We start from the raw sequence: 922,746 nt of genomic DNA on the forward strand, positions 1-922,746 counted from the left end.
ACTCCCCGGGTTCATGGGTCATCCCCAGCAGCCGCTGCCAGGTGACGGTGTCCGTCCGCCCCGTCACCGGCAGCCCGCGCTTGCCCTGGAAGCCCTTCACGGCCTCCTCGGTGACCTCGCCGTACGTTCCCGTGGGCCCCTCGAAGAGCCAGGCGATCTGGCGCAGCCGGGCCTGGAGCTCGCGGACGTCGCGTCCCTTGGCGCCGCGCGACCACAGGACCGCGGGAGGCGGGGCGGCGGTGGCCGGGGCGCTCGGCCTGTCGTCGGTGGTGGCCCGGGCCGGCGCCGACGGCGAGGCCGTCCGGCCGACGTCGGAAGGCACGGGCGAGCGCGCCGCTCCGTCCGTCTCCGGGCCCTGAACGCTACAGCCGCACACCGTCACCAGAGCCGCCGTGCCGGCCAGGACGGCGATCGATCTCCGCATCCGCATGCCTGAGATGTTCCCCCGGGATGACGCCTCGCGAACGGAGCGGCATTGTGGTGACCGGCACCGCGAACAGTCTGTGAGGAAGGTCCCAGCGTGGTCCTCTGCACCGGGTGGGCGCGCGCCGATACAGTCCGTCGGACGGTCGGACCGTACTGACGGGTAACCTACGGGCCGGCCGGACGGGTGACCGGCAGGTGACCCGAGCGGTCGAAGCAGCGGGTATTGCTCAGCGGGAGGCATCACACCCATGGCGCGTGAGTCGGAGTCCGGACTGCCCATCGAGCCGGTGTACGGGCCGGAGGACCTGGCGGGCTGGGACCCGGCCGGGCAGCTGGGCGAGCCGGGCAAGTACCCCTTCACCCGGGGCGTCTACCCGTCGATGTACACCGGCCGCCCCTGGACCATGCGCCAGTACGCGGGCTTCGGCACGGCGGTGGAGTCCAACGCCCGCTACCAGCAGCTGATCGCCAACGGCACGATGGGCCTGTCGGTCGCCTTCGACCTGCCCACCCAGATGGGCCATGACTCCGACGCCCCGATCGCGAGCGGCGAGGTCGGCAAGGTGGGCGTGGCAATCGACTCGGTCGAGGACATGCGGGTGCTGTTCGGCGGGATCCCGCTGGACAAGGTGTCGACGTCGATGACGATCAACGCCCCCGCGGCCCTGCTTCTGCTCATGTACCAGCTGGTCGGCGAGGAGCAGGGCGTCCCGGCCGACCGGCTCACCGGCACGATCCAGAACGACGTGCTGAAGGAGTACATCGCGCGCGGCACGTACATCTTCCCGCCGAAGCCCTCGCTCCGGCTGATCGCCGACATCTTCAAGTACTGCAAGGCCGAGATCCCGAAGTGGAACACGATCTCGATCTCCGGCTACCACATGGCGGAGGCGGGCGCGTCCCCGGCGCAGGAGATCGCCTTCACCCTGGCGGACGGCATCGAGTACGTGCGCACGGCGGTGGCGGCGGGGATGGACGTGGACGACTTCGCGCCCCGCCTGTCCTTCTTCTTCGTGGCCCGGACGACGATCCTCGAAGAGGTCGCGAAGTTCCGCGCCGCGCGCCGGATCTGGGCGCGGGTGATGCGAGAGGAGTTCGGCGCGAAGAACCCCAAGTCGCTGATGCTCCGCTTCCACACGCAGACGGCCGGCGTGCAGCTGACGGCCCAGCAGCCGGAGGTGAACCTGGTCCGGGTCGCCGTCCAGGGCCTGGCCGCGGTGCTCGGCGGCACCCAGTCCCTGCACACGAACTCCTTCGACGAGGCGATCGCCCTCCCCACGGACAAGAGCGCGCGCCTCGCCCTGCGCACCCAGCAGGTGCTGGCCTACGAGACGGACGTGACCGCGACCGTCGACCCCTTCGCGGGCTCCTACGTCGTCGAGAAGATGACCGACGACGTCGAGGCGGCGGCCGTCGAGCTGATGAAGAGGGTCGAGGACCTCGGCGGCGCGGTGTCGGCCATCGAGCACGGCTTCCAGAAGAACGAGATCGAGCGCAGCGCGTACCGGATCGCCCAGGAGACCGACTCCGGCGAGCGGGTCGTGGTCGGCGTCAACCGCTACCAGCTCGACACGGAGGAGCCCTACGAGCCGCTCCGCGTCGACCCGGCCATCGAGGCCCAGCAGGCCGAGCGGCTCGCGAAGCTGCGGGCCGAGCGCGACCAGGGGGCGGTGGACGCGGCCCTGGACGCCCTGAAGAAGGCCGCCGAGGGCGAGGACAACGTCCTCTACCCGATGAAGGACGCGCTGCGGGCCCGGGCGACGGTGGGTGAGGTGTGCAACGCCCTCCGGGGGGTTTGGGGGACGTACGTGCCGTCGGATGCGTTCTGAGCTGGGGCCGGTCTCAAGGTTCGCCCAGGTATCGGCCTGTGGTTGCCGTCCGGGCCGGCGGATTTCATGCGATTCCGGACTTGTCGATCGTCGAGGCTGACATCGGTGACGCACTCGTACGGAAGAACTGCTATGCCCCACACGTCTTCCGCATGGTGCTGGAGGTGACCTCCTCCAACTGGTCCGACGACACGCTCAGCAAGCCGGAGGTCTACGCCGAGGCTGGTATCCCCGTCTACGTGGTGGTCGATCGCAAACACGACGAAATCCTCCTCCACACCGCCCCGGCCGACGGCAAGTACCCCGACCCCCTCCGCTACCAGCGAGGTCAGGCCGTCCGCGTTCCCGAGTCCGTCGGTGTCGCTCTCGAGCTCTCCGTCGACACCCTCCTCGACGGCGACGGCGACGGCGACGGCGACGGCTAGCCGAGGCCGACCCGTGCGCGGTAGGACGCGAGGCCGTCCTCCGTGGTGCCCGCCCAGCCCACATAGCCGTCCGGGCGGACCAGGAACACGCCGTCCGGCAGGGTCAGCAGGGTCCAGTCCGGGCCCCGGAGCCGGTCGAAGAGACGGACGCCGTCGACCGTCAGGTCCGGGACGCGGTCGCCGGCGGACAGTGGACCGGGGTTCTCCCGGGTCTCCTCGCTCAGTGACGAGTGCCGGTAGTTCAGGCCCAGTTGGCGGGTCGACGCACCCCGCCTCGCCTCCTCGCGGTGGATCGCGGTGGAGAGGCCGAGCACGTGCTCGGCGACGGGGCGGCGCTCCTCCTCGTAGGTGTCCAGCAGGGCTTGTGGAGCCCGCCCGCCCAGCACCGCGCCCAGTTTCCAGCCCAGGTTGTACGCGTCCTGGACGCTGGTGTTGAGGCCCTGGCCGCCGGCCGGGGAGTGGACGTGCGCCGCGTCGCCCGCCAGGAGGATCCGTCCCTCGCGGAAGCGGTCCGCCAGGGCGGCGCGAGGGCGGAAGTCGGACGCCCAGAAGAGCTCCGTCACCGCCCCGGGCGCGAGGTGGGTGCGCTCCGAGACCAGCTTGCGGACGCCCTCCAGGGAGAGATCCGGATCCGTCCCGCCGGGGAGCCGCGCCACCAGCTGGAACTGGTCCGTCCCGGCCAGCGGGCACAGTGCGAGGAAGCCCGAGTCCGGCCCGCTCGGCGGGAACAGATGCCACCAGGTCCGGTCCAGGCCGGGGATCCGCACGTCCGCCACCAGGGCCGCGTCCGGGTCGAGGGTCTCGCCCCTCATCTCGATGCCCAGCGCGCGGCGCACCGCCGAGCGGCCGCCGTCCGCCGCGACGGCGTACCGGGCGCGGACCGGCTCGCCGGACGCGAAGTGCGCGGTCACGCCCTCGCTGTCCTGCTCGAGCCGCGCCACCTCACGGCCGAAGGCCACGGTCCCGCCGAGCTCCGTCAGCCGCGCCAGCAGGATCTCCTGGTTGCGCCACTGCGGGACCATCCAGGGGACGGTGAAGCGGCAGCCCTCCTCGCCGTCCTCCATCGGGTCGAACATCGCGTGCTCGCCGACCTGCTCGCCGTCCGCCCAGACCATGCCCACCGGGTACGCGCCACCGGCGGCGAGGATCTCGTCGAGGACGCCGAGATCCTCGTAGACCTCCATCGTGCGCGGCTGGAGGCCCTTGCCGCGGGAGCCGGGGGCGAGGGTCTCGCCGCGTTCCACCACCAGCGCGTGCACACCGCGCCGGGCCAGGTCGATGCCGAGGGCGAGGCCGGTGGGGCCCGCGCCGACTATCAGGACGTCCACGTTCATATCCACTCAACTCTCCTTAACGCTGTTAAGTTCCGTCGTTCACGAGAATGGCCTTAACGGCGTTAAGCTGTCAAGTGTGAGTACCGAACGACGCGCCCCCCTCGACCGCAAGCGGGTGGCGGACACCGCGCTCCGGCTGCTCGACGAGGCAGGTCTCGACGGGCTGACGCTGCGTGCCATCGCCCGCGAGCTGGACGTCAAGGCGCCCGCCCTGTACTGGCACTTCAAGGACAAACAGGCCCTGCTGGACGAGATGGCGACCGAGATGTTCCGCCGGATGGTCGCGGGCACGGCACTCGACCCCGCCGACACCTGGCAGGACCGGACGCGCAAGGCCAACCACGGGCTGCGCGCGGCGCTGCTCGCCTACCGCGACGGCGCGCGGGTCTTCAGCGGCTCCCGCTTCACCGGCACCGACCACGCCGTCCAGATGGAGCAGAACCTGCGCCTGTTCACGGCCGCCGGATTCACCCTCGCCGACGCCGTACGCGCCTCGTCCACCGCGTACGCGTACACCATCGGGTTCGTCACCGAGGAACAGGGCGTGCACCCGCGGCCGGACGAGCGGCGCGAGGGGTACGACGTGGCGGAACGCGCACGGCTGCTCGCCGAGTTCCCGCTGTCGGCGAAGGCGGGCGCGGAGATCTTCGAGGACTACGACCGGCAGTTCGGGGAAGGTCTGGAGATCATCGTGGCCGGAATCGCCGCGCGGTACGGGGTGCGGTAGGCCCCGTACCTACGGCCGACGGGCCGGGGCGCGAGCCGGATCCGACTGTCGATTCACCGCATTGCGCCACTCATCGCGCGTTCTTATCGCGTTCACATCGCGCACCTAGTTTCGCCGAATGCCTGACATATCCAGCCGGGTGCAGGAGTCCCGCGTGCCCCGTCAGCGGGGTGGCGCCGCACTCGTCTCTTATGTACTGCCCGTCTACAACGAACAGGACGGGATCCGCCACTTCCACGAGGAGCTCGTGGCGGCACTGCGCGAACGCCCCGAGTACACCTTCGAGTTGGTGTACGTCGACGACGGCTCCGCCGACGGCACGTCGCTCATCCTGGAAGACATCGCGAAGAACGACCGGCGCGTCCGGGTCGTCGACTTCGCACGCAACTTCGGCCACCAGATGGCCATCACGGCCGGTATCGACGAGGCGCGCGGCGACGCCGTGATCGTCATGGACACCGACCTCCAGGATCCGCCGAAGGTCAGCCTCCAGCTGATCGACGCCTGGCGGGACGGCGCGGAGGTCGTGCACGCCCGTCGGCGCAGCCGTCAGGACACGCTCTTCAAGCGGGCCACCGCGCACGCCTACTACCGTCTGCTGCGGTCCTCCACCGACGTGGACATCCCGCTGGACACCGGCGACTTCCGGCTGATGGACCGACGCGCCGCCGAAGAGCTGCGGCGCTTCCGGGAGCGCAGCCGGTTCGTGCGCGGCATGGTCGCCTCGATGGGCTTCCGGCAGAGCGAGGTGCACTTCGACCGCGACGAGCGGTTCGCCGGCGAGACCAAGTACCCGCTGCGCAAGATGGCGCGGCTCGCCATCGACGGCCTGACCGGCTTCTCCACCGCACCCCTGCGGATGATCACCAAGCTGGGTTTCGCGGTGCTCGCGCTCTCCCTCGTCGGCATCTGCTACGCGCTCGGCATGAAGGTGCTGCGGCCCGAGATCACGGTCTCCGGCTGGACGATGCTGATGGTCGTCGTGCTGTTCATGGGCGGAGTGCAGATGCTGTCGCTCGGCGTGCTGGGCAGCTACATCGGACGGACGTACAACGAGGTGCAGGGGCGGCCCCTGTACACCGTGCGGCAGGTCATCTCGCACGACTCGGAGGCCGGCGGTGACGGCACCGGCCATGGCCACTGAGGACATGGTGCAGGCCGGCACCCGTACCGGCACCGACGCCCCGGCCGGCGGCGACATCCCGCAGGGCACCGGCACCCGCACCCGCGACCTCCGGCAGCTGATCACCTACGCGCTGGTCGGCGCCGGCGGCGTCCTCCTCGACCTGGGCGCGTTCCTGCTGCTCTACAACGTGGTCGGCCTGCACGAGCAGGTCGCCAACGTGCTCTCCACCAGCCTCGGCATCACCAACAACTTCGTCCTGAACGCCCTGTTCACCTTCGGCAAGCGCGACCGTCTGCTGCTGCGCTATCTGCGCTTCTACGCCGTCGGCCTGACCGGTATCGCCCTGACGTTCGTCCTGCTCGCGGTGTTCTCCCGAGGGCTCGGCATCGATCCGAACCTGGTCAAGGCCGGCTCGCTGCCGCTGGTGCTGGTCTTCCAGTTCGCGCTCAACAGAAAGTGGAGTTTCGCATGAATCTCGGCGTCATCGGCGCGGGAGCGACCGGCCTCACCGCCGCGTACGACGCGGTCAAGCAGGGCCACGCGGTCACGGTCCTGGAGGCCGCCGACGAACTCGGCGGACTCGCCGCGTCCATCCCCGTCGGGGGAGTGCCGCTGGAGCGCTACTACCACCACATCTTCCGCAGCGACCGACAGATGATCGAGCTCATCGAGGAGCTGGGCCTGGGCGGAGACCTGCGCTTCCACAAGACCACCACCGGTGTGTTCCGGGGCGGGCGCATCCACCCCTTCAGCACGCCGCTGGAGATGCTGACCTCCCCGCTGTACGGTCTGCCCGCCGGTGTCCGCTTCGGGCTGTCGTCGGCCTGGCTGAAGATCGTGCGCGACGGGGAGCGGTTCACCGACCGCACCGCCCTGAGCTGGCTGCGCAAGTGGGCCGGGCGGCGCGCCACGGAGGCCGTCTGGGAGCCGCTGCTGCGCGGGAAGTTCGGCGACCGCGCCGACCAGGTGTCCATGGCCTGGCTGTGGGCGCGGGTCCACTGCCGCACCTTCGAGCTCGGTTACCTGGACGGCGGGTTCGAGCGGGTGTACGCGACGCTCGCCGACCGGATCGCCGAGCGCGGCGGCAAGGTCGAGTTCGGCAAGCGGATGGAGACGATCCGTCAGGACGGCGGCGACGGGCAGGTCACCGTGCGCACCGCCGACGGCGCCTCGTACGCCTTCGACCATCTGATCGTCACCACTGCGCAGCCCGCCTTCGCCAAGGCCGCCGACGCGCCCGCCGACGACGCCGTCTGGCGCAACCAGTACCTGGGGGCGACCTGCTTCGTGCTGGAGCTGGACCGCAGCGCCATCCCGTACTACTGGCTCAACATCAACGAGCCGGACTTCCCCTTCCTGGCGGTCGTGGAGCACACGCAGATGATCGACCCGGCGCAGTACGGGGGCCGTCACATCCTCTACGTGGGCAACTACGTCGAGCGCGACGACTGGCGGTTCACCACCGAGCCGGCCGAGCTGCTGGAGCGGTTCCTGCCGTGGCTCAAGCGGGTGAACCCGGAGTTCGACCGCTCCTGGATCCAGGACTGGCACTTCTCGCGGGCGCCCTTCGCCCAGCCCGTGGTCACCCCCGAGTACAAGGCGCTGATCCCCGGCCACGAGACCCGTCTCGGCGGGGTGACCCTCGCGACGATGGCGCAGATCTACCCGCAGGACCGGGGGCAGAGCTACTCGGTCGAGCTGGGGCACAAGGCGGCGCGCATCGCGGGCGTCGCCTGACCCGGACCGCCGAACGAGAAGCACGGCCCCGGCGGGGAGTTCACCGCCGGGGCCGTGCCTGTGCGCCGTTCCTGCCTCAGCGGCGCGCGGTGCACACCACGAGCTGCTGCCCCTCCGGCTCGGGGCACTCGTACGCCCTGCGGATGTCGGCGGCGATCCGCGGGTCGATGATGCCCAGCGAGAGCCAGCTGGGCTGGTAGACGGCGTAGGCGGCCGGGTGCTCCTGCGTGATGCAGCGCACGTTCTCCCGGGTCGACTCCAGCGAGGGCACGTCGGTGAGCTGCTTGGGCACGTTGAAGAAGGTGGGGAAGGGATACCGGCAGGCGGTCGGGTGGCCGATGTAGTAGGCCTGCTGACCGAAGGTCAGGTACAACACGGGTGCGCCGTCGGGGAGTCGGGCGTCCACCTGCCCGGCGGCCGACCGCGCCGACCGCGCCTGTTCCTTGAGCTCCGCGTTGGTCGTGACGATCCGCCCCTCGATCACGCGGACCCCGGACAGGGGCCACACGGTCGCGGCCAGGCACACGACGACCGCGAGGACCGGCAGGGCGACCGGAACGCGAAGGGCGCGCGGACGGGGTGCCCGCACCCACAGCAGGTCCACCACCCCGGCGAGGAGCGCCGCCGCCGAGGCGAGCCACGCGACGACGTCCGTGTCGACGTCCGCACGGACGAGGGCGAGCAGCGGGGCCAGCGCCCCGTACACAAGGGCGAGCACGGTGAGGCACAGCGGAGGCCGGCCGTGTGCGCCGTACCAGCGGCCGATCGCGAGAGCGGTCAGGGCCGCGGCCACCACCGGCAGGCTCTCGCCGTGGTAGGCGAACCAGTTGCCCTGGTAGACCACGACGGCCAGACCGACGACGAGGAGCAGCAGCGTGACGAGCACGGCCTCGACGCGCTGCCGGCGCGACGGGAGCGTGGCGGCGAACAGCAGCAGCGCGCCGGGCAGCAGCGCGAGCACCGGCGTCACCGCGATCCGGTCGCCCAGGTAGTCGGCGGTCCGCAGCAGCAGGTCGGAGACGACGATCGGGTCCTTGCCCAGCGCGTGCGCGTTGATGTGCGGCATGTCGCGCAGCCACTGGAGCTCGCGCGAGCCCGACCAGGCGCTGACCGCGAACAGCAGGCCGGTGCCGACGGCGGTCGCGGCGGCGAGCAGCAGGCCCCGCACCCGGTCCACGGCGAAGACCACGAGAAGCGCCATCGCGGCGGTGCCCGCGGTGGAGAACTTCATCAGCACGGCGAGACCGAGCGGCAGCGCGCCGAGCGCGGCGGCCTGCCAGCGGCCGCGGACGCCCAGCGCGGCGGCGACGCCGACCGCCGCGAAGACGATCGCGAACCACTCCGGCTGCAGGTAGTCGATGACGGGCGCGAAGGCCAGGGTGAGGGCGGTCAGGCCCGAGACGAGCAGCGCGTCCCGCTCGGGCATACGGCGGCGCAGGGCCCGGTGCAGCAGCAGACCGGCGGCCGCGCACAGGGCGATGCCGATGAGCCGCAGGAGGGCCTCGCGCACCGCGTTCGAGCCGCCGGTGACGGAGTCCAGAGCGTCGAGCAACCAGCGGTAGAAGAAGGGCCGGTGGGCGAATATCTCGGACGGCGAGAGCCCGCTCGCACCCGTCGTCCGCAGGGCGGCGAGTACATAGCGGATGTCGAGAAAGACACCGGCGGTGAGGGTCGTGTAGATCAGCAGCGCGGCGGTGGTGAGGGCGGTGGTCCACCCCGCGGGAGAGGCGAGGCGCAGCCGACGCGATGCCGGTCCGTGCGGACTCCGCCCGCGCTGCGCGGCGGGCGGAGGTGCGGTGGATATGTCGGTCACGTGCGCGAACGTAGCATCGAATTCCGCGAGAATACGGGGTGATGAAAAGGGGAGGCGTCGGCTCACCCGTTCTTCATCTGCCATTTCCCGACCCGATCCGGATGTCACGCCGAATTCACCTGAGGGTCGGCGACGGGACATGCGGAAGCTGATCCTACTTTCTTAGGATCACTTGACTTTCCGCTGAGAATCCAGGTGCGCACACGTGGCCAACACACCGACCCTGTCCGTCGTCGTCCCCTGCTACAACATCGAGTCGTATCTACCCGAGACGGTGACCAGTCTGGTCAACAATGCGCGGGACGACTTCGAGTTCATCTTCGTCGAGGACAGATCCACCAAGGACAGGACCTACGAAGCGCTCCTCGCCCTGACGGAGCGGCTGGGGAACAGCCGGGTGATCCGGCATGAGCACAACGGCGGACTGGCCACCGCGCGCAACACCGGCATCGACGTCGCGGAAGGCCGTTACCTCACCTTCCTCGACGGCGACGACTGGCTCGCGCCCGGCTATCTGGCCCGGCTGGTGGACGTCGTCGAGCGGTTCGACGTCGACTTCGTGCGCACGGACCATGTGCAGGTCACCGGTATCGAGCGGGCCGTCCACCGGGCCCCCGAGGGCCGCCGCCACACCCCGCTCGACCCGCGCACCTCGATCCTCCCCGTCGACGACACCACGATGGTCGACTATCCGTACGCCTGGGCCGGCGTCTACCACCGCCGCCTCCTGGACCGGGGCATGCTCCGCTTCCACGACGGGCTGCGCACCGCCGAGGACCGGCCGTGGATCTGGGACCTGCACCGCAGGGCGGAGTCCTACGTCGTCGCCAGCCTGCACGGGGTCTTCTACCGCCGGGGCATCGCCAGTTCGCTCACCCAGATCGGCGACGTGCGCCAGCTGGACTTCTTCCGCTCCTTCGACCTCGTCCTCGCCGAGCTCGCCGACGATCCCGAGGCCGACCGGCTGCGCGGGAAGGCGCTGCGCAACTTCTGCGTCGTCATCGCCCACCAGCTGATCGACCGGCGCCGCTTCGAGCGCAGTGTGGCCGCGAAGCTGAAGCGGCTGGCCGCCGAGGCGCTGGGCGCGATGAGCGAGGAGGAACTGAGCGAGGCCGTGGTGGGGATGGGCGAGGAACGTGTCCATGTGCTGCGCCGGGTCCGCGGCGGTATGAAGGGCGTGGCGGCATGATCCAGATGTTCTGCTCGGCCACCCAGTACGCGGCCGCGACCGTCACCGCCGCGATCCGCGCCGGTCGGTTCGGCCCGCGCGAGGGCGTCCGCCGCATCCTCGTCGTCAGCAACACGGCCGCCGCGCCGGAGGTCGGCACCCCGCTGGACCGGATGGCCGGCTTCGAGAAGCTGCGCCCCGAGTTCGACCAGGTGTACTCCTGGAACGAGTTCATCTCCCCGCACCACCCGACCGGCTGGTCGCCGCGCGCCCAGGACACCCGGCTCTGGGAGAAGGCCGTACGCCTCGCCTGGGACCTGGGCGAGGAACCGGTCGAGATCGCCTGCGAGTCCATCCAGGCCAACCCGTCCCGCGCGATCGCCGACATCTTCGCGGACAGCCCGATCCACGTGTACGCGGACGGGCTGATGAGCTACGGCCCGACCCGCAACCGCATCCCGCACGGCATGAGCAGCCGCATCACGCGCGTGCTCCACCTCGACCTGGTGCCCGGACTGCGGCCGATGCTCCTGTCCGAGTACGGCGTCCGGCCCGAGGCGGTGCCGAGCGAGGCGATGGTCGACGTCCTCGCGCAGATCGGCGAGTCCGGTGCCGGCGTCCTCGACGAGCGGCTCCCGGCCGACCACCGGGCCACCGCCGTGCTCCTCGGCCAGTACCTCTCCGCGATCGACCTGATCACCCAGGACGAGGAGGAGCGGCTGCACGTCCGCATGCTGCGTGCCGCCGCCCGCGCGGGTCACCGGGACGTGCTGTTCAAGCCGCACCCGAGCGCGCCCGCCGTCTACAGCGAGTCCCTGGAGGCGGCCGCCGGCGAACTCGGCGTGCGGCTCACCGTGCTGAACGAACCGATCCTCGCCGAGACGGTCTTCGCCCACCTGAAGCCCGAGCTCGTCATCGGCTGCTTCTCCACCGCGCTGATCACCGCCGCAGCCTTCTACGGCATTCCCGTCGCCCGGGTCGGCACGGAGCTGCTCCTGGAACGCATCACACCGTACGAGAACAGCAACCGCGTCCCGCTGACCATCATCGACGTGGCGCTGCCCGACGCGGAGCACGCGGAGCTCGGCGCCCCGCTCGAACTCGCGGGAGCGGCCGAGGAACTGACGCCGCTGATCCGGGCCGTGGGGTACTGCATGCAGTCCCGCAAGTACCACAGCCTGCGCGCCGAGGCGGTCAGCTGGCTCGCCGCGAATCTCACCGAAGCGTCCCCGTACCAGCGCTACTTCAAGCGCCGTCGCCTCACCAGCCTGCGCCTCCCCGGCGGCGGCCCGATCCGTGCCGAGGCCCTGCGCCGCCACCCGGCGGTACGCCGGGCCGTACGCCGGATCCGCTCGACGGCACGTCAGGGATAGACCCCCGGTACCGGAAACAGCACGGTCCCCGGGCCCCGGAAGGGGCGCGGGGCTGTGCCGATCTGCGGCTCCGCCGCGTGGGCGCGACCGGCCCCCACCGGCCCGCGGACTACTCCGGCGCCCTCCGCGGAGCGGCGAGCGCCCGCTTCAGCCGGGGTCCGACGGGCTTCTCCACGAACCGGTGCAGGAGCCAGGCGATACAGAGCATGGACACTATGGTCGTCCCGAACGTCAGCCACGCGTTCAGACCGAAGTCGCGGTACAGCACCCGGATGAAGAACCAGCCCAGGTGCTCGTGGATCAGGTAGAAGGGGTACGTCAGCGCTCCGGCCACCGTCAGCCAGCGCCAGTTCGCCCGGCTCGTCCAGCCCAGGGCCACCGCGGCGACGGCGACGAAGGCGACGAGGACGATCACCTGGATGACGTACGGGCTGCGGTGGAACTGGCCCTGCGGGCCGGGGTGCCACAGGGCCGTGACCGAGTAGCGCTGGCCGAGCAGGAAGCTGAAGCCGACGATGCCCCACAGCAGCAGGTCGTTGCCGAAGCGGTGGATCAGGTAGAAGGCCAGACCGCCGATGAAGTACGGGGCGTGGTCACGCATCACCAGCTCGTCGGTCAGCGGGTTGTCGGCGACCCGGGCGAAGACGCCGGCCAGTGTCCACAGGCAGCAGAACATCACCACCCTGCGGTAGGTGACGCCCCGCCAGACCACGAACAGCGCGAACAGGGCGTAGAAGCGCACCTCCACCCAGAGCGTCCAGTCCACCCCCAGCACCCGGGGCACGCCCATCGGCTGCTGGAGCATGGTGAGGTTGGTGAGGATCTCGTCCGAGCGCAGCGGCGAGGCCACCACCGGCAGGATCAGACCCGCGGCGGTGACCAGGACGATCGCCGCCCAGTACGCCGGGTACAGCCGGGCGACCCGGGAGCGGAAGAAGTCCCCCGTGCTCCGTCCCCAGCTGCTCATGCAGATCACGAACCCGCTGATCAGGAAGAAGAACTGCACGCCCAGGCTGCCGTAGGTGGCGAACTGCGACAGCGTCGGGAACTTCTGGCCGGGGGACTGGTGCCAGGACTGCGCGACCTCGCCGTTCTTGCCGGCGTAGTGGTAGAAGCAGACCATCAGGGCCGCCAGCAGGCGCAGCCCGTCCAGGGCCCGCAGCCGGCTCTCCGCCCGGGGCCGGACCGGCGCCCGGTCGGGGATGAGAAGGTTCAGCCGGAGTGCCGGTGTCGGGGCCGGTGCCGCCGCCTGGTCAGCCGCGCTCATCCTGGGACCTTCCGTGGGAGTCATGAGAGGTGTTCCGTCGTGAGGGACGGCCCTGGCCGTCGGCTCGACGACGGAACGCTATGCAGCTCCGACAAGTCCGGGATGAGTGACGGTTGACTCACCGGCGGCGTAAGAATGACGATCGGATGAACAGCTGTCCCGGTATGTCATGTTTCCGTTCGTGGAGCGACCGCCACGTCGGAGACGCGACCGGCACCCCGGAGACGCGACGGGTACTCCGGAGACGCGACGGGTACTCCGGAGACGTGACGGGCTCTCCGGAGACGAGGCCGCTACCGCTTGCCGGTCACCCGCTTCAGGGCGCGCGCCCGGCGCGCCAGGCGGCGGACGGTCGCGTTGCGCGGGATGAAGGCGAGCTGGCCCGGGACGGCGCCGGGGAGGGCCAGCGCCGCCAGGCGCCGGCGCTTGAAGTAGCGCCAGGTGTGCGGGTCGAGGCGCGTGGAGAGGTAGCGCTCCGCCTCGGCCTGCAGCCCCGGGTAGATCCTGGGCTGCATCGCGAAGCCGACGGCCTTGAGCAGCGCGGCCAGTTCCTCCACCCGCTCCGCCGACGGCATGGCCCACGCCTCCACCGCCGGCCCGTCCGCCAGGTCCGGCAGCAGCGCGTCGACGATGGTGAGCGGCACCCGGTTGCTGTTCTGGTACGGCGCGAGCCTGGCCAGCACGGTGCCGGTGCCGACCCGGGCGACCGGGAGGCCGTACAGTCCGGCGGCGGTGAGCAGCGCGGTGGAGAAGCAGCCGACGACGAGGGCGGGCCGCAGCCGCTGGTAGGCCACCTCCGCGAGGACGGGCCGGTCGAGAAGGGCGAGTTCGGCGCCCAGCTTCCTCGCCTCGTCCTCCAGCAGCCGGGACCAGCGGGCGGGCGCCACGGGGTGCGGCTTGAAGACGAGCCTGCGGTGCCCCAGCGCCACGGCACCGCGCACCATGCCCAGATGCAGCTCCTCCTCCTCGGCGTCGTCGAGAATGCCGAGCGCCGACAGGTACTGCCCGAGCAGCAGCGCCGGTTGCTCCGCGGGAGCGGGCAACTCGGTCTCGTCCTCGGCCAGTTCGCCCAGCACCTTCAGGAACGCCTCGGACGGCACCAGCACCGGCGGCACGCCGAACTCGGTGAGCAGCAGGGGGGTGAGGCCCGGCACCAGATCGAGGTGCAGCAGCCGGTCGACCCGGGTGCCGACCAGCGGGTCGATCTTGTCGCGGGTGGGGCCGTAGCTCATCAGGCCGTCGGCGTAGGCGTCGACGGGCGCGCCGGTGAACATCTGGCACAGCGCCAGCGCCGGGTTCACCTGGATGGACTCCACGGCCAGGTGGACCTCGTCGTCACCGAGATCCCACAGCAGCCGTACGTACCGCTCCCACATCGGGATGTCGTCCCCGCGAGGGCCCCAGCCGCCGGGGTGGAAGGGGGCGATGGTCTCGTTCCAGGACAGCACCTCGTCGAAGCGCTCACGGATCCGGGCGAAGCCCGGCATGGCGTCGACGGACGGCGTGATCTCCGGATTGACCGCGTTGTTGGTGACGAGCAGCAGCCTGCGGTCGGTCGGCTCGAAGAGCCCGGCGTCGAGGGCCGCGGCCAGGGTCGCGGCGCCGTACAGGGTCGAGACGCAGAAGATCCGGGTCGTGCGAGGCATCAGACGGCCACCGTCCGTGCCGCCACCGGCCTGCGCCGTACCCGTCGCAGCGCACTCGCCCGCTGTACGTCCATCGAGTCCATGACCTCCGCGAGCACGTCCTGCGGCATGCGCTTCAGGGCGGCGGCGCACAGGGAGCGCAGTTTCCGTGCCACGGCGGGTTCGAACCTTTCGATCGAGCCGAGGTGATGCGTCATGATCGCGCAATAGGTGCGCACCGCCTTGGGCAGCAGCTTCTCGCCCTCGGCGTCCCGCGCCGTCTCCTCGATCACCTGGTCGAAGGCGCGGATGAAGTCCAGTTGCCGTACATCGCCGATCTGGGTGAGGGAGGAGGCCACTCCGCGCCGGTAGTAGACGCCCAGCAGCCCCACCACGGCGAAGGTGTCGGCCTCCCGGTGGAGCTTCCAGATCCAGGGACGGTCCTCGGCCGTCCGCAGCCCGTCGGTGAAGTGCAGCAGTCCGCGGTCGACGAGACGGCGGTGGTAGATGCCGGCCCAGGCGTAGGCGTAGTCCACCGAAGTGGACCGGTCGGCGGGCAGGATCGCCTCCCGCGGGTTCATCACCGTCCCGCGCCGGCCGTGCGGCACGCGGTGAATGCTCCGGGCCCGCGCGGTGCACTGCACATGGTCGGTGCGGACGAAGTCGCACCCCAGCTGCTCGATGGAGGCGAGGAGCCGGGGGAAATATCCGGGCGCAAGCCAGTCGTCGCCGTCCAGGAAAGTCAGATAATCGCCGCGCGCCTTGTCGATGCCGGTGTTTCTCGCGGTCGCCAGCCCTCCGTTCTTTTCGTGTCTGACCAACACCGCGCCCGGCAGTTCTCGTTCCGCACGCGTGAGGATCTCCGAGGTCGCGTCGGTCGAGCAGTCGTCGACCAGGATGAACTCGAAGTCCTCGCGTGCGTTCGAACGCAGGCTCGTCAGGGTGTCGGGCGCGTATTGCTGAACGTTGTAGAACGGCACGATCACGGAAAGCTTGGGCACCTGCGAAACCTTAGAAGGACACCCGGCGGCTGAACTTGCCGGTGTGGATACGGGGGGTGAACTCGATGTGTCGGAATGGTGCACCCCCTGCGCTTTCGCTTATTCAGCGGGCCAGTTCGGTGTTCGGTGGTCCGCTGTTAACTTTTTGTTGAGGGGTGATTGGGCAAAGCCTGGCTTTTGCTTTCTAGCGTCTTGGCTGTGCCAGCAAGTACTGCCAACCCCCCACGGATTGCCGTCCTCGCGGACTCCGACACCCGATGGAAATGGGGTGCGCTGACCGCGACGCGGATCGCGCCCTCCATGGAAGCCGGATCCGGGAGCGGGGCGCAAGTCGCCCCCGTCCTGGACGGATTCCTGCTGCGCGGCCGGGCCACCCCGACCCCCCGCCAGCTGGCCGAGGTCGGCGTGCACGCCGACTCGCTGAGCGAGGTCACCGCGCTCGAGTTCCTGCGCGCCATGACGCGGACCTCGTACGACATCCTCGTCCTCGCCCTGGTCGGCGGCGGCGTCCAGGCGATCCTGCACGGCCTGAAGCGGATCTGGGAGGGACGGACCGAGCGCCCCGTCGTCGTCACCGGCTATGTCGGCGTCGTCTACGAGAAGCTCGCCGACGGCCTGCTGCTGCGGCACGGCGCCGACCTCGTCCTCGCCAACTCCCGCCAGGACGCGGAGCGATTCCGCGCCGTGTACGAGGGCGTGGGCGCCGACGCCTCCTCGGTGACCGAAGTGGCCCTGCCGTTCCTGGGCGGTGCCCCGTACACGGGTGAACACGACCCCTACACCGTCGTCTTCGCCGCACAGCCCTCCGTGCCGGAGAACCGCAGGGACCGTACGTACCTGCTCGACCGGCTGGTGCGGCACGCGCGGCTGTACCCGGAGCGGGAGGTGCTGCTGAAGCTCCGCTCCAAGCCGGGCGAGCACACCACCCACATCGAGGAGCTGCCCTACCAGAAGCTGGTGCAGAAGCTCGATCCGCCGCCCAACTTCCGTCTGGTGTACGGGAACATGGGCGAAGTCCTCGACCGCACCGACCTCATGGTCACGGTCAGTTCGACGGCCGCCCTGGAGTCCCTGCACCGTCGGGTCCCCACGGTCGTCCTCACCGACCTCGGGGTGCGCGAGGCGCTCGGCAACCACCACTTCGCCGGCTCCGGCTGCCTCGCCTCCTGGGACCAGCTCGACGCCGGGCACCGGCCCGCCCCCGACGAGGAGTGGGTGGCCCGGCAGGGCGTCGCGGCCGACGGCTCGTACGCGACGGCCTTCGACGCGGCGCGTGAGCGGATCGGCAGAGCGCTCAGCGGTCCCGGAGGCCTTCCGCCCCTCACCCCCTACTACACGCCCGCCACCGCGCCCGGCTATCTGCCCGGCATCCTCGCCCGCCACCACCTCGGCCCCGACGGCAGCCCGCTGCCCGGCGCGCCCGCCGCCGACCGGGAGCCGGGTCCGGTCCGGCAGATCGTGCGCCGGGCGGCGCGCGGTGCCTACCGGCACGGCGTGCAGCGGGTGGCCCCGGTCATCCGGCGGATGGGGGAGCTGTGACCCGTCAAGGAGAGAAGTCCATGTCCGACTCACCAGCCGGGGTGCGCCGTGTGCTCGCGGTGATCCCCGCGCGCGGCGGCTCCAAGGGCGTGCCCGCGAAGAACCTCGCACCGGTGGGCGGTGTACCGCTCGTCACCCGCGCGGTACGCGAGTGCCGGGCGACCCGCCTCGTGACGGACGTCGTCGTCTCCACCGACGACCACGCCATCGCGGCGGCGGCGCGCGAGGCGGGCGCGGAGGTCGTGCTGCGGCCCGCCGCCATCGCCGGCGACACCGCGACCTCCGAGGCGGCCGTCCTGCACGCCCTGGACGCCCACGAGGCACTGCACGGCTCCCCGGTCGACGCCGTCCTGCTCGTGCAGTGCACCAGCCCCTTCCTCGTGCGCGACGACATCGACGGGGTCGCCGCGGCCGTCGTCGAGCAGGGCGCCGACACCGCGGTGACGGTCGCCCCGTTCCACGGCTTCGTCTGGCGCGACGGGGACGCCGCGGAGGGCGCGGACGCCGACGGGGGCCCCGGCCCGGCCGGCGGCTTCGGCGTCAACCACGACAAGGCCTTCCGCCCCCGCCGCCAGGACCGGCCCCAGGACCTCCTGGAGACCGGCGCCGCCTACGCCATGGCGACCGACGGCTTCCGCGCGCACGGCCACCGCTTCTTCGGCCGCACGGAACTCGTCCGCACCGACCCCGCCCGGGTCCTGGAGATCGACGACCCGCACGACCTGAACCGGGCCCGGGCGCTGGCGCCGCTCTTCGACACGAACCGGCCCGGCTCCCTCCCCACGGCCGCCGACATCGACGCGGTCGTCCTCGACTTCGACGGCACCCAGACCGACGACCGGGTGCTGATCGACTCCGACGGACGGGAGTTCGTCTCCGTGCACCGCGGCGACGGCCTCGGCATCGCCGCCCTGCGCAGGTCGGGCCTGCGGATGCTGATCCTCTCGACCGAACAGAACCCGGTCGTCGCCGCCCGGGCCCGGAAGCTGAAGCTCCCGGTCCTGCACGGCATCGACCGCAAGGACCTCGCGCTCAAGCAGTGGTGCGAGGAACAGGGCATCGCGCCGGAGCGCGTGCTCTACGTCGGCAACGACGTCAACGACCTCCCCTGCTTCGCCCTCGTGGGCTGGCCGGTGGCGGTCGCGAGCGCCCACGACGTCGTCCGCGGCGCCGCCCGCGCGGTCACCACCCTCCCCGGTGGCGACGGCGCGATCCGGGAGATCGCCGGCTGGATCCTCGGACCCTCTCTCGACACCCTCACCCAGTAAGGACATCTGCGCCATGAGCACCAACTCCCGTCTGCGCGCCTTCGGTTCCCGCGAGGTCGGTCCCGGCAGGCCCGTCTACATCTGCGGCGAGATCGGCATCAACCACAACGGCGAGCTGGACAACGCCTTCAAGCTGATCGACGTGGCCGCCGAGGCCGGCTGCGACGCCGTGAAGTTCCAGAAGCGCACCCCCGAGATCTGCACCCCGCGCGACCAGTGGGACATCGAGCGCGACACCCCCTGGGGCCGGATGACCTACATCGACTACCGCCACCGCGTCGAGTTCGGCGAGGACGAGTACCGGCAGATCGACGAGTACTGCAAGGAGAAGGGCATCGCCTGGTTCGCGTCCCCGTGGGACACCGAGGCGGTCGCCTTCCTGGAGAAGTTCGACGTCCCCGCGCACAAGGTGGCGTCCGCCTCGCTGACGGACGACGAGCTGCTGCGCGCCCTGCGCTCCACCAACCGCGCCGTCATCCTCTCCACCGGCATGTCGACGCCGCGCCAGATCCGCCACGCGGTCGAGGTCCTCGGCAGCGACAACATCCTCATGTGCCACGCCACCTCGACCTACCCGGCGAAGGCCGAGGAGCTCAACCTCCGCGTGATCAACACGCTGGAGAAGGAGTACCCGAACGTCCCGATCGGCTACTCCGGCCACGAGACCGGCCTCCAGACCACCCTCGCCGCGGTCGCGCTCGGCGCCACCTTCGTCGAGCGCCACATCACCCTCGACCGCGCGATGTGGGGCTCCGACCAGGCCGCCTCCGTCGAGCCGGGCGGCCTCACCCGCCTCGTCCGTGACATCCGCACCATCGAGGCCTCCCTCGGCGACGGCGTCAAGAAGGTCTACGACTCCGAGCTCGGCCCCATGAAGAAGCTGCGCCGCGTCTCGGGCGTCGTCGCGGAGGCGGAGATCGCGGCGGCGGCGGGCGAACCGGTCGCGGTGTGACCTGAATACCCCTCCGAGTGCCTTACGGGATGGTCGTCCGACGATGAGTCCTCGCGCCGGGAAGAACACCGGCCACACCCCCCACACCCTCGCCTTCGTCGAGAGTCCGGTGCAGCTCCTGAACGTTCTGGAGTGGGCGCACGCCCGGGAACTCCACCCGGGAGAGGAGCCCGGCGCGGGGTTGACCCTCGTCGTCCTGTCCCCGACCGACCCGATGACCCGCGGCCAGCTGCGCCGCATGGCCGAGCTGGCCCGTCGGGAAGGGCACACGGTCCGCTGGGAGGAGGCCCGCGGCGGCACCACGGCGCCCTTCCGCACCATCGGCGGCCTCACCCCGCTGCTGCGGCGCGCCGAACGGATGGTGATGGGTGACCCGTTCTCCCGCTACGTCCAGCTGTTGCTGACCATCACCAGGGCGAGCGAGCTGGTCGTGGTGGACGACGGGACGGCGACGATGGAGTTCGTCGGCCAGCTGGCCCGCGGCGAACGCCTCGTCCGCTGGCACCGCAAGGGCGGCCGGACGGGCCCCCGCGACGTGCTCTTCGCCCCGGTGTCCTCCGTGGCCCGCCGCCGGCTGACCCCGGACACGGACCGCGGGGTCGAGGTCTTCTCCTCCATGCCCATGAAGGACGCCCCCGACGGCGTCACGATCACGTCCAACGTCTTCGCCTGGACCCGCGACCGCTTCGGCCCGCCGCGGGTGACCAAGAGCGCGGACATGGTCGGCACCTCGCTGGTGGAGACCGGCGTGGTGGACGCCGACCGCTACGTGGAGGCGGTCCAGACGCTGGCCGAGGCCCACGGCGCGACCCGCTACTTCGCCCACCGCCGGGAGAGCACGGAGAAACTCCACCGGCTGGCCGTCGAGACGGGACTGGAGGTGGTCCGCCCGGACCTCCCGCTGGAACTGATCGCCCGCCGCGGCCCCATCGGCCGGACCGTCCTCAGCTTCCCCTCCACGGTCGTCCACACCCTGCCGCTGGCCCTGGCCGGCACGGACGTCCGGGTCGCGGTCTGCGACATCGACCCGGCCTGGCTGACGGACCACGCCTCGCCCAGAGCGCAGGGGTTCCTGTCCGGGGTGACGGGCACGGCCAAGGACGTACACCGGCTGGCCGCGGTGAGCGTGGTCTGACGAGGGCCGGGACCAGGGTGTCTACGAGCCGCCGCCCCGTGGGAGCGGCGGCTCCGCCTGTTCCTCCTCCCAACGGCCGAACCCGTCGAAGAAGCTTTCCTCGCGCTCGGTGTGCGCCCTGTCGCGCCACCGGGTGATGGCCCACAGCGCACCCACGAGCACACACGCCGTGACGGCCATCACCGTCAGCCCGGTCAGCGCCAGCGCCACCACGCCCCTCGCCAGCACCCCGGGGATCCGCTCCTCGCCGCACCCGCACGTCATCGTCTCCATGAGGGCACCGTGCCCGGTCGACCCCGCGCCGTCGCCCAGCGTGGCGCAACCGCTGCACGGAGGTGATGATTCCGGGATCGATCGGTCCCGGTACGTGGACAGACCCAGCGTGCCTCTAGCGGTCCGTGTAATCGTGAAAGGAAGGAAGAAGTGTGGGTGCCGACCGAGAAGCCGGCGAGTTTACCCATCCACCCCAGCAGCCATGCGCCGCGCGGCCAACTTTTCTTCGCCTAACGGGTTGAACTTTTGTTGATCGGGTCAGTTGGCTGCCCCGGCGTCCTACCCTTCAGAGGGTGAAGCAACTGATGTCCCGAGAGTCCGAGGCCGATCCGTCAGGGGAAGACGTGCTCCCCGGCGCACTTCCGGGTGCGCTGCCCGGCGCCCTTCCCGGCACCTTGCCGGAGGCGCTGCGCGCAGAGCTCGTGGCCTTCCGCCGCGACATGCACATGCATCCCGAGCTCGGCAACCAGGAGTTCCGTACGACGGCCGCGATCAAGGCCCGCCTCGAGAGGGCGGGCCTCAAGCCGCGCGTACTCGCCGTAGGGACCGGTCTCATCTGTGACATCGGGACCGTGGGCGGAGGAGGCGTGGCGGGGGCCGGGGCCGACGGCGTGCCCGTCCTCGCGATGCGTGCCGACATCGACGCGCTGCCCATCCCGGACACGAAGACCGAGTGCGCGTACCGCTCGACGGTGCCGGACCGCGCGCACGCCTGCGGGCACGACGTGCACACCACCGTCGTCCTCGGCGCCGGACTCGTCCTCGCCGAGCTGCACCGGCAGGGCCGGCTCCCGCGGCCCGTGCGGCTGATCTTCCAACCCGCCGAGGAGGTGCTGCCCGGCGGTGCCGCCGACGCCATCGAGGGCGGGGCGCTGGACGGGGTCGGGCGGATCATCGCCGTGCACTGCGACCCGCGGGTCGACGCGGGCAAGGTCGGGCTGCGCGAGGGTGCCATCACCTCCGCCTGCGACCGGCTGGAGATCTCGCTGGACGGGCCCGGCGGCCACACCGCCCGCCCGCACCTCACCACCGACCTCGTGACCGCGGTCGCCCGGGTCGTCACCGATGTGCCCGCGCTGGTCGGCCGCCGCGTCGACACCCGGGCCGGGCTGGCCGTCACCTGGGGCCGGATCGAGAGCGGCCACGCGCCGAACGTGATCCCGCAGCACGCCGAGCTCTCCGGGACCGTCCGCTGCCTGGACATCGAGGCATGGCGGCAGGCCCCGGACATCGTCGTCGCGGCGATCGACGAGGTCGCCAACCTGCACCGGGCCAAGTCGGAGATCAACTACGTGCGGGGTGTCCCGCCCGTCGTCAACGACGGCGACGTCGCCGGGCTGCTGCGGGACGCCATGGTCGCCCGGCGCGGCGAGACGGCCGTGGAGAGCACCGAGCAGAGCCTCGGCGGCGAGGACTTCTCCTGGTACCTCGAGCGGGTGCCCGGCGCGATGGCCCGGCTCGGGGTCCGCCCGCCCGGCGAGCGCACGGTGCGCGATCTGCACCAGGGCGACTTCGACGCGGACGAGTCGGCGATCACCGTCGGCGTGGAGCTCTTCACGGCGGCCGCGCTGCTGGACGCGGCGACCCGCGCCCAGTGAGGTGACTCCGGCGAGGGAAGCCGGCGAGGGAACCCGGACGAAGGGGTGCCGGAAAGGCGCCCCTTCGTCCCCTTGTGTCACCCACCCGTAACCCCGGGGACGCGCTTGTAACCCCGCGTCGGCACGAATCGATAACGGCCCGGAGAAACCCCGTTCCCCTCCGCTTCTACGCGCGTTACTGTGCGCCGGAATCGCCACCGGGAAAGGCTTGTTGGGGAGCCCCTCCTGAACGGCGCCACCAAGGGGAAGCGGGCCGGTCACGGCGCCGTGGGGATGAAGGGGTGCTTGCTATGCGTCTGATATCTCGGAGGACGAGATTCTCCCGGGCCGCGGTGACCGTCGCGGTCGTCGCGCTCGCCGCCGCCGGCTGCGGGAAGTCCAGCACCGACTCGAAGTCGAGTGACTCGGAATCCAGCAGCGGCGGCTACTCGGGCAAGGGCATCGGCCTCGCGTACGACATCGGCGGCAAGGGCGACCAGTCCTTCAACGACGCCGCCTACGCCGGTTTCCAGAAGGCCGAGAAGGAATTCAAGATCGGCGGCCAGGACATCGAGCCGCAGGACGGCGAGTCCGACGCGGACAAGGTGCAGCGCCTGACTCAGCTCGCCCAGGCCGGCTACAACCCGGTGATCGGCGTCGGCTTCGCCTACGCGCCGGCCGTCAAGGAGGTCGCCGCCAAGTTCCCGAAGATCACCTTCGGGATCATCGACGACGAGCAGATCCAGGCGAAGAACGTCGCCGACATGGTCTTCCACGAGGAGCAGGCCTCCTACCTGGCCGGTGTCGCCGCCGCCAAGGCCAGCAAGAAGGCGCACATCGGCTTCATCGGCGGCGTGGACATCCCGCTGATCCACAAGTTCGAGGCCGGCTACGTCCAGGGCGCCAAGTCGGTCAATCCGAACATCAAGGTCGAGTCGCAGTACCTGACCGAGACCGCCCAGGAGGGCGGCTTCTCCAGCCCCGACAAGGGCAAGGACGCGGCGAGCGGTCAGATCGAGGCAGGCGCCGACGTCATCTACCACGCGGCCGGTCTCTCCGGTCAGGGCGTGATCACCGAGGCCGCGGCCAAGAAGGTGTGGGCCATCGGCGTCGACTCCGACCAGTACAGCCAGAGCGCGCTGGCGGCGTACAAGGACTACATCCTCGGCTCGGCGCTGAAGAACGTCGGCGGCGCCGTCTACGACCTCGTGAAGTCCGTCCACGCGGGCAAGCCGCTGTCCGGCGTGGTCCGCGGCAGCCTCTCCAACGACGGTGTCGGATTCGCCGACACCAACCCGAAGTACAAGGCGATGACGGACGTCGTCGCGGCCGTCGACAAGGCCAAGCAGGACATCATCGACGGCAAGATCACGGTAAACACCAAGTAACGGCCCGAAACCCGTTCCGACCGGCTCCGACTACGCCCTTCCGAGCGTCCTTGCAGCCCATACGCCCCTTGCCTCCCGCAAGGGGCGTACTGCTGTCCGTAACCTTGACCACGACTGTGGCCACAGCTCGGTAACGGAGCGGACAGAAGGGTTTTTCCGTCTGGTCTACGCGCGTTACGCTGCGGCGGAACCAGCGCCTGGTTTGGGCGCTTGCACAAAGGAGTCAAGTTCCATGCGCCGGGTGTCCCGAATCGCGGTTGCGGGTGTTGCCACCGCAGCTCTCGCCGTGACCGTTTCCGCTTGCGGAAGCTCCTCCACGTCGTCGTCCTCCTCCAACAGCAGTGACAAGAACCTGGGCCTCGCGCTCGCGTACGACGTCGGTGGCAAGGGTGACCAGTCCTTCAACGACGCCGCCACGGCCGGCCTGGACAAGGCCGACAAGGAGTTCGGCTACAAGTCCACCGCGGTCGAGCCGCAGGACGGCGAGTCCGACGCGGACAAGGTGCAGCGCCTGGAGAGCCTTGCCAAGCAGGGCTACAACCCGGTGATCGGCGTCGGCTTCGCCTACGCGCCGGCCGTCAAGGAGGTCGCGGCCAAGTACCCGAAGACCACCTTCGGCATCGTCGACGACGAGCAGATCAAGGCCGACAACGTCGCCGACCTCGTCTTCCACGAGGAGCAGGCCTCCTACCTCGCCGGTGTCGCCGCCGCCAAGGCCACCAAGACCAACACCGTCGGCTTCGTCGGTGGCGTGGACGTCCCGCTGATCCACAAGTTCGAGGCCGGCTTCAAGCAGGGCGTCGAGGACACCAAGAAGGGCGTCACGGTCAAGTCGCAGTACCTGACCGAGACCGCCGCCGAGGGTGGCTTCTCCAGCCCCGACAAGGGTGAGAGCGCCGCCGAGGGCCAGATCGACGCCGGTGCGGACGTCGTCTACGCCGCCGCCGGTCTGTCCGGTCAGGGTGTCATCAAGGCCGCCAACGCCCACAAGGTCTGGGCCATCGGCGTCGACTCCGACCAGTACAAGCAGGACGCGCTGAAGGCGTACAAGGACTCGATCCTCACCTCGGCCATGAAGAACGTCGAGGGCGCGGTCTACACGCTGGCCAAGTCCGTCAAGGACGGCAAGCCGGCGACCGGTGTCGTCCGCGGCAGCCTCGAGAACGGCGGCGTGAGCGTGTCGGACTCGAACCCGGCCTTCGCGAGCAACACCGCGATCCAGGACGCGATCAAGAAGGCCGAAGAGGGCATCAAGAACGGCACCATCACGGTGAAGACCTCCTGACCTTCCGTCAGAGGCCTTGGCCAATGGAGCGCTGTAATGGCAGCGTTACGGCCACGGAACCGGGCGCGGGAAGGATGTCCTCCCCGCGCCCCGTTCGCGCGGCAGAATGCTCGGAACGGATCGAGACCTGATCGAGATGCCCCATGGCGGCTATCAAGATCATTCAAGTTCGACCTGATCCGGGCACTATTTAAAGCAGGGGCGCTACGCGCGTAGAGCGGCCCCTTTCCCAAGGAGAGTGCGCCATCGACGCGTCCAGCAGCCCTCCGCTCACCGCACAGTCGACGATCGCGGTAGAGCTGGCGGGGATCACCAAGCGCTTCCCCGGTGTCGTCGCCAACCACGACATCCACCTCGCCGTCCGAAAAGGCACCGTGCACGCCCTCGTCGGCGAGAACGGCGCCGGCAAGTCGACGCTGATGAAGATCCTCTACGGCATGCAGAAGCCGGACGAGGGCACCATCGCGATCGACGGCGAGCAGGTGAGCTTCTCCAGCCCCGCCGACGCCATCGCACGCGGCATCGGCATGGTCCACCAGCACTTCATGCTGGCCGACAACCTGACCGTCCTGGAGAACGTGGTGCTGGGCAGCGAGAAGCTGTACGGCATCGGTGGCAACGCCCGTAAGAAGATCAGGGAGATCTCCGACCGCTACGGGCTCGGCGTGCGCCCCGACTCCCTGGTCGAGGACCTCGGTGTCGCCGACCGCCAGCGCGTGGAGATCCTCAAGGTCCTCTTCCGCGGCGCCAAGACCCTCATCCTCGACGAGCCGACCGCCGTGCTCGTCCCGCAGGAGGTCGACGCGCTCTTCGACAACCTGCGTGAGCTGAAGTCCGAGGGTCTGTCCGTCATCTTCATCTCCCACAAGCTGGGCGAGGTGCTGTCCGTCGCCGACGAGATCACGGTCATCCGGCGCGGTACGACCGTCGGCACGGCCGTCCCCGCCGAGACGACCCCGCGCCAGCTCGCCGAGATGATGGTCGGCAGCGAGCTGCCCACCCCGGAGACCGCCGAGTCCACGGTCACCGACAAGCCCGTCATCCAGGTCGCCAACCTCACCGTGTACGCCAGCGGCGGCGCCTCCCTGGGCGTCGAGGCGGAGCCCACGGCCGGCGGGGTCAGCGGCATGATCTCGCCCGAGGTCGCCCTCGGCGGCGAGGTCAAGAAGGCCCTCGACGACGTCAGCTTCACCATCCACGCCGGTGAGGTCATGGGCATCGCCGGTGTCGAGGGCAACGGCCAGACCGAGCTGATCGACGCGCTGATCGGCACCAAGAACGCCGACTCCGGCACCATCGCCTTCCTCGGCGAGGACATCACCCCCTGGAACACGCGCAAGCGGCGCGAGTCCGGTGTCGGCTACATCCCCGAGGACCGCCACCGCCAGGGCCTGCTCCTGGAGGCGCCCCTCTGGGAGAACCGCATCCTCGGCCATGTCACCGAGGCACCCAACGCCAAGGGCTTCTGGCTGAACATCAAGGGCGCCCAGGCCGACACCCGCCGGATCGTCGAGGAGTTCGACGTCCGCACCCCCGGCATCGACGTCACCGCCGCCTCGCTCTCCGGCGGCAACCAGCAGAAGCTGATCGTCGGCCGCGAGATGAGCCACAACCCGAAGTTCCTGATCGCCGCCCACCCCACCCGGGGTGTGGACGTCGGCGCCCAGGCCCAGATCTGGGACCGCATCCGCGAGGCCCGCCGCGAGGGCCTGGCCGTGCTGCTGATCTCCGCCGACCTCGACGAGCTCATCGGTCTGTCGGACACCCTGCGCGTGATCTACAACGGCACGCTGGTCGCGGACGCCGACCCCGCCACCATCACCCCGGAGGAGCTCGGCTCCGCCATGACCGGCGCCGCGTCCGGTCACCTGGAACACGTGGACGACGCGGAAACCACCGAGGAAGCTGCCGGTCCGGAGGACGAGGCCCGATGAAGAAGTTCGACAAGGAGCGCGTGCTCCTCGCGGTGGCCGGCCCGGTCATCGCGCTCGTCGCGGCGATCCTGCTGACCTCGGTCGTGCTGATCGCCTCGGGCAAGAGCCCGATCGAGCCGTACACGCTCATGCTGGAGCAGGCCGGCTACTCCGACGTCCAGGTCCTGATCGTCAACCAGGCCTCGATGTACTACGTCGCCGCCCTCGCGGTCGCCATCGGCTTCCGCATGAACCTGTTCAACATCGGCGTCGACGGCCAGTACCGCCTCGCCGCGATGATGACCGCCGTGGTCGGCGCGAACATCGCCCTGCCGTCCTTCCTCCAGATCCCGCTGCTACTCCTGGTCGGCGTCCTCACCGGCGCCTTCTGGGCCGGCATCGCGGGCGTCCTGAAGGTCACCCGCGGAGTCAGCGAGGTCGTCGCGACGATCATGCTGAACGCGATCGCCACCAGCGTCATCGGCTACCTCACCCTCGACAACATGTGGGGCGTGCAGGTCGGCAACAACAACACCACCGGCATCATGAAGGACTCCGGCTGGGTGCCCGGCATCGACCTCGGCGCGGACGTCGGCGAGATCTACGGCCTGGTCTTCCTCGCCATCGCGCTCGGCATCGTCTACTGGGTCGTCCTCAACCGCACCCGCTTCGGCTTCGACCTGCGCGCCACCGGCGAGTCCGAGACCGCCGCCGCGGCCTCCGGCGTCGACGCCAAGAAGATGGTCCTGACCGCCATGCTCATCTCCGGCGGCATCGCGGGTCTCTCCGGCCTGCCCCTGCTGCTCGGTGACGCCCACACCTACAGCCTGAGCTTCCCCACGGGTCTCGGCTTCACCGGCATCACCATCGCCCTGCTCGGCCGCAACAACCCGGTCGGCATCGCCTTCGCCGCGCTCCTGATCGCCTTCCTCGACAAGGCCTCCCCGGCCCTCGACTACGCGACCCCGGTGGCGTACGAGAAGGAGATCGCCACGATCATGCAGGGCCTCATCGTCTTCGCGGTCGTCATCTCGTACGAGGCCGTACGCCAGTGGGGTCTGCGCCGTCAGCAGAAGCGCGTCGGCGCCGAGCTCGCCGCCGCCGCCCAGAACACCAAGAAGGAGGTGACGGTCTGATGAGCACCACGACCATCGCCAAGCCGCAGGCGAAGCAGCCCGGCAAGGGCGGCCGCAAGATCTCGCTCCCGGTCCTCCTGCTGATCATCGCGGGCGTTCTGGTGCTGACCTCCGTCGTCCGGCTCATCACCGGCGCGGACGGCATCACCTCCACCGGCCAGATGTCCACGGCGCTGCGCCTCGCCGTCCCGATCGGCCTCGCCGGCCTCGGCGGTCTGTGGGCCGAACGCGCGGGCGTCGTCAACATCGGCCTCGAGGGCATGATGATCCTCGGCACCTGGTTCGGCGCCTGGGCCGGCTACCAATGGGGTCCGTGGACGGGCGTCGCCTTCGGCATCATCGGCGGCGCGCTCGGCGCCGTCCTGCACGCCATCGCGACCGTCACCTTCAACGTGAACCACATCGTCTCGGGTGTGGCCATCAACATCCTGGCCCTCGGCACCACCCGCTACCTGTCGAAGTTCACCTTCGAGAACGCCGACGGAGGCTCCGCCAAGCAGTCCCCGCCGATCGACTCGCTGGGCACCTTCGACGTGCCGGGCCTGTCGAGCTGGCTGGACACGCTCAACGAGAAGCACTGGTTCCTGATCTCGGACGTCGCGGGACTGGTCGGCGGTCTGATCACCGACCTGTCGCCGCTCACCGTCGTCGCCGTCGCCCTCGTCCCGGCCACCTGGTGGGTGCTGTGGCGGACCGCCTTCGGCCTGCGGCTGCGGTCCTGCGGCGAGAACCCGGTGGCCGCCGAGTCCCTCGGCGTCAACGTCTACAAGTACAAGTACATCGCCGTGATCATCAGCGGTGGCTTCGCCGGCCTCGGCGGCGCGTTCCTGTCCATCGTGGCCTCGAACGTCTACCTCGACGGCCAGACCGCGGGCCGCGGCTACATCGGCCTCGCCGCGATGATCTTCGGCAACTGGATGCCGGGCGGCCTCGCCCTCGGCGCGGGCCTGTTCGGCTACACCGACAGCCTCAACCTGCGCGGCGGTACCACCAACGTGCACGCGCTGATCCTGCTGCTCGCGATCGTGCTCGTGTTCGGCGCGGCCTACCTGGCGTGGAGGAAGAAGTACGTCCCCGCCGTCGTCACCGCGCTGATCTCGGCCCTGATGTTCGTCTGGTACCTCGGCACGGACGAGGTCCCGCGCCAGGTCGTGACGGCCGCGCCGTACGTCGTCACGCTGCTGGTGCTCTCCCTGTCCGCCCAGTCCCTCAGGATGCCCAAGGCGGACGGCATGCCGTACCGGAAGGGACAGGGCAAGTGACCCCGCCCGCCGCCGCGGTCGACTGGGAGAAGCTGCGTACGGTGGCCCGGGACGCCATGTCCCGGGCGTACGCCCCGTACTCCGGCTTCCCGGTCGGCGTGGCGGCCCTCGTCGACGACGGCCGCATCGTGTCGGGCTGCAACGTCGAGAACGCCTCCTACGGGATCGGCCTGTGCGCGGAGTGCGGGCTGGTCTCGGAGCTCCAGAACACCGGAGGCGGCCGGCTCACGCACTTCACCTGCGTGGACGGCAGGGGCGAGATCCTCGTCCCGTGCGGCCGCTGCCGCCAGCTGCTCTACGAGTTCGGCGGCCCGGAGCTGCTGCTGGAGACGCCGGCGGGAATCCTGCCGCTGGCGGACATGCTCCCGCAGGCCTTCGGCCCGGGCCACCTCACCAAGTAAGTCCCGCGCGGCCCCTCTGACTGGCGCAGAGGGGCCGCGCGGTTTCTGGAACGTCTTGCCGCACCACCGTGCACCACCGTGCACCACCGGAAGGAAACCCATGGCCATGGACGCCGTCTCCGTCATCCGCACCAAGCGGGACCGCGGTGAGCTCAGCGACGCGCAGATCGACTGGGTCATCGACGCGTACACCGGCGGTGAGGTCGCCGACTACCAGATGGCCGCCCTCAACATGGCCATCCTGCTCAACGGCATGAACCGTCGCGAGATCGCCCGCTGGACGGCCGCGATGATCGCTTCCGGTGAGCGCATGGACTTCTCCGCGCTGTCCCTCCCGACGGCCGACAAGCACTCCACGGGCGGCGTCGGGGACAAGATCACGCTCCCGCTGGCCCCGCTGGTGGCGGCCTGCGGCGCGGCGGTCCCGCAGCTCTCCGGCCGGGGTCTCGGCCACACCGGCGGCACCCTGGACAAGCTGGAGTCGATCCCGGGCTGGCGCGCGTTGCTGTCGAACGAGGAGATGCTGCACGTCCTGGACACGACCGGCGCGGTGATCTGCGCGGCGGGCGACGGCCTGGCCCCGGCCGACAAGAAGCTGTACGCGCTGCGGGACGTCACGGGCACGGTGGAGGCGATCCCGCTGATCGCCTCGTCGATCATGTCGAAGAAGATCGCGGAGGGCACCGGCTCCCTGGTCCTCGACGTGAAGGTCGGCACCGGAGCCTTCATGAAGACCATCGAGGACGCGCGTGAGCTGGCCTCGACGATGGTCGGCCTCGGCACCGACCACGGCGTGAAGACGGTCGCCCTGCTGACCGACATGTCCACCCCCCTCGGTCTCACGGCCGGCAACGCCCTCGAGGTCCGCGAGTCGGTCGAGGTGCTGGCCGGCGGCGGCCCGGCGGACGTGGTGGAACTGACGATCGCGCTCGCCCGCGAGATGCTCGACGCGGCCGGCGTGAAGGACGCGGACCCGGCGAAGGCGCTGGCCGACGGCTCGGCGATGGACGTCTGGCGCCGCATGATCGCGGCCCAGGGCGGCGACCCGGACGCCCCGCTTCCCACGGCGAAGGAACAGCACGTGGTGACGGCGGGCGCCTCGGGCGTCCTGACCCGTCTCGACGCCTACGACATCGGCATCGCCGCCTGGCGCCTCGGCGCGGGCCGGGCCCGCAAGGAGGACCCGGTGCAGGCGGGCGCGGGCGTCGAACTCCACGCCAAGCCCGGCGACACGGTCACGGCGGGCCAGCCCCTGCTGACCCTGCACACGGACACCCCGGAGCGCTTCGCGTACGCACTCGAGGCGGTGACCGGCTCGTACGACATCGGCGCGGCCGGCACCGGGTTCACCGCGTCCCCCGTGGTGCTGGAGCGCATCGCCTGAACCGGTCGCCCGGCGGCGGATCGCCCGCTTTCGATGAGTTGGGCGCCCCGCGCCGGTCTACCGATCGTGGAATCGACGACACCGCCCGTGTTCACCCTGACAGGCCCCGTCACCCGCCCCCGGGTGACCGGGCTCGTCGACGACGTACGGGCGCTGATGGAGGCCACCGGGGCCGCGGTCGTCGTCTGTGACGTCGCCGGCATCGGCCCGCCGGGGCTCACCGCCGTGGACCTGCTGGCGCGGCTCCAGCTGGCCGCCCGGCGGGCCGGGGGAGACCTACGACTGCGTGCCCCCGACCCGGCCCTACGCGCCCTGCTCGACCTCGTCGGTCTCCGCTTCGAGGTGGAGGGGGAGGTCGAACAGGGGGAACCAGCGCTGGGTGTCGAGGTAGAAGTGGAACCCGGTGAGGCGGCCGTCTGAGATCTCCAGGACCTGGATCGCCCACGGGGTGAATCCGCCCTTGTCGGGGTCCGGCTTGTACTGGGCGAAGCCCGGCAGGCCGTTGACCCGGACCGGCAGCAGGCGCGAGCCCTCGCACGCGGAGCCGAGCGTGGTCATGAAGCCCGTGATGTCGTCGTGGCCGGTCAGCCAGAGGTCGAACGGCGGCATCGTCATGATGGCGTCCTCGTGGAGGAGTGCCGTCAGCGCCGTCATGTCATAGCCCTCGAAGGCCGCCACATAGCGGTCGAGCAGTTTCTGCTGCTCCTCGTCCAACGGGTCGGACACCGCAGCGTCCGCGCCGGCGGTCTCCCGCTCGGACAGGGTCGCCCGAGCCCGCTGGAGCGCGCTGTTGACCGAGGCGACCGAGGTGTCGAGCAGCTCGGCGACCTCGCTCGCCTTCCACGCCAGCACCTCCCGCAGGATCAGCACCGCCCGCTGCTTCGGCGGCAGCTGCTGCAGCGCGGCCATGAACGCGAGGCGCACCGACTCCTTGGCGACCGCCGCCTCCGCCGGGTCCTCCACCGTCGGCAGCACACGGGCGTCCGGCATCGGCTCCAGCCAGGTGTTGTCGGGGCGGGGCGAGAGCGCCGCCCGGGCGAGCGGGGTGGACTCGGAGAGGTCCATCGGCCGGGCCCGCTTGTTGCCGGCCGTCAGCATGTCCAGACAGACGTTCGTCGCGATCCGGTACAGCCACGAGCGCAGACTGGAGCGGCCCTCGAACTTCGCGTAGCTCCGCCAGGCGCGGACCAGGGTGTCCTGCACCGCGTCCTCGGCCTCGAAGGAGGAGCCGAGCATGCGGTAGCAGTAGCCGGTCAGTTCCGTCCGGTGCTTCTCCAGTGCGACGTCGATGTCGGTCGTCGTCGCCGTGCTGTTGCCCATCGTCCACCCACCCCTGTGGCCGTTCTGTCACGCGTCTTCGCGCCCAGCACTTCGGAAGCTACCGCAGCCCACTGACAATGGCCCGCCGAGCTGGCAAAGGCCCAGGCAGAAGGCGTGTGGACGGCACGTGCAAGGCGTCTGAAGGGTGCTCTCAGACCAGCTGCTTCACGGACATCAGCAGGTGCCGATGGACCTCGGGCGCGTCCGCCCCGCCGAGCAGCGCCCGCTGGCCCGTGCCCAGCAGCTCCACCCGCAGCCTCGGCGCCTCGAAGGAGGTCAGCGCCTCCAGCAGGTAGACCGGGTTGAAGGCCACGGTCACCTCCTCGGCGCCGGTCAGCCCGGCGGGCAGCCGCTGCGTGGCCACGTCGTCGCCGTACCCGGCGCGCAGCAGGACGGATCCGGCCGAGAAGTCCAGGCGTACGGGGCTGTTCGCCTCCGCCACCACGGCGACTCTCCGCACGGCCTCCGTCAGCGCCCCGCTGTCCACCTCGGCGACCGCGGCCCCCGCCATGTCGAACAGCTTCCCGTAGGCGGGAAGCCGTCCGTCCAGCCGCCGGACCACCGTCCGCGTCCGCCCGCCCTCGAACCCGATCGGGCCTGCCCCCGAGGGCCCGTCGAGCCCGACCCGGACGGTCCCGGACCGGGCCAGCGACCGGGTCACGTCCAGCAGCCGCCGGGCCGGCACGAGCGCCTCCGCCACCCCTTCGGCGGCCGCCTCCGGCTTCCACTCCAGCCGTCGCACCGCGTACCGGTAGCGGTCCGACGCCGACAGCGTCATCTCGTCGCCGTCCAGGTGCAGTTGGACGCCCGTCAGGACCGGGAGCGTGTCGTCGCGGCCCGCCGCCACCGCGACCTGGGCGACGGCGGTCGCGAACGCGGCCGCGTCCACGGTGCCGTACGCCCGCGGCGGCTCGGGCGGGGTGGGGTACTCCTCGCGCGGGAGGGTCGACAGGCCGAAGCTGGTGCCGCCCGCCTCGACCGTGAACCGGGTGCCGGCCAGGGCGCAGCTCACCGGCCCGTCCGGCAGCACCTTGCAGATGTCGAGGAGCCGGCGGCCGAGCACGAGCACCCGGCCCGCCGCACCGACCTCGGCGTCGGTCTCGATCCGCGACGCCGTCTCGAAGTCGAACCCCGACACGGTCAGCCGGCCCGCCGCCGCCTCCAGCAGCAGACCGCCCAGCACGGGTACCGGCGTACGGGCGGGCAGCGCGCGGGCCGCCCAGGCCACCGCCTCGGCGAGGTCACCGCGGTCGATCCGGAACTCCATGAAAAACCCCCTGCTCGTACCGGTCGTCGCGCGGAGGCTATGCGCCACCACTGACAACCGGCCCTGAGCAGGGGGAGGACCGCGGGAAGGCCGCGGGACGTTCAGTGAGCGGCGACCAGCGTCTCCCGGCGGGCCGCCCGGGTCCCGAACACCGTGATCGTCACGACGCCGAGCACCGCCAGGACACCCACGCAGACCGTGCCGGCCCAGCCGCCCGAGTGGAAGGCCAGAGCGCCCACCGTGGAACCGGCGCTGGAGCCGATGTAGTACGCGGACTGGTAGAGGGCGGAGGCCTGGGCGCGGCCGGTCGTCGCCGTCTTGCTGACCGCCGAGGAGGCCACCGCGTGCCCCGCGAAGAAGCCCGCCGTGATCAGGACCAGCCCGAGCAGGACCAGAGCCAGCGAGTCCGCCAGCGACAGCAGCAGTCCGGTGGCCGTGGTGCCGCCCGCCAGGTACAGCGCGCCGCGCCGGCCGAGGCGGCCGACCAGCCGGCCCGCCGTCGACGCCGACACCGTGCCCACCAGGTACACCAGGAAGATCGAGCCGACGATGCCCTGGGGGAGGGAGAACGGCGCCTCCGTCAGCCGGTAGCCGATCACCGTGTACACGCCGCCGAAGACCGTCATGAACAGCGCGCCGATCGCGTACAGGCGGCACAGCAGCGGGTTGGCGAGGTGCTCGCGGACCGTGCCGATCAGCACGCGGGGCGCCAGTGAACCCGCCTTGAAGTGCCGCGGCGCCGGCAGCAGCAGGCGGAAGGCGATCGCGCAGGCCACCGCGAGGGCGCCGATCACTCCGACGGCCACCCGCCAGCCCCACTCCTGAGCGACCCAGCCGGTGATGACCCGCCCGCTCATCCCGCCGACGCTGTTGCCCGCCACGAACAGGCCGATCGCCGTGACGAGCGCCTTCGGCCGGACCTCCTCGGCGAGATACGCGGTCGCCGACGCCGGGAGGCCGGCCAGCGCCGCGCCCTGCACCGCCCGCAGCACGACCAGCGTGCCCAGCGAGGGCGCGAACGGGACCAGCATGCCCACGCCGACCGCGACGCCCAGCGAGGCCGTCATGACCGTACGGCGCCCGTAGCGCTCCGACAGGGCGCTCATCGGGAGCACGAACAGCGCCAGTCCGCCGGTCGCCGCCGCCACCGTCCAGCTCGCCTGACTCGCCGCCACCCCGAAGTCGTCGGAGATCAGCGGCAGGAGCGCCTGCGTGGAGTACAGCAGGGCGAAGGTGGCCACACCGGCGAGGAAGAGCGCGAAGCTCATCCGGCGGTAGCCGGGGCCGCCGGGGGCCAGACGGGAGTCGGCGGAGAGGGGAGTGGAGGAGGCGGAAGCGGAGGACGCGGCGCCCACGATCGTGGACGCCCCGGTACTGGCGGGAGACATGCCTCGAAGTTACGTACACCCCGGCTCATCCGTCCAATGCATGGAATCGTCATAATCGTTCCCATGGTGCATCAGCAGAGGTCAGAGGCTCGCCTGTCACCGTCCAGTGACACAGAAGACATGGCGGCGGACACGGCGGACATGGCGAGGACGCTGGCCCCCAGGCTCGCGTACTTCGCCGGGGTCGCCCGTACCGAGCACGTCACGCGCGCCGCGCAGGAGATGCAGGTCCCGCAGTCGACGCTCTCCCGGGCCATGGTCCGCCTCGAACAGGACCTGGGCGTCGACCTGTTCGCCCGGCACGGCCGCACGGTCTCCCTCACCCCCGCCGGGCGCACCTTCCTCGCCTCTGTCGAGCGCGCCCTCGGCGAGATCGAGCGGGCCGCCGACGAGGTCCGGGCGGACGCCGACGCGGCCACCGGCAAGGTCGCCTTCGGCTTCCTGCACACCATGGGCGCGGAGACCGTCCCCGGGCTGATCCACGCCTTCCGCGCCGATCACCCGCGCGTCCGCTTCAGCCTGGTCCAGAACTACGGCGAGGCGATGCTCGAGCGGCTGCGGGCGGGGGAGCTGGACCTCTGTCTGACCTCCCCCGTCCCGGACGCCCCCGACCTGGTGGCCCGCCGCCTCGACGAGCAGAAGCTGCGCCTGGTCGTCCCCGCCGACCACCGCCTCGCCGCCCGCCGAAGGGTCCGCCTCGCCGAGGCCGCCGACGAGACCTTCGTGACCCTGGAACCGGGCTACGGCCTGCGCCGGATCACCGACGACCTCTGCAAGGAGGCCGGATTCCGGCCCCGGATCGCCTTCGAGGGCGAGGAGGCCGAGACCCTGCGCGGACTGGTGGCGGCGGGGCTGGGCGTGGCCCTGCTGCCACCGCCTGCCGTGGCCCGCCCGGGAGTGGTGGAACTGACGGTCACGGCCCCGAGGGCCGCCCGCGAGATCGGCGTGGCCTGGCTGGACGGCCATCCGGACACCCCGCCCGTGGCGGCCTTCAAGAAGTTCCTGTTGTCGAGGAGGGGCAACCTGCTGCCGAACTGAGAGCCGTGCCTCACGGGCGGCCCGGGCGCCGTAACGAGCTGCCGAACCCCACGGCCAACGGCATCCGCAGCCCCAGCGGCGGCGGCGCGGCGAGCGCGTCCTCCACCGGCCGGGAGAGCGCCCGGCCGAACAGTGCGCCCATCACGAAGTCCTCGGCCAGCGCGAGGACTTCACCGCGGTACTGGTGCAGCCCGTGGCCGTCGGAGTGCACCTCGAACCGGCACACGTCCCGGTTCGCCTTCTTCGCCCGTGCCGCGAGCCGGAACGACAGCTCGGGGTCGCAGCGCTCGTCGTTCGTGCCGTGCACGATCAGCACCCGCCGCCCGGCCAGCTGCTTCACCGGTTCGGGTGGAGCGGCCATGTCCTCCTCCGGCAGCCAGGGAGCGATCGCCAGCACGGAGTTGACGGCCTCGTGGCCGCCCGTCCGCAGCGCGGCCCGCGCGCCCATGTCGACGCCGGTCAGGCACACGGGGACATCTCCGTAACGCCGTACGGCCTCGTCGGCCGCCCAGGCCGCGTCGGCCGCGAGATGCGCCTCGCTGCCGTTCCAGCCGCGGTAGCGGTAGTGCACGGCGTGCACGGCGAGGCCCTCCTCGCGTCCCGCCCGGGCCAGCCTGCGCCCCAACCCCCGCACGGAGGCGGCCGCCCACACGGCGGACGGCCTCCGGCTGGACACCTCCTCGCCGCCCGGGAGCAGCAGCACCACCCCGCTCACTGCCGTCGGCGCGGGGCCGAGCGCCTTCCCCAGCCGGACCGTCCGAACCGGCGTCACATCCTGTGCCATGACAGAACAGTGTCAGAAGCGCCGTTGTACTCCACCTGTCCGGGCGGTCACCGTTACGTATCGGCGGAGTTGTACAGCGCGCCGTCTACGCGCGTAGGAGTTAGAGTGCGGAAATGACGAGCCAGAGCACCCAGGCGGGCATCACCCCGAGCTCGGACCAGATCCGGCGGGCACCCAAGGTTCTGCTGCACGACCATCTCGACGGCGGGCTGCGTCCCGGCACGATCGTCGACCTCGCCCGGGACTCCGGGTACGCCCAACTCCCGGAAACCGACCCCGACAAGCTCGGCATCTGGTTCCGGGAGGCAGCCGACTCCGGTTCGTTGGAACGGTACCTGGAGACCTTCTCGCACACCGTCGGCGTGATGCAGACCCGCGACGCGCTCGTCCGGGTCGCCCGCGAGTGCGCCGAGGACCTCGCCGAGGACGGTGTCGTCTACGCCGAGGTGCGCTACGCGCCGGAACAGCACCTCGACGGCGGACTGAGCCTCGAAGAGGTCGTCGAGGCCGTCAACGAGGGCTTCCGGGACGGTGAGCGGACGGCCCGGCAGAACGGCCACCGCATCCGTGTCGGCGCCCTGCTCACCGCCATGCGGCACGCGGCCCGCTCCCTGGAGATCGCCGAACTCGCCAACCGCTACCGGGACCTGGGGGTCGTGGGCTTCGACATCGCGGGCGCGGAGGCGGGCTTCCCGCCCACCCGGCACCTCGACGCCTTCGAGTACCTGAAGCGCGAGAACAACCACTTCACCATCCACGCCGGCGAGGCGTTCGGCCTGCCGTCGATCTGGCAGGCCCTCCAGTGGTGCGGCGCCGACCGGCTCGGTCACGGGGTGCGCATCATCGACGACATCGAGGTCGGCGCCGACGGTGGTGTGAAGCTCGGCCGGCTCGCCTCCTACGTCCGCGACAAGCGCATCCCGCTGGAGCTGTGCCCCAGCTCCAACCTCCAGACCGGAGCGGCCGCCTCCTACGCCGAGCACCCCATCGGCCTGCTGCGCCGGCTCCACTTCCGGGCCACCGTCAACACGGACAACCGTCTGATGTCCGGCACCAGCATGAGCCGGGAATTCGAGCACCTTGTCGATGCGTTCGGCTACACGCTCGACGATCTCCAGTGGTTCTCCGTCAATGCTATGAAGTCAGCATTCATTCCTTTCGATGAACGACTTGCCATGATCAGTGACGTGATCAAGCCCGGCTATTCCGAGCTGAAGTCCGAATGGCTGTTCCAGCAGACCGCCTCCACCAGCGGTTCTGCGGGTACCGAAGGCTGAGTAGCGGTTTTCCGGGGCACGGAATGCGGGCGGGTGTTCACCATCCGTCCGCATTTCGATGTTTGCCGCCGACCCCCCTCCGTGTTTACGGTCGAGAACCGCTCAGTTCCCCGTATCCCATTCGAGGACGCATTCATCATGAAGCAGTCTGCTGCCAAGACCCTCGGTGTCGCCGCTCTCGGTGCCGCCTTCGCCGCAGTCGGTGCGGGCGCCGCGAACGCCGCCCCCGCCGTCCCGGACGCCACGCAGGCCCTGGACGGAGTCACCAGGACGCTGCCGGCGGAGAACCTGACCTCGGCGCTGCCGGCGGCCGGTGAGGTGCTGACGCAGGCCCAGCCGGCGCTCGGTGCGGGTCTGACCGCCGCGCAGCCGGTCGCCGAGAAGCTGCTCGCCGAGGGGCCCACCGCGCCCGTCGCCGGTCTGCTCGGTGGTCTGCCGCTCAAGGGCCTGCCGACGCACGGCCTGCCGGTGAACGGCATCCCGCTGGGCTGAACGGCACCGCCCGTCACGCACGACACGCCGTCGGGGCGCACCCGGAAAGACCGGGCGCGCCCCGACGGCGTTGCTGTGGACGGCCGTCACCAGGCCGTGTGCGCCGCCTTGTCCTCCGACGGCAGCAGGACCCACAGCGCTATGTAGAGCAGGAACTGCGGGCCGGGCAGCAGACAGGAGAGCACGAAGATCACGCGCATCGTGGTCGCGGAGGTGCCGAAGCGCCGGGCCAGCGCGGCGCACACTCCGCCGATCATGCGGCCGTGGGTGGGGCGAGCGAGGCTGGACATCTGCGGCTCCTTCGCGAGCGTCTGCCGGAGGCGGCCCTTGCGGCCCCTCCATCTGTCCTCCACGCTACGGTGACGAAGGGGACGAAGCGTCGCTCTACGGTGCGACCCCGACCCTGGGAATCCTCGGGGTAAGACCCTGAGCGGCCTCCTCCTGGCGGACCGCGGCCCGCCCCCGGCGCTCGTCCCTGCGGCGCAGCCACGCGCGCGCCGCCGGCACCACCGCGACATGCGCCAGCGCCACACCCAGGGTGTTCAGCAGCATCGAGTCGACATCCACGACCTGACCGGGCACCCCGGTCTGCAACAGCTCGATGCCCAGCGACAGCAGGGCGCCCGCCGTGACCGTACGGATCAGGGAGGCGAGCGGCGAGACCCGGATCCTGCCGTGCACCAGCGGCAGCAGGAAGCCCAGCGGGGCCAGCAGTCCCAGCCCCTCGCCGATCCGCCGGGCCGCCTCGGGCCAGCCCAGTCTCAGGTCGGCCCGGATCCCGTCGAACGGATGGAGGTTGGCCGGCACCACCCAGGGGACGTTCAGCGGGCGCAGCGCGACCCAGGCGACGAACACGAGATGGGCGGCCAGGAGGAGAATCCCGGTCGCGCGGATGCGGATCGCGGCGCTGCCGCCGATGGAGCCTTGACGCTGCACGCCCCCCAAGACGCGACCCCCGGCACGATCGGTTCCGGCCCGTCCCGCGACACCGGCACGAGTCACCCGCCCCGCCCGGCCGCCACCGCCTCCCGACAGACGGTGACCTGCGACGACCACGGCCACCGGGCGCCACGTGAGGCGTCCGCCACACCGGCCGGACGCCCGGTCCTGGTCAGCTGCTGTCGGTGACCGCCGAGGACGGGGGCTCCGTGCTGCCGGGGCGGGAGCGGACCTCGTCGGTGCACTCGTAGCGGCGCAGCGGGTCGGATCCGGGGCCGCCCAGGACCACCTTGCCGTCGCCCTCGGCCGCCGCCGAGTCGGAGAACGTACAGACGAGCTGGGCGAGGGCGTACGAGGTCAGGTCGCCAGGCGGGGTGCTCAGCCGCAGCGCGTCGTCGGGGTCCTTCGCACCGGGCCCGCCGACCGTCATGCCGCCGCGCACGTCCGTCGTGTACCCGGCCTCCTTCTCGCCCGCCGACGGCGACTCGGCGAGCTGGTCGAGCAGGCCCTGCGCCACCAGCACCCGCCGCTCGAAGTCCGCCGCGCCGTCCGGCACCCGCACGGACCGGTCGACGGTCACCAGCGACGAACCGCACAGCAGGAACACCTGCACCGGCACGCCCGCCCGTGCGGACTGTGACGTCACGTCCGGCTCGGTGAGCGAGCAGCGCGCCCGGGAGGGCGCGGGCCCGAAGTCGGTCGGCACCTCGGTCGCCCGGATCCCGCAGCCGGCGAGCAGACCGGCCAGCACGGGCACGGCGAGCAGCCGTCGTACCGTCGCACGGCGCATGGTCACTACGCGTCCCCCTTGTCCTGCGCGGACTTCCCGGACTGCACGGACTTCCCGGACTGCACGGACTTCCCGGACTGCACGGGCATGGACTGGACGGACGGCGCCGGGCGCACGGCCCGGTCGTCCTCCTCGCCGCCCCGGTCCGCCGGCTCCAGGACGCCCCGGGGCAGCCGCAGCGTGAACACCGCACCGCCCTCCGGGGAGTTGGCGGCGGTGATCTCGCCGCCGTGGATGTGGGCGTTCTCCAGCGCGATGGACAGGCCGAGCCCGCTGCCCTCGGAGCGCGGCCGGGAGGCGCTCGCCTTGTAGAACCGGTCGAAGACGTGCGGCAGCACCTCCTCGGGGATGCCGGGCCCGTGGTCGCGCACCGAGATGACGACCGCGTCGTCCGCCGCCGACACCGACACCCGCACCGGCGAACCGCCGTGCTTGAGCGCGTTGCCGATGAGGTTGGCGAGGATCACGTCCAGCCGGCGCGGGTCGAGCAGGGCGTGGATGCCGCGCTCGGCGTCCAGGTCGACCGCGTCCAGCCAGGCGCGCGCGTCGATGCAGTGGGTGATCTGGTCGGCGACATCGACGTCGTCCAGGACCAGCCGCGCCGTACCGGCGTCGAAGCGGGTGACCTCCATCAGGTTCTCGACGAGGTTGTTCAGCCGCCGCGTCTCGCTGACGACCAGCCGCACCGCGGGCTCGATCATGGGGTCGATGCTGCCCGACTCGGCGTCCAGCTCCTCCTCCAGCACCTCCGCGACGGTGGTGATGGCGGTCAGCGGAGTCCGCAGCTCGTGCGACATGTCGGCGACGAACCGCCGCGAGGCGTTGTCCCGCGCGGCCATGTCGGCGACCCGCTTCTCCAGGGACTCCGCGGCCCGGTTGAACGTCCGTGACAGATCGGCGAGTTCGTCCGTCCCGGACACCCGCAGCCGGGTGTCGAACCGGCCCTCGCCGAGCCGCCGCGCCGCGACGCCCAGCCGGTGCACCGGCTTCAGCACGGTGGTCCCGGCGGCCTGCGCGAGCAGCGCGGCCCCGATCAGCGCGAGGCCGGTGGCGATCCCCAGCGACCAGGCGAGCGAATTGAGGTCCTTGGCCTCCGGCTCCAGCGACTTGCGCATGTACCCGGTCGGCCCGCCCCCGTTCACCTGCGTCCCGGCCACCAGATACGGCGTTCCGTGGTCGACGACGCGCTGCCAGTACAGGTGGTACGGCGACTTGTTGCCGCCCGTGACGTCCTGCCGCTTGTTCACCGCCGTACGCAGCGCCCCGGGCACGTCCTCCAGCGAGAACCCGTTCAGGCCGCCCGAGTTGCCGTAGACGGTCTTGCCGCTGGAGTCCTCGCCCACCAGCAGCACGCTGAAGCGCTGGCTGCTGTTGGCCATCTGCCCGGCGGTGTGCTGGAGCTCGTCCTGCGAGGGATGCTCGGGCAGCGAACCCGCCCGGTTCTCCATCTCCTGCTCGAAGTCCCGCAGCACCGCACCCTGGGTACGGGTCAGCACGGCCTCGCGGTTGAGCCAGTACGCGATGCCGGACGCGGATACCGCGGCGGTCAGCGCCACCGCCCCGAAGACGACGACGAGCCGCAGCCGCAGGCTGGTGAAACGCAGCCGCGAAAGTCTTCCCTTACGCGCCGCGGACCAGCCGCGGAGCCCCCCTTGCCGTTGTGTCACTGAGGGGCGTCCAGGCGGTAGCCGACGCCGCGCACGGTACGGATCAGGACCGGGGACGACGGCACGTCCTCCACCTTGGCCCGCAGTCGCTGGACACAGGCGTCCACCAGCCGTGAGTCGCCCAGGTAGTCGTGCTCCCACACCAGCCGCAGCAGCTGCTGCCGGGACAGCGCCTGCCCCGGCCGCCGGCTCAGTTCGAGCAGCAGCCGCAGTTCGGTCGGCGTGAGCTGGAGGTCCTCGCCGTTCTTCGTCACCGTCATCGCCGCGCGGTCGATGACGAGACTGCCGAACGTCGCCGAATCGCTCGACTCGCGCTCTCCGCGCCGCAGCACGGCCCGGATCCGGGCGTCCAGCACCCGGCCCTGCACGGGTTTGACGACGTAGTCGTCGGCGCCGGACTCCAGCCCGACGACCACGTCGATGTCGTCGCTGCGCGCGGTCAGCAAGATGATCGGCAGTTGGTCGGTGCGCCGGATGCGCCGGCACACCTCGAAACCGTCGATGCCGGGCAGCATCACGTCCAGCACGATGAGATCCGGCCGCTGCTCGCGCAGCAGCTTCAGACCGTCCTCACCGCTGGCAGCGGTGGCCACCCGGTGTCCCTGGCGCGTCAGTGAGAGCTCCAGGGCCGTACGGATGGCGTCGTCGTCCTCGATCAGCAACAGGGAAGGCACGGGCTCATTCTGGCCCATGAGGGGGCTGTCGTTCGACCTGTGGGTCGGTGGTGAGGCGACAGAGGGAGATGGTTTCCGCGGCGCGGGCCGCGTACAGGGGGTCGGACGCATCCCGCGAACGCCTGTGCCGGGGCCGTACACCGGTACGACCCACAACCCGCAGACCTGCGGTTTCGACGAGCCGGAGCAGCTCCTCGCGGGTGCGCGGACCGAGGTGTTCGGCCGGATCGGACAGGATCAGCCGGCCCTCGCCGCCCGGCCGCAGGTGTTGCCCGAGACCCGCCAGGAACCCGCCCGGCATCCTGCTGTCCTCGTCGTACACCCCCAGTTCCAGGGCGGCGGTCGGCCGGCCCGGGCAGCCACGGCGGATCGCAGACGGCGAGATCGGCGCGGCCGGACGCGGCGCCCCCGCCCGGATACAGCCCCGGAGCCACCGCGATCCGCCCGTCCAGCCCGAGCCGCCGGGCGCTGTCCCGGGCCCAGTCGACGGCGCGCGGGCCGAGGTCCGTTCCCACCACCCGGCCGACGCCGCGCCGGGCCGGCACGGCCGCGAGGACCCCGGTGCCGGCGCCCAGGTCGAACGCGACGGCCGCGGCCGGGTCGCGCCGTGCCGTCGTCGGCAGGGGAGTGTCCGCCACGAGGTCGACGTACTCGCTCCGGGTCGGCGCGAAGACGCCGTGGTGGGGATGGACGCGTGCGCCGAGCGCGGGCGCCCTGGAAGTCACCCCGCCACACCAGGGACGTGCCCGCGCGGGCGAGGCGGTGGGCGGTGGTGGCGCGCATCCGGTCGTCGGCGACGGTGGCGGGGCCGGTGGGGGAGGTGGGGCCGGTGAGGACGGGGTCGTGGGCTGGACGTGCGTGGTCCGCGTGTGGTCGTGAATGCCGGGTCACGAAGGGCACTTCGACGAAAGGGGGGGGCGAAAGCGGGGAGTGTGCAGGCGGAACCCGCGCCGGGCCCGGCGCGGGCGGGGCGCGAGGCCGGGAGGAAAGGGGCTGCTACCGCGTCCGCGTCCGCGTCGAAGCGCGGAGGCGGGAGTCGAACAGCACCCTGCCGGGAGTCACCCCGGCAGGGTCCCAGGCGACCTGCGCGGACCTGGTCAACTGCCGTACCGCAGACGCCTGTGGACGGTCTGTGGAGTTGTCGTGACAGGCCCCTGTGACAGGTCTGTGACAGTCGGCGGACACGGCGATGAAGTGCCCCGGGCAATCTTTTGGTCACGGACAAGGCGACGCGGAGACACAGCGGAGCCGGACCGGCGCAGGAGACCGAACACCGGAAGTCCACGACGGGGGGCGCGAGATGAACACGCTGCACGGTATGAGCACCAACGCAGTCGCAGTCGTCACGCGTCTGCACGACGTGCACCGGGGTTCCGAGAAGTCCGGTGCCGTGAGCGGGCGGGGGTGCGCTCGCGGCACCGGGCGACAGCACACCACCTTCATGACGGTGGTCGACACGGGGGAACAGGCGGCTCACGGGGGAGCCGCGTACAGGGAGGACACGGGGGAGCGTCGCTCGCTGACCGAGGCGGAGTTCACCGCCTACGTCCAGGAGCGCCGCGCCTCCCTGTACGCAACCGCCTACCACCTCACCGGCGACCGCTTCGAGGCCGAGGACCTGCTCCAGAGCGCGCTGTTCTCGACCTACCGGGCGTGGGACCGGATCAGTGACAAGGCCGCGGTCGGCGGATACCTCCGCCGGACGATGACCAACCTGCACATCAGCGCGTGGCGCCGCCGCAAGCTGAACGAGTACCCGACCGAGGAGCTGCCGGAGACGGCCGGCGACACGGACGCGATGCGCGGCACCGAGCTGCGCGCGGTCCTGTGGCAGGCGCTGGCCCGGCTTCCCGAACTCCAGCGGACGATGCTGGTCCTTCGTTACTACGAGGGCCGCACCGACCCGGAGATCGCGGAGATCCTCGACATCAGTGTCGGCACGGTGAAGTCCAGCATCTGGCGGTCGCTCCGCCGGCTGCGCGAGGACGAGGTCCTCAGCTTCGGCCGTGACGAGGAAGACGCCTTCGGGGAGCTTGTCGCCTGAGGGTGAACGGGGGAAGGCCCGGCTCCGCTCAGGGGAGCCGGTGAACGGGGGAACACGGGGGAAGAACGGGGGAAGCGGTACCGGGGGGCCCGACGGGGGACGTCGGCGGAGCGGTACCGCGCAAGCACGGGGGAAGCACCACCCCGGGGGGACACGGGGGAGCACCGAGGAAGCGGGGCTGGAGGGCCGGGGGGTCCGTCCAGTCCCGCTTCTGCGTGTCCGCCCGCGCCGGTGTGAGCGTCCTAGGCGGCCGTACGCGCCGTCGGGGCGTGGCGGCCCGCCGCCGCTGCCGCCAGGCGGCCCAACGCCTCGTCGCGGTCGCAGGCGTGCGCCCCGAGCGCGGTCTGCCGGGCGACGATCGAGCGTTCGGAGCGCATCAGCCGCCAGCCGCGGCGCAGCAGGAAGGGCACCGACTTGCGGCCCTCCTTCAGATCGCGCAGGAAGCGGCGGCGGAAGGTCTTCACCGGGCCGCGGCTCAGGCACAGCGCGTCGGCCAGCACGCCCAGTTCGCGGCACCGGTTCACGATCTCGGCGGCGAAGATGCCCTCCGCGATGAACAGCGGGGTCCGCCCGATGTCGATCGCGTCCGCGCCGGTGCGCGCGCTGAGCGAGATGTCGTAGACGGGAACGTTCGTACGGCCCGTGCCGCACAGTTCCACGATCGAGGCGACGGCCGTGTCCGCGTCCCACGAGCCGGGGTGGTCCCAGTCGATGTCGGAACTCCCGTCGACCAGCGGCAGCGTCGGGTCGTCGCCCTCCTTGTAGAAGTCGTCGAGCCGCAGCACCGGGAGGCCGGAGCGGGCCGCGAGCAGGGACTTGCCGGAGCCGGAAGGGCCGCAGAGCAGCACGACTCGCGTCGGTATGGGCGGAGGGGAGGTCACGGGACACCAGTGTGAGGCATCCCCCCGGCCGTCAACGACCCCGCGGGTCGGCTTTGATGCGCGCGTCACACCTCAACTACCCTTCGTGTCGACCTGATCACCTTGCGCATCAGAAGGCGGCATCGATGGCCCGACACGCTTCTCCCCAGACCTCCACCGGCCGGCGCGCCCTCGCCGCCCTCGCGACTGCCGGGGTGGCGCTGGGCGCCGGCGCCGGGACCGCCGCCGCGGCGACCGGCGAGCCCGTCGCCGACGTGGTGCGGACGAGGCCCACCTCGGTGGGTCAGCTCGACCCGCAGGCGGGCGTGCAGGGGGCGCTCGGCTCCCTGACGTACGTCACCGGGGCCCTCACCGGCCTCAAGCCCAACCCCCTCGCGGGCACCGGCGTCGACCCGCTCGACAACGGCGTCGGCACCCAGCTCGCCGACTTCAAGCCGCTGACCTCCCAGATGCTCACCGGGCCGGTGGCGCAGGCGCAGTCCATCGGCTCGGTCCCGGTGCTGGGGGACGTGACGAAGGTGCTGGGAGGCGTCACGAAGGCGCTGGGCAGCTGAGGCCGGCCCGCACGGACGGAAGCCGCGCCGCCCCCGGACGGAGGGGCGGGCGCGGCTTCCGCGTTCCTGGGGCCGGTGACCCTCCTAGTACGACGAGCCCGAGGCGCCCAGTGAACCCGTGGGGTGCCAGACCGTCTTCGTCTCCAGGAAGGCCGTCATGCGGTCGGTGCCGGGAGCCGCCGACCAGTCGTCCACAGGCTGTGGACGAAGGACGCGCTTCAGGTTGTCGGCCGCCGCGATCTCCAGCTCCTTCGCCAGCACGTCGTCGGCGCCCGCCAGGTCGATGGCGTTGACGTCCTGGTGGGAGGCGAGGGGCGCCGCGATCTCCGCCGTACGGCCGGAGAGGACGTTGACGACCCCGCCGGGCACGTCGGAGGTGGCCAGCACCTCGCCGAGCGACAGCGCCGGGAGCGGGGAGCGCTCGCTCGCGATCACGATCGCCGTGTTGCCGGTCGCGATCACCGGGGCGAGCACCGAGACCAGGCCCAGGAAGGACGACTCCTGCGGGGCCAGGACCGCGACCACGCCCGTCGGTTCGGGCGAGGAGAGGTTGAAGTACGGGCCCGCGACCGGGTTTCCGCCACCCACGACCTGGGCGATCTTGTCGGTCCAGCCCGCGTACCAGACCCAGCGGTCGATCGTCGCCTCGACCTGGTCGGCGGCCTTGGACTTCGACAGACCCTCGGCCTCGGCGACCTCGTGGACGAACTGGCCCTTGCGGCCCTCCAGCATCTCCGCGACGCGGTAGAGGATCTGGCCGCGGTTGTACGCCGTCGCCCCGGACCAGCCGCCGAACGCCTTGCGCGCGGCGACGACCGCGTCACGGGCGTCCTTGCGGGACGACTGCGGTGCGTTGGCCAGCCACTTGCCCTTTGCGTCGGTCACCTCGTACACCCGGCCGCTCTCGGAACGCGGGAACTTCCCGCCGACGTACAGCTTGTAGGTCTTGAAGACGCTGAGCCGCTGCTGCTGATCGGTCTTGTCGGTCTTATCGGACATCGAGGTACGCCTCCAGGCCGTGGCGGCCGCCCTCGCGGCCGAAGCCCGACTCCTTGTAGCCGCCGAACGGCGACGTCGGGTCGAACTTGTTGAACGTGTTGGACCAGATCACGCCCGCGCGGAGCTTGCTCGCCACCGCGAGGATGCGGGAGCCCTTCTCCGTCCAGATGCCGGCCGACAGGCCGTACGGCGTGTTGTTGGCCTTGGCGACGGCCTCCTCCGGCGTGCGGAAGCTGAGGACCGACAGGACCGGGCCGAAGATCTCGTCGCGGGCGACGGTGTGCGCCTGGGTGACGTTCGTGAAGAGCGTCGGGGCGAACCAGTAGCCGGACGTGGGCAGTTCGCAGGCCGGGGACCAGCGTTCGGCGCCCTCCGCCTCGCCCTGCTCGACGAGCGAGGTGATGCGCGAGAGCTGCTCGGCGGAGTTGATCGCGCCGATGTCGGTGTTCTTGTCGAGCGGGTCGCCGAGCCGGAGGGTGGCGAGGCGGCGCTTGAGCGACTCCAGCAGCTCGTCCTGGATCGACTCCTGGACGAGGAGCCGGCTGCCCGCGCAGCAGACCTGGCCCTGGTTGAAGAAGATGCCGCTGACGATGCCCTCGACGGCCTGGTCGATCGGCGCGTCGTCGAAGACGATGTTGGCGCCCTTGCCGCCCAGTTCGAGCGTGACCTTCTTCTGCGAGCCCGCGACCTGCCGGGCGATCGCCTTGCCGACGGCGGTGGAGCCGGTGAAGGCGACCTTGTCCACGTCCGGGTGCGCGACCAGCGCGGCACCGGCGTCGCCGTACCCGGGGAGGATGTTGACGACGCCCTTGGGCAGGCCCGCCTGGCGGCAGATGTCCGCGAAGAACAGGGCGGACAGCGGGGTGGTCTCGGCCGGCTTCAGGACGACCGTGTTGCCGGTGGCGAGCGCCGGGGCGATCTTCCACGCCAGCATCAGCAGGGGGAAGTTCCAGGGGATGACCTGACCGGCGACGCCCAGCGGCCGGGGGGACGTTCCGAACCCGGCGTGGTCGAGCTTGTCGGCCCAGCCCGCGTAGTAGAAGAAGTGCGCGGCGACCAGGGGCAGGTCGGCGTCGCGCGTCTCCTTGATCGGCTTGCCGTTGTCCAGCGTCTCCAGGACGGCCAGTTCGCGGCTGCGCTCCTGGATGATCCGGGCGATGCGGAACAGGTACTTGGCGCGCTCGGAGCCCGGCAGCGCGGACCACTTCCCGAAGGCCTTGCGGGCGGCCCGCACGGCACGGTCGACGTCCGCCTCGCCCGCCTGGGCGATCTCGGAGAGGACCTCCTCGGTGGACGGCGAGACGGTCTTGAAGACCTTGCCCTCGGCCGCCTCGGTGAACTCACCGTCGATGAACAGGCCGTAGGAGGGGGCGATGTCGACGACCGAGCGGGACTCGGGGGCCGGAGCGTACTCGAATGCGGATGCAGTCGTGGATGCCATGGTGATCAGTCCACCGTCACGTAGTCGGGGCCGGAGTAGCGGCCGGTGGCCAGCTTCTGACGCTGCATCAGCAGGTCGTTCAGGAGCGAGGAGGCGCCGAAGCGGAACCAGTGGTTGTCCAGCCAGTCCTCGCCCGCGGTCTCGTTGACCAGGACGAGGAACTTGATCGCGTCCTTGGTGGTGCGGATGCCGCCGGCGGGCTTCACGCCGACCTGGACGCCGGTCTGGGCGCGGAAGTCGCGCACCGCCTCCAGCATCAGGAGGGTGTTCGCGGGAGTGGCGTTGACGGCGACCTTGCCGGTCGAGGTCTTGATGAAGTCGGCGCCCGCGAGCATGCCGAGCCAGCTGGCCCGGCGGATGTTGTCGTACGTCGACAGCTCGCCCGTCTCGAAGATGACCTTCAGCCGGGCGGCCGTCCCGCACGCCTCGCGCACGGCGGTGATCTCGTCGTACACCTTCAGGTACTTGCCCGCGAGGAACGCCCCGCGGTCGATGACCATGTCGATCTCGTCGGCGCCCGCGGCGATGGCGTCACGGACGTCCGCGAGCTTCACCTCGAGGGCGGCGCGGCCGGCCGGGAAGGCGGTGGCGACCGAGGCGACCTTGACGCCGGAGCCGGCGACGGCCGCCTTGGCGGTGGCGACCATGTCCGGATACACGCAGACCGCGGCCGTGGTCGGGGCCGTACGGTCGGTCGGGTCGGGGCGGACCGCCTTGACGCCGAGCGCCCGGACCTTGCCCGGGGTGTCCGCGCCTTCCAGCGTCGTCAGGTCGACCATCGAGATGGCGAGGTCGATGGCGTACGCCTTCGCGGTCGTCTTGATGGAACGGGTGCCGAGCGCGGCGGCGCGCGCCTCCAGGCCGACCGTGTCGACGCCGGGCAGCCCGTGGAGGAAGCGGCGCAGCGAGCCGTCGGACGCCGTGACGTCCGTGAGTGCGTCGGCTGCGGTAGGTGTATTGGTGGGCATGGTCACCAGACGAGCATATCTACGCGCGTAGCGGCTGTACACCCCGTCGGTTGCATCCATGCTCGTCGGCAACGGCGGGGCTGCGGATGAGCGGGTCGGTGGGCGTCGGGCAGAATCGGGGCCATGACGACCCCGGAAGACCAGTCACCCCCGCCGCAGCCGTCGGCACCCGAGATCAAGGACCGCGTCTACCGGTCACCCGCGGGCATGGCCGGTGGCGTGCTGCTGCTGGGCCTGGTGGGCTGGCTCGGTCTCGACGCGATCTTCGTGGGCGACGGGCGCACGCCGTGGCTGGCGCTCGCCTCGCTGATCCTGTTGGTGCCGCTGATCGTCGCCTTCACGCTGCGGCCCGCCGTGTTCGCGGGTCAGAACCGGCTCAAGGTGCGCAATCCGTTCCGGGTGATCGTGCTGCCGTGGGGGCAGGTGGCCTCCCTGCGGTCCGGCTACTCCAACGAGGTCGTCGCAGCGTCGGGGAAGAAGTTCCAGCTGTGGTCCATCCCTGTCTCGCTGCGGGCGCGGAAGAAGGCGAACCGGCGGGAGTCCAAGGCGGCGGCGGAGAGGACCGGGCGGACCGGCGGTCGGGACGCCACCCGGGGCGGCGGCGGGTTCGGCGGCCGCGGCGGCCTCGGTGGCGGGTTGTCGCGTGGCGGCGGTGCCGCCGTACCTGACGGGCCCGTGCGCGCCGAGACCGACCGGGTCATGGACGAGCTGCGGGAGCTGTGGGGGGCGCGCGAGAAGGAGGAGAGCGCGCAGGGCGAGGTGACCGCGCGCTGGGCCTGGGAGATTCTGGGCCCGGCGGTGGCGGGGGCCGTGGTGCTGGGGATTCTGCTGGCCGTGGGGTGAGAGTGGCGCACCCCGCGCGGGGGGCCGGGGGTCGCGTGTGGGGTGCCGCGCGGGGGCCAGGGGGGGGCGGCCGCGGTGGCCCGGGGCCAGGGGTGCGGGCCCGGAGGCCCGGGGTCGGTCGCGGGGTGGGTTGTTGTCGAAGTCGGCTGGGGCGGATCGTGATCCGGGCGTTGCCGTGGATCACAGGGTCTTTCGTCATCATCGGCACATGCGCTGATCGTCACGGGTGCGGCACGTGCCCCGTCGTGAGGGGCGTGGCGCGTGCCGCTGTGGTCACGGGCATGGCTCGTGCCCCGGTCGTGACGGCCGGTGCGGGGCCGGGGATCTGGTGGGTCGGTAGGTCGGGGGAGCGATATGAGTACAGATTCTGCTGAGGTTCTGCGGCTGCCGGGGGCGGCGATACCCGAGGGCTGCCGGTCCTGGGACGCCGAGCAGGCGGGGCGCTGGACGCGCGGGCTGCCGCCGCGCTGGGTGCCCGTGCGGGCGCGGACGTCCGTGTTCGTGGCGCTGCCGGTGGTGGCCGCGGCCGGTGCCGGACTGCTGCACCGGTCCGCGGGACTGCCCGCCTGGGCTGCCGCGCTGGTCGCCCTGCACGTCGTGTGGCTGGTGCTGCGGCCCGAGGCGGCCCTGGTCCTCGTGCCGTTCGCCGTTGCCGTCGTATCGACGCTGGGGGACTTCGCCTGGCCCGTCCGGCTGGGGCTGACGGCCGCGCTCGTGGGCGTCTGGGTGGCCGTGGGCCTGCGGCTGGCCGCGCGGAGGCGGCAGCGGGCCGCGGGGCTGGAGGCCGCCGGCGGAGTGACCGCCGAGGTGCCCCGGGCACCGGGGACCGGGGGCGGACGGGCGGAGCGGGGCACGTTCCTGCTGTGGTCCGGACTCGGCACGGTCGTCGCCGGAGGCGCCCTGTACGCCACCGCGGGCCTCTGGGACCTGGCCGAGGACCGGCAGGTGGTCCCGGCGGCCGGCTGGTGCCTCGCCGGGCTCGGCCTCACCGTGCTGCTCTCGGCCGCGTCGGCCCGCCGCCGGGCCGTCGGCCTGCGCCGGGAGCCCGTCCCGGTGCTGCGTGTGCTCGTGCGGGAGAACGGCGACGTCGAGACCGAGGTCTTCGCCGCCGACGATCTCGCCGCGCTGCGACCCCTGTTCACGGTCTCCACCATCGAGCTCGACGCGCGCGCGGACGAGGACGACGCGGACGACGACGAGGACGAGACCGAGGACGACGCCGACGACGCCGACGACGAGAGCCTTCGGGAGCTGATCGCGCGGATCGACGACGAACGCGCCGGGCCGCTGCGCGAGGCCGTTCTGTACGGAACCCCGTACGACGGCGCCGAGGTCGTCTTCCTCGCGGCCGCCGACAAGGCCGGTGAGCCGCCGGTGGTGGAGGCGTCCGTGGGGCCCGTGCGGCCGGTGACGGCCCTCGCGTACCGGTGGCGGGCCAGGACCGAGCGGGGGAAGGCGCTCCGGGAGGCCCGGCAGGAGGAGCTGCGCGGGGCCGCCGCCGCGGTCGTCGTCGCCGAGCGGACCGGCCTGAAGGCGGCCGCGGGGGTCCGGAAGTGGCGTGCCGGATGGGCCGACTGGTTCGCCGTCGGGCTGGTGCTGCTGTTCCTCCCGCTCTACTGGGAGGACTCCGGGTGGTGGAGGTACGGCTACGGCCTGGTCGCCACGCTGCTCGCCGCCCTGCTGCTGCCGCGCCGGATCGCCTGGCGGGTCACCGCCGACCACGAGGGTCTGTGGTTCAACGGTCTGAGCGGCACCCGGCACCTCGCCTGGGACCACGTCCGGGCCGCGGAGTGCGAGGGAGCCCGGCTGCGGATCCTCGGCACGCGGGCCTCGTTCGAGGAGTGGCGGGTGGCCTCGCCGCGCTGGCCGTGGCTGGAGAGCAGGCTCGGCGTGCTGCACCCGTACGAGCGGACCGCCGCCGAGATCACCGCGATGTGGCGGGACCCGGCGACCCGCCCGGCCGCTCCGGCCGACGAGCGGCAACGGGGGCGTGCGCTGTGGCCGCTCGGGATCGCCATCGGCATCGTGGGCGCGGCGACGGTGCTGCTCCTGCCCTGACGCCCGCCCGGCCCGCGAAGGATCCGCGGCACCCGTGGGGCGAGCCGCCCGCCGCTGTGCGGCCCACCCCACGGGTGCCGGTGCGGCTCTCCACCGCCGAGGTCGCCGACCGCCTCGACGATGACGGCGACACCTCCGGTCAGGGATCGACCGATGCGCGCGGCCCGCAGGCCGCGGAGGCCTCGCAATCCGGTGTTCCGCTCGGCGCGCCCGCGCCTGAAGGGCCGGCACGGGCGCGTGGCTCGCCGGGCGAGGTCAGATGCCGGCCGCCGCCGACAGGTCCCGCTTGATCGCGGTGAGCAGGTCGTCCGCCGTGCTGCGGGCCGTCGGGAGGTCGGCGTGGGTGGTGGCCGGGACCACGACCTCCAGGTAGCACTTCAGTTTCGGTTCGGTGCCGCTGGGGCGGACGATGACCCGGGCGCCGTCCAGCGTGTAGCGCAGACCGTCGGTGGGGGGCAGCTTGTCCGTGCCCAGGGTGAGGTCCTCGGCCCGGGTGATGGCCAGGCCCGCGAGGGAGGTCGGGGGCTGCTCGCGCAGCCGCCGCATCGCGCGGGCGATGAGCGAGAGGTCCTGGACGCGCACCGAGAGCTGGTCGGTGGCGTGCAGACCGTGCTCCACGGCGAGGTCGTCGAGCAGGTTGAGGAGGGTGCGGCCCTCGGCCTTGAGGGTGGAGGCGAGCTCCGTGATCAGCAGGGCGGCGGTGATGCCGTCCTTGTCGCGTACGCCCTCGGGGTCGACGCAGTAGCCGAGGGCCTCCTCGTAGCCGTAGCGCAGGCCGTCGACGCGGGCGATCCACTTGAAGCCGGTGAGGGTCTCCTCGTAGGGCAGGCCCGCCTTCTCGGCGATACGGCCGAGGAGGGAGGAGGACACGATCGACTCGGCGAACGTGCCCCGGGCGCCGCGCCGGACGAGGTGCGCGGCGAGGAGCGAGCCGACCTCGTCGCCCCGCAGCATGCGCCAGTCGCCCTCGTGGGGCACGGCCACGGCGCAGCGGTCGGCGTCCGGGTCGTTGGCGATGATCAGGTCGGGGCCGGTCTCGCGGGCCCTGGCGAAGGCCAGGTCCATCGCGCCGGGCTCTTCCGGGTTGGGGAAGGCGACGGTCGGGAAGTCCGGGTCGGGCTCGGCCTGCTCGGCGACGAGGACGGGCTCGGGGAAGCCCGCGCGGGCGAAGGCGGCCAGCAGGACGTCCTTGCCGACGCCGTGCATCGCCGTGTAGACCGTGCGGGCCGTGCGGGGGGAGTCCGGCGCGAGGACGGCGTCGGTGCGGGCCAGATAGGCGTCGAGGACGGCCTCGTCGAGGGTCTGCCAGCCGGCCTGCGGGCGCGGCACGTCCTTCAGGGCCTCGATCGCGTCGATCTCGGCCGCGATCCCGGCGTCGGCGGGCGGCACGATCTGCGAGCCGTCCCCCAGGTACACCTTGTAGCCGTTGTCGCGCGGCGGGTTGTGGCTGGCGGTGACCTCCACGCCGGCGACCGCGCCCAGGTGCCTTATGGCGAAGGCGAGGACGGGGGTGGGGAGAGGACGGGGGAGCACGGCCGCGCGGAAGCCCGCGCCCGTCATCACGGCCGCCGTGTCGCGGGCGAAGTCCTCCGACTTGTGACGGGCGTCGTAGCCGATGACGACGACGCCGCCGGTCCCGCCGTTCTTCGTGAGGTACGCGGCGAGGCCGGCCGCGGCCCGGATCACGACGGAGCGGTTCATCCGCATGGGCCCGGCCCCGAGCTCACCACGGAGCCCCGCGGTACCGAACTGGAGGGTGCCCGCGAAACGCTCGGCGAGCTCCGTGACGTCGGCGGCCTCGATGAGCGCGGCGAGCTCGTCGCGGGTCTCCGGGTCGGGGTCCTCGGCGAGCCACGCGTGGGCGCGGGCGATGACGTCGTGCACGTCGGTGTCAACCTCTCGTCGTCTCGTGTCCGGGTTCCCGGGGACTGCGGCCCCGGACCCCCATCGGCCCGGAAACGGGCCTCGTCAAGCGCCGGACGGGCTGAGCCGCACGGACCGGCGCCGGGGTGCGACCGCCCCTACAGCCGGCCCAGCACCTGTGCCAGCAGGGAGCCCATGCGGGTCGCCGAGTCGCGCCCCGCCTGGAGGACCTCCTCGTGGTTCAGCGGTTCGCCGGTCATGCCGGCGGCGAGGTTGGTCACGAGGGAGATGCCGAGCACCTCGGCCCCGGCCTCACGGGCCGCGATGGCCTCCAGCACGGTCGACATGCCCACCAGGTCCGCGCCGATGGTGCGGGCCATCCGGATCTCGGCCGGCGTCTCGTAGTGCGGGCCGGGGAACTGGGCGTAGACGCCCTCCTCGAGCGTGGCGTCGATCTCCTTGCACAGGGTGCGCAGCCGCGGGGAGTACAGGTCCGTGAGGTCCACGAAGTTCGCGCCGACGATGGGGGACGTCGCCGTGAGGTTGAGGTGGTCGCTGATCAGGACCGGCTGGCCGGGGCGCATGCCCTCGCGCAGGCCGCCGCAGCCGTTCGTCAGCACGATCGTCTTGCAGCCGGCCGCCACCGCCGTACGGACACCGTGGGCGACGGCGGCGACGCCGCGGCCCTCGTAGTAGTGGGTGCGGCCCAGGAAGACCAGCGCCCGCTTCGCGCCGATCTGGTACGAGCGGATCTTGCCGCCGTGGCCCTCGACCGCGGGCGGCGGGAAACCGGGCAGCTCGGTGACCTGGAACTCGGCGTCGGGAGCGCCCAGGGCGTCCACGGCCGGTGCCCAGCCGGAGCCCATCACGAGGGCGACGTCGTGGGTCTCGGCGCCGGTCAGTTCGCGCAGGCGTGCGGCGGCGGCGTCGGCCGCGGCGTGCGGGTCGCCCTGGATGTCGTCCGGGAGAAGAGATGCGTTCACGCGATGAGGGTAGCCGGTTCCGGCCTACGCGCGTAGATGACAGAGCCCACGGGATGGCGATCGTTGTCTTGTCGTTTCCAACGAGGCGCGGACCGCCGGGCGACGATCAGTCGTCGGTGATCAGGACGTCTTCGTCGTTGAACACCTCGACGATGAAGATCAGCAGGCGTCCGCGGCTGACCGTGCTCGACGAGAGTGTTCTGGGTCAGGCGGATCGTACGGTCGCCGGTGGACCCTATGGGTCTGGACACCGAAAGAAACGGGTCGCGAGCCAGCAGGGCGATGCCCTTGCCGAACGAGGTGCGCTGTTGATCGTCGAGCCGGTCGCGGGCCTCGGCGGCCTGCACCGTGTAGTAGACGGCATACGTGCTGGGGCCCATGCGATCTCCCGATGGCGCGCAGATGCTCCGAGCCAGAGTCGACCGCGCTCAGCAAGGCCGCTTGCGGAGCTCCATCACGTAATCGTGCGGCGCACCCGCCGATTCCGCCGCGTCGGCGATCTCGCCCAGGTAGCGGGCCGCGGGCAGGCCGCCCTCGTAGCCGTTCAGCACGAACATCCAGGCGGACTCCTCCCGCTCCATCGTCTGCACCCGCACCCGGGCGCGCCGGTAGATGCCGAGACTCACGCCCTCCCAGCGGTCCAGGGAGTCCTCGTCCATGGGGGCGACGTCGTACAGCGCGACGAAGACCTGCGCGCCGGGGTCCGAGGGATCCTCGACCACCGTCGCCAGCGCGCCCTCCCAGCCGAGCTGCTCGCCGCCGAACGTCAGCCGCCACCCGTTCAGCCAGCCGGTGGCACGCAGTGGCGAGTGGGGAGCGCGGCGGGTCATCAGCCGCGCGTCGAGGTTGCCGGCGTACGCGGCGTAGAGCGACATGCAAGGAGAGTACGGCAGCCCGCGCACGCGTCACTCTCGTAACAGTGGCGCCCCCCGCGCACCCCGGGGCAGTACCACCGGCCCCTGTGCGGGACAATGGAGTACGTGACTCGGATCGTGATCATCGGTGGCGGACCCGGCGGCTATGAAGCAGCGCTGGTGGCCGCGCAGCTCGGCGCGGAGGTGACCGTCGTGGACTGCGACGGTCTGGGCGGAGCGTCGGTGCTGACCGACTGCGTGCCGTCGAAGACCCTGATCGCCACGGCCGAGGTGATGACCACCTTCGACTCCTCTTACGAGGAGCTGGGGATCATCGTGGCCGACGACACCCCGCCGCTGGAACAGGCCGCCCGGGTCGTCGGGGTGGACCTCGGCAAGGTCAACCGCCGGGTGAAGCGGCTCGCGCTCGCCCAGTCGCACGACATCACCGCCTCCGTCACCCGGGCCGGCGCGCGCGTGCTGCGCGGGCGCGGCCGGCTGGAGGGCATGCAGGCCCTCGACGGCTCGCGCAAGGTCGTCGTCAGCGCCGCCGACGGCACCGAGGAGACCCTCACCGCCGACGCCGTGCTGCTCGCCACCGGCGCCCACCCGCGCGAGCTGCCGGACGCCCAGCCCGACGGCGAGCGCATCCTGAACTGGACCCAGGTCTACGACCTCGCCGAGCTCCCCGAGGAGCTCATCGTGGTCGGCTCGGGTGTGACCGGCGCGGAGTTCGCCGGCGCCTACCAGGCCCTCGGCTCCAAGGTCACCCTCGTCTCCTCGCGCGACCGCGTGCTGCCCGGTGAGGACCCGGACGCCGCCGCCGTCCTCGAGGACGTCTTCCGGCGCCGCGGCATGAACGTCATGGCCCGCTCGCGCGCCGAGTCCGCCAAGCGGGTCGGCGACCGGGTCGAGGTCACCCTGTCCGACGGCCGGGTCATCACCGGCTCGCACTGCCTCATGGCGGTCGGCGCCATCCCCAACAGCGAGGGGATGGGGCTGGAGGAGGCGGGCGTCAAGGTCCGCGAGTCGGGTCACATCTGGACCGACAAGGTCTCCCGGACCACCGCCCCCGGTGTGTACGCGGCCGGCGACGTGACCGGGATCTTCGCCCTGGCCTCCGTCGCCGCCATGCAGGGCCGTATCGCCATGTACCACTTCCTCGGCGACGCGGTGGCCCCGCTCAACCTCAAGACCGTCTCCTCGAACGTCTTCACCGACCCCGAGATCGCCACCGTCGGCTACAGCCAGGCCGACGTGGACGGCGGCAAGATCGACGCCCGGGTGGTCAAGCTGCCGCTGCTGCGCAACCCGCGCGCCAAGATGCAGGGCATCCGCGACGGCTTCGTCAAGATCTTCTGCCGGCCCGGCACCGGGATCGTCGTCGGCGGTGTGGTCGTGGCGCCGCGCGCCTCGGAACTCATCCACCCGATCTCGATCGCCGTCGACAACAATCTGACGGTCGAACAGATCGCGAACGCGTTCACCGTCTACCCCTCTCTTTCCGGGTCGATCGCGGAAGTGGCGCGACAGCTGCACACCCGCAAGACGACGGGCGAGGTCTGACGGCCGGTTTCGACTCCCCGCTGGTCACGGGGAGTTGACGGCGCGTCGTCGCCGGGTTGCCGGGCAGGCGGGAGGCAAAGGCGCCGGAACTGGGCCCTATACCACTCCCCGTCCCCCTGTGCGAACAACTTCTACTATTCGGCGCAAAGAGCTGAAAGCAGACGGTCGTCCGCGTTACTGTCAGTTTCGTGTTCGCTGCAGAACGTCGTCAATTGATCCTCGAAATGGTGCGAGCGAACGGGGCCGTGTCGCTCCGTGAACTCGCCCGCGTCGTCCAGACCTCCGAAGTGACCGTGCGGCGGGACGTGCGCGCACTGGAGGCAGAAGGACTCCTCGACCGCCGACACGGCGGTGCGGTATTGCCGGGTGGGTTCACGCGAGAATCCGGCTTTCCGCAGAAATCCCATCTCGCGACCGCCGAAAAGACCGCCATCGCGGACCTCGCCGCCAACTTCGTCGAAGAGGGCGAGGCCATCGTGGTCGGGGCGGGCACCACCACACAGGAGCTGGCCCGCCGGCTCGCCCGGGTGCCCGGACTGACCGTCGTCACCAACTCCCTGCTCGTCGCCCAGGCGTTGGCCCATGCCAACCGGGTCGAGGTCGTGATGACCGGCGGCACCCTGCGCGGCTCCAACTACGCCCTCGTGGGGAGCGGCGCCGAGCAGTCCCTCCAGGGGCTCAGGGTGTCGCGGGCCTTCATCTCCGGGAGCGGACTGACCGCGGAGCGCGGGCTGTCCACGTCCAACATGCTGTCGGCGTCCGTGGACCGGGCGCTGGTGCAGGCGGCCGCCGAGGTCGTCGTCCTCGCCGACCACACCAAGCTCGGCACGGACACGATGTTCCAGACCGTCCCGACGGACGTCATCACCCGGCTGGTGACCGACGAGCCGCCCGCGCACGACGACCGTGCGGCCACCGAGCTCCAGGCTCTGGCGGACCAGGGGGTGCAGATCGCCGTGGCCGGGGCGTCGGGGAGCCCGGGGGGTGATGCGGTCCCGGCGCGCCATCAGCAGCAGCGTCGGGACGTGCCGTTGCCGGCACCGCGGCGGGGGCAGGTGCCGGGCTCCGCCGCGGGCTTGCGGGCGGCGTCGATGCTGGGGGAGCAGGCCCCCGGCGGGGAGCGGGCGCGGGTCGCGGACCTGCGCCGTCGGTGACCTCGGGCGGTCGTCGGCGCGGGTGAGCGGGAGATCTGACACGGGTGACCTGGGGGCTCCGCCCCTCAGGCCCCCCGATCGGCCCCGAACGGGCCTCGTCCTCAAACGCCGGACGGGCCGGATTTCACTGGCCGGTGCTGCGAAACGCGAGAGCCGGACGGGCTGAAACAGCCGGACCGGCGCCGTGAACGCGGCGAGGCGCCCGGGGAGCGGGCGCCTCGACACGGGTGATTCCCGGGGTCAGTCCTTGATCTCGCAGATCGCCGCGCCCGAGGTGATGGACGCGCCGACCTCCGCGGCCAGGGCCTTGACGGTGCCGGAGCGGTGCGCGTTGAGCGGCTGCTCCATCTTCATCGCTTCGAGGACGACGATCAGGTCGCCCTCCTTGACCTCCTGGCCCTCCTCGACGGCCACCTTCACGATGGTGCCCTGCATCGGGGAGGCGAGGGTGTCGCCGGAGGCCATGGGGCCGGACTTCTTGGCCGCGCGACGCTTGGGCTTGGCGCCCGCCGCGAGGCCCGTGCGGGCCAGGCTCATGCCGAGCGAGGACGGGAGGGAGACCTCCAGACGCTTGCCGCCGACCTCGACGACGATCGTCTCGCGGTCCGTCTCGTCCTCGGCCTCGGTGTCGGTCGGGGCCGAGAACGCCGGGATCTCGTTGACGAACTCGGTCTCGATCCAGCGGGTGTGGACCGTGAACGGGTCCTGACTGCCGGTGAGCTCCGGCGCGAACGCCGGGTCCCTGACCACCGCGCGGTGGAACGGGATGGCCGTGGCCATGCCCTCGACCTGGAACTCCGCCAGGGCGCGGGCGGCCCGCTGGAGCGCCTGCTCACGGGTGGCGCCGGTGACGATCAGCTTCGCGAGGAGCGAGTCCCACGCCGGGCCGATCACACTGCCGGACTCGACGCCCGCGTCCAGCCGTACACCCGGACCGGACGGCGCGGCGAACGTGGTGACCGTGCCCGGGGCCGGCAGGAAGCCCCGGCCCGGGTCCTCGCCGTTGATACGGAACTCGAACGAGTGACCGCGCAGCTCCGGGTCGCCGTAGCCGAGCTCCTCGCCGTCGGCGATCCGGAACATCTCGCGCACCAGGTCGATGCCCGCGACCTCCTCGGTCACCGGGTGCTCGACCTGGAGACGGGTGTTGACCTCCAGGAAGGAGATCGTGCCGTCGACACCGACGAGGAACTCGACGGTGCCCGCGCCGACGTAGCCGGCCTCCTTGAGGATGGCCTTCGAGGAGGAGTACAGCTCGGCGACCTGCGCCTCGGAGAGGAACGGCGCCGGGGCCTCCTCGACCAGCTTCTGGTGGCGGCGCTGAAGCGAGCAGTCACGGGTCGACACGACGACCACGTTGCCGTGGCTGTCGGCCAGGCACTGCGTCTCCACGTGCCGCGGCTTGTCCAGGTACCGCTCGACGAAGCACTCGCCCCGGCCGAACGCGGCGACCGCCTCGCGGACGGCCGAGTCGTACAGCTCGGGGACTTCTTCCAGCGTCCGGGCGACCTTCAGACCACGCCCGCCGCCGCCGAAGGCGGCCTTGATCGCGATCGGCAGCCCGTGCTCCTCGGCGAAGGCGACGACCTCGTCGGCGCCGGAGACCGGGTCGGGTGTGCCGGCGACCAGGGGCGCGCCGGCCCGCTGGGCGATGTGCCGGGCGGCGACCTTGTCGCCGAGGTCACGGATGGCCTGCGGGGGCGGGCCGATCCAGATAAGTCCCGCGTCCAGGACCGCCTGCGCGAAGTCGGCGTTCTCCGAGAGGAAGCCGTAGCCGGGATGAACGGCGTCGGCCTCGGACTCCCGTGCCGCGTTCAGCACCTTCTCGATGTCGAGATAGCTGGTCGCAGGAGAGTCACCGCCCAGGGCGAACGCCTCATCCGCTGCGCGGACATGCAGAGCGTCCCGGTCCGGGTCGGCGTACACGGCCACGCTCGCGATACCGGCATCCCGGCACGCCCGGGCCACGCGGACTGCGATTTCGCCACGGTTGGCGATGAGCACCTTGCGCACGATTGAGGCTCCCTCCTTGAAACAAGCCGAGTTTAGGGACTGCCGACACGTCTCTTCGACCCGTCCCCAAAGGTGAGCTTGCCCACACGGAGCGTGATGCCAGGCTCACTCGACCGCGAAATCCCTTGTAGTACCGCCGGACGCAGCACTCCTCCCGCAAACCCTAGCCCTCCGATGTGGCCAAGGTCTCTGTGAGCACGTGCTGCGGCACACTCCGTTTCTTTGTTGAGTCCCTACGAATGGCCCAACGATTCTTTGCCGCGCGCAGAACCCTTGTCCCGCGGTTTACCCGTTAGTAGCGTTCAGGATGTTCCGAACGTACTTCAGGTAACAGCACCCTTGCTCGGGTCGGGGTCGAAAGTGGGTGGGACCGGTGGTGCGCAGACCGGTGGCGTGGATCGTGGCGGTCGTGCTCTTCGCGGAGGCGCTCGGCGTCGCCGCGTTGAACTGGTTCATGGGCGTCGTGGTGGACCGGCAGGACATGTCCCTGGCCGGAATGGACCCGGACGTCATGTCGACGTCCTCGAAGGTCGGCGGGATCCTCTTCGGCCTCTACTTCGGCCTGTGCGCCCTGGTGGCCCTGCTGGTGGCGCTGCGCGACCGCGCGCCCGCCGGGGTCGGCCGGGTGCTGCTGATCAGCGCCGCGGTCGTGCACGGCCTGCTGGGCGCCTTCGCGTGGGGTCTGCTGGGCTGGACGCAGTTCCTGTTCATGGTGGTCGTCCTCACCCTGATCGTGCTGCTCCTGATGACGTACGACGCCCAGGAGCGGCCCGTGGCCCGGCAGCCGGAGGACAGCAAGGGCGACGGCGGCGCCCCACCGGTCGCGCCGGCGCCGGTCACGCCTCCGGCGGCGCCCACAACTCCGTGATCCCGACGCCCAGTTGCGCCAGGAGTCGGCGCACGAGGGGCAGGCTGATGCCGATGACGTTGCCGTGGTCGCCGTCGATGCCCTCGATGAACGGGGCCGAGCGGCCGTCGAGGGTGAACGCCCCGGCGACGTAGAGGGGTTCGCCCGAGGCGACGTACGCCGCGATCTCCTCGTCGGTCGGCTCGCCGAAGCGGACGACGGTGGAGGCGGTCGCGGAGGTGTAGCGCCCGCTGAGCGTGTCGTAGACGCAGTGGCCGGTCTGGAGCGTCCCGGCCCGGCCGCGCATCGCCTTCCAGCGCGCGGTGGCCTCCGCGGCGTCCGCGGGCTTGCCCAGTGCCTCGCCGTCCAGGTCGAGGACCGAGTCGCAGCCGATCACCAGGGCGCCCTTGACCTCGGGCTTCGCGGCCACGACGGAGGCCTTCGCCTCGGCGAGCGCGAGCGCCAGGTCGGCCGGGGTGGGGGCGGTGACGGCGTCCTCGTCGACCCCGCTCACGATCACCTCGGGGGCGAGACCCGCCTGGCGCAGCAGGTTCAGCCGGGCGGGGGACTGGGAGGCGAGGACGAGTCGGCGCATGTGATCAGCCTAGCGGCGTGGCGCGCTTTACCTGAGCCCCAGCACGATCATCGCTATCACCATGGCCAGGGCGAGGAAGAGGCCGAGTCTCCGCAGGCTCTCCTGCATCTCGCGGAGTTCCTCGGGGGGCTCGTTCTCGGGGTCGGACCACAGCATGCCACCAGCGTGGCGCTCGGCCGGGGGCGGCGCCTGAGTAGCCGTACTCAATTTGTGGGCCCGCAGCCGTTCACCTGATGTTCGGTGGTTCGTCGGCTGCGGGCCCCCGTGCCCCGGGTGGATCCCCTCAGCTCGGCCAGTACGTGCGGGTCCAGGACGCCTGGCCGGGCTGCGGCAGGCGCTGTCCCGCGATGCGGGCGGGGTCGGACCACGCGTCCCTCGGGGTCTCCGCGCCGGACGGTGCGGCCGCTGCCGCCGCGGCGCGGGCCCGGACCACCGCCAGGGCGGCGGCGAGCTCCTCGGGGGTCGGGTTGCCCCGTACGACCTTGATCGTCACAGCGGCTCCTTAGAGGGGGATGTTGCCGTGCTTCTTCGGCGGGAGGGATTCCCGCTTGGTGCGCAGTTGACGCAGGCCGCGCACGATGTGACGGCGGGTCTCGGACGGCATGATCACCGAGTCGACGTAGCCGCGCTCGGCAGCGACGTACGGGTTGAGGAGGGCGTCCTCGTACTCCTGGATCAGCCGGGCACGCACCGCCTCCAGATCCTCACCGCTCGCCGCCGCCTCCGCGATCGTGCGGCGGTGCAGGATGTTGACCGCGCCCTGGGCGCCCATGACGGCGATCTGGGCGGTCGGCCAGGCCAGGTTGAGGTCCGCGCCCAGGTGCTTGGAGCCCATGACGTCGTAGGCGCCGCCGAAGGCCTTGCGGGTGATGACGGTGATGAGCGGGACGGTGGCCTCGGCGTAGGCGTAGATCAGCTTGGCGCCGCGGCGGATGATGCCGTCGTGCTCCTGGTCGACGCCGGGCAGGAAGCCGGGCACGTCCACGAAGGTGATGACCGGGATGTTGAAGGCGTCGCAGGTGCGGACGAAGCGGGCCGCCTTCTCCGAGGCCGTGATGTCCAGACAGCCCGCGAACTGCATCGGCTGGTTGGCGACGATGCCGACCGGGTGGCCCTCGACCCGGCCGTAGCCGGTGAGGATGTTCGGCGCGAACAGCGCCTGCGTCTCGAAGAACTCGGCGTCGTCCAGCACGTGTTCGATCACCGAGTGCATGTCGTACGGCTGGTTGGCGCTGTCCGGGACGATGGAGTCCAGCTCCAGGTCCTCGTCGGTGACGGACAGGTCCGCCTCCTCCGGGAACACCGGGGCCTCGGAGAGGTTGTTGGACGGCAGGTACGACAGCAGCTGCTTGACGTACTCGATGGCGTCCTTCTCGTCGCCCGCCATGTGGTGCGCCACGCCCGACACCGCGTTGTGGGTGCGCGCGCCGCCCAGCTCCTCGAAGCCGACGTCCTCGCCGGTGACCGTCTTGATGACGTCCGGACCGGTGATGAACATGTGCGAGGTCTGGTCCACCATCACCGTGAAGTCGGTGATCGCGGGCGAGTACACCGCGCCGCCCGCGCACGGGCCGACGACCAGGCTGATCTGCGGGATCACACCGGACGCGTGCGTGTTGCGGCGGAAGATCTCGCCGTACGCGCCCAGGGACGCGACACCCTCCTGGATGCGGGCGCCGCCGGAGTCGTTGATGCCGATGACCGGGCAGCCGGTCTTCAGCGCGAAGTCCATGACCTTGACGATCTTCTGGCCGTAGACCTCGCCGAGGGCGCCGCCGAAGACCGTGAAGTCCTGGGAGAAGACGGCGATCGGTCGGCCGTCGACCGTGCCGTAACCGGTGACGACGCCGTCTCCGTACGGGCGGTTGTTCTCCAGGCCGAAGTTGGTGGAGCGGTGTCGGGCGAACTCGTCCAACTCGACGAAGGAACCCTCGTCGAGAAGCAGCTCGATCCGCTCACGGGCCGTCAACTTGCCCTTCGCGTGCTGCTTCTCGACGGCACGCTCCGAACCGGCGTGCGTCGCTTCCTGGATGCGGCGCTGGAGATCCGCGAGCTTGCCCGCGGTGGTGTGGATGTCGATCCCTGGGATCTCGTGGCGCTCTTCCGGCTCGGACATCGGGATGTGGCTCCCTGCCTGCTCAAAAGGGGGGACGGTTACTCATCCGTAGAGTAGTGCTGGCCCTGGGGATCGGCAGTGCGGCATTCAACACACCTAGGGTGGCTTGCATGACACCGCGAGATGCAGCAGACGAGGGCGGCAGCCGGTGGTCCGATCTGGACCGTCCGCCCCTCAACGCCCCGGCACTGCGCCGGGCGCTGGTACGGGAGGGCGGGCTGTGGTCGCAGGTGGAGGTGGTGCAGAGCACCGGATCCACCAACTCCGACCTGGTCGACGCGGCGAGTGCCGGCCGGGCGCGTGAGGGCGCGGTCCTCGTGGCCGAGGAGCAGACCTCGGGGCGCGGCCGGCTGGACCGCCGGTGGACCGCGCCCCCGCGTTCCGGGCTGTTCTTCTCCGTGCTGCTCACCCCGAGCGAGGTGCCGGTGGCCCGCTGGGGCTGGCTGCCCCTGCTCACCGGGGTCGCCGTGGCGACGGGACTGTCCCGGGCGGCGGGCGTCGACACGGCACTCAAGTGGCCCAACGACCTGCTGGTGACCGTCGGGGGAGAGGAACGCAAGGCGGGCGGCATCCTCGCGGAGCGGGCCGGGCGGGCCGATCAGAACACAGTGGTCGTCGGCGTCGGCCTCAACGTCACCCTGCGCGCGGACGAGCTCCCGGTACCGCTGGCGGGGTCGCTGGCCCTGGCCGGCGCGCAGAACACCGACCGGGACCCGCTGCTGCGGGGCGTCCTGCGCTCGCTGGAGGAGTGGTACGGGCGCTGGCGGGCGGCCGGCGGCGACCCGGCGTCGAGCGGTCTCCAGGAGACGTACGCGGCCGGGTGCGCGACGCTGGGACGAACGGTACGGGCCGAACTGCCGGGAGACCGGTCGATCGTCGGCGAGGCGGTCGCGGTCGACGGGGACGGACGGCTTGTGATCGCCACGAAGGAAGGGGTACAGGAGCCGGTGGGCGCGGGAGACATCGTGCATCTGAGGCCGGCGTGACCGAACGCCGGGTGACGTGACCCCGCCGAACCGGACGGAGTGAGCTGGCGCACACCTGCCGTAGAGTTGAGGCCGGTCGATACCTGACCGCGGAAGATCGGAAGGGCAGCAGGCGTGACCGTCGACGACACGGGCTCCGGCGCGGGCGCGGACGGCCGGGGAAACCTGCCGGCCGAGCCGGGTGAGCCGGGCGACCCCGGAGAGGACCCGCATCCTCTCGCCCTGCGCCTCGAACAGCTCATCCTCGGCGCCGAGCGGCGCTACACCCCGTTCCAGGCCGCCCGCAGCGCCGGTGTCTCCATGGAGCTGGCGTCGCGTTTCTGGCGGGCCATGGGCTTCGCCGACATCGGGCAGGCCAAGGCGCTCACCGAGGCCGACGTCCTCGCCCTGCGGCGCCTGGCCGGTCTCGTGGAGGCGGGGCTGCTGAGCGAGGCGATGGCCGTACAGGTGGCCCGGTCCACCGGGCAGACCACCGCCCGTCTGGCGGAATGGCAGATCGACTCCTTCCTGGAGGGGCTGACCGAGCCGCCCGAGCCGGGGATGACCCGCACCGAGGTCACGTATCCCATCGTCGAGCTGCTGCTGCCCGAGCTGGAGGAGTTCCTCGTCTACGTGTGGCGCCGGCAGCTCGCCGCCTCGGCGGGCCGGGTCGTCCAGGCCGCCGACGACGAGGAGATGGTCGACCGGCGGCTGGCCGTCGCCTTCGCGGACCTCGTCGGCTTCACGCGGCTGACCCGGCGGATGGAGGAGGAGGAACTCGGCGAACTCGTCGAGGCCTTCGAGACGACCGCCGCCGACCTGGTCGCCGCCCGCGGCGGACGGCTGATCAAGACGCTCGGCGACGAGGTGCTGTACGCGGCCGACGACGCGGGCATCGCCGCCGACATCGCGCTGCTGCTCGTGGAGACGATGAGCAACGACGAGACGATGCCCGAACTGCGGGTCGGCATGGCGTTCGGCACGGTCACCACCCGGATGGGCGATGTCTTCGGCACAACGGTCAATTTGGCCTCCCGGCTGACGTCGATAGCTCCCCGGGACGCCGTCCTCGTCGACAGCGCCTTCGCCGAGGAGCTGATCCGCACCGGCGACGCCCCGGCCTCGGAGGCGGAGGCCGCCGAGGAGGCGGCCGCCGCCGAGAAGGAGGGCGAGGAGCCGCCGAAGTACCGCTTCGCGCTCCAGCCGATGTGGCAGCGGCCGGTGCGCGGTCTCGGTGTGGTCGAGCCCTGGCTGCTGACGCGACGCAACGACGCCGACGGCTAGGACCTCGGCACGGCGGCACCCAGCGGGTCCACGCAGAGGCCGATGACGGGAACGCAGACGCCCGGCTGACGTGGCGCGTCGGGCTGCTCCGGCCGGGGCGCGGGTGTGGGCGCGGCCGTGGTCGGGGCGGGTGCCGGTGTTCCCGGGGGCGAGGTGGGCCGCGGGGCGGCGCTCGTGTCGGGCGCCGGGGAGCGGGGCGCCGGCGCGGCCGGGGTGTAGGTGGTGCCCGGGGTGAGGGCGACGGACGTCGGCGCGCCGGGGACGCCCGGGAGCAGGCCCGCCTCGCGCGCCGGAGGGGGGCTCGCGCCGCCCATCGCGCTGGGCGCGGTCGGCGAGGGCACGACGGGGGTGGACGGGCCGGCCGAGCGGTCGGCGTCGGTGTCCGTGTCCGTGTCGGCGGCGGTGTCGGCGGCGGTGCCCGCGACGGGTTCGGGCCGGGGTTCGGCCTCCGCGGTGCCGAGGCCACCGGCGCCGCCCGGGTCGGGGGTCAGCCGGACGAGGCTCAGCACCCCGGCGGCCAGCGCGAGGCCGCCGGCGGCGAACAGCACCTTGCGGGGGCGGGGACGGCGGTGCCGGCCCCGGGGGCGTGGGGCCCACAGCCCGCCGGTGTCCCCGGACGCCGCCTCGTCCTGCGCAGCCGTCTCGTACGGCCCGGTCCACGTGCTCACCGGCGTGCTCGTCATCGCGTTCTCTCCCCGGTGCGGTCGCGCCCCCGATGCGCCGGGGCGGACGCACGTTATGCGCTCCCGTGGGCGTTGCGGGGGGAGTTGGGCGGCATGTCACCCGAACGGGTAGCCGGGGCCCGGATACGGGGGGTTCATGAGGCCGGTCCGCTCTTTCGTCTCCCGGTTCCGGCTGCGATGATCGGACGAGCGTTGTTAACCCGCGTTAACCGGAGGGTGTAGTGAGCGGTGTCGGGAACGGTGGCATGAGCGAGGAGCGGTTCGGGGAGTTCGTCCTGGTGCGGCGGCACGGGGACGGCGGGCACGTCGCCGAGCTGGTCCTCGACCGGCCGAAGGCCATGAACGCCGTCTCCACCGACATGGCCCGGTCGATCACCGGGGCGTGCGCGGCGCTGGGCGAGGACCGGGAGGTGCGGGTGGTGGTGCTGACCTCGACGCACGAGCGGGCGTTCTGCGTCGGCGCCGACCTGAAGGAGCGCAACTCCTTCAGCGACGCCGAACTGCTGCGGCAGCGGCCGCTCACCCGCGCCGCGTACACCGGGGTGCTGGAACTGCCGGTGCCCTCGGTCGCGGCGGTGCACGGCTTCGCGCTGGGCGGCGGCTTCGAACTGGCGCTGGCGTGCGACGTGATCGTGGCCGACGGGACGGCCGTGGTCGGGCTGCCGGAGGTGTCGGTGGGCGTGATCCCCGGCGGCGGCGGGACCCAGTTGCTGCCGCGCCGGGTGGGGGCGGCCCGGGCGGCCGAGCTGGTGTTCACGGCGCGCCGGGTGGCGGCGGCCGAGGCGCGGGACCTGGGTCTGGTGGACGTCCTGGTGGAGGACGGGCAGGACCGGGAGGAGGCGCTGGCGCTGGCCGCGCGGATCGGCGGCAACTCGCCGGTGGGCCTGCGGGCGGCGAAGCGGGCGTTGCGCCTGGGGCAGGGGCTGGACCTGCGGGCCGGGCTCGAGGTCGAGGACGCGGCGTGGCGGTCGGTGGCCTTCTCCGGGGACCGGGCGGAGGGGGTGGCGGCCTTCAACGAGAAGCGGAAGCCGCAGTGGCCGGGCGAGTGAGCGGGCGGCAGTCGACGGGCGACACGCGACCGGAGGTGCGCTCATCACTCTCAGTGGCGCTTCGGTGTCCCCTTTCTGGCTGAATGTCCCTAGCCTGGGGAGATGGGTGAGGACAGACGCCTGGTGGCCGTGGTGGCGCTCGCGCAGGGAATGGCGGCCGCGCACACCCCCCGCGAGTCGTGGCGTGCGGCCGCGCTCGGGGCCTGCCGGGCGCTGTCCGGAGGCTTCGCCGCGCTCTCGGTGTGGGAGCGGGACCTCGGGCGGCTGCGCGTCCTGGTGAACGTGGGGGACCGGGCCGCAGACGAGGACGAGTTCCCGGACGGGGAGGCCTATCCGGTGCACCAGTTCCCCGAGATCACCGAGTTCCTGCACGAGCGCTGGGTGGCGGGCGGCGAGCCCAACGCCTGGGTGGAGACGGCCCAGGGCCCCGCCGCCGGGCGCCCCGGCTACTGCCATCAGCGGGTCGCCGCCCTGCGCCGCCGGGGCCGTGGCTCCTGTGTGGTCGCGCCCATCGTGCTGCACGGCCGCGCCTGGGGGGAGCTGTATGTCGCCCGTTCCGTGGGCACCCCCGTCTTCGACCGCGCCGACGCCGACTTCGCCACCGTCCTCGCCGCCGTCGTCGCCGCCGGGCTCGCCCAGACCGAGCGGCTGGAGGAGGCCCGCCGACTCGCCTTCACCGACGCCCTCACCGGTCTGGCCAACCGCCGTGCCGTCGACGTGCGGCTGGAGGAAGCGGTCGAGCGGCATCGGGCGGAGGGGGTCGTCGTCAGCCTCGTGGTGTGTGACCTCAACGGGCTGAAGCGGGTCAACGACACCCTCGGGCACGCCGTCGGGGACCGGCTCCTCGAGCGGTTCGGGTCGGTGCTGTCGCTGTGCGGGGCCATGCTGCCCGGCGCGCTGGCCGCCCGGCTCGGCGGCGACGAGTTCTGCCTGCTGGCCGTCGGGCCGCTCGCCGACGATGTCGTCAAGGTCGCCGACGACCTCTGTCGGCGGGCCGGTGAGCTGGAGCTCGGTGAGGGGGTGGCCTGCGGGGTCGCCTCCACCGAGGACCCCATCGGGCCGGTGTCCTCCGCCCGGCGGCTGTTCCGGCTGGCCGACGCCGCCCAGTACCGGGCCAAGGCGGTGCGGGCCGCGCGGCCGGTGGTGGCCGGGCGGGAGGGCCCCGACGATCCCGTCGTACGCCTCGCCGACGAGCCCTCCCACGAGCGGACCGCCGAGCGGCGGCGGTTCAGGGGGCGGCGTTGAGGATGTGACCTATTCGGTAAGGGGTGAACCCGGTACCCACTGGTGACATCCTGGTCTTCACTGCGTACGCTCCTGAATATGGATATGCACACTGTGGTGGTGGGGACGTCCGGCGTGACCGCGTCCGACGTGCTCGCGGTGGCGCGCGGCGGCGCCCGGATCGAGCTCTCCGGCGAGGCGGTGGCGGCCCTCGCCGCGGCCCGCGAGATCGTGGACGCGCTGGCTGCCAAGCCCGAGCCCGTCTACGGCGTCTCCACCGGGTTCGGCGCCCTCGCCACCCGGCACATCAGCCCGGAGCTGCGCGCCCAGCTCCAGCGCAACATCGTCCGCTCGCACGCCGCCGGCATGGGCCCGCGGGTCGAGCGCGAGGTCGTCCGGGCGCTGATGTTCCTGCGGCTGAAGACCGTCTGCTCCGGGCACACCGGCGTACGGCCCGAGGTCGCGCAGACCATGGCCGACATCCTCAACGCCGGCATCACCCCGGTCGTGCACGAGTACGGCTCCCTCGGCTGCTCCGGCGACCTGGCCCCGCTCTCGCACTGCGCCCTCACCCTCATGGGCGAAGGCGACGCGGAGGGCCCGGACGGCGTCGTACGGCCCGCCGGCGAGCTGCTCGCCGAGCACGGCATCGCCCCCGTCGAGCTGCGCGAGAAGGAGGGGCTGGCGCTCCTCAACGGCACCGACGGCATGCTCGGCATGCTGGTCATGGCCCTCGCCGACCTCGACATGCTCTACAAGTCCGCCGACGTCACCGCCGCGCTCAGCCTGGAGGCGCTGCTCGGCACCGACAAGGTGCTCGCCCCCGAGCTGCACGCCATCCGCCCGCACCCGGGGCAGGGCGCCTCGGCCGCCAACATGCTGGCCGTGCTGGCGGGTTCGGAACTCACCGGCCACCACCAGGACGACGCGCCCCGGGTCCAGGACGCCTACTCGGTGCGCTGCGCCCCGCAGGTCGCCGGCGCCGGCCGCGACACCATGGCGCACGCCCGGCTCGTCGCCGAGCGGGAGCTGGCCTCGGCCGTCGACAACCCGGTGGTGCTGCCCGACGGGCGCGTCGAGTCCAACGGCAACTTCCACGGCGCCCCGGTCGCCTACGTCCTGGACTTCCTCGCCATCGCCGTCGCCGACCTCGCCTCCATCGCCGAGCGGCGCACCGACCGGCTGCTGGACAAGAACCGCAGCCACGGCCTCCCGCCGTTCCTCGCGGACGACGCAGGCGTCGACTCCGGGCTGATGATCGCCCAGTACACGCAGGCCGCGCTGGTCAGCGAGCTGAAGCGGCTGGCCGTCCCGGCGTCCGCCGACTCCATCCCGTCCTCCGCTATGCAGGAGGACCACGTGTCGATGGGCTGGTCCGCGGCCCGCAAGCTGCGCACCGCCGTCGACAACCTCACGCGCGTGATCGCCGTCGAGCTGTACGCCGCCGGCCGGGGTGTGGAGCTGCGCGAGGGGCTCACCCCGGCGCCGGCGACGCGTGCGGTCATCGAGGCGGCGCGCAAGGCGGGCGTGCGGGGCCCCGGCCCCGACCGGTTCCTCGCGCCCGATCTCGCTGCGGCGGACGCCTTCGTGCGCGACGGAGGGATCGTCGCCGCGGTGGAGACGGTCACCGGTCCGCTCCGGTAGCGCGATCCGGTAGCGCGAAAGGGCCCCGCCGCAGCCGTGCGGCGGGGCCCTTTCGAAGTGCGTGGGTCGGCGGGCTACTTCAGCTTGGCGACCTGCGCGTCGACCACGGCCGCCGGGACGGCGCCCATGTCGCCGCCCTTCGACATCGCGGCGAAGTTCACCGTGTAGAACGAGGCGACGGTGTTGCCCTTGCGCACCACCTGGGTGTGGAAGGTGGCCGTGCCCGCGCCGTCCATGTCGACGTCCGCGGCGAAGGTCACCGCCTCGTCACCCTTCGCGGCGCCCTTCTCCGCGACCACCTTGGTGACCTTGGTGGTCTCACCCTCGGCCGTCAGGCCGTACCCGCCGGCACAGGCCGTCACGCCGTCGGAGACGGCCTTCATGGCCTTCTCGGCGCCGTCGCCCTCGTACGAGGAGAGACCCACGAACGTCATGTCGACGTCGAAGGCGTCCGCGAAGTCCTCCGGCTGCACGGTGGCACCCGACGCCTTGTCCTCCGAGACCGTGTTGCTGGCGTTCGCGTCCGTGTCGCCCGGGGCGAGAGCGGCCGTGGCCCAGGCGAGCGGGTCGCAGGCCGGCTTGTCGGTCTTCACCGAGGACTTGGAGGCCGGCAGGGTGTCGTCGCCCGATTCGGACTTGTAGCCCTTGAGTTCGCCCTGTGCGAGCAGCAGCTTCTCCAGCTCGGCGGAGGTGAGCGCCTTCGCGGCCGGACCCGACGAGGAGGAGGCGGCGGACGAGGAGGCGGAGGCCTTGGAGTCCGCGGAGTCCTTCGACCCGTCGTCCGAACATGCGGTGAGGAGGGAGAGCGACAGTGCGCCTGTTGCGGCGGCGGCGCACAGCCGTGCCCCCGGTGATCTCTTCATGAGCGAACTATGAAGAGCCTGTCAAAGAACAGTCAAGTTGATTCAAAAACCCAGACGTTCCCGGCGGACGGAATAGACCACGAAGCCCGCGCCGAGCGCGAGAAGCGTGGTTCCGCCGACGACGTAGGGGGTCGTGTCGAAGCTGCCGGTGTCGGCGAGCCGGGTGCCGTCGTCGACCGTGGTGTCGGCCGCTGTATCGGCAACCGTCCTGGCGGTCGTCCCGGTGGTGCCGTCGGCGGTCGTCCCGGTCGTGCCGCCGGCGGTGGTGGTGTCGGTCGTGGTCGTCGACGCGGCCCGTGCCTGGGTCGTGATCTGCGTCGTCGTGCCCGTTCTGGCCGGGGTGTCCTGGGACGCGTTCGCGGACGGGACGAACCACAGGGCACCCAACAGGGTCCCCGCGGCGGTGGCGGTCAGCAACGGACGTCGAGCGGATGACACGGAATATCGATCCCCTTGTGGCGCTGGCGAATTGGCCGTGTGGTCCGATGCTAATGAAAGTCGCGGGTCGCGGGAAAGTTGCGGGAGCTGTGAGCCGTACGCTCCGGCCATGAGTACTGAAGAGACATCACGTTTTGTGCGGATCAGAGTGGATATTCTCCTCGAGGTGCACGACGAGGACGCCGTGACGACGGCGGCGCTGCGGCGGATCGCCGACGACGCGGAGCTCCCCGACGCCGAGCGCGCGCACGCCGAGGGGGCTGTGACGGAGGACACGGCGGAGGCCCTCGCCTATCTCGTCGACCCGTTCGACCTGGTCGGTGAGGTACCCGGGGTGGAGCTCCAGCAGGCCTCCTGGTCCAGCGAACGGATCGACTACGACCCGGATTCGCCGGAGTGGGACCTCGACGAGGATGATGTCGACGAGGATGACGAGGCGGACGGCGAAGAGACGCGCATCGGCTGAGCGTTCCGGGAAACTCGTCACCCCGGACGGCAACCGCCGACCGGGGTTTCGTCGTCTCACCAGGCGCACGAACCGACACCCGCATCATCCGCGCCACGAACGTGGCGTGCCCCACACCTTCGGGAATGTGGAACGGGAGGAACCGGTCGTAGCGTTGATGTTCTTACGGGGACTCTCTGGGTTCTGGCAATCGGCAACGATGGAGAAGCGTGTGATGACGGACAGTAGGCGGCGCCGAGGTCTGATGACCGCGTCCGCACTGCTCGGCGGTGTTCTGGTGCTCTCTGCGTGTTCCGGCGGCGACAGTGACGCCTCCGACGGCGGAGGCAGCTCCTCGCAGGCCAAGGCCGACGAGGCGGCGGCCAAGAAGTCCTCCGAGGCCCAGATCAAGATCACGCCCGCGGACGGCTCGGACAACGCCTCCATCAACAACTCCGCGGCGGTCACGGTGAGCAAGGGCACGCTCACCACGGTGACGATGACCACCTCCGACGGCACGGCCGTCGAGGGCGCGCTCTCCGCCGACAAGACCAGCTGGAAGCCGAACACGCAGCTCGAGCGCTCCACCACCTACAAGGTGGCGGCCGAGGCGAAGGACTCGGGCGGCCTCGTGGCGCACGAGAACGCCTCCTTCACCACGGTCTCGCCGGACAACAGCTTCATAGGCAACTTCACGCCGGAGGACGGTTCGACCGTCGGCGTGGGCATGCCGGTGTCGATCAACTTCAACAAGGAGATCACCAACAAGGCGGCCGTGCAGAAGGGCGTCACGGTCACCTCCACCAGCGGTCAGGAGGTCGTCTGCCACTGGTTCTCCACCCAGCGCATGGACTGCCGTCCCGAGGACTACTGGAAGGAGAACTCCACCGTCACGCTGAAGCTCGCGCTCGACGGGGTGGAGGGCGCCGACGGTGTCATCGGGGTCCAGCAGAAGACGGTCACCTTCAAGGTCGGCCGCAACCAGGTGTCCTACGTGGACGCCAAGACCAAGCAGATGAAGATCACGCACAACGGCGCGGTCATCAAGACCATCCCGATCTCGGCCGGCTCGCCCGACAACAAGACGTACGAGGGCCAGATGGTGATGTCGGAGAAGTTCAAGGAGACGCGCATGAACGGCGCGACCGTGGGCTTCACCGATGACGACGGCAAGGGCGAGTACGACATCAAGGACGTGCCGCACGCCATCCGCCTCACCAACTCCGGCACCTTCGTGCACGGCAACTACTGGGGCGCGAAGTCCATCTTCGGCTCGGTGAACACCAGCCACGGCTGCGTGGGTCTGTCCGACACCAAGGGCGCCAACGACTCGGGCACGGCGGGCTACTGGTTCTACACCAACTCCATCGTCGGCGACGTCGTGGTGGTCAAGAACACCGGCGACAAGACCGTGTCCCCGGACAACGGCCTCAACGGCTGGAACATGGACTGGGCGCAGTGGAAGGCGGGTTCGGCCGTCTGAGGTAGTTCCTGACGGTCGGTTCGACAGTCGACCCACAGCTTTCCGGTGCCGCCCCCAGGGGCGGCACCGGTGTTTCCGGGGTTGATCACAGCCTTCTCATCGTTCTCTTATTTCGGCCTTATCCCTTCATCACGCGCGGTACCTACCGTGCGGCCATGTTCTTCACCTACCTGAGGCGCGAACTGCGCCGCCGTAGAAAAGCGGCCCTCGTCGTCGCCTCCGGGCTCGCGCTGGGTATCGCGCTGGTCATCGTGGTCACCTCCGTGTCGTCCGGCATGGGGAAGGCCCAGGACAAGGTCCTCCAGTCCCTGTACGGACTGGGTACGGACATGACGGTCACCAAGGCCGCCTCGCCCACCGCGAGCGCCTCGGACCGGCCGCGCTTCCAGTTCGACGCGCAGGACAACGACTCCGACGCGGAGCAGAGCACCGACCGCGTCATGGTGCAGGGCTTCCAGACCCTGTCGACCGCGACCGTCACCAAGGTCGGCAAGCAGGGCGGTGTCTCCGACGCGGTCGGCGGACTGAGCCTCCAGGTCCTCAAGGTCGACGGCCAGTTCACCCGCGGTCAGTTCCAGCAGAACGACAACGCGGGCGGCGCCGACGGCCGGCAGGGCGGCGGCGCCGGTGCCAACGGCGGCGGCAACGGCCAGCCGCAGGGTGAAGTGCAGGGTGGCGGAGCCAACTTCGACGTCAACAGTTACTCCGTCTACGGCACCGACGTCACCGAGCCCGCGCTCGGCCCGCTGACCTCCTCGACCATCACCAGCGGCCGTACCTTCAAGACCACGGAGAACAACGGCAAGGTCGCCGTCCTCGACTCGGCGTACGCCAAGGAGAAGTCGCTCAAGGTCGGTTCCACGCTGACCATCAGCAAGGTCAAGTTCTCGGTGATCGGCATCGCCACGGCCGACAGCGGTGACGCCGCCGCCAACGTCTACCTTCCGCTGACCCAGGCTCAGACCCTCAGCGACTCGAAGGACAAGGTCACCACGATCTACGTCAAGGCGACCGACTCCCAGAAGATCGACAGCGTCAAGTCGACGATCCAGAAGAACGTCTCGGGCACCACGGTGACGACCTCCGCCGACCTCGCGGACACCGTCTCCGGCTCCCTCTCCACGGCCTCCTCGCTCGCCACCAACGTCGGCAAGTGGCTGTCCATCGCGGTCCTGATCGCCGCCTTCCTGGTCGCCGGTCTGCTCACCTCCTCGGCGGTCTCCCGCCGCGTCCGTGAGTTCGGCACGCTGAAGGCGCTGGGCTGGAAGTCCGGCCGCGTCACCCGGCAGGTCGTCGGCGAGGCCATGGTCAACGGGCTGCTGGGCGGCGCCCTGGGCATCGCCCTGGGACTGGCCGGCGCGTACGTCGTGACCGCCATCAGCCCCACCCTCCAGGCCCAGTTGGGCGGCGGCGGAGGCGGTGGGGGCCAGGGCGGTCCCGGCGGCGGTGGCGGCGGCTTCGGCGGTCCCGGTCGCCAGGCGGCGGCCAAGACCCTCGACGTGGCGCTGACGGCGCCGGTGAGCGTCACGACGGTGGCCGTCGCGGTGGGTCTCGCCGTGGCCGGCGGTCTGATCGCCGGGGCGTTCGGCGGCTGGCGCGCCTCCCGGCTGCGCCCGGCCGACGCGCTGCGCCGCGTCGAGTAGCCGAACCGCCCCCAACCAACGAACGCACACCAGGAGTTGTTGTCCCCATGTACGAACTCAGAGGCGTCACCAAGCGCTACAGCCGGGGCAAGGAGACGGTCCACGCCCTCGCCGGGGTCGACCTGACCATCCCGGACGGCGACCGGCTCGTCATCCAGGGTCCCACCGGCGGCGGCAAGTCCACGCTGCTGCAGATGATCGGAGCGCTCGACCGGCCCTCCGAGGGCGAGATCGTCCTCGACGGCGTCGACCTGGCCAAGCTCTCCGAGGCCAGGCTCACGAAGGTGCGCAGCGAGAACATCGGCTTCGTCTTCCAGTCCTTCAACCTCATCCCGACGCTGAACGCGCAGGAGAACGTCGAGACCGCGCTCGTCCCGCTCGGCGTGAAGGTCAAGGAGCGGCGCGAACGGGCCGCCGAGGCGCTGAAGTCCGTCGGCCTGGGAGAGCGTCTCGGACATCTGCCGTCCGAGATGTCCGGCGGCCAGCAGCAGCGCGTGGCGATCGCCCGCGCGCTGGTCAAGCAGCCGAAGGTGCTGCTCGCCGACGAGCCCACCGGCAACCTCGACGAGAGCATGCGCGACGAGATCATGGACGTGCTGCACACCATGTGGAAGGAGCACGGGCTGACCTTCATCATGGTCACCCACGACTCCTCGATCGCGAAGAAGGCCCCGCGCGTGGCGACGATCCGCAAGGGCAAGATCACGGTGAAGGAGAACGCGGCGTCGGCCTGACGGGGGCGCAGGACGCCGGTTCGCTGAGCGCTGAGCGAACGCCCGCCGGAAGACAAGCCTCCGGCGGGCCGTTCGTGCTTGCGTGGCCCCATGACGGCACCCGAGACAAGCACGCCCCGCACCACGGTCGAGTACATCCGGTACCGGATCCCCGAGGAGCGGTCCGCGGAGTTCCTGGCCGCGTACACCCGAGCCGCGCGTGAGCTCGCGGCCTCCCCGCACTGCGTCGACTACGAACTCGCCCGCTGCGAGGAGGACTTCGGGCACTACATCCTGCGGATCACCTGGACGTCGACCGAAGACCACCTCGAGGGCTTCCGCACCTCGGACCTGTTCCCCGTCTTCCTCGCGGAGATCCGCCCGTACATCGGGCACATCGACGAGATGCGGCACTACAAGGCCACCTCGGTGCGCGGGACGGGCTCCGCCGTGCCCACGCTGTACGACTGGGCGGGCGGCGCGGAGGCCTTCGCCCGGCTCACCGAGGCCTTCTACGCCAAGGTGCTCCAGGACGACCTGCTCGCGCCGGTCTTCGCGGGCCTCGCCCCCGAGCACGCCGAGCACGTCGCGCTCTGGCTCGCGGAGGTCTTCGGCGGGCCGCACAACTACTCGGCGACCCAGGGCGGCCACAGCCACATGGTGGCCAAGCACTTCGGGCGGGACATCACCGAACCCCAGCGCCGCCGCTGGGTCAACCTCGTCCAGGACGCGGCCGACGAGGCAGGTCTGCCGACCGACGCCGAGTTCCGTTCGGCGTTCCTCGCCTATGTGGAGTGGGGCACCCGGCTCGCCGTCCACTTCTCCGGCCCGGACGCCAAGCCGCCGGCCGAGCAGCCGGTGCCGCAGTGGGGATGGGGCGCGGCTCCGCCCTACCAGGGCTGACGGCCCCCGAGGGGGAGGGGCGGCTCTCAGACGGACGGAGTCTGGGAGCCGGCCCCCGCCCGCGTCGCGTCCGCGCCCCAGCTCGCCAGCAGCCGCAGCGCCTCCGCCGAGGCCGATCCCGGATCCGCGTGATACGTCACCATCGTCTGTTCGCCGTCGCCCATCAGCCTGAACCCCTCGAAGTTCAGGGAGAGTTCGCCGACCAGCGGATGCCTCAGCAGCTTCACGCCGTGGCTCTTCTCCTTGACGTCGTGGGTCGCCCACAGCCGCCGGAAGTCCTCGCTCTTCACCGACAGCTGGCCCACCAGCGCGGACAGCCGCGGGTCGTCCGGATAGCAGCCCGCGTCCATGCGCAGGGCGCAGACGATGTCGATCGCCTTCTGCTCCCAGTCCACGAAGAGGTCCCGGTAGTCGGGGCGCAGGAAGACCAGCCGGGCCCAGTTGCGCTCCGCCACCGGCAGCTCCGCCCAGTCGCCGAAGACGGCCGCCGCCATCCGGTTCCAGCCCAGGATCTCGGTGCGCCGCCCGATGAGGTACGCCGGTACCGAGTCCATCGTGTCCAGCAGCTGCCGCAGCGGGCCCCGCACCTGCTGGGGCGGCGCGCTCTGCTTCTTCTTGTGCTTCGGCTTCGCCAGGTGGGTGAGATGCGCGTGCTCGGCGTCGGAGAGCCGCAGCGCCCTGGCGATGGAGTCCAGCACCTCCGCCGACACGTTCCGCCCGTTGCCCTGCTCCAGGCGCGTGTAGTACGCCACCGAGACCCCGGCCAGCTGCGCCAGCTCCTCGCGCCGCAGCCCCGGCACCCTGCGGTGGCGCCCGAAGTCCGGCAGCCCCACGTCCTCCGGCTTCAGCCTGGCGCGCCGGGTGCGCAGGAACTCGCTGAGCTCGGCACGCCGGTCCAGGGGGGCGCCGGGAGGTTCGGGGTGTTCGTCCATGCCGTCCAGTATTCCCGGTCGTACGCACACCAGCCTGACCCCGCCAGTGGTAGGCACAGCAGACGTACGCAGAGGCGTGACCTGGGTGAATGTCGTGCGATGGGGCAGGCTGGACGTCGTACCCGGCCGGAAGGCAGGCCGGAACACGAACCCCCCGCTAGGAGATCCAGGGCATGACCACCGTTGCCGCGTACGCCGCACCCTCCGCCAAGGCTCCGCTGGAGCGCACGACGATCGAACGCCGCGCGGTGCGCGAGTTCGACGTCCTGATCGACATCGAGTTCGCCGGGATCTGTCACTCGGACATCCACCAGGCCCGGGAGGGCTGGGGCGAGGCGATCTTCCCGATGGTGCCCGGTCACGAGATCGCGGGCGTCGTCTCCGAGGTGGGTCCCGGTGTCACCCGGTTCGCCGTCGGCGACCGCGTGGGCGTCGGCTGCCTCGTCGACTCCTGCCGTGAGTGCGACAACTGCAAGGCCGGCCTGGAGCAGTACTGCACCGGCGGCAGCGTCGGTACGTACAACGCCGTCGGCAAGGACGGCGAGCCCACCTACGGCGGCTACGCGCAGAAGATCGTCGTGGACGAGAACTACGTCGTCCGCATCCCCGACGGCCTCTCGCTCGACGTCGCCGCGCCGCTGCTCTGCGCCGGCATCACCACCTACTCCCCGCTGAAGCACTGGAACGCCGGCCCCGGCAAGAAGGTCGCGATCCTCGGCATGGGCGGCCTCGGCCACATGGGCGTCAAGATCGCGCACGCCCTCGGCGCCGAGGTGACCGTGCTGTCCCAGTCGCTGCGCAAGAAGGACGACGGCCTGAAGCTGGGCGCCGACCACTACTACGCCACCAGCGACGAGAAGACCTTCAAGGAGCTGGCGGGCACCTTCGACCTCATCCTCTCGACGGTCTCGGCCCCGCTGAACCTGGACGCCTACCTGGCCCTGCTGAAGACCGACGGCGCCTTCGTGAACGTCGGCGCGCCCGAGGAGCCCGTCGCCCTCAACCTGTTCTCGGTGATCGGCGGCCGCAAGACCCTCGCCGGCTCCGGCATCGGTGGCATCCAGGAGACCCAGGAGATGCTGGACTTCTGCGCCGAGCACGGCTTGGGCGCCGAGATCGAGCTGATCAGCGCCGACCAGATCAACGAGGCGTACGAGCGGGTGCTCGCCAGCGACGTCCGCTACCGGTTCGTGATCGACACGTCGACGATCTGACCGACCTCGCGGATCCCGTGACGGTCCTCGCGGAGTTCGTGACGGTCCCCGTCGACCTCGTGACGGTCCTCGCGGCTTCCCGACCGTGAGTGGGCCCCCGGCGCATCGCGCCGGGGGCCTTCCTCGTCACCGGACGGGCGCCGGACGCCTCACGGGTTGCGTCGGTCCCTCCCCAGCAGCCACAGCAGATACGGCCCGCCCACCAGCGCGGTCAGCGCGCCGACCGGGATCTCCAGCGGCGGCAGCAGGGTGCGGGCGGCCAGGTCCGCGCCGACCAGGACCACCGCTCCCGTCAACGCGCCCGCCACCAGCGGAAGGTGGGGGGTCCGCGTGAGGCGGCGGGCCAGTTGGGGCGCGGTGAGGGCGACGAAGCCGATCGGTCCCGCCGCGCCCGTCGCGGTCGCCGCGAGCACGACCCCGAGGACGGTCAGACCGAGCCGCGCCCGGCCCACCCGTACGCCGAGCGCGGCCGCGGTGTCCGTGTCGAGGCCGAGCGGGCGGGCGGCCCGGCTCGCCCACACCAGCGCGGGGAGCGCGAGCAGGAGCACGGCGGCCAGCGGCCCCGCCTGCTCCCAGCCGCGGCCGTTGAGGCTGCCGGTGAGCCACAGCTTGACCTGCTCGGCGGCCTCCAGCTCGCTGTCCGTGAGGTACAGCTGGACGACCGCGGACAGCGCGACGCCGATGCCGACACCGGTGAGCACGAAGCGGCTCGGCTGCATCCCGTGGCGCCAGGCGAGCAGATAGACGAGGGCGGCGGCCGCGAGACCGCCCGCGACGGACACCGCGGGCATCGCGCCGGGCGAGGTGACGGCTCCGGTGGCGAGGGCGAGGACGGTCGCGGCGGCGGCGCCGTGGCTCACCCCGATCACGTCCGGTCCGGCCAGCGGGTTGCGGGTGACGGTCTGCACCAGCGCACCGGACAGGCCGAGTGCGGCGCCGACGAGGGCGCCGAGAGCGATACGCGGGACCCGGAGCTCGCCCACGACCAGATCGTAGGGACCGGTGTCACCGCGCAGGGTGCGCCACACCTCGGCCGGCGGGACGTAGGTCCGGCCGAGACAGGCGGAGCCGAGCATGACGGCCGCGAGGAGCAGCACGAGGGCCACGGCGACACCGGCGGACCGGCGGTGCAGGAGAAGGGAGACCCGGGGGTGGGGGCGCAGAACCGCGGAACCCGCCGGACGCGCGGCCGGCACCCCGGTCGTAGCGGCCGCCGACCCGGGGTGGCGGTCCGGCGTCCCGGGCGTCATGTCACCGCCCCCTTCCGCCGCACCAGCAACACCAGCACGGGCACCCCCACCAACGCCGTCATCACCCCGGCCGGCACTTCCGCGGGAGCCCGCACCACCCGTCCCGCCACATCCGCGAGCAGCAGCAGCGCGGCGCCCAGCACCGCCGACAGCGGCAGCACGAGCCGATGCGCGGCACCGCGCGTGACCCGGCGGGCGAGATGCGGGACGGCCAGACCCACGAAGGCGATCGGCCCCGCCGCGGCCACCGCGGACGCGGTCAGGAGCGTCGCCCCGAGCGCGGCGCACACCCGTACCGTGTGCACTCGATGGCCGAGCGCCCGAGCCGTCTCGTCGCCGAGGGCCAGCGCGTCCAGCCCACGCGCGCACGCCAGCACCAGTGCCGCGCCCACCGCCAGGAACGGCAGCATCCGTACGACGGTGTCGGCGTCGCGCCCGCTCAACGCGCCGACCTGCCAGAACCGGAACTGGTCGAGGGTCGCCGCACTCGAGGTCAGGACGACGGTCGTGGCACCGGCGGTCATGGCGGACAGTGCGGTGCCGGCCAGCGCCAGTTTCACCGGTGAGGCCCCGCCCCGGCCGCGGGCGGCTATGGCGTACACCAGGCACGCGGCGGCGACGGCGCCGACGAAGGCGTACCGGACGTACCCGGAGAAGCCGTCGGCGAGGCCGAGCGAGACGGCGAGGACGACCCCCGCCGCGGCGCCCTGGCTGAGGCCGAGGATGCCGGGGTCGGCGAGCGGATTGCGGGTGACCGCCTGGAGGGCCGCCCCGGCGAGACCGAGCGCGGCTCCCGCCGTCAGCCCGATCTCCGTCCGCGGCAGCCGCAGGGACCGCACGACGAGGGCGTCCGGTGAGCTCCCGTCGTGCAGCAGGGCGTCGAGCACGGCGGACGGCGGCACCGCGCGGGTGCCGACGGCGAGGCTGAGCACGGCCGCCGCGGTCACCAGCAGGGCGGCCGCCGGCCAGGCGAGGTGTTTCACGGGACGGTTACCTGCCGAGGTGGTCGGCGAGCTCGGTGACGACCAGGCGGGCGGCGGTCGGACCGGCGTTGAGGTACCACGGGTCGTCGTCGACCTGCACGGCCTGCCCGGCCTTGACGGCGCCCATCCCCTTCCACAGCGGCCCGGCCACCGTGGTCGCGGCATCCGTCCCGCTCGCGTCCCCCTGGACCGAGTAGAAGATCCAGTCACCGTCCGCGGTGTCGATCTTCTCGGCGCTGATGTCCTCCGAGATGGCGTTGAACCGCTGCGACTCGGGCCGGGAGAGCCCCATGTCGACGGCGATCGACCCGGTGAAGGACGACACGCCGAACATCCGGGTGCGGTCCGGGGTGAAGCGCACCATGGAGACGGTCGGGTCGCCCGCGACCGAGTCCCCCCGGGTCCGCGCGTCGCCGACGATCCCGTCGAGCAGCTTCCGCGCGGCCTGCCCCTTGCCGATCGCCTCGCCGACGAGCAGCAGATCGCGCTTCCAGTTGATGCCCTGTCCGGCCGTGACCACGGTCGGCGCGATCTTGGACAGCTTGGGGTAGAGGTCGCCCAGGGAGTCGTTGACCAGGATCAGGTCGGGCTTCACGGCCGCGAGGGACTCCAGGTTGGGCGCCTGACGGGTGCCCGCGTCGGTCATCGCCGCGAGCTTCGCCTTGTACTGCGGGAAGGCGTCCGTCAGGTAGTCCGGGACCAGACCGGCGTTGTCGGCACGGGTGGAGGCGGTCGGGACGACACCGAGGCTGAGCAGGTCGTCGAGCTGCCCCGTGCTGATCACGGCGATCTTCTTCGGCTCCGCCTCTACGGTGGTGGTGCCCCGGAAGTGCTTGACCGTGCGCGGGAACGTCCCGTCGGTGTCGGTGTCCGCGCCCATGCCGTCGGCGAGGACGCCGGGTGCGGCCGAGGGGCCCGCCGACGCCCCGGCGACCAGGTTGCGCTCGCCGTCGGTCCCGGACGAGGACCTGGCATCGTTGTCAGCGGCGGCCGAGCATCCGACCAGCAGCCCTCCGACGACGAGGGACACGACGGACAGGACGGATCTGGCGGACCCGGCAGGGCCGCCGGACCTGTCGGTCCCGCCGGACCTGTCGGTCCCGACAGACCCGGCAGACGCGCCCGGGACGGACGTGCCCAGGACGGACTTCCGCTTCGACGTACGCACAGCTGCTCCGATCACCGCTACTAAGGCGAGCCTTACCTTAGCCGGTCCGGAGGGTTGCGGAATCTCGGGTTCAGGACACGGGGAACGACTCGCCGTCGCCGTAGGACCGGACGAGGACTCCGCCGCCCGGAGCGGGGCGCACGCAATGGGCCCGGCCGCGCCCGGCCACCCGCGCGCGGCCGTCGCCACCCTCGCCCCCGACCTCCACCACCGTGTTCTCGTCGATGGCCACCCCGTGTGCCAGCCGGCCGCCCGCCACGACGGCCGCCAGCCGCCCCAACGTCCCCCACTGCGCGGCATGGTTGTCCACCGCGAACGGCACGAGCCCCAGCCCGGGCCGGACATCGAGCTCCTCGAGGTCCTCCGCGGTGTCCGGCGGACACACGGCGACCCCGTCCACCAGCCACCCCCCGACCACCGCGTCCCGCGCCGCCATCGCGGCTCCCGCGGAGAACCCGGCATACGGAAGTCCCCGCTCGCGAAGCAGGGCGGACAGCGGACCGGAGGATTCGGCGAACGCCTCCTGATACGCGGGCGTCAGCCCACCGCAGACGAACACCCCGGCCACGTCCTCGGTCACCGCGCCGACCTCGAACCGCTCCCCGATCGGCACCAGCACTGGCACGGGCGTACAGTCCCCGGCCTTCCGCAACGCGACGTCGTACCGGGCGAACTGCTCGGCTCCGTCGCCCTCGTCGACGATCACGCAGAGGATGCGGGGCGTCGACCCGGAACCGGATCCCGACGCCTTCGACGCCCCCGACGCGGCGCGGGCCGCGCGCAGGAACGGCCCGTGCACGACGTCGACGACCGTCTCCTCCCACCCCCCGCCGATCAGGAACACCCGACCACCACTGCTCTTCGTACCGCTGCTCACGCGCACTTCCCCCCTGGGCTCATGGACGACTCGGGCAAGTAACTCACGAAGGGCGGCCGGTTCGGCCGGTTCACGCCTCAGCCACCGGCCCGGAGCCCCTGGAGACCGTCGTAGGCGGCCATCACGAGGTCCAGTCCCCGGGTGTCCTCCGCCGGTTCGCGCATCTGATTGGTCACGTAGGCCACCACCGCGCGGGCCTCGGGGTCGATCATGACCGTCGAGCCGCCCCAACCGCCCCACCCGTACGTGCCGCCGAACCGCCCGTAGCCCAGACCCCAGCTGATCGGCATGCCCAGGACGCGGTCCTCGCCGCTGAACTGTTCCTCCCAGGCCCGGTCGCAGCCCGCCCGGGACAGCAGCCGCACCCCACGCACGGAGCCCCCGCAGGCCATCGCCGACTGGACGAGGGCGACCGAGCGGGCGTTGCCGAAGCCGCTCGCCGCCGGGATCTGCGCCCGGCGCCAGGCCACGCTGTTGCCGTCGCGGAGCCGGATCGCGGTCGGGGCGGCCGTCACGGTCCGGGCCACGTCGGCGCGGGCCGCGCCCGCCGTGTAGTCCTCGTCCCGGAACGGCGGCGGGACCGTGAGCGCCACCCGGTGATCGTGCTCGGCCGGCAGCCCCATCCGGAAGTCCGCGCCCAGCGGTCCGGCGATCTCGTCGGCGAAGAACTCACCCACGCTCCGGCCGGTGATCCGGCGCACGACCTCGCCCACGAGGAACCCCTGGGTGAGCGAGTGGTACCCGGCCGCGCTGCCCGGCTCCCACTGCGGAGCCTGCGCGGCCAGTCGTGCCGTCGCGGCCTGCCAGTCGTAGATGTCCGCCACCGGGCCGTCCCAGTCGGGCAGTCCGGCGGTGTGCGAGAGCAGGTGCCGTACCAGCACCGCGTCCTTGCCCGCCGCCGCGAACTCCGGCCAGTACCGGGCCACCGGCGCGTCCGGATCGAGCTCGCCCCGGTCGGCCAGGACCAGCGCGCACAGCGCCGTCATCGTCTTCGTGACGGACCAGACGTTGACGATCGTGTCCCGCTGCCAGGGGACACCGCGCGCCGCGTCGGCGAACCCGCCCCAGACGTCCACCACCGGCTCGCCGTCCACGAAGACGGCCACCGAGCCGCCGACGTCCCCGCCGTCCAGCAGCGCGGCCAGCGCGGTGGGCACGGCGGTGAACAGATCGTCGTACGAGCCCTGGATGTCAGCCATGCCCGCCATTGAGCCCCCACGGGACGGCCGGAGGCAACCGAATTCCGGCGCCGACGGGCGCTACCGGTCGGGCCCGCCCGCCGGGGCCCGGGTCTCTGCGGGCGGGGAGGCCTGTGCGCCCATGTCCAGCCGGAACGGCGGGTACGCGTCGGTCATCAGCGCCGCGTAGGCGCCCACCCGCGCGACCCAGCGGGCCAGGCCGAGCAGGAAGTCGAAGAGGTGCACCGGGTAGCGGCCGGTGAAGGCCAGGATGATCACGGCGACGAAGGAGAGGTAGAAGACGAGCCCGCCGCCGTGCCAACAGTCCATCCCGCCCCAGCCCCAGTCGCCGACGAACATCCCCACGACGATGTACTGCGGGATGGCCAGCAGCCACCACTTCACCAGCACCAGACCGCGCGACAGACGCTCGGGATAGACGACGTCGAAATGCGCCGGATAGTCGGGCACCTCGGCGAGGGTGAACGGCGGGTACCGGTCGGTACCGAGCGCGGCGTGGGCGTAGTAGGCGACACGCCAGTTCCAGCGCATCACACCGACGTTGAAGTCGAAGAGCGCCCGGGGATATCGGGCCGTGAACAGGATCGCGAAGAACGCGACGACGGTCACGAAGGAGAACGCGATCCACAGGAAGAACAGCACGATGTAATGCGGGATGGCGAGGAACCACTTCACCAGCCACATCCATCTGGACAACCGAGGATCGAGAAACGCCTCGATGCGCACAGGCGACACGGCGACCGGAATCATGGGGACCAGCTCAGTTCCCGGATCATGATTTCAGGCTCGCACACCGCAGGAAGGGCCGCGACCGGGGCTGTCTCGCACTCCAAGGTGGCCAGCGCGCGCAGCAGGGCCGCGGGGGTCCCTGCGCAGATCGGGAGCGGGGCACGCGGTGGCCGCCGGACAGGCCCACGTGGTGTCGAAGCCGAGCGGTAGTTCCCGACGGCACACCTCAATGCCGTGTGCCGCCGGCAAACGGCAACCGTTCGTCACGCACTCTGCGCGCATATGTTCCGAAGCTCATTCGTCTCCAGCGGGGCAAGTGCGTTCCCGGGGGTAGCCGGGTGACGGATTTCGGGGGCGAGGGTGCGAGAGGGAAGAGCGCGTCACGTCGCCGGGGAGTGCGAGTACGTCCGGCAGGCGCTGATCGTGGATTGCACGTGGGACGTACGGCGCAACGCGCACGATCACCGCGTCGCGGCTCTTCCATGGCGTACAGCGTGAGATCGGCCCGGGCAGGCGGCCACCGGTCTTCGGCGGCGGGTGCCTGTCCGGTGGGCTTACTCAGGCCGGGTTGAGTAGGTGCGCTCATGTCCGGCGGGTGGCCGGGCGGCGAGCATCGGTGCAGCGGCGCGGAGGTCCGGCGCGCCGGCCCGATGCAGCTGACTCAGTTACGGAGAATCCCGTGTCCCGTCGTATCGCTCTGTCCGTTGCCGCCGGTGTCGTCGTCCTCGGGGGTGCCGGCGCCGGTGCCTTCGCTCTCGCCCACGCGGGGGAGCAGCCTCCGGCGCTGGCGCACAGTACCGCCCGCTACACCGCTCCCGACGGCGACCGCGACGGCTCGTTGACCTTCGTCACCGATGTCACGGCGTCCTCCGGAGTCACGAGCGTGAAGGTGCTCGCATGGCCGGAGAACTCGTCCTTCGCCGAGAAGCAGCTGACCACCAAGGACATGACCGCGGCGGAGCCGGCCGTCTGCGAGCCCTCCGGGGAGGACACCGTGCGCTGCACCTACACCGCCGAGGTCACCGGTTCCGACGCCGAGTCGTCCCCGCGCGGCCTCTGGCACATCGCGGTCCTGGCCACCGCGCAGAACGGCACCACGACCCTGAACACCGAGGCATCCGACTTCACCGTCAGGTAGGCGGGCGGGAGTGGGCGTGCGCTGCGCTGTACCCCGCATCAGCGGCCGGATCGTCGTGCGACGGTGCTGGAGCCGCCGCTGTAGGGTCCGCTTCCAGATCGACCGTCACATAGCCGCAGCCACATGTGCCCACCACCCGAGTGGCGGAATCTGGGCCAGTAGCGCACCGCTCACCGGATCCGAGCCGGCCAGTAGCGCCCGCAGGATCGCCGCAGCTTCCGACGACAGGGGCTCAGCCACCTGCGCCGGCCACGCCGATCGGGCAGGAGACCCGCGTCCCCGCGAGGGTGTGGCGAGTCGCAAGGACCGGTACGGCAGCGGCAGGAGGCGCAGGTCCCGCTACGGGCCCCACCGCACACGAGCGGGCGCGCGCTTCGACTCACGCTGCCAGGTTGCTCGGTCAGGGTGTACTCCGGGTGCGCAGCTCGACGGACACGCGTGCCGCAGCGCCCACTCGAAGCCCTCCCGGCCGACCTCCACCGCGAGAACGGTCTCCTGACCCTCCTTCAGGCCCCACCCGCAGCGGTACGTCATCCACAGGAAGCTGGGCTCGATCCATGTCAAGCCGCGCTCGCAGACCCTTATTCGGGTGGTTGTCGGGCCCACGTCGCGGATTGGTCAGCGTAGAGCGACGCTGCCGTTGCCGGGCCCGGGGTGGCGGGTCCACAGGGATACGTCACTGCTCGTCGCGACGGCGATGGTCTCCCCTGAGGGAGAGAAACCGAAGGCTCGAAGTTCCGAGTAAGTGGAGTGGAAGATGTGCCACCACTGCTCTCCGTACGGGCCGGAGTGAGGAATTCCGCCGTCGGTCGAGAGCAGTACACGATCGTTGGGCCAGGCCGGAGTGACGGCCTCCAGGGTCCAGCCGTCCTCGGTCGTGGTGTGCAACCCTCCGCCGAAGAGCCCTGCGATGTGTACGCGACTGCCGGCGATCGGTCCCAGTCCGGGGCACGTCAGGTCGGCGGCCGCGTCGGGGGTGCTGTCCTCGGGGTCGGGGTCGCGGTCCCTGGCGATCCTCTCGCCGGTGACGGCATCGAAGAGACCGTGACCATCGTGCGAGACGACCATGACCAGGTCATGGCCTCTGTCGGGATGCGACGCGAAACCGACGCCGAGAAGTCCGCCGACAGGGACGCCGTACTCGTACTCGAAGACGGGCCGCCAGGGTTCGGGCGCGGGCACCACAGGGGCCGCGAGCAGCCGGTTCCGCATGTCCCGCTGGTAGGCCGTGAGTTCTGGCTCATGGTTCGGCTGCCCGACCGGAGGCGTGTCCTTCGTCCGCTTCATCACAGCCCCATGATCTACGCAGCGGCAGGCCGGCCCGACAGGACCGATACAACCCATGGTCCAAGCACGTGTCCTTGCGGGCTGTGAACGCCGCTTGATGGCCCACGTCAAGCGGTGTTCGTAGACCTTGCTGGTGTGCCGCGGTCGTCCCGTCGATCTGCCGAGCGGGATGCGCGCGAGCTGGCGCACTGGATTGCAGCGGGAGACCTGCACGGCGCGAGCTGGGTCAGCTGGTCCGAGCCTGCTTCATTGGATCTCGCGACACCATCAGTGTCCGTACGCCCACGCCTGAAAGGATCCGGCCGGTGCCGGACAGGACGGGTTGTGGAATCCATGACGGAAGAGGAGTCGCGCCAGAGGCAGCGGGCGCGCTTCGAAAGACTGGCGCACGTGGTGGTGGAACCGTTGCACCGGTATCTGCTGCGACGGACGAGCGCCGACATGGTCGACGACATCCTGGCGGAGGCGATGCTGGTGCTGTGGCGCCGTATTGACGACGTCCCCGGCCTCGGGTCGGCGCCGGCTTCCCTGCCCGACCCCGATGACGTGCTGCCGTGGTGCTACGGGGTGGCGCGTGGCTGCCTGGCGAATGCCCGGCGTGCCGACGGGCGCCGGCTCCGGCTGGTGGAGCGGTTGATCCGGACGCAGGAGCAGCAGCCGGCCGGGGTCGCCGACCACAGCGATCTGCACGCCGCGCTCGCCGCCCTCGGGGCACTGGACCGTGAGGTGGTGCGGCTGTGGGCGTGGGAGGGGCTGGCGCTCCGGCAGATCGCGGAGGCGACCGGGCTGACGTCCAACGCCGTGAGCATCCGGCTGCACCGGGCGAAAAAGAGACTCGCCGAACAGCTGAGGCGAAAGCAGGGCGAACCGTCCGGACACAAGAGAGATGAAGGAAGGAGCGGTCAGTGAATGACGACGAGTTGCTGGCCCGGCTGAAGTCCGCGGACCCGGCGCTGACCCCACATGCTCCGCCGCCCGACATCGACCGACTTGTGGAGGACATCTTGACCACCGACACCGCGCTCCGGACCGGCGATTCGGTCCCCGCGACGACCGCTGCGCGACGGAGCCGCCGTCAGCTCCTCGGACTCGCGGCGGCTGCCGGTCTGCTTCTGCTCGGCGGCGGCATCGCCGGAGGAGTCATGGCGAACGACGACGGGCACTCGGCCTCGACCGGCCCACTGACACTCACCACCCACAGCGGCTTCGGCACCCAGAAGTGTGTGGCACCCAGCCCCGACACCCTGCGTGGGTACCCGACCCTCTTCGTGGGAACGGTCACCTCCATCAAGGGTTCCACGGTCACCTTCCGCGTCGACTACTGGTTGAAGGGCGGCGACACGGAGACGGTCGTGCTCGACAGCGACGCGAGCCGGCCGGAGGCGCTGACGTTCTCGGAAGGTGAGCGCTACATCGTGGCCGCCGAGAACGGCGTCGTCCCGGTGTGCGGTGCGAACGGGGCCTCGGACGAGATCGTCGACGAGTTCCGCCAGGCCTTCGGGAAGTAGCGGAAACCAGCTGCAAGGACGATCCGAGCCCACCGACGGCCGCGGTGGGCTCGGGCCCGTTCGGGAAGGCGGCGCTTCTCTTGCTATGACCGTGTGCGCGCCGCGATGGTCCGTTCACAACCCGTTGGGTCAGGGCGCGCGCCGCACGCCTTTCGGCGCCCGTTCGCTCGGCCTGGTCAGCATGCGGTTCCCGCACGTGGTGCGAGAGACACGCGTGCCGCAGCGCCCACTCGAAGCCCTCCCGGAGTCAGGTCCACAGGCTGACAGCTGATCGTTGCGGTGGCCTCGCCACTGACAGTCGGCGCGCACGCCGGCGTCACAAGCCTGCCGCGACCCTTCCGGCTCGGCGAGTTGACCGCCGATTTTCTCATCCGCGGTCGCCTCACGCGCTCCGCAAAGGCAGGTGGGAAACCGCCCGGCCCGATGCAGCCACCGCACATCCAACCGCCCGAAGCAGACCCGCCGACCGTTCCCGGTCAGAGCACTACTTCTCGCGCAGGTTCTCGACCTCGGCGGCCAGCACGGCCATGCCGCGCACGTGCGTGTAGTACCTGGTCGCGTACTCGTCGTCGATCGCTGGGAGGACCTTGTCGAACACCGTCACCAGCCGCGCGAGGCCTTCGCGGTGCCGTTCGGAGAGAGGTCCTGCGAGGACGCTCGCCGCGTAGCCGTAGACGTCTGCGTCGAGTGACACCATGTCCTGATCCTCGACGTCCAGACCGCGGAAGCCGGGCGGGAACGGCATGGCCATGTGTGCGGCCGCCATCCGCGAGAGCGCATCCGACTTCTCTTCGAACATGTCGGCGATCATGCCAGGCGCACGCAGGCATCCGGGCGCGGTGCGCGTGACTGGATCGGACGTCATTGCACATCGGAACGCGCGCCCCATCCGGTGGGCCTGTGCGGTCACCGCACCGGCATCCCAGATGAGGGCTGTGGACGCCGCTTGTGACCCATGTCAAGGCGCGTTCACAGACCTTTCCGCAAGCGGCACGCACCGCTGGAACGACGCCTTAGTACACGGCAGTTCGGGTACTGCGGCCGGGCACTACTGGTGAGCTGTCTCCTGTCTCCTGTCTCCGGTCTCGCCGCCCTGGCCGGCCGTCGCAGCCGGTTCGAGTCTCTACAGGGACCTCTCGCGGAGCGGCACGCGATGCTCGGGGCAGAGCTCAGATGTTGCTCAGACGGCTTGCTGGTCGGCCGCCGTACTGGTCAGCTCGACGCACGCCTGAGCGACACCGAGCGCTCAGCGCCGAAGGGGTCCCAGGACAGTGCTCGGCAACACACCCTGGTCTCAGGGTGCACACGGGGGAGGAACGCTCATGCGATACGGATTTCGCGCTGCCTTGGGGACAGCGGTACTGCTGGTCACGGCCTCGACGGGCTGCTCGGGTGGCGACGGGAGTTCAGCGAGGCCGTCCGGCTCCCGCGCCCCCGCCTCGACCGCTGCGCCGACTCCCTCGCATCCGGACCTGACCGAGGTGATCAACACAACCCGAACCACCCTGATGACGTCGGGGGCGGTGGGTGCCGACGCCCCCGGCTCCCAGGGCCTGATGCTGGTCGAGCCCTGGCCGACCGGCGCCGCCTACGCCTGGGAAACCCGCGACCAGCGACTGTGCTGGGCATCGGTCGCCGAAGCTGCGTTCTCCATGCGAGCCTGCGCTTCCAAGCCCATGGCCATCGAAGACTCAAGGGGGGTGCACCCGCTCGCAACCCTCTTCACCGACGGCTGGGTTCGTCTGTTCGCCGCCGACCACCAGCAGGTGACTTCCGCGACCTGTGGCGGAAAGCCCCTGGAAGTCCGCCGCGTCGGCACCGTTGCGCAGGGCGTCCGGACACTGTATGCCGTGTGGTTCCCGGACTACACGAAGGGCAGCATTGAGCTGTCGCTGAGCCACGACGGCACAACGTCCGAGGCCTCGCTCCGGCTCGGTGACGCCGGCGACCGCACCTGCGCCGCTGTCCCCTAGATTCTGGTCCGGAGCCGGATGATCGTTGCTGCGACGGCAACATGGATGAGGTCTGTGAACGCTGCTTGATGATCCACGTCATCCTGTCCCGCTTCCACGCGGTCGGAAAACGGCCGTCGCGGGCGGCGGGCAGGCCGATTTCCGGGGAGTACGCCTGGTAGACGGTGATCGTGGACTCCGTGTAAGCCGCACGGATCCCGTGACGCGGTTGTTCCATGGCGTACAGCGTGGGGTGGGTTGGTGCAGGCGGCCACCGATTTACGAACCACAGTTCACTGCGCCCCGGTCGGGCAGGAGACCCTGAAGGCGTGGAGACGCAGCCCTAGGACGGGACGGTGGCGTCGGCGCCGGCGTCCGATGTGTCGGTGCCCGGAGGGGACGGCTCTCGGAGCTGCTCGCGCCCGTAGTTCCAGACCACCGCGATCAGCGCGGCGATCGGTACCGCGAGCAGACTGCCCACGATGCCGGCCAGACTGCCGCCCAACGTCACCGCCAGCAGAATCACTGCCGCATGGAGGCCGAGCCCACGACTTTGGATCATGGGCTGGAACACGTTGCCCTCGAGCTGCTGCACCACGACGATGATGGCCAGCACGATCAGCGCGTCCGTCAGGCCGTTGGAGACCAGCGCGATGAGAACCGCGACGAGACCGGCGAACAGGGCGCCGATGATCGGCACGAACGCGGAGACGAAGGTCAGCACCGCCAGCGGGAGCACCAGCGGTACTCCCACGATCCACAGGCCCAGGCCGATCAGGACGGCGTCGAGCAGGCCGACGGCCGCCTGGGAACGCACGAACGCACCCAGGGTGTCCCAGCCGCGCGCGGCCACGGCCGGGACGTCGGTGGCGAGCCGACCGGGCAGCTGACGTGCGAGCCACGGCAGGAACCGCGGACCGTCCTTGAGGAAGAAGAACATCAGGAAGAGGGCCAGGACGGCGGTGACCAAGCCGTTCACCACGGTGCTCACCCCCGTGACGACAGCCCCTACCATGCTGCCGAGACCGTCCTGCGCGCGGGATACCGCGGTGTCGAAGGCCTTGTTGATCTGGGCGTCACCGATGTTCAACGGCGGCCCGGCGGCCCACTCGCGCAACTTCTGGATGCCGTCGACCACGCCGTCGGTCAGCTCGCCGGACTGGGATGCCACCGGTACCGCGATCAGCGCCACGACGCCGATGGCGACCAGGAGGAACAGCACCGTCACGACCGTTGCGGCGAGGGCGGGTTTCCACCCGCGACGAAGCAGGAAACGGGTCGGTGGCCAGGTCAGTGTGGTCAGCAGCAGGCCGACCACGAGCGGCCAGACGACCGACCACATCCGGCCCAGGATCCACAACGTCACCGCGAGCATCAGAAGTATGAGCAGCAGCTCGGCGGAGGCACGCGCCGTCGTACGGAGCGCGGCGCGGGCTCTTGTGGAACTCAACGTGGCAGTCACGGATGCACCCTATGGGTACGCAAGTCATACCGGAATCGCTGCTCACCGTGTGTGGACCCCTGGCACACGAGAGACGCCGCGTGGGGAAGGCGCCCTTGGTTTCGGGCGGGCCACTCGTCCGCGGATTCCGCGGCCGGGACCACGCTCCCGCCCGAACTGGGGGCGTACTGTCCGGCGGTGTCAGACGGCCTCGTACGTGCTGAAGATGTACAGCGCCGCTTCGATCTGTGCCTTCGTTCGGGCCCCGGCTTCGCCGGTGAGCCGGACGAAGACGACCGACGTTTCCGGGTCGGCCGCGACCAGCAAGGTCAGCGGTACCCGGCCCGACAGCGGGTAGTCGTACCAGCCGTCGGGCCTCTCCGCGTCTGTCTCCGGGAGGGCGTTCTCGATGGCCTGCCAGTCGGAGTCGTCGAAGCGGTGGCCCGAGAACTCCGCGACCGACTCGCAGAACGGTCGCAGATTGGCTTCGAGGATCCAGTGCCCGTCGGCGGACGAGCCAGGGACCGAGCGCTCACCCGTCGGCCCTCGTCCCCCGCTCACCTGTCGGCCCTCGCCACACCGATCGGGCAGGACACACCGGTCCCGCCGATCCCGCAGTACCCGCCCGGGTTTTTGGCGAGGTACTGCTGGTGGTAGGTCTCGGCCGGGTAGAACGGGAGGGTCGACGCCGGGAGGATCTCTGTGGTGATCGGGCCGTGGCCCGAGGTGGTGAGGGCGCGTTGGTACGACGCGCGGGAGGACTCGGCTGTTGTGGCCTGGGCAGGGGAGTGGGTGTAGATCGCGGAGCGGTACTGGCTGCCGACGTCGTTGCCCTGGCGGAAGCCCTGGGTGGGGTCGTGGGACTCCCAGAACGTCTTCAGGAGGCGCTCGTAGGAGATCACCGCCGGGTCGAAGACCACACGGACGACCTCCGTGTGGGCGGTCAGGCCCGAGCAGACCTCCTCGTAGGTGGGGTGCTCGGTGTGGCCGCCCTGGTAGCCGACCACGGTCGACCACACACCTGCCGGCAGCTGCCAGAACGTGCGCTCCGCGCCCCAGAAGCAGCCCAGGCCGAAGTCTGCGACCTCGAGGTCCTCGGGGTAGGGGCCGAGGAGCCGGTTGCCGAGGACGGTGTGGCGGTCGAGGACGGAGTACACCGGCGACGGACGGCCTTGCAGAGCCTGCTCGGGCGTCAGGAGCCGGGGTGTGTGGCTGTGCGGGAACATGCGGTCTCCAAAGGGGCGCTGAGGGTCCGTGCCGGTCAACGTGCACACGGCCCATCGGATTCCGGCCTGCCTCAGCCTTCTGCCTCAGCCTTCTGCCTCAGCCCTCCTGCTTCGGCGGCCCGCCTCAGCTCTATTGCCTCGGCGGACAGCCCCTGCTCCGTGCCTCAGCTCCGTGCCTGCTGCCCGCCCCCGGCCTGGCTTCGGCTGCCTGCGCCGGCCCTCCCGCCACGGCTGACTGCCTCAGTTCCGTGCTCCGGCTGCTTACCTCAGCTCCGTGCCTCAGCTCCGTGGCCCGGCTGTCTGCCTCGCCGGCCGCCCCCCCCGCTCCCCGGACCGGACAGTCCGCCCGGTCGCGGCGGAATGGCCCGGGTCAGTGCGGCAGTGTTGCCGGGCTGCCGCCGTTCGCCTCGTAGCCCGCCACCGCCAGTGCCCGGTAGACCGCGAATTCGCCGGCCGGGTCGGGGGAGAGGGTCCACGGGAGGGCGCCCACATGGCCGTCCACGTGTATGAGCAGGTTCATCGCCTCCGACCAGCGCTCGGCGCGCACCAGGAAGAAGATCAGCAGGTGACGGACGTGCGCCAGCATCGGGTCGTCGGGACGGGCCGCGTGCACCGCGAACAGCGCGCCGTGCATCGCCTTCGTCACGACCTCGCTCTGGTAGAAGCTGCTGACCAGGTTCACCTCGGGGAGGTGCTCGAAGACCGCGAAGAGCGGCATGGCCGCGAGGAGGGAGCCCTGGGGGGCTCGCGCGGCCGCCGCCTCCGCGAACGCGTTCGCCAGTTCGCGCGAGCCGTGCCACTTCTCGCACCAGTAGTGCAGGGCCGCCAGATGCGCTCCCATGTGCGCCGGGGCGCGGTCCAGGATCTTCAGCCAGAGCTGCTCGAACTCCTTCTGGTCGTACTGAAGACCGCGGGCCACCGACAACTCGACGATGTACGGGATCGGGTCACCGGGGGAGAGCAGCGCCGCCTCACCGCAGGCGTCCTTCGCCTCCTCCATGATGATCCGGAAGTCGTCCGTGCCCCGCGTCGACGTCCGCCATGCCTGCTGCACCAGGAACTCGGCGTGCACCGCCGCGCCGCCCGCGTCCTTGGGCGCCTCCGTGCGCCACACCCGCAGCCACTGCCCGCCCGGCGTCTCGCTGACCCCGCCCGGCCGCTGCTGGAGCTCCAGCGCCGCCGCGCCCGCGAAGGCCTGCACGCGCTGCCAGCGCAGCTCGCCCGCCGTCTCGGTGCCGGCCAGCAGCTGCTGTGCGGCCCGGTAGTCCTGCGTGTGCTGCACCACGTCCAGGACGTCCAGCAGGTCCTGGTCGGGGCCGGGCATGCGGATGTCCAGTTCCTCCGTGCGCACGAACCCGTAGGTCTCGGGGTCCGCGGCGTCCGGGTGGCCCGCCGGGACCTGCTCGACCATGCCGCGCCTGCGCCGCAGGAACGGCAGCAGCACGAAGCTGATCATGAGCAGCGCCATCAGGACGAACAGAATCTCCATGTCTCAAGCGAACCAGACCGCGCCGACAATTGGCCAACCCACCCCCGAACCTGTGGAAAAACGTCGGGGGAGGGCCGTCCGCGAGGGTCGTCCGCCGACGGCCGCCCCCACCCACGCGCTCCCGCGGTCCCGCAGCAGGCCCGCGAGCGGACTACGCTCGGTCCTCATGAGCGACAGGCACATCAGTCAGCACTTCGAGACCCTCGCGATCCACGCGGGCAACACCGCCGATCCCCTCACCGGCGCGGTGGTCCCGCCGATCTACCAGGTCTCGACCTACAAGCAGGACGGCGTCGGCGGTCTGCGCGGCGGCTACGAGTACAGCCGCAGCGCCAACCCGACCAGGACCGCCCTGGAGGAGAACCTCGCCGCCCTCGAAGGCGGCCGCCGAGGTCTCGCGTTCGCTTCCGGACTGGCGGCCGAGGACTGCCTGTTGCGTACGCTGCTCAGCCCCGGTGACCACGTGGTGATCCCGAACGACGCCTACGGCGGCACGTTCCGGCTCTTCGCGAAGGTCGTCGCCCGCTGGGGTGTGGAGTGGTCGGTCGCCGACACGAGCGACGCCGCCGCCGTGCGGGCCGCGATCACCCCGAAGACCAAGGCGGTGTGGGTGGAGACCCCGTCCAACCCGCTCCTCGGCATCACCGACATCGCCGCCGTCGCCCAGGTCGCCCGGGAGGCGGGCGCCCGGCTCGTCGTCGACAACACCTTCGCCACGCCGTACCTTCAGCAGCCCCTGGCGCTCGGCGCGGACGTCGTGGTGCACTCCCTGACCAAGTACATGGGCGGCCACTCGGACGTCGTCGGCGGCGCGCTGGTCACCGGCGACGCGGAGCTGGGCGAGGAGCTGGCGTACCACCAGAACGCGATGGGCGCGGTCGCCGGGCCCTTCGACTCCTGGCTGGTGCTGCGCGGCGCCAAGACGCTGTCGGTGCGCATGGACCGGCACAGCGAGAACGCCACCAAGGTCGCCGACATGCTGACCCGGCACGCGCGCGTGACGAACGTGCTGTATCCGGGGCTGCCCGACCACCCCGGACACGAGGTCGCGGCCAAGCAGATGCGGGCGTTCGGCGGCATGGTCTCCTTCCAGGTCGCCGGTGGCGAGGAGGCGGCCGTCGAGGTGTGCAACCGCGCCAAGGTGTTCACCCTCGGCGAGTCGCTGGGCGGCGTCGAGTCCCTGATCGAGCACCCGGGGCGCATGACGCACGCGTCCGTGGTCGGCTCGGCGCTGGAGGTCCCCGGCGACCTCGTCCGGCTCTCCGTCGGCATCGAGAACATCGACGACCTGCTCGCCGACCTGCAGCAGGCTCTCGGCTAGACGGCCTCCCGCCGGCTTTCCGGATCACCAGCCGGTCAGCGGTGGAGTCGTCTGCGACGGCGGCTCCACCCACGGCTGGGCGACCACCGCCCAGACCGTGAACGCCAGCACGGCCGCGAGCAGCACCAGCCACAGCAGCCGCCGGGCGAGCGTCCGGCGGCGCAGGATCCGGCCGCCCCGGCGTACGACGTCCGCGTGGAGTTCCGTCGGCACGTGCGGCGCGGTCCGCTCCATGAGCTGCCGTACGGCGGCCTCCCGCTCGGGCCGGTTCACGACGCCGCCGCCTTCGCCCGGTGCACCGCGGGCGCCGGGCCCCGAGGCGGATGCAACAGCGTCGCCGTCGCCCGGTCGCAGACCGTGCGGATCCGTTCCACGGGCAGGCCGAGCAGGGCCGCCACCTGTTCGTCGGCGACACCCTCGAAGAGCCTCAGGACCAGGACGAGGCGCTCCTGGGGGGTGAGCCGTGCCAGCGGACCGACGGGAGTGAGCGGCCGGCCGCGGCCGAGGGGCAGAGCGGCGTACCGGTGCCAGGCGCCGTGGGCGAAGCGGGTGGCCAGATACTCGCGGGCCCGGTTGTAAGGGTCCTCGCCGTGCAGCCGGTCCCAGCACGCGTACGTGTGCGCGAGGGCGAGCGTCAGCAGGCGCCGCGCGCGGGGGTTGTCGGCCGGGGCCTCCGCCGTGAGCAGTGTGGCGGCGTGCAGCAACCGCCCGCCCGCCCCGGCGACGAACGCTTCGAACTCCCGTGCCCGGCGGGCTTCCTGGGCCGTACGCCGCTCTCGCACACCGAGCCTCCCGCCTGACGGCGTCCCCCTGGAGGGCCATACGCCCCGGTCTCATATGAGGCCAGGGGTGGGCTTTCGGTCAAGAGCCGCGCACGGCCGCCGGAAAGTCGCCGCACGCACGTGTGCGCCCAGGTTCAGGAAGCGGCCGACGACGGCTCCGCGCCCGGTACGCCCTGGGCCGCCATCCGGGTGGACAGGGCGGTGTTGAAGCGGGTGAGGAGATCGCAGAACGTCTCGCGCTCCTCCGGTGCCCAGTCGTCCGTCAACTCGGCCATCAACTGACGCCGGGACGACCGTACTTCCTCCAGGCGGGACTGCCCGCGCGGGGACAGCTGGAGCACCACGGCCCGTCCGTCCTCGGGGTGCGAGGTCCGCTTGACCAGGCCGGTGTCGACGAGCGGAGCCACCTGCCGGGTGACGGTGGACGAGTCGATCCCCATGCTCGCGGCGAGTGCCTTGACGCCCATCGGGCCTTCCTTGTCGAGGCGGTTGAGCAGCAGGTACGCGGCGCGGTCCATGGAGTTGCGCACCTGCCCGACGCCGCCGAGCCGGGTCTGTTCGGCACGGCGGGCGAACACCGCGACCTCGTGCTGCAAGGTGTCGAGAAGACCGGTGTCACCGACGGTCGTCATGTCCATCGACATTTCAGGTGTTGTGGGCATGGCCGGGGGCTCACTTCATGAAGGGGCTGCTGGAATGGGGGACAGAGTACGCGGCTGGAAGGCGGGTCGTACCGACGCTGCGGAAACCGGTCTCGGAGGTTGGTCACAGAGCTCGTGGCCGCCTGTGAACTGCGATGCTGGAGTCATGAGCTACCGCACGGCTGACTCCTTGCGTCCCGTCACCCTCGACGATGTGCGCGGGGCCCAGAAGATGCTGTCGGGCGTGGCGCGGACGACCGCGATGGAGGGCAGCAGGCACCTGTCCCAGCTGGTCGGGGCGCCGGTGCACTTCAAGTGCGAGAACCTCCAGCGGACGGGGTCGTTCAAGCTGCGCGGCGCGTACGTCCGGATCGCCGGGCTGCTGCCGGAGGAGCGGGCCGCCGGGGTGGTCGCGGCGAGCGCGGGCAACCACGCGCAGGGTGTGGCGCTGGCCTCGACGGTGCTGGGTGTGCGCTCCACGGTGTTCATGCCCCAGGGCGCTCCGCTGCCGAAGATCAGCGCCACCCGCGAGTACGGCGCGGAGGTGCGCCTGCACGGTCAGGTGGTCGACGAGACGCTGGCCGCGGCGCAGGAGTACGCGGCCGAGACGGGTGCGGTGTTCATCCACCCCTTCGACCACCCCGACATCATCGCGGGTCAGGGCACGGTCGGCCTGGAGATCCTGGAGCAGTGCCCGGAGGTGCGCACGATCGTCGTCGGGATCGGCGGCGGCGGGCTGGCGGCGGGCATCGCGGTCGCGGTGAAGACGCTGCGGCCGGACGTGCGGATCGTCGGGGTGCAGGCGGCCGGGGCCGCGGCGTACCCGCCCTCGCTGGCGGCCGGGCGGCCGGTGTCGATCCGCACTCCGGCGACGATGGCCGACGGCATCAAGGTCGGCCGGCCCGGTGACGTGCCGTTCTCCATCGTCGGCGACCTGGTGGACGAGGTGCGCACGGTGACGGAGGACGAGCTGGCCGCGGCGCTGCTGCTGTGCCTGGAGCGGGCCAAGCTGGTCGTCGAGCCGGCCGGGGCGAGTCCGGTGGCCGCGCTGCTCAGCGCGCCCGGCGCCTTCGAGGGGCCGGTCGTCGCGGTGCTGTCCGGCGGCAACGTCGACCCGGTGCTGATGGAGCGCGTCCTGCGGCACGGCATGGCGGCGCAGGGCCGTTACCTGGCTGTACGCCTGCGGCTGACGGACCGGCCGGGTGCCCTCGCCACGCTTCTGGGGGCGTTGTCAGTGGTCGACGCTAACGTCTTGGACGTGAGCCATCTGCGGACCGACCCCCGGCTGGGGCTGACCGAGGCGGAGGTCGAGCTGCACCTGGAGACGAAGGGGCCGGAGCACTGCGCCGAGGTCGGCCGAGTCCTGGGCGAGGCCGGTTACACCGTCATCGACTGACGCCGACCGGGGTGTCGACCGAGGTCGGAGCCCTCTCGGAACCTGCTTCGAGCTTGCTCGGAGCCTGCTCGGAGTCGGCTTCGAGTCTCTTCGTCACCCGTTCGAGAAAGACCGTTGTGAGACGCGATACATCGCGTTATGGTGTGTCTCACGCCGCTCCCCTCACCTCTCATCGGGCGGAACGAAAAGTGCAAACCTAGGCTTTCCGAAGAATCCTCAATGACGTGGAGACTGTTATGCCAGGTGCCATCTATGCCGAAGGCCTGGTGAAGACCTTCGGCGACGTAAAGGCTCTGGACGGCGTGGACCTGGACGTCCCGGAGGGCACGGTTCTGGGCCTGCTCGGGCCGAACGGAGCGGGCAAGACCACCACGGTCCGCTGTCTGACCACGCTCCTGCGCCCCGACCGCGGCCGGGCCGTGGTCGCCGGCCTCGACGTGCTCAAGCACCCCAACGAGGTCCGCCGCTCCATCGGCCTGTCCGGCCAGTTCGCGGCCGTCGACGAATACCTCACCGGCCGCGAGAACCTCCAGATGGTCGGCATGCTCTACCAGATGAAGGCAGGCGCGGCGAAGGCCCGGGCCGCCGAACTGCTCGACCAGTTCGGCCTCGCGGAAGCCGCCGACCGCACGGCCAAGACCTACTCCGGAGGCATGCGCCGCCGCCTCGACCTGGCCGCGGCACTGGTCGTCTCACCGCCCGTGATGTTCATGGACGAGCCGACGACCGGCCTCGACCCGCGCAACCGCCAGATGCTGTGGGAGGTGATCAAGCGTCTCGTCTCCGGCGGCACGACACTGCTGCTCACCACGCAGTACCTCGAAGAGGCCGACCACCTCGCGCACGACATCGCGGTCGTCGACCACGGCCGGGTGATCGCCCGCGGTACCTCCGACCAGCTCAAGGCCCGCACCGGCGGAGAGCGCGTGGAGGTCGTGGTGCACGACCGCGAACACATCGCCACGGCCGCGGAGGTACTGGCCGGATTCGGCAAGGGCGAGACCACCGTCGAGCAGCACACCCGCAAGCTCACCGTGCCCGTCGCCGGCGGCGCCAAGCTCCTCGCCGAGGTCATCCGTGAGCTCGACGGCCGAGGCATCGAGATCGACGACATCGGCCTGCGCCGCCCCACCCTCGACGACGTCTTCCTGTCCCTGACGGGACACGTCGCCGAGACGAAGGCCGAGGAGAGCGAAGAGGACCGACGGGACGCCCCGCGCGGCCAGAGCGGCCAGAGCGGCCAGAGCGAGAGGGAGACCGTCAAATGAGTGCCGTCACCGACGCCGTACGCGGCGCGGCGCCCAAGCCCGCCCATCCGCTGGGACAGTCCGTCCGCGACTCACTGGTCATCGCGAAGCGCAACCTGATCCGGATGTCCCGCATCCCGGAGATGGTCATCTTCGGGCTCATCCAGCCGATCATGTTCGTGGTGCTGTTCACCTACGTGTTCGGCGGGTCCATGCAGATCGGCGGCAGCACGAGCGCCACCGACTACACGAACTTCCTGATGGCGGGCATCTTCGCGCAGACCGTCACCTTCGCCACCGCCGGAGCGGGCGCGGGCATCGCCGACGACATGCACAAGGGCCTCATCGACCGCTTCCGGTCCCTGCCCATGGCGCGTGGCGCGGTGCTCACCGGCCGCACCCTCGCCGACCTCGTGCAGACGGCGCTCACCCTGCTCGTCCTGGCGGTCGTCGCCCTCCTGGTCGGCTGGCGGGTCGGCTCCGACGGCAGCACCGACGCCGCCCGGGTCCTGGCCGCCTTCGGGCTGCTGCTCCTGCTCGGATACGCGTTCACCTGGATCGGCGCCCTGATCGGTCTGAGCGTGCGCACCCCCGAGGCGGCCACCTCCGGCGGACTGATCTGGCTCTTCCCGGTGACCTTCATCTCCAACGCGTTCGTGGACACCAGCAACATGACGCCGTGGCTGCGTCACATCGCCGAGTGGAACCCGTTCAGCGCCACCGTCCAGGCCTGCCGGGTGCTCTTCGCCAACCCGGGCCAGTCGGCGTCCGACGCCTGGCCCATGCAGCACCCGGTCTGGGCCTCGCTGATCTACTCGGTGCTGATCGTCGTGATCTTCCGGACGCTGGCGGTCCGTAAGTACCGCTCGGCGACGGCCTGAGCGTTGCGGACATGACGAAGCCCCCGGCGGCGTGGGCGCCGGGGGCCGGTCACAGCGGGGCGACGGACAGGGGGCCGGTCAGCCGCTGTAGGCCTCGGCCTTGAGGATGCGCACGGACGCCTTCTTGCCGTTGGGCAGCTCGTACTCCGCGTCCTCGCCGACCTTGTGGCCGATCACGCCGGTGCCGAGCGGGGACTGCGGCGAGTAGGTCTCGATGTCCGAGCTCGCGTACTCGCGCGAGGCGAGCAGGAACGTCATGGTGTCGTCCTCGTCACCGTCGAAGGCGATCGTCACGACCATGCCGGGCGCCACCGCGCCGTCGGCGGAAGCCGGGGTCTCGCCGACCTTGGCGTTGTCGAGAAGCTGGGTCAGCTGGCGCACACGGAGCTCCTGCTTGCCCTGCTCCTCCTTGGCCGCGTGGTACCCACCGTTCTCACGCAGGTCCCCCTCCTCGCGCGCGGCCGCGATCTTGGCGGCGATCTCCGTGCGCGCAGGACCAGTAAGGTACTCAAGCTCGACCTTGAGCTTGTTGTACGCCTCCTGGGTCAGCCAGGTGACGGACTCGCTGGTCTGGGTCACAGGTGCTCCTCGTCGGTACTGGGAATACAAGCATCGCCCTACCAAAAGCATGTTCCTCAGGTGATGGGCGAAACCACGAGCCTAACAATTCAGCGGCCGAAGGGGGAGGACATAAGCCATCAGAATTACGTCACCGCAGGTCAGCGTGTACGTATTGCGGAGGATGCGGCTCGCCCGGCGGCCCCGGCGTCAGTATGTGACGGTCGGCGTCAGTCGGCGTGACAGCCGAGCAGCTCCGCCGTCGTGCCCTTGGCCGTCGTACGCAGCGTGACCGTCCTGTCGATGCGTGTGTCCGAGCCGGCGAAGCGGAAGTCCGCGCGGCCCACCTCGGCGCCGTCGGCCGCCTGCGAGCGCACCGTGCAGTAGCCGCTCGCGCCCGAGTCCTTGCGGACCTCCAGGTGGAGCTGCACCGCCTCGTCCGAGGTCGCCTTGAAGGTGATCACCTCGGCGCTGATCTTGTTCTGGCCGACGTAGTGGTAGGCGAAGTAGCCGACCAGGGCGAGAAGGAAAGCGCCCAGCACGGCGCCGGTGATCCTGAGCTTGTGGTCGGCCCGCTCGTCCGAGGAACGGCCGTAGCGGCCCTCGGGGAGTCGCGTGCTCGCCGTACTCATGATCGTCCTCCCGGCACGGAATTATTCGCCTCCCGATTCGGTCACTATAGAAGCCTGCGATCGCGCCGGTTCACACCGGGCGCCGACTTACCGAGGATTGAGTCTTGACTGACCAGCTGCGACTGATGGCCGTTCACGCGCACCCCGACGACGAGTCGAGCAAGGGCGCGGCCACCATGGCGAAGTACGTGTCCGAGGGGGTGGACGTGCTGGTGGTGACCTGCACGGGCGGGGAGCGCGGCTCCATCCTCAATCCCAAGCTTCAGGGTGACAAGTACATCGAGGAGCACATCCACGAGGTACGCAAGAAGGAGATGGACGAGGCTCGCGAGATCCTCGGCGTCAAGCAGGAGTGGCTCGGCTTCATCGACTCGGGCCTGCCCGAGGGCGACCCGCTGCCGCCGCTGCCCGACGGCTGCTTCGCCCTGGAGGACGTCGACAAGGCGGCCGGCGAACTGGTGAAGCAGATCCGCTCCTTCCGTCCCCAGGTGATCACCACCTACGACGAGAACGGCGGCTACCCGCACCCCGACCACATCATGACCCACAAGATCTCGATGGTGGCGTTCGAGGGCGCGGACGACGCCGCGAAGTACCCCGAGGCCGAGTTCGGTCCCGTGTACCGGCCGTCGAAGCTGTACTACAACCAGGGCTTCAACCGGCCCCGCACCGAGGCGCTGCACCACGCGATGCTCGACCGCGGCCTGGAGTCGCCCTACGGGGAGTGGCTCAAGCGCTGGGACGAGTTCGGCCAGAAGGAGCGCACGCTCACCACGCACGTTCCGTGCGCCGACTTCTACGAGATCCGCGACAAGGCGCTGATCGCGCACGCCACGCAGATCGACCCCGACGGCGGCTGGTTCCGGGTGCCGATGGAGATCCAGAAGGAGGTCTGGCCCACGGAGGAGTACGAGCTCGCGAAGTCCCGCGTCGATACCTCCCTCCCCGAGGACGACCTCTTTGCGGGCATCCGCGACAATGCCTGACATGAGCGCAAGCGTGAGCCTGGCAATGACGCACCTCGTCCCCCTCGCCAAGGAGGTCGACGAGAACAAGGTCACCCCCGGCGTCCTCGGCTTCATCGTCTTCGCGGCGATGGCCGTGGCGGTGTGGGGCCTGATGAAGTCCATGAGCAAGCACATGGGCAAGGTCGACTTCAAGGAGCCGACGGACCCGGAGCAGACCTCCGCCGCCGGCACGGGGAAGCCCTCCTCGACGTCTTGAGGCGAACGCGCGGCGAGAACGCGTGGCGCCGGGGTGCGGGCTGACCACCTCACCCCGGCGGGCGTCGCCCCGCCCCGGGGCCCGTGCCCGGAGCGGGGCGGCTACTCGTCGTCCACCGCCACCCCCATGACCTCCCGGCCGTGCCTGCCCGGTACCAGGCCCAGGCGCCAGGCCTGCCAGCCGGACTCCAGGCGGATGCCTCGTTCCAGCAGCAGCCCGTAGGCCTCCAGGCACTCGGTCAGTCGGGTGTCGCGCAGCGGGTGGTGGGTGCGGACCAGCTGGGCCAGTTCCTCCTGGGCCACCGCCGTGCCGACCTCGACCCCGCCCGGGGCCGCGTAGGGCAGCAGGGTGCAGCGCAGGAAGCGGGCCCAGTCCTCGCCGCGCCGGTCGCCGTACGACGCGAACAGGCCGACCGCCTCGTCGCACAGGGCCAGGGCCGCCTGCGTACGGGCGTTCCCCGCGTCGACGATCGCGAGCTCCAGGCAGGTCCAGGCCTCGCCGTGGGCGACACCGATGCGCTGGAAGTCGGCACGCGCGTCGACCAGGAGCTGCCGGGCGAAGCCCGAGTTGCGCAGCGAACCGGTCTGGGCGGCGCGCTGGTCCCGGGTCACCCGGGCCGAGTGGTGGCGGGCGCAGGCCAGGCCGTAGACGTCACGCATACGGGAGAAGAGGGAGCGGGAACGTTCCAGCTCGCGGACGGCGTGGTCCAGGTCGCCCGTCTCCTCCAGGGCCAGCCCCAGGTAGTAGACCGTCCAGGCCTCACCGCGCGCGTCCTCGTTGTCCCGGTGTTGCGCCGACGCCCGGCGCAGGTCCTCCGCCGCCGGGCCCGGGTCCCCGGAGATGAGCCGGGCCCGGGCCAGCTGGGTCAGGGCCCAGGCCTCGCCGCGGGCGTCGCGGGTGCGGCCGTACAGGTCGAGGGCCTCGCGCAGATCGGCCTCGGCCCGCGGGACGTCGCCGCGGCGCAGGTTCAGCTGGCCCAGCTGGAAGTGCGCCCACGCCTCGCCGTGCACGGAGCCGCCCTGGCGGTGCAGGACCAGGGAGCGGGTGAGCAGGTCGAGGGCCTCGGCGAGATGCCCCCTGTCCCGCTCGACCGCCGCCAGCGCGTGCATCGTCCAGGCCCGGTCCGTGGCCAGCTCCGGCGCGGCCTGCAGGTCCATCGCCTCCCGCAGCTTCGCCGCCGCCTCCGTCAGCTGGCCCTGGTGGTGCAGGGTGATGCCCAGCGAGCACAGGGCGCGTGCCGCCCCCGCGTCGTGGTGGGCCTGGAGATAGAGGTCGACGACCGAGCTGAGCGTCGTACGGGCCTTGTCCAGCTCGCCCAGCTGACGGGCCGCGATACCGGTACGCCACTGCACGGACCGCACCAGCAGGTCCTGGCCGACCGACTGCGCCAGCTCGCTGATCTCACCGAGCCGGTAGAGGTCGCCGCGCAGCAGGCAGTAGTCGCACAGGGCGCCCAGCAGGCTCAGTACGGCGTTCTGGTCCACGCCCTCCGCGTGCCGCAGCGTCGCCGTGATGAAGCTCGACTCGTCGTCGAGCCAGCGCAGCGCCTCGTCCAGGGAGGTGAAGCCGTGCGGGGTGAAGCGGTCCGAGCGGGTCGACATGTTGCCGTCGACCAGTCGCAGCACGGAGTCGGCGAGCTCGGCGTAGCTGACGATCAGGCGTTCCTGGGCCGCCGAGCGCTCGTTCTGCTCCTCCTCGTCGAGGAGCCGGGCCTGGGCGAAGGCGCGGACCAGGTCGTGCAGGCGGTAGCGGTCGCCGCGGACGTGGTCGACCAGGCCGGCGTCGGCGAGGGCCGTGAGATGGCGGGTCGCCTCCGCACGGTCCGTGGCGAGGAGCGCGGCCGCCGCGGCCGTCCCGAGCGAGGCCCGTCCGGCCAGGGCCAGCCGGCGCAGCAGTCTGCGGGTCACGTCCGGCTGGTCGGTGTAGCGCAGCCACAGGGCGCGCTCGACCGGTTCCACCGGTCCGTACACCCCCAGGTCCGCTGCCAGCGCGCGCGGTGAGCGCGGGCCGAGCGAGGAGCCCACGACGCGCAGCGCCAACGGCAGCCCGCCGCACAACTCCCTTATGCGGTCGGCGGATTCGGCGTCGTACGGACCGGAGGCGTCCTGGGCGGCCGCGCCCAGCAGTTCCTCCGCGCCCGCCGCGTCCAGGGGCCGCACCGCCAGTTCGTGCATCCACGCGGACAGTTCGGCCGGCAGCCCCAGCGGGGTCCGGGCGGTGACCAGGACCAGGCTGTCGGAACGTTCCGGCACGAGTGCGAGGACCTGTTCGGGGTCCGAGGCGTCGTCCAGGATCACCGTGACCGGCAGGCCGGTCAGGTGCTGCTGGTACAGCTCGGTGAGCCGTTTGACCTGCTGGTCCGGGGAGGAGCGCTCACGGAAGAGGAGCTGCTCGCGGGGCGCGCCGAGCCGGTTCAGCAGGTGCAGCAGGGCGTCCCGGGTGGGCAGTGGGGCCTCCTCCGCGCTGTGGCCGCGCAGGTCCACCACGCAGGCACCGCGGAACTGGTCGCGCAGATCGTGCGCGGCCCGCACCGCGAGGGTGGTGCGGCCGCTGCCGGGGGGTCCGTGCAGCACGACCACCGTCGGCCGTGTCTGCGTGCTGGCGCGCGCCGCCTGCACCCACTGCCGGAGCTGCCCGAGTTCGGTCCGGCGCCCGGCGAACGGGCCCGACGCGTCCGGTAGTTGGGTGAACGACTGGGCCAGCACGGTCCGTCCGCGGGCCGCCGCACTCTTGTCGGCGCCGCGCAGCTGCGGTCCCGGCGCCTTCTTCGGGCCGGTCGTCGCGCTCAGCATCCGCTGCTGATCCAGGAACGGCCGGATGCCCCGCACCTCCAGCGCGGTGAGCCATTGCAGCCGCAGTTGCTCGGCGCCGCCGGGCTGCCCCGCCTCGCCGGCCCGGTGATGCGCGGCCGGCAGATGGGAGCCCGCCACCTTCACCACGGTCGCCGCGGCCCCGACGACGCCGACGGCCACCCCGGCGCCGAGCGCCGTGCCCGGACCGGTGCCCAGCGCGAGATCGGCGACCGCCGTCGTGACGGCGGCAACACCCGCCACCAGCAGGGGGGTCCGCCCGCCCTCCCGCGCGTACCGCTGTCCGAAACTGACCTGGTGGGACTCCGTCTCCTCCAGGGCGCGCGCGTACGCCTCGTACTCCTCGGCGGCCGTCTGCGCCATGGCGTCCAGCGCGCCGCGGGCCCGCGTCATCAGCACCTGCCGGTCGCTGCGCCCGCCGGACCGCCGCACTTCCTCCTCCACGGCCCGCGCCAACAACCGCTCGGCTTCCGCCCTATGGCCGTCCCGCATGTCCCGTCCCCCTCCGGAGGTCACAGCTTTCCTTGGTCAAGTGTGCGGCGGGCGGCTCCGCGAAGCGAGGGGGCGAAGACCCTCGGGTGGCCGGGGCGGTGATCGCCCGGGGGCGCCTGCCGTCTGCCGGGCGGGGTACTGCGGCAGGATGGACACCATGCCGAACCGACTGGCCCATGAGACGTCCCCGTACCTCCTCCAGCACGCCGACAACCCCGTCGACTGGTGGCCCTGGTCGGCGGAGGCCTTCGAGGAGGCGCGCAGGCGGGGCGTGCCGGTGCTGCTGAGTGTCGGGTATTCGAGCTGCCACTGGTGCCATGTGATGGCGCACGAGTCCTTCGAGGACCAGGCGACCGCCGACCACCTCAACGAGCACTTCGTCAGCGTCAAGGTCGACCGGGAAGAGCGTCCCGACGTGGACGCCGTCTACATGGAGGCCGTGCAGGCGGCCACCGGCCAGGGCGGCTGGCCGATGACCGTGTTCCTGACGCCCGACGCCGAGCCCTTCTACTTCGGGACCTACTTCCCGCCCGCGCCCCGGCAGGGCATGCCCTCCTTCCGGCAGGTGCTGGAGGGGGTACGGCAGGCCTGGACCGAGCGGCGGGACGAGGTGGCCGAGGTCGCCGGGAAGATCGTCCGGGATCTGGCGGGACGGGAGATCTCCTACGGGGACGGCATGGCCCCCGGAGAGCAGCAGCTGTCGCAGGCGCTGCTGGGGCTGACCCGGGAGTACGACCCGCAGCGGGGCGGGTTCGGCGGCGCGCCGAAGTTCCCGCCGTCGATGGTGATCGAGTTCCTGCTGCGCCATCATGCGCGGACCGGCGCCGAGGGCGCTCTCCAGATGGCCCGGGACACGTGCGAACGGATGGCCAGGGGCGGGATCTACGACCAGCTCGGCGGCGGGTTCGCCCGGTACTCCGTCGACCGTGACTGGGTCGTGCCGCACTTCGAGAAGATGCTGTACGACAACGCCCTGCTGTGCCGGGTCTACGCCCATCTCTGGCGGGCCACCGGCAGCGAGCTGGCCGGGCGGGTCGCCCTCGAGACGGCCGACTTCATGGTGCGCGAACTCCGCACCGAGCAGGGTGGGTTCGCCTCCGCGCTCGACGCCGACAGTGACGACGGGAGCGGGAAGCACGTCGAGGGCGTGTACTACGTCTGGACGCCCGAGCAGCTCACCGAGGTGCTCGGGCCGCAGGACGCCGAGCTCGCCGCCCGCTACTTCGGCGTCACCGAAGAGGGCACCTTCGAGCACGGCTCCTCCGTCCTCCAACTCCCGCAGCAGGAAGAGGTCTTCGACGCGGAGAGGATCGCCGGGATCAAGGAGCGGCTGCTGCGCGAGCGCGGTGGACGGCCCGCCCCGGGCCGGGACGACAAGGTCGTCGCCGCCTGGAACGGGCTCGCGATCGCCGCGCTCGCCGAGACCGGCGCCTACTTCGACCGGCCGGATCTCGTCGAGGCCGCGGTCGGGGCCGCCGATCTCCTCGTCCGGCTGCATCTGGACGAGCAGGCCCGTATCGCCCGTACCAGCAAGGACGGACAGGCCGGGGCCAACGCGGGGGTCCTGGAGGACTACGCCGACGTGGCCGAGGGGTTCCTCGCCCTCGCCTCCGTCACCGGGGAGGGCGTCTGGCTGGAGTTCGCCGGATTCCTGCTCGATCACGTCCTCGTCCGGTTCGTCGACCCCGAGTCCGGTGCGCTGTACGACACCGCGGCCGACGCCGAGCGGCTCATCCGGCGTCCGCAGGATCCGACCGACAACGCGGTGCCCTCCGGCTGGACCGCCGCCGCCGGCGCGCTGCTGAGCTACGCCGCCCACACCGGCTCGGAGCCGCACCGCACAGCGGCGGAGCGGGCGTTGGGCGTCGTGAAGGCGCTCGGGCCGCGGGTGCCCCGGTTCATCGGATGGGGGCTCGCCGCCGCCGAGGCGCTGCTCGACGGGCCGCGCGAGGTCGCCGTGGTGGTTCCCGGCAGGGCTGACCCGGCCTCGGCGGCGTTGCACCGTACGGCGCTTCTGGGCACCGCCCCGGGGGCCGTCGTCGCGTTCGGCACGACAGGCAGTGACGAGTTCCCGTTGCTCGCCGATCGCCCGCTGATCGATGGTGAACCGACCGCGTACGTCTGCCGTAACTTCACGTGTGACGCGCCGACCGCCGACCCGGAGCGACTGCGCGCGGCGTTGACCACCGTGGTCAGCGGCTGAAAGACCACGAAGCGCCACCGGAGGGCCGTGGCTCCGCAGAGGAAAGCTGAGCATGTGTTCGGATAAGTCGCGTTACGAGCGACAGAGTTCCGAAACAATCTATTTATCGGAAGAGTTCCCGGACTTCACAGAGTCCCCCTAGTCTCTCCACAGTGACGCGACGGATGTGACACGCCGTCGCGACAGGGGGCTCTGGGATCTGGGGGGATCTGCTTGCTCACGTCTGTCTTCATCGCTGCCGTCTCACTGGCCTTGTTCTGGATGGCGGCGTTCACCTTGTGGTGGCAGATGCACGCGTGGCGTACGCCCGAAGTGCTCGCCTCCACCCGGTTCAGCAGCCCGGACGGCGACGAACACGTCTCCTTCTCGCTGCTGCTTCCGGCACGGCACGAACAAGCCGTGCTGGACCACACCATCCAGCGCCTGCTGGAGTCCGGCCACACCGACTTCGAGATCATCGTCATCGTGGGGCACGACGACCCCGAGACCACGGCGGTGGCCGAGAGTGCCGCCGAACGCGACCCGCGCGTCCGTGTAGTCGTCGACACCCACGAGAAGAAGAACAAGCCGAAGGCCATGAACACGGCGCTGCCGCACTGCCGCGGCGATGTCGTCGGTGTCTTCGACGCCGAGGACCAGGTCCATCCCGAGCTGCTCTCCCATGTCGACCACGCCTTCCGGACCACGGGGGCCGACGTCGTGCAGGGCGGGGTGCAGCTCATCAACTTCCACTCCAGCTGGTACAGCCTGCGCAACTGCCTGGAGTACTTCTTCTGGTTCCGCTCCCGGCTCCATCTGCATGCGCAGAAAGGATTCATCCCGCTGGGTGGCAACACCGTCTTCGTACGGACGCACACCCTCAGGGAAGCCGGCGGCTGGGACCCGGAGTGCCTGGCCGAGGACTGTGATCTCGGTGTCCGCCTCTCCAGCGTCGGCAAGAAGGTCGTCGTCGCCTACGACTCCGCCATGGTGACCCGGGAGGAGACCCCGGGCTCGCTCATGTCCCTGCTCAAGCAGCGCACCCGCTGGAACCAGGGGTTCCTCCAGGTCTACCGGAAGAAGGACTGGAAGCAACTCCCCGGGTTCGGGCAGCGGTTGCTGGCCCGCTACACCCTCATGACGCCCTTTCTCCAGGCGTTCTCCGGGGTCGTCATCCCGCTCAACGTGGCGATCGCGCTCTTCCTCGACGTGCCCGTCGGGATCGCCTTCGTCACCTTCCTGCCGGCCGTGACGGCACTCGTCACCTTCGTCTTCGAGCTCGTCGGCCTGCACGACTTCGGCAAGCAGTACGGCCTGCGCGTCCGCCTCGTCCACTACCTCAAGCTCGTCGTGGGCGGACCCTTCTACCAGGTCCTCCTCGCGGGAGCCGCGATGCGCGCCGTCTGGCGTGAACAACGCGGTCGCAACGACTGGGAGTTGACCTCACATGTCGGCGCGCATCTGACCGCCGCCACTCCCGGACCCACAGCCGGGACCGCAGCCGGACCCGCGATCGGGACCGTAGCCGGTCCCGCGACCGCAGCCGGACCCGCTTCCGATCCCGCAGTGATCCGAGAGGACGTTCCTGCGTGACCTCCACCCTTCCCGCGGTGACCACCGGCACGGTCCCCGCGCAGCGCCGACCTGTGCCTGATCCGCGTTCGACCGGCCGAACGGCCGTGTCGAAGCGGCTGCGCCGGTCCCGTCCCGACCTGATCCTGTGTGGCGTGCTCCTCGTGGCGATCCTCGTCGTGCAGGGCTGGAACATCGCCGACTACCCGACCCTCAGCGACGACGAGGGCACCTACCTCGCCCAGGCCTGGGCCGTCCAGGAGGGCAGGGGCCTGGCCCACTACACCTACTGGTACGACCACCCGCCCCTCGGCTGGATCCAGCTCGCCCTGCTGACCTGGATTCCCAAGCTGATCAGCCCCGACTCGATGACCGTCGGCGCGATGCGGCCCGCGATGCTCGTCGTCAGCGCGGCCGGCGCCGTTCTCGTCTACGTCCTCGGGCGGCGGCTGTCGCTGCCCCGATGGGCGGCCGGGCTCGGCATGGTCCTGTTCGGGCTCTCCCCGCTCTCGGTCGTGCTTCAGCGGGAGATCTTCCTCGACAACCTCGCGGTGATGTGGACCCTGCTCGCGTTCACCCTGGCCGCCTCGCCGAGCCGCCACCTCTGGCACCACTTCGCGGCGGGCGTCGCCGCCGCGACGGCCGTGCTCACCAAGGAGACGATGCTCTTCGTCCTCCCGGCGGTCTTCGTCACCATGTGGCGGCACAGCCACCGCGACACCCGTAAGTTCGCCCTCACCGGCGCGGTCACCGCCTGCGTGCTGATCGGCCTCGCGTATCCCCTCTTCGCCCTGCTCAAGGGCGAGTTGCTGCCGGGCAGCGGCCATGTCTCCCTCTGGGACGGCATCGCCTACCAGATGACCAGACCCGGGTCGGGCTTCATCCTCGACCAGGGCTCCGGGTCCTACGACGCGCTCCGGTCGTGGCTCTACTACGACCGGGTGCTCATCCTCGGCGGCCTCGCGGGCGCGCTGCTGCTCCTGCTCACCTGGCGCTGGTCGGTCACCGCCCGCGCCCTCGCCGGACCGTCGCTGGCGGTGGCGATCCTCGCGGTGGTCGCGATGCGGCCCAGCGGCTACCTGCCCGCGATGTACGTCATCCAGGCGCTGCCCTTCCTCGCGCTCGTCCTCGCCGGCGGCACGGCGAGCGTCGCCCACGCCGTCCTGCGCAGACGGCGCGGGCCGGACGAGGCACGGTGGCGGACCGGCGGCCGCTACGCCCTCGCGGCCGTCCTCGCCCTGGCGGCGGGCGCGTACGTCGTCCCGCGCTGGTACGAGGGCGACCGCACCGCCGTCACCGCCGACGCCAACGCCCCCTACCGGGCGGCCTCCACGTGGCTGACCAACGCGGTCGAGGACCCGGACGGCACCCGTGTCCTGGTGGACGACGCGCTCTGGCTGGACCTGGTGCACGCCGGCTACCGGCCCGGACTCGGGGCCATCTGGTTCTACAAGGCCGACCTCGACCCGGCCGTCACCAAGACCCTGCCGAACGGCTGGCGGGACATCGACTATGTCGTCGCCTCGCCGACCGTCCGGCGGGACGCGAGCGACCTGCCGCAGGTCGGGGCGGCTCTCGAGCACTCGACACCGGTGGCCACCTTCGGCTCCGGTGAGGACCGGATCGAGATCCGGCGGATCCAGACCGACTCCGGAGGCGTCCGATGAGCCACGAACACACCGAGTACAGCGCCCCCGTCCCCGATCTGAGCACGATCGGCCTCTCGACACCGGCAGGAGCGCCCCGGAGCCGAGCCGATGAAGCAGCGCTCGCCGAGCCCGGCGCGGTCACCATCGTCGTACCGACCTTCAACGAGTCGGCGAACATCCGCCAACTGCTGTACCGGATCACCGAGTCGGTGCCGTCCCGGCTGCCCTGCGAGGTCGTCTTCGTGGACGACTCCACCGACGACACCCCCGAGGTCATCCGGGACGCGGCGCGCGACTGCCCGTTCCCGGTGACCGTGCTGCACCGGGAGGAACCGGTCGGCGGACTCGGGGGCGCGGTCGTCGAGGGGATGAAGACGGCCGGCTCGGACTGGATCGTCGTCATGGACGGCGACTGCCAGCACCCCCCGTCCCTGGTGCCGGAGTTGGTGGCCACCGGGGAGCGCTCGAACGCCGGGCTCGTCGTCGCCTCGCGGTACGTCAAGGGCGGCAGCCGCGCCGGGCTCGCGGGCAGCTACCGGGTGGCCGTCTCCCGCGGGGCCACCTGGCTCACGAAGTCCCTGTTCCCGCGGAAGCTGCACGGCATCAGCGATCCGATGAGCGGGTTCTTCGCGATCCGACGCAGCGCGGTCACCGCCGACGTCCTCAGGCCGCTCGGCTACAAGATCCTCCTCGAACTCGCCGTCCGCAGCCGCCCGCGCGCGGTCAGCGAGGTCCCGTTCGTCTTCGAGGAGCGCTTCGCCGGCGAGTCCAAGTCGAGCGCGCGGGAGGGCTTCCGCTTCCTGCGCCACCTGGTCGGACTGCGCACCGCGTCGCCGGTCGCCCGCATGGTCGGCTTCGGGCTGATCGGGGCGACCGGGTTCCTGCCCAACCTGCTGGGGCTGTGGGCCCTCACCGCCGCCGGACTGCACTACGTGCCGGCCGAGATCCTCGCCAACCAGCTCGGTGTCGCCTGGAACTTCGTCCTCATCGAGCATCTGCTGTTCCGTGACCGCCGGGCTCATCGCCGCTGGTGGGACAGGGCCGGCCGGTTCGCGCTGCTCGCCAACGCCGATCTGGTGCTGCGCATCCCGCTGATCGCGCTGTTCGTGCACCGGTTCGGGATGGGCGCGCTGTCCGCGACCGCGCTGGCGCTGGTGACGACGTTCGCCGTGCGCTTCGCCGGTACCGAAGCGTTGGTCTACCTCCCCCGCAGGAGGCCGCGGGGGAGCCGCACCGCAAGGAGAGCCGTGTGAACAGACGCCGCAGACGGATCGCGATGCTGGCCGTGACCGGCCTCACCGGAGGCCTGTTGCTGGCCGGCCCGCAGCCCGCGTCCGCCGCCAACCTCATCAAGAACGCCGGCTTCGAGACGGCGGGTACGGACGGCATGCCGTACTGCTGGGAGAAGTCGGGCTGGGGCGACAACGACTTCGCCTTCGCGCACACCTCGGACGCGCACACCGGCGCCAAGGCGATGAAGGTGACGCTGACCCGCCGGGTCGACGGCGACCGCAAGGCGCTGATCACCGAGTCGGCGGAGTGCGCGCCCGCGGCGACGCCGGGCAAGCAGTACGACCTGTCGCTCTGGTACAAGTCGACGACCCCCGACACCTCGGTCACGCTCTTCCGGCACGACACGACCGCGGGCTGGCAGTACTGGACGGACCTCAAGACGCTGGACCTGGCGTCCGGCTACACCGAGGCCACCGTCCGCACCCCCGCGGTGCCGGCCGGCACCGACCGCATCACCTGGGGCGTCTCCGTCTACGGGACCGGCTCGGTGACCACCGACGACTACACGATGGAGCAGGTGCCGGACGTCCTCCCGCCCGCGACCTGCACGGGCACCGCCGACAGTTGCGCGAACGGCCGCTGGGACGTGCTGCCCACGCAGAACCCGGTCCGCTCCATGCACTCCGTCGTCCTCAACAACGGCAAGGTGCTGCTGATCGCCGGCTCGGGCAACAGTGAGGAGCAGTTCAACGCCGGCACGTTCACGTCGGCGGTGTACGACCCGGCGAACGGCAGCTACAAGGTCGTCCCCACGCCGAAGGACATGTTCTGTTCCGGGCACGTGCAGCTCCAGGACGGGCGCGTCCTCGTGATGAGCGGCAACAAGGCCTACCCGGTGGCCGGCGGGCACGGCTACGAGGGCTTCAAGGACTCGTACGTCTTCGATCCCGTCACCGAGACGTACAGCAGGACCAACGACATGAACGACGGCCACTGGTACCCGTCGGCCACGGTCATGGGCAACGGTGACGTGCTGTCCTTCGGCGGGCTGCGCGAGGACTCGACCGGATCGGTGACGGCCGAGCTGTTCTCGCAGGCCGAGCAGCAGTGGCAGCCGCTGTGGAAGGTCAACCAGACCTGGTCGTACTGGGGCCTGTACCCGTCGATGATCCTGATGCAGGACGGCCGCCTCTTCTACTCGGGCAGCCATGTCTTCGGCAACAACATCCCGGGCACGGGTTCGGCGATCTACGACTACGACGCCAACACGGTCACCCAGATCCCCGGTCTGCAGAACAAGGACCAGCGCGACCAGTCGGCGAGCGTTCTGCTGCCTCCGGCGCAGGACCAGCGGGTCCTCACCCTCGGCGGCGGCAACATCGACTCCAATCCCGACGGCAACCGGCTCACCGACATCATCGACCTGAAGGCCGCGAACCCGTCGTACGTCGCCGGACCGCCGCTCCCGCAGGGCACGGTGGACCTCGGCAACGGCCCGGTCGCCGAGACGGGCAACCAGGGGAAGATGTACGTCTCCGCCGTGCTGCTCCCCGACGGCAAGGTGCTGGAGACGGGCGGCGCGCTGCACAACCGGGCCGACCCGGTCTTCGAGTCGTCGATCTACGACCCCGGCACGAACACCTTCGATCCCGTCGCCGCCGACCCGCAGGCCCGCGGCTACCACTCGTCCTCGTTCCTGCTGCCCGACGGCCGGGTGATGTCGACCGGCGACAACCCGGGCAACGGCACCTGGAACCACAACGTGTCGATCTACACCCCGCCCTATCTGCTCAAGGGCACCCGGCCGGCGATCACGTCGGTCATCGACACGGAGTGGACGTACGGCGACACCCAGCGCATCACGGTCGACCGGCCCATCGCCAAGGCGGAGCTGATCCGCCCGGCGGCGGTGACCCACTCCTCCGACCCGAACCAGCGCTTCGTGGACCTCCCGCTGTCCGTCGACGGCGACAACGTCGACCTCAACGTGACGAGCAACCCGAACCTGGCGCCGCCCGGCTGGTACATGCTCTTCGCGGTGGACGCGAACGGGGTGCCGTCGGTGGCGAAGTGGGTGCACCTCCAGGGCCCCGCCGGACTCGCCGCGGACTCCGCGTCGACGTTCTCGGTGTCCTCGGGCACCGAGGCCGCACCGCACGTGCACTCCTTCGCCGACGACCTGACCGGCAAGGTCACCGGCCCCGGCAGGAAGCGGACCTCGCAGGCGGTCGGCCCGACCGTCTCCGGCTGCGACCGGCACTACGGCTCGATCAACGTGTGCGTGCCGACGGCGTTCCCGGCGACGGTGAAGAAGACGACGGCCGCCCGTTGCTCCTGGCTCAAGGCCAACGACTACGGCCGGCTGAAGGTCAACGGCAAGGACGACCCGCTGGGGCTCGACCCCGACCGGGACGGCCTCGCGTGCGGAAAGGGCGACCTGCGCAAGGGCTAGCCCGCGAACTCCGCCAGGGCGCGCTCCACGATGGCCACCAGCTGCTCGTGGTGCGCGCCCTTCCAGTACGCGCGCCCGCAGGACAGACACTGCGCGAACACGTCGTACGACTGCCGCGTGCCGTGGCGCAGCTGGTCGGCGACCTCCTCCTTGGTGGCCTTGCGCAGCAGACCGTTGCAGGCGGTGCACCTCGTCCAGGGAAGCAGCTCGGGCGCGAACCGGTCGAGGACGTCGCGGAGCTGCTCCTCGGGGTCGGTGCTGTAGACGAACGCGCCCGCCCACAGTTCGCGCCGCCGCAGCAGGCCCCGGTCGCGGCTCAGCATGACGCGCTGTTCGGCCGCCGACCGGGTGGCGAGCGCCGGGTCGCCGATGTCGGTCGACTCGTACGCCGTGTCCACGCCGAGCAGACGCATCCGGCGGGCCAGGGTGCCGAGGTGGACGTCGAGGAGGAAGCGCAGCGGCGCCTCCGGGATCCGCTGGGGGCGGGTCACCGGGCGGACGGTCACCGACTCGCCGCGGGCGGGGATGTGCGAGACCGGTACCGCACGGCCGTCGACGAGCAGGGTGCCGACCTCGGTGAGGGGCACCCCGAGCGACTCGACGACATGGCCGAGGGTGGAGACGCCGTCGACGGCGAGCGCGGTGGCTCCGGCACGCCGCGCCTGCGGGACGAACAGGGCCAGCTCCGGGGCGACTTCGACACGGATCTCGAATGCGTTCACCTGGTCAGGATGGCACGGGGGAGGGGCGGGGGCTCAGCGGTTTTCCTTGCTCAGGCCGTGTTCCAGGACGTCCAGGGTGCGGTCGAGGAGGGCGCCGAAGTCGTCCTCGTGGCCGTGCTCCCCCCAGTACAGGGCCGTCTCCATCAGGCCGCCGAGCAGGGACATCGTGTAGACGCGGACCTCCAGGCTGTCGGGGTCGCGGCCGGAGCGCTCGCCGATCGCGACGCAGAGCATGCGGCCGAGGACCGACATGCTCTCCATCATCCGCGAGCGCACCGCCGGGACCTGGACCATCAGGTGGGTGCGCAGCCGGGCCATGTCCGGGTCCTCGTCGAAGCCCATGCGGGCGCCTTCCCGCATCACGTACCGCATGGTGTCCGCCACCGCCTCGCGGGCGGGCCGGGAGCGCAGCAGCGCCAGCAGGATCGGGTCCTGCTCGTCGGTGAGGACGATGTCCTCCTTGGTCGGGAAGTAGCGGAAGACGGTCGACGGCGAGACCTCGGCGCGCTCGGCGATCTGGTCGATCGTCGTGGCGTCGTACCCCTGCTCCTTGACCAGCGCGTAGGTCGCGGCGCGGATCGCCTCGCGGGTCTTGGTCTTCTTGCGCTCCCGGAGACCCGGCTGCGGGTGGTCGGCGGGAGAGCTGGTGCGTGCGGCCGTCATGGGCTCATTGTCGGGCATCGGCCGCGGGGGTGACCAAGCCGGGACCGGCGTCCTCGGCCCCGCTCTCCACCGCAGCGGCCTCCTCGGCCTGTGCGGTTCCCGGCAGGAACGCGGCCGCCAGCAGCGCGGAGGCCAGCGCGGCGATGCCGCACACCAGCAGCACCAGGCTCATGCCGTGGACGTAGGCGGAGTTCGCGGAGGCGGCGAGATCGGTCAGGTTCGCCTTCTCGGCGATCAGATGGGCGGCGACCACCGAGTCCCCGGCGGTGTCGGCGGCTCCCGCGGGCAGACCGGTGACGTCGAGGCGGTCGCGGAAGGCGCTCGCGAGCAGGCTGCCGAGCAGCGCGATGCCGATGGCGGCGCCGACCTGGCGCAGGGTCATCAGCAGGCCGGAGCCGCTGCCTGCGCGGTCGGTGGGCAGGGTGCCCAGGGCGCCGGCCATCGCGGGCACGATCGAGAAGCCGAAGCCGAACCCGACGACCGACAGCCACAGCGCGGTGAAGCCGTAGCCGGAGTCGACCGTCGTCCGGCTGGCCAGCAGCATGGCGAAGGCCAGCACCACCAGGCCCGCGCTCACCACCGCGCGCGCCCCGAACCGGGCCACGACGGGCTGCGCGGCCCGCGCGGCGACGATCAGACCGCCCATCATCGGCAGCAGCCGCACCCCGGTGCCGAGGGCGTCGTTGCCGAGGACGGCCTGGAGGTACTGCGGCAGGACGAACAGCAGGCCGGACAGCACGAACATGAGAAGCGTCGCCGCGAGCGTGTTGAACAGGAAGCCGCGGTGGGCGAGCAGCCCCATGTCGAGCATCGGCCGCGCGGCCCGGCGCTCGCGCAGGACCAGCGCGGTGATCAGTACGACGGCGGTGGCGTCCATCGCGAGGACCAGCGGGTCGCCCCAGCCCCGGGTGGGCGCCTCGATGATCGCGTAGATGAGGGCGCCGAGACCGGCCGCGGTGAGCGCCGTGGAGACGATGTCGACCTTGGGGGAGGCCGGGTCGCGGGTCTCGGGCAGCAGGAAGACGCAGGCGGCGATGCCGATCGCGGCCATCGGGATGTTGATGAGGAAGACCGAGCCCCACCAGAAGTGGTTGAGCAGCCAGCCGCCGATGATCGGCCCGAGCGGCAGGCCCAGCGTCGAGCCGGCCGAGACGATGCCGACGGCCTTGGTGCGCTCTTCGGGCGCGAACAGCGAGGGCAGCACCGACAGCGCGAGCGGCGTGACCAGCGCGGCCCCGACGCCCATCACCGCGCGGGCTGCGATCACCGCGTCCACGTCCCCGGCCAGCGTGCCGACCAGCGAGCCGACGAGGAAGATCCCCAGCCCGGTGATCAGCATGTTCCGTCGGCCGAAGCGGTCGCCCAGCAGGCCGGCCGGGAGCATCAGGGCCGCGAAGACGACGATGTACGCGTCCGCCATCCACTGCTGCTGACCGGTGCCGGCGCCGAGCTGCTCCGCCATCGTCGGGAGGGCCACATTGAGGATCGTCGTGTCGAAGCCGAGCGTGAGCATGCTCGCGACCAGGGCCCCCAGGGCCCACCAGCGGCGGGGGTCGGGCCCCACCGCAGCAGAGTTCGTGACAGTAGCCATGAAATGAGAGTAGCTCTCAAAAGATGGTACGTGTCAATCACTATGGACTCCCGGTATGCGGAACCGGCGCACGAAAAAGGGCCACGGCTCGGAAGCCGTGGCCCGGAGAGGGCGGAAGAGTGGTGCTATCCGTGCTGGTAGGCCACCAGTGAGATGCCGACGTAGTGCACGACGAAGGCGGCGAGGGTCAGCGAGTGGAAGACCTCGTGGAAGCCGAACCAGCGCGGTGACGGGTTGGGGCGCTTGATGCCGTAGATCACGCCGCCGGCGCTGTAGAGGAGCCCGCCGACGATCACCAGGACCATGACGGCGATGCCGCCCGCCCGCATGAAGTCCGGCAGGAAGAAGACGGCCGCCCAGCCCATCGCGATGTAGCAGGGGGTGTAGAGCCAACGCGGGGCGCCGACCCAGAAGACCCGGAAGGCGATGCCCGCGATCGCCGCGGCCCAGATGCTCCACAGCAGCCACTGCCCCTTCGACTCCGGCAGGAGCAGCAGGGTGAGCGGTGTGTAGGTGCCCGCGATGATCAGGAAGATGTTCGCGTGGTCGAGTCTGCGCAGGACGCCGTCCATCCGCGGGCTCCAGTTGCCGCGGTGGTAGAGGGCGCTCACCCCGAACAGGAGGCAGGCCGTCAGGGCGAAGATTCCGCAGGCGATGCGGCCGCGGGGCGAGTCCGCCAGGGCGGTGAGGACCAGTCCGGAGACGAGAGCGGCCGGAAACATGCCGAGGTGCAACCAGCCGCGGAGCTTGGGCTTGATCTCTTCCGACAGGGAGTGCGCGACAGACGCGGGGCCGGCGGCCGGCGAGTCCGTGGGCGCGTCGGGGACGGACGCAGTCATGGACGAATCGTACCTACGGAACCGTAAGTTACGTGTCGGTCCGGCGTGTCCGGGAGTGAAGAGTGGCCATCGTCTCACGGGGACGGGTCAAGAAGCCGTCGGCTGAACGTCATGTGGACGCAAAACGGCGCCGCTACACGTGGCCATCCTCACTCCGCTCACCTGTGAGGCCCTATGGACATATGGGCGGTAGCATCGGATGATCAAATGAGTGCGGTCGACACCGGATGAGCGCCAAGGTCACCATCCGAAGCATCCGGGTCGCAGCCCCCACGGGGCCTCCAAACAAAAAATCCCTCATTTAGGAGCAATCGTGGCGCGCGACATCGCGGCTCCCCCCGTCATCCCCACCCAGCACCAGGAACTCGTCTCCTGGGTGAACGAGATCGCCGAACTGACGCAGCCGGACAACGTGGTCTGGTGTGACGGATCCGAGGCCGAGTACGAGCGACTGTGCGACGAGCTCGTCGAGAAGGGCACCTTCAAGAGGCTCGACCCGGTCCAGCGCCCGAACTCCTACTACGCCGCCTCCGACCCCACCGATGTCGCCCGCGTCGAGGACCGCACCTTCATCTGCTCCGAGCAGGAGAAGGACGCCGGCCCCACCAACCACTGGAAGGCGCCCGCCGAGATGCGGGAGATCTTCTCGGGGGAGAAGGGGCTGTTCCGCGGCTCCATGCGCGGCCGCACGATGTACGTCGTCCCCTTCTGCATGGGCCCGCTGGGCTCCGACCTCTCCGCGATCGGCGTCGAGATCACCGACTCCGCCTACGTCGCCGTGTCCATGCGCACCATGACCCGTATGGGACAGCCGGTGCTGGACGAACTCGGCACCGACGGCTTCTTCGTGCGTGCCGTGCACACGCTCGGAGCGCCGCTGGCCGAGGGCGAGGCCGACGTCCCGTGGCCCTGCAACCGCACCAAGTACATCTCGCACTTCCCCGAGAGCCGCGAGATCTGGTCCTACGGCTCCGGCTACGGCGGCAACGCCCTGCTCGGCAAGAAGTGCTACGCCCTGCGCATCGCGTCCGTCATGGCCCGCGACGAGGGCTGGCTCGCCGAGCACATGCTGATCCTCAAACTGACCCCGCCGCAGGGCGAGTCCAAGTACGTCGCCGCCGCCTTCCCGAGCGCCTGCGGCAAGACCAACCTCGCCATGCTGGAACCCACCGTCTCCGGCTGGACAGTCGAGACCATCGGCGACGACATCGCCTGGATGCGGTTCGGCGAGGACGGCCGCCTGTACGCCATCAACCCCGAGGCCGGCTTCTTCGGCGTGGCGCCCGGCACCGGTGAGCACACCAACGCCAACGCGATGAAGACCCTCTGGGGCAACTCGGTCTTCACCAACGTCGCCCTCACCGACGACAACGACATCTGGTGGGAGGGCATGACGGAGGAGACTCCCGCCCACCTCACCGACTGGAAGGGCAACGACTGGACGCCGGAGTCCGGCACCCCCGCCGCCCACCCCAACGCCCGCTTCACCGTCCCCGCCGCGCAGTGCCCGATCATCGCGCCCGAGTGGGAGGACCCCAGGGGCGTGCCGATCTCGGCGATCCTCTTCGGCGGCCGACGCGCCTCCGCGGTCCCGCTGGTGACGGAGTCCTTCGACTGGAACCACGGCGTCTTCCTCGGCGCCAACGTGGCCTCCGAGAAGACCGCCGCCGCCGAGGGCAAGGTCGGCGAGCTGCGCCGCGACCCCTTCGCCATGCTGCCGTTCTGCGGCTACAACATGGGCGACTACATGGGCCACTGGGTCGACGTCGCCAAGGGCAAGGACCAGTCGAAGCTCCCGAAGATCTACTACGTCAACTGGTTCCGCAAGAACGAGGCGGGCAAGTTCGTCTGGCCCGGCTTCGGCGAGAACAGCCGTGTGCTGAAGTGGATCGTGGAGCGCCTGGACGGCAAGGCCGAGGGCGTCGAGACCCCGATCGGCATCCTGCCGACCAAGGACGCCCTCGACACCAAGGGCCTCGAACTGGCCGACTCCGACCTGGAGTTCCTCCTCACCGTGGACAAGGAGGTCTGGCGCGAGGAGGCCTCCCTGGTCCCCGAGCACCTCAACACCTTCGGCGACCACACCCCGAAGGAACTGTGGGACGAGTACCGCGCGCTGGTGCAGCGCCTGGGCTGAGGCCCACCGAGAACTCCGCGGCCGGCACGGGATTGCCCTGACCAGTGATCGTCACGGCCGGCCGCGGTGCGATGCGGCGAGCCGCGTACAACGGCGTACGTGGCCATGGGCCTGTCGTCGTCTCCCCGTCCGCCCCGACGCGGAGACGACGACAGGCCTTCGCCTATGTGGGGCGCTGGTCGGGCGAACGGTCCTGCAGGTACCGCGTGTGCGTCTCCTGGCGGCGCGCCTCGATCTCCCTGAGCCCGGCAGTCAGCCGCTCGGCCTCCTCCTGGAGAAGCGTCAGCTGGCGCTCCAGGTGCCGCTCCGGTGGTTCCTGGCCGGGGGCCATCCGCGTCCACCAGCGCGTCCGTACGAAGCTGTCGACGGCCTCGGGCAGGTCCTGCCGTACGGCCCGGGAGAGCGCGTGGACGCCCTCCGGGTCCTGGGCGAGGACCTCGGCGACCCAGCCGGGCTCCAGCAGCGCGGCCAGCAGGCCGGTGAGTTCGGTGAGGCGGCCGGCGGCGGCCGGCGGCAGCTCGATCTCCGCGAGATACCCGCCGAGCCGCTCGAAGTCGTCGCGCAACGCGTCCAACTGGGCCGACGGATCCGGGAAGTCGGGCAGCGGCGGGCGCTCCGGCGGGGCGAGCAGCGCACCCGCGCCGTACAGACCGACCACCACGACGGGCCAGTACACGCCCGCCGCCCCCGTGAAGGTCAGCACCAGTCCGGCCAGGCCGGCCGCGCTGCCCGCGATGTTCTTGCGGGACTCCAGGTACCCGACGAACCTACTGGTAGCCACGGATCTCCTCGAAGGCGCCGTCCAGCGAGCCCTGCTGCGCGTCGAAGAGCCGGCCGCCGGTCAGCTCGGCGATGTGCTCCAGTTCCGAGCGGTCGGAGTCGCCGAAGAGGATGGGGAAGACGGGGATCCGCTTTCCGGCCGGGGTGAGGTCGTCCCGGTAGAAGGCGTCGAAGTCGTCGGCGTCGTCGCCCTTGGTGTTCTCGCCGTCCGTCATCAGCACGATGGAGGTGAAGGCGTCCCGGTCGGTGCCCAGATGGTCGTAGGCCTTCTCCAGCGAGGTGTAGATCGCGGTCTCGCCGTCGGCCGTGAGCTCCTCGGTGTCCTCGCGGATCGCGGCCAGTCCGGTCTGCGGGTCGGCGGGGCTGACGACATGCGTGGCGACGCTCTTCACGTCCGACCCGAACGGCATCAGCGTCACCTCCTCGCGGTCGCGGAAGTCTCCGGTGAGGTCGGCGAGGGCGGCCTTCAGCCGGCTCAGCCGGTCGCCCTCCATCGAGCCGGAGGTGTCGAGGACGTACACGGTCCGCGACGGGCGGCGCAGCTCGTTCTCGTAGGCGTCGAGCAGCCCGTCGGCGACGGAACGGCTGCCGGGGAAGGGCAGTTCGCGCCGGCGGGTGGTGTCGAGACCGGCCGCGGGCGGTACGGAGGCGACGACCGGGCGGCGGTGCGTCCTGGTGGTGATCAGCCGCTGGACGGCCTCGGTGCGCAGGGCGTCGGTGACCCGCTTGACGTCTTTGCGGGTCGTCGCGTCGGTCGCGGCGAGGGAGGAGAGCGGGTAGTCGGCGGTGACGACACCGTCCGTGGGACGGATCACGGTCAGCCCCGGGACGCCCTTCAGCACGGACTCGTAGTTGAGCAGCGCGTCGACGTCACCGCGCCGGGTGTACGCGCTCGCCAGCCAGCCCGAGGACCCCGAGGTCAGCTGCTGCCCCGCGAAGAACTCCTTCAGCCTCGGCGTCGCCGCGGTGACGTCGGCGTCGGTGAGCGCCGACTGGGCTCCCGAGAGCGCCGAGGCGACCGAGATCAGCGTGGCGAAGCCGGAGTTGGAGCGGGCCGGGTCGGTCATGCCGTAGGTGAGCTTCCCGTCCCGCACCGCCTGCTCGATCTGTGTCCAGGTGACCTGGTCGGCCTTCCAGCCGAGGGTGGCGAGGGTGCCGGTCTTCACCCCGAGGGCCACCGGGCTCGACATGATCGGCGTCTCCGAGACGACCTTCTTCGCCGCGTCGGGGCGCAGCCGCAGATAGTCGTCGGAGGACAGCCACAGGGCGTCGTACTTCCCGTCGGTGCCGCCCTTCGCCAGCAGGTTCACGGCGTCCAGGGTGCCCATGTAGGTCGGCCTGACCTTGACGCCGGTGTCCTTGCGGACCTGTTCGAGCACCGGTGCCATGTCGCTCAGCTCGCTGGAGGCGAGGATCCGCAGGGTGCCCGGCTCGGGCGCGTCGGGGTCCTCGGCCTCGCTCTTCGCCGAGCACGCGGTCAGCAGGAGGGCGAGGGCCGTCAGGGCGAGGAGCGGACGTCTCATGCGAGCCCGCCTTCCAGGGCGCCCCGCGAGCGGCTGCGGTCCAGATAGGTGCTCGCCTGCTGGAGTTCGGCCGTCAGGTTCTCCACGGTCACCGCCATCGCCTCGGTGGCCTGCACCTTGTAGGTGTCGATGGCGTCGAGGGTGCGGTAGATCTGCTGGAAGGCGGAGCGCAGGGTCTCGGCGCCGACCGCCGGGTCGGCGGCGATGCGCTGGATCTCCCCGCTCTGGGTCGCCAGCATCTCCGCGTTGCCCCGGATGAGGTCCTCGGTGGTGCCGCGCAGCGCGTTGACCTGCTCGATGACCTTCTTCTGGTGGTCCAGCGCGGAGGCCAGCATCACGGAGATGCGCAGCGCCGAGACCGTGGTCGTGGCCGCTCGGTCGACGCCCTTGATCAGCTCGTCGTTGTTGCGGCGTACGACGTCCATGGCGAGGTAGCCCTGCGCGCAGACCGCGAGCTGGGTGAGCAGGTCCTGGTGCTTCTGCCGGACCGGGAAGAGGACGTCGGCGCGCAGGCTGTCGGCCCGCTCGGGGTCGGTGGCCTCGGCGCCGGCGATCCGCTGCCCGACCGCCGAGTCGAGGGCGTCGGTCAGTACCACGTACTCCTGGAGCTTGCCCATCGTCTCCCAGAGCCGGACGCGCTCGGTCTGCAACGCGGCGTTGTCGCGCCGCAGTTCGTCCTGGCCGCCGCGCAGCGAGCCCACGATCCGGTTGAGCGTGCCCTGCGCGGAGGCGTACTTGGCGACGTGGTCGCGCAGCTTGTTCCCGCCGGGCAGCCGGGACAGGAACTTGCGCCCCTTGGACGCCGGCAGGTCACGCGGGTCCAGGTCCTCGACCACGCGCCGGAGTTCGACGAGCGAGCCCGCGACCTGCGACTGGGCGTCCCCGCCCTTGTCCGGCAGGCTCCTGATGGTCCGCTCCAGCATGCGGTTGGACTGCGCGGCGGCCGTGCGCATCTCACCGGCGCCGAGCGCGGTGATCTCGCCGACCTTGCCGGCGAACTCGGGCGAGCGGGCGTCGAGCGCGGCGAGCCCCTCGACGTACGCGGCGGCCTTGGTCGCCATGGCCGTGACGACGGAGTCGTCGACGGGCACGAGCCCGCCGGCCTTCTCGCGCGGCACGGCGGCGACGGCATCGGGCGGCGTGAGGGTGAAGGTGCTGTCGTCGGTCATGTGCTGTTCCCCCTATCCGCGCGCCCGTCGCGCCAGCTCGTGCAGCACCGTGGAGGTGGGCACGGGCGCCTGGCGGACGCCGGTCAGTTCCTGCTTGAGGTAGGTGGTGGCCGAGGCGAACTCGGCGGTGACGCCCTGCGGACGGAACCCGTGCCGGATCTCCAGCCTGCGCAACTCCGGCTCGGTGGAGAGGAGCCGGGCGAGTGCACGGCCGTCCTCGGTGAGCGGTACGGCGGTGTGGTCGCTGTTGACGGTGGTGTCCGGGTAGAGCACCACGAGGTCGTCCGGCTGCTGCCCGTCGGCCAGGAGCGAGGCGACCTGCGACTCGTAGACCAGGACGAGCGGGTTGCCGGCGCCGCTGACGAAGTCCCGGAAGGCCGCGTCCGTGCTGGACTGCTGGGCGCCCTGGACGCTGACCAGCTTGTGCAGCAGGGGCGCCGTGCGCTCGACCTCCGCGTCGCTCGCGACCACCTTGCCGCCGCCTGCCACGTAGGACGCGGCGGCCAGGTAGAGGGCGCCGGAGCTGGAGGTCTCCGGGTCGGTGCTGGACAGGTAGAGGGTGCCGGTCAACTCCCCGTACTTCTCGGCCCCCTCGAGCTGCTGCCAGGTCCGGTCGGCGCGGGCCGCGTCGAGGTAGCGGGCCATCTTCAGCGTGCCGCGGTGTTCGGCGTCCAGCGTGGCCAGGCCGTTGCCCGCGAGTACCCCGGCGGCGTTCTTGTGCGCCACGACGACGAGGGGCGAGTAGAAGGGGCGCGGGAGGGTCCCCCGCACCTTGTACTTCGCGGCCAGCTCGATGGCGGGCGCCTGGCTGGAGGGGAAGGCCAGGTCGTACCCCTTGAGGTCCAGCCCCTCCATGGCCCAGGACCCGGAGGTCTCGGCCTCGACGGTGTAGCCCCTGGCGGCGAGGGCCTTCACCACGTCCGGATCGGCGAAGAACTCCGCCTTCTCCGACCCGATCACCATCCGCACGGTCTTCGTTGCCGTGCCCTTGTCCTCATCACTGCGGCCCGCGACGACGGCGACCACCACACCCGCCATCAGCAGTACCGCGAGGACGATTCCTGCGATTCGTCTCACAGGGGGAGCGTGCTCGCGGAACCCCACGTTCCCGGGTGCTCCGGGTGAACGGGGGGTGAAGGGGGTGACCCGGAACGCAACAGGAAGGGGAGGTTCCGACCAGGGCGAAAAAAATGGCGCCCGGTCCGCGCGTCGCTGCGGGTGCACGCGGACCGGGGCCGTTCAGGGTCCCCGGAGGGGAGCTCCCGGGACGGGCCCGGGAGGGGGTTCAGCCGGCGGTGCTCAGTTCCTTGTTCTCCACCAGGGCGGCGGCGTGCGCGTCCATGCGCTGGGCCGCCAGGATCGCCGCCGCGGTGTCCGCGCGGGACGCGGCGACGAGGAGGGCGCGGCCCGCCAGGGCGTGCGCCCGCTCGTGCAGGACCGTGAGGTGCGGTTCCGCCGGGTCGGCGGCGAGGGTGGAGCGGACCGGCGTCCGCCCGCCCCGCAACCGGGTCACCTGCTGCGCGAGCCGTGCGGTCGCGGTGTCCAGGTCGGCGGACGGTGCCGCCGCGCGGAGCTCGTCGGTGACGGCGAGCAGCGCCGCGAGATGCGCTGCGAGCTGGATGTCCAGCTCCTCCTCGCGGGAGCGGTGGGGGAAGTCCGAGGGCTTGCCGGCCATCGTGGTGTGGGCGGACCCACGGGAAGCGGGGGTGCGGATCGGCTCGTACATGAGGATGGCCTCCTGTGCTGTCAGGAAACCATCCTAGCTTAGATCTCGTCTAAAGTTGAGTCGTCCATAGAACCGCCGCTACGGCTGGCTGTAGCCGTCCAGGAAGCGGGCGATCCGGCCCACCGCGTCTCGCAGATCCGTCGCCGTCGGCAGGGTGACGACCCGGAAGTGGTCAGGCTCCGGCCAGTTGAAGCCGGTGCCCTGGACGACCATGATCTTCTCCTGGCGCAGCAGGTCCAGGACCATCTGCCGGTCGTCCTTGATCTTGAAGACGGTGGGATCCAGCCGCGGGAAGAGGTACAGCGCCCCCTTCGGGCGGACGCATGTCACGCCCGGGATCTGCGTCAGCAGCTCGTACGCCGTGTCCACCTGCTCCTTGAGCCGCCCGCCCGGCAGCACCAGGTCCTTGATCGTCTGGCGCCCGCTGAGCGCGGCCACCACCCCGTGCTGCCCCGGCATGTTCGCGCACAGGCGCATGTTCGCCAGGATCGTCAGACCCTCGATGTAGGAGTCGGCGTGCGCGCGCGGACCGGAGATCGCCATCCAGCCGACCCGGTAGCCGGCCACCCGGTACGCCTTCGACATGCCGTTGAAGGTGAGGGTGAGCAGGTCCGGGGCGACCTTGGCGGTCGGGGTGTGCGTGGCGCCGTCGTAGAGGATCTTGTCGTAGATCTCGTCCGAGCAGACCAGGAGGTTGTGGCGGCGCGCGATGTCCGTCAGCCCCCGGATCATCGCCTCGTCGTACACCGCGCCCGTCGGGTTGTTCGGGTTGATGATGACGATCGCCTTGGTGCGGTCGGTGATCTTGCGCTCGACGTCGGCGAGGTCCGGCATCCAGTCCGACTGCTCGTCGCACCGGTAGTGCACGGCGGTGCCGCCGGAGAGCGAGACGGCGGCGGTCCACAGCGGGTAGTCGGGGGCCGGTACGAGGACCTCGTCCCCGTCGTCCAGCAGCCCCTGCATCGCCATGACGATCAGTTCGGACACACCGTTGCCGATGAAGACGTGCTCGACGTCCGTCTCGATGCCGAGTGTCTGGTTGTGCATCACCACGGCCCTGCGCGCGGCCAGCAGACCCTTCGCGTCGCCGTAGCCGTGTGCCGTCGAGACGTTGCGGAGGATGTCCTCCAGGATCTCCGGCGGACAGTCGAAGCCGAAGGCGGCCGGGTTGCCGGTGTTCAGCTTGAGGATGCGGTGACCAGCCGCTTCCAGGCGCATCGCCTCCTCGAGAACCGGGCCCCGGATCTCGTAACAGACGTTGGCGAGCTTGGTCGACTGGATCACCTGCATGTCTGGGAGCTTACGGCCCGGTAACGCTTCCGGGGGCGTGTTTCCCGCCACGTGAGACGGGTGGTTTGGGTCGTTATCGCCGGTAGCTGTCCCAGGAGTCACTCCTGTCCCTACAATCCGCGGCATGTTCAGGCCAGGTGAGAGCGGCGTTCCTCCGGTACGGCCGATCGTGTACCACCCGTACGCCGAGACCGATCCGGCCTCGTACGAGCGGTACGCCGATCCGGCGGCCGCCCATGGGTGGGAGAACGCGTACGACGAGACCGCCGAGCTGCCTCGGGCGCGCCCTCCGGAGGGGGAGCCGGGCGGCCGCGGGGACCGTCGGCGCGCCGCGCGCCGGAAGGCCGGCCGGCCTTCGCGCCGCGTGCTGGCCGCCGCCGGGGCGGTCGGAGCGGTGGCGCTGGCCGCGGTGGTGGCGGGGATGTCCTTCTCCGGGGATCCGGCCGGTGATCAGCGGGGCAGGCAGGGGGGCACGCGCTCGGCGCCGGACGACGCGGTGAGCCCGTCGGACGGGCCGGCTCCGGCCGCGAGCGGCTCCGCCGGGTCCGTGGAGCCGACGCCGTCCGCCTCGGTCGCTCCGGTGCCGTCCTCGGGGGTCACGGCGTCCGAGGCGCCCTCGGCCGGGTCGTCGGGCGAAGCCGCCGCGAGCGGGGCGGCGAGCGTCGCGCCCTCCGCCTCGGCGTCCGGGTCCGGGAAGGGCAATCCCGGGAAGGGCCGGGGTCGGGACAAGGGGGGCAGGTAGGCGGGGCGCTCACCGGGGCCGCGCCGGACCGCCCGCTCCGCCGGCATGCCCGTGATCGCTCAGGGCAGCGTCCAGATCTGGGTCGTCACGAGGTAGAAGACCGCGACCCAGAACGCCATCAGCCCGGCGACGATGCCGAGGCCGACGAGGTTGGTCCGCGCCGCCGGTTCGTCCGGGGGCGGCCGCAGCCAGCGCCCGAGGAGCCGGTTCACGTAGTGCGGCATGGTGAGGAAGCTCATCAGGAAGCTCGACAGCAGGTTGCCCACGAGCAGCCCGAGCCAGAACGGCATGCCCAGCGGCGACAGGGCGAGGGTCAGCAGCACGACGGTCGGGTACAAGCCGACCCAGACGGCGAGGGAGGTCTTCGTCTCCGAGGGCGGTGGCGCCTCCTTGCCGTTCTCGTCGAAGGCGAACCAGCTGCCGAACGAGTTGTCGATCGTGCGCAGTCTGAAGTCGTTGAACTTCGCGCCCTCGGCGAGCAGCTCCTGCCGCCTCGGTGACGTCAGCCAGGCGTCGAGATGCTCGGCATTGTCGAACCGGTACATGGTGGTCCAGTCGGCCTGGACGCCTTCGACCGGACGGAACAGCTCGGTCCCGCGGAATCCCTCGAACTTCCCCTCCTCGTGGCTCATACGCCGCTGCCATGCGAGGAAGTCGTCCACATGGGCGGGATCGACATGGTGCGTGATCACGACCGTCACCAGTGGATCCGCCGGCCGGCTGCCGCCGCTGACGACCTGCTGCGTTCCCGGGCCGTCCAGGTACGTGTCGCCGATCGCCAGGAGGCGCTGTCTCGTCGCGCTGTTGATCCACGCCTGGAGATGGGCCACCGAGTCGAACCGGTAGACGACGACCCATTCGGGCTGGAGCTCCGTCGGCCGGGATACCTCGACGCCCAGATATCCGGGGTAGTCGGCGGCGGCGGCGTTCACGTTTCGTTGCCATGACTCGTATTGTTGTTCGAATCTGGACAGCACCTTCTGGCCGATGATCGCGGTCGCCGCCGCGTCCTGGTGCTGGTCGGTGCTCATGAGCCCGGGCCCGTCGGCACCGACTGCTTCTCGATCAGCCGGCTGTAGATCCGCTCCGGAGTCAGCGGCAGCGAGCGGAAGCGGACGCCCGTGGCGTCATGCAGGGCGTTCGCCAGCGCCGGGGCCACCGGGTTGATGCAGCACTCCGCCATCCCTTTCGACCGCAGGGGGCCGACGGAATCCGTCGAGGCCACCAGGAGCACTTCGGTGCGCGGAACATCGGCGAAGGTGGGGATGCGGTAGTTGCGGAAGTTCGGGTTCACCATGACGCCGTCGTCGTCGACGTGATGGTTCTCGGTCAGCGCGAATCCGATCCCCTGAGCGACACCGCCCTCTATCTGTCCGCGGACCTGGGCGGGGTTGATGACCACGGCGGCGTCCGCCGCGTGGACGCTGTGCAGGACGCGGATCTCCCCCGTCACCCGGTGGACGGCGATCCGGAACCCCTGCGTGTTGGAGGTGACGCTCCGGGGCGAGCCGTAGGCCTTGCGGGCGGCGGTGAACCGGATGCCGCGCGCCCGGGCCGACGCGACGAGCTCGGCCAGCGGCACCCGCCGGTCCCCGCAGACCACCTCCTCGTCGTCCATCGAGCACAGCACGAGGTGGACGCCGGTGTACGTGGCGGCGTATTCGAGGATGCGGTCGCGTACCGCGTCGGCCGCCCGCAGGACCGCGTTGCCCGACACGAACAGCCCCGCACTGGCGAAGGCGCCGGTGTCGAACCCCGTGCGGTCGGTGTCGGACTGCACCAGGTGAATCCGCGCCGGTGTCGTACCCAGCTGCCCCGCCGCGATCTGGACATGCGCGGTCGACGTGCCCTCGCCGAACTCGACCGTCCCGACGGCCAGTTCGTAGACGAGGTCGTCCCGCAGCGTCACCCAGGCCTCGGAGACGTGCTCGGTCGGGGGCGCGGTCTCGTGCAGCGAACTCGCGACGCCGGTACCCACCAGCCAGTCCGGGCCGGGGGACGGCTGGTCGGCGGTCCGGGCCAGCGCGCCCTCCACCAGGTCGATGCACTTCGTGAGGGAGTCCTCGCTGAACGCCACGTCGTCGGGGCCGTCGTGCAGGGCGACGAGCGGATCACCCGGCCGCACGATGTTCCGGCGTCGCAGCTCGAGCGGATCGATGTGCAACGCGCGCGCCAGTTCGTCCATCGCCGACTCCACGGCGAACGCCGGCTGTGTCATCCCGTAGCCGCGCAGCGCTCCGCTCGGCACGGTGTTGGTGTAGACCGAGAACGCGTCGTACCTCTTGTTGGGGCAGCGGTAGATCATGACGGCGGAGCCGCCCGCGTACAGCGTCTCGCCGCCGTGGTTGCCGTAGGCGCCCGTGTTCGACACATTGCGGATCTGGAACGCCGTGAGGGTGCCGTCCGCCTTCGCGCCGAGCCTGACCGTCAACGTCATCGGGTGCCGTGGCGAGGCCGTGGTGAACTCCTCCTCACGGGTGTACTCGAAGCAGACGGGTCGCCCGGTGTCCAGGGTGGCGAGCGCCGCCAGATCCTCCGAGATCACCTCCTGCTTGCCGCCGAAGCCGCCACCGACGCGCTTGCAGAACACCCGGAGCCGGTCGGGGCGCAGCGCGAACAGATGGGCGAGCTTGACCTTCGCGATCGACGGCGACTGCGAGCTGGTGCGGACGTTCAGCCGGCCGTTCTCCATCCAGGCGATCGAGCCGTGGGTCTCCAGATGCGCGTGCTGCACGCGGGGCGAGAAGTAGGTGCCCTCGTGGATCACGTCGGCTTCGGCGAACCCCGCGTCCACGTCACCGATGTGTGTGTGCAGTTCGAGCAGGATGTTGTGGACGGGATCGCGGACGAACGGGTCGTCCGAGCCGTGCAGTTGCGGTGCCCCCTCCGTCATCGCCTCCAGCGGCTCGAACACGGCCGGGAGCACCTCGTACTCCACGACCGTCCTGCGGCAGCCCTCCTCCGCCGCCCCGACGGTGTCGGCCAGCACCGCGACGACGCGTTGGCCGACGAAGCGGACCGTGTCGTCCAGGATGCGGGTGTCGTCCGGATCGACGAGATGGTCGGTGTGGATCGCCGTGGTGAAGCGTCTGCGCGGCACGTCCTGCCAGGTGTACACCCGGCGCACCCCGGGAACCGCGAGGGCGGCGCTCTTGTCGATCGAGACGATCCGGGCGTGCGCGTGCGGTGAGTGCAGCACCTTGAGGTGCAGCATGCCGTCCAGGCGGGTGTCCATCGTGAACTCGGCGCGGCCGGTCACCACGTCCTCGGCGGCAGGCGCCCCGACGCTCCTTCCGACGGCCTTGCCCGGCGCGGCGCTCTCCACGCCGACCACGCCGTTCACCGCGTCCTCGATCGCCCGATAGCCGGTGCAGCGGCAGAGGTTGCCCTTCAGCGCCCGGGGCAGGTCGGCCTTCTGGGCGTCGGTGAAGGTCGCCGAGGTCATGATCATCCCCGCGGTACAGAAACCGCACTGGAACCCCGGGGCGTCCCGGAAGCGCCGTTGCATCGGATGCAGGTCGCCGGGTGACCCCAGGCCCTCGATGGTTGTCACCTCGCGGCCGTCCGCGCGGAAGGCGGGGGTGATGCAGCTGTGCACCGGATCGCCGTCCAGCCACACCGTGCAGGCGCCGCAATCGCCCGCGTCGCAGCCCTTCTTGACGCCGTGGTGGCCGAGCGCGCGCAGGAACGTGCGCAGACACTGGCCGGGTTCGGGTTCTTCGTGGAAGCTCCTGCCGTTCACGAGGTAGGTCATGTCAGGCCCCAACCATGGGTTGTCAGGTCCCAGCCGTGAGTTCGCGACGAATCTCCTCGGCGAAGTGCCTTGTCAGATGGCGACGATGGCCGGGGGTCCCGTTGGGATCGGCGAACCAGACGTCGGCGGGGACGGCGTCGATGCTCTGCCGCAGGGTCCGGGCGTCGGGCGGGCCGTCGAACGCCATGCGCACCGGCCGTGTGGTGCCCGCCGTGACGGTGAGCAGCAGGTCGTCCGTCCCGGGGGTCCGGGTGCCGATCAGGAACACCGTCGAACGGCCGAGGCGGGTCAGGGTGAAGCGGCGGTGGGCGGCGCGCTTCCTCAGGGCGCGCGCCGGAATCACGACGCGCCGCAGGATCTCGCCGGGAGCGAGCACGTTGCGGTGGTCCCCGGTCACGAACTCCAGGGCGTCGACGACGCGGGTGGACCCGTCGGGAGCCCACAGGTCGTAGCGCGCCTCGAGCGCGACCGTCAGCGTGATCATCGGCCCGGCGGGCAGGGACAGGCAGATGTTCCCGCCGACCGTCGCCGCGTTCCAGACCTTGAACGAGGACAGCAGGGCCTCGCAACCGCGCGCGATGAGGGGTCCCGCGATCCAGTCACCTGGTGGCGTGAAGGCGTACAGGTCACGGATGGTGCACGTGGCGCCGATCTCGAGGCCCGCGTCGCTCGCGACCAGCGGGTCCCAGTGCAGCGCCGTCAGGTCGACCAGACGGCGCAGATCCGGCTGTTCGGCGGAGAACAGCCAGGTTCCGCCCGCGAGCCAGGCATCGCCTTCGCGCCACTCCGTGCCGGGCCGGCCGGACGGTCGCCGGACGATCTCGGTGATGGTGTTGAGGTCCATGGGAGTCGATCTCCCTCACGGCGACGGGCGTGGTTCGGGCACTGTCGACGGGGCGCGATGGGCACGGAGAGTCCTTTCAAGGATATCCCCGTGCGGGCCGACCCTGCGACGTCAGGGCTTCGGCGGGCAGGCGCGACCCCCTGCTGCCCGGCTGTCGCCTGGCCGAAAGCCGACCCTTGCTCTCCCCTCCTCCGGCACTAACAATGCGCATGACAAATCAGTGGGCGGCCGGAAGATCTCCGGTCGCCCTGTCGTAAGAGGGGACCCCCACATGAGAAAGCCTCTCGTTGCCGTGCTCTTCGCCCTGGCCATCGCCGGGGCGGGTGCGGCACCCGCGGTCGCCGCGCCGGTGAGCGCGAAGCCCGCGACGGCCTCCGCCGCCTCCGCCGCCTCGGCCTCCGCGGACACCAAGGTCGCCGCCGCGCCGACACTCCAGGCCGTCAACCTCGCCGGGACCGTCGCGCTCAGCAACTGTTCCGGCTCCGTCGTCCGCTTCCCGAACTCCCTGGACACCGACCCGGCGCTGGTGCTCTCCAACGGCCACTGCCTGTCGACCGGCTTCCCGGAGCCCGGCGAGGTGCTCGTCAACCAGGCCTCCAGCCGCACCTTCGGCCTGCTCAACTCCGCCGGCACGCGGGTCGCGACCCTGCGCGCCAGCAAGCTGGCCTACGGGACGATGACCGACACGGACGTCTCGATCTACCAGCTCACCAGCACGTACGCCACGATCAAGAACTCGTACGGGATCTCCGCGCTGACCGTGCAGGACACCCACCCGACCGCCGGCACCGCCATCACCGTGGCGTCCGGCTACTGGAAGCGGCTCTACAGCTGCAACATCGACGGGTTCGTGTACCGCCTGAAGGAGGGCGACTGGACCTGGAAGGACTCGGTCCGTTACACCTCCGCCTGCCAGACCATCGGCGGCACCTCCGGCTCGCCGGTGATCGACCAGTCCACCGGCAAGGTCGTCGCCGTCAACAACACCGGCAACGAGGACGGCGCGCGCTGCACGGAGAACAACCCCTGTGAGGTCGACGCGAGCGGCAACGTCACCGTCCGCCAGGGCATCAACTACGCCCAGGAGACCTACCTGATCCCGGCCTGCTTCACGACCGGCAACCAGCTCAACCTGAGCGCGACCGCCTGCACCCTGCCCAAGCCGTAGGGCCCGGCCACCGGGCGCGGCGTTCCGTCACACGGGACTGCGACGGACCGCCCGCCCCGCCAGTACGTCCGTGCGCCGGCCGTCCTCGATGACGAAGCGGCCGTCGATCAGGACGTGGGGGATGCCGGTGGGCAGGGTGCGCGGGGCTTCGTAGGTGGAGCCCGCCGCCACGGTCCGCGGGTCGAAGAGCACCAGGTCGGCGCGGTGGCCCTCGCGGACCAGGCCCCGGTCCGGCAGGCGCAGGCGGGCCGCCGGGCGGCCGGTCAGGTGGGCCACGCACTCCTCCAGGGACAGGATCCCCGACTCCCGTACGTAGTGGCCGAGGTAGCGCGGGAACGTGCCGTACGCCCGCGGATGCGGCTTGGCGCCCGTCAGGACGCCGTCCGAGCCGCCCGTGTGGACGCGGTGGCGCATGATCGTGCGGACGTTCTCCTCGTGGCCCACGTGCTGGAGGATCGTGGGCGCCAGCCGGTCCTCGAGGAGCAGGCGGCGGGCCGTCGTCCAGGGTTCCTCGCCGCGCAGGAGCGCCGACGCGTGGACCGTGCGCCCCACGTGGTCCGCCAGCCGTTCGTCGCCCACGCCCGAGATCTCGATCGTGTCCCAGTCGACCGGCACCCCGTGGCAGCCGTCCGCGCCGGTCACCTCCAGGTCGTGGCGGATGCGGGCGGCCGTGTCGTCGTCCGCGAGGCGGCGCAGGATCTCCGGCGGGCCGCCCTCGCTCGCCCAACTGGGCAGCAGGGCCGCGAGAGTCGTGCAGCCGGGGGTGTAGGGGTAGGTGTCGAGAGTGATGTCGGCGCCGGAGGCCAGGGCCTTGTCCAGGAGGGTCAGGAGTTCCGGGGCGCGGCCCTCGTTCACGCCGAAGTTCATGGTGGCGTGGGCGAGGTGCAGCGGGCAGCCCGCCTCGCGGGTCAGCTCGATCATCTCCGCGTACGCCTCCAGCGCGCCGGCCCCGTAACTGCGGTGGTGGGGGCAGTAGTAGCCGCCGTACCCGGCCACCACCCGGCACAGTTCGGTCAGTTCGGCGCCTCGCGCGTACATGCCGGGCGTGTACGTCAGCCCGGAGGACAGGCCGACGGCGCCCTGTTCCAGCCCCTCCGCGACCAGCCGGCGCATCCGGTCCAGCTCCCGGTCGGTGGCCGGGCGGTCCTCCCAGCCGACGACCAGGGCGCGGACCGTGCCCTGGGGTACGAGATAGGCCGCGTTGACGGCGATGCCCCGGCCCTCGAAACCGTGGTCGAGGCGGTCCAGGTACTCGCCCACCGAACGCCAGTCGAAGTCGAGGTCGTCGCCGTGACCGTTCCAGCCGGTGATGGCCCGGCGGACCCCTTCGAGGGTGCGATCGTCGACCGGGGCGTACGACAGCCCGTCCTGGCCGAGGACTTCGAGGGTGACGCCCTGCGCGGCCTTCGCGCTGTGGTCGGGGTCGCGCAGCAGGGCGAGGTCGCTGTGGGCGTGCATGTCGATGAAGCCGGGGGAGAGGACCAGCCCCTCCGCGTCCAGCTCCCGTACCGCCTTCGGACGCTGGCAGCCGGCGGCCGCCGCCTCCTTCACGATCGAGACGATCCTGCCGTCGTCGATCGTGACGTCCGCGCGGTAGGAGTCCGCGCCGGTGCCGTCGACGACGTCCGCGTCCCGGATGACGAGGTCTTCCACGTTGCCACTCCCTAGAAGAACGTGCGGATGTAGTCGACGACGGTGCCGTCCGCCTCGGCCAGCGGGATCAGCGGCCACTTGTCGAAGGACGTGCACGGGTGGGAGAGGCCCAGGCCGACCCAGTCACCGACCTCGAGGTCCGCCTCGGCGTCGGTGCGCAGCCAGGCGTGCTGGTCGGAGAGCGCGGTCACCGAGACACCGGTGGCGGGGCGTTCCGTGCCGTCGCGGCGGATCACCTGGGCGAACGGCAGGTCCAGGTCGTAGGCCGCGTCCCGCTTGCCCGCGTTGACGAAGGCCTGGTCGGGGGCGGGGCGGGAGACGACCTGGGTCCACAGCCGGAACGCGGGCTCCAGCGCGCCCTCCTCGGGGACCCGGTTGAACGGGGTCAGCCTGCGGTAGTGGCCGTCGTCGTGCGAGACGTACGCGCCGGAGCGCAGCAGCTTCAGCACCGGCAGGGAGAGGCCGGGGATCCCGGCGAAGACCTCGGCGACCGTGTCGAACCAGGCGCTGCCGCCCGCGCTGACCACGATCTCCTCGGCGCCCGCGAACCGTCCCGCCTCGTCGAAGTCGACGGCGAGGGCGACCAGGCGGTGCAGCCAGGCCCGCACCCGCTCCGGGTCGGCCCGCGGGACCTCGCCCTCGTAGCCCGCGACCCCGACCAGCCGCAGGGTCGGCGCGGCGGCCACCGCGTCCGCGACCGCCGCGCACTCCGTCTCCGTACGGACCCCGGTGCGGGCACCCTCGCCCGCGGCCAGTTCGACGACGACGTCCAGGGGGCGCCGCGCGCCGCGCAGGGCGGTGTCCATCAGCTCGACCCCGCGCACCGAGTCGACGTAGCAGACGAGGTGGAAGGCGGGGTCGGCGTCGAGCTGTGCGGAGATCCAGCGCAGGGCCGCCGGGTCCACCAGTTCGTTGGCGAGGAAGACCCGCTGGACGCCGTAGGCCCGGGCCACCCGCACCTGGTGCGGGACCGCGAGGGTGATGCCCCAGGCGCCGCGGTCGACCTGGCGCTGGAAGAGCTGCGGGGCCATGGAGGTCTTGCCGTGCGGGGCGAAGGCGAGCCCGTGGCGGGTCGCGTAGGTCTCCATGAGGGCGAGGTTGTGTTCGAGGCGCTCGGCGGAGAGGGCCAGCACGGGAGTCGCGAAGCCGCCGTTGAAGAGGTTGCGGCGCTGGGCGGCCAGCTCGCCGACGGTGAGGCCGTCGGCGTCCGGCGGGAGGCCCTTGAAGCGGTGGTCGACGCGTTCCCCGGCCAGTCGGGCGAGCGCCTCGAGTGCCTCGGTACTCATGGAACCTCCTGATCAGGAGCGTTGCGCAAGCTGCAACGTCCATTGCGTATATCGCTTACTGCTGTCTAACATCTCGGCCACACGGGGTCAACGGAGCCGCCGACCCTCACCAGTACGGGGAGCCAAGACGATCGTGACCGCCACCGGACCCTGCAACGCCCCCGACGCCGTGGACGTCGTCGCGCTCGGCGAGTCCATGGTCACCTTCCTGCCCTCCCGGCCCGGTCGCCTCGCCGACGTTCCCTCCTTCGACCGGGGCATCGGCGGCGCCGAGTCCAACGTGGCCTGCGCGCTGGCGGCGGCCGGACACACGGTGCGCTGGGTCAGCCGGGTGGGGGCGGACGGGTTCGGCGACCATCTCGTCGAGACCATCGGCTCCTACGGGGTCGACGTGACCTCCGTACGGCGCGATCCCGCCCGACCGACCGGCGTCTACTTCCGCACCGCCGGCGACCGGGCCACCGACGCGCACGAGGTCGCCTACTACCGGGCCGGGTCGGCGGCCTCCGCGATGTCCGTCGACACCGTCGGCCTCGACGCCGTACGGGCCGGCCGGGTGCTGCACCTCACCGGGATCACCGCGGCCCTCTCCGCGGACTGCCTCGGCCTGCTGCGGGAACTGACGGCCCCCCGGCCCGGCGGCCGGCCCCTCGTCTCCTTCGACGTCAACCACCGGCCCCGGCTGTGGACGGACGGCAACAGCCCCCGGGTCCTCCTCGAACTGGCCCGCGGCGCCGACCTGGTGTTCGTGGGCGAGGACGAGGCGGCCGAGGTGTGGGGCCTGGACGGCGTCGACGCCGTAAGGACCGCGTTCCCCGACCCCGAGGTGCTCGTCGTCAAACAGGGGGCGCTCGGGGCGACCGTCTTCGACCGGGGGCGCGTCCTGCACGTCCCCGCCCCGCACGTCGACGTCGTCGCCGCCGTCGGCGCCGGGGACGCCTTCGCCGCCGGGTTCCTCTCCGCCACCCTGCGCGGGCTGCCCGTGCGCGACCGCCTCCGGCACGGGCACCTGATGGCCGCCGCCGCCCTCACCGTCCCCGGTGACCTGGCCGTGCCGCCTTCCCGCGACCACGCCGACCGGCTCGCGGCCCTCGACGACGCCGCGTGGGGGAGACTTCGACTCGGCCCCGGCTGGACGCACGCCGAAGACCGGGCCGACGAGGAGGTACCCACCCCATGAGCCAGACCGTCGACCGAGCACTGAGCATCCTGCCGCTGCTCGCCGAGGGCCCCGCCGACCTCGGACAGGTCGCCGACCGCCTCGGCGTGCACAAATCGACGGCCCTGCGGCTGTTGCGCACCCTGCACGAGCACGGCCTCGTCTACCGCCAGTCCGACCAGCGCTACCGCCTGGGCGCCCGCCTCTTCGCCCTCGCCCAGGAGGCGATGGAGAACCTCGACATCCGTGAGATCGCGCATCCGCACCTCGCCCGTCTCAACGAGACCTGCGGGCACACCGTGCACCTCGCCGTGTACGAGGAGGGCGAGGTCCTCTACATCGACAAGGTGGAGAGCCGCTACCCGGTGCGCATGTACTCGCGGATCGGCAAGCCCGTCGCCATCACGGTCGCCGCCGTCGCCAAGCTGCTCCTCGCCGACCTGCCCGAGCCCGAACGACGGGTGATCGCCGAGAAGCTCGACTACCCCCTCTACACGGCCCGTTCGACCCCCAACGCCCCCGCTTTCCTGCGCGAGCTGGAAAAGGTGCGCGAACAGGGCTGGGCCACCGACCTCGGTGGTCACGAGGAGTCCATCAACTGTGCCGCCGCGCCGATCCGGGGCGCCGACGGCCGGGTGGTCGCCGCGATGTCGGTCTCCGCGCCGAACGTCGTCGTCACCGCCGACGAACTCCTCACCCTGCTCCCGCTGGTTCGCCGCACGGCGGACGCGATCAGCGGCGAGTACTCCGGCAGAACCCCGATCAAGGAAGCCCCGAAGGAATGAGCCCGGCATGACCGAGAAGACCGCCCTCACCCCCAAGACCCACACCACCCCGCCCGCGAAGTTCTCGCACGGGGTGAAGAAGGGCAACATCCTCCAGGTCGCGGGCCAGGTCGGCTTCCTGCCCGCCGAGGAGGGCAAGCCCCCGACGCCCGCGGGCCCCACCCTGCGCGAACAGGCCCTCCAGACCCTCGCCAACGTCAAGGCGATCCTCGAGGAGGGCGGTGCGAGCTGGGACGACGTGATGATGATCCGCGTCTACCTGACGGACACGGCGCACTTCGCCGAGTTCAACGAGCTCTACAACGCGTACTTCGGGGAGCAGCCCCTCACCGCCCCGCCCGCGGCCCGGACGACGGTCTACGTCGGCCTTCCGGCCGGGCTCCTGGTCGAGATCGACGCCCTCGCCGTCCTCGGCTGACGCACCCGGCGCCGACCGACCGACCGACCCGACCGTCCGGTCCGGTCCGTCCGATGCTCCGTCAACTTTCGCACGCCGTAACGCCTCACGGCACGGTGTCCCCGTTCGCAGGGGACGCCGTGCCGCGACACCCCCTGCCCGAAAGCACCGTGAACCCCAGCAGAGGACCCCCGAATGCCCCTCCCGCTCGCGGCATCCACCCCCGCCGAGGCCCCACCCCACACCGGCGGACTGCTTCTCCTGATCGACGGCACGGCGGGCCTGCTGACGGTCGCCGCCCTCGGCATCGCCCTGCTCCTCTTCCTGATCATCAAGGTCAGGATCCAGCCCTTCGTGGCCCTCCTCGCGGTCTCCATAGCCGTCGGTCTGCTGGCCGGCCTGTCCGTGACCGAACTCTTCGGCACCGTGCAGCGTTCGGACGCCGTCTCCACCATCGAGTCCGGGATGGGCGGCATCCTCGGCCATGTCGCGATCATCATCGGGCTGGGCACGATGCTCGGCGCGGTCCTCGAAGTCAGCGGTGGCGCCGAGGTGTTGGCGTCCCGGCTGCTCGGTGTGTTCGGCGAGCGGCGAGCACCCCTCGCGATGGGCCTGACCGGCCTGATCTTCGGCATCCCGGTCTTCTTCGACGTCGGCATCTTCGTGCTGGCGCCGATCGTCTACGCGGCCGCCAAGCGGGGCGGCAGGTCGATCCTGCTGTACTGCCTTCCGCTGCTCGCGGGTCTGTCGATGACCCACGCGTTCCTGCCCCCGCACCCGGGCCCGGTCGCGGCCGCCGGCCTGCTGCACGTCGACCTCGGCTGGGTCGTCCTCATGGGGGTCGTCTGCGGTCTCCCCGCGGTGCTGGCGGCCTGGGTGTTCTCGGCGTGGATCGGCCGCCGCATCTTCGTCGCCGTGCCGCAGGACATGGTCGAGGCGGCGGCGGAGGCGAAGCGGGCCGTCGTCGAGGAGCAGCGGGCGCAGGGCGTCGTACCGCGCGAGGACCCGGTGCCGCTCGGCACGGTCCTCGGCATCATCGGTACGCCGCTGGTGCTGATCCTCGCCGCCACGTTCTCCTCGATCGCCCTGGACCCGTCCACCTTCCGCTCGGTGATCGAGTTCTTCGGCAGCCCCTTCGTGGCGCTGACCATCGCCCTGCTCCTCGCCTACTACCTGCTCGGCATCCGGCGCGGCTGGTCCCGCAAGTCGCTGGAGACGGTCTCGACGGCCTCGCTGAAGCCGGTCGGCAACATCCTGCTGGTGGTCGGCGCGGGCGGTATCTTCGGGGCCGTCCTGAAGGCGAGCGGGGTGGCCCAGGCCCTGTCGGACACCTTCAACGACGTGGGTCTGCCGGTGATCGTCCTCTCCTACCTGATCTCGGTGGTGCTGCGCGTCGCCCAGGGCTCGGCGACGGTGGCGATCGTGACGACGGCGGGCATCGTGGCGCCGCTGCTCGCCGCGGGGGACCACTCGCAGGCCTTCGTGGCCCTCGTCATCATGGCGATCTCGGCGGGCTCGATCTTCGCCTCGCACGTCAACGACGGCGGATTCTGGATGGTGGCCAAGTACTTCGGCATCAGCGAGCGCGACACCCTCAGGACGTGGACCGTGCTGGAGACGGTGCTGTCGGTGGCCGGGTTCGTGATGGCGGCCGGAATGAGCCTCTTCGTGTAGGACTCCGGTAACGAAGTCAGGGGCTGACTGTGTCCGGCACAGGATCTTCGACCATACTGCCCGCTGTGGAGCAGCGCATAGGTTCGAGCAGCCAGCCCCTGGAGGGCGCCGGGTTCGACCCGGCATTCATCCCCGGGCTCACGTCGCCCGTGACCGCGGAGCCGGAGGACACGAGGCCGGCCGAGGACGACGGCGTCGACGCCGTCGAGCCCGAGGCGGGGAAGGGGGAGTCAGCGGCGCCGGAGCGCCCGGACGGGGCGGCGGAGCCGGACCCGTCCGACGGGTCCGAGGAACCGGACGACTCCGCCGAGTCCGTCGAGGGCCCCGTCTTCGAGGCCTCCGACCGCCGTGCGCGGATCGCCGCCGACGCCAAGGGCGTCCGGCTCCGCCTCGACGAGGAGTCGTGCGAGTTCCGCTGGGACGAGATCGGCGCGGTCGAGACCGAGGCACCGCGCTTCGGCAAGCGGTTCACCATCACGGTGCACACCCCTGACCGCCGCTGGTACCCAATCGAGATCGAGGCGACGGCCAGGTCCCGCTTCAAGGAGTGGGAGGAGCAACTGGACGCGGTCCTCGACGCCTACTTCGAGGACGGGGAAGCCGAAGCGGAAGCGGGCGCCGAAGACGAGGTCGTCGAGGTCGACGCCGCCGACTCCGACGCCGCCGACTCCGACGCCGCCGACTCCGACGGCGACGCCGACGCCGAGGACACCGGGACCAAGGCCGCCGAGGCCGAGGACAACGAGGTCAAGGACGCCGGCGCCAAGGCCGTCGACTAGACGCAGTACCTAGACGCAGTACTGGGACTGTTTCCCGATGGACCGGTACATGCAGTCCGCGTTCTCGAGAAGCTGAAGCACCGCGTCCCGGTTACGGGAGGTCTCCCGCTCGATGATCTCGTCGGGCGGGTAGAACCCCCCTCCGGAGGCCGACGACGGGTACATCTCGAAGGTGTACGAGAAGATCTTCTGCGTGCCCCAGAGATAGTCGTCGATCGACCCGTCGGTGATGTACAGGTCGCTCGACTGCTCGGGGGTGTACCCGTTGCTCGCGGCCATCTTCTGCCCGACGGCCTTGAACGCGGCGTTGTCGTCCGCGGTCATCCCGGTCGCCGTGTCCGCGGTGGTGTAGCCGAACGGCCACAGCACCAGCTGGCTGTACGTGTGGAAGTCGACCCCGGCGGTGATCTGCTGCTTCCCGCCCACGATCCGGCTGCGCACGAAGTCGGCGACGACCTTCACCTCGGGCGCGGACTCGGCGGCCGCGCCCCGGTAGGTCTCGGAGGACGTGGACCCCGAAGAGCCGCCACAGCAGCCGAACCTGTAGTTCCAGTTCCGGTTGAGGTCCGTACCGACGTACGAGCTACCGGAGTTGGGCTGCCGGTTCTTGCGCCACGAGCGGTAGGAGCCGGAGGCGATGTCGTACTCGCCGCCGTCCGGGTTGAGGTCGGGGACGATCCAGATCTCGCGGCCGTTGACCATGCTGGTGACGCGGGAGTCGGAGCCGTAGCCGGCGCCCAGCTCGCGGATCAGGTACAGCGCCATCTCGACGGTGAGGTGCTCGCGGGCGTGCTGGTGGTGGGTGAACAGCACCTCCGGCTCGGCCTCGTCGGTGGCGACGTTGTCGCTGATCTTGATGGCCACGATGTCCCGGCCCTGGTACGACTTGCCGATGACCCGCTTGCTCATGATGCCCGGGTAGGCGGCGATGCGCTGGTCGATCTCCGTCGTCATCTCGGCGTAGTTGTGGTACTTCGAGTCGGCGGTCGGGAAGTCGAAGAGCCGTACCTCGTCCTCGGCGACCCGGTCGGGTGCCGAGCCCAGCAGGGACACCTCGTACCCCTGCGCGCGCAGCTTCCTCACCTGGTCCGCGCGGCCGGAGACCACGACGGTCTCCTCGTCGGCCTCGTCGACGCTCACCCCGGACGCGGCGATCGCAGTGCGCATCTGGGGGGTGCTGTGGTGGACGTGGATCTCGTACTGGCGGATGTCGTCGGCGGAGGGGGCCGCCTTCGGTGCGCTGCCCGCCGCCGCGTCGGTGACCGTCGCCGAGACCGGTGCGGCGAGAGCGAGGGCGAGCAGTGCGGCGAGGACGGCGGTCCGTCTGCCGCTGCGGGCGCTTGTGGCGCCGGCGCCTGAGCCGCGAATGCGAAGTCGCATGAACTCTCCTTGTGGGGAGCCGGGTTGTGGGGGGCTGTGCGCTTGCTGTGTGCGGCGGTGCGGTGCCGCTCATCGTCGAGGCATGGCATGAGCAGGTCAAGAGACGACAAAGGGCCGCTGGCCGAAATCATGCGGAATGCGACGAGCGGCCGGCCGCGCAGTTTATCCGCGCCCGCGCCGGTCGGCCGGGATCCCGGGTTTGACCGGAGTGTGAGCACATCGGGTGGAGATCCCGCACGCACCCTTGCCGGAGCGGCCTCTTTGGGTTTTCTTGACCTCCATGGCGGACACCACGGGACCCCCCACGGGAAACTCCACACACACCGAGGCACCATCCGGCATCGACAACACCATCCCCCGCAGATCCAGTTGGAAGTACATCGGCCCCGGCATCGTCGTCGCCGCGACCGGCGTCGGCGCCGGCGACCTGGTGGCCACGCTCATCGCCGGCAGCAACTTCGGCTACACCCTGCTCTGGGCGGCGGTCGTCGGCTGCCTGGTCAAGATCTCCCTCGCCGAGGCGGCCGGCCGCTGGCACCTCTCCACCGGCCGCACCCTCTTCGACGGCTGGGCGAGCCTCGGCCGCTGGACGACGTGGTTCTTCGTCGTCTACGTGGTCGTCTGGGGCTTCGTCTACGGCGCGGCGGCGATGTCGTCGAGCGCGCTGCCGCTCCAGGCGCTGTTCCCGGACGTGATGGACCTCGAGTCGTGGGCCATCGCCTGCGGTCTGGTGGGCCTGGTGTTCGTCTGGTTCAACAAGTACGCCGTCTTCGAGAAGGTCATGACGGTCCTGGTGGGCGTCATGTTCGTGGTGACGGTGTATCTGGCGATCCGGGTCACCCCCAACCTCGGCGACGCCTTCGCGGGCCTCCTCCCGGTCCTGCCGGACGAGAAGGACTCCGTCCTCAACACCCTCGGCCTGATCGGCGGCGTCGGCGGCACCATCACCCTCGCCGCGTACGGCTACTGGGTCAACGCCAAGGGCTGGACGAACACGGGCTGGATGAAGGTCATGCGGCTCGACAACCGGGTCGCGTACATCACCACCGGCATCTTCGTCGTCGCGATGCTCTTCGTCGGCGCGGAGCTGCTGCACTCCGCGAACGTGGCGATCGCGAGCGGCGACAAGGGGCTCATCCAGCTGAGCGACATCCTGGAGGCGGAGTACGGCACGGCGACCGCCAAGTTCTTCCTGATCGGATTCTTCGCCACCTCCTTCACCTCCCTGATCGGCGTGTGGCACGGCGTGAGCCTGATGTTCGCCGACTTCGTGGCCCGTTACCGCGGCCGCGGCGACGCGAGCGGGGCGGAGGTCGCCTCCGGCGAGCGGGAACGCTCCTGGCCCTTCCGCGCGTATCTGCTGTGGCTGACCTTCCCGCCGATCGTGCTGCTCTTCCAGGGCGAGCCGTTCCGTCTGATCATCCTGTACGGCGTGCTGGGCGCGGCCTTCCTGCCGTTCCTGGCCGGGACGCTGCTGTGGCTGCTCAACTCCTCCCGCACGCCCGGCGAGTGGCGCAACGGACCGCTGAGCAACGCGATGCTGGTGCTGGCCGGCCTGCTGTTCCTGGTGCTGTGCGTCAAGCAGGTCTGGGACCAGCCGTGGTCGGAGTTCTTCTGATGATCACCGCGGCTCGAGGTTGCGTAACTCAAGCTTGAGTTTCGCAAGCATCTCTCCTAGGCTGCTGACCCCCTAGGAGAGGTGCCGTCGCCGTGGCTGTGACCGTGCTGGACGACAAGACCGCGCTCGTGCTGATCGACCTCCAGGCCGGCACGCTCGCCGCCCCCACCGTGCCGTACCCGGCGGCGGACGTGGTGGCCCGGGCCGCCGAACTCGCCGACGCCTTCCGCGCCGCGGGCGCCCCCGTCGTCCTGGTCCGCATGTCCACCTCGCCCGACGGCGCCGACGCGGTGCCCGGCCGCAGCGAGGCGGCGCGGCTGGCCGGCGGCCGCTCCCGCCCCTACGACCTCGGCCCGATCGCCGAACCGCTGACCGGCCACGAAAGCGACATCCTGGTCACCAAGCGGGCCTGGGGCGCCTTCCACGCCACCGACCTCGACCTTCAGCTGCGTCGCCGGGGAGTAACCCAGATCGTCCTCGCCGGCATCGCGACCAGTCTCGGCGTCGAGTCGACCGCCCGCGCCGCCCACGAGCACGGCTACCACGTCACGTTCGCGGTCGACGCGATGACCGACATCGACGAGGACGCGCACCACCACCGGGTGTCGTACCTGTTCCCGCTGATCGGCGAGCCGGGCACGACGCGGGAGATCCTCGACCTGCTGGCGGGCGTCCGAGCCTGAACCCGAGGGCCAGTCCATTCGCGGTCTCCGTCCGTCAGTCCTCGGTGGCCGTCCACCGGGGGCTGAGCGCGACGGCCCGCAGCTGCTCGATCGTGAGGGCGGGCTTCGCGCGGGTCGCGGCCTGGTCCTGCTCGGCGGCGTTGAAGGCGCTGACGACCACCCGCAGACCGTCCTTGCGCAGGGTGTCCACGGTCCACATCACGACCCCCGCACCGCCCTTCTCGCCCGGCCCCTGCTTCACCGAGACACGCGTGCCGTCGGCGAGGGTCTCGGCACCGGAGCCGTACAGCGAGCCGGCCACGTCGGACATGTTGGGCTGCACGTTGACCTGGACCAGGCTCGCGCCCTTGCCGTCGTCGACGACGAAGTAGCCGTACCCGGTCTCCTGGCTGCCGTTCTTGACGCGGTCCAGGTCCTTGGGCAGCAGGAGAGCGAGCTTGCGCAGGATCAGCCAGCCGGCCATCTCCGCGGGCCGGGCGGACGAGCCCGACGGGGAGACCGGCTTCTTCTCCTCCCCGGGGATGGCGTCGGCGATCCGGCGCCACTCCGAGGCCGCGGCCAGCTTCTTCAACTGGCCTGTCGTCAAGGGCGGTTCGGGGCGGCTGACGGGCTCGCCCTTCTCCGCGGCGGCGTTCCACTCGATGACGCTCACATGGTGCCCGGCCGGGGTGACCAGGTCCGCGCCCCACGACTTGAGGTTCTCGCGGTGGTCGGGATACTCGTAGCCCTGGTAGACGGTGATCGCGGACCTGTCGGACAGGACCTCGGTCTTGCAGCTGTCGAGGTGAGTCTCCTCTGCGTCCGGGCAGGGCATCACGGCGGTGGACGGATCGATCTCACCCGCGTCCGCCGGGATCCGGCCCAGGCCCACGGAGATGGACCCCTTGCCCTTGCCGTCGTCGAACACGCCCACCGCCAGCGGTGGCCGCTCCTCGCCCGTGCCCCGCGCGTCCGTCCTGCTGAACTCGCCGTCGGGGAGAAGCTGCTGGAGGGTGCGGATCATGTCGTCGGGGGAGTAGACCGACTTGGCACCGCTGCTGCCGGACGCGGCGACGGAGGACGGCAGGGACGCCGGCTTGCCGCCCCAGGGCGCGAGCAGCGCCCCGCCCACCCCCACCAGGGCGAGGCTCGCCGCTCCCCCCGCGATCGCGGTCCTGCGCCGCAGCCGCATCCGGTCACCCCGGGCCCGCCCGGCGGCGGCGAGCGCGGCGGGGCTGTCGAAGGCGCCGCCGGCCTCCCGCAGGGCGACGGAGAGCTGCTCCTCGAAGGGGTCGCTGTACTGGTCGACGGGCATGGTGAACCACCGCTTTCGGCGAGAGGGGTCGAAAAGAGTTCGAAGTACGGGGGCGAGGGACGCGGTGCGGGTGCGCGGTGCGGGGGCGCGGTGCCGGGGGTCGGGTGCCGGACGCCTCAAGGGCGGGCGTACTCGCCGATGTCCTCACCCAGCAGCTCCCGCAGCCGCCCCAGGGCCCGCGAGCAGCGCGTCCGCACCGCGGCCGAGCTCGCGTTCATCGCGCCCGCGGTCTCCTCGATCGAGCGGTCCTCCCAGTACCGCAGGACCACGACCGCCCGGTCCTTGGCGGGCAGCCGCCCGAGGGCCTGCATCAGGGTCAGCCGCAACGGTGTGTCGGTACCGCTGCCGTCGGCCACGTCCGGGAACGCCTCCACGGCCCGCTCGCGGCTGCTGCGCCGCCGCTGGTGGGCGAGGAAGGTGCGGGTGAGGACGGTCTGCGCGTAGCCGGCCGGGTTGTCGACCCGGGACACCCGACCCCAGCGGACGTACAGCCTGCCGAGGGTCTCCTGGACCAGATCCTCGGCGAGGTGGGTGTCCCCGGCGGTGAGCAGACACGCCGACCGGTACAGATGCCCGGTACGGGCCGCCGCGAACTCGGCGTACTCGTCCGCGCGGGCGGCCTGCCTCATGAGTGTTCCCCCTGTGTCGGTTGCCGTACTGTCCTCAACTCCCTAATGCGGTGGGGTGCGGGAAATGTTTCAGGGGAGACCGAAAGTGGCCGCACAGGATCGCGGGGGTACTTTTTCGTTGTGACAGACCAGCCGCCGTCCCCTCCGCCGCCGCCGGGCTTCGGCCCGCCCCCGCCGCCGTATGCCCCGCAGCACCCGCAGCACCCGCAGCACCCGCAGCACTTTGCCCCGCAGTACGCCCCGCAGGCGGAGCCGCCGCCCGGTCCGGAGTTCCTCGCGGTCGACAAGCACAACTCGGTCGTCGTGGACGCGGGGGGCGTCGCCTTCGAGATGTACGACATCACGGTCGAGTTCCCCTGGCCCGAGGTCCGCAGCGTCCACTACAAGGCGAGCCCCAACGGCAAGGCCCTCATGGTCGCCGTGGTGCACGTGGACGGCAGGGTCTACGAGTGCGTGGTGACGGCCAAGCCGAGGGAACGGATGCAGGGCTGGTTCGCCCAACTGGCCTGGGTACTGGGCCACTACCGTCCGACGGGGTACTAGACGGCGGACGCGCCGGACGTACGGGAGGGTGCCGCCCACGGTGGTCCCGTGGAGCGACACCCTCCGCTACCGGCTACCGGCTACCGGCTACCGGCTACCAGCCGTCGGCTGTCCGCTCGGCCGCTGCCCGTGACTCCGCACGGCCCCGCCGCTACGGCAGCCCGTGCACATGCGGGCCCACGGCCGCCGACCACGCGTTGCCCGCCGACGCGTCCCAGTTCGTCGACCACGTCATCGCGCCCCGCAGTGCGGGATAGGTCTTCGACGGCTTGAAGGAGCCGCAGCCCGTGCCCTTGGTGAGGCAGTCCAGGGCGTTGTTGACCACCGTCGGCGACACGTATCCGCTGCCCGCGCCGCTCGTCGAGGCCGGCAGGCCCAGGCCCACCTGGGACGGGTCCAGGCCGCCCTCCAGCTGGATGCAGGCCAGGGCCGTCAGGAAGTCCACCGAGCCCTGGCTGTAGACCTTGCCGTCGCAGCCCAGCATCGAACCGCTGTTGTAGTACTGCATGTTGACGACCGTGAGGATGTCCTTCACGTTCAGCGCCGTCTGGAAGTAGCCGTTCGACGTCGACTGCATGTCGATCGTCTGCGGGGCCATCGTCAGGACCAGCCCGGACCCGGCCTTCGACGACAGCGACCGCAGCGCCTGCGACATGTACGTCGCGTTCAGGCCGTTCTCCAGGTCGATGTCGACACCGTCGAAGCCGTACGTCTGCATCAGCGTGTACACCGAGTTCGCGAAGTTCGTCGCGGACGTCGGGTCGCTCACCGACACGGTGCCGTTCTGGCCGCCCACCGAGACGATGACCTTCTTGCCGGCCGCCTGCTTCGCCTTGATGTCCGCCTTGAACTGGTCCACCGTGTAGCCGCCCAGGCCCGCGGAGTCCAGGTTGAAGGTCACGGCGCCCGGCGTCGTCGTCGCGTCCGCGAAGGCCACGGCGATGATGTCGTACTGGGAGGAGACGTCGGAGACGCGCTGGACGGTCGCGCCGTTGTTGAAGTTCTGCCAGTAGCCGGTCACGGCGTGTCTGGGCACGGTCCCGCCCCCGGTGTTGCCGGTGGTCGTCGTTCCCGTGACCGCCGTCGACTTCACCGACTCGCCGGCCGCGTTGGTCGCCGTGACCTGGAAGCTGTACGACGTCGAGGCCGCGAGGCCGGTCACGGTCGCCGAAGTCCCCGTCACCGCCGTCACCTTCGTACCGCCGCGGTAGACGGAGTAGCCGGTCGCGCCGGAGACCGCGTTCCACGCGAGGGACACGGACGACGAGGTCGTGCCCGACACGGCCAGCCCGGCCGGTGCGCCGGGCACCGTCGGGGCCGGGTCGCCGCCTCCGCCGCCGTCGGGGCCGTACACCGACACGTCGTCCGCGTAGTACGCCGCCTGGCCGTACCAGCCGTGCGTGTACACGGACACGGACGTGGTCGAAGCGCCGGTGGTGAAGGTCGTCGACAGCTGCTTCCACGACGCCGAGTCGGGCGTCCAGGTCGACACGTCCGTCGTGCCGGTGCCGGTCACGCCCAGGTAGGTGTAGCCGCCCTGGACCCACGCGCTGAGCGTGTACGTCGAGTTGGGCTTCACGGCCACCGTCTGGGCGCACCGGGCGTTGTCCTGCCCCGCCGGTGTCGCCTTCAGCGCGGCCGCGCCGGCGTGCGCAGGCGAGGAGACGGTCGTACCGCTGCCCGCCGAACAGGTCCAGTTGGTCAGGCCGGACTCGAAGCCGGCGTTCCTCGCGTTGTTCAGGTCCGCGGCGGACGCCTGAGCCGCGCCCGTCATGGACAGGGCGAGGGCGGCGGCGAGGACGCCCGCGGCTCCCGACCCGAGTCGTGTCGTTCGTTTCAGTGGGGACATGACAGTAAGTTGGTCCAGACCAATTCTGTTGTCAAGAGGTCCGGCCGTGGAGGGCCGGTGGAGGACGCGCGTGCGTAACCTGCCCCGATTTGGCGGGACTTGCGCGAAGAAGAGTTGCTTGGCAGCCAGGGAAAGCTGTTCTCCGGCCACAGAGGCGTGGATACAGTGCTGAGGTAGTCACGCAATGAAGTCACCCCGGTGCACCGGAGTAACGCCGGTGGGCCGGACCGCGGGAATCGGGGAGCTGCGCGTGCCAACAGCCATTGCCGTGACCGGAGCCGACCTGGCGCTGCCGCCGCAGGACGAGCGCACCCTGCCCGCCACCGTTCTCGCCGACCTCGACCGACAGCCGCTGGACCGTGCCCTCGCCGCCGTCCAGGCCCTCGTCGATCAGTACGGGCATGTGATCGTCGTGTACTCGCGGTCCGTCCCCGCCGCCGTCGAGCAGCGACTGCACACCATCCGCTCCCTCCTGGAGAGCGACCGCATCGCGCTCTTCCGCCCCGACCTCCCGCCGCTCGCGACGGCCGTCCTCGCCCGCCAGCTGCGTCAGCTGGCCTCCTGCGACCTCGGCCCCGGCGTCCTCGCCTCCGCGGGCCGGCTGCTCACCCACTACCTCCACGCCGGCGCGCTGCTCGGCTCGGTCGCCCGCCTCGACCGGGTGCCTGTGGTCGGCCTGACGTCGCATGCCAGGTCATGGGTTCCGGGTAGTCAGTTCGGTGTGCTCGCCCACCCGCAGCCGGAACTGGTCAAGGCCACCCCCGAAACAGTGCTGCCCGGACCGGAGTTCGGCACCTGGCTGCTCGTCGCCCGCGGACAGTTGCAGTCCGACTGGGTCACCGACGTCCTCGCTCCCGCCTGGAGGGTCCAGGGGCTGCGCGAGACGCACCTGCCCGCCGAGTCCGCCGACTGGTGGGGCACCGGCAAGGCGATCGAGTTCTGCGCCTACCTGCCCGACCTGTCGGTCCTCTACCAGCTGGTCACGTCGGTGCGGCAGAACGTCTGCCACTGGTGCGGCATCGACGTCATCGGCGACCGCTGCGTCTTCTGCTCCGCGACCCCGCCGCCCCCATCCGACCTCACCGCCCGTCCCGCCGCCCGCGCGCTCACCGCGGGCGACTGAACCAGCCGGACCTGCTCGACCGCACGCCTGTTCCCGTCCGCTCGACCCGACCCCCAACGAGGTTGCACGGCTAATGAACTCCCGTCAGCGCCGCGGCGTGATTCTCCTGCTCCTGTCGGTCCTGTGCGCCCTCGGCGCGTTCGCCGGCGTTCTCTCCGTCATCGACGACGTGAAGTCCAAGGTCGGCCCCGAGGTCACGGCGTACGAGCTGCGCTCCGACGTGGCGCCCTACACCACCCTGAACGCGGGCCAGTTCAAGAAGATCGAGATGCCGGAGCGCTGGCTGTCGGAGAACGCGGTCACCGACCTCGCCGCCATCCGCGGGAAGATCGCCGTGACGACGCTGAAGAAGGGCTCCCTGCTGCAGAGCGACATGATCGTCGACCAGCCCGCCCTCCAGCCGGGCCAGCAGGAGGTCGCCATCATGATCGACGCGGCCACCGGCGTCGCCGGCAAGATCACCCCGGGGTCGTCCGTCAACGTGTACGCCACCTTCGAGGGTGCCCGGGAGAGCGATCCCGACCAGTCGAAGATCATCGTCACCAACGCCCGGGTCCTCGACGTAGGCCAGATCAAGGCCCTCGAGCCGGACGAGAGCGACCGGAACCGGTCGGCCACCGACGCGGTCCCCATCACCTTCGCGCTGTCCACGCTCGACGCCCAGCGCATCACCTACGCCGAGTCCTTCGCCAAGCGCGTCCGCCTCGCCCTCGTCGCGCCCGGCGGCGACACCACGGTCCCCGACCAGGACCGTACCTACGAACTCGTCACGGACAAGTGAGAGGCCGCCGCCCATGCCCACGAGGATCCTCCCGGCCGTCGGCGACGCGGACGCGGTCCGTTCCCTCACCACCCTGCTCAGCCAGCTCCCGGACGCCGAACCGGTCGCCCCGGTCTCCGACTCCACCCAGCTCGTGGACACCCTCGCCCGGCTCGCCGCCGAGTCGGTCGACGAACTGCCCGAGGTCGTCGTCGTCCACGAACGCATCGGCCCCGTACCGGCCCTCGAGCTGGTCCGGGAGGTCGCCCTGCGCTTCCCCGCGGTCGGCGTCATCCTCGTCACCACCGACGTGGGGCCCGGCCTCTTCGCCGCGGCCATGGACTCCGGCGCCCGCGGCCTGGTCACCCTCCCGCTGAGCTACGAGGACCTCGCGAACCGCGTCCAGGCCGTCGCCCAGTGGTCGGTCGGCGTACGGCGTCATCTCGGCCACGGAGCCGACGTGTTCACCGGCGTCGGCGGCACCGTCGTCACGGTCAGTGGCGCCAAGGGGGGCGTGGGCACCACCCTCACGGCCGTACAGCTCGCCCTCGCCGCCCAGGCGTCCGGCCGCCCCACCGCCCTCGTCGACCTCGACCTCCAGTCCGGTGACGTCGCCTCCTACCTGGACGTCCAGTTCCGCCGCTCGGTCGTCGACCTGGCCGCCATCACCGACATCTCGCCCCGCATCCTCGCCGAGGCCGTCTTCCGGCACGACACCGGCGTGGCCCTCCTCCTCGCCCCCGGCGAGGGCGAACGCGGCGAGGAGGTCACCGACCGCGCCGCCCGCCAGATCATCGGCGCGCTGCGCTCCCGCTACGAGGTCGTCGTCGTCGACTGCGGCGCCCAGCTGAGCGGCGCGGGCGCGGCCGCCGTCGAACTCGCCGAGCGGGCCCTGCTCGTCACCACCCCCGACGTCGTCGCCGTCCGCGGCGCCAAACGCACCGTCCGCATGTGGGACCGGCTCCAGATCCGCAAGGCCGAGGAGACGACCGTCGTCGTCAACCGCCACACCCGGAGCACGGAGATCCAGCCCCCGCTCATCCAGAAGATCACCGGCACGGCGATCGCCGCGACCACGGTCCCCGCCAACTTCCGGGAACTCCAGGCCGCCGTCGACGCCGGCCGGGTGCACGCCCTCGACGGCAAGGGCACCGTCCGGCAGGCCCTGTGGGCGCTCGCGGCGGAACTGGGGCTGGTCAAGGCGCCGGAGACCGCCCTCGTGCGCAGGGCGGGCGGCCGGGTGCGCGGCGGGGACCGGGGCTCGGCCGGGTTCCGGCGGCGGAGGGAGTGAACGGCATGTGGGGACATCGGGCACGCGACCGGGGCCAGGTCACCATCGAGTTCCTCGGCATGACACCGCTGATCATCGTGACCTTGGTGGTGGTGTGGCAGTTCGTCCTCGTGGGGTACACCTTCACGCTCGCGGGGCATGCTGCCGACGAGGCGGTGCGGGCGGGTACGGCGGCCCCTCCGGGGGAGCGGCTCGCGGCGTGCCGGCAGGCGGGCCTGGACAACCTCGGGGACGCGTGGAAGGGGAACGCCGTGGTCGATTGCGGCGGCAGCGGCTTTGTCACGGCGGACGTCTCCCTCAAGGTCCCGGTCCTGTTCCCCGGCACCATCGACTTCCCGTTCACGGTGCACGGTCACGCGGGCGCCGTCGAGGAAGAGGACGGCGACTGAGATGGCCTACCGACGCCGCGCACGCGCAGGAGCACGCTCCCGCGACCGGGGCCAAGTGGCCCTGGAGTACCTGGGGTTCCTGCCTCTCCTGCTGCTGGTCGCGCTCGGCGCCGTACAGCTGGGCCTGATCGCGTACGCGGCACAGCAGGCGGGTACGGCGGCCCGGACCGGGGCCCGCAGCGCGTCCCTCGACGAGGACTACGGCGCCGACTGCGCGCAGGCGGCGAGCAGTTGGCTGGACGTGAGTTGCAGCGCGGCCGGCCTGGGCGACGAGGTCCGGGTCACCTCCACCGTCACCATCCCGTCCGTCATTCCCGGCATCGGGAACTTCGGCCAGGCCCACAAGACGGCCACGATGCCGGTCGACCACTGAGGGAAGGGCATCCGACATGAGCCTGCGAGCACGCATCACCTCCCCCGAGGAGAACGGCGGCCGGGGCGAGGACGGCCACCTGGTGACCTCCTACCGCGCCAAGCTGCTGGAGGAGATCGACCTCGCCGAGATGAGCTCGCTGGCCGCCGCCGAGCGCCGGGCGCGGCTGGAGCGGGTCCTGGGACACATCATCAGCCGCGAAGGTCCCGTCCTGTCCACGGTGGAACGCTCACAGCTGATCCGCCGGGTGGTCGACGAGGCGCTGGGCCTGGGCATCCTGGAGCCGCTTCTCGAGGACGCCTCGATCACCGAGATCATGGTGAACGGCCCCGACGCGATCTTCGTCGAACGGGGCGGCAGGGTGGAACAACTCCCCATCCGCTTCGCGTCGAACGACCAGCTGATGCAGACGATCGAACGCATCGTCTCCACCGTCAACCGCCGCGTCGACGAGACGAACCCGATGGTCGACGCGCGGCTGCCGTCGGGCGAGCGGGTCAACGTCATTATCCCCCCGCTGTCGCTGACCGGCCCCACCCTCACCATCCGCCGCTTCCCGCGGTCCTTCACCCTCCACGAACTGATCGGCTTCGGCTCGCTGGACGAGCAGATGCTGTACCTGCTGGCGGGCCTCGTGCAGGCCAAGTTCAACGTGATCGTCTCGGGCGCGACGGGCACCGGCAAGACGACGTTGCTGAACGCGCTCTCCGGCCTGATCCCGGACGGCGAACGCATCATCACCATCGAGGACTCGGCGGAACTCCAGCTCCAGCAGTCGCATGTGATCCGCCTGGAGTCCCGGCCCCCGAACGTCGAGGGCAACGGCCGCATCACCATCCGCGACCTGGTCCGCAACTCCCTGCGGATGCGCCCGGACCGGATCGTGGTCGGCGAGGTCCGGGGCGGTGAGTCGCTCGACATGCTCCAGGCGATGTCGACCGGCCACGACGGCTCCCTGGCCACGGTCCACGCCAACAGCGCGGAGGACGCCCTGATGCGCCTGCAGACCCTCGCGTCGATGTCGGACGTCGAGATCCCCTTCGTCGCGCTGCACGACCAGATCAACAGCGCGGTGGACGTCGTCGTCCAGCTCACCCGCTTCGCCGACGGCGCCCGCCGCATCACCGAGATAGCCGTGCTCGACAGCCACGGCGGAGAGCCGTACCGGCTGGCGACGATCGCCCGCTTCAACGCCCGGCCGATGGCCGCCGACGGCCGCGTCCACGGCGCCTTCGAGTACTTCCCCCTCCCACGCCGCACCGCGGACCGCCTGTACATGGCGAGCCAGCCGATCCCGCAGGCGTTCGGGGTGGCGCGCGCGGCACACGAACTGACGACAAGGGAAGCCCGGTAACGCTGATGGACCTCGAGACCCTGATCACCCTCACCACCGGCGGAACCCTCCTGACCTGCGCCCTGGCCGTCGCGGGCCTGCACGCGTACGCACGGGGCCGGGCGCAGCGGGCGGAGCTGGTGGAGCGCCTCTCCTACACCGGCCAGCTCCCCGGCACCGGCCGTCGACGCCGCTTCCGCACCCTGGACCGACGACTGCGCCGTACGGAGACGGGCCGCAGGCTGGAGCTGAAGCTGGCGGCGACCGGCCTGGACGTGACCCCCGGCGAGTTCTTCGTCTACATGCTGGCGGCGGTGGCCGGCCTGTGGCTGATCGGCCAGGCCACCCTGGCCCCCTTCTTCGGCCCGATCGCCGGGCTCCTTGGCGTCTGGGCGGCCTGGCAGTTCCTCAACTGGCAACGTCAGAAACGCATCGAGAAGTTCATCAACCAACTCCCCGAACTGGCCCGCATCCTGGCCAACGCCACCCACGCGGGCCTGGCGCTGCGCACCGCGATCGGCATGGCGGCGGAGGAACTGGAAGCCCCGGCGGGCGAGGAACTCGGCAAGGTGGCCAACCAGTTGGCGGTGGGCCACTCCATGGACGACGCCCTGGGTGAACTCGCCGACCGGCTCCCCTCCCGCGAACTGGTCGTCCTCGTCACCACCCTGGTCCTCTCCAACCGGGCCGGCGGTCAGGTCGTCGGCGCCCTGCGCAACCTCACGGAGACGCTGGAGGAACGCAAGGAGACCCGGCGCGAGGTCCGCACCCAGCTGTCGCAGGTGAACATGACGTCCTACGCGGTGCCCGCACTGGGGGTCGGGGCGTTGTTCCTCATGAACAGCGTCGAGGACGGAACGCTGGACCGCATGACGGGCTCGGCCGTCGGCCAGGCCTGCGTGATCATCGCGTTCGGCCTCTACGCGGTCGGCTTCGTCCTCATCCGCCGTATGTCCCGTATCGACGTCTGAGCAGGAGGTGGCACAGGGGATGGAACTTCTGCTCGCACTCGCCGTGGGCCTCAGCGTCTGGGGCATGTTCGCCGGCATCCGCATGTACCGGGCCGACGTGAAGCTGCCCAGCGACCTCGCGCTGGCCCTGGAGGTCGGCTCGACGCGCACCGGCGCCGTCGGCTCGCTCGTCGACCGCATGGGCATGCGGTACGCCCCCGCCGTCCTGCGGCTGATGGGCCCCAAGCAGGTCACCAGGTACCGGCGCAGGATAGACCTCGCGGGCAACCCGGGCGGCCTCACCATCGACCGCTACGCGGCCCGGCGCGCCGTCTACGGAGCGATCGGCGCCCTCGGCGCGTTCGCCGCGCTGCTCCAGGGCAGCTTCTTCGTCGGACTGCTCATGCTCGCCTTCGGCGCGTTCTGGTCCGAGGTCGGCATCTGGTCCGCGATCCGGGTCCGCAAGGACGCCATCGAGCGGACCCTGCCGGACTTCCTGGACGTCCTCGCCGTGGTGGTGAGCGCGGGCCTCGGCTTCCGGCAGGCCCTCGACCGGGTGGCGTCCCGCTACGAGGGCCCCTGGGCGGACGAGATCCGCATCACGCTGCGTCAGATGGACCTCGGCGTGAGCCGCCGCGAGGCCTTCCAGGAGCTGCGCCGCCGCAACGACTCCGAGCAGGTCGCCATGTTCGTCACGGCGCTCCAGCAGGGCGAGGAGCTCGGCGCGCCGATCGTCGACACGCTCGTCTCGATCGCCAAGGACATGCGGCGCACGGACGCGCAGAACGCCCGCCGCAAGGCGGCCCGCGCGGTCCCCAAGGCCACTTTGATGATCACCACGTTCATGGTCCCGGCGACGATGCTCCTCCTCGGCGCGGGGATGCTGCTCGGCTCCGGTACGGACTTCACCTCGATCACGGGCGAGTAGGCGGACGGGATGACGGCCATGACGACGGCGACGACGAGCGCGACGGTGAGCACGAGGGCGCGGGCGCGCGGCGGAGTGCTGAGGCGCCGCCGCCCGGAGCGGGCGGCCGGCCAGGCACCGGCGGAGACCATGCCGACCGGCACCGTCCCCGAGCTGCCGAAGGCCGAGGTGCCGAAGGCCGAGGTACCGAAAACCGGGGTGCCGAAGGCCGAGGTGCCGATACTGGAGGGCGTTCCTCTTCAGGTCAACGCGCTCCAGGCGATGTGCCGGCAGGTGTTCGGGTTCCGGCTGGCCATGATCGCGGTCGCCGCGCCCGCGGCCCTCCTCAACGCCGCCCCGGGCCTGGGCACCCGCCTGGTGGGCGCGGCCGTGGTCGTCACCTTCATGGGGTCCTACGTCCTGTTCCGCGACTGGGAGCGCTTCGGCCCCCTCCTTCTGCGCCACCCCTCGCTGCTGGCCGTGGACACCCTGTTCGGCACCCTGCTGCTGATCTCGGCGGGGCCGGACACCACGCTCGCCTACGTCAGCGTCTGCACCCCGCTGCTGGCCGGCATCGTCTACGGCTGGCGGGGCGCCGCCTGTTTCGCGTCCCTCCAGTCACTGATCCTGCTGCTGGTCCACGCGACCCTCGTGCAGGAGCCCGGCGTCGGCCTCGCCGAGAGACTGCTGCTGCCGGGCCTCTGCGTCATCACCGGCGCGATGGGCTCGTCGCTGCGCCACCTGATGCTCCGCTTCGGCGCGGCCACCCAGGCCCTGACCGCGGTCAAGGCTCGGCTGGCCGGCACCGAGGCGGTCGCCGCCGAACGCGCCCGACTGGCAAGGGAGATGCACGACTCCGTGGCCAAGACGCTGCACGGGGTGGCCCTCGCCGCGGACGCCCTGGCCCATTCGGCCGGCTCGCCGGGCATGGACCCGGTCATCGTGCGACAGCACGCCGAGCTGGTCGCCCGCGCCGCGCGCCGCGCCGCCGCCGAGTCCCGCGAACTCCTCACCGACCTCCGCCGGGAGTCGGACCCGGCGCAGGACGTCGACCTCCTGCCCGAACTGGCCGCCCACGCGGACGTGTTCGGGGACCGGACGGGCCTGCCGGTCAGCTACCACGCCTCCGGCGACCGCGCGACGCTCCCCGTCCCGCCCGCGGTGGCCCGACAGCTCCTCACGATCACCTCGGAGGCCATGGAGAACGCCCACCGCCACGCCGCCCCGACCCATGTGGAGGTGCGAGCGGCCGTGTACGGCGAGCTCCTCACCCTGAGCGTCCGCGACGACGGCCGTGGCCTCCCGGCCGGCGCCACCCTCGAGCAGCTGCGCCGCACCGGCCACTTCGGCCTGGTCGGCATGACCGAGCGGGCCGCCTCCGTCGGCGCCCGCATCCGCATCGGCCACGGCCACGACTCCCGGGGCACCGAGGTGCGCCTGGAACTCCCGCTGGCCGCGCTCACAGAGGAGGTCGTCTGATGCCGGACCGACCGCCCCACCGCCCCGGCGCCGAGCAGCCGCTCTTCCCGCCACCGCCCAGGCCCTGCCCCGTGCGTGTGGTGGTCGCCGACGACAACCCGGTGGTCCGCGCGGGCCTGACCGCCCTGCTCTCCGGCCGCGAGGACATCACGGTCGTCGCGCAGGCGGCGGACGGCCGCGAGGCCTACGAGGCGGCCCGTCTGCACCGCCCCGACGTGGTCCTTCTGGACGTCCGCATGCCCGGCGTGGACGGACTCTCGGCCCTTCCGCACCTGGTACGGATCGCCCGGGTCGTGATGCTGACGTACAGCCACGAGGCCGAGATCGTCCAGGAGGCCCTGCGCGGTGGAGCCGGGGGCTACCTCGTCCACGGGGAGTTCACCGTGGAGGAGTTGGTGTCGGCGGTGCGGGACGTCACCCGGGGCCGGGCCCACTTCACCCCGACGGCGGCGACAGCGGTACTGGCACACCTGCGAGACGATGCGAATGCACACACCAAAGCGGACCCATCTCCCCTATTTTCTGTGACTTCCATGGAATCGCTTTCGCAATTGCAATCAATCGTGAGACAGTCGTCCTCGGTAGTGAGGGCGGGGTTCCAACTCAGCGCGAGGGAGGCGGAGATCATGGACCTCATCGCGTCGGGCATGAACAACCAGCAGATCGCCGCCACCTGCTTCATCAGCGAGAAGACGGTCAAGAACCACATCAACCGCATCTTCGCCAAGCTGCACAGCAGCAGCCGCTCCGAGGCCGCGGCCAAGTGGCTGGGCACGGCGGTGACCTCATGAGCCACCGCCGCACACGCCGCCGGACCTCCGGCTGGGCCCGGGATTGGGCCCAGGGACCCTTCCCCGAGGTGGACACACGGTCGTACGTTGCCGGTCACGCCACCTATGGAGAGGAACGCCATGAGCGACCTGCTGCTGAAGACCGCCGTCGCGGCCAAGGTCCGGGTGAGCGGCTGGACGAACACGACGGTGCGGGCCGTGCGGCGCCGAGCCGACAACGACAAGGGACAGACCGCCGTCGAGTACCTGGGCATCATCGCGGTGGTGGTGGCGATCGTGGTCCTGATCGCCAACACGAACCTGGGCCAGACGATCGTCGACAAGCTCACGGCCCAGATCGACAAGGTGGCTCCCTGACACGACATCGCGCGCACGGCGACGCAGGGCAGGTCTTCCCCATCTACATCGTGGTGGTGGCGGGCCTGCTCTTTCTCGCGTTCGCCTACTTCGCGGTCGGCCAGGCGGCGGTGAACCGCAACGGCGCGCAGACGGCCGCCGACGCGGCGGCGCTGGCGGCGGCTCAGGAGACCAGGGACGGCCTCGCCGATCTGTGGGAGGCGGACCTCCGGGACCCGACGAAGTGGCAGGACATCTTCGAAGGGAACGGCGGGGACAACGCGTGCTGGCGGGCGGACCAGTTGGCGGCGCTGAACGATGCGGGCGACGTTCAGTGCGAGTCGAAAGGGCTTTTGGGCTACCGGGTCACCGTCCAGGCGAACAAGCCGGCCGGTGACTCCGTGATCCCTGTGACGAGCACCACGAGGGCACACGCCTCGGCCACCGCGGTGATCGAGTCCCTGTGCACGTTCGAACTGCCCTCCGAGCCACCGTCCGAGCCGCCGGCCGAGCCGTCTGGCGAACCGTCGGGTGAACCGCCGGGCGAGGATGCCGAGGACGACGTGCTGCCGACGCTCACCTGCAAGGGTGGGAACTGGGAACTGGACCCGGACGATCCCACCGATCTGCCCGGACCCGAGGACCTCTTCGACGTCCACCTGGCCACCGACTGACGTGCGATCGACGAGTGCAGAAAGAAGCGGAGTGATGAGCATGCGGTTCACTGCGAAAGCCCGCAGGGGGATGGTCGCGCTCACGGTCGTGACCGGGCTGGCAGTCGGCGCGGCCGCCTGCGGCGGCGGAGGCGACGACGACAAGAAGCCGCAGAGCTCGTCGTCCGCCTCGCGAACCGGTGGGTCGCAGCCGAACCCGCAGGAGGGGCAGTCGGAGGAACCGATCGCCGAGCTGAAGGGCCCGAGCGGGCTCCTGCTCCAGATCACCTCTGCCGTGCGCGACTCCGGCGGATTCGTGACCGTCAACGGCGCCCTGAAGAACGACAGCGGGGCCTCGGTCGTGATCCCGTCCGCTCTGAGCGGCAACGAAACCGAGATCATCAACAACGGACGATCCCTCGGCGGCGCGACCCTCGTCGACTCCAAGAGCAAGAAGCGCTACTACGTCCTGCGTGACACCGAGGGCCGTCCCCTCACCACCACGGGCTTCTCGACGATCAAGGCCGGGGAGGCCATCGACGTCTTCCTCCAGTTCCCCGCGCCCCCCGCGAGCTCGACGGACGTCTCCTTCCAACTCCCGCTGTTCCCCAGCGGGGTCATCAAGATCTCCGGGTGAGGCCGATCATGACCCCACGTCTCACTCTGGCGGTGGCCGCGGCCACCCTCGTGATGGTCGGCATGGCGCCCGCCGCCGAAGCCGACACGGCCCCCAGCGTTCCCCCCGGTACCGAGCCCACCGCCACCGCGCCCGTGGAGGTCGACCCCAACGACCCCGACCTCAAGCTTCCCGAGGGCGGCACCCTCGCCGAGCCCAAGGTGCTAGACATCAAGCAGGTCGTCGAGGACGAGTCGGGTGACGAGCGCCGGGAGGACACCAACGCGGACGTGACGTTCGCGCTCCAGGCCGAGGTCCTCTTCGGCAAGGACAGCGCGAAGCTCGGCACGGAGGCGAAGTCCCGCATCGCCACGATCGCCGCGGAGATCAAGAAGCAGAACAACACCACCGTGGTCCGGGTCTTCGGCTTCACGGACAACCTGGGCTCCTCCGCGCACGGCGACGTCCTGTCGAAGCAGCGGGCGGACGCCGTCCAGGCGGAACTCGCGGGCGACCTCAACGACCCGGGCATCACCTTCGAGGTCCGTGGCTACGGCGAGCAGTACCCCATCTCCGACAACTCCACCGAGGCCGGCCGCAAGAAGAACCGCCGGGTGGAGGTCACGTTCCCGCGTACGGCGGGCTGACCCTCACCTCCACCCGCACTCCCACCCGCAACCCCCACCCCTCCATCGCCCCGGCCGCCGCCTCCAGCACATGCCGGGACCGCAGCCGGGGCAGGCCCAGCCGCCCCGGCCGCATGGTGCGTACGGCGATGACACGGAGCCGCCGGTCCAGATACGCGACGTCGATCGGCATGCGCATACGGAAGGTGTGCACGCTGCCGGCGGGCGACAGCAGCATCGCCCCGTCCACCGAGTCCCGCCCGAGCAACCCCCGGGTACGGGCCCGGTAGGAGGCGGCGATCTCCAGGGGCACCCGAAGACCGCCCCCGTCCCCGTCGCCCACCACGAGTTCTCCCCACCCGTCCCGCCAGCGCGCCATCCCGTCTCCCCTCGGCCGTGTCGCTACCCTCTGGACCGTCTGGATCCCTCGCACCGTAGCGAGCCGGAACACGAAGAGGGGACCTTCCTATGGGGAAGATCGTCCTGATCATGTCGATGTCCCTCGACGGGTACATCGAGGGCCCGGACCGCGACATCTCCTGGCACCAGGTCGACGACGAACTGCACCAGCACTTCAACGACATGGTCGGAGAGCTGGGCGCCCTGCTCAGCGGCCGGACCACGTACGAGCTCATGGCCGACTACTGGCCGACCGCGGACGCCGACCCGGACACCCCCGCCACGATGGCCGAGTTCGCCGCGATCTGGCGCGAGAAACCGAAGGTCGTGTACTCGCGGACGCTGGAACACGCCGACTGGAACACCACGATCGTCCGGGGCGTCGTCCCCGAGGAGGTCGCGCTGCTCAAGGAGCAGACGGGTGGTGACCTGGGGCTCAGCGGCGCCGACCTGGTCGCCGAGTTCCTGCGCCACGACCTCGTCGACGAGCTCCGCGTCTACGTCCACCCGGTCCTCGTCGGCCGGGGCAAACCCCTGTTCCCGCACACCGACGCGAGCATCCCGACCGTGTTCCGCCTCACCGAGTCCCACTCCTTCGGCAACGGGGTCGTGCTGCTGCGCTACGCGTGACGGGCCGTCGTAAATCGGCGGCACCCCGGCGGCCCCTCTGCCACCATCCCCGTATGGACGACAAGGGCCGGGACACCGGTGACGACAGCGACCACGCGGACCCCGCCTTCGAGGCACTGCTCGCCGAAGGGGCAGCCGTCCCCACCGAGGGGTGGGACTTCTCCTGGTTCGAGGGACGGGCCACCGAGGCGCGGCCCTCCTGGGGGTACGCGATGTCGCTGGCCGGACGGCTGGCGGGCGTGAGCGCCGCGCTCGACGTGCAGACCGGGGGAGGGGAGGTCCTGGACTTCGCGCTCGGCCGGGCAGCCCCCAAGGCCCCCGTCCTCACCGTCGCGACCGAGGGCTGGCCGGCGAACGTCGCCAAGGCCACCGCCCTGCTGGGCCCGCGTGGCATCGCGGTCGTCGCGTCCCCGGAGGACGCCCCGCTGCCCTTCGCGGACGCCGCCTTCGACCTGGTCGCCAGCAGGCATCCGGTGCGGCCCCTCTGGGAAGAGATCGCCCGCGTGCTCCGGCCAGGCGGCACCTACTTCGCCCAGCACGTCGGTCCGCGCAGCGTCTTCGAGCTCGTCGAGTACTTCCTCGGGCCGCAGCCGGAGGAGGTCAGCAGCGCCCGGCATCCCGAGCGCGAGCGTGCCGGGGCGGAGGCGGCGGGGCTGGAGGTCGTCGGGCTGCGGACGGAGCGGCTGCGTGTCGAGTTCCACGACATCGCCGCCGTGGTCCACTTCCTGCGCAAGGTGGTGTGGATGGTCCCGGGCTTCACGGTGGAGGCCTACCGGCCCCGACTCCGTGCCCTGCACGAGCAGATGGAGGCCGAGGGCCCCTTCGTCGCGCACAGCACCCGCCACCTCTTCGAGGCCCGCCGCCCGTAGTGCGGGACTGGCCAGGAACCGTCCTCCGCCTCCCGCTGCCCCGCCCGCCGCCTCCCGCGCTCCGGATCCTGCCTCCACAGAGTTTCCACATCGTTATCGCGATCGGTTCATATCCCCTGTCGACCTCGCGTAAGTTCTCCTTCGGGCAATTCGCGTGCGCAAAGCTGCGTGGACGTCACCGCGCAGTGGAGGGGGCTGCGCGGTGACGCCCGCGTCAAGCGGACGTTCGCGGCCGGGGTAGCCCGTCGGAGGGACGGACGGGCAACTGGTCGACCGAGCCTCAAGCTGCTCCAAAACCTCAGCTTTCCCGGGCAATCGCGCTCATCCCCCTGGGAATCCGTTGCGTTCCGGCCATGAGCCACCCATGAACAACGCATTCCGCGACCACCGGCGCGTCGCCGGACGACTCCGGAGAGTAGTTGTGGCGCGCCGATGCACGCAGCATCACTTACGAAGGGTTATGGTGGAAACCCCCCCTCGGGCCGGTCCGTCTCCCCCCCACGGACCGGCCCGTTTTTTTTGCCCAGGCACAGTCGCTCGGGCGGGGGCGGCGCCTCCCACCCCCGTCAACGGTCCAAGCCCCGCAGGGGTAGGCTGCGCCCCGCGGGGACCGCACCGTACGGAGGGGCTGACAATCACGTGAACCTGCGCGACAAGCTGCGCGGCCTTCTGGTCAGGCTGTACGCACGCCGGGTGGAAGGTCACCTGGACCACGCTCAGGTGCCGAAGCACATCGGCGTCATCATGGACGGCAACCGACGCTGGGCGAAGGCCTCGGGTTCCACCACCGTGCACGGTCACCGCGCCGGTGCGGAGAAGATCGAGGAGTTCCTCGGCTGGTGCACCGAGACGGACGTCGAGGTCGTCACCCTCTGGCTGCTGTCGACGGACAACCTCGACCGCCCCGACGACGAACTCGTCCCGCTCCTCGGCATCATCGAGGACGTCGTCCGCACCCTCGCCGCCGACGGCCGCTGGCGCGTCCACCACGTCGGCACCCCCGACATCCTCCCCTCCCATGTGCAGACCGCGTTGAAGGTCGCCGAGGAGTCCACCTCCCACGTCGACGGGATACTGGTCAACGTCGCCATCGGCTACGGCGGCCGCCAGGAGATCGCCGACGCCGTGCGCTCGATGATCGTGGACGCGGCGGACCGGGGGACCTCGATGGAGGACCTCGCCGACTCCGTCAGCGTCGACCTGATCGGCCGCCACCTCTACACCGGCGCCCAGCCCGACCCCGACCTGGTGATCCGGACCAGCGGCGAGCAGCGGTTGTCCGGATTCATGCTGTGGCAGACGGCCCATGCGGAGTACTACTTCTGCGAGGTCTTCTGGCCGGCCTTCCGCAAGGTGGACTTCCTGCGCGCCCTGCGGGACTACGCGGCCCGTCACCGGCGTTACGGCGGCTGAGGCACAAGTCGGCGGACGCCCTTCGAGGGCGTCCCGTGTACCCCGTTTGGGGCGGAAGTAACGAGGAGTTCACCGGCGCGCCGTCATATGCCGTGGCATGGCGGCGCATGTTCGAGGGCATAAGCCAAGCAGGTCGATGCCCGAACCACGGGTGTCGGATCTCAGCGGGCGGCACGGGGCCGTCCGCCCGGGAGGCCCTTTTGCACCAGCCCGACCGTGCGGTCACGGCACGGAAGAAGCAGCGGGGGGCCGGTTCTCGGCCCGTGCGAAGCGGCCGGAAACCGGTCCAGCTCCACTCCGTCGCTCCCCGACCTCATCCGAGGGGGTACGTCCTTCCGTGGTGACCAGCACAAAGCGCCGTATGCCAGACCGGCGCACCTATGTTCTCGACACCAGCGTTCTGCTGGCCGACCCGAACGCCCTGACCCGCTTCGACGAGCACGAGGTAGTGCTCCCCATCGTCGTGGTCACGGAGCTGGAGGCCAAGCGGCACCATCCGGAACTCGGCTACTTCGCCCGGCAGGCGCTGCGCCTGCTGGACGACTACCGGGTGAAGTTCGGTCGCCTCGACGCCCCCATCCCGATCGGGGAACTCGGCGGCACCGTCCGTGTCGAGCTCAACCACTCGGACCCCAGCGTGCTGCCTTCCGGCTACCGCCTGGGTGACAACGACTCTCGCATCCTCGCGGTGGCCCGCAATCTCCAGGCCGAGGGTTTCGACGTCACGGTCGTGTCGAAGGACCTCCCGCTGAGGATCAAGGCGTCGTCGGTCGGTCTCCTCGCGGAGGAGTACCGCGCGGAGCTCGCGATCACGGGCTCCTCCGGCTGGACCGGAATGTCCGAACTGACCCTGTCCGGTGAGCAGGTGGACATCCTCTTCGAGGAGGGGCACATCCACGTGCCCGAGGTCGCCGACCTTCCCGTGCACACCGGCCTGACCATCCAGTCGGAGCGGGGCAAGGCCCTGGGTCGGGTCACCGCCGACGGCGACGTCCGGCTCGTGCGCGGCGACCGTGAGGCCTTCGGCATCAAGGGCCGAAGCGCCGAGCAGCGCATCGCGCTCGATCTGCTGCTCGACCCGGACGTCGGGATCCTGTCCATGGGCGGCCGGGCCGGCACCGGCAAGTCCGCGCTCGCGCTCTGCGCGGGTCTGGAGGCGGTCCTGGAGCGCCGCCAGCACCAGAAGGTGATGGTCTTCCGGCCGCTGTACGCGGTGGGCGGACAGGAGCTGGGCTATCTGCCCGGTTCCGAGGCCGACAAGATGGGCCCCTGGGCGCAGGCGGTCTTCGACACGCTGTCCGCGGTCACCAGCCGCGAGGTCATCGAGGAGGTCACCGCACGAGGGATGCTGGAGGTCCTGCCCCTGACCCACATCCGGGGCCGCTCCCTCCACGACGCCTTCGTGATCGTCGACGAGGCGCAGTCGCTCGAACGGAATGTGCTTCTCACCGTTCTGTCCCGTATCGGCGCGAATTCCCGGGTGGTTCTGACCCACGATGTGGCGCAAAGGGACAATCTGCGGGTCGGGCGTTATGACGGCGTGGTCGCCGTCGTCGAGAAACTGAAGGGCCATCCGCTCTTCGCGCACGTCACGCTGAACAGGTCCGAGAGGTCCCAGATCGCAGCGCTTGTGACCGAAATGCTGGAGGATGGGCAGATCTGAATGACCCGCCCCAATTGACCGGGGGCAAGCGGTGATTGGCGCCGTCCGACAAAGGCTGTGAGCCTAGTCGGGCGGCGCCGGCGTATGTGGGGGTTTCGCGAAATCCCGAGGGTCCCCACGGGTGTGAGCTTTCACACGCAACTCGGAATTGCCTTGCGCAGTCTGGTTACGGCAAAGTCTCAGTCCTGTCAGGCCCCGCATGCGACACATCTGTGCCCCCAGCAGTACGGCACCGCTTGAGCATCACCTTCAACTCCATACCGACCGTCGTATGCCGCCCGTGCACCATGTGGCACTCCTTCACCGGGAGTTGCCCACCGGGCCCGTGTCTCCTGTGACCCCGCAGTTCGGAGACCAGCGACAAGGGCACGATTGCGTCCGCCAGGGTCACCGAAGCGGGCGATGCTGGAAGGAAAACCGTGTGAGCCGGATCTCGGTCCGGGGATTCGCAGTGGCCTCGGCCACGGCGGTCACCGCTGTCGGAAGCGTCGTCGGCGTTGCCTCGGGCAGCGTCGCGCAGCCCAACGACGCTGAAGCGACGGCCAGCGACGCGACGCTCCTCGCCGACATACCCGTGGGCCAGCAGGCCCAGGTGCAGACGGCGTCCCTCACGCAGCAGGCCAACGTACAGGCCATCGCCGCGGACGAGGGCGCGAAGAAGGACGCCGAGGAGTCGGCCCGCAAGGCCGCCGCCAAGTCGGCGATCGCGAAGAAGGAGGCCGCCGAAAAGGCTGCCAAGGACCGCGCGGAGGCCAAGGCCAAGGCCAGCCGCAGCGCGGGCGACTTCCCGATCCAGAGCTCCTACTCCATCGCGCAGATCCAGGCGATGGCGGCGCAGATGGTGCCCAGCGGCCAGTTCCAGTGCTTCAGCAACATCGTGGACCACGAGTCCAGCTGGAACTACCACGCCGTGAACGCCTCCTCCGGCGCCTACGGACTCTTCCAGGCCCTGCCCGCCGGCAAGTACGCGTCCGCCGGCTCCGACTGGCAGACCAACCCGGCCACCCAGATCAAGTGGGGCCTGAACTACATGGACAGCCGGTACGGCAGCCCCTGTGAGGCGTGGTCGTTCTGGCAGGCCAACCACTGGTACTGAGTCCACGCGGCCCTGGTCGTGCAGTTCTCCACCCGACGGCACAACAGAAGGAAACCGCGTGAGCCGGATATCGGCCCGGGGATTCGCCGTGGCCTCGGCCACCGCGGTCACCACTGTCGGCGCTGTCATGGGAGTAGCCCAGGGCAGCGCGGCCCAGCCAGGCGACGACGCCGAGGCGACGGCGGGCGAATCGACCCTCCTCTCGGACTTACCCGTAGGGCAGCAGGCCCAGGTGCAGACGGCCTCGCTGACCCAGCAGGCCGACGTCCAGGCCATCGCCGCGGACACCACCGCCAAGAAGACGGCGGAGGAGTCCGCCCGTAAGCAGGCGGCCAAGGACGCCGTGGCCAAGCAGAAGGCGGCCGTGGCCAAGGCGAAGGCCGTCCAGGAAGCCAAGGACAAGGCAGCCGAGGCCGCGAAGACCAAAGCCGCCGACGATGTCACCTCGACCTCGTCGGCCGGCAGCTTCCCGCAGCAGGCCTCGTACACCGTCGCCGAGGTCCAGGCCATCGCCCGCCAGATGGTGCCCAGCGGCCAGTTCCAGTGCTTCAGCAACATCGTGGACCACGAGTCCACCTGGAACTACCAGGCGGTCAACCCCTCGTCGGGCGCCTACGGTCTCGTCCAGGCCTATCCCGGCTCGAAGATGTCGTCCGCCGGCGCCGACTGGCGGACCAACCCGGCCACCCAGATCAAGTGGGGCCTGAACTACATGAACGACCGCTACGGCAGTCCCTGCGACGCCTGGGACTACTGGCTGGCCAACGGCTCGTACTGAGCCGCGGCCGCCCTCGGCCGCTCAACCCCGCGCAGCCCCTCCCCGTCCTAGGGGGAGGGGCTTTCGCCCTGTACGGTCGTTACGGCCGGGGCCGACGACTCCAGGGGGAGTGGTGGGGGAAGACGGGGGAAGAGGACGGATCATGTCGCGAGTTCCAGGATGGCTCGGCAGGCTCGGTGCCGGACTGAGCGAGATGGGTGAGCGGCTCGACGAACGGCGTGCCGAGGTCGAGCGGGAGCGGCGGGAGAGCGCCGCCGAACCGGCGCCGACACCGCCCGACACCGCCGTACCGGCCACCGAGGCCTACCCGGAGGAGTTCGTGCCCTCCGCCCCGCGTCCCGACCCCGCCCAGGCCGTGCCGTGGGGGGTCCGGGTCGCCGCCGAGGCGGGCTGGCGGCTGCTGGTGCTCGCCGGGACCGTCTGGGTCCTGATGAAGGCCATCAGCGCGATCCAGCTGGTCGTCATGTCCTTCGTGGTCGCGCTGCTCCTGACCGCGCTCCTCCAGCCCACCGTCGCCCGGCTGAAGCGGGCCGGAGTCCCCGGTGGTGCGGCCACCGCGCTGACGGCGATTCTCGGGTTCGTCGTCATCGGGCTGATGGGCTGGTTCGTGACCTGGCAGGTCATGGCGAACATCGACGACCTCTCCGGCCAGGTCCAGGACGGCATCGACGATCTGCGCCGCTGGCTGCTCAACAGCCCCTTCCACGTCACCGACAAGCAGATCAACGGCATCGCCAAGAACCTGCGGGACGCCATCGGCGACAACACGGACTCGATCACCTCGGCGGGCCTGGAGGGCGTCACCGTCGTCGTCGAGGCGCTGACCGGCATCCTCCTGGCGTTCTTCTCGACGCTCTTCCTGCTGTACGACGGCAAGCGCATCTGGGAGTGGACGCTCAAGCTGGTGCCGGCCGCGGCCCGGCCGGGCGTGGCCGGCGCGGGCCCGCGGGCCTGGGCGACGCTCACGGCGTATGTGCGCGGCACGGTGATAGTCGCGTTGATCGACGCGATCTTCATCGGCCTCGGCATCTACTTCCTCGATGTGCCGATGGCCGTCCCGCTCGCCGTCTTCATCTTCCTGTTCTCCTTCATCCCGCTCGTCGGCGCGGTCGCCTCCGGCGCGCTGGCGGTCGTGGTCGCGCTGGTCACCCAGGGCGTGTTCACCGCGGTGATGACCCTGGCGGTCGTGCTGGCCGTGCAGCAGATCGAGGGCCACATCCTGCAGCCGTTCATCCTCGGCCGCGCGGTACGCGTCCACCCGCTGGCGGTGGTCCTGTCGGTCGCCGCGGGCGGCATGGTGGCGGGCATCGGCGGCGCGATCGTGGCGGTGCCCCTGGTGGCCGTCACCAACACGGTGGTGGGCTACCTGCACACCTACTCCCGCGAACAGGCCCTGCGGCACGCACCACGGCCGAGGGGCGCGACAGCGGCAGGGGTGGCACCGGTGGCGTCCCCGGCGGCTCCTCCGGCGGGCTCCGCAGGGCCCGAGACGCCCGCGGACAAGGCTCCCTGAGGGAACGGCCGCAGTCTTTCAACCGGTCAAATGGGCTCCGAACAAAGCGAATTGAGTTCCTCCCCGGAGCAACTTCCGTCAGCTGAGGGCAGGTCGGAAATCCCTCGCTGGAATATGCGTACGGACTGATACACATTCCCTCCTCAGCGCTACGCGTCAGGCGTATGTGCGAGAGGTCCAAGGGGAGTGATGTCGGGCTACCAGCTGCTGGCACGCGACCTTGCCGCGTGCGGCCGGGACGGCTTCACCGGGGAACTGCGCGTCCTCGGCTCGCCCGGCGGCACCTTCCATCTGCACGGCGGGCTGGTCGTCGCGGTCGAGTCGCCGGGCGCGCCCGCACCCGAGGCGCTGCTGCTGCGCTCCGGCCGGATCGGTGGCGAGGAGTGGGCCGGGCTGGTGCGTGAGTCGGGCGGCGCGCGCTGGCCGGCCGCCGGGCTGATCGCCCACGGCTACGCGGGGGCCGCCCAGCTCCGGGTGGTCTGCGCGATGGCTCTCCAGGACGCCGTGTTCGCGGTCGTCGCGGGCAGCGTCGACGGCTGCGAGCGCGGTCCGGCGACCGGGGCACCGCCCGCCCCGGTCGCCGTGGGCGAACCGCCCACGAGACTGCTCCAGGTGGCGTCCCGCAAGCTCGGAGCGCTTCTGGAGCAGCCGTACCCGGTGCGCCCGGACCGGGAGCGGCCCGTGCCCGCCTCCCTGTCCTACGCGGCCGGCCGGCTCGGTGTGCTCCAGCGCGAGCTGCTGGCCCACGCCGACGGCCGGTGCACCTCCCGGGACCTCGCCTTCCGTACCGGGCGCGGGGTCTACACCGTGACCGTCGAGGTGGCCCGGATGCTGGGCGAGGGGCTCCTGGAGTGCGTGGAAGCGCCCCGGCCGATCCCGGTCCGGCTGCCGCCCGACGGGCACGGCATACGCCCCCGCGAACCGGCCCCGCCCCGGCAGCCGCCGGTGCCGGTGCCGGAGGCGACGGCCCTCCCGCGCCGCCGTCCAGGAGCCAGCGGCATCAACGAAGCCCTCACGACGGAACGGAACGGCACCGGCTGGAAGGAGTTCTTCCGCCTGCGGAACCCCACGGCGAAATAGCAGCCCCACGCAGGAAACAAGCGGAATCCGCCCCCCACGTAGACCCCCACGAAGAAGACGGTCATATGCGATCAGAATTAGGGGAGTTGCATTCATGGACCACACAGCCCTCGCGCGGGAGATGCGCGGCCTGCGGGAGCAGGTGACCGGTATCACCGACACGGCGCTGGCGGCGGCGGACGGACTGCTCATAGCCGCCGACACCGCCGACACCATCGACCCGGAGGGACTCGCGGCCCTCGCCGCGGCCGGCCTCGGCCTCGCCCGCCGCACCGCGCAGGCGACCGCCCGCGGCGCCCTGCACCGCACGGTGGCCTACGGCAGCCACGGCTGCGCCGCGTTCTACGCGGTCGGCGACACCGCGCTGATGGTCGTGCTCGGCGACGAGGGCATGGACGTGGAGCGTCTGCACCGGGCGACCCAACCCGCCCTGCGCCGCATCGACCTGATCCTGACCGACCGGACCGAGACGACCGTGAAGACCGCCGAAGGAGTCTGAAGGGATGGCGACGAAACGTATGACCCCAGGTTTCTCCGACCAGGTCATGGGCCTGGTCAAGTCACTGCGCACGGATGCCCCCGACTGCGTCGCCTCCGGCGTCGTCGACATGTCCACCGGCATGCTGCTCTCCTACGAGACCGTCGACAACCATCCGCCCGAGGTCCTGGACCTGCTGGCGGGTGCGACGCTCGACCTCTTCCAGGGCCGTACGGTCGTGATGATCGAGGACGTCTTCAAGGAGCGGCGCGGGGTCCAGAGCGAGAACCACTTCTTCCAGGAGATCCTCGTCAACAGTGAGAACCTCACGCACCTGTTCGTGCGGATGACCGAGCAGCAGGACGTCGTCGCGGTGGTCGTCTGCCGCAAGTCCGTCAACGTCGGCATGCTCTTCGCCCAGGTGCGCAGGGTGGTGCGGGAATACCAGCTCTGAACGCGGAACGGTCCCTCCCCGGGTGGGGAGGGACCGTCTGTTCAGCGCGCGCTCACCGCGCTCACGGTGCTCGCCGCGCTCATTCGGTGCGCAGGCCGTCCGGCCGCAGCAGTTTGAGCAGCGGGGGCAGACTCAGCAGCGTCACCAGCAGGACGACGGCCGCCCCGCAGCCGGTCATCGACAGCACACTCGCCCAGTCCACGCCCACCGGCGTGTCCGTCATCTTCAGCAGGATCGCGCCCAGGGTGATCCCCACCCCCATGGCCAGCAGCAGACCCAGCCCGATCGGGATCGCCGTCTGCCACAGCACCGACAGGCCCAGCGTCCGGCGCCGGGTGCCGAAGGCGACCAGGGACGACAGCAGCTTGCGGCGCTCGCGCAGCTGCTCCAGCTGGGAGACCAGCAGGCTCGCCCCGATCAGCAGCAGCACACAGGCGGAGCCGACGAGCAGACCGGTGCGGATGGTGGTGAACTTCGTGTCCTGCCGGGTGGACGACCACATCATCGGGTCGGCCAGCGGAGCCACGTGGAACGCCGTGTTGCGGGCGTACTCGTAGGCGTCGGGCACGGACTCGTCGATCGACAGGTAGATCTCACCGGTGGCCAGCTTCTCGGCGGCCGCGGGCAGCGCGCTCGGCGTCATCAGGAAGCCGCCGCGCTTGAAGTCGGTGAGGCCCTTGACCGAGTGGGCCTCGGTGATGCCCGCGGGGACGGTCCAGACGACGTCCTGGCTCTCCCCTGAGCTGGACGGTTCGATGTACAGCTTCTTGCCGGGCTTGTTCATCTGCGGCCCGTCTGCGGAGTACTCGTCGCCGTCGAGGACGAACATGTCGCCGTCCTTGCACGAGGGCAGCTTCGCCACCTCGCGCAGCGCCGGACAGGCACCCACGGTCAGCTCGGTGGAGAGGTTCGGGCCGTTCTCGCTGTTCCAGGAGGAGTCGCCCAGGTAGCCCTCCCACAGGGCCGTGACCTTGCTGACGGCCTTGGTGTCGGCGAACTTCTGGGCGGTCGCGGCCAGCGGAGCGCCGTCCGGCACCCGGACCTGCATCTGTGCCCGGGTGAGGTCCTGGCCGGTGGCCTCGGTGTAGTCGCCGTCCACGCCGGCGAACAGCATCTGGAGCGCGATCGCACCGGCCACCGCCACCGCGATGCCGTTGACCATCCGGGCCGCTGTACCGCTGCTCAACTGCAGCCTCCGTACAGCCAGTTGCCAGGCCACGCCACCGGAGCCGAGCCGGCCGACGACCGTCTCCACGAGCCACGGCAGCAGTGCGGTGATGCCGACGAGGATCAGGACGACGCCGCCGCTCACCAGGTACTGGTTGAAGTCGCCGTTGGTCTGGCCCTGCCCGATCATCGGGTAGAGCATCGCGAAGCCGCCCAGGGGCAGCAGCAGCCGCCACCACAGCCGACGCCGTGCGGGCTTCGCCGTGCGCACCACGCCGAGCGGCTCGATCACCACACCGCGCAGGGCGAAGAGGGTGACCAGGACCGCCGCCGCCGGCACCGCGAGGGCGACCAGCGCGGCCAGCGCGGGGGAGGGGTCGAGGTAGCTGGGCCAGACGCTGATGCCCATCACCTCCACCGAACCAGCCACCTGGCGGCCGATCAGGAAGAACACCGTGCCGAGGACCAGGCCCAGCAGCGCCCCGGCCATCGCCTCGCCGGCCGCGATACGCCGGGTCATCCGGCCGTCCGAACCGATCAGCCGGAGGGCCGCGAGCCTGCGGTCCCGCCGCTCACCGCCGAACCGCACGGCCGCGGCGATGAACACCGCCACCGGCATCAGCAGCACCACGATGACGACGAGGATCAGCAGGAGCAGCACCGGGTCGGTGTCCTCCTTCGAGGGGTTCGGGTTCCCGAACTCGTTCAACCGGGTCGCCCCGTAGCTCTCCATGTGGGAGGCGAGTTCGGTGGTGCCCGAGTAGTAGGCGAGTTCCTGGGAGCCGATCAGTCCGCTCTCCCCGATGGTCCCGACGATGCGGTACGGGAGCCGTTCCCGCAGCAGCGCCGAACCGTCGGCGGCAAGCAGCTTCTTCAGCGCGGGCGAGACCACCATGTCGCCCTCGGCCGGGAACCGGCTCAGGCCGGGCGGCAGCGGCGCGCGCGATCCTTCGGGTTCCACCAGCCGACCGCGTACGTCCTTGTCACGGAACGTCGTGTCGGCCTGCGCGATCAGCAGGGTGTCGTCACCCTTGGCAGGCTGCTCGCTGCCGAACGGCCAGTCCAGCCGCGCCTGTTCACGGTCGTGGCGCACCCCCATGGCGCTCGGCACCGCTGTCGTCAGCAGCAGGACCGCCACGCCGAGCCCGACGCCGACCGCGGTCAGTACGGCCCGTATCCAGCCCTCCCGGCCGCCGGCGAAGGCGAACCGGACCCCCAGGCCCAGGTCCCTGGACCACTGACGCAGACTCATACGACCCGCTCCATGTCCCGCGACTTCCCGTCCCGTACGACGATCTCGCGGTCGGAGTAGGCGGCCACCCGAGCCTCGTGCGTGACGAGGACGACGGCCGTGCTGGCCGACCGGGCCGCCTCGGTGAGCAGTTCCATCACGCGCTCGCCGTTGAGCGAGTCCAGGGCGCCGGTCGGCTCGTCGGCGAACACCACGCGCGGGCTGGTGACGAGCGAGCGCGCCACGGCCACCCGCTGCCCCTGTCCGCCGGACACCTCGCCGGGCCGCTTCTTGGCCAGGTCGTCGACCTCCAGCCGCTCCATCCAGCCCAGGGCGGTGCGCTCGGCCTGCTTGCGCGGGGTGCCGTTCAGCCGGAGCGGCAGTGCCACGTTCTCCACGCAGGTGAGTTCCGGCACGAGCTGCCCGAACTGGAACACGAAGCCGAACTCGGAGCGGCGCAGTTCGCTGCGCCGGGCGTCGCTCATCGTCGCGAGCTCGCGACCGTCGTACATGATCGAACCCGAGTCGGGCGTGACTATCCCGGCGAGGCAGTGCAGCAGCGTCGACTTGCCGGACCCGGACGGGCCCATCACCGCGACGACCTCGCCGGGGTGGATGGAGAACTCGGCGCCGGCCAGCGCCATCGTCGGCCCGTACGCCTTGTGCAGGTTCTCGGCGGCGAGCAGGGATCCCCCGGGGGCGTTCACGCGATCACCGCGGCCTTCAGTTTGTCGAGCCGGGCGGCGGCGAGCTCCAGCCAGCGCAGGTCGGCCTCGAGGTGGAACAGGGCGTGGTCACAGATCAGCTGGTCGGCGAAGTCGCCGGAGCGCTTGCGGTCCGTGAGGATGCGCATGCTGCGCAGGTGCTCGGCACGCTGGGTGTCGAGGATGTCGGCCGCGTCGCGGTGGGTCAGCAGCGCGAGGACGACCTTGGTGTACAGCGTCGACTGGAGATACGGCTCGGGTTTCTCGGGCGTCGCGAGCCACTGCGCGACGTCGGTGATCCCGGCGTCGGTGATCGCGTACCGCTTGCGCTCGGGGCCGCCGCCGGCCTCGATGCCGTCGACCTCGACGAGCCCGTGCTTCAGCAGACGCGACATCGTCGAGTAGACCTGGCCGTAGTGCAGCGGCCGGTCGTGACCGAACTTCTCGTCGAAGGCCCGCTTGAGGTCGTAACCGTGGCGGGGCCCGGACTCCAGGAGTCCCAGGAGGGTGTGACCGATGGACATGGAGAGGACTGTACATGCGGTGTATACCCGGTGTGTATACGTCCTGTGTGCAGGTGGCGGCGGTGAGTGGGAGTGCGCAGGTGAGGGCCGATTGTCACTGTTCTGCCACAGGCCCGGCGCCCTGCCTCGGGCCCGGCGTCTGCCACAGGATCGGCGTCTGCCTCGGGGGCGGCGTGCATCAGCCGGCCCGTCCGGGGGGGGGCTTGTCCGAGGGTGCTCTCGCTGTCCCTTGTCGTGAGGGAGGGGGAGGCGAAGCCGGTCAGGCGGGCGGGGGGCCGGGGGTCGAGCCGCCGGGGGGCCGGCCGCGACGGGGGAGGGGTCCGGTGTCGCCGGGCAGTCGCCCGGCCTCCTTGAGCGCCTTGCGCAGCAGGAACTCGATCTGCGCGTTCGCCGACCGCAGTTCGTCCGAGGCCCAGCGGGCCAGCGCGTCATGGACCAGCGGATCCAGCCGCAGCAGCACCTGCTTGCGCTGCTGCGGCCGACGCTGAGGGGTCGGACCCCCGGCTGAATCACTCACTGGTAGAGGGTCCCGGTGTTCAGTACCGGCTGGGGCGCACGGTCCCCGCACAGCACCACCATCAGGTTGGACACCATCGCCGCCTTCCGCTCGTCGTCCAGCTCCACGATGCCCTGTTCGGCGATGCGCTGGAGCGCGGCCTCGACCATTCCCACGGCCCCGTCCACGATCTCCCGCCGCGCCGCGACCACGGCGCCCGCCTGCTGCCGCTGGAGCATCGCCGAGGCGATCTCGGGAGCGTACGCGAGGTGGGTGAAGCGGGACTCGATGATCCGGACGCCGGCCGCCTCCACGCGGGCGTGCAGCTCTATGGCCAGCTTCTCGGTGATCTCCTCCGCGTTGCCGCGCAGCGAGAGGCCGTCCTCGTCGTGCGAGTCGTAGGGGTACTCGATGGCGATGTGCCGGACGGCCGCCTCGGTCTGGGTGGCGACGAACTCCAGGAAGTCGTCCACCTCGAAGCTGGCCTGCGCGGTGTCCCGCACGTTCCACACCACGACCGCGGCGAGTTCGATCGGGTTGCCGTAGGCGTCGTTGACCTTCAGTACGGCCGTCTCGTGGTTGCGGACCCGGGTGGAGATCTTCTCGCGGGAGGTGAAGGGGTTCACCCAGCGCAGTCCGTCCTCGCGGATGGTGCCCCGGTAGCGGCCGAAGAGCTGCACCACGCGGGCCTCGCCCGGCGACACCGTGTTCAGCCCGCACATCGCCAGGAACGCGGCGAGGGCGACCAGGATGCCGCCGGTGATCAGCGCCGCCTTGGGGCCGGCCGCGTCCACCTGGGCGCCGAAGGCGATCATCCCGGCGCCGGCGAGCAGTCCGGCCAGGCCGAGCAGCAGCGCGAGTCCGCCGGCCACGCTGTGCGCCGGGAACTCCTTCACGCGCGGGGCGGGCATCTCGGGCACGTCGACGGTGTCGGTGGCGGCTTCGGTGGTGGCCGAGGGGTCGTGAGTGGACATGGTGGGTCCCCGTTTCTCGTCGCCGCCTGATTCAGTAATCGGCGGCCTATCTAAGTGATATCACTTTAGCGCCTCATGGCAACCCTGTGCCACTCTCGTACGTCGGACTCGGTGGGGACGTCCGGGCGGTTCCCTCGCGCGGGGTGCTGATTCTCACGCCCCGTACGGACCGGACCGAGACCCCTTCGTCATAGACAGCGGTGTTAGCTTTCTGAGCTGACCTGCCCCTGCCCCCGGGCACTGGTGTGACTGCCGAGTAGGAAGCGGAGCGAGCGGACTCATGGGACGAGCGGAAGAGAGACGAGCTCGACAGCGCGGTGGGCGCCGCGCGGCGCCCAGGGGCCGCTCGGTGGAGACGGACTCGACGACCCCTTCGACGGCGGAGTCCGTGGCGACCGCCGAGGCGCCCGACACCGCTCCCGCGGCCGGCGGTCGCGCGGCCGCCCGCCGGGGCGCGAAGAAGAGCGGCAAGGGCACCAAGGGCAAGGCCGGCAAGAAGGACAAGAGCTTCATACGCCGGCTCTTCACCTGGAAGAAGATCCTCGGCACCTTCCTCGGCCTGACCGTGGCCGTCATCGGCGCCTTCCTCTGGCTGTACATGAGCACGCCGATCCCCGAGGGCAACCCCGACGCCGACCTCCAGAGCAACGTCTACGAGTACGACAACGGCGCGATCCTCGCCCGCGACGGCGAGGTCAATCGCGAGAACGTCGAACTCGCGAAGATCCCCAAAGAGGTCCAGCACACCTTCGTCGCCGCCGAGAACAAGTCCTTCTACACCGACGCCGGCGTCGACCTGAAGGGCACCACCCGCGGTGTCCTCAACACCCTCATGGGCAAGGGCGCGCAGGGCGGTTCGACGATCACCCAGCAGTACGTCAAGAACTACTACCTGACCCAGGAACAGACCGTCACGCGCAAGCTGAAGGAACTGGTCATCTCCCTGAAGCTGGACCGGGAGAAGGAGAAGGACTACATCCTGGCCGGCTACATCAACACCAGCTACTACGGCCGCGGCGCCTACGGCATCCAGGCGGCCGCCCAGGCCTACTACCGCGTCGACGCCGAGAAGCTGACCGTGCCGCAGGGCGCCTATCTCGCCGCGCTGCTCCAGGCCCCCAGCCAGTACGACTGGACCTCCGCCTCCGACACCGGCAAGAAGCTGGTCACGGCCCGCTGGAACTACGTCCTCGACAACATGGTCGAGCAGGACTGGCTGGACAAGGGCAAGCGCGACGCCATGACGTTCCCGGTGCCCAAGGAGCCCAAGGCCGCGCCCGGCAAGGAGGGCCAGATCGGCTACCTCGTCGACGCGGCCAACACCGAACTGGCCAAGCAGCTGGTGGCGCAGGGCGTCGCCGACGACTACGAGTCGGGCATGGCCCTGGTCAGGCGCGGCGGCTGGAACATCGAGCTCAACATCGACAAGAAGAAGCAGAAGGCGCTGGAGACGTCCGTCAAGGAACAGCTGACCAGCAAGCTGGACAAGAAGAAGCGCTCGGTCGACGGCGACGTCCAGGCCGGCGCGGTGTCGGTGAACCCCAAGACGGGCGCCGTCGAGGCGATGTACGGCGGTGCCGGCTACACCGACCACTACACCAACAACGCCACTCGCACCGACTACCAGCCCGCCTCGACCTTCAAGCCGGTCATCCTCGCCGCGGCCTTCGACGAGGCCGCCAAGACGCAGGACGGCGACCAGATCACCGCGAACACGATCTACGACGGCACCAGCAAGCGCCCGGTCGTCGGCAGCGACATCGGCTTCGCCCCGGAGAACGAGGACGACCAGGACTACGGCGACGTCACCGTCCAGACGGCGCTCAACAAGTCCATCAACTCCGTCTTCGCGCAGATGGGCGTCGACGTCGGCATGCCCGAGGTGCTGAAGGTCGCGGCCAACCTCGGCATGGACACCGCGGACCTCAAGGCCGTGCCCGCCCAGACCCTCGGCACCATGGGCGCGAGCCCCCTGCAGATGGCCGGCGTCTACGCCACCCTCGACAACCACGGCAAGCAGGTCACCCCGGCGCTCATCAAGTCGGCGGAGAACAGCGCCCACCCGGCGTTCAAGCACACCGACCCCATCGGGGAGCAGGTCATCAGCCGCGAGGCCGCCGACTCGGTCACCTCGGTGCTCACCGGCGTGGTCGACGACGGTACGGCGAAGAAGTCCGTGCGGGACAACCCGCTGCGCAAGGGCCAGAAGGTCGCGGGCAAGACGGGTACCTCCGACAACAACAAGTCGGCCTGGTTCACCGGCTACACCCCCGACCTGGTCACCTCGGTCGGCCTCTTCGGCGAGTCCGCGAAGGCCCCGCACCCCCAGGTCCCGCTCACCGGCGCGACGAACGGCCTGACCTCGGACGCGGGCCGCGTCAACGGTGGCGGCTTCCCGGCGCAGATCTGGGCGTCGTACACCTTCGGCGTCTCCACCAAGGTCACCAAGTTCGACCTGGACACCGACCAGGGCGCGGCGGTGCAGACCGCGTCGCCGTCCCCGAGCACCTCGCCGTCCGCGAGCACGTCCCCGTCCTCGTCCCCGTCGACGAGTTCGTCCCCGTCCTCCTCTCCGTCGACGAGTTCGTCCCCGTCCACGTCGTCGAAGCCGAGCTCGTCCCCGTCCAGCACACCGACGGGTGACACCTCGTCGGAACCGAGCACGGACGACCCGTCGACCGGGTCGGAGGATCCGGAGGACCCGCTCTTCGGCCAGTAGCGGCCACCGGCGGCAGCAACAGCGGAGGGGGCGCCCGGAAATCTCCGGGCGCCCCCTCCGCGTGGTTACCGCGTTCGCCTCAGCTCCGGTTCAACTCGAACCAGACCACCTTGCCGGTGCTGAGCCGGGTGGCCCCCCACCGCCGGGCCAGCCGGTTCACCAGATACAGGCCGCGGCCGCCCTCGTCGGTCGCCCGGGCCTGCCGCAGCCGAGGCAGCTGCGGCACGTCGTCGCCGACCTCGCAGCGCAGCACATCGGTGCGCAGCAGCCGCAGGGTCACCGGCCGCGTGGCGTACCGCACCGCGTTCGTGACGACCTCGCTGACCAGCAGCTCGACGGAGTCGGTCATGTCCTCCATCCCCCAGCGGGACAGCGCCCGCCGGGCCAGCCGGCGGGCCCGGCCGGGAGCCGCGTCCTCCGGTTCGAGGAACCAGTAGGCCACGTCGCTCGGCGCGATCCCGTCGAAGCGGGCGGCGAGCAGCGCGATGTCGTCGTCCCGGTCGCCCGGACCGAGCATGTCGAGCACCTCGTCGCACAGGGCCTCGAGCGGCGGCGGATGATCGGGGCCGGTCAGCTGGGCGGTCGCGGCGAGCTTCTCCCGCAGCTGCTCTATGCCGGTCGCCACGTCCCGCAGCCGGGACTCGACCAGGCCGTCGGTGTACAGCAGCAGCGTCGCCCCGGCCGGGGCGTCCAGCTCCACCGCCTCGAAATCGACCCCGCCCACGCCGATCGGCGCGCCCGGCGGCACCCGCAGCACCTCGGCCCGGCCGCCCAGGTGCAGCAGGATGGGCGGGGGATGACCCGCGTTGGCGATGGTGATGCGGTGCGAGACCGGGTCGTAGACCGCGTACAGGCAGGTCGCCATGCGGTCGGTGCCCAGCCGCTGGGCCTGCTCGTCGAGATGGTGCAGGACCTCCTGCGGCGGCAGGTCGAGGCCGGCGAGGGTCTGGGCCGTCGTCCGCAGCTGCCCCATGATGGCCGCCGAGGTCATGGAGTGCCCCATGACGTCGCCCACCACCAGCGCCACCCGGCTGCCCGGCAGCGGGATGGCGTCGTACCAGTCGCCGCCGACCCGCGCGGTCTCCGCCGCGGGCAGGTACCGGGAGGCGAGCCGCACGCCCGTGGGGCGCGGCAGGGTCTCCGGCAGCATCGTGCGCTGCAACTCGTCGGCGATGTACGCCTCACGGTCGTACAGCACCGCCTTGTCGATGCCCAGGGCGCTGTGCGTGGCGAGCTGGGCGGCCACCAGCAGATCGTCGTTCTCGAACGGGATGCGTTCCGGACGGCGCAGGAACACCGCGGCGCCGATCACCCGGCGGCGGCCCCGCAGCGGGGCCAGGACGGCCCGCTGACCGCTCGGGATGGCCAAGGTGCTGTCCTCGCCCAGCAGTTCCGGCAGCGCGGCGCGTGCGGCCGGATGGTCGGCGAACACCGGACGCACCCCGCGCAGCACCTCCGCGAGCGCCCCGCCGGGCCGCACCTCGCACAGCTCGCCGACCGCGGCCGACAGTTCGGCGGTCAGCTCGCCCGGTTCCGGCGGCGGCAGGGCGAGCGCCGCGAAGCCGGTCTCGGTGTCCCGTTCCTCCGGAATGCGGTCGGTGCGCCGCAGCCGCAGCATGATGCGGTCCGCCGCGGGCCGCTCGTCGCCCACGGGCAGCGGGTCGCGCAGATAGACGAGGATCGCGTCGGAGAAGGTCGGCACCGTGGCCCGGCACAGCCCCATCACGATCTCGTCGAGGTCCAGGCCGCGGGCGATCCGCCGGGTCGCGGCGCCCACGAAGCGCAGCCGGTCCCCGTCCCGCCGCATCGGCGTGGGCCGGCCGGGCGTCAGTGCCCCTCCGGCGCGCCGGTCCTGCCCGTCCGGACCCCGCTCCGGGCGCGCGTCGGTGCCCGGCTGGGCCGGGATGGACTCGGGCGCGGGGCGCGGCCGGTGGTCACCCACGCTCGGCTTGGCCCGCGCGGGAGGAGCCCCCATCGCCTCGTCGGACGCCGACGGCTGGGAGTGCTCGGTGCCGGAACCGGCCTCCGAACCGGCCGCATCCATTCCCGTGGCTCCCTGGCCGCCCATGCCACCCTTTCCGCCCTTGCCGCGCGGCGTCGTCGTACCCGAGGTGTCGGGAGGTAAGGCGGACTGGCCCGGCGCCGGTGCCTGGGTATGCAGCAGTGCCCCACGGGGGTCCGTGGGGTCGACGCCCTGGGGGCGTTCGTAGGAGGTGGGCTGCTCCGTCACGCGTGTCGAATCCGTCCGTCCGGGGCTGCGCGCCGCGCGCGCAGTTGGTCCCGCAGGAAACCCGATACCCGGAATACGTGCCCCCGGAACGGAATTCCCGCGTGGTCAGAGGTTGTTCCTGTGCCACCGGTGGACCGCGCGCGGCCCTGGGGGCCGACGTCGAGCGTCCCGCCGGTGTTGCCCTCGTACCCCTCGCTCACGTGCTGCCGCCCCTCGGTGACGTTCGGTCAGGCCCGGCGTCTGCTCCGGGAGTTACTGCCAGCGTGCCTTGCGGAGGACGATCCTACGTTTGTTGCCCGGGGGCGCATCAAGGGTCTCATGTGGACATGTGCGCGGGCGTACGGTCCCAGTCCTCCGGCAGCAACGGTACGGCCCAGGACGGATCCGGGCGCCAGTGCTGCCAGCCCTCGCTGAACGGAGGCCCCCACGCGCGGATCACCTCCACCGCCCTGCTGCCCGCCTCCCTCACCTGTTCGGCGACCGCCCGGTCCATCAGTCCGTCCTGCTGGGCCTGCGCGAACTCGTCCTCGTCACGCAGACCCCAACTGCGGTCCGGGTAGACGCAGATGTCGAGGAAGTGGTCCTCGGAGTCCACGCCGCCGTCCCAACGGGCCAGCGGCGTCTCCAGGTTGACGTACCAGTTCTTGAACTTCCAGCCCTGGTCCCAGAACAGCCACACCGACCACGGCTCGCCGGGCCGGGCCACCTTCAGCACCCCGGTGCCGAGCCAGCGTCCCCGCGCAACGGTACGCGGCTTGGTGTACCGGGTGCGCAGCGGCTCCTGGTGCGGCGGGGTGCCGTCCGCGAGCACCGGCTTGACGCACTGCGTGCCCGGGGCCAGCCACACGGCGAGCAGCTCCTCGTCGTCCCGCACGACGGTCACCGGGCGGGCGATGTGGAAGTTCACCCCGCCGTTCTCCCGGTAGCGCCACAGAATCCGGCTCCCGGGCTCCCAGAAGCCCGCCGCACCACCAGTTCCCACGCGTCTCACCGCTTCACCGTCTGCCATGCACAGATATTAGGTGCCATGGGCATACGACGCTGCGGCGCGCGTCACGGTTCTCGCGCCGGGGGCGCGAAAGCGCACGAGGGTTTACGGGTGTGTCATCCGCAGGACATCCAGCGCCTCGTCGAGCTGCTCGACCGTCAGATCGCCGCGTTCCACGTACCCGCCGTCCAGCACCACCTCGCGGATCGTCCGCCGCTCCGCCAGCGCCTTCTTGGCCACCTTCGCGGCCTCCTCGTACCCGATGTACTTGTTCAGCGGCGTGACCACGGACGGCGAGGACTCGGCGTACTCCCGGGCGCGCTCGCGGTGCGCGACGATCCCGTCGACGGTCCGGTCCGCGAGCAGCCGGGACACGTTGGCGAGCAGCCGGATCGACTCCAGCACGTTCCTGGCGATCACCGGCAGCATGACGTTGAGCTCGAAGTTGCCCGCCGCGCCCGCCGTGGCCACGGTCGCGTCGTTCCCGACGACCTGGGCTGCGACCATCAGCACGGCCTCCGGGATCACCGGGTTGACCTTGCCGGGCATGATCGAGGAGCCGGGCTGGAGGTCGGGCAGGCTGATCTCGGCGAGTCCCGTGCGCGGCCCCGAAGCCATCCACCGCAGATCGTTGGCGATCTTCGTGAGGCCCACGGCGATGGTCCGCAGCTGCCCGCTGGTCTCGACGACCCCGTCCCGCGCGCCCTGCGCCTCGAAGTGGTCGCGCGCCTCGGTCAGCGGCAGCCCGGTGGCACGGGCCACCTCCTCGATGACGGCCGCGGAGAAGCCGGGCGGCGTGTTGATGCCGGTGCCGACCGCGGTGCCGCCCAGCGGCAGCTCGGCGAGCCGGGGGAGCGAGGCGTTGAGCCGCTCCACGCCGTACCGCATCTGGGCGGCGTACCCGCCGAACTCCTGGCCCAGCGTCACGGGCGTGGCGTCCATCAGATGCGTCCGCCCCGCCTTCACCACGTCGGCGAACTCCGCGGACTTGCGCTCCAGGGCTGCCGCCAGATGCTCCAGGGCGGGGATCAGATCGCGGGTGACGGCGGCGGTGGCCGCGATGTGCAGGGACGAGGGGAAGACGTCGTTGGAGGACTGGGAGGCGTTGACGTGGTCGTTGGGGTGCACGGCCCGGCCCAGCCGCTCGGTGGCGAGCGTGGCGACCACCTCGTTGGTGTTCATGTTGGACGAGGTCCCGGACCCGGTCTGGAACACGTCCACCGGGAAGTGCTCGTCCCACCGGCCCTCGGCGACCTCCGCGGCCGCCTCCTGGATGGCGTCGGCGATGTCCTTGTCGACCACCCCGAGCCGCGCGTTCACCTTCGCCGCGGCTCCCTTGATCCGCGCCAGCGCCTCGATGTGCGCACGCTCGATGCGCTGTCCGGAGACGGGGAAGTTCTCGACGGCGCGCTGTGTCTGGGCCCGCCACTTGGCTTCCGCCGGGACGCGTACCTCGCCCATGGAGTCGTGCTCGATCCGGTATTCGCTCATGTCCGGTACAGCGATCGGGGCGGCCGGGATGTTCCGCGCGCTGGGCCGTCCGGATGGCGTCCGGCATGTGACCCAGGTCTCGTCGGGGCCGTGCAGCAGACGGGGGCGCGCTCACGTCGAGGAGGGGTGACAGGAAGGGAGGAGCGTGTGGAGACGGACTTCCAGGATTTCGTGGCCGCTCGGTCGACCGCGTTGTTCCGGGGCGCACTGGTCCTCACGGGAAACCGTGAGGCGGCGGAGGACCTGGTCCAGGAGACCCTGGAGAAGGCCTGCCGCAAGTGGCGCGTCATCGCGGCGAAGGACGCTCCGGACGCCTACGTCCGGCGGATCATGGTGAACCTGGCCAACGACCGCTGGCGGCGATTCCGCCGACTGACCACGACTCACCACGCCGAAGGCGGCGACACCGTCGCTCCGGGGGACGAGTACGGGCAGGTCGACAGCAGGGACCAGTTGGTGCGCGCGTTGCAGCAACTGCCCATGCGGATGCGGACAGTGGTGGTGCTGCGATACTTCGACGACCTCTCGGACAGCGAGATAGCGGCCGACCTCGGCATCACGCCGAGCACGGTCCGCTCCCAGCTGGCCCGCGGCATCGAGAAGCTCCGAAGTCAGTTCCCCGCACTCTCCGGCCCTTCACCGCGGCGGCACACGGAAGGAATCCGATGACCTCGTACGGCGATGCACGGTCTTCCGGCCGCACACCTTTCGAAGAGGAACTGACGAACGCCATGAACCGATTCGCGAACTCCGCCGAGACCCCCGACTTCGACGCGCCGCAGATCCTGCGCCGCACCCGTCGCCGTCGGACCATCGGCATCGCCGCCGTCGCCGCCGCCCTCATCGTGGTGGGCGGCGGGACGGCCCTGGCCACCTCGGTCGCGAGCGACAGCTCGACCCCGGCGGCGGCCGGCACGGACGCCGAGAACGACGACGCCACCACCCTGCTGTACCTCTTCAGCGACGGTACGACCACGCGGCTCCCCCTCGCGGGCCTCAGCCTGGACATGGCCAAGCCGGTGCTCGAAAAGACGCAGACGAAGCTCGGCACCGTCACCAAGAAGGCCGTCGAGGGCTGCAAGCCGACCTCGGTGCTCGAGGTGACCCCGCACGCCCCGAAGACCGTCAAGCCGGGCGACACGGTCGACTTCACCATCTGCGCCGGCTGACCGCGCCCCGATCCGACGACGACGCCCGCCCCTGCGTCAATCAGGGGCGGGCGTCCGTCACAGGATCACACGCGTCACACCAGACCCGGGCCCCGCACCGGAATCGACGTGAACGTCGGCGCGGGCGCCGGGTCCTGGAAGAAGTCGTTGCCCTTGTCGTCGACGACGACGAAGGCCGGGAAGTCCTCGACCTCGATCTTCCAGACGGCCTCCATGCCGAGCTCCTCGTACTCGACGACCTCGACCTTCTTGATGCAGTCCTGGGCGAGCCGGGCGGCCGGGCCGCCGATGGAGCCGAGGTAGAAGCCGCCGTGGGTGCCGCACGCGTCCGTGACCTGCTTGCTGCGGTTGCCCTTGGCGAGCATGACCTTGGAGCCGCCGGCGGCCTGGAACTGCTCGACGTAGGAGTCCATGCGGCCGGCCGTCGTCGGGCCGAAGGAGCCGGACGCGTAGCCCTCGGGGGTCTTGGCCGGGCCCGCGTAGTACACCGGGTGGTCCTTCAGGTACTGCGGCATCTCCTCGCCCGCGTCGAGACGTTCCTTGATCTTGGCGTGCGCGATGTCGCGGGCCACGACCAGCGGGCCGGTGAGGGACAGCCGGGTCTTGACCGGGTACTTGGTCAGCTCGGCGAGGATGTCGTCCATGGGCTGGTTGAGGTCGATGCGGACCACGTCCGACTCGTCGAGGTGCTCGTCCGTGGTCTCCGGCAGGAAGCGCGCCGGGTCGGTCTCGAGCTGCTCCAGGAAGACGCCCTCGGCGGTGATCTTCGCGACGGCCTGCCGGTCGGCGGAGCAGGAGACGGCGATGGCGACCGGGCACGAGGCGCCGTGCCGGGGGAGGCGCACGACGCGTACGTCGTGGCAGAAGTACTTGCCGCCGAACTGCGCGCCGATGCCGATCTTCTGGGTCAGCTCGAAGACCTTCTCCTCGAGCTCCTTGTCCCGGAAGCCGTGCCCGAGCGGCGAACCCTCGGCCGGGATCTCGTCCAGGTAGTGCGCGGAGGCGTACTTCGCGGTCTTCAGCGCGTACTCGGCCGACGTGCCGCCGACGACGATCGCCAGGTGGTACGGCGGGCAGGCGGCCGTACCGAGCGAACGGATCTTCTCCTCCAGGAACTTCATCATGGAGGCCTCGTTCAGGACGGCCTTCGTCTCCTGGTAGAGGAAGCTCTTGTTGGCCGAGCCGCCGCCCTTGGCCATGAACAGGAACTTGTACGCGCCGCCGTCGGCGGCGTACAGCTCGATCTGGGCCGGGAGGTTGGAGCCGGTGTTCTTCTCGTCCCACATGGTCAGCGGGGCCATCTGCGAGTAGCGCAGATTGAGGTTCAGGTAGGCGTCGTAGATGCCGCGGCTCAGGGCCGCCTCGTCGCCGCCCTCGGTGAGCACGTTCTGTCCGCGCTTGCCCATCACGATCGCCGTGCCGGTGTCCTGGCACATGGGGAGCACGCCAGCGGCCGCGATGTTCGCGTTCTTCAGCAGGTCCAGCGCGACGAACTTGTCGTTGCCGGAGGCCTCCGGGTCGTCGATGATGCGGCGCAGCTGCGCGAGGTGGGCCGGGCGCAGGTAGTGCTGGATGTCGTGGATGGCCTCCTCGGCGAGCTTGCGCAGCGCCTCCGGCTCCACCTTGAGGAACGTCCGCCCGTCGGCCTCGAAGGTGGAGACACCCTCGGCGGTCACCAGCCGGTAGGGGGTGGTGTCCTCTCCCATGGGAAGCAGATCGGTGTACGCGAACTCAGGCATCTCGCCCATTCCTCACTCGACAGACAGCGGGCCCGCCTCCATCGGCGGGCGCTCACCAGCGTAGGACCTGCCGCCGCCGACGAGCTTGTGAGGTAAGGCTCAGTTCGGCGGCGCCCGTTCCGGGCTGGGGCTATCGCGATCTATCGTGTTTCGGTACGCTGCTTCTCGTGGACTTTCACAAGCAGACCGCCGCCCCCGCGCCGGCCGCGGAGTTGCGTGCCTCGGACGCCGACCGTGACCGTATCGCCGACATGCTCCGCGAGGCTCTCGCGGAGGGCCGGCTGACCGCCGACGAGCACGCGGAGCGTGTCGAGGGCGTACTGGCCGCCAAGACGGTCGGCGAGCTGGAGGTCTTCGTCCGGGACCTGCCCGCCGCGCACGAGCGACGCGCAGCCCCCTCCTCCGCCCCCAGCCGGCCCACCGCGGGAGCGATCCCCGCCGACCCCGACGACAACGTGGTCGCGATCTTCAGCAGCGCCGTCCGCAGGGGCCGCTGGCGCGCGGGCCGCCGCATCCACGCCTACGCGGTCTTCGGCACCGTCGAGATCGACCTCACCGAGGCGCTCTTCGAGTACCAGCAGGTCGTGATCAAGGCGATCTCGGTCTTCGGCAACGTCGAGGTCCGCGTCCCGGAGAACGTCTCGCTGCGCGGCACCGGCGGCGCGGTGCTGGGCAACTTCGAGGTGTACGCGCTCGATTCGCCCCAGCCCGACGCCCCGGTGGTCTACGTCGACGGCTGGGCGGTGCTGGGCAACATCGAGGGCCGGCCGAAGCGGGGCAAGCTCGTCGCGGACATTCTCGACCGGGTTCAGCACAAGGTCGACAGGGGTTTGCGCAAGCACCTGAACCGTTGACGGTCGTGAAGTTCGCCGCGAGGCGGCGGCGAGGCAGTGGCGGGGGCGTCGCGAGGTGGCGGCGGGGTCGTCGCGAGGCGCTGCGGGCACGGCGGTCGGGAACTCAGTGCATAGGCGCGCGCACAGCGGGTAGGCCTTGCTGCATCGTCTCTCGCTCGCGAAGCCGTCGTCAGGAGTAGACCCGTGCTGCAACCGCCGCATCCGCCCGTGCAGGTCGCCGCTGTTCCGGCCCAGCGGGTACCAGCGCGCGACAGGGATCAGGACGCCCCCTGGCATACCGAGGCGGTGTGCCGGCGCGACGAGGCAGGCCTGTTCTTCGCCCCCTCCAAGGAGCCCACGGCCGCCCGGCTCTCCCGCGAGGAAGCCGCGAAGCGGGTCTGCGCCCGCTGTCCCGTCATGGTGGAGTGCCGCGAACACGCGCTTCTCCAACCCGAGCCCTACGGCGTCTGGGGCGGCCTGACCGCCGCCGAACGCCGGGTGGCCCTCGCCCGGCGCCGCCGCCGCGACGTGGAACTGAAGAAGGCGGCACAGTCGGCGGGCCGCATAGCGGCGGCGGGCTGAGCGGCGGGCCGAGATCCTCGGGGCACGCGAAAGGGGCACCCCCACCGCACCGGGGGTGCCCCTCTCACGCACTGCGGGGGCCGTTCGGCCCGATCGGACCACCGGGCTGCTCGGCCCGATCGGGCTACGGGGCTACTTGGCCCGGTCGAAGTCGACCGCGCTGTAGGCCCGCAGCTTGCTCAGCCGGTGCTCGGAGTCGATCCGCCGGACCGTCCCGGACTTCGACCGCATCACGATCGAGTCGGTGGTCGCGGTCTCCGACCGGTACCTGACCCCCCGCAGCAGTTCGCCGTCGGTGATGCCGGTGGCCACGAAGAACACGTTCTCGCCGGTCACCAGGTCCTCGGTGGTCAGGACGCGGTCGAGGTCGTGACCGGCGTCGAGTGCCCGCTGCCGCTCCTCGGCGTCCTTGGGCCACAGCTTGCCCTGGATGACACCGCCCAGGCACTTCACGGCACAGGCCGAGATGATGCCCTCGGGGGTGCCGCCGATGCCGAGCAGCAGGTCGACGCCGGTGCCCTCGCGCAGGGCCAGGATCGAGCCGGCGACATCACCGTCGGAGATCAGTTTGATGCGCGCCCCGGTCTCCCGGATCTCCTCGATGATGCCCTCGTGCCGCGGGCGGTCCAGGATGACGACGGTGACGTCCTCGGGCATGGCCCGCTTGGCCTTGGCGACCCGCCGGATGTTCACGGCCACGGGCGCGTCGATGTCGACGAAGTCGGCGGCCTCGGGGCCGGTGACCAGCTTGTCCATGTAGAACACGGCGGACGGGTCGAACATCGCGCCCCGCTCGGTGGCCGCGAGGACGGCGATCGCGTTCGGCATGCCCTTGGCCGTCAGCGTGGTGCCGTCGATCGGGTCGACCGCGATGTCGACCTCGGGCCCGGTCCCGTCACCGACGCGCTCGCCGTTGAAGAGCATCGGGGCTTCGTCCTTCTCGCCCTCGCCGATGACGACCACGCCGTTCATCGACACGGTGGAGACGAGGGTCCGCATGGCGCGCACCGCGGCTCCGTCGGCGCCGTTCTTGTCACCGCGCCCCACCCAGCGGCCCGCGGCCATGGCGGCGGCTTCGGTCACCCGGACGAGTTCCAGGGCGAGGTTGCGGTCGGGGGCCTCGGAGGGGACATCGAGTTCGGACGGCAAATGATGATGCTCGGTCATCGGAGCGCACCTTTCTGATACGACGACGGCCGGATGAGGGTTCGATCCCGACTCTATCGTCAGTCCGACAAAATGAGCAGGGGACCCCACGGATGAGCGCATCGGGCACCTGCGACGATAGGGGCGTGGCAGGTTCGAACGGCAAGCAGAAGACAGCCCGCGACATGATTCTCTCCCTCGGGGTGATCATGATCGCGGCGTGGGTCATATACCTCTTCGTCCCGCACGACGATCGCCCTCGCGAGGTCCAGCAGGTCGACTACCGCGTCGAGCTCCTCACGGCGCGTCGCGCGGCGACGTACCCGGTGGCCGCGCCCGAGGGCCTGTCCGACGACTGGAAGGCGACCTCGGTGCGGTTCCAGGGTGACGACTTCGACGCATGGCACCTCGGTTTCCACGCTCCCGACGGGGAGTACGTGGCGATCGAGCAGTCCACTCAGCAGCGCTCGGAGTTCGTCGAGGAGGCCAGCCAGGGCTCGAAGGCGACCAAGGTCACCGAGCAGATCGGCGGCCGCACCTGGACCCGCTACACCGGCGGCCGCTACGACGCGCTCGTTCTCCAGGGCGAGACGGGCTCCACCACCGTGGTGGCGGGCACGGGGTCCTTCGAGCAGCTGTCGGCGATGGCCGGCGCGCTGAAGCTGGCGTGAGCGCCCTCCGACCCGCGACCAGCCCTGCGACAAGCCCCGCGGGGTGACGTGCGAGGTGACGTGCGAAGAGGCCCCCGGCGTGCTCGGCGGGGGCCTCTTCGCATGTCACCGGTCTCAGACGGTGGTGACGACCTCGTCGTACGCCAGGCGCGGGGAGCGCGGGTAGGAGGCGCCCTCGCCCGGCTTGCCGATGTTGACGACCATCAGCGGGGTGTGGTCGTCGTCCAGGAACTCCTTGCGGACGCCCTCGAGGTCCACGCCGGTCATCGGGCCGGCGGCCAGGCCGGCGGCGCGGACACCGATGATGAAGTACGCGGCCTGGAGGGCGGCGTTCAGCGCGGCGGCGCCCTCGCGGGCCGGACGCTCGCTGAAGAACAGCTCCTTGGCCTGCGGGAAGGCCGGGAACAGGGTCGGCAGCTCCTGGTGGAACTCGTTGTCCGCGGAGAGGATCGCGACCAGCGGGGCGGTGGCGGTCTTGGGCTGGTTGCCCTCGGCCATGTGCTGCACCAGGCGCTCGCGGGCCTCGGCGGAGCGGACCAGGGTGATGCGCAGCGGGGTCTGGTTGAACGCCGTCGGCCCGTACTTGACCAGGTCGTAGATCGCCTGGACCTGCTCGTCGGTCACCGGCTCGTCGGTGAAGGTGTTCGCGGTGTGGGCCTCGCGGAACAGCAGGTCCTGGGCGGTGGGGTCGAGAACGAGAGACATGCGGGAACTTCCTCGGTGGTGGCGTCCGGATCCCGTACCGGACCGCGGTCCGGATAGGCTGACGGCACTGAGAGTACGCAAGGAAGGTTCAAGGTTCAACAAAAGTCGGAGCGAGGTGACCCGCTTCACAGGTTTCTTGCCGCACGGGCCGCTGCGAGGGGGACGCCGGGCGACGCCTCACGGGCCCGCTGCACAGGCCCGCTGCACGGGGCCGATTCACGGGCGCCCGCTGCGCAGGCCCGCCTCGCCGGCCCGCGGCACAGGGCCACTGCACACGCCCGACGCACCGCAGCCCCCCAGCCGAGAGTGCCTCCGCTCACTCCCCCTCTTCCGCCTCGCCCTCCTCGGCCAGCGCCGCGTCCAGCCGCGCCCGGGCGCCCTCCAGCCAGCGCCGGCACACCTTGGCCAGCTCCTCACCGCGCTCCCAGAGGGCGAGGGACTCCTCCAGCGTCGTACCCCCCGCCTCCAGACGCCGTACGACCTCGATCAGCTCGTCGCGGGCCTGCTCGTATCCGAGCGCCTCGTCCGTCTTGCTCGTCATGCACCCAATCCCGGTGGTCGTTGTGGTCGTTGTGGACGTTGGTGCCTAGTTGTCGACGTCGTCGACCCGGACGGTGAACTCGCCCTCGGCGACCCGCGCGCGCAGTGTCTCGGCGGCCGTCAGCTCGGCCGGATCCCGGACCACGTGCCCGTCGGCCTTCTGGAGTACCGCGTACCCCCGCTTCAGCGTCGCGGCCGGTGAGAGTGCCACCACGCGCGCGTGCGTGTGGGTCAGCTCGGAGTCGGCGCGGTCCAGGAGGTGCCCGAGCGTGCGCCGCGAACGGTCGACGAGCGAGGAGACGTGATCGGCCCGCTCGTCGATCATCCGGTGCGGATCCTGTATCACCGGCCGCGCGAGGGCGTGGGCGAGCCCGCGCTCCTCCCGCTCCAGGAACGCCTGCGCGCACCGCCGCGCGCGCCCGCGCAGCATCCGCACCCGCTCCAGTTCCTCGCCGACGTCCGGTACGACCTTCTTCGCGGCGTCGGTCGGCGTCGAGGCGCGCAGGTCGGCCACATGGTCGAGGAGCGGGTTGTCCGGCTCGTGCCCGATCGCCGAGACGACCGGCGTACGGCAGGCCGCGACCGCCCTGACCAGCTGCTCGTCGGAGAACGGCAGCAGATCCTCCACGCTGCCACCGCCGCGCGCGACGATGATCACGTCCACCTCGTCCAGGCCGTCCAGCTCCTTCACCGCCTGGACGACCTGCGTCACCGCGTGCACGCCCTGGACGGCGACGTTGCGCACCTCGAAGCGGACGGCGGGCCAGCGGTGCCGGGCGTTCTCGAGGACGTCCCGCTCGGCGGCGGAGGCCCGTCCGCACACCAGCCCGATGAGCTGCGGCAGGAAGGGCAGCGGCTTCTTCCGGGCGGGGGCGAAGAGGCCCTCTGCGGCCAGGGACTTCTTCAGCTGCTCCAGCCGCGCCAGCAGCTCACCGACCCCCACCGGCCTTATCTCGACGGCCCGCAGCGACAGCTGGCCGCGCGGCGCGTACCACTCCGGCTTCGCGTGGACGACGACCCGCGCGCCCTCCCCGACGACGTCCGCGACCGCGTCGAAGACCTGCCGGTAGCAGGTCACGCTCACCGAGATGTCGTGCGACGGGTCCCGCAGCGTCAGAAACACCACGCCGGCACCCGGGCGTCGCGACAACTGGGTGATCTGCCCCTCGACCCACACCGCGCCGAGCCGGTCGATCCAGCTTCCGATGAGCCGCGAGACCTCGCCGACGGGCAGCGGGGCGTCCGCGGACGTGTTCACAGCCATGCGCCCGAGCGTATCGGCCGCCACCGACAATCCGGGGGTCCCGCCCCCTGGGCGCGAGGCAGCAGGGCGGGGCCGGGAAAAGGGCAGGCTGAGCGGCGGCGCACCTTTAGGCGGCCACCCCCGGCCTCCCGCGCTGCGCGAACAGCACGACCGCCCCCACCGCCAGCCAGATCAGGCCCACCAGCTGCGCCGTGCCCGACGCCTCGACGATCACCGCGATCGTGATCGCCGCACCCGCCACCGGCATCAGCACATGCCGCCACCACACCACCGGGCCACCCGCCCGCCGCACCGCGAACCACCCCACCACGCTCGCGTGCAGCAAGGTGAAGGCCGTCAGCGCGCCGATGTCGACCACCGACACCAGGTGGTCCATCCCGTCGTCGCGGCGCGCCGCCCACACCGCCGCGACCATCGTGACGACGGCCGAACACAGCAGCGCGACCCGCGGCACGCCCCCGTCCGTCCGGGCCAGCACCCGCGGCAGCCGCCGCTCACGTCCCATGGCGAACAGCAGCCGGCCGGCCGCCGCCTGTCCGGCCAGGGCGGCGAACGCGGCCCCGATCGCCTTGCTGCCCGCCACCAGATCGTGCAGCCAGGTACCGACGGACACGTCCACGGCGTCATAGAACGCCGACCCCTGCCGGCCGGCATCGGCGGCCAGCTCGGCGGACGACACCGGCTCCAGCAGCGCCACCAGGTACGTCTGCGTCACGAACAGCACGCCGGCCAGCGCCAGGCAGAACAACAGGGCCCGCGCGACCTTCTCCGAGCCCCCGGTGACCTCCTCCGCGAAGCTCGCGATCGCGTCGAAGCCCAGATAGGACAGGACGGCCACCGACACCGCGCCGATCACCGCGGACAGCGCGAACGCCCCCTGCGAGCCGTCTCCGCTCAACGGCGACAGCCAGCCGCGCTCCGCACCGTCGCGCGCGAGGACCACCACGGCGGACACCACGAAGACGACCAGGACGACGATCTCCAGCGCCAGCACCAGGAAGCCCACGCGGGCCGCCGCCCGCACGCCCCACAGGTTGAGGAGGGTGGTGATCACGACCGCGAGAGCCGTCCACACCCACCGGGAGACCTCCGGGACCAGCGCGTTCATCGCGATGCCGGAGAACAGGTACGCCACGGCCGGGATGAGGACGTAGTCCAGCAGCGCCATCCAGCCGGCCACGAACCCCGCCCTCTCCCCGAGCGCCACGCGCGCGTAGGCGAACACCGAGCCCGCCTGGGGGACCACCCGCACCATCTGCGCGTAACTGAAGGCGGTGAAGGCCATGGCGACCGTCGCCACGACGTAGACCAGCGCCACCGCTCCGTGCGACTTCGCGTCCAGCGTGCCGAAGATGCCGACCGGCGCCATGGGCGCGATGAACAGCAGCCCGTAGACGACCAGGTCGCGGAAGCGCAGGCTCCGCCGCAGGCGTCCGGGTTCCTCCCGGGCCGGACGGTCCTGGGTGCCGGTGTCGGCGGTGTCGGACATCGGTGCCTCCGCGCGTCGGGTCCTGGCCACCCCCCGTCGGCTCATCGCCGGTCTGCCCAGTCTCCCCAAAGCGGTGATCTCCGACCCCTCGGGCGCGGCCTTACGATGGGACGCATGACTGCTTCGCCTGGCCGCCGCCGTGTCCTGCTCGCCGCCCCCCGGGGCTACTGCGCGGGCGTCGACCGTGCCGTGATCGCCGTCGAGAAGGCCCTGGAGCAGTACGGGGCGCCGGTCTACGTCCGGCACGAGATCGTCCACAACAAGTACGTCGTGCAGACCCTGGAACGGAAGGGCGCCGTCTTCGTCGAGCGGACGGAGGAGGTCCCGCCGGGCAACATCGTCATGTTCTCCGCGCACGGTGTCGCCCCCGTCGTCCACGAGGAGGCCGCGCGCGGGCGACTGGCCACCATCGACGCCACCTGTCCCCTGGTCACCAAGGTTCACAAGGAAGCCGTCCGCTTCGCCAACGAGGACTACGACATCCTCCTGATCGGGCACGAGGGCCACGAGGAGGTCATCGGCACCTCCGGCGAGGCCCCCGAGCACATCCAGCTCGTCGACGGCCCCGAGGACGTCGCCAAGGTGGAGGTCCGTGATCCGTCGAAGATCGTGTGGCTCTCCCAGACCACCCTCTCGGTCGACGAGACCATGGAGACGGTCGACGCCCTCAAGGAGAAGTTCCCGCAGCTCATCTCCCCGCCCAGCGACGACATCTGCTACGCCACGCAGAACCGTCAGCTCGCGGTGAAGCAGATGGGCGCGGAGGCGGAGCTGGTGATCGTGGTCGGCTCCCGCAACTCCTCCAACTCCAAGCGGCTCGTCGAGGTCGCCAAGCTCGCCGGCTCCCGTGAGGCCTACCTGGTCGACTTCGCGAGCGAGATCGACGAGGCGTGGCTGGAGGGCGTGACCACGGTGGGCGTCACCTCCGGCGCCTCCGTCCCCGAGGTCCTCGTCGAGGAGGTCCTGGCCTGGCTCACCGAGCGTGGCTACGGGGACGTCGAGCTCGTCAAGGCGGCCGAGGAGCACATCACCTTCTCGCTGCCCAAGGAGCTCCGCCGTGACCTGCGCGAGGAGGCGGCGGCCCTGGCGGCCCAGCGGGGCGGCAGCGGTGCGGCGTCCGAGGCCGCGCCCGACGCGGTGTCCGGTCCGGCGGACAGCTGACCGACACCTCGACCGAGTGAGTGACTGTCATTCGACCGTCGTAACGTAGGGCCATGCAGATCTTCGGCGTGGACATCGGCGGTTCCGGGATCAAGGGTGCCCCGGTGGATTTGGACAGGGGCGACCTGGCTCAGGAGCGCCACAAAGTGCTCACCCCGCACCCGGCCACGCCCGAGGGCGTGGCCGACGGTGTGCGGCAGGTCGTCGAGCACTTCGAGTGGACGGGACCGGTGGGCCTGACCTTCCCGGGCGTGGTCACCGGCGGCTCCACGATCCGTACGGCGGCCAACGTCGACAAGAGCTGGATCGACACGGACGCGCGTGCCCTCTTCAGCGAGCGGCTGGGCGGTCTGCCGGTGACGGTGGTCAACGACGCGGACGCGGCGGGCGTCGCGGAGGTGTCCTTCGGCGCCGGCCGCGACCGCAGCGGCACGGTGATCCTGCTGACGTTCGGCACGGGCATCGGCAGCGCCCTCTTCGTCGACGGCGTCCTCGTCCCCAACACCGAGCTCGGCCACCTGGAGCTGCACGGGCACGACGCCGAGAAGCGCGCCTCCAGCAAGGCCAGGGAGGACGGCGAGCTGACCTGGGAGCACTGGGCCCGCCGGGTCACGAAGTACCTCGCCCACGTCGAGATGCTCTTCTCGCCCGAACTGTTCATCATCGGCGGCGGTGTCAGCCGCAAGGCCGACAAGTTCCTGCACCTCATCGAAGGCATCCGGGCGGAGATCGTCCCGGCCGAACTGCAGAACAACGCGGGCATCGTGGGAGCGGCGATGCGGGCGGCGAAGGGGAACTAGCCCCAGACCGTCCGACCGACCTCCCGCCTGACCACCCGACGGCTGGGCCCGACCGCCCGGCCCGACCGCCGGGTTGGCCCGACCGCCCGGCGGCGGCGCTCGGGTGCTGCCTGGTGACCTGCCGGCGGCGGCGGCAGGCGGCCGGCCGCCCGCCCGGTAGCCGCCCGACCACCCGCCGCGGTAGCCACCAGAGCCAGGCGCCCGGCGGCCGACGGTGGCGCTGCTCGGGGGCGGTGCCGGGTGGCCTGTCGTCGGCGACGGCAGGCCGCGGCTAGCGGCGGTTCGCGTTCTGTCGGCGGTTCGCTGCCCGGCGCAGTCCGCGCGCCAGGACGGCGGCTCCCGCCACGAGCGTTCCGGCGTACAGCCAGCCGACCTGTGTGGCCAGCGCCGTCACCAGACTCATCAGCCGCGCCCCGACGCCGTTCCCGCCCTCGGACACGGGCAGCAGTCCCACGGCGAAGGCGATCGGCACGACGACCGGCGCGGACAGCAGGTCGCCCCCGCGCACCCACAGGGCGGTCAGCAGGCACACCGGCAGGAACAGCACGCTGTACACCGTCAGTGAGGCACCGAACAGCAGCTGGTCCAGGCAGCCGATGCCGAACATCAGCACCCCGCTGAACAGCCCGCCGCCGAGCCCGGTGAGCCGGGGGTTCGGCATCCGGCGCCCCGTCCGCTCCGCCCGCTCCGTCCGCGCCGTCCGTTCCAGGGGCGGCGCGGGCCGTCGCCCGGCGGGGGCGGGACGGGGACCGCCGGAACGTGCGGCGCCGGCCCTGCCGGGGCCACCCGCCGGGCGCGGCTGCTTGCGGCCCGGCTCCCGACCGGCCTCCCGGCCTGCCTGAGGCGGCAGGGGTGGCAGGGGTGGCGGGTCGCGGCGGGTGCCTTGGGCCGGGGGGCGCGTCCTGTGTTGCTCCACCGGACCAACTTAGGTCGGTTTATGTGCCGAATCGGGTGTCGGACACGCCGTGGGGCGGAGCTTGGCCAAGCGTTCGACAGGTCCGCCGGGGCGGCGCCGGGCACGCCGTAAACTGGGGGACCGGTCAGCTCTCTGGCCCCTGGCCCTCTCACTCCGGGAACTGGCCTTCCGGCCCTCTCACCACGGGAAGTCGCAACGTGTCGCTCACGATCGGAATCGTCGGTCTGCCGAATGTCGGCAAGTCGACCCTGTTCAACGCCCTGACCAAGAACGACGTGCTGGCGGCCAACTACCCGTTCGCCACGATCGAGCCGAACGTCGGCGTGGTCGGCGTCCCGGACGCCCGCCTCACGAAGCTGGCCGAGATCTTCTCCTCGCAGCGGATCCTCCCGGCGACCGTCGACTTCGTCGACATCGCGGGCATCGTGCGCGGCGCGAGCGAGGGTGAGGGCCTGGGCAACAAGTTCCTGGCGAACATCCGCGAGTCCGACGCGATCTGCCAGGTCATCCGCGCCTTCAAGGACGAGAACGTCGTCCATGTCGACGGCAAGGTCTCGCCCAAGGACGACATCGAGACGATCAACACCGAGCTGATCCTCGCGGACCTCCAGACGATCGAGAAGGTCCTGCCGCGCCTCCAGAAGGAGTCGCGGATCAAGAAGGAGGTCGCGGCGAAGGTCGCGGCGGTCGAGGCGGCGCAGGCGATCCTGGAGAAGGGCGACACCCTCTTCTCCGCGGGCATCGTCCAGGGCTCCGGGCGCGAGGAGCTCCTGCACGACCTGCACCTGCTCACCACCAAGCCCTTCCTGTACGTCTTCAACGTCGACGAGGACGAGCTGGTCGACGAGGAGTTCAGGGCCGAGCAGAGCGCGCTGGTCGCCCCGGCCGAGGCGATCTTCCTCAACGCCAAGCTGGAGCAGGACCTCGCCGAGCTGGACGAGGAGGACGCGATGGAGCTGCTGGAGTCGGTCGGCGCCGAGGAGCCCGGACTCGCCACCCTCGCCCGCGTCGGCTTCAACACCCTGGGCCTCCAGACGTACCTCACGGCCGGCCCCAAGGAGTCCCGCGCCTGGACCATCAAGAAGGGCGCCACGGCGCCCGAGGCCGCCGGTGTCATCCACACCGACTTCCAGAAGGGCTTCATCAAGGCGGAGGTCATCTCCTTCGCCGACCTGGTGGAGACCGGCTCGGTCGCCGAGGCCCGAGCCAAGGGCAAGGCCCGCATGGAAGGCAAGGACTACGTCATGCAGGACGGCGACGTGGTGGAGTTCCGCTTCAACGTGTAGCCGTACGCATTGCTCCGCGCCGCGATTCGTCGGGCGGACAGGTCAGGAGGGGTCGGGCTCATGGAGCCCGGCCCCTCCTGCGTACCCGTACTGCTGCCTGCGTCGGTGCCGACCTGTCAGTCACGCCGGGGCGGAGTGAGCTTGTCGAGATTCAGGCTGATCTCGCAGGGCACGGGGCGCTCCAGGACGCCCCGGAAGATACCGGCGGGCGCGTAGGCGCCGGTCGGCTCGTCGCGTTCGTAGACGTGGACCACAGGGGCGCCGTCCTCGTCCTCGATGCACCAGTAGTGCGGGATTCCGGCTTCCGCGTACTTGCGGAGCTTCACGGTGCGATCGCGGTGGGCTGATTCGGGGGAGACCGCCTCGACGACGAGCTTCACGTCCTCTGGGCGTACCAGGTGCGGTCCAGGTCCTCCGCGAGCCAGCCTTCCTCGCGCGGCGGGCGCACCCAGTCGGGCAGTGCGGTCATGGGGCGACCCTAGCGAGCGCGGCCGTCACGAGGTGTGTCGTCCGGAGTGACCGCGTGCGACGGCATCCGGCCACCCTTCCGGGTTCAGGTCGGTGTGGTCGATCGAGGGGCGGCGACGAAGAGGTTCTCGCCACCGCGCCGAGTGCGGTCCGCGGTCCGCGGTTCGCGGGCGACCGGGACACCCGTCGGAGGCCGACGCGAGTGCCGGGCGGAAGTACGGGGCGGAAGTCGGGGCGGAAGTGCTGGTCAGAGGTGTGGGAAGGGTGCCGAGGCAGGTCGGGATCACCGGCTCTGCCGGCCTCCTCGGTGTGTCGGTCCGGGGCTCGATAGGGCAGGGATAGCCGCTTCGGTTCGGGCGGATAGCGGCGGGCGCAAGAGTGTTTCTCGTCAAGCCACCCCCCACCGGATCGTGAGGACCTGAAGATGACCGAAACCCAACTCCGCCCGGCGTCGGGGGAGGTGACGTCACCGGATGCCGCCGTGCTCAGCGCGGTCGTGAAGCGGTTCGCCGACGCCAAGGGCGAGGAGTTCACCGCTGTGGACGGGCTGGACCTGCGGATCCGGCGCGGCGAGGTCGTGGCGTTTCTCGGACCGAACGGCGCGGGCAAGACGACCACGATCGACATGCTCCTGGGCCTCACCCGGCCCGACTCGGGGCAGGTGGAGCTGTTCGGCGAGGCGGCGCAGCAGGCGGTGCGCGCCGGTCGCGTGGCCGCGGTCCTCCAGAGCGGCGGGCTGCTGCCCGACCTGACCGTCGAGGCCACCGTACGGATGCTCGGCTCGCTGCACCCCGGCGCCGACCCGGAGACCGTGATGAGCAGGGCCGGCGTCACCAGGCTGCGGGACCGCCGGGTCTCCGAGTGCTCCGGTGGTGAGCAGCAGCGGCTGCGGTTCGCGATCGCGCTGCTGTCGAACCCGGAGTTCCTGGTGCTGGACGAGCCGACGGCCGGGATGGACGTGGCGGCCCGCCGCGAGTTCTGGGCCACCGTCCGCGAGGACGCCCGGCACGGCATGACGGTCCTGTTCGCCACGCACTACATGGAGGAGGCCGACCAGTTCGCCGACCGGGTGGTGATGGTCGACCAGGGGCGGGTCGTCGCCGACGGGTCCGCCTCCTCGATCCGCACCCGTATCAGCGGCCGTACCGTCTCCGCGCTGATCAGCCCGCAGGACGCGGCCTCGGTGGCCGGCTCGCCGTCCGTGCGGTCCGTCGCGGTCCGCGGCGATCGCCACTACTTCGACTCCACCGACTCCGACGCCCTGCTGCGGCTGCTCGTCACTCGGACCTCCGCCACCGAGATCGAGGTCGCGCCCCGGAGCCTCGAGGAGGCCTTCATGGCCATCACGCATGCCGGCCGCACCGGCCAGGAGGGCCCGCGATGACCACCTTGACCGCGCCGCCCGCCCGCCCCCGCGCCTCGTCGTTCAGCGGAGTCAACCCCACCTTCGTCCGCTACGAGCTGGCCCGCCGCTTCAACCGTCAGACCACGATCTTCACCCTCCTCCTCCCGGCCGTCCTCTACCTCGCCCTGTTCCGTACCGCGCCGGCCCACGGCACGCTGCCGCACGGCAACTTCGCCGCCTGGATGATGATCGGCCTCGCCGTGTACGGGGCCGCGATGGCCGCCACCAGTTCCGCGGCCACCATCTCGGTCGAGAAGTCGGCCGGCTGGATGCGCACGATCGCGCTGAGCCCGCTCGCCCCGCCCGGATACCTGCTCGTCAAGGTCCTGTGCTCGGTGGTGATGGCCGCCGTGCCGGTGGCCATCGTCGGAGTGCTGGGCTTCGTCACCGGCGCGCACGCCGGCGCCGAGGTGTGGGTGACGTCCCTGGTCGTCGCCTGGCTCGGGGCCGCGGTCTTCGCGGCGCTCGGCATCTCGCTGGGCCTGGCCCTCAAGCCCGACGTCGTGATGCACATGCCGGGGCTGACGATGACCGCGCTGGCCTTCCTCGGCAACCTGTTCATCCCGCTGAGCGGCACCATGCTCGAGATCTCGCGGTACACGCCGATGTACGGCGTCTCCACCCTCGCCCGCTACGCCCTCACCGACGGCTACAGCTTCAGCGGCGAGCACTCCAGTCTGGCGGGCGCCGTCTTCAACATCGTCGCCTGGTTCGCGGGGTTCGGCTTCATGGCCGTCCGCCGGTTCGCGAAGAGCACCGGCCGCCAGTAGCTCAGCCCACCCGGCGCCATCCCGCCCCGCCTCTCTTCACCTCACCTCTCTTCACCTCACCGAATCCCATCCGCATCCCACCGCCCGCCGGCCCGAGCGCCGTGCAACGGGCTCAACACGAAAGGGGGATAGAACACATGTTCGTAATCATGGCGCCGGGTCAGGGCTCCCAGACCCCTGGCATGATGGCCGGCTGGCTGCGCGACCCGGTCCACGCCGAGCGCGTACGGGCCTGGTCCGAGGCCGCGGACTGCGATCTCGTCCACTTGGGCACCCGGGCCTCGGCCGCGGAGATCGCCCGCACCGAGAACACCCAGCCGCTGCTGGTCGCCCAGGGCCTGCTGGCCCACGAGGCGCTGGCGGCGGCGGGCACCGCGGTCGCGGCCGGGCACTCGGTCGGCGAGCTCACCGCCGCCGCCTACGCCGGAGCCCTCACGCCCGTCGACGCGGTACGGCTGGCCGCGGTCCGCGGCCGGGCGATGGCCGCGGCCTGCGCCGAGGCACCCACCTCGATGGCGGCCGTGGTCGGCGGCGACGAGGCCCGGGTGCTGGAGCGGATCGCCGAACTCGGCCTGTACGCGGCCACGTTCAACGGTCCCGGCCAGATCGTGGCCGCCGGGCTCACCGAGCACCTCCAGCAGCTGGCGGCGGATCCCCCGCACGGGTCGACCGTCAAACCCCTGCCGGTCGCGGGCGCCTTCCACACCCCGTACATGGAGTCCGCGCGGCAGGCCTTCGCCGCCGCGGTCGCCGCGACCGACTTCGCGGCCCCCCACGGGGCCCTGCTCTCCAACGCCGACGGCGAGGTGGTCGCCGACCCCGAGGCGGTCCGCCGGCGGCTCGTCGACCAGGTGGTCCGGCCGGTGCGCTGGGACCTGTGCCTGCACACCCTCGCCCGCCTGGCACCCGGACTGACGGTGTCCCTGCCGCCCGCCCGCACCCTCGCCAACATCCTCAAGCGCCGCCACCCCGAACTCGACGTCCTCCCGGTCAACACGGCCCGCGACATCGGCAAGGCCCTCGTGCGCATCGGCGAGAGCGCCCGTAAGGAGGAACCCGCCCATGCCGGTGTCTGACCTCTTCGAGCGCGCCCGCGCCGAGCGCCCCGACCACCCCGCGGTCGTCGACGGCGACGGCAGCCTCACCTACGCCGAGCTCGGCACGGACGTCGACCGCGCGGCCGGCTGGCTGCGGGCCCAGGGGATCGCCCCCGGGCAGCGGGTCGTCCACGCCGGTGGCAACGACCGCACCTTCCTCGCCCTCTTCCACGCCACCCTCCGTATCGGCGCCGTCTTCGTCCCCGTCCACCCCGACCTGACCGACCTCCAGGTCGCCGGCATCGTCGAGGACTGCTCGGCCGCCCTGGCGATCTGCCCGCCCGGCGCGGGGCAGCGGGCCGGCCGGACCGTCCCGGTCGAGCAGGCCCGGCAGGAGATCCGGGACGCCCCCGCCGACGGCTTCGCCGCCCGGATCCCGGACGACGGCGTCGCGATGCTGATCTACACCTCGGGCACCACCGGCCGACCGAAGGGCGTCGTCTGCCCGCACCGGCAGATGATCGCGGCCGTCGAGGCCGTGGGCGCCTGCCTCGGCTACACCGCGGACGACGTGGTGCTGTGCCGGCTCCCGCTCTCCTTCGACTACGGCCTCTACCAGGCCCTGCTCTGCGCCCGTACCGGCGGCACGCTCGTCCTCGCCGAACGCGGCGGCGACCGGGGCCTGTTGCGGACGATCGAGCAGCACGGCGTGACCGTCGTCCCGCTCGTTCCCTCGCTGGCCCAGATGCTGGCCCTGCTCCAGAGCAGGCTCAGGCGGCCCACCGGGGTGCGGCTGTTCACCAACACGGGTGCCCGACCCGGCCGCGCCGTCATGGCCGAACTCCTCGAGGCCTTCCCGGGATCGGCGTTCGCCTCGATGTACGGCATGACCGAGTGCAAGCGCATCTCGATCCTCGACCCCGCCGAGTACGCCGCCCACCCCGACTCCGTCGGGCGGCCCATCCCCGGCGACCGGGTCCGGATCGTCGACGGAGCCAAGCGGGAGCTCGGCCCCCGCGAGGTCGGCGAGATCGTCGTGGCCGGCGCCACCGTGATGGCCGGCTACTGGGGCATCCCCCTGGAGGCGCAGCACCGCTACGTCCGCGGCGCCGACGGCGCGCTGGAGCTGCACACCGGCGACCAGGGATACCTCGACGAGGACGGCCGGCTCTACTTCGTCGGCCGCGACGACGACATGATCAAGCGGCGCGGGATCCGCCTCGGGCTGACCGAGATCGAGGACGCCGCCGAGCGGATCCCCGGTGTGATCGCGGCGGTGGCGCTCCGGCCCGAGACCGAGGACGCCCCCCTGCTCCTGGCCGTGCAGACCTCGCTGACGCCCGAAGAGGTCCGCGACCGGCTGCGGCTGCGCCTCGACCGGGCCCGGCTGCCCGACCGGATCGTCCCCCTCGACGCCGTACCGCTGACCGCGAACGGCAAACCGGACCGCAAGGCCGCCGAGCTGCTGGTCCGCGCCGACGACCCCCGCCCCATCGGACAGACGACACGACAGCCCACACAGACGAGGACCACCCATGAACCAGTCGCAGTTTGACCAGCTCGTCGAGGAGATCTGCGCCGTCACGGTCACCGACCCGCAGACCCCGCTCGTGGACCTCGGCGTGGACTCGCTCCAGACGATCGCCCTGGTGATGGCCGTCGAGGAGCAGTACGGCATCGAGATCGACCCCGAGGCGCTCGCCGACCCGGCGCTCACCTCCTCGGCCGGCCTGCTGGCTTCCGTGCAGGACCAGTTGGCCGCCGCACTGCCGGCCAGAACCGGGAGCTGACCGCCATGTGGACCGACACACGACCCGCGGTGGAGATGCCGCGACTGTTCGAGCGGGGCGGGGATCTGATCTCCTTCGCCGGGGGCCTGCCCGACCTGGACGTCCTGCCGCTGGACGTCCTGTCCGCCCAGCTCTCCCGGCTCCTGCGGCTCGGCGGGAAGCTCGCCCTGCAGTACACGACCCCGCATGTCGCGGGGGCCCTGGTGCCGGCGATCACCGACCTGATGGCCCGTGAGGGCGGGCGCACCACCGCCGAGAACCTGGTCCCGACCGGCGGCTCCCAGATGGGGCTGATGGCGGTGGCCCTGGGCCTCGCAGCCCCGGGGGAGACGGTCCTGTGCCAGACCCCCGCCTACCCGGGCGCCGCGGCCGCCTTCCGCACCGCCGGACTGCACCCGCACGCGGTGCCCGAGGACGCCGAGGGGCTCGACCCCGAGGGACTGCGCGAGACGGTGCGCCGACTGCGCGCCGACGGCCGCACCGCCCGCCTCCTGTACTGCAACCCGACCTTCCAGAACCCGACGGGCGCGACCCTCTCCGTCGCCCGCCGGCAGGAACTGCTCACCGTGGCCCGGGAGCTGGACCTGCTGATCGTCGAGGACAACCCCTACGGCCTGCTTGGCTTCGACGGGCGGACCACCGACACCCTCCAGGGCCTCGACCCCGACCGGGTGATCTATCTCGGCACCTTCTCCAAGGTGTTCGCGCCCGGGCTGCGCTGCGGCTGGATCGCGGCGCCGGCGGAACTCGCGAGCACCCTGCGCCGTACGACCGAGATCATGGCGCTGTCCCCGTCCGCGCTCGCCCAGGCGGCGCTCGCCGCCTTCCACACACGGTCCGGCTGGACCGACCTCGTCGACGCCTACCGGGCGAGCTACCGGGAGCGGTCGACGCTGATGGCCGACGCGCTGGACGCCGAGCTCGGCGCCGACGGGCCCTGGTCGTGGCAGCGGCCGGACGGCGGCTTCTACATCTGGCTGCGGCACCGCGACGGCGTCGACACGAACACCTTCGTCGACGCGGCGGCCGAGCACGGGGTCTCCTTCGTGCCCGGCTCCCACTTCGGCATCGGCGGGGAGAACGCCGACGCGCTCAGGCTGTGCTTCAGCCACGTGCCGAAGAAGCGGATCGCCGAGGGGATCTCCCGGCTGGCGGCCGCGCTCGGTCAACGGGCGGCGGAAGGGGCGGCGGCATGACCGGCACGCTCGAAGCGACCCGCACGCTCGACTGGACGGCCTTCGGACCGTCGTACCGGCTGGGCGACAGCGCGTGGCGGGTGTGGGGCGTCGGACTGCTCCGCAGCGCGGGCTTCCCGGTCTCCGGCCTCGGCCTGATCGGCGGACCGCGCGCCGCCCTGGCGGCGCGGCTGCTGGAGGCCGGCGGCGGGACGGACGGCCAGGAGGCCTTCAGCGCCGCCTACCGCGCCGACACCGACGCCGAGGCCGGGCGGCTGGCCCGGCTCGCCACCGACGACAAGGTGCGCACCGCCATCGCCTGGCAGAACCGCACCGTCTACCAGATCCTCGACTCCCTCGCCGCGCGCAAGGGCAAGGAGTCCAAGCGCCGGCAGCGCGAACGCACCCTCGCCATGTACTGGCTGCGGTACTGCGCCAAGGCCGACACCATCGGCTTCTTCGGCCCCGGGGCCTGGATCTCCGTCGGACAGGGGCAGCGCGCCGTCGATCTCGATGTCGGCCCGTCGCTCACCTCGCGCAGCCGTACCTTCCTCGAACGCTGGACGGTGGCCGCGCTGGCCGACTGGATGGCCGGACAGCCGGGCGCCCGCTGGTGGTTCCCGCCGATGCTGCGGCCCGACGTGCATCTCGACGGCGACCGGCTCGTGATGCAGGGCGGCCGTACGGTGCGGCTGCGCGAGGACGACGTCCGGGTGCTGCGCCTGGTGGACGGCGACCGCGCCGGCGAGGCCATCGCCGAGGCGACCGGCTGGGAGCCGGCGACGGCGCGGGAGCGGGTGGAGAAGGTCCTGACCCGGCTGCTGCGGCAGCGGGTGCTGACCTGGGACGCCAACATCCCCGTCGACGTCCGTGCCGAGGAGGTGCTGCGCCGACGGGTGGCCGGCATCGGCGACCCGGAGCTGTTCGTCCGCTTCGACGCCGTCCTCACCGGACTCGACCGGCTGCGCGACGGCATCGACCGCGCGTCGAGCGCCGAGGAGCTCGTGGCGGCGCTCGACCGGCTGGACGAGTTCTTCGTCCGGACGACGGGACAGTCGGCCTCCCGCGACGAGGGCAAGGCGTACGCCGGTCGCACGCTCTGCTACCAGGACTCCCTCCGGGACTGCCGGATGGACCTGGGGCGGGACTTCCTGGACGGGATCGCCCGTCCGCTGGCCCTGGTCGCGGACGCGGCGGACTGGTTCGGCAACCGGCTCGCCGAGCTGGTGGAGGCGGAGGTCGCCGGGTTCGTCCGCAAGGCCGCGGCCCGCCGCCGCGGGGACGTCACCCTCGCCGACGTGTGGACGCAGGTGCTCGGGCTGTTCTGGGGTGACCACGCCACCCCGGTGGAGACCGCGACCCGTGAACTCGCCGAGAAGTGGCGCGAGGTGCTGCACCTCGCCGAGGAACAGCGGGCCCCGGTACGCCTGGCGGTGTCCGACATCGAGGAGCGGGCCCGCGAGGTCTTCGCGACCGGTCCGGTGCGCTCACCCCATCTTGCTGTGCACAGCCCCGACCTGCAGGTGGTGGCCCGGTCCGTCGACGCCTTCAACGCCGGCGACTACACCACCGTCCTCGGTGAACTGCACGCCTGCCTGGCCACACTGGACCTGCCGTTCCTCGACTGGACCACCGACGCCGGCTCGCTGCGGGACAAGGTGAACGCGGCGATCGGCGCCCGGCGGCTGGTGCCGCTGCTGCCGGTCGAGTGGAAGCGCAACAGCGGCCGCATGGTGCCCGCCCCGATCGGCGCCGGCGACCGGCTGATCGGCTTCACCCGGGCTCCGTACGACGACCGTGCCCGCGTCGACCCCGCGGTCTCCGTCGGCCTGGCGGAGAAGGACGGCACGGTCACCGCGACCACCCCCGACGGGGGTGTCTGGAGCATCGCCGAGCTGCTCGCGGTGCCCGTCGCGATCATCGCCGCGGACGCCTTCAAGATCGGCCTGGACCGGCCGCACGCCCCGCGCGTGAGCCTCGACGACCTGGTCCTGTTCCGGGAGACCTGGCGACTGCCGGCCGCCGGAACGGAGCTGCCCGACAAGGCCGAGCGGGAGCGCGACTATCTCGCCGTCCGCCGGTGGGTGGCCGAACACGCCCTGCCCGACCTGCTCTTCGTCAAGTTCCCCGAGGAGACCAAGCCGTCCCTCGTCGACTTCACCAGCCCGACGCTGGTGCTGTCCTTCGCCAACCTCGTCCGGGCCGCGCGCCGGCTCGACCCCGACGCCGTCATCACCCTCAGCGAGCCGCTGCCGGCTCCGGAGGACTCCTGGCTGCCGGACGCCGACGGCGAGCGCTTCGTCAGCGAACTGCGGCTCCAGATCAGCAGAAAGGTGCCGGAATGACCGTCCTCGCCTCCGACGGCGCGGCCCTCGCGGTCCGTGCCACCCGCACCCGGGACCCCGACATCGTCGCGACGATCGGCGGCACCCCGCTGGTCGCCCTCGACCGCCTGTTCCCGCCCGCGCGGTTCCAGGTGTACGCCAAGTGCGAGCGCTTCAACCCGGGCGGCTCCATCAAGGACCGCGCCGCCAAGTCGATGATCGAGCACGCCATCAGGGCGGGGAAGCTCGTCCCCGGCGTCTCCACGGTCGTGGAGTCCTCCTCCGGCAACCTGGGCATCGCGCTCGCCCAGCTGTGCAACTTCTACCGGCTGAACCTGATCTGCGTGATCGACCCGCGCACCACCCCGCAGAACGCCGCCATCATGCGGGCGTACGGCGCGAAGGTCGAGGTCGTCGACCGCGACCCGGCCACCGGCGAGTACCTGCCGGCCCGGATCGAGCGGGTGCGGTCGCTCCTGGCGAGCGTCCCGGACGCCTACTGGCCCAACCAGTACGCCAACGAGCACAACTCCCGGGCCCACCACCACACCATGCGGGAGATCCACGAGGCCCTCCCGGGCGGCCCCGACCACCTGTTCCTCGCGGCCGGCACCACGGGGACGCTGCGCGGCTGCGCCGAGTACATCCGCGACCACGGCCTGGCCACGAACGTGGTGGCGGTGGACGCGGTCGGCAGCGTGATCTTCGGACCGCCGGAGCCGTGGGAGCTCACCCACCGGCGCACGATTCCCGGCCACGGGGCGGCGGTCGTGCCCCCGCTGCTGCGGCCGGGCCTCGCGGACCGGATCGTCAAGGTCACCGACTTCGACTGCGTACGCGGCTGCCGGCAGCTGCTCGCCCAGGAGTCCATCCTCGCCGGCGGTTCCTCGGGCGCCGTCGTGGCCGCCCTCCAGGCCGCCGCGTCCTGGATCGAACCGGGCGCGACCTGCGTGGCCGTCCTTCCCGACGGCGGCGACCGCTACCTCGACACCGTCTACTCCGACTCCTGGGTCGAGGACCGCTTCAAGGAATTCCCGCTCACCGACGACAACCCCGTTCCCGACACCACCGATCACGAAAGGAGTCAGTCATGAGGATCCTCGGTCGCGACGATGTCGCAGTGGCCCTGAAAGGCCTCGGACCCGCCGTCCTCGACGCGGTCCGCAGCGCCTACGTGCTGCACGGCCAGGGCCACTCGCAGGTGCCGTTCTCCAGCTTCCTGCGCCCGCCGCGGCCCGCCGGCTCGCGCATCATCTCCCTGCCCGCCTACCTGGGCGGACCGGAGCCCGTGATGGGCCTGAAGTGGATCTCTTCCTTCCCGGCCAACGTCGAGCAGGGCCTCCAGCGGGCTTCCTCCGTCCAGGTGCTCAACGACCTCGACACCGGATATCCGCAGGCCCTGCTGGAGGGCAGCCAGATCTCGTCCTCGCGGACCGCGGCGAGCGCCGCCCTCGCCAGCGGCGCGCTGCACGGCTCCCGTCCGGTGCGTACGGCCGGGCTCATCGGCTGCGGCACGATCAACCAGCGGGTCCTCGCCTTCCTCACCCTGACCCACCCCGAGCTCGAGACCGTGGTGCTCCAGGACGTGGTCCCGGGCCGAGCGGAGGTGTTCGCCGCCGAACTGGAGTGCGAGTACCCGGGGATCACCTTCCGCACCGGTGACGTCGCCACGGCGCTCGGCGCCCAGACGGTGAGCATCGCGACCACCGACTCGACGTACTGGCTCGACCTGGCCGACCACCCCGACCGCCCGTCCCGCCAGGTGATCCTGCACCTGTCGCTGCGCGACCTGAGCACCGGCTCGGTGCTCGGCGCGTACAACGTGGTCGACGACATCGAGCACGCCGTCCGTGAGCGGACCTCCCTGCACCAGGCCGAACAGGAGGTCGGTCACCGGGAGTTCGTGCACGCCGAGATCGCCACCGTGCTGGGCTGCTCCGAGCCGCCGGCCACGGACGGCACGATCGTCTTCTCGCCCTTCGGGCTCGGCATCCTCGACCTCGCGGTCGCCCAGGCGGTCCTCAAGGCCGCCACCGCGGCCGGCCTCGGCACCGAGGCCGCGGGGTTCGACCCGGGCAGCCACCGGGTCACCGCGGCGATGGCGGGGAGGGCCGCATGAGCACCTTCTTCGCCGAGGGCACCAAGGCCCTCGTCACCGGCGCCTCGCGCGGCATCGGCGCGGCGATCGCGCTCACCCTGGCCGAGCACGGCTGCGACGTGGCCCTCAACTACCGCTCCAACGCGGCGAAGGCCGAGGAGGTCGCCGAGCGGATCCGCGAACTCGGCCGGGAGGCCCTGCCGGTCCGGGCGGACGTCTCCGACGAGGCCCAGGTCGCCGCGATGTACAAGCAGCTGAAGGCGGCCTGGGGGCGTCTCGACGTCGCCGTCCTCAACTCCGGTGTCACCGCCGACGGTCACCTGGCCGCCATGAGCTCCGCCAAGTGGCAGGAGGTCATCGGGACCAATCTGACCGGCACCTTCTACACCGCCCGCGAGGCGACCAAGCAGATGTACGCGAGCGGCGGCGCCATCGTCTTCATCGCCTCCACCAGCGGCATCGCCGGCCGGGCCGGGCAGGCCAACTACGCCGCCAGCAAGGGCGGGGTGATCGCCATGGCCAAGACGCTGTCGTACGAGGTCGCCCCGCGCGGCATCCGGGTCAACGTCGTCGCGCCCGGGTTCATCGACACCGACATGGTCAAGAAGGTGCCGCCGGCCCACATGAAGGAGGCCCTCCAGGTCATCCCGATGGGACGCATGGGCACCGCGGCCGAGGTGGCCCAGGCGGCCGCCTTCCTGGCGGCCCCCGCCGCCTCCTACATCACCGGCAAGGTGCTCACCGTCGACGGCGGAATGATCCCCAACTAGCCATCAGAACCCAGCAGTTGCACAGCATTTATCCCTCTGTGAAAGGAACGCACCGTGTCCGTCGCCACCTTCGAGGACATCCGTACCCAGGCCGAGACCCGTCTGGCCAAGAACATGAAGGTCAAGTCGATGATCATCGACCGCCTCGGCCTGGACGTCGAGCCCGCCGTCGTCTCCGACAACCAGCCGCTGTTCGGCCGCGGCCTGGAGATGGACTCGCTGGACACCCTGGAGATCGTCGTCATGGTCAACAACGAGTACGACGTGCTGATCAGCGACGACGACTTCGAGGCCTTCGGCTCCATCAACGCCCTGGTCGACTTCATCGAAGCCCGCGAGGTCTGAGCATGACGATCGCCTCCGAGGCCCCCGCCAGGCCCCAGCAGAAGCACAGTTACTCCTCCGACGACATCAAGCGGATGCTGCCGCACCGCTGGCCGATGCTGATGATCGACCGTGCCTACGACGTCGTCCCCGGCGTCTCGGGCCGCGGCGTGAAGAGCGTCTCGGTGAACGAGCCCTTCTTCGCCGGGCACTACCCCGACCACTCGATCATGCCGGGCGTGATGATCGTCGAGGCGATGGCCCAGCTGGTGGCCGTCGTGTACGTCGCCGAGATCATCGAAACAGCCGCGGCGGCAGAGGCCACCGGTGCGCCCGAGGGCGGCGGCGACCCCTCCGCGAGCGTCGGCTACCTCGGGTCCATCAGCTCGATGAAGTTCTCCCGGCTCGTCGTCCCCGGCGACCAGCTGACCCTGGACGCCAAGCTCGGCCAGCGGCTGGGCGGCCTCCGGCAGGTGTCGGTGCGGGCGAGCGTCGGCTCGGAACTGGCCGCCGCCGGCTCCCTGATCGTCACCACCGGCCGCAAGGCCTGACCCCCTCTGTCCGGGTCCCACCGAAGAACCCTCGAAGAAAAGGAGGTGAGGCATGTCCATCACGATCCGCCCGTACCAGGAGGGCGACGCGCATGACATCGCGGCGCTCTACAACCGCCACCGCGACAACCCCAACCCGGTAGCGGGCGGCATCACCGGTGACGAGCTGGAGCGCGAGCTGGCCGAACGGGACACGGGGACGTTCCTCGTGGCCGTGGACGGCGGGCGTGTGGTGGGCACCTTCGGCCTGTTCCACAACACCGGCCGGCGCTCCGCCCGTGCCGGTGAGCTCATCGCCGACATGTTCTTCGTCGCCCCCGCCTACCGCAACGGCGTCATCACCGGCCGGCTGTTCACGGAGGCCGTCGAGTGGATGGTGCAGTCCGGCTGCCTCGTGCTCCGGCTCACCGTCAACCCGGCCAACAGCGTCGCGTTCAAGCTCTACCGGCGCGTCGGCTGCGTCTCCGTGGGCCAGACCGTGCCCGGCGAGGACGGCAACGTCGAACTGCACAACTACATCCCGCTGGTCCTGCGCAGCGTGTTCGCGGACCTGGGGCCGGAGGTCAGGTCGGCCCTCGGGGGACTGAACAGCTTCGGCACGGTCACCGAGGCCCGGGACGACGAACTGCGCTCCGACGTCCGGCTGGTGGACGGAGTCCGCACGGTCGACTACCACCTGGCGCTGGGCGAGTTCCGGATCACCGCGAGCGTCGACGTCGACCGCGGCGTCGTACGTGAGGCGGAGGTCACCGGACCCGACGGCACCGCCCGCGCGCTGCGGCTCACCGAACCGCCGTACCACGTGCGCGCACCGCGGCGGCCGGAACCGCACCGGTTCGGCTCCGGCGGGCTGGTCTGCGAGGTGGACGGCGACGACGGCACGCTGTCGGTGCTGGGCGAAGGCCACCACGGCCCGCTGTTCGTCTCCACCTGGCCCAGCTGCCGGGCCGACCGCCCGGCGGGCTGGCGCGAGGGCGAGCCCCGCGACCTGGACATCGTCGCCGTCGAGAACGGGGTCCGGGTCACCGAGCGGTGCGGCGAGGACGAGGTCGTCGGCACGGTCACCCTCACCGAGGGCACCCTGCGGCAGGACTTCGCCTTCACCAGCAGCCCCGGCCGGATCTTCCAGACGGTCGGCCTGCGGCAGGGCACCTTCGTCCACCCGGACGGCGAGCGCCACCCGATCGGCCTCGGCCTCGGCGTCCGCGACGCCTCGGAGGCGGTCGCCGCCTCCCAGGTGGTCCCGGCCGGCACCGAGCTCGCCTGGCGGGGAACGTCGTGGGGCATCGGACTGCCGGTCCGCGAGCCGGTCCGGCTGATCCACAGCGCCCTGCTGGAGCGCGGCCTGACGGCCGGCCCGGACGGAGTGGCCCGGCTGCGGACCGACTTCCACCCGGCGGACGCAAGGACCGACGCGGGGACGGAAGAGGGGACGGAAGCGGGGACCGAAGCCGTACGGCCCGCCCGTACCGCCCCGAAGCCGGGCGCCGTCCGCCGGCTGGAGCTCACCGCCTCCGCCGCCGGAGTCACCTCGTGGAAGGAGGGCACCACCAAGGTCCTGCGCAGCCCGTACCCGCGCACCCGGGTCTTCGGCTACAACCCCCGCTGGTCGGCGGGCATGTGGGTCACCGCGGAGAACAGCCGGTTCGGCCGCGCGAGCGGTCTCGGCTGGGGCGTGCGGCCGGCCGCCTGGGAGGAGAAGCACCCGCTCGGCCTGTTCGCCCCGCGCGAGCGGATCGGCTGGGAACTGACCGCCCCCGAGGACACCGCCGAGCCGGTGCGGGCCGACATCCAGGCCCCGGACAGCGAGGAGGAGATCGTCCTCTGGCTCACCCCGAACACCCCGCGCGAGACCACCGTGCTGCTCGACTCGGCCGGCACCCGATGGGAGCTCGGCTCGGCCGGCTTCCGCCAGATCTGGGCCACCTCGGCCACCGTACGACTCGCCGACGGCAGCTGGCTCGACTGCCGGCCCGCCGACGGCGCCCACGCGGAGGCCGAACTCGTCCTCCGTCCGACCCCGTCCGGCCTGCTCATCGGCTGTGTGTCCCCGGCCCACCGGCCGAGCGCCTGGCAGTTCGCCGTGCACGGCGAACCCACCCGGTCCTGAACCACCGTCCATCACTTCATTTTTCGAAAGGAAACGCCACACCATGACCACCACCACCGTCTCCGCCCTCCGTACCGCCTCGGACGACTACGCCACCGTGCGCACCACCATCGGCGCCTACCGGATCGACGCCCCGCTGGTCCGCGTCTCGGGCGACGAGCGGCTGTCGCTGCTCGACCAGTTCCTGGCCAGGTCGGGCGACTTCGTCGAGCCGGACTCCGTCCGCGAGGTGCTGGCCCTGAACGCCGACGGCACCCCGTTCGCCATCCTGCTGCACTTCGAGATCGGCGAGGACGCCTGGCTGCTGCCCCGCACCCGGGTGAGCGCCGACGAGCTGCGCGGCTACCTCGAGGGGCTGGACGTCCCCGAGGGCGTCGAGGTCGACATCGAGCCGGAGGGCTGGGCCGCCACGGCGTTCGAGGGCCCGACGGCCTGGTCGGTCGCGGCGCGCTTCGTCGACTTCGACATCTCGGGCCTGACCCTGCACGCCGTCACCGAGTCCGCGCTGCCCGACGACCCGGCGGCGCTCGCCCACCTGGCCCGCGTCGGCACCACCGGCGAGTACGGCTACCTGCTCATCAGCAACGCCCCCGAGGCGGCACACCGCGCCGTGCTGGCCGCGGTCCGTGAGGAGGGCGGCGCGCCGGTCGGCGACGAGGGCCTCGCCCGGGTCCAGGCCGAGGCCGGCATGGCCGTCTACGCGGCCGGATTCGCCGGTCTCTCGGTCGACGAGGCCGACCTGTCCTGGATGATCGACTGGAACCGGATCGGCGAGTTCCGCGGCTCCGACGACCTGGTCAGGCCCACCGCCGAGACCGCCCGGCTGACCGCCCTGGCCGCCCCCGCGGACAGCCGGTTCACGGCCGGCACGCAGGTGACGGCGGCCGGTCGGGAGATCGGCACGGTCCTGTGGCAGGCGCCCTCCGCCAACCCGGAGGAGGAGCTCGTCTTCGCCCTCCTGGACGCCCCGTTCTGGGTCTCCGGCCTCGAACTGGCCGCCCGGGACGAGCAGGCCGCAGAGCGCCCGCTGCGCACCGTGACCCTGCCCCGTGTCATCGCCCGCTCCCTCACCACCCGGATCGCCTGATGTCCACGCCGAGAATCGCCCTGACGGGCCTGGGACTGATCACCGGTGCCGGTGACGACGTCGAGAAGGGCTGGTCGTCCATCGCGGCCGGCACCTCCGGAATCCGCACCAACACCCTCATGGACACCTCCGAGCTGCTGACCGAGTGGGCCGGCATGGTCACCGGCGAGCAGCCGGCCGACGTCGACCGCTGCTACGGTCTCGCCGCCACCGCCATCCGGGAGGCCCTGGAGAGCAGCGGGCTCGACCTGGACACCGTCGACCGGGACCGGGTCGCGGTCGTGGTCGGCTCCAGCCTCGGCGCCATGCCGACGCTGGAGAGCGTCCACGCGGACCTCGTCCACGAGGGGAAGCTGGACGCGGAGCGGGCGGCCGCCGTCCAACTGCCCTGCGTCGGCGACTACATCGCCGCCGAGTTCGACCTGCGCGGGCCGCGCGTGGTCCTGTCCAACGCCTGCGCGGCCAGCGCCGTGGCCCTCGGCTACGCGGCCGAGCTGCTGTGGAAGGGGGACGTCGACCACGTCATCTGCGGCGGCGTCGACCCCCTCGCCTCGCTCTCGGCGTACGGGTTCAGCGCCCTGGGCGCGCTCGACCCGGAGCCGTGCTCGCCGATGTCGGCGTCCACGGGCCTGACCCTCGGGGAGGGGGCAGGGTTCATGGTCCTGGAGGCGGCGGACCGCGCAGCCTCCCGGGGCGCCCGGGTCCTCGCCGAGCTGGGCGGCTACGGCCTCTCCTGCGACGGCTACCACCAGACCGCCCCCGACCCGAGCGGCAAGGGCGCCTGCGCCGCCATGGCCCAGGCCCTGGACACGGCGGGTCTGACCCCGCAGGACGTCGACTACCTCAACCTGCACGGCACGGGCACCCCGGCGAACGACGCCTCCGAACCGAAGGCGGTGAAGCTGCTGTTCGGCTCCTCGGTGCCGCCGGCCAGCTCCACCAAGTCGATCCTCGGCCACACCCTCGGCGCGGCCGGCGCGGTCGAGGCGGTGGTCAGCACCCTGGCCATCGACCGCGGCACGCTGCCGCCGACCATCAACACCCGTGGCGTGGACCAGCCGTTCGGCCTGGACGTCATCCCGGACACCGGCCGCGCCGGGGCCCGTCCCGAGGTGGTCATCTCCAACTCCTTCGCCTTCGGCGGCAACAACGCCTCCGTCGTCCTCAACCGGCCGGGCCGCCCGAGCTCGGCCCCGCGCCGCACCGAGCAGGTCCACGAGGTCGTCGTCACCGGAGTCGCGGGGCTGGCGGGCGGCGCGGGCAACACCGCCGACCTGGTGGCCGCCCTCGACGACGAACGCGCCTGCTTCACCGCCACCGAACACGTCCGGGGCGTGGGCGAGGTGCTGGTCGGCCGGGTGGACGTCAAGTCGGCGTCCCGGGGCATCAACCCGAGCCGGGCCCGCCGGATGGACCCGCTCAGCCTGCTGGCCGCCGCCGCGGTCGCCGACCTCTACGGCCGGCACGGCAAGCCCTCGCGGGCCGAGGCCGAGGGCACGGGCATCGTCTTCGCCACCGGCTACGGACCGGTCACCTCGGTCCTGCAGTTCCACAAGGGCGTGCTGCAGCAGGGCATCAGCGGCGCCAACCCGGCGCTGTTCGCCAACACGGTCGTCAACGCGGCCGCCGGCCACGTGGCGATGCTGCACCGCTACCGCGGCTACACCGCGACGATCGCCAACGGCGGCACGAGCTCCGTCCTGGCCCTCCAGCTCGCCGCCCGGGTCATCGCACGCGGCATGGCGGACCGGATCATGGTCGTGATCGCCGACGAGTTCCCCGAGCAGGCGCTGGCCACCCAGGCCGGCCTCCCCGGCTACGCGCGCTCCGGCCCGGTGGTCCCCGGCGGCCGCAGCGGCATGGTGCTCAGCGAAGGCGCGGCGGCCGTCCTCCTGGAGAGCGAGCGGTCGGCCTCGTCCCGGGGCGCGGACGTCCTGGCGAAGGTGCGCGGCTACGGCGCCTCCGGCGAGTCGGCCGGCATCGGCCGGATCGGCCGCGACGGCGAGGCCTGGGCACGGGCGCTGCGCGGCGCGATGGCCGAGGCCCGGGTCATGCCCGACGAGATCGACACCGTCGTCTCGGCGGCCTCCGGCTACAGCCTGGTGGACACCGCCCAGTCCCGGGCCCTGCGCCTCGCGGGCCTTGCCGACCGCCCGACGATCACCCCCAAGGCACTGCTGGGGGAGACCTACGGCAGCGCGGGCGCCCTGGGCCTGGTGGCGGCGCTGACCGCCCCGACCCGGCAGGGCCGGCTGCTGCTCTCCAGCTTCGCCTACGGAGGCAGCTACGCGGCGGCCGTGTTCGACACGGAGGCGTGATGGGGGCGCTGCTGGGGCTGGTGATGGATCCGGTGGTGCGCGGCGCGGCGCGACCTGCCCCGATCGACTGCCTGGTCACCCATCACCCGCACCTTCCCCGCGACCACATGGGCCACCGCCTCAACGCCTCCGGCCGTTCGCTGATCATCGAGGCCGTCGCCCGGGTGTACGGCCTCGACATCGGGGCGCGGGACCTCACGCGGGACGTTCACAAGCGCTGGTACGTCCCGGCCCACCACCTCACCGCCTCGGTCGCGCACTGCGACGGCTGGAGCGCCGTGGCCCTGTCGGCCGGGCAGGTGCACATCGGGGTGGATCTCCAGGACGAGCGGGACCGTCCGGCCGCCATGCGGTGGCTCGGCACCCTGCTCGGCCGCCGGCAGCCCGCCGAGATCCGGGACTTCGCCGAGTGCGAGGCGCTCATCAAGGCCTCGCACGTCACCAAGGAGACGTTCGCCGGGGTCCGGCTGCCCGCGTGGCGGCCGGGCTGGCGGCCCACCAACGTGGGCTCGTACCGGGTGCGTTCGACGACGGTGGCCCCGGCGATGCACCTGGCCCTGGCGGCCGACGCCCCCGCCCCCGTCCGTATGCACACCCCGACCCAGGAGCCGGCATGACAGCCACAGCGGCCGCTGTACGGCCCTACACCCGCCGTATCTCGCAGATCGAGCGCGGCTACCTGAACGCCGCGGCCACCGGCACCCCGCAGCTGATCCAGATGATCGTGGAGGGCGAGGGCCGGATCGACCCCGACGCGCTGCGGGACGCGGTACGGTCCGCCACCCTCGCGAGCCCCGGCCTCGCGGTGCGGCGCCGGGGTGCCGGCTGGCGCGCCGACGGCCCGCTCCCGCCGGTCGTCGAACTCCCCGGCGGCGACGGCTTCGACGCCCCCTTCTTCCACCGCGACCTGGACGTCGTCACCGGCCCGGTCTGCGAGGTCGGGCTCGTCGCGGGGCCGCCGACCCGGCTGGTCGTCCGGGCCAGCCACATCGTCACCGACGGCCGCGGGCTCCGGCAGTGGATCGCCGACGTGTTCCGGGTGCTGCGCGGCGAGGAGCCGGTCGGGGCGGCGTCCGTCGTCGACGACACCCACTTCCGGACGGCCGCCGGGAAGGTGCCGCCCGCCGAGCCGCCCGCCCGGCTGGAGGGCCTGCCCGCGATCCTCGGCGAGGGACCGGCCGACGGCACCCCGCTCTGGATACGGCGCCGGGTGCGGGCGGCCCCGTCGGCGGTCACCGCCCGGGTGGCCGCCGCCCTCTCCCGCCGTCTGGGCGGCGAGACGGGCCGGCTGATCGTGCCGGTGGACCTGCGCCGCCACGACCGCACGGTCCGCTCCACCGCCAACCTCACCTCCCGGCTGGTCCTGGACCTGCACCGGGACGACAGCTGGAAGCGGCTGCACGGCCAGGTCGTCCGGGCCCTGCTCGGCAAGCGCGAGGTGGCCGCGCTGGAGGGGGACTTCCTGCGCAGCAACCCCTTCGCCAACTCGCTGCGCGAGGCCCAGGAGCTGGACGGCACCCGGTTCCCGTGCACGGCGATCATCTCCGACCACGGCCGGATCGACACCGCCGAACTGCGCACCGACCGGTTCCGGCCGACCGGCTTCTCCACGCTGCCGATGCTCGTGCCCTACGCCGAGATGTTCCTGAGCACCTGCCAGGTCGGCGACGAGACCGAACTGACCCTGTCCTGCCGCAGGCGCCCCGGCGCACGCGAGGCGGCCGGGGCGGTCCTCGACGACATCGAGCGTGCGCTGACCGACACACGCTGACGGACCCGAGCCGCCGGGCCCCCGGCAGACACGTGCCGACCGGCCCGAGCCGCCTGCCCCGAACTGACCGGTACGCCCCGACCGGTACGCCCCGACCGGCGCGAACCACCCCGGCCCACTGCCCTGTTGACCTCATCGCCCTGCTAAGGACGCCCACCCATGGCACTGACCGAACAGACCAAAGAGGACGCGCCGAGCCCTCCGCGGGCCGCTTCCGGCCCCGCCCTCGTCACGATGGCCGCGGCCATCACCGGCGGCTTCCTCGCCCTGCTCGACACCACCATCGTCAACGTGTCCCTGCACGAGACCACGGCCAGGTTCGGCTCCATCGGCCAGGTCCAGTGGGTGGTGACCACCTACCTGATGGCGCTGGCCGCCACCATGCCCGCCACCGGCTGGCTGGCCAACCGGTTCGGTGCACGGCGCGTCTTCGCCGCCGCGATCCTGCTGTTCGCGCTCGGCTCGGCGGCCTGCGCGGCCAGCCAGAGCCTGCCCGAGCTGATCGCGGCCCGCGGGGTCGCCGGCGCCGCCGCCGGTGTGCTCACCCCCGTGTCGACGATCCTGCTCACCAGCGGCGTGCCCCGCGAACACCTGGGCCGGGTGCAGTCGTTGAACGGCAGCGTCATGCTGATCAGCCCGCTGCTGGGCCCGACGATCGGCGGCCTCCTGGTCGAGGCCGGGGGATGGTCCGCGGTGTACGTCGTCAACGTCCCACTCTGCGCCGGCCTGCTCTACGTCACCCTGCGCCGGGTCCCCGCGGACCGCCCGAGGGAGGGTGCCGCGAAGCCGCTGGACGTGATCGGCCTGGTGTCCTCGGCCGCCTGCACCGTGTGCACCGTGCTGGCCGTGCACGAGTTCTCCGACCACGCCCTCGACGGGCGGGCGGCCTTCCTGGTCCCGCTGGTCCTCGCCGTGGCGAGCGGTGCCGTGTTCGTCGTACGGGAACTGCGCGCGGCCCACCCGCTGCTCGACGTGCGCCTGTTCGCCCACCGGGTGTACCGGACGGCCGCGATCAACATCTTCTGCCTGGGCTTCGTCCTCTACTCGCCGATGATGCTCATCCCGCTCTACTTCGAGACCGCCCGCGGCGAGACGGCCGTGACGACCGGTCTGCTGATGTCCACGGGAGGCCTCGGCGTGGTCACCGCGGCCTGGCTGTGCCGGGTGCTGATGAAGCGGCTGGGCGGTGGCGGCACCGTCGTCGTCGGCATCACCCTGACGATGCTGGCGACCGTGCCGCTGACCACGCTGTCCTCGGACACCTCGTACGTGCTGCTGTGCGCGAGCCTCGTGGTGCGGGGCCTGGGCACCGGACTGACGATCGTGCCGGCGATGACCCGGGCCTTCCAGTCGATCCGCCCGCAGTCCATCCCGGACGCCTCCTCCCAGCTCAACCTGATCCAGCGGATCGGCGGCACGGTGGCCCTCGCCGTGGTCACGGTGGTCCTGGAGCAGGCGGCCCGAGAGCGCCACGGACTGGTGCCCGGTGCCTTCGCCCACTCCTTCACCTGGGTCCTCGCGATCTACACCGTCACCCTGCTCCCCGCCCTGGCCCTGCTCCTCGCCGACCGCAAGGAGGCACGCGCCGGCGCGGTGCCCGCGTGACCGTACGGGCCCTGTCGTCGCACCTCCGCCCACCGCGCCCCGGGCGCGGCGGGCGGGAATGCGACGAACAGGGCCCGAGGCGACCGCCCGGTATGGCCTACCTGTACCCGTGCCCGGCGCTCAGCGCGAGGAGGGCAGCCAGCCGTCCTGGACCGCGTGCACCCCCGCCTCGAAGCGGCTGCGCGCGTCCAGGCGTTCCATCAGGGTGGCGGCGGTGCGCCGGGCCGTGCGCGGGGAGACGCCGAGGCGCTTGGCGATGGCCTCGTCGGTGTAGCCCTGGGCGAGCATCTTGAGCACGGCACGCTCCTGCGGCGGCATGCCCTTCGCCTCGCACTTCGGTGTACTCCCCAGCGCCGTCGCGGTGTTCCACACGCCCTCGAAGAGCGCGCACAGGGCCGCGACCGTCCCCGCCCCGCTCAGCACCACCCCGCCGACCCGGGCGTCGCTCGTGTCGACCGGCAGCACCGCCTTGCACCGGTCGAAGATGATCATCCGGACCGGCAGTTCGGGCACGGTACGGACCTGTCCGCCGCGGGAGTGCAGCCAGCCGACGTGGTCCAGGGTGGGCTGATGGTTGCGCACACTGTCGAGATACACCGTCCGCATCCGCACCCCGCGGTCGAGCAGGGCGGAGTTGGGGGCGCGACTGGCCTGGAGGTCCTCGGCCCGGTGCGCGCCGCCCGGCGCGAACGTGGCGACCTCGACCTGGGCCGACTGGGCCAGTTCCGCGAGCCGTTCCCGGATCGCCTCCAGGCCGTCCAGCTGTTCGGAATCGCTGTCGATGCCCCGTGGTCGCAGCGAGGAGCATTCGGCGATCAGTTGGGCCGCCGCCGCTCTGGATTTCTCCACGCGCATCTGCTGCGCCGCCAACTCCGCCTGCTGGCGCGCCAGCAGCACCTCCATGGCGGTCTCCGGGCCGACGGCCCGGAAGCCTATGCCCTTGCGGGCCGATGGCTGGATCAAGGCGAGTTCGCTGAGCCGGTCCAGCCCCGCGCGAACCCGTTCCTCCGGCAGCCCGAGCCGGGACACGAGGACGATGATGCCCTCCAGTGGATTGGCCAGCATCCACCGGTAGATGGCTTCTGCCTCGGCATCCAGTCCCAGAACCTCCAACATGATGCAGTCCCCCTGTTGCTGTCACACACTGCACACACTGTGTTCGAAACTTAGTGCCCCTGAGCTTACTGACCTTGAACTGCGGATGGCGGCTCGGCGGCACGGAGGACGGTTCCGGCCAATCGCTCGGCTTTCAACCATCCGTGGTGCCAGAGTGAGGACCACGCCGCATACCGGCCGGCGCGAGGGCCTTCCCGGCCCATTCGAGGACGGCTTCCGGGACACCTTTCGGACCCCTGTCGTATGACGCTTTATGCCATGGCACAAAGCGTCCATCGTGAGCCGGTCCACGGCTGCTGAACAGCGCCGAAGATGAAGTCATGTATCTCATCCACGTGCGCCTGCGCGCCCCTGTCGAGGAGTCCGCCCGGCCCGATCTGGCGGCGATCATTTCCTCGTGCGCCGAGGAAAGCGACGGCCTGGAACACGTCTCCGTGCACGCGCACGCAGGCGAGGGCCTCACGCTGGGCCTTTTCCTCCTCGCCGAGTCCCTGGACGCGGCCGAGGACAGCGCCGCGCGACTGTCACGGCGGGCCGTGGAACAGCATCCGGACCTGCTCGGCTACGGCGTCGTGACCTCCGGGGCCGTCCTGGTGCCCGGCCCCTGGTGGGACACGTGAGTCTCGCGTTTCCCCAGGTCGGGGTGGACGGGTTAGGCCGCTGCACATTCCGTCCAGCCGTCTGCTGTTCCCTCCGGCCCGCCCGCCGAGCAGAGTTGAGCCATCGACGGAACGAAAGCCGCCGAAGACTTCACCGAAGAGTCCGCTGAAGAGTCCGGAAGTACTCACTCCGGAAATCCATTCACTCAATCGAGGAGAAAATCCATGCAGGGCACCCGTGTCTCCAAAATCGTCGCCGCCGCGCTGATCGTTCTCGGTGGAATGGCGATGACGGTGACCGTCACGGATTCTCCGAAGAACATCACGCACGCCGTCGAGAGTGACCTCCGCACCACCGCGGGCGACCACACCGACGGCGATGTCACCTGGGGCCCCTGAACATTCACGGGGGCATGTGCTGAACCGAGTTGAAAGACATCGGGGGACAGAAGAAATGGAATTCCTGGTCCTGGGATCTCTGGAACTGCGTGAGTCGGGCATCCCGATCCGCGTCCGGGGCATGCGGCAACAGCGGCTCCTCGCCCTGCTGCTCCTCAACGCCAACCGGGTCGTTCCGATGGACGCGCTGGTGGACGAACTGTGGGAGGACCCACCGTCGTCGGCCCGTCCGCAGGTGCACAACGCGATCCGCGACCTGCGCCGCATCCTCTCCGCGTCCGACGGGACCAGCCTGGTCACCGTGGACGTCGGCTACCGCCTGGTCGTACCCGAGGACGCCGTGGACGCGCACCGGTTCGTCAGCCGGGTGCACGCGGCCAAGGCGGCGGAGCGCGAGAACCGGTACGCCGAGGCCGTCCGGCTCCTCCAGTCGGCGGTCGACCTCTGGCGCGGGGAGGCCTTCGCCGGGATCCAGTGCCCGGCGGTCTGCGGCGCCGCGGTCAAGCTGGCCGAGCAGCGGCTGACCGCCGTGGAGGACCTCGTCGCACTGCGCCTGAAGCTCGGCGAGACCGGCTCCCTCGTCGGGGAACTGCACGCGCTGATCGCGGAGTACCCGCTGCGGGAGGCCCTGCGCGGCAGCCTGATGATCGCCCTGTGCCGCAGCGGCCGGCAGGCCGACGCCCTCGCGGTCTACGACGAGGGCCGGCGGTTCCTGGTGGACGAGCTGGGCCTGGAGCCGAGCCCCCGGCTGCGCGCCCTGCACGCGGAGATCCTCGCCGACTCCCCGGACCTGCACGGTTCGGGGGGACCCACCCTCACGGCGGCCGGCGCCGAGCCGTCCGACGACCGCAGGACGGGACCCTCCGCACCGCCCGGGAACGGCAGGCACTACCTGCCCCACGACCTCACGGACTTCACCGGGCGTACCGCGGAACTGGCCACCCTGACGGCCGTCGCCGCACAGGAGCCGGGCGGCTCGCCGGTGATGGTGGCGATCGACGGCATGGGCGGGGTCGGCAAGACGACGCTCGCGGTGCGCCTAGCCCACAGGGTCACCGAGCTCTACCCGGACGGGCAGTACTTCATCAACCTGCACGGCTTCAGTGCGACCCGGTCGCCGGTGCCGACCGAGCAGGCGCTCGCCGTCCTCCTGCAGGCGAGCGGTCTCACCGCGCAGGAGATCCCGCCCAGCCTGGAGGAGCGCAGCGCCCTGTGGCGCTCACGCCTGGCGGGCCGCCGTTGCCTGGTCGTCCTCGACGACGCGGCGGACAGCGCCCATGTCACGCCCCTGCTGCCGGGCACCGGGGGCACGTTGGTGCTGGTGACGAGCCGGCGCAAGCTGACCGCCCTGGACGGCGCTCAACCGCTCTGCCTCGACGTGCTGCCGCCCGCCGACGCCGTGACGCTGTTCCGGCGGATCGTCGGAGAGCCCCGCGCGCGGCGCGAGCCGACACAGGTCGCGCAGGCCGTCGAGCTGTGCGGCCGGCTGCCGCTGGCCCTGCGCATCGCCGCGACCCGGCTGCGCGACCGTCCGGCGTGGGCCGTCGCCGACCTCGTCGAGCGCCTCGCGCACCCGGCGCAGCGGGCCCGCTGTCTCCAGACCGCCGACCGCGACCTGATGGCCGTGCTGCGGGTGTCCTACGACCATCTGAGCGCGCCCGAAAGGCGGTTCAGCAGGCTCATCAGCCTCCAGCCGTCCGCCTCCTACGACATCGCGCACGCGGCCCTCGTCACGGGGCTGCCGGCCGGGGACGTGGAACACCACTTCGACGCGCTGATCGAGAACAACCTGATCCGGGAGGACACCCCGGCCCGGTTCTCCTTCCACAGCCTGATCCGGGACTGCGCCCGGGAGCTGCTCGTCGAGGAGGCGGGCGCGGCCGCCTGAAGCGAATCTCCGTTCCGCCCCTGGTCGTGCCGCGCTTACGATGCGCGCAGTCGTACAACTGCCTGAACCGTCTGAACCAGGAGCACGGTACTCGTGTCCATACCCCCGCCTCCCGGGCCGCACCAGCCCCAGGACCCGTACCAGCCTCCGCAGCCGCAGGGCCCGTACCCGCAGGACCCGTTCGCCCCGCCCCCGCAGGACCTGTACGCCCAGGGGCCGTACGGCCCGCAGGGTCCGATGGGTCCGGGGCCGATGGGTCCGGGTCAGATGGGTCCGGGGCCTGGTCAGATGGGGCCGTACCCGCACGCGCCGTACCCGCAGGCCCCGTACGGCGCGGTGCCGTATCCCGTCTGGGGCCAGGGCTACAGCCCCTACGGCCGGCCCTCGCCGGTCAACGGCGTGGCCATCGCCGCCCTCGTCCTCGGCCTGCTCTGCTTCCTGCCTGGCGTCGGGCTGCTCCTCGGGATCATCGCCCTGGTGCAGATCAGGAAGCGGGGGGAGCGCGGCAAGGCGATGGCGATCGTGGGCACGGTCCTGTCCTCGGTCGGACTCGCGGTGTGGGTCCTCGCGCTGTCCACGGGCGGCGCCTCCGACTTCTGGGACGGCTTCAAGGAGGGTGCGAGCGGCAACTCCAGCTTCGCGCTCGCCAAGGGCGACTGCTTCGACGTGCCGGGTGAGACCTTCGACGAGGACGTCTACGACGTCGACGAGGTGGACTGCTCCGGTGAGCACGACGCCGAGGTGTTCGCCACGGTCCCGCTGACCGGCGACAGCTTCCCGGGCGACGACCACGTCACGGACGTGGCCGACGACAAGTGCTACACGCTCCAGGACGCCTACGCGATGGACCCCTGGGCGCTGACCGACGAGGTCGACATCTACTACCTGACGCCCACCGCCGACAGCTGGAGCTGGGGCGACCGCGAGATCACCTGTGTCTTCGCCAACGTGGACGAGAAGGGCACCCTGACCGGCTCGCTGCGCGCCGACGCGTCGACGCTCGACGCCGACCAGTTCGCCTTCCTCAAGGCGATGGCCGCCGTCGACGACGTCCTCTTCGAGGAGCCGGAGGAGTACGCCGAGGAGGACCTCACGAGCAACCGCACCTGGGCCGGTGACACCGGCGAAGTGACCGGCAATCAGGCGGACCAGCTGGGCTCGCACCTCTGGATGACGCCGGCCCGGGAAAAGCCGCTGGCCGCCCTGGTGAAGGACATGCGGGACGCGGCCGAGGAGTGGACGGCGGCGGAGAAGGCCACCGACGCCGACGGCTTCTACGAGCACTACGACACGGCCTACGCATACGTCGACGGGGCCACCACCGTCACGGCCCGCGAGGCTCTGGGCCTGGCCACCACGCCACCCACCTACGACGAGGACTCCGACAGCGGGAGCGGTGGCGCGGGCGGGGGCGACAGCGACAGCGGCCTGGATGTGTGATCGCGTCCACAGCGGGGAGAAAGTGCCTGGGTAAAGCGTTTCCCGAACACATGTCATCACATCGAGTGATTCTCTGGCCTTTGCTTGCACGGTACAACCCACGGTTGCCAGGCTGTAGCTGTCTGTACAACCTGATGGGAGTGGCCAGTGACATTCGGTGAGCAGCCGGCGTATCTGCGTGTCGCGGGTGATCTCCGCAAGAAGATCTCCGACGGGTCGCTGCCACCGCACACCCGGCTCCCTTCGCAGGCGAGAATCCGGGAGGAGTACGGGGTCTCCGACACCGTCGCCCTCGAGGCGCGCAAGGTGCTGATGGCCGAGGGGCTGGTCGAGGGCCGCTCCGGTTCGGGCACCTATGTGCGCGAGCGGCCCGTGCCGCGCCGGATCGCCCGCTCCGGCTACCGGCCCGTGAGCGGCGCCACGCCGTTCCGCCAGGAGCAGGCCGAGGCGCACACGCGGGGAACCTGGGAGTCCAGCAGCGAGCAGGCCGAGGCGGGCGTCTCCGTCGCCGAGCGGCTCGGCATCGCGTCCGGCGACCGCGTGATGTGCACCAGGTACGTCTTCCGGGAGGCCGGCGAGGCGATGATGCTCTCCACCTCCTGGGAGCCCCTCGCCGTCACCGGCCGCACCCCCGTCATGCTGCCCGAGGAGGGCCCGCTCGGCGGCATGGGTGTCGTCGAACGGATGCGCGCCATCGACGTGATCGTCGACAACGTCACGGAGGAGGTCGGCGCCCGGCCCGGTCTCGCCGAGGAGCTCCTCGCCCTCGGCGGTGTCCCCGGGCACGTCGTCCTGGTCGTCCAGCGCACGTACTACGCCTCGGGCCGCCCGGTCGAGACGGCCGACGTGGTGATCCCGGCCGACCGTTACCGGGTCGCCTACCACCTGCCCGTGAAGTGACCGCCGGAGTGCGCCGGGAGCGTCTCCCGGCGCGGGGCGGGGTTCGCCGCCCGGCGGCGTGGGTGGAGCGGTGGGGGCGGGGGTGCCGTCCGAGGCGCTAGCGCACTTCTTCGGGCGGCGCACACCCTTCCGGCAGTTGCCCCCGGTATCCGCCCGCCGCGGACCCGCCCGCGTGCCGTCGGAATCCGGTCGTTTCCGGTTGTTCCCGCAGGTCGTCCCGTTGGTGCCCGGAACCCCGCCGACCGGACGCATCGCGGCGCGCGCACGGCGCGTTCGGTCTCGTGCGCCCCCTGCGTCTTGGCTGGTTGCGTACCTCTTTGTGCAAAGTCGTGTTCGGTGCGTAAAGGTAAGGCGTACGCTCGGGCATATGCGGATTGCGGTTTCCTTAGAGGGCGGGGCGCGAGGCGTGCCGCGGACGGGATCCGGGCGGGCCGGGACGAGAAGGGGGCGTGGGGCTCGATGAACGACAGCACCATCTCCCTGCCCTGGCTCGTCATACGGCAGGACGACAACGGCAATCGCTACCGCGTGGGCAGGTACGCGACCCGGGCCGAGGCTCAGAAGATCGCGGACAGCCTCGACAGCCGCGGCCACAAGCAGCTCTACTGGGTCGAGCGCATCGGCCAGGGGCAGAGCCAGGGCCAGGCGCAGGCCCAGGCCCAGAACGGGGACGGCACGCTGAACTGACGTTCCGTGCGGTCCCGTAGGCTCCGGCACATGACGGAACGGATCGTGGTGGTGGGAGCCGCTCTGCTCGACGCCGGCCGCCTGCTCGCCGCGCGCCGCAGCGCACCCCCGGAACTCGCCGGCCGCTGGGAACTGCCCGGCGGCAAGGTCGAGCAGGGGGAGGAGCCGGAGGCCGCCCTCGTGCGCGAGCTGCACGAGGAACTCGGCGTCGAGGCCGAGACCGTCGAGCGCGTCCCCGGCGAGTGGCCGCTCAGGCCGCCCTACGTCCTCCAGGTGTGGACCGCCCGGCTGCGCCCCGGCTCCACCGCTCCCGAGCCCCTCCAGGACCATGACGCGCTGCGCTGGCTCACCCCGGCCGAGATCTGGGACGTCGACTGGCTGGACCAGGACGTGCCCGCGGTGCGCGAGACACTCCCGAAGCTCGGCACCGCGTCCCGCTGAACCGGGACTCGCTGAACCTGAGCCGTTGGACCGGGGCCTGCCACGCCCGGGCCGCTGGACCGGGCTCCGATGAACCGGGGCCCGTCGAACCGGGGCTTGCGCAACCGGCGCCGCTGGGTCGGAGTCCGTCGAACCGGGGATCCGCCGAGCCGAGGGTGTCGAGCCGAGGGCGCGTCGAGCGGCGTCGGGTCCGAGCCGGGGGTGCTTCGTCCGGGGGGCGGGTCGCCGCGTACGCCGTTCGTGCCACAGTGCGCCTCGCTGCGCGGTACTGCCCACCGAATATCGGGTATGTGGCCATTAACCCCACGAAACCGGACATGGGTGTACTCGCTGGCCCGGGAAGTGATCGGCGTGATCGACACCGACGGAGAATGCGCCGAGTGGACGTTCCCCGCGGACCCCGGTGCGGTGCGCACCGCCCGTGGTGCCGTCCGCGGCCAGTTGCACGGCTGGGGCCTCGACAGTCTGAGCGACATCGCGGCGCTGCTGGTCAGCGAGCTGGTGACCAACGCCCTGCGGCACGCGACCGGCCCCATCGGCCTCCGTCTGGTCCGCCCCGCAGGACTGGCGGACGTCCTGCTGGTCGAGGTCTCCGACCCGCTGCCGGACCCGCCCCGCGAGCGGGTCGCCCAGCCCGAGGACGAGAGCGGGCGCGGACTGCAGCTCGTGGCCTCCTCCTCGCGCCGCTGGGGCACCCGGCCCGGGAACACCGGCAAGACGGTCTGGTTCGAACTGGCGGTGCCGGGTTGACGGGGCGTCTCGCGGGGATGAGCCGGTGTACAGCGGGGCTCGCGGTGTCGCCCGTTCGGTTCCGGTCTCCGAACGGTCCCGGAAGAGGTGGTTCGACGGCGTGTCCGCTGGTTAGAAGACTGGAAGTGTTGTCGCGGGACGGGCCAAAAAACGCCTGGACCGTGCTGTGATCGTGAACACCGTGTCGTGTGGACCCGTAGTGCTGGATACTGCGGGCAGCCGCCGCCGGTGACCGGTGCCGGACGCGGTGAGCTGGAGGGGACGGTTCGCGTGAGCGAGATACCAGCGAAGGCCACGGAGTCCGAGGACCCGTCGGGCGGCGCGAGGACGAAGGCCGCGGGTGCGCTCGCCGCCGACGCCGCGCACGGCCTCGCCGACGGCCCGGGCGAGGCGGCGACGCCAGGTGACGCCATGTGGCAGAGCAGTCCGCCCGGTTCGATCTACGACTACATCAAGGTCGCCTCGTTCTCGATCGGCCCCGACGGTCTCGTCGACCAGTGGAGCCTGCGCGCCGAGCAGATCTTCGGCATCCCCGCCGACCGGGCCGTCGGCATGGACCCCATCGACGCCTTCATCGACCCCGACCTGCGCGAACGCGGCCAGCGCAAGATGGCCGAGATCCTCGACGGGCGGGAGTGGACCGGCGTGGTGCCGTTCCGGACGCCGGACCCGGTGCCCGGCGGCGGCCGCGGCGAGAAGGGCCTCGCCGAGGTCTACGTCATGCCGACGCGCAGCCTGGACGGCGAGAAGGCCGCCGTGTGCATCGTCGTCGACGTCCGCACGCTCCGCAGCATCGAGACCGACCTCGCCGCCTCGCAGGCCATTTTCGGCCAATCCCCGTTCGGCTTCCTGCTGATCGACCCCGACCTGCGGGTCCGCCGCGCCAACCACCGGTTCGCCTCGATCTTCGGCGGCACCCCCGACGACCACCGCGGCAAGGGCGTCCACGACTACCTGCCCCGGCCCGAGGCCGACCGGGTCAGCGCGACACTGCGCAGGGTCCTGGAGACCGGCGACTCCATCACGGACATGCACGTCACCGGTTTCGTGCCCGGCTCCGACGAACGCCGGCACTGGTCGATCAACCTCTACCGCGTGCACAGCGGCACCGGCAGGCCCATCGGCATCGCCTGGCTCGGCACCGACATCACCGCCCGCCGCGCCGCCGCCCGCGAGGCCGCCGCGGCCCGGCGCAATCTCGCCCTGCTGAACGAGGCGGGGGCCCGCATAGGGAACTCCCTCGACCTGGAGACGACCGCGCGCGAACTCCTCGACGTCGTCGTGCCCGGCTTCTGCGATCTCGCCACCGTGGACCTCTACCAGGGCCTCCTGGCAGGCGACGAGACTCCGCCCGGCCTCGCCGACGGCAGCGCCGAACTGCGCCGGGTCGCCTTCTCCTCCGCCGTCTCCGACGCCCCCTTCCCCGGCGCAGGCGCGCCCGTCGCGGTCGGCGCGGTCCACCACTTCCCCTTCAACTCGCCCTGCGCGGACGCCCTGCGCACCGCCCGCCCGCAGGCCATCCCCGGCGAGGAGGGCGGCCTCGTGCAGTCCACCCTCGCCGTCCCGATGGTCGCCCATGACACCGTCGTCGGCCTCGCACAGTTCTCCCGGACGAAAGGCAGCGAGCCGTTCGGCGACCGGGACCGCGATCTGGCCGTGGAGCTGGCGGCGCGGGCGGCGGTCTGTATCGACAACGCGCGCCTGTACCGGCGGGAGCACGAACGGGCGCTGATACTGCAACGGTCGCTGCTGCCGCCCGGGGACCCGGTGGCCTCGGGCCTGGACATCGCCTGCCGCTATCTGCCGGGCAACGCCTCCACCGGCCGTCCGAGCGAGGTCGGCGGCGACTGGTTCGACGTCATCGAACTGCCCGGCCACCGCACGGCGCTGGTGGTGGGCGACGTCATGGGCCGCGGCCTGCGGGCGGCGGTCGCGATGGGCGAACTGCGCACGGCCGTCCGGACGCTGGCGCTGCTGGACCTGGAACCGGCCGAGGTCCTCTCCGCGCTGGACGAGATCGCGCGCGGCCTCGGCACCCCCGGAGGCGTCCAGCAGGCCACCCGGGCCGCCCGTCGGCCCCGCGAGGCCGACCTGTCCGAGGTGTACCTGGCCACCTGCGTGTACGCGGTCTACGACTCGGTGACCCGGCGCTGCACGTTCGCCAACGCGGGCCATCTGCCCCCGGTGCTCGTCGAACCCGGTGAGCCGGCGCTGATGCTCGACGTGCCGCCCGGCCTTCCGCTCGGCGTCGGCGGCGAGCCCTTCGAGGAGGTGGAGGTCGATCTCCCCGAAGGCGCCCTGCTGGCGCTCTACACGGACGGACTGGTCGAGTCGCGCGACCATCCGCTGGACGAGGGACTCAACGCGTTCGTCGGAGCCCTCACCGACCCCTCCAGCCCGCTGGAGGACGTCTGCGACCACGTCCTCAACACCCTCGACTCGCACCACGGCGAGGACGACATCGCGCTGCTGATGGCACGCGTGCAGGGCCTGCCCGTCGACTCGGTCGGCGACTGGACCCTCCCGCGCGAGCCGCGCAGCGTGGGCCGGGCCCGGGAGCACGCCCGCGGCCAGCTGCTGGCCTGGGACCTCGAACCCCTCGTCGACACGACGGAACTGCTGGTCAGCGAGCTGGTCACCAACGCCCTGCGGTACGGCGAGGGCGAGATCCGGCTCCGGCTGCTCCTCGACCGCACCCTGGTGTGCGAGGTCTGGGACGCGGGCCTCGTCCAGCCGCGCCGCCGCCGCGCCCGGGACACCGACGAGGGCGGCCGCGGTCTCCAGCTCGTGGGCCTGCTGTCGGCGGCCTGGGGCTCGCGCCGCACTCCGCGCGGCAAGACGGTGTGGTTCGAACTTCCGCTGCCGGACGGCGAGACGGGCCTGGCGGACCCGGCGGAGGCGTTGCTGAGCCTGTTCTGACCCTCTTCCGGACCGGCTCTGGGCCTGTTCTGGACCCTCTCCGGCGGGCCGTCGCGCCGGTCACTCGTGGTCACTCGGGGCCGCGCCGCGCCTGGGCGGGCCGTGCCGTGCCGGGCCGGCGAAGCCCGCGGGCGTCCCGTCCTCGGGCTCCTCGGCAAGGACGATGCCGCCGAGCACGGCCCCGCCGGTGCCGGCCGTCTCCGCGCCGCCGACGGCACCCACGTACGGGTTCCCGTGCGCGCGTACGTCGCGCTCGGCCAGCTCCCGGGCCTCCAGGGCGAGGAGGTCGGCGGGCGGACGGTCCGCCGGGTCGCCCGTGGCGAGGAGCCGTTCCGCCTCCGCCAGCCGGGTGCGCGCGGTGGCGCCGACCGCGCCCCGGTGCGTCGCGACGAAGTCGGCCGCGGCGGCGGTGGCGGTGCGGGCGGTGATCAGCGCGGCGGCCGGCAGCACCCCGGCCCGCCCCGAGGTGACCGGCGCGGTCGCCCGCACGATCCGACGCAGCACCCCGACCGGGTCCCCGGGCTGACCGCCGGTCAGCTCCTGCCGCACGGAGTCGAGCACGGCGTCGACGTGCAGCAGCCGGACCTCGAACCCGCCCGGGGTCGTCCCGGCGGCACCGGACGGCGCGCTCGCGTCGGGGCGGGGATCGGCCGGGCGTGGGGTCGCCGGTCCTGGGGTCGGCCGCTGTCGCGCCGACGGGTCCGCCTGACGTCTGGCCCAGGCAAGCTCCGCCTCAGCGCCCGTGAGGGCGGCCGGCACGGTCTGCTCGGCCGACCGCAGCTCCGCGGCCAGCCGGTCGACACCGTCGACGAAGACGGCCGCCTGGGCGACCGCGCCCTCGGCGGCACGCAGCTGCCGGGCCGCCCGCTCCGGTCGCCCCGAATCGGCGGACTGGCGGGCCTGGTTCAGCCGGACGGTGGCGAACAGGAGTCGGTCCTTGGCCTGTTCGACACTCCCGGTGACGGAGGCGCTTGCCGTGGGCGCGTACCGGTCCCGGAGGCCGGCGAGCACCGCTTCCGAGGCCCCCGTACGCCCCGCCAGCTCCCGGAACCGGCCCTCGGCGACCCGCAACGCCTCATCCAGCCCCTGTTCCAGGCCGCGTAGCCGTCCGAACTCTCCGGCCACGGAGTCCAGCCGCCGTCCGGCCTCCGCACAGCGTCCGACGATCCCGGCGAGCGCGTGCTCCCGGGCCGCCTCCTCCGCCGGCACGCCCTCGTCGTACCGCTGCCGCATCCGGAACGCGGCGGCGAGCTCGGTCTCCGCCTCGCGGACGGCCCGGCGGAAGGTCTCCAGGTCCTCCGCCGGGCACAGCGCCCCGGCGAAGCCGAGCTCGGTGCGTGCCGCCCGGACCCGGTTGTCGGCCTCGACCAGCGCCGCGCAGGCCTGCTCGTCGAGCGCGGCGAGGGGCGGCGACGACCTCGGCGGCGGTGGGCTGCCGGCCCCGCCGGGAGTCGTCCGGACGCGGATACGCCGGACGCGTCGTAGGTACCCGTATCCGGCGATCGCCCCGGCCGCGCCGACCGCCACGAGCGGCAGCACCAGATCGACGGTGGACCTCTCGTCGTCCTCGGCCGCGGCGGCGCTCGCGCCGGGCGCCGGGTTCTTGATCGCAACCGGAGCGTCGCCACCCGACGTCATCCCTGGCAACACCAGCCACATGACCCCGACCGCACCGCCCAGCACGGCATGCGCCACCCGCACGGATATGTGCGACTCGGCCCGCCGTGGCCGGCCCCGGTGCATGGAAGAGGTCACATTTGGGAGCGTATGGCCGCGATTACGGCCACGCGACCGGGATGCACCCGACACGGGGGCGTTGGGGCGGAACGACACGCGAGGGGGAACCGCGATGGAACGGCCAACGGGTCGGACGAAGACGGAGACGGACGTGAACGGGGTGCCGGTGGCGGATCCGCGGTCGGGGACGGACAGGAACGGGGTACCGGAGGCCGAACCGCAGCCGGAGAAGGGCGCGCGGGAGGAGTCGGAGACCGACCCGAAGCCGGGGACGGACGTCAACGGGGTGCCGGAGGCAGAGCCGCAGTCGGGGACGGTCGAGGCGCCGGTGGGGCCCCTCGCGGCGGACGACGAAAGTGCCGCGGGCGGTGGCGGAGGTACGGGCGGCGCCGGCGGTGCCGAGGGGAACGGGACCGGCGACGGTCCCGGAGCCGAGACGCCCCGTCGGCGCGGGCGTCGCGGACGGCTGGTGCGTCGCAGCGTCCTCGCCCTGGTCCTGCTCCTGATCGTCCCGGTCCTCGCCGCCGAGACGGCCCTGCGCGTGAACTACCTCGGCGACCCGGCCGACGGCACGTACACCCGCGGCAAGGACGCCATCTGGCTGGGCCACGCCTGGGTCGACGGCCGCAAGACCGACGCCGACGTCGAGGCGCTGGCCGACCGGCTCGGGAAGACCGGTATCCGCGACCTGTACGTCCACGCCGGCCCCCTGGAGCACAACGGCACCCTCCCCGCGTCGGCGTACGCGGGCGCGCGTCGGTTCATAGCCGCCGTCCACCGAGAGGCACCGAAGCTCCGCGTCCAGGCCTGGCTCGGCGACGTCCTCGCCAGCGAGAGCCCGAACGGCATGCGGCTGGAGCGGGCCGAGACCCGCGCCGCGGTCGTGCGGTCCACCCGCGAGATCCTCGCCGCCGGCTTCCAGGGCGCCCACTTCGATCTCGAACCGCTGCACTCCGGCGACGGCGACTACCTCGGCCTCCTGGACGACCTGCGGGCTGTCACCAAGGCCCGGAACGCGCAACTCTCCGTCGCCGCCCACCAGATCGATCCGGTTCCCGGATTCCACTCCTTCTGGGGCACGACCACCGGTCACCCCAAGTGGTGGTCGCAGAAGTTCTTCGGCCAGGTCGCCCGCCGCGTCGACCAGATCGCCGTGATGTCGTACGACACCATGCAGCCGCTGGAGAGCACGTACGGCGGTTACGTCGCCCAGCAGACCTCGCTCGCCCTGGAGGTCACCCCGGCCTCCACCGACCTCCTGATGGGCCTGCCCTTCTACCACGAGAACCGGTTCGGCCACTGGAATCACGCGGAGACCGTCGCCGCCGCCGTCCGGGGCGTCCGGCTGGGACTGTCCCGTACGGACGCCGACCGTGCGAACTTCGGCGTCGCGGCGTACGTGGACTTCGCGGCCACCGAACAGGACTGGACGTCGTACGAGAAGGGCTGGGTCCGGTAGTCCGGTAGTCCGGTAGTCCGACAGATCCGGCGGACCCCTCCCGTCGCCGCGGCCCGGGTGGGATCATGAGCGCATGCTGCACTGGAGTCTGGTGGTCACTGCCGTCGTCTGCGTGACGGTCATGGCGATGGCCGGCGTCGCGGCCGTGACGCGGGAGTGGGTGCCGCCTTTCGGCCGCAGGCGGGTGCAGCGGCCGAGGCTGTGGGGCACCGGTGTGCTGATGAGCGCCCTGGGCCTGAGCCTCTTCATGTTCCTGGGCCCGCTGGCCTCCGGCGACCTGGCGGTGAACTTCTACGTCCCGCTCGCCGGAATGGCCGTCAACTTCGGCGGGCTCGCCCTCCAGACGCTCGCCCAGCGTCCCGGACACGCGCCCCGGCTGCCCCCGACGCCTACGACGACCGCCTCCTGATCTTCGAACCCAGCCAGACCAGCGGGTCGTACTTGCGGTCGACCGCGCGTTCCTTCAGGGGGATCAGCGCGTTGTCCGTGATCTTGATGCCCTCGGGGCAGACCTCCGTGCAGCACTTGGTGATGTTGCAGTAGCCGAGGCCGTGTGCGTCCTGGGCCGTGCGCGCACGGTCCAGGCCGCTCTCCTCGGCCGCGTCCAACGGGTGCATGTCCAGTTCGGCGACCCGCATGAGGAAGCGCGGGCCCGCGAACGCCGTCTTGTTCTCCTCGTGGTCACGGACGACATGGCAGGTGTCCTGGCACAGGAAGCACTCGATGCACTTGCGGAACTCCTGCGAACGGTCCACGTCCTCCTGGAACATCCGGTACTCGCCCGGGCCGACCCCCTCGGGCGGCACGAAGGCCGGAACCTCCCTCGCCTTCAGGTAGTTGAAGCCGACGTCGGTGACGAGATCGCGGATCACCGGGAAGGCGCGCAGGGGCGTGACGGTGATGGTCTCCTCGCGGTCGAACACCGACATGCGGGTCATGCACAGCAGCCGGGGCCGCCCGTTGATCTCCGCGGAGCACGAACCGCACTTGCCCGCCTTGCAGTTCCAGCGGACGGCGAGATCGGGCGCCTGGGTGGACTGGAGGCGGTGGATGATGTCCAGGACCACCTCGCCGTCGTTGACCTCGACCTCGAAGTCCTTCAGGCCGCCGCCCTCGATGTCGCCCCGCCACACCCGGAAGCGGGCCTCGTAGCTGCTCACTCGTAAAGCTCCTCTTCGGTGAGGTACTTGACCAGCTCCTCTTTCTCGAAGAGGGCGAGCAGGTCGGGGCGGATGGGTTCGGTGGTCTCGCGGGTGAGGGCGATCCGGCCGCGGACGGGGTCCGTCGCCGCCGGGCCGTCGACGGGGTCGACGGGCGCGCACAGCAGGTTGACGTTGCGCCACGCGCGGTCCATCGTCGGGTGGTCCTCGCGGGTGTGCCCGCCGCGCGACTCGGTGCGTTCCAGCGCCGCCCGGGCCACGCACTCGCTGACCAGCAGCATGTTCCGCAGGTCGAGCGCCAGGTGCCAGCCGGGATTGAACTGCCGGTGTCCCTCGACCCCGGCCCGCCACGCCCGTACCCGCAGCTCGGCCAGTTTCTCCAGGGCGTGTTCCATCTCGCCCTCGCGGCGGATGATGCCGACCAGGTCGTTCATGGTCTGCTGGAGTTCCTGGTGGAGGGTGTACGGGTTCTCCGGCGCGTGGTCCGCCCGGTCCCCGGGGCCCTCCGCGGAGAACGGCCGCAGCGCCTCCGCGGCCGCCGCGTCGACCTGCTCGTCCTCCACCGCCGGGCGTTCCGCACCGGCCCCCGCGGTGTACTGCGCCGCGTGCAGTCCTGCCCGGCGGCCGAACACCAGCAGGTCGGAGAGGGAGTTGCCGCCGAGCCGGTTGGAGCCGTGCATCCCGCCGGCCACCTCGCCGGCCGCGAACAGCCCGGGCACCCCGCGGGCGGCCGCCGTGTCGGAGTCGACCGCGATGCCGCCCATCACGTAGTGACAGGTCGGTCCGACCTCCATGGCCTCCGCCGTGATGTCGACGTCGGCCAGCTCCTTGAACTGGTGGTACATGGAGGGCAGCCGGCGCCTGATGACCTCGGCGGGCATCCGCGTCGACACGTCCAGGAAGACCCCGCCGTGCGGGGAGCCGCGGCCCGCCTTGACCTCCGAGTTGATCGCGCGGGCCACCTCGTCACGCGGGAGCAGCTCCGGCGGGCGCCGGTTGTGGTCCGGGTCCTCGTACCAGCGGTCGCCCTCCTCCTCCGACTCGGCGTACTTCTCCTTGAAGACGTCCGGGACGTAGTCGAACATGAACCGCTTGCCCTCGGAGTTCCTGAGCACCCCTCCGTCGCCGCGCACCGACTCGGTGACGAGGATGCCCTTCACCGACGGCGGCCAGACCATGCCCGTCGGGTGGAACTGCACGAACTCCATGTTGAGCAGCGGCGCACCGGCGAGCAGGGCCAGCGCGTGGCCGTCGCCCGTGTACTCCCACGAGTTCGACGTCACCTTGAAGGACTTGCCGATGCCGCCCGTCGCGATCACCACGGCGGGTGCCTGGAGGACGAAGAACCGGCCGGTCTCGCGCTCGTAGGCGAAGACCCCGCTCACCCGGGAGCCGTCCTTGAGGACCCGGGTGACCGTGCACTCCTGGAAGACCTTCAGCCGGGACTCGTAGTCGCCGGTCTCGCGGTGGTCCTCCTGCTGGAGCGAGACGATCTTCTGCTGGAGTGTGCGGATCAGCTCCAGGCCCGTGCGGTCGCCGACGTGCGCGAGGCGCGGGTACTCGTGGCCGCCGAAGTTGCGCTGGGAGATCCGGCCGTCCTTGGTGCGGTCGAAGAGGGCGCCCCAGGTCTCCAGCTCCCACACCCGGTCCGGGGCCTCCTGGGCGTGCAGCTCGGCCATCCGCCACTGGTTGAGGAACTTGCCGCCGCGCAGGGTGTCGCGGAAGTGGACCTGCCAGTTGTCGTGCTCGTTGGCGTTGGCCATCGCCGCCGCGATGCCGCCCTCGGCCATCACCGTGTGCGCCTTGCCGAACAGCGACTTGCAGATGACGGCGGTGCGGGCGCCGCGTTCGCGCGCCTCGATGGCGGCACGCAGTCCGGCGCCTCCCGCGCCGACCACGACGACGTCCCACTCCTGGCGGTCGACCACGGACATCAGCAGGCCCCACTCATCTAGAAAAACCTCGGATCGTCGAAGGCGCCGGACGCGACGAGATACACGTAGAGGTCGGCGAGCGACACGCTCACCAGCGACACCCATGCCAGCAGCATGTGATGGGCGTTCAGCCTCCCCACGAACCGCCAGGCCCGGTAGCGCACGGGGTGTCGGGAGAAGTGCTTCAGCTGCCCGCCGACGATGTGCCGGCAGGAGTGGCAGGAGATCGTGTACGCCCAGATCAGCACGATGTTGACCAGGAAGACCAGGGTTCCGAGGCCCATGTGACCCCACGCGTAGTGCTCGTCGCGGAAGGCGAGCGCGGTGTCGTACGTCAGGATCCCGGCGACGACGATCGCGGCGTAGAAGAAGTACCGGTGGACGTTCTGGAGGATCAGCGGGAAGCGGGTCTCGCCGGTGTACTTCTTGTGGGGCTCGGCCACCGCGCAGGCGGGCGGCGACGCCCAGAAGCCGCGGTAGTACGCCTTGCGGTAGTAGTAGCAGGTCAGGCGGAAGCCCAGCGGGAAGATCAGGATGAGGATCGCGGGGGACAGGCTCCACCAGCTGCCGAACAGGTCCCAGTTGGGGCCGGACCGCATGGTCTGGCAGTTCTCCGCCAGGCACGGGGAGAAGAGCGGGGAGACGTACGGCGCCGCGTAGTAGTCCGCGTTCGCGAAGGCCCGCCAGGTCGAGTAGACGACGAACGCCAGCAGGCCGGCGGCGGTCGCCGCGGGGGCCAGCCACCAGCGGTCGGTCCGCAGATGGGGAGCGGCGATCGCGGCGCGTCCTGCGCTGCGTACGCCGCTCGGGGGACGATGGTCCGTGGGTGATGGTTCCGTACCAGTGGCCAACTCAGGACTCCGGTCGGGTCAGGGGGCGTGCCGGGTCAGGGGGCGTGCCGGCCCCGGGCGCCGAGTCCCTCGTCGTCCGTGTCGATCCACAGGGAGTCGTCGTACGGGGTGTCGGGGATGGCGACGAGCTCGGGCCTGCGCGACGAGCCGGGCTGGGAGACGGCCTCGCGCAGCAGCGCGACGCTCTCCCTCAGATGGTCTGCGTCGGCACGGACCCGGCGCATTTCCAGGCCGGTGCTGCCGAGCTGTTGCTCCAGGCGGCCGACGGACCGGGAGAGGTCGTCGAGGCAGCGCTGGGCGGCTGTCAGGTCGTCGTGCACGGACATGAGCAGTCCTCGCTTCCGTGTGGGCCGGGCCCTGGACGGCAACGTTCATGCGCCTGAGAGTGTTGCGCGTCACACCGGTCGATGTGAAGGCGTGTGCAGCGATTGGCGGGTGCGTTGCTCCGCACGAGTGGCCTTGGCAGGCCCTGCCGCCGTGTCGCCCACGGCAGGCGAACCCTTTCCTCTTCAGTGAGCTGTAGATCTGATCAACTCCAAAATACCGCCAAACGTGATCAAAACGCACCCGCGTCGACGTATGCGCGTCCATGTATGTCGGGGTGTCGGGTCACCGGCGGCAGCGGCTCACCGGAGGTACCAGAGATGTCCCACGACGGCGTCGGCCCGCGCGCGGTGATGCGCTCGGTCGCCTTCCTCACCGCGGGCGCGCTCGCGGTGCCCCTGCTGTCCGGCTGCGGCTCCGCGGACGAGGCAGGCAAGCCCCTGGCCCGCCAGGACATCGCCCCGGCCGGCCGTGCCCAGGTTGCCGAGGGCGGCACACTGCGGTGGGCCGTGGACACGGTTCCGGAGACCTTCAACACCTTCCAGTCGGACGCCGACGCGACGACCACGCGGGTCGCCCAGGCCGTCCTGCCCTCGATGTACCGGCTCGACGCGACCGGGCGCCCGCAGCGCGACTCCGACTACCTGGAGTCCGCGAAGGTCGTCGACACCGAGCCCAAGCAGGTCGTCCTGTACAAGCTGAACCAGCAGGCCGTCTGGAGCGACGGCCGGGAGATCGGCGCCGCCGACTTCGCCGCCCAGTGGCGGGCCCTGTCGGGCAAGGACAGTGCCTACTGGACAGCCCGCAACGCCGGCTACGAGCGCATCGAGAAGATCGAGCGCGGGGAGAACGACCTGGAGGTCCGGGTCACCTTCAAGCGGACCTACGCCGACTGGCGGTCGCTGTTCTCCCCGCTGTACCCGAAGGACGTCATGGGCACGCCCGACGCGTTCAACGACGGGGCGCGCCGCAAGCTGAAGGTGACCGCCGGGCCGTTCGTGGTGAAGAAGGTCGACCGCAAGAACGACCAGGTCCGGCTCACCCGCAACACCCGCTGGTGGGGCCGGCCGGCCAAGCTCTCCGAGATCGTGCTGACGGCCGTCCCGAGGAACGAGCGGGTGTCCGCGCTGGCCGCCGGGAAGATCGACCTGGCCGAGATCGACCCGGCCGCCGCACAGCGCGTCGACGGCGCCGTGAACGGCACGGCCGGACCGCTCGCCGGTCCCGGCGCCGGGCGCACGGCCGCGAAGGCGCTGCGTTCCTGGGCGCTCGCCCACGGTTCGGACGAGGACACGGCCGAGGACGAGGTCGAGGCCCGCACCGAGCTGCGCAAGGCGATCGCGAAGTGGGAAGAGCAGCAGAAGGCGCTGCGCGACTTCGAGGTGCGCAGATCGCTGGAGCCGGCGTACACGCAGCTGGCGCTGAACGGCGCGGACGGGCTGCTGGCGGACGAGCGGGTGCGGCGGGCCGTCGCCCGGGCGCTGGACCGCAAGGAACTGGCCAAGGTGGTGCTGAAGCCGCTCGGTCTGCCCGCGGATCCGGTCGGCAGCCATCTGGCCCTGGCCGGGCAGGACGCGTACGCGGACAACAGCGGGGCGCTGGGCGGCCAGGACACCGCCGAGGCGCAGGCGCTGCTCGCGGACGCCGGATGGGTGCCCGGAGGCCCGGTCGAGAAGCAGGAGAAGAGCGAGAAGGCGGCCGGCTCGGAGGGGAAGAAGGCGGGCGGGTCACAGGGGAAGCGGAGCGACTCCGACGACGACTCCGCGGACGGCGACGGCACGTACGTCGTCGGTGGGGACGACAAGGGGCGCAACGCGCGCAGGAGCGACGACGGCCCCCGGCAGCTCGCCCAGGACGGCAAGCAGTTCAAGCAGGTGCACGGCGGCGCCCCCGGCGCCTACGCCCCGAAGGGCACCGCCGCGCCGGCCGCCGCCCCGGCCAAGGCGCTGGCCAAGGACGGCAAGGCCCTCAGCCTGCGGTTCGTGCTGCCGTCCGGGCCGGGGTCGGAGCCGCTGGCGGCGGTCGCCGCGCGGATCACGAGGATGCTGGCGAAGGTCGGCATCGGCACGGACATCACCAAGGTCTCGGACGAGAGCTACTTCAAGGACCACATCGCCTCCGGCCAGTACGACCTCGCCCTGTACTCCTGGCCCGGGTCCGCCTTCCCCGCCACCGACGCCCGGCCGATCTACGCCAAGCCGGTGCCGGCCGCCGACGGCTCGCTGAGCGTCGAGCAGAACTACACCCGGGTCGGCACCGACCAGGTCGATCAGTTGTTCGAACAGGCGGTCTCGACCCTGGACGAGGGCGAGAAGCGGTCCCTGATCCGCAAGGCCGACTCCCGCATCTGGGCGGCTGCCGGATCGATTCCTCTCTATCAGCGCCCCCAGCTCACCGCGGTGCGGAAGAGCGTGGTCAACGCCGGTGCCTTCGGCTTCCAGACCCCCGTCTACGAGGACATGGGTTTCCTGAAGAAGGGCGCGAAGAAGGGGGCGAAAGCCTCCGCGAGCCCCTCCGTGAAGTGAGCGCGAAGTGAGCCGAGTGGCCCTGCGGGGGCCGTCCCCCGCCGGGCCACGTACCATGGGGTGAGGCCGTGGCGTGTCAAGCCCGGCAGGGCCCGCGTAACACAGACGTACGCAGCAGGGTCGCCCTCACACTCCGGGAGAACGCCGCTTTATGGCCACGCGCCACGACATTCGCAACGTAGCCATCGTCGCCCACGTCGACCACGGCAAGACGACTCTGGTCGACGCCATGCTCAAGCAGGCCGGCGCCTTCGCCGCGCACGCCGCAGAGTCGCTCGACGACCGCATGATGGACTCGAACGACCTGGAGCGTGAGAAGGGCATCACGATCCTCGCCAAGAACACGGCGGTGAAGTACCACCCCAAGGACGGGGGGGACGTCATCACCATCAACATCATCGACACCCCCGGTCACGCCGACTTCGGCGGCGAGGTGGAGCGCGGCCTGTCGATGGTCGACGCCGTCGTGCTGCTGGTGGACGCCTCCGAGGGCCCGCTGCCGCAGACCCGCTTCGTGCTGCGCAAGGCGCTCCAGCAGCGTCTGCCCGTCATCCTGTGCATCAACAAGACCGACCGGGCGGACTCCCGGATCGACGAGGTCGTCAACGAGACCTACGACCTCTTCCTGGACCTGGACGCCGACGAGGACCAGATCGAGTTCCCGATCGTCTACGCGTGTGCGCGTGACGGTGTCGCCTCGCTGACCAAGCCGGAGGACGGCACGGTCCCGCAGGACAGCGACAGCCTGGAGCCGTTCTTCTCCACGATCCTGTCCCACGTCCCGGCCCCGGAGTACGACGAGGCGGCTCCGCTCCAGGCGCACGTCACCAACCTGGACGCCGACAACTTCCTCGGCCGTATCGCGCTGCTGCGCGTCGAGCAGGGCGAGCTGCGCAAGGGCCAGACCGTCACGTGGATCAAGCGCGACGGCACCCTTTCCAACGTGCGCATCACCGAGCTGCTGATGACCGAGGCGCTCACCCGCAAGCCGGCCGAGATGGCGGGCCCCGGTGACATCTGTGCCGTGGCCGGTATCCCGGACATCATGATCGGTGAGACCCTCGCCGACCCCGAGAACCCGATCGCGCTCCCGCTGATCACGGTCGACGAGCCGGCGATCTCCATGACCATCGGCACGAACACCTCGCCGCTGGTCGGCCGCGGCGGCACCGGCAAGGGTGCCTCGGCCAAGGCCGCGGTCAAGGACCGCAAGGTCACCGCCCGTCAGGTCAAGGACCGCCTGGACCGCGAGCTGGTCGGTAACGTCTCGCTCCGCGTCCTGGACACCGAGCGTCCCGACGCCTGGGAGGTGCAGGGCCGCGGCGAGCTGGCGCTGGCCATCCTGGTCGAGCAGATGCGCCGTGAGGGCTTCGAGCTGACCATCGGCAAGCCTCAGGTGGTCACCCAGGAGATCGACGGCAAGGTCCACGAGCCGGTCGAGCGCATGACGATCGACGTCCCCGAGGAGCACATGGGCGCGGTCACGCAGCTCATGGGCGTCCGCAAGGGCCGGATGGACAACATGTCCAACCACGGTTCGGGCTGGGTCCGCCTGGAGTTCGTCGTCCCCTCCCGCGGCCTCATCGGCTTCCGGACCGAGTTCCTGACCGGCACGCGCGGCACGGGCATCGCCCACTCCATCCACGAGGGCCACGAGCCGTGGTTCGGCACGCTGACGACCCGTAACAACGGTTCGCTGGTCGCCGACCGCGCGGGTGCCGTCACCGCGTTCGCGATGACGAACCTCCAGGAGCGCGGTGTGCTGTTCACCGACCCCGGCACCGAGGTGTACGAGGGCATGATCGTCGGCGAGAACTCTCGCGCCGACGACATGGACGTGAACATCACCAAGGAGAAGAAGCTCACCAACATGCGCTCCGCCGCGGCCGACTCGTTCGAGGCGATCGTGCCGCCGCGCAAGCTGTCGCTCGAGCAGTCGCTGGAGTTCTGCCGTGACGACGAGTGCGTCGAGGTGACCCCGGAGGCGGTTCGCATCCGCAAGGTCGTGCTCGACCAGCGTGACCGCGCCCGCACCGCGAGCCGCGCCAAGCACGGCTGATCCGCGGGTAGTTCACCGCCGCAGCACACTCGGAAGCCCGGGTGTCCCCATCGTGGGGGCACCCGGGCTTTCTGCAACCCGTTTTTCGGAGCCCTCGCGGTGACTGTTGTCCGAAATGCGGAGATCCTCGCCCGATACCCATGTAACAAGTCCGTTTCGCGCCCTTCTCACGCCAGAGACTTTGTCCGGATTTTGGAAGATCTAGGCGTCAGCTGTGACTGAATTGAGATTTAAAGACGGTGGTCGGCACATGGCGCATGCCAGATAGTTAGCCGCGTAACGCTCGGGTCAATGGGTCTCGCGCTGTGGGGACAGCGCCGACTCGCGAGCACCAGGGGGTGTCTGACCCTCCGTCAGGGGTGTCGGAGGTCGGACGAGCGCCCCCTCCTGTCGGTGAACACGTGGAGTCACAAGGAGGATCCCCATGCCAGTCAACCGGCCCATGCGGTCCATCACCGGTCTGTCCGCCCCCGCCCGCGGCGACTGTCACTGACCCTGGGCCTCCCGTTCTGCTACGCGCGTCCGGCTGCGGCTTCTTGTGAGCCGTCCGTGCGGCGCACTCCGGCGTCCCTTCATGCACCGATCGGCGATCACGCGGCAGCAGCCCGCGTCCGTCGCCGGCTCGGCACACCCACACCCGTGAAGTGAAATGGGCGAACTGTGACAAGTCCTACCGACATCGAGGGCGGCGGTACGTCGGTCGTGGTCGACGGCGACCAGGAGCCGACGGCGGCGCCCGAGGCCAAGGTGCCCGTGGGCCGGTCTCCCGGTCAGCTCATGTGGCTCCGCTTCAAGCGGGACCGCACGGGCGTGATCTCCGCCTACGTCGTGCTGTTCTTCTTCCTGGTCGGCCTGCTCGCCCCACTGATCTCGAAGCTCTACGGCAACAACCCGTACACCGTGTACGCGGACGAACGGCCGGAGTTGTTCGACAGCGCGGGTGTGCCGGTGCAGCCCAACGGCGGGATCAGCGGCGAGTTCTGGTTCGGCCTGGAACCGGGCAACGGCTACGACGTCTTCACCAAGCTGCTCTACGGCATCCGCAACTCCCTGGGCATCTCCCTCGCGGTCACCCTCGCCACCGTGCTGACCGGCATCGTCCTAGGGGTCGCGGCCGGCTATCTCGGCGGCAGGACGGACTTCCTGATCAGCCGGGTGATCGACTTTCTGCTCGCCATCCCGGCCCAGCTGTTCTTCATCGCGAGCATGCCGGTCGTGGTCTCCCTGTTCGTCAGCCCGCGCGACGAGACGCCCGTCTACGTCCGGGTCGTCGCCCTGATCTCGGTGCAGTGGTTCCTCGGCTGGATGAGTCTCGGCCGCATCCTGCGCGGCACCAGTCTCGCCCTGCGGGAACGGGAGTTCATCGAGGCCGCCAAGGTGAGCGGGGCGCCACCGGGGCGGATCATCCGCAAGGAGATCCTGCCCAACGTGGTCACGCCGATCCTGGTGCAGGCCACCTACATGCTGCCGAACTTCGTGACCGCCGAGGCCGGTCTGTCCTTCCTCGGCGTGGGACTGGTCGAACCGACGCCGGACTGGGGCCAGATGTTCTCCAAGGCGGCGACCGAACTCGTGATGCAGAACGACATCACCTACATGTTCTTCCCCGGTGTCTCGATGATCATCTTCATCGTGGCGTTCAACCTGCTCGGGGACTCGGTCAGGGACGCCTTCGACCCCAAGACGGCGCGCTGATCCGCACATCACGTCTTTTGGACTCACAGACTGCTGGACTCAAAGAGATGGGTGGGAAACGAGTGATGGGTAAGGGTGGACGCCGCGCGTACGCCGCGCTCTCGCTGGTCGCTGCCGGAGCGCTCGTGCTCTCCGGTTGCAGCGAGGGCGGCAGCAAGGAAGGCAGCAACAAGGACGACAAGGAGAACGCCCAACGGCAGCAGTCCTCCATCGACTTCGGCGACGTGAAGGCCTCGACCGGCCCGGCCACCGAGGTCCCCGGTGCCAAACCCGGAGGCGCGGTCACCGTTCTCCAGAGAGACAGCTACGCGCACCTCGACCCCGGGCAGATCTACGTCTCCGACGAGATGGCGCTGTCGCAGCTCATCCACCGCGGCCTGACCGGCTACAAGGCGACCGGCGAGGACGGCAAGAAGCACGAGGTCGTCGGCGACCTGGCCACCGACAGCGGCACCACCACCGACGGCGGCAAGACCTGGAAGTACACGCTGAAGGACGGGGTCAAGTGGGCCGACGGCTCCGCGATCACGGCCACCGACGTGCGGCACACCTTCGAGCGGCTGTTCGCGCCGTTCGTCGCCAACGGTCCGACCTTCATCCAGCAGTGGCTCGCCGACACACCGGGCACCGGGTACCGCGACCTGCTCAAGGGCGGCCCGTACGGCGGTAAGCATCTGCCGGACACCGTCCTGGAGACGCCGGACGCGAAGACGATCGTCTTCAAGTTCAAGAAGGCCAAGCCCGACCTGCCGTACGCGCTGGCCATGGCCGGCTACTCGCTCGTCTCGAAGGCGAAGGACACCAAGGAGAAGTACGACAAGGCCCCGATGACCGCGGGCCCGTACAAGATCCAGGAATTCAAGTCCGGCAAGTCGATGATCCTGGTGAAGAACACCAACTGGGACCCGAAGACCGACCCGATACGGCACCAGTACATCGACCGGTTCACCTTCGCGTTCAACAAGCAGTACGAGGACTCCACCAAGGCGATCCTCGACGACTCCGGGGCCAACGCCACCGCGGTCAGCTTCAACAACGAGGTCGACGCGGGCAACCTGTCCAAGGTCCTCGCCGACGCCACGCTGAAGTCCCGCACCGTCGCCGGCTACCAGCCGTACGTGGGCCAGATCGACATCAACCTGACCCAGAAGGAGATGCAGGACAAGACGGTCCGCGAGGCCATCGCCTACGCCCTGCCGATCACCCCGTTCGTGCGCGCCTACGGCGGCACCGCGGCCCGCGAGGTCGCCGGCGGTCTGATCAGCCCCACCGTCTCCGGCTACAACCCGAACTTCGACCCGTTCGGCAAGAAGAAGAAGCCGGCCGGTGACCCGGTCAAGGCCAAGGAACTCCTGGAGAAGGCCGGCAAGGTGGGCCTGAAGCTGACCTTCGGCTACATCAACACCCCCGAGGGCCAGCAGTACTCCACCGCCATGGCCGCGGGTCTGGAGAAGGCCGGCTTCGACGTCCAGCGCCAGGAGATCCCGGCCGAGACGTACTACGACCAGGTCGGCAAGGTCAAGAACAACTTCGACATCTACCACACCGCGTGGGGAGCGGACTGGCCGAGCGCCTCGACCGTCATCCCGCCGCTCTACGACGGACGCCAGATCCAGGACGGCGCCGCGAACTACTCGCACGTCAACGACCCGAAGGTGAACGCCGACATCGACAAGGCGAGCACCATCACCGATCCGATCAAGGCCGCGGAGGCCTGGAACAAGATCAACGAGTACATCGTGAAGGACGTCGTCTCCAACATCCCGACGGCGTACTACAAGCAGACCCAGATCGCCGGTTCGAAGATCGGCGGCCTTGTGTACGACGACGTCATCGGCGGCATCGACCCGCGCAGGCTGTTTGTGAAGTAACCCCTTCCCGAGCGCGGCGCCCGGTGCGCCCCGTCCCGCTTCCGCGACGGGGCGCACCGGCCCGCACGGCCCTTTGAGCCGGCTCCACGAGCCGGCCTCACGAGCCCGAAAGCTGCCACTGAGATGCTGCGCTTCCTCCTTCGCCGGACCCTCGGCTCGCTGGTGATCCTGGTCCTGCTGACCGTCGTCGCCTTCCTGCTGTTCTTCGGCATGCCCCGTGACCCGGCGCTGCTGATGTGCGGCAAGACGTGCACGCCCGACGCGCTGGCGAACATCCACCGCACGCTCGGCATCGACAAGTCGATCCCCGAGCAGTTCTGGATCTTCCTGCAAGGGCTGGTCGCGGGCCGGGACGACTTCGCCCAGGGGCCCTGCCCCGCCCCCTGTTTCGGCTACTCGTACCACACCAACGAGCAGGTCTGGTCGACCCTGATGGACCGGCTGCCGCTCACCGTCTCGCTCGCGCTCGGCGCCACCGTCATCTTCCTGTTCGTCGGACTCGGCACCGGAATGCTGGCCGCCTGGCGGCGCGGCACGCTCATCGACAAGTCGTTCACCGCGGGCTCCATGGTGCTCAGCTCGATGCAGATCTACTTCCTGGGCCCGCTCGCCCTCGCCGTGCTGGTGTACCAGACCCACATCTTCGACGAGCCCCGGTACACCGAGCTCACCAAGGATCCCCTCGCCTGGTTCACCGGGCTGATGATCCCCTGGGTCGTGCTGTCCACGATCTTCGCCGCGCAGTACACCCGTATGGCGCGCTCGTCGATGATCGAACAGCTCCAGGAGGAACACATCCGCACCGCCCGCGCCAAGGGGATGAGCCGGCGGTACGTCTTCTTCCGGTACGCCTGGCGCGGCTCCCTCATCCCGATCGTCACCATCCTCGGCATCGACCTCTCCTCGATGCTCGGCGGCGCGATCATCACCGAGTACACCTTCGGACTGCCCGGCCTCGGGCATCTCGCGGTGGAATCCGTGCAGTTCAGCGACCTTCCGCTGCTGCTGGGCGTGATGCTCTTCGCCGCCGCCGTGATCCTGCTCTGCAACATCGTCGTCGACGCCTGCTACGCCTTCATCGACCCGCGCGTACGGCTGTCCTAGCCGATTCCCGGACTGTCGTCAGGAGCTTTGTCGTGACCACTGTGACCAAGGAGGCCGGGGCGCCCGTCCCGGCCGGCGCGGGCGCGTTCCTCTCGGTGCGGGACCTGCACGTCAGTTTCAGCACCGAGGACGGATCCGTCCGGGCCGTCGACGGGCTCTCCTTCGACCTCGAACGCGGCCGCACCCTCGGCATCGTCGGCGAGTCCGGATCCGGGAAGTCCGTCACCAACCTGACCGTCCTCGGGCTGCACAACCCGATGTTCACCACCGTCGAGGGCGAGATCCTGCTGGAGGGGCAGGAGCTGACCACGGCCCGGGAGTCGGAACTGGAGAAACTGCGCGGCAACAAGGTCGCGATGATCTTCCAGGACCCGCTCACCGCGCTCTCCCCGTACTACACCGTCGGCCGGCAGATCGCCGAGCCGTACATGAAGCACCGGGGCGCCTCGAAGAAGGCCGCCTGGGAGCGCACGGTGGAGATGCTCGGCAAGGTCGGCATCCCCAACCCCCGGGAACGGGCGAAGGACTACCCGCACCAGTTCTCCGGCGGGATGCGGCAGCGCGCGATGATCGCGATGGCGCTGGTCTGCGACCCCGACCTGCTGATCGCCGACGAGCCGACCACCGCGCTCGACGTCACCGTCCAGGCGCAGATCCTCGACCTGCTGAAGGACCTCCAGCGGGAGTTCGGCACCGCGATCATCTTCATCACGCACGACCTCGGTGTCATCGCCGACATGGCCGACGACATCATGGTGATGTACGCGGGCGGCGCGGTCGAACGCGGGACGACCGAGCAGGTGCTGCGCTCACCGCAACACCCTTACACCTGGGGTCTGTTGAACTCCATGCCCCGGCTCGACTCGGACCTGGGCACTCCCCTCGCTCCCATCCCGGGTGCCCCGCCGTCGCTGCTGACCCCGCCCTCCGGCTGTCGCTTCCACCCCCGCTGCACCTTCCGGGACCGGGTGGGCGGCAATCGCTGTGTCACCGAACGTCCCCCGCTGGCCCCGGACCGCGCCTCCGCCTGTCACCTCACGGCGGAGCAGAAGCGGACCGTCTTCGAGGACGAGATCAAGCCCCGACTGGGGTAGGGGCAGGACCTGAGGAGCAAGCACGTGAAGAAGGCCAGGAGGAGCACGTGAAGAAAGAGGAACTCGTTCTCCCCGCCCCGCGCGAGGCGGACACCGACGGCGACGGGGAGCAGCTGCTCGTCGTGGCGGGGCTCACCAAGCACTTCCCGGTCAAGGGCGGCTTCCCGATCCGGCGTACGGTCGGGCAGGTGCAGGCCGTGGACGGCATCGACCTGAGCGTGCGGGCCGGTGAGAGCTTCGGTCTGGTGGGGGAGTCGGGGTGCGGCAAGTCCACGACCGGCCGCCTGATCACCCGGCTCCTGGAACCCACGGCAGGGACGATCACGTACCGCGGGCAGGACATCTCGCACGCCTCGCGCCGGCAGCTGGCGCCGATCCGGTCCGAGATCCAGATGATCTTCCAGGACCCCTACTCCTCCCTCAACCCCCGGCAGACCGTCGGCAAGATCATCTCCGGGCCGATGGAGGTCAACGGGATCGAGCCCGCGGGCGGGCGCGAGGCACGCGTGCGCGAGCTGCTGGAGATCGTCGGTCTCAACCCCGAGCACTACAACCGCTTCCCGCACGAGTTCTCCGGCGGCCAGCGGCAACGGATCGGTGTCGCCCGGGCGCTGGCGCTCGAGCCGAAGCTGATCGTGGCCGACGAGCCGGTCTCCGCGCTGGACGTGTCGATCCAGGCGCAGGTGGTCAACCTGCTCCAGCAGGTCCGGCAGGAGCTCGGCATCGCGTTCCTGTTCATCGCCCACGACCTGGCCGTCGTACGGCACTTCTCGCAGCGCGTGGCCGTCATGTACCTCGGGAAGATCATCGAGGTCGGCGACCGCGACTCCATCTACACCCGGCCCCGGCACCCGTACACCCACGCGCTGCTCTCCGCGGTCCCCGAGGTGAACGTCGCCGGCGGGGAGACGGCCGCCCGGGAGCGGATCCGGCTGGCCGGGGACGTGCCGTCGCCCATCGCCCCGCCCTCGGGCTGCCGGTTCCGCACCCGGTGCTGGAAGGCGCAGGACAAGTGCGCGGCCGAGGAGCCGCCGCTGATCCGGATCTCCGGGAACCACGAAGGCCATCTGACGGCCTGCCACTTCCCGGAGGAGCCGACGATCGAGGGGCGCGAGGAGGACATCGTGCTGGACCCGGCGCTGGCTGCGCTGGAGGAGGGGCGCGGGTGACTCCGGCGGGCCGGCGCCTCATCCCCGGTGCGGGCCCGCCGGGACCCTGCCCTTCGGTGTCGTCCCGGTCGGCGCCCGATTTCCGTTGTCGTCCCGGCGCGTTCGGGGGCGGGTTCGTCGTGGCTGGTCGCGCAGTTCCCCGCGTCCCTGGTGGGCCCTGCGGGCCCCAGGCTCCCGCTCGGCGTCACCTCGCAGTGGCCGCCGGTGCCGCCACCGTGATGATCTCCGGGCTTGTCCGGGTCAGTGGTCCTCGGTCCCAGTCCCCGTACTGCTCCTCCACCCGCAGCCCCGCCTCCGCCAGGAAACCGGTCAGGCTTTCCGGGGTGAGGAAGCGGAGGGTGGCGCGGCCGGTGTGGCGCCGGGGCCAGCCGGGGGAGTCGAAGGTCTCCGTGAACGTGACCCGGTCACCGGACGGTTCGTCCGCCACCTCGTGCCAGACCCGTACGACCCGCCCTTCCGCGTCGGTGACCTCGCGGACGCGGTCCGGGGTCCAGCTCTCCCAGGCCCGCGCGGCCGGGTTGCGGGTCTCGAACACGAACCGCCCTGCGTCACTCAGGGCCGACCGTACGGCCCGCAGCGCGCCGCGCAGTTCCTCGTCGCCGAGAAGCACCTGGAAGGCATGGCCCGTCATGATCGCGAGGTCGAAGTCGCCCTGCCACATACGGGTGTTGAGGTCCCCCAGCAGCCACTCCACGCCGGGCGCGCGGCGCCGGGCCTGTACGAGCATCGCGGCCGCCGGGTCGAGGCCCGTGAGCCGCCCCGGATGGCCGTCCGACGCGGCCCGCGCGAGGAGCCGGCCCGTGCCGCAGCCGACGTCGAGCACCGAGTCGGCGGATCTCACCAGGTTCAGATAGAAGTCGTCGTCCGGCCCCCACGGATTGATGCTGTCGTACAGCGCGGCGAGTGTCAGATCAGCGAACGAATGATCGACCACCGCGGCAGTGTGCCACACCTCGGCGCGGCACAGGACAAGATCCAGAACATCCGAATTCCCTCGACAGGCGGGCCGGGGGCCGGACATGCTCAGCGCGATGACGAGAACAGACGACACTCCTTCCGCGTGGGACGAGCGCACCCAGCTCACCACCTTCCTCGACTACGCCCGCGACACCGCCCGCGCCAAGTGCGAGGACCTCTCCGATGAGGACGCCCGCAAGGCGCCCCTGCCGGGTTCGCCGCTGATGACCCCGAGCGGCCTGGTCAACCATCTGCGCTGGGTCGAGTACTACTGGTTCCGGGTCGTGTTCCTCGGCGAGGAGGACGAGGGGCCGTGGACCGACGAGGACCCCGACCGCGAGATGCGCATCGCCGTCGACGTCCCGCTCGCGCAGGTGCTCGACGAGTATGCCGAACACGCCGAGCGGCACCGCAAGCTGGTCGCCGAGCACGACCTCGACACCAAGGCGCAGCGGGCGACGGGCGACGGCCGTCATGTGGACCTGCGGTGGATCCTGCTGCACCTGATCGAGGAGTCGGCCCGGCACAACGGCCACCTCGACATCCTGCGCGAACTGATCGACGGCCGCACCGGCGTCTAGGTACGCGTCTCCCGTCGTGTCGGGCGGGTTTCCGCTGGTCGGGCCGGGGTGAAGGACAGGTGAAAGATCGCCGAAGGGGCTCGGAAAGACGGCTCGGCGAGACTCTTGTCCGGGGCGGGCGACCGACGGGGGACACGCGGCGCCCGCCCCGCCCGGGGCCCGGCCGCCCCGCCTTGCGCGGCACCCGGTCGCCACCCCGGCCCCGGCCTCCGGGAATTGGCCGGATCCCGACGCCCGGGAACCCGTCGGTTCCCGATCGTGAAGGTCGGCGTTGCCCGGCAGTCGCCCCTGGACTACGTTCTGTGAATGCTCACCCCACGGCCCCGGTTCCGCCTGCTCGGACCGCTGGACGTCGAGATCGACGGACGGGCCGTCGTACTCACCGGCCGGCAACGCGCGCTGTGCGCCGTGCTTTTGCTGCACGCCAACCATGTCGTCTCCGTCGACCGGCTGATTCAGTGCCTGTGGGACGACCGGCCGCCCGGCGCGGGCGCGGCCCGGGTACGGGCCCTCGTCGCGGAGGTGCGGCGCGCCCTCGGCCCGGCGGGGACGGAGCTACTGACCACCCGTCGGCCCGGCTACGTCATGCACGCGAGCCCGGACGAACTCGACCTGCTGGCCTTCGAGAACCTCATCAGGGACGCCTCGCGGGCCGCGGCCGACGGCGACTGGCGAGCGGCCCGGCGCAGCGGTGAACAGGCCCTCGCGCTGTGGCGGGACGAGCCGCTGGCCGACCTGTCGGAGGTCGCCGTGCGCGAGGCCGAGCGCCAACGCCTCGCCGAACTGCACCTCGTGGCCCGCGAGGGTGTGGCCGAGGCGGGGATCGAGACCGGCCGGCACCGCGAGGCCATCGCCGAACTCCTCCGGCTGACCGCCGCCCACCCGCTGCGCGAACGCCCGCACGGCCTGCTGATGCGCGCACTGCACCAGGACGGCCGCAGCGCCGAGGCCCTGGAGCTGTACACCGCGCTGCGCCGGCGCATGGTCGACGAACTCGGCATGGAGCCCTCGGCCGACCTCAGGGACCTGCACCAGCGGCTGCTGCGAGGCGGCGGCGGTCGCTCCGCAGCCGCCCCGCCCGAGCGGTCCGCCCAGACGTCCGAGCGCCCCGTGCCGCGCCAACTCCCGCCCACCCCACGTCGTTTCGTCGGCCGCGACCGTGAACTCGACCGCCTCGACTCCTGTCTGCGCACCTCGGAACCGCTCGCCCTGATCGTGGGACCGGCGGGCGTCGGCAAGAGCGCGCTGGCGCTGAACTGGGCCCACCGGGTCGCCGACCGCTTCCCCGACGGCCAGCTCTTCCTCGACATGCGGGGCTTCGACAACGCCGAGCCGATGACCCCCGGCGAGGCCCTGCCGCTGCTCCTCCAGGGCCTGGGCTGCGCCCCGCGCGACATCCCGCTGGGCGCCGAGGCGCAGACCGCGCTGTACCGGACGCTGCTCGCGGACCGCAGGGTGCTGGTCGTCCTCGACGACGTGGCCGACGCGTCGTACGTACGGCGGCTGCTGCCCGCCTCGGCGGGATCACTGACGCTGGTGACGAGCCGCGACAAGCTCAGCGGCCTGGTCACCCTGGACGGCGCCTACCGGGTGTCCTGCGACGTCCTGGACAGTGCCGCCGCACTGGAGCTGATCAGCGGCGCGGTCGGCGCGGAGGCCGTCGCCGCCGATCCGGAGGCCGCGGCGCGGCTCGTCGAACTCTGCGACCACCTGCCGCTCGCCCTGTGCGTCGCGGGCTCCTGGATCGGCGACCGGCCAGGCAGTATCCGGGCTTACGTCCGTGACCTCGCGGACCGGGGGCGACTGGCCCGGCTGCATGTCGAGGGCGAGGAGTCCGTCGCCGTACGGGCCGCGCTCGACCTGTCGTACGGAGCGCTGCCGGACGAGGCCCGGCGGGCCTTCCGCGCGCTGGGCGCGCTGCCGGGCACCGGCCGGTCGGTCCCGGCGGCCGCCGCGGCCGCCGGGACCGACGAACATCGCCTGGCCGACCTGCTGCGGCTGGCCCAGCGGGTCCACCTGCTGCGCGACGTCGAGCACGGCCGTCCGGCCTGGCACGACCTCGTGCACGAGTACGCCCGTGACCGGACGGCCGCCGAGGACTCCCCCGCGGAGCGGGCCGCCGCCGTCACCCGCGTCCTCGACCACTACCTCCAGAGCGTCGTCAACGCGGCCGCCACGGCCGGCCTGTACGTCATGCGCACCCGCCCGCCCGCCGTCGAGGGCTCCCTGCCGCGGGAGTTCGACGGCGCCGAGGACGCGTACGCCTGGTTCGACGGCGAGTGGGACGACATCGCGGCCGCGATCGGCCACGCCGCCGAGCACGGCCCCGCGCCGTACGTGTGGTGGCTGGTGGACGCGCTCCAGGACCTCTTCCACCACCGCAGGCCGCTCTCCGACTGGATGCGGCTGGCCACCCTCGCCCGGGAGGTGGCCGCGCGCGGCGGGGACGAGGTCGGCCAGGCCTCCATGTGCCTGTCCCTGGGCAGCGCCCGCTGGCGCAACGGCGATCTGCGGGGCGCGCTGACGGAGTACGAGGAGGCGGAGCGACTGGCCCGCCGGGCCGGCTGGACGTACGGCGAGGCCGGCAGCCTCCAGGGCAAGGGCGTCACCCTCAAGCTGCTGGGCGAGCTGCGCCGCGCGCTGCCCTGCTACGACCGTGCCCTCGCGCTCTACCGCACCCTGGACAACGTCAAGAACGTGGAGATCATGCTGATCAACACGGCGTCCCTGAACCTCGCCCTGGGGCGCCTGGACGCGGCCGAGGAGGCGGCGTGCGCGGCCCTCGACCTGATCGGCGACACGGTCCACCACAACCGCGCGATGGCCCTCGTCAACCTCGCCCTGGTCCGGCAGAAGCAGGCCCGGTTCGACGAGGCGACGGCGGCGCTGCGCACCTGCTTCCTGGTCTCCCGCGACTCCGGGTCCACCTACACGGAGGCCGTGGCCCTCGAGGCGCTCGGCCGGGTCCACGCCGACGCCGGCCGGGACGACCGGGCGCTTCTCGCCTACGAGGACGCCCTCGCCGTCTCCCGGCGGGTGGAGAACCGCAACTGCCAGGTCGACAGCCTGGTCGGGGTCGCCTCGGTGAAGCTGCGCGCGGGCCGCGCCGAGGAGACGGCCGAACACCTCGACGCCGCCTTCGAGATCGCCGAACGCACCGGTCACCGGGCGGGCCTCGTCGAGGTCCTGCTGGCCCGCGCCGACCTGGCCCGTGCCCAGGGCCGCCCGGCCGACGCCCTGGACCATCTGGAGCGCGCCGAACGGCTCGCGTCCGACGGCAACCCCCTCACCCTCCCGCGCGTCCACCTCACGACCGCCCTGACGCTCCTCGACGCCGGCACCAGCACCCACGCCGATGCCGGCACCGGCAGCGACGCCGCCCCCACCCGGGCCCGCGACGCGGCGACCCTGGCCGCCGCCCTCGCCCGGGACTCCGGCCAGCGCCTCCTGCACGCCCGTGCCACGGCGGCCCTCGCCTCGGCCCACGGGGCGCACGGCGACACCGGCCCGGCGCGCGAGGCAAGGACGGAGGCGACCGCCCTGTACGCGGCGCTGGGCGTCCGGCATCCCCCCGGGACGTCCGCCCCGTCCCGCCCGCTGCCCCACCACCGTCACCGTGAGCTCCCCCCGGACGCCGAGTCCCGCCTCACCCTCTACCTGACCGAGCACTTCGACGGCTGAGCCGCTTCAGACCGACGTGGCGTAAGCGCTGCCGAGCCGCAGCCGCGGGTCGCGGGCGAGGATCCGTTCGTGCAGGGACCGCAGCTCCGGGCCCGGTTCGCAGCCCAGCAGGTCGATCATCCGCAGGCGCAGCAGCTGGAAGCAGTCCAGCGCGTCCGCCTGGCGTCCCCCGCGGTGCAGGGCGAGCATCAGCAGGCCCGTGACCTTCTCGTCGAAGGGGTGCATCTCGGCCAGCCAGTGCAGCTGCGGCAGGCACTCCTCGTGCCGTCCCACGCGCAGGTACAGCTCGGTGCTGCCGACCAGCGCCTCCCGGTGCTCACGTCGCAGCGTCACCCGCGTCGACTCCGCCCAGGCCGTGCGCACGTCGGACAGCGGCTCGCCCCGCCACAGCTCCAGGGCCCGTGCGTAGAGCCCGAGTGCCGTCTCGGTGTCGCCGGCGCGGGCCTCCTGCTGCGCCTGCCGGACCAGGGCGCGGAACCGCGCGGTGTCGACACAGCGTTCGTCGATCGCGAGGACGTATCCGCCCCGCTTCCGGATCAGTTCGAAGCCCTCGGTCAGCTGCCCGTCGGCCCGCAGCGCCTTCCGCAGCCGGGTGGCCTGGATGTACAGCGCGTCACGCGGGTGCTGGGGCCGGCGCTCCTGCCACACCCGCTCGATCAGCGTCTCGTCGGCGACGAACGCGCCGGGGGTCCAGGCCAGTGCCGCCAGCAGCAGTTTGGTGCCGTGCGGAAGCGGCAGCTTGTCGCCGGAGCGGGCCCGTGCCTCGACGCAGCCCAGCAGCTGAATTTCCATGTACCCCCCGTACCTCGAACCACTCGAGTCACGAGTGTGCGCGCGAGGTGTTCGGCTGGCGCATGGATGCTGCACGGCTGCCACCGGCCGGGCGGGGCGCGGTGGGTTGCGGGCGGGTTGTGGGCGGGTTGCGGCGCGTCGGAGGGTGCGGGTGGATCGTGGCCGGTTGCGCAGTTCCCCGCGCCCCTGAGGGGGTGGTTCCGGCCCGTGGTGTCAGGTGCGGGCGCGTTGTGGCGATTGCGCAGTTCCCCGCGCCCCTGAGGGGGGTGGTGGCTCCGGTCCGTCTCGTCAGGTGCGGGTGCGTTGTGGCTGTTCGCGCAGTTCCCCGCGCCCCTGGCGGGCCCCGCGGGCCCAGCGGTACGAGTGAAGGCCCGCGCCGGGTGAGCGCGGGCCTTCGTCCCCTGGACCGGACGTTCATGGGCTCGGGTCAATGGGCCGAGAAAGTCCGCTCCGAAAGGGGGCGGCTGACGAAAAGGGGTGTGTCAGGCCGCCGCCTCGGGGTCCTTGGCGAGACGGGGCGCCGGCACGGTGGCCGGGACATCCGTCGTCTCGGGATAGTGGCACGCCGTCAGGTGACCGGGCTTGTTGCCCTCGACCTGCACCAGCGGCGGGGCCTCGGTCGCGCACTTCTCCGTCGCCTTCCAGCAGCGGGTGCGGAAGCGGCAGCCGGAGGGCGGGTTGATGGGCGAGGGCACGTCACCGACGAGGCGGATGCGCTCACGGCCCGGGGCTCCCTCGTCCTGCACGGTGGCCTCCGGCACGGCGGACAGCAGCGCCCGGGTGTAGGGGTGGCGCGGGTTGCCGTACAGGTCGTCGCGGTCGGCGATCTCGACGATCCGGCCGAGGTACATGACCGCCACGCGCTGCGAGAAGTGCCGTACGACGGCCAGGTCGTGGGCGATGAAGACGAACGCGATGCCCAGGTCCCGCTGGACCTTCTGGAGCAGGTTGACGACCTGCGCCTGGATCGACACGTCGAGCGCGGAGACCGGCTCGTCGGCCACGATCAGCTTCGGCTCCAGGGCCAGCGCCCGGGCGACACCGATGCGCTGGCGCTGACCGCCGGAGAACTCGTGCGGGAAGCGGTTGTAGTGCTCGGGGTTGAGACCGACGATCTCCAGCAGCTCGCGCACGCGTGCCTCGCGCCCGCCCGCCGGGTGGATGTCGTTGATCTCCATGGGCCCGGAGATGATCTTGCCGACCGTCTGGCGCGGGTTCAGCGACGCGTACGGGTCCTGGAAGATCATCTGGATCTCGGAGCGGATCGGGGCCAGCTGCTTGCGGCCCGCGTGCGTGATGTCCTCGCCGCGGTAGGAGATCCGGCCGCCGGTCGGCTCCAGCAGCCGGGTGATCAGCCGGCCCGTCGTCGACTTGCCGCAGCCGGACTCGCCGACCAGGCCCAGGCTCTCGCCCTCGGCGACCTGGAAGTCCAGCCCGTCGACGGCCTGCACGGCACCGACCGTACGCCGGATCGGGAAGCCGCCCTTGATCGGGAAGTGCTTGGTGAGCCCGGAGACGTCCAGGAGGGGAGTGGTGCTGCTCATGGTGGTGAAATCCCGTCTCTTGTACGTCAGTTCGCGGCGCTGCCGGCGAGGTCGGTGAAGAACTCGGCGCGCTGGTCGGCGGTCAGGTGGCAGGCGGAACCCCGGCCGTTCGTGACCTCCAGCGGCGGCTGCTCCTTGGAGCACAGGCCCCCTTCGACCTTCTCGGCGAAGGTGCACCGGGGGTGGAAGCGGCAGCCCGTGGGCGGGTTCAGCAGCGAGGGCGGCGAACCGGGGATCGGGTTGAGCGGGATGTCCACCGGGTGTTCCAGGTTCGGCATCGAGCTCAGCAGGCCCAGCGTGTAGGGGTGCTGCGGGCTGCGCAGCACCTCCCTCTTGGTGCCTCGCTCCACACACCGGCCGCCGTACATCACCAGGACGTCGTCGGCGATGTCGGCGATGACGCCCAGGTCGTGCGTGATGAAGACGATCGAGGTGCCGAACTCCTGCTGGAGGTCCTTGAGCAGGTCCATGATCTGCGCCTGGACGGTGACGTCGAGCGCGGTGGTCGGCTCGTCGGCGATCAGCAGCTCCGGGTCGCACACCAGCGCCATGGCGATCATCGCGCGCTGGCGCATACCGCCGGAGAACTGGTGCGGGTAGTCGTCCACCCGGACCTCCGGCTGCGGGATCCCGACCCGCTTCAGCATCTCGATCGCCCGGGCACGCGACTGGCTCTTGGAGGCGCCGGTGTGCTTGCGGTACGTCTCACCGATCTGCTTGCCGATCGTGTGGTACGGCGACAGTGAGGCCAGCGCGTCCTGGAAGATCATCGACATCTTGTTGCCGCGCAGCCGCTCCAGCTGCTTCTCGGAGGCGGTCAGCAGCTCCTTGCCGTCCAGCAGGATCTCGCCCTCGATCGCCGTGCGGTCGCGGTCGTGCAGACCCAGGATGGCCAGGTTGGTGACCGACTTGCCGGAGCCCGACTCGCCCACGATGCCGAGCGTCTTGCCCTTCAACAGGTCGAAGGAGAGCCCGTCGACGGCCTTGACGATGCCGTCCTCGGTGGAGAAATGGACTTTCAGGTCCCTGACGGAGAGGAAGGGCTGCTGATCGGTGCTCGTCACGGGGACGCTCCTGGGGGGTGATGCGAGAGGTAGGGGGTCTGGCGGAGGTCAGGCGAGCCGGATCCGCGGGTCGATGAGAGCGTAGACGGCATCGACGATGATGTTGAAGAACACGATCGCACCGGCGGCCAGGAGGGTCACGCCGAGCAGCATCGGCAGGTCGCTCTGGTCCACGGACTTCACCGCGAGCCGGCCGATGCCCGGGAGGCTGAAGGTCTGCTCGGTGATGATGGCGCCGCCGATCAGCGTGCCGAGGTCGATGCCGAACACCGTGACGATGGGGCCCATGGCGCCGCGCCAGGCGAACCGGAAGAACACGTTCGCCCGGGACAGGCCCTTGGCGCGGGCGGTACGGACGTAGTCCTCGCTCAGTTGCTCCACGAGCTGCGAGCGGGTCATACGGGTGTAGTTGGCGGTGAAGATGATCGCCAGGACCAGCCAGGGCAGCAGCAGTCCGGAGAACCAGGCGACCGGGTCGTCGCTGAAGGGCGTCCACGACGGCTGGTCGAGCCATCCCAGCTGTGCGACGAAGTAGTACATCGCGATGTAGCCGACGAAGTAGATCTGCAGCGACGAGCCGAGCAGCGACGCCGAGCTGGCGAACTTGTCCAGGAACCTGCCCTGCTTGAGGGCCGCGAGCATGCCCGCGCCGACACCGAGGACCAGGAAGACGACGGCCGCGCCGAAGGCGAGCGAGAGGGTCGTCGGCAGGCGGTCCATGATCGTGTCGAAGACCGGCACGTTGTTGGCGAAGGAGTAGCCGAAGCAGGGCGCGTCGCAGTACCCGTAACCGGCGTAGTCGCGACCGGCGAAGACGCCCTTCAGCCAGTACCAGTACTGCACCGGGATGGAGTGGTCGATGCCCAGGTTCTTCCGGATCTGCGCGAGGTTCTCAGGCGTGCAGTTCTTGCCGCAGGACATCATGGCGGGGTCACGCGGCACGGCGTAGAAGAGCCAGAAGGTGATGGCGCTGATGATCAACAGAATGACCAGCGCGCCGATGACTCGGCGGACAAGGAAGCGGAGCATGAGGCGTGACTTTCCGGACGGGGCGCCGTCGCCGCGGTAAGGAGAGGGGGGTGGACCGCAGGGGGTGGCCATGGTGACGGCCACCCCCGGGGGGCGTGCGCTTACTTCTTGGCGTAGAGCTTGGAGAGCGCGACGCAGGTGTTGGCGCTGTCCCAGATGACGTTGCCGACCTTGGAGCCGTACAGGTAGTTACGGATCTTGTGGTAGTCCGGGACGACCGCGGCGAGCTCCATGATCATCTTGTCGATGTTGCCCCAGGCCTTGTTGGCCTCCGCCACGTCCGCGATCTGGGACGCCGCGTCGATCGCCTTGTTGACGCTCGGGTCGTTCAGCTGGGCGTAGTTGCTGCGGCCGTCGCCGATGTTCTTGCCGCTCCAGCAGGGGTAGAACTGCGAGTAGCCGTTCGGCCAGTCCGGGCTCCAGCCGGCCGCGAACAGGTCGAAGTCGTTGTCGATCTTGCCGATCTGGGTGTAGAAGGTCGACTTGTCGACCTGCTTGTTGACGACCGTGAAGCCGGCCTCTTCCAGAGCGTTCTTGATGGCGACGGCGGTCTTCACCGCGGTGTCCGACTGCTGGTAGGCGATGACCAGCTTCTGGCCGACCTTGCCGGCCTCCTTCAGCAGGGCCTTGGCCTTCGCCGGGTCGCCGCCCGGCTTCTTGTCCACGCCGTACAGGTCGAACTTGGTGTAGCCGGGCGTCACCGGGGCGAAGATCGTGGTGGCGATCTCCTGGCTGTAGGCACCACCACCGATGGTCTGCAGCTGCTGGTGCGGCCAGGCGTAGTTGATGGCCTGGCGGACCTTGAGGTCCGTGATCCGGGTCATGTTGATCGGCCAGTAGTAGGTGACCGTGTCGACCGCGGTGAGGACGCGCTTCTTCAGCTCGGCGTTGGTGAGGACCTGGGCGATGCGCTCGGGCGCGACCTCGTTGAAGATCGGCACCGCGTACTGGTCGGTGCCCTTGTCCGCGATCCAGCGGTCGGTCGACGCCACCAGCTCGTAGCCCATCTGGAACAGGTACTTGTCCGGGTAGGCGTTGCGGATCGCGTCCGTCTTCGGGTCCCAGTGCTCGTTGCGCACGTAGGTCATCGACTTGCCGATGTTGCGGCTCTCGACCTTGTACGGGCCGCAGGAGATCGGCTGCTTGTCGTACTTCTCCTTGGTGTCGTGCTTCTTCGGCACCAGGGAGTAAGCGCGCATCGCGAGCGTGAAGTTGAAGTCGGCGCGGGCTTCCTTGAGACGGAAGGTGATGGTCTTGCCGTCGACCTCGATGGAGGAGAGGCTCTTGCCCTCGTACGGGCCCTTGTACTTGTCGCCGCCCACCAGGAAGTCCTGGACGTAGCGCGGACCCTCGGTGACGAAGGTGGCGAAGAGGCGCTCGAAGGTGTGGCGGAGGTCGTCCGAGGAGACCTCGGCGCCGTCCTCCCACTTCAGACCGTCCTTCAGCGTGAAGGTCCAGGTCTTGCCGCCGTCCTTCATGGTGCCGGCGTCGGTCGCGGCGTCGCCGACCAGGGTGGCGTTGCCCTTGGCGTCCAGCTTGTAGCCGGTCAGACCGCGCATGATCGGCACGGTGATGGCGCCCTCGGTCGAGACGTAGATCTGCGCCGGGTCCATGTGGTCCATGTCGAACTGCTGGAGCGAGTAGATCGTCCCGCCCTTGACCGCGCCCGTCACCTCGGGGGCCGGGCCGGTGGAGTCGGCCTTGGTGCCGACCGGGATCTCGACGGTCTTGGCCCCGGTGACCTTGGGGGCCTTGTCCTGCGAGGAGCCCCCCTCGTCGCCGCTGCTGCAGGCGCTCAGCACCGACGTCGACGCCGCGGCAACGCCGGTGGCGATGAGGAAGTTTCTGCGCGAGAAGGACATGCTGCCTGCCTTGAAGTGGGAGTGATGAGAGAGATCCGGCACCCCGGCGTCCTTGCCGTGGTCCTGAAGAGGTCCGGAGCTAGCGCTTGGACTTGGGGTCGAGTGCGTCACGCACCGAATCGCCGAGCAGGTTGAACGCGAGGACGAAGATCACCATGGACAGGCCCGGGAAGAGCATGAAGGTGAGGTCCTCGGTGTAGAAACTTGCACCCCGCGCGATCATGACGCCCCAGTCCGGGGTCGGGTCGATCATGCCGACTCCGAGGAAGGCGAGACCCGCCTCAGCGGTGACGTACGCCGGGAGCATCAGCGTGGTCTGGATGATGATCGGCGTCCACAGGTTGGGCAGCAGCTCCTTGAAGACGATACGCCCCGGTGATGCACCCGTGACCTTCGCGGCCTCGACGAACTCCCGTTCACGCAGGCCCAGTACCTGGCCGCGCAGCAGTCGGGCGATGGACGCCCACCCGAAGGCGGAAAGGACGATGATCAGAGCCGTGGCCCGCAGCCAGGTCGGGATCTCCTCGTCGGGAGCGACGAAGAGCCCGAACACGACCGGCATGAAGGCGATGAAGAACAGCGTGGACGGGAACGACAGCAGGATGTCGATGACCCGGCCCACGAGATAGTCCGTCTTGCCGCCGAGGTAGCCCGCGGTGGTGCCGATGACCACACCGAGGACCACGGTGAGCACGGTGGCGGCGAGCGCGATGCCCAGCGAGTTGCGGATCGCGTAGAGCAGGAAGGTGAAGACGTCGCGCCCCAGCTGGGGTTCGATGCCGAACCAGAACTCGGAGCTCATGCCGCCGTTCGGACCCGACGGGTAGGCGAACGGGTTCAGCAGCTCGGGACGCTGGCTGGCGTACGTGGTGTAGGGGTCCTTGCCGTACAGCTTGGCTATCAACGGAGCGGCGACGGCGATCACGAAGAAGAAGCCCACGATGCACGCGGACATGACGCCCGTGCGGTCCCGCTTGAAGCGGTTCCACGCCAGCCGTCCGGGAGAGCGGCCCTCGCTGCCCTTGTGGGTGGAGGGCGTGGGCGACTTCTCGACGCTCTCGTCGGTCACCTCAAGCGGGGCAGCCGCTGATGGAGTTGGGGGGGTCATGGTGCTCCTGAGCCCACGGGAGGGTCTGATGACTCCGCAGGGCACTCCCTACGGGCTACGCCGGACTTTTTCAACGCAATTCGTTCACGGTCAATAAATTCTGGTCTCCCTTGGTTTTCTCTTTACTTTCTTTACCTGAGCTTGACCGTATCGTAGCTACGCGTGTAGCGCGCCGTGATCGTTCCGTGTCTGAATTCGGGCCAACTGCGCGAAACGGGCAAGGGGTTCGATATTCGGACGCCGGGGTGTCGGAATGCGTACATCTCGGGGTCGCAATCCAACGGTTCGGCATCGGATGGTGAAGATCCGTTGCGCACTACACCGAAGATCCATTGTGACCTGCGAAGAAGATCCTTTTCGACCCCCCGCCAGGATCCTGCTGCCGGCCTCCGGCGCACTTGTGCCGTCCCCCGAATAGCCCTCCGATGGCCTCCCGTTGGGCGCGGCCCCTGTGCGTAATGCACCTTTTAAGTTGATATTTACTGGTAATGGATCAGTGCTTCGGTGCTGACGGCACAGCGCTCAGGTAAAAGCGCGGTCAATGAGGAGGCATCCATGCGTGGAGCCACGCACGCCAAGTGGGCCGCATGCGCGGCGGCGGCAGCACTCGCGGCGACGGCGTGCGGGGGCGGGGGGAGCGACAGCGGCGGCGGCGACGGCGGCGCGGTGCTCAGCTCCTCCTGGGGAGACCCGCAGAACCCGCTGGAGCCCGCCAACACCAACGAGGTGCAGGGCGGCAAGGTCCTCGACATGATCTTCCGCAGCCTGAAGAAGTACAACCCGGAGACCGGCGCGGCCGAGGACATGCTGGCCGAGAAGATCGAGACCACGGACTCCCAGAACTTCACGATCACCGTCAAGGACGGCTGGACGTTCAGCAATGGCGAGAAAGTGACGTCGAAATCCTTCGTCACCGCGTGGAACTACGCCGCGAGTCTGAAGAACAACCAGAAGAACGCCTACTTCTTCGAGTACATCGACGGCTACACCGCGGCCCACCCCGCCAGTGGCTCGCAGACCACCGACGTCCTCTCCGGGCTCAAGGTCGTCAACGACAGGACCTTCACCGTCAAGCTCAAGCAGAAGTTCTCCACCTTCCCCGACACCCTGGGTTACCCCGCCTACGCCCCGCTGCCGCAGGCCTTCTTCACCGACCACGCGAACTGGCTGAAGAAACCGATCGGAAACGGGCCGTACACGATCGACTCCTACACCAAGGGCTCCCAGATGGCCCTGAAGAAGTGGGACGGCTACCCCGGCGAGGACAAGGCGGAGAACGGCGGCGTGACCCTGAAGGTCTACACCGACAACAACACCGCCTACACCGACCTGCTGGCCGGCAACCTCGACCTCGTCGACGACGTGCCCGCGGCCCAGCTCAAGAACGTCAAGAACGACCTCGGCGACCGCTATCTGAACACCCCCGCCGGCATCATCCAGACCCTGGCCTTCCCCTTCTACGACAAGAAGTGGAACACCACCGGCTCCGACAAGGTCCGTACCGGCCTCTCCCGCGCGATCGACCGCAAGCAGATCACCGAGACGATCTTCCAGAACACCCGTACCCCCGCCACCGACTGGACCTCCCCGGTGCTCGGCGAGGAGGGCGGCTTCAAGGAAGGCCTGTGCGGGGACGCCTGCGAGTACGACCCCGCCGCGGCGAAGAAGCTCATCCAGGAGGGCGGCGGCCTGCCCGGCGGCCAGGTGAAGATCACATACAACGCGGACACCGGATCGCACAAACAGTGGGTCGACGCGGTCTGCAACTCGATCAACAACGCCCTCGACAACGACAAGGCCTGCGTCGGCAACCCGGTCGGCACGTTCGCGGACTTCCGCACCCAGATCGGCGACCGGAAGATGACCGGACCCTTCCGGGCGGGGTGGCAGATGGACTACCCCCTCATCCAGAACTTCCTCCAGCCGCTCTACTACACGAACGCCTCCTCCAACGACGGCAAGTGGTCCAACAAGGACTTCGACAAGCTCGTCGACCAGGCCAACGCCGAGACCGACACCGCCAAGGCCGTGGAGATCTTCCAGCAGGCCGAGGAGGTCGTCCGCGACAACATGGCCGCCATCCCGCTCTGGTACCAGAACGGCAGCGCCGGCTACTCGGAGCGGCTCTCGAACGTCAAGCTCAACCCGTTCTCCGTCCCGGTCTACAACGAGATCAAGGTCAGCTGACCCGCCATGGGCCGGTATGTGATCCGGCGTCTGCTCCAGATGATCCCGGTGTTCATCGGTGCCACGCTGCTGATCTTTCTGATGGTGAACGTGATGGGCGACCCCATCGCGGGCCTGTGCGGCGACCGGGAGTGCGACCCGGCCACCGCCGCCCAGCTGAAGAAGGAGTTCGGTCTCGACAAGCCGGTCTGGCAGCAGTACCTGACCTACATGGGGAACGTCTTCACCGGAGACTTCGGTACGGCGTTCAACGGCCAGCCGGTCACCGAGCTGATGGCGACGGCCTTCCCGGTCACCATCCGGCTGACGATCGTCGCGATCGTCTTCGAGATCGTCATCGGCATCACCCTGGGTGTCATCACCGGCCTGCACCGGGGCCGCCCCGTCGACAGCGGGGTCCTGCTGCTCACCCTCGTCGTGATCTCCGTCCCCACCTTCGTCACCGGCCTGCTGCTCCAGCTGCTGCTCGGCGTGGAATGGGGCTGGATCAAACCGTCGGTCTCCTCGGAGGCCACCTTCGGTGAGCTGATCGTGCCGGGCCTGGTGCTCGCCTCCGTCTCCCTGGCGTACGTCACCCGACTGACCCGCACCTCCATCGCGGAGAACAAACGGTCCGACTACGTCCGGACAGCCGTCGCCAAGGGGCTGCCCCGCCGCCGGGTCGTCACCCGGCACCTGCTGCGCAACTCGCTCATCCCCGTGATCACCTTCATCGGCACCGACATCGGCGCCCTGATGGGCGGCGCGATCGTCACCGAGCGCATCTTCAACATCCACGGCGTCGGCTTCCAGCTCTACCAGGGGATCCTCCGCCAGAACACCCAGACCGTCGTCGGCTTCGTGACCGTCCTCGTCCTGGTCTTCCTGCTGGCCAACCTGCTCGTCGACCTGCTGTACGCCGTACTCGACCCGAGGATCCGCTATGCCTGAGCCGATGCCGCCGGAGCACCTGCCGGGCGCGGGCCGTACCCCGGAGGACGGAGCCATCGCCGACACCGGCATGGGCGGCGCGATGGACCTGGCCACCGCGGAGGGCGAGACCCTCGAGAAGACACCCGGCGGGCCGCAGGGCACCGGGCCGTCCGAGAAGGCCCGGTCCCTCTGGTCCGACGCCTGGCGGGACCTGCGCCGCAACCCGGTCTTCATCATCTCCGGCCTGGTCATCCTCTTCCTGGTCTTCATCTCCCTGTGGCCCGGTGCCATCACCTGGCTGAGCCCCCTCAAGTGCACCCTCTCCAAGGCCCAGGAGGGCTCCCAGCCGGGCCATCCCTTCGGCTTCGACGGCCAGGGCTGCGACGTCTACACGCGCGTCGTCTACGGCGCCCGGACCTCCGTCACGGTCGGTGTCCTGGCCACCCTCGGCGTGGCCCTCCTCGGCAGCGTGCTGGGCGGTCTGGCCGGGTTCTTCGGCGGGGCGGGGGACTCGATCCTGTCCCGGATCACCGACATCTTCTTCGCCATCCCGGTCGTCCTCGGCGGCCTGGTCCTCCTCTCCGTCGTGACCAGCAACACGGTCTGGCCGGTCATCGGGTTCATGGTGCTGCTCGGCTGGCCCCAGATCTCCCGGATCGCCCGCGGCTCGGTGATCACCGCCAAACAGAACGACTACGTCCAGGCGGCCCGGGCCCTGGGCGCCACCCACACCCGGCTGCTGCTGCGGCACATCGCGCCGAACGCGGTCGCCCCGGTGATCGTCGTGGCGACCATCGCGCTCGGCACGTTCATCGCACTGGAGGCGACCCTGTCCTACCTCGGCGTCGGGCTGAAACCGCCGACCGTCTCCTGGGGCATCGACATCTCCGCCGCCTCGCCCTACATCCGCAACGCCCCGCACGCCCTGCTGTGGCCCTCGGGCGCCCTGGCCCTCACGGTCCTGGCGTTCATCATGCTCGGCGACGCGGTGCGCGACGCCCTCGACCCGAAGCTGAGGTGACGGCCGGATGCTGCTCGAAGTACGCGACCTGCACGTGGAGTTCCGCACCCGGGACGGGATCGCGAAGGCCGTCAACGGCGTCAGCTACGGCGTGGACGCGGGCGAGACGCTCGCCGTGCTCGGCGAGTCCGGCTCCGGCAAGTCCGTCACCGCCCAGGCGATCATGGGCATCCTCGACGTGCCGCCCGGCCGGATCACCGGCGGCGAGATCCTCTTCCGCGGCAAGGACCTGCTGCGCTTCAAGGAGGAGGAACGCCGCAAGGTACGCGGCGCCGAGATGGCGATGATCTTCCAGGACGCCCTGTCGTCCCTGAACCCCGTGCTGTCGGTGGGCGACCAGCTCGGCGAGATGTTCGTCGTGCACCGGGGGATGTCCAGGAAGGACGCACGGAACAAGGCCGTGGAACTGATGGACCGCGTCCGCATCCCCGGCGCCCGGGAACGGGTCAGGGACTACCCGCACCAGTTCTCCGGCGGTATGCGCCAGCGCATCATGATCGCGATGGCGATGGCCCTGGAACCGGCGCTCATCATCGCCGACGAACCCACCACCGCCCTCGACGTCACCGTCCAGGCCCAGGTCATGGACCTGCTCGCGGAACTCCAGCGCGAGTACCACATGGGCCTGATCCTCATCACCCACGACCTGGGCGTGGTCGCGGACGTGGCCGACCGGATCGCCGTGATGTACGCGGGCCGGATCGTCGAGTCGGCCCCGGTCCACGACATCTACAAGGCCCCGGCCCACCCCTACACCCGAGGCCTGCTCGACTCCATCCCGCGGCTGGACCAGAAGGGCCAGGAGCTCTACGCCATCAAGGGCCTGCCGCCCAACCTCATGCACATCCCGCCCGGCTGCGCCTTCAACCCGCGCTGCCCGATGGCCCAGGACGTGTGCCGTTCGGACGTACCCCCGCTGTACGAGGTCGACGAGTCCGACGCGGACCGCACGAGCGCGTGCCACTTCTGGAGGGAGTGCCTGCATGGCTAGTTCCGCATCGGCCGAGCCGATCCTCGAAGTGAGCGGGCTGGTCAAGCACTATCCGCTCACCCAGGGCATCCTGTTCAAGAAGCAGGTCGGCGCGGTCAAGGCCGTCGACGGCGTCGACTTCACCCTCCACCGCGGCGAGACCCTGGGCATCGTCGGGGAGTCCGGCTGCGGCAAGTCCACGGTCGCCAAGATGCTGGTCAACCTGGAGAAGCCGACGGCGGGGGAGATCCGCTACAAGGGCGAGGACGTCACCGGCCTGTCGGGCAAGGCGCTGCGGGCCGTCCGGCGCAACATCCAGATGGTCTTCCAGGACCCGTACACCTCGCTCAACCCGCGCATGACCGTCGGCGACATCATCGGGGAGCCGTACGAGATCCACCCCGAGGTGGCGCCCAAGGGCGACCGGCGGAAGAAGGTCCAGGACCTGCTGGACGTCGTCGGGCTCAACCCCGAGTACATCAACCGCTACCCGCACCAGTTCTCCGGCGGCCAACGGCAGCGGATCGGCATCGCGCGGGGGCTGGCCCTGCGCCCGGAGGTGATCGTCGCCGACGAGCCGGTCTCCGCGCTGGACGTGTCGGTCCAGGCGCAGGTGATCAACCTGCTGGACCGGCTCCAGAGCGAGTTCGACCTCTCCTACCTCTTCATCGCCCACGACCTCTCGATCGTCCGGCACATCTCGGACCGGGTGGGGGTGATGTACCTCGGCCGGATCGTGGAGATCGGCCGCGACGCCGAGATCTACGACCATCCGACGCACCCCTACACGCAGGCCCTGCTCTCCGCGGTGCCCGTTCCGGACCCGGAGGCGCGGGAGCACCGGGAGCGGATCATCCTGGCGGGCGACGTCCCGTCCCCGACGAACATCCCCTCCGGCTGCCGCTTCCGCACCCGCTGCTGGAAGGCGCGGGAGCGGTGCGAGCTGGAGGTGCCGGTGCTGGCGGTCCCGGCGGAGTTCCGGCTCGAGACCGGTCCCGCGGCGCACGACTCGGCGTGTCACTTCGCGGAGGAGAAGCAGGTGGTCCCGCCCGAGGAACCACCGGATGATCACACCAACGACGGTGCATAGCAGCACATTTGCTCAGCAACCGCGTTAACACACAGGCAACTTGACCGACCCGATTCCGATATACGGACGGGCCACTCTGAACAGCGTACGGCCGTGCGGGTGCCGTAAACGGGCCGGGAGCGCCATGTCTCCCGGCCCGTTGCCGTGCCTACGGCACTACGCCGGCCCGAGTGAACGCTTGAGGAAGTCCACCTGGAGCAGCAGCAGGTTCTCCGCGACCTGTTCCTGGGGGGTCATGTGGGTGACGCCCGACAGGGGGAGCACCTCGTGCGGGCGGCCGGCGGCCAGCAGGGCCGAGGAGAGCCGCAGGGCATGGGCGACGACCACGTTGTCGTCGGCCAGTCCGTGGACGATCATCAGCGGGCGGTGGGGTCCGGCGGGTGAGGAGAGTCCCTCGTCGGTGACGAGCGAGCTCTTCGCGTACGCCTCAGGGGTGGTGGCCGGGTCGCCGAGGTAGCGCTCGGTGTAGTGGGTGTCGTAGAGCCGCCAGTCGGTCACCGGGGCGCCCGCGATGCCGGCGTGGAAGACGTCGGGGCGGCGCAGCACCGCCAGGGCCGCGAGCCAACCGCCGTAGGACCAGCCGCGGATCGCCACCCGGGAGAGGTCGAGGGGATGGCTCTTCGCCAGCTCCTGCAACGCCTCGACCTGGTCGTCCAGGCTGACCGTCAGGTCGTGGTGGATCGCCTTCTCCCAGCCGGGGGAACGGCCCGGGGTGCCCCGCCCGTCGGCGACGACCACCGCGAAACCCTGGTCGGCGAACCACTGGGAGGTCAGGTGCGCGTTGTGCGCGGCCAGCACCCGGGGCCCGTGCGGGCCGCCGTAGGGATCCATGAGGACGGGCAGGGGGGTGTCACCGGGGTAGTCCGTAGGCATAAGCACGGCGCACGGGATGCGCCGTGCGCCCCCCTCGGTGAGGAGTACGCGGGGGGACAGACCAGGATCTTCTGCGTACGACCGGACAGTCGCCGCCGGCTTCCCGTCCCGCAGTACCCGCGCCACGCTGCCCGGCCGGTCGAGCACCGACGACACCAGAACGGTCACGTTCCCCGAGCGCACCGCCGAGTGCACCCCGGGCTCCTGGGAGAGGCGCTCGACGCCGAGTTCGTTGACGCGGTAGACGTGCACCTCACCGGTTTCCGGCGCGGCCGCGTCCGCCCCGGCCGAGGCGGCGACCAGCACGTCGTCGGAGGTGACGTCGAGCACCGCACGTACGTGCAACTGGGCGCCCGTCAGCGGACGTTCCCCGACCGCCAGGACGCGGGCGCCGCCCTCGTCGGCGATCCTGACCAACTGTCCCGACGGGCTCCAGCACGGCACGCCAGGGAAAAGATCGAGCCAAATCCGATCTTCGTCGGCGTGCACCATCCGGGTCGCCCCGGAGTCGGTGTCCACCGCCAGGAACAGCTGACTGCGCTGGTCGCGCGCCTGTACGAGCAGCAGCGGCGCCCCCGCCCCTGACCAGTGCACTCGCGCCAGGTACGGATAGCGCGCCCGGTCCCAGACGACCTCCGTGCGCACCCCGTCGAGCCCGAACGCGAACAGCCGCACCTCCGCGTTGGGCGTCCCGGCAGCCGGATAGGGCACGTGTTGTGGGTCACGTTTCGGCTGGGCCGGATCGGAGATCCACCACCGTTCCACCGGCGTGTCGTCCACCCGCGTGACCAGCAGTCGATCCGACTCCGGAGACCACCAGAACCCCCGCGAGCGGCCCATCTCCTCGGCCGCGATGAACTCGGCCAATCCATAGGAAACCGTGTCCGATTCCGGCTCCGCCAGCGCCCGGTCGTCGTCGCCCTCGGCTCCCACCACCCGCAGGGCGCCCCCGACGACGTACGCGACGAGCCGCCCGTCGGGGGACGGACGGGGGTCGATCACCGGCCCGGGGACCGCGAGTTCGGTCGCCGTGCCGGCCCGCAGCTCCGCCGTGAAAAGCCGCCCTGACAAGGCGAAAGACGCCAGCTCGACGGCCTCGTCGGTGGCGTAGCCGATGATCCCGGAGCCGCCCTCACGGCTGCGCTCGCGGCGGGCGCGCTCCTCCGCCGAGAGGTCCTCCGAGGTGCCGCCGAGAAGGGCGCGCGGGTCGGCTGCCGGGCGCTCCGTGCCGTCCGCCGGGTCGAGGACCCACAGCGCACCCGCGCGGTCCGTGCCGGAGCCGGAGCGCAGGAACACGACCCGGGAGCTGTCGGGGGCCACCGTGAACGAACGCGGCGCGCCGAGGGTGAAACGCTGGGTGCGGGCGTGCCTGCGGGGGAAGGAGTCGGACTCGGTCGTCATCCTCCGACCATATTGGCCATGCGACCCCCTTGTGCGGCTGTGCGCCGCGAGATGCGCACCCACACATAGTTATGATCACTAGCGCTGTGTGGGTATGAACCTGCTGGCTGATGTATGGATTTACAAGTTCCCTTGTTCTGCTTTTGCCCCCACGTTCCCGGGTCCTTGGAGGTGAACCGCCGTGGCACTCTCGATTTCGGCGGTGGTGCTGCTGGCGATCATCGTCTTCTTGCTGGTCAAGAAGTCGGGGCTGAAAGGCGGTCACGCGGTCGTCTGCATCCTGCTCGGCTTCTATCTGGCCTCCTCGACGATCGCGCCCACGATCAGCGACCTGACGACGAGCGTGGCGAGCATGATCGGCAGCATCAAGTTCTGACGCGTGCCGACCCTGCGTCTGCCCCTGCGCGGGAGATGTAGTCCCGCCTCGTAGGGTTGGCCCCATGACGGAACTCCCCTCCCCCAACCTCCGGCCGGGGGGACCCCCAGCTCGCGCCGCCCGGCGTCTGCTGCTGGTGCACGCGCACCCGGACGACGAGTCGATCAACAACGGCGCGACCATGGCCAGGTATGCGGCCGAGGGCGCCCATGTGACCCTGGTCACCTGCACCCTCGGTGAACGCGGCGAGGTCATCCCGCCGGAGCTGCGGCATCTGACCGGTGCCGCCCTGGGGGAGCACCGGCGCGGTGAACTCGCCGCCGCCATGGCCGAACTCGGCGTCGACGACTTCCGCCTGCTCGGCGGCCCCGGCCGCTACGGCGACTCCGGGATGATGGGCCTTCCCGACAACGACGACCCCGCCTGCTTCTGGCAGGCCGACGTCGACGAGGCCGCCGCGTCCCTCGTCCAGGTCGTCCTCGAGGTGCGCCCCCACGTCCTCGTCACCTACGACGACGACGGCGGCTACGGCCACCCCGACCACATCCAGGCCCATCGCGTCGCCATGCGGGCCGCGGAGCTGGCCGAGGACGCCGGGTGGCGCATCCCCAAGGTGTACGTCAACCGCGTCCCGCGCTCCGTCGTCGGGGCCGCCTTCGCGAGGCTCCGGGAGGAGCTGCCGAAACTGCCCTTCACCCGGAGCGCCGTCGTCTCCGACGTGCCGGGCGTGGTGGACGACGGCCTGGTCACCGCCGCGATCGAGGGCGGCCCGGAGCACACCGCCGCCAAGGCCGCCGCGATGCGCGCGCATGCCACCCAGGTCGAAGTCGCCCCCGGCGAGCAGTACTTCGCCCTCTCCAACGAGCTCGCGCAGCCCCTGTTCCCGATCGAGTACTACGAACTCGTCCGCGGGGAGCCCGCCGGGAAGAGGGAGACCGACCTGTTCGCCGGTACGGGCGACGCGACGGAGGTGGCGTGATGTCCGACCGCGGTTCGATGCTCGCCCAGCCGCTGCGGATGCCCCCCGCCGGACGGATCGCCGCCTGTGCGGGGCTCCTGCTGCTCGGCGCCGTCACCGGTCTCGCCGGGGCGCTCGTCCAGGCCGGCTGGTTCCCGGGCGGACTGCTCCTCGCGCTCGTGGGCGCGGCCGGGCTGTTCCTCGGCGGGGCGCGTGCGCTCGGCAGCCGCGCCGGGGCCGTCGCGCCCGCCGCCGGCTGGATGATCTCCGTCATCCTGTGCACGGCGGGCCGTCCCGAGGGTGACTTCCTGTTCGGCGCGGGAGGCGGTTCGTACCTCTTCCTGCTCGGCGGCATGGCACTTGCTGTGATCTGCGCCACCATTGGTTTGGGGCGGCAACCGGTCGGCGGCGACGTCCGACTTGGCAAGTGACGTACCACTTCACCCTGGCGCGCCCGTGGGAGTCCCGTGTGGGTTTCCCCGGCGGTCGTGGGATACGGGCCAGAAGTGGCCAGTATGGTGGTGCGCGCCGCCGAGCTGCCCGTGAGGCCGTGCGGGCGGCGGAGCCAACCTGGAGAACCTGCCTTGAGTCGTGAAACTGACAGTCCGTCCTCCGGGCCCAACGGGCGCGGCGGAGCCGCATACCCCTCGGGCACGCCGCCGTACGGCACCCCCGTGGTGTCCGACGGCGGTGCGGACGCGGGCCGTTCGTCCGCGCAGCCGGAGGAACGCAAGACCGAGACCACGCTGACGACCCGGATCCGCATCAACATCCCGGGTTCGCGGCCGATTCCGCCGGTCGTGATGCGCACGCCCGTCGCGGACGCGGAGAGCAAGGGCGGTGACAGCCCCGAAGGCAACGCCCAGGCCGGTGCCGACGCGCAGTCGGCGCCGTCCGCGCCCGCCGTCGGCCACTCCTCGTCCGACACGGGCTCGTTCGAGCTGCCCGCCGAACCGGCACCCGCCGCGGAGACGAGCAACTGGTTCGCGCCCCGCAAGTCCGGGCCGGGCAAGGGCGGACAGGGCGGCGGCTCCACCAACGGCGCTGGTCTGCCGGGCGGTTCCGCCGCCGGTACGGGCGCGCCCGCGGCCGCTCCCGCCGGCGCGGCGGGACCGGGTGCCGGAACCGGCGCCGGTGCGCCGGGTGGCGCGCGGCCGGGCAACGGACGTCCCGGTGGTGTGGTCGGCTCCATGAGCGTGCCGGGCGGTTCGCGTCCCGGCGGCACCAACGGCGCCGGGGTCCCCGGTGGCGCCACCGGCGGTCCCGTGGCTCCGGGGCACGGCGGCGGCACGGGCTCCTTCGACGTCACCGAGGCACTCGCCGCGGGCCCGCTCGGCAACGGCCCGCGGCCGGGCCAGCCGCCGGTGCAGGGGCAGGGGCCGGGGCAAGGCGGCGTCGAGCCGCGGCGTGACAACCTGCCGTACTTCTCCGACAACGGCCAGCAGGGCCAGCACGGCCAGCAGGGCTTCGGCGTGCCGAACGGCACGCAAGGCCAGGTCCCCCAGGGCGCTCTCCCGGCCGGTCCCGGCGGCTCCTACGACTTCAACGGCCCGGACGGACCCGGCGGTCCCGGCGGCCGTGGCGGCCCGCAGGGCGGCCCTGCGGGCCCGACCGGCGGTCCGGTCACCGGCGACGGCCCGATGGTGCCTCCGATGGGCGGCGCCCCGCACGGCGCCCCGCACGGCGCTCCCGGCGTGACCCGCCCGCCCGGCGCTCCCTCCGGTCCTGGTGGCCCCGGCGGCCCGAACGGCCGTGGCGGTCCGGGTGGTCCGGCCGGCCCCGGTGCGCAGGCAGGTCCCGGCGGTCCGCGTGCCGTCGGCGCCGGCCCCGGCCCCGGTCGTCTCCCCGGCGGTGGCCTGAGCGACGACACCGCGATCCTCACCCCGCAGAAGCCCGCCCCCGAACCGGGCGCGGGCGGCTACGGCGGCCGTCCCGTCGACAACGTCTCCGGGAACACCGTCACCAGCGGCATCCCCGTCGTGCCCGGCGGCCAGGGCGGTACGCGCACCGACGGTCCGCTGCCGCACACCCCGCCGAAGGGGCCGGCCCCGGCCCCGGCCCCGCAGAGCGCGCCCGCGGGCGAATCCAGGAACTCCAAGAAGAAAAAGAAGAAGGGCCGCGGCAAGCTGCCCCTGCTGGGCGGCCTGGTGGTCGTCGCGGGGATCGGCCTCTACGGCGCCGGCCTGCTGATGAACCACTCCGACGTGCCCAAGGGCACCACCGTGCTCGGCGTCGACGTCGGCGGCGGCACCAGCGACGACGCCGTCAAGAAGCTCGACGACGCGTTCGGCAAGCGGGTCACCCAGGCACTGAAGCTGTCCGTCGACGGCGACACCGTCACCCTGAAGCCGGATCAGGCGGGCCTCCAGTTCGACCTGCAGGCCACCGTCGACGACGCCGCCAAGAGCGACTACAACCCGGTCTCCGTGATCGGCTCGCTGTTCGGGCAGCACCGTGAGGTCGAACCGGCGATGCCGGTCGACGAGGAGAAGCTCCAGGCGGCCCTCGAGTCCGCCGCGGGCGGCGCCGGCTCTGCCACCGACGGCACGATCAAGTTCGAGTCCGGCAAGGCCGTCGCCGTCTACGGCAAGGCGGGCAAGGGCATCGACGCGGCGCAGGCCCAGGAGGCCGTCGTCGAGGCCTATCGCACCCAGGTGGAGACCGGCACGGCCACCGGGGTGAAGGTCCCGACGACCGACAAGCAGCCGACGATCTCCGACGCCGAGGTCGATCGGATGATGAAGGAGTTCGCCGAACCGGCGATGTCCGGCAAGGTCACCGTCATGACCGACGCGGCGCACACGGTCTCCTTCAGCCCGAAGAACTCCCTCTGGAAGTTCCTCCAGGTCAAGGCGGTCAACGGCAAGCTCGTCGAGAGCTACGACCAGGCCGCGCTGACGGAGCTCTACGGCGGCACCTTCAACGGTGTGCTGATCACCCGGGGCACCGGCCAGAAGACGGCCGTCACGGTCCAGGACGTCATCAGCGCCCTGCGCCCGGCCCTGAAGAGCGAGACGGAGCGGACCGGGGTCATCGACACCGACCCGAGCTGATCCGACGGCGGTGCCGCATGACATCTGTCATGCGGCACCGAGGACGGCAGACACTGCCGCCCGCCCGGCCCCAGGGCGACGATTGCTGTCATGACGACGACAGCACCGGTGGTCGGGTTCGACCAGGTGAGCAAGAGTTTCGGGGACGTGCGGGCCGTGGACGGCCTGACGCTCGCCCTGCGCCCGGGGGAGACCGTGGCGCTGCTGGGTCCCAACGGGGCCGGCAAGTCGACCACCCTCGATCTGCTGCTCGGCCTCAAGCAGCCCGACAGCGGCACGGTCCGCATCTTCGGCACCGGCCCGCGTGAGGCGATCGTCGCCGGCCGGGTCGGCGCGATGCTCCAGAGCGGCGGCCTGATGGACGAGGTCACGGTCGCCGAACTGGTCGCGCTGGCCTGCGGACTGCACCCGAAGCCGTACCGGGTCGCCGATGTGCTGGCCCGCGCGGGCGTCACCCAGATCGCCGACCGCAAGGTCGACAAGCTCTCCGGCGGCCAGGCCCAGCGGGTCCGGTTCGCCCTCGCCACCGCCGGCGACAGCGACCTGATCGTCCTGGACGAACCCACCACCGGCATGGACGTCACCACCCGGCAGGCGTTCTGGGCCACCATGCGCGAGCAGGCCGACCAGGGCCGCACGGTCCTGTTCGCCACCCACTACCTCGAAGAGGCCGACGCGATCGCCGACCGGGTGCTGGTCCTGCACCGGGGCCGGCTCCTGGCCGACGGCACGGCGGCCGAGATCAAGGCCAAGGCGGGGGCGCGCAGGATCGCCTTCGACCTGGCGGACGGGATCGACGAGGCAGCCCTGCGCGCCCTGCCGTTCCTCACCACGCTGGACGTCTCCGGCCGGACCGTCCGCATCCAGTCCACCGACGCCGACGCCACCGTCCACGCGGTCTACGGCCTCGGGCTCTACCCCCGCAACCTCGAAGTCGCCGGGCTCGGCCTGGAGCAGGCCTTCGTCGCCCTCACCACCGCCGAGGAGGCGAAGTCCAAGTGAACGGCCTGATCAAGCTGGAACTCACCCGCGCCCTGCGCAACCGCAAGTTCCTGTTCTTCTCGGTGATCTACCCGTCTGTCCTGTTCCTGCTCATCGCGGGCAGCGCCGACGGCACGGAGAAGGTCGACGGCACGGGCCTGACCCTGCCGACCTACATGATGGTCTCGATGGCCTCCTTCGGCGCCCTCACGGCCGTCCTGATGGGCAACAGCGAACGCATCGCCAAGGAGCGCCAGAGCGGCTGGGTGCGGCAGTTGCGCCTGACCACGCTCCCGGGCCGCGGTTACGTCCTGGCGAAGACGGCGAGCGCGGCCGTGGTCAGCCTGCCCTCCATCGTCGTCGTCTTCGCCGTCGCCGCGGCCGTGAAGGACGTACGGCTGGACGCCTGGCAGTGGTGCGCCCTCACCGGCGCGATCTGGGCCGGCAGCCTGGTCTTCGCCGCCCTCGGCGTGGCGATCGGCTACCTCGCGAACGGGGACGCCGTCCGCCCGATCACGATGATCACCTACTTCGGCCTGTCCATCCTCGGCGGCCTGTGGATGCCGACGACGACCTTCCCGACCTGGCTCCAGGACATAGCCAAGTGGGTGCCGACGCACGCGTACGCTGCCCTGGGGCAGTCCATCGAGCAGAGTCAGGCCCCGCATGCCAAGGACATCGTCATCCTGGTCGTCTTCTTCGCCCTGTTCACGGGCGGCGCGGCCTGGCTGTACCGGAAGGACACGCTGAAGGCGTGAGCGTCATGACGGACGACCAGCTGTCCGAGAAGGCCCGGGGCGGACCGCCGATCGCGCTGGGCCAGACCGCCCGCACGACGCGCGAGCTGTGGCGGCGCAAGCTGCTGTGGATCGGCGTCTGGCTGGTGTTCCTCAGCTCGCCGGTCCACGACCTGGTCTCGGGCAACCACACCACCGGCGGCACGGTGGCCGGCTGGCTGGGCCTCGCGGTGTTCGTCACCGTCTACCTGTCGCTGCTCTTCCGGGACATGGGGGCCGCGCCCTACCCCGACCTGCTCGTCGCCGCCCTGATCGGCTCCATGGCGGTGCTCGCCACCGTCCTGTGCCTCACCCTCGGCTCCGCCTGGCTCGGCCTGTACTGCTACGTCTCCGTGGCCTGCGGGATGGTGCTCCCGCTGCGGGTGGCGTTCTGGACGATCCCGGGCACGGCCGCGGTGATGCTCCTCGTCGGCCTGCGCACCGGCGAGGAGGAGGCGCTCAACCTCCTCCTGCTGGTCCTGCTCATCGGCTTCGCGATGACCGGGGTGAGCCAACTGGTCCGCACGACGGTGGAGTTGCGCAAGGCCCGCGCGACGGTCGCCCAGCTCGCCGCCAACGAGGAACGGCTGCGCCTGGCCAGGGACCTGCACGACCTGCTGGGCCACTCGCTCTCCCTGATCACCCTCAAGAGCGAGCTCGCCGGCCGGATGCTCCCCGGCCATCCCGAGAAGGCCGCCCAGCAGGTCGCCGACATCGAACAGGTCAGCCGCCAGGCCCTGGTGGACGTCCGGGAGGCCGTCACCGGCTATCGGCGGCCCCGTCTCGCCGCCGAACTCGCGGGCACGCAGGTCGCGTTGACGGCGGCCGGCATCACCGCCGTGATCCCGGCCGAACCGGACCTCGACGGCGTCCCCGAGGAGAGCGAGTCCGCCCTCGCCTGGACCCTGCGCGAGGCGATCACCAACGTCGTACGGCACAGCGGCGGCGCCCGCTGCACGGTGGACCTGGTGCGGCGCCAGACCCTGGACGGCCCCGTCCTCGAACTCTCCGTCGAGGACGACGGGTCCGGCGGTTCCGGCAAGGGCCCCGGCAACGGCCTCACCGGTCTCACCGAGCGCCTGGAGAAGGCCGGCGGCACCCTGGAGGCGGGCCGCGTCCGGCGCGGCTTCCGGCTGACCGCCCGGGTCCCGGCCGGCCCGGTGCCGGACGTAGGATCCCGCTCATGAGTGGTGGCATGATCAAGGTCCTGCTGGCCGAGGACCAGTCGATGGTCCGCGAGGCCCTGGCGGCCCTGCTCGGCCTCGAGGACGACATCGAGGTGGTCGCCCAGGTGGCGCGCGGCGACGAGGTCCTCGCGGCCGCCCGTGCCCACGACGTCGACGTGGCCCTCCTCGACATCGAGATGCCGGGCGCGACGGGCATCGAGGCTGCCGCGCAACTCCACAAGGAACTACCGGGGTTGAAGCTGGTCGTGCTCACGACCTTCGGCCGTCCCGGCTATCTGCGCAGTGCCATGGAGGCAGGCGCCGACGCCTTCCTCGTCAAGGACGCGCCCGCGGCGCAGCTCGCGGAGGCGGTCCGCAAGGTCCTGGCGGGCGAGCGGGTCATCGACCCCACGCTCGCGGCGGCGGCCCTGGCGGGCGGCGCCAACCCCCTCACCGACCGCGAACGCGAGGTCCTGCGCGCGGCGGCCGACGGTTCGACGAACGCGGAACTGGCGGCGGCCCTGCACCTGTCCCAGGGCACGGTCCGCAACTACCTGTCGACGGCGATACAGAAACTGGCGGTACGCAACAGGGCCGAGGCAGTGCGGACGGCGAGGGAGAAGGGCTGGCTGTGAGGGGCAGCGCCCCCCACCAGCCTCCGACGGCTCTTCGACGGGCCTCTGGTGGCCCTCCGACGGCCGCCGACGGGCCTCCCGCGGGCCTCAGTTCAGCATCGCCCGCGCGGCGAACGCCTCCTTGCGCACCCGCTCCGCGGTCCCCTCGTCCACGACCTGCACCAGCCCCGCGTACTCCTCCAGCTCCACGGCCCCGCCGACGAAGTCCCCCCGCTGCACCAGCAACTGCCCCTTCTCGTACCGCAACCGTGCCGGATGGGAGGGCACCGCCAGTGCCAGCTCCACGGCCCACAGCGCGACATCCGACCGCTCCGGCCGGGCCAGGGCCCACGACCGGATGTTGTTCAGGATCCGCATCACGACGTCCAAAGGCTCCGCCGGGACCAGCATCGACGGTTCGAGCGGCGCCCCCGTCGCCGCGGTGACCAGCGAATCCGCGTCATCGCCCGACAGGATCCGCCCCCCGTCGAAGGGATCGACGAGCACCTGGCGCTCCAGGTCCGCGGGCGGCCCGAACCCGACCACGAAGTGCCCCGGCAGCGCGACCCCGTACACCGGCGCCCCGGCCCGTCGCGCCACCTCCACCCAGACCACGGACAGCAGGATCGGCAGGCCCCGCCGCCGTACCAGCACCCGATGCAGCAGCGACGACTCCAGCCGCTCGTAGTCCGCTGCCGAGCCACGGAACCCGTACCGCTCGCCGAGCAGCTCCCGCAGTGCCACCGCCCACTCCCGCGGCCCGCCGGGCCGGTACGGCAGCTCTCCGGCCAGCCGGTCCAGCTCGATCTGCGCGGCGTCCAGTGCGGCCTCGTCCAGCTCCCGGTCCGGCTCCGCGCCGATCAGCAGGCACAGCAGGGCCAGATCGGGCCGCTCGGCCCGCGCCTCCTCGGCGAACCGCCGCCGTACCTCGCCGGCCTCGAACCCGCTCACGCATGCTCCCGATAGTGGTGGTACGCGTGATGCGCCGCGAAGCCCATCCCGGCGTACAACGCCCGCGCTCCCGCGTTCCTCTCCTCCACCTGCAGCCAGGCCGCCGACGCCCCCTCCTCCAGCGCCCGCCGGGCGAGCGCGGCCATCACGACGGTGGCCAGCCCCCGCCGCCGCTGCGCAGGATCGACCTCGACCGCCGCGAAGCCGGCCCAGCGCCCGTCCACGACACACCGCCCGATGGCGGCGGGAGCCTCGCCGGGCTCCCCGGGCACCGACGCGAACCACACCGACGGTCCCGCTCCCAGCACCTTCAGGGCCACCTCGCTCACCCCCTTGCGCTGATACCGGGCCAGCCACGCCTCGTCGGCCTCCCGGGCCAGGACCACCCCCTCAGCCTCCGCCCCGTCGGCGAGGGGCGCCAGTGCCCCGATCCACAACTCGGAGCTCACCTCACGCACCCACCCGCGCCGCTCCAGCTCCGCGCACAGCAGCTCCTGGGTGCCCTCGGCCCCCGTCGCGGTCTGCACATAGGCGGGCAGCCCGCGCTCCCCGTACCAATGCCGTACGACGTCCAGGGCCTCGTCGAGAGGAACGCCCGGCGCGCCGAGCGGCAGCACCGAGTTGGCCCGGCGGGTGAACCCGGCGGCGGCCCGCAGCTCCCACTCGCCGAGCCGCGCGCTCTCCAGCGGACGCCAGGCCCGGGAGGCGACCTGCGCGAGCTCCTCGTAGCGGGCGGCCGGACCCCGGCGGCGGGCCGGGGCGGCCGGAACGACCTTCCCGGCGACCAGCGAGGACGCGTCAACGCGGACGCTCTCACCGCTCTTCCGTGTGATCACCAGCACACCGTCGTCCCATGATGTGAGAACGCCTACCGTGTCGGTGAATTTCCCCCCGGCGGTACCCGCCTCGGTCAGGCATCGTACGGAGACACGTTTGCCCACGTCAGCAGTGGTGACGCGGACCTCGAGGCGTCCGGCGGCCGAGATTTCCACAGGTCAGTTCACCCCTCCTGTTCGGATCATGCCCAGGAACGGAGATACTAGAGGCGGGCATCGACGACGCCGCGCTCCCGCGCGCCAGGCGGCGGAGCCTGAGGAGGCCCGCCGGCGCCCTATCGAGGAGGAACGACAGCGTGACCTACGTCATCGCGCAGCCTTGTGTCGACGTCAAGGACAAGGCGTGCATCGAAGAGTGCCCGGTCGACTGCATCTACGAGGGCCAGCGGTCCTTGTACATCCACCCGGACGAATGCGTCGACTGCGGCGCCTGTGAGCCGGTCTGCCCGGTCGAGGCGATCTTCTACGAGGACGACACTCCGGAGGAGTGGAAGGACTACTACAAGGCGAACGTCGAGTTCTTCGACGAGCTCGGCTCGCCCGGCGGCGCCAGCAAGCTGGGGCTGATCGAGCGCGACCACCCCTTCGTCGCCGCGCTGCCGCCGCAGAACCAGTAAAGCGGCCCGCACCTCGTGCCGCCTCGGTCCCGTACGGCCTGATCGCCTCAGATCGCCGTGCGGGGCCGAGGCGTTTGCCGTGAAGGGGCAGCTCCCGTACCAGAAAGTGAGCCAGAAGCCGTGTCCGCAGTCTCCGACCGTCTCCCCACCTTTCCCTGGGACAAGCTGGCGCCGTACAAGGCGACGGCCGCGGCCCACCCGGACGGCATCGTCGACCTCTCCGTCGGCACCCCCGTCGACCCGGTCCCCGAGCTGATCCAGAAGGCCCTGATCGACGCGGCCGACTCACCCGGCTACCCGACGGTCTGGGGCACGCCCGAGCTGCGCGACGCGATCACCGGCTGGGTGGAGCGGCGGCTCGGCGCCCGCGGTGTGACCCACCGGCACGTGCTGCCGATCGTCGGCTCCAAGGAACTGGTCGCCTGGCTGCCCACCCAGCTGGGCCTCGGCCCCGGCGACCGGGTCGCCCACCCGCGCCTGGCCTACCCGACCTACGAGGTCGGCGCCCGCCTGGCCCGCGCCGGGTACGAGGTCTACGACGACCCCACGGACCTGGACCCGGAGGGGCTGAAGCTGCTCTGGCTCAACTCGCCGTCCAACCCCACGGGCGAGGTGCTCTCCAAGGACGAGCTGACCCGGATCGTGGCCTGGGCCCGTGAGCACGGCGTCCTGATCTTCTCCGACGAGTGCTACCTGGAGCTGGGCTGGGAGGCCGACCCGGTCTCGGTCCTGCACCCGGACGTCAACGGCGGCTCGTACGAGGGCATCGTCTCGGTCCACTCGCTGTCCAAGCGCTCGAACCTGGCGGGTTACCGGGCGGCCTTCCTGGCGGGCGACCCGGCCGTCCTGGCCCCGCTCCTGGAGATCCGCAAGCACGGCGGCATGATGACGTCGGCGACCACGCAGGCGGCGGCCGTGGCGGCCCTCGGCGACGACGCCCACGTCCGTGAGCAGCGGGAACGCTACGCGGCCCGCCGCACCGCGCTGCGCGAGGCACTGCTCGCCCACGGCTTCCGCATCGAGCACAGCGAGGCCAGCCTGTACCTCTGGGCCACCCGCGACGAGTCCTGCTGGACCACCGTCGCCCACCTGGCGGAGCTGGGCATCCTGGTGGCCCCCGGCGACTTCTACGGCGAGGCGGGCGAGAACTTCGTCCGCGTGGCCCTGACGGCGACGGACGAGCGGATCGCGGCGGCGGTCGCGCGGCTCGCCCGCTAGGACGCGTCCCGCGCCCACCTCCCGGCCGGCCTGCCGCAACGACGAGACGGGGCCCAGGGAACACCCTGAACCCCGTCACCGGCTCGAGGGCCGCGGCGTCAGCCGAGCGGCAGGCTCTTCACCGGCAGGGTCTCGGCGCCGGGCAGCCCGCCCTTGGTGAGCGAGTCCGTCGGCAGTCCGCCCTTGGTGGCGGTCGACGCGGTGTCCCCGAGGAGGCCCCCGGCGGAGCCCGCCGCCTCGCCGGCCGTCTTCTGTGCCGCGGGCGCCGCCTTCTTCACGGCCTTGCCGCCGGTCTTGCCCGCGGCCGGCACCGTCTGCTTCACGGCCTTGCCACCGGTCTCACCCGCGAGTCCGGTGACGTTCTGCGCCGCGCCGTCGACCGTGGTGCCGACGCTCGCCGCGTCCAGGGCGGTCAGTCCGCCGAGGTTCGGAGCGGCGGGAAGGCCGGGGGCCGCGCCGGCGGAGCCGGCCGCACCGACCCCGGCGGCCGCTCCCGCAGCGACAAGCAGCGCGGCACGGGCGATCCGGCGGGTCAGGGGGAGGGACATGATGCTCCTTCGACGGGAGAGAACAAGGACTGTCTGTGACTGCTGTGACTGTCTGTCTGTCCGGGCCCGGACGCAGTGACTACCGCTCGAAGCCCGCGAAGGTTGCGCACGGCCAACGTAAAGAGTTGGCAATGCGTCGCATTATCGCCTGCGGATAAAAACGGGCAAAAACCGCCCGATGTGAAAGTCCGTCAAACCCCTGTAGCCCTTTGTCCGCAAGGGATTCGCCGGATGCGGGGGTGACGGCGCGAAAACCTGAGCACCAGGTCGCCCGAACGGTCCGTACGTGACCCGATCGAGTGACGACCCGTACTACTGCGCGGTGACGATCCGTACGCTGCCGTTTCCGCCGCCCGCCCCCGTCGCCCCGGCGGCCTCCGCGCTGGTCGAGCCGGTCGCCCGCCACCGGCTGTCGGTGTTCCCGGAGACCCACTCCCGGCCCGCGTACGACACGCTCTCGATGCGCAGCGCCGAGGCGTTGGCCACCGCCCAGTGCGCCAGCTGCCAGCCGCGCTCGCCGACACTGCGGCCACCGGAGGTCGTGTCCTCGGTCACGGGCAGCGTCACGGTCCGCCCAGCGCTCTCGGCGGCCGGTGCGTCCGGGGCCGCCGGGGAAGTGGACGAGACGTCCTGCGCGTCGGCCTCCGAGCCCGCCTGCTGGAGCGCGTCCCGACCGAAGTCCCGGACCAGCGCCGCCCGCACCGCGTCCGGACCGGTGGTCGTCGGCGTGGTGGCCGAGCGGCCGTTGCAGGTCAGCGTGGCCGCTGCCGTCCCGGTCAGCGCGGCGGCCAGCACCGTGGCGTCCGGCTCGTGCTTGGCGTACGCCTCCGGGTAGCCGCTGCGCTGCACGCGCTGCGCGGCGACGGTGAGCGGGAGCTCGGTGTAGTCGCGGACCTTCGCGAGGTGCTCGTAGAAGATGCTCGCCGCGTACGCCGGGTCCGTGACCTGCTTCTCGGTGCCCCAGCCCTGCGAGGGCCGCTGCTGGAACAGGCCGAGCGAATCCCGGTCGCCGTGGGTGAGGTTGCGCAGCCCCGACTCCTGGAGGGCGGTCGCGAGCGCGATCGCCACGGCACGCTCGGGCATGGCCCGGTTGGTGCCGACGGCGGCGATCGTGGCCGCGTTCACCGCCTGCTCCGGCGTGAACTCGTACGTCGCCCCGTTCGCGCCGCCCGAGACGACCCGGCAGCCCGGATCGTCCGTGCCGCCGGTGACGTACTGCACCACGACATAACCCGCGACGGCGGACAGGACCACGCAGGCCGCCCCGAAACGGAGGAGGCGGCCGCGGCGCTTGGGAGAGGGGGACGGCTCTGGCACGCGTACAAGGTACTGGAGAGTACTGAGGAGTAGGAGGCCCGTGCGCTGAGCGCGGAAAAGCTGGACGCCCAGTGGGCGCGTTAGGGTCGACGGCATGGCCGACACCCCGCTTGACCTCACTCTGGACGCCGCCGCACTCACCGCGCGGCTCGTCGACTTCCGTTCGGAGAGCGGCACCGAGAAGCCGCTCGCGGACGCGATCGAGGCCGTCCTGCGCGCGCTGCCCCACCTCACGGTGGACCGCTACGGCAACAACGTGGTCGCCCGCACGAACCTGGGCCGCGCGGAGCGTGTGGTCCTCGCCGGCCACATCGACACGGTCCCGATCGCCGACAACGTCCCCTCGCGGCTGGACGAGGACGGGGTCCTGTGGGGCTGCGGCACCTGCGACATGAAGTCCGGGGTGGCGGTCCAGCTGCGCATCGCGGCGACGGTCCCGGCGCCCAACCGCGACCTGACCTTCGTCTTCTACGACAACGAGGAGGTCGCCGCCGACCTCAACGGCCTCAAGCACGTGGCCGAGCACCGTCCGGAGTGGCTGGCGGGCGACTTCGCGGTGCTGCTGGAGCCCTCCGACGGCCAGGTGGAGGGCGGCTGCCAGGGCACCCTGCGGGTCCTGCTGAAGACCAAGGGTGAGCGGTCCCACTCGGCGCGCAGCTGGATGGGCTCCAACGCCATCCACGCGGCGGCCCCGATCCTGGCCCGCCTCGCCGCCTACGAGCCGCGCTACCCGGTCATCGACGGCCTGGAGTACCGCGAGGGGCTCAACGCGGTCGGCATCACGGGCGGGGTGGCCGGCAACGTCATCCCCGACGAGTGCGTCGTCACCGTCAACTTCCGCTACGCGCCGGACCGGAGCGAGGCGGAGGCCGTCGCCCACGTCCGCGAGGTCTTCGCCGACTGCGGGGTGGCGGAGTTCGTGGTCGACGACCACAGCCCGGCCGCCCTCCCCGGCCTCTCCCACCCGGCCGCGGCGGCCTTCATCAAGGCGGTCGGCGGCACACCGATGCCCAAGTACGGCTGGACGGACGTGAGTCGCTTCTCCTCGCTGGGCGTCCCCGCGGTCAACTACGGCCCCGGCAACCCGCACTTGGCGCACAAGCGGGACGAGCGCGTGGAGACGGCCAAGATCCTGGCGGGCGAGGAGCGGCTGAGGGCCTGGCTCACCGCCTGAGGGGACGTTCGGCGCGAGGGCTCTTCAGGGCGGACACGCCGACGTCCCCCGTCCGTAACCCGCGTAGATCTACGCTGAGGTGGAACAAACTTCCCCGGCTCTCGGCTTCGCCCGAGCCGGGGAGGCTCAATCGCGGAGGGAGCTCACCATGGCTACAGGGAACCCCGAGGGCAAGAAGCAGCCACCGGACGAACAGCGCCTGGGACCGGTCCTCCGTAGGCGGGACCAGGTGCAGTCGAGCACCACGGACCAGCGGCTGCTGGACGAACGGGCGCCCTCCGACTGGGTGCACACGGACCCCTGGCGGGTGCTGCGGATCCAGTCGGAGTTCATCGAGGGCTTCGGCACCCTCGCCGAACTGCCCCCGGCGATCAGCGTGTTCGGTTCCGCCCGCACACCGGTGGGCTCCCCGGAGTACGAGGCGGGCGTACGGCTCGGCAGCGCCCTCGTCGACGCCGGCTGGGCCGTGATCACGGGCGGCGGCCCGGGCGCGATGGAGGCGGCCAACAAGGGGGCGTCCGAGGCGGGCGGCATCTCGGTGGGCCTGGGCATCGAGCTCCCCTTCGAACAGGGCCTCAACCCGTACGTCGACATCGGCCTGAACTTCCGCTACTTCTTCGTGCGGAAGATGATGTTCGTGAAGTACGCGCAGGGCTTCGTGGTCCTGCCCGGCGGCCTCGGCACCCTCGACGAACTCTTCGAGGCACTCACCCTCGTCCAGACCCAGAAGGTCACCCGCTTCCCGATCGTCCTCTTCGGCACGGAGTACTGGGGCGGCCTGATCGACTGGCTGCGGAACACCCTGATCGCCCAGGGCAAGGCCTCCGAGAAGGACCTCCTCCTCTTCCACGTCACGGACGACGTGGAGGAGGCGGTGGCCCTGGTGTCGAAGGAGGCGGGCCGCTAGGAATGTCAGCCCGTCCGGCGCTCGAGGACAAGCCCGCCGAGGCCGAAGGCAGGGGTCCGGGGGCGCGGCCCCCGGGACGGGACGGGTAGGGGCGGCGGGGGCGAGAGAGTTCCGGCGGGGGCTAGGCCAGCCCCCGCCGGGCCACGGCCGGCGCCCGGTGCCCGGCGATCGACGCCACCATGTCCAGCACCTGCCGGGTCTCCGCCACCTCGTGCACCCGGTACACCTGCGCCCCCAGCCACGCCGACACCGCGGTCGTCGCCAGGGTCCCGACCACCCGCTCCTTCACCGGCCGGTCCAGCGTCTCGCCCACGAAGTCCTTGTTGGACAGGGACACCAGCACCGGCCACCCCGTCTCCACCATCTCCTCGAGCCGCCGGGTCGCCTCCAGGCTGTGCCGGGTGTTCTTCCCGAAGTCGTGCCCCGGATCGATCATGATCGACTCCCTCGGCACGCCCAGCCGCGCCGCCCGCTCCGCCAGCCCCACGGTCACCCGCAGGATGTCGGCCATGACGTCGTCGTACGTCACCCGGTGCGGACGGGTCCGCGGCTCGGCGCCCCCCGCGTGCGTGCACACCAGTCCCGCCCCGTACCGCGCCGCGACCTCCGCCAGCCGCGGATCGACGCCGCCCCAGGCGTCGTTGAGCACATCGGCCCCCGCCTCGCAGACCGCCTCGCCGACCTCGGCCCGCCAGGTGTCCACGCTGATGATCACGTCCGGGAAGCGCCGCCGCACCTCGGCCACGAAGCCCACGGTCCGCCGGGCCTCCTCCTGCGCGGTGACCTCCTCACCGGGCCCGGCCTTGACGCCGCCGATGTCGATGATGGCCGCGCCCTCCGCCACCGCCTGCTCCACGCGTGCGAGGGCCGGCTCGTCGCGGAAGGTCGCCCCCTGGTCGTAGAAGGAGTCGGGGGTCCGGTTCACGATCGCCATGATCACCGGCTCGTGCGCGCCGAATTCACGCCTGCCCAGCCTGAGCATCCCCTGTGACCTCTCCCGGTACGTCCTGCACATCCACCGCCTGCGACCCTAACTGTCGGAGCCGCATGGCACGATCGGACCCAAGCAGATCCACTCCGAGCACACCGAGCGTGGGGACCCACCGATGGTTATGTTCTTGTTCCTGGTCATCGCGCTCGCCGTCGTGGTCGCGGCGGTGACACTCGCCGTGGTGGGCGGCGGCGAGGGCACCGGCCCGCTGCCGGAGGTCGCCCCCGAGCGACTGCACGACCCGCTGCCCCCGGACCGCCCGGTCGACCGCTCCGACATCGACCACCTCCGCTTCCCGCTGGCCGTCCGCGGCTACCGCATGGCCGACGTGGACGACGCCCTCAACCGCGTCGCCGCCGAACTCGCCGAGCGTGACGCCCGCATCGCCGACCTGGAGTCCGCCCTGGCGGGCGCCAGGACCCCGGCCGGCGGCGGCCACGTCTCCATGGAGAAGCCGGCCCCGGAGGACCAGCAGTGAGCGACGGGAGTGCCGTCGCCGGCGCGGACGGCGCGCTGCGCTGCCCCTGGGCCCTGTCCACGCCGGACTACGTGACCTACCACGACGAGGAGTGGGGCCGCCCGGTCCACGGCGACGACGCGCTGTTCGAACGCCTCAGCCTGGAGGCCTTCCAGTCCGGCCTGTCCTGGATCACGATCCTGCGCCGACGCCCCGGCTTCCGCACCGCCTTCGCCGACTTCAAGATCGCCTCGGTCGCCGTCTTCACCGACGAGGACCGCACCCGCCTGCTCGCCGACCCGGGCATCATCCGCAACCGTGCCAAGGTCGACGCCACCCTCGCCAACGCGCGCGTGCTGGCCGACTGGGCGCCCGGTGACCTGGACGAGCTGATCTGGTCGCACGCTCCCGACCCGGCCGGCCGGCCGGTCCCGAAGACCCTGGCCGACGTGCCGGCGGTGACGGAGGAGTCGACGGCCCTGTCGAAGGCCCTGAAGAAGCGGGGCCTGCGCTTCGTGGGTCCCACGACGGCGTACGCGCTGATGCAGGCCTGCGGCCTGGTGGACGACCACCTGGAGACCTGCGTGGTGAGAACCGCCCCTTGAGCGGCACGGGGAACCGCGCGACCGCCCTGGACGGTCCCGCAGCCCCCGAAGCCGCTCCCGCGCTCCTGTGACCGGGCTCAGCGGCCCAGGTACTTCGGCTCCTCCTTGTTGACGAAGGCCCGCACCGCGATCGCGTGGTCCTCGGAGGCCCCGGCCCGCGTCTGCAGCTCGTCCTCCCGGTTCAGCGTCTCGGCGAGCGAGTGGGAGGACCCGAAGGCCATCGCCTCCTTGATCGCCGCGTAGGCCACCGTCGGCCCCTCGGCCAGCATCCGCGCCAGCTGCTCGGCCGCCGTGCGCAGCGAGGCCGCCGGTACCACGCGGTTGGCGATACCCAGCTCGTGCGCCTCCTGGGCCGTGATGCTGCGCGGGAAGAGCAGCAGGTCGGCGGCCCGGCCCGGACCGATCACCCGGGGCAGGGTCCACGAGACACCGGAGTCGGCGGTGAGCGCGACCCCCGCGAACGAGGTGTTGAAGGACGCCGTGTCGGCCACGACGCGGTAGTCCGCGGCCAGCGCGAAACCGAAACCGGCTCCGGCGGCGACCCCGTTCACGGCGGCGACCACCGGCTTCGGCGCCTCGGTCAGCGCCCGCACGATCGGGTTGTAGTGCTCGGCGACCGTGCTCATCACCTGCGTCGAGCCCTCGGCCAGCAGCCCGATGTGCTCCTTCAGGTCCTGTCCCACACAGAACGCCCGCTCGCCGGCGGCGGTCAGCAGGACGGCCCGCACGGCGTCGTCGGCAGCCGCGGACTGGACCGCGTCCCGGAGGGCGACCTTGGTCGCGACGTTCAGCGCGTTCATCGCCTCGGGGCGGTTCAGCGTGATCGTCGCGAGCCCGTCGCTCACCTCGTAGAGCACGGTGTCGGCCATGGCGTTTCCCCTCCGTGTCGCGGCTCCGGCGTACTACTGGTCAGTACGTCCGGTGTACGAGGACAGCATGGCGGAGATCACCGTCCATGGACCGGACCCGACATGTGACCTGCGTCAAAGAATTCGGGACGGTTTCCGGTGCGCGGAAGTCCGTGCGGCGGTGCAGTATCGCAGTCACATCGCCGAATTGAGTGGTTTTGCTCGCGCGCGTTGCCCAAGCGATGCCGACTGATGTTGGTCATCGGGTCCTGAGATGCGGGATAATGGCCTGGAAGCAATGTGTTCGATGCCGGTGTCGTGTGTCCCACGCTGGACCGCGGCTGCCCTCCACGGGGCCGTCGGCTTTGGCGATGAGCTGGTTTCAGGAAGGGGAACGAGCATGGCGGCCATGAAGCCGCGAACGGGTGACGGCCCGCTCGAGGTGACCAAGGAGGGGCGGGGCATCGTCATGCGCGTTCCGCTCGAAGGCGGCGGTCGACTCGTCGTCGAGCTGACCCCCGATGAGGCCGACGCGCTCGGCGACGCCCTCAAGAAGGTCGTCGGCTGACGCGCAAGCGACCCTACTCTTTCGACCGCTCCGGCATCCTTCAGGGTGCCGGAGCGGTTGTTTTGTCAGCTTTCCCGCGGTCCGTCGGGGCCGCACGGCCCGAAAGGCCCAAAGGCCGCCCACGGGCTTGCCGGGCACGATCCGCGCACCTTCGTACTCAGCGTTTGACCGCGCACAGCAGTCCGTCGCCCACGGGGAGCAGCGAAGGCACCAGCTCCTGGCTCTCGCGCACCGCCCGCAGCAGCTCCCGGATCCTTATGACCTCCGTGGGCTGCGGTCCGGAATCGACCGTGCGGCCGTTGGCGAAGACACCCTCGAAGACGACGAGTCCTCCCGGCCGCAGCAGGCGCAACGATTCAGCGAGGTACTCCATGAGTTCCAGGCGGTCGCCGTCGCAGAAGACGAGGTCGTAGCCGGCGTCCGCGAGGCGGGGCAGGACGTCGAGCGCGCGGCCGGGGATGAACCGGGCCCGGTTGCTGGCGAAGCCGCAGGCGCGAAAGGCCTGGCGGGCGAACTGCTGGTGCTCCGGCTCGGGGTCGACGGTCGTCAGGACGCCGTCCGGGCGCATTCCGTGCAGCAGGTGGATCCCGGAGACGCCGGTGCCGGTACCGATCTCCGCGACCGCCTTGGCGTCCACGGTGGCGGCGAGCATCCGCAGCGCGGCGCCCGTGCTCGGCGACACCGAGCGCAGCCCTGCCTCGCGGGCCCGGTCACGGGCCCAGTGCAGCGCTTCGTCCTCGGCGGCATAGGCGTCGGCGAACGCCCAGCTTGCCTGCCGGTTGCCGCTAATGACCCTCTCCTGTCCCCGTGGTTGCCTGGGCGTGACTGTATCCGTTGCCGCCGGGAACCCGCAGATGGGACCGCGCGTTTGAAGGGGTGGGAACGACAACGGGGGGGACACAGTTGGATCACGACGAGGGACCGGGTGTCGAGCAAGTGCTGACGCAGCCGTATGAGCCGTATCAGCACAGATCAATTTCTCGTAAAACCGCTTATCCGGAGCTAACGGGCGAGGTGGCTATGGTAGGGGCTCCGCTGGACATCACCACCAGAGCCGACAGGGGAGGTGCGGCCGCGCCCGTGGATCGGGGAGGAGTGCTGCGGCGCTTTCTCGGTTCGGCAGGCAGGCCGAAATCCGTGAACGACACCGCTGCTGACCACAGCCAGGCCGCAGGCACCGCCGCCGGCCCCGCCCAGACCGCGACCTTCTCCACCGACGCGGACGGGCAGGCGTGGACTCCGCCCACGTGGGAGGAGATCGTCAGCATGCACAGTGGCCGGGTCTACCGGCTCGCCTACCGTCTGACCGGTAACCAGCACGACGCCGAGGACCTCACCCAGGAGGTCTTCGTCCGCGTCTTCCGCTCCCTCTCCACATACACCCCGGGCACCTTCGAGGGCTGGCTGCACCGCATCACCACCAACCTCTTCCTGGACATGGTCCGCCGCAAGCAGCGCATCCGCTTCGACGCGCTGGGCGACGACGCGGCCGAGCGGCTGCCCAGCAAGGAGCCCACCCCTCAGCAGCTCTTCAACGACACCCACTTCGACGCGGACGTCCAGCAGGCCCTCGACACCCTGGCGCCGGAGTTCCGCGCCGCGGTCGTCCTCTGTGACATCGAAGGCCTGTCCTACGAGGAGATCGCCGCGACCCTGGGCGTCAAGCTGGGCACGGTCCGCTCGCGCATCCACCGCGGCCGTTCGCAGCTGCGCAAGGCCCTCGCGCACCGCTCGCCCGAAGCGCGTGCCGAGCGCCGCTCCTTCGTACCCCGCGTGCCCGCTCTGGGAGGAGGAAGGGGAGCGACCGCGTGAGTGGATCCCGACACAACTCCGCCGAGAGGCTCCTCGCGGAGCAGCACCTCGGAGACCGCCTCTCCGCCCTGGTGGACGGCGAACTCGGTCACGACACCCGCGAGCGGGTGCTGGCGCATCTGGCGACCTGCCCGAAATGCAAGTCGGAGGTCGACGCGCAGCGTCGGCTGAAGAACGTCTTCGCGGAAGTCGCCCCGCCGGCCCCCTCCGAAAGCTTCCTGGCCCGCCTCCAGGGGCTTCCCGGGGGAGGCGACCCGGACGCCGGCGGCACGCCCCTGGGCGGGGGCGGGTTCGGCGACGGAGTCTTCGGAGTGAGCGGAACGAGACGGGACGAGCCGTTCGAGTTCGGCTACGTACCCGCCCATGGCCACGGCTCCCTCCTGTCACCGGCCTCGGACCGCGGCTTCCGCATCCACCCCGTCGGCCGTGGCGACCGCCATGACGCCGAGCGTTCGCGCGGTATGCGGTTCGCGTTCGTCGCCGCCGGCGCGGTGTCGCTGGCCGCCATCGCGCTGGGCGGCATGACGACCGTCGCGCCGATCGACACCACCGCGGACGGTCGCGGGGGCGCGGGCTCCGGGAGCAATGTGACACCGGCCCGCACCCCGGGCACGGGCTCGGCGACGTCGCCGGAGAACCAGCGCCGCCGTTCGGTCGGCCCGCTGCTCTCCCAGGGCGGCCAGTTCGGCGACACCCCCGCTGCCCCGACCGAGGTGTCCGCACCGCTGCTGCCCGGCGTGCCCGCCCCGGCCGCCGGTCCGGTCGAACAGGCCCTGCACCGGCTCACCTCGCCCATGGTGGCCGGCGCCGCGGTGATGTCCCCGCTGATACGCCCGCTCGGCACCACCCCGCCGATCACCCTGACCTCCCTGACCACCGCTGCGGAGGTCACCGGGCCCGGTCTGCTCGCCGCACCCGTCCCCGCCACCTCCACCTCGCCTTCCTCGCAGAACGCCCGCTGACCCGGGCCCTGCGCCGCTCCGCCACGAACCTGGTTGAATCCAGGGAGGATCCGGGGAGGACCGCGCCCTGCCAGGCAGCCGGGCGCGAAGGCGGGTGGGGGAGAGCATGGACGACGGGAAGCCCACGAGGGCGAAGTGGTGGAGCCGGCCTCGACCGCAGGCGTCCCCGGGGCGACAGAGCCCCGCGGACCCGGTCGACGCCACGACGGCGGAGCCGGCCCCCGAGGAGGCCGTCGGCCGCGAGCCGTCGACCAGGACCGAGGACGAAGGCGACTTCGAACTGGCCCGACCCGCACGGCCGGCACCCACCGCCGACGACGGCGACTACGAACTGAGCCGCCCCGCAGCGGAAACGGCTCCTCCGCCGACACTCCCAGTCCCGTCGGTTGCGCCTGTTGCGCCTGTTGCGCCTGTTGCTCCGGCTGCTTCGGAGGCCCTGGCTGTCCCGGGGGCACCGGCGGAGCGGATCGGCTCGGAGGCTCCGGCAGTTCGAGCCGACGCCGTCGTCTCCGCCGAGATGCCTCCCACCGAGCCGCCACCGGTCACCGACGAGCGGCCCAAGCCCCTGCACGATCCCGACCCCTACAGCACCCCGCCGTACGGCGAACCGGGCCCCTGGGCGCCCGCGCCACCGGTCCAGCACCCGACGGCGACCGCCACGCCCGCCCAGGCCGGGCATGGCGCCGCGCCGGGCACACCCGTGCCCGCGCCCACCACATCGCCGTCGACGGTGGAATCCGCGGGCCCCGGAACGGCCACCACGCCGGCCACGCCCGTCCCGTCCGCCGCGCCCGCCGGGCCGATCGCGCCCGCCGCACCTGTCATGCCCGCCGCACCTGTCATGCCCGCCGCACCTGCCACCTCCGCTGCGCCCGGTGCACCTGCCGTGCCCGTCGCGTCGCCCGCGACGCCCGCCGTGCCCGGCGCACCCGCCGTCGGTTCGGTCGGGGGGCAGGTGTCCGGCGGGGATCCCGGGCCCACGCTCCCTGCTGCCGACCCCTGGCAGCGCTACGACCCCTGGTCCGCCGACCCCCTCGCCGGGGCCACGGCTTCCGGAGGCCCGGGGCGCGGAGCGCTCGTCGGTGGGCCGCTTCAGTACCAGGGTGCGGGCGGGCTCGGCCGGCACCCCGGGACGGACGTCCTCACCGAGTCCCAGCAGCGCAGGCAGCTGCGGGGGCGGCTGGTCGGGGGAGCGCTGGCCATCGCGCTGGTCGCCGGCGGGCTCGGCGGAGCCGTGGGCGTCTATCTGGAGCGCAACGGCGGGCTCGACCCGGTGGAGCTGCCGCAGGCCGCCGCGGCGCCCACCGGGCGGTCCGCGGACAGCGTGGCGGGAATCGCCGCGCGCGCCCTGCCCGGCGTCGTGACGCTGCATGTCAGCGGAAGCGAGGAGTCCGGTACCGGCACCGGCTTCGTGCTCGACTCGCTCGGCCACATCCTCACCAACAACCACGTCGTCGAGCCCGCCGGAGGCGACGGCCGGATAACCGTCGTGTTCAACGGGGGCCAGACCGCCGAGGCCGAGGTCGTCGGCCGGGACAGCGGCTACGACCTCGCCGTGGTGAGGGTGACCGGGGTGAAGGGGCTGAAGCCCCTGTACCTCGGCAACTCCGACAACGTCCGGGTCGGTGACCCGGTCGTCGCCATCGGCGCCCCCTTCGACCTCGAGGGCACCGTCACCTCCGGCATCATCAGCGCCAAGGAGCGACCCATCACCGCCGGCGGCGGGAGCGGGGACGGGAGCGACGTGTCGTACGTCGACGCCCTCCAGACCGACGCGCCGATCAACCCGGGGAACTCCGGCGGCCCCCTCCTCGACGCGCAGGGTCATGTCATCGGCATCAACTCCGCCATCCGTTCCGCCGACGACGGCACCGACTCCGGCACCGCCCAGGCCGGCTCGATCGGCCTGGGTTTCGCCATCCCGGTCAACCAGGGCAAGCGCGTCGCCGAGGAGTTGATCAACACCGGCAGGGCGACCCACCCGGTCATCGGCGTCACGCTCGACATGGACTACGCGGGCGACGGCGCCCGGGTCGGTACGGCGGACAGCGCCGCGGGCGACCCGGTCACCGCGGGCGGGCCCGCCGACCGGGCCGGCGTCCGCGCGGGGGACGTCATCACGGAGATCGACGGCCGGCGCGTCCACTCCGGCGAGGAGCTGATCGTCAAGACCCGCGCCCACCGTCCCGGCGACCGGCTGGCGCTGACGATCGAACGGGACGGCGGGGAACGCACGCTCACCCTGGTCCTCGGCTCGTCCGGCGGCGGCTGACGCGGCCCGCCCCCTTTTCCGGCGCTTTCCCAGGGATTGACAGAAACGTCACAGGTCGGGTCCCGAAACCCGGTCCCACAAGGCAAACAACGCGGAAAACCGGCCGTGTACACGTACTCGGACGCCCCCGGACGGTACCGGTCGGACAGGTGCGACAGGTACCGTGGACCCGGCCCGGACCACGGAAGACCCGACTTGACCACCGAGGGCCGAGAGCCGAGGGCCGCGGACATCGCAAGGAGCTTCAGGTGTTCAATGACATAGGACCGCTCGAGCTGGTGACGATCGTCGTCCTGGCCGTGCTCGTCTTCGGTCCTGACAAGCTCCCGAAGGTCATCCAGGACGTGATGCGTACCGTCCGGAAGATCCGTGAGTTCTCGGAGAGCGCCAAGGCGGACATCCGCAGCGAACTGGGCCCGGAGTTCAAGGACTTCGAGTTCGAGGACCTCAACCCCAAGACGTTCATCCGCAAGCAGCTGGACAACGACGAGCTGGGGCTCAAGGAGATCCGCAACGGCTTCGACCTGAAGAAGGAGATGGCCGAGGTCACGGACGCGGTCCACAGCCGCGACACGGACGCCGCCGTCTCGGGTTCGGCCGCCTCGGCGATTTCGTCGGGTTCGGCGGCGTCTTCGGGGGACGGTCGTATCGACATGACCAAGAAGCCCGAGGAGCCCGCCAAGGACGACCGTCCGCCCTACGACGCGGACGCCACCTGAGTGACTCGCGCCCCCCGATGTGAGGGGGCGCACGCCGCACGCGCCGGGCGGCTTCCCGGCAGCGCCGAGCGGGGTGGCTATGCTGCCTGGTTGTTGTGCGGAGCGGACGAGTACGCCCGAAGGGGGGCGGGCCGGTCGTTCCGTCGAGAACGAGGAGGCGTCCGGGCACATGGAGACGACGAGTCGGGCAGTCGAGCAGACGCCGGCCGCGGAGGGCGGACAACAGGTCCCCTCCGCCCGGCGTACGGTCGACGGCTACTTGGAGGCACCCTTCCCCTGGTACGGCCTCGACGAGGCCTTCACGGGGCCGCGCTGGCTGATGCAGGTGGGTGCGGCGGCCGACGGGGCCGTCGAGCACGGATCCATCGGTCACGGCGACGAACCCTCCGTACGGCACGAGACGGCCGGTGAGGACCGCGGGAAGTTCGCGGTCGTGGTGACCGTCGCCGCGAACCCCGTACGGCGCAGCCCGGACGGCACGGGCCTGCTGGAGGCCACCTCGGTGTCCTCGGCGGCCTGGCTGGCGGGGGTGGGCCTGCTGACCTTCACCTGGCCGGGCCAGATGGACCACAGCCTGCGCGACGACTGGCTGGACCAGCAGACAGAGACGGCGTGGGTCCTCGCCGACGACCTCGGGGGGTCGGACTGGTCGACGCTGTCCTTGCCGGTCGACGGCGTGCCGACGTCCTTCCACTACCGCGAGTCGGAGTTCGGCTGGGTGCTGGCCGGCTCGACCTCGCAAGGGGTGCACGTGGGGGCGTACGGGAGGGGCATGAGCGCGTACGGCCTCGGTTTCGCGATGATCAAGGACATCGAGACCTACGCCTGATCAGCCGTACGAGAGCGGGGGCGCCGTCCGTGCCGGACGGCGCCCCCGCTGTCGTGGGAAGGCGATGCGGGGCTCGCGGCCGGGCCGGAGCGCCGGGCTAGAACTTGTTCCTGGGCGTGATGCCGAGCGACAGTCCCGAGAGACCGCGCTGCCTGCCGCCCAGCTTGCCCGCGATGGCCCGCAGGGCGGAGCCCGCCGGGGACTCGGGGTCGGTCAGGACGACCGGCTTGCCCTCGTCGCCGCCCTCGCGCAGCCGGACGTCGATCGGGATGGAGCCGAGCACGGGGACGTTCGCGCCGGTCGTGCGGGTGAGGCCCTCGGCCACCGACTGTCCGCCGCCCGTGCCGAAGACGTCGACCATCTCCCCGCAGTGCGGGCAGGGCAGACCGGACATGTTCTCGACCACGCCGACGATCTTCTGGTGGGTCTGGACGGCAATGGAGCCCGCCCGCTCGGCCACCTCGGCCGCCGCCTGCTGCGGGGTCGTCACGACCAGGATCTCGGCGTTCGGGACCAGCTGCGCCACGGAGATCGCGATGTCACCGGTGCCCGGCGGGAGGTCGAGCAGCAGCACGTCCAGGTCGCCCCAGTACACGTCGGACAGGAACTGCTGGAGCGCGCGGTGCAGCATCGGGCCGCGCCAGACGACCGGGGCGTTGCCCGGGGTGAACATGCCGATGGAGATGACCTTCACGCCGTGCGCGGACGGCGGCATGATCATGTTCTCGACCTGGGTGGGACTGCCGTCCGCCCCCAGCATGCGCGGCACGCTGTGACCGTAGATGTCGGCGTCGACGACACCCACCTTCAGACCGTCGGCCGCCATCGCCGCCGCCAGGTTCACCGTCACCGACGACTTGCCGACGCCGCCCTTGCCGGACGCGACCGCGTACACCCGGGTCAGCGAGCCGGGCTTGGCGAACGGGACCTCGCGCTCGGTCTGACCGCCGCGCAGGGCGTTCGCCAGTTCCTTGCGCTGCTCGTCGCTCATGACGTCGAGAGTGACGTCGACGCGGGTGACGCCGTCGACCCGGGAGACCGCGTCGGTCACCCGCTGCGTGATCGTCTCGCGCATCGGGCAGCCGGAGACCGTCAGGTACACGGTGACCGCGACCGTCCCGTCCACGCCGATCTCCACCGACTTCACCATCCCGAGTTCGGTGATGGGCCGGTTGATCTCGGGGTCGTTCACCGTCGCCAATGCCTCGCGCACCGCGTCTTCGCTAGCCATAAGGACGATGGTACGGGGCCCGGCGGGGGCGCAGGTAAGCCCGTCACCGGTCTTCTACGTCACGTCCCCGCGACCGTTCTGCCGGGAATACGGCATGTTCGCGATGCCCGTCCCGCCGTTCCTCCAGCTCCTTGACCATGTCCTGGAGCTCCGAGCGGATCCAGTCGCGGGTGGCGACCTCGCCGAGACCGATCCGCAGGGCGGCGATCTCCCGGGTCAGATACTCGGTGTCGGCGATGGACCGCTCGTTCTGCTTGCGGTCCTGCTCCAGGTTGACCCGGTCACGGTCGTCCTGCCGGTTCTGCGCGAGCAGGATCAGCGGGGCCGCGTAGGAGGCCTGGAGCGACAGCATCAGGGTCAGGAAGATGAAGGGGTAGTTGTCGAAGCGCAGGTCGCGCGGGGCGAAGATGTTCCACAGCACCCAGACGATGATGACGATCGTCATCCAGACGATGAACCGCCCGGTGCCCAGGAACCGCGCGATGCGCTCCGACAGCCGCCCGAAGGCCTCCGGGTCCCACTCGGGCAGGATCCGGTGCCGGGGCGGCCGTGGCTGGTCCAGCCGGGCCCGGGGACGGCTGGTCGCCGTGGCGCCGACCGGGGTGCGGTCGACGCGCCCGGTCTCGCGGTCAGGAGCCATGCGGGCCCACCTCCTCGGTCGCGTCCTCGTCGAGGTGGAACTCCGTCTCCCGCCAGTCCTCCGGCAGCATGTGGTCCAGGACGTCGTCCACGGTCACCGCGCCCAGCAGCGAGCCCGCCTCGTCGACGACGGGCGCCGCGACCATGTCGTACGTCGCGAAGAACCCGGCGACGACGGGCAGCGCCGCGTCCGGCGCCAGGGCCTGCAGATCGTCGTCGAGCATCGAGCTGACCAGCGTGTACGGGGGGTCGCGCAGCAGCCGCTGGAAGTGGACCGTGCCGAGGTACTTCCCGGTCGGGGTCTCGTCGGGCGGGCGGCAGACGTAGACCTGCGCGGCGAGGGCGGGGGAGAGGTCGCGGTTGCGCACCCGCGCGAGGGCGTCGGCGACGGTGGCGTCGGGGCGCAGGATGATCGGTTCGGTGGTCATCAGACCGCCCGCGGTGTGCTCCTCGTACGACATCAGGCGCCGCATGTCGGCCGCGTCGTCGGGCTGCATCAGGCTCAGCAGCCGCTCCTGGTCCTGCTCCGGGAGTTCGGAGAGCAGGTCGGCCGCGTCGTCGGGGTCCATGGCCTCCAGGACGTCTGCCGCACGCTCCTCCTTCAGCTTGCCGAGGATCTCGATCTGGTCGTCCTCCGGGAGCTCCTCGAGGACGTCGGCGAGCCGGTCGTCGTCGAGCGCGGCGGCGACCTCCGCGCGCCGCTTCGGCGACAGATGGTGCAGGACGTTGGCGAGGTCGGCGGGGCGCAGCTGCTCGAAGGTGGCCAGGAGGCTCTCCGCGCCCTGTCCGTGCTCCTCCAGCGAGAACCCGGTGACGGCCGACCACTCCACGGTCAGCGTCTCGCCCTTCGCCCGCCGGAAGGCGCTCGCCTTCTTCCCCTTGCGCACGAAGACCCGGTCGAGCTCCCAGTCCCGGCGGGCAGGCAGCTGCTGCACCGACACGTCGAGGACGGTGACCTCCTCGCCGGTCTCGCCGAGCGTGACGCGCCGGTCGAGCAGTTCCCCGAAGACGAGGCGCTCGGTGGGCCGCTGTTCGAAGCGGCGGACGTTGAGCACGCCGGTGGTGATGACCTGGCCGGACTCGATGCCGGTCACCCGGGTCATGGGCAGGAAGATGCGGCGCCGGGTGGACAGTTCGACGACCAGTCCGAGCACCCTCGGCGGCCTCCGCCGCACCCGCAGCACGACGACCAGATCACGCACCCGCCCCACCTGGTCGCCGCTCGGGTCGAAGACCGGAACGCCGGAGAGGTGCGAGACGAAGATCCGCGGGGCGCCCGCCGCCATACCGCACCTCCTTCTTCTGTTGCCGGTGATGTTCTTTTCCCAATTGCCCGCTCGTGCGGGCTTCAGGCTAGCCCGTCCCGATCGGATCCGCCCTGGTGGGCGGTCCGGACGGACTGGCTCAGCTCGCGCACCGCGACCCCGGTACGCTGCCGTACGCCGCTCAGCACACCCCCGCAGAAAGGCGGCCTTCTCTGTGACTGCGATTCCCCAGGGCCGAACTCGCCGCGCCTCACTGGTGAGCGCGATGTGCGCACTGGTCGTGGGCATGGGACTGACGGGGTGCGGCGAGGATCCGGACGCGGGCACGAACGGGGTGGGCAAGCTGTCCGCCGCGCAGATCCAGGCGAAGACGAAGGCCGCGGCCGGTGCCGTGGACGCGGTGCGGCTCTCCGGGAGCGTGGTCACCAGCGGGCACACGTACAAGCTGGACATGAGCCTGAAGGCGGACGGCGGCACCGGGTCGGTCACCGCGGAGGGCGCCACCTTCCATCTGCTGCGGGTCGGCGAGCAGCTGTACCTGAAGGCCGACGCGGCGTTCTGGAACAAGGAGGACGGCAAGTCCGGCGAGGACGGTTCGGACACGGCGGCCGCCGACAAGCTCGACGGCAAGTACGTGAAGGTGCCGACGGGCGACCCCTCGTACAAGAAGTTCAGCGGCTTCACGGACAAGGACCTCCTCCTCGACGGTCTGCTGACGTTGCACGGCTCGCTGGCCACCGACGGCCACCACGAGCAGTCCGGCGTCCGGACGATCCGCATCACCGGCGACGGCGGTTCCGGCGGCAAGCTGGACGTGTCGCTGGAGGGCAAGCCCTACCCGCTGCGCCTGGAGCGCGCCGGTGGAGCCGGAACGCTGAGCTTCTCCTCCTGGGGCAAGGACTTCGCCCTGGAGGAACCGGCGAAGGACGAGACGGTGGACTACGGGAAGCAGCTCCCGACCTCGTGAGCGGCCGCGCGCGGCACCGACCGCTCGCGGTACCGACCGCTCGCGGTACCGGCTACGCGCGTCTGCGCTTGCGCAGGAGCAGCTTCGGCAGTCCCGCCGGCGCCGGCTCTCGCGTGGTGGCGGGCGAGGGAACGGGCCGCGCCGCCAGATCCCCCTCGGGCAGGGGGAGCGTGGCCCCCGTCGGCTCCAGGCGGAGCACCCGGCACTCGCGCGCCCAGCGTTCGGTCATCGCCTCGCCGTCGGGCGCGTTCAGCCGCTTGCCCTTGAGCTCGGCGACGGCCGCCTGCCACGCCTCGGAGCCCGGCGCGAGGGTGACGACCTTCGCCGTCCAGCAGACCAGCCGGCCGCCCTTGTCCTTGCTGCGGACGGTGACCTCGGCCGAACCGCCCTCGGTCAGCCCGGACAGCGGCTGCTCCCCGGTTCCGTCGCCGACCAGACAGACCGCGCCCTCGTGCCACACGTGCCACAGCGCACGCGCGGCCGGTTCACCGGCGCCCTGGACCCAGACGAGGCCCGACTTCTTGGTGGCCTCCTCGACGAGGGCCTGGTCGAGCAGCAGCTCTCTTGTCATGGCACAACCCTAGCCAGCCGGTACCGGGATCCTCACAGCCAGCCGTTGCGCTTCAGCGTGCGGTGGATGCCGACACAGAGCGCCACCATGGCCGACATGACCACGGGATAGCCGAACTTCCAGTGCAGTTCCGGCATGTAGTCGAAGTTCATCCCGTACACCCCGCACACCATCGTCGGTACGGCGATGATGGCGGCCCAGGACGTGATCTTGCGCATGTCCTCGTTCTGCGCGACGGACGCCTGCGCGAGGTTGGCCTGGAGGATCGAGTTGAGCAGCTCGTCGAAGCCGATGACCTGCTCCTGGACCCGGGCGAGGTGGTCGGCGACGTCCCGGAAGTACTTCTGGATGTCGGGGTCGACCAGCCGCATCGGCCGCTCGCTCAGCAGCTGCATCGGCCGCAGCAGCGGCGACACGGCGCGCTTGAACTCCAGTACCTCACGCTTGAGTTGGTAGATCCGGCCGGCGTCAGTGCCGCGCGGGGTGCCCTTGCGTCCCGGCGAGAACACCTCCGTCTCGACCTCGTCGATGTCGTCCTGGACGGCGTCCGCGACCGCGATGTAGCCGTCGACGACGTGGTCGGCGATGGCGTGCAGCACCGCCGAGGGGCCCTTGGCGAGCAGCTCGGGGTCGTCCTGGAGGCGGTGGCGCAGCGCGCGCAGCGAGCCCTGGCCGCCGTGCCGGACGGTGATGAAGAAGTCCTTGCCGGTGAAGCACATGACCTCACCGGTCTCGACGACCTCGCTGTTGGCCGTGAGCCGGTCGTGCTCGATGTAGTGGATGGTCTTGAAGACCGTGAAGAGGGAGTCGTCGTAGCGCTCCAGCTTGGGCCGCTGGTGCGCCTGCACGGCGTCCTCCACGGCCAGCGGGTGCAGCCCGAACTCGCTTGCGATACCGGCGAATTCGGCCTCGGTCGGCTCGTGCAGGCCGATCCACACGAAGCCTCCGTCGCGCCGCACCTGGCGCATGGCCTCCTGCGGGGTCGGGGGCTGCGCGTAGGTGACGCGCGCGCCGTCGCGGTAGACCGCGCAGTCGACGACGGCCGACGGCGTCGCGGGGTCGCGGGTGGTGTCGTAGGCGCCGGTGTCCGTACGCCCGCCCCCCTTGCGCAGGGAGGGACGGGCCGGGCGGACAACGGCACGGAGGTCGCGGATCATCGACATGGCAGGCTCCTTCGCGACTAGCAAAGAAAGACCGCCACGACGGGTGGAACTGCCCGGAATGAGGACGTCCTGAGTGCGGAGGTTTGGCACGTCCACAAAGCGGGGAGCACCGCTCCGTCGCGGTGGCGAGCTTCGCTACTGAATCAGACCGGAGAGATCTGGCAGATCAGACAGATCGAGCAGATCAGGTGAAAAAGGAAACGAAGTGCTCTTCCGCATGAAGATGAGCGCGAGAGATGGCGACCAGCCGGGGGCCAAGAAGCCGGAGCAGCTGCGTCAGCGGCAGGAAGAGCGAGTGGTACTGCACGGGTGACTTCGATCCATGACAGCCCCACCTCCTCCAGCCGGTCCCTCGTAAGGGAGTCTCGTCTGCGTCGGGGCAAGATCGCGACGCTTCTGCGTGCTGCCCCGAACCACCGGGCCAGAATAGCAGTCGACTGAAGTGTCAAGGCGCTGCTTTGCCCAGCACCGACGAGTTCTATGCTCGCCGCATGGTTGATGTTCTTCCCTTGGTCGAGGCTCGTTTGCGCAGCGCGCTGGGCGAGCCGGACGCCCGCGCCGCGGTCACCTTCCTCGGTACGGACCGCCTCGAGGTGCTGCGTTTCCACGAGGGCGACGTCGTCCGCTACGCCACGCTCGGCATGTCCGCGCAGCCGATGAGCGACCCGACGGCGATGCTCGCCGACCCCGTCGAGGGACCGCGTGCCGAGCTGGTGCTGTCCGTCCGGCCCGGCGCGTCCGACACCGACAAGGTGCTCCGCCCGCTGGCCGTGCTCGCCGCGTCCCCGCAGGTCGAGGGTGTGGTCGTGGCTCCCGGCAGCTCCCTCGACGTGGGTGAACCCCTGTGGCCGGGCGCCCCGTTCACCTCGGTCCTGGTCGCCGAGCCGGGCGGTCTGGTCGACGATCTCGACCTCGACGAGCCCCTCGATCCGGTCCGCTTCCTGCCCCTGCTCCCCATGACCCCCAACGAGGCCGCCTGGAAGCGCGTGCACGGCGCCCAGGCCCTCCAGGAGCGCTGGCTGACGAACGGGACGGACCTCCGGGATCCGTCCCGGAAGTCCGTCCCGCTCGATTGAGGTCCGGGTGACCGATGTCACCAACACTAGGGTTTCGATCGTCAGTTGACGGCCGGTCGGCTCAGTCGGCGAAGACCGAGACCCCGTCCTCCGACGCGTGCTGCGGTTCCAGTGCCTCGGCTTCGCCGGTGAGCGCCTTGCGTCGGACGACGACCACGACCGCGCCGAGCAGCGCGGTGACCGCCGCGACGGCGAACGGGACATGGATGTCGGTCCACTCCTCGATCTTCGGCGCGAAGTAGGGCGCGGCCGCGGCGGCGAACCACCGCACGAAGTTGTAGCCGGCGCTCGCCACCGGACGCGGGGCGTCCGAGACGCCGAGCGCCAACTCGGTGTAGACGGTGTTGTTCACGCCGATGAACGCGCCCGACAGGATGGTGCAGACGATCGCCGTGGTGTGGTCGCCGTACCCGAGGACGAACACGTCGACGGCGAGCAGCACCAGCGAGCCGCCGAGCACCTTCAGCGAGCCGAACCGCTCCTGGAGCCGGGGCGCCACGAGGACCGAGAAGACGGCGAGCAGCACGCCCCAGGCGAAGAACACCGCCCCCGACTTGTAGGGGGTCATGTTCAGCACGAACGGGGTGAAGGCCAGCACGGTGAAGAACGTGTAGTTGTAGAAGAACGCCGAGGCCGCGGCGGAGGCGAGACCGCCGTGCCCGAGCGCCTTGATCGGGTCCAGGACGGAGATCTTCCGGGCCGGCTTCGGCTGGTCCTTCAGGAACACCGTGATGCACAGGAAGCCGATCGCCATCAGGAACGCGGTGCCGAAGAACGGGTAGCGCCAGCTGGCGTCGCCGAGCAGCGCGCCGAGCAGCGGTCCGCACGCCATGCCGAGGCCGAGGGCGGACTCGTACAGCAGGATGGCGGCCGCGCTGCCGCCGGCCGCCGAGCCGACGATCACCGCGAGGGCGGTCGACACGAAGAGCGCGTTGCCGAGTCCCCAGCCGGCCCGGAAGCCGACGAGTTCGCCGACCGAGCCCGAGGTGCCCGCGAGGCCCGCGAAGACGACGACGAGGGCGAGGCCGACCAGCAGCGTCCTGCGGCCGCCGATGCGGCTGGAGACGAAGCCGGTGACCAGCATCGCGAACGCGGTGATCAGGAAGTACGAGGTGAAGAGCAGGGAGACCTGGCCGGCCGTGGCGTCCAGTCCCTGGGCGATGGACGGCAGGATCGGGTCGACGAGGCCGATGCCCATGAAGGCGACGACGGACGCGCCGGCCGTCGCCCACACCGCCTTCGGCTGTCGCAGGATGCTTCCGGCTCCCGCATCGAATGAATCCATGGTTCCGCTCACCCCTCGGAAGGTAGTTGGTATATACACACGATAAGTTAGATCGCCTAATTAATGCAAGTTACATCTATATCGAGGCGAGGGGTGGTCGAGGGCCGGCCGGGGCGGTCGCGGGGCGGTCACTTCCGTCCGGACGGGTGATCGTCCTTGACGTGGGCGTGCTCGGGTAGGACCGTGGGGCTCTATGAGGGGCGAACCCAGTTGCCCGAAGTGTGGTGGCCGGGTCAGGGCTCCCGGACTCTTCGCCGATTCCTGGCAGTGCGATGTGCACGGGACGGTGCATCCGCTTCAGCCCGTGATCCCGCCCAGCGTCGAGGCTCTCAGCGTCGTCGTGCATCGCACGCAGGTGCCGGTGTGGATGCCGTGGCCGCTGCCGGTCGGCTGGCTCTTCACCGGCGTGACGTACGCGGGGGACGACCGCAGTGGAGGCCGTGCCAGCGCGGTGGCCTGCTCGGGACCGGGACCGCTCGGCGGTATGGGTGAGCTGATCCTGGTCGCCGAGGAGCTGGGCGTCGGGCTCGGCGCGCGTTATGCCGGTGTCGACGGGCCGGACCCCGGTCCGTACATGAGCGTCGAGAAACCCCCGCAGGCCAAGGTCCTGGCCGCCGGCCGTCCCACCCCGCTCTGGCATGTCTCCGCCACCCCGGACGACCGGGCCGTCTTCGCGGGGGAGGCGCGCGGGCTGTGGCTGTGGGCGGTGGTGTGGCCCGAGCAGTCCGGGCTGCTGATGTACGACGAGCTGGTGCTCACGGATCTGCGGGACGCGGGGGCCGAGGTGGAACTGGTGCCGTGCGGGGCGCTGTCGCCGCGCCTGCTCAAGCCCTAGCGCTCCGCTGGGCCGGACTGACGGGGGCGCGTCGCGCTTCCGGTCGTGGGTGTCTGCCGCACCGTCGTGGCTGGTCGCGCAGTTCCCCGCGCCCCTGAGGGGTGGCCGGTGTCGTGCGTGTGTCGCGGCGTCGGGTCGGGGGATCGGTGACGTTCGTGTGTCGTGGCCCGGGGGTTCTGTGGGGTGCGTGTAGGGGGTGCTTGGTGGTTTTGGGTGTGACGGGGGTGGCGTGATTACCGGCTATGCTGAAGCGTCCCCTTCCGTCCTGTCACCGCCTGGAGTCTGCGTCGTGCGCATCGATCTGCACTGCCACTCCACGGCCTCCGACGGCACGGACACCCCGGCCGAGCTGGTCCGCAACGCGGGCGCGGCCGGTCTGGACGTCGTCGCGCTGACCGATCACGACACCACCCGGGGATATGCCGAGGCCGTCGCCGCGCTGCCGCGGGGGCTCACGCTGGTGACCGGTGCCGAGCTGTCCTGCCGTGTCGACGGCATCAGCATGCACATGCTGGCCTATCTGTTCGACCCCGAGGAGCCCGCCCTGCTCGCCGAGCGTGAGCTGGTGCGCGACGACCGGGTGCCGCGGGCACGGGCGATGGTCGCCAGGCTCAACGAGCTGGGCGTCCCCGTCACCTGGGAGCAGGTCGCGCGGATCGCGGGCGAGGGTTCCGTCGGGCGGCCGCACGTCGCCACCGCCCTGGTGGAACTCGGCGTCGTGCCGACCGTGAACGACGCCTTCACCGAGGACTGGCTGTCCGACGGCGGCCGGGCCCACGTCGAGAAGCACGAGACCGACCCCTTCGAGGCGATCCGGCTGGTCAAGGGCGCCGGCGGGGTCACCGTCTTCGCGCACCCGGGTGCGAGCAAGCGCGGTCGTACGGTGCCGGAGTCCGTGGTCGCCGAACTGGCGGCTGCAGGTCTCGACGGCATCGAGGTCGACCACATGGACCACGACGCGGACACGCGCGCGCGGCTGCGCGGGCTCGCGGCCGATCTGGGGCTGCTGGTCACCGGCTCGTCGGACTACCACGGCAGCCGCAAGACCTGCGTGCTCGGCGAGTACACGACCGACCCCGAGGTGTACGGGGAGATCACCCGGCGCGCCACCGGCGCGTTCCCGGTGCCGGGCACCGGCGGAGCCTGAGGCTCACCTCCACGCGTCCCGGCCCACCCCCTTTCCCGCAAGGCTTCCGCACTGATGTTCGACGTCGCCGTCTTCGGCTCCCTCTTCCTCACCCTTTTTGTCATCATGGATCCCCCCGGGATCACCCCGATCTTCCTCGCGCTGACCGCCGGGCGCCCCGGCAAGGTGCAGAAGCGGATGGCCTTCCAGGCGGTCTGCGTGGCCGGCGGCGTCATCACCGTCTTCGGGCTCCTCGGGCACCAGATCCTCGACTATCTGCATGTCTCCGTCCCTGCGCTGATGATCGCGGGCGGGCTGCTGCTCCTGCTGATCGCCCTCGACCTGCTCACCGGCAAGACCGACGAGCCGAAGCAGACCAAGGACGTCAACGTCGCGCTCGTCCCGCTGGGCATGCCGCTGCTGGCCGGGCCCGGTGCGATCGTGTCCGTCATCCTCGCCGTGCAGAAGGCCGACAGTGCGGCGATGCGGGTGTCGGTGTGGGTGGCCATCCTCGCCATCCACGTCGTGCTGTGGCTGGTGATGCGCTACTCGCTGCTGATCATCCGCGTCATCAAGGACGGCGGCGTGGTCCTGGTGACACGGCTCGCGGGCATGATGCTCTCCGCGATCGCCGTGCAGCAGATCATCAACGGGATCACTCAGGTGATCCGGGCAGGCTGACCGGACCCCGGTACGAGCAGAGCCCCCCACGGCATCGCCGTGGGGGGCTCTGAAACCTGTTGGGGGACCCGTGTTACGAGGCCGAGGTGTCGGCCGGACGGATCCACAGCCGCTGCCCGATGGCGGCGGCCTGCTGAACGATCCGGTTGACGGAGGCGGCGTCTACGACGGTGCAGTCCACGGGCGTGCCGTCGACGTCGTCGAGTCGCATGATTTCGAAGCGCATTGGCTTCTCCCTTCGTCTGGTCATCCTCCTGAGGAGAACTACTTGGTTACACAGGGAGTCAACGGGATGCGTGTTACAAACATTCCCTACGCTAAAGAAATTTTTCGAACGACTAATTACTGACGAGTAAGTGGGTTTGCGGAGACTGAACGGGACCGGTTGTGTTCGCAGCGTGACCACCGGAACAATGGAGGCGATGAACGACGACCTCCCGGCCCTCGCCGACCGCATCGACCGCACGAACGCGCTGCTGACACGCATGCTCGCCGAGGTGGCCAAGACACCCTCGACCCATGCGATCTTCGTCGACGCGGGGTACCTGTACGCGGCCGCGGGGCGTCTGGTGGCCGGGACCGAGGACCGCCGGGCCTTCGATCTCGACGCCGAGGGCCTGATCGAGGCGCTCATCGACCGCGCCCGCTCGATCTTCGCCGACAGCCGGCTGCTGCGCGTCTACTGGTACGACGGCGCCCGGCGCCGCATCCACACCTCCGAGCAGCAGTCCATCGCCGAACTGCCGGACGTGAAGGTGCGGTTGGGTAATCTGAACGCCAACAACCAACAGAAGGGCGTCGATTCGCTGATCCGGACCGACCTGGAGTCCCTGGCCCGGCACCGCGCCATCAGCGACGCGGCCCTGCTGGGCGGCGACGAGGACCTGGTCTCGGCGGTGGAGGCCGCGCAGGGGTACGGCGCCCGGGTGCACCTCTGGGGCATCGAGGCGCCGGAAGGCCGCAACCAGGCCGAGCCGCTGCTCTGGGAGGTCGACAGCCAGCGCACCCTCGACCTCGACTTCTTCAAGCCGTACGTCTCACGGCGCACCGCACCGGCCTACGAGGGCCCCGGTGCCAACCGGCCCACCCGTGAGGCCGTCCGCTTCGTCGGCGCGCAGGTGGCGGCGAAGTGGCTGGCGGCGCGGGGCAGGGAGTCGCTGGCCGAGCTGCTGCCGGGCCACCCCTACCTCCCGGGCTCCGTCGACCAGGATCTCCTCGTGGAGGCGGAAGGCATCCTCCAGTACTCCCTGCGCGGCCAGGCCGACCTGAGACGCGCCCTGCGGGACGGCTTCTGGGAGCACGTGCAGACGCAGTACTAGGGCTTGACCGGCCGGACGGAACCCTGTCACCAGGGGTGGCGGTCCCAGAAGTCGGCGAGCGCGTGGGCCGTCGGCAACGGCTGGTCCTGGTTCGGCGAGTGCTCGGCGCCCGGGACGACCGTCCGGTGCGCCCGCAGCTCCACGGCCATGTCGTCGAGGAGGGACACCGGCCAGGTGTCGTCCCGCGCACCCGACAGGACATGGAACGGCAGCGGAACGGCGGCGAGTTCACCGACTCGGTTCGGTTCCACGCACAACTGGCGCCCGGTCGCCAGGAGTTGAGCGGGCTTGTGGTTCAGCCAGCGCCGTCGCAACAGCTCGGGGTCGCCGGGGCCGCGGGCCGGACCGCCGACCTCCTCCGGCGGACCCATCGCCAGGATCGCCTCCCACACCTCCGGCATCGTCATCACCGCGAGCGCGTCGTGCAGCAGTTTCACGCGCTGCTTCTGGGACTCCGAGATCTCGGCCGGGCCCGAGGCGACGAGCGTGAACGACAGGAAGGGGGAGTGGTCCAGAAGCACGGCGGCACGGGCGATCTGACCGCCGAGGGAGTGCCCCATCAGGTGCACAGGGGTGTCGAGAGCCGCCGCCTGCGCCAGCACGTCCCGCGCCAACTCCTCGCGGGCGTAGGCGGATTCGTCGACAGCCGGTCCGTCGGACTCGTTCTGCCCGCGCCCGTCCACGGCGATGGTCCGGTAGCCGCGGGCCGCGAGCGGCTCGTGCATCCGGTGGAAATCTTCCTTGCTCCCGGTGAAGCCGGGCATCAGCAGCGCGACACCCCGCTGCTCGACACCGGCGGGCACGGGCGCGTCGACGACGGCGAACTCGCCGCGCTCGGTCCGCAGCGGATACGAGAGCGCGCCGGCGGGCGGCGGGAAGGGGCTGCTGGTGCTGGGCCTGGTCACGCCCCGAGGCTACCGGGAGGGCCCACCGCGCGCCGTCGGTGGTACCTCTCCCGGGAACGCCGACGGCCCAGCCCCTCGCCGAGGAGGGACCGGGCCGTCGGGCCGTCATGCCATGCCGGTGGATCAGCCGTCCGCGGGCTCGGCGGTAGCCGCCGCCTTGCGGGTGCGACGCACCCTGGGCTTCGCCTCCGCCGTGTCGACCGCGGTCTCGGCCTCGGCCGGGGCCGGGGTGGTGGCGGCGGTCTTGCGGGTGCGGCGCGGCTTGGTGGCTTCCGCTTCCTGGGTGGCCTGGGCCGGGATGTCGGCCGTGGTGGCCGTCGTCTCGGGGGCGGTGGCCTTGCGGGTGGTGCGGCGGCGGGGCTTGGCCTCGGTCGCCTCGGCCGTGTCGACGGCGGCTTCGGCCGGGGCCGCGGCTGCCGTCTTGCGGGTGCGACGCGGCTTGACCGCAGCGGCGGCGGCCGCGGCGGCCTCCGCGATCGGCTCCGTCGCCGTGGCGGCGGCCTTGCGGGTACGGCGCGGCTTCGCCTCCGTGGCCTCGGCCGTGTCGACCGCGACCTCGGCCGGAGCCGCTGCCTTACGGGTGCGGCGCGGCTTGGCCTCGGGCTCGGCGGCCGCGGGGGCCTCGACGGTCGCCGGGGCCGCGGGGGCCGTGGCAGCCGCCTTGCGCGTACGGCGCGGCTTGGCCTCGGTGGCCTCGACCGTGTCCGTCGCGGTTTCGGCCGGGACCGTCGCCTTGCGCGTGGCGCGGCGGCGCGGCTTGGCCTCCGTACCCTCCGCCGTGTCGACCGCGGTCTCGGCCTCGGCCGGGGCCGGGGTGGTGGCGGCGGTCTTGCGGGTGCGGCGCGGCTTGGTGGCTTCCGCTTCCTGGGTGGCCTGGGCCGGGATGTCGGCCGTGGTGGCCGTCGTCTCGGGGGCGGTGGCCTTGCGGGTGGTGCGGCGGCGGGGCTTGGCCTCGGTCGCCTCGGCCGTGTCGACGGCGGCTTCGGCCGGGGCCGCGGCTGCCGTCTTGCGGGTGCGACGCGGCTTGACCACGGTCTCGGTGGCCGCGATGGCCTCCGGGGCCTCGACGGTCTCGACCACGGCTTCGGCCGGAGCCGTCGCCTTGCGGGTGCGGCGGCGCGGCTTGGCCTCCGTCGCCTCCGCGGTGTCGACAGCGGCCTCGGCGGCCGGCGACTCCGTCACCGTGACCGGTGCGGTCTGCACGGTCTGCACGGTCTCCGCGGTCTTGCGGGTACGACGGCGGCGCGGCGCGGCCACGGTCTCCGGAGCTGCCTGCGGAGCGGTGCCCTCGGCGGTCGCCACGGCCGCTTCCGCGACCTCGGCGACGGGCTCGACGGTCGCCGCGCCGGCCGGCACGGCCGTCACGACGGCGGCCTCGTGCGCGGACGCGTTGCGGGTGCGGCGCCGACGGCGCGGAGTACGCGGGCCTGCGGTCTCCTCCGCCACGGGCGTCGGCTCGGCCACGGGGGCCTGCTCGGCGGCCGTGGTCCCGGCGGGCGTCGCGTCGAGCGGGGAGCCGTTGCGCGTACGACGACGGCGACGGGGCGCACGGGCCGAGCGCTCGCGCTCTTCGGTCTGCTCCGCGGTCCGGTCGCCGGAACGGGACTCGCCGCGGCCACCGCGGTCGTCGCGACCGCCTCGGTCACCGCGACCGCCCCGGTCACCACGGCCACCGCGGTCACCACGACCGCCCCGGTCGCTGCGACCGCGCGCTCCGCGGCCGCCCGGCTCGCCGAGGTCCTCGAGCTCCTCCGCGTCGAGCCCGGCGCGGGTGCGCTCCGAGCGCGGCAGAACGCCCTTGGTGCCCGCGGGAATGCCGAGTTCCTCGAAGAAGTGCGGAGAGGTGGAGTACGTCTCCGGCGGGTCGCTGAACTCGAGCTCCAGCGCCTTGTTGATGAGCTGCCAGCGCGGGATGTCGTCCCAGTCGACCAGCGTGACCGCGATGCCCTTGGCACCCGCGCGGCCGGTACGGCCGATGCGGTGCAGGTAGGTCTTCTCGTCCTCGGGGGACTGGTAGTTGATGACGTGCGTGACGCCTTCGACGTCGATGCCGCGGGCGGCCACGTCGGTGCAGACGAGGACGTCGACCTTGCCGTTGCGGAAGGCGCGCAGCGCCTGCTCACGGGCGCCCTGGCCGAGGTCGCCGTGGACCGCGCCGGAGGCGAAACCGCGCTGCTGGAGCTGGTCGGCCAGGTCGGCGGCGGTGCGCTTGGTACGGCAGAACACCATGACCAGGCCGCGGCCCTCGGCCTGGAGGATGCGCGCCACCATCTCGGGCTTGTCCATGTTGTGCGCGCGGTACACGTGCTGCTTGGTGTTCGCCACGGTCCGGCCGGCGTCGTCCGGCGACGTGGCGTTGATGTGCGTGGGCTGCGACATGTAGCGGCGGGCGAGGCCGATGACCGCGCCCGGCATGGTCGCCGAGAACAGCATGGTCTGGCGCTTCGCCGGAAGCATGTTGATGATCTTCTCGACGTCGGGCAGGAAGCCCAGGTCGAGCATCTCGTCGGCCTCGTCCAGGACGAGCGACTTGATGTGCTTGAGGTCGAGCTTCTTCTGGCCCGCGAGGTCCAGCAGTCGGCCCGGGGTGCCGACGACCACGTCGACGCCCTTCTTGAGGGCCTCGACCTGGGGCTCGTAGGCTCGTCCGCCGTAGATGGCGAGGACGCGTACGTTGCGCACCTTGCCCGCGGTCAGCAGGTCGTTGGTGACCTGCGTGCACAGCTCACGCGTGGGGACGACGATGAGCGCCTGCGGGGCGTCGGTGAGGTCCTCGGGCCGGGCGCGGCCGGCCTCGACGTCGGCGGGGACGGTCACGCGCTCGAGGAGCGGGAGTCCGAAGCCGAGCGTCTTGCCGGTGCCGGTCTTGGCCTGGCCGATGACGTCCGTGCCCGTGAGGGCCACGGGGAGCGTCATCTCCTGGATGGGGAAGGGACTGATGATGCCGACGGCCTCAAGGGCCTCAGCGGTCTCGGAAAGAATGCCGAGCTCTCGGAACGTGGTAGTCAGGGTGCTGCCTCTTCTGTGTGCGCGGTGCGAGGCGAGCGCGGGGGTCGTGTCAGGACCGTGCCGGGGGACGTCGACTGCCTCACGGGCCAGCCGTCAGGACACGGGACCTCTGCCGACGCTCTAGCGCTCGTACCGCTGAGGGGGTCCCCTCCGGGTTTCCGTACGCACAGTGCCGTACGGGCGAGGAGGGCTGTCGGGTCGGAGCCGATCGGGCCACCGACCGGGCATCCTCATACGTGCGGCCCGTCGAATATTCGGCAGGCGCATTACCACCATACCCCGGAATCGCGCACACGCGATGGCCGATTCGGTCACGTTGTGGTTGTCACAGTGCCTGGGGTGGTCCCGTACGTCTTCGTTGTCACACTGATTGACCAGGGACTTCCCCCGTGCGACGAGCGGGCTATTGTGCGCTTCATGACGACCTCTGACAAGCCTGAGAACACCGCCACCGGCATCGCCGCACAGGACTGGACGACGGCCTCGGCCGACCCGCAGTACCGGGCCGCGGTCGTGGATCTGCTGGGTGCGCTGGCGTACGGCGAGCTGGCGGCGTTCGAGCGGCTCGCGGAGGACGCCAAGCTGGCGCCGACGCTGGAGGACAAGGCGGAGCTGGCGAAGATGGCGTCGGCCGAGTTCCACCACTTCGAGCGGCTGCGCAACCGGCTCACCGAGATCGGTGAGGAGCCCACGCTGGCGATGGAGCCGTTCGTCGCCGCGCTCGACGGCTTCCACCGGCAGACGGCCCCGTCGGACTGGCTGGAGGGCCTCGTCAAGGCGTACGTCGGCGACTCGATCGCCAGCGACTTCTACCGCGAGGTCGCGGTGCGCCTGGACACCGACAGCCGCGCCCTGGTGCTGGCCGTGCTCGACGACACCGGCCACGCCGGCTTCGCGGTGGACCGCGTGCGTGGCGCGATCGACGCCGACCCGCGGGTGGGCGGACGGCTCGCGCTGTGGGCGCGGCGGCTGATGGGTGAGGCCCTGTCGCAGTCCCAGCGGGTGGTCGCGGACCGCGACGCGCTGTCGACGATGCTCGTGGGCGGTGTCGCGGACGGTTTCGACCTCGCCGAGGTCGGCCGGATGTTCTCCCGGATCACCGAGGCGCACACCAAGCGGATGGCGGCGCTGGGGCTGGCGGCCTAGGGCCTGTTCGGCCGGCGACGGCGCAGGAGAGCGGCCGCGCGGGCCCTTTCCCGCCGGCCGTCGCCGGGCTCAGGCCGGGGCCGACCGCCGGCGGAGTCGGCCGGCCGGGCGCAGCAGCAGGGAGAGCGAGGCGGCGGAGACGATCCCCGCGCCGAGCAGACTCGCCAGGGCGGTGCCGGGGCCCAGCGCGCTGTGGGTGACGAAGTCACCGAACAGGGCTCCGGCGACGCCGGTCGCGAAGACGAGGGTGCGCACCGGCAGACGGTGCGAGAAGCGGTGGACCGCCGCCCACGCGAGCACGAGACCGAGCACAGCGGAGCCGAGCGCTTCCAAGATCATGTGGGTCCCTCCCGGACGGTTGGGGCTGTGCACCAAGGTCGTAGCCCGTCATACCCGTGACCTGCGGAATGCAATCCTCCTCTGTGGCCGACTTGTGCTCCATCTGTGGAGAAGACGCCGACAGCGAAACCGGCCGGCGATCCGGCGGCGGGGATGTCCGGCCGCGAGAACGCGAGTGGGGCCCGGCGACCAGATGGTCGCCGGGCCCCACTCGCGTTGCTTCGCCTACAGAGCGCCGAAGCCCACCTTGCGCGGGGCGGGCTCGCCCAGCTCGACGTAGGCAAGGCGGTCGGCCGGAACCAGGACCTTGCGGCCGTGCTGGTCCACGAGGCTGAGCAGCTGCGACTTTCCGGCCAGGGCCTCGGCCACCACGCGCTCGACTTCCTCGGGAGTCTGACCGCTCTCCAGAACGATCTCGCGGGGTGCGTGCAGCACGCCGATCTTGACCTCCACGGCTATGTCCCTCCGACGGTCATGAGGTGCGCGGGCGTCCGCGCCGTACGCTGCACACATTAGCCCGGTGAGGGGACGTTCACGGCGCGGCCGTCCACGCCAGGAGCGAACAGCGGGCGGGAACAAACGGCCGGGCGTCCCCGCGGTCAGTGCTGATCGGTGCCGTGCAGCGGGAAACCGGCGATGCCCCGCCAGGCCAGCGAGGCCAGCAGCTGCACCGCCTGGTCGCGCGGCACGCTGCGGTCGCTGTGCAGCCAGGACCGCGCCACGACCTGGGCGAGGCCGCCCAGACCCGAGGCGAGCAGCATCGACTCCGCGCGCGAGAGGCCGGTGTCCTCCGCGATGACCTCGCAGATCGCCTCGGCGCACTCGGTGGTGACCTTGTCGACGCGCTCGCGCACCGCGGGCTCGTTCGTCAGGTCCGACTCGAAGACCAGGCGGAAGGCTCCGCCGTCGTCCTCGACGTAGGCGAAGTACGCGTCCATCGTGGCCCGGACCCGCTGCTTGTTGTCGGTCGTCGAGGCGAGCGCGCCGCGCACGGCCTGGATGAGCGACTCGCAGTGCTGGTCCAGCAGGGCCAGGTAGAGGTCGAGCTTGCCGGGGAAGTGCTGGTAGAGCACCGGCTTGCTGACTCCGGCCCGCTCCGCGATGTCGTCCATGGCGGCGGAGTGGTAGCCCTGCGCCACGAAGACTTCCTGGGCGGCGCCCAGCAGCTGGTTCCGTCGGGCACGGCGCGGCAGGCGGGTGCCTCGCGGGCGCGCCGCCTCTGTCTGCTCGATGGCTGTCACGCCGCCTCCCAAAGTGGTCCTCATGCGGTGAGCGCCGCGACGCCATCGTACTTTTCGGTAACCCTGCTGTGCGCGGTGCGCGTGCAGAATTTCACGGACTGGACGACGGCAAAAGTGGTGTAAACAGGTTTGGACCGGGATGTTACGGGCATACTCCGCCGCGCTCCAGCTCGGCGCATGTCAGCGATAGTCGTCCTCGTCGAGGGAGACGACGCGGGCCTGTTCGACGAGATCGGCTTCGTCGCCCCGGGCGGGATCCACGTCCTCCAGGGAGTCGTCGCGCCTCGGGATCACGTCCTTGGACTGCTCGGCGGCGTCGTTCTCCGGCGCCTCGACGTCGATCTCCCCGAAGTCGTCGTCCTCTTCGAACGTCTCCGGGTCGGTGGGGTCAACGGCCATGGTGGGCTCCCTTCCTACGAACGTCCCTGCGAGGTGCAGGGGCCACAAGCGGGTGCCCTCGGTACGAGCCTAGGAGACACCCGTTTCGGACGCCATGCGATCGCTGTGCGGAGTGCCCCCGATTGGCGTGGGTATGGCTCCGGCGCGGCGCCGGGGCGCTGTGAGCCCCGCGCGCGCGACCCGCGCGTGTGACGGCGAACACACAAAAGCGCGCGTGATCGTCTCGTAACATTGCCCGCATGTCTTCGACCGAGCTGCCTTCCGTGCCGCCCACCAGTGTGCTGCCGAAGGCGATCGCGGTCCGGGTGGCCGAGGGCGAGCGGCTCCGGTCGGTCGGCCTGCCGGGCGTCACGCTCACCGTCCGCTCCAGGCCGCCCGCGCGCGAGGGGCTCGAGCCCGCGCTGTACGTGCACGGCCTGGGCGGTTCCTCGCAGAACTGGTCCGCGCTGATGGCGCTGCTCGACGGGGTGGTGGCGAGCGAGGCCGTGGATCTGCCGGGCTTCGGCGACTCCCCGCCGCCGGACGACGGCAACTACTCCATCACGGCACACGCGCGTGCCGTCATCCGCTATCTCGACGCCGTCGACCGCGGACCCGTGCACCTGTTCGGCAACTCCCTCGGCGGCGCGGTGTCCACGCGCGTCGCCGCGGTCCGGCCCGACCTCGTGCGGACGCTGACACTGGTGTCACCCGCGCTGCCCGAGCTGCGGGTGCAGCGGACGGCGGTGCCCACCGGACTGGTCGGGCTGCCCGGCGTGGCCGCGCTCTTCACCAGGTTCACCCGGGAGTGGACCGCCGAGCAGCGCGTCCGCGGCGTCACGGCGCTCTGTTACGGCGATCCCGGGCGGGTCAGCCCGGACGCGTTCCGCCATGCGGTGGAGGAGCTGGAGCGGCGCCTTCAGCTGCCGTACTTCTGGGACGCGATGACGCGTTCCACGCGCGGCCTGCTCAGCGCGTACACGCTGGGCGGTCAGCACGGGCTGTGGCGCCAGGCCGAGCGCGTCCTCGCGCCGACCCTCCTGGTCTACGGTGGTCGCGACCAGCTCGTCGGTTTCCGCATGGCGCAGCGGGCCGCCCGTACCTTCCGTGACTCCCGCCTGCTCACGCTGCCCGACGCCGGGCACGTGGCGATGATGGAGTATCCCGAGACGGTGGCGAAGGCGTTCCGGGAGCTGCTCGCCGACACCGCGACCAAGACCTCGGGAGGCTGAGACCTACGTGGGACGCCACAGCCGGCGTGGACCCGCGCCCAGGAGTGCCGCCAAAGGCGGCTCCAAGGGCGCGTCGCAGGGGGCTCCTCCGGAGCCGTCCCCCCAGGGGGACCCGCGCGGCGCCCGCGTCCAGGTGCCGCCCCCGGGGTACGACGGAACCCCCTCGCACGGAGTGCCCCGCTTTCCGTTTCCCGACGGAACTCCGGCCCATGGGTTCCCGCAGGTGCGGGGCGGTCACCCCGAGCAGCGTGAAGGCGGGGGCGGCTGGGGTGACTTGAGGGGACGATCAGCGGGTACCGGGCAGCCCGTGATACCGCGTCAGCGACCCATACCCCAGGACGGTCCGCGTCAGGGCCCTCGCCAAGGTTCCCGTCAGGGCCCGCGTCAGGAGTACCTCGACGCCTTCGGTGAGGACGACGAGGACGTCTTCACGCGCGCGAGGAGGCCGTCCGCCGCCACGCGCGTGCGTGAGCAGGATCCCTACTCCACCGACACCGACCGGGAGGCTGCCTTCCGTACCACCGGCCCGGCCGCCATCGACGGCGGCGACACGCCGCCCACCGGCGAGCCCGCGACCGCCCAGGGAGTCAAGGGGCGGGCGTTCGCCGGTATCGCGGCCGCCGCCGTCACCACAGTGCTGGCCGTCGTGGTGGCCGGACAGGTCGCCACCGGCCGGGACGACGACTCCGTCCGGTCGCAGTCCGCCTCCGGGCAGACCCGTGAGGCCGTGGACGACGACGCCGCGCGCGGGGAGGACCGGCCGAGCCCGTCCGTGTCCGCCGGCGCGCCCGGCGCCGCGGCCACGCTGACGTACGCGCAGCGGATGGACATGAAGTACGCGCTCGGCGCCAAGCTCAAGGGTTCGGGAAAGTTCGACGCCGTCGCGGGCGTCGACAAGGCGCCCGGCAAGGGGCAGAAGTACACCTACCGCGTGGACGTGGAACAGGGCCTCGGGCTCGACGGCGAACTCTTCGCGCAGGCCGTGCAGAAGACGCTCAACGACCCCCGCAGCTGGGCCCACGACGGCGCCCGCACCTTCGAGCGGATCCAGTCGGGCGAGGCCGACTTCGTCATCACGCTCGCCAGTCCGGGCACCACCGCCGTGTGGTGCGACAAGTCCGGTCTGGACACCACGGAGGACAACGTCTCCTGTGACTCGGCCGCCACCGAACGCGTGATGATCAACGCATACCGGTGGGCCCAGGGGTCGGAGACCTTCGGCGACAAGATGTACGCCTACCGCCAGATGCTGATCAACCACGAGGTCGGCCACCGCCTCGGCTACAGCCATGTCACCTGTGACAAGGACGGCGACCTGGCGCCCGTCATGCAGCAGCAGACGAAGTTCCTCGACCACGACGGGATCCACTGCCTGCCCAACGCCTGGCCCTATCCCGGCAGTTGAGCCTCAGAGACGGACAGGTGCCTCATGGGGCGCGTTGACATGCCCAAAAAGTTCCTCCATATTGCTGCGTATGTGGTCTAGTCATCCCGTCGACAGCAGCGCCGCCATCGAGCTGGCGCTCTTCGGCGTGACCGCGCTCTGCGTGGCCGACATCCACTGTCGCTGACGCCGCCCTCAGGCGCGTGCGTCGCGAATTTCCTCTTCTCTCCGAGCCGTGACCCGGTCACGGCCACGGCTCTTCGACGACCCGGCGCCGGGGCAGACGTCTGTTCACGTTCGTCTCACTCCTCGTCCACATGTCTCGGATACCGAGATGCCCCGGCAGGGGCGGCGAGACCGCCAACCGAGAGGTCGTCATTCCGATGCGTCACCCGTCCCTCATAGCGCGCCGCGTCGCCGCGGCATCCGTCAGCCTGGTGGTGGCCGCGGGCGCCGCCGCCTGCGGACCTGAGGACAACGATGCCAAGGCCTCCGGCGGCGACTCCGCCCCGCACCAGGGCGGGACGCTCACCGTCCTGAACCGCAACCCCCAGCAGGACTTCGACCCGGCCCGCCTCTACACCTCCGGCGGCGGCAAGGTCCCCACCCTGGTCTTCAGAACCCTCACCACGCGCAACCGTGAGAACGGCGCCCCCGGCACCGAGGTCGTTCCCGACCTCGCCACCGACACCGGCCGCCCCAACAAGGACGCCACCGAGTGGACGTACACCCTCAAGGAGGGCCTGAAGTACGAGGACGGGACCGCGATCACCTCGGCCGACATCAAGTACGGCATCGAGCGGTCCTTCGCGCCCGAGCTCTCCGGCGGTGCGCCCTACCTGCGGGACTGGCTGGTCGGCGCGGCCGACTACCAGGGGCCGTACAAGGACTCCAAGGGTCTCGCCGCCATCGAGACGCCGGACAGCCGGACGATCGTCTTCCATCTGAACAAGCCCGAGGGCGAGTTCCCGTACCTGGCCACGCAGACGCAGTTCGCGCCCGTCCCGAAGGCCAAGGACACCGGCACGAAGTACGAGGAGCACCCGGTCTCGTCCGGCCCCTACAAGGTCGTCAAGAACGAGAACGACGGCGAGCGGCTCACCCTGGAGCGCAACACCTACTGGTCGGCGAAGACGGACGCCGAACGCAAGGCGTACCCCGACAAGATCGACGTACGGTCCGGGCTCGACTCCTCGGTGATCAACCAGCGGCTGTCCGCGTCCCAGGGGGCGGACGCCGCCGCCATCACCACGGACACCAACCTCGGCCCGGCCGAACTCGCCAAGGTCAGCGGCGACAAGGAACTCGCCGCGCGGGTCGGCACCGGCCACTTCGGCTACACCAACTACATCGCGTTCAACCCGAACGTGAAGCCGTTCGACGACATCAGGGTGCGGCAGGCGATCTCGTACGCCGTCGACCGGTCGTCGGTCGTCAACGCGGCGGGCGGTTCGTCGCTCGCCGAGGCCGCCACCACCTACCTGCCGAACCAGAAGTCCTTCGGCTACGAGCCCTACGACCTCTTCCCGGCGGGCAGCACGGGCGACGCGGCGAAGGCCAAGGAGCTGCTGAAGCAGGCCGGTCACCCGAACGGGCTGACCATCACCCTCACCCACTCCAACAGCCAGGACTTCGAGACCAGCCCGGAGATCGCGACCGCGATCCAGGACGCGCTCAAGAAGGCCGGCATCACCGTCAAGCTCCAGGGCCTGGAGGACAACGACTACTCCGACACGATCCACGACGTGAAGACCGAGCCCGGCTTCTTCCTGGCCCACTGGGGCGCCGACTGGCCCTCCGGCGGTCCGTTCCTCGCCCCGATCTTCGACGGCCGGCAGATCGTCGAGGACGGCGCCAACTTCAACACGGGCTTCCTGAACGACAAGTCGGTCAATGCCGAGATCGACGCGATCAACAAGCTGACCGACCTCGACGCCGCCGCCAAGAGGTGGGGCGCCCTGGACAAGAAGATCGGCGCGCAGGCGCTGACCGTGCCGCTGTTCCACCCCGTCTACAAGCGGCTCTACGGCGAGGACATCCGCAACATCGTCATCAGCGACTGGGACGGCGTCCTGGATCCCTCGCAGGTCGCGGTGAAGTAGCACCGTGAGCGAGGCAGTCACCAAGGCGGCCGCCGAGGCCGTCATCGCCGCCCAGGCCCCCGGTACGGACCCCGCGTCCGTCCCGGGGGCCTCGGGCGCCCGTCAGTTCTGGCGGCGGCTGCGTGCGCAGCGCGCCACCCTCGTCGCGGCGGTCGTCGTCGCGCTGCTCGTCCTGGTCGCGCTCGCCGCGCCGCTGCTCACCGCCCTCGAGGGCCAGGACCCGACCACCTACCACCCCTCCCTCATCGACTCCGCGCGCGGGGGCGTGCCCGTCGGCCCGCTGGGCGGCATCGGCGGCGACCACTGGCTCGGCGTCGAACCGCAGACCGGACGCGATCTGTTCGCCCGTCTCGTCCACGGCGCCCGGGTGTCGCTGGGCGTCGCGCTGGCCGCGACCGTCATCCAGATCGCCATCGGCGTCACCCTCGGCATCGCCGCCGCGCTCGGCAGCCGATGGGTTGATCAACTGTTGAGCCGGATCACCGACATCTTCGTCGCGCTGCCGCTGATGATCATGTCGTTGGCACTGCTCGCGATCGTCCCGGCGAGCTTCCCCCGGCCCGTCCTGGTCACCCTGGTCATCGGGCTGCTCTCCTGGGGCAACATCGCCAAGCTGGTGCGCGCCCAGACGCTCACCCTCAAGGGGCTCGACCACGTCTCGGCGGCCCGGCTCAGCGGCTGGGGCACCTGGCCGATCGCCCGCCGGGAACTGCTGCCCGGGCTCGCCGCCCCCGTCATCACCTACGCGGCGCTGCTCGTACCGCAGAACATCACCGTCGAGGCCGCGCTGTCCTTCCTCGGCGTCGGCGTGAAGCCGCCGACGCCGTCCTGGGGACAGATGCTCACCGCCGCCGACGTCTGGTACCAGGCGGCCCCGCAGTACCTGCTGCTGCCCGCCGGCGCCCTCTTCGTGACCGTCCTCGCGCTGACCGTCCTCGGCGACGGCGTGCGCACGGCGCTGGACCCGCGTGCGGCGTCCCGGCTGCGGGTGGGGACGGGCCGCCGGCGGGAGCACCGAGCGGACACCGCCGGCGAGAAGGAGACGACCTCATGAGCGGTCTCGGCGGCTTCGGCGGCTTCGTGCTGCGCCGGGGCATCGGCACGATCCTCACCCTGTTCGCCATCTCGGTGATCGTCTACGTCGTCTTCTACGTCACCCCCGGCGACGTCGCCCAGATCACCTGCGGGCCGCGCTGCTCGCCGGCGCAGGTGCACCAGGTCGCCGAGCAACTGCGCCTCGACGAACCCCTCTACGTGCGGTACTGGCACTTCGTCGAGGGTCTCGTCGTCGGCCAGGACTACTCGACCGGCACCTCCATGGAGCACTGCCCGGCGCCCTGCCTGGGGCTGTCGTACCAGAGCGACCAGCAGGTCACCCGGCTGATCCTGACCAAACTGCCGGTGAGCCTGTCGCTCGTCCTCGGCGCGATGGTGGTCTGGCTGGTCCTCGGCGTCGGCACCGGTGTGCTCTCGGCCTGGCGGCGCGGGCGGCTCACCGAGCGCGTCCTGACCGCCGTCACCCTGGCCGGCACGGCCACGCCCGTGTTCGTGATCGGCCTCATCCTGATGATCGTCGTCTGCGGCGAGCTCGAACTGCTGCCCTTCCCGCAGTACGTGAACCTCACCGACGACCCCGAACAGTGGGCGTGGAACCTGCTGCTGCCCTGGCTCTCGCTCGCCCTCATCGAGGCGGCCTCGTTCGCCCGGCTGACCCGCTCGTCGATGCTGGAGACCCTTGCCGAGGACCACATCCGCACCTTCCGCGCGTACGGCGTCGACGAGCGGTCGATCATCGGGCGGCACGCGCTGCGCGGGGCGTTCGCGCCGGTCATCGCGCTGAACGCCAACAACTTCGGCTCAGCGGTCGGCGGCGCGGTGCTCACCGAGACCCTCTTCGGGCTCCCCGGCATCGGCCAGGAACTGGTGCACGCGGTCAATGTCGTGGACCTTCCGGTGGTCGTCGGGATGGTTCTGGTCATCGGTTTCTTCGTGGTCCTCGCCAACGCCGTCGCGGACGTCCTGTACGCGGTGGCAGACCGACGGGTGGTGCTCGCATGAGCCTGGTGGAAGTCACGGACCTGACGGTCGAGTTCGGCGCGCTGCGCGCCGTCGACGGCCTCTCCTTCCGCCTGGCGGAGGGCGCCGCCCTCGGCCTCGTCGGCGAGTCAGGCTCCGGCAAGTCCACGGTCGCCTCGGCCCTCCTGGGGCTGCACCGGGGCACAGGGGCCGCCGTCGGCGGCTCGGTGCGGGTCGCCGGGACCGACGTACAGGCCGCGTCCGACGAGGAACTGCGGCGGCTGCGCGGCGGCCGGGCGGCGATGGTCTTCCAGGACCCGCTGTCCTCCCTCGACCCGTACTACGCGATCGGCGACCAGATCGCCGAGGTGTACCGCGTGCACACGCGTGTGTCGCGCCGAACGGCACGCGCGCGTGCGGTGCAGGTCCTGGACAGGGTGGGAATTCCCGACCCGGTCCGGCGCTCCCGGTCGCGCCCGCACGAGTTCAGCGGCGGCATGCGCCAGCGCGCCCTCATCGCCATGGCGCTGGCCTGCGAACCCGACCTGCTGATCGCCGACGAGCCGACGACCGCGCTCGACGTGACCGTCCAGGCCCAGATCCTCGACCTGCTGCACGCCCTGCGCGAGGACACCGGCATGGGGCTGCTGCTGGTCACGCACGACGTGGGCGTGGCGGCGGAGAGCGTCGACGAGGTGCTGGTCATGCGGCACGGCCGACTCGTCGAGCACGGGCCGGTCCAAGCCGTTCTGGCGGCTCCCGCGCAGCCGTACACACGCGAGCTGCTCGGAGCCGTGCCCCGGGTGGAGGCACGCCGCGCGGTCGGGGCCGGGCCGCGGAAGCCGGACGTACCGCGTTCCGGCGTACAGCGGCCGGCCGCGGGCGGGTCGCAGCCGGACGGACGGCGTCCGGCCACCGAGCCGTCGGGCGAGGTCGTGCTGGAGGCGCACGGGCTGCGCCGCGAGTTCGGGCGCGGCAAGCGGGCCTTCGCGGCCGTGGACGGCGTGTCGCTGACGGTCCACCGGGGCGAGACCCTCGGCGTGGTCGGGGAGAGCGGCAGCGGCAAGACGACACTCGGCCGGATGCTGGTCGGACTGCTGGAGCCGACGGCCGGCGAGGTCCGGTTCGAGGGCCGGGTGTCGTCCGGGGTGAACCCGACCGTGCAGATGGTCTTCCAGGACCCCGTCTCCTCCCTCAACCCCCGACGCAGCGTCGGTGAGTCCATCGCCGACCCGCTCCGCGCACGCGTGCGGGGCGTGCGGGGGAGGGACGAGGCACGTGTCAGGGGGCGCGTGACGGAACTGCTGGAGCGTGTGGGGCTCGAAGCCGCGCACTACGACCGCTACCCGCACGAGTTCAGCGGCGGTCAGCGCCAGCGCGTGGGCATCGCGCGGGCACTCGCGGCCGACCCGCGCGTCATCGTGTGCGACGAGCCGGTCTCCGCGCTCGACGTGACCACCCAGGCCCAGGTCGTCGCCCTGCTCGGCGAGCTCCAGCGCGAACTCGGTCTCGCGCTGGTCTTCGTCGCCCATGACCTGGCCGTGGTGCGCCAGGTCAGCGATCGGGTCGCGGTGATGCGGAGCGGCCGTGTCGTCGAGGAGGGGCCCGCCGACGAGGTGTACGAGTCGCCGCGGGACCCGTACACCCGGCAGCTGCTGGCCGCCGTACCGGCGCTCGACCCGGCGGTCGCCGCCCGCCGACGCGCCGAACGACGGGAGCCGGCCCTGGCCTGAGGCCCCTGTGGCGCGTGTGACGTGACGTTGCGCAGTCGGATGATCTCCTAGCGCGACGGAACGCGACCCGCACGGGAAAGTTACGACCGTTCACCCCTTTTGGTGGTGCGACGGACAACCGTCCGTCGCACCACCACCTTGTCCGCATACGTTCGTCCCGCTGCGAGCCGCCGGGTCAACGGCGGCTCCCCAAACGGGAGATCGGGAGTGCGCGTGCGCATCGGACTGCTGACGGAGGGCGGCTATCCGTATCTGAGCGGTGACGCCGGACTCTGGTGCGACCGGCTCGTGCGCGGGCTCGGGCAGCACGAGTTCGACGTCTACGCGCTCAGCCGTGCCGAACACCAGGAGGAAGCGGGCTGGGTCGAGCTTCCGCCGCAGGTCAGCCAGGTGCGCACGGCACCGCTGTGGACGGCCGAGGACGACGGGGTCGCCTACGGCAGGCGCGCGCGCCGGCGCTTCGCGGAGTCGTACGGAGAGTTGGTGACCGCGCTGTGCGAGGGGGACCCCCCGGACCCGGCGGGCCCCCCGGGGGCCGCTGCGGCCGCTGAGGCGGACCGTTTCGCCAACGCGCTGTACGGCCTCGCCGAACTCGCCCGGGACGAGGGCGGCCTGGTGGGGGCACTCCGCTCGGAGAGTGCCGTGCGCGCTCTGGAACGTGCCTGTCGCGCGCCCGGCGCGCTGCGTACGGCGCGCGAGGCGCGCGTACCCGAGCTGCTCGCCGTCGCCGCGCACCTCGAACGCGCCCTGCGCCCCCTCTCGCTCGACTGGTACGGGGACGCGGGCGGAGGCGACGGGGGCGAGGGTCTCGACGCGGTCGACCTGTGCCATGCCACGTCCGGCGGTGCGGCGGCCCTGCCCGGGCTGCTCGCACGGCACTTCTTCGACGTGCCGCTGCTGGTGACCGAGTACGGGGTCCGGCTGCGGACGCACTATCTGAGCTCGGGGACGGGTCCCTCGCCCGCGGGGTCCGCGCCCGCGCCGTCCGCCGAGACGGCTCCCGCCGTACGGTCGCTGGTCGCCGCCTTCCACGGCCGGCTCGCCGCCGAGGTGTACCGACAGGCGGCATGCGTCACCCCCGGCAACGCACACGCCCGCCGCTGGCAGGAGCGATGCGGTGCCGACCGCGCCAAACTGCGCACCGTCTACCCGGGCATGGACGCGTCCCGCTTCGCCGAGGCGGGCGACTCCCTCGACATCGCCGATCCGCACACCCTGGTCTGGGTCGGCCGGGTGGAACCGGCGAAGGACCTGGTCTCCCTGCTGCACGCCTTCGCGGAGCTGCGCAAGCAGGAACCGCGCACCCGCCTGCGGATCATCAGCGCTGCGGCCGGGGCGGAGGGGCAGGCCTACCTCGGCCACTGCAAGGTGCTGGCCGCGCAGCTCTTCCCCGACGAGGCGGACGGACCGCACGCCGTCGGCGACAACCCGGTGTCCTTCGAGGAGATCGGCGGCCCGGACGCGCCCACCCTCGCCGAGGCGTACACGGCCGGTGCGGTGGTCGTCCTGTCCAGCGTCGTCGAGGGGTTCCCGGTCGGCCTGGTCGAGGCGATGTTCTGCGGCCGCGCGACCGTGTCGACCGACGTCGGGGCGGTGGTCGAGGTCATCGGCGGCACGGGACTGGTCGTTCCGCCGCGCAATCCGCGGGCGCTCGCCGAGGCGTGCGTGGCGCTGCTGCGCGACCCCGAGCGCCGTGCGCGCCTGGGCGCGGCCGCCCGCGCCCGAGCCCTGGAACTCTTCACCGTCGAGCAGAACATCACGGCATTTCACGGCATTTACCTGGAGCTCGTCGCCCAGGCCCCGGTGCGGCGATTCCTCTTCGACGACGGTGACCCCCGTCCGTTCGCCGTCCCGGCCGAGGCGTGCCTGACGGGTCACTGGGCCGGTCCGGACGCGCGTGTCACCGCCCGGGGCGGACCGGGTTGGGCGGCGGGGCCGGCGGCACGGGACACCTCGCCGATCGCCGCGACGGAGGGTGCACGATGAGCGGGCTAGAAGAACTGGACCGGGACCGGCCGGGAACGCCGTCACCGGGAACGCCCGGAGTGCCGGGGGCTGCGCAGGCGCCGGGCAGATCCGGGGCGCGTGTCGACACCGGCGCCGAGGGGCGCACGCCGGCCGCTCCCCGCCGGGGCGCCGCGGACCCGGTGAAGGCCCTGATGCACCGTCACCGTGACCTGTGCGAACGCGCCGTCGACCCGCTGGAGATCGCGGCAGGCCTGGAGGCCCACGGGGTCACCGACCGCACCGCCGCACGCTTCCGCCACCGGGACGTCTTCTCCCTCGCGGAGGAGATGTACGCGCGCGTCCCCCGCGACGGCGACGCGCCCCCGCCCACGAGGGTCACGGCGACCTCGCGGCCCCGCCTGGACCGGGCACTGCTCACCCTCCTGCCCGGCGTCCTGTGCGCCGCCGCCGTGACCGGTGTGCGCCTCACCCACGGGCGCACGTGTCTGCTCGTCGCCGCAGCCGGCATCCTCGCCGTCGTCCTGGCCCTGCGTGCGGTACTGCGCCGGGGCCCGCTGAGCCCGCACCGCGGCGCCCACCCCGGCCCGCACCGGACGGGTGCCTGGACCTGCTGGCTCCTCGGCTACGCGGCCCTCGGCGACAGCCTTCTGCGTGCCGCCGTCGCCGGAGGTCCCGACGGCCTGCCCGACGGGACGACGGGCGGCCCCTGGCCGTTCGCCGCCGCCCCGCTGCTGACCCTCACCCTGGCCTGCGCGCCGGCCGCCTTGAGCGCCCACTTCCTCGCCGTACGCGCCAGGCGCCGGCTGGACACCAGCCGTGGCCTGGAGGAGTTCGCCGCCTCCGTGCAGCCGCTGCTGCTCGGCACCTTCGCCCTGTTCCTGTGCGCGCTGGCCGCGCTGACCCCGCTCTGCGCCGCGGTCCTGGACGAGCAGGCCGACTACGGCCACACCCTCACCCTGGGCGCGCTCCTCTTCCTCGTCCGTCTCCTCACCGTGCACGGCTTCACCCACGCCCCGGCGGTCGTCCTCGGAGCCGTCGGCACGGCGGAGGCGCTCGCCCCGGCCACGGTCTTCGCGGGTCGGCTTCCCGGCTGCGGCTTCCTGGCCACTCCCGTGGAGAGCCTCGTGGCCGCCTGGGGACCGGCCGGTGTCCCGTCCCTCGTCTGCGGAGCCGCCGCGCTGACCCTGCTGTTCCACGCGACCCGCACGCTGACCAGGGCCTCGGCCCACGCACGAACGGACCAGCCGTGCTGAAGGAACCAGCTGTGCTCAACGGACCAGCCGTGCTGGACGGACCAGCCGTGCTGGACGGACCAGCCGTGCTGGACGGACCAGCCGCGCTGAATGGACCGGTCGTGCCGACCCGTGTGCGCCCCCGTACCCGCCCGCCCCGCCGACGCCGGCCGTCGGCGGCACGGTCACCGCGCACGCCGCATCCCCCGCCGCACCCGGACCACGCGACGCACGTGTTCCTCCACCCAGCCGCACCCCACCGCAACACGCTTGAAGGAGAGACCAGATGACCACCTCCCGATCCGGAGCGACCGGAGATACCGGGGCACCCGCGGTCACGGGCGCCCCCGTGGTCGCAGGAGCAGCCGGAGGACACGCGGCGACCGGAGCCCCCGCGGTCCCGCCCACCGCCACCGCGCACACCCCGGGAGCCGCACGATGAGGGTCCTGCTGATCGGAGCCAACGGCTACCTCGGTCGTTTCGTCGCCGACCGTCTGCTCGCCGACCCGGCCGTCCAGCTCACCGCGCTCGGCCGCGGCGACGACGCCGACGTCCGCTTCGACCTCGCGTCCGGCAGCCCCGGCGCGCTCACCCGCTTCCTCGACGCGGTCCACCCCCAGGTCGTCGTCAACTGCGCGGGCACCACCCGGGGCGGCGCCCGCGAACTCACCCGGCACAACACCGTCGCCGTCGCCACCGTCTGTGAGGCCCTGCGCCGCAGCGGCTGCGGCGCCCGTCTGGTGCAGATCGGCTGCGGCGCCGAGTACGGCCCGAGCCAGCCCGGTTCCTCGACGGCCGAGGACGCCGTGCCCCGCCCCGGGGGCCCGTACGGCGTCAGCAAGCTCGCCGCCACCGAACTCGTCCTCGGCTCCGGACTGGACGCCGTCGTGCTCCGGGTCTTCTCGCCCGCCGGTCCGGGCACGCCCGCCGGCTCCCCGCTGGGCCGGCTCGCGGAGGCCATGCGCCGCGCCATGCAGTCCGGCGACGGCGAGCTCAAGCTCGGCGGCCTCGGCGTGCAACGCGACTTCATCGACGTCCGGGACGTCGCCCGCGCCGTGCACGCGGCCTCGCTCTCCGCCGCGCAGGGCGTCATCAACATCGGCTCGGGCCGCGCCGTCCGTCTGCGCGACGCCGCCGCGATCCTCGCGCGCGTGGCCGGATACGGAGGCGCACTGCACGAACTCGACGGGCCGCCCGGCGTCCACCTCCGGCCCGCCATCGGCCACCCGCGCCCCGAGTCCGACCACGCGGGCCCCGTCGCGTACCCGTATCCGGACGGCTGCGGCACTTGGCAGCAGGCCGATGTGCGCACCGCCCGCGACCGGCTCGGCTGGCGGCCCCGCATCAACCTCGAGGAGTCCCTCGCCGACATCTGGATGGAGGCGGCATGTCGTATCTGACCGGAACCCCGGCGGGCACCGCGAGCGCCGGCACCACCGACGTCCGCACCGGCTTCGGCGTACCCGGTATAGCGCACCCCCTTCTCGCCCCGGCCGAGTGGCGTGAACTCGCCCGCTCCGGCAGACCCCTGCACTGGGTCGTCCTCGACGTCGCCGACGGCCCCGGCGTCCGCCCCGACCCGCGTTGCCTGGAGGCCGCGGGCCGGCTGCGCAACGCCGGCGTCCGGGTGCTCGGGCGCCTGGACACCCGCTACGGCGCCCGTCCCTTCGCCGAGGTGATCTCCGACGCACAGCGCCACCTCGACTGGTACCGGGTCGACGGTTTCCTCCTGGACCGGTGCCCGGCAGGGCGCGCCGAACTCCCCGGGCTGCGCCGCACGGTCGGGACACTCCGCACCCTCGGCGACGCGCCCCACATCGTCCTCGGGCACGGCACCCACCCGTACCCCGGCTACGCCGAGCACGCCGACCAGGTGGTCACCTTCTCGGGCCCCTGGAGCGACTACCGCTGGTCGCAGGTGGCCGAGTGGACCGCGGAGCATCCGCCCGAGCGCTTCTGCCACCTCGTGCACGGCGTGCCGCGCGGTCACCTCGACGAGGCGCTGCGCATCGCCCGCTGGCAGGGCGCCGCGACGATCTGGTTCACCGACGGCACCGATCGCGGCGGCCTCGTCGACCCCTGGGCGACCATGCCCGGCTACTGGGACGAACTCGTCTCGCGGATCGGAACGGGTGTCTCGGAATGAAGAAGGCCATGGCAGTGTTACGGGGAGAACAACTGTAGTGATCGACCGACCAACGGAGTCCCCGTGTCGTTGCCACCCCTGGTCGAGCCAGCCTCTGAGCTCACCGTAGACGAGGTTCGCCGGTACTCCCGCCACCTGATCATTCCCGATGTCGGGATGGACGGGCAGAAGCGGCTGAAGAACGCCAAGGTGCTCTGTGTGGGCGCCGGCGGCCTGGGCTCGCCGGCGCTGATGTACCTGGCCGCGGCGGGCGTGGGCACGCTCGGCATCGTGGAGTTCGACGAGGTCGACGAGTCGAACCTCCAGCGGCAGATCATCCACAGCCAGGCCGACATCGGCCGCTCCAAGGCCGCGTCCGCCCGCGACTCCGTCCTCGGCATCAACCCGTACGTGAATGTGGTCCTGCACGAAGAGCGGCTCGAGGCCGACAACGTGATGGACATCTTCAGCCAGTACGACCTGATCGTCGACGGCACGGACAACTTCGCGACCCGCTACCTGGTCAACGACGCGTGCGTGCTGCTGAACAAGCCGTACGTGTGGGGCTCGATCTACCGCTTCGACGGCCAGGCGTCCGTCTTCTGGTCCGAGCACGGTCCCTGCTACCGCTGCCTCTACCCGGAGCCCCCGCCGCCGGGCATGGTCCCCTCCTGCGCCGAGGGCGGCGTGCTGGGCGTGCTGTGCGCGTCGATCGGCTCCATCCAGGTCAACGAGGCGATCAAGCTCCTCGCGGGCATCGGCGAGCCGCTGGTCGGCCGCCTGATGATCTACGACGCCCTGGAGATGCAGTACCGCCAGGTCAAGGTCCGCAAGGACCCCGACTGCGCGGTCTGCGGCGAGAACCCGACCGTCACCGAACTCATCGACTACGAGGCCTTCTGCGGCGTCGTCTCCGAGGAGGCCCAGGCGGCGGCGGCCGGCTCGACGATCACTCCCAAGCAGCTCAAGGAGTGGATCGACGACGGCGAGAACATCGAGATCATCGACGTCCGCGAGCTCAACGAGTACGAGATCGTCTCCATCCCGGGCGCCAAGCTGATCCCGAAGAACGAGTTCCTGATGGGCACCGCCCTGGAGGCCCTGCCGCAGGACAAGAAGATCGTTCTGCACTGCAAGACGGGTGTCCGCAGTGCGGAAGTCCTCGCGGTGCTGAAGTCCGCGGGCTTCTCGGACGCCGTGCACGTCGGCGGCGGCGTGATCGGCTGGGTCAACCAGATCGAGCCGAGCAAGCCGATCTACTGACCCGGCTGTTCCCTTCGCGCACCGGGGTACCCGGTCCGGTCGGCGGGGGCTTCGCGTACCACGAGTGCGCGAAGCCCCCGCCGTCGTCATGAGCAGACCTTGCCGTCCTTCGGGACCGTCCCCTTCAACAGGTACGCGTCCACAGCCGAGTCGACGCAGTCGCTCCCGCTGCCGTAGGCACCGTGTCCCTCGCCCTTCCAGGTGAGCAGCACACCGACGCCCTTGCCGAGCTCGTCCGCCATCTTCCGCGCGCCCTCGTACGGCGTCGCCGGGTCCCCGGTGTTGCCGACCAGCAGGATCGGCGCCGCGCCCGCCGCGCTCACCTCCGGGGTGTCGTACTGCCCGGCCACCGGCCAGTCGTGGCACCAGCCGGCCGTGTCCCAGCCCAGGAAGTCCCCGAACACGGGCGAGATCTTCTCGAACTCCGGCAGCAGCTTCTTCGTCTCCTCGGCGGTCGGCCGCTGCTTGTCGTCCAGGCACGATATGACCCGTTGCGAGTGGGTCGTCGTGCCGTAGTGCCCCGAGGTGTCCCGCTCGTTGTAACCGTCGGCGAGCGTCAGCAGTTCGGAGCCGTCCCCGTCCTCCGCCGACTTCAGGGCGCTGGTCAGGCTCGGCCAGCCCTGCTTGCTGTACAGCGGCAGGACGATGCCGGTGACCGCGAGCGTCTGCGTCAGCTTGCGCCCGTCCGACGTGGGGAGCGGGTCGGTGTCGATCCGGTCGAGCAGATCCGCGATCTTCTTGCTGCCCTTCGCGGGGTCCTGGCCCGTCGACTTCAGGTAGTCGTCGAGTGCCCGCTGGAAGCCGCGTGCCTGGTTCTGCGCGTGGCCCACCGAGTCGGCGCTCGGGTCGACGACCGCGTCGAGGATCAGCCGCCCGACGTTCTTCGGGAACAGGTGGGCGTACACACCGCCGAGTTCGGTGCCGTAGGAGATGCCGAAGTAGTGCATCTTCGCGTCGCCGAGGACCTGGCGCATCAGGTCCATGTCGCGGGCGGTGTCGGTCGTCGACACATGCGCCAGCAGCTTGCCGGCGGCTTTCTCGCAGCCCTTGCCGAATGCGGTGGCGTCCTTGAAGTAGGCCTGTTCCTCGGCCGGGGTGTCCGGGGTGGAGTCGAGGGACTCGGCGGCCTGGATGCCCTTGTCGGTGCGGCAGCGGACGCCCTCACTGGCGCCGACCCCGCGCGGGTCCCAGCTCACCAGGTCGTACTGGTCACGGAGCGAGGAGTACGCGGAACCGTAGGAGGGGAGCGTCGACACTCCCGAGCCGCCGGGGCCCCCGAAGTTGAACAGCAGCGAGCCGGCCCGCTTGCTCCCCTCCGCCCGGGACTTGGTGCGCACCAGGGCGAGGCCGATCGTGTTGCCGTCGGGCTTCGACCAGTCCAGTGGCACCTTCAGCGTCGCGCAACTCCAGTCGCTGCCCGGCGCGGCGGAGTCCGCGGTGGCCTTGCAGCGTCCCCAGTCGAGCTTCTGCCCGGTCAGCGAGGCGGGCAGCGCGGCCGTCGTGGCGGTCGCTCCGGAGGAGGCGGTGGGCTGCGCGTCGGCCGTGCCGCCCTTGTCGTCCCCGTCCCCGTCCGACGCACCGCTGCTACAGCCCGCCACCAGCAGCGCTGCGGCGGCCCCCAGCGCCGTCCACCGTACGAATCGCGCCATGTGCACTTCCCCCCTCGCAGGCCGTCCGCGCTCGGCGGCGAACGGCTGTCAGGCCATATTAGGCGGCGCACGGCCCACCCGTCGGGGCCTGTGGATAACGTCTTGACCTGCTGGTTTCTCGGAGAATCCGCAGCGGTGTCAGGAGCAGACGGTCCCCGCGGCCGGCACCTTGCCGTTCAGCAGGTAGCCGTTCACGGCCGTCTGCACGCAGGTGTTCTTGCTGCCGTACGCACCGTGCCCCTGCCCCTTGTACGTCAGCTCGACCCCGACCCCGCGGCCCAGCGCGGCCACCATCTTCCGGGCCCCTTCGTACGGGGTCGCCGGGTCGCCGGTGTTGCCCACGACGAGGATCGGCGCCGACCCGGGCGCGCTCACGTCGGGATGGTCGGCGGCGCCGGGGACGGGCCAGTCGGTGCAACTGACCATGCCCCAGGCCAGGAAGTCCCCGAACAGGCTGGAGGCGGCCCGGAACTCCGGCAGCCGCTGCTGCACATAGGCGGTGGAGTAGCGGGGCTTGTCGTCGGCGCAGTTGATGGAGATGTTGGCGGCCGCGATGTTGCTGTACTCGCCGTTCTCGTTGCGGCCGTTCATCAGGTCGGACAGCAGCATGAGGATCTTGCCGTCCCCGGCGTAGGCCTGCTCCAGGCCCTCGGTGAGGTACTCCCAGAAGTCCTTCGAGTACAGCGCCTGCGCGATGCCGTTGGTCGCGGCGCTCTGGGTCAGTTCGCGCGGGAAGATGCCCGGGATCGGCTTGCCGTCCAGGCTTTCGAGGAGCCTCGCGATCCGGTCCTTCACGTCCTGCGCGGTGTCCCCGACGGGGCAGTCCTGCGTCTTGGACGTGCAGTCCTCGGCGAAGTTGTCGAGGGCGAGCTGGAACCCCTTGGCCTGTCCGAGCGAGCCCTGTTCGGACGTCTGCGTCGGGTCGACGACCGCGTCGAAGACGGCGCGTCCCACGTTCTTCGGGAACAGGTGGGCGTACACGCCGCCCAGTTCGGTGCCGTACGAGATGCCGAAGTAGTACAGCCGGTCGTCGCCGAGGACCTGCCGCATCAGGTCCATGTCCCGGGCCGCGTCCGTGGTCCGCACGTTCGGCAGCATCTTCTTCGCGTGCTTCTCGCAGGCCGCGTTGAAGTCCTTGGTGTTGTCCAGCAGAGCGGAGCGCTCGACGGCGTCGTCGGGTGTGCCGTCCTGCTGGAAGTACGCGTCGAGCTGCTGGTCGTTCTCGCATCGCACCCCGGCGCTGCGGCCGACCCCGCGCGGGTCGAAGCTGACCAGGTCGTAGCGGGTGCGCAAGGCCGTGTACTCCTCGCCGAAGGCGGGCAGGGTGGAGACGCCCGAGCCGCCGGGTCCGCCGAAGTTGAAGACCAGGGAGCCGATCCTGTCGCTCTCGTCGCCGCTCGTCCGGGCCCGGATCAGCGCGATGTCGATCGTGTCGCCCTTGGGGTCGTCCCAGTCGAGGGGCGCCTTCATGGTGGCGCACTGCCACTGGTCGCCGTCCGGCAGCGCGGAGGGGGCGCTGCCACCGCCCTCCGCCTGGGAGGGGGCCGGGCAGTCCTTCCAGCTCAGCTTCTGCGCCGTCAGGTCCTCGTCCTGCGCGTCCTCGCCGCAGCCCGCCACCATGGAGGACAGCAGCAGGGCGGTGGCGGTCACGGCGACGGCGCGCAGGCGGGAGGGGTTCGGCATGATCCCATCCTGCGGTCGCGCCCGGGCACGCGCGCGGGGCGCGGGCCGTACGAGGTACGGGCGCCGGCGTCCTCCTACAGGGCGCCCTTGCGGGTCAGGTGGTTGAAGGCCAGCCAGCCCGGCAGCACCGGCAGCCACAGCGTCAGCAGACGGAAGAGCAGCACCGCGGGAGCGGCGACCTCCTTCGGCAGACCCACGGCGATCAGACCGACCGTCAGGGTCGCCTCGACGGCCCCGACTCCGCCCGGCGTCGGGGCTGCGGAGCCGAGCGCGTTGCCGGCCAGGAAGACGACGGCGACGCTGGCGATGCTGAGCGAGGTCGACTCGTCGCCGAACGCGCGGATCGACGCGTCCAGGCACATCACGAAGCAGGCGGTGAGCAGGAGCATGCCGCCGATGCCGGTGACCAGCTTCTGCGGCCGCTGAAGCACGTCCAGCATGCGCGGCACGACACCGGCGAACAGGGACCGCACACGCGTGACGACGAACTTGCGCAGGAACGGCACCGAGGTCACCACGAGCACGAGCACCGCCACCGTGAGCAGACCCGCGATGACGGTGCGGGACGGCGACAGCGACGGCGTCTTCTCGGTACCGGTCAGATAGCCGAACGACAGCAGCATCAGGATGTGGCAGCCGAGCCCGAACAGCTGCGAGGCGCCGACACTGGCCACCGCGAGACCGGGCCGCACCCCCGCGCGCTGGAGGAAGCGGGTGTTGAGGGCGACCCCGCCGACCGCGGCCGGGGCCACGATCTTCACGAACGACCCGGCGACCTGCGCGGCCACGGTCCGCGGGAACGGCACCCGTTCCGGCACGAACCCCAGCAGGCTCATCGCCGCGGCGACGTAGCTCACCGCGGAGAACAGCACGGCCGCGGCCACCCAGCCCCACTCGGCGTTGGCGATGAGCGGACCGAACTCGATGTGGGTGAGCTGCGTCAGCAGGAAGTAGGCGCCGATGGCACCGGCGATGAAACTCATCAGGGTGCGCGGTCGCACCCGCTCCAGCCGGGCCGGCTCGACCGGCGCCTGGGGCCGGATCAGCAGCACCTCGTGCCGGATCTGCGTCAGCAGATCCTCCTCGCGGGCCTCTTCCAGCGCGTCGTCGATGGCCCGTTTCTCGGCCCGCGCCTCCGCGCGTACGGCCTTCTTGTCCGGCTTCTCGAGGACGACGGGCGCGGTGTCGTGCCCTGCCGCCTCCAGGCGCGCCTGCTTGGCCTGCTGCGAGGCCTCCAGGACCGCCTCGCGCTCCCGCTGCGCACGCTCGCGTGCCAGTCGGCGCAGCGTCGCGCGCGTGGAGCGGGTCAGCGCGATGGGCTGGAGCATCGGCAGACAGTCCGCGACCGCGTCCGGTCCGAGCACGCCCACCGCTGAGGCCACCGCCCGTTCGGCGCCCACCAGCAGGCCGAGCGTCGTCACCAGCTGGGCGACGTCCATGCGCAGCAGCAGGTCGCCGGCCGCGATCTCGCCGCCGCGCAGATCGGTGAGGATCACCGCGCCGGAACGATCCACCAGAATCGCGTCACCCGCGAGCCGGCGGTGCGCGATGCGCCGCGACTGGAGGGCCTGCACCTGGTGCCAGGTGTTGCGCAGCAGGTCGTCGGTGATCTCGTCGTCCGCCAGCGAGTCGAGGGTGCGGCCGCCGGTGTGCTCGTAGACGAGCATGACCGCGTCGGGGCCGAGCTCGGAGGTCGCGATCAGCTTCGGCGCGTTGGCGCCGGCCGCGATGGCCGCGTAGGCAAGCAGTGCCTCCTGCTCGAGGGCCTGGCGCAGCGACTGGAGGCTGCTGCGGGTGGCGAAGCCGCGCAGGGTCAGATTGCGCCACGCCCGGTAGAAGAACCCCTGGGCCTGCTGTTCCCGGTCGACGACAGTGACGTCGAGCGGTGGACCGTCCTCCAGGGTGACGAAGTACCGTCTGCCCCGGTCGCTCTCCGCCGCCTCCGGCCCCTCCTCGCGGGCGGCGCTCACCGGGCGGAAGCCGACGTGTCGCAGGCCGGCCATCAGCGTCCGTCCCGTGGGGCGCACGTTCGGGGAGCCGACCGCGTACAGCGTCCCGTACGCCACCGTCCAGCCGATCAGCACCGTGAGGATGATCGAGAACGGTGTCGTGTAGCCGGTGACGAGCATCGAGAAGGCGTCGAGGAGCAGCACGATCCACAGCACCGAGCGCCAGCGCGGCCGACGGGACATGCCGACGGCCGTCATATAGGCGATGACGGGCGCGAGGTAGCCGTGCACGGGGTCGGTGAGGGCGTGGATGTCACCGGGGGAGGGCTGGGTGAGCGCTTCCTGGATCGAGCCCGGGGCGGCCTTGGCGACCCACAGGTCGGTGGCGAGGGTCACACCGTGCGCGAGGACCGCGGCGAGGACGCCGTCGGCGATGCGCAGCCCGTCGCGTTTGATCAGCCGCTCGATCGCGAACGCGACCGGCACCAGCAGGATCGCGATGCTGGACGCCAGTCCCGCGATCTTGATGAGGAGATCGGGGGCCTGTCCGGTGCCTTTGTTGATGTCCTGTTCGAGACCCGAGGTCGTCCCGTGTGCGAAGGCGGCGATGCCCAGGAGCAGGGCCACGGCGAGCACGCCCACCAGCAGCCGCATCAGGTCGGAAGGACGGTGCACGCGCGCGGGGAGCAGCGGCTCGTCGCCCTCGACCTCGTCGATGTGCACCTCTTCCCGTGCCTCGTCGGTGGTGTCCGGGCGCGGGGCAGCGTCAGAGGTGCTTTCCGCGCCCTCAGGATGCACGCCCTGCTGCTTCATCGTCTCTTCTTGATCTCGTATCACCGGTGTCACCGCCCGCACGATGGTGGCATGCCCCACCGACACACGGGGGCATCAGGGTGCAAACGCGGGGGCGCACAGTCTGCCTGAAGCGCCGCCCGGGGGCGAGGGTCACACAGTGTCGCGGGCCCGTCGCATTGTCGGTGCCGTGGGGCAGGATGGGGCGGATGAGCGAGCAGAGCCTTCCGGACGACGCCCGCCCGGAGTACACGGACACGCTGCCGGAGTACGCCGAGCGGGTCCTCGAGGTCGCGGAGCTGATCCCGCCCGGGCGGGTCATGACGTACGGGGACGTCGCGGAGTGGCTGGAGGAGGGCGGGCCGAGACAGGTGGGCCGGGTGATGGCCCTCTACGGCGGCGCCGTCCCGTGGTGGCGAGTGGTCCGCGCGGACGGGATGCTGCTCCCGGGCCACGAGTTGCGGGCGCTGGCCTGCTACCGCGCCGAGGGCACCCCTCTGAAGCAGGCGAGCAGGGCCGCCCAGGGGCACCTGCCGCGCCTCGACATGAAGCGGGCGCGGTGGGACGGCGGCGAGCGCGCGGAAGGTCACACCTGACAGCTTCCGCCATCGGGCGGCGCGGAGGGGACCTTGTGCCCCGTACGGGGGAAACGGTGCAAAGGGGGCACGTCCGCGGCATGGCGTACGTTCGAGGGGCGAAGGACGTGTGTGGCATCCGGGCCGGGAGGAGCGTGAGGGCCGTGAGGGCCTCGGGAGAAGAATCGGAAGCCGTCCCTCCGGCCCGCTCGTCGGCGTAGCGTCGGCTGCACGCGTCCCCCTCATCCCGTGATCACCGCTCGCCCCGATCGGTGCTCCGTCAACCCGTACACCCACCAGGACCGGCGAACCACGTGAGCTCCTCTTCCTCCACCAGGCGCCTGTCGCACCCCCAGGGGCGACAGGGGGACCGTGGCGCTTACCGGCTGGTGCGTACCCCGCCGACCCGGGTGGGCCCCCCTCGTCTGGACGCCGCACAGCGCTCGGTGGTTGACCACGGTGCCGGTCCCCTGCTCGTCCTCGCAGGTCCGGGCACCGGGAAGACCACCACCCTCGTCGAGTCCGTGGCGGCCCGGATCGCCCGCGGCGGCGACCCCGAGCGCATCCTGGTGCTCACGTTCAGCCGCAAGGCCGCCGTGGAGCTGCGGGACCGGATGGCGCATCGCATGGGCGCCGCCCGCGCGCCCCAGGCGACCACCTTCCACTCGTACTGCTACGCCCTGATCCGCGCCCACCAGGACGCCGACCTGTTCGTGGAACCCCTGCGGCTGCTGTCGGGCCCCGAGCAGGACGTGGCCGTCCGCGAGCTGCTCGAGGGCCAGCTCGACCTGCAGCGGCTCGGTCTCGAGCATGTGCGCTGGCCGGACGAGCTGCGCGCCTGCCTCACCACGCGCGGCTTCGCCGACGAGGTCCGCGCGGTGCTCGCCCGCAGCCGCGAGCTGGGCCTCGACCCCGCGGCCCTGGACGCCTTCGCGCACCGCATCGGCCGCCCCGACTGGCGCGCCGCCGCCGCCTTCCTCGCCGAGTACCTCGACGTGCTCGATCTGCACGGCGTGATCGACTACGCGGAACTCGTCCACCGCGCGGTCCTCCTCGCACACCGCCCCGAGGTGGCCGAGCGGCTCGCCGCCCGGTACGACGCCGTGTTCGTCGACGAGTACCAGGACACCGACCCGGCCCAGGTCCGGCTGCTGCACGCCCTCGCCGGCGGCGGCCGCAGCCTGGTCGCCTTCGGCGACCCCGACCAGTCGATCTACACCTTCCGGGGCGCCGACGTGAACGGCATCCTGGACTTCCCCCACGACTTCCCCCGCCCCGACGGCCGTCCGGCCCCCGTCGAGGTCCTGCGCACCTCCCGCCGCTCCGGTGCCGGCCTCCTGGCCGCCACCCGGCTGCTCACCCAGCGCATGCCCCTGACCCGCCTCCCGGCCGAGAAGGTCCGCGCCCACCGCGAGCTGACCGCCGCACGCGACGGCGGCGGCGTCGAGGTCTACACGTACCCGACCCCCGGTACCGAGCTGGACAACGTCGCCGACATCCTGCGCCGCGCGCACCTGGAGGACGGCGTGCCCTGGAGCGAGATGGCCGTCCTGGTACGCGCCGGCTCCCGCACCATCCCGACGGTCCGCCGCGCCCTCACCGCCGCCGGCGTCCCCCTCGACATCGACGGCGACGATCTCCCCCTGCGCCACGAACCCGCCGTGGCACCCCTGCTGACGGCCCTGCGGGCGGTGGCGACGGCGGAGGCCTCCGCGGCGGCACCGGCGGGGGACGAGGCCCCCGCGGCCGGCGCGGACGCCTGTTGGCTGGACACCGAGACCGCCCTCACCCTTCTCGCCTCCCCGCTCGCCGGCATGGACGCCGCCGATCTGCGCCGCCTCGGCCGAGCCCTGCGCGAGGAGGAGCGCGCCGCGGGCAACGCGCTGCCGCCGCCCTCCGACGAGCTGCTCACGCGCGCCCTGGCCGAGCCGGAGCGGCTGGTCGCCCACGACCCCACGTACGCGCGCGGTGCCCAGCGCCTCGGCGCACTGCTGGCGGCGGCCCGGCAGGGCCTCGCGCGCGGCGGCACGGCCGAGGAGGCCCTGTGGGGCCTGTGGGACGGCACGCCCTGGCCCACGCGGCTGGAGCGGGCCGCCCGGCGCGGCGGCGCGGCCGGACGCAACGCCGACCGGGACCTGGACGCCGTGTGCGCGCTGTTCGCCACCGCCGCGCGCGCGGAGGAACGCACCGGCGGCCGGGGCGCCCTGAACTTCCTGGCCGAGATCGAGGCCGAGGACATCGCCGCGGACACCCTCACCCGGCGTGCCGTGCGCCCCGACGCCGTACGTCTGATGACCGCCCACCGCGCCAAGGGCCTGGAGTGGAGCCTGGTCGTCGTGGCCGGCGTCCAGGAAGGGCTGTGGCCGGACCTGCGCCGCCGGGGCTCCCTCCTGGAGGCGGACCGCATCGGGCGCGACGGACTCGCCGAGCCGCTCACCCCGGGAGCGCTGCTCGCCGAGGAGCGCCGCCTGTTCTACGTCGCCGCCACGCGCGCGCGGGAGCGGCTCGTCGTCACCGCAGTGAAGGCGCCCGCCGACGACGGCGACCAGCCCTCCCGCTTCCTGACCGAACTCGGCATCGAGCCCAAGGACGTCACCGGCCGCCCGCGCCGCCCCCTGGCGGTCGCCGCGCTGGTCGCCGAACTGCGCGCCACGACGGTCGACCCACGGGCCTCCGCCACCCTCCGGGAGGCCGCCGCCCGCCGGCTGGCCCGGCTGGCCGCGCTCGCCGACGAGGACGGCAGGCCCCTGGTGCCGTCCGCCCACCCGTACCGCTGGTGGGGCATGTTCGAGCCGACCGAGAGCAAGGTGCCGCTGCGCGACCGCGACCAGCCCGTCGTGCTCTCCGGGAGCGCCCTCGACCAGCTCGCCAACACCTGTGCCCTCCAGTGGTTCCTCGGCCGCGAGGTGAAGGCGGACGCCCCCGCCACCGTCGCCCAGGGGTTCGGCAACGTGGTGCACGTGCTCGCCGACGAGGTCGCCTCCGGGCACACCCCGGCCGACCTCGACGTCCTCATGGAGCGCCTCGACTCCGTGTGGAACGCCCTCGCCTTCGACGCCCCGTGGAAGTCCGTGCAGGAGAAGAAACACGCGCGCGTGGCGCTCGAACGCTTCCTGAAGTGGCATGTGATGGACCGCACGGGCCGCACACCGGTCGCCAGCGAACACGACTTCGACGTCACCCTCGAAGCGGGCGAGTACGAGGTACGCATCCGCGGCCAGATGGACCGCGTCGAGGCCGACGCCGAAGGCCGTGCCTACGTCGTCGACTTCAAGACCGGCAAACACGCGCCCACCGCCCGCGAGGTGGAGCGCCACCCCCAGCTCGCCGTGTACCAGCTCGCCGTCCGCGAGGGCGCCGTCGACGAGGCCTTCGACGGCGTACGGCCCGCTCCGGGCGGTGCCGAACTCGTCCAGCTGCGGCAGAGCGCCGCCAAGCGGGACGGCGGCGAGAGCCTGCCCAAGGTGCAGGCGCAGGAGGCCCTCGAGGGCGCGGCGGGGGAGTGGGTCGGTGACCTGCTCGCCACGGCGGCCGGCAAGGTCCTCGACGAGCGCTTCACGCCGACCGCGGGCCAGCAGTGCACCCACTGCGCGTTCCGCGCCTCGTGCAGCGCCCGGCCCGAGGGACGGCACGTGGTCGAGTGACAGACCCGTGTGACGGACCGCACCACTGGTGTTGACCTGCGCTTCTCTCCTTCCCTGCGGGCGATTTGTCATCGACTGTCAGTGCCCGCCGCTAGCCTCTCCCCATGCCCGCCCGTATCAGCGATCCCGAGCAGCTCAAGGAGCTCCTCGGGATCCCCTTCACCCCGGAGCAGACGGCCTGCATCACCGCGCCGCCCGCCCCGCAGGTGATCGTGGCCGGAGCCGGGTCGGGCAAGACGACGGTGATGGCCGCCCGCGTGGTGTGGCTGGTCGGCACCGGCCAGGTCGCCCCCGACCAGGTCCTCGGCCTGACCTTCACCAACAAGGCCGCCGGAGAACTCGCCGAGCGTGTCCGCAAGGCACTGGTCGAGGCGGGCGTCACCGACCCCGACCTCATCGATCCGGACAACCCGCCGGGCGAACCGGTGATCTCCACCTACCACTCCTTCGCGGGCCGCCTGCTGACCGACCACGGCCTGCGCATCGGCCTGGAGCCGACGTCCCGCCTGCTCGCCGACGCCACCCGCTACCAGCTCGCCGCCCGCGTGCTCCGCGAGGCCCCCGGCCCCTACCCGTCGCTCACCCGCTCCTTCGCCGACCTGATCAGCGACCTTCTCGCGCTCGACGCCGAACTCGCCGAACACCTCGTCCGGCCCGAGGACCTGCGCGCGTGGGACGCCGCACTGCTGAACGGCCTGGAGGGCGCCAGACTCACCAACGCCGACCTGCGCAAGGTGCCCGAGACGGCCGCCGCCCGGCGCGAACTGGCCGAGCTGGTGCTGCGCTACCGGACCGCCAAGCGGGAGCGCGACCTGCTCGACTTCGGTGACCAGATCGCCCTGGCGGCCCGGCTCGCCCAGGTTCCCGAAGTGGGCCCGATCCTGCGCGAGGAGTTCCGGGTGGTGCTCCTCGACGAGTACCAGGACACCTCGGTGGCCCAGCGCATCCTGCTGGCCGGCCTGTTCGGCGGCGGCACCGGGCACCCCGTGACCGCCGTCGGCGACCCCTGCCAGGCCATCTACGGCTGGCGTGGCGCCTCCGTGGCGAACCTCGACGACTTCCCCGAGCACTTCGCGCACACCGACGGAAGCAGGGCGCGACGCCAGTCGCTGAGCGAGAACCGCCGCAGCGGCGGCCGCCTCCTGGACCTCGCCAACGGACTCGCCGAGCCGCTGCGCGCCATGCACGCGGGCGTGGAGGCACTGCGCCCGGCCCCCGGTGCCGAACGCGACGGAGTGGTGCGCTGCGCCCTTCTGAACACGCACGCCGAGGAGATGGACTGGATCGCCGACTCCATCGCCCACCTCGTGCGCACCGGCAAGGCACCCGGTGAGATCGCCGTCCTGTGCCGTACGGCCACCGACTTCGCGGAGATCCAGGGCGCGCTGGTCGCCCGGGACATCCCCGTCGAGGTGGTGGGTCTCTCCGGTCTCCTGCACCTGCCCGAGGTCGCCGACCTGGTCGCCGTCTGCGAGGTCCTCCAGGACCCCGGCGCCAACGCCTCCCTGGTCCGCCTGCTCAGCGGCCCGCGCTGGCGCATCGGCCCCCGCGACCTCGCACTCCTGGGCCGGAGGGCACGGCTGCTCGTCACCCACGCGCGCGGGGGCGACGACGACCCGGACCGCCGGCTCGCCGAGGCCGTCGAGGGGGTGGACCCGTCCGAGGTGATATCGCTCGCGGACGCCCTCGACACCTTCCTGGAGACGCCGCTGTACGGCGACGGCGGTGCCGGGTACGACGACGGGCTGCCCTTCTCGCCGGACGCGCGCGTGCGGTTCGCGCGACTCGCCACCGAGCTGCGCGACCTGCGCCGATCCCTGGCCGACCCCCTGATGGACGTGCTGCACCGCGTCCTCGCCGTCACCGGTCTCGAGGTCGAACTGTCGGCGTCCCCGCAGGCCCTGGCCGCCCGGCGCCGCGAGACCCTGTCCAACTTCCTCGACGTCGCCGCCTCCTTCGCCGCGGGCGAGAGCCAGGCGAGTCTGCTGGCCTTCCTCGGCTTTCTGCGCACCGCCGCCCAGTACGAGAAGGGCCTCGACAACGCCCTCCCCGGCGGCGAGAACACCGTCAAGGTGCTCACCGCGCACAAGTCCAAGGGCCTGGAGTGGGACGTCGTCGCCGTCCCCGGCCTGGTCACCGGGACCTTCCCCAGCGGCCAGGGCCGCGAGAAGTGGACCGCCCAGGCCAAGGTGCTGCCGCACGAACTGCGCGGCGACGCCGACACCCTCCCCGACCTCGACTCCTGGGACGCGCGGGGCATGAAGGCCTTCCACGAGGCCATGAAGGACCACCAGCACACCGAGGAACTCCGCCTCGGGTACGTCACCTTCACCCGCCCCCGCTCCCTGCTCCTCGGCTCCGGCCACTGGTGGGGCCCCACACAGAAGAAACCCCGCGGCCCGTCGGACTTCCTCCAGGAGCTGTACCGACACTGCGCGGCCGGGCACGGCGAGATCGAGGCCTGGGCGGACGAACCCGAGGAGGAGGCGGAGAACCCCGTCCTGCACCGGCCGACGGCCGACCAGGTCTGGCCGCTCCCCCTGGACGACGACTCCCTCGCCCGCCGCCGCGCGGCCGCCGAGACCGTCCTCGCCCACCTGGAGGACCTCGCCTCGCACCAGGACGGCCACCCGGGTGCCACCCACGACCCGGACACCTACGACGACCCGGACTGGCCCCCGCCACCGGACGAGGACGAGCTCTCCTACGAGCCCGACTACGACGAGCCCGAGTACGAAAGGCCTGAGCACGACGATCCCGAGTACGGGGAGCCGCCGTACGAGGAGTCGGACCCGTTCGGGGACGCGCCCTTCGAGAACGCTCCCCCCCTCGTGCCGCACCAGGCGACGGCACCCGAGCTTCCCGTGACCCGCCCGCGCAGGCCCTCCCTCACCCCTGAGGAAGCCCGTGCCGTCGCCTCCTGGGACCGTGACCTCGACGCGCTCGCCGGCGAGCTGCTCCGCGCCCGCCGCAGCGTCACGGACGTGACTCTTCCCACGACCCTGACCGCCTCGCAGGTCCTGCGGCTGGCCGCCGACCCGGACGCTCTCGCGCAGGAACTCGCGCGCCCCATGCCGCGCCCCCCGCAACCGGCCGCGCGCCGGGGCACCCGGTTCCACGCATGGGTGGAGGCACGCTTCGAGGAGCTGACGCTTCCCCTGCTGGAACCGCACGAGCTGCCCGGCGACGACGCCGAGATCGCCGACGAACGCGACCTGGAAGCCCTCAAGGAAGCCTTCGAGAGCACCGAGTACGCCCACCGCACGCCGTACCGCGTCGAGGCCCCCTTCCAGCTGGCCCTCGCCGGCCGCGTCGTACGGGGCCGTATCGACGCGGTCTACAAGGAGGGCGACGGCGACACGGCCACCTACGACATCGTCGACTGGAAGACCCACCGGGCCCGCACCGCCGACCCCCTCCAGCTCGCTCTCTACCGGCTCGCGTGGGCCGAGCAGCAAGGTGTGCCCGTGGAATCCGTCACAGCGGCGTTTCTCTATGTACGCAGCGGCGACGTCGTACGGCCGGAGGGTCTGCCCGATCGTGCCGCCCTGGAGCGCCTGTTGACCGGGGAAGACGGTGCCGAGGACGTCCGCGGCGGACCGGCCGCGCGAGTAGACCCCGCGCAAGAGCCCGGCGAGGATGCCGGTGCGGGCCGATAGGCTCGTGACCATGAGCCATACCGTTGACAGTGCCGTCAGCGCAGTCCGCACGTACATCGAGCAGCACCGCGATGCCTTCCTCGACGACCTCGCCGAATGGCTGCGCATCCCGTCGGTGTCGGCACAGCCCGACCACGCCCCCGACGTGCGGCGCAGCGCGGACTGGCTCGCGGCCAAGCTCAAGGAGACCGGCTTCCCGACCGTCGAGGTCTGGCAGACGCCGGGCGCTCCGGCCGTCTACGCGGAGTGGCCGTCCGGCGATCCGCAGGCTCCCACCGTCCTGGTCTACGGCCATCACGACGTGCAGCCCGCCGCCCGCGAGGACGGCTGGGACACCGACCCCTTCGAGCCCGTCGTCCGCGGAAACCGCCTGTACGCGCGGGGAGCGGCCGACGACAAGGGCCAGGTCTTCTTCCACACCCTCGGTGTCCGCGCCCATCTCGCCGCCACCGGCCGTCAGGCCCCGGCCGTCGGCCTCAAGCTGCTGATCGAGGGCGAGGAGGAGTCCAGCTCCCCGAACTTCCGCGCCCTCGTCGAGGAGCGGGCGGACCGGCTCGCCGCGGACGCCGTGATCGTCTCCGACACCGGGATGTGGTCCGAGGACACCCCCACGGTGTGCACCGGCATGCGCGGCCTCGCCGAGTGCGAGATCCGGTTGTCCGGCCCCGACCAGGACATCCACTCGGGCTCCTTCGGCGGTGCCGTGCCCAACCCCGCCACCGCGGCCGCCCGCCTGGTCGCGGCCCTGCACGACGAGCACGCGCGCGTGGCCGTTCCCGGCTTCTACGACGGCATCGTCGAACTCACCGACCGCGAGCGCGAGCTCTTCGCCGAGCTGCCGTTCGACGAGGACCGGTGGCTGCGCACCGCCAGGTCGCGCGCCACCCACGGCGAGGCCGGACACACCACCCTGGAGCGCGTCTGGGCCCGCCCCACCGCCGAGGTCAACGGCATCGGCGGCGGCTACCAGGGCCCGGGCAGCAAGACGATCATTCCGTCCTCGGCCTTCGTGAAGCTGTCGTTCCGGCTGGTCGCCGGTCAGGACCCCGCGCACGTGGAGAAGGCCGTCCGCGCCTGGGCCGCCGAGCAGCTGCCCGCCGGGATCCGGCACGAGATCACGTTCAGCCCGGCCACGCGCCCGTGTCTGACCCCGCTGGACCACCCGGCGCTACGGTCCGTGGTCCGCGCCATGGGCCGTGCCTTCGAGGGGCCCGTCCGCTTCACCCGGGAGGGCGGCTCGGGACCGGCCGCCGACCTTCAGGAGGTCCTCGGCGCCCCCGTGCTCTTCCTGGGCATCTCCGTCCCCTCGGACGGCTGGCACGCGCCGAACGAGAAGGTCGAGCTGGACCTCCTCCTCAAGGGCGTCGAGACCACCGCGTACCTCTGGGGCGACCTGGCCGAGAACTGGCGCCGTGCGCCCTGACGCCCCCGCACGGTCCGGAGCGGACATGCGCGCGGGGCACACTGGACAGACCGCCCCGCACCGCGACACCGCACCGAAACCGGTCGCCCTCTGCCGTACGTCCCGCTGAACCGCCCGCCGAAACAACCGTTCCACCGGGGGAGTTGGAAGTACCCGTGACCACCTGGACCGACCAGAACGCCGATCGACCCATCTCGCTCACCGCGCCGAGCGGTGTCGACCGGGCCGCCCACCACCGGCTCGACGAGGCCTGGCTCGCCGCGGCGTGGAGCCACCCCACGACACGCTGTTTCGTCGTCTCCGGCGGCCAGGTCCTCATCGACGAGACGTCCGAAGGCCACACCGAGCTCGTCATGACCCCGTCGTTCGAGGCGCCCCTCACCGAGGCGCACCGATACTTCCTGGGGACCGACGAGGACGGCGTCAGCTACTTCGCCCTCCAGAAGGACGCGCTCCCCGGCCGTATCGACCAGTCCGCGCGCCCGGCCGGTCTGCGCGAGGCCGGACTGCTGCTGTCGCCGCGCGAGACGGGACTGATGGTCCACGCGGTGGCCCTGGAGAACTGGCAGCGCCTGCACCGCTTCTGCTCCCGCTGCGGCGAGCGCACGGTGATCGCCGCGGCCGGCCACATCCGCCGCTGCCCCGCCTGCGGTGCCGAGCACTACCCGCGGACCGACCCCGCGGTGATCATGGCCGTCACGGACGAGGAGGACCGCATCCTCCTCGGTCGCCAGGTCCACTGGCCCGAGGGCCGCTTCTCGACCCTGGCCGGCTTCGTCGAGCCCGGCGAGTCCATCGAGCAGTCCGTACGCCGCGAGGTCTTCGAGGAGGCCGGCATCACCGTCGGCCAGGTCGACTACATCGCCAGCCAGCCCTGGCCCTTCCCGTCCAGCCTCATGCTGGGCTTCATGGCCCGCGCCACGTCCACCGACATCAACGTCGACGGCGACGAGATCCACGAGGCCCGCTGGTTCTCCCGCGACGAACTCGGCGCCGCCTTCGAGGCCGGCGAGGTGCTGCCCCCCTACGGCATCTCCATCGCGGCCCGGCTGATCGAGCTCTGGTACGGCAAGCCGCTGCCGACCCGCAGCTTCATCTGACCCACGACGCGAGAAGGGCGGTCCCCCGACACCTCGGGGGACCGCCCTTCTCGCGTGCGGCTGCGTGCCGAACGCGGTTACGCGCCGATCTTCTGCTTCACCTGCGCCAGCGACGGGTTCGTCAGCGTGGAGCCGTCGGGGAACAGCACGGTCGGAACCGTCTGGTTTCCGCCATTGGCCTTCTCCACGAACGCCGCGGACTGCGGGTCCTGCTCGATGTTGATCTCGGTGTATCCGATGCCCTCGCGGTCGAGCTGCTTCTTCAGCCGCTGGCAGTAGCCGCACCACGTGGTGCTGTACATCGTCACAGTGCCCAGCATGTCTTTTGTGCTCCTTCGGCGGGTCGGGGCAGGTGGTCGCAGTGGGAGAACGTACTTGAAAGGGCCACCATTCCCGTCGGCCCCCATTCCCGCCGGTCGTCGGTCCCGCGGCTGCCCCCGAGGGTGTGTTCCCTCGAGGCACGGACCTCCGAGGGTGACACGCGCCGCATTAATACGACTGCGAGGGCCCACCTGTGGACAACCGGCTCGCCCGTCTCCGCCGACCTGGCAGCATGGCCATGTGACAGCAGCAACGCACTCCCCCCTCTTCCCGCAGGTACCGGACTCGGCCGACGCGGTGCTCGAAGGGCTCGACCCCGAGCAGCGCGAGGTGGCCACCGCCCTGCACGGTCCGGTGTGCGTGCTGGCAGGAGCGGGCACGGGCAAGACCCGGGCGATCACCCACCGCATCGCCTACGGGGTGCGCGCCGGCATCCTGAACCCCTCCAGCGTGCTGGCCGTCACCTTCACCAACCGTGCCGCCGGAGAGATGCGGGGCCGGCTGCGCCTGCTCGGCGCCCAGGGCGTCCAGGCCCGCACCTTCCACTCCGCGGCCCTGCGTCAGCTTCAGTACTTCTGGCCGAAAGCGATCGGTGGCTCCCTGCCCCGACTCGTCGACCGCAAGATCCAGCTCGTCGCCGACGCGGCGGCCGCCTGTCGCATCCGTCTCGACCGGGGTGAGCTGCGGGACACCACCGCGGAGATCGAGTGGTCCAAGGTCACCCAGACCGTTCCCGCCGACTACGCCCTGTCCGCCGCCAAGGCGGGCCGCGCGATCCCCCGCGACCCCGCCGAGATCGCCCAGCTCTACGCGGCCTACGAGGACCTCAAGCGGCAGCGCGGGGTCATCGACTTCGAGGACGTCCTGCTGCTGACCGTCGCCGTCCTCCAGGACCGGCACGACATCGCCGAGCAGGTCCGCGCCCAGTACCAGCACTTCGTGGTCGACGAGTACCAGGACGTCAGCCCGCTCCAGCAACGCCTGCTCGAGCTGTGGCTCGGCGAGCGGGACGACCTGTGCGTGGTCGGGGACGCCAGCCAGACGATCTACTCCTTCACCGGAGCCACCCCCGACCACCTGCTCGACTTCCGCACCCGCCACCCCGGCGCCACCGTCGTCAAGCTGGTCCGCGACTACCGCTCCACCCCCCAGGTCGTCCACCTCGCCAACGGTCTGCTCTCCCAGGCCCGGGGCCGCGCCGCGGACCACCGTCTGGAGCTCGTCTCCCAGCGTGGCCCGGGACCCGAGCCCGGCTACGGCGAGTACGCCGACGAGCCCGCCGAGGCCGAGGGCGCGGCCCGCCGGATCCGCGAGCTTCTCGACGTCGGCGTGCCGGCCGCGGAGATCGCCGTCCTGTTCCGCACCAACGCGCAGTCGGAGACGTACGAGCAGGCCCTCGCCGACCGCGGCATCCCGTACCAGCTGCGCGGCGCGGAGCGCTTCTTCGACCGCCCCGAGGTCCGCAAGGCGGGCGTCGCCCTGCGCGGCGCGGCCCGCTTCGGCGGCAACGACACCCTCCTCGAGGACGCCGTCGACCTGCCCTCCCAGGTACGCGCCGTCCTGTCGGGGGAGGGCTGGACCCCACAGCCGCCGGCCGGCTCCGGAGCCGTCAGAGAACGCTGGGAGTCGCTGGCCGCGCTGGTCAGCCTCGCGCAGGACTTCGCCGCCGCGCAGTCCGGCGCCACCCTCGCCGACCTGGTCGCCGAGCTGGACGAACGGGCGAACGCCCAGCACGCCCCGACCGTCCAGGGCGTCACCCTGGCCTCCCTGCACTCGGCCAAGGGCCTGGAGTGGGATGTCGTGTTCCTGGTCGGCGTCGCCGAGGGCATGATGCCGATCACCTACGCCAAGACCGACGAGCAGATCGAGGAGGAGCGCCGCCTCCTCTACGTCGGGGTCACCCGGGCCCGGGAGCGCCTGCATGTCTCCTGGGCGCTCTCCCGCTCGCCGGGCGGCCGTCCGAGCCGCCGCCCCAGCCGGTTCCTCGACGGCCTGCGTCCCGGTTCGGGCGCCGCCGCCGGCCGCGGTGGCAGCGGGGGCGTCGCGGGCACCGGAGGCATCGAGCGCGGCTTCACCGGTGCCGCGGCGGGCGCCCCGGTCGAGCGGCGCCGGACCCAGCGGACCCCGGCCCGCTGCCGGGTCTGCGGGCGCACCCTGACCGACGCCGGCGAGATGAAGCTGATGCGCTGCGAGGAGTGCCCCTCCGACATGGACGAGGGGCTGTACGAACGGCTGCGCGACTGGCGGGCGGTCCAGGCACAGCAGGCGGGACAGCCCGCGTTCTGTGTCTTCACCGACAAGACTCTGATGGCGATCGCCGAGACCGTCCCCGAGGAGGAGGGCGAGCTCGCGCGGATCCCGGGGGTCGGCGTCCGCAAGCTCAACCGCTACGGAGCCGATGTCCTGGCCATCTGCGCAGGCCAAGAGGTCGAAGGGGACGACGAGGGGGACTGAGGGCGGACGGCTGGGCAACTGATCCGAACTCGTCGAAAAAATAGTTTGCGCATGCCCCGGCAATCCCCATAGGTTCTTAGACACGGGAACGGCGGCCTTCTCGAAGGCCCTGATTCCGTGCTGTACTTGCATACCCGCCGGACCGGATTCACCCCGGTCCCCCGAGACGCCGAGAGGAGGCGATTCCAGTGATCATCATCAACCGCAGCTCCACCGCCAAACTGACCGATCCCTCGGTCGTCTCCGTGTGCATGCTCGACGCCTCGATCCTGGGCACCGGTCTGTCCGGCATTCGTGCCGACCGGCCGGCGTCCTCCTCCGTTGCCTCCGTGGTTCTTCCCAGCCGCGAGCGCAATGAGCGACCGACCGAGGCACTGGAAGCAGTAGGGGCACAGGCGCACGCCTATGCCTTTACGGCAGCCGGTGCCGGAGCCCGGAAGCAGACGACGCAGCACCACCTGATGTGGGCCTTCCGTGGGCCAGAACCCTGGAGTGATCCAGCCTGATCGTCGATCAGGCCGGCGCCTTCAGGGCCGCGGAACCCACCCGGGATCCGCGGCCCTTCTGTTTGCCCCGAACCCGGGGACAGCGGAGCGAAGGGGCCTCGGGACAAGAAAAGACCCGGTACCCAGCCGACACCCGGTCCTACAGGACCGGACCGACAGACGAGGAAAGACGAACCGTGCAACTCGAAGCGCACGCCCCGTCAGTACCGCCTTCCGAAACGATCCCCCCGCCCGGCCTCACGGAGGACTCCACCTTGACCCCGCTCACGGCGCTCACCGCGCTCGACGACGCCATCGAGAACCTCGGCGTACCCGTCCCCTGCCGCTCCTACGACCCGGAGGTCTTCTTCGCCGAGTCGCCGGCCGACGTCGAGTACGCCAAGTCCCTCTGCCGTACCTGCCCGCTGATGGAGGCCTGCCTCGCCGGCGCCAAGGAGCGGCGCGAGCCCTGGGGCGTCTGGGGTGGCGAGCTGTTCGTCCAGGGAGTTGTCGTCGCCCGGAAGCGGCCGCGTGGCCGCCCGCGCAAGAACCCGGTCACGGCATGAACACCGCAGGAACGATCGACCGTCCCCTCACGCAAGACCCCAAGAAGCAGGCCCCGATGAAGCCGTTCCCCAGCGAGCCCGCAGGCTCCGCGATCGAAGACATCACCACCACCGGCGCGTACGACTCGCGTCAGAACAGGACACGCGAGATGCAACTCATCCCAGAAGCCCTGGCTCGTGCGCATATGCACGACCGACTGCACGAGGCCGAGCGGGAACGCCGGGCACTGCGCCTGGCGACCGCTCGCCGGATGCAGCGACGGGCCGAGCGCGCCTCGCTGCGCGCCCGGCGGGCGCTCGCCATGGCCGTGATGCAGTAACCACACCCACCTGAAGCGGTGGCCTCCCGACAGGGGAGGCGAAGCTCTCCCCGCGGGGGCCGGTCCGTCCGAACGGACCGGCCCCCGCGGTGCGTTGCGCGGAGGATCCACCGTCCCGGAGTTATCGTCGCGAAGATGACGAGTCCTCCCGGAGACGGTGACCGAGGCGCTTCCCCGACAGAGCCCCGCCCCCTCGTGTGTGCCCGCTGCGGTGCCCGGGCCGAGGAGCCCCCGCCCGTCACCTGGACCTGCTCCGTGGAGAACGGTGTCCGGCGCTATTTCTGCGAGGCCTGCGCCCGCGAGAACCTCAGGGCGATCGAAGGCCGACTGGACTCGGAGTGGTGGTGAATCACGTCACAGTCCGGTCAGGAGCCCCAGGCGCTCACGCCTCCGCGACCGACTCCTCCGCCTCGAAGGCCTCCAGGACGTCCGCCGCGAGGAAGCCGGGCAGCCACTCCTCCAGCTCCTCGCGCAGCCGCACCGTCGCGCCGAGCTGGCACAGCACGCCGATCGTGCTGAGCGTCACCCGGTGTATCAGCAGATAGGCCGGCGGCAGGTTGAGCTGCTTGCCCAGCTGATGCGCGGGGGAGCGGGGATCGGCGATCCGGGCCGCCTGGCTGCGCATCCAGCCACGGCTGAAGGTGAACTCCTCGACCTGGGCGGGCTCGATGATCGGCAGGAGGTAGTCGAGGACCGCGTCGGGATCCAGCTCGATGGAGTCCTTGACGAAGCCCTCCGTGCGCAGGAGTTCGTAGACCGCCTCCGCGTCACCGTCGAGGGTCATGCGCAGGGACTCGCCGATCGGGTCCGGCAGACCACCCGGGAGCCGGTCCACGGTGCCGAAGTCCAGGACGCCCAGGCGCCAGTCGTCCTCGCCGTCCGGTCCGCCCGGCAGGAGGCGGAAGTTTCCGGGGTGCGGGTCGGCGTGGAGCAGGCCGGTGCGGGCCGGGCCGGAGAAGAGGAACCGGGACAGCAACTGGCCGGCCCGGTCGCGCTGCTCCTGGGTGCCGTCGGTGATCACCTCGGACAGGGGTACACCGTCGATCCACTCGGTGACCAGGACCTGCTCGCGCTGGTGGACCACCGCCGGGATCACCACGTCGGGATCGCCGGCGAACTCCTCCGCGTGGGCCTGCTGAGCCTGTGCCTCCAGGCTGTAGTCGAGCTCCTCGGAGACCCGGTCCTTGAGCTCGGCGATCAGCGGCTTGACGTCCATACCCGGGATCAGGGGGCCCAACAGGCGTGCGAAACGGCTGAGTTGGTTGAGGTCGGACAGCAAGGCCTCACCCGCCCCGGGGTATTGGACCTTGACGGCGACCTCCCGGCCGTCGTGCCACACCGCTCGGTGCACCTGGCCGATCGAGGCCGCCGCGGCCGGCTTGTCGTCGAACTCCAGGAACAGCTCGGGCCAGTTCTCGCCGAGCCGCTCCGCGAGCACGGAGTGCATCGTGCGGGTCGGCATCGGCGGCGCCGCGTCCTGGAGCTTGGTGAGGGCCGCGCGGTAAGGGCCGGCGACCTCCTCGGGCAGGGCGGACTCGAAGACGGACATGGCCTGCCCGAACTTCATCGCACCGCCCTTCAGCTCGCCCAGCACCTTGAACAGCTGCTCGGCGGTGCGCTGCTGCAGTTCGCGGCCGACGATCTCCGCGGACTCGCCCACGATCCGCTTGCCCAGACCCCAGGTCGCCCGCCCGGCGAAGCCGAGCGGGAGCGCGGCGAGTTTGGCGGTCCGGGTGACCGCCTTCCGGGGAAGATCAGACATGCGCCCTCCAAGTACCGGCCAGCCGCGCGGCGTCCGTCGTACGGCAGAACTCCTGCGAATGCTGCACTGCCATTGTCGCGTGCGTTCCCCGGTCCTCGGAGATGTGTTCCTGCTTACCTTTCCCCGCGGCCCCGCACAGACAGGCGGAATGGGGCCATACCGGACGGGCGTGCCACTGGAGGGCGGGAACGGAAATCTCCCAGCGGGCGCCGGCGCTCGACGGGGTCCGGCCGTCGAGAAAGGTGAGTGCATGGGCGGCCGCCAGCCCGGCGACGGTCGTGGCCAGCGTCACATCGCAGGCGTGCGCCGCGCGCCTTCTCCCGGAGTGCCACTGGGCGACCAGCCGCGGCCAGGCCGGATCCCGGTCGGTGCGCTCCAGATGGAGACAGCCCGCGCAGCCCGTCTCGCCCGGCAGCACGAGCGGGCCGACGACGCCCGTCCCTTCAACGACCCCGGCGTAGAGGTGCGGTGTGCCCGAGGCGATCAGAGGCTCCGCCGCCGAGGGGGCGGGCGCGTGCACGGACACGTCGTCCCGCGGGGCGATGATCACGAGCGAGAGGCCGGGGGTGTCCGCCTCGGCCGGTGACCCCGGGCCTCTGCGGGGTGCGGGGCCCGGGGCGGCCCGGCGTACGGCGCGGCGGGCGGACTCGTCCCGGCGCTCGCCGACCGACTCGGCGGACAGGCCGCCCGGTGCGATGTCCCCCGGCTCGACCCGGCCGCCGTCCCGCACGTTCACCTCGCCGACCCCCGCACCCGAGAGCAGCGCCGCCAGCGCCACCCCGACCCGGCCCGCGCCCCGCACCTGGACCCGCAGCCGGCGCCGGACGGCCAGGTGCTCGATCGCGTCGCCCGGCTCCGCGGCGATGAGGGACAGCGCGGCGAGGTCGGGGCGCAGCCGGTCCAGGACCTCTTTCCGCTCCCGCAGATCGGCGGCCTCCGGCCCGCCGCCGCGCGCGTCGTCGAGCAGTCCCGCCCGCGCCAGCCGCTCCACCAGCCGGTCGACATGGCCGTCGGGCAGGGCCATGCGGCGGCCCTCCTCGCGCAGCAGCTCCAGTCCGCGCGTGCCGTCCAGCAGATCGAGGAAACTGCCCGTCGCCGTGTCCACCGGGCCCAGTGTCAGCGCGTGCGCCGGTGTCATCCCGAACTGCACGGTGTTGAGGTCACGCCAGCCGCGCCGCAGCGCGGGCTTCACCATCGGATGCATCAAAGGCCCCCGTATGCCTTATGCCTGGAAACTCCCCGTCACATCGGCGGAGCGGGGGCGTGGGGGGTGTCCTCGCTCCGCCGACGAGTGCCAGCATGCCCGGACCCGCTCAGGCACGTCGAAAGTTGTCCACAGGCAGGGGCGTTCATCGTACAAATCCGTCGTACGAGGCAAACGCGGCACGACGGATCGGAACCTGACCGTCCCGGAGTCGGGACTTCCCCCGTGTGCAGCGGGTAACGTCGGGGCGTGTCCGCCGACCCATTGCACCGCGCCGGAACACCACAGCGCAGCACGACGAGCCAGCCGCCGAGCGGCTCACGAACGAGCGCGATCGAGGTCCGCAGAAGCGCCCGTCGACGTCGGACGGTCTCCGCGTACCGCGAGGGCGATCGCACCATCGTGCTCATCCCCGCCCGGATGTCCGAGGCCGAGGAGCAACGCTGGGTGAGCGTCATGCTCGACAAGCTCGCCGCCCAGGAGAGTCGGCGCGTCCCGGGCGACGCGGAGTTGGCCGAGCGCGCCGAGCGGCTGTCGGCCCAGTGCTTCGGCGGCCGGGCCCGGCCCGCCTCGGTCCGCTGGGTGACCAACCAGAACACCCGCTGGGGCTCGTGCACACCGGCTGAGGGCAGCATCCGTCTGTCGCACCGCCTGAAGGGCATGCCCGAGTACGTCATCGACTACGTCCTCGCCCACGAGCTCGCGCATCTGCTCGTGCCCGGCCACGGCCCCGACTTCTGGCGGCTGCTGGAGGCGTACCCGCGCACCGAGCGCGCCCGTGGCTACCTCGAGGGCGTCGTCGCGGCCGATCGGCTGCCCCACCTGCCCGCCGCCGGCGAGGAGTGACCTGCGGCGTACACGCTGAGCCCGTCCCCCGGCACGTGACGTTGGTTGTGTACCGGGTCTGTACCGACATCGTGCGTTGTCCGACTTTGCCGTTAGCCTGACGCGACGCATTCACAATCGGGATGGGGGACGGTCGTTACGCATGCCCAGGGAATTCCAGCGCGGCCACAAGGCCAGGATCAGTGACCTCACCGCGGGCACCGATCTGTACGTAGGCGTGCAGATCACCGCTCCCGGCCTGACCTTCGACATCAGCTGCTTCGGCCTCGACGCCGACGAGCGGCTCTCGGACGACCGGTACTTCATCTTCTTCAACCAGCCGAAGTCGCCCGAGGAGTCCATCCAGCTCCTGGGCGCCCAGGCGGGCGACACGGAGTCCTTCCGCATCACCCTCGACCGGATTCCGCCGCAGATCCAGAAGCTGTCCTTCACGGCGGCCCTCGACGGCGCCGGGCAGATGTCGCAGATCAACCCCGGCTATCTCCGCATCGTCGCGGGTGGCGAGGAAGTGGCCCGCTACGCGTTCAACGGCTCCGAGTTCTCCAGCGAGCGGGCCGTGATGCTGGGTGACTTCTACCTGAAGGACGTGTGGCGGTTCGCGGCCGTCGGGCAGGGCTTCGACGGCGGTCTGGACGCGCTGCTGAAGAACTTCGGCGGCGAGGTCGCGGAGGAGGAGGCGCCCGCCGCGCCGCAGCAGCCGCAGGCCGGTGCCGCCACTCCCGGCTTCGCCCCGCCCGCGTTCGGCGCACCGTCCGCGCCCGCTCCGGCGCAGCCGCAGCCCGCCGCGCAGGGCTTCGCGCCCCCGCCCGGCGCGACCCCGCCGGCGCCCGCCCCGGCGCCGGCGCCCTCGGTGCACGCCGCACCGACCATCGTCGCGCCCCTGACCCCGCCCGGCGGCGGCCAGGTGCCGCCTCCCGCTCCGGCCCCGGCGCCCTACGGCCAGCCGCCCCAGCCGCAGCCGTACGGTCAGGGCCCCGCGCCGACCGCGCCCATGCCCCCCGGCTACGGCCAGCAGCCCCAGGCCCCGCAGGCCCCGCCCGGCTACGGTCAGCCGCCGCAGCCGCCCGGCTACGGTCAGCAGCCTCCGTTCGGGCAGGTCCCGGGCCAGCAGGCCTACGGCGTACCGCAGGGCGCGCCCCAGGGCGGTGCCGGAGTGGCCGCGGCGCTCCAGCAGTTCAAGGAGACGCCCACCGGACAGCGCTGGACGCAGCAGAACAGGAAGCTGGTCCGCGTCGACCTCGGGATGGGAGGCCAGCCCGTGCTCGCCCGCCAGGGCAGCATGGTCCTCTACCAGGGCAAGGTCGACTTCAGCTACAAGGGCGCCGGGTTCGCGGGCCGGATCGTCGGCAACGCCACCGGGCAGGAGATGCAGCTGATGCGCTGCACCGGCCAGGGACAGGTGTTCCTCGCCGAGAACTCCACCATGCTGCACCCCATCGAACTCCAGGGTGACGGCATCTGTGTCTCCGCGGAGAACGTCCTCGCCTTCGACGAGAGCCTCCAGTACGAGGTCCGTCGCATCGAGGGACACGGCATCCCCGGCGGAGCCCTGTTCACCATGCAGTTCACGGGCACCGGCACGATCGTCGTCAAGACGCACGGCACGCCCGTCGTCCTGCCGGTCACCCCCACCACGTTCGCCGACTGCAACGCCGTCGTCGCCTGGTCGTCCGCCGCCCAGGTGGTCGTCTCCAGCCAGGTCCGCATGCGCCGCAACGCCTACCCCGGCGACACCGGGGAGAGCGTCAACCTCCAGTTCCGGGGCGCTCCCGGCAACTTCATCGTCGTCCAGCCGTACGAGGTCTGAGGGAGCCCGTCATGAACCAGTCACTCGCGGGCTACGCCCCCGCACCCGTCACCGCCCGTATGGAGAACCACGGCAACCACATGCTGAAGGTCGCCCTCCAGACCGGGAACGACCTCCTCGCGCGCGTGGGCTCGATGGTCGCCTACGAGGGCTTCGTGCAGTACGAGCCCAACCCGCCGGCCGTGCGCCAGATCGCGCGCGACTGGATGACCGGCGAGGGCGCGCCCCTGATGAAGTGCTCGGGCGACGGCCTGCTCTACCTCGCCGACTACGGGGCCAACGTCGTCGTGATCAACCTCAACGGCGACGGCATCTCCGTCAACGCCACCAACCTGCTCGCCTTCGACGCGCACCTCACCTGGGGCGTCGAGCGCGTCAAGGGGCTCGCGAAGTTCGCCGGCCAGGGCCTGTGGAACACCAAGATCTCCGGGCAGGGCTGGGTCGCGCTGACCTCCCGGGGCAAGCCGATCGTCGTCGACTGCGGCGGCGGCGAGGACGAGACGTACGTCGACCCCGACGCGCTCGTCGCCTGGTCGCCGAACCTCAAGGTGAAGGGCAAGCGCAGCTTCAAGGCGCAGTCGCTCATCGGCCGGGGCAGCGGCGAGGCCTACCAGATGGCCTTCTCCGGCCAGGGCATCGTCGTCGTCCAGCCCAGTGAGGACAGCACCGACCGCCTCCGGGTCCGGGGCTGAGGGGGAGCCAGAAACGCCATGCAGAGCTCACTTTTCGCGCACAACGACTCGCAGACCCAGGAGCGCTGGAGTCTCCAGAACAAGCAGATGCTCCGGGTCGGCCTCGAGGGCCACGACGACATCCTCGCCCGCAAGGGCACGATGGTCGCCTACCAGGGCCTGGTGGAGTTCGACGCCGAGTACCAGAACAACCAGCAGGGACGCGCGCGTGCGCACACGGGCGAGGGCCTGGACCTGATGCGCTGCCACGGGCAGGGCACGGTGTACCTCGCCAACCTCGCCCAGCACGTGCACGTCATGGACGTGGAGCAGGACGGCCTGACCGTGGACAGCAGCTATGTCCTGGCCATGGACTCCTCGCTGCACCACGAGGTCATCGCCGTCGACAGCCTCTACGGCATCTCCGGCTCCGGGAAGTACCAGCTCAACATCACCGGCCGCGGCAAGGTCGCCCTGATGACCTCGGGCGCACCGCTGATGATGCAGGTCACGCCCGACAAGTACGTCAACTGCGACGCCGACGCCATCGTCGCCTGGTCCACCGGGCTGCGGGTGCAGATGCAGGCCCAGACGCACTCCTCCGGAGTGTGGCGCCGGCGCGGCAACACGGGTGAGGGCTGGGAGCTCAGCTTCATGGGCTCCGGCTACGCGCTCGTCCAGCCCAGCGAGCTGCTGCCGCCGCAGAACGCCCAGATCGGCTCCGGGCTGGGCGCCCAGTACGGCATGGGACAGCAGGGCGTACGGCAGCAGAACCAGGGCAACGCCTGGAGCTGACCGACCGGAAAGCAGACGTAGGGGGCGGCCGCCTGGAGGTCGCCCCTTACTCGTCTCGGCTCACAGCCGCCCGTCACCCACCTTCCGGCTCACAGCCGCCCCACCGGCCGCCTCCGGCTCACAGCCGCGCGCGAGTCGCCTCCAGCAGCCGTACGACCGAATCGTCGGCCACGCTTGCGACCTCGTCATAGGCGAACCAGCGCAGGTCGAGGGACTCGTCGCTGATGGCCTCCACGGCCCCGGCCGGAGCGAGCGCCGCGTACTGGACGTCGTAGTGCCACGCGCACGGCGTGGGATGCCGGTCCAGGCGTACGGGGCCGCCGGGGAGCAGGGCCAGCCCCCCGATGCCGGACTCCTCGGTCGCCTCGCGCAGCGCGGCGGCCCGCACGGTCTCGTCGGCCGGCTCGCAGTGGCCGCCCATCTGGAGCCACATCCGCAACTTCTTGTGCAGGGTCAGCAGCACCCGGCCGCGCTCCGGGTCGATCACCAGCGCGCTCGCCGTGATGTGGCCGTCCCCGCAGGCCTTCCACATGCCGTCCGGGTGCGCCCCGAGATGGTCCAGATAGGCCTGGCGAAGCTCTTCCTGCTCCTCCTGGCCCTCGTACCCCTTCAGGACGAGGACCGCGTCGTCGTACAGGCTCACTCGGTGTCGTCGTCCTTGGAGTCGGTCCCGGGGGCGTCCTTCTTCAGGTTCGGCTTGTCGCCGGAGCCGCCGCTCGCCGCCTCGCCGAGCATCTTGTCCAGCTCGGAGAAGTCCAGCTGCTCGCGGTGCACGAAGCCGTCCGGGTCGTCCAGGTCGGACGCCGTGGGCAGCATGTCCGGGTGGGCCCAAAGGGCGTCACGGCCGTCGACCCCGCGCGCGTCCGTGAGGGACGCCCACAGGCGGGAGGCGTCACGCAGGCGGCGCGGACGCAGCTCCAGGCCGATCAGCGTCGCGAACGTCTGCTCCGCCGGACCGCCCGAGGCGCGCCGTCGGCGCAGCGTCTCGCGCAGGGCGTCCGCGGACGACAGACGGGGTTTCGCGGCTGCGTGCACCACCGCGTCCACCCAGCCCTCCACGAGCGCCAGGGCCGTCTCCAGACGGGCCAGGGCGGCCTTCTGCGCCGGGGTGTCCTCCGGCTGGAACATGCCCTGCTGGAGCGCGTCCTGCAACTGCTCCGGGTTCTGCGGGTCGAACTGACCGACCACGTCCTCCAGCTTGGCCGTGTCGACCTTGATCCCGCGCGCGTAGCCCTCGACGGCGCCGAACAGGTGCGAGCGCAGCCACGGCACATGAGCGAACAGACGCTGGTGGGCGGCCTCGCGCAGCGCGAGGTAGAGCCGCACCTCGTCCTTCGTCACGCCCAGGTCCTTGCCGAACGCCTCGATGTTCACCGGCAGCAGCGCGGCACGCCCGGCCGGGCCGAGGGGCAGGCCGATGTCGGTCGAGCCGACGACCTCGCCCGCGAGCACGCCCACGGCCTGGCCGATCTGCGAGCCGAACATCGCGCCGCCCATCGAGCGCATCATGCCGATCAGCGGGCCGGCCATGGCCTGCATCTCCTCGGGCAGGACATCGCCCATGGCCGCGCCGACGCGCTCGGCGACCGGGTCGACGAGCTCCTTCCACGCGGGCAGGGTCGCCTCGACCCACTCCGCGCGGGACCACGCCACGGCCGTGCCCGCGCCGGACGGCAGGGACGTCGCGTCGTCCAGCCAGAGATCGGCCAGACGGACGGCCTCCTGGACAGCGGTGCGCTCGGAGGGGCCGACGCTGGCGTCCTTCACGCCGTCGGCGGTGCCCTGGGCGACCGTCTGGCGGGCGATCTGCTTGGCCATGTCCCAGTTCACCGGGCCGCCCTCGTAGGAGAGCATCTGGCCCAGCTGCTGGAAGGCGGCGCCCAGGTCGTTGGGGTTCAGTGAACCGAACATCGCGGCGAGCGGGTTGTCCGCACCGGGGGCGCCAAAGCCTCCGGCGCCGGGCAGCCCGCCGAAACCGAACGGGTTGGCCGGTCCCTGACCACCGCCGCTCTGCGGGTCCTTCTTCTTGCCCTCGTCGCCGTCTTCCGGCTCCTCCGGCGGAAGGCCGAATCCGAATGGGGTGTCACTCACGGGGTTCCTCGGCTGGTAAGGCCACCGGTTCTCGGCCGGCGGCGACTGCCCTGCAACACCACCCAGCGTAGACACCCCGGCTCGATCGGGCCTCGGTGCTTCGCCGACTCCTGGCCTGCGGCAGGATGGATGCCACCTGGTACGTACGCTTCACTCGCGCCCGTATGCCAAGACAACCGCTGGAGACACCTGGTGAGTTCCCCAGATCCGCAGGTTCGCGCAGCGCGAAACCGCTCAACCCCGGTCGGCGCGCGCGGGCCCGTCGTGGCCGTGACCGGCGCCGCGACCGGGATCGGCGCGCTGCTGACCGAGCGGCTCGCCGCGTCGGAGGAGGTCAAGCAGGTCGTCGCCATCGACGAGCGGCGCGGCGAGTGCGACGCGGCGACGTGGCACATCCTCGACGTCCGCGACCCGGCGATCGCCGACAAGCTGCGCGGCGCGGACGTCGTGGTCCACCTCGCGCTCGACCTCGACCTGGGGAGTGACGCCGCCGCCCGGACGGCCTACAACGTGCGCGGCACGCAGACCGTGCTGACGGCCGCCGCGGCGGCCGGGGTGCACCGGGTGGTGCTGTGCACCTCCGCGATGGTCTACGGCGCGCTCGAGGACAACGAGCTGCCGCTCTCGGAGGACGCGGAGCTGCGGGCCACGGCGGAGGCGACCGGCGTCGGGGACCTTCTGGAAATCGAACGGCTGGCCCGGCGCGCGCCCCGGGCGCATCCGGGGCTCAACGTCACCGTGGTGCGGCCCGCGGTGCTGGTCGGCGGTACGGACACCGCGCTGACGCGGTACTTCGAGTCGCCGCGGCTGCTGGTCGTCGCCGGATCGCGGCCGGCCTGGCAGTTCTGCCATGTCGAGGACCTGGTGAGCGCCCTGGAGTACGCCGTCCTGGAGAAGGTCGACGGCGAGCTGGCCGTCGGCTGCGACGGCTGGCTGGAGCAGGAGGAGGTCGAGGAGCTCAGCGGGATCCGGCGCATGGAGCTGCCCTCGGCGGTCGCGCTGGGCGCCGCCGCCCGGCTGCACCGGATCGGGCTGACGCCGTCCCCCGCCGGGGACCTGGCCTACACGATGTACCCCTGGGTGGTGAGCGGGAGCCGGCTGCACGACGCGGGGTGGCGGCCGCGGTGGACCAATGAGGAGGTCCTCGCGCAGCTGCTGGAGGAGGTGGCCGGGCGGCACACCGTCGTCGGTCGGCGGCTCGGGCGCAAGGACGCCACCGCGGCGGGTGCGGCGGGCGCGACGGTCGCTCTGCTGGGTGCGGCGGCCGTGGTGCGGCGGGCCCGGAAGGCCCGGCGGCGGTGAGCGTGGGGGCGCGAGGCCTGTTTTTTCGCCCCCGCCGCCCCTTCCCCTCCCTGGGGTCTGTGCCCCCAGACCCCCCTGTCGGCCCTGAAGGGGCTTCGTCCAAGCGCCGGAGGGGCTGTTTCTGTAGGTCGCTCCGAAGTGCACGCGTGCGTGCCGGGTGATCACGCTATTTCGCCTGCTTCCCGGGGTGCGGCACGATGGGGGTATGGCAGCCATCGACGACCATCCCGGCGAGCGGGCAGCGCAGGATCCCATCAAGCTGATCGCCGTCCGTGACACCGCGCTCTCGCTGGACGAAGTCTTCAAGGCCGTCGGGGACGACGCGGCGGGCGGGATCGCGCTGTTCGTGGGCACGGTACGCAACCACGACGGCGGCGCCGACGTCGACGCCCTCGGGTACTCCTGCCACCCCGGCGCGGAGGCGGAGATGCGGCGGATCGCGGAGAAGGTCGTCGCCGAGTACCCGGTGCGGGCGCTGGCCGCGGTGCACCGGGTCGGCGATCTCGGAGTCGGTGATCTCGCCGTCGTGGTCGCCGTCTCGTGTCCGCATCGCGGCGAGGCCTTCGAGGCCTGCCGGAAGCTGATCGACGATCTCAAGCACGAAGTGCCCATCTGGAAGCACCAGAAGTTCTCGGACGGTACCGACGAATGGGTCGGCGCCTGCTGAATCCCCTTCCGGTTGCGTAACCCCACCCCTGCCGTGAGCGTTGTCCGTGCAGATGGTTAATCTGCTGATCAGTCAGTTGTGGTGGCTCACAGGGGTTGGGAGGTCGGCATGGCGGCGCTCGTCTGGTTGCTGATTCCGCTTGTCGCCGCGATCGGCGCCGGTCTGTGGGGCACTTGGGCCAACCGGACCCGGAAGGCCCGCAGCGACGGCCCTGAGCTGGACGGATACGCCCGCTTCCGGGCGGCCATGGAGAAGCCCCACTCGCGTACGTGACCCGGGTGGCAGCCCTGACGGTGCGCTGACAGAGGCGTCCCGTACTGTCGAGACATGCCACGCCGCACCGCGACGATGCTCGCCTCCACCCTGATGCTGATCGCGCTCCTGTGTGCGGGCGTACTCATCCCCGTGCCGTACGCGGAGATGTCCCCCGGGCCGACGGTGAACACCCTGGGCGATCACGGCGGCGAGCCGGTGCTCCAGATCTCCGGACGCAAGACCTACACGACCAGCGGTCACCTGAACATGACCACCGTGCGGGTCACCAGCGCCGACTACCGGATGAACCTGGTCGAGGCCGTCTACGGATGGCTCGCGCACGACAACAAGGTCGTGCCGCACGACACGCTGTACCCGGACGGCAAGACCGAGGAGCAGTCCACCCAGGAGAACGCCGAGGAGTTCAGCCAGTCCCAGGAGAGCGCCAAGGTCGCCGCCCTGAAGGAGCTGGACATCCCGGTGACGTCCTGGGTGATCGTCTCGACGGTGGTGAAGGGTTCCCCGGCGGAGGGCCGGCTGCACGCCGGTGACGTGATCAAGGCCGTGGACGGCACAGCGGTGAAGGAGCCGGGCGACGTCGCGAAGCTGGTGACCAAGCACAAGGCGGGGGAAAAGGTCGTCTTCCGCATCGTCCCGGCGAAGGACCAGGCGGCCGCCGAGAAGGCGAACAAGGCGGCGACCAAGACCCAGGACGTCACCATCACGACCGCGACCTCCGACGACAGCGGCGAGAAGCGGGCCATCGTCGGGATCTCGGCCGGGACCGACCACACCTTCCCGTTCACCATCGACATCAAGCTCGCCGACGTCGGCGGGCCGAGCGCCGGTCTGATGTTCGCGCTCGGCATCTACGACAAGCTCACCCCGGGCAGCCTGACCGGCGGCAAGTTCGTCGCCGGCACCGGCACCATCGACGACGCCGGCAAGGTCGGGCCGATCGGCGGCATCGAGATGAAGACGGTCGGCGCGCGCAGTCAGGGCGCCCAGTACTTCCTGACCCCCGCGGAGAACTGCGCGGCCGCCGCCAAGGACACCCCCTCGGGGCTCAGGCTCGTCAAGGTGAACACCATCGACGACGCCCTCGACGCCCTCAAGGACATCCGCGGCGGCGACACCGCGGACCTGCCGAAGTGCACGAAGTAGCCGGAAGGGCTACTCCGCGAACGTCACCGACAACGCCTCGGCGAGGCCCGGCACCAGACCCGCTCCGGTGAGGACCTCCGTCGGGGCGTCCTTCTCGCGCAGCCGGAGGGCCGAGTCGCGGGTGCCGTCACGCAGGACGCCGACCGTGATCCGGACCTCCTGGCGGTCGGGGTGCTCCGCGACCCACTTCGCGAGCTTCTTGTCGCTCAGGCCCTGCGGGACCTGAGCCTCGGCGGACGGGGGCAGCATCAGACGCTCCACGGTGAGGGCGCAGCCGACCACCGCGTCGGGCCAGGCGATCGTGGCGAGGAACTCGTCGAGCGGCTTGTCCGTTGGAACTTCGTCCTGCTCGATCGGGGTGAGACCGGTGGTCTCGGACTCGTCCTGAAGGCCGAGCTGGGCGGCGAGCGACGGTTCCTGCGTTCGCAGCCGAGCGGTGTCTACGAGGGCGAAAAGGCGGGCGGGCTGGTCCCAGCCGAGGCCGGAGGCGTACTCGTCGATCTCGAGTACGGCCCGGGTGAGCGGGCTCGCCGCCATGGGAGTGTTGGACATGGTCACAATCCTGCCTCGTTCAGGGGTGGAATCGGGAACCGAGTAAACGGTGAGTAAGTTGCATAGGTGTGGGCCCCCGATCACCGGGGGCCGCGAACGGTCCACGAACACGCGGGCCTGATGGATCAACTGCGACTTTCGAGGTGCGCACCTTGGCTTTCCAGATGCCGGACCGCGGCGGAGGCCCCACGGGGCCGCGGATCAGAGTGGGCCGCCCGTCCCGGCGCGTCCGGACCCTGCTCATGACGCTGGGCGTCCTAGCCGTGATCGGCATGGCGTTCACGATGTTCGCGGGGTTCTGGACGGACTGGCTCTGGTACCGCTCGGTGAACTACTCCTCGGTCTTCACGACCACGTTGTGGACCAAGATCGGACTGTTCTTCGTCTTCGGCCTGCTGATGGCCCTCGCGGTCGGCTTCAACATCTGGCTGGCGCACCGGCTGCGGCCGCCGCTCAGCGCGATGTCGGTGGAGCAGCAGAGCCTCGACCGCTACCGCATGGGCATCGCGCCGTACAAGACATGGCTGCTGCTCGGCATCACCGCTCTGGTCGGCCTGATCGCGGGCGCCTCGGCGGCGGGTCAGTGGCGGACCTGGCTGATGTGGGTCAACGGCGTGCCCTTCCACCAGAAGGACCCGCAGTTCCACCTCGACGTGTCCTTCTTCGCGTTCGACCTGCCCTGGTACCGGTTCCTGCTCGGCTTCGGCTTCGCCGCCACGATCCTCTCGCTGATCGCCGCCGCGCTCACCCACTACCTGTACGGCGGGCTGCGCGTCACCAGCCCGGGCGCGCGCGCCACCGCGGCGGCCACCGGCCATCTGTCGGTGCTGCTGGGCATCTTCGTCACGCTGAAGGCGGTCGCCTACTGGCTGGACCGTTACGGCCTGGCCGTGAAGTCCAGCGACTTCAAGGCGACGGACAACTGGACGGGCCTGCGGTACGTCGACGCCAACGCCTACCTGCCGGCCAAGACGATCCTGTTCTGCATCGCCGTCATCTGCGCCCTGCTGTTCTTCGCCACCCTGTGGCGGCGCACCTGGCAGCTGCCGGTGATCGGCTTCGGCCTGATGGTGCTCTCGGCGATCCTCATCGGCGGGCTGTACCCGGCGATCGTCCAGAAGTTCCAGGTCCAGCCGAACGAGCAGGCCAAGGAAGCCCCGTACGTCGAGAAGAACCTCAAGGCGACACGTGAGGCGTACGGCATCGACGGCGCACAGGTCACCGAGTACTCGGGTACGAGCACCACCAAGGACAAGACGACGCTGCGCGACGACGTCGACGCCACGGCGAGCATCCGCGTCCTGGACCCGAACATCGTCTCCCCGACGTACCAGCAGCTCCAGCAGATGCGGAAGTACTACGCGTTCCCGACCAACCTGGACGTGGACCGCTACAACGTGAACGGCGCCGACCAGGACACCGTCATCGGTCTGCGCGAGCTGAACCTCGCGGGCGTCGACAAGCAGAACTGGATCAACAACCACTTCCGCTACACCCACGGCTACGGCGTGGTCGCCGCCAAGGGCACCACCTCCGACGCCGAGGGCCGCCCGCTCTTCACCGAGTCCAACCTGCCCTCCGAGGGCGACCTGGGCACGTACCAGCAGCGGATCTACTACGGCGAGAAGACGACCGCGTACTCGATCGTCGGCGGTCCCCAGAAGGAGATCGACTACTCCGACGACGCCGGTGAGAAGACCACCAGTTACACCGGCAAGAGCGGGGTCAACCTCTCCAACCCGATCAACCGCGCCGCGTACGCGGTGTCGTTCGGTGAACCGCAGATCCTGTACTCCGGCGCCATCGGCGAGGGGTCGCGGATCCTGTACAACCGCACGCCCAAGGAGCGCGTCGAGGCGGTCGCCCCGTGGCTGACCATCGACGGCGACGCCTACCCGGCCGTGGTCAACCACAAGATCCAGTGGATCGTCGACGCGTACACGACGACGAACGGCTACCCGTACGCCTCCCGTACGACCCTCGGCGACACCACGGCCGACTCGCTGACCGCGACCAACGACAACCGCGCGGTGGTGGCCCAGCAGAACCAGGTCAACTACATCCGCAACTCGGTGAAGGCGACCGTCGACGCGTACACCGGCGAGGTCAAGCTCTACCAGTGGGACACCGAGGACCCGGTCCTGAAGACCTGGATGAAGGCGTTCCCCGGCACGGTGAAGTCCAAGTCGTCCATCTCGACCGACCTGATGGCCCATCTCCGTTACCCGCAGGACCTGTTCAAGGTCCAGCGCGAACTGCTCACCCGCTACCACGTGAAGGACGCGACGACGTTCCTCAGCGGCAGCGAGGTGTGGCAGGTGCCGGACGACCCGTCCAACAAGTCGGGTGACGCGGTCCCGCCGTACTACCTGAGCATGAAGATGCCGGACCAGAAGGCACAGGCGTTCTCGCTGACGACGACGTTCACGCCCAACGGCCGGGACAACCTCAGTGCGTTCATGGCGGTCGACTCCGAGGCGGGGACTCCCGACTACGGCAAGATCAGAGTTCTGAAACTGCCGACCAGTACGACCGTCGACGGACCCAAACAGGTGCAGAGCCAGTTCAACTCCGAACAGGACATCGCCGAGTCCATCAGGCTTCTGAAGGGCGGCGACTCCGACATCGAGTACGGCAACCTGCTGACGGTGCCGCTCGACGGCGGTCTGCTGTACGTGGAGCCCGTCTATGTGCGCGGTGGCGGACTCAAGTACCCGCTCCTGAAGAAGGTGTTGGTGACCTACGGAGGCAATACCGCCTTCGAGGACACCCTGGACGAGGCCCTCAACAAGGTCTTCGGCGCGGAGGGTGCGACCCCGCCACCGGCGGACGAGGGCGGAGGTACGACCACACCGCCGACGTCCACCAACCCGACGGTCCGGGAGGCGTTGGCCGACGCCCAGGAGGCGTTCACGGCCGGCCAGGAGGCCCTGAAGAAGCCCGACTGGGACGCGTACGCCAAGGCGCAGAAGGATCTCGAGGACGCGCTGAAGCGGGCCGAGGACGCGCAGGCCGAGGCCGACAAGGGCGCCAAGGCGAGCAGCAGTCCGAGCCCGACGAGCTCGGCGAGTCCGAGCGGTGGCTCCGGCGGCAGCTCCGGAGGAAGCGCCAGTAGCAGTCCGAGTCCCAGTCCCAGCAGCGGCTGATCTTGCCCGCCCCGCGTCGTGATACGGTTGTGGAACACGACGCGGGGTGGAGCAGCTCGGTAGCTCGCTGGGCTCATAACCCAGAGGTCGCAGGTTCAAATCCTGTCCCCGCTACTGAATACGAAGGCCCGGATCCTGAAAAGGATCCGGGCCTTCGTGGTGTGCGAACGCATGTGCCGGGGGGACTGGTGGCCGCGCCGCTGTGGGGAGTTGGGCGATCTGTGTTTGACTTGTCTCTCTGTGGGCATGTCGACAAAACGCTGAAGTGACCTTACGGGCCGCGGTATACCAGGTGTACCCGGGTTGCGGGTGGTGCGACGATGGACGTTATGGGGGACAAGGCAACTCTGTTCGAGACAGGGCGGTTTGTGCAGCCTTCCGGTGAGGAAGCGACCCCGGACGAGAGCCGGGACGAGACGGCGGACGCCGTCGAGACGGGGGAGGCCGTCGAGGAGATGAGCCTGCGGCTCGCGGCGCAAGCCGGCGATGTCGAGGCCGTCAGCGTCCTCGGGGCCATGTTGCTGCGCCGCGGTGACCTCGACGGAGCCGAGCCCCACCTGCGTGCCGCCACCGCGGAGGGCGACCGGGCCGCCGCCAACAACCTGGGCGTCCTCCTCCACCAGCGCGGTTACCCCGACGAGGCCGCCGGATGGTGGCGGGTCGCCGCCGTCGCCGGCTCCGCCGCCGCCGCGCACGCCCTGGGCCGCCACCGCCGCGAGTGCGGCGACGAGCCGGCCGCCGAGTACTGGCTGCGCCAGTCCGCCGAGCAGGGGCACGCGCTGGGCGCGTACGCCCTCGCCGACCTGCTGGAGCACCGTGGGGACCCCGGGGCCGAGCAGTGGATGCGGGCCGCCGCCGAGCGGGGGCACCGGGAAGCGGCGTACCGGCTGGCCCGAGCCCTCGACCACCAGGAGTGCAGGGGCTCCCGCACGGACGGCGACGCGGACGGGTGCGAGCATGACAACGGTGTCATCGTGCGGGCGGAGGCCGAGCAGTGGTACCGCCAGGCCGCCGCGCGCGGACACCGGCGGGCCGCCCTGCACCTCGGGACGATCCTGGAGCGGCGCGGCGAACTGAAGGAGGCCGGACGCTGGTACCTGACGTCCGCCAAGGACGGCGAGGCGCGGGCCGCCTGCGCGCTCGGCTTCCTGCTGCGCGACGCCGGCGACACCGAGAGCGCGGCCGTGTGGTGGCTGCGGGCCGCACAGGAGGGCGACGGCAACGCGGCGAACGCGCTGGGCGCGCTGCACGCCGAGCGGGGGCAGACCCAGACCGCCGAGCGCTGGTACCGGGCCGCGATGGACGCCGGGGACGACAACGGCGCCTACAACCTCGCCCTGCTCTGCGCCGAGCAGGGCCGCACTGTGCAGGCCGAGCAGTGGTACCGGCGCGCCGCCTACGCCGGGCACCGGGAGGCGGCCAACGCGCTGGCCATCCTGCTCCTCCAGGGCGGCGACACGGCCGGGGCCGAGCCCTGGTTCTCCAAGGCGGCGGAGGCGGGCAGCGTCGACGCGGCGTTCAACCTCGGGATCCTGTTCGCGGGGCGGGGCGAGGAGGGCGTCGCGCTGCGCTGGTACGAGCGGGCGGCGGCCGCCGGGCACACCGAGGCGGCGCTCCAGGTCGGGATCGCGCGGCTGCGTGACGGGGACGAGCAGGAGGCCGAGCGGCATCTGCGGTGCGCGGCCGGCGGCGGGAGCGCGGAGGCGGCGTACCGGCTGGCGGCCGTGCTCGACGCGCGGCGGCCGCCGCAGCCCGCGCACGAGCTCGGGGAGACCGTGCACGAGAAGACCGAGTGCGAGGAGTGGTACGAGCGGGCCGCGACCCAGGGGCACCGGCGGGCGCAGGTCCGGGTCGGGATGCTGGCCGCCGCGCGCGGGGACGTGGTCGAGGCGGCACGGTGGTACCGGACGGCCGCGGAGGCCGGGTCGCGCAACGGTGCGTTCAACCTCGGACTGCTGCTCGCGCGGGAGGGGAGCGAGCCCGAGGCGGCTGTGTGGTGGACGCGGGCGGCCGATGCCGGGCACGGGCGGGCGGCGTTGCGGCTCGCCCTGGTCTACGCGCGTCGCGGTGAGCTGGCCGAGGGGCAGCGGTGGGCGGACCGGGCGGTGTCGCTGGGGCCGGGGGAGGTGGCCGAGCGGGCGGCTCGGTTGCGGGACGCGTTGCGGGAAGAGCTGTCTGCCTGACGGTGTCTTGTTCTGGGGCGGGCCGTGGGGCCGGGCTGGGGCCCGGGGCGACGGGGCCCGTACGGCGGGTTTTCGCCCCCGCCGCCCCTTCCCGTCCCGGGGACTGCCGCCCCCGGACCCCCGCTGTCGGCCCCCGAACGGGCCTCGTTCTCAAACGCCGGGCGGGCCGAAGTGCTCTGACCCGGTGCCGGTGGTGCCCGGGCTGAAGTGCTCTGACCCGGTGTCGGCGGTGGGCGGGCTGGAGTGTGCTCACCCTGCGTCGGCAGTGAGCGGGCTGAAGGGTTCTGGCCCGTGTCGGACGTGGACCGGGCTGAAGTGCTCTGACCTGCGTCGACAGGTGCCGGTCAATGGATTTGCCTTTGTCCTTCCCCTTCACGTAACGTTGCATTCAACGGCGCGGGGTGGAGCAGCTCGGTAGCTCGCTGGGCTCATAACCCAGAGGTCGCAGGTTCAAATCCTGTCCCCGCTACTAAAGGCCGAGGGCCGGAATCCGAAAGGGTTCCGGCCCTCAGTCGTTTGCGGGCACGCCCGCCGTGTGCGCGCAACAGGGTTGCGCGCACAGGGAAGGGTGTTACGCCGCCGCGCAGTTCGGGCAGATCCCGCGGTACGTCACCTCGACGTCCGAGACCGTGAAGCCGAAGCGTTCCGAGTCGGGGAGGTCGGCCAGGGGGTTGCCGCTCGGGTGGACGTCCTTGATCGCCCCGCACCGGGCGCACACCAGGTGGTGGTGCGGGCGGTGCGCGTTCGGGTCGTACCGCTTGGCGCGCTTGTCGGTGGCGACCTCGAGCACCTCGCCGAGCGAGACCAGCTCGCCGAGCGTGTTGTAGACGGTCGCCCGGGAGATCTCCGGCAGCCGGACGACGGCCCTGGAGTGCACCTCGTCGGCGGTCAGGTGGACATGGTCACCGTCGAGCACCTCGGCCACGACGCGCCGTTGGGCGGTCATCCGCCAGCCGCGTCCGCGCAGTCGTTCCAGGAGATCGCTCATGGAATCAGCCTAGCAGCTACATGGACCAGGTCCCGAACAGGTGTGACTTTAGATGCTGGATTGAATTGGATGAAGTCCATTGTAGGATCAAGTCGACAGAATCCACGGCGAGCGGCTGGAGGCCGCGGTCCAGGCCCTGCGCGGCTGACAGCACTGGACCGCTTGTCGTGGGCGAACGGGCCGGGCTTCCCTTCGGGGGCCCGGCCCGTTCGTGCGCTCAGGCCGGTACCTGCTGCCGCGCCGGCGCCCAGCAGCGGATGATGTCGCGGACCGAGACGATGCCGGCCGGTTCGTCGCGGTCGAGGACGATCAGATGCCGGAAGCCGCCGTGGGCCATGGCCTGCGCCGCCTCCTCCAGGGTCCAGCTCGGGGCGGCGAAGACGACGTCGTTGGTGGTGTGGGCGTGGGTGCGTTCCGTGTCCGGATCCTGTCCCAGTGCCACGGAGTTGAGGATGTCCCGCTCGGTGAGGATGCCGATGCCGCCGGCGTCCGGGTCGAGGACGATGGCCGCGCCGACGCGGCGGGCGGACATCAGGGCGGCGGCCTGACGGAGGGTGTGTGCGGGGCCGATGGTGAGGACCACCGTGCTCATGGCGTCGCGGACGAGCATGGCTGGAGCCACCTCCTAAGAACCCACGATTGTTCATGGATTCACAAGTTCACAAGTGGGGGGTGCTGTCAGCGTGGCAGGTAAAGCGGGGGTCAACAAGAGGGCGCGCGCAGCCAATTGAGGGCGTGCGCGCTCATCTGTGAGTCTCGGGCGGGTCTTTCAGTGGCGCTCGTTGAGGTAACCCAGCAGTTCCTCGTGGAGCAGGCCGTTCGACGCGGCCGCGTTGCCGCTGTGCGGCCCCGGGCGGCCGTCGAGGCCGGTGAAGGTGCCTCCGGCCTCCGTCACGACGATCGCCGTGGCCGCCATGTCCCAGAGCGAGAGCTCTGGTTCGGCGCACAGGTCGACCGAGCCCTCGGCGACCATCATGTACGGCCAGAAGTCGCCGTACGCGCGCGTGCGCCACACCTCGCGGGTCAGGTCCAGGAAGCCGTTCAGATGCCCGCGCTCCTCCCAGCCGGTCAGCGAGGAGTACGCGAAGGAGGCGTCCGAGAGCTCCGAGACCCGGGAGACGCGCAGCCGGGTGGCGGAGGTCAGGCTGCGGCCGGTGAAGGCGCCGTGCCCCTTCGCGGCCCACCAGCGACGGCCCAGCGCCGGGGCGGAGACCACGCCGACCACGGGCTGGTAGCCCCCCTCGCCCGCCTCCGTCAGCGAGATGAGGGTGGCCCAGACGGGAACGCCCCGCACGTAGTTCTTCGTGCCGTCGATCGGGTCGACCACCCAGCGGCGGGGGCCGGTGCCCTGGACGCCGTACTCCTCGCCGAGGATCGCGTCGCGTGGACGGGCCCGCTGGAGCTGACCGCGGATGAGTTCCTCGGCGGCCTTGTCGGCCTCACTCACCGGGGTCATGTCCGGTTTGGTCTCGACCTTGAGGTCGAGGGCCTTGAAACGGTCCATGGTCACGGCGTCGGCGGCGTCCGCGAGGACGTGCGCGAGTCGGAGGTCGTCGTGGTAGTCCGGCATGGGACGAACCGTATCCGCCGAAGGTGAGAACGGGCCACAGGGGACCGCGGGGTGGACGTGGAGGAGCCGTGGACACGGCCGGTGAACCACCGGTTCCCGCCGCGAACCCTTGACAGTGCTCCCGTCCGCGTCAAACCTGGGCGCAGAGCCGCTCGCCCCAGGGAGGCGATGATGCCTGCAGCGCGGGAATCCCTACTGGACGCCGCCTTCAAGGCGCTCGCACTACGGCCGTGGGCCGCGGTGCGGATGGTGGACGTCGCCGCGGCGGCCGGGGTGTCCCGGCAGACGCTGTACAACGAGTTCGGCAGCAAGGAGGGCCTGGCCCGGGCACTCGTGAGGCGCGAGGTCGACGGGTACCTCGCCGGGGTCGAGCGGGCGCTGGCCGTGCACGGCGACGCCCGGGAGAGGCTCACCGCCACCGCCGAGTGGACCGCTTCCGCCGCCCGCGACAACGTTCTGGTACGGGCCGTCCTCACCGGCTTCTGGAGCGAGCGCCTGCCCTCGCCGACGCTCTCGGCGGTGCCGTCCTCCTCCGCCGTGCCGGCCCAGCGCCGGGCCGACGGGCCGCTGCCCTCGCCCGGTGACCTGGTGGGCGCCGTCCGCGACCGGGCCGTGGCCGTGCTCTCCGGTCCCGGCGCCGTCCGGGCCGACGCCGCCGACCTGGCCCGCTCCTGCGAACTCGCCGTCCGGCTCGCCCTGTCCTGTGTGGCCGCGCCCCCGCCGGGGGAGGACGGCGTCGCGGAGCTGGTGCGGGGGGCGCTGCAGAGACAGCCGGCCGACCGGTCGGGTCAGTGAGCCGACCCCGACAGCTGGAGCCCGATCACTCCTATGATCACCAGGCTGATCGAGATGAGCTTCAGGACCGACACCAGGTCGCCCAGGAAGACCATGCCGTAGATCGCGGTGCCCGCCGCGCCGATGCCCGTCCACACGGCGTAGGCGGGGCCCACGTCGAGCTTCTTCAGGGAGAGGGTCAGCAGACCGAAGCTCCCCAGGGCGAAGGCGCAGAAGGCGATGGTGGGCCAGAGCCTCGTGAAGCCGTGGGACAGCTTGAGGCACACGGCGAACCCGGTCTCGAGCAACCCGGCCACGACGACCAGCAGCCACGCCATGTGCTGTCCCTCCGTACGCCCGGCCCGGTCCGGCTCCGGCTCGGTGCGATTATGCACTTACCGGGCCCGGGGGGACGCAAACAACGCGGTGGTCAGCCGGTGGATCAGTCGCCTTCGGTGCGCTCCCGGGTGGCCAGCAGCCGGCGCAGGGAGTAGAGCCGCGCCGGATCGGCATGACCCTCGGCCACCCACGCGTCCAGCGCGCAGTCCTTCTCGTCGTGGCTGCACGCGCGAGGGCAGCCCTCCGTGCCGGGCACCAGGTCGGGGAAGGCGAGGACCACCCGGGACGGGTCGACGTGGTGCAGGCCGAAGGACCGTACGCCCGGGGTGTCGATCACCCAGTCGTCCGTGCCCGCCAGGGGCAGGGCCAGCGCCGAGGTCGTGGTGTGCCGGCCGCGGCCGGTCACCGCGTTCACATGGCCGGTCACCCGGCGCCGCTCCTCCGGGACCAGCGCGTTGACCAGGGTCGTCTTCCCGACGCCCGAGTGACCGACGAACGCCGTGATCCGCCCGGCAAGGAACGCGCGCACCCGGTCCGCCGCGTCGCCGTTCTCCAGCTCGTCGCGGCTGGTGACGACGTACGGGATGTCGAGATGGCCGTACAGCTCCAGCAGCTTGTCCGGCGAGGCCAGATCCGACTTCGTCATGACCAGCAGGGGGGTGAGGCCGGCGTCGAAGGCCGCCACCAGGCAGCGGTCGATCAGACGCGGGCGGGGCTCGGGGTCGGCGAGGGCGGTGACCACGGCGAGCTGGTCGGCGTTGGCCACGACGACGCGCTCGTAGGGGTCGTCGTCGTCCGCGGTGCGGCGCAGTGCCGAGGTGCGCTTCTCGATGCGGACGATACGGGCCAGGGTGTCCTTCTTGCCGGACAGGTCGCCGACGATCGCGACCCGGTCGCCCACGATCGCGGCCTTGCGGCCCAGCTCGCGGGCCTTCATCGCCATCACGATCCGGTCGTCGACCAGACAGGTCAGCCGGCCCCGGTCGACGGTGAGGACCATGCCCTCGGCGGCGTCCTCGTGCTTGGGACGGATGTGTGTGCGCGGCCGGTTGCCCTTGCGGTTCGGGCGGCTGCGGATGTCGTCCTCGTCGGTGTTCTTGCTGTAGCGGCGCATGGCGAAAGTCCCTATACCCCGAGCATCCCGGTCCACAGTTCGGGGAAGTCCGGCAGGGTCTTCGCCGTCGTCGCCACGTTCTCGATCTGTACGCCCTCCACGGCCAGGCCGATGATCGCGCCGGCCGTCGCCATGCGGTGGTCGTCGTAGGTGTGGAAGATCCCGCCGTGCAGCCGGCGCGGGCGGATGTGCAGACCGTCGGCGGTCTCCGTCACATCGCCGCCGAGCTCGTTGATCTCCTTCGTCAGCGCGGCCAGCCGGTCCGTCTCGTGCAGGCGCAGGTGGGACACGCCCCGCAGGGTGGACGGGGAGTCCGCGAGGGCGGCGACCGCCGCGATGCCCGGGGTCAGCTCGCCGACGTCACTCAGATCGACGTCGATGCCGTGGATCGAGCCCGAGCCGGTGAAGACCAGGCCGTAGTCGGCCAGTTCGCAGGAACCGCCCATCTCGGTGAAGATCTCGCGCAGCCGGTCACCCGGCTGGGTGGTGCGGGCCGGCCAGTCCGGGATCAGCACCCGGCCGCCCGTCACCAGCGCCGCCGCCAGGAACGGCTGGGCGTTGGACAGGTCAGGCTCGATCGTCAGGTCCCGGCCCAGCAGGGCGCCCGGGGTGACCCGCCAGACGTTCGGCTCGCCGCCCGACTCCGGGGTGTCCACCTGCGCGCCGACCGCGCGCAGCATGTCGACCGTCATCCGGATGTGCGGTACGGAGGGCAGCGTGGAGCCGGTGTGGCGGACCTCCACGCCCTGGTTGAAGCGGGGGGCCGAGAGAAGCAGGGCCGACACGAACTGGGACGAGGACGAGGCGTCGATCTCCACCGTCCCGCCGTCCAGAGCGCCCCCGCCGTGCACGGTCAGCGGCAGCGCGCCGCGACCGTCGTCGTCGATCCGCGCACCGAGGACCCGCAGCGCGTCGACGACGCCGTTCAGGGGACGCTCGTACGAGCGCGGGTCGCCGTCGAAGTGGACGGGTCCGTCGGCGAGGGCGGCGACCGGCGGCAGGAAGCGCATCACCGTGCCCGCGTTGCCGACGTCGACCGTGGCAGGTCCGCGCAGCCCCGCGGGGAGGATCCGCCAGGCCTCGCCGGTGCCGTCGGGGCTCCCCGCGCCGGAGGAGCTGGACGACACGGTCTCCTCGATGCCGACGCCCATCTCGCGCAGGGCGGCCGCCATCAGCAGGGTGTCGCGGGAGCGGAGGGGGCGGCGCAGCCAGCCGGGCTCGGAGGCGAGGGAGGCGAGGACCAGGGCACGGTTGGTGACGGACTTGGACCCCGGCACGTGGACCGTCGCGGCGACGGCCTCGCTCGCGTGCGGGGCGGGCCAGAGGGCGGTGTGTGCGGGGTTCGGGGCCATGGGCTCCACTTTAGTGGTCGGCCGTCCATCGGGTGCGGCGCCGTCGGGGCTGGTCGCGCCCCGCGGCGGAGCCGCCGATGTCACGTCCCGCACCCCTGTGACGCGCCACTCCGGAGCGCCTCACAGCCCCAGCAGCCACCTGCCCCCGCCCAGCAGGGCGCACAGGCTCACCGCGTGGAACAGGAACAGCCACAGGCCCGCCGGTACGTGGGTCAGCCGGGACAGCTGGTCCGCGTCCGAGTCGCCCGCGCCGCCGCGTGAGCGCTTCGCCTGGAGCTCGAAGGCCGGGCGTACTCCGCCCAGCAGCAGGAACCACACCACCGCGTACGCGAAGGCAGCCTGCACCTGCGGTCCCGCCAGCCAGGAAACCAGCAGGAAGGTGCCGCCGGTGAGGACCACCGTGAGGGCGCCGTACGCGTTGCGGATCATCACCAGCATCACGACCAGCAGGGCCGTGGCCACCCAGAGCAGCAGGGTGATGCGGCCGGCCCCGAGGAGGGCGGCTCCGCCCAGGCCGAGCAGCGGGGGAGCGGTGTAGCCGGCCGCCGCGGTGAGGATCATGCCGAGGCCGTGCGGCTTGCCCCGGCTGAGGGTCAGGCCACTGGTGTCGGAGTGCAACCGGATCCCGGTCAGCTGGCGGCCGGTCAGCAGCGCGACCAGGCCGTGACCACCCTCGTGGGCGATGGTGATGGCGTTGCGCGATATCCGCCACAGGGTGTGCGGCACGACGACCGCGAGGGCGGCGACCGCGGTGGCCACCACCACCCACAGGTCGGGGTCGGTCTGGGTGCCGACGAGGCGGTCCCACAGGTCGGGCAGCGCGAGGGCGGCGGTGCTCTCCATGTTTTCTGGTGGCTCCCTTTCGGCTCACGGAGTCTGGCAGTGTGGCACGTATGTGCGGACGGTATGCAGCGAGTCGCAGGCCCGAGGATCTCGCAGGAATCTTTGAGGTCGAGAAGTGGGAGCCCGAGGAGGCCCTGGAGCCCGACTACAACGTGGCGCCGACCAAGGAGGTCTACGCCGTCCTGGACCGTCCGTTGAAGGACGCCGACGACAAGCAGCCGGTTCGGCAGCTGCGGAAGCTGAAGTGGGGACTGGTCCCCTCCTGGGCGAAGACCCCCGAGGGCGGCGCGCGGATGATCAACGCGCGCGCCGAGACCGTCCACGAGAAGCCCTCCTTCCGCCGTGCCTTCGCCACCCGGCGCTGCGTCCTGCCCGCCGACGGCTACTACGAGTGGGTCACCGGCGTCCAGGAGCGGGACCTTGAGGTCGAGGGCAAGAAGAAGCGGCCGCGCAAGCAGCCCTACTTCGTGCTCCCGGCCGACGGCACGGTCTTCGCGATGGCCGGGCTGTACGAGTTCTGGCGGGACCGGACCCTGCCCGACGACCATCCGCGGGCCTGGTGGGTGACGTGCTCGGTGATCACGACCGAGGCGGAGACCTCCCCGCTCGCCGTGGCCCCCGCCGACGGCCCGCACGCCCTCGCCCACATCCACCCCCGGATGCCGCTGATGCTGACCCCGGACCGCTGGGACGCCTGGCTCGACCCGACGCGGACGGACGTCGACGACCTCCGCTCGCTCCTCGAACCCCCGCCGGCCGGGCTGATGCGCGCCTACCCGGTGTCCACGGCCGTCAGCAACGTCCGCAACAACGGCGCGGAGCTGCTGAAGGAGCTGGAGGGGCCCGAGGAGGGCACACTCTTCTGACGTGAGCAGCGAAACAGTCGTGAGCACCGAAACGGTCGAGACCGAGGCGGGTACCGCCCGCATCACCTGGCACCGCGCCGAGAAGCCGCGGCTCGTCCTCGCCGTCAGCCATGGCGCCGGGGGCGGTGTCGAGGCCCGGGACCTCCGGGCGCTCGCCGCCGTGCTGCCCGGACGCGGGGTGAGCGTCGCTCTCGTCGAGCAGCCCTGGCGGGTGGCGGGCAAGAAGGTCGCGCCCGCGCCGAAGACCCTCGACATCGGCTGGCGCGGGATCTGGCCGGCCGTCGTCGCGCCCGGGCTGCCGGTGATCTCGGGCGGCCGGTCGGCCGGCGCGCGGGTGGCCTGCCGGACGGCAGGCGAGCTCGGTGCGCACGCCGTGCTCGCGCTCGGCTTCCCGCTCCACCCGCCGGGCAGGCCGGAGAGGTCCCGCGCGGACGAACTGCTCGGGGCGGGGGTACCGACCCTCGTGGTCCAGGGCGGCAACGACCCCTTCGGCAGACCGGACGAGTTCCCCGCGGGCGGGTACGACCTCGTGGAGGTGCCGTACGGCGATCACGGGTTCGCGGTGCCCAAGCGGGCCGGGGTCACGCAGGAGGAGACGCTGGAGGTCGTCACCGCGGCAGTCGTCGGCTGGGTCGCGTCACTCGGGTGAGGTGACGGGTGGGGAATGCGGAGGGACCGGGCGCTGTTGAGGCGGACAGAAGTGCTGAACAACCGGCACCGACGTCATTGGGAGAGGAAGTCCGCCGCATGGGTTCGACCATCTGCCCGAGCCGCAGCAGCCGCACCGATCTGGACTGGACGGTGCTGCACGCGGCGAGGACCGCTCCTATTGGAGCGGCGGCAGGCGCGGGTAGTCGTCTATCCTCCGATTCGAGTGGGATCGGTTTCGGTCCTACCCGCGATCTTGAGGAGGTGGGTCCGGTCACCGGTACCGACGCAGGGACCGACAACGGCCAGGCGGAGCTGCCCGAGGGCCAGGGCGTGAGCCAGGAGACGGGCGCGGAGTCCACCGCCGAGCGCAGCGCGCGCTTCGAGCGGGACGCGCTCGAGTTCCTCGACCAGATGTACTCGGCCGCGCTGCGCATGACGCGCAACCCGGCGGACGCCGAGGACCTGGTGCAGGAGACGTACGCGAAGGCGTACGCGTCCTTCCACCAGTTCCGTGAGGGCACCAACCTCAAGGCCTGGCTGTACCGGATCCTCACCAACACCTTCATCAACTCGTACCGCAAGAAGCAGCGCGAACCCCAGCGCAGCGCGGCCGAGGAGATCGAGGACTGGCAGCTGGCGCGTGCCGAGTCGCACATGTCCACCGGTCTGCGCTCCGCGGAGTCGCAGGCGCTGGACCACCTGCCCGACTCGGACGTGAAGGCGGCGCTCCAGGCCATCCCCGAGGAGTTCCGGATCGCCGTGTATCTCGCGGACGTAGAGGGCTTTGCGTACAAGGAGATCGCGGACATCATGGGGACACCCATCGGTACGGTGATGTCCCGGCTGCACCGGGGCCGCCGTCAACTGCGCGGCATGCTCGAGGACTACGCCCGTGAGCGCGGGTTGGTCCCGGCCGGTGCCGGAGAGTCGAACGAAGCGAAAGGTTCGGGCTCATGAGCTGCGGAGATCCGCACGAGACGGACTGCGGTGAGGTCCTCGACCACCTGTACGAGTACCTCGACAGCGAGATGCCTCCGCTGGACCGGGACAAGTTCCAGCACCACTTCGAGGAGTGCTCCCCCTGCCTGGAGAAGTACGGGCTGGAGGAGGCCGTGAAGAAGCTGGTCAAGCGGTGCTGCGGGCGGGACGACGTGCCGACCGACCTGCGTGCCAAGGTGATGGGCCGGATCGACCTGATCCGCTCCGGCCAGGCCGTCCCCGAGCACGACGTGACGGCGACGGCCCAGGAGACCTGAGCCGCTTCCAGAAGGCTCACTTCCCGGAAGCCCGCTTCCTTGGAGCCCGCTTCCGGGAAGGCCTTCCAGAAACCCCTGCCGTCACTCGAATGTGCTAATCCGCGGGTGATACGCCCGCGGACCCACCCCCGGCCGTCCTAGGCTCCTGAGCCCGGACAGGTACGGCTGGGGGAGGCGTCATGGAAGGGATTCCGGCGCGGGCGCGCGGATACGCCGCCTGTGTCGCCCTCGGCGCCCTGCTCTGCACGCTCCCCGCGCTGCCCGGCGCGCGCACCCCCTGGTGGGCCGTCGCCCTGCTCGCCGCCCTGTACGCAGGCGGCGAGCGGTTCGCCCGGCGCAGGTTCGCCGGCACCCTCCACCCGGTGCTGCTGGCCGGGGCGTTCCTGCTCTCGCCGGCCGCGGCCGCTCTCGTCCCGCTGCCCGGGGCGCTGTTCTCGCACGTCGAGCGGCGCCCCTTTCTGCTGCGCCGGGTCTGGCGGGCCGCCCACGCGTCGCTCGCCGTGTGGGCGGCCGCCCGGGTGCACGCCGCGCTCGGCGGGCGGGACGCCGTGGCCGGCTCCGACCTGCCGTACGCGCTGCTGCCGGCCGGCGCGGCCGTGCTGGTGTTCTGCGCCGCGCTCGCCCTGCTGGACGGCGGGATGCTCGCGCTCGCCGAGGGGCTGCCGCTGCGGCGGGCCTGCCGGGGGCTGTTCCTGCGCTCCCTGGCGCCGCTGGCCGTGCACGGGCTCGGCGGGCTGATGATGGCCGTGCTGTGGCTCAGCCCGTACGGGCCGGTGGCCGCCCTGCTCGTGCTGTTCCCGATGGCCGTGTCGTGGTGGGTGTTCGCGCAGTACCACCGGGAGCGCGCCGCTCACCAGGCGACCATCCGCGCCCTGGTGCAGGCCGTCGACATCAAGGACGGCTACACGCGCGGCCACAGCGAGCGCGTCGGCCAGGCCTCGGTGCTGATCGGGCGCGAGCTGGGGATGGACGAGGACATGCTCCGCTTCGCCGGGATCCTGCACGACGTCGGCAAACTCGGCGTCCCCACCCGGCTGTTGCGCAAGGAGGGGCCGCTGACCCCGCAGGAGCGGCGCGTGATCGAGCTGCACCCCGAGTACGGGCACGAGATCACCCGCGGGATCTCCTTCCTCGGCGAGGCCCGCTCGGCGATCCTCCACCACCACGAACGCATCGACGGCAAGGGCTATCCGTACGGGCTGGTGGGCAGCCAGATCCCGGAGCCGGCCCGAGTGGTCGCCGTCGCGGACGCCTTCGACGCCATGACGTCCACCAGGTCCTACAGCAGGGCCCGGCCGGTGCACATCGCCCTGGAGGAGCTGCGGCGGTGCGCGGGCGCCCAGTTCGACCCCCGGATGGTCGCGGCGCTGGCGCACGTCATCGCCCGGGACGGCTGGCATCCCGTCGTGACCGCCGAGGAGGACCGGCCGGCCGTGCCCGCGCAGAGCTCCGACGACCGGTCCGAGGTACGCCGATGACCGTCCGCCGCTCGCACGTCGCCCTCCACTCAGCGGCCGCGTTGCTCGTCGGCGTCTCCCTCCTCGGCACGTTCCTGACGGGCGTCGAGGACCGCCCTGTCGCGCTCGCCTTCGGGATCCTCGTCGCCGTCGGAGAGCTGACCCGCCCCCAGAGCGGGCCCCGGCTGCGGGAGGCCGCGCCGCTCGGCGCCGCCGGGTCACTGTCGTACGCGCTGGTCGGAGGGCACGCCGGGCACCCCACACAGCACGGGGTCACCCAGGTCGTGGCGGTGGTGGTCGCCGCCTCCCTGCTCGGCAGCGTGCCGCAGCTGGCCCGTGGACAGGCCGTCCTCGACCACCTGGTCCGGCGGGTACTGGCCGTCGGGTTCGCCGCCGTCTGCTTCCAGCCCCTCCACAACCGGGGGGTGTTCGACGGCTGGAGCGGGCCCGCCTACGCGCTGCTGCTGCTCGCGCTGCTCGTCCTGACCGTGCTGTGCGACGCCGTGGTCGCCGCCGCGCTCGCCCGCTCCCGTACCGGCTGGCCGTTCACCCCGCTGCTGCGGGACGAGCTGCGGGCGGTACCCGGGATCGGTTCGGCCGTCTGCGCGACGGGAGCGGTGATGGCGCTCGCGGTGGCCGTCGTCGGGCTGTGGGCGCTGCCGGTGTTCTCGGTGCCGCTGCTGCTCACCCAGCTGTCCCTGCGCCGGTACGCGGCGGTGCGGGCCACCTACCGGCAGACCATCGCCTCACTGGCGCGGGCCACGGAGATCGCCGGGTACACCCCGGCCGGGCACGCCCGCCGGGTCGCCGCCCTCAGCCAGGCCGTGGGCCTGGACCTGGGGCTGCCGGAGCCCGAGCTGACCGTCCTGGAGTACGCGGCCCTCATGCACGACATCGGCCAGCTCAGCCTCGTCGACCCGGTCCCGGCCGGTGCCACCGCCGGGCTGCCGGCGGCCCAGCAGCGGCGGATCGCGCTGCTCGGCGGGGCCGTCGTCCGCCAGACCGGGGCGGGCGCCCAGGTCGCCACGGTCGTCGAGCGGCAGGCCGATCCCTACCCGGAGCAGCCGGTGGCCGCGCGCATAGTCCGGGTGGTGAACGCATACGAGGAGAAGGTCCGGGGCAGCGGTCCCGGTGGGCCACTCGACGCCCTGGAGGAGCTGCGCCTCGGCACCGGCGGGGAGTACGCGCCCGAGGTGGTGGAGGCCCTGGCCAGGGTGCTTTCGCGGCGTTGTCTGACCTCGCCCGTGGGTGGGTAACCCATGGGTAATGAGCGGCCCTCCGGCCACACGTGGTTGGATGCGAGGGAGAGAGTGTCCGGGGGCACTGGCCAGCCCACAGAACGGAACTGGCAGGCGGGAATCGTGAGGATCTTCGGCAAGGGACGGCACCGGCCCTCCGCCTCCTGGCGGCAGGCCACCGACCGCGCGTTCACGCTGATCGGCGACGGGCGGTACGAGGACGCGGGCGCGCTGCTGACACGTGCCGCGGACCTGGAACCCTGGCTGTCCGAGTCCTGGTTCAACCTCGCCCTGCTGCACAAGTTCCGGCACGACTGGGAGCAGGCCCGCACGGCGGGGCTCCGCGCCGTCGCCCTGCTCGACCGCGAGGCCGGCGCCCCCGACTGGTGGAACGTGGGCATCGCGGCCACCGCCCTCCAGGACTGGCCGCTGGCCCGCCGCGCCTGGCAGGCGTACGGGCTGCGGGTGCCCGGCAACGCGATAGGCGCGGGCGAGCCGGTCGGGATGGAGCTGGGCAGCGCGGCCGTACGGCTGTCGCCCGAGGGCGAGGCCGAGGTGGTGTGGGGGCGGCGGCTGGACCCCGCCCGGATGGAGGTGCTGTCCATCCCGCTGCCGTCGTCCGGGAGGCGCTGGGGCGAGGTCGTGCTGCACGACGGGGTCCCGCACGGCGAGCGGACCACGGCCACGGGCCACTCCTACCCGGTCTTCGACGAGATCGAGCTGTGGGCGCCGTCGCCCGTGCCGACCTGGGTCGTGCTGCTGGAGGCGGCCACCGAGTCCGACCGGGACGCGCTGGAGCAGTTGGCGGCCGACGCGGGCTTCGCGGCGGAGGACTGGTCGTCGTCGGTGCGGCTGCTCTGCCGGATGTGCTCGGAGTCACGGATGCCGTCCGACGAGGGTGACGGTGAGCATCTCGACCCGCACGACCACAGCGAGCCGGGGCATCCGGGTCCGCTCGGGCACCGGACGGACGGGCAGCTGTGGGTGCCGGAGCGGGAGTGCGGCGTGGCCGCCCCGGCCTCTCTCGTCCGGGCGTTGCTGGACGGGTGGGTCGCCGACAGCCCCGATTCCAGAGACTGGCGGGACCTGGAAGAGGTCTGCTGACCGCTTTCGGTCGCGTGTTCGTCGTGGCTGGTCGCGCCGTTCCCCGCGCCCCTGAGGGGGCGCGCTGCCCGTACCCTGTATCGAGCATTCACCCCCTGTCTGTTTGAGGAAGGCATCGTCGGTCATGGCGCAGCAGGACACCGATCAGCAGCACGCGGGCGTGCTCCCCGTGGACGACGAGGGCTTCGTCATCGACACCGAGGAGGCGGAGGCGCGCGAGCTGGCATGGCGTGAGGCCGGCACCTCGCGGCCGATCACCGTCGTCGGGAACCCGGTGCTGCACAAGGAGTGCAAGGACGTCACCGAGTTCGGCGAGGAACTGCGGCAGCTGGTCGCGGACATGTTCGCCTCGCAGCACACCGCCGAGGGAGTGGGCCTGGCCGCCAACCAGATCGGCGTCGACCTGAAGGTCTTCGTCTACGACTGCCCCGACGACGAGGGCGCCCGGCACACCGGCGTCGTCTGCAACCCGAAGCTCGTCGAACTGCCCGCCGACCGGCGCCGGCTGGACGACAGCAACGAGGGCTGTCTGTCGGTGCCCACCGCCTACGCGCCGCTGGCCCGTCCCGACTACGCCGAGGTGACCGGGCAGGACGAGCAGGGCAATCCGATCAAGGTGCGCGGCACCGGATACTTCGCTCGGTGTTTGCAGCACGAGACCGACCACCTGTACGGCTACCTCTACATCGACCGTCTGTCCAAGCGTGAACGCAAGGATGCCCTGCGGCAGATGGCCGAGAACGAGCCCCGTTATCCCGTGGTCGCCAACGACTGAGCCCACCCGCACCACCACGACGCCCGGCCGGGATCCCTCCGGCCGGGCGTCGTTCGTGTGTCCGACGGACGTTCGATCGCTTACGCACATCCACTGCACATCTGCTGATCCTTAACCAGTCACGCAGGGGCGGATTCTCGGCATGTTGGGGTGGTGAATGAAGCAAATCCGTTCCCAGAACGGTCAGTTGTAGTGCTGAATGGGAAGTGCGGGGATACGCAACGGCGCACGCCCGGCACGGGGTGAGGGGTGTGTGCCCACTGGCGGCTGAGAGGGGTTGTCCGTGCCAGCTTTCCCATACAGCACCACATACAGCACCACAGCGACGGTGGCCGTGCCCGCGGTCCCTCCCTCGCTCTCTCTTCCGGTCATCGAGGCGGCGTTTCCCCGGCAACTGCATCCGTATTGGCCCCAGTTGCAGGAGAAGACGCGCTCCTGGCTGCTGGAAATGCGGTTGATGCCGGCGGACAAGGTCGCAGAATATGCCGACGGACTTTGCTACACCGACCTGATGGCGGGCTTCTACCTCGGCGCACCCGACGAGGTCATGCAGGCCATCGCCGACTACAGCGCGTGGTTCTTCGTCTGGGACGACCGGCACGACCGTGACGTCGTGCACGGCCGGACGTCCTCCTGGCGGCGGCTCAGGTTCCGCTTGCACGCGGCCCTGAACTTCCCGGCGGAGTATCTGTGCCACCCGGATCCGCTGGTCGCCGGGCTCGCGGACAGTGTGAGCCGGCTCCACTCCTTCCTTCCCGGTACCTGGAACGCCCGGTTCACCCGGCACTTCCACGCCGTGATCGAGGCGTACGACCAGGAATTCCACAACCGAATCGAAGGGCGCATTCCCGGAGTCGAGGAATACCTGGCGCTGCGTCGGCTCACCTTCGCGCACTGGATCTGGACCGACCTGCTGGAGCCGAGTGCGGGACGTGAACTCCCGGACCTGGTGCGGAAACACCCCGCATTTCACCGTGCGGCGCTGCTGAGTCAGGAATTCGCGGCCTGGTACAACGACCTCTGCTCGCTTCCCAAGGAGATAGCGGGCGATGAGGTGCATAATCTCGGAATCAGTCTCATCACCCATGAGGGACTGACTCTGGAAGAGGCGGTCGATGAAGTCAGGCGACGCGTCGAGGAATGCATTTCCGAGTTCCTCGTCGTCGAGAAGGACGTCTTACGGCTCGCCGACCGGCTGGCCGACGGGACGGTCCGCGGAAATCAACTCGGCGCCGCCGTGCGGTCCTGCCTCGGCAATATGCGGAACTGGTTCAGTTCCGTCTACTGGTTCCACCACGAGTCCGGCCGATACATGGTCGACAGCTGGGACGACCGGTCCACGCCCCCGTACGTCAACAACGAAGCGGCAGGTGAGAAATGACCGTCGAGTCGGTGAAACCCGCGTCCCCCGCGGCGCCCGAACTGCGTGAGCCACCTTTGGCCGGTGGCAGGGTCCCGCTCCTCGGACACGGCTGGAAGCTGGCCCGCGACCCGCTGGCCTTCCTGGCCCAGCTCCGCGACCACGGCGACATCGTCCGCCTCAGGCTCGGCCCCAAGACGGTGTACGCCGTCACCGCGCCGGAGCTCACCGGCGCCCTGGCGCTCAGCCCGGACTACATCATCTCGGGGCCCCTGTGGGAATCCCTGGAGAGCCTGCTCGGCAAGGAGGGCGTGGCCACGGCCAACGGCCCGCTGCACCGCCGCCAGCGGCGCACGATCCAGCCCGCGTTCCGGCTCGACGCCATCCCCGGCTACGGGCCGATCATGGAGGAGGAGGCGTACGCGCTCGTCGAGCGCTGGCGGAACGGTGAGGTCCTCGACGTCACCGCGGAGTCCTTCCGGGTGTCCGTGCGCATCTCCGCGCGCTGTCTGATGCGCGGCAGCTATATGGACGCCCGGTCCGAGCGCATCACGTCCGCGCTCGCCACACTGTTCGCCGGTATGTACCAGCGCATGGTCGTGCCCCTCGGGCCGCTTTATCGGGTACCGATTCCGGCCAACCGCGAATTCAACCGGGCGCTGGCCGATCTGCATCGGCTGGTGGACGAGATCATTGCCGAACGCCGTGCATCCGGTCAAAAACCGGACGATTTGCTGACGGCTTTGCTGGAGGCGAAGGACGAGAATGGTGAGCCGATCGGGGAACAGGAGATCCACGACCAGGTCATCGCGATACTCACCCCGGGCAGCGAAACAGCCGGCTCTGTGGTCATGTCGCTGCTCCACGTCCTCACGGAGCACCCCGACCAGGTGGACAAGATCCGCGAAGAGGTGAAAAGGGTCGTCGGTGACCGCCCGATCGCATTCGGCGACGTCCGAAAGCTCCAGCACACCGCCAATGTCGTCGTCGAGACCATGCGGCTGTATCCCGCCGTATGGATATTGACCCGGCGCGCGGTGACCGAGACCGAGCTCGGCGGCTACCGCATTCCCGCGGGCGCCGACATCGTCTACAGCCCGTACGCCGTACAGCGCGATCCGCGGTCGTACGAGCGGCACACGGAGTTCGATCCCGACCGCTGGCTGCCCGGCGGCTCCCCGGAGGTGCCGAAGTACGCCATGACGCCGTTCGGCGTCGGCAACCGGAAGTGCCCGAGCGACCACTTCTCGATGGCCGAGCTGACACTGATCGCCGCGGTGGTGGCGTCCGCGTTCCGCTTCGAGCCGGTGCCGGGCTCCGACAACCGGACGCACATCGGCATCACGCTCCGGCCGCGCCGCCTGCTGCTGCGGGCGGTGTCCGGGTGAGAGCCGCGGCTCAGGCGACGGCCTGCGGGCCGCGGAACGTGCGCCGATAGGCGTTGGGGGACGTCCCCAGCGCCTGCACGAACTGGTGGCGCAGGGCGCCGGCCGTACCGAAGCCGGCGCGCCAGGCGATCGCGTCCACCGTCTCGTCCGTCGCCTCCAGCAGGTGCTGGGCCAGCAGCACCCGCTGACGCAGCAGCCACCGGTAGGGGGTGGTGCCCGTCTCCTGCTGGAACCGGCGGGCGAAGGTGCGCGGTGACATGTGGGCGCGTTCCGCGAGCTGCTCCACCGTGACCTCCTCGTCGAGGTGCTGCTCCATCCACGCGAGCACCTCGCCGACGGTGTCGCACCGCGACCGGGGCAGCGGCCGCTCGATGTACTGGGCCTGGCCGCCGTCCCGGTGCGGCGGCACCACCATCCGCCGGGCGATCCGGTTGGCGACCTCGGGCCCCTGCTCCTTGCGGACCAGGTGCAGACAGGCGTCGATACCGGCGGCCGTGCCGGCCGAGGTGATCACCGGGTCCTCGTCGACGTACAGCACGTCCGGCTCGACGGCCGTCCGGGGGTAGCGGCGGGCCAGCACGTCCGCGTGCCGCCAGTGCACGGCGCAGCGCCGGCCGTCGAGCAGCCCCGCGGCGCCCAGCACGAACACCCCGGAGCACACGCTGAGGACCCGGGCACCCCGGTCCACGGCCCGGCGCAGCGCGTCGAGCAGCTCGGGCGGATATGCGCGGTCGATGTTCGCGTCCGCGGCCGGTACGGCGATCAGGTCGGCCTCGTCCAGCCGGTCGAGGCCGTACGGCGTGGACACGGTGAGCCCGCCGACGTGGGTGCCCAGGACCGGTCCCTCCGCCGACACCACGGCGAAGTCGTACACCGGCAGCCCTTCGTCGCTCCGGTCGAGGCCGAACACCTCGCAGACGACGCCGAGTTCAAAGGGATGCACACCGTCGACCAGGACGGCGGCCACGTTTTTCAGCATGCTGCCAGTGTGCACCCGAAGTGGCAGGAATTTGAAGGTGTGCGGCAGTCCTGCCACTCACGGTCAGGAGTGTCCGGCGGCAGACTGATGTCCATGAACACGAACCAGATCGAAGGCCTCATCGGAATGCTCATGGTCCTCGGGATCCTCGTCCTCCTGGTCCTCCCGTCCGTGTTCGGCATCGTGCGCGACCGGCGCGCCGACCGGCGGATCAGGGAGGCCCAGGAGGCCCGAGGAGAGAGGGAGGGTCAGAAGTCCTCGTCCAGGTCGACGGTGCCCTCCACCGCGACCTGGTACGCCGACGGACGGCGCTCGAAGAAGTTGGTCAGCTCCTGAACGCCCTGGAGCTCCATGAAGGAGAAGGGGTTCTCCGAGCCGTACACCGGGGCGAACCCGAGCCGCGACAGACGCTGGTCGGCGACGCACTCGAGGTACTGCCGCATCGAGTCGGTGTTCATGCCCGGCAGCCCCTCGCCGCACAGGTCGCGCCCGAACTGGAGCTCGGCCTCGACGGCCTCCCGCAGCATGGCGGTCACCTGCTCCTGGAGCTGGTCGTCGAAGAGCTCCGGCTCCTCCTTGCGGACGGTGTCGACCACCTCGAAGGCGAAGCTCATGTGCATCGTCTCGTCACGGAACACCCAGTTGGTGCCCGTGGCGAGACCGTGCAGCAGACCCCGGCTGCGGAACCAGTAGACGTACGCGAAGGCGCCGTAGAAGAACAGGCCCTCGATGCACGCGGCGAAGCAGATCAGGTTGAGCAGGAAGCGGCGGCGGTCGGCCTTGGTCTCCAGCCGGTCCAGCTTCTCGACCTCGTTGATCCACTTGAAGCAGAACTCGGCCTTCTCACGGATGGACGGGATGTTCTCGACCGCGTCGAAGGCCGCCGTCCTGTCCTCCGGGTCGGGGAGGTAGGTGTCCAGGAGCGTCAGATAGAACTGGACGTGGACGGCCTCCTCGAAGAGCTGCCTCGACAGATAGAGGCGCGCCTCGGGTGAGTTGATGTGCTTGTACAGCGTCAGCACGAGGTTGTTCGCCACGATCGAGTCGCCCGTCGCGAAGAACGCGACCAGCCGGCCGATCATGTGCTGCTCGCCCTCGGACAGCTTCGCCAGGTCGGCGACGTCCGAGTGGAGGTCGACCTCCTCGACGGTCCAGGTGTTCTTGATGGCGTCCCGGTAGCGCTCGTAGAAGTCCGGGTAGCGCATCGGGCGAAGGGTCAGCTCGAAGCCCGGGTCGAGCAGGTTCTTCTCGGTCTTCTCGGGTGCGGTGGTCATTACTGGCAGGCCTCGCAGGATTCGGGGTTCTCAAGGGAGCAGGCGACGGCGTCGGGCTCGGTCGCCTGCTGCACGGGGATGGTCTTCTCGGGCTGAGCCTGTGCCTGGGCCGCGCGGGCGATACGGGTCGCCGGGCGGGAGCGCAGGTAGTACGTCGTCTTCAGGCCCGACTTCCAGGCGTACGCGTACATCGAGGAGAGCTTGCCGATGGTCGGCGTCTCCAGGAACAGGTTCAGGGACTGCGCCTGGTCCAGGTACGGGGTCCGGGCGGCGGCCATGTCGATCAGGCCGCGCTGCGGGATCTCCCACGCCGTGCGGTACAGGGCGCGCACATCCGCCGGGATCCAGGCGAAGTCCTGCACCGAGCCGCTGGAGTCGCGCAGCGCCTCGCGGGTGCGGGCGTCCCAGACGCCGAGGTCCTTGAGGTCCTGCACCAGGTAGGAGTTGACCTGGAGGAACTCGCCGGACAGCGTCTCGCGCTTGAACAGGTTGGACACCTGCGGCTCGATGCACTCGTACACGCCCGCGATGGACGCGATGGTGGCGGTGGGGGCGATGGCGAGCAGCAGGGAGTTGCGCATGCCGGTCCGCGCGATCCGCTCGCGCAGGGCCGCCCAGCGCTCGGGCCAGCTGAACTCGACGCCGTAGTGGTCCGGGTGCAGCACGCCCCTGGCCGTACGGGTCTTCTCCCAGGCCGGCAGCGGGCCGTTGCGCTCGGCCAGCTCGGCGGAGGCCTCGTAGGCGGCGAGCATGATGCGCTCGGCGATCCGGGTGGACAGCGCCTTCGCCTCGGGCGAGTCGAAGGGCAGCCGCAGCTTGAAGAAGACGTCCTGGAGGCCCATCGCACCCAGGCCGACCGGGCGCCAGCGGGCGTTGGAGCGGCCCGCCTGCTCGGTCGGGTAGAAGTTGATGTCGACGACCCGGTCGAGGAAGGTGACGGCCGTGCGGACGGTCTCGTCCAGCCGCTCCCAGTCGATCGCGCCGGCCGCCGTGTCGACGAACGCGCCGAGGTTCACCGAACCCAGGTTGCAGACCGCCGTCTCGCCGTCGTCCGTGACCTCCAGGATCTCCGTGCAGAGGTTGGAGGAGTGCACGACGTGGCCCGGCTCGGCCGTCTGGTTGGCGGTGCGGTTGGCCGCGTCCTTGAAGGTCATCCAGCCGTTGCCGGTCTGCGCGAGGGTGCGCATCATGCGGCCGTAGAGATCACGGGCCGGGATGGTCTTCTTCGCGAGGCCCGCCTCCTCGGCCTTGCGGTAGGCCGCGTCGAACTCCTCGCCCCACAGGTCGACGAGCTCGGGCACGTCGGCGGGGGAGAACAGGGACCAGGGGGCGTCGGCGTTGACCCGGCGCATGAACTCGTCCGGGATCCAGTGCGCGAGGTTCAGGTTGTGCGTCCGGCGGGCGTCCTCACCGGTGTTGTCCCGCAGCTCCAGGAACTCCTCGATGTCGGAGTGCCAGGTCTCCAGGTAGACCGCCGCCGCGCCCTTGCGCCGGCCGCCCTGGTTCACCGCGGCGACCGAGGCGTCGAGCGTCTTCAGGAACGGCACGATGCCGTTGGAGTGCCCGTTGGTGCCACGGATCAGCGAACCGCGGCTGCGGATACGGGAGTACGAAAGGCCGATGCCGCCCGCGTGCTTCGACAGCCGGGCCACCTGGTGGTAGCGGTCGTAGATGGAGTCCAGCTCGTCCAGCGGCGAGTCGAGGAGGTAGCAGGACGACATCTGGGGGTGCCGGGTACCGGAGTTGAAGAGCGTGGGGGAGGACGGCAGGTAGTCCAGACGGCTCATCAGCCGGTAGAGGGCGGCGACCTCGTCCAGGGAGCGGGGCGTGTCGTCCTCGGCGAGGCCGCAGGCGACGCGCAGCAGGAAGTGCTGCGGCGTCTCGACGACCTTGCGGGTGATCGGGTGCCGCAGGAGGTAGCGGCTGTGCAGGGTACGGAGCCCGAAGTAGCCGAAGCGGTCGTCGGCCTGCTGGTCGATCAGGGCGTCGAGGCGGACCGCGTGGACGCGCACGAACTCGGCGGTGCGGTCGGCGATCAGGCCCTCGCGGTGGCCGACGGCGACCGATCCGGTGAACGACGTGACGCCCTGGGAGGCGGCCTCCGCGGCGATGCTGATCGTCAGCAGCCGGGCGGCCAGCTTCGAGTAGGCGGGGTCCTCGGAGATCAGGCCCGCGGCCCCCTCCGTGGCCAGCTCGCGCAGCTCCGCGGTGATCTCGGAGGCAGCCCGTGCAGACCGGCCGCGCAGAGCGACGGCGGCGACCCGGCCGGGGTCGGCGTCGGGCAGGTCGGCGGTCAGCTCGGTCAGGGTCCGCAGCAACGCGGTACCGGGACCGTCGGTCTCCAGCTCGGTGACGGAAACCGGGTCGGCTGGCGCGATGGTCACGTGGGGGCTCTCCCTCGCTCGGCGGTGGGCCTTGCGGAGGGCAGGGGGCAGCACACGAGCGCGCGGGGCGTCGCGTCCACCGGCCCACTCCACGAGACCCGGACGTCAGGGCACCCGGACCGGACGGCCGGGCGCGCTGTCGGCAGGACCTCGGACTGAACAGGCGTGCGCATACAGGTATGAACGCACGCAAGTACACCGTTGCGGGACAGTTCCGGATTCGCACCGGATTCCCCTGCGGCGACAGCGAGCATGAGCATACATCTTGTGCTCACCTGTCACGCCACCCCCAGATGTTGTGTCGGGGCGGTTTCAGAGCGTCAGCTGACAGGCGATCGGGGTGAGATCGTTCCGGTGTGGCACGGGATGCCGGTCCCGCTCGGGTGTGCGGACGAAAACCGGATGTTCGCAGACGCGGTCCCGGGTTGCGGAGCGTGCCGGGAGCGATTCCATGGAAGCAGACGTCGGCGCCGTGCGAATCCTCCGTCCCGCGAGTCCGCCGTCTCCGCGAACCGCCTTCTCGGAACTCTCAAGGAGCACGCCATGACGAGGCTCGCCGTCCGCCCGGCAAGGAGCGACCGCGCGACGCGCCGATGGCCACACCGGCCTCCCGGCGGGCGGGACACCGGGTCGGACACGGGTTCGTCGGCCGCCGGCACTCCCTGACGATCCGTCTGGGGGCCACCGCGGCGTCACCCGCCCCAGGAAGTGGCGCCGACGGGTCTCCTGCGCCAACGTCACCAGGGTGATCTGGCCGGTCGCCGCGCCGGCGCTGCTCGCCCGGGTCGGGGAGGGCCTGTTCATCCCCGTCACGCACGACACGACCGGCTTCGGGCAGGGGCGGCAGGGCAGCCAGGGGTTCGACACCGTCTTCAAGTTCGTCGGCCCGATCCGCGCCGCCTCGATCGCCGCCGCGCTCTTCCTGTTCCGGTGGTACCGCTGGACCAAGCGGCGTTGTCTCACCAGGGCGATGCGGGATCCGCGCCGGCTGGTGCCCACCGCCGGAACGACCTGATCCGCCAGGCGGAGACCGTGCTCCAGCAGTCACGCTGCTGGTACGCGCAGCTCAGCGTGTTCCAGGCACCGTGCCTGTGGGAGGGAGCTCCCGGACGGCGCCGGCGGCCCCGCACCGGGTCGGCATGCGGGTCCGCGAACTGGACCGCCTCCGGGACGCGATGGCCAGACGGACGCGGGACCAGGACCCGTCCGGCCGGCCATCGCGTACCCAGGGACACGACCTAGTGGCCGGCGCCCGCCGTCGCCGGGGGCAGCTCCACGGCCACGCCCGGGTCGCCCGCGTCCGCCGTGTAGTCCTCCGGCTTCGTCTCGTCGATGCCGTCGGGAGCCTTGGCGGCCCTCAGGGCGAAGGTCAGCACCACCGTGACGACGACGTTGATCACGAACGCCGTGAGACCGATGTAGCCGATCTCGCCGATGCCCGGGATCTCCTTCGACGAGCCGCCGAAGTGCTTCTGGGTCGGGGACGCGACACCGTACGCGGCGAAGGTGCCGTAGACCATGCCGACCGCCCAGCCGGCGAGCAGGGCCCAGCGGTGGAACCAGCGGGTGAAGAGGCCGCCGACCAGGGCCGGGAACGTCTGGAGGATCCAGATGCCGCCCAGCAGCTGGAAGTTGATGGCGACCGTCTTGTCCATGGTGAGGACGAAGACCAGGGCTCCCACCTTCACGAGGAGCGAGACCAGCTTGGAGACCTTCGTCTCCTGCGCGGGCGTCGCGTCCGGCTTGATGAAGTCCTTGTAGATGTTGCGGGTGAAGAGGTTCGCGGCCGCGATCGACATGATGGCCGCGGGCACGAGCGCGCCGATGCCGATCGCCGCGAACGCCACCCCCGCGAACCAGGACGGGAACATGTCCTCGAACAGCTGCGGGATCGCCAGCTGCCCGTTGGTGACCTTGACCCCGGCCGCGATCGCCATGAAGCCGAGCAGCGCCAGCAGACCCAGCATCAGGGAGTACAGCGGCAGGATGGTGGTGTTGCGGCGGATCACCTCACGGCTGCGCGACGACAGCGTCGCCGTGATCGAGTGCGGGTACATGAACAGCGCCAGCGCCGAGCCCAACGCCAGCGTGGCGTACGTCCACTGGCCGGGTTCCGCCGGTGCCAGCGCGCCGCGCGGCTTGCCCGTCGCCGGGTTGGTCTGGCTGAACGCCTCGCCGGCCTTGGCGAAGATGTCGTCGAACCCGCCCAGCTTGATCGGGATGTAGATGATCGCCACCGCGATGACGATGTAGATCAGCGTGTCCTTCACGAACGCGATCAGTGCCGGGGCCCGCAGACCCGAGGAGTAGGTGTAGGCGGCCAGCACGCCGAACGCGATCAGCAGCGGCAGGTCCTTCACGAACCAGTTGGTGTCCTCGCCGCCGCCGACGCCCATCACGTCGAGCACGGCCTGGATGCCGACCAGCTGGAGCGCGATGTACGGCATCGTCGCCAGGATGCCGGTGACGGCGACCGCCAGCGACAGGCCCTTCGAGCCGAAGCGGCCGCGCACGAAGTCCGAGGTCGTCACATAGCCGTGCTTGTGGGACACCGACCACAGGCGGGGCAGGAAGGTGAAGATCAGCGGGTAGACGAGGATCGTGTACGGCACCGCGAAGAAGCCGGCCGCGCCCGCCGCGTAGATCGCCGCGGGTACGGCGACGAAGGTGTACGCGGTGTACAGGTCGCCGCCGAGCAGGAACCAGGTGACCCAGGTGCCGAACGACCGGCCGCCGAGGCCCCATTCGTCGAGGCTGTCGTTCTCGGCCTTGCGCCAGCGCGCGGCCAGGAAGCCCATGACCGTGACGGCCAGGAAGAAGAAGATGAAGACGGCGAGCGCGACGCCGTTCACGCCGTCCTTCACTCCGACGCACCACCCTTCGCGGAAGAAGAGGCGGCGCGGCCGCGCTGGTCACGCTGCCACAGCTTGTACGCGGTCACGGTGAGCGCGGCGGACAGGGGCACCCACAGCATCTGGTACCAGTAGAAGAAGGGGATCCCGATGAACGCCGGATCCACCTTCGCGTACGACCCCACCCACAGCATCGCCACGAAGGGCGCGATCAGACAGAGGGCGATGGCGACGCGCGCAGGCGTCACCACCGGTTCCCTCGTTTCCTCGTCGGACATCGGCGGCCGTCCCCTCACTCTGATCGCCTTGATCACAGATGTAATGCGCAGGCAATGTAAGTGACGGATAAGCCCAGCGGAAGACCCTCCACAGACCCTCTACGCGGCGGGCTACTCGGTGGGCCGCTTCAGCCGGGCCACGAACTTGTACCGGTCGCCCCGGTACACCGACCGCACCCACTCCACCGGCCGGCCCTCCTGGTCCAGTGAGTGGCGGGAGAGCATCAGCATCGGCAGGCCCACGTCGGTGCCCAGCAGGCCCGCCTCGCGCGGGGTGGCCAGCGAGGTCTCGATGGTCTCCTCGGCCTCGGCGAGCCGGACGTCGTAGACCTCGGCGAGGGCGGTGTACAGCGAGGTGTACTTGACCAGCGACCTGCGCAGAGCCGGGAAGCGCTTCGCCGACAGATGGGTCGTCTCGATGGCCATCGGTTCGCCGTTGGCCATGCGCAGGCGCTCGATGCGCAGCACCCGTACGCCGGCCGTTATGTCGAGGAGGCCTGCGAGGCGGTCGTCGGCGGTGATGTAGCCGATGTCCAGGAGCTGCGAGGTCGGCTCGAGGCCCTGGGCGCGCATGTCTTCGGTGTACGAGGTGAGTTGGAGCGCCTGGGACACCTTCGGCTTGGCGACGAAGGTGCCCTTGCCCTGGATGCGCTCGAGGCGGCCCTCGACGACGAGTTCCTGCAGGGCCTGGCGGACGGTCGTGCGCGAGGTGTCGAACTCGGCCGCCAGGGTGCGCTCCGGCGGGACCGGGGTGCCCGGAGACTGTGTCTCCGTGATGTCGAGCAGGTGTTTCTTCAGGCGGTAGTACTTGGGCACACGCGCGGTACGGACGGTCGCCCCACCCTCGTTCTCCGCACTGCTCACGTCGGTGCTCATGGCCTGCCTTCCCGGCTGCGGGTGCCGAAATGGCCGACACGCCGTCGGCCGCGGCTCACATCGTGGCACGGACGCGGGAATGCTGCCCCACCGTTCCGTGATCCCTCTGTATACCGTCGCAACCTTTGCTGGTCTAGTCCACCAGGGCAAATGGTCTACCGGAGCGGCACCCTCCGGAGCCCGGGTTTTCGAGGGCTTGTTACTTAAAGGTTCCTGCATATGTAGGTCCCATAACGGCTGTTCGGAGGGGGTTCGGCCACCCTTGACAGGCTTATTGGTCTGAGCCAAGCTCTGCGCACTGGTCTACACCATTGGTCCAGATCGAGTTCCCGGCCCGTGGGCGGGGGGTGTGGCATCCCTGAGGAGGATGGCGTGAAGCGCAAGCTGATAGCCGCGATCGGTATCGCGGGCATGATGGTCTCCATCGCGGCGTGCGGAGACGACAGTGGCAGCGGGGACTCGAAGGGCACCGACGCCAAGGAGCTGACGGTCTGGCTCACCGTCGACGCGCAGAACAACTGGCCCGATCTCGTGAAGGCCGCCGACGCGGCGGTGACGAAGGCGCACCCCGGCGTCAAGATCAACCATGAGTACTACGGCTGGCCGGACAAGAACGCCAAGCTGGACGCCGTTCTCGCCACCGACAAGGCCCCCGACGTCGTCGAGATGGGCAACACCGAGATGCTCGGCTACATGGTCAAGGGTGCCTTCGCTCCCCTCGACACCGCCGAGTTCGACAACTCCTCCGCCTGGCTCGACGGCCTCAAGGCCTCGGTGAGCTACGACGGCAAGACCTACGGCGTCCCGTACTACGCGGGCGGCCGGGTCGCCAACTGGCGCAAGGACCTCTTCGCCTCGGCGGGCGTCAAGACCACGCCGAAGACGTACACCGAGCTGACCGCCGCCCTGGACAAGGTCCAGAAGAAGGAGGGCGACAAGTTCTCCGCCTGGTACCAGCCCACCCGTGACTGGTACGCGGCCATGTCCTTCGTCTACGACGCCGGCGGCTCGATCGCCAAGGAGGAGGGCGGCGAGTGGAAGGCCAACCTCTCCTCGCCCGAGTCCGTCAAGGGCCTCACCGAGTTCAAGAACGTCCTCGACAAGTACATGCACGGCGACAAGACCAAGGACGAGTCCGACCGTTACATCGTCTACGGCCAGGGCAAGTCCGGCATGATCTTCGCCCCCGCCTGGGAGGGCGCGACCGCCGCGGCGAAGGAGAACGACAAGACCGGCAAGCTCGCGAACAACGTCGAGAACTTCGTGATGCCCGGTCCGTCCGGCAAGAACCTCCCCGTCTTCCTGGGCGGCTCCGACCTCGCCGTCCCGGTGAAGTCGGACGCGCAGGCCCTGGCCGCCGAGTGGATCAACGCCTTCACCGGCCCGTCCGGCCAGAAGGGCCTGATCGCCAAGGGCAACCTGCCCAACAACAAGACCGACCTCGCGACCCTCAAGAGCGATCCGGCCACCGCGGTCCCGGCCACCGCCGCCGAGTCCAACTGGTTCGTCCCGATGGCTCCCGGCTGGGGCCAGGTCGAGAAGGCCCAGGTGCTGCAGACCATGCTCCAGAGCATCGGCACCGGCAAGAAGACGGTCGAGGCCGCCGCGAAGGACGCGGACGCCGCGATCGACAAGGTCATCAACACCAAGTGACCTGAGGGCAGGGCCCCGTCGACCCCGGAGGGCTTCATCGGGGCGGGGCCCTGCCTCCCGTACGACCCGTACGGGGCTTCGCCTTCGTACGACCCGAGGGACCGCTGAGGAGCGCGCGGATGAGTGCCGCAGACACGACCACTGCCAAAGTGCCGCCGACGCGGCAGTCGCCACCACCACCGCCCGCGGGCGGACCCGGCGCGAAGAGACCACGCGGCGGCCGCGGTTCCCGCGGGGCCACGACCCCCTGGCTGCTCCTCGCCCCCTGCCTGCTGGTCCTCGCCCTGGTGATGGGCTATCCGCTGGTCCGGCTGGTCACCCTCTCCTTCCAGAAGTTCGGGCAGTCCCAGCTGTGGGGCTTCCAGCCGGCCGAGTCGGTCGGGTTCGACAACTTCACGGGCGTGCTGGGCGACGGCGAGTTCTGGCAGGTCGTCTTCCGCACGATCGTCTTCGCGGCCGGCTGCGTGATCTTCACGATGGTCATCGGCATGCTGATCGCGCTGCTCCTCCAGCGGGTCTCCGGCTGGGTGAAGACCCTCGTGAACATCGCGCTCGTGGCCAGCTGGGGAATGCCGGTCATCGTCGCCACCACGGTCTTCAAGTGGCTGTTCGACGCCGACTACGGCATCCTCAACGCGGTCCTGAGCAGGCTGCCGGGCGTCGAGCTGATCGGCCACAACTGGTTCGCCAGCGGACCGCAGGGGCTGGCGGTCATCATGCTCCTCGTCGTCTGGGGCGCCGTGCCCTTCGTGGTCATCACCCTCAGCGCCGGCCTCACCCAGGTCCCCGCCGAACTGGAGGAGGCCGCCCGCCTCGACGGCGCGGGCGCCTGGGGCGTCTTCCGGTACGTCACCCTGCCCATCCTCAAGCCGATCATCGTGATGCTCACGACCCTGTCGGTCATCTGGGACATGGGCGTGTTCCCCCAGGTCTTCGTCATGCGCAACGGACACCCGGAAGCCGAGTTCCAGATCCTGACGACGTACTCCTACGACCGCGCCTTCGTCGTCAACGACTACGGACAGGGCTCGGCGATCGCCCTGATCACCGTGCTGCTGCTGCTCGGGGTGGTCGCCGTGTACATGCGCCAGATGCTGAAGATCGGAGAGGTCGAATGAGTGCCGTTGCCTCCGAGGCGAGCCGGGCGGGAAGCCCGTCCGGGCGCCGCAGGTCGAAGTCCGGCTGGAACCTCCTCGGCGTGCTCGTCTTCGTCGTCGCGGGCTTCCCCGTCTACTGGATGCTCAACACCGCGTTCAAGCCGGCGAAGGACGCGATCGACCCGGACCCGAGCCTGCTGCCGACGGGACTCACCCTCGACAACTTCAGCCGCGCGCTGCACATCGCCGACTTCTGGGGCCCGGTGGGCCGCAGCCTGCTCGTCTCCCTGGCGGTCGTGGCGATCGGCGTCGTCGTCGGCATGCTGGCTGCCCTGGCCATCTCCCGGTTCGCCTTCCGCGGCCGCAAGATCGTGATCGTGGGCATCCTGGCCGTCCAGATGGTCCCGCTCGTCGCCATGATCATCCCGGTCTTCCTGCTCCTGAACGACCTGGGTCAGTACGACAAGCTGACCGGCCTGATCCTCACGTACCTGACCTTCATCCTCCCCTTCACGGTGTGGACGCTGCGCGGCTTCATCGTCAACATCCCGAAGGAGCTGGAGGAGGCCGCGATGGTCGACGGCTGCTCCCGCACCGGGGCCTTCGTCCGGGTGGTCTTCCCCCTGCTGGCGCCGGGCATGGTCGCCACCTCGGTCTACGGCTTCATCCAGGCCTGGAACGAGTACCTCTACGCCCTGATGCTGCTCAGCCAGAAGAACCAGACGGCCACCGTGTGGCTCAGCAACTTCTCCACCAAGCACGGCACCGAGTACGCCCCGATGATGGCCGGCGCCACCATGATGGCGCTACCGATCGTCGCCCTCTTCCTCCTCGTCCAGCGCAAGATGGCCGCGGGGCTGACCGCGGGCGCCGTGAAGGGATAACGCCCCCGATGACGACAATCGCCAGTGGCACCGACACTCTCACCCGTGACGCCCTGACGGTCCTCCAACCCGGCTTCCCCGGCACCACCGCCCCCGACTGGCTGCTGCGCCGCCTGGGCGAGGGTCTGGCGTCGGTGGGCCTGTTCGGCCGGAACATCGCCTCGCCGGAGCAGCTCGCCTCGCTGACCGCGCAGTTGCGCGCGGAGCGGGACGACGTCCTGGTCGCGATCGACGAGGAGGGCGGAGACGTCACGCGCCTGGAGGTGCGCACCGGCTCCAGCTTCCCCGGCAACCACGCGCTGGGCGCGGTGGACGACGTCTCGCTCACGCTGGAGGTCGCCGCGGAGTTGGGCCGCCGCCTCGCGGAGTGCGGGGTCAACCTCAACTGGGCGCCCTCCGCCGACGTGAACTCCAACCCCGCGAACCCGGTCATCGGGGTCCGCTCGTTCGGCGCCGACCCCGGCCTGGTCGCCCGGCACACCGCCGCCTACGTCACCGGCCTCCAGTCGGCGGGCGTGGCGGCCTGCACCAAGCACTTCCCGGGGCACGGCGACACGGCCGTCGACTCCCACCACGCGCTCCCGCGCATCGACGCCGACCCCGCGGTCCTGACGGAACGCGAACTGACCCCGTTCCGAGCCGCCATCGCCGCCGGCACCCGCGCCGTGATGAGCGCGCACATCCTGGTCCCCGCCCTGGACCCGGCCCGACCGGCGACCCTGTCCCCGCGCATCCTCACCACCCTGCTCCGCGAGGAACTCGGCTACGACGGCCTGATCGTCACCGACGGCATGGAGATGCAGGCCGTCGCCGCGACCTACGGCATCGAGCGCGGCAGCGTCCTCGCCGTCGCGGCCGGCGCCGACGCCATCTGCGTGGGCGGCGGCCTGGCGGACGACGAGACGGTACGCCGCCTGCGCGACGCCCTGGTCACCGCCGTCCGCACGGGCGAACTCCCCGAGCAACGCCTCGCGGACGCGGCGCAGCGGGTGCGGGCGCTGGCCCGCTGGACGGCTCCGCGGAGCACGGCCGCGGCCGGTCCCGACGAGGGCACGGCGCGCGCGGGCCGCAGCGCCGGGCGAGCCGATGTCGGGCTGATCGCCGCCCGCCGGGCACTGCGCCTCGCCGGCGACGACGTCTTCACCCCGCTCACCGACCCGCCGTACGTCGCCGCGCTCACCCCGGTCGCGAACATCGCCGTCGGCGACGAGACGCCCTGGGGCGTGGCCGCGGAGCTGGGCCGGCTGCTGCCGGGGACGGAGACCGGCAGTTTCGCGGGTGCGGACGCGGGACACGCGGCGCTGATCGCGGCGGGCGAGCGGCGGATCGTGGCGGTGGTCCGCGACGAGCACCGGCACCCGTGGATGGCGGCGGCCCTCGACACCCTCCTCACGGCGCGGCCGGACACGGTCGTCGTCGAGATGGGCGTCCCCCAGGCCCCGCCCCGCGGCGCCCTGCACATCGCCACCCACGGCGCGGCCCGGGTGTGCGGCCGCGCGGCGGCGGAGGTCATCGCGGCCGGCACGCACGCCTGAGCGTCACCACGACGAAGGCGCCGGACTCCTGAAGAGGAGTCCGGCGCCTTCGTCGTCGGTGGTGGTGACGGTGCCCCTCAGATGCCCTGCCACGCCGGCTTGTTGGCGTACGTGTGCCGGAAGTACTCCGCGAGCTTCAGCTTGGACGCGGCGGCCTCGTCGACGACGACCGTGGCGTGCGGGTGCAACTGGAGCGCGGAGGCCGGGCACACCGCGGCGACCGGTCCCTCGACGGTGGCCGCGACGGCGTCCGCCTTGCCCTCCCCGGTGGCGAGCAGCACCAGGTGCCGCGCCTCCAGGATCGTGCCGATGCCCTGCGTGATGACGTGGTGCGGGACCTGCTCGATGTCGCCGTCGAAGAAGCGCGCGTTGTCGACGCGGGTCTGCTCGGTCAGCGTCTTGATCCGGGTGCGCGAGGCCAGCGAGGAGCACGGCTCGTTGAAGCCGATGTGTCCGTCGGTGCCGATCCCGAGCAGCTGGAGGTCCACTCCGCCGGCCGCGGCCAGCGCGCGGTCGTACGCCTCGCACGCGGCCTGTACGTCCGCGGCCGTGCCGTCCGGCCCGAGGAAGGCCTCCATGCCGATGCCCAGCGGCTCCAGCACCTCGCGCCGCAGCACCGAACGGTAGGACTCGGGGTGCTCGGCGGGCAGGCCCACGTACTCGTCGAGCTGGGCGATCCGCGCCCGCGCGGTGTCCACCGATCCGGAGCGCGCCCGGGCCGCCAGCGCCTGGTAGACGGGCAGCGGGGTGGAGCCGGTGGCCACGCCGAGCAGGGCGTCCGGCTTGCGCCGCAGGAGCTGCGCCATGGCCTCGGCGATGAGCTCGCCGCCCGACCGGGCGTCCGCAACGATGACAACTTCCACGCTGGCCTGCCGTTCTGAGAGGGGCACGGGGGGCCCGGAAGGGCTATGTGGTTTAGACCAATCTATGGGGTCAATCTAACAGAGTCGACCGTCTCCGTCTTCGGGCGCGGGAGGGGGAGGAGGACCGCTCCGGGAGCGGATCCGCGGAAAATGCCGCGCGTAACTGGCCCCGCGCGGGAACCCGCACAGGCTAGGCTGCGTTGTGGATGTCAGAGCGTCCGAATGCCCACAACAACGAACGACCTTCCACACATGGACACCCCTAGTGGTCTAGTCCACAATGGAGGGGAGCGCGACACAGAACTTCCGTCCTCCCCGCACAGGAGGGCGGACCGAGGACCCGGAGCTCTCTGCCCTGACTGCCCCGGTTCCTCACCTTCGGTCGACGGGACCGCACACCCCGCGGCCGATATTGCTCCGGGCTGCGGTGCCGGGAGGGCTGAGGGTCCCTCTCAGGCGCCGCGGCCCGCGGGTGTTTCCGGGCCCGGGCCGCTCACGGCCGACCGCGCGCCGCCGACAGGTTTAGGCCCCGCACAGACCCACGGGTACGCTCGCAGACGTGCCCTCCATGAACGAACTCGTACGCCAGCACACCGCACTCGACGACTCCGACCTCGAGTGGCTCCACCTGCTGGTCTCGGAGTGGCAGCTGCTCTCCGACCTCTCCTTCGCCGACCTGGTCCTGTGGGTCCCCACCCGGGACGGCACCCGCTATGTCTCGGTCGCCCAGATGCGGCCCAACACCGGCCCGACCTCCTACCAGGACGACATGGTCGGCCACCTCGTCCCGCGCGGCCGCCGTCCGCTGCTCGACGCCGCTCTGGACGAGGGCCGGATCGTGCGTGAGGGCGACCCGGAGTGGCGTGAGGAGGTCCCCGTACGGGTCGAGTCGATCCCCGTACGGCGTGAGGGCCGCGTCCTCGGGGTCATCGCCCGCAACACCAATCTGCTCACCGTGCGCACCCCCAGCCGCCTGGAGCTCACCTACCTCCAGAGCGCCTCCGACCTCGCACAGATGATCGCGGCCGGCTCCTTCCCGTTCCCCAACCAGCAGATGGACATGGACGCCGCCCCGCGCGTCGGCGACGGCCTGATCCGCGTCGACGGCGACGGGATCGTCCAGTACGCCTCCCCGAACGCGCTCTCGGCCTACCACCGCATGGGCCTGGCCTCCGACCTGGTCGGCCAGCACCTCGGCCTGACCACCGCCGAACTCGCCCCGACCCGGGGTCCGGTGGACGAGGCGCTCGCCAAGGTCGCCAGCGGCTGGGCGCCCCGCGAGTTCGAGATCGAGGCCAAGGACGGGGTCATCCAGTTCCGGGCGATCCCGCTCAAGCCCAAGGGCACCCGCATCGGCGCGCTCGTGCTGCTCCGCGACGTCACCGAACTGCGCCGTCGCGAGCGTGAGTTGATCACCAAGGACGCGACGATCCGGGAGATCCACCACCGGGTGAAGAACAACCTCCAGACGGTGGCGGCCCTGCTGCGTCTCCAGGCACGGCGCATCGAGTCCGAGCGCGGCCGGGAGGCGCTGGAGGAGGCGGTCCGCCGGGTCGGCTCGATCGCCATCGTGCATGAGACGCTGTCTCAGAACCTGGACGAGCGGGTGGAGTTCGACGAGATCGCCGACCGGGTGCTGGCGATGGTCGCCGAGATCTCGCCGGGCAAGGTCGCCGGCCGGCGCAGCGGACGCTTCGGCATCTTGGACGCGGAGGTCGCCACGCCGCTGTCCATGGTCCTCACCGAGATCCTGCAGAACGCCCTGGAGCACGGCTTCGGCGAGGGCGACACCGGCACGGTCGAGGTGTCCGCGGTCCGCGGCGGCACCACGAAGGAGACGCGTCTCCTGGTCACCGTCCAGGACGACGGCGTCGGGCTGCCCGAGGGCTTCGACCCGCACACCTCCGGCAACCTCGGCCTCCAGATCGTACGCACGTTGGTGGAGGGCGAGTTGGGCGGAACCTTCGACATGGTCCCGGGGCCGGAGCGCGGCACCCAGGTGATCCTGGACATCCCGGTGCGCGCACAGAAGTAGCGGGCCCGCGACGGCGCGGGCGGACGGCGCGGTCGGACGATGGCGCGGGCGGACGGTACGGGCGGACGGCGTGCGCCCACCGGGCCGACCGACCCGGTGGGCGCACAGCAAGAAGCCCCGGACCGTTCAGGGGTCCGGGGCTCGAATGCTCGTTGCCAGCTTGTGCTGCGCATCGGGGGTACTGCGCGCTGCGGCTCGGGGGCGGGAGATGCGTACTCGCTGTACGCGCCGCCAAGCTCAGGCTTGCGGGGCGGGTGTTGTCAGGCGGAAGCCTGACGGGCCCGGTTGCGGGCGGCGCGGCGCTTCATCGCACGACGCTCGTCCTCGCTGAGGCCACCCCAGACGCCGGAGTCCTGGCCGGACTCGAGCGCCCACTGCAGACACTGCTCCATAACCGGGCAGCGACGGCAGACGGCCTTGGCTTCCTCGATCTGCAGCAGCGCAGGACCGGTGTTGCCGATGGGGAAGAAGAGCTCGGGGTCTTCCTCGCGGCAAACGGCGTTGTGACGCCAGTCCATGGCTGCTACCTCTCCTTGGTATTACGTGCAAGTTGCTTGTGAATGTGAACGCTTTCACGAATCCCTCAACAAGTGAAGGGCCACCAGCCAGGTTCCCTGGCGCGGTCCTGTTGTTTGAAGAGGGGTTCCGGTGATCAGTGGATGCCGGTGTTGCGGGCTGTCCCGATCGCCACGTAGAGACTCGCAAACCTCAGCGGCGGATACAACCCCTTCCGGAAAGTTTTTTTTGATTCCTCGGTGTCGACTAGGTCACAGCCGTACTTCCATGGGGTGGACCCTGGCCTAAACGTTCGAGTGAAAGGACTTCAGCCCTTTCTGCTCACACAATCACACGCAGTGCACGGCGTACGCCTGTGAACGTCACGCTTGTTCGCAGCCCCAGGTGGTCACCGTCCATCTGAAGGGGCAAGGGGACCTTCGAATGCAAGGTGAACTGGTCCAGATCGTGCAAGGAGACGGCGTGCTTGCCGTGCGGGCCCCGTTCGGGGGACGAAGTGAGCAACTGGGTGCCATATCGGGCAACCGAGGCCGTGGACAGACGGCTGAGACCCAGTACGTCGAGCCCTGTATCGAACGAGGCCTTAGGCGACGCGTACACCGGGCGATTGCCCAGATAGGTCCACGGAGCCGTGTTGCAGACTATGGACAGCACCAAATCGGTCACCGGTTCGGCACCCGGACGCTCCAGGGTGATCGACCCGTGCCGGCGCTGTGACTCACCCAACAACTGGCGCATGGCCTGACGGATGTAAAGAGCGTGGGTGGATCTCCTGCCGCGCTCGCGCTGCTGCTCCACCCGCCCCACCACCCCGGCGTCGAAGCCCAGTCCCGCGTTGAAGGTGAACCAGCGCGAGGGCACCGCCTCGTCCTCCGTGCCCGGCGTACCCGCCGCGAGGCCGAGCCCGACCGTACGCTCACTGCCCTCACGCAGGGCGTCCAGCAGCGCGCCGGTGGCCTCCACCGGATCGTTGGGCAGTCCCAGGGCGCGGGCGAAGACGTTGGTGGAACCACCGGGGACCACCGCTATGCCGGGCAGGTTCTCCGGATCGGGGCCGGCGTGCAGGAGGCCGTTGACCACCTCGTTGACCGTGCCGTCGCCGCCGAGGGCGACCACCAGATCGACGTTTCCGCTGTCCGCCGCCTGGCGGCCCAGGTCACGCGCGTGTCCGCGGTACTCGGTGGTGACCGCCTCGAGCTTCATCTCGCTCGCGAGCGCGTGGATGAGGACGTCGCGCGTCCGTGCACTCGTAGTGGTTGCCGCCGGATTGACCACGAGAAGTGCACGCATGAGTTGCAGCGTACCTACTGGGTGGTACCGGGCACAGGCCGAGGTGGGGATCGGGTAAGAGATCGCGGAGTGAGCCTCGACACGAGCGCCACGCCTTCGCGCGCGGCCGGCCCGGCGCCCGCTCAGAGGTGCGGGCTACCCTTCTGGGGTGAGCAGTGACGAGACTTCCGCCGCCCCGGAAACCGCCGGACCCCGCCCGCGCCGGCTGACGTACGCCGCCGCGCTCGTCGCCCTGGAGGGGCTGGCGCTGGTCGTCGGCGGGGTGTGCATGCTCGCCCTGGGGATCAGTGGCGACCCGGGCGACCGACAGCAGGCCGTCACGGGCGGTGTCACGCTGATCGTGCTCGCGCTGCTGCCGCTGCTCGCCGCCCGTGGGCTGCTGGGCCTGCGCAGCTGGAGCCGGGGACCCGCCGTCATCACCCAGATCATGGCGCTGCCGGTGGCCTACAACCTTCTGCAGGCCGACAGCCTGGCCATCCCGGCGGGCATCGCGCTCGCGGCCACCGCCGTCGCCTCGCTCGTCCTGATCGTCAACGGCGAGACGACCCGGGCCCTCGGGATCCGGGGGCCGGGCCGCGCATCGGAGTAGGCCTTCCCGCTGCCGCTCCTCTGTACCGCTTGTGCCGCTATTCCTCGACGAGCAGTTTCTCCCGCAGCTGGGCCAGCGTGCGGGCCAGCAGACGCGAGACGTGCATCTGCGAGATGCCGACCTCCTGCGCGATCTGCGACTGGGTCATGTTGCCGAAGAAACGCAGCAGCAGGATCCGCTTCTCGCGCGGCGGGAGGTCCTCCAGAAGCGGCTTGAGGGACTCCCGGTACTCGACGCCCTCCAGCGCCTCGTCCTCCGCGCCGAGGGTGTCCGCGACCGCCGGTGACTCGTCGTCGGTGTCGGGCACGTCCAGGGAGAGGGTGGAGTACGCGTTGGCGGACTCCAGGCCCTCCAGCACCTCCTCCTCCGAGATCGCCAGCTTCTCGGCGAGCTCGTGGACCGTGGGGGAGCGGCCGTGCTGCTGCGACAGCTCGGCCGTCGCCGTGGTCAGCGCCAGGCGCAGCTCCTGGAGCCGGCGCGGTACCCGCACCGCCCAGCCCTTGTCGCGGAAGTGGCGCTTGATCTCGCCGACGACCGTCGGGGTCGCGTACGTGGAGAACTCCACGCCGCGCTCCGGGTCGAAGCGGTCGACCGACTTGATCAGGCCGATGGTGGCGACCTGGGTGAGGTCGTCCAACGGCTCGCCGCGGTTGCGGAAGCGCCGCGCGAGGTGCTCGACGAGCGGCAGATGCATGCGGACCAGCTGGTTGCGCATCTCCGCGTACTCGGCACTGGTGTTCTCGAGCTTGCGCAGCTCGATGAACATCGCCCGTGCTCCGCTGCGGTCCCCCGGCGCGGGGGGTACCGGCACGGGGGTGGCCGGCACAGGGGCGGCCGGTGGTTCGTGCTGCGTGCCCGGCACGCTCTGTTCGCCGTCTCGCTGGTGCTCGCTCATTGTCCCGCCCGTCGCCCTCTGTCGAGCCCTCGCCTCTGCTCGGCCCGGGGGCGAGCCCCCGATCCGCCTCTCCCGAGGCGAGCCCTGCACGGCACCTTCCGGCAGGCCCGCCTGCGCGGGGACCGAGTCGTCCTCCGGATGCGGCCGGGCCTGCTCGGGAATGCCGTCGATGCCGTCCGCCATGCGTCGGGAACCGTCCGGAGAGACTGGAATCTCGGCGTTCTCGGCCGGCAGCTCCCGTGTGCCGCGCTCTTCGTCCCGCACCGGCCCGTCCCCGTTCCTCACGCCGGCCCGGGTCCCGCGCCGCGTTGTTTGTAGAGACTGATCGTCACGGTCTTGTCCTCGTCGACGGCGGAGGACACCTTGCCCGCGAGGGCGGACAGGACGGTCCAGGCGAAGGTGTCCCGTGAGGGGGCGTGTCCGTCCGTGGTCGGCGCGGAGACGGTGACCTCCAGCGAGTCGTCGACGAGTCGGAACACGCAACTGAGTACCGAGCCGGGCACGGCCTGCTGGAGCAGGATCGCGCAAGCCTCGTCCACCGCGATGCGCAGGTCCTCGATCTCGTCCAGGGTGAAGTCCAAACGGGCTGCGAGGCCGGCCGTGGCCGTCCGCAGCACCGACAGGTAGGCACCCGCAGCCGGCAGCCGGACTTCCACGAAGTCCTGGGTCGCGGGCTCGCCTGCGATCTGGGACACCCTCACCTCCAAGGTGGTACAAGCTTTTCGGGGCCGAGGGTCGCCCCCCGGGGTAACGCGTGTGTGGTGCAGCGGTGACGCTATCGCGCTCTCAAGTTTCTGTCCCCGGGACCCCAACCCCCTGGCGTCACTCACAGTAAAGCTGTGAACACGCTCCGTGTCTAGGGGTCGGTCGGCCCAAATGGGAACAGGGCGCGCCGGGTTGACGTACCCAGGCGTCAGATGGTCGAACCGTACCCGCCGGACGGCCGGGGCGTCATGGTCTCCTCATACGGGGCTCCTCATACGAGGACATGGTCGACGAAGCACCATCGCCAGTTCTCGCCGGGTTCGAAGGTCCGCATCACCGGGTGACCCGACTCCTTGTGGTGCGCCGTGGCGTGCCGGCTGGGCGAGGAGTCGCAGCAGCCGACGTGGCCGCAGGTCAGGCACAGCCGAAGTTGCACCGGGTGGGTGCCGTCCCGCAGGCACTCCGGACACGTCTCGCCGAGTGGGACGGGTTCCGGGTGGGGCAGCGCGTCGGCGTGCGTGCACTGTTTCATGATTGCCAGATTACGACGGGCGTGCGGACGACCGCGCGGAAAAACGAGGGCGGGCTGGACATGGACGTGATGCCACTGCTGTTGCTGGTGGCCGGCAGTGCGGCTTTCGCGGCGGCGGCCCGGCGCACCCCGGTGCCCGCGCCGCTGCTGCTGGTGGCGGTCGGCCTGGTGGTGTCCTATGTGCCGGGGGTGCCCGACTACACCCTGGACCCGGACGTCGTGCTGCCGCTCCTGCTGCCTCCGCTGCTGTACACGTCGGCCACCGACAGCTCCTATCTCGACCTGCGCGCCCAGCTGCGGCCGGTGGCCCTGCTGTCGGTCGGGTACGTGCTCTTCGCGACCTTCGCCGTCGGCTGGGCGGCCTATCTGATCGTCCCCGGGCTGCCGCTGACGGCGGCGCTGGTGCTGGGCGCGGTGGTGGCGCCGCCGGACGCGGTCGCGGCCACGGCGGTGGCCCGCCGGGTCGGCCTGCCGTCACGGATCACCACGATCCTCCAGGGCGAGTCGCTGCTGAACGACGCCACCGCGATCACCGCCTACAAGGTGGCCCTCGCGGTCGTGGTCGGCGAGGGCGCGTCCTGGGCCGGCGGTATCGAGGAGTTCCTGGTGGCGGCGGTCGGCGGGACCGCCGTCGGCCTGATCCTGATGGCCCCGCTGCACTGGCTGCGCACCCACCTCAAGGAACCCCTGCTCCAGAACACGCTCTCCCTGCTGATCCCCTTCGTCGCCTACTCGGCGGCCGAGCAGTTCCACGCCTCCGGCGTCATCGCGGTGGTCGTCGTCGCGCTCTACCTGGGCCACCGCGCGTGGGAGGTCGACTTCGCGACCCGCCTCCAGGAGGATGCCGTGTGGAAGATGGTCGCCTTCGTCCTGGAGTCGGCGGTCTTCGCGCTGATCGGCCTCCAGCTCCCGGTCGTCCTGAAGGGTCTCGGCGCCTACGAGGGCGTGGACGCCGCCTGGTACGCCGTCGCGCTGTTCCTCGTGGTCGTGGCGGCGCGCTTCCTGTGGGTGTACCCGGCGACCTTCCTGCCCCGGCTGCTGTCGGCGCGTATCCGCGCGCGGGAGGAGAACCCGACCTGGCGGGGACCGATCGTCATCGCCTGGGCGGGCATGCGGGGTGTGGTCTCGCTCGCCATCGCGTTCTCCATCCCGCTCACCGTTGACCACGGCGAGGAGCCCTTCCCGCACCGCAATCTGATCCTCTTCCTCACCTTCACGACGGTCATCGGCACCCTGGTGGTGCAGGGGCTGACCCTGCCGCCGCTGATCCGCCTGCTGAAGTTCCCCGAGCCCGACCCGCAGGCCGCGACGCTCGCCGAGGCCAACGCCCAGGCACAGGCCTCCCGGGTCGCCGAGGAGCGCCTGGACGCGCTGCTCGCCGACGAGCGCAACGCTCTGCCGCCGCCGCTCGCCGACCGGCTGCGCAGCGTCCTGGAGCGGCGCCGCAACGCCGTCTGGGAGCGCCTCGGGCAGGTCAACCCGGTCACCGGCGAGACCGTCGACGACACCTACCGGCGTCTGTCGCGCGAGATGATCAGCGCCGAGCGCGAGATGTTCGTCCGGCTGCGGGACGGCCGCTACATCGACGACGAGATGCTGCGCACGCTGCTGCGCCGGCTGGACCTGGAGGAGGCGGCGGCGTTCCGGGAGACGGCGTAGGCGCGGCCGTCCGCCGTCGTCTCACGGGAACGGGCGGCCCGTGATCACGGCCGTCACGGTCGTCCCGCGCGCGAAGGCGCCCTCCTCGGCCAGGGCGACAAGGCCGTAGAGCGACTTGGCGACATAGAGATGTTCCACCGGCACTCCGTGGCGTCGTTCGAAGTCCGCCGCGAACGTCTCGAGCTCGGGGGTGACCCGGGCGTAGCCACCGAAGTGGAAGCGTTCGTCGAGCCGCCACTCGCCCCGCCTGCCGCCGAACGCCTCCTCCTGCAGCGCCTGTATCCCGTCGCCCAGGAACCCGCCTCTGAGAACCGGTACGCCCAGGGCTCGCTGACCGGGGGCGAGGCCGGCCGCCAGGCCGGCGAGGGTCCCGCCGGTGCCACAGGCGAGGGCGACGACGTCGGTGCGGCCCCGCAGCTCCTCGCCGAGGGCCCGGCAGCCGCGGACCGCCGCCGCGTTGCTGCCGCCCTCGGGCACGACGTACGCGTCCCGCGCGCCGACCGTGTCCAGAAGCTGCCCGACCACGTCCGGCTCGGTCTTGCGACGGTAGGTCGCGCGGTCCACGAAGTGCAGGCGCATGCCGTCGGCCGCGCATCGGGCCAGGGACGGGTTCAGCGGCCGGCCGGCCAGTTCGTCGCCGCGCACCACGCCCACCGTGGGCTGTCCCAGCAGACGGCCGGCGGCGGCCGTGGCCCGCAGGTGGTTGGAGTAGGCGCCCCCGAAGGTGAGGAGCGTCCGTCCCGCCGCCCGCTCCAGGTTGGGCACGAGCTTGCGCCACTTGTTGCCGATCAGTTCGGGGTGGATCAGGTCGTCCCGCTTCAGCAGCAGCCGGACGCCGTACCGCCCGAACCGGTCGTCGGACACTTCCTGGAGGGGAGAGGGCAGGCGGGGGCGGAGGTCGGTCACCCGCTCATTGTCGAACACCGTTCGGTGAAACGTACCTCTTCCCTGCCCACGTAGATCCATTCCCGCTCTTTCGGGTAATAGCACGAGCACACACCGTGATGGAAGGCTTGCCGCGTGAACGAAGTGCATCGGCGCAGTTCGGCGTCCGTGCATGAATCGGGAGGGCATTTCTCATGTCGGTAGGCGAAGAGGTCCGCGCGGATTCGGGCAAGCCGCAGCAGAGTCTCGGCACCGCGGCCGCGCGGAACCTGGCCACCACGACCAAGTCCGCACCGCAGATGCAGGAGATCAGTTCCCGCTGGCTGCTGCGGAATCTGCCCTGGGTGGATGTGCAGGGCGGTACGTACCGGGTCAACAGGCGTCTGACGTACGCGGTGGGCGACGGCCGCATCACGTTCGTGAAGACCGGCGACCGCGTCGAGGTCATCCCGGCCGAGCTGGGCGAACTGCCCGCGCTCCGCTCCTACGAGGACGAGGAGGTGCTCGGGGAACTCGCCTCCCGCTGCCGGCAGCGGGAGTTCGGTCCGGGCGAGGTCATCGCCTCCTTCGGCAGCCAGAGCGAAGAGGTCTACCTGCTGGCGCACGGCCGCGTCGAGAAGGTCGGCACCGGCCCCTACGGCGACGACCAGGTGCTCGGCGTCCTCGCGGACGGCGCGTACTTCGGCGACCAGGCGCTGCTCGACGCGGACGCCATCTGGGAGTACACGGCCCGCGCGGACACGGCCTGCACGGTGCTGATCCTGGCCCGGCAGGACGTCGAGCAGGTCGCGGAGCGTGCCGAATCCCTGCGCGAGCATCTCCAGCAGCTGCGCGCGATCCCCGAACAGCGCACCAACAAGTACGGCGAGAAGGAGGTCGACCTCGCCGCCGGTCACGCCGGCGAGCCGGACATCCCGCACACGTTCGTGGACTACGACGCCCGGCCGCGCGAGTACGAACTGAGCATCGCCCAGACCGTCCTGCGCATCCACTCGCGCGTGGCCGATCTGTACAACCAGCCGATGAACCAGACCGAGCAGCAGTTGCGGCTGACGGTCGAGGCGCTCAAGGAGCGCCAGGAGCACGAGCTCGTCAACAACCGCGAGTTCGGGCTGCTGCACAACTGCGAGTACGACCAGCGGCTCCAGCCGCACGACGGCGTGCCCGGCCCGGACGACCTCGACGAACTGCTCAGCAGGCGGCGTGGCACCAAGATGCTGCTCGCCCACCCGCGCGCGATCTCCGCGATCGGCCGTGAGCTCAACAAGCGCGGGCTCGTCCCGGAGACGATCGACGTCGGCGGCAACCGGATCCCGACCTGGCGCGGGGTGCCGATCTACCCGTGCAACAAGATCCCGGTCACCGCGGCCCGCACCAGCTCCATCATCGCGCTGCGTCTGGGCCAGGAGGACCAGGGCGTCATCGGCCTGCGCCAGTCCGGAATCCCGGACGAGATCGAGCCGAGCCTGTCCGTGCGGTTCATGGGCATCAACGAACAGGCCATCATCAAGTACCTGGTCACGGCCTACTACTCGGCCGCGGTCCTGGTGCCGGACGCGCTGGGCGTCCTGGAGAACGTCGAGATCGGCCGCTGGCGGTGACTTCCGCCATCAGGCGGTACCGGGGTGAGACGCGCGAAAGGCGGAGGCCCATCGGCAGCCAGGGCGACAGTGGTCCGGGGCCGGCCGACGGGCACGACGCGGCGGTGATCCTGGAGCGTTCCCGGGCGTCGGTCGACCCCGAACTGCGCCAAGCCATCGACTCGTTGCCCGGCTCCATGCGCCGGGTCGCGCTCTACCACTTCGGCTGGGAGCACGCGGACGGCACCCCGGCGGCCGCCAACGCGGGCAAGGCGATCCGCCCGGCCCTCGTGCTCGCCGCGGCCACCGCGCTCGGTGGCCCGGCGGCCCGCGCGGCGGCCCTGCGGGCAGCCGCGGCGGTCGAACTGGTCCACAACTTCACGCTGTTGCACGACGACGTGATGGACCGGGACACCACCCGCCGGCACCGCCCCACCGCCTGGACCGTGTTCGGCGACGCCGACGCGATCCTCGCCGGGGACGCCCTCCAGGCTCTCGCCCTCGGGCTGCTGGCCGCGGACCCGCATCCCGCGTCCTCGGCGGCCGCCCGCCGGGTCGCGGCCTGTGTGGTCGAACTCTGCGCCGGCCAGCAGGCGGACACGGCCATGGAGAAGCGCGGCCCCGCCGAGATCACCCTCGACGAGGTGCTCGTCATGGCCGAGGCCAAGACGGGAGCGCTGCTCGGCTGCGCCTGTGCCGTGGGCGCGCTGTACGCGGGGGCGGCCGAGGAGGACGTGGACGCGCTGGACGCGTTCGGCCGGGAGGCCGGGCTCGCCTTCCAGCTCATCGACGACGTCATCGGCCTGTGGGGAGACCCGCGGCACACCGGCAAGCCGGCCGGCGCGGATCTCGCCGCCCGCAAGAAGTCCCTGCCGGTGGTCGCCGCGCTGACCTCCGGTGCCCCGGCGGCCGCCGAACTGGCCGAGCTGTACGCGGCGCCCTACGACCCGGCCGACCTGGACCGCACGACGCTGGCCGTCGAACGGGCCGGCGGCCGTGAGTGGGCCCAGGAGCAGGCGGCCGACCGTATGGCCCGCGCGATGCACGAACTGGCCCGGGCGATCCCGGACCCGGAGTCGGCGGGCGGCCTGCTGTCCCTGGCGGAGTTCGTGACCCGGCGCAGCAGCTAGGACCGGACTGGACCTGACCGGTCCGAGGTCCAGGAGGGACGAGGACGAGGAGGACGAGGAGGGACGACGGAGGAAGCCGGACTGATCTCCGGCGGGTTCCGGTACGGCGGGTCCCGCACATCCCCACGGTGTGCGGGGCCCGCCGCCGTGCGTCCTACGCGGGTTCCCCGGCGCCGTCCGGGACGATCGTCGCCACGATCCGCTCCACCAGCCCCTCCGGCACCCCCACCCCCGGCAGGACGCCGTCCAGGACGCCCGGCAGGGTCAGGTGCTCCAGGATCAGCCCGAGCATCGCGAGGTACAGGACGACGACGGTCTCGTCGCCGCCTGGCAGGCCGGCCTCGCGGTGGAAGAACATGCCGTGGTCGAGGTCGCCGCGCACCGACCTGGTGAAGGAAGCGCGGAGCTCGGGGCGCCGGGTGGCCTCGAGACGCATCTCCAGCAGGGCGAGGTAGCCGCTCCGGTCACGGGTCGCGCGGGCCATCAGGTCGTGCATGAACGCCGTGACCAGGGAGCGGTCGCGCGGCTGCGCCAGCAGCGCGCCCAGCAGCTCGGGGTCGGGCGCCAGCCGGACGTGCAGCCGGGCGTCGATCTGCCGCAGCAGGTCGTCGCGCCCGGTGAAGTAGTTGGAGGCGGTGCCCACCGGCACCGCGGCCGCCGAGTCCACCGCACGGAACGTGAGCCCTCGCGCGCCCTCGCGTGCGAGAACCTCCACCCCGGCGTCCACCAGGGCCGCCCGGCGCTCCGGATTTCCGGCCATGCGGAACCTTCTCTCTCACTTGCCTCCGTTTCCCGAAACACCGGGAAACCCGCTTGCAACCACTACAGCTGAAGTACTACAACTGGAGTGGTCAGAAAGTCAGCCTACGGAAAGAGCCCCACTTGCGAAAGCTCACGTACTTCATCGCCTGCTCCGTCGACGGCTTCATCGGAGACGTGAACGGCGACGGCTCGGCGATGGTCGCCTACGTCGACGAGGAGTTCCTCGACTTCCTCAAGTCGGAGTATCCGGAGACCATGCCGACCCACGGCCGTCGCGCGCTCGGCTTCGACGACCTGGAGAACAAGAGGTTCGACACGATCATCCAGGGCCGGGCCAGCTACGACGTGGCGCTGAAGGAGGACATCCCCAGCCCGTACGCGCACCTGCGCCAGTACGTCGCCTCCCGCACCCTCGGCGAGTCGCCCTCCCCGGACGTCGAGATCGTCGCGGACGGTCTGCTCGACAAGGTCCGCGAGCTGAAGGCGGAGGACGGCGGCCTCGGCATCTACCTGTGCGGCGGTTCCCGTCTCGCGGGCGAGCTGATCGACGAGATCGACGAGCTCGTGATCAAGACCTACCCGATGGTCTACGGCGCCGGCATGCCGATGTTCGGCACCGGCTTCGACATCGCCCGCTTCACCTTCGGCGGGGTGCGCTCCTTCGGCAACGGCGCGGTCGTACGGACGTACGACAGGGAACGCTGACCGACACTGACGTACAGCGGGGAGCGCTCTGGTCCGTGCCGCCCTACTCTGGAGGGCATGGACCGGGAACAACGCGTCTGTCCCGCCTGTGGGCAGCCAGTGCAGTCCGTCGTCCGGCGACACAAGACGCTGGGCGCGTGGGTCCCGCGCTGGGTGCCGGGCCCGTGTCACAACGCGCGCTGCGAGGCGTACGTGGAACCGGGCCCCCGGCACAAGGCCGCCGCGGCCGCCGAGGCCGAAGAGGAACCCGCATCCGAAACGGAACCCGAAACCCCCGCCGCCCCGACCTCCTGACCTCACCGAGCGGAGACCGATGACCAGCCGAGTGACCTTGATCTCACCGGCGGTCACTTCGGCTCTGCGCGAGGCGCGATTCGACGACGGCAGCGGTGAGGTGGACGCCGCCGGGGTGCGCCGGGCCCGGTCGGTCGCGGCGCTGCTGCCCGGCGCGGACCGCTCGGTGGCCTCGCCCTCCACCCGGTGCCGGCAGACCGCCGAGGCGCTGGGCCTGCCCGCGCCCCAGGTACCCGCGCTCGCCGCTCTCGACGTGGGTCGCTGGCGCGGCCGGACCCTCACCGAGGTGACGGCCGCAGAGCCGGACGCGGTGGCGTCCTGGCTGGCGGATCCGTCCCATGCCCCGCACGGCGGGGAGACGGTGCGGGAGCTGTGCGACCGGGCCGGGGCCTGGCTGGAGGACATCGCCCGCACTCCGGGGCGGGTGACCGCCGTGGTGGAACCCGACGTCGTGCGAGCCCTGCTCGTCCGTGCGCTGGGCCTGCCGGAACCGGCCTTCTGGCGCCTCGACGTGCGTCCGCTGACCGCAGTGGACCTGAGCGGCCGGGCGGGACGGTGGAACCTGCGGGTGGGCGCGCCGCTGGGAGAGGGGCCGTAGGCGACTCCGCGCTCAGTGGTCGGACGTCCCGCCGTCGGCGTACGAGGCCGAAGCGGCTCGTGGCAGCCCGCCCGTCTCCGCGTCGCGCCCGGTCAGGCAGTACAGGCCACCGGTCGGGTCGCGCATCACCGTCCAGTGGGGTCGGCGGGCGACGAGGACCGCGCCGAGTTCCTGGTGCCGGGCGCGTACGGCGTCGACGCCGGGCCCGCAGGCCAGGTCGAGATGGGCGCGGGCAGCGCTCTCCGCGTCGAGCCGCTGGAGCAGGATGCGGACCGGCAGTCCCGGCGGCGGCTGGACCACGTGGAACTCGGGCCGGGAGCCCGGCCGGGCCGACCAGTCGGGCAACAGGCCGCTCCAGAAGGCCACTTCGGCCTCGTACGCCGACGGGGGGACGTCCATGCACACCTGGTCCAGGCGGCTGCCGGCCACCACGGGCGGCCGGACGGACTCCCCGTGCCACGGCACCGCGCAGAACAACTGTCCGGCGGGGGAGCGCAGTACGGCCCAGCCGTCGTGCGCGGCGGCCGTCTCCGCGCCCAGTTCCCGTGCCGCCGCGACGAAACCGGGCACGTCCTGCACGGAGAGGTCCAGATGCGCGCCGCCTTCGCCGTCCGGGACCGCCTGTGCCTTCACACAGGCGTCGACGCCGGCGTCCTTCGGCACCAGGGTGACGAACTCCCCGTCCTCGCCCCTGGGTGCGGAGAGGGACGTGTCCGTGACGGCGGTCCAGAAGTCGCACGCCCGCGCGAAGCTCGGGGTGGGCCGGTCGACGAAGACGTGGGCCCAGCGGACCGGTCCGCTCATCCGGTCCGCTCCATGAACCGCAGCATGTTCCCCGCCGGGTCGCGGAACGCGCAGTCGCGCACCCCGTAGGGCTGGTCCGTCGGCTCCTGGAGCACCTCGACGCCGGCCTCCTGCACGCGCGCGTGCAGCGCGTCGCAGTCGGCGGTGGTGAAGATGACCCCGCGCAGCACACCCTTGGCGAGCAGCCGGGCCATCGCCTCCCGGTCGGCGGGCGAGAAGTCCGGGTTCGCGCCCGGCGGCTCCAGTACGAGGTTCACGTCCGGCTGGAGCGGCGACCCGACGGTCACCCAGCGCATCCCCTCGAAGGAGACGTCGTTGCGGACTTCGAGACCGAGCACCTCGACGTAGAAGTGCAGGGCCTTGTCGTGGTCGTCGACGGCGACGAAACACTGGTGGAGTTTGAGGTCCATGCCGTCCAGCCTAGGTGTGCCTGCCGCGCAGCGGGCGGGTGTACGTCCGGGCCACACAGGACGGGATCACCGCGCCGGCCTCGTGCGACCGCGCCCGGTACGCGCTCGGGGTCTCGCCGACCAGCTCGGTGAAGCGGGAACTGAACGAGCCGAGCGAGGTGCAGCCGACCGCCATGCAGACCTCCGTCACGGTCAGGTCGCCGCGGCGCAGGAGGGTCTTGGCGCGCTCGACCCGCCGGGTCATGAGGTAGCCGTAGGGCGTCTCGCCGTAGGCCTCGCGGAAGCTGCGCTGGAAGTGGCCCGGGGACATCAGCGCGGTGCTCGCGAGCGCCGCGACATCGAGCGGCTCCGCGTACTCACGGTCCATGCGGTCACGTGCCTGCCGCAGCCGTCTCAGGTCCTCGAGGGTCACGGAGCCAGCATCGCACGGAGGGCGGACATCCGGGCGGGGGAGAAAAGGAGACCGCACCCGGGCCGTCGGGGTCGCCTTGTTCGGCGGCCAGCGGACCGGGTGCGGACAGGTGGGCGTTTCGACCGGCGCCGGTGCAGGTCGGACGGCCCGGGGCGAAGATCAGGCCTTGATCAGGCCTTCTTGGTCTCCCAGAAGATCTTGTCGATCTCGGCGATGAGCTCCAGGGCCTTCTCGCCGGTCTTCGGGTCCGTCGAGGCCTTGGCAGCCGACAGGGCCTTCAGGGTGTCGTTGACCAGCTGGTGCAGCTGGGGGTACTTCTCGAAGTGCGGCGGCTTGAAGTAGTCGCTCCACAGCACGGAGACGTGGTGCTTCGCGAGCTCGGCACGCTGCTCCTTGATGACGGTGGCGCGCGCCTGGAAGTGCGGGTCGTCGTTGGCGGCCATCTTTTCCTGGACGGCCTTCACCGACTCCGCCTCGATGCGGGCCTGGGCCGGGTCGTACACACCGCAGGGCAGGTCGCAGTGTGCGCTGACCTTGACCTTGGGGGCAAACAGGCGGGAAAGCATGGAGCGTTCCTTCCTCGTGATCGTCTTCTCAGGTGGGACATTACTCCCTGGGAGACGGCTTTTCGCGAGTGCCCCCATGGGCTTAGGACAAAAGTCCGGGGTCAGACTGAGACTGGTGGAGGAACAGACCGGGGAGGTGCCGGCGATGCCGGAGCTGTCGCAGGAGACCGAGCGCGCGAGGGCGGCCGCGCTCTTCGGACTGGCCGAGGTGACCGGCCCGTCCATGGTGCCCACGCTGTATCAGGGGGACCGGCTGGTGGTGCAGTACGGCGCCCGGGTCCGGGTCGGTGACGTGATCGTGCTGCGGCATCCGTTCCAGCAGGACCTGCTCGTCGTCAAGCGGGCCGCGGAGCGTCGCGAGGGCGGGTGGTGGGTCCGCGGGGACAACACCTACGCCGGCGGCGACAGCACCGACTACGGGACCGTGCCCGACGAGCTGATCCTGGGCAGGGTGCGGCTGCGCTACCGCCCGCTGAAGCCCGGTCAGCGTTCGCCGCTGGCGGTGGTGCGCTGGGCGCTGTCGGCGGCGAGGCCGGTGCCGGCCGTCCGGTCCGCCTCCAGGCGCTTGCGGGCGCGGTAGGCGGCCACGTTGGCGCGGGTGGCGCAGCGGTCGGAGCAGTAGCGCCGGGAGCGGTTGGTCGAGGTGTCGAGGTAGGCGTTGCGGCAGGGGCCCGCCTCGCACAGGCCCAGGCGGTCGACGCCGTACTCGGTGAGATGGAACGCCAGGCCCATGGCCGCGATGGCCGCGTAGCCCGCCGTCGCGTTCGACGGGTGGTCGGCCAGGTGCATGTGCCACAGCGGGCGGCCGTCGTCGTCGCGGAAGTCGTGGCCGGAGATCTGCGGGCTCACCGGGAACTCCAGCAGGAGCGAGTTCAGCAGGTCCACCGCGAGGGTCTCGTCGCCGCCGTCGGCCGCCTCGAAGACCGCGCGCAGGCGGGCCCGGACCGAGCGGAACCGGGTGACGTCCGCGTCGGTGGCCCGACGGCCCGCCGACTGGTTGCCGCCGAAAAGGGCGCGGACTGCCTCGACCGAGGTCAGCGCGTCCTTGCCCCGGGCCGGTTCCTCGCTGTTGACGAGGCGCACGGCGTAGTCCGAGTAATAGGCCAGTTCCACTTGTAGTCCTTACGGTGGCGCTCTATGGTCGGGGTGCGGGCGGGGGTAACAGCCGTTCGTGCTTCCAGGGTATTACGTGACGAACGCGGCGGAGGGTTGCGATGACGGACGCGCAGACGACCACGACCGGTGCCATGCACGGTGTCACGACCGGTGTCACGACCGGCGCCGACTGGGCCGCCTGGCAGCGGAGCTGGGACCGCCAGCAGGAGTGGTACATGCCCGACCGCGAGGAACGCTTCCGGATCATGCTCGACATGGTCGAGGGGCTCGTCGGGCCCGCCCCGCGCGTCCTCGACCTCGCCTGCGGCACCGGCACCATCACCGCCCGGCTGCTCTCCCGCCTCCCCGGCGCGACCAGCACCGGCGTCGACCTCGACCCGGCGCTCCTCGCCATCGCCGAGGGCACCTTCGACGGCGACGACCGCGTCACCCTCGTGACGGCGGACCTCAAGGACCCGGACTGGCCGGCCCGGCTGCCGTACGACGCGTACGACGCCGTCCTGACCGCCACGGCCCTGCACTGGCTGCACAGCGAACCCCTCGCTGCCCTCTACGGTCAGGTCGCGGAACTCGTCCGCGACGGCGGTGTCTTCATGAACGCGGACCACATGATCGACGACACGACGCCCCGGATCAACGCGGCGGAGCGCGCGCAGCGCCACACCCGCATGGATCAGGCCAGGGCCGACGGGGTGCTCGACTGGGCCGAGTGGTGGCAGCTCGCCGCCGAGGACCCTGTCCTCGCCGGGCCGACCGCCCGCCGCTTCGAGATCTACGGCGAGCACGCCGAGGGCGACACGCCCTCCGCCTCCTGGCACGCTCGTGTGCTGCTCGAACAGGGCTTCAGCGAGGCCAGGCCCGTGTGGGCGTCACCCTCCGACACCCTGTTGCTGGCGTTGAAGTGACCGAGCCCCCGTACAGGCCGGAACCAGCCATCCTGCGCTGACAGGTTCCGAACGGCGGAAAGGGGCGGTACGGGAATCCCGTACCGCCCCTTCTCGTTCACCGTGCCGCTACAGCACCTTGGACAGGAACGCCTGCGTCCGCTCGTGCTGCGGGTTGGTCAGGACGTCGCGCGGGTTGCCGGACTCCACGACCACGCCGCCGTCCATGAAGACCAGGCTGTCGCCGACCTCGCGGGCGAAGCCCATCTCGTGGGTGACGACGACCATCGTCATGCCGGACTCGGCCAGGTCGCGCATGACGTCGAGGACGTCACCGACCAGCTCCGGGTCGAGCGCCGAGGTCGGCTCGTCGAACAGCATCAGCTTCGGGTCCATCGCCAGGGCCCGGGCGATGGCGACGCGCTGCTGCTGGCCGCCGGAGAGCTGCGAGGGGTAGGCCCCGGCCTTGTCGGCGAGGCCGACGCGGTCCAGAAGCTCCTTCGCGCGCTCTTTCGCCTTGGCCTTGCTGATGCCCTTGACCTGGACCGGGGCCTCGATGACGTTGTCCGCCGCGGTCATGTGCGGGAACAGGTTGAACCGCTGGAACACCATGCCGATGTCCCGGCGCTTCAGCGCGACCTCGCTGTCCTTGAGCTCGTACAGCTTGTCGCCCTTCTGGCGGTAGCCGACCAGCTCACCGTCGACGTACAGCCGCCCGGCGTTGATCTTCTCCAGGTGGTTGATGCACCGGAGGAAGGTCGACTTGCCGGAGCCGGAGGGGCCGATGAGGCAGAACACCTCGCCGTTCTTGACCTCCAGGTCGATGCCCTTGAGGACCTCGACCGCGCCGAAGGACTTGTGAACGCCCTCGGCCTTCACCATCGCGGTCATGACGCACTCCTTTCGCGGCCGATCGAGAGCAGGTTCGCCCGGATCTTCTGGAAGACCGTGGGCGGGAGGCTGCGGCTCGAACCGCGGGCGTAGTACCGCTCCAGGTAGTACTGGAAGACGCTGAAGACGCTGGTCATGACCAGGTACCAGATGGAGGCGACGAACAGCAGCTCCATCACGGCGAACGACGAGGAGCCGATCACCGAGGTCGAGCGGAGCAGTTCGTTGTACGTCACCACGTACACCAGCGACGAGGTCTTCAGCATGTTGATGAACTCGTTGCCGGTCGGCGGCACGATCACCCGCATCGCCTGCGGGATGACGATCCGGCGCAGCGTCTTGGCGTGGCTCATGCCGAGCGCGTGCGAGGCCTCGGTCTGTCCCTCGTCCACGGCCAGCAGGCCGGCCCGGCAGATCTCCGCCATGTACGCGGCCTCGTTCAGACCGAGTCCGAGCAGGGCGCACATGAACGGCGTCATGACGTCCGTCATCTCGTCCTTGTAGATCGGACCGAGGTTCAGGACGGGGAAGATCAGCGCCAGGTTGAACCACATCAGCAGCTGCACATACACCGGGGTGCCGCGGAAGAACCAGATGTACAGCCAGGCGACCGTGCTGGTCACCGGGTTCTTCGACAGCCGCATCACGGCCAGCAGAACGCCCAGGACCACGCCCAGCACCATGGACAGGACGCTGATCAGCAGGGTGCGTCCGGCGCCCGCGATGACGGTCGAGTTGAACAGCTGGTCGCCGACCGTGTCCCACTGGATGTCGCCCTTCGCGAAGGCGTTGACCAGCAGCGCCAGGAGCGCGATGACGATCACGGCGCTGACCCAGCGGCCGTAGTGGCGCACCGGGATGGCCTTGATGGCCTCCGGCGGGCCGGAGAACGCCGAGTCCTTGGCCACCGGTGGGGTGTCCTCGGGTGGTGCGCCGCCCGCGGAGGACTTGTCGAGCTTGTCAGTCATGGGGACTGCCCTTCGAAGACTTCAAGAGGTGCGGGTGGATCACTTGCCGCCGTTGATCGCGGAGGCCTTGATCGCGCCGCTCTCGGCGCCCCACTTCTCCAGCACCTTCTGGTAGGAGCCGTCCTTGATGATCGCGTCGACGGCCTCCTTCAGGGCGTCACGCAGCTGGGTGTTCTTCTTGTTGACGACGATGCCGAACGGAGCGGCCTCGTACTGCTTGTCGAGGACCTCGAAGGTGTTGCCGTTGCCCGCCTTGCGGGCCATGTCCACGGCGACCGGGTAGTCGTTGACGCCGGCCACGGCGCCGCCGGACTTCACGCGGGTCTGGGCCTCGGTGTCGTTCTCGAAGGACTCGATCTTGAGGGCCTTCTTGCCGCCCTCCGTGCACGTCTTGGACTGCGCCTGGAGGGCCTCTTCGTAGGTGGTGCCCCGCTGGACCGCGACCGTCTGACCACAGAGGTCGTCGATCGTCTTGATGCCCTTGGGGTTGCCCTTCTGGACGTAGATGGCCGTGCCGGCGGTGAAGTAGTCGACGAAGTCGACGCCCGTGCCGAGCTTCTTGCCGCTGTCGTCCAGGCCTTCCTGGCGCTGCTTGTTGTCCGTGATCGACGACATGGCGACGTCGTAGCGGCCGGTGTTGACCGCGGTGATCAGGGTGTCGAAGCCGCCCGAGGTGAACTGGAAGTCGACGCCGAGCTGCTTGCCGAGCGCGGCGGCGATGTCGGGGTCGACGCCCACGATCTTGCCGCCCTCGACGGACTCCATCGGGGCGTACTCGGCGTTGGTGCCGACCTTGATGACACCAGCCTTCTGGATGTCGGCCGGGAGCTTCGAGAAGAGGGGGGCCTTGTCGGAGCCGCTCGACGACTCGGAGGAGCTGCTGCCGCCCTCGGTCTGGTCGCCGCAGGCGGTGAGCAGCAAGGCGCCCGCGACCGCGAGGGATCCGACCGCTGCCAGGCGGGTGCGCGCGGCGGTCGAGCGTCGGGTGGAGCTTGCGGTCATGGTGGATTCCTCCGGCGGATGGATGGAGATGCCGATGGTTCGACAAATGCCGATGGGTCGACGAGAACACACACCTTCGGGTGTCGCGACCTCGTGTGATTACGGCATCTTGCCATTCGGACTACGCCATTCAGGGGGCCAGCCATGTCAAAATCGGATAACGGGCGACCCCCGAACCGCATCACTCCGGTACATCACGACCGGACGGAGCCGGACCATCTGCGGGAATCCCCCGTTCCGGCCGAAAGATCTTCGGTTGATCTCATGGTGTGGTCGCTCGGCGTGCGCGCTGTTCGTCGACTTGAGTCCGTGTCAAGGGTTCTGGGCAGCTTGGCGAGACTTCGCGCATGAGTCATGTCACTCAAGGTGACCTCTGTCCAAGGTCCACAGAGTGAGCCATGTGACCTTGCACGGAATGGACTCGTCGGCTGTGGTCTCCGTCCGGTAAGAAGGATTTTTACACCCCTCATCCGGGGCTCAGGGCGCGTGTGCGGCGCGCCCGACGCGCAGGCGCCCGTACGCATCACCTCTGGGGCCCGCGCGATGCCCGCCCACTTCTCAATCAGGAGTGGCCACCCTCAAACCATGCAGACCTAAGGGGTAAGACACAGTGGCAGCGGAGATCGTCAATCCTCGCAGCGAGAGCGCCGACCGAACGGGCCAGGAGGGCGGTGCGGAGCCCCTCGACTCGTTCGACCCGGTGTTCGCGCTGCACCGCGGCGGAAAGATGGCCGTGCAGGCCACCGTCCCGGTTCGCGACAAGGACGACCTGTCCCTCGCCTACACGCCCGGCGTCGCTCGCGTGTGCACCGCGATCGCGGAGCGGCCGGAGCTGGTGAACGACTACACGTGGAAGTCGTCCGTCGTCGCCGTCGTGACCGACGGCACGGCCGTGCTCGGGCTCGGCGACATCGGCCCGGAGGCCTCCCTCCCGGTCATGGAAGGCAAGGCGATTCTGTTCAAGCAGTTCGGCGGTGTGGACGCGGTTCCGATCGCGCTCGCCTGCACGGACGTGGACGAGATCATCGAGACGGTGGTGCGCCTCGCGCCCTCGTTCGGCGGTGTGAACCTGGAGGACATCTCGGCGCCGCGCTGCTTCGAGATCGAGCGCAGGCTCCAGGAGGCGCTCGACATCCCGGTCTTCCACGACGACCAGCACGGCACGGCGATCGTGACGCTGGCGGCGCTGCGTAACGCCGCGCGGCTGAGCGGCCGGGGCATCGGTGAGCTGCGCGCGGTCATCTCGGGCGCCGGCGCGGCCGGTGTCGCCATCGCCAAGATGCTGGTGGAGGCCGGCATCGGGGACGTCGCGGTCACCGACCGCAAGGGCATCGTCTCGGCGGACCGCGAGGACCTCACCGACGTCAAGCGCGAGCTGGCCGGGTTCACCAACAAGGCCGGGCTGAGCGGGTCGCTGGAGGTCGCGCTGGCCGGCGCCGACGTCTTCATCGGCGTCTCCGGCGGGACGGTCCCGGAGGAGGCGGTGGCCTCGATGGCGAAGGGCGCGTTCGTCTTCGCGATGGCCAACCCGACGCCCGAGGTGCACCCGGACGTCGCCCACAAGTACGCGGCCGTCGTCGCGACCGGGCGGTCGGACTTTCCGAACCAGATCAACAACGTGCTGGCGTTCCCGGGGATCTTCGCGGGCGCGCTGCAGGTGCGGGCGTCGCGGATCACCGAGGGCATGAAGATCGCGGCGGCCGAGGCGCTGGCGGGGGTCGTCGGTGACGATCTCGCCGCCGACTACGTGATTCCCTCGCCGTTCGACGAGAGGGTTGCCCCTGCGGTGACTGCGGCGGTTGCTGCGGCTGCTCGGGCCGAAGGGGTTGCGCGTCGCTGACGTGTGCGTGGGTGGCCCCGTCGGTTTCGGCGGGGCCACTTTTTTGCCCACCCACCCGGCCGATCGGGTGATGACGAGGGCGCCGTCCCCGGGGACTGCCGCCCCCGCACCCCCGCTTCGGCCCTGAACGGGCCTCGTCCTCGATCGCCGGACGGGCCGGAAGTACCCGACCGGCGCTCGATCGGCGCCGTGGGGCGGAGGTACCTCACCGGGGCCCGGTCGGCGCCGTGGGGCGGAGGTACCCGACCGGGGTCGGTCTGCCCCGTGGGGGTGGAGTACCCCGCCGGTGCTCGATCAGCGTCGTGGGGTCTGGCCGCCTGGTGCGCTGGAGGTACCTCGGCTGTGCGCGATCGGCGCCGGGGCGGGCTGGCGGGACCCGACCGGGGCTCGGTCTGCGCCGTGGGGCGGGATGCGCAAGAGGGTATGTCTCACAGTGGCGTCCGGTTTCGCTTGACGGCGTCGGACCCTATCGTCGGCTGCATGTTCGCCGTCTACGCCGCCCGAATCGACCGCGACCAGCCGCTTTCCGGCCTGGAGTTGGGGGAGCGCCCGGCCCCCGAGGCCCGGCCGGGCTGGAGCACCGTCCATGTCAGGGCCGCCTCCCTCAACCATCACGATCTCTGGTCGCTCCGGGGTGTCGGACTCCCCGAGGGCCGGCTGCCGATGATCCTCGGCTGCGACGCCGCCGGGGTCGACGAGGACGGCAACGAGGTCGTCCTGCACTCCGTCATCGGCCAGACCGGGCACGGCGTCGGGCCCGACGAGCCTCGTTCCATCCTCACCGAGCGGTACCAGGGCACCTTCGCCGAGCAGGTCGCCGTGCCGACCTGGAACATCCTGCCCAAGCCCAAGGAGCTCTCCTTCGAGGAGGCCGCCTGTCTGCCCACGGCCTGGCTGACGGCGTACCGCATGCTCTTCACCAACGCGGGCGTACGGCCCGGTGACTCCGTCCTCGTCCAGGGCGCCGGTGGCGGTGTCGCCACGGCGGCCATCGTGCTGGGCCGGGCGGCCGGACTGCGGGTCTTCGCCACCAGCAGGGACGAGGCCAAGCGGAAGCGGGCCCTGGAGCTCGGCGCCGTCGAGGCGGTGGAGCCCGGCGCGCGGCTGCCGCAGCGGGTGGACGCCGTCATCGAGACCGTCGGCGCGGCCACCTGGTCCCATTCGGTGAAGTCCCTGCGGCCCGGCGGCACGCTCGTCATCTCCGGCGCCACCAGCGGTGACCGGCCCTCGCACGCCGAGCTGACCCGGATCTTCTTCCTGGAGCTGAAGGTCGTCGGCTCCACCATGGGCACCAAGGACGAACTGGAGGACCTGCTCTCCTTCTGCGCCACCACCGGTGTCCGCCCCGTCATCGACGAGGTGCTGCCGCTCGACCGGGCCCGTGAGGGCTTCGAACGGCTCGCTTCCGGCGACCAGTTCGGCAAGATCGTGCTCACCAACGGCTGACCTGTCGGCAGGCGGGTCCGGGGTTCCGGGCCCGCCTTTTGCATGCCGTTCGCCGTGCGTGTCAACTGTGGTTGACACGTCTCCCGTGTCAACGTACGTTGACACCATGACCGAAGCAACGGATCTCGCCGAGCGCGCGGGAGACCGCGATCCGCGGGTCGGACTGCGCGCCGTCGCCGCGCTGCGCCGGCTGCTGGAGCAGCTGGAGGCGGTGCAGGTGCGCAGTGCGCGCAACCAGGGCTGGTCGTGGCAGGAGATCGCCGCGGAGCTCGGAGTCAGCAGGCAGGCCGTGCACAAGAAGTACGGGAGGCATTGATGTTCGAGCGGTTCACGAAGGACGCCCGTGCCGTGGTCGAGGGTGCGATGGGGCACGCCGAGCGGGAGGGGGCGGCGCGGGTCGAGGAGACACATGTACTGCTGTCCCTGCTCGACCGTGAGGGCAGCCGCGGTTCCTTCGCGCTGGCCTCGCTCGGTCTGCCGCCCGGTGGGCGGGCCGGGCTGGTGCGGGACCTGGACGAGACACGCCGCCGCGGCGGACTCTCCCGGGCCGACGCGGACGCCCTGTCCGGACTGGGCATCGACCTGTCGGAGATCGTGTCCCGGGTCGAGGAGACACACGGCGAAGGAGCGCTGGCCGCCGCCGGCCGGGGCGGCCTGTTCGGCGGGCGGTCCGGCCGACGGGCGTTCAGCCGCGGTGCCAAGGACCTGCTCACCGGCACCCTGCGCGTCGCCGTCGCCCAGGGCGAGCGGCACATCGGCGACGAGCATCTGCTGCTTGCCCTCACCACCCGCCGGGGCGTCCCCTCGGAGATCCTGGCCGACCACGGGGTCACCCACGCGTCCCTCACCCGGGTGCTGTACGGCGCCGGCCGAGGAGGTGAGCCCGGGGCCGCGACCGAGGCCAAGGCCGGCTGAGCGGGCCGCCCGCCTGTCCGTCTGCCTGTTGTCTGCTTGCCTGTCTGGCGGTCACCGGCCGGCAGTCTGCCGTCGAGCAGTGGGTCGGCCAGGGGCGTCAGGGTTTCGGCGCTCGCAGGATCACCCCGATGTGCGCCGCCGCCGTGGACAGGTGGCGGCGCGCTTCGCGGAGCTGCTCTCCGGTGACGCCGTGGTCGCGGGCCGCGTCACGGATGTCGTCCCGGAAGCGGTCGAGCAGGCGGTCCAGATCGCGGGCCGGATCGCCGCCTGTGTCCTCGTGGGCCCAGGCCGGTTCGTACTCGGCGGGGAAGTCCTCCGGGGTGCGGGAGTATTCGGCGGCGCGGGAGGCGTCCACGGTGCGGGACTCGTCCGCGGTCCGGGAGTCGTCGGGATGTGCGGTCGCCGTCGAGCTCGTCGAGCCCGCCGTGGTGGTCGTGGAGCCCGTCGTGCCGGTGCGGCCGAAGCCGAAGTCCCTGCCGTACTCCCTGCCGAAGTCCCCGAACTCCTTGGCGAGTTCCGTCAGGCCCTCGCGGACGCCGGTCGGCCAGTCGCCCCGGGTGAAGTGGTCCTGGACCTGCTCCTGGACCCGGCGGGCGATGCGCTGCACCTCTTCCTGGGCCTGGGTACGGGCCCGCTCCTGTGCCTCCTTGGCCTGGCGGCGGGCCCGCTGGGCCTCCTCGCGGGCGCGGCGGCTCTCGTCCTTGGCCCGGCGTGCCTGTTCCTTCCACTCCTGCTTGACGCGGCGCATCTCCTCCTTGGCGGCCCGCCACGACTCCTTGTCGCCGTACTCCCCGTACTCACCCTGTTCGCCGGGCTCCGTGGAGCTCGCCCCGGTGCCCTGGCGTGCCTCGGTGGCCGCCGCCCGCATCTCACGCCGCAGATCGCCCGCCGCGCCGCGCACGTCGGCCCGGATCTCGGCGGCCAGCTCGGCGACCGACTCGCGGATCTCCAGCTCCAGGTCGGCCAGTTCGCCGCTGCGGTCCGCCAGTTCGGCCCGGCCGTCGTCGGTGATGGCGTAGACCTTGCGGCCGCCCTCGGTGGTGTGAGTGACCAGGCCCTCGGTCTCCAGCTTGGCCAGCCGGGGGTAGACCGTGCCCGCCGACGGCGCGTAAAGCCCGTGGAAGCGTTCTTCGAGGAGGCGGATCACCTCGTAGCCGTGCCGCGGCGCTTCGTCCAGCAGCTTCAGCAGGTAGAGGCGGAGACGGCCGTGGGCGAAGACGGGAGGCATGTCAGAGCACCTTCTTGTCGGTCGTGCTGTCGGCCGGGTCGCCGGAGGAGCTCTCGCCGCCCGGGCCGGAAACGGCATTGTCCCCCGAGTCGATGGGCCGGTCCGAGCGCGCTTCACCCTCCGGACCGGCCGCCGGGGCCGAGGTCGGTTCCGCTGCCGCCGTCGGTGCCGGTGCCGGTGTCGCCGCAGGTGCCGGTGCCTGCTTCGGTGCGCCGGTCGCCGTCTTCGTCTCCTGCTCCTCCCGATCCTCCCGCTCGTCGGGCCGGGCGTCGTCCGCCGCGTAGTCCGACGCGTCTTCCGTCGGGGGCCTGCGCAGCAGGGCGATCGAGCCGGAGATCGTCGTCGCCTTCAGGCTGCCGTTGCCCGCGCCCAGGCGGCCGGTGATGCGCTTGGCGCCCCACTGGCCGCTGACCCGGAGGTCCTCGAAAGCGTTGGAGACCGAGCCGCTCGCGGTGTTCGCCTCCACCCGCGCGTCCGCCGGATGGGGCAGCCGGATGGCGATCTCGCCCGAGACGCTGGTCAGGTCGATGGTCGTGGGGCGGCTCGTCGGATCGAGGTCGACGATCATCGACCCGCTCACGGAGTCGGCCTTCACGGAGGAGCCCGCCTCCACCACCGTCAGATCGCCGGACACGGAGTTGAAGTGCAGGTCGCCGGTGAGGGCCTGGGCCTCCACGCTTCCGGAGACGGTGTCCGTGCGCACCGGGCCCGCGAGCCCCACCAGGGTCGTGTCGCCGTTGACCCCCTTCACCTCGGCCCGGCCTTCGATGCCGGAGACCACCGCGCCGGCGCTGACCACGCCCACCTCGACGCGGGTGCCGGCCGGCACGGCCAGCGAGACCACGGCGCTGCGCCGCCAGCCCTTGCGGTCGAGCCACTTGAGGAAGCCCTTCCAGGGGAGGTCCTCGTAGGCCACCGTCAGGTTCCCGTCGCGATGGCTCACCACCAGGGGCGGTCCCTCGATCCGTGAGATCTCCAGGCGGGCGGGGCCCTCGTCGGTGCCCACGATGTTCACGGTGCCGTCGACGATGCGCACGCGCAGTTCGCTCACGGGCTCGTCGAAAGAGAGCTTCCTCGGCTCGGCGACGGACCACTCGGACATGGTGCGGACCTCCTCCACGACAGCGACACGACACGCCATATCGCGTCTCCCGTCAAACACGATATATCGCGGTGAGGGAAAGTCAAGACACCCGTTTCGGTGATCACTTCCGCGCACGCAAAAAGGGGCGCCCCCGGGGCGCCCCTCCACGCGAACCGTCGCGAACCGTCGCGAACGGCCTACTCGTCGTCCTCGTCGTCCAGCCGTGCCAGCCAGGTCGCCAGCCGCTCCACCGGCACCTCGAAGTCCGGATTCAGGTCGACGAACGTCCGCAGCTGCTCGGCGAGCCACTCGAAGGTGACTTCCTCCTCGCCGCGCCGCTTCTCGAGTTCCTCGATTCCGCGATCGGTGAAGTACATGGATCGTGCTCCGTGGGTCGGTCGCAGGGATAGGGATCCCCCCTCGGGGGAAGGACCCTTGTTCCTGCGAGGGGAGGAAGAGATCCGCTCTCCGATGGGGAGGGGACAGGAAAAGGATAGGCGCAGGGGGACGGCGTCCCGCGGGCCGCCGGTGCCCTCGCGCGGTCGGAACCCCGTGACGGGCCCGCGCACCGACGGGCGGGGCCGGGGGGACTGGGGACAGCGGGGGAGTGTCATGAGTGGTGAGGACGTGACGCGGGTGGCGCGCATCGCGCTGCCGGACGGAACGCCCGTCTGGGCCCGGATCTCGGGGGCGGGGGAGTTGTCGGCGCCGTCCGGGCGGCTGTCGTACAGCGACACCGGCTTCGCCGAGCGCGTGGAGGCGAGCGTGGAGAGCCTGCACGCGCTCGTCACCGGGGTCGCGCGGTCGCTGGCCGAACCGCTGCGCGCGGTGCGGCCCGACGAGGTCAGCGTCGAGTTCGGCATCGAGCTGACCGCCAAGGCCGGGAAGGTCGTGGGTCTGCTCGCCGACGGGGAGGCCAAGGCCGGCATCACGGTCACCCTCACCTGGAACAGCGGGCCACCGGACCTCGACGCACCACCCCCCGCGCCTACCGGCGCGCACCCCCGCGCGCGGGACGGCTCGTCGTCCGACGAGGACCGGGTCCGGCACGCGGGCGCGTCCCCCGGCGCGCCGATGCACGGGGGCGCCGACGGCAGTGCGGGCGGGGGCGCGGAATGACGGGCAGGCACGCCCCGGGCGCATCGAACGCGTTGGATGCGGCCCGTCGTGCACTGCGTGGACTCGTCGTGGCGGCGACCGTGCGCATTCATCGCCCGGTCGTCGGGTATGCCCTGGAGGAGCCCGACACGTTCCTCGGGAGCGGCTTCTTCGTCGCCCCGAACTGGGTTCTGACCTGCGCACACGTGGCTTGCGGCGGGGAGGGGGGCGAGGTCGCGGTGGTGTACGAGACGGCGCCGGGGCGGGGCACCTCCGCCGCCCCCGGCCGCGTGGTGGCGACCCTTCCCGACCGGGCCGAGGGTGCCGGGCGGGCCCTGCCCGCGGGCAACTGGCCCGCCCCGGACCTCGCCCTGGTCCAGCTGACCGAGCCCGTCGACGACCACGAGTGTGTGTACGTCTCCGAGCGCCCGGCGGCCTACTACGGCGAGGGCCGGGTGCTGTACGCCGGCTGGACCGAGAACGAGGGCCGCTTACAGGTCCTGGACGGCACGCTCACCGTGCAGGGCACCATCGGCGGCTGGTCCTCGGACGTGCAGATGCGGCTGGGCGACAACGACCTGCCGTACGGCGTCTCGGGCGGCCCGGTGATCGACCCCGAGCGCGGCGAGGTGATCGGCGTGCTGAAAGCGCGCTCGGACCACCGGCCCGGCGGCACGTCCACCGGGATCGAGCAGTTGCGCACCCTGCGGGTCCCCGCGGAGGCGGTGGCCGAGCACAGCGACCTCTACCAGGCGGTCTTCCACGCCCACGACCGCTACCACCGCGACCGTCAGCGCCACCCGGCCTCCCGGCGGCAGACCTGGACCGACGTCCAGGGCAGGCTCGGCGCGCGGCCGGGCCGCACCCTCAGCCCGGACGAGCGGATCCAGCTGCTGGGCCGGCTCGCCGAACTCCCGCCGCCCGAGAGCACCCGCGGCCTGCTGGACATCCTCGACTCCCTCCCCGACTTCCAGGCCCTCACCCCGCTGCCCGCGCCGCGCGGCTGGCGCGACGGCCTCGGAGCGCTGTACGAGAGCGCGAGTGACGACGGGGCACTGGAACTCGTCCTCGACTACGCGATGCGCGCGATGTCCGCTCCGCGCCCGTTCGTCGTGCCCAGCACCCCGGACGCCGAGAAGGCCCTCTGGGTCTGGGTGTGGCAGGCCGCGCAGCGGCTCGGCGCCCGCTACCGGTCCGGTCTCGCCGAGCAGCGCGTCGAGCGGCTGCGCCGACGGGACGAGGCGGAGCGCGACGCCCCCGACACGGTCTCCGGCGGCATCCACCCGACGGACGGCCCCGGCGGGCGCAGGCGGCACCGGCGTGGTGGGCCCGACGCACGCGCGCGTGCCCGTTCCGTCGGCAGCGTGGCCCGGCCCTCCGCCCTGCTCGAACTGGTGCGACGTGGCTGGGAGCCGGACCGCTGCGACTGGTCGGTGTCCGTGGCCGCGCCCGGCGGTGAGGTGGTCCGGCTGCACCAGGCCGAGCGGACTCCGCTGGCCGACCTGCCCGCGCACCTCACCGGCCCGCTGGGGGAGGCCTTCCGGCACTGCGACGAGCCCGGCAGGCCCGCGCTCCTTCAGGTGGCGCTGCCGCACGCGCTGCTCGGCCTGGAGGTCGACAACTGGCGACTCACGCCCGGAGAGGAGCCGTTGGGGGCGCTGCGGCCGGTCGTCGTGCGCTGCTCCGACCGCGACCGGATGCCCGACGAGGCGTTCGGCGCGTACGACGGCGGAGAACCGGACGACATGGGCGAAGCCGACGGCGTCGACGGTGCCGACGACCTGGATTACCTGGACGACCTGGACGCGGAGCGCCGGGCCCGGTGGCGCTGGCTGCACGCGCACCGCGCCAAGGCCGAAGTCCTCGACTGCGACGAGGGGTTGCGCAAACCCGTACCGACCGTGGAGCAGTTGCGCGCCCTGTCGCACGGCACCGTCCCGGTGCTCTGCCGCTACGGCGACCTCCGCTACGAGGACGACGCGGAGGCGCTCGCCCGGATCGTGCTCGGCGGCTACGGCGTGGCCCTGTGGCGCCGGCGGCGCGGCCGGGCCGACGCCGTCTGCGGGGAGTTCCACCGCGGCACGATCGACGGCATCGCCGAACCGCCCACCGCGCAGCACCTGCCCGAGGCCGTGCACGATCTCCGTATGCGGCTGCGCGCGGGCCGCACGGAGTCGTTCTGGGCCGACGGCGTCGCCCTGCTGTACGACGATCCCCACCAGCCGCTGCCTGGCACCGGAGACCTGCTGGAGGCCCCTTGAACCCACCCGCCCGCGGGGCCGGTCGGCCCCTTACCAGGCACCTCCAGGATGGATAACGTGATGCACGTTCGGACGGCCGCGGCGGTGGACGAGTGACGAGGACCGGATCATGACCGAATCCAGTGAGTGGCTCATCTACCGAGGCGCCGGCGAACCGCACGACGGCATCGAGCGGCTGCCCGACCCGCCCCCCTGGCGGGACTTCACCAGCCGGGACGCGGCCGGCTCCGGCGACGGGTCGCAGGACCGCAGGCTCGGCGCCCACCGGCACCTGGCGGAACTGCACCGGCCGGGCGCCGAGGAGCTGGAGATGATCAACGCGGCGCTCTATCTGCGCCGCCCCCTGCTCGTCACGGGCAGTCCCGGCGCGGGCAAGAGCACGCTGGCCCACTCGGTGGCGTACGAACTCGGCCTCGGCAACGTGCTGCGCTGGTCGATCGTCAGCCGTTCCGCGCTCCAGGACGGGCTGTACCACTACGACGCGATCGCCCGGCTCCAGGACGTGCAGATCGCCGCGCAGGGCGGGTTCGGGTCGGCGGCGGGCTCGCCGGGCGCGGTCGAGGGCATCGGCAGCTACATCCGGCTGGGACCGCTCGGCACCGCACTGCTGCCCTCCGACACCCCGCGCGTGCTGCTCATCGACGAGCTCGACAAGAGCGACATCGACCTGCCGAACGATCTGCTGAACGTCCTGGAGGAGGGCGAGTTCGCCATTCCCGAGCTGGAGCGCATCGCCGACCGGCTGCCGGACGGCGAGGCGGAGGTGCTGACCGCCGACGGGGTGAAGGTCCGGGTGCGGGACGGCCGCGTACGCTGCCGCGCCTTCCCGTTCGTCGTGCTCACCAGCAACGGCGAGCGCGACTTCCCGGCCCCGCTGATGCGCCGGTGCATCCACCTGGAGCTGGGGCGCCCCGACCACAACCGGCTCGCCACCTTCGTCCGCGCGCATCTCGGTGACGAGGCGGCGCGCGCGGGGGACGATCTGATCACGCGGTTCCTGGAGCGGTCGCGCAGTGAACTCCTCGCGGCGGACCAGTTGCTGAACGCGATCTACCTCACCGACGCGGCCGCGCCGCCCAGTCGGGACCGCCTGGCCGACCTGCTCATCCAGCGACTCGACCGCCCGAGGTGAGGGCCTGATGCCCGACGCAGCGGCCCGCCACGGCCCCGTCCCGTCCGACGGCCGCCGTCCAGGCCCCCCGGGTGCCGTTCCGGCCGGAGGCGGCTCCGTCGAGCCCGGCGGTGCCTCGCCTTCCGTACCGCGCGGCGGTGATCCGCTCGCCGAACTCGTCGCGCGGTTGCGTGACGTCGGACTCGACCCCGATGTGCCGCAGTTGTGCGACGCGCTCTGGCTGGCGCGCTGGACCCGGCCGGTCGAGGCCGCAGACCGGGAGGACCCGCCCGCCGGAACCGGTGGCCGGCCCACGCCCCGGCCCGACGGCGGACGTGGCCAGGACGGGGACGGACGGCCGCGGGGGGACCGCGCCGAACGGCCGGAGCGGCCGCCGCAGGACGTGGGGGCCGACGGGCGGGTGAGCCTGTACCCGGTCCCGCAGGACGGGGTGGAGCGGACCCGTGGCGCGGGGCGGGCCGCCGCGCTGCCGGTAGGCGTACCCGCCGCCCCCGTGCTGCCCGCCCCGCTCGAACTCCAGCGCGCATTAAGGCGGTTGCAGCGCTACCGCAGCCCCGCGCCGCCGCTGCGCATGCGGCTCGACGAGACGGCGACGGCGGAGCGCAGCGCGCAGGCGGGCGGCCTGATCCTGCCCGTGTACCGGGCCGTCACCCGGGGCGACGCCCGGCTCCAGCTGGTCCTGGACGCCTCGTCCTCGATGCGCGTGTGGGACCGGTTGTTCTTCGAACTTCAGCAGGTTTTCGGCCAGTTGGGCGCCTTCTCCGACATCCAGGTCAGTCATCTGCACCAGGGACCGGACGGTGAGCCGGCCGTCAGCCGCAGCCCCGACGCCTACGCGGCGCCGCTGCACTCCGCGGACCGGCTCAGCGATCCCACCGGCCGCCGGATCGTCCTGCTGGTCAGCGACTGCGCGGGTCCCCTGTGGCACAGCGGCCACGCGCACCGGCTGCTGCACCACCTCTCCCGGCAGGGCCCGGTCGCCGTGCTCCAGCCGCTGCCGCAGCGCCTGTGGAACCGCACCCGACTGCCGGTGCTGTTCTGCGAGTTGAGCCGCGGCGAGACGCTGGGCGGAGCGGCCGCACTGCGCGTACGGACCCCCGCGGGGATCCCGGCGGAGGTGCGCCGGGGAGCGCTGCCGGTGCCGGTGCTGCCGCCCGAGCCGGTGGCCCTGGGCGCCTGGGCCAGGCTGCTGTCCGGGGCCGGCGCGGGGCCCGTCCCGGGGGCCGTGGGCTGGGTGCGCGCGGACCAGCCGGCCGCCCCGGCGGCCCGTGCCGACCGCCGGCGCACGCCGTTCGAACGGGTCAGCAGGTTCAGCTCCAGCGCCTCCCCGGCCGCCGGACGGCTCGCCGTGTACCTGGCCGCCGCACCCCTGTGCCTGCCCGTGATGCAGCTCGTCCAGCGCACGATGCTGCCCGACTCCGGGCCGGCCGAACTCGCCGAGGTGCTGGTCGGCGGCCTGGTCACGCGCGCGTCGGAGGAGTACGCCGACGGCGGCGCCCAGTGGTACCGCATCGAGCCCGACGTGCGTGACGCCCTGCTGTCCCGGCTGGGCCGCGACGAGGCCATGCTGGTGCTCAAGCACTGCTCGGAGTACATCGAGCAGCGCTTCGGCAAGGGCGGCCCCAACTTCCCGGCCCTCGCCCTGGCCCAGCTCGGCGACGGCGGCGCGGGCCGCCCGTACACCCCCACCACCCGGCGCACGGACGACGGCGACAACGGCGACCAGGGGGATCACCGCGACCACGCCGACCACGCCGACCACGGGGACAACGGCGGCAACGGCGAGGAGGCCTCCGTGCCCCAGCCCTTCGCGGAGGTCGCGGCCCGCGTGCTGCGGCGGTTCATGCCGCTGCCCGAGCAGTTCGAGAGCCCCGGAAGCCGGACCGGACCGGGACAGCCCGTGGAACGGCCGACGCACCAGGCGGTCCGCAGGGCCCGAGCGCTGATCGAGCGCTTCGACAGCGAGGGCATGATCCAGGACGTCATCGACGCGGTGCAGCTGCTGCGCGGCGCCACCGAACGCGAGCGGACGGGCGCGGACCCCGAACTGTGGGCCGAGTACGCGCACTGCACCCTGCGGCTGTGGGAGGTGCAGGGCGGCGACGACCTCCTCCAGGAGGCCGAGGCGGCCGCGGAACGGGCCACCGCGCACCCGCGTCGGCTGCGGGAACGGGCCGTGCTGGCCCGGGTGTTGCACGCGGCCGCGACCGACCGCAGGCGGCGCGGCGACCGCACCGGCGCCCTGGACCTGCTGCGCCGCGCCGACCGCGAGTACGCCGTCGCCTGCGCCGCGCCCGGGCTCGACGAGCACCAGGCGCTGAAACTCACCCTGGAACGGGTGCGCGCCCTGGAGGCACAGTGGCGGCTCGGCGGGGACAGCGCGCTGCTCCAGGGCGCCGTCGGCATGCTGGAGGCCTTCGCCGACGTCTGGCCCGACCGGCGCCGGCGCCCGCCCGAACTCCCGCTGGAGCACGGCCGGGTCCTGCTGCGTCTCTCCGGCGCCACCGCCGATCCCGTCCAGGCCCGCCTCTACGCCGAACAGGGCGCTCAGTCACTGCGCAACGCCCTGGACACCGGCACGGAGCCGTACACCGCCGAGTCGGCACGCGCGCGTGTGCGCATCCTGCTCGACCTGGTCGACGCGCTGCTCCAGGCGGGCGGCCCGCTGGACGACGCCCAGGCCCGGGTCGACGAGGCCCTCGCCCTGGTGCGCGAACAGGGCCGGCGCGCGTCCTTGCTGGCGCGGGCCGGCCGGATCGCCGTGGCCCGCTACGCCGAGTCGGGCGAACCGGCGGAGCTGGAGGTGGCCGCGGACCGCTTCGCGCAGGCCGCCCAGCGGATGTCCCGTGACGCGCCCGCGCACGCCGACGTCCTCGCCGAGTGGGGCGAGGCGCTGCTGCGGCTGGCCGGGCTCCAGTCCGGGGTACGGGCGCAGGACGTGCTGTCCCGGGCGATCCGCGTGCTGCGGGACTGCCGGATGGAGACCCCGGCGGGCAGCCGCCAGGTCGCCCACCGGCTGCTGCTGCTCGGCCGCGCGCTGATGCTGCGCTACCGGGCCCGCGGGGACCGGGTCGACCTGCGCGAGGCCGAGCACCTCTTCGGCCTCGCGGCGGCGGAGGCGGGCGATCCACTGCTCGCCGCCCGCTGCCGACTGGAGCTCGGCCAGGTCCAGTTCGAGGCCTATCGCAGCCTGCGCCGCCCGGCCCGGCTCGACCTCGCGGTCGACGCCTTCCGCGACGCGGCGGAGGCGGCCCGGGAGGCGGAGGGGGTGGCCGAAACCGGTCGTCGGCGCCATGAGGCCGTCGAGTTGTGTGCGCAGGCGCACCACTGGCGGGGTATGTCCTACGAGGCGGCCGCACGGCCGCGTGCCGCCCGCGAGGCCTACCGACTGGCCCGCGCGGAGTGGTCGAGGCTGCCGGACGACCACCTGGGCACGGGCGAGCCGACGGCGGAGCAGACGGCGCGGCGGCTGGCCGCACTGGAACGTGTGACATGAGCGGAGCGAGTCGGGAGGGGTGGGCATGGACGCACAGGACGGGTTCGCGGGGGTGACGGTGGCGCCGGAGACCCCCGGCGCGGGGGAGCCGCTGCCGGATCTGCTGTCGCTGGGTCTCACGGAGCTGGGGACGATCGAGCATCCCGTGCTGCTGGAGCTGCTGGAGGAGCTGCGGGACCGCGCGGGACAGGCGAGCGAGCCGCTGTGGGGGTTCGCCTCGGCTCTCTGAGGCGACCGCCGTCGGCTCCACCGGATCGCCCGATTCGGTCACTCGATCGCTTGGAGTCGATTCCGGTTTCTTCCGTGCACGACTCGGACAACTTCGGTCGTGCGGGGTTTGTGACCCGTGCCCGCCCGGGAATGCGGCTCAAGGGCCTAGGCATGGGGGTGCTGGAGTGTCTCGACAGGCCTTCCGCCAGTTCATCGTGAAGACGCACGGTCGCTGCAACCTCGCCTGCACCTACTGCTACCTCTACGAGGGCCCCGACTCCACCTGGCGCACCCGCCCCGCGGCCGCCGCCGACGAGGTCCTCGAGCGCACCGCGACCCGTATTGCCGAACACGCCGACACCCACGGCCTCACGGACATCTCCCTCGTCCTGCACGGTGGCGAGCCCCTGCTGGCCGGCGCCGGGAAGCTGGCCCGCTTCACCGCCCTGGTGCGCGACCGCGTCCCGGCCGCCTGCACGGTCCACGCCACCGTCCAGACCAACGCCACCCTCCTCACCGAGCGGCGCCTCGCCGTCCTGGCCGACGCCGGCATCCGGATCGGCGTCAGCCTCGACGGCGGCCTCGCCGCGCACAACGCCCGCCGTGTCGACCACGCGGGGCGCCCGTCCTGGCCCGCCGCCGCGCGCGGGGCACTGCTGGTCGCCGAGCAGGCGCCGCAGGCCTACGCCGGCATCCTCACCGTCGTCGACGTCACGCTGGACCCGGTGGAGACGTACGAGTCCCTCCTCACCCTGCGACCGCCCGGCCTGGACTTCCTGCTGCCGCACGGCAACTGGTCCGCCCCACCGCCCCACTGGGCGGACGCCCGCCACGGGGAGTGGCTGTGCGCCGTCTTCGACCGCTGGTGGCGGGCCGGCCGGCGGGAGACCCGGGTCCGCCTCTTCGAGGAGTGCGTCGCGCTCCTGCTGGGGCTGCCCTCGGTCACCGAGGCACTCGGCCTCGCGCCGTTCGACGCGGTCGTCGTGGAGACCGACGGATCGATCGAACAGGTGGACGCCCTGAAGTCCGCCTACGACGGGGCCGCGCGGACCGGCCTGGACGTCTTCCGGCACGCCTTCGACGAGGCGCTGCTGCATCCCGCGGTGGCAGCCCGCCAGGCGGGCGCCGCGGCCCTCGCGGACCAGTGCCGGGCCTGCCCCCTGCTGACCGTCTGCGGAGGCGGTCACTACGCCCACCGCTACCGGGCGGGGCACGGCTTCCGCAACCCGTCCGTGTACTGCGCGGACCTCCAGCGCCTCATCCGCCACGTCGCCGGCCGGCTCGCCGCGGACACGGCCGCCGCCGTCCCCGGAGCCCGGGAAGGAGGCCCACCGTGACCAGGCCGACGGTCCCCGACCGGGCCCTCGTGGAACTCGGCCGTACCGAGGGGACCCCCGACACCCTGGCCCTTCTCGTGCGGGACCAGGACACCCGACGGCTCCTGCTGCTGCGCGCGGTCCTCGACGCGGCCGAGGCGGCGGACCCCGCGCTCTGCTCCCCCGGCCGAAAGGCCCGGCTGCTGGAGGACTGGTCCCTGCTCGCCGAGGCCGACCACGTTCAGCCACCCGGCACCGCCCACCGCCCGGCCGGAACGCCACAGGACCCGCGCGGGGCGTCGCACTCCTCGCTCGGCGCGCCGCACCCCTTACCGGCTGCCGTCCCCCCGACCCCGCCGGGTGCCGCGCTCTCGCCCGCCCGGGACCGGCTCTTCCATCCGCTGACCGGGCCATGGGCCCTGAGCTGTCTGCACGGACTCGACGGCCGCGCAGGTCCCCCGGACGAGCCCCGGTCCCGCCGGCTCCGGCAGGACCTCGCGCACTTCAGCGCGATCGCCGCCGTGGCGGCTGCCCGCGCCGGGATCCCGTTCACCGTCCGGCTGATCGCGTATGCCGGAGTGCTCGCCCTGCCGTCCCTCGGCTCGCTGCGCACGGCCACCACAGGGGACGTCCCCGTCGACGTCACCCACCGGGGAGGGTGCCTGACGGTGCGCCAGCCCGACGGGCCGGACGTCGTCGTGCGTCTGGAGAGCGGGATCGGGGCCTGGTCCGGCGCGCTCGCCTGGACTCCCGTGCACGCCCTGCCCGGACTGACGTCCGCCGGCGGCCCCATGCCCCTGGACGACGTGGATCCCTACCGTGTCGCACCGGGCCCCCGCCACCGGACGCTCGGCGGACCCGCGAACCTCGACGACGGGGACGGCAAACGCTGGCTCCAGGCCTGGTCGGGCACCGAGGCCGCACTGCGCACCGGCGGCGCGCACCGGGTGACCGAGGCGGTGGCGCTGCTGCGCTGCCTGGTGCCGCTGGAGCGGCCGCCCGGCGCCGAGGGACGGGACAGCTGCAGCGCGACCCGGCACGAGGCGTTCGGCGCCCTGCTCTCCAGCACCCCGCAGGACGCCCTGGCCCTGGCCGAGACCCTCGTCCACGAACTGCACCACGCCAAACTGGCCGCCCTGGGGGACCTCGTGACCCTCCATCACGCCGATTCGGAGGCCCGCTACTTCGCCCCCTGGAAGACCGACCCCCGACCGTACGACGGTCTGCTCCAGGGGATCTACTCGCACCTGGCCCTCGCGGACTACTACCAGCGCCGCGCGCTGCGCACCACACCGCCCGACAGCGAGTACGCCTGGTCGCGGCACGCCCGCTACCGCGCCCAGGTCGGAGCGGCCCTGCCGGGACTCGTCGGCTCGCCCGACCTCACCCGCCGGGGACGCCGGTTCGTCGACGAGATGACGGCCACCTACGAGCGCATGGCCGACCATCCGGCGCCCCGGAACCATACGGCGCGGGCCCAGGCGTATGTGAAGGCCGCGCGCGCTCTGTGGACACAACGTCATGCGCCCGCTGTGCCACGCCCGAAAGAATGAGGATGGCCTGCAAGGGGCCGCCCGGTGCGCGAAGATCGTCGAATCGAGGCACGCGTGGATGAAGTCGGCGGACTTACGCACGGCGCGCCGAGGTTCTAGGATTTTGGTACTACGCGCTGGAGGCCGCTGCATGTCTGGAGCTCGTACGCCGGTGGGGGCAACCGGGAGAGGGGCCGCGAGGCAGACGGTCACGATCCATTTCGCGGGATTCAACCGGGCCTGGGCTGCCTGGGTCGGGGACCGGCTCGAACGTCGTGGCCTGCGGGTGGTGTACCTGCGCTGGGACTCCCCTGCGGACGTCCCCCTGGTGGACCTGTTGCGCGACCTGGAACTCGCCGAGGGCCGCATCCTCATCGTCGTCAGCGAGTGGTACTTCCAGCTCGGTCCCCGGACGCAGGAGGAGTGGAACGCGGCGCTGCGCGAGGTCGTCGCCCCCGACGCGTCCCGGTTCGCCGCCGTCTCCGTCACCTCGGCGTCCGTGCCCTCCGCGACCGCCGTCCTCGCCCCGGTCAACCTGACCAACATGGGCGCGGAAGAGGCCGAGCGCCGGCTGCTCGACCGGCTGGACCTGCCGACCGACCCGTTGCCCGAGCCCGCCGACGCGGCGCGCCGCGGTCCCCGGTTCCCGGCGTCGATGCCCGAGGTCTGGGGCGGGGTGCCCCGCCGCAACACCCGGTTCACCGGCCGCGAGTCGCTGCTCAACGAGGCCTACCACGTGCTGCGGAACGCGGAGCCCGGCGCGGGCGTGGTCACGTTCTACGGCATGTCGGGTGTGGGCAAGACCCAGCTGTCCGCCGAGTACGTCTACCGCTTCGGCTCCGAGTACGACGTCGTCTGGTGGGTCAACGCCGAGAAGCGCGTGACCTACCGTCGGCTGCTCGCCGAACTCGCCCCGAAACTGGGGCTCCAGACCGGCCAGGAGTACGGTGAGCGGCTGCGCGCGGTCCGCGACTCGCTGCGCCGCGGCGAACCGTACGGACGCTGGCTGCTGATCCTCGACGGCGCGGACGAACCCGACCAGATCTGGGACCTGGTGCCGACCGGCCCCGGCCACGTCATCATCACCTCCCGCAACCCGGAATGGACCGAGCACAACAGCAAGCTGCTCGAGGTGCCCGTCTACGCCCGCGACGAGTCGGTGGCGTTCATCCGGCGCCGCGCACCGCGGCTGACGGAGGCGGAGGCCGACCAGCTCGCGGACGCGCTGGAGGACCTGCCGCTGCTGCTGGACCAGACGGCGGGCTGGCTGAACGACTCCGACCTCTCGGTGCGCCAGTACATCGCCCTGCTCGACGGCGGCATCGACAGCGACGTGGTGAAGGTGTCGGCGGACTTCCCGCTCGCCTTCCAGACCGCGTGGTCGATACTGCTGAACAAACTCCGCGACACGGTCCCCGAGTCGGTCGACCTGCTGCGGCTGTGCACCTTCTTCGCACCGGGCTTCATCCCCGTCCGCCTGCTGCGCGAGATGTCCAGCGAAGCACTGCCCGAGCAGCTCGCCGGACTGCTCAACGATCCCCTGCTGTGGAACAAGGCGATCAACCAGCTCCGCCAGTACTCGGTGGTCCGCCTGGAGTCCCACGAAGCGCTCGGCGACGAGGCGGCGGCCTCCGGCGAGTCGCTGTACCTGCACCGCATGGTCCACCAGATCGTGCACAAGGACATGCCGGACAGGGACCGCAAAGAGTTCATCGACGTCGTACGCCAGGCACTCGCCGCGGCCGACCCGCGCCGGCCCACCGACCCCGACCTGTGGCCGGGGTACGCCCAGATCGTGCCGCATCTGAAGTACGCGGACGTGCTCCAGACCCAGGACCCGGCCGTCCAGCGACTGGTCTTCAACTGTCTGCGCTACATGTACTTCTCCGGCGAGTACAACGCCGGCATCAAGCTCGGCGAGCGCGCGATGGAGGCCTGGCGCGAGCTGCTCGGCCCGACCCACCCCAGGATCTGGGAGCTGAGCTACCACTACACCAACCTGCTGCGCGCCGTCGGCGACTACGCCGGGACCGAGGCCCTCAGCCGCGCCGCCTCCGAGCACCTGAAGGCGGAGCGCGGACCCCAGGACCTGGAGCATCTGCGGGCCGCCGCCGGTCTCGCCGCCGACCTGCGCGGCCTCGGCCGCTACGACGAGGCACTGGAACTCTCCCAGTGGGTCCTGGTCGGATACCGCGACCTGCTGGGCGAGCAGGACTCGCGGAGCCTCAACTCGCTGAACAACCTGGCGGTCTCCCTGCGGCTGCTCGGGCGCTACCAGGAAGCCCTGGACATCGACCGGCAGACCCTGGAGTCCCGGCGCGTGCTGCTGCGGGCCCGTCATCCGTGGACGCTCGGCTCCGAGATCTACTACGCCATCGACCTGCGGCTCCTCGGCCGCTACGCGGAGGCCGAGTCCATCCAGGCGAAGAACGTGCGCGAGAGCCGACTCGTGATGGGCCGTGACAACCCGCAGACCCTCAGCGCCGAGCACAACCTGGCGCTGTGCCGCTACCGCCTGGGCGAACGTGATCGCGGCCGGGAGCGCGGTATCGAGTGGGAGGAGCCCGGGGAGATGCTCTCCAGCGTGCTGGAGCGCGGTGAGCGGGTGCTGGGCGAGACGCATCCGCTGACCCTGATCTTCGCGACGGCCCAGAGCTGCTTCGCCCGCGAGCACGGCGACATCGACCGGGCCCACGAGCTCAGCGAGGCCGTCGTCTCACGCTACGAGATGATGCTCGGCGACGGGCACCCCTTCGTCGCGGGGGCCCGCGCCAACCAGGCGCTGATCCTGCGCAACGTCGGCGAGCGGGAGGCAGGCCACGTCCTCCTGGAGCAGGCACTGGCGTCGATGACCGAGGCGGTGGGCGAGAACCACGCCTGGACGCTGGGCTGCGCCCTGAACGCCTCGGCCCTGCGCAACATCGTGGGCGACACCGAGAACGCCGCCGACCTCAGCGGGGACACGGTGACCCGGGCCATCGAGTCGCTCGGCCGGACCCACCCGCTGACTCTGTCGGCGCGGATCGCGTACGCGGCGGACCTGCGCGGTCTGCGGGACCGGCGGCAGGCCGAGAAGGTCGAGCAGGAGGCCCTCTCGGACCTCGACTCGACGCTCGGCAGCAAGCACCCGCACACCGTCTCGGCCCGGTCCCGCAACCGCCCCTACTGGGACTTCGAACCCCAGGTCATCTGACGCCCGTCAAGCCCGAGCACGCCGAAGGGCCCGGCCCCGGAAACCTCCGGAGCCGGGCCCTTCGCCCGTGGTGGGTGAGGACTACGCCTCGAACACCTCACGCACCAGCTGCTCCTGCTCCGCCTGGTGCCGCTTGGCGGAGCCGACCGCCGGGGACGAGCCGTGCGGGCGCGAGATGCGGCGCAGGCGCTCGCCGTGCGGCACGTCAGCGCCGACCGCGAGGTCCAGGTGGTCGATCAGGTTCAGGGCGATGAACGGCCAGGCGCCCTGGTTGGCCGGCTCCTCCTGGGTCCAGAGGTACTTCTCGGCGTTGGGGTACTTGTTGACCTCCGCCTGGACCTCGGCACCCGGCAGCGGGTACAGCCGCTCGAGGCGGATGATCGCCGTGTCCGTGACGCCGCGCTTCTGACGCTCGGCCTCCAGGTCGTAGTAGACCTTGCCGGCGCAGAAGACGACCTTCTTCACGGCCGCCGGGTCGGTGATCGTCGTGTCGCCGATGACCGGGCGGAACTGGCCGCTCGTGAACTCCTCCGCCTTCGACGCGGCGGCCTTGAGGCGCAGCATCGACTTCGGGGTGAAGACGACCAGCGGCTTGTGGTGCGGGTTGTGCACCTGCCACCGCAGGAGGTGGAAGTAGTTCGACGGGAGCGTGGGCATCGCGACCGTCATGTTGTTCTGGGCGCAGAGCTGGAGGAAGCGCTCGACGCGGGCCGAGGAGTGGTCCGGGCCCTGGCCCTCGTAGCCGTGGGGGAGGAGGAGCGTGACGCCGCTCGTCTGACCCCACTTCTGCTCGGCCGCCGAGATGTACTCGTCGACCACGGTCTGCGCGCCGTTGACGAAGTCGCCGAACTGCGCCTCCCACATCACGAGCGCGTCGGGGCGGGCCAGCGAGTAGCCGTACTCGAAGCCCATCACCGCGTACTCGGAGAGGAGGGAGTTGTAGACGTTGTAGCGCGCCTGCTCGTCGTTGAGGTACTGGAGCGGGGTGTGCTCCTCGCCCGTCTCGCGGTCGATGAGCACCGCGTGGCGCTGGCCGAAGGTGCCGCGCTGCGAGTCCTGGCCGGACAGCCGGACCGGGGTGCCCTCCAGGAGGAGGGAGCCGACGGCCAGCGTCTCGCCCATGCCCCAGTCGATCGTGCCGTCCTCGACCATCGACGCCCGGCGCTGGAGCTGCGGCAGCAGACGCGGGTGGACGTGGAAGTAGTCGGGGATGTTGACCTGGGACTCGGCGATGCGCTTGACGACCTCCGCGGAGACGGCGGTGTTCACCGCTACGGGGAAGTTGTCCTGCGGCTCGTGGGCGTCGCCGGCGGCGGGCTGCGCGGTGGCCTCGCGGACCTCCGTGAAGACCTTCTCCAGCTGGCCCTGGTAGTCCTGGAGCGCCTGCTCGGCCTCTTCCAGGGTGATGTCGCCGCGACCGATGAGGGACTCGGTGTACAGCTTGCGCACCGAGCGCTTCTTGTCGATCAGGTCGTACATCAGCGGCTGGGTGAAGGCCGGGTTGTCCGACTCGTTGTGACCGCGGCGGCGGTAGCAGATGAGGTCGATCACCACGTCCTTGTTGAACGCCTGACGGAACTCGAAGGCCAGCCGCGCGACGCGGACCACGGCCTCCGGGTCGTCGCCGTTCACGTGGAAGATCGGGGCCTCGATCATGCGCGCCACGTCCGTGGCGTACATCGACGAGCGCGAGGACTCCGGGGCGGCGGTGAAGCCGACCTGGTTGTTGATGACGATGTGGACCGTGCCGCCCGTGCGGTAACCGCGCAGCTGCGACATGTTCAGGGTCTCGGCCACCACGCCCTGGCCCGCGAAGGCCGCGTCGCCGTGCAGGGCGACCGGCAGGACGGTGAAGTCCGTGCCGCCCTTGTTGATGATGTCCTGCTTGGCGCGGCTGATGCCCTCGATGATCGGGTCGACCGTCTCCAGGTGGGACGGGTTCGCGGCCAGCGAGACCTTGATCTGCTCGCCGTCCAGGCCCGTGAAGGTCCCCTCGGCGCCCAGGTGGTACTTCACGTCGCCGGAGCCGTGCATCGACTTCGGGTCGAGGTTGCCCTCGAACTCACGGAAGATCTGCGCGTACGACTTGCCGACGATGTTCGCGAGGACGTTCAGACGGCCGCGGTGGGCCATGCCGATGACGACCTCGTCCAGCCGCGACTCGGCCGCACTGTCCAGCACCGCGTCGAGCAGCGGGATGACGGACTCGCCGCCCTCCAGGGAGAAGCGCTTCTGGCCGACGTACTTCGTCTGGAGGAAGGTCTCGAAGGCCTCCGCCGCGTTCAGCCGGCGCAGGATGCGCAGCTGCTCCTCGCGCTCCGGCTTGCTGTGCGCGCGCTCGATGCGGTCCTGGATCCAGCGGCGCTGCTTCGGGTCCTGGATGTGCATGAACTCGACGCCGGTGGTGCGGCAGTACGAGTCGCGCAGCACGCCCAGGATGTCGCGCAGCTTCATCAGGGACTTGCCCGCGAAGCCGCCGACCGCGAACTCGCGCTCGAGGTCCCACAGGGTGAGGCCGTGCTCGGTGATGTCCAGGTCGGGGTGCTTGCGCTGGCGGTACTCCAGCGGGTCGGTGTCGGCCATGACGTGGCCGCGGACCCGGTAGGAGTGGATCAGCTCGAAGACCCGGGCGGCCTTGGTGACGTCGTCGTCGTGGCTGGCGTCGATGTCCTTGAGCCAGCGGACCGGCTCGTAGGGGATGCGCAGCGCCTCGAAGATCTCGTCGTAGAAGCCGTTCTCCCCGAGGAGGAAGTTGGCGACGACGCGGAGGAACTCGCCGGAGGCGGCGCCCTGGATGACCCGGTGGTCGTAGGTCGACGTGAGCGTCATGACCTTCGAGATGCCGAGCTTGTTCAGGGTGTCCTGGCTGGTGCCCTGGAACTCCGCCGGGTAGTCCATCGAGCCGACGCCCATGATCACCGACTGGCCGGGCATCAGACGCGGCACGGAGTGCACGGTGCCGAGACCGCCGGGGTTGGTCAGGGAGACCGTGACGCCGGTGAAGTCGTCCATCGTCAGCTTGCCGTCGCGGGCGCGGCGGACGATGTCCTCGTAGGCCTGCCAGAACTCGAAGAAGTTCAGCGTCTCGGCCTTCTTGATGCCGGCCACGACGAGCTGGCGGTCGCCGTTCGGCTTCACCAGGTCGATGGCCAGGCCGAAGTTGACGTGCGGCGGCTTGACGAGGGTGGGCTTCCCGTCCTTCTCCGCGTAGTGCCAGTTCATCGACGGCATGGCCTTGATGGCCTGCACCATCGCGAAGCCGATCAGGTGCGTGAAGGAGATCTTCCCGCCCCGGGCGCGCTTGAGGTGGTTGTTGATGACGATGCGGTTGTCGAACAGCAGCTTCACCGGGACCGCGCGCACGGACGTGGCCGTGGGCAGCTCGAGCGAGGCGTTCATGTTCTTGGCGACCGCGGCGGCGGGGCCGCGCAGCGTCACGAACTCCGGACCCTGCGCCGGCGCGGCCGAGGCCGCGGCGGGCGCGGGCTTCGCGGCGGCCGGCTTGGCGACCGGGGCCGCCTTCACCGGAGCCGGAGCAGCGGCCTGAGCAGCGGCCGCGGGCTTCGGGGCGGCGGCCGGTGCGGGAGCCGGCGCGGCGGGTGCCGCAGCAGCGGGCGCCGCCTGGGCCGGAGCGGCCGGTGCTGGGGGCGTGGTGGTCGCTGCGGCCCCCGCGGCCGCAGTACCCGCCGGAGCCGAGGGAGTGGCGGCCCCCGGCTTGTAGTCGGCGAAGAAGTCCCACCAGGCACGGTCTACCGAGTTCGGGTCCTGGAGGTACTGCTGATAGATCTCATCGACGAGCCACTCGTTCGGCCCGAACGCGGCAGCGGGATTCTTGCCCGCTTGGTCTGCGTCGGTCGAGATGCTCGATGCGTTACTGGGGGACTGTGGCGACACGGCGGCAACCGCCCTCTTCCGCTTCACAAGGTGATGGACAGCGGGAATAAAGGCTACGCCCCCTGGAGGGGGAAGGTCAGGCCGGGCCGGTGCATCGTCGCGTAAGTCACATCGGAAAGCGCGTTTCGCGGCTGTAAATGGCGGGAAACAAGCGCGGTTGCGCGTCAAAAGGGGTGCGTTGATGCAGGTCGCGCACGCTGAGCGTGCGGACCCGTGCCGACCTGGGACGGTCCGCTGCCTGATCACACGTGTCCGGCTGCGCGAACGTCGGTGGATCTTGTGGCTCCGGTTCGAACTTTACGTCAACTTGGGACGGAAAACTCTCCCGGGAGAGTGACAAGAATCCGGCAGCCCCGCTCGGATTCGGCCACTCCGATCCGGCCGCCGTGAAGATCGACGGCCCAGCGGGCGATCGCCAGCCCCAGCCCCGTACCGCCGTCGCTGCCCGGTCCGTGCGGCCGGCGGACGGCTCCCCGGTTGAACCGCTCGAACACCCGGCGCCACTCCGAGCGCGGAATGCCGGGCCCCTCGTCCAGGACCTCGAGCTCCAGCGACTCCGGCAGCGGTCCGCGCCGCGCCTTCACCGTCACCCGTCCGTGCGGCGGGCTGTGCTTGACCGCGTTGTCGATCAGGTTCGCGACGACCTGGTGGATCCGCTCCGGGTCCGCGTGCGCGGTCAGCTCCGGCGGGGACACGTCCAGGTGCAGATGGACGTCGGTGCGCGTGTGGTTGCCGCCCGAGCCCATCGTGGCGCGCGCCGAGGCGACCATGTTGGCCTCCTTCAGCACCCCGGACAGGTACGGCCACACCTCGAAACGCCGCTTGCGCAGCGGGACGACGCCGTTGTCCAGACGGGACAGGTCCAGCAGCGTCTCCACCAGCCGGCCGAGCCGCTCCGTCTGCTTCAGGGCGGTGCGCATCGTCTCGGGGTCCGCCTCGGCGATGCCGTCGACGACGTTCTCCAGGACGGCGCGCAGGCCGGCGATGGGCGTGCGCAGCTCGTGCGAGACGTTGGCCACCAGCTCCTTGCGCTGCCGGTCCTGCGCCTCCAGCTCGTCCGCCATGACGTTGATCGTCTGGGCCAGGTCGCCCAGCTCGTCACGGCGGTTCTCGCTCACCCGGCGGGTGTAGTCGCCGTGCGAGATGGACCGGGCCACCGTGTTCATCTCGTCCAGCGGCGCGGTGAGCGAATGCGCCACGAACTGCGTGATCAGCAGTGTGGCGATCATCGAGAAGACCGTGATGAAGCGGAGCTCCGTCTTGGTGTGCACCGCGATCACCGACAGGCCGGTGGTGATCAGCACCGAGACGACGACCAGCGCACCCAGCTTGGTCTTGATCGAGAACGGCCGTACCCGGCCCCAGGGCTCCCCGGGGCTTCTCGGCCCGTCCGGCCCGGAACTCATGGCGTCGGGGTCTCCAGCGCGTAGCCCACGCCGTGCACGGTGCGGATCCGCTCCGCCCCGATCTTCCGCCGCAGCGCCTTGATGTGGCTGTCGACGGTGCGGGTGCCGGAGGCGTCCGCCCAGTCCCAGACCTCCGCGAGGAGCTGCTCCCGGGAGAGCACCGCGCGCGGGGTGTTCGCCAGGCAGACCAGCAGGTCGAACTCGGTGGGCGTGAGGTGCACGTCCTCCGAGCGCACCCGCACCCGGCGCTGCGCGTGGTCGATCTCCAGCTCGCCGAGCCGCAGGATCCCGCTGCGCGGAGTCGTCGCCGCGATCGCGGCCCGCTCCACCCGGCGCAGCAGCACATGCACGCGTGCCGCCAGCTCCCGCATCGAGAACGGCTTGGTCATGTAGTCGTCGGCGCCCACGCCGAGCCCGACCAGCATGTCGGTCTCGTCGTCGCGCGCGGTGAGCATCATGACCGGCACCGGGCGGGCGGCCTGCACACGACGGCAGACCTCCAGACCGTCGAAGCCGGGCAGCATGATGTCGAGGATCAGCAGGTCGGGCTGCCAGGCCTCTGCCGTGTCGACGGCCGCCGGGCCGTCGCCCGCCGTTTGCACGAGGAATCCCTCGGCGCGCAGGCGGGCCGCGATGGCGTCGACGATCGTCGGGTCGTCCTCGACCACCAGGACGCGCCGCTGCGCGCCCGGCGTCGCCGTCGCCGTGCTGTTGTGTGCGGTGTGTGTCTGCTCCATCGCCCGCCCCTGAGTGTGCTTTCCGGAACCAGTGGGGTGATCCCATGTCTGCGCATGACTGCGGTTGACGCGTAAATGATCGGCGTCAGGGGTGCAGCGTACGGGGAGTCACCACGGCTTTGCTATCCAGGTCGGACGGCAAGATGTACGACGTCCGGCACGCCTCGGGCAACCGGGATCTCTTCGGTACGCACCTGTTGGAACCCGGCATTCCTCATGGTTCCCTCGAATTCCGGAGAGGGTCGGGCGGACCACACTGCCAGTACCCCACCGGGTCTCAACACCCGTGCGCAGCTTGCGAGTCCGGCCGTGGAATAGAGGCTGTCGTTGCCCTCGGTGACGGTCCAGTCGGGCCCGTTGTCGATGTCGAGGCATACCGCGTCGAACGTGTCGCATGTCTCATTGACGTAGTCGAGCAGATCCGCTTCGACGATCTTCGACCGGGGATCGGCGAGCGCGTCCCCGGAGAGGGCGGCCAGCGGGCCGTCGAGATGCCAGTCGATGACGGCGCGCTCGCGCTCCACGACTGTGACGGCGCCCCAGCGGGCATCGGCGGCTGCGTGCGCGAGGGAGAAGCCGACGCCGAGGCCGCCGATCAGCAGATCGGGCGAGGGGCGGCCGTCCAGCGCTTCCAGTGCGGCGTCCACCAGGAGCCGCTCCGAGCGGCCGTCCGAGGTGTCCATCAGGAAGCAGCCGTTGGCGATGATCTGGAGCAACTCCCCGTGCCGGCGCAGGACCACCTCACCGTAGGGGCCCTCGCGACGGTCCAGCACTTCGGGCGCGTCGGGGATGTCGTACGGGATGGGCATCGGCCCATCCTGGCACTTCCCTGACGGTTTGTTGAGGGATTTTCGTGGGCTGCCGATGAGGTTGACGTACGGCTGTTCGAAACGGGTTCGGAGTGGCTTCGGGGCGGCTCGGGGGTGCGTGGGAACCGGCTGGGAGAAGTCTCGGAGCTTGCTGTGAATCGGCTCGGGCGTGGTGTCGGTCACAGACAGCGGACCTGTGCGGCGCGAAAGGTGGGGTGGAACGGAAGGAGCGCCGCACGGTGGAACGCACGGCCGCACCCACGAGCCCGCCGCTGCCCGACGTCCGCGGGCTGCTGGACGGCATCCCGGGCCAGCGCACGCCGCCCCGGGGCGAGTCGCCCGCAGAGGCGCCCGCCGAGGCGCCCGCCGAGGCGGCCCCCCGCCGCCGGAACCGGATCCCCGTCCCCTTCACCCTTTCGTACGCGGCCGTCCTCGCCGTCACCTCCTTTCTCACCGCGCACGTCGGCCCCACCCTCGTGCACGCCCTGCATCAGGGCTCCAGCACCGATGTCGCGCATCTGGTGCGGACGCCCGTGCTGGTGCTGGTGGCCAGCGCGCTCTGGGTGGCGGGCGGCCTCGCCTCCCCCTTCACGCTCGGCTTCCTGGCCGTCCTGACGGCGCTGGAGCGGCGCGTAGGCGGCGTCCGTACGGCCGTCGTCTTCCTGCTCGGGCATGTCCTGGCCACCCTCGCGACCGAGGTGCCGGTGGGCCTGGCCGTGCTCGTGGGCCGGCTGCCCGACAGTTCGCTGCACCGCCTCGACTACGGCATCAGCTTCGGGGTCGCCGCGAGTGTGGGCGCCCTGGCGGGTCTGCTCGGACCGTGGCTGCGCTGGCCGCTGCTCGTCGCCTTCGGCGGGATGCTGCTCCAGGACCTGATCGCCTTCGCCGACCCGATGACGAACTGGGGACACCTGATCGCGCTGGCGATAGGCGTCGGCACCTGGCCGTGGCTCCGGCGCCTGCCGCTTCCCGGCGCCGATCCTCGCTCCGGCCGCTGACCGTTCTCCCGGCCGCTTCCCGCCGCTGACCGTCAGCCCGGCGGCCGGTCGGCGCCGGTCCCTCCCCGTCATTCGTCGTACTGGACCGTGCCGTCCGTGTGCAGGGTCGGGTGGAGCTTCATGGGGCCGTACTCGTCGAGGTCCGACGGGCGGGGCGGCTCGGGGCCGTCGGGCCCCAGGCGGACCATCCGCTCGACGCGGCAGATCCGGAACAGGCGGTCCTCCACGCTCGCCTCGTCGGCCCGGCCGGCCGCCCGGAACGTCTCCGCGGCCCGCGCGTACAGGGTCTTCTTGTGCTCGTCGAAGCGGTAGAGCATCGCCCAGACGCGGGCCATCCCCTCGTACAGCGAGCGGCGCGCCTCGTGCGGGGTCGCCGCCAGGGACCCGCACGGGGTCCAGCCGGACCCGTCGCGTTCGGCCACCGAGAAGCCGACCGGCAGCCGGACCACGTCCGGGTGCGTCCGGGCCGCCCACTCGGAGTCCGCGCGCACGTCGGGAGGGAAGCGGGCACCCGTGTACGTGAAGTCGCGCAGGCCCAGCCGGAGGGCTCCCGCCATCGGGCCCTCGTCCCGGTCGGGGTCCAGGACATACCCGACGTCCGGCGACGGGGCGGCGCCCGGGTCCTCCCACGACGGGCTCACGGGCTCGAGGTCGGTGGGCCTGGGCGGCTCCAGACCGTCGTCGCCGGTCCGGGCGAACTCGTCGCCGCGCACCACCCGGTAGCGCACGCCCAGCGCCTCCACCTCGTCGGCCGGGGCCCGCTCCAGCACGGCCACGGCCGCCAGCAGCTCGCGCCGGGCGGCCGGGTCGTCGGTGCCGTCCTTCGCCTTGAACCACAGGTGCGAGTTGAGCCCGTCCCGGGCCTGCTGGGGCATGCCGTCCACCACCGGCTTCAGCAGCCGCCAGCCCGGCTCGGCGGCCGTGCGGTCCCGTGCGGCGACACCGAAGACGGGTCCGCGCAGCGCGATGTGCGGATAGCGGCGCGAGGCCTCGACGGCGTCCGCCTCCGTCACCCAGGCGACGGGGTCGTCACGGCGGACCAGGTCGGCGTGGAGGGCGTCGAGACGTCGCTTCCAGTCATCGGTCATACGCGCATTGTGGTCGCGCGGCGGGCGACTTCGGGGTGAATGCCGGAAGTGAGCGGGGTACGGAGAGGGGGCGCGAGGGGCGTGCCCCGTTGTGTGGCGCCGAAGGGTGCGCCCCCTCGGCCACCCGACGTCACCCCTGCGCGTCTCCCGTGAACTTCGCGCTCGTCAGCGACGACTCGACGCGCCAGCCCAGCGACTCGTACAGTGCCCGCCCCTGCGGTGTGGCTCCCAGCACGCCGGTCCGGGCACCCTGTGCGACCGCCGCGTGGTGCAGGGTCCGCATGACGAGGGCGCCGAGTCCGCGGCGGCGGTGGCCGGGGGAGGTCTCGATCTGGTCGACGACCGCCGTGCCGCCGGTCGGGGCGAGCTGCCCGCGCGCGGCCAGGGAGCCGTCCGGGGCGACGATCATGGTACGGGTCACGCCGCCGCGCGCCCAGGTGCGGGTCCGGTAGCCGTCGGGGGCGGAACCCGGCGGCACGCCGGGGAGCTCGGCCGTCATCAGGAAGCCGGGCTCGGGGTCGATCCACCAGCCGGGTCCCAGCCAGGGCCCGACCACCGCCGGGTCGGCGAACACCTTCAGCCACACGCCGGCCCCGGTCACCGCGCCCGCCACCTTCCGGACGGCCGGCTCCGACACCGCGCTGTCCGTCGCGCCGAACACGTGCCGGGTGACGTGCTGGATTCCCGTTCCCACGTCGACGGTCCAGCCCCACGGCTCGGCCACGGGCGGAGCGGCCCCGCGCGACACGACCCACCCGTCCACCCATGCCTGGACGAAACGATCCACAGGAACCCCCGAGAGCGGCTTGGTAAGAGCCGAATTACTTGTTGAACCATTACGCCCGACCGTAAGGGCGAAGCAGCCCGCCGGAACAGTCGTGATCGCCCACAGCGAACGGGTCGCCTCCCGGGGAACATTCGGAGACTCACGTGCATTGAGTCGGCATAGCTCAACTTGACTGCCGAAGGGGAGATCATGGCTTCGCCGTCCACACCGCTCACCCTGCCCGTGTTGCCTCTCGATGACGAGGTCGTGCTCCCCGGCATGGTGGTTCCACTGGACCTCAACGACACCGATGTACGAGCCGCCGTGGAGGCCGCTCAGGCCGCCGCCCGATCGGAGCCCGGAAAGCCCCGGGTGCTGCTCGTCCCGCGCATCGACGGGACCTACGCGAGCACCGGTGTGCTCGGCACCGTCGAGCAGGTCGGCCGGCTGGCCGACGGCGACCCGGGCGCGCTGATCCGCGGCCGCGGCCGCGTGAAGATCGGCGCCGGCACCACCGGGCCCGGCGCCGCGCTGTGGGTCGAGGGGACGAGGGTCGACCAGACCGTCCCCGAGCCGCTGCCCGGGCACGTCGCCGAACTCGTCAAGGAGTACAAGGCGCTCGCCACCGCCTGGCTGCGCAAGCGCGCCGCCTGGCAGGTCGTCGACCGCGTCCAGGCCATCGACGACGTCTCCGCGCTCGCCGACAACTCCGGCTACTCGCCGTTCCTGACCACCGAACAGAAGGTGGAGCTCCTGGAGACCGCCGACCCAGTGGTCCGCCTGAAGCTCGCCACCCAGCAGCTGCGCGACCACCTCGCCGAGCAGGACGTCGCCGAGACCATCGCCAAGGACGTCCAGGAGGGCGTCGACAAGCAGCAGCGCGAGTTCCTGCTGCGGCGCCAGCTCGAGGCCGTGCGCAAGGAGCTGCGCGAGCTCAACGGCGAACAGGAGGGCGAGGAGTCCGACGACTACCGAGCCCGCGTCGAGGCCGCCGACCTGCCCGAGAAGGTCCGCGAGGCGGCCCTCAAGGAGGTCGACAAGCTGGAGCGCTCCAGCGACCAGTCGCCCGAGGGCTCCTGGATCCGCACCTGGCTGGACACCGTCCTCGAACTGCCGTGGAACGAGCGCACCGAGGACCGTTACGACATCCAGGGCGCCCGTGCCGTCCTCGACGCCGAGCACGCCGGCCTGGACGACGTGAAGGAGCGGATCACCGAGTACCTCGCGGTGCGCAAGCGGCGCGGCGAGCGTGGCCTGGGTGTCGTCGGCGGGCGGCGCGGCGGTGCCGTGCTCGCGCTCGTCGGCCCGCCCGGCGTCGGCAAGACCAGCCTCGGCGAGTCCGTCGCCCACGCCATGGGCCGCAAGTTCGTCCGCGTCGCCCTCGGCGGCGTCCGCGACGAGGCCGAGATCCGCGGCCACCGCCGCACGTACGTCGGCGCGCTGCCCGGCCGGATCGTGCGGGCGATCAAGGAGGCCGGGTCGCTGAACCCGGTGGTGCTCCTCGACGAGATCGACAAGGTGGGATCCGACTTCCGGGGCGACCCGGCGGCCGCCCTGCTGGAGGTCCTGGACCCGGCGCAGAACCACACCTTCCGCGACCACTACCTGGAGGTCGAGCTCGACCTGTCGGACGTGGTCTTCCTCGCCACCGCCAACGTGCTCGAAGCCATCCCGGAGGCCCTGCTCGACCGTATGGAGCTGGTCCGCCTCGACGGCTACACAGAGGACGAGAAGGTCGTCATCGCCCGCGACCACCTGCTCCCGCGCCAGCTGGAGCGGGCGGGCCTGGACAAGGACGAGGTGACCCTCGACGAGAGCGCGCTGCGCAAGCTCGCCGGCGAGTACACCCGCGAGGCGGGGGTGCGCACCCTGGAGCGGTCCATCGCGCGGCTGCTGCGCAAGGTAGCGGCCCAGCACGAACTGGGCGAGCGGAAGCTGCCGTTCACCATCGGGGACGAGGATCTGCGCGGGCTGATCGGCCGGCCGCACCACGTGCCCGAGTCCGCCCAGGACCCGGCCGAGCGCCGGACCGCCGTGCCCGGTGTCGCGACCGGTCTCGCGGTCACCGGCGCCGGCGGTGACGTCCTCTTCGTCGAGGCGTCGCTGGCCGACCCGGAGACCGGCGCGGCGGGCCTGACCCTGACCGGTCAGCTCGGCGACGTGATGAAGGAGTCGGCGCAGATCGCGCTCAGCTTCCTGCGCAGCCACGGCGCCGAACTGGAGCTGCCGGTGGGCGACCTGAAGGACCGGGGCGTGCACATCCACTTCCCGGCGGGCGCGGTCCCGAAGGACGGCCCGAGCGCGGGCGTCACGATGACGACGGCCCTCGCCTCCCTGCTGTCCGGCCGGCTCGTCCGCACGGACGTGGCGATGACCGGTGAGGTGTCCCTGACCGGCCGGGTCCTGCCGATCGGCGGCGTGAAGCAGAAGCTGCTCGCCGCGCACCGGGCGGGCGTCACCACCGTCGTCATCCCCAAGCGCAACGAGCCCGACCTGGACGACGTCCCGGCGGAGGTGCTGGACAAGCTGGACGTCCACGCCGTCACGGACGTCCGCCAGGTCCTGGAACTGGCGCTCGCGCCCGCCATGAACGGCGCGACGCCGGAGGTTCCGGTCGCGGCGTGACGGACGCGACCGGAAGGCGAAGGCCCGGGTCCCGTGAGGGAGGCCCGGGCCTTCCCGGTTCCGCCGCGGACCCGCACCGGGGTCCTGGGAAGCGCCGCCGGTCCCTGCCTGCGAAATACTTAAGAGCTGCGCCGATGGCGGCGACCGGCGGAGATCAGGGGTGCTGACGTGCACGAGGACACAAACGGCGACGGACGCGACAGCGGGTCCGACACGTCGTCGCGCGGTGTGGAACAGGGCGACCGGGAGTTCCTGTCCCTGGAGCGGGAACTCACGGTGCTGCTGCGCCGCGCCCGCGCCAACCAGGGGGAGATGGCCCGTGAGGTCCACCCGGACCTGGAGTCCGCCGCCTACGGGCTCCTCGTCCGGCTGGAGGAGTGCGGCCGCCAGCGCGCCACGGAACTCGCCGGCTACATCGGCGTCGGCAAGGCCACCATGTCCCGCCAGCTGCGCGCCCTGGAGCAACTCGGGCTGGTCGCCCGCGAGCCGGACCCGGCGGACGGCCGCGCCTGGCTCGTCGACCTCACCGAGGAGGGCCGCACCCGGGTGAGGCGGGTCCGCGAGGCCCGCCGCGAGCGGTACGTCACCCACTTCTCCGACTGGGACCGCAGAGAGGTCTCGGAGCTGGCCCGGCTGCTCCACCAGCTGAACCGGGGGATGGAGAAGTAGCGCCGACGGCGCGGCGACGCCGTCAGAGCTCCACGCACACCACCGTCGCGTCGTCGTGCGTCTTCGCCCGGCCCAGCAGTCCCCGGCCGGCGTCGTCGTCCGCCCGCTCCAGCGCCCGGACCCGCTCCACCAGCGCCCGCGCGCCCTCCTCGCGGACGAGGGCGAACAGGTCCGTCCAGTCGCCTTCCCGGAAGAGCTCCGCCCAGCGGGTGGCCCCGTCCGACAGCGCGGCCAGCGAGCGGACCTCCGCGCGCGGCACGCTCGCGGTGACCGCGCGGGCGGCCACCCCGGGGTCGGCCGCGGCCGTGAAGAACCCGCCCTCCTTGTTGCGGAGCGTGCCGTCGACGACCTCGGCGCTCCGCAGCAGGGTGCGCGGCAGACGGGCCAGCCGGTCGTCGCGGACGGGGGTGACCGTGCCGTCCGGGGCGGTCAGCAGCAGCGTCGCGTCGCACAGGACCAGGTACTCGACGGTCCGCGGCGACCAACGCGCGAGGACCACGGTGGCCTGCGGGGTGCGCGGGTGAGAAAGGTCACAGGTTTCCGCATGGGCCCCGGCGGTACGCGCGATGGCAAGGGCGAGCGCCTCGGCCAGGGGAACATCCGTGAGCGAAACGGTCAGTTCGGTCAGGGCGCCGCCGAGTCGCGCGGTGAACCAGGGGACCGAATGCAGACAGCCGGCGCCGTCCGGGGGCGGTGTCACCCCGTCCAGCAGGACGAGCGAACCGCCCTGTCCGGAGGCGGGAAGTCCGATACTCGCGAAGTCCTCGTTGGGGCGGGCCCGGTCGCCGGCCTCCGACACAAGTTCCGTACGCATTCGGACAGTCTGCACGACCCCTTCACAGCCTTCGCAAAAGGCTGGCATCGCTCCCCGAACTTACCTGCCGCCGCAGGTCAGACGCCTGGTTTGGGTAGGAATGAAGCACTCGGGGAATGCGTGGCGGCGAATACTGTCAAAGCCCGCCGCCCACGTCCAACCGGCCTGCCGGGCAAGGCCGCTGCACGCGCCAGAGGAACTTGCCCGCCAACTCTTTCCCGATGTTCACTCCTTCGGGTGGCGGGGCAAGCGATGCGAGGCCCCTGCCCACCGGCACTGGGAGGGTCGGAAACCGTACCGGACGTACGCGTCAGTTGACGGAGCGTCACATCCGGCCCATGGCACACGAGTCAGGAATGCGAGCACCGGTGCAGAAGACGCGGCCTCGGCGTACAGGCAGGCAGACGGCCTCCGAGGGGGGCGCGGAGCGCACCCCTGTCGGCAAGGGCCGTCCCACCCATGTACGCAACCGGCTGATCGTCGCGGTGGCCGTCGTGGCCGCCGCCGTCGCCGGGGCGGGCGCCCCCTCGATCCTCGCCGCCTCCGGGCAGCTGAAGGACTCCCAGGACCTGGTCACCCTGGCCGAACAGACCCAGGACGCCCTCGCTCTCGCCCAGTCCCTGGCGGACGAGCGCGACGAGGTCACCACCTACGTGGCGGCCGGCCGGGTGAAGTCCAAGGCGCCCTCGGCCCAGGGCAGCGCCCGGGTGGACCGGCAGGCGGGCGAGCTGACCGCGGAGACGGACGTCTCCGCGGCGCTGCGCGAGGCCCTCGCCGCCGTGCCGTCCGTGCGCCAGTCGGCCCTCACCGGCAAGAGCACCGCGCTCCAGGCGCACGAGGCGTACTCCCGGGCCATCGCCGCCCTCCATGTGCTCGTCGACCGGCTGGCGGAGGAGATGCCGCCCCGCGCGGGCTCCGGCGCGTACGCCCTCGCCGAGCTCGACACCGTCGTCCAGCAGGCCTCCGCGACCCGGGGGCTGCTGCTCGCGGCGCTGAACGTGCCGACCAGCACCGAGACCGAATACGACCCCGTCACCGGCCGGTCGGTCACCGAGAAGGTCTCCTCGGCCGCCGACACCAAGCAGCGCGACGCGCTCACCGCCGCCGCGCAGCAGGCCCGGCTGCGCTCCGACGCGGCCCTCGCCGACTTCCGGGAGGGCGCGCCGCAGGAGGCGGTGGCCTCGTACGACTCCACGGTCACCGGCGGTGACGTCGACACCGCCGAGGCCTACCTCGCCGCGCTCACCGACCAGCCGAAGCTGAGCGACGGCGAACTCGACACCAGCGTCAAGAAGCTCGACGCCGCGCTCTCCGCCCGGGTCGACCTGATGCGCGGGGTCGAGTCCTCGCTCTACGGCCACCGCGCCGAGGACCTGGCCCGGATGCGGGACGACGACGTCACCGACCTGGAGCTGCGCGTCACCCTCCTCGGCGCCCTGATGCTGCTGACGGTCGTCGTCGCCACGGGCATGGCGCGCAGCCTCACCCGCCCGCTGTCCGTCCTGCGCCGGGGATCGGCGCGACTGGCGGGGGCCGAGCACCCGGCGGCGGAGGAACCGGTCCGGTTCACCGGCCGCAACGACGAGTTCGCCCAGGTCGTCCGCTCGGTCAACGCCCTGCACGAGCACGCCGTGGCGCTCCACGAGCGCGTCGGCACCCTGGAGTCCGATCGCAAGCACCTCGTCGGGCAGCGCCAGCGGATGGCCGACGCCCGCGAGGAACTGCGCACCGAACTCGCCGACTCCGCAGCCCAGTTGGACGGACTGCGGGACAGCATCGGCGGCACCTTCGTCAACCTCGCCCTGCGCACCCTGGGCCTCGTCGAACGCCAACTGGCGGTCATCGAGGGGCTGGAGGAGCGCGAGCAGGACCCCGACCGGCTGGCCACGCTCTTCAAGCTCGACCACTTCGCCACGGTCATGCGCCGCCACAGCGAGAACCTGCTGGTGCTGGCCGGTACGGAACACGTCCAGCAGCACGCGGGCCCGATCCCGCTGGTGGACGTGGTCCGCGCGGCGGTCAGCGAGATCGAGCGGTACGAGCGGGTACGCATCTCCGCGCTCCCGCCGCACGCGCACGTGGCCGGCTTCGCCGCGGACGACCTCTCCCACCTGCTGGCCGAACTCATGGAGAACGCCACCTCGTTCTCCCCGCCGGACCTGCCCGTCGAGGTCTCCGGCTGGCTCCTGGAGAACGGCGAGGTCATGCTCTCCGTCCAGGACGAGGGCATCGGCATGGCCGAGGACCGGATGAGCCGCCTCAACGCCCGCCTCGCAGAGTTCGACCCCGAGACGCCGTACGACCAGGAGGGCGACGAGGGTCTCGGCCTCGGCCTGTACGTGGTGGCCCGGCTCGCCCACCGGCACGGGGCGCGGGTGCGGCTGCGCGAGCAGAAGCAGGGCGGGGTGGCGGCGGTCGTCGTCCTGCCGACCGCGCTGCTCGCCGCGGCCCCGGCCGCCGCGATCCCGGTGACGAACCCGGCGGCCACCCCCCAGTCCTTCTCGCTGCCGGGCGCGGACGCCGAAGCCAACTCCAATGTCCTGCCGGTCCGCAAGAAGCCCGCGGACCCGCTGGTCGCGCTGGCGGAGAAGGCGGTACGACAGGCGGAGACCCCGGCCGGGACGCCCACGCCGGCTCCGGCACACCTCCCGGCCGAGACGCCGGCTCCGCCGCAGACCTCGGCCGAGACCCCGACGCGGATCCCGGCCGAGACGCCGGCCGAGACGACGATGGAACTGCTGCTGCCGAGCCCGCAGGGCGAGGACGCGGCGGACGCCGAGGAGACCGACGGGACGGGGGAGCAGAGCACCGCCGCCTTCCTCGCCCCCGACCCGGCGACCGCCGACCCCGCGGACAGCCCGCCGAGCCCTCCCGCCCCCGACGAAGGACCTGCCGCGGGCGAGGCCGAGGCGGAACACGCCCGGACACCGGACGCCCCGGAAGAGCTCGTCACGGACAAGGGCCTCCCGAAGCGCACCCCCAAGATCACCGCACCCACCCAAGCCCCGCGCCAGCGGACCGGTTCCGTCGACGCGGACGCCCTCCGCCGCCGTCTGGGCGGGTTCCGCCGAGGAGCGGAGGCCGGCTACCGCGACGTGGAAGCCGAAATCGCCGAACGGACGGGCCAGAACCAGGCCCCGTCCCCCGAAGCAGCTCGAAAAACAACTCAAGAAGCACGCGCACACGCCGAAGAAAGCACGGGGGGCACAGTCGAGGAGGCAAGCAGTTGACCGCGCCCAGTACCTTCGCACTGAGCAGTGAAGCCCGTAACCTGCACTGGCTGTTGACCAACCTCGTGGAGGAAGTACCCGGCATCCAGTCCGTCGCCGTCGTCTCCTCGGACGGCCTGCTTCTGCTGTCCTCCGACCCGGGCCGCAACCTCGAGGCCCGCGAGGCCCGCGAGGCGAAACCCTCCGGCCCGCGCGGCTCCTCCGCCGATCTCGCCACCATCGTCTCCGGCATCGGCAGCCTCACCATCGGCGCCGCCAAGCTCATGGCCTTCGGCGGGGTCAGGCACACCATGGTCGCCATGGACGAGGGCAGCCTCTTCGTCATGTCGATCAGCGACGGCTCGCTCCTCGGCGTGCACGGCTCCGCCGACTGCGACATGAGCGTGGTGGCGTACCACATGGCCCTCTTCGTGGGCCGCGCCGGACACGTCCTGACCCCGGAACTGCGCAGCGAGCTACGGCAGTCACTGGAGTCCGAGGAGACGGGGGGCGTCCGGTGAGCGCCATCCCGAAGCAGCCCCGGGGCGACCGGCAACAGCTCCCCGTGCGGGGCGGCGACCGCAAGCCGGCCCGGGTGCGCCCCTACTCGCTCACCGGCGGCCGCACCCGCTTCGGGCACGTCCTGCTGGTGGAGACCTTCGTGGCGGCCCTCGAAGCTCCCGAAGAACGCAAGGAACTGACGAACGGTTCGCTCAAGTCCACGGTCATGCCGGAACTGCGGGCCATCGTCGAACTGTGCCGCCGCATGCGCACGGTGGCCGAGATCGCCGCGCTGCTGAAGATGCCGCTCGGCGTGGTCCGGGTGCTCCTCAGTGACCTCGCGGACCAGGGAAAGATCCGTGTGTACGGCACCGGTACCGCTCACGGTACGGGCCGTCCCGACCGCGCTCTGCTGGAAAGGGTGCTGAGTGGACTCCGTCGTCTCTGACGCCGCTCGTGGCGTCTCCCCCTTCGTCGAGGCCGAGCCCGACGAGCCCCTGCAGCCCTGGCAGACGGACCGCACCCGTGCCCCCATCGCCACGAAGATCGTGGTGGCGGGCGGTTTCGGCGTCGGCAAGACCACCCTGGTGGGCACCGTCTCGGAGATCGAGCCCCTCCAGACGGAGGCGCTGATGACCGAGGCGAGCGAGGGGACAGACGACCTCACCGGCACCCCGGAGAAGGTCACCACGACGGTCGCCATGGACTACGGCCGGCTCACCCTCGACGACGACCTGGTGCTCTACCTGTTCGGTACGCCGGGTCAGCAGCGGTTCTGGTTCATGTGGGACGACCTGGTGCGCGGCGCGATCGGCGCGGTCGTGCTGGCCGACACCCGCCGGCTGAAGGACTGCTTCCCCGCGCTGGACTACTTCGAGAGCTGCGGGCTGCCGTACGTCGTCGCCGTCAACCACTTCGACGGCAGCGAGGTGTTCGAGCCCGCGGACGTGCGGGAGGCGCTGACGATCCCCGCGCACATACCTGTCATGATCATGGATGCGCGGCGCCGGATCTCGGTGATCGAGACCCTCCTGGCCCTGGTGGGCCACGCGCTCGACGAAACCCCCGAGTAAGGCCCCTCAAGGAGAGTCACCCGCATGCGGAAGATACTCGTCGTCGGAGCCGGCCAGTCCGGTCTCCAGCTCGCCCTCGGCCTCCAGTCGCACGGGTACGAGGTCACCCTGATGTCGAACCGGACGGCGGACGAGATCCGCTCCGGCCGGGTCATGTCGACGCAGTGCATGTTCCACACCGCCCTCCAGCACGAGCGCGACCTCCAGCTGAACTTCTGGGAGCAGCAGGCCCCGAAGATCGGCGGGCTCGGTGTCTCGGTGGCGGCCCCCGGTTCGCACGACCCGGGCCCGACACAGCGCGCGATCGACTGGCTGGGCAGGCTCGACGGGTACGCGCAGTCCGTCGACCAGCGGGTGAAGATGGCCGGCTGGATGGAGACGTTCGCCCAGCGCGGCGGCCAGCTGGTGATCCACGGCGCGGCGGTCTCCGACCTCGACTACTTCTCCCGCGCGTACGACCTGGTCATGGTCTCGGCCGGCAAGGGCGAGCTCGTCCAGATGTTCGGCCGCGACCCGGAGCGCTCCCCCTACAGCGAGCCGCAGCGCGCCCTCGCCGTCGCCTACGTGCACGGACTGGGCCCGCGCCCGGAGCACCCGGACCTGGACGCGGTCCGCTGCAACCTCGTCCCCGGCGTCGGCGAACTGTTCGTCATGCCGACGCTCACCACCTCCGGCCGCGCGGACATCCTGTTCTGGGAGGGCATACCCGGCGGCCCGCTGGACGTCTTCAACGGCGTCAAGGACCCGGCCGAGCACCTCTCCCTGACCCTGGAGCTCATGGAGAAGTTCACGCCCTGGGAGTACGCGCGGGCCACCAAGGTCGAACTGACCGACGCCGGCGGCACCCTGGCCGGCCGCTACGCGCCCACCGTCCGCAACCCCGTCGGCCGCCTCCCCGGCGGCGGCCTGGTGCTCGGCGTCGCCGATGTCGTCGTCGCCAACGACCCGATCACCGGGCAGGGCTCCAACTCGGCGTCCAAGTGCGCGGCCGCGTACCTCTCCTCGATCCTCGAGCGCGGCGAGAAGGAGTTCGACGAGGAGTGGATGCGCGCCACCTTCGACCGGTACTGGGACACCGCCCAGCACGTCACCAAGTGGACCAACGCGATGCTGGCCCCGCCGCCGGAGCACATCATCAACCTGCTGGGCGCGGCCGGACAGCTGCCCCCCGTGGCTGATCGTTTCGCCAACGCCTTCAACGACCCGGCCGACTTCGAGAACTTCTTCTACGAGCCGGAGAAGACGGCGGCCTACCTGGGTTCGGTCTCGGGCGCCTGAGCCGGGGCCTGAACAGAGGTCTTGACAGGGCTCTTGACGGGAGTCCTCGCGGGAGCGGGCGGTGCGTCCGGGCGTACGGCTCCGAGGACCGGTTGGGCGGCGATCTCGGTGATCCTGACCTGTTCGCCGGTTCGCGGTGCCTGGACGACCTTGCCCGCGCCCAGATACATCGCCACATGGGTGGCCTCGGGGAAGTAGATCACCAGGTCGCCGGGGCGCAGCCGGTTCAGCGGGATCCTCGGCAGGTGCGCCCACTGCTCCTCGCTGGTCCGCGGGATCGGTGTCCCGGCGTGCCCCCAGGCCTCGGACGTCAGGCCCGAGCAGTCGTACGACCTCGGGCCTTCCGCGCCCCACTCGTACGGCTTCCCGATCTGCCGTACGGCGTACCGCACGGCCTTCTCGCCCTCCTTCGACGGCTTGCGGTCCTCGTCGAGCGCGCCGGACGCCATGAGCTTCTCCTGCGCCCGCGCCACGCTGTTGCGTTCCAGTTCGGCGAGGGCGGCGAGCTGTTCGGCGGTGAGGGAGGCGAGGAGTTCCTCGACGTCGGCCAGGCGCCGGGTCACGTCGTCACGCTCCTTCTTCCGGCGCTCCGTGAGGGTGAGCTGTTCGTCGAGGGCGGCGCGGGCCTTGCGGGCCAGCCCGTCGGCCAGGCGTTCGCCGCTCGCCAGCCGCCCGACCGTCCCGGCCCGTTCGCGCGCCAACTGGCCGATCAGATGCCCCTGGTCGAGGGCGTGCTGCGGATCGCGGGCGAGCAGCAGCCGTACGTACGGGGAGATGTCGGTGCTGCCCTGGTACTGCTGGCGGGCCAGCCGTCCGGCCGCACCGCGACTCCGGTGCAGGGAGAGGCGGGCCTTCACCAGGGCGGCGTCCAGCCGCGCGGTCTCGGCCCGCCGCCGCTTCAGCTGTTCCTCGGTGGCGTTGAAGGCCTCGGTGGCCTGTTCGGCCTCCTGGTACAGCCGCTGAAGCTCCGTCAGCAGTTCGGCGACGGTCCGCTCTTCGTCGTCCGGGCCGTCCGGGTCGTCTTTCTCGGCCGCCGACGGTTCCTCCGGGTCCGGCGTCCCCGGTGTCTTCGGTGTCTTCGGTGTCGTCACCGTCCGTTCGCCGGGCTCCGGGGGCTCCGGTGCCGCCGCGGCGAGCCCCGGGCCCAGGACGGCCTGTACGGCGAGCGCCGCCGTGGCGACCGTACAGGCCGGACGCAGCAGTCTTCCTGACACGCCATCACCTCCGCTGCGGGGTGGCCCCTCCATCCCGTAGGGCGAGCATCAGGCGCACGTGCGCGGCCCGCGCGCTGGAGGCGCGGTTCGGCGCAATGGGGTCACTCGTCGGCGTCATCCCGCCGTCCGCCCGGCGTGGCGTCGGGCGTGGTGCCGGACTCGGTGCCGGGCGTGGTGCCGGGTTTCGACCACGGCCACTTCAGTCCGCTCGGGCCGCCGCTCCACCTGCCCGCGCCCTTGTCGCCCTCGGCGGCGAACTCGTACTTCCAGCCCTGGGGCAGTCCGAGCTTCGGGCTGTGGCCGCGCGGCACGCGCCGGTAGACCAGGACGGTGGGCGGGCCGCCGGCCGCGTCGGGGACGGGGATGCGGTACGTCTTCGGCGGGTGCCCGGTGGGGCCCAGCAGCACGGGCAGCACCCGGCCGTCCATGGGGCCGCCCTCGAAGGGGGTGTCTTGGCTCTTCACCGCACCAGTGTCGATCAGGTCTCCGCCGCGAGCGCACCCCGGACCAGTTCGGCGGTCTGCGCGTCCCGCGCCGCGGTCACCGTGAGGACGGCCACGAACTGGTCCACCAGCCAGTCCCGCAGCTCGTCGGCGGGCGGCTGCTTGTCCTCGTCGAGCCAGATGAGGGAGGCCGCCTCGACCGCGGTGATCCACATCCGTACGGTCATCCGGAGCCGCGGCCCGGGATCCGGGACCCCCAGGTGGCTGTAGATGTGCTCGGCTGCGGCTCGCCGTACGCCGTCCACGATGGCGGTCGTCCGGGACGTCTCGACGACGCTGCCACCCTGGAGCAGGGCGCTGAAACCGGCGTCGTGACGGCCGACGAACGTCAGGTAGCGGTCGAGGGCGCGGGCCAGGCGGGGGAGCAGCGGACCGTCGTGGGGCTCGTCGAAGCAGTGGTGCAGCTCCTCGGCGGCGGAGCGCAGGGCGGCCTCGTAGAGCTGCTGCTTGCCCCCGGGGAAGTACCGGTAGACGAGCGGCCGGGACACCCCGGCGGCCTCCGCCACGTCGTCCAGCGAGACGTCCTCGGGCACGCGGTGCGCGAAGAGAGAGAGCGCGGCCTCGAGCAGCTGGCTGCGGCGCTCCTCGACGCTGAGGCGACGGTAGGCCGGGGCGGCGGGGGTCATGACGTGCAGCGTAATCGCCCACCCCCGCCCCGTGCCCGCCACCGGGTCACGCCAGCAGTCCGGACGACCTCCACAGCCGCCGCCCGACGCCCCGCAGGACCCCGATGTCGTCCAGGAAGTCCGTCAGCTTCTTCGATCCCGTCTGCATGACCTCCCGCCGGTGCCCGCTCGCCCGCACCTGCGCCACGGCCTCCCGCTTGTCCAGGCCCACGTTCGTGTAGACGTCCGGGTTCACGAACGCCACGGAGAACACCCGCGCGAACTCGCCCGACGTGACCCGGGTGAACTCCTGGGACCACTTCGGCGCCGTCATCATCTGGCGGCGCAGCTCCTCACGGGCGTAGCGCACGTGCCGGGCCTCCTCCACGACGTGGATCCGGGTGACGCCCCGGACCAGCGGCTGGACCCGCTCGTCCGGGAAGGTCAGCCGCTGCATCCAGTCGAGGACCTCCTCGCCGAGCAGGGTCGCGGTGAACGAGCCGGGGGTCGTGGAGATCGTCTTGAACAGGCGTCCCAGGTTCTGGTGGGCGCGGCTCACCGGGTAGTAGGGCGTCCCGCCCTGGGTGATCAGCCGGGCGAACATCTTCGAGTGCCGGCACTCGTCCTCGATCTCGGTCAGCGCGTACCGCACATGCGCGCTCGTCGCCGCCTTGTCGTAGATGTGCCGGACGAGCAGCTGCATGAGGATGAGCTCGAACCAGATCCCGAGCGAGGCGAGCGCGGCGGCCTCGTGCCGGGACAGCAGGATCCGCTGCTCCTCGCTCATCCGCCGCCACATCGGCGTGTCGTACAGCGACACCAGCTCCGGCGGCCAGAACCACTTGCCGTCCTCGAAGGGGGCGTCCCAGTCCAGCTCCTTGTCGGGGTCGAACGAGTGCTTGGCGGAGGACGCGAGCAGCCGCTCGGCCACCTGCTCCCGGTCCTTGAGCAGGCCCAGCGCGTCCCGCAGCCCTTCCAGCGCGTCGGCATCGGTGAGGGTCGTCATGGCTCTTATGAGACTGCTTGTCAGCAAGGCCGTCAATCCCTCACGCACCATTTATTGATCCGGGGGCCGACCGGGGGTCTGCGAGAATCGGCCCCTACGAGCCGTAGGGGGAACCGACTTGAGCTCCGCGCACGGAAACGACGCCGGCCGCGACGCCGCCCGCCGCAGTCTGGAGGGCCTGGCCCTCGGGGACGCGTTCGGGGAGCGCTGGTTCCCGCTCTTCCGGGATCCCCGGCAGGCGTACGAGGAGGTCCGCGCCCGCCGGATGCCCGAGGAACCGGACTGGCACTGGACCGACGACACGGCGATGGCCCTCGGCCTCGTCCGGGTGCTCGACGAGTACGGGGAGGTGCGGCAGCGGGACCTCGCCCTCGCCTTCGCGCTCGGCCACGACGCCGACCCGGCCCGCGGCTACGGATACGGCATGCACCAGCTGCTGCCCCGACTGCTCCAGGAACCCGACCGCTGGCCCGAGTTCAGCCGTGAGCTCTTCGGCGGCGAGGGCAGCCTCGGCAACGGGTCCGCGATGCGGGTGGCACCGCTGGGCGCCTGGTTCCACGCCGATCTCGCCCGGGTCGTCGAGCAGGCCACCCGGTCCGCCGAGGTCACCCACGCCCACCCGGAGGGCATCGCGGGGGCGGTCGCCGTGGCGGTGGCGGCGGCACTCTCGGCCACGGGACGGCTCGGCCTCGCCGAGGTGGTGGCGCTGACCCCGGACAGCGCCACCCGCGACGGCCTCGCCCGCGCCGCCGAACTCCCCTTCACCACCGAGCCGTGGAAGGCCTCCGACCTCCTCGGCAACGGTCAGCGCATCCGCGCCGACGACACCGTGCCCTTCGCCGTCTGGTCCGCGGCCCGCCACCCCGACGACCTCGTCGCCGCGCTGTGGACCACCGCCGAGGGCTTCGGTGACGTCGACACCACCTGCGCCATCACCGGCGGCGTCGTGGCCGCCCGCACCGGCGTCGACGCCGTCCCCGCACCGTGGCTGGAGCGTCGGGAGCCCCTGCCCGGGAAGGCGGGGCGCCGATGACCGCCGAGGTGCAGCCCATTGCCGCCCTCCGGGTGCGCAACTCCGGCAGTGAGCTGCTCGAACTCATTCTGGAGCCGTACGGCAGCGATCACTGGATGCGACCCGGCGAGACCTTCGTGATCTGGACGCTCGGGTGGCCGGGCGACGGGGTGTCCGAGGCGGCCGGGACGTCCGAGGCGTTCGAAGTGGACCACAGGCCGGGGACGGTGACCGTGCACGCCGAGGTGCTGCCCGCCTACGTCGGGGACGTCGACGGCAACGAGATCGACTGCGGCCACAACAGGCCCCGGCCCGTCGGCCCGTTCCGGATCGAGCTTCCCTAGCCCTCGCCCCTAGCCCCTAGGTCGTGTCCGCAAAGTCAGGGGAGCCAGAGTCGTAGGCAGGCGAGGGTGACCAGGGCCTGGTAGTGGCGGGCGCGTTTGTCGTAGCGGGTGGCCAGGGCTTTGTTGTGCTTGAGCCTGTTGAAGCAGCGTTCGACGACGTTGCGCCGGCGGTAGGCCGCGCGGTTGAGCCGGCACCGGCTCTCGCCTCGCCGGATACGGCCGTTGATCTGGTCGATCCGCTCGGGGATGGCGGCCTTGATGCCTCGTCGGCGGAGATAGGTGCGGATCTTCGTGGACGAGTAGCCCTTGTCGGCGGCCACCAGTTCCGGCCGGGTGCGAGGACGGCCCGGCCCGCACCGCTCGATGCGGATGCGGGCCATGACCTGCTCGAACTGAGTGCAGTCGTTGACGTTGCCAGCGGTGAGGGTGAAGGCCAGGGGTCGCCCCCGGCCGTCGCAGGCGAGGTGGATCTTCGTGGTCAGTCCGCCGCGGGACCGGCCGATCGCCTCGCCCGGCCAGGGCCCCCTTTTCGGGCCCCGGCGGCATGCTGGTGGGCCCGCACGGTCGTGGAGTCGATGCATACGATCGACCAGTCGACGGCTCCCACGGCGTCGGAGTGCTGTTGGACGTGGGCGAGCAGGCGGTCCCAGGTGCCGTCCGCCGACCAGCGGCGAAAGCGTTCGTAGACGGTCTTCCACGGCCCATAGCGCTCGGGCAGATCCCGCCAGGCCGCGCCGGTGGACAGCTTCCACCAGATCCCGTTCACCACTTGGCGGCGGTCCCGCACCGGCCGGCCCATCCGGGGAGGGGCCAGCAACGGTTCGATCACCGCCCACGACTCATCGCTCAGCTCATGACGACGCACCACGAACCGACCAACGAGCAAGCGACTTTGCGGACACGCCCTAGCCCCTAGCCCCTCGGCCGGGCCGAACGGCGGCGGGGGAGCGGCCGGGCCGGCGGCCGGCCGGTTCGCCCGACGGGTTCGCCCGACGGGACCGGCCGACCGGCTAGACCGAGCAGCCCAGGTCCTCCGGTACCGCGAACGTCGTCGGCTCCGCGCCCTGTGCGGGGAAGGCCGTGCGCAGGCCGAAGGCGTACGGGGTCGGGCCGTTCGCGCGCAGATGGAGGAGGCGGGACTCGGCCTCCGCGACCGTCGGGCGGTGGCCCGCCGGTACCCACCACAGGGCGGTCATCGCCTCCGCCACCCGCTCGAACCACTCCCGGCGGCGCGAGAGCAGCTCGCGGTGCTGCCCCTGGTACATGAACGTGGTCAGGGCGTCGATGTCCCGCCACACCGTCATGTTGATGATCAACCAGGAGTCCCCGAAGACCTGGATGTCGGTCGCGTCACCCCCGTCGGACTGGAGCCGCCAGACATAGCCGTCCGCCGCCTCCGCGGTGGCGTTGACCGGGTCGAGAGCGTCCACGAAGTCCTTCAACTCCGGTGAGTCCAAGGGGAACTTGAGGCGGGAGATGTTGACCTGGGCGAGTTCGAAAGCGGCGGTGTCGGTCACGTTCTCAGCTCTCGTGTCAGTCATGAGCGAACCGTAGGACGCCCCTGTGCGGTCCGGTACCCCCCGTCTCACGACTTGAGCACCGCCTCCATCACCGCCCGGGCGACCGGCGCCGCCATCCCGCCCCCGGTGATGTCCCCGCGGCGCGCCGACCCGTCCTCGACCACCACCGCGACCGCCACGCTCGGCTCCATGTCCCGCTCGCCCCGCGCCCAGGAGACGAACCAGGCGTACGGGATCCCGGCGTTGCCGAGACCGTGCTGGGCGGTGCCGGTCTTGCCGCCGACGACCGCGCCGGGGATCGCGGCGTTCGTGCCGGTGCCCTCCCGCACCGCGTCCACCATCAGCTCCCGCATCAACCGCGCCGTCGAGGGGTGCATCGCCTGGCGGGACGGGCGGGAACCGGCCGTGGCCACCGTGGCCCCGCCGCGCCGGGTCGTCCGCTCCACCAGGTACGGCGTCCGCACCTGCCCCCCGTCGGCCACGGCCGCCGACACCATCGCCATCTGCAGCGGGGTCGCCCGGGTGTTGAACTGGCCGATCGAGGACAGCGCCAGCTGCGCCTGGTCGAGCGAGGTGTCGAAGGTGCTCGGCGCGACGGCGAACGGGATCCGCACGTCCACGTCGTTGAAACCGAACGCCTGCGCCGTCCGGGTCATCCGCGCCAGGCCCGTGTCCACGCCGAGCTTGGCGAACACCGTGTTGCACGACCACTCGAAGGCGTCCCGCAGCGGCGCGTCCTCGCAACCGGGGCCCTCGTTCGTCAGGCCCGTCGTCGTCCCGGGCAGCCGGTAGGGGGCGGGAGAGTCGGTGGCCGCGTCGAGGTCGGTGATCACCCCCGCGTCCAGTGCCGCCGCCGCGGTGACCACCTTGAACGTCGATCCCGGCGGATACGTCTGGCGCGCCGCCCGGTTCAGCATCGGCTTGTCCGGGTCGCCGTTCAGCCGCACCCAGGCCCGTTCGGCCGCGGCGTCGTTCCCGGACAGCACGGCGGGGTCGTACGAGGGACTGGACACCAGCGCCAGCACCCGCCCCGTCGACGGCTCCACCGCCGCCACCGCGCCCTTGCGTCCGCCCAGCCCCTCGTACGCGGCCTGCTGGGCCCGGCGGTTCAGGGTCGTCACCACGTTGCCGCCGGGCGGGCGGCCGTGCGTGACGTCGTTCCACAGCGGGAACGGCGAGAGCATCGGATCGGCCCCCGAGAGCACGTCGTCCCCGGTGTGCTCCAGGAACGTCGTCCCGTACAGCTGCGAGGCGAAGCCGGTCACCGGCGCGTACAGCGGCCCGTCGCGGTACGTGCGCTCGTAGCGCAGCTGTTCACCGGTGTCCCGGGAGCCGGTCACGGGGGCGCCGTCGACCAGGATGTCGCCGCGCGGCTGGGCGTAGCGGGCGATGGAGTCGCGCCGGTTGGCCGGATTGTCGTCGTACCTGCCGGACTGGACGACCTGGACGCGCAGGGCGTTGACCAGGAGCGCCACCAGCAGCAGGGCGCAGAAGGCGGCGGCATGCCGGATGTGCCGGGTCAACCGGGCCTCCTTGGATCCTCGTCGTGGGGTGGGTCGTGGGGTGGGTCGTGGAGTGAGGCGTGAGACGGGTCGTGGGGTGGGTCGTGCGGTGTGGGGTGCGCTGTGCCGTGCGGGGCCCGGCGCGGCGCGTCGAGGGTGGCGTGGCGCGGCCGCCTCGCGGAGTCGCTCACCCGGATCAGCAGCGCAACGATCGCCCAGTTGGTGACGACCGAGGAGCCGCCCTGCGCCAGGAACGGCATCGCCATGCCGGTCAGCGGGATCAGCCCGGTCACCCCGCCCGCGATCACGAACACCTGGAGCGCCACGATCGAGGCGAGGCCGGTCGCCAGCAGCCGGCCGAAGGGGTCGCGCAGGGAGAGGCCCGCCCGGTAGCCGCGCTCCACCAGCAGGCCATAGAGGAGGAAGAGGGCCGAAAGGCCCACCAGACCCAGTTCCTCGCCCGCCGTCGCCAGGATGAAGTCCGACTTCGCGGCGAAGCCGATGAGGACGGAGTGGCCGAGGCCGAGCCCGGTGCCGGACATCCCGCCGGCCGCGAAGGAGAACAGCGACTGCGCCAGCTGGTTGGGACCCTCACCGGCCTCGATCGTCGCGAACGGATGCAGCCAGTCCTCGACCCTGCTGTGCACATGCGGCTCCAGGCGGCCGACGGCGACCGCGCCGAGCGAGGCGAGCAGCAGCCCGACGGCGATCCAGCCGGTGCGGCCGGTGGCGACGTAGAGCATGACGACGAACAGCCCGAAGAAGAGCAGCGACGTGCCGAGGTCCCGCTCCAGCACCAGCACTCCGACGCTCAGCAGCCAGATCGTGACGATCGGACCGAGGACGCGCCCGGTGGGCAGCTGGAGCCGTTCGAAACGCCAGATCTTCCGGCCCGCGTACGCCAGCGCCGTGCGGTTGGCCGCCAGGTACGAGGCGAAGAACACCGCCAGCAGAACCTTCGCGAACTCGCCCGGCTGGATGGAGAACCCGGCGATCCGGATCCAGATACGGGCGCCGTTCACGGCCGGGAAGAGGATCGGCAGCGCGAGGAGGGCGAGCGCGGCGACCACACAGACGTACGCGTACCGCTGGAGCAGACGGTGGTCGCGCAGCGCGGCCACGACCATGATGAACAGAGCCACCCCGAGCGTGGACCACACGAGTTGGGTGGGCGCCGCCCGGTCGCCCGGAGTCTCCAGGTCGAGCCGGTAGATCAGCACCAGGCCCATCCCGTTGAGCAGTACCGCGATGGGGAGGAGCAGCGGGTCGGCGCAGGGGGCGCGCAGCCGCACCGCGAGGTGCGCCAGCAGCGCGAGCACGCCGAGCCCGGCGCCGTAACCGGCGGCGCCGGGCGGGACGGTGCCGTCCTTCGCGAGGCCGACAGCGCAGTAGCCGTACACGGAGAGCAGCACGGCCAGGACGATGAGGGAGAGTTCGACGCCTCGGCGCCGGGGGAGGAGCGCCGCGGGGGCGGGCGCGTCGGCCGCCGCCACGGTGGTTCCGGCACTGGTGGTGCCCGCACCGGTTCCTGCTCCTGTCCCTGCTTCCGTCTCTGCTCCCGCCCCTGCTCCCGTCCCTGGTCCGACTCCGGCTTTGGTCATGTCCGGAACCTACCCAAATATGACCCCTTGTGGGCCTTGGATGCTTTCGTGTCAGTGCCGGATCAGCACCAGCGAGGTGTCGTCCCGATGGTGTCGATGTAGCGCGCCGAGCCCCAGGCCCAGGTGCCGTCCGTGAGCAGGTACCAGAGGGAGTTGCCCTGGACGTTCTGGCCCGGCGTCTTGCAGAAGATCGAGACGATCTCGCCGCGATGGGCCACCCGGATCACCTGGCTGGCTCGGGTGGGCGCGCTGCGCAGGAGCAGTTCGCTCGCGGTGACGCGCCCGCGGTAGCGGCGGGAGTCGTTCTGGTTGCCGTTGCCGGACTGCCAGTCACCCCCGCCGGACTGCCAGTTGGTGTCACCCCCGCCGGACTGCCAGTCGCCTGCCCCGGACTGCCAGTCGCCCCCACCTGACTGCCAGCTTCCGTTCTGGTTGCCCTGGCTGCTATGACCGGTTTGGTTGCCCTGGCCCCCACCTTGGTTCTGGTTGACCTGGCCGCCCCCGCCTTGGTTCTGGTTGCCCTGGCCCCCACCTTGGTTCTGGTTGACCTGGCCGCCCCCGCCTTGGTTCTGGTTGCCTTGGCCTCCGCCTTGGTTCTGGTTGCCTTGGCCTCCGCCTTGGTGCTGGTTGACCTGGCCGCCTCCGCCTTGGTTCTGGTTGCCTTGGCCTCCGCCTTGGTGCTGGTTGACCTGGCCGCCTCCGCCTTGGTTCTGGTTGCCTTGGCCTCCGCCTTGGTGCTGGTTGACCTGGCCGCCTCCGCCTTGGTTCTGGTTGCCTTGGCCTCCGCCTTGGTGCTGGTTGACCTGGCCGCCCCCGCCTTGGTTCTGGTTGCCCTGGCCTCCGCCTTGGTGCTGGTTGACCTGGCCTCCACCTTGGGACTGGTTGCCCTGGCCTCCGCCTTGGTGCTGGTTGCCTTGGCCGCCCCCGCCTTGGTTCTGGTTGCCCTGGCCGCCCCCGCCACCTTGGTGCTGGTTGCCTTGACCCCCGCCTTGGTTCTGGGTGCCCTGGCCGCCCCCGCCACTCTGGTTCTGGTTCCCTTGGTCGCCTCCGCCGCCCTGGTTCTGCCAGTCGGACGAGCCGTCGTCCTGGGTGGTGAGGCTGTCGCCGTCCCAGTCGTCGGCGATGGCCGGGGCGACGGCCGCGGTGGCGGCGAGGGTGCCGGCTGCGGTGAGTATGGCGAGGCGGGTGAGAGTGGTGCGCAGGGGCATGGCGATACCTCCATGAAGAGGGTGAAGCTGACTAATCGCCACATTAGGATCGGTTCGCGCGTGTCGCCCGTCACGCTGCGCCATCGGGGAGGCCGCTCCTGGCGGGAGGCGTCTGAGGGAGCGTCAGTGTCGCCACCGCACCGCCGTCCGGGGCGTCGGTGAACGTCAGCCGAGCGCCCAGCACCTCCGCCTGTCCGACCGCGATCGTCAGCCCGAGCCCGTGCCCCTTCGCCCCGCCTTCGGTACGGAACCGCTGCGGCCCGTGCGTGAGGAGGTACTCCGGATAGCCGTCTCCGTGGTCCCGCACGGTGACCACGGGCCCGTCCACCGTGAGCACGACGGGCGCCCGCCCGTGCCGGTGCGCGTTGGCCAGCAGGTTCCCCAGCACCCGCTCGAGGCGCCGCCGGTCGGTCTCCACGCGCGCGTCCCGGACGACCGTCACCTCGGTGCCGGTCGCCGAGGCCCCGGAGGTGTCCGAAGCCTCCGCCGTCCGCACCACCCGGACCGCCAGCGCGCCCAGCTCCTCGGCGTCCAGCTCCAGCCGCTCCCGCCCGGTGTCCAGGCGGGAGATCTCCAGCAGGTCCTCCGTCAGCGTGCGCAGCGCCGCCACCCGGTCGCGGACCAACTCCGTCGGCCGCCCCGGCGGCAGCAGTTCCGCCGCCGCGTGCAGCCCGGTCAGCGGCGTGCGCAGCTCGTGCGCCACGTCGGCGGTGAACCGCTGCTCGCTCAGCAGCTTGCCCTGGAGCGAGGAGGCCATGGAGTCCAGCGCGACGGCGACGGCCCCCACCTCGTCCTGCGGCCGGCCCGGTTCCTTCGCGCGGCGGTCGTCCACGCGCGCGTCCAGGTCGCCGGCGGTGATCCGCCTGGCCACCTGCGCGGTGGTGTGCAGCCGCCGGGTCACCCGGGTGACCGCTACGGCGCCGACCAGCAGCGTCGCGCCGATGGCCAGGATCGACGACCACAGGATCGCGGTGTCGAGGGCCTCGATGGTGCGAGCGCTCTGCGAGTAGTCGACCGGTACCGCGAGGGCCCGCGCACCGTCGACGGGACCGGCCGCCCACATCGTCGCGCGCCCCTGATGGTCGGCGACCATCGTGCCGCGCTCGCCGGCCAGCGCCAGCGCCCGCAGCGACGCCGGCAGCCCCGGCGGATCGAGGCTCGCGCCCCACTCGAGGGTGTCCCCGGCCTCGAACGCCGCCGTCGCGTCCTTCAGCCGGGAGAGCGCGAGGTCACGGGCCTGTCCGACGGTCTGGTTCGTCACCGAGACATGCACCAGTACGCCGAGCAGGGCGGCCAGCGCACAGCACATCACCGTGATGAAGACGGCGGCCTTCACGGCGAGCGTGCCGGTCCACGAGGGAAACGCGAGCCTCATCGGCCGCTCGCCGACGCGGAGGCGGAAGAGGGAGCGGGAGCAGGAGGGGAAGAGGAGGCGGTCGGGGCCGGGGAAGCAGAGGTGGTCGAGGAAGCGGAGGGGTGGGGCGAGTACTTCCGGCCCCCGGTGCGCAGCATCTCGTCGTGGGTGAGCAGCATCGCCCGCTGCTGCTGGTCCCATGTCCACTGGAGGCGGTACTCGTAGCCCGCGACCTCCGACGGGGCCCGGATGATCACGGACCGTCCGGCCAGTTCGACCCCGCTCACCGCGTCCTCGTAGGCCATGACCTGGACGAGCCTGTCCTTGCGCACGGTGTACACGCGGACGGCCGTCAGATTGCCGGGCAGCTGGCGGAAGCCCAGTGTCAGGTCGTCGTGGCCGTCGCCGGTGAGGTCCCGGTAGTACGCCTTCAGCACGGGGCACCGGCTCCCCGCCGCCCCGCTCCTGCCGCAGTCGGCCATCCGGCGGGCCGTCTCGTCGTAGGTCCCGTCGGCGTAGTCGCCCGGATGCGTGGTGATCTCCTCGCGGACGACCGCGAACGGGTCCACCTTGCGGATGTCGCCGCCGGGCACCTTGATGCCCTTCACCACCTCGGTGTCCACCTCGCCGATGTCGAAGGCGGGACTGGAGGCGGGGGTCAGATCCGGCCAGAGCTTGTCCGGGCTGATCGCGGTCGGCGTCGCCCCGGCGCCCTGAAGCTCACCCGCGTCACCGCAGCCCACGGCGACCGAGGCCAGCAGGGCGACGGTGACGGCGGCGAGCCCACGCCGGGTGGGACGGGAGAAACCGGAGGGGCGGGAGGGACTACGGCGGGGCACGGGACTTCTGTGACTCCTCTGGGGATACGACGGTGTCAGGCCCGTACACCTTATTCGTAAGGAAGTCCGTTTTGCGTACTGGTGGGCCGGGGGTGGTGGGGCGCTGGAGGTGCCGGGGTCCTGACCATGGCGAAACGATTATTCGGCCAGTTCCTCCAAAAGCCTGGCCGTCGGCAGCCCCGCCCGCAGGTACTCCACGAACAACTCGTTGTGCAGGGCCCACGGTGAGCGCCGCGACCGTATCAGCCGGATCGCTTCCTCGGTCGAGTGCCCCCGGCGTACCAGGGTGTGGGCGATGACCAGGCCGGAGCGGTTGTAGCCGCTGTAGCAGCGGACGAGAACCGTCCGGCCGTCGTCCATCGCGTCCTCCGCGGCCCGCGCCAGCCGGATCACCCCGGCGAGCTGGGTCCCGTCCAGCGGACCGTCCGGAATCGGCCACACGTGATGCTGCACCCCGGGATCGGGCCCATGTCCCTGCCGGGCCCGTGTCAGCGTCTGGACGAGATCGAACTCGCCCCGCACCACGGCGAGTTCCAGTTCACCGGAGCGCCCCCGGAACTCGTGCCCGCCCATCCACAGGCCGGGCACGATCTCGCTCCACGGACGGTCCGGAGGCGGTACGTCGAGTTGCTTCCTGCGGGTTCGCAACGGCGCCTCCCCAAACGCGCTGCCCGGTAACGGCGCCTCTCCAGACCGCTGCTCAGTGCTTGCCCAACTCCCCTCGAAGGTAACCGCCTTCTTGCCCCCGGAGCGCCCCTCCTGTTCCCATGGTCGTGGGGTGATGGTGCATGAACGGACTGCGCGTCATACCGACCTGGCGGCATGGCCAGGAGCGGCTCTACGTATGTCTCACGGACGGCAGGAACATCGCCTGGTACGACCGTGAGGCGGCCAGGATCAACCTGATCGGCGAGAACCGCCGAGAGGACGTCCTGGAGGCCCTCGGCCCCTTCATCACGGGCCCGGTCACGGTCGGCCCGCCCCCGGTCCCCACACCCGCGGAGCTGGCCCGGCTCTCCCTCCACCCGGACGACGACCTGGCCCCCAACCGCCCCGGCGAGGCCCTCCTGATCGACCTGGACCGCGACCCGGGCACCCCCCACCGCCTCCGAGCCGACCCGCGCCGCCGCGCCCTGGCGGCCGAGCAGGCCGTCGGAGTGGCCCTGGACCGCCTCGACGGCGCCGGCTGGCACACGCTGCACTCCCTGCCCCTCCCCGGCGGCGACCGCGTCCACCACCTGGCCATCGGCCCGGCCGGCCTGTTCGCGGTCCACGCGCTGTACGCCCGTAAGCAACGGGTCCGGATCTCCGACCCCCTGGTCGGCCTGGGCCGCCGGGACCCGCAGCCCCTGCTGCGCCGGGTACGCGCCGACGCCGACCGGGCGTCCTACGCCCTGACGGCCGAGGTCCGTCCGGTACTGGCCCTGGTCGGCCCGACCGGCGTCTCCGTCACCGTCCCGCCGCGCGAGGTCCGCGTCCTGACCGACACGGAGCTTCCCGACCTGACCCGTCTCGGCGGCGTACTGAAGCCCGCCGACGTGGAGGCCCTGCACGCGATGGCCCGTGACCGGGGGACGTGGGCGAGGGTGTGAACCGGCGTCGCGAGAGGAGCCGGTGCTCGCTTCTCGGCCCGTCAGGCGGTTGAGGACGAGGCCCGTTCAGGGCCGAAGCGGGGGTCCGGGGGCGGCAGCCCTCAGGGACGGGACGGGAAGGGGCGGCGGGGGCGAGGGAAAGCCGAGCAGGCCCGAGGGCCCCCTCACGGCACCGCCCCCGCCCGCCCCGCATCGAGCAGCGGCGCCAGCAGATCCCCGAAGTCCTGAAGCCGCGGAGCGATGTCGGTGGCCGCGAACGTGAGCGTCCCGACGGACCGGCACTCCTCGACCTCCTCCCAGGTGACCGGCGCCGACACGGTCGGCTCGGCCCGCGCCCGCAAGGTGTACGGCGTCGCGGTCGTCTTCCGCGCCGCGTTCTGACTCCAGTCCACGAACACCTTCCCCGGCCGCAGACTCCGCGTCATCCGATGCAGAACCAGTCGGGGCATCGCCCGCTCAGCCTCCACGGCCAGCTGCTTCGCGTACTCCGTGACCCGTTCGGAGGAGGCCCCCCGCACCGCCGCCAGCAGGTGCAGCCCCTTCGACCCGGACGTCTTCGGCAACGCCTCGATCCCGTCCGCCGCGAGCCGCTCCCGCAGCCACACCGCGACCTCGCAGCACTCGACGACGGTCGCGGGCGTGCCGGGATCGAGGTCGAGGACGAGCCGGTCGGCGGTCTCCGGATCCTGGATCACCCACTGGGGCGTGTGGAACTCCGTGACGAGGTTCGCCGCCCAGACCAGACTCGCCAGATCCTGTACGACCACCATCCGGGCGGGCCCCTCCGACCGGGGCACCTCGGCGGTGGTGACCCATTCGGGCGTCCCCGGCGGCACGTTCTTGGCGAAGAAGATCTGCCCGTCGGGCCCGTCCGGGTAGCGCAGGAAGGACAACGGCCGGTCGCGCAGATGGGGGAGCAGGGCGTCGGCGACGGTCGCGTAGTAGTGCAGCACCTCGCCCTTGGTGAAGCCGGTCGCCGGATACAGCACCTTCTGCAGATTGCTGAGCGCGAGCCGTCTCCCCTCCACCTCAGTGATCGGCGTCATACGATGAGAATCACATGAAACCATCACATAAGGCTCATTCAGGAGGGTGCTGCACGTGAGATCCATTTGGAACGGCGCCATCTCCTTCGGTCTCGTCAGCATCCCGATCAAGCTGGTGAACGCCACCGAGAGCCACTCGATCTCCTTCCGCCAGATCCACACGGAGGACGGCGGCCGCATCCGCTACCGCAAGGTCTGCGAGCTGGAGGACCGCGAGGTGAGCTCGGCGGAGATCGGCAAGGGGTACGAGGACGCGGACGGCACGATCATCCCGATCACCGACGAGGACCTGTCCCATCTGCCGCTCCCGACCGCCAAGACCATCGAGATCGTGGCCTTCGTGCCGGCCGACCGGATCGACCCGCTCCAGATGGACGCCGCCTACTACCTCCAGGCGGGCGGTGCCCCGGCGGCGAAGCCGTACACGTTGCTCCGGGAGGCCCTGAAGCGCAGCCACAAGGTGGCGATCGCGAAGTACGCCCTGCGCGGCCGCGAGCGGCTCGGGATGCTCCGCGTGGTCGGCGAGGCGATCGCCATGCACGGTCTGCTCTGGCCGGACGAGGTCCGCGCACCGGAGGGCGTGGCCCCGGACACCTCGGTCACCGTCCGCGACAAGGAACTCGACCTCGCGGACGCCCTGATGGACACCCTCGGCGAGGTCGACCTGGAGGACCTGCACGACGAGTACCGCGAGGCGGTGGAGGAGGTGGTGGCGGCGAAGGCGGCCGGCGAGACACCCCCCGAGGCCCCGTCCGCGCCGTCCAGCGGCAAGGTGCTGGACCTGATGGCGGCCCTGGAGAAGAGCGTGCGGGCGGCGAAGCAGTCGCGCGGCGAGGAACCGGAGAAGGCCGCTTCGGAGACGGAGGCGGAGGAGGAGGAGGAGGGGGAGGAGACGGAGTCCGGGGCCGAGGTCAGACACCTTTCGCAGCGCAGGTCGGCCCGTACGGCGCCCAAGGGGACGGGCGGCAAGAAGTCGACCTCGACGGCGACGGCGAAAAAGAGCACGGCGGCACCGAGGAAGTCGACGTCGAAGACGGCGAGGTCGACGCAGCCGGCGAAGAAGGCGACGGCGTCGAAGAGCACGGCGGCAACGAAGAGCACGGCCAAGAAGGCCGCCGCGAAGAAGACGACGGCCAAGGGGACGACGGCGAAGGGGACGACGAAGAAGTCGGCTGCGAAGAAGACGACGACGGCCCGCAAGCGCACGGCCTGACCCCGCCCGCAATCCACCCCCGCCGTCAACCCCCTCCCACCTCAGACCCTCCCACCTCGACCCCTCCCACCTCGACCCCTCCCACCTTCACCACCTCCGCTGCACTCGCCTCACTCGCCTCGCCGACCTCACGCCCTCACCTGCGTGCCTCCCTTTCCGCGGAGGATCGTTCGAGTCGGACAGCCTCGTCCGGCACCCCTCGACCCCGGCGTGCCCGCCCCGACCGCCGTGCTCGCCCTGCCTCCTGGTCCTCGGCGCCACCGTCGTTGCCGTCCGCGTCGCTCCCGTCGGTTCCGCCGTCCCCGTCGTCCCGGCGGGGGAAGGCCGCGCACAGCGTGACCACGCCCAGTGCCAGCCCCGCGGCCGGCCACACCGGGAACCCGCCGCCGTACGCGAACCCGTGCCCCGCGAAATACGTCAGCGCCCAGACGCTCACGCCGAGCCCGGCCCACATCCGCCAGGCCGCCGCCCCCCGGATCCCCGCGCCGGGCCGCACGCGCACCTCCACGGAGGCCAGCGCCCGCTCCACTGGCCGCAACGCCCGCAACACCCCCACCAGGACGCCTCCCAGCACCAGCAGCCACGGCACCCGCAATGCCCACCAACCCGCCGAGCCGTATCGGGGTTCGGGGGCGAGTCCGGTCAGGTAGAAGGCGGCGGCGACGACCAGCACAGGCAGCATGTGCCAGAGGTAGAGCGCCATACTGCCCGCCCCCAGCACCCGTACCGCCCGCCGCACCCGGGCCCGCTCCAGCACCCGTCGCACGACCGGTGCGACCAGCAGCGCCACCCCGACCTGAGCCAGGCTCCACGCCAGCATGGCCGCCGACGGGGGATTGGTGTTGCTCAGTTCCTCCCCGGTCACCAGGATCAGACTGACGGGAAACGGCCCGGGCCCGACGAGCAGGGCGAACCCCGCCCCGCCGCCCACCGCCATGGCCACCGCCCGTCCCCGCGCCCGCGGCGCCGTTTCCCCGTCGCCGCCCAGCAGCCCGTCCCGCCAGCAGAGGCCGAGCTGGTAGACGACACCCCACACGAGCAGGTAGTTGAGTGCCCCGATCGCCTCGACGGCCGGGCCGCGCGAGGACGCGTCGCCCGCCGCCACGAGCATGCCGACACCGAGCCCCACCACGCCCATGCCCACAGGGACGCGCAGGCCCCACCGTTCGCGAAGGGAGTACAGCACCGGCGTCAGGGCGCTGAGCAGCAGGTACACCGGCAGGAACCAGAACTGCATGGCCATCGCCCACCCCACCAGCGCGAGGGTGGCGCGGTCCACGCCGAGCGCGGAGCACACCCCGACGGCGAGCAGCACGAGGCCGCTGTACACGGCCGTGGGCAGCAGCAGCCGCACGGCGCGCTGCCCCACCCATCCCGCGGCGCTCCCGCCGGCGGCCCGCGCCCGCGCCCAGGAGCCTCCGGCGGCGTGTCCACCGGCGAGGAAGAACAACGGCATGATCTGGAAGCCCAGGGTCAGCCACTGTGTCCAGGGCACGGTCGCCAGCAGCTCCGGGGCGGTGATCTCGCCGTCCGGATGCCGGATCAGCCCGGTGATCAGCCAATGGCCCAGCACGACGAGCAGGATCGCCCACGCCCGCAGGAAGTCGACATACCGGTCTCGGCTCATACGTCGCATGCTGCCTGCCCCCCAACTCCCCGGCGGCAACTAGTCCTTGTCGCAACCAAGCCGTACCCGGGACGACACCGGTCGGCCCGTCGGCACCCGGGTGCGGCCGGGGTGCCGGACGGCGTGCGCATGCTGACGATCGGCGCCTCGGGTGTCGGTGGCCGGGGCCCACCGACCATGCCCGGAGGCCCTGAGTCCAAGAGCATCGACTACGCGCCAGGCATCTTGACGCTCCGCATGTTACCGGTAACATCGTTGTCCGTCGGAGCACCAACCGCACGCCCACGCAGAGGTGGGCCGTCCGCCCCCTGGAGTCCGCGTGACCGACCACCCCACGGCGCAGCGCGCCCCGGCCGGCTCACCCACGCCGGACTCCACCTACGGCACGACCGACGTCACCGGCACCGCGCCCGTCCCTGTTTCCGCCCCCGTCTTCAGCACGTCCGCCGTGGTCGCCTCCTGCGTCGGCTTCATGCTCATCGGCGCTCTCCAGGCGTTCTACGGCCCCGCGATCCCGGCCCTGCGCGCGGAGTTCGGGCTCTCGCCCTCCGTCGCGGGGCTCGGGCTCAGCGCGCACTTCGTCGGCGGGGTCGCGGGAGTCCTCCTCTTCGACCGGCTGTACGGCCGTACCGGCAACCGGCGGATCCTGGCCGCCTCGTATCTGCTGATGGCCGTCGGCTCGGCAGGCTTCGCGATCGCGCCGAACTGGCCCCTCGCCCTCACCACCGCGCTCCTGGCGGGGTTCGGCTTCGGCGGTATCGACTACGGCCTCAACCAACTCTTCGCGGTCGGCTTCGGCCACCGTTCCACCGCGATGCTCAACATCCTCAACGCCCACTTCGGCATCGGCGCGATCCTCGGCCCGGTCCTGATCGGGGTGGTGGGCGCCGAGCACTACCCCGTCGTCTTCCTGGTCTTCGCGCTCGCCAACCTGCCTCTGCTGTTCTGTCTGCGCGGCGTACGCGACAGCCCGCCACGGCCGCCGCAGACCCCGCGGCACCCCGCGTCCACCGGGGCGTCGACGCCGGCCGACCGCGCCCTGCGGTCCGTCCTCGCCGTCTTCGTCACCCTCTACGTGCTGCACGTCGGCATCGAGGCGGGTGTCGGCGGCTGGGAGCCCACGCACCTGGAGACCGTCGGGCACGGCGCCGGCGTCGCGGCCACCGCAACCTCGGTGTACTGGCTGATGATGACCGTCGGCCGGTTCCTGGCCGCCCCGATCGCGCTGCGCTTCTCCGCCCAGACCATCATCACGGTCTCCTGCGCGGGCATGACCGGCTGCCTTCTGCTCGCGGCCGTACCTGACCTGGCGCCCTTCGCCTACGCGGGGGTGGGCCTCTTCATCGCGCCGATCTTCCCCACCGGACTGCCCTGGCTGCACCGGGCCGCCCCGCACGCCCGCCGGGCCGGCGCGGTCGTCATCGCCGCGTCCATGATGGGCGGCGTCGCGGCGGGCCCGGCGCTCGGCAAGGTCATCGAGTGGTCCGGTGTCCGAGCGGTCCCGCTCCTTCTCGCCGCGGTCTCCGCCGTCTGCCTCGCGGCCACCCTCTGGCTGACCCGAGCGACCCACCCGAAGCCCGCGCAGTGACCGCCCCGCCGCTCCCGGCCGCCACGCGGCGCCGATGGCCCGGGGCGATGCGGCCGCCCCCGTCGCCGCCCGCGGGCATCCCGAGGCACACCGACGCACCCGCACAGCCGCGCACCCGCACGTCCGCCCCGACGAGCAGGCACTCCGAAGCACAAGCACGAGACCGTGCACGAGCACGAGCACAAGACCGAGCACGAGAACACGCACGAGACCGCGCACGAAACCGAGCACGAGAACGCACCCGCACGTCCGTTTCGACGAAGGGACCCGCATGCCAGCCCTGACCACGACCTCCGACGGTTTCCTCCTCGACGGCGAACCGTTCCGCATCCTCTCCGGCGCTCTGCACTACTTCCGCGTCCACCCCGACCAGTGGACCGACCGGCTGCGCAAGGCCCGCCTCATGGGCCTGAACACCGTCGAGACGTACATCCCGTGGAACTTCCACCAGCCCGAACCCGGCACCCTCGTCCTCGACGGACTCCTCGATCTGCCCCGCTTCCTGCGGCTGGCCGCAGCGGAGGGCCTGCACGTCCTCCTCCGCCCCGGCCCCTTCATCTGCGCCGAGTGGGACGGCGGCGGTCTGCCGCACTGGCTCACCACCGACCCCGACATCCGCCTGCGCACCAGCGACCCCCGCTTCACGGACGTCGTCGACCGCTACCTGGACCTCCTCCTCCCACCGCTCCTGCCGCACATGGCGGCGTCGGGCGGCCCGGTCATCGCCGTACAGGTGGAGAACGAGTACGGCGCCTACGGCGACGACATCGCCTACCTCGAACACCTCGAGCACTCGCTCCGCTCACGCGGCGTCGAGGAGCTCCTCTTCACCTGCGACCAGACCGACGGCGATCACCTCAAGAACGGCGCGCTGCCCGGTGTCCTCGCCACCGGCACGTTCGGCAGCCGGGTGGACCAGTCCCTCCGGCGGCTCCGCGAGGCACAGCCCGAAGGCCCCCTGATGTGCGGGGAGTTCTGGATCGGCTGGTTCGACCACTGGGGCGGCCCGCACCACGGAAGGGACGCCGAGGACGCCGCCGCCGACCTCGACCGGCTCCTGTCGGCGGGCGCCTCCGTCAACATCTACATGTTCCACGGCGGCACCAACTTCGGTTACACCAACGGCGCCAACCACCACCACGCCTACGTGCCCACGGTCACCTCCTACGACTACGACGCCCCGCTCACCGAGAGCGGCGACCCCGGCCCGAAGTACCACGCCTTCCGTGAGGTCATCGCCCGCCACGCCCCGGTCCCGGACGAGCCGGTGCCCGCCCCGTCGCCCAAACTCCCCCCGACCACCGTCCGGTTGACCCACCGCGCCCCGCTCCTCCCCCTCGCCGACCGCCCCGTGCACGCCACGGACCCCCGCTCCGCCGACGCGCTGAACCAACGCTCCGGGTACACCCTGTACCGGACCACCGTCCCCACCCCCGGGGCGGGCCTCCTGCACTTCGCCGGCGGAGTGGGGGACCGCGCCCAGGTCTTCCTGGACGGCGCCCCCGCGGGCGTCCTCGAACGCGAGCGCTACGACGAGACCCTGCCCGTCCACGTCCCCCGCCCCGACGCCGTACTCGAGGTGCTCGTGGAGAACATGGGCCGGGTCAACTACGGCCCCCGCATCGGCGTCCCCAAGGGTCTGCTGGGCCCGGTCACGCTCGACGGCACACCCCTGCGCGGCTGGGACTCCCACGCACTGCCCCTGGACGACGTACCGGCCACCGCTGTATTCACCCCGGCCGAGAACCCCACCTCCGCCGAACCCGCCCTGCACCGCGGCACGTTCGAGGTGCGGACCCCCGCCGACACCTTCCTCGCCCTCCCCGGCTGGACGAAGGGCCAGGCCTGGGTCAACGGCTTCCACCTCGGCCGCTACTGGAGCCGCGGCCCGCAGCGCACCCTCTACGTCCCGGCCCCCGCCCTGCGTCCCGGCGTCAACGAGCTGGTCGTCCTCGAACTGCACGGCACCACCACCCTGGACGCCCACCTCACCGACACCCCCGACCTCGGCCCGGAGCCGTCCTGATGCGGCACCGGGTGAGCATTCCGCCCCCCTCCGGGCCCCCGCTCCGAGGCCACCTCCCCTTCACCGACGCCCCCACCGCCCCCGACCCCGTCGAGGTGACCAGCCGCTGGCTGACCCGGGGCGGCCGCCCCTGGTTCCCGGTCTCGGGGGAGTTCCACTACTCCCGGTACCCGGCCCGGGAGTGGGAGGAGGAACTGCTGAAGATGAAGGCGGGCGGGGTCACGGCCGTCGCCTCGTACGTCATCTGGATCCACCACGAGGAGACCGAGGGCCGTGTCCGCTTCGACGCCGACCGCGACCTGCGCCGCTTCGCCCGGCTCTGCGCCCGCCACGGCCTGGACTTCATTCCCCGCATCGGCCCCTGGTCGCACGCGGAGGTCCGCAACGGCGGCCTCCCCGACTGGGTACTCGCCCGCACCGCGGCCCCCCGCACCGACGACCCGGCGTACCTGACCGCCGTCCGCCCCTGGTGGGAGGCGATCGCGTCGCAACTGGACGGCCTGGACCGCGCGCACGGCGGCCCGATCGTCGCGATCCAGATCGAGAACGAGCTCTACGACCGGCCCGGCCACCTCCGCACGCTGAAGCGCATGGCCCAGGAGGCCGGCCTCAGCGCCCCCCTCTGGACCTCGACGGCATGGGGAGGAGTCCACCTCCCCGACGACGAACTGCTCCCCCTCTACGGCGGCTACCCCGAGGCCTTCTGGACCGAGGCCGACGGCGGCTGGCCCGACACCTGCCGCAAGCACTTCTTCTTCACCCACCAGCGCGACGACGAGGGCATCGGCGCCGACCTGCGCCCGACGACCGTACGCGGCACGGATCCCGACACCTACGCGGACAAGTTCCCCTGGGCCACCTGCGAGTTGGGCGGCGGCATGGCCGTCGCCTACCACCGCCGTCCGCGGGTCGACGCCGGCGACATCGGCGCCCTCGGCCTGACGAAGATCGGCTGCGGCTCGGTCTGGCAGGGCTACTACATGTTCCACGGCGGCACCAACCCGGCGGGGGAGCGGACGACCCTCCAGGAGTCCCACGCCACCGCCTACCCCAACGACCTCCCGGTCCTGACGTACGACTTCCAGGCCCCCCTCGGCGAATACGGCCAGTACCGCCCCTCGTACGACGAACTCCGCCTTCAGCACCTGCTGTTGGCGGACTTCGGCGAGGTGATCGCCCCCATGCGGTCGGTACTGCCGGACGGCCGTCCGCGCGGCCAGCACGACCGCGACACCCTGCGCTGGGCGGTCCGCGGCGACGGACGCGCCTCGGGCTTCCTCTTCGTCACCAACCACCAGCCGCACGAGCCACTCCCGGACCACCCGGACACCAGCTTCACGATCGGCTTCCCCGAGGCTCCGCCCCTCACCCTCCCCAGCACCCCCGTCACCGTCCCCACGGGCGCCTACTTCTGCTGGCCGCTGCGCCTGGACGTGGGTGGCCTGCGTCTGGACTGGGCCACCGCACAGCCGGTCTGCACGGTCGTGGACGACGACGGCCGTACGGTCCTGGTCCTGGCGGCGACGGACGGCATCGCGCCCGAACTCGCCCTGGAAGCACGGACGGTGAGGTCCGTCGCCACCCCGTCCGGTACGGACGTCTCGGCCGTGACCGACGGCGACCGCATCCTGATCACCGGCCTGCGCCCCGGCACGGACGCCCTGGTCGAGACGGAGACACCGGCCGGCGACCGGGTCGCCCTCCTGGTGCTCGACGCGGCCACCGCCCGCACCGCCTACCGGGGCGAGGCCTGGGGCGCGCAGCGGCTCGTCCTGTGCCCCGACGGCGTGGTCTTCGACGCGACGAACGGCGAGGTACGCATCCACCCCCGCCCCTCGGACGACGCGGACGGGGTGGACGGGGTGGACGGCGCGCAGGGGGAGGACGGCGAGGGACCCCGTACCCCCGCCCCGACGGTCTCCCTCTCCGTCCTCCCGGCCCCGCATCGTCCGCCGACGACACCCGGTGCCACCGTGAAGGAGAGCCAGGACGGCGCCCTGACCCGCTACACACTCGTCCCCGACGAGGACGCGCCCACCGTCCCCGCCCCCATCCTCACCGCGCTCCGCCCGGCGGGCCCGGCACCGACCCCGGAGACGGGTGTGCTGGGCCGGGCGAGCGCCCCCGCCGACGAGCACTACGACACGAAGGCGGCCGTCTACCGCGTCGACGTCCCGGCGACCCGCGCCGGCACCCCGACCCCGCCCGGATCCGACCTGCTGCGCCTGCACTGGACCGGCGACGTGGCCCGCGCCCATGTGGGGGACACACTGGTCGCCGACCAGTTCTTCACGGGCCGCCCGTGGGACATCGCGCTCGACCGACTCCCGCCCGGAGAGCCGCTCACCCTGCGAATCCTGCCGCTCGCCGCCGACGCGGCGGTCCACCTTCCCGTCACCCCGCCGGCCGGTATCGCCGAGCTACGGCACGCCGAGCGGATCACGACCCGCACCTGGCGGCTCGGCACGACCTGACCCGCGCTTCGTCGTCCGCCCGGCCTATCCTGTGGGTCCGCCGGGCGGCCCAGCGCGACTGGCCCCGGACCAGTCCCGAGGAAGAAGCCCCCACCATGACCCGAAGCGCCGCCGACGGCCCGGCCGGCCCGGCGTCCAGGGGACGCAGCAGACGCAACTTCGCGGGCTCACGTCCGGTCATGGACGACGTCGCGAAACTGGCCGGAGTCTCCAAGCAGACGGTCTCCAGGGTGCTCAACGACCACCCGGCCGTCCGCGCCGAGACCCGGGAGGTGGTCCGGGCGGCCATGCGCACCCTCGGCTACCGCCCCAGCAGCAGCGCCCGCTCACTGGCCAGCGGCCGCACCCGCATGCTCGGCGTGATCTCCTTCGACGCGGCCCGCTACGGTCCTGCCTCGACCCTGACCGCGATCAACACGGCGGCGCAGGAGGCCGGTTACCTGGTGAGCTCGATCGCGCTGGACACCGCGGACCGGGACACGGTGGTACGGGCCGCGGACCGGCTGTCGGCGGAGGGCGCGGACGGCGTGATCGCGATCGCCCCCCAGGTCCGGGTGGCCCGCGCGCTCGCCGAGGCCCACCTCGACACACCGCTGGTCGTCATGGACAACGACCTGGGTGACGGCACCCCCATGGTCACCTCGGACGCCCGCACCGGCGCCCGCAAGGCCACGCGGCACCTCCTCTCGCTCGGCCACCCCACGGTCCACCACCTGGCGGGCCCGGCGGGCTGGACCTCGGCGGACCGCCGGGCGGAGAGCTGGCGCGCCACCCTCGAGGCGGCCGGAGCCGAGGTGCACAGCCCTCTCTTCGGCGACTGGAGCGCCGACTCGGGCTACGACCTGGGCCGCGAACTGGCGAAGGCCCCGTCCGTCACCGCGATCTTCGTGTCGAACGACCAGATGGCCCTCGGCGTTCTGCGCGCCCTGTACGAGGCGGGCCGCCGGGTCCCGGAGGACGTCAGCGTCGTCGGCTACGACGACATCCCCGAGGCCGCCCACTTCCTGCCCCCGCTGACCACGATCCGTACGGACTTCACGGACATCGGCACGATCTCCCTCCGCATCCTGCTGAACCGCATCGACAGCCCGTCGACCCCCGGAAGCCCGCTCACGATCGTCCCCGTCGACCTGTGCGTCCGCCACAGCACCGCCGGCCCGCGGCAACCGTGATCACAGGGCTGACCGGGTCCCATCGCCAGGGCCCCGCAAGGCCGCGGCATGGAGATGTTCCAGGGCGTCCAGCACGACGGTGTTCCAGTGCCAGGCCAGCCACCGGCCGACATCGCTTCCGGTCTGCCGGAGCGCGGCCAGCTCGGCCTGGGTGAAACCGGTCAGCGGCCGCTCGTGATGGGAGGACACCATTCCCAGCGGGACGCCCAGCCGGTTCACCAGCGGAACACTGTGCGCGGCCCGACTGCCGGTCTGGAGGATGGCGTGGCGGGAGGCCTCGTCGAACACCGGCGCCGACTCCACGTCCCGCACGGTGACCTGCCGACGCTGACCGGCCGCCTGCGAGCAGGAGGTGGTCGGGGAGTCGACGAAGGCGAAGAAGTCGCTGAAGTACCTGTTCAGACCGGTGTGCCGGGCCAGCCGCAGCCGGCCTCGCTCGCTCAGCTGGACGTTGCCCATAGGGGTCTGGGTGATCGACAGCACCCGTTGCAGGGTCGCCGCGATGACAGCGCCCTGGCTGGTGCCGTTGCCGCGCTCCACCGGGAGCCCGGGAAGCGCGGGCGGGCCGCGCCGCACCCGGCCGGGGAACCACAGCTCGGCGTCGGCGTCGGGCGCCGGTGTGCGTACGACGGCGTCGGCGAGTGTGGAGAGCTTGATGTTGAACTGCTGGGAGGCGTTCTTCATCAGCGCGAACGCCTCATCGGTGGAGCCGAGACCGTAGCGGTCGAGCAGCACCCCTTCGGCACGGGCGACCCCGGCGCGGCCGTACAGCCGGTTGCGCAGATCGAGATCGTCCTGCCGCCACCGCGATCCGCTTCCGTGTCGGGCCCCGGAAGCGGACACATCGGCCGCCGAGCCTCCTTCGGCAGGGTGGCGGGACAGCTGGCTCATACGAAGGGCTCCAATCCGGGGTGAGTCCGAGCGACGGACGACAGTGAACCCGGCGGGCGCTCCCCGGCCGGCCGGGGGCGTACCTCTTACCAAGCACTGCCAACGCCTAACCGGAAGCGTGCCGAGTAAACCCACCGGCTTCCGTGTCACAGCGGATGTGGGGCGGTGCGCGGGCCGGGCGGCGCGGTGAGCGCATAGGTGGCGACCAGCCCGGACACACCGAGTACGCAGTCCAGAGGCAACACCAGGACGAGGTCAGGGATCTCTACACCTACGAGGCACGCGTCATGCCGTGGAGTGCTTCCTGCGCGAGGACCGAAGGCCCGGCCCCACCGCACCAGAGCCACCACCGCACAAGAGGCAGTGAGTTCCGGGCGGGCGGCAGGACGACGGCGCGCGCGGAGGGCGCGAGCCGTGACAGGTGCCGCCGGACGATCGCCGGTCCGACCACCGTGAGCACATCCCTGTGCCAGCCCGTCCCCTACGAGCGGCATCGCTGTGTTCTGGCCCTTTCAGATGCGGTAGGCCCCGGTCGGTACGCCATGGGCGAGGCCGTAAGGCGTCAGGGCGATGACGCCGGTTCCTCGTGAGCGCGTGCCGGGTCCGATGTGCAAGGGGCTGGCGCCATAGGAGTGGGCGAGGTCGGCGGCCATGTCGTGAGCGGCCCACCGCCACTCGTCCTCGTCGTCCTGGTCTTCTTGCGCCGCATCCCACTCCGGCGTGAGGCCCAGCTCCATCCGGCGGGACCGCTCGAACGGGAGCGGCTCGCCCAGGGTGAGCAATTCGTCCTCGCCCTCCCCTGTTTCGCAGTACCGCCGGACGACGGTGCCGTGCTCGGCGACGATCCAGGCGGAGCCGTCGCCCTGGCCGCCGTAGTAGTACGCGTGCGCCTGGCCGTACCGGGTGCTGAGTTCGATGCACAGGCGCAGGACGTCGTCGCTGCGCTCCTCGCCGCACGGGTCGCACCAGGCGCCGAGGACGAGGGTCCAGCCGTCGAGTTCGGGTGTCACGAAGACCCGTTCGTGACCGGTGCGGGGGTCTTCCGGGCCGAAGCCGTGGCTGTCGCTGTCGACGATGTCGTTACCGAGAGCGAAGGTCACGGGTCTGGGGTCGACCAGCCCGAGGGTGTGCATGATCCCGGTCTGGTCACCGCCGGGGACGGCCATCCAGTGATTCCAGCACGCCCACATCCCTTCCGGCCGGTCGTCGGGGAGCTTGACGCGGACGAGTCGTTCGATCGCGGCCACGTCGGCGCGGGACAGCGCCGGTTCGCCGCCGAGCTCGGCGAGCACGGTCAGCGCCCGCGCCCGCTGCCGGCCCGGCCCCCGCTCCCGGATGCGTCGGAGCAGCGGAATGACGTGCTCGCCCTGCTGTACCAGGGCGTCCTGCGCCTGCTGGGCGACCTCCCGGTCGGGGTCCCCGAGCAGCGGCAGCAGGGCGGACACCGCGGCCCGCGCGTCGTCGCCGCAGCGCTGGAGTCCACGGACGGCCATCCGGCGCACGTGCGGCAAGGGGTGGGAGAGGGCGGTGGTGTAGCGGTCGAGGGCAGCCGCACCAAAGGAGGAGAACGCGAAGCCGAGCCGCTTGCGAGAGTTCTCGCCGGCCGCGGAGGCGAGCCCGCGGAGAAGGCCGTCGAAGGCGGCCGCCTCCCCGATCCGCCCAAGCACGGCGGCAATCGGCCGCCAGTCCACGGGAGATTCCTCGTTCGCCAACTCCCGCACCAGGAGCTCCACCGCGTCGGCCCCGAGTGCGGCCAACGCCTCCGCCACAGCTTCGCGCCGGTCGGGCACCCCGAGATCCCGTACCGAGTCGGTATCCACCACGTTCCCTCCAGCAAGATCGAGCGCCCCTCGGGCGACATGATCCGGCACGGGTCTGACATCACCGGAGCCGTCCAGATCCCCCCTGAACAGCTGGCGGGTCTGTCCGACTCCGGCAGGGTCGTCAACCCCCACCGCACGCAGGTGCGGTCCAGCGCCGGCGGACGCGTCTCCTCACGACGGCTCGGGATGCGGCGCCAGGGAACCGCTTCCCGCACTTTGCTGGTCTCCGCCACTCCGAGAAGAGGAGACAGACGATGACGGAAGCCGGACCGCCGAGGCCCGCGAGACCTCGGTCCGGAGGGACTCTGTGCGGCACCCTCTTCGGGGGCCTGGCCTCGGTGGTCTCCATCGCCATCATCGGCAGGATCTGGACCGCGTGTGACATCGGCGTCAACGCGGCGGCCAACAGCATGACGCTGCTGCTGCTCGCCCCTCTCATATGGATCGGCGTAGCCATGGCCTGGGTCGTCCTGTACAGCACGCTGGGAAGGCGTCATCCAGGCGCAGCACTGACCGCGGGACTCGTCTTCACCGTGTGCGTCACGTGGTTCCTGGTGACGTGGCTCGGCGTGGCCGACTCCTACCCCGCCCCTCGATGCCCGGGAAACGTCCCGCCCTGGTGGCCGAGTTTCATTCCGACATGACCGAGCGCCAAAGCTGCGGCGACCAGAACAGGGGATGGGGGCCGACTCGGCGGGGCGCACCAATTCGATCATTCGAGATCGGCTCAGGGGGCGTACAGCTGTCTCTGCGGCGCGGAGTCGTGCCCTACGCGCGATCCGAGGCGTCGGCTCGTTCCTGGGAGAACTCCTGGTGGAGCTCACCGGAGAGGCGGTGCTGACGCTGGTCGCCTGCCTCGCGGTGGCGGGTCTGGTTCTGGCGTTCGTCTCGGGATGGGAACGCAGCCCGCAGTTCGAGTGGACCGATGGGATCGGGTCGGGCGGGTTGCGACGCGGAGGATGCCGCTACTTGGGCTGCCGTCCGAGGCCGGCCCGCACGAGTAACCGACGGCACCATGAACAGGCGCAACCGTGCCGACGGGATTGACGGCCTGACAATCGAGCCGTCCTGAGCGGCACGACTACGGCAGGTCATCACAGAGGGCGTGAACCAGCTCCTCAAAGCCGGTGACTTCCACTTCGGCCGCTCCCAGGACTCGTCGGTCGATCTCGACCATGCGCTCTTGGGCCTCGATCGCCGCAGCGTTCGGAGGCGATTCCGCCTTCAAGTGGGCGAGCTTCGCTTCGTCTTCTGTCAGGTCTCTCTGAAGGCGATTCTTTCGCTGCTCTGCTTGCTTGAGTTTGGCTTTTGCTGCCTGGCACTGTTCGTGAGGCATGGTGCTCCCTAGCCGTGCGACGTTGCTTCAGCTTTACGGGTCGGCAGTCAAGGTGCATGTCAGCTTGGACCAAGTGGGCGTTCCGTCGGGTGTGGGTCATCGTTCGATGCGTCCGCGGATGGCGAGGACGCCCTCCACGCAGGATGCCGACGCCGACGCCGACGCCGACGCCGACGCCGACGCCGACGCCGACGCCGACGCCGACGCACAGCCCTGACCCGCCGCCGCGTAAGGCACGTGGTGGCTTTGTCCACGAGTAGCGACAGCAGGTGCACGCGTCAGCGAGCAGCACACCGATGACGGCGTGTCGGATGCCCAGGTGAAATAGCGGCGGCCAGGGGGCGCCCCGGCTCGCAGGCGCAGCCACCGGTCGAGAGCCGCGCTCGATCACAGCCAGGTGGTGGCCAGCCGGCCGGCCGCGGCCGCGGTGGCGATGAGCCCGACGTTGAGTGTGATCCGGCGGTCCTCGCCGGTCAGGTGGACGGCGATCGCACCGATTTGCAGGAGCACGAATCCGATGGCCGTGGCCAGTGCCAGCCAGGGTGCGATGCCGGTCAGGGGCGGCAGGATCAGCCCGGTCGCACCGAGTATTTCGACCGCCCCCAGCGCCCTGACAGCGGGCAGGGGCATGCGATCGACCCAGGCCATCATCGGGCGGAGTTGATCTCGGCCACGGAACACCTTCATCGCGCCCGCGTAGAGGTAGAAGGGGGCGAGCAGTCCGGCGACGATCCAATACGCGATGTTCATGATTCCCGTCCACGGTCACCGGCTTGCAGATGACCCGTCGATTCCCTGGGCAACCCCTGGAGAAGGCCCGAGCCATGGTCTGAGTGACCCGGAAGTCGAAAGGGGGGAGCGCCCCGGCTGCGCTGGTCAGGTGGAGGACGGCCGGGTGGTGTCATCCCGCCGGTTTCAGGTGAGGTCGGTGGCGGGCTCGGTCGCGTAGCGGCTCATCGCGTGGGCGCTGGCCTCTGGCGTCAGTGGCCGGCCGCTGACGATCACGTTCTGGAGGTCTCGGAAGTACTGCACGTACAGGTCGGGGGTGAACGTGCTGAGCATGACGGCGGGTTGGTCGGTGATGTTGGCGAAGGTGTGAGGGGCGCCGGGCGGGACCATCACGAGCGTGCCCGTGGTGGCGTCGTAGTCCGTGTCCCCGACGGTGAACCGCACCGTGCCGGAGACGATGTAGAAGCCCTCGTCGTGCTGGGCGTGGCGGTGCTGCGGCGGTCCGGGGGTGTGCGGGGCGAGCACGGACTCGGCGATTCCGATGCGGTGCCCGGTACGACTGCCGTCTTCGAGGACGCGCATGCGCGTGGTGCCCAGGACGATCGTTTCACCGTCGTCGGGACCCACCACCGATACGGCGTGATCGGCCTGCGGTGCGCTGGTCTTCGCTTCTTCCGTCATGCTCCGAGTGCACCGCCAGGGCCCCGCAACTGTCCAAGACCCGTTCCGTAACGCCGATACCGCTTGGGTATCGTTGCAGCGTGGAGCTACGCACCCTGCGCTACTTCGTGGCGGTCGCCGAGGAACTCCACTTCGGCCGGGCCGCCACTCGACTGCACATGAGCCAGCCGCCGCTGAGCCGGGCGATCAAGCAGCTGGAGACCGAGGTCGGTGCCCTGCTGTTCGCCCGCTCGCCTGTCGGCGTCACGCTCACCCCGGTGGGCGGGGTGCTGCTCGACGAGGCGCGGGCCCTGCTCGACCAGGCCGACCGCCTCCGCGTACGCGTGAGCGCGGCGGCCGGCGTCGCGACCATCACCGTCGGCATCCTGGGCGACAGCACCGACCCGGGAGCGACCAGGCTGGCCGCCGCTTACCGTCGACGCCACCCCGGCATCGACATCCGCATCCGCGACACCGACCTGACCGACCCGACCTGCGGGCTGCGCGCCGGACTGGTCGACGTCGCCCTGACCCGGGCGCCCTTCGACGAGACCGCCCTGACGGTCCGTGAGCTGCGTACCGATCCGGTGGGCGTGGTCCTGCGCGCCGATGATCCGCTGGCCCGCCGCGACCGGCTGCAGCTGGCCGACCTGGGCGAACGTCACTGGTTCCAGTTCCCGCAGGGAACCGACCCGATCTGGCAGTCGTACTGGAACGGCGGCGAGCCGCGCGAGGGCCCGGTGGTGCGCGTCGTCCAGGAATGCCTGCAGGCCGTGCTGTGGAACGGCACGGTCGGCCTGGCCCCGCTCGGGCACGACCTGCCCGCAGAGCTGGCCGTGGTCCCGCTGACCGACATGGCGCCAAGCCGAGTGGTGGCGGTGTGGAACGAGGGTGACACCAACCCGTTGATCCGATCGTTCATCGAGATCGCGACAGCCGCGTACCGCGATTGAGAACTGGCTGCTGCGATGGTTCAGGCCCGGAGTGAAGAGGGGGCCTCGTGCAGCTGAAGGTCACGCGGTGGACGCGGTACGGGCATGATCGCCTGTACGCGAGTCTGCCTGACGGCACCGCGGTCGGTTGGGCCGACCTCGAAACCGGGAACATCACGGTCTTGCGCGGTGAACATCGCGAGGACGTGATCGCTGTGCCGACACACCACGTACAGAACACCACGGATGCAGTCCCGCCGCAGAGGTCACCCGAGCCTGAAGCTCGGCCGATGCTGCCGCCTCTGACACCGGCGGACGATCTGGCCGTCAACCCTCCCGGCGAGTCCCTCCGTGAGCTGCTCGATGGATCCGGCCGGGGTCTGGTGGGGCACCGCAGTCGCAAGGCTTCTGCGGCGCCCCACAGAGTGGGACTCCTGGCAGAAGGGACTGGCGGGGGAACGGCGAGTGGGAGCCGAGCTGAACCGCTTGGCACGCCACGGCTGACGGGTTCCGCACTCCATACCCCTGGCCGACAACGTGGACGTCCGATCCAGGGGCCTCCTCGTTTGCGCTGTCCGTCAACTTGATCCAGCGGCCTGTACTCGCTCTGCAGCGAGTAGGCGCTCGAGGTTCTTCTCCGACGCGTCGAGTGCGGTGAGCATCTGCAACCGTGCCTGCTCGAAGTGGGTGTCGACCTCGATGCCGAGGTCGTGTCGCAGTGTGACCCGTAGCAGGTAGACGCCGTCCGACAGTGGGCCGCTGAACCACGTCTTTGCCCGCTGATACGCCTCGCCGGCATCAGGGCTGCTCGGCAACTGCTTGACGACTGAGTACCCGATTTGGAGCGACCTGTTGAGGGCCGAGGCCACTTGCAGGACGTCCTTCGCCAATGCCATCTGCGCGTGGGAGTACTGGTCCGCCCAGGCTTCCTTGGCAGCATCGAGGAGTGCCGGGTCGACGCTTTCACCGCGTTCGGTCGCTCGGACCGAGTCTTGGGCGGCGATCCGGTAAGCGCGAGCTGCGGTGTTCAGATGGGCATAGAGATCGCGCTTGGCTTGCAGCGCTTGTCCCTCGCGCTCCTGCTCTCGTTCACGGTCGGCACGTTGGTTTTGTTCGGCTGCTTCGGCCCGGCTGGCGCGCTGGCTGAGCACTGCCCCGCCCAGAGTTCCACCTAGCGTTCCGCCGACACTGATCAGCGCGACGGCAAGCGTGGTCACATCCACGAGGCCCCCAACTCGTCCATTCGTTCTGTCTTCGGACCGGCGATGGAGGACGGCACCACGGTCCCTTGGCCGTGCTCATGCTTCCACTCGCGGCACATGGTCCAAGACCGGGACGACGACAATGAGGAGCAGCGCTGCTCGACTCAGAGGGGCCTCGTCGCCTGTGGGAATGCTTCAAGATCCCGTCCGAGCCTCGCCCACAGACGCCGACATACGGCCGCTCCGGGCTGCATTTGCCGGCACATACGCGAAGACCCCGTCCTCAGCGAAAACGCTGGTGGCGGGGTCTTTGGGCACCTCGTACCAGGTGCCCCCGGCAGGATTCGAACCTGCGCACACGGCTCCGGAGGCCCCTTGAGTCTCGGGCAACGCAGCAGGTCACGGCCTTTCACGTGGCAAATTCGGCAGGGCGAGTCCACGGGTAGTCCACGGGACCTGACCATTGCCGAGTGAGCTCCCGGGCGGGGCTGAAGACGTCGGGGTGTCGGCGGCGCAGTGACACAGCGCCTGGGGCTGGCGGCGCGCGTAGGACGGCGCGCAGAGCTGCGTCGAGGACGGACTGCTTCACAGGGGGAGGAAGGAGGATTGGGACCTCGTTTCGCCTTGGTGACAGGCTCGGCACTGGGGGCCTCCTCCACAGTTGCGCTACTGCCGCAGCGTGAGCGCAGGTTCCGGAATCCAGGTCGCAAGCCGTTCGCTCGGCGAAGGCCCCGCAGCGGGGTAGGCAGTCACCAGCCGGGCGTAAGCGGTTGAGATCGCCAACTGGGCCCGCCGGGCGGTACCTTCAGCAACTCGTTGTCGAATATGGGGAAGGGGAGGGGCAATATGTCGAGGGGTAAGCAGGTGTGGCGCGAGATTGGCCACGCGGTAGGGGAGGCGGCCAAGGACGGGGCGGTGGAGAGCGCACGCGCCTATTACTTCAGTGTGTACGATCGCGGCTTCAACGATGCGGCTCAAACCTGCCTGGGTGTTCTGTCCGATGCCACGCAAGAGTTGTTGGCGAGGATGAAGTCCGGAAACCTGTCCAAGCAAGAACAGGCGCTGTACGCGCGGCTGACTGAACTGACGGCTCAAATGGACGAACGTCTCCGGGACGCCTGCCAAGAAGAGCTGACAGGCGATGCCCTACCGCAGCCGTCCGATGCACGACTTGGCCAGCCAACAAGACTGTCCTGAGGCTCACTTCTGAGGATCGGCCCCGTACGTCACGACGTCCGGCACACCGAGAACCATGCCGGTGATGCAACCCTTGTTCCATGCGTCGCGCTCGTCGCTATCCAGGCCGTCAGGGAGCGCGTCTGCGCACTCCCGCTGTCCCACGGAGGTGGGGTACCGGGTGTCGGGGCCGCCGGGGCGGGTGCACATGTCCTGCCGGGCGGCCACCTCCCCGCCGGTCGTGCAGTACGTGAAGTTAGTGTCGAGGACGCGCTTCGCGTAGGCCGTCGCCGTCTGCTCGCCGAACCGGTAGCCGTTCCAGTACCTCGCGGCCTTGTCCTCCTGAGTGGTGCAGCCGGCCAGCGCGAGAGCGGCGAGGGCGAGCAGCACCAAGGTGCGTCGCATGCGCCAGAGCATACGAGAAGTACCCCCGGCATGATTTGAACCTGCGACACCCGCTACAGGAGAGAGGCGGAGGAGTGGCGGTGCTGACCTGGAGCTTTGATGCTTGCTCGGTCCACGAAAAACTCTAGGTGAGACCCCTTCGTTGACCGTGGGTGACCCCTGCATCTGGCACGACAGTGGCACGAACCTCAGCCAACGACAGTCAGCCACGACGGTGGGTGCGCTGGCCGATCACGCACGCGTATGCCTCGCTGCACCCCCGCTGGCCTCAGCCACGTTACAAGTTTGTCAGGCAGAGGCTCACCTACCGGTGTGGAGATCAGTCGCCAGTTCCATATGTCGCGTTTGCCGATAGCCGTGGAAGCGGTGTGGGCGATCTCAGGTGTGGAGTTCGTTGCAGACGCGAGTGGCGGCAGCCTCGGCGTCGACCTGGCACGGAGCGCCCCCACGTCGTGCTTGACGTTGGCCCGACTGGCTTGAGCCACCCACTGCCAGTTGTCGCCCTTGCTGTGGTCGAAGAGAGCCCGGGAGCTGAGAGGGTGCGTCTTCAAGAGCACATTGTGAGTGGCCACATTGTGGCTACCTACTCCGTCACAATATCCTCGATCACGGCCCAAGCCGAGTGGTCTATTTGTGGCATTTGAGCGTATAAGTGTTTTTGCCTACTATGGGAGGATAAGGGGTTGGATACCACCACTGATCTGCAGGCCGAGTTGGAAACTCATCGGCGAGCCGTTGATACCGAGTACTTTGACCTGTCGATTCGCGAGATCGTCCGAATGGTTGAAGAAGAAGAGATTCGAGTAGCACCGGCCTATCAGCGTAAATTCCGCTGGCCGGATGCCGTCCAGTCCGCGCTAATTGAGTCCCTTTTGCTCGGCCTCCCGATTCCGGCCATCTTTGTGGCCACCAATAAAGACGGGACTTGGGACGTCGTTGATGGCCTACAGCGCACGGCCACAATACTGAAATTCTATGGCATCGATGTACCCAACGCCGAAGAACTGCAATTCGCTGACAAGCCACTCCAGTTGACCGACCTTAATCAGCTGAAGAAATTCTCAGGCTTGTCTTACAAAGATCTCCCAATGCCGATCCGACTAATGCTCGGCAAGCGATATGTTCGCGTTCAAGTACTTAGCGATAAGTCGGATCCGGAAGTGCGATTCGAACTTTTCCGGCGCTTGAATGCAGGTGCTGTCGCCCTGACGCCTCAGGAGATCCGCAGCTGCGTGTTCCGTGGCCCGTTCAATAATATGGTAGAGGAGCTGGCAGGTACGGAAGAGTACAAGTCGCTCCTGAAGCTGCAACCCAAAAATAAGATGGATGGTACCGCAGAAGAGATCGTGCTGAAATTCTTTGCCTACATGGATGGAATGGACGACTTTGACGGCGATGTCATCGGATTCCTTAACAATTACATTAAACGTCGCGCCGATGACACTGACCTTGAAGCGGATCGAAGGCTATTTCTTGATTCCGTTTCTCACTTGCGGTCGGTCACTGGAGGGCACTTCACCCGAGTAGGAGTCTCTGTGACTCCAGTCAATCAACTCGAAGGTGTTCTTATTGGGATCGCACGGATTTTTAAGGAAGGCAAGCAGCCTAAGAAGCCTGCGGCAGGATGGGCGAATGACGAAAAGTTGGTAGGTTTTAGTACCTCAGGCACAAACAGTCGCCCCAAACTGCGCGGTAGGATCCTCCGTTCACAGGAACTTTTCTCCTGACATGGCGATCCTTACAATCAATGCAGTGTTTGAGAGCGCGGTAGAGCAACTTGACCGTGAGCGTCGTCGTCTCGATTCACTGGATCGCGCAGAAGGGGCCAGCCCGCATGCGGCAACGAAGTTCGATCACGAAGGTTTCTCTGCGATAAACAGAGCTCTTTCGTATGTGGTTATGGGCGGAGTACTTGAGGAGCTCATGCGCCAGCTTCCTGCGGCGCTTGCGGCAGATGTACTAAGTCTTGGAATTGAGCGAAGGCACCTGCCGGCCTCGCTAGTCGCCGCTATGGATTCGGTAACTTTCCGAAAGTGCGGAAACGATAACGTGTCTTCGCTCATAGAGCGGGCGGGCATAGTGCAAACGGTCCTGTCGCATGAACAGGATTCCCGCCCAGTCTTGGATTTTGGTGACCTTTTCAAGCTGGCAGATGGGCAGACTATCGGTGAAAAGCATTTCCAGGCCTTGTGGATGATTTTAGGCCTTCAGGGAGACTGGAAAAACGACCCCAATGACTCCCTGCTCCTCAAGGAAATCAAGAGCAAAAGAAACAACGTTGCTCATTGGACGGAGGACCCGGCAGTTATCGGCAGAAGTAAGAGGCCTGCCGATCTCCGCCAGATGATTCATCGTCTGAGCGAATTGATCCAACATTTCCACTTGGGGGTTTGGTATTGGCTTGAGGGTAGAAAGCCAAATACCCCTTGATGGCGCTGCTGAAGCGTGCTGTACAATTAGTCCATCGACATTCGAGTAAGCGAGAAGAGGCCGTGGAGAGAAGTCACCCACAGGGCGGACCAAGCGAGGTTTTGCAGCTACCTCTGCCTGTGTCGAGCGACTTCCTAGAGAAGCCACGGGTTTTGTCGCCGAAGAAGCCGCCCATTGACACTGCTGGTTTGGCCGATATTTTTCCTTACTACGCCGGTTTCGCTTTTGATTGGGCCCGCAAGCAGCTCAATGAGCTGTCGGCTGGCGATCCAAGGAAAGTGGTGCTAGACCCGTGGAATGGAAGCGGCACGACCACGCTGGCCGCACAGTGTGACGGACACCCTTCCTTCGGAGTCGATAGGAATCCTGTAGCGAATTTGGTTGCTCAACTTCGCTGTCAGGTAGGAGCGCAGGGTCAACGACCGTTTTCGCCCCAAGGGTCTGTCGAGCCATTGGGTGGCGCCAAGGACGCGCTGTCGAATTGGTTTGCGGCAGCGACGGTTAAGCAGATAAGGGAATGGACTAGCAGCCTTCACGGCCAACCCCTTGAGGCTCGCGTTGTGGGCTTGGTGAGTCTCTTTCGTGTTGTCCGAATGGTGACCAAGAAGTTCGAGGGTACTAATCCAACCTGGGTTAAGCGAGCTCGGACATACGATGAGCTTATTGAGATCACACATGCTGATCTGGATAGCCTGATCGCTGCGGAGCAGGAATATCTTATCGAGCGACTGAAATCCTCGCCGTTCGGCTCTGGTACTACGACTCTCCTAACCGCCTCTTCAGATCGTCTGCCAATCGGAACTGGTTCGATTGATGTGATCCTGACTTCCCCCCCCTACCTGACGCGCATTGATTATGGCATTGCTTATTGTCGAGAGCTCGCGGTCTTGGGCGTGGACGTGATGAATAGCAGAGAACTGCGGGCCGGACTAATGGGTACCACCCTTATTCGCGATAAATCCAATCACTCGTTCAAGCCAGGGGTGGTTGCTGAAGACCTCATCAAGAGGGTTTCCTCGCATAGTAGTAAAGCGTCGAGCGGGTACTATCTGAAGCAGACATGGCAGTACCTACGTGACCTTTCGTCCGGTTTTGATGAAATGACCCGAGTCGTGCGGCCCGGCGGAAATCTCTGCATGGTAGTTCAAGATTCTTACTATAAAGATGAGCACGTGCCTCTGGCAGACATTTGCGTAGATGAGGCACGCGCTCGAGGTTGGGATCTCGTGCGACTGGAGCAATTTCCCGTAAAGCGAACATTGACTACGTTGAATAGATCTGCGCGAGAGTATAAGAAGTCGCAAGTTGCTGAGAGTGTGGTCACGTTCGTCCGTAAGCCGGCATAGCGGCTTTATTGGATCTGGTTGGGCGCGAGTGATCATGGCCGCTACTTCCGGAGTGTCGAGTAGCTGTAGATCTGCTGGCAGAGCGCGGCGTTGGGGCCACGATCTTCGAGGGCCGTGCCTGATTGGCTTGCTTGAGCCGCGGAGCCGCCGTCCCAGCCACGACTCACGACTCACCCCATCCTTTTCTTTGGCGCTTGTTGGCTGATCGTTGTGTGTGCGGCACGGGCGCCGGCCGGGCTGGAGCGGGGCGGAGACAGGAGCGCAGGCCCGGCCGGGGGCCGGGCCGCGCGCGGGGAGCGGAGCGAGCCGCCTTGAACCAGTAGAGAAAGTTTGAATCATGGTCTCGCTACCGGGGTGTGGCCGGCAGAGGCGAATCCTCGGCAGTCGTCAGGTACACGCCGGTCGCTAGCCTGTCCTCGTGATCCATACCGATGATCGACAGTTCCCAGCTGCCCTGGCCGCGGCGTTGGCGGTCCCGTTCGATTACAACGACGGCGACGGGGTCGACTTCGAACCTTTCGCAGCCTTCCTGTCTGCGGAGGAGACCACGGACTGGTTCCGGGCCTGGACTGGGAATGCAGAGCTAAGTGGCGACGGGTTCCGCGTGTTTGGGCAGGACGGCTCGGGCGGATTCGCGGCGTTCTGGTTGATCCGCCCCAGCTGCCCGCTTGTCGATCAGCCTGTGGTCTTCCTTGGTTCCGAGGGCGAGACCGGTGTCGTTGCACGTGATCTGAGCGCCTTCTTGTGGCTGCTGGCTGGCGGCTTCGGCCCCTGCGAAGCGGCCACCTCGGACGAACCCGACTGGACGCCGTCGCTCAACTCCGACTTCATGGCCGTCGCGGAACGATTCGCGGCCGACCAGCAGCAGCCGGCAGCTGCCGTCATCGAGCAGGCGACCCGCGAGTTCCCAGACTTCGATGACACCATCATGGAGCTCTGCCGCTGACTCGGTCCCCAACTGTTAAGGGCAGGTCCCTCCGCTCAGTGGTGTAGAACCCTGGGTATGGGGAGTGAGCGGCGGGAGCTGATGAAGGCGCTCGGGGTGCGCCTTCGAGGGCTCCGAACACAGGCTGGCCTGACGGGTGCCGTTCTGGCGCAGCGGGCTGGCGTGGGGCAACCGACCGTGTCCAAGGTGGAGAACGGGCGCATGGTTCCTAGCCTCGACGTCCTGGGGCGCTTGTCGCTGGCTCTCGATCTCGACGAGTTGACCTCTCGTGAGGTGCGTGACCTCCTAGTCGCCGTGGAAGCTGCGCCGGACGCCGCCGCGGTATCCGACGATGAGGCTCTTGCCGGGTCGGTCCTGGATGAGGCAGTGCGGTCTGCTCGGCTGGTTCGCTCGTTCCAGTGCGTCGTTCTGCCGGCCATGCTCCAGAGTGCCGAGTACGCCCGGCACGTGTTCGCGAGCGCGCCGAACTCGACGCCTGAGGCAGTCGGTCGGGCTGTCGCTGCGCGTGTCGAGCGGCAGAGTCTCTTGTACGAGCCGGGTCGCGAGTCGGTGTTCGTGCTGACGGAAGCTGTGTTGCGGACCTGGCCGGGGAATCCCTCGCTGATGCTTGCCCAGTTCGACCGGCTCTTGGCTGTCGAGAGTCTGAGTACTGTGCGCCTCGGGGTGATCCCCTGGCGTCGGGCCGTTCCGGTCCTGCCTCGTCACGGGTTCACCTTGTGCGACCAGGGAGCGGTTGTTGTTGAGTCCTTCCGCGGTGAGCGGGTCTTGGACGACTCCGACGAGGTTGCCGCGTACGAGGAGACCTTCCGGCGCTTCGAAGAGGCTGCGCTTTTCGGCTCTGAGGTGCGAGAGCTCCTGCTTCGGGTGATGCAGGAGTTTCGGGAGATGGAAGACTTCGCCACCCGTTAGAGGAATAATTCCTCAAGATGCCTGGCTCATTGGTCATCCGTGGGAATACCCTGCTCGCTGTGTCGTCTAGCCCCCTAGACGAGGAGGAGTGTTCCCATGTCCCAAAGTTGGTGCCGCATGTTTCCCGGCCTGGCCTGGCAGGTGGCACAGGCCCGTCACTTCGTCGCCGCCCTGCTTGAGGATGAGGCTCCAGACCTCGTCGACGACGCTGTCCTGGTCGTCGGGGAGCTGGCGGCCAATGCTGTCCGGCATACGCGGAGCGGCTGGTACCGCGGATGGTTCCTCGTGGTCGTCCACTTCCGTGACGACCTGGTCCGCGTCGAAGTCGTCGACCAAGGCGGAGACGAGGAGCCGCAGGTTCGAAGCGTGGCCAGAGGCGTGGAAGAGGATGGCCGCGGTCTGATGATGATTGCCGCTTGTGCCAAAGACTGGGGAGTGAAGGACCGGCCCTCGGGTGCTCGCTGCGTCTGGGCCGAGCTGGCTCGGAACGGCTCGTGATGGGTTCGTGCGCGGCGGTGATCCGTAGCTGCCTCGTGGGCAGTAGCGGGTGAGCCCTCGTGGAGTGCCTCGGCGCCGGGCCGGCTTCTATGTGATCGGTGTTCATTCGGGCAGGCGGCTCCCGCCCATTCCGTCTAGGGCCCTAGACTCCTGGTTACTTCTAGGAGGTGTGGTCATGTCGGACGAGTTGCAGCGGATCATGGCGATTGATGATCCGTACCTGCTCCTGCGTGAGGTCACGACGCGATTGGCCGATGCTCAGCAGGAGGTGACCGAACTGGCCCGACTCCGCCGTCGTGTGGTTCAGGACCTCCACTCGCAAGGGCTGTCGTACGCGCAGATCGCCGAGAAGGCCGGCCTGAGCCGCGGGCGGATCCATCAGATCCGGCATACCGGCCCGGCGCCCGAGGGTGCGTTCCTCGGTGCGGGTGCCGTCACGGTCGTGACTCCGCTTCGGTGGGACGACGACAAGAAGCGCACGGTCGTCGCCATGGCTGACGTGAACTCTGGGAAGCGCCTGGAGGAGCTGGCGAAGTCGTACGGGCTCGATGTCAGCTCCGGCAACGTGCTCGTGAGTGGTGAGGTTGACCTCAACCGTGACGGCCTGGTCGTCGTCTGCGGGCCGGGCATGTCCCAGGACATGAGCGACCTCTACGCACAGGATCCGGTACTCAGCTGGGAACATCCCGATGGCGAACCATGGGCGCTGGTGGACCGTCGTACCGGCACAGCACACCGCGCGGGGCAGGACACCGACTCAAACCGCCCGTACGACGTCGGCTACCTTGGCCGGCTGCCCCGTCCGGACGGCAACGGCTCGGTGCTCGCCCTCGCCGGAATCCACACTGAAGGATCCCTCGGCGTCGTCCAGCTGCTCGCCTCCGACCTGAGCACGCTGTGGGGCCAGGTGGGAGAGCATCGCTTCTCCACGCTGGTCGGCGTCGAATACGACCCTGAGACCGGCGAACCGCAGTCCGTCGAACTGCTCACCCCCCTCTACCGGCACGACGAGGAGACGACGGCGTGAACGTCGCCCTCGCCTCACTACCTGCTGAACCGGGGCGGGAAAACGAGGACTTCGCCGCCGCGGCTGCCGGGGCGGCTGTTCTCCTGGACGGGGCCGGCGTGGCCGGTGCGGAGACCGGGTGTACGCACGGCATCGCCTGGTTCTCCTCAACGCTCGGCGGGCTGCTGCTGAGCACCATCACGGCGAACCCGGCCCGGCCGCTCGCCGACTGTCTGGCCGACGCGATCCGAGTCGTTCGGTCCCTGCATGAGGACAGCTGTGACCTGACCTATCGGGCCAGTCCGACCAGTACCGTCGTCGCCGTCCGGGCTGGCGCGGAAGCTCTGGAATACCTCGTGCTTGGTGACTCGACGCTCCTCCTCGCCGACCAGGACGGTAAGACGACTGTCGTCACTGATCAGCGCCTGGACGAGGTCGGCAAGCGCCTCCGCTCGCCGGTCGATGAACTGCTCACAGGCTCACCCGAACACGGGGTTGCCTTGGCGCTGTACCGCGACGCCCTGACAGGGCTCCGCAACCGGCCGGGTGGCTTCTGGATCGCCGGGCCCGATCCGCAAGCGGCGGCGCACGCCCTCACCGGCGTGGTACCGCTGGAATCGCTGGCGTCCGTGACGCTGCTGAGTGACGGTGCGACGCGACTCGTCGACTCATTCGCACTCAGTACCTGGGAAGGGACGTTGCGCGTCCTCGACTCATCAGGGCCCGCGGAGCTGCTTCGGCGTGTACGGAGCGCTGAGGCGAGTGACCCTGATGGCCGACGCTGGCCTCGAGGCAAGGCACAGGATGACGCCACCGCCCTGCACTGGATGCTGCGTCCCGCCTTCTCCGCGGGCGATACGTCGCGACGTTGACGGCATCTTCTGCGGGGAGAGCCCGACCGTCAGTGCCCCTGTGGACGCTCGCGCACCTTCCGGAGGATCTCCATCCCAAGCTGCTGGCGATCCGAGTCCATTCGGAAGCGAACGCCCCTTTGCGCCTCTACTGTTTGAGCTAGCCGCCTGGCTTGGTCTGCGTCGAGTACGTCGACCATCTGCGCCGCGAGCAGCATGGCGTGGTACTGCTCGAACGGGGTGCGCGACTGGGCGATGACGGCAAGGGTGGCTTCGAAGTTTCGCAGTTCAGGGCTGGCCTGCATCATTGCCAACGCGGTGATGCGCTGTTCCTCCGTTCCGTCCTGCAGCCAGCGCGTGACCTCGGCCGGCTCGAAGGACTCCTCCTGCGCCAAGCGGCGCGCACGGGCAACCACCTCTTCCAAGGCCTGTGTACGCGAGGCGCCGGGACGCATCGACCGTCGTACTGAGCTGTAGTCGGCAGCGATAGGTCTCGCAGCGTCCATCAAGGCGCTCGCCTCTGCACGCAACTTGGTGGCGGTAGCGATGTCACCCCGGCGCTCGGACTCCTCCGCCAATTCAAACCTGTCTGCGGCGGCGGCCCGCATCCTCAGCGTGGCGCCTCCGAACTCAAGGCTTTCGATCTGGCTGCCGAGCATGGCGAGGGTGAGCAAAATGCCGCCGAGCATGATGAGGGCCGCAGAGCCGGTCCCGTTCTGAGTAGCAAAGACTGCAAGGGCACCTAAACCGAATGACCCTGAACCCACGAGAGCCGTGAGCGTGCGCCAGGCGGGTGCGGCTCTCGTCTTCACCGGCCTCCCCGCTTCTGTTCGGATGGGCGTGATACCACCGGCAAACGCGCGTGAAGCTATCAGCAGGATCTAGGGCTGGGATGCGACTGCGCCTTGTTGGGTGCCCTCACCTTGGCTGCGGTCCAAGGCGCGCCGAACCCCTTGCCTCACGACGTTAGGCATTCGAGCACGGGAGCGGCGACCGGTCATACGCCGTTCGTGCGTCGAGACCGATTCGTATACCCCCCTAGACAGTTGACGGTCCGTCGGTTAACGTAGTCGTCAACCCCCCTAGACAGTTCAGGGGTCGCCCCTCTGCTGTCTAGGGGGGTATCCGGTCCCAGCGGAGCGGACTTAACGCACCGCCAACCAAGTGAGGTTCACGAAATGCGTGTCATCCCCGTAGACGTCTCGGCCGCGACGCTCCTCGTCACCAAGCTGCCCGAGGTCAAGGTGAAGGACCGTCAGACCGGTGAGATCGCCGTCGACCCGGTGACCAACGACCGGCTCATGGTGCTGGAGCTGGTATTCATCGCGGCCGGCGGTTCGGACCTGATCAAGGTCACCGTTCCCGAGAAGGGCATCGGTGAGGGTCTGGTGATGGGAGCTCCGGTCATCCTGCCCGGCCTCATCGCCCGGCCGTGGGAGAGCGAGTTCGGCGGGCGGATGCGTCACGGCATCGCCTACCGCGCGGACGCGGTCATGGTCAACGCCCCGGCTCCGGTGCAGGGCTGAACGCCATGACTGACACCGTCTGGACGCTGACATTGTGCCTGCTAGCACTCGCCGCCCTGCTGATCCTGCGCCGCCGCGCACCGGTCGCGTTCTGGTGGCTGGTCGGCTACCCGTTCGTCGCGCTGCGCGTACTCACCACCTACCGGGCCACGATGGACGCGTGCGGCCTGACGGTCCCGGCCTCGGCCGTCCGTCGGGCCACGGCCCGGATGATTGGGCGGGAAGCCGCCCCCGTCCCGCCTCGGCGATCGCTGCCGTGGCCGACCGGGTCCGGGCTCGTGATGCGGCTGCGCATGGCGACCGGGCAGGCTCCCGAGGACTTCATGGCCTCGGCCGACCGGCTGCGCCACGCCTGGGCAGCGCACGCCGTGCACATCCGCCCCACCAAGCCGGGCTGGCTCGAACTGCGCCTGATCGGCTGGGACGTGCTCTCCGATGTGCAGCCCGCACGTCGGTGGAAGCAGCGTGGGCCGCTCACCCTTCCGCTGGCGCTTCGGGATGACGGACGGTGGCACGTACGGGACTTCCGCGCCGTGCCGCATGAACTCATCCTCGGCGCGACGCAGTCCGGCAAGTCCGTGTATCTGCGGAACCTGGTGTGCGGCCTGGCCCGGCAACGGGTCGTCCTCGTCGGGGTCGACTGCAAATGGGGCGTCGAATTGGCTCCGTTCGCACCTCGGTTGTCTGCCCTCGCCGACACTCCGGACCGGGCGAACGAGCTCCTTGACGTCCTGCTGGAAGAGATGGAGGCACGGTTCCGTCTGATCGGTCTCTCGTCTGCTGCGGGCCCGGACGCTGTGCTCACCTCGGACGTGTGGGGGCTGCCGGCCGAGGTGCGGCCGGTGCCGGTCGTGGTCGTTGTCGACGAGGTGGCGGAACTCTTCCTCGCCGCGAGCCGCGATGACGAGAAGCGACGCGACGCCATGGTCACCAAGCTGATCCGTATCGCCCAGCTCGGCCGTGCGGCCGGCATCTATCTCGAAGTGTGCGGGCAGCGCTTCGGCTCTGAACTCGGCAAGGGAGCGACCATGCTTCGCGCCCAGCTCACCGGCCGCATCTGCCACCGGGTCAATGACGAGTCCTCGGCGAACATGGCGCTCGCCGACATCTCCCCGGAAGCGGCCCTCGCCGCCACCTCCATTCCGGCCGAACGTCCCGGCGTCGCGATCGTCGGCGACTCCTCCGGCGGCTGGTCCCGCGCCCGCTCACCGCACCTGTCCCTCGACGAGGCAGCGGCCATCTGCCGCGACACGGCGGCACTGGTGCCGGAACTGTCCCGCCTCGACTCCTTCCGGCCCGTCGTCGCCGTGGAGTCCGCCAAGGCGCAGATCCCGGCCGGCGTGCCCACCGCCCGCCCGGTGACCGAGTAGCCGCACCAACTTCCCCACGGCTGGCGTGACCGCCTCGCGCCAAGTCCCTAGCCCTCCCATGCCGCGAACCGGAAGGAAGCCCATGTCACGCCCCTCCATCGCCGAGGTCAGCGCACTCATCGCCGACCTGGCCGCGCTGCGCCAGAACCCGGACCGCACCTCCGACGAGTATGCGGCGCTCATGAACCGCAAGGCGGACCTGTTGGAGCGCATCGCGGCCTGCACGCCTGGCGACGCCGATGCCGCCGAGGTGGCCCGTCTGGCCCGTGAGCGTGCCGACTCACTCAAGTCCGCCAACTGACCGCACGGAAGGGATCGGGAGCCGATGCGTGCCCAGCTCGCCCGCGTAGATGCGGTGATCGTCCAAGCCGTCATCGCGGGTGCCCTGTCCTTCTCGCACCTTCACGACCTCGCCGACGCGGCCGGACAGGGCGGCTGGAAGGCATGGGCCTACCCCGTCTCCGTCGACCTGCTGCTCGTCGCCGCCTGGCGCCGGATGCGCGAACAGCAGCGCGCCGGACAACCGGCCGGGGGACCGCGGCTGTGGTTCCTCATCGCCCTGGCCGCATCCCTCGGGGCCAACATCGCCACCGCCGGGCTCCTCGACCTGGACGACGTCCCCGCGTCGCTCCGCGTCGTGGTGGCCGGCTGGCCCGCCGTCGCCTTCTTCGGCGGAACCCTGCTCGCCCACACACCACGCACCCCGGACACGCCCACGGCCACGGCTACGCCCGAGACGGACAACGAACCGGCCCACGTCCCGACTGCGGTCGACGCACCCGAACGTGACGCGCTTCCGGCCCTGGTCACCGGCCCGGACTCTGATTCGGAGCCGCCCGCAACCCCCGAACCGGTCGCGGCTGTCCCCGCCCCGACGCCCGCCCCGGCCGTCACCCTCCCGCCCGCCCTCGTCGACCGTGCCCAGGCCCTGGCCGAGGAACACCGCGCCACCACCGGTCTCGCCGCAGACCCCGATGCCGTCCGCGCCCGGCTCGGCCTGCCCCCGTCCATGACGCCCTCTGTCGCCGCCCACCTCTGAGAAGGGACGAACACCGTGAACCCGCGCTTCCGCAACGTCCGCCGCATCGGCCCCGTGCAGGTCGCCTCCTACATCGCCCGCGGCCGCAACCGCCACCTCGCGGCCTGCACTGCGCCCCGTTGCGACTTCTCCACCGAGTACGACAGCCGCGCCGCCGCCGAACTCGCCGCACGCACCCACCGCTGCAAGGCCTGACAGGAGACCGCTGCCATGACCGTCCCTCTCTGGTTCGCCGTGCTCGTCGTCGCCGTCCTCGGCATCCAGCTCGCCCGCCCGCCGTGGTGGCTGGTCGCCCTGCTCCTCCTCGGCGGCTACCTCGTCGCCAACAGCGTTCTCGCCCCCGCCGTCGCCACGCTCCTCGACTGACCCACAGAAGGGACCGCCTCGTGTTCACCCCCAAGTACCCCCGCCCGGACACCGCCCCGATGCCCGCCAGCACACCCCCGGTGACCTACAGCCCGTCGGTCTACAGCCCCACCGCCTATGCCCCGGCCCCGGTTCCGGCGGCCCCCGCCTCCACCCGGCCGGCGGTCCAACTCACCCCGGGCAGCGTGCTCACCCTCGCCGCCGGTGGGGGAGCCCTGGTCCTGGTCGTCGGCGCGGTCCTCGTCTCCATGCTCCTCGCGGTCGCCATCACTGCCGCTTCCGTGGCCGTCTGCGCGGTCGTCATCCGCTCGATTCTCAAGAGCGACCGCCGCTGACCTCATCTGCGCAGCATCCCGGCCTGCCCACTCTGTCTAGCCCCCTATGCAGGCCGGGTGCCCGTCCTGAACTTCCGCCCCTCCAAGGAGGCACCCGCACATGCGCCCCGAGGCTTCCACCGGAGCCATCCGCCAACTGGCAGCCCTCGCCCAGCACGGCGACCTCAGCACCTACGCACACCAGGTTCAGCGGCTCGGCGGCTGCGAGCGGCCCGTACGGATGGAGGGCCACCGCCTCGACGTCCACGCCGCGACCGGCGAGATCGTCCGCGAGATCTTCGACCACGACCTTCCTGCCGGACAGCTCCTCATCCGCTGCAACAACCGCCGCGCTACCCGCTGCGCCGCCTGCGCCGAGGTCTATCGCAAGGACACGTTCCACCTCGTCACGGCCGGCCTGAGCGGCGGCAAGGGGATCGGCCCGACCGTCGCCCAACACCCCCGGGTCTTCGCCACCTTCACCGCGCCGTCCTTCGGCCCCGTCCACAACCGGCCCGGCGGCGGTCGCTGCCGCTGCGGATGCCTCCACCCGGAAGACGACCCCGCCCTCGGTACCCCGCTGAACCCGGAGCGATACGACTACCGCGCCGCCGTCCTCTGGAACGCGCACGCCGGTGCCCTGTGGGCCCGCTTCACCACCTACCTACGCCAACAGATCGCCTCCCGCGCGGACATCACCCGCTCCGAACTGCGCCACTGCCTCAAGCTCTCGTACGCCAAGGTCGCCGAGTACCAGCGGCGCGGAGCCGTGCACTTCCATGCCGTGATCCGCCTCGACGGCCCCGAAGGTGCCGAGGACTCCCCGCCCGTCTGGGCGACGACGGAACTCCTCTCCGACGCGATCCGCTCGGCCGTCCGGCTCGCCGAGACCCCCGGCCCGACCCTCGACGACCGCGCCCACACCTTCCGCTTCGGCGAACAGCTCGACATCCGCCCCATCCGCTCCGCCGACTTCGCCGGAACCACCCACCTGAGCAGCCGGGCCGTCGCTGCCTACATCGCCAAGTACGCCACCAAGGGCGCGGAGAGCGCGACGGGCACCATCGATCGCCCGATCCGCAACCCCATCACCGACCTGATCGGCACCGACGTCACCGACCACGCCCGGCAGATGATCCTTACCTGCTGGCACCTCGGCGGACTGCCCGAACTCGAAGAACTCCGGCTGCGCAAGTGGGCTCACATGCTCGGCTTCCGCGGCCACTTCTCCACCAAGTCCCGCGCGTACTCCGTCACCCTCGGCACCCTCCGCCAGGAACGCGCCGACCACAACGAAGCGCTCACGCGCGAACGGGCGGCTCTGGCCGGCCACCCCCTCCCGGACCCGGACACCGTCCTCGTCCTCTCGCACTGGCGCGTTGCCGGTACCGGCCTGACCGCCGCCGAATCCTGGCTAGCCACCTCACGGCGACCCGACACCCCGGACACGGAAGGAGACTCGTCGTGGACCGCCGACGAGACGAACTGATGACCGTCCCGCAGATCCTCGCCGAGCTGGGCGGAGTCTCCCGCCGCACCTTCTACCGCTGGCGCGAACTGGGACAGGCTCCAGAGGCGATCAAGCTCCCGAACGGTGAACTCCGCTTCTGGCGCAGCGACTTCACCTCGTGGCTCCACGGGCTCGGGGAGGCGGCGTGAAGTCCCATGACGTGAAGGTGTGGAGCATCCGCAAGCGGCCGTACAAGACGCCGTCGTACGACGTGCGATGGAAGGTCGGCGAGGTCCCGCCCTTCTCCGGGACCTTCCGGACCAAGGCGCTCGCCGACAACTTCCGCGCAAAGCTGCTCCGGGCTGCGCAAAAGGGCGAGGCGTTCAGCACTGAAACTGGTCTCCCGGACTCCATGGCGCCGATCAAAGAGTCCCTCACCTGGTACGACTTCGCGCGGACGTACGTCGCCATGAAATGGCCGCACGCCGCTCCGAACTCCCGCGACAGCCTGAACGAGACGATGACGCTCGTCACGACTCACCTCCTGGGCGACCGCGCCGGCCGCCCCGCGGATGATGTGTTGCGGCGTGCCCTGCGCGGCTGGGCCTTCGTCGTCCAGGCCCCGGACGAGGAGGCCCCGCCGGTGGACATCGCCAACGCCCTTCGATGGGTCGCCAAGGCCTCGCTACCGCTGACGACGCTCAAGAACCCGGCAGACATCCGCAGCGTCCTCGACTCGCTCAAGCTCACCCTTTCCGGTGCGCCAGCTGCCGCTGAGACGGTGCGACGCAAGCGGGCTGTCCTCTTCAACGCCCTGGCCTACGCAGTCGAGCTGGGGGAGCTCCCGGAGAACCCGGTCTCGCTCGTGAAGTGGAAGCTGCCCAAGGTCACCAAGGAAGTTGACCGTCGAGTCGTGGTGAACCCCCGGCAGGCGGCTGAGCTTCTGGGCGCGGTCTCGTACGTCGGTGGGTACCGCCGGGCCCGTGGGCGCCGACTCGTCGCGCTCTTTGCCTGCATGTACTTCGGTGGGCTGCGGCCGGCGGAAGCTGTGGCTCTGCGGGGTCCGGACTGCACACTGCCGGACAAAGGGTGGGGCTCGCTGATCCTGGAGAAGAGCCGCCCGACCGTCGGGAAGCGGTGGACTGGAACGGGGGAGGTGCACGACAACCGAGGCCTCAAGAATCGACCCGCCAACGAGACCCGCATCGTTCCGGCTCCGCCCCGCCTGGTGCGCATGCTCCGGGCTCACATCGAGGAGTTCGGTACGGCCAAGGATGGCCGACTGTTCGCTAATGAACGCGGTGGAGTGGTCGCCTCGACGACGTACTGGCGTGTCTGGGACGAGGCGCGGCACTTGGCGCTCACCCCGGAACAGGTGGCCTCGCCGTTGGCCGCTCGACCGTACGACCTGCGGCACGCCGCGCTCTCCTCGTGGCTCAACGCCGGCGTAGACCCCACAGAGGTTGCGGAGCGTGCGGGCAACAGCGTTGAAGTGCTGCTGAGTCGGTATGCCAAGTGCCTCGACGGTCGACAGGACGTCGCCAATCGCCGGATCGCCGAACTCCTAGGCGAGGATGACGGCCAGGAGGACGAGCCCGGCAACGGGCCCTGATCCACGCACCCCTCACAGTCCCCTGCGGCATGATGGCCCCTGAACTACGGTCCGGGGGCCATCGTCGTTTCCAGGGCCATGCGGAATCCGGCCCTTCGGCCAGTCCACGGCGTTGGAGGCGTGTCGCGGGGCGCAGGAGAAGCCAGAGCAAATCGGAAGTCGCCTTCCGCTCCGCACATCGATGAGGTCGGCTTCGTCGACAGACGTGTTACAGCAGAGGTCATCTGACACTTTCTTGGCCTCATTCAGGACTGCTGGCGCCTCTCAATTGCGGCGGGAGAATTTCCTTATGTCGCGGCCTACTCATCTAGGGCAGATTTTCTTCCTCCGCTGCCCTCGCTTCCTCTTCCGTCCTCGTTTTGAGCCAGTCCCTGATTCCCTCTGGAAACTGCGTGCTCTCATCGTGCAAGCTGTCGTCGACCTGACTGTATTGCAGGCCGTAAATCTTGGTAGCGATTGTCTCCTTGAGGTTTGTTTTGTCGAAGATTGCATCGTGCACGTGGGCCTGTGACATGTATGCACGAGTTAGGTTCGTTCGAGATAGATCCGCATTGATTAGCCTCGTCCGGAAGAGGTTCGCGCCCACTAGATTGGCCTCTCGCAACGTGACGTCCTTAAGGCTGCTGCGTCGAAGGGTCGAGCCCTGCAAATCGCAGCCTGCCATGTCTGCGCGATCAAACTTGATCATATCTAGGTCGAGGTCGTACAGATCGTATCCCCTTAGATCCGTCCCTGAAAGGTCAATCGTCTGGTATCGGCTTAGGGACGAGCCTTTGGGCTGCCTTGGAGCTGTGCCGATCACGTTTAGTGCGGCGAGAACGTCCTCTCGATGTACGTGCGTTCCTTCACCATTCCCTGAGGAGTTCTTTCGAGCGTACGTGCGCACGAATGCAGCTAGAACGTCCGCGCCAGCCCAGTAATCCCGCTCACTGTCGCGCATAATTCGACCAAGGCTATAGATTCCGCCGAGACGTTGCGTTACGTTTTCCGAGCCCAACAGCTTTATGGCTTCCAGGTACCTATCAGTGACTTGGCCTTCGCGGGTGAGTTCAGCTTGTTCGCGATCTTTATCGCGGGCATGAGCGAATTGGTCCTGACTGTGCAGGTAGAGCTTTTCGGCGTGTCGATGGCTCTTATGGGTGTAGTACAGGCCGATTCCTGCGATGGCACTGGCGGCAACGGCAACCAGTACAGTACGGATACCTGTGATAATGATGCCCGCGGACGGGACCAGCGCCCCATTGTTGTCGTGGATGTGCTGGTCCTCGATGTACCAGGGGCCCCACACGAGAGCGGCCACGAAAGCTACGGAGAGCAGTGCGATGGCTGAGCAGACTACCGCGCGCCGGGTGATCTTGGCCTTGATGTGAAGTCCCATGGCGGGATGATGGCTTGCAGAAAGCCCCGGCGTGTGTTGATCGGCTTTTTCAGAGCGGAACTTGAGGTTGCGGCGTGCGCTGACGGAGTTGATCTCAGATGCGTTCGGTACAAATTATGTCAGGCGTTGAGCGGGGCTTTCGTGGCGTTCGAAACGGGATGAGCGGGGCGTAGCGTGAGACGTCACTGGGCATCGCGGACAGCCCTCGAACCCCGCATCGTTCTGGCTCCGCCCTGCCTGGTGCGCATACTCCTCGCGCACACCCAGGAGTTCGGCACGGCCAAAGACGGCCTGCTGTTCGCCAATGATCGCGGTGGAGTGGTCGCCTCGACGACGTACTGGCGTGTCTGGGACGAGGCGCGGCACCTGGCGCTCACCCCGGAGCAGGTGGCCTCGCCGCTCGCCGCTCGCCGCTCGCCGCTCGACCGTACGACCTGCGCCACGCGGCGCTCTCCTCGTGGCTCAACGCCGGCGTGGACCCCACCGAGGTTGCGGAGCGCGCGGGCAACAGCGTCGAGGTGCTCCTCAGCCGCTACGCGAAGTGCCTCGATGGTCGGCAGGACGTCGCTAATCGCCGGATCGCCGAACTCCTCGGTGAGGACGACGGCCAGGAGGACGAGCCCGGCAACGGGCTCTGATCGCGACACACCTCCGACACACGCACTGCGGCATGATGGCCCCTGGACCACGGTCCGGGGGCCTCGTCGTTTTCCGGGGTTGACCTGCTGATTCCTGGTCGGCGGCCAGTCCACGCATAGTCCACAGCACCCGACATACAGCCGCTCCGAGCGGCACATGGCTGCACATACGCCAAGACCCCGTCCTCAGCGAAAGCGCTGGTGGCGGGGTCTTTGGGCACCTGATTCAAGGTGCCCCCGGCAGGATTCGAACCTGCGCACACGGCTCCGGAGGCCGTTGCTCTATCCCCTGAGCTACGGGGGCGTGTCGGTCGTGAGGTGTTGCTCGCGGCGACGGGTAGAACACTACCAGCTCGCTCGGGGTGTTCATGAACGGGTTTCTGCGGGTCCGGGGCGGGGTGTGGGTCGCCCGCACGGGGTGGAAGTGGGGAAAACCCGGACGCGGTGGCCGGTCCCGACCTACTCTCGAGTTGTGCCAGGCGCGTCGGGCCGGGTGCTTGTTGTGGACGACAACAAGGTCATCCGGCAGCTGATCAGGGTCAATCTCGAGCTGGAGGGCATCGAGGTCGTGACCGCGGGCGATGGCGTCGAGTGTCTGGATGTCGTTCATCAGGTGCAGCCGGATCTTGTGACGCTCGATGTCGTCATGCCCCGGTTGGACGGGTTGCGTACCGCCGCTCGGTTGCGTGCCGATCCGCGGACGCGTGATCTCCCCCTTGTCGTCATCAGCGCCTGTACGCAGTACGAGGTCGAAGCCGGTCTCGAGGTCGGCGTCGACGCGTTCCTCGCCAAGCCCTTCGATCCTGCCGAACTCGTCTCCGTCGTACGGGAGTTGATGGAGCGCAGGGAAGGTGTGGGTCTGGAGCTGGGGCGCGGGACCGTGCGCGTGGCAGAGGAAGGCGTAGGGGCGGGGAAGGGTGCAGGGCCGGGGCCCGGCGCTGCGGGCTCAGGGGCCGAGTAGGGCCGTTCTGCAGATCTGACACGCGTCGGTGCAGCGGTGACGCGGTGCAGCAGCACGTCGGTAGATCAAGTCCCGGCGCCCGTCCAGGTCAGGTGCCGGTCTGTACGGTCCCGGTGGGCCCTGCCGCCCGAAACCATTGCCCATTGCGGTCCGCCCAGCACTCCGCCCCCATCCCCCTCTGCGCCCCATGTCCCGCCTCCTCACCTCCCGACCCCTCCCGGTCCACATCCCGGACCGCTGGTAAACCGGGTCGCCTACCCACCCCCCTCCTCCCCTACGCTTGTCCCGTGACCCCCGTCGAGCTCTCACACACCGTGCTGCGCGCGGTGCGTCGTGCTGTCGATGACGGGGAGCTGAGTGTGGTCGTACCCCCGCGGGCCGTGGTCACCGTTCCGGGGCCCGGTGGCTGTGGGGACTACGCGACCAACATCGCCCTCCAGCTCGCGCGGCCGGCCGGGCAGCCGCCGCAGCGGGTCGCCGAGGTTCTCCGGCCGTATCTTCTCGGTGCCGCCGGGGTCGGTGACGTCGTCGTCACCGGGCCCGGGTTTCTCAACATCAGCCTGCAGGGGGCGCAGGGGTCGGTCGCGCTCGTCAGCGAGATCCTGCGGAGCCAGGGCCGGAGTGGGGTGGGGTACGGGTACGCCGATCGGCCCACCGGGCAGGTCGTGCAGCTGCATGCCCCGCATGAGGTCCGTGCCGTCGTCGTCATGGACGTCGTGGCCCGTGTGCTGCGTTCGCAGGGCGCCCTCGTCCGTACCAGCTGTGTGGCGCGTCCCGAGCGGGAGTGGACCGAGGTGCTCGGGGTCGGGGTCGACGCGTACGGCACGTCCGACGCGCCGGCTCCGCTCGAGGTCAACGTGCGTCCCGTCCCCGCCGCCCCGGCCGATCCCGTGTCGCTCGGTCGCGACGCCGGTCGTTGGGCTCTGCTCCACCCCGCCGCTCATGACCGGCCCCGCATCACCTCCGAGTACCTGTCCCAGCGGGAGGGCAACCCGCTCTTCCGGGTCCGTTACGCCCACGCCCGCACCCGGGCGCTCAGCCGTAACGCCGCCGACCTGGGCTTCGACGCCCACCCCGGAGTCGTCCCGGACGTACGCGCACTCGAGATCGCCCTCGCCGACCATCCGCGCATCCTGGCCGCGGCGGCGGCACAGCACGCTCCCGACCGTCTCGCCCGGCATCTCCTCGCCGTCGCCGACGCCGTCACCCCTCTTCTCCCCATCGTCCTGCCCCGTGGTGAGGAGAAACCCTCGGCCGCCCACCGTGCCCGGCTCGCGCTTGCCGAAGCCGCCGGGACGGTGCTGGCCGGCGGCCTGTCCCTGCTCGGCATCGACGCACCCGACCATCTCTGAAAGAGCACGCCAAAGATGAGCCGTTCCGCCCACCCCGCCGGGCCCCGTCACGCCGACGTCTTTCCGGAGGGCCACTACTCCGCCCCGCCCGCCGATCTCAACGCCCTCCACCCGAAGGTCTGGGCGCACACCGTCACCCGAAACACCGACGGTGTGCTGACCGTGGGCGGTGTCGACGTCGCCGCTCTCGCCGAGGAGTACGGCACCCCCGCCTACATCCTCGACGAGGCCGACTTCCGCGAGCGGGCCCGTGCCTGGCGTACCGCCTTCGGGACCGACGCCGACGTCTTCTACGCCGGCAAGGCGTTCCTGTCCCGGGCCGTCGTGCGGTGGCTGCACGAGGAGGGGCTCAACCTCGACGTCTGTTCGGGCGGCGAGCTCGCCACCGCCCTTTCCGCCGGCATGCCCGCCGATCGCATCGCCTTCCACGGCAACAACAAGTCCGTCGACGAAATTCACCGTGCCATCGACGCCGGGGTCGGGCGTATCGTTCTCGACTCCTTCCAGGAGATCGTGCGCGTCGCCCATGTCGCGCAGTCCCTCGGTAAGCGGCAGCGGGTGCAGATTCGTATCACCGTCGGCGTCGAGGCCCATACGCACGAGTTCATCGCCACCGCGCACGAGGACCAGAAGTTCGGGATTCCGCTCGCGGGCGGACAGGCGGCGGAAGCCGTCCGGCGGGCTCTTCAGCTCGACGGGCTCGAACTCATCGGACTGCACTCCCACATCGGGTCGCAGATCTTCGACATGTCCGGCTTCGAGGTCGCCGCCCACCGGGTCGTCGGACTGCTCAAGGACATCCGCGACGAGCACGGCGTCGAGCTGCCCGAGATCGACCTCGGCGGTGGGCTCGGGATCGCCTACACCAGCGACGACGATCCCCGCGAACCCCACGAGATCGCCAAGGCGCTCACCGAGATCGTCACCCGTGAGTGCGAGGGCGCCCGGCTCCGCACTCCTCGTATCTCCGTCGAGCCGGGGCGCGCCATCGTCGGCCCCACCGCCTTCACCCTCTACGAGGTCGGCACCATCAAGCCCCTCGACGGGCTGCGTACGTACGTCTCCGTCGACGGCGGCATGTCGGACAACATCCGTACCGCGCTGTACGACGCGGAGTACAGCGTCGCGCTGGTCTCCCGGACCTCCGACGCCGAGCCGATGCTCGCGCGGGTCGTCGGCAAGCACTGCGAGAGCGGCGACATCGTCGTGAAGGACGCGTTCCTGCCCTCCGACCTGGCACCGGGTGACCTGATCGCAGTACCCGCCACGGGCGCGTACTGCCGGTCGATGGCCAGCAACTACAACCATGTGCTGCGGCCGCCCGTGGTCGCCGTGCGCGAGGGGGAGTCGCGGGTCATCGTGCGGCGCGAGACCGAGGAGGACCTGCTGCGACTCGACGTCGGCTGAGGGCAGCCGGGAACGGTCGGGAACAGCTGGGAGCAGTCGAGAAACAGTCGGGAACAGCCGAGAAACAGGGGGCGGAACGGACGGCGGGACGGCGGACACGACCGCTGGCGGAAACGACTGCCGGAAACGGCCGGCATACGCCGACGGAAAAGGGCGGAAGATCTCCTGTCTGCCGCCCCTGTAAAAATGAAATAGATGTCTCACGATCCGGACCAGGGATAGAAACTCCGGTCCGGTGAGTGAGACTGGGGCAACCGGAAACAACCGTAGACGGTATGAGGAAACGAGGTCGGATGATGCGTACGCGTCCGCTGAAGGTGGCGCTGCTGGGCTGTGGAGTGGTCGGCTCAGAGGTGGCGCGCATCATGACGACGCACGCCGACGACCTCGCCGCGCGGATCGGGGCCCCGGTGGAACTCGCCGGTGTGGCCGTTCGGCGGCCCTCCCGGGTCCGTGAGGGCATCGACCCCGCCCTCGTCACCACCGACGCCACCGCCCTCGTCAAGCGCGGCGACATCGACGTCGTCGTCGAGGTCATCGGCGGCATCGAGCCCGCTCGTACGCTCATCACCACCGCTTTCGAGTACGGCGCCTCCGTCGTCTCCGCGAACAAGGCGCTCCTCGCGCAGGACGGTGCCGCGCTGCACGCGGCCGCCGAGGAGCACGGCGAGGACCTCTACTACGAGGCCTCCGTCGCCGGTGCCATCCCGCTGATCCGGCCGCTGCGCGAGTCCCTCGCCGGCGACAAGGTCAACCGGGTGCTGGGGATCGTCAACGGCACCACCAACTTCATCCTCGACAAGATGGACTCCACCGGCGCCGGGTATCAGGAGGCCCTCGACGAGGCCACCGCCCTGGGATACGCCGAGGCCGACCCCACGGCCGATGTCGAGGCGTTCGACGCCGCCGCCAAGGCGGCCATCCTCGCCGGGATCGCCTTCCACACGCGCGTGCGCCTCGACGACGTCTACCGCGAGGGCATGACCGAGGTGACCGCGTCCGACTTCGCCTCCGCCAGGGAGATGGGCTGCACCATCAAGCTGCTCGCCATCTGTGAGCGGGCCGCGGACGGCGGGTCGGTCACCGCGCGCGTGCACCCGGCGATGATTCCGCTGAGCCACCCGCTGGCCTCCGTGCGCGGCGCCTACAACGCCGTGTTCGTGGAGTCGGACGCGGCCGGGCAGCTCATGTTCTACGGTCCCGGCGCCGGCGGTGCTCCCACCGCCTCCGCCGTGCTCGGCGACCTCGTCGCCGTCTGCCGCAACCGGCTCAGCGGGGCAACGGGGCCCGGCGAGTCGGCGTATGCCGCCCTGCCGGTGTCGCCGATGGGCGACGTCGTCACGCGCTACCACATCAGTCTGGACGTCGCCGACAAACCGGGTGTTCTCGCCCAGGTGGCGACCGTGTTCGCCGAGCACGGGGTGTCCATCGATACGGTTCGCCAGCAAGGGCGACAGGACAGCGACGGCGAGGCTTCTCTCGTCGTCGTCACCCACCGCGCGTCCGACGCCTCCCTCACCGGGACCGTCGAGGCGCTGCGCAAGCTCGACACCGTGCGGGGTGTCGCCAGCATCATGCGGGTTGAAGGAGAGTAACCAGCAATGACCCACCAGTGGCGCGGAATCATCGAGGAGTACCGGGACCGGCTGCCGGTTTCCGACAGCACGCCCGTCGTGACGCTCCGTGAGGGCGGCACGCCCCTCGTGCCCGCGCAGGTGCTCTCCGAGCGCACGGGCTGCGAGGTCCACCTCAAGGTGGAGGGTGCCAACCCCACCGGGTCCTTCAAGGACCGCGGCATGACCATGGCCATCACGCGGGCCAAGGAGGAGGGCGCGCAGGCCGTCATCTGCGCCTCCACCGGCAACACCTCCGCGTCCGCCGCCGCGTACGCGGTGCGGGCCGGCATGGTCTGTGCCGTCCTCGTCCCGCAGGGCAAGATCGCGATCGGCAAGATGGGCCAGGCCCTCGTCCACGGCGCGAAGATCCTCCAGGTCGACGGCAACTTCGACGACTGCCTCACGCTCGCCCGTGCGCTGAGCGACAACTACCCGGTGGCGCTGGTCAATTCGGTGAACCCGGTGCGCATCGAGGGCCAGAAGACGGCCGCGTTCGAGATCGTGGACATGCTCGGCGACGCCCCCGACATCCACGTCCTGCCGGTCGGCAACGCGGGCAACATCACCGCGTACTGGAAGGGGTACCAGGAGTACGCCGCCGACAAGATCGCCGTACGGACCCCCCGTATGTGGGGATTCCAGGCGTCGGGCAGCGCCCCGATCGTGCGCGGCGAGGTCGTCAAGGACCCGTCGACCATCGCCACCGCGATCCGCATCGGCAACCCGGCCTCCTGGAAGTTCGCGCTGGCCGCGCAGGAGGAGTCCGGCGGCTTCATCGACGAGGTGACGGACCGTGAGATTCTGCGCGCCTACCGGCTGTTGGCCGCGCAGGAGGGTGTCTTCGTGGAGCCCGCGTCCGCCGCGTCCGTGGCCGGTCTGCTGAAGGCCGCCGAGCAGGGCAAGGTCGACCCGGGGCAGAAGATCGTGTGCACCGTCACCGGCAACGGTCTGAAGGACCCCGACTGGGCCGTCGCCGGCGCCCCGCAGCCCGTCACCGTGCCGGTCGACGCGGTGACGGCGGCCGAGCGCCTCGGCCTCGCGTAGACGGACCGTGCGTCGCCCGTGTCACTCGCGGGCGACGCGCAGGGGGCTTTCCCGCGCAGGGGTGCACAGGGGGCTTACGACACGCATCGTGCGCCGCCCGTGCGCCCTATGTCGCCACAGAACCTTCCTTCGATAGGCTGTACTGAATCCGCCCGCCGCATATGCCGCAGTGCCGCGTCGTCGCCGTGTCGTTGCCGCGTCGTCTCCGCGGACTCCAGGGTTCTCCGTACAGGTCTCCCGTACATATCGAATGTCATTCGACAGTCCCGCAGCTCAAGGAGAGTCATCGCGAGATGGCCGGTCCCGCCTTCCGCGCCGCCCCCGTCCGGGTGCGCGTTCCCGCCACCAGCGCCAACCTCGGCCCGGGCTTCGACGCCTTCGGCCTCGCACTGGGGCTCTACGACGACGTCGTCGTCCGGGTGGCCGATTCCGGGCTGCACATCGACATCGCGGGGGAGGGCAGCGAGACGCTGCCGCGCGACGAGAAGCACCTCCTCGTCCGCTCCCTGCGCACCGCCTTCGACGTCCTGGGCGGCCAGCCGCGCGGCCTGGAGATCGTCTGCGCCAACCGCATCCCGCACGGCCGTGGCCTCGGCTCCTCCTCCGCCGCGATCTGCGCCGGAATCGTCGCCGCGCGCGCGGTGACCATAGGCGGCGAGAGCAAGCTCGACGACGCGGCCCTGCTCGAGCTCGCGACCGAGATCGAGGGTCACCCGGACAACGTGGCGGCCTGTCTGCTGGGCGGGTTCAGCCTGTCCTGGATGGAGGCGGGCGCCGCGCGGGCGATCAGGATGGAGCCCGCCGATTCCATCGTTCCGGTGGTTTTCGTGCCCGGGAAGCCGGTTCTCACCGAGACCGCGCGCGGCCTGCTCCCTCGTTCCGTCCCGCACGTCGACGCCGCCGCCAACGCGGGCCGGGCCGCACTGCTCGTCGAGGCCCTCACCCGGCGTCCCGAACTGCTGCTGCCCGCCACCGAGGACCGTCTGCACCAGGAGTACCGCGCACCGGCGATGCCCGAGAGCGCGGCACTGGTGGAAAGGCTGCGCGCCGACGGGATTCCCGCCGTCATCTCCGGCGCCGGACCCACCGTGATGGCGCTGGCCGACGCGGGCACCGCCGACAAGATCGAGGCCTCGGCCGGCGCGGACTGGGCCGCGAACCGCCTGGCCCTGGACCTGAAGGGCGCGTGCGTACTGCCGCTCGCACCCGCTGGTGACAGCCACTCCGGCGACATTTAAGCGCACGGTTGCCGGATTTCGAGAGGGGGAATGTTTGTTGGATCCGGTAGTGTTAACCTCAAGTCTGCACCCGACCCCACCATGGCGAGGTGCTTCGCGTCCCCCTTCGGGACAGACATTCTTCCGGGAGCTCCCCAAGCCGCACTGCGTTCCGTACGTCGTACCTGGGCAGTACGCAGTACAGCGACGCTGAGTGGTCCACAGGGCACGCTCCGGAATTGGTGCGACCACGCCGCGTGACACTGAGTGTCATGGCACGTCGCGGTAGCGCCATCACCAGCAAATTCTCTTCCGCCGCTTTGGCGGACCACCGCCCCGGCTTCGCCACAGCAAGGACCGAAGTCGGACAGCACAACCGGTCGCCGAGCCAGACAGGCCGACGTCCGCTCCAGGGAAGGACCCTTCGTGAGCGACACCACCGATCTGATGGGCGCACGTGTCGAGGAGACCGCTGCCGCGCCCGCCACGGACGCCTCCGCGCCTGCCACCGGTGCCGGCTCCCGGCGGCGCCGCGGTACCGGCCTCGAGGGCATGGTGCTGGCCGAGCTTCAGCAGGTCGCATCCGGCCTCGGTATCAGGGGCACGGCGCGTATGCGCAAGAGCCAGCTGATCGAGGTCATCAAGGAGGCGCAGGCGGGAGGCGGAGCAGCCGCTCCCAAGGCCGCGACGACCCCCGCCGGGGACGCCGCCGAGACCAAGCCCAAGCGCCGCGCCACCTCCAAGGCGCGCACCGGCGACGAGGCCGCCGAGAAGAAGGCGGACACCGCCAAGGCCGAGGCCCCCGCCGAGAAGGCCGTGGCCCAGCAGCAGATCGAGATCCCCGGCCAGCCGGCCAGCAACGACGCGCCCACCGAGCGCCGTCGCCGCCGCGCCACCGCCGACGCGGGCAGCCCGGAGACGGTCGTCGCCGAGGCGAAGGCCGCCCCGAAGGCCGAGGCGTCCGCCCCGGCGCAGAGCGAGTCCCAGGCGCAGCCGCAGGGCGACGCCAGGGGCGACGCCGACGGTGGCGAGGGCCGCCGCCGCGACCGCCGTGAGCGCGGCCGCGACCGCGGTGAGCGTGGCGACCGCGGCGACCGCGGCGACCGTCGCAAGGGCGACGACCAGCAGGGTGGCGGCCAGCAGCAGCGGGGTGGCCAGCAGCAGGGTCAGCAGCAGAGCGGTGGCCGTCAGGACCGCCAGCAGCGCGACAACGGCCCCCAGGACGACGACGAGTTCGGCGATGGCCGGCGTGGCCGGCGTGGCCGTTACCGCGACCGCCGTGGCCGTCGTGGGCGTGACGAGATCGGCGCCGCCGAGCCGCAGGTCGCCGACGACGACGTCCTGATTCCCGTCGCGGGCATCCTGGACATCCTCGACAACTACGCGTTCATCCGTACGTCGGGCTACCTGCCGGGTCCCAACGACGTGTACGTCTCGCTCGCCCAGGTCCGCAAGAACGGTCTGCGCAAGGGCGACCACGTCACCGGCGCGGTCCGTCAGCCCAAGGACGGCGAGCGTCGCGAGAAGTTCAACGCGCTCGTCCGGCTGGACTCCACCAACGGCATGGCGCCCGATTCCGGGCGCGGGCGACCGGAGTTCAACAAGCTGACCCCGCTCTACCCGCAGGACCGCCTCCGTCTGGAGACGGACCCGGGCGTGCTGACGACCCGCATCATCGACCTCGTGTCGCCGATCGGCAAGGGCCAGCGCGGTCTGATCGTGGCCCCGCCGAAGACCGGCAAGACCATGATCATGCAGGCGATCGCCAACGCGATCACGCACAACAACCCCGAGTGCCACCTGATGGTCGTCCTGGTGGACGAGCGTCCGGAAGAGGTCACCGACATGCAGCGGTCGGTGAAGGGCGAGGTCATCTCCTCGACCTTCGACCGCCCGGCCGAGGACCACACCACGGTCGCCGAGCTCGCCATCGAGCGCGCCAAGCGTCTGGTGGAGCTGGGCCACGACGTGGTCGTGCTGCTCGACTCGATCACGCGTCTGGGCCGTGCGTACAACCTCGCCGCCCCGGCCTCCGGCCGCATCCTGTCCGGTGGTGTCGACTCGACCGCCCTGTACCCGCCGAAGCGCTTCTTCGGTGCGGCCCGCAACATCGAGGACGGCGGCTCGCTGACCATCCTCGCCACCGCTCTGGTGGACACCGGGTCCCGCATGGACGAGGTGATCTTCGAGGAGTTCAAGGGCACCGGCAACATGGAGCTCAAGCTCGACCGGAAGCTCGCCGACAAGCGCATCTTCCCGGCGGTGGACGTCGACGCGTCCGGTACCCGTAAGGAAGAGATCCTGCTCGGCAACGAGGAGCTCGCCGTCACCTGGAAGCTGCGCCGAGTGCTGCACGCGCTCGACCAGCAGCAGGCGATCGAGCTGCTCCTCGACAAGATGAAGCAGACGAAGTCGAACGGCGAGTTCCTGATGCAGATCCAGAAGACGACGCCGTCGACGGGCAACAACGACTGACAACTGTCGTCCGACGACTGAAGATTGATGACTGACGTCTGACGTCTGACGTGGTTCCGCCGAACACCGGCCGAGGGCCGTCCCCTGCAGCAGGGGGCGGCCCTCGGCCGTGCCGTGCAGCGGGATACGATCTCGCTCTTCACGCAATCTTCAGATCGAACTTTTTCGATTTTCTTGATCCCTAGGGGGGACTGAGTGGGTACACCCACGTCAGGGGGCGGTCGGCACAGACGCCGGATACGGATCGCGCTGCCCGTCGCCGCGGCCGGTCTGGCCGCCGCGGTCGCCGGTGCGCTGTTCCTGTCCTCGGCCGAGGCCGCCGAGACGCCACCGTCGCCGGCGCCCGCACGGACGATGTCGGCCGCGGAGCTCAAGGAGCGGGCCGCTGTCGCCGTCACCGGTGACGAGACACCGGGGGCGAGCGCCAAGGAGTCCCTGAGCGCGAGCGCAAGCCCGAGCAAGATCAATCCGAAGATCATCGGCGGCACCACGACGACGATCGCCACCGCGCCGTGGATGGCCCAGCTCTGGTACTCCGACGACCGGGGCACCGACACCACCGGCGACGACATCGGCTTCTTCTGCGGTGGCTCCGTGATCTCGCCGACGAAGATCCTCACCGCGGCGCACTGCGTCAAGGGCTACAACTGGTATGCCAACGGCTTCGTCATCACGGGCAGCACGCAGCTGCTGTCCGCCGACGGCAACGCGCACGGCGGCACCGTCTCGCTCCCCTCGCGGCAGTGGAACCACTGGTCGTACAGCGACACGACGCTCGACAACGACGTCGCCGTGCTGACGCTGGAGACGCCGGTCACGGCCACGCCGATCAAGATGACCACGAACACCGACAGCGCGTCGTACGCGACCGGCACCAAGGCCACGCTGTACGGCTGGGGCCGCACCAGCTCCGCCACGCAGGACATCTCCGACACCCTGAAGACGGCCGAGCTGCCGATCCAGTCGAACGCCACCTGCTCGGGCTACTACGGCGCCGAGTACCTCAAGGGGCACATGGTGTGCGCGGGCACGCCCGCCACCGGCAGCGACACGGGCACCACCACCGCCTGCAACGGCGACTCCGGCGGCCCGCTGATCGTCAAGAACGCGGCCGGCGAGAACCGCATCGTGGGTGTCGTGTCCTGGGGCGTGAAGGACTGCGTCGAGAGCGGCGCGTACAGCGTCTTCAGCAAGATCTCCACGTACGCCGCCAGCGCGTACCCGCGCATGGACGACACCAACCGCAACTACGACCACCTCGCCGACCTGTGGGTGCGCAACGCGTCCACCAAGGTCGCGCGCGACCTGTACTCCAAGGGCACCTCGCTGGCCGGCGGCGACTCCTGGGGCTCCATGAGCGCCTACAACCTCGTCGTCCAGACCGACCTGGACCGCGACGGCCACCAGGACCTGATCCTGCGCCGCACCTCGGACGGCGACGTCTTCTGGAAGCACTGGTTGCCTTCCAGCGGGACCTGGGCGACCAAGCTGATCGGCGACAACTGGAAGACCCGCACCCAGATCGTCGCCCCCGGCGACGTCACGGGCGACTACCTTCCGGACCTGCTCGCCGTGGACTCGGCCGGCGCGCTCTGGGTCTACCCGGGCAAGGGCAACGGCACCTTCTCCGCGCCCGTCAAGAACGGCACGGGCTGGAACGCGTACAACGTCGTGCGCGGTCACGGCGACTTCAGCTTCGACGGCAAGACGGACCTGATCGCCCGCGACAAGGCCACCGGCGCGGTCTACCTCTACAAGGGCAACGGCACCGCCACGAGCGCCTTCGCGGCCCGGATCAAGGTCGCGACCTGGAGCAACACCACGTACAACGTCATCGCCGCCGTCGGAGACGTCAACGGCGACGGTCTGGCCGACCTGCTGGCCCGCACTCCGGCAGGCACCCTGTACCTGTACAAGGGCACCGGAAAGGCCACCACTGCGATCTTTGCCACAAGGGTCTCACTCGGGACGTCTTTCAAGCAGTACGACCTGTTCGGCTGAGTCCGGCCGAACCCGCAGGTGAGCGGGGGTAGACCTCGCTCACCCGGGTCACGCGGCGTGCCCGGTCCGTCACGGACCGGGCACGACGCGTTGTGCAACCCTGTCCCGAGTTTCCCCGTCTGACCTGGCGGAGTGACGATGGTGAGGTTGCACGAGAACAGAGGAGCACATGTCCGCCGAGAGCACGCCGGAGCCCGGAACCCCGGGTGAGACCGGCACGACGAGCGGGGCGGCCGGCAGCAACGGTCCGCGCCACCGCAGGCAGCGTGGCCGACGCAAGGGGGTGCTGATCGCCGCGTGGACCGCCGCGGGCATCCTCGTGCTGGGCGGCACCGGTGTCGGCTACCTCTACTTCAAGCTCAACGGCAACATCAAGAGCGTCGACATCGACCAGGCCCTGGGCACCGACCGGCCCACCAAGGTCGACAACGGCTCCGAGAACATCCTCGTGCTCGGCTCGGACACCCGTTCCGGCGCCAACAAGAAGCTCGGCGGCGGCACGGACGACGGCAGCGCCCGCTCCGACACCGCGATGATCATCCACGTGTACGAGGGCCACAAGAAGGCCAGCGTGGTCTCCATACCGCGCGACACGCTCATAGACCGCCCCGCCTGCACCGACACCAGCGGTGTCACGCACGACGCCGCGTCCGACGTCATGTTCAACTCGGCGTACTCGACGGGTGGCGCCGCCTGCGCCGTGAAGACGGTCGAGTCGATCAGCGGCATCCGTATGGACCACTACCTGGAAGTCGACTTCTCCGGCTTCGAGGAGCTCATCGACGAACTCGGCGGCGTCGCGGTCACCACGACCAAGGCCATCGACGACCCCGACAGCCACCTGAACCTCAAGGCCGGCACGCACACGCTCACCGGCGAGCAGGCCCTCGGCCTGGTCCGCACCCGGCACGGCGTCGGCGACGGCTCCGACCTCGGCCGCATCCAGCTCCAGCAGGCCTTCATCAAGGCCCTGGTCAACCAGGTCAAGCATGTCGGCCTGTTCACCAGCGGCACCAAGCTGTACGACCTCGCCAACACCGCGACCAAGGCCGTCACGGCGGATTCCGAGCTCGGCTCGCTGAACTCCCTGATGTCCTTCGCGAACGGGCTCAAGGGCATCAGCGCGGACAACATGAACATGGTCACGATGCCGGTCCGGTACGACCCGTCCAACCTCAACCGGGTCATCGTCGCCGAGGCGAAGGCCAAGCAGGTGTGGACGGCCCTGAAGAACGACCGGCCCATCCCGAAGACCGCCACCGAGGGCACCGCCACGGGCGAGGCGGCGGGGGTCGTGACGTCGTCCTGACGGCCTTCGCGCAGCCCGGGGAATAGATCCCCCCGCCCCCCGGTTTTGGGGGATGCGGCCAGTCCTGGCAGACTGGTACGTCGGCCCCGGTTCACGTTGGTCGTATCCCGCGACAGCGACCCGGCGCCCTCCCGAAACTAGGAGACACCTTGAAGCGCGAAATCCACCCCGAGTACGTCGAGACGCAGGTCAGCTGCACCTGTGGCGCCTCGTTCACCACCCGTAGCACGATCGAGAGCGGTTCCATCCGCGCCGACGTCTGCTCCGAGTGCCACCCGTTCTACACGGGCAAGCAGAAGATCCTCGACACCGGTGGCCGTGTGGCCCGCTTCGAGGCCCGCTTCGGCAAGGCTTCCGCCGGCTCCACGAAGTAGCGAGCACCTCTTCGCCGGTCCGCGGCAGTGTCCCCGCCCAGGGGCACGGCCGGGACCGGCGTTTTTGGTCGCTTGCCCTTCCCCCACGTACGTCATTCAGGAGCGCATCATGTTCGAGGCCGTCGAGGAGCTGCTCGGAGAGCACGCCGACCTGGAGAAGAAGCTGGCCGACCCGTCGGTCCACTCCGACCAGGCCAACGCGCGCAAGCTGAACAAGCGCTACGCCGAGCTGACGCCCATCGTCGGCACGTACCGCTCCTGGAAGCAGACCGGCGACGATGTCGAGACCGCGCGCGAGTTCGCCTCCGCCGACCCGGACTTCGCCGCCGAGGTCAAGGAGCTGGAGAAGCAGCGCGAGGAGCTCACGGAGAAGCTGCGGCTGCTGCTCGTGCCCCGGGACCCGTCCGACGACAAGGACGTCATCCTCGAGATCAAGGCGGGCGCGGGCGGCGACGAGTCGGCCCTGTTCGCCGGCGACCTGCTGCGCATGTACCTCCGGTACGCCGAGCGCGTCGGCTGGAAGACCGAGATCATCGACGCGACCGAGTCCGAGCTGGGCGGCTACAAGGACGTCCAGGTCGCGGTGAAGACCAAGGGCGGACAGGGCGCCACCGAGCCCGGGCAGGGCGTCTGGGCGCGGATGAAGTACGAAGGCGGCGTGCACCGGGTGCAGCGGGTTCCCGCGACCGAGTCCCAGGGGCGGATCCACACCTCCGCCGCCGGTGTGCTCGTGACGCCCGAGGCCGAGGAGGTCGACGTCGAGATCAACGCGAACGACCTCCGCATCGACGTCTACCGGTCCTCCGGGCCCGGCGGGCAGTCCGTCAACACCACCGACTCCGCCGTGCGCATCACGCACATTCCCACCGGAGTCGTCGCCTCCTGCCAGAACGAGAAGAGCCAGTTGCAGAACAAGGAGCAGGCGATGCGTATCCTGCGCTCCAGGCTGCTCGCAGCGGCGCAGGAGGAAGCGGAGCGGGAGGCCGCCGACGCCCGCCGCAGCCAGGTCCGCACCGTCGACCGCTCCGAGAAGATCCGCACGTACAACTTCCCGGAGAACCGCATCTCGGACCACCGCGTCGGCTTCAAGTCGTACAACCTGGACCAGGTCCTGGACGGCGACCTCGACGCGGTGATCCAGGCCTGCGTCGACGCGGACTCGGCCGCCAAGCTCGCAGCCGCGTAAGCGTTGTAGGACGTACGCACGACGAGTACGACACGGAGGACTTGCGTGAACCTGCTGCTCGCAGAGGTGGCCCAGGCCACCCAGCGGCTGGCCGACGCCGGCGTGCCCTCGCCGCGCAACGACGCGGAGGAGCTCGCCGCGTTCGTGCACGGCGTGAAGCGCGGTGAACTCCACTCCGTGAAGAACTCCGACTTCGACGCCCGCTACTGGGAGACCATCGCCCGGCGGGAGCAGCGCGAGCCGCTCCAGCACATCACCGGGCGGGCCTTCTTCCGGTACCTGGAGCTCCAGGTCGGCCCCGGTGTCTTCGTACCGCGCCCCGAGACCGAGTCCGTGGTCGGCTGGGCCATAGACGCGGTACGCGCCATGGACGTCGTCGAGCCCCGCATCGTCGACCTGTGCACCGGCAGCGGCGCCATCGCGCTCGCCCTCGCCCAGGAGGTCCCGCGCTCGCGTGTGCACGCCGTGGAGCTGTCCGAGGACGCCCTGCGCTGGACGCGCAAGAACATGGAGGGGTCCAGGGTCGACCTGCGTCAGGGAGACGCCCTGGACGCCTTCCGCGACCTCGACGGCCAGGTCGACCTCGTCATCTCGAACCCCCCGTACATCCCGCTCACCGAATGGGAGTACGTGGCGCCCGAGGCGCGCGACTACGACCCCGAGCTCGCCCTGTTCTCGGGGGAGGACGGCCTCGACCTGATCCGCGGCATCGAGCGCACCGCGCACCGGCTGCTGCGTCCCGGCGGTGTCGTCGTCATCGAGCACGCCGACACCCAGGGCGGCCAGGTGCCGTGGATCTTCACCGAGGAGCGGGGCTGGGCCGACGCGGCCGACCACCCCGACCTCAACAAGCGCCCGCGCTTCGCGACCGCCCGCCGGGCGACGCCGTGAGCACCCCCCACACTTTCGACCCCCAGCAGTACGTGTACGAGGAGGCCCGCTAGATGGCACGGCGATACGACACCAACGACGCGACCGACCGCGTGACCGGTCTGCGCGAGGCCGCGTCCGCCGTCCGCCGTGGCGAGCTCGTGGTCCTCCCGACCGACACGGTGTACGGCATCGGCGCCGACGCGTTCTCCTCGGAGGCCGTCGCCGACCTGCTGGCGGCCAAGGGCCGGGGCCGCAACATGCCCACCCCTGTCCTCATCGGCTCCCCGAACACGCTGCACGGGCTCGTCACGGACTTCTCCGAGATGGCCTGGGAACTGGTCGACGCGTTCTGGCCGGGTGCGCTGACGCTCGTCGCCAAGCACCAGCCGTCCCTCCAGTGGGACCTGGGGGACACCCGCGGCACGGTCGCCGTCCGTATGCCGCTGCACCCGGTCGCCATCGAGCTGCTGACGGAGGTCGGTCCGATGGCGGTGTCGTCGGCGAACCTCACCGGGCACCCGGCGCCGGAGAACTGCGACTACGCCCAGGAGATGCTCGGCGACTCCGTCTCCGTCTACCTCGACGGCGGCCCGACCCCCGGCAACGTCCCCTCCTCGATCGTCGACGTCAGCCGTGAGGTGCCGCTGCTGCTGCGTGAGGGCGCGATCTCCGCGGACGAGCTGCGTAAGGTCGTACCCGACCTCGAGGTGGCGAATTGACAGCCCCTGACGCGGGGCGTGGCATAGGCAACGGGGAACGTGCCGCGGAACAGACGACGACGTTCGGGTTTCCGCGCGACAGCTTCCGCATCCTCCACGTCAGCACCGGCAACGTCTGCCGCTCGCCGATCACCGAGCGGCTGACCCGGCATTTCGTGTCGCAGCGGCTCGGGGTGCTGGGCCGTGGGCTGATCGTGGAGAGCGCGGGCACCTGGGGTCATGAGGGCGCGTCCATGGAGGCCAACGCGGAGACCGTGCTGGCCGACTTCGGCGCGGACGCCACCGGGTTCACCGGCCGCGAGCTCCTCGACGAGCACGTCATCATGGCCGACCTGGTCCTGACGGCGACGCGCGACCACCGCGCCCAGGTCATCTCCATGGGCCACTCGGCGGGCCTGCGCACCTTCACCCTGAAGGAGTTCACCCGCCTCGTGAACGCCATCGACCCGGCCACCCTCCCGCCGCTGGACGAAGGCGTGGTGATGCGCGCCCGGGCCCTGGTCCGCGCGGCGGCGGCGCTACGCGGGTGGCTGCTCGCCCCGACCCTCGAGGCGGACGAGGTCTACGACCCGTACGGGGCGCCCCTGCCGTTCTTCCGTTCGATCGGCGACGAGATACACCAGGCCCTGGATCCGGTGGTCACGGCCCTCACCGGTGTGCCCGCACGCGCCTGAAGGCGGCCGACGTCAGGCCCCGGGTTCGTCGGTGGTCACAGCGCTCACCGCACGGACCTGAAGGCGGCCGGCGTCGAGGATCGGGCTCCGGTCGGCACCGCTCTCACCGGGGTTCGCGCGAGGGCGTAGCGGCCGCGCGCGCCCCCGACCCCGGGCCTACATTGGACGTACGTCACCGTCGACGCCCGGAGCGCACCATGTCGGTCACCCATGTCCCCGAGGCCGATGTCCTGCGCCGGCAGGACCCCGAGCTGGCCGAGATCCTGCTCGGGGAACGGGAGCGGCAGGCGTCGACGCTCCAGTTGATCGCCGCCGAGAACTTCACCTCTCCCGCCGTGCTGGCCGCGCTCGGCTCGCCGCTCGCCAACAAGTACGCGGAGGGCTACCCGGGGGCCCGGCACCATGGCGGCTGCGAGATCGTCGACATCGCCGAGCGGATCGCCGTGGACCGCGCCAGGACGCTGTTCGGCGCCGAGCACGCCAACGTGCAGGCCCATTCGGGCTCCTCCGCGATGCTGGCCGCCTACGCCGCCCTGCTCCGGCCCGGCGACACCGTCCTGGCGCTGGGCCTGCCCGACGGCGGGCATCTCACGCACGGGTCGCCGGCCAACTTCTCCGGCCGCTGGTTCGACTTCATCCCCTACGGGGTGGACGCGGAGACCGGGCTCATCGATCACGAGCAGGTCCGCACGCTGGCCCGGGGGCACCGGCCCAAGGCGATCGTGTGCGGGTCCACCGCCTATCCGCGCCACATCGACTATCCCTTCTTCCGCGAGGTCGCCGACGAGACGGGCGCGTATCTGATCGCCGACGCCGCCCATCCCATCGGGCTCGTCGCCGGGGGAGCGGCGCCCAGTCCGGTGCCGTACGCGGACATCGTCTGCGCGACCACGCACAAGGTGCTCCGCGGGCCGCGCGGCGGGATGCTGCTGTGCGGCGGTGAGCTCGCCGAGCGGGTGGACCGGGCGGTCTTCCCGTTCACCCAGGGCGGCGCGCAGATGCACACCATCGCCGCGAAGGCGGTCGCGTTCGGCGAGGCGGCAACCCCGGCGTTCGGCGTGTACGCCCATCAGGTGGTCGCCAATGCGAGGGTTCTCGCGGCGGCCCTGGAGGGGGAGGGGCTGACCGTCACCACCGGTGGGACCGACACCCACCTCATCACCGCCGACCCGGCACCGCTCGGTGTCGACGGGCGCACCGCGCGCGGGCTGCTCGCGGCCGCCGGGATGGTCCTCGACTGCTGCGCCCTCCCGCATGTCTCGGGCACCGATGTCATCGCCGCGCACGCCCGTGGCCTGCGCCTGGGCACCGCGGCGCTGACCACGCAGGGCATGGGGGAGGAGGAGATGGCGCGGGTCGCGGCACTGCTGGCGGGGGTGCTGCGGGACGAGGTCGAGAGCAGGAAGGCCCGTGAGGAGGTGCGCGAGCTGGCGTCGGCGTTCCCGCCGTATCCGGGCTGAAACGGGGTAGGCGCGTCGCGTACACGCCCTCGTGCGCACCCCCGTGCGTCCCCGCGCACAGCCTCACGTGAAACCATCGTCACTACCCGGTTGTCCTTACACATATGCGCCGTGCGGTAGTCGATCGCTAGGGTGTGGGACTGAGATGGCCAGCGAGACCTGTGGGGAAGCCCGTGCGTGAATACCTGCTGACGCTCTGCATCACGGCCGCGGTGACGTATCTGCTGACAGGGCCGGTACGGAAGTTCGCGATCGTGGCCGGAGCGATGCCGGAGATCAGGGCCCGTGACGTGCACCGGGAACCCACTCCGCGGCTCGGCGGGATCGCCATGTTCTTCGGCCTGTGCGCCGGTCTGCTGGTCGCCGACCATCTCACCAACCTCAACGAGGTCTTCGAGAAGTCGAACGAGCCGCGCGCCCTGCTCTCGGGGGCCGCGCTGATCTGGCTGATCGGTGTCCTGGACGACAAGTTCGAGATCGACGCCCTGATCAAGCTGGGCGGCCAGATGATCGCCGCCGGCGTCATGGTCATGCAGGGTCTGACCATCCTGTGGCTGCCGGTGCCGCTGGTCGGCACGGTCGCGCTGACGCAGTGGCAGGGCACCCTGCTGACGGTCGCGCTGGTGGTCATCACGATCAACGCGGTCAACTTCGTGGACGGTCTCGACGGCCTGGCGGCGGGCATGGTGTGCATCGCCTCGGCGGCGTTCTTCATGTACGCCTACCGCATCTGGTACTCGTACGGCATCGAGGCCGCCGCCCCGGCGACGCTCTTCGCGGCGATCCTGATGGGCATGTGCCTGGGCTTCCTGCCGCACAACATGCATCCCGCGCGGATCTTCATGGGCGACTCAGGATCGATGCTGATCGGACTGGTGCTGGCGGCGGGCGCGATCTCCGTCACGGGGCAGGTCGACCCGGACATCATGCGGCTGTTCTCCGGCTCCGAGCGCAACGCGGTGCACCAGATGGTGCCGGTCTACATCCCGCTGCTGATGCCGTTGACGATCATCGCGATCCCGGCGGCCGACCTGATCCTGGCGATCGTGCGCCGTACCTGGCGCGGCCAGTCGCCGTTCGCCGCGGACCGCGGGCATCTGCACCACCGGCTGCTGGAGATCGGCCACTCGCACAGCCGCGCGGTGCTGATCATGTACTTCTGGTCGGCGCTGATCGCGTTCGGCGCGCTCACCTACTCCGTCAACGCGGCTTCCATGTGGATCGTCCTCGGTGTCGTGATCCTCAGCGCGATCGGTCTGGCGCTGCTCCTGCTGCCGCGCTTCCGGCCGCGCACGCCGCGCTGGGCCGAGGCCTTCGTGCCGCCGCGTTACCGGCGGCGGAGCGGCCTGTCGGCCGAGGCGCAGGAGGCTCGGGCTCCGGCGTCCCAGACGCAGGACTCCGAGGCGGCGGCCGGGCAGTACGGGCCGGCCGGCCCCGAGCAGCCCGCCGCCGGCGACGCGCAGAGCCCTGTGACGGTGGGGGTGGCAGGGGCGAACGGGGCCACCGCGATCGGTGGCCGAGGCAGCTCCAAGGTAAGAATCTGACTAGAGCATTGCCAAGTCGTGGGAGAACCGGTGCAGGGCAAAGCACCCCAATACCAGACAAGCCCTCCCGGTTTCTGCACAGACGCGCACTGTCACTCTCATGTGTGACAGTGGGCACACCTGCCAGGTAAAGACCTCATCAAATAGTTTGTGATACGGTTCACGAGAACCCCCCGGACAGAGCCGAAGGACCGCACTACGACGGTTCATTGGAGTGAGGTGGCGTGAGGTCTCTCGCCCCTCGGGCCGGGACTACGCTCGTCCATGACGACACCCTGCCCCCCTTGAATGCGGAGTTGCCGCCATGCAGTCCAACGACGTACGAACACTCCTGCACTGTGCCCTGCCCACCGCAACCGCGGGTGTGGCGGGAGTCGCGGTGAGTGCCGCCGTTGCCGGCGGCAAGGGAGCGCTCGGCGCCGTGTTCGGTGCGGCTCTCGTCCTGCTGTTCATGGGTGGCGGTCTGGTGGTGCTGCTGCGCACCGCGCGCCAGCTTCCCCATCTGTTCCAGTCGATGGGGCTGTTGCTCTACACCACCCAGATCCTGCTGCTGATGATCGTGCTGATCATGTTCAAGGGGACCTCGGTCTTCAACCCGAAATGCTTCGCCTTCACGCTGCTGGCGGCCACCCTGGTGTGGATCGCCGCCCAGGTGGTCTCGCACATGAAGGCCAAGGTCCTCTACGTCGAGCCGGATTCCGCTCGGGCGTCGTCGTGACCTGTAGGGCCGGTGTAAAGGGACTTCCGCTCTTTTGCTATGGTCTCGCCACAACTGCGGCAGAGCTGGCGCGGGCGGCAGTCGAGCCTGTGACGTCTCACGGTTCGGAGCCCAGTCGCCGCCCCCACATCCGCAAGTCCAGTCCAGTGCCGTCCCGCGGTCGCAGGCCGCGCCGACACATCGAGGTTGCCGTACCCATGCGCCACGCTGAAGGAGCTCGCGGTGAGTAACGCCAAGACGCTCGCCTTCGAGACCGACTGTCATATTTTCGACGGGTGCGGTTTCCCGACCCCCGGCCTGCACTCGTTCCTCTTCGAACCGCTCTTCACCGTCGGCGGCATCGAATTCAACAAGCCGATGCTGCTCTCGCTGGTGAGCACCGTCATCGTCATCGGATTCTTCTGGGCGGCCTTCAACAAGCCGAAGCTGATCCCCGGCAAGCTCCAGATGGTCGGCGAGGCGGGTTACGACTTCGTCCGTCGTGGCGTCGTCTACGAGACGATCGGCAAGCGCGAGGGCGAGAAGTACGTCCCGCTGATGTTCTCGCTGTTCTTCTTCATCTGGATCATGAACCTGTGGTCGATCGTCCCGATCGCGCAGTTCCCGGCCACCGCGGTCATCGCGTTCCCGGTCGGTCTCGCGGCTCTCGTCTACATCGTGTGGATGAGCGTGACGTTCAAGCGCCACGGTTTCATCGGTGGTTGGAAGAACATCACGGGCTACGACCCGTCGCTCGGCCCGGTGTTCCCGATGGTCATGTTCTTCGAGTTCCTGTCGAACGTGTTCATCCGGCCGTTCACCCACGCCGTCCGGCTCTTCGCCAACATGTTCGCCGGGCACGTCCTGATCCTGATCTTCACGATCGGGACCTGGTACCTGCTCAACGGCATCGGCATCGCCTACTCGGCGGTCTCGTTCCTGATGGTCATCGTGATGACGGTCTTCGAACTGTTCATCCAGGCCCTTCAGGCCTACGTCTTCATCCTCCTGTCCTGCAGCTACATCCAGGGCGCGCTCGCCAAGCACCACTGAGCACCTGATCAACATCCCCTGAACTTCCGGTGGCCAACCCCCACCGGCCTGTGTAAAGAGAAGGAAGTTACGGCATGTCCGCTCTCGACACCCTCGCCGCGGTCGAAATCAAGGGCAACCTCGCTGCCATCGGCTACGGTCTCGCGGCCATCGGCCCCGGCGTCGGCGTTGGCATCATCTTCGGTAACGGCACCCAGGCGCTGGCTCGCCAGCCCGAGGCCGCCGGCCTGATCCGTCAGAACCAGATCCTCGGCTTCGTCCTCTGTGAGGCGCTCGCCCTGATCGGTCTGGTCATGGGCTTCGTCTACCCGACGTCCTGATCCGGTCTACGCCGACGAGAGAATTCCACGGAAGGAACTGATGTGATCTCGCCCTTGCTGCAAATCGCGGCTGAGGAGGAGGCCCAGAATCCTCTGATCCCGGAGATCCCCGAGCTCGTCATCGGTCTGATCGCGTTCGCGATCGTGTTCTTCGTCCTGGGCAAGAAGCTCCTTCCGAACATCAACAAGGTTCTGGAAGAGCGTCGGGAAGCCATCGAGGGCGGGATCGAACAGGCCGAGATTGCTCGCACTGAGGCCCAGAGCGTTCTGGAGCAGTACAAGGCCCAGCTCGCCGAGGCCCGTCACGAGGCCGCGCGGCTGCGCCAGGAGGCGCAGGAGCAGGGCGCCGCACTCATCACCGAGATGCGTGCGGAAGGCCAGCGCCAGCGCGAGGAGATCGTCGCCGCCGGGCACAGCCAGATCGAGGCGGACCGCAAGGCCGCCGCGTCCGCGCTGCGTCAGGACGTCGGCAAGCTCGCCACCGATCTGGCCGGCAAGCTCGTCGGGGAGTCCCTCGACGACCACGCCCGCCAGAGCCGCGTCATCGACCGCTTCCTCGACGACCTCGAGGAGAAGGCCGAGGCGTCTCGATGACCGCACACGGAGCGAGCCGCGAGGCATTCGCAGCAGCCCGTGAGCGTCTCGACGCGCTGACGGACTCCACGTCCGTGGACGCGGCGCAGCTCGCCGACGAGCTGGCGGCAGTCACCGCGCTGCTCGACCGCGAGGTCTCGCTGCGTCGGGTCCTCACCGACCCGGCGCAGGCCGGCGAGGCCAAGGCCGAGCTGGTCCAGCGCCTGCTCGGCGCCCAGATCAGCGGTGCCACCGCCGACCTGGTGTCCGGCACGGTGCGTTCGCGCTGGTCGCAGTCCCGCGACCTGGTGGACGTGCTGGAGGAGCTGGCGAACATCGCCGACCTCACCGCCGCGCAGAAGGCCGGCAGGCTCGACAACGTCGAGGACGAGCTGTTCCGCTTCGGACGGATCGTCTCCTCGAACACCGAGCTGCGCGCCGCACTGACCAACCGGAAGGCCACCGCCTCGGCCAAGGGCGAGCTGCTGCGCAGCCTGCTCGGCGGCCGGGCCGACGCGGCCACCGAGCGACTGGTGACGCGCCTCGTGACCGCGCCCCGGGGACGTAGCCTGGAAGCGGGCCTCGAGTCCCTGTCCCGGCTCGCCGCGGAGCGCCGGGACCGCATGGTCGCCGTCGTCACCTCGGCGGTACCGCTGAGCGACCCGCAGAAGCAGCGCCTCGGCGCCGCCCTCGCCAAGCTCTACGGCCGCCCGATGCACCTCAACCTCGACGTGGACCCCGCGGTCCTCGGCGGGATCCGGGTGCAGGTCGGTGACGAAGTGATCAACGGCTCCCTCGCGGACCGCATCGAGGACGCCGCCCGCCGCATGGCGAACTAGCAGCAACTCAAGACCGCAGTACGAACTGATGGCGGCCCTGGTTGGGCCGTGCAGAGGATTCACCTCTTTCAGGGGGGAGTCCCCATCCCCCCAAAGTGAAACTTCGGGCCCAACAAGGAGAGCAGGGAACCCAGATGGCGGAGCTCACGATCCGGCCGGAGGAGATCCGGGATGCGCTGGAGAACTTTGTCCAGTCGTACAAGCCGGACGCGGCCTCGCGCGAGGAGGTCGGTACGGTCACCCTTGCCGGCGACGGCATCGCGAAGGTCGAGGGCCTTCCCTCGGCCATGGCCAACGAACTGCTGAAGTTCGAGGACGGCACCCTCGGCCTCGCGCTCAACCTCGAAGAGCGCGAGATCGGTACCGTCATCCTCGGCGAGTTCAGCGGCGTCGAGGAGGGCCAGCCGGTCACCCGCACGGGAGAGGTCCTGTCCGTCGCCGTCGGCGAGGGCTACCTCGGCCGTGTCGTCGACCCGCTCGGCAACCCGATCGACGGCCTCGGCGAGATCGAGACGTCCGGCCGCCGTGCCCTGGAGCTCCAGGCTCCGGGTGTCATGGCCCGTAAGTCGGTCCACGAGCCGATGGAGACCGGCTACAAGGCCGTCGACGCGATGACCCCGGTCGGCCGTGGTCAGCGTCAGCTGATCATCGGTGACCGCCAGACCGGCAAGACCGCCCTGGCCGTCGACACGATCATCAACCAGCGCGACAACTGGCGCTCCGGTGACGTGAACAAGCAGGTCCGCTGCGTCTACGTCGCCATCGGCCAGAAGGGCTCGACCATCGCCTCCGTGCGTGGCGCCCTCGAAGAGGCCGGCGCGCTGGAGTACACGACCATCGTCGCCGCCCCGGCGTCCGACCCGGCCGGCTTCAAGTACCTGGCGCCGTACACCGGTTCGGCCATCGGTCAGCAGTGGATGTACGAGGGCAAGCACGTCCTCATCATCTTCGACGACCTCTCGAAGCAGGCCGACGCCTACCGCGCCGTGTCGCTGCTGCTGCGCCGCCCGCCGGGTCGTGAGGCCTACCCGGGCGACGTCTTCTACCTGCACTCCCGTCTGCTGGAGCGCTGCGCGAAGCTCTCCGACGACCTGGGCGCCGGCTCGATGACCGGTCTGCCGATCGTCGAGACGAAGGCCAACGACGTCTCGGCGTTCATCCCGACCAACGTCATCTCCATCACCGACGGCCAGTGCTTCCTGGAGTCGGACCTGTTCAACGCCGGTCAGCGCCCCGCGCTGAACGTCGGTATCTCCGTCTCCCGAGTCGGTGGTTCCGCGCAGCACAAGGCGATGAAGCAGGTTTCCGGCCGTCTGCGCCTCGACCTCGCCCAGTACCGTGAGCTGGAGGCGTTCGCCGCCTTCGGTTCCGACCTGGACGCCGCGTCGAAGTCGCAGCTGGAGCGCGGTCAGCGACTGGTCGAGCTGCTCAAGCAGGCTCAGTACCAGCCCATGCCGACCGAGGACCAGGTCGTCTCCGTGTGGGCCGGTACCACCGGCAAGATGGACGACGTTCCGGTCGCCGACGTCCGCCGCTTCGAGAAGGAGCTCCTGGAGTACCTGCACCGCAAGGAGCAGGGCCTCATGACCTCCATCAAGGAGGGCGGCAAGATGTCGGACGACACCCTCATCGCCATTGCCGACGCGATCGCCGAGTTCAAGAAGCAGTTCGAGACCTCGGACGGCAAGCTTCTCGGCGAGGACGCCCCGGCCGCGGCCAAGTGACGTAAGGAAGGGACCTGACTCATGGGAGCCCAGCTCCGGGTCTACAAGCGTCGCATCCGATCCGTCACCGCGACCAAGAAGATCACCAAGGCGATGGAGATGATCGCCGCCTCGCGTGTCGTCAAGGCACAGCGCAAGGTGGCGGCCTCCACGCCGTACGCGACCGAGCTCACCCGCGCGGTCACGGCGGTCGGTACCGGCTCGAACACCAAGCACCCGCTGACCACGCAGGCCGAGACGGTCGTGCGGTCCGCGGTGCTGCTCCTGACGAGCGACCGTGGTCTCGCCGGTGCCTTCAACTCCAACGCCATCAAGGCCGCGGAACAGCTGACGGCACGCCTCGAGGCCGAGGGCAAGCAGGTCGACACGTACATCGTCGGCCGGCGTGGTCTCGCGCACTACAACTTCCGTGAGCGCAAGGTCGTGGAGTCGTGGTCGGGCTTCACGGACGAGCCGTCGTACGCGGACGCCAAGAAGGTCGCGGGTCCGCTGATCGAGGCGATCGAGAAGGACACGGCCGAGGGTGGCGTGGATGAACTCCACATCGTCTTCACCGAGTTCGTCTCGATGATGACGCAGACGGCGCTCGATGACCGTCTGCTGCCGCTCAGCCTCGACGAGGTTGCCAAGGAGTCGGCGCCGAAGGGCGAGATCCTTCCGCTGTACGACTTCGAGCCCTCGGCGGAGGACGTCCTCGACGCTCTTCTGCCGCGGTATGTGGAGAGCCGCGTCTACAACGCTCTCCTCCAGTCGGCAGCCTCGAAGCACGCCGCCACGCGGCGCGCGATGAAGTCGGCCACCGACAACGCAGGAGAGCTCATCGAGACGCTCTCCCGCCTTGCCAACGCGGCCCGCCAGGCCGAAATCACCCAGGAAATCAGCGAGATCGTCGGTGGCTCCGCAGCCCTGGCCGACGCGACCGCGGGGAGTGACAGGTAATGACGACGACAGTTGAGACGGCCGTTGCCACGGGCCGCGTCGCCCGGGTCATCGGCCCGGTCGTCGACGTGGAATTCCCCGTCGACGCCATGCCGGAGATCTACAACGCCCTTCACGTCGAGGTCGCCGACCCGGCGAACGACGGCGAGAAGAAGACGCTGACCCTGGAGGTCGCCCAGCACCTGGGTGACGGCCTGGTCCGCACCATCTCCATGCAGCCCACCGACGGTCTGGTCCGCCAGGCCGCCGTCACCGACACCGGAACGGGCATCACCGTCCCGGTCGGCGACTTCACCAAGGGCAAGGTGTTCAACACCCTCGGTGAGGTGCTGAACGTCGACGAGACCTACGACGGTGAGCGCTGGACCATCCACCGCAAGGCGCCGAACTTCGACGAGCTCGAGTCGAAGACCGAGATGTTCGAGACCGGCGTCAAGGTCATCGACCTGCTGACCCCGTACGTCAAGGGCGGCAAGATCGGTCTGTTCGGTGGTGCCGGCGTCGGCAAGACGGTGCTCATCCAGGAGATGATCTACCGCGTCGCCAACAACCACGACGGTGTCTCCGTGTTCGCCGGTGTCGGTGAGCGCACTCGTGAGGGCAACGACCTCATCGAGGAGATGGCGGAGTCGGGCGTCATCGACAAGACCGCCCTGGTCTTCGGTCAGATGGACGAGCCCCCGGGCACCCGTCTGCGCGTGGCCCTGGCCGGTCTGACCATGGCGGAGTACTTCCGCGATGTGCAGAAGCAGGACGTGCTGTTCTTCATCGACAACATCTTCCGCTTCACCCAGGCCGGTTCCGAGGTCTCGACCCTGCTCGGCCGGATGCCCTCCGCGGTGGGCTACCAGCCGAACCTGGCCGACGAGATGGGTCTCCTCCAGGAGCGCATCACCTCGACCCGTGGTCACTCGATCACCTCGATGCAGGCGATCTACGTCCCCGCGGACGACCTGACCGACCCGGCCCCGGCCACCACCTTCGCCCACCTCGACGCGACGACGGTTCTCTCCCGTCCGATCTCCGAGAAGGGCATCTACCCGGCCGTGGACCCGCTGGACTCCACGTCCCGCATCCTGGACCCCCGCTACATCGCGGCGGACCACTACAACACCGCGATGCGCGTCAAGACGGTCCTGCAGAAGTACAAGGACCTCCAGGACATCATCGCGATCCTCGGTATCGACGAGCTGGGCGAGGAGGACAAGCTCACCGTCCACCGTGCCCGTCGCGTGGAGCGCTTCCTGTCCCAGAACACCCACGTCGCCAAGCAGTTCACCGGCGTCGACGGGTCGGACGTCCCGCTGGACGAGTCGATCACCGCGTTCAACGCGATCATCGACGGCGAGTACGACCACTTCCCGGAGCAGGCGTTCTTCCTGTGCGGTGGCATTGAGGACCTCAAGGCCAACGCCAAGGAGCTCGGCGTCTCCTGAGCCTCGTGCTCTTGAAGAGGGGCGGGTGCGTCCCGCCCCTCTTCGTACGCCCACGCCGTATCTTCCGGGGGACACCCCCCGGACCCCCGGCAGAGTCCTGGGGCGGGACCCCGACACTTTGGTGCTCGGAGCCCTACTAGACTTATACGCAACACCCGGCAGGAAAGCCGGGTGGTGACCCGAGGAGCCACCTTGGCTGCTGAGCTGCACGTCGCGCTGGTCGCGGCCGACCGAGAGGTCTGGTCCGGCGAGGCCACCCTGGTCGTCGCGCGCACCACGTCGGGCGACATCGGCGTCATGCCCGGTCACCAGCCGCTGCTCGGTGTGCTGGAGTCGGGCCCGGTGACCATCCGTACGAGTGATGGTGGAACGGTCGTCGCCGCGGTGCACGGCGGTTTCATCTCGTTCGCGGACAACAAGCTGTCGCTGCTGGCCGAGATCGCCGAGCTTTCGGACGAGATCGACGTCCAGCGCGTGGAGCGGGAACTCGAGCGCGCGAAGGCGGAGGGCGATGCCGCCGCCGAGCGTCGCGCGGACGTACGACTGCGTGCGGCGGCCTCGCGCTGAGCCAGCGTGTAACCGCTTGACGTCACTCAGCCGCGGTCGGCACCGGAGCAATCCGGAGCCGACCGCGGCTGAGGCAGATATGGATGTTTTTTCCGTTCCGTTACCTATTTTCGGTACCTAGGAGACGAGGAGGTCGGTGTCGATGGTCCTCGCTCTGACTGTGTGCGGAATCGTCGTGGCCCTGGTGGCGCTGGGGTTGTTCGTCTTCGGCCTGCGCCGCAGACTCATCCAGCGGTCCGGCGGCACCTTCGACTGTTCCCTGCGCTGGGACGTCTCCGAGAAACCGGACACGAGCGGCAAGGGCTGGAGCTACGGGGTCGCCCGCTACAACGGCGACCGCATCGAGTGGTACCGCGTCTTCTCGTACGCCTACCGCCCGCGCCGGGTCCTGGAGCGCGGTTCGATCGAGGTGGCCGGCCGCCGTCTTCCCGAGGGCGAGGAGGAGCTGGCGCTGCTGTCCGACGCGGTGATCCTCACCTGTGTGCACCGGGGCACGCGTCTCGAACTCGCGATGAGCGAAGACGCGCTGACCGGATTCCTCGCGTGGCTCGAGGCAGCCCCGCCCGGACAGCGAGTGAATGTGGCGTAGCCGCCGCATTCACTCGCTGGGTGGGGGCCCCGGACGAAGTCTGGGGAGCGTCAATGTCGCTTCATCACGCGAACTTTTCTACGACGGTTACGACAGTCCGCTGTTGATGGCGCTCACCAGCTCGCCGTTGGTGGTGTCGCCGCTGAACTCCCAGAAGAACGCGCCGCCCAGGCCCTGGTTCTTGGCCCAGGTCATCTTGCCGGCGATGGTGGCCGGGGTGTCGTAGGACCACCAGTTGCTGCCGCACTTCGCGTACGCCGTGCCGGCGATGGTGCCGGTGGCCGGGCAGGACGTCTTGAGGACCTTGTAGTCCTCGATGCCCTGCTCGTACGTGCCGGCCGCCGGGCCCGTGGCCGTGCCGCCCGGGGCGTCCTGGGTGACACCGGTCCAGCCGCGGCCGTAGAAGCCGATGCCGATGAGCAGCTTGCTCGCGGGTACGCCCTTCGCCTTGAACTTGGCCATCGCGTCGGCCGTGGTGAATCCGGCCTGCGGGATGCCGCTGTACGAGGTGAGCGGGGAGTGCGGGGCCGTCGGGCCCTGGGCCGCCCAGGCGCCGAAGAAGTCGTACGTCATCACGTTGTACCAGTCGACGTACGCCGCCGCGCCCGCGTAGTCGGCCGCGTCGATCTTGCCGCCGGTGGAGCCGTCGGCGGTGGTGGCCGCGGTGACCAGGTTGCCCGTGCCGAACTTGGCGCGCAGGGCCTGCATCAGGTTCTTGTAGGCCGCCGCCCCGCTGGTGTCACAGGACAGGCCGCAGGCGTTCGGGTACTCCCAGTCGATGTCGATGCCGTCGAAGACGTCGGCCCAGCGCGGGTCCTCGACCAGGTTGTAGCAGGACTGCGCGAACGCCGCCGGGTTGGCCGCGGCCTGGGCGAAGCCGCCGGACCAGGTCCAGCCGCCGAAGGACCACAGCACCTTGATGTTCGGGTACTTGGCCTTCAGCTGGCGCAGCTGGTTGAAGTTGCCGCGCAGCGGCTGGTCCCAGGTGTCGGCGACGCCGCTGACCGACTGGTCCGCGGTGAAGGCCTTGTCGTAGTCGGCGTAGGAGTCGCCGATCGCGCACTGGCCGTTGGTCACGTTGCCGAAGGCGTAGTTGATGTGCGTGATCTTCGCGGCCGAACCGGACGTCACCAGGTTCTTGACGTTGTAGTTGCGGCCGTAGATGCCCCACTCGGTGAAGTAGCCGAGCTTGACCTTGGAGCCGGTGGTCGGGGGAGTGGTGCCGCCGCCGGTGGTGTGGACCGCGACCGCGCCGCTGACGGGGCCCGTCTGGTCGGCGGTGTCACGGGCCTGGACGGTGTAGGAGTAGTCCGTGCCGGCCGTCAGACCGGTGTCCGTGTACGAGTTCGTCGTGACCGTGGCGACCTTGGCGCCGTCGCGCAGGACGTCGTAGTTCTTGACGCCCTTGTCGTCGGTGGCGGCGGACCAGGTCAGCTTCACCGAGGTGTCGGTGAGGGCGGAGGCGGTCGGGGTGCCCGGGGCGGACGGGGAGGCGTCGCCCGGGACCGTCGTGCCGTCGCAACTGTCGCCGTTGAGCTTGCAGTTGGACGGGGAGCCGGCGCCCGCGCCGTTGAAGCCGAAGGAGACGGAGGCGCCTGCGGCGAGGCTGCCGTTCCAGGACTTGTTCTTGGCGGTCCAGTGGGTGCCGGAGGACGTGACGTCGGCGTCCCAGGCGGAGGTGACGGAGGTGCCGGAGGGGAAGTCCCACTCGACCGTCCATGAACTGATGGCGGTGGTGCCGGTGTTCTTCACCGTCCACCTGCCCTCGAAGCCGGTGCCCCAGTCCGATGCCTTGGTGTAGGTGGCGGTGGCGGTCGTGGCGGCCTGAGCGGGGCTCGCGAGGCCGACCAGGCCGGCCAGCGGGAGCAGCAGCGTCGCGAACCCTGCCGCGGCTCTGTGTCTGAAGCGCATCCTGCGCCTCCTCGGGGGAGTCGGGGGGCGTGACTGAGCCTTCACGCCCACGGTGCCGCGAGAATAGAAAGGTCTGGACCACAGGTCAATAGGTCTGGACCACTGCGGCCCGCTAAACCTCCGGAGCCCCTTCGGATCCCGCCCGGATCCCCAACTCCTGCGCCAGCACCGCCGCTTGCACCCGACTGCGCAGCTCCAGCTTCCCCAGCAGTCGGCTGACGTGCGTCTTCACCGTCGCCTCCGCCATGTCGAGGCGCCCGGCGATGTCGGCGTTGGACATCCCCTCGCCCAGGCAGGCCAGCACCTCGCGCTCGCGCCGGGTGAGGGCGTCCAGGACGGCGAGGTCGGCTTTCGGCGCCCGCACCGGCTTCGCGGCGAACTCGGCGATCAGCCGGCGGGTCACCGCGGGAGCGATCAGCCCCTCTCCGGCGGCCACCGTACGGACCGCCGACAGGAGGTCCCCGGCCTCCGTGTTCTTCAGCAGGAACCCCGCCGCACCCGCCCGCAGTGCCCCGAACACGTACTCGTCGTGGTCGAAGGTGGTCAGCACCAGCACGTCGGCGAGCCCCTCCTCGACGACCTTCCGGGTCGCCGACACCCCGTCGAGACGTGGCATCTGAACGTCCATCAGGACCAGGTCGGGCCGCAACTCCCGGGCCAGCGCCACCGCCTGCTCCCCGTCCGCCGCCTCGCCCACCACCTCGATGTCGGACGCGCTGCCCAGGATCAGGACGAGCCCGGCGCGTACGGCGGACTGGTCCTCGGCGACGAGGACCCGGATGGCGGAGCTCATAGGGGCTCTCCTTCGGTAAGGGGGAACGTGGCCCGCACCGTCCAGTACGAGTCCTCCGGCCCGGCGTCGAACGTGCCGTCCAGCAGCGCCGCGCGCTCGCGCATGCCGACGAGCCCGGCGCCGGAGCCAGGGGCGCGGGGCCCGTCCCGATGGCCGTACGGGCTCCGCACCCGCACGTCGAGCACCCCGTCGCGCCGGACGAGGGCGACGGTGACCCGGCCGGGACAGGCGTGCTTCAGCGCGTTGGTCAGCGACTCCTGGACGATCCGGTAGGCGGCGAGTTCGACGGGGGTCGGCACCGCACCGGGCTCGGAGTCGAGGGTGACGTCGAGACCATTGGCGCGGGCACCGTCGACGAGAGCCTCCAGGCCGTCCAGGGTGGGGGCCGCGGCGGGCTCGCGGTCCCCGCTGCCGTCGCGCAGGATCCCGATCAGCCGCCGCATCTCCGCCAGCCCCTCGACGCTGTTCTCGCGGATGACGGACAGCGCCTGTCTGGACGTGTCCGGGTCGTCGATCGAGAGCGCCGCCGTCGAGTGGATCGCGATGGCGGACAGGTGGTTGGCGACCATGTCGTGCAACTCCCGCGCCATACGGGCCCGTTCGGTCGTGACGGCCTGGGTGCGGTCCATCTCGGCGAGCAGCGCGGTCTGTTCGGCCCGCAGTCGGGCCGCCTCGGCCGCGTCGCGGTGGTTGCGCACGATCCAGCCGGTGGCGGCGGGCGCGTAGGCCACGATGCCGACCACCACCCCGATCAGCAGGGCCTCCGGCACCCGCCACACCGCGAAGGGCACCAGCGTCCCGGCCACCGTCAGCAGTCCGGTGATCCACTGGATCCGGCGGGCCGACGCGAGCGGGCCGTACAGGACGGCCGCGTACATCACGTCGGTGTACATCAGCACCGTGAACAGGTTGCCCTGGGTCAGGGTGTCCAGGACGATCGCGGCCGTGCCGATCAGCAGGGCCGTGCGCGGCGCGACCCGGCGCAGCACCTCGCAGCCGGCCATCACGCAGAGCGGCACCAGGACCGGCCAGGGGCCGTCCAGGAGCGCGATCGGATCGTCGGACGGCCGGGTGCCCAGACCGATGGCGACCAACAGCAGCCCACCGAGCAGCCCGCCGACCGCGATGTACACGTCGAAGCGGTGCGGTCGGCGCAGGCGGTGCAGCTCTCGGACGGCCATGTCCTCCATCCAACACGCCCCGCCTCCCGTCCGCCTGCTTCCCGGGAACGGTCCCGAACTGCATCTTTCGATGTACCGCGAGTTCGTCACCGCCGACGACGAGACCGGCCCTTCCGCCCGGGAGCCTGGAAGGGTGAGCGAGAGGAGCGAACCGTGATCGTCGGACTGATCATCGCCTGTGAGGTGGCCTTCTGGGTGCTGCTGGCCGCCGGACTGGCCTTCCGGTACCTGTTCCGGATGCCGCGTCTGGGGCTCGCCCTGCTGCTGTGCGAGCCGCTGCTGGAGGTCGTGCTGTTCGTGGTGACCGCGATCGACCTCAAGAACGGCGCCGAGCCGGACTGGCGGCACGGCCTCGCCGCGGTCTACATCGGCTTCACCGTGGGCCTCGGCCACTCCACCGTCAGGTGGGCGGACGCCCGGGTCGCCCACCGGTTCGCCGGCGGCCCGCCGCCCGTGCGGCCGCCGAAGTACGGCAGGGCCCGCGCCGTCCACGAATGGAAGGTCGCGGGCCGCTGGACCCTTGCCGCGCTGGTCGCCGTGGCGCTGCTCCAGGCAGCCGTCCTGTACGTCGGCGGGGACGGCGAGACCGACTCGTTGCGGGCGTGGCAGTTGCGGATGCTGTGGGTGATCGGCATCAACCTCGTCATCGCGGGGAGCTACACCCTGTTCCCGAAGTCCGGACCGAAGTCGGAACCGAAGTCCGGACCGAACGGCGGACCGAACGGCGGATCGGAGCGGGAACCGGCCAAGATGCGCTAGCGCTCCCCGCCCGGCACCCAGAGCACGTCGCCGACCGCCTTGTTGGCGGTGCGGGCCAGGATGAACAGCAGATCCGAGAGCCGGTTGAGGTAGGTCGCGGTGAGCGGGTTCATTTGCTCACCGTGCACCTCCAGCGCCGCCCAGGTGGAGCGTTCGGCCCGCCGGACGACCGTGCAGGCCTGGTGCAGCAGGGCCGCGCCCGGGGTGCCGCCGGGCAGGATGAACGACCGCAGCTTCTCCAGCCGCTCGTTGAACAGGTCGCAGTCCGCCTCCAGACGGTCGACGTAGAACTGCTCGACCCGCAGGGGCGGGAACTCCGGGTTCTCCACCACCGGCGTCGACAGGTCCGCGCCCACGTCGAACAGGTCGTTCTGGACCCGGGTGAGCACCACGCCGAGCTCCTCGTCCAGTCCGCCCAGCGCGAGCGCCGTGCCGAGCGCCGCGTTCGCCTCGTTGACGTCGGCGTACGCGGCGATCCGCAGGTCGGTCTTGGCGACCCGGCTCATGTCGCCGAGAGCGGTGGTGCCCTGGTCGCCGGTCCTCGTGTAGATGCGCGTCAGATTGACCATGCGGCCAATCTAGACCGTCCCGGAGGATCCGTTCCGTTCCCTTCGTCACTGCTGTCGGCGCCCGGTCAGTCCCGGTCCAATCGGCGTGAATCGGACAGTAATTGACGACGTGACCGGCGTCTCACGCCCTGAGACGTGAGCCGCGTTACTAACCGGTCACACAGCGCCTCACGCCCGCTAATCTCCCGCCGAGAGGCATGCGGAGCGGCTGCGCCGGATGGTTGACGCCGGTGACATCGGACGCCTGAGCGGGCAGGGCTTCTACAAGCACCGAAACCGCACAGGCCCCATGGGCCTCACCCCTGCGAGTGAATTCGGTATCGGTTCGCTCACAGACGGCAACCTCCGACCGCTTCCCGCAGTCAGAGGATGCAACACCGGACACCACCACCGCGGAGCACGAGACGCACGCTTAGGGGAGCGCTATGCACATCAGGGGCGACCACGTAGAGCTGGTCGTCGGGGGCCGTCTCGACGTCCGCAGCGCGGCGGATGCCCGTACGGCTCTGCACACGGCCGTGGACGACGGAGTCGGCGACCTGGTGCTCGACCTGTCCGAGCTGGACTCCTGGGACGCCACCGGACTCGGCGTCATCATGGGCGTCCACCGGCGGGCCGGCCGGTGCGGCCGACGCCTGGTGCTGCGCGGGGTGCCTCCGCAGATGCAACGCCTGCTGGTGGCCACCCGACTGCACCGGATCCTCGCGATCGAGGGCGGTATCGGCGTGGAGTCCCTGCCCCGGGTCTGATCCCCGAGGGGGCGTGGCCTGCGGCGGAAAACATGCGACGGGCGCAATCCTCACGAGACTGTGACGCTTCGGGCGGCCCGGCACCCCGGGCTGTCCTAGATACTGTGCGAAGGTTTACGGTTCGTCTGCCCGCCGCTCTCAGCCCTCGAGCGGGCACCGGACCAGAAGCGACAGCGCAGTGTGCAGCAAGGCCGGGAGGGGCTACCGCCACACGACGCTTTTGGGGGGCTTGAACCTATGGACCCGAACACCCGGGGACCCGAGGAGTACGGCCAGGACGACGACGGCGGCACGCCGCGCCCGCGCCCGTCCAGGGACCCCCTCACACCCGACTTCGGCCAGCACACGCCGACGCTGGCCCGCACCGTGCGGCTCGTCGCGGGCGAACACCTGCTCACGGTCAATCCGGTCGACGGCAGCGAGATAGAACTCTGCCCGCCCACCGAGATACCGGAGCGCCCCGCCAAGCGCACCGCGGAGCAGCGTGCCGAGGCCGAGCGCGCCGCCCGGCCGCCGGCCCCCGCCGGAACCGCCCGGCCCGCCCAGCCGCTCCTGGGCCGCCAGGACGAACGCGAACAGCTGGTCCGCCTGCTGGCCCGCGGCCGCTCCGTCCGCCTCACCGGCCCGCCCGGCTCCGGCCGCACCAGCCTGCTCGACCTCGTCGCCGAGGACTGCGAGGACCTCGCCCCCGACGGCGTCGTCCGCCTCACCGGCTTCCGCCGCACCTCGGCCGACCTCCTGCACGACCTCTTCCACGCCGTCTACGACGCTCCCCTGTACCGCCCCGCGAGCGACGACCTGAGTGCCCTGGTCCGCGAGATCGGCGCGGTCGTCGTGGTCGACGACCTCGACCTCGGCGGCGCCGCCCTCGACGAACTCCTGGACGCGACGCCCGAGTGCGCCTTCCTGCTCGGCGCGACCCCGGACACCCCGCTGCCCTCCGCGGAGTCCGCCGTCGAGGAGGTCGTCCTCACCGGGCTGGACCGCGCGGGCGGCGTCGAGGTGATCGAGCACGCCGTCGGCCGCGTCCTCACCGAGGAGGAGGCCAACTGGGCCGGCGACCTGTGGTTCGAGTCCGAGGGCCTGCCGCTGCGCTTCGTCCAGGCCGGCGCCCTGCTCTCGCAGCGCGACCAGCTGCGGGCCGGCGCCGACGCGGTCGACGTGTTCGGTGTCTTCGAGGACGCCCGGCCGCTCGCCGACGCCGTCGACGGCCTCGCCGGAGCCGGCGAGGCCGAGGAGATACCCCTGCCCTCGCTCGGCGAGGCCGCCGCGCCCGCGCCGCTGCTCGCCGCCCGCCTCAGCGCCTCCGCCCGCGCGACGCTGCGCTTCGCCGTCGCCCTGGACGGTGAGGTCCCGCACCAGGCGCACCTGCCCGCCCTGGTCGGCGACACCCACGCCGACGCCGCCCTCGGTGAACTGGCCGCCTGCGGACTCGTCTCCCCGGTCGGCACCCGCTACCGGCTCGCCGCCGGCGTCCAGACCCAGCTCGAGGCCGCCGGATACGCCGACGACGTCGAGACCCGCGCCCACTCCGCCGCCCAGCACTACGCCTGGTGGGCCGGACATCCCTCGGTCACGCCCGAGCGGGTCTGCGCGGAGGCCGACGCCGTCCTCGCCGCCCTCGTCGTGATCGTCCCCACGACGACCCGAACCGGCGAGGACGAGGAGTCCACCGCCGTCCAGCTCGCCCGCACCGCCGCGCCCGCCTTCGCCGCGGGCCTGCGCTGGAGCGCCTGGGAGAGCAGCCTGCACGAGGGCGCCGAGGCCGCCCGGCTCGCCGGGGAGTCCGCCGACCGTGCCTACTTCCACCACGAAATGGGTGTCCTCGCCCTCTGCGGCGGAGACCTCGACCGGGCCCGCTCCGAGCTGGAGGCCTCCCTCGCCCTGCGCGGGGCGATCGCCGACAAGCGCGGGACCGTCGCCGGCCGCCGCGCCCTCGCCCTGGTCACCGACCGCTCCGGGGATGCACCCGGTCTTGCGGCGGCGACGGCAGGCGAGGAGGTGCCCGACGCCCGCCACGAGGAGTCGGCGTCCCCGCCGCGCGGCATCCAGGCGGTGCTCCCGACCTACCCGCCGGAGGCCGAGACCGTCGTCGCCCGCCGTGAGCCCGCCGGCCCGCCGGCCCGTCACAACCGGGGCGGCCTGAAGAGCCTGGCCAAGCGCAACCTGGTCGCGGCCGGCGCGGGCGCGCTGCTCGTCGCCGTCCTCGGCACGGTCGTGACGCTCGGCGCGACCTCCAACAACGACGCCGACGACCCTTCTGACCGGGTCGGCGTCAACCCCTCCGCCAGCACCGGCCTGGACGACGGCGGCCTGGACTCCGACACCCCGGGGGACGACAGCGGCTCCGCCGACACGGGCGAGGCGACCAGCAGGCCGACGGACCCGGGCCCGGACGGAACGATGGGCACCTCGGACGACCCGTCCCCCACGGGAGAGGCGGAGCCGTCGTCGGAGGCGAGCAGCTCACAGGGGTCGGGGAACGGTGGGTCGTCCCCGACGCCGACCTCGAAGCCGTCGTCGAGCACGAGTCCGAAGCCCTCGTCGTCACCGTCGTCGTCGCCGAGTTCGTCCAGCTCGCCGAGCACGACGCCTCCGACCGGGACTCCCGACCCGACCGGCGGAACCCCCACCGGAGACCCGTCCACCGGGACCTCCGCCAGCGGTACCACCTCAAGTGCCCCGGTGTCGCCGAGCAGGGCGGACTCGACGCCCTCCTCCTCGGACTCGATGATCTGAGCCTCCAGGCACATGAAAGGGCCGGGTTCCTCTTCGGGAACCCGGCCCTTCGCGTCGTACGGGTCGGTGGGTCAGAACAGCCGCAGCTTGTCGTCCTCGATGCCCCGCATCGCGTTGTAGTCCAGGACCTGGCAGCCGATGCCGCGGTCGGTGGCGAGCACGCGGGCCTGGGGCTTGATCTCCTGGGCCGCGAAGACACCGCGCACCGGGGCGAGGTGCGGGTCGCGGTTCAACAGCTCCAGATAGCGCGTGAGTTGCTCGACGCCGTCGATCTCGCCGCGTCGCTTGATCTCCACCGCGACTGTCTGCCCCTCCGCGTCACGGCACAGGATGTCGACCGGGCCGATGGCGGTCATGTACTCGCGGCGGATGAGGGTGTAGCCCTCGCCGAGGGTCTCGATGCGGTCGGCGAGCAGTTCCTGAAGGTGTGCTTCCACGCCGTCCTTGATCAGGCCGGGATCGACGCCGAGTTCGTGCGAGGAATCGTGGAGGATCTCCTCCATCGTGATGATGAGCTTCTCTCCGCCCTTGTTGACGACGGTCCAGACGCCTTCCTCGTCGCCCGTGCCCTCCTTCAGCGTGCAGGGCGGCGACATCCAGTTCAGGGGCTTGTAGGCCCGGTCGTCCGCGTGGATCGAGACGCTGCCGTCCGCCTTCACCAGGATGAGACGGGGCGCGGAGGGGAGGTGGGCGGTGAGCCGGCCGGCGTAGTCCACGGAGCACCGGGCGATGACGAGACGCATGGTGCACAACGCTATCCGACGCCCCACCGGGCACGCGATTCGCCCGCCCGTCTCCCCACCCCCACCCTCAACCGACGCCCCTTCCGGCCCGCCCCTTTCGACCTGGTAACCCATCGTTCGGCAGCAGCTCGACAGTGGCCGATTGTGTGCCTACTTGGAGTTCCCTATGTGCCCATTCTCCTGGTGCGGTCACGGTCCGTTGCCTACCGTAGTGAACGGGAGGTCGCGATGCGTGTACTCAGCGTGTGCGATGTTTCGGCATGCGAACTCCCTTTCCCTGTCCGGCAACCCCTGATGTCCCGGGGGTGCGAGAGGAGTACCCATGTCGCTCGACGTCTCACCGGCCCTACTCGAACAGGCCGAGCGAGGCGAGGTCGACGAAGCAGAATTCGTCGACTGCGTCCGGACCTCCCTGCCCTACGCATGGGAGATGGTCAGCTCCCTGGTGGCCCAGCTGAAGGTGGACGGCGGAGACTTCGCCGACAACCAGACGCCCCCGCCGGACGAGCAGGCACGCGGGCAGTTGCTGCGCGCGCTCGCGAGTGACGCCATACGCGGCGCGCTGCAGCGGCACTTCGGTGTGCGGCTGGCCTTCCAGAACTGCCACCGGGTGGCGGTGTTCCCGTTGGAGCCGGCTGTCGACGAGAAGCTCGCCCGATTCACCTCGGTCCGCAGCCAGGTGCTGAACCAGTCCCCGGAATTCCGGGACTGCTGACACGTGAGCCTGTTGCTTGCCGCTCCTGACGCGGGAGGTTCCATCAGTACGGGAGCGGCAAGCCTCGCGGCCGGCTGGGCTGTTCACCGGAGGTGGGGGAGCACCTCCGAGCCCAGCCGCCGTACGTTCTCCTCGGTGGCCGCCAGGTCTCCGGAACCCTCGACCAGCAGGGCGAAACGCGAGATGCCGGTCCGCTCGCCGGTCGCCGCGAGCCGGTCGACGCACAGACGCGGGGTGCCCACCGGGTGCAGCCCGCAGAGCAGTTCGGTGTATGCCACCGGGTCCCGCATGGAGCGGGCCCGGCCGTCCACCGTCACATGCGCGTCGAGCCCCTGCCGCAGCCAGCCCGGCATCGCCTTCACCAGGGTCTCCACCGCGTCCGTGCGCCGGTCCGCGATCTGGCAGACGCCCGCCGAGACATGCGCCGCGCCCCGGATCTCGTCCCCGGACCGCCCGGCCGCGCGCGCGTACTGCCGCCACGCGGCGACCATCTCGGCCTTCTCCTCGTCCCCCACGTGCATGCCGAGGAGCATCGGCAGCCCGCGCTCGGCGGCCAGCCGTACGCTCGCCGGCGAGGTGCACGCGACGACGACCTCCGGGCCCGACCCGTCCGTCAGCGCCTCCGACGGCCTGGGGACGACGGGGACTTCGCGGAAGCGGAACCGCTCGCCGTCGGCCCCCACCGAGGGGTCGCGCAGCCAGCGCACCAGCAGATCGAGTGATTCCGGGAACCCCTGCTCGTACGCCTCCAGGCCCGCGCCGAACACCTCCAGGTCGACCCACGGGCCGCCGCGCCCCACGCCCAGCGAGAAGCGGCCGCCGCTCGTCAGGTGCAGCAGCGCGGCCTGCTCGCCCAGCGCGACGGGGTGGACGGTGGGCAGTACGCTGACCGCCGTGCCGACCCGGATGCGGTGGGTGCGGCCCAGCAGCAGCGCGGCGAGCGTGACCGCCGACGGGCACGTGCCGTACGGCACGAAGTGGTGCTCGGCCAGCCAGACCGAGTCGAGGCCCGCCTCCTCGGCCACCTCGGCCGAGCGGACCGCGCGGTGCAGCGCCTCTCCCTGCCCCTGGCCGGGGAACTGGGCTCCCAACACGAAACTTCCAACGCGCATGGACTTTCCTGCTTCCTTGGCTCCGACACGGAGCTCCCCCACCCGGCATAACCGTCTGACACGTGCCGAGGACACGGCCTGGCGGAGAGATTTGCGGATTGTCTGGAGAATGGGGCGTCGGGGAGGGCGACTTGTGGGGGCTCGCTGCCCTACGGGTACCCGCGCGCACGCCGCGTAGGCTGGACGGCAACCCTGCTCCCTGTATAGCCCCGTGAGGTGTCCCGTGTCCCCGCGTCGCAACCGCCCCAAGGGTGAGGGCTCGTCCGGCCAGAGTGCCGAGGACGACCGCGCGAGCCGTTACGGCGGCTGGCAGTCGGGGGAGAGCTGGCAGGGCGAGCAGTGGAGTGTGCGGCACGTGGCCGGTGCGAGCGCCCAGGGCAAGGCGTACCGGTGCCCGGGCTGCGACCAGCTGATCCCCGACGGCGTGCCGCATGTCGTCGTCTGGCCCGAGCACGCGGGCGTCGACGACCGTCGGCACTGGCACAAGGCGTGCTGGAACGCACGGGACCGCCGCACCCCGGGGGTGCGGCGGTCCCGTAACGCGCCGAAGTTCTGACCGTCAGCCGTCAGCCGTCAGCCGTCAGCCGTCAGCTGTCAGCTGTCAGACGTCGCGCTTCTCCAGCAGGGCGAAGGCGCCGCCGAGCACGGCGGCGGTCACGCCGAGCGCGATCCACAGCGGGTCCCAGCCGCTCGGCCCGCTGTCGGAGAGCGAGGACGAGTAGAAGACGCTCAGCTGGTTCGGGATCGAGTACTCGAACAGGGCCTGGCGCAGGTCCTCCAGCGAGGACGAGAACATGAAGATCGCGATGACCAGCGGGGCCAGCAGGACGCCGATCATGATGGTGATGGCGCCGGCCGAGTGCCGGATGATCGAGCCGACGGCCAGCGAGATCAGTCCGAGCAGCGCGATGTAGAGCGACACTCCGAAGGTGGCCTTGAGCCACTCCGAGCCGGTCGGCTGCCGGGCGTCGCCCAGCATGCCCACGTCCACCATGGCGACGAAGCTCGAGGACACGAGCGTCACGACGAACGCGACGGCGAAGAAGACGACCGCCTTCGCGGCGAGCACCCGGCCGCGGGACGGGCAGGCCACCATCGTGGTGCGGATCATGCCGGTGCCGTACTCCGAGGCCGTGGTCAGCACGCCGAGCGTGATGACGCACATGCTGCCCAGGAGCAGCCCGAAGAAGCCGAACGACAGGGCGGTGTCGCCCGCGAGGTCGCCCTCGGTCGCGTTCGCGGCGACGACCGCGCCGGCCAGCAGTCCGATGCCGATGACGAGCAGCACGAACACGCCCAGCGTCCACATCGTGGAGCGCACCGAGCGGATCTTCGTCCACTCCGAGGCGATGGCGTGCCCGAGGTGCGTGCGCACGATCGGGATCGGCGAGGTGTAGGCGGGGCCGGCCGCGGCGTACGCGGGACCGGGCGCCCCCTGCCAGGCGGGCGCGGCCTGCGGCGTCGGGTGCTGCGGGGTGCTCATCGGGCGTCCTCGGACTTGGTCGGGGCGGCGTCGGGGGCGGGAGCGTCGGGAGCGGCCGGGGCCGGCTCGGCCGGGGCGGCCACCGGGGCGGGCGCGGACGGTGCCGCCGCCGGCGACGCGGCGGCCGGCTGGCCCGGGGCCTGTGCGGGCGCCTGCACGTACGGGTTGGCACCGTTCGGGCCGGGTGCCGTGGCCGGGCCCCCGGGGGCGCCGTACGCCCCGTAGGAGGCCGCCGGGGGCGCCTGGGCCGGCTGCTGCGGCGGCGCGTATCCGGGGTGCTGCGGGGGCGGCGGGGCGTACCAGCCCGGCTGGCCCTGGCCCGGCACCGGCATGGGCGGCTGTGCGCCGGGCGCGAGCTGCTGCTGGAGGCCGGCCTTCTGGTCGATGGTGGACCGGTAGTCGACGGCGCCCTGCGTCATCCGCATGTACGCCTCTTCCAGCGAGGCCTGGTGCGGCGACAGCTCCCACAGGCGTACATCGCTCTCGTGGGCGATGTCGCTGATGCGGGGCAGCGCCAGCCCGGTCACCCGCAGCGCGCCGTCCTGCTCGGGCAGCACATGGCCGCCCGCCTCGGTGAGCGCGGAGGCCAGCTTCTCGCGCAGCTGGGGTTCGGTGTGCGGGGTGCGGACCCGAGCGAAGTCCGCGGAGTTGGCCGAGATGAAGTCCTTCACGCTCATGTCGGAGAGCAGCTGCCCGCGCCCGATCACGATCAGGTGATCGGCGGTCACCGCCATCTCGCTCATGAGGTGGGAGGAGACGAACACCGTGCGGCCCTCGGCGGCCAGCGACTTCATCAGGTTGCGGACCCAGAGGATGCCCTCCGGGTCGAGGCCGTTGACCGGCTCGTCGAAGAGCAGCACCTGCGGGTCGCCGAGCAGCGCGGCCGCGATGCCGAGCCGCTGGCCCATGCCCAGGGAGAAGCCCTTGGAGCGCTTGCGTGCCACGTCCTGGAGGCCGACCACGCCGAGCACCTCGTCGACCCGCCGGGCCGGGATGCCGGACAGCTGGGCCAGGCTCAGCAGGTGGTTGCGGGCGTGCCGGCCGCCGTGCACCGCCTTGGCGTCCAGCAGGGCACCCACCTGGCGGGCGGCGTTCGGCAGCTTGCGGTACGGGTAGCCGCCGATCGTCACCGTCCCGGAGGTGGGGTTGTCCAGCCCGAGGATCATCCGCATGGTGGTCGACTTGCCCGAGCCGTTGGGCCCGAGGAAGCCGGTGACGGCGCCGGGCCGCACCTGGAAGGAAAGGTTGTACACAGCGGTCTTGTCGCCGTAGCGCTTGGTCAGGCCGACTGCTTCGATCATGCTCCGCACCCATCGAAAGGTTCAGGACAGCAGGGCACACGCCCCCGTAAGGGTTAGGAGGATATCGGGGCGCTGACGGTTCCGCTCAAATGAAAGCAAAGACCAAAGCGTTACGCGTCGCGTTTCTTCAGCAGGAGGTAGCCGCCCGCGAGCGCGGCGAGGGCCCACACGGCCATGATGGCGAACCCGCCCCAGGGCCCGTACGGGGTGTCGTCGTCGATCGGAGTGACCACCTGCATGATCTTGCTGCCGGCCTGGTCGGGCAGATACCGGCCGATCTTCTTCGTCGCCGAGACGTTGCCGAGGATGTTGGAGATCAGGAAGAAGAACGGCATCAGGATGCCGAGCGACAGCATCGGCGAGCGCAGCATCGTGGCCACGCCCATCGAGAACACGGCGATGAGCGTCATGTACAGACCGCCGCCGATGACCGCCCGCAGGACTCCGGTGTCCCCGATCGACGCCTTGTGGGAGCCGAGCATGGCCTGCCCCAGGAAGAAGGTGACGAAGCTGGTGGCCAGCCCCACGGCCAGCGCGAGCCCGGTGGCCACCGCGATCTTGCTGAACAGGAAGGTGCCACGCTGCGGCACGGCGGCCAGCGAGGTGCGGATCATGCCGGTGCTGTACTCGTTCGACACGACCAACACCCCGAACACGATCATCGCGAGCTGACCGAGGCTCATCCCGGCGAAGCTGATGAAGGTGGGGTCGAAGGAGAGCCGGTCGTCGCGGCTCATGTTGTCGAACTCGTTCCTCGACAGCGCAGAGATCAGCATGCCGAGGGCGATGGTGACCACCACGGCGAGCGAGAGCGTCCACACGGTGGAGGCCACCGACCGGATCTTGGTCCACTCCGACCGGATGACCTGGGTCGCCGCCATCATCAGCTCCTCGTCCAGTCGTCGCCCCACTGCGGTCCGGGCTGCTCGACCTGTTCGAGTGGGCCGGGGGGCGTGTCGGTGTGCGCGTGGTACTCCACCGACTCCGCGGTGAGCTGCATGAACGCCTCCTCCAGGGAGGCCCGCTGGGGGCTCAGCTCGTGCAGCACGATCTGGTGCTGCGCGGCCAGCTCCCCGATGTGCTCGGACTTGTCGCCGTCGACCTCCAGCACCCCGCTGCCGGACTCGACGACCAGGACCCCGGCGCCGTGCAGCACGTCGAGCAGCCGCTCCCGCTGCGGGGTACGGATACGGACGTACGAGCGCGAGTTCTGCGCGATGAAGTCGGCCATCGAGGTGTCGGCGAGCAGCCGCCCCTGCCCGATCACGATCAGGTGATCGGCGGTCAGGGCCATCTCGCTCATCAGGTGGGAGGAGACGAACACGGTCCGCCCCTGCGCGGCCAGCGACTTCATCAGGTTGCGGATCCAGTGGATGCCCTCGGGGTCGAGGCCGTTGACCGGCTCGTCGAACATCAGGATCCGCGGGTCGCCGAGGAGCGCGCCCGCGATGCCCAGCCGCTGCCCCATCCCCAGCGAGAACCCCTTGGCCTTCTTCTTGGCCACGGAGGTGAGACCGACGGTGTCCAGCACCTCGTGCACCCGGCTCTTCGGGATGCCGTTGCTCTGCGCCAGACACAGCAGATGGTTGAAGGCGCTGCGCCCGCCGTGCATGGCCTTGGCGTCCAGCAGGGCGCCGATGTACCTGAGGGGGTCCTTCAGCCGGTCGTAGTGCTGGCCGTCGATGCGGACGTCCCCGGCGGTCGGCCGGTCGAGGCCCAGCATCATCCGCATGGTGGTGGACTTGCCCGCGCCGTTGGGACCGAGGAAGCCCGTGACGATGCCCGGTCTGACGGTGCAGGTGAGGTTGTTCACCGCGACCTTCTCGCCGTACCGCTTCGTCAGGCCAGACAGCTCGATCATGCGGCCACGCTAAAGCGCGACAAAGCCCTCTGCCACCGGAGTGGCAAAGGGCTTCGCCGATGTTCGGTCGCCGTACCCGTGGACGTTACCGGGACTGCTGCGCCGGGACCCCGCGGGAGATCGGCTCGTCGTCCGTGGACGGCGTGCCGGCCGCGGCCACCGCGGCGCCGGTCAGCGTGGCGAGCATCTCGCGGACGTTCGTCAGCTGGGCGTTGATCGAGTCGCGGCGGTTGGTGAGGGCCGCCAGCTCGCGCTCGGACTCGGAACGGATGCGGTCCGCCTTGGCATTGGCGTCGGCCACGATGTCCTCGGCCTGGCGCTGCGCCGTCTCGACGGTCTGACGGGCCCGGCGCTCGGCGTCGGTGCGCAGCTTCTCGGCCTCCAGACGCAGCTGCTCCGCGCGGTGCTCGATCTCCGCGAGACGCTTCTCCGCCTTCTGCTGACGGGACGCCAGGTCGCGCTCCGACTGCTCGCGGCGCTTGGCGAGGTTGGTCTCGAAGTCGGCGGCGGCCTGCGCGGCCTTGGCGCGGGTCTCCTCGAAGAGGGCGTCCGCCTCCTCACGCTTCGACTGCGCGTCCTTCTGCGCCTCGGAACGCAGCTGCGACGCGTCGCTCTTGGCCTTCTCGACGATCCGGACGCCCTCGTCCTCGGACTTGGCCTTGCGCTCCGCGGCGAACGACTCCGCGTCGTTGCGCACCTGCTGAGCCGCCGACTCGGCGAGCTCACGGTGCTGCTCGGCCGCGCGCCGGGCCTCCTCGCGCAGATCCTTGGCCTCTTCCTCGGCGAGGCGGAGGATCTTCTCGACACGCGCGCCGAGACCGGCGTACGACGGCTCCGCGTCGCTTACCTGAGCCTGGGCGTTCTGCGTCTCGAGGTGGAGCTCCTCGATGCGCTTTTCCAGAGCAGTGATACGAGCCAGAGCGCTGTCACGGTCGGAGACGAGCTTCGAGATGCGGTCGTCCACCTGCGCGCGGTCGTACCCACGCCGCACAAGCTCGAAGCCGTAGGGGGAAGTGTCGCTCATGGGGTTCCTGTCGAATGAGACCGGTGAGGTGATAGGTGGAATCCTAGGGGCCTGAGCGGTGTGTCATCGAGCGTATGCGTGTTTGATCTGGAGAATGACACCCCTTTTGGGTGGCTGAGCGGCGGAGCGCTTGCCAAAGGTCCGGTCAAAGGCCTCAGACTTTAACGCAATTCACACATTCCGCTAGCTGTCCGACGCCTTCCCACCCGATCGGGGCGCTCCGATGGCGGCGCCCGCTTTGACGCCTCCGTCCTTGCCGCCGGTCGGCACCTCGAAGGATTCCAGCGCCTCCAGCACGTCCTGGACCCGGGAGATCTCGGCGTTGATGTCCTCACGCCGGCGCACCAGGACCTCCAGCTCGCGCTTGCCCTCCTCGACCGTGCGCCGCGCCTCGCGGATCGCCTCGGCCTTGAGCTCCTCGGCCTCCCGCACGAGCGTCGCCTTCTTCTGCTCGGCCTCCTTGAGCAGCCCCTCGGCCTTCTTCACGGCGGCGATACGGACCTTGCCCGCCTCGGAGTTGGCGTCCGACACCAGCTCCTTCGCCTTCGCCTGCGCCTTGGCGAGCTGCTCCTCGGACGCCTTGATGAGCGCGTCGCAGCGGTCGCCGGTCGACTTCATCGTCTCGGCGGCCTCACGGCGGGCCCGCTCGTGCAGCCCCTCGATCTCGCTCGTGATGCGGTCGCGCAGCTCCTCCGCCCGCTCCCTTATGGCGGTCGCGTCCCGGCGGGCGCCGACCAGCAGTTCGTCGGCGTCCGTACGGGCCTTCTCCACCCGGGAGTTCCCGTCGACGGTCGCCTCGGAGACCAGTCGCTCGGCCTCGTTGCGGGCCGCGCCGACCATCGAGTCGGCCTGCGCCTCCGCGTCCGCCGTGACCTGCTGCGCCTGCTGCTGCGCCTCCGTGAGCAGCTTGTCCGCCTCGGCCGCGGTCTCCGTGATGAGCGTGTCGACCTGCTCGGCGGCCTCGGAGCGCCGCTTGTTGGCCTCCTTGCGGGCCTCGTCCAGCGTCGAGTCGGCCTCTTCGCGGGCGACGCTCATCAGACGGTCGGCCTCCGCGGCCGCCTCCGTCCTGACGCGCTCGGACTCGGTGCGGATCCGCTCGGCGTGCTGCTGCGCGGAACCCACCGTCTCGGCGGCCTCGGCACGCAGCCGCTCCGCGTCCCCGGCGGCGTCCGAGATCAGCTTCTCCGCCTTGGCGACCGACTCGGCCCGCAGCCGGTCGGCCTCCGCGATCGTCTCGGACTGGAGGCGCTCGGCCTCCGCGATGGTCTCCGTCTGGAGCCGCTCCGCCTCGTTGCGGGCCTCGGTGATGAGGGTGTCGGCCTGCGTCGCCGCGTCCGAGCGGATGCGGTTGGCGTCGTCCCGGGCGTCCGCGCGGGTGCGCGAGGCGTCCTGGTCGGCCTGGGCGATGGCGTCCGAGGCCTCCGTGCGGACCCGCTGGGCGTGCGCGGACGCCTCCGAGCGCAGCCGCTCCGCCTCCGCGATCGCCTCGCCGACGGTCTGCTCGGCCAGCGCCTGCGCCGCCTCCGACGCCTCGCTCGCCTCACGCCGGACCCGGTTCGCGTCCTCTGCCGCCCGCTCCTGCACCGCGTAGGCGTCGGAACGGACCCGGTCCGCCTCCTCCTCGGCCTCGCGCCGGGTGCGCTCCGCCGCGTGCTCGGCGGCGGACCGCAGCCCGTTGATCTCGTCCTGCGCCTGCTCGTGCAGCCCGGCGACGGACTCCCGGACCTGCTGCGCGTGCTGCTCGGCCGCCGACACCATCTCGCCGGCGCGCCGGTCGGCCTCCTCGACCAGCCGGACGGCCTCGGTCTGCGCCTCCTCCACGCGCTTGCGCGCCGAGGCCAGCAGTTCCTCGCTCTGCCGACGGGCCTGCTCGCGCTCCTGGTCGGCCTCCTGGCGGGCGGAACCGAGGAGCTCCTCGGCCTCGCGGCGGCGCCGGAGCGCCTCCTCCTGGGCGGCGGCCAGCGTCTCGGACGCCTCGGTGGCGAGCCGCTCGGCGGCGGCCTGCGCCTCCGCGCGCACCCGATCGGCGGTGTCCTGCGCCTCGGACTTCAGCCGCTCCGCCTCGGCGGCGGCCTCGGAACGCAGCCGTACCGCGACGGCCTCTCCCTCGGCGCGCGAGGCGGACGCGTCGGCGGCGGCCTCGTTGCGCAGCCGGTCCACCTCCGCGGCGGCCTGCTGCTGGAGGGTGCGGATCCGCTCCGCGGCCTCCGAGCGCAGCCGGTCGGTCTCCTCGCCGGCCTCGCGGCGGATCCGCGCGGCCTCCTCGCGGGCGTCGGTCAGCGCCTGCTCGGCGGAGGCGAGCCGGGCCTCCGCCTCGGTGTGCAGCCGGGTCAGCTCCTCGGCGGCCTCCGCCTGCCGGGCCTCGACCCCGCGTTCGGTCTCCTCGCGCAGCTCGCGCGCGGCCTCCTCGGCGTTCGAGGTGATGGTCTCGGCCAGCTCCACCGCCTCGTCGCGCTGGCGCTCGGCCTCCGCGCGGGTGCGCTCCAGGGTCTCCTCGGCCTGCCGGCGCAGCGTGGTGGCGCGCTCGATGGCCTCGGTGCGCACCTTCTCGCTGTCCGAGGTGGCCTTCTGGCGCAGCTCGTCCGCGTCGGCCTTCGCCTTGGACAGCAGCTCCTCGGCGGTCCTGGCCGCCTCCTCGATCTGCTGGACGGCCTCCTTGCGGGCCTCCGCGCGGATCTTCTCGCCCTCGGCGACCGCGTCGGCGCGCAGCTGCTCGGCCTCGCCGCGCAGCCGACGGGCCTCCTCCTGGAGCTCGACCGTCTTGGCGCGGTACTCCTTGGTGTCGTCCTTCGCCGAGCCCTTGAGCTCCTCGGCGATGTCGTGCGCCTCGGCCCGCAGCCGGTCCGCCTCGGTCTCCGCCTCACGGCGGATCCGCTCGGCCTCCTCGGCGGCGGCCTTGGTGGTGTTCTGCGCGTCCTCCTGCGCCCTGTTCAGGACGTCCTCGGCTGTCTTCGCCGCCTTCGACAGCTGGGTCGCGCTCTCCTCGGCGGTGAGCGTGCGGGCCTTCTCGGAGGCCTCCGCGACGATCTTCTCGGCCTCGGTGCGGGCGTCGGCGACGAGCTGCTCGGCGGCCTCCTTGGTCGCCTCGGCCTCCTTGGTGGCCTCGGTGACCAGCCGGGCGACCTGCTCCTTCGCCGTACGGGTGCGCTGCTCCTTGGCCGCCTCCGCGCCGGCGAGCGCCTTCTCGGCGGTGGCCTTCGCCTCCGTGAGCACCTTGTCGGCCTCGGCCTGCGCCTTGCGCAGCGCCTCCTCGGCCTCGGACATGCGCTGCTCGGCGGCGCGACTGAGCTCACCGGCCTGCCGGCGGGCCGCGTCGGCCTCCGTGACGGTGGAGGTGCGCAGCTGCTCGGCGTGGTCGCTGGCCTCCTGGGCCTGGCTGGAAGCGGCGTTCAGCAGCCGTTCGGCGTCCGTGCGGGCCCGCAGCAACAGCTGCTCGGCCTCCGCGCGGGTCGCCTCGGCGTCCGCCTGGAGCCGCTGACGGGCCTCCGCCGCCACCCGTTCGGCCTCGGCGCGGGCGGCCGTCAGGGCCTGCTCGGCCTCGGCGCGCGACTCGTCGAGCAGCCGGCGCGCCTGAGCCTCGGTGCGGGCCCGCAACTGCTCGGCCCACGCCACGTTCTCGTTGACGTGCGACTCGACGTTCTGCCGGCGCTCGGCCAGCTCCTGGTCGAGCTGCTGACGACGGGCCACCGCCTCCTGGTGCAGCTCCGCCTGGAGCCGGGCCGCCTGTTCGGCGTGCTCCTGGAGGATCCGCTGCGTCTGCGCCCGGGCCTGACTCAGCTCCCGTTCGGCGTCCTGCCGCAACTGGTCTGCCTGCATCTGCGCGTTACGCAGCATCTGCTCGGCCTGGTACCCGATGTCGCCGCCGTCGAAGGCGGGCCGGGACATGATGGTGCGCCGCGCCTCGTGCAACTTGGCGCGCAGCACCTCGACCTGGTAGCCGAGGTCCTCGGCATGCTGGATCGCCTTTTCCCGCTCGGTCTTCAGCCGCTTCATCTCGGCTTCGAACCGAGTCAGGTGGTCGACGTCAGCCGCCGGCTCCCGCTCCTGGCTCTCGTAGCCCCGCACTGCGCGGTCCCATCCGTCCCTGGTCGCAAGCTTCCCGAACGAGCTCCGTCCATCCGCCGAACGGGGCTCCCGGGGAATGGTGTCAGATCAACGGCGGAGCACGGGCTGCTGCCCCGACGCTCGCCCCCCGAAACCCGGACCCCGGCTGCGTCCCACCGCCGTACGGCAGGACCGGGTCGCCCCGGTGTGAGCGGCGACCGCCCCCAACCCTACCGGCCCATATGTACGAGGGTCAGTGCTCAGGTGACTCAACGGGCGCCGATGTGACCAGTTCTGTCAGTACTCCGTGGCAATCCTTTGGATGCAGGAAGGTGATTCGTGACCCCATGGAGCCGCGTCGAGGCTCTTCGTACAGAACGCGTACGCCCTTGTCCCTGATGTCCGCGGCGTCCGCGTCGACATCCGCCGTACCGAAAGCGATGTGGTGGACGCCCTCGCCGTTCTTGTCGAGCCACTTGGCGACGGTCGAATCCGGTCGTGTCGGCTCCAGGAGCTGCAGGTACGAGGCCCCGCCGTCGGACGTATCGTTGATCTTGAGCATGGCCTCGCGCACGCCCTGCTCCTCGTTGACCTCGGAGTGGAACACCTCGAAGCCGTACGTGGAACGGTAGAACTCGACGGTCGCGTCGAGGTCGTGGCAGGCGATCCCGATGTGGTCGATTCGCGTCAGCATGCTGTTAGTGGAGCGCGGCCGTGGTGGTTACGCAACGTGCGCGCGATCACACTGACGGCCCGATGACGGCACGGAGTGCCACTCAGTACATTCGAAGTAAACCCTCGTTCACTCCTCGGCCCGTGCAGGCCGGTAAGGGGAATCGCAGCTCATGACTGACTCGACTGGTTCCAACAGCACGACCTCGGTGATCGTCGCGGGCGCGCGGACGCCCATGGGACGACTGCTGGGCTCCCTGAAGTCCTTCTCCGGAGCCGACCTCGGCGGCTTCGCGATCAAGGCCGCCCTCGACCGTGCGGGGATCGGTGGCGACCAGGTGCAGTACGTGATCATGGGGCAGGTGCTCCAGGCCGGGGCGGGGCAGATCCCGGCCCGTCAGGCCGCGGTCAAGGCCGGCATCCCGATGAGCGTCCCGGCGCTCACGATCAACAAGGTGTGTCTGTCGGGCCTCGACGCGATCGCGCTGGCCGACCAGCTGATCCGCGCGGGTGAGTTCGACATCGTGGTGGCCGGCGGCCAGGAGTCCATGACCAACGCCCCCCACCTGCTGCCGAAGTCCCGCGAGGGCTTCAAGTACGGCGCGATCGAGATGCTCGACGCCATGGCGTACGACGGTCTGACCGACGCCTTCGAGAACATCGCCATGGGCGAGTCCACGGAGAAGCACAACACGCGGCTCGGGATCGCGCGTCCCGAGCAGGACGAGATCGCCGCGCTGAGCCATCAGAGGGCCGCCGCCGCGCAGAAGAACGGCATCTTCGAGGCCGAGATCACCCCGGTCGAGATCCCGCAGCGCAAGGGCGAGCCGGTCGTCTTCAGCAAGGACGAGGGCATCCGCGCCGACACCACCGCGGAGTCCCTGGGCAAGCTCCGCCCGGCGTTCACCAGGGACGGCACGATCACCGCGGGCACCTCCTCGCAGATCTCCGACGGCGCGGCGGCCGTGGTCGTGATGAGCAAGGCCAAGGCCGAGCAGCTGGGCCTGTCGTGGATCGCCGAGATCGGCGCCCACGGCAACGTGGCCGGGCCGGACAACTCGCTCCAGTCCCAGCCCTCCAACGCCATCCTGCACGCCCTGAAGAAGGACGGCCTGGAGGTCTCCGACCTGGACCTGGTCGAGATCAACGAGGCCTTCGCCGCCGTGGCGGTGCAGTCAATGAAGGACCTCGGCGTCTCCACGGAAAAGGTGAACGTGAACGGCGGTGCGATCGCCCTCGGCCACCCGATCGGGATGTCCGGCGCCCGCCTCGTCCTGCACCTGGCCCTGGAGCTCAAGCGCCGGGGCGGCGGGGTGGGCGCGGCCGCGCTGTGCGGCGGCGGCGGTCAGGGTGACGCGCTGATCGTGCGGGTACCCAAGGCCTGAGCACCGACGCGCCCCTCGTGCACGTCTCACCCTGAACGGATCTGAACGGAGCTGTGATGCAGGACGTCTCCTCGCTGGTCGCCCAGGCCAGGGAAGGCCGGCCGCGGGCCGTGGCCCGGCTGATCTCCCTGGTGGAGGGGGCGTCCCCGCAGCTCAGGGAGGTCATGGAGGCGCTGGCCCCGCTCACGGGCAACGCGTATGTGGTGGGCCTGACCGGTTCACCGGGCGTGGGCAAGTCCACGTCGACGTCCGCGCTGGTCACCGCCTACCGCAAGCAGGGCAGACGCGTCGGGGTGCTGGCCGTCGACCCGTCCTCGCCGTTCTCCGGCGGAGCCCTGCTCGGCGACCGCGTCCGGATGTCGGAGCACGCCTCCGACCCCGGCGTCTACATCCGCTCGATGGCCACCCGCGGCCATCTGGGCGGCCTCGCCTGGTCGGCCCCGCAGGCGATCCGGGTACTGGACGCGGCCGGCTGCGACGTGATCCTGGTCGAGACGGTCGGCGTCGGCCAGTCGGAGGTCGAGATCGCCTCGCAGGCGGACACCAGTGTCGTCCTGCTGGCCCCGGGCATGGGCGACGGCATCCAGGCCGCCAAGGCCGGGATCCTGGAGATCGGCGACGTCTACGTCGTCAACAAGGCGGACCGGGACGGCGCCGACGCCACCGCCCGCGAGCTGAACCACATGCTCGGCCTCGGGGAGGCCCGCGGCCCCGGGGACTGGCGCCCGCCGATCGTGAAGACGGTCGCCGCGCGCTCCGAGGGCATCGACGAGGTCGTCGAAGCACTGGAGAAGCACCGCGCGTGGATGGAGGAGCACGGCGTCCTCACCGAACGGCGCCGCTCCCGCGCCGCCCGCGAGGTCGAGACGATCGCCGTCACGGCCCTGCGCGAACGCATCGGGGACCTGCACGGCGACCGCCGGCTGAGCACGCTCGCCGAGCGCATCGTCGCCGGCGAACTCGACCCCTACCGGGCGGCGGACGAACTCGTCGCGGGGCTCACCCAGGGCTGACACGCGGCGGACGTGCCACCGGCGCGGGGAGGGCGCGGCCCGGGGCGCCGGCCCGGTGCGCGTCGTGCGATGCGGTCGGGCAGCGCGCCGGTCGCGGCCCGGCGTCGCCTTCGGCGGGACGGCGCCGGACGGGCCCGAGGCGGGAGGCGACGGACGGCACCGGCAGGGCCGGCACGGGCAGGGCCTGCATGATCAGGGCCTGCACGGCCACGACCGGCCCGGACAGCCGGCCGGCCGCACATCCCGTGGCGGGTGACGGCCTCCCGCCGGACCCCGGGACGCGCTGACGAGCCGTTCGCAAAAAAGCCCTCGTCGGGCCCCGGGCCGCGCTGATACGGTCGCGTTCATGTTCCTTCTCTTGGCATAGGGCCCGCCTCGGCCCGTGATCGGTGAGCGGCATACGGCCGCCCCGCTCGCGGCGATCAGGCGTCCCCTTTTTTCTCCTGCCATGAGTCGAGGAACTCCTCATGTCCGCTTCGCCTGCCGTGCGGCCTTCGTATGCCGTCGTCCTGCGCGTTCCGCACGCCCGCCGTACCTTCGCCGCCGCCCTGACCGGACGGCTGTCGTACGGGATCGTCCCGCTGTCCCTGATGCTCGCCGTGACCCGCTCCTCGGGCTCGTACGCGGTGGCGGGCACCGTGATGGCCCTGTTCGGAGCCACCACCGTCTTCCTGTCGCCCGCCCGGGCGGCCCTCATCGACCGGCACGGTCCACGCCGGGCACTCGTCCCGATGACCGCCGCCTACCTCGCGGTGCTCGTCCTGCTCACCCTGGCCCTGGCGCGCCCGGCCGGCGCCCCCGGTCCGGTGCTGGGCGCCCTGGCCGCCACCGCGGGCGCCTGTGTGCCGCCGCTGGGGCCGACCATGCGGGCGGTGTGGGGGAGGCTCACCCCGGACCGCGCCCTGTTGCAACGCGCGTACAGCCTCGACGGGGTCGCCGAGGAACTCCTCTTCGTCACCGGGCCGTTGCTGGTCGGCGTGCTCGTCGGGTTCGCACCGCCGGCCGCGGGGATCGTCGTCGGGGCGGCCCTGATGGCCGGGGGCACGGCCGGGTTCCTGTCGTCGCCGGCCGTGCGGGCGGTGGGGCCGGGGAAGGCCACCGTGCGGCGGGCCGGCGGCGGTCTGCGCGGCCTCGGGCGGCCGGTGGTCGCCATCGCGGGCGTGGGGCTGGCGCTGGGCGTGGTCGATCTGCTGGTCGTGGCGTTCGCCGAGCGCCACGGGCACGGGACAGGCGGGGCGAGCGCCGCCTGGGTGCTGGCCGCGCTGTCGGCCGGCAGTGCCGTCGGCGGGCTGCTCAACGGGGCCGTCACCTGGCAAGCGTCGGCCGGGGTGCGGCTGCCGCTGCTCACGGCGGGGCTCGGGCTGACGCTGTGCGGTGCGGGACTCGCGCCGGGGCTCGGCGCGCTGGCCGTCGCCGTCGCGGCCGCCGGGTTCTTCGTGTCGCCGGCGATCACCACGGCGTATCTCATCGCCGACGAGATCGCCGCGCCGGAGGCCCGGGTGCGGGCCGGGGCGTGGGTCAACACGGCCGTCAACGCGGGCAGCACGGCCGGTACCGCGGTCGCCGGAGCGCTGGCCGGGCGGCTGCCGGTGGCAGCGTGCTTCGCGCTGACCGGAGCGGTGGTGCTGCTGACGGCGGCGGCCGTCGCCGGAGGCGCCCGGAGGGGCACGAGCGATCTCGTGCCCCTCGCCTGACGGCCGGCGGGTCGGTAGGTCGGACGGACGTCAGGTCAGTCGTCGAGCTCCTGGGTGACCTTGCCCGTGCGCACGTCGACCTGCCACTCGCCGGCCTTGGCGGTGTCCACGCTCCAGACCGTGGCGCGGTCGTCGTCGTCCAGGTCGACGTCGGTCACCGCGCCCTTGGCGGCGACGGCCAGCGCGGCCTCGCGGGCGTCGACGTCCGCGTCCTTCACCGCGGCGAGTTCCGCACGGGCGTCGTCGGCGTCGTCGTCGGTGTCATCGGCGTCGTCGGTGTCGCGGTGGACGCCGAGGACCTTGCCGGTGTCGGGGGAGACGGCGACGGTCTGCTCGACGCCGTCGGCCTGGACGACGTCCACGTGCCAGGTGCCCGCGTCGGCGCCGTCGTCCTCCCGGTCGGCGCCGACGGCGGTGCCCGGCGTGTGCCGCAGCGCGGCCGCGATCACCTCGGCGGCGGTGGCCTTCGAGGAGCTCGCCGTGCTCCCCTCGGCCCGGTCGGCGGCCACCTGCCCGGCGGCCCGCACCTCGGCCGCGCCGGTTCGCGCCTCGTCGTCCGCGAAGGCGACCGCCGTACCTCCGCCGATCACGACGGACGCGGCGACGGCGGCGATGACGAGCTTGCGCTTCATGGGGTTCCTCCCGATCGGTGTGCTCTCGGCCTGCTTCGGCTTCGACGTGGACCAAGCTGCCTGAACGGAGCTGAAGGCACGCTGAAGCAGCCTGAAGATCACTTCAGGTTCGGTTTGGGACCCTGGTGCCATGCGGCTGTTGATCGTGGAGGACGAGAAGCGACTGGCCCGGTCGCTCGCCGGCGGCCTGGCCGCCGAGGGCTACGCCGTGGACGTCGTCCACGACGGCCTCGAAGGGCTGCACCGGGCGAGCGAGTCGCCGTACGACCTGGTCATCCTCGACATCATGCTGCCCGGCATGAACGGCTACCGGGTCTGCTCCACCCTGCGGGCCGCCGGCAACGACGTCCCGATCCTCATGCTCACCGCCAAGGACGGGGAGTACGACGAGGCGGAGGGCCTGGACACGGGTGCGGACGACTACCTCACCAAGCCGTTCTCGTACGTCGTCCTGGTCGCCCGCGTGAAGGCGCTGCTGCGCCGGGGCGGACAGGGCGCCGGGGCCCCGGCCGTGCACGTCCTGGGCGACCTGAAGGTCGACACCGCCGCCCGGCGGGTGTTCCTGCGGGACGGCGGCACGGAGGTCGAAGCCGCGCTGACCACCAAGGAGTTCGCCGTGCTGGAACAGCTGGTCGTGCGGGCGGGCGAGGTGGTGTCCAAGACCGAGATCCTCGACCACGTCTGGGACTTCGCCTACGACGGCGACCCCAACATCGTCGAGGTGTACGTCAGCGCGCTGCGCCGCAAGCTGGGCGCGGGGCTCATCCGGACGGTGCGCGGCGCCGGATACCGGCTGGAGCGGCCGGAGGCGACGCGATGAACCGCCGGTTCGGGTCCGTGCGGGCCCGGGCGACGCTCGGCGCCACGTTCGTGGTCGCGGTGGCGCTCCTCGCGGCGGGGACGGCCGTGCTGCTGTCGCTGCGCTCCAGTCTGACCGGCCAGGCCGACGGACAGGCGGAACGCTCCGCGCGGACCGTCGCCGCCCAACTGGCCCTCGGCACGCCCTACGACAGGCTCTCCTCGCTGGACGACGACGAGCGGGTGGTCCAGGTCGTCGACGCGAACGGCGAGCAGGCCGCCGCCACCGAGGACCTGGAGCGGATCAGCGGTGCCGGCACGAGTGTGCCGCGGGCGCGGGAGGACACCGGGGACGACCTCTCGGAGGAGGCGGGAGAGGAAGCGGGGGAGGATCCCGGGGAGGGCGGCGCGAGCGGCGACCCCGACGACGACTCAGCCCAGGACTCGCTCGAACCCGGCGAGATCGGCGACGAGACCCGTTTCGCCGACGGCTCCGCGACCGTCGACGGCGACACGGCCGACTACCGCTTCGCCGCCGTGGACGTCCGGGACCCGAAGAAGGGCCTGCTGACCGTGTACGCGGGTGCGTCCCTGGCGGCTGAGCGGAGCGCCGTACGCACCGCGCTCACCGTCATGCTGATCGGCTTCCCCCTGCTGCTCGCCGTGGTCGCGGGAGTGACCTGGCTGGTCACCCGCCGGGCGCTGCGCCCGGTCGAGGACATCCGGCGGGAGATGGCCGCGATCACCGCCGCCGCCGATCTGACCCGCCGGGTGCCCGAGCCGGACACCCACGACGAGGTCGCCCGGCTCGCCCGCACGACGAACGAGACGCTGGCCGCGCTGGAGACCTCCGTGGAGCGGCAGCGCCGGTTCGTCGCCGACGCCTCGCACGAGCTGCGCAGCCCCATCGCCTCGCTGCGCACCCAGCTCGAAGTGGGTGTCGCGCACCCCGGGCTGCTGGACGTGCCGGGCGCGGTCGAGGACACCGTACGGCTCCAGCGGCTGGCCGCCGACCTGCTGCTGCTCGCCCGGCTGGACGCGGGGGAGGGGCCGGTGGCCGGCGCGCGGGTGGATCTGGCGGCGCTGGCCCGGGAGGAGGCGGCCGGGCGACCGGAGGTGACGGTGGTGGTGGAGCCCGGGGAGCCGGCGCCCGGGGAGCCGGCGCCCGGGGAGGTGGCCGGATCGCGGGGGCAGCTGGGGCGGGTGCTGGCCAACCTGCTCGACAACGCGCACCGGCACGCCCGTTCTGCCGTCACCGTGACCGTGCGGAGGGCGGGCGGGCAGGTCGTCGTCGACGTCGCCGACGACGGGGACGGGGTGCCCGGGGCGGACCGGGAGCGGATCTTCGAGCGGTTCGTACGGCTCGACGAGGCCCGCGGCCGTGACGACGGCGGGGCGGGCCTCGGCCTGGCGATCGCCCGCGACGTGGCCGTCCGGCACGGTGGCACGCTCACGGTCCGTGAGACGCCGACAGGCGGAGCCCTGTTCGAGCTCCGCCTGCCGATCGCCTGAACCGATCACCTGGTCCGATCGCCTGAACCGATCGGCCGGCGGGAGTCCCTCACGGGCGTCCCCGCTGCCCGCGGAGGTGTTCCGCGACGGGCTTCAGGGCCTTGGACAGCTCCGTCGTGGCATCGGGGGTGAGGAGGTCGATGAAGTGCCGCCGCACGGACTCCACATGATGGGGAGCGACCTTCTGCATCGTCTCCAGGCCGTGCTCGGTCAGGACCGCGTACAGGCCGCGGCGGTCGGACTCGCAGTTCTCACGGCGCACCAGGTTGGCGCTCTCCATGCGGGTGATCTGGTGCGAGAGACGGCTCTTGGACTGGAGGGTGGCGGACGCGAGGTCGCTCATCCGCATCCGGACGCCCTCCGACTCGGAGAGATTCACCAGGATCTCGTAGTCGTTCATGGTCAGGCCGAACGGTTGGAGATCCTTTTCGAGCTGGTACGTCAACAGCCTGTTGACCTCCAGGTGGGTGCGCCAGGCGCACTGCTCCGCATCGGTCAGCCAGCGCGTGGCCGTTTCGGTCTCCATAATTGAAGTCTACCTAAAATGTTGAAAGGCGAACTAGTGAGGGCGGTGTGACGGTGCGCACGCGTTCGATGTCACACTCCGCAGACTACCGCTCACAGCCCGAAGCGACGCTGGAGGTCCCCCAGCTGTCCGGGAAGGCGCGGTGCGCCGGTTTGCGCGCCGTGGCCACCGCGCCCACCGGGGACGCCGCCCCCGCCGGGCACTCCCGGCTCGTGCGGAACCGCCCCCGTCGCCTGCTCGGCCATGAGCAGCTCGGTCGACTGGAGCAGCACCGTCCCGGCCCCCACGAACTCGAACTGGTGCTCCTCCCCGGAAGCCCCTCCGAGGCCTGTCAGCGCACGTAGACCGCCCATCAGGCCGGTCATGTACCCGTGGTCGTAGTGGTGGCACGGAGAGGGGCAGTCGGCCCAGCCGACGAGTGCCTGCGGATCGACCCGGATCGGCGGCTCCATGAACACCACCGGGCCGTTAGATGCCGCGACGAACTTGCCGGTTCCGATCAGCGTGAGAAATCCCGGCACGATCGACTGCTTGAGCGACAGAGTTGGCTGAAAAGCGAGCAGATTGCCCGAGCGAATGGTCAGGTTGCCGTCGTCCAGGTCGTAGGAATTCACGTCGAAGGCCCGGTCGGCGAGGAGCATCTTGCCCGAGCCCTCCGCCACGACCCAGTCGCTTGCGTGCAGAGGCGAATGGAACGAAGTGCGCACCAGGCGGTCCAGACGGCCGTGTCCGATGCCGTTGAAGTCGATCGACCCGTAGTAGGCGATCATCTTCCCTTTCTGGAGGAACCACTGGCTCCCCTTGAGTTCCACGCAGAAGGTGTAGCTGTTCACGTTGTCGTCGACCGGCAAGGTCATCGGGTCGTGCACCGTCGGGCCGCCGCCCGGAGCCCCGTACATGCTCACAGCTTCTCCTCCGACGCCTGGACGAACACCGCACCGCTGCCGCTCAGCTCCAGCTGGAACGCCTCGCCGGAGCCCCGGCCCACCATGTCCCGCCAGCCCAGCGCGGTCGACAGCTTGTTGCGGACGTCGCCGTGGTGGGCGACATAGGCCTGGGGGTCGACATGGACCGGGCGCTGCGGGGTGATCGGCACCTCGAAGACGCCGCCGTGGGCCATCACGGCGACGGCCCCGTGCCCCTTGAGGGTCGTGGTGAACAGACCCTGCCCGCTGACCTGGCCGCGGACCATGCCCATGACCCCGCCCTGGGAGCCCAGGAACATCGTGCCCTGCTGGAGGGTGCCCTCGAAGGCGAGCAGCCGGTCCGCCTCGACGTACAGCGTGTCGCCGGTGAGCCGGATGACCTGGACGTGGTGGCCGCCGTGTCCGAAGAGGACCGTGCCACTGCCCTCGACGGTCATCAGGGGGGTGTCCTCGTTGGCGAGCCGTCGCCCGATCATGGACATCACCCCGCCCTGCCCGCCCTGGACGTTCGGGGTGAAGGCCACTTCGCCGCGGTAGGCGAGCATGGCGCCGCGCTGGCTGAAGAGTCGTTGGCCGGGGACGACGGTCGCCTCGACCATCTTGGAGTTGATCTCGCGGAAGGTCATCTCACACATCCCCCGCGATCGTGTTGCGCTCGCTCGGCTGGACGTACACCAGGCCGTCCCCCTCGAACCGGATCTGGAAGGCCTCGCCGCCGCCCTCACCCATGAACGTGCGGAAGGTCACACCGGACTGGAAGGTCTGCCGTACGTTGCCCTGGTGCGCGACGTAGGCCCCGGGGTCGACGGTCAGCGGGTACTGCGGACTGACCCGCAGCACCACGGCCGGCCCGTCCGAGGTGATGGCCGCCTGGCCGGTGCCCTCGACGGTCGTCGTGAACAGCCCGTTGCCCTGGGTCGCGCCGCGCAGACCGGTGAAACTCGTCCCGGTCCTGAGTCCGGCGTCGGTCGCGAGCAGGTTGCTCGACTCGACGTACAGCTTGTCCCCCTGGAGCTGCACGAGATTGATCTCGGAGGCACGATCGGCCAGCCAGCACGTGCCCTGCCCCCTCACCTCCATCATGGTCATCTGCTCGCCGGTGAGCCGCCGGGTGACCATCCCCCGGATGCCCTCACCGCCGCCGCTGAGCTTCTTGAACGCCATCTGCCCGTCGTACGCGACCATCGAGCCGTTCTTCGCCTTCACGGCGTCCCCGGTCACGTCGACGGCGAGCACTTTGCTGCCTTGAAGTCGAAACATCGCCACGCTGCGAAAGGTATCGGCCGGACGGGTGCGTCGAACAGCACCCGGGGGTGGAGAACGACCCTGAACGCACCCTTAGGTGGACCGTTTGCCACAATGGGCGAACGCTTGTGCGTGCATTCACAAACCGACCTGTTCGTCGCCGTACCTCCCCCCCCGAAGGTGACCCGTGGACCTGAAGACAGCCTCCGCCCTCCGCCGCCTGCGCCTGGTCTCCGCCCCCGAGGCCGTTTCCTTCCTTCTGCTGCTGGTCTGCTCGGTGCTGAAGCGGACCACGGACTTCAACGCGGTGCCCGTGATGGGCATGGTCCACGGCGTGCTGTTCGTCCTGTACGTGCTCTTCTGGGCGGACGCCTGGAACCGTGCGAAGTGGTCCCTGAAGACCGCGGCCCTCTACTTCGTCCTGTCGGTCCTGCCGACCGGCGGCTTCTTCGCCGAGCGCAAGCTGCGCCGGGAGGCCGAGGACGCGGTCATCGCCTCCCGCGCCCGCCGGGAAACGGTGGCGAAGGCATGATCGTCGCGTTCTCGGTCACCCCGCTGGGCGTCGGCGAGGACGTCGGTGACTACGTCGCCGACGCCGTCCGGGTCGTCCGCGCGTCCGGCCTCCCGAACCGCACCGACGCCATGTTCACCTCCATCGAGGGTGAATGGGACGAGGTCATGGACGTCGTCAAGCGCGCCGTGGCCGCCGTCGAGGAACGGGCCCCCAGGGTCTCGCTGGTCCTGAAGGCGGACATCCGCCCCGGTGTGACGGACGGCCTGACCTCCAAGGTGGAGACGGTGGAACGGCATCTGGGGGAGCGCTCGGCCTAGCGGGAGGGACAGCGACGGAACACCCGTTTGAGTGGTCGCTCGAACGGGTGATATCGGATGGGGTTTTCGGCCGGTGCCGCCTGGCTAATGTCTCCCGAGGCCGATCAAGTTCCGCGCGGTGGCGTGGCATTGAAGGGGAGTGTGCGGTGGCAGGGCGGCGCGGACCGGGACTGGTCGGCAGGGCGGTCACGGCGCTCCTGGTGGCGGCATCGCTGTCGGTGGTCTGCGTGGGGGAGGTGCCCCGGCCGCCCGCGTGCGCGCTCGCCCGCGGCGAGCTGACCGTGGACGACCTGCCCGCCGGCTCGTCCGTCCTCGACTGCCTCGCCGTCGGCCGGGTGGTCACCCACGAGGGCACCGGAGTGGCGGTGCCCGAACCCGGCACGACGGTCAGCGTCGACGCGCTCACGGTGGACGGCTCGGCGCACGGTTTCACCCTGACGGTCGCCGCCGACGGAACGGTCTCCTACGCCTACGAGGCGGCCCACGAGCCGACCCGCGCGGCGGCACCCGTGTCCAGGGCCCGCGCCGACGCCCCCGCCCCCTGCACCGACGGCGCCTACTCCACCGCGGGCCGCAAGGAGTACGGCACGTACGAGTGGTTCATCGGCGACGGGCCCCTGCCCGGCCGGCTGTCCCACGCCGAGGGCCGGCGGGCCTTCGAGGACGCCATCGCCACCATCACCACCAGCCGCAACGACTGCGGCTTCGACGACACGGTCAAGGCGAAGGCCAGGTTCCTGTCGAGCACCGGCAACGAGTCCGGCATCGACCGCGCGGCCCGCTGCACCCGCCGGGACGGTCTGAGCGTGTGGGACGCGGGCGACATCGGCGGCGAGGCCGTCGCGACGACCTGCTCCTGGAGCCGTCCGGTGCCCGACGGGCCCGAGGAACTGCTCGAGGCCGACGTCCGCTTCAACACCCACGACTTCCCGTTCACGAACCGACCGTCCGGCGCCTGCACGCACGCGTACGACATCCGCAGCGTCGCCACGCACGAGGCCGGGCACGTCTTCGGCCTCGGCCACTCCGGCGCCGGACACGAGAACCTGACCATGTACGCGAACTCCTTCGCCTGCTCCACGGACGCCCGCACCCTCGGCAAGGGCGACGTCCTCGGCCTGCGCAGCCTCTACTGAGCGCCGCCCGACACCAGTGCCATCCCCAGCGGCGTCCGCTCGTACAGCACCTGGTGGCCGTAGCGCCGGGACACCAGCAGCCCGGAGTCGCGCAGCACCGTCAGATGCGCGGAGACCGAGGACGGGGCCAGGCCGAGCCGGTGGGCGAGGGCGGAGGTGGTCGCCGGATCGTCGAGCGCGCCGAGCACGCCGGCCCGGCCCCGGCCCAGCAGCCGGACCAGCGCCTCGGGGGAGTGGGCGGTGGTGTCGGTCCACAGGCCGCCGATGCCCCGCGCCGGGTACACGAGCGTCGGCTGCCACGGAGGGTCGAAGCCGCTCACGACGTCCGGCCACGAGAACACGCTCGGCATCAGCACCAGCCCCTGCCCGCCCAGGTGCCGCTCGTGCTCACCGTTCGATTCGACGGTCAGGGTCCCGGCCCGCCAGCCGCACCGCCGGTTGATCTCCGGCAGCAGCCCGCCCAGGCCCACCTCGGCCAGCCGCCGGGAGTGGAAGGCGACATCCGCCTCCAGCAGGGCGCGCAGCCGGGGCCAGTCCGGTGCGAGCAGGGTGTGCCAGATCTCCTCCAGGACGCCGGTCAGCTCCCGGATCATCCGCTCCGGATCCGCCAGCCAGGCCCGCCCCCGGGGCGAGTCCAGCGCGCCGGGGGTGTCCGCCAGCGAGCGGGCGGTGTCCGCGAGGGCGGCCTCGGGGTCGGCGGCCCGGACCGCGGCGAGCTCCTCCTCGAACCCGGCCGCGGGCCCGACCGGCGGCGGGCACAGCCAGTCGGGGGAGTGCCCCCGGCGCGGCATCAGCAGCCACAGCCCGGTCAGGTCGAGCGCCTCGGCGGCGCTTCGGATCCGGCGCAGCCAGGGCGCGTGGTAGCCGTGCCGGTCGGGCCGCTTGAGGGTGCGCGCGACCTCCTGCGTCTCCCACAGCGGGGACACCGCGAAGCGGCAGCGCAGGAAGTCGTCCTCCCCGAAATGCAGGTACGACGGCACGACCTCACCTCTCGAACATTCGGCGGTGACCGAAACACTAGGGCCTGCGCACCCCGCCGAGCACGCTGCTGCCATGCCAGAAGTCACGACGCCCTCGACGCCCGCGACACCCACGACCGGGACGCCACCCGCCGGCTACCTGCGCGTCTTCGCCGTCCGTGAGTTCCGGGCCGTCTTCGCCGCCCATCTGCTGTCCATGCTCGGCGTGATCGTCGCCGAGATCGCGCTGTCCGTCCTCGTCTACGACCTGACCGGCTCCCCGCTGATGAGCGCCCTGGCCTGGGCCCTCGGCTTCCTGCCCTACGTCGTCGGCGGCACCCTGCTCGCCGGGGTCGCCGACCGCTTCCCGGCCCGGCGCGTGCTCGTGGGCTGCGACCTGGTGTGCGCGGTGTGCGTGGTGCCGATGACGGCGCAGGGCGCGCCCCTCGCCGTGCTGCTCGCCCTGCGCTGCTGTCTCGCCGTGGTCTCGCCGATCTTCGCGGGCACCCGGATGGCCACCCTCGCGGACATCCTCGGCGACGGCGACCTGTTCGTCCTCGGCCGCTCCCTGCTGCGCATCACCGCGCAGAGCGCGCTGCTCGTCGGCTTCGGGCTCGGCGGGCTGCTGCTCACCGTCGCCTCCCCGCGCCAGGCCCTGCTCGTCACCGTCGCCACCTTCCTCGCCTCCGCCGCGCTGCTGCGGCTCGGCACCCGCCGCCGCCCGGCCCGGGCCGGGACCGGCGGCGCCCTGGTCACGGACTCCCTCAAGGGCGCCCGGCAGATCCTCGCCGACCGGCGCGTACGGGCGCTGCTGCTGCTCTTCTGGGTGCCGCCGGCCTTCACGGTCGCCCCGGAGGCGCTGTCCGCGCCCTACGCCGACGGCCTCGGCGTCGGCCCCACCGGCCTCGGCCTGCTGATGTGCGCGCTGCCGGTCGGCGCGATCGCCGGCGAGCTGTACGCGGGCTCCCGGCTGCGCCCGGTCACCCGTGAGCGCATCGCGCTGCCGCTCGTCTGTGTGACCCTGCTGCCCTATCTCGGCTACGCCCTCCACCCCGGCCTCGCCGTCTCGCTGCTCCTGCTGGTGGTCTCGGGCGCCGGGTCGGCGTACACCCTCGGCCTCGACCAGTGGATCGTCCGGGACGTGCCCGAGGAGCTGCGAGGACGGGCCATGACGCTGCTCACCGCCGGGCTCATGACGTTCCAGGGGGTCGGCATGGCTCTCGCCGGGGTGGCCGCGGAGCTGGTGGGCGTGGCGGCCGCGGTCACGGGGGCCGGTGCGCTGGGGACGGTGTGCTGCGTACTGTCGGCCCTGGAGGTCCGGCGGACCGAAGGCCGAGACGGGGCTGACCACGATATGACCGGCCGGTAAGGTCTGGAGGCGTGCCGAAACCGCCCAGTCTCCCGTTCGACCCCATCGCCCGCGCCGACGAGCTCTGGAAGCAGCGCTGGGGGAACACGCCGTCCATGGCCGCGATCACCTCGATCATGCGCGCGCACCAGATCCTGCTCGCCGAGGTGGACGCCGTGGTCAAGCCGTACGGCCTGACGTTCGCACGCTTCGAGGCGCTGGTGCTGCTCACCTTCTCCAAGGAGGGCGAGCTGACCATGTCGAAGATCGGCGAGCGGCTCCAGGTGCACCCCACCTCGGTGACGAACACCGTCGACCGCCTGGTGAAGTCGGGCCTGGTCGCCCGGCGCCCCAACCCCAACGACGGCCGCGGCACCCTCGCCGTCATCACCGACAAGGGCCGGGAGGTCGTCGAGGAGGCCACCCGCGACCTGATGGCGATGGACTTCGGCCTCGGGGTGTACGACGCGGAGGAGTGCGGGGAGATCTTCGCGATGCTCCGGCCGCTGCGGGTCGCCGCGCAGGACTTCGACGAGGAGTGACCCGGCTCCGGCAGGGGTGACCCGGGGCAAGATCTCCCGGAACGGGTCGTTACGCTCGTCGGCATGAAGAAGAGCGTGCTGACCCGCTACCGCGTCCTGGCCTATGTCACCGGTGTGCTGCTGGTCCTGCTGTGCCTGGGCATGATCGCCAAGTACGGCCTGGACGTCGACGGGGCCGCGGACTTCACCCGCGTCGTCGCCATCGCGCACGGCTGGCTCTACGTCCTCTACCTGGTCTTCGCCTTCGACCTGGGGTCCAAGGCGAAGTGGCCGGTGGGCAAGCAGCTGTGGGTGCTGCTCGCCGGGACCGTCCCGACGGCCGCCTTCTTCGTGGAGCGCAGGATCAGCCGCGAGCTGGAGGGCCGGGTCGCCGACGAGGCTCCCGTGGCCGCCAAGGCCTAGTTCCTGCACCTGTCCCGGCGCCGATTCCGGCACCGGTCCCGCCGCCGTACCCACGCCGCACGCGCGCGTGTACGGCGGTCGGACACGCACAGTCACCGGTATGTCCGACCGATAGCCATCGACATTTACTTGGACGTCCTAGTAAATTTGAGTCATGGACGCTGACGCCATCGAGGAGGGCCGCCGTCGCTGGCAGGCCCGGTACGACGCTTCGCGCAAGCGTGAGGCCGACTTCACCACGCTCTCCGGGGACCCCGTGGAGCCGGCGTACGGGCCCCGGCCCGGTGACACGTACGACGGCTTCGAGCGGATCGGCTGGCCCGGGGAGTACCCCTTCACGCGCGGCCTGTACCCGACCGGCTACCGGGGGCGCACGTGGACCATCCGGCAGTTCGCCGGGTTCGGCAACGCCGAGCAGACCAACGAGCGCTACAAGATGATCCTGGCCAACGGCGGCGGGGGCCTGTCCGTGGCCTTCGACATGCCCACGTTGATGGGGCGCGACTCCGACGACCGGCACGCGCTGGGCGAGGTCGGGCACTGCGGGGTCGCCATCGACTCGGCCGCCGACATGGAGGTCCTGTTCAAGGACATCCCGCTGGGGGACGTCACGACCTCCATGACGATCAGCGGGCCGGCCGTACCGGTCTTCTGCATGTACCTCGTCGCCGCCGAACGGCAGGGCGTCGACCCGGGCCTCCTCAACGGCACGCTCCAGACGGACATCTTCAAGGAGTACATCGCCCAGAAGGAGTGGCTCTTCCAGCCCGAGCCGCATCTGCGTCTCATCGGCGACCTGATGGAGTACTGCGCGGCCGGCATCCCCGCCTACAAGCCGCTGTCCGTCTCCGGCTACCACATCCGTGAGGCCGGCGCGACGGCCGCGCAGGAGCTGGCCTACACGCTGGCGGACGGCTTCGGGTACGTGGAGCTGGGGCTCAGCCGCGGTCTCGACGTGGACGTGTTCGCGCCCGGGCTGTCCTTCTTCTTCGACGCGCACGTCGACTTCTTCGAGGAGATCGCCAAGTTCCGCGCGGCGCGCAGGATCTGGGCGCGCTGGATGCGGGACGTCTACGGGGCGAAGTCCGAGAAGGCGCAGTGGCTGCGCTTCCACACCCAGACCGCCGGGGTCTCGCTGACCGCCCAGCAGCCGTACAACAACGTGGTGCGTACGGCCGTGGAGGCCCTCGCGGCGGTGCTCGGCGGGACCAACTCGCTGCACACGAACGCCCTGGACGAGACGCTCGCGCTGCCGAGCGAGCAGGCGGCGGAGATCGCGCTGCGCACCCAGCAGGTGCTGATGGAGGAGACCGGCGTCGCCAACGTCGCCGATCCGCTGGGCGGTTCCTGGTACGTCGAGCAACTGACGGACCGGATCGAGGCCGACGCCGAGAAGATCTTCGAGCAGATCAGGGAGCGGGGGCTGCGGGCCCACCCCGACGGGCGGCACCCGATCGGGCCGATCACCTCCGGGATCCTGCGCGGGATCGAGGACGGCTGGTTCACCGGGGAGATCGCGGAGTCGGCCTTCCGGTACCAACAGTCCGTGGAGAAGGGCGAGAAGCGGGTCGTCGGCGTCAACGCGCACACCGGTTCGGTGACCGGGGACCTGGAGATCCTGCGGGTCAGCCACGAGGTGGAGCGCGAGCAGGTGCGGGCGTTGGGCGCCCGCAAGGCCGCTCGGGACGAGACGGCCGTGCGGGGCGCGCTCACCGCCATGCTGGGCGCCGCTCGTGACGGCTCCAACATGATCGGGCCGATGCTGGACGCGGTGCGGGCCGAGGCGACGCTGGGCGAGATCTGCGACGTGTTGCGGGACGAGTGGGGGGTGTACACCGAGCCCGCGGGGTTCTAGACGGCGCCGGCGGGGGCGTAGACGGGGGCGGGGGCGAGCAGCGGCCCCGCCCTCAGACGTGTTCGCCGGAGAGGTCTTCGGACGGGCCGGTGGACGCCGTCAGGCCCAGGAGCAGGACCCGGGTGAAGCTGCGTACCCACTCCTCGTCCGCGGGTTCCGCGCTGACCAGGGTGCGGTGCACCACCGCACCCGCCACCACGTCGAAGATGAGGTCGACCGTGCGCGCGGCCTCGGCCGGGTCGGTCTGCGGGGGGAGTTCACCGCGCGCCTGGGCGCGGGCGCGGCCCTCCAGCACCAGGTCCTTCTGCGGGTCGACGATGGAGGCGCGGATGCGCTCGCGCAGGGCGTCGTCGCGGGTGGACTCGGCGACAGCCGCCATCAGGCCGCTCTTGGCCTCCGGCCGGGCCAGGATCGCCGCGAACTGCAGGACCACACCCTCGATGTCGGCGGCGAGGCTGCCCCGGTCGGGGAGTTCGAGTTCACCGAAGAGTTCCGCGACCGCGTCGACGACCAGTTCGTTCTTGCCGGCCCAGCGGCGGTAGAGAGTCGTCTTGGCGACCCCGGCGCGCGTCGCCACATCCCCCAGCGTCAGCTTGGACCAGCCCAGCTCGACCAGCGCCTCCCGGGTCGCGGCCAGGATCGCCGTGTCGGCCGCGGCGCTGCGCGGACGGCCCGTACGACAGGCGGGGGTGCGGATCTGCATTCCCCGACCATAACCGGCGGTTTGTCATGGGCTTCCGTGAGGGAGATCACCGAGGCGGGGTGTTGCGGAGGCACTCGGTGCCATTACGCTACGACTCGTAGCGAAAGCTCGCGCGGGACGTGCGCGGGCCGCCGGTCCGGCAGGGCGCGGGGTGGGGACCCCGGCGCTCATGTTCGGGATGTTCGGGACGTATTCGGAACGCTTTTCACGCAGGCGCGCGGACGGGGGAGGATAGACGCATGCAGCCACGGAACATGTCCATGAGCGGAGTCGTCGACCTCGCCGCGGTGAAGGCGGCCCAGGAGGCCAAGGCGAAGGCGGAGCAGACGCGCGCCGAAACGGCACGGCAGGGCGGCGCGGGAGCCGTCTCCCCGGCCGATCTCGTCATCGACGTCGATGAGGCGGGCTTCGAGCGGGAGGTCCTTCAGCGGTCCGCCGAGGTGCCCGTCGTCATCGACTTCTGGGCCGAGTGGTGCCAGCCCTGCAAGCAGCTGAGCCCCGTCCTCGAGCGGCTCGCCGTCGAGTACAACGGCCGCTTCCTGCTCGCCAAGATCGACGTCGACGCCAACCAGATGCTGATGCAGCAGTTCGGGGTGCAGGGCATCCCGGCCGTCTTCGCGGTCGTCGCCGGGCAGGCGCTGCCGCTCTTCCAGGGGGCCGCCGGCGAAGCGCAGATCCGGCAGACCCTCGACCAGTTGGTGCAGGTCGCCGAGCAGCGGTTCGGGCTCACCGGCCTGACCGTCGACGCCGACGCCGAGGCGGGTGCCGTGGAGGCGGTCGAGGCCGAGCCCGTCGGGCCCTACGACGCGCTGCTCGAAGCCGCCGTACAGGCGCTGGACGCCGGTGACTTCGGCGGTGCCGTGCAGGCGTACCGCAACGTGCTCGCCGACGACCCGGGCAACAGCGAGGCCAAGCTCGGGCTCGCGCAGGCCGAGTTGCTCCAGCGGGTGGGCGGAATGGACCCGCAGCAGGTGCGCAAGGACGCCGCGGACAAGCCCGAGAACGCCGAGGCGCAGATCGCCGCGGCCGACCTGGATCTGGTGGGCGGTCATGTCGAGGACGCCTTCGGACGGCTCATCGACACCGTGCGGCGCACGGCCGGTGACGACCGGGAAGCCGTACGGCTGCGGCTGCTCGAACTGTTCGAGGTGGTAGGGCCGGACGACCCCCGGGTCGCGGCGGCCCGGCGAGCGCTGGCGCGCGCCCTGTTCTGATCCGGCGGGAGCCGGGTTCTGACCAGTCACTAAACGTCAGAGCCCGTGGTGCCGGAGTGAAAGTTCTGCCGATGTGGTTCCTCTGCGGCCGCGCTTTACCAAATCTTGGTAATCGCGGCCGCTGTTACTGCAAGTAAGACTTGGGCGTTGTTCTGTCGGATTCTGTCCAGTGATCAACAGCTTTGTCCCGGGCATCGATGACACCCTGTGTTGCCGGTCGAGACCTATGGGTCGTTGTTCGGTTATCCGGCCGTTACTAGCGAGTAACGAACCCCCTTGTGCGGGCGGCGAGAATGCACCACGATCGGCCACGCTCGGTCCAATCCCGTACCCCGACAGCCGGTTGGGTCAACGGGTTTTCCTGGGTCCCCACCGAGCAGAGCCGACGGCAGTGGAGTCGGCTCTCGGACAGGGGGGTCTTCGCTGCGGTGAAGCCTGTCCAGCAAGGTTGTGCGTGATGCGTGTCAGGCGCGACCAGTGGTTGTCGCTCGGGGGTGATCGCCGGTGATCGGTGCGCGGTTCGCGCCTCCGAGACAGGCGCTCCCCTTCCCGAGGACGTAGCACTTCTCCCATCCCTGCCCGGCTGAGCCGCCGTCCGAGGGGGCTCACGGGATCAGGAGATGTACGTCCGAGAAGGAGGAAATATGGAGTCCCAGGTGCGTGGCGGGACCAGATGGAAGCGCTTCGCTGTGGTCATGGTGCCCAGCGTCGCCGCTACGGCATGTATAGGTGTCGCCCTCGCGCAGGGTGCACTGGCCGCGTCGTTCAGCGTGTCCGGTCAGTCGTTCAAGGTGACGGCCGACAAGCTCGAAGGCACGGGCTTCTCGCAGTACGGCGCGATCGACTCGGGTTACACCCTCGACGGCAAGAAGACGGCTCACGCCGTTGCCGTCTCGGCGTTCAAGAGCGCCTCGATCACGAACATGTGCCAGTCCGTGGTCACCCCGAACATCCCGCTGCTCGGTTCCGTCAGCCTCACGCTGAAGGCGGGCGGCGGCGGTAAGCCGGTCGAGGCAGAGAACCTGTACATCGACGTCGAGGACCTGCAGGCGGACGCCGTCTTCAAGGGCATCGACATCGGTGTGGCCGCGAAGGACGCCAACAAGGGTCCGGGCCTCAAGAGCGGTGACACGGCCAACCCGTACGGGTTCGCCCAGCAGGCGGACTCCGCCACGCTGACCGACGTGAAGCAGACGGCGTGGGCCACCACCGCCGGAACCTTCAAGCTCAGCGGCCTGAAGATGTCGCTGTCGACGGGTGTCAAGGAGTGCTACTAAGCACTCTCTGACGGGCGGGGGGGCCGGTGGCGCCCCCGCCCGTCCAGTCTGAAGCCCGGGGCTTCACCAGCACTTCGACCCACCACCACAGAAACGCCGCACCAGGGAGCTGTTTTCCATGAGCGCCGAGACCCCTGTCGCCCCCGGCCAGTTCACCCGCCGGAGGCAGCAGTTCCGCGCATGGCGGGGCACCAGGCCGTTCTGGGCGGGCTTGTTCGTCCTCCTCGCCGGCTTCCCCATCGCCTACTTCCCTTACGCGCACCTCCAGGTGGGCCACCTGACGCTGGCGATGGCCACCACCGCGGGCGCGGGGTCGCTGATCATCGGCGTGCTGCTGGGCGTTCTGGGCATCAGTCTGTGGTTCCAGAAGCACGTACAGGTCTTCGCGGGAGTCGCGGCGATCCTGCTCGGTCTGGTCTCCATCCCGGTGTCGAACCTGGGCGGCTTCCTCATCGGCTTCCTGTTCGCGCTGATCGGCGGGGCGATGGCCGTGTCCTGGGTGCCGGGCACACCGCCCGCCCAGGCTCCGGGGCCCGAAGCCGGCGCGACCGCCGGAGGCGCCCCCGAGGGCGCGTTCCCCGCACCTCCCGCCGACGCGGGCGACCTCACCGAGAACCCGTACAGCACGGGCCCGGCCCCCACCGAGAAGCCGTCCTTCACGAAGGACGACCACGGGGCGGGCGAGCCGCACGATCTGCACGATCTGTCAGGAACGAGCCCGGCCAACGGGGCGAACGGGAGGCACAGTGCCGGCTGACGAGGTTTCCACCGGGAGCGATGTGGACGCTGCCCGCGTGAGAACCACCGGGCCGCGGCACGCGGCACCCAAGAAGCCGATCTTCACCAGGTTCCACATGCCGGCCGGCAAGGCGATAGCCCTGGCGGCCATGCCGACGGCGGTCCTGATGGGCATGGGGTTCACGCCGACCCTCGCCAACGCCGAGGACCAGCCGGCGTCCAAGAGCCTCACGATCGACGAGTACAAGGACTGTGTGGCGGCCCTGGAGGACGCGGACGCCTCCGCGTCGGCCTCCCCGTCACCGTCCGCCTCGGCGAGCGCGAGCGAATCGGCAGACGACTCCAAGGACGACTCCAAGGACGAGTCCACGGACGACTCGAAGGACACGTCGAGCGGCTCGGGCGACACGGGTGACTCCGGTTCGTCGGATTCAGGTTCCGACGACACGGCCGAGCCCGCTCCCGCCGCGTCCTCCGCGGCCGCCGCGCCCGACAAGTCGTCGACGTCCGGTGACACCGCGACGGCGAGCCCCTCGGCCTCCGCGACGGACAAGAACGTCCTGGAGACCATCGGCGACGCGATCACGGACCTCTTCGACGGCAACGACACCGACGCGACGGCCGGTTCGAGCCCGTCTCCGTCGGCTTCGGCCTCGGAGTCGGCGCCGACCGGCGACTCGTCGGCGGACTCCGGCTCGGGTTCGTCGGACGGTTCCGGCACCTCCGACTCCGGCAAGGACTCGTCCGGCACCTCCAAGGACACCACCGACGCCGTCACCGACACGGTGAAGGACACCGTCAAGGACACCGCCGACAAGGCCGAGGACACCGCGAAGGACACCGAGGAGGCCGCCGAGGACGCCACGGCCTCGCCGAGCCCCTCGGAGAGCGCCACCACGGACGCCGACGACTGCCCCGCCGCCACGGACGACGAGGGCGGCATCGACAACAAGATCAGGCTGCCCGACGACCCCTGGTACCTCAACGCCAGTTCGCTGCTCCTCAAGGGCGCCGACTACCAGGGCATCGTCAAGGTGAAGACCGCCAACGGCACGGTCAAGGAGGTGCTGAAGTACGTCATCTCCGACGGCACCGACATCGGCGACCTGCACCAGACGGTGGACGACAAGCAGTCCGGCAAGACGTACCACGTGCAGGCGGGCAAGGGCACCACGTCCACCATCCGTGACGGCGACACGATCATGTACACGGAGAGCATCTCCGGCAACCTGTTCGGCCTGATACCCATCACGTTCAGCCCGAAGAGCCCGCCGCCGCTGAACATCCCGCTGATCTACTTCACCAACGTGAAGGTCCAGCAGGCGGGCCAGCTCGGCGGCACGCTGACCGTCCCCGGCCTGCACCAGTACACGACCGGCTGAGCAGTACCGGCCGATCGTCCCCAGACCCGTCCGGGAGCCGCAACAAACGCTGAGGGCGCCCCCTGTTCCACAGGGGGCGCCCTCAGCGCCGTACGAGCCGCATCCGGCGGCCGGGGCCGCCCGCTCAGTCGCGGGAGCCGCCACCGAGGTGGTGGACACGGAGCATGTTGGTGGTGCCGGGCACGCCGGGGGGCGAGCCGGCGGTGATGATGACGATCTCGCCCGGGTCGAAGCGGTTGATCTTGGCGATCTGCTGGTCGACCATGTCGACCATCTCGTCGGTGCTGTTCACGAACGGCACGATGTGCGACTCGACGCCCCAGCTGAGCGCCAGCTGGTTGCGGGTGCCCTCGTCGGTGGTGAAGGCGATGATCGGCTGGGCCGCGCGGTAGCGCGAGAGCCGGCGGGCGGTGTCGCCGGACTGGGTGAAGGCCACCAGACCCCGGCCGCCCAGGAAGTCGGAGATCTCGCACGCGGCGCGCGCGATCGAACCACCCTGCGTGCGCGGCTTCTTGCCCGGCACGAGCGGCTGGAGCCCCTTGCTGAGCAGCTCCTGCTCGGCCGCGGTGACGATCTTCGACATCGTCTTCACGGTCTCGATCGGGTAGGCGCCCACGCTCGACTCGGCGGACAGCATGACCGCGTCCGCGCCGTCCAGGATCGCGTTGGCCACGTCGGAGGCCTCGGCGCGGGTCGGACGGGAGTTGGTGATCATCGACTCCATCATCTGGGTCGCCACGATCACCGGCTTGGCGTTGCGACGGCACAGCTCGATGAGGCGCTTCTGCACCATGGGGACCTTCTCGAGCGGGTACTCGACGGCCAGGTCGCCACGGGCCACCATGACGGCGTCGAACGCCATCACGACGTCCTCCATGTTGTCCACCGCCTGCGGCTTCTCCACCTTGGCGATGACGGGGACCCGGCGGCCCTCCTCGTCCATCACCCGGTGGACGTCGGCCACGTCCTTGGCGTCCCGGACGAAGGACAGCGCGACCAGGTCGCAGCCCATCCGCAGCGCGAACCGCAGGTCCTCGATGTCCTTCTCGCTCAGCGCGGGCACGTTGACGGCCGTGCCGGGCAGGTTGATGCCCTTGTGGTCGGAGATGACACCGCCCTCGATGACGATCGTCTTCACCCGCGGGCCCTCGACGTCCAGGACCTTCAGCTCGACGTTGCCGTCGTTGATGAGGATCTGGTCGCCGCGCGAGACGTCGCCCGGCAGGCCCTTGTACGTCGTGCCGCAGATCGTCTTGTCGCCGGGGACGTCCTCGGTGGTGATGGTGAACTCGTCACCGCGCACCAGCTCGACCGGACCCTCGGCGAAGGTCTCGAGGCGGATCTTCGGGCCCTGGAGGTCGGCGAGGACACCGATGGCCCGGCCGGTCTCCTTGGCGGCGGCCCGGACCCGGTCGTAGCGGCCCTGGTGCTCGGCGTGGGTGCCGTGGCTGAAGTTGAAGCGGGCCACGTTCATGCCGGCCTCGATCAGCGACACGAGCATTTCGTGGGAGTCGACCGCGGGGCCGAGAGTACAGACGATTTTCGAACGGCGCATGGGGCGATCCTATCGGTTTGTTTCGCTACGGAATATTCCGTCTGGTGGAAGATACAAATGAGAGGGGTTGTGCTCAGTTGCTTTCCTGCTCAGTTTGTCTTTTGCACCAGTGCGTAGGTCTGCGTGGCGATCTCCAGTTCCTCGTCCGTCGGCACCACGGCGACCGCCACCCGCGCGCCGGCGGGCGAGATCAGCCGCGGCTCGTCACCGCGTACAGCGTTCAGCTCGTCGTCCACCGCCAGGCCCAGGGAACCCAGGCCCGCCACGGCCGCCTCCCGCACCGGCGCCGCGTTCTCACCGACCCCGGCGGTGAACGCGACCGCGTCCACGTGCCCGAGTACGGCGTAATAGGCGCCGATGTACTTCTTCAGCCGGTGAATGTAGATGTCGAACGCGAGCTTCGCCCGCTCGTCACCCTCGTCGATCCGGCGTCGGATCTCGCGCATGTCGTTGTCACCGCACAGCCCGATCAGCCCGCTCTTCTTGTTGAGAAGAGTGTCGATTTCATCGATGGACATTTCACCAACACGCGCCAAATGGAAGATGACGGCCGGATCGATGTCCCCGGAGCGCGTACCCATCACGAGCCCCTCCAAGGGCGTCAGCCCCATCGAGGTGTCCACGCACCGGCCCTTCTCGACGGCCGAGGCGGACGCCCCGTTGCCGAGGTGCAGCACGATGACATTCACCTCTTCGGGTGCCTTGCCCAGCAGCTTCGCCGTCGCCCGGGAGACGTACGCGTGCGAGGTCCCGTGAAAGCCGTAGCGCCGCACCCGGTGCGCGTCGGCGGTCTCGACGTCGATCGCGTAGCGGGCCGCCGCCTCCGGCATCGTGGTGTGGAACGCGGTGTCGAAGACGGCGACCTGGGGCAGGTCGGGCCGCAGCGCCGTCGCGGTGCGGATGCCGGTGAGGTTGGCCGGGTTGTGCAGCGGGGCGACCGGGATCAGCCGCTCGATCTCGGCGAGGACGGCGTCGTCGATCACGGTCGGCTCGGTGAAGTGCTTGCCGCCGTGCACGACCCGGTGCCCGATGGCGGCGAGTTCGGGGGAGTCGAGGCCGAGCCCGTCCTTCGCCAGCTCCTCCGCCACGGCCTTCAGCGCGGCATCGTGGTCGGCGATCGGCCCGGTCCACTCACGGCTCCCGCCGCCGGCCGCGAGGGGCGTGTGCTTGAGCCGGGAGGACTGCTCACCGATCCGCTCGACGAGCCCGTTCGCCAGCCGGCTGCTGTCCCGCATGTCGAGCAGCTGGTACTTCACCGACGAGGAGCCGGAGTTGAGGACGAGGACACGGGTTGCGGTCACTGCTGGGAAGCCTTCTCGTTCGGGGTCTGGGCCTGGATCGCCGTGATGGCGACGGTGTTGACGATGTCCTGGACCAGGGCGCCCCGGGACAGGTCGTTGACCGGCTTGCGCAGACCCTGGAGCACCGGCCCGACCGCGATCGCGCCGGCCGAACGCTGCACGGCCTTGTAGGTGTTGTTGCCGGTGTTCAGGTCCGGGAAGATCAACACGCTGGCCTGGCCGGCGACTTCGGAGCCCGGCAGCTTGGTCGCGGCGACCGTCGGCTCCACGGCGGCGTCGTACTGGATCGGCCCCTCGATCTTCAGGTCGGGGCGCCGCTCACGGACGAGCTTCGTCGCCTCCCGCACCTTGTCGACGTCGGCGCCCGAGCCGGACGTACCGGTGGAGTACGACAGCATCGCGATCCGCGGCGCCACACCGAACTGGGCGGCGGTCGCGGCCGCCTGGATGGCGATGTCGGCCAGCTGCTCGGCGTTCGGGTCGGGGTTCACGGCGCAGTCGCCGTACACGAGGACCTTGTCGGCCAGGCACATGAAGAAGACGGACGAGACGATGTCGGCGTCCGGCTTGGTCTTGATGATCTCGAAGGCCGGCCGGATGGTGGCGGCCGTGGAGTGCACCGACCCGGAGACCATGCCGTCGGCGAGACCCTCCTGGACCATGAGCGTGCCGAAGTAGTTCACGTCCGAGACGACGTCGTACGCCAGCTCCACCGTGACGCCCTTGTGGGCCCGCAACCGGGCGTACTTCTCGGCGAAGGAGTCGCGCAGCTCGGAGGTGGCCGGGTCGATCAGCGAGCAGTCGCCGAGGTCGATGCCGAGGTCGGCGGCCTTCTTGCGGATCTGGTCGACGGGCCCGAGGAGCGTCAGGTCGCAGACGCCCCGGCGCAGCAGCACCTCGGCCGCGTGCAGCACGCGCTCCTCGGTCCCCTCCGGAAGGACGACCCGGCGCTTGTCGACGCGGGCCTGCTCCAGGAGCTTGTGCTCGAACATCATCGGCGTGAGGCGGTCGGTGCTCGGCGCGGAGACGCGGCTGAGCAGATCGACCGTGTCCACGTGCCGCTCGAACAGTCCCAGCGCGGTCTCGGCCTTGCGCGGGGTGGCCGCGTTCAGCTTGCCCTCGAGGGAGAACAGCTGCTCGGCCGTGAGGAAGCTGTTGCCGGGCACCGAGACGACGGGTGTGCCGGGGGCGAGGCGGGCGGCGAGGGTGAGGATCTCGGCGCTCGGCACCTCGTCGAGCGTGAGCAGCAGCCCGGCTATCGGCGGGGTGCCGGCGCTGTGCGCGGCCAGCGAGCCGATGACCAGGTCGGCGCGGTCTCCCGGGGTGACGACCAGGCAGCCCGGGGTCAGCGCGTTGAGGAAGTTCGGCAGCATCGCCCCGCCGAAGACGAAGTCGAGCGCGTCACGGGCCAGCCCGGAGTCGTCGCCGAGCAGCACCCTCGCGCCCAGCGCGTGGCTGATCTGCGCGACGGTCGGCGCGGAGAGCGCGGGCTCGTCGGGCAGCACGTAACAGGGCACGGGCAGCCGGGTCGCGAGCCGGGCGGCGATCTCCTCCCGGTCGTCCGGGGCCACCCGGTTGGTCACCATGGCGAGGACGTCGCAGCCGAGGACCTCGTACGCCCGGTAGGCGTTGCGGGTCTCCGCGAACACGGACTCCACGGGCTGCTTGCGGCCGCCGACGACCGGGATCACGGACGCGCCGAACTCGTTCGCGAGGCGCGCGTTGAGGGCGAGTTCGTCCGGGAACTGGGTGTCGGCGTAGTCCGTTCCGAGGACGAGGACGACGTCGTAGTCGCGGGCGACTCGGTGGAACCGCTCGACGAGGGTGGAGACCAGTTCGTCCGTCCCCTGTTCCGCCTGCAGGGCGGACGCCTCGTGGTAGTCCATGCCGTAGACGGTGGCCGGATCCTGCGCGAGCCGGTAGCGCGCACGCAGCAGCTCGAAGAGCCGGTCGGGCCCGTCGTGGACGAGGGGACGGAACACGCCCACCCGGTCGACCTGCCGGGTCAGGAGCTCCATGACTCCCAGCTCGACGACCTGACGGCCGTCGCCGCGGTCGATTCCGGTCACGTACACGCTGCGGGTCACGCGAGCTCTCCGTCTCTGTGCAGGGGCGCGGGGCACGGGGCACAAAAATCGCCCACCTAGGTGAGCAGATCCCTCTTGACAATACCTCTGGCCGTAGTTAAGGCGCCCGTCAAGAGACAGCCCGCTCGGCGGCGTGAAACAATCGAATCTGGCTCACCGGTACCAACAGCGAGCAGGAGACACAGCACGATGCGCATCGGAGTTCTCACCGCAGGTGGCGACTGTCCCGGCCTGAACGCAGTGATCCGGTCGGTCGTGCACCGCGCCGTCGACAACTACGGCGACGAGGTGATCGGCTTCGAAGACGGCTACGCGGGTCTGCTGGACGGCCGTTACCGCGGCCTCGACCTCAACGCCGTGAGCGGCATCCTGGCCCGCGGCGGCACCATCCTCGGCTCGTCCCGCCTGGAGCGCGACCGGCTGCGCGAGGCCTGCGAGAGCGCCTCCGACATGATCCACGACTTCGGCATCGACGCACTGATCCCGATCGGCGGCGAGGGCACGCTGACGGCGGCGCGGATGCTGTCGGACGCCGGCCTGCCGGTGGTGGGCGTGCCGAAGACGATCGACAACGACATCTCTTCGACGGACCGCACGTTCGGCTTCGACACGGCGGTGGGCGTCGCGACGGAGGCGATGGACCGCCTCAAGACCACGGCGGAATCCCACCAGCGGGTGATGGTGGTCGAGGTCATGGGCCGGCACGCGGGCTGGATCGCGCTGGAGTCCGGCATGGCCGCCGGCGCGCACGGGATCTGCCTGCCGGAGCGGCCCTTCGACCCCACCGACCTGGTGAAGATGGTCGAGGAGCGGTTCGCGCGCGGCAAGAAGTTCGCGGTGATCTGCGTCGCGGAAGGCGCGCACCCGGCCGACGGCACCATGGACTACAGCAAGGGCGCGATCGACCAGTTCGGTCACGAGCGATTCCAGGGCATCGGCACGGCGCTGGCCTACGAGCTGGAGAAGCGGCTCGGCAAGGAGGCCCGACCGGTGATTCTCGGCCACGTCCAGCGTGGCGGTGTCCCGACGGCGTACGACCGTGTCCTGGCGACCCGCTTCGGCTGGCACGCGGTGGAGGCGGCGCACCGGGGCCAGTTCGGGCGGATGACCGCGCTGCGCGGGACGGACGTGGTGATGGTGCCGCTGGCGGAGGCGGTCACCGAGCTGAAGACGGTGCCGAAGGACCGGATCGTCGAGGCGGAGTCGGTCTTCTAGGCCGGGCCCGGGGCGCTGCCGCGCGGACACGACCTAGGCGGTCCGGTTCTCGAGACTCGTCCAGAAGGTGTCGACGATCCGGTCGAGGAAGTCCCGCCCGGCGTCGCTCGCCTCCCCGGCCGCACTGCCGTCGCCCCAGCTCAGCGTGGCGACCATCTGCCCCTGGTAGTCCTGGTGCAGCTCCTGGAGGGTCTCCTCCAGGAGCCGCCGGTCCAGGGGCACGATCCTGCCCACGGGTCTGACGTACGCCTGCCAGCGGGTGCGGGCGGCGGTCCGCAGCAGGTCCGCCAGCTTGGCTTCGAGGCCGGTGACGGTGACCAGGTCGGGCAGCGAGAGGTCGAGCAGCTCGGCGAGGGCCGCGGACTGCCTGTCCGTGCCGCGCCACTGCCCGCTCTCCTCCATCCGCGTGTACGCCAGGAACTCGTGCCCCACGGCCCGGGCGACGTCCTCGGGGGCGAAGCCCTGGGCGACGCGGTGTTCGCGCAGGGTGCGCGGCCTGCCGATCAGTTCACCCGGGGAACACCACAACACGCCCGCGAGAGCGGTGAGTTCGGGATGCGTGGGGGTGAGTGCCCCGCGTTCCCAGGCGACGACGAGATCGGGGGTGGCGTGCGGCAGGGCGTAGGAGGCGCGCAGTCCGTGGGCGACGTGGTCCGGGGTCATGCCGAGGGCCGCGCGGAGCCTGCGGGCCGCGGGGGCGTTGAAGGGGGGACCTGGCTGACGGGTGTGGGCTGGAGGTCTGGGCACGGGGGACAAGGTAGGGGGCCCGGGGTGCGGTGACTACAGGGTGTTCGGACACAGTCACCGGTTGTAGGAACCTACGGTGGTGACCGATCGGTCAGTTGTGCCGCGTGATCTTTCCGACGACCGGTCCGTAATAGGTACCGCCCTGGAAGGTGATGGTGTCGCCGCCTGAACCCGAGCCCGAGCCCGCGCCGGGGTGGGGCTCCTCCCGGGTGCCGGGGGCGTTCCGTGGGCGTGGGTCGTGCTTGCGCAGGACCGCCAGCGCGACCTTGGCCGCCTGCCCCGCCGCCAGCTCCTGCGAGCCCTCCGCGTCGGCCGTGCTCTTCCCGGCGTCGGCGAGGTCGCTGATGCCCCGGACGACGAGGGCGTCCAGCCGGCCGCTGAGATGCGCCGCGTGGGACGCCCCGGAGCCCTCCATCTCGACGGCGTACGCGTCGTTGTACGTCCGTCGGATGTGATCCCGCAGCGCGGACCGCTCGTCGGCCAGCACGACGTCCCCGCAGGCGATCGGCTTGCGGTGGGCCCGCACCCCGTCCAGGTCCCGCAGCGCCGAGCGGGCCGCCTGGACCAGGCGGTGCGAGCCGTGCCAGGCCTCGGGGCGGGCCAGGAAACCTTGCGGGGTCTGCTTGCCGCCGTGGACGGCGTAGACCTTGGTGCCGACGACGACGTCACCGAGCCGCAGGTCGTCCTTGAGGCCGCCCGCGACGCCCACGAACAGCAGGCACTCGGGGGCGAGTGCGGAGACGATGCGGGTGGTGAGCGCGGCCGTGGTCAGGGCACCCTCGCCCAGCTCGGCGAGCGCCACCGTCCAGCCGGTACCGGAGAGCCGGCCCTGTTCGAGACGGGTTCCGTCGTCGAGGACGACTTCGTCGAGGGATTCCAGGAGGGCGCGCACGGCGTCGTACTCGACGGGAAGCGCGGTGAGGACCACGGCGATGGGTTCGGTCTCGGGCACCCCCTTAAGGTACTGCCAGGATCATCGGGGGAGGGGGCGGTCACCATGGCCGAACAGGACGTCAGTGCCGGGCAGTTGCTGCTCGCCGAGTACCAGACCGTCAAGGACGAGCAGAAGGCGCGGATCGGGTTCCGGGACAACCTGTTGTACGTGACCCTGGCGGTGGTCGCGGCGGTGATCGCCGCGGCGGCCCAGGCCGAACGGACGTCGATGCTGCTCGCGTTGCCGCCGGTGTGCGTGGTGCTGGGGTGGACCTACCTGGTCAATGACGAGAAGATCTCGGCCGTCGGGCGGTATGTGCGCCAGGAGTTGGCGCCGAGGCTCGCCGAACTGGCCGGGACCGAGGTGGCGTTCCGGTGGGAGAACTACCACCGGGCCGGCCCCGGGCGGATCTCCCGGAAGATCGCGCAGTGCGTGGTCGATCTGCTGGCGTTCTGCGTCGTGCCGACGGCCGCGCTGGTCGTGTACTGGGGCGGGGGACAGGTGTCGGCGGGGCTGCTGGTGCTGTCCTTGGCCGAGGCGGGAGCGGTGGCCGGACTGGGCGTGTTCGTCGTGCGGTACGCGATTCCGTTCGGGGGCGGCGGTGAGTGACGGCGGCCGCGGTGCGTCAGGGTGGTGGCGGTGAGCGATGGCCGCGGCGATAGGTGACGGTGGGTGACAGTGGGGCGACGGTGATGGCGGTCGCGGGTGGTCCGGGGGGCGTGGAGGTCACTTTCCCCGGGCCGTCCGTACCCAGCGGTAGACCAGTTCCGGCCTGCCCACCTGCCCGTACAGCGGTTTCCGCTCGGCTCTCCCCGCCTCCACCAGATGCTCCAGATAGCGCCGGGCCGTGATGCGTGAGATGCCCACCGACTCGGCGACCCCCGCCGCGGTCAGCCCCTGCTCCGCCTCCCGTACGGTCTCCGTCACCCGCTCCAGCGTGGGCGCGCTCAGCCCCTTGGGCAGCGCGGCGGGTCCCGGCGCGCGCAGCGTAGCCAGCGCCCGGTCGACCTCGTCCTGACCGCTCGCCTCGCCCGCTGCCCCCCGGAACTCGGCGTACCGCACCAGCCGGTCCCGAAGCGTGGCGAAGGTGAAGGGCTTCAGTACGTACTGCACGACGCCGAGCGACACGCCCTCCCGCACCACCGTCAGGTCCCGCGCCGACGTCACCGCTATCACGTCCGCGTGATACCCCGCCGCCCGCAGCGAGCGGGCGAGCTGGAGCCCGTGCGCGTCGGGCAGGTGCAGGTCCAGCAGCAGCAGGTCGACCGGCGTGCGGTCGAGCAGGCGCCGGGCCTCCGCGCCGGTGTGCGCCTTGCCCACCGCGACGAACCCCGGCACCCGGCCCACGTACATCACATGGGCGTCCGCGGCGACCGGATCGTCCTCCACGACCAGCACTCTGATCGGCTCTTCGCTCGTCATCCCTTGCCTCCAGACCCCGACGCGGACCCGGTGGGGCCGGACGCGGCGGCACCGGAGGCCGCCGTCGTCGGCAACGGCAGGCGCACCAGGAACTCCGCTCCGCCGCCCGCGGCCTCCGCCACCGACAGCGTCCCGTCGTGCCGCTGTACCGCCTGCCGGACCAGTGCCAGCCCGAGGCCCCGCCCGCCCGGCCCGGCCGGCTTCGTCGAGAAGCCGCGTTCGAAGACCAGGGTGGCGTGCGCGGGATCCACTCCCGCTCCCGTGTCCGCCACCCGCAGCAGCAGCTCGGCGCCCTCCGTGGCGGCGGTCACCGTCACCTGCGCCCGGGTGCTGCCCTGGGCCGCGTCCACCGCGTTGTCGATGAGGTTGCCCAGGATCGTCACCAGGTCCCTGGCGGGGAGCGAATCCGGCAGCAGGCCGTCGTCCAGGCTGCTCTCCTGGGACACCACCAGCTCCACGCCCCGCTCGTTCGCCTGGGCCGTCTTGCCCAGCAGCAGGGCCGCCAGGACCGGCTCGCTGACCGCCGCGACCACCTGGTCCGTCAGCGCCTGGGCCAGTTCCAGTTCCGCCGTGGCGAAGTCCACCGCCTCCTCCGCCCGGCCCAGCTCGATCAGCGACACCACGGTGTGCAGCCGGTTCGCCGCCTCGTGGGCCTGTGAGCGCAGCGCCTGCGTGAAGCCGCGTTCGGAGTCCAGCTCGCCCATCACGGACTGGAGTTCGGTCACATCGCGCAGGGTGACCACGCTGCCGCGGCGCTCGCCGCCCGAGACCGGGGAGGTGTTCACCACGAGCACCCGGTCCGCTGTCAGGTGCACCTCGTCCACCCGGGGCTCCGAGGAGAGCAGCGCACCCGTCAGCGGGGCCGGCAGACCCAGTTCCGCGACCGACATGCCCACCACCTCTCCCGAGACGCCCAGCAGCTCACGGCCCCCGTCGTTGATCAGCGCCACCTTGTACTGTCCGTCCAGCATCAGCAACCCCTCCCGCACCGCGTGCAGTGCGGCCTGGTGGTAGTCGTGCATATGGCTCAGCTCGGCCGCGTTCATGCCATGGGTGTGGCGGCGCAGGGACGCGTTGATGACGTACGTGCCGATCGCGCCGAGGGCGAGGGCGCCGCCGGCCACCGCGAACAGGGCCGTCACCTGGTCCTGCACCCGCTTGCTGATCGACTCGACCTTGATCCCCGCGCTGACCAGGCCGATGATCGTGCCGTCGTCCTCGATCGGGGTGACCGCGCGCACGGACGCGCCGAGGGTGCCGGTGTAGGTCTCGGTGAAGGTGTCGCCCTTCAGGGCCTTCGCCGTGTTGCCGCGGAAGCGCTGGCCGATCTGGGTCTTGTCCGGGTGGGTCCAGCGGATGCCCTCCGGGTTCATGATCGTGACGAAGTCGACCTCCGTGTCCCTCATGACCCGCAGGGCGTAGGGCTGGAGCTCTGCCGTGGGCTTCGCGGTCCGGATCGCCGCCCGTACGGAGGGTGAGTCGGCGACCGACCGGGCCACGGCCGTGGCCTGGCGGCCCGCCGCCTCCTCGGCCTGGTTGCGGTCGCTGACGTAGGTGAACAGCGCGTATCCCGCGACGAGCACCGCTATCAGCACCGCCTGCATGGCGAAGAGCTGGCCGGCCAGGCTGCGGGGTCTCGGCAGAGCGGGGATGCGCATGTCGTCAGTGTGCCCCCGGCGTTAAGTGTGAACTAAATGAACGGAAGGGTGACCGCCCTCACAGGGCGGGAGATAGTCACGGCAATCCCCCATAAACCCCGGACGTGAGCCGCACGCCGGTGATGCCGACGAAGACGTCAAGGAGGGCAGCCGTGGCCGCCAGCACCCCCGACAAGGCACCTGCCGCACCCGCGGTCAAGCGGGACCGCACCCACTACCTGTACATCGCGGTGATCGTCGCGGTCGCCATCGGCATCGCCGTGGGTCTCGCGGCCCCCGACTTCGCCGTGGAGCTGAAGCCCATCGGGACCGGCTTCGTCAACCTGATCAAGATGATGATCTCGCCGATCATCTTCTGCACGATCGTGCTGGGCATCGGGTCCGTACGGAAGGCCGCCAAGGTCGGCGCCGTCGGCGGTATCGCCCTCGGCTACTTCATGGTCATGTCGCTGGTCGCCCTCGGTATCGGCCTCGTCGTCGGCAACATCCTGGAGCCGGGCACGGGCCTCGCCATCACGGACGCCGTGAAGGAGACCGGGCAGGCGCAGGTCTCGCCCGAGGCCAAGGACACCACCGAGTTCCTGCTCGGCATCATCCCCACCACGATCGTCTCCGCCTTCACCGAGGGCGAGGTCCTCCAGACCCTCCTCATCGCCCTGCTCTGCGGCTTCGCGCTCCAGGCCATGGGCAAGGCCGGCCAGCCGGTGCTGCGCGGTGTCGAGCACATCCAGCGCCTCGTCTTCCGCGTCCTCGCGATGGTGATGTGGGCCGCTCCGATCGGTGCCTTCGGCGCCATGGCCGCGGTCGTCGGCTCGTCGGGCGTGGACGCGCTCAAGAGCCTCGCCGTTCTGATGCTCGGCTTCTACGCCACCTGTTTCCTCTTCGTCTTCATCGTGCTCGGCGCGCTGCTGAAGATCGTCTCGGGTCTGAACATCCTCTCCCTGTTCAAGTACCTGGCCCGGGAGTTCCTGCTGATCCTGTCCACCTCCTCGTCCGAGTCCGCGCTGCCGCGGCTCATCGCGAAGATGGAGCACCTGGGTGTCAGCAAGCCCGTCGTCGGCATCACCGTGCCGACCGGCTACTCGTTCAACCTCGACGGCACCATGATCTACATGACCATGGCGTCCCTGTTCATCGCCGACGCCATGGGTACGCCGATGTCGCTCGGCGAGCAGATCCCGCTGCTGCTCTTCCTGTTCGTCGCCTCCAAGGGCGCGGCCGGTGTCACCGGCGCCGGCATGGCGACCCTGGCCGGCGGTCTCCAGTCGCACAAGCCCGCCCTGGTGGACGGCATCGGCCTCATCGTCGGCATCGACCGCTTCATGAGCGAGGCCCGCGCCCTCACCAACTTCGCGGGCAACGCCGTGGCCACCGTCCTGATCGGTACCTGGACGAAGGAGATCGACAAGGAGCGCGTCCAGGTGGTGCTCGCCGGCGGGCTGCCCTTCGACGAGAAGACCCTGCTCGACGACGATGACGAGGACGGCGTCGAGACCGCCCCGGCGGACGTGCCCGAGCAGCGCGAGGGCGGCGAGAAGGAACTCGCCAAGGCCTAGGCCTCCCGACTCCGGGTGTCCGGCTCCGCCTGAACCGGAGCCGGACACCCGGGCCACCACCCCACCCACTCCGGGCGGCCGTGCACTCCCCCGTGGCCCGGCCGCCCGGTTCCCACTCCCCGGGCCTCCTTCTGGCCTCCCCCCCCGGCAACGCCCCGCTAAGCGGGGCGTTGCCGTTGGCGTTGCACCGACTCGTTCAGGCGGGTCAGTCGGTCCTCGGTCAGGGTCAGGTCGGTTGCTGCTGCCGAGTCGCGTATCGATGAGGGACGGCTCGCGCCCGGGATGGGGATCACCGTGGGGGAGCGGGTCAGGAGCCAGGCGAGACAGAGCTGTTGGGGGCTGACGCCCAGCTCGAGGGCCAGCTCGTGGAAGGTGCCGAGGGTGTCGGAAGGCCGGTCGGCGGGCCCGTCGAGGGAGCTGCGGGAGATGCCGCCCAGGGGGCTCCACGGGAGGAACGCCAGTCCCAGTTCGGCCGCCAGCCGCAGTTCGGGCTCGCTGTCGCCGACGGCGGGGGAGTAGCGGTTCTGGACCGACACGAGCCGGTCGCCGAGGATCGCGTGGGCCCGGCGGATCTGGTCCGTGTCCGTGTTGGAGAGGCCGGCCAGCCTGATCTTCCCCTCGTCGAGCAGGTCTCGCAGCGCGCCGACGGACTCCTCGAAGGGGATCGCCGGGTCGGGCTTGTGGAGCTGGTACAGCCCGATCGCCTCGACACCGAGCCGCCGCAGGGAGGCCTCCGCGGCTCTCTTCAGATGCCGGGGATCGCCGTTCACCGTCCAGTCCGCCGCGCCGCCGCCCGGTCTGCCCCGGCCGCCCTTCGTCGCCACGAGCACCCGGGAGGTGTCACCGCCGTAGGTGGCGAGCGCGCGGGCCACGAGCCGCTCGTTGTGGCCGGGCTCCGCGCCCGGCAGGTGGTAGGAGTCGGCCGTGTCCAGCAGGGTCACGCCCGCGTCCAGCGCCGCGTGGACCGTGGCCAGGGCACGGGCCCGGTCGGGGCGGCCCTCGATGGACAGCGGCATCGCGCCGAGCCCGATCGCGCTCACACGGATGCCGCCAAGGGTGCGGTGACGCACGTCAGTTCACCTTCCCCAGGGTCTCGTCGGCCGCGCGCCGCAGCCATTGCCGTACGTTGCCGAAGGTGAACCCGAGTCGGGTGGCGCGGGTGTTGTCCATGCCGTAGAAGCGGCGGAAGGAGAGCGGGGACACCTCACCGACCTCGACCTCCTGGAACACCGCCCGGCCGGCGGGGACATGCGCGGCCACCGCCTCGCACAGCTCGTGCGTGGTCAGCGTCCCGTGCGAGGCCGCGTTGACCGGGCCGGTGAAGTCCTGGCCCACCGTCCAGAACAGGAAGTCGGCGATCTCCTCGACATGGATGTACGTCGCCGGACGGTTCACCGTCGGCACGGTGATCGGCTCACCCGCGCGGATGCGGGAGACGTAGTGCTCCAGCCGTCCCGTGAAGTCGTCGTCCCCGCCCAGCACATGGGCGACGCGGACGGCCACATGGGGGAACGGCGGCTCCGCCGCGAACACCGCCTCGGCCTGCCGCTTGCCCTCGCCGTAGTGGGAGTCGAGGAACTCCGGTTCGTGCCACGGAAGTTCGAGATCGACCCGGACGCCGAGCGGGTCGACGTCCTGCTCCCGCACGAAGGCGACGGAGTCCTCGTACTCGTACACCTCGACCGTCGACGTCAGCACGTAACGCCGGGTGCGGCCGGCGAACACCCGGCGGGCGATCGCCGCCTGCCGCGGGGTGTAGCAGACCTGGTCGACGACGACGTCGAAGGCGCGTGAACCGAGCGCCGAGTTCAGCGCGTTCTCGTCGTCGCGGTCGGCGATCAGGTGGGTCGCTCCCGGAGGCGGCGCGGACGAACCGCGATTCAGTACCGTCACCCGGTCCCCGGCGGCCAGCAGGCGTGCGATCAGCCGCTTTCCGAAATAGCGGTTTCCGCCGATGACCAATACCTCACGGGCATTTCCCTGCCGGGCCGCCACCCCCCGGGCCTTTACCTCCTGCGTCATTTCCATGACCATGATTCTCCCGGCGTACACGTCTGTCCTGAAGGGGTAACCATGGGAGTTCCGGCCGTCGCACCGAAAGAACCTCGGCATTCACGGGCCGCCGCCGACGAAACATCGGTGGCCTTCGACGCGCTGGACCGGCAGATCCTGGAACTGCTCCAGACCGACGGCCGGATCAAGCTCAGCGAGCTGGGCCGCAGGGTCCGGCTGAGTCCGGCGGCGGTGACGGAACGGGTGCGGCGGCTGGAGGCCGCGGGGGTCATCAGCGGCTACGGCGCACACGTCAGCCCCGCCCGGCTCGGCTACGGCATCCAGGCGTTCATCCGGGTCGACCCGCACGGCGGCTACAACCTGAAGCACCCCAGGACCCTCGAACTGATCGAGCGCCCGGAGATCACCGAGGTCCACCACGTGGTGGGGGAGGACTGCTGGATCCTCAAGGTCGCCGTTCGCGACACCGTCCACCTGGAGGGGGTTCTCGAGGCGGTCTCCGCCCTCGGGCGCACGACGACGTCGATCGTGCTCACCTCGCCGGTCGAGCGGAAACCGCTCTTGCCTTGACGTGGGCGTCAAGCCTTACGTTCGTAGGCATGCGCATCGGCGAGCTGGCCGCACGGGCCGGGACCACCACCCGGACGCTGCGGTACTACGAGTCCCGCGGGCTGCTGCCCGCGCGGCGCGGCGACAACGGGTACCGGACGTACGACGAGGGCGATCTGCGGCTGTTGCGGCAGATCAGGACGCTCCAGGACTTCGGGTTCGACCTGGAGGAGACCCGGCCCTTCGTGGAGTGCCTGCGGGCCGGGCACCCGGACGGCGACTCGTGCCCGGCGTCGCTCGCGGTCTACCGGCGCAAGCTGGACGAGCTGGACGCGCTCATCGGGGAGCTGCGGGCGGTGCGGGAGACGGTCGCCGGGCAGCTCGTGCGGGCCGAGCTGGCGCGCGACGAGCTGGCCGCCGAGGCGCGGGTTCCGGGGGGTCCGGAGCCCGAGTGCGAACTGGGAGGGCAGGAACGGTGATCAAGGCGGACGGGGTGGCCGAGGTGACGGACGCGGATTTCGGGGCGGAGGTGCTGGGGGCGGACCTGCCGGTGCTGGTGGAGTTCACCGCCGACTGGTGTCCGCCGTGCCGGCAGATGGGGCCGGTGCTCAGTGCGCTCGCCGCCGAGGAGGGCGAGCGGCTGAAGGTGGTGCAGCTGGACGTGGACACCAACCCGGAGACCACCAACGCCTACAGGGTGCTGTCGATGCCGACCTTCATGGTGTTCCGGGCCGGTGAGCCCGTGAAGTCGATGGTGGGCGCCCGGCCCAAGCGCCGGCTGCTGGCGGAGCTGGACGAGGTCCTCTGAGCGCGCGGTGAACTGACCGGGCGGAGACTCCGCACCACAAAGAAATCCCCCGAGCAATTGCGCTCGGGGGATTTCTCTGCGTATATTCGATGGTTCGCGACTTCGCATGAATGAGGTCGCAAAGAAGCTCAGTGAGCACAGTATATGCGGGCGGGAGTGGAATTGTCAAACGCCGACTTTCCGGACAGTGAATTGCGCTGCGAGCAGGAATTCATCGACGACCTGTACGCGCGCGTGGACGCCCTGCGCGGCGACACCGAGGGCGCCGTCACTGACGCGCTGGCCCAGGGCAACACGCCCATGCAGGCCCGGCTCGAGCGGGACATCCTCGTCGCCGAGCGCTCCGGGCTGCTCGCCGCGCTGAACGCGGTGGACGGCTCCCTCTGCTTCGGCCGCATCGACCTCACCTCCGGCACCAACCACCACATCGGACGCATCGGCCTGCGTGCCGAGGACACCGAGCGCACCCCGGTCCTCATCGACTGGCGCGCCGACGTCGCCCGCCCCTTCTACCTGGCCACCGGTCACACCCCGATGGGGCTGCGCAGGCGCCGGCACCTCACCACCGAGGGCCGCCGGGTCACCGCCCTGCACGACGAGATCCTCGACATCGGCGACGCCACCCGCACCGGCCACGAGGACCCGACCGGCGACGCCGTGCTGCTCGCCGCGATCGACTCCGCGCGCACCGGCCGGATGAGCGACATCGTGCAGACCATCCAGGCCGAGCAGGACGAGATCATCCGGGCGCCGCACCGAGGGGTCCTGGTGGTCGAGGGCGGCCCCGGCACCGGCAAGACGGCCGTCGCCCTGCACCGCGCCGCCTTTCTCCTCTACGAACACCGGGAACTGCTCGCCAAGCGGGCCGTCCTGATCGTCGGCCCCAACCCCGCCTTCCTCGGCTACATCGGCGAGGTGCTGCCCTCGCTGGGCGAGACCGGGGTGCTGCTGGCGACGGTCGGCGAACTCTTCCCCGGCGTGAAGGCGACGGCGACCGACACCCGGGCGGCGGCGGCCGTGAAGGGCCGCGCCGACATGGCGGACGTACTCGCCGACGTCGTGCGCGACTGGCAGGCGCTGCCCGATCCGGTGATCGCGATCGGGCACGACCGCGAGATCCTGATGCTGGACGACGGCCTGGTGAACATGGCCCGCGAGCGCACCCGGGCCGCCCGGCTGCCGCACAACGCGGCCCGCGAGATCTTCGAGGGCCACATCCTCAACACGCTCACCGACATGGTCTCCGAGCGCATCGGCACGGACCCCTACGACGGCTCCAACCTCCTCGACCCGAGCGACATCACCCAGATCCGTGACGAGCTCGCCGACAACCCCGAGGTCTGGGCCGCCATCGACCAGCTGTGGCCGCGCCTGACCCCGCAGCGCCTGGTCGCCGACTTCCTCGCGGACCCCGTGGGCTACGTCTCCGACGACGACGCGGCCGCCATCCGCCGCCCGGTGACCCGGGCCTGGACGGTGGCGGACGTACCGCTGCTCGACGAGGCGGCCGAACTGCTCGGCGAGGACGACCGGGTGGCGCGGGCCCGCGCCGACCGCGAGCGGGAGACCCAGGTCGCCTACGCGCAGGGCGTCCTGGACGTCTCGTACGCCTCGCGCACCTACGAGTTCGAGGACAAGGACGAGGAGGACTCCGAGGTCCTGTCCGCGCACGACATCATCGACGCCGAACGCTTCGCCGAACGCCACGAGGAGGACGACCACCGCAGCGCCGCCGAACGCGCCGCCGCCGACCGCACCTGGGCGTTCGGGCACATCATCGTCGACGAGGCGCAGGAGTTGTCGCCGATGGCCTGGCGGCTGTTGATGCGACGCAGCCCCACCCGCTCGATGACCCTGGTCGGCGACCCGGCGCAGACCGCCGAGGCGGCCGGTGTCGGCTCCTGGTCCAAGATCCTCCAGCCGTATGTCGAGGACCGCTGGGAGCACACCCGGCTCGGCGTCAACTACCGCACCCCGGCCGAGATCATGGACGTGGCCGCGGCGGTGGTCCGCGCGGAGCACCCCGGCTTCGAGCCGCCCAGCTCGGTGCGGTCGACCGGCGTACGGCCGTGGGCGCGCGCCACCGACGACCTCCCCGGCGCGGTCGCCAAGGCGGTCGGCGAACTCACCCCCGCCGAGGGCCGGCTCGCCGTCATCGCCCCGCGCGACCTGCACCGGAAGCTGGCGGCCCGGCTGGAAGGGGTGACGGCGGGCGCCGAGCCGGACCTGACCCGGAGCGTCGTACTGCTCGACCCGCGCCAGTCCAAGGGCCTGGAGTTCGACTCCGTGCTGGTGGTGGAGCCTACGCGGTACGGCACCAGTGACCTGTACGTGGCGCTGACCCGGGCGACGCAGCGGCTGGGGGTGCTGCACAGCAGGAGCCTCCCGAAGGCACTGGCAGCGGCCCTCGGGGAACCTCCGGCGTAACGCGGGACCGGCAGGGCACGACGGTCGCGCCGTGATCACCGCGGTGCGCGGCCGGTGCGGTGATCACGTGCGGCGGGGACCGGGCCTCCGCCCGCACGCCGACGCACCGGCCGGCAACCGGCCGAAAGATTCGCCCCCGGGCCGTTGCCCGGGGGCAGGGCTCATGCAGGCCGCAGCCACACCGCCGCCAGCGGCGGCAGCGTCAGCCGGACGCTCGCCGGCCGGCCGTGATGACCCTGCGGCTCCGGCTTGACCGGGTCGGGATGGGCGACACCGCTGCCGCCGTACCCTGCCGCGTCGGTGTTGAGGACCTCGTGCCAGGCCGGGACGTCGTCGGGTGCGCCGAGACGGTAGTCGTGGCGGACGACCGGGGAGAGGTTGGAGACGGACAGCAGCGGGGAGCCCTCGGCGTCGTACCGCAGGAAGGCGAAGACGTTGTCCTCCGCCGCGTCCCCGACCACCCACTGGAACCCGGCGGGGTCGGTGTCCTGCTGCCAGAGGGCCGGCGTCGCGCGGTAGACGGTGTTCAGGTCGCGGACCAGGTCCCTGACGCCCCGGTGGTCGGCCTCGGCGCCGTACGCCGGATCCAGCAGCCACCAGTCGGGGCCGTGGGCCTCGGACCACTCCGCGCCCTGGGCGAACTCCTGGCCCATGAAGAGGAGTTGCTTGCCCGGGTGGGCCCACATGAACGCCAGGTACGCCCGCAGCGCGGCGCGCTGCTGCCACCAGTCACCGGGCATCTTCGACACCAGCGAGCGCTTCCCGTGCACCACCTCGTCGTGGGAGATGGGCAGCACGTAGTTCTCGCTGTAGGCGTACACCATCGAGAACGTCATCTCGTGGTGGTGGTACCTGCGGTGCACCGGCTCGTGGCTCATGTACTCCAGCGAGTCGTGCATCCAGCCCATGTTCCACTTCAGCCCGAAGCCGAGCCCGCCGAAGCCGCTCGGGCCCGCGTGGTGCGTGGCCCTCGTGACACCGTCCCAGGCCGTGGACTCCTCCGCGATCGTGACGACCCCGGGGCTGCGGCGGTAGACCGTCGCGTTCATCTCCTGGAGGAAGGCCACCGCGTCCAGGTTCTCCCGGCCCCCGTGCTCGTTCGGGGTCCACTGACCCGGCTCGCGCGAGTAGTCGAGGTACAGCATCGAGGCGACGGCGTCCACGCGCAGCCCGTCGATGTGGAACTCCTCGCACCAGTACACCGCGTTGGCCACCAGGAAGTTGCGCACCTCGCGCCGCCCGAAGTCGAACTCCAGCGTCCCCCAGTCGGGATGCGCGGCGCGCAGCGGGTCCTCGTGCTCGTACAGCGGACGCCCGTCGAACTCCGCGAGGGCCCACTCGTCGCGCGGGAAGTGCGCCGGCACCCAGTCCATCAGGACGCCGACACCGGCCCGGTGCAGCGCGTCCACCAGGTACTTGAAGTCGTCGGGTGTGCCGAGCCGGGCGGTGGGCGCGTAGAAACCGGTGACCTGGTAGCCCCACGAACCACCGAAGGGATGCTCGGCGACCGGCATCAGCTCGACATGCGTGAAGCCGAGGTCCCGGACGTACGCGGGCAGCTGATCCGCCAGTTGCCGGTACGTGAGCCCCGGTCGCCAGGAGGCCAGATGGAGCTCGTACACGGAGAACGGAGCCTCGTGCACGGGTATCTCGGCCCTCCGGGCCAGCCACTCCTCGTCGCCCCACTCGTAGTGCGAGGCGTGCACGACCGACGAGGTCGCCGGCGGCACCTCGGTGCGCCGCGCCATCGGGTCGGCCCGCAGCGTGTGCGAGCCGTCGGGGCGGGTGATGTCGAACTTGTACAGCTCGCCCTCGCCGATCCCGGGCACGAACAGCTCCCAGACCCCGGACGAGCCCAGCGACCGCATCGGGTACCCCGTGCCGTCCCAGAAGTTGAAGGTGCCGGCCAGCCGCACCCCGCGCGCGTTCGGCGCCCACACGGAGAAGGCGGTGCCGCTCACACCCTGGTGGGTCGTCGGACGCGCGCCCAGCACCGTCCACAACTGCTCGTGCCGGCCCTCGCCGATCAGGTGCAGGTCCAGGTCGCCCAGCGTCGGCAGGAAACGGTAGGCGTCCTCGGTCTCCACGGTGGTGCTCTCGTAGGTCACCAGGAGCCGGTGGACCGGGGCCTGTGTCAGGGGCAGCAGGCCGGAGAAGAAGCCGTCGCCGTCGTCGTGGAGTTCGGCGCGCAGGTCGCCCGACAGCACCGTGACGGACCGCGCGTAGGGGCGCAGCGCCCGGAAGACGACCCCGCCGGGCACCGGGTGCGCGCCCAGCACGGAGTGCGGGTCGTGATGGGTGCCGTGCAGCAGGCGTTCACGGTCGGCGGGGCCGATGGCGGGGTCGACGACGGGCTCCACGACGGCGGTCGGGGAGGGGCCGGCGTCGACGCCGGCCTCGGGGGAGGCGTCCACGGGGTGCCTCGCCGGCTCCTTCGCGGCGACCTCCTCGGCTGCCGCTGCCGCCGCCTCGGCCTCTGTCTCCGCCCTTGTCGCTGCGGCCGCCGCCTCTGTCGCTCCCGCTGCCGACGTCTCCTCGGCGGTGGCCTTGTCGCTCGCCGTCTTCTCGACCGGCGCCTTCTCGCCCGCCGCCTTGTCGACCCCTGCCTTCTTGCCCGTCGTCTTCTTCCTCGCCGCCTTGTCGGCCGCCGCCTTCTTGGTCACTGCTTTCTTCGCGGTGGCCTTCTTCTTCGGGGGAGTCACGTACGGAGCCTCCTCAAGGCAGGTCGGGTGCGGCGAGGCGGTGTATCGCGGACAGCGGTACAGGGAGCCAGTCGGGGCGATGCCGGGCCTCGTAGACCACCTCGTAGACCGCCTTGTCGGTCTCATGGGCCCGCAGCAGCACGGGGTCGGTGCGCGGATCGACGCCCGCCACCTCGGCGTACCCGGAACAGTAGGCCGCCCGGCAGGCGTGTGCCCAGGCCGGCGCAGGCGGATCCGCGGAGTGGGCGGCGTAGTCGAAGGAGCGCAGCATGCCCGCCACGTCCCGCACGGTCGGCTGGGGCATCCGCCGCTCGGCCAGCGGCCTGGCGGGCTCCCCCTCGAAGTCGATCAGCGACCACTGCCCGGAGGGCGAGCGCAGGCACTGCCCGAGGTGCAGATCGCCGTGGACGCGCTGGGCGGTCCAGGTGTGGCCCTCGGCCGCGAGGTCGGCCAGCGCGGTGAAGGCGGTGCGCAGCGCCGGCGCGTACGGGCGCAGCGCGGGCACCGCCTGCGCGGCGGCGTCCAGCCGCCCGGTCATGCCGTCCACCATCGGCCGTATCTGCGCCTGCCCCAGGGTCGCCGTGGGCAGCGCCCGGGCCAGCGCACCGTGCACCTCGGCGGTGGCCCGCCCCAGCGCTCGCGCCTCGGCGGCGAAGTCCTCACCCTTGGCCAGTTCCCGCAGCGCCAGCTCCCAGCCGTCCGCCGCGCCCTGCACATACGGCTGGAGCACGGCCAGGACGTACGCATCGCCCTCGCCCTCACCCGGGTCCCCGTACATCCACGCGGTCGGCGCGGGCACCCGGGGGCAGCCCTCGCGGGCCAGCGCCAGCGGCAGCTCCAGGTCGGGGTTGACGCCCGGCACGACCCGGCGCAACAGCTTCAGAATGAACGTATCTCCATAGATGACGGACGAGTTCGACTGCTCGCCGGTCAGCCGGCGCGGGACCAGCCCGGACCGGATCTCCTGCCCGGGATCCCGCTCGCAGCGCAGCCCGCCGATCCGGGCCCCGGTGCGCAGCGCCTCCAGCAGTACCTCGGCGGGCCGGGTGTCGTACAGGGCGTCGAACACGGTCCGCCCTGCCAACGGACCCTGGGTCACATGGCCGATCAGCGCGGGCGCCAGCCGGGGTGGCAGGGCCTCGCGTGCGCCGATCAGGAGCTGGTAGCAGTCGCCGGGCACCGCCGGCTGATGGGCGCGTACCAGCAGGTGGTACAGCCCCGGTCTGGTGTGGGCCGGCAGCAGCTCGGTGGCCGCCACCAGCGAGAACCCGGTGACCGGACGACCCTTGCCGGCGAACCAGCGCTGCCGGGGCAGCCACTCCCGCAGCAGGGGGTCCAGCGAAGCGAGGAGGCCGGGGTCGGTCCGGCCGGAAAGTGTGACAGTCGCCGCCATAGGTGTCACATTCCTTTCCCCGGGTGTCGGGGTCGGGGCGTTACTGATGCGTGCCCCGGGCGGGGCGGCGGAAACCGCCCCGCCCGGGGTTCGAGGCCGCGGACACGGCCTAGGCCGCGTCCCTGCGCAGCCTGAACCAGTAGAAGCCGTGGCCCGCCATGGTGAGCAGGTACGGCAGGTCACCGACCGCAGGGAAACGCACCCCGCCGAACAGCTCCACCGGGTACCGCCCCTTGAACCGGCTCAGGTCCAGTTCCGTGGGCTGCGCGAACCGCGAGAAGTTGTGCACGCACAGCACCAGGTCGTCCTCTCCCTCCTTGGTCAGGGGGGCCTCGCGCAGGAACGCGAGGACGGCCGGGTTGGAGGACTGGAGTTCGGTGTAGGTCCCGAGGCCGAAGGCGGGGTTCTGCTTGCGGATCTCGATCATGCGCCGGGTCCAGTGCAGCAGCGAGGAGGGCGACGACATCGACGCCTCGACGTTGGTGACCTGGTACCCGTAGACGGGATCCATGATGGTCGGCAGAACGAGCCGCCCGGGGTCACAGGACGAAAAACCTGCGTTGCGATCAGGTGTCCACTGCATCGGGGTGCGGACGGCGTCGCGGTCGCCGAGCCAGATGTTGTCGCCCATGCCGATCTCGTCGCCGTAGTAGAGGATCGGCGAGCCGGGCAGGGAGAGCAGCAGGGCGGTGAAGAGTTCGATCTGGTTGCGGTCGTTGTCGAGGAGGGGTGCGAGCCGGCGGCGGATGCCGATGTTGGCGCGCATACGCGGGTCTTTCGCGTATTCCGCGTACATGTAGTCGCGTTCCTCGTCGGTGACCATTTCGAGGGTGAGCTCGTCGTGGTTGCGCAGGAAGATGCCCCACTGGCAGCGGGAGGGGATCGCGGGGGTCTTGGCGAGGATTTCCGAGACCGGGTAGCGGGATTCCCTGCGGACGGCCATGAAGATGCGGGGCATGACGGGGAAGTGGAACGCCATGTGGCATTCGTCGCCGCCGGAGGCGTAGTCGCCGAAGTAGTCGACGACGTCCTCGGGCCACTGGTTGGCCTCGGCGAGGATCACCGTGTCCGGGTAGTGGGCGTCGATCTCCTTGCGGACCCTTTTGAGGAACTCGTGCGTGGCCGGGAGGTTCTCGCAGTTCGTGCCCTCCTCGGCGTACAGGTAGGGCACGGCGTCGAGGCGGAAGCCGTCGATGCCCAGGTCCAGCCAGAACCGCAGCGCGGAGATCATCTCCTCCTGCACGGCCGGGTTCTCGTAGTTGAGGTCCGGCTGGTGGGAGAAGAAGCGGTGGAAGAAGTACTGCTTGCGTACGGGGTCGAAGGTCCAGTTCGAGACTTCGGTGTCGACGAAGATGATGCGGGCGTCGCCGTACTGTTTGTCGTCGTCGGCCCACATGTAGTAGTCGCCGTAGGGGCCGTCGGGGTCTTTCCTCGATTCCTGGAACCACGGGTGCTGGTCGCTGGTGTGGTTCATCACGAAGTCGATGATGACGCGCATGCCGCGTTGGTGGGCGGCGTCGACGAATTCGACGAAGTCGGCGAGGTCGCCGAATTCGGGGAGGACGGCGGTGTAGTCGGACACGTCGTATCCGCCGTCGCGCAGGGGCGATTTGAAGAAGGGCGGCAGCCAGAGGCAGTCGACTCCCAGCCATTGCAGGTAGTCGAGTTTGGCGGTGATGCCTTTGAGGTCGCCGACGCCGTCGCCGTTGCTGTCCTGGAAGGAGCGGACGAGGACCTCGTAGAACACGGCGCGTTTGAACCACTCGGGGTCGCGGTCCTTGGCGGGCGTGTCCTCGAAGGTGTCGGGAACGGGCTCGTTGACGATCATGGTGTGGGTGACCCTCCGATCTGCGGGTTGGACGGTCGCAGGACGGTGAGTACGTGCGCGGGCCGGGTGCCCGGTTCGAGGCGCACGTAGTTGGCCCTGCCCCAGTGGTAGGTCTCGCCGGTGAGCTCGTCGCGCACCGGCACCGACTCGTGCCAGTCCAGGCCGAGTTGCGGCATGTCCAACGAGACCGTCGCCTCCTGGGTGTGGTGGGGGTCGAGGTTGACGACCACCAGAACCGTGTTCGAACCGCTCTTCTTCGAGCTCCTCTTCGAGTAGGCGATCACCGCTTCCTTGTCGGTCGGATGGAAGTGCAGATCGCGGAGTTGGTGCAGGGCCGGGTTCGCCCGCCGGATCTCGTTGAGTCGGGTGAGCAGCGGGGCGAGGCTGTGGCCCGCCTGTTCGGCGGCCGCCCAGTCACGGGGTTTGAGCTGGTACTTCTCCGAGTCGAGGTACTCCTCGCCGCCTTCTTTGAGCGCCGTGTTCTCGCAGAGTTCGTAGCCGCTGTAGACGCCCCAGGTCGGCGAGAGGGTGGCGGCGAGGACGGCGCGGATCTCGAAGGCGGGGCGGCCGCCGTGCTGGAGATAGGCGTGCAGGATGTCGGGGGTGTTGGCGAACAGGTTGGGCCGCATGTAGGAGGCGGCGTCCCCCGAGAGTTCGGTGAGGTACTCCGTCAGTTCCTGCTTGGTGTTGCGCCAGGTGAAGTAGGTGTACGACTGCTGGAAGCCGATCTGGCCGAGAGTGTGCATCATCGCGGGACGGGTGAAGGCCTCGGCGAGGAAGATCACGTCGGGGTCGGTGCGGTTGATGTCCGCGATGACCCGCTCCCAGAACACGACGGGCTTGGTGTGCGGGTTGTCGACCCGGAAGATCCGCACCCCGTACGACATCCAGTGCCGCAGCACCCGCACGGTCTCCGCGACGAGACCGTCCAGATCGGCGTCGAAGGCGATCGGATAGATGTCCTGGTACTTCTTCGGCGGATTCTCGGCGTAGGCGATGGTGCCGTCCGGGCGGTGATGGAACCACTCGGGGTGTTTCTGCACCCAGGGGTGGTCGGGGGAGCACTGGAGGGCGAAGTCGAGGGCGATCTCCAGGCCCAGCTCAGCCGCCCGCTCCACGAACCACGCGAAGTCCTCGATGGTCCCCAGGTCCGGGTGGACGGCGTCGTGACCGCCCTCCGGCGAGCCGATCGCCCAGGGCACCCCGACGTCGTCCGGGCCGGGGTCGAGGGTGTTGTTGCGGCCCTTGCGGAAGGTCGTGCCGATGGGGTGGATCGGCGGGAGGTAGACGACGTCGAAGCCCATCGCGGCGATGGCGGGCAGCCTGCGCGCGGCGGTGCGGAAGGTGCCGTGCGGGCGCTCGGCGGTCCCTTCCGAACGCGGGAAGAACTCGTACCAGGCGCCGTACAGGGCGCGTTCCCGCTCGACCAGCAGCGGCAGCGGCTCGGACGCGGTGACCAGCTCCCGCAGCGGATGCCGGCCGAGCACGGCGTCTACCTGCGGCGTCAGCGCCGCCGCCAGCCGCGAGACGGCCGGGCGGGTCTCGTCGCGCAGCGCCTCGGCCGCCGCAAGCACCACGGTGCGGTCGGGGTCCTCCGGCACTCCGCCGGCCGCCCGTTCGTACAGCCGCGCGCCCTCCTCGAGGACCAACTCGGTGTCCATCCCCGCGGGGATCTTGATGCGGGCGTGGTGCCGCCAGGTGGCGACCGGGTCGCTCCAGGCCTCCACGGTGTAGGTCCAGCGGCCCGTCGCGTCCGGCGTGACGTCCGCGCCCCAGCGGTCGGTGCCCGGGGCGAGTTCACGCATCGGCGTCCAGGGGCCCGGGTTGCCGTCCGGATCCCGCAGCACGACGTTGGCGGCGACGGCGTCGTGCCCTTCCCGGAACACGGTCGCCGAGACCTCGAACGTCTCACCCGTGACCGCCTTGGCGGGCCGGCGACCCTGCTGGACGAACGGGCGGACGTCCAGGACGGGTATGCGCCCGACGGCGGTGGTGTCGCCGCCCGAGGAGGATCGCTCCGGGGCAGGCGGACCGGGTGCGGGCGTGAGCACCGGGACTGCGGTGTCCTTCTCGGCGTTGCCGGCGCCGTCGGGGCTCTTGCCGTTCTTGCTGCTCTTGTCGTTCTTGGTGCGAGGCGTCGGGGGTGATGACGGGTGGTGCCTTGCTGGCATGACCGCTCCTGTCCGCATCAACGGGGGGTAGGCGGATGGATGTGGTGGGGAGGGGGGTCCTGCGGGGGAGTACCGGAGGAGCCTTCCACCCTATTCGGGTGAGCAATCCGGCACGTTGTTAACTACCCGTGCGTTTGTCAACGCACAAGACCGGCCCCGTTCGAGGGGAACGGAGCCGGCCTCGGAGCCCCGTCAGGTGAACGGTGGAACCTGAAGGAGTTTGTTCGGCGAACCGGGTCCCCGGCCGGAAACCTTGCCGTTCACCGCCCCCGCGACCAGCGCCCGCGCGACCTGGGCGGGCGTGGCTTTCGGATGGTCGGCGAGATGGAGCGCGGCCGCCCCCGCCGCGTGCGGCGCCGCCATCGACGTACCGGAGTGGGCCACCCGGCCGGTGTCGCTCCTGGACGAGGCGGAGGTGATCGACACTCCCGGTGCGAACAGGTCGAGAGCCGAACCGTAGTTGGAGAAGCCCGCCCTGGCGTCCCCCCGGTCGGTGGCGCCGACCGTGATGGCCTCCCGCACGTCGGCCGGGGAGTGCAGGGCGGCCGGCTGTCCCACGTTGCCCGCGGCGACGGTGTAGGTGACACCGGACCGGATGGAGGCGCGGACGGCCGCGTCCAGCGCCGCGTTGTAGCCGCCGCCCAGGCTGAGATTGGCGACCGCGGGCCGGTGCGCGTGCCGGGTGACCCAGTCGATGCCCGCGATGGCCTGCGCGGTGGTGCCCGCACCGGCGTTGTCGAGCACCCGTACCGCGACCACCCTGGCCTTCTTGGCGACACCGAGACGCGTGCCCGCGACGGTGCCGGCGACATGCGTGCCGTGGCCGTTGCCGTCGGCGGCGACCCGGTCACCTCCGACGAAGTCCCAGCCGTGGCTCGCCCGGCCGCCGAAGTCGGCGTGCGTGATCCGGATGCCGGTGTCGATCACGTACACCGTGACCCCGGCACCCGCCGAATTCGGCCAGTTGTAGCTGTTGTCCAGCGTCCGGCCCGGCTGGTCGACGCGGTCCAGCCCCCAGGACGGCGGATTCTTCGAGACCCCGGCCGCATCCAGGGTCACCCGGGTGTCCTGGACCACCGAGGCCACCCGCGGATCGGCCGCGAGGCGCCGGGCCTGTCTCTCGTCGGCCTCGACGGCGAACCCGTTGAGGACCGTGTCGTAGGTCCGGCTGACGGTCGCCCCGTACGAACCGACGAGACCGCGCCCGGCCTTCGACGCCGCGTCGGTGTCCTCCTTCAGCGTGACCAGATAGCTTCCGCCGACGGAACCGGGCAGACCGGCGCCGAGTATCTTCCCCTCCGGTGCGGCGTGCGCGGGCGGGGTGACGGCCGAAAGGACCACGGTCGTGACGACCGCGGTCAGGCCCCCCACCCGGCGCAGACGCCGCTTTCGCGTCCGTGCCATGGTTCGAGTTCCCCTCCTCGACTCGGCGCACGAGGCTCCACCGACTCATCCGACTTCGCCGGGTACGCCACTGGGCAGCCTCTCGTGCGGGGCGAAAGGCCACAAGGTGGCCTACCGGGACGAAACAGGGTTTCGGCCCGTTGTCGCGGGTCGGGCCGAAAAGCGAGGTCCGCGGGCGGCCAGCCCTCAGCGAGGCCCGCGTCGGCGCCGGTACCTTCGTAGACGACGTGGACGCACACCGCCGTGCGTCTCTTCCTCACGCACGCCGAGGTGGAATGTGAAGGCGATCCGTCGATTCACCGTCCGACCCCTCCTCCCCGAACCCCTGCGGCCACTCAGCGATCTGGCCCGCAACCTGCGCTGGTCCTGGCACGCGGAGACCCGCGACCTCTTCCAGTCCGTCGACCCCGAGCGCTGGGCCGTCTCGGACGGCGATCCGGTGAGACTCCTGGGCGGCGTCCGCCCGGCACGCCTCACCGAGCTCGCCGGGGACCGCCGTTTCCTGCGCAGGCTGAGTGCCGCCGCCGACGACCTGCACGACTACGTGACCGGCGACCGCTGGTACCAGGCGCAGCCCCGTACCGCCGGGCTGCCCGCCGCCGTCGCCTACTTCTCACCCGAGTTCGGCGTCACGGCCGCGCTGCCCCAGTACTCCGGAGGTCTCGGCATCCTGGCCGGCGACCACCTGAAGGCGGCCAGTGACCTGGGCGTCCCGCTGATCGGCGTGGGGCTGCTCTACCGGCACGGCTACTTCCGTCAGTCGCTCTCCCGGGACGGCTGGCAGCAGGAGCACTATCCCGTCCTCGACCCCAACGAACTGCCGGTGACCCTCCTGAAGGAGGACGACGGCACTCCCGCGCAGATCTCGCTCGCCCTCCCCGCCGGCAAACAGCTGCACGCCCGCGTCTGGCTGGCCCAGGTGGGCCGGGTCCCGCTCCTCATGCTCGATTCGGACGTCGAGGAGAACGACCTCGGCGAACGCGGGGTGACCGACCGGCTCTACGGCGGTGGCAGCGAGCACCGGTTGCTCCAGGAGATGCTGCTGGGCATAGGAGGTGTCCGGGCGGTACGCACGTACTGCCGGCTGACCGGCCACGCCCCGCCCGAGGTCTTCCACACCAACGAGGGCCACGCGGGCTTCCTCGGCCTGGAACGGATCGCCGAACTCGCCGACACCGGGTCGGACTTCGACTCCGCCCTCGAAGCCGTCCGGGCCGGCACGGTCTTCACCACCCACACCCCCGTCCCGGCCGGCATCGACCGCTTCGACCGTGAGCTGGTCGCCCGCCACTTCGGCCCCCAGGCCGAGCTCCCGCGCATGGACGTCGACCGCATCCTGCGGCTGGGCATGGAGACCTACCCGGGCGGCGAGCCGAACCTCTTCAACATGGCCGTGATGGGCCTGCGGCTGGCGCAGCGCGCGAACGGCGTGTCCCTGCTGCACGGCCAGGTCAGCAGGGAGATGTTCTCCGGCCTGTGGCCAGGCTTCGACCCGGAAGAGGTGCCGATCACCTCCGTCACCAACGGCGTGCACGCCCCGACCTGGGTGGCCCCGGAGGTCCTGCGGCTCGGCGCCCGCCAGTTCGGCTCCGGTCGGGCCGAGGACGCCCTGAGCGTCGGTGGCTCCGACCGCTGGGACGCCGTCGCGGACATCCCCGACCAGGACATCTGGGAGCTGCGCCGCGACCTGCGCGAGCAGCTGGTGGTGGAGGTACGGGATCGGCTGCGCGCCTCCTGGCGCCAACGCGGCGCGGGCACGGCCGAGTTGGGCTGGATCGACGGCGTCCTGGACCCGGACGTCCTCACCATCGGCTTCGCGCGCAGGGTCCCCTCGTACAAGCGCCTGACGCTGATGCTGAGGGATCGCGACCGGCTGATGGACCTGCTGCTGCACGCGGAGCGGCCGATCCAGATCGTCGTCGCGGGCAAGGCGCACCCCGCGGACGACGGCGGCAAACGGCTGGTCCAGGAACTGGTCCGGTTCGCCGACGACCCCCGCGTCCGGCACCGCCTCGTCTTCCTGCCCGACTACGGCATGGCGATGGCGCAGAAGCTGTACCCCGGCTGCGACATCTGGCTCAACAACCCCCTTCGCCCGCTGGAGGCCTGCGGCACGTCCGGCATGAAGGCGGCGCTCAACGGCTGTCTCAACCTCTCCGTCCTGGACGGCTGGTGGGACGAGTGGTTCCAGCCCGACTTCGGCTGGGCGATCCCCACCGCCGACGGCGTCGGCACCGACCCCGACCACCGCGACGACATCGAGGCGGCGGCCCTCTACGACCTCCTCGAACAGCGCATCACCCCCCGCTTCTACGAACGCGGGCGGGCGGGCCTGCCCGACCGCTGGATCGAGATGGTCCGCCAGACCCTCACCCTGCTCGGCCCGAAGGTGCTGGCGGGACGCATGGTCCGCGAGTACGTCGAACGGCTCTACACGCCGGCCGCTCACGCGCACCGGACGATGACCCCCGACACAGCCCGCGAACTCGCGCTCTGGAAACAGCGGGTGCGCTCGGGCTGGCACGCGGTGCAGGTGGACCATGTCGAGACGTCGGTGGCCACCACCAACGCCGAACTCGGCACGACCCTCGCGCTGCGGGTCCGCGTCGGCCTCGGCGACCTCACCCCCGACGACGTCGAGGTGCAGGCCGTCTCGGGCCGGGTCGACGAGGAGGACCGCATCACGGACGCGGCGACGGTCCCCCTGAAACCCTCCGGCGGCCCGGACCTGGACGGCCGCTGGCTCTACGAGGGCCCCCTGTCCCTGGACCGCACCGGACCCTACGGCTACACGGTCCGCATCCTCCCGGCCCACCGACTGCTGGCCTCCGGCGCGGAGTTGGGCCTGCTGGAGGTGCCGTCGGAGGAGGCGGTGGAAGGGGCGGGGGTGGTGTTGCGGTAACCGCTCGCCATGAGCCCGAGGCGCCGACGGGTGACGTCGGCGCCTCGGGGCGGGCTGCATCTTCCCCCATCACGGAGGGGGCTCGTCCTGCGATATCCGGTGGGCAGATCGCCGTCGGAGGGCTATGCTCCCCGGCGATGACTACTTCTTCTGTAGACAGATCGGGGGCCCCGTCCGCGCAAGGTGAGTGCTGATGCTCACTCCGATCGCGAACGAGGATTCCCGACTTTCCTTCTGGCTGCGCGTGCGCGAGTTCGCCGTGCCGGCCTCCATGATCGAGACCGCGACCGCCCGCCGCCGTGTAGGGGACTGGGCCGGTGCTTGTGCCGCCGCAGGTGTCGACATCGACCTCGACCTTCGTGCCGTGGCGCGGACGTACGGTCGTGCATTCGTTTCCCAACTCCGGTCCGATCTCCGGCACCTGGCTCCTGACCTGCTGCGTTGGCATCTGCCGAGGGTCGCTCCCGACGGGTTGCTACGGCCGGGGGCGACCGTCTCCCTGGCCCGGTACGACATCGCGGGGCGGGAAGACACCCGGTGGCCCGTGCATCTCGTGGTGCGGACACCGCCCGCCTGGGCGGATGCCGGGCAGCGGATCAGCCTCGCGCTGTGGGACGCGGCCGGCCCGATGGCGGGGGACCGCCGTCATCCGCATCCGCGTCCCGACCGACGGTTCCGTCTCGACCTGCACCGTCACCTGTGGGACGCGCGCAGAACGGGTGAGTTGCGGGTGCGGTGCGGCGCCGATCGACCACCTGGAGACGACCCGCCCGTCTTCGACCCGCCAGTCCTCGACCCGCCCGCGCGGGGCACGGAACTGCCGGTGCTCGGCTGTGCCGTGGACCGGTGGGTGGACGAGGCGGGGATCGTGCTGCGGGCGGAGGGGCGGACCACCGGTTCCGTCCTCGTGCGTCTCGGGTCGGGGCGGCGGCTGGTCCTGGATCAGGCCGAGGAGGGCGAACTTCGCGACGCGCGGCCTGTCCTGCGCGGTGCGGCGGGCTGTGTCTCCGCGCTGCCGGTGCTGCCCGACGCGGCGACCTGGGTGCTGCCCGACCTGGAGTTGATCCGTGCGGGAGCGATCGAGGCCGGACGACTGCATCCGCTGGTCGCCTCGGCGCTCGTACCGGAGCACGTCGTACCGGAGCAGCTCGGAACGGAGTACGCGGCGCCCGTACCGGGTCGGCTTCCGGACCGGGCGGCACGGGCCCGGCTCGTGGAGTGCCGGGGAGCGACGCACCGGATCGGCCTGGTCGACGGGGTGTTGGCTCCGCTGGACCACGACCCGACCGAGATCCGGCGCGAGGAACTGCTGGCCGCACTGACCGGCACTCCGCTGCCCTGTCTCCAGGCGATCGACCGGGCACACCGGCGTCCGGACTGTCTCGTCGGCGTGCGCGAACGCCTGGTCCACGGTGATGTCGCCGGTGCGCTGGCCGTCGTGGAGGGGCTGCTGGGCCCCGAGGCGGTCCTGCGCGACGGTGCTCTGCGGGACGAACTGGAGGCGGCCGCGCAACGGCGGATCACCTACGGACTGTTCAGGGCCGGCCTGATCGGCCCGGGGCCCGGCCGGGACCGCCGCCGTCCCGGCCACATGCGCGCGCACCCACGCCACGGCGTTCCTCGCTGACCTCCCTTCTCGTCCTGCGAACTCCTGCGAACTTCTTCGAACCCCAAAGGTGATCACCCATGCCCACACCCATGCCCACGCGTACCCTCTTCGCCACTCCGCCCCCCTCTGACCCGACCTCTTCCGCCCTGACCCCTTCCGTCCCGGCTTCCACCTCCCAACTCGACGTGGCGGGCGAGCTGTTGGCCCTGTTGCGTGACTCCACCACCGAACCGCGTCCCGACAGCCAGTTGGAGGCCCTCACGCTGGCCGTGGCCGCCGACCTCCCCGTACTGCTGTGGGGCGAGCCGGGGATCGGCAAGACCGCCGCGCTGACCCAGCTCGCGGAGGCGCTGGACCTGCCGCTGACCACGGTGATCGCCAGCGTGCACGAGCCGTCAGACTTCTCCGGGCTGCCCATCGTCGGGGACGATCCGGCGGAGCAGGGTGTTCCGATGGCTCCGCCGGACTGGGCGGTGCGGCTCGTGAGGGCAGGCCGGGGGCTGCTGTTCCTCGACGAACTGTCCACCGCGCCGCCGGCCGTGCAGGCCGCCCTGCTCCGCCTCGTGCTGGAGCGTCGGATCGGCGCGCTGACCCTGCCGCCCGGGGTGCGGATCGTGGCCGCCGCCAACCCGCGGGGCTCGGCCGCCGACGGCTGGGAACTGAGCCCGCCGCTGGCCAACCGGTTCGTCCACCTCCAGTGGACCCACGACCACGAGGTCGTCGTCCGCGGACTCGGCGGGACCTGGCCCCGGGCGACCCTGCCCCGGCTCGACCCGGCGAAGCTGCCGGAGGCCGTGGACTTCGCTCGGCGCGCGGTGTGCGGACTGCTCGCCGCGCGCCCCAAGCTCGTCCATCAGCTGCCCAGCAGTGAAGCGCGCCGGGGCGGCGCCTGGCCGTCGCCGCGCAGCTGGGACATGACCCTGAGCCTGATCGCCTTCGCGACCGCCGCCGGCTCCTCCCGCGACGTACTCTCCCTGCTGGTCAGGGGCACGGTCGGCGACGGCCCGGGACTGGAACTGCTGGCGAGCCTGGACCGGATGGACCTCCCCGACCCCGAGACACTGCTCGCCGACCCGGCGGGCGCCGACCTGCCCGAGCGGGGCGATCTGCGCCAGGCCGTGCTGGACGGTGTCGTGGCTGCCGTCCGTACCCGTCCCGACCGGTCCCGCTGGGACGCGGCGTGGGCGCTCCTCGTACGGGCGTTGGAGACCGGCGCCCCGGATCTGGTGGTCGTCCCCGCGACGACGCTCGCCTCACTGCGCCGGGAGGACTGGGACGTACCGGCGTCGATCGAGAAGCTGGCCGGAGTGGTGACCCTGTCCCGGCGGGCGGACCAGGCGGCGGATCGCGCGACGGCGCGGACCACGGCCGCCGCGAAGGCGGGCCGATGAGCCCGGACGAGCTGTTGAGCGCCGACGGGCCGACGAGCCCCGACAAGCCGCCGAGCCCCGACAGGCCGATGAACCCCGACGAGGCGCGGGCCGTCACCGGCAGGCCCCGGGGCACGGTGCAGCCGAGGCCCCTGGACCTCGACAAGCTCTTCGCCGCCCGGCTGCAGGCCGCCCGGGCGCGGCCCTACCTGGCGACGGCCCTGTTCGCCCTGCATCCGGTGGAGTCGCGGTGGGTCCCGACGATGGCCGTGGACCGGCACTGGCGCTGCTATGTCTCACCGGCGTTCGTGGACCGTATGCCGTTGGAGGAGCTGGCCGGGGTGTGGGTGCACGAGGTGTCGCACCTGCTGCGCGATCACCACGGGCGCAGTGAACGGGTCGCCCGGGAGCGGGGGCTGACCGGCCCCGGCGAACAGCTGCGGATGAACATCGCCGCCGACTGCGAGATCAATGACGACGCGTTCGGGGACGGGCTGGTCGAGCCGGAGGGCGCCGTCACGCCGGACTCCCTCGGGCTGCGGCCGGGCGAGCTGATGGAGGACTACCTGCGCCAGTTCCGCCTCGGGCCGCACACCCAGAACCTGGTCTGGCTGGACTGCGGCAGCGGCGTCGACGGACGGGAACGGGAGTGGGACCTCGGCCCGGACGGCGCGCACGGCCTGAGCGAACAGGAACGGGACGCCGTCCGCTTCCGGGTGGCGCAGGGCATCGCCGGCCGCCGGGGTACCGCCCCGGCGGGATGGCGGCGGTGGGCGGAGGAGGCCTTCCATCCGCCGCAGCCGTGGCGGGAGTTGCTGGGCGCGGCGGTCCGCTCGGCGGCCTCGGCCCCGGGCGCGGGGGAGGACTACTCCTACGGCCGACCGTCCCGCCGCTCCGCGAGCGTCCCGGGCACCGTCCTGCCGAGCCTGCGCCGCAGACCGCCCCGGGTGAGCGTGGTCATCGACACCTCCGGATCGGTCAGCGACGCCGAACTGGGCAGCGCGATCCTGGAGGTCGCCGCGATCTCCCGGGCCGTGGGCGGCCGACGCGACCTGGTCACCGTGGTGCCGTGCGACGCGGCGGCCCGCATCGTGCATCCGCTGTGCCGGGGCGAGGGCATCCCGCTGATGGGCGGCGGCGGTACGGATCTGCGCGCGGGTTTCACCAAGGCCCTCCGCGCGCGGCCCGGCCCCGACGTCATCGTCGCCCTGACCGACGGCCAGACCCCTTGGCCGAGCACCCGCCCGCCGTGCCGCACGGTGGTGGGCCTGTTCCCCCGCTGCTCGGCGTCGTACGACGAGGACGACCCCGACTACGTCCCGGACGAGCCGCCGGCCTGGGCCCGGGTGGTGGAGATCGGGTGACCGGGTGACCGGGTGACCGGGTGAGGGCGTTGTGTGGTGAATGTCGTGTGATCACGTTCACTTCGATCGACGGAACTGTGTGAATATCTTGTGCTCCCGCTGGGAGATCCTTTAGAACTTGCCCACTCGTGATCGTTTGGGCGGGGGGATTCCGCGCGTTCGGCACGTCGGAACAGCGGATGAGCGGAATGAAGCAAGTGAGCGAAGTGAGACCCGAGATGTCCGGAGTCCGTCGTCGTGGGGCGGGTGTCCTGGGGACTGTCGTGGTGGTGGCCGGTCTGTGCCTGGTGGGGTGTTCGGCTGCCGGGGGTGCCGACGGGTCGGCGGACAGGGAGAGTTCACCCTCGGGCTCGGCGTCCGCGTCGGTGAGTCCGTCGAGCGGTGTTGCTTCACCGAGCCCTGCTCCGAGTCGTTCGGCGACCGCGTCGGCCTCGCCGTCGCCGTCGAAGACCTCGGCGCCGCGGGCGACGAAGGACTCGTCGGCGAAGGCGGGCAGCGGCTCCGGCAGGTCGAGCGGCTCCGGTACGGGTGACGGTGGGTCGGGCGGGTCGGGTTCTGTCGCGCAGAATCCCAACCGGGGGTCCAATCCGCCACCCGCGCCGCCCCGTCCGTCTCCCACGCCGGAGTGGAGCTCCGAGGAGTGGCAGCCCGGGGATCCGGTCGAGACCAGGCCTCTCGCCACGCCTGAGCAGGGCTGACATAGGCTGTGCCGCCCGGTGACCGACGCAGAGAGAGGCCGACGGCGCGTGTCTGACAGACCGTCCGAAGAGCACAGATCCGGTTCGGAAAAGGGGGAGGGGGACGGCAGCTCCATATCCGATGAGGAATGGGCGAAGTTCGTCCAGGACAGCGAACGCGGGATACCCGACTCCGCGCCGAAGGAGCCGTCCGCGCGAGCCCGTGAGGTCACGGAGCGGCTGCGGCATCAGGAGGCGCGCGGGGCGACGCCCAAGGGGTGGCGAACCGTTGCGGATCTGCAGCAGACGCACGAGCGGGCGGCTCTGAGGAGACGGCGGCTGTGGGCCTTCCTCGGGGTGCCCGCCGTGATCACTCTGGTCGTCGTGGCGATGCGGCCGTCGTTGTTGCCGGGGAACCCCTTCGGTGTCGGCGAGCCCGGATCCGCCGTCTCCGCCTCGCCGTTGCCCCTGGAGACCGCCGCCCCGACCGGCGCGCCCGACGCGGCCGGCGTCGCGATCCCCACGATCGAGCGGCCGTTCGCGGGCTCCCCGGCGTTGCAGTGGGCCGACGGCGCGGCCGGCATCGTGCCGCCGAAGGCGACCCGCGTCGGATCGCTGTCCAAGGCCCAGGTGGAGCAGGCGCTTCAGCAGACCAGGAAGCTGCTGATCGACGCGAACCTCGATCCGGCCACCCTGCGCGGCGGACGACCCGAGACAGTGCTCTCCGTGATCGAGCCGCGGCAGAAGGAGTTGCTGGACCTGCTGGACACCTCGCTGAGCAAGCCGGACGAGAAGCACGACCCGGTGCTGATGTTCAGCCGCTTCGACCCCGCCGAACTGCGCCTGGCCGGTGACGTGGTCAAGACGCGGGGACGGATGACGTTCAAGGCGGGCGAGAGCGCCTCCGTCGTCGTCCACGCCGACTACACCTTCGTGTATCCGCTGGTGCGGGTGGACAAGGACGCCCCGACCGAGGTGGAGCGCACCATCGTGCGCCGCGTCATCGACGTCGAGCTTTTCGATCCCGCCAAGTGGGTCGTCACGCCGGGGAAGATCACCGTCACGAAGTACGACCAGGAGATCGGCAACTCCGCCTGCGACGTGTACGACGGTTATCTGCACCCCCAGTTCGGGACGGCCGAGCCCACGGGCGCGCCTGCGACCGGCCCGACGACGGACCCGTACGACCGCAGCCAGGACCTCGCCGGGCACTCCGAGGGCTGCGGCGTGGTGTCCCGTACCTGACCTGTCGGTGCGCGGTGCGCGGTGCGCGGGGGCGGCCCGCCCGGCCCTGACTCGTCCTCGCTGTGACGCGTCCTCGGCTAAGACTCGTCGCCCCCGCACAACCCTCGCAGCACCACCCCGCACCGGCGTGCGTACGCCTGCTGCAAGCCGCGGGTCGCCGGACCGCCGGCCCTCGCGTACCACTTCGCGCCGCGGCTGAAGGCGGAGACCGTCAGCCAGACCGTGCCGTCCCCCGTGCGGTCGACGACGAAGGACTCCTCGCCGCATTCGGGGTGGCCGGGGAGGGTGCCGTACGCCCAGCCGGCCCGCCGGTGTTCGTCCACCGTCCAGACCACTCGGCAGGGGGCTTTTATGAGACCGGCCAGGGTGACCGTGACGTCGACGTCGGGGGCCGCCCGGTCCGCGGTGGTGTCCATGCCCACGCCCAGGGTGCGGTGCATCTCCCAGGTCAGGACCGCTTCGGCGGCTCGGCGGAAGACGTCGTGGCCCTCGCCGAGGCGGGTGCGGACGTGGAGGGAGTGGAAGCCCGGAGGGCAGTGGCCGGGGCGGTCGCGGGTCGCGCCGACATCGTCGTACGTGAAGTCCTTCGAAGACATGGGAGCCAAGAGTAGGGCGGTACCCGGGGATGCCTTCGTCCCGGGTACCGCCCTGTTTCAACTATGTGATCGTCAGGCGACGTTGACGGCCGTCCAGGCCGCCGCCACGGCCTTGTACTCGGTGCTGGTCGAGCCGTACAGCGCCGACGCCGCGCTCAGGGTCGCCGTGCGGGCACCCGAGTAGGTGGTCGTCGAGGTCATGTAGGTCGTCAGCGCCTTGTACCAGATCTGGACGGCCTTGGCGCGTCCGATGCCGGTGAGGGTGGAGCTGTTGTAGGTCGGGGAGTTGTAGCTGACCCCGTTGATGGTCCGGCTGCCGCTGCCCTCGCTGAGCAGGAAGAAGAAGTGGTTCGCCGGGCCGGACGAGTAGTGCACGTCCAGGTTCTTCAGCGAGGACGACCAGTAGTTGGCCGAGCCGCCGTCCTTGCTGGGCTGGTCCATGTAGCGCAGCGGGGTGCCGTCGCCGTTGATGTTGATCTTCTCGCCGATGAGGTAGTCGCCGACGTCCGAGGTGTTCGCCGCGTAGAACTCGACGGCGGTGCCGAAGATGTCGGAGGTCGCCTCGTTGAGGCCGCCGGACTCGCCCGAGTAGTTCAGGCCCGCCGTGTTGGAGGTGACGCCGTGCGTCATCTCGTGGCCGGCCACGTCCAGCGAGGTCAGCGGGTGGGTGTTGCTCGACCCGTCGCCGTACGTCATGCAGAAGCAGCTGTCGTCCCAGAAGGCGTTCACGTAGGCGTTGCCGTAGTGGACGCGGGAGTACGCGGCGACGCCGTTGTTCTTGATGCCGCTGCGGCCGAACGTCGACTTGTAGAAGTCCCAGGTCGCCTGCGCGCCGTACGCGGCGTCGACCGCGGCCGTCTGGTCCGTGGTCGAGCTGGAGGCGGCGCCGGTGCCCCACGTGTCGTCCGCGTCGGTGAACAGGGTGCCCGCCGAGGAGCTGGTGGCGTGCGCCTTGTTGTACGTCTTGTGGCCGCCGCGCGTGCCGTCGGTCAGCTGGTACGTCGAGCCCGAGAGGGTCGTGCCGAGGGTCACCGTGCCCGAGTAGAGGCTCTTGCCGGTGCCGGTCTCGATGCCCTGGTACTCGTACAGCTTCTTGCCGGTGGCCGCGTCGGTGATGACGTGCAGCTCGTTCGGGGTGCCGTCGTCCTGGAGACCGCCGACGACCGTCTCGTAGGCGAGGACCGGCTTGCTGCCGTTGCCGGCCCAGATCACCTTGCGGGGCGCGTCGCTGGCCTCGGTGCTGGCGGAGCCGGCGTCCTTGGCGAGGGTCAGGGCCTGCTTCTCGGCCTTGGCGGCGGTGACGACGGGGGTGAGCGAGGCGACCTTGATGGTGGTGCTGGTCGCCTTGGTGACACCCTTGTTCGCGCCCGCGGCCGACTCGTGGACGACCAGGTCGCCGCCGAGGACCGGCAGACCCGCGTAGGTCCGCTCGTAGCGCGTGTGGACCGTGCCGTCCGCGTCCTTCACGACGTCGCGCACGACCAGCTTCTCCTGGGTGCCGAGGCCTATCTCCTGCGCGGTCTCGGGCGCGTCGGCCTGCTTGTCCTGGATCAGGGCGGTGCGGGCGGCCGGGGCCAGCGCGGTGGGCACGGCGAGGGGCGTCGCACCGGTGGCGTCCGCCGGGGTCTGGGCGGCGGCGGTACCGGCGGTCAGGCCGGTGGTGACCAGGGCTCCGGCCGCGACGGCGGTGGCGATGGCCAGCGTGGTGCGCTTGTGACGCGCGTAGAGGGAGGTCACACAAGCTCCTTGGATGTGGGGGTGCCCGGGCAGCGTGGGGTGGCTGTCCGTGACTGCTGTGAAGTTGTGCGGCGGGTGACAGGAAGACTGGCATCAAGGCGCGTACATGTCAGGACCCCGAAGTGATGTTGGCTGAAAATCAACTGCCGGATGAACATTGCCGGAATGTAAACGCACTTGACCTGGGTCAAAGGCCAACAGGGCGTAGGTAAGGCGCTGGCAAAAAGGGGACGCCGCCCCGGAGGAGTCGAGACTCCGGGACGGCGTCCTGTGCGAGGCCGGTCGGTCGGCTGTGCGCGAGCCCTGTGGGGCCTGTGACCTACGGGAAGGTCAGTTTCCAGCTGTTGATGTAGCCGGTGTCCTGGGCCGCGTTGTCCTGGACCCGCAGCTTCCAGACCCCGTTGGCGACCTCGGAGGACGCGTTCACGGTGTACGTGGTGTTGATGTTGTCCGTGCTGCCGCCGGTGCCGTACGCCTTCAGCGTGTAGGCCGTGCCGTCGGGGGCGAGCAACTGCACCTGGAGGTCACCGATGTAGGTGTGGACGATGTCGACCGCCACCGCGAGGTTCGAGGGCGCGTTGCCGGTCCGGCCGGAGACGGTGACCGAGGAGGTGACCGCCGCCCCGTTGTCCGGAATCGATACGTCGGCGGTGTTCTCGAAGGAGGTGCCGCCCCCGCCGCCCCCGCCGGAACGGGCGCCGACCGCGACGCCGGCCCACGCGTCCTGTACGGCCTTGTACTCGGTGGAGGTCGTGCCGTACAGCTCACCGGCCGCCGCCAGCGTGCCGGTGCGGGCCGCCGCGTAGTTGGTGGTCGAGGTGAACTTCGTGGTCAGCGCGCGGAACCAGATCTTCTCCGCCTTGTCGCGGCCGATGCCGGTGACCGGAAGGCCGTCCGCGGTGGCGGAGTTGTAGCTGACGCCGTTGATGACCTTGGCGCCGCTGCCCTCCGACAGGAGGTAGAAGAAGTGGTTCGCCGGGCCGGACGAGTAGTGGACGTCGACCGATCCGATCCCCGAGTACCAGCTGTCCTTCGACGCGCCGTCCTTGCTCGGCTTGTCCATGTAACGCAGCGGCGAGCCGTCGCCGTTGATGTCGATCTCCTCGCCGATGAGGTAGTCACCGACGTCGGAGGCGTTCTGCGCGTAGAACTCCACCGAGGTGCCGAAGATGTCCGAGGTCGCCTCGTTGAGGCCGCCGGACTCACCGCTGTAGTTGAGGCCCGCGGTGTTGGCGGTGACGCCGTGCGTCATCTCGTGGCCGGCCACGTCGATGGCGGTGAGCGGGTGGGTGTTGCCCGAGCCGTCGCCGTACGTCATGCAGAAGCAGCTGTCCTGCCAGAACGCGTTGACGTAGTTGTTGCCGTAGTGGACCCGGGAGTACGCGCCGACGCCGTCGCCCCTGATGCCGGAGCGGCCGTGCACGTTCTTGTAGTAGTCCCAGGTCAGGGCCGCGCCGTAGTGCGCGTCGGCCCCCGCGGTCTCCAGGTTGGACGCGGCGCCGGTGCCCCAGACGTCGTCGGAGCCCGAGAAGAGCGTGCCGGTGCCGGAGGTGCCCCGGTTGAGGTTGTACGTCTTGTGGCCGCCGCGCGCCCCGTCGGTCAGGTTGTACGTCGAACCCGACTGCGTGGTGCCGAGGGTCACCTGGCCGCTGTACATCGTGTTGCCGGTGCCGGTCTCGACGCCCTGGTACTCGTACAGCTTCGCGCCGGTGGTGGCGTCGGTGACGACGTGCAGCTCGTTCGGGGTGCCGTCCTCCTGGAGGCCGCCGACGACCGTCTCGTAGGCCAGGACCGGCGTGCCGTTCGCCGCCCAGATCACCTTGCGCGGGGCGCGGTCGGTGTCCGCCTGCTCGGCGCCCGCGGCCGCGGCGAGGCTCAGCGCCTGCTTCTGCGCCTTGGCCGCGCTGACGGTGGGCGAGAGCGAGGCGACCTTGATGGCCGTCCGGGTGGCCTTGGTGACGGCCTCGGTGGCGCCGGACTTCGCGGTCTCGACGACCAGGTCGCCGCCGAGGACCGGCAGGCCGCCGTAGGTGCGCTCGTAGCGGGTGTGCAGGGTGCCGTCGGCGTCCTTGACGACGTCACGGACGACGAGCGCCTCCTTGGCGCCGAGGCCCAGCTCCTTGGCGGTGGCCGCCTTGCCGGCGTCCGCGTCGCGTATCAGCGCGGCACGCTGGGCGGGGGTGAGGCGTATCGACTCGGCGCCCGGGTCGGCCTGACTCGCCGCCTGCGGTGCCTTCACCGGGGCGGCGGTCGCGGCGCCGGACTGCACGGCGGCGGCGATGAGCGCGGAGACGCCGACGAGGGCGACGGCCGCGGCGCGACGGGAGGTGCTGTGGGGGGTGCGTCTGCGAGAGGGACTGCTGCTCAACACTGACTCCTTCTGCGCGGCCACGGGTCACGCGGCCAGGGGAGACCCGACGGCGGGTGAGCCGTGCGGGCACGACAAAGGCGGTACGCAGAACAAAGGCGGAACGTGGAGCGGGCGTAGCTGTGGGGTTGCTGTGAACCAGCAGTGGGAAGAGTGGCAGTGGATTGCGCTATCTGTCAGGAGCGCGTCAGGAAGTTGGCCGGAAACGGTTCGTTGTCCGGTAGTTCATGTTCGCTATACGGACCGTCTCTTCCGGGCGGCTCCGAAGCGCGACTCGGAAGCGCGGCTTCGGAGCGCGGCTCGGAAGCGTGACTCAGAAGGGCGACTCGGGGATCGAGGCCAACGACCGTGCCCACTCCGGGTACTTGGCGACCTTGGCCAGGTGCAGCGACGTCACCCTCTCGCCCGTTTCGGGGTCGCTCTCGTCGGTGAGGCGGACCGCCGTGATGCGCTGGAGGTGCGGCAGGATCTCCCGGTCGCCCGTCAGGTGCACCGGGTCGTGCATGTACCGCTCCAGTGCGGCCAGGTCCGGCACGCCCGCGCAGTAGGCGTGGGTGTAGCCCTCGGCGGGGTCCCCGATGTCCCGGCCGACGACGCCGAACGCCGCGGACTCCACGGACGCCGTACGTCGCATCGCGGCCAGCACCGCGGCCTGTTCCTTCTCGCTCGTGCCGTCCTTGAAGCTGAACCGCAGGATGTTGACGATCACGTGCGCCTCCTCCGGGGCGATGTCCCAACTGAACCCATGGGTTCAATTCTGTTGCCTGATCAGTTCAACACAGGGCGGTACGCTGCGCGGGTGAACGCGAAAAGTCCGGCCGTGCCTCCGGCCCCGCGGGACCGGATCGGCAAGCGCGTCGACAAGCGCCGGACGATCCTCGACGCCGCCTTCGCCGTGTTCGCCCGCCGCGGCTACGCACAGACCTGCGTGAAGGAGATCGCCGAGACGGCCGGTGTCGCCAAGCCGACCGTCTACAACCACCTGCACGACAAGGAGACCCTCTTCCGGGAGTCCTTGGAGGACGCCGCCGACATGGTCCTGGTCGAGAACCTCGCCGTCCTGGAGCGGCTGCGCGACCCCGGTGACGACCTGCCCGCGGCCCTGGAGGACGTCGGCCGACGGCTGCTGACGGTGTGCTGCGGCGAGCGCTCGCGCGCCCTGCGCTGGCTGACGTACTCCCAGGTCGGCTCGGCCCCCGACCTGGTGGACGCGGTGCAGTCACGCACCTCGGTGCGGCTCGCGGAGGCGCTGGCCGACCGGCTGGCCCGACTGGCGCTGGCCGGCCGGCTGCGGCCGTGCGACCCGGGCGTCGCCGCGGAGCACTACCTGGCGCTGCTCACCGCCCCCCTGGAGACCCGCACCCGCCTCGGCACCCGCGGTGTTTCCGCGGCCGAGACGCGTGCGGTGGCCGAGGCCGCGGTGGACACGTTCATGCGGGCCTACGGGGTCTGATCCCTTCCGGACCCGCCTCCCGCCCGGGGCAGGGCCTGGCCGTCCCCCGCGCGCTCCCCGTGCCAGGTCCGCCAGAGCGCCTCGTACGCTCCGCCCGCCGTCACCAGCGCCTCGTGCGTGCCGAGTTCGGTGAGACGGCCGTCCTGCATCACGGCGACCCGGTCCGCGTCGTGCGCGGTGTGCAGGCGGTGGGCGATGGCGATGACGGTCCGGCCCCGGAGCACGGCGGCCAGTGCCCGCTCGGTGTGCCGGGCGGTGGTCGGATCCAGCAGGGCCGTCGCCTCGTCCAGGATCAGCGTGTGCGGATCGGCCAGCACCACCCGTGCCAGGGCGAGTTGCTGGGCCTGCGAGCCGTCCGTACGGATACCGCCCCCGCCGAGCGCGGCATCGAGGCCGCCGGGCAGCTCCCGGACCCAGTCGGCGGCACCGACCGCGGCCAGCGCCGCCCACAACTGCGCGTCGCTCGCGGCCGGTTCGGCGATCAGGAGGTTGTCGCGGACCGTGCCGAGGAAGACATGGTGCTCCTGGGTGACCAGCACGACCTGCCGGCGCAGTGTCTCGGGCGCCAGCTCCGCGACCGGCACCCCGCCCACCGTCACCGTGCCCGCGCTCGGCGCGTCCACGCCCGCGAGCAGCCTGCTCAGCGTGGTCTTGCCCGCGCCCGACGGGCCGACGACCGCGAGCCGCTCCCCGGGCCGCACCGTCAGGTCGACCCCGCGCAGCACCTCGCCGCCGCGCTCGTAGGCGTACCGCACGCCCGTCACGTCGATCCGGTCGTCCGCCGGAGTGGGCGCCCCGCCGTCCGGCTCGGCGCGCGGCGCCCTGGCCAACCCCTCCACCCGGGCGAACGAGGCGCCACTGCTCTGGAGTTGCTCGACGCGCAGCAGGATCTGGTCGAGCGGTTCGGTGAACTGCCGCAGATACAGCGCGGCCGCCACCACCGCGCCCAGGCTCATCGCGCCCCGCGCGTGCAGCGCGCCGCCCAGCAGCAGCACGCCCGCCACCGGCAGCGAGTACGACACCTCGATCACCGGGAAGAACACCGAACGCAGGTGGAGGGTACGGAAGCGGGTGCGGCGCGAGATCTCCAGCGCGTCCCGGCTCGCCGCCGTCCGCCGCTCCTGGAGCCGGAACGCCTCGACCGTGCGCGCCCCGGACGCGGTGGCGGCGACGATCTCGGCGACCTCGGAGGTGGCCGCGCCCTCGGCGAGATAGGCCGCGCGCGCCCGCCGCAGATACCAGCGCAGCGCGAACCAGATCGGGGTCAGTCCCAGCACCCCGATCGCACCGAGCAGCGGGTCGATCACGAACACCGCGCCGAGCGTGAACAGCGCCTGGACCGTGCAGACCAGCAGCTCGGGCCCGGCGTCCCGCAGGGTCGTGCCCACGGCCGCCACGTCGGCGGTGCCGCGCGTGGTCAGATCGCCGGTGCCGGCCCGCTCCACGACCGACGCGGGCAGCGCGAGCGCCCGCCCGACGAACTCCTCCCGCACCCGTGCCAGCGTCCGCTCACCGAAGCGGTGTCCCGCGTACCGGGCCCAGCGGGCCAGCAGCAGCTGCGCGAGCGCGCACGCCAGGATGGCCGCCGCCAGCCGGTCCACGGCCCCGGTGCCGTGTCCGGCCCGCACCTCGTCGATGATCCGCCCCAGCAGCCACGGCCCGGCCAGGCCGGCCCCGGCGGCGAGCACGTTCAGGGCGAGGGCGCCGGCGAAGGCCCGCCGGTCGGCCCGCAACAGCCGGACCGCCGCCCGCCGCACGTCACCGGGCTCGGCCACCGGCAACCGGCCCGAGCCCTCGTCGGCCACCGTCACCGCACGACCTCCTCGGCACCGGCGCCCGTGTCCGAACCCGTGCCCGTGTCCCCGCCCACGGCAACGTCACCCGGGACCGGGTCGGTGTCGTCCGTGTCGTCGGTGTCTCGTGCCACCAAGGACCGGTATCCCGGTTCCCGTTCCAGCAGGTCGTGGTGGTGGCCGGTCGCCGTCACCTTTCCGTCGACCAGGTAGTGGACGGTGTCCGCCTGGGCGAGCAGCAGCGGGGAGGTGGTGGTCACCACCGTGGTCCGGCCGGTCCGTGCCGCGCGCAGCCGCCGGGCGACCGCCGCCTCCGTGTGCGCGTCGAGCGCCGACGTCGGCTCGACGGCCAGCAGTGTCCCGGGGTCGGCGAGCAACGCCCGTACCAGCCGGACCCGTTGCCGCTGGCCGCCGGAGAGGCTGCGGCCCTGCGCGGTCACGGGTGACCCGAGTCCCTCCGGCAGGCCCTGCACGATGTCGTCGGCGGCCGCCGCCCGCACCGCCCGCCCGACGTCCGCCGGGGAGGGCGCACGCCGTCCGCCCACCACCTCGCGCAGACTCCCGGCGAACAGGTCGGCCTCGTTGTCGGCGACCAGGATCCGTTCCCTGACCTGGTCCAGCGGGACGGCGTCCAGCCGTACCCCGCCCCAGGTGGCGTCCGTGGGGCCGTACCGGCCGAGCCGGTCTACGACGGCGGTCACCTCCGCGTGCCGGGCGCCGACCAGCGCGGTCAGCCGGCCCGGCGCCACCCGCACACCCGAGACGGGGTCGTGCAGCACCGACGGCTCGACGGGCGCGTCGGCGACACCGGTGTCGGTTCCGCTGCCGGCGCTGGTGTCGGTGTCGGGGGCCGGTTCCAGCCGCAGCAGCCGTACGACGCGCCGGGCGGCCACCACACCCCGGCTGAGCTGGTAGCCCATGTCGACGAGGAACGCCACCGGGCCGATCAGGACCGCGACATAGCCGTACACCGACACCAACTCGCCGACGGTCATGTCCCCCTGGGCGGCGAGCCGGGCCGCCAGCCAGGTCACCACGGCGAGGAACAGCGTCGGCAGGCCCACCCCGAGCGCCTGCATCCAGCTGGTGACCGCGCCGACCCGGTAGCCCTGCGTCCGCAGCCGCTGCGAGTCGCGGTCGAAGGAGGCCGCGAACAGCTCCTTGCCACCGAGCCCGTTGAGCACCCGCAGCCCGCCCGCGAGATCGCCGATCCGCGCGGTGAGCACTCCCTGCCGCTCGCGGTACTCGGTCTCCGTGCCCTGCAACCGCGACATCAGCGGCCCGACCAGCACCGCGACCACCGGCATCCCCAGCAGTACGACCGCCGCCAGCAGCGGCGACACCGACAGCAGCAGCCCGGCGACGAAGACACAGACGACGACCGAGCCGACGCCCGGCCCGATCACCGTCAGCGCGCCCGCGATCGTGTGCACGTCGCTCACCCCGATGGTGACGACCTCCGCTGCCCCCACCTGGCGCGGCAGCGCGGCGCCGAGCCGCAGCGTGTGTCCGACGACGACCTTGGTGGTGCGGACGTACGCGTCCATGCGCACCCGGGTCATCGTGCGGTGCCGCATGATGCTCACCCAGGCGTTGAACGCGCCCACCGCGAACAGGGCCGCCGTCCAGCCGGCCAGCGCCGCCGTGTCACCGGGCTCGAGGCCGTCGTCCACCGCCTTCGACAGCAGGTACGGCGCCACCGCCATCAGCACCATCCAGACACTGGCCAGCACGGCCCCGGCCAGCGCCCGCCACGGCTGGCACCGCACCAGCCACGCCAGGTACGCCCAGCCGCCGCGGCTGTCGGGCGTGCCGGGATCCTCGTACGCGTCGATCATCCACTCGTCCTTCCGGCCCCCGTAGTTCCCCCTGGACGCTCACGCCAGACTGTCCCGCCAAGCCCGGTGCAGGTCCGCGAACCGGCCGGTGCCCGCGATCAGTCCGGCCGGGCTGCCGTCCTCGACGATCCTCCCGTGCTCCATGACCAGGACCCGGTCGGCGATCTCCACGGTCGACAGCCGGTGCGCGATCACCACCGCCGTACGGCCCTTCAGCACCGTCGCCATCGCCGCCTGCACGGCCCGCTCGCCCGGGACGTCGAGCGAGCTGGTCGCCTCGTCGAGGATCAGCACCGCCGGGTCGGCGAGCAACGCCCGTGCGAAAGCGACGAGTTGGCGCTGCCCGGCGGAGATACGACCACCGCGCTTGCGGACGTCGGTGTCGTAGCCGTCGGGCAGGGCGCTGATGAACTCGTGCGCGCCGAGCGCCTTCGCCGCCCGCTCGATCTCCTCCCGGCTCGCGTCCGGCCGGCCGATGGCGATGTTCTCGGCGACCGTGCCGGAGAACAGGAACGCCTCCTGCGTCACCATGACCACCCCGCGCCGCAGTTCGGGCACGGCCAGCTCGCGCAGGTCGACCCCGTCCAGCAGCACCCGCCCCCCGGAGGGGTCGTAGAAGCGGGCGAGCAGCTTGGCCAGCGTGGACTTGCCCGCGCCGGTCGAGCCGACCACGGCGACGGTCTGCCCGGCGGGCAGGGTCAGATCGAAGCGGGGGAGGATCTCGCCACCCGTGCGGTAGCCGAAGGAGACCCCGTCGAAGACGACCTCCCGGCCGGGCAGCTCACCCTCCAGCGGCGGCAGTTCCCGCGGTGCCGACGGCTCGGGCACGGACGGGGTCTGCGCGAGCAGCCCCGCGATCTTCTCCAGCGAGGCGGCCGCCGACTGGTAGGAGTTGAGGAACATGGCGAGCCGGTCTATCGGGTCGTACAGCCGCCGCAGATACAGCACCGCCGCCGCCAGCACCCCCAGCTCCAGCGAGCCGTCGGCCACCCGGGTGGCGCCCCACAGCACGATCCCCGCGACCGCCGTGTTCGCGACCAGCCGCGATCCGGTGACGTACCGGGCCATCTCCAGGAGCGCGTTGCCGTTGATCCGTTCGTGCCGCTGGTTCAGGACGCGGAAGTCGGCGTCGTTGACGGGCTCGCGGCGGAACGCGCGCACCGGCCGGATGCCGTTCATCGTCTCGACGAACTTCACGATCACGGCCGCGATCGCGGTGGAGCGGGCCCGGAACACCTGCCCGGCGCGCCGCTGGTAGATCCTGACGAGGAGGTACAGCGGTACGAAGGAGGCCACCGCGACGGCCCCGAGACCCAGGTCCAGCCAGAGCAGCATGGCCGAGATGTAGAGGAAGGAGAGGATCACCGTCACGAGTTCCTGGAGACCCTCGCTGAGCAGCTCGCGCAGCGACTCCACGTCCGTGGTGGAGCGGGAGATGAGCCGGCCCGAGGTGTAGCGCTCGTGGAAGTCGAGGCTCAGCGCCTGCGCGTGCCGGAAGATCCGGCCGCGCAGATCGAGCAGCGCGTCCTGGTTGACCCGGGCGGAGGCGATCAGAAAGGCGTACTGGAGTCCGCCGGAGACCAGCGCGCACAGCAGATAGCCGACGCCGACCGCGACGAGCGGCCCGTGGTCGTCGGCCCGGAACGCCGGTACGGCGCGGTCGATGGCGTACGCCACCAGCAGCGGGCCGGCCTGCACGGCCGCCTGCTGGAGCAGCAGCAGGAGCGAGGTGAAGGCCACCCGCGCCCGCATGGGCGCGAGCAGGGAACGCAGCAGCGCGCCCGTGGCGCCGGGCGGGGTGGGCAGGACGTCCTTGTCGAAGGGGTCGTCGGCGCTGGTCCGCGGGGGGACTTCGGGGTCGTCGTCGGTGACGGGGGAAGCGGTGGTGGGGGCGGTCATCGGCGGTCGGCCTCCTGTTCCCCGAAGTGAGTTCCGGACGGTGTCCCGGACGATGTTCCGGACGGCTCTGCGGACGGTGATCCGGTCGGCTCGCCGGACATGAGGTGGGCGTACTCGTTGTTGCTGCGCAGCAGTTCGTGATGGGTGCCCACGGCGGTGACGCGCCCGTCGGACAGCAGGGCCACACGGTCGGCGAGGAGCACGGTGGACGGGCGGTGCGCCACGATCAGCGCGGTGGTGTCGGCGAGGACCTGCCGCAGAGCCGCTTCCACGGCCGCCTCGGTGTGCACGTCCAGGGCGGACAGCGGGTCGTCAAGCACGAGGAACCGGGGCTGCCCGACGACGGCTCTGGCCAGCGCGAGGCGCTGCCGCTGCCCGCCGGAGAGACTGAGCCCCTGCTCGCCGACCTGTGTCTCGACGCCCTGCGGCAACGCGCGCGCGAAGTCCGCCTGGGCCACGTCCAGCGCCCGCTCCAGCTCGACGGCGCCCGCCCCGTCCGCCGCTCCCATGAGGACGTTCTCCCCGACGCTCGCGGAGAACAGGGTCGGCTCCTCGAAGGCGACGGCGACCCGCGAGCGCAGCTCCTCGCGGGACATAGCGGTGATGTCCTCGCCGTCGAGCGTGATGCGGCCGGCGGTCACCTCGTGCAGTCGGGGGACCAGGGCCGTGAGCGTCGTCTTCCCGCTGCCGGTCGCCCCGACCAGCGCCATGGACTCGCCGGGCCGGACGTGCAGGTCGACGCCGTCGAGAGTGGGCGGGGACTCGGGGGAGGCGTCGGGATAGCGGAAGGTGACGCCGTCGAACCGCAGACCGCCTTCGGACGTGGCGGCCCGGCCGCCCCGGCCGTCGGGCTCCTCGGGCGCCTCGTCCATCACCTCGAAGTAGCGCTCCGTCGCCGTCGCCGCCTCCTGGCTCATCGCCAGCAGGAAGCCGATCGAGTCCACCGGCCAGCGCAGCGCGAGCGCCGTGGACAGGAAGGCGACCAGGGTGCCCGCGGACAGCTCGCCGTCCGCCACCTGCACCGTGCCGAGCACCAGCGCCGCCCCGATCGCCACCTCCGGGAGCGTCACGATGACGGCCCAGATCGTGGCCAGCAGCCGCGCCTTGCGCAGCTCCGTGCCGCGCAGCGTCGACGACAGCTCCCGGAAGGCCCGCGCCTGGCTGCGGTGCCGCCCGAAGCCCTTGATGATCCTGATCCCGAGGACGCTCTCCTCGACCACCGTCGTCAGGTCCCCGGCCTGGTCCTGGGCGCGCCGCGCCACGACCGCGTACCGGTTCTCGAAGTACACGCACATCACGACGACCGGGATGGCCGGTCCGAGGATGACCAGCCCGAGCGTCCAGTCCTGGAGCAGCATGATGACCACCCCGAACAGGATCGTCACCGAGTTGACCAGCAGGAACGTCAGCGGGAAGGCGAGGAACATGCGCAGCAGCCCCAGATCGGCGGTCGCCCGGGACAGCAACTGCCCCGACGCCCACCGGTCGTGGAACGCCACCGGCAGCCGCTGGAGCCGCCCGTAGAGCTCCGCCCGCATCTCCGCCTCGACATGCGACAGCGGACGCGCCACCAGCCAGCGCCGCAACCCGAACAGCAGCGCCTCCGCGAACCCGAGCAGCAGCAGGCAGAGCGCGCCCAGCCAGACCCCGGCGGTGTCCTTGTCGGCCACCGGGCCGTCCACCATCCACTTCAGGACGAGCGGGATGACCAGCCCCGTACAGGAGGCGAGCACGGCGACGAAGGCGGCCGCGAACAGCCGTATCCGCACGGGACGGACGTACGGCCACAGACGCAGCAGGGAGCGTACGGCGGAGCGGTCCTGGGAAGCGGTTGCAGGTGTCCTGGGCATCACCGCGAGCCTACGGACCGGCACTGACAACGCCCACCGAGTTTTGGCCGGACCCGGCTCGGCCGCTGGTCCTACGACCTGCGTGTTCGAGGGGTCGTACCGGCGCATCGACCGATCGGCTGAGGCCCGTTCGAGCGAGTCGGCCGATGTGCGGACCCGGGGCCGCCCGCGACGCTGGTGCCATGCCCGTCATCGAAGTCACCGAGCTGCGCAAGTCCTACGACGGCCGTGCGGCCGTCGACGGCGTCTCCTTCACCGTGGAGGAGGGCGAGATCTTCGGGATCCTCGGCCCGAACGGCGCCGGCAAGACCACCACCGTCGAGTGCATCGAGGGCCTGCGGGTGCCGGACGCGGGCCGCGTCCGGGTCACCGGCCTCGACCCCGTCGCCGACCACGAGAAGGCCGCCCGGGTCCTCGGCACCCAGCTCCAGCAGAGCGAGCTCCAGGCGAAACTCACCGTCCGCGAGGCACTGGAGCTGTACGCCGCGCTCTACCCGAGCCCGCTGGACTGGCGTCCGCTCGCCGAACGCCTGGGGCTGACGCCAAGGACGGCCGGATCACGCTGACCGGTACCGACGAGACCGTCAACGCGGTCATCACGCTGCTCGCCCGCAACCGCGTCACCGCCCACCAGTTGCGCGTTCTGGACGCCACGCTCGACGAGGCGTTCCTGGACCTCACGAAGGACGAGGCCGAGGACGCCACGAAGGAGGCAGCGGCATGAGCACCGCCGTACTGAGGACCGAGGTCCGCCTCTTCCGGCGCGAACCCGGTGCCCTCTTCTGGATCCTGGTCTTCCCGACGCTCCTCCTGGTGATCCTCGGCTCCCTCCCGTCCTTCCGGCGGCCGAACGACGACCTCGGCGGGCTGCGCACCGTCGACGCCTACGTCCCGGTGGCCGTCCTGCTCGGCCTGATCGTCGGCGGTCTCCAGTCGATGCCGCAGACCCTCACCGGCTACCGGGAGCGAGGCATCCTGCGCCGGATGTCCTCCACGCCGGTCCGCCCGGCCGCCCTGCTGTCCGCGCAGATGACGGTGTACGGCGGGGCCTCCCTGCTGTCGGCTCTGCCGGTCCTCGTCGTCGGACGGCTCGGCTTCGACGTCCGGCTGCCGGAGCAGCCCTTCGGATACGCCCTCGCCCTGCTGTCGGCCGTCCTGGTCGCCCTGGCTCTCGGATCGGTGGTGTCGGCCCTGTCCCGCACGACGAAGATCGCGGGCGCGATCGGCTCCGCCGTGTTCTTCCCGTCGATGTTCTGCGCGGGCGTGTGGGTGCCGGTGCAGGCCATGCCGGAGGTCCTGGCCCGCATCGTGGGCTGTACCCCCTTCGGAGTGGCCGCGCAGGCCCTGGACCAGGCCGCGGCCGGCCACTGGCCGGGCTGGGGCCACCTGGGCGTGCCGGCGATGTGGATCCTGCTGCTGACGGGCGCCGCGGCCCGCTGGTTCCGTTGGGAGTAGGCGAGGGGCCGTGCAGACTGGGGAGATGACGACGGCGGACCGGCAGATCGAACGGCGCTGGGAGCAGTTGCACACCTGGGGGCCCTACGGGCTGCTCGGCGTCGGTGTCGTTCTGGCGGTCGCCTCCGCCGCCCGGATCGACCGTTCCGCCGAGTGGTACACCGCATGGGGGGGGGACCGCTCAGTCGGTGTACGGCAGCAGCCCGGCCGCGGTCCGTTCCCAGGCCGCCTTCAGCTCGGCGAGCAGCTCGGGCCGGTCCGGGGCGAGGTCGGCCTGTTCACGCGAGTCGGCGGCCAGGTTGTAGAGGTGGTCGGTCTTCGTGGCGTCCTGGTAGTACTTCCAGTCCCCGCGGCGCAGCGCCCGGTTGGCCCGGACCCGCCAGAACAGGTCGTGCTCCGGGAGCCGTTCACCGCGCAGCAGGTATCCGGCGAGGCTCGTGCCGTCCAGCGGATACGCCGGATCGGGGCGGGCGCCCGCCAGTTCCAGCAGGGTCGCCGTCCAGTCGGGGGAGACGTTCGGTTCGTGGCTGACCTGGTGGCCGTCGATGCGGGCGGGCCAGCGGACGATCGTCGGGACCCGGATCCCGCCCTCCAGCAGGACGAACTTCTGGCCGCTGAGGGGCCAGTTGTAGGAATACCGCTCACCGCCGTTGTCGCTGGCGAACAGCACCAGCGTGTTCTCCTCCTGGCCGGAGCGGCGCAGCGCGGTGAGGACCTCGCCGACCGCCGCGTCCAGGCTCTCCACCATCTGCGCGTACTTCTCGACCGAGCCGCCGTCGTAGTGGTTCAGGGCCCGGCCGACCTCTGCCTGGGTCTTCGCGGCCCGGATCTTCGCCGCGATCTCGGCGCCCGTCTCGGCGTCGTCCTCCGCGAGCCAGGGCCAGTGCGGGGTGGTGAAGTTGAGGTTCAGCAGCCACGGCCTGTCGTGGTCCCGGCCGACGTACTCGACCGCCCGCTCGGTGAGGACCTCGGTGTAGTAGCGCAGGTCCTTGTACTCGGCGTCCCCCTCGTAGAGGTCGTAGTCACCGAGCTGGCCCAGCTTGGAGAAGTACTCCAGCACGCCTCCGTGATTGCCGAAGAACTCGTCCCAGCCGGACCTGGTGGGGCTGTAGTCCGGCAGCCAGCCGCAGTGCCACTTGCCGATCAGCGCGGTCGAGTAGCCCGCCTTCTTCAGCAGGGAGGCCAGGGTGGGGTGGTTCGGGTCCAGGCCCTGCGTCTTGTTGGCGATCGGCTCGGCCAGCCCGCCCTTGGTGCGCCCGGGGTACCGCCCGGTGTACAGGCTGAACCGGGTGGGGGAGCAGGTCGCCGACCCCGAGTACGCGTCGGTGAAGCGCACTCCCTGCCGGGCCAGCCGGTCCAGGTTCGGCGTCCTGATGTGCGGGGCGCCGTAGGACGACAGGTCGGCCCAGCCCAGGTCGTCACCGAGGATGACCAGGAGGTTGGGGCGGCGGCCCGGCGCGGCGGAGGCGGTCCGGGCGCGGAAGGGGCGCTCGACGGGGGCGGTCTCGGCGGTGCTCGTGCCGGCGGCCTCGGCGGTGCCGGTACCGGCGGCGACGGCCGTGACCGCGCCGCCGCCGACCAGTCCACCGAACGCACGACGGGATATTTCGGGCATGCGGGATCCTCGCAGCGGGGAGTCGACGAAGGGAGCGAAGGGAGCGAAGGGAGCGAAGGGAGGAGAGCGGAGCAAGGGGGGCAGGAGGAGACAGGGCGTGGCTTCAATGTGATCAGCCGGCCGGCCTCAGGACCAGGAATCCGCCGGGGAGTTCATGGGCCTGCAACGTTGTCCCACCCCACCACCCGCAGCAGCAGCACCGCCCGCCCCGGCACCGTGACCGGCATCCCCGCCGGGTGCGTCACCCCCGGCGCCTCCCCCTGCTCCTCGCTCGACGTGTCGACGACCACCTCGTACCGCTCAGCCCACGGCGCCCCCGGCAGGACGAAGCTCACCGGCCGGTCCCCGGCGTGCAGGACGGCGAGGAAGCTGTCGTCGGTGATCGGCACGCCCCGCTCGTCCCGGCCGGGGATGTCCCGTCCGGACAGGTACATCCCGAGGGTCGCCGCGGGCGCGTACCAGTCCCCTTCGGTCATCTCCGTGCCCCGCTCGGTGAACCAGGCGAGATCCCGCAGTCCGTCCGCCGAATGCGCCCGCCCGGAGAAGAAGGCGCGGCGGCGGAGCACCGGGTGCCGGTGGCGCAGCGCGATCAGCCGGGCGGTCAGGTCGAACAGGGCCCGCCACCCCGGCTCCTCGAGCAGCCCCCAGTCCACCCAGCTGATCTCGTTGTCCTGGCAGTAGGCGTTGTTGTTGCCCCGCTGGGTGCGCCCCAGCTCGTCGCCCGCGACCAGCATCGGCACGCCCGTCGACAGCAGCAGCGTCGTGAGCAGGTTCCGCAGCTGCCTCCGCCGCAGCGCGAGGACCCGCTCGTCGGCCGTCTCGCCCTCGGTGCCGCCGTTCCAGGAGCGGTTGTCGTTCGTACCGTCCCGGTTGCCCTCGCCGTTGGCCTCGTTGTGCTTGCGGTCGTACGACACCAGGTCGCGCAGGGTGAAGCCGTCGTGCGCGGTCACGAAGTTAACCGACGCGTAGGGCCGGCGTCCGCCCCACGCGTACAGGTCGCTCGACCCCGACAGCCGGTAGCCCATCTCCCGCACGTCCGGCAGCGCGTGCCGCCAGAAGTCCCGTACGGCGTCGCGGTAGCGGTCGTTCCACTCCGTCCACAGGGGCGGGAAGGCGCCCACCTGGTAGCCGCCCGAGCCCACGTCCCAGGGTTCGGCGATCAGCTTCACCCGCCGCAGCACCGGGTCCTGCGCGATCACCGCGAGGAACGGGGACAGCATGTCGACGTCGTGCATGGAGCGGGCCAGCGCCGCCGCCAGGTCGAAACGGAAGCCGTCGACGCCCATCTCCGTCACCCAGTAGCGCAGCGAGTCGGTGATCAGCCTCAGCACATGGGGCTGGACCACGTGCAGGGTGTTCCCGCAGCCCGTGTAGTCGGCGTACCTGCGCGCGTCCGACTGCACCCGGTAGTAGCCCCGGTTGTCGATGCCCTTCAGCGACAGCGTCGGCCCCAGCTCGCCGGCCTCCGCCGTGTGGTTGTAGACGACGTCGAGGATCACCTCGATGCCGGCCGCGTGCAGGGCGCGCACCATCCGCTTGAACTCGCCGACCTGCCCGCCCGTCGTCCCGGCGGAGGCGTACGCGGCGTGCGGGGCGAAGTAGCCGATGGAGTTGTAGCCCCAGTAGTTCTTGAGCCCCCTGCGCAGCAGATGGTCCTCGTGCGCGAACTGGTGGACGGGCAGCAGCTCCACCGCCGTGACGCCCAGCTTCACCAGGTGCTCCACGGCCGCCGGGTGCGCCAGCCCGGCGTACGTGCCGCGCAGTTCCTCCGGGATCTCCGGGTGCAGCCGGGTGAAGCCGCGCACATGCAGCTCGTAGATCACCGAGTCCGCCCAGGGCGTCTTCGGGCGGCGGTCGTCGGCCCAGTCGTCGTCGTCGTGCACGACGACGCCCTTGGGGACGTGGGGTGCCGAGTCCCGTTCGTCGCGCACGGTGTCGGCGACCTGCTGCTGGGGCCAGTCACGGACATGCCCGTAGACCTCCGGCGGCAGGCTGAACTCGCCGTCCACCGCCCTGGCGTACGGGTCCAGGAGCAGCTTCGCCGGGTTCCAGCGGCCGCCGGTCCACGGGTCCCAGCGGCCGTGCACCCGGTAGCCGTAGCGCTGGCCCGGCATGATCCCGGGCACGAAGCCGTGCCAGATCTCGTGCGTGAGCTCGGTGAGGCGGGCACGGGTCTCCCGGCCGGCCTCGTCGAACAGGCACAGTTCGACCGACTCCGCCCCACCCGCCCACAGGGCGAAGTTGGTGCCCGCGACCCCGTCCGGGCCGACCCGGAACCGGGCGCCCAGCGGTGTGGACGCGCCCGGCCACACGGGTGGACCCGGCACCTTGCGCGATGCACCGTTCATGACGGTGTCCGGCGTGGCGAGTTCCGCCACCGCCTCCTGCTCGGCTGCGCTGGACACCGTTCAGCCTCCCGCGGCTCATGGAACGACGTGGGAAAAGAGCGCGCGGTGTCCCGGCCGCGGCTCCCCGTCGCGTCGTCCTCCCCCCTTTTCTGCCCAGAGCGGCCCTCGCACTCACGTTTCCCCGGAGCGTGCCCGGTCGTTGGGCACCATGTGAGGCACGTACATGGGCGCGCACGGCGCGCGGGGGTCGCACTGGCCGCCGTACTGACATGGGCAGGACTACTGGCCGGGGCCGCCGGTTGCACCGGCGAGGACAGCCGGAGCGGACTCGACCGGGTGCTCGGCAAACCCCCGGCCCCCGAGGACGTCATCCGCGTCACCCCGGCGGACGGAACGAAAGGGGTACGGCCCGAGGAGCGGCTGTTGGTGCGGGCACCGGGCGGGCGGCTGGAGTCGGTGAAGGTCGTCAGGTCGCAGGACGCCCAGGAGACCCCGGTCCCGGGCAGGATCACCGCGGACGGATCGAGCTGGCGGCCGGACGACGACCGGCTCGGGCTCGCCGCCCGCTACACCGTCGACGCCGTCGCCCTGGACGGCGACGGGAACCGCTCGGCCCGGCACACCACCTTCACCACCTACGTCCCCGAAGAGCGCTTCATCGGCTACGTCACCCCGGAGAACCGCTCCACCGTGGGCACCGGGATGATCGTCTCGCTGGAGTTCAACCGGGAGATCGACAACCGGGCCGCGGTCCAGCGCGCCATCCGGGTCACGGCCGAACCCGCGGTGGACATCCGGCCGCACTGGTTCGGCGACACCCGGCTCGACTTCCGGCCCGAGGAGTACTGGGAGCCCGGCACCCGGGTCACCGTCACGCTCGGGCTGCGGGACGTCGAGGGGGCGCCCGGTGTCTACGGGCTCCAGGACAAGTCGTTCTCCTTCACCGTCGGCCGCAGCCAGGTGTCCCTGGTGGACGCGGCGAAGCACACCATGCAGGTGCGGCGGGACGACGAACTGCTGGCCACCGTGCCGATCACGGCCGGGGCGCCGAAGAACACCACCTACAACGGGAAGATGGTGGTGACCGAGATGCTGGAGCTGACCCGGATGAACGGCGCCACGGTCGGCTTCAAGAAGGCGAACGGCAAGGGCGAGTACGACATTCCGGACGTGCCGCACGCCATGCGGCTGACGAGCTCCGGCACCTTCCTGCACGGCAACTACTGGGCGGAGGACGTCTTCGGCCGGGTCAACGTGAGTCATGGCTGCGTGGGCCTCAGGGACGTCAAGGGGGGCGCGTCGGACACGCCCGCGGGCTGGTTCTTCGACCGCTCGCTCGTCGGTGACGTCATCGAGGTCGTGCACAGCAAGGACAAGCAGGTCGCCCCGGACAACGGGCTCGGCGGCTGGAACATGACCTGGAAGGAGTGGATCGCCGGCGGCGCCCTGAAATGACCTCGCCCCTCGATGCAACCTTCCCCGCGTTCGCACGGTCCTAGTTGGGACTGAACGGTGACAATCTTGGCCCGTCCAGGCCGTTGACCTTGTGGTTAATATGCGGCGAACGCGGGGGACGCGTCGCGGTGCGGGCCCGGGGAGGGCCCGGGGAGTGGGGAGAACGACTTTGAACGTGCGACCGATATCGGGGGCGTCGGTTGGGGGGCGCTCGCGCGGCCGCGACAAGCGGTTGGCGCTGATCGTCGGCGGCCTGCTGCTGGCCGTCACGGCCTGCGGCGGGGGCGGGGACTCGGACTCCGGGTCCACGAAGGACGCGGGCTCCGAAGGCAAGGGCGCCTCGGCCACCGCCGAGAGCAAGCAGTCCGAGGCGGTCGTGACCATCGCCCCGAAGACCGGTGCCAAGGACGTCGACACCAGCGGCGCCCTGAAGGTGACGGCCGCCAAGGGCAAACTGACCGAGGTCGTCGTCAAGGACGACAAGGGGACGGCGGTCGCCGGCGCGATCTCCGCGGACGGCGTCGGCTGGACGCCGGCCACGCACCTCGCCGGGTCCACCAAGTACCAGGTGCACGCGGTCGCGAAGGACTCCGAGGGCCGTACGGCCGCCGAGGACTCGTCCTTCACCACGCTGAGCCCGCAGAACACCTTCACCGGCAACTTCACGCCCGAGGACGGCTCCACGGTCGGTGTCGGCATGCCGTTCTCGGTGCGCTTCACCCGGGGCATCACCCACCCGGACGACGTGGAGAAGGCCATCTCCATCACGACCGTGCCGGCCGTCGACGTCCAGGGCCACTGGTTCGGCAACGACCGTCTCGACTTCCGTCCGGAGAAGTACTGGAAGGCCGGCACCAAGGTCACGGTGAAGCTGAACCTCGACGGCGTCGAGGGCCGCAAGGGCGTCTACGGCAAGCAGGCCAAGACGGTCTCCTTCACCATCGGTCGCGACCAGGTGTCCGTCGTGGACGCCAAGAAGCACACCATGAAGGTCACGCAGGAGGGCAAGGTCGTCAAGACCATTCCGGTCACCACCGGCAAGCCCGGCTACGCCACCTGGAACGGCCAGATGGTCATGAGCGAGAAGTTCACCGTGACCCGCATGAACGGTGACACGGTCGGTTACGACGGCGAGTACGACATCAAGGATGTCCCGCACGCCATCCGCCTGACCGACTCCGGCACCTTCGTGCACGGCAACTACTGGGGCGGCGACGCCTTCGGCAACTACAACGCCAGCCACGGCTGCATCGGCCTGCGGGACGTGCGCGGCGGCTACGACAGCGGTGTGCCGGCCGCGTGGTTCTTCAACCACTCGATGGTCGGCGACGTGGTGGTCGTGAAGAACTCCACCGACCCGACGGTCAACCCGGCCAACGGCCTCAACGGCTGGAACATCCCGTGGGCGGAGTGGACGAAGTAGCACCCGCTCGATGACTGCAGGAAGGGCCCGGCGCCGCGACCCGCGGCACCGGGCCCTTCGTCGTCTCCTCCCTCCGATGTGACCGACCGCACCGACTCCGCCGCCGTTAGTCAGCGTTAACCTGCTGCCATGACCGTGAATCTCGAAGTCGCCGACGGTGTCGGCACGCTGCGTCTCGACCGCCCGCCCATGAACGCGCTGGACGTGGCCACCCAGGACCGGCTCAAGGAGCTCGCCGAGGAGGCGACCCGTCGTGACGACGTACGCGCGGTCGTCGTGTACGGCGGTGAGAAGGTGTTCGCGGCGGGCGCGGACATCAAGGAGATGCAGGAGATGGACCACACCGCGATGGTCCTGCGCGCCCGCGCCCTCCAGGACTCCTTCACGGCGGTGGCCCGCATCCCCAAGCCGGTCGTCGCGGCGGTGACCGGCTACGCGCTGGGCGGCGGCTGCGAGCTCGCGCTCTGCGCGGACTTCAGGATCGCCGGGGACAACGCCAAGCTGGGCCAGCCGGAGATCCTGCTCGGGCTCATCCCCGGGGCCGGCGGCACCCAGCGCCTCTCCCGGCTGGTCGGCCCCTCCAAGGCGAAGGACCTGATCTTCACGGGCCGGATGGTGAAGGCCGACGAGGCACTGGCCCTGGGCCTGGTGGACCGGGTCGTCCCGGCCGCCGACGTGTACACGGAGGCGCACCGCTGGGCCGCGAAGCTGGCACAGGGTCCGGCGATCGCGCTGCGGGCCGCGAAGGAGTCGATCGACACCGGTCTGGAGACCGACATCGAGACGGGTCTGGCGGTCGAACGGAACTGGTTCGCGGGTCTGTTCGCGACCGCCGACCGCGAGATCGGCATGCGCAGCTTCGTCGAGGAAGGCCCGGGCAAGGCCAAGTTCCTGTGAGAGAGGTCTCCTTCAAACTCCCCGGAATCACTTGCAATTGACGGAGCGTCTTATTCGGGTCCCTCGATGGGGCGGTTTATGGGAACCTTAAGGCGACCTTAAGCCTGCCTTGTCGAGTGGCCCCGCCGAGCATCTCCCGGCGAGTTGTCGCCGCAGGTCAGTCCCGGTTTGTCGGGCTTTGAACTGCCCCCGGCATATGCCGATCGATCCATCCGGAACGGTGGATTCCGGGGGGCGTATTCCGTCGGAACGGCCCCGGAGGGGGCTCCGGGCGGCCATGATGGGGGCATGGCGGGGCTGGAGGGCATCGAACAGCCGCGGGGACCGAGCCGTGCGACCGCGGCGCGCTGGTCGCCTGCGGTCGAGGACGAACGGGCGTCGAAGGCGCTGGAGTTGTTCGGCAACCCGACGGACGGCGAGGTTCCGCTGCCGTCCCGCCCCGAGTCCGCCGCCACGGCCCGCCGGCTGGCCCAGGTCGTCGTCCTGCGCCAGTGGGGGCTGACCCCCAAGATGACCGAGGACGTGGTCCTCCTCGTCTCCGAGCTCGTCGGCAACGCCGTACGGCACACCGGTGCCCGGGTCTTCGGCCTCCGGATGCGGCGCCGACGCGGCTGGATCCGGGTCGAGGTCCGCGATCCCTCCCGGGGGCTGCCCTGTCTGATGCCGGTCCAGGAACTGGACGTCAGCGGACGGGGGCTGTTCCTCGTCGACAAACTCTCCGACCGCTGGGGCGTGGATCTGCTGCCCCGAGGCAAGACGACGTGGTTCGAGATGCGGGTCGCCGACCGCTGATGCCCCCGGCGGTCGGCCGGGTATGTGCGGGTGTGTCTCGTGGCCGTCTTCTGGGGGCTGCCGCCCCCAGGCCTCCGCTTCGGCCCTGAGCGGGCCTCGTCCTCGAAGGCCGGACGGGCTGCACACGTATGCCCTGGTGGCGCGCTGCGCTGCGTCAATGGCCAGAATTGCCCCATATCCACCCTTAAATGGTGCGGGTGACCACATCCGACCGTCGTTCCGTGTTGCGGGCGGGCGCCGGGCTCGTCGCCGGGGGTGCGTTCGCGGCCGCGTGCTCGCCCTTCAAGTCCCCTTCCGGCGCCGTCGCCCCGCATGCCCCCGCCTCCGCCTCCGCCTCCCCGGGCCCCGCGGCCCCCACCCGCGCCCCGAAGGCCCCCGCCCGTCCGCTCGCCGCCCCCGCGCCCCGTGCCTTTCCCCGGCAGCCCGCTCAGATCAGCCACGGTCCGAGCGGTCGGTCCCGGGTCGCTCTCACCTTCCACGGTCAGGGGGAGCCCTCCGTCGCCCGGGCCCTGCTCGGGGAAGCCGAGCGGCACGGCGCGCGGGTCACCGTGCTGGCCGTCGGGTCCTGGCTGGACGAACACCCCGGCCTCGCCCGCCGGATTCTCGACGGCGGCCACGACCTCGGCAACCACACCCAGCGCCATCTGGACATCAACGCCATGCCGGAGGCCGAGGCGGCGGCCGAGATCACCGGGTGCGCCGAGCGGCTGCGCAGGCTCACCGGGTCCATCGGCACCTGGTTCCGGCCCTCCCGCGCCACCCGCGCCTCCCCGCTCGTGGCGACGCTGGCCCGCCGCGCCGGCTACCCGCACGTCCTCTCCTACGACGTCGACTCCCTCGACTTCACCTCGCCCGGTGCCGCCGCCGTCGCCCGCAACATCCTCGGCGGGATCCGGGACGGGTCCGTCGTGAGCCTGCACTTCGGGTACGCGGACACGGTCGCCGCGCTCCCCGCCGTACTCGACGAACTCGACCGCCGCGGACTGCGCGCGGTCACCACCACGGAGCTGATCGGCTGATGCACCGCAACCTCGTGAAAAGCGCCCTGCTCTCCGGCGCCGCGCTCACCGTCCTCGCCGCCTGCGGCACCGACGGTGGGGGCGGGGCAGCCGAGGAAGGGCGGAGCGGCGCCACCAAGGCGGCCGCTCCCGCACCGGCGAAGAAGGCCCGCAAGCCCGTCGTCGAAGGCCTGCCCGGCATGCCGCCGGTACTCGACCCCAAGGACGTCTACGCCGCCGACCGCCCCGGCAAGCTCTCCCCGGTGGTCAAGGACTTCCCGTCCCGGGTGTACGTCCCCAACACCGAGTCCGACACCGTCTCCGTCATCGACCCGAAGACGTACGAGGTGATCGAGACCCTCCGGGTGGGGCGGCAGCCGCAGCACGTCGTCCCCTCCTGGGACATGAAGACGCTGTGGGTCAACAACAACCGGGGGCACACCCTCACCCCCATCGACCCGAAGACCGGCAAGGCGGGCAAGTCGGTCGAGGTGCACGACCCGTACAACCTCTACTTCACGCCCAACGGCAAATACGCCGTCGTCATGGCCTCCCTCGACCGTGAACTCGTCTTCCGCGACCCGCACACCATGAAGCGGATCAAGACGGAACCGGTCACCTGCTACGGCGTCAACCACGCCGACTTCTCCCTCGACGGGAGGTACTTCATCGTGTCCTGCGAGTTCAGCGGTGAACTGCTGAAGGTCGACACCGAGAAGATGAAGGTCGTCGGGCAGCAGAGACTGCCCTTCAAGGGCGCCATGCCGCAGGACGTGAAGGTCTCGCCCGACGGGAAGCGGTTCTACATCGCGGACATGATGGCCGACGGGATGTGGATCGTCGACGGCGACACCTTCGGCAAACCGGAGTTCCTGCACACCGGCAAGGGCTGCCACGGGCTGTACATCGGCCGCGACTCCCGAGAGATGTACGTCTCCAACCGCGGCGAGGGCACCGTCTCCGTCTTCGAATTCCACGAGAACGCGCTCACCAAGAAGTGGCGCCTCCCGCACGGCGGCAGCCCCGACATGGGCGGCGTCTCGGCGGACGGCAAGGTGCTGTGGCTGTCGGGGCGGTACAACTCCGAGGTGTACGCCATCGACACCGGCACCGGAGAGCAGCTCGCCCGGATCAAGGTCGGCAGGGGCCCGCACGGTCTGGCCGTCTACCCGCAGCCGGGCCGCTACTCGCTCGGCCACACCGGCATCTTCCGCTAGGGCGCGTCCGACCATCCACCCCGGTCGGGGACACGCCGCCGATCGAGTGATGATCCACGACTCGCCGTCGGGGAACCGACATCGTGCTGCGCATGATCATCAATCGCGTCCGGCGGCGGGTCGCCGCCGCCGTCCTCTCCCTGGGTGCCGTCCTCGCGACCACGGCGGCCGTGCCCGCCGCCGCACCGGCCGAGGTTCCCGCGAAGGCGAGGACGAAGGCCGCCGCACCCGCCTGTCCCCAGTTCGACGACCCCGTCAAGGCCGCCGCCGACCGGCAGGTGGACGTCCCGCGCATCACTCCGGCACCGGTCTGGCGCACGACCTGCGGCACGCTGTGGCGCAGCGACAACCGCGCGCCAGAGGTCATCTTCGACGAGGGCTTCCACCCCAAGGACGTCGTCGACGGCCAGTACGACATCGAGAAGTACGTCCTGCAGAACCAGCCCTCCCCGTACGTCTCCACGACCTACGACCACGACCTCTACAAGCGCTGGAAGTCGAACTACAACTACTACGTCGACGCCCCGGGCGGCATCGACGTCAACCGCACCATCGGCGACACCCACAAGTACGCCGACCAGGTCGAGGTGGCCTTCCCGGGCGGCATCGCACGGCAGTACGTCCTCGGCGCCTGTCCCGTCGACAAGGCCACGAAGACCGAGGTGCTCAGCGGCTGTGTGAGCAACCTGAACTACGTACCGTGGCACTGACCGTCCCGACGCCCGGCTCCCGCCGGACGGTGAGCAGCGCCTCCGCCCCGACCGGCAGATAGCCCGCCGCCTGGAACGCCCGTGTGCTGCGGGCGTTCCCCGGTGAGATCTGAGCCCACACCGGCTCGCCCCCGCCCAGGTGCCGCGCCGCGCCCACCAGGGCCCGGCCCAGCCCCCGGTGCCGTACGCCCTCCTCGACCTCCACGGCGACCTCCAGCCGGCCCGCGACCCCGCGCCCGAGGACGACCACGCCGCCCTCCGCGGCCCACACCCGCACCTCGTCGCGCCGCCTGCGCGAGCTGACCACCCGGGGATGGTCCGGGTCCTCGATCTCCGTCAGCGCGAGGGACGGCGGACCCGGCAGCGGGGAGCCGACCACCAGCGCGTCGACCGTCTCCGCGACCCGGCCCGTGCGGTCCAGCAGGGCCGTCAGGAACCGGGGGCTCAGCGACGCGGCGAGGGCGTCGCAGTCGGCGGCGGCGAGTGTGTCGTGCACCCACGCGGGGTCCTCGTCGACGAAGACCACCGAGTGCGCGGTGAAGGAGAGGACGCCCGCGTCGCGCGGGGAGGGCTGGGACAGGACGGTCGTGCGGCCGTCGGGGGGAGGGAAGACACCGCGCGCGGCCGCGTCGAGAATGTCCCGCAGGTTCCCCACCGCACCGGTTCCCTTCGCGCGCCTTGAGTCTCCACCCACTGGAAGGCCCACACTCACACACATGATCGACGACGGCACCGGACTTTTCACCATCGGAGAGCTGGCCCGTTCCACCGGACTGACCGTGCGCACCATCCGCTACTGGTCCGACGAGGGCGTCCTGACCCCGATGACCCGCTCGGCCGGCGGCTACCGCCTCTACGACGCCGAGTCCGTCGCTCGTCTGGAGCTGATCCGCACCCTGCGCGAGCTGGGCCTCGGGCTGGCCGACGTGCGCCGGGTGCTGGCCGGGGAGCGGACGGTGGCGGAGGTCGCGGCGGCGCACGTGACGGCGCTGGACGCACAGATCGGATCGCTGAAGGTGACCCGGGCCGTGCTGTCGTCCGTGGCGCGACGCGGCTCGACCGCGGAGGAGATGACCCTGATGAACAGACTGGCCCGGCTGTCGGCGGCCGAACGCAAACGGCTTCTGGACGACTTCACGGCGGAGATCTTCGACGGCCTCGACACCGCCGACCCCGACATCCGCACCCGGCTGCGGTTCGCCGCGGCGGATCTGCCGGACGATCCCGCTCCCGAGCAGGTGGACGCCTGGGTGGAGCTGGCCGAGCTGATCCAGGACCCGGAGTTCCGGGTGCTGATGCGGACGATGGTCGAGTTCAACGCGGCGGACCGCGGTCCTGACGTCCCGGCGGGCACGTCCCTGTGGTTCATGAGCCGTCTCGTGCACCTCGGCGGCGCGGCGCTGCGGCAGGGCGTCGCCCCCGGCGACCCGGCGGCCGAGGAGCTTCTGCGGGACCTGCTCGGCGACGCCGACCGGGCCGCCGTCCTGGACCGGCTGACCGCCGCCTCGAACGTACGGGTCGCCCGGTACCGCCACCTGTCGGCGATCGTGAACGGCGTCGGACGCCAGCCCTCGTACGACGAGGAGTTCTCCTGGGTGGTCGCCGCACTCCGCGCTCACCAGGGCCGTTAACCTGACCTGCGTCAGTAGAACAGCGAGTATGACCGCAAGGCATGACGAAGAGGGGCGGATCGGTGGCCGACATCGAAGAAGCGCGCAAGGAGTTCCAGCGGATCGACACGGACGGTGACGGCTTCGTCACCGCGGCCGAGTTCAGGACCGCCCTGGCCCAGGGGGGTGACTGGAACGTCACCGAGTCGGTCGCCGAGGTCATCATCAAGAGCCGCGACCTCGACGGTGACAAGCTCCTCTCGTTCGACGAGTTCTGGGCGCACCTGAACAAGTGAGACGAGCGGAAAGGGGGCGCCTCGCGATGCGGGGCGCCCCCTCCTCATGACCGGCGCTCGATGCGCACGGTCCACCGGCCGCCGTGCCGTTCCAGCGCCGGCGGCAGGTCGAAGCACTTGCCGACCCGGTCGCCGGTGAGGACGTACGCCGCGGGACCCTGGGCGAGGGTGCGGCCGTCGCGCAGGAGCAGGGCGTGGGTGGTGCCCGCGGGGAGTTCCTCCAGGTGGTGGGTGACCAGGACGGCGCCGGCTGCGGATGCGTTGGCACCGAGGAGCGCCCAGTGTTCACCGGCCCGTACGGTGAGGGAGATCTCCTGGAGAACGGGCCGGCCGTCACGGACGACGTGGATGTCCTCGGCGCGCAGTACCTCCCTCATCGCACGCTCGCGCTGTTGACCGCGGACAGCACCGCGCGCACGGGTGCGGCCGTCCCCTCACCTGCACCCCAGGCCCGGTCCTGCGCAAGGGCCTGGTCGACCTCCTGGCCCTGACCGGACTGCGCGTCCAGGAGCCCAACACCGCCGACGGGGCCCACGAGGCGCTGGTCCGCGCCGTCGCGGACGGGGACCCGGGGACCGCGGCGGCCGTCCTCACGGCGGAACTGGAGGATCCGTTCGACGGCTGGTGCCGGGCCGCGGAGAATCTCGAAGGGATCGTCGCGGAGCCGGAATAGCCCGCCGCCGGCCGGGGTTGGCCCCATCAGGTGCATGCATGTGCATCGAATTCGAATCGTCTCGGCCCCGGAAGGCAAGGCCTCTCATGAAGATCGGCATCATCGGCGCGGGCATCATCGGCGCGGGCAACATCGGCGGCAACCTCACCCGGCGTCTCAGCGCGCTCGGCCACGACGTCTCCGTCGCGAACTCCCGCGGCCCGCAGACGCTCAAGGATCTCGCCGAGGAGACGGGAGCGACCCCCGTCACCGTCGAGGAGGCGGCGCGCGGCGCCGAGGTCGTGGTGGTCACGATTCCGCTCAAGGCGATCCCGAGCCTGCCGTCCGGCATCCTGGACGGCGCGGCCGACGGCGTGGCCGTCATCGACACCAACAACTACTACCCGCAGCAGCGCGACGGCCGGATCGCGGAGATCGAGGACGAGGGCCTCACCGAGAGCCGCTGGACCGAACGCCACATCGGCCACCCCGTGATCAAGGCCTTCAACGGCACCTACGCCCAGGACATCCTGGACCGCCCGCTCGCCGCGGGCGACCCCGACCGCGTGGCGCTCCCGGTGGCCGGCGACGACGAGGCGGCGAAGGCGAAGGTTCGCGCCCTGATCGACGAGCTCGGCTTCGACACCGTCGACGCGGGCGGCATCGACGACTCCTGGCGCCAGCAGCCCGACACCCCCGTCTACGGGCTGCGGGCCGGCACCGAGGCGGTCGCCGAGGCTCTGGCCGAGGCGAGCCCGGAACGCCCGGCGACCTTCCGCGGCTAGGACGCGTCTGATCATTCCCGCCGGGCGCGCACTGTCAGTCACGCCCCAGGGCGGGGACTAGACGATCCGCAGGGCGTGGTGCGGCCCGTCCGGCAGCTCGACCGTGATCGAGTCCCCGGGCCGCACCACACCCCCGCTGAGAACCACACTCATGATCCCGGACCTGAAGGCCGGTCGGCCGTCCGGACCCCGACCGACGACCTGCTTCATCAGGCCCTTCCGGAAGTCGTCGATCTGCTTGCAGGGATTCCGCAGCCCGGTCACCTCGACCACGGCCGCTCCGCCGAGCCGCAGCCGCGTCCCGGTGGGCAGCCCGAGCAGGTCGATCCCGCGCGTGGTCACGTTCTCCCCGAGCTGTCCGGCGGCCACCTCGAACCCGGCCGTACGCACCTCCTCGAAGAGCTCCTCGTGTATGAGGTGCACCTGCCGCAGATTCGGCTGCGAGGGATCCTTCTCCATCCGGAACCGGTGTTTCACCGTGGCCCCGGCATGCACGTCCCCCACCACCCCGAGCCCGGCGACCAGCGTGACGCTCTCCCGGTTCGGCTTGGTGAAGGAGTACGTGCCGCTGCTGCTGACAGCGCTGACCGACCCACTCATACGGCGAAGCTCCCCTGTCCCTGCGACCCGCTGCCGGGTCAGCACTCGATGATGTTCACCGCCAGCCCGCCCCGGGCCGTCTCCTTGTACTTGACGCTCATGTCGGCGCCCGTTTCCTTCATCGTCTTGATGACCTTGTCCAGGGACACCTTGTGCGAACCGTCGCCGCGCATCGCCATCCTGGCCGCGGTGACCGCCTTCACCGAGGCCATGCCGTTGCGCTCGATGCACGGGATCTGGACCAGGCCGCCCACGGGGTCGCAGGTCAGGCCGAGGTTGTGTTCCATGCCGATCTCGGCCGCGTTCTCGACCTGCTCGGGGGAGCCGCCGAGGACCTCGGCCAGCGCGCCCGCCGCCATCGAGCAGGCCGAGCCGACCTCGCCCTGGCAGCCGACCTCGGCGCCGGAGATGGAGGCGTTCTCCTTGAAGAGCATGCCGATCGCGCCGGCCGCGAGCAGGAAGCGGACCACTCCGTCCTCATCGGCGCCGGGCACGAAGTTCACGTAGTAGTGCAGGACCGCCGGGATGATGCCGGCCGCGCCGTTCGTGGGGGCCGTCACCACCCTGCCGCCGGCCGCGTTCTCCTCGTTCACCGCCATCGCGTACAGCGTGATCCACTCCATGGAGAGCGCCAACGGGTCACCCTCCGCCCGGAGTTGACGCGCCGTCATGGCTGCCCGACGGCGGACCCGCAGGCCGCCCGGCAGGATGCCCTCGCGGGACATGCCCCGGGACACGCAGGCCTGCATCACCCGCCAGATCTCCAGCAGCCCGTCCCGGATCTCGTCCTCGGTGCGCCAGGCGCGCTCGTTCTCCAGCATCAGCGAGGAGATCGACAGGCCGGTCTCCTTCGCCAGCCGCAGCAGCTCGTCGCCCGTGCGGAAGGGGTACTTCAGGACCGTGTCGTCGAGTTTGATGCGGTCCGCGCCTACCGCGTCCTCGTCCACGACGAAGCCGCCGCCGACCGAGTAGTACGTCTTCGCCAGCAGCTCGGCGCCCTGGGCGTCGTGGGCCCATATCGTCATGCCGTTGGCGTGGTACGGGAGGGTCTTGCGGCGGTGCAGGACCAGGTCGTCGTCGAAGGTGAACGGGATCTCGTGCGAGCCCAGCAGCCGCAACCGGCCGGAGCCCTTGATCTGCTCCACCCGGTCGTCCGCGCCCTCCACGTCCACCGTGCGCGGCGAGGAGCCCTCCAGGCCGAGCAGCACCGCCTTCGGCGTGCCGTGGCCGTGGCCGGTCGCGCCGAGCGAGCCGTACAGCTCGCAGCGCACCGACGCGACGGAGTCCAGCAGGCCCTCGCCCCGCAGCCGCCGGGCGAACATGCGGGCCGCGCGCATCGGGCCGACCGTGTGGGAGCTGGACGGGCCGATGCCGATCGAGAACAGGTCGAAGACCGAGATGGCCACGGGGAACTCCTCAATGCAGGGTGGTGCGGGGTGCCGCCCACACCTCTCAGTGTGCGCGGCACCCGGGAAAAGGAACTACTTGCTCAGACCGGGATACAGCGGGTGCTTGTCGGCCAGGGCGGTGACCCGGGCCTTGAGCGCCGCCGCGTCGGCCGCCGCGAACGGGGACGGCGCCTTCAGCGTCTCGGCGATCACGTCCGCGACCTCGGCGAAGTCCTCGGCGGTGAAGCCGCGGGTCGCGAGGGCGGGCGTGCCGATCCGCAGTCCGGAGGTGACCATCGGGGGGCGCGGGTCGCTCGGGACCGCGTTGCGGTTGACCGTGATGCCGACCTCGTGGAGCCGGTCCTCGGCCTGCTGACCGTCCAGCTCGGACTCGCGCAGGTCGACCAGGATCAGGTGCACGTCGGTGCCGCCGGACAGGACGTTCACCCCGGCCGCGCGGGCGTCCGGCGCGGTCAGCCGCTCGGCGAGGATCTTCGCGCCCTCGACCGTGCGGGCCTGACGCTCCCGGAAGTCCTCGCTCGCCGCGACCTTGAAGGAGACCGCCTTGGCCGCGATCACGTGCTCCAGGGGGCCGCCCTGGAAGCCCGGGAAGACCGAAGAGTTCAGCTTCTTCGCGAACTCCTTCTTCGCGAGGATGATGCCGCCGCGGGGACCGCCCAGCGTCTTGTGGGTGGTGGACGTGACGACGTCGGCGTACTCCACCGGGTTCGGGTGGAGACCGGCCGCGACCAGACCCGCGAAGTGCGCCATGTCGACCCACAGGAAGGCCTCGACCTCGTCCGCGATCCGACGGAACTCCGCGAAGTCCAGCTGCCGCGGGTACGCCGACCAGCCCGCGATGATCACCTTCGGGCGGTGCTCCTTGGCGAGCCGCTCGACCTCGGCCATGTCGACCAGGCCGGCGTCGTCCACGTGGTAGGCGACCACGTCGAACTGCTTGCCGGAGAAGTTCAGCCGCATGCCGTGGGTCAGGTGACCGCCGTGCGCCAGGTCCAGGCCGAGGATCGTGTCGCCGGGCTGGGCCATCGCGAACAGCGCGGCCTGGTTGGCGGAGGCACCCGAGTGCGGCTGCACGTTGGCGTACTCGGCGCCGAACAGCTCCTTGATCCGGTCGATCGCGATCTGCTCGGCCACGTCGACGTGCTCGCAGCCGCCGTAGTAGCGGCGGCCCGGGTAGCCCTCGGCGTACTTGTTGGTCAGGACCGAGCCCTGCGCCTCCATCACCGCGAGCGGAGCGAAGTTCTCCGAGGCGATCATCTCGAGCGTGGACTGCTGGCGGTTCAGCTCGGCGTCGACCGCGGCGGCGATCTCCGGGTCGAGCTCGTGCAGGGGCGTGTTCAGGACGGACATGCGTCTACGACTCCTCAGCCGGCGGTGAAGGCGGTGTATTCGTCGGCGGTGAGCAGGTCGTCCTGCTCGCCCGCCGTGCGTACCTTGAACAGCCATCCGCCCTCGAAGGGAGCGGAGTTCACCAGCGCCGGGTCGTCGACGACGTCCTGGTTGACCTCGACGATCTCGCCGGAGACCGGCGCGTACAGCTCGCTGACCGACTTGGTCGACTCCAGCTCGCCGCAGGTCTCGCCCGCGGTCACCGTGTCACCGACCTCCGGGAGCTGTACGAAGACCACGTCGCCGAGCGCGTTGGCCGCGTGCTCCGTGATGCCGACCGTCGAGACGCCGTCCTCGGCGACCGACAGCCACTCGTGCTCCTTGCTGTAGCGCAGCTGCTGGGGGTTGCTCATGGCTTGAATTCTCCTGTACGCGGGAGGGTGCTGGTGAATGGGGGACTGCGGGAAACGCACGTGGGCAGCGGAATGTGCGCAGGGTCACGCGCGGGCGGGCGCCAACGCGCCCAGTGTCTACTTCCGGCGCTTGTAGAACGGCAGCGCCACGACCTCGTACGGCTCGTGGCTGCCTCGGATGTCCACGCCGACGCCCGCCGTCCCCGGCGCCGCGTGGGCTGCGTCGACGTACGCCATCGCGATCGGCTTGCCGAGGGTGGGGGAGGGGGCGCCGGAGGTGACCTCGCCGATCACCTCGCCACCGGCGACGACGGCGAACCCGGCGCGCGGGACCCGACGGCCCTCGGCGACCAGGCCGACGAGGACGCGCGGGGGCTGCGAGGCGGCGCGCTCGGCGGCCGCCTCCAGCGCCGTACGCCCGACGAAGTCGCCGTCCTTGTCGAACTTCACCACCCGGCCGAGCCCCGCGTCGAACGGGGTGAGGGAGGTGCTCAGCTCGTGCCCGTACAGCGGCATGCCCGCCTCCAGGCGCAGCGTGTCCCGGCAGGACAGACCGCAGGGCACCAGTCCGACGCCCTCGCCGGCCTTGGTCAGCGCCTGCCACAGCTCGACGGCGTGCTCCGGCCGGACGAACAGTTCGAAGCCGTCCTCGCCGGTGTAACCGGTGCGTGCGATGAGGGCGGGGACGCCGGCGACGGTGCCGGGCAGACCGGCGTAGTACTTCAGGCCGTCCAGGTCGGCGTCGGTGACGGCGGCGAGGATGCCGGGGGACTCGGGGCCCTGCACGGCGATCAGCGCGTAGGCGTCACGGTCGTCGCGGACCTCCGCGTCGAAGCCCGCGGCGCGCTCGGCCAGCGCGTCCAGTACGACCTGCGCGTTGGAGGCGTTGGCCACCACCATGAACTCGGTGTCGGCCAGCCGGTAGACGATCAGGTCGTCCAGGATGCCGCCGTCCGTCCGGCAGATCATCGTGTAGCGGGCGCGGCCGTTCTTGACCGCCCCGATGTTGCCCACCAGGGCGAAGTCGAGAAGGGCGGCGGCCTGCGGGCCGGTGACGGTGATCTCGCCCATGTGCGACAGGTCGAAGAGCCCGGCCCTGGTGCGGACGGCGTGGTGCTCGTCGCGCTCGGAGCCGTAGCGCAGGGGCATGTCCCAGCCGGCGAAGTCGGTCATCGTCGCGCCGAGCGCACGATGCACCGCGTCGAGGGCGGTGTGGCGCTGCGCGGCGGTCTGGTCGGATGCGGGGTCGGTACTGCTCATCGGGCGTTCGTCTCCCAAGGCATGACGGCACGGCGAGGTCGTTCCTCCCCATCTGTCATCGGAACCTGAGAGGTTCGCCATGACGGCCCGCGACGGGATCGGTCATGACTTGCACCTTGGGTGGGGCCACTGCAGACAGCGGCCCGCTTTTCAGATGTGCCTCGCCCGCGCGGTAACGGGGCCTGAGAGATTCAAGGGAGGGACTTGCTCCTTCGGCGCCCCAGCGAAGCTGCTGCTGAGGACTCTCCCGCGCGGATTCAAACGGCCGGTATGCAGTTGGCGCGGCCATCATTGCACGGCTCGCCCCGATCACGGCAGGCCGCATCTGTAACCGGCTTGTGTCGGTACGCGCACGAAATCGCCGGGCGTGGCGCATTACCTTCTCTTTACGCTCGGTGGGGATGAGGACACCATCTGACCCCAGGGGAGGACGATCACGGTGAACAGGACGACCAGGGCGAGGTCCACGGCATTCGCGACCGGCTCGGGGATCGCGCTGCCCGCGCAGCCCGTCGCCCCGACCCGGGAGGCGTGCGGCCCGCAGTCGGCGCCCGTCGTCCGCGACCTGCGCGAGCGGGCCGGCCGCAGCCCGCACGGCCTGCTCTTCGGTCCCCGTGACCTGGTCGTGGTCACCGGTCTGCCCGGCAGCGGCAAGTCCACCCTCATGCGGCGGACCGTGCAGGGCATCCGCGTCGACTCCCAGGACACCCGGGACCGCTGGGACGCCCGCGCCCCCCGCTTCCTGCCCTACGGCCTCTACCGCCCCCTCGTCCGGCTCGCCCACTACGCCGGACTGCGCCGGGCGCTGCGCAGCGGCGAGGGCGTCGTCGTGCACGACTGCGGTACCCAGGCCTGGGTGCGTGACTGGCTGGCCCGCGAGGCCCGCCGCCGCGGCGGCACCCTCCACCTGCTGCTGCTGGACGTCGCCGCGGACACGGCCCTGGAGGGGCAGCGCGAGCGCGGCCGGGGCGTCTCCCGGTACGCGTTCCTGCGCCACCGCCACGCCGCCGCCCGGCTGGCGCGCTCGGTGGAGAAGGGCCGGCTGCCCCAGGGCTGCGGCTCGGCGGTGCTGCTCGACCGCGCGGCGGCCGACACGCTGCGCCGCATCGGTTTCACGGGCTAGGTCGTGTCCGCAAAGTCCCGCGACTCCGGCAAGATCCGGAAGACAGGCTTCAGGGCTCGGGTGCGACCCCCGGTACCCGCTAGCCTTTCAGCCACAGCGAAGTGAGCGGTTCTCAGCAGGCGGTAGGCAGATGGATTTCCCCCCGGCGAACTTTCCGACGGACTTCTCCGCGGACTTTCCGGCGCAGGCACACCCCCATCCGCACGGCGGATGGCCCGGCAACGAGCTGGAGGAGGTGCTCTCCGTCTCCCTCGGCGTGCCGGGAGCCGGCGGCCGGATCGTCGAGGTGCTCGGACGCAGCTTCGTCTGGGTGCCGCTGCCCGGTGGCGGCGGCCCGCACAGCGGCCCCCTCGACCTGCCCACGATGGAGATCGAGGGCCAGGTGTACGTGCCGGTCTTCAGCTCCGAGGAGCAGTTCCGGCAGGTCGTCGGCTCGCACATGTCGTTCACGATCGCTCCGGCGGTGGAGTTCGCCCGGGGGCTGCCCCCGCAGGTGGGCATCCTGGTGAACCCGGACGGCGTGGTCGGTGTCCCGCTGCCCCCGCCGGCCGTGGCCGAGCTCTGCCGGGCGGGCCGCACCCCGCTGGACGGCACCGCGGCCGGCGGCCGGGTCCGCCTCTACGAGCCCGACTGGCAGGACGACCCGATGGACTTCCTGGCCGCGGCCTCGGCCGAGTTCGAGGCCACGGGCGTGGTCCGCACGGCCCGCCGCTGCCTGGCCGCCATCGAGACGGCGGACCCGGTGATGTTCGTGGGCGTGGAACTCTCCCAGATGGAAGGCGACCTGAGGGCCCTGCCGCTGGAGGCCCTGGGCAGGGCTCTGGGCAGGACCTCGGCCCCCTGGCCGGTCAACCTGGTCCTCCTGGACGTCGCCCAGGACCCGGTGGGCGACTGGCTGCGAGCCCGCGTCCGCCCCTTCTACACGAGGGACCGGTGAACCCACCCGAGGGGCGCGGGGCCGCTTCCGGGTGCGGCCCCGCCGCGGGGCGTGCCCGGCCACGCACGATCCGCAGCCCGAAGATCACGGCAAGCCTCGAGCTCTCAACGGCCGGACCAGCGGAGCGCCTAAGCTGGACTCCGACGCGGGGCAACTTCTCGAAGGGGCGATAAAAAGTGAGCGCTGGCACTGCCGCGACCGGCTCGGTCGAGCACATGCTGCGCCAGGTCACGCCCGGGCGCTACGACGCCTACGAGGCGCTCCTGCGCGCGCTCGCGACCCCCTCCTCCGGCCAGGTCTGGATGCTGCTGTGGCACGGCCAGGCCGGCTCCCCGGACGCCCAGTACGGAAACATGGAGGTCGAAGGCCACGGCTACGCCCCCTGCGTCACCTCCGCCCAGGAGCTCAGCGCGAGTGGCTGGAACAGGTCGTACGAGGTGGTCGACGGGCTGGACGTGGCCCGCACCCTCTACCCCGACCACTACGGCCTCTGGCTGAACCCGCACGCCCCCGGCGGCGGGGTCGGCATCCCGTGGCTGGACCTGCGCCGGATCGCCACCGGTCTGGAGCGCCAGCCGGCCGGGCCGCTGCGGCTGTCCGAACCGGGCATCGAGATCCCGCAGTTCTACGCGCTGCTCGCGCAGAACGCCCACCGTACCCCGGCGGTCCGCGCGTTGCGCCGCGCCTGGGTGCAGCCGGCGCTCGGTGCGCCCTATCTGGCCATCGGGCTCGACGTGTACGACTCCTCCCCGCCGGCCGTGGACGCCGTACGGGCGATGATGCAGCAGTCCATCGGGGCCGTGCCGGACGGGCTGCCGGTGTCGACGGTCGCCATGACGGACGAGTACGACCCCGTCGTGATGTGGATGCGTGCCACCGCCCGGCCCTTCTACGACCGTGAGGCGCACGCCCCTGCCCCGGCCCAGGCTCCCGCCGGCGGCTACGGGTATCCGCCCACCGGACGTTACTGACCCCCGGCACGGGTCCGCCATAAAGTGGAGACCGGACTTCTTCGCGCGTAGATGAAGGCGATTGGTCCGTTTTTAGCCCGATCTGCCCCAATAAGCCACTGTCCGGGGGGCGTTACCCGCCGTCCGGATAACGGAACCCCACTACCCGGATCACGTTTACGCATCCATTCACTGCCAAGTCTGGCAACAGATCGCCAAAGCGTTGAAGACTCCCGCTCCAGGGGACTTATCCCCTGCGTATTACGGACTGATCACGCCGCTACAGCGGCAAGTGCGGGCCGGCTACCGCCGGTTGAGAGGGGTCCCTGCCAGATGACGGCACCATTGCACGAGCCGACCGCGGAAGCGGCCCCGAGCGCGGCCGAGGAAGCGTCGGTCGCCTCCAGCGGCGCCAAGGCCGTTCAGGGCCGTTCCCTGGGCCGGATCGCCTGGGAGCGCCTCAAGCGGGACAAGCTCGCCCTCACGGGCGGCGTCGTCGTGCTCGTCCTGGTCGTGGTCGCGCTCCTCGCGCCGGTCATCACCGGGCTGCTCGGGCAGGACCCGAACGAGTACCACGAGAACCTCATCGACCCGCTCTTCGGTACGCCCACGGGCTCCCTGGGCGGCGTCAGCGGCGACCACCTGCTCGGTGTCGAGCCGGTCAACGGCCGCGACATCTTCGCCCGCATCCTCTACGGCGCCCGGATCTCGCTGCTGGTCGGCTTCCTGTCGGCCGTGGTCGCGGTGATCCTCGGAACGGTGCTGGGCATCCTCGCCGGCTTCTTCGGCGGCTGGGTCGACTCCCTCATCAGCCGGGTGATGGACGGTCTGCTCGCCTTCCCGCAGCTGCTCTTCATCATCGCGCTGGTCTCCGTCATGCCGAACGACCTGCTCGGCCTCTCCGGTTCGAGCGTGCGTGTCTTCGTGATGATCCTGGTCATCGGCTTCTTCGGCTGGCCCTACATCGGACGCGTGGTGCGCGGCCAGACGCTCTCGCTGCGTGAGCGCGAGTACGTCGAGGCCGCCCGATCGCTGGGCGCGGGGCGGCTGTACATCCTGTTCAAGGAACTGCTGCCCAACCTGGTCGCCCCGATCGTCGTGTACACGACGATGATGATCCCCACCAACATCCTCACCGAGGCGGCGCTCAGCTTCCTGGGCGTCGGCGTCAAGCCGCCCACCGCCTCGTGGGGACAGATGCTCTCGAGCGCGATCGACTACTACGAGTCCGACCCCATGTACATGGTGGTCCCGGGTGTGGCGATCTTCATCACCGTGCTGGCCTTCAACCTCTTCGGTGACGGCGTCCGGGACGCGCTGGACCCGAAGGCCTCCCGCTGATCCGCCCCCTCGGGGATCCGCGAGAACAGCGAGCCGCAGAACCGCCGAAACACGGCGCCCCAACCGTCCCGTGGTCTTCACACGGGGTATCTCTCATCTATCCGGAGGATCCGAGATCGTGACTACCCAACGCACCTCAGGGCGGCGGAAGCAGGCATTTGCCGCTGCTGCCGCGGTCGCCGCGCTGCTGACCACGGCGGCGTGCGGCGGCGGTGGAGACGACGGCGACAAGGGCTCGAGCTCCGGTGCCGCCGGCTTCGACGCCGCGAACAACAAGGTCGCCCAGGCCTCCGCCGCCAAGAAGGGCGGCACGCTGAAGTTCGGTGCCGCGCAGGATGCCGACTCGTGGGACACCACGCGTGGCTACTACGGCATGATGTGGAACTTCGCGCGCTACTACAGCCGTCAGCTCGTCACCAACAAGGCCGAGCCGGGCGCTGCGGGCGCCGAGGTCACTCCGGACCTCGCCACCGAGACCGCGAAGGTCACGGACGACGGCAAGACCTACACGTACACCCTGCGTGACGGCATCACGTGGGAGGACGGCAAGGCGATCACGTCCAAGGACGTGAAGTACGGCATCGAGCGCGTGTGGGCGCAGGACGTGCTGTCCGGCGGTCCGACGTACCTCAAGGACGTGCTCGACCCCAAGGGCGAGTACAAGGGTCCCTACAAGGACACGTCCGCGGACAAGCTGGGTCTGAAGGCGATCGACACGCCCGACGACAAGACCATCGTCTTCCACCTCCCGCAGGCCAACTCGGACTTCGAGGAGATGCTGGCGCTGGTCTCGGCCTCGCCGGTCCGCCAGGACCAGGACACGAAGTCCAAGTACGGCCTGAAGCCGTTCTCCTCGGGCCCGTACAAGTTCGCGTCCTACAGCCCGGGCAAGGACCTCAAGCTGGTCCGCAACACCTCCTGGAAGCAGGCCTCGGACCCGATCCGCAAGGCCTACCCGGACCAGATCACCATCCAGTTCTTCTCGGACGCCAACCAGCTCGACCAGCGTCTGATCAGCGGTGACCTGGACCTCGACCTGAACCAGACCGGCATGTCGCCGCAGGGCCGCACCACCGCCCTGAAGCAGCACAAGGGCAACCTGGACAACCCGGTCACCGGTTACGTCCGCTACGCGGTCTTCCCGCAGAGCGTCGCGCCGTTCAACAACATCGAGTGCCGCAAGGCCGTCATCCTCGGCGCCGACCACGTGTCGCTCCAGACCGCCCGCGGCGGTCCGGTCGCCGGTGGTGACATCGGCACCAACATGCTGCCGCCGTCCGTCCCGGGTGCCGAGGGCCAGAAGTACGACCCGTACGAGATCTCCGGTGCCAACAAGAGCGGCAACGAGGCCAAGGCCAAGGAGGCCCTGAAGGCCTGCGGTCAGCCGAACGGCTTCAAGACCACCATCGCGGTGCGTAACAACAAGCCGGTCGAGGTGGCCACCGCCCAGTCCCTCCAGGCGTCGCTGAAGAAGATCGGCATCACCGCCGAGATCGACCAGTACGACGGCTCGCAGACCGCCGGCATCATCGGTAGCCCCTCGAACGTGAAGAAGAAGGGCTACGGCATCATCATCATGGGCTGGGGTCCGGACTTCCCGTCCGTCCAGGGCTTCGGTCTGCCGCTGTGGAACAGCAAGTACATCTCCGAGAGCGGTAACAACAACTACGCGCTCATCAACGACAAGACGATCGACGGTCTGTTCTCGTCGTACGTCACCACGCTGGACGACGCCGGCAAGACCAAGATCGCCACGGAGATCAACCACAAGGTGATGGAGGGCGCGTACTACCTGCCCTTCGTCTTCGAGCGGTTCCTCAACTGGCGCTCGGACAACCTGGCGAACGTCTACACCACCGACGGTTACAGCGGTCAGTACGACTTCGTCAACCTCGGCCTGAAGAACCCGAAGAAGTAGTCCCGGCACACCCGCCGAACGGCACGAAAGGCAGGTGAAGGCCGGCGCGGCGTGATCGCGGGCCACCGGACGATCTCCGGTGGCCCGTGGTCCGCGGCGGGCCGAGAGCTGTGCTCGCTTACCTCATCAGGCGGCTGTTCGCCGCCGCAGTGATGCTCGTGGTCATCGTCATGGTGGTCTTCGGCATCTTCTTCCTCATCCCCAAGTGGGCTGGCGTAGACATCGCCTTGAGCTTCGTGGGCAAGCAGGCCGACCCTGCCGCCGTCGAGGGTGTGCGCGAGAAGCTGGGCCTGGGCGACCCGATCTACGCCCAGGTCTGGGAGTTCTTCAAGGGCATCTTCGCCGGCCGGACCTACACGGGCGGTGGCGATTCCATCCACTGCGCCGCTCCGTGCTTCGGCTACTCCTTCCGCAGTGAGCAGGCCGTCTGGCCGGTGCTGACCGACCGCTTCCCGGTGACCCTGGCGCTCGCGCTCGGTGCCGCCGTGCTGTGGCTGATCTTCGGTGTCTCGGCGGGTGTGCTCTCCGCGCTCAAGCGGGGCAGCCTGTGGGACCGCGGCGCGATGGTGATCGCGCTCTCGGGTGTCTCCCTCCCGATCTACTTCACCGGCATGGTCGCCCTGTCGATCTTCGTGTACGGACTGGACCTGTTCGACGGGCAGTTCGTACCTCTGGACGAGAGTTTCAGCGGCTGGTTCGGCGGGATGATCCTGCCGTGGGTCACTCTCGCGTTCCTGTACGCGGCCATGTACGCCCGCATCACCCGGGCCACCATGCTGGAGATCCTGGGCGAGGACTACATCCGCACCGCCCGCGCCAAGGGCCTCAAGGAACACACCGTCATCGGCAAGCACGCCATGCGCTCCACGATGACTCCGCTGCTGACGATGCTCGGCATGGACCTCGGCGCCCTCATCGGCGGTGCGATCCTGACCGAGACGGCGTTCAACCTGCCCGGCCTCGGCCAGGCGGTGCTCAACGCCATCAAGAACCAGGACCTGCCCATCATCCTGGGCGTCACCCTGATCACTTCTCTGGCGGTGCTCGTCGCCAACCTCGTGGTGGACATCCTGTACGCCGTGATCGACCCCCGAGTGAGGCTCTCATGACCGAACTCAGCAAGAGCGGAGCGGCCGTGGGCGAGCCCACCCCCGCCTCGCCCGCGCCGACCGCCTTCCTCGAAGTGCGCGACCTCAAGGTGCACTTCCCGACCGACGACGGCCTGGTCAAGTCCGTCGACGGGCTCAGCTTCCAGCTGGAGAAGGGCAAGACCCTCGGCATCGTGGGCGAGTCCGGTTCCGGCAAGTCGGTGACCTCGCTCGGCATCATGGGTCTGCACACCGCCGGCCAGTACGGCAAGCGCAAGGCGCAGATCTCCGGTGAGATCTGGCTGGACGGCACCGAGCTGTTGTCCGCCGACCCGGACCACGTGCGCAAGCTGCGCGGCCGTGAGATGGCGATGATCTTCCAGGATCCGCTGTCGGCGCTGCACCCGTACTACACGATCGGTCAGCAGATCGTGGAGGCGTACCGGATCCACCACGACGTCGACAAGAAGACCGCCAAGCGCCGCGCGGTCGAGATGCTCGACCGGGTGGGCATCCCGCAGCCGGACAAGCGGGTCGACAGCTACCCGCACGAGTTCTCCGGCGGTATGCGTCAGCGCGCGATGATCGCGATGTCGCTGGTCAACAACCCCGAGCTGCTGATCGCGGACGAGCCGACGACCGCCCTGGACGTGACCGTCCAGGCGCAGATCCTCGACCTCATCCGTGACCTCCAGAAGGAGTTCGGCTCCGCGGTCATCGTGATCACCCACGACCTGGGCGTCGTCGCCGAACTCGCCGACGACATCCTGGTGATGTACGGCGGCCGCTGCGTCGAGCGGGGCCCGGCCGACAAGGTGTTCTACGAGCCCCGGCACCCCTACACCTGGGGTCTGCTCGGCTCGATGCCGCGGCTGGACCGTGAGCAGCAGGAGCGCCTGATCCCGGTCAAGGGCTCCCCGCCCTCGCTGATCAACATCCCGTCCGGCTGCGCCTTCAACCCGCGCTGCCCGTACGCGGACCTCCCGAAGGACAACGTCACCCGCACCGTCCGGCCCGAGCTGGCCGAGGTCGGCAGCCGGCACTGGGCCGCCTGCCACCTGGGCACGGAGCAGCGGGAGCGTATCTGGACCGAAGAGATTGCGCCGAAGCTGTGAGTGACGACGAGAAAGCGGTGAAGATCCCCGCGCAGGCCGAGGGCCCGACGCAGGGCGCGACCCTCACCAAGGACCCCGCCCCCGGCGAGGTCCTGCTGAAGGTGACCGGCCTCCAGAAGCACTTCCCGATCAAGAAGGGCCTGCTCCAGCGGCAGGTCGGGGCGGTGCACGCGGTCGACGGCATCGACTTCGAGGTCCGCTCCGGCGAGACGCTCGGCGTCGTGGGCGAGTCCGGCTGTGGCAAGTCCACGATGGGCCGGCTGATCACCCGGCTGCTCGAACCGACCGCGGGCAAGGTCGAGTTCCAGGGCAAGGACATCACGCACCTCGGGGTGAGCGGCATGCGTCCGCTGCGCCGCGATGTGCAGATGATCTTCCAGGACCCCTACTCGTCGCTGAACCCGCGCCACACCATCGGCACGATCGTCGGCGCTCCCTTCAAGCTCCAGGGCGTCGAGCCCGAGGGCGGCATCAAGAAGGAAGTGCAGCGGCTGCTGTCGGTCGTGGGTCTCAACCCCGAGCACTACAACCGCTACCCGCACGAGTTCTCCGGTGGTCAGCGTCAGCGCATCGGCATCGCCCGCGCACTCGCGCTGAACCCGAAGCTGGTCGTGGCGGACGAGCCGGTCTCGGCGCTGGACGTGTCGATCCAGGCGCAGGTCGTCAACCTGCTCGACGACCTCCAGCAGGAGCTCGGCCTCACCTACGTGATCATCGCGCACGACCTCTCGGTCGTCCGGCACGTCTCGGACCGCATCGCGGTGATGTACCTCGGCAAGATCGTGGAGCTGGCCGACCGCGACCTGCTCTACAAGTCGCCGATGCACCCGTACACCAAGGCGCTGATGTCGGCGGTGCCGATCCCGGACCCGCGGCGCAAGCACGCCAAGAGCGAGCGGATCCTGCTCAAGGGCGACGTGCCCTCGCCGATCTCGCCGCCGAGCGGCTGCCGCTTCCACACCCGGTGCTGGAAGGCGACCCAGGTCTGCAAGACCACCGAGCCGGTTCTCGTCGAGCTGCGGACGGGTCAGCAGGTCGCCTGCCACCACCCGGAGAACTTCGAGGACCAGGCCCCGCAGGACACCGTCCTGCTGACCGTCGCGAAGGAGGCGGCGGAGCTGGTGGCCGACGAGGTGCTCGCGGAGTCGGCGGAGACGTCGGCCGCGGTGGCGGCGGAAGTGGCGGCCGAAGCGGCTGCCGAGGCCACCGTGACCGCCGAGCCGGCTGAGGCCGCCGAGGCCACCGGGGACACCGAGGCGGCCGCCGAGGCCGCGCCGGAGGCTTCCGGTGACGACGCTCCGGCCAAAGAGAAGTAAGTAACACCGAGCCCCCGCCTTGCAATGTAAGGCGGGGGCTTCGTGCTGGGTGAGAATGTAGGGGTGCTCCAGCAAATCTTCAGCCCCTCCGTCCAGCACACGCTCGACCTGATCGGCATCTTTGTCTTCGCCATCTCGGGCGCGCTGCTGGCTGTCCGCAAGAACTTCGACGTGTTCGGCATCGCCATGCTCGCCGAGGTCACCGCGCTGGGCGGCGGAGTCTTCCGGGACCTGGTCATCGGGGCCGTGCCCCCGGCCGCCTTCACGGACCTGGGGTACTTCCTCACCCCGCTCCTCGCCGCCCTCCTGGTCGTCTTCCTGCACCCCCAGGTGGAGCGCATCCAGACGGGCGTCAACGTCTTCGACGCGGCCGGCCTCGGCCTGTTCTGCGTGACGGGGACGACGAAGGCGTACGACTACGGCCTCAACCTCACCGCGTCGGTGGCGCTTGGCCTCGCCACCGCCGTGGGCGGCGGTGTGCTGCGCGATGTGCTGGCCAACGAGGTGCCCTCACTGCTGCGCTGGGACCGCGACCTCTACGCGGTCCCGGCGCTCGTCGGCGCCACCATGGTGGTGCTCTGCATCCACTACGACGTGCTCACCCCGCTGGCCAGCGGCCTGGCAGCGGTCACGGCCTTCGTGCTGCGGCTGCTCGCGATGCGGTTCCACTGGCGAGCGCCGCGCGCTTGGAATCGGCGCTCGACGGTGCGCGAGGAGTAGTCGCCTTCGCCTTTCCCTTCCCGTCGGGGGTCACCGGGCGCTGGTCCAGCTGGGTGGTCAGCCAGCGGAACGCCGGCACGACCTGCGGCCGCCACAGCGCCATGGTGTGGCCGCCCGCGCCGCTCGGGATGTAGACGACGTGCACGGCCGTCGGCGCCTTCGCCTCCTGCCGCAGGGCCAGGGCCGCCTCGTAGCCGTCCTTCGGCTGGCCGGAGAGGTAGAGGGCCACGGACGGCGGCACGGTGGCCCTGCGCAGCAGCAGGTAGGGGTTGTTGGCCCGGCGCAGGGCGGGGCTCTGCGCGGCGAGGGAGTTGGGCTCGACGATCGGGTCGCTGTACCCGGACAGGCTCACGGCCGCCCGGTAGCGGTCCGGGTGGGCGACGGCGAGCTTGGCCGCGCAGTGGCCCCCGGCGGAGTACCCGGCGACCGCCCAGCCCTTGGGCGCGGGCTGGGCCCGGAAGTTGTCCCTGACCATCTTCGGTACGTCGATGCTGAGCCAGCTGTCGGCGTTGACGGTGCCCGGCACGTTGGCGCAGCCGGTGTCCACACCCGGCAGCAGTGTGGTGCGCGGCGCGACCAGGATGAACGGGGCGACCCTGCCCGCGCGCATCAGCGGTGCCAGCTGCTCGTGCACGTGCAGCGTCCCGTACCAGGACTTCGCGGAGCCCGGGTAGCCCGGCAGCAGCTCCACCACGGGGAAGGAGCGGTGCGCGTAGGCGGGCTCGTCGTACTGCGGGGGCAGCCAGACGTAGACCTCGGCGTTGACGCCGGAGACCCGGCCCTCGAGCTGGGTGACGCGTACCCCGCCCGCCGCGTGCATGCCAGGCCCCTCGGCCTGGGTGAACGTCTGCCGGACCTTGGGCAGCCGGTCCAGCGCGATTCCGCCGGTGCCGTCGGCGCCCAGGTCGGCGGCCTGCTGCACATGGGTGCCGGTGCCCAGCAGGTCGTCCCAGGTGTCGTACAGGCCGTTGGCGTTGTTGACCAGGACGAAGACCAGGGCCACGGCCGTGCCCTGGGCGAACAGCAGCATCACCATCCGGGCCGCGGCGCGCAGGACCCGCGGCCCGCGCAGCCGCGACCACATCAGCAGCGGCAGCGCGACGGCGACCACGGACAGCGCGATCAGGGTGTAGAGGAACGGAGTCCCGGTGAGGCTCATGTCCTTGCAGAGGGGAATCCGGGCGTCGAGGTTACGGACGAGTTCGGACACTTACCAAGAAATTGCCGACCGCTCACCCGAACCGGTCACCGGTGAGCCCCGAATCGGTCATGAATGGGCGTGATCTGTTCATACGGCCGTAGCGCGGTCGTCGCACGGCCGTAGCGGCCAAAGCTACCGCTTAGTAATGAGCTGTTGTACGGTTCAGGCATGCCAGAAGCAGCTACCGCGGCGGCCGAGCCGGCCTCCGTCGCCCTCGTCACGGCCCCGACCGGAGACGGCGAGTTCGAGTTCGACCGCGACACCGCGCTCACCCGACGCGCGCCCGGCGTCTACGACATCGACCTCTCGGCCGGCTGGACGATCATCAGCGCCGTCAACGGCGGCTACCTTCTCGCCGTCCTCGGCCGCGCGCTCGCGGACGCGCTGCCGCACCGTGACCCGTTCACGATCTCGGCGCACTACCTCACCGCGTCCCAGCCCGGCCCCGCGGTCGTCCGCACGGACGTCGTGCGCACCGGCCGCACCCTCTCCACCGGCCAGGCCTCGCTCTTCCAGTACGACGAGAACGGCGCCGAGGTCGAGCGGATCCGGGTCCTCGCCTCCTACGGCGACCTGGACACCCTGCCGGACGACGTCCGTACGACGGCGAAGCCGCCGGCGATCCCGCCGATGGACCAGTGCTTCGGCCCCGAGGACGGACCGGCACCCGTGGACGGCAGCTCCGCGATCGCCGACCGTCTGATGCTCAAGCTGGACCCGTCGACCCTCGGCTGGGCGCTCGGACAGCCCTCCGGGAAGGGCGAGATGCGGGCCTGGTTCGGTCTGAAGGACGGCCGCGACCCCGACCCGCTGTCCCTCCTCCTCGCGGTGGACGCCCTGCCGCCCACCGCGTTCGAGATCGGCCTGCGCGGCTGGGTCCCCACGGTCGAGCTGACGGTCCACGTCCGCTGCCGTCCGGCTCCCGGCCCGCTGCGCGTCTCCATCACCACCCGCAACCTCGCGGGCGGCTTCCTGGAGGAGGACGCCGAGGTCTGGGACAGCGCGGACCGACTCGTCGCGCAGTCACGGCAGTTGGCCCGGGTCAGGCTCGGCTGAGCCCCGGTGCGCGGGAGCTCGTGTCACGGAGCTGTACCAGCGCACCGACCGGTCAACCTGAGTGAACTCCCAGGTCAGCAAGGTTTCTTGAGAAGTGCTTTACCCGATTGACAGGCGGGGGACAGAGGGGCCCCAAGGAAGGCCTAAGCGCCGTTGGTTGAGTTCCGGTCTCAGGTTCTCCTCATCATCTCCGGAGCTGTTTCTCATGAAGCGTGCGCTGATGCCCGTCCGTCTCGTCCCCGCGGTGGCGCTGCTGGCGCTCTCGCCCCTCGCCCTGGTGGCCTGTGGCTCGGGCGACTCCTCCTCGAGCAGCGGGACGTCCGCCCAGCAGTCCTGCTCGCCGCCGTCCGGCAACCCGTCGGGCATGCCGAGCGGCGCCCCCTCGGGGGCCCCGTCGGGCGCGCCGACCGGTGCCGCCTCGGGGCAGCCGACGGGCACACCGACCGGCACGCCGACCGGTGTCCCGTCGGGCATGCCGAGCGGCGGTCCCGGCGGTGGCGGTCAGGGTGGCCCCGGCGGCGGCGGCGGCGGCGGCGGTCAGGGCGGCGGCTGTGGCGGTCCGGGCGGCGGCCAGGGGCAGCAGGGACAGCAGGCCCAGCAGCAGGGCTGACGGCGGTTCGACCACAGGGGCGGCGCACCCGGCGACGGGTGCGCCGCCCCTGTGGCGTACGGGTGCGTCGCGGGGCGGTCAGTCCAGCCAGTGGCGGCGGCCGATGCTGATGAGCCGCATCTGGCGGGCGGCGAGCCGGCTGACCCGCTCCTGCTCCTCCGGCGGGGACTCCAGCGCCTCCAGGAACAGCGAGGCCGTGACGAGCATCTGGTCGACGTAGAGGTGCGAGAGCATCAGCAGGTCGTCGTCGCTCCAGTCCTCCGCCTCGGCGTCCTTGGCCAGTTCGGTCTTCACCTCCTCGGCGAACCGGGCCAGTTGGTCCCGGATCGCCTCCCGCACCGGCTGTACTCCGCCATGTCGCTCACGGGCGATGAAACGGACGGGCGCGGGGTGCGCGGTCACATGACCGGCGATCAGCTCGACAGCGCGCGTGATGCGTTCCTCGCTCGTGTCGGCCGTGGTCACGGTGGTGCGGATCATCGGGTGGAGGCTGCCGAGCGCCTCCTCGACCAGAGCCACGCCCAGATCCGCGGTGGAGCGGAAGTGGCGGTAGAAGGCGGTGGGGGCGACCCCGACGGCACGGGTGACCTCGCGCAGCCCCAGGCTGCTCAGGCTCTGCTCCTCCAGCAGCACCAGCGCCGCGTCCATGAGCGCCTGCCGGGTCTTCTGCTTCTGGGCCTGCCGGATGCCGAGGGTGTGACTCATGTCATCCAGTTAACAACTGTTCTCTGGAATTGGAAAGCCGGGGTACACGCTAGACTCAAGAGTCAGTGAACAAGTGTAACCACAACTGTTCACCCAAACTTTACGGAGGGGGATCCGATCCCATGCTGTTCCTCGTTGCGGCCCTGCTGCTGTTCGGCGTCGTCATGGGCACCGTGGCCCACGCGCCGTTCGCCTTCACCCTCGTCGCCGCCGCCGTGATCGCCGCCTGGCTCGGTGTCTTCGCGCTCCGCGAGCGCCACGGCCGCCGTCGGCAGACCTCGACCCACTGACCCGTCGCACTTTCCTCCACAGGAGCTGACCAGCCATGCAACTCACCGCACCGGCCACCCGCCGCACCGGCATCCGGGACACCGACGGAATGGCCGTCGCGTCCTTCGTCCTCGGTCTCCTCGGCCTGCTCGTCCTCAACGTCTTCCTCGGCCCGATCGCCATCGTCCTGGCGTCGGTCGCCCTCTGGCGCGGTACGGCCCGCCGCGGGCGCGCCTTCCTCGGACTGGGTCTGGGCGTCGCCGACCTTCTGGTCCTGGTGGCGTTCATGCAGGCCGACTCGACGGTTTCCTGGAGCTTCTGACCGCAAGGGCTCACCTGGCAGCGAGGCGTGCCGCCCGGCCCCCGTAGAATCGGGGCCACCATGGCATACCTCGACCACGCCGCGACCACGCCGATGCTCCCCGAGGCGGTCGAGGCACTCACCGCGCACCTGGGCGTCACCGGCAACGCCTCCTCCCTCCACGCGGCCGGCCGGCAGGCCCGCCGTACGGTCGAGGAAGCCCGGGAGACCCTCGCGGACGCGCTCGGCGCCCGTCCCAGCGAGGTCGTCCTCACCTCCGGCGGCACCGAGGCCGACAACCTCGCGGTCAAGGGCCTGTACTGGTCCCGCCGTGACACGGACCCGGCCCGCACCCGCGTCCTGGCCAGCCCGGTCGAACACCACGCGGTCCTCGACGCCGTGCACTGGCTCGGCGAGCACGAGGGCGCCACGGTCGAGTACCTGCCGGTCGACTCCTACGGGCGGGTCCATCCCGAGGCGCTCCGCGAAGCCATCGCCCGCGACCCCCACGACGTGGCCCTGGCCACCGTCATGTGGGCGAACAACGAGATCGGCACGATCCTGCCGGTCCGCGAACTGGCCGACGTGGCAGCCGAGTTCGATGTCCCGCTGCACGCCGACGCGGTCCAGGCCTTCGGTCAGGTCCCCGTCGACTTCGCGGCCTCCGGCCTCGCCGCGATGACGGTCTCCGGCCACAAGATCGGCGGCCCGTACGGCATCGGCGCCCTGCTCCTCGGCCGCGAGCACACCCCCGTACCCGTCCTGCACGGCGGAGGCCAGGAGCGCCATGTCCGCTCCGGCACCCTCGACGTCCCCGCCATCGCCTCCTTCGCGGTCGCCGGACGCCTCGCCGCCGAACAGCGCGAGTGGTTCGCCCGCGAGATCGGCGCCCTGCGCGACTCGCTGATCGACGCGGTGCGTACGGCCGTCCCGGACGCGATCCTCGGCGGGGACCCGGTGGACCGGCTCCCGGCCAACGCCCACTTCACCTTCCCGGGCTGTGAGGGCGACTCCCTGCTGCTGCTGCTCGACGCCCAGGGCATCGAGTGCTCCACCGGCTCCGCGTGCACCGCCGGCGTCGCCCAGCCCAGCCACGTCCTGCTCGCCACCGGCACAGATCCCGACCTGGCCCGCGGCACCCTGCGCTTCTCCCTCGGCCACACCTCCACCGAGGCCGACGTCGAGGCGGTCGCCAAGGCCATCGGCCCGGCGGTGGAGCGGGCGCGCGCCGCCGGACTGACGTAGCGCCGACGGTCTTCGGCGTCGGCCACCGACGGTCACTCCGTCGAGTGTCGACACTCGACTCGAATCTAGGGGTCACCTGTCAATACAGCGGCTAGGTGTCGACAGTTGCGGCCTGGTGGTCTACCTTCCGGTGCACATTCCCGCTCCGTCCTGCCGCCATAAAGCCACCCCGTGACCGCCGAGTCATCGCGCGAACGTCGCGTCACCCGACGGAAGTTGTTCCTGCTCGGCGGTACCGGAGCCGCCGGGCGCCGCGCGGGAGGGCTCCGCGGTCACTGCCGGCACCGGAGGTGAGGCGGACGTGTTCAAAGGCGGTTGCCAGGCGCCGCCACCACCATGGACCTGGCCCGGGTGCGCTGGGCCAGGGGCTGCCGCCGGCACTTCCACTGCCGGCGGCAGCCTGCTCAGGAGGCTGGAGTGACCGGCCCGGGGCGTGACCGGCCCGCTGGGGCCGGGTCAGCCGTCCGTGACCATGAGGGCCGCCATCATGCCCTCGTCCTCGTGCTGGAGAAGATGGCAATGGAGCATGTACATGTACGTGTCGTCGGTGAAGTCGGTGAACTTCATCGCGATCTTGATGGAGCCGCCGCCGACCACCTCGAAGGTGTCGAACCAGCCGAGGTCGACGCCGGTCGGCGCCTCGCCGTTGATCTCGATCACCTGGTAGGGCACGTCATGCAGATGGAACGAGTGTTCTAGCTGCGTGCTGTTCGTGATCGTCCAGACCTCCTCGGCGTCCAGAGTGGTGCTGATCATCGCCATCCCGGCCATGCTCGTGCCCACCGAGCCGTTGATCGTCATGGTCCCGCCGGTGCCCTGACCGAGGGTGATCGTCCGCGCGGTGAAGTCGCTCGTGTCGTACCGGGCGATGGTGTTGAGCGTGCTCGGCAGGGCGGCCGGGGTATCGGTGGCGTCCGGGGTCACGGTCAGGAAGTCGTACGTGCCGCTGCCGCCGCGGATCCAGCCGGTGGTGACGACGGCCTGGAGCGTGACCGCGTCATCGAGGTCGAGGACGAACTCGGCGCGGGCGCCGGCCACCAGCCGGATCGTGGTCACCTCGGTGGGCTCGGTGAGATAGCCCTGGTCGGTGGCGATCTGGGTGAGCGTTCCGCCGTCGCCGCGCTGGACGGTCATGATGTCGGCGGGGGAGGCGTTCAGGACCCGGAAGCGGGTGCGCTTCTTGGCGGCGGTGAAGCCGAGCGTGGTCGAGTCGACGTTGGTGCCGTTGACCAGCACCGGGAAACTGACGCCGGAGCTGCGATAGCCGGCCGCCTCGTACTTGATGTCGCCGGTGCTGTCGACGGCCAGACACTGCAGGATGATCGGGATGTCGTCGACGCCGTACTCGCTCGGCAGCGCGGCCGAGACGTCCGAGTCGTCCTCCACGATGATCATCCCGGCCAGGCCGTGGACGACCTGCTCGGCCGTGGTGCCCAGGGCGTGCGGGTGGTACCAGAGGGTCTTGGCCTCGTCGAGGACCTCGAAGGTGGGCGACCAGGTCACGCCGTCCGCGAAGGCGTTCTGCGGGCCGCCGTCCATCTTGGGCGGGATGTGGGCGCCGTGGAAGTGGACCGAGGTGTCCGCGCCCAGGGTGTTGGTGAAGTTCATCAGGACCGTTTCGCCCTTGGTCCACTTCATGGTCGGGCCGAGGTACGCACCGTTGTAGCCGGCCGTGGTGCTGGTGACGCCGCTGAGCACCTCGCCGGTGCCGGTCTTCGCGGTCAGGGTGTAGGTGGTGGTGCCGTCGGAGGTGGTGGCCTCCAGCAGGTCGGGGATGGTGAGGGTGCCGGTGGCGTCGGCGGCGGACGCCTTGTTGCCGTTGCCGCCGGTCAGCAGGGAGAAGGTGACCCCGGCGGTCCCGACGGCGGCCAGCCCGGCCGCCCCCGCCATGCCGCCGAGGAACTTGCGCCGGTGCAGGCCCTTGCCGTGCCCGCCCTTGGTCTCGCCGCTCTTCGTGTGGCGCTCGTCCTTGGTGCCCCGGTCGCTTCGTGCGTGGGCGCCCTTGCTCTGCCGTCCCGCGCCGGAGGCGGGATCTGTGGTGTGGGTCATGGCCGTGGAGCTTTGGGCTAAGGCCTATGTGAAGACTGGGTCGAACATAGGAGTGAGCCGAGGAGGCTGTGCGGCCGCCGTGCGCCCCAACTCCCTTGAAGAAAAGCCAAGTTGGTGGAACGCAGGTCATGTTCGGGGTGCGGGACACATCGGACGGCCGGCTCTCATCAACTGTTCACGATTTTGAGCACATGTGACCTGTATCACATTGCCTGTGCTCAGGTGGCCGCGGCCTGCGCCTCCCGCACGAGCCGCAGATACCGATCCCAGTCCCAGTGCTCGCCCGGGTCGGTGTGATCGGTGCCCGGCACCTCCACATGCCCGATGATGTGCTCGCGGTCGACGGCTATGTCGTACCGCCGGCAGATCGCGGCGGTCAGCCGGGCGGAGGCGGCGTACATCGCGTCGGTGAAGTCCTTCGGCCGGTCGACGAAGCCCTCGTGCTCGATGCCGACACTGCGCTCGTTGTACGCGCGGTTGCCCGCGTGGTACGCCACGTCAAGCTCCCGGATCATCTGCGTGACGTGTCCGTCCTTGCCGACGATGTAGTGCGCGGCCGCCTTGTGCCCCGGGTCCTCGAACGCCTTCACCGCGCTGTCGAGATCGCCCTGCGTGACATGGATGACGACCATGTCGATCCCGTAGTCGTCCGGCCGGTCCGCCCAGCGGAAGTTCGCCTCCGACGCCGCCACCCACCGGGCGCCCCGGAAGTCCACCGCACCTTCCACCCGCTGCCTGCGCACGCCCGGCAGCCGCCAGTACAGCCGCGCCAGTTCGTCACGCGCGAGCACGCCCGTGCCGACGGCGGCCGCCGCCCCGCCGATCAGCAGGGCGCGCCGCCCGATCCGCCGGTCGGAGTCGCTCTTCCCGTCCCCCATGTCCGTGCCCTTCCTCGCCCCTTGTGATCGTCAACGGATACTCGCGGGCTCCGGTTCCCGGGGACCCGTACCCTGGAAGGGTTATGACTGAGACCTCGCAGCGTTCCCGCCCCCTTCGCGTACTCGCCGCCATGTCCGGCGGGGTCGACTCCGCCGTCGCCGCCGCCCGCGCAGCGGAAGCCGGCCACGACGTGACCGGCGTCCACCTCGCGCTCTCCGCGAACCCGCAATCGTTCCGTACCGGCGCGCGAGGCTGTTGCACCATCGAGGACTCCCGCGACGCCCGCCGCGCGGCCGACGTCATCGGCATCCCGTTCTACGTGTGGGACCTCGCCGACCGCTTCCGGGAGGACGTCGTCGACGACTTCGTCGCCGAGTACGAGGCCGGCCGCACCCCCAACCCCTGTCTGCGCTGCAACGAGAAGATCAAGTTCGCCGCGCTGCTGGACAAGGCGCTCGCGCTGGGCTTCGACGCGGTGTGCACCGGCCACTACGCGAAGGTCCTCGTCGACGAGGACGGCACGCGCGAGCTGCACCGCGCCTCCGACATGGCCAAGGACCAGTCGTACGTGCTCGGCGTCCTCGACGACCGGCAGCTCGCCCACGCGCTCTTCCCCCTCGGCGACACGGTGACGACGAAGGACGAGATCCGCGCGGAGGCCGAGCGCCGGGGCCTGGCGGTCGCCAAGAAGCCCGACTCCCACGACATCTGCTTCATCGCCGACGGCGACACCCAGGGCTTCCTCGCGAACCGGCTGGGCAGGGCCGAGGGCGACATCGTCGACGAGTCCGGCGCCAAGGTGGGCACCCACGAAGGCGCCTACGGCTTCACCATCGGCCAGCGCAAGGGCCTGCGCATCGGCACCCCGGCCGCCGACGGCAAGCCGCGCTACGTCCTCGACATCTCCCCGGTGAACAACACGGTGACGGTCGGGCCGGCCGCCTCCCTGGACGTCGCCGCCCTGACCGCGATCAGGCCCCGCTGGTGCGGCGCCGCCCCGACCGGCCCCGGCACCTACACGGCCCAGCTGCGCGCCCACGGCGGCGAGACCGAGGTGCGGGCCGAGCTCGTCGACGGCTCCCTCGAGGTCACCTTCACGGAGCCCGTCCGGGGCGTGGCCCCCGGCCAGGCGATCGTGCTGTACGACGACACGCGCGTGGTGGGCTCGGCGACGATCGCGGCCACCGTGCGGGCGACGGCCGGGGTGTCCTGACCGTCAGTCGCCCGACCCGAGGAACTCCGCCAGCACCGGCGCGAGGACTGCCGGGTCCACCATGTGGGTCTGGCCCTCGAGCTCGCGGTACGTGCCGTCCGTGACCGCGTCCGCGACGGCGCGCGTCGCCTCGCGCAGCCATGGCGCACTGGCCTCGCCCGCCACGGCGAGCACCGGGACCGCGATCGAGGCCAGCCGCTCCCTGGGCGGCGCACCGCCGCCCAGGACGGCGTCGTCGTAGGCGAGGGTCGGCGCGATGGCCTCCATCCCCTCCCACATCGGTGACCGGCGGGCGCCCCGGATCATCTCCTCGGCCAGCCCCGTCAGCCGCAGGAACAGTTCGACGGCGTCCCCGCGCCGCCCCTGCGCGAGTGCCTCGGTGAGGTTCGCCGTGTAGGCGGCGCGTCCCTGCGCGCCCTCCTCGTCCAGGGCGTACGGCGTCTCGTACACGGCCACCCGCCGCACCGGCAGCCCGGCGGCCGCCGCCTCCAGCACCAGCGCGCCGCCCGAGGAGATGCCGTAGAGCGCCGCCTCGCCGCCCGCCGCGTCGATGAGGGCCGCCAGGTCCTCGACCTCACGTTCCACCGCGTACGGCGTCGTGTCGCCGCTCTCACCACGGCCCCGGCGGTCGTACCGCAGGACCGTGCAGCGGTCCGCGAGCAGGCCGGCCAGGGGCGCCATGGTGCCGCCCGTGGACATCGCCCCGCTCACCAGGATGACCGCGGGCCCCTCGCCGGCGCGTGCGTACGCGAGTTCGGTGCCGTCGCGCGAAATGGTCTTCTTGTCCATGCCCATGCAGACTGCCGCACGGCACGGCGGTCATCGGCCTACGACACCTCCGCTTGCGGCACTTCCGCCTCCGAGACCTCCACTTCGTAGAAGCACAGGTGGTTCTTGATCTCGGCGACGTCGGGCTTGGGGTCGGGATAGCCCCAGACGAGGTCCGCCGCGTCCGGCAGCGACCAGTAGGAGGCCGTTCCCTTGAAGGGGCAGTACGTCTGGGTGTCGGAGGGGGTCAGCAGGTCGAGCCGTACGTCCTCGGCGGGGATGTAGTAGCGCACCGGACAGCCGGTCTCGCGCAGGGCGAGCGCCCGGTCGGTCTCGGCCAGCACGTGGCCCCCGTGGACGACCCTGATGTGCCGGTCGCCCCGCTCGATGGTGATCGTGTGTCCTCGGGTCATGCCGGAACAGCGCCCGCGGGCCCCCGGTTCTTCCCGCGTACGGTGGCCGCATGCGTATCTGCGTCTTTCTCTCCGCCGCCGACCTCGACGACCGCTACACCCGCCCCGCGCGCGAGTTCGCCGAACTCCTCGGCAAGGGCGGCCACACCCTCGTGTGGGGCGGCTCCGACACCGGGCTGATGAAGGTGGTCGCGGACGGTGTGCAGGAGGCCGGCGGCCGGCTGTGCGGGGTGTCGGTGGACTTCCTCGCCGCCAAGGCGCGGGCCGGGGCCGACGAGATGGTCGTCGCGCGGGATCTCGCCGAGCGCAAGCGGCTCCTCCTGCAGAAGTCCGACGCCGTCGTGATCATGGTCGGCGGGACCGGGACGCTGGACGAGGCGACCGAGATCCTCGAGCTGAAGAAGCACGGACACACCGACAAGCCGGTCGTGCTGCTCAACACCGCGGGCTTCTACGACGGCCTCAAGGAGCAGTTCCGGCGCATGGAGGACGAGGGGTTCCTGCCCCGCCCCCTGACCGACCTGGTGTTCTTCGCGGAGGAGGCGGTCGGCGCCCTCGCGTACCTGGAAGCCGTGACATCAGCGGCCACCGCCGCGGGGCAGGGCGTCGAGTGACTCCTCGGTGATGCGAGCATGGCGGGCATGGCTACTCATGTGATCACCGGAGCCGGTTCCGGCATCGGCGCGGCCGTCGCCCGCCGTCTGCACGCGCGCGGGGACGAACTCGTGCTGCACGCGCGTGACGCGGGCCGCGCGAAGGAACTGGCGGCGGAGTTTCCCGGGGCCCGGACCCTGGTCGGCGACCTGGCCGAGCCCGCCAAGCTGAGCTGGGCCTTCTCCCACCAGGCGCTGCCCGACCGGGTGGACTCCCTCCTCCACATCGCCGGCGTGGTCGACCTGGGGCCGGTCGGCGACCTGACCCCGAAGTCCTGGCGCCACCAGCTCGACGTCAACCTGATCGCCCCGGCCGAGCTGACCCGGCACTTCCTGCCCCAACTCCGGACCACCAGGGGGCACGTGGTCTTCGTGAACTCCGGGGCGGGCCTGCGGGCGAGCGCCGACTGGTCCGCGTACGCCGCCTCCAAGCACGGCCTGAAGGCGCTGGCGGACGCCCTGCGCGCCGAGGAGCACGAGCACGGCGTCCGCGTCACCTCCGTCTACCCCGGCCGCACCGCCAGCCCCATGCAGGCCAAGGTCCACCAGCAGGAGGGCAAGGAGTACGACCCGGGTGAGTGGATCGATCCCGAGTCGGTCGCGACGACGATCCTGATGGCCGTCGACCTGCCCCGGGACGCGGAGGTCAACGACCTGACGGTGCGTCCGGGGCGGTGAGACCGCCCGCGGGGGCGAGACGCGCCCCCGCGGCTACGTAGGCTTCACCCCGTGAACGCACACTTCAGTTTCGGCCCCGCCACCGGCGTCGGCTCCCTGCCCGGCGGTGACGCCCGCGAGGCCGCCAGGGCCGCCACCGGGTCCTTCGAGGACTTCCCGTTCCTCGCCGAGCTGCCGGCCCGCGGTCCGGGCGCCGACATGATCGGCCGTACCGCGGGGATGCTCGTCGAGCTGTTCGCGCGCGTGGAGCCCAGCGGCTGGCGGATCGGTGACCGGCCGGGCCGGGACACCAAGCGGGCCCGGTCCTGGCTGGGGGAGGACCTCGACGCGCTGGAGGAGTTCACGCAGGGCTACGAGGGCCAGGTGAAGGTGCAGGCCGTCGGGCCCTGGACCCTCGCCGCCGCGCTGGAGCTGAAGAACGGCCAGTCGGTGCTCTCGGACCACGGTGCCCGCCGCGACCTCGCCGGCTCCCTCGCCGAGGGGCTGCGTCTGCATCTCGAGGAGGTGCGCCGCCGCCTGCCCGGCGCGCGGATCGTGCTCCAGCTCGACGAACCCTCCCTGACCGCCGTCCTGCGCGGCCAGGTGAAGACCGCCAGCGGCTACCACACCCACCGCGCCGTCGACCGGCAGGTCGTGGAGGCCACCCTCCGGGAGGTCGTCGGGGTGCACGGCGACGGCCCCGTCGTGGTCCACTCCTGCGCCCCGGACGTCCCGTTCGCCCTGCTGCGCCGGGCCGGCGCGGCGGCGGTCTCCTTCGACTTCTCGCTGCTCACCGAGCGTGACGACGACGCGATCGGCGAGGCGGTCGAAGGGGGTACCCGGCTGTTCGCCGGTGTCGTGCCGGGCGTGGACGCCCCATTGTCGGACCCTGCCGGTAGCGTCATGGGTGTCAGGACGCTGTGGCGCAGGCTGGGGCTGCATCCGGGGCTGCTCACCGAGGCGGTCACGCTCACGCCGTCGTGCGGCCTCGCGGGAGCTTCCCCCGCGTACGCGCGCGAGGCCCTCGCGCACTGCGTCCGGGCGGCGAGATCCCTCGCGGACAACCCAGAGTAACGGGAGGACGACACGGTGGCCGGCGACAGGCAAGCGGAGACGACGGTGCCCAGCGAGGCACGGGAGAAGCACGCGCAGCTGGCTGAGCAGATCGAGGAGCACCGCTTCCGGTACTACGTGAAGGACGCTCCCGTCATCAGCGACGCGGAGTTCGACCGGCTCCTGCGCGCCCTGGAGGAACTGGAGCAGGAGTACGCCGGGCTGCGGACGCCCGACTCGCCGACCCAGAAGGTCGCCGGCGCGTACGCCACGGAGTTCACGGCCGTCCAGCACCGCGAGCGGATGCTCTCGCTCGACAACGCCTTCGACGACCTGGAACTCGCCGCGTGGGCCGAGCGCGTCCACAAGGACGTGGGCAGCTCCGCGTACCACTTCCTGTGCGAGCTCAAGGTCGACGGCCTCGCCGTCAACCTCACCTACGAGAACGGCCGTCTCACGCGCGCGGCGACCCGGGGCGACGGCCGCACGGGTGAGGACATCACGCCCAACGTGCGCACCATCGCGGAGATCCCCGACCGCCTCACCGGTGACGGGGTCCCGTCCCTGGTGGAGATCCGGGGCGAGGTCTACTTCCCGATGGAGAAGTTCGAGGAGCTGAACGCCCGTCTGGTCGGGGCGGGTGACAAGCCCTTCGCCAACCCGCGCAACGCGGCCGCCGGTTCACTGCGCCAGAAGGACCCGCGCGTCACCGCCTCGCGTCCGCTGCACATGGTCGTGCACGGCATCGGCGCCCTGGAGGGCTACGAGGGACTGACCCGCCTCTCCGAGGCGTACGACCTCCTCGAGACCTGGGGCCTGCCCACCTCCCCGCACAACAAGGTGGTCGGCGACCTCGACGCGGTACGGGCGTTCATCGCGTACTACGGCGAGAACCGGCACTCGGTGGCGCACGAGATCGACGGCGTGGTCGTCAAGCTCGACGAGATCCGACTGCAGGGACGGCTCGGTTCCACGGCCCGCGCCCCCCGGTGGGCGATCGCCTACAAGTACGCGCCGGAGGAGGTCAACACCAAGCTCGTCAACATCCGCGTGGGTGTCGGCCGTACCGGCCGCGTGACGCCGTACGCCCAGGTCGAGCCGGTCACGGTGGCGGGCTCGGAGGTCGAGTTCGCCACCCTGCACAACCAGGAGGTCGTCAAGGCCAAGGGCGTTCTGATCGGCGACACCGTGGTGCTGCGCAAGGCCGGTGACGTGATCCCGGAGATCCTCGGTCCGGTCGCCGACCTGCGCGACGGCAGCGAGCGCGAGTTCGTGATGCCGTCCGAGTGCCCGGAGTGCGGGGCGGGGCTGCGGCCGATGAAGGAGGGCGACATCGACCTGCGGTGCCCCAACGCCCGCACCTGCCCTGCCCAGTTGCGCGAGCGGGTGTTCTACCTGGCCGGCCGCAGGGCGTTGGACATCGACCACTTCGGTTATGTCGCCGCGGCCGCCCTCACTCATCCGCTGGAGCCGGCCGATCCGCCGCTGCGGGACGAGGGCGACCTCTTCGACCTCACCATCGACCGGCTGCTGCCCATCAAGGCGTACGTCCTCGACCAGGACAGCGGTCTGCCCAAGCGGGACCCGAAGACGGGCGAGGAGAAGATCGCCACGGTCTTCGCCAACCAGCAGGGTGAGCCGAAGAAGAACGCGCTCGCCATGCTGGAGACCATCGCGGCCGCCAAGGAACGCCCGCTGGCGCGCATCCTCACCGGGCTGTCGATCCGGCACGTCGGACCGGTCGCGGCCGAGGCGCTGGCCCGCGAGTTCCGCTCGATCGAGCGGATCGAGCAGGCCTCGGAGGAGGAGCTGGCGGCCACCGACGGGGTGGGTGCCATCATCGCGGCCTCGCTCAAGGAGTGGTTCGAGGAGGAGTGGCACCAGGAGATCCTGCGCAAGTGGCGGGCCGCCGGCGTCCGGATGGAGGAGGAGGGCTCCGGGGAGGACGAAGGACCGCGTCCCCTCGAAGGGCTGACGGTCGTCGTCACCGGCACCCTCGAGCACTTCACCCGGGACGGCGCCAAGGACGCCCTGCAGAACCAAGGGGCGAAAGTGACCGGTTCGGTTTCGAAGAAGACATCCTTCGTCGTTGTGGGTGACAATCCGGGATCGAAGTACGACAAGGCGATGCAGTTGAAGGTGCCGGTTCTGAACGAAGACGGCTTCACCGTCCTGCTGGAACAGGGACCCGAGGCAGCGGCCGAAGTCGCCCTTCCGACCGAGGAGTAGCGACGAGTGGCGGTTGAAGGTCACCCGATCGGCGCATACCAGATGCATACGGGTGGCCGGGGCGCATTCGGGCAACCGTCGACGACCGCTGCCCGTGGAAGCCTTCCGCGGCCTACTGTTGAGACGTGCGCCTGCCGTGCCCAGCTGCGGTCGGGGCACCTCCGTGCTCCTGGCGAGCAGGGGGAAGGGTTCTCCAACGCGGCGCCGCCCGGAGTTGTCGGGCAACGGGCCGCGTGGCGTGGGCACCGCCGGCTGTGAGAGGGACGGGAATGGAACCGACCGAGAGCGCCGCCCCGGACGAACGGCTGCGCCGACGCCGGGTCGCCGGCGTCTGGTGGGGGAGCTGGTGGACGGCGCGCTCCGAGCGGCCTCCGGGCGCGGAGGCGTATGTGCCGCACACCGCGCCGTACGCGACGTCGCATTCCGGTCCGGACCTCCGCGTCACCTCCGCCCCGCATCCCGGGATGCCCGACACCGAGGCCGACCGGCACCTGTCCTGGCCCGCGCTGCCCGCCTCGGTCGTCTCCGCCGCCGCCTTCGCCCTCGGCGCCGGCTTCTACCGCGCCTTCACCGACCACCACGCGCTGTTCCCGTCCGGCACGGCCGGCTGGGCCCTGGCCGTGCTGGCCGGCGTCATCGTCGGCCATCTGGTCCTGCTCGGCCGCGCCCGCTGGTGGGGCGGCACCGGCTCCGGCGCCGCGCTCACCCTCGCCGTCCTGCTGCTGTACGGCTGGGTGGCGGCCGGACTGGTCAGCCTCACCGTCGTCGTCCTGGTCGGCATAGCCCGGCGCCACCGCTGGCGGCAGGGCGTCCTGCACGGCGCGGTGGACATCCTCGGCATCGGCGCGGGCGCGCTGTTGCTGGCCGCCTGCGGACCGATACCGTCCGTGGAGCGGCCCTGGACCCCCGACAGCTGGACGGTCTACACCGGCCCCCAGGTGGTCCTGGTGGCCGTCGCCTATCTCGCGGTCACCCGTGTTCTCCTCTGGTACCTGCAGGCCCCGCGCTCCGGCGGACTGCCCACCGTCGCCCGCACGGCCCTGGTCAGGCAGGGCCTGGTCGCGGTCGCCCTGCTGGGCATCGCGCCGCTGATCTGCGTGGTGGCCGTGGCCAAGCCGATCCTGCTGCCGCTGTTCGCCATCCCGCTCATCGCCCTCGACTCCACTTTGTGGATGGCCCGCGCCCGCGCCGAGGAGCAGCTGCGCGACCCGCTGACCGGGCTGCCCAACCGCCAGTGGCTGCTGGAACGCATCTGGACCGCCCTGGACGACGCGGAGCGCATCGGCGCCCGCGCCGCCCTGATGCTGATCGACCTCGACCGCTTCCGTTCGGTCAACGACACCCTCGGTCATCTCGCCGGTGACCGGCTGCTGCTCCAGATAGCCGAGCGGCTGAAGCTCGCCCTGCCCCGCGGGGCGGAGGTCGCGCGGCTCGGAGGGGACGAGTTCGCCGTCTTACTGCCCGTCGCCGACTCGACGACGTCGGCGTCACGGATCGCCCGCGGGCTGGTCTCCGACCTCGGCTCGCCGCTCGACCTCGACGGCCTCACCCTCGTCCTGGAGGCCAGCGCCGGCGTCGCCGTCTTCCCCGACCACGCCCTCGACGCGGAGGGCATGCTGCGCAGGGCCGACGTGGCGATGTACCAGGCCAAGCGGGACCGTACGGGCGTCGAGGTGTACGAGTCCAAGCGCGACTCCAACACTCCCGACCGGCTCGGGCTGCTGGGCGACCTGCGGCGGGCGCTCGACGCCCACGAGGTCGAGCTGCACTACCAGCCGAAGGTCCGCTTCGACGGGCAGGTGGCGGGGCTGGAGGCGCTGGTCCGCTGGGTGCACCCGGAGCGCGGGAAGGTACCGCCGGACGAGTTCATAGCGATAGCAGAGTCGTCCGGGCTGATGCCCCATCTGACCGAGTACGTGCTGGAGACGGCGCTCGGCCAGGTCGCGCGGTGGCGGGCCCAGGGGCTGTACGTGCCGGTCGCGGTCAACGTCTCCCCCCGCGACGTGCACACCCCGGGCTTCGCCGGCTCCGTCGCGGCCCGGCTGGCCCGGCACGGAGTGCCCGCGGGAGCGCTCCAACTGGAGATAACCGAGCACGTCCTGCTGGAGGACCCGCAGCGCGCCGCCGACACCCTCAACGCGCTGACCGGGCACGGCGTGAAGATGTCGCTGGACGACTTCGGAACGGGCTACTCCTCCCTGGTGCACCTGCGACGGCTTCCCGTGAGCGAGCTGAAGATCGACCGCTCCTTCGTGGCCCGGCTGGCCGTCGACACCGAGGACGCCGAGATCGTGCGCTGCACGGTCGACCTCGCACATTCGCTGGGGCTGCTGGTGGTGGCCGAGGGCGTCGAGGACGACGAGACCTGGGAGCGCCTGCGTGACCTGGGCTGCGACGCCGTCCAGGGCTGGCTGGTGGCCGCGGCGATGCCCCCGGAGGAGGCGACGGCCTGGCTGCGGGCCCGCGGCTCACGCGGCTGGCAGCGCCCCGCGGCGGCCCTCCCGGCAGCCGCGTCCGACGAGTAGCCGGCCCCTGCGCCCGCGCGTTCACCGGTCCGCCCGATTCCCGCGCCCCGAGGCTCGGCGAGGGCGCCGGAGCCGAGGGACGCCGGTGAGAACCCGGGAGGCGAGCCGAACCGTTTCACGGGTATGCCGTCCCGCACCCTAGGATTGGGCCAAACCACACACTCACTCACTCCACCCCAGAGGAACGCTGCATGCCTGGCATCACGCGCGAGGAGGTCGCCCACCTCGCCCGGCTGGCGCGTCTGGAGCTGAAGCCCGAAGAGCTCGAACACTTCGCGGGACAGCTGGACGACATCATCGGCGCGGTCGCCCGCGTCAGCGAGGTCGCCGACCAAGACGTACCGCCGACCTCGCACCCGCTCCCGCTGACGAACGTCATGCGGGCGGACGAGGTCCGTCCGTCGCTCACCCCCGAGCAGGCGCTCTCCGGCGCCCCGGCCCAGGAGCAGCAGCGTTTCAAGGTGCCGCAGATCCTGGGGGAGGACTAACCGCCATGACGGACAACGTCAACATCATCAAGCTCACGGCCGCCGAGACCGCCGCGAAGATCGCCTCCGGCGAGCTCACGGCCGTCCAGGTCACCGAGGCGCACCTGGCGCGCATCGAGGCCGTCGACGAGAAGGTCCACGCCTTCCTGCACGTCGACCGTGCGGGCGCGCTGGCCCAGGCCCGCGCCGTCGACGAGAAGCGGGAGCGGGGCGAGAAGCTCGGCCCGCTGGCCGGCGTCCCGCTCGCGCTCAAGGACATCTTCACCACCGAGGGCATCCCGACGACCGTCGGTTCGAAGATCCTCGAGGGCTGGATCCCGCCGTACGACGCGACGCTCACCAAGCGGCTGAAGGCCGCCGACGTCGTCATCCTCGGCAAGACCAACATGGACGAGTTCGCCATGGGGTCGAGCACCGAGAACAGCGCCTACGGGCCGACCGGCAACCCCTGGGACCTCACCAAGATCCCCGGCGGTTCCGGTGGCGGTTCCTCCGCCGCGCTCGCCTCCTTCCAGGCGCCCCTGGCCATCGGCACCGACACCGGCGGTTCCATCCGCCAGCCGGCCGCCGTCACCGGCACGGTCGGCGTGAAGCCGACGTACGGCGCGGTCTCGCGGTACGGCATGGTCGCCTTCTCGTCCTCCCTCGACCAGGGCGGCCCCTGCGCCCGTACGGTCCTGGACGCGGCGCTGCTGCACGAGGTCATCGCCGGGCACGACCCGCTGGACTCCACGTCCATCGACGCGCCCGTCCCGCCGGTGGTCGAGGCCGCCCGCAACGGCAGCGTCGAAGGCATGCGCGTCGGTGTCGTGAAGCAGTTCCGCGGCGAGGGCTACCAGGCCGGCGTCATCCAGCGGTTCGACGAGTCCGTCGCGCTGCTGAAGGAGCTGGGCGCCGAGATCGTCGAGCTGGACTGCCCGTCCTTCGACCTCGCCCTGTCGGCGTACTACCTGATCGCGCCGTCCGAGTGCTCGTCCAACCTCGCCCGCTTCGACGGCCTGCGCTACGGCCTGCGGACCGGCGATGACGGCAGCCACTCGGCGGAGGAGGTCACCTCCCTCACCCGTGAGGCGGGCTTCGGCCCCGAGGTCAAGCGCCGCATCATGCTCGGCACGTACGCCCTGAGCTCGGGCTACTACGACGCCTACTACGGCTCGGCGCAGAAGGTCCGCACGCTCATCACGCGGGACTTCGAGAAGGCCTTCGAGCAGGTCGACGTGATCGTGTCGCCCACGACGCCGACCACCGCCTTCGCGATCGGCGAGCGCGCCGACGACCCGATGGCGATGTACCTGGCCGACCTGTGCACCATCCCGACCAACCTCGCGGGCAACTCGGCCATGTCGCTGCCCTGCGGTCTCGCCCCGGAGGACAACCTCCCGGTCGGTCTCCAGATCATCGCCCCGGCGCTGAAGGACGACCGGCTCTACAAGGTCGGCGCCGCCGTCGAGGCAGCCTTCGTGGAAAGGTGGGGTCACCCGCTTCTCGAGGAGGCTCCGTCGCTGTGAGCGCACTGAACAAGGCCAAGGGCTTCAAGAAGTCCAAGTCCGGTACGTACCTGTCCATCGCCGGGACCGCGTTCGGCGCGTTCGGCGTCGCCAAGCGGCTGAAGAAGGCCCGCGCCGAGAAGGACACCCTGGTCCTGATCGACGCCACCGTGTCCGCCGTCGCCATCGTCACCGGCCTCGCCATCCTCTACCGCGAGCTGAAGCGGCTGGGCGACGACGACGTCCTGCTGGGCTGAGAGGGAAGTTTCACCGTGACCACCACGACCGACCTGGTGTCGTACGAGGACGCACTGGCGTCGTACGACCCCGTCATGGGCCTCGAGGTCCATGTCGAACTCGGCACCAAGACGAAGATGTTCTGCGGGTGCTCGACCGAGCTGGGCGCCGAGCCCAACTCGCAGACGTGCCCCACCTGCCTCGGCATGCCCGGCGCGCTTCCGGTCGTCAACGCGATCGGCATCGAGTCCGCGATCAAGATCGGTCTCGCGCTGAACTGCGAGATCGCCGAGTGGTGCCGCTTCGCCCGGAAGAACTACTTCTATCCGGACATGCCGAAGAACTTCCAGACCTCCCAGTACGACGAGCCGATCGCCTTCGACGGCTACCTCGACGTACAGCTGGAGGACGGCGAGACCTTCCGGGTGCAGATCGAGCGCGCCCACATGGAGGAGGACACCGGCAAGTCGCTGCACGTCGGCGGCGCCACCGGCCGTATCCACGGCGCGTCCCACTCCCTGCTGGACTACAACCGCGCCGGCATCCCGCTCATCGAGATCGTCACCAAGCCGATCGAGGGAGCGGGCGAGCGCGCCCCCGAGGTCGCGCGGGCGTACGTCCGTGAACTGCGCGAGCTCATCAAGGCGCTCGGTGTCTCCGAGGCCCGCATGGAGCAGGGCCAGATGCGCTGCGACGTGAACCTGTCGCTGCGCCCGCACGGCCGGGAGAAGTTCGGCACCCGGTCCGAGACGAAGAACGTGAACTCGCTGCGGTCCGTGGAGCGCGCGGCCCGTTTCGAGATCCAGCGGCACGCCGCCGTGCTCGACGGCGGCGGCACGATCATCCAGGAGACCCGCCACTTCCACGAGGACACCGGGTCGACGACCTCGGGCCGCGTGAAGGAGGAGGCCGAGGACTACCGGTACTTCCCGGAGCCCGACCTGGTGCCGATCGCCCCGTCCCGTGAGTGGGTCGAGGAGATCCGGGGCGGTCTGCCGGAGCTGCCGCTGGCCCGCCGCAACCGCCTCGTGGCGGAGTGGGGCATCTCGGCCTTTGACATGCAGTCGATCCTGAACGCCGGCGCGCTGGACCCGATCGTCGCCACGATCGACGCCGGCGCGGACGCCGCCTCCGCCCGCAAGTGGTGGATGGGCGAACTGGCGCGCAGCGCCAACGAGTCGGGCGTCTCGCTCGACGAGCTGGCGATCACGCCGGAGCAGGTCGCCCGGGTCACCGAGCTGGTGAGCAAGGGCGATCTGAACGACAAGCTGGCCCGTCAGGTCATCGAGGGCGTGCTCGCCGGCGAGGGCACTCCGGACGAGGTCGTCGACAAGCGCGGTCTGAAGGTCGTCTCCGACGAGGGTGCGCTCACCACCGCCGTCGAGGAGGCCATCGCCGGCAACCCGGGCATCGCCGACAAGATCCGCGGCGGCAAGGTGGCCGCGGTCGGCGCCCTGGTCGGCGCGGTGATGAAGGCCACGCGCGGCCAGGCCGACGCGGCCCGCGTCAAGGAGCTGATCCTGGAGAAGCTGGGCGTCAGCGAGGGCTGAGCCCGCCGTTCTCCTCGCGCCCGGGGGGAGTGCGCCGCACCGGCGCACTCCCCCCGGGCGTCTCTCTTCTCAGCTCGACGCGCTACGCTCGCCCGCCATGAGGGCACGAACCGACTCCGACACACAGGACGACATAGACGACGGCCCGCAGGCCGGAACGACCGAAGCAGTGGATGCGGCCGAACCGGACGACACGGACGACGACGCGGACGAGGAACACGGCACCGAGGACGCCCGTCGGGCCCGCTGGACGGCGATCGGCACCGGAGCGCTGCTCACCCTCGCCGGACTCGCCGCGTCCCTCCTGCGCCTCACCGGCTCCGCCCCCGCCTTCGTCCCGGCGGCCTACGCCCTCGGCGCCGCCGTGTGTGCCCTCGCCGCCCTCCTGGGCTCCCGCGGCCGTACCAGGCGCGCGCTGTGGCTGCTGATCGCCGGGGTGATGGTGATGGCGATCGGCGACCAGGCCGACTGACACGTGCCCGACTGACACGTGCCCGACTGACACGTGCCCGGCCGACAGGTACCTGACGGACACGTGCCCGACGAGGCCTGACACAGCGGCCGTTATTGTCCTGTGATCTGTCTCCCACTCCTGTGAAAAGCACCACGAACGCGGCAAACGATCAGATTCGCCTGTAAGAGTGGCCCCACATCGCTCATACGTTCTTTGCGGGCTGTTCAGGTCAGGCGCGACTGTTCCCGGTCAAAGATCCACAAGTCACCCTCCGGGAGCACGTCAAGTGGCAGCCCTCGCACGCTGGTGTGTTCGCAACCGCCTCATGGCGGTGCTGATCTGGCTCCTGGCACTCGGTGGCACCGCGACCGCCGCACTCGCCGTCGGCTCCGCGTACTCCAACGACTACGAGGTCCCCGGCACCGAGTCCGACCGCGCCACCCGGCTGCTCACGGAAGGCTTCCCGGACCTCGGCGGCGACAGCGACACCGTCGTCTGGCACACCGCCTCGGGCTCCGTCCGCGCCGCCGACGTCGAACAGAGCATGAACCGCGCGCTGGAGAAGATCGCCGACCTGCCCGGCGTGGCCTCCGTCGCCGGCCCCTACGACGACCAGGGCAGGGCGCGGATCAGCGAGGACGGGCACACGGCGTACGCCACCGTCACCTTCGAGGACCGCGCCGAGGACATCGACGAGGCCGAGGCGCGGGCCGTCGTCGACGCCGCCGAAGCCGCCGAGAACGACGGCCTCCAGGTCGAGCTGGGCGGCTCCGCGATCGCCCTCACCGAGTCCTCCGGCGGGCATCTCGCCGAGGTCGTCGGCGTGGTCGTCGCCGCGGTCGTGCTGTTCCTCGCCTTCGGTTCGCTCGCCGCCTCGGCCCTGCCCATCGCCACCGCCCTGGTCGGCGTCGGCACCGCCTACGCGGGCGTCGTGCTGCTCGGACACGCCATGACCGTCGCCGACTTCGCGCCCATGCTCGGACTGCTCGTCGGGCTCGGCGTCGGCATCGACTACGCGCTGTTCATCGTGACCAGACACCGGCGTGGACTGAAGCGGGGGCTCACGGTCCCCGAGGCCGCCGCGAGCGCCGTCGCCACCACCGGACGCGCGGTCGTCTTCGCGGGCGCCACGGTGTGCATCGCCCTGCTCGGCATGCTGATCCTGCGGCTGAGCTTCCTCAACGGGGTGGCGATCGCCGCCTCCCTGACCGTGGCCCTGACGGTCGCCGCCTCCGTGACGCTGCTGCCCGCCCTGCTGTCCTTCATCGGCATGCGCGCCCTCAGCCGCCGCGAACGCCGCCGGCTCGCCGAACACGGACCCCAGCCGGAGCTGCCGACCGGACTCGCCGCCCGCTGGTCGGCGTTCGTGGAGCGCCGGCCCAAGCTGCTCGGCGCGTTCGCCCTCGTCGTCATCGCCGTCCTCGCCGTGCCCACCCTCTCCCTCCGACTGGGCACCTCCGACCAGGGCAACGCGCCCGAATCGGCCACCACCCGGCAGGCCTACGACCTCCTCGCCGAGGGTTTCGGCGCCGGCGTCAACGGACCGCTGACCCTGGTGACCCGCGTCGAGGGCGCCGAGGACCGGCTCGCCCTCGACAACCTCGACACCGTCCTGCGCACCACCGAGGGTGTGGCCTCGGTGACACCGGTGACCTTCGACTCCGGCGGCCGCACCGCGTACCTCACCGTCGTCCCCGAGTCCGCCCCGCAGTCGCGGCGCACCAGCGACCTCGTCGACCGGCTGCGCACCGAGGTGCTGCCGCGCGCCGAGGCCGGCACCTCCCTCGACGTGCACGTCGGCGGGGTGACGGCCGGCTACGACGACTTCGCGGACGTCATCGTCGGCAAGCTTCCGCTGTTCGTCGGCGTCGTCATCGGCCTGGGCTGTCTGCTGCTCCTGCTCGCGTTCAGGTCCGTCGGGATACCGCTCAAGGCCGCCGTGATGAACGTGGCCGCCGTCGCCGCCGCCTTCGGGATCGTGGTGGCCGTGTTCCAGTGGGGCTGGGGCAGCGACGCGCTGGGGCTCGGCCGTGCGGGGCCCATCGAGCCCTTCCTCCCCGTGATCATGGTGTCGGTGCTGTTCGGCCTCTCCATGGACTACCAGGTCTTCCTGGTCAGCCGGATGTACGAGGAGTGGCTGGAGACCGGCGACAACCGGCGCGCCGTCCGGGTCGGCCTCGCCGAGACGAGCCGGGTGATCAACTCCGCCGCGGTCATCATGATCTCGGTCTTCCTCGCCTTCGTGCTCAGCGGCGACCGGGTGATCGCCATGTTCGGCATCGCCCTCGCCGCCGCCGTCGCCCTGGACGCCTTCGTTCTCCGGACGCTGCTGGTGCCCGCCCTCATGCACCTGCTCGGCAGCGCCAACTGGTGGCTGCCCCGCCGGCTCGACCGGCACCTGCCGCGGATCAGCATCGAGCCGCCCGAATGCCGTGCCGCCCATGAGAGGCTCACCGAGGTGGTGCAGGCACTGGAGAAGGAGCGGCGGCCGGATGTACGCGATATCGCTGGGTGACGACGGGGCCGAACTGCGCCCGCTGGAGCCCTGGCACGCCGAGGAGTTCCTGGCGCATCTGGAGCGCGGCAGGGAGTTCATCAACCAGTACGTCCCGTTCGGCTCGAAGGCCACCGACGTGGCCACCGCCCGGGAGGCGCTCCAGAGGTACGCCGACATGCGCGCCGCCGACACCGGCTCGCTGCACGGCCTGTGGCTTGACGGCACGCTCGTGGGCGGTGTGCTCTTCCTCAACTTCGACGCCGAGGACGCGAACTGCGAGGTCGGCTGCTGGCTGGAACCCGCCGGTACCGGGCGCGGTCTGGTCACCCGGGCCATGCGGGTGCTGATCGACTTCGCGGTGGAGCAGCGCGGGATCCAGCGGGTCGAATGGATCGCCTCCGCGGGGAACACCCCCAGCCTGGACGTCGCCCGCCGGCTGGGAATGACCCGCGACGGCGTCCGCCGGCAGGCGTACCCCTATCGTGGGGTGCGGCACGACCTCGAGGTGTGGTCCGTGCTCGCCCAGGAGTGGCGCGACGCACGCGCGCGCGGCGCTCACAACGATCATTAAGGGACCTCTCAGAGAGCGTCCGTACGGTGCGAGGTATGGGAACGAAGACTGTGGACGAGGCCGGCACGGAATCCGGCACCGAGGCGAAGCGCGACGAGGAGAAGGTGGACGTCACGAAGACCGAGGCGCCGGACGAAGCGACCCAGGCGGAGGCCGTCGAGGACGCGACCGCCGACGACACCGAGGACGGTGACGAGGTCCTCGCCGAGGAGGGCGCCGACAGGGCGGAGGGTTCCACCGGTGTCGGCCAGGGCGCCGGCGCCGTGGTCTCCGCCGCGCTCGGTCTCGTGTCGCTCACCGGCGGCTGGATCGGCACCGTCGCCGCCGCCCGCGAGACGCTGGTCGGACAGCTCCAGACCACGTCGAGCGCCAGTGTGGCCACCCAGATCAAGGAGGTCTACGGCGATGCCTGGCAGACCACCGCGCTGTGGGCCGGCTTCTTCGCGCTGACCGCGCTGATCATCGGTGTGGTCGTCCTGGCCCGGCCCGCCTTCGGCGCCCCCGGCAGGCCGCAGGCCCCCTGGATCAAGTCCGTCTCCTGGGCCGGCGTCGCGCTCGGCGTCATCGGCCTGCTGCTGGCCGTGCTCAAGTACACCGACGCCCTGCTCGGACTGCCGTCCGCGAGCTGAGTACCCGCAGGTCACGAGGGGTCTTAGACGACCGTGAGTCATTCACGGACGTCCTAAGGCCCCTCAGCCGCGTCTAAGGCGCCGTCCGCCGCCGAAGATGCGGAACTCTCCCGATGTGGCGGACCCCCCTGGGAGACGAAGGTTGAGGCATCGCGAAAAGCGAAGCCGGAACAACCGACCTCTCAGGGGACACACCATGTACGAGTACGAGCTTCAGCAGGCCCGCTCCGCCGAACTGCGCCGCCGGGCCGAGCACGAGCGACTGGCCCGCGAGGTGGTACGCGGTCGTCGCGCCGCCCGCCGCGAGGCCGCCGATCGCGCCGCCGAGCGGGCGGACGGCGGCGCCGGGAGCGAGTCGCATACCCATCTCCTCGATCGGCTCCGGTTCGCCCGGCCGGCGTGAACGCGGGGGCGGGGGAGGGCGGCCGCACGGGGGTCGGCCGCCCTCCCGCCGGAGCCACGGCGATATCCGCTGGGCCGGCCTCCCACCCGCGTGCGATGCTCGCCCCCGTGGAGACCCGGTCCGTCAGCCCCGTCTTCGTCGGTCGAGCCGACGAGTTGCACACCCTGAACGACGCGCTCTCCCGCGCCGCCGCGGGAGAGCCACAGGCGCTGCTCATCGGCGGTGAGGCCGGGGTCGGCAAGACCAGACTCGTCGAGGAGTTCGCCGCCACCGCCCACCGCGGGGGCGCCGTCGTCGCGCTCGGCGGCTGTGTCGAGATCGGCGCCGACGGACTGCCGTTCGCCCCGTTCTCCACCGCACTGCGCGCCCTGCGCCGGGCCCTGCCGGACGAACTGGCCGCCGCCGCGGCCGGCCAGGAGGAGGAACTCGCCCGGCTGCTGCCCGAACTGCGGGAGACGGCCCCCGGACGACGCCACGACGAGGAGGGCATGGCCCGCCTCTTCGAACTCACCGCCCGCCTCCTGGAACACGTTGCCGCCGAGCGCACGGTCGTGGTCGCCCTGGAGGACCTGCACTGGGCCGACGCCTCCACCCGCCATCTGCTGTCCTATCTGCTGCGCACCCTGCGCACCGGCCGTCTCGTCGTCCTCGCCACCTACCGCGCCGACGACATCCACCGCCGTCATCCGCTGCGCCCCCTGCTCGCCGAACTCGACCGGCTGCGCACCGTCCAGCGCCTCGAACTCGCCCGCTTCACCCGTGACGAGGTCTGCCGTCAGGTCGCCGGCATCCTCGCCGCCGAACCCGACTCCGCCCAGGTCGACGACATCTTCGAACGCTCCGACGGCAACGCCTTCTTCGTCGAGGAGCTCGCGGTGGCGGCGTACGAAGGCTGCTGCACCGGCCTCACCGACACCCTGCGCGACCTGCTGCTCGTCCGGGTCGAGGCGCTGCCCGAGAGCGCCCAGAAAGTCGCCCGGATCATCGCCGAGGGCGGCTCCACCGTCGAGTACCGGCTGCTCGACGCCGTCGCCCGGCTCGCCGAGGACGACCTCATCGAGGCACTGCGCGCCGCCGTCGGCGCCAACATCCTGCTCACCACCCCCGAAGGCGACGGCTACCGGTTCCGCCACTCCCTGGTCCGCGAGGCCGTGAGCGACGATCTGCTCCCCGGCGAACGCGCCCGCCTCAACCGCCGCTACGCCGAGGCCCTCCAGGCCGACCCGGCCCTCGTCCCCGCCGACGAACGCGTCATGCGACTGGCCAGCTACTGGTACCACGCCCACGACCCGGCGAAGGCGCTCCCCGCCGTCCTGGACGCCTCCGTCGAGGCCCGCTGCCGACGCGCCTACAGCGAGCAACTGCGGCTTCTGGAACGGGCGATGGAGCTGTGGGAGACGGTGCCCGAGGACATCCGGGCCGCCCTGCGCCCCGTCGACCACACGGAGGCCTATCCCCCCTGCGGCTGCGATCCGGCCACCACACCGCTGCGCTACCTCGACCTGATGGCCGAGGCCGCCGTCGCCGGCCGCTACTGCGGGGAACGCGAACGCGCCCTGAAGATCACCAGGCGGGCGCTGCGCCTGCTGGAGGACGAGGACGATCCGCTGCGCTCCGCCTGGTTCTGGGTGCAGCGCTCCCGGCTGACGCACTCCCTGGGCCGGGGCGGCGGCCGCGAGGAACTGGCCAGGGCCGAGGAGCTGTTGCGCGGTCTGCCGCCCAACGAGGTGCACGCCGAACTGCTCACCCACATCGCCTGCTGGTCCTTGGTGCACGTCCCGGGACCCGAGGCCTATGGAGCCGCCGAGCGGGCCGTGGAGTACGCCCGCCTGGTCGGCGCCCGCGAGACCGAGCTCGACGCCCGCCAGGTCCTCGGCGTCCTCATGGTCGACGCCGGCCACATCGAGGCCGGTCTCGCGGAGCTGCACGAGGTCAGGGAACAGGCGCTCGCCGAGGACACTCCCTCCGTCGCGCTGAACGCGTACGTCAACCTCCCCTCCGAACTGGAGGGGATCGGCCGCTCCCGGGAGGCCGTGCCGATCCTGGAGGAGGGCCTCGCCTTCGCCAAGCGGCACGGACCGCCCGACGCCGAGGCGTGGGTATGGGGCAACCTCGCCGAATCCCTCCTCTCCCTGGGTCGCTGGGACGAGGCCGACCGGGCCTGCGCCGCCGCCGGAAGGGTGGGCCGGGGTGTGGCGGTCCGAGGCTTCCACGCCGGCCTCCTCGCCGAACTCGCCCTCGCCCGCGGCGACCTCGCCGAGGCCGACCGTCAACTGGTCGCGGCACAGGGCTTTTTCGGCTCCCACGAACACGCCCCGCAGAACCACCTCCCCCTCGCCCGCCTCGCCATCGGAATCGCCGCGGCCCAGGGCCGCCCCCTGGACGCCCGCGCCCACCTCGCCCGCGCCCACGACCGCGACTTCCGGCCCGGCACCCAGCGCTACGCCTGGCCCCTGCTGCTCGCCGCGGCCTCCGCCGAGGGCGACGCCCGTGCGACCCCCGCCGCCGACGCCGGCCGCACCGACCTCCTCGACCGCATCCGGGCGGCCGCCCGGCGGCTCGCCACCGTCGCCCCCGTCTGGCAGGCCCACGAACGCTGGGTCCGCGCGGAGCTCCTGCGCGCCGAGGGTCGGACCGACCCGGAGGACTGGTCCGAGGTGGTCGCCGCCTTCGAGTGCCTGGAACGGCCCTACGACCTCGCCCGCACCCGGCACCGCCTGGCCGAGGCCCTTCTCTCCGTCGGCGGCGACGACGAGCGCGACCGGGCCGCGGAGCTGCTGCGCCTCGTGCACGCGGTCGCCGCGCACCTCGGCGCCCGCCCTCTCACCGAAGCCGTGACCCTGCTCGGCCGGCGTGCCAGGCTGTCCCTGACCCCCGTCGCGGGCCCGCCGGACACCCCGGCCGACCCCACCGACCCGCTGGCCACGCTGGGCCTGACCAGCCGGGAGCGCGACGTGCTGCGCCTGGTCTCGGCCGGCCGCACCAACCGGCAGATCGCCGAGGTGCTCTTCATCTCCCCGAAGACGGCGAGCGTCCATGTCTCGAACATCCTGTCCAAGCTCGACGTCTCGGGCCGCGGTGAGGCGGCGGCGGTGGCCCACCGGCTGGGGCTCTTCCCGCCGGGGGCCGAAGAACGGCTGATCGCGCGATAATGGGGCAGGCCAGCCACCAGGGAGGAAGCCGTACAGGCCACCGACCGTGATCCGGCCCGGCATGGGAGAACGATGTTCAACGCATTCGAGGACCTCTTCGCGCCGGGCCGCAAGCACACCCGGGACGAGCAGAACCGGCTGGAACTGACCCGGGAGGACGTCGGCGACGGCGATCCCGGGCACGGGCCGATAGACCTGGCGTCCGGAAAGGTCGTGGTGCGGCCCTCCGAGCCGGCGGCGGAGGACGGGTGACGCAGCTCAGCTCACCTCCAGCTCCAGGATCCGGTCGTCCCCCTTCTTCGGGTCGCCCCGGCCGTCCGTGTTGCTGGTGGTGACCCAGAGCTTGTCGCCGCCCGCGGACACCACCGTGCGCAGCCGGCCGTAGTCGCCCTGGAGGAAGGCCTGCGGGTCCGCCGAGGCCGCCGTGCCCTTCAGCGGGATGCGCCACAGACGCTGCCCCTTCAGTCCCGCCATCCAGACGGAGCCCTCGGCGTAGGCGATACCGCTGGGCGAGGCGTCGTCGGTGTGCCACTGGGCTGTCGGGTTCCGGAACTTCGTGTCCTCGGACCTGCCCTCGGCCGTCGGCCAGCCGTAGTCGGCGCCCGGCACGATCGCGTTCAGTTCGTCCCAGGTGTCCTGGCCGAACTCCGCGGCGAACAGGCGCTGCTTGGAATCCCAGGCGAGCCCCTGCACATTGCGGTGTCCGTACGAGTACACCGCGGAGTCCGGGAACGGGTTGCCGGGGGCCGGTTCGCCCTCCGGGGTCAGCCGGAGGATCTTGCCGCCGAGGGACTTCTTGTCCTGGGCCAGGCCCCGGTCGCCGCTCTCGCCGGTGCCGACGTAGAGCAGCCGGTCGGGACCGAAGGCGATCCGGCCACCGTTGTGGATCATGCCCTTGGGTATGCCCTTGAAGACCGTGTCGGGCGCGCCCAGCTGGTCGCCGGCGGGCCGCGCGGGGTCGTAGATCATCCGGACGACGCGGTTGTCCGAGGCCGAGGTGAAGTAGGCGTAGACCATGTGGTCCGACGCGTAGTCGGGGGAGAGGGCGAGGCCCAGCAGGCCGCCCTCGCCGGCCGCCGAGACCCCCGGCACCTCGCCCAGCTCGGTCTTCTTGCCCGTCTCCGCGTCCACCCGGGTGATCGTGCCCTCGTCGCGTGAGGCGACCAGGAGGCCGCCCTCGGGGAGGGGTGCGAGGCCCCAGGGCGTGTTCAGGCCCTCGGCGACCGTGCGCACCACCTTGACCGTGCCCTTCGCGGGCGGGGTCTCCTCTGCGGACGGGGAGACCTGGGCCGCCGTACTGCTCGGGGCCGCACTGGCCGAGGCGCCCGGGGACCCCCCGGCATCGGCGGAGCAGCCGCCCGTCACCAGCAGAGCACTCGCGGCCAACACGGCTGAAACAGCTCGACGTTGCACGATCATGGTCCCTTCGACACGGCGGTTCCTGCGGCGGGCTTCACCTGTCCTACGCCGTTCACGCCCCACGGGTTCCCGATCCGGGCCATCGCGACCCGAAAGCGGGACTACTCCCACGATCCCTGTGCCCCGGGCAGCTCCGCCACCTCCGTCAGATCCTGCGGCGTCAGACGCAGGCCGGCCGCGGCCGCGTTCTCCGTCACCCAGCGTTCCTGCTTGGCGCCCGGGACCGGGATCACGTGCCGGCCCTGTGCCAGCACCCAGGCCAGCGCCACCTGCGCGGCCGTCACGGCCTCGCCGTGCCGGGCGGCGACCCGGCGCAGACCGACGACGATCGGCTGGTTCGCGGCCATCATCTCGGCGGTGAAACGGGGGTGCCGGGCGCGCATGTCGTCCGGTTCGAAGCCCTGGCCGGGAGTGAGCGTGCCGGTGAGGAAGCCGTTGCCTAGCGGCATCGCCGCCAGGAAGCCCACGCCACGCGCCTCGCACCAGGGCAGCAGGGTGTCCAGCGCCTCGGGCGACCACACCGACAGCTCCGCCTCCACGGCGCTCACCGGGAAGACCTGCTGGACGCGCCGCAACTGGCGAATCGTTCCGTCGTACAGGCCGCCGGAGCGTCGACCACCTCGGGCACCCACCGCGCACAGCCCCAGTGCCCGCACCTTGCCCGCCCGGACGAGCTCGGCCATCGCGCCCCAGGTCTCCTCGACCGGGACCTCGGGATCGGCCCGGTGCAACTGGTAGAGGTCGATGACGTCCGTCTGGAGGCGCCGGAGCGAGGCGTCACAGGCCCGCTTCACATACCCCGGTCGGCCGTTGGCCACGATGTGCTGCTCACCGACGAGCAGACCGACCTTCGTCGACACGAACGCGTCCTCGCGCCGCTCCTTCAACGCCCGCCCCACCAGCAGCTCGTTGGTGAACGGGCCGTACATGTCGGCGGTGTCCAGCAGGGACGAACCCGCGTCCAGCGCCCGGTGCACCGCCCGGAGCGACTCGTCGCCCCGCTGCCGCGACCCGCTGTACGCCCAGCTCATCGGCATGCACCCGAGACCGACGGCACCCACCTCGAGCGCCCCCGCGCCGATCGTCCTGCGCTCCACCTGCCCGTGACCCTCCCTCTCCCGAGCCCCCAACCTAACCTCTGCACGCGCGCGTACCTGACATAGCCTCCTGACCATGAGCGCTGACGTCTGGCTTCCCATCCCCGCGGAAGAGATCGAGGGCCTCCCGGAGGGGCCGAACTACCGTTTCTGGAACGGTGAGGAGGACTTTCCGGCAGACCCGGCCGACTGCGTCTTCTACGTCGTCCCCTACATGAAGCCCGCCGGCCTCGGGCAGCGGCCGCTGCCCGCGATGACCTCACTGGAGGTCGTCCAGACCCTGTCCGCCGGCATCGACCACGTGGTGCCGGCCCTCGCGTCGCTGCGTCCCGGCGTGCGGCTGTGCAACGCGCGCGGGGTGCACGAGGCGAGCACGGCCGAGCTCACGCTCACCCTGGTCCTCGCGTCGCTGCGCGGGATCCCCGACTTCGTCCGGGCCCAGGACCGGGGGGAGTGGCTCAGCGGGTTCCGGCCCGCGCTCGCGGACAAGAACGTGCTCATCGTCGGGTACGGCTCCATCGGCTCCGCCATCGAGGACCGGCTCGTGCCCTTCGAGGTGGCGCGGGTGGCGCGCGTCGCGCGCTCCTGGCGCACGACGGCGCGCGGCCCCGTGCATCCGATCGCCGAACTTCCCGCCCTGCTCCCCGAAGCGGACGTCGTCATCCTGTGCACGCCCCTGAACGACAGCACCCTCGGCCTGGTCGACGCCGAGTTCCTGGCCCGGATGAAGGACGGCGCGCTGCTCGTGAACGTGGCCCGCGGCGGGGTCGTCGACACCAAGGCCCTGCTCACCGAGGTGGAGAGCGGGCGCCTCACCGCGGCGCTGGACGTCACCGACCCCGAGCCCCTGCCCCCGGGTCACCCGTTGTGGAGCGCGCCGGGCGTCCTCGTCAGCCCGCACGTCGGCGGGCCCACCTCCGCCTTCCTGCCCCGCGCCGTGCGCCTGCTGGTGGACCAGTTGGGCCGCTTCGTGAACCGGGAGCCACTGCGCAACGTGATCCTCACTACGGGCACGGCGAACGGATCGTGACGGCCGGGGCGCTCCTGCAGTCCCGCTCCAGCACCCTCCGCAGTCCTCCGGACGCGGTCCGTACCTCTTCCGGGCGCATATGCCGATGATCGTCACGCAGCGTAGAGGAACTATGTCCCTGAGTGACGAGTCTGGTGTATCGTCCCGACAGGGGCTACGCCGCGCACGTTCGGCGTCAGGGATGGACATTTCAGACTTGCGAGGGGGGCGACGGGCGATGCACGGCCTATGGACGAACGATCCGACGCGGCGGAACCGCCGGCGGCGACCCTGGCGCTCCACCACGCGCCGACACGGTCACGGCACTCACCCAGGTCATCACCGCCACCGGTGCGGCGGCGGCCACGGGAAGCACGCGCCACCGGCGGTCCGGGACCCGAGGGATCCGGGAGTGACGCGGACCGGGAGGACGCGGTGAGTCCGCCGCCGACCTCCACGCCCCTCCTCGACGGAGCGCTGCGGACGCAGCCCTCGACGGGGACACCGCGTACCGCGCCGCCGTCCGCCGGCGGCCCCGGGACCACCCTGGTCCATCAGATGTTGCTCGCCCTCCTGTGCGCGGGATACGCCGTCGGTTCCGCGCTCGGCTGGGGCTCCGACCGACTCGCACTGATCATGGGCGACTTCGGGCTGACCGCGGCGGCGGGCACCGCCGCCGTCTCCTGCTTCCTCTACGCGCGCAGCCGCCGCGTCCGTTTTCGACCCGCCTGGCTGCTGTTCTCGATCTCCTCGGCGATGGCGGCCCTCGGCAACCTGGTCTGGGGCTGGTACGAGGTGGTCCTGGGGCGGCCCGTGCCCAGCCCCAGCTTCGCCGACCTGTTCTTCCTGTGCTTCGCACCCCCCGCCATCGTGGGGCTGCTCGTGCTCGCCGCCCGGCCCATGACGAAGGCGGGCTGGGTCTGCCTGGCCCTGGACGCCTGGCTGATCGCCGGCTCGCTGCTCACCCTGTCCTGGAGCCTCGCGCTCGCCCAGGCGGCGAAGTTCGACGGACCGAGCGTGGCGCACGCAGCGCTGTCGCTCGCGTACCCGCTGCTCGACATCGCCCTGGTGAGCATGGTGCTGGTGCTGCACTTCCGGCGCACGGCGGTGAACCGCACGGCGGTCAACACGGCCGTCGGCGCGCTCGCGCTGACCGTCATGTGCGACGCCCTGTTCACCTCGCCGCTGCTGCACAACAACTACCGCTCGGGCCAGCTCCTCGACGCGGGCTGGTTCGCGGGCTCGCTGCTCCTGGCGTACGCGCCCTGGGCCGCCTCCCGCCGGCAACGGTCGGCCGCGGATGAGGGGCACACGCGTGTGGTGCACGAACACGTACCCGGCCCGCGCCCCACGGGGCGCCGCACCCAGAGGCCGTCGCGCACGGTGGCCGCCGTGTCCGCGCGGACATCCGGCCAGACCTCCGCGCAGACCTCCGCCCAGCGCCCCGACCAGACGCCTCCCCAGGGAGGTGATCACAGCCGGTTTCCGGTCACCCGGCCCATCACCGGCTCCCTGGCCGCCCTCACGCCCTATCTCGCCGCCGCCGTCTGCACCCTGGGCATCCTCTACAACGTCCTCAACGGCCGCAGCGTCGACCGCGTGGTGCTGCTGACCGGCGGCACGGTCGTGCTCGCCCTCGTGGTGCGCCAGGGGATCATGCTGCTCGACAACATCACCCTCACCCAGGAACTGGCGCAGAAGGAGAACCACTTCCGCTCCCTGGTGCAGGGCTCCAGCGACGTCATCATGATCGCCGCGCCCAGCGGTGTCCTGCGCTACGTCTCCCCGGCCGCCGCCGGGGTCTACGGCCGGCCGGCCGAGGACCTGGTGGGTTCCGAACTGGCCGACCTCATCCACCCCGAGGACCTGGGCTGCGTGGTGCACGAGGTGCGCCGCTTCCTCGCCGCCAGCCCCCAGGAGGAACCCACCACGCGCATCGAGTGCCGCTTCCGCTCCGGCGATGGGGGCACCTCCCGCTCGAGCGAAGCCGAGAGTGGGGGAGGCTGGCTCAATGTCGAGTCGACCGTCAACCGCCATCACGGCGGCCTGATCTTCAACAGCCGGGACGTGACGGAGCGGGTGCGGCTCCAGGCGCAGCTCCAGCACAACGCCGAACACGACCCGCTCACCGACCTGCCCAACCGCGCGCTGTTCACCCGGCGCGTCCAGCAGGCCCTGTCCGGCCGCCGCAGTTCCGACCGGGGCCCCGCCCTGCGCAACACGGCGGTGCTCTTCATCGACCTCGACGGTTTCAAGGCCGTCAACGACACGATCGGCCACGCGGCCGGTGACGAACTGCTGGTCCAGGCCGCGCGCAGGCTCCAGGACGCGGTCCGCAAGGGAGACACCGCCTCCCGACTGGGCGGCGACGAGTTCGCGGCCCTGATCGTCGGCGACGGCACCCGCGACCGCACCGCCCGGGAACGCCACATAGTGGAACTCGCCGACCGTCTCAGGCTCACGCTGTCGCAGCCGTACCTCATCGACGGCAACGAGGTCCGTGTCGCCGCCTCCATCGGCGTCGCCTTCGCCGAAGCCGGGCTGGGCGCCGGTGAGCTGCTGCGCAACGCCGACCTCGCCATGTACCGCGCCAAGGCGGGCGGCAAGGGCCGGGTGGAGCTGTACAAGCCGCAGATGCAGCAGGACGTCGTACGCAAGGCGGAGCTGGCCACGCGGCTGCGTGCCGCGCTGCACGACGGCGAGTTCGCGCTGCTGCACCAGCCCGTGGTGCGCCTGGAGGACGGCCGGATCTCGTCGGTCGCCGCACAGGCCCGCTGGCGCTCCTCGCAGGGGGTGCTCTTCACGCCCGCCGAGTTCCTGCGGGTCGCGGAGGACAGCGACAAGACGGCCGAGCTGGGGCGCTGGGTGCTGGAGGAGGCCGTCGAGCAGGCCGCCGACCGGGCCGCGAGCGGGCTCACCCTGCCGGTGGTCGTGCGGATGGGCGCCCGGCGGCTGCTGGACCGGTCGATGCCGCTGGGCTCCGTGGAGGCGCTGCTGACCCGGCACGGGCTGCCGTCGGGATCCCTGGTGGTGGAGCTGTCCGACACCGACCCGAGGGTGCCGCTGGACGAGCTGGAGCGCCGCCTGGGGGCGCTGCGGCGCCTCGGGGTGCGGATCGCCCTAGACGGCTTCGGCAGCGGCTACGCGGCCCTCACGGCGCTGCGGAGACTCCCCGTCGACGTACTCAGGCTGGACCGCTCGCTCGTCGAGGGGGTCGTCGAGTCCGCGCGGCTGCACAAGATCACCAGCGGGCTGCTGCGGATCGCCACCGACCTCGGGCTCCAGTCCGTCGCCGAGGGCGTGGATCTGCCCGAGCAGGTGGTCGCCCTGCGCGCGATGGGCTGTACGCACGGCCAGGGGATGGCGTTCTCCGGGCCGCTCGACGAGTACCGGCTGCGCCGGGCCCTCGCGACCGGCCGCTATCCGGTGCCGCACGGACCGGCCGAGCCCGCGTTCGCGGGCGGCGGCGCGGGGGTGTACACCAGTGGTGTCCACGCCGGAGGTGTCGCCGGCGGAGTCACGGCCGTCCTGGGGAGCGGAAGTGCCCTTCGCTCACATAATGAGACTCCCGTCCCACCCACTTGACAGTCGGTGCGCGCCGGGGGGAGGGTCAATGCCATGCGCACCCGAATTCTCGTACTTGGAAAGCGCGTCGGCTGAAGCTGGTGACGCTCCGGACGGACCCGGAACTCCCAGCGACCCACACCCGGCGCGCTCCCCTCGCTTGCCTTTTGGCACGAGGGGTTTTTTGTTGCACAAAACCCGCCGCGGCCCTCGTGCCGCAGCTCTGAAAGACCCTGAGCAAGACCCTCAGTAAAACCCTCAGCATCGAGAAGAGAATGCCGATGACCGAGCAGGCCACCGGGGCCCATCCGCAGCCGCGGCCCCGATCCGGAGGACAGCACTCCGCGACCGTCGAGCACGTGACGGGTGCGCAGTCCCTCATCCGTTCTCTCGAGGAGGTCGGCGCCGAGACGGTATTCGGCATTCCCGGCGGCACGATCCTGCCCGCCTACGACCCGATGATGGACTCGACGAGGGTCCGCCACGTCCTGGTCCGGCACGAGCAGGGCGCGGGTCACGCGGCCACCGGATACGCGCAGGCCACCGGCCGGGTCGGTGTCTGCATGGCCACTTCGGGGCCGGGCGCCACCAACCTGGTGACCCCGATCGCCGACGCCCACATGGACTCGGTGCCGCTCGTGGCGATCACCGGCCAGGTGGCGTCGAAGGCGATCGGCACGGACGCCTTCCAGGAGGCGGACATCGTCGGCATCACCATGCCGATCACCAAGCACAGCTTCCTGGTCACCAAGGCCGAGGACATCCCCCGGGTGATCGCGCAGGCCTTCCACATCGCCTCCACCGGCCGCCCCGGCCCGGTCCTGGTCGACATCCCCAAGGACATCCTCCAGGCGAGGACGACGTTCTCCTGGCCGCCGGTGATGGACCTGCCCGGCTACCGCCCGGTGACCAAGCCGCACGCCAAGCAGATCCGCGAGGCCGCCAAGCTGATCACCGCCGCCAAGCGGCCGATCCTGTACGTCGGCGGCGGTGTCCTCAAGGCCGGCGCCACCGCCGAGCTGAAGGTCCTCGCCGAGCTGACCGGCGCGCCCGTCACCACCACGCTGATGGCACTGGGCGCCTTCCCCGACAGCCACGCGCAGCACCTGGGCATGCCGGGCATGCACGGCTCGGTGGCCGCCGTCACCGGTCTGCAGAAGGCCGACCTGATCGTCGCCCTCGGCGCCCGCTTCGACGACCGTGTCACCGGCAAGCTCGACAGCTTCGCGCCGCACGCCAAGATCGTCCACGCGGACATCGACCCGGCCGAGATCGGCAAGAACCGCGCCGCCGACGTGCCGATCGTGGGGGACGCGCGCGAGGTCATCGCCGACCTGATCCAGGCGGTGCAGAAGGAGCACAGCGAGGGCCAGACCGGCGACTACACCGCGTGGTGGAAGGACCTCGACCGCTGGCGCGAGACCTATCCGCTGGGCTACGACCAGCCCGCCGACGGCTCGCTCTCCCCGCAGCAGGTCATCGAGCGCGTCGGACAGCTCGCCCCCGAGGGCACGATCTTCACCGCGGGCGTCGGCCAGCACCAGATGTGGGCCGCCCACTTCATCCAGTACGACAAGCCCGCCAGCTGGCTGAACTCAGGCGGCGCGGGCACCATGGGCTACGCCGTCCCGGCCGCGATGGGCGCCAAGGCCGGCGCGCCCGCGCGGACCGTCTGGGCCATCGACGGCGACGGCTGCTTCCAGATGACCAATCAGGAACTCACCACCTGCGCCCTGAACAACATCCCGATCAAGGTCGCCATCATCAACAACGGCGCCCTCGGCATGGTCCGCCAGTGGCAGACGCTGTTCTACAACCAGCGCTACTCCAACACCGTGCTGCACTCCGGCCCGAACGACGTCAACCCGGACGCCCGCGGTACCCGCGTCCCCGACTTCGTGAAGCTGTCGGAGGCCATGGGCTGCTACGCGATCCGCTGTGAGTCCCCCGACGACCTCGACAAGGTCATCGAGGAGGCGAACTCCATCAACGACCGTCCCGTCGTCGTCGACTTCATCGTCCACGAGGACGCGATGGTGTGGCCGATGGTCGCCGCCGGCACCTCCAACGACGAGATCCTGGCCGCCCGGGACGTCCGCCCCGACTTCGGCGACAACGAAGACGACTGAGCGAGAGAGACGTAACAAGACATGTCCAAGCACACGCTCTCCGTCCTGGTGGAGAACAAGCCGGGCATCCTGGCCCGGATCGCCGCCCTGTTCTCCCGCCGGGGCTTCAACATCGACTCGCTCGCCGTCGGCGTCACCGAGCACGCCGACATCTCCCGGATCACGATCGTGGTGAGCGTCGACGCCCTGCCGCTCGAGCAGGTCACCAAGCAGCTCAACAAGCTCGTCGAGGTGCTGAAGATCGTCGAGCTGGAGCCGGGACAGGCCGTTCACCGCGAACTCGTTCTGGTGAAGGTGCGTGCCGACAACGAGACGCGCTCGCAGATCGTCGAGATCGTCCAGCTGTTCCGCGCCAAGACCGTCGACGTCTCCCCGGAGGCCGTGACCATCGAGGCCACCGGCAGCAACGACAAGCTGTCCGCCATGCTCAAGATGCTGGAACCGTACGGCATCAAGGAGCTGGTCCAGTCCGGCACGATCGCCATCGGCCGCGGCGCCCGTTCGATCACGGACCGGTCGCTGCGCGCTCTCGACCGGTCGGCGTAAGTACGTAACCGGTCTTCGTACGAACGGATCCGGGCGGCCGGTGATCACCGACCGCCCGTATACCGAGACCCCGAAACTTCCCTTCCGCTCGCCGTCATACGGTGGGACGCAACACCTGCACTCAAGGAGAGAACCCAAAGTGGCCGAGCTGTTCTACGACGCCGACGCCGACCTGTCCATCATCCAGGGCCGCAAGGTCGCGGTCATCGGATACGGCAGCCAGGGCCACGCCCACGCCCTGTCGCTCCGTGACTCCGGTGTCGACGTCCGGGTCGGTCTGCACGAGGGCTCCAAGTCCAAGGCCAAGGCCGAGGAGCAGGGTCTGCGCGTGGTGACCCCGGCCGAGGCCGCCGCCGAGGCCGACGTCATCATGATCCTCATCCCGGACCCGATCCAGGCCCAGGTCTACGAGGAGTCCATCGCCCCGAACCTGAAGGACGGCGACGCGCTGTTCTTCGCCCACGGCTTCAACGTGCGCTTCGGCTTCATCAAGGCCCCGGCCGGCGTCGACGTCGCCCTGGTCGCCCCGAAGGGCCCGGGTCACCTGGTGCGCCGCCAGTACGAGGAGGGCCGCGGCGTCCCCGCGATCGCCGCCGTCGAGCAGGACGCGACCGGCAACGCCTTCGCGCTGGCCCTGTCGTACGCCAAGGGCATCGGCGGCACCCGCGCCGGCGTCATCAAGACGACCTTCACCGAGGAGACCGAGACCGACCTGTTCGGTGAGCAGGCCGTCCTCTGCGGTGGCACCTCCGCGCTGGTCAAGGCGGGCTTCGAGACCCTGGTCGAGGCCGGCTACCAGCCGGAGATCGCCTACTTCGAGTGCCTGCACGAGCTGAAGCTGATCGTGGACCTCATGTACGAGGGCGGCCTGGAGAAGATGCGCTGGAGCGTCTCCGAGACCGCCGAGTGGGGCGACTACATCACCGGCCCGCGCATCATCACCGACGCCACCAAGGCCGAGATGAAGCAGGTCCTCGCCGAGATCCAGGACGGCACCTTCGCCCAGAACTGGATGGACGAGTACCACGGCGGTCTGAAGAAGTACAACGAGTACAAGGACGCGGACTCCGAGCACCTGCTGGAGACCACCGGCAAGCAGCTGCGCAAGCTGATGAGCTGGGTGAACGAAGAGGCGTAAGGCCTCGGGACGGGGGGCCGGAGCAGTTCGCTCCGGCCCCGTTGTCCATCCCGTCCACCACGGACGGGTGATCCTTCCGCGGAGGCGTGAGGCGACCGCCGTCGCGGCACTACACTGCTGCACTACATACGCGTCAGGCCCACAGCGTCGTGCGTCTTCCACGCGGCTAGCCCCTCCTCCGCCTGCGGCCGTCGGGACGGCCGTCCGCACGCTTTGGACTTGTGAGGACTCACGTGAGCTCGAAACCTGTCGTACTCATCGCTGAAGAGCTGTCGCCCGCGACCGTGGACGCGCTTGGCCCGGACTTCGAGATCCGGCACGCCAACGGAGCGGACCGAGCCGAACTGCTCCCGGCCATCGCCGATGTCGACGCGATCCTGATCCGCTCGGCCACCAAGGTGGACGCCGAGGCGATCGCCGCCGCGAAGAAACTGAAGGTCGTCGCACGAGCCGGCGTCGGCCTGGACAATGTCGACGTTCCGTCCGCCACCAAGGCCGGCGTGATGGTCGTCAACGCCCCCACCTCCAACATCGTGACCGCCGCCGAACTGGCCTGCGGTCTGCTGCTCGCCACCGCCCGCCACATTCCGCAGGCCAACGCCGCGCTGAAGAACGGCGAGTGGAAGCGCAGCAAGTACACGGGCGTCGAGCTGGCCGAGAAGACCCTCGGTGTCGTCGGCCTCGGCCGCATCGGCGCGCTCGTCGCGCAGCGCATGTCCGGCTTCGGGATGAAGGTCGTCGCGTACGACCCCTACATCCAGCCCGCCCGCGCCGCGCAGATGGGCGTGAAGGTCCTCTCGCTGGACGAGCTGCTCGAGGTCGCCGACTTCATCACCGTCCACCTGCCCAAGACCCCCGAGACGGTCGGTCTGATCGGCGACGAGGCGCTGCGCAAGGTCAAGCCGACCGTGCGCATCGTCAACGCCGCGCGCGGCGGGATCGTCGACGAGGAGGCGCTGTACTCGGCGCTGAAGGAGGGCCGCGTCGCCGGCGCCGGCCTCGACGTGTACGCGAAGGAGCCCTGCACGGACTCCCCGCTCTTCGAGTTCGACCAGGTCGTGGCCACCCCGCACCTCGGCGCCTCGACCGACGAGGCCCAGGAGAAGGCCGGTATCGCGGTCGCGCGTTCGGTGCGGCTGGCCCTCGCGGGCGAGCTGGTGCCGGACGCGGTGAACGTCCAGGGCGGTGTCATCGCCGAGGACGTCAAGCCCGGTCTGCCCCTCGCCGAGCGCCTCGGCCGGATCTTCACCGCGCTCGCCGGTGAGGTCGCGGTCCGCCTCGACGTCGAGGTGTACGGCGAGATCACCCAGCACGACGTGAAGGTGCTGGAGCTGTCGGCTCTCAAGGGTGTCTTCGAGGACGTCGTCGACGAGACCGTCTCGTACGTCAACGCCCCGCTGTTCGCGCAGGAACGCGGCGTCGAGGTGCGGCTGACCACCAGCTCCGAGTCGGCCGACCACCGCAACGTCGTCACCGTGCGCGGCACGCTCTCGGACGGCGAGGAGGTGTCGGTCTCCGGCACGCTGGCCGGTCCGAAGCACCTCCAGAAGATCGTCGCGGTCGGCGAGTACGACGTCGACCTCGCGCTCGCCGACCACATGGTCGTCCTCAAGTACGAGGACCGTCCGGGTGTCGTCGGCACCGTGGGCCGGGTCTTCGGCGAGGCGGGCATCAACATCGCCGGCATGCAGGTCGCCCGCGCGGCGGTCGGCGGCGAGGCGCTGGCCGTTCTGACCGTCGACGACACGGTGCCCGCCGGGGTGCTGGCGGAGGTCGCCGAGGAGATCGGCGCGACGTCGGCCCGTGCGGTGAACCTCGTCTGAGGTTGCCGCACCCTCTGGGGGCTGCCGCCCCCAGGCCCCCGCTTCGGCCCTGAAGGGGCCTCGTCCTCGAACGCCGGACGGGCTGGATCTACTGAACGTGGCTCGAAGGCGGGAGCCGGGCGGGCTGGATTACTGAACGTGGCTCGAAGAAGGAGCCGGGCGGGCTGGTGTGATCCAGTCCGCCCGGCTCCTTTTGCCTGTGTCACTTCTCGTCGTCGACCCGGATCCGCCGCAGCGTGACCGAAGCCGCTGCCGCCGCTCCGGCGAGGAGGAGCGCCCCGGCGATCGCCGCGCCGTGCATCCCGTTGGTGAACGCCTCGCGTGCCGTCGTCGTCAGGGCGTCTCCCGTGCGCCCAGGGAGACGGCCCGCCACCGCCAGGGCGCCGCCGAGGGTCTCGCGGGCCTCGGCCGGGGCCGTGGCCGGGATGTCGTGGCGGTAGATCGCCGTGCCGATGGAGCCGAGGACGGCCATGCCGAGGGCGCCGCCGAACTCGGTGCCGGTCTCCAGCAGGGCGGACGCGGAGCCCGCCCGTTCCACCGGGGCCGCGCCCAGCGCCAGGTCCGTCATCTGGGACAGGACCATGACGATCCCGCAGGCCAGGACCGCGCAGGCGGTGAGCACGAGCCACATCGAGTCCGTACCGGCGAGGGCCAGCAGCGCGTAGCCGCTCGCGCCGATCGCGAAGCCGGCCGTGACCACGTAGGCGCGGTTGACGCCCCTCTGGACCAGGGAGGTCGCGACCGGGGCCGCCAGGCCGATCGGGACGGAGGGGAGCAGCGCCCACAGGGCCGCATCCAGCGCGCTCCTGCCGAGGACCGACTGGAGGTACTGGGTGGTGAAGAACGCCGAGCCCATCATGCCGAAGGCGGAGACCAGGTTGAGGGCGAGGGCGGGGGCGAAACCGTGGCCGCGGAACAGGGCCGGGGAGATCATCGGTGCGGCCGTGGTGCGCTGGCGGTGGACGAAGAGGGCCGCGAAGAGCAGACCGACGGTGACCGAGACGACGTACTGCGGGTGCCAGCCCTCGGACGGGATCTCCTTCAGGCCGTAGATCACGGGCAGGACGGCCGCCATCGACAGCGGGACGCTCGGCCAGTCGAAGCGGCCGGGGGCGGGGTCGCGGGACTCCGGCAGCAGGGCCGGGCCGAGGACGAGCAGCAGGACCATCGCGGGCAGGTTGACCAGGAAGACCGAGCCCCACCAGAAGTACTGCACCAGCAGACCGCTCATCACCGAGCCGAGCGCGATGCCGCCCGTCATCACCGCGGACCACATGCCGATCGCCTTCGCGCGCTGGCCGGGGTCGGTGAACATCGTGCGGATCAGGGCCATCGTCGCGGGCATCAGGGTCGCGCCGCCGATGCCGAGGACCGCGCGGGCCGCGATCAGGGTCTCGGCGCTGTTCGCGTACGCGGCGGTCAGCGAGGCGGCGCCGAAGGCGGCGGCACCGATCATCAGCAGCCTGCGGTGGCCGATGCGGTCGCCGAGCGAGCCCATCGTCATCAGCAGGCCCGCCAGCACGAAGGCGTAGATGTCGAAGATCCACAGCTGCTGGGTGCCGGTCGGCCCCAGGTCCGCGCTGATCGCCGGGATGGCGAAATAGAGGACGGAGACGTCCATGGAGACGAGCAGGAGCGGAAGCATCAGTACGCCCAGCGCGGTCCATTCACGACGGCCGGCGCGGCCCGCCGGAGGTACGGGGGTGCTCACCGTGCACACCGTGCTCGTCGCGTCGGTCGCGTCGGTCGAGTTCGTCGAGTGGGTCATGACGGTGACTGTACGAGCGTCTTAAACACTTGTCTAGAACGCTTGTATAAGTCATGCGTATAGGACGGTTGTATGGATCGGGGTAGGGTGGCGGGCATGGGACACCGTGAGGATCTGCTCGAGGGCGCCAAGCGCTGCCTGCTGGAGAAGGGGTTCCTGCGGACGACCGCGCGGGACATCGTCAAGGAGTCGGGGACCAACCTGGCGTCCATCGGCTACCACTACGGGTCGAAGGACGCGCTGCTGGTGCAGGCGTACGTCTCGTTGATCGAGGGCGCAGGCGACGAGTTCGACCCCGGGTGGGGAGCCGGGGGCGAGATGACGGCGGCCGCCGGGTCGCTGGAGCGCTTCCAGGAGGTGTGGGCGAGCATCATCGGGTCGGTGCCGCGGACGCGGGCCATCTGGCTGCTGAGCTTCGAGCTCATCGTGCAGGGCGACCGGCTCCCCGAGGTGCGCAAGCTGCTGGCCGAGGCGCAGGAGGAGGGCAGGTCGGGGATCGTGCCCATGTTCAACGGCATCCCGGAGGACGAACTCGACAAGGAGACCGTCGACACGGAGGGCCGCTTCTACCAGACCCTCCTCAACGGGCTCATGGTCCAGTGGCTCTTCGACCCGGACTCGGCGACCGACGCGGCACAGCTCACCGAGGGGCTGCGCCGAGTGATCGCGGGCGCCGCGAAGGGCTGACCGGGCGGGCCGTCCGGGCGGGCCCGGAGGGGCTCAGGGCAGCCGGGCCGCCTTGAGTGTCATGTGCAGGAGCAGCCGGTCCTCGCCGTCGTCCAGGTCCAGGCCGGTCAGCTGTTCCACCCGGGACAGCCGGTAGTAGAGGGTCTGTCGGTGGATGCCCAACTCGGCCGCCGTGCGGCCCGCTTGGCCCGCGCAGTCGAGGTACACCTCGGCCGTGCGGGCGAGTTCGTGGTGGGCGGGGCCCAACAGGGTCCGTACGGCGGGGTCCTGGGAGCTGTCCTGGGGCAGGGCGGTCAGCAGGCGGTAGGGGCCGATGGACGCCCACCGGGCGACCGGGCCGAGGCCGGGCTCCGCGAGCGCCGCCCGTGCCGACGCCGACGCCTCCTGCCAGGCGGCGCCGAGTTCCGCGAGGCCGGCCCGACCGGCGGCCACTCCCGCGGCGGACTCTCCCGCCCGCTCCAGCAGCCGGGCCGCCGCCGTCGTCGCCGGGGTGAGGGTGTCCGTCGAGCGCAGGCGGACCAGCAGGGCCAGGGACTGGGACGCGGTGCCCCACGGGACGGTGCACAGCGCCGTCGCCCCCGGCAGCGTACGCAGCGAGGGTGCGTCGTCCGGGTCCGCGGACGGCCAGGGCGTCACGCACACCACCGTGTGCGGGCCGTCCGCGCGGGCGCCGAGCGCGGTGCGCAGCTCCGCCACCGCCATGTCCCGCTGCCAGTCGGGCTGCGCGGTGAGCACCGCCCGCAGCTCCCGGGTGAGGTCCGCGCCGTGCTGGGCCTCGTCGGCGAGCAGGGCGCCGATCCGGCCGGTCACCTCCATCGCGGCCGCCAACTGGGCGTCCGAGGGCCCGGGGTCGTCGTCGAGCAGCCAGACATAGCCGAGGACCACCCCCCGGTGCCGTACGGGGAGGCAGACGCGGCCCCGGTACACCCCGGCCTCCGGGGTCGGCGGGATCCGGACCGGGCCGGTCGCGCGGGTGATGCCGAAGCCCTCGAACCAGGTGCGGACGGCGGCCGTGGAGCGCCGGGTCAGGATCGAGCGCGTGCGTACCGGATCCAGCGCCGACGCGTCGAGCTCGCCCTCGCTGTCGTAGGCGCCGAAGGCGATCAGCTCGAAATCCCGGTTCTCCAGGGTCGCGGGGGCGCCGAGCAGCTCGGAGATCTCGTCGACGAGCTCCTGGTGGTCACCTGTGTGGTCGGCTGTCACTCAGGCATTCTCCCGCATGTCCGCAGCCCCTTCATACATCTGTCTGAGATCCACGACGCGGATGCGTGACAGCTGTCGATGGCCCACGATCGGAGGGATCCTTAGGTTTCACGGTGGTTCTCCGTGCCGTTCCCCGATCGTCGGGAAACGGCCTCGTATGGGTTGGTATGTGGAGGTGCCCCGTGCTGGGTCCCGTGATTCTCGCCGCTTCGCGCAGCGACCGGATGCGACGCCTGATCTCGGCGGCCCCGGTGACGAAGCAGGTCGTGGACCGCTTCATCCCCGGTGAGACGGTCGACGACATCGTCCCGATCGTCGAGGAGCTCACTGCCGGGGGGCTGGAGCTGACGATGGACGTCGTCGGCGAGGACATCACCACCCCCGAGCAGGCCGCCGCCGCCCGGGACGCCTACCTGGCGCTGATCGACCGGCTCGCGGAGCTGGAGCTCGGCGAGCGGGTCGAGATGTCCGTCAAGCTGTCGATGTTCGGCCAGGCGCTGGACGGCGGTCACGAGCTGGCCCTCGCCAACGTGCGCCCGGTCGTCGAGGCCGCCGCGGCCATCGGCACCACCGTCACCCTCGACGCCGAGGACCACACCACCCTCGACTCGATGTTCGCCATCCACGAGGAGCTGCGGAAGAACTTCCCGCAGACCGGCTGTGTCATCCAGGCCTACCTCTTCCGCACCGAGGCCGACGCCCGCCGCCTGGCGGCGAGCGGCAGCCGGGTACGGCTCGTGAAGGGCGCGTACAAGGAGCCCGCCGAGGTCGCCTACCAGCAGAAGCACGAGATCGACAAGGCGTACGTCCGGATCCTGCGCACGCTGATGGAGGGCGAGGGGTACCCCATGATCGGGTCCCACGACCCGCGCCTCATCTCCATCGCGCAGGAGCTCGCCCGCAAGGCCGGGCGCAAGCTGGACGAGTACGAGTTCCAGATGCTGTACGGCATCCGCGGCGACGAGCACCTGCGGCTGGCCGCCGAGGGGCACCGCATGCGCGTCTACACCGCCTACGGCACCGACTGGTACGGCTACTTCATGCGTCGGCTCGCGGAGAAGCCGGCCAACCTGCGCTTTTTCGCCCGCAGCATGCTCACCCGGGGCTGAGACGAGGCAGGCGCAATGGCCTTTCCGTCGGAGGTCCGGGGGTCGTCCCCCGGGAAGGCGCAGTATGCGTCGGCTCGCGGAGAAGCCGGCCGGCCTGCGGTTCTTCGTCCGTTCGCTGATCAGCAAGGGCTGAGCCCGCACCCCCCGCTCGAAACACCCGCTCAGAAGGAGTAACGGAAGACATGGACGCGGTAACCCAGGTCCCCACCCCCGTCAACGAGCCGGTGCACGGCTACGCCCCCGGCTCGCCGGAGCGCGCCCGGCTGGAGGCCAAGCTCAAGGAACTGGCCGACAACCCGATCGACCTGCCCTGCACCATCGGCGGCGAGCGGCGGATGGGCGGCGGTGAGCGCTTCGACGTCGTGCAGCCGCACAACCACAAGGCCCGCCTCGGCACCTACGCCAACGCCACGCGCCAGGACGCCCAGGACGCCGTCGACGCGGCGCTCGCCGCCGCGCCCGCCTGGCGCGCGATGTCCTTCGACGACCGCGCCGCCATCATCCTGCGCGCCGCCGAACTGCTCGCCGGTCCCTGGCGCGAGACGCTCGCCGCCTCCACCATGCTCGGCCAGTCGAAGACCGCCCAGCAGGCGGAGATCGACTGTCCCTGCGAGCTGGTCGACTTCTGGCGTTTCAACGTGGCCTACGCCCGCCAGATCCTGGCCGAGCAGCCCCCGGCGAACTCCCCGGGTGTCTGGAACCGCCTCGACCACCGCCCGCTCGAGGGCTTCGTCTACGCGATCACGCCGTTCAACTTCACCGCCATCGCGGGCAACCTGCCGACCGCGCCCGCGCTGATGGGCAACGTGGTCGTGTGGAAGCCGTCTCCGACGCAGACCCACGCCGCCGTGCTGCTCATGCGGCTGCTGGAGGAGGCCGGTCTGCCCAAGGGCGTCATCAACCTGGTCACGGGTGACGGCCTGGAGGTCTCCGAGGTCGCCCTCAACCACCGCGACCTCGCCGGTATCCACTTCACCGGCTCGACGAAGACCTTCCAGTACCTGTGGAAGACGGTCGGCGCCAACATCGAGAAGTACCGCTCCTACCCGCGTCTGGTCGGTGAGACCGGCGGCAAGGACTTCGTCGTCGCCCACCCGAGCGCGGACCGGGCGGTGCTGAAGACGGCGCTCACCCGTGGCGCCTTCGAGTACCAGGGCCAGAAGTGCAGCGCGACCTCCCGGGCCTACATCCCGGCGTCGATCTGGAACTCCGGCTTCAAGGAGGAGTTCGCGGCCGAGGTCGACTACCTCACGATGGGTGACGTCACCGACCTCTCGAACTTCGTCGGCGCCGTCATCGACGAGCGGTCCTTCGCCAAGAACAAGGCGGCGATCGACCGTGCGAAGGCGGACCCGACCTGCACGATCGTCGCAGGCGGCTCCTACGACGACTCGGTCGGCTACTTCGTCCGCCCCACCGTCGTCGAGTGCACCGACCCGGAGAACGAGGTCTTCACGACCGAGTACTTCGGCCCGTTCCTCGCCGTGCACGTGTACGACGACAGCTCGGCCGAGGCGTACGACGAGATGCTGACGCAGATGGAGTCGGTGTCGGACTACGCGCTGACGGGCTCGGTCATCTCCGGCGACCGCGCGGCCGCCGCGTACACGATGGAGAAGCTGCGCTACGCGGCCGGCAACTTCTACATCAACGACAAGTCGACCGGCGCCGTCGTCGGCCAGCAGCCCTTCGGCGGCGGCCGCGCCTCCGGCACCAACGACAAGGCCGGCGCGCCGCAGAACCTGATGCGCTGGACCCTGACCCGTGCCATCAAGGAGACGCTGGTCGCGCCGACCGACTACGCGTACCCGCACATGGGCTGACGCGTCGTCGTACAGCGACGGAAGCGTGACGGAGGAAGGGGCCGGGCTGCTGCCCGGCCCCTTCCCGTTCTCCGTCGGCGGGTGCGTCAGCGGGTGCCGACGCGGCTGAGGAAGTCGCTGACCAGCGCCGCGATCTGGCCCGCGTGTGTCTCCAGGGCGAAGTGCCCGGTGGGCAGCAGGTGCACCTCCGCCCGGGGCAGGTCGCGGCGGAACGCGAGCGCGCCGGCCGGGACGAAGATCTCGTCGCCGGCGCCCCAGACCGCCAGCAGCGGGACCTGGCTGGTGCGGAAGTACTCCTGGAAGGCCGGGTAGAGGGCGAAGTTGGAGCCGTAGTCGGAGATCAGGTCGAGCTGGATCTCCGGCTGGCCGGGCCGGGCCATGAGGGCCGCGTCGTGCTCGTAGGCGTCGGGGCTCACGAGCTCCTGCCGCTCCGGCGGAACGCCGTGCAGGTACTGCCATTTGATCCCGTCCGGGCTGCTGATCTCGCGCACCGCAGCCTCGGTCTTCGGGGTCCGCTCCGCGATCAGCGCCAGCACCGGCGCCCAGGCCTGAGCCCCGAGCCCCTCCTCGTAGGCGTTGCCGTTCTGCGTGATGATCGCGGTCACCCGCTCGGGATGGGCGAGGGCGAGGCGCAGACCGATGGGGGAGCCGTAGTCCTGGATGTAGAGCGCGAACTCCTTCAGGCCCAGCTGCTCGGTGAACTCCCCGGTGACGGCGGCCAGTTCGTCGAAGGTGTACCGGAAGTCCGCGGGCGCCGCCGACCGGCCGAAGCCCAGGTGGTCGGGGGCGATGACGCGATGGCTGTCGGCGAGCAGCGGGATCAGGTCGCGGAACATGTGGGAGCTGCTCGGGAAGCCGTGCAGGAGCAGCAGGACCGGTGCGTCGGCCGGGCCCGCCTCCCGGTAGTAGACCTCGTGGCCGCGGACGGTGGCGGTGCGGTGACGGACCTGGCGGTCGGCGTGGAGGGTCATGACACGAGTGCACCATGCGATCACCTAACCGGTCAAGTGGCTTTTAGAGGTTAGGTGACCGGCGTACCAGGATCTTCCCCGTGTTCCCGCCGCGCAGCATCAGCAGGAACGCGTCCACGATCCGCTCGAACCCGTCCACCACCGTCTCGTCCAGCGCCAGCGCCCCGCTCAGCAGATGCGGCGCGGCGAACTCGTACAACTCCTCCTGGACGTCCAGGTGATCGCGCACCAGGAAGCCCTCCATGCGCAGGCGCTTCTCCACCATGTCGGCGTGGTCGAACACCACCGGCTGCGCATCGGGCGTGTTGTACTGCCCGACGGTGCCGACGCGCACCACCCGCCCCCGCTCCCGCAGCGCGCCGATCGCCGCCCCGAGGTGTTCGCCGCCCACGTTGTCGACGAAGACGTCGACGCCGGTGGGGGCGGCCTTCGCCAGCAGATCGGCGACCGGGCCGTCGTGGTAGTCGAAGGCCGCGTCGTAGCCGACCTGCCGGGTCAGGTACCGCACTTTCTCCGCCGTGCCCGCGCTGCCGATCAGCCGGCCGGCCCCGAGGAGCCGCGCGAAGCGTCCCGTCGCCGTGCCGACCCCGCCCGCCGCCGCGGAGACGAACAGGTCCTCGCCCTCACGCAGCCGGGCGACGCGGGTGAGTCCGACGTACGCCGTCAGGCCGGTGCCGCCGAGCAGGCTCAAGTGCGCCGAGAGCGGCACCCCTTCGAACCGGGGGAGCCGTCTGACCTCCTCCGGGCGGACCACCGCGTGGGTGCGCCAGCCCTGGCGGTGGAAGACGATCTCGCCCTCGGGGAGGGCAGCCGGATCGCGGGTGGCGATGATCCGGCCGAGCGCGCGTCCTTCCAGCGGGGAGTTCAACGCGAAGTCGCCGTCCATCATTTCGCGGTGGTAGGGGTCGACCGACCAGTAGAGGTTCTCCACCAGGGCCGTCCCCGGGGCCGGTTCCGGGACCGGGGACTCGGCGAAGCGGAAGTGGCCGGGGGTGGGGAAGCCGGTCGGACGGGCGGTCTGCTGCACGGTGAGCGCGGTGCTGGTCATGGGAGGGGACCGTAGGCAGGAATGCGGCCGGCGGGCAGCGGGTTGCGTTCATGGAACGGACCGATCCATGAGTCGCCCTCATGGCAGCAGGTGGGAGCCTCGCGTGAGCGCAGTCGATCTCGCGCCGCAGGAGTTGCGGACTCTGGTGGCCGTCGCGGACGAGGGGGGCTTCTCGGCCGCCGCCGCCCGGCTCGGGACCACTCAGTCGGCCGTCTCGCACGCGGTGCGCGGGATCGAGGGCAAGGTGGGGGTCGTGCTGTTCGAGCGCGGCCGGTTCGGCGCCCGGCCCACTCCGGCCGGCGCCCGCGCGGTCGCCCACGCCCGACGCGTGCTGCGGATGCTCCAGACCCTGGTCGCCGAGACGCGGGGGGCCGGGGCCGCGGGTGGCGGAACGGGCCGGGTCGAAGGACCGTTGCGCATCGCGGCCTTCCGCAGCGCGGCCCTGTATCTGCTGCCGCCCGTCCTGGAGCGGCTGGCCGCGCGGCATCCGGGGATCGAGGCGAGCGTGACCGTCGTACGGGAAGTGGGTCCGGGGACGGCCGGCGCGGTGGCCGAGGGGCGGGCCGACCTCGGGATCGCCACCTTCGGCACCAGCGCGCCGATCCCGCCGGAACTGGTGGGGGACGTGCTGCTGGAGGAGCCGTACGCGCTGGTGCACCCGGCGGGGCACGCCGACCCGCGCTCCCTCCCGCTCGTCGACTGGACGGAGAACTGCTCGTCCTACACGCGCGCGTGGTGGGCCGCGCAGGACTGGATCCCCGCGGCGACCGTCCGCGCCGAGGACGACGGGGCGGTGCTGTCGATGGTGGGAAGCGGTCTGGGGATGGCGATCATGCCCGCGCTCTCCCTCACCCGGACGCCCCCCGGGACGCAGCTCACCGACCTCGGCCCGGAGCGGCCCACCCGTCAGGTCGGCTATGTCACGACCCCGGAGCTGGCCGCGACCGCGGCCGTCCGGGCGCTCGTCCGGGAGTTGAGGTCGTCGGCGAAACCGCAGGTCGGCACCGGGTGACCCGGGGCGCCGTCTCAGATAGTAGGAAGTCCGAGTAATTGTAGAGACAGGCGCGTGCTCCTCCCTTAGCTTTGTAGGAGCCGAACGTCTCGCTCGACCAAGCGAATGGCGGTCGCGAGCCGGGCCCCGCGCAGGCAACCCCTGCGGCCCGCTCCCCGCCCCATCCGGCGTCTCGTAACCCCCTTCCGCACTCCCTGGAATTCGAAGGAGTCGATTTCTCATGGCCGAGACGACCGTCCGCCGCCGAGTCCGTCACATCTCCCGCACGACCGAGTCCGACCGGAAGAACGCCGCCGCGGCGCTCCAGCGCGCCCTCGACCGCCGTGACAACGGCGGCGAGACCGGCCACTGAGCCGAACCGCCCCGCAGTCCGGGAGCCGCACCCGCACGGGGTGCGGCGCGGGCCCCGAACGGGACTTCGGGACCCGCGTCGCACCCTGACCCCACGCGACACCGCGGATCCGCGCCGCCAGCGCGCGCCACGACTTCTCTGTCCGTATGGCGGACGGTCCATGTCATCCCCTGGGACGAGGAGTACGGTTCCCGTATGTCTCGCAGCCTCAATCTCGCAGTGATTCCCGGTGACGGCATCGGCCAGGAGGTCGTGGCCGAAGGTCTCAAGGTCCTCTCCGCCGTCCTCCCGCAGGATGTGAAGCTGGAGACCGAGGAGTACGACTTCGGCGCCCGGCGCTACCACGCCACCGGTGAGACGCTCACCGACGCGGACGCCGAGGCGCTGAAGCGGCACGACGCCATCCTGCTCGGCGCGATCGGTGACCCGAGCGTCCCCTCCGGCGTCCTGGAGCGGGGTTTCCTGCTCAAGCTGCGCTTCCTCTTCGACCACCACGTCAACCTGCGTCCGTCGAAGCTCCTCCCGGGTGTCCCCACCCCGCTGGCCGGCCAGCCCGAGATCGACTTCATCGTGGTCCGCGAGGGCACCGAGGGCCCGTACACCGGCAACGGCGGCACGATCCGCGAGGGCACCCCGCACGAGGTCGCCACCGAGGTCTCCGTGAACACGGCCTTCGGTGTCGAGCGCGTGGTCCGGGACGCCTTCGCCCGTGCCCAGGCCCGCCCCCGCAAGAAGCTCACGCTGGTCCACAAGAACAACGTGCTGGCCTTCGCCGGCCACCTCTGGACGAACGTCTTCAACCAGGTGGCCGAGGAGTTCCCGGACGTCACCACGGACTACATCCACGTGGACGCCGCGACGATCTACCTCGTCACGGACCCCGCGCGCTTCGACGTCATCGTCACCGACAACCTCTTCGGCGACATCATCACCGACCTCGCCGCTGCCGTCTCCGGCGGCATCGGCGTCGCCGCGAGCGGGAACATCAACCCGTCCGGCGAGTTCCCGTCCATGTTCGAGCCGGTGCACGGCTCGGCCCCGGACATCGCCGGCCAGGGCAAGGCCGACCCCACCGCCACGGTCCTGTCCGTCGCCCTGCTGCTGCGCCACCTCGGCTATGACGCCGAGGCGGTCCGCATCGAGGAGGCCGTCTCCGTCGACCTGGAGGAGCGCGGCTCGCTGCCCGCGCGCAGCACCTCCGAGATCGGTGACGCGCTCGCCGTACGCGTAGCCGGCTGACCCCGCGCTGCGCGAAACCTTTCGAAGCCGCCGGGCCGCATCCGCACCCGGCGGCTTCCGCATGTCCCCCGCCGGGTGCCACCATCAACCCTGGGTCTCATTTCACGCCGTTTTGGCCCTCGTCCGCCGCTTGCGATAATCGAACGTGGAGCCGCGGTATGAGGGAATGCTCGGACGTCCTGGCACCGGCCACTGGCCGTACGGGCGTGAGCGCGGCCCGTCACTACAACCGGTGCTGCATCTTCCGGGGGACACCCCCCGGACCCCCGGCCGAAAGACGCGGGGTGGCCCAGACGCTCGCCAGGAAGCGAAGGACAGCTACTCATGACGACGCCCACGATCGAGCTCAAGCCCTCCGCCAGTCCCACCTCCGCAGCCGAGCGGCAGGCGATCCTGGCGAATCCCGGGTTCGGCCGCCACTTCACCGACCACATGGTGACGATCAAGTGGACCGAGGGCCGCGGCTGGCACGACGGTCAGCTCGTTCCGTACGCGCCGATCCCCCTCGACCCGGCCACCAACGTCCTGCACTACGCGCAGGAGATCTTCGAGGGCCTGAAGGCGTACCGCCGCCCCGACGGGTCGGTCGCCACCTTCCGCCCGGACCAGAACGCCAAGCGCTTCCAGCGCTCGGCCCGTCGGCTGGCCATGCCCGAGCTGCCGGTCGAGACGTTCATCGAGGCGTGCGACGCGCTCGTCGGCCAGGACAAGGATTGGGTGCCCGCGCACGGCGGTGAGGAGTCCCTCTACCTGCGGCCCTTCATGATCGCGACCGAGGTCGGCCTGGGCGTGAAGCCGGCCAACGAGTACCTGTTCCTGGTCATCGCCTCACCGGCCGGCGCCTACTTCCCGGGCGGCGTGAAGCCCGTCTCCATCTGGGTCTCCGAGGAGCACGTGCGCGCCGTCCCCGGTGGCATGGGCGACGCCAAGACGGGCGGCAACTACGCCGCGTCCCTGCTCGCCCAGGCCGAGGCCGCCGCCCAGGGCTGCGCCCAGGTCTGCTACCTCGACGCGGTCGAGCGCAAGTGGGTCGAGGAGCTCGGCGGCATGAACCTGTACTTCGTGTACGACGACAAGATCATCACGCCGTCGCTCACGGGTTCCATCCTGGAGGGCGTCACCCGTGACAGCCTCCTCGCCGTCGCCCGCGACCTCGGCTACGAGGCCGAGGAGGGCCGGGTCTCGGTCGAGCAGTGGCAGCGTGACTCCGAGAGCGGCGCCCTCAAGGAGGTTTTCGCCTGCGGCACCGCCGCCGTGATCACCCCGGTCGGCACGGTCAAGCGCACCGCCGGCGAGTGGCAGCAGTCGGGCGGCGAGCCCGGCGAGGTCACCCTCAGGCTCCGCCGGGCCCTGCTGGACATCCAGCGCGGCACGGCCGAGGACAAGCACGGCTGGATGCACGAGCTGGGCTAGTCGCTCCTTTTCTGTCAGGGTCACTCCGTCAGGGCCACTCCGTCAGGGCCGCTCCGTCCGGGGTGGCCCTGCGGCGTTCTCGGGGTCCGCCCATGTTTGAGCAGTGCTCAAAAGTTTCTCGCCATGTCTTCTGATCATTGAGCAGAACGTTTAGAGTGCTGCTCAAAGAAAGGGAGGGCGACGTGCGACTCACCCCCACCGAACGGGACCGCCTCCTGCTCTTCGGCGCGGCGGAGCTGGCCCGGGCGAGAAGGGCCCGCGGGCTCAGGCTGAACGTCCCCGAGGCGACCGCGCTCATCGCGGACACGGTGTGCGAGGCCGCCCGTGACGGCGCCCGGCTCGCCGAGGCGATCGAACGCGCCCGGTCGGTCCTCGGCCCGGACGACGTGCTGCCGGGCGTAGCGGACGTCGTCACCGAGGTGCATGTCGAGGCCGTCTTCGACGACGGCTCGCGTCTCGCGGTCGTCGGCGATCCGATCGCCGGGGGCACGCTCGGGGACCGGGCGCCGGGGGCCCTGCTGCCGGGGTCCGAGCACGCCGATCCCGAGGCGGCCGTACGGCTGGCGGTCACGAACACGGCGACCGTGCCCGTCTCCGTCACCTCCCACTTCCACTTCTTCGAGGCCAACCCGCGGCTCGACTTCGTCCGGGAGAAGGCCTACGGCATGCGGCTCGCCGTCCCCGCCGGGTCCTCCGTGCGCTTCGGGCCGGGGGAGAGCAGCGAGGTCGGACTCGTACCGATCGGCGGCGACCGGATCGCGATCGGCTTCGCCGGCCTGGTCGACGGGGCGCTCGACGCGCCGGGGGCGAAGGACGAGGCCCTGCGCCGGGCCGCCGCCTGCGGGTATCTGGGAGCGACAGCGGGGCAGGCCCGATGAACCCGTACGAGTACGCCGCCACCCACGGTCCCCGGGCCGGCGACCGCGTCCGTCTCGGCGACTCGGGGCTCGTCATCCGCGTCGAGTCCGACGCCCAGCTGCACGGCGACGAGTTCCTGGCCGGCTTCGGCAAGACCGCCCGGGACGGGCTGCACCTCAAGGCCGCCGCCGTCCGTGACACCTGTGACGTCGTGATCAGCAACGTCGTCGTGATCGACGCCGTGCAGGGGATCCGGAAGGTGTCGATCGGTATCCGGGAGGGCCGGATCCACGCGATCGGGCGGGCCGGGAACCCCGACACCCTCGACGGGGTCGACGTCGTCGTCGGCACGGGCACGTCCATCGTGTCCGGCGAGGGACTGATCGCCACCGCGGGCGCCGTCGACACCCACGTCCATCTGCTGTCGCCGCGGATCATGGAGGCCTCGCTGGCCTCCGGGGTGACCACGGTCATCGGGCAGGAGTTCGGGCCCGTGTGGGGCGTCGGCGTCAACTCGCCCTGGGCGCTGCGGCACGCGTTCAACGCGTTCGACGCCTGGCCGGTCAACATCGGCTTCCTCGGCCGGGGTTCGTCGTCGTCCGACGCGCCCCTGGTGGAGGCCCTCGCCGAAGGCGGCGCCTCGGGCTTCAAGGTGCACGAGGACATGGGCGCCCACACCCGGGCGCTGGACACGGCGTTGCGGGTCGCCGAGGAGCACGACGTACAGGTCGCCCTGCACAGCGACGGGTTGAACGAGTGCCTGTCGGTCGAGGACACCCTGAAGGTGCTGGAGGGCCGGACCATCCACGCCTTCCACATCGAGGGGTGCGGCGGCGGGCACGTCCCGAACGTGCTCAAGATGGCGGGCGTCGCGAACGTCATCGGCTCCTCCACCAACCCCACCCTCCCGTTCGGCCGGGACGCCGTCGCCGAGCACTACGGCATGATCGTCTCCGTCCACGACCTGAAGACCGACCTGCCCGGCGACGCCGCCATGGCCCGCGACCGGATCCGGGCCGGCACCATGGGCGCCGAGGACGTCCTGCACGACCTGGGCGCGATCGGCATCACCTCGTCCGACGCCCAGGGCATGGGCCGGGCGGGCGAGACGGTCCGCCGTACGTTCGCCATGGCCGGGAAGATGAAGGCCGAGTTCGGCGCCCCGGACGGCGGTCACGACAACGAGCGCGTCCTGCGCTACATCGCCAAGCTGACCGTCAACCCGGCCATCGCCCACGGCCTCGCGCACGAGATCGGCTCCCTCGAGGTCGGCAAGCTCGCCGACATCGTGCTGTGGCGCCCGGAGTACTTCGGCGCCAAGCCACAGCTCGTGCTCAAGTCGGGCTTCCCTGCGTACGGAGTGGTCGGCGACCCGGGCGCGGCCACCGACACCTGCGAACCCCTGGTCCTCGGACCGCAGTTCGGGGCGTACGGGGCCACGCCCGCCGACATCTCGGTCGCCTTCGTCGCCCGGGCCGCCCTCGACCAGGGCGGCGACTCGATGCCGACCCGCCGCCGCAGGGTCGCCGTCCGCGGCACCCGCGGCATCGGCCCCGCCGACCTGCTCCGCAACTCCCGTACCGGAGCGGTCGACGTCGACCAGCGCACCGGCCTGGTCACCCTCGACGGCGAGCCGCTGCGCTCCGAGCCGGCCGAGTCCGTCTCCCTCAACCGCCTGTACTTCCTCTGAGGACCGCTGATGTCTGCTGCCGCCGACGGCTTCCGCATGCCCGCCGAGTGGGCCCCGCACGAGCGCACCTGGATGGCGTGGCCGGGCCCCAACCCCACCTTCGACGACCCCGACGACCTGACCGCGTCCCGGGCCGCCTGGGCCTCGGTCGCCCGCGCGGTCCACCGCTTCGAGCCGGTGACGGTGGTGTGCGGCCCCGGACAGTCGGCGGACGCCCGCGCCCTCCTCGGTCCGGGCGTCGACACGGTCGAGCGCGAGCTCGACGACGCCTGGATGCGGGACATCGGCCCCACCTTCCTGACCGGCGCGGACGGGCGACTCGCCGCCGTCGACTGGACGTTCAACGGCTGGGGAGCCCAGGGCTGGGCCCGCTGGGAGCACGACGCGAAGATCGCCTCGTACGTCTCGGACCTCGCGGGGGCACGGACGTACGCCTCGAAGCTGGTCAACGAGGGCGGCGCGATCCATGTGGACGGCGAGGGAACGGTCCTGCTGACGGAGACGGTCCAGCTCGGCCCGGAGCGCAATCCGGGGTGGACGCGGGAGGAGGCCGAGGCGGAGATCCACGCCATGCTCGGCACCCGCAAGGCCATCTGGCTGCCCCGCGGACTCACCGGCGACTACCCTCCGCACGGCTTCGGCACCCTCGGCCACGTCGACATCGTCGCCGCCTTCGCCCGCCCGGGAGTCGTCGTCGCCCACCACCAGCCCGACCCGGCCCACCCCGACCACGAGGTGACGAAGGAGGTCGTCGGGCTGCTGAAGGCGCAGACCGACGCGCGGGGCCGCCGTCTGGAGGTCGTCGAGGTCGCCGCCCCGACCGCCTTGGAGACCGACGGCCACTGGGCCGACTACTCGTACATCAACCACTACCTCTGCAACGGCGGCGTCGTGCTCTGCGGCTTCGACGACCCGCGCGACGAACTCGCGGCGGGCGTCTTCCGCCGCCTGTTCCCCGCGCGCACGGTCACCCTGGTGGACGCCCGTACGATCTTCTCCGGCGGCGGTGGCATCCACTGCATCACCCAGCAGCAGCCGAGGGTCTGAGATCCGGGGACGAGACGAAGGGGAGCCGGGAATGGCCGGAGCGGCACGGGCACGCAGGAACGCGCCGCCCCGCGAGGACGTCCTCGCCGCCGCCATGGAGATGATCGCCGAGCGCGGTCTGGAGAAGCTCACCATGGCGGGGCTCGGCCGCGAGGTCGGGATGAGCAGCGGCCATCTCCTCTACTACTTCCACTCCAAGGACGAACTCCTGCTGCGCACCCTGGAGTGGAGCGAGGGCCGGCTCGGCGCCGAGCGCGCCCGGCTGCTGGCCCGTGCCGCCCCCGCCCGCGAGCGCCTAGACGCCTATGTCGACCTGTACGTCCCCGACGGCCACCGCGACCCGCACTGGACGCTCTGGCTGGAGGTCTGGAACCGCTCGCAGAACGCCGCCGTCGACGCGGACGCCCGGGACCGCCAGGCGGCCATCGAGGGCGCCTGGCACCGCGACCTGGTCGCCCTGCTGGCGGAAGGGGTGTCGCGGGGCGAGTTCCGGCGCGTGGACCCCGACCGGTTCGCGGCCCGGCTGCGCGCCCTCCTCGACGGCTTCTCCATCCATGTGGCCATCGGACTGCGGGGCACCGGCCGGGAGCAGGTCCTCGGGCACGTCCACGAGTTCCTGGCCGAGAGCCTGCTCGCGGACGCGTGAGACCGCGGATGCCTGAGACCGCGGACATGGGGGCCGGCGGGGATATGAGAACGCGCCGTTCGCATCCTGAGACACCCGGTGAGCAAACGGACGGTCTGTGCCAGACTGCCGCCGTGCTCTCGTTCGCCACGATTATTGGCAGCAGGCGCGCCGGTCCGCAGTGACCGCTCCGTACGACCAGGTACGAGCGGCCATCGTCGTCCTCGACCCGCGCGCAGACCTCTCGCACCCGCGAGGGGTTTTTCGCTTTTCTGGCCCACCCACAGCCGGGAGCGAGAGCGCGAGGGAACATGGGGGGATGGTGGAGCCGGTCATTCCGGTAACGACCGAGATCCAACACAGGAGCCTTCAGACCATGACCGCAACCAGCGAACTCGACGACTCGTTCCACGTCTTCGACACCACCCTGCGCGACGGCGCGCAGCGTGAGGGCATCAACCTCACCGTCGCCGACAAGCTGGCCATCGCCCGGCACCTGGACGACTTCGGCGTGGGCTTCATCGAGGGCGGCTGGCCGGGCGCCAACCCGCGGGACACCGAGTTCTTCGCCCGCGCCCAGGAGGAGATCGACTTCAAGCACGCCCAGCTGGTCGCCTTCGGCGCCACCCGCCGGGCGGGCGCGAAGGCCGCCGAGGACCCGCAGGTCAGGGCGCTGCTGGAGTCGGGCGCCGGGGTGATCACACTGGTCGCCAAGTCCCACGACCGACACGTCGAGCTGGCTCTGCGCACGACGCTGGACGAGAACCTGGCGATGGTGAGCGACACGGTGTCGTTCCTGAAGGAGCAGGGCCGGCGGGTCTTCGTCGACTGCGAGCACTTCTTCGACGGCTACCGCGCCAACCCGGAGTACGCGAAGGCGGTCGTCCGGGCCGCCGCCGAGGCCGGCGCCGACGTGGTCATCCTCTGCGACACCAACGGCGGCATGCTCCCGGCGCAGATCCAGGCGGTCGTCTCCACGGTCCTCGCCGACACCGGCGCCCGGCTCGGCATCCACACCCAGGACGACACCGGCTGCGCGGTGGCGAACACCCTGGCCGCGGTGGACGCGGGCGCGACGCACGTCCAGTGCACCGCGAACGGCTACGGCGAGCGGGTCGGCAACGCGAACCTGTTCCCGGTGGTCGCGGCCCTGGAGCTGAAGTACGGCAAGAAGGTGCTGCCCGAGGGCAAACTGCGCGAGATGACCCGCATCTCGCACGCGATCGCCGAGGTCGTCAACCTGACGCCGTCCACGCATCAGCCGTACGTGGGAGTTTCGGCCTTCGCCCACAAGGCCGGCCTGCACGCCTCGGCGATCAAGGTCGACCCGGACCTCTACCAGCACATCGACCCCGAGCAGGTCGGCAACACCATGCGGATGCTGGTGTCGGACATGGCCGGGCGGGCGTCGGTCGAGCTCAAGGGCAAGGAGCTCGGTGTCGACCTGGGCGGCGACCGCGAACTGGTCGGCCGGGTCGTGGAGCGGGTCAAGGAACGCGAGCTCAAGGGCTACACCTACGAGGCGGCGGACGCCTCCTTCGAGCTGCTCCTGCGGGCCGAGGTCGAGGGCCGGCCGCTGAAGTACTTCGAGGTCGAGTCCTGGCGGGCCATCGTCGAGGACCGCCCCGACGGCACCCACGCCAACGAGGCCACGGTCAAGCTGTGGGCCAAGGGCGAGCGCATCGTCGCGACGGCCGAGGGCAACGGCCCGGTCAACGCCCTGGACCGCTCGCTGCGCGTGGCGCTGGAGAAGATCTACCCCCAGCTGGCCAAGCTCGACCTGGTCGACTACAAGGTCCGCATCCTGGAGGGCGTCCACGGCACCCAGTCCACCACCCGCGTCCTGATCTCCACGACGGACGGCACGGGCGAGTGGTCCACGGTCGGCGTCGCGGAGAACGTGATCGCCGCCTCCTGGCAGGCCCTGGAGGACGCCTACACCTACGGCCTGCTGCGGGCCAAGGTGGAGCCCGCCGAGTAGGCGCCGCTGAGCAGGAGCCTCGGCGAGCCCCGAACTCGCCGAGGCCGCCCATCACCAGGCCGTCGACCTGGCCTTGGCGGTCGGCCTGGCCTTGGCGGTCGGCCTGGCCTTGGCGGTCGGTCCGGCCTTGGCGGTCGGTCCGGCCTTGGTCATTGGTCCGGCTCGGGCTCCGGCCCCGACTTCGGCCCTGGCCTTGGCCGTTGGCCCCGGCCCCGGCTTCGGCCCCGGCCGTCGGTCCGGCCGTGGCCGTTGGCCCCGGCCCTCGCCGTCGCTCCGGCCTTGGCCGTTGGCCCGGCCCCGGCCGTCAGCCCCGCCCTCGGCCGTCAGCCCCCCGCACTGCTCACCGGCAGTCCCCGGTCCTACCGCAGCTGCCACTTCTGGTTGGCCGCTCCCGTGCAGGACCAGATCTGGCCCCGGGCCCCGTTCGCCGACGAGTTGTCCGTGACGTCGAGGCACCTGTTCGCCGCCGTGTTCACGACATCGCCGGTGGTGGCGTTGTACGACCACCGCTGCGCGCCGGTTCCGTTGCAGTCGTACAGCTGTGTCTTCGCGCCGTCGGCCGTCGAACCCCCGACGACGTCGAGGCACTTGCCGAGCGCCTGGAGCGAGCCGTCCGGCTGGACGGTCCAGCGCTGGGCTGCCGACCCGTTGCAGTCGTAGAGCTGCACGGCCGTGCCGTTGGCCGTCGCGCCACCCGCCACGTCCAGGCACTTGCCCGCGAGCCCGACGAAGGACCCCGACCGGCTCGTGTCACCCGACTGCGTCCCCGACCAGGTGAAGGTCGCCGACGTGTTGCCCGGAAGTGAGTACGTCGCGTGCTGCGCGCCCCAGTTGATCGTCACCGTCTTCGCGGTCGAGGCGTCGTTGAAGGCGATCAGCGCCTTGGAGCCGTCGGGGTTGCGCCATGCCACGTTCGGCACGGACGACGACGCCGTCGACGCGATCCGCTGCGCGCCCGGCCGGACGAACTTCGTCAGGTGCCCCATCGAGTAGTACTCGATCATGTAGTCGACGGTCCCGCTCGCCCCGTCCCCGTTGTGCACGGTGACCAGCCCGTCGCACGTCCCGCAGCCGCCGTTGTGCGGCCCCCGGTTCTGGTCCACGGCCAGCGACCACTTCGTCACCGACTTCGCCCAGTTGCGGGTGTGGTTCACGATGTCGAGCATGTCCTCGCGCTGCTGGTCGGCGATCCACGTCCCGCCGGAGTGCTCGGTGCCGAAGGCGTCCAGCTGCGGGTACTGGTTGTGCACCGACGTCTGCTTCGCCACGTCCCCGCCGTAGCCGTGCCAGGCGATCCCGCCGAAGTTCGGGTGCGAGCGGACCGCCGCGTCGTCCACCGTCTGCGCCGCGTACGCGTCGTACGTGTCCCAGTTCCAGTCGTGCGCCAGCACCTTCGTCGACAGCCCCGCCGCAGCCAGCTTCGGCAGCAGTTCACTCTTCGTGAAGTACGCCAGTCCCGAGGCGTTCCAGCTCATCGACGGATAGCCCGAGCAGCACGTCGGCTCGTTCTGCGCCGTCACGTACGCCACCGGTATGCCCTGGTCCCGGTACGCCTGGAGGTACTTCACGAAGTACGACGCGTACGCCCCGTAGTTCTCCGCCTTGAGCCAGCCGCCGTTCAGCTGTCCGCTGTCCTTCATCCAGGCGGGCGCCGTCCACGGCGACGCCATCACCGTCAGCGCCGGGTTCAGTTCCCGGGCCCGCCGGGTCAGCGGCACCACGTCCGCCAGGTCGTGGGCGATCGAGAACTCCGACAGATCGGCGTCCGTCCGGCCTGCCGGGACGTCGTCGTAGGTGTAGCCGAAGCGCGCGAGGTCCGAGCCGCCCATCGGATTGCGCAGGAACGACAGCCCGATGCCCTCGGTCGGCGAGAACAGCTTGCGCAGGGTCGCCTCCCGGGTCGCCGCGGAGAGCGCCCCGCTGCCGTTCATCAGCCAGGCCGCGGTGTCGGTGAAGGACGCGCCGCCGCCGGTGAAGGTCTGGTACCCGGTGTTCTCGTCGACGGTGATGTTCTCGCCGCTGCCGCCGCTGCCCGCCTGGAAGGCGAAGGCGGGCTGGGCCTGCAGACCGCGGACCACGTGCCGGCCGCCGGCGTCGTCCGTGGTGGTGAGCCAGGCCGTGACCTGCTCGCCGGCCGCGTGCGCGGGCGCGACCGCCGCGGTGATCCCGGCGGAGGTGAGCAGACCGGCGAGGAGCAGCCGGAGGACGCGAGTGGATCTCCTCATGGAGCGCCGCCCTTTCGAAGGTGGGGGACAGGGGCGTGCGAGGCGTGAGTAAATGACGGCTTTCAGGTCGCGTCAAGGGGGTGCGCGTTCATCTGTCGAACGAACAACGTCCCTGATCCGGACGGGTGTTGCGGCCGTACCAGTTCCGGTGTGAAGTCTTGACGGCGCAACGGCCCACCAGTTAACTCACGGCGTGATCTAAGTCATGAGTGGACCACGAGAGTAGAGGGACGTTGCATGCGAAGAACCGCCCTGCTCGCCTCCGCCACCCTGCTGGCCGCACTGCTCCCGATGACCACCGCCGCCGGCGCGTCCGGCGCCGACGACCCCGACCCCGCACCCGTCCCGGTCGACCGCTTCGAGGGGGAGATCCCCTTCGCGAGCCCGCCCGCCGAGGGCCTCTTCACCTGGGGCGGCGACACCGACGACCCGCCCGCCCTCGGGCTGACGGCCCGTGCGGACGCCCCCGAGGGCGACAAGGTCCTCACCGGCAGCTACGACATCAGCGGCTACGGCGGCTTCACCCACGACTTCGCCTTCGCCGAGCCCGCCCACGACTGGTCCGCCCACCGGGGCGTCCGGTTCTGGTGGGAGGGCCGGGACAACGGCAGGAAGATCGCCTTCGAGATCAAGGACGGCGGGGCGAACGGAGAGGCGTCCGAGCTCTGGACGACCTCCTTCACCGACGACTGGACCGGCTGGAAACAGGTCGAGATTCCCTTCACCGACTTCACCTATCGCACGGACTACCAGCCCGTCGGCGGCATCGACCAGGTCCTCGGCCTCACCGAGACGTGGGGATACGCCCTCACCCTCCCCGTCGGCGTCAAGGGCGACTTCGCCATGGACGGCGTGGAGCTGTACGGCCGGGCCGACCAGTCGCTGCGCGCCGCCGTCACCACTGACGCGGCCGTGTACCCGGTCCGGGAGGGCCGAGCGGCCGCCGTCCGGCTCACCGTCGCCACCACCGGCGCCGCTCCCCTCGACGACCCCGTCACCGTCGCCTACGAGACCGCCGCGACCGGCACCGCCGAGCCCGGCAAGGACTACACCCCGGTCACCGGCACCGTCACCTTCCCGGCGGGCACCCCCTCCGGCGCCACCCGCACGGTCGCCGTCCGCACGATCGAGGACAAGAAGGCCGAGTCCGCCGAGACCGTCCCGCTCCGGCTGACCGTCACCGGCGCCAAGCCGCCGTCCGAGAACCCGCAGGTCGTGGTCGACGCGCACGGACTGCCGTATCTGAACCCCAAGTTGCCGGTGAAGAAGCGGGTCGCCGATCTCCTGTCGCGGATGAGCCTCGCGGAGAAGGCCGGCCAGATGACCCAGGCGGAGCGCGGCGCGATCACCGCTCCCGGTGACATCGCCGCGTACGACCTCGGCTCGCTGCTCTCCGGCGGCGGCTCGACTCCGACGCCCAACACCCCCGAGGCGTGGGCGAAGATGATCGACGCCTTCCAGCTCCGGACGCAGGCAACCCGCTACCAGATCCCGCTGATCTACGGCGTCGACGCCGTGCACGGCCACAACAACCTGGTCGGCGCGACCGTCATGCCGCACAACATCGGCATCGGGGCGACCAGGAACCCGGGGCTCGCCGAGCGGACCGGCGCGGTGACCGCCGCCGAGGTCCGGGCCACCGGGATCCCCTGGGACTTCGCCCCCTGCCTGTGCGTCACCCGCGACGAACGCTGGGGCCGCTCCTACGAGGCGTACGGCGAGGACCCGGCGCTGGTCCAGGCCATGGAGACGGTGATCCAGGGTCTCCAGGGCCGGGCGAGCGGCGCGGACCTGAAGGACGACGACAAGGTCCTCGCCACCGCCAAGCACTTCGTCGGGGACGGCGGCACCGCGTACGGCTCGTCCACGACCGGCACGTACACCGTCGACCAGGGCATCACCAAAGTCACCCGGAAGGAACTCGAGGCCGTGCACCTGGCGCCCTTCCGGACGGCCGTGGACCGCGGGGTCGGCACCGTCATGCCGTCCTACTCCTCGCTCGACATCGCGGGCGACGGCCAGGGGCCGGTGAAGATGCACGCCCGCGCCGACCTGCTGAACGGCGTGCTGAAGGACCGTATGGGCTTCGACGGGTTCGTCATCAGCGACTGGGCGGCCATCGACCAGCTCCCGGGCGACTACGCCTCCGACGTCCGAACCTCGGTCAACGCGGGCCTCGACATGATCATGGTCCCGTACGCGTACAAGGACTTCCACGCCACGCTGCACGACGAGGTCGAGGCCGGCCGGATCGGCGAGCGGCGGATCGACGACGCCGTGTCGCGCATCCTCACGCAGAAGTTCAGGCTCGGCCTCTTCGAGAAGCCGTACGCCGACACCGACGGCGCGTCCGCCATCGGCTCCGCCGGGCACCGGGCCGTCGCGCGCCGGGCGGCCGCCGAGTCGCAGGTGCTGCTGAAGAACTCCGGTGGGGTCCTGCCGCTGAGGAAGAACCAGAAGGTGTACGTCGCCGGCTCCAACGCCGACGACATCGGCAACCAGACCGGCGGCTGGACCATCACCTGGCAGGGCGCCTCCGGCGACATCACCCAGGGCACGACGATCCTGGACGGGATGCGGAAGGCCGGCGGCGACGTCACCTACTCCCGGGACGCCTCCGTGTCGACGGACGGGTACGACGTCGGCGTCGTGGTCGTCGGCGAGACCCCGTACGCCGAGGGCGTCGGCGACGTCGGCAACGGCAACGACCTGGAACTGACGGCCGCCGACCGGGCGGCCGTGGACAAGGTGTGCGCCGCGATGAGGTGCGCGGTGCTGATCGTGTCCGGGCGGCCCCAGCTGATCGGCGACCGGCTCGGTGACATCGACGCGCTGGTCGCCTCCTGGCTGCCGGGCACGGAGGGCGACGGCGTGGCCGACGTCCTGTACGGCAGGCGGCCCTTCACCGGACAGCTTCCGGTGACCTGGCCGAAGGCCCAGGCCCAGCTGCCGATCAACGTCGGCGACGCGGCGTACGACCCACAGTTCCCCTACGGCTGGGGTCTGACGACGCTGAGCCGAGTGCCGGAGGGCGGCCTGACGACCCTGAAGGGGCTGGGGGCCGCGGCCGCGGTGGCCGAACGGGCCGGCACCGACGAGGTGGGCCGGGCGCTGGTAGGGAAGGCCCGGCTCCTCGTCCAGCAGAAGGTGGGCCAGGCCGTGACGGCTGCGGTCGCGAAGCCCTTCGCCGACGCGGACCACCTGCTGCTGACCGGCCGGTACGGAAGGGCGGTGGAGCAGCTGACGGCGGCGTACCGGGCGGCGGCCTAGCTACCGCGTTCCCGGCCGCCCGAAAGGACCGCTTTCGATGGCTTTCGGGTAGCTTCGAAGTATGAAGGTCGCTCTATCGACCCGAAGCGTTGCCGGACCGCTGATCGCACTGGCGCTCGCCGTCCTGACCGCTCTGGCGGTCCTGACGGCGGGCGCCCCACGCGCCTCCGCGGCCACGAGCGTCTCGGTGATCGCCGCGTCCCTGCGCGAAGGGCCGCTCTATGTCGATCCGGAGGCGAGCGCCCAGCTGTCCCAGGCGGAGGCGCACGCCCTCCAGAAGCAGATCGAGAGCGCCGACAAGCCCCTGTTCATCGCCGTCCTGCCCGCCGGCTACCCCACGGCGGACCTCTTCATGGACCTGCGCACCGCCACCGGCGTGACCGGCCTGTACGCGATCCGCCTCGGTGACCGCTTCGACGCCCGCGCCGACTCCTCGGTCCTGTCCCGCACGGCCGTCCGCAACCTGGTCGCCAGTGTCCAGGGTGAGGACGACGCCAAGACCCAGCTGACCGACTTCACCGACCGTGCCCTGGCGAACATGGGCGGCTCGGCCCCTGAGAGCTGGAGCTCCTCGGACGGCGGTGACGGGATCTCCTCCACCGCGCTGATCACGGCGGGCGTGGTGCTGGCCGCGGGCGGGGCGGGCGCCTACACCCTCGTGCGGCGCAACCGCCGACGCCACGCGGCGGACCGGCGGGCCGCCCTCGACCGGTTGCGGGTCGTCGTGGACGAGGACATCACGGCCTTCGGCGAGGAGCTCGACCGGCTGGACTTCCGTCCGTCGGAGCCGGGCGCCGACGACCCCATGCGCGCCGACTACGAACGCGCCCTGGACGCCTATGAGCAGGCGAAGTCGTTCATGGCGGCGGCGACGAGACCCGAGGACGTCCGCCCCGTCACCCAGGCGCTGGAGGACGGCCGCTTCTCCCTCGCCCGACTGGCCGCCCGCCGTACCGGACAGCCGCTGCCCGAACGCCGGCCGCCGTGCTTCTTCGACCCCCGCCACGGCCCCTCGGTCGCCGACGCCACCTGGACGCCGCCCGGCGGGGCCACCCGCGAGGTCCCGGTCTGCGCAGCGGACGCGACCCGGCTGGCCGACGGCCGCGACCCGGTGATCCGCGAGGTGGACAGCGACTACGGCCGCCGCCCGTACTGGGAGGCGGGCCCCGCCTACGGCCCCTGGGCGGGCGGCTACTTCGGCGGCGGCATCCTGCCCGGCCTCCTCGTCGGCACGATGCTCGGCGGCATCATGGCCGCCCCGTCCTACGCCTCCGACTACGGCAGCGGCTACGGAGACTTCGGCGGGGGGTACGACGGAGGCGACGTCTCCGGCGCGGACTTCGACACCGGTGACTTCGGCGGCTTCGGGGGCGGCGGGGGAGGAGACTTCGGCGGAGGCGGCGGGGGCGACTTCGGCGGCGGGTTCTGAGGCCCGGTCCGGTGCCGCTGGTTCAGCTGCGCGAGTCGTCGTGCCGACCGGCCTTGCCGGCTGCCCTGCGGCGGCAGTCGGCGGCGGCGTCAGGGGCGCCCGCCCGTTCGTAGGCGCCGGCGGCAGCCGTCCACGCGGCCGCGGCGTCGCCGTCCCGCCCGACGGCGGCCAGAAGCGTGGCGATGTTCAGGTGTGTCTCCGCGACGCGGTACCAGTCGTCCACCTCGACGAGCAGGGCCGCGGCCCGTCGGAAGGCGGTCAGCGCGGCGCCGACCTGGCCCAGGTCTCCCAGCGCGGTGGCGAGATTGTGCCAGGTGATGCCCTCCCACAGGGGGTTGCCCTGGTCGGCGTAGATCGAACGGGCCTGGAGAAAGGCCTTCTTGGCATCGCGGTGGCGGCCGAGCGCGGCCAGCACCAGGCCCTCGCCGTTCCAGGTGTTCGCGACGCCGTCTTGGTCGCCGAGCTCCGCGAAGACGCGCCGGGCGCCGGTGAAGGCGGTGAGCGCCTCGACGAACCGGCGGAGGTCGTACAGGGCGTTGCCGACGGCGCACGAGGCGGTGGCCACGCCGTGCGGGACGCGCAGCTCCGTGTAGATCGCGAGTGCCTGCTGGGACGCGACGATCGCCTCGGTACGTCGGTCCAGCTTCATCAGCGCGTTGGCGTGGTGGGTCAGCGCCGATCCCTCGTGCATCCGGTCCCCGCACCGTACGGCGGCCTCCCGGGCGGCCCGTGTCACCGCCGCCGCGTCGCCGAGGTACCGGCGCTGCTGGAGGTAGCCGGACAGGCTCAGGCCCACCGCCACGACATGCTCCGCGCAGCCGGGCCGGTCCGTCCAGGCGGTGGCGCCCACGAGCCCCGCCCGCTCGGCGTCCAGCCAGGCCAGCGCCGCCTCGCGGCCGTCGAACAGATCCCCGTCCGGCATCGCGGACCGGCTCGCGCGCCATCGGACGTCGGCGGCTCGGGCGTGGCGGGCGTAGTGGGCGAGCAGGCGGGCGCGTGCGACGTCGTTGTCCCGTTCCGTCGGGAGGTCGCCCCGGCCGATGCCGAGGGCATGGGCCCGCACCAGATCGTGCATCCGCCACCGGGTGCCGTCCGCGGACGGTGTGACGAGCGAGGCGGAGTCCAGGTCCTCCAGCAGTCTCAGTACGGCGGACTCGGTGAGGTCCGCCAGCACGGCGGCGGTCCGTGTGCTCACGTCGTTCACCGGCGCCTGCCCCAGCAGCCGGAACAGCCGGCGCTGGTCCGGGCCCAGCCGGGCACAGCTGACGTCGAACACCGAGCGCAGATCGCGTGCGCCGCCGGTGCCGTGACTGAGGGTGCCCAGCAGGTCCTGGGCCTCCCGCAACTCCTCGACCAGCGCCGACACGGGACGGCGTCGACGGCGGCGCAGCTGGGCCGTCGTGACCAGCAGGGCGAGCGGCAGATGGCCGCAGAGCGCGCAGAGCTCACGCAGGGCGTCGGGCTCGCGGGCGGCCCGGTCGTCGGCCGGGTCGGTGTTCCGCAGCAGCCGCTCGACCAGGGCGACGGCCGCGTCGGGTGCCAGCTCGTCGAGCCGGACCAGCCGTGTGGGCAGCCAGTCCAGGGTGTCGCGCGAGGTCAGCAGGACACGGTGCCGGCCCTCGCCCGGCAGGAGGGGTTCGACCTGGGCCGGGTCGGAGACGTTGTCGAGGACGACGAGCACCGGCTCCCGCCCGGCTAGCTGCGAGCGGTACAGCGCGTACTGGTCGGCGGGTGTGGCGGGCACGTCCGCGTCCCGTACGCCGAGGGCCCGCAGCAGCGACAGCACGGCCTGGTCCGCGGTCGTCCGGTTGCTGTCGTATCCGCGCAGATCGACGAAGAGCGCGCCGCCCGGGAACCAGCCACGCTCGCGGGCGGCATGGGCCGTGTGCACCGCGAGGGCCGTCTTGCCGATGCCGCCCAGACCGGCGACGGCGGAGATCAGTACCGGTTCTCCGTCCGGGCCCGTACCGGGACCGAGCGCGGCCAGCAGCTGCTCGACGGCGGCGTCGCGCCCGGTGAAGGCGGCCGGCCGGACGGGCAGTGCGGCGGTCGCCGTGGGGGCGGGGCCCTGGTGGTGGTGTTCCGCCATGCCGGTGACGGGGCCGTAGTAGGTCCCCCCGCTGAACCCGACGTGATCACCGCTCAGCACGCCCTGCATCAACCCCCGTGTCCGTGGCGCGACTTGACGGTTCAGGACGGTACCGCACACGCCACGGGCCCGGCACGCAGCGGTGCCGGGCCCGTGGTCGTGCGACGGGGGGTGTGCGTCAGAGCGAGGCCGCCGCCGAGGCGATGGCCGAAGCGAAGGTGGAGACCTCGGAGTACACGCCGGGGGCGTTGGCCCGGGCGCAGCCGATGCCCCAGCTCACGATGCCGACCTGGATCCAGGCGTTGTTGGCGTCCCGGCGGAACATCGGGCCGCCCGAGTCGCCCTGGCAGGTGTCGGTGCCGCCGGCCGCGTATCCGGCGCAGATCTCGTCACTGGCGACGAGACCGCTGTAGCCGCTGTACGCGCGACAGGTCGCGTCACTCACGAACGGCACGGTGGCCTTGAGGAGGTAGCGCTGCTGGGCGCCGCCCTCGGAGGCCGAGCCCCAGCCGGCGATGGTGAAGGTGCCGGTGTTGTACTGCGTGGTGGTGGCGATCTTCAGGGTGGACTGGGTGGTGATGGGCGAGGCGAGCTTGATGAGCGCCCAGTCCTTGCCGTTGCCGTTGTAGCCGGGGGCCCGGTACACGTAGGTCGACTTCACCTGGACCCGGCCGGTGGTGGACTGGAGGTCCACGACGCCGGCGGTGGCGGTGATGCTGGTGTTGGCGCCGGTCCCGCTGACGCAGTGCGCGGCGGTGAGCACGATCTGCTGGGTGTAGAGAGCCCCGCCGCAGCCCATGGAGAGCCGGACCATGAAGGGGAACTCGCCCTGCGTGGCCCGGGTTCCGCCGACGACGGGGGCGGGGGCGGCCTGTGCGGACGAGAGGGGCTGAAGGCTGGCGATCGCGAGGGCTGCCGCGCCGACGGCTGCGAATCTCTTGAGCGCTGTGAGGAGTTTCTTCAAGGTGCTGCCTTCCGTGGGGGGTTGGCTTTGACGAGAGCATGTCAACACGAACTGCGCACCGCGAAGCTGTGCACCGCAAAGAAACGTCCATGCGCTGGCATGGTCAGGTCAAATCTGTTGCTGGATTATGGGAACCCCGCAAGCCCTCACACAAGGGGGCTGATTCAGCCACATCCGCCCACCGGCCGCCGCGCCGCCCCACCGGCCGCCGCGCCGCCCCACCGGCCGCCGCGCCGCCCCACCGGCCGCCGCGCCGCCCCACCGGCCGCCGCGCCGCCCCACCGGCCGCCGCGCCGCCCCACCGGCCGCCGCGCGGCCTCGCCGCTCCACCGGCGGCTCCGCCCGTCCGTGACTGGCGGCCACGCTCGCCGGGGCGCGGCCGGCCGCCAGTACGTCCCGGCCGTTCTCAGTCCTGGACCGCCGCCTTGGCGAAGTCGAGCAGTCCCTCGAAGTCGAGCGCCCCCGGGTCCCCGTGCGCGTTCTCCGGCACGTGCATGTGCCCGCACACCCCCTTGAACGCGTTCCACCGCTCCCCGCTCATCCGCTGACCGCCCCCGTTCCCGGCGGACTTCGGGTACGCGGGCCAGAGCGCCGGTCCGCGCAGGGGGACATGGTGGTGGATGTGCATCCACGCCAGGTATTCGGCGACGGCGCGCAATGCCCACTCCGGTGCCTTCGGCCAGTAGACGTGGGCCTGGCCGCGGGCCTTCCACTTGGCGTGCATTTCGGGGTCGCAGGTGCCGACGAGTTCCGCCTGGCAGACGTTCAGCGTGTTCGTCTCGACGCCGCCGCGCTTGTTGACCAGCGCGCGCGAGGAGACGTCGATCTCGAAGTGCTGGTACCACTTCAGCTTCCTGGCGGCGAAGTCCGGCACGGCCGTCAGGTTGGGCGCGGCGGAGCCGCCCTGGTAGTCGGGCAGCGAACGCCCTTCGGTGGTGTGCAGGACGACGACGTTGACCTCCATGCGGTCACCGCCGAAGTCGTCCTGGTACCAGTGGTCGCGGTTCGCGCCGGGGTAGTGCTGGGGTCCGGTCCTGGTGCTCATGCCTCGCGACTGTGACAGGGAACGGGGAAAGGGGCCGGGAGCTCTTCGCTTCCGACCCCTATTCGCCGATTTCCACCGTATTCAGCCGAGCGCTTACGCGTTCTTGATCGCCGAGATGTCGAAGTTCAGCTTGATCTTGTCCGAGACCAGAACGCCGCCCGTCTCCAGCGCCGCGTTCCAGGTCAGGCCCCACGCCGAGCGAAGGATCTCGGCCTTGCCCTCGAAGCCGACGCGCTCGTTGCCGAACGGGTCCTTGGCGGCGCCGTTGAACTCCAGGTCGATGCTGAGCGGCTTGGTGACGCCGAGGATGGTCAGGTCGCCGGTGATCCGGTAGTCGTCGCCGCCCAGCGCCTCGGCCGAGGTGGCGCGGAAGGTCATCGTCGGGAACTCGTCGGTCTTGAAGAAGTCGGCGGTCTTGAGGTGGCCGTCGCGGTCGGCGGACCCGGTGTCGATGCTGTCCATCGTGACGTCGATGGTGGCGCTGGACTTCGACGGGTCGGTGCCGTCCAGGTGGAGCGAGCCGGTGAAGTCGTTGAACTTGCCCTTGACGTTCGTGACCATCGCGTGGCGCGCGACGAAGCCGAGCGTCGAGTGGGCGGGGTCGATCGAGTAGTCGCCGGTCAGGGCGGCGAGCTCGGGGCTCACCGTGGCGGTGGCGGTGACGGTCTCGTCGGTGTTCTTGCGGCCGAAGATACCCATGACGTGCTCCTTGGGGACGAGAAGATCGAGTATGTTTAATCTTCAACGAGGTCAACACGGATGACCGTAGACCTATTCCGTTCAATGTTCAACATCTTCGCCCCGGTAGTGTCTGCCGGTGTCCGTCGGCTCGTGTCGGCGTCCCTCGGCGTCGGCCCCGCTGGAGTCCGGCGGTCGCGGACCGCCGTCCGGACGCTCCGTTTCACTCCGGCGAGGGCATGTGCACGCCCGGAATGTGAGGCGGGTCTCAGCCCCGAGGTTTGTGTGACCCCTACAAGCCCCGGCCCCTCTGAGCAGTCGGAACGGCTGCATGCCCGCCCGGTTCTGTTCAGGGCTACCAGGAAAACGCTCCGGAGACTGTACGGAGTCGACGTCCCTCTTTCCTTGGTGGGCTTCGTAAGGTCACTACATGACCGTTTTGGAAGAGACGACGGGCGAGCCGATCGCAGAGCCTTCGGAACCCACGGATGCGCGCGGCCGCGTGGCCGAGCTGCACGAGATCCGTGCCCAGGCGCTGGCCGGCCCGAGCGAGAAGGCGACCCAGGCGCAGCACGCCAAGGGCAAGCTGACCGCCCGGGAGCGGATCGAGCTGCTCCTCGACCCGGGGTCCTTCCAGGAGGTCGAGCAGCTGCGCCGGCACCGGGCGACCGGTTTCGGCCTCGAGGCCAAGAAGCCGTTCACCGACGGTGTGATCACCGGCTGGGGAACGGTGGAGGGCCGTACGGTCTTCGTCTACGCCCATGACTTCCGTATCTTCGGCGGCGCGCTGGGCGAGGCCCACGCCTCGAAGATCCACAAGATCATGGACATGGCCATCGCGGCCGGTGCCCCGCTGGTCTCGCTCAACGACGGCGCCGGCGCCCGTATCCAGGAGGGCGTCTCCGCGCTCGCCGGCTACGGCGGCATCTTCCAGCGCAACACCAGGGCGAGCGGGGTGATCCCGCAGATCTCGGTCATGCTGGGCCCCTGCGCGGGCGGCGCGGCCTACAGCCCCGCCCTCACCGACTTCGTCTTCATGGTCCGCGAGACCTCGCAGATGTTCATCACCGGTCCGGACGTGGTCAAGGCCGTCACCGGCGAGGAGATCAGCCAGAACGGCCTGGGCGGCGCCGACGTGCACGCCGAGACCTCCGGCGTGTGCCACTTCGCGTACGACGACGAGGAGACCTGCATCGCGGAGGTCCGCTACCTCCTCTCGCTGCTCCCGCAGAACAACCGCGAGAACCCCCCGCGCACCGAGTCCACCGACCCGGCCGACCGCCGCGGCGAAGTCCTGCTCGACCTGGTCCCGGCGGACGGCAACCGTCCGTACGACATGACCAAGGTCATCGAGGAGATCGTCGACGACGGCGAGTACGTGGAGATCCACGAGCGCTGGGCCCGCAACATCATCTGCGCGCTGGCCCGGCTCGACGGCCAGGTCGTCGGCATCGTGGCCAACCAGCCGCAGGCCCTCGCCGGTGTCCTGGACATCGAGGCGTCGGAAAAAGCTGCGCGCTTTGTCCAGATGTGTGACGCTTTCAATATCCCGATCGTCACCTTCCTGGACGTCCCTGGATTCCTCCCGGGCGTCGACCAGGAGCACGGCGGAATCATCCGGCACGGAGCGAAGCTGCTCTACGCCTACTGCAACGCGACCGTGCCGCGGATCTCCCTGATCCTGCGCAAGGCCTACGGAGGTGCCTACATCGTCATGGACAGCCAGTCCATCGGCGCCGACCTCACCTACGCCTGGCCGACGAACGAGATCGCCGTGATGGGCGCCGAAGGTGCCGCCAACGTCATCTTCCGGCGTCAGATCGCCGAGGCCGAGGACCCCGAGGCCATGCGGGCCCGCATGGTCAAGGAGTACAAGTCCGAGCTGATGCACCCGTACTACGCGGCGGAACGCGGACTGGTCGACGACGTCATCGACCCCGCCGAGACCCGTGAGGTCCTCATCAGGTCGCTGGCCATGCTCCAGTCGAAGCACGCGGACCTGCCCTCGCGCAAGCACGGCAACCCCCCGCAGTAACCCGGCAGATCCCACGGGTAACCCACCGGATCCCCTGCGGAAACCTCATCCACGGAGACTTGCACCCATGAACGCTCCCGACATCCGCGTCGAGAAGGGCCACGCCGAGCCCGAGGAAGTCGCCGCCATCACGGCGATCCTCCTGGCCCGCGCGGCCGCCCAGTCGTCCCCCACCGAGACCCACCGAGGCCGCCCCAAGGCCGGCTGGCGCCGCCTGGAGCGCGAGGGCGGCTTCCGCGCCCCGCACAGCTGGCACTAGGCGCCGCGCCGCTCCAGCCGCTTCACCGCACGAAGAAGGGCCCCTCTGCCGAGAGGGGCCCTTCTTCGTGCGTGTGCCGGGGATCTTCGTACAGGTGCCGGAGACTCGGCCTGCCCGGCACCGCAGGTGATCGCCGTTCCGTGTCCCGCCGTCGCGGCGTAAACAGGTGGGCGGCCCCTCCCGGCTCGGGAGAGGCCGCCCACCTGTCACTCCGTCGGCCTAGCGCAGGCGGGCCATCAACGCGTGCTCCACGAGCGTGATCAGCGCGCTCTTGGCGTCCGCGCGGTGGCGGGCGTCCGTCGTGATGATCGGGGTGTCGGGACCGATCTGCAGGGCCTCGCGGACCTCGTCCGGCTGGTACGGCTGCGAGCCGTCGAAGCCGTTGAGGGCGACGACGAACGGCAGGCCGCTGTTCTCGAAGTAGTCGACCGCGGGGAAGCAGTCGGCGAGACGGCGGGTGTCCACGAGCACGATGGCGCCGATCGCGCCGCGCACCAGGTCGTCCCACATGAACCAGAACCGGTCCTGGCCGGGCGTACCGAACAGGTACAGGATCAGGTCCTGGTCCAGGGTGATACGGCCGAAGTCCATGGCGACCGTGGTGGTCGTCTTGTCCCCGGTGTGGGTGAGGTCGTCGATCCCCGCCGACGCGGACGTCATGACGGCCTCGGTGCGCAGCGGGTTGATCTCCGAGACAGCCCCGACGAACGTGGTCTTGCCCACGCCGAAGCCGCCCGCCACCACGATCTTCGCGGAAGTGGTGGAGCGGGACGGACCCCCGCTAGAGCTTGCGAAGTCCACTGAGCACCCTTTCGAGCAGTGTCACGTCTGGCTGGCCGCCGGCGCTCTCGTCGCCGCCGGGCTGATGGATGGCGACCAGTCCCGCCTCCGCCAAGTCGGCGACGAGGATCCTGGCCACGCCGAGAGGGATGGTCAGCAGTGCCGAGATCTCGGCGACCGACTTGATCTCTCGGCAGAGGTTGCAGATCCGCTGATGCTCGGGCAGTTGGCCCTGCATCTGGTGCGGCTGCGCAGTGGTGTGCACCAGCGCCTCGATGGCGAGCTGGTAACGCGGGCGGGTCCGGCCACCGGTCATGGCGTACGGACGCACCAGCGGGTTGTTCGACGCCCCTGCGGGCGCCGGCTCCGGGGTGCGGCGGTGCGGCTGCACGGGCTGGATGCGCGGGGCCGACGGCTGGTCGTACGGTGACGGCCCGGGACCCTGCGGACCCTGGGGCGTGTACGGCCGCTGCTGGCTGGGCGCGGAGGGGAAGTTGTAACGGTTCGGGTTCTGGGAACCGTCGCCCTGGCCCTGGGCAGGGCCGTACGACCAGTTGCCCGAATTCGATCCGCCTGGGGGTGTTGCCACTCTCTCTCCTCCTCCGATGTGCCTGGCACCCATCACGTGGAAGCCGCGTCCCGAAACCCTACGGCCTCGGGACGCCAAAACGCACCGTTCGTTTGTTAGTTGAGAAGGCTCCCTTGGAGCTCCGCACGAAGGTCAGGGGTCAGGACCGAACCTGCTCGGTCCACCAGAAGGGCCATCTCGTACCCAATGAGGCCGATGTCCGCCTCGGGATGCGCGAGAACCGCGAGCGAGGAACCGTCGGAAATGGACATGAGGAAGAGGAATCCCCGCTCCATCTCCACAACCGTCTGGTTCACGCTGCCTCCCTCGAAGATCCGGGAGGCGCCTGCCGTCAGGGACGTCAGACCGGAGGCGACGGCCGCGAGCTGGTCGGCCCGGTCGCGGGGGAAGCCTTCGGACATCGCCAGAAGGAGTCCGTCGGCGGAGACCACCACGGTGTGGGACACCCCCGGGGTGTTGTCCACGAAGTTGGTGATCACCCAGTTCAGGTTCTGTGCCGCCTGGCTCATCGGGCTCACACTAACGCTCCTGGTTGTAGGTGCTGTCAGGACCGAGGCCCTGGCCGTTCGTTTCACTGCTGCCTGCGCTGCGTCCGCGCTGGACGCCCCGACGCAGGTTGCTCAACCTGCCACGGACGTCCTCCGGGGCGCGGGAGACCTGAGGGCCTCCCTGGGGGGTGGTCTCGGCGGCGCCCTCGATCAGATTGGCCTTGGGCACCCGCCGCGGCAGGCCGGAGGAGGTGACCCCGCCCGCCTTGGGCTTCTTCAGAGCGGAGGCCTGCTGCCAGCGCTCGTCGTTGGCCGAGCGCCAGGAGTCGCCGCCGCCGTTGCTCTCCGCGGGGGAGGGCGCCGGCTCCTGCTTCGCGGGCCGGGCGCCGTTCGCACCGCTTGCGGCGGAGCCGCGGCGGGGGAGACCGGCGTCGGTCAGCGCGTGGGAGGCGGAGGAGGACGGTCCCGGACGGTCGAAGCCTACGCGGTTCTGCTCACCCGCGTCAGCGGCCTGCGTGGATTCCGGTTCCGGAGCGTACTGGTCCTGGTAGCCGTTCTGGTAACCGTTCGTGTGGCCGTTCTGCTGGGGCCAGTCGTCCTGGTAGGACTGCTGCTCCTGGTACGGCTGGAAGCCCTCGGACGCGGCGGCGGGGGCCGCCGGACGCTCCTCCCGGCCGGGCTCCGCATAAGCGGGGTCCGGGTAGCCGCCGTTCGACGCGAAGCCGTCGTTGTGCGGAAGGCCGCCGTTGCCGGAGAACGACTCGCCCTGCGGCATGCCACCGTTCGGCGCGAAGTACTGATCGTCGTACGCCGGGCGCTGCTGCTCCTCGTACGACGTCTGCTGGTCGAACGCCGCTGGCTGCTCGGCGTACCCGGTCGAACCGTTGTCGTAGCCGGCCCCGGCACCCTGCTGGGCGGGGTCGTAGCCGTTCTGCCCGGCGTCGTACGACTGCTGCTGCTGACGGGGCGCGTCGAAGCCCTCGGCGGACTGCTGCTGCCCGGTCGGCTGGCCCGGCTGACCCGGCTGGGTCTCCAGGGCCGCACGGCGCTCCTCGCGCATCAGCGAGCGGCCCACCGGGTCCAGGTCGCGGATGTCGTCGGGGACCTCGTACTGGCTGTCGTCGAAGCCGAGCTCCGCGGCGGTGCGCATCGGCAGACCGTTGTTGAAGTCCTCGCCGCCACCGCCGTAGTTCTGCTCCGGGATGATCTGCGAGACGGTGAACTCGTCGCGCGGCTGCTGCTGCTCGCCACCGCCACCGTGGGTGATGGCGTCCGGCAGCATGACCAGCGAGGTGGTGCCGGCCTGCTCGCCCGAGGGGCGCAGCTGGACGCGGATACCGTGCCGGTCGGACAGCCGGCCGACCACGAACAGGCCCATGCGCTGCGAGATCGCGGCGTCCACCGTCGGCGGGTTGGCCAGCTTGTGGTTGATGTCCGCGAAGTCCTCGGCGGTGAGGCCGATGCCCTTGTCGTGGATCTCGATCATGACCCGGCCGTCGGGGAGACGGGTGGCCGTGACGCGAACCTTGGTCTGCGGGGAGGAGAACGTGGTCGCGTTCTCCAGAAGCTCGGCGAGCAGGTGCACGAGGTCGGTCACGGCACGGCCGTGGATCTCGGCCTCGGGTACGCCGGACAGCTCGATGCGCTCGTACTGCTCCACCTCGGAGGAGGCGGCGCGCAGCACGTCGACCAGCGGGACCGGCTGGTCCCAGCGGCGGCCGGGCTCCTCGCCGGCGAGGACCAGGAGGTTCTCGCCGTTGCGGCGCATACGGGTGGCGAGGTGGTCCAGGCGGAAGAGGTTCTCCAGCTGGTCCGGGTCGGCCTCGTTGTTCTCCAGGTCGGTGATCAGGGTCAGCTGGCCCTCGATCAGGGACTGGTTGCGGCGCGAGAGGTTGGTGAAGATCGCGTTGATGTTGCCCCGGAGCAGAGCCTGCTCGGCGGCCAGTCGGACGGCCTCGCGGTGGACCTGGTCGAAGGCGCGGGCGACCTCGCCGATCTCGTCCCTGGTGTTGATGGGGATCGGCTGGACACGGGTGTCCACCCGGCCCGGGTCGGTCCGCGAGAGCTGGTCGACCAGCATCGGCAGCCGCTGCTCGGCGATGCCGAAGGCGGCGTTGCGCAGCTGGCGCATGGCCTGGCTCATCTGGCGGGCCATGAGACTGGCGACGATGAACGCGGCGAGCAGGGCGATGATGACGATGGCGCCGTTGATGATGGCGTCGCGCTGCGCGTCGGAGGCGATCTGACCGGCGTCGGTGACCGCGCGGTCGATGAGTTCGCTCTCGACCTGGCTGTAACCCTCGAACTTCAGCGTCGCGGCCGTCATCCAGGCGTTGGCGGTGACGCCCTGCTCGGCGAGCTTCGCCGGATCCTGCCCGCTGGCGATCGCCTGGATCATCTTGTCCATGGTCGGCGGAGCGGTGAACTCCTCGCCCGCGGCGTCGGCCTTGGCCTTCGCGTCGGCGGCCTGCTGCGCGCCCTCCTCGGTCTTCTCCTTCATGACCTCGGTGAGCCGCGCGGCGTCCTCGGTGGTGCCACCGGAGACGTACTCCTGCTGGGCGATGCCCTCGAGGTAGGCGTACGAGGTGAAGGCGGTGAGCTGCTGCCGGAAGACCGTCTCGTCGGGGCTGGGCCGGACCAGCAGGTGCATGCCGATGGCGCGCTGGAGGGACTCGGCGCCCTTGGCCAGGGCGACCGCGTAGACGGTGCGGCCGTAGGCCGTGATGTTGCCGGTGCCGAGGCCGAGCTCGTTGGAGAACTCCATCAGCAGGTGCTCGACCGCGACGTAGCCCTCTTCGGTCTTCACCGGGTCCAGGGCCTTGGTGTAGGCGGCGGCGCGAATCTTCGTCAGAGTCGGCTCGGCCGCCTCCACCAGCTTCAGACGGCGCTTGAGGCCTTCCTTGTCCGGCATCCCGACGACCTCGTCGTGGAAGGCGGTGGCCTTCGCGTCGGTGGTGGCGCGGGCCGCCTTGACCTTCGAGTCGTCCTTCTTGGACTGGAGCAGCGGCTGGGCGCTGATGTCCCGCTCGTTGAGCAGGGCCTCGGCGTACTCGCCGGCGGCGGCCACGATCTTCGCCGTCTTCTCGGCGTCGCGGGCTTCCTGCCAGGTGTCGATCGAGTTCTTCACCTGGAAGCCGCCCATGACCAGGCCGACGACCACGGGTATGAGCAGGATCGCGTTCAGCCGGGTGGGCACCCGCCAGTTCCGCGGGGAGAGGCGGCCGCCGCTCTTCGCGGGTGCGGACGCCGGCTCCGAACCGGGCACAGGGGCGGGCGCCGCTCCGCGCGGCGGCGGGGTGAAGTTGCCCCGGGCCGCCGGCTCGGGACTTTGCTTGCTTCGCCTCACTCGACCAACAACCTCTCGGCGGTCGGCACCTTCGTCGTGCCGCAGTGTCTCAGAGCCCGGTCAGCCATCGACCATGAGTACGTCATTGACTATTGGGCAGTTCAGGCATTCCAGCACGACGACCAGCGCTCTTCCAAACATGGGAAAGCGCTGGTTCGGTGTGATGTAAGCCCCAGATAAAACGGTCAAAAAGAACGAGCCCCGCCAAAAGGCGGGGCTTTCGTGCGCGCAGTGAGACCAAGCGACCGCGACGCGTGTCGGTACCTGTGGATTCCACTGCCGAAACGTTATGAACACCGGAGCCGACCGTGTCAAAGGCCACAGTCGGCTCCAGAGCGTCTACGACAACCGCCGTACGGCACCGAGTGCTTGAAAGTTACCGCAGTCGCGCCATGAGCGCGTGCTCGACCAGCGTGATCAGCGCGCTCTTGGCATCCGAGCGGTGGCGGGCGTCCGTCGTGATGATCGGGGTGTCCGGTCCGATCTGGAGCGCCTCGCGCACCTCTTCGGGCTGGTACGGCTGCGAGCCGTCGAAGCCGTTGAGGGCGACGACGAACGGCAGGCCGCTGTTCTCGAAGTAGTCGACCGCGGGGAAGCAGTCGGCGAGACGGCGGGTGTCCACGAGCACGATGGCGCCGATCGCGCCGCGCACCAGGTCGTCCCACATGAACCAGAACCGGTCCTGGCCGGGCGTACCGAACAGGTACAGGATCAGGTCCTGGTCGAGCGTGATACGGCCGAAGTCCATGGCGACCGTGGTGGTGGTCTTGTCCCCGGTGTGGGTGAGGTCGTCGATGCCCGCGCTCGCGGACGTCATGACGGCCTCCGTGCGCAGCGGGTTGATCTCGGAGACGGCGCCCACGAACGTGGTCTTGCCCACGCCGAAGCCTCCCGCCACCACGATCTTCGCGGAGGTGGTGGCCCGCCCCCCGTCAGAGCTTGCGAAGTCCACTGAGCACCCTTTCGAGCAGCGTCACGTCCGGAGCGCCGCCGTTGTTCTCGTCGCCGCCCGGCTGGTGGATGGCCACCAGTCCGGCCTCGGCGAGGTCCGCGACCAGGATCCGCGCCACCCCGAGCGGCATGGCCAGGAGAGCCGAGACCTCCGCGACCGACTTCACCTCGCGGCACAGGTGGCAGATGCGCTGGTGCTCCGGGAGCAGCCCCATGAGCGCTGCCGGGTCGGCCGTGGTGCTGATCAGCGCCTCGATGGCGAGCTGATAGCGCGGCCGCGTCCGACCGCCGGTCATCGCGTACGGACGCACCAGCGGCTGGTCGCCCTCATCCCCGTACGGCTCCGCGTACGGATCATGATGGGCGGTGGGCGGGGTCATGGATCCTCCGGGCGGGACAGCATTCGCGGTCAGTCGTGCCGTCCGTCGAGGCCGGTGGGGGGATTGTGTCGGCCGGACGGTGATTTCGTGAGGTGGGTAGTGCTGGGGCGGGTCAGTGGAGCAGACTGCCCTGGAGTTCGGCGCGCAGGTCGGGCGTGAGGACCGCGCCCGCTCGGTCGACAAGCAGCGTCATCTCGTAGCCGACGAGGCCGATGTCGCACTCGGGGTGCGCGAGAACGGCGAGCGACGAGCCGTCCGAGACGGACATGAGGAAGAGGAACCCTCGTTCCATCTCGACGACGGTCTGCGCGACGCTGCCGCCTTCGAAGATCCGGGAGGCGCCGGCCGTCAGCGAGGTCAGCCCCGACGCGACGGCCGCCAGCTGGTCGGCCCGGTCGCGCGGGAAGCCCTCGGACATCGCGAGCAGGAGCCCGTCGGCGGACACGACAACGGTGTGGGACACCCCAGGGGTGTTGTCCACGAAGTTGGTGATCAACCAGTTCAGGTTCTGTGCCGCCTGGCTCATCTGACTCAACTAACGCTCCTGCTGGTGAGTGGGGCTCGGGAAACTGCCGGTCTGACCGTTGCCGGCCTGACGACCCTGCGCGATGCCCCGACGGAGATTGGTCAGCCGTCCGCGTACGTCGTCAGGCGCACGCGAGACCTGCGGACCGGGTTGGTGCTGTTGCTGCTGAGCCGTGCCCGGGACGAGGTTCGCCCTGGGCACCCGGCGCGGCAGGCCGGACGTGGTGACGCCGCCCGCGGCCGGTTGCCTGACCCGCTCGGCCTGCCGGACGAGTTCGTCGTTCGGCGAGGTGCGCCAGGAGGCATTGGCGGCGGCGGGACGCTGGGGTGCAGCCGGAGCCTGCGGCTCCTGGTGCTGCTGGTGCTGCGGAGCCTGGGCCGCACCGCCCGCCTGCTGACCGTGGAACCAGTTGGTCTCCAGCGTGTCGTAGAGCGGGGTGCGCCCGTCACCGGGACCCGAGGCCGGCGGCAGTGCCTCCGGCTCCGGACGACCCACGGGACGCTGCGGGCCCGACGGCTGCGCCGGGGTGCCGTAGCCGCCGGACTGCGGAGCGGCGAACTGGCCGGTGGACGAGGGGTCCTGGCGGCCGGGCAGCGAGTGCTGACCGGTCGAGGAGCCGTCGTAGCCGGGTGCGGCGAACTGGCCGGTGGAGCCGTTGTCGTAGGCCTGCGGAGCGAACTGGTTCGGAGCCGCCGAGCCGTTCTGGCCGCCCGGGGCACCGAAGACGTCGGACCGGGTGAAGCCGTTCTCGTCCTGCTGGCCGCTGGTACCGGGGCGCTGGAACTGCGCCGGGTCCGGCCGGCCGTTCGTGCCCGGACGCTGGAACTGGCCGGTGTCCTGCCGTCCGCCCGGACCCGTCTGGGGGTTGCCCACGGCCGGGAACTGGCCGGTGCTCTGGAGACCGTTCGCGACGGGACGGCCGAAGTCGGCGGGGCCCGCCGGGCTGTGGCGGTCGTCGGTGCGCGGGATCGCCGGTATCTCGGCGGTGGCGCCGGGACCCTGCCGGTCGTCGATACGGGGCATGCGCGACGTCTGGGCGACGTCCGGCTCCTCGTGACCGCGCGGGGCGTCCAGCGGGCTGCGCGGGACCGGCGGCTGGGCGTTCTCGTCGCCCCAGCTGGTCACCCGCGGCTGCGGGTTGCCGCCCGGCAGTTCGGCGCGCGGACCACCGCGCGGCGGCAGCTGCGGCTGGCGGCCGCGGCCGCCCTGATCGGCCTTGTTGCCCCGCTGCTGGGTCGGACGTCCGCCGAACATGTCCACACCCTGGGAGGCCGTACCGGCCGCCTGGAGACCCTGCGGCGTGCCCTGCGCCTGACCGCCGAAGCCGGCACCCGCACCGGCCGGAGCCGGTCGGCCCTGCTGGGGGGAGGCCGGAGGCTGCTGCGGTCCGCGCGGCGGCTGACCACCGGGGCGGCCACCGCCGTCACGGCCGGGCAGCGCGGCCCGGGGACCCTGACCGGCGGCGAGCCGGCCGCCGGCGCCGGGAGCGGAGCCGAGGGCACCGCCCTGCGAAGCGTTCTGCGAGCCGTTCTGGCGACGCGCGGCGGCGACGCCCGCGGCGGCCTGCGCGGCGGCGGGACCACCCGCGACGCTGCCCTGGCCGGGCTTGGGCTGAGGCTTCTTGCCGCCCTGGGCGACGTCCACGGGCAGCATGACCAGCGCGGTCGTGCCACCGGAGTCGGAGGGACGCAGCTGGATGCGGATGCCGTGCCGCTGGGACAGCCGACCGACCACGAACAGACCCATGCGTCGGGAGACCGACACGTCCACGGTGGGCGGCGAGGCGAGCCGCTCGTTGATCGCGGCGAGGTCCTCGGGGGAGAGGCCGATACCGGTGTCGTGGATCTCGATCAGGACGCGGCCGTCGGGCAGCGCGTGACCGGTGACCTTGACCTTGGTCTGCGGGGAGGAGAACGACGTGGCGTTCTCCAGCAGCTCGGCGAGGAGGTGCACGAGGTCGTTGACGACCCGGCCGGCCACTTCGGTGGTCGGCACGGAGGCCAGTTCGATGCGCTCGTACTGCTCCACCTCGGACGCGGCGGCGCGGAGCACGTCGACCAGCGGGACCGGACGGGTCCAGCGACGGCCGGGCTCCTCACCCGCGAGGACGAGGAGGTTCTCACCGTTACGGCGCATGCGGGTCGCGAGGTGGTCGAGCTTGAAGAGCGAGGACAGCTGGTCCGGGTCGGCCTCGCGGGACTCCAGTTCGGAGATGAGCGAGAGCTGACGCTGGATGAGGCCCTGGGAGCGGCGCGAGAGGTTGGTGAACATCGCGTTGACGTTGCCCCGCAGCAGGGCCTGCTCGGCGGCGAGGCGGACCGCCTCGCGGTGCACGTCGTCGAAGGCCGCGGCCACCTGGCCGATCTCGTCCCGGGAGTGCACACCGACCGACTCCACGGACGTGTCGACGTCCTGCGGGTCGGACTCGGACAGCTGCTTGACCAGCTCGGGCAGCCGGTCCTGGGCGACCTTGGTGGCGGTCTCCTGGAGGCGGCGCAGCGAACGGATCATGGACCGGGCGACGACGAACGCGCCGACCAGCGAGACACCGAGCACGAGCAGGATGAGCGCACCGGAGATGATCGCTTCGCGCTCCGACTCGGCGCGCAGCTCACGCGCCTTCTGCTCCATGTTCTCGAGCAGCGTGAGCTCGATGTTGTTCATCTGCTTGATCTTGGTGGAGCTGGCGTCGAGCCAGTCCTGGTACGACTGCTTGTCCAGCGACTCCAGGCCGCTGGAGGAGCTGAGCGCCCGGGTGGCGTAGGTGTCGGCGTCCTCGATGACCGGGTTGCCCTGCTCGATCGGCTTCAGCAGCTCCTCGGCGCCGCCGTCGCCGTAGATGCTGCGGAAACTCGCGAGTTCGGACTCCTGGTTCTCGAGTCCGGCCTCGGCGTACTGCCGGTCGTTCTCGGAGAGGTCGCCGTAGACGGTGTTGCCCACCGGCAGCGCGGCCGCGAGCACGGCGCGCTGGACGGAGGCGTACTCCTTGGCGGCGGAGAAGGCGGCCAGCGCACGCGTGCGCTGGATCATCTCCGGGTTGCTCGTGGCCTGCGCCATGTCCTGGGACAGGTCGAGCAGGCTGGTGATGAGGCGGTGGTAGGCCTCCACCGTCTGGGTGGAGTTGTTCTTCTCCGCGTAGGCCGTCGAACGGACCTTGGCGAGGTTGCCCAGGTCGCTCAGCAGACCGACGAGGCTGTCCCGGACCCCCTGGAGGTTGCCGTCCGCGGTGGCGCCGTCGATCTCCTCCGACGAGTCCTGGAAGGCGCTCAGCGCCCGGTCCGTCTTCTCGCGCAGGCCCTTGATGCCGGGGTCGGTCGCCTTGCCGTTGTGCGCCAGCGGGCCGGCCGAGCGGTCACGCTCGTCCTGGAGCGCGTCGGCCAGGTCGGTGGCCTGCTTGGTCATGTCCGTCAGCAGCTTCATGTTGTCGAGCTGCTGGATGTCGTCCATCGACTGGTTGATGCGCAGCGCGCCCAGCGAGGTGGCCGCGACCACGGGCAGGGTCAGCAGCGCCACCAGACGCGTGGAGATGCGCCAGTTGCGCAGCGCCACCCGCGGGCCGGGGCCACTGGGGCCGGTCGGCGGCTTCGTCGGAGCCGGGGGAGGAGAACTCGGCGACGCGGACGCACCGGGACGCCCGGAGCGCTCACCGCCGTCGCCGGACGGATTGGGGCCCGGGTTCTGGGCGTGCTGGGGCGAGGAGCCGACTGCCATCGGGCCAGTCCCGCCGTGCGGCTCCGGCTCGGCCGAAGCGCTGCCATCCCTCTTGAAACGTCCCTGCACTAGCGTCGCAACCTCTGGACCAGGCGTCCCTCCGCGTGAACGGAAGGACGGTGTCGGCGTGTTGAGGGGCGTCCTGAATACGCCCCCCAATTGGTCGTGAGTAACCGGCGCTGGCTCCCCCTGTCTCGCCGCCACCGGGCGCGCTGAGCGCCCTCTGTGCGCCGGCTCGATCCCGCGGCGGTCCGAGGAATTCCAGCACAGTGCAGGATCTCCAACAAGGCCCGTTGGCCAGGCTGTGACATCCGTGACACGACGTGAGGGTCAAGTTACGGGATGTAGAAACCCATCCCACATAAGGCGGACATAAGGGTGTGAAGGGGTGGCGATCGAGTGGTGTCCCAGTCGCCATGATCAGGAGCGGAATGAGCGCTTCAGGTGGCCAATGTCCGTTTCGTAACGGTCACTCGACGGTCGGAAATGCCCGCTTTGCCCCTTGATTCGTGAGCAAACTCACACGCTGATCATGCGACCTTCACGTCTTCACCGGGAATCGCGTGTTTAGCCTGACGCTTTACAGGGATGGCACATCCGACAAACCGCGTCCGTGCGGAGGCCCTTGAGGGCTTCCCGGACGCCCGGACACGACAGGGTCACGTACAACAGTGAAGACGACGACGATGTTCCACAAGATCGCCAACCCCCGGCGTACGACCCTGGCGCACCTCACGGACGCCGACGACCTCCAGCTCCCGGAGCAGCAGGAGCACTCCGTCGAACTTCCCGCCCAGACTGCGAACCCCAAGCGCACCATCCTCATGGAGGTGCCGGTGGCAGCCTCCGTCGCGGAGTAGATCTTCACGCGGAGATACGGGCACGGGCCGCCGAATGCTCAAGGCGGCCACCCACGGATGTCAAGGGCGTCCCCGGCCGGGGACGCCCTTCCGCGTTAGCCTGGGGCGTCACACTCCAGCCAGCTCAGTCAAGGGGCCAACCAACCCGTGCGCATCGCCAGGTTCTCCATCGACGGGAACGTCGCCTTCGGCGCGGTCGAGGGCGACAAGCCGGACGAGCTCGTCCTCGACATCATCAAGGGCATCCCGTTCACGGACTTCGAGCTCTCCGGCACCAAGGTGCCGCTGAGCAAGGTCCGGCTGCTCCCGCCCGTCCTGCCCAACAAGGTCGTGGCCTTCGGCCGCAACTACGCCGAGCACGCGCGCGAGCTGGGCAACGAGGTGCCGGACGCCCCGTTCGCCTTCTTCAAGCCGTCCACCTCGGTGATCGGCCCCGGCGACGCCATCCAGTACCCGGCCTTCTCCGAAGAGGTCCATCACGAGGCCGAGCTCGCCGTGGTCATCGGCCGGCTCTGCCGCGAGGTCCCCCGGGAGCGCGTCAAGGACGTGATCTTCGGCTACACCTGCGCGAACGACGTCACCGCCCGCGACGTCCAGAAGCGCGAGAAGCAGTGGGCCCGGGCCAAGGGCTTCGACACCTCGTGCCCGCTGGGCCCCTGGGTGGAGACCGGCCTGGACCTCGAGACCGCGGGCGACCTCACCGTCCAGCTGACGGTCAACGGGCAGCAGCGGCAGCTCGGCCGCACCAGCGAGATGATCCACTCGATCGAGGATCTGATCGTCAACATCACCGAGGCCATGACGCTGCTCCCCGGCGACGTGATCCTCACGGGCACCCCGGCAGGGGTAGGCCCCCTGGTCGTCGGCGACGAGGTCGCCGTCACCATCGAAGGCATCGGCACTCTCACCAACAAGGTTGTCAAGCGTGGCTAGCGCACCCGGCTCCCCCGTACGCGTCCGTTTCTGTCCCTCGCCCACCGGTAACCCCCACGTGGGCCTGGTCCGCACCGCCCTGTTCAACTGGGCGTTCGCCAAGCACCACCAGGGCACGCTGGTCTTCCGCATTGAGGACACCGACGCGGCCCGTGACTCCGAGGAGTCCTACAACCAGCTCCTGGACTCGCTGCGCTGGCTGGGCTTCGACTGGGACGAGGGCCCCGAGGTCGGCGGCCCGCACGCGCCGTACCGCCAGTCGCAGCGGATGGACCTCTACGCCGACGTCGCCCGCAAGCTCCTCGACGCCGGCCACGCCTACCACTGCTACTGCTCCCAGGAGGAGCTGGACACCCGCCGCGACGCCGCCCGCGCGGCCGGCAGGCCCTCCGGCTACGACGGCCACTGCCGCGACCTCACCGACGCGCAGGTGGCGGAGTACCAGGCCCAGGGCCGCACGCCGATCGTCCGCTTCCGCATGCCCGACGAGACGATCACCTTCACTGACCTGGTCCGCGGCGAGCTGACGTTCACCCCGGAGAACGTGCCCGACTTCGGCATCGTCCGTGCGAACGGCGCCCCGCTGTACACGCTGGTCAACCCGGTGGACGACGCGCTGATGGAGATCACGCACGTCCTGCGGGGCGAGGACCTGCTCTCCTCCACCCCCCGCCAGATCGCCCTCTACAAGGCGCTGACCGAACTGGGCATCGCCCAGGGGACCCCGCACTTCGGTCACCTGCCGTACGTGATGGGCGAGGGCAACAAGAAGCTGTCGAAGCGGGACCCGGAGTCCTCGCTCAACCTCTACCGCGAGCGCGGCTTCCTCCCCGAGGGCCTGCTCAACTACCTCTCGCTGCTCGGCTGGTCGCTCTCGGCCGACCAGGACATCTTCACGATGGACGAGATGACCGCGGCCTTCGACATCGCGGACGTCAACCCCAACCCGGCGCGCTTCGACCTGAAGAAGTGCGAGGCGATCAACGCCGACCACATCCGCCTGCTGGACGTGAAGGACTTCACGGAGCGCTGCGCGCCCTGGCTGAAGGCCCCCTACGCCCCCTGGTCCCCGCAGGACTTCGACGAGGCCAGGTGGGAGGCGATCGCCCCGCACGCCCAGACCCGTCTGAAGGTGCTGTCGGAGATCACCGACAACGTCGACTTCCTCTTCCTCCCCGAGCCGGTCTTCGACGAGGCCAGCTGGACGAAGGCGATGAAGGAGGGCAGCGACGCGCTGCTCACGACGGCCCGGGAGAAGCTGGCGGCCGCCGACTGGACCTCGTCCGAGTCCCTGAAGGAGGCCGTCCTGGCCGCCGGCGAGGCGCACGGCCTCAAGCTCGGCAAGGCCCAGGCCCCGGTCCGTGTCGCCGTCACCGGCCGCACGGTCGGCCTGCCGCTCTTCGAGTCCCTGGAGATCCTGGGCAAGGAGAAGACGCTGGCCCGCGTCGACGCGGCCCTGGCGAAGCTCGCCGCATAGCCGCACCCGCGCCCGAGGGGCGGCACCCGGTGACCGGGTGCCGCCCCTTCGGCATCCCCCGGACAGGGCGGCCGCCGCCGCGTTACCGTTGGATCATGAGCATCCTCGCCGTGGTCTGGGACGTGGACGACACCCTCTTCGACTACACGACCGCCGACCGCGAGGGCATGCGGTCCTATCTGACCGCCGAGGGGCTGCTCGACCGGTTCGGTACCGCGGAGGCGGGACTCGCGCGGTGGCGGGAGGTCACCGAAGAGCACTGGGCCCGGTTCTCGGCGGGCGGGATCACCTTCGAGGACCAGCGCCGGGACCGGGTACGGGCGTTCCTGGACCGCGAGATGGCCGACGCGGAGGCCGACGACTGGCTCCTGCGGTACCACGCGCACTACGAGGCGGCCTGGTCGCTCTTCCCGGACGTCCTGCCCGTGCTCGACGACCTCGCCGCCAGCCACCGCCACGCCGTGCTCTCCAACTCCAGCATCCACGTCCAGGACCACAAGCTGCGCACCCTCGGCGTCCACGACCGTTTCGAGGTCATCCTGTGCGCGGCGGAACTCGGCGTCTCCAAGCCTGAGGCCGGCGCCTTCCTCGCGGCCTGCGAGGCCCTGTCGCTGGCCCCGCACCAGGTGGCCTACGTCGGTGACCATCCGGAGATCGACGGCCGGGGCGCCGCCGACGCCGGACTGCTCTCCGTGTGGATCGACCGCCACGGCACGGCCACCGTCGAGCTCCCGTCCGGGCGCCACCGGATCGTCTCGCTCGCCGAACTGCCCGCGATCCTCGGCCCCGATACCCGTTTTGGAGCCCGGTCCACCTTCGGGTAATGTTCTTCCTGCGCCGCCGGGGAGCGGGCCGAAAGGCCGGAACCGGAGGAGCAACGCTAGAACAAGAACCCCTGCGGGGCTTGCGTTCCAGTGGCCTATGGTGTAATTGGCAGCACGACTGATTCTGGTTCAGTTAGTCTTGGTTCGAGTCCAGGTAGGCCAGCTCGCAGAGCTTATCTGCGCCTGTGGAGATCTACTCCACGAAGCCCCCGTTGTGTAGCGGCCTAGCACGCTGCCCTCTCAAGGCAGTAGCGCCGGTTCGAATCCGGTCGGGGGTACAGATCCTTCCCGCGAGGAGAGCTCGGGTAGCTCCCTCTCACCTCGATGCAGGATCGCTAGGGCCCCCGTTGTGTAGCGGCCTAGCACGCCGCCCTCTCAAGGCGGTAGCGCCGGTTCGAATCCGGTCGGGGGTACGCTTTTCATTGAATCACCTTGGTCTATGGTGTAATTGGCAACACTACGGTTTCTGGTACCGTCATTCTAGGTTCGAGTCCTGGTAGACCAGCTCTGATCTGCGGAAACGCATGATCTAGGCCCCCGTTGTGTAGCGGCCTAGCACGCCGCCCTCTCAAGGCGGTAGCGCCGGTTCGAATCCGGTCGGGGGTACGCAATCGGAAAGCCCCTCGCTTCGGCGGGGGGCTTTCCGCGTATCCGGACTCTTTCCGTGTGTACGGCCTCATTCGAAGCCGTACCGCCGCGCCGACTCCTCCTCCTGCGCCAGCCGGTGCAGCGCCTGCATCATCGGCTCGACGAGGATCGCGCCCAGCACCGCCGCCTCGATCCGCTCCGGCTCCGACTCCCGGGTCTCCACGAAGTCCAGGTCCAGCACGGCCGCCCGGTGCATCAACCGGGCGTAGGACACGAGAAGTTCGGCGTTCCAGTCGTAGCCGAGCCGGCGCAGCGCGGCCACCGCCACCACCAGTGAGCGGTAGGCGGGAGAGATGGTCGTCAACTGCCGGGCGTTCGACCAGCCCAGGGTGCCCAGCAGTTCGTCCGCCTCCAGGTGGGCGGCGCGCACGTACTCGTCCTCCGCGTCCGGCACTGGGACCTGCGGCAGCGCCCACAGGGCCGCGCCGAGCCGGATCGTGCGGCCCAGGGACTCGTCGTCGACATGGCCGAGCACGTCACGGACCGTGGCCACCGGCAGCCCGCCCACCTGGATCATCGCCCGCACCAGTCGCAGCCGGCGCAGATGCTCGTCGTCGTACTCGGCGGTCGTGGCGTTCACCTGGCGGCCGGGCGGCACGAGCCCCTCGCGCAGGTAGTACTTGATCGTCGCGGTGGACACACCGCTGCGTTCGCTCAGTTCGGCCAGCCGCATGCCTTGTGCCCTTCGTTGGTTAGCGGCACTATCCAAGCATGTCCTTCACAGCCAGCCGTACCACCGCGGACGCCCGGGGAGACGTGGTCGTCCTGCTGATCGGAATGCGCGTCAACCACTTCTGGGCCGTGCACCAGTGGGTGCCGGTCATGCTGGCGATGTTCCGCATGCTGGCGGAGCTGAAGAAGGATCCGGGCCGCGGTCTGCTCTCCCGGGTGCTCCTGACGGCCTCGCCGCGGACGTACTACGTCGTCCAGTACTGGGAGTCGAAGGAGAAGCTCTACGCCTACGCGACCGCGCCCGACGCGTTCCACCACGAGGCCTGGGCGAAGATCAACCGCATGGAACGGGGCGGGAAGGTGCGCGGGCACGTGGGGATCTGGCACGAGACGTACGTCGTGCCGGAGGGGTCGTACGAGGCGATCTACGGGGACATGCCGGCGTTCGGCCTCGCGGCGGCGCATGGGCAGGTTCCGCTGGAGGGGCGGGGGCGGTACGCGAGGGACCGTTTCGCCCACCGGTCCGCGCCGTAGGGGGCCGCGGCCGGTGTCTCACGGGTGTGGTGCGGGTGCGCTGTGGCTGGTGGCGCGGTTCCCCGTGCCCCGGGTCGGTCGGTGACGCCGTCGGTTCGAGGGCTGCCGCGGCGTTGAGGCGGCCCCTTTCCCGGTCGGCGTCAGCCCGTCCTGCGCAGGGCCTCCGACAGGCGGGCGGCCGCGTCGATGACCGCCTGGGCGTGCATACGGCCGGGGTGGCGGGTCAGGCGCTCGATGGGGCCCGAGACGGAGACGGCGGCCACCACGCGGTTGGAGGGGCCGCGGACGGGAGCCGACACGGACGCGACGCCCGGCTCGCGCTCACCGATGGACTGGGCCCAGCCGCGGCGCCGTACGCCCGACAGGGCCGTCGCCGTGAAGCGGGCGCCCTGGAGGCCGCGGTGCAGACGCTCGGGTTCCTCCCAGGCCATCAGGATCTGGGCCGAGGAACCGGCCTTCATCGTCAGCGTGGAACCGACCGGGACCGTGTCCCGAAGGCCGGACAGGCGCTCCGCCGCGGCCACGCAGATGCGCATGTCGCCCTGGCGGCGGTAGAGCTGTGCGCTCTCGCCCGTGATGTCACGCAGATGCGTCAGCACCGGGCCGGCGGTGGCCAGGAGGCGGTCCTCGCCGGCGGCCGCGGCCAGCTCGGCCAGGCGGGGGCCGAGGATGAAACGGCCCTGCATGTCGCGCGCCACCATACGGTGGTGTTCCAAAGCCACGGCCAGCCGGTGAGCCGTGGGTCGTGCGAGTCCGGTGGCAGCGACCAAGCCTGCGAGGGTGGCCGGACCGGACTCCAGGGCGCTCAGGACAAGGGCTGCCTTGTCCAGAACGCCGACGCCGCTACTGTTGTCCATGCAACGATACTCCCGTCTCACTCTGTGAAACGCAAGTTCATTTTTCCGTGAGACGCGCAACCCTTGGACGCATGGTGGCCCGCGGACCAACGGGCCTGGCGGCGGGTGCCCGGGAACAGGGGCAACGGGCGTCGCCTCCACAAGATCTCTAGTTGGGCCGGTGCGTCATTGCCGGCCGGAGGGAAAGCGATGGGTAGGACACTCGCGGAGAAGGTCTGGGACGACCACGTCGTCCGGCGCGCCGAGGGCGAGCCCGACCTCCTCTTCATCGATCTGCACCTTCTGCACGAGGTGACCAGCCCGCAGGCCTTCGACGGGCTGCGGCAGAACGGCCGCCCGGTGCGCCGTCTCGACCTCACCATCGCGACCGAGGACCACAACACCCCGACCCTCGACATCGACAAGCCGATCGCCGACCCGGTCTCGCGCGCCCAGCTGGAGACGCTGCGCAAGAACTGCGCCGACTTCGGTGTGCGGCTGCATCCGCTCGGTGACGTCGAGCAGGGCGTCGTGCACGTCGTCGGCCCGCAGCTGGGTCTGACCCAGCCCGGCACCACCGTCGTCTGCGGCGACTCCCACACCTCCACGCACGGCGCGTTCGGCGCGCTGGCGTTCGGCATCGGCACCTCGCAGGTCGAGCACGTGCTGGCCACCCAGACGCTGCCGCTGGCCCGCCCCAAGACCATGGCGATCACGATCGAGGGCGAGCTGGCCGACGGCGTGACCGCCAAGGACCTGATCCTGGCGATCATCGCCAAGATCGGTACCGGCGGCGGCCAGGGCTACATCCTGGAGTACCGGGGTTCCGCCATCGAGAAGCTTTCGATGGAGGCCCGGATGACCATCTGCAACATGTCGATCGAGGCCGGCGCCCGCGCGGGCATGATCGCCCCCGACGAGACCACCTTCGCGTACATCCAGGGCCGCGACCACGCTCCCGAGGGCGCGGACTGGGACGCTGCGGTCGAGTACTGGAAGACGCTGAAGACGGACGCGGACGCGGAGTTCGACGCCGAGGTCGTCATCGACGGCGCCGCGCTGTCGCCGTTCGTCACCTGGGGCACCAACCCCGGTCAGGGCGCGCCGCTTTCGGCGTCCGTCCCCGACCCGGCTTCGTACGAAGACGCTTCGGAGCGCCTCGCCGCCGAAAAGGCCCTGGAATACATGGGGTTGGAGGCCGGGCAGCCGCTGCGCTCCATCAACGTGGACACCGTCTTCGTAGGCTCGTGCACCAACGGTCGGATCGAGGACCTGCGGGCCGCCGCCGCCATCGTCGAGGGCCGCAAAGTCGCCGACGGCGTACGGATGCTGGTCGTCCCCGGTTCGGTGCGGGTCGGTCTCCAGGCCGTTTCCGAGGGTCTGGACGTCGTCTTCAAGGACGCCGGCGCCGAATGGCGGCACGCGGGCTGCTCGATGTGCCTCGGCATGAACCCCGACCAGCTGGCCCCGGGTGAGCGCTCGGCGTCCACCTCCAACCGCAACTTCGAGGGCCGGCAGGGCAAGGGCGGTCGTACGCACCTGGTGTCGCCGCAGGTCGCGGCCGCCACGGCCGTCCTGGGCCACCTGGCCTCCCCGGCCGACCTGTCCGACGCCGAGACCCGTACGCCCGCTGGAGTCTGATCAGTCATGGAAGCATTCATCTCGCACACCGGCCGGGCCGTCCCGCTGCGTCGCTCCAACGTCGACACCGACCAGATCATCCCTGCTCACTGGCTCAAGAAGGTCACGCGGGACGGGTTCGAGGACGGGCTGTTCGAGGCCTGGCGCAAGGACGAGACCTTCATCCTCAACCGCCCCGAGCGGCAGGGCGCGAGCGTTCTGGTCGCCGGCCCCGACTTCGGCACCGGTTCCTCCCGTGAGCATGCCGTCTGGGCACTCCAGAACTACGGCTTCAAGACCGTGATCTCGTCCCGCTTCGCCGACATCTTCCGGGGCAACTCGCTGAAGAACGGCCTGCTCACGGTGGTGATCGAGCAGAAGATCGTGGACGCGCTGTGGGAGCTCACCGAGCAGGACCCGCAGGCCGAGATCACGGTGGACCTCGAGGCGCGTGAGGTGCGGGCCGAGGGCATCACCGCCTCCTTCGAGCTGGACGAGAACTCCCGCTGGCGGCTGCTGAACGGGCTGGACGACATCTCCATCACCCTCCAGAACGAGGGCGACATCGCCGCCTACGAGGCCAAGCGCCCGACGCACAAGCCGAGGACGCTCCAGCTCTGACCCCGGGGCCCGAGCAGGCCCTGAGCAGGTCGAGTTTCGGCCACCGCGACACCCCCGCCGTACCCCCGATCGGTCCGATCGGGGGTACGGCTGTGTCTGCACCCGTTCGGCCCCGTGAATCTTCGCCCTGCCTCCCAACGTCCCACGTTAGAGGGGTTGTTGCCGGGGTACGCGCCTGGTGTGGAAGCGACCGCCGGAAGTGCCGGAGCGGCCGTTCGAGGCGGCAGTTGCCCCCTGGGCGGGCGACAACTCGCCCCAGATGGCACAATCTGTGCATGGAACACGACGGCCAACTCGAGCTCTATACGGCGGTCGCGAACCAGCTCAAGGAAGCGCACACAAGAGTGCGTGCACTGCAAGTCCCGGAGGGCGTACGGATGGCGCTGACCCGGAAGCTGCTGGTCATTACGGCCGCGGCCAAGCACGATCTCGCCGATGCGACAAGGCGTCTGGAGCGGTTCATGGCGGACCTCGACGAGGGGCGAATGCCCGAAGGGGAGCGTTGATCGTCTCCGGAGCAGCCGATTTCGTTGCGGCACAAGGGTGATTAGCCCGTTTCGTGTTTGATTTGCGGTATATATCTGCCTAACGTGCGAAAAAGCTTGAACAGTTTCGTTCCGGCTAATGTCTCCGAAGGGGAAGACGTGAACAAGGCGCAGCTCGTAGAAGCGATTGCCGACAAGGTGGGCGGCCGCCAGCAGGCCGCCGAGGCGGTCGACGCGGTCCTGGACGCCATCGTCCGCGCGACGGTCGCGGGAGACCGGGTCTCGGTCACCGGCTTCGGTTCGTTCGAGAAGGTCGACCGGCCGGCCCGCTACGCTCGCAACCCCCAGACGGGCGAGCGGGTTCGGGTCAAGAAGACGTCCGTGCCGCGCTTCCGCGCAGGACAGGGCTTCAAGGACCTGGTGAGCGGCTCGAAGAAGCTCCCGCGCGGTGGCGAGGTCGCCGTCAAGAAGGCCCCCAAGGGCAGCCTGACCGGCGGCGCTTCCGCCACGGTCAAGAAGGCCGCCGCGAAGAAGGCCGCCCCGGCGAAGAGGGCGTCGGCCGCCGCGAAGAAGACCACGGCCGCCGCCAAGAAGACGACGGCCGCCGCGAAGAAGACCACGGCCACCGCCAAGAAGACCACCGCGAAGAAGGCCACGACCAAGAAGACGACCGCGGCCGCGAAGAAGACCACCACCGCGAAGTCCGCCACCGCCAAGAAGACGACGGCCAAGAAGGCTCCGGCCGCGAAGAAGGCGACGGCGACCAAGGCCCCCGCCAAGAAGTCGACCGCGCGCAAGACCACCGCCAAGAAGACCACCGCCCGCAAGGCGTAGGACAGCAGGGGCACTCACGCGCCGGGCCGGACTCCCTCTCGGAAGTCCGGCCCGCGGCGTGTCGGGCGGGCGCCGGGGCCCTCGGCGAGGAGCCCGAGCCCGTCAGAACGTCTGGAGCGTCACCAGGGTGATCCGGGGGCTGTCCTTCGGCCCCTCCACCTCGATCCGCACCCGCTGCCCGGGCCGCAGCAGCCGCAGCCCGCCCGCGTCGAACGCCGGGGCGTCGAAGGGCACCGGTGTGCCGTCGTCCAGCAGCACCTGTCCGCTGCGGGTGTCGGGGTCGTACGTGTATGCGGTCGCCTGCATGGCGGCAGCCTACTGCCCGGGAATCAGCAGATGCGCCGCCGCCGCGGCCGTCCGGGAACCCACACCCAGGGACAGCGCCGCGCGCAGATCCTCGCCGGTGTCCACGTCCTGGCGAACGGAATCCACCCCCTCCGTGCGGAGTTCCACGGCCCCGGAGGAGCGGTGCCGGGCACGGGAATCCGTGCCGAATGCGGGAAGCAATTCACGGCCGGCTGCGACGGCGAGAAGCGTGGTGCCGATCCCGGCGGCGTCCGGGAGAAAAGAGCGGGGGAATTCCCCGGCAGCGTCCAGGACCCGGGCCAATTCCGACGGGCGCAGGGCCGGCAGATCGGCGTTCAGGGCCGCCAGCGGGGAATCGGGGCGGAAGGCGCGTACGGCGGCGGCCCCGTGGGCCAGGGCGGCGTTGAGGCCCCCGCGCGGCTCGTCGGCGACGATCCGGGCTCCCAGGGCTGCCAGCACCCGCCCGGCCAGGGCGTCGTCCGTGACTACGGCCACATCCCGCACCGCAGGTGAGGCCAGCGCGGCCGCCACGGTGTCCTCGGCGAAGGCGAGGGCGAGGCCCGGGCGCAGCCCGTCGGTGGCGGTGTCCGCGAGCCTGCTCTTGGCCAGCGCCAAGGGCTTCAGGGGTATGACCAAGGTCCACTGCACCGGCGTACCGTCCCTCTCTTGTCGCGGCCATTGTCACCCGGCCCATCCGTCGGCCGGACGCGCGGGCGTACCGTGTTCTCGACAGACCGGCGGCCCGGGGCGACACTTGTGCGGCCCCCAGGCCCCGGAGCAGGCCATGGGAAGTCCTAGAGGAAGGTGTCCGCGTGCCCCGCCGCAGAATCGGCTTCTGGTACCGCTTCGCTGCGGTCCTCTGCAAACCCTGGCTGGTGGTTCTGATCAAGCGGGACTGGCACGGAATGGAGCATATTCCGGCCGACGGCGGCTTTATCACCGCGGTGAACCACAATTCGCATGTCGATCCCTTCGCCTACGCGCACTTCCAGTACAACAGCGGACGCGTGCCGCGATTCCTGGCGAAGAGCGGTCTTTTCAAGGAGGGATTCGTCGGTGCCGCGATGCGCGGCACCGGGCAGATCCCCGTCTACCGCGAGAGCACGGACGCGCTGAGCGCCTTCCGGGCCGCGATCGACGCCGTGGAGCGCGGCGAGTGCGTCGCGTTCTACCCCGAGGGCACCCTGACCCGCGACCCCGACGGCTGGCCGATGACCGCCAAGACCGGTGCCGCGCGCGTCGCCCTCCAGACCAAGTGCCCGGTGATCCCCGTCGCCCAGTGGGGCGCCAACGAACTGCTGCCGCCGTACGCCCGGAAGCCCAACCTCCTTCCGCGCAAGACCCACCACGTGCTGGCCGGCCCGCCCGTGGACCTCACGCGGTTCTACGGCCAGGAGATGACCCCGGAACTCCTCAAGGAGGCGACGGAGGTCATCATGGCGGCCGTCACCGCCCAGCTGGAGGAGATCCGCGGCGAGAAGGCGCCCGAGACGCCCTACGACCCGCGCCGCGAGCGGATCGAGCAGCGCCGCCGCACCCGGGCGGAGACCGGGGCGGTATTCGGTGCGCAGGCCCGTGCGGAGTCGGGCGCCGAGACCGCCGCGGAGATCGACGTGGAGATCGACGGCGCGGTGTCCGGACACGCGCAGACCAGCCACGCGCAGAGTGGTCACACGAAGACCACGCAGGCGCAGACCAGTCACGAGGGGGAGAACAGCAAGTGAGCAAGTCCGTGAAGGCGGCCGTCTTCGGTACCGGATCATGGGGGACCGCCTTCGGTACGGTCCTCGCCGACGCGGGCTGCGAGGTGACGCTGTGGGCACGCCGCCCCGAGCTCGTCGACGCGGTCAACTCCACGCACACCAACCCCGACTACCTCCCCGGCGTCGAACTCCCGCGCAACCTGCGCGCCACCGCCGACGCGGCCGAGGCCGCCCGGGACGCCGACTTCACCGTCCTCGCGGTCCCCTCGCAGACCCTGCGCGCCAACCTCGCCGACTGGACGCCGCTGCTCGCCCCGAACACCGTCCTGGTGTCGCTGATGAAGGGCGTCGAGCTCGGTACGACCATGCGGATGAGCGAGGTCATCGACGACGTCGCCAAGGTGGGCCCGGGCCGGATCGCCGTCGTCACCGGGCCCAACCTCGCGCGGGAGATCGCCTCCCGGATGCCCGCCGCGGCCGTGGTCGCCTGTACCGACGAGGCCGTCGCCCAGAAGCTCCAGGCCGCCTCCCACACGCCGTACTTCCGCCCCTACACCAACACCGACGTGGTGGGCTGTGAGCTGGGCGGCGCGGTCAAGAACGTGATCGGCCTCGCGGTCGGCATCGCGGACGGCATGGGCCTCGGCGACAACGCCAAGGGCTCGCTGATCACGCGCGGCCTCGCCGAGACCACCCGGCTGGGCCTGGCGATGGGCGCGGACCCGCTGACCTTCGCCGGACTCGCCGGGCTCGGCGACCTGGTGGCGACCTGCTCCTCGCCGCTCTCCCGCAACCACACCTTCGGCACCAACCTCGGCAAGGGCATGACCCTCCAGGAGACCATCGCGGTCACCCGGCAGACCGCCGAGGGCGTCAAGTCCTGTGAGTCGGTGCTGGATCTGGCCCGCCGGCACGGCGTCGACATGCCCATCACCGAGACGGTCGTCGGCATCGTCCACGAGGGCAAGCCTCCGGTGGTCGCCCTCAAGGAGCTGATGTCGCGCAGCGCGAAGCCCGAGCGACGCTGAGCGAACCCGGTGGGCGGACGCTGACTCCCGGCCCTACCACCGGGTACTCTCAAGCCGATATGAGCACCGAGAACCTCCCCCAGAGCCCTCAGCAGCCCGTCCGCAAGCCGCGGGTGGCCGTTGTCTTCGGCGGTCGCAGCTCCGAGCACGGGATCTCCGTGGTCACGGCCGGCGCGGTCCTCAGGGCCATCGACCGGACCAAGTACGAGGTCCTGCCGATCGGCATCACGCGTGAGGGCCGCTGGTACCTCACCGCCGACGCACCCGAGCGGATGGCGATCACCGACCGCCGTACGCCCGACGTGGACGAACTCGCCGAGTCGCGGGACGGGGGCGTGGTGCTCCCCGTCGACCCCGCCAACCGCGAAGTCGTCTACTACGAGCCGGGATCGGTGCCGAAGGCACTCGGCGAGGTCGACGTCGTCTTCCCGGTCCTGCACGGCCCGTACGGCGAGGACGGCACCCTTCAGGGCCTGCTGGAGCTCTCCGGCGTCCCGTACGTGGGCGCGGGTGTGCTCGCCTCGGCCGTCGGCCAGGACAAGGAGTACATGAAGCGGGTGTTCACCTCCTTCGGGCTCAAGGTCGGCCCGTACGTGGTGATCCGGCCGCGAGAGTGGGCCCGGGACGAGTCGGCCGCCCGAAAGAAGATCGTCGACTTCGCCGGCGACCACGGCTGGCCGCTCTTCGTGAAGCCCGCGCGCGCGGGTTCGTCCATCGGCATCACCAAGGTCGACGACCTTTCCGGGCTCGACGAGGCGATCGCCGAGGCCCAGCGCCACGACCCGAAGATCCTGGTCGAGGCGGCGCTGCGGGGCCGCGAGATCGAGTGCGGTGTCCTGGAGTTCGAGGACGGCCCCCGCGCCTCCGTCCCGGCCGAGATCCCGCCGCCGGACGCGCACGCGTACTACGACTTCGACGCCAAGTACATCGACTCGACCCCGGGGATCGTCCCGGCGCCGCTGACGGACGAGGAGACGGCGGAGGTCCGCAGGCTGGCGGTGGAGGCCTTCGAGGCGGCGTCCTGCGAGGGCCTGGTCCGGGCGGACTTCTTCCTCACGGACGAGGGCGAGTTCGTCATCAACGAGATCAACACGATGCCCGGCTTCACCCCGATCTCGATGTACCCGCAGATGTGGCAGGCGACCGGCATCGGTTACCCCGAGCTGGTGGACCGCCTCGTCCAGGCGGCCCTGCGCAGGTCCACCGGACTGCGCTGACCCGGTCTCGAACCAGGACCCGTCCTAGTCGGCGATCCCTTCGGGGATCGCCTTCTTGACGGAGGGCGCCAGGTCGACGAGCGGCGCCATGCCGTCTCCCGCGCGGTCCTTCGGGATCGTCACCTCGACGTACGCCCTGCGCAGGGTGGTGGTGAACCGGAACGCCCCGCCGTCGCGCTCCTCCATCAGCCACCCCACGCCGTCCACCTCGACCCCGTCCGCGTTCTCGTCGCTCATCTTCTCGGGTCGTTCGACACCGCAGCGCAGTATGATCGCCGGGTTCCCCCAGCCCGCGGTCAGCGCGGACGCGGGTGAGGGATCCCCGCGGCCGGACTCGTCCACGGTGGACGGCAGCGCCTCGTCCAGGTTTCGGCACAGCTTCGTGACCGATGCCGAGGGGCTGGGAACCGCCACCGACGTGTCACCGTCTGCTGAGGAGCAGCCCACCGCGAGCAGCAGGAGGGCGAGCGGGGGCAGGCCGATGGGCCGGTGACGGAAAAGGTTCACCGGCCAAGGTTAGACGGGGGCTACAGATGCACGACCGGGCAGGTCAGGGTGCGGGTGATTCCGTCCACCTGTTGGACCTTGGCGACCACCATGCGGCCGAGGTCGTCCACGGTGTCGGCCTGGGCCCGCACGATCACGTCATAAGGTCCCGTCACGTCCTCGGCCTGGACGACGCCAGGGATTTTGCCGATCTCCTCGGCGACGGTCGACGCTTTGCCGACCTCGGTCTGGATCAGGATGTACGCCTGTACCACGGAACCTCCAGGGCGGCCACGAGGATCATGTGGGGAAAAGGAACGCCACGGTATCGCGTCGCCGCTCGCCGCGGGGAGACCTGCGCGAACCACGGCTCGCGCGCCGGGGTGCAGGCACGACAGAAGTTGACGGCTGACTCGACCGTATCGAGGACACTGGTTACGCGCGACCGGGCACGGACAGGTACAGAAGGGGCGAAAGGGCAATGAAGGGCACTGTTGGTGAGCTCGGGGAGTTCGGGCTCATCAGGGAGCTCACCTCCCGTCTCACCACCACCCCCGCGGTACGGGTCGGCCCCGGCGACGACGCCGCGGTGGTCGCCGCGCCCGACCGCCGGGTCGTGGCCAGCACCGACATTCTGCTGGAGGGCCGGCACTTCCGCCGCGACTGGTCCACGGCCTACGACGTGGGCCGTAAGGCCGCCGCGCAGAACCTCGCCGACATCGCCGCCATGGGCGCGGTGCCGACGGCCCTGCTGCTCGGCCTCGTCGTGCCCGCGGAACTGCCGGTCACCTGGCCGTCCGAGATGATGGACGGCCTGCGCGACGAGTGCCAGGTCGCGGGTGCCTCGGTGGTCGGCGGCGACGTCGTACGGGGCGACACGATCATGGTGTCGATCACCGCGCTCGGCGACCTGCGCAACCAGGAGCCGGTCACCCGGGGCGGCGCCCAGCCCGGCGACCTCGTCGCGGTGACCGGCTGGCTCGGCTGGTCCGCCGCCGGGTACGCGGTCCTCTCCCGCGGCTTCCGCTCGCCCCGCGCCTTCGTGGAGGCCCACCGGCGTCCCGAGCCGCCGTACCACGCGGGTCCGGCGGCGGCCTCGCTCGGCGCGACGGCGATGTGCGACGTCAGCGACGGGCTCATCGCCGACCTCGGGCACATCGCCGAGGCCAGCAAGGTCCGGATCGACATCCGCTCCGGCGCCATCGACATCCCCACCCAGATGAACGACATCGGGCAGGCCGTCGGCGTCGACCCGATCCAGTGGGTGCTGACCGGGGGAGAGGACCACGCGATCGTGGCGACCTTCCCGCCGGACGTGAAGCTGCCCGCCCGCTGGAAGGTGATCGGCGAGGTGCTCAACCCGTCCGCCCTGCCCCAGGTGACGGTCGACGGGGCGCCCTGGACCAGCAAGGGCGGCTGGGACCACTTCGGGGACGGGGACATGGAGTCGTGAGCGCGCTCGGGACCCCGCCCCGGGTGCTGACCGTCGCCGGCTCCGACTCCGGCGGCGGGGCCGGGATCCAGGCCGACCTGAAGACGATGCTCGCGCTCGGCGTGCACGGCATGAGCGTGATCACGGCGGTCACCGCGCAGAACTCGCAAGGCGTGCAAGGAGCTTGGGAGCTGCCGGTGGAGGCGGTACGCGCCCAGTACCGCAGCGTCGTCGACGACATCGGCGTCCAGGCGGTGAAGACGGGGATGCTCGCTTCCGCCGAACTCGTCGAGACGGTCGCCGAGTTGCTCGCGGGCACCGGTGCTCCCGTCGTCGTCGACCCGGTCGGGGTCTCCAAGCACGGGGACCCGCTGCTGGCCGCCTCCGCGCTGGACTCCGTACGGACGAAGCTGCTGCCGGTCGCCACCGTCGCCACCCCGAACCTCGACGAGGTGGCCCAACTGACGGGCGTGCGGGTCGAGTCGGAGGATCAGCTGCGGGACGCGGCGGCCGCCGTGCTGGCGTACGGGCCGCGCTGGGCGCTCATCAAGGGCGGCCATCTCCCCGGTGCCGCCGTCGACCTGCTGACGGACGGGGACGAGGAGCACTGGCTGCGGGCGCCGAGGTACGACAACCGGCACACGCACGGCACGGGCTGCACCCTCGCGTCCGCGATCGCGGCACAGCTGGCGCAGGGGAGTTCCGTACCGGAGGCGGTGGCGGCGGCCAAGCGTTACGTCACCGGGGCGATCGCCGCCGGGTTCGCGCTCGGCGCCGGCATCGGTCCCGTGGACCACGGCTGGGATCTCACCCGGGGTACGGCCGGAGCCTGATGTCGGTCGCCGCCTTCTCGGTGAGCCGTTTGAAGACGCCGGCCAGCAGCGGCGAGCCGAGCAGCCGGTACATCCGGTCCCGGTTGCGGATGCGCCGCTCGGTCGGCGGGGCGAAGAAGGGGCCCGCGTTGCCGGAGATCTTCTGGCAGCCCTTGGCGAAGGACCGGATCCTGTTCTCGTACTCGGCGAACGCGGTCCGGTGGTCGCCGCCCGCGAGGGCCAGCTCACCGGCCAGGACGTAGGCGCCGACGACGGCCGCGCCCGTCCCCATGCCGCCCATGGTCGCGCCGTACCCGGCGTCCCCCAGCAGGGCCACCCGGCCCTCGGCGAGGCGGTCGACGTGGATCTGCGCGATCGCGTCGAAGTACAGCCGGTCGGCGTCCGTGAGCGCCTCGAGGACCCTCGGCGCCTCCCAGCCCATTCCCGCGAACCGCTCGGCGAGGATCCGCTTCTGCGCGGCGATGTCCCCCCGGTCGTAGGCGAGTTGTTCCGAACGGAAGACCAGCAGTGCTCCGGCGCGGTCGGGGTCGCCGTCGTAGTTGCCCAGGGCGATCGCACGGCCGGGCTCGCTGTACAGCCGGCCGGTACGGTCCAGGCCCAGGTCGTTGGGGACCTCGAAGGCGGCCACGTAGTGATCGAAGAAGCGCAGCCAGCGGGACTCGTCGCCGAAGACCAGCCGACGCGTGTTCGAGTGCAGGCCGTCGGCGCCGATCACGAGGTCGAAGCGGCGCGGGACGTTCTCCTCGAAGGTCACGTCGACACCCGCGGCGGTGTCCGTGAGGCCGGCGATCGAGTCGCCGAAGACGTACTCGACGTGGTCCCGCGTGCGTTCGTACATGATCTGCGCGAGGTCGCCGCGGAGGATCTCGACATCACCGCTCATCATCTCGGCCGGCAGGTCCACGCGCGGCGAGCCGTCCTCGGCGACGACGATCTGGCGGCCCATGCGGGTCTGACGGGCGTGGATCTCGTCCCAGATGCCCATGGAGGTGAGGATCTCGCGGTGGACGTGCCCCCGGAAGTCGACGGCGAAGCCGCCCGCGCGCAGATCCGGGGACCGCTCGACGACGGTGACGCGGGCGCCGTACCGGACGAGATGCAGCGCGAGCGCCGGACCGGCGACGCTCGCCCCGGAGATCAGGACGGACAGGTGGCTGAGGCTGCTGTGGGTCTTCGTCATGGGCAGGAGCCTCGCGGCGACCGCTGACCGTCCGCTTACCGCCCGCCTACCGCCCTCTTGCCGTCCCTCTGCGGTTCGCCGACCGCCGCCGACCGCCGGCTGCGGCCCCGCGCGAAGGCCGTGTCGTACGCCTGCGGGGACAGCCTTGCGCGGACGTCGTTCACCGTGCGGACGACATCGGGGTCGCCGAGGAGGACCGTGCCCCGCAGGCCCGCGGCGGCGCCCAGGAGCTCGGCCGCGCGTTCGGGTCGCGGGGCGACGGAGGCCAGGGCGTCGGCCAGATCGGCCAGTGCCAGGACGTCGAACGACTCCAGTGCCGGTGCGCGGGCCTGCTCGAACCACTCCCGGGCCGTTTCGTCCTGTCCCTCCGCAGCGGCAGTGCGCCCCAGCCCGACGAGGAGCCGTACCGTCTCGCTCGTGCTGAACCAGGTGGCGGTGCACAGCTCCAGACCGCTCTCGTAGTGCACGCGCGCGTGGGCGGTGTCGCCGGACAGCCGGGCCACGTCACCGAGGCCCCGCCGGGCGCCGGCCACCTTGTCGGGCACACCCGCCGTGCGGGCCAGCGCCGCGGAGCGGGTGAAGTGCGAGGCCGCCTCCTCGGCGTCACCTCGGTGCAGCAGCACGGCCGCGCGGGAGCGCAGCAGGTCCGCGATCTCCTCCGGGGCCTCCAGTTCCCGCACGTACGCCAGCCCCTCGTCGAGCAGCTCCAGTGCGCGCGCGTGGTCGCCGCGGCCGTCGGCGAACAGGGCCAGCGGATCGAGGCAGTTCGCCATGCCCCAGCGGTCGCCGGTGGCCCGGAAGCCCACCAGGGAACGGGCGAAGGAGGCCTCCGCGGCGGTCGCGCGGCCGGCGTAGAGCTCCTGGTAGGCGAGGCCGAGGTCGAGCAGTGCGTGACCCCACGGCTCCTCACCGACCTGGACGCGGACCTGCTCGTCCGCGGCGAGCAGGGGGCCGCCGGTGAGCGACCACACGATCACGGTGAACGGCAGCCGCAGCGGCCGGTCCAGTGACCGCATCACGACCACCGCGCGCGCGACGCGCGCCGCCTCGTCGGGGTCGTCGCCCCGCCCGGCGACGGTGTTCATCAGGCAGAGCGCGTACTCCTCGGTCGGCTCGCCGACCGGCTCGTCCCCCACGGCCGCCAGCAGCGCGCGGGCCTGCGGCAGCTGTTCGCCGTGCAGCCCGCGCAGCCGCCGGAACCAGGTGAGCGTCGCCATGAGCCGCAGGGCGGCGGAGGGATCGGTGGCGGTCAGGAGGCCCATGGCCGCGTCCAGGTTGTCGTGCTCGGCGTCCAGCCGGGCCAGCCAGGGGAGCTGGTCCCGGCCGCGCAGACACGGTTCCGCCCGCTCGGCCAGCCGCAGGAAGTACCGGGCGTGCGCGTCCCGCAGGGCCGGTTCACCGGCGCATTTCTCCGCGGCGAACACCCGGATCGTCTCCAGCATGCGGTACCGGCCCTCGGCCGCCGCCGGGCTGTCGGTCACCTCCAGGAAGGACTTCTCCACCAGTGAGGCCAGCAGGTCCTCCGGGTACGGCAGCCCGCACACCGTCTCCACCGCGTCCAGCGTGGCACCCCCGGAGAACACCGTGAACCGGCGGGCCAGCTCCCGCTCCTCCTCGTCCAGCAGGTCCCAGCTCCACTCCACGACGGCGCGCAGGGTGCGGTGCCGGGGCGCCTTGGATCGGTCGCCGCGGGACAGCAACCGGAACCGGTCGTCGAGCCGGTCGGCCAGCTCGTCCGGGGTCAGGGTGCGCAGCCGGGCAGCCGCCAGCTCGATCGCCAGCGGCAGCCCGTCGAGGGCCGCGCAGATGCCGGGCACGCGCGCGTGGCCGTCGAAACCGGGCCGCACGGCACGCGCGCGGTCCAGGAACAGCCGCACCGAGGGATCCGGCGGCAGCGGCGGCACCGGGACGAGCACCTCGCCGGTGATCCCGAGCGACTCCCGGCTCGTCGCCAGCACACGCACCCCGGGGCAGGACGCGAGCAGCAGGGCCGTCAGCCGGGCCGCGTCCTCGATCAGGTGCTCGCAGTTGTCGAGCACCAGCAGCAGCTCGCGGTCCTCCAGCACCGCCGACAGCCGGCCCGCGCCGTCCCCGGCGGGCGTACGGAACCCTTCACGCACCCCGAGCGCCGCGAGCACGGCGTACGGGATCCGCGCTCCGTCGGCGAGCGGCGCCAACTCGACGAAACACACGTCCTCACGAGCCGCCGAGGGGGAGGGGAGGAGCGGCGCCTCACCGCGCGCGCGTGCCGCCTCGATGGCCAGCCGCGTCTTTCCGGCGCCGCCCGGCCCGGTGAGGGTGACGAGCCGCGCCTCGGACAGTGCCTCGGCGATCCGGGCCAGTTCGCTCTCGCGGCCGACGAAGCGGGTGAGCTGCACGGGCAGGGAGGACCGACCGGACCCGCCGCCCCGGAGAAGCTCCAGGTGGAGCGCGGCCAGCTCGGGCGACGGGTCGGCGCCCAACTCCTCGACGAGGACCCGCCGGGCCTCCTCGAACACCGCGAGCGCCTCGGCGGGCCGCCCGCCCGCGTGCAGGGCCCTCATCAGCTGTCCGTACAGCCGCTCGCCCAGCGGGTGCGCGGTCAGCAGGCCCCGCAGCTCGGGCACCAGGTCGGACCCGGCGCCGAGCAGGAGATCCGCCTCGACCCGGTCCTGTACGGCGCTCAGCCGCAGTGCGTCGAGCCGGGCCCGCTCGGCGTGCGCGTCGGGGAGGTCGGGCAGGGCGGGGCCGCGCCAGAGGGCGAGGGCCTCGCGCAGCAGGGTGGCCGCCCCGGCGGGGTCCCCGGCGGCGAGAGCGGCCCGCCCCTGGCCGGTCAGCCGCTCGAAGCGGTGGAGGTCGACGGCGTCGGGCGGGACGGCCAGCCGGTAGCCGGCGGGAGTGGCCTCGATCTGCGCGTGCGGGGCCAGGCGGCGGCGCAGCCGGGAGATCTGGGACTGGAGCGCGTTGCCCGCTCCGGAGGGCGGCTCGGCGCCGTACAGACCGTCGGTCAGGCGCTCCACGGAGACGCCACGGCCGGCCTCGAGCAGCAGGAGGCTGAGCAGGGCGCGGGGACGGGGACCGCCGGGGTCGACGGGTGTGTTGTCGCCGGTGCGGAGGTCGAGGGTGCCCAGGATGCCGAAGCGCATTCCCCGGAGTCTGGCAGGCGGCGGGAGCCCGGGCATCGCGATCTGGGGGCACCGGGATCGAGGACCCCGGGATCAGAGGCACCGCGATCTGGGGCACCGGGATCCTGGGCGCAGCAGAAAGCCGGCCCACCTGGGTGGACCGGCTCTATGCAGCGAACCAGCAGTGGCCGCGCGCGTTGGGGGTCCCCCCGGCTCGAGCGGAGTCGAGAGTGGGGGGATGTGCGTCAGCGCGAGACCTTGCCGGCCTTGATGCACGAGGTGCAAGCGTTCACGCGCTTCGGCGTCCCGCCCACCACGGTACGGACGCGCTGGATGTTGGGGTTCCAGCGACGGGACGTACGGCGGTGCGAGTGCGAGATGTTGTTGCCGAAGCTCGGCCCCTTGCCACAGACGTCGCAGTTGGCAGCCACGGGTCACTCCAAAGACTTCAGATGCACTTACGGATGATCCCGGCATGCCGGGATCAGGATCTAGGATCTGAGTGGCGCTGCCAGGGGGATGGCCCGATGCGGATCGGGCAACCGGAGCAGCATACAACGACTGCGCCAGTGCAACGAAACTACCATGGCTGCTCAGGGCCCTGCCCCCCGCCCCGGTCGGTCCCCGCCCGCTCCTGCCCGGCCCGCTTTCCGGCGGACCCCGGCCCGGGGTCTACGCTGCGTCCAGTCCAGCAGCTCAAGGAGGCGCAGGTGGCGCAGGTGCCGCAGACATTCTTCGATGCTCTCGCGGTGCGTACCTGGTGCGGCCTGGCGCTCACGGCGCTGGGCCGGGCGCGCGAGGAGATCGACGCGATCAACGTCTATCCGGTCGCGGACGGGGACACCGGCACCAACCTGTACCTGACCGTCGAGTCCGCGGCGACCGCCGTCGAGGCGGTGTTCGCCGGCTACGAGGCCGGTTCCGGTGCCGGCTCCGTGCCTGCCGGGAAGCCCTCTCTCGCCGACGCCGCGCGCGCGATGGCGCACGGCGCGCTCATCGGGGCGCGCGGGAACTCGGGGACGATCCTCGCGCAGCTGCTGCGCGGCATGGCCCAGGTGCTCACCGCCGAGGGTGAGACCCCTCACACCGACGGGGACGGGCTCGGCCTGGCCCTTCGGCACGCGGCCGACTCCGCACGCCAGGCCGTCGCCCACCCCGTCGAGGGCACCGTGCTGTCGGTCGCCTCGGCCGCCGCCGACGCGGCGGAGGGAGCCGAGGGGGACTGCGGGACGGTCGCCAGGGCGGCCTACCGGGGGGCGTGCGTGGCGCTCGCCGCCACCCCGGGCCAGCTGGCCGTCCTGGAGCACGCCGGAGTGGTGGACGCGGGCGGCCGGGGGCTGGTCGCGGTTCTCGCGGCCTTGGTGGAGACGTTCACCGGGGAGGTGCCGGAGCTCTCGGGCGCCGTGTCGGCAGCCGCTGCCGCAGCAGCCGCCCACGGGCGCGTGGAAGCCGCGCGGGTGGCGGACCGCGCCGGCGACGGACCGGACGGCGAAGGCCGCGGGGAAGGCGAGAGCGGTGAAGGCGGTCCCGCCTTCGAGGTGATCTATCTGCTGGAGGCCGAGGACACGGCCGTGGCGCGGCTGCGGCAGCGGCTGGACGCCCTGGGCGATTCGCTGGTCGTGGTCGGCGGCGACGGCCTGTGGAACGTGCACGTGCACGTGGACGACGCGGGCGCCGCCGTGGAGGCGGGCGTCGAGGCGGGCCGGCCGTACCGGATCCGCATCACCCACTTCGGCGCCGACGACGCGCACACGCGCGGTGGTGAGCGTCCGCCGCGCGAGCGCGTCCAGCGGGCGGTCGTCGCCGTGGTGCCCGGCGAGGGCCTGGCCGGGCTGTACACCGAGGCGGGCGCGACCACCGTGCTCGCGCGTCCCGGGGAGCCGCCCGCCAGCGGAGAGCTCGTCGAGGCCGTACGACGGGCACACGCGCGTGAGGTCGTGCTGCTGCCCAACGACGCCGATCTGCGGCACACCGCCGCCGCGGCCGCCGAGCAGGCCCGCACGGAGGGCATCCGGGTGGCGCTGATCCCCACCCGGTCCGCGGTCCAGGGGATCGCCGCGCTGGCCGTGCACGAGCCGGACCGCCGCTTCGACGAGGACGTGGTCTCCATGACCTCGGCGGCGGGCGCCACCCGCTACGCCGAGGTCACCGTCGCCGAGCGCCAGTCGTGGACCATGGCCGGCATCTGCCAGGCCGGTGACGTCCTCGGGCTGATCGACGGCGACGTGGCCGTCATCGGCTCCGATGTCACCGCCGCCGCCGAGACCGTCCTGAACCGCATGCTGGCGGCGGGCGGCGAACTCGTCACCCTGGTGCTCGGCGACGAGGCGCCCGAAGGCGTCGCCGAGCACCTGGAGACACGGGTGCGGGAGGCCTACCTCGCCGTGGACACGGTGGTGTACCGGGGAGGACGGCAGGGTGCGTTGGTGTTGATCGGGGTGGAGTAGACGTCGGCGTAGGAGTGCAGTAGGGGTGCAGTACGGGCGGTGAAGCAGGGGGTGCAGTCGGGGGGGGGAGGGGGGAGTCGGGCGACGGGATCGTTCAACGATCCTTCTGTTCCTCCGCCGCCTGCAACAACTGCTCCGCTTCGGCCCGCCGCGCCCGCACCGTCTCGTCCACCCCGCCCTCGTCGCCGCCGCTGTGGGCGCCCGGGTCGGCATCGTCCTCGGCGTCGGCGTAAGCCCGCAGGACCGCACGCGCGCGTGCCGCCGCCGCCGCGGGGCGTCCCAGGTCGGTCTCCAGCCAGCCCGCGGCCAGCTCCGCGCCGGTCCGGGCGTGCACGGTGCCCTCGCCCAGGGCGACGAACACCGCGACGGCCTCGGCCATCTGGGAGAGCGCCTCGTCCAGGGTCGCCCGGATCGAGTCGTCGTCGGCGTCCTCGGCGGCGGAACGGGCGAGCAGGTCACCGAACTGGCGGTGGGTGTGGCCGAGTTCGGAGACGAGCCGCAGCCGCGCCTCGTCGTCGTCCGCCGCGTCGAAGGCGTCCGCGCACTCCTCCACGGCACTCGTCATCAGGTCGCGAGCGGCGTCCGTCCCGTCCTCGGTGCGCAGGGCCAGCCACGCGCGGGCGCGCAGCGAGCGGACGAGCCCGTGCACGTTGCCGAGGCCGCGCCACAGCTCGCCCGCGCGTGCGTACGCCTGGTCCGCCTCGGTGCGCAGACCGGCCTGGCCGAGCGACTCGGCGGCCAGGTGGGCGAGGGTCGCGTGGTCGTGCTGCTCGGGCCAGTGCCGGGCGATCTCGGCGGCCTGGAGCCGGCGTTCGGCGGCGTCCCGGTGTTCCCCGAGCTCGCTCAGACAGTCACCCAGCCACCACTGCGTCTGGACGACCGCGCCGTCGCCGTGCGTCTCGGCGGTCAGTTCGGCCAGCGCGGACTCCAGCACCTCCGCGGCCTCGGCCCAGCGGCCCTGCCTCACCAGGAACCCGCCGAGCTGGTGCCGCGCCCACGCGCCGAGCGTGGGGCCCGCACCCGCCTCGTCCGCCCAGTGCGCCGCCTCCAGGGCGTGTTCCGCGGCCTCTTCGGCCTCCCCCCGGCCTCCGACGACCTCGGCGAGCTGGAGGTGCAGCTGGGCCCGGCCGACCGCCTCCAGGTACGGTCCGCCGTGCTCCAGGGCCGCCCGCAGGGCCCGCTCGGCCTCCCGCATGTCACCCAGCTGATGGGCGAGACCGGCCAGCCGGGCCTCGTACTCCACGGCGAACCACGGCAGACCCGTGGCGATGAACTCCGCCGCGGCCCGCGCGAACAGCTCCGCGCCCGCCTCCGGGTTCCCGGAGTGCGTCGCCAGCTCCGCCAGCATCGCGTGCCCCTCGGCGACCCGGGCGGCGAGCCGCACGTCGGTCCCCGCGCGCCCTTCGACGAGCGCCAGAAGCTCGCGCACCGCGGCCTCCGCCTCCGCGAGGATCGCCTCGTCGACGACCTCCCCCTCGGCCTCGTGGACGCGCCGCATCAGGATCCGCGCCCGGCCCATCAGCACGCCCGCCGCCTGCGGCACCTCCGTGTCGCCCTCGGCGTACAGGGCGAGCACCCGGTCGTACGGCTCGGCGACCGCCGCCAGCGCCTCGTCGATCTCGCCGGTCAGCGCACGGACGTACGCCGCACGCGCGCGTGCGGCCAGGGCCTCGCCGGGGTCGCCCGCCCGCGCGTACAACTCGGCGGCGTGCTCGAACGCCTCGGCGCCGTCCGGACCGAGACCTATCGCCTCGTGGTCGGCGATCTCCGCGCGGTCCCGCGCCGCCAGCTCGACGCCCTCCACCTCCTCGGCCAGCCGGGCCACCCGCGCCCACGCCTCCACGGCATGCGGCTGGAGCGTGTCGGACAGCCGCTGGGCCTCGGCGAGCAGGACCGACAGGTCGGGTTCGACGGCCTCCTGAACAGGAGCCGGAGTCGTGGCCCCGGGCGCCGCCGCGGCCACGGCGGAGGCGGGACGAGCCGCCCGTACGCCCAGCGGCAGCCGTTCCACCAGGGGCTGCCGGTCCATACGCGCGCGTGCCCGCTCGCTGACGTACGACGTGCCGTTGCGCTCGTCGAAGCGCGCGGCCAGCGCCAGGGCCTCCACGCGCGCGTGCTCCGCGAGTTCCGACGCCGTCCACTCCCGCCCGGCCGGCCCGGGCACCCGCTGACCGTCGAGACCCAGCTCGGACAGACGCCCCATGAGCAGCACCACCACGCTGAGGAACTCCAGCTTGCTGTGCGGATGCCCCTCGTCCGTGAAGTACGTCGGCCGCTCCGCGAGCAGCTCCAGGCCCCGCGCCTCGTTGCCGGTCAGCGCGCAGAACTCGACGTGGTCGGCGTAGGCGCCCCGCATGCTCTCCATGGACCGCACCAGCCGGAAGCCCCGCAGATGGTGCGCGCGGGCCTCCTCCGCGCGGCCGAGCCGCAGCAACGGCACCAGGGACGACGCGAGCACCGTGTGCGGCTCGTGCGCGCACGTGTACTCGCCCTCCAGGACCGGCGCCCACAGCGCGAGCGCCTCCGCGTCGCGGCCCCGCTCCGCCTGCCACCAGCCCTGTCCGTGCAGCTCGCACGCGTGACAGTCGGCCATGGTGTCCCGGTCCGCGGCCAGCCACGCGGAGAACGCCCGCTCCGCCCGCTCCACGTCGCCCACGTGCGCGGCCACGCTGAACTCGGCGCTGCGCACCGCCCGCGCGGAGTGCCCGGCGAGCCGGTAGCGGTGCTCCATCTCGCCGAGCCACTTCTCGACCGACGCCAGCGGCACGTGCGGCTGGTCGAGCATGCCGGCCGACATCCACTTGAAGACCCAGTGCAGCGAGTGCGTCTCGTACTCGTCGAAGTCCTCGGGCCGTTCGTCCCACATGCGCAGCAGCCGCGCGAACGGGACGAACATCTTCGCCTTCTCGGAGCTGTAGTTGTAGACCTTCAGCTGGTGCCCGAGCGCCTCGATCACGGCGAGCGGGATGCCGAGCCTCTCGGCCTCCACCAGCAGCTGCTCCGCGCGCGCGTTGCGGGCCGGGCCCTCCGGCTGCTCGCCGTTCTCCGCCATCGCCCGGCGGAGGGAGTCGAAGTCCGTGATCTCGCTCATCAGTGACCGCCCTGTTCCTCTGTCGGCTCCCCGTGTGCCGACTCCCCGTGCGTGGCCCATTCCAGGAGGCCGATGAACGCCCGGTTCAGCAGCGCCGAGTCCGCGGGCCGCAGCGGGCGCTGCGCCATCAGCAGCGCCTGCCCGTACAGCGACTCCGTGGCGGTGCCGATCAGCTCGGGATCGTTCAACGAACTGATCCGCCGTATCAGCGGGTTGAGATGGTTGAGCACCAGACGCGCGCGCGGGGCGCTCCCGCGCAGCGAGCCCAGAATGCCCGCCCACAAATCGTCGGCCTGCGCCTCGGCCTGCGCGCGTGCCTGCTCGTGCCGGGCCCCCCGGTCGTCGAGATGCAGCGCGGGCACCGACAACGGGTGAAAGGCCCGCAGGACGACATCGCAGCCCAGCGGGTCGAGCGTCGCCCGCGCGGCCGCCAGGAAGCCCGCCAGCGCCAGCTCGTCGGCCGCGACGACGGTGTCCAGGTGGGCGGTCACGGTGTCCGCGTCCAGCTCGGCGACCACCGTCCCAGGCCGCACCGACGGCAGCGCCTCGACCAGCTCGCTGTCGTACGTGTAACCGCCGTTGACCACCCCGACGCCCTGCGCGGACGCGATCGGCGCGACCTGCCGGTACTCCTCCACGGTCCGCGTGAAGTGCACCACCGGGTGCCGCTGCGCGAACTCCTCCAGCGACAGTCGCCCGTCGGTCGTCTCGAAGGGCAACCACGGCAGCATCGTGCGCAGCATCTCCTCGTCGTGCCGCGCCAGGGACTTCACGCCCAGGTGGTGCACCTCCAGGAAGGCCGCCAGCCGTTTCGGATCACCGGCGGCCAGACCCGTCAGCCACGACCGGATCCTTTCCCCCAGCGCCTCCCGAACCGCCGCCAGCGTCTCGTCCTCGTAGAGCGACTCCCGCGAGGCCGTCGGCCGCAGACTGTCGGTGTCCAGGACGCAGCGTACGAAGAACGCCCAGTCGGGCAGCAGCTGTTCGCCCCGCTCGGTCAGCAGCATCCCCTTGAGGTGCACCCGGTGACCGGCACGTTGCGCAGGGCTCACCGCTGACGGCAGCACGTACGCCACCCCGCGGACCCCCGCCACCGGCAGGTCCAGCTCCACCGAGTCCAGCGGCGTGAACCCGAACAGCTCGTGACAGTGCCGGGCCAGCGCAACCCGCCGGTTGGCGGGGGAGGGGTAGGACCGGTTCCAGGGTGCCGGCAGATCGGTGACCGCCTCGTCGCCGACCCGGACGTCGTAGGGCAGCAGCGATCCGAAGTCCCGGGCCAGCGCCAGCACCCGCGGCTCCGTGAGCCACTCGGCGGCACCGGCCCGGGCCACCAGATGCACGGTGGTGCCCGGCTCGGGGCGCTCCTCGTGGGGCAGCGTCCGCACGGTGTACGAGCCGTCGTCGCGCGCCGTCCACTCCACCGGCGGCGCGTCCGGCGTGCGGGCGCTGCGGCTGACCACGCGGATCCGTTCGGCCACCACGAAACAGGCCAGCAGCCCGATGCCGAACTGCCCGAGGAAGTCCGAACGGACGTCCTGGAGCCCCTCGGCGCGCTTGGAGCTGCGCCCGATCGTCGCCAGCAGGCTGTGCACGTCTGCCTCGGTGAGCCCGACGCCGGAGTCCTCCACCCGCAGCCGGCCCTCGGCCGCGAACAGCCGCACCCGCGCCGGGGCATCGGGCTCCTCGGCCCGCCGGGCGGTGATCGCGTCCACGGCGTTCTGGAGCAGTTCCCGCAGGTAGACCTTGGGGCTGGAGTAGAGGTGATGGGACAGCAGGTCCACCAGACCACGCAGGTCGACCTGGAACGTGTGAGGCGGCTGGGGTGCCTGGGATGGCTGTGAGGTCTGGGAGTCCATCGCTGCAGCGCCGCGGGCTGGGGGAGGAGCACGGCGCGGGGTCGGGCGGTCCCGGTGGGGCGGTGACCGCGGATGATGGCCGGAGCGCGCCATCCTAGAGCCCGAACGAGCCGTCTGACCAGGGGTTTCGGGACACGTATACGGCAATGTCAGTGGCGTGGTGTGCAATGGATCTCGTGCCCGCGCTGAAAGAACCACTGCAACAACCACTGAAGTCAGTGCTCGGCCCCGCCACCGCGAAGGTGATGGCCGAGCACCTCGGCCTGCATACCGTCGGCGACCTCCTGCACCACTACCCCCGCAGATACGAGGAGCGCGGCCAGCTCACCCACCTCGCCGACCTCCCCATGGACGAGCACGTCACCGTGGTCGCCCAGGTCGCCGACGCCCGCCTGCACAGCTTCGCCTCGGCCAAGGCCCCGCGGGGCAAGGGCCAGCGCCTGGAGGTGACCATCACCGACGGCAGCGGCCGGCTCCAGCTGGTCTTCTTCGGCAGCGGCGTCCACAAACCCCACAAGGATCTCCTGCCGGGCACGCGCGCGATGTTCTCGGGCAAGGTCTCGGTCTTCAACCGCCGCCTCCAGCTGGCCCATCCGGCCTACGAACTGCTGCGGGCCGACACCGAAGAATCGGTCGAGACCTGGGCCGGCGCCCTCATCCCGCTCTACCCCGCCACCGCGAAACTGGAGTCCTGGAAGATCGGCAAGGCGATCCAGACCGTCCTGCCCAGCGCGCAGGAGGTGCTCGACCCCCTCCCGGACTCGCTGCGCGACGGCCGCGGCCTGGTCTCCCTCCCCGAGGCCCTGCTGAAGATCCACCGCCCCCAGACCAAGGCGGACATCGCCGACGCCCGCGCACGGCTGAAGTGGGACGAGGCGTTCGTCCTCCAGGTCGCCCTCGCCCGTCGCCGCCACGCCGACGCCCAACTCCCGGCCGTCCCCCGCGAGCCCGCCGCCGACGGCCTGCTGACCTCCTTCGACGCCCGTCTCCCCTTCACCCTCACCGAAGGCCAGCAGAAGGTCTCGAAGGAGATCTTCGACGACCTGGCGACGGACCATCCGATGCACCGGCTGCTGCAGGGCGAGGTCGGTTCGGGCAAGACCCTGGTCGCCCTGCGCGCCATGCTCGCCGTGGTCGACGCCGGCGGGCAGGCCGCGATGCTCGCCCCCACCGAGGTCCTCGCCCAGCAGCACCACCGCTCCGTCGTCGAGATGATGGGCGAGCTGGCCGAGGGCGGCATGCTGGGCGGATCCGAGCGGGCCACCAAGGTCGTGGTGCTGACCGGGTCCATGGGCACGGCCGCCCGCAGGCAGGCGCTGCTCGACCTCGTCACCGGCGAGGCCGGCATCGTGATCGGCACGCACGCGCTGATCGAGGACAAGGTCCGCTTCCACGACCTCGGGCTGGTCGTCGTCGACGAGCAGCACCGCTTCGGTGTCGAACAACGCGACGCGCTGCGCGGCAAGGGCAAGCAGCCCCCGCACCTGCTCGTCATGACGGCCACGCCCATCCCGCGCACCGTCGCCATGACGGTCTTCGGCGACCTGGAGACGTCCGTCCTCGACCAGCTCCCGGCCGGCCGCTCGCCCATCGCCAGCCATGTCGTCCCGGCCGCCGACAAGCCGCACTTCCTGGCCCGCGCCTGGGAGCGGGTCCGCGAGGAGGTCGGCAACGGCCATCAGGCGTACGTGGTCTGCCCGCGCATCGGCGACGACGTCGACGAACCGGGGAGCCCGAAGAAGGCCGGAGCCAAGAAGAAGTCCCCCGAGGACGAGGCCGAGAAGCGGCCGCCGCTCGCCGTCCTGGACATCGCCGACCAGCTCGCCAAGGGGCCCCTGCACGGCCTCGGGGTCGAGGTCCTGCACGGCCGCATGCCCCCCGACGACAAGGACGCCGTCATGCGCCGTTTCGCCGCGGGCGACACCGACGTCCTGGTCGCCACGACCGTCATCGAGGTCGGCGTCAACGTCCCGAACGCCACCGCGATGGTGATCATGGACGCCGACCGCTTCGGCGTCTCCCAGCTGCACCAGCTGCGCGGGCGCGTCGGCCGGGGCTCGGCGCCCGGACTGTGCCTCCTGGTCTCCGAGATGCCGGAGGCGAGCGCGGCCCGCCAGCGCCTCGACGCCGTCGCCGCCACCCTCGACGGCTTCGAGCTCTCCCGGATCGACCTCGAACAGCGGCGCGAGGGCGACGTCCTGGGCCAGGCCCAGTCCGGCGCCCGCTCCAGCCTGCGCGTACTCGCGGTCATCGAGGACGAGGAGGTGATCGCGGAGGCGCGCGAGGAGGCGGCCCGCCTGGTCGCCGCGGACCCGGAGCTGGAGACCCTGCCCGGCCTGCGCACGGCCCTGGACGCCCTCCTGGACGAAGAGCGGGAGCAGTACCTGGACAAGGGCTGAGGCCGGCCGCCCCGGGACGCGGGGCGATCCCGGGGCGCGGCTCCGCCGCCGGGGTGCGACGGTCCACGGCCCGCGGCCGCTCCCGCCGGAGCGCACCCGCACACCTGCGCCTGCCAGACTGGACGGGTACCCGCCCCCGAACAAGGACCCCGAGATGACCCGCGTGATCGCCGGCGCAGCCGGTGGACGTCGCCTGGCGGTCCCGCCAGGCACCGGCACCCGCCCCACCTCCGACCGCGCACGCGAGGGTCTCTTCTCCACCTGGCAGTCCCTGCTGGGCGGCCCCCTCGGCGGCGAACGCGTCCTCGACCTGTACGCGGGCTCTGGCGCGGTGGGCCTGGAGGCCCTCTCCCGGGGCGCGGGCCACACCCTCCTCGTCGAGGCCGACGCGCGGGCGGCGCGCACGGTCCGGGAGAACGTGAAGGCCCTCGGCCTGCCCGGCGCGGAGGTCAGGGCCGGCAAGGCCCAGCAGATCATCCAGACACCGCCGGCAGAGGCGTACGACCTCGTCTTTCTCGATCCCCCGTACGCCGTCTCGAACGACGATCTTCGGGAGATTCTGCTCACACTCCGCTCGGGGGGCTGGCTCGCGGCCGATGCCCTCGTCACCGTGGAGCGCAGCACCAGAGGTGGGGAGTTCCCCTGGCCGGACGGCTTCGAGGCGCTTCGGGCCCGTCGCTACGGCGAGGGAACGTTTTGGTACGGTCGCGCCGCCTCTACGTGCGAAGACGCACGATGACCGGACTGGAGAGCGAGGGACCACAAGTGCGCCGTGCCGTCTGTCCCGGGTCGTTCGACCCGATCACCAACGGACACCTCGACATCATTTCCCGCGCCTCTCGTCTGTACGACGAGGTCTATGTCGCGGTCATGATCAACAAGGCCAAGAAGGGCCTGTTCGAGATCGACGAGCGGATCGACCTGATCCGCCAGGTCACCGCCGAGTACGGCAACGTCCGGGTCGAGGCCTTCCACGGCCTCCTCGTCGACTTCTGCAAGCAGCGCGAGATTCCGGCCATCGTCAAGGGTCTGCGGGCGGTCAGCGACTTCGACTACGAGCTGCAGATGGCCCAGATGAACAACGGCCTGTCGGGCGTCGAGACGCTGTTCGTGCCGACCAACCCCACGTACAGCTTCCTCTCCTCCTCCCTGGTCAAGGAGGTCGCCACCTGGGGTGGCGACGTCTCCCACCTGGTGCCGCCGCTGGTCCTGGAAGCACTGGGCGAACGGCTCAGGAAGGACTGACCCCGGGACCGGTCCGCTGACGGCCCGTCACCCGGTGTCCGGCGGACACCTCATGGCCGTACAGTCGTCCCGTCCGTCTCCAACACAGCGCAGAGAGTGGCGAGCAACCGGTGGACGTGCAGAAGAAGCTCGACGAGATCGTCACGGCGGTCTCCAGTGCCCGGTCGATGCCGATGTCGGCCTCGTGCGTGGTCAACCGCGCGGACCTGCTCGCCCTGCTGGAAGAGGTGCGCGGGGCCCTTCCCGACTCCCTCGCCCAGGCCGAGGAGTTGATCGGCGGCCGCGAGCAGATGGTCGAGCAGGCCCGCCAGGAGGCCGAGCGGATCATCTCCACCGCGCACGCCGAGCGCGGCTCCCTGATCTCCGACACCGAGATCGCCCGCCGCTCGCAGTCCGAGGCGGACCGCATCCTCGCCGAGGCCCGCAAGGAGGCCGAGGAGGTCCGTGCCGAGGCCGACGACTACGTCGACTCCAAGCTCGCGAACTTCGAGGTCGTCCTCACCAAGACGCTCGGCTCCGTCGGCCGCGGCCGCGAGAAGCTCCTCGGCACCGGACCCGGTACCGACGAGCACGGCTACGAGGACGAGGACGCCCCCGAGCGCAGCCACGACCCCGAGACCCTGCGCCGCGACGCCGACGCCTACGTCGACACCAAACTGGGTGCCTTCGAGGCGGTCCTCGCCAAGACCCTGGACGCGGTCGGCCGCGGCCGCCAGAAGCTGCACGGCCGGATCGCCACGGACGACCTCGGCGCCCTCGCCGACGACGCCACGATGTTCCAGCACTCCTCCGACGCCGACTACCTCGCCGACCTGACCGCCCTCGCGGAGCAGGACGCCGCGGCGGCCCAGCCCGTCCAGCAGCCGTACGACCAGCCGGAACCGCAGCCGGCCTACGGCTACCAGCAGCAGACGGACCCCTACGGCGGCTATCAGCAGCAACAGCAGCAGGGCTACGGCCAGCAGGACGCCTACGGCTACCAGCAGCAGGCCGACCCGTACTCCCCCACTTTCGACTACGCGCCGGCGGGCGGGGCCCCCGTCCAGGGCTACGACACCCAGCAGGCCCCGTACGACCCGAACCAGGCCGTGCAGCAGCCCCAGCAGCAGGTCCAGCAGGGATACGCCCTCGACGAGACCAGCCTCTTCGACACCGGCATGATCAGTGCCGAGCAGCTGCGCGCCTTCGAGCAGGAACGCGGCCTGTAGCACCGGGGCAGCCCGGGAAAAGGCCCCGGATTGGGCTGTGGGCGAATGCTCCAGTATCCTGGCTCTTCGGTCGCGTGTACGTCCGCGATCACAGCTGCCCGCAGCACCGTAGTAGGGCAGCGTCCCCCGAGCTCAGAAGATCGAAAGCAGGAATGGCCCTGAACGCCCGCCTCGACCACCGCAAGCCTCTCGTGTTCGACACGCACGAGCTGGGGCGGCGTCCTGGTGCGCTACAGCGCCTGACCCGCGAGTTCGACGCTCCCCGGGATCTCGGGATCCAGGGAGTGATCGGAGTGCCGGAAGGCGCCCCGGTGGAGCTCGACCTCCGACTCGAGTCGGTCATGGAAGGTGTGCTCGTCACAGGCACCGCCCGTGCACAGGCCGAGGGGGAGTGCGTAAGGTGTCTGGAGCCGCTGGAGCTGGAGCTCGAAGCGGACTTCCAGGAGATGTTCTCGTACCCTGACGCCGACGACCGGGGCCGCCCCAAAGCGGAGCCGGTCGACGACGCCGAGGAAGACGAGGACAGGCTCTTCATCGAGGACGGCTTGTTCGACCTCGAGCCCGTGCTGCGTGATGCGGTGGTGCTCGCACTGCCGATGCAGCCGGTGTGCCAGGACGACTGTCTGGGCCTGTGTTCCGAGTGCGGAGCGCGGCTCACGGACGACCCGGACCACCACCACGACGCCACCGACATCCGTTGGGCGGCATTGCAGGGACTCGCCGGTTCACTCGAAGACGGCGAGAAGGACGAGATGAGTGGCGAAGCGCCTCGACCGGCGCGCGCCAACGAGAAGCAGGAGAAGTAGCCGTGGCTGTTCCGAAGCGGAAGATGTCGCGCAGCAACACGCGCCACCGCCGGTCGCAGTGGAAGGCTGCGGTCCCCACCCTGGTTGCGTGCGAGCGCTGCCACGAGCCCAAGCTGCAGCACATTGCGTGCCCGTCTTGCGGCACCTACAACAAGCGCCAGGTTCTCGAGGTCTGAGCGGCTGGTGAGAGGCTCCATGTCTGACGCCAAGGCGGACACGACCGCCAAGAAAAAGGCGGAGAACACGGCCTCGTCCCACACGCTTCTGGAAGGGCGGCTCGGCTATCAGCTCGAGTCCGCCCTTCTGGTGCGTGCGCTGACCCACCGTTCCTTCGCATACGAGAACGGCGGTCTGCCGACGAACGAGCGGCTGGAGTTCCTCGGGGACTCCGTGCTCGGCCTCGTCGTCACGGACACGCTGTATCGCACCCACCCCGACCTGCCCGAAGGCCAGCTGGCCAAGTTGCGGGCCGCGGTGGTCAACTCGCGTGCGCTGGCGGAGGTCGGCCGTGGCCTCGACCTGGGTTCCTTCATCCGGCTCGGCCGGGGTGAAGAAGGCACGGGCGGCCGGGACAAGGCATCCATCCTCGCCGACACCCTCGAAGCGGTGATCGGCGCGGTCTATCTCGATCAGGGCCTCGACGCGGCCTCCGAACTGGTTCACCGCCTGTTCGACCCGCTGATCGAGAAGTCCTCGAACCTCGGTGCCGGCCTGGACTGGAAGACCAGCCTCCAGGAGCTCACCGCGACCGAAGGCCTCGGCGTCCCCGAGTACCTGGTCACGGAGACCGGCCCCGACCACGAGAAGACCTTCACTGCTGCTGCCCGCGTCGGAGGCGTCTCGTACGGCACCGGCACCGGCCGCAGCAAGAAGGAGGCGGAGCAGCAGGCCGCCGAGTCCGCATGGCGGTCCATCCGGGCCGCGGCGGACGAGCGTGCCGAGGCGGCGAAGGCCGTCGAGGCCGTCCCGGCCGCCGACGGCAGCCCGGACCCGGAGTCCGCCTCCGCCTGATGAACAGCGGCACGGCAGAAAAGTAGAACAGCAGTACGAGACGAGCGCCCGCCCCCCGTTGGGAGGCGGGCGCTCCGTACGGGGGATCCCATGCCCGAGTTGCCCGAGGTCGAAGTCGTCCGGCGCGGTCTGGAGCGGTGGGTCGCCCATCGCACGGTCGCCGAGGCCGAGGTGCTGCACCCGCGTGCCGTACGCCGTCATGTCGCCGGCTCCGACGACTTCGCGCACCGGCTCAAGGGCCACCGCATCGGCACCCCCAGCCGCCGGGGCAAGTATCTGTGGCTGCCGCTGACGGACACGCACCAGGCGGTCCTCGCCCACCTCGGTATGAGCGGGCAGCTCCTGGTCCAGCCGCACGAGGCCCCCGACGAGAAGCATCTGCGCGTCCGGGTGCGCTTCGCGGACGCGGTGAACACCGAACTGCGCTTCGTCGACCAGCGCACCTTCGGCGGACTGTCGCTGCACGACACCACCCCCGACGGCCTTCCGGACGTCATCGCGCACATCGCCCGTGACCCCCTCGACCCGCTGTTCGACGACGAGGCGTTCCACCAGGCGCTGCGGCGCAAGCGCACCACCATCAAGCGCGCCCTGCTCGACCAGTCGCTGATCAGCGGGGTCGGCAACATCTACGCGGACGAGGCGCTGTGGCGCGCCCGTCTGCACTACGACCGTCCGACCGCGAACTTCACCCGTCCCCGCACGCTCGAACTCCTCGGCCATGTCCGGGACGTGATGAACGCGGCCCTCGCCGTGGGCGGCACCAGTTTCGACAGCCTGTACGTCAACGTCAACGGCGAGTCGGGGTACTTCGACCGGTCGCTGGACGCGTACGGCCGCGAGGGTCTGCCCTGCAAGCGATGCGCCACGCCGATGGTGCGGCGCCCGTGGATGAACCGGTCGAGCTACTTCTGCCCGAAGTGTCAGAAGGTGCCGCGCGTCCCGTCGTAGCGCTCGCGGGCGGCGAGTACGTCGCCCATGCGCCCCTCCACGCAGTGGATGAGGGACAGCAGCCGCTCGGCCACCTCGCGTCCCAGCGGTGTCAGTTCGTAGTCCACGCGGGGCGGGTTGGTCGGCTGGGCCTCGCGGTGCACCAGGCCGTCGCGCTCCAGCGCGTGCAGCGTCTGGGACAGCATCTTCTCGCTCACGCCGTCCACCCGGCGGCGCAACTCGTTGAAGCGCAGCGAGCCCTCGTACAGCGCCCCGAGCGTGAGTCCGCCCCAGCGGCCCGTGACGTGCTCCAGCGTGCCGCGCGAGGGGCAGGCCTTGGCGAACACGTTGAACGGGAGGTCCCGGTCCTCCGCGCGCTCCTGGGTGACGTCCATGGCGCAAGCGTACTCGAAGGCAGCGCTATCCGGCAGGTTGCACTAACTAAAAGTTAGTGCTTTCCTGGGGTCACCGCATTCGACCTGCCCTGTTCGAGGAGTGCTGCCGCATGTCCACGCCCGTTATCGCTGTCGCCTACCACTCCGGCTACGGCCACACCGCCGTTCTCGCCGAGGCCGTCCGTGCCGGGGCCGCCGACGCCGGGGCGGAGGTGCGTCTGATCGAGGTCGACGCGATCACCGAGGAGCAGTGGACGCTGCTCGACGGCTCCGACGCGATCGTCTTCGGCTCGCCGACCTACATGGGGACCGCGTCCGGTGCCTTCCACGCCTTCGCCGAGGCGACCTCCGCGCGCTGGGCCACCCAGGCGTGGAAGGACAAGCTCGCCGCCGGGTTCACCAACTCGGGCTCCAAGAGCGGCGACAAGCTGCACACGCTGCAGTTCTTCCAGATCCTCGCCGCGCAGCTCGGCATGCACTGGGTCAACCTCGGCCTGCTGCCCGGCTGGAACAGCAGCACCGCGTCCGAGCACGACCTCAACCGCCTCGGCGTCTTCCTGGGCGCGGCCGCGCAGACCAACGTCGACGAGGGCCCGGACGCCGTCCACAAGGCCGACGTGGCGACGGCGGAACACCTGGGACGGCGCGTCGCCGAGACCGCGAAGGTCTTCCTGGCCGGCCGCACCCAGGCTGCTTGATCGTTTCTGCGGGGTCCGGTACCCGCCGCTCGATCCCTCTTCGGTCCTAGTAGCCGAAGAAGTGAAGGGCCGGGTCTCTGACCTGCGGCCGTGTGATCGACCAACGCTGCGACCTGCGACTTAGCTGTCGGTGGTTGTCGGCGTTGGTCGTCGTTGAGCACCCTTTGACGGCCCGGGGACGGCCCGGAGGGTGGGGATCCGCCCTCCCGCGTCAGGAACACGGCTTTTCCGTCTTCCGCGAGCAACGAGCGGCTGTACCTGGCTAGGGCGCCGAAAGGTTTGGGGTACCCGTACGCCGGATCATCACCACGACGTGCTGTGCATATTCCGGGCGCGTCCAGAGTCGTACAGGCCCCGCAGACGATTCACATTCGATCACCAGCGCACCAGTCGGGAGCTGCCACGCTTCGCGCGAGGTCGCTTCGCGTGCGCAGACGTAGTTCAGATCCGCCGGGAGTTCACGCAACCGTGTCCACGGCCAGCGAGGCTTCCACCGGAACTCGCTTCCGGCCTGCACCCGGCCAAGGCTGTATCGGCGTCCCTCGTCGGGCAGGTTAGCCCCGACCTGGAAGAAAACTGGCTCACCTGCTTCGGCCTGAGCAGCTGTCCGCCGGGCTCGCCGTGCCACGAGTATCGTCCCGATCACCGTGCCAACCAAGACCCAGAGCCACGTAAACATCCGTGAAGTAAAGCAGGCGGCCAACTGACCACCAAGGGGTTAGGCGCGCTTCTGACCTGACGTCACCCACCACTCGCCCCAGCTCCCACCCCGTCTGCCGTCGACCCACACACGGTGGAGCGGGCGTGGTTCAGGGCGTCAAGGTGGAGCGCACCACTGTACGAACGACCTTGACGCCCTGGGTCGCGTCTGCTCGGCTCTGCCTGGGTCGATGGCAGACGGGATGGGAGCTTCCCCGCGCTCGCCACCAACCGGCCGGCACTCGCGAACGGTGCCCCCGCCATCCTGGAGCCTGAGCGCCCACGCCGGAGGCATGTGTCCTTGTCTGTGCCTGGTGGGCGAGCCGTGTAGCTGTCCCCTTGTAGCCCCGGCATGTATTCGCCCCTTGTCGGCGCCGCCGCGCTGTGCGCGGCCCCTTTCCGAACGACGTGAGAAGACTGATCAGTCCTTGAGGTGCCGCTCTCAACCACGGGCGTGCCTGGAGCCAGTCCCAGAGCGGCCCGCTCGTCCTCGCTGGGCATGCGAGCACGGAGTTCTTCACTGAATCGGACTGGTTCGGCTCCGAGTTCGGCAAGGCGGGCGTGGCTCCCACCCGGGCCGGTGTTCTCCTGGGCGATGGCAGTCCCGCGTACCAGTTCGGCGGGAAGGTATGACGTTGCCATCTGAACCGGACGGTCTTCCACGACGAACTTGCGGCTACGAACGATGACGGGTGCGCCCGGCTCCATGTCGAGACAGCGGCTCACCTGGTGGGGTGCCTCCGTCTCGTAGACCCGCACGTCGGTCACCAGGGGGCGCTGGGCCACGTCCGCAGACCAGATGGACTGTCCCGCAGACCACCGCTCCTTAGCCAAGCGATCATTCGCCACGCGCCGGATCGGACGGAACTGTCGGACGTAGGTCCCGGAGCCTGGGCGAGCGACGGCGAGCCCTTCGCTCACGAGAATAAGGGGAAGTCTTCGGCCTGGCCGTGGAGGACGTGGACTTCCTCGGTGGGGTGATGCACATGGTCCGACAGGTCAAGCTGCTGCAACGTCATCGCGCGGTGTTCGCTGCACCCAAGGGAGGCAAGGAACGTGACGTGCCTCTGCCTGAGTCGGTGGCCTTCGCGCTGGCTGCGCATCTGAAGCGGCACCCGGCCGTGAAGGTCACCTTGCCGTGGAAGACGCTCGACGGTCCTCCGGTGACGGCATCGCTGATCTTCACCGGCTCCATCGGCCTGACCCTCGATCGGAACCGCTTCAACGATCGAGTGTGGCGGCCGGCGCTTCGGGCTGCGGGCGTGGAGACCGGGGGGGCAACGGCATGCACGCGCTGAGGCACTTCTACGCCTCGGTGCTCCTGGACGCGGGGGAGAGCATCAAGGCTCTCAGCGAGTACCTGGGCCACCATGACCCCGGATTCACCCTGCGCACATACACGCATCTGATGCCGTCCAGCGGGACCCGCACCCGGGCCGCCGTGGACCGCGTCTTCCGCGACGATGAACCTGCGGGAGACGGCCCGGAGACGGCCCAGGGACAGTCTTAGCCGTCTGACCTGCGGTTATCTCAGTAGCCGAAGTCCTGCGTCCACCAGGGGCCGCCGGAGCCCAGGTGGACACCGACGCCCAGCGTCTTGAAGTCGCAGTTCAGGATGTTGGCCTTGTGGCCGGGGCTGTTCATCCAGGCCTCCATGACCGCGGCCGCGTCGGCCTGGCCACGGGCTATGTTCTCGCCGCCGAGGTCGGATATCCCGGCCTTCGCGGCCCGGTCCCACGGGGTCGCCCCGTCCGGGTCGGTGTGGTCGAAGAAGCCGCGCGCGGCCATGTCGTCGCTGAACTTCTCGGCGAGGTCCGACAGCGCGCTGTTGGCGGAGACGGCACTGCAGCCGACCTTGGCCCGCTCCTCGTTGACCAGCTTCAGCACCTCGGCCGCGGCCTGCGCCTCGGCCGAGACCGTCACCGGGGACTCGGACTTCTCCGGTGCCTTGGTGGCCGTCTTCGACTTGGACGGAGTGGTCTTCGGCTTCTTCGAGGGCGTGGCCTGCGGCTCCTCGGTGGCCGTCTCGGTCGGCGACGCCGACGCGGTGGAGGTGGAGGGGGAAGGCGTCGTCGAGGCGGAGGGCGAGGTGGACCGGCCGGCGTCGCGGCTGGTCGACGTACCACCGCGTTCGGTGTCGGCGGCGGAGCCGGACGTGCCGCCCTGCTCGGAGGCCGAGTTGGTCGGGGAGTCGGCGGCCTGCACCTTGTCGCCCGAGCCGCTGCCGCCGCCGAGCTGGTAGTTGTCGAGACCGGGCACCACGCCCGTGGCCACCGCGACGGTGCCGATGGCGACGGCTGCGGAGACACCCAGCAGACCCGTCTTGACCGGCGTGGCGACCTTGCGCTTGCGGCGGCGGCCGGCCGCCGCCCGGTTCGAGCCCGGCCGCAGGTCACCGTCGTCGGGCCGGAAGCCGTCCACCGAGAAGACCGTGGTGTCGTCGTGGGCGTACTCGTCGCCGGTGGCGTACAGGTACTCCCGGCTTCTGGCGACGGAGTCGGCGTACGCCTCCGGGTTCAGATACGGCGCGATGCCCATCGTGGGGCGCTCGTCGGCGTACGGGTCCTGCGGGGTGTGACTGTCCGCGTGCGAGCCGTGCGTCTGTGTGACCCCCGTGGCGCGGCCCGTGGCGGCGCGGCCGGCGGCGGAGCGTCGGTGGCGTCCCATGTCCTTGCCTTCCTCGTCCAAGCGGTGTTCCCGGCGGTCGGCCGAAGCGCTGGGGTGCTGGGGCGTCGTGCGCCTCTTGCGCCCTCTGGTCAACCTGACTCACTCGATCGAGTGAGTTTCATATGAGAATCATTGGGTGGGGACGGTACCGCATGGCTCTGAGGGAGGAAGTGCTCCGAGCGACTTTGCCCGGTTAGGTTGCACCCATGAACGAGGATGTACGGCTGGTCGCCTGGGTGCGCGGACACGTCCAGGGCGTGGGTTTCCGCTGGTTCACCCGGGCCAAGGCGCTGGAGATCGGCGGACTGAGTGGTTTTGCTCTCAATCTGGCCGACGGACGGGTCCAGGTCGTCGCGGAAGGGGCCCGAGCGGGCTGTGAGGGGCTGCTCGGGTGGCTCCTGGGCGACGACACGCCCGGGCGGGTGGACGGCGTCACCGAGATATGGGACACACCGCGCGGCGGCTACGACGGCTTCGCGATCCGCTGAGGAACGCACGCGGAGCGGCCCGGAACGGGCGCCGGTACATGCCAACGGCACCTGCCCCAGTGAAAAGGGGCAGGTGGTTGCCAAGAATTGCTTGCGGTGGAAGGCTCCGCACGTCAGGATGATCGCCACGCCCCGAGGGCCCCGCAGGAGTCGCAGCGCCGCCGTTCAGGCCGCGCGCCACCGGGATGCCCGCCAATACGGGGCGTGATCGTGTTGACCGTCAAACTTTTTGGTGAGACGCTGAAAGCACCCCGCGCACCTCAGCTGTTTGGCATGGATGAACGGCAGCACCACCAAGATCCTGGCAAGCACCGCGGGTGCGAATCCCTCACGACCCACACCGCTTCGGTCGGTCACTCATTGTGGAGGACCATCCATCATGGCAAAGGCGCTTCTCGGTTACGTCGGCGGCTCCGACCCGCGACTCCTCGCCGAGATGCGACGGCTCCAGCAGCGTGTACAGGACCTGGAATCCGAGCTCGGACGGATCCAGGCCGAGAACGACGCGCTGACGGCTGCCGCTTCTCACGAATCGCTTCTGGAGAGCATCGACGCACGCCAGGCGGAGCCTGCGCTCACCTGATCGCTGCACCGCTGCACAACGGCACACGCAGTGGTCGGGCGGCTCATCTCACCGCGTCGGACCGCTAAGTTGTCAGAGTTTGCAAGGGACGCTTCGGCGTCCCTTCTTTCTTTCCCCCGCCTCGTCTTTCCCGCCGTCGTCCTGCTCGCTCTTTTGCTTCCCCCGCGCACCCTTTCAGTCTCTTAACGTTTGGTGTGCCCTGCGCGTTCATGGGTGAAACCGCGGGTTCATGGAGTGAGACACCCCCGGAAGGTAGAGTCCAGCGCCGTGCACCTCAAGGCCCTGACCCTCCGGGGGTTCAAGTCGTTCGCCTCGGCGACCACGCTCAGGTTCGAACCGGGAATCACGTGCGTCGTCGGACCGAACGGCTCGGGCAAGTCCAACGTCGTGGACGCGCTCAGCTGGGTCATGGGCGAGCAGGGCGCGAAGTCGCTGCGCGGCGGCAAGATGGAGGACGTCATCTTCGCCGGCACCACCGGCCGCCCCCCGCTGGGCCGCGCCGAGGTGTCCCTGACCATCGACAACTCCGACGGGGCGCTGCCCATCGAGTACGCCGAGGTCACCATCACGCGGATCATGTTCCGCAACGGCGGCAGCGAATACCAGATCAACGGTGACACCTGCCGGCTCCTCGACATCCAGGACCTGCTGTCCGACTCCGGCATCGGCCGCGAGATGCACGTCATCGTCGGCCAGGGCCAGCTCGACTCCGTCCTGCACGCCGATCCCATGGGCCGCCGCGCCTTCATCGAGGAGGCCGCGGGCGTCCTCAAGCACCGCAAGCGCAAGGAGAAGGCGCTCAGGAAACTGGACGCGATGCAGGCCAACCTCGCGCGCGTGCAGGACCTGACCGACGAACTACGGCGTCAGCTCAAGCCCCTCGGCCGCCAGGCCGCCGTCGCCCGCCGCGCCGCCGTCATCCAGGCCGACCTGCGCGACGCCCGCCTGCGCCTCCTCGCCGACGATCTCGTACGACTGCGCGAGGCCCTCCGGACCGAGGTCGCCGACGAGGCCGCCCTCAAGGAGCGCAAGGAAGCCGCCGAGAAGGAACTGCGCAAGGCGCTCCAGCGGGAGGCCCTCCTGGAGGACGAGGTCCGCCGGCTCGCACCGCGCCTCCAGCGTGCCCAGCAGACCTGGTACGAGCTGTCCCAGCTCGCCGAACGCGTCCGCGGCACGATCTCGCTCGCCGACGCACGCGTGAAGAGCGCCACCTCCGCGCCGCCCGAGGAACGCCGCGGCCGCGAGCCCGAGGACATGGAGCGCGAGGCCGCCCGGGTCCGAGAGCAGGAGGCCGAGCTGGAGGCCGCCCTCGAAGCGGCCCAGCACGCGCTCGACGACACCGTCTCCCACCGCGCCGACCTGGAGCGGGAGCTCGCCGTCGAGGAACGGCGGCTGAAGGACGTCGCCCGGTCCATCGCCGACCGCCGTGAGGGCCTGGCCCGGCTGAACGGCCAGGTCAACGCGGCCCGTTCGCGTGCCGCCTCCGCCCAGGCCGAGATCGACCGGCTCGCCGCCGCCCGCGACGAGGCCCAGGAGCGGGCCGTCACCGCGCAGGAGGAGTACGAGGAGCTCAAGGCCGAGGTCGACGGCCTCGACGCGGGTGACCAGGAGCTCGGGGAACAGCACGAGGCGGCCAAGCAGCGGCTCGTCGAGGCGGAGGCCGCTCTCAGCGCCGCCCGCGAGGCGCTCACGGGGGCCGAACGCAGACGCGCCGCGACCCAGGCCCGCCACGAGACCCTGGCGATGGGCCTGCGGCGCAAGGACGGCACGGGCGCGCTGCTCGGCGCGCGGGACCGGCTGAGCGGACTGCTGGGTCCGGCGGCCGAACTGCTGACGGTGACGCCGGGGTACGAGGTCCCCCTCGCGGCGGCCTTCGGGGCGGCCGCGGACGCCCTCGCCGTGACCGGTCCGGCCGCGGCCGCCGAGGCCATCCGCCTGCTGCGCAAGCAGGACGGGGGCCGGGCGGCGCTGCTGCTGAGCGCTGCTCCGGACGACGTACCCCAGGAGCCGCGGGAGACCGAAGGACCGCGGTACGCCGCCGACCTCGTGCGAGGCCCCGCCGATCTGCTGCCCGCCGTACGGCGTCTCCTGCGGGGGATCGTCGTCGTCGGCACGCTGGAGGACGCCGAGGAGGTCGTCTACGCCAGGCCCGATCTCACCGCCGTCACCGCCGAGGGCGACCTGCTGGGGGCACACTTCGCGCACGGCGGGTCCGCCGGGGCGCCCAGTCTGCTGGAGGTTCAGGCGTCCGTCGACGAGGCAGCCGCCGAGCTCGAGGAGCTGGCCGTGCGGTGCGAGGAGTTGACCCGGGCGCAGCTCGCGGCGGGGGAGCGGCGCAAGGAGTGTGCCGCGCTCGTCGAGGAGTCGGGGGAGCGGCGACGGGCCGCCGACCGGGAGAAGTCGGCCGTGGCCCAGCAGCTCGGGCGGCTCGCGGGACAGGCGCGGGGCGCCGCCGGTGAGGCCGAGCGGTCCACTGCGGCCGCGGCGCGGGCGCAGGAGGCGCTGGACCGGGCCGTGGAAGAGGCCGAGGAACTGGCCGAACGGCTGGCCGTGGCCGAGGAGATGCCGGTCGAGGAGGAGCCCGACACCTCCGCGCGCGACCGGCTCGCCGCGGACGGGGCCAACGCCCGGCAGACCGAGATGGAGGCGCGGCTCCAGGTCCGTACGCACGAGGAGCGGGTGAAGGGGCTGGCCGGACGGGCCGATTCGCTGGACCGGGCCGCGCGGGCGGAACGCGAGGCACGCGCGCGTGCCGAGCAGCGGCGGGAGCGGCTGCGGCACGAGGCCGCCGTCGCGGAGGCCGTCGCCTCCGGTGCGCGCCAACTGCTCACCCATGTCGAGGTGTCCCTCGGGCGGGCCGAGGCGGAGCGGGTCGCCGCCGATGCCGCCAAGGCGCGGCGCGAGCAGGAACTGGCCGCCGCCCGCACCGCCGGGCGCGACCTCAAGGCCGAGCTGGACAAGCTGACGGACTCGGTCCACCGGGGCGAGGTGCTCGGCGCCGAGAAGCGGATGCGGATCGAGCAGCTGGAGACCAAGGCGCTGGAGGAGCTGGGGGTGGAGCCCGCGGGGCTCGTCTCCGAGTACGGGCCCCACCAGCCGGTGCCGCCCTCGCCGCCCGCCGAGGGCGAGGTGCTGCCGGAGGACCCCGAGGACCCGCGCAACCAGCCGAGGCGTTTCCTGCGGGCCGAGCAGGAGAAGCGGCTGCGGGCGGCGGAACGCGCCTATCAGCAGCTCGGCAAGGTGAACCCGCTTGCCCTGGAGGAGTTCTCCGCGCTGGAGGAGCGGCACAAGTTCCTCAGCGAGCAGCTGGAGGACCTCAAGAAGACCCGTGCCGACCTCCTTCAGGTCGTGAAGGAGGTCGACGAGCGGGTCGAGCAGGTCTTCACCGAGGCGTTCCGGGACACCGCACGGCAGTTCGAGGGCGTCTTCAGCCGGCTCTTCCCGGGTGGCGAGGGGCGGTTGATCCTGACCGACCCCGACAACATGCTCACCACGGGCGTCGACGTCGAGGCCCGTCCGCCCGGCAAGAAGGTCAAGCGGCTCAGCCTGCTCTCCGGTGGCGAGCGGTCGCTGACCGCCGTCGCCATGCTGGTGTCGATCTTCAAGGCCCGGCCCAGCCCGTTCTATGTCATGGACGAGGTCGAGGCGGCCCTCGACGACACCAACCTGCAGCGGCTGATCCGGATCATGCAGGAGCTCCAGGAGTCCTCGCAGCTGATCGTGATCACGCACCAGAAGCGCACGATGGAGGTCGCCGACGCACTGTACGGCGTGTCCATGCAGGGCGATGGTGTGTCGAAGGTCATCAGCCAGCGCCTGCGCTGAGCGGCCCGGAGCGGGGTACCAGAAACCAAGCTCCGAGCGTTTCTTCAAGAGTTGAACACATGCTCCTCACGTGCGCGCTGAAACGTCACAGTCAGACCCTCTTGACTTCGACACTTGAAGGCATAGTCTCGGCACCGTTGCTTTTACCTTCAGGTACCACCTATCTGGAGGTGTTGATCCCGTCGGCGGCGTTGCCGGCGGCCCGAGGAGTTGAACGTGACCAGCACAGAGCAGGCGCAAAAGTCAGGAGCCGGGACGGCTCACCCCGATCATCTCGGGCACGTCATCTTCATCGCGGCGGCGGCCGCGATGGGCGGGTTCCTCTTCGGCTACGACAGCTCCGTGATCAACGGCGCGGTCGAGGCCATCCGGGACCGCTACGACGTCGGCTCCGCGGCCCTGGCGCAGGTCATCGCCATCGCCCTGATCGGCTGTGCGATCGGCGCCGCGACTGCCGGCCGCATCGCGGACCGCATCGGCCGTATCCGCGTCATGCAGATCGCCGCCGTGCTGTTCACCGTCAGCGCCGTCGGCTCGGCGCTGCCCTTCGCGCTGTGGGACTTCGCCGCGTGGCGGGTCGTCGGCGGCTTCGCCATCGGCATGGCCTCCGTCATCGGCCCCGCCTACATCGCGGAGGTCGCCCCGCCCGCCTACCGCGGCCGCCTCGGGTCCTTCCAGCAGGCCGCGATCGTCATCGGCATCGCGATCTCGCAGCTGGTCAACTGGGGTCTGCTGAACGCCGCCGGCGGCGACCAGCGCGGCAAGCTCATGGGCCTGGAGGCCTGGCAGGTCATGCTGGGCGTCATGGTGGTCCCGGCCGTCCTCTACGGCCTGCTGTCCTTCGCGATCCCCGAGTCCCCGCGCTTCCTGATCTCCGTCGGCAAGTACGAGCGGGCCCGCGACATCCTCGAAGAGGTCGAGGGCGAGAAGATCGACCTCGACGCCCGCGTCGCCGAGATCGAGCACGGGATGAAGAGCGAGCACAAGTCCACCTTCAAGGACCTGCTCGGCGGCAGCTTCTTCTTCAGGCCGATCGTCTGGGTCGGCATCGGCCTGTCGGTCTTCCAGCAGTTCGTCGGCATCAACGTCGCGTTCTACTACTCCTCGACGTTGTGGCAGTCGGTCGGCGTCGACCCGACGGACTCGTTCTTCTACTCCTTCACCACGTCGATCATCAACATCATCGGCACCGTGATCGCGATGATCTTCGTGGACCGTGTCGGCCGCAAGCCGCTGGCCCTCATCGGCTCGGTCGGCATGGTCGTCGGCCTCGGGCTGGAGGCCTGGGCGTTCTCCTTCGACCTGGTCGACGGCAAGCTCCCGGCCACCCAGGGCTGGATCGCCCTGATCGCCGCCCACGTCTTCGTCCTCTTCTTCGCCCTGTCCTGGGGCGTGGTCGTCTGGGTCTTCCTCGGCGAGATGTTCCCCAACCGGATCCGCGCCGCCGCCCTCGGCGTGGCCGCGTCCGCGCAGTGGATCGCCAACTGGGCCATCACCGCGAGCTTCCCCTCGCTGGCCGACTGGAACCTCTCCGCGACCTACGTGATCTACACGGCCTTCGCCGCGCTCTCCATCCCGTTCGTCCTCAAGTACGTCAAGGAGACGAAGGGCAAGTCGCTGGAGGAGATGGGCTGAGCCTCCCGAGGAGGCCCCTGAACTCGAGGAGCCGGGCCACATCCCCGCTGCCCGCTCCTCGATACCCGTAGGACGCGCTGCCCCGGCTCACCCGTCGAGCCGGGGCAGCACGTTCTCGCAGAACAGGCGCAGTCCCCGCCACCCCTCCGCCGTCGGCATCCCGCCGGCCAGCGGATGCAGGACGAGGTTGTCGAGCCCCTGCGCCACACACTCGTCCGGCGTGAGGATCCGGTAGACCCCCTCGTCCCGGAGCTCCCGGACGCTGCCCGCCGCCGACCGCACCGCCGAGCGGATCTCGCCGGACTGCCAGGAGGCGTACGTCCGTGCCTCGTGCAGGAAGTGCTCGCCGTACTCGGCCCACGCCCGGTCCGGATCCTCGGCGATGTGCAGCAGCGGGGTCTCGGCGGCCGGCATCATCGTCCAGCCGTCCGTGCCGTACTCCACGAGCCGCTCCTTGTAGTACGCCTCCAGCTCCGGAAGGTGCGCGCTGGGGAAGAAGGGCAGGCCGAGCCGGGCGGCCCGGCGGGCGGCCGCCTTCGAGGAGCCGCCGACCAGCAGCAGGGGGTGCGGTGCCGAGGACGGACGCGGGGTGACCCGTACGGTACGTCCCCGGTACTCGAACTCCTCGCCCGTCCAGGCCTTGAGCAGGGTTTCGAGAAGCTCGTCCTGGAGCCGCCCGCGCCGCTTCCAGTCCACCCCCGCCCGGTCGTACTCCTCGGGCCGGTACCCGATCCCGGCGACCGTGACCAGCCGGCCGCCGCTCAGCAGGTCGAGCACCGCGATGTCCTCGGCCAGCCGCAGCGGGTCGTGCAGCGGACCGATCACCGCCGAGACCGTGACCACGAGCCGCCGGGTCGCGCCGAGCACGGCGCCCGCGAAGGCGAACGGCGACGGCAACCAGTTGTTCTCTGCCCCGTGATGCTCCTCGGTCTGCACGGTCGTGACCCCGCACTCGTCGGCGTACGCGGCCATCTCCAGAGCGGCCCGGTACCGCACACCGAGCTCGGCCGGGGTCGCGCCGGGAGCGACGAGGTTGAAACGGACGACGGTGACGGGCATGGGAGGCCCCCTTCGGCGGATGTGGGGGACCGTAGCTGACGATGTGTCAGATGGCCATGGGTCGGTACGAGCCGGCTGTACGCTCCGGCCATGACCCGAGCCGCCGTGCCGAGCGACCCGCGGGGCGAGGCCGAGCGGGGGCGCGTCGCCCTCTGGCTCGACCCCGACGACCTGCGGTGGCTCGCCGAGCACTGCTGCTGTCCCGCGGACGCGCCCGCGGAGGTCGAGGACCGCTGCCTGCGCCTGCGCTTCCGGGCGAGGGCCGCGCTGCACAAGAGCGGGTCGACGGACTGACGCGCGGCCGGGTCGCCACCCGCACCGGCGGGGAGGGGTCACGCATACTGGACGCGTTATGGAAACCGTCATCCTTGCTGTAGTCATCGCCGTGGTCGTGCTCGGTGTGCTCGGCGGGCTCGTGGTCGGCAGCCGACGGAAGAAGTCGCTGCCCCCGCCGCCCCCCTCCGCGCCCGACATCACCGCCCCTCCGGCCGAGCCGCACGTCGGCGACGAGGCCGAGACGCCGCGCGACGAACCGCGCCGCACGATAGAGGAGGTGGATCTTCCCGACGGCGGCTCGACCGGCACCGCCGTCGAGGAACCGCCCGTCGCCCCCCCTCTCGAGGTTCCCGAGCTCGAGGTCCCGGAACCCACCGAGGGGCGGCTGGTCCGCCTTCGCGCCCGCCTGTCCCGCTCGCAGAACGCCCTCGGCAAGGGCCTGCTCACGCTGCTCTCCCGCGAGCACCTCGACGAGGACACCTGGGAGGAGATCGAGGACACGCTGCTCACCGCCGACGTCGGCGTGCAGCCCACCCAGGAGCTGGTCGAGCGGCTGCGCGAGCGCGTCAGGGTGCTCGGCACCCGCACCCCCGAGGAGCTGCGCAGTCTGCTGCGCGAGGAGCTGCTCACCCTGGTCGGCACCGAGGTCGACCGCACCGTGAAGACCGAGCCCGAGGAGCGCAAGCCGGGCATCGTGATGGTCGTCGGGGTCAACGGCACCGGCAAGACCACCACCACCGGCAAGCTCGCGCGCGTGCTCGTGGCCGACGGGCGGACCGTCGTCCTCGGCGCCGCCGACACCTTCCGCGCCGCAGCCGCCGACCAGCTCCAGACCTGGGGCGAGCGCGTCGGCGCGCACACCGTGCGCGGTCCGGAGGCGGGCGACCCCGCCTCCGTCGCGTTCGACGCGGTGAAGGAGGGCAAGGAGATGGGGGTGGACGTCGTCCTCATCGACACCGCGGGGCGGCTGCACACCAAGACCGGGCTCATGGACGAGCTCGGCAAGGTCAAGCGGGTCGTCGAGAAGCACGCGCCGCTCGACGAGGTGCTGCTCGTCCTCGACGCCACCACCGGGCAGAACGGTCTCGTCCAGGCCCGTGTCTTCGCCGAGGTAGTGAACATCACCGGCATCGTCCTGACCAAGCTGGACGGCACGGCGAAGGGCGGCATCGTGATCGCGGTCCAGCGCGAGCTGGGCGTCCCGGTCAAGCTGATCGGACTCGGCGAGGGCGCGGACGACCTGGCGCCCTTCGAGCCCGAGGCCTTCGTGGATGCCCTTATCGGCGACTGAGGGCCATCGGCCACCGCGCCTGGACCGCAACCATCCGTCGAGGTCCCACGACGGAGCTCAGCCAGATCCGCGAGAGCGGCGCCGGTCCAGGCGCAGAAAAGCGAGAAGCGCCCGCCCCCAGGTGCAGTGGGAGCGGGCGCTCGGCTGTGTGCGCGCCTGACGGTCAGGCGCGCGACCGGTGGGCCAGATAGGCCAGGGTGCCCAGCAGCAGGCGGGCCTCCGGCGGGCGGGTGGCCGAGTCCAGTGCGGGCGGGCGAAGCCAGCGCACCGGGCCGAGCCCGCCGCGGTCGGAGGGCGGGGCCGTGATGCAGGTGCCGGGGCCGAGGCCGCGCAGATCCAGGGCGGTCGGGTCGTCCCAGCCCATGCGGTAGAGCAGGCCGGCCAGTTCGGCGGCGGCGCCGGGGGCGACGAAGAACTGGGTGCGGCCCTCGGGGGTGGCGGTGACCGGGCCGAGGGGGAGACCCATGCGCTCCAGCCGGACCAGGGCGCGACGGCCGGCGGGCTCGGCGACGTCGATCACGTCGAAGGCGCGCCCGACGGGCAGCATGACCGCGGCACCCGGGAACTCCGACCAGGTCCTGCTCACCTCGTCGAGCGTGGCCCCGGCGGGGACCCGGGGCGCGAACGCCAGGGGATGCGCGCCGGGTTCGCGGCAGTCGGAGCGCCCGCACGAGCAGACGCCGGCCGCGGCCCGCGCGCCGGGCACCGCGTCCCAGCCCCACAGTCCCGTGAACTCGGCGACGGCGGTGCACTCGGACGAGCGACCGCGCCTGCGCGCGCCGGAGCGGATCTCGCGAATGCCGCCGATCGTGAAGCCCATGCCCCCTCCAACGGGTTCGACGCGCCGATGGTTACGCAGCGATCGATCGTCGTGACTCTGTGTGCTTCTGCTTCCCGTCGACCGCTCGCTCCAGGCGGCGTCTGGAAGCGCTCCGGGTGGTGTGTCGGGCGGTGCGCGCCCCTGAGTGCTTCGCTCCGCTCACTCCCGGCTGTCCTATGTCAAGTGAATCGCGTACGAGCCACCGGGAGTTCATTCGAAGGGGTGGCGAATGGTGGCGTTTCCGGGATCCTCGTGGCCGGAGCCGTGATCGTAGGATTACTTTGAGTGTGCGGGTCCTGGAGGCACATGCGCTTGTGGGTATGCCGGAGGCAAGTCGGCTTTCCGTTCGAAGGGTGACAAGTACCGTACGGCGGGCCGTATTTACCGGCATTCTGATAAGGCTTGGCGCACTCAGTGACAAGTGGTCTCAGGGATGGGGGCGTTCCAGTGAGCGGCAACGGCGGAAGCGGAACCAACGCTGCGGGTGGGGACAAGCGCCCGAACGAGCTGCTCTCTTCGTGGTTCGTGCGCAGCGGCTGGTCGAAGGGCGAACTCGCCCGTCAAGTCAACCGCCGAGCGCGCCAGTTGGGTGCCAATCACATCTCCACGGACACCTCGCGCGTGCGTCGCTGGCTGGACGGCGAGAACCCCCGCGAGCCCATCCCGAGGATCCTGTCCGAGCTGTTCTCCGAGCGGTTCGGCTGTGTCGTCTCCGTCGAGGAACTCGGGCTGCGCGCCGCGCGCCAGGTGCCCTCCGTGACCGGTGTGGACCTGCCGTGGACGGCCCCGCAGACGGTGGCCCAGCTCAGCGAGTTCTCCCGCAGCGACCTGATGCTGGCGCGCCGCGGCTTCCTCGGGACCTCGCTCGCCCTGTGCGCGGGCCCGTCCCTCATCGAGCCCATGCAGCGCTGGCTCGTCCCCTCGCCGCCCGCCCCGCTCGAGGAACCGGACTCGATCCCGACCAGCCGGGCCCGCGGCCGGCTCTCCCGGCCCGAGCTGGACCTGCTGGAGTCCACCACCGTGATGTTCCGGCAGTGGGACGCCCAGTGCGGCGGCGGGCTGCGCCGCAAGGCGGTCGTCGGGCAGCTGCACGAGGTGACGGACCTCCTCCAGGAGCCGCAGCCCGAGTCCACCGCGAGGAGGCTCTTCAAGGTCGCCGCCGAACTGGCCGAGCTCGCGGGCTGGATGAGCTACGACGTGGGGCTCCAGCCCACCGCGCAGAAGTACTTCGTGCTCGCCCTGCACGCGGCGAAGGAGGCCGGTGACCGGCCGCTCGGCAGTTACGTGCTGTCCAGCATGAGCCGCCAGATGATCCACCTCGGCCGGCCCGAGGACGCCCTGGAACTGATCCACCTCGCGCAGTACGGCAGCCGGGACTGCGCGAGCCCGCGCACCCAGTCCATGCTGTATGCGATGGAGGCCCGCGCCTACGCCAACATGGGGCAGCCCGGCCGGTGCAAGCGGGCGGTGCGGATGGCCGAGGACACCTTCGCCGAGTCGGACGAGTGGGACGAGCCGGACCCCGACTGGATCCGCTTCTTCTCCGAGGCCGAGCTCTACGGCGAGAACAGTCACTCGTTCCGCGACCTCGCCTATGTGGCCGGCCGCAGCCCCACCTACGCCTCGCTGGCCGAGCCCCTGATGCGCAAGGCCGTGCAGCTGTTCGCGGGCGACCACGACCACCAGCGGTCGTATGTGCTGAACCTGATCGGCATGGCCACGGTGCACCTCCTCCAGCGCGAGCCCGAGCAGAGCGCCACCCTCGCCACCCAGGCCATGAAGCAGGCCAAGAAGGTGCGCTCCGAGCGCGTCAACACTCGTATCCGAAAGACCGTCGACAGCGCCGTACGCGATTTCGGGGATCTCTCCGAGGTCGTGGACCTGACCGAGCGCCTCACCATCGAGCTGCCGGAGACGGCCGAAGCGGTCTGATCCGGCTGATCCACCGAGCACAACCCTGGACTCCGGCCGCGGCCGGCCCTCCCGAACTGCCCGACTCGGCTCCCCCATGCCAGGTCATTCGGAAGGCCGCCCGCGGCCGGTTTATTGCGTTCTCCGAAGGTTGCGCCACGATAACGATCCACTCGACGAACATCAGCCAGTTCATCGAGGCGTAACGCACGAGGCGCCTTCGTCACAGCGGCGAAACAACGAGGGGCGTCCACCGAAACCGCGCTGCGCGAATCTCATGGCGCATAACCGGCCCACCCCTCACGACCCGCTCTGGCTTCGCCCGCACGGGGCCGTACCTACGACGAGGAGACGCCGATGGCAGCAGCCATCACGCTTGCGGCGGACGCACCCACGCTGTCGTCCGCGAACACAGGCTTCATGCTCATCTGTTCCGCCCTGGTGCTGATCATGACCCCGGGCCTCGCCTTCTTCTACGGAGGCATGGTCCGCGTCAAGAGCACGCTCAACATGCTGATGATGAGCTTCATCAGCATCGGGATCGTCACCATCCTGTGGGTGTTGTACGGCTTCTCCCTCGCTTTCGGCACCGACTCCGGCAGCCTCATCGGCTGGAACTCCGACTGGGTCGGTCTCAGCAACATCGGCCTGACGGAGCTGTGGGACGGCTACACCATCCCGATCTTCGTGTTCATGGTCTTCCAGATGATGTTCGCGATCATCACGCCCGCCCTGATAAGCGGTGCGCTGGCCGACCGCGTCAAGTTCTCCGCGTGGGCGCTGTTCGTCGCCCTGTGGGCCACGGTCGTCTACTTCCCGGTCGCGCACTGGGTCTGGGGCGCCGGCGGCTGGGCCTTCGAGCTGGGTGTCATCGACTTCGCCGGTGGTACGGCGGTGCACATCAACGCCGGTGCCGCGGCCCTCGGCGTGATCCTCGTCATCGGCAAGCGCGTCGGGTTCAAGAAGGACCCGATGCGCCCGCACAGCCTGCCGCTGGTCATGCTCGGCGCCGGTCTGCTGTGGTTCGGCTGGTTCGGCTTCAACGCCGGCTCGTGGCTCGGCAACGACGACGGCGTCGGCGCGCTGATGTTCGTCAACACGCAGGTCGCCACCGCCGCCGCCATGCTGGCCTGGCTCGTCTACGAGAAGATCCGGCACGGCGCGTTCACCACGCTGGGCGCCGCCTCCGGTGCGGTCGCCGGTCTGGTCGCCATCACCCCCTCGGGTGGTGCGGTCACCCCGCTCGGCGCGATCGCCGTCGGTGCCATCGCCGGTCTGCTGTGCGCCATGGCCGTCGGCCTGAAGTACAAGTTCGGCTACGACGACTCGCTCGACGTCGTCGGCGTCCACCTGGTCGGCGGTGTCGTCGGCTCCCTGCTGATCGGCTTCTTCGCCAGCGGCAAGGGCCAGTCCACGGCGACCGGTGTCTTCTACGGCGACCACTCCTTCGACCAGCTGTGGAAGCAGTGCGCCGGTGTCTTCGCGGTCCTCGCCTACTCGCTGGTGGTCTCCGCGATCCTCGCCTTCCTCCTCGACAAGACCATCGGCATGCGGGTCTCCGAGGACGACGAGGTGGCCGGCATCGACCAGGCCGAGCACGCCGAGACCGCATACGACTTCAGCGGGGCCGGCGGCGGCGCCGCCCGCACGACCGCCCTCCCGACCGCGGTCACCGACGCGAGCAAGAAGGTGGACGCATGAAGCTCATCACCGCCGTCGTGAAGCCCCACCGGCTCGACGAGATCAAGGAAGCCCTTCAGGCCTTCGGCGTCCACGGTCTGACGGTCACCGAGGCCAGCGGTTACGGTCGTCAGCGGGGACACACCGAGGTCTACCGCGGCGCCGAGTACACGGTCGACCTGGTTCCCAAGATCCGCATCGAGGTGCTGGCCGAGGACGACGACGCCGAGCAGTTGATCGACGTCATCGTCAAGGCGGCCCGTACCGGCAAGATCGGTGACGGCAAGGTCTGGTCCCTCCCGGTCGAGACGGCCGTAAGGGTCCGCACCGGCGAGCGCGGCCCGGACGCGCTCTGACGGCAGAACAGAACAGGAGTCGCTGGGTGACGAGTACGGACGTGCGCAAGGATGCAGAGGACTCGGGACCCAGCGGCTACGCGGCGGCCCGGCTGCGCCTCCTCACCGAGGGGGCGCGGTCCGGGCCGCCGCGCCGTTCCGCCCTCGCGGAACTGACCGACGACTGGCTGTCGGGGCTCTTCACGGCCGGTACCGAGGACCTGAAGGGCGTGTCCCTGGTCGCCGTCGGCGGCTACGGCCGGGGCGAGCTGTCCCCGCGCAGCGACCTGGACCTCCTCCTGCTGCACGACGGCGCCGACCCCAAGGCGGTCGCCGCCCTCGCCGACCGGCTCTGGTACCCCGTGTGGGACCTGGGCCTCGCTCTGGACCACTCCGTCCGCACCCCGGCCGAGGCCCGCAAGACCGCCGGGGAGGACCTCAAGGTCCAGCTCGGCCTCCTCGACGCCCGCCACCTCGTCGGCGACCCCGGTCTCACGGCGGGACTGCGTACGGCCGTCCTCGCCGACTGGCGCAACCAGTCGCCCAAGCGCCTCCCCGAGCTGCAGGAACTCTGCGTCGAGCGCGCCGAACGCCAGGGCGAGCTCCAGTACCTGCTGGAGCCGGACCTGAAGGAGGCGCGGGGCGGGCTCAGGGACGCCACCGCGCTGCGGGCCGTCGCCGCCTCCTGGCTGGCCGACGCGCCCCGCGAGGGCCTCGACGACGCCCGGCGCCGGCTCCTCGACGTGCGGGACGCCCTGCACCTGGCCACCGGCCGCGCCACCGACCGCCTGGCCCTCCAGGAACAGGACCAGGTGGCCGCCGAGCTGGGCCTGCTGGACGCCGACACGCTGCTGCGGCAGGTGTACGAGGCGGCCCGCGTCATTTCGTATGCGAGTGATGTCACCTGGCGCGAAGTGGGGCGCGTGCTGCGGTCACGCGCCGTGCGGCCACGGCTGCGCGCCATGCTGGGCGGCGGTGCCAAACCCGCCACCGAACGGTCCCCGCTGGCCGAAGGGGTGGTGGAACAGGACGGCGAGGTGGTGCTCGCCCGCGCCGCACGCCCCGAACGCGACCCCGTGCTCCCGCTGCGCGCCGCGGCCGCCGCCGCCCAGGCCGGTCTCCCGCTCTCCCTGCACGCCGTACGGCGCCTCGCCGCCACCGTGCGCCCGCTGCCCACGCCCTGGCCCGCCGAGGCCCGTGAGCAGCTCGTCACCCTGCTCGGCTCGGGCCAGCCCACCATCGAGGTCTGGGAGGCGCTGGAGGCCGAGGGCCTGATCACGCGGCTGCTGCCCGACTGGGAGCGGGTGCGCTGCCGCCCGCAGCGCAACGCCGTGCACATCTGGACCGTCGACCGGCACCTCATCGAGACCGCGGTCCGCGCCTCCGAGTTCACCCGCCGGGTCAGCCGCCCCGACCTTCTCCTGGTCTCCGCGCTGCTGCACGACATCGGCAAGGGCTGGCCCGGCGACCACTCGGTCGCGGGCGAGATCATCGCCAAGGACGTCGCCGCCCGGATCGGCTTCGACCGCGTCGACGTCGCCGTCCTCTCCACGCTCGTACGGCATCACCTGCTGCTCATCGAGACGGCCACCCGGCGCGACCTGGAGGACCCGGCCACGGTCCGCTCGGTCGCCGAGGCGGTCGGCTCGCAGAGCACCCTGGAGCTGCTGCACGCGCTCACCGAGGCGGACGCGCTGGCCACCGGCCCCGCCGCCTGGTCGTCCTGGCGGGGTTCGCTCGTGGCGGACCTGGTCAAGCGGGTGGCGGCGGTGCTCGCCGGGGACGAGCCGGACGAGCCCGACGCCGCCGCGCCCACCGCCGAGCAGGAACGGCTCGCCATCGAGGCGGTCGCCACCAGCAGCCCGGTGCTGGCCCTGCGCGCCCAGACCGAGCCCCCCACGGAGGACCGGCCGGCGGACGACCCCGAGCCGCTCGGTGTGGAACTGCTCATCGCCGTCCCCGACCAGGCGGGCGTGCTGCCCGCGGTGGCCGGCGTCCTCGCCATGCACCGGCTGACCGTCCGCACCGCCGAGCTGCGCGCCCTGGATCTGCCGACCGGGGTCGAGGGCACCGTCCTGCTGCTGAACTGGCGGGTCGCCGCCGAGTACGGCTCCCTGCCCCAGGCGGCCCGGCTGCGCGCCGACCTCGTACGCGCCCTGGACGGCTCGCTGGACATCGCCGGACGGCTCGCGGAACGGGACGCCGCCTATCCCCGCCGGCGGGGCGTGGTCGCGCCTCCGCCGCGGGTGACGGTGGCCCCGGCGGCCTCCCGGCACGCGACGGTCATCGAGGTACGCGCGCAGGACGCGCCGGGGCTGCTGTTCCGGATCGGCCGGGCCCTGGAGGACGAGGGACTGCGGGTCCGCAGCATGCACGTCTCGACCCTCGGCGCGAACGCCGTGGACGCCTTCTATGTCACCGGGGCCGAGGGTGCGCCGCTGCCGGGCGACGAGGCCGCCTCGGTGACCCGCAAGCTGGAGGAGACACTGCGGGCGTGACCGTGTGCCGCGTGGCACGCGTCCCCGCCCGCTGATTACAGCAGGCGGGGACGAATGTCTTGCGCGGCCGGATACCCTGGAAGACGCTCAGACTGCCCCCGACTCCGAGGACCGACGCCGCCGTGTTCGATACTCTTTCCGATCGCCTTTCAGCGACCTTCAAGAACTTGCGCGGCAAGGGGCGCTTGAGCGAAGCGGACATCGACGCCACGGCGCGCGAGATCCGCATCGCACTCCTCGAAGCGGACGTGGCCCTGCCGGTCGTCCGCACGTTCATCAAGAACGTCAAGGAACGCGCTCTCGGCGCCGATGTCTCCAAGGCGCTGAACCCCGCCCAGCAGGTCCTGAAGATCGTCAACGAGGAACTCGTCACGATCCTCGGTGGCGAGACCCGGCGGCTGCGGTTCGCCAAGCAGCCGCCGACCGTGATCATGCTCGCCGGTCTCCAGGGTGCCGGTAAGACCACCCTCGCCGGCAAGCTCGGCCGCTGGCTGAAGGAGCAGGGCCACTCGCCGCTGCTCGTCGCCTGTGACCTCCAGCGCCCCAACGCCGTCAACCAGCTCAGCGTCGTCGCCGAGCGCGCCGGCGTGGCCGTGTACGCCCCGCAGCCCGGTAACGGGGTGGGCGACCCGGTCCAGGTCGCCAAGGACTCGATCGAGTTCGCCAAGGTCAAGGTCCACGACATCGTGATCGTGGACACCGCCGGCCGTCTCGGCATCGACGCCGAGCTGATGCGGCAGGCCGCGGACATCCGCGACGCCGTCTCGCCCGACGAGATCCTCTTCGTCGTCGACGCGATGATCGGTCAGGACGCCGTCAACACGGCCGAGTCCTTCCGTGACGGCGTCGGCTTCGACGGTGTCGTGCTGTCGAAGCTCGACGGCGACGCCCGCGGTGGCGCGGCCCTGTCGATCGCCTCGGTGACCGGCAAGCCGATCATGTTCGCCTCGAACGGCGAGAAGCTCGACGAGTTCGACGCCTTCCACCCCGACCGGATGGCCTCCCGCATCCTCGACATGGGTGACCTGCTCACCCTGATCGAGCAGGCGGAGAAGACGTTCAGTCAGGAAGAGGCCGAGAAAATGGCCTCCAAGCTGGCGTCCAAGAAGGGCCAGGACTTCACCCTGGACGACTTCCTGGCCCAGATGGAGCAGGTCAGGAAGATGGGCAGCATCAGCAAGCTGCTCGGCATGCTGCCCGGCATGGGCCAGATCAAGGACCAGATCGCCAACCTCGACGAGCGTGACGTCGACCGTACGGCTGCGATCATCAAGTCGATGACCCCGGCCGAGCGCCACGAGCCGACGATCATCAACGGCTCGCGCCGCGCCCGTATCGCCAAGGGTTCCGGCGTCGAGGTCAGCGCGGTGAAGGGCCTGGTCGAGCGGTTCTTCGAGGCCCGCAAGATGATGTCCCGGATGGCCCAGGGCGGCGGCATGCCCGGGATGCCGGGGATGCCGGGCATGGGTGGCGGCGCCGGCCGGCAGAAGAAGCAGCCGAAGCAGGCCAAGGGCAAGCAGCGCTCCGGAAACCCGATGAAGCGCAAGCAGCAGGAGCTGGAGGAGGCCCAGCGCCGCGAGGCCCAGGCCCAGGGCGGCAACGCGCTCGGGCTGCCGCAGCAGGGCGCCCAGGACTTCGAGCTGCCGGACGAGTTCAAGAAGTTCATGGGCTGACGGCCCGCCGCAGGTGGCTCGGCGTCGAGCCGAGCCCGTCCGCACGCCCGTGTGGGGCGCTCTTCCGTTCGCGGAGGGGCGCCCCACACGGCGTAAGGACGGGAAGCGGCTGGGCGCACGGGCAGGCGGACGCGCACCGGCGCACGGGCGTCAGGCGGCCGGTGAAGGCCTACGGGGAGGCGTGGTCCTCGGGGGACGCGGGAGCTTCAGGGAGTCCGCGCGATCAGGTACCGGAACACGTTCGGCATCCACACCGTCCCGTCCGGGCGCCGGTAGGGGTGCAGCGCCTCGGTCAGTTCCTTGTCGACCTGCGCCTGGTCCGTCGCCGCGACCGCCGCGTCGAACAGTCCGGTGGACAGCAGGCCCTTGAGGGCGCTCTCCACGTCGGCGTACCCGAAGGGGCAGGCCACCCGCCCCGATCCGTCCGGCCTGAGTCCGGCCCGCCCGGCGACCTCCTCCAGGTCGTCGCGCAGCGCCGGGCGCAGCCGGACCGTGCTGCCGCGCAGCGGCTCGGCCAGCTTGGTCGCGATCCGCAGCACCGCGGACGTGGCGCAGCGTTCCGGGGGACCCCAGCCGACGAGCACCACCGGCGCCCCGCGCGCGGCGAGCGGTGTCGTGGCCGCGAGGAGACCGCCGAGCCCGTCCGCGTCGCCCGCGAGACACCCGATCGGCTCGAACGCGGTCACCAGGTCGTACGCGCGCGTGCCCGGGCCGGCCGAGTCCTTCGGTAACCGGTCCGTGAGGCGGATGCCGCCCCCGTCCCCGCGCGGGCCCGCGATCCGTTCCCCGGGCTCCTTCGGCTGCAGGCGCTCGCGCGCGAGGGCCAGCCGGTCGGGTGAGGAGGGTTCGACACCGGTGAGGGTCGCCGCGCCCCTGGAGGCCGCCATCAGCAGGGCGAGCCCCGAGCCGCAGCCGAGGGCGAGGAGCCTGGTGCCGGGCCCCACGTCCAGTCGCTCGTAGACGGCCTCGTAGAGCGGGACCAGCATCCGCTCCTGGATCTCCGACCAGTCACGCGCGCGTGCACCCGGGTCCGCGCGAGGCGTCGGCCCCGCGAGTGGCAGGTGCTGCCGCACGAGCGTAGGTGTCATGGATAAGCGCCCCAATCCGCCGAGAGTTGCCGCGATAACCGATCAGGTGGCCCCCGTGCAGTGCGCTCGCACTTCCCCCGTATGCCAGGTAACTCCCCGTACGCGACGGCGTCCAGGGGTCTCGGGCCCCCGCTTGTGCGCCGGCTGTGCCTGTGGCGAGAATTCACATTCCGGCAACTTGGGGCCGTACCATCGCGCCATGGCAAAGGCTCCCGTTCTCACCCCGCGGGCGGACGACTTCCCCCGCTGGTACCAGGATCTGATCAACAAGGCGGAACTGGCCGACAACGGACCAGTGCGCGGCACCATGGTGATCCGACCGTACGGTTACGGACTGTGGGAGCGGATGCAGGCGGAGATGGACGCCCGCATCAAGGAGACGGGCACCGAGAACGCGTACTTCCCGCTGCTGATCCCGCAGTCCTACCTCACGCGCGAGGCGGACCATGTCGAGGGATTCGCGCCCGAGTTGGCCGTGGTGACGCACGGGGGCGGCAAGGAGCTGGAGGAGCCGGCGGTCGTCCGACCCACCTCCGAGACCATCGTCAACGAGTACTTCTCCAAGTGGGTGCAGAGCTACCGCGATCTGCCCCTGCTGATCAACCAGTGGGCCAACGTGGTCCGTTGGGAGCTTCGGCCCCGCCTCTTCCTGCGGACCTCCGAGTTCCTCTGGCAGGAGGGGCACACCGCGCACGCCACGTACGAGGAGGCCCGCGACTTCGCCGCCCGCATCCAGCGCGAGGTCTACGGCGACTTCCTGGAGAACGTCCTCGCGATCGACTTCGTCTCCGGCCGCAAGACAGTCAAGGAGCGCTTCGCGGGCGCCGTCAACACCCTCACCCTCGAGAGCATGATGGGCGACGGCAAGGCCCTCCAGATGGTCACCAGCCACGAGCTGGGCCAGAACTTCGCCAAGGCCTTCAACACCCGGTACCTGACGAAGGAGGGCACCCAGGAACTGGTCTGGCAGACCTCCTGGGGTTCGACGACCCGCATGATCGGCGCCCTGGTGATGACCCACGGCGACGACGACGGGCTGCGGGTGCCGCCGCGGTTGGCCCAGATCCAGGTCGTCGTCCTCGCGATCAAGGGTGACGAGGCGGTTCTGGCCAAGGTCCGCGAGCTGGGCGACCGGCTGAAGGCGGCGGGGTTCCGCGTCCGGGTGGACGACCGCACCGACGTCCCCTTCGGGCGGCGCGCGGTCGACTGGGAGCTCAAGGGCGTGCCCGTCCGCGTCGAGATCGGACCCCGTGACCTGGAGAACGGCACCGCGATGCTGGCCCGGCGTATCCCGGGAGGCAAGGAGCCGGTGGCGATCGACGCGATCGAGGCCCTGCTGCCCGCCGTTCTCGAGGAGGACCAGGCGCTGCTGCTGAAGCAGTCCCGTGAGCGCCGCGAGTCCCGCACGACGGACGTCTCGACCATCGAGGAGGCGGCCGAGGCGGCCGTCGCCGGCGGCTGGGCGCGTGTCCCGTGGGCGACCCTCGGCGAAGAAGGCGAGGCCAGGCTGGCCGAGCAGTCGCTGACCGTGCGCTGTCTGGTCGCCGAGGACGGGTCGGTGCCGGACGACGGGGACGCCCCCGGTAACGTCGCGATCGTCGCGCGCGCTTACTGAGACGGCGCCCTCCGCTCGCGAGAGCGGCCGAAACGTCTCTTGCGCCCCTGCGGAACATCCCTACCCCGGCGTGCGGACATCGTCTACACGCCGGGTCGTACGTGGGCCTACGCACCACCTTGGGGGGAGCTGTGAGGCTTCTCCGCAGATCAGCGCACCCGCCCTCGTCAGGACGCATCAGCGGCAACTGACGGGTACGTGCAAATTATTTGGGATGGCCCGGAATAGGAACACAGGGGCACCCCCGCTCGTTGTCATTACGTGAGCACGACACAGACACCACCTGTTCTCGCCGCAGAGCTGGCAGAGGCGTGGGCCGACATTCAGCGGTACCACCCCGAACTGCCGGATCTTGCCGCGCCAGAGTCCCTGATCGGGGAGTCGTCGTCCGCCTGCGGTCACGAGCTCTCCTTCGAGCGACTGCTTCACGAGGCAGTCCATGGCATCGCCGCAGCCCGCGGCGTGCGCGACACCTCCCGCGCGGGCCGCTACCACAACCGCAGATTCCTCGCGATCGCCGAGGAACTGGGGCTGGACCACCCCGAGGAGCCCCACCCCAGCAGCGGTTTCTCCCTGGTCACGCTCAACCCCGAGGCCAAGCGGCGCTACCGCCCGACGATGGAGCGCCTCCAGCGGGCCCTCAAGGCCCATCTGGCGGCCACCTCCTCCGACACCACCCGCAGCTTCCGCGGCCCGGCGGCCCGGCACGGTTCCTCCGGCGGCGGTGTCCGGGTCAAGGCCGTGTGCGACTGCGGCCGCAACGTACGGGTCGTACCGTCGGTCCTCGCCCAGGCGCCGATCGTGTGCGGGGGCTGCGGCAAGCCGTTCCGGATCCCGGAGATCGCGGGCGCGGCCTAGGCACGTGCCGTCATGCACCGGCATCTCGTGGCTGCCGGTTCAGCGTGATGCGGGGGGCCGTCGAAGGCGGCGCCCCGCAAGCGCCGGGCGTTGCTGCCGCATGCCCGGAAACCACCCGCGGCCGGAAGGGACCCCCGCGGTGTGGCACAATGGCTAGCTGTACTCGACAGTCGCACAGGACCCCTCTCTCCTCCGGCTGACGCGTCCATCGGGCACTCGGGTACCGCAACCCCACGCGGCCATCTCGCCGTGCCCAACCACGTCAAGACCAGGAGACACCACTTCCGTGGCAGTCAAGATCAAGCTGAAGCGTCTGGGCAAGATCCGCGCGCCTCACTACCGCATCGTCGTCGCCGACTCCCGCACCCGTCGTGACGGTCGTGCGATCGAGGAGATCGGCAAGTACCAGCCGACGTACCACCCGTCGATCATCGAGGTCGACGCCGACCGCGTGGCGTACTGGCTGGGTGTCGGCGCGCAGCCGACCGAGCCGGTGCTCGCGATTCTGAAGAAGACCGGCGACTGGCAGAAGTTCAAGGGCGAGCCCGCCCCGGCGCCGCTGCTCGTCGCCGAGCCGAAGAAGGCTCGCCCCGTGTTCGAGGCCCTCGGTGGCGACGACTCGGGCAAGGGTGAGGCCATCACCCAGAAGAAGAAGGCTGAGAAGAAGGACGAGGCTGCCGCCGAGTCCGAGTCGACCGAGGCCTGAGCAGCATGCTCGAAGAGGCGCTTGAGCACCTCGTGAAGGGCATCGTCGACAACCCCGACGATGTGCAGGTCGCCTCGCGCAACCTGCGCCGCGGGCGCGTGCTCGAGGTCCGGGTCCACCCCGACGACCTCGGCAAGGTGATCGGCCGCAACGGCCGCACCGCACGCGCTCTGCGCACCGTCGTGGGCGCCATCGGCGGCCGTGGCGTCCGCGTCGACCTCGTCGACGTGGATCACGTCCGCTGACGCGTTTCGCAGCACCGGCTCGGGCCGGGGAGGGCCACTGGCCGTCCCCGGCCCGTAGTCGTTACGGCAGTCGTGACGACAGGTACGACAGGTACGACAGGAGATCTTCAGAAGTGCAGCTCGTAGTCGCGCGGATCGGCCGCGCCCACGGCATCAAGGGCGAGGTCACCGTCGAGGTACGCACCGACGAGCCGGAGCAGCGGCTCGCGCCCGGCGCCGTCCTGGCCACGGACCCGGCCTCGACCGGCCCGCTGACCATCGAGACCGGCCGCGTCCACAGCGGTCGTCTCCTCCTGCGCTTCGAAGGGGTGCGGGACCGCACCGCCGCCGAAGCCCTGCGCAACACCCTCCTGATCGCCGAGATCGATCCCGCGGAGCTGCCCGAGGAGGAGGACGAGTACTACGACCACCAGCTGATGGACCTGGACGTGGTCACCAAGGACGGCCTCGAGGTCGGCCGGATCACCGAGATCTCGCATCTGCCCTCCCAGGACCTCTTCATCGTCGAGCGGCCCGACGGCAGCGAGGTGATGATCCCCTTCGTCGAGGCGATCGTCACCGAGATCGACCTCGAGGAGCAGCGGGCCGTCATCGACCCGCCGCCCGGTCTGATCGACGACCAGGCCGAGATCGCGTCCGCGCGCGACGCGGCCGAGGACGAGGCCACGGACGGGGACGCGGACGGGGACCGGCCGTAATGCGCCTCGACGTCCTCACGATCTTCCCCGAATACCTCGACCCGCTGAACGTCTCCCTCGTCGGCAAGGCACGCGCGCGTGGCCGGCTGGACGTACAGGTGCACGACCTGCGGGAGTGGACGTACGACCGGCACAACACGGTCGACGACACCCCCTACGGCGGCGGACCCGGCATGGTCATGAAGACCGACCCCTGGGGTGACGCCCTCGACACCGTCCTGGCCGACGGCTACGAGCGGGGCTCGCACGCGCCCGCGATCGTCGTCCCGACCCCCAGCGGCCGGCCCTTCACCCAGGAACTCGCGGTCGAGCTCTCCGAGCGCCCCTGGCTGATCTTCACCCCGGCCCGCTACGAGGGCATCGACCGGCGGGTCATCGACGAGTACGCCACCCGGATCCCCGTCTACGAGGTCTCCATCGGCGACTACGTCCTGGCCGGCGGGGAGGCCGCCGTTTTGGTCGTCACCGAGGCCGTGGCACGCCTCCTGCCCGGCGTGCTCGGCAACGCCGAGTCCCACCGCGACGACTCCTTCGCCCCCGGCGCCATGGCCAGCCTGCTGGAGGGCCCCGTCTACACCAAGCCGCCCGCCTGGCGCGGCCGGGAGATCCCCGAGGTGCTGCTCAGCGGCCACCACGGCAAGATCGCCCGCTGGCGCCGGGACGAGGCCCTGCGGCGCACGACGGCCAACCGGCCCGACCTGATCGAGCGCTGCGAGCCGAAGACCTTCGACAAGAAGGACCGCGAGATGCTCTCCATCCTGGGCTGGACGCCCGACCCGGAGGGTGCGCCGTACGGTCGATTTTGGCGCAGGACCGACGGCGTGGAACAATAGGTCGCTGTTGTGCGCCGTCCGGTGTGCGCCCCTGCCGCAGGGGGACACGACGCCCGCCTCGACGGGCACACGGCACTCAATCTTCGAACATCTAGTTCCGTTGATGACCTGTGGCATCAGCGAAGAAAGCAGACGAAATGTCTCACCTGCTCGACTCTGTCGACGCCGCGTCGCTGCGCAGCGACGTCCCGGCCTTCCGCCCGGGTGACACCGTCAACGTCCACGTCCGCGTCATCGAGGGCAACCGCTCCCGTGTGCAGCAGTTCAAGGGCGTAGTCATCCGCCGCCAGGGCGCCGGTGTCCGCGAGACCTTCACGGTCCGCAAGGTCTCCTTCTCCGTCGGCGTCGAGCGCACCTTCCCCGTGCACACCCCGATCGTCGAGAAGATCGAGCTCGTCACCCGCGGTGACGTGCGTCGCGCCAAGCTCTACTACCTGCGCGAGCTGCGCGGCAAGGCCGCGAAGATCAAGGAGAAGCGCGACAACTGAGTGCCTTCCGGGGTTCATAGAGCGGCCGGATAGCATCTGGCCCCGATGGACACCGAAGCTCAGCCGACGACGGAGCGCGACCGCTCCTCCCACCCTTCCGTTCCCGCGGACGTCTCCCAGGAGACCCCGGAGGCGGTAGGACCGGAGGGACGGTCGCGTTTCGCGTTGGTGGGGCGGATCACGCAGTGGCTCCCGGGCGGCCGGATCAGTCTGACCCTGCTGATCTGCCTGCTGTTTTTGCTGGTCCTCAACGCTTTCGTGGCGCAACCGTTCCAGATTCCCAGCGGATCCATGGAAAACGGATTGAGGATCGGCGACCGCGTTCTCGTAAATAAGTTGGCGTACCGTTTCGGTGCCGAGCCGCGGCGCGGCGATGTCGTCGTGTTCGACGGCACCGGGTACTTCGGGAACTTCGACTACATCAAGCGCGTCGTGGGTGTAGGGGGAGATCACGTGGTCTGCTGCGACAAGGAGGGGAGGATCAAGGTGAACGGCCGGTCGGTCGACGAGTCGACGTTCCTGTATCCCGGCGACGGCGCTTCCACGGTGGACTTCGACGTGGTCGTGCCCGAGGGCACCCTGTTCGTCCTCGGTGACCACCGCAGCCACTCCAGCGACTCCCGGGACCACCTCGGTTCACCGGGCGGCGGCATGATCCCCGTCGGCCGTGTGATCGGCCGCGCCGACTGGATCCTCTGGCCCTACGCGCACCTCACCCGCCTGCCCCGCCCGAGCGCCTACGCGCGCGTGCCCGGCGCGGAGGGCGCCCATGGGTAACCGTGGAAGGCCGCGCGGTATCCCCACCAGCGCCGCGGACAACCTGCTGCCCACCGGCGCCCGGCGCACCTCGAGCTCGGGCAGCGGTCGCACGCGCGCGGAGCGGCGCAAGCTCCAGCGCAAGGTCAAGCGCAAGCGCAGGCGCTCGGCCGTCCGGGAGATACCGCTGCTGGTCGGTGTGGCCGTCCTGATAGCCCTGGTCCTGAAGACCTTCCTGGTGCAGGCCTTCGTGATCCCCTCCGGCTCCATGGAGCAGACGATCCGGATCGGCGACCGTGTCCTGGTCGACAAGTTCACCCCGTGGTTCGGCTCCAAGCCCGAGCGCGGGGACGTCGTCGTCTTCAAGGACCCCGGCGGCTGGCTCAACGACGAGCAGACCACCACCAAGAAGGCGGACCCGGTCGTCGTCAAGCAGATCAAGGAGGGGCTCACCTTCATCGGTCTGCTGCCGTCCGACAACGAGAAGGACCTCATCAAGCGGGTTGTCGGGGTGGGCGGCGATCGCGTCGTGTGCTGTGACACGCAGGGGCGGGTCACCGTCAACGGCGTGCCCCTGGAGGAGGGGGCGTATCTGTATCCCGGCAACGACCCCTCCAGCACGTCGTTCGACATCACCGTCCCCCAGGGGCGGCTGTGGGTGATGGGCGACCACCGGGCCAACTCCGCCGACTCCCGGGCCCACCAGAACACCGACTACGGCGGCACCGTCTCGGAGGACGAGGTGGTGGGGCGGGCCATGGTCATCGCCTGGCCGCTGGGGCACTGGGTCCGTCTCAAGGAACCGCAAACTTTCGCATCCGTCACCGGCTCGGCCGCCACGGCGACCGCGTCCGCCCAGCTGTCGCATAGGGTTGCCCCCGGCGATCCGAACGGATCGGTTCGACAACTCCCGAGCCCTGCGGAACTCCCGCTCGTTATGGGAGTGGTGGGCCTGCGTCGTACGTGGGGCAGGCAGCGGCACAGAGTGAGGAGTTGGCGTGGGGGATGTGGCGGTTGGCGCACGGTCCGGGCACGACGGCGAGGAGCACCGCGGTCATCCCGTGGAAGCCGCCGACCCGGCTTCCGACAGCGCCGTGACCTCCGGGAGTGACCCGGCGGCGGGCGGCGACGGCCCGCCGGCGGACGAGCCGCCCCGGAGCGGTGGCGAAGGGTCAGGCGGCCCGGCCCCGAAGCCGAAGAAGCCCCGCTCCTTCTGGAAGGAGCTGCCGATCCTGATCGGCATCGCGCTCGTCCTCGCGCTGCTGATCAAGACGTTTCTCGTGCAGGCGTTCTCCATCCCCTCCGCCTCGATGGAGAACACCCTCAAGGAGGGTGACCGGGTCCTCGTCGACAAGCTGACCCCGTGGTTCGGTTCCGAGCCGGAGCGCGGCGAGGTCGTCGTCTTCCACGACCCCGACAACTGGCTGGCGGGCGAGGCCACCGCCGATCCGAACGCCTTCCAGACCGTCCTCAGCTGGATCGGCCTGATGCCGTCCGCCGAGGAGAAGGACCTGATCAAGCGGGTCATCGGGGTCGGCGGCGACACCATCTCGTGCAAGGGCACGGGCCCGCTGACGGTCAACGGCAAGGCGCTGAACGAGACGTCGTACGTGTACCCCGGCAACACCCCGTGCAGCCAGGACGACCAGGGCGGCCAGTTCACCGTGAAGGTCCCCAAGGGCTTCATCTGGGTCATGGGCGACCACCGTCAGAACTCGCGCGACTCGCGCTACAACCAGTCCGACAAGAACCACGGCATGGTGCCCGTCGACCAGGTCGTCGGCCGTGCCGTCGTCAAGGCCTGGCCGCTCACCCGCTGGGGCACGCTGCCGGTGCCGGACACCTTCGACCAGGACGGCCTGAACACCCAGTCCGCGGGATCCGCGGTTCTGACGGTCGCCCCGCAGGGCCTCGCGCTCGTCGGCGTCGTCCCCGTCGTCCTGTGGCGTCGTCGGCGCACGGAGGACTCCGCGGCCCGCTGACCTTCCGGCTTCCGCGCGGCCGACACTCGGCAAACCCTTTCCCAAGCTTGTGACCAAGGCTCGGGAAGACCGGGGAAGAAGGGCTGACCCGGTTCGGTACCGCCGGGTAGGGTGCGGATCCATGGGTGGCGAGAGCACAACGCGTACGGCCCCGCACAGTGGCGGTGGCACCAACAGTGGCCCGGTGGGCAGCCGGACCGGACAGCGTCTGTCCGGACTGGCCGTCGCACTGGGCCTCGTGCTGTTCCTCGGCGGCTTCGGGTGGGGAGCCCTGCTCTACCGGCCGTACACCGTGCCCACCAGTTCCATGAGCCCGACGATCGCCGCCGGCGACCGGGTGCTGGCCCAGCGCGTCGACGGCGACGAGGTGCGCCGCGGGGACGTCGTCGTCTTCACCGACAAGACCTGGGCGAGCAACGCGCCCGTGGTCAAGCGGGTCGTAGCGGTCGGCGGCGACACGGTCTCCTGCTGCACCGAAGGCAAGCTGACCGTCAACGGCAAGGAGATCGAGGAACCGTATCTGCCCGCGGGCAGCCTGGCCGAGATCAAGAACTTCCCGACCGTGAAGGTCCCGGACGGCCGGCTCTTCCTGCTCGGCGACGAGCGGGAGGGTTCCCTGGACTCCACCGCCCACCTCACGGACGCGGCCCAGGGCACGGTCGCGCGCAGCGCCGTCGCGGCCCGTGTCGACGCCGTGGTCTGGCCCATGAACGGCATGCTGGAGCGCCCCACGGGCTTCAAGACGCTCGGCGCCCTCTCCCAGCCGGGCCCGCTGGGCACGATCGGCTGGCTGATCGTCGCCGGTGGTGTGCTGGTCCTCGGCGGGGCGGCGTACGGCCCGATCGCCAAGCGGACGTCCGGCCGCCGTGCCCGGCCGGAGGCGGCCGGTGCCCGCTGAGACCACGGACGAGCCGACGGGCGCGGGCGTCGACTCGTACGAGGGCGGGCTGCGCAAGGTGGCCCGGGTCGTCCTCCTCGACCCGCGGGACCGCATCCTGCTGCTGCACGGCCATGAACCGGACGACCCGGCCGACAACTGGTGGTTCACCCCGGGCGGCGGTGTGGAGGGCGACGAGACCCGCGAGGAGGCGGCTCTGCGGGAACTCGTCGAGGAGACCGGCATCACCGAGGTCGAACTCGGCCCCGTGCTGTGGCGGCGGATGTGTTCCTTCCCGTTCGCGGGCCGCCGCTGGGACCAGGACGAGTGGTACTACCTGGCCCGTACGACGGTGACGGCGACGCGCGCCACGGCCCTGACCGAGCTGGAGCGGCGCAGCGTCGCCGGAGCGCGTTGGTGGACCTGTGAGGAACTGACGCGGGCACATGAGACGGTGTATCCGACCAGACTCGCCGAGCTGCTGCGCAGGCTGCTCGACGAAGGTCCTCCGGCCGGACCCGTAACCCTGGACACGGAAATCGTCTAGAGGCGCACGGGACTGGCGCACAATGGGGAGATCGCACGGCTGAAGGGGAACATGCCATGAGCGCCGAGGACCTCGAGAAGTACGAGACCGAGATGGAGCTGAAGCTCTACCGGGAGTACCGCGATGTCGTCGGTCTGTTCAAATACGTGATCGAGACCGAGCGGCGTTTCTACCTCACCAACGACTACGAGATGCAGGTGCACTCGGTCCAGGGCGAGGTGTTCTTCGAGGTGTCGATGGCGGACGCCTGGGTGTGGGACATGTATCGGCCGGCCCGGTTCGTGAAGCAGGTGCGGGTGCTCACGTTCAAGGACGTGAACATCGAGGAGCTCAACAAGAGCGATCTGGAGCTTCCCGGGAGCTGAGTCCCGTGCTGGAGCGCTCGTGCGGGTGACGGGGTTTTCCACAGCCCCCGGGTTGTCCACCAAGATCTTTTTCGTGGCGGCGGATGCGTGAACGTGGGTGCCGGAGGTGGTGCCCACGTGAACACGCACACGGATCTGGCCCGAGGTGCACGCGGCAGGTACGGCGAGGATCTGGCCGCACGACGGCTGGTCGAGGCCGGGATGACGGTCCTGGAGCGCAACTGGCGCTGCGGCAGGACCGGTGAGATCGACATCGTCGCCAGGGACGGCGACGTCCTGGTCGTCTGCGAGGTGAAGACCCGCAGCGGCGGCGGATTCCAGCACCCGATGGCGTCGGTGACACCGGAGAAGGCCGAGCGCCTGCGCGGCCTGGCCGAACGGTGGATCCAGGCGCACGGGGGAGCTCCGCCGGGCGGCGTCCGCATCGATCTGGTCGGCGTCGTCCTGCCCCGCCGCGGGGCGGCCGTAGTCGAGCACGCGCGGGGGGTGGCCTGAGATGGGCTTCGCGCGTACGTGCTCGGTGGCGCTGGTGGGCGTCGAGGGCGTCGTCGTCGAGGTGCAGGCCGACCTCGAACCGGGAGTGGCGGCGTTCACGCTGGTGGGGCTGCCGGACAAGAGTCTGAGCGAGAGCCGGGACCGGGTACGGGCGGCGGTGGTGAACTCGGGCGGCGAATGGCCGCAGAAGAAGCTCACCGTCGGACTCAGCCCCGCATCGGTGCCCAAGGGCGGCAGCGGCTTCGATCTGGCCATCGCCAGTGCCGTGCTCGGCGCGGCCGAACGGATCGACCCGCGGGTGCTCGCCGACATCGTCATGATCGGAGAGCTCGGTCTGGACGGACGGGTGCGCCCGGTCCGGGGCATCCTGCCCGCCGTGCTGGCCGCGGCCGACGCCGGATACGAACAGGTGGTCGTGCCGGAGTGCGCCGCCGCCGAGGCGGCGCTGGTCCCCGGCGTCTCCGTGCTCGGGGTGCGCAGCCTGCGGCAGCTGATCGCGATCCTCGCCGACGAGCCGGTCCCCGACGAGGAACCGGACGAGGCGGGCCGGCCGGATCCGCTCCTGGCCGGCCTGCGGATGCCCGGCACGGGAGCGGCCACCGGGATGCACAGCACGGGAGCCGCTCATCCGGACCAGGAGCACGACCTCGCGGACGTGGTCGGGCAGAGTTCGGCGCGGACCGCGGTGGAGGTGGCCGCGGCCGGCGGACACCACCTCTTCCTGGAAGGACCGCCCGGGACCGGCAAGACCATGCTCGCGGAGCGCCTGCCTGCCGTACTGCCCCGGCTGAGCCGACAGGAGTCGCTGGAGGTCACCGCGGTCCACTCGGTGGCCGGGCTGCTGCCGCCGGGCAAGCCCCTCATCGACGTGGCCCCGTACTGCGCCCCGCACCACTCGGCCACGATGCAGTCGCTGGTCGGGGGCGGGGCCGGGTTCGCCCGACCCGGCGCCGTCTCGCTGGCCCACCGGGGGGTGCTCTTCCTCGACGAGACCCCCGAGTTCGGCAGCCACGCCCTCGACGCCCTGCGGCAGCCCCTGGAGGCCGGGCACGTGGTGATCGCGCGCAGCGCCGGAGTGGTGCGGTTCCCGGCACGCTTCCTGATGGTGCTCGCGGCGAACCCCTGCCCGTGCGGCCGGTTCTCGCAGCGGGACACCCTGTGCGAGTGCCCGCCCTCCGCGATCCGCCGCTACCAGGCACGGCTCTCCGGCCCGCTGCTCGACCGGGTGGACCTGCGGGTCGAGGTCGACCCGGTCAGCCGGGCCGAGCTCGCGCACCGCGGTCCCGGAGGTGAGTCCACGGCGATCGTCGCCGACCGGGTCAGGGCCGCCCGCGAACGTGCGGCGGCCCGGCTGGCGGGCACTCCGTGGCGGACCAACAGCGAGGTGCCGGGGCGGGAGCTGCGCAACCGCTGGCATGCCGAGATCGGTGCCATGGACGAGGCGGAGCGCAGCCTGGAGCGAGGGGTGCTGACCGCCCGGGGGCTCGACCGGGTCCTGCGCGTCGCCTGGACCGTCGCCGACCTGGTCGGCCACGACCGGCCCGGCACGATGGACGTGAACCTGGCCCTGCAACTACGCACGGGGGTGCCGCGCGGTGTGCCGATGGCCCTCGGGGCCCTGACGTGAGCGGCGGCGGCGAACCGGCGGGCGACCGGCTCGCCCGGGTCTTCCTCGGGAGGGTCCTCGAGCCCGGCGACGAGGTGGGCGGGCAGTGGGTGCGGAAGCGGGGCGTGCCGGAGGTGGTGCGCCGGCTGCGGGACGACGGGGAGCCGTTGCCCGGGGTGACCGCGCGGCGCTGGGCCGGCCTGCGGGCGCGGGCCGCGCAGGCCGAGCCGGAGCGGGATCTGGCCCTCGCGCGGGAGGCCGGGGTGCGGTTCGTGTGCCCGGGGGACGCCGAGTGGCCGGGCACGCTGGACGAGCTCGGGGACGCCCGGCCGCTGGGGCTCTGGGTGCGGGGGCGGCCCAGTCTGCGGATGTGGGCGCTGCGGTCGGTCGCCGTCGTCGGTGCCCGCGCGTGCACCGAGTACGGCGCCCACATGGCGGCCACCCTCTCCGCCGGCCTCGCCGAACAGGGCTGGGTGGTGGTGTCGGGGGGCGCGTACGGGGTGGACGGCGCCGCGCACCGGGGCGCCCTCGGCGCGGGCGGCGCCACCGTCGCCGTCCTCGCCTGCGGGGTCGACCAGCCCTATCCGCGCGGCCACACGGCGTTGATCAACAGGATCGCCGAACAGGGTCTGGTGATCGGCGAGTTGCCGCCCGGCGACCATCCCACCCCGAGCAGGTTCCTCCTGCGCAACCGGGTGATCGCCGCGCTCACCCGGGGCACGGTCGTCGTCGAGGCCGCCTACCGCAGCGGCTCGCTGGTCACCGCTCGGGCGGCCCAGCGGCTGGGCCGACACACGATGGGGGTGCCGGGGCCGGCCACGAGTGGACTCTCCGCCGGTGTGCACGAACTGCTGCGGGGAGAGGCCGTGCTGGTCACCGATGCCGCGGAGGTCGTCGAACTGGTCGGTGACATGGGTGAGCTGGCCCCCGACCGGCGTGGCCCCGCGCTGCCGCGCGATCTGCTGGAGCCGGCTGCCCGGCGGGTCCTGGCCGCGCTGCCCGCCCGCAGACCCGCGGCGGTCGACGAGGTCGCCCGCGAGGCCCGGACCACACCGGACGACGCGATCGCGAGACTGTACGAACTCAGAGCGCTCGGCTACGTCGAACGACACGGCGACGGCTGGAAGTTGACACGCCAGGCGGTGGTCTCCGTTCGAGGGGGTCGACGTCCGTGTTGACCCGGGGTGTTCGGCCGTCCGGGGGAACGCCGAAAGCCTTGGGGATTCCGGCAGTTGACCCATGCCGGGATCGGCCGCCGTGACCGCAGTGACCCTGGAGTGCGTCCAGCGGAACGTATCTGCGTACCGGTCGGGGCGCGCTCTTCGCTCACCGCGACACGTCAGTCACGCTACGCTCACGAGGATTCCGGCACAGACCGGCACCTCTGCACCACGCGGTACCCACCTCACGCACTTCACGGCAGAACGGCACAAGGCGACGAATGCCCCAGCACACCTCCGGGTCCGACCGGGCGGCGATCACCCCAGCCGCCCGTGACGGTGGCAGCGTGCGGCCGCCCGCTCCCTCGACACTCGACGAGCTGTGGCGGTCGTACAAGGCGACGGGGGACGAACGGCTGCGGGAGCAGCTGATCCTGCACTACTCACCGCTGGTGAAGTACGTGGCGGGCCGGGTGAGCGTCGGCCTGCCGCCCAATGTGGAACAGGCCGACTTCGTGTCCTCCGGGGTGTTCGGACTGATCGACGCGATCGAGAAGTTCGACATCGAACGGGAGATCAAGTTCGAGACCTACGCGATCACCCGGATCCGGGGCGCGATGATCGACGAGCTCCGGGCGCTGGACTGGATCCCGCGGTCGGTGCGGCAGAAGGCGCGCAACGTCGAGCGGGCCTACGCGACGCTGGAGGCCCGGCTGCGGCGGACGCCGTCGGAGTGCGAGGTGGCCACCGAGCTGGGCATCGCGGTGGACGAACTGCACGCGGTGTTCAGTCAGTTGTCGCTCGCCAACGTGGTGGCGCTGGAGGAGCTGCTGCACGTCGGGGGTGAGGACGGGGACGGCCTCAGCTTCATGGACACGCTGGAGGACACCGCCGCGGACAACCCCGTGGAGGTGGCCGAGGACCGGGAGCTCAGGCGGTTCCTCGCGCGGGCGATCAACACGCTGCCCGACCGGGAGAAGACGGTCGTCACGCTCTACTACTACGAGGGTCTGACGCTCGCCGAGATCGGGAACGTGCTGGGTGTGACCGAGAGCAGGGTCAGTCAGATCCACACCAAGTCGGTCCTCCAGCTGCGCGCGAAACTGGCGAGCTTCGGCCGCTGAACCGGCCGGGCCGGCCCGGCCGGGCGACGCAAGTGCGGGCGCAGTCACTCCCGCCGGGGGTGGAGCGTCCGTAGAGTGGTCGACGTGCCAAGGATTCGAGCGGCCTCCGTGGCCGAGCACCGGTCGATGCAGCGTGCCGCCCTGCTGGACGCGGCACGCTCCCTGTTGTCCGAGGGCGGGACGGAGGCGCTGACCTTCCCGGCCCTCGCCGAGCGCACGGGACTCGCGCGCTCCTCCGTGTACGAGTACTTCCGGTCGCGGGCCGCCGTGGTCGAGGAGCTGTGCGAGGTCGACTTCCCCGTGTGGGCGGCGGAGGTCGAGGCGGCGATGGCCGCGGCCGACGGGGCCGAGGCCAAGGTCGAGGCGTATGTGCGCCGGCAGCTCGCCCTGGTGGGCGACCGGCGGCACCGGGCCGTCGTGGCGATCTCGGCGAGCGAGCTGGACGCGGGAGCCCGGGAGAAGATCCGGGCGGCGCACGGCGGGCTCGTGGCGATGATCGGGGCGGCGCTGGCGGAACTGGGGCACGCGGAGCCCCGGCTGGCGGCGATGCTGTTGCAGGGCGTGGTGGACGCGGCGGTGCGGCGGATCGAGCTCGGGGCCGCGGAGGATCCCTCGGCGATCACGGACGCCGCGGTGGGCATGGTGCTGCGGGGCGTCCGGGGCTGAGTCACGGCAGGGGGACGCCGAGCACCGGCAGCAGCCGTGACGGGCCGCTCCGCCGCAGCCACGGGGGCAGCAGCGACAGCGGGTCCAGATACGTCCTGCCGCTCAGCAGCCCCCAGTGCACACACGTTCGTACGCAGTGCGAGCCCGTCGGCTCCACCGTGCCGACGGCCTGGCCCGGGGCCACCTCGTCGCCCTTGCGCACCGACGCCCGCACCGGCTCGTAGGTGGTCCGCAGGGGCGGCCGGCCCGTCGCCGACAGTTCCACCGAGACGACGCCCCGGCCGGCCACCCGCCCCGCGAAGGACACCCGGCCGGCAGCCACCGCCCTCACCGGAGCGTCCGGCGGTGCCGCGAGGTCGACGCCTCGGTGGCCGCGGGCGTACGGGCCGGCCGGTGGCTCCCACCCCCGCAGCACCGCCGGACGGGTGCCCACCGGCCAGGCCCGGCCGATCGCCGGGACGGGCGGCGGCGCAGGCAGAGCCCGGGCTCCCGGTGCGACCTGCGGGTCCGCCCACGCCACCGTGGCCAGCGTCATCATCGACAGGACCGGCAGCAGGGCCGTGAATCGCTGTGCGTGCATGACGCCACCGTCGCGTGTTCCCGTGACCTGTGCCGTGACCTGTGGACCACCCGCCGGTTGTGGACAGCGGCGTCACCCGGTGCCCCGCCGGTCCCGTACACTTCTTCTGGCGATCCGGGTCACCGGGTCGACTTCGCACGCCCCGGTATCGGGGGCTGGCCACGGTCGGTTCTCCGGTATCTGCGCCCCTCGGTCCTTCGTGGCTCGGCGCATCGCGGGCGTCAGGCGCGGGAACCGTCCGGTCCCCGCGGTACAACCGAGAAACCCGAGGAGAACGGCCATGGCCGTCGTCACGATGCGGGAGCTGCTGGAAAGCGGCGTCCACTTCGGTCACCAGACCCGTCGCTGGAACCCGAAGATGAAGCGCTTCATCTTCACCGAGCGCAACGGCATCTACATCATCGACCTGCTCCAGTCGCTGTCGTACATCGACCGCGCCTACGAGTTCGTCAAGGAGACCGTCGCCCACGGCGGCACGGTCATGTTCGTCGGTACGAAGAAGCAGGCGCAGGAGGCCATCGCGGAGCAGGCCACCCGCGTCGGCATGCCGTACGTCAACCAGCGCTGGCTGGGCGGCATGCTCACCAACTTCTCGACCGTCTACAAGCGCCTTCAGCGCCTCAAGGAGCTCGAGCTCATCGACTTCGAGGACGTCGCCGCCTCGGGTCTGACGAAGAAGGAGCTCCTGGTCCTCTCGCGTGAGAAGGCCAAGCTCGAGAAGACCCTCGGTGGTATCCGCGAGATGTCCAAGGTGCCCAGCGCCGTCTGGATCGTGGACACCAAGAAGGAGCACATCGCGGTCGGCGAGGCCCGGAAGCTCAACATCCCGGTCGTCGCCATCCTCGACACCAACTGCGACCCCGACGAGGTCGACTACAAGATCCCGGGCAACGACGACGCGATCCGCTCCGTCACCCTGCTCACCCGCGTGATCGCCGACGCCGTCGCCGAGGGCCTCATCTCCCGTTCCGGCGTCGCCACCGGCGACAAGGGCGACAAGGCCGCCGGCGAGCCGCTGGCCGCGTGGGAGCGCGACCTGCTCGAGGGCGAGAAGAAGGCCGACGCCGAGACCACGGACGAGGCCGCCGAGAAGCCGGCCGAGGCCGCTGCCGAGGCTGAGGCCCCGGCCGCCGAGGCTCCCGCCGCCGAGGCCGAGGCCCCCGCCGCCGAGGCTCCCGCCGCCGAGGCTGAGGCCCCCGCCGCCGAGGCCGCTCCGGCCGCCGAGGGCGAGCAGGCCTGAGTCAGGCCGTAGGCCGTACGGGCGCCGCGTCGTCCGTACGGCCCTAGGGACGAAGTGACGGCGGGGGGTGCCGAGCGCACCGCCCGCCGTTCACCCACAGCCCCCAGATCTTCGAGACTTCGAACTCCGAGAGAGATTCACAGATCATGGCGAACTACACCGCCGCTGACGTCAAGAAGCTCCGTGAGCTCACCGGCGCCGGCATGATGGACTGCAAGAAGGCGCTGGACGAGGCCGAAGGCAGCGTCGACAAGGCCGTCGAGGCGCTCCGGATCAAGGGCCAGAAGGGCGTCGCCAAGCGTGAGGGCCGCTCCGCCGAGAACGGCGCCGTGGTCTCGATCATCGCTGACGACAACTCCTCCGGCGTCCTCGTCGAGCTGAAGTGCGAGACGGACTTCGTCGCCAAGGGCGACAAGTTCCAGGCCGTCGCCAACGCGATCGCCGAGCACGTCGTCAAGACCTCCCCGGCCGACCTCGAGGCGCTGCTCGCGTCCGAGATCGAGGCCGGCAAGACCGTCCAGGCGTTCGTGGACGAGGCCAACGCCAACCTCGGCGAGAAGATCGTGCTGGACCGCTTCGCGCAGTTCGCCGACGGCTTCGTGACCGCGTACATGCACCGCACGATGCCCGACCTGCCCCCGCAGATCGGTGTCCTCGTCGAGCTGGACAAGCCGAACGCCGACGTCGCCAAGGGCATCGCCCAGCACATCGCCGCCTTCGCGCCGAAGTACCTCTCCAAGGAGGACGTGCCGGCCGAGGTCGTCGAGTCCGAGCGCCGCGTCGCCGAGGAGACCACCCGCGCCGAGGGCAAGCCCGAGGCCGCCCTGCCGAAGATCGTCGAGGGTCGCCTCAACGGCTTCTTCAAGGACGCCACGCTGCTCGGCCAGCCGTACGCGCTGGACAACAAGAAGTCCGTCCAGAAGATCCTGGACGAGGCCGGTGTCACCCTGAAGCGCTTCACGCGCATCAAGGTCGGCATCTGAGTCCGTGCCGCGATCGACGCTCCGGCCCGATAGGGTCGGACGCAGTCGTCCGGTACGCCGTCACGCGTGTGCGTGACGGACGACAGCAGATCTGACGAGGAGGCCATTGCCGCGCACGGGTTGGAACACCCCACCGGCAATGGTCTTCTTCGCATGTGCACCACGTGAAAGAGGCGGGATCTCCCATGACCACCAAGGCCCAGAAGAGCGACGACGGCAAACTACGCGGCCGGTTCATGCTGAAGCTGTCCGGGGAGGCATTCTCCGGTGGCGGGGGCCTGGGCGTGGACCCCGACGTGGTGCACAAGATCGCCCGTGAGATCGCCGCCGTCGTCCGTGACGGTGCCGAGATCGCGGTCGTGATCGGCGGCGGCAACTTCTTCCGCGGCGCCGAACTCCAGCAGCGCGGCATGGACCGTGCCCGCTCGGACTACATGGGCATGCTCGGCACGGTCATGAACTGCCTCGCCCTCCAGGACTTCCTGGAGAAGGAGGGCATCGACAGCCGCGTGCAGACCGCCATCACCATGGGCCAGGTCGCCGAGCCGTACATCCCGCTGCGCGCCGTGCGGCACCTGGAGAAGGGTCGCGTGGTCATCTTCGGTGCCGGCATGGGCATGCCGTACTTCTCCACCGACACCACCGCCGCCCAGCGCGCCCTGGAGATCGACGCCGAGGCGCTGCTGATGGGCAAGAACGGCGTGGACGGCGTCTACGACTCCGACCCGAAGACGAACCCGGCGGCCGTCAAGTTCGACGCCCTCGGCTACGGCGAGGTCATCACCCGCGACCTCAAGGTCGCCGACATGACCGCGATCACGCTGTGCCGCGACAACAAGCTCCCGATCCTCGTCTTCGAGCTTCTGACCGAGGGCAATATCGCTCGCGCCGTCAAGGGTGAGAAGATCGGCACGCTTGTGGGTGAGCAGGGCAGCCGGTCCTGACCGGTAGAACCCCGTAGAACCCCGGTCTCGTACGACAACACCTGACCGGGGGACGGACCCTGACCGGGGGATGGACAATGTCCTGCCGGTCGGGAACCGTGCAGGAAGAAGACGCGACGCAGCCGGCCGCCGCCTCCGCAAGGAACCGCAGCCGGGCCTACTCAAGACACGCAGGAGCAAGTGGTGATCGAAGAGACCCTCCTCGAGGCCGAGGAGAAGATGGAGAAGGCCGTCGTGGTCGCCAAGGAGGACTTCGCCGCGATCCGCACCGGCCGTGCGCACCCGGCGATGTTCAACAAGATCGTTGCCGACTACTACGGCGCACCGACGCCGATCAACCAGCTGGCTTCGTTCTCCGTGCCGGAGCCGCGCATGGCGGTCGTGACCCCGTTCGACAAGACCGCGCTGCGCAACATCGAGCAGGCGATCCGCGACTCCGACCTGGGCGTCAACCCGAGCAACGACGGCAACATCATCCGAGTGGTGTTCCCCGAGCTGACCGAGGAGCGCCGCCGCGACTACATCAAGGTCGCCAAGGGCAAGGGTGAGGACGCCAAGGTGTCCATCCGCGCGGTCCGCCGCAAGGCCAAGGACGCGATCGACAAGCTGATCAAGGACGGCGAGGTCGGCGAGGACGAGGGCCGCCGTGCGGAGAAGGAGCTCGACGACACCACCGCGAAGTACGTCGCCCAGGTGGACGAGCTCCTGAAGCACAAGGAAGCGGAGCTGCTCGAGGTCTGATGAACGACTCTTCCTGGGGCTCACCGCCACACGCCGGGTCGCGGGCCGGGTACTGGGGGCCCGTCGACCAGGGGCCTGTCCAGGGGGCCGCCCCGGCGGGTCCCGCGTACGATGCGCCTGAGGCGCAGCAGACTCGCCCCATGCCCATCGTCCCCGACGTACCCGCGCGCGGCGGAAACCAGGATGACGACCGGGGGGCCGCTCGGCCGGGCGGCCCCTTGTTCCCGGACCGGCCCTACGGCAACCAGCCGTACGGCGACGCCGCCCACGGCATCGACACACCGTCGGCACAGCCCCACGCGGCGGTGCCGCAGAATCCGGAGCCCATGCCCGACGCCTCTCACCCGGCGCCCGCACCCCAGAAGAAGAGTGCGGGCCGAGACCTGGGCGCGGCCATAGGGGTCGGGGTCGGGCTCGGTGTGGTGATCATCGCGTCGCTGTTCGTCGTCAAGGCCGTGTTCATCGGCGTGATAGCGGTCGCCGTCGTCGTCGGCCTGTGGGAACTGACCAGCAGGCTTCAGGAGCGCAAGGGCATCAAGGCGCCGCTCGTGCCGCTCGCGGTCGGCGGTGCGGCGATGGTCGTCGCCGGATACGTCCGGGGCCCCGAGGGCGCCTGGGTCGCCATGGCCCTCACCGCGCTCGCGGTGCTGGTCTGGCGGATGACCGAACCGCCCGAGGGTTACCTGAAGGACGTCACCGCCGGCGTCTTCGCGGCCTTCTACGTCCCGTTCCTGGCCACGTTCGTCGCCCTGATGCTCACCGCCGACGACGGAGCGTTCCGCGTCATGACGTTCCTGGTCCTGACGGTCGTCAGTGACACGGGCGCGTACGCCGTCGGCTGGCGCTTCGGCAAGACCAAGCTCGCTCCGCGCATCAGCCCGGGCAAGACCCGCGAGGGCCTGCTCGGCGCGGTGTCGTTCGCGATGGCCGCCGGCGCGCTGCTGATGCAGTTCGTGATCGACGACGGCACCTGGTGGCAGGGTCTGCTGCTCGGCCTCGCCGTCGCGGCCAGCGCCACGCTCGGCGACCTCGGCGAGTCGATGATCAAGCGGGACCTGGGGATCAAGGACATGGGCACCCTGCTCCCGGGCCACGGGGGCATCATGGACCGCCTGGACTCGCTGCTGCCCACGGCTCCCGTGGTGTGGCTGCTGCTCGTCCTGTTCGTGGGCTCCGGCTGACCCACACCGCACGACCGGCTCGTACGGGCCCTCTCCCTGTTGTTCGGCGGAGGGGGCCCGTCGCCGTGTGACGGGCCCCCTCCGCCGACCGGCACACGGTCCGTCCGGGCTCGCCGCCGGTGACTGCCTCCGCCGTCCTCGCGGTCCGTTCGAACGGCTCAGCCCAAGGAACCGAGCATCTGCCCCATGCCCGCCACCACCGACGGCTCCACCCGGTAGTACACCCATGTGCCGCGCCGCTCAGAGGTCAGCAGGCCGGCCGTCTTGAGCTTCTTCAGGTGGTGGGAGACGGTCGGCTGGGAGACCCCGACGTCGGAGATGTCGCACACGCAGGCCTCCCCGCCCTCGTGTGAGGCGACGAGCGAGAACAGTCGAAGCCGCACCGGGTCACCGAGCGCCTTGAACATCGCGGCGGTCCGCTCGGCCTCCTCGGCCGTCAGCGGGCGCTCGGTGAGTGGCGGGCAACACGGCAGGACACCCTCGGCAACCTCTGGCTCCAGGAGCGGCAACGTCTTGGTGTTCGACATGCGTCTATGTTGACACACGTCGAACCAGGCGAGGGGGAGCGTGTGAGAGCGCCCGGCGGCGTGGAGGCGGTCCTGTCGTCCGAGGTTCATTTCGATGAATGTCTATGTTGACGCTCATCGATACAGGTGCCATGCTGGGGCGTACAAGGCATCGACAGATGTCGAAACAAGCAAGGAGTCGCCGTGAACGCGCCTGCCCTTACCGAGCTGCCCGTCCTCGTGGTCGGAGCCGGTCCCGCCGGTCTCGCCGCCGCCGCTCACCTCGTCGACCGGGGCTTGGACCCCCTCGTCCTGGAGGCCGGGCCGACCGCGGGGGCGGCGGTGCGGGAGTGGTCGCACGTGAAGCTCTTTTCCGCCTGGGGCGAGGTGGTCGACCCGACCGCCGAGAAGCTGCTCGCCCCGACCGGTTGGACCAGGCCCGACCCGGCGACGTACCCGTCCGGGGGCGACTGGGTGGCGCGGTACCTGGAGCCGCTCACCGAAGTCCTCGGGGAGCGTGTCCGCTTCGGCGCGACCGTGACCGGCGTCTCGCGGGCCGGTCGCGATCGCATCGTGGACGCCGACCGAGCGACCCAGCCCTTCGTCGTGCACGTCGAGTACGCCGACGGCCGGGAGGAGCGGATCTTCGCCCGCGCGGTGATCGACGCGTCCGGCACGTGGTCCACACCTTCCCCGGCCGGCGCCGACGGGCTGCCCGCGCTCGGTGAGAAGGCGGCGGCGGACCGCGTCACGTACCGGATCCCCGACCTGAAGGACCCCGCCGTCCGGGCCCGCCACGCAGGCAGGCGCACGGCGGTCATCGGCTCCGGAGCGTCCGCCTTCACCGCACTCGCCCAGCTGGCCGACCTCGCCAAGACCGAAGACGGCAAGGGCACGAAGGCGGTATGGGTCCTGCGTCGTGGCATCTCCGGTTCTACGTTCGGCGGCGGCTCAGCCGACCAGCTTCCCGCTCGCGGTGCTCTGGGCCTGGCGGCGAAGGCCGCGGTGGACGACGGATACGCCGACGCGGTCACGGGCTTCCGCACCGACGCCATCGAGCGTGACGGCAGCGGCCGACCGGTCCTGGTCGCCGAGGACGGCCGACGGCTGGAGCCGGTGGACGAGGTCATCGTGCTGACCGGGTTCCGCCCCGACCTGTCGTTCCTGTCCGAGGTTCGCCTCGACCTGGACGTGCGCCTCCAGGCCCCGGTCGAGCTGGCACCGCTGATCGACCCCAACCAGCACTCGTGCGGCACCGTCTACCCGCACGGCCACCGCGAACTGTCGCACCCGGAGCAAGGCATCTACCTGGTCGGGATGAAGTCCTACGGCCGCGCCCCGACGTTCCTGGCGATGACCGGCTACGAGCAGGTCCGGTCCGTCGCCGCCGCGATCGCGGGCGACCTGGAATCCGCCGACCGCGTCGAACTGACCCTGCCCGAGACGGGCGTATGCGGTGGTGCCGGGCTGTTCGACGCCCCCGAGGCCGACCAGGACGCAGGAGGCTGCTGCTCGCCCGCGCCCGCTCTCGTCCAGATCGGTGCAGCCCCGGCCCTCGAGCTCGACGAGCAGGGCCAGGCCGACGGCTGCTGCGGCTCGTGACCGCTCCCCGTCGACCTCGAAGAGGGGCGCGACTCCGCGCTCGGCCGCCGTTCCATCAGCTCGAGCATGTCCACTCGCGCCCCTCCGGAGAGGGCATCCCCTCTCCATTGCACGCGCCCCGCGCCGTCCCTGGGCCGTCCGAGGTCGGCCGACGCTGACAGAGGACGCCCACGGGTGACCACCCCCACCCCGCTCTGGCCTGGGGCCCCGCAGATGATCTGCCACACTGGACGTGTTATGCCTGCACCCGGAGAACTCACTTTCGTCGCCCCCCGCGGAGCCAAGAAGCCGCCGCGGCATCTCGCCGACCTCTCGCCCGCCGAGCGGAAGGAGGTCGTGGCGGAGATCGGGGAGAAGCCGTTCCGTGCCAAGCAGCTGTCGCAGCACTACTTCGCGCGTTACGCGCACGACCCGGCGGAGTGGACCGACATCCCCGCCGGTGCTCGCGAGAAGCTGCGTGAGGCGCTGCTGCCGGACCTGATGTCGGTCGTGCGGCATCTGTCGACGGACCAGGGGACCACCCGTAAGACCCTGTGGCGGCTGTTCGACGGCACGCTCGTGGAGTCGGTGCTGATGCGCTACCCGGACCGGGTGACGATGTGCATCAGTTCGCAGGCCGGCTGCGGGATGAACTGCCCGTTCTGCGCGACCGGGCAGGCGGGTCTCGACCGTAATCTGTCCACCGCCGAGATCGTGCACCAGATCGTCGACGGGATGCGGGCGCTGCGGGACGGGGACGTGCCCGGGGGGCCTGCTCGGCTCTCCAACATCGTCTTCATGGGGATGGGCGAGCCTCTCGCCAACTACAAGCGGGTCGTCGGCGCCATCCGCGCGCTCACCGACCCGGCTCCGGACGGGCTCGGGATCTCGCAGCGGGGCATCACCGTGTCGACGGTCGGGCTGGTGCCGGCCATCCACCGGTTCTCCGACGAGGGCTTCAAGTGCCGGCTCGCGATCTCCCTGCACGCGCCGGACGACGAGCTGCGCGACACCCTCGTCCCCGTGAACACACGGTGGAAGGTGCGCGAGGTGCTGGACGCCGGGTTCGAGTACACCGAGCGGTCCGGGCGCCGGCTGTCCATCGAGTACGCGCTGATCCGCGACATCAACGACCAGGCCTGGCGTGGTGACCGGCTGGGGAGGCTGCTGCGCGGCAAGCCCGTGCACGTCAACCTCATCCCGCTCAACCCGACCCCGGGTTCGAAGTGGACGGCATCCCGGCCCGAGGACGAGAAGGCCTTCGTCGAGGCGATCGCCGCGCACGGCGTGCCCGTCACGGTGCGGGACACCCGTGGTCAGGAGATCGACGGGGCGTGCGGTCAGCTCGCGGCCACCGAGCGGTAGTCTGACCCCGGTATCAGGTACGACGTATCGGGTATCAGTACGTCCGTATCAATACATCTTCATATTCCGACAGGGGAGCGCCACAGCGCTGAGAGTGCGGGAGAGTCCGCAGACCCTCTGAACCTTGCCCAGGTCATTCTGGGTAGGAAGTTCGGTCATCACTCAAGCTGTTGCGCCCTGCCCGGGCACCGGCGGAACCTTCCGCGGGTGCCCGGGCAGGGCCGCGTCTCTTCCTGGTCAACCCCAGGAGGAAATCCAGTGCACACCAGGACGTTCGTGGCCGCGGCCGTCGGCCTCGGCCTCGTCACGCTGTCCGCCTGCGGATCGTCGGACGGCGACGGTTCGGCGGCGGAGTCCAAGACCGTCACCCTCGTCAGCCACGACTCGTGGGCCGTCTCCAAGAACGTGCTGGCGGACTTCGAGAAGAGTTCCGGCTACCAGGTGAAGGTCCTCAAGGACGGCGACGCCGGTCAGGCCGTCAACAAGGCCATCCTCACCAAGGACAACCCGCAGGGCGACGTACTCTTCGGCGTCGACAACACGCTGCTGTCGCGCGCCCTCGACAACGGGCTGTTCCAGTCGTACGAGGCGAAGGGCGCGGACCAGGTCCTGCCCGCGTACCGGGCCGACCAGAAGAAGCACCGGGTCACGCCCGTCGACACCGGCGACATCTGCGTCAACTACGACAAGGCGTACTTCAGCGCGCACAAGCTGACCCCGCCCGCCTCCTTCGCCGACCTCCTGAAGCCCGCGTACAAGAACCTGCTGGTCACCGAGAACGCGGCCACCTCCTCGCCCGGCCTCGGCTTCCTGCTGGGCACCGCCGCCGAGTACGGCGACGAAGGCTGGGCGGACTACTGGAAGAAGCTGAAGGCCAACGGCGTGAAGGTGGTCGACGGCTGGGAGCAGGCCTACAACGAGGAGTTCTCCGGGTCCGCGGGCGGAAAGAAGGCGGGGGCCGACCGGCCGCTCGTCGTCTCGTACGCCTCCTCGCCGCCCGCAGAGGTCATCTACGGCGACCCGAAGCCGACCACCGCCCCGACCGGCGTCTCCACCGGCACCTGCTTCCGCCAGGTCGAGTACGCGGGTCTGCTGAGCAACGCGGCCAACCCCGAGGGCGGCAAGGCGCTCCTCGACTTCCTGCTCACCGCGGAGTTCCAGCAGGACATGCCGCTCAACATGTTCGTCTACCCGGTGCGGGAGGGAGCCGCGGTGCCGGCGGAGTTCACGAAGTACGGCCCGCAGGCGAAGGACCCCGAGACGCTGGACCCGGCGAAGATCGCCGACAACCGTGACGACTGGGTCAAGTCATGGACCTCGCTCGTACTGAAGTGACCGGGCGCACGGCCCGTGCGGGGAACGCGGCGCGGCTCGGACTCATGGCCGTGCCCGTCGCGTTCTTCGCGGTCTTCTTCGCCTACCCGGTCGCCGCGATCGTCGCCCGCGGGCTCGGCTCCGACGGGGGCTGGCGCTTCGGGCGGCTGTGGGACGTGCTCGCGCAGTCCGACATCCGGCACGTCCTGTGGTTCACCACCTGGCAGGCGCTGGCCTCCACCGCGCTCACGCTCCTGGTCGCGCTGCCCGCCGCGTATGTCTTCGCCCGCCTGGAGTTCCCGGGCAAGCAGGTGCTGCGCGCCGTCGTCACCGTCCCGTTCGTGCTGCCGACGGTCGTCGTCGGCACGGCGTTCCTGGCGCTCGTCGGGCGCGGTGGACTGCTCGACGACCTGTGGGGCGTACGGCTGGACACCACGGTGTGGGCGATCCTGCTGGCGCACGTCTTCTTCAACTACGCGGTCGTCGTACGGACGGTGGGCGGGCTGTGGTCGCAGCTCGACCCGCGGCAGGAGGAGGCGGCGAGGACGCTCGGCGCGTCCCGCCTGACGGCGTGGCGCACGGTCACTCTGCCCGCCCTGGGGCCCGCCGTCGCGGCCGCCGCGCTGATGGTCTTCCTCTTCACCTTCACCTCCTTCGGCGTGGTGCAGATCCTCGGCGGCCCCACCTTCTCCACCCTCGAGGTGGAGATCTACCGGCAGACCTCCGAGATCTTCGACCTGTCCACGGCCGCCGTCCTCACCATCGTCCAGTTCCTGGCCGTCGGCGCGATCCTCGCTGTGCACGCCGGGACCGTCCGGAGGCGGGAGACCGCGCTGCGGCTGGTGGACGCGTCGGTGACGGCGCGGCGGCCGCGCGGCGCCGGGCAGTGGGCGCTGCTCGCCGGAGTGCTCGGCACGATCGCCGTGCTGCTGGTGCTGCCGCTGGCAGTGCTGGCGCAGCGCTCGCTCGACGCGCCCGACTTCGCCTACTACCGGGCGTTGACCAGCGACGACGGCAACGTCTTCCTGGTCCCGCCGATCGACGCGATCGGCAACTCGCTGCAGTACGCCGTCACCGCGACCGCGATCGCCGTCGCCGTCGGCGGGCTCGCCGCGGCCGCGCTCACCCGACGGGACGCCGGACGGCTGGTCCGCGGCTTCGACGCGCTGCTGATGCTGCCGCTGGGCGTCTCCGCGGTGACCGTCGGCTTCGGGTTCCTGATCGCGCTCGACGAGCCTCCACTGGATCTGCGCGGTACGTGGATCCTGGTGCCGCTCGCGCAGGCGCTGGTCGGCATCCCCTTCGTCGTACGGACCATGCTGCCGGTGCTGCGGGCGGTGGACCAGCGACTGCGTGAGGCGGCGGCCGTGCTCGGGGCGTCGCCCTGGCGGGTGTGGCGGGAGGTCGACCTGCCGATGGTGTGGCGGGCCCTGCTCGTCGCGGCCGGGTTCGCCTTCGCGGTGTCGCTGGGGGAGTTCGGGGCGACGGTGTTCATCGCGCGGCCCGACAACCCGACGCTGCCGGTCGCCGTGGCGCGGTTGCTCGGGCGGGCCGGCGAGCTGAACTACGGCCAGGCGATGGCCCTTTCGACGATTCTGATGGTGGTGTGCGTGGTGGCGCTGCTGGTGCTGGAGCGACTGCGGACCGACCGGACGGGGGAGTTGTAGATGCTGCTGGAACTGGAGCGCGCCACCGTGCGGTTCGGGGGGCGGCCCGTGCTCGACGCCGTCGATCTCGCGGTGGCCGAGCACGAGGTGGTGTGTGTGCTGGGGCCGAGCGGCAGCGGCAAGTCGACGTTGCTGCGGGCGGTGGCCGGGCTCCAACCGCTGGACGCCGGGCGGGTGCTGCTCGACGGACGCGACCAGGCCGGGGTCCCGGCGCACAAGCGGGAGCTCGGCCTGATGTTCCAGGACCATCAGCTGTTCCCGCAGCGGAACGTGGGCGGCAACGTCGCCTTCGGGCTGCGGATGCACGGCATGCCCAGGGTCCGGCAGGGCGAGCGGGTGGCGGAGTTGCTCGAACTGGTCGGGCTTCCGGGTGCGGCCGGCCGTGCGGTGGCCGCGCTCTCCGGTGGGGAACAGCAGCGGGTGGCGCTGGCCCGGGCCCTGGCGCCGCGCCCCCGGCTGCTGATGCTCGACGAGCCGCTCGGTCAGCTCGACCGGTCGCTGCGGGAGCGCCTGGTCGTCGAACTCCGGGAGCTGTTCGGCCGGTTGGGGACGACCGTGCTCGCGGTCACCCACGACCAGGGCGAGGCGTTCGCACTCGCCGACCGGGTCGTGGTGATGCGGGACGGGCGGATCGCCCAGTCCGGTACGCCTCTCGAGGTGTGGCAGCGGCCGGCGGACGCGTTCGTGGCGCGTTTCCTCGGCTTCGACAACGTGGTGGAGGGGACCGTCACGGAGGAGGCCGCGGTCACGCCGTGGGGCAAGGTGCCGGTGCCGGCCGGGTCGGCGCAGGGAGCGCGCACGCTGCTCGTCCGGCCCGCCGGGGTGCGCCTGGTGGGTGCGGACGAGGGACTGCGCTGCACGGTCACCGCCCGCACCTTCCGCGGCACCCATGTCGCCGTGCACCTCCAGCCGGAGGGCGCGCCGAGGCTGGAGGCGGCGTGCACGCTGCGGGACGCGCCGGAGGTCGGGGGCGTGGTGGGAGTGTCCTTCGACGCGGCCGAGACCGTCGTACTGGACTGACCGGCCCATCCCGCGGGGCGTGACATGCGGGTGGCCCGCCCCCGGAGACAGGGGCGGGCCACTCAGCCGCGTCCGGCGGGCCGGCCGGACGTGCGGGTCAGCGGTTGCTCGACCCGCGGCGCCGCATCCCGAAGAACACCGCGCCACCGCCGACGGCGACCAGGACCGCCGCGATGCCGACGATCAGACCGGTGTTGGAGCCGGCGCCGGTCTCGGCCAGGTTGGACTCCTGGGCCGCGGCCGACGGGGCGTTGCTCGCGGAGGGCGCGGGCGCGGCGCTGTCGCTCGCCGAGGCGGACGGGGACGGCGTGTTCGTCCCGGCCGGCGGCGCAGTGGTCGTGCTGTCCGACGGCGTCGAGGACGGGGAGGTGGAGGGGGTGGTGGACGGGGTGGACGTGTCCTCGGCCTCGCAGGCCTTGGACGGGGTGGTCAGGTTGCCGGGGATGTCCTTGTCGACCAGGATCTTCTTGCCCTTGACGGCCTTGACGTGGATCCGGTACTCGGCGTTCGGCTCCCAGGCCTCGGCGAAGGAGACGGTCACGCCGGCGGCCGAGCCCTCGACGGTCTGGGCCACACCGACCTGCCTCAGGTCGCCGCCGTTGTTCTCGAGGAAGACGGTGATCTCGGCCGGGACGCCCGTGGGGTCCTTGTCGGTGACGGTGATGGCGCCCTTGGCGCCGTCACAGACGGCAGTGGCGGAGAACTCGCTGATGTCGCAGGCCAGCGCGGTGCCGGCGGCGCTGAGCGCCAGGGCGGCGGAGGCGGCGGTGACACCGAGCATGCGCACCGAACGGGCGGCGGTACGGCGGGAAAGGGACACGTTTGTCCTTTACGGGAAGCGCAACTGCGGGGGGTGGAGGGGGAGATGGCGCCCCCGGTGAGCCGAGTGCGTCACCATCCCCAGCAGACTCACAGGTCTATAAGCGTTTCATAAGAAGTGTCAATGCGCGGACCCCTCCGAGCGGCTGGCTTTGCCCGCTTATTAACCACCGAGACGTTTCAACGCCTCCGGAGCCTCCTCGATCCGGTCAACGAGGGCGATACGGGACTCCATCGACCGCTCCCGGGCGAGTGACCGCAAGAGCGGCCAGGCGGGCAGCCGTTGCGTCCAGTGCTCCCGGTCCACGAGCACCATCGGCGTCGGTTCGCCCCGCGACCCGTAGTAGTTGGGCGTCGCGTTGTCGAAGATCTCCTGTACGGTCCCGGCGGCGCCCGGCAGGAACACCACTCCCGCGGTGCAGCGGGCCAACAGGCCTTCCTCGCGGGTGGCGTTGGAGAAGTACTTGGCGAGGTGCGCGGCGAACGGGTTCGGTGGCTCATGGCCGTAGAACCAGGTGGGGATGCCCACCGAGGGGCCGCCGCCCGGCCAGGTGGCCCGCACCTCGAAGGCCGCCTTCGCCCAGTCGGTGATCGAGGGCGTGAACTTCGGTGCCTTGGCGAGGAGTCGGAGCGCGTCCGTGAGCATCGCGCCGTCGAAGGGGGCCGCGTACGCGCCGAGGTTCGCCGCCTCCATCGCGCCGGGTCCGCCACCGGTCGCCACCATGAGCCCGGACCGGGCGAGTGCACGGCCGAGCCGGGCCGCGCCGGCATAGGCATCCGTACCGCGCGCCATGGCGTGGCCGCCCATGACACCCACCACGCGCTCCCCGACGAGGAGTTCGTCGAGCGCGTCGGAGACGGCGTCGTCGTGGATCGAGCGGAGCATCGAGCCGAATATGTCGCCGTCCGCCTTCGTGCGCTGGAACCACGCGTACGTGAGGGCGTCCGGGGTCGCTTCGTAGCCCTCGTCGAGGGAGGCGAACAACTCGTCGGGGGAGTAGACGAATCCGCGGTACGGGTCGAACGACAGACCCGGTACGGGCGGGAAGACCAGGGCGCCGGAGGCGCGGGACTTCGTGGCCGCCGCCGGCTCCATCGGGCAGCCGAGGAAGACGGCGCCCGAGGTGTCCAGGGCGAGGAGGGCGTCCGTACGGGCCGTCAGGTCGACGGACTGGACGCGGAAGTGGGACAGCGTGCCGTGGGTGGCGGCCACCTCGTCGAACTCGGCGAGGGACTCGATCTCACGGTCGTGGGAGCCGTCGTACGGCTGGGCGGGTGTCGTCGGATGCACCCGCCCATGCTAGGCAGCGCCGGACGAGCGGTGGGTCAGCTCCCGACGGCCGACGGGTCCATCCACACGACCTCCCAGGTGTGGCCGTCGAGGTCGTCGAACGAACGGCCGTACATGAAACCCATGTCCTGCGTCTCGCCGCTCGGCGAACCGCCCAGCGCGAGCGCCCTGTCGACGAGTTCGTCGACCTTCTCGCGGCTCTCGGCGCTCAGGGCGATCAGGACCTCGCTGGTCTTCGAGGCGTCCGCGATCTCCTTCTTGGTGAAGGTCGAGTAGAACGGCTTGGTGAGCAGCATCGCGACGATCGTGTCGCTGATCACCACGGAGGCCGCGTTGTCGTCGCTGAACTGCGGATTGATCGTGTAGCCGAGCTCCGTGAAGAACTTCTTCGAGGCGCCGAGGTCGTTCACGGGCAGGTTCACGAAGATCATCTGCTGGTAGGCCGGGGTGGTCATCGGGTCTCTCCCAGGGGATTCGCGTTGCTGGTGTGTGGCGTTCGGTGGGGTAGACCGAGGGGCCGTGCGGAACTCATCGCGGGGCGGGGATCTTTTTCGTGCGCGGCCTCAGCGGGTCAGCGGGAGGGCCGCCAGTTCGGCCACGATCAGGGTGAGCGGGACGAAGAGGGCGAGCAGGGCGCCGGTGCGCAGGGCGGCGGCGCTGCGCAGCGTCTTGGCCGGGGCGCCGAGTCGGAGCAGGGCGGCGGTGGTGTCGGCACGGATCTGCCGCGCCTCCACGGCCGCGGTCAGGAGCGTGGCGACCGCGCAGCCCGCCACGACCAGGGCGCCGAGGGTGGTGAGTGGGCCGAACGCGGGATCGGCCGGGTCGTACAGCGCGGCCATCGTGTACGCGCCGGACGCCACCGCGCAGACCACGCCGAGCGGCTGTCCGATACGGGCCGCCTCCTGCATCAGGCCGCGGCCCGCGAGGAGACGGAGGGCGCCGGGGCGGGCCGACTGCAGCAGCCGGCCGCAGAGGTGGGTGAGGCCGGGGCCGGCGAGGGCGAGACCCACGGCGGTCAGGGTCCAGCCGACGAGGACCGCGGCGGGGCCGGTGGGGAGGCCGCCGGGGAGCGGGAGGGTGCTGGGGTTCGCGGTGCGGTTCGCGTACGCCTCCACGGCCAGGCCGGCGGCGAGGAGGGCCACACCCCAGGGGAGGGCGGTGGGGTGGGGCGGGTGCGTCTGTGTCCGGGGCGGTGTCCGTGTCTCTGCCCGTGCCTCGGGGGCGCCGTCGGCGGAAGCCTCCGTTGTGCCGTCGACCAGGGCAGGCGCCGAGGCCGGCGCCGAGGGCAGGGTCGTGGTGCCCGGCGCCCCCGGGATGCCGTCCGCCGCCGGGTCGGCCGTCGCGGCGGGGCCGCGGTCCGCAGCCGGGTGGAAGGGCCGGCCGTTCGTCGCCGGGTCGGGAGCCGCCTCGGCGGGGCGGGTGTCCGCGGCCGGGTGCGTCGGCCGGCCGCTTCCCGTCCTCGCCCCGAAGCGGCCGTACTCGCCGAACCTGTCGCCCGGCCCCGTCCTGGCGAATGCGCCGAACCTGCCGAACATCCCCGGGGCCGCCTGGGCCGCCACGCGCGCGTCCCTCGGGCGGAGCATCAGGGCCACCGCGAGGGACGAGGTCACCGGGACCAGCGCCAGCAGCGTCAGGGACGCAGGCAACGGGAGGGGCTGGTTCGCGGCGAGGAAGTCGTCGGCCGCTCCGTCGAACGGCATGCCCGTGAGGTCGCCGCGCAGGTGCAGGAAGAGGAGGAGGGCCAGCATGGAGCCGAGCAGTGTCGACAGGGCCGTCGTCATCGCCGAGACGGCCATCAGGCGGGCCGGGCCCAGGCCGATCGCCGCCAGGCCGGGGCGCGGGCGGGTGCCCGGGTCGGTGCGGGCCACCGCCTGGGCGAAGTAGACCGTCGCGGCCAGCGGGACCGCGCACCAGGCGAGGCGGAGCACGGACGCGGCCGGGGCCTCGGGGTGGGTGAGAGCGCGGCCGAGGGTGCACAGGAGGAGGAAGCCGGTGCCCGCCGAGGCCGTCGCCACCAGGAGGCGGCGGAGCTGGACGGCGGGGTGGGCGCTGCGCGTCAGACGGAGAGCGAGCACGCGGCCCCCCGGCCTTCCGGCTCCGTGACCGGCGGCAGATGGACCGTCTTCACCCGGCGCCCGTCCATCAGCGGAACCGTGCGGTCGGCGAGGGCTGCGGTCTCCGGGTCGTGGGTGGCCAGCACCACGGTGATGCCGTGGGAGCGGGCCGCCGTCGTCAGGGTGCGCAGGACGTGGGCCCGGTCCGCGCGGTGCAGGGGCGCGGTCGGCTCGTCCGCGAAGAGGACCGAGGGGGCCGGGGCCAGGGCGCGCGTGATGCAGACCCGCTGGCGCTCGGCCTGGGTGAGCTCGTGCGGACGGCTCCGGGACCTGTCGCCGATGTCCAGACGGTCCAGCCACTCCAGCGCGGCGGCCTTGGCCCGGCGGCGGCTGGTGCCGCGCAGCATCAGGGGGAGGGCCGCGTTCTCCCAGACGTTGAGTTCGGGGACGAGGACCGGCGCCGGGTCGATCCAGCCGAAGCGGTTGCGACGCAGCCGTTCACGGGCCGTCGGGCCCATCGTGTGGACGGGGACGCTGTTGAACCAGACCTCGCCGCGCTGGGCGGGCACCAGGCCGGACAGACAGTGCAGCAGGGTCGTCTTGCCGCTGCCGCGCGGTCCGCTGACGGCGAGGATCTCGCCCTCCCGCACGCCCAGCGAGACACCGCCGAGCGCCGGTGAGCCGTCGCGGTGCGTGAAGTACAGGGAGCGTGCCCACAGCACGTCGTTGTCCGGCGGGGCCTCCATGGGCGTACACCTCGGTTCAGATCTGTGGTTCCCGTGCCAATCCCCCGTGCGGGGGAACGAAGACAGGGCCGATCGGTCACTCGCACGCTAGGCAGCCAGGAGGGGAAGGCCGGACAGCACACGGCCCCGGGTCGCCGTTTCTCACTCGAACGGTCGACACCGGGGCCGGTGTTGATCAGCTGATCAGGCTGACGATCACAGCTTCGTCCACGCCTCCGTCAGCGTCGCGCGCAGGATCTGCTCGATCTCGTCGAAGGTCTCCTGGTTGGAGATCAGCGGCGGGGCGAGCTGGACGACCGGGTCGCCGCGGTCGTCGGCACGGCAGTACAGGCCGTTGTCGTACAGCGCCTTGGAGAGGAAGCCGTACAGGACGCGCTCGGTCTCCTCGTCGTTGAAGGACTCCTTGGTGTGCTTGTCCTTCACCAGCTCGATGCCGTAGAAGAAGCCGTTGCCGCGGACGTCGCCGACGATCGGCAGGTCGTGCAGCTTCTCCAGGGTCGAGCGGAACGCGCCCTCGTTGTCGAGCACGTGCTGGTTGAGGCCCTCGCGCTCGAACAGGTCGAGGTTGGCGAGGCCGACCGCCGCGGAGACCGGGTGGCCGCCGAAGGTGTAGCCGTGCAGGAAGGTGTTGTCGCCCTTGTAGAACGGCTCGGCCAGCTTGTCGCTGATGATGCAGGCGCCGATCGGGGAGTAGCCCGAGGTCATGCCCTTGGCGCAAGTGATCATGTCCGGGACGTAGTCGAACTTGTCGCAGGCGAACATCGTGCCGAGACGGCCGAAGGCGCAGATGACCTCGTCCGAGACCAGCAGGACGTCGTACTGGTCGCAGATCTCGCGCACGCGCCGGAAGTAGCCGGGCGGCGGCGGGAAGCAGCCGCCGGCGTTCTGCACGGGCTCCAGGAAGACCGCGGCGACCGTGTCCGGGCCCTCGAAGAGGATCTGCTGCTCGATCTGGTCGGCGGCCCAGCGGCCGAAGGCCTCGGGGTCGTCGCCGAACAGCGGGGCGCGGTAGATGTTGGTGTTCGGGACCTTGTGCGCGCCCGGGACGAGCGGCTCGAAGGGGGCCTTCAGGGCCGGCAGACCGGTGATGGACAGGGCGCCCTGCGGGGTGCCGTGGTAGGCGACGGCGCGGGAGATGACCTTGTACTTGGTCGGCTTGCCGGTGAGCTTGAAGTACTGCTTGGCGAGCTTCCAGGCGGTCTCGACGGCCTCGCCGCCGCCGGTGGTGAAGAAGACCTTGTTCAGGTCGCCGGGCGCGTGGTCCGCGAGGCGCTCGGCGAGCTCCACGGCCTTCGGGTGGGCGTAGGACCACACCGGGAAGAACGCCAGCTCCTGCGCCTGCTTGAACGCCGCCTCGGCGAGCTCCACCCGGCCGTGGCCGGCCTGGACCACGAACAGGCCCGCGAGACCGTCGAGGTAGCGCTTGCCCTTGTCGTCGTAGATGTAGGTGCCCTCGCCCCGGACGATGGTCGGGACGGGGGAGTTCTCGTACGAGGACATGCGGGTGAAGTGCATCCACAGGTGGTCGTACGCGGTGCGGCTGAGGTCCTTGGTGCTCACGGTTATCGGGTCCTCACGATTATCGGGTTCCCCACATGTAGGTCTGCTTCTTCAGCTTCAGGTAGACGAAGCTCTCGGTCGAGCGCACGCCCGGCAGGGCACGGATGCGTTTGTTGATGACGTCCAGCAGGTGGTCGTCGTCCTCGCAGACGATCTCGGCGAGGATGTCGTACGAGCCGGCGGTCATCACCACGTACTCGACCTCCGCCATGTCGGTCAGCGCTTCCGCTATGGACTCGACATCGCCCTCGACGTTGATCCCGACCATCGCCTGCCGGCGGAAGCCCACGGTGAGCGGGTCCGTGACGGCGACGATCTGCATCACGCCCTGGTCGAGCAGCTTCTGGACGCGTTGGCGCACGGCCGCCTCGGAGAGGCCGACGGCCTTGCCGATCGCGGCGTACGGCCGACGGCCGTCCTCCTGGAGCTGCTGGATGATGGCGAGGCTGACGGCATCCAGGTGAGGGGTGCTGCCGTTCCTGGACTCGCGGGAGTCCCTGTGCTCTGCGCTTCGACTGGCCACGGCCTCACTGTGCACGACGTCTCGACCGTTCCGCAAGGCCGAGGCGATGAAATTCGTTGTTTACGTAACGGAGATCTGCGGATTCCGCAGCCACGACGGGATCAGGGGTGTTGAAAACGTCGGGGCAAGGATTAGTGTGGGTGTCTCAGTCAATGGACACCGAATCTGGAGGGCCGGCAGTGAGCACCGAGCTGGGACGGCTGCGCAAGCTACGCAACTACATCGCCGGCGAGTTCCGGGACGCCGCCGACGGACGGACCACCGAAGTGGTCAACCCCGCGACCGGCGAGGCGTACGCGACCGCGCCGCTCTCCGGCCCCGCGGATGTCGACGCCGCGATGGCGGCCGCCGCCGAGGCGTTCCCGGGCTGGCGCGACACGACGCCCGCCGAGCGCCAGAAGGCCCTGCTGAAGATCGCGGACGCGTTCGAGGAGCGGGCCGAGGAACTCATCGCGGCCGAGGTGGAGAACACGGGCAAGCCGATCGGGCTGACCCGCTCCGAGGAGATCCCTCCCATGGTCGACCAGATCCGCTTCTTCGCGGGCGCGGCCCGGATGCTTGAGGGGCGCAGCGCCGGCGAGTACATGGAGGGGCTCACCTCCATCGTCCGCCGTGAGCCGGTCGGCGTCTGCGCGCAGGTCGCGCCGTGGAACTACCCGATGATGATGGCCGTGTGGAAGTTCGCCCCGGCGATCGCGGCCGGCAACACGGTGGTGCTCAAGCCGTCCGACACCACGCCGGCCTCCACCGTCCTGATCGCCGAGATCATCGGCTCGATCCTGCCCAAGGGCGTCTTCAACGTCGTCACCGGCGACCGTGACACCGGCCGGCTGATGGTCGAGCACCCGACCCCGGCGATGGCCTCCATCACCGGTTCGGTGCGCGCGGGCATGTCGGTCGCCGAGTCGGCGTCCAAGGACCTCAAGCGCGTCCACCTGGAGCTCGGCGGCAAGGCGCCGGTCGTGGTGTTCGAGGACACCGACATCGCCAAGGCCGTCGAGGACATCTCCGTGGCGGGCTTCTTCAACGCCGGCCAGGACTGTACGGCGGCCACCCGCGTCCTCGTCCAGGAGGGCATCCACGACGAGTTCGTGGCCGCGCTCGCGAAGGCCGCCGCGGAGGCGAAGACGGGGCAGCCGGACGACGAGGACGTGCTCTTCGGCCCGCTGAACAACCCCAACCAGCTGCAGCAGGTCACCGGCTTCATCGAGCGGCTGCCCGCCCACGCCAAGGTGGAGGCGGGCGGTCAGCGGGTCGGCGACAAGGGCTACTTCTACGCCGCGACCGTCGTCTCCGGGCTGAAGCAGGACGACGAGATCATCCAGAACGAGGTCTTCGGACCGGTCATCACCGTCCAGTCCTTCACGGACGAGGACCAGGCGGTCGAGTGGGCCAACGGCGTCGAGTACGCCCTCGCCTCCTCGGTGTGGACCAAGGACCACGGCCGCGCGATGCGCATGTCCAAGAAGCTCGACTTCGGCTGCGTGTGGATCAACACCCACATCCCGCTGGTCGCCGAGATGCCCCACGGCGGCTTCAAGAAGTCCGGCTACGGCAAGGACCTGTCGGGCTACGGCTTCGAGGACTACACCCGCATCAAGCACGTCATGACGTCCCTCGACGGGTAACGCTCCGCCGGGTGGGACGGGTTCGCTCTGCGGGTTCGCACTGTAGGTGCGGGTGCGGGTGCGGGTGCGGGTGCGGGTGCGCTGTGGCTGGTCGCGCCCGCGCGGCGGAGCCGCAGATCGACGGAGCCCCGCGCCCCTCGGGGAGTTCGGCCCTCGGCCCTCGGCCCTCGGCCCTCGGTCCTCGGACCGGGGGCCGTTCGCTGTGCAGTTGACCCCGCCGGTGATCGACAAGGTGTCGGTTCGTGCGCGCTGTGCTCGACGCAGCGTCGATTGTCCGGGAGTCGGCCCCACGGCATGCTGACGGCGTGCCCCAGACTCCCTCGTTCTCCCGCGCCGTGTCCCGCCGTTCCCTGCTGCGCGCGCTCGGGGGGACCGCTGCGCTCGGCGGGCTCGCCGGCTGCGGGGTGCCCGCCGCGTACGTACGGCCGGGCGACCGCGCCGGGGCCGATCTCTCCGCCGATGACAAGCGGCTGACCTGGGCGAACTGGCCGCTCTACATCGACACCGACGACGAGGACCCCGACCGGCGGCCCACGCTCGACGCGTTCCGCAAGAGCACCGGCATCGCCGTCGACTACGTCGAGGAGATCAACGACAACGACGAGTTCTTCGGCAAGATCAGCCCCGCGCTGATGAACCACCAGCAGACCGGCCGCGACCTGATCGTCATCAGCGACTGGATGTGCGCCCGGTTCGTACGGCTGGGCTGGGTGCAGGAGATGGACCGGGCCGCGCAGCCCCACGTCACCGAGTACCTCGACCCGCTGCTGCGTTCGCCCGCCTTCGACCCCGGACGCGCGTGCACCGTGCCGTGGCAGTCCGGCATCACGGGCATCGCCTACAACCGGCGGAAACTGGGCCGGGAGATACGCGGCGTCTCGGAGCTGTGGGCCGACGACCTCAAGGGGCGGGTGACGCTTCTGTCCGGCCTGGACGAGGCGTTCGCGCTGCTGATGCAGGGCAACGGCGTGGACGTCACGAAGTGGACGGCCGACGACTTCCACCAGGTCTGCGACGAGGTGGAGAAGCAGGTCGGCCGCGGCCAGATACGCCGCTTCACCGGTAACGACTACACCAAGGACCTGGTCAGCGGCGATGTCCTGGCCTGTCAGGCGTACTCGGGCGATGTCATCCAGCTCCAGGCCGACAACCCAGACATCCGCTTCGTCGTCCCCGAGGAGGGCGCCGAGCTGTGGGCGGAGTCCCTGATGATTCCCAACCTCGCCCGGCACAAGGCGAACGCCGAGAAGCTGATCGACCACTACTACCGGCCCGAGGTCGCCGCCGAGCTCGCGGCCTGGGTGAACTACGTCTGCCCGGTCCCTGCCGCACAGGCCGTCCTCGCCGACTCCGACGACGAGGAGACGGCGGCCCTCGCGGAGAACCCGCTGATCTTCCCGGACGCCGAAATGCGGAAACACCTCGCGATCGCACGTGACATCACCTCCACGGAGCGCCTGGAGTTCGCCAGGCGGTGGAACGCGATCGCGGGGCTCTGACGGCGGCTTTTCGAGGCAGTGGGTTCCCGATCGGGACTTTGCCAGTTCTTTACAACCTGCTGCCCGGCTGTCTCGTCTCTTCGCTCGATCCGTCAACGGACCGAGGAAAGAGAGCGATTCATGCGACTCATGCCGCGAACGGGCCTTGCCGCCCTGGTAGTTGCGGGCACCGCCCTGTTGGTGGGCGCGGCGCCCGCGCTCGCCGACGGCGGGACGCCGACGCCCGTCCCCACCACCGCGGACCGGAGCGTGACCCCGGCTCCCACCGAGGCAGGCGACGACGCGACCCCGGCCCCGGCCCCGACCGAGGCCGGTACCGCTCCGTCCGCCGTTCCGAGTCAGGTCGGTGTGGTGCCGCGCGGCGGTGCCGACACCGGGGTCGAGGAGCCGTCCGAGGGCCGCGGCGGGCTGATCGGCGGCAGCGCGGCCGCGGTGGCCGCGGCGGCCGGCACGGGCTTCTACGTCGTGCGGCGCCGGAGGGCGACCGGCGCATGAGCCCGCTCTCCAGGCGCGCCCTGATCCTCTCGGCCCTGGCGGCGCCGCTGGCCGCGGGCTGTGCCGGCGACCCGGCCGACCCGGCTGCCCCGGGCGACGCCGCCCGTACGCCGGGCACCTCCGCGGCCCCCTCCGTCCGGGCGGCGCGTCCCCTCGCGCGCTCGGTGCCGGTCGGGCTGCGGATTCCGGCCATCGGGGTCGACACCCCGGTCATGCGGCTGGGGCTGGCCGCCGACGGCACCGTGGGGGTGCCTCCGGTCGAGGAGCACGACCGGGCGGGATGGTACGAGAACTCGCCGACGCCCGGACAGACCGGACCGTCGGTGATCCTCGCCCATGTCACGGTCGGCGCCTACGGGGACGGTGTCTTCCGGCACCTCGACCGGCTGCGCCGGGGCGACCGGATCGGGGCGCGTCTGGAGAACGGCACGACGGCCGAGTTCGCCGTCACCGAGGTGACGACCGTCGACAAGACGGAGTTCCCGACCGAGGAGGTCTACGGGAACGTGGACCGCCCCGAACTGCGTCTCATCACGTGCGGCGGCCCGCGTTCCGGCGACGGATACCGCGACAACGTGATCGTCTTCGCCGCCCTGAGTCCCGCGGGAGAACGTTGAAACGGCCCTCTCGGACCCGTGAGAGGGCGGCGTCCGAGTTGTTCGCCGCCCTCTACCCGCGCCTCGCCGGCTGGTGCCGCCGTCTCGTCGACGACGACGAGACGGCGCACGAGATCGCCTCGGAGGCGTTCACCCGGCTCTGGGCCCGCTGGACGGCCGTCGCGGAGCCCCAGGGCTTTCTCTTCGTCACCGCCGCCAACCTGGTCCGCGACCACTGGCGCAAGCTCGAACGCGAGCGCCGGGCCCTGCGCCGGGCCACCGTCGAGGCCGTCGTCGCCCCGCCCGCCGAGCCGGCCGATCCCTCGGTGCGGCTGCTCGTGCAGTCCCTGCCCGACCGGCTGCGCGTCCCGATCCTGCTGCACTACTACGCTGACATGCCGATCCGGGAGGTGGCCGTGCTGACCGGGCGCAAGGAAGGAACCGTCAAGGCCGACCTGCACGCGGCCCGCGAACTGCTCCGCGCCCACCTGAGGAGAAGCCTTGATCACACCCACTGACGACTTCGACGACGGCCCGGACCTCGACCCCGACGACCCCCTCACCGTCATCCTGGGGCCCGTCCCCGGCCACCTCGGCCCGCCGCCCGGCCGCTACGAGGAGATCCGCCGCGGCGCGGTCCGCCGCCGGCTGCTGCGTACCGCGGCCGGGGTCGGCGCGACCTGCGGGATCGCCGCGCTGGCCGTCCTGCTGCCGTTGCACCTGACGGCGTCCGACGCGCCCACGCGCCCCGTGGTCCCGCTGGCCCCGCCGTCGGTGAGCGGCCCGTCCACCGTGCCCCCGCCCTCGCCCGTACCGGACACCGAGCGCCCTACCGAGGGGGCCGCGACCCCGGCCCCGGATCCGCGGACGTCGACTGCGCCCGCCGGCACCGCTGTCCCGACCATCGGCAGCGACGGCCGTAGCGACTCGCCGGAACCGAGCACGGCGAGCGAACCGACCACGGCGAGCGAACCGGGCAGGTCCTCGGCGGCGCGGCCCACCCCGTCCGTCGAGCCGTCGGAGGGCTCGCCGGAGTGAGGCTGCCACGCCGTCACTTGAGCGCGGCCATGGCGACGCGCTGGGCCACCGGGTTCATGCCCTCGCCCTTCGCGTCGGTGGAGTTGACCGAGTAGACGAGGGTGCGGCTGAGGTTCCGGGTGCCGGCGATCAGCGCGTTGTAGCCGTAGCGGCCGCCAGACTTGAGCCAGTAGACCTTCCCCTCGTACGCGAAGCGCTGGAGGCCCGCGCTGTAGGTGGCGCCGTCGATGTGCGCGGGGACCGTGAACATCTCCCGCAGCTGGGGGCCGCGGACGATGCGGCCCCGGAAGAGCGAGGTGAGGAGGCGTTCCAGGTCCGCGGTCGTGGAGATCATGTCGCCGGCCGCGAACCGGTCCGCCTGGTTCCACTCGGTGACGTCCACCAGCTCCGTCGTCCCGTCCGCCTTCTTCACCGCCTGGTAGCCGCGGTTGTGCGGGCCGGCGATGCGTGGGTCGGTGCCGGGGAAGTACGTGTCCTCCATGCCTGCGGGCGCCAGGACCAGGCGGGTGGCCTCGGACGCGTACGACCGGCCGGTCACCTTCTCGATCAGCAGACCCAGGATCGTGTAGTTGATGTTCAGATAGTGCTGCTGCTCGCCCGGGCGGAACTCCGGCCCCTTCGCCGCCGCGGACGCGACGACCTGCTGCGGGGTCAGGGTGTCGAAGCGGTGCGCGTACACCTCCTCGAAGGAGTCTCCGAGGCCGTCGCCCGCCGGGATGCCGCTGGTGTGGTTGAGCAGTTGCCGTACGGTGACCGGCCGGAACTTCCCTCCGAGCAGGCCGGGCAGGTAGCGCTGGATCGGCCTGTCGAGGTCGATCCTCCGCTCGGCCGCCAGGCGCAGGACGGCCGCCGCCGTCACCACCTTCGTCGTCGAACCTGCCCGGAACCGGGCGTCGGGGTCGGCCGGTGCGGCGCTCGGCAGGTCGTGCACACCCGCGCTGCCGCGCCAGGTGCCGTCGGTGCCGCCGACCCGGACGAGGGCGGCGGTCGCGTCCTGGTCCGGGAGCCCGGCGAGCGCGGCGGTCAGTGCTTCGACGTCGAGGGCGCTCGCCGGGTGGGCCGAGGTCGAGGCCGGGGCCGACGCGGGCGTCGCGAAGGCGGGCGCGGCCAGCGGGCCCGCGGCGAGGACGGCCACCAGGGAGACGGCCAGGACGGTGGTGCGACGGCGAGCGTGCATACGGGCTCCAGAGGAAGGGGGGCGGGGGGTTCGACACGATCTTCCGCCGGGATGCGACCCCCGCGGATCGTCGCCGAGGAGGGTGCCGGACCCTGGGGAAACCCTGAGCAACTGGCTTGCTTCTTGGGGGAGTTGCTCAGGGTGCCCCCTACGGGTGCCGGACGGGTGTGGGACGGAGTGCTGGTCCGTGCGCCGGTCCGGGAGTGAAAAGTGTTATCCGCGGGCCGTCCCGGCCGTCTCCCTGGATGTGATCTCCGACATTGCCAACAGCGGGGTCCCGGCTGAGAGGGTGCGGGCATGAGGACGTACGCCGAGGCCGGCCGGCACTGGCGTGCCACCATCGCCGACGCGCAGGCCGGCGACCGGCGGGCGCTGGACGAGTTGGTGGCGGGCTGGCTGCCGCTGGTCTACAACATCGTCGGCCGCGCCCTGAACGGCCACGCCGACGTCGACGACGTCGTGCAGGAGACCATGCTGCGCGCCGTCGACAACCTCGGCTCGTTGCGCGACCCCGACAGCTTCCGCTCCTGGCTGGTCGCGATCGCCATGCGGCAGATCCGGGACCGCGCGCGCCGCAGGACACCACAGCGCCTCGACGAGAGCGTGCCGGCCGGCGAAGCCGCCGACTTCGCCGAACTCACCGTGCTTCGGCTCCAGTTGGAGGGGCAGCGGCGCGAGGTCGCGGAGGCGGCGCGCTGGCTCGACGACGAGGACCGGCAACTGCTGTCCCTGTGGTGGCTGGAGGTCGCGGGCGAACTCACCCGCCGCGAGCTGGCCGCGGCCGTCGGCATCAGCCGGCAGCACGCCGCCGTGCGCGTCCAGCGGGTGAAGGAGCGCCTGGAGGTCTCCCGGGGCATCGTGCGTGCCCTCGACGGGGCCTGCCCCGACCTGCGCGACCTGACCGCCCGCTGGAACGGCCGGCCGGACTCCGTGTGGCGCAAGCGGCTGGCCCGGCACATCCGCGGCTGCGGCTACTGCGGCGACACCCGTGAGTCCGTCGTACCGGCGGAACGGCTGCTCGTCGGGATCGCGCTGGTCCCGCTGCCGGCCGGCTTCACGATCTCCCTCGCGCTCGGCGGCAAGACGGCCGCCGCGGCCACCGGGGCGGCCTCCGTCGGCTGGTCCGCGAAGGTGCTGACCGCGCTCACCAAGCCGGCCGTCGCGGTCACGGCCGGCGCGACACTCGCCGCGGGCGGCGCCTACGTCGTCGTACGGACCCCCGACGACCCGCCCGCACGGGCGGCCGTGGTCCCCACGGTGGCGAGCACACCCGCCACCGCACCGTCCGCCCCCGGCCTCTCCCCTTCCGGCCCGGCCTCGCCGTCGGCATCCCCCTCGGCGTCGGCGAGCGAGCGCAGGACGGCCCGGTACGGGAGTGTCGTCGACGCCGTCGACAGCGCGCCCGACCCGGACACCCCGCCCGCCGCCCTGCCGGAGCGGCCCGCGTCCGGCGTCACCAGCAGCGGCGGCGCGCACGCCACCCTGAACCACCGCGGGGACGGCGTGACGCTCAGCGGACAGGGCTACGTCCTCGTGCGCTGGCAGATATCGCCGCAGTACCGGTCCGGCGCCCTGGTCATGCCGAGCTGGACGGGGCTGAAGGGCAGGCTCTTCCATGTGGCCTCCGGCGGCGGCCGTCGCATGGACGACCCCGTCAGCGCCACGGACACCACCGCCACCGGCATGGGCAGCAAGGCCACCGGCTACATCGTCCCGCCCTCCGGCACCCAGCAGATGTGGCAGAACGAGTACTTCTACCTCGCCGGCAGCGTCACCCTCACCGTGAACGAGCGGGGTGCCGACTACGGCCTCAACGTCTTCCCGACGACCTGGGACGCCGTGCGGAAGGACGTCACGAGCGGCCCCGGCCAGGGCGCCGGGCGCTACGGCCTGGTCCGTGACACGGGCGAGGACGACACACCGGTCCCGCAGTACGTCACCCGTGAGACGCCGGCCGACCCGGCGACGGTCCCTCAGGCCTCGCGCGTGTAGCGGTCCTGGGCGCGGGTCACCTCGTCCCCGTGGTCATGGGCCCAGATGCCGAAGGCCTGGATCGGCGGGAGCAACGTCCTTCCCAGGTCGGTGAGTCCGTACTCCACCCGCGGCGGCGACCCGCCGTACGCCTGCCGCGTGACGAGCCCGTTGGACTCCAGTCTGCGCAGCGTCTCCGTCAGCACCTTCTGGCTGATTCCGCCGATGCGTGTCCGCAGCTCACCGGGGCGTCCGGGGCCGTCCTTCAGAGCCCAGATCACCACCGGGTTCCAGGTGTTGGAGACGAGGTCGAAGGCGAGCCGGGTCCGGCAGTCGGCGAGGAACGCGAGGTCGGGGTTCACGTACCGAATGGTGCCTGAACGGCTTCCTACTGTCGTGGGAGATCCATGGAGCGGGGATCCGTGGAACGGCGATCCATGGAACGGGGTTCCGTGGAACAGGAGGAGGAGCCATGCGCGTGGGAATTCTCGGTACGGGCGGAATGGCGGATGCGCTGGGCACCCGGTGGCGGCGGGCCGGCCACGAGGTGGTCACCGGCGGACGCTCGGGAGGGCTGCGGGAGGCGGCGGAGGCGGGGACGGACGCGGTACTGCTCGCGGTGCCGTACGAGGCGGTGGTCGACGTGGTCGGCGGGCTGGAGGAAGCCCTGCGCGGACGGGTGTTGATCGACTGCACCAATCCGGTGGGCCCGGGTTTCGCTCTGCTCACGGCGGACGGCCCGGCAGCGGCCGAACGCATCGCCGCCGCCGCGCCCACCGCGCACGTGGTGAAGGCCTTCAACCTGTGCCACGTGAACGTCTGGCGCCTCGACCCGCCCGTCTTCGACGGCCGCCCCCTGGCGGTCCCACTGTGCGGGGACGACGAAGCGGCCCTGTCCGTCGTACGCCGGCTCGTCCGCGACCTGGGCTGCGAGCCGCTGAACGCGGGGGGACTCGACAGGGCCGGTCTGCTGGAGGCGACGGCGGCGCTGCTGATCCGGCTGTGGCTGGGGGAGGGCGCGGACGCCCAGGCGATCTCCCCGCCGTTGGCGTACGCGGCGGGGTAGAGCCTGTCGTTCGGATCAGGCCGCAGGATGCCGACGATGCGCGCGGTCAGCCCTGCTTGCGCAGAGCCGTCAGCACCTCGATCCGGTTGGTGGTGATGGAGTCGACGCCCAGGTCGATGAGCCGGCGCATGGAACGGCGGGTGTCGGGGGTCCAGACGGAGAGCAGATGGCCGTCGTGGTGCACGCGGGCGGCCAGATCCCGGTCCACCAGCGAGAAGCGGTAGTTGAGCCAGCGCGGCTTCACCGCGTCGAGCAGCGCGGGCCGCGGAGGGGCCAGGCTGGTGCAGGTCAGGGCGATCTCGGCGGACGGATCGGCGGCGCGCACGGCGAGCATCGCGCCGGCGTCGGCGCAGTAGTAGACCCGGTCCGCCGCCCCGGCCTCGCGGACGGCGTCCACGATCCGCCGTGCCGTGCGCACGTCCCGGGTCCCCGGCAGATCGAGCATCAGCCGGCTGCCCTCGGTCGCGGCGAGCGCCTCCGCGAGGGTCGGCACCGCGCCGGCCGTCAGCCCGCGCACCTCGGCGGCGGACAGCGACCGCAGCGGCCGGTCCTGACCCCACAGCCGCTTCAACGTCTCGTCGTGCAGCAGGACGGGTACCCCGTCCCGGGTGAGCCGTACGTCGAACTCGACGGCGTCCGCGCCCCGGTCGAGCGCGGAACGCAGCGAGTCGACGGTGTTCTCACGGAAGCGATAGGGGTCGCCACGATGGGCCACGGCAGTCACGTTGTGCATGGGCCCATTGTGGCGGCCGCCGGCCCTCAGGGGGCGAGCCGGCCCGTCGTGTAGGCCTCGATCTCGGCCCTGATGCGTGCCTTGCCGGCCTCGTCCAGGAAGGACGCGTCGACCGCGTTGCCGGCGAGTGCGGCCAGGCCCCGCTCGTCGAGGTCGAGGAGGCGGGCGGCGACCGCGTACTCGTTGTCGAGGTCGGTGCCGAACATGGGCGGGTCGTCGGAGTTGATCGTGACCAGGACGCCGGCCCGCACGAACTCCTTGATCGGGTGCTCGTCGAGGGTGCGGACCGCGCGCGTGGCGATGTTCGAGGTCGGGCACACCTCCAGGGCGATGCGGTGCTCGGCGAGGTGCGCGAGCAGCTTCTCGTCCTGCGCGGAGCTGGTGCCGTGACCGATGCGCTCGGCGCGCAGGTGCGTCAGCGCGTCCCACACCGTCTGCGGTCCGGTGGTCTCGCCGGCGTGCGGCACCGATCGCAGCCCGGCGGCGATCGCCCGGTCGAAGTAGGGCTTGAACTGCGGGCGCGGCACGCCGATCTCGGGCCCGCCCAGCCCGAAGGAGACCAGCCCCTCGGGGCGGATCCGGTCGTCGGTGGCGAGCCGCGTCGTCTCCTCGGCGGCCTCGAGACCGGCCTCACCGGGGATGTCGAAGCACCAGCGCAGCACGGTCCCGAACTCGGCCTCGGCCGCCTTGCGGGCGTCCTCGATGGCGTCCATGAAGGCGAGTTCGTCGATACCGCGCCTGGTCGAGGAGAACGGGGTGATGGTCAGCTCGGCGTACCGCACCTGCTGGCGGGCCAGGTCCCGGGCGACCTCGTACGTCAGCAGCCGGACGTCCTCCGGGGTGCGGATGAGGTCCACGACGGACAGGTACACGTCGATGAAGTGGGCGAAGTCGGTGAACGTGAAGTAGTCGACCAGGGCCTCGGGGTCGGTCGGCACCTTGGAGTCGGGGTGCCGGGCGGCCAGCTCGGCGACGATGCGGGGGGAGGCGGAGCCGACGTGGTGGACGTGCAGTTCGGCCTTGGGCAGCCCGGCGATGAAGGCGTGCACGTCACGGCCGCCGGCCGCGGCGGCGGCGGCGGTGGGACCGGCGGGTGCGCCGGAGACGGGGGAGTCCGGGCCGGGGGAGCCGGGAGCGGCGGATGCGTCGAAGCGGTCGGTCATGGGGTCCTCCCCGGGACGGCGCCCCGGGCCGAGCGGGCCGGACGGGACGCGGGTGATCGGCTGATCGATGAGTCGGGATCATCGTAGGCGGAGCGGGCGGGAGACGACCGTCGGCCTCGCTCGCGGCTTGAACCACCGTCCACCGCACGGGCCGCCGCCCAGGCCACCGGCCGTCGCACCGGCCGCGGGCCGTAGCATGACGGAACGTACGCAGGGCGGAACGGTGTACGGACGAGGGAACGCAAGCGGGAACGCGCGGGACGGTACGCGCAGGACCGAACGCCTGGCGAAACGCGGGGCAGAGGGCGACAGAGGGGATCCACGCATGTCCGACGACGCGCCGACTCCGGCCGGTGACGCCGCCCATGACCCGTGGCCCGCGCCCGCTTCCGACGAGGCGGACGGTCCGCAGGACGCGCCTCCCAAGGTGCCTTTGGACAAGGGCAGGACGGACACCGGCACCACCGGCACGACCGGCACGACCGGCGCGACGGGTGCGACGGGCGCGACGGGTGCGACGGGCGCGACGGGTGCGACGGGTGCGACGGAAGACGGTGCAGGCTCTGTCGGGTCCTCGGCCGCGTCGAATCCCTGGGCCGCCCCGGGCGACAGCGCGCAGAGCGGGGCCGGCTACACCGTCGCCGCGAACGAACCGTTGACCCCCGCCCCCGGCTCTCCCTCCGTCCCCTCGGACCAGGTGCCGCCGGCCGTTCACGACCAGCGGACGGTCACCGCGCTGCCCAGCGTGCCCCCGCCGCCCGCGGACGTCACCCCGCAGCCCTGGGCCACCCCCTTCGGGAACCCGCCCGTGAACGGCCCGTTCGGTGCCTTCCCGCCGCCCCACCCCGGCACGGCGGCGGCCGGCGGCCCGCCGTTCAACCCGATCGACCCCTTCGCTCCCCCCGGCGCGGGCGGGGCGGTCCCTCCGCCGCCCCTCGCGCCCTACGGTCCGGGACAGGTCCCGTACGGATATCCGGGCGGCTACGGCTATCCGGGCCGGCCCCACTACGGGGGCGGCGCTCCGGGCCCCTACGGCTGGCCCGGCGGGGCGGGCGACAGCAACGGCATGGGCATCGCCGGGATGGTCCTCGGGATCGTCTCGGCCGTCGGCTTCTGCATGTGGCCGCTGAGTGTCGTGCTCGGCATCCTCGGGATCACCTTCGGCACGGTCGGGCGCGGGAAGGCCAGGCGGGGCGAGGCCTCGAACCCCGGTCAGGCGCTGGCCGGGATCATCTGCGGAAGCGTGGGCATCCTGCTCGCGCTCGGACTGGGTGTGCTGCTGATCGTGCAGCCCTGAGGCCCCGGCAGCCGCGCCTCAGGCTGAACGTCGACGCGGCCGAGCAGAGACGTCTCGGGCAGCCGCGACGCCTCAGCCCGCAGTGACGCCGAAGGAAGCCGCGCCTCAGGCCGAGCAGCCGCGATGAGCAGCGACGCCTCAGGCCGCCGCCCGCACTCTCTCCCGGGCCTCCATCAGCGCGAACCCCAGCAGGTTCGGCCCCCGCCAGCGCTGTGGATCCATCGCCGCCTCGTCGTCCGCCGCCAGGCCGATGCCCCACACACGGTCCATGGGGCTCGCCTCCACCAGCACCCGCTCGCCCGTGCTCAACAGGAACGCACGCAGTCCGGGCTGCGAGGCGAACTTGTGGACGCTGCCCTCGACCACGATCCGGAACCGTTCCCGCTGCCAGGTCGTCTCGTCGAAGCCGCGGACCAGTCGCCCCTCCTTCTTCGCCTGGGCGGGGGAGGGTGCGGCCAGCGCCCGCCGCTCCGCTTCCGCGTCCTCGAAGAGACGGGCCTTGCCTGCCATCATCCAGTGCTCGGCCGTCGCATAGGTGACCCCGTCGACCACGAAGGGTGACGGCCACCACTGGCTCAGACAGCTCGACCCGAGCCGGCCGTCGGGCCGCGGCCGGTGCCCCCAGAAATGCAGATACTTGATCCTCGCCCCGGCCTGGACCTGCCTGACCAGGGCCTCCTGGCAATCGATCTTCTCCATGCACGCGAGTCTGGCACGCGCCACTGACAGTGCGTCCCGCCTTTTCCGCTCCGACTCGACACCTGGTCGACCCGCCGTCGACAGATTCCGTCGCGTAACCAAAAGGCAACAACGGAATCACTTGTTGGAGTGCCCTTGCTCTGTCAGGATCGGCAATCAAATCAAGCTGGAGCTACGCCAGCCGCCGCCGCGCACAGCGGGGCGAAGGCGGAGGAGAGCGACATGCAGGACCGGTTCCCCGCACAGGAACGATTCGCGGACGGCGCTCAGTACATCGGGGGCCGTCTCAGGCACGGCACATCCGGCCGGACCCACGCCGTGATCGACCCCGCCACCGGCGAGGAGGTCTTCACCTACGAGCTGGCCGGCGCCGACGACGTCGACGCGGCGGTCGCCGCCGCCCACGCCGCCTTTCCGGGCTGGGCCGGCACCACGCCGGGCGAGCGCTCCGACGCGCTGCACCGGTTCGCCGCCGTCCTCGCCGACCGTGCCGAGGAGTTCGCCCGCGCCGAGTCCCTCCAGTGCGGCAAGCCGCTGAAGCTGACCCGCGAGTTCGACGTGCCGGGCACCATCGACAACACCGCGTTCTTCGCCGGAGCGGCCCGTCACCTCGCGGGCCAGTCCGCCGGTGAGTACTCCGGCGACCACACCTCCTACGTCCGCCGTGAACCCATCGGTGTCGTAGGCTCCATCGCGCCCTGGAACTACCCCCTCCAGATGGCCGCCTGGAAGATCCTCCCGGCGATCGCGGCGGGCAACACCATCGTGCTCAAGCCCGCCGAGCTCACCCCGCTCACCTCGCTGCTCTTCGCCCAGGCGGCGACGGAGGCCGGCATCCCCGACGGCGTGATCAACATCGTCACCGGGGCCGGACAGGAGGCCGGTGAGCGTCTCGTCGGGCACCCCGACGTCGCCATGACCTCCTTCACCGGCTCCACCGCCGTCGGCAAGCGCGTCGCCGAGGTCGCCACCGCGACCGTCAAGCGGCTCCACCTGGAGCTGGGCGGCAAGGCGCCCTTCGTCGTCTTCGACGACGCCGACCTGGAGGCCGCGGCCAACGGCGCGGTCGCGGGGGCGCTCATCAACACCGGGCAGGACTGCACGGCGGCCACGCGCGCGTACGTGCAGCGGCCCCTTTACGAGGCGTTCGTCGAGCGGACGGCCGCCCTCATGGAGACCGTCCGGCTCGGTGATCCCTTCGCCCCCGGCACCGACCTCGGCCCGCTGGTCTCGCACGTCCAGCGCGACCGGGTCGCCGCCTTCGTCGACCGGGCGCGTGGCTACGCGCGCGTGGTGACCGGCGGCGAGGTTCCACAGGGGGATCTCAAGAACGGCGCGTACTATCGCCCCACCCTGATCGCGGACGCCGCGCAGGACAGCGAGGTCGTGCAGTCCGAGATCTTCGGCCCGGTCCTGGTGGTGCTGCCCTTCGACAGCGACGACGAGGGCATCGCGCTCGCCAACGACACCCCGTACGGGCTGGCCGCCTCCGCGTGGAGCCGGGACGTCTTCCGGGCGAACCGGGCGACGCGCGAGATCAAGGCCGGGTGTGTGTGGGTCAACGACCACATCCCGATCATCAGCGAGATGCCCCACGGCGGCTACAAGTCCTCCGGCTTCGGCAAGGACATGTCCGTGTACTCGTTCGAGGAGTACACGCAGGTGAAGCACGTTATGTTCGATAACACGGCGGTGGCCCGCAAGCCCTGGCACCGCACCATCTTCGGGGACTGTTAGAGCGACTACGACCGGCCGCCGACCACGGCCGACCCTCCCGAAAGGGCACCACGCGCATGGAGCAGTACGAGCCCGACCGCCTCAGCCCGGCCCAAGTGGCCGCCATGCGGCGCAGCCTCCGCAACGGCAGGGCGGCCATGACCCGCCGGTCGCTGCTGCGCGCCTCCACCGGAGGCGCTCTCGCGCTGGGCGGCCTCGGCGCGCTCAGCGCCTGCGGGATCCCCGCGGCCGGCAAGACCGAGGGCGGCACGGCCGCCGACGACCACTCGGCGAAGGAGAAGACCGTCAGCTTCTCCAACTGGACCGAGTACATGGATGTCGACGAGAGCGGCAAACACCACCCGACGCTCGACGCCTTCACGAAACGCACCGGCATCAAGGTCAAGTACACCGAGGACATCAACGACAACAACGAGTTCTTCGGCAAGATCAAGCCGCAGCTCGCCGCGGGCCAGGACACCGGCCGCGACATCATCGTCCTGACCGACTGGCTGGCCGCCCGCCTCATCCGGCTCGGGTGGGTCCAGAAACTGGACCCGTCCAACCTGCCGCACGCCTACGCCAACCTGTCGGCCCAGTTCCGCAGCCCCGACTGGGACCCGGGCCGGGCGTACTCGTATCCCTGGCAGGGCATCTCCACGGTGATCGCCTACAACAAGAAGGCGCTCGACGGCGTCGAGGTGAAGTCGGTCTCCGACCTGCTCGACAACCCCAAGCTCAAGGGCCGCGTCGGCTTCCTCACCGAGATGCGCGACAGCATGGGCATGACGCTCCTGGACATGGGCAAGGACCCGGAGAAGTTCACCGACGACGACTACGACGCCGCCATCGCCCGACTCCAGAAGGGCGTCGACAGCGGCCAGATCCGCCGCTTCACGGGCAACGACTACACCTCCGACATCACCAGCGGCGACTTCGCGGCCTGCATCGCCTGGGCCGGTGACGTCGTGCAGCTGAAGGCGGACAGTCCCGACGTCGACTTCGTCATCCCGGACAGCGGCTATCTGACGTCCAGCGACAACATGCTGATCCCCAACAAGGCACGTCACAAGACGAACGCCGAACGGCTCATGGACTACTACTACGAGCCGGAGCCGGCCGCCGAACTCGCCGCGTACATCAACTACGTCTGTCCGGTGGACGGCGTGAAGGACGCGCTGGCGAAGATCGACGAGGATGCGGCGAACAACCCGCTGATCATCCCTGACAAGGCCATGCAGGCGAAGTCGCACTCCTTCCGCTCGCTGAGCTCGAAGGAAGAGACCGCCTACGAGGCGAAGTTCGCGAAGCTCACTGGGGCGTGACGACGATGAAGACGACCAACAGCGGCAGCGGCGACGTCCGCCTGACCGGCATCAGCAAGACCTACGGCTCCTTCGCCGCCGTCCACCCGCTCGACCTGACCGTCCCGCAGGGCTCCTTCTTCGCCCTGCTCGGCGCCTCGGGCTGCGGCAAGACCACCACCCTGCGCATGATCGCCGGTCTGGAGGAACCTTCCTCCGGGACCGTCCACCTCGGCGACCAGGACGTGACGGCACTCCCGCCGTACAAGCGCCCGGTGAACACCGTCTTCCAGTCCTACGCCCTCTTCCCGCACCTCGACATCTTCGAGAACGTCGCCTTCGGTCTGCGCCGGCGCGGCATCAAGAGCGTGAAGAAGCAGGTCGAGGACATGCTGGAGCTCGTACAGCTCGGCGAGCAGGCCCGTAAGAAGCCGCACCAGCTCTCCGGCGGCCAGCAGCAGCGCGTCGCGGTGGCCCGCGCCCTGATCAACACCCCCAAGGTGCTGCTGCTCGACGAGCCCCTCGGCGCCCTCGACCTCAAGCTGCGCCGTCAGATGCAGCTGGAGCTCAAGCGCATCCAGACCGAGGTCGGCATCACCTTCGTGCACGTCACGCACGACCAGGAGGAGGCCATGACGATGGCCGACACGGTCGCCGTGATGAACGCGGGCCGGGTCGAGCAGCTCGGCTCGCCGACCGACCTCTACGAGAACCCGAACACCACCTTCGTCGCCAACTTCCTCGGCACGTCGAACCTCATCGAGGCCGAGGTCGACACCAAGAGCGGCGACGACATCGTGCTGAAGGCCGGCGGCGGCAAACTCGTCCTGCCCGAGTCGCGCTGCTCCGCGCCCACGACGACCGGCGGCAAGGTGCTGGTCGGCGTCCGCCCGGAGAAGATATCCCTCACCCACGCCGACGACGCCGGTGAGATTCCCGAGGGCCGCAACCGCATCACCGGGCGCATCGCCAACTCGTCGTTCATCGGCGTCTCCACGCAGTACGTCATCGACACATCGGTCTGCCCCGAGTTCGAGGTCTACGCCCAGAACATCGACCGGGACGCCCGGCTCGCCCCCGGCGCGGAGGTCGTCCTGCACTGGAGCCCCGCCCACACGTTCGGCCTCGACGCCGCCCAGGACATCGACGCCGGCATCCAGGAAGAGGCGGCGGTCTGATGGCGACGCTCACCGAGGCGCCCCCGCCTCTGTCCCCGACGGCGCCGACCGGGAAGCCGCCCCGCAAGCGCGGGCGCTGGACGCCGTACTGGCTGCTGCTGCCCGGTCTGCTCTGGCTGTTCGTGTTCTTCGCGCTGCCGATGATCTACCAGGCCTCCACGTCCGTGCAGACGGGCTCCCTGGAGGAGGGCTACAAGGTCACCTGGCACCTCGCGACCTACTGGGACGCGCTGAGCGAGTACTGGCCGCAGTTCCTGCGCTCGGTCCTCTACGCGGCCGCCGCGACGATCCTGTGCCTGGTGCTCGGCTACCCGCTGGCCTATCTGATCGCCTTCCGGGCCGGCCGCTGGCGGAACCTGATCATGATCCTGGTGATCGCGCCCTTCTTCACCAGCTTCCTGATCCGCACCCTCGCCTGGAAGACGATCCTCGCGGACGGCGGCCCGGTCGTCGGCGCCCTCAACACCCTGCACGTCCTCGACGTCACCAGCTGGCTCGGCTGGACCGCGGGCGACCGGGTCCTGGCCACCCCGCTCGCGGTGGTCTGCGGTCTGACGTACAACTTCCTGCCCTTCATGATCCTGCCGCTCTACACCTCGCTCGAGCGCATCGACGGGCGGCTGCACGAGGCGGCCGGGGACCTGTACGCCAGGCCGGTCACCACCTTCCGCAAGGTCACCTTCCCGCTCTCGATGCCGGGCGTGGTCTCCGGGACGCTGCTGACCTTCATCCCGGCGGCCGGCGACTACGTCAACGCGGAACTCCTCGGCTCGACGGACACCCGCATGATCGGAAACGTGATCCAGACGCAGTTCCTGCGGGTCCTGGACTATCCGACGGCGGCGGCTCTCTCGTTCATCCTGATGGCCGCGATTCTGTTCATGGTCACTCTCTACATCCGCAGGTCCGGGACGGAGGATCTGGTCTAAATGCCCTTCGTCAACTGGCTCAAGCGCCATTTCGTGGTCATCGCGGGACTTCTCACGCTCGCCTATCTCCTGCTGCCGAACGTCGTCGTCACGGTGTTCTCCTTCAACAAACCGAAGGGGCGCTTCAACTACCAATGGCAGCAGTTCTCCACCGATGCCTGGAAGGACCCGTGCGGGGTCGCCGGGCTCTGCGGGTCGCTGTCGCTCAGCCTACAGATCGCCGTCTGGGCGACCCTCGGCGCGACCGCCCTCGGCACGATGATCGCCTTCGCGCTCGTCCGCTACCGCTTCCGCGCGCGGGGCGCCGTCAACTCGCTGATCTTCCTGCCCATGGCGATGCCCGAGGTCGTGATGGCCGCCTCGCTGCTCACCCTGTTCCTCAACCTGGGTGCCCAGCTGGGTTTCTGGACGATCCTCATCGCCCACATCATGTTCTGCCTCAGCTTCGTCGTGACGGCGGTGAAGGCACGCGTCATGTCGATGGACCCGCGCCTGGAGCAGGCGGCCCAGGACCTCTACGCCGGGCCGGCGCAGACGTTCCTGCGCGTCACGCTGCCCATCGCCGCCCCCGGGATCGCCGCGGGCGCGCTGCTCGCCTTCGCGCTCTCCTTCGACGATTTCATCATCACCAATTTCAACGCGGGCTCCACCGTCACCTTCCCCATGTTCGTCTGGGGTTCGGCGCAGCGCGGAACGCCCGTTCAGATCAATGTCATCGGTACGGCCATGTTCCTCATCGCCGTACTGTTCGTACTGACCTCGATGGTCATCGGAAATCGCCGCAACAAGCAAAAGGCGTAATCGGAAAAGCCCCTGTAGGGAGTTGAAATCATGGCCCCAAGCGCCATGAACCGGTGGATCACTTCTCTTTCCGACGCACAGCCCGTGCCGTACTGGCTGGAAGATCCCGGCAAGCCGCACCCCGAACCCGCGCTCACCGGCCCCGAGACCTGCGACCTGCTGGTCGTCGGCGGCGGCTACAGCGGACTGTGGACCGCGCTCGTCGCCAAGGAGCGCGAGCCGCAGCGGGACGTGGTGCTGCTGGAGGGCCGCGAGGTGGGCTGGGCCGCCTCGGGCCGCAACGGGGGCTTCTGCGCGGCCTCCCTCACCCACGGGCTGCCCAACGGACTCGCTCGCTGGCCGGACGAGATCCACCGGCTCGAGGAGCTGGGGATGCGCAACCTCGACGAGATCGAGGCGGCGATCGCCCGGCACGGCATCGACTGCGACTTCGAGCGCACCGGCGAGATCGACGTGGCCACCGAGACGTACCAGGCGTGGGAACTGCGCGACTGGTACGAGGAGCTCGAAGGCAAGGGTCTCGCCGACGGGCTCGAGTTCCTCGACGCGGACGCGGTGCGCGAGCAGGTCGCCTCGCCCACCTTCCAGGCGGGTCTGCACGACCGCCGGGGTGTGGCCATGCTCCATCCCGCCAAGCTCGTCTGGGGTCTGAAGCAGGCGTGCATGCGGCTGGGCGTCCGCGTCTACGAGCACACCCCCGCCCTGACGCTGAAGCCCTACGGCGCCGGAATGGCCGTGGGCACCCCCTACGGGCAGGTGCGGGCCCGGCAGGTCGCGCTCGGCACCAACATCTTCCCCAACCTGGTCCGGCGGGTGCGGGCGTACACCGTCCCGGTCTACGACTACGCGCTGATGACGGAACCGCTGAGCGCCGACCAGCTCGACTCGATCGGGTGGAAGAACCGGCAGGGTCTCGGGGACTCGGCCAACCAGTTCCACTACTTCCGGCTGTCGGCCGACAACCGGATCCTGTGGGGCGGATACGACGCGGTCTACCCCTACGGGGGCCGGGTGCGCGCCGAGTACGACGACCGGCCGGAGACGTACGCCAAGCTCGCCGGGCACTTCTTCGGCTGCTTCCCGCAGCTGGAGGGGGTGCGCTTCACCCACGCCTGGGGCGGGGCGATCGACACGTGCTCGCGCTTCTCGGCGTTCTTCGGCACGGCGCACCAGGGGAAGGTGGCGTACGCGGCCGGGTACACCGGCCTGGGGGTCGGGGCCACCCGCTTCGGGGCCGAGGTGATGCTGGACCTGCTGGCCGGGGAGAGCACCGAGCGGACGTCGTTGGAGATGGTCCGCAAGAAGCCGCTGCCCTTCCCGCCCGAGCCCTTCGCCTGGACCGGCATCGCCCTCACCAAGTGGTCGCTGGCCCGCGCCGACGCGCACGGCGGGCGGCGCAACCTGTGGCTGAAGACGATGGACCGGCTGGGGCTGGGCTTCGACAGCTGACAGCCTCAGCGCACAGCCGACAGCCGACCGATGCCGGTCAGGTGTGACCCGGTTCACTCCAACGGGTGGCCCCGACCTGCGTAATGCCCACCGGGGACCTCCCTCTCCCTCGTGACGCGACCGCGTCCACGAGTGAAAGGGAGGTCTTCTCATGGCTGGGGCGAAGACGGCTGTCGAATGGCTGGCATCCGTCGCACCGGATCCCGAGGCATGCCGCTGGGAGTGGGAGCGCAACCCCCTGGGGGTGGCGCTGCTGCCCGCGGGCAAGGCCTGGGACGTACTCATCCTGCCGGGCGAGCTCGGCTATCCCACCCTCGACGTGCTCATCCGGATCCTTCATCGGCCGGGCCCCGTGCTCGTCGACTTCGGGGACAACCGCATGGGCTTCTTCGTCGCGCCCGGCACGGCCGCCCGCTGGCTCGGCACCGGTATCCGTACGGCGGGGGCCGGCACCTGGATCGTCGTGCCGTATCCGGGCCGCTCCACCCGGGGTGTCCGCTGGCTGGTCCCGCCGGACGGCTCCGGCACCCTGACCGATCCGGCGCTGCTCGAACTGGCGATGCACGAGGCGGCGGCGGGCCTGGCCGGCGGAGAGGGCGGCTGACCGACCGGCCACCTCCGCCGCGATACCCGGCCACCGGCCGGGTCGGGGCCGGCGCGCCTCCACCGCCCCCGGCCGGGAGACGCGGCAGGTCCCTTTCACGTCGGCCGCCCGTGCGGCCGACGCGGCCGCCTCCGCCGACGACCGACCGGCTGCCCGCCGTCGGCTGCCGCTGACGGCACCTCACCCGTGGTTCCGTCGTGCCGCTCGCCGACGTCGCCTCGGGTGCCGGCTCAGCTCCATCGCCGTATGCCCGCCTTCAGCGCCAGCCACAGCTCCGGTGCCGTAGGTCGACCGCTGTGTGTGGGCCGCCTGCTGTCGACAGGGGAACCTCGCCCCGGCCTCCGTGCCGCTACTCCGTCGACGTCGCCTTCAGTGCCAGCCACAGCTCCATCCGGACATCCGGGTCGTCCAGGGAACGCCCGAGGATCTCCTCCACCCGCCGCATCCGGTAGCGCAGGGTGTGCCGGTGGACGCCCAGGTCGGCCGCCGCCGCGTCCCACTGGCCGTGGCGGGAGAGCCAGGCCCGCAGCGAGGCCACCAGGTCGCCGCGGCCGGTCGCGTCGTGTTCGTGCAGGGCGCGCAGCAGACCGTCCGCGAACGCCTTCACCGCGTCGTCCGCGAGAAGGGGCAGCACGGAACCCGCCGCGAGCTGCTCGTGCTCCACGAAGACCCGGCCCCGGCGCCGCGCGACGGACAGCGCCTGCTCGGCCTGCTTGTACGCCGCCGCCGCCGCGATCGGCCCGGCCGGCGCGGACAGGCCCACGACGAGTCCGTCCTCGTCGCCGGACTCGGGCCCGGCACCCCCGGCCGCCCGCGCATTCTCCAGCGCGGCCGTGTACTGCGCGCACGCCTCCGCGGCCGCGCCCCCGTCCGCGACCAGGGCCACCAGCCGGTCGCCCTCGGGCACCACCAGCACGGCCTCCCCGGCCCGGGCGGCCGCCGACTCGACGGCCTCGGTGAGACCGTCGAAGGGGTCACCGCCCCCGTCGGCCGCGGCCGACGCCGGCGTCGCGTCGGCGACGATCACCCGGAACGGGGCGTCGAGCAGCCCGCCGTACAGGTCCCCGGCGACGGCCCGCGCGTGGTCCGGTTCGCCCGCCAGCAGCATGCACAGCACCGCCGCGCCGATCCGCTGCTGCGCCGCGTGCAGCGAGCGCGAGCGTTCGGTGGTCAGGGTGAGCAGCGCGATGGCCGAGTGGACGGCGTACCGCTCGGCGGTGCCGAGAGCCGAGGCGGTGCCGACCGCGAGCGCGGCGCGCGGGCGCCGACCGGTGCCCAGGGAGTGCAGCTCGACCCGGTCGTCGTGCCGGTCGTCGGGTCCGGAGCGCTCCGGACCCCCGCCGCCGCCCACCACCGCCGAGGCCGGGGCCGGCCGTTCCCGCAGCCGCTCCACCTCCGCCGTGAGCCGCCCCGCCCGCCGGCCCGCCCACTCCGGCGCGGCTCCCACGACGGCACCCGAGGCGTCGTAGAGGGCCGCCCACCCGTCGACCTGCGCGGCGAGCGCGCGGAGCAACCCCTGCGGGCCGTCCGTCAGCGCCTGCTTCGTCAGCTCGCGCTGGGCCGCGAACCCGGCCGTGACCGCCCGGTACTGGTCGGCCGCGATCGCCGCCGACACCGCCTTGCTGATGGCGAGGAAGGGTGTGCGGCGCGGCACCTCCAGCAGGGGCAGGCCCTCCTCCTCGGCCGCGTCCACGAGGGCCTTCGGGATGTCCTCGTAGTTGACGCCGACGGCGAAGCCGAGCCCGACCACCCCGGCCTTGGCCAGCCGCCGCACATAGCGCCGCATGGCCTCCGGGTCCTCGGCGTCCAGCTTGAGCGCGGTGATCAGCAGCAGCTCCCCGCCCTCCATGTACGGCACGGGGTCCGCGAGCTCGCTGACGTGCGCCCAGCGCACCGGCACGTCCAGACGGTCCTCGCCGGCCCGCACGGTCAGTTTCAGCGCGGAGTGGTGGACGAGCGAGGCGAGCGTGGGAGGCATGGGGCCTTCAGGTCGGGGGAGTGATCGGCGGCGTGATCTTTTGGCCGCCGCGTATGAACGGTCTCTCCCGATTCTGCCTCACTGTACGGACCGCGGACGCGTCTTCAGCCCCGCAGGTCCACCAGCAGCGGTGGCGCGTGTTCGCCCCGCACATCGGTCAGGGACAGCACCGCGTGGCCGGGCGGCACCTCGTGCGCCAGCCGGGACGCCGACCACCGCTCCCGCTCCACCTGGCGCACGGTCACCGCGTCCGTGGTCACCGCCTTGCCGGTGACGAGCTTGCGCAGGGCGTGGATGGCGCGGGTCATCGGCTGGTCGGCGAAGACGGTGTGCTTGGCGACCTCGGTGGTCTCCACCCACTCGGTGCCCCAGGTCTGCGCGAACCGGCTGCCGTCCCAGGTGGTGATGCCGGAGAACGCCATCCGGCAGCCGACGGCCCCGTACAGCGGACCGTGCAGCGCCTCCGGGACGTCGCCGATGGAGCGCAGGGCGAGCACCACGCCCGCGTTCTGCGAGCGCAGCCGCTGGAGCCGGCGCACCGACCCCTCGGTGACCGTGCCCGTCGCGTCGTCCAGGACCAGACAGGCGAAGTGGTCGCGCCGCTCCCGTACGACGGTGTGGAACTGGGCGAGGACCAGCCGGGTGATCAGGCGGGCGGCCTCCTCGTGACCCCGCTCGGGCAGGTCGACGCGGACCCGCAGCGGGTGGTGGGCGACGGCGCGCAGCGAGAACGCCCGGTGCGCGTTGCTGCCGCCGCCGAAGAACTCCGCGAACACCGGGCGGTTGAGCAGCGCCAGCCGGTCGGCGAGGGCCCGGCCCGCGTCGCCCGGGGCTCCCGTCTGCCGGACCCGTGCCTCCAGCTCGCGGCGCATCACCTCGTCACCGGCCACGGCCTCCCGCAGCGCGGACAGCGCGGCCGGCTCGCCCTCGAGGAGCTCGCGCAGCTCGGGCAGGGTGGGGAAGCAGCCGTGCGCGCTCCGGTAGGGGCCCAGCACCTGGGCGAGCGCCGTGGTCGCGCTCGGGCCGCTCACCGCGTCGAGGTCGCCGACCAGCGCCTCGGCGAGGATCGAGGCCGCCTCGTCCGGGTCCTCGGACTCCGCGTACGGATCCAGGTCGTGCACGGACGAGGGGTCCCCGATGCCGACGATCACGTCGAACGCGGAGTCGGAGCCGAGCGGGTCGCCCCCGGGCGAGGACACCGCGACGACGGCGCACGCCCCGGTGAGCGCCTGCAGGGCCAGCGTCTCGGTCAGCGGCTCGATCAGGGTCCGGGTCTTGCCCGATCCGGACGGCCCGACCGCGAGCAGCGAGGTGCCCAGCACCTCCGGGCCGAGCGCGGCGCCCGCGTCGTGATGGCTGACCGGGGTGCGTTCGGCGGCCACCCAGCGGCCGACCCGCACCTGCCCGGTGAGCAGATCGTGGCGCGCGGTGCGCCGGGGCAGGTCACGGGCGCCGGAGGGGTGGGTCCAGGCAGCCCCGCCCTGCCGCAGCACGGTGTCCCGGAAGTCCGCGGTCCCCGCCGTCCAGGCCCGTCGTACGCGCACGCAGTCCACGTCGTTCATCCGGCCGGCGGCGACCTCGGCGGTCAGCAGCTCGGCCGCCTCGTACTGCCCCGCGTCCCGCAGCTCGGGCCACTGGGCGCGCGGCAGCTCGACCGCGGGCGCGGCCCGGCCGGGCTCGGCCCGCCGGGCGGCGAGTCGTTCCTGCACGTACGGCCACCAGCCGCCGACCTGCGCGAACGGCCACACCACCAGCAGCGTGATGGCCGTGTACAGCGCGTTCGTGAACAGGGGGGAGGCGAACAGCTCGTAGCTGCCGGAGATCAGGACGATCAGCGAGAACAGCGGGTCGATGACGGGCAGGGGGTCCCAGCCGACCCCGAAGGCGCCGGGGAAGACGAAGCTGAGGGTGGCGAGCGCGCCCAGCAGGGCGACGAGAGCCCGCGCGGGCTGCGGCCGACGGCCCACGAAGTGCCGCACGGCGTGCGCCCAGCTGCCCAGCCGGCCCATCGCGCAGACGAGGACGGCGAAGAACACGCCGTCGTAGACCACCCGCGCCTCCGCGCCCTCCATGGACTTCGGGGACGCGATCGTGCCGCCCCACCACCAGTCGTCCGGAGTGAACAGCCGCAGCAGGGTGAACTGGTACGGCAGGCCGCCCCGGCGCCACAGCGACCACAGGACCAGCGCGACCACCAGCGGGACCAGCATGCCGACGACCGTCACCGGCGCGAGCCGCTCCGTCGCCCGGGCCGCCTTCGGCGGCCGGTACCCGAAGCGCCAGATACCCGTCCCGGCCGCGGGCCGCTCCTCGTCGAGCCAGGCGGCGACGGCGGATGCGGCCCGCGGGGAGTGCCCGGGGGCAGGCGGTACGCCCGGTGCCCGGTCCGGCCGCGGCGGCATCGACGGCGGCCGCGCCGGCCCCGCCGGGCGCGGCACGGGATTCGCCTGCGTACCCCGCGCGTCCTGCGTCCCGTCGCTGTCCATCGCCCCTGCCCCCTGACCAGCCGCTCCGTCCACCATCAGCGAGTCAATCTAACGCGCCCGCAAGGGGAGTTCACCGCTTACGCGGCCGGGCCCGTGACGATCGCCGTCCGGCGGCACTGTCCATGACGGACAAGCCGCCCCGCCGACACCGCCCACATGGAGCATGCCCACCCTCCACTCCCCGTCCTAGCCTGCGAGAAAAGAACGAAAGTGTCCGCAAAACCCCAGGAGCCCCTCATGACCGCCCTTCCGCAGGAGCGCCGCGTCGTCACCGCCATCCCCGGCCCGAAGTCGCAGGAACTCCAGGCCCGCCGTACCGCCGCGGTCGCGGCCGGCGTCGGTTCGGTGCTCCCCGTCTTCACCACGCGCGCGGGCGGCGGCATCATCGAGGACGTCGACGGCAACCGCCTGATCGACTTCGGCTCCGGCATCGCCGTGACGTCCGTCGGCGCCTCCGCCGAGGCCGTCGTGCGCCGGGCCACCGCCCAGCTCGCCGACTTCACCCACACCTGTTTCATGGTCACCCCCTACGAGGGCTACGTGGCGGTGGCCGAGGCCCTCGCCGAGCTCACCCCGGGTGACCACGCCAAGAAGTCCGCGCTGTTCAACAGCGGTGCCGAGGCCGTCGAGAACGCAGTCAAGATCGCGCGTTCGTACACCAAGCGGCAGGCGGTCGTCGTCTTCGACCACGGCTACCACGGCCGCACCAACCTCACCATGGCGCTGACGGCGAAGAACATGCCGTACAAGCACGGCTTCGGCCCGTTCGCGCCCGAGGTCTACCGCGTCCCGGTCGCCTACGGCTACCGCTGGCCCACCGGCGCCGAGAACGCCGGCTCCGAGGCCGCCGCGCAGGCCATCGACGAGATCACCAAGCAGGTCGGCGCGGACAACGTGGCCGCGATCATCATCGAGCCGGTGCTCGGCGAGGGCGGCTTCATCGAGCCGGCCAAGGGCTTCCTGCCGGCCATCAGCAAGTTCGCGTCCGACAACGGCATCGTCTTCGTCGCCGACGAGATCCAGTCCGGCTTCTGCCGCACCGGCCAGTGGTTCGCCTGCGAGGACGAGGGCATCGTCCCGGACCTGATCACGACGGCCAAGGGCATCGCGGGCGGTCTGCCGCTGGCCGCGGTGACCGGCCGCGCCGAGATCATGGACGCCGCGCACGCGGGCGGCCTGGGCGGCACCTACGGCGGCAACCCGGTCGCCTGCGCGGGCGCGCTCGGTGCGATCGAGACGATGAAGGAGCTCGACCTCAACGCCCGGGCGAAGCACATCGAGGCCGTCATGAAGGGACGCCTCGCCGCCATGGCGGAGAAGTTCGAGATCATCGGCGACATCCGTGGACGTGGCGCGATGATCGCGATCGAGCTGGTCAAGGACCGTACGACGAAGGAGCCGAACCCCGAGGCGACCGGCGCGCTGGCCAAGGCCTGCCACCAGGAGGGCCTGCTGGTCCTGACCTGTGGCACCTACGGCAACGTGCTGCGCTTCCTGCCGCCGCTGGTCATCGGCGAGGACCTGCTCAACGAGGGCCTCGACATCATCGAGCAGGCTTTCGCGCGCATCTGAGCCCAGGCGCCGCACAGCTGATTCCCATCGCCCGCAGAGGGTGTGAAGAAGGTGTGCGAGGAGGATGGCGGGACGGGATTCGGCCTGTCGTACCGCCTGCCTCTGCCGTAGGTTCTCACCAGATGAGAGATACACCCCGTCCACAGGGGACTGCGGACGGATCCAGGCCGGGGCCTCCCCAGCTTCGACCTGGTCGTGCCCTCGCGCACACAACCGGAGCTTCCGGCTTCGGATCTCCACACCGATCGGACGGCCGCCCGCCCCAAACCCCCCGGGGCGGCCGGCACTCCGGTCCGGTCGGCCACCCCGGAACTACCCCCCCTGTTCCGGGGTGGCCGACCTCCTTCTCTGGTGCAGACCACGGAAAGCAGACCCCGGATCCGATCCGGGGTCTTTTTTCGATCCGGGTTCCTTTTCCGCCGTCCGGCCGCCCCTGACAAGCTGGGGCCCATGCCGTCCCGCCCCACCCGCGCCGTTCTCGGTCTCCTGCCGCCCGCTCTGCTCTTCGTGCTGATCACCTGGCAGGTCGCCGCCGACGGCCCGCTGCTGCGCCCGGACGAGCGCCTCAGCCGCGCCCTCGTCCATCCCGACCGGGCCTCCGAGCTGCTGGCCGACCTGGGCGAGGTGCAGATCGCGCTGCCCGTGCTGGTGCTGGTCGCCGGGTACGCGGCCTGGCGAGGGAGAGCGGCGGGCGAGCCGCGGTGGTGGGTGCCGTCCCTCGCCGCGCTCGCCGTGCTGCTGCTGGTGCCGCTGATCGTCGTCCCCCTGAAGGTGTGGACCGACCGGCCCGGTACGCCCGCCGTGCCCCCGGCCACCGGCTACTACCCCTCCGGGCACACGGCGACGGCGGCCGTCGCCTACGGTGCGGCGGCGCTGGTCCTGCTGCCGTGGCTGCGCACCGCGTCCGCCCGGTGGCTGGCGCTCGCGACGAGCGTCCTGCTCGTCCTGGCCGTGTCGTTCGGGCTGGTCAGGCGCGGCTACCACTGGCCGCTGGACGTCGTGGCGAGCTGGTGTCTGTGCACGGTGCTGCTCGGCGCGCTGTGGCTCCTCCTGGAACGCGAGCGGCAGGCGCGGGAGCGGATCCGGACGGCAGCGGGGCGACCGTGCCAAACCGGCGCACCCCGGCCGTCCACCCGTACGACTCGGACAAGCGACCCTTCGGCCTCCCGCCCCTACCGTGGAGCACGAAAGCCACAGGACACCCCCTAAGCGGAAGGGCCGGGACTCGCAATGCCCCAGGAAAAGAATGTGGGGGCCACCCACGCCTTCTGGCTGGCCGGCCGCCAGGTCACCGGCGAGGACAGCTTCGACGTCACCTCGCCGTGGGACGGCCGTCTCGTCGGCAAGGTCAGCGTGCCCACGGACGCGCAGGTCGAGGAGGCCGTGGCCGCCGCGTACGCCGTGCGGGACGAGTTCGCCGCCACCCCGGCCCATGTGCGCGCCGCAGCCCTCGACCACGTCAGCAAGCGGCTCGTCGAGCGCACCGAGGAGATCGCCCGGCTGATCTCCGCCGAGAACGGCAAGCCGATCAAGTGGGCGCGGGGGGAGGTCGGCCGTGCCGTCTCCGTGTTCCGGTTCGCGGCCGAGGAGGCCCGGCGGTTCAACGGCGGCGAGGCCCAGCGCCTCGACACCGACGCGGGCGGCCAGGGGCGCCTCGCCCTCACCCGGCGCTTCCCGAAGGGTGTCGTGCTCGGCATCGCGCCGTTCAACTTCCCGCTGAACCTGTGCGCCCACAAGATCGCCCCGGCGATCGCGGCCGGTGCGCCGATCATCCTCAAGCCGGCCCCGGCGACCCCGCTGTCCGGCCTGATCATCGGTGACCTGCTCGCCGAGACCGAGCTGCCGGCCGGCTCCTGGAGCATCCTGCCGGTCTCCAACGACCGGATGCCCGCGCTCGTCCAGGACGAGCGGCTGCCGGTCATCTCCTTCACCGGTTCCGAGAAGGTCGGCTACGCGATCATGGACTCGGTGCCGCGCAAGCACTGCACCCTGGAGCTGGGCGGCAACGGCGCGGCCGTCGTCCTCGGCGACTTCGCGAGCGACGCCGACCTCGACTGGGCGGCCGGCCGCATCGCGACCTTCTCCAACTACCAGGGCGGCCAGTCCTGCATCTCCGTGCAGCGGGTCATCGCGGACGCCTCCGTGTACGACCGGCTGCTGCCGCGCATCGTCGCCGCCGTCGAGGCGCAGGTCACCGGCGACCCCTCCGACGACAGGACCGACGTGGGCCCGCTGGTCAGCGAGGACGCGGCCAAGCGCGTCGAGACCTGGGTGGACGAGGCCGTCGCGGCGGGCGCCTCGCTTCTCGCGGGCGGCAAGCGCGACGGCGCCTCCTACGCGCCGACCGTCCTCACCGACGTACCGGCGGACACCACCCTCGCCTGCGAGGAGGTCTTCGGACCGGTCCTCACCGTGACGAAGGTGGACGGCGAGGCCGAGGCCTTCGCCGCCGTCAACTCCTCCAAGTACGGCCTCCAGGCGGGCGTGTTCACGCACGACGTCCAGGTCGCCTTCCGCGCCCATCGCGCGCTGGAGGTCGGCGGTGTCATCGTCGGCGACGTGCCGTCCTACCGCGCCGACCAGATGCCGTACGGCGGCGCCAAGCAGTCCGGCGTGGGGCGCGAGGGCGTGCGGTTCGCGATGGACGACTACACGTACGAGCGGGTGCTGGTCCTCACCGGGCTCGCGCTCTAGCTCATGGGAACCATTTTCATATAGGCTCCCCGAAGGGTTCCGGCACCGATGCCTTCCGGTGCCGGACCCCTTCTTCGCACCGGCTTCCTCCGGACCCTCAACCGGAGAAGCCGACGTGCGCCAGCCGCAGGGGGCCGCGCAGTCCGACGCGCAGATCGTGGACGCCCCCGGCGGTGAGGGCCGCGTCGACGGTGAGGTAGTCGTACGGTCCCGGCGTGGGTCCGGCGACCGTCACCGTGGCCAGGGCCGGGCCGCCGTCGAGCGACAGCTCCACGGTGCCCGAGCCGGCCACCGTCACCGTCACGCCCGTCGTGCCGGTGCCCGCGCCGAAGTCGCAGGCCCGGTAGACCAGTTCGCCCGTCCCGCCGGCCACCGGCGTCACCGCGTCGCCCGACACCTTCGTCCGGTCGACGATCTCGACGCCGCTCTGCTCGTCGAAGTCGGCGGCCTCCAGACCGCGCCGGCGGACCGGGCGAGGGGCGGACGGTTCGCCCTCCAGCGTGACGGTCGTCCGCAGCCGGACGTCCGTGCTGGACGCGCCGACCAGGAGGTCGTACGGGCCGGACTCCAGACGCCACCGGCCCTGCGTCACGTCCCAGAAGGCGAAGGCGGACAGCGGGACGTCGAAGGAGAGCTCCGCGCTCGCGCCCGGGGCGAGCGTGACACGGCGGTGGTCCAGCAGCTCACGGCGCGGCCGGGTGACCGAGGGGTCCACGGCGCGGGTGTAGAGCTGGGCGACCTCGTCGGCCGTCATGTCCCCGGTGTTGGTGACCGTGCAGGAGACGTGCGCCGTGCCCTCCTCGACGCGCACCGCCAGGTCCGCGTAGGCGAACGACGCGTACGACAGGCCGTGCCCGAACGGGAACAGCGGGGTGCCCTCGAAGTAGAGGTACGTCTGACGGGCGCCGATCACGTCGTAGTCGAGCAGGTCGGGCAGATCGGCGTCGCCGGCGTACCAGGTCTGCGGGAGGCGCCCGGCCGGGGAGACGTCACCGGCCAGGACCCGCGCGAGAGCGGTGCCCGCGGCCTGGCCGCCGTGCGCCGTCCACAGCACCGCGGACAGCGGGCCCGGCTCGACCGCGTACGGATACGCCGACACCAGGGCCAGCACCGTGCGCGCGTTCGCCGCCCGGGCGGCCGCCAGCAGCCGCTCCTGGTGCGCCGGCAGCCGCAGTGTGGTGCGGTCCTCGGTCTCCCGGCCGTTGATGTGCGGGTCGTTGCCCGCCACGACCACGACCACGTCGGCCCCGGCCGTGACGCGGGTCACTGCGTCCTCGCCGGATTCGACGACGATGACCTCGACGACCTCGGGATTCTCCTCGTCCGGCCCGGCAACCCTGACGCCGTCGGCGGCGACACAGACGTGGCGACCCGTCCCCAGATGCAGCAGGAGGTGACCGTTCCCTTGGGTGTTCCCGGATGTGTTCCCGTCGGTGTCCGCACGCGGTTCCAGGCGGAACGTCTCCTGGACGACCCAGCCGCCGGGCTGGTCGGCGGAGGCGCGCAGGTAGCCGTCCTCGGCGACGGAGAGGTAGCGCCCGTCGGGCGCGCGCAGGGTCAGCACGCCCTCGCCCCAGTCGACGAGCGCGAGCTCCGTACCGGTCGCGTCCGTGGTCAGCGGCGGGAGGTCGGTGCGGCCCGCGAGCAGCGCCGGGTCGAGCGCGCCCTCGGCGCCGCGCACCTCGTCGGTGGCCTCTGGCGCGGTGGGGACCTTCAGGAACGTGCCCGCGGAGGTCCTGAGCAGGACCCGGTCCACGCCCTCCGCGAACTCCACGCGCTCGGCGCCGAACCGCTCGTACAGGCCCTCCAGCGGGGTGGAGCGGTGCAGCAGCGTCCCGCTGTACCAGTCGAGCTTGCACTCGTCGGCGAGCAGGCCGACCACCGCGATGCGGGTGTCGGGGGCCAGCGGCAGCACACCGTCGTTGCGCAGCAGGACGATCGCCTGCTCGGCGGCCTCCCCGGCGAGCGTGCGATGGGCGGGGGAGTCGAACTCGCCGGTGCCGGCGTGCGGGTCGTAGTGCGGGTCGAACTCGCCCAGCCGGAAGCGGACCGAGAGCTGGCGGCGGACCGCCGCGTCGACGTCGGCCGGGGTCAGCAGGCCCTGCTCCAGGGCCCCCTCGACCCGGGCGACGATCTTGGAGCCGTCGGTGCCGTGGTCGGTGAAGCTGTCCACGCCGGCCACGAGCGCGGCCGCCGTCGCCTCCTCGTGGGTGCCGAAGTAGTGCTCGGAGTCCACCAGGTTGGAGGGCGCGCCCGCGTCCGAGCAGACCAGCAGCTCCTCGTCGGTCCAGGCGCGCAGATGCTCGCGCAGATACGGCGAGACATGGTTGGGGCGGCCGTTGACCAGGTTGTACGCCGGCATCACCCCGGCCACCGCGCCCGCCTCGACGCATCCGCGGAAGGCGCGCAGATCGTACTCGTGCAGCACGCGTGGGCGGACCGAGGACGAGGTGACGTCCCGGCCGGTCTCGTTGTTGTGGGCCAGCCAGTGCTTGAGGACCGGGGCCGTGCGCCAGTACGTCGGATGATCACCGCGCAGACCGTGCGTGTAGGCGGTGGCGATGGCGGAGGTCAGCCGGGGGTCCTCGGAGTAGCCCTCCTCGTTGCGGCCCCACAGGGGGTGGCGCAGCAGGTTGACGGTGGGGGACCAGACGTTCAGGCCCACCCGCTCGTCGCGGGCGCGCATCGCCCGGACCTCCTTGGACACCGCCTCGCCGATCCGGCGTACCAGGTCGGTGTTCCAGGTCGCGCCCAGTCCCACGGCCTGTGGGAACACCGTCGCCGGGCCCATCCAGGCGACACCGTGCAGCGCCTCCTGGCCGGTGCGGAAGGCGGCGATGCCGAGCCGCTCGACGGCGGGTGCGAACTGGTGCAGGAAGGAGACCTTCTCCTCGGGGGTCAGCCGGGACAGCAGATCGTCGATGCGCTTCGCGAACGGCAGCTGCGGATCGCGGAAAGGCGGCGTGGGCGGCGTGTGTGCGGTCACGTGGGGATCCCTTTGCGGTGGAGCGGGGAGGCTCTTTCGAAGCGCTTCGATGCTCATTCGACGGTGGGCCGGGTGTCAAGGGGACCTCACCGCTATTTCAAGCAGCACATACGGAGAGGTCGCCCCTGATACCTCGGAGGAATGTTGGGAGCGACCCTTGTGCACCCCAGGGTGTTCACTTAACCTCGCAGCAACATCGAAGCGCTTCGACTGGGAAATATCGAAACATCGTCGGAGGACCGCTTCAGCTCAGCCAGTTCCACTCGAGACACCGCAGCCGACGGCCACCGCCGGGTGTCCTGGTGCGCCATGAAGGGTTGACGCAATGACGCCGAACGCCGCTTCCGCCTCCTCCGGCCCGAGCCGGAGAAGCTTCCTCGCCTCGACGGCGGTCGCCACCGCCGCGGTGGCCGGAGGGATGCCGTTGCTTGCCGCCTGCGGCGGTACGGACAGCGGCTCGCGCGACGGCACCACGTCGGGCAAGGACGCGAAGAAGATCCTGCCCGCCTACGTGGCCAGCAACGTGGTGACGCCCGACATCCCGTCCAAGAACGGTTCCTCGGTCGGCTTCAGCAGCAAGCTCGACCTCGCCACCCTGAAGACCTCGGTGCCGAAGAAGCTCGGCAAGGGCGGCAAGGTCACCGTGATGTCGCCGTTCTGGGGCTCGCCGCCGAAGGGCGACAACGCCTACTACACGGCGATGAACGCCCTCATCGGCGTCGACGTCGTCTGGCAGAACCAGGACGGCAACACCTACGACCAGAAGCTCGGCGCCGTGCTCGCCTCCAGCGACGTGCCGGACGTGGTGGTCGTCCCCGGCTGGAACATGGGCGGCAAGATACCCAGCGCCATCCTCGGCAAGTTCGCCGACCTGGGCCCGTACCTGTCCGGCGACAAGGTCAAGGAGTACCCGAACCTCGCGGCGATCCCGACCGACGCCTGGCAGCGCTCCCTCTTCGGCGGCAAGCTGCGCGGTCTGCCGATGCCGTCGTCCTACGTCACCAACATCGTGCCCTTCTACCGCAAGGACCTCTTCGACAAGAACGGCTACGAGGTCCCGACGACGACGGACGAGTTCACCGCCCTGGCCAAGGAGATCACCAACGCCAAGGCCAAGGTGTGGGCCTGCGGCGACATGAAGTGGACCGCGTTCAACAGCTTCGGGGTCCCCTCCGGCGGGGAGAAGCCGCTCGGCTGGATCCTCGAGGGCGGCAAGCTCGTCAACCGGGTCGAGCTGGACTCCTACCTCGAGGCGCTGGAGTGGACGCGCAAGCTGTTCGCCGCCGGCTACGTGCACCCGGACTTCAAGCTGGGCAAGAGCCAGGCCGTCGACCCGAGCACCAAGTTCGCCGCCGGTGAGTTCCTCATCTACAACAACGACATCTCCAGCTGGTACGGGCAGCAGGCCTCGCAGGCCGCGCAGAACCCGGACTTCCGGATCTGGGGCATGGACATCTTCGGCCACGGCGGCGCCGACCCGGTCATCTACGCCACCCAGCCGGCCAACATCTTCGCCTTCGTCAACAAGAAGGCCTCCGAGGCCGTCATCCGCGATGTGCTGGCCGTCGCCAACGTCACCGCCGCCCCGTACGGCACCAAGGAGTACATGCTCACCAACTACGGGGTGGAGGGCACGCACTACAGCGTCAAGGACGGGGTGCCCGTCAAGAACGACAAGGGCAACCAGGAGGTCCTGAACGCCTTCGTGATGGTCGCGAGCCCGGCGTCGACCATCGCCCACCCCGACTTCCCGGACATCGCCAAGGGCCAGGTCGAGTGGCAGCAGCGGATGGGCGCCTTCACCAAGAAGTCGGCCTTCTACGGCATGCAGATCACCGAGCCCAGCCGCTGGACCAACCTCTCCAACAACTTCGAACAGCTGGAGGACGACATCGTCCGCGGCCGCAAGAAGATCAGCGACATGCAGGCGGCCGTCTCCGACTGGAAGAAGAAGGGCGGCGACGAGCTGCGCGCCTGGTACCAGAAGCTGCTCGACGACAACGGCACGGCGACGAGCTGACGGCGGCGAGGCAAGGAGAACGGCCGTGTCGCACAGCACGGTGCCTCGGAGCAGGGCCGAGGCCGACGAGTCGGGAAAGACCCCGGTGGCGCCCGGCGGCACCACCGGCCCCCAGGGAAAACGGTCCTCCGGGAAGCTGGGTCTGCGGGTCAGGCTCAGACGGGACCGCGTCCTGCTGCTGATGACGCTCCCGGCGGTCGTCCTCATCCTGCTCTTCAACTACGTGCCGATCCTCGGCAACGTGGTCGCCTTCCAGGACTACGACCCCTACGTCAGCGACAACGGAATCGTCGCCATCTTCCACAGCCCCTGGGTGGGTCTGGAGAACTTCCAGCGGCTCTTCGAGGACTCGGCCTTCTGGGAGGCCGTCCGGAACACCCTCGTGCTGTTCTTCCTCCAGCTGGTGCTGTACTTCCCGATCCCGATCATGCTCGCGCTGCTCATCAACAGCGTGGTCAGGCCCCGGATCCGGGCGGTGTCGCAGGCGATCCTCTACCTGCCGCACTTCTTCTCCTGGGTGCTGGTCATCGCCGTGTTCCAGCAACTGTTCGGCGGCGCGGGGATCCTCTCGCAGCTGCTGCGGCAGCACGGGTACGACGGCATCGACATCATGACCGACCCGGAGACCTTCAAGTTCCTGATCACCGCGCAGAGCGTCTGGAAGGACGCCGGCTGGGGCATCATCGTCTTCCTCGCCGCGCTGGCCTCGGTCAACCCCGACCTGTACGAGGCGGCCGCGATGGACGGCGCGAACCGCTGGCGCCGGATGTGGCACGTGACGCTTCCGGCCCTGCGCCCGGTGATCGCGCTGCTGCTCGTGCTGCGGGTGGGCGACGCGCTGACCGTCGGCTTCGAACAGATCCTGCTCCAGCGCGACGCGGTCGGACCAGGGGCGTCGGAGGTCCTCGACACCTTCGTGTGGTGGAACGGCGTCCGCAACCAGGACTTCGGCTACGCGGCCGCCGCCGGTCTGATCAAGGGCGTCATCAGCCTCGGCCTGGTGCTCGTCGCGAACAAGGTGGCCCATCTCATGGGCGAGCAGGGGGTGTACCAGAAGTGACCGCCGTGATCGACAAAACCGTGCGCACACCCGGCCGCTGGGCGGCGCCGCCGCGGCCCGTGTGGGAGGAGGAGCCCAGCAGGGCCGGCCTCGCGGGCAAGGGCATCGCCCTGTCCTTCGCCTGCCTGGCGATCCTCTTCCCGCTGTGGATCGTCCTCGTCACCAGCCTCTCCTCACGGAAGACCATCGACGAGGCCGGCGGGCTGGTGATGGTGCCCAAGGGGATCACCTTCATCGCCTACCGGGAGCTGCTCAGCGGCGGACAGGTCACCCGCGCCGCGGTCATCAGCGTCCTGATCACCCTCGTCGGCACGCTCTTCTCGATGGGCGTCTCCGTCCTGTGCGCCTACGGCCTCTCCCGCTCGGGCTCGTTCGGGCACCGCTGGATCCTGATGGTCCTGCTGGCGACGATGTTCTTCAGCGCGGGCCTGATCCCCACCTACCTGCTGGTGCAGTCCCTGGGCCTGATGGACACCTACCTCGCGCTGATCCTCCCGAGCGCGATCAGCGTGTTCAACATCCTGGTCCTGCGCGGCTTCTTCATGGGGATCTCGCAGGAACTCATCGACAGCGCGCGGATCGACGGCGCGGGGGACTTCCGGATCCTCTGGCAGATCGTCATGCCGCTGTCGAGGGCGGTGCTGGCCGTCATCACGCTGTTCTACGCCGTCGGCTACTGGAGCGCGTGGTTCAACGCGTCGCTGTACCTCAACGACCAGGACATGATGCCGCTGCAGAACGTCATGATCCAGCTGGTGCAGAAGCAGGAGGCGCCGGTCGGCCTGGGACAGGCGATCAAGACGGGGCAGCTGTCGGGACTGGCCGTGCAGATGGCGGTCATGGTGATGGCTCTGCTGCCGGTGGCGGTGTTGTCGCCGTTCGTCCAGAAGCACTTCAAGAAGGGGATGCTCACCGGGGCGGTCAAGGGCTGACGTCCCCCGTCGCGGGGAGAGCCGGCGGACTGCGGTACTTCGGCTGCGGGCGGGTGGGGGCCGATCGCGCAGTTCCCCGCGCCCCCAGGGGGTTGCGGTCACCCCGGCGCCCCTCCTCCCCCTCAGCCGTGGGCAGTCGCGCCGGTGGCGCGGGGCGGGCGCAGCGCCCCTCGCGCCCCAGCAAGCGCGGGGCGAGTGACCCCACCCCGGCCGGCACCAGCACACGGCACCGAACGAACCCCAGGTCCACGACCCCCAGCGAGGTACCTCATGCCCATGCCCTCCCCGAGCCGCCGCACGCTCCTCGCCGGAACGGCGGCCGCCGCCGCGTTCACCGCGCTGCCCGCCGGGCAGGCAACTGCGGCCGCCGGCAACAGCACCCCCGCCTACCGTTGGCGCAACGCCGTGATCGGCGGCACCGGATTCGTCACCGGTGTGCTCTTCCATCCGGCCGTCCGGGGTCTCGCCTACGCCCGTACCGACATCGGCGGCGCCTACCGCTGGGACGACCGCGCGGCGCGCTGGACTCCGCTCACCGACCACCTCGGCTGGGACGACTGGAACCTCCTCGGCGTGGAGGCCCTCGCCGTCGACCCCGCGCACCCGGACCGCGTCTACCTCGCCCTCGGCACCTACGCCCAGTCCTGGGCGGGCAACGGAGCCGTCCTGCGCTCCGAGGACCGCGGCGCCACCTGGACCCGCAGCGACCTCACCGTGAAGCTCGGCGGCAACGAGGACGGACGGGGCGCGGGGGAGCGGCTGCTGGTCGATCCGCGGGACAGCGACACCCTGTGGCTGGGGACCCGGCACGACGGGCTCCTCAGGTCCACCGACCGGGGCGCCACCTGGGCGGCCGCCACCGGCTTCCCGGGCACCCCGAGCGCGAGCGGCCAGGGCGTCACCCTTCTCGTCGCCGCCGGCCGCACCCTCTACGCCGGCTGGGGCGACTCCGACGGGACGAGCGCCAACCTGTACCGGACCGCCGACGGCACCACCTGGGAGGCCGTCCCCGGCCGGCCCACCGGCAGCTCCGCCAAGGTGCCCGTCCGCGCCGCCCATGACCGCCACACCCGTGAGCTGTACGTGACGTACGCCGACGCACCGGGCCCCAACGGCCAGGCGGACGGCAGCGTGCACAAGCTGGCGACCGCGAGCGGCAGGTGGACCGACGTCACGCCGGTCCGGCCCGCGGCCGGTGACACCTTCGGCTACGGCGGTGTCGCCGTGGACGCCCGGCGCCCCGGCACCGTCGTCGTCTCCACCAACAACCGCTGGTCGGCGGTGGACACCCTGTACCGGACCACGGACGGCGGCCGCACCTGGACGTCGCTCAAGGACACGGCGGTCCTCGACGTCTCCGAGACCCCGTTCCTCACCTTCGGCGCCGACGCACCCAAGTTCGGCTGGTGGATCCAGGCCGTCGCCGTCGACCCCTACGACTCGAAGCACGTCGTCTTCGGCACCGGCGCCACGCTCTACGGCACCCGGGACCTGAAGCACTGGGCCCCGCAGATCCGCGGCCTGGAGGAGACCTCCGTACGGCAGCTGATCTCGCCCCCGACCGGGCAGGCGCACCTGATCAGCGGCCTCGGGGACGTCGGGGTGATGTACCACGAGCGGCTCACGGCCTCGCCGTCCCGGGGCATGGCGACGAACCCCGTGTTCGGGACGGTGACGGGACTCGCGCAGGCCGCGGACAGGCCGTCCTACGTCGTCCGCACCGGCTGGGGCGACCACGGCAACGGCGCCTGGTCGGCCGACGGCGGCAGATCCTGGGCGCCCTTCGCGGCCCAGCCCGCCCTCGCCGAGGACGCGCCGGGGCCCATCGCCACGAACACCGACGGCAGCGTCCTGCTGTGGACCTTCGTGCACTGGGACGGCACCAAGTACCCCGCCCAGCGCTCCGCGGACAACGGGGCGACCTGGTCCGAGGTCTCCTCCTTCCCCAAGGGCGCCACCCCGCTCGCCGACCCGGCAGACCCGGCACGCTTCTACGCGTACGACACCGACACCGGAACCCTGTTCGCCAGTACCGACGCCGGCCTCACCTTCACCGCGCGGGCAGGCCAACTGCCCTCCGGTGACAGCCAGTTCCAGCTGGCCGCGGCCCCGGGGCGCTCCGGCGACCTGTGGCTGAGCACCAAGTGGAACGGCCTGTACCGATCCACCGACGGCGGTGCGAGCTTCACCAAGCTGACCAGCTGCTGGGCCTCGTACACCGTCGCCTTCGGGAAGGCCGCCGACGGCGCCGCGTACCCGGCGGTCTACCAGGTCGGCTCCACGGAGGCGATCACCGCCGTGTACCGCTCCGACGACGGCGCGCAGAGCTGGGTGCGGATCAACGACGACCGGCACCAGTGGGGCTGGATCGGCGCGACCATCGCCGCCGACCCGCGGATCCACGGCCGGGTGTACATCGCCACCAACGGCCGGGGCATCCAGTACGGGGAGCCCGTCCGATGACCGCCCTCGACCGGCCCGGTCTCGCCGACGCCACCCGCGGCCGCATCCTCTTCGGCGGCGACTACAACCCCGAACAGTGGCCCGAGAAGACCTGGCACGAGGACGTCCGGCTCATGCGGGACGCCGGCGTCAACTCGGTCACCCTCGGTGTCTTCTCCTGGTCCAGGCTCGAACCCGAGCCGGGCGCAAGGGAGTTCGGCTGGCTCGACACGCTGATGGACCTGATGCACGCGAACGGCATCGGCGTCGTCCTCGCCACCCCCACCTCCGCCCCGCCCCCGTGGCTGGGCCGGCTGTACCCGGACACCCTGCCCCGCGACGAGAACGGCGACGTCGAGTGGTGGGGCGGACGGCAGCACTTCTCGCACTCCAGCGCCACCTACCGCCGGCACGCCGCCGCCATCACCGAGGACCTGGCCGCCCGCTACGGCGGCCACCCGGCCCTCACGATGTGGCACATCAACAACGAGTACTGCACGGCCGATCACGGCGACGAGGCGGCCGTCGCCTTCCGCCGCTGGCTGCGCGAGAGGTACGGCACCCTCGACGCCCTCAACACCGCCTGGGGCACGGACTTCTGGAGCCAGGGCTACGACAGCTGGGACACCGTGCTGCCCGCCCGCCGCCCCCACTACCTGAAGAACCCCGGTCAGGTGCTGGACTTCCGGCGCTTCACCTCCGACATGCTTCTGGAGTGCTACCTCGCCGAGCGTGACATCGTCGCCCGGCACACCCCGCACATCCCGGTCACCACCAACTTCATGCCGCTCTTCTTCGGCCAGGACGCCTGGCGCTGGGCCGAGGAGGAGGACGTCGTCTCCGTCGACCTCTACCCCGATCCGCGCGACCCGCTGGGCGCCCAGCACGGGGCACTCGTGCAGGACCTGACCCGTTCCCAGGCGCGCGGCCCCTGGATGCTGATGGAACAGGCGGCGGGACCGGTCAACTGGCGCGGGGTGAACCACCCCAAGCCGCGCGGTCTCAACCGGCTCTGGTCCCTCCAGGCGGTGGCCCGCGGCGCGGACGCCGTCTGCTACTTCCAGTGGCGCCAGTCCCGGCAGGGCGCCGAGAAGTTCCACTCCGGGATGGTCAGCCACGCGGGGGAGCAGGGCCGTACCTTCCAGGAGGTCAAGCAGCTGGGCGCCGAACTCGCCCGGATCGGCGCCGAGGTGACGGGCAGTCACATCGCCGCGGATGTCGCGATCCTGCACGACTGGCACGCCTGGTGGGCCGGCGCCCAGGACGGCCGCCCCTCCACCCACGTCGATCACCCGGCCGTCCTGCACGCCTGGCACCGCGCCCTGTGGGAGAGCCACCTCACCACCGACTTCGCCCACCCCGGGCACGACCTCACCGCCTACCGGCTGGTCGTCGTCCCCCAGCTGTACGCGCTGACGGACGCGGCGATCGACAACCTGCTGGCCTACGTCCGTGGCGGCGGCACCCTCGTGGCCGGCTTCCTGACCGGCGTGGCCGACGAGGACGACCGGGTCCGCCCCGGCGGGATGGACGCCCGCCTGCGCGAGCTGTTCGGCATCCGCACCCTGCACGAGTGGTGGCCCCTGGAGGCGGGGGAGCACGTCGCGACCGACGGCTTCCGCGGGACCCTGTGGTCGGAGGAGCTGGAAGCCGAACCGGACGCGGTGGATACCCGCTACAAGGGCGGCGAACTCGACGGACTGCCCGCCGTCCTGCGCCGCGACCGCGCCTGGTACGTCTCCACCCTCCCCGAGCCCGAGGCCTTCCGCGCGCTGCTCGCCCGTATCGCCGCCGACGCGGGCGCCCGGCCCGTCCTCGAAGGTCTCCCGCCGGAAGTCGAGGCCGTACGCCGGGGTGAGCTGCTGTTCCTGCTCCACCACGGCCGTGAGCCGGTGACCGTCCGGCTCCCGGGCACCCACCACGACCTGCTGACCGGGACGGCCCGCACGGACGAGATCACGCTGGGCCGCTACGGCGTGGCGGTGTTGCGCTCATGACCGGCGCCTCGTCGCGTGAGTACCCCGGCCTCCCGAGCACCGACCGCCCCGTGCACGGCACCCACGAGTACCGGCCCGCCGACCGCTGGGAGGACGCCTTCCTCAGCGGCAACGGCCGGCACGGCACCCTGACGTTCGGCGATCCGTACGACGACCGGGTCGTCGTCACCCACCACACCCTGGTCCGCCCCAACGGCGCCGAACACGCCCGTCCGCCCGAACTCGCCGCCGAACTCCCTGCCCTCCAGGACAAGTTGCTGGCCGGAGAGTGGGAGGCCGCCGAGGGCTTCACCGACCACCGGCCCCTGCAGTGGGTCCAGCCCTTCCACCCGGCCTTCCAGATACGGCTGAGAGCGACCTCGGACGAGCCGCGCCGCCACCACCTGCGGACCGTCGACTTCACCACCGGCGAGGCCACCGCCACCTGCGCGGGCGGCACCAGCCGGGTCTTCGTCTCCCGCGCCGACGACGTGATCGTCCAGCGGGTCACCGGTCTCGACCTGGACATCTCCCTGGACCACCGGCTGCCGGGCGCACCCGCCGACCTCGCCGTCGGCCAGGGGTCCGTCCTCACCCCGGACGGCGCCCTGCTCACCCTGCGCGCCCGCTACCCGGACAGCGACCGTGCCTACACGGGCGTGACCCTCGTCGTCGTCACCGGCGGCCGCACCCGGATCACCCACCCCGGCGTGCGGGTGACCGGCGCGGAGTCCGTGCTGCTGCTCACCCGCGTCCGCAGACACACCGGCGAACTGGACGTCACCGGGGAACAGCGCGCCCTGAGCGAGCTGCCGCAGCTCTACGACGACCTGCTCGGACGCCACCTCCCCCTCCACCGCACCGCCTACGAGCGCGTCACCCTCGACCTCCACGCCGAACCGGACGAGCGCGGGCTCCCCGGCTCCGAGCTGCTGGAACGCCCCCGCAGCAGGGCGCTGCTGGAGCGTCTCTTCGCGGCGGGGCGCTATCACCTCCTGTCCTCGGCCGGCCTCAACCCGCCCCGGCTGACCGGCCTGTGGACCGGCGACTGGGAAACGGCCTGGTCCGGCGCGTTCACCAACGACGCCAACGTCAACCTCCAGACGGCCTCCGCCGCGGCCGCCGCGCTCCCCGAAGTCACCGACGCGCTGGCCTCCCTCATCCACCGGCAGCTCGACGACTGGCGGGAGAACGCCCGCGCGGTCTTCGGCGCCCGGGGCGCGGTCGCGCCCGCGCACTCCGACGGCGAGTCCGGGCTGACCTACCACTTCAGCCGCGAATACCCGCTCCACCTGTGGACGGCCGGCGCCGACTGGCTGCTCAAACCCCTCGTCGACCACGACGAGACCCGCGGCGAACGCGACCCGCGCACCGCCGCCGCCCTCGCCGAAGTCGCCCGTTTCTACGAGGACTTCCTCACCCGCACCGCCCCCGACGACCCCGAGGGGCCGCTCGTCGTCGTCCCCTCCTACTCGCCGGAGAACCGGCCCACGGGCGGCAGCTGGGGCGCCGTGAACGCGGCCATGGACCTCTCGGCGGCCCGGCACGCACTGCTCACCGCCGCCGCGTACCACCCGGACGACCCGGAGCGCGCCGGCCGCTGGCGTGCCCTCGCCGACCGCCTCCCGCCGCACCGGATCAACGCCGACGGCGCCCTCGCCGAGTGGGCCGGGCCCGGCCTCGACGACACCTACGACCACCGCCACCTGAGCCATCTCTACGGCGTCTGGCCCCTCGACGAGATCAACCCCTACGACACCCCGGAGCGGGCCGCCGCCGCCCGTCGCGCCCTCGAACTGCGCGGCGCCGAGAACGACTCCGCGCACGGCCACCTGCACCACGCGCTGATCGCGGCGCGTCTTCGGGACGGCCGGCGGGTCGCCCACGCCCTCGGCGAGGTCCTGGAAGGCGACTTCTTCCACGCCTCCCTGATGAGCGCCCACTACCCCCGCCGCGACGTGTACAACGCCGACGCCGCGCACACCCTCCCCGCCGTGCTGATCGAGATGCTCGTCCAGTCGACCCCCGACCGGCTGGTCCTGCTGCCGGCGCTCCCCCCGACGCTCCCGTCGGGCGAACTGCGGGGCGTGCGCACCCGGTTCGGCGCCGAACTCGACCTCTCCTGGGGGCCCGACGGCAGCCGGGCCGTCCTGCGGCCGCGGCGCGGTCACCGCATCGAAGTCCGGACTTCCTCCGGCGGCGCATCGCCGCTCGACCTGGTCGCCGGAGAAGACCACGTCCTCACCTCGGGGACGTGGTGACTCCCCCCACCCATGGAAGGGACACCATGGCAACACGTACGTTGAGCAGGGTCGGCAAGGCCCTGCTGGCCCCGGCGCTCGCACTCGGCGCGACCGTCGGACTCGCCGCCGCCCCCGCCCAGGCCGCCGTCTGGAACTCCTGCGACCAGTGGGGCAACACCAGCCTGAACGGCTACACGCTCTACAACAACATCTGGGGCTCCGGCGCCGGCAGCCAGTGCGTCTGGGCCAACTCCGGGACCAACTGGGGCGTCTGGGCCAACCACCCGAACACCGGCGGCATCAAGTCGTACCCCAACTCCAAGAAGGTGATCAACAAGACGATCACCTCGCTCGGCTCGCTGTCCAGCAGCTACAACGTCACCGTCCCGTCGTCCGGCGCCTACAACACGTCGTACGACATCTGGGACACGGACTACGACTACGAGATCATGCTCTGGGTGAACTACAACGGCGCCGTCGGCCCGCTCGGCACCTCGCAGGGCAACGTCACCCTCGGCGGCCACACCTGGACCGTCTACAAGGGCAACAACGGCGCGAACGAGGTGTTCTCGTTCCTGCGCACGTCCGACTCGTCGTCCGGCACCGTCAGCATCCTGCCGATCCTCAAGTGGATCAAGGACACGAAGGGCTGGTTCGGCAACGAGACCATCGGTGACGTGCAGTTCGGATACGAGATCACCTCGTCCTCCGGCGGGCTGGACTTCGTGACCAACAACCTCACCGTCAGCAGCAGCTGACGTCGGGGCCGGGGCCGGCCGGCGTGCCTACGCCCGGTCGACCTCGGCCCGCAGCGCGTTGTAGTCGGCGAAGGCCGCGTCGACGTCGGCGCGGGTCAGGCCGTACCGGGACAGGTCGTAGCTGTGCGGCCGGGCACCCCTGGGGCGGGAGGCGATCGCCGGGAGCCGGGCCGCGTCGGCGTCGGTCCAGCGGGCGCCGACGGCCGCGTAGAGCTTCGGGGCGCCGGCCGCCGGATCGGAGCCCAGCCAGGAGTACGGGACGTCCACGAGCGCCTCGCGGGCGACGGCGGACCGGGCCGCGAGGCCGCGCCGCACCGAGCGGCTCAGCAGCTCCAGCCAGGTGGCCCCGAGGCCGTGCAGGTCGACGGGGCGCAGGGTGATGGCCATCCCGTGCTCGATCAGGCTGCAGAAGGACGCCACGACGGCGGCCGGCTCACGGTGGGTCCACACCAGGGTGGCGTCCGGGAAGACCGTGAGCAGCGCGTCGAGGTTCCCGGTGTGCAGGGGCGACTTCAACACCCAGCGGCGGCGGGGCCGGCCGTACTGGAGCACCTGGTAGATCTGCTTGAGGTACGCGTAGTCGGGGACGTAGTCCCGCTCGTCGAGCGCGGCCCGGTAGGCCGGGATGCGGGCCTGGGAGAGCGGCATGACGGTGTGCGGGAGGGCGAACGTGCACTCCTCGGGGCCCTCGGCGACCAGAGGGTGGATGTCGCGGTAGCGCGGGGCGAACAGGTCGATGCCGCCGACCATCAGACGCGCGGCGGTGACCGCCCTCCCGCGCCGCTCGGCCGGTCCCTCCAGGTCCGGGGTCAGTAACTCCCACAACAGGGGACATCGGTGCTGCTCCGAGAGGGACAGCACGCCGTGCGTGAGGGTGGTGGCGGTGCGCGGCAGGCCGACCACGAACACCGGCCTCTCGATGGGCTCCCGCGCGATCCCGGGGTGCTCGGCGACGAGCCGCCGGACCCGGGCGCGGTTGGCGAGATGCCTGCGGACATGGCCCTGCGCGGACCACCAGCCGACCGGCGTGAGGTTCTCGTCCCGGGACCAGTGGCGCAGCAGCAGCCGCAGGTCGTCGACGAACCGCTGATCGCCGTCGGCCTGTCCGGCCCCGGCGAGGAGACGGCCGAAGACGCGGTCGGGGGTGCGACGGGAGCCGTGGCCCGGCCGGAGCAGCAGATTGGCCACGGTGAGGGCGAGCGGGGGTGAGGACATGGGCGGGACACCCTTCGAAGCGGGGACGGGCAGCGGACGGGTGGTCCCTTACCCAGTCAACTCACCTTTGCCTCAACGGGAGTTCACCGATGACTCAGGTTTTACGGACGGCCGGTCCCTCCCCTGGGCCGGGACCGGCCGCCCGGGTTCCCCTCCCCGTGCGGCTACTCCGTCACCGGCAGGCGCGCCCCGTCCCGCAGGAACAGCGGGAGGCGGTCCAGCGGGGCGTCGACGGTCACGGCCGCGCCGCCCTCGTACGTCTCGCCCGTCCACGCGTCCGTCCAGGTCGCGCCGGCCGGGAGGTAGGCCGTGCGGGCCGTGGCGCCCGCCGTCAGCACCGGGGCGACGAGCAGGTCCCGGCCGAAGAGGTAGGAGTCGTCCACCGACCACGTCGCCTGGTCGTCCGGGAACTCCAGGAACAGCGGTCGCATCGGCGGCAGCCCCTCCTCGTGGGCCTCCCGCATCACCCGCAGGACGTACGGCTTGAGCCGCTCCCGCAGCCGCAGGTACTTCTCCAGCACCGCGCCGGCCGCCTCGCCGTACGACCACACCTCGTTCGGGCCGCCGGTCATGTCCGGGCCCAGCGGCATGCCCGGGTCGCGGAAGCCGTGCAGCCGCATCAGCGGGGACAGCGCGCCGAACTGGAACCAGCGGACCATCACCTCCTGGTACGCAGGGTCGCTCGGGTCGCCGCCGTGGAAGCCGCCGATGTCGGTGTTCCACCACGGGATGCCCGACAGCGCGGTGTTCAGGCCGGCCGCGATCTGCCGGCGCAGGGTCGCGAAGTCGGTACCGATGTCACCGGACCACAGGGCGGCGCCGTAGCGCTGGCTGCCCGCCCACGCCGAGCGGTTGAGGCTGATGATCTCGTCCTCGCCGGAGGCGCGCAGACCCTCGTAGAAGGTGCGGGCGTTCTCGGCCGGGTACATGTTGCCGACCTCCAGGCCCGGACCCGCCCAGTAGCGCAGGTTCTCCTGGAAGCCGGGCTTCAGCTCCGGTTCGCAGGCGTCCAGCCAGAAGGCCGTGATCCCGTACGGGGCAAGGTAGTTGTCGCGGATCTTCGACCACACGAACTCCCGGGCGTCGGGGTTCGTCGCGTCGTAGAACGCCACCTGGACCGTCGAGGCGACGCCCTTGTCCGGCCAGTCGGCGTGGGCCATCGGGCCGTACTGGGTGCCGATGAACCAGCCGCGCTGCTCCATCAGCGGGTGGTTCTCGCTCAGCGGCGACACGGACGGCCAGACGCTCACCACCAACTTGACGCCCAGCCCGTCCAGTTCGCGGACCATGGCCGCCGGGTCGGGCCACTCCGCCAGGTCGAACTTCCATTCGCCCAGGTGGGTCCAGTGGAAGAAGTCGCACACGATGACGTCGAGCGGCAGGCCCCGGCGCTTGTACTCCCGTGCCACGCCGAGCAGTTCGTCCTGGGTACGGTAGCGCAGTTTGCACTGCCAGAAGCCCGCCGCCCACTCCGGCAGCATGGGGGTGCGGCCGGTGGCCGCGCTGTAGCGGCGCTGGGCGTCGGCGGGGGCCCCGGCGGTGATCCAGTAGTCGATCTGCCGGGCCGAGTCCGCGACCCAGCGGGTGCCGTTGCCGGCCAGCTCCACCCGGCCGATCGCCGGGTTGTTCCACAGCAGGGTGTAGCCGCGGCTGGAGGTGAGCACCGGGATGCCCACCTCGGCGTTGCGCTGGACCAGGTCCAGGACCAGGCCCTTCTGGTCCAGGCGGCCGTGCTGGTGCTGGCCGAGGCCGTACAGCTTCTCGTCGTCGTAGGCGGCGAAGCGCTGCTCCAGACGGTGGTGGCCGTTGCCGACGGCCGTGTACAGGCGGGTGCCCGGCCACCAGAAGTGGGCGCGCTCCTCGGCCAGGAGTTCGGTGAGGTCGTCCGTCCGCAGGAAACGGATCACACCCTCGGCGTTCACCTCGACGGTGAGGGTGCCGACGGTCAACCGGCCCTCGGCATCGGTGATCTTGACGCTGCTCTCGGTGGCCGGCGGCTCGTCGAGGAGCGCGCCCGGCAGCCCCTCGAGGATCGGCCCGCCGAGCCGGGCGCGCACCCGGACGGCGTCCGGACCCCATGGCTCGACCCGCAGGGTCTCCTGGCGGCCGCTCCACTCCAGGGCGCCGCCGTGCTCACGGAAGGTGCCGACCGTGGGCGACGACTGCGCGAGGCTGACCTGAGGCTGGTTCTCGGCAGGCTGGTTCATGTGAGGTGCTCCTTGAAGGAGTGCAGACATGGCGGTGCCCTGGCAACGGGCGCGACGACGGAAGAGCGGGGTGGGTCAGGAGGCGGTGGGCGCCGGTCCCGTGCTCGCCCGGACCGTCAGCTCGGGCGCGATCAGCACGACTTCGTCGCTGCCGTGCCCCTCGAGCTTGGCGACGAGGCGTTCCACGGCGTGCCGGCCCATCTCCTGCGCGGGAATGGCGACCGACGTCAGCCGCACCGAGGCCTGGACGGCGACCTGGTCGGGGCAGACGGCCACCACCGACACGTCCTCCGGTACGGCCCGGCCCTGCTGGCGCAGCAGTGCGAGCAGCGGCTCGACCGCCGACTCGTTCTGCACGACGAACCCGGTGGTGCCCGGACGCTCGTCGAGGACCCGGGCCAGGGTCACGGCCATCGCGTCGTACCCGCCCTCGCACGGGCGGTGCAGCAGCCGCAGGCCCAACTCCTTCGCCCGGTACCGGAGTCCGTCGAGCGTGCGCTCGGCGAAGCCGGTGTGCCGTTCGTAGACGCCCGGCGCCTCGCCGATGACAGCGATGTCACGGTGCCCCAGCATCGCCAGGTGCTCCACGCACAGCGCGCCGGTCGCCGCGAAGTCCAGATCGACGCAGGTCAGACCGGAGGTGTCGGCGGGCAGCCCGATCAGTACGGACGGCTGGTCGGTGGAGCGCAGCAGCGGCAGCCGCTCGTCGTCGAGCTCGACGTCCATCAGGATCATCGCGTCGGCGAGCCCGCTGCCGGTGACACGGCGGACGGCGTCGGGGCCCTCCTCGCCGGTGAGCAGCAGGACGTCGTACCCGTGCGTGCGCGCGGTGGTGGCCACCGCGATGGCGATCTCCATCATCACCGGCACATACATGTCGGTGCGCAGCGGGATCATCAGCGCGATGATGTTGGACTTGCTGCTGGCCAGTGCGCGGGCGCCCGCGTTCGGGTGGTAGCCCAGCTCCCGGATGCTCTGTTCGACCCGCTGTCGGGTGTTCGTGGAGATGGACCGCTTGCCACTGAGGACATAGCTCACCGTGCTCGCCGAGACTCCGGCGTGCTGGGCGACCTCGGCGAGGGTGACCATCCAGCTCTCCAAGTTTTGTGAAGCGCTTCGACAGTGCGCAGGGCGAACAGGGGCGGGTGAGGGTGGTTCGACAGTAGCTCCAGCGGGGGTGGGTGTCCATAGGTTGTCGAAGCGCTTCGACAGCGAGTTGTGGGGGATTGGTGGAGAAGAGTACGGCAAGCTCTTCCGGCCCCCGCGGCCGCCACTCGTTCGGCGCAAGCTCCGCGCCGACGACGGGTGCGTACCGGGCGGCGGAGCGGGTGCCGAGCCTCGAAGGGAACAGGCCACCCGGACCGGAGCCGTACGCCTCCGGCACCGGCCGGAGGCACGCGCGTGGGGTGGCCACCTCGCCCCGGATCGGGTACCAACGATCGGGTAGCACCCATCGGTAACCAATGTGGCCCGAGATCCCGATTCGCGGCGAGGTGAGCCTCATGTCCGCACCACCCCTCAAGAAACCCACTGTCACCGAGCGCGAGGCGCGCCAGGTCGCCGAGGCAGCGCGGGAGCAGGACTGGCGCAAGCCCAGCTTCGGCAAGGAACTGTTCCTCGGTCGCTTCCGGCTGGACCTCATCCATCCCCATCCGCTGCCCACCGACGAGGCCGTCCGGCGCGGTGAGCAGTTCCTGACGAAGCTCCGCGCCTTCTGCGAGACGAAGGTGGATTCGGCCCTCATCGAGCGTGAGGCCCGCATCCCCGACGAGGTGATCAACGGGCTCAAGGAGCTCGGCGCCCTCGGCATGAAGATCGACCCCAAGTACGGCGGCCTCGGCCTCACCCAGGTGTACTACAACAAGGCGCTGGCCCTGGTGGGCTCCGCCAGCCCCGCGGTCGGCGTGCTGCTCTCGGCGCACCAGTCGATCGGCGTGCCGCAGCCGCTGAAGCTGTTCGGCACCCCGGAACAGAAGCAGCGGTTCCTGCCGCGCTGCGCCCGCACCGACATCAGCGCCTTCCTCCTCACCGAGCCGGACGTCGGCTCCGACCCGGCGCGGCTCGCGACGAGCGCGGTGCCGGACGGGGACGACTACGTCCTCGACGGGGTGAAGCTGTGGACCACCAACGGTGTGGTCGCCGACCTGCTGGTCGTGATGGCCCGGGTGCCGAAGAGCGAGGGCCACCGGGGCGGCATCACCGCCTTCGTCGTGGAGGCGGACTCGCCCGGCATCACCGTCGAGAACCGCAACGCCTTCATGGGCCTGCGCGGCATCGAGAACGGCGTGACCCGCTTCCACCAGGTCCGGGTCCCGGCCGCGAACCGCATCGGCCCCGAGGGCGTGGGCCTCAAGATCGCGCTGACCACGCTCAACACGGGACGGCTCTCGCTGCCCGCGTCCTGCGTGGCGGCGGGCAAGTGGTCGTTGAAGATCGCCCGTGAGTGGTCCGCGGCCCGTGAGCAGTGGGGCAGGCCGATCGCCCACCACGAGGCCGTCGGCGCGAAGATCAGCTTCATCGCGGCGACCACCTTCGCCCTGGAGGCGGTGCTCGACCTGTCCTCCCAGATGGCGGACGAGGACCGCAACGACATCCGGATCGAGGGCGCGCTGGCCAAGCTCATCGCCTCCGAGCTGGGCTGGCGCATGGCCGACGAGCTGGTCCAGATCCGCGGCGGCCGCGGCTTCGAGACGGCGGCCTCGCTGGCCGCCCGCGGCGAAAAGGCCGTCCCCGCCGAGCAGGTCCTGCGCGACCTGCGGATCAACCGCATCTTCGAGGGCTCGACGGAGATCATGCATCTCCTCATCGCCCGTGAGGCCGTCGACGCCCACCTCTCGGTCGCCGGAGACCTGATCGACCCCGACAAGTCCCTTCAGGACAAGGCGAGGGCGGGTGCGAACGCGGGCGTCTTCTACGCCAAGTGGCTGCCGAAACTGGTGGCGGGACCGGGCCAACTGCCGTCCTCCTATGCGGAGTTCAAGCACGGCATCGATCTCTCCCCGCATCTGCGGCACGTGGAGCGGCACTCCCGCAAGCTCGCCCGCTCCACCTTCTACGCCATGTCCCGCTGGCAGGGCCGGATGGAGACCAAGCAGGCCTTCCTCGGCCGGATCGTCGACATCGGCGCGGAGCTGTTCGCGATGAGCGCGGCCTGCGTGCGCGCCGAGATGCTGCGCTCGCGCGGCGAGAACGGCCGGGAGGCCTACCAGCTCGCCGACGCCTTCTGCCGCCAGTCCCGGATCCGCGTCGACGAGCTCTTCGGCCGGCTGTGGAGCAACACCGACGACGTGGACGGCAAGGTCGTCAAGGGCGTCATGGCCGGCACCTACGAATGGCTGGAGCACGGCATCGTCGATCCGTCCGGGGACGGTCCCTGGATCGCCGACACCACACCGGGACCCAGCGAGCGGACGAACGTCCACCGTCCCATCCGCTGACCGGGCGCCGGGACGTGTGTCCGCCACCGTGCGCGGACTCACGTCCCGGCGGCGCCGCCCGCGGCTCCCGGTGCCCTCCTGGTGAGCACCCGGACCACGTTCGTCGGAACGGTGATCACCCGGCTCCCGGCCCGGGCGGTCACCGCCAGTTCGACCCAGCGCGGCATCGGATCCGGCGGCAGTACGGCACCGGCCCGCAGCTCGAGACGCCTGAGAAGCTGCGACTCCAGCTGCCACAGCGCGATGTCCAGGCCGCCCTCGGGGACGTCGTACGACAGCGTCCGCGTGAACTCGGACTCCGTGTTCACCGAGATGGTCGACCTGGTGAGCCGGGACCACTGCGCGCTGGCCTGCGCGGCGAGGAAGGGGATGTCCAACTTCGCCTCGAGGCCGATGGCGGTCGCCAGCTCCCGGGTGGTCTCCTCGCTGACGCCCACGCGGACCGTCCGCTCATCGGTGAACTGGCTGGGGCCGTCGGTGGAGACCACCCACAGCAGCCGCCAGCGCTGCACATGGCCGAGCCGGAACGTCAGTACCTCGGAGGCCGCGCCCAGCTGCGACGACGCCAGCGTGCCGAAGCCCGGCTCCCGCGCGAGCAGTCGGCGGGTGAACGCCGGCGCGGAGATGCTGCGCGAGACCAGCCAGGCGGACTGGCGGTGCTGGAGCTCACCGAGGGACGAGCCCACCGACTCGCCCAGGAAGGCGGGCGGTTCACGATGGGTCAGGGCGATGGTGCGCCGGTTCGTGGTCGTGCTCATGGCCGGGGTCCGCTCTGCCCGCCCCGGGCGGGCGGCCCGGCGGACCGGGGCAGAGCCCGGTGGTGGATGTCGGCCGCGCACTGCGCGATGGATTCCACCGCCTTCAGCGCGAAGGCGAGATCGCCGGACCGGTCGCCGGTCAGACTGACCTCGAGGGTCTGGTTCCCCGCGACGGTCACCTTCAGCAGCCCGTCGGTGGTGTGCGCCGAGGACGGGTACAGCACATGCAGGGTCACCGGGACCCGGCCGGCCCAGACCACCTGGCCGGTCACCGCGATCCTGTCCGCGCGGACGACATGGCGCAGCCCGCTGTACTTGGCTATCAGGTCCCGGTCACGGGCCAGCCGTTCCTGGCCCTGGGGCGAGTCGGTCCAGCCCGGCACCGACAGCGGCACAGGCCCCTGCGCCGCCGGGTCGGGCACCGCGACGATCCCGCCCGCCGAGCCTGTCGGCTCCGGCGGCCCCTCGGTCACGACCAGGTTCTCTCCCGTCAGCTCGTAGTAGTGCCGGTCGCCCCGGACGAAGAGGAAGTGCCGGGCCGACGCGAATCCGCGGCTGTCCGTGCCCAGGCTCGCGAAGAAGAAGTCGTGGTTGTGTCCCTGGGCGTTCACCGTGTCCCGGTATCCCTCGATGTCTCCGGAACTGAGGTTGCGCAACTGGTTGGGATGGTGACTGTGCCAGCTGCCCAGATGCTCGATCTCGGGGTACCGCTTCTCCAGCCGCCGGAACTCCTGGATCTGGAACTCGGTGTCGCCGCGGTGGAACGTGGGGGTGCGGTCCGCCCGCGGTCCGTCGTCGATGTAGTCCACGACATGCAGTTCCAGCCGCTCCATCGCCTCATGGCGCTCGTCCAGGCGCTCGGACCGCTTCGTGCCCCGGATGAACCCGACGTACTTGCCGCCCACCTCCACCGCGGGATGGCCGAGGATCTCCTGCGTGAAGCGATGCGTCACCCGGGGCCGTACGAAGACCCGCAGCGTGGCTGGGCATTTCTTCCGGGCTGTTCCGAACATCTCCACCGTCCTCACTCGCTGCCCGTGTCGGGCTCGGTGGCCGGCCCACAGGCGAGATGGCACCCGGTGAGCGGCCGGAGCAGGATGCGCGTGTTGTCGTACGAATTGCCGAAGAGGCCTTCGGCCCGGCGGATGCCGACGGTCAGCCAGTTGAAACTCGGCTGGAGCAGATACCGCGAACGGCGGCCGCCCAGCAGCGAGAGCACGTAGTGGGCGTGGTACGAGGCCACGATGGAGATGTCGGCGGCCAGCCCGGAAGCCGCGAAGTCGGTCTCGCCCAGGCCGTAGATCCGCTGCTGTTCCTCGTCGGTGAGTTCCAGCCAGTCGTCGAGGTCCAGGCCCCGGTCCATGCAGAACTTCAGCTTGCAGTCGTGGCAGCCGGTCTCGCCCGGAAGGTAGGCGTAGACCTCGCCGCCCAGTCCGGTGCGGAACACCATGCCGAAGACACACGGGACGCGGCTGCGCACACACAGCTCGTTGACGTAGTTGCGGGCCACGGCGTCGTCGACCGCGCACACCACCAGGGTCGCCCCGGCGATCGCCCGCTCGATCTCGGGGGACCTGGTCACGTCGTGCGCGAAGGAGTCGACCCGGCTCGCCGGATTGCGGTCCACGAGCCATTCGCCGGCGATGTCGGTCTTGAGCCGCCCGAGGTCGCTGCGCCGCGCCGGATGCTTGACCAGGTTCTCCGGCTGGAGCACATCGGGGTCGAACAGCGCCCAGTCGCGGATGCCGCACATGGCCAGGCGCTCCATGACCACGGTCCCTCCGCTTCCCAGGCCGACCAGGACGATCCTGGCCCGGCCCAGCTCGGAGGTGTCGAGGAGATAGTCGATGCGGGATGTGTCGAGCACCGCGTCAGCGGTCATACCAGGACCTCCTCAGATGCCCGGTGGCCCCGGTCAGTGGGGCTGCTGCGGGCCCGGCCATACCTGCCGCTCGACCCAGATCTCGTACTTGTTGAGCCAGATCGCCGCCTTGGCGACCACCGCGGCCGCCGAGAAGAAGGAGGACCACTGCCTGCGACGCATCACACAGATCGTGCCGTCCGCGTACATGTGCGGGTTCTTCACCGGCGTCCAGCCGTGCGGCCAGACCTGCGGAAGGCTGTGCGGATAGCCGTCGGGCAGATCGATCCAGATGCCGTACTGGGTGCCGGCGAACGTCCGCAGCGGGCCCCGGGCGACCGCCCACGTGCCCGCGCGCGGAGTCGTGGAGTCCAGGACGAACCTGGGGAAGTGCAGCGCCAGGATGCGTCTCTCCTCGGCCAGCCGGCCGCCCACCGGATCGGCGCCGATGACCAGGCTGCGGGTGACCTTGATGTCCCTCGCCTCGCCCGGCACGTCAGGACCGGCCCGTCCGGGAGTACTCCCCCTTCTGGTCGGCGATGCCGACGATCGGCTTGTTGATGAACCCGGCGGGTGACTTTCCGGCGGCATAGATGTTGCCGTCCTCACCGACCTCCACGAGGTCGTTGTCACCCAGCGATGACAGCAGTTGCTCCGCCTCTGCGCGGCTCGTCATCAGAACCCCCCGATCGATCCGCAGATCCTGCGCCGAAAGTTAGCGGCACAGATAGGTGAAGTGCCAACGAAATAGGCCAAATGATCTGTATGGAAATCTGTGCGGAAAACTCCGTACAGCAGCAGATACGAAATGCACATGGTCGACCACCTTCGGCCGTGCGGGGTGGGGCGCACGCGAGCGGTGGACCCTCCCGGGGGGACACCCGGGTCCTGCCGCACACCCGTTGCGGCAACAATGGGGGGATGAGCGACAGTCCAGCCCCCCTCGCCGACCCGCACCTCGTCTACGACCCGGTCGCGGGCGACGGCCCGAAGGACGTGGTGATCCTCGGCTCCACCGGTTCGATCGGCACGCAGGCCATCGACCTCGTGCTGCGCAACCCGGACCGCTTCCGGGTGACCGGCCTGTCCGCCAACGGCGGCCGGGTCGCCCTCCTCGCCGAGCAGGCCCGCAGGCTGCGGGTGCGGACCGTCGCGGTCGCCCGCGAGGACGTCGTGGCGGCCCTGCGCGAGGCCCTCGCCGCCGAGTACGGGACGGGGGAGCCGCTCCCCGAGATCCTGGCCGGCCCGGAGGCCGCCACCCTGCTCGCCGCCTCCGACTGCCACACCGTCCTCAACGGCATCACCGGCTCCATCGGCCTCGCGCCCACCCTCGCCGCCCTCGAGGCCGGCCGCACCCTCGCGCTCGCCAACAAGGAATCGCTCATCGTCGGCGGCCCGCTGGTCAAGGCGCTGGCCGAGCCCGGCCAGATCATCCCGGTGGACTCCGAGCACGCGGCCCTCTTCCAGGCTCTCGCCGCAGGCACCCGCGCGGATGTGCGCAAGCTGGTCGTCACCGCCTCCGGCGGCCCCTTCCGAGGCCGCACCAAGCAGCAGCTGGCGAACGTGACGGTGGAGGAAGCCCTCGCCCACCCCACCTGGTCCATGGGCCCGGTGATCACGATCAACTCCGCGACCCTGGTCAACAAGGGGCTGGAGGTCATCGAGGCGCACCTTCTCTACGACATTCCCTTCGACCGCATTGAGGTCGTCGTGCATCCTCAGTCGTATGTCCACTCGATGGTGGAGTTCACGGACGGATCGACGCTGGCCCAGGCGACGCCCCCCGACATGGGCGGGCCGATCGCCGTCGGTCTGGGCTGGCCCAGGCGCGTCCCCGACGCGGCGCCCGCCTTCGACTGGAGTACGGCGTCGACGTGGGAGTTCTTCCCGCTCGACAACGAGGCCTTCCCCTCGGTGAACCTCGCCCGGCACGTGGGCGAGCTCGCGGGCACGGCCCCGGCGGTGTTCAATGCCGCCAACGAGGAGTGTGTGGAGGCGTTCCGCAGGGGCGCGCTCCCGTTCAACGGGATCATGGAGACCGTCACCCGGGTCGTGCAGGAGCACGGCACGCCGGCGACGGGAACTTCACTCACCGTGTCGGACGTCCTCGAAGCGGAGACCTGGGCACGGGCCCGGTCCCAGGAACTGACGGCTACCGCGGAGGCGCGTGCATGACAGCCCTGATGATGATCCTCGGCATAGTCGTCTTCGCGGTCGGCCTGCTGATCTCGATCGCCTGGCACGAGCTGGGACACCTGTCCACGGCCAAGCTCTTCGGCATCCGGGTTCCGCAGTACATGGTCGGCTTCGGCCCGACGATCTTCTCGCGGAAGAAGGGCGAGACCGAGTACGGCGTCAAGGCGATCCCCTTCGGCGGCTACATCCGCATGATCGGCATGTTCCCGCCGGGCGACGACGGCCGGATCACGGCCCGCTCCACCTCACCCTGGCGCGGCATGATCGAGGACGCCCGCTCGGCCGCGTACGAGGAGCTCCAGCCGGGCGACGAGACGCGCATGTTCTACACGCGCAAGCCGTGGAAACGGGTCATCGTGATGTTCGCGGGCCCGTTCATGAACCTGGTGCTCGCGGTGGGCCTGTTCCTCACCGTCCTGATGGGCTTCGGCATCCAGCAGCAGACCACCACCGTCAGCTCGATCTCCCCCTGCGTCATCTCGCAGAGCCAGAACCGCGACGAGTGCAAGTCGACCGACCCGGCCTCCCCGGCCGCGGCCGCCGGCATGAAGCCGGGCGACAAGATCGTCTCCTTCGCCGGGGAGAAGACGGCCGACTGGAACACGCTCTCCGACCTGATCCGGGTCAGCGCCGGCAAGGAGGTGGCCATCGTCGTCGACCGGGGCGGCAAGGAACTGACCCTGCACACGACGATCGCCACCAACCAGGTCGCCAAGAAGGACTCCGACGGGACCTACGTCCAGGGCGAGTACATCAAGGCCGGTTTCCTCGGCTTCAGCGCGGCCACCGGCGTCGTCAAGCAGGACTTCGGCGACTCCGTGTCCTGGATGACCGACCGGGTGGGCGAGGCCGTCGACTCCATCGCCGCCCTCCCCGGCAAGATCCCGGCCCTGTGGAACGCCGCCTTCGACGGCGCTCCGCGTGAGCCCGACTCACCCATGGGCGTGGTCGGCGCGGCCCGCGTCGGCGGTGAGATCTTCACCCTGGACATCCCGGCCTCGCAGCAGCTGGCCATGGCCGTGATGCTGGTCGCGGGCTTCAACCTCTCCCTGTTCCTCTTCAACATGCTCCCGCTGCTGCCGCTGGACGGCGGGCACATCGCGGGCGCCCTGTGGGAGTCCCTGCGCCGAAACCTGGCCAAGGTCCTGCGCAGGCCGGACCCGGGCCCGTTCGACGTGGCGAAGCTGATGCCGGTGGCGTACGTGGTGGCGGGCATCTTCATCTGCTTCACGGTGCTGGTCCTCATCGCGGACGTGGTGAACCCGGTGCGCATCTCCTAGCCACCCTGTCGTCACACGCGGTTCGCGGCGGCCCGGGACGATCCGTCCCGGGCCGCCTTCCATCGAGCGGGTTCGACGGCCGGCGAGGGTCCCCCCGCCGAGTGGTTTGGAGGTGGGGGAATGCTCGCGCCCGGGCCGGTGCCGTAATCTCGAAGCCTGGAACCCGCATGAAGACGGGACCTGGGCCTTGATCCACGACTTGGGGTTGCACAGCAGATGACTGCGATTTCTCTCGGCATGCCGTCCGTTCCGACCAGGGTTGCCGAGCGCCGGAAGAGCCGGCAGATCCAGGTCGGATCCGTGGCGGTCGGCGGAGACGCCCCGGTGTCCGTGCAGTCGATGACCACGACCCGTACGTCCGACATCGGCGCCACCCTCCAGCAGATCGCCGAGCTCACCGCCTCCGGCTGCCAGATCGTCCGCGTGGCCTGCCCCACCCAGGACGACGCCGACGCGCTGGCCACGATCGCCCGCAAGTCGCAGATCCCGGTGATCGCCGACATCCACTTCCAGCCGAAGTACGTCTTCGCCGCGATCGAGGCGGGCTGCGCCGCGGTCCGGGTCAACCCCGGCAACATCAAGCAGTTCGACGACAAGGTCAAGGAGATCGCCAAGGCGGCGAAGGAGCACGGCACCCCGATCCGCATCGGCGTCAACGCCGGCTCGCTGGACCGCCGCCTGCTCCAGAAGTACGGCAAGGCCACCCCCGAGGCCCTCGTCGAGTCTGCCCTCTGGGAAGCCTCCCTCTTCGAGGAGCACGACTTCCGCGACATCAAGATCTCGGTCAAGCACAACGACCCGGTCGTGATGATCGAGGCGTACCGCCAGCTCGCAGCCCAGAGCGACTACCCGCTCCACCTCGGCGTCACCGAGGCCGGCCCCGCCTTCCAGGGCACGATCAAGTCGGCGGTCGCCTTCGGCGCCCTGCTCTCCCAGGGCATCGGCGACACGATCCGCGTCTCCCTGTCGGCCCCGCCGGTCGAGGAGGTCAAGGTCGGCAACCAGATCCTGGAGTCCCTCAACCTCAAGCAGCGCGGCCTGGAGATCGTCTCCTGCCCGTCCTGCGGCCGCGCCCAGGTCGACGTGTACAAGCTGGCCGAAGAGGTCACCGCGGGTCTCACGGGCATGGAGGTCCCTCTCCGTGTCGCCGTCATGGGCTGCGTCGTCAACGGCCCCGGCGAGGCCCGCGAGGCCGACCTCGGCGTCGCCTCCGGCAACGGCAAGGGCCAGATCTTCGTGAAGGGCGAGGTCATCAAGACCGTCCCCGAGTCGAAGATCGTGGAGACCCTCATCGAGGAGGCCATGAAGCTGGCCGAACAGATGGAGGCGGACGGCATCACGTCCGGCGAGCCGTCGGTGTCGGTCGCGGGCTGACCGTCCCGAGCTTCCGCGCCGGGCGGGGTGCGGCCGGCCTGTCCGGTGATTGAGGACGAGGGTCGGCCGTTCTGAGCTTCTGCGCCGGGTCGGGTGCATCCAGCCCGTCCGGCGTTTGGGGACGAGGTCGTTCAGGCCGACGGCGGGGGTCTGGGGGCGGCAGCCCCCAGGGGACGGCACGACACCCCACGGTCACGGCAGACGAACGCCAGTTGAACACAGGTCGGCACCGCCCAGCTTCCGCAGGTACAGTGCGGGGACCAGCAGACCTGAGTGTGAGGCCCCGCGCGTGTTGACCCAGACCACCTCCCGGGTCCTCGAACCGAGCGACCTGGACGCCGCGCTCGCCGTCCTCGACCGCGAGCCGGTCGCCAACGCCTTCGTCACGTCACGTGTACAGGTCGCGGGCCTCGACCCGTGGCGTCTCGGCGGCGAGATGTGGGGCTGGTACGAGGACGGCATGCTGACGTCCCTGTGCTACGCGGGCGCCAACCTCGTCCCCATCTGCGCGACACCGCGAGCGGTACGCGCCTTCGCCGACCGCGCCCGCCGGGCAGGCCGCCGCTGTTCCTCGATCGTCGGCCCCACCGAGCCGACGACCCAGCTGTGGAGCCTCCTCGAACCCCACTGGGGCCCGGCCCGCGAGGTCCGCACCCGACAGCCCCTCATGGTCACCGACCGCATGCCCGCCGACACCGCCCCGGATCCCTACGTCCGCCGCATCCGCAAGGACGAGATGGACACGATCATGCCGGCGTGCGTGGCGATGTTCACCGAGGAGGTCGGCGTCTCCCCGATGGCCGGCGACGGAGGCCTGCTCTACCAGGCCCGGGTGGCCGAACTCGTCGGCTCCGGCCGCTCGTTCGCCCGGCTCGACGACCGGGGCAGGGTCGCCTTCAAGGCGGAGATCGGCGCGGCGACCCCCCACGCCTGCCAGATCCAGGGTGTGTGGGTGGCCCCGGAGTACCGGGGCCAGGGCCTGGCCGCCCCCGGCATGGCGGCGGTCCTGCGCTACGCCCTGGCCGACGTGGCCCCGGTGGTCAGCCTCTACGTGAACGACTTCAACACCACGGCGAGGCGCACGTACAGGAGGGTGGGCTTCCAGGAGGTCGGCGCCTTCACGAGCGTCCTCTTTTGAGGCCCCTGTAGGCTCCCCGCCATGGACCTCGTGATCGGCCCCTTGGACCTCCCCGCCCATGTGGACGAGGCCCTGGCCGTACAGGCGATCGCCTTCGGACTGGGCCCCGACGAGGTGGCCGTCCGCCGGCAGATCGTCCTGCGCCACATGGCGACCCCGGGCGCGAGAGCCTTCGGCGCGACCGTCGGAGAGCGACTCGTCGGCTTCGTCTACGGCATGCCCAACGACCGGGCCCACTGGTGGTCGACGGTCGTACAGCCCTACCTCCGGGCCCAGGGCAACGAGCAGTGGCTGGACGACGCGTTCGTGATCACGGAACTGCACGTCCACCCCGCCCACCAGAACCGCGGCGCGGGCCGGGCCCTGATCACCACGATCACCGACACCGCGACCCAACCCCGCTCGATCCTCTCCGCGATCGACACCGAGAGTCCCGCCCGAGCGCTCTATCACTCCCTGGGCTACCAGGACCTGGCCCGCCGCGTCCTGTTCCCCAGCGCTCCCCGTCCGTACGCGGTGATGGGCGCCCCGCTCCCCCTCCTGCGCGGATAACGGATTTCCGGCCCGCCGCGCTCCCCGGCTAACCTCCTAGCCAACACCCTCCTCCGCTCTCGGTGGCGCTCGAGCGGGGGACCCCCTTCGGCAGGAGTACGAGAACCATGGCGAACGCACCGGTCCAGCGCATGTCCCAGTTGATGGCGAAGACGCTGCGCGACGACCCTGCGGACGCCGAGGTCCTGAGCCACAAGCTCCTCGTCCGCGCCGGCTACGTCCGCCGTACCGCCGCCGGCATCTGGTCCTGGCTGCCGCTCGGCAAGAAGGTCCTCGCCAACGTGGAGCGCATCGTCCGCGAGGAGATGGACGCGATCGGCGCCCAGGAGGTCAGCCTCCCCGCCCTGCTGCCGCGCGAGCCCTACGAGGCGACCGGCCGCTGGGACGAGTACGGCCCGGAGCTGTTCCGTCTCCAGGACCGCAAGGGCGGCGACTACCTCCTCGGCCCCACCCACGAGGAGATCTTCACGCTGATCGTGAAGGACCAGGCGTCCTCGTACAAGGACCTGCCGGTCATCCTCTACCAGATCCAGACGAAGTTCCGTGACGAGGCCCGCCCCCGGGCCGGCATCCTGCGCGGCCGTGAGTTCCTCATGAAGGACTCCTACTCCTTCGACACCGAGGACGAGGGCCTTGCCCGGTCCTACGCCCTGCACCGCCAGGCGTACCAGAAGGTGTTCGAGCGCCTCGGCCTGGACTACCGCATCTGCGCGGCGACCGCGGGCGCGATGGGCGGCTCCAAGTCGGAGGAGTTCCTCGCCCCGGCCGGCGCCGGCGAGGACACCTTCGCCGACTGCCCGAACTGCGACTTCGCTGCCAACACCGAGGCGATCACGTACGAGTCGAAGCCGGTGGACGCGGACGGTGTGGCCGCTCTCGAGGAGATCCCCACCCCGGACACCCCCACCATCGAGACCCTCGCCGCCCACCTCGGCGTCCCGGCCTCGGCCACCCTGAAGAACCTCCTGGTCAAGGTCGACGGCGAGATCGTCGCCGTGGGCGTCCCCGGTGACCGCGAGGTCGACCTGGGCAAGGTCGAGGCGCACTTCGCCCCGGCCGCCGTCGAGCTGGTCACCGCCGAGGACTTCGTGGGCCGGCCGGACCTGGTCCGCGGTTACGTCGGCCCGCAGGGTCTGGACAAGGTGAAGTACATCGCCGACCCGCGCGTGGCCCCGGGCACCGCCTGGATCACCGGCGCCAACAAGGAGGGCCTGCACGCGAAGAACGTCGTCGCGGGCCGGGACTTCGAGGTCGGCGAGTACGTCGACGTCGTGGTCGTCCAGGAGGGCGACCCCTGCCCGAAGTGCGGCACCGGCCTCAAGCTGGACCGCGCCATCGAGATCGGCCACATCTTCCAGCTGGGCCGCAAGTACGCCGACGCCCTCAAGCTCGACGTGCTCGGCCAGAACGGCAAGCCGGTCCGCGTGACCATGGGCTCGTACGGCATCGGCGTCTCCCGCGCGGTCGCCGCCCTCGCCGAGCAGAGCGCCGACGAGAAGGGCCTGTGCTGGCCCGCCGAGGTGGCCCCGGCCGACGTGCACGTCGTCGCGGCGGGCAAGGCCCTCCAGACCGAGCTGGCGCTCGACGTCTCCGAGAAGCTGCGCGCGGCCGGGCTGCGCGTACTGGTCGACGACCGGGCCGGCGTCTCCCCGGGAGTGAAGTTCACCGACTCCGAGCTGATGGGCGTGCCGAAGATCCTGGTGGCGGGCCGCCGCTCGGCCGAGGGCGTCCTGGAGCTGAAGGACCGCAGGACCGGTGAGCGCGAGGAGCTCACGGTCGACGAGGCGATCGCCCGGCTGACGGCCTGATTTAAAGCAACGTCTCAGGGAGTTCTGCCGGGGCGTATGGCTGCCTCACAGACTTCTCTCAGGCCGTTCCCCGACCGTAGGGCGTGACAGAACGTCACTGCGGAGGGGAACGGTCATGGCGACCAGGGAAGAGGAACGGGGGGCCGCGGCAGCGGTCCGCAGAGGTGCGCGGCGTACGGCCGCCCTGGCCGCGGCGGTCACGCTCGCGGCGGCGGCCGGGGTGTTCGCCCTGGTCGGCACCATGCAGGCCGACGCCGAGACGACGGCGAGCGGCACGAGCGGCAACTCCAGCTCCAGTTCCAGCTCGAGCTCCACGGACACCGGGTCCACGGACACCGGGTCCACGGACACTGGCACAACCGACGGCAGCACAACCGACGGCAGCACAACCGACGGCAGCACAACCGACGGCAGCAGCACCGACAGTGGTACGGACTCCTCGTCGAGCAGTTCGTCGTCCTCCGACGGCGGCAGCTCCTCCTCGGACAGCGGTCTCACCTCCTCCTCCGGCGGCTCCGCCGACTCCACCTCGGGAGCGTCGTGATGAGTGCCTCCCTCGCGTCCCGCACCACGGCCGCCGCGCAGTGGCGGGCCCTCGGCACCACGGTCCGCCTGGTCGTCACCGACCCGGCCCTGCTGGAGTCGTGCAACCTGCTCCTCGCCCGGCACCTCGCCGAGGTCGACGCGGCGTGCAGCCGCTTCCGCGCCGACTCCGAACTGGCCGCCCTCGACGGCACCGCCGGCCGCCCGGTCCGGGTGAGCCCGCTGCTCGCCGAGGCCCTCGACGTGGCCCTGCGCGCGGCCGAGGCCACCGACGGGACGGTCGACCCCACCGTCGGCTCCGCGATGGACGCCCTCGGCTACGACCGCGACTTCACCCTCGTCCGCGAGGACGACCGACCGGTCCGGCTCACGGTCCGGCGCACCCCCGGGTGGCGCACCGTGCGCCTGGACCGGGCGACCGGCACGGTGTCCGTCCCCGAGGGCATCCGCCTCGACCTGGGCGCCACCGCCAAGGCGTGGGCCGCCGACCGGGCCGCGGGGACGCTGGCCGCGGCGGCCGGCTGCGGAGTCCTGGTGAGTCTGGGCGGCGACACGGCCGTCGCGGGGGAGCCCCCGGCGGACGGCTGGCAGATCCGCGTCCAGGACATCACGGGATCCGTCGACGAGACCCCCGCCGAAGGCCCCTACGAATCGGTGGGTCTGCGCGGTGGCGGCCTGGCCACCTCGGGCACGGCCGCCCGGCGCTGGCGGCGGGGCGGTCATGACCTGCACCACATCATCGACCCGCGTACCGGCCTGCCGGTCCGTTCCCCGTGGCGCACGGTCTCCGTCGCCGCCGCGACCTGCGCCGACGCCAACGCGGCGAGCACGGCGGCCCTGGTGAAGGGCGCGGGCGCGGAGCGGTGGCTGCGACGGCGGGGCCTGCCGGCGCGTCTGGTGGCCCAGAACGGCACCGTCCTCACCACGCCGGGCTGGCCCACGTCGGCCGCTCTGGCACGGGAGGCGGCCGCGTGACCTCCGAGACCCTCTGGTACGCCAACCGTGCCACCGGTGCCGTCTGCCTCGTCCTCTTCACGGTCGTCGTCCTGCTGGGAATCGCGGTCCGGTCGAGAACCCGGCTCCCCGGGCTCCCCCGTTTCGGCACGATGAGCCTGCACCGCACGCTCTCCCTCTCCGCGACCGCGTTCCTGGCCCTGCACATCACCGCCGCGGTCGTGGACGGCTATGTCGACATCACCGTCGTGGACGTCCTCGTCCCCTTCGTCGGCGACTACCAGCCCCTCTGGCTCGGCCTCGGTACGGTCGCCCTGGACCTGATGCTCGCCGTCCTGGTCACCAGCCTGCTGCGGGAACGCCTCGGCCACCGCACCTGGCGAACCGTCCACTGGCTGGCGTACGCCTCCTGGCCGGTCGCGCTCGTCCACGGCATCGGCATCGGCACGGACACCGGCGCCGACTGGATGACCTGGCTGACCGTCGCCTGCGTGGCCACGGCGGTCGCCGCCTTCGCCGCCCGCCTCGCACACGCCGCCCGCGCCGGCCGCCGCACGCCCGCCGCCCTCCTGCGCACCGCCGAAGGAGCCCGACCGTGACCGCCACCTTCCCGGACCTCCAGATGCCCCCACGTCTCCTCGCCCCCGGCGCCACGCCGGCCGACCTGGCCACCCACCACCAGCGCTACGGCCCGCTGTCCCACGGCGACCCCGAGACCCTGCTCCGTACGGTCGCCGAGTCCGGCCTCACCGGGCGCGGCGGAGCCGGCTTCCCGACGTACCGCAAGCTCGTCTCCGTCGCGGAGGCCGGACGGCGTACCGGTCACGCTCCCGTCGTCGTGGCCAACGGCGCCGAGGGCGAACCGGCCAGCCGCAAGGACAAGGCGCTGCTGCGGCTGTCGCCCCATCTCGTCCTGGACGGGCTCCAGTTGGCGGCCCGCACGGTCGGCGCGGGGGAGGCGTACCTCGCCGTGGAGGACGGCGCGACCTGGCTGGAATCCGCCCTCGCCCAGCGCACCGCGGACCCGCTGCCGGTGAAGGTCGTCCGCCTGCCCAAGTCGTTCCTCTCCGGCCAGGCCGCCGCCCTCGCCCGGTACGTCTCCGGCGGCGCGGCTCTGCCCACCCACCAGCGTCCGCCGGTCCGTGAGCGTGGAGTGCACCGCGCCCCGACCCTCGTACAGAACGTCGAGACCCTGGCCCACCTCGCGCTGGTCGCCCGCTACGGCGCCGACTGGTACCGCACGGCCGGTACCCCGACCCAGCCCGGCAGCGTGCTGTGCACGGTCCATGTGCCGGGCCGAGAACCCCGGGTGGTGGAGGCGCCCTACGGCCTGCCCCTGAGGCGACTGCTGCCGCTGGAAGGCGTCCGAGCGGTGCTGGTCGGCGGTTATCACGGCACCTGGATACCCGCCCCGGAGGCGGCTCAACTGGCGCTGGACAGCAGCTACTTGGGTGCGGGCGTGCTCGCCGCGCTGCCCCTCGACCGCTGCGGCCTGGCCGAGACCGCGCGCGTCCTGCGCTATCTCGCTCTCCAGTCGGCCGGTCAGTGCGGCCCCTGCCTCAACGGCCTGCCCCGCATCGCCGCCGCCTTCCGTACCCTCGCCGTACCCGGCCCCCGGGGCGCCGTCCGCGCCGACCTGGCCCGCTGGTCGGGCCTGGTCGAGGGCCGGGGCGCCTGCCACCACCCCGACGGCACCGTCCGCCTGGTCCGCAGCGCCCTGACCACCTTCGCCGCCGAGGTCGACGCGCACTCCCGGGGCCACTGCACCGCGACCGACCACACGCCCCTGCTGCCCGTCCCCGAGGAGGGCTGACCCATGAGCACGGCCCAGCACATCGACATCGACTGGACGGCCTGCCAGGGCCACGGCCTCTGCGCGGACTTCCTCCCCGAACACATCACCCTCGACGAATGGGGCTACCCCCTGGTCGACGGCGCCCCGGTCCCCGCCGACACCGTGCGACGGGCCCGGCGGGCAGCCGCCGACTGCCCGGTCCTCGCACTGGCGTTGATTCCGGGACAGGCGGGCTGACGAGGGGCAGTGGGATCAGCAGACCTCGGCCGTGAGAAGGCCGTGGGGCGTGAGTTCACGCGGGAGCTCCACCCGCATACCGCAGAAGCACCACAGCGTGCTGCCCCGTGAGGCGGGAGCGCCCAGGTCGATCATCAGAATGTCGCGTACTTCCCGGAGCACGTCACTCAGCTGGACGCCGCTGGCCACGCGGATACTGACCTCATCCGGGTCCCAGACCGCAATTTCGGGCAGATTGTCCGTCAATGAAATGTGGATGCACACAACTGTCTCCCCAGGGATGCACAACGACACGAGTGATCCGCTCCGGGAGGCCAGCGGCTGACTGATGGTAGTCCTGGCGGTCGCGGCTAGGGGGAGTTTCGGTCATATTCATTCGTACGGTGCGGATCGCCTTGCGGGTCCGCCCGGGCCCGGGCATCACGGCCTGCCCGGGGGCCGCGGTGGCGCCGCTGACCTCAGGTGATGCGGCTGACCTGCAGCATCGCCTCGGCGTCCTTCAGCAACGCGCGCTGACGTGCCTCCGGCAATTGCCGGTACAGCTTGAGGAGTCGCGCCTCCCGCTCGTCCCCGCTGGGTCCGGGCGCGGGACGGCCGACCGCCTCGAAGAACTCCCGCGGTGTCGTCGGTACCCCCCAGCGCCGGAACACGTCGACCATGGCCCGCAACTTCTCCGGGTCGATGCGTGAGGTGCCGCGCGTGCGGTTCATCCACGCGTTGAGCGTCGGGTACGAGATGCCGGCCGCCGAAGCCAGGTCCTTCTGGGTCTTTCCCGGAACCTGTGACAGAAGGCGATCCAGCAGAATCGCCAGGTCCACGTCCTGGCGTGCCGGGTCGTTGCCGAGTGCTGGGTCTCCTGGGCGGCTCTGCTGGTTCGTCACGCCTCAGAGGATCGGCCATCAATATCTACAAGCGCAAGTAGATCGCAGACCGGCGGTCACGGCTTCAGGTGCACGCCGGAGCGTTGTCGGAGCAGTGGCGCAAACCTGCGCCCCCGTGCTCCCCCTCGCGACACCCCACCCGCACCTTACGTTCCGTGCATAACTTGACACTGTATGCATCTACGTGAAGACTGTAGATAGGCCCGGCGGGGCCGGCGCCCCGCGCGCCGGAGCCGCGGTTCCGTATCTCCGGCACCGGCCGCCCCGCGTCGCCGCGGGGCGGGGTGGTCGCCCGCCGGAGCAATCTACATCTACATGCATATTGAAGATGCGGAGGGACCTTCGCTCCGCACCCCGCACGACGTCGACGGGAGTACCCACTGTGTCCGCACCGAACAACGTCACGTCCGCTCCGGACGGTCCGGAACCCGAGGTGATCGCCCGGGCCCGCGCGGGCGACCGGGAGGCGTTCGCCACGCTCTACTACGACCACTACCGCCTCGTGTACAGCTTTCTGCTCGTCCGCACACGCAACAGACACCTGGCCGAGGACCTGACCCAGGAGGTGTTCACCCGCGCGCTGCGACGCATCGACGGCTACGTCTGGCAGGGCACGGCGTTCGCCGCCTGGCTGATCACCATCGCGAAGAACCTCTACCTGGACGAGCTCGGCCGGGGCCGCACCCGGCTGGAGACCCCGGTCGCCGAGTTCCTGGACCCGCAGGTCCCCGGCCGTGGCCCGGAGTCGCGCACCCTGCGCGAACTGGAGGCCGTCGAGGCGCACGAGACGGTCCGCACCGTCCTGCACTCGCTCAGCGCCGAGCAGCGCCACTGCGTCCAACTGCGCTTCCTCGACGAACTGACAGCGCAGGAGACGGCCCAGGCGATGGGTCGGACGGTCGGAGCCGTCAAGGCGCTGACCCACCGGGCGCTCCAGAAGCTGCGCTGGACGGCCGGGACGGTGGCGGTGTGAACGGGAACGTGCTCCATGCCGCGCGCGTGATCCGCTCGGTGCTGGCGACCGTCCGGACCGAGCAGGCGGCGGCCGTGGCGCACGCGCTGGACTCGGCCCGTCTCCTCGTCGACCCCGAGCGCTCGTTCGGTGTGGTGTTGTACCGGACACCGGACGGCAGCTGGTCCCGCACCGGGCGACCGGTCACCGAGCTGGAGCGGCAGGCCCTGACCTGGGACACCGCCTGCGAACGGGCGCGTCATGTGGCGCGCGCCATCGAAGGGCACCTGGACACCCACCCGGGTCCGCACGCCGTCCGTGTCGAGGGCGACCGGGTGCGGGTCCTGCTCCGCGTCGACGGTCCCGCCCAATGGGCGCGCTGGCGCTCGTACTTCGGTATCGCGAGCGTCGGTGAGCGGACCGAGCCCCACACGCGGACGGGCGAGGGGGAACGCGACGGTGTCCGGGTGACGGTGGTGGCCCGCAGCGCCTCCACGGCGCC

The 922,746-nt window shown here is 71.1% G+C and carries 817 protein-coding genes, 8 tRNA genes, 8 pseudogenes and 3 riboswitches (2 of these 836 cut by a window edge); of the genes and pseudogenes, 516 read left to right on the plus strand and 317 right to left on the minus strand.

Features of this window, described 5'->3' with window-relative positions; genetic code table 11:
• A protein-coding gene (locus tag OG736_RS27295; RefSeq protein ID WP_442817082.1) for a L,D-transpeptidase family protein crosses the window boundary here: on the minus strand, positions 1-430 show its 5' portion. It extends 407 nt beyond the left edge of the window; only the first 430 of its 837 coding nucleotides appear in the window; its start codon is at positions 428-430; its stop codon lies beyond the left edge, outside the window.
• Positions 431-674: 244 nt separating this feature from the next.
• On the opposite strand from OG736_RS27295, the gene OG736_RS27300 reads away from it, so the two are divergent.
• Positions 675-2,255: an acyl-CoA mutase large subunit family protein gene (locus OG736_RS27300; RefSeq protein ID WP_327184746.1), complete on the plus strand. Its 1,581-nt coding sequence runs from the start codon at positions 675-677 to the stop codon at positions 2,253-2,255.
• Positions 2,256-2,335: 80 nt separating this feature from the next.
• Entirely contained in the window at positions 2,336-2,680 is a 345-nt protein-coding gene (locus OG736_RS27305; protein ID WP_327184747.1) for a Uma2 family endonuclease, read from the plus strand.
• Here OG736_RS27305 and OG736_RS27310 read toward each other — a convergent pair.
• Positions 2,677-4,014 carry an FAD-dependent monooxygenase gene (locus OG736_RS27310; protein WP_327187727.1) on the minus strand — a complete coding sequence of 446 codons (1,338 nt, stop codon included), beginning with the start codon at positions 4,012-4,014 and terminating at the stop codon, positions 2,677-2,679. The genes OG736_RS27305 and OG736_RS27310 overlap by 4 nt on opposite strands.
• Positions 4,015-4,090: 76 nt before the next feature.
• Here OG736_RS27310 and OG736_RS27315 point away from each other — a divergent pair, with 76 nt between their 5' ends.
• The 4 genes from OG736_RS27315 to OG736_RS27330 all read left to right on the plus strand — a co-directional run bounded on the left by OG736_RS27315 (position 4,091) and on the right by OG736_RS27330 (position 7,604).
• The gene (locus OG736_RS27315; RefSeq protein ID WP_327184748.1) at positions 4,091-4,741 is read left to right on the plus strand and encodes a TetR/AcrR family transcriptional regulator C-terminal domain-containing protein; all 651 of its coding nucleotides are present in this window, start codon (positions 4,091-4,093) and stop codon (positions 4,739-4,741) included.
• 118 nt (positions 4,742-4,859) lie between these two features.
• Positions 4,860-5,885, plus strand: a complete 1,026-nt coding sequence (locus OG736_RS27320; RefSeq protein WP_327184749.1) for a glycosyltransferase family 2 protein — start codon at positions 4,860-4,862, stop codon at positions 5,883-5,885.
• Positions 5,875-6,339, plus strand: coding sequence for a GtrA family protein (locus OG736_RS27325; RefSeq protein ID WP_327184750.1), 465 nt, complete (start codon positions 5,875-5,877; stop codon positions 6,337-6,339). The genes OG736_RS27320 and OG736_RS27325 overlap by 11 nt, the downstream gene beginning before the upstream one ends.
• Positions 6,336-7,604, plus strand: coding sequence for an NAD(P)/FAD-dependent oxidoreductase (locus OG736_RS27330; RefSeq protein WP_327184751.1), 1,269 nt, complete (start codon positions 6,336-6,338; stop codon positions 7,602-7,604). The genes OG736_RS27325 and OG736_RS27330 overlap by 4 nt, the downstream gene beginning before the upstream one ends.
• Before the next feature lie 76 nt (positions 7,605-7,680).
• On the opposite strand, the gene OG736_RS27335 is transcribed toward OG736_RS27330, so the two are convergent.
• Positions 7,681-9,417: a hypothetical protein gene (locus OG736_RS27335; RefSeq protein WP_327184752.1), complete on the minus strand. Its 1,737-nt coding sequence runs from the start codon at positions 9,415-9,417 to the stop codon at positions 7,681-7,683.
• Positions 9,418-9,622: 205 nt separating this feature from the next.
• Between OG736_RS27335 and OG736_RS27340 the strand changes: the two genes are divergently transcribed.
• Positions 9,623-10,606 carry a glycosyltransferase family 2 protein gene (locus OG736_RS27340; RefSeq protein ID WP_327184753.1) on the plus strand — a complete coding sequence of 328 codons (984 nt, stop codon included), beginning with the start codon at positions 9,623-9,625 and terminating at the stop codon, positions 10,604-10,606.
• Entirely contained in the window at positions 10,603-11,958 is a 1,356-nt protein-coding gene (locus tag OG736_RS27345) for a polysialyltransferase family glycosyltransferase (protein ID WP_327184754.1), read from the plus strand. The genes OG736_RS27340 and OG736_RS27345 overlap by 4 nt, the downstream gene beginning before the upstream one ends.
• A gap of 109 nt (positions 11,959-12,067) precedes the next feature.
• Here the strand turns inward: OG736_RS27345 and OG736_RS27350 are convergent, their stop codons facing one another.
• The 3 genes from OG736_RS27350 to OG736_RS27360 form a co-directional block, all read right to left on the minus strand.
• Positions 12,068-13,225 carry an acyltransferase family protein gene (locus OG736_RS27350; RefSeq protein WP_327184755.1) on the minus strand — a complete coding sequence of 386 codons (1,158 nt, stop codon included), beginning with the start codon at positions 13,223-13,225 and terminating at the stop codon, positions 12,068-12,070.
• 293 nt (positions 13,226-13,518) lie between these two features.
• Positions 13,519-14,871, minus strand: coding sequence for a polysialyltransferase family glycosyltransferase (locus tag OG736_RS27355; protein WP_327184756.1), 1,353 nt, complete (start codon positions 14,869-14,871; stop codon positions 13,519-13,521).
• Positions 14,871-15,851 (minus strand): glycosyltransferase family 2 protein, encoded by a 981-nt coding sequence (locus OG736_RS27360; RefSeq protein WP_327184757.1) that lies wholly within the window; start codon positions 15,849-15,851, stop codon positions 14,871-14,873. Before OG736_RS27360 ends, OG736_RS27355 begins: the two co-directional genes overlap by 1 nt.
• A 198-nt stretch (positions 15,852-16,049) precedes the next feature.
• On the opposite strand from OG736_RS27360, the gene OG736_RS27365 reads away from it, so the two are divergent.
• From OG736_RS27365 to OG736_RS27380, 4 genes are read left to right on the plus strand one after another with little or no spacing between them, the layout of a single operon-like run.
• Positions 16,050-17,390: a DUF6716 putative glycosyltransferase gene (locus tag OG736_RS27365; protein ID WP_327184758.1), complete on the plus strand. Its 1,341-nt coding sequence runs from the start codon at positions 16,050-16,052 to the stop codon at positions 17,388-17,390.
• Between the two features lie 20 nt (positions 17,391-17,410).
• Positions 17,411-18,658, plus strand: a complete 1,248-nt coding sequence (locus tag OG736_RS27370; RefSeq protein ID WP_327184759.1) for a cytidylyltransferase domain-containing protein — start codon at positions 17,411-17,413, stop codon at positions 18,656-18,658.
• 13 nt (positions 18,659-18,671) lie between these two features.
• Positions 18,672-19,610: an N-acetylneuraminate synthase family protein gene (locus OG736_RS27375; RefSeq protein ID WP_327184760.1), complete on the plus strand. Its 939-nt coding sequence runs from the start codon at positions 18,672-18,674 to the stop codon at positions 19,608-19,610.
• Positions 19,611-19,653: 43 nt separating this feature from the next.
• Positions 19,654-20,745 carry a hypothetical protein gene (locus tag OG736_RS27380; RefSeq protein ID WP_327184761.1) on the plus strand — a complete coding sequence of 364 codons (1,092 nt, stop codon included), beginning with the start codon at positions 19,654-19,656 and terminating at the stop codon, positions 20,743-20,745.
• A gap of 21 nt (positions 20,746-20,766) precedes the next feature.
• Here the strand turns inward: OG736_RS27380 and OG736_RS27385 are convergent, their stop codons facing one another.
• Positions 20,767-21,018 (minus strand): hypothetical protein, encoded by a 252-nt coding sequence (locus OG736_RS27385; protein ID WP_327184762.1) that lies wholly within the window; start codon positions 21,016-21,018, stop codon positions 20,767-20,769.
• Positions 21,019-21,323: 305 nt separating this feature from the next.
• On the opposite strand from OG736_RS27385, the gene OG736_RS27390 reads away from it, so the two are divergent.
• The 9 genes from OG736_RS27390 (at position 21,324) to OG736_RS27430 (ending at position 31,784) form a co-directional block, all read left to right on the plus strand.
• The gene (locus OG736_RS27390) at positions 21,324-22,616 is read left to right on the plus strand and encodes an amidohydrolase (RefSeq protein ID WP_327187728.1); all 1,293 of its coding nucleotides are present in this window, start codon (positions 21,324-21,326) and stop codon (positions 22,614-22,616) included.
• Positions 22,617-22,906: 290 nt separating this feature from the next.
• Positions 22,907-23,983 carry a BMP family lipoprotein gene (locus OG736_RS27395; protein WP_327184763.1) on the plus strand — a complete coding sequence of 359 codons (1,077 nt, stop codon included), beginning with the start codon at positions 22,907-22,909 and terminating at the stop codon, positions 23,981-23,983.
• Between the two features lie 232 nt (positions 23,984-24,215).
• Entirely contained in the window at positions 24,216-25,268 is a 1,053-nt protein-coding gene (locus tag OG736_RS27400; protein ID WP_327184764.1) for a BMP family lipoprotein, read from the plus strand.
• Positions 25,269-25,513: 245 nt separating this feature from the next.
• Positions 25,514-27,202, plus strand: coding sequence for an ABC transporter ATP-binding protein (locus OG736_RS27405; RefSeq protein ID WP_442817194.1), 1,689 nt, complete (start codon positions 25,514-25,516; stop codon positions 27,200-27,202).
• Positions 27,199-28,317, plus strand: a complete 1,119-nt coding sequence (locus tag OG736_RS27410) for an ABC transporter permease (protein ID WP_171399079.1) — start codon at positions 27,199-27,201, stop codon at positions 28,315-28,317. The genes OG736_RS27405 and OG736_RS27410 overlap by 4 nt, the downstream gene beginning before the upstream one ends.
• Positions 28,317-29,579, plus strand: a complete 1,263-nt coding sequence (locus tag OG736_RS27415) for an ABC transporter permease (protein ID WP_327184765.1) — start codon at positions 28,317-28,319, stop codon at positions 29,577-29,579. The genes OG736_RS27410 and OG736_RS27415 overlap by 1 nt, the downstream gene beginning before the upstream one ends.
• Positions 29,576-29,980 (plus strand): cytidine deaminase, encoded by a 405-nt coding sequence (locus OG736_RS27420; RefSeq protein ID WP_327184766.1) that lies wholly within the window; start codon positions 29,576-29,578, stop codon positions 29,978-29,980. Before OG736_RS27415 ends, OG736_RS27420 begins: the two co-directional genes overlap by 4 nt.
• Positions 29,981-30,080: 100 nt before the next feature.
• A complete protein-coding gene (locus OG736_RS27425; protein WP_327184767.1) occupies positions 30,081-31,364 on the plus strand; it encodes a thymidine phosphorylase in 1,284 nt (427 codons plus the stop codon).
• A 33-nt stretch (positions 31,365-31,397) separates the two neighbouring features.
• Complete coding sequence (locus tag OG736_RS27430; protein ID WP_327184768.1) at positions 31,398-31,784, plus strand: STAS domain-containing protein; 387 nt, start codon at positions 31,398-31,400, stop codon at positions 31,782-31,784.
• Here OG736_RS27430 and OG736_RS27435 read toward each other — a convergent pair.
• The 3 genes from OG736_RS27435 to OG736_RS27445 form a co-directional block, all read right to left on the minus strand.
• Complete coding sequence (locus OG736_RS27435; protein WP_327184769.1) at positions 31,668-32,684, minus strand: sigma-70 family RNA polymerase sigma factor; 1,017 nt, start codon at positions 32,682-32,684, stop codon at positions 31,668-31,670. The two genes, OG736_RS27430 and OG736_RS27435, sit on opposite strands and share 117 nt — an antisense overlap.
• 151 nt (positions 32,685-32,835) lie before the next feature.
• On the minus strand, positions 32,836-33,951 hold the full coding sequence (gene dnaN / locus OG736_RS27440) for a DNA polymerase III subunit beta (RefSeq protein ID WP_327184770.1): 1,116 nt from the start codon (positions 33,949-33,951) through the stop codon (positions 32,836-32,838).
• A gap of 101 nt (positions 33,952-34,052) precedes the next feature.
• Positions 34,053-35,339 carry an MFS transporter gene (locus OG736_RS27445; protein WP_327184771.1) on the minus strand — a complete coding sequence of 429 codons (1,287 nt, stop codon included), beginning with the start codon at positions 35,337-35,339 and terminating at the stop codon, positions 34,053-34,055.
• Positions 35,340-35,402: 63 nt separating this feature from the next.
• On the opposite strand from OG736_RS27445, the gene OG736_RS27450 reads away from it, so the two are divergent.
• The gene (locus tag OG736_RS27450) at positions 35,403-36,377 is read left to right on the plus strand and encodes a LysR family transcriptional regulator (protein ID WP_327184772.1); all 975 of its coding nucleotides are present in this window, start codon (positions 35,403-35,405) and stop codon (positions 36,375-36,377) included.
• 10 nt (positions 36,378-36,387) lie between these two features.
• Here OG736_RS27450 and OG736_RS27455 read toward each other — a convergent pair whose 3' ends face one another.
• On the minus strand, positions 36,388-37,161 hold the full coding sequence (locus OG736_RS27455; protein WP_267018709.1) for a prolyl oligopeptidase family serine peptidase: 774 nt from the start codon (positions 37,159-37,161) through the stop codon (positions 36,388-36,390).
• 113 nt (positions 37,162-37,274) lie between these two features.
• Here OG736_RS27455 and OG736_RS27460 point away from each other — a divergent pair, with 113 nt between their 5' ends.
• The gene (locus tag OG736_RS27460; protein WP_327184773.1) at positions 37,275-38,438 is read left to right on the plus strand and encodes an adenosine deaminase; all 1,164 of its coding nucleotides are present in this window, start codon (positions 37,275-37,277) and stop codon (positions 38,436-38,438) included.
• Between the two features lie 138 nt (positions 38,439-38,576).
• Positions 38,577-38,930: an ATP-binding protein gene (locus OG736_RS27465; protein WP_327184774.1), complete on the plus strand. Its 354-nt coding sequence runs from the start codon at positions 38,577-38,579 to the stop codon at positions 38,928-38,930.
• Between the two features lie 86 nt (positions 38,931-39,016).
• On the opposite strand, the gene OG736_RS27470 is transcribed toward OG736_RS27465, so the two are convergent.
• From OG736_RS27470 to OG736_RS27495, 6 genes are all read right to left on the minus strand, one after another.
• On the minus strand, positions 39,017-39,220 hold the full coding sequence (locus OG736_RS27470; protein WP_327184775.1) for a PspC domain-containing protein: 204 nt from the start codon (positions 39,218-39,220) through the stop codon (positions 39,017-39,019).
• A 94-nt stretch (positions 39,221-39,314) separates the two neighbouring features.
• A complete protein-coding gene (locus tag OG736_RS27475) occupies positions 39,315-39,866 on the minus strand; it encodes a VanZ family protein (RefSeq protein WP_327184776.1) in 552 nt (183 codons plus the stop codon).
• A 175-nt stretch (positions 39,867-40,041) separates the two neighbouring features.
• On the minus strand, positions 40,042-40,659 hold the full coding sequence (locus tag OG736_RS27480; RefSeq protein ID WP_327187730.1) for a hypothetical protein: 618 nt from the start codon (positions 40,657-40,659) through the stop codon (positions 40,042-40,044).
• A 5-nt stretch (positions 40,660-40,664) separates the two neighbouring features.
• Complete coding sequence (locus OG736_RS27485) at positions 40,665-42,326, minus strand: ATP-binding protein (RefSeq protein ID WP_442817083.1); 1,662 nt, start codon at positions 42,324-42,326, stop codon at positions 40,665-40,667.
• On the minus strand, positions 42,323-43,000 hold the full coding sequence (gene afsQ1, locus OG736_RS27490) for a two-component system response regulator AfsQ1 (protein WP_028807033.1): 678 nt from the start codon (positions 42,998-43,000) through the stop codon (positions 42,323-42,325). Before afsQ1 ends, OG736_RS27485 begins: the two co-directional genes overlap by 4 nt.
• Complete coding sequence (locus OG736_RS27495) at positions 42,982-43,638, minus strand: 50S ribosomal protein L11 methyltransferase (RefSeq protein ID WP_442817195.1); 657 nt, start codon at positions 43,636-43,638, stop codon at positions 42,982-42,984. The genes afsQ1 and OG736_RS27495 overlap by 19 nt, the downstream gene beginning before the upstream one ends.
• Between OG736_RS27495 and OG736_RS47325 the strand changes: the two genes are divergently transcribed.
• Positions 43,562-43,879 carry a hypothetical protein gene (locus tag OG736_RS47325; protein WP_442817217.1) on the plus strand — a complete coding sequence of 106 codons (318 nt, stop codon included), beginning with the start codon at positions 43,562-43,564 and terminating at the stop codon, positions 43,877-43,879. The two genes, OG736_RS27495 and OG736_RS47325, sit on opposite strands and share 77 nt — an antisense overlap.
• Positions 43,880-44,300: 421 nt before the next feature.
• Positions 44,301-45,044 carry a SigE family RNA polymerase sigma factor gene (locus OG736_RS27500; RefSeq protein ID WP_020130995.1) on the plus strand — a complete coding sequence of 248 codons (744 nt, stop codon included), beginning with the start codon at positions 44,301-44,303 and terminating at the stop codon, positions 45,042-45,044.
• 242 nt (positions 45,045-45,286) lie between these two features.
• On the opposite strand, the gene OG736_RS27505 is transcribed toward OG736_RS27500, so the two are convergent.
• Positions 45,287-45,994, minus strand: a complete 708-nt coding sequence (locus OG736_RS27505; RefSeq protein WP_327184777.1) for a uridine kinase family protein — start codon at positions 45,992-45,994, stop codon at positions 45,287-45,289.
• Between the two features lie 56 nt (positions 45,995-46,050).
• Between OG736_RS27505 and OG736_RS27510 the strand changes: the two genes are divergently transcribed.
• Positions 46,051-46,479 (plus strand): hypothetical protein, encoded by a 429-nt coding sequence (locus OG736_RS27510; RefSeq protein WP_327184778.1) that lies wholly within the window; start codon positions 46,051-46,053, stop codon positions 46,477-46,479.
• A gap of 84 nt (positions 46,480-46,563) precedes the next feature.
• On the opposite strand, the gene OG736_RS27515 is transcribed toward OG736_RS27510, so the two are convergent.
• The 3 genes from OG736_RS27515 to deoC are packed head-to-tail and all read right to left on the minus strand — an operon-like array spanning position 46,564 to position 49,887.
• The gene (locus tag OG736_RS27515; protein WP_327184779.1) at positions 46,564-47,478 is read right to left on the minus strand and encodes an aldehyde dehydrogenase family protein; all 915 of its coding nucleotides are present in this window, start codon (positions 47,476-47,478) and stop codon (positions 46,564-46,566) included.
• Positions 47,468-48,919 (minus strand): aldehyde dehydrogenase family protein, encoded by a 1,452-nt coding sequence (locus OG736_RS27520; RefSeq protein ID WP_327184780.1) that lies wholly within the window; start codon positions 48,917-48,919, stop codon positions 47,468-47,470. Before OG736_RS27520 ends, OG736_RS27515 begins: the two co-directional genes overlap by 11 nt.
• A gap of 5 nt (positions 48,920-48,924) precedes the next feature.
• Entirely contained in the window at positions 48,925-49,887 is a 963-nt protein-coding gene (gene deoC, locus OG736_RS27525; RefSeq protein WP_327184781.1) for a deoxyribose-phosphate aldolase, read from the minus strand.
• Between the two features lie 123 nt (positions 49,888-50,010).
• On the opposite strand from deoC, the gene OG736_RS27530 reads away from it, so the two are divergent.
• Together OG736_RS27530 and OG736_RS27535 are read left to right on the plus strand one after the other, a co-directional pair.
• Positions 50,011-50,730: a PH domain-containing protein gene (locus OG736_RS27530; protein WP_327184782.1), complete on the plus strand. Its 720-nt coding sequence runs from the start codon at positions 50,011-50,013 to the stop codon at positions 50,728-50,730.
• Positions 50,731-51,084: 354 nt separating this feature from the next.
• Positions 51,085-52,788: a hypothetical protein gene (locus OG736_RS27535; RefSeq protein ID WP_327184783.1), complete on the plus strand. Its 1,704-nt coding sequence runs from the start codon at positions 51,085-51,087 to the stop codon at positions 52,786-52,788.
• A gap of 255 nt (positions 52,789-53,043) precedes the next feature.
• On the opposite strand, the gene OG736_RS27540 is transcribed toward OG736_RS27535, so the two are convergent.
• The 4 genes from OG736_RS27540 to OG736_RS27555 all read right to left on the minus strand — a co-directional run bounded on the left by OG736_RS27540 (position 53,044) and on the right by OG736_RS27555 (position 56,509).
• Positions 53,044-54,672, minus strand: a complete 1,629-nt coding sequence (locus tag OG736_RS27540; protein WP_327184784.1) for a phospho-sugar mutase — start codon at positions 54,670-54,672, stop codon at positions 53,044-53,046.
• 137 nt (positions 54,673-54,809) lie between these two features.
• Positions 54,810-55,634 carry a purine-nucleoside phosphorylase gene (locus OG736_RS27545; RefSeq protein WP_327184785.1) on the minus strand — a complete coding sequence of 275 codons (825 nt, stop codon included), beginning with the start codon at positions 55,632-55,634 and terminating at the stop codon, positions 54,810-54,812.
• Positions 55,631-56,014 carry a hypothetical protein gene (locus OG736_RS27550; protein ID WP_327184786.1) on the minus strand — a complete coding sequence of 128 codons (384 nt, stop codon included), beginning with the start codon at positions 56,012-56,014 and terminating at the stop codon, positions 55,631-55,633. Before OG736_RS27550 ends, OG736_RS27545 begins: the two co-directional genes overlap by 4 nt.
• Before the next feature lie 48 nt (positions 56,015-56,062).
• A complete protein-coding gene (locus tag OG736_RS27555; RefSeq protein ID WP_327184787.1) occupies positions 56,063-56,509 on the minus strand; it encodes a gamma-glutamylcyclotransferase family protein in 447 nt (148 codons plus the stop codon).
• 96 nt (positions 56,510-56,605) lie between these two features.
• On the opposite strand from OG736_RS27555, the gene OG736_RS27560 reads away from it, so the two are divergent.
• Complete coding sequence (locus tag OG736_RS27560; protein WP_327184788.1) at positions 56,606-58,054, plus strand: NAD(P)H-quinone dehydrogenase; 1,449 nt, start codon at positions 56,606-56,608, stop codon at positions 58,052-58,054.
• A gap of 188 nt (positions 58,055-58,242) precedes the next feature.
• Positions 58,243-59,208, plus strand: coding sequence for a DeoR/GlpR family DNA-binding transcription regulator (locus OG736_RS27565; RefSeq protein ID WP_078615604.1), 966 nt, complete (start codon positions 58,243-58,245; stop codon positions 59,206-59,208).
• Between the two features lie 240 nt (positions 59,209-59,448).
• Here OG736_RS27565 and OG736_RS27570 read toward each other — a convergent pair whose 3' ends face one another.
• Positions 59,449-61,221: an acetyl/propionyl/methylcrotonyl-CoA carboxylase subunit alpha gene (locus tag OG736_RS27570; protein WP_327184789.1), complete on the minus strand. Its 1,773-nt coding sequence runs from the start codon at positions 61,219-61,221 to the stop codon at positions 59,449-59,451.
• 373 nt (positions 61,222-61,594) lie between these two features.
• Here OG736_RS27570 and OG736_RS27575 point away from each other — a divergent pair, with 373 nt between their 5' ends.
• Positions 61,595-62,089, plus strand: a complete 495-nt coding sequence (locus tag OG736_RS27575; protein ID WP_327184790.1) for a hypothetical protein — start codon at positions 61,595-61,597, stop codon at positions 62,087-62,089.
• Here OG736_RS27575 and OG736_RS27580 read toward each other — a convergent pair.
• The 4 genes from OG736_RS27580 to OG736_RS27595 all read right to left on the minus strand — a co-directional run bounded on the left by OG736_RS27580 (position 62,058) and on the right by OG736_RS27595 (position 64,779).
• Positions 62,058-62,663: a Maf family protein gene (locus OG736_RS27580; protein ID WP_327184791.1), complete on the minus strand. Its 606-nt coding sequence runs from the start codon at positions 62,661-62,663 to the stop codon at positions 62,058-62,060. The two genes, OG736_RS27575 and OG736_RS27580, sit on opposite strands and share 32 nt — an antisense overlap.
• A 27-nt stretch (positions 62,664-62,690) precedes the next feature.
• Positions 62,691-62,819 (minus strand): morphogenic membrane protein MmpB, encoded by a 129-nt coding sequence (mmpB, locus tag OG736_RS27585; protein ID WP_020128130.1) that lies wholly within the window; start codon positions 62,817-62,819, stop codon positions 62,691-62,693.
• A 127-nt stretch (positions 62,820-62,946) separates the two neighbouring features.
• Positions 62,947-63,156 (minus strand): acyl-CoA carboxylase epsilon subunit, encoded by a 210-nt coding sequence (locus tag OG736_RS27590; protein WP_327184792.1) that lies wholly within the window; start codon positions 63,154-63,156, stop codon positions 62,947-62,949.
• A 9-nt stretch (positions 63,157-63,165) separates the two neighbouring features.
• Complete coding sequence (locus OG736_RS27595) at positions 63,166-64,779, minus strand: acyl-CoA carboxylase subunit beta (protein WP_327184793.1); 1,614 nt, start codon at positions 64,777-64,779, stop codon at positions 63,166-63,168.
• A gap of 110 nt (positions 64,780-64,889) precedes the next feature.
• Here OG736_RS27595 and OG736_RS27600 point away from each other — a divergent pair, with 110 nt between their 5' ends.
• Together OG736_RS27600 and OG736_RS27605 are read left to right on the plus strand one after the other, a co-directional pair.
• Complete coding sequence (locus tag OG736_RS27600; RefSeq protein ID WP_327184794.1) at positions 64,890-65,765, plus strand: biotin--[acetyl-CoA-carboxylase] ligase; 876 nt, start codon at positions 64,890-64,892, stop codon at positions 65,763-65,765.
• A gap of 114 nt (positions 65,766-65,879) precedes the next feature.
• Positions 65,880-67,028, plus strand: a complete 1,149-nt coding sequence (locus OG736_RS27605; RefSeq protein ID WP_054242530.1) for an adenylate/guanylate cyclase domain-containing protein — start codon at positions 65,880-65,882, stop codon at positions 67,026-67,028.
• Here the strand turns inward: OG736_RS27605 and OG736_RS27610 are convergent.
• Entirely contained in the window at positions 67,025-67,711 is a 687-nt protein-coding gene (locus tag OG736_RS27610) for a hypothetical protein (protein ID WP_327184795.1), read from the minus strand. The two genes, OG736_RS27605 and OG736_RS27610, sit on opposite strands and share 4 nt — an antisense overlap.
• A 245-nt stretch (positions 67,712-67,956) precedes the next feature.
• Here OG736_RS27610 and OG736_RS27615 point away from each other — a divergent pair, with 245 nt between their 5' ends.
• The 3 genes from OG736_RS27615 (at position 67,957) to hutH (ending at position 71,628) form a co-directional block, all read left to right on the plus strand.
• Positions 67,957-68,760 carry an enoyl-CoA hydratase/isomerase family protein gene (locus OG736_RS27615; protein ID WP_327184796.1) on the plus strand — a complete coding sequence of 268 codons (804 nt, stop codon included), beginning with the start codon at positions 67,957-67,959 and terminating at the stop codon, positions 68,758-68,760.
• A 102-nt stretch (positions 68,761-68,862) separates the two neighbouring features.
• The gene (locus OG736_RS27620) at positions 68,863-70,005 is read left to right on the plus strand and encodes a GGDEF domain-containing protein (protein WP_327184797.1); all 1,143 of its coding nucleotides are present in this window, start codon (positions 68,863-68,865) and stop codon (positions 70,003-70,005) included.
• A gap of 84 nt (positions 70,006-70,089) precedes the next feature.
• Entirely contained in the window at positions 70,090-71,628 is a 1,539-nt protein-coding gene (gene hutH / locus OG736_RS27625; protein WP_327187731.1) for a histidine ammonia-lyase, read from the plus strand.
• A gap of 74 nt (positions 71,629-71,702) precedes the next feature.
• Here the strand turns inward: hutH and OG736_RS27630 are convergent, their stop codons facing one another.
• Together OG736_RS27630 and OG736_RS27635 are read right to left on the minus strand one after the other, a co-directional pair.
• The gene (locus OG736_RS27630; RefSeq protein WP_327184798.1) at positions 71,703-72,491 is read right to left on the minus strand and encodes a hypothetical protein; all 789 of its coding nucleotides are present in this window, start codon (positions 72,489-72,491) and stop codon (positions 71,703-71,705) included.
• Positions 72,492-72,533: 42 nt separating this feature from the next.
• Positions 72,534-72,929: an LPXTG cell wall anchor domain-containing protein gene (locus tag OG736_RS27635; protein WP_327184799.1), complete on the minus strand. Its 396-nt coding sequence runs from the start codon at positions 72,927-72,929 to the stop codon at positions 72,534-72,536.
• 109 nt (positions 72,930-73,038) lie between these two features.
• Between OG736_RS27635 and OG736_RS27640 the strand changes: the two genes are divergently transcribed.
• From OG736_RS27640 to OG736_RS27660, 5 genes are all read left to right on the plus strand, one after another.
• Entirely contained in the window at positions 73,039-73,395 is a 357-nt protein-coding gene (locus tag OG736_RS27640) for a hypothetical protein (protein WP_327184800.1), read from the plus strand.
• 199 nt (positions 73,396-73,594) lie between these two features.
• Positions 73,595-74,857, plus strand: a complete 1,263-nt coding sequence (locus OG736_RS27645) for a L,D-transpeptidase (protein ID WP_327184801.1) — start codon at positions 73,595-73,597, stop codon at positions 74,855-74,857.
• Between the two features lie 155 nt (positions 74,858-75,012).
• On the plus strand, positions 75,013-76,500 hold the full coding sequence (locus OG736_RS27650; RefSeq protein WP_327184802.1) for an ABC transporter permease: 1,488 nt from the start codon (positions 75,013-75,015) through the stop codon (positions 76,498-76,500).
• A gap of 47 nt (positions 76,501-76,547) precedes the next feature.
• On the plus strand, positions 76,548-77,234 hold the full coding sequence (locus OG736_RS27655) for an ABC transporter ATP-binding protein (protein ID WP_142265914.1): 687 nt from the start codon (positions 76,548-76,550) through the stop codon (positions 77,232-77,234).
• 90 nt (positions 77,235-77,324) lie between these two features.
• Complete coding sequence (locus OG736_RS27660) at positions 77,325-78,116, plus strand: group II truncated hemoglobin (RefSeq protein WP_327184803.1); 792 nt, start codon at positions 77,325-77,327, stop codon at positions 78,114-78,116.
• A gap of 26 nt (positions 78,117-78,142) precedes the next feature.
• On the opposite strand, the gene OG736_RS27665 is transcribed toward OG736_RS27660, so the two are convergent.
• Complete coding sequence (locus tag OG736_RS27665; protein ID WP_327184804.1) at positions 78,143-79,048, minus strand: helix-turn-helix domain-containing protein; 906 nt, start codon at positions 79,046-79,048, stop codon at positions 78,143-78,145.
• A 173-nt stretch (positions 79,049-79,221) separates the two neighbouring features.
• Between OG736_RS27665 and OG736_RS27670 the strand changes: the two genes are divergently transcribed.
• Positions 79,222-80,262: an NAD(P)-dependent alcohol dehydrogenase gene (locus OG736_RS27670; protein WP_327184805.1), complete on the plus strand. Its 1,041-nt coding sequence runs from the start codon at positions 79,222-79,224 to the stop codon at positions 80,260-80,262.
• Positions 80,263-80,411: 149 nt separating this feature from the next.
• On the opposite strand, the gene OG736_RS27675 is transcribed toward OG736_RS27670, so the two are convergent.
• The 6 genes from OG736_RS27675 to OG736_RS27700 form a co-directional block, all read right to left on the minus strand.
• Positions 80,412-81,512 carry a FecCD family ABC transporter permease gene (locus tag OG736_RS27675; RefSeq protein ID WP_327184806.1) on the minus strand — a complete coding sequence of 367 codons (1,101 nt, stop codon included), beginning with the start codon at positions 81,510-81,512 and terminating at the stop codon, positions 80,412-80,414.
• Positions 81,509-82,495: a FecCD family ABC transporter permease gene (locus OG736_RS27680; protein ID WP_327184807.1), complete on the minus strand. Its 987-nt coding sequence runs from the start codon at positions 82,493-82,495 to the stop codon at positions 81,509-81,511. The genes OG736_RS27675 and OG736_RS27680 overlap by 4 nt, the downstream gene beginning before the upstream one ends.
• A 7-nt stretch (positions 82,496-82,502) precedes the next feature.
• Positions 82,503-83,525, minus strand: coding sequence for an ABC transporter substrate-binding protein (locus tag OG736_RS27685; protein WP_442817084.1), 1,023 nt, complete (start codon positions 83,523-83,525; stop codon positions 82,503-82,505).
• Between the two features lie 208 nt (positions 83,526-83,733).
• Positions 83,734-84,540: a type 1 glutamine amidotransferase family protein gene (locus OG736_RS27690; protein WP_327184808.1), complete on the minus strand. Its 807-nt coding sequence runs from the start codon at positions 84,538-84,540 to the stop codon at positions 83,734-83,736.
• Between the two features lie 77 nt (positions 84,541-84,617).
• On the minus strand, positions 84,618-85,739 hold the full coding sequence (locus OG736_RS27695) for a serine hydrolase domain-containing protein (RefSeq protein WP_327184809.1): 1,122 nt from the start codon (positions 85,737-85,739) through the stop codon (positions 84,618-84,620).
• Between the two features lie 60 nt (positions 85,740-85,799).
• Positions 85,800-86,489, minus strand: coding sequence for a DUF4389 domain-containing protein (locus OG736_RS27700; RefSeq protein ID WP_327184810.1), 690 nt, complete (start codon positions 86,487-86,489; stop codon positions 85,800-85,802).
• A 658-nt stretch (positions 86,490-87,147) separates the two neighbouring features.
• Between OG736_RS27700 and OG736_RS27705 the strand changes: the two genes are divergently transcribed.
• Positions 87,148-87,606: a DUF5707 domain-containing protein gene (locus OG736_RS27705; RefSeq protein ID WP_327184812.1), complete on the plus strand. Its 459-nt coding sequence runs from the start codon at positions 87,148-87,150 to the stop codon at positions 87,604-87,606.
• Positions 87,607-87,948: 342 nt separating this feature from the next.
• On the opposite strand, the pseudogene OG736_RS27710 reads toward OG736_RS27705, so the two are convergent.
• Both OG736_RS27710 and OG736_RS27715 read right to left on the minus strand, forming a co-directional pair.
• Positions 87,949-88,221: pseudogene (locus OG736_RS27710) on the minus strand (DUF4291 family protein); the annotation flags it as partial.
• 3 nt (positions 88,222-88,224) lie between these two features.
• Positions 88,225-88,893, minus strand: coding sequence for a hypothetical protein (locus tag OG736_RS27715; RefSeq protein WP_327187733.1), 669 nt, complete (start codon positions 88,891-88,893; stop codon positions 88,225-88,227).
• Between the two features lie 333 nt (positions 88,894-89,226).
• Here OG736_RS27715 and OG736_RS27720 point away from each other — a divergent pair, with 333 nt between their 5' ends.
• Both OG736_RS27720 and OG736_RS27725 read left to right on the plus strand, forming a co-directional pair.
• Positions 89,227-89,802 carry an RNA polymerase sigma factor gene (locus OG736_RS27720; protein WP_327187734.1) on the plus strand — a complete coding sequence of 192 codons (576 nt, stop codon included), beginning with the start codon at positions 89,227-89,229 and terminating at the stop codon, positions 89,800-89,802.
• Positions 89,799-90,401, plus strand: coding sequence for a hypothetical protein (locus OG736_RS27725; RefSeq protein ID WP_327184813.1), 603 nt, complete (start codon positions 89,799-89,801; stop codon positions 90,399-90,401). The genes OG736_RS27720 and OG736_RS27725 overlap by 4 nt, the downstream gene beginning before the upstream one ends.
• A 484-nt stretch (positions 90,402-90,885) precedes the next feature.
• Here OG736_RS27725 and OG736_RS27730 read toward each other — a convergent pair whose 3' ends face one another.
• Positions 90,886-91,200 (minus strand): hypothetical protein, encoded by a 315-nt coding sequence (locus tag OG736_RS27730; RefSeq protein WP_327184814.1) that lies wholly within the window; start codon positions 91,198-91,200, stop codon positions 90,886-90,888.
• A gap of 682 nt (positions 91,201-91,882) precedes the next feature.
• On the opposite strand from OG736_RS27730, the gene OG736_RS27735 reads away from it, so the two are divergent.
• Entirely contained in the window at positions 91,883-92,374 is a 492-nt protein-coding gene (locus tag OG736_RS27735; RefSeq protein WP_327187888.1) for a hypothetical protein, read from the plus strand.
• Between the two features lie 82 nt (positions 92,375-92,456).
• Here the strand turns inward: OG736_RS27735 and OG736_RS27740 are convergent.
• From OG736_RS27740 to OG736_RS27760, 5 genes and pseudogenes are all read right to left on the minus strand, one after another.
• Positions 92,457-92,591: pseudogene (locus OG736_RS27740) on the minus strand (DUF4291 family protein); the annotation flags it as partial.
• Positions 92,592-92,696: 105 nt separating this feature from the next.
• Entirely contained in the window at positions 92,697-93,815 is a 1,119-nt protein-coding gene (locus tag OG736_RS27745; RefSeq protein ID WP_327184815.1) for an AI-2E family transporter, read from the minus strand.
• Between the two features lie 180 nt (positions 93,816-93,995).
• Positions 93,996-94,355: a hypothetical protein gene (locus OG736_RS27750; protein ID WP_327184816.1), complete on the minus strand. Its 360-nt coding sequence runs from the start codon at positions 94,353-94,355 to the stop codon at positions 93,996-93,998.
• Positions 94,352-95,020 (minus strand): peptide-methionine (S)-S-oxide reductase MsrA, encoded by a 669-nt coding sequence (gene msrA, locus OG736_RS27755; RefSeq protein WP_327184817.1) that lies wholly within the window; start codon positions 95,018-95,020, stop codon positions 94,352-94,354. The genes OG736_RS27750 and msrA overlap by 4 nt, the downstream gene beginning before the upstream one ends.
• Before the next feature lie 370 nt (positions 95,021-95,390).
• Positions 95,391-96,509 (minus strand): hypothetical protein, encoded by a 1,119-nt coding sequence (locus OG736_RS27760; protein WP_327184818.1) that lies wholly within the window; start codon positions 96,507-96,509, stop codon positions 95,391-95,393.
• A 166-nt stretch (positions 96,510-96,675) separates the two neighbouring features.
• Between OG736_RS27760 and OG736_RS27765 the strand changes: the two genes are divergently transcribed.
• The gene (locus OG736_RS27765; RefSeq protein ID WP_327184819.1) at positions 96,676-97,830 is read left to right on the plus strand and encodes a cystathionine gamma-synthase; all 1,155 of its coding nucleotides are present in this window, start codon (positions 96,676-96,678) and stop codon (positions 97,828-97,830) included.
• 24 nt (positions 97,831-97,854) lie between these two features.
• Here OG736_RS27765 and OG736_RS27770 read toward each other — a convergent pair whose 3' ends face one another.
• The 3 genes from OG736_RS27770 to OG736_RS27780 form a co-directional block, all read right to left on the minus strand.
• The gene (locus OG736_RS27770) at positions 97,855-98,103 is read right to left on the minus strand and encodes a hypothetical protein (RefSeq protein ID WP_327184820.1); all 249 of its coding nucleotides are present in this window, start codon (positions 98,101-98,103) and stop codon (positions 97,855-97,857) included.
• Entirely contained in the window at positions 98,100-98,612 is a 513-nt protein-coding gene (locus OG736_RS27775; RefSeq protein WP_327184821.1) for a sigma factor-like helix-turn-helix DNA-binding protein, read from the minus strand. Before OG736_RS27775 ends, OG736_RS27770 begins: the two co-directional genes overlap by 4 nt.
• A 134-nt stretch (positions 98,613-98,746) precedes the next feature.
• Positions 98,747-99,256 (minus strand): MarR family winged helix-turn-helix transcriptional regulator, encoded by a 510-nt coding sequence (locus OG736_RS27780; protein ID WP_314221220.1) that lies wholly within the window; start codon positions 99,254-99,256, stop codon positions 98,747-98,749.
• A 163-nt stretch (positions 99,257-99,419) separates the two neighbouring features.
• Between OG736_RS27780 and ilvA the strand changes: the two genes are divergently transcribed.
• From ilvA to OG736_RS27795, 3 genes are all read left to right on the plus strand, one after another.
• Positions 99,420-100,649, plus strand: coding sequence for a threonine ammonia-lyase (ilvA, locus tag OG736_RS27785; protein ID WP_327184823.1), 1,230 nt, complete (start codon positions 99,420-99,422; stop codon positions 100,647-100,649).
• Positions 100,650-100,885: 236 nt separating this feature from the next.
• Complete coding sequence (locus OG736_RS27790; RefSeq protein ID WP_327184824.1) at positions 100,886-101,917, plus strand: ATP-binding cassette domain-containing protein; 1,032 nt, start codon at positions 100,886-100,888, stop codon at positions 101,915-101,917.
• Positions 101,914-102,777, plus strand: a complete 864-nt coding sequence (locus tag OG736_RS27795; protein ID WP_020128092.1) for an ABC transporter permease — start codon at positions 101,914-101,916, stop codon at positions 102,775-102,777. The genes OG736_RS27790 and OG736_RS27795 overlap by 4 nt, the downstream gene beginning before the upstream one ends.
• Positions 102,778-102,855: 78 nt before the next feature.
• Here the strand turns inward: OG736_RS27795 and greA are convergent, their stop codons facing one another.
• Together greA and OG736_RS27805 are read right to left on the minus strand one after the other, a co-directional pair.
• The gene (gene greA, locus OG736_RS27800; RefSeq protein ID WP_020128091.1) at positions 102,856-103,356 is read right to left on the minus strand and encodes a transcription elongation factor GreA; all 501 of its coding nucleotides are present in this window, start codon (positions 103,354-103,356) and stop codon (positions 102,856-102,858) included.
• 209 nt (positions 103,357-103,565) lie between these two features.
• Positions 103,566-103,967: a DUF4307 domain-containing protein gene (locus tag OG736_RS27805; RefSeq protein ID WP_020128090.1), complete on the minus strand. Its 402-nt coding sequence runs from the start codon at positions 103,965-103,967 to the stop codon at positions 103,566-103,568.
• Between the two features lie 125 nt (positions 103,968-104,092).
• Between OG736_RS27805 and mca the strand changes: the two genes are divergently transcribed.
• Complete coding sequence (gene mca, locus OG736_RS27810) at positions 104,093-104,953, plus strand: mycothiol conjugate amidase Mca (RefSeq protein WP_054242565.1); 861 nt, start codon at positions 104,093-104,095, stop codon at positions 104,951-104,953.
• Positions 104,946-105,191, plus strand: coding sequence for a hypothetical protein (locus tag OG736_RS27815; protein ID WP_327184825.1), 246 nt, complete (start codon positions 104,946-104,948; stop codon positions 105,189-105,191). Before mca ends, OG736_RS27815 begins: the two co-directional genes overlap by 8 nt.
• 101 nt (positions 105,192-105,292) lie before the next feature.
• On the opposite strand, the gene OG736_RS27820 is transcribed toward OG736_RS27815, so the two are convergent.
• Positions 105,293-108,493: a tetratricopeptide repeat protein gene (locus tag OG736_RS27820; protein ID WP_327184826.1), complete on the minus strand. Its 3,201-nt coding sequence runs from the start codon at positions 108,491-108,493 to the stop codon at positions 105,293-105,295.
• A gap of 157 nt (positions 108,494-108,650) precedes the next feature.
• Between OG736_RS27820 and OG736_RS27825 the strand changes: the two genes are divergently transcribed.
• The 5 genes from OG736_RS27825 (at position 108,651) to OG736_RS27845 (ending at position 117,581) form a co-directional block, all read left to right on the plus strand.
• Entirely contained in the window at positions 108,651-110,696 is a 2,046-nt protein-coding gene (locus OG736_RS27825) for a thioredoxin domain-containing protein (RefSeq protein WP_327184827.1), read from the plus strand.
• Between the two features lie 213 nt (positions 110,697-110,909).
• Positions 110,910-112,268: a glycosyltransferase gene (locus OG736_RS27830; RefSeq protein WP_327184828.1), complete on the plus strand. Its 1,359-nt coding sequence runs from the start codon at positions 110,910-110,912 to the stop codon at positions 112,266-112,268.
• Complete coding sequence (locus OG736_RS27835; protein ID WP_327184829.1) at positions 112,265-113,914, plus strand: phospholipid carrier-dependent glycosyltransferase; 1,650 nt, start codon at positions 112,265-112,267, stop codon at positions 113,912-113,914. The genes OG736_RS27830 and OG736_RS27835 overlap by 4 nt, the downstream gene beginning before the upstream one ends.
• Positions 113,911-115,149, plus strand: a complete 1,239-nt coding sequence (locus tag OG736_RS27840; protein ID WP_327184830.1) for a glycosyltransferase — start codon at positions 113,911-113,913, stop codon at positions 115,147-115,149. The genes OG736_RS27835 and OG736_RS27840 overlap by 4 nt, the downstream gene beginning before the upstream one ends.
• Before the next feature lie 23 nt (positions 115,150-115,172).
• The gene (locus OG736_RS27845) at positions 115,173-117,581 is read left to right on the plus strand and encodes a galactose oxidase early set domain-containing protein (protein ID WP_327187735.1); all 2,409 of its coding nucleotides are present in this window, start codon (positions 115,173-115,175) and stop codon (positions 117,579-117,581) included.
• On the opposite strand, the gene OG736_RS27850 is transcribed toward OG736_RS27845, so the two are convergent.
• The 4 genes from OG736_RS27850 to trhA all read right to left on the minus strand — a co-directional run bounded on the left by OG736_RS27850 (position 117,578) and on the right by trhA (position 121,396).
• Positions 117,578-118,303 carry a Mut7-C RNAse domain-containing protein gene (locus OG736_RS27850; protein WP_327184831.1) on the minus strand — a complete coding sequence of 242 codons (726 nt, stop codon included), beginning with the start codon at positions 118,301-118,303 and terminating at the stop codon, positions 117,578-117,580. The genes OG736_RS27845 and OG736_RS27850 overlap by 4 nt on opposite strands.
• Before the next feature lie 33 nt (positions 118,304-118,336).
• Positions 118,337-118,966 (minus strand): TetR/AcrR family transcriptional regulator, encoded by a 630-nt coding sequence (locus OG736_RS27855; RefSeq protein WP_327184832.1) that lies wholly within the window; start codon positions 118,964-118,966, stop codon positions 118,337-118,339.
• A 4-nt stretch (positions 118,967-118,970) separates the two neighbouring features.
• Positions 118,971-120,557 (minus strand): DHA2 family efflux MFS transporter permease subunit, encoded by a 1,587-nt coding sequence (locus tag OG736_RS27860; protein WP_327184833.1) that lies wholly within the window; start codon positions 120,555-120,557, stop codon positions 118,971-118,973.
• A gap of 125 nt (positions 120,558-120,682) precedes the next feature.
• Positions 120,683-121,396: a PAQR family membrane homeostasis protein TrhA gene (trhA, locus tag OG736_RS27865; protein ID WP_327184834.1), complete on the minus strand. Its 714-nt coding sequence runs from the start codon at positions 121,394-121,396 to the stop codon at positions 120,683-120,685.
• A gap of 313 nt (positions 121,397-121,709) precedes the next feature.
• Between trhA and OG736_RS27870 the strand changes: the two genes are divergently transcribed.
• Positions 121,710-123,533, plus strand: coding sequence for a phosphoenolpyruvate carboxykinase (GTP) (locus OG736_RS27870; RefSeq protein ID WP_327184835.1), 1,824 nt, complete (start codon positions 121,710-121,712; stop codon positions 123,531-123,533).
• A 163-nt stretch (positions 123,534-123,696) separates the two neighbouring features.
• On the opposite strand, the gene OG736_RS27875 is transcribed toward OG736_RS27870, so the two are convergent.
• The 6 genes from OG736_RS27875 to OG736_RS27900 all read right to left on the minus strand — a co-directional run bounded on the left by OG736_RS27875 (position 123,697) and on the right by OG736_RS27900 (position 130,021).
• Positions 123,697-124,314, minus strand: coding sequence for a hypothetical protein (locus OG736_RS27875; RefSeq protein ID WP_327184836.1), 618 nt, complete (start codon positions 124,312-124,314; stop codon positions 123,697-123,699).
• Complete coding sequence (locus OG736_RS27880) at positions 124,301-125,836, minus strand: substrate-binding and vWA domain-containing protein (protein ID WP_327184837.1); 1,536 nt, start codon at positions 125,834-125,836, stop codon at positions 124,301-124,303. Before OG736_RS27880 ends, OG736_RS27875 begins: the two co-directional genes overlap by 14 nt.
• Entirely contained in the window at positions 125,833-127,005 is a 1,173-nt protein-coding gene (locus OG736_RS27885) for a toxic anion resistance protein (protein WP_327184838.1), read from the minus strand. The genes OG736_RS27880 and OG736_RS27885 overlap by 4 nt, the downstream gene beginning before the upstream one ends.
• Before the next feature lie 12 nt (positions 127,006-127,017).
• Positions 127,018-128,082, minus strand: a complete 1,065-nt coding sequence (locus tag OG736_RS27890) for a substrate-binding domain-containing protein (RefSeq protein ID WP_327184839.1) — start codon at positions 128,080-128,082, stop codon at positions 127,018-127,020.
• A gap of 208 nt (positions 128,083-128,290) precedes the next feature.
• A complete protein-coding gene (locus tag OG736_RS27895; RefSeq protein ID WP_327184840.1) occupies positions 128,291-128,731 on the minus strand; it encodes an SCO4983 family protein in 441 nt (146 codons plus the stop codon).
• A 78-nt stretch (positions 128,732-128,809) separates the two neighbouring features.
• Complete coding sequence (locus OG736_RS27900) at positions 128,810-130,021, minus strand: pyridoxal phosphate-dependent aminotransferase (RefSeq protein WP_020128071.1); 1,212 nt, start codon at positions 130,019-130,021, stop codon at positions 128,810-128,812.
• Positions 130,022-130,145: 124 nt separating this feature from the next.
• On the opposite strand from OG736_RS27900, the gene OG736_RS27905 reads away from it, so the two are divergent.
• The gene (locus tag OG736_RS27905; RefSeq protein ID WP_327184841.1) at positions 130,146-130,763 is read left to right on the plus strand and encodes a hypothetical protein; all 618 of its coding nucleotides are present in this window, start codon (positions 130,146-130,148) and stop codon (positions 130,761-130,763) included.
• Between the two features lie 59 nt (positions 130,764-130,822).
• Here OG736_RS27905 and OG736_RS27910 read toward each other — a convergent pair whose 3' ends face one another.
• From OG736_RS27910 to OG736_RS27920, 3 genes are read right to left on the minus strand one after another with little or no spacing between them, the layout of a single operon-like run.
• On the minus strand, positions 130,823-131,794 hold the full coding sequence (locus OG736_RS27910; RefSeq protein ID WP_327184842.1) for an antibiotic biosynthesis monooxygenase: 972 nt from the start codon (positions 131,792-131,794) through the stop codon (positions 130,823-130,825).
• Complete coding sequence (locus tag OG736_RS27915) at positions 131,791-134,517, minus strand: molybdopterin-dependent oxidoreductase (RefSeq protein ID WP_327184843.1); 2,727 nt, start codon at positions 134,515-134,517, stop codon at positions 131,791-131,793. The genes OG736_RS27910 and OG736_RS27915 overlap by 4 nt, the downstream gene beginning before the upstream one ends.
• 22 nt (positions 134,518-134,539) lie before the next feature.
• Positions 134,540-135,361, minus strand: coding sequence for an FAD binding domain-containing protein (locus tag OG736_RS27920; RefSeq protein WP_327184844.1), 822 nt, complete (start codon positions 135,359-135,361; stop codon positions 134,540-134,542).
• A gap of 271 nt (positions 135,362-135,632) precedes the next feature.
• Between OG736_RS27920 and OG736_RS27925 the strand changes: the two genes are divergently transcribed.
• Entirely contained in the window at positions 135,633-136,529 is an 897-nt protein-coding gene (locus tag OG736_RS27925; RefSeq protein WP_327184845.1) for a S1 family peptidase, read from the plus strand.
• 27 nt (positions 136,530-136,556) lie between these two features.
• Here the strand turns inward: OG736_RS27925 and OG736_RS27930 are convergent, their stop codons facing one another.
• Both OG736_RS27930 and OG736_RS27935 read right to left on the minus strand, forming a co-directional pair.
• A complete protein-coding gene (locus OG736_RS27930; RefSeq protein ID WP_327184846.1) occupies positions 136,557-138,182 on the minus strand; it encodes an N-acyl-D-amino-acid deacylase family protein in 1,626 nt (541 codons plus the stop codon).
• An 11-nt stretch (positions 138,183-138,193) separates the two neighbouring features.
• On the minus strand, positions 138,194-139,468 hold the full coding sequence (locus OG736_RS27935) for an amino acid deaminase (protein ID WP_327184847.1): 1,275 nt from the start codon (positions 139,466-139,468) through the stop codon (positions 138,194-138,196).
• 133 nt (positions 139,469-139,601) lie between these two features.
• Between OG736_RS27935 and OG736_RS27940 the strand changes: the two genes are divergently transcribed.
• The 5 genes from OG736_RS27940 to OG736_RS27960 all read left to right on the plus strand — a co-directional run bounded on the left by OG736_RS27940 (position 139,602) and on the right by OG736_RS27960 (position 144,262).
• A complete protein-coding gene (locus tag OG736_RS27940) occupies positions 139,602-140,648 on the plus strand; it encodes a sugar kinase (RefSeq protein ID WP_327184848.1) in 1,047 nt (348 codons plus the stop codon).
• Positions 140,645-141,412: an IclR family transcriptional regulator gene (locus OG736_RS27945; protein ID WP_020128061.1), complete on the plus strand. Its 768-nt coding sequence runs from the start codon at positions 140,645-140,647 to the stop codon at positions 141,410-141,412. The genes OG736_RS27940 and OG736_RS27945 overlap by 4 nt, the downstream gene beginning before the upstream one ends.
• Before the next feature lie 7 nt (positions 141,413-141,419).
• Entirely contained in the window at positions 141,420-141,830 is a 411-nt protein-coding gene (locus tag OG736_RS27950; RefSeq protein ID WP_327184849.1) for a RidA family protein, read from the plus strand.
• Between the two features lie 174 nt (positions 141,831-142,004).
• Positions 142,005-143,483, plus strand: coding sequence for a GntP family permease (locus OG736_RS27955; RefSeq protein ID WP_327184850.1), 1,479 nt, complete (start codon positions 142,005-142,007; stop codon positions 143,481-143,483).
• Positions 143,484-143,548: 65 nt separating this feature from the next.
• The gene (locus tag OG736_RS27960) at positions 143,549-144,262 is read left to right on the plus strand and encodes a hypothetical protein (protein ID WP_327184851.1); all 714 of its coding nucleotides are present in this window, start codon (positions 143,549-143,551) and stop codon (positions 144,260-144,262) included.
• 9 nt (positions 144,263-144,271) lie between these two features.
• On the opposite strand, the gene OG736_RS27965 is transcribed toward OG736_RS27960, so the two are convergent.
• Positions 144,272-145,642, minus strand: coding sequence for a M14 family metallopeptidase (locus OG736_RS27965; RefSeq protein ID WP_327184852.1), 1,371 nt, complete (start codon positions 145,640-145,642; stop codon positions 144,272-144,274).
• A 280-nt stretch (positions 145,643-145,922) separates the two neighbouring features.
• On the opposite strand from OG736_RS27965, the gene OG736_RS27970 reads away from it, so the two are divergent.
• Together OG736_RS27970 and OG736_RS27975 are read left to right on the plus strand one after the other, a co-directional pair.
• A complete protein-coding gene (locus tag OG736_RS27970) occupies positions 145,923-147,260 on the plus strand; it encodes an Nramp family divalent metal transporter (protein WP_327184853.1) in 1,338 nt (445 codons plus the stop codon).
• Positions 147,261-147,352: 92 nt separating this feature from the next.
• A complete protein-coding gene (locus tag OG736_RS27975; RefSeq protein WP_327184854.1) occupies positions 147,353-147,943 on the plus strand; it encodes an isochorismatase family protein in 591 nt (196 codons plus the stop codon).
• Between the two features lie 34 nt (positions 147,944-147,977).
• On the opposite strand, the gene OG736_RS27980 is transcribed toward OG736_RS27975, so the two are convergent.
• Positions 147,978-149,237 (minus strand): hypothetical protein, encoded by a 1,260-nt coding sequence (locus OG736_RS27980; protein ID WP_327184855.1) that lies wholly within the window; start codon positions 149,235-149,237, stop codon positions 147,978-147,980.
• Between the two features lie 116 nt (positions 149,238-149,353).
• Positions 149,354-149,866: a SigE family RNA polymerase sigma factor gene (locus tag OG736_RS27985; RefSeq protein ID WP_142265963.1), complete on the minus strand. Its 513-nt coding sequence runs from the start codon at positions 149,864-149,866 to the stop codon at positions 149,354-149,356.
• Positions 149,867-149,986: 120 nt separating this feature from the next.
• Here OG736_RS27985 and OG736_RS27990 point away from each other — a divergent pair, with 120 nt between their 5' ends.
• The gene (locus tag OG736_RS27990) at positions 149,987-150,409 is read left to right on the plus strand and encodes a hypothetical protein (protein ID WP_327184856.1); all 423 of its coding nucleotides are present in this window, start codon (positions 149,987-149,989) and stop codon (positions 150,407-150,409) included.
• Positions 150,410-150,560: 151 nt separating this feature from the next.
• Here the strand turns inward: OG736_RS27990 and OG736_RS27995 are convergent, their stop codons facing one another.
• Positions 150,561-152,258 carry a chitinase gene (locus tag OG736_RS27995; protein ID WP_327184857.1) on the minus strand — a complete coding sequence of 566 codons (1,698 nt, stop codon included), beginning with the start codon at positions 152,256-152,258 and terminating at the stop codon, positions 150,561-150,563.
• Positions 152,259-152,508: 250 nt separating this feature from the next.
• Between OG736_RS27995 and OG736_RS28000 the strand changes: the two genes are divergently transcribed.
• The 14 genes from OG736_RS28000 to OG736_RS28065 all read left to right on the plus strand — a co-directional run bounded on the left by OG736_RS28000 (position 152,509) and on the right by OG736_RS28065 (position 163,906).
• Positions 152,509-153,381 (plus strand): hypothetical protein, encoded by an 873-nt coding sequence (locus OG736_RS28000; protein WP_327184858.1) that lies wholly within the window; start codon positions 152,509-152,511, stop codon positions 153,379-153,381.
• A gap of 73 nt (positions 153,382-153,454) precedes the next feature.
• On the plus strand, positions 153,455-154,162 hold the full coding sequence (gene cpaB / locus OG736_RS28005) for a Flp pilus assembly protein CpaB (protein ID WP_327184859.1): 708 nt from the start codon (positions 153,455-153,457) through the stop codon (positions 154,160-154,162).
• A gap of 13 nt (positions 154,163-154,175) precedes the next feature.
• A complete protein-coding gene (locus OG736_RS28010) occupies positions 154,176-155,432 on the plus strand; it encodes a CpaE/TadZ family protein (RefSeq protein ID WP_327184860.1) in 1,257 nt (418 codons plus the stop codon).
• A gap of 5 nt (positions 155,433-155,437) precedes the next feature.
• Entirely contained in the window at positions 155,438-155,821 is a 384-nt protein-coding gene (locus OG736_RS28015; protein WP_327184861.1) for a TadE/TadG family type IV pilus assembly protein, read from the plus strand.
• A gap of 1 nt (position 155,822) precedes the next feature.
• The gene (locus tag OG736_RS28020) at positions 155,823-156,194 is read left to right on the plus strand and encodes a TadE/TadG family type IV pilus assembly protein (RefSeq protein ID WP_327184862.1); all 372 of its coding nucleotides are present in this window, start codon (positions 155,823-155,825) and stop codon (positions 156,192-156,194) included.
• 16 nt (positions 156,195-156,210) lie between these two features.
• The gene (locus tag OG736_RS28025) at positions 156,211-157,548 is read left to right on the plus strand and encodes a TadA family conjugal transfer-associated ATPase (RefSeq protein WP_327184863.1); all 1,338 of its coding nucleotides are present in this window, start codon (positions 156,211-156,213) and stop codon (positions 157,546-157,548) included.
• Positions 157,549-157,553: 5 nt separating this feature from the next.
• A complete protein-coding gene (locus OG736_RS28030) occupies positions 157,554-158,498 on the plus strand; it encodes a type II secretion system F family protein (RefSeq protein ID WP_327184864.1) in 945 nt (314 codons plus the stop codon).
• A 19-nt stretch (positions 158,499-158,517) separates the two neighbouring features.
• Positions 158,518-159,405: a DUF5936 domain-containing protein gene (locus OG736_RS28035; RefSeq protein ID WP_267018626.1), complete on the plus strand. Its 888-nt coding sequence runs from the start codon at positions 158,518-158,520 to the stop codon at positions 159,403-159,405.
• Between the two features lie 9 nt (positions 159,406-159,414).
• The gene (locus tag OG736_RS28040; protein ID WP_327184865.1) at positions 159,415-160,863 is read left to right on the plus strand and encodes a sensor histidine kinase; all 1,449 of its coding nucleotides are present in this window, start codon (positions 159,415-159,417) and stop codon (positions 160,861-160,863) included.
• Positions 160,863-161,654, plus strand: coding sequence for a response regulator (locus OG736_RS28045; RefSeq protein WP_327184866.1), 792 nt, complete (start codon positions 160,863-160,865; stop codon positions 161,652-161,654). The genes OG736_RS28040 and OG736_RS28045 overlap by 1 nt, the downstream gene beginning before the upstream one ends.
• 120 nt (positions 161,655-161,774) lie before the next feature.
• Positions 161,775-162,011, plus strand: a complete 237-nt coding sequence (locus OG736_RS28050) for a Flp family type IVb pilin (RefSeq protein ID WP_327184867.1) — start codon at positions 161,775-161,777, stop codon at positions 162,009-162,011.
• Positions 162,008-162,664 (plus strand): pilus assembly protein TadG-related protein, encoded by a 657-nt coding sequence (locus tag OG736_RS28055; RefSeq protein WP_327187736.1) that lies wholly within the window; start codon positions 162,008-162,010, stop codon positions 162,662-162,664. Before OG736_RS28050 ends, OG736_RS28055 begins: the two co-directional genes overlap by 4 nt.
• Before the next feature lie 34 nt (positions 162,665-162,698).
• Positions 162,699-163,280: a hypothetical protein gene (locus OG736_RS28060; RefSeq protein ID WP_327184868.1), complete on the plus strand. Its 582-nt coding sequence runs from the start codon at positions 162,699-162,701 to the stop codon at positions 163,278-163,280.
• An 8-nt stretch (positions 163,281-163,288) separates the two neighbouring features.
• On the plus strand, positions 163,289-163,906 hold the full coding sequence (locus tag OG736_RS28065) for an OmpA family protein (RefSeq protein ID WP_327184869.1): 618 nt from the start codon (positions 163,289-163,291) through the stop codon (positions 163,904-163,906).
• On the opposite strand, the gene OG736_RS28070 is transcribed toward OG736_RS28065, so the two are convergent.
• Positions 163,881-164,264 carry a DUF192 domain-containing protein gene (locus tag OG736_RS28070; RefSeq protein ID WP_327184870.1) on the minus strand — a complete coding sequence of 128 codons (384 nt, stop codon included), beginning with the start codon at positions 164,262-164,264 and terminating at the stop codon, positions 163,881-163,883. The genes OG736_RS28065 and OG736_RS28070 overlap by 26 nt on opposite strands.
• Before the next feature lie 89 nt (positions 164,265-164,353).
• On the opposite strand from OG736_RS28070, the gene OG736_RS28075 reads away from it, so the two are divergent.
• From OG736_RS28075 to OG736_RS28120, 10 genes are all read left to right on the plus strand, one after another.
• Entirely contained in the window at positions 164,354-164,914 is a 561-nt protein-coding gene (locus tag OG736_RS28075) for a dihydrofolate reductase family protein (protein ID WP_327184871.1), read from the plus strand.
• A gap of 53 nt (positions 164,915-164,967) precedes the next feature.
• Positions 164,968-165,783: a class I SAM-dependent methyltransferase gene (locus OG736_RS28080; RefSeq protein WP_327184872.1), complete on the plus strand. Its 816-nt coding sequence runs from the start codon at positions 164,968-164,970 to the stop codon at positions 165,781-165,783.
• A 639-nt stretch (positions 165,784-166,422) separates the two neighbouring features.
• Complete coding sequence (locus OG736_RS28085; protein WP_057603155.1) at positions 166,423-167,196, plus strand: isoprenyl transferase; 774 nt, start codon at positions 166,423-166,425, stop codon at positions 167,194-167,196.
• Between the two features lie 337 nt (positions 167,197-167,533).
• Positions 167,534-168,859, plus strand: coding sequence for an RNA 5'-3' helicase PhoH2 (locus tag OG736_RS28090; protein ID WP_057603156.1), 1,326 nt, complete (start codon positions 167,534-167,536; stop codon positions 168,857-168,859).
• A 421-nt stretch (positions 168,860-169,280) separates the two neighbouring features.
• Positions 169,281-169,955 carry an aggregation-promoting factor C-terminal-like domain-containing protein gene (locus OG736_RS28095; protein WP_020128031.1) on the plus strand — a complete coding sequence of 225 codons (675 nt, stop codon included), beginning with the start codon at positions 169,281-169,283 and terminating at the stop codon, positions 169,953-169,955.
• 58 nt (positions 169,956-170,013) lie between these two features.
• Positions 170,014-170,733, plus strand: coding sequence for an aggregation-promoting factor C-terminal-like domain-containing protein (locus OG736_RS28100; RefSeq protein WP_327184873.1), 720 nt, complete (start codon positions 170,014-170,016; stop codon positions 170,731-170,733).
• 142 nt (positions 170,734-170,875) lie between these two features.
• Positions 170,876-172,246 carry an AI-2E family transporter gene (locus tag OG736_RS28105; protein WP_327184874.1) on the plus strand — a complete coding sequence of 457 codons (1,371 nt, stop codon included), beginning with the start codon at positions 170,876-170,878 and terminating at the stop codon, positions 172,244-172,246.
• Positions 172,247-172,435: 189 nt separating this feature from the next.
• Positions 172,436-173,326 (plus strand): MarR family transcriptional regulator, encoded by an 891-nt coding sequence (locus OG736_RS28110; protein ID WP_327184875.1) that lies wholly within the window; start codon positions 172,436-172,438, stop codon positions 173,324-173,326.
• Positions 173,327-173,420: 94 nt separating this feature from the next.
• The gene (locus OG736_RS28115; protein WP_020128027.1) at positions 173,421-173,825 is read left to right on the plus strand and encodes a roadblock/LC7 domain-containing protein; all 405 of its coding nucleotides are present in this window, start codon (positions 173,421-173,423) and stop codon (positions 173,823-173,825) included.
• Between the two features lie 4 nt (positions 173,826-173,829).
• Positions 173,830-174,258 carry a hypothetical protein gene (locus tag OG736_RS28120; RefSeq protein ID WP_028806553.1) on the plus strand — a complete coding sequence of 143 codons (429 nt, stop codon included), beginning with the start codon at positions 173,830-173,832 and terminating at the stop codon, positions 174,256-174,258.
• 79 nt (positions 174,259-174,337) lie between these two features.
• Here the strand turns inward: OG736_RS28120 and OG736_RS28125 are convergent, their stop codons facing one another.
• From OG736_RS28125 to OG736_RS28145, 5 genes are all read right to left on the minus strand, one after another.
• Positions 174,338-176,677 (minus strand): ABC transporter permease, encoded by a 2,340-nt coding sequence (locus OG736_RS28125; RefSeq protein WP_327184876.1) that lies wholly within the window; start codon positions 176,675-176,677, stop codon positions 174,338-174,340.
• Positions 176,674-177,363, minus strand: coding sequence for an ABC transporter ATP-binding protein (locus OG736_RS28130; RefSeq protein ID WP_327184877.1), 690 nt, complete (start codon positions 177,361-177,363; stop codon positions 176,674-176,676). The genes OG736_RS28125 and OG736_RS28130 overlap by 4 nt, the downstream gene beginning before the upstream one ends.
• Positions 177,360-177,884, minus strand: a complete 525-nt coding sequence (locus tag OG736_RS28135; protein WP_327184878.1) for a PadR family transcriptional regulator — start codon at positions 177,882-177,884, stop codon at positions 177,360-177,362. The genes OG736_RS28130 and OG736_RS28135 overlap by 4 nt, the downstream gene beginning before the upstream one ends.
• A 259-nt stretch (positions 177,885-178,143) precedes the next feature.
• Positions 178,144-178,401 (minus strand): type II toxin-antitoxin system antitoxin, encoded by a 258-nt coding sequence (locus OG736_RS28140; RefSeq protein ID WP_327184879.1) that lies wholly within the window; start codon positions 178,399-178,401, stop codon positions 178,144-178,146.
• Positions 178,398-179,354, minus strand: coding sequence for an SPFH domain-containing protein (locus OG736_RS28145; RefSeq protein ID WP_327184880.1), 957 nt, complete (start codon positions 179,352-179,354; stop codon positions 178,398-178,400). Before OG736_RS28145 ends, OG736_RS28140 begins: the two co-directional genes overlap by 4 nt.
• 280 nt (positions 179,355-179,634) lie before the next feature.
• Here OG736_RS28145 and OG736_RS28150 point away from each other — a divergent pair, with 280 nt between their 5' ends.
• Positions 179,635-182,073 (plus strand): transglycosylase domain-containing protein, encoded by a 2,439-nt coding sequence (locus OG736_RS28150; RefSeq protein WP_327184881.1) that lies wholly within the window; start codon positions 179,635-179,637, stop codon positions 182,071-182,073.
• A 79-nt stretch (positions 182,074-182,152) separates the two neighbouring features.
• On the opposite strand, the gene OG736_RS28155 is transcribed toward OG736_RS28150, so the two are convergent.
• From OG736_RS28155 to OG736_RS28165, 3 genes are all read right to left on the minus strand, one after another.
• Positions 182,153-184,303, minus strand: coding sequence for a SpoIIE family protein phosphatase (locus OG736_RS28155; protein ID WP_327184882.1), 2,151 nt, complete (start codon positions 184,301-184,303; stop codon positions 182,153-182,155).
• Positions 184,304-184,619: 316 nt separating this feature from the next.
• Complete coding sequence (gene fomD / locus OG736_RS28160; protein ID WP_327184883.1) at positions 184,620-185,312, minus strand: cytidylyl-2-hydroxypropylphosphonate hydrolase; 693 nt, start codon at positions 185,310-185,312, stop codon at positions 184,620-184,622.
• A gap of 84 nt (positions 185,313-185,396) precedes the next feature.
• Positions 185,397-186,782 carry a class II fumarate hydratase gene (locus tag OG736_RS28165; RefSeq protein ID WP_327184884.1) on the minus strand — a complete coding sequence of 462 codons (1,386 nt, stop codon included), beginning with the start codon at positions 186,780-186,782 and terminating at the stop codon, positions 185,397-185,399.
• Positions 186,783-186,929: 147 nt separating this feature from the next.
• Here OG736_RS28165 and OG736_RS28170 point away from each other — a divergent pair, with 147 nt between their 5' ends.
• Entirely contained in the window at positions 186,930-187,451 is a 522-nt protein-coding gene (locus tag OG736_RS28170; protein ID WP_327184885.1) for a SigE family RNA polymerase sigma factor, read from the plus strand.
• 62 nt (positions 187,452-187,513) lie between these two features.
• Positions 187,514-187,951 (plus strand): hypothetical protein, encoded by a 438-nt coding sequence (locus OG736_RS28175; protein ID WP_327184886.1) that lies wholly within the window; start codon positions 187,514-187,516, stop codon positions 187,949-187,951.
• A gap of 74 nt (positions 187,952-188,025) precedes the next feature.
• On the opposite strand, the gene OG736_RS28180 is transcribed toward OG736_RS28175, so the two are convergent.
• Positions 188,026-189,690, minus strand: a complete 1,665-nt coding sequence (locus tag OG736_RS28180; RefSeq protein ID WP_054243036.1) for a fumarate hydratase — start codon at positions 189,688-189,690, stop codon at positions 188,026-188,028.
• A gap of 167 nt (positions 189,691-189,857) precedes the next feature.
• Here OG736_RS28180 and OG736_RS28185 point away from each other — a divergent pair, with 167 nt between their 5' ends.
• Both OG736_RS28185 and OG736_RS28190 read left to right on the plus strand, forming a co-directional pair.
• Positions 189,858-190,544, plus strand: coding sequence for a DUF1707 SHOCT-like domain-containing protein (locus tag OG736_RS28185; RefSeq protein WP_327184887.1), 687 nt, complete (start codon positions 189,858-189,860; stop codon positions 190,542-190,544).
• A 183-nt stretch (positions 190,545-190,727) separates the two neighbouring features.
• Positions 190,728-191,105 (plus strand): WhiB family transcriptional regulator, encoded by a 378-nt coding sequence (locus OG736_RS28190; RefSeq protein ID WP_327184888.1) that lies wholly within the window; start codon positions 190,728-190,730, stop codon positions 191,103-191,105.
• Positions 191,106-191,237: 132 nt separating this feature from the next.
• Here OG736_RS28190 and glpX read toward each other — a convergent pair whose 3' ends face one another.
• Positions 191,238-192,272: a class II fructose-bisphosphatase gene (glpX, locus tag OG736_RS28195; protein ID WP_327184889.1), complete on the minus strand. Its 1,035-nt coding sequence runs from the start codon at positions 192,270-192,272 to the stop codon at positions 191,238-191,240.
• Positions 192,273-192,397: 125 nt separating this feature from the next.
• Between glpX and OG736_RS28200 the strand changes: the two genes are divergently transcribed.
• Positions 192,398-192,922, plus strand: coding sequence for a DUF4245 domain-containing protein (locus OG736_RS28200; protein WP_327184890.1), 525 nt, complete (start codon positions 192,398-192,400; stop codon positions 192,920-192,922).
• A 114-nt stretch (positions 192,923-193,036) separates the two neighbouring features.
• On the opposite strand, the gene OG736_RS28205 is transcribed toward OG736_RS28200, so the two are convergent.
• From OG736_RS28205 to OG736_RS28220, 4 genes are all read right to left on the minus strand, one after another.
• Positions 193,037-193,627 carry a malonic semialdehyde reductase gene (locus tag OG736_RS28205; protein WP_327184891.1) on the minus strand — a complete coding sequence of 197 codons (591 nt, stop codon included), beginning with the start codon at positions 193,625-193,627 and terminating at the stop codon, positions 193,037-193,039.
• Between the two features lie 316 nt (positions 193,628-193,943).
• Positions 193,944-194,168, minus strand: a complete 225-nt coding sequence (locus tag OG736_RS28210) for an exodeoxyribonuclease VII small subunit (RefSeq protein ID WP_020128007.1) — start codon at positions 194,166-194,168, stop codon at positions 193,944-193,946.
• A gap of 45 nt (positions 194,169-194,213) precedes the next feature.
• Positions 194,214-195,431, minus strand: a complete 1,218-nt coding sequence (gene xseA / locus OG736_RS28215) for an exodeoxyribonuclease VII large subunit (protein ID WP_327184892.1) — start codon at positions 195,429-195,431, stop codon at positions 194,214-194,216.
• A gap of 106 nt (positions 195,432-195,537) precedes the next feature.
• Positions 195,538-196,920, minus strand: a complete 1,383-nt coding sequence (locus OG736_RS28220) for an APC family permease (protein WP_327184893.1) — start codon at positions 196,918-196,920, stop codon at positions 195,538-195,540.
• A gap of 114 nt (positions 196,921-197,034) precedes the next feature.
• Here OG736_RS28220 and OG736_RS28225 point away from each other — a divergent pair, with 114 nt between their 5' ends.
• Both OG736_RS28225 and ppgK read left to right on the plus strand, forming a co-directional pair.
• Positions 197,035-198,081, plus strand: coding sequence for a 4-hydroxy-3-methylbut-2-enyl diphosphate reductase (locus tag OG736_RS28225; RefSeq protein ID WP_327184894.1), 1,047 nt, complete (start codon positions 197,035-197,037; stop codon positions 198,079-198,081).
• 53 nt (positions 198,082-198,134) lie between these two features.
• Positions 198,135-198,881, plus strand: coding sequence for a polyphosphate--glucose phosphotransferase (ppgK, locus tag OG736_RS28230; RefSeq protein WP_327184895.1), 747 nt, complete (start codon positions 198,135-198,137; stop codon positions 198,879-198,881).
• Positions 198,882-199,152: 271 nt separating this feature from the next.
• Here the strand turns inward: ppgK and OG736_RS47330 are convergent, their stop codons facing one another.
• The gene (locus OG736_RS47330; RefSeq protein WP_442817085.1) at positions 199,153-199,542 is read right to left on the minus strand and encodes a DUF6542 domain-containing protein; all 390 of its coding nucleotides are present in this window, start codon (positions 199,540-199,542) and stop codon (positions 199,153-199,155) included.
• Between the two features lie 452 nt (positions 199,543-199,994).
• On the opposite strand from OG736_RS47330, the gene ychF reads away from it, so the two are divergent.
• Positions 199,995-201,083: a redox-regulated ATPase YchF gene (ychF, locus tag OG736_RS28240; protein ID WP_020128001.1), complete on the plus strand. Its 1,089-nt coding sequence runs from the start codon at positions 199,995-199,997 to the stop codon at positions 201,081-201,083.
• 116 nt (positions 201,084-201,199) lie between these two features.
• On the opposite strand, the pseudogene OG736_RS28245 reads toward ychF, so the two are convergent.
• A pseudogene (locus OG736_RS28245) lies at positions 201,200-201,552 on the minus strand (Uma2 family endonuclease).
• A gap of 423 nt (positions 201,553-201,975) precedes the next feature.
• Between OG736_RS28245 and OG736_RS28250 the strand changes: the two are divergent.
• From OG736_RS28250 to OG736_RS28335, 18 genes are all read left to right on the plus strand, one after another.
• The gene (locus tag OG736_RS28250; RefSeq protein WP_327184897.1) at positions 201,976-202,935 is read left to right on the plus strand and encodes an ABC transporter ATP-binding protein; all 960 of its coding nucleotides are present in this window, start codon (positions 201,976-201,978) and stop codon (positions 202,933-202,935) included.
• Entirely contained in the window at positions 202,932-203,726 is a 795-nt protein-coding gene (locus tag OG736_RS28255) for an ABC transporter permease (RefSeq protein ID WP_327184898.1), read from the plus strand. Before OG736_RS28250 ends, OG736_RS28255 begins: the two co-directional genes overlap by 4 nt.
• Positions 203,727-203,875: 149 nt before the next feature.
• Complete coding sequence (locus tag OG736_RS28260) at positions 203,876-204,802, plus strand: ACP S-malonyltransferase (RefSeq protein ID WP_327184899.1); 927 nt, start codon at positions 203,876-203,878, stop codon at positions 204,800-204,802.
• A complete protein-coding gene (locus OG736_RS28265; RefSeq protein ID WP_327184900.1) occupies positions 204,789-206,318 on the plus strand; it encodes a class I adenylate-forming enzyme family protein in 1,530 nt (509 codons plus the stop codon). Before OG736_RS28260 ends, OG736_RS28265 begins: the two co-directional genes overlap by 14 nt.
• Positions 206,299-206,553: an acyl carrier protein gene (locus tag OG736_RS28270; protein ID WP_327184901.1), complete on the plus strand. Its 255-nt coding sequence runs from the start codon at positions 206,299-206,301 to the stop codon at positions 206,551-206,553. Before OG736_RS28265 ends, OG736_RS28270 begins: the two co-directional genes overlap by 20 nt.
• Positions 206,554-206,558: 5 nt before the next feature.
• The gene (locus tag OG736_RS28275; protein ID WP_327184902.1) at positions 206,559-207,749 is read left to right on the plus strand and encodes an aminotransferase-like domain-containing protein; all 1,191 of its coding nucleotides are present in this window, start codon (positions 206,559-206,561) and stop codon (positions 207,747-207,749) included.
• Complete coding sequence (locus OG736_RS28280; RefSeq protein ID WP_327184903.1) at positions 207,746-210,073, plus strand: lantibiotic dehydratase; 2,328 nt, start codon at positions 207,746-207,748, stop codon at positions 210,071-210,073. Before OG736_RS28275 ends, OG736_RS28280 begins: the two co-directional genes overlap by 4 nt.
• Positions 210,070-211,146: a 2,3-diaminopropionate biosynthesis protein SbnA gene (gene sbnA / locus OG736_RS28285; RefSeq protein ID WP_327184904.1), complete on the plus strand. Its 1,077-nt coding sequence runs from the start codon at positions 210,070-210,072 to the stop codon at positions 211,144-211,146. The genes OG736_RS28280 and sbnA overlap by 4 nt, the downstream gene beginning before the upstream one ends.
• Positions 211,143-212,171 (plus strand): 2,3-diaminopropionate biosynthesis protein SbnB, encoded by a 1,029-nt coding sequence (gene sbnB / locus OG736_RS28290; RefSeq protein ID WP_327184905.1) that lies wholly within the window; start codon positions 211,143-211,145, stop codon positions 212,169-212,171. Before sbnA ends, sbnB begins: the two co-directional genes overlap by 4 nt.
• The gene (fabG, locus tag OG736_RS28295) at positions 212,168-212,920 is read left to right on the plus strand and encodes a 3-oxoacyl-ACP reductase FabG (protein ID WP_054242646.1); all 753 of its coding nucleotides are present in this window, start codon (positions 212,168-212,170) and stop codon (positions 212,918-212,920) included. Before sbnB ends, fabG begins: the two co-directional genes overlap by 4 nt.
• 54 nt (positions 212,921-212,974) lie before the next feature.
• Positions 212,975-213,265: an acyl carrier protein gene (locus OG736_RS28300; protein WP_020127988.1), complete on the plus strand. Its 291-nt coding sequence runs from the start codon at positions 212,975-212,977 to the stop codon at positions 213,263-213,265.
• 2 nt (positions 213,266-213,267) lie between these two features.
• Positions 213,268-213,795, plus strand: coding sequence for a 3-hydroxyacyl-ACP dehydratase FabZ (gene fabZ, locus OG736_RS28305; RefSeq protein ID WP_327184906.1), 528 nt, complete (start codon positions 213,268-213,270; stop codon positions 213,793-213,795).
• Positions 213,796-213,847: 52 nt separating this feature from the next.
• Positions 213,848-215,905 carry a GNAT family N-acetyltransferase gene (locus tag OG736_RS28310; RefSeq protein ID WP_327184907.1) on the plus strand — a complete coding sequence of 686 codons (2,058 nt, stop codon included), beginning with the start codon at positions 213,848-213,850 and terminating at the stop codon, positions 215,903-215,905.
• Between the two features lie 43 nt (positions 215,906-215,948).
• Positions 215,949-216,992 carry an aminomethyl transferase family protein gene (locus OG736_RS28315; RefSeq protein WP_327184908.1) on the plus strand — a complete coding sequence of 348 codons (1,044 nt, stop codon included), beginning with the start codon at positions 215,949-215,951 and terminating at the stop codon, positions 216,990-216,992.
• Positions 216,992-219,310 (plus strand): beta-ketoacyl synthase N-terminal-like domain-containing protein, encoded by a 2,319-nt coding sequence (locus tag OG736_RS28320; RefSeq protein ID WP_327184909.1) that lies wholly within the window; start codon positions 216,992-216,994, stop codon positions 219,308-219,310. Before OG736_RS28315 ends, OG736_RS28320 begins: the two co-directional genes overlap by 1 nt.
• Complete coding sequence (locus OG736_RS28325; RefSeq protein WP_327184910.1) at positions 219,310-219,927, plus strand: hypothetical protein; 618 nt, start codon at positions 219,310-219,312, stop codon at positions 219,925-219,927. Before OG736_RS28320 ends, OG736_RS28325 begins: the two co-directional genes overlap by 1 nt.
• Positions 219,924-221,081 carry a hypothetical protein gene (locus tag OG736_RS28330; RefSeq protein WP_327184911.1) on the plus strand — a complete coding sequence of 386 codons (1,158 nt, stop codon included), beginning with the start codon at positions 219,924-219,926 and terminating at the stop codon, positions 221,079-221,081. The genes OG736_RS28325 and OG736_RS28330 overlap by 4 nt, the downstream gene beginning before the upstream one ends.
• A gap of 159 nt (positions 221,082-221,240) precedes the next feature.
• The gene (locus OG736_RS28335; protein WP_327184912.1) at positions 221,241-222,686 is read left to right on the plus strand and encodes a DHA2 family efflux MFS transporter permease subunit; all 1,446 of its coding nucleotides are present in this window, start codon (positions 221,241-221,243) and stop codon (positions 222,684-222,686) included.
• A 120-nt stretch (positions 222,687-222,806) separates the two neighbouring features.
• On the opposite strand, the gene OG736_RS28340 is transcribed toward OG736_RS28335, so the two are convergent.
• Positions 222,807-223,802, minus strand: coding sequence for a LuxR C-terminal-related transcriptional regulator (locus tag OG736_RS28340; RefSeq protein WP_327184913.1), 996 nt, complete (start codon positions 223,800-223,802; stop codon positions 222,807-222,809).
• A 320-nt stretch (positions 223,803-224,122) separates the two neighbouring features.
• Here OG736_RS28340 and OG736_RS28345 point away from each other — a divergent pair, with 320 nt between their 5' ends.
• The 9 genes from OG736_RS28345 to OG736_RS28385 all read left to right on the plus strand — a co-directional run bounded on the left by OG736_RS28345 (position 224,123) and on the right by OG736_RS28385 (position 233,825).
• Positions 224,123-224,422 carry a hypothetical protein gene (locus OG736_RS28345; RefSeq protein WP_327184914.1) on the plus strand — a complete coding sequence of 100 codons (300 nt, stop codon included), beginning with the start codon at positions 224,123-224,125 and terminating at the stop codon, positions 224,420-224,422.
• A gap of 204 nt (positions 224,423-224,626) precedes the next feature.
• Positions 224,627-224,800: a hypothetical protein gene (locus tag OG736_RS28350; protein WP_020127978.1), complete on the plus strand. Its 174-nt coding sequence runs from the start codon at positions 224,627-224,629 to the stop codon at positions 224,798-224,800.
• 55 nt (positions 224,801-224,855) lie between these two features.
• Positions 224,856-226,688, plus strand: a complete 1,833-nt coding sequence (locus tag OG736_RS28355; RefSeq protein WP_327184915.1) for an AfsR/SARP family transcriptional regulator — start codon at positions 224,856-224,858, stop codon at positions 226,686-226,688.
• Between the two features lie 93 nt (positions 226,689-226,781).
• Positions 226,782-228,128 carry a DUF4190 domain-containing protein gene (locus OG736_RS28360; RefSeq protein WP_327184916.1) on the plus strand — a complete coding sequence of 449 codons (1,347 nt, stop codon included), beginning with the start codon at positions 226,782-226,784 and terminating at the stop codon, positions 228,126-228,128.
• Positions 228,129-228,275: 147 nt separating this feature from the next.
• Positions 228,276-229,028 carry a GntR family transcriptional regulator gene (locus OG736_RS28365; RefSeq protein WP_171399254.1) on the plus strand — a complete coding sequence of 251 codons (753 nt, stop codon included), beginning with the start codon at positions 228,276-228,278 and terminating at the stop codon, positions 229,026-229,028.
• Positions 229,029-229,487: 459 nt separating this feature from the next.
• On the plus strand, positions 229,488-229,715 hold the full coding sequence (locus OG736_RS28370; RefSeq protein ID WP_327184917.1) for an SPOR domain-containing protein: 228 nt from the start codon (positions 229,488-229,490) through the stop codon (positions 229,713-229,715).
• Positions 229,716-229,745: 30 nt separating this feature from the next.
• Positions 229,746-230,156, plus strand: a complete 411-nt coding sequence (locus OG736_RS28375) for a (deoxy)nucleoside triphosphate pyrophosphohydrolase (RefSeq protein WP_327184918.1) — start codon at positions 229,746-229,748, stop codon at positions 230,154-230,156.
• 321 nt (positions 230,157-230,477) lie between these two features.
• Entirely contained in the window at positions 230,478-230,906 is a 429-nt protein-coding gene (locus OG736_RS28380; protein ID WP_020127972.1) for an ATP-binding protein, read from the plus strand.
• 270 nt (positions 230,907-231,176) lie between these two features.
• Positions 231,177-233,825: a SpoIIE family protein phosphatase gene (locus tag OG736_RS28385; protein ID WP_327184919.1), complete on the plus strand. Its 2,649-nt coding sequence runs from the start codon at positions 231,177-231,179 to the stop codon at positions 233,823-233,825.
• A gap of 60 nt (positions 233,826-233,885) precedes the next feature.
• Here the strand turns inward: OG736_RS28385 and OG736_RS28390 are convergent, their stop codons facing one another.
• Complete coding sequence (locus tag OG736_RS28390; protein ID WP_327184920.1) at positions 233,886-235,580, minus strand: hypothetical protein; 1,695 nt, start codon at positions 235,578-235,580, stop codon at positions 233,886-233,888.
• Between the two features lie 94 nt (positions 235,581-235,674).
• On the opposite strand from OG736_RS28390, the gene OG736_RS28395 reads away from it, so the two are divergent.
• Both OG736_RS28395 and OG736_RS28400 read left to right on the plus strand, forming a co-directional pair.
• Positions 235,675-237,021: a glycoside hydrolase family 18 protein gene (locus OG736_RS28395; RefSeq protein WP_442817086.1), complete on the plus strand. Its 1,347-nt coding sequence runs from the start codon at positions 235,675-235,677 to the stop codon at positions 237,019-237,021.
• 73 nt (positions 237,022-237,094) lie between these two features.
• The gene (locus tag OG736_RS28400) at positions 237,095-237,430 is read left to right on the plus strand and encodes a hypothetical protein (protein WP_327184921.1); all 336 of its coding nucleotides are present in this window, start codon (positions 237,095-237,097) and stop codon (positions 237,428-237,430) included.
• Here the strand turns inward: OG736_RS28400 and OG736_RS28405 are convergent.
• The 4 genes from OG736_RS28405 to OG736_RS28420 are packed head-to-tail and all read right to left on the minus strand — an operon-like array spanning position 237,411 to position 241,292.
• Positions 237,411-238,181, minus strand: a complete 771-nt coding sequence (locus OG736_RS28405; RefSeq protein WP_327184922.1) for a succinate dehydrogenase/fumarate reductase iron-sulfur subunit — start codon at positions 238,179-238,181, stop codon at positions 237,411-237,413. The two genes, OG736_RS28400 and OG736_RS28405, sit on opposite strands and share 20 nt — an antisense overlap.
• Positions 238,178-240,115 (minus strand): fumarate reductase/succinate dehydrogenase flavoprotein subunit, encoded by a 1,938-nt coding sequence (locus OG736_RS28410; protein WP_327184924.1) that lies wholly within the window; start codon positions 240,113-240,115, stop codon positions 238,178-238,180. The genes OG736_RS28405 and OG736_RS28410 overlap by 4 nt, the downstream gene beginning before the upstream one ends.
• Before the next feature lie 17 nt (positions 240,116-240,132).
• Entirely contained in the window at positions 240,133-240,966 is an 834-nt protein-coding gene (locus tag OG736_RS28415; RefSeq protein WP_327184925.1) for a succinate dehydrogenase subunit SdhC, read from the minus strand.
• A gap of 35 nt (positions 240,967-241,001) precedes the next feature.
• The gene (locus OG736_RS28420) at positions 241,002-241,292 is read right to left on the minus strand and encodes an Rv0250c family protein (RefSeq protein ID WP_327184926.1); all 291 of its coding nucleotides are present in this window, start codon (positions 241,290-241,292) and stop codon (positions 241,002-241,004) included.
• Between the two features lie 318 nt (positions 241,293-241,610).
• Between OG736_RS28420 and OG736_RS28425 the strand changes: the two genes are divergently transcribed.
• From OG736_RS28425 to OG736_RS28455, 7 genes are all read left to right on the plus strand, one after another.
• Positions 241,611-243,815 (plus strand): ABC transporter family substrate-binding protein, encoded by a 2,205-nt coding sequence (locus OG736_RS28425; protein ID WP_327184927.1) that lies wholly within the window; start codon positions 241,611-241,613, stop codon positions 243,813-243,815.
• Positions 243,816-243,966: 151 nt separating this feature from the next.
• On the plus strand, positions 243,967-245,874 hold the full coding sequence (gene typA / locus OG736_RS28430; RefSeq protein WP_020127962.1) for a translational GTPase TypA: 1,908 nt from the start codon (positions 243,967-243,969) through the stop codon (positions 245,872-245,874).
• 660 nt (positions 245,875-246,534) lie between these two features.
• Entirely contained in the window at positions 246,535-247,569 is a 1,035-nt protein-coding gene (locus tag OG736_RS28435) for an ABC transporter permease (protein WP_327184928.1), read from the plus strand.
• A 65-nt stretch (positions 247,570-247,634) separates the two neighbouring features.
• On the plus strand, positions 247,635-249,440 hold the full coding sequence (locus tag OG736_RS28440) for an ABC transporter substrate-binding protein (protein ID WP_327184929.1): 1,806 nt from the start codon (positions 247,635-247,637) through the stop codon (positions 249,438-249,440).
• 123 nt (positions 249,441-249,563) lie between these two features.
• A complete protein-coding gene (locus OG736_RS28445) occupies positions 249,564-250,544 on the plus strand; it encodes an ABC transporter permease (RefSeq protein WP_327184930.1) in 981 nt (326 codons plus the stop codon).
• A 32-nt stretch (positions 250,545-250,576) separates the two neighbouring features.
• On the plus strand, positions 250,577-251,638 hold the full coding sequence (locus OG736_RS28450) for an ABC transporter ATP-binding protein (protein ID WP_327184931.1): 1,062 nt from the start codon (positions 250,577-250,579) through the stop codon (positions 251,636-251,638).
• Between the two features lie 47 nt (positions 251,639-251,685).
• Positions 251,686-252,807 carry an ABC transporter ATP-binding protein gene (locus OG736_RS28455; protein ID WP_327184932.1) on the plus strand — a complete coding sequence of 374 codons (1,122 nt, stop codon included), beginning with the start codon at positions 251,686-251,688 and terminating at the stop codon, positions 252,805-252,807.
• Between the two features lie 184 nt (positions 252,808-252,991).
• Here the strand turns inward: OG736_RS28455 and OG736_RS28460 are convergent, their stop codons facing one another.
• Positions 252,992-253,741, minus strand: coding sequence for a class I SAM-dependent methyltransferase (locus tag OG736_RS28460; protein ID WP_327184933.1), 750 nt, complete (start codon positions 253,739-253,741; stop codon positions 252,992-252,994).
• Between the two features lie 97 nt (positions 253,742-253,838).
• Here OG736_RS28460 and OG736_RS28465 point away from each other — a divergent pair, with 97 nt between their 5' ends.
• Both OG736_RS28465 and OG736_RS28470 read left to right on the plus strand, forming a co-directional pair.
• Entirely contained in the window at positions 253,839-254,345 is a 507-nt protein-coding gene (locus OG736_RS28465; RefSeq protein ID WP_327184934.1) for a DinB family protein, read from the plus strand.
• 306 nt (positions 254,346-254,651) lie between these two features.
• Positions 254,652-258,026 carry an AfsR/SARP family transcriptional regulator gene (locus tag OG736_RS28470; RefSeq protein ID WP_327184935.1) on the plus strand — a complete coding sequence of 1,125 codons (3,375 nt, stop codon included), beginning with the start codon at positions 254,652-254,654 and terminating at the stop codon, positions 258,024-258,026.
• Positions 258,027-258,032: 6 nt separating this feature from the next.
• Here the strand turns inward: OG736_RS28470 and OG736_RS28475 are convergent, their stop codons facing one another.
• The 6 genes from OG736_RS28475 to OG736_RS28500 form a co-directional block, all read right to left on the minus strand.
• Positions 258,033-258,818: an AfsR/SARP family transcriptional regulator gene (locus OG736_RS28475; protein WP_327184936.1), complete on the minus strand. Its 786-nt coding sequence runs from the start codon at positions 258,816-258,818 to the stop codon at positions 258,033-258,035.
• Positions 258,819-259,300: 482 nt separating this feature from the next.
• Entirely contained in the window at positions 259,301-260,362 is a 1,062-nt protein-coding gene (locus tag OG736_RS28480) for an ABC transporter ATP-binding protein (RefSeq protein WP_327184937.1), read from the minus strand.
• Between the two features lie 26 nt (positions 260,363-260,388).
• Positions 260,389-261,426: an ABC transporter ATP-binding protein gene (locus OG736_RS28485; protein WP_327184938.1), complete on the minus strand. Its 1,038-nt coding sequence runs from the start codon at positions 261,424-261,426 to the stop codon at positions 260,389-260,391.
• A gap of 48 nt (positions 261,427-261,474) precedes the next feature.
• Positions 261,475-262,455 carry an ABC transporter permease gene (locus OG736_RS28490; protein WP_020127950.1) on the minus strand — a complete coding sequence of 327 codons (981 nt, stop codon included), beginning with the start codon at positions 262,453-262,455 and terminating at the stop codon, positions 261,475-261,477.
• Between the two features lie 101 nt (positions 262,456-262,556).
• Positions 262,557-264,359, minus strand: coding sequence for an ABC transporter substrate-binding protein (locus OG736_RS28495; protein ID WP_442817087.1), 1,803 nt, complete (start codon positions 264,357-264,359; stop codon positions 262,557-262,559).
• 37 nt (positions 264,360-264,396) lie between these two features.
• Positions 264,397-265,386, minus strand: coding sequence for an ABC transporter permease (locus OG736_RS28500; RefSeq protein ID WP_327184939.1), 990 nt, complete (start codon positions 265,384-265,386; stop codon positions 264,397-264,399).
• Between the two features lie 594 nt (positions 265,387-265,980).
• Between OG736_RS28500 and OG736_RS28505 the strand changes: the two genes are divergently transcribed.
• From OG736_RS28505 to OG736_RS28525, 5 genes are read left to right on the plus strand one after another with little or no spacing between them, the layout of a single operon-like run.
• Positions 265,981-267,612 carry a peptide ABC transporter substrate-binding protein gene (locus tag OG736_RS28505; RefSeq protein WP_327184940.1) on the plus strand — a complete coding sequence of 544 codons (1,632 nt, stop codon included), beginning with the start codon at positions 265,981-265,983 and terminating at the stop codon, positions 267,610-267,612.
• Between the two features lie 6 nt (positions 267,613-267,618).
• A complete protein-coding gene (locus tag OG736_RS28510) occupies positions 267,619-268,542 on the plus strand; it encodes an ABC transporter permease (RefSeq protein WP_327184941.1) in 924 nt (307 codons plus the stop codon).
• Positions 268,535-269,545: an ABC transporter permease gene (locus OG736_RS28515; protein ID WP_327184942.1), complete on the plus strand. Its 1,011-nt coding sequence runs from the start codon at positions 268,535-268,537 to the stop codon at positions 269,543-269,545. Before OG736_RS28510 ends, OG736_RS28515 begins: the two co-directional genes overlap by 8 nt.
• 7 nt (positions 269,546-269,552) lie before the next feature.
• Entirely contained in the window at positions 269,553-270,536 is a 984-nt protein-coding gene (locus OG736_RS28520) for an ABC transporter ATP-binding protein (RefSeq protein ID WP_327184943.1), read from the plus strand.
• Positions 270,529-271,605: an ABC transporter ATP-binding protein gene (locus OG736_RS28525; protein ID WP_327184944.1), complete on the plus strand. Its 1,077-nt coding sequence runs from the start codon at positions 270,529-270,531 to the stop codon at positions 271,603-271,605. The genes OG736_RS28520 and OG736_RS28525 overlap by 8 nt, the downstream gene beginning before the upstream one ends.
• A 156-nt stretch (positions 271,606-271,761) precedes the next feature.
• On the opposite strand, the gene OG736_RS28530 is transcribed toward OG736_RS28525, so the two are convergent.
• A complete protein-coding gene (locus OG736_RS28530) occupies positions 271,762-273,879 on the minus strand; it encodes a S9 family peptidase (protein ID WP_327184945.1) in 2,118 nt (705 codons plus the stop codon).
• A 181-nt stretch (positions 273,880-274,060) separates the two neighbouring features.
• Between OG736_RS28530 and OG736_RS28535 the strand changes: the two genes are divergently transcribed.
• From OG736_RS28535 to OG736_RS28570, 8 genes are all read left to right on the plus strand, one after another.
• On the plus strand, positions 274,061-274,255 hold the full coding sequence (locus OG736_RS28535; protein ID WP_020127941.1) for a hypothetical protein: 195 nt from the start codon (positions 274,061-274,063) through the stop codon (positions 274,253-274,255).
• A 64-nt stretch (positions 274,256-274,319) separates the two neighbouring features.
• Positions 274,320-275,234, plus strand: a complete 915-nt coding sequence (mshB, locus tag OG736_RS28540; protein ID WP_327184946.1) for an N-acetyl-1-D-myo-inositol-2-amino-2-deoxy-alpha-D-glucopyranoside deacetylase — start codon at positions 274,320-274,322, stop codon at positions 275,232-275,234.
• Positions 275,234-275,644: a DUF6113 family protein gene (locus tag OG736_RS28545; protein WP_327184947.1), complete on the plus strand. Its 411-nt coding sequence runs from the start codon at positions 275,234-275,236 to the stop codon at positions 275,642-275,644. Before mshB ends, OG736_RS28545 begins: the two co-directional genes overlap by 1 nt.
• A gap of 153 nt (positions 275,645-275,797) precedes the next feature.
• Complete coding sequence (locus OG736_RS28550; RefSeq protein ID WP_327184948.1) at positions 275,798-278,266, plus strand: hypothetical protein; 2,469 nt, start codon at positions 275,798-275,800, stop codon at positions 278,264-278,266.
• 90 nt (positions 278,267-278,356) lie between these two features.
• On the plus strand, positions 278,357-279,268 hold the full coding sequence (locus OG736_RS28555) for an ABC transporter ATP-binding protein (protein ID WP_327184949.1): 912 nt from the start codon (positions 278,357-278,359) through the stop codon (positions 279,266-279,268).
• Positions 279,265-280,005: an ABC transporter permease gene (locus OG736_RS28560; protein WP_327184950.1), complete on the plus strand. Its 741-nt coding sequence runs from the start codon at positions 279,265-279,267 to the stop codon at positions 280,003-280,005. Before OG736_RS28555 ends, OG736_RS28560 begins: the two co-directional genes overlap by 4 nt.
• Before the next feature lie 5 nt (positions 280,006-280,010).
• Positions 280,011-281,210: a sensor histidine kinase gene (locus tag OG736_RS28565; protein WP_327187739.1), complete on the plus strand. Its 1,200-nt coding sequence runs from the start codon at positions 280,011-280,013 to the stop codon at positions 281,208-281,210.
• Complete coding sequence (locus OG736_RS28570) at positions 281,207-281,824, plus strand: response regulator transcription factor (RefSeq protein ID WP_230194734.1); 618 nt, start codon at positions 281,207-281,209, stop codon at positions 281,822-281,824. The genes OG736_RS28565 and OG736_RS28570 overlap by 4 nt, the downstream gene beginning before the upstream one ends.
• Positions 281,825-281,911: 87 nt before the next feature.
• Here OG736_RS28570 and OG736_RS28575 read toward each other — a convergent pair whose 3' ends face one another.
• On the minus strand, positions 281,912-282,754 hold the full coding sequence (locus OG736_RS28575; RefSeq protein ID WP_327184951.1) for a transglutaminase family protein: 843 nt from the start codon (positions 282,752-282,754) through the stop codon (positions 281,912-281,914).
• The gene (locus OG736_RS28580; RefSeq protein WP_327184952.1) at positions 282,751-283,746 is read right to left on the minus strand and encodes a GNAT family N-acetyltransferase; all 996 of its coding nucleotides are present in this window, start codon (positions 283,744-283,746) and stop codon (positions 282,751-282,753) included. Before OG736_RS28580 ends, OG736_RS28575 begins: the two co-directional genes overlap by 4 nt.
• A 140-nt stretch (positions 283,747-283,886) precedes the next feature.
• On the opposite strand from OG736_RS28580, the gene fdxA reads away from it, so the two are divergent.
• Positions 283,887-284,207, plus strand: coding sequence for a ferredoxin (gene fdxA / locus OG736_RS28585; RefSeq protein WP_003973842.1), 321 nt, complete (start codon positions 283,887-283,889; stop codon positions 284,205-284,207).
• 120 nt (positions 284,208-284,327) lie between these two features.
• Positions 284,328-285,425: a bifunctional succinyldiaminopimelate transaminase/glutamate-prephenate aminotransferase gene (locus tag OG736_RS28590; protein WP_327184953.1), complete on the plus strand. Its 1,098-nt coding sequence runs from the start codon at positions 284,328-284,330 to the stop codon at positions 285,423-285,425.
• Positions 285,426-285,523: 98 nt separating this feature from the next.
• Here the strand turns inward: OG736_RS28590 and OG736_RS28595 are convergent, their stop codons facing one another.
• Entirely contained in the window at positions 285,524-285,973 is a 450-nt protein-coding gene (locus OG736_RS28595; protein ID WP_327184954.1) for an ATP-binding protein, read from the minus strand.
• A 312-nt stretch (positions 285,974-286,285) separates the two neighbouring features.
• Complete coding sequence (locus tag OG736_RS28600) at positions 286,286-287,290, minus strand: heavy metal transporter (protein ID WP_327184955.1); 1,005 nt, start codon at positions 287,288-287,290, stop codon at positions 286,286-286,288.
• Between the two features lie 94 nt (positions 287,291-287,384).
• Here OG736_RS28600 and dapE point away from each other — a divergent pair, with 94 nt between their 5' ends.
• Both dapE and OG736_RS28610 read left to right on the plus strand, forming a co-directional pair.
• Positions 287,385-288,464, plus strand: a complete 1,080-nt coding sequence (gene dapE, locus OG736_RS28605) for a succinyl-diaminopimelate desuccinylase (protein WP_327184956.1) — start codon at positions 287,385-287,387, stop codon at positions 288,462-288,464.
• 148 nt (positions 288,465-288,612) lie between these two features.
• The gene (locus OG736_RS28610) at positions 288,613-289,371 is read left to right on the plus strand and encodes an LOG family protein (protein ID WP_057603272.1); all 759 of its coding nucleotides are present in this window, start codon (positions 288,613-288,615) and stop codon (positions 289,369-289,371) included.
• Positions 289,372-289,492: 121 nt separating this feature from the next.
• On the opposite strand, the gene folP is transcribed toward OG736_RS28610, so the two are convergent.
• Complete coding sequence (gene folP, locus OG736_RS28615; protein WP_327184957.1) at positions 289,493-290,353, minus strand: dihydropteroate synthase; 861 nt, start codon at positions 290,351-290,353, stop codon at positions 289,493-289,495.
• A 124-nt stretch (positions 290,354-290,477) separates the two neighbouring features.
• Between folP and OG736_RS28620 the strand changes: the two genes are divergently transcribed.
• Together OG736_RS28620 and OG736_RS28625 are read left to right on the plus strand one after the other, a co-directional pair.
• The gene (locus OG736_RS28620; protein WP_028806537.1) at positions 290,478-290,840 is read left to right on the plus strand and encodes a DivIVA domain-containing protein; all 363 of its coding nucleotides are present in this window, start codon (positions 290,478-290,480) and stop codon (positions 290,838-290,840) included.
• A complete protein-coding gene (locus OG736_RS28625; protein WP_327184958.1) occupies positions 290,837-291,424 on the plus strand; it encodes a DNA-3-methyladenine glycosylase I in 588 nt (195 codons plus the stop codon). Before OG736_RS28620 ends, OG736_RS28625 begins: the two co-directional genes overlap by 4 nt.
• A gap of 77 nt (positions 291,425-291,501) precedes the next feature.
• On the opposite strand, the gene OG736_RS28630 is transcribed toward OG736_RS28625, so the two are convergent.
• On the minus strand, positions 291,502-292,293 hold the full coding sequence (locus OG736_RS28630) for a 2-cyclohexenylcarbonyl CoA isomerase (RefSeq protein ID WP_327184959.1): 792 nt from the start codon (positions 292,291-292,293) through the stop codon (positions 291,502-291,504).
• Positions 292,294-292,672: 379 nt separating this feature from the next.
• On the opposite strand from OG736_RS28630, the gene OG736_RS28635 reads away from it, so the two are divergent.
• The gene (locus tag OG736_RS28635; protein WP_003966491.1) at positions 292,673-292,840 is read left to right on the plus strand and encodes a DUF3117 domain-containing protein; all 168 of its coding nucleotides are present in this window, start codon (positions 292,673-292,675) and stop codon (positions 292,838-292,840) included.
• 157 nt (positions 292,841-292,997) lie between these two features.
• Here OG736_RS28635 and OG736_RS28640 read toward each other — a convergent pair whose 3' ends face one another.
• Positions 292,998-293,696, minus strand: a complete 699-nt coding sequence (locus tag OG736_RS28640) for an O-methyltransferase (protein WP_078615599.1) — start codon at positions 293,694-293,696, stop codon at positions 292,998-293,000.
• A 239-nt stretch (positions 293,697-293,935) separates the two neighbouring features.
• Here OG736_RS28640 and sigE point away from each other — a divergent pair, with 239 nt between their 5' ends.
• From sigE to OG736_RS28665, 5 genes are all read left to right on the plus strand, one after another.
• Positions 293,936-294,652 carry an RNA polymerase sigma factor SigE gene (gene sigE, locus OG736_RS28645; protein ID WP_327187740.1) on the plus strand — a complete coding sequence of 239 codons (717 nt, stop codon included), beginning with the start codon at positions 293,936-293,938 and terminating at the stop codon, positions 294,650-294,652.
• Positions 294,649-295,614 carry an anti-sigma factor family protein gene (locus OG736_RS28650; RefSeq protein WP_327184960.1) on the plus strand — a complete coding sequence of 322 codons (966 nt, stop codon included), beginning with the start codon at positions 294,649-294,651 and terminating at the stop codon, positions 295,612-295,614. The genes sigE and OG736_RS28650 overlap by 4 nt, the downstream gene beginning before the upstream one ends.
• A gap of 517 nt (positions 295,615-296,131) precedes the next feature.
• Entirely contained in the window at positions 296,132-297,886 is a 1,755-nt protein-coding gene (locus tag OG736_RS28655) for a S1C family serine protease (protein ID WP_442817088.1), read from the plus strand.
• Positions 297,887-298,134: 248 nt separating this feature from the next.
• Positions 298,135-298,605 carry a sec-independent translocase gene (locus tag OG736_RS28660; RefSeq protein ID WP_020127918.1) on the plus strand — a complete coding sequence of 157 codons (471 nt, stop codon included), beginning with the start codon at positions 298,135-298,137 and terminating at the stop codon, positions 298,603-298,605.
• 169 nt (positions 298,606-298,774) lie between these two features.
• Positions 298,775-299,434: a hypothetical protein gene (locus OG736_RS28665; protein ID WP_327184962.1), complete on the plus strand. Its 660-nt coding sequence runs from the start codon at positions 298,775-298,777 to the stop codon at positions 299,432-299,434.
• A 97-nt stretch (positions 299,435-299,531) separates the two neighbouring features.
• Here OG736_RS28665 and OG736_RS28670 read toward each other — a convergent pair whose 3' ends face one another.
• Genes OG736_RS28670 through OG736_RS28680 form a run of 3 tightly spaced genes read right to left on the minus strand, consistent with a single transcriptional unit; the run spans position 299,532 to position 302,590 of the window.
• On the minus strand, positions 299,532-300,665 hold the full coding sequence (locus OG736_RS28670; protein WP_327184963.1) for an Mrp/NBP35 family ATP-binding protein: 1,134 nt from the start codon (positions 300,663-300,665) through the stop codon (positions 299,532-299,534).
• 43 nt (positions 300,666-300,708) lie between these two features.
• A complete protein-coding gene (locus OG736_RS28675; protein WP_327184964.1) occupies positions 300,709-301,305 on the minus strand; it encodes a DUF1003 domain-containing protein in 597 nt (198 codons plus the stop codon).
• On the minus strand, positions 301,295-302,590 hold the full coding sequence (locus OG736_RS28680; protein WP_267018540.1) for a magnesium transporter MgtE N-terminal domain-containing protein: 1,296 nt from the start codon (positions 302,588-302,590) through the stop codon (positions 301,295-301,297). The genes OG736_RS28675 and OG736_RS28680 overlap by 11 nt, the downstream gene beginning before the upstream one ends.
• Positions 302,591-302,783: 193 nt before the next feature.
• Between OG736_RS28680 and OG736_RS28685 the strand changes: the two genes are divergently transcribed.
• Positions 302,784-303,536, plus strand: a complete 753-nt coding sequence (locus OG736_RS28685; RefSeq protein ID WP_327184965.1) for a hypothetical protein — start codon at positions 302,784-302,786, stop codon at positions 303,534-303,536.
• A gap of 52 nt (positions 303,537-303,588) precedes the next feature.
• Here OG736_RS28685 and OG736_RS28690 read toward each other — a convergent pair whose 3' ends face one another.
• Positions 303,589-304,107, minus strand: a complete 519-nt coding sequence (locus OG736_RS28690; RefSeq protein WP_327184966.1) for a hypothetical protein — start codon at positions 304,105-304,107, stop codon at positions 303,589-303,591.
• A 32-nt stretch (positions 304,108-304,139) separates the two neighbouring features.
• On the minus strand, positions 304,140-305,270 hold the full coding sequence (locus OG736_RS28695) for a magnesium and cobalt transport protein CorA (RefSeq protein WP_314221378.1): 1,131 nt from the start codon (positions 305,268-305,270) through the stop codon (positions 304,140-304,142).
• 491 nt (positions 305,271-305,761) lie between these two features.
• On the opposite strand from OG736_RS28695, the gene OG736_RS28700 reads away from it, so the two are divergent.
• Entirely contained in the window at positions 305,762-306,346 is a 585-nt protein-coding gene (locus OG736_RS28700; RefSeq protein ID WP_327184967.1) for a suppressor of fused domain protein, read from the plus strand.
• A gap of 61 nt (positions 306,347-306,407) precedes the next feature.
• Here OG736_RS28700 and OG736_RS28705 read toward each other — a convergent pair whose 3' ends face one another.
• Complete coding sequence (locus tag OG736_RS28705) at positions 306,408-307,631, minus strand: MFS transporter (protein WP_327184968.1); 1,224 nt, start codon at positions 307,629-307,631, stop codon at positions 306,408-306,410.
• A gap of 193 nt (positions 307,632-307,824) precedes the next feature.
• Between OG736_RS28705 and OG736_RS28710 the strand changes: the two genes are divergently transcribed.
• From OG736_RS28710 to OG736_RS28720, 3 genes are all read left to right on the plus strand, one after another.
• Positions 307,825-308,466 carry a DUF6758 family protein gene (locus OG736_RS28710; protein ID WP_327184969.1) on the plus strand — a complete coding sequence of 214 codons (642 nt, stop codon included), beginning with the start codon at positions 307,825-307,827 and terminating at the stop codon, positions 308,464-308,466.
• A 289-nt stretch (positions 308,467-308,755) separates the two neighbouring features.
• The gene (locus tag OG736_RS28715; RefSeq protein ID WP_327184970.1) at positions 308,756-309,613 is read left to right on the plus strand and encodes a PHP domain-containing protein; all 858 of its coding nucleotides are present in this window, start codon (positions 308,756-308,758) and stop codon (positions 309,611-309,613) included.
• A 54-nt stretch (positions 309,614-309,667) separates the two neighbouring features.
• A complete protein-coding gene (locus OG736_RS28720; protein ID WP_327184971.1) occupies positions 309,668-310,273 on the plus strand; it encodes a MarC family protein in 606 nt (201 codons plus the stop codon).
• A 73-nt stretch (positions 310,274-310,346) separates the two neighbouring features.
• Here OG736_RS28720 and OG736_RS28725 read toward each other — a convergent pair whose 3' ends face one another.
• Positions 310,347-310,499 carry a DUF8834 family protein gene (locus tag OG736_RS28725; protein WP_171399326.1) on the minus strand — a complete coding sequence of 51 codons (153 nt, stop codon included), beginning with the start codon at positions 310,497-310,499 and terminating at the stop codon, positions 310,347-310,349.
• A gap of 196 nt (positions 310,500-310,695) precedes the next feature.
• Between OG736_RS28725 and OG736_RS28730 the strand changes: the two genes are divergently transcribed.
• Entirely contained in the window at positions 310,696-311,592 is an 897-nt protein-coding gene (locus tag OG736_RS28730; RefSeq protein ID WP_057603290.1) for an NYN domain-containing protein, read from the plus strand.
• A 26-nt stretch (positions 311,593-311,618) separates the two neighbouring features.
• On the opposite strand, the gene OG736_RS28735 is transcribed toward OG736_RS28730, so the two are convergent.
• Both OG736_RS28735 and OG736_RS28740 read right to left on the minus strand, forming a co-directional pair.
• Positions 311,619-312,497 (minus strand): alpha/beta fold hydrolase, encoded by an 879-nt coding sequence (locus OG736_RS28735; RefSeq protein ID WP_327184972.1) that lies wholly within the window; start codon positions 312,495-312,497, stop codon positions 311,619-311,621.
• Positions 312,498-312,620: 123 nt separating this feature from the next.
• Complete coding sequence (locus OG736_RS28740) at positions 312,621-315,413, minus strand: DEAD/DEAH box helicase (protein WP_327184973.1); 2,793 nt, start codon at positions 315,411-315,413, stop codon at positions 312,621-312,623.
• 501 nt (positions 315,414-315,914) lie between these two features.
• Here OG736_RS28740 and OG736_RS28745 point away from each other — a divergent pair.
• Positions 315,915-316,652: a ferritin-like fold-containing protein gene (locus tag OG736_RS28745; protein WP_020130833.1), complete on the plus strand. Its 738-nt coding sequence runs from the start codon at positions 315,915-315,917 to the stop codon at positions 316,650-316,652.
• A gap of 69 nt (positions 316,653-316,721) precedes the next feature.
• Here the strand turns inward: OG736_RS28745 and OG736_RS28750 are convergent, their stop codons facing one another.
• The 4 genes from OG736_RS28750 to OG736_RS28765 all read right to left on the minus strand — a co-directional run bounded on the left by OG736_RS28750 (position 316,722) and on the right by OG736_RS28765 (position 318,631).
• Positions 316,722-316,991: a hypothetical protein gene (locus tag OG736_RS28750; protein WP_020130832.1), complete on the minus strand. Its 270-nt coding sequence runs from the start codon at positions 316,989-316,991 to the stop codon at positions 316,722-316,724.
• A gap of 225 nt (positions 316,992-317,216) precedes the next feature.
• On the minus strand, positions 317,217-317,444 hold the full coding sequence (locus OG736_RS28755; protein WP_020130831.1) for a DUF3107 domain-containing protein: 228 nt from the start codon (positions 317,442-317,444) through the stop codon (positions 317,217-317,219).
• A gap of 146 nt (positions 317,445-317,590) precedes the next feature.
• The gene (locus OG736_RS28760) at positions 317,591-318,232 is read right to left on the minus strand and encodes a TetR/AcrR family transcriptional regulator (protein WP_020130830.1); all 642 of its coding nucleotides are present in this window, start codon (positions 318,230-318,232) and stop codon (positions 317,591-317,593) included.
• 180 nt (positions 318,233-318,412) lie between these two features.
• The gene (locus OG736_RS28765; RefSeq protein WP_327184974.1) at positions 318,413-318,631 is read right to left on the minus strand and encodes a hypothetical protein; all 219 of its coding nucleotides are present in this window, start codon (positions 318,629-318,631) and stop codon (positions 318,413-318,415) included.
• 239 nt (positions 318,632-318,870) lie between these two features.
• Here OG736_RS28765 and OG736_RS28770 point away from each other — a divergent pair, with 239 nt between their 5' ends.
• From OG736_RS28770 to moeZ, 12 genes are all read left to right on the plus strand, one after another.
• Positions 318,871-319,842, plus strand: coding sequence for an alpha/beta fold hydrolase (locus OG736_RS28770; RefSeq protein ID WP_327184975.1), 972 nt, complete (start codon positions 318,871-318,873; stop codon positions 319,840-319,842).
• A gap of 7 nt (positions 319,843-319,849) precedes the next feature.
• Positions 319,850-321,247 (plus strand): DUF3152 domain-containing protein, encoded by a 1,398-nt coding sequence (locus OG736_RS28775; protein ID WP_327184976.1) that lies wholly within the window; start codon positions 319,850-319,852, stop codon positions 321,245-321,247.
• A gap of 70 nt (positions 321,248-321,317) precedes the next feature.
• Complete coding sequence (locus tag OG736_RS28780) at positions 321,318-321,413, plus strand: Ms4533A family Cys-rich leader peptide (protein WP_323178948.1); 96 nt, start codon at positions 321,318-321,320, stop codon at positions 321,411-321,413.
• Between the two features lie 196 nt (positions 321,414-321,609).
• A complete protein-coding gene (locus OG736_RS28785) occupies positions 321,610-323,328 on the plus strand; it encodes an ABC transporter substrate-binding protein (RefSeq protein WP_327184977.1) in 1,719 nt (572 codons plus the stop codon).
• Between the two features lie 4 nt (positions 323,329-323,332).
• Positions 323,333-324,382, plus strand: coding sequence for an ABC transporter permease (locus OG736_RS28790; RefSeq protein ID WP_327184978.1), 1,050 nt, complete (start codon positions 323,333-323,335; stop codon positions 324,380-324,382).
• Positions 324,379-325,386: an ABC transporter permease gene (locus OG736_RS28795; protein WP_327184979.1), complete on the plus strand. Its 1,008-nt coding sequence runs from the start codon at positions 324,379-324,381 to the stop codon at positions 325,384-325,386. The genes OG736_RS28790 and OG736_RS28795 overlap by 4 nt, the downstream gene beginning before the upstream one ends.
• The gene (locus OG736_RS28800) at positions 325,383-327,077 is read left to right on the plus strand and encodes a dipeptide ABC transporter ATP-binding protein (protein WP_327184980.1); all 1,695 of its coding nucleotides are present in this window, start codon (positions 325,383-325,385) and stop codon (positions 327,075-327,077) included. The genes OG736_RS28795 and OG736_RS28800 overlap by 4 nt, the downstream gene beginning before the upstream one ends.
• 213 nt (positions 327,078-327,290) lie before the next feature.
• Positions 327,291-329,063 carry a DUF3492 domain-containing protein gene (locus OG736_RS28805; protein ID WP_327184981.1) on the plus strand — a complete coding sequence of 591 codons (1,773 nt, stop codon included), beginning with the start codon at positions 327,291-327,293 and terminating at the stop codon, positions 329,061-329,063.
• Positions 329,060-330,298 (plus strand): hypothetical protein, encoded by a 1,239-nt coding sequence (locus OG736_RS28810; RefSeq protein WP_327184982.1) that lies wholly within the window; start codon positions 329,060-329,062, stop codon positions 330,296-330,298. Before OG736_RS28805 ends, OG736_RS28810 begins: the two co-directional genes overlap by 4 nt.
• A 417-nt stretch (positions 330,299-330,715) precedes the next feature.
• A complete protein-coding gene (locus OG736_RS28815) occupies positions 330,716-331,678 on the plus strand; it encodes an NAD-dependent epimerase/dehydratase family protein (RefSeq protein WP_020130819.1) in 963 nt (320 codons plus the stop codon).
• The gene (locus tag OG736_RS28820) at positions 331,666-332,424 is read left to right on the plus strand and encodes a spherulation-specific family 4 protein (protein ID WP_327184983.1); all 759 of its coding nucleotides are present in this window, start codon (positions 331,666-331,668) and stop codon (positions 332,422-332,424) included. The genes OG736_RS28815 and OG736_RS28820 overlap by 13 nt, the downstream gene beginning before the upstream one ends.
• Before the next feature lie 63 nt (positions 332,425-332,487).
• Positions 332,488-333,666 carry an adenylyltransferase/sulfurtransferase MoeZ gene (gene moeZ / locus OG736_RS28825; RefSeq protein ID WP_020130817.1) on the plus strand — a complete coding sequence of 393 codons (1,179 nt, stop codon included), beginning with the start codon at positions 332,488-332,490 and terminating at the stop codon, positions 333,664-333,666.
• 86 nt (positions 333,667-333,752) lie between these two features.
• Here the strand turns inward: moeZ and OG736_RS28830 are convergent, their stop codons facing one another.
• From OG736_RS28830 to OG736_RS28840, 3 genes are all read right to left on the minus strand, one after another.
• Positions 333,753-335,315 (minus strand): alpha/beta hydrolase, encoded by a 1,563-nt coding sequence (locus tag OG736_RS28830; protein WP_327184985.1) that lies wholly within the window; start codon positions 335,313-335,315, stop codon positions 333,753-333,755.
• 138 nt (positions 335,316-335,453) lie between these two features.
• Positions 335,454-336,998 carry an alpha/beta hydrolase gene (locus OG736_RS28835; protein WP_327184986.1) on the minus strand — a complete coding sequence of 515 codons (1,545 nt, stop codon included), beginning with the start codon at positions 336,996-336,998 and terminating at the stop codon, positions 335,454-335,456.
• A 74-nt stretch (positions 336,999-337,072) separates the two neighbouring features.
• Entirely contained in the window at positions 337,073-339,760 is a 2,688-nt protein-coding gene (locus OG736_RS28840) for a lysylphosphatidylglycerol synthase domain-containing protein (protein WP_327184987.1), read from the minus strand.
• A gap of 188 nt (positions 339,761-339,948) precedes the next feature.
• Between OG736_RS28840 and OG736_RS28845 the strand changes: the two genes are divergently transcribed.
• From OG736_RS28845 to nudC, 5 genes are all read left to right on the plus strand, one after another.
• On the plus strand, positions 339,949-340,335 hold the full coding sequence (locus OG736_RS28845) for an MGMT family protein (RefSeq protein WP_057603306.1): 387 nt from the start codon (positions 339,949-339,951) through the stop codon (positions 340,333-340,335).
• A 293-nt stretch (positions 340,336-340,628) separates the two neighbouring features.
• Entirely contained in the window at positions 340,629-343,958 is a 3,330-nt protein-coding gene (locus OG736_RS28850) for an ATP-dependent helicase (RefSeq protein ID WP_327184988.1), read from the plus strand.
• 104 nt (positions 343,959-344,062) lie between these two features.
• Positions 344,063-347,617 carry an ATP-dependent helicase gene (locus tag OG736_RS28855; protein WP_327184989.1) on the plus strand — a complete coding sequence of 1,185 codons (3,555 nt, stop codon included), beginning with the start codon at positions 344,063-344,065 and terminating at the stop codon, positions 347,615-347,617.
• A gap of 10 nt (positions 347,618-347,627) precedes the next feature.
• Complete coding sequence (locus OG736_RS28860) at positions 347,628-349,040, plus strand: dipeptidase (RefSeq protein ID WP_327184990.1); 1,413 nt, start codon at positions 347,628-347,630, stop codon at positions 349,038-349,040.
• A gap of 155 nt (positions 349,041-349,195) precedes the next feature.
• Positions 349,196-350,140 carry an NAD(+) diphosphatase gene (gene nudC / locus OG736_RS28865; RefSeq protein WP_327184991.1) on the plus strand — a complete coding sequence of 315 codons (945 nt, stop codon included), beginning with the start codon at positions 349,196-349,198 and terminating at the stop codon, positions 350,138-350,140.
• Between the two features lie 77 nt (positions 350,141-350,217).
• Here the strand turns inward: nudC and OG736_RS28870 are convergent, their stop codons facing one another.
• Entirely contained in the window at positions 350,218-350,460 is a 243-nt protein-coding gene (locus OG736_RS28870) for a mycoredoxin (protein WP_020130808.1), read from the minus strand.
• A 241-nt stretch (positions 350,461-350,701) separates the two neighbouring features.
• Between OG736_RS28870 and OG736_RS28875 the strand changes: the two genes are divergently transcribed.
• The 5 genes from OG736_RS28875 (at position 350,702) to OG736_RS28895 (ending at position 354,634) form a co-directional block, all read left to right on the plus strand.
• On the plus strand, positions 350,702-352,915 hold the full coding sequence (locus tag OG736_RS28875; protein WP_327184992.1) for an ATP-dependent DNA helicase UvrD2: 2,214 nt from the start codon (positions 350,702-350,704) through the stop codon (positions 352,913-352,915).
• Positions 352,916-353,103: 188 nt separating this feature from the next.
• The gene (locus tag OG736_RS28880) at positions 353,104-353,421 is read left to right on the plus strand and encodes a hypothetical protein (protein ID WP_327184993.1); all 318 of its coding nucleotides are present in this window, start codon (positions 353,104-353,106) and stop codon (positions 353,419-353,421) included.
• Positions 353,422-353,597: 176 nt separating this feature from the next.
• Positions 353,598-353,966 (plus strand): WhiB family transcriptional regulator, encoded by a 369-nt coding sequence (locus OG736_RS28885; RefSeq protein ID WP_005480495.1) that lies wholly within the window; start codon positions 353,598-353,600, stop codon positions 353,964-353,966.
• Positions 353,963-354,286, plus strand: a complete 324-nt coding sequence (locus OG736_RS28890) for a putative WhiB-interacting protein (protein ID WP_020130806.1) — start codon at positions 353,963-353,965, stop codon at positions 354,284-354,286. Before OG736_RS28885 ends, OG736_RS28890 begins: the two co-directional genes overlap by 4 nt.
• Positions 354,287-354,421: 135 nt before the next feature.
• Positions 354,422-354,634: a hypothetical protein gene (locus tag OG736_RS28895; RefSeq protein WP_327184994.1), complete on the plus strand. Its 213-nt coding sequence runs from the start codon at positions 354,422-354,424 to the stop codon at positions 354,632-354,634.
• A gap of 34 nt (positions 354,635-354,668) precedes the next feature.
• Here OG736_RS28895 and OG736_RS28900 read toward each other — a convergent pair whose 3' ends face one another.
• Positions 354,669-356,048, minus strand: a complete 1,380-nt coding sequence (locus OG736_RS28900) for an ABC1 kinase family protein (protein WP_327184995.1) — start codon at positions 356,046-356,048, stop codon at positions 354,669-354,671.
• Positions 356,041-357,252 (minus strand): TOMM precursor leader peptide-binding protein, encoded by a 1,212-nt coding sequence (locus OG736_RS28905; RefSeq protein WP_327184996.1) that lies wholly within the window; start codon positions 357,250-357,252, stop codon positions 356,041-356,043. Before OG736_RS28905 ends, OG736_RS28900 begins: the two co-directional genes overlap by 8 nt.
• Before the next feature lie 249 nt (positions 357,253-357,501).
• Between OG736_RS28905 and OG736_RS28910 the strand changes: the two genes are divergently transcribed.
• The 4 genes from OG736_RS28910 (at position 357,502) to OG736_RS28925 (ending at position 361,371) form a co-directional block, all read left to right on the plus strand.
• A complete protein-coding gene (locus tag OG736_RS28910; protein WP_327184997.1) occupies positions 357,502-358,098 on the plus strand; it encodes a M48 metallopeptidase family protein in 597 nt (198 codons plus the stop codon).
• A gap of 142 nt (positions 358,099-358,240) precedes the next feature.
• Positions 358,241-359,905 (plus strand): TerD family protein, encoded by a 1,665-nt coding sequence (locus OG736_RS28915; RefSeq protein WP_327184998.1) that lies wholly within the window; start codon positions 358,241-358,243, stop codon positions 359,903-359,905.
• An 11-nt stretch (positions 359,906-359,916) separates the two neighbouring features.
• Positions 359,917-360,597, plus strand: a complete 681-nt coding sequence (locus tag OG736_RS28920) for an AIM24 family protein (RefSeq protein ID WP_327184999.1) — start codon at positions 359,917-359,919, stop codon at positions 360,595-360,597.
• 18 nt (positions 360,598-360,615) lie between these two features.
• Positions 360,616-361,371 carry an AIM24 family protein gene (locus tag OG736_RS28925; protein WP_327185000.1) on the plus strand — a complete coding sequence of 252 codons (756 nt, stop codon included), beginning with the start codon at positions 360,616-360,618 and terminating at the stop codon, positions 361,369-361,371.
• Between the two features lie 118 nt (positions 361,372-361,489).
• Here OG736_RS28925 and OG736_RS28930 read toward each other — a convergent pair whose 3' ends face one another.
• The gene (locus OG736_RS28930; RefSeq protein WP_327185001.1) at positions 361,490-362,014 is read right to left on the minus strand and encodes an NUDIX hydrolase; all 525 of its coding nucleotides are present in this window, start codon (positions 362,012-362,014) and stop codon (positions 361,490-361,492) included.
• A complete protein-coding gene (locus OG736_RS28935; protein ID WP_327185002.1) occupies positions 362,011-363,462 on the minus strand; it encodes a zinc-dependent metalloprotease in 1,452 nt (483 codons plus the stop codon). Before OG736_RS28935 ends, OG736_RS28930 begins: the two co-directional genes overlap by 4 nt.
• 192 nt (positions 363,463-363,654) lie before the next feature.
• On the opposite strand from OG736_RS28935, the gene OG736_RS28940 reads away from it, so the two are divergent.
• The 4 genes from OG736_RS28940 (at position 363,655) to OG736_RS28955 (ending at position 366,850) form a co-directional block, all read left to right on the plus strand.
• A complete protein-coding gene (locus OG736_RS28940; protein WP_327185003.1) occupies positions 363,655-364,764 on the plus strand; it encodes an SDR family oxidoreductase in 1,110 nt (369 codons plus the stop codon).
• Between the two features lie 205 nt (positions 364,765-364,969).
• Positions 364,970-365,431, plus strand: coding sequence for a molybdenum cofactor biosynthesis protein MoaE (locus OG736_RS28945; RefSeq protein ID WP_230194712.1), 462 nt, complete (start codon positions 364,970-364,972; stop codon positions 365,429-365,431).
• Between the two features lie 108 nt (positions 365,432-365,539).
• Complete coding sequence (locus tag OG736_RS28950; protein WP_200839799.1) at positions 365,540-365,704, plus strand: hypothetical protein; 165 nt, start codon at positions 365,540-365,542, stop codon at positions 365,702-365,704.
• A 54-nt stretch (positions 365,705-365,758) separates the two neighbouring features.
• Positions 365,759-366,850, plus strand: coding sequence for a YlbL family protein (locus OG736_RS28955; protein WP_327185004.1), 1,092 nt, complete (start codon positions 365,759-365,761; stop codon positions 366,848-366,850).
• A 9-nt stretch (positions 366,851-366,859) separates the two neighbouring features.
• On the opposite strand, the gene OG736_RS28960 is transcribed toward OG736_RS28955, so the two are convergent.
• Positions 366,860-367,402: a PPA1309 family protein gene (locus OG736_RS28960; RefSeq protein WP_028807002.1), complete on the minus strand. Its 543-nt coding sequence runs from the start codon at positions 367,400-367,402 to the stop codon at positions 366,860-366,862.
• Positions 367,403-367,566: 164 nt separating this feature from the next.
• Here OG736_RS28960 and OG736_RS28965 point away from each other — a divergent pair, with 164 nt between their 5' ends.
• The 4 genes from OG736_RS28965 (at position 367,567) to OG736_RS28980 (ending at position 373,200) form a co-directional block, all read left to right on the plus strand.
• Positions 367,567-370,548: a UPF0182 family membrane protein gene (locus OG736_RS28965; protein ID WP_327187741.1), complete on the plus strand. Its 2,982-nt coding sequence runs from the start codon at positions 367,567-367,569 to the stop codon at positions 370,546-370,548.
• Positions 370,549-370,588: 40 nt separating this feature from the next.
• Positions 370,589-370,662, plus strand: a tRNA-Met gene (locus OG736_RS28970).
• A 206-nt stretch (positions 370,663-370,868) separates the two neighbouring features.
• Complete coding sequence (locus OG736_RS28975) at positions 370,869-372,731, plus strand: tetratricopeptide repeat protein (RefSeq protein ID WP_327185005.1); 1,863 nt, start codon at positions 370,869-370,871, stop codon at positions 372,729-372,731.
• A 395-nt stretch (positions 372,732-373,126) separates the two neighbouring features.
• Positions 373,127-373,200 (plus strand) — tRNA-Met (locus OG736_RS28980).
• 102 nt (positions 373,201-373,302) lie between these two features.
• Here OG736_RS28980 and OG736_RS28985 read toward each other — a convergent pair.
• From OG736_RS28985 to hisN, 3 genes are all read right to left on the minus strand, one after another.
• Positions 373,303-373,719: a Fur family transcriptional regulator gene (locus OG736_RS28985; RefSeq protein WP_171399365.1), complete on the minus strand. Its 417-nt coding sequence runs from the start codon at positions 373,717-373,719 to the stop codon at positions 373,303-373,305.
• 217 nt (positions 373,720-373,936) lie between these two features.
• Entirely contained in the window at positions 373,937-374,329 is a 393-nt protein-coding gene (locus tag OG736_RS28990) for a CBS domain-containing protein (RefSeq protein ID WP_314218761.1), read from the minus strand.
• Positions 374,330-374,488: 159 nt separating this feature from the next.
• Positions 374,489-375,289 carry a histidinol-phosphatase gene (gene hisN / locus OG736_RS28995; RefSeq protein ID WP_020130787.1) on the minus strand — a complete coding sequence of 267 codons (801 nt, stop codon included), beginning with the start codon at positions 375,287-375,289 and terminating at the stop codon, positions 374,489-374,491.
• A 168-nt stretch (positions 375,290-375,457) separates the two neighbouring features.
• Between hisN and OG736_RS29000 the strand changes: the two genes are divergently transcribed.
• Complete coding sequence (locus tag OG736_RS29000) at positions 375,458-376,084, plus strand: TetR/AcrR family transcriptional regulator (protein ID WP_327185006.1); 627 nt, start codon at positions 375,458-375,460, stop codon at positions 376,082-376,084.
• Here the strand turns inward: OG736_RS29000 and OG736_RS29005 are convergent.
• The 4 genes from OG736_RS29005 to OG736_RS29020 all read right to left on the minus strand — a co-directional run bounded on the left by OG736_RS29005 (position 376,078) and on the right by OG736_RS29020 (position 379,711).
• Complete coding sequence (locus OG736_RS29005; protein ID WP_020130785.1) at positions 376,078-376,401, minus strand: DMT family transporter; 324 nt, start codon at positions 376,399-376,401, stop codon at positions 376,078-376,080. The two genes, OG736_RS29000 and OG736_RS29005, sit on opposite strands and share 7 nt — an antisense overlap.
• 104 nt (positions 376,402-376,505) lie before the next feature.
• The gene (gene rsgA, locus OG736_RS29010; protein WP_020130784.1) at positions 376,506-377,516 is read right to left on the minus strand and encodes a ribosome small subunit-dependent GTPase A; all 1,011 of its coding nucleotides are present in this window, start codon (positions 377,514-377,516) and stop codon (positions 376,506-376,508) included.
• Positions 377,517-377,527: 11 nt separating this feature from the next.
• Positions 377,528-378,868, minus strand: coding sequence for a 3-phosphoshikimate 1-carboxyvinyltransferase (gene aroA, locus OG736_RS29015; RefSeq protein WP_327185007.1), 1,341 nt, complete (start codon positions 378,866-378,868; stop codon positions 377,528-377,530).
• 120 nt (positions 378,869-378,988) lie between these two features.
• Positions 378,989-379,711 carry a M50 family metallopeptidase gene (locus tag OG736_RS29020; protein ID WP_267018505.1) on the minus strand — a complete coding sequence of 241 codons (723 nt, stop codon included), beginning with the start codon at positions 379,709-379,711 and terminating at the stop codon, positions 378,989-378,991.
• A 50-nt stretch (positions 379,712-379,761) separates the two neighbouring features.
• Here OG736_RS29020 and OG736_RS29025 point away from each other — a divergent pair, with 50 nt between their 5' ends.
• From OG736_RS29025 to OG736_RS29070, 10 genes are all read left to right on the plus strand, one after another.
• Complete coding sequence (locus OG736_RS29025; protein ID WP_327185008.1) at positions 379,762-380,577, plus strand: SOS response-associated peptidase; 816 nt, start codon at positions 379,762-379,764, stop codon at positions 380,575-380,577.
• 1 nt (position 380,578) lies between these two features.
• A complete protein-coding gene (locus OG736_RS29030; RefSeq protein ID WP_327185009.1) occupies positions 380,579-381,226 on the plus strand; it encodes an alpha/beta hydrolase family protein in 648 nt (215 codons plus the stop codon).
• Positions 381,227-381,324: 98 nt separating this feature from the next.
• Complete coding sequence (locus OG736_RS29035) at positions 381,325-382,185, plus strand: sigma-70 family RNA polymerase sigma factor (RefSeq protein ID WP_399075413.1); 861 nt, start codon at positions 381,325-381,327, stop codon at positions 382,183-382,185.
• The gene (rsrA, locus tag OG736_RS29040) at positions 382,182-382,484 is read left to right on the plus strand and encodes a mycothiol system anti-sigma-R factor (protein ID WP_054242759.1); all 303 of its coding nucleotides are present in this window, start codon (positions 382,182-382,184) and stop codon (positions 382,482-382,484) included. The genes OG736_RS29035 and rsrA overlap by 4 nt, the downstream gene beginning before the upstream one ends.
• A 179-nt stretch (positions 382,485-382,663) precedes the next feature.
• Positions 382,664-383,962, plus strand: coding sequence for an HD-GYP domain-containing protein (locus OG736_RS29045; protein WP_327185010.1), 1,299 nt, complete (start codon positions 382,664-382,666; stop codon positions 383,960-383,962).
• Positions 383,959-385,197 carry an HD-GYP domain-containing protein gene (locus OG736_RS29050; RefSeq protein WP_327185011.1) on the plus strand — a complete coding sequence of 413 codons (1,239 nt, stop codon included), beginning with the start codon at positions 383,959-383,961 and terminating at the stop codon, positions 385,195-385,197. The genes OG736_RS29045 and OG736_RS29050 overlap by 4 nt, the downstream gene beginning before the upstream one ends.
• Before the next feature lie 105 nt (positions 385,198-385,302).
• On the plus strand, positions 385,303-386,283 hold the full coding sequence (locus OG736_RS29055; RefSeq protein WP_327185012.1) for a tetratricopeptide repeat protein: 981 nt from the start codon (positions 385,303-385,305) through the stop codon (positions 386,281-386,283).
• A 124-nt stretch (positions 386,284-386,407) separates the two neighbouring features.
• Positions 386,408-387,058: a peptide deformylase gene (gene def, locus OG736_RS29060; protein WP_020130774.1), complete on the plus strand. Its 651-nt coding sequence runs from the start codon at positions 386,408-386,410 to the stop codon at positions 387,056-387,058.
• A gap of 283 nt (positions 387,059-387,341) precedes the next feature.
• Positions 387,342-388,439, plus strand: coding sequence for an epi-isozizaene synthase (gene cyc1 / locus OG736_RS29065; RefSeq protein ID WP_327185013.1), 1,098 nt, complete (start codon positions 387,342-387,344; stop codon positions 388,437-388,439).
• The gene (locus tag OG736_RS29070; RefSeq protein WP_327185014.1) at positions 388,436-389,806 is read left to right on the plus strand and encodes a bifunctional albaflavenone monooxygenase/terpene synthase; all 1,371 of its coding nucleotides are present in this window, start codon (positions 388,436-388,438) and stop codon (positions 389,804-389,806) included. Before cyc1 ends, OG736_RS29070 begins: the two co-directional genes overlap by 4 nt.
• A 10-nt stretch (positions 389,807-389,816) precedes the next feature.
• On the opposite strand, the gene OG736_RS29075 is transcribed toward OG736_RS29070, so the two are convergent.
• From OG736_RS29075 to OG736_RS29090, 3 genes are all read right to left on the minus strand, one after another.
• Positions 389,817-390,785 carry a helix-turn-helix domain-containing protein gene (locus tag OG736_RS29075; protein WP_327185015.1) on the minus strand — a complete coding sequence of 323 codons (969 nt, stop codon included), beginning with the start codon at positions 390,783-390,785 and terminating at the stop codon, positions 389,817-389,819.
• 248 nt (positions 390,786-391,033) lie between these two features.
• A complete protein-coding gene (locus tag OG736_RS29085) occupies positions 391,034-392,059 on the minus strand; it encodes a ribonucleotide-diphosphate reductase subunit beta (RefSeq protein ID WP_327185017.1) in 1,026 nt (341 codons plus the stop codon).
• Entirely contained in the window at positions 392,059-394,443 is a 2,385-nt protein-coding gene (locus tag OG736_RS29090; protein WP_327185018.1) for a ribonucleoside-diphosphate reductase subunit alpha, read from the minus strand. Before OG736_RS29090 ends, OG736_RS29085 begins: the two co-directional genes overlap by 1 nt.
• Before the next feature lie 124 nt (positions 394,444-394,567).
• Positions 394,568-394,703: riboswitch (cobalamin riboswitch) on the minus strand.
• 485 nt (positions 394,704-395,188) lie between these two features.
• Here OG736_RS29090 and OG736_RS29095 point away from each other — a divergent pair.
• The gene (locus tag OG736_RS29095) at positions 395,189-395,458 is read left to right on the plus strand and encodes a hypothetical protein (protein WP_327185019.1); all 270 of its coding nucleotides are present in this window, start codon (positions 395,189-395,191) and stop codon (positions 395,456-395,458) included.
• A 223-nt stretch (positions 395,459-395,681) separates the two neighbouring features.
• Here OG736_RS29095 and mctP read toward each other — a convergent pair whose 3' ends face one another.
• From mctP to OG736_RS29110, 3 genes are all read right to left on the minus strand, one after another.
• On the minus strand, positions 395,682-397,307 hold the full coding sequence (mctP, locus tag OG736_RS29100) for a monocarboxylate uptake permease MctP (protein WP_327185020.1): 1,626 nt from the start codon (positions 397,305-397,307) through the stop codon (positions 395,682-395,684).
• A complete protein-coding gene (locus OG736_RS29105) occupies positions 397,304-397,573 on the minus strand; it encodes a DUF3311 domain-containing protein (protein WP_142266116.1) in 270 nt (89 codons plus the stop codon). Before OG736_RS29105 ends, mctP begins: the two co-directional genes overlap by 4 nt.
• 111 nt (positions 397,574-397,684) lie before the next feature.
• Complete coding sequence (locus OG736_RS29110) at positions 397,685-398,449, minus strand: GntR family transcriptional regulator (protein ID WP_057603350.1); 765 nt, start codon at positions 398,447-398,449, stop codon at positions 397,685-397,687.
• Between the two features lie 372 nt (positions 398,450-398,821).
• Here OG736_RS29110 and OG736_RS29115 point away from each other — a divergent pair, with 372 nt between their 5' ends.
• The 4 genes from OG736_RS29115 to OG736_RS29130 all read left to right on the plus strand — a co-directional run bounded on the left by OG736_RS29115 (position 398,822) and on the right by OG736_RS29130 (position 403,618).
• Positions 398,822-400,102 (plus strand): extracellular solute-binding protein, encoded by a 1,281-nt coding sequence (locus OG736_RS29115; RefSeq protein WP_327185021.1) that lies wholly within the window; start codon positions 398,822-398,824, stop codon positions 400,100-400,102.
• A 119-nt stretch (positions 400,103-400,221) separates the two neighbouring features.
• The gene (locus OG736_RS29120) at positions 400,222-401,220 is read left to right on the plus strand and encodes a carbohydrate ABC transporter permease (RefSeq protein WP_327185022.1); all 999 of its coding nucleotides are present in this window, start codon (positions 400,222-400,224) and stop codon (positions 401,218-401,220) included.
• A complete protein-coding gene (locus OG736_RS29125) occupies positions 401,217-402,083 on the plus strand; it encodes a carbohydrate ABC transporter permease (protein WP_327185023.1) in 867 nt (288 codons plus the stop codon). Before OG736_RS29120 ends, OG736_RS29125 begins: the two co-directional genes overlap by 4 nt.
• A gap of 8 nt (positions 402,084-402,091) precedes the next feature.
• Positions 402,092-403,618, plus strand: a complete 1,527-nt coding sequence (locus tag OG736_RS29130; RefSeq protein WP_327185024.1) for a glycoside hydrolase family 3 protein — start codon at positions 402,092-402,094, stop codon at positions 403,616-403,618.
• Between the two features lie 77 nt (positions 403,619-403,695).
• On the opposite strand, the gene nagB is transcribed toward OG736_RS29130, so the two are convergent.
• The gene (gene nagB / locus OG736_RS29135; protein ID WP_327185025.1) at positions 403,696-404,481 is read right to left on the minus strand and encodes a glucosamine-6-phosphate deaminase; all 786 of its coding nucleotides are present in this window, start codon (positions 404,479-404,481) and stop codon (positions 403,696-403,698) included.
• Positions 404,482-405,049: 568 nt separating this feature from the next.
• Here nagB and OG736_RS29140 point away from each other — a divergent pair.
• Positions 405,050-406,516: a sensor histidine kinase gene (locus OG736_RS29140; protein ID WP_327187742.1), complete on the plus strand. Its 1,467-nt coding sequence runs from the start codon at positions 405,050-405,052 to the stop codon at positions 406,514-406,516.
• 260 nt (positions 406,517-406,776) lie between these two features.
• On the opposite strand, the gene OG736_RS29145 is transcribed toward OG736_RS29140, so the two are convergent.
• Together OG736_RS29145 and OG736_RS29150 are read right to left on the minus strand one after the other, a co-directional pair.
• A complete protein-coding gene (locus OG736_RS29145; protein ID WP_016639615.1) occupies positions 406,777-407,034 on the minus strand; it encodes a WhiB family transcriptional regulator in 258 nt (85 codons plus the stop codon).
• Positions 407,035-407,353: 319 nt separating this feature from the next.
• Positions 407,354-408,322: a diacylglycerol/lipid kinase family protein gene (locus OG736_RS29150; protein ID WP_028806993.1), complete on the minus strand. Its 969-nt coding sequence runs from the start codon at positions 408,320-408,322 to the stop codon at positions 407,354-407,356.
• A gap of 148 nt (positions 408,323-408,470) precedes the next feature.
• On the opposite strand from OG736_RS29150, the gene OG736_RS29155 reads away from it, so the two are divergent.
• Positions 408,471-408,911, plus strand: a complete 441-nt coding sequence (locus tag OG736_RS29155; protein WP_327185026.1) for a hypothetical protein — start codon at positions 408,471-408,473, stop codon at positions 408,909-408,911.
• Between the two features lie 37 nt (positions 408,912-408,948).
• Here the strand turns inward: OG736_RS29155 and OG736_RS29160 are convergent, their stop codons facing one another.
• From OG736_RS29160 to OG736_RS29170, 3 genes are all read right to left on the minus strand, one after another.
• The gene (locus OG736_RS29160) at positions 408,949-410,070 is read right to left on the minus strand and encodes an RNA polymerase sigma factor SigF (RefSeq protein ID WP_442817089.1); all 1,122 of its coding nucleotides are present in this window, start codon (positions 410,068-410,070) and stop codon (positions 408,949-408,951) included.
• Between the two features lie 17 nt (positions 410,071-410,087).
• The gene (locus tag OG736_RS29165; protein WP_020130755.1) at positions 410,088-410,501 is read right to left on the minus strand and encodes an ATP-binding protein; all 414 of its coding nucleotides are present in this window, start codon (positions 410,499-410,501) and stop codon (positions 410,088-410,090) included.
• 281 nt (positions 410,502-410,782) lie between these two features.
• Positions 410,783-411,043 (minus strand): UBP-type zinc finger domain-containing protein, encoded by a 261-nt coding sequence (locus tag OG736_RS29170; RefSeq protein WP_057603359.1) that lies wholly within the window; start codon positions 411,041-411,043, stop codon positions 410,783-410,785.
• A 60-nt stretch (positions 411,044-411,103) separates the two neighbouring features.
• Here OG736_RS29170 and OG736_RS29175 point away from each other — a divergent pair, with 60 nt between their 5' ends.
• Positions 411,104-412,702, plus strand: coding sequence for a Na+/H+ antiporter (locus tag OG736_RS29175; protein ID WP_327185028.1), 1,599 nt, complete (start codon positions 411,104-411,106; stop codon positions 412,700-412,702).
• A gap of 21 nt (positions 412,703-412,723) precedes the next feature.
• On the opposite strand, the gene OG736_RS29180 is transcribed toward OG736_RS29175, so the two are convergent.
• Positions 412,724-413,608 carry a 1-aminocyclopropane-1-carboxylate deaminase/D-cysteine desulfhydrase gene (locus tag OG736_RS29180; protein WP_327185029.1) on the minus strand — a complete coding sequence of 295 codons (885 nt, stop codon included), beginning with the start codon at positions 413,606-413,608 and terminating at the stop codon, positions 412,724-412,726.
• Between the two features lie 173 nt (positions 413,609-413,781).
• Between OG736_RS29180 and OG736_RS29185 the strand changes: the two genes are divergently transcribed.
• The gene (locus OG736_RS29185; RefSeq protein ID WP_327185030.1) at positions 413,782-415,188 is read left to right on the plus strand and encodes a family 2B encapsulin nanocompartment shell protein; all 1,407 of its coding nucleotides are present in this window, start codon (positions 413,782-413,784) and stop codon (positions 415,186-415,188) included.
• A 50-nt stretch (positions 415,189-415,238) separates the two neighbouring features.
• Positions 415,239-416,297 (plus strand): family 2 encapsulin nanocompartment cargo protein polyprenyl transferase, encoded by a 1,059-nt coding sequence (locus OG736_RS29190; RefSeq protein ID WP_327187743.1) that lies wholly within the window; start codon positions 415,239-415,241, stop codon positions 416,295-416,297.
• A 154-nt stretch (positions 416,298-416,451) separates the two neighbouring features.
• On the opposite strand, the gene OG736_RS29195 is transcribed toward OG736_RS29190, so the two are convergent.
• A complete protein-coding gene (locus OG736_RS29195) occupies positions 416,452-417,057 on the minus strand; it encodes a TetR/AcrR family transcriptional regulator (RefSeq protein ID WP_327185032.1) in 606 nt (201 codons plus the stop codon).
• Between the two features lie 122 nt (positions 417,058-417,179).
• Between OG736_RS29195 and OG736_RS29200 the strand changes: the two genes are divergently transcribed.
• Positions 417,180-417,764, plus strand: a complete 585-nt coding sequence (locus OG736_RS29200) for a dihydrofolate reductase family protein (RefSeq protein WP_327185033.1) — start codon at positions 417,180-417,182, stop codon at positions 417,762-417,764.
• A 313-nt stretch (positions 417,765-418,077) separates the two neighbouring features.
• Complete coding sequence (locus OG736_RS29210) at positions 418,078-418,656, plus strand: histidine phosphatase family protein (RefSeq protein ID WP_327185035.1); 579 nt, start codon at positions 418,078-418,080, stop codon at positions 418,654-418,656.
• 12 nt (positions 418,657-418,668) lie between these two features.
• On the opposite strand, the gene OG736_RS29215 is transcribed toward OG736_RS29210, so the two are convergent.
• The 4 genes from OG736_RS29215 to sodN form a co-directional block, all read right to left on the minus strand.
• Positions 418,669-419,460, minus strand: coding sequence for a VOC family protein (locus tag OG736_RS29215; RefSeq protein ID WP_327185036.1), 792 nt, complete (start codon positions 419,458-419,460; stop codon positions 418,669-418,671).
• Positions 419,457-419,870 (minus strand): VOC family protein, encoded by a 414-nt coding sequence (locus OG736_RS29220; RefSeq protein WP_327185037.1) that lies wholly within the window; start codon positions 419,868-419,870, stop codon positions 419,457-419,459. The genes OG736_RS29215 and OG736_RS29220 overlap by 4 nt, the downstream gene beginning before the upstream one ends.
• Before the next feature lie 10 nt (positions 419,871-419,880).
• The gene (locus OG736_RS29225; protein WP_327185038.1) at positions 419,881-420,282 is read right to left on the minus strand and encodes a helix-turn-helix transcriptional regulator; all 402 of its coding nucleotides are present in this window, start codon (positions 420,280-420,282) and stop codon (positions 419,881-419,883) included.
• A 170-nt stretch (positions 420,283-420,452) separates the two neighbouring features.
• On the minus strand, positions 420,453-420,848 hold the full coding sequence (gene sodN, locus OG736_RS29230; RefSeq protein WP_020130742.1) for a superoxide dismutase, Ni: 396 nt from the start codon (positions 420,846-420,848) through the stop codon (positions 420,453-420,455).
• Between the two features lie 145 nt (positions 420,849-420,993).
• On the opposite strand from sodN, the gene sodX reads away from it, so the two are divergent.
• Positions 420,994-421,428 (plus strand): nickel-type superoxide dismutase maturation protease, encoded by a 435-nt coding sequence (sodX, locus tag OG736_RS29235; protein WP_327187744.1) that lies wholly within the window; start codon positions 420,994-420,996, stop codon positions 421,426-421,428.
• Here the strand turns inward: sodX and OG736_RS29240 are convergent.
• Positions 421,332-421,961: a CGNR zinc finger domain-containing protein gene (locus OG736_RS29240; protein ID WP_020130740.1), complete on the minus strand. Its 630-nt coding sequence runs from the start codon at positions 421,959-421,961 to the stop codon at positions 421,332-421,334. The two genes, sodX and OG736_RS29240, sit on opposite strands and share 97 nt — an antisense overlap.
• A gap of 101 nt (positions 421,962-422,062) precedes the next feature.
• On the opposite strand from OG736_RS29240, the gene OG736_RS29245 reads away from it, so the two are divergent.
• Positions 422,063-422,869: a class I SAM-dependent methyltransferase gene (locus OG736_RS29245; RefSeq protein WP_327185039.1), complete on the plus strand. Its 807-nt coding sequence runs from the start codon at positions 422,063-422,065 to the stop codon at positions 422,867-422,869.
• Between the two features lie 108 nt (positions 422,870-422,977).
• Here OG736_RS29245 and OG736_RS29250 read toward each other — a convergent pair whose 3' ends face one another.
• The 3 genes from OG736_RS29250 to OG736_RS29260 are packed head-to-tail and all read right to left on the minus strand — an operon-like array spanning position 422,978 to position 425,709.
• Positions 422,978-423,739, minus strand: a complete 762-nt coding sequence (locus tag OG736_RS29250) for an amino acid ABC transporter ATP-binding protein (protein ID WP_020130738.1) — start codon at positions 423,737-423,739, stop codon at positions 422,978-422,980.
• The gene (locus OG736_RS29255) at positions 423,736-424,707 is read right to left on the minus strand and encodes an amino acid ABC transporter permease (RefSeq protein ID WP_327185040.1); all 972 of its coding nucleotides are present in this window, start codon (positions 424,705-424,707) and stop codon (positions 423,736-423,738) included. The genes OG736_RS29250 and OG736_RS29255 overlap by 4 nt, the downstream gene beginning before the upstream one ends.
• Before the next feature lie 39 nt (positions 424,708-424,746).
• Positions 424,747-425,709 (minus strand): ABC transporter substrate-binding protein, encoded by a 963-nt coding sequence (locus OG736_RS29260; RefSeq protein WP_327185041.1) that lies wholly within the window; start codon positions 425,707-425,709, stop codon positions 424,747-424,749.
• A gap of 610 nt (positions 425,710-426,319) precedes the next feature.
• On the opposite strand from OG736_RS29260, the gene OG736_RS29265 reads away from it, so the two are divergent.
• From OG736_RS29265 to OG736_RS29280, 4 genes are all read left to right on the plus strand, one after another.
• The gene (locus OG736_RS29265) at positions 426,320-427,549 is read left to right on the plus strand and encodes an NAD(P)-dependent malic enzyme (RefSeq protein WP_327185042.1); all 1,230 of its coding nucleotides are present in this window, start codon (positions 426,320-426,322) and stop codon (positions 427,547-427,549) included.
• A 480-nt stretch (positions 427,550-428,029) separates the two neighbouring features.
• Entirely contained in the window at positions 428,030-428,995 is a 966-nt protein-coding gene (locus OG736_RS29270) for a zinc-binding dehydrogenase (RefSeq protein ID WP_327185043.1), read from the plus strand.
• 106 nt (positions 428,996-429,101) lie between these two features.
• On the plus strand, positions 429,102-429,311 hold the full coding sequence (locus OG736_RS29275; RefSeq protein ID WP_016437953.1) for a helix-turn-helix domain-containing protein: 210 nt from the start codon (positions 429,102-429,104) through the stop codon (positions 429,309-429,311).
• Complete coding sequence (locus OG736_RS29280) at positions 429,311-429,910, plus strand: Clp protease N-terminal domain-containing protein (RefSeq protein WP_327185044.1); 600 nt, start codon at positions 429,311-429,313, stop codon at positions 429,908-429,910. Before OG736_RS29275 ends, OG736_RS29280 begins: the two co-directional genes overlap by 1 nt.
• Positions 429,911-430,007: 97 nt before the next feature.
• On the opposite strand, the gene OG736_RS29285 is transcribed toward OG736_RS29280, so the two are convergent.
• The 3 genes from OG736_RS29285 to OG736_RS29295 form a co-directional block, all read right to left on the minus strand.
• Positions 430,008-431,138, minus strand: coding sequence for a PadR family transcriptional regulator (locus tag OG736_RS29285; RefSeq protein WP_327185045.1), 1,131 nt, complete (start codon positions 431,136-431,138; stop codon positions 430,008-430,010).
• Between the two features lies 1 nt (position 431,139).
• On the minus strand, positions 431,140-432,240 hold the full coding sequence (locus OG736_RS29290) for a DUF4097 family beta strand repeat-containing protein (protein WP_327185046.1): 1,101 nt from the start codon (positions 432,238-432,240) through the stop codon (positions 431,140-431,142).
• Positions 432,241-432,419: 179 nt separating this feature from the next.
• Positions 432,420-432,599 (minus strand): DUF6104 family protein, encoded by a 180-nt coding sequence (locus tag OG736_RS29295; protein ID WP_003992906.1) that lies wholly within the window; start codon positions 432,597-432,599, stop codon positions 432,420-432,422.
• Between the two features lie 235 nt (positions 432,600-432,834).
• Between OG736_RS29295 and OG736_RS29300 the strand changes: the two genes are divergently transcribed.
• The 8 genes from OG736_RS29300 to fxsT all read left to right on the plus strand — a co-directional run bounded on the left by OG736_RS29300 (position 432,835) and on the right by fxsT (position 446,460).
• Positions 432,835-433,341, plus strand: coding sequence for a CU044_2847 family protein (locus tag OG736_RS29300; RefSeq protein WP_327185047.1), 507 nt, complete (start codon positions 432,835-432,837; stop codon positions 433,339-433,341).
• Entirely contained in the window at positions 433,338-435,581 is a 2,244-nt protein-coding gene (locus OG736_RS29305) for a VMAP-C domain-containing protein (protein WP_327185048.1), read from the plus strand. Before OG736_RS29300 ends, OG736_RS29305 begins: the two co-directional genes overlap by 4 nt.
• A 109-nt stretch (positions 435,582-435,690) precedes the next feature.
• Positions 435,691-436,713, plus strand: coding sequence for an AAA family ATPase (locus OG736_RS29310; RefSeq protein WP_020130728.1), 1,023 nt, complete (start codon positions 435,691-435,693; stop codon positions 436,711-436,713).
• A gap of 7 nt (positions 436,714-436,720) precedes the next feature.
• Positions 436,721-440,209: an SAV_2336 N-terminal domain-related protein gene (locus OG736_RS29315; RefSeq protein WP_327185049.1), complete on the plus strand. Its 3,489-nt coding sequence runs from the start codon at positions 436,721-436,723 to the stop codon at positions 440,207-440,209.
• Positions 440,210-440,234: 25 nt separating this feature from the next.
• On the plus strand, positions 440,235-440,438 hold the full coding sequence (gene fxsA / locus OG736_RS29320; protein ID WP_327185050.1) for an FxSxx-COOH cyclophane-containing RiPP peptide: 204 nt from the start codon (positions 440,235-440,237) through the stop codon (positions 440,436-440,438).
• Positions 440,439-440,604: 166 nt separating this feature from the next.
• Entirely contained in the window at positions 440,605-441,756 is a 1,152-nt protein-coding gene (locus OG736_RS29325) for an FxsB family cyclophane-forming radical SAM/SPASM peptide maturase (protein ID WP_327185051.1), read from the plus strand.
• Positions 441,753-443,288: an aKG-HExxH-type peptide beta-hydroxylase gene (locus OG736_RS29330; RefSeq protein WP_327185052.1), complete on the plus strand. Its 1,536-nt coding sequence runs from the start codon at positions 441,753-441,755 to the stop codon at positions 443,286-443,288. The genes OG736_RS29325 and OG736_RS29330 overlap by 4 nt, the downstream gene beginning before the upstream one ends.
• Positions 443,289-443,418: 130 nt before the next feature.
• A complete protein-coding gene (gene fxsT, locus OG736_RS29335; RefSeq protein WP_327185053.1) occupies positions 443,419-446,460 on the plus strand; it encodes an FxSxx-COOH system tetratricopeptide repeat protein in 3,042 nt (1,013 codons plus the stop codon).
• 81 nt (positions 446,461-446,541) lie between these two features.
• Here the strand turns inward: fxsT and OG736_RS29340 are convergent, their stop codons facing one another.
• From OG736_RS29340 to OG736_RS29355, 4 genes are all read right to left on the minus strand, one after another.
• Positions 446,542-450,354, minus strand: coding sequence for a multifunctional oxoglutarate decarboxylase/oxoglutarate dehydrogenase thiamine pyrophosphate-binding subunit/dihydrolipoyllysine-residue succinyltransferase subunit (locus tag OG736_RS29340; RefSeq protein ID WP_327185054.1), 3,813 nt, complete (start codon positions 450,352-450,354; stop codon positions 446,542-446,544).
• 302 nt (positions 450,355-450,656) lie between these two features.
• Complete coding sequence (locus OG736_RS29345) at positions 450,657-451,760, minus strand: HAMP domain-containing sensor histidine kinase (RefSeq protein ID WP_020130721.1); 1,104 nt, start codon at positions 451,758-451,760, stop codon at positions 450,657-450,659.
• Positions 451,757-452,497, minus strand: coding sequence for a response regulator transcription factor (locus OG736_RS29350; RefSeq protein WP_057584183.1), 741 nt, complete (start codon positions 452,495-452,497; stop codon positions 451,757-451,759). Before OG736_RS29350 ends, OG736_RS29345 begins: the two co-directional genes overlap by 4 nt.
• 122 nt (positions 452,498-452,619) lie before the next feature.
• Positions 452,620-453,306, minus strand: a complete 687-nt coding sequence (locus OG736_RS29355) for a spermidine synthase family protein (protein WP_327185055.1) — start codon at positions 453,304-453,306, stop codon at positions 452,620-452,622.
• Positions 453,307-453,545: 239 nt separating this feature from the next.
• On the opposite strand from OG736_RS29355, the gene OG736_RS29360 reads away from it, so the two are divergent.
• Complete coding sequence (locus OG736_RS29360; RefSeq protein ID WP_327185056.1) at positions 453,546-454,304, plus strand: rhomboid-like protein; 759 nt, start codon at positions 453,546-453,548, stop codon at positions 454,302-454,304.
• A gap of 68 nt (positions 454,305-454,372) precedes the next feature.
• Here the strand turns inward: OG736_RS29360 and OG736_RS29365 are convergent, their stop codons facing one another.
• Positions 454,373-455,392 (minus strand): DUF5954 family protein, encoded by a 1,020-nt coding sequence (locus OG736_RS29365; RefSeq protein WP_327185057.1) that lies wholly within the window; start codon positions 455,390-455,392, stop codon positions 454,373-454,375.
• A gap of 130 nt (positions 455,393-455,522) precedes the next feature.
• Positions 455,523-456,179, minus strand: a complete 657-nt coding sequence (locus OG736_RS29370) for a GNAT family N-acetyltransferase (RefSeq protein ID WP_327185058.1) — start codon at positions 456,177-456,179, stop codon at positions 455,523-455,525.
• A 189-nt stretch (positions 456,180-456,368) separates the two neighbouring features.
• On the opposite strand from OG736_RS29370, the gene lon reads away from it, so the two are divergent.
• Positions 456,369-458,783 carry an endopeptidase La gene (lon, locus tag OG736_RS29375; protein ID WP_327185059.1) on the plus strand — a complete coding sequence of 805 codons (2,415 nt, stop codon included), beginning with the start codon at positions 456,369-456,371 and terminating at the stop codon, positions 458,781-458,783.
• A gap of 168 nt (positions 458,784-458,951) precedes the next feature.
• Positions 458,952-459,452, plus strand: a complete 501-nt coding sequence (locus OG736_RS29380) for a MarR family winged helix-turn-helix transcriptional regulator (protein WP_267018458.1) — start codon at positions 458,952-458,954, stop codon at positions 459,450-459,452.
• 22 nt (positions 459,453-459,474) lie between these two features.
• Here the strand turns inward: OG736_RS29380 and OG736_RS29385 are convergent, their stop codons facing one another.
• The gene (locus tag OG736_RS29385) at positions 459,475-460,266 is read right to left on the minus strand and encodes a hypothetical protein (protein ID WP_327185060.1); all 792 of its coding nucleotides are present in this window, start codon (positions 460,264-460,266) and stop codon (positions 459,475-459,477) included.
• 368 nt (positions 460,267-460,634) lie between these two features.
• Between OG736_RS29385 and OG736_RS29390 the strand changes: the two genes are divergently transcribed.
• Genes OG736_RS29390 through OG736_RS29410 form a run of 5 tightly spaced genes read left to right on the plus strand, consistent with a single transcriptional unit; the run spans position 460,635 to position 466,327 of the window.
• Positions 460,635-463,496, plus strand: coding sequence for a sensor histidine kinase (locus tag OG736_RS29390; RefSeq protein ID WP_327185061.1), 2,862 nt, complete (start codon positions 460,635-460,637; stop codon positions 463,494-463,496).
• Positions 463,493-463,996, plus strand: a complete 504-nt coding sequence (locus tag OG736_RS29395; protein ID WP_062642175.1) for a roadblock/LC7 domain-containing protein — start codon at positions 463,493-463,495, stop codon at positions 463,994-463,996. Before OG736_RS29390 ends, OG736_RS29395 begins: the two co-directional genes overlap by 4 nt.
• The gene (locus tag OG736_RS29400) at positions 463,993-464,424 is read left to right on the plus strand and encodes a DUF742 domain-containing protein (RefSeq protein WP_327185062.1); all 432 of its coding nucleotides are present in this window, start codon (positions 463,993-463,995) and stop codon (positions 464,422-464,424) included. Before OG736_RS29395 ends, OG736_RS29400 begins: the two co-directional genes overlap by 4 nt.
• Positions 464,405-465,049: a GTP-binding protein gene (locus OG736_RS29405; RefSeq protein WP_327185063.1), complete on the plus strand. Its 645-nt coding sequence runs from the start codon at positions 464,405-464,407 to the stop codon at positions 465,047-465,049. Before OG736_RS29400 ends, OG736_RS29405 begins: the two co-directional genes overlap by 20 nt.
• A 24-nt stretch (positions 465,050-465,073) precedes the next feature.
• The gene (locus tag OG736_RS29410; protein WP_327185064.1) at positions 465,074-466,327 is read left to right on the plus strand and encodes a styrene monooxygenase/indole monooxygenase family protein; all 1,254 of its coding nucleotides are present in this window, start codon (positions 465,074-465,076) and stop codon (positions 466,325-466,327) included.
• Here OG736_RS29410 and OG736_RS29415 read toward each other — a convergent pair.
• The 4 genes from OG736_RS29415 to OG736_RS29430 all read right to left on the minus strand — a co-directional run bounded on the left by OG736_RS29415 (position 466,300) and on the right by OG736_RS29430 (position 469,655).
• Complete coding sequence (locus tag OG736_RS29415; RefSeq protein ID WP_327185065.1) at positions 466,300-467,541, minus strand: C40 family peptidase; 1,242 nt, start codon at positions 467,539-467,541, stop codon at positions 466,300-466,302. The genes OG736_RS29410 and OG736_RS29415 overlap by 28 nt on opposite strands.
• Before the next feature lie 101 nt (positions 467,542-467,642).
• Complete coding sequence (locus tag OG736_RS29420) at positions 467,643-468,005, minus strand: DUF8847 domain-containing protein (RefSeq protein ID WP_327185066.1); 363 nt, start codon at positions 468,003-468,005, stop codon at positions 467,643-467,645.
• Between the two features lie 14 nt (positions 468,006-468,019).
• Positions 468,020-468,670, minus strand: coding sequence for a TetR/AcrR family transcriptional regulator (locus OG736_RS29425; protein WP_020130705.1), 651 nt, complete (start codon positions 468,668-468,670; stop codon positions 468,020-468,022).
• A 46-nt stretch (positions 468,671-468,716) separates the two neighbouring features.
• Positions 468,717-469,655, minus strand: coding sequence for an AurF N-oxygenase family protein (locus OG736_RS29430; RefSeq protein WP_327185067.1), 939 nt, complete (start codon positions 469,653-469,655; stop codon positions 468,717-468,719).
• Between the two features lie 118 nt (positions 469,656-469,773).
• Here OG736_RS29430 and OG736_RS29435 point away from each other — a divergent pair, with 118 nt between their 5' ends.
• Together OG736_RS29435 and OG736_RS29440 are read left to right on the plus strand one after the other, a co-directional pair.
• Positions 469,774-470,688 (plus strand): ADP-ribosylglycohydrolase family protein, encoded by a 915-nt coding sequence (locus OG736_RS29435; protein WP_327185068.1) that lies wholly within the window; start codon positions 469,774-469,776, stop codon positions 470,686-470,688.
• Entirely contained in the window at positions 470,685-471,011 is a 327-nt protein-coding gene (locus tag OG736_RS29440) for a hypothetical protein (protein WP_327185069.1), read from the plus strand. The genes OG736_RS29435 and OG736_RS29440 overlap by 4 nt, the downstream gene beginning before the upstream one ends.
• A 35-nt stretch (positions 471,012-471,046) precedes the next feature.
• Here OG736_RS29440 and OG736_RS29445 read toward each other — a convergent pair.
• The 8 genes and pseudogenes from OG736_RS29445 to OG736_RS29480 all read right to left on the minus strand — a co-directional run bounded on the left by OG736_RS29445 (position 471,047) and on the right by OG736_RS29480 (position 479,683).
• Positions 471,047-471,876 (minus strand): annotated as a pseudogene (locus OG736_RS29445) (IS5 family transposase).
• A gap of 145 nt (positions 471,877-472,021) precedes the next feature.
• Positions 472,022-472,552 carry a DUF3291 domain-containing protein gene (locus tag OG736_RS29450; RefSeq protein WP_327185070.1) on the minus strand — a complete coding sequence of 177 codons (531 nt, stop codon included), beginning with the start codon at positions 472,550-472,552 and terminating at the stop codon, positions 472,022-472,024.
• 44 nt (positions 472,553-472,596) lie between these two features.
• A complete protein-coding gene (locus OG736_RS29455) occupies positions 472,597-474,054 on the minus strand; it encodes a peptidoglycan D,D-transpeptidase FtsI family protein (RefSeq protein WP_327185071.1) in 1,458 nt (485 codons plus the stop codon).
• Positions 474,051-475,526, minus strand: a complete 1,476-nt coding sequence (locus tag OG736_RS29460) for an FtsW/RodA/SpoVE family cell cycle protein (protein WP_327185072.1) — start codon at positions 475,524-475,526, stop codon at positions 474,051-474,053. Before OG736_RS29460 ends, OG736_RS29455 begins: the two co-directional genes overlap by 4 nt.
• A 170-nt stretch (positions 475,527-475,696) precedes the next feature.
• A complete protein-coding gene (locus OG736_RS29465; RefSeq protein WP_327185073.1) occupies positions 475,697-476,842 on the minus strand; it encodes an SH3 domain-containing protein in 1,146 nt (381 codons plus the stop codon).
• Positions 476,843-476,912: 70 nt separating this feature from the next.
• Entirely contained in the window at positions 476,913-478,217 is a 1,305-nt protein-coding gene (locus OG736_RS29470; RefSeq protein WP_327185074.1) for an ATP-binding protein, read from the minus strand.
• Positions 478,214-479,035, minus strand: coding sequence for a hypothetical protein (locus tag OG736_RS29475; RefSeq protein WP_327185076.1), 822 nt, complete (start codon positions 479,033-479,035; stop codon positions 478,214-478,216). Before OG736_RS29475 ends, OG736_RS29470 begins: the two co-directional genes overlap by 4 nt.
• Before the next feature lie 138 nt (positions 479,036-479,173).
• Positions 479,174-479,683, minus strand: a complete 510-nt coding sequence (locus tag OG736_RS29480) for a protein-tyrosine phosphatase family protein (RefSeq protein WP_327185077.1) — start codon at positions 479,681-479,683, stop codon at positions 479,174-479,176.
• Positions 479,684-479,823: 140 nt separating this feature from the next.
• Here OG736_RS29480 and OG736_RS29485 point away from each other — a divergent pair, with 140 nt between their 5' ends.
• Positions 479,824-480,627: a nuclease-related domain-containing protein gene (locus tag OG736_RS29485; protein WP_327185078.1), complete on the plus strand. Its 804-nt coding sequence runs from the start codon at positions 479,824-479,826 to the stop codon at positions 480,625-480,627.
• Positions 480,628-480,791: 164 nt separating this feature from the next.
• Here OG736_RS29485 and ligD read toward each other — a convergent pair whose 3' ends face one another.
• Positions 480,792-481,673, minus strand: coding sequence for a non-homologous end-joining DNA ligase (gene ligD / locus OG736_RS29490; protein WP_327185079.1), 882 nt, complete (start codon positions 481,671-481,673; stop codon positions 480,792-480,794).
• 55 nt (positions 481,674-481,728) lie between these two features.
• Here ligD and ku point away from each other — a divergent pair, with 55 nt between their 5' ends.
• Positions 481,729-482,886, plus strand: coding sequence for a non-homologous end joining protein Ku (ku, locus tag OG736_RS29495; RefSeq protein WP_442817090.1), 1,158 nt, complete (start codon positions 481,729-481,731; stop codon positions 482,884-482,886).
• A gap of 136 nt (positions 482,887-483,022) precedes the next feature.
• Here ku and OG736_RS29500 read toward each other — a convergent pair whose 3' ends face one another.
• A complete protein-coding gene (locus OG736_RS29500; protein ID WP_327185081.1) occupies positions 483,023-484,513 on the minus strand; it encodes an acyltransferase family protein in 1,491 nt (496 codons plus the stop codon).
• 472 nt (positions 484,514-484,985) lie between these two features.
• On the opposite strand from OG736_RS29500, the gene OG736_RS29505 reads away from it, so the two are divergent.
• The 4 genes from OG736_RS29505 (at position 484,986) to OG736_RS29520 (ending at position 491,773) form a co-directional block, all read left to right on the plus strand.
• Positions 484,986-486,101: an MFS transporter gene (locus OG736_RS29505; protein WP_327187745.1), complete on the plus strand. Its 1,116-nt coding sequence runs from the start codon at positions 484,986-484,988 to the stop codon at positions 486,099-486,101.
• A 271-nt stretch (positions 486,102-486,372) separates the two neighbouring features.
• Entirely contained in the window at positions 486,373-488,127 is a 1,755-nt protein-coding gene (locus OG736_RS29510) for a glycoside hydrolase family 35 protein (protein WP_327185082.1), read from the plus strand.
• The gene (locus tag OG736_RS29515; RefSeq protein WP_327185083.1) at positions 488,127-490,601 is read left to right on the plus strand and encodes a beta-galactosidase; all 2,475 of its coding nucleotides are present in this window, start codon (positions 488,127-488,129) and stop codon (positions 490,599-490,601) included. Before OG736_RS29510 ends, OG736_RS29515 begins: the two co-directional genes overlap by 1 nt.
• A gap of 95 nt (positions 490,602-490,696) precedes the next feature.
• Positions 490,697-491,773, plus strand: a complete 1,077-nt coding sequence (locus tag OG736_RS29520; RefSeq protein WP_327185084.1) for a LacI family DNA-binding transcriptional regulator — start codon at positions 490,697-490,699, stop codon at positions 491,771-491,773.
• Here OG736_RS29520 and OG736_RS29525 read toward each other — a convergent pair whose 3' ends face one another.
• Both OG736_RS29525 and OG736_RS29530 read right to left on the minus strand, forming a co-directional pair.
• On the minus strand, positions 491,774-492,664 hold the full coding sequence (locus OG736_RS29525; protein WP_327185085.1) for an ANTAR domain-containing protein: 891 nt from the start codon (positions 492,662-492,664) through the stop codon (positions 491,774-491,776).
• Positions 492,665-493,176: 512 nt separating this feature from the next.
• Positions 493,177-494,487 (minus strand): HEAT repeat domain-containing protein, encoded by a 1,311-nt coding sequence (locus tag OG736_RS29530; RefSeq protein ID WP_327185086.1) that lies wholly within the window; start codon positions 494,485-494,487, stop codon positions 493,177-493,179.
• A 254-nt stretch (positions 494,488-494,741) separates the two neighbouring features.
• On the opposite strand from OG736_RS29530, the gene OG736_RS29535 reads away from it, so the two are divergent.
• Positions 494,742-495,131, plus strand: coding sequence for a hypothetical protein (locus OG736_RS29535; protein WP_327185087.1), 390 nt, complete (start codon positions 494,742-494,744; stop codon positions 495,129-495,131).
• Between the two features lie 437 nt (positions 495,132-495,568).
• Here OG736_RS29535 and OG736_RS29540 read toward each other — a convergent pair whose 3' ends face one another.
• From OG736_RS29540 to OG736_RS29550, 3 genes are all read right to left on the minus strand, one after another.
• Positions 495,569-495,823, minus strand: coding sequence for a hypothetical protein (locus tag OG736_RS29540; RefSeq protein WP_327185088.1), 255 nt, complete (start codon positions 495,821-495,823; stop codon positions 495,569-495,571).
• A 387-nt stretch (positions 495,824-496,210) separates the two neighbouring features.
• Positions 496,211-496,573 (minus strand): DoxX family protein, encoded by a 363-nt coding sequence (locus OG736_RS29545; protein ID WP_327185089.1) that lies wholly within the window; start codon positions 496,571-496,573, stop codon positions 496,211-496,213.
• Positions 496,574-496,738: 165 nt separating this feature from the next.
• Complete coding sequence (locus OG736_RS29550; RefSeq protein ID WP_327185090.1) at positions 496,739-497,233, minus strand: cupin domain-containing protein; 495 nt, start codon at positions 497,231-497,233, stop codon at positions 496,739-496,741.
• An 80-nt stretch (positions 497,234-497,313) separates the two neighbouring features.
• Here OG736_RS29550 and OG736_RS29555 point away from each other — a divergent pair, with 80 nt between their 5' ends.
• Positions 497,314-498,165, plus strand: a complete 852-nt coding sequence (locus OG736_RS29555) for a LysR family transcriptional regulator (protein WP_327185091.1) — start codon at positions 497,314-497,316, stop codon at positions 498,163-498,165.
• Between the two features lie 557 nt (positions 498,166-498,722).
• On the opposite strand, the gene OG736_RS29560 is transcribed toward OG736_RS29555, so the two are convergent.
• On the minus strand, positions 498,723-499,367 hold the full coding sequence (locus OG736_RS29560) for a hypothetical protein (protein ID WP_327185092.1): 645 nt from the start codon (positions 499,365-499,367) through the stop codon (positions 498,723-498,725).
• An 825-nt stretch (positions 499,368-500,192) separates the two neighbouring features.
• Between OG736_RS29560 and OG736_RS29565 the strand changes: the two genes are divergently transcribed.
• Positions 500,193-500,543 carry a hypothetical protein gene (locus OG736_RS29565; protein ID WP_327185093.1) on the plus strand — a complete coding sequence of 117 codons (351 nt, stop codon included), beginning with the start codon at positions 500,193-500,195 and terminating at the stop codon, positions 500,541-500,543.
• A 3-nt stretch (positions 500,544-500,546) separates the two neighbouring features.
• Here the strand turns inward: OG736_RS29565 and OG736_RS29570 are convergent, their stop codons facing one another.
• A complete protein-coding gene (locus OG736_RS29570; protein WP_327185094.1) occupies positions 500,547-500,927 on the minus strand; it encodes a hypothetical protein in 381 nt (126 codons plus the stop codon).
• A 683-nt stretch (positions 500,928-501,610) separates the two neighbouring features.
• On the opposite strand from OG736_RS29570, the gene OG736_RS29575 reads away from it, so the two are divergent.
• From OG736_RS29575 to OG736_RS29610, 8 genes are all read left to right on the plus strand, one after another.
• On the plus strand, positions 501,611-502,654 hold the full coding sequence (locus tag OG736_RS29575) for a DUF262 domain-containing protein (RefSeq protein WP_327185095.1): 1,044 nt from the start codon (positions 501,611-501,613) through the stop codon (positions 502,652-502,654).
• Position 502,655: 1 nt separating this feature from the next.
• Complete coding sequence (locus OG736_RS29580) at positions 502,656-503,357, plus strand: hypothetical protein (protein ID WP_327185096.1); 702 nt, start codon at positions 502,656-502,658, stop codon at positions 503,355-503,357.
• A complete protein-coding gene (locus OG736_RS29585; protein ID WP_327185097.1) occupies positions 503,357-504,703 on the plus strand; it encodes a hypothetical protein in 1,347 nt (448 codons plus the stop codon). The genes OG736_RS29580 and OG736_RS29585 overlap by 1 nt, the downstream gene beginning before the upstream one ends.
• A gap of 418 nt (positions 504,704-505,121) precedes the next feature.
• The gene (locus OG736_RS29590; RefSeq protein WP_314218857.1) at positions 505,122-505,649 is read left to right on the plus strand and encodes an SMI1/KNR4 family protein; all 528 of its coding nucleotides are present in this window, start codon (positions 505,122-505,124) and stop codon (positions 505,647-505,649) included.
• A 57-nt stretch (positions 505,650-505,706) separates the two neighbouring features.
• On the plus strand, positions 505,707-506,558 hold the full coding sequence (locus tag OG736_RS29595; protein WP_314218858.1) for a helix-turn-helix domain-containing protein: 852 nt from the start codon (positions 505,707-505,709) through the stop codon (positions 506,556-506,558).
• Positions 506,559-506,654: 96 nt separating this feature from the next.
• Positions 506,655-507,056 (plus strand): ATP-binding protein, encoded by a 402-nt coding sequence (locus OG736_RS29600; RefSeq protein WP_314218859.1) that lies wholly within the window; start codon positions 506,655-506,657, stop codon positions 507,054-507,056.
• A gap of 175 nt (positions 507,057-507,231) precedes the next feature.
• Positions 507,232-508,083 carry a sigma factor-like helix-turn-helix DNA-binding protein gene (locus OG736_RS29605; protein WP_314218860.1) on the plus strand — a complete coding sequence of 284 codons (852 nt, stop codon included), beginning with the start codon at positions 507,232-507,234 and terminating at the stop codon, positions 508,081-508,083.
• Positions 508,080-508,934: a protein phosphatase 2C domain-containing protein gene (locus OG736_RS29610; RefSeq protein ID WP_314218861.1), complete on the plus strand. Its 855-nt coding sequence runs from the start codon at positions 508,080-508,082 to the stop codon at positions 508,932-508,934. Before OG736_RS29605 ends, OG736_RS29610 begins: the two co-directional genes overlap by 4 nt.
• 29 nt (positions 508,935-508,963) lie before the next feature.
• On the opposite strand, the gene OG736_RS29615 is transcribed toward OG736_RS29610, so the two are convergent.
• On the minus strand, positions 508,964-509,602 hold the full coding sequence (locus OG736_RS29615) for a hypothetical protein (RefSeq protein WP_314218862.1): 639 nt from the start codon (positions 509,600-509,602) through the stop codon (positions 508,964-508,966).
• Between the two features lie 489 nt (positions 509,603-510,091).
• Between OG736_RS29615 and OG736_RS29620 the strand changes: the two genes are divergently transcribed.
• The 10 genes from OG736_RS29620 (at position 510,092) to OG736_RS29665 (ending at position 516,590) form a co-directional block, all read left to right on the plus strand.
• Positions 510,092-510,439, plus strand: coding sequence for an SCO3933 family regulatory protein (locus OG736_RS29620; RefSeq protein WP_327185098.1), 348 nt, complete (start codon positions 510,092-510,094; stop codon positions 510,437-510,439).
• Positions 510,440-510,444: 5 nt separating this feature from the next.
• Positions 510,445-511,809, plus strand: coding sequence for an FtsK/SpoIIIE domain-containing protein (locus OG736_RS29625; protein ID WP_327185099.1), 1,365 nt, complete (start codon positions 510,445-510,447; stop codon positions 511,807-511,809).
• Positions 511,810-511,891: 82 nt separating this feature from the next.
• Positions 511,892-512,110 (plus strand): hypothetical protein, encoded by a 219-nt coding sequence (locus tag OG736_RS29630; RefSeq protein WP_314218864.1) that lies wholly within the window; start codon positions 511,892-511,894, stop codon positions 512,108-512,110.
• A 24-nt stretch (positions 512,111-512,134) separates the two neighbouring features.
• A complete protein-coding gene (locus OG736_RS29635) occupies positions 512,135-512,848 on the plus strand; it encodes a DUF2637 domain-containing protein (protein WP_314218865.1) in 714 nt (237 codons plus the stop codon).
• Positions 512,849-512,863: 15 nt separating this feature from the next.
• Positions 512,864-513,043 (plus strand): mobile element transfer protein, encoded by a 180-nt coding sequence (locus tag OG736_RS29640; RefSeq protein ID WP_030795965.1) that lies wholly within the window; start codon positions 512,864-512,866, stop codon positions 513,041-513,043.
• Positions 513,044-513,058: 15 nt separating this feature from the next.
• Positions 513,059-513,214 (plus strand): hypothetical protein, encoded by a 156-nt coding sequence (locus OG736_RS29645; protein ID WP_167467581.1) that lies wholly within the window; start codon positions 513,059-513,061, stop codon positions 513,212-513,214.
• Between the two features lie 20 nt (positions 513,215-513,234).
• Complete coding sequence (locus tag OG736_RS29650) at positions 513,235-513,549, plus strand: SpdD protein (RefSeq protein ID WP_314218866.1); 315 nt, start codon at positions 513,235-513,237, stop codon at positions 513,547-513,549.
• A gap of 100 nt (positions 513,550-513,649) precedes the next feature.
• Positions 513,650-515,017, plus strand: a complete 1,368-nt coding sequence (locus tag OG736_RS29655; protein WP_327185101.1) for a replication initiator — start codon at positions 513,650-513,652, stop codon at positions 515,015-515,017.
• Positions 515,017-515,187 carry a helix-turn-helix transcriptional regulator gene (locus OG736_RS29660; RefSeq protein ID WP_041669189.1) on the plus strand — a complete coding sequence of 57 codons (171 nt, stop codon included), beginning with the start codon at positions 515,017-515,019 and terminating at the stop codon, positions 515,185-515,187. Before OG736_RS29655 ends, OG736_RS29660 begins: the two co-directional genes overlap by 1 nt.
• A complete protein-coding gene (locus tag OG736_RS29665) occupies positions 515,184-516,590 on the plus strand; it encodes a tyrosine-type recombinase/integrase (RefSeq protein WP_327185102.1) in 1,407 nt (468 codons plus the stop codon). Before OG736_RS29660 ends, OG736_RS29665 begins: the two co-directional genes overlap by 4 nt.
• 307 nt (positions 516,591-516,897) lie before the next feature.
• Here the strand turns inward: OG736_RS29665 and OG736_RS29670 are convergent, their stop codons facing one another.
• Positions 516,898-517,968, minus strand: coding sequence for a pentapeptide repeat-containing protein (locus tag OG736_RS29670; RefSeq protein WP_327185103.1), 1,071 nt, complete (start codon positions 517,966-517,968; stop codon positions 516,898-516,900).
• A gap of 192 nt (positions 517,969-518,160) precedes the next feature.
• Here OG736_RS29670 and OG736_RS29675 point away from each other — a divergent pair.
• A pseudogene (locus tag OG736_RS29675) lies at positions 518,161-518,606 on the plus strand (tyrosine-type recombinase/integrase); the annotation flags it as partial.
• Between the two features lie 232 nt (positions 518,607-518,838).
• On the opposite strand, the gene OG736_RS29680 reads toward OG736_RS29675, so the two are convergent.
• Positions 518,839-518,910: transfer RNA gene (locus OG736_RS29680), tRNA-Arg, on the minus strand.
• Between the two features lie 168 nt (positions 518,911-519,078).
• Here OG736_RS29680 and OG736_RS29685 point away from each other — a divergent pair.
• The 26 genes from OG736_RS29685 to OG736_RS29810 all read left to right on the plus strand — a co-directional run bounded on the left by OG736_RS29685 (position 519,079) and on the right by OG736_RS29810 (position 547,555).
• Entirely contained in the window at positions 519,079-519,567 is a 489-nt protein-coding gene (locus tag OG736_RS29685) for a response regulator (RefSeq protein WP_442817091.1), read from the plus strand.
• Between the two features lie 287 nt (positions 519,568-519,854).
• Positions 519,855-520,919 carry an ArgS-related anticodon-binding protein NrtL gene (gene nrtL / locus OG736_RS29690; protein ID WP_327185105.1) on the plus strand — a complete coding sequence of 355 codons (1,065 nt, stop codon included), beginning with the start codon at positions 519,855-519,857 and terminating at the stop codon, positions 520,917-520,919.
• A 15-nt stretch (positions 520,920-520,934) separates the two neighbouring features.
• Positions 520,935-522,326 carry a diaminopimelate decarboxylase gene (gene lysA, locus OG736_RS29695; protein ID WP_327185106.1) on the plus strand — a complete coding sequence of 464 codons (1,392 nt, stop codon included), beginning with the start codon at positions 520,935-520,937 and terminating at the stop codon, positions 522,324-522,326.
• A gap of 296 nt (positions 522,327-522,622) precedes the next feature.
• Complete coding sequence (locus OG736_RS29700; protein ID WP_028807061.1) at positions 522,623-523,921, plus strand: homoserine dehydrogenase; 1,299 nt, start codon at positions 522,623-522,625, stop codon at positions 523,919-523,921.
• Between the two features lie 6 nt (positions 523,922-523,927).
• Positions 523,928-524,986: a threonine synthase gene (thrC, locus tag OG736_RS29705; protein ID WP_142266183.1), complete on the plus strand. Its 1,059-nt coding sequence runs from the start codon at positions 523,928-523,930 to the stop codon at positions 524,984-524,986.
• Positions 524,987-525,279: 293 nt separating this feature from the next.
• A complete protein-coding gene (gene thrB / locus OG736_RS29710) occupies positions 525,280-526,224 on the plus strand; it encodes a homoserine kinase (protein WP_020131194.1) in 945 nt (314 codons plus the stop codon).
• Between the two features lie 405 nt (positions 526,225-526,629).
• Positions 526,630-528,678: a transcription termination factor Rho gene (gene rho / locus OG736_RS29715; RefSeq protein WP_327185107.1), complete on the plus strand. Its 2,049-nt coding sequence runs from the start codon at positions 526,630-526,632 to the stop codon at positions 528,676-528,678.
• A gap of 195 nt (positions 528,679-528,873) precedes the next feature.
• Positions 528,874-530,679, plus strand: coding sequence for a trypsin-like serine protease (locus OG736_RS29720; RefSeq protein ID WP_327185108.1), 1,806 nt, complete (start codon positions 528,874-528,876; stop codon positions 530,677-530,679).
• A 169-nt stretch (positions 530,680-530,848) separates the two neighbouring features.
• A complete protein-coding gene (locus OG736_RS29725; protein WP_327185109.1) occupies positions 530,849-531,988 on the plus strand; it encodes an LCP family protein in 1,140 nt (379 codons plus the stop codon).
• Positions 531,989-532,137: 149 nt separating this feature from the next.
• Positions 532,138-532,362 (plus strand): 50S ribosomal protein L31, encoded by a 225-nt coding sequence (gene rpmE, locus OG736_RS29730; RefSeq protein WP_054239908.1) that lies wholly within the window; start codon positions 532,138-532,140, stop codon positions 532,360-532,362.
• A gap of 109 nt (positions 532,363-532,471) precedes the next feature.
• Entirely contained in the window at positions 532,472-533,548 is a 1,077-nt protein-coding gene (gene prfA / locus OG736_RS29735; RefSeq protein WP_020131189.1) for a peptide chain release factor 1, read from the plus strand.
• 45 nt (positions 533,549-533,593) lie between these two features.
• Positions 533,594-534,439 (plus strand): peptide chain release factor N(5)-glutamine methyltransferase, encoded by an 846-nt coding sequence (prmC, locus tag OG736_RS29740; protein ID WP_020131188.1) that lies wholly within the window; start codon positions 533,594-533,596, stop codon positions 534,437-534,439.
• 53 nt (positions 534,440-534,492) lie between these two features.
• Positions 534,493-535,140: an L-threonylcarbamoyladenylate synthase gene (locus OG736_RS29745; protein WP_142266188.1), complete on the plus strand. Its 648-nt coding sequence runs from the start codon at positions 534,493-534,495 to the stop codon at positions 535,138-535,140.
• A complete protein-coding gene (locus tag OG736_RS29750) occupies positions 535,137-535,814 on the plus strand; it encodes an arsenate reductase/protein-tyrosine-phosphatase family protein (protein WP_020131186.1) in 678 nt (225 codons plus the stop codon). The genes OG736_RS29745 and OG736_RS29750 overlap by 4 nt, the downstream gene beginning before the upstream one ends.
• A 197-nt stretch (positions 535,815-536,011) precedes the next feature.
• A complete protein-coding gene (gene glyA / locus OG736_RS29755) occupies positions 536,012-537,274 on the plus strand; it encodes a serine hydroxymethyltransferase (RefSeq protein ID WP_327185110.1) in 1,263 nt (420 codons plus the stop codon).
• Positions 537,275-537,447: 173 nt separating this feature from the next.
• Complete coding sequence (locus tag OG736_RS29760) at positions 537,448-538,818, plus strand: MraY family glycosyltransferase (protein WP_327185111.1); 1,371 nt, start codon at positions 537,448-537,450, stop codon at positions 538,816-538,818.
• Positions 538,819-539,122: 304 nt separating this feature from the next.
• The gene (locus tag OG736_RS29765) at positions 539,123-539,536 is read left to right on the plus strand and encodes a Cg1360 family ATP-synthase-associated protein (RefSeq protein WP_020131183.1); all 414 of its coding nucleotides are present in this window, start codon (positions 539,123-539,125) and stop codon (positions 539,534-539,536) included.
• A 222-nt stretch (positions 539,537-539,758) separates the two neighbouring features.
• Positions 539,759-540,568, plus strand: a complete 810-nt coding sequence (gene atpB, locus OG736_RS29770) for a F0F1 ATP synthase subunit A (RefSeq protein WP_020131182.1) — start codon at positions 539,759-539,761, stop codon at positions 540,566-540,568.
• A gap of 74 nt (positions 540,569-540,642) precedes the next feature.
• Positions 540,643-540,888, plus strand: a complete 246-nt coding sequence (locus OG736_RS29775; RefSeq protein ID WP_020131181.1) for an ATP synthase subunit C-like protein — start codon at positions 540,643-540,645, stop codon at positions 540,886-540,888.
• 45 nt (positions 540,889-540,933) lie between these two features.
• Complete coding sequence (locus tag OG736_RS29780; protein ID WP_107095541.1) at positions 540,934-541,482, plus strand: F0F1 ATP synthase subunit B; 549 nt, start codon at positions 540,934-540,936, stop codon at positions 541,480-541,482.
• Positions 541,479-542,300 carry a F0F1 ATP synthase subunit delta gene (locus tag OG736_RS29785; RefSeq protein ID WP_020131179.1) on the plus strand — a complete coding sequence of 274 codons (822 nt, stop codon included), beginning with the start codon at positions 541,479-541,481 and terminating at the stop codon, positions 542,298-542,300. The genes OG736_RS29780 and OG736_RS29785 overlap by 4 nt, the downstream gene beginning before the upstream one ends.
• Before the next feature lie 134 nt (positions 542,301-542,434).
• Entirely contained in the window at positions 542,435-544,024 is a 1,590-nt protein-coding gene (atpA, locus tag OG736_RS29790; RefSeq protein ID WP_267018398.1) for a F0F1 ATP synthase subunit alpha, read from the plus strand.
• A 21-nt stretch (positions 544,025-544,045) separates the two neighbouring features.
• Entirely contained in the window at positions 544,046-544,963 is a 918-nt protein-coding gene (locus OG736_RS29795) for a F0F1 ATP synthase subunit gamma (protein WP_314218882.1), read from the plus strand.
• Positions 544,963-546,399 (plus strand): F0F1 ATP synthase subunit beta, encoded by a 1,437-nt coding sequence (atpD, locus tag OG736_RS29800; protein WP_327185112.1) that lies wholly within the window; start codon positions 544,963-544,965, stop codon positions 546,397-546,399. Before OG736_RS29795 ends, atpD begins: the two co-directional genes overlap by 1 nt.
• Before the next feature lie 192 nt (positions 546,400-546,591).
• Entirely contained in the window at positions 546,592-546,966 is a 375-nt protein-coding gene (locus OG736_RS29805) for a F0F1 ATP synthase subunit epsilon (RefSeq protein ID WP_057584029.1), read from the plus strand.
• Positions 546,967-547,108: 142 nt separating this feature from the next.
• Entirely contained in the window at positions 547,109-547,555 is a 447-nt protein-coding gene (locus OG736_RS29810; RefSeq protein WP_020131174.1) for a DUF2550 domain-containing protein, read from the plus strand.
• An 87-nt stretch (positions 547,556-547,642) separates the two neighbouring features.
• On the opposite strand, the gene OG736_RS29815 is transcribed toward OG736_RS29810, so the two are convergent.
• The 3 genes from OG736_RS29815 to OG736_RS29825 all read right to left on the minus strand — a co-directional run bounded on the left by OG736_RS29815 (position 547,643) and on the right by OG736_RS29825 (position 551,449).
• Positions 547,643-549,466: a glycoside hydrolase family 18 chitinase gene (locus OG736_RS29815; protein ID WP_327185113.1), complete on the minus strand. Its 1,824-nt coding sequence runs from the start codon at positions 549,464-549,466 to the stop codon at positions 547,643-547,645.
• A 112-nt stretch (positions 549,467-549,578) separates the two neighbouring features.
• Positions 549,579-550,259 carry a response regulator gene (locus OG736_RS29820; RefSeq protein ID WP_327185114.1) on the minus strand — a complete coding sequence of 227 codons (681 nt, stop codon included), beginning with the start codon at positions 550,257-550,259 and terminating at the stop codon, positions 549,579-549,581.
• Positions 550,256-551,449, minus strand: coding sequence for a sensor histidine kinase (locus OG736_RS29825; RefSeq protein ID WP_442817092.1), 1,194 nt, complete (start codon positions 551,447-551,449; stop codon positions 550,256-550,258). The genes OG736_RS29820 and OG736_RS29825 overlap by 4 nt, the downstream gene beginning before the upstream one ends.
• 144 nt (positions 551,450-551,593) lie before the next feature.
• On the opposite strand from OG736_RS29825, the gene OG736_RS29830 reads away from it, so the two are divergent.
• Entirely contained in the window at positions 551,594-552,199 is a 606-nt protein-coding gene (locus OG736_RS29830) for a hypothetical protein (protein ID WP_327185117.1), read from the plus strand.
• Here OG736_RS29830 and OG736_RS29835 read toward each other — a convergent pair.
• Positions 552,196-552,768 (minus strand): cob(I)yrinic acid a,c-diamide adenosyltransferase, encoded by a 573-nt coding sequence (locus OG736_RS29835; RefSeq protein WP_327185118.1) that lies wholly within the window; start codon positions 552,766-552,768, stop codon positions 552,196-552,198. The two genes, OG736_RS29830 and OG736_RS29835, sit on opposite strands and share 4 nt — an antisense overlap.
• A gap of 425 nt (positions 552,769-553,193) precedes the next feature.
• Between OG736_RS29835 and OG736_RS29840 the strand changes: the two genes are divergently transcribed.
• Both OG736_RS29840 and OG736_RS29845 read left to right on the plus strand, forming a co-directional pair.
• Entirely contained in the window at positions 553,194-553,517 is a 324-nt protein-coding gene (locus tag OG736_RS29840; RefSeq protein WP_020131168.1) for an STAS domain-containing protein, read from the plus strand.
• Positions 553,518-553,754: 237 nt separating this feature from the next.
• Complete coding sequence (locus OG736_RS29845) at positions 553,755-556,256, plus strand: ATP-binding protein (protein WP_327185119.1); 2,502 nt, start codon at positions 553,755-553,757, stop codon at positions 556,254-556,256.
• 71 nt (positions 556,257-556,327) lie between these two features.
• Here the strand turns inward: OG736_RS29845 and nucS are convergent, their stop codons facing one another.
• The gene (gene nucS / locus OG736_RS29850; protein WP_327185120.1) at positions 556,328-556,999 is read right to left on the minus strand and encodes an endonuclease NucS; all 672 of its coding nucleotides are present in this window, start codon (positions 556,997-556,999) and stop codon (positions 556,328-556,330) included.
• Between the two features lie 322 nt (positions 557,000-557,321).
• Here nucS and OG736_RS29855 point away from each other — a divergent pair, with 322 nt between their 5' ends.
• Positions 557,322-557,714 carry an SCO5389 family protein gene (locus OG736_RS29855; RefSeq protein ID WP_020131165.1) on the plus strand — a complete coding sequence of 131 codons (393 nt, stop codon included), beginning with the start codon at positions 557,322-557,324 and terminating at the stop codon, positions 557,712-557,714.
• An 83-nt stretch (positions 557,715-557,797) separates the two neighbouring features.
• Here OG736_RS29855 and OG736_RS29860 read toward each other — a convergent pair whose 3' ends face one another.
• Positions 557,798-558,826 carry an LLM class flavin-dependent oxidoreductase gene (locus OG736_RS29860; RefSeq protein ID WP_327185121.1) on the minus strand — a complete coding sequence of 343 codons (1,029 nt, stop codon included), beginning with the start codon at positions 558,824-558,826 and terminating at the stop codon, positions 557,798-557,800.
• A 223-nt stretch (positions 558,827-559,049) separates the two neighbouring features.
• Here OG736_RS29860 and OG736_RS29865 point away from each other — a divergent pair, with 223 nt between their 5' ends.
• On the plus strand, positions 559,050-559,382 hold the full coding sequence (locus OG736_RS29865) for an Rv1322 family protein (RefSeq protein ID WP_020131163.1): 333 nt from the start codon (positions 559,050-559,052) through the stop codon (positions 559,380-559,382).
• Positions 559,383-559,427: 45 nt separating this feature from the next.
• On the opposite strand, the gene OG736_RS29870 is transcribed toward OG736_RS29865, so the two are convergent.
• From OG736_RS29870 to mce, 7 genes are all read right to left on the minus strand, one after another.
• On the minus strand, positions 559,428-560,309 hold the full coding sequence (locus OG736_RS29870; protein WP_327185122.1) for an ABC transporter permease: 882 nt from the start codon (positions 560,307-560,309) through the stop codon (positions 559,428-559,430).
• The gene (locus tag OG736_RS29875; RefSeq protein ID WP_327185123.1) at positions 560,306-561,610 is read right to left on the minus strand and encodes an ABC transporter ATP-binding protein; all 1,305 of its coding nucleotides are present in this window, start codon (positions 561,608-561,610) and stop codon (positions 560,306-560,308) included. The genes OG736_RS29870 and OG736_RS29875 overlap by 4 nt, the downstream gene beginning before the upstream one ends.
• Positions 561,611-561,720: 110 nt before the next feature.
• Positions 561,721-562,491, minus strand: a complete 771-nt coding sequence (locus tag OG736_RS29880) for an ABC transporter permease (RefSeq protein ID WP_327187746.1) — start codon at positions 562,489-562,491, stop codon at positions 561,721-561,723.
• Positions 562,492-562,493: 2 nt separating this feature from the next.
• Entirely contained in the window at positions 562,494-563,471 is a 978-nt protein-coding gene (locus tag OG736_RS29885; RefSeq protein WP_327185124.1) for an ABC transporter ATP-binding protein, read from the minus strand.
• Between the two features lie 85 nt (positions 563,472-563,556).
• Positions 563,557-564,495 (minus strand): coiled-coil domain-containing protein, encoded by a 939-nt coding sequence (locus tag OG736_RS29890; RefSeq protein WP_327185125.1) that lies wholly within the window; start codon positions 564,493-564,495, stop codon positions 563,557-563,559.
• Between the two features lie 183 nt (positions 564,496-564,678).
• Positions 564,679-568,560, minus strand: a complete 3,882-nt coding sequence (scy, locus tag OG736_RS29895) for a polarized growth protein Scy (protein ID WP_327185126.1) — start codon at positions 568,558-568,560, stop codon at positions 564,679-564,681.
• Between the two features lie 232 nt (positions 568,561-568,792).
• The gene (gene mce / locus OG736_RS29900) at positions 568,793-569,233 is read right to left on the minus strand and encodes a methylmalonyl-CoA epimerase (protein ID WP_054239891.1); all 441 of its coding nucleotides are present in this window, start codon (positions 569,231-569,233) and stop codon (positions 568,793-568,795) included.
• Positions 569,234-569,384: 151 nt separating this feature from the next.
• Between mce and OG736_RS29905 the strand changes: the two genes are divergently transcribed.
• The 3 genes from OG736_RS29905 (at position 569,385) to OG736_RS29915 (ending at position 573,303) form a co-directional block, all read left to right on the plus strand.
• Positions 569,385-570,596: an acetyl-CoA C-acetyltransferase gene (locus tag OG736_RS29905; RefSeq protein WP_327185127.1), complete on the plus strand. Its 1,212-nt coding sequence runs from the start codon at positions 569,385-569,387 to the stop codon at positions 570,594-570,596.
• A 56-nt stretch (positions 570,597-570,652) separates the two neighbouring features.
• Positions 570,653-571,609, plus strand: coding sequence for a methylmalonyl Co-A mutase-associated GTPase MeaB (meaB, locus tag OG736_RS29910; RefSeq protein ID WP_054239889.1), 957 nt, complete (start codon positions 570,653-570,655; stop codon positions 571,607-571,609).
• Between the two features lie 467 nt (positions 571,610-572,076).
• Complete coding sequence (locus OG736_RS29915; protein WP_327185128.1) at positions 572,077-573,303, plus strand: MFS transporter; 1,227 nt, start codon at positions 572,077-572,079, stop codon at positions 573,301-573,303.
• 35 nt (positions 573,304-573,338) lie between these two features.
• On the opposite strand, the gene OG736_RS29920 is transcribed toward OG736_RS29915, so the two are convergent.
• Positions 573,339-573,935, minus strand: coding sequence for a PepSY domain-containing protein (locus OG736_RS29920; protein ID WP_327185129.1), 597 nt, complete (start codon positions 573,933-573,935; stop codon positions 573,339-573,341).
• A gap of 130 nt (positions 573,936-574,065) precedes the next feature.
• Here OG736_RS29920 and OG736_RS29925 point away from each other — a divergent pair, with 130 nt between their 5' ends.
• Together OG736_RS29925 and OG736_RS29930 are read left to right on the plus strand one after the other, a co-directional pair.
• Positions 574,066-574,755 carry a response regulator transcription factor gene (locus OG736_RS29925; RefSeq protein ID WP_327185130.1) on the plus strand — a complete coding sequence of 230 codons (690 nt, stop codon included), beginning with the start codon at positions 574,066-574,068 and terminating at the stop codon, positions 574,753-574,755.
• Positions 574,752-576,245, plus strand: coding sequence for a sensor histidine kinase (locus OG736_RS29930; protein ID WP_327185131.1), 1,494 nt, complete (start codon positions 574,752-574,754; stop codon positions 576,243-576,245). Before OG736_RS29925 ends, OG736_RS29930 begins: the two co-directional genes overlap by 4 nt.
• A gap of 49 nt (positions 576,246-576,294) precedes the next feature.
• Here OG736_RS29930 and OG736_RS29935 read toward each other — a convergent pair whose 3' ends face one another.
• From OG736_RS29935 to OG736_RS29950, 4 genes are all read right to left on the minus strand, one after another.
• Positions 576,295-576,771 carry a MarR family winged helix-turn-helix transcriptional regulator gene (locus OG736_RS29935; RefSeq protein WP_327185132.1) on the minus strand — a complete coding sequence of 159 codons (477 nt, stop codon included), beginning with the start codon at positions 576,769-576,771 and terminating at the stop codon, positions 576,295-576,297.
• Positions 576,772-576,863: 92 nt separating this feature from the next.
• Positions 576,864-577,670: an AIM24 family protein gene (locus OG736_RS29940; protein ID WP_327187747.1), complete on the minus strand. Its 807-nt coding sequence runs from the start codon at positions 577,668-577,670 to the stop codon at positions 576,864-576,866.
• 2 nt (positions 577,671-577,672) lie between these two features.
• On the minus strand, positions 577,673-578,323 hold the full coding sequence (locus OG736_RS29945; RefSeq protein WP_054239883.1) for an AIM24 family protein: 651 nt from the start codon (positions 578,321-578,323) through the stop codon (positions 577,673-577,675).
• Between the two features lies 1 nt (position 578,324).
• A complete protein-coding gene (locus OG736_RS29950) occupies positions 578,325-578,957 on the minus strand; it encodes an AIM24 family protein (protein ID WP_037736072.1) in 633 nt (210 codons plus the stop codon).
• A 172-nt stretch (positions 578,958-579,129) separates the two neighbouring features.
• Here OG736_RS29950 and OG736_RS29955 point away from each other — a divergent pair, with 172 nt between their 5' ends.
• The 3 genes from OG736_RS29955 to OG736_RS29965 all read left to right on the plus strand — a co-directional run bounded on the left by OG736_RS29955 (position 579,130) and on the right by OG736_RS29965 (position 580,909).
• Positions 579,130-579,474, plus strand: a complete 345-nt coding sequence (locus OG736_RS29955) for a DUF3817 domain-containing protein (protein ID WP_020131145.1) — start codon at positions 579,130-579,132, stop codon at positions 579,472-579,474.
• Entirely contained in the window at positions 579,471-579,773 is a 303-nt protein-coding gene (locus OG736_RS29960) for an MTH1187 family thiamine-binding protein (protein WP_327185133.1), read from the plus strand. The genes OG736_RS29955 and OG736_RS29960 overlap by 4 nt, the downstream gene beginning before the upstream one ends.
• 146 nt (positions 579,774-579,919) lie before the next feature.
• A complete protein-coding gene (locus OG736_RS29965) occupies positions 579,920-580,909 on the plus strand; it encodes a matrixin family metalloprotease (protein ID WP_327185134.1) in 990 nt (329 codons plus the stop codon).
• Here OG736_RS29965 and OG736_RS29970 read toward each other — a convergent pair.
• Positions 580,903-581,889, minus strand: a complete 987-nt coding sequence (locus tag OG736_RS29970; RefSeq protein WP_327185135.1) for an ArsR/SmtB family transcription factor — start codon at positions 581,887-581,889, stop codon at positions 580,903-580,905. The genes OG736_RS29965 and OG736_RS29970 overlap by 7 nt on opposite strands.
• Before the next feature lie 73 nt (positions 581,890-581,962).
• Here OG736_RS29970 and OG736_RS29975 point away from each other — a divergent pair, with 73 nt between their 5' ends.
• The 4 genes from OG736_RS29975 to OG736_RS29990 all read left to right on the plus strand — a co-directional run bounded on the left by OG736_RS29975 (position 581,963) and on the right by OG736_RS29990 (position 586,015).
• Positions 581,963-583,237 (plus strand): MFS transporter, encoded by a 1,275-nt coding sequence (locus OG736_RS29975; RefSeq protein WP_327185136.1) that lies wholly within the window; start codon positions 581,963-581,965, stop codon positions 583,235-583,237.
• An 11-nt stretch (positions 583,238-583,248) separates the two neighbouring features.
• Complete coding sequence (locus tag OG736_RS29980; protein ID WP_020131140.1) at positions 583,249-583,758, plus strand: MarR family winged helix-turn-helix transcriptional regulator; 510 nt, start codon at positions 583,249-583,251, stop codon at positions 583,756-583,758.
• A 63-nt stretch (positions 583,759-583,821) separates the two neighbouring features.
• Positions 583,822-584,160 carry a DUF3817 domain-containing protein gene (locus OG736_RS29985; protein WP_020131139.1) on the plus strand — a complete coding sequence of 113 codons (339 nt, stop codon included), beginning with the start codon at positions 583,822-583,824 and terminating at the stop codon, positions 584,158-584,160.
• Between the two features lie 154 nt (positions 584,161-584,314).
• Positions 584,315-586,015, plus strand: coding sequence for a coenzyme B12-dependent isobutyryl-CoA mutase large subunit (locus OG736_RS29990; protein WP_327185137.1), 1,701 nt, complete (start codon positions 584,315-584,317; stop codon positions 586,013-586,015).
• A 52-nt stretch (positions 586,016-586,067) separates the two neighbouring features.
• On the opposite strand, the gene OG736_RS29995 is transcribed toward OG736_RS29990, so the two are convergent.
• Positions 586,068-586,718, minus strand: coding sequence for a TetR/AcrR family transcriptional regulator (locus OG736_RS29995; protein WP_327185138.1), 651 nt, complete (start codon positions 586,716-586,718; stop codon positions 586,068-586,070).
• A 239-nt stretch (positions 586,719-586,957) separates the two neighbouring features.
• Here OG736_RS29995 and OG736_RS30000 point away from each other — a divergent pair, with 239 nt between their 5' ends.
• The 4 genes from OG736_RS30000 (at position 586,958) to OG736_RS30015 (ending at position 591,329) form a co-directional block, all read left to right on the plus strand.
• Positions 586,958-587,932 (plus strand): tetratricopeptide repeat protein, encoded by a 975-nt coding sequence (locus OG736_RS30000; protein WP_327185139.1) that lies wholly within the window; start codon positions 586,958-586,960, stop codon positions 587,930-587,932.
• A 644-nt stretch (positions 587,933-588,576) separates the two neighbouring features.
• Positions 588,577-589,209 carry a DUF6230 family protein gene (locus OG736_RS30005; RefSeq protein WP_327185140.1) on the plus strand — a complete coding sequence of 211 codons (633 nt, stop codon included), beginning with the start codon at positions 588,577-588,579 and terminating at the stop codon, positions 589,207-589,209.
• A gap of 118 nt (positions 589,210-589,327) precedes the next feature.
• Positions 589,328-589,966, plus strand: a complete 639-nt coding sequence (locus tag OG736_RS30010) for a DUF6114 domain-containing protein (RefSeq protein ID WP_267018374.1) — start codon at positions 589,328-589,330, stop codon at positions 589,964-589,966.
• On the plus strand, positions 589,956-591,329 hold the full coding sequence (locus OG736_RS30015; RefSeq protein WP_327185143.1) for a hypothetical protein: 1,374 nt from the start codon (positions 589,956-589,958) through the stop codon (positions 591,327-591,329). Before OG736_RS30010 ends, OG736_RS30015 begins: the two co-directional genes overlap by 11 nt.
• Before the next feature lie 124 nt (positions 591,330-591,453).
• Here the strand turns inward: OG736_RS30015 and pyk are convergent, their stop codons facing one another.
• From pyk to pta, 3 genes are all read right to left on the minus strand, one after another.
• Positions 591,454-592,884, minus strand: a complete 1,431-nt coding sequence (gene pyk, locus OG736_RS30020; RefSeq protein WP_327185144.1) for a pyruvate kinase — start codon at positions 592,882-592,884, stop codon at positions 591,454-591,456.
• Between the two features lie 89 nt (positions 592,885-592,973).
• Positions 592,974-594,185, minus strand: a complete 1,212-nt coding sequence (locus OG736_RS30025; protein WP_327185145.1) for an acetate kinase — start codon at positions 594,183-594,185, stop codon at positions 592,974-592,976.
• Positions 594,182-596,272: a phosphate acetyltransferase gene (gene pta / locus OG736_RS30030; RefSeq protein WP_327185146.1), complete on the minus strand. Its 2,091-nt coding sequence runs from the start codon at positions 596,270-596,272 to the stop codon at positions 594,182-594,184. Before pta ends, OG736_RS30025 begins: the two co-directional genes overlap by 4 nt.
• Positions 596,273-596,461: 189 nt before the next feature.
• On the opposite strand from pta, the gene OG736_RS30035 reads away from it, so the two are divergent.
• The gene (locus tag OG736_RS30035) at positions 596,462-597,487 is read left to right on the plus strand and encodes an ATP-dependent 6-phosphofructokinase (protein WP_020131129.1); all 1,026 of its coding nucleotides are present in this window, start codon (positions 596,462-596,464) and stop codon (positions 597,485-597,487) included.
• Between the two features lie 33 nt (positions 597,488-597,520).
• Here OG736_RS30035 and OG736_RS30040 read toward each other — a convergent pair whose 3' ends face one another.
• A complete protein-coding gene (locus OG736_RS30040) occupies positions 597,521-598,243 on the minus strand; it encodes an XRE family transcriptional regulator (RefSeq protein ID WP_327185147.1) in 723 nt (240 codons plus the stop codon).
• Between the two features lie 82 nt (positions 598,244-598,325).
• Positions 598,326-599,186 carry a 5'-methylthioadenosine/S-adenosylhomocysteine nucleosidase gene (gene mtnN, locus OG736_RS30045; RefSeq protein WP_327185148.1) on the minus strand — a complete coding sequence of 287 codons (861 nt, stop codon included), beginning with the start codon at positions 599,184-599,186 and terminating at the stop codon, positions 598,326-598,328.
• A 45-nt stretch (positions 599,187-599,231) separates the two neighbouring features.
• Here mtnN and OG736_RS30050 point away from each other — a divergent pair, with 45 nt between their 5' ends.
• Positions 599,232-599,777, plus strand: coding sequence for a hypothetical protein (locus OG736_RS30050; RefSeq protein WP_327185149.1), 546 nt, complete (start codon positions 599,232-599,234; stop codon positions 599,775-599,777).
• 117 nt (positions 599,778-599,894) lie between these two features.
• On the opposite strand, the gene OG736_RS30055 is transcribed toward OG736_RS30050, so the two are convergent.
• Both OG736_RS30055 and OG736_RS30060 read right to left on the minus strand, forming a co-directional pair.
• Positions 599,895-600,590 carry a response regulator gene (locus OG736_RS30055; RefSeq protein ID WP_327185150.1) on the minus strand — a complete coding sequence of 232 codons (696 nt, stop codon included), beginning with the start codon at positions 600,588-600,590 and terminating at the stop codon, positions 599,895-599,897.
• Positions 600,587-602,248 (minus strand): sensor histidine kinase, encoded by a 1,662-nt coding sequence (locus OG736_RS30060; protein WP_327185151.1) that lies wholly within the window; start codon positions 602,246-602,248, stop codon positions 600,587-600,589. The genes OG736_RS30055 and OG736_RS30060 overlap by 4 nt, the downstream gene beginning before the upstream one ends.
• Positions 602,249-602,370: 122 nt before the next feature.
• Between OG736_RS30060 and OG736_RS30065 the strand changes: the two genes are divergently transcribed.
• Positions 602,371-603,804, plus strand: a complete 1,434-nt coding sequence (locus OG736_RS30065; RefSeq protein WP_442817196.1) for a cation:dicarboxylate symporter family transporter — start codon at positions 602,371-602,373, stop codon at positions 603,802-603,804.
• A gap of 158 nt (positions 603,805-603,962) precedes the next feature.
• Here the strand turns inward: OG736_RS30065 and OG736_RS30070 are convergent, their stop codons facing one another.
• Both OG736_RS30070 and OG736_RS30075 read right to left on the minus strand, forming a co-directional pair.
• Entirely contained in the window at positions 603,963-604,874 is a 912-nt protein-coding gene (locus tag OG736_RS30070; RefSeq protein ID WP_327185153.1) for an aldo/keto reductase, read from the minus strand.
• 1 nt (position 604,875) lies between these two features.
• Positions 604,876-605,826 carry an NAD-dependent epimerase/dehydratase family protein gene (locus tag OG736_RS30075; protein ID WP_327185154.1) on the minus strand — a complete coding sequence of 317 codons (951 nt, stop codon included), beginning with the start codon at positions 605,824-605,826 and terminating at the stop codon, positions 604,876-604,878.
• Positions 605,827-605,943: 117 nt separating this feature from the next.
• Here OG736_RS30075 and OG736_RS30080 point away from each other — a divergent pair, with 117 nt between their 5' ends.
• The 4 genes from OG736_RS30080 to OG736_RS30095 all read left to right on the plus strand — a co-directional run bounded on the left by OG736_RS30080 (position 605,944) and on the right by OG736_RS30095 (position 609,601).
• Positions 605,944-606,387: an Lrp/AsnC family transcriptional regulator gene (locus OG736_RS30080; protein WP_327185155.1), complete on the plus strand. Its 444-nt coding sequence runs from the start codon at positions 605,944-605,946 to the stop codon at positions 606,385-606,387.
• Positions 606,388-606,416: 29 nt separating this feature from the next.
• Positions 606,417-606,845 (plus strand): MerR family transcriptional regulator, encoded by a 429-nt coding sequence (locus OG736_RS30085; protein WP_327185156.1) that lies wholly within the window; start codon positions 606,417-606,419, stop codon positions 606,843-606,845.
• Positions 606,842-607,174, plus strand: a complete 333-nt coding sequence (locus OG736_RS30090; RefSeq protein ID WP_327185157.1) for a thioredoxin family protein — start codon at positions 606,842-606,844, stop codon at positions 607,172-607,174. Before OG736_RS30085 ends, OG736_RS30090 begins: the two co-directional genes overlap by 4 nt.
• 144 nt (positions 607,175-607,318) lie before the next feature.
• Complete coding sequence (locus OG736_RS30095) at positions 607,319-609,601, plus strand: HelD family protein (protein WP_327185158.1); 2,283 nt, start codon at positions 607,319-607,321, stop codon at positions 609,599-609,601.
• Between the two features lie 161 nt (positions 609,602-609,762).
• Here OG736_RS30095 and glgB read toward each other — a convergent pair whose 3' ends face one another.
• From glgB to OG736_RS30120, 5 genes are all read right to left on the minus strand, one after another.
• Entirely contained in the window at positions 609,763-612,015 is a 2,253-nt protein-coding gene (gene glgB, locus OG736_RS30100) for a 1,4-alpha-glucan branching enzyme (protein WP_442817197.1), read from the minus strand.
• Between the two features lie 301 nt (positions 612,016-612,316).
• Positions 612,317-613,696 (minus strand): maltokinase N-terminal cap-like domain-containing protein, encoded by a 1,380-nt coding sequence (locus OG736_RS30105; RefSeq protein WP_327185160.1) that lies wholly within the window; start codon positions 613,694-613,696, stop codon positions 612,317-612,319.
• Between the two features lie 109 nt (positions 613,697-613,805).
• Complete coding sequence (gene treS / locus OG736_RS30110; protein WP_142266231.1) at positions 613,806-615,524, minus strand: maltose alpha-D-glucosyltransferase; 1,719 nt, start codon at positions 615,522-615,524, stop codon at positions 613,806-613,808.
• Complete coding sequence (locus tag OG736_RS30115; protein ID WP_327185161.1) at positions 615,521-617,695, minus strand: alpha-1,4-glucan--maltose-1-phosphate maltosyltransferase; 2,175 nt, start codon at positions 617,693-617,695, stop codon at positions 615,521-615,523. Before OG736_RS30115 ends, treS begins: the two co-directional genes overlap by 4 nt.
• A gap of 192 nt (positions 617,696-617,887) precedes the next feature.
• Positions 617,888-619,099 (minus strand): S8 family peptidase, encoded by a 1,212-nt coding sequence (locus OG736_RS30120; protein ID WP_327185162.1) that lies wholly within the window; start codon positions 619,097-619,099, stop codon positions 617,888-617,890.
• 277 nt (positions 619,100-619,376) lie between these two features.
• On the opposite strand from OG736_RS30120, the gene OG736_RS30125 reads away from it, so the two are divergent.
• The 6 genes from OG736_RS30125 (at position 619,377) to OG736_RS30150 (ending at position 628,266) form a co-directional block, all read left to right on the plus strand.
• On the plus strand, positions 619,377-622,001 hold the full coding sequence (locus OG736_RS30125; RefSeq protein WP_327185163.1) for a glycosyltransferase family 1 protein: 2,625 nt from the start codon (positions 619,377-619,379) through the stop codon (positions 621,999-622,001).
• A 193-nt stretch (positions 622,002-622,194) separates the two neighbouring features.
• Positions 622,195-623,628, plus strand: a complete 1,434-nt coding sequence (locus tag OG736_RS30130) for a hypothetical protein (RefSeq protein ID WP_327185164.1) — start codon at positions 622,195-622,197, stop codon at positions 623,626-623,628.
• A gap of 71 nt (positions 623,629-623,699) precedes the next feature.
• On the plus strand, positions 623,700-625,001 hold the full coding sequence (locus OG736_RS30135) for an AAA family ATPase (protein ID WP_327187748.1): 1,302 nt from the start codon (positions 623,700-623,702) through the stop codon (positions 624,999-625,001).
• Positions 625,002-625,069: 68 nt separating this feature from the next.
• Positions 625,070-626,344 carry a vWA domain-containing protein gene (locus OG736_RS30140; protein ID WP_327187749.1) on the plus strand — a complete coding sequence of 425 codons (1,275 nt, stop codon included), beginning with the start codon at positions 625,070-625,072 and terminating at the stop codon, positions 626,342-626,344.
• A gap of 280 nt (positions 626,345-626,624) precedes the next feature.
• Positions 626,625-626,876: a hypothetical protein gene (locus OG736_RS30145; RefSeq protein WP_327185165.1), complete on the plus strand. Its 252-nt coding sequence runs from the start codon at positions 626,625-626,627 to the stop codon at positions 626,874-626,876.
• 214 nt (positions 626,877-627,090) lie between these two features.
• Positions 627,091-628,266 (plus strand): hypothetical protein, encoded by a 1,176-nt coding sequence (locus tag OG736_RS30150; protein WP_327185166.1) that lies wholly within the window; start codon positions 627,091-627,093, stop codon positions 628,264-628,266.
• Positions 628,267-628,343: 77 nt separating this feature from the next.
• Here the strand turns inward: OG736_RS30150 and OG736_RS30155 are convergent, their stop codons facing one another.
• From OG736_RS30155 to OG736_RS30170, 4 genes are all read right to left on the minus strand, one after another.
• Entirely contained in the window at positions 628,344-628,862 is a 519-nt protein-coding gene (locus tag OG736_RS30155; RefSeq protein WP_327185167.1) for a DUF1990 domain-containing protein, read from the minus strand.
• Between the two features lie 72 nt (positions 628,863-628,934).
• On the minus strand, positions 628,935-630,599 hold the full coding sequence (locus tag OG736_RS30160; protein ID WP_327185168.1) for a M4 family metallopeptidase: 1,665 nt from the start codon (positions 630,597-630,599) through the stop codon (positions 628,935-628,937).
• 319 nt (positions 630,600-630,918) lie between these two features.
• A complete protein-coding gene (locus OG736_RS30165; protein ID WP_442817093.1) occupies positions 630,919-632,970 on the minus strand; it encodes a M4 family metallopeptidase in 2,052 nt (683 codons plus the stop codon).
• Positions 632,971-633,280: 310 nt separating this feature from the next.
• Positions 633,281-633,676 (minus strand): Dabb family protein, encoded by a 396-nt coding sequence (locus OG736_RS30170; protein WP_327185170.1) that lies wholly within the window; start codon positions 633,674-633,676, stop codon positions 633,281-633,283.
• 90 nt (positions 633,677-633,766) lie between these two features.
• Here OG736_RS30170 and OG736_RS30175 point away from each other — a divergent pair, with 90 nt between their 5' ends.
• Positions 633,767-634,420, plus strand: a complete 654-nt coding sequence (locus OG736_RS30175; protein WP_327185171.1) for a TetR/AcrR family transcriptional regulator — start codon at positions 633,767-633,769, stop codon at positions 634,418-634,420.
• On the opposite strand, the gene OG736_RS30180 is transcribed toward OG736_RS30175, so the two are convergent.
• The 4 genes from OG736_RS30180 to OG736_RS30195 are packed head-to-tail and all read right to left on the minus strand — an operon-like array spanning position 634,408 to position 641,800.
• Entirely contained in the window at positions 634,408-636,231 is a 1,824-nt protein-coding gene (locus OG736_RS30180; protein ID WP_327185172.1) for an ABC transporter ATP-binding protein, read from the minus strand. The genes OG736_RS30175 and OG736_RS30180 overlap by 13 nt on opposite strands.
• The gene (locus OG736_RS30185) at positions 636,228-638,051 is read right to left on the minus strand and encodes an ABC transporter transmembrane domain-containing protein (RefSeq protein ID WP_327185173.1); all 1,824 of its coding nucleotides are present in this window, start codon (positions 638,049-638,051) and stop codon (positions 636,228-636,230) included. Before OG736_RS30185 ends, OG736_RS30180 begins: the two co-directional genes overlap by 4 nt.
• Before the next feature lie 39 nt (positions 638,052-638,090).
• Entirely contained in the window at positions 638,091-639,950 is a 1,860-nt protein-coding gene (locus OG736_RS30190; RefSeq protein ID WP_327185174.1) for an ABC transporter ATP-binding protein, read from the minus strand.
• Positions 639,947-641,800 carry an ABC transporter ATP-binding protein gene (locus tag OG736_RS30195; protein ID WP_327185175.1) on the minus strand — a complete coding sequence of 618 codons (1,854 nt, stop codon included), beginning with the start codon at positions 641,798-641,800 and terminating at the stop codon, positions 639,947-639,949. The genes OG736_RS30190 and OG736_RS30195 overlap by 4 nt, the downstream gene beginning before the upstream one ends.
• A gap of 182 nt (positions 641,801-641,982) precedes the next feature.
• On the opposite strand from OG736_RS30195, the pseudogene OG736_RS30200 reads away from it, so the two are divergent.
• Both OG736_RS30200 and OG736_RS30205 read left to right on the plus strand, forming a co-directional pair.
• A pseudogene (locus tag OG736_RS30200) lies at positions 641,983-642,348 on the plus strand (ATP-binding cassette domain-containing protein); the annotation flags it as partial.
• 172 nt (positions 642,349-642,520) lie between these two features.
• A complete protein-coding gene (locus tag OG736_RS30205) occupies positions 642,521-643,255 on the plus strand; it encodes an ABC transporter permease (RefSeq protein WP_327185176.1) in 735 nt (244 codons plus the stop codon).
• A 181-nt stretch (positions 643,256-643,436) separates the two neighbouring features.
• Here OG736_RS30205 and OG736_RS30215 read toward each other — a convergent pair whose 3' ends face one another.
• Both OG736_RS30215 and glgX read right to left on the minus strand, forming a co-directional pair.
• Complete coding sequence (locus OG736_RS30215) at positions 643,437-644,870, minus strand: sulfatase family protein (protein WP_327185177.1); 1,434 nt, start codon at positions 644,868-644,870, stop codon at positions 643,437-643,439.
• A 152-nt stretch (positions 644,871-645,022) separates the two neighbouring features.
• The gene (gene glgX, locus OG736_RS30220; protein WP_327185178.1) at positions 645,023-647,275 is read right to left on the minus strand and encodes a glycogen debranching protein GlgX; all 2,253 of its coding nucleotides are present in this window, start codon (positions 647,273-647,275) and stop codon (positions 645,023-645,025) included.
• 153 nt (positions 647,276-647,428) lie between these two features.
• On the opposite strand from glgX, the gene OG736_RS30225 reads away from it, so the two are divergent.
• From OG736_RS30225 to OG736_RS30255, 7 genes are all read left to right on the plus strand, one after another.
• A complete protein-coding gene (locus tag OG736_RS30225) occupies positions 647,429-648,673 on the plus strand; it encodes a L,D-transpeptidase (RefSeq protein WP_327185179.1) in 1,245 nt (414 codons plus the stop codon).
• Between the two features lie 169 nt (positions 648,674-648,842).
• Positions 648,843-650,096 carry a L,D-transpeptidase gene (locus OG736_RS30230; protein WP_442817094.1) on the plus strand — a complete coding sequence of 418 codons (1,254 nt, stop codon included), beginning with the start codon at positions 648,843-648,845 and terminating at the stop codon, positions 650,094-650,096.
• 129 nt (positions 650,097-650,225) lie between these two features.
• Positions 650,226-650,993, plus strand: a complete 768-nt coding sequence (locus tag OG736_RS30235) for an enoyl-CoA hydratase/isomerase family protein (RefSeq protein WP_327185180.1) — start codon at positions 650,226-650,228, stop codon at positions 650,991-650,993.
• A gap of 288 nt (positions 650,994-651,281) precedes the next feature.
• Positions 651,282-651,785: an ATP-binding protein gene (locus OG736_RS30240; RefSeq protein WP_267018340.1), complete on the plus strand. Its 504-nt coding sequence runs from the start codon at positions 651,282-651,284 to the stop codon at positions 651,783-651,785.
• 188 nt (positions 651,786-651,973) lie between these two features.
• On the plus strand, positions 651,974-652,804 hold the full coding sequence (locus tag OG736_RS30245) for a polysaccharide deacetylase family protein (RefSeq protein WP_327185181.1): 831 nt from the start codon (positions 651,974-651,976) through the stop codon (positions 652,802-652,804).
• Positions 652,804-654,000 carry a YVTN family beta-propeller repeat protein gene (locus OG736_RS30250; RefSeq protein ID WP_327185182.1) on the plus strand — a complete coding sequence of 399 codons (1,197 nt, stop codon included), beginning with the start codon at positions 652,804-652,806 and terminating at the stop codon, positions 653,998-654,000. The genes OG736_RS30245 and OG736_RS30250 overlap by 1 nt, the downstream gene beginning before the upstream one ends.
• A 92-nt stretch (positions 654,001-654,092) precedes the next feature.
• A complete protein-coding gene (locus OG736_RS30255; RefSeq protein ID WP_327185183.1) occupies positions 654,093-654,710 on the plus strand; it encodes an ADP-ribosyltransferase in 618 nt (205 codons plus the stop codon).
• On the opposite strand, the gene OG736_RS30260 is transcribed toward OG736_RS30255, so the two are convergent.
• Positions 654,667-655,365, minus strand: coding sequence for a GNAT family N-acetyltransferase (locus OG736_RS30260; protein WP_327185184.1), 699 nt, complete (start codon positions 655,363-655,365; stop codon positions 654,667-654,669). The two genes, OG736_RS30255 and OG736_RS30260, sit on opposite strands and share 44 nt — an antisense overlap.
• Positions 655,366-655,426: 61 nt before the next feature.
• On the opposite strand from OG736_RS30260, the gene OG736_RS30265 reads away from it, so the two are divergent.
• Complete coding sequence (locus OG736_RS30265) at positions 655,427-656,341, plus strand: helix-turn-helix domain-containing protein (protein WP_327185185.1); 915 nt, start codon at positions 655,427-655,429, stop codon at positions 656,339-656,341.
• 62 nt (positions 656,342-656,403) lie between these two features.
• The gene (locus OG736_RS30270; RefSeq protein WP_327187751.1) at positions 656,404-656,616 is read left to right on the plus strand and encodes an EF-hand domain-containing protein; all 213 of its coding nucleotides are present in this window, start codon (positions 656,404-656,406) and stop codon (positions 656,614-656,616) included.
• Positions 656,617-656,660: 44 nt separating this feature from the next.
• Here the strand turns inward: OG736_RS30270 and OG736_RS30275 are convergent, their stop codons facing one another.
• Positions 656,661-656,993, minus strand: coding sequence for an ATP-binding cassette domain-containing protein (locus OG736_RS30275; RefSeq protein WP_327185186.1), 333 nt, complete (start codon positions 656,991-656,993; stop codon positions 656,661-656,663).
• Positions 656,990-657,316, minus strand: coding sequence for a hypothetical protein (locus OG736_RS30280; RefSeq protein WP_327185187.1), 327 nt, complete (start codon positions 657,314-657,316; stop codon positions 656,990-656,992). Before OG736_RS30280 ends, OG736_RS30275 begins: the two co-directional genes overlap by 4 nt.
• 74 nt (positions 657,317-657,390) lie before the next feature.
• On the opposite strand from OG736_RS30280, the gene OG736_RS30285 reads away from it, so the two are divergent.
• Positions 657,391-658,053, plus strand: coding sequence for an NADPH-dependent F420 reductase (locus OG736_RS30285; RefSeq protein WP_442817198.1), 663 nt, complete (start codon positions 657,391-657,393; stop codon positions 658,051-658,053).
• A gap of 57 nt (positions 658,054-658,110) precedes the next feature.
• Here the strand turns inward: OG736_RS30285 and OG736_RS30290 are convergent, their stop codons facing one another.
• From OG736_RS30290 to gcvT, 5 genes are all read right to left on the minus strand, one after another.
• On the minus strand, positions 658,111-658,653 hold the full coding sequence (locus OG736_RS30290; RefSeq protein ID WP_327185189.1) for an MOSC domain-containing protein: 543 nt from the start codon (positions 658,651-658,653) through the stop codon (positions 658,111-658,113).
• Positions 658,654-658,691: 38 nt separating this feature from the next.
• Positions 658,692-660,059, minus strand: a complete 1,368-nt coding sequence (locus tag OG736_RS30295) for an L-serine ammonia-lyase (RefSeq protein ID WP_327185190.1) — start codon at positions 660,057-660,059, stop codon at positions 658,692-658,694.
• Positions 660,060-660,134: 75 nt separating this feature from the next.
• Positions 660,135-661,412, minus strand: coding sequence for a serine hydroxymethyltransferase (glyA, locus tag OG736_RS30300; RefSeq protein ID WP_327185191.1), 1,278 nt, complete (start codon positions 661,410-661,412; stop codon positions 660,135-660,137).
• A 14-nt stretch (positions 661,413-661,426) separates the two neighbouring features.
• Positions 661,427-661,804, minus strand: a complete 378-nt coding sequence (gene gcvH / locus OG736_RS30305; protein WP_020131386.1) for a glycine cleavage system protein GcvH — start codon at positions 661,802-661,804, stop codon at positions 661,427-661,429.
• Between the two features lie 117 nt (positions 661,805-661,921).
• Positions 661,922-663,064, minus strand: a complete 1,143-nt coding sequence (gcvT, locus tag OG736_RS30310; protein WP_327185192.1) for a glycine cleavage system aminomethyltransferase GcvT — start codon at positions 663,062-663,064, stop codon at positions 661,922-661,924.
• Positions 663,065-663,106: 42 nt separating this feature from the next.
• Positions 663,107-663,224, minus strand: a riboswitch (glycine riboswitch).
• Positions 663,225-663,324: riboswitch (glycine riboswitch) on the minus strand.
• A 173-nt stretch (positions 663,325-663,497) separates the two neighbouring features.
• Between gcvT and OG736_RS30315 the strand changes: the two genes are divergently transcribed.
• The 9 genes from OG736_RS30315 (at position 663,498) to OG736_RS30355 (ending at position 673,572) form a co-directional block, all read left to right on the plus strand.
• A complete protein-coding gene (locus tag OG736_RS30315) occupies positions 663,498-664,187 on the plus strand; it encodes an AAA family ATPase (RefSeq protein ID WP_327187752.1) in 690 nt (229 codons plus the stop codon).
• A gap of 130 nt (positions 664,188-664,317) precedes the next feature.
• Entirely contained in the window at positions 664,318-665,124 is an 807-nt protein-coding gene (locus OG736_RS30320) for an enhanced serine sensitivity protein SseB (protein WP_327185193.1), read from the plus strand.
• Between the two features lie 215 nt (positions 665,125-665,339).
• Positions 665,340-666,095 (plus strand): enhanced serine sensitivity protein SseB C-terminal domain-containing protein, encoded by a 756-nt coding sequence (locus OG736_RS30325; RefSeq protein ID WP_020131390.1) that lies wholly within the window; start codon positions 665,340-665,342, stop codon positions 666,093-666,095.
• Between the two features lie 312 nt (positions 666,096-666,407).
• Positions 666,408-667,415 (plus strand): ABC transporter permease, encoded by a 1,008-nt coding sequence (locus OG736_RS30330; RefSeq protein WP_028807105.1) that lies wholly within the window; start codon positions 666,408-666,410, stop codon positions 667,413-667,415.
• Positions 667,416-667,533: 118 nt separating this feature from the next.
• The gene (locus OG736_RS30335; protein ID WP_327185194.1) at positions 667,534-669,333 is read left to right on the plus strand and encodes an ABC transporter substrate-binding protein; all 1,800 of its coding nucleotides are present in this window, start codon (positions 667,534-667,536) and stop codon (positions 669,331-669,333) included.
• 110 nt (positions 669,334-669,443) lie between these two features.
• Positions 669,444-670,442, plus strand: coding sequence for an ABC transporter permease (locus OG736_RS30340; protein WP_327185195.1), 999 nt, complete (start codon positions 669,444-669,446; stop codon positions 670,440-670,442).
• Positions 670,439-671,536 carry an ABC transporter ATP-binding protein gene (locus OG736_RS30345; protein WP_062641882.1) on the plus strand — a complete coding sequence of 366 codons (1,098 nt, stop codon included), beginning with the start codon at positions 670,439-670,441 and terminating at the stop codon, positions 671,534-671,536. The genes OG736_RS30340 and OG736_RS30345 overlap by 4 nt, the downstream gene beginning before the upstream one ends.
• On the plus strand, positions 671,533-672,852 hold the full coding sequence (locus OG736_RS30350) for an ABC transporter ATP-binding protein (protein WP_327185196.1): 1,320 nt from the start codon (positions 671,533-671,535) through the stop codon (positions 672,850-672,852). The genes OG736_RS30345 and OG736_RS30350 overlap by 4 nt, the downstream gene beginning before the upstream one ends.
• Before the next feature lie 63 nt (positions 672,853-672,915).
• Entirely contained in the window at positions 672,916-673,572 is a 657-nt protein-coding gene (locus tag OG736_RS30355) for a trimeric intracellular cation channel family protein (protein WP_327185197.1), read from the plus strand.
• On the opposite strand, the gene OG736_RS30360 is transcribed toward OG736_RS30355, so the two are convergent.
• On the minus strand, positions 673,481-674,731 hold the full coding sequence (locus OG736_RS30360; RefSeq protein ID WP_327185198.1) for an alpha/beta hydrolase: 1,251 nt from the start codon (positions 674,729-674,731) through the stop codon (positions 673,481-673,483). The genes OG736_RS30355 and OG736_RS30360 overlap by 92 nt on opposite strands.
• Before the next feature lie 210 nt (positions 674,732-674,941).
• On the opposite strand from OG736_RS30360, the gene OG736_RS30365 reads away from it, so the two are divergent.
• Positions 674,942-675,829, plus strand: coding sequence for a thioesterase family protein (locus OG736_RS30365; protein WP_327185199.1), 888 nt, complete (start codon positions 674,942-674,944; stop codon positions 675,827-675,829).
• A 205-nt stretch (positions 675,830-676,034) separates the two neighbouring features.
• Positions 676,035-676,439 (plus strand): hypothetical protein, encoded by a 405-nt coding sequence (locus OG736_RS30370; protein ID WP_327185200.1) that lies wholly within the window; start codon positions 676,035-676,037, stop codon positions 676,437-676,439.
• A 78-nt stretch (positions 676,440-676,517) separates the two neighbouring features.
• On the opposite strand, the gene OG736_RS30375 is transcribed toward OG736_RS30370, so the two are convergent.
• Positions 676,518-677,144, minus strand: a complete 627-nt coding sequence (locus tag OG736_RS30375) for a TetR family transcriptional regulator (RefSeq protein ID WP_327185201.1) — start codon at positions 677,142-677,144, stop codon at positions 676,518-676,520.
• A 122-nt stretch (positions 677,145-677,266) separates the two neighbouring features.
• Between OG736_RS30375 and OG736_RS30380 the strand changes: the two genes are divergently transcribed.
• Genes OG736_RS30380 through OG736_RS30390 form a run of 3 tightly spaced genes read left to right on the plus strand, consistent with a single transcriptional unit; the run spans position 677,267 to position 678,960 of the window.
• On the plus strand, positions 677,267-677,434 hold the full coding sequence (locus OG736_RS30380) for a hypothetical protein (protein WP_314218964.1): 168 nt from the start codon (positions 677,267-677,269) through the stop codon (positions 677,432-677,434).
• 35 nt (positions 677,435-677,469) lie between these two features.
• A complete protein-coding gene (locus OG736_RS30385; RefSeq protein WP_327185202.1) occupies positions 677,470-677,736 on the plus strand; it encodes a DUF4190 domain-containing protein in 267 nt (88 codons plus the stop codon).
• Positions 677,737-677,796: 60 nt separating this feature from the next.
• Entirely contained in the window at positions 677,797-678,960 is a 1,164-nt protein-coding gene (locus OG736_RS30390) for a cysteine desulfurase family protein (RefSeq protein ID WP_327185203.1), read from the plus strand.
• Positions 678,961-679,416: 456 nt separating this feature from the next.
• Here OG736_RS30390 and OG736_RS30395 read toward each other — a convergent pair whose 3' ends face one another.
• Together OG736_RS30395 and OG736_RS30400 are read right to left on the minus strand one after the other, a co-directional pair.
• Positions 679,417-681,009 (minus strand): multicopper oxidase family protein, encoded by a 1,593-nt coding sequence (locus tag OG736_RS30395; protein ID WP_327185204.1) that lies wholly within the window; start codon positions 681,007-681,009, stop codon positions 679,417-679,419.
• Between the two features lie 218 nt (positions 681,010-681,227).
• Positions 681,228-681,887: an N-acetylmuramoyl-L-alanine amidase gene (locus tag OG736_RS30400; protein ID WP_267018322.1), complete on the minus strand. Its 660-nt coding sequence runs from the start codon at positions 681,885-681,887 to the stop codon at positions 681,228-681,230.
• Positions 681,888-681,970: 83 nt separating this feature from the next.
• Here OG736_RS30400 and mnmA point away from each other — a divergent pair, with 83 nt between their 5' ends.
• Complete coding sequence (gene mnmA, locus OG736_RS30405; RefSeq protein WP_327185205.1) at positions 681,971-683,101, plus strand: tRNA 2-thiouridine(34) synthase MnmA; 1,131 nt, start codon at positions 681,971-681,973, stop codon at positions 683,099-683,101.
• Positions 683,102-683,104: 3 nt separating this feature from the next.
• Here the strand turns inward: mnmA and OG736_RS30410 are convergent, their stop codons facing one another.
• Together OG736_RS30410 and OG736_RS30415 are read right to left on the minus strand one after the other, a co-directional pair.
• Positions 683,105-683,890, minus strand: a complete 786-nt coding sequence (locus OG736_RS30410; protein ID WP_327185206.1) for an alpha/beta fold hydrolase — start codon at positions 683,888-683,890, stop codon at positions 683,105-683,107.
• Positions 683,891-683,928: 38 nt separating this feature from the next.
• Positions 683,929-684,282 carry a DUF427 domain-containing protein gene (locus tag OG736_RS30415; protein ID WP_327185207.1) on the minus strand — a complete coding sequence of 118 codons (354 nt, stop codon included), beginning with the start codon at positions 684,280-684,282 and terminating at the stop codon, positions 683,929-683,931.
• A 50-nt stretch (positions 684,283-684,332) separates the two neighbouring features.
• Here OG736_RS30415 and OG736_RS30420 point away from each other — a divergent pair, with 50 nt between their 5' ends.
• From OG736_RS30420 to OG736_RS30495, 16 genes are all read left to right on the plus strand, one after another.
• Positions 684,333-684,896, plus strand: a complete 564-nt coding sequence (locus OG736_RS30420) for an LOG family protein (protein WP_327185208.1) — start codon at positions 684,333-684,335, stop codon at positions 684,894-684,896.
• A gap of 18 nt (positions 684,897-684,914) precedes the next feature.
• Positions 684,915-685,613, plus strand: coding sequence for an SDR family oxidoreductase (locus OG736_RS30425; RefSeq protein ID WP_327185209.1), 699 nt, complete (start codon positions 684,915-684,917; stop codon positions 685,611-685,613).
• A gap of 51 nt (positions 685,614-685,664) precedes the next feature.
• Entirely contained in the window at positions 685,665-686,666 is a 1,002-nt protein-coding gene (locus OG736_RS30430) for a methionine synthase (protein ID WP_327185210.1), read from the plus strand.
• Between the two features lie 15 nt (positions 686,667-686,681).
• Positions 686,682-688,874 (plus strand): NAD-dependent DNA ligase LigA, encoded by a 2,193-nt coding sequence (gene ligA, locus OG736_RS30435; protein ID WP_327185211.1) that lies wholly within the window; start codon positions 686,682-686,684, stop codon positions 688,872-688,874.
• A 269-nt stretch (positions 688,875-689,143) separates the two neighbouring features.
• Positions 689,144-691,399, plus strand: a complete 2,256-nt coding sequence (locus tag OG736_RS30440) for a putative bifunctional diguanylate cyclase/phosphodiesterase (protein ID WP_327185212.1) — start codon at positions 689,144-689,146, stop codon at positions 691,397-691,399.
• Positions 691,400-691,590: 191 nt separating this feature from the next.
• Complete coding sequence (gene gatC / locus OG736_RS30445) at positions 691,591-691,887, plus strand: Asp-tRNA(Asn)/Glu-tRNA(Gln) amidotransferase subunit GatC (RefSeq protein WP_007384860.1); 297 nt, start codon at positions 691,591-691,593, stop codon at positions 691,885-691,887.
• 5 nt (positions 691,888-691,892) lie between these two features.
• Positions 691,893-693,395, plus strand: coding sequence for an Asp-tRNA(Asn)/Glu-tRNA(Gln) amidotransferase subunit GatA (gatA, locus tag OG736_RS30450; protein WP_327185213.1), 1,503 nt, complete (start codon positions 691,893-691,895; stop codon positions 693,393-693,395).
• A complete protein-coding gene (locus OG736_RS30455; RefSeq protein ID WP_020131415.1) occupies positions 693,392-693,631 on the plus strand; it encodes a hypothetical protein in 240 nt (79 codons plus the stop codon). The genes gatA and OG736_RS30455 overlap by 4 nt, the downstream gene beginning before the upstream one ends.
• A 15-nt stretch (positions 693,632-693,646) precedes the next feature.
• Positions 693,647-695,161 carry an Asp-tRNA(Asn)/Glu-tRNA(Gln) amidotransferase subunit GatB gene (gene gatB / locus OG736_RS30460; protein ID WP_327185214.1) on the plus strand — a complete coding sequence of 505 codons (1,515 nt, stop codon included), beginning with the start codon at positions 693,647-693,649 and terminating at the stop codon, positions 695,159-695,161.
• Positions 695,162-695,258: 97 nt separating this feature from the next.
• On the plus strand, positions 695,259-695,633 hold the full coding sequence (locus tag OG736_RS30465; protein ID WP_327185215.1) for a hypothetical protein: 375 nt from the start codon (positions 695,259-695,261) through the stop codon (positions 695,631-695,633).
• 268 nt (positions 695,634-695,901) lie between these two features.
• The gene (locus OG736_RS30470) at positions 695,902-698,130 is read left to right on the plus strand and encodes an MMPL family transporter (RefSeq protein ID WP_327185216.1); all 2,229 of its coding nucleotides are present in this window, start codon (positions 695,902-695,904) and stop codon (positions 698,128-698,130) included.
• On the plus strand, positions 698,108-698,683 hold the full coding sequence (locus OG736_RS30475) for a GNAT family N-acetyltransferase (protein ID WP_327185217.1): 576 nt from the start codon (positions 698,108-698,110) through the stop codon (positions 698,681-698,683). The genes OG736_RS30470 and OG736_RS30475 overlap by 23 nt, the downstream gene beginning before the upstream one ends.
• A 35-nt stretch (positions 698,684-698,718) precedes the next feature.
• A complete protein-coding gene (locus OG736_RS30480) occupies positions 698,719-699,312 on the plus strand; it encodes a hypothetical protein (protein ID WP_327185218.1) in 594 nt (197 codons plus the stop codon).
• A gap of 196 nt (positions 699,313-699,508) precedes the next feature.
• Positions 699,509-699,715 (plus strand): hypothetical protein, encoded by a 207-nt coding sequence (locus OG736_RS30485; RefSeq protein ID WP_327185219.1) that lies wholly within the window; start codon positions 699,509-699,511, stop codon positions 699,713-699,715.
• A gap of 95 nt (positions 699,716-699,810) precedes the next feature.
• Positions 699,811-702,867: a helix-turn-helix transcriptional regulator gene (locus OG736_RS30490; RefSeq protein WP_327185220.1), complete on the plus strand. Its 3,057-nt coding sequence runs from the start codon at positions 699,811-699,813 to the stop codon at positions 702,865-702,867.
• 72 nt (positions 702,868-702,939) lie between these two features.
• Positions 702,940-703,119 (plus strand): DUF6191 domain-containing protein, encoded by a 180-nt coding sequence (locus OG736_RS30495; RefSeq protein ID WP_327185221.1) that lies wholly within the window; start codon positions 702,940-702,942, stop codon positions 703,117-703,119.
• A 6-nt stretch (positions 703,120-703,125) separates the two neighbouring features.
• Here the strand turns inward: OG736_RS30495 and OG736_RS30500 are convergent, their stop codons facing one another.
• Both OG736_RS30500 and OG736_RS30505 read right to left on the minus strand, forming a co-directional pair.
• Complete coding sequence (locus OG736_RS30500) at positions 703,126-704,286, minus strand: PQQ-dependent sugar dehydrogenase (RefSeq protein WP_327185222.1); 1,161 nt, start codon at positions 704,284-704,286, stop codon at positions 703,126-703,128.
• Between the two features lie 101 nt (positions 704,287-704,387).
• The gene (locus OG736_RS30505; protein ID WP_327185223.1) at positions 704,388-705,383 is read right to left on the minus strand and encodes an aldo/keto reductase; all 996 of its coding nucleotides are present in this window, start codon (positions 705,381-705,383) and stop codon (positions 704,388-704,390) included.
• 76 nt (positions 705,384-705,459) lie between these two features.
• Between OG736_RS30505 and OG736_RS30510 the strand changes: the two genes are divergently transcribed.
• The 6 genes from OG736_RS30510 to serA all read left to right on the plus strand — a co-directional run bounded on the left by OG736_RS30510 (position 705,460) and on the right by serA (position 715,592).
• A complete protein-coding gene (locus OG736_RS30510; RefSeq protein WP_327185224.1) occupies positions 705,460-706,413 on the plus strand; it encodes a 2-hydroxyacid dehydrogenase in 954 nt (317 codons plus the stop codon).
• Between the two features lie 414 nt (positions 706,414-706,827).
• Entirely contained in the window at positions 706,828-709,977 is a 3,150-nt protein-coding gene (locus OG736_RS30515; protein ID WP_327185225.1) for a putative bifunctional diguanylate cyclase/phosphodiesterase, read from the plus strand.
• Between the two features lie 260 nt (positions 709,978-710,237).
• On the plus strand, positions 710,238-712,085 hold the full coding sequence (locus OG736_RS30520) for an acetolactate synthase large subunit (protein WP_327185226.1): 1,848 nt from the start codon (positions 710,238-710,240) through the stop codon (positions 712,083-712,085).
• A 21-nt stretch (positions 712,086-712,106) separates the two neighbouring features.
• Complete coding sequence (gene ilvN / locus OG736_RS30525) at positions 712,107-712,631, plus strand: acetolactate synthase small subunit (RefSeq protein WP_020131429.1); 525 nt, start codon at positions 712,107-712,109, stop codon at positions 712,629-712,631.
• A 139-nt stretch (positions 712,632-712,770) separates the two neighbouring features.
• Complete coding sequence (ilvC, locus tag OG736_RS30530; protein ID WP_020131430.1) at positions 712,771-713,769, plus strand: ketol-acid reductoisomerase; 999 nt, start codon at positions 712,771-712,773, stop codon at positions 713,767-713,769.
• A gap of 233 nt (positions 713,770-714,002) precedes the next feature.
• Positions 714,003-715,592, plus strand: coding sequence for a phosphoglycerate dehydrogenase (gene serA / locus OG736_RS30535; RefSeq protein ID WP_327185227.1), 1,590 nt, complete (start codon positions 714,003-714,005; stop codon positions 715,590-715,592).
• Between the two features lie 202 nt (positions 715,593-715,794).
• Here the strand turns inward: serA and OG736_RS30540 are convergent, their stop codons facing one another.
• On the minus strand, positions 715,795-717,360 hold the full coding sequence (locus OG736_RS30540) for an MFS transporter (RefSeq protein WP_442817095.1): 1,566 nt from the start codon (positions 717,358-717,360) through the stop codon (positions 715,795-715,797).
• 96 nt (positions 717,361-717,456) lie between these two features.
• Here OG736_RS30540 and OG736_RS30545 point away from each other — a divergent pair, with 96 nt between their 5' ends.
• Positions 717,457-718,047, plus strand: a complete 591-nt coding sequence (locus OG736_RS30545; protein ID WP_327185228.1) for a TetR/AcrR family transcriptional regulator — start codon at positions 717,457-717,459, stop codon at positions 718,045-718,047.
• Positions 718,048-718,080: 33 nt separating this feature from the next.
• Here OG736_RS30545 and OG736_RS30550 read toward each other — a convergent pair whose 3' ends face one another.
• Positions 718,081-719,250, minus strand: coding sequence for a PucR family transcriptional regulator (locus OG736_RS30550; protein WP_327185229.1), 1,170 nt, complete (start codon positions 719,248-719,250; stop codon positions 718,081-718,083).
• Positions 719,251-719,432: 182 nt separating this feature from the next.
• Between OG736_RS30550 and OG736_RS30555 the strand changes: the two genes are divergently transcribed.
• Together OG736_RS30555 and pruA are read left to right on the plus strand one after the other, a co-directional pair.
• Entirely contained in the window at positions 719,433-720,359 is a 927-nt protein-coding gene (locus OG736_RS30555) for a proline dehydrogenase family protein (protein ID WP_327185230.1), read from the plus strand.
• A 182-nt stretch (positions 720,360-720,541) separates the two neighbouring features.
• The gene (gene pruA, locus OG736_RS30560; protein WP_327185231.1) at positions 720,542-722,182 is read left to right on the plus strand and encodes an L-glutamate gamma-semialdehyde dehydrogenase; all 1,641 of its coding nucleotides are present in this window, start codon (positions 720,542-720,544) and stop codon (positions 722,180-722,182) included.
• A gap of 86 nt (positions 722,183-722,268) precedes the next feature.
• Here the strand turns inward: pruA and OG736_RS30565 are convergent, their stop codons facing one another.
• On the minus strand, positions 722,269-723,153 hold the full coding sequence (locus tag OG736_RS30565; RefSeq protein WP_327185232.1) for an alpha/beta fold hydrolase: 885 nt from the start codon (positions 723,151-723,153) through the stop codon (positions 722,269-722,271).
• A gap of 43 nt (positions 723,154-723,196) precedes the next feature.
• Complete coding sequence (locus OG736_RS30570) at positions 723,197-724,201, minus strand: NADP-dependent oxidoreductase (protein ID WP_327185233.1); 1,005 nt, start codon at positions 724,199-724,201, stop codon at positions 723,197-723,199.
• Positions 724,202-724,304: 103 nt separating this feature from the next.
• Between OG736_RS30570 and OG736_RS30575 the strand changes: the two genes are divergently transcribed.
• From OG736_RS30575 to cimA, 9 genes are all read left to right on the plus strand, one after another.
• Entirely contained in the window at positions 724,305-725,213 is a 909-nt protein-coding gene (locus OG736_RS30575) for a LysR family transcriptional regulator (RefSeq protein WP_327185234.1), read from the plus strand.
• 220 nt (positions 725,214-725,433) lie between these two features.
• Positions 725,434-725,565 (plus strand): hypothetical protein, encoded by a 132-nt coding sequence (locus tag OG736_RS30580; RefSeq protein WP_020131440.1) that lies wholly within the window; start codon positions 725,434-725,436, stop codon positions 725,563-725,565.
• Between the two features lie 195 nt (positions 725,566-725,760).
• The gene (locus OG736_RS30585; protein WP_327185235.1) at positions 725,761-726,804 is read left to right on the plus strand and encodes a 3-isopropylmalate dehydrogenase; all 1,044 of its coding nucleotides are present in this window, start codon (positions 725,761-725,763) and stop codon (positions 726,802-726,804) included.
• Between the two features lie 324 nt (positions 726,805-727,128).
• Positions 727,129-728,217, plus strand: coding sequence for a branched-chain amino acid aminotransferase (locus OG736_RS30590; RefSeq protein WP_327185236.1), 1,089 nt, complete (start codon positions 727,129-727,131; stop codon positions 728,215-728,217).
• Between the two features lie 182 nt (positions 728,218-728,399).
• On the plus strand, positions 728,400-729,095 hold the full coding sequence (gene ureA, locus OG736_RS30595) for an urease subunit gamma (RefSeq protein WP_327185237.1): 696 nt from the start codon (positions 728,400-728,402) through the stop codon (positions 729,093-729,095).
• Entirely contained in the window at positions 729,092-730,765 is a 1,674-nt protein-coding gene (locus tag OG736_RS30600) for an urease subunit alpha (protein ID WP_327185238.1), read from the plus strand. Before ureA ends, OG736_RS30600 begins: the two co-directional genes overlap by 4 nt.
• Before the next feature lie 9 nt (positions 730,766-730,774).
• The gene (locus OG736_RS30605) at positions 730,775-731,812 is read left to right on the plus strand and encodes an agmatine deiminase family protein (protein WP_327185239.1); all 1,038 of its coding nucleotides are present in this window, start codon (positions 730,775-730,777) and stop codon (positions 731,810-731,812) included.
• A gap of 31 nt (positions 731,813-731,843) precedes the next feature.
• A complete protein-coding gene (locus OG736_RS30610; RefSeq protein WP_327185240.1) occupies positions 731,844-732,458 on the plus strand; it encodes a TetR/AcrR family transcriptional regulator in 615 nt (204 codons plus the stop codon).
• A gap of 355 nt (positions 732,459-732,813) precedes the next feature.
• Complete coding sequence (gene cimA / locus OG736_RS30615) at positions 732,814-734,418, plus strand: citramalate synthase (RefSeq protein WP_054239782.1); 1,605 nt, start codon at positions 732,814-732,816, stop codon at positions 734,416-734,418.
• Between the two features lie 359 nt (positions 734,419-734,777).
• Here cimA and OG736_RS30620 read toward each other — a convergent pair whose 3' ends face one another.
• A complete protein-coding gene (locus OG736_RS30620; protein WP_327185241.1) occupies positions 734,778-736,643 on the minus strand; it encodes a ricin-type beta-trefoil lectin domain protein in 1,866 nt (621 codons plus the stop codon).
• Positions 736,644-736,880: 237 nt separating this feature from the next.
• On the opposite strand from OG736_RS30620, the gene OG736_RS30625 reads away from it, so the two are divergent.
• The gene (locus OG736_RS30625) at positions 736,881-739,913 is read left to right on the plus strand and encodes a glycoside hydrolase family 3 protein (RefSeq protein ID WP_327185242.1); all 3,033 of its coding nucleotides are present in this window, start codon (positions 736,881-736,883) and stop codon (positions 739,911-739,913) included.
• A 61-nt stretch (positions 739,914-739,974) separates the two neighbouring features.
• A complete protein-coding gene (locus OG736_RS30630; protein ID WP_327185243.1) occupies positions 739,975-741,342 on the plus strand; it encodes a hypothetical protein in 1,368 nt (455 codons plus the stop codon).
• Between the two features lie 22 nt (positions 741,343-741,364).
• Here the strand turns inward: OG736_RS30630 and OG736_RS30635 are convergent, their stop codons facing one another.
• The 4 genes from OG736_RS30635 to OG736_RS30650 all read right to left on the minus strand — a co-directional run bounded on the left by OG736_RS30635 (position 741,365) and on the right by OG736_RS30650 (position 746,139).
• Complete coding sequence (locus tag OG736_RS30635; protein WP_327185244.1) at positions 741,365-743,500, minus strand: ATP-binding protein; 2,136 nt, start codon at positions 743,498-743,500, stop codon at positions 741,365-741,367.
• Positions 743,501-743,609: 109 nt separating this feature from the next.
• Positions 743,610-744,395, minus strand: coding sequence for a S1 family peptidase (locus OG736_RS30640; protein WP_327185245.1), 786 nt, complete (start codon positions 744,393-744,395; stop codon positions 743,610-743,612).
• Positions 744,396-744,801: 406 nt separating this feature from the next.
• Positions 744,802-745,440 carry a hypothetical protein gene (locus tag OG736_RS30645; protein ID WP_327185246.1) on the minus strand — a complete coding sequence of 213 codons (639 nt, stop codon included), beginning with the start codon at positions 745,438-745,440 and terminating at the stop codon, positions 744,802-744,804.
• Between the two features lie 93 nt (positions 745,441-745,533).
• Positions 745,534-746,139: a YceI family protein gene (locus OG736_RS30650; protein ID WP_327185247.1), complete on the minus strand. Its 606-nt coding sequence runs from the start codon at positions 746,137-746,139 to the stop codon at positions 745,534-745,536.
• 409 nt (positions 746,140-746,548) lie between these two features.
• On the opposite strand from OG736_RS30650, the gene OG736_RS30655 reads away from it, so the two are divergent.
• Positions 746,549-748,153, plus strand: a complete 1,605-nt coding sequence (locus OG736_RS30655; protein WP_327185248.1) for an acyl-CoA carboxylase subunit beta — start codon at positions 746,549-746,551, stop codon at positions 748,151-748,153.
• 67 nt (positions 748,154-748,220) lie between these two features.
• Positions 748,221-748,412, plus strand: a complete 192-nt coding sequence (locus OG736_RS30660; RefSeq protein ID WP_020131456.1) for an acyl-CoA carboxylase subunit epsilon — start codon at positions 748,221-748,223, stop codon at positions 748,410-748,412.
• 219 nt (positions 748,413-748,631) lie between these two features.
• On the opposite strand, the gene OG736_RS30665 is transcribed toward OG736_RS30660, so the two are convergent.
• From OG736_RS30665 to OG736_RS30700, 8 genes are all read right to left on the minus strand, one after another.
• Entirely contained in the window at positions 748,632-749,213 is a 582-nt protein-coding gene (locus tag OG736_RS30665; protein WP_054239772.1) for a GTP-binding protein, read from the minus strand.
• On the minus strand, positions 749,194-749,781 hold the full coding sequence (locus OG736_RS30670; RefSeq protein ID WP_028807404.1) for a DUF742 domain-containing protein: 588 nt from the start codon (positions 749,779-749,781) through the stop codon (positions 749,194-749,196). Before OG736_RS30670 ends, OG736_RS30665 begins: the two co-directional genes overlap by 20 nt.
• A 95-nt stretch (positions 749,782-749,876) precedes the next feature.
• Positions 749,877-750,290: a roadblock/LC7 domain-containing protein gene (locus OG736_RS30675; protein ID WP_037737006.1), complete on the minus strand. Its 414-nt coding sequence runs from the start codon at positions 750,288-750,290 to the stop codon at positions 749,877-749,879.
• A gap of 10 nt (positions 750,291-750,300) precedes the next feature.
• Entirely contained in the window at positions 750,301-753,615 is a 3,315-nt protein-coding gene (locus OG736_RS30680; protein WP_327185249.1) for a sensor histidine kinase, read from the minus strand.
• A gap of 376 nt (positions 753,616-753,991) precedes the next feature.
• Positions 753,992-754,567, minus strand: a complete 576-nt coding sequence (locus OG736_RS30685) for a GTP-binding protein (RefSeq protein WP_054239771.1) — start codon at positions 754,565-754,567, stop codon at positions 753,992-753,994.
• Positions 754,548-754,946, minus strand: a complete 399-nt coding sequence (locus tag OG736_RS30690; protein ID WP_009190816.1) for a DUF742 domain-containing protein — start codon at positions 754,944-754,946, stop codon at positions 754,548-754,550. Before OG736_RS30690 ends, OG736_RS30685 begins: the two co-directional genes overlap by 20 nt.
• A 112-nt stretch (positions 754,947-755,058) precedes the next feature.
• Complete coding sequence (locus OG736_RS30695) at positions 755,059-755,472, minus strand: roadblock/LC7 domain-containing protein (protein WP_020128762.1); 414 nt, start codon at positions 755,470-755,472, stop codon at positions 755,059-755,061.
• 9 nt (positions 755,473-755,481) lie between these two features.
• Positions 755,482-759,252, minus strand: a complete 3,771-nt coding sequence (locus OG736_RS30700; RefSeq protein ID WP_327185250.1) for a sensor histidine kinase — start codon at positions 759,250-759,252, stop codon at positions 755,482-755,484.
• A gap of 602 nt (positions 759,253-759,854) precedes the next feature.
• Here OG736_RS30700 and OG736_RS30705 point away from each other — a divergent pair.
• From OG736_RS30705 to OG736_RS30745, 9 genes are all read left to right on the plus strand, one after another.
• Positions 759,855-760,043: a hypothetical protein gene (locus OG736_RS30705; protein ID WP_078615648.1), complete on the plus strand. Its 189-nt coding sequence runs from the start codon at positions 759,855-759,857 to the stop codon at positions 760,041-760,043.
• Positions 760,044-760,190: 147 nt separating this feature from the next.
• The gene (locus OG736_RS30710) at positions 760,191-760,976 is read left to right on the plus strand and encodes a fumarylacetoacetate hydrolase family protein (protein ID WP_020128759.1); all 786 of its coding nucleotides are present in this window, start codon (positions 760,191-760,193) and stop codon (positions 760,974-760,976) included.
• The gene (gltX, locus tag OG736_RS30715) at positions 760,969-762,453 is read left to right on the plus strand and encodes a glutamate--tRNA ligase (protein WP_327185251.1); all 1,485 of its coding nucleotides are present in this window, start codon (positions 760,969-760,971) and stop codon (positions 762,451-762,453) included. Before OG736_RS30710 ends, gltX begins: the two co-directional genes overlap by 8 nt.
• 95 nt (positions 762,454-762,548) lie before the next feature.
• On the plus strand, positions 762,549-763,277 hold the full coding sequence (locus tag OG736_RS30720) for an HAD family hydrolase (protein WP_327185252.1): 729 nt from the start codon (positions 762,549-762,551) through the stop codon (positions 763,275-763,277).
• A 91-nt stretch (positions 763,278-763,368) separates the two neighbouring features.
• A tRNA-Gln gene (locus OG736_RS30725) sits at positions 763,369-763,440 on the plus strand.
• A 42-nt stretch (positions 763,441-763,482) separates the two neighbouring features.
• Positions 763,483-763,555: transfer RNA gene (locus tag OG736_RS30730), tRNA-Glu, on the plus strand.
• A gap of 62 nt (positions 763,556-763,617) precedes the next feature.
• A tRNA-Glu gene (locus tag OG736_RS30735) sits at positions 763,618-763,690 on the plus strand.
• 20 nt (positions 763,691-763,710) lie between these two features.
• Positions 763,711-763,782: transfer RNA gene (locus tag OG736_RS30740), tRNA-Gln, on the plus strand.
• A gap of 28 nt (positions 763,783-763,810) precedes the next feature.
• A tRNA-Glu gene (locus OG736_RS30745) sits at positions 763,811-763,883 on the plus strand.
• A gap of 70 nt (positions 763,884-763,953) precedes the next feature.
• On the opposite strand, the gene OG736_RS30750 is transcribed toward OG736_RS30745, so the two are convergent.
• The gene (locus OG736_RS30750; protein WP_327185253.1) at positions 763,954-764,598 is read right to left on the minus strand and encodes a MerR family transcriptional regulator; all 645 of its coding nucleotides are present in this window, start codon (positions 764,596-764,598) and stop codon (positions 763,954-763,956) included.
• Between the two features lie 38 nt (positions 764,599-764,636).
• Between OG736_RS30750 and OG736_RS30755 the strand changes: the two genes are divergently transcribed.
• The gene (locus OG736_RS30755; protein WP_327185254.1) at positions 764,637-765,131 is read left to right on the plus strand and encodes a DUF4188 domain-containing protein; all 495 of its coding nucleotides are present in this window, start codon (positions 764,637-764,639) and stop codon (positions 765,129-765,131) included.
• 140 nt (positions 765,132-765,271) lie between these two features.
• Here the strand turns inward: OG736_RS30755 and ndgR are convergent, their stop codons facing one another.
• The gene (gene ndgR, locus OG736_RS30760; RefSeq protein WP_007384919.1) at positions 765,272-765,988 is read right to left on the minus strand and encodes an IclR family transcriptional regulator NdgR; all 717 of its coding nucleotides are present in this window, start codon (positions 765,986-765,988) and stop codon (positions 765,272-765,274) included.
• 189 nt (positions 765,989-766,177) lie between these two features.
• On the opposite strand from ndgR, the gene leuC reads away from it, so the two are divergent.
• The 4 genes from leuC to OG736_RS30780 all read left to right on the plus strand — a co-directional run bounded on the left by leuC (position 766,178) and on the right by OG736_RS30780 (position 769,527).
• On the plus strand, positions 766,178-767,608 hold the full coding sequence (leuC, locus tag OG736_RS30765; RefSeq protein ID WP_327185255.1) for a 3-isopropylmalate dehydratase large subunit: 1,431 nt from the start codon (positions 766,178-766,180) through the stop codon (positions 767,606-767,608).
• Positions 767,609-767,614: 6 nt separating this feature from the next.
• The gene (leuD, locus tag OG736_RS30770; protein WP_327185256.1) at positions 767,615-768,208 is read left to right on the plus strand and encodes a 3-isopropylmalate dehydratase small subunit; all 594 of its coding nucleotides are present in this window, start codon (positions 767,615-767,617) and stop codon (positions 768,206-768,208) included.
• A gap of 275 nt (positions 768,209-768,483) precedes the next feature.
• On the plus strand, positions 768,484-768,714 hold the full coding sequence (locus tag OG736_RS30775) for an SCO5555 family protein (RefSeq protein ID WP_028806672.1): 231 nt from the start codon (positions 768,484-768,486) through the stop codon (positions 768,712-768,714).
• Positions 768,715-768,852: 138 nt separating this feature from the next.
• Positions 768,853-769,527 carry an HU family DNA-binding protein gene (locus OG736_RS30780; RefSeq protein ID WP_020128750.1) on the plus strand — a complete coding sequence of 225 codons (675 nt, stop codon included), beginning with the start codon at positions 768,853-768,855 and terminating at the stop codon, positions 769,525-769,527.
• A 102-nt stretch (positions 769,528-769,629) separates the two neighbouring features.
• Here the strand turns inward: OG736_RS30780 and OG736_RS30785 are convergent, their stop codons facing one another.
• Both OG736_RS30785 and cofC read right to left on the minus strand, forming a co-directional pair.
• Positions 769,630-769,833: a hypothetical protein gene (locus OG736_RS30785; protein WP_062641780.1), complete on the minus strand. Its 204-nt coding sequence runs from the start codon at positions 769,831-769,833 to the stop codon at positions 769,630-769,632.
• Between the two features lie 9 nt (positions 769,834-769,842).
• A complete protein-coding gene (gene cofC / locus OG736_RS30790; RefSeq protein WP_327185257.1) occupies positions 769,843-770,481 on the minus strand; it encodes a 2-phospho-L-lactate guanylyltransferase in 639 nt (212 codons plus the stop codon).
• A gap of 164 nt (positions 770,482-770,645) precedes the next feature.
• Here cofC and OG736_RS30795 point away from each other — a divergent pair, with 164 nt between their 5' ends.
• The 3 genes from OG736_RS30795 to OG736_RS30805 are packed head-to-tail and all read left to right on the plus strand — an operon-like array spanning position 770,646 to position 773,781.
• A complete protein-coding gene (locus tag OG736_RS30795; protein ID WP_327185258.1) occupies positions 770,646-771,557 on the plus strand; it encodes a lysophospholipid acyltransferase family protein in 912 nt (303 codons plus the stop codon).
• Entirely contained in the window at positions 771,554-772,564 is a 1,011-nt protein-coding gene (locus tag OG736_RS30800; RefSeq protein ID WP_314219028.1) for an NAD(P)H-dependent glycerol-3-phosphate dehydrogenase, read from the plus strand. The genes OG736_RS30795 and OG736_RS30800 overlap by 4 nt, the downstream gene beginning before the upstream one ends.
• 59 nt (positions 772,565-772,623) lie before the next feature.
• Positions 772,624-773,781, plus strand: coding sequence for a D-alanine--D-alanine ligase family protein (locus OG736_RS30805; RefSeq protein WP_327185259.1), 1,158 nt, complete (start codon positions 772,624-772,626; stop codon positions 773,779-773,781).
• Between the two features lie 24 nt (positions 773,782-773,805).
• Here the strand turns inward: OG736_RS30805 and OG736_RS30810 are convergent, their stop codons facing one another.
• Positions 773,806-774,288 carry a DUF3515 domain-containing protein gene (locus OG736_RS30810; protein WP_327185261.1) on the minus strand — a complete coding sequence of 161 codons (483 nt, stop codon included), beginning with the start codon at positions 774,286-774,288 and terminating at the stop codon, positions 773,806-773,808.
• A 20-nt stretch (positions 774,289-774,308) separates the two neighbouring features.
• Positions 774,309-774,542: an Lrp/AsnC family transcriptional regulator gene (locus tag OG736_RS30815; RefSeq protein WP_020128743.1), complete on the minus strand. Its 234-nt coding sequence runs from the start codon at positions 774,540-774,542 to the stop codon at positions 774,309-774,311.
• Between the two features lie 206 nt (positions 774,543-774,748).
• On the opposite strand from OG736_RS30815, the gene OG736_RS30820 reads away from it, so the two are divergent.
• Together OG736_RS30820 and thiD are read left to right on the plus strand one after the other, a co-directional pair.
• On the plus strand, positions 774,749-775,720 hold the full coding sequence (locus OG736_RS30820; RefSeq protein WP_327185262.1) for a thiamine-phosphate kinase: 972 nt from the start codon (positions 774,749-774,751) through the stop codon (positions 775,718-775,720).
• Positions 775,717-776,532: a bifunctional hydroxymethylpyrimidine kinase/phosphomethylpyrimidine kinase gene (gene thiD, locus OG736_RS30825; RefSeq protein ID WP_327185263.1), complete on the plus strand. Its 816-nt coding sequence runs from the start codon at positions 775,717-775,719 to the stop codon at positions 776,530-776,532. The genes OG736_RS30820 and thiD overlap by 4 nt, the downstream gene beginning before the upstream one ends.
• On the opposite strand, the gene OG736_RS30830 is transcribed toward thiD, so the two are convergent.
• The 3 genes from OG736_RS30830 to rpmB all read right to left on the minus strand — a co-directional run bounded on the left by OG736_RS30830 (position 776,507) and on the right by rpmB (position 781,247).
• Entirely contained in the window at positions 776,507-777,712 is a 1,206-nt protein-coding gene (locus OG736_RS30830) for an FAD-dependent monooxygenase (RefSeq protein WP_327185264.1), read from the minus strand. The genes thiD and OG736_RS30830 overlap by 26 nt on opposite strands.
• A gap of 35 nt (positions 777,713-777,747) precedes the next feature.
• On the minus strand, positions 777,748-780,837 hold the full coding sequence (locus OG736_RS30835; protein ID WP_327185265.1) for an AfsR/SARP family transcriptional regulator: 3,090 nt from the start codon (positions 780,835-780,837) through the stop codon (positions 777,748-777,750).
• A gap of 224 nt (positions 780,838-781,061) precedes the next feature.
• Positions 781,062-781,247: a 50S ribosomal protein L28 gene (gene rpmB, locus OG736_RS30840; RefSeq protein ID WP_013000438.1), complete on the minus strand. Its 186-nt coding sequence runs from the start codon at positions 781,245-781,247 to the stop codon at positions 781,062-781,064.
• 279 nt (positions 781,248-781,526) lie between these two features.
• Between rpmB and OG736_RS30845 the strand changes: the two genes are divergently transcribed.
• The gene (locus OG736_RS30845) at positions 781,527-783,263 is read left to right on the plus strand and encodes a DAK2 domain-containing protein (RefSeq protein ID WP_327185266.1); all 1,737 of its coding nucleotides are present in this window, start codon (positions 781,527-781,529) and stop codon (positions 783,261-783,263) included.
• 94 nt (positions 783,264-783,357) lie between these two features.
• On the opposite strand, the gene OG736_RS30850 is transcribed toward OG736_RS30845, so the two are convergent.
• Together OG736_RS30850 and OG736_RS30855 are read right to left on the minus strand one after the other, a co-directional pair.
• Complete coding sequence (locus OG736_RS30850) at positions 783,358-786,354, minus strand: tetratricopeptide repeat protein (protein WP_327185267.1); 2,997 nt, start codon at positions 786,352-786,354, stop codon at positions 783,358-783,360.
• On the minus strand, positions 786,354-788,210 hold the full coding sequence (locus tag OG736_RS30855; protein ID WP_327185268.1) for an HSP90 family protein: 1,857 nt from the start codon (positions 788,208-788,210) through the stop codon (positions 786,354-786,356). Before OG736_RS30855 ends, OG736_RS30850 begins: the two co-directional genes overlap by 1 nt.
• A 167-nt stretch (positions 788,211-788,377) precedes the next feature.
• Here OG736_RS30855 and recG point away from each other — a divergent pair, with 167 nt between their 5' ends.
• The 8 genes from recG (at position 788,378) to mutM (ending at position 795,830) form a co-directional block, all read left to right on the plus strand.
• Positions 788,378-790,609 carry an ATP-dependent DNA helicase RecG gene (recG, locus tag OG736_RS30860; protein WP_327185269.1) on the plus strand — a complete coding sequence of 744 codons (2,232 nt, stop codon included), beginning with the start codon at positions 788,378-788,380 and terminating at the stop codon, positions 790,607-790,609.
• Positions 790,610-790,763: 154 nt separating this feature from the next.
• A complete protein-coding gene (gene rsmD, locus OG736_RS30865) occupies positions 790,764-791,348 on the plus strand; it encodes a 16S rRNA (guanine(966)-N(2))-methyltransferase RsmD (RefSeq protein WP_327185270.1) in 585 nt (194 codons plus the stop codon).
• A gap of 26 nt (positions 791,349-791,374) precedes the next feature.
• Positions 791,375-791,854, plus strand: coding sequence for a pantetheine-phosphate adenylyltransferase (gene coaD / locus OG736_RS30870; RefSeq protein ID WP_314219165.1), 480 nt, complete (start codon positions 791,375-791,377; stop codon positions 791,852-791,854).
• 110 nt (positions 791,855-791,964) lie between these two features.
• A complete protein-coding gene (locus OG736_RS30875) occupies positions 791,965-793,062 on the plus strand; it encodes a F0F1 ATP synthase subunit B (protein WP_327185271.1) in 1,098 nt (365 codons plus the stop codon).
• Between the two features lie 152 nt (positions 793,063-793,214).
• The gene (locus tag OG736_RS30880) at positions 793,215-793,868 is read left to right on the plus strand and encodes a YceD family protein (protein WP_327187754.1); all 654 of its coding nucleotides are present in this window, start codon (positions 793,215-793,217) and stop codon (positions 793,866-793,868) included.
• A gap of 2 nt (positions 793,869-793,870) precedes the next feature.
• Positions 793,871-794,044, plus strand: coding sequence for a 50S ribosomal protein L32 (rpmF, locus tag OG736_RS30885; RefSeq protein ID WP_007493396.1), 174 nt, complete (start codon positions 793,871-793,873; stop codon positions 794,042-794,044).
• Between the two features lie 19 nt (positions 794,045-794,063).
• Positions 794,064-794,879, plus strand: a complete 816-nt coding sequence (gene rnc, locus OG736_RS30890; RefSeq protein WP_054239747.1) for a ribonuclease III — start codon at positions 794,064-794,066, stop codon at positions 794,877-794,879.
• Between the two features lie 90 nt (positions 794,880-794,969).
• Positions 794,970-795,830, plus strand: coding sequence for a bifunctional DNA-formamidopyrimidine glycosylase/DNA-(apurinic or apyrimidinic site) lyase (gene mutM / locus OG736_RS30895; RefSeq protein ID WP_327185272.1), 861 nt, complete (start codon positions 794,970-794,972; stop codon positions 795,828-795,830).
• Here mutM and OG736_RS30900 read toward each other — a convergent pair.
• Complete coding sequence (locus tag OG736_RS30900) at positions 795,803-796,204, minus strand: winged helix-turn-helix transcriptional regulator (RefSeq protein WP_327185273.1); 402 nt, start codon at positions 796,202-796,204, stop codon at positions 795,803-795,805. The two genes, mutM and OG736_RS30900, sit on opposite strands and share 28 nt — an antisense overlap.
• 110 nt (positions 796,205-796,314) lie before the next feature.
• Between OG736_RS30900 and OG736_RS30905 the strand changes: the two genes are divergently transcribed.
• A complete protein-coding gene (locus tag OG736_RS30905; protein WP_327185274.1) occupies positions 796,315-796,902 on the plus strand; it encodes a flavodoxin family protein in 588 nt (195 codons plus the stop codon).
• 741 nt (positions 796,903-797,643) lie between these two features.
• On the opposite strand, the gene OG736_RS30910 is transcribed toward OG736_RS30905, so the two are convergent.
• Positions 797,644-798,522 carry a UTRA domain-containing protein gene (locus OG736_RS30910; RefSeq protein ID WP_327185275.1) on the minus strand — a complete coding sequence of 293 codons (879 nt, stop codon included), beginning with the start codon at positions 798,520-798,522 and terminating at the stop codon, positions 797,644-797,646.
• Positions 798,523-798,530: 8 nt separating this feature from the next.
• On the opposite strand from OG736_RS30910, the pseudogene OG736_RS30915 reads away from it, so the two are divergent.
• Positions 798,531-799,111 (plus strand): annotated as a pseudogene (locus tag OG736_RS30915) (tyrosine-type recombinase/integrase); the annotation flags it as partial.
• A 20-nt stretch (positions 799,112-799,131) separates the two neighbouring features.
• Here the strand turns inward: OG736_RS30915 and OG736_RS30920 are convergent.
• The gene (locus tag OG736_RS30920; RefSeq protein ID WP_327185276.1) at positions 799,132-800,268 is read right to left on the minus strand and encodes a CAP domain-containing protein; all 1,137 of its coding nucleotides are present in this window, start codon (positions 800,266-800,268) and stop codon (positions 799,132-799,134) included.
• A gap of 206 nt (positions 800,269-800,474) precedes the next feature.
• Between OG736_RS30920 and OG736_RS30925 the strand changes: the two genes are divergently transcribed.
• From OG736_RS30925 to OG736_RS30940, 4 genes are all read left to right on the plus strand, one after another.
• Complete coding sequence (locus OG736_RS30925; protein WP_327185277.1) at positions 800,475-800,756, plus strand: acylphosphatase; 282 nt, start codon at positions 800,475-800,477, stop codon at positions 800,754-800,756.
• Between the two features lie 379 nt (positions 800,757-801,135).
• A complete protein-coding gene (locus OG736_RS30930) occupies positions 801,136-801,339 on the plus strand; it encodes a hypothetical protein (protein WP_020128723.1) in 204 nt (67 codons plus the stop codon).
• 267 nt (positions 801,340-801,606) lie between these two features.
• Positions 801,607-805,164: a chromosome segregation protein SMC gene (gene smc, locus OG736_RS30935; RefSeq protein ID WP_327185278.1), complete on the plus strand. Its 3,558-nt coding sequence runs from the start codon at positions 801,607-801,609 to the stop codon at positions 805,162-805,164.
• 216 nt (positions 805,165-805,380) lie between these two features.
• The gene (locus OG736_RS30940; RefSeq protein WP_327185279.1) at positions 805,381-806,799 is read left to right on the plus strand and encodes a sugar porter family MFS transporter; all 1,419 of its coding nucleotides are present in this window, start codon (positions 805,381-805,383) and stop codon (positions 806,797-806,799) included.
• A gap of 87 nt (positions 806,800-806,886) precedes the next feature.
• Here OG736_RS30940 and OG736_RS30945 read toward each other — a convergent pair whose 3' ends face one another.
• Positions 806,887-807,858, minus strand: a complete 972-nt coding sequence (locus tag OG736_RS30945) for an LLM class flavin-dependent oxidoreductase (protein ID WP_327185280.1) — start codon at positions 807,856-807,858, stop codon at positions 806,887-806,889.
• Between the two features lie 90 nt (positions 807,859-807,948).
• Here OG736_RS30945 and OG736_RS30950 point away from each other — a divergent pair, with 90 nt between their 5' ends.
• Both OG736_RS30950 and ftsY read left to right on the plus strand, forming a co-directional pair.
• Entirely contained in the window at positions 807,949-808,152 is a 204-nt protein-coding gene (locus OG736_RS30950) for a hypothetical protein (protein WP_327185281.1), read from the plus strand.
• 58 nt (positions 808,153-808,210) lie between these two features.
• Positions 808,211-809,425, plus strand: coding sequence for a signal recognition particle-docking protein FtsY (gene ftsY, locus OG736_RS30955; RefSeq protein ID WP_327185282.1), 1,215 nt, complete (start codon positions 808,211-808,213; stop codon positions 809,423-809,425).
• Positions 809,426-809,588: 163 nt separating this feature from the next.
• Here ftsY and OG736_RS30960 read toward each other — a convergent pair whose 3' ends face one another.
• Positions 809,589-810,245 carry a bifunctional DNA primase/polymerase gene (locus OG736_RS30960; protein WP_327185283.1) on the minus strand — a complete coding sequence of 219 codons (657 nt, stop codon included), beginning with the start codon at positions 810,243-810,245 and terminating at the stop codon, positions 809,589-809,591.
• A 447-nt stretch (positions 810,246-810,692) separates the two neighbouring features.
• On the opposite strand from OG736_RS30960, the gene nsdA reads away from it, so the two are divergent.
• The 5 genes from nsdA (at position 810,693) to ffh (ending at position 818,342) form a co-directional block, all read left to right on the plus strand.
• On the plus strand, positions 810,693-812,177 hold the full coding sequence (nsdA, locus tag OG736_RS30965; RefSeq protein ID WP_327185284.1) for a transcriptional repressor NsdA: 1,485 nt from the start codon (positions 810,693-810,695) through the stop codon (positions 812,175-812,177).
• Positions 812,178-812,513: 336 nt separating this feature from the next.
• Positions 812,514-813,857, plus strand: a complete 1,344-nt coding sequence (locus OG736_RS30970) for an ammonium transporter (protein WP_327185285.1) — start codon at positions 812,514-812,516, stop codon at positions 813,855-813,857.
• Positions 813,854-814,192 (plus strand): P-II family nitrogen regulator, encoded by a 339-nt coding sequence (locus tag OG736_RS30975; RefSeq protein WP_003997576.1) that lies wholly within the window; start codon positions 813,854-813,856, stop codon positions 814,190-814,192. The genes OG736_RS30970 and OG736_RS30975 overlap by 4 nt, the downstream gene beginning before the upstream one ends.
• 26 nt (positions 814,193-814,218) lie before the next feature.
• Positions 814,219-816,669 (plus strand): [protein-PII] uridylyltransferase, encoded by a 2,451-nt coding sequence (locus OG736_RS30980; protein WP_327185286.1) that lies wholly within the window; start codon positions 814,219-814,221, stop codon positions 816,667-816,669.
• 122 nt (positions 816,670-816,791) lie between these two features.
• Positions 816,792-818,342 carry a signal recognition particle protein gene (gene ffh / locus OG736_RS30985; RefSeq protein WP_028806666.1) on the plus strand — a complete coding sequence of 517 codons (1,551 nt, stop codon included), beginning with the start codon at positions 816,792-816,794 and terminating at the stop codon, positions 818,340-818,342.
• Positions 818,343-818,548: 206 nt separating this feature from the next.
• Here the strand turns inward: ffh and OG736_RS30990 are convergent, their stop codons facing one another.
• Positions 818,549-819,430 carry a class I SAM-dependent methyltransferase gene (locus OG736_RS30990; RefSeq protein WP_327185287.1) on the minus strand — a complete coding sequence of 294 codons (882 nt, stop codon included), beginning with the start codon at positions 819,428-819,430 and terminating at the stop codon, positions 818,549-818,551.
• A gap of 199 nt (positions 819,431-819,629) precedes the next feature.
• On the opposite strand from OG736_RS30990, the gene proS reads away from it, so the two are divergent.
• The 18 genes from proS (at position 819,630) to OG736_RS31080 (ending at position 834,451) form a co-directional block, all read left to right on the plus strand.
• The gene (gene proS, locus OG736_RS30995) at positions 819,630-821,045 is read left to right on the plus strand and encodes a proline--tRNA ligase (RefSeq protein WP_327185288.1); all 1,416 of its coding nucleotides are present in this window, start codon (positions 819,630-819,632) and stop codon (positions 821,043-821,045) included.
• A 261-nt stretch (positions 821,046-821,306) separates the two neighbouring features.
• Positions 821,307-821,903, plus strand: coding sequence for a hypothetical protein (locus tag OG736_RS31000; RefSeq protein WP_327185289.1), 597 nt, complete (start codon positions 821,307-821,309; stop codon positions 821,901-821,903).
• Positions 821,904-822,189: 286 nt separating this feature from the next.
• Positions 822,190-822,609, plus strand: a complete 420-nt coding sequence (rpsP, locus tag OG736_RS31005) for a 30S ribosomal protein S16 (RefSeq protein ID WP_054239730.1) — start codon at positions 822,190-822,192, stop codon at positions 822,607-822,609.
• Between the two features lie 5 nt (positions 822,610-822,614).
• The gene (locus tag OG736_RS31010; protein ID WP_003973401.1) at positions 822,615-822,854 is read left to right on the plus strand and encodes an RNA-binding protein; all 240 of its coding nucleotides are present in this window, start codon (positions 822,615-822,617) and stop codon (positions 822,852-822,854) included.
• A gap of 113 nt (positions 822,855-822,967) precedes the next feature.
• Positions 822,968-823,552, plus strand: a complete 585-nt coding sequence (gene rimM / locus OG736_RS31015; protein WP_327185290.1) for a ribosome maturation factor RimM — start codon at positions 822,968-822,970, stop codon at positions 823,550-823,552.
• A complete protein-coding gene (gene trmD, locus OG736_RS31020) occupies positions 823,552-824,385 on the plus strand; it encodes a tRNA (guanosine(37)-N1)-methyltransferase TrmD (protein WP_327185291.1) in 834 nt (277 codons plus the stop codon). The genes rimM and trmD overlap by 1 nt, the downstream gene beginning before the upstream one ends.
• A 137-nt stretch (positions 824,386-824,522) precedes the next feature.
• Positions 824,523-824,873 carry a 50S ribosomal protein L19 gene (gene rplS / locus OG736_RS31025; RefSeq protein ID WP_020128707.1) on the plus strand — a complete coding sequence of 117 codons (351 nt, stop codon included), beginning with the start codon at positions 824,523-824,525 and terminating at the stop codon, positions 824,871-824,873.
• Positions 824,874-824,918: 45 nt separating this feature from the next.
• Complete coding sequence (gene lepB / locus OG736_RS31030) at positions 824,919-825,650, plus strand: signal peptidase I (protein WP_327185292.1); 732 nt, start codon at positions 824,919-824,921, stop codon at positions 825,648-825,650.
• Positions 825,643-826,740, plus strand: coding sequence for a signal peptidase I (lepB, locus tag OG736_RS31035; RefSeq protein ID WP_327185293.1), 1,098 nt, complete (start codon positions 825,643-825,645; stop codon positions 826,738-826,740). The genes lepB (OG736_RS31030) and lepB (OG736_RS31035) overlap by 8 nt, the downstream gene beginning before the upstream one ends.
• On the plus strand, positions 826,628-827,611 hold the full coding sequence (gene lepB / locus OG736_RS31040) for a signal peptidase I (RefSeq protein WP_327185294.1): 984 nt from the start codon (positions 826,628-826,630) through the stop codon (positions 827,609-827,611). The genes lepB (OG736_RS31035) and lepB (OG736_RS31040) overlap by 113 nt, the downstream gene beginning before the upstream one ends.
• Positions 827,612-827,732: 121 nt before the next feature.
• On the plus strand, positions 827,733-828,509 hold the full coding sequence (gene lepB, locus OG736_RS31045; protein ID WP_327185295.1) for a signal peptidase I: 777 nt from the start codon (positions 827,733-827,735) through the stop codon (positions 828,507-828,509).
• On the plus strand, positions 828,499-829,035 hold the full coding sequence (locus OG736_RS31050; RefSeq protein WP_327185296.1) for an NUDIX hydrolase: 537 nt from the start codon (positions 828,499-828,501) through the stop codon (positions 829,033-829,035). The genes lepB (OG736_RS31045) and OG736_RS31050 overlap by 11 nt, the downstream gene beginning before the upstream one ends.
• Positions 829,036-829,091: 56 nt before the next feature.
• Positions 829,092-829,400 carry a DUF2469 domain-containing protein gene (locus OG736_RS31055; protein ID WP_005311352.1) on the plus strand — a complete coding sequence of 103 codons (309 nt, stop codon included), beginning with the start codon at positions 829,092-829,094 and terminating at the stop codon, positions 829,398-829,400.
• 87 nt (positions 829,401-829,487) lie between these two features.
• A complete protein-coding gene (locus tag OG736_RS31060; RefSeq protein WP_327185297.1) occupies positions 829,488-829,895 on the plus strand; it encodes a YraN family protein in 408 nt (135 codons plus the stop codon).
• A gap of 1 nt (position 829,896) precedes the next feature.
• Positions 829,897-831,522: a YifB family Mg chelatase-like AAA ATPase gene (locus OG736_RS31065; protein WP_327185298.1), complete on the plus strand. Its 1,626-nt coding sequence runs from the start codon at positions 829,897-829,899 to the stop codon at positions 831,520-831,522.
• Complete coding sequence (gene dprA / locus OG736_RS31070; protein WP_327185299.1) at positions 831,519-832,679, plus strand: DNA-processing protein DprA; 1,161 nt, start codon at positions 831,519-831,521, stop codon at positions 832,677-832,679. The genes OG736_RS31065 and dprA overlap by 4 nt, the downstream gene beginning before the upstream one ends.
• Positions 832,680-832,942: 263 nt before the next feature.
• Positions 832,943-833,785, plus strand: coding sequence for an RNA polymerase sigma factor WhiG (gene whiG / locus OG736_RS31075; protein ID WP_327185300.1), 843 nt, complete (start codon positions 832,943-832,945; stop codon positions 833,783-833,785).
• A 108-nt stretch (positions 833,786-833,893) separates the two neighbouring features.
• Positions 833,894-834,451, plus strand: a complete 558-nt coding sequence (locus OG736_RS31080; protein WP_171402260.1) for a TetR/AcrR family transcriptional regulator — start codon at positions 833,894-833,896, stop codon at positions 834,449-834,451.
• A 1-nt stretch (position 834,452) separates the two neighbouring features.
• Here OG736_RS31080 and OG736_RS31085 read toward each other — a convergent pair whose 3' ends face one another.
• Entirely contained in the window at positions 834,453-835,031 is a 579-nt protein-coding gene (locus tag OG736_RS31085; RefSeq protein WP_327185301.1) for a M23 family metallopeptidase, read from the minus strand.
• 280 nt (positions 835,032-835,311) lie between these two features.
• Here OG736_RS31085 and rpsB point away from each other — a divergent pair, with 280 nt between their 5' ends.
• The 5 genes from rpsB to OG736_RS31110 all read left to right on the plus strand — a co-directional run bounded on the left by rpsB (position 835,312) and on the right by OG736_RS31110 (position 840,120).
• The gene (rpsB, locus tag OG736_RS31090; protein WP_327185302.1) at positions 835,312-836,271 is read left to right on the plus strand and encodes a 30S ribosomal protein S2; all 960 of its coding nucleotides are present in this window, start codon (positions 835,312-835,314) and stop codon (positions 836,269-836,271) included.
• Positions 836,272-836,417: 146 nt separating this feature from the next.
• Complete coding sequence (tsf, locus tag OG736_RS31095) at positions 836,418-837,254, plus strand: translation elongation factor Ts (RefSeq protein WP_327185303.1); 837 nt, start codon at positions 836,418-836,420, stop codon at positions 837,252-837,254.
• Between the two features lie 185 nt (positions 837,255-837,439).
• Positions 837,440-838,198: a UMP kinase gene (gene pyrH / locus OG736_RS31100; RefSeq protein ID WP_054239716.1), complete on the plus strand. Its 759-nt coding sequence runs from the start codon at positions 837,440-837,442 to the stop codon at positions 838,196-838,198.
• A 183-nt stretch (positions 838,199-838,381) separates the two neighbouring features.
• The gene (gene frr, locus OG736_RS31105) at positions 838,382-838,939 is read left to right on the plus strand and encodes a ribosome recycling factor (protein WP_020128692.1); all 558 of its coding nucleotides are present in this window, start codon (positions 838,382-838,384) and stop codon (positions 838,937-838,939) included.
• A complete protein-coding gene (locus tag OG736_RS31110; RefSeq protein ID WP_327185304.1) occupies positions 838,939-840,120 on the plus strand; it encodes a phosphatidate cytidylyltransferase in 1,182 nt (393 codons plus the stop codon). The genes frr and OG736_RS31110 overlap by 1 nt, the downstream gene beginning before the upstream one ends.
• A gap of 158 nt (positions 840,121-840,278) precedes the next feature.
• Here the strand turns inward: OG736_RS31110 and OG736_RS31115 are convergent, their stop codons facing one another.
• Positions 840,279-840,647, minus strand: a complete 369-nt coding sequence (locus OG736_RS31115) for an ArsR/SmtB family transcription factor (RefSeq protein ID WP_327185305.1) — start codon at positions 840,645-840,647, stop codon at positions 840,279-840,281.
• Positions 840,648-840,830: 183 nt separating this feature from the next.
• Here OG736_RS31115 and OG736_RS31120 point away from each other — a divergent pair, with 183 nt between their 5' ends.
• From OG736_RS31120 to OG736_RS31140, 5 genes are all read left to right on the plus strand, one after another.
• A complete protein-coding gene (locus tag OG736_RS31120) occupies positions 840,831-842,228 on the plus strand; it encodes an NAD(P)-binding domain-containing protein (RefSeq protein WP_327185306.1) in 1,398 nt (465 codons plus the stop codon).
• A gap of 237 nt (positions 842,229-842,465) precedes the next feature.
• Positions 842,466-843,572, plus strand: coding sequence for a dual-specificity RNA methyltransferase RlmN (gene rlmN / locus OG736_RS31125; protein WP_054239714.1), 1,107 nt, complete (start codon positions 842,466-842,468; stop codon positions 843,570-843,572).
• Positions 843,573-843,830: 258 nt separating this feature from the next.
• Positions 843,831-844,907: a thiamine ABC transporter substrate-binding protein gene (locus tag OG736_RS31130; RefSeq protein ID WP_327185307.1), complete on the plus strand. Its 1,077-nt coding sequence runs from the start codon at positions 843,831-843,833 to the stop codon at positions 844,905-844,907.
• Positions 844,883-846,553 carry an ABC transporter permease gene (locus OG736_RS31135; protein WP_327185308.1) on the plus strand — a complete coding sequence of 557 codons (1,671 nt, stop codon included), beginning with the start codon at positions 844,883-844,885 and terminating at the stop codon, positions 846,551-846,553. The genes OG736_RS31130 and OG736_RS31135 overlap by 25 nt, the downstream gene beginning before the upstream one ends.
• Positions 846,554-847,573 carry an ABC transporter ATP-binding protein gene (locus OG736_RS31140; protein WP_327185309.1) on the plus strand — a complete coding sequence of 340 codons (1,020 nt, stop codon included), beginning with the start codon at positions 846,554-846,556 and terminating at the stop codon, positions 847,571-847,573.
• Positions 847,574-847,670: 97 nt separating this feature from the next.
• On the opposite strand, the gene OG736_RS31145 is transcribed toward OG736_RS31140, so the two are convergent.
• The 7 genes from OG736_RS31145 to OG736_RS31175 form a co-directional block, all read right to left on the minus strand.
• On the minus strand, positions 847,671-848,393 hold the full coding sequence (locus tag OG736_RS31145) for an LAETG motif-containing sortase-dependent surface protein (protein ID WP_327185310.1): 723 nt from the start codon (positions 848,391-848,393) through the stop codon (positions 847,671-847,673).
• Positions 848,394-848,555: 162 nt separating this feature from the next.
• Positions 848,556-849,683 carry an LOG family protein gene (locus OG736_RS31150; RefSeq protein WP_327185311.1) on the minus strand — a complete coding sequence of 376 codons (1,128 nt, stop codon included), beginning with the start codon at positions 849,681-849,683 and terminating at the stop codon, positions 848,556-848,558.
• Between the two features lie 35 nt (positions 849,684-849,718).
• Positions 849,719-850,138 (minus strand): VOC family protein, encoded by a 420-nt coding sequence (locus OG736_RS31155; RefSeq protein WP_327185312.1) that lies wholly within the window; start codon positions 850,136-850,138, stop codon positions 849,719-849,721.
• Positions 850,139-850,246: 108 nt separating this feature from the next.
• On the minus strand, positions 850,247-851,758 hold the full coding sequence (locus OG736_RS31160) for a hypothetical protein (RefSeq protein ID WP_327185313.1): 1,512 nt from the start codon (positions 851,756-851,758) through the stop codon (positions 850,247-850,249).
• The gene (locus OG736_RS31165) at positions 851,740-852,483 is read right to left on the minus strand and encodes an ABC transporter ATP-binding protein (protein WP_314219076.1); all 744 of its coding nucleotides are present in this window, start codon (positions 852,481-852,483) and stop codon (positions 851,740-851,742) included. Before OG736_RS31165 ends, OG736_RS31160 begins: the two co-directional genes overlap by 19 nt.
• 195 nt (positions 852,484-852,678) lie before the next feature.
• Positions 852,679-854,043 carry an aspartate aminotransferase family protein gene (locus tag OG736_RS31170; protein ID WP_327185314.1) on the minus strand — a complete coding sequence of 455 codons (1,365 nt, stop codon included), beginning with the start codon at positions 854,041-854,043 and terminating at the stop codon, positions 852,679-852,681.
• Positions 854,044-854,062: 19 nt separating this feature from the next.
• Entirely contained in the window at positions 854,063-854,581 is a 519-nt protein-coding gene (locus OG736_RS31175) for an Lrp/AsnC family transcriptional regulator (protein ID WP_020128673.1), read from the minus strand.
• Positions 854,582-854,745: 164 nt separating this feature from the next.
• Between OG736_RS31175 and OG736_RS31180 the strand changes: the two genes are divergently transcribed.
• The 6 genes from OG736_RS31180 to OG736_RS31205 all read left to right on the plus strand — a co-directional run bounded on the left by OG736_RS31180 (position 854,746) and on the right by OG736_RS31205 (position 859,822).
• Positions 854,746-856,194 (plus strand): gamma-aminobutyraldehyde dehydrogenase, encoded by a 1,449-nt coding sequence (locus tag OG736_RS31180; RefSeq protein WP_327185315.1) that lies wholly within the window; start codon positions 854,746-854,748, stop codon positions 856,192-856,194.
• 305 nt (positions 856,195-856,499) lie between these two features.
• Positions 856,500-857,693 carry an ABC transporter substrate-binding protein gene (locus tag OG736_RS31185; protein ID WP_327185316.1) on the plus strand — a complete coding sequence of 398 codons (1,194 nt, stop codon included), beginning with the start codon at positions 856,500-856,502 and terminating at the stop codon, positions 857,691-857,693.
• A 120-nt stretch (positions 857,694-857,813) separates the two neighbouring features.
• The gene (locus OG736_RS31190) at positions 857,814-858,188 is read left to right on the plus strand and encodes a sortase-dependent protein (protein ID WP_442817096.1); all 375 of its coding nucleotides are present in this window, start codon (positions 857,814-857,816) and stop codon (positions 858,186-858,188) included.
• Positions 858,185-858,805 (plus strand): class F sortase, encoded by a 621-nt coding sequence (locus tag OG736_RS31195; RefSeq protein WP_327185317.1) that lies wholly within the window; start codon positions 858,185-858,187, stop codon positions 858,803-858,805. The genes OG736_RS31190 and OG736_RS31195 overlap by 4 nt, the downstream gene beginning before the upstream one ends.
• Complete coding sequence (locus tag OG736_RS31200; RefSeq protein WP_327185318.1) at positions 858,802-859,302, plus strand: RNA polymerase sigma factor; 501 nt, start codon at positions 858,802-858,804, stop codon at positions 859,300-859,302. The genes OG736_RS31195 and OG736_RS31200 overlap by 4 nt, the downstream gene beginning before the upstream one ends.
• Positions 859,286-859,822 carry a hypothetical protein gene (locus OG736_RS31205; RefSeq protein WP_327185320.1) on the plus strand — a complete coding sequence of 179 codons (537 nt, stop codon included), beginning with the start codon at positions 859,286-859,288 and terminating at the stop codon, positions 859,820-859,822. The genes OG736_RS31200 and OG736_RS31205 overlap by 17 nt, the downstream gene beginning before the upstream one ends.
• Before the next feature lie 13 nt (positions 859,823-859,835).
• Here OG736_RS31205 and OG736_RS31210 read toward each other — a convergent pair whose 3' ends face one another.
• Complete coding sequence (locus OG736_RS31210; RefSeq protein WP_327185321.1) at positions 859,836-860,999, minus strand: serine hydrolase domain-containing protein; 1,164 nt, start codon at positions 860,997-860,999, stop codon at positions 859,836-859,838.
• Between the two features lie 297 nt (positions 861,000-861,296).
• Between OG736_RS31210 and OG736_RS31215 the strand changes: the two genes are divergently transcribed.
• Positions 861,297-862,991, plus strand: coding sequence for an RNA polymerase sigma factor (locus tag OG736_RS31215; protein WP_327185322.1), 1,695 nt, complete (start codon positions 861,297-861,299; stop codon positions 862,989-862,991).
• Here the strand turns inward: OG736_RS31215 and OG736_RS31220 are convergent.
• On the minus strand, positions 862,973-863,332 hold the full coding sequence (locus OG736_RS31220) for a winged helix-turn-helix transcriptional regulator (protein WP_327185323.1): 360 nt from the start codon (positions 863,330-863,332) through the stop codon (positions 862,973-862,975). The two genes, OG736_RS31215 and OG736_RS31220, sit on opposite strands and share 19 nt — an antisense overlap.
• A 110-nt stretch (positions 863,333-863,442) precedes the next feature.
• Here OG736_RS31220 and OG736_RS31225 point away from each other — a divergent pair, with 110 nt between their 5' ends.
• The gene (locus OG736_RS31225) at positions 863,443-864,036 is read left to right on the plus strand and encodes an NADPH-dependent F420 reductase (RefSeq protein ID WP_327185324.1); all 594 of its coding nucleotides are present in this window, start codon (positions 863,443-863,445) and stop codon (positions 864,034-864,036) included.
• 46 nt (positions 864,037-864,082) lie between these two features.
• Here OG736_RS31225 and OG736_RS31230 read toward each other — a convergent pair whose 3' ends face one another.
• A complete protein-coding gene (locus OG736_RS31230) occupies positions 864,083-864,769 on the minus strand; it encodes a glycerophosphodiester phosphodiesterase (protein ID WP_327185325.1) in 687 nt (228 codons plus the stop codon).
• A gap of 26 nt (positions 864,770-864,795) precedes the next feature.
• Positions 864,796-866,075: pseudogene (locus tag OG736_RS31235) on the minus strand (adenosine deaminase).
• Between the two features lie 182 nt (positions 866,076-866,257).
• On the opposite strand from OG736_RS31235, the gene OG736_RS31240 reads away from it, so the two are divergent.
• Positions 866,258-867,229 (plus strand): DUF4190 domain-containing protein, encoded by a 972-nt coding sequence (locus tag OG736_RS31240; protein WP_327185326.1) that lies wholly within the window; start codon positions 866,258-866,260, stop codon positions 867,227-867,229.
• Positions 867,230-867,367: 138 nt separating this feature from the next.
• On the opposite strand, the gene OG736_RS31245 is transcribed toward OG736_RS31240, so the two are convergent.
• Positions 867,368-867,928 (minus strand): riboflavin biosynthesis intermediates N-glycosidase, encoded by a 561-nt coding sequence (locus tag OG736_RS31245; protein ID WP_327185327.1) that lies wholly within the window; start codon positions 867,926-867,928, stop codon positions 867,368-867,370.
• Between the two features lie 222 nt (positions 867,929-868,150).
• Here OG736_RS31245 and OG736_RS31250 point away from each other — a divergent pair, with 222 nt between their 5' ends.
• From OG736_RS31250 to OG736_RS31280, 7 genes are all read left to right on the plus strand, one after another.
• Positions 868,151-869,665, plus strand: a complete 1,515-nt coding sequence (locus tag OG736_RS31250; RefSeq protein ID WP_327185328.1) for a gamma-aminobutyraldehyde dehydrogenase — start codon at positions 868,151-868,153, stop codon at positions 869,663-869,665.
• Between the two features lie 56 nt (positions 869,666-869,721).
• Positions 869,722-870,969 carry a polyamine ABC transporter substrate-binding protein gene (locus OG736_RS31255; RefSeq protein WP_327185329.1) on the plus strand — a complete coding sequence of 416 codons (1,248 nt, stop codon included), beginning with the start codon at positions 869,722-869,724 and terminating at the stop codon, positions 870,967-870,969.
• Between the two features lie 5 nt (positions 870,970-870,974).
• Positions 870,975-872,126: an ABC transporter ATP-binding protein gene (locus OG736_RS31260; protein ID WP_327187756.1), complete on the plus strand. Its 1,152-nt coding sequence runs from the start codon at positions 870,975-870,977 to the stop codon at positions 872,124-872,126.
• Entirely contained in the window at positions 872,126-873,055 is a 930-nt protein-coding gene (locus tag OG736_RS31265) for an ABC transporter permease (RefSeq protein ID WP_327185330.1), read from the plus strand. The genes OG736_RS31260 and OG736_RS31265 overlap by 1 nt, the downstream gene beginning before the upstream one ends.
• Positions 873,056-873,856 (plus strand): ABC transporter permease, encoded by an 801-nt coding sequence (locus OG736_RS31270; RefSeq protein WP_327185331.1) that lies wholly within the window; start codon positions 873,056-873,058, stop codon positions 873,854-873,856.
• Positions 873,857-873,886: 30 nt separating this feature from the next.
• Positions 873,887-875,305: an NAD(P)/FAD-dependent oxidoreductase gene (locus OG736_RS31275; protein ID WP_327185332.1), complete on the plus strand. Its 1,419-nt coding sequence runs from the start codon at positions 873,887-873,889 to the stop codon at positions 875,303-875,305.
• A 151-nt stretch (positions 875,306-875,456) separates the two neighbouring features.
• Positions 875,457-875,909 carry a bifunctional DNA primase/polymerase gene (locus tag OG736_RS31280; protein WP_327185333.1) on the plus strand — a complete coding sequence of 151 codons (453 nt, stop codon included), beginning with the start codon at positions 875,457-875,459 and terminating at the stop codon, positions 875,907-875,909.
• Between the two features lie 349 nt (positions 875,910-876,258).
• Here the strand turns inward: OG736_RS31280 and OG736_RS31285 are convergent, their stop codons facing one another.
• Together OG736_RS31285 and OG736_RS31290 are read right to left on the minus strand one after the other, a co-directional pair.
• Positions 876,259-877,887 carry a PucR family transcriptional regulator gene (locus OG736_RS31285; RefSeq protein ID WP_327185334.1) on the minus strand — a complete coding sequence of 543 codons (1,629 nt, stop codon included), beginning with the start codon at positions 877,885-877,887 and terminating at the stop codon, positions 876,259-876,261.
• 104 nt (positions 877,888-877,991) lie between these two features.
• Entirely contained in the window at positions 877,992-880,373 is a 2,382-nt protein-coding gene (locus OG736_RS31290; RefSeq protein WP_327185335.1) for an ATP/GTP-binding protein, read from the minus strand.
• A 237-nt stretch (positions 880,374-880,610) separates the two neighbouring features.
• On the opposite strand from OG736_RS31290, the gene gabT reads away from it, so the two are divergent.
• From gabT to OG736_RS31310, 3 genes are all read left to right on the plus strand, one after another.
• Positions 880,611-881,945 (plus strand): 4-aminobutyrate--2-oxoglutarate transaminase, encoded by a 1,335-nt coding sequence (gene gabT, locus OG736_RS31295; RefSeq protein WP_327185336.1) that lies wholly within the window; start codon positions 880,611-880,613, stop codon positions 881,943-881,945.
• 450 nt (positions 881,946-882,395) lie between these two features.
• A complete protein-coding gene (locus tag OG736_RS31305) occupies positions 882,396-883,154 on the plus strand; it encodes a phosphatase PAP2 family protein (protein WP_327185337.1) in 759 nt (252 codons plus the stop codon).
• A gap of 39 nt (positions 883,155-883,193) precedes the next feature.
• Positions 883,194-884,639: an aldehyde dehydrogenase family protein gene (locus tag OG736_RS31310; RefSeq protein ID WP_327185338.1), complete on the plus strand. Its 1,446-nt coding sequence runs from the start codon at positions 883,194-883,196 to the stop codon at positions 884,637-884,639.
• Between the two features lie 97 nt (positions 884,640-884,736).
• Here the strand turns inward: OG736_RS31310 and OG736_RS31315 are convergent, their stop codons facing one another.
• The gene (locus tag OG736_RS31315) at positions 884,737-887,625 is read right to left on the minus strand and encodes a glycoside hydrolase family 3 C-terminal domain-containing protein (RefSeq protein ID WP_327185339.1); all 2,889 of its coding nucleotides are present in this window, start codon (positions 887,623-887,625) and stop codon (positions 884,737-884,739) included.
• 325 nt (positions 887,626-887,950) lie between these two features.
• Here OG736_RS31315 and OG736_RS31320 point away from each other — a divergent pair, with 325 nt between their 5' ends.
• The 7 genes from OG736_RS31320 (at position 887,951) to OG736_RS31350 (ending at position 899,056) form a co-directional block, all read left to right on the plus strand.
• Positions 887,951-889,645 carry an extracellular solute-binding protein gene (locus tag OG736_RS31320; RefSeq protein WP_327185340.1) on the plus strand — a complete coding sequence of 565 codons (1,695 nt, stop codon included), beginning with the start codon at positions 887,951-887,953 and terminating at the stop codon, positions 889,643-889,645.
• Positions 889,646-889,670: 25 nt separating this feature from the next.
• Positions 889,671-890,705: an ABC transporter permease gene (locus OG736_RS31325; protein ID WP_327185342.1), complete on the plus strand. Its 1,035-nt coding sequence runs from the start codon at positions 889,671-889,673 to the stop codon at positions 890,703-890,705.
• Positions 890,702-891,637: a carbohydrate ABC transporter permease gene (locus OG736_RS31330; RefSeq protein WP_327185343.1), complete on the plus strand. Its 936-nt coding sequence runs from the start codon at positions 890,702-890,704 to the stop codon at positions 891,635-891,637. The genes OG736_RS31325 and OG736_RS31330 overlap by 4 nt, the downstream gene beginning before the upstream one ends.
• A 270-nt stretch (positions 891,638-891,907) precedes the next feature.
• Positions 891,908-894,100, plus strand: a complete 2,193-nt coding sequence (locus OG736_RS31335; RefSeq protein WP_327185344.1) for a 1,4-beta-glucanase — start codon at positions 891,908-891,910, stop codon at positions 894,098-894,100.
• Complete coding sequence (locus OG736_RS31340) at positions 894,097-896,076, plus strand: beta-galactosidase (protein WP_327185345.1); 1,980 nt, start codon at positions 894,097-894,099, stop codon at positions 896,074-896,076. Before OG736_RS31335 ends, OG736_RS31340 begins: the two co-directional genes overlap by 4 nt.
• On the plus strand, positions 896,073-898,316 hold the full coding sequence (locus OG736_RS31345; protein WP_327185346.1) for a glycosyl hydrolase family 95 catalytic domain-containing protein: 2,244 nt from the start codon (positions 896,073-896,075) through the stop codon (positions 898,314-898,316). The genes OG736_RS31340 and OG736_RS31345 overlap by 4 nt, the downstream gene beginning before the upstream one ends.
• 26 nt (positions 898,317-898,342) lie before the next feature.
• On the plus strand, positions 898,343-899,056 hold the full coding sequence (locus tag OG736_RS31350) for a glycoside hydrolase family 12 protein (RefSeq protein WP_327185347.1): 714 nt from the start codon (positions 898,343-898,345) through the stop codon (positions 899,054-899,056).
• A gap of 27 nt (positions 899,057-899,083) precedes the next feature.
• Here OG736_RS31350 and OG736_RS31355 read toward each other — a convergent pair whose 3' ends face one another.
• From OG736_RS31355 to OG736_RS31365, 3 genes are all read right to left on the minus strand, one after another.
• A complete protein-coding gene (locus OG736_RS31355; protein WP_327185348.1) occupies positions 899,084-900,271 on the minus strand; it encodes a sulfotransferase family protein in 1,188 nt (395 codons plus the stop codon).
• Between the two features lie 164 nt (positions 900,272-900,435).
• Positions 900,436-902,478, minus strand: a complete 2,043-nt coding sequence (locus OG736_RS31360; protein ID WP_327185349.1) for a glycoside hydrolase family 31 protein — start codon at positions 902,476-902,478, stop codon at positions 900,436-900,438.
• A 75-nt stretch (positions 902,479-902,553) separates the two neighbouring features.
• Positions 902,554-903,567 (minus strand): LacI family DNA-binding transcriptional regulator, encoded by a 1,014-nt coding sequence (locus tag OG736_RS31365; protein ID WP_327185350.1) that lies wholly within the window; start codon positions 903,565-903,567, stop codon positions 902,554-902,556.
• A gap of 413 nt (positions 903,568-903,980) precedes the next feature.
• On the opposite strand from OG736_RS31365, the gene OG736_RS31370 reads away from it, so the two are divergent.
• The gene (locus tag OG736_RS31370; protein WP_327185351.1) at positions 903,981-905,915 is read left to right on the plus strand and encodes an acyl-CoA dehydrogenase family protein; all 1,935 of its coding nucleotides are present in this window, start codon (positions 903,981-903,983) and stop codon (positions 905,913-905,915) included.
• Between the two features lie 38 nt (positions 905,916-905,953).
• Here the strand turns inward: OG736_RS31370 and OG736_RS31375 are convergent, their stop codons facing one another.
• From OG736_RS31375 to OG736_RS31395, 5 genes are read right to left on the minus strand one after another with little or no spacing between them, the layout of a single operon-like run.
• Complete coding sequence (locus tag OG736_RS31375) at positions 905,954-906,673, minus strand: hypothetical protein (protein ID WP_327185352.1); 720 nt, start codon at positions 906,671-906,673, stop codon at positions 905,954-905,956.
• Positions 906,670-907,686, minus strand: coding sequence for a hypothetical protein (locus tag OG736_RS31380; protein ID WP_327185353.1), 1,017 nt, complete (start codon positions 907,684-907,686; stop codon positions 906,670-906,672). Before OG736_RS31380 ends, OG736_RS31375 begins: the two co-directional genes overlap by 4 nt.
• An 11-nt stretch (positions 907,687-907,697) precedes the next feature.
• Positions 907,698-908,555: a ThiF family adenylyltransferase gene (locus OG736_RS31385; RefSeq protein WP_327185354.1), complete on the minus strand. Its 858-nt coding sequence runs from the start codon at positions 908,553-908,555 to the stop codon at positions 907,698-907,700.
• A 33-nt stretch (positions 908,556-908,588) separates the two neighbouring features.
• Positions 908,589-909,029, minus strand: coding sequence for a type II CBASS E2 protein (locus OG736_RS31390; RefSeq protein WP_020128631.1), 441 nt, complete (start codon positions 909,027-909,029; stop codon positions 908,589-908,591).
• A 1-nt stretch (position 909,030) separates the two neighbouring features.
• Entirely contained in the window at positions 909,031-909,210 is a 180-nt protein-coding gene (locus tag OG736_RS31395) for a hypothetical protein (protein WP_020128630.1), read from the minus strand.
• A gap of 245 nt (positions 909,211-909,455) precedes the next feature.
• Here OG736_RS31395 and dxr point away from each other — a divergent pair, with 245 nt between their 5' ends.
• The 11 genes from dxr (at position 909,456) to OG736_RS31450 (ending at position 920,411) form a co-directional block, all read left to right on the plus strand.
• Positions 909,456-910,709: a 1-deoxy-D-xylulose-5-phosphate reductoisomerase gene (gene dxr, locus OG736_RS31400; protein ID WP_327185355.1), complete on the plus strand. Its 1,254-nt coding sequence runs from the start codon at positions 909,456-909,458 to the stop codon at positions 910,707-910,709.
• Positions 910,706-912,010 (plus strand): M50 family metallopeptidase, encoded by a 1,305-nt coding sequence (locus OG736_RS31405; protein ID WP_327185356.1) that lies wholly within the window; start codon positions 910,706-910,708, stop codon positions 912,008-912,010. The genes dxr and OG736_RS31405 overlap by 4 nt, the downstream gene beginning before the upstream one ends.
• A 216-nt stretch (positions 912,011-912,226) precedes the next feature.
• Positions 912,227-913,384 (plus strand): flavodoxin-dependent (E)-4-hydroxy-3-methylbut-2-enyl-diphosphate synthase, encoded by a 1,158-nt coding sequence (gene ispG / locus OG736_RS31410; protein ID WP_028806657.1) that lies wholly within the window; start codon positions 912,227-912,229, stop codon positions 913,382-913,384.
• A 289-nt stretch (positions 913,385-913,673) separates the two neighbouring features.
• Entirely contained in the window at positions 913,674-914,522 is an 849-nt protein-coding gene (locus tag OG736_RS31415; protein ID WP_327185357.1) for a GNAT family N-acetyltransferase, read from the plus strand.
• Between the two features lie 21 nt (positions 914,523-914,543).
• Entirely contained in the window at positions 914,544-915,074 is a 531-nt protein-coding gene (locus OG736_RS31420) for a GNAT family N-acetyltransferase (protein ID WP_327185358.1), read from the plus strand.
• A gap of 107 nt (positions 915,075-915,181) precedes the next feature.
• On the plus strand, positions 915,182-916,882 hold the full coding sequence (locus tag OG736_RS31425; RefSeq protein ID WP_327185359.1) for a proline--tRNA ligase: 1,701 nt from the start codon (positions 915,182-915,184) through the stop codon (positions 916,880-916,882).
• A gap of 115 nt (positions 916,883-916,997) precedes the next feature.
• Complete coding sequence (locus OG736_RS31430) at positions 916,998-917,426, plus strand: hypothetical protein (RefSeq protein ID WP_327185360.1); 429 nt, start codon at positions 916,998-917,000, stop codon at positions 917,424-917,426.
• Positions 917,426-918,400 (plus strand): FAD:protein FMN transferase, encoded by a 975-nt coding sequence (locus tag OG736_RS31435; protein WP_327185361.1) that lies wholly within the window; start codon positions 917,426-917,428, stop codon positions 918,398-918,400. The genes OG736_RS31430 and OG736_RS31435 overlap by 1 nt, the downstream gene beginning before the upstream one ends.
• On the plus strand, positions 918,397-918,978 hold the full coding sequence (locus OG736_RS31440) for a ferric reductase-like transmembrane domain-containing protein (RefSeq protein WP_327185362.1): 582 nt from the start codon (positions 918,397-918,399) through the stop codon (positions 918,976-918,978). Before OG736_RS31435 ends, OG736_RS31440 begins: the two co-directional genes overlap by 4 nt.
• Complete coding sequence (locus OG736_RS31445; protein ID WP_327185363.1) at positions 918,975-920,192, plus strand: NADH-ubiquinone oxidoreductase-F iron-sulfur binding region domain-containing protein; 1,218 nt, start codon at positions 918,975-918,977, stop codon at positions 920,190-920,192. The genes OG736_RS31440 and OG736_RS31445 overlap by 4 nt, the downstream gene beginning before the upstream one ends.
• A 3-nt stretch (positions 920,193-920,195) precedes the next feature.
• Complete coding sequence (locus OG736_RS31450; RefSeq protein ID WP_327185364.1) at positions 920,196-920,411, plus strand: ferredoxin; 216 nt, start codon at positions 920,196-920,198, stop codon at positions 920,409-920,411.
• 15 nt (positions 920,412-920,426) lie between these two features.
• Here the strand turns inward: OG736_RS31450 and OG736_RS31455 are convergent, their stop codons facing one another.
• Positions 920,427-920,657 (minus strand): hypothetical protein, encoded by a 231-nt coding sequence (locus OG736_RS31455; RefSeq protein ID WP_327185365.1) that lies wholly within the window; start codon positions 920,655-920,657, stop codon positions 920,427-920,429.
• Between the two features lie 212 nt (positions 920,658-920,869).
• Positions 920,870-921,292: a helix-turn-helix domain-containing protein gene (locus OG736_RS31460; RefSeq protein ID WP_327185366.1), complete on the minus strand. Its 423-nt coding sequence runs from the start codon at positions 921,290-921,292 to the stop codon at positions 920,870-920,872.
• Positions 921,293-921,674: 382 nt separating this feature from the next.
• On the opposite strand from OG736_RS31460, the gene OG736_RS31465 reads away from it, so the two are divergent.
• Positions 921,675-922,265, plus strand: a complete 591-nt coding sequence (locus tag OG736_RS31465; RefSeq protein ID WP_327185367.1) for an RNA polymerase sigma factor — start codon at positions 921,675-921,677, stop codon at positions 922,263-922,265.
• A protein-coding gene (locus tag OG736_RS31470) for a BN159_2729 family protein (RefSeq protein ID WP_327185368.1) crosses the window boundary here: on the plus strand, positions 922,262-922,746 show its 5' portion. The gene runs 700 nt beyond the window's last position; 485 of the gene's 1,185 nt are visible here — the first part of the coding sequence; the start codon lies at positions 922,262-922,264; its stop codon lies beyond the right edge, outside the window. Before OG736_RS31465 ends, OG736_RS31470 begins: the two co-directional genes overlap by 4 nt.

This window comes from Streptomyces sp. NBC_01334, assembly GCF_035983595.1.
GTDB classification, from domain to species: Bacteria; Actinomycetota; Actinomycetes; order Streptomycetales; family Streptomycetaceae; genus Streptomyces; species Streptomyces coriariae.

Coding starts and splice junctions, on each gene's coding strand:
- OG736_RS29260 (WP_327185041.1), bottom strand. CDS start 425,709: ATGACCGCAAGCTCCACCCGACGCTCGACCGCCGCGCGCACCCGCCTG.
- OG736_RS29355 (WP_327185055.1), bottom strand. CDS start 453,306: ATGCCCATCCCGTACGACATCCCCGACGCGCCCGAAGTGCTGGACCGT.
- OG736_RS30695 (WP_020128762.1), bottom strand. CDS start 755,472: ATGAGCCAGGCGGCACAGAACCTGAACTGGTTGATCACCAACTTCGTG.
- pruA (WP_327185231.1), top strand. CDS start 720,542: ATGGACGCGGTAACCCAGGTCCCCACCCCCGTCAACGAGCCGGTGCAC.
- pyrH (WP_054239716.1), top strand. CDS start 837,440: ATGACCACCAAGGCCCAGAAGAGCGACGACGGCAAACTACGCGGCCGG.
- OG736_RS30365 (WP_327185199.1), top strand. CDS start 674,942: ATGCCAGAAGCAGCTACCGCGGCGGCCGAGCCGGCCTCCGTCGCCCTC.
- OG736_RS30005 (WP_327185140.1), top strand. CDS start 588,577: ATGGAGTCCCAGGTGCGTGGCGGGACCAGATGGAAGCGCTTCGCTGTG.
- OG736_RS29985 (WP_020131139.1), top strand. CDS start 583,822: ATGAAGAAGAGCGTGCTGACCCGCTACCGCGTCCTGGCCTATGTCACC.
- OG736_RS29920 (WP_327185129.1), bottom strand. CDS start 573,935: ATGAAGCGCAAGCTCGTCATCGCCGCCGTCGCCGCGTCCGTCGTGATC.
- OG736_RS30255 (WP_327185183.1), top strand. CDS start 654,093: ATGATCATCAATCGCGTCCGGCGGCGGGTCGCCGCCGCCGTCCTCTCC.
- gabT (WP_327185336.1), top strand. CDS start 880,611: ATGACCGCCCTTCCGCAGGAGCGCCGCGTCGTCACCGCCATCCCCGGC.
- OG736_RS31360 (WP_327185349.1), bottom strand. CDS start 902,478: ATGAACCAGCCTGCCGAGAACCAGCCTCAGGTCAGCCTCGCGCAGTCG.
- OG736_RS30065 (WP_442817196.1), top strand. CDS start 602,371: ATGCCGACGAAGACGTCAAGGAGGGCAGCCGTGGCCGCCAGCACCCCC.
- OG736_RS27715 (WP_327187733.1), bottom strand. CDS start 88,893: ATGAAGCGGACGAAGGACACGCCTCCGGTCGGGCAGCCGAACCATGAG.
- OG736_RS30240 (WP_267018340.1), top strand. CDS start 651,282: ATGGCGGGGCTGGAGGGCATCGAACAGCCGCGGGGACCGAGCCGTGCG.
- OG736_RS30465 (WP_327185215.1), top strand. CDS start 695,259: ATGAGGGCACGAACCGACTCCGACACACAGGACGACATAGACGACGGC.
- OG736_RS29215 (WP_327185036.1), bottom strand. CDS start 419,460: ATGAGCGGACCGGTCCGCTGGGCCCACGTCTTCGTCGACCGGCCCACC.
- OG736_RS30855 (WP_327185268.1), bottom strand. CDS start 788,210: ATGGACTCCCAGACCTCACAGCCATCCCAGGCACCCCAGCCGCCTCAC.
- OG736_RS29860 (WP_327185121.1), bottom strand. CDS start 558,826: ATGCGCGTTGGAAGTTTCGTGTTGGGAGCCCAGTTCCCCGGCCAGGGG.
- atpD (WP_327185112.1), top strand. CDS start 544,963: ATGACGACGACAGTTGAGACGGCCGTTGCCACGGGCCGCGTCGCCCGG.
- OG736_RS29175 (WP_327185028.1), top strand. CDS start 411,104: ATGGACGTGATGCCACTGCTGTTGCTGGTGGCCGGCAGTGCGGCTTTC.
- OG736_RS27655 (WP_142265914.1), top strand. CDS start 76,548: ATGTACGAACTCAGAGGCGTCACCAAGCGCTACAGCCGGGGCAAGGAG.
- OG736_RS30605 (WP_327185239.1), top strand. CDS start 730,775: ATGTCTGCTGCCGCCGACGGCTTCCGCATGCCCGCCGAGTGGGCCCCG.
- OG736_RS28800 (WP_327184980.1), top strand. CDS start 325,383: ATGAGCCTGGTGGAAGTCACGGACCTGACGGTCGAGTTCGGCGCGCTG.
- OG736_RS28905 (WP_327184996.1), bottom strand. CDS start 357,252: ATGCATCCGATGGTGAAGCCCGCGCTGCGGCGCGGCTGGCGTGACCTC.
- OG736_RS28895 (WP_327184994.1), top strand. CDS start 354,422: ATGACGAGTCCTCCCGGAGACGGTGACCGAGGCGCTTCCCCGACAGAG.
- OG736_RS28065 (WP_327184869.1), top strand. CDS start 163,289: ATGACCCCACGTCTCACTCTGGCGGTGGCCGCGGCCACCCTCGTGATG.
- OG736_RS30900 (WP_327185273.1), bottom strand. CDS start 796,204: ATGGACGTCACCCAGGAGCGCGCGGAGGACCGGGACCTCCCGTTCAAC.
- OG736_RS28020 (WP_327184862.1), top strand. CDS start 155,823: ATGGCCTACCGACGCCGCGCACGCGCAGGAGCACGCTCCCGCGACCGG.
- OG736_RS29105 (WP_142266116.1), bottom strand. CDS start 397,573: ATGTCCGACGAGGAAACGAGGGAACCGGTGGTGACGCCTGCGCGCGTC.
- OG736_RS30490 (WP_327185220.1), top strand. CDS start 699,811: ATGCTCGCCCCCGTGGAGACCCGGTCCGTCAGCCCCGTCTTCGTCGGT.
- fxsT (WP_327185053.1), top strand. CDS start 443,419: ATGTCTGGAGCTCGTACGCCGGTGGGGGCAACCGGGAGAGGGGCCGCG.
- OG736_RS29505 (WP_327187745.1), top strand. CDS start 484,986: ATGCTCATCGGCGCTCTCCAGGCGTTCTACGGCCCCGCGATCCCGGCC.
- OG736_RS27910 (WP_327184842.1), bottom strand. CDS start 131,794: ATGAGCACCGACCAGCACCAGGACGCGGCGGCGACCGCGATCATCGGC.
- OG736_RS28595 (WP_327184954.1), bottom strand. CDS start 285,973: ATGTCCCTCCCCCTGACCCGCCGGATCGCCCGTGCCGCGCTGCTTGTC.
- OG736_RS31210 (WP_327185321.1), bottom strand. CDS start 860,999: ATGCACGCTCGCCGTCGCACCACCGTCCTGGCCGTCTCCCTGGTGGCC.
- proS (WP_327185288.1), top strand. CDS start 819,630: ATGGCAAAGGCTCCCGTTCTCACCCCGCGGGCGGACGACTTCCCCCGC.
- OG736_RS27670 (WP_327184805.1), top strand. CDS start 79,222: ATGACCACCGTTGCCGCGTACGCCGCACCCTCCGCCAAGGCTCCGCTG.
- OG736_RS27950 (WP_327184849.1), top strand. CDS start 141,420: ATGACCGAGAAGACCGCCCTCACCCCCAAGACCCACACCACCCCGCCC.
- OG736_RS28515 (WP_327184942.1), top strand. CDS start 268,535: ATGCCTGAGCCGATGCCGCCGGAGCACCTGCCGGGCGCGGGCCGTACC.
- OG736_RS29885 (WP_327185124.1), bottom strand. CDS start 563,471: ATGATCGAGCTGTCTGGCCTGACGAAGCGGTACGGCGAGAAGGTCGCG.
- OG736_RS28205 (WP_327184891.1), bottom strand. CDS start 193,627: ATGTCTCTCGTTCTCGACCCCACCGCCCAGGACCTGCTGTTCCGCGAG.
- glpX (WP_327184889.1), bottom strand. CDS start 192,272: ATGACCGAGCATCATCATTTGCCGTCCGAACTCGATGTCCCCTCCGAG.
- msrA (WP_327184817.1), bottom strand. CDS start 95,020: ATGTTCCCGCACAGCCACACACCCCGGCTCCTGACGCCCGAGCAGGCT.
- OG736_RS29810 (WP_020131174.1), top strand. CDS start 547,109: ATGGTCCTCGCTCTGACTGTGTGCGGAATCGTCGTGGCCCTGGTGGCG.
- OG736_RS27535 (WP_327184783.1), top strand. CDS start 51,085: ATGAGTACAGATTCTGCTGAGGTTCTGCGGCTGCCGGGGGCGGCGATA.
- OG736_RS29600 (WP_314218859.1), top strand. CDS start 506,655: ATGTCCCAAAGTTGGTGCCGCATGTTTCCCGGCCTGGCCTGGCAGGTG.
- OG736_RS29280 (WP_327185044.1), top strand. CDS start 429,311: ATGTTCGAGCGGTTCACGAAGGACGCCCGTGCCGTGGTCGAGGGTGCG.
- OG736_RS28785 (WP_327184977.1), top strand. CDS start 321,610: ATGCGTCACCCGTCCCTCATAGCGCGCCGCGTCGCCGCGGCATCCGTC.
- OG736_RS27915 (WP_327184843.1), bottom strand. CDS start 134,517: ATGACCTACCTCGTGAACGGCAGGAGCTTCCACGAAGAACCCGAACCC.
- OG736_RS27400 (WP_327184764.1), top strand. CDS start 24,216: ATGCGCCGGGTGTCCCGAATCGCGGTTGCGGGTGTTGCCACCGCAGCT.
- OG736_RS27325 (WP_327184750.1), top strand. CDS start 5,875: ATGGCCACTGAGGACATGGTGCAGGCCGGCACCCGTACCGGCACCGAC.
- OG736_RS27845 (WP_327187735.1), top strand. CDS start 115,173: ATGCTGGCCGTGACCGGCCTCACCGGAGGCCTGTTGCTGGCCGGCCCG.
- OG736_RS27935 (WP_327184847.1), bottom strand. CDS start 139,468: ATGAGTACCGAGGCACTCGAGGCGCTCGCCCGACTGGCCGGGGAACGC.
- OG736_RS27435 (WP_327184769.1), bottom strand. CDS start 32,684: ATGGGCAACAGCACGGCGACGACGACCGACATCGACGTCGCACTGGAG.
- OG736_RS31155 (WP_327185312.1), bottom strand. CDS start 850,138: ATGACCACCCCGGCCTACCAGCAGATGATCTTCGTGAACCTGCCCGTG.
- OG736_RS30035 (WP_020131129.1), top strand. CDS start 596,462: ATGCGCATCGGAGTTCTCACCGCAGGTGGCGACTGTCCCGGCCTGAAC.
- OG736_RS30650 (WP_327185247.1), bottom strand. CDS start 746,139: ATGGGTATCTTCGGCCGCAAGAACACCGACGAGACCGTCACCGCCACC.
- OG736_RS27530 (WP_327184782.1), top strand. CDS start 50,011: ATGACGACCCCGGAAGACCAGTCACCCCCGCCGCAGCCGTCGGCACCC.
- OG736_RS29975 (WP_327185136.1), top strand. CDS start 581,963: ATGCCAGAAGTCACGACGCCCTCGACGCCCGCGACACCCACGACCGGG.
- OG736_RS29660 (WP_041669189.1), top strand. CDS start 515,017: ATGACCGTCCCGCAGATCCTCGCCGAGCTGGGCGGAGTCTCCCGCCGC.
- OG736_RS29995 (WP_327185138.1), bottom strand. CDS start 586,718: ATGCAGATCCGCACCCCCGCCTGTCGTACGGGCCGTCCGCGCAGCGCC.
- OG736_RS28490 (WP_020127950.1), bottom strand. CDS start 262,455: ATGCTCCGCTTCCTTGTCCGCCGAGTCATCGGCGCGCTGGTCATTCTG.
- OG736_RS28465 (WP_327184934.1), top strand. CDS start 253,839: ATGACGAGAACAGACGACACTCCTTCCGCGTGGGACGAGCGCACCCAG.
- OG736_RS29775 (WP_020131181.1), top strand. CDS start 540,643: ATGTCCGCTCTCGACACCCTCGCCGCGGTCGAAATCAAGGGCAACCTC.
- lysA (WP_327185106.1), top strand. CDS start 520,935: ATGAGCCGTTCCGCCCACCCCGCCGGGCCCCGTCACGCCGACGTCTTT.
- OG736_RS31345 (WP_327185346.1), top strand. CDS start 896,073: ATGACCGGCGCCTCGTCGCGTGAGTACCCCGGCCTCCCGAGCACCGAC.
- OG736_RS29305 (WP_327185048.1), top strand. CDS start 433,338: ATGACGGGCAGGCACGCCCCGGGCGCATCGAACGCGTTGGATGCGGCC.
- OG736_RS27300 (WP_327184746.1), top strand. CDS start 675: ATGGCGCGTGAGTCGGAGTCCGGACTGCCCATCGAGCCGGTGTACGGG.
- OG736_RS28105 (WP_327184874.1), top strand. CDS start 170,876: ATGTCGCGAGTTCCAGGATGGCTCGGCAGGCTCGGTGCCGGACTGAGC.
- OG736_RS27595 (WP_327184793.1), bottom strand. CDS start 64,779: ATGTCCGAGCCGGAAGAGCGCCACGAGATCCCAGGGATCGACATCCAC.
- OG736_RS27780 (WP_314221220.1), bottom strand. CDS start 99,256: ATGTCGATGGACATGACGACCGTCGGTGACACCGGTCTTCTCGACACC.
- OG736_RS29520 (WP_327185084.1), top strand. CDS start 490,697: ATGACCCGAAGCGCCGCCGACGGCCCGGCCGGCCCGGCGTCCAGGGGA.
- sodN (WP_020130742.1), bottom strand. CDS start 420,848: ATGCTTTCCCGCCTGTTTGCCCCCAAGGTCAAGGTCAGCGCACACTGC.
- OG736_RS30390 (WP_327185203.1), top strand. CDS start 677,797: ATGGCATACCTCGACCACGCCGCGACCACGCCGATGCTCCCCGAGGCG.
- mshB (WP_327184946.1), top strand. CDS start 274,320: ATGACGGAACTCCCCTCCCCCAACCTCCGGCCGGGGGGACCCCCAGCT.
- OG736_RS28275 (WP_327184902.1), top strand. CDS start 206,559: ATGTGGACCGACACACGACCCGCGGTGGAGATGCCGCGACTGTTCGAG.
- OG736_RS27310 (WP_327187727.1), bottom strand. CDS start 4,014: ATGAACGTGGACGTCCTGATAGTCGGCGCGGGCCCCACCGGCCTCGCC.
- OG736_RS30195 (WP_327185175.1), bottom strand. CDS start 641,800: ATGCCCAGGACACCTGCAACCGCTTCCCAGGACCGCTCCGCCGTACGC.
- fabG (WP_054242646.1), top strand. CDS start 212,168: ATGAGCACCTTCTTCGCCGAGGGCACCAAGGCCCTCGTCACCGGCGCC.
- OG736_RS29345 (WP_020130721.1), bottom strand. CDS start 451,760: ATGAGTTCCGGGCCGGACGGGCCGAGAAGCCCCGGGGAGCCCTGGGGC.
- OG736_RS28855 (WP_327184989.1), top strand. CDS start 344,063: ATGCCCGCCCGTATCAGCGATCCCGAGCAGCTCAAGGAGCTCCTCGGG.
- OG736_RS29655 (WP_327185101.1), top strand. CDS start 513,650: ATGCGCCCCGAGGCTTCCACCGGAGCCATCCGCCAACTGGCAGCCCTC.
- ispG (WP_028806657.1), top strand. CDS start 912,227: ATGACTGCGATTTCTCTCGGCATGCCGTCCGTTCCGACCAGGGTTGCC.
- OG736_RS28210 (WP_020128007.1), bottom strand. CDS start 194,168: ATGACGAGCAAGACGGACGAGGCGCTCGGATACGAGCAGGCCCGCGAC.
- OG736_RS28890 (WP_020130806.1), top strand. CDS start 353,963: ATGAACACCGCAGGAACGATCGACCGTCCCCTCACGCAAGACCCCAAG.
- OG736_RS30360 (WP_327185198.1), bottom strand. CDS start 674,731: ATGAGCCTCACCGGGACTCCGTTCCTCTACACCCTGATCGCGCTGTCC.
- OG736_RS30625 (WP_327185242.1), top strand. CDS start 736,881: ATGCGAAGAACCGCCCTGCTCGCCTCCGCCACCCTGCTGGCCGCACTG.
- lon (WP_327185059.1), top strand. CDS start 456,369: ATGGCTTCGCCGTCCACACCGCTCACCCTGCCCGTGTTGCCTCTCGAT.
- OG736_RS30400 (WP_267018322.1), bottom strand. CDS start 681,887: ATGGGGGACGGGAAGAGCGACTCCGACCGGCGGATCGGGCGGCGCGCC.
- OG736_RS29145 (WP_016639615.1), bottom strand. CDS start 407,034: ATGGACTGGCGTCACAACGCCGTTTGCCGCGAGGAAGACCCCGAGCTC.
- OG736_RS30385 (WP_327185202.1), top strand. CDS start 677,470: ATGCAACTCACCGCACCGGCCACCCGCCGCACCGGCATCCGGGACACC.
- OG736_RS28075 (WP_327184871.1), top strand. CDS start 164,354: ATGGGGAAGATCGTCCTGATCATGTCGATGTCCCTCGACGGGTACATC.
- OG736_RS30095 (WP_327185158.1), top strand. CDS start 607,319: ATGCGGGCGGGAGTGGAATTGTCAAACGCCGACTTTCCGGACAGTGAA.
- dnaN (WP_327184770.1), bottom strand. CDS start 33,951: ATGGAGTTCCGGATCGACCGCGGTGACCTCGCCGAGGCGGTGGCCTGG.
- rsgA (WP_020130784.1), bottom strand. CDS start 377,516: ATGCGCCGCTACAGCAAGAACACCGACGAGGACGACATCCGCAGCCGC.
- hisN (WP_020130787.1), bottom strand. CDS start 375,289: ATGCCGGACTACCACGACGACCTCCGACTCGCGCACGTCCTCGCGGAC.
- OG736_RS29960 (WP_327185133.1), top strand. CDS start 579,471: ATGATCGTCGCGTTCTCGGTCACCCCGCTGGGCGTCGGCGAGGACGTC.
- OG736_RS29000 (WP_327185006.1), top strand. CDS start 375,458: ATGATGCCTGCAGCGCGGGAATCCCTACTGGACGCCGCCTTCAAGGCG.
- OG736_RS31115 (WP_327185305.1), bottom strand. CDS start 840,647: ATGTCGAACACCAAGACGTTGCCGCTCCTGGAGCCAGAGGTTGCCGAG.
- OG736_RS29915 (WP_327185128.1), top strand. CDS start 572,077: ATGTCCGCTTCGCCTGCCGTGCGGCCTTCGTATGCCGTCGTCCTGCGC.
- rplS (WP_020128707.1), top strand. CDS start 824,523: ATGTCTCACCTGCTCGACTCTGTCGACGCCGCGTCGCTGCGCAGCGAC.
- OG736_RS31215 (WP_327185322.1), top strand. CDS start 861,297: ATGAGGACGTACGCCGAGGCCGGCCGGCACTGGCGTGCCACCATCGCC.
- OG736_RS29595 (WP_314218858.1), top strand. CDS start 505,707: ATGGGGAGTGAGCGGCGGGAGCTGATGAAGGCGCTCGGGGTGCGCCTT.
- OG736_RS27860 (WP_327184833.1), bottom strand. CDS start 120,557: ATGGCTACTGTCACGAACTCTGCTGCGGTGGGGCCCGACCCCCGCCGC.
- OG736_RS31165 (WP_314219076.1), bottom strand. CDS start 852,483: ATGGAGGCCCCGCCGGACAACGACGTGCTGTGGGCACGCTCCCTGTAC.
- treS (WP_142266231.1), bottom strand. CDS start 615,524: ATGATCGTCAACGAGCCCGTTCCCGACACCTTCGAGGACACGCCCGCC.
- OG736_RS30655 (WP_327185248.1), top strand. CDS start 746,549: ATGACCGTTTTGGAAGAGACGACGGGCGAGCCGATCGCAGAGCCTTCG.
- OG736_RS31285 (WP_327185334.1), bottom strand. CDS start 877,887: ATGCCTCCCACGCTCGCCTCGCTCGTCCACCACTCCGCGCTGAAACTG.
- OG736_RS30945 (WP_327185280.1), bottom strand. CDS start 807,858: ATGCCCGTCACCGTCGTCCGTTTCAACCTCGTCGCTCCCGGCGCGACC.
- OG736_RS30420 (WP_327185208.1), top strand. CDS start 684,333: ATGCGTATCTGCGTCTTTCTCTCCGCCGCCGACCTCGACGACCGCTAC.
- OG736_RS28135 (WP_327184878.1), bottom strand. CDS start 177,884: ATGTCCATCGGTCACACCCTCCTGGGACTCCTGGAGTCCGGGCCCCGC.
- OG736_RS27640 (WP_327184800.1), top strand. CDS start 73,039: ATGAGTACTGAAGAGACATCACGTTTTGTGCGGATCAGAGTGGATATT.
- OG736_RS27665 (WP_327184804.1), bottom strand. CDS start 79,048: ATGGACGAACACCCCGAACCTCCCGGCGCCCCCCTGGACCGGCGTGCC.
- OG736_RS28440 (WP_327184929.1), top strand. CDS start 247,635: ATGGGTAAGGGTGGACGCCGCGCGTACGCCGCGCTCTCGCTGGTCGCT.
- OG736_RS29855 (WP_020131165.1), top strand. CDS start 557,322: ATGTCGCTCGACGTCTCACCGGCCCTACTCGAACAGGCCGAGCGAGGC.
- OG736_RS30920 (WP_327185276.1), bottom strand. CDS start 800,268: ATGGGACGCCACCGACGCTCCGCCGCCGGCCGCGCCGCCACGGGCCGC.
- OG736_RS30970 (WP_327185285.1), top strand. CDS start 812,514: ATGGCAGCAGCCATCACGCTTGCGGCGGACGCACCCACGCTGTCGTCC.
- OG736_RS31230 (WP_327185325.1), bottom strand. CDS start 864,769: ATGCACAACGTGACTGCCGTGGCCCATCGTGGCGACCCCTATCGCTTC.
- OG736_RS27675 (WP_327184806.1), bottom strand. CDS start 81,512: ATGACGCCCGGGACGCCGGACCGCCACCCCGGGTCGGCGGCCGCTACG.
- OG736_RS27615 (WP_327184796.1), top strand. CDS start 67,957: ATGAGCGAGGAGCGGTTCGGGGAGTTCGTCCTGGTGCGGCGGCACGGG.
- typA (WP_020127962.1), top strand. CDS start 243,967: ATGGCCACGCGCCACGACATTCGCAACGTAGCCATCGTCGCCCACGTC.
- OG736_RS27840 (WP_327184830.1), top strand. CDS start 113,911: ATGAGCCACGAACACACCGAGTACAGCGCCCCCGTCCCCGATCTGAGC.
- OG736_RS29795 (WP_314218882.1), top strand. CDS start 544,046: ATGGGAGCCCAGCTCCGGGTCTACAAGCGTCGCATCCGATCCGTCACC.
- OG736_RS30060 (WP_327185151.1), bottom strand. CDS start 602,248: ATGCGCATCCCCGCTCTGCCGAGACCCCGCAGCCTGGCCGGCCAGCTC.
- OG736_RS27330 (WP_327184751.1), top strand. CDS start 6,336: ATGAATCTCGGCGTCATCGGCGCGGGAGCGACCGGCCTCACCGCCGCG.
- OG736_RS28175 (WP_327184886.1), top strand. CDS start 187,514: ATGAACCGATTCGCGAACTCCGCCGAGACCCCCGACTTCGACGCGCCG.
- OG736_RS29935 (WP_327185132.1), bottom strand. CDS start 576,771: ATGGAGACCGAAACGGCCACGCGCTGGCTGACCGATGCGGAGCAGTGC.
- OG736_RS28830 (WP_327184985.1), bottom strand. CDS start 335,315: ATGGCGCGATTCGTACGGTGGACGGCGCTGGGGGCCGCCGCAGCGCTG.
- OG736_RS28280 (WP_327184903.1), top strand. CDS start 207,746: ATGACCGGCACGCTCGAAGCGACCCGCACGCTCGACTGGACGGCCTTC.
- OG736_RS28675 (WP_327184964.1), bottom strand. CDS start 301,305: ATGGCTCCTGACCGCGAGACCGGGCGCGTCGACCGCACCCCGGTCGGC.
- OG736_RS29050 (WP_327185011.1), top strand. CDS start 383,959: ATGACCGTCCGCCGCTCGCACGTCGCCCTCCACTCAGCGGCCGCGTTG.
- OG736_RS30115 (WP_327185161.1), bottom strand. CDS start 617,695: ATGCCAGCAAGGCACCACCCGTCATCACCCCCGACGCCTCGCACCAAG.
- OG736_RS29085 (WP_327185017.1), bottom strand. CDS start 392,059: ATGACCACCGCACCCGAGAAGACCGAGAAGAACCTGCTCGACCCGGGC.
- OG736_RS29930 (WP_327185131.1), top strand. CDS start 574,752: ATGAACCGCCGGTTCGGGTCCGTGCGGGCCCGGGCGACGCTCGGCGCC.
- OG736_RS27385 (WP_327184762.1), bottom strand. CDS start 21,018: ATGGAGACGATGACGTGCGGGTGCGGCGAGGAGCGGATCCCCGGGGTG.
- folP (WP_327184957.1), bottom strand. CDS start 290,353: ATGCTCAGGCTGGGCAGGCGTGAATTCGGCGCGCACGAGCCGGTGATC.
- OG736_RS27825 (WP_327184827.1), top strand. CDS start 108,651: ATGCCGAACCGACTGGCCCATGAGACGTCCCCGTACCTCCTCCAGCAC.
- OG736_RS29840 (WP_020131168.1), top strand. CDS start 553,194: ATGCACATCAGGGGCGACCACGTAGAGCTGGTCGTCGGGGGCCGTCTC.
- OG736_RS31270 (WP_327185331.1), top strand. CDS start 873,056: ATGCCCTTCGTCAACTGGCTCAAGCGCCATTTCGTGGTCATCGCGGGA.
- rsmD (WP_327185270.1), top strand. CDS start 790,764: ATGACCCGCGTGATCGCCGGCGCAGCCGGTGGACGTCGCCTGGCGGTC.
- OG736_RS29315 (WP_327185049.1), top strand. CDS start 436,721: ATGCCCGACGCAGCGGCCCGCCACGGCCCCGTCCCGTCCGACGGCCGC.
- OG736_RS27480 (WP_327187730.1), bottom strand. CDS start 40,659: ATGCGCCGTGCGACGGTACGACGGCTGCTCGCCGTGCCCGTGCTGGCC.
- OG736_RS30805 (WP_327185259.1), top strand. CDS start 772,624: ATGAGCACCGAGAACCTCCCCCAGAGCCCTCAGCAGCCCGTCCGCAAG.
- OG736_RS27995 (WP_327184857.1), bottom strand. CDS start 152,258: ATGTCCCCACTGAAACGAACGACACGACTCGGGTCGGGAGCCGCGGGC.
- OG736_RS28765 (WP_327184974.1), bottom strand. CDS start 318,631: ATGGCCGTTGACCCCACCGACCCGGAGACGTTCGAAGAGGACGACGAC.
- lepB (WP_327185293.1), top strand. CDS start 825,643: ATGGGTAACCGTGGAAGGCCGCGCGGTATCCCCACCAGCGCCGCGGAC.
- OG736_RS28330 (WP_327184911.1), top strand. CDS start 219,924: ATGACAGCCACAGCGGCCGCTGTACGGCCCTACACCCGCCGTATCTCG.
- OG736_RS30570 (WP_327185233.1), bottom strand. CDS start 724,201: ATGACCAGCACCGCGCTCACCGTGCAGCAGACCGCCCGTCCGACCGGC.
- OG736_RS28225 (WP_327184894.1), top strand. CDS start 197,035: ATGACTGCTTCGCCTGGCCGCCGCCGTGTCCTGCTCGCCGCCCCCCGG.
- mca (WP_054242565.1), top strand. CDS start 104,093: ATGGCCGTTCACGCGCACCCCGACGACGAGTCGAGCAAGGGCGCGGCC.
- OG736_RS29815 (WP_327185113.1), bottom strand. CDS start 549,466: ATGCGCTTCAGACACAGAGCCGCGGCAGGGTTCGCGACGCTGCTGCTC.
- OG736_RS30775 (WP_028806672.1), top strand. CDS start 768,484: ATGGAACACGACGGCCAACTCGAGCTCTATACGGCGGTCGCGAACCAG.
- OG736_RS28400 (WP_327184921.1), top strand. CDS start 237,095: ATGCTGCACTGGAGTCTGGTGGTCACTGCCGTCGTCTGCGTGACGGTC.
- OG736_RS29300 (WP_327185047.1), top strand. CDS start 432,835: ATGAGTGGTGAGGACGTGACGCGGGTGGCGCGCATCGCGCTGCCGGAC.
- aroA (WP_327185007.1), bottom strand. CDS start 378,868: ATGGCCCCGAACCCCGCACACACCGCCCTCTGGCCCGCCCCGCACGCG.
- OG736_RS28915 (WP_327184998.1), top strand. CDS start 358,241: ATGCCCAGGGAATTCCAGCGCGGCCACAAGGCCAGGATCAGTGACCTC.
- OG736_RS30215 (WP_327185177.1), bottom strand. CDS start 644,870: ATGCCCGAAATATCCCGTCGTGCGTTCGGTGGACTGGTCGGCGGCGGC.
- OG736_RS27460 (WP_327184773.1), top strand. CDS start 37,275: ATGACGAGCCAGAGCACCCAGGCGGGCATCACCCCGAGCTCGGACCAG.
- OG736_RS30440 (WP_327185212.1), top strand. CDS start 689,144: ATGGAACCGACCGAGAGCGCCGCCCCGGACGAACGGCTGCGCCGACGC.
- OG736_RS28270 (WP_327184901.1), top strand. CDS start 206,299: ATGAACCAGTCGCAGTTTGACCAGCTCGTCGAGGAGATCTGCGCCGTC.
- OG736_RS27430 (WP_327184768.1), top strand. CDS start 31,398: ATGAGTTGGGCGCCCCGCGCCGGTCTACCGATCGTGGAATCGACGACA.
- OG736_RS28395 (WP_442817086.1), top strand. CDS start 235,675: ATGGAACGGCCAACGGGTCGGACGAAGACGGAGACGGACGTGAACGGG.
- OG736_RS28355 (WP_327184915.1), top strand. CDS start 224,856: ATGGAATTCCTGGTCCTGGGATCTCTGGAACTGCGTGAGTCGGGCATC.
- OG736_RS29545 (WP_327185089.1), bottom strand. CDS start 496,573: ATGAACATCGCGTATTGGATCGTCGCCGGACTGCTCGCCCCCTTCTAC.
- OG736_RS29745 (WP_142266188.1), top strand. CDS start 534,493: ATGGCACGGCGATACGACACCAACGACGCGACCGACCGCGTGACCGGT.
- OG736_RS28730 (WP_057603290.1), top strand. CDS start 310,696: ATGAACGACGACCTCCCGGCCCTCGCCGACCGCATCGACCGCACGAAC.
- OG736_RS27925 (WP_327184845.1), top strand. CDS start 135,633: ATGAGAAAGCCTCTCGTTGCCGTGCTCTTCGCCCTGGCCATCGCCGGG.
- atpA (WP_267018398.1), top strand. CDS start 542,435: ATGGCGGAGCTCACGATCCGGCCGGAGGAGATCCGGGATGCGCTGGAG.
- OG736_RS29250 (WP_020130738.1), bottom strand. CDS start 423,739: ATGACCGCGATGGTGAAGGCCGAGGGCGTTCACAAGTCCTTCGGCGCG.
- OG736_RS30975 (WP_003997576.1), top strand. CDS start 813,854: ATGAAGCTCATCACCGCCGTCGTGAAGCCCCACCGGCTCGACGAGATC.
- OG736_RS27610 (WP_327184795.1), bottom strand. CDS start 67,711: ATGACGAGCACGCCGGTGAGCACGTGGACCGGGCCGTACGAGACGGCT.
- OG736_RS31435 (WP_327185361.1), top strand. CDS start 917,426: ATGAGTGCCTCCCTCGCGTCCCGCACCACGGCCGCCGCGCAGTGGCGG.
- OG736_RS30925 (WP_327185277.1), top strand. CDS start 800,475: ATGAACGAGGATGTACGGCTGGTCGCCTGGGTGCGCGGACACGTCCAG.
- OG736_RS28700 (WP_327184967.1), top strand. CDS start 305,762: ATGGTTGATGTTCTTCCCTTGGTCGAGGCTCGTTTGCGCAGCGCGCTG.
- sbnA (WP_327184904.1), top strand. CDS start 210,070: ATGACCGTCCTCGCCTCCGACGGCGCGGCCCTCGCGGTCCGTGCCACC.
- OG736_RS29890 (WP_327185125.1), bottom strand. CDS start 564,495: ATGAGCGACACTTCCCCCTACGGCTTCGAGCTTGTGCGGCGTGGGTAC.
- OG736_RS28115 (WP_020128027.1), top strand. CDS start 173,421: ATGGACCACACAGCCCTCGCGCGGGAGATGCGCGGCCTGCGGGAGCAG.
- recG (WP_327185269.1), top strand. CDS start 788,378: ATGGATCTCGTGCCCGCGCTGAAAGAACCACTGCAACAACCACTGAAG.
- OG736_RS28445 (WP_327184930.1), top strand. CDS start 249,564: ATGCTGCGCTTCCTCCTTCGCCGGACCCTCGGCTCGCTGGTGATCCTG.
- OG736_RS29925 (WP_327185130.1), top strand. CDS start 574,066: ATGCGGCTGTTGATCGTGGAGGACGAGAAGCGACTGGCCCGGTCGCTC.
- OG736_RS27515 (WP_327184779.1), bottom strand. CDS start 47,478: ATGTCCGATAAGACCGACAAGACCGATCAGCAGCAGCGGCTCAGCGTC.
- OG736_RS29350 (WP_057584183.1), bottom strand. CDS start 452,497: ATGGAGCAGACACACACCGCACACAACAGCACGGCGACGGCGACGCCG.
- OG736_RS28340 (WP_327184913.1), bottom strand. CDS start 223,802: ATGTTGGAGGTTCTGGGACTGGATGCCGAGGCAGAAGCCATCTACCGG.
- OG736_RS30135 (WP_327187748.1), top strand. CDS start 623,700: ATGCCCACGCGTACCCTCTTCGCCACTCCGCCCCCCTCTGACCCGACC.
- OG736_RS29020 (WP_267018505.1), bottom strand. CDS start 379,711: ATGGAGAGCACCGCCGCCCTCGCGCTGCCCGACCTGTGGGACCGCCTC.
- prfA (WP_020131189.1), top strand. CDS start 532,472: ATGTTCGAGGCCGTCGAGGAGCTGCTCGGAGAGCACGCCGACCTGGAG.
- OG736_RS30545 (WP_327185228.1), top strand. CDS start 717,457: ATGGGACACCGTGAGGATCTGCTCGAGGGCGCCAAGCGCTGCCTGCTG.
- OG736_RS29645 (WP_167467581.1), top strand. CDS start 513,059: ATGACCGTCCCTCTCTGGTTCGCCGTGCTCGTCGTCGCCGTCCTCGGC.
- OG736_RS28370 (WP_327184917.1), top strand. CDS start 229,488: ATGAACGACAGCACCATCTCCCTGCCCTGGCTCGTCATACGGCAGGAC.
- lepB (WP_327185292.1), top strand. CDS start 824,919: ATGGACACCGAAGCTCAGCCGACGACGGAGCGCGACCGCTCCTCCCAC.
- OG736_RS27510 (WP_327184778.1), top strand. CDS start 46,051: ATGGCCCGACACGCTTCTCCCCAGACCTCCACCGGCCGGCGCGCCCTC.
- OG736_RS28525 (WP_327184944.1), top strand. CDS start 270,529: ATGGCTAGTTCCGCATCGGCCGAGCCGATCCTCGAAGTGAGCGGGCTG.
- OG736_RS31265 (WP_327185330.1), top strand. CDS start 872,126: ATGGCGACGCTCACCGAGGCGCCCCCGCCTCTGTCCCCGACGGCGCCG.
- OG736_RS29130 (WP_327185024.1), top strand. CDS start 402,092: ATGACGACAATCGCCAGTGGCACCGACACTCTCACCCGTGACGCCCTG.
- OG736_RS27500 (WP_020130995.1), top strand. CDS start 44,301: ATGAACACGCTGCACGGTATGAGCACCAACGCAGTCGCAGTCGTCACG.
- OG736_RS28050 (WP_327184867.1), top strand. CDS start 161,775: ATGAGCGACCTGCTGCTGAAGACCGCCGTCGCGGCCAAGGTCCGGGTG.
- rnc (WP_054239747.1), top strand. CDS start 794,064: ATGTCTGACGCCAAGGCGGACACGACCGCCAAGAAAAAGGCGGAGAAC.
- OG736_RS28665 (WP_327184962.1), top strand. CDS start 298,775: ATGGAGACGACGAGTCGGGCAGTCGAGCAGACGCCGGCCGCGGAGGGC.
- OG736_RS28870 (WP_020130808.1), bottom strand. CDS start 350,460: ATGCTGGGCACTGTGACGATGTACAGCACCACGTGGTGCGGCTACTGC.
- OG736_RS28410 (WP_327184924.1), bottom strand. CDS start 240,115: ATGTCCGTGGTCGACCGCCAGGAGTGGGACGTCGTCGTGGTCGGCGCG.
- OG736_RS30380 (WP_314218964.1), top strand. CDS start 677,267: ATGCTGTTCCTCGTTGCGGCCCTGCTGCTGTTCGGCGTCGTCATGGGC.
- ndgR (WP_007384919.1), bottom strand. CDS start 765,988: ATGGACAACAGTAGCGGCGTCGGCGTTCTGGACAAGGCAGCCCTTGTC.
- OG736_RS28710 (WP_327184969.1), top strand. CDS start 307,825: ATGAGGGGCGAACCCAGTTGCCCGAAGTGTGGTGGCCGGGTCAGGGCT.
- glyA (WP_327185110.1), top strand. CDS start 536,012: ATGTCGGTCACCCATGTCCCCGAGGCCGATGTCCTGCGCCGGCAGGAC.
- OG736_RS30850 (WP_327185267.1), bottom strand. CDS start 786,354: ATGAGCGAGATCACGGACTTCGACTCCCTCCGCCGGGCGATGGCGGAG.
- OG736_RS30140 (WP_327187749.1), top strand. CDS start 625,070: ATGAACCCCGACGAGGCGCGGGCCGTCACCGGCAGGCCCCGGGGCACG.
- OG736_RS28345 (WP_327184914.1), top strand. CDS start 224,123: ATGTATCTCATCCACGTGCGCCTGCGCGCCCCTGTCGAGGAGTCCGCC.
- mce (WP_054239891.1), bottom strand. CDS start 569,233: ATGCTGACGCGAATCGACCACATCGGGATCGCCTGCCACGACCTCGAC.
- OG736_RS30930 (WP_020128723.1), top strand. CDS start 801,136: ATGGCAAAGGCGCTTCTCGGTTACGTCGGCGGCTCCGACCCGCGACTC.
- mnmA (WP_327185205.1), top strand. CDS start 681,971: ATGACTGAGACCTCGCAGCGTTCCCGCCCCCTTCGCGTACTCGCCGCC.
- OG736_RS28610 (WP_057603272.1), top strand. CDS start 288,613: ATGGCTACAGGGAACCCCGAGGGCAAGAAGCAGCCACCGGACGAACAG.
- OG736_RS31275 (WP_327185332.1), top strand. CDS start 873,887: ATGGCCCCAAGCGCCATGAACCGGTGGATCACTTCTCTTTCCGACGCA.
- OG736_RS30540 (WP_442817095.1), bottom strand. CDS start 717,360: ATGACCCACTCGACGAACTCGACCGACGCGACCGACGCGACGAGCACG.
- OG736_RS29785 (WP_020131179.1), top strand. CDS start 541,479: ATGACCGCACACGGAGCGAGCCGCGAGGCATTCGCAGCAGCCCGTGAG.
- OG736_RS29110 (WP_057603350.1), bottom strand. CDS start 398,449: ATGAGCACCGACGTGAGCAGTGCGGAGAACGAGGGTGGGGCGACCGTC.
- OG736_RS27760 (WP_327184818.1), bottom strand. CDS start 96,509: ATGGAGATTCTGTTCGTCCTGATGGCGCTGCTCATGATCAGCTTCGTG.
- fabZ (WP_327184906.1), top strand. CDS start 213,268: ATGACGATCGCCTCCGAGGCCCCCGCCAGGCCCCAGCAGAAGCACAGT.
- OG736_RS27425 (WP_327184767.1), top strand. CDS start 30,081: ATGGCCATGGACGCCGTCTCCGTCATCCGCACCAAGCGGGACCGCGGT.
- OG736_RS28965 (WP_327187741.1), top strand. CDS start 367,567: ATGCCGGACCGCGGCGGAGGCCCCACGGGGCCGCGGATCAGAGTGGGC.
- OG736_RS27630 (WP_327184798.1), bottom strand. CDS start 72,491: ATGAAGAGATCACCGGGGGCACGGCTGTGCGCCGCCGCCGCAACAGGC.
- OG736_RS28750 (WP_020130832.1), bottom strand. CDS start 316,991: ATGATCTTGGAAGCGCTCGGCTCCGCTGTGCTCGGTCTCGTGCTCGCG.
- OG736_RS30055 (WP_327185150.1), bottom strand. CDS start 600,590: ATGACGAGCGAAGAGCCGATCAGAGTGCTGGTCGTGGAGGACGATCCG.
- OG736_RS29150 (WP_028806993.1), bottom strand. CDS start 408,322: ATGCGTGCACTTCTCGTGGTCAATCCGGCGGCAACCACTACGAGTGCA.
- OG736_RS28035 (WP_267018626.1), top strand. CDS start 158,518: ATGGAACTTCTGCTCGCACTCGCCGTGGGCCTCAGCGTCTGGGGCATG.
- OG736_RS27920 (WP_327184844.1), bottom strand. CDS start 135,361: ATGGACCTCAACACCATCACCGAGATCGTCCGGCGACCGTCCGGCCGG.
- OG736_RS27895 (WP_327184840.1), bottom strand. CDS start 128,731: ATGTACGAGCCGATCCGCACCCCCGCTTCCCGTGGGTCCGCCCACACC.
- OG736_RS30375 (WP_327185201.1), bottom strand. CDS start 677,144: ATGAGTCACACCCTCGGCATCCGGCAGGCCCAGAAGCAGAAGACCCGG.
- rlmN (WP_054239714.1), top strand. CDS start 842,466: ATGCCTGCACCCGGAGAACTCACTTTCGTCGCCCCCCGCGGAGCCAAG.
- OG736_RS28080 (WP_327184872.1), top strand. CDS start 164,968: ATGGACGACAAGGGCCGGGACACCGGTGACGACAGCGACCACGCGGAC.
- OG736_RS28740 (WP_327184973.1), bottom strand. CDS start 315,413: ATGACGCTCCCCGTGGCCCTCACGGGCACGGACGTCATCGGCCAGGCC.
- OG736_RS27815 (WP_327184825.1), top strand. CDS start 104,946: ATGCCTGACATGAGCGCAAGCGTGAGCCTGGCAATGACGCACCTCGTC.
- OG736_RS27790 (WP_327184824.1), top strand. CDS start 100,886: ATGCCAGGTGCCATCTATGCCGAAGGCCTGGTGAAGACCTTCGGCGAC.
- OG736_RS29580 (WP_327185096.1), top strand. CDS start 502,656: ATGGCGATCCTTACAATCAATGCAGTGTTTGAGAGCGCGGTAGAGCAA.
- OG736_RS30580 (WP_020131440.1), top strand. CDS start 725,434: ATGGCCGAGACGACCGTCCGCCGCCGAGTCCGTCACATCTCCCGCACG.
- trmD (WP_327185291.1), top strand. CDS start 823,552: ATGCGCCTCGACGTCCTCACGATCTTCCCCGAATACCTCGACCCGCTG.
- OG736_RS31245 (WP_327185327.1), bottom strand. CDS start 867,928: ATGGAGAAGATCGATTGCCAGGAGGCCCTGGTCAGGCAGGTCCAGGCC.
- OG736_RS30050 (WP_327185149.1), top strand. CDS start 599,232: ATGGCCGAACAGGACGTCAGTGCCGGGCAGTTGCTGCTCGCCGAGTAC.
- OG736_RS27645 (WP_327184801.1), top strand. CDS start 73,595: ATGGAGAAGCGTGTGATGACGGACAGTAGGCGGCGCCGAGGTCTGATG.
- OG736_RS28335 (WP_327184912.1), top strand. CDS start 221,241: ATGGCACTGACCGAACAGACCAAAGAGGACGCGCCGAGCCCTCCGCGG.
- OG736_RS27620 (WP_327184797.1), top strand. CDS start 68,863: ATGGGTGAGGACAGACGCCTGGTGGCCGTGGTGGCGCTCGCGCAGGGA.
- OG736_RS29140 (WP_327187742.1), top strand. CDS start 405,050: ATGAACGAACTCGTACGCCAGCACACCGCACTCGACGACTCCGACCTC.
- ppgK (WP_327184895.1), top strand. CDS start 198,135: ATGCAGATCTTCGGCGTGGACATCGGCGGTTCCGGGATCAAGGGTGCC.
- OG736_RS28180 (WP_054243036.1), bottom strand. CDS start 189,690: ATGCCTGAGTTCGCGTACACCGATCTGCTTCCCATGGGAGAGGACACC.
- OG736_RS27520 (WP_327184780.1), bottom strand. CDS start 48,919: ATGGCATCCACGACTGCATCCGCATTCGAGTACGCTCCGGCCCCCGAG.
- OG736_RS29125 (WP_327185023.1), top strand. CDS start 401,217: ATGAGTGCCGTTGCCTCCGAGGCGAGCCGGGCGGGAAGCCCGTCCGGG.
- OG736_RS30155 (WP_327185167.1), bottom strand. CDS start 628,862: ATGTCTTCGAAGGACTTCACGTACGACGATGTCGGCGCGACCCGCGAC.
- OG736_RS29045 (WP_327185010.1), top strand. CDS start 382,664: ATGGAAGGGATTCCGGCGCGGGCGCGCGGATACGCCGCCTGTGTCGCC.
- OG736_RS27820 (WP_327184826.1), bottom strand. CDS start 108,493: ATGCGGGACGGCCATAGGGCGGAAGCCGAGCGGTTGTTGGCGCGGGCC.
- OG736_RS30585 (WP_327185235.1), top strand. CDS start 725,761: ATGTCTCGCAGCCTCAATCTCGCAGTGATTCCCGGTGACGGCATCGGC.
- OG736_RS31370 (WP_327185351.1), top strand. CDS start 903,981: ATGTCCGCACCACCCCTCAAGAAACCCACTGTCACCGAGCGCGAGGCG.
- OG736_RS28375 (WP_327184918.1), top strand. CDS start 229,746: ATGACGGAACGGATCGTGGTGGTGGGAGCCGCTCTGCTCGACGCCGGC.
- trhA (WP_327184834.1), bottom strand. CDS start 121,396: ATGACTGCGTCCGTCCCCGACGCGCCCACGGACTCGCCGGCCGCCGGC.
- OG736_RS28815 (WP_020130819.1), top strand. CDS start 330,716: ATGAGGGTCCTGCTGATCGGAGCCAACGGCTACCTCGGTCGTTTCGTC.
- OG736_RS29620 (WP_327185098.1), top strand. CDS start 510,092: ATGCGTGTCATCCCCGTAGACGTCTCGGCCGCGACGCTCCTCGTCACC.
- OG736_RS27955 (WP_327184850.1), top strand. CDS start 142,005: ATGCCCCTCCCGCTCGCGGCATCCACCCCCGCCGAGGCCCCACCCCAC.
- OG736_RS31055 (WP_005311352.1), top strand. CDS start 829,092: ATGAGCGCCGAGGACCTCGAGAAGTACGAGACCGAGATGGAGCTGAAG.
- tsf (WP_327185303.1), top strand. CDS start 836,418: ATGGCGAACTACACCGCCGCTGACGTCAAGAAGCTCCGTGAGCTCACC.
- OG736_RS27980 (WP_327184855.1), bottom strand. CDS start 149,237: ATGCCCGTCGACCAGTACAGCGACCCCTTCGAGGAGCAGCTCTCCGTC.
- OG736_RS30265 (WP_327185185.1), top strand. CDS start 655,427: ATGATCGACGACGGCACCGGACTTTTCACCATCGGAGAGCTGGCCCGT.
- OG736_RS28620 (WP_028806537.1), top strand. CDS start 290,478: ATGGTTATGTTCTTGTTCCTGGTCATCGCGCTCGCCGTCGTGGTCGCG.
- OG736_RS28635 (WP_003966491.1), top strand. CDS start 292,673: ATGGCGGCCATGAAGCCGCGAACGGGTGACGGCCCGCTCGAGGTGACC.
- OG736_RS31320 (WP_327185340.1), top strand. CDS start 887,951: ATGACGCCGAACGCCGCTTCCGCCTCCTCCGGCCCGAGCCGGAGAAGC.
- OG736_RS28705 (WP_327184968.1), bottom strand. CDS start 307,631: ATGGATTCATTCGATGCGGGAGCCGGAAGCATCCTGCGACAGCCGAAG.
- OG736_RS28725 (WP_171399326.1), bottom strand. CDS start 310,499: ATGCGCTTCGAAATCATGCGACTCGACGACGTCGACGGCACGCCCGTG.
- OG736_RS30750 (WP_327185253.1), bottom strand. CDS start 764,598: ATGCGGCTGGCCGAACTGAGCGAACGCAGCGGTGTGTCCACCGCGACG.
- OG736_RS28925 (WP_327185000.1), top strand. CDS start 360,616: ATGCAGAGCTCACTTTTCGCGCACAACGACTCGCAGACCCAGGAGCGC.
- OG736_RS30520 (WP_327185226.1), top strand. CDS start 710,238: ATGACCGAGCAGGCCACCGGGGCCCATCCGCAGCCGCGGCCCCGATCC.
- OG736_RS29540 (WP_327185088.1), bottom strand. CDS start 495,823: ATGCCTCACGAACAGTGCCAGGCAGCAAAAGCCAAACTCAAGCAAGCA.
- gatA (WP_327185213.1), top strand. CDS start 691,893: ATGACGGACAACGTCAACATCATCAAGCTCACGGCCGCCGAGACCGCC.
- OG736_RS28945 (WP_230194712.1), top strand. CDS start 364,970: ATGGCAGCCATCGACGACCATCCCGGCGAGCGGGCAGCGCAGGATCCC.
- OG736_RS30275 (WP_327185186.1), bottom strand. CDS start 656,993: ATGAGGGAGGTACTGCGCGCCGAGGACATCCACGTCGTCCGTGACGGC.
- OG736_RS28975 (WP_327185005.1), top strand. CDS start 370,869: ATGGACGTTATGGGGGACAAGGCAACTCTGTTCGAGACAGGGCGGTTT.
- OG736_RS30480 (WP_327185218.1), top strand. CDS start 698,719: ATGGGAACGAAGACTGTGGACGAGGCCGGCACGGAATCCGGCACCGAG.
- OG736_RS30690 (WP_009190816.1), bottom strand. CDS start 754,946: ATGACCCCGCCCACCGCCCATCATGATCCGTACGCGGAGCCGTACGGG.
- OG736_RS29870 (WP_327185122.1), bottom strand. CDS start 560,309: ATGAGCACCCCGCAGCACCCGACGCCGCAGGCCGCGCCCGCCTGGCAG.
- dapE (WP_327184956.1), top strand. CDS start 287,385: ATGGCCGACACCCCGCTTGACCTCACTCTGGACGCCGCCGCACTCACC.
- OG736_RS28315 (WP_327184908.1), top strand. CDS start 215,949: ATGACCACCACCACCGTCTCCGCCCTCCGTACCGCCTCGGACGACTAC.
- xseA (WP_327184892.1), bottom strand. CDS start 195,431: ATGGCTGTGAACACGTCCGCGGACGCCCCGCTGCCCGTCGGCGAGGTC.
- nucS (WP_327185120.1), bottom strand. CDS start 556,999: ATGCGTCTCGTCATCGCCCGGTGCTCCGTGGACTACGCCGGCCGGCTC.
- OG736_RS27885 (WP_327184838.1), bottom strand. CDS start 127,005: ATGACCGACGACAGCACCTTCACCCTCACGCCGCCCGATGCCGTCGCC.
- OG736_RS31430 (WP_327185360.1), top strand. CDS start 916,998: ATGGCGACCAGGGAAGAGGAACGGGGGGCCGCGGCAGCGGTCCGCAGA.
- OG736_RS27445 (WP_327184771.1), bottom strand. CDS start 35,339: ATGTCTCCCGCCAGTACCGGGGCGTCCACGATCGTGGGCGCCGCGTCC.
- OG736_RS27450 (WP_327184772.1), top strand. CDS start 35,403: ATGGTGCATCAGCAGAGGTCAGAGGCTCGCCTGTCACCGTCCAGTGAC.
- OG736_RS28425 (WP_327184927.1), top strand. CDS start 241,611: ATGTCCCACGACGGCGTCGGCCCGCGCGCGGTGATGCGCTCGGTCGCC.
- OG736_RS29245 (WP_327185039.1), top strand. CDS start 422,063: ATGACGGACGCGCAGACGACCACGACCGGTGCCATGCACGGTGTCACG.
- OG736_RS31250 (WP_327185328.1), top strand. CDS start 868,151: ATGCAGGACCGGTTCCCCGCACAGGAACGATTCGCGGACGGCGCTCAG.
- OG736_RS28860 (WP_327184990.1), top strand. CDS start 347,628: ATGAGCCATACCGTTGACAGTGCCGTCAGCGCAGTCCGCACGTACATC.
- OG736_RS28320 (WP_327184909.1), top strand. CDS start 216,992: ATGTCCACGCCGAGAATCGCCCTGACGGGCCTGGGACTGATCACCGGT.
- OG736_RS27795 (WP_020128092.1), top strand. CDS start 101,914: ATGAGTGCCGTCACCGACGCCGTACGCGGCGCGGCGCCCAAGCCCGCC.
- OG736_RS29510 (WP_327185082.1), top strand. CDS start 486,373: ATGCCAGCCCTGACCACGACCTCCGACGGTTTCCTCCTCGACGGCGAA.
- OG736_RS29425 (WP_020130705.1), bottom strand. CDS start 468,670: ATGACCCCCGCCGCCCCGGCCTACCGTCGCCTCAGCGTCGAGGAGCGC.
- OG736_RS30370 (WP_327185200.1), top strand. CDS start 676,035: ATGAAGCGTGCGCTGATGCCCGTCCGTCTCGTCCCCGCGGTGGCGCTG.
- OG736_RS28840 (WP_327184987.1), bottom strand. CDS start 339,760: ATGAAGCAGCAGGGCGTGCATCCTGAGGGCGCGGAAAGCACCTCTGAC.
- OG736_RS29525 (WP_327185085.1), bottom strand. CDS start 492,664: ATGAGCCAGCTGTCCCGCCACCCTGCCGAAGGAGGCTCGGCGGCCGAT.
- OG736_RS29565 (WP_327185093.1), top strand. CDS start 500,193: ATGTCGAGGGGTAAGCAGGTGTGGCGCGAGATTGGCCACGCGGTAGGG.
- OG736_RS27550 (WP_327184786.1), bottom strand. CDS start 56,014: ATGGGCCCCAGCACGTATGCCGTCTACTACACGGTGCAGGCCGCCGAG.
- OG736_RS28820 (WP_327184983.1), top strand. CDS start 331,666: ATGTCGTATCTGACCGGAACCCCGGCGGGCACCGCGAGCGCCGGCACC.
- OG736_RS29950 (WP_037736072.1), bottom strand. CDS start 578,957: ATGTTTCGACTTCAAGGCAGCAAAGTGCTCGCCGTCGACGTGACCGGG.
- OG736_RS31190 (WP_442817096.1), top strand. CDS start 857,814: ATGCGACTCATGCCGCGAACGGGCCTTGCCGCCCTGGTAGTTGCGGGC.
- OG736_RS29385 (WP_327185060.1), bottom strand. CDS start 460,266: ATGCGTACGGAACTTGTGTCGGAGGCCGGCGACCGGGCCCGCCCCAAC.
- OG736_RS27320 (WP_327184749.1), top strand. CDS start 4,860: ATGCCTGACATATCCAGCCGGGTGCAGGAGTCCCGCGTGCCCCGTCAG.
- ligD (WP_327185079.1), bottom strand. CDS start 481,673: ATGACGCCGATCACTGAGGTGGAGGGGAGACGGCTCGCGCTCAGCAAT.
- OG736_RS30235 (WP_327185180.1), top strand. CDS start 650,226: ATGACCGTGAATCTCGAAGTCGCCGACGGTGTCGGCACGCTGCGTCTC.
- OG736_RS27560 (WP_327184788.1), top strand. CDS start 56,606: ATGGAGTACGTGACTCGGATCGTGATCATCGGTGGCGGACCCGGCGGC.
- OG736_RS30905 (WP_327185274.1), top strand. CDS start 796,315: ATGTCCACGCCCGTTATCGCTGTCGCCTACCACTCCGGCTACGGCCAC.
- OG736_RS29875 (WP_327185123.1), bottom strand. CDS start 561,610: ATGATCGAAGCAGTCGGCCTGACCAAGCGCTACGGCGACAAGACCGCT.
- fomD (WP_327184883.1), bottom strand. CDS start 185,312: ATGGCAGACGGTGAAGCGGTGAGACGCGTGGGAACTGGTGGTGCGGCG.
- OG736_RS28120 (WP_028806553.1), top strand. CDS start 173,830: ATGGCGACGAAACGTATGACCCCAGGTTTCTCCGACCAGGTCATGGGC.
- whiG (WP_327185300.1), top strand. CDS start 832,943: ATGCCCCAGCACACCTCCGGGTCCGACCGGGCGGCGATCACCCCAGCC.
- OG736_RS30635 (WP_327185244.1), bottom strand. CDS start 743,500: ATGCAGGGCGTGCTGAGCGGTGATCACGTCGGGTTCAGCGGGGGGACC.
- OG736_RS29170 (WP_057603359.1), bottom strand. CDS start 411,043: ATGAAACAGTGCACGCACGCCGACGCGCTGCCCCACCCGGAACCCGTC.
- OG736_RS29500 (WP_327185081.1), bottom strand. CDS start 484,513: ATGAGCCGAGACCGGTATGTCGACTTCCTGCGGGCGTGGGCGATCCTG.
- OG736_RS28470 (WP_327184935.1), top strand. CDS start 254,652: ATGCTCACCCCACGGCCCCGGTTCCGCCTGCTCGGACCGCTGGACGTC.
- OG736_RS29035 (WP_399075413.1), top strand. CDS start 381,325: ATGGGTTCGACCATCTGCCCGAGCCGCAGCAGCCGCACCGATCTGGAC.
- OG736_RS30880 (WP_327187754.1), top strand. CDS start 793,215: ATGGCCCTGAACGCCCGCCTCGACCACCGCAAGCCTCTCGTGTTCGAC.
- OG736_RS28630 (WP_327184959.1), bottom strand. CDS start 292,293: ATGGCCGACACCGTGCTCTACGAGGTGAGCGACGGGCTCGCGACGATC.
- OG736_RS30590 (WP_327185236.1), top strand. CDS start 727,129: ATGACGACGCCCACGATCGAGCTCAAGCCCTCCGCCAGTCCCACCTCC.
- OG736_RS28810 (WP_327184982.1), top strand. CDS start 329,060: ATGAGCGGGCTAGAAGAACTGGACCGGGACCGGCCGGGAACGCCGTCA.
- OG736_RS29550 (WP_327185090.1), bottom strand. CDS start 497,233: ATGACGGAAGAAGCGAAGACCAGCGCACCGCAGGCCGATCACGCCGTA.
- OG736_RS29535 (WP_327185087.1), top strand. CDS start 494,742: ATGACGGAAGCCGGACCGCCGAGGCCCGCGAGACCTCGGTCCGGAGGG.
- OG736_RS27985 (WP_142265963.1), bottom strand. CDS start 149,866: ATGAGGCAGGCCGCCCGCGCGGACGAGTACGCCGAGTTCGCGGCGGCC.
- OG736_RS28555 (WP_327184949.1), top strand. CDS start 278,357: ATGACGACGACAGCACCGGTGGTCGGGTTCGACCAGGTGAGCAAGAGT.
- OG736_RS31290 (WP_327185335.1), bottom strand. CDS start 880,373: ATGGACAGCGACGGGACGCAGGACGCGCGGGGTACGCAGGCGAATCCC.
- OG736_RS27945 (WP_020128061.1), top strand. CDS start 140,645: ATGAGCCAGACCGTCGACCGAGCACTGAGCATCCTGCCGCTGCTCGCC.
- thrC (WP_142266183.1), top strand. CDS start 523,928: ATGACCCACCAGTGGCGCGGAATCATCGAGGAGTACCGGGACCGGCTG.
- OG736_RS30950 (WP_327185281.1), top strand. CDS start 807,949: ATGACCCGAGCCGCCGTGCCGAGCGACCCGCGGGGCGAGGCCGAGCGG.
- OG736_RS27880 (WP_327184837.1), bottom strand. CDS start 125,836: ATGAGACGTCCGCTCCTCGCCCTGACGGCCCTCGCCCTCCTGCTGACC.
- OG736_RS31010 (WP_003973401.1), top strand. CDS start 822,615: ATGCTCGAAGAGGCGCTTGAGCACCTCGTGAAGGGCATCGTCGACAAC.
- OG736_RS29450 (WP_327185070.1), bottom strand. CDS start 472,552: ATGACTGACACGAGAGCTGAGAACGTGACCGACACCGCCGCTTTCGAA.
- OG736_RS28110 (WP_327184875.1), top strand. CDS start 172,436: ATGTCGGGCTACCAGCTGCTGGCACGCGACCTTGCCGCGTGCGGCCGG.
- ilvA (WP_327184823.1), top strand. CDS start 99,420: ATGAGCTACCGCACGGCTGACTCCTTGCGTCCCGTCACCCTCGACGAT.
- OG736_RS29880 (WP_327187746.1), bottom strand. CDS start 562,491: ATGGCGGCGACCCAGGTCATCCGGTCGGAGTGGACCAAGATCCGGTCG.
- OG736_RS29275 (WP_016437953.1), top strand. CDS start 429,102: ATGACCGAAGCAACGGATCTCGCCGAGCGCGCGGGAGACCGCGATCCG.
- OG736_RS27470 (WP_327184775.1), bottom strand. CDS start 39,220: ATGTCCAGCCTCGCTCGCCCCACCCACGGCCGCATGATCGGCGGAGTG.
- OG736_RS30410 (WP_327185206.1), bottom strand. CDS start 683,890: ATGGACAAGAAGACCATTTCGCGCGACGGCACCGAACTCGCGTACGCA.
- OG736_RS30720 (WP_327185252.1), top strand. CDS start 762,549: ATGAGCATCCTCGCCGTGGTCTGGGACGTGGACGACACCCTCTTCGAC.
- OG736_RS30510 (WP_327185224.1), top strand. CDS start 705,460: ATGAGCGCTGACGTCTGGCTTCCCATCCCCGCGGAAGAGATCGAGGGC.
- OG736_RS28265 (WP_327184900.1), top strand. CDS start 204,789: ATGCCGGTGTCTGACCTCTTCGAGCGCGCCCGCGCCGAGCGCCCCGAC.
- OG736_RS31280 (WP_327185333.1), top strand. CDS start 875,457: ATGGCTGGGGCGAAGACGGCTGTCGAATGGCTGGCATCCGTCGCACCG.
- OG736_RS28920 (WP_327184999.1), top strand. CDS start 359,917: ATGAACCAGTCACTCGCGGGCTACGCCCCCGCACCCGTCACCGCCCGT.
- OG736_RS28720 (WP_327184971.1), top strand. CDS start 309,668: ATGTTCGACGTCGCCGTCTTCGGCTCCCTCTTCCTCACCCTTTTTGTC.
- dxr (WP_327185355.1), top strand. CDS start 909,456: ATGAGCGACAGTCCAGCCCCCCTCGCCGACCCGCACCTCGTCTACGAC.
- OG736_RS29310 (WP_020130728.1), top strand. CDS start 435,691: ATGACCGAATCCAGTGAGTGGCTCATCTACCGAGGCGCCGGCGAACCG.
- OG736_RS29820 (WP_327185114.1), bottom strand. CDS start 550,259: ATGAGCTCCGCCATCCGGGTCCTCGTCGCCGAGGACCAGTCCGCCGTA.
- OG736_RS27390 (WP_327187728.1), top strand. CDS start 21,324: ATGTCCCGAGAGTCCGAGGCCGATCCGTCAGGGGAAGACGTGCTCCCC.
- OG736_RS31110 (WP_327185304.1), top strand. CDS start 838,939: ATGAACGACTCTTCCTGGGGCTCACCGCCACACGCCGGGTCGCGGGCC.
- OG736_RS27650 (WP_327184802.1), top strand. CDS start 75,013: ATGTTCTTCACCTACCTGAGGCGCGAACTGCGCCGCCGTAGAAAAGCG.
- lepB (WP_327185295.1), top strand. CDS start 827,733: ATGGGTGGCGAGAGCACAACGCGTACGGCCCCGCACAGTGGCGGTGGC.
- OG736_RS28220 (WP_327184893.1), bottom strand. CDS start 196,920: ATGTCCGACACCGCCGACACCGGCACCCAGGACCGTCCGGCCCGGGAG.
- OG736_RS29270 (WP_327185043.1), top strand. CDS start 428,030: ATGTTCGCCGTCTACGCCGCCCGAATCGACCGCGACCAGCCGCTTTCC.
- OG736_RS29700 (WP_028807061.1), top strand. CDS start 522,623: ATGCGTACGCGTCCGCTGAAGGTGGCGCTGCTGGGCTGTGGAGTGGTC.
- OG736_RS28325 (WP_327184910.1), top strand. CDS start 219,310: ATGGGGGCGCTGCTGGGGCTGGTGATGGATCCGGTGGTGCGCGGCGCG.
- OG736_RS28030 (WP_327184864.1), top strand. CDS start 157,554: ATGGACCTCGAGACCCTGATCACCCTCACCACCGGCGGAACCCTCCTG.
- OG736_RS31255 (WP_327185329.1), top strand. CDS start 869,722: ATGGAGCAGTACGAGCCCGACCGCCTCAGCCCGGCCCAAGTGGCCGCC.
- OG736_RS47330 (WP_442817085.1), bottom strand. CDS start 199,542: ATGCCGAACCCCCGGCTCACCGGGCTCGGCGGCGGGCTGTTCAGCGGG.
- OG736_RS31340 (WP_327185345.1), top strand. CDS start 894,097: ATGACCGCCCTCGACCGGCCCGGTCTCGCCGACGCCACCCGCGGCCGC.
- OG736_RS30485 (WP_327185219.1), top strand. CDS start 699,509: ATGTACGAGTACGAGCTTCAGCAGGCCCGCTCCGCCGAACTGCGCCGC.
- OG736_RS29025 (WP_327185008.1), top strand. CDS start 379,762: ATGTGCGGACGGTATGCAGCGAGTCGCAGGCCCGAGGATCTCGCAGGA.
- OG736_RS29185 (WP_327185030.1), top strand. CDS start 413,782: ATGTCGGTAGGCGAAGAGGTCCGCGCGGATTCGGGCAAGCCGCAGCAG.
- OG736_RS30960 (WP_327185283.1), bottom strand. CDS start 810,245: ATGGGCTTCACGATCGGCGGCATTCGCGAGATCCGCTCCGGCGCGCGC.
- OG736_RS30630 (WP_327185243.1), top strand. CDS start 739,975: ATGAAGGTCGCTCTATCGACCCGAAGCGTTGCCGGACCGCTGATCGCA.
- OG736_RS30830 (WP_327185264.1), bottom strand. CDS start 777,712: ATGACGAAGACCCACAGCAGCCTCAGCCACCTGTCCGTCCTGATCTCC.
- OG736_RS30330 (WP_028807105.1), top strand. CDS start 666,408: ATGACGGCACCATTGCACGAGCCGACCGCGGAAGCGGCCCCGAGCGCG.
- gcvT (WP_327185192.1), bottom strand. CDS start 663,064: ATGAGCAGTACCGACCCCGCATCCGACCAGACCGCCGCGCAGCGCCAC.
- OG736_RS27700 (WP_327184810.1), bottom strand. CDS start 86,489: ATGATTCCGGTCGCCGTGTCGCCTGTGCGCATCGAGGCGTTTCTCGAT.
- OG736_RS30130 (WP_327185164.1), top strand. CDS start 622,195: ATGCTCACTCCGATCGCGAACGAGGATTCCCGACTTTCCTTCTGGCTG.
- OG736_RS28165 (WP_327184884.1), bottom strand. CDS start 186,782: ATGAGCGAATACCGGATCGAGCACGACTCCATGGGCGAGGTACGCGTC.
- OG736_RS27380 (WP_327184761.1), top strand. CDS start 19,654: ATGAGTCCTCGCGCCGGGAAGAACACCGGCCACACCCCCCACACCCTC.
- OG736_RS30425 (WP_327185209.1), top strand. CDS start 684,915: ATGGCGGGCATGGCTACTCATGTGATCACCGGAGCCGGTTCCGGCATC.
- OG736_RS28070 (WP_327184870.1), bottom strand. CDS start 164,264: ATGGCGCGCTGGCGGGACGGGTGGGGAGAACTCGTGGTGGGCGACGGG.
- pyk (WP_327185144.1), bottom strand. CDS start 592,884: ATGCGCCGTTCGAAAATCGTCTGTACTCTCGGCCCCGCGGTCGACTCC.
- OG736_RS30785 (WP_062641780.1), bottom strand. CDS start 769,833: ATGCAGGCGACCGCATACACGTACGACCCCGACACCCGCAGCGGACAG.
- OG736_RS31135 (WP_327185308.1), top strand. CDS start 844,883: ATGGACCTCGCTCGTACTGAAGTGACCGGGCGCACGGCCCGTGCGGGG.
- OG736_RS30600 (WP_327185238.1), top strand. CDS start 729,092: ATGAACCCGTACGAGTACGCCGCCACCCACGGTCCCCGGGCCGGCGAC.
- OG736_RS28770 (WP_327184975.1), top strand. CDS start 318,871: ATGTCTTCGACCGAGCTGCCTTCCGTGCCGCCCACCAGTGTGCTGCCG.
- OG736_RS29285 (WP_327185045.1), bottom strand. CDS start 431,138: ATGCCTCCCGTCTTCGCCCACGGCCGTCTCCGCCTCTACCTGCTGAAG.
- OG736_RS30120 (WP_327185162.1), bottom strand. CDS start 619,099: ATGGCACGGACGCGAAAGCGGCGTCTGCGCCGGGTGGGGGGCCTGACC.
- OG736_RS30000 (WP_327185139.1), top strand. CDS start 586,958: ATGCAGCCACGGAACATGTCCATGAGCGGAGTCGTCGACCTCGCCGCG.
- OG736_RS31305 (WP_327185337.1), top strand. CDS start 882,396: ATGCCGTCCCGCCCCACCCGCGCCGTTCTCGGTCTCCTGCCGCCCGCT.
- OG736_RS29005 (WP_020130785.1), bottom strand. CDS start 376,401: ATGGCGTGGCTGCTGGTCGTCGTGGCCGGGTTGCTCGAGACCGGGTTC.
- OG736_RS28960 (WP_028807002.1), bottom strand. CDS start 367,402: ATGTCCAACACTCCCATGGCGGCGAGCCCGCTCACCCGGGCCGTACTC.
- OG736_RS28255 (WP_327184898.1), top strand. CDS start 202,932: ATGACCACCTTGACCGCGCCGCCCGCCCGCCCCCGCGCCTCGTCGTTC.
- OG736_RS31195 (WP_327185317.1), top strand. CDS start 858,185: ATGAGCCCGCTCTCCAGGCGCGCCCTGATCCTCTCGGCCCTGGCGGCG.
- OG736_RS27905 (WP_327184841.1), top strand. CDS start 130,146: ATGTTCAGGCCAGGTGAGAGCGGCGTTCCTCCGGTACGGCCGATCGTG.
- OG736_RS28845 (WP_057603306.1), top strand. CDS start 339,949: ATGAGCGAGCAGAGCCTTCCGGACGACGCCCGCCCGGAGTACACGGAC.
- OG736_RS27455 (WP_267018709.1), bottom strand. CDS start 37,161: ATGGCACAGGATGTGACGCCGGTTCGGACGGTCCGGCTGGGGAAGGCG.
- OG736_RS28985 (WP_171399365.1), bottom strand. CDS start 373,719: ATGAGCGATCTCCTGGAACGACTGCGCGGACGCGGCTGGCGGATGACC.
- OG736_RS27695 (WP_327184809.1), bottom strand. CDS start 85,739: ATGGCTGACATCCAGGGCTCGTACGACGATCTGTTCACCGCCGTGCCC.
- OG736_RS27660 (WP_327184803.1), top strand. CDS start 77,325: ATGACGGCACCCGAGACAAGCACGCCCCGCACCACGGTCGAGTACATC.
- OG736_RS30325 (WP_020131390.1), top strand. CDS start 665,340: ATGCTGCGCCAGGTCACGCCCGGGCGCTACGACGCCTACGAGGCGCTC.
- OG736_RS28510 (WP_327184941.1), top strand. CDS start 267,619: ATGGGCCGGTATGTGATCCGGCGTCTGCTCCAGATGATCCCGGTGTTC.
- OG736_RS27720 (WP_327187734.1), top strand. CDS start 89,227: ATGACGGAAGAGGAGTCGCGCCAGAGGCAGCGGGCGCGCTTCGAAAGA.
- OG736_RS27345 (WP_327184754.1), top strand. CDS start 10,603: ATGATCCAGATGTTCTGCTCGGCCACCCAGTACGCGGCCGCGACCGTC.
- rsrA (WP_054242759.1), top strand. CDS start 382,182: ATGAGCTGCGGAGATCCGCACGAGACGGACTGCGGTGAGGTCCTCGAC.
- OG736_RS30415 (WP_327185207.1), bottom strand. CDS start 684,282: ATGACCCGAGGACACACGATCACCATCGAGCGGGGCGACCGGCACATC.
- OG736_RS27415 (WP_327184765.1), top strand. CDS start 28,317: ATGAGCACCACGACCATCGCCAAGCCGCAGGCGAAGCAGCCCGGCAAG.
- hutH (WP_327187731.1), top strand. CDS start 70,090: ATGCACACTGTGGTGGTGGGGACGTCCGGCGTGACCGCGTCCGACGTG.
- OG736_RS27580 (WP_327184791.1), bottom strand. CDS start 62,663: ATGCGCCGACTCGTCCTCGCCTCCCAGTCCCCCGCCCGGCTGAACCTG.
- OG736_RS27355 (WP_327184756.1), bottom strand. CDS start 14,871: ATGCCTCGCACGACCCGGATCTTCTGCGTCTCGACCCTGTACGGCGCC.
- OG736_RS29570 (WP_327185094.1), bottom strand. CDS start 500,927: ATGCGACGCACCTTGGTGCTGCTCGCCCTCGCCGCTCTCGCGCTGGCC.
- OG736_RS31085 (WP_327185301.1), bottom strand. CDS start 835,031: ATGCACGCACAGCGATTCACGGCCCTGCTGCCGGTCCTGTCGATGATG.
- OG736_RS29120 (WP_327185022.1), top strand. CDS start 400,222: ATGAGTGCCGCAGACACGACCACTGCCAAAGTGCCGCCGACGCGGCAG.
- OG736_RS29295 (WP_003992906.1), bottom strand. CDS start 432,599: ATGTACTTCACCGATCGCGGAATCGAGGAACTCGAGAAGCGGCGCGGC.
- OG736_RS28795 (WP_327184979.1), top strand. CDS start 324,379: ATGAGCGGTCTCGGCGGCTTCGGCGGCTTCGTGCTGCGCCGGGGCATC.
- OG736_RS30610 (WP_327185240.1), top strand. CDS start 731,844: ATGGCCGGAGCGGCACGGGCACGCAGGAACGCGCCGCCCCGCGAGGAC.
- OG736_RS29725 (WP_327185109.1), top strand. CDS start 530,849: ATGTCCGCCGAGAGCACGCCGGAGCCCGGAACCCCGGGTGAGACCGGC.
- mmpB (WP_020128130.1), bottom strand. CDS start 62,819: ATGCTGTGGTCCGACCCCGAGAACGAGCCCCCCGAGGAACTCCGCGAG.
- OG736_RS28310 (WP_327184907.1), top strand. CDS start 213,848: ATGTCCATCACGATCCGCCCGTACCAGGAGGGCGACGCGCATGACATC.
- OG736_RS29290 (WP_327185046.1), bottom strand. CDS start 432,240: ATGTCCGAGTGGTCCGTCGCCGAGCCGAGGAAGCTCTCTTTCGACGAG.
- OG736_RS30075 (WP_327185154.1), bottom strand. CDS start 605,826: ATGACGCAGGAGGTAAAGGCCCGGGGGGTGGCGGCCCGGCAGGGAAAT.
- OG736_RS28680 (WP_267018540.1), bottom strand. CDS start 302,590: ATGGCGGCGGGCGCCCCGCGGATCTTCGTCTCGCACCTCTCCGGCGTT.
- OG736_RS31380 (WP_327185353.1), bottom strand. CDS start 907,686: ATGTTCGGAACAGCCCGGAAGAAATGCCCAGCCACGCTGCGGGTCTTC.
- OG736_RS30495 (WP_327185221.1), top strand. CDS start 702,940: ATGTTCAACGCATTCGAGGACCTCTTCGCGCCGGGCCGCAAGCACACC.
- OG736_RS28990 (WP_314218761.1), bottom strand. CDS start 374,329: ATGCTCGTCCGCGACGCCATGAGCACGGTGGTCCTCACCATCGGCCCC.
- OG736_RS30675 (WP_037737006.1), bottom strand. CDS start 750,290: ATGAGCCAGGCGGCACAGAACCTGAACTGGGTGATCACCAACTTCGTG.
- ftsY (WP_327185282.1), top strand. CDS start 808,211: ATGGAAACCGTCATCCTTGCTGTAGTCATCGCCGTGGTCGTGCTCGGT.
- OG736_RS27970 (WP_327184853.1), top strand. CDS start 145,923: ATGGCGGACACCACGGGACCCCCCACGGGAAACTCCACACACACCGAG.
- OG736_RS29635 (WP_314218865.1), top strand. CDS start 512,135: ATGCGTGCCCAGCTCGCCCGCGTAGATGCGGTGATCGTCCAAGCCGTC.
- OG736_RS28545 (WP_327184947.1), top strand. CDS start 275,234: ATGTCCGACCGCGGTTCGATGCTCGCCCAGCCGCTGCGGATGCCCCCC.
- OG736_RS30620 (WP_327185241.1), bottom strand. CDS start 736,643: ATGAGGAGATCCACTCGCGTCCTCCGGCTGCTCCTCGCCGGTCTGCTC.
- OG736_RS28250 (WP_327184897.1), top strand. CDS start 201,976: ATGACCGAAACCCAACTCCGCCCGGCGTCGGGGGAGGTGACGTCACCG.
- OG736_RS27765 (WP_327184819.1), top strand. CDS start 96,676: ATGAGCGACAGGCACATCAGTCAGCACTTCGAGACCCTCGCGATCCAC.
- OG736_RS29615 (WP_314218862.1), bottom strand. CDS start 509,602: ATGCTCGGCGGCATTTTGCTCACCCTCGCCATGCTCGGCAGCCAGATC.
- OG736_RS31375 (WP_327185352.1), bottom strand. CDS start 906,673: ATGAGCACGACCACGAACCGGCGCACCATCGCCCTGACCCATCGTGAA.
- OG736_RS30990 (WP_327185287.1), bottom strand. CDS start 819,430: ATGACACCTACGCTCGTGCGGCAGCACCTGCCACTCGCGGGGCCGACG.
- OG736_RS27965 (WP_327184852.1), bottom strand. CDS start 145,642: ATGCGACTTCGCATTCGCGGCTCAGGCGCCGGCGCCACAAGCGCCCGC.
- OG736_RS30085 (WP_327185156.1), top strand. CDS start 606,417: ATGCGCATCGGCGAGCTGGCCGCACGGGCCGGGACCACCACCCGGACG.
- OG736_RS28475 (WP_327184936.1), bottom strand. CDS start 258,818: ATGGAAATTCAGCTGCTGGGCTGCGTCGAGGCACGGGCCCGCTCCGGC.
- OG736_RS30205 (WP_327185176.1), top strand. CDS start 642,521: ATGAGCACCGCCGTACTGAGGACCGAGGTCCGCCTCTTCCGGCGCGAA.
- OG736_RS30185 (WP_327185173.1), bottom strand. CDS start 638,051: ATGATCGACGCGTACGAGGATCCCGGCACGCCCGACAGCCGCGGCGGC.
- OG736_RS29410 (WP_327185064.1), top strand. CDS start 465,074: ATGCGGAAGATACTCGTCGTCGGAGCCGGCCAGTCCGGTCTCCAGCTC.
- OG736_RS31385 (WP_327185354.1), bottom strand. CDS start 908,555: ATGACCGCTGACGCGGTGCTCGACACATCCCGCATCGACTATCTCCTC.
- OG736_RS27805 (WP_020128090.1), bottom strand. CDS start 103,967: ATGAGTACGGCGAGCACGCGACTCCCCGAGGGCCGCTACGGCCGTTCC.
- cpaB (WP_327184859.1), top strand. CDS start 153,455: ATGAACTCCCGTCAGCGCCGCGGCGTGATTCTCCTGCTCCTGTCGGTC.
- OG736_RS31350 (WP_327185347.1), top strand. CDS start 898,343: ATGGCAACACGTACGTTGAGCAGGGTCGGCAAGGCCCTGCTGGCCCCG.
- OG736_RS31420 (WP_327185358.1), top strand. CDS start 914,544: ATGGACCTCGTGATCGGCCCCTTGGACCTCCCCGCCCATGTGGACGAG.
- OG736_RS28900 (WP_327184995.1), bottom strand. CDS start 356,048: ATGTCTGATCTTCCCCGGAAGGCGGTCACCCGGACCGCCAAACTCGCC.
- OG736_RS31335 (WP_327185344.1), top strand. CDS start 891,908: ATGCCCATGCCCTCCCCGAGCCGCCGCACGCTCCTCGCCGGAACGGCG.
- OG736_RS29905 (WP_327185127.1), top strand. CDS start 569,385: ATGACTGACTCGACTGGTTCCAACAGCACGACCTCGGTGATCGTCGCG.
- OG736_RS28040 (WP_327184865.1), top strand. CDS start 159,415: ATGACGGCCATGACGACGGCGACGACGAGCGCGACGGTGAGCACGAGG.
- OG736_RS30475 (WP_327185217.1), top strand. CDS start 698,108: ATGTACGCGATATCGCTGGGTGACGACGGGGCCGAACTGCGCCCGCTG.
- OG736_RS29630 (WP_314218864.1), top strand. CDS start 511,892: ATGTCACGCCCCTCCATCGCCGAGGTCAGCGCACTCATCGCCGACCTG.
- OG736_RS30820 (WP_327185262.1), top strand. CDS start 774,749: ATGAAGGGCACTGTTGGTGAGCTCGGGGAGTTCGGGCTCATCAGGGAG.
- OG736_RS27900 (WP_020128071.1), bottom strand. CDS start 130,021: ATGCAGGTGATCCAGTCGACCAAGCTCGCCAACGTCTGTTACGAGATC.
- OG736_RS28045 (WP_327184866.1), top strand. CDS start 160,863: ATGCCGGACCGACCGCCCCACCGCCCCGGCGCCGAGCAGCCGCTCTTC.
- def (WP_020130774.1), top strand. CDS start 386,408: ATGGCGCAGCAGGACACCGATCAGCAGCACGCGGGCGTGCTCCCCGTG.
- OG736_RS28835 (WP_327184986.1), bottom strand. CDS start 336,998: ATGCCGAACCCCTCCCGCCTGCGCGCCGTCGCCGTGACCGCCACCGCC.
- OG736_RS31365 (WP_327185350.1), bottom strand. CDS start 903,567: ATGGTCACCCTCGCCGAGGTCGCCCAGCACGCCGGAGTCTCGGCGAGC.
- OG736_RS30245 (WP_327185181.1), top strand. CDS start 651,974: ATGGTGCGGGTGACCACATCCGACCGTCGTTCCGTGTTGCGGGCGGGC.
- OG736_RS29255 (WP_327185040.1), bottom strand. CDS start 424,707: ATGACTGACAAGCTCGACAAGTCCTCCGCGGGCGGCGCACCACCCGAG.
- OG736_RS27375 (WP_327184760.1), top strand. CDS start 18,672: ATGAGCACCAACTCCCGTCTGCGCGCCTTCGGTTCCCGCGAGGTCGGT.
- OG736_RS28145 (WP_327184880.1), bottom strand. CDS start 179,354: ATGTCCACTCACGACCCCTCGGCCACCACCGAAGCCGCCACCGACACC.
- OG736_RS31140 (WP_327185309.1), top strand. CDS start 846,554: ATGCTGCTGGAACTGGAGCGCGCCACCGTGCGGTTCGGGGGGCGGCCC.
- OG736_RS27370 (WP_327184759.1), top strand. CDS start 17,411: ATGTCCGACTCACCAGCCGGGGTGCGCCGTGTGCTCGCGGTGATCCCC.
- OG736_RS29835 (WP_327185118.1), bottom strand. CDS start 552,768: ATGGTCAATCTGACGCGCATCTACACGAGGACCGGCGACCAGGGCACC.
- mutM (WP_327185272.1), top strand. CDS start 794,970: ATGCCCGAGTTGCCCGAGGTCGAAGTCGTCCGGCGCGGTCTGGAGCGG.
- OG736_RS30105 (WP_327185160.1), bottom strand. CDS start 613,696: ATGGCGGCGACTGTCACACTTTCCGGCCGGACCGACCCCGGCCTCCTC.
- cimA (WP_054239782.1), top strand. CDS start 732,814: ATGACCGCAACCAGCGAACTCGACGACTCGTTCCACGTCTTCGACACC.
- OG736_RS31240 (WP_327185326.1), top strand. CDS start 866,258: ATGTCCGACGACGCGCCGACTCCGGCCGGTGACGCCGCCCATGACCCG.
- OG736_RS30645 (WP_327185246.1), bottom strand. CDS start 745,440: ATGAGCACCAGGACCGGACCCCAGCACTACCCCGGCGCGAACCGCGAC.
- OG736_RS29825 (WP_442817092.1), bottom strand. CDS start 551,449: ATGGAGGACATGGCCGTCCGAGAGCTGCACCGCCTGCGCCGACCGCAC.
- OG736_RS29515 (WP_327185083.1), top strand. CDS start 488,127: ATGCGGCACCGGGTGAGCATTCCGCCCCCCTCCGGGCCCCCGCTCCGA.
- OG736_RS27465 (WP_327184774.1), top strand. CDS start 38,577: ATGAAGCAGTCTGCTGCCAAGACCCTCGGTGTCGCCGCTCTCGGTGCC.
- deoC (WP_327184781.1), bottom strand. CDS start 49,887: ATGCCCACCAATACACCTACCGCAGCCGACGCACTCACGGACGTCACG.
- sbnB (WP_327184905.1), top strand. CDS start 211,143: ATGAGGATCCTCGGTCGCGACGATGTCGCAGTGGCCCTGAAAGGCCTC.
- OG736_RS29585 (WP_327185097.1), top strand. CDS start 503,357: ATGGCGCTGCTGAAGCGTGCTGTACAATTAGTCCATCGACATTCGAGT.
- OG736_RS30835 (WP_327185265.1), bottom strand. CDS start 780,837: ATGCGCTTCGGCATCCTGGGCACCCTCGACCTCCGCACCGGCGACAAC.
- OG736_RS28655 (WP_442817088.1), top strand. CDS start 296,132: ATGCCTCCCACCGAGCCGCCACCGGTCACCGACGAGCGGCCCAAGCCC.
- OG736_RS30345 (WP_062641882.1), top strand. CDS start 670,439: ATGACCGAACTCAGCAAGAGCGGAGCGGCCGTGGGCGAGCCCACCCCC.
- OG736_RS29605 (WP_314218860.1), top strand. CDS start 507,232: ATGTCGGACGAGTTGCAGCGGATCATGGCGATTGATGATCCGTACCTG.
- OG736_RS28950 (WP_200839799.1), top strand. CDS start 365,540: ATGGCGGCGCTCGTCTGGTTGCTGATTCCGCTTGTCGCCGCGATCGGC.
- OG736_RS31425 (WP_327185359.1), top strand. CDS start 915,182: ATGGCGAACGCACCGGTCCAGCGCATGTCCCAGTTGATGGCGAAGACG.
- OG736_RS30280 (WP_327185187.1), bottom strand. CDS start 657,316: ATGGGGCCAACCCCGGCCGGCGGCGGGCTATTCCGGCTCCGCGACGAT.
- OG736_RS28010 (WP_327184860.1), top strand. CDS start 154,176: ATGCCCACGAGGATCCTCCCGGCCGTCGGCGACGCGGACGCGGTCCGT.
- fxsA (WP_327185050.1), top strand. CDS start 440,235: ATGGACGCACAGGACGGGTTCGCGGGGGTGACGGTGGCGCCGGAGACC.
- OG736_RS30565 (WP_327185232.1), bottom strand. CDS start 723,153: ATGACCCTCCACGCCGACCGCCAGGTCCGTCACCGCACCGCCACCGTC.
- rpsB (WP_327185302.1), top strand. CDS start 835,312: ATGGCCGTCGTCACGATGCGGGAGCTGCTGGAAAGCGGCGTCCACTTC.
- OG736_RS28530 (WP_327184945.1), bottom strand. CDS start 273,879: ATGACGACCGAGTCCGACTCCTTCCCCCGCAGGCACGCCCGCACCCAG.
- OG736_RS29940 (WP_327187747.1), bottom strand. CDS start 577,670: ATGTACGGGGCTCCGGGCGGCGGCCCGACGGTGCACGACCCGATGACC.
- OG736_RS28505 (WP_327184940.1), top strand. CDS start 265,981: ATGCGTGGAGCCACGCACGCCAAGTGGGCCGCATGCGCGGCGGCGGCA.
- OG736_RS28565 (WP_327187739.1), top strand. CDS start 280,011: ATGACGGACGACCAGCTGTCCGAGAAGGCCCGGGGCGGACCGCCGATC.
- OG736_RS27350 (WP_327184755.1), bottom strand. CDS start 13,225: ATGAGCGCGGCTGACCAGGCGGCGGCACCGGCCCCGACACCGGCACTC.
- OG736_RS29765 (WP_020131183.1), top strand. CDS start 539,123: ATGCAGTCCAACGACGTACGAACACTCCTGCACTGTGCCCTGCCCACC.
- OG736_RS29365 (WP_327185057.1), bottom strand. CDS start 455,392: ATGACCGATGACTGGAAGCGACGTCTCGACGCCCTCCACGCCGACCTG.
- OG736_RS29990 (WP_327185137.1), top strand. CDS start 584,315: ATGGACGCTGACGCCATCGAGGAGGGCCGCCGTCGCTGGCAGGCCCGG.
- OG736_RS31260 (WP_327187756.1), top strand. CDS start 870,975: ATGAAGACGACCAACAGCGGCAGCGGCGACGTCCGCCTGACCGGCATC.
- OG736_RS31355 (WP_327185348.1), bottom strand. CDS start 900,271: ATGTCCTCACCCCCGCTCGCCCTCACCGTGGCCAATCTGCTGCTCCGG.
- OG736_RS27410 (WP_171399079.1), top strand. CDS start 27,199: ATGAAGAAGTTCGACAAGGAGCGCGTGCTCCTCGCGGTGGCCGGCCCG.
- OG736_RS28670 (WP_327184963.1), bottom strand. CDS start 300,665: ATGGCTAGCGAAGACGCGGTGCGCGAGGCATTGGCGACGGTGAACGAC.
- OG736_RS28260 (WP_327184899.1), top strand. CDS start 203,876: ATGGCGCCGGGTCAGGGCTCCCAGACCCCTGGCATGATGGCCGGCTGG.
- OG736_RS29470 (WP_327185074.1), bottom strand. CDS start 478,217: ATGAGGCTCGCGTTTCCCTCGTGGACCGGCACGCTCGCCGTGAAGGCC.
- OG736_RS29485 (WP_327185078.1), top strand. CDS start 479,824: ATGAACGGACTGCGCGTCATACCGACCTGGCGGCATGGCCAGGAGCGG.
- OG736_RS29625 (WP_327185099.1), top strand. CDS start 510,445: ATGACTGACACCGTCTGGACGCTGACATTGTGCCTGCTAGCACTCGCC.
- OG736_RS31225 (WP_327185324.1), top strand. CDS start 863,443: ATGCGCGTGGGAATTCTCGGTACGGGCGGAATGGCGGATGCGCTGGGC.
- OG736_RS28025 (WP_327184863.1), top strand. CDS start 156,211: ATGAGCCTGCGAGCACGCATCACCTCCCCCGAGGAGAACGGCGGCCGG.
- OG736_RS27395 (WP_327184763.1), top strand. CDS start 22,907: ATGCGTCTGATATCTCGGAGGACGAGATTCTCCCGGGCCGCGGTGACC.
- OG736_RS28420 (WP_327184926.1), bottom strand. CDS start 241,292: ATGTCCGTGCACGACGACCTGACAGCCGCCCAGCGCTGCCTCGACGAC.
- OG736_RS29945 (WP_054239883.1), bottom strand. CDS start 578,323: ATGACCTTCCGCGAGATCAACTCCAAGATGGTCGAGGCGACCGTCGTC.
- OG736_RS30190 (WP_327185174.1), bottom strand. CDS start 639,950: ATGACCGCCCCCACCACCGCTTCCCCCGTCACCGACGACGACCCCGAA.
- OG736_RS28520 (WP_327184943.1), top strand. CDS start 269,553: ATGCTGCTCGAAGTACGCGACCTGCACGTGGAGTTCCGCACCCGGGAC.
- gcvH (WP_020131386.1), bottom strand. CDS start 661,804: ATGAGCAACCCCCAGCAGCTGCGCTACAGCAAGGAGCACGAGTGGCTG.
- leuD (WP_327185256.1), top strand. CDS start 767,615: ATGGAAGCATTCATCTCGCACACCGGCCGGGCCGTCCCGCTGCGTCGC.
- OG736_RS28695 (WP_314221378.1), bottom strand. CDS start 305,270: ATGTCGATGATCCGCGACCTCCGTGCCGTTGTCCGCCCGGCCCGTCCC.
- leuC (WP_327185255.1), top strand. CDS start 766,178: ATGGGTAGGACACTCGCGGAGAAGGTCTGGGACGACCACGTCGTCCGG.
- thrB (WP_020131194.1), top strand. CDS start 525,280: ATGGCCGGTCCCGCCTTCCGCGCCGCCCCCGTCCGGGTGCGCGTTCCC.
- OG736_RS30660 (WP_020131456.1), top strand. CDS start 748,221: ATGAACGCTCCCGACATCCGCGTCGAGAAGGGCCACGCCGAGCCCGAG.
- OG736_RS28125 (WP_327184876.1), bottom strand. CDS start 176,677: ATGAGTCTGCGTCAGTGGTCCAGGGACCTGGGCCTGGGGGTCCGGTTC.
- OG736_RS29210 (WP_327185035.1), top strand. CDS start 418,078: ATGACCAGCCGAGTGACCTTGATCTCACCGGCGGTCACTTCGGCTCTG.
- OG736_RS30250 (WP_327185182.1), top strand. CDS start 652,804: ATGCACCGCAACCTCGTGAAAAGCGCCCTGCTCTCCGGCGCCGCGCTC.
- OG736_RS29845 (WP_327185119.1), top strand. CDS start 553,755: ATGGACCCGAACACCCGGGGACCCGAGGAGTACGGCCAGGACGACGAC.
- OG736_RS30320 (WP_327185193.1), top strand. CDS start 664,318: ATGGATTTCCCCCCGGCGAACTTTCCGACGGACTTCTCCGCGGACTTT.
- OG736_RS28480 (WP_327184937.1), bottom strand. CDS start 260,362: ATGAGCAGCACCACTCCCCTCCTGGACGTCTCCGGGCTCACCAAGCAC.
- sodX (WP_327187744.1), top strand. CDS start 420,994: ATGCCGGAGCTGTCGCAGGAGACCGAGCGCGCGAGGGCGGCCGCGCTC.
- OG736_RS31405 (WP_327185356.1), top strand. CDS start 910,706: ATGACAGCCCTGATGATGATCCTCGGCATAGTCGTCTTCGCGGTCGGC.
- OG736_RS28955 (WP_327185004.1), top strand. CDS start 365,759: ATGCCACGCCGCACCGCGACGATGCTCGCCTCCACCCTGATGCTGATC.
- OG736_RS29440 (WP_327185069.1), top strand. CDS start 470,685: ATGACCGCCGAGGTGCAGCCCATTGCCGCCCTCCGGGTGCGCAACTCC.
- OG736_RS31065 (WP_327185298.1), top strand. CDS start 829,897: ATGGGCTTCGCGCGTACGTGCTCGGTGGCGCTGGTGGGCGTCGAGGGC.
- OG736_RS29430 (WP_327185067.1), bottom strand. CDS start 469,655: ATGACGACCCTCACCGATGCCGACGCGCTGGAAGGGCTGCGGGACGCG.
- OG736_RS28570 (WP_230194734.1), top strand. CDS start 281,207: ATGAGTGGTGGCATGATCAAGGTCCTGCTGGCCGAGGACCAGTCGATG.
- OG736_RS28780 (WP_323178948.1), top strand. CDS start 321,318: ATGTGGTCTAGTCATCCCGTCGACAGCAGCGCCGCCATCGAGCTGGCG.
- OG736_RS30755 (WP_327185254.1), top strand. CDS start 764,637: ATGTCCTTCACAGCCAGCCGTACCACCGCGGACGCCCGGGGAGACGTG.
- OG736_RS27555 (WP_327184787.1), bottom strand. CDS start 56,509: ATGTCGCTCTACGCCGCGTACGCCGGCAACCTCGACGCGCGGCTGATG.
- OG736_RS29220 (WP_327185037.1), bottom strand. CDS start 419,870: ATGGACCTCAAACTCCACCAGTGTTTCGTCGCCGTCGACGACCACGAC.
- OG736_RS30395 (WP_327185204.1), bottom strand. CDS start 681,009: ATGACCCACACCACAGATCCCGCCTCCGGCGCGGGACGGCAGAGCAAG.
- gatC (WP_007384860.1), top strand. CDS start 691,591: ATGCCTGGCATCACGCGCGAGGAGGTCGCCCACCTCGCCCGGCTGGCG.
- OG736_RS27730 (WP_327184814.1), bottom strand. CDS start 91,200: ATGTTCGAAGAGAAGTCGGATGCGCTCTCGCGGATGGCGGCCGCACAC.
- OG736_RS27855 (WP_327184832.1), bottom strand. CDS start 118,966: ATGACGGCCGCACGCACCAGCTCTCCCGCCGACCACCCGCAGCCGGGT.
- OG736_RS30500 (WP_327185222.1), bottom strand. CDS start 704,286: ATGATCGTGCAACGTCGAGCTGTTTCAGCCGTGTTGGCCGCGAGTGCT.
- OG736_RS29075 (WP_327185015.1), bottom strand. CDS start 390,785: ATGCTGAAAAACGTGGCCGCCGTCCTGGTCGACGGTGTGCATCCCTTT.
- OG736_RS28015 (WP_327184861.1), top strand. CDS start 155,438: ATGTGGGGACATCGGGCACGCGACCGGGGCCAGGTCACCATCGAGTTC.
- OG736_RS29670 (WP_327185103.1), bottom strand. CDS start 517,968: ATGGGACTTCACATCAAGGCCAAGATCACCCGGCGCGCGGTAGTCTGC.
- OG736_RS27600 (WP_327184794.1), top strand. CDS start 64,890: ATGACACCGCGAGATGCAGCAGACGAGGGCGGCAGCCGGTGGTCCGAT.
- OG736_RS30010 (WP_267018374.1), top strand. CDS start 589,328: ATGAGCGCCGAGACCCCTGTCGCCCCCGGCCAGTTCACCCGCCGGAGG.
- ilvN (WP_020131429.1), top strand. CDS start 712,107: ATGTCCAAGCACACGCTCTCCGTCCTGGTGGAGAACAAGCCGGGCATC.
- glyA (WP_327185191.1), bottom strand. CDS start 661,412: ATGTCCGTCCTGAACACGCCCCTGCACGAGCTCGACCCGGAGATCGCC.
- OG736_RS31450 (WP_327185364.1), top strand. CDS start 920,196: ATGAGCACGGCCCAGCACATCGACATCGACTGGACGGCCTGCCAGGGC.
- OG736_RS29465 (WP_327185073.1), bottom strand. CDS start 476,842: ATGCCCCTGCGCACCACTCTCACCCGCCTCGCCATACTCACCGCAGCC.
- OG736_RS31395 (WP_020128630.1), bottom strand. CDS start 909,210: ATGACGAGCCGCGCAGAGGCGGAGCAACTGCTGTCATCGCTGGGTGAC.
- OG736_RS29070 (WP_327185014.1), top strand. CDS start 388,436: ATGACCGTCGAGTCGGTGAAACCCGCGTCCCCCGCGGCGCCCGAACTG.
- OG736_RS28150 (WP_327184881.1), top strand. CDS start 179,635: ATGGGACGAGCGGAAGAGAGACGAGCTCGACAGCGCGGTGGGCGCCGC.
- OG736_RS28060 (WP_327184868.1), top strand. CDS start 162,699: ATGAGCATGCGGTTCACTGCGAAAGCCCGCAGGGGGATGGTCGCGCTC.
- OG736_RS30290 (WP_327185189.1), bottom strand. CDS start 658,653: ATGAGTGGGTCGGTCAGCGCTGTCAGCAGCAGCGGCACGTACTCCTTC.
- OG736_RS28690 (WP_327184966.1), bottom strand. CDS start 304,107: ATGACAAGAGAGCTGCTGCTCGACCAGGCCCTCGTCGAGGAGGCCACC.
- meaB (WP_054239889.1), top strand. CDS start 570,653: ATGCAGGACGTCTCCTCGCTGGTCGCCCAGGCCAGGGAAGGCCGGCCG.
- OG736_RS29195 (WP_327185032.1), bottom strand. CDS start 417,057: ATGGCCGGAAATCCGGAGCGCCGGGCGGCCCTGGTGGACGCCGGGGTG.
- OG736_RS28350 (WP_020127978.1), top strand. CDS start 224,627: ATGCAGGGCACCCGTGTCTCCAAAATCGTCGCCGCCGCGCTGATCGTT.